At 64.0% G+C, this 917499-nt stretch carries 800 protein-coding genes, 20 tRNA genes, 3 rRNA genes, 1 pseudogene and 1 riboswitch (2 of these 825 only partly in view); of the genes and pseudogenes, 502 read left to right on the top strand and 322 right to left on the bottom strand.

Translation table 11 applies throughout. From position 1 onward, the window contains the following. The 4 genes from KHO27_RS18040 to KHO27_RS18025 all read left to right on the top strand — a co-directional run. A protein-coding gene (locus KHO27_RS18040) for a hypothetical protein (protein ID WP_083567648.1) crosses the window boundary here: on the top strand, positions 1-59 show its end. 286 nt of this gene lie to the left of the window's left edge; only the last 59 of its 345 coding nucleotides appear in the window; the start codon falls outside the window, past its left edge; the stop codon is at positions 57-59. 947 nt (positions 60-1006) lie between these two features. Continuing rightward, positions 1007-1696 carry an AbiV family abortive infection protein gene (locus tag KHO27_RS18035; protein WP_250888376.1) on the top strand — a complete coding sequence of 230 codons (690 nt, stop codon included), beginning with the start codon at positions 1007-1009 and terminating at the stop codon, positions 1694-1696. 759 nt (positions 1697-2455) lie between these two features. Further along, on the top strand, positions 2456-2596 hold the full coding sequence (locus KHO27_RS18030; protein WP_214500583.1) for a hypothetical protein: 141 nt from the start codon (positions 2456-2458) through the stop codon (positions 2594-2596). Continuing rightward, entirely contained in the window at positions 2589-2819 is a 231-nt protein-coding gene (locus tag KHO27_RS18025) for a hypothetical protein (RefSeq protein ID WP_102682137.1), read from the top strand. The genes KHO27_RS18030 and KHO27_RS18025 overlap by 8 nt, the downstream gene beginning before the upstream one ends. A gap of 144 nt (positions 2820-2963) precedes the next feature. Here KHO27_RS18025 and KHO27_RS18020 read toward each other — a convergent pair whose 3' ends face one another. The 4 genes from KHO27_RS18020 to KHO27_RS18005 form a co-directional block, all read right to left on the bottom strand. After that, positions 2964-3560 (bottom strand): transglycosylase SLT domain-containing protein, encoded by a 597-nt coding sequence (locus KHO27_RS18020; protein WP_214500582.1) that lies wholly within the window; start codon positions 3558-3560, stop codon positions 2964-2966. Positions 3561-3982: 422 nt separating this feature from the next. Then, complete coding sequence (locus tag KHO27_RS18015) at positions 3983-4273, bottom strand: type II toxin-antitoxin system RelE family toxin (protein WP_023629498.1); 291 nt, start codon at positions 4271-4273, stop codon at positions 3983-3985. Further along, positions 4263-4502, bottom strand: a complete 240-nt coding sequence (locus KHO27_RS18010) for a type II toxin-antitoxin system RelB/DinJ family antitoxin (protein WP_203648016.1) — start codon at positions 4500-4502, stop codon at positions 4263-4265. The genes KHO27_RS18015 and KHO27_RS18010 overlap by 11 nt, the downstream gene beginning before the upstream one ends. Positions 4503-4593: 91 nt before the next feature. Continuing rightward, positions 4594-6081, bottom strand: coding sequence for a methylenetetrahydrofolate reductase C-terminal domain-containing protein (locus tag KHO27_RS18005; RefSeq protein ID WP_214500581.1), 1488 nt, complete (start codon positions 6079-6081; stop codon positions 4594-4596). A gap of 301 nt (positions 6082-6382) precedes the next feature. Here KHO27_RS18005 and metE point away from each other — a divergent pair, with 301 nt between their 5' ends. Together metE and KHO27_RS17995 are read left to right on the top strand one after the other, a co-directional pair. Continuing rightward, a complete protein-coding gene (gene metE / locus KHO27_RS18000; RefSeq protein ID WP_214500580.1) occupies positions 6383-8686 on the top strand; it encodes a 5-methyltetrahydropteroyltriglutamate--homocysteine S-methyltransferase in 2304 nt (767 codons plus the stop codon). Positions 8687-8821: 135 nt separating this feature from the next. Further along, positions 8822-9340, top strand: coding sequence for a histidine phosphatase family protein (locus tag KHO27_RS17995; RefSeq protein WP_214500579.1), 519 nt, complete (start codon positions 8822-8824; stop codon positions 9338-9340). Here KHO27_RS17995 and KHO27_RS17990 read toward each other — a convergent pair. Beyond that, a complete protein-coding gene (locus KHO27_RS17990) occupies positions 9337-10293 on the bottom strand; it encodes an arsenic resistance protein (protein WP_214500578.1) in 957 nt (318 codons plus the stop codon). The two genes, KHO27_RS17995 and KHO27_RS17990, sit on opposite strands and share 4 nt — an antisense overlap. Before the next feature lie 76 nt (positions 10294-10369). Between KHO27_RS17990 and KHO27_RS17985 the strand changes: the two genes are divergently transcribed. Next, positions 10370-11077, top strand: a complete 708-nt coding sequence (locus KHO27_RS17985) for an SDR family oxidoreductase (protein WP_214500577.1) — start codon at positions 10370-10372, stop codon at positions 11075-11077. Positions 11078-11144: 67 nt separating this feature from the next. Here the strand turns inward: KHO27_RS17985 and KHO27_RS17980 are convergent, their stop codons facing one another. The 4 genes from KHO27_RS17980 to KHO27_RS17965 all read right to left on the bottom strand — a co-directional run bounded on the left by KHO27_RS17980 (position 11145) and on the right by KHO27_RS17965 (position 16271). After that, complete coding sequence (locus KHO27_RS17980) at positions 11145-12032, bottom strand: hypothetical protein (RefSeq protein ID WP_023631032.1); 888 nt, start codon at positions 12030-12032, stop codon at positions 11145-11147. Positions 12033-12477: 445 nt separating this feature from the next. Beyond that, entirely contained in the window at positions 12478-13656 is a 1179-nt protein-coding gene (locus KHO27_RS17975; RefSeq protein WP_214500576.1) for an acetyl-CoA C-acetyltransferase, read from the bottom strand. Between the two features lie 189 nt (positions 13657-13845). Further along, positions 13846-15936: a phosphate acetyltransferase gene (pta, locus tag KHO27_RS17970; protein ID WP_214500575.1), complete on the bottom strand. Its 2091-nt coding sequence runs from the start codon at positions 15934-15936 to the stop codon at positions 13846-13848. 32 nt (positions 15937-15968) lie between these two features. Then, positions 15969-16271, bottom strand: a complete 303-nt coding sequence (locus KHO27_RS17965) for a DUF3565 domain-containing protein (RefSeq protein WP_214500574.1) — start codon at positions 16269-16271, stop codon at positions 15969-15971. On the opposite strand from KHO27_RS17965, the gene KHO27_RS17960 reads away from it, so the two are divergent. Continuing rightward, positions 16270-16755, top strand: coding sequence for an FKBP-type peptidyl-prolyl cis-trans isomerase (locus KHO27_RS17960; protein WP_046854201.1), 486 nt, complete (start codon positions 16270-16272; stop codon positions 16753-16755). The genes KHO27_RS17965 and KHO27_RS17960 overlap by 2 nt on opposite strands. A 145-nt stretch (positions 16756-16900) precedes the next feature. Continuing rightward, positions 16901-17383, top strand: coding sequence for a glutathione peroxidase (locus KHO27_RS17955; protein WP_102682126.1), 483 nt, complete (start codon positions 16901-16903; stop codon positions 17381-17383). 55 nt (positions 17384-17438) lie between these two features. Here the strand turns inward: KHO27_RS17955 and fecA are convergent, their stop codons facing one another. The 3 genes from fecA to KHO27_RS17940 all read right to left on the bottom strand — a co-directional run bounded on the left by fecA (position 17439) and on the right by KHO27_RS17940 (position 21319). Continuing rightward, positions 17439-19748 (bottom strand): TonB-dependent Fe(3+) dicitrate receptor FecA, encoded by a 2310-nt coding sequence (gene fecA / locus KHO27_RS17950; RefSeq protein WP_214500573.1) that lies wholly within the window; start codon positions 19746-19748, stop codon positions 17439-17441. A 153-nt stretch (positions 19749-19901) separates the two neighbouring features. Then, the gene (locus KHO27_RS17945; RefSeq protein WP_214500572.1) at positions 19902-20828 is read right to left on the bottom strand and encodes a FecR domain-containing protein; all 927 of its coding nucleotides are present in this window, start codon (positions 20826-20828) and stop codon (positions 19902-19904) included. After that, positions 20825-21319, bottom strand: a complete 495-nt coding sequence (locus KHO27_RS17940) for a sigma-70 family RNA polymerase sigma factor (RefSeq protein ID WP_110700011.1) — start codon at positions 21317-21319, stop codon at positions 20825-20827. The genes KHO27_RS17945 and KHO27_RS17940 overlap by 4 nt, the downstream gene beginning before the upstream one ends. Before the next feature lie 178 nt (positions 21320-21497). Here KHO27_RS17940 and KHO27_RS17935 point away from each other — a divergent pair, with 178 nt between their 5' ends. From KHO27_RS17935 to KHO27_RS17910, 6 genes are all read left to right on the top strand, one after another. Then, positions 21498-21803 carry a DUF3649 domain-containing protein gene (locus tag KHO27_RS17935; protein WP_094011745.1) on the top strand — a complete coding sequence of 102 codons (306 nt, stop codon included), beginning with the start codon at positions 21498-21500 and terminating at the stop codon, positions 21801-21803. Next, positions 21800-23362 (top strand): PepSY-associated TM helix domain-containing protein, encoded by a 1563-nt coding sequence (locus tag KHO27_RS17930; RefSeq protein ID WP_214500571.1) that lies wholly within the window; start codon positions 21800-21802, stop codon positions 23360-23362. The genes KHO27_RS17935 and KHO27_RS17930 overlap by 4 nt, the downstream gene beginning before the upstream one ends. Beyond that, on the top strand, positions 23362-23688 hold the full coding sequence (locus KHO27_RS17925; RefSeq protein WP_110700007.1) for a DUF3325 domain-containing protein: 327 nt from the start codon (positions 23362-23364) through the stop codon (positions 23686-23688). Before KHO27_RS17930 ends, KHO27_RS17925 begins: the two co-directional genes overlap by 1 nt. A gap of 4 nt (positions 23689-23692) precedes the next feature. Continuing rightward, positions 23693-24244 (top strand): RNA polymerase sigma factor, encoded by a 552-nt coding sequence (locus tag KHO27_RS17920; protein WP_250888375.1) that lies wholly within the window; start codon positions 23693-23695, stop codon positions 24242-24244. Continuing rightward, positions 24241-25212, top strand: coding sequence for a FecR family protein (locus KHO27_RS17915; RefSeq protein ID WP_214500570.1), 972 nt, complete (start codon positions 24241-24243; stop codon positions 25210-25212). Before KHO27_RS17920 ends, KHO27_RS17915 begins: the two co-directional genes overlap by 4 nt. Positions 25213-25416: 204 nt before the next feature. Further along, positions 25417-27819 carry a TonB-dependent siderophore receptor gene (locus KHO27_RS17910; protein ID WP_111532072.1) on the top strand — a complete coding sequence of 801 codons (2403 nt, stop codon included), beginning with the start codon at positions 25417-25419 and terminating at the stop codon, positions 27817-27819. A 57-nt stretch (positions 27820-27876) separates the two neighbouring features. Here KHO27_RS17910 and KHO27_RS17905 read toward each other — a convergent pair whose 3' ends face one another. After that, the gene (locus KHO27_RS17905) at positions 27877-28752 is read right to left on the bottom strand and encodes a helix-turn-helix domain-containing protein (RefSeq protein ID WP_110700001.1); all 876 of its coding nucleotides are present in this window, start codon (positions 28750-28752) and stop codon (positions 27877-27879) included. A 229-nt stretch (positions 28753-28981) separates the two neighbouring features. Between KHO27_RS17905 and KHO27_RS17900 the strand changes: the two genes are divergently transcribed. Continuing rightward, the gene (locus KHO27_RS17900; RefSeq protein WP_111532073.1) at positions 28982-29884 is read left to right on the top strand and encodes a DMT family transporter; all 903 of its coding nucleotides are present in this window, start codon (positions 28982-28984) and stop codon (positions 29882-29884) included. A gap of 66 nt (positions 29885-29950) precedes the next feature. On the opposite strand, the gene KHO27_RS17895 is transcribed toward KHO27_RS17900, so the two are convergent. Beyond that, entirely contained in the window at positions 29951-30925 is a 975-nt protein-coding gene (locus KHO27_RS17895) for a 2-hydroxyacid dehydrogenase (protein ID WP_214500569.1), read from the bottom strand. A gap of 85 nt (positions 30926-31010) precedes the next feature. Further along, positions 31011-31958, bottom strand: coding sequence for a LysR family transcriptional regulator (locus tag KHO27_RS17890; RefSeq protein ID WP_110699994.1), 948 nt, complete (start codon positions 31956-31958; stop codon positions 31011-31013). A gap of 180 nt (positions 31959-32138) precedes the next feature. On the opposite strand from KHO27_RS17890, the gene KHO27_RS17885 reads away from it, so the two are divergent. The 4 genes from KHO27_RS17885 to KHO27_RS17870 are packed head-to-tail and all read left to right on the top strand — an operon-like array spanning position 32139 to position 36915. Then, on the top strand, positions 32139-33665 hold the full coding sequence (locus KHO27_RS17885; RefSeq protein WP_214500568.1) for an efflux transporter outer membrane subunit: 1527 nt from the start codon (positions 32139-32141) through the stop codon (positions 33663-33665). After that, complete coding sequence (locus KHO27_RS17880; protein ID WP_214500567.1) at positions 33662-35839, top strand: FUSC family protein; 2178 nt, start codon at positions 33662-33664, stop codon at positions 35837-35839. Before KHO27_RS17885 ends, KHO27_RS17880 begins: the two co-directional genes overlap by 4 nt. A gap of 4 nt (positions 35840-35843) precedes the next feature. Next, positions 35844-36044, top strand: a complete 201-nt coding sequence (locus KHO27_RS17875; protein WP_008097766.1) for a DUF1656 domain-containing protein — start codon at positions 35844-35846, stop codon at positions 36042-36044. A 10-nt stretch (positions 36045-36054) separates the two neighbouring features. After that, positions 36055-36915, top strand: coding sequence for an efflux RND transporter periplasmic adaptor subunit (locus KHO27_RS17870; RefSeq protein WP_102682110.1), 861 nt, complete (start codon positions 36055-36057; stop codon positions 36913-36915). Positions 36916-36959: 44 nt separating this feature from the next. Here KHO27_RS17870 and KHO27_RS17865 read toward each other — a convergent pair whose 3' ends face one another. The 3 genes from KHO27_RS17865 to KHO27_RS17855 all read right to left on the bottom strand — a co-directional run bounded on the left by KHO27_RS17865 (position 36960) and on the right by KHO27_RS17855 (position 38336). Next, positions 36960-37457 carry a type II toxin-antitoxin system YhaV family toxin gene (locus KHO27_RS17865; RefSeq protein ID WP_214500566.1) on the bottom strand — a complete coding sequence of 166 codons (498 nt, stop codon included), beginning with the start codon at positions 37455-37457 and terminating at the stop codon, positions 36960-36962. After that, positions 37454-37780 (bottom strand): type II toxin-antitoxin system PrlF family antitoxin, encoded by a 327-nt coding sequence (locus tag KHO27_RS17860; protein ID WP_102682108.1) that lies wholly within the window; start codon positions 37778-37780, stop codon positions 37454-37456. The genes KHO27_RS17865 and KHO27_RS17860 overlap by 4 nt, the downstream gene beginning before the upstream one ends. A gap of 109 nt (positions 37781-37889) precedes the next feature. Continuing rightward, entirely contained in the window at positions 37890-38336 is a 447-nt protein-coding gene (locus tag KHO27_RS17855; RefSeq protein ID WP_111532077.1) for a universal stress protein, read from the bottom strand. Between the two features lie 260 nt (positions 38337-38596). Here KHO27_RS17855 and KHO27_RS17850 point away from each other — a divergent pair, with 260 nt between their 5' ends. The 4 genes from KHO27_RS17850 (at position 38597) to KHO27_RS17835 (ending at position 43687) form a co-directional block, all read left to right on the top strand. Then, complete coding sequence (locus KHO27_RS17850) at positions 38597-39502, top strand: LysR family transcriptional regulator (protein WP_102682106.1); 906 nt, start codon at positions 38597-38599, stop codon at positions 39500-39502. A gap of 145 nt (positions 39503-39647) precedes the next feature. Next, positions 39648-41174, top strand: coding sequence for an MFS transporter (locus KHO27_RS17845; protein ID WP_214500565.1), 1527 nt, complete (start codon positions 39648-39650; stop codon positions 41172-41174). Positions 41175-41201: 27 nt separating this feature from the next. After that, positions 41202-42263 carry an HlyD family secretion protein gene (locus KHO27_RS17840; protein WP_102682104.1) on the top strand — a complete coding sequence of 354 codons (1062 nt, stop codon included), beginning with the start codon at positions 41202-41204 and terminating at the stop codon, positions 42261-42263. Next, complete coding sequence (locus tag KHO27_RS17835; protein WP_214500564.1) at positions 42260-43687, top strand: efflux transporter outer membrane subunit; 1428 nt, start codon at positions 42260-42262, stop codon at positions 43685-43687. The genes KHO27_RS17840 and KHO27_RS17835 overlap by 4 nt, the downstream gene beginning before the upstream one ends. 76 nt (positions 43688-43763) lie before the next feature. On the opposite strand, the gene KHO27_RS17830 is transcribed toward KHO27_RS17835, so the two are convergent. The 15 genes from KHO27_RS17830 to yaaA all read right to left on the bottom strand — a co-directional run bounded on the left by KHO27_RS17830 (position 43764) and on the right by yaaA (position 63026). Then, positions 43764-44588: an SDR family oxidoreductase gene (locus tag KHO27_RS17830; RefSeq protein ID WP_094011735.1), complete on the bottom strand. Its 825-nt coding sequence runs from the start codon at positions 44586-44588 to the stop codon at positions 43764-43766. A gap of 118 nt (positions 44589-44706) precedes the next feature. Further along, positions 44707-45171, bottom strand: coding sequence for a multidrug transporter (locus KHO27_RS17825; RefSeq protein WP_110699982.1), 465 nt, complete (start codon positions 45169-45171; stop codon positions 44707-44709). A gap of 142 nt (positions 45172-45313) precedes the next feature. Further along, positions 45314-46768, bottom strand: coding sequence for a mannose-1-phosphate guanylyltransferase/mannose-6-phosphate isomerase (locus tag KHO27_RS17820; protein ID WP_214501999.1), 1455 nt, complete (start codon positions 46766-46768; stop codon positions 45314-45316). A 35-nt stretch (positions 46769-46803) separates the two neighbouring features. Further along, on the bottom strand, positions 46804-47451 hold the full coding sequence (locus KHO27_RS17815) for an alginate O-acetyltransferase AlgF (RefSeq protein WP_102682101.1): 648 nt from the start codon (positions 47449-47451) through the stop codon (positions 46804-46806). 20 nt (positions 47452-47471) lie between these two features. Then, on the bottom strand, positions 47472-48632 hold the full coding sequence (locus KHO27_RS17810) for an alginate O-acetyltransferase (protein ID WP_214500563.1): 1161 nt from the start codon (positions 48630-48632) through the stop codon (positions 47472-47474). A gap of 10 nt (positions 48633-48642) precedes the next feature. Continuing rightward, on the bottom strand, positions 48643-50100 hold the full coding sequence (locus KHO27_RS17805) for an MBOAT family O-acyltransferase (RefSeq protein WP_102682099.1): 1458 nt from the start codon (positions 50098-50100) through the stop codon (positions 48643-48645). Between the two features lie 123 nt (positions 50101-50223). Next, entirely contained in the window at positions 50224-51327 is a 1104-nt protein-coding gene (locus KHO27_RS17800; RefSeq protein WP_102682098.1) for a mannuronate-specific alginate lyase, read from the bottom strand. 7 nt (positions 51328-51334) lie between these two features. Beyond that, positions 51335-52777: an alginate O-acetyltransferase gene (locus KHO27_RS17795; protein ID WP_102682097.1), complete on the bottom strand. Its 1443-nt coding sequence runs from the start codon at positions 52775-52777 to the stop codon at positions 51335-51337. Between the two features lie 13 nt (positions 52778-52790). Next, entirely contained in the window at positions 52791-54347 is a 1557-nt protein-coding gene (gene algG, locus KHO27_RS17790; protein WP_110699974.1) for a mannuronan 5-epimerase AlgG, read from the bottom strand. 18 nt (positions 54348-54365) lie between these two features. After that, on the bottom strand, positions 54366-55844 hold the full coding sequence (locus KHO27_RS17785; RefSeq protein ID WP_102682095.1) for an alginate export family protein: 1479 nt from the start codon (positions 55842-55844) through the stop codon (positions 54366-54368). Then, positions 55841-57373, bottom strand: coding sequence for an alginate biosynthesis TPR repeat lipoprotein AlgK (algK, locus tag KHO27_RS17780; RefSeq protein WP_250888374.1), 1533 nt, complete (start codon positions 57371-57373; stop codon positions 55841-55843). The genes KHO27_RS17785 and algK overlap by 4 nt, the downstream gene beginning before the upstream one ends. Positions 57374-57385: 12 nt before the next feature. Continuing rightward, positions 57386-58552 (bottom strand): alginate biosynthesis protein Alg44, encoded by a 1167-nt coding sequence (locus tag KHO27_RS17775; protein ID WP_110699968.1) that lies wholly within the window; start codon positions 58550-58552, stop codon positions 57386-57388. Positions 58553-58586: 34 nt separating this feature from the next. Then, the gene (locus KHO27_RS17770; protein ID WP_173862416.1) at positions 58587-60068 is read right to left on the bottom strand and encodes a glycosyltransferase family 2 protein; all 1482 of its coding nucleotides are present in this window, start codon (positions 60066-60068) and stop codon (positions 58587-58589) included. A gap of 71 nt (positions 60069-60139) precedes the next feature. After that, positions 60140-61456, bottom strand: coding sequence for a nucleotide sugar dehydrogenase (locus KHO27_RS17765; protein WP_102682091.1), 1317 nt, complete (start codon positions 61454-61456; stop codon positions 60140-60142). 790 nt (positions 61457-62246) lie between these two features. Next, positions 62247-63026 (bottom strand): peroxide stress protein YaaA, encoded by a 780-nt coding sequence (gene yaaA, locus KHO27_RS17760; protein WP_214500562.1) that lies wholly within the window; start codon positions 63024-63026, stop codon positions 62247-62249. 149 nt (positions 63027-63175) lie between these two features. Here yaaA and KHO27_RS17755 point away from each other — a divergent pair, with 149 nt between their 5' ends. Beyond that, positions 63176-64294, top strand: coding sequence for a polysaccharide deacetylase family protein (locus KHO27_RS17755; protein ID WP_111532167.1), 1119 nt, complete (start codon positions 63176-63178; stop codon positions 64292-64294). A gap of 15 nt (positions 64295-64309) precedes the next feature. Here KHO27_RS17755 and KHO27_RS17750 read toward each other — a convergent pair whose 3' ends face one another. Continuing rightward, entirely contained in the window at positions 64310-65200 is an 891-nt protein-coding gene (locus tag KHO27_RS17750) for a bestrophin family protein (protein ID WP_111532086.1), read from the bottom strand. Between the two features lie 190 nt (positions 65201-65390). On the opposite strand from KHO27_RS17750, the gene KHO27_RS17745 reads away from it, so the two are divergent. Then, a complete protein-coding gene (locus KHO27_RS17745; protein ID WP_102682088.1) occupies positions 65391-65552 on the top strand; it encodes a helix-turn-helix domain-containing transcriptional regulator in 162 nt (53 codons plus the stop codon). Positions 65553-65705: 153 nt separating this feature from the next. On the opposite strand, the gene KHO27_RS17740 is transcribed toward KHO27_RS17745, so the two are convergent. From KHO27_RS17740 to KHO27_RS17730, 3 genes are all read right to left on the bottom strand, one after another. Further along, positions 65706-66185, bottom strand: a complete 480-nt coding sequence (locus tag KHO27_RS17740) for a GNAT family N-acetyltransferase (protein ID WP_110699958.1) — start codon at positions 66183-66185, stop codon at positions 65706-65708. Between the two features lie 72 nt (positions 66186-66257). Then, a complete protein-coding gene (locus KHO27_RS17735) occupies positions 66258-66716 on the bottom strand; it encodes a hypothetical protein (protein ID WP_214500561.1) in 459 nt (152 codons plus the stop codon). A 114-nt stretch (positions 66717-66830) separates the two neighbouring features. Next, positions 66831-66915: transfer RNA gene (locus tag KHO27_RS17730), tRNA-Leu, on the bottom strand. A gap of 109 nt (positions 66916-67024) precedes the next feature. Between KHO27_RS17730 and queA the strand changes: the two genes are divergently transcribed. The 6 genes from queA to KHO27_RS17700 all read left to right on the top strand — a co-directional run bounded on the left by queA (position 67025) and on the right by KHO27_RS17700 (position 73097). Continuing rightward, positions 67025-68074 carry a tRNA preQ1(34) S-adenosylmethionine ribosyltransferase-isomerase QueA gene (gene queA / locus KHO27_RS17725; protein WP_102682086.1) on the top strand — a complete coding sequence of 350 codons (1050 nt, stop codon included), beginning with the start codon at positions 67025-67027 and terminating at the stop codon, positions 68072-68074. A 14-nt stretch (positions 68075-68088) separates the two neighbouring features. After that, positions 68089-69204: a tRNA guanosine(34) transglycosylase Tgt gene (gene tgt / locus KHO27_RS17720; protein WP_023629281.1), complete on the top strand. Its 1116-nt coding sequence runs from the start codon at positions 68089-68091 to the stop codon at positions 69202-69204. A gap of 42 nt (positions 69205-69246) precedes the next feature. Then, a complete protein-coding gene (gene yajC, locus KHO27_RS17715) occupies positions 69247-69582 on the top strand; it encodes a preprotein translocase subunit YajC (protein ID WP_023629280.1) in 336 nt (111 codons plus the stop codon). Between the two features lie 64 nt (positions 69583-69646). Beyond that, positions 69647-71509, top strand: a complete 1863-nt coding sequence (secD, locus tag KHO27_RS17710) for a protein translocase subunit SecD (protein WP_110699954.1) — start codon at positions 69647-69649, stop codon at positions 71507-71509. Between the two features lie 10 nt (positions 71510-71519). Further along, positions 71520-72428, top strand: coding sequence for a protein translocase subunit SecF (gene secF / locus KHO27_RS17705; RefSeq protein ID WP_102682082.1), 909 nt, complete (start codon positions 71520-71522; stop codon positions 72426-72428). A gap of 120 nt (positions 72429-72548) precedes the next feature. Then, positions 72549-73097 (top strand): glycine zipper 2TM domain-containing protein, encoded by a 549-nt coding sequence (locus KHO27_RS17700; RefSeq protein WP_102682081.1) that lies wholly within the window; start codon positions 72549-72551, stop codon positions 73095-73097. 210 nt (positions 73098-73307) lie between these two features. On the opposite strand, the gene suhB is transcribed toward KHO27_RS17700, so the two are convergent. Continuing rightward, complete coding sequence (suhB, locus tag KHO27_RS17695; RefSeq protein ID WP_046854248.1) at positions 73308-74126, bottom strand: type III secretion system regulator SuhB; 819 nt, start codon at positions 74124-74126, stop codon at positions 73308-73310. A gap of 151 nt (positions 74127-74277) precedes the next feature. Between suhB and trmJ the strand changes: the two genes are divergently transcribed. From trmJ to KHO27_RS17590, 21 genes are all read left to right on the top strand, one after another. Beyond that, on the top strand, positions 74278-75033 hold the full coding sequence (trmJ, locus tag KHO27_RS17690; protein WP_214500560.1) for a tRNA (cytosine(32)/uridine(32)-2'-O)-methyltransferase TrmJ: 756 nt from the start codon (positions 74278-74280) through the stop codon (positions 75031-75033). 3 nt (positions 75034-75036) lie between these two features. Continuing rightward, positions 75037-75825 carry a serine O-acetyltransferase gene (gene cysE / locus KHO27_RS17685; RefSeq protein WP_023630640.1) on the top strand — a complete coding sequence of 263 codons (789 nt, stop codon included), beginning with the start codon at positions 75037-75039 and terminating at the stop codon, positions 75823-75825. A gap of 168 nt (positions 75826-75993) precedes the next feature. Beyond that, complete coding sequence (gene iscR / locus KHO27_RS17680) at positions 75994-76485, top strand: Fe-S cluster assembly transcriptional regulator IscR (protein WP_023630639.1); 492 nt, start codon at positions 75994-75996, stop codon at positions 76483-76485. A gap of 44 nt (positions 76486-76529) precedes the next feature. Next, the gene (locus KHO27_RS17675; protein ID WP_214500559.1) at positions 76530-77744 is read left to right on the top strand and encodes an IscS subfamily cysteine desulfurase; all 1215 of its coding nucleotides are present in this window, start codon (positions 76530-76532) and stop codon (positions 77742-77744) included. 46 nt (positions 77745-77790) lie between these two features. Next, positions 77791-78177, top strand: a complete 387-nt coding sequence (gene iscU / locus KHO27_RS17670; RefSeq protein WP_023630637.1) for a Fe-S cluster assembly scaffold IscU — start codon at positions 77791-77793, stop codon at positions 78175-78177. 25 nt (positions 78178-78202) lie between these two features. After that, positions 78203-78526, top strand: a complete 324-nt coding sequence (iscA, locus tag KHO27_RS17665; protein ID WP_023630636.1) for an iron-sulfur cluster assembly protein IscA — start codon at positions 78203-78205, stop codon at positions 78524-78526. Between the two features lie 8 nt (positions 78527-78534). Then, entirely contained in the window at positions 78535-79056 is a 522-nt protein-coding gene (gene hscB, locus KHO27_RS17660) for a co-chaperone HscB (protein WP_102682078.1), read from the top strand. A gap of 43 nt (positions 79057-79099) precedes the next feature. After that, positions 79100-80962: a Fe-S protein assembly chaperone HscA gene (hscA, locus tag KHO27_RS17655; RefSeq protein WP_214500558.1), complete on the top strand. Its 1863-nt coding sequence runs from the start codon at positions 79100-79102 to the stop codon at positions 80960-80962. A gap of 3 nt (positions 80963-80965) precedes the next feature. Further along, the gene (gene fdx, locus KHO27_RS17650; RefSeq protein WP_046854253.1) at positions 80966-81307 is read left to right on the top strand and encodes an ISC system 2Fe-2S type ferredoxin; all 342 of its coding nucleotides are present in this window, start codon (positions 80966-80968) and stop codon (positions 81305-81307) included. A 10-nt stretch (positions 81308-81317) separates the two neighbouring features. Next, a complete protein-coding gene (gene iscX / locus KHO27_RS17645; protein WP_102682076.1) occupies positions 81318-81518 on the top strand; it encodes a Fe-S cluster assembly protein IscX in 201 nt (66 codons plus the stop codon). An 89-nt stretch (positions 81519-81607) separates the two neighbouring features. Further along, complete coding sequence (gene ndk / locus KHO27_RS17640; RefSeq protein WP_023630072.1) at positions 81608-82033, top strand: nucleoside-diphosphate kinase; 426 nt, start codon at positions 81608-81610, stop codon at positions 82031-82033. A gap of 28 nt (positions 82034-82061) precedes the next feature. Next, a complete protein-coding gene (gene rlmN, locus KHO27_RS17635) occupies positions 82062-83204 on the top strand; it encodes a dual-specificity RNA methyltransferase RlmN (protein WP_102682075.1) in 1143 nt (380 codons plus the stop codon). A 14-nt stretch (positions 83205-83218) separates the two neighbouring features. Then, entirely contained in the window at positions 83219-83980 is a 762-nt protein-coding gene (gene pilW / locus KHO27_RS17630; protein WP_214500557.1) for a type IV pilus biogenesis/stability protein PilW, read from the top strand. Next, entirely contained in the window at positions 83977-85026 is a 1050-nt protein-coding gene (locus KHO27_RS17625) for a RodZ domain-containing protein (RefSeq protein ID WP_111532091.1), read from the top strand. The genes pilW and KHO27_RS17625 overlap by 4 nt, the downstream gene beginning before the upstream one ends. Before the next feature lie 3 nt (positions 85027-85029). Then, positions 85030-86139, top strand: a complete 1110-nt coding sequence (gene ispG / locus KHO27_RS17620; RefSeq protein ID WP_011532347.1) for a flavodoxin-dependent (E)-4-hydroxy-3-methylbut-2-enyl-diphosphate synthase — start codon at positions 85030-85032, stop codon at positions 86137-86139. A 24-nt stretch (positions 86140-86163) separates the two neighbouring features. Continuing rightward, the gene (gene hisS, locus KHO27_RS17615) at positions 86164-87453 is read left to right on the top strand and encodes a histidine--tRNA ligase (protein ID WP_102682072.1); all 1290 of its coding nucleotides are present in this window, start codon (positions 86164-86166) and stop codon (positions 87451-87453) included. A gap of 38 nt (positions 87454-87491) precedes the next feature. Then, on the top strand, positions 87492-88133 hold the full coding sequence (locus tag KHO27_RS17610; protein ID WP_111532093.1) for a tetratricopeptide repeat protein: 642 nt from the start codon (positions 87492-87494) through the stop codon (positions 88131-88133). Further along, positions 88108-89277: an outer membrane protein assembly factor BamB gene (gene bamB, locus KHO27_RS17605; protein ID WP_094011722.1), complete on the top strand. Its 1170-nt coding sequence runs from the start codon at positions 88108-88110 to the stop codon at positions 89275-89277. Before KHO27_RS17610 ends, bamB begins: the two co-directional genes overlap by 26 nt. 117 nt (positions 89278-89394) lie before the next feature. Further along, positions 89395-90858: a ribosome biogenesis GTPase Der gene (gene der, locus KHO27_RS17600; RefSeq protein ID WP_102682071.1), complete on the top strand. Its 1464-nt coding sequence runs from the start codon at positions 89395-89397 to the stop codon at positions 90856-90858. Positions 90859-91058: 200 nt separating this feature from the next. Then, positions 91059-92207 carry a pyridoxal phosphate-dependent aminotransferase gene (locus KHO27_RS17595; RefSeq protein WP_214500556.1) on the top strand — a complete coding sequence of 383 codons (1149 nt, stop codon included), beginning with the start codon at positions 91059-91061 and terminating at the stop codon, positions 92205-92207. Further along, a complete protein-coding gene (locus KHO27_RS17590; RefSeq protein ID WP_102682069.1) occupies positions 92195-92986 on the top strand; it encodes an amidohydrolase in 792 nt (263 codons plus the stop codon). The genes KHO27_RS17595 and KHO27_RS17590 overlap by 13 nt, the downstream gene beginning before the upstream one ends. Positions 92987-93129: 143 nt before the next feature. Here KHO27_RS17590 and KHO27_RS17585 read toward each other — a convergent pair whose 3' ends face one another. Together KHO27_RS17585 and KHO27_RS17580 are read right to left on the bottom strand one after the other, a co-directional pair. Continuing rightward, complete coding sequence (locus KHO27_RS17585) at positions 93130-95685, bottom strand: sulfite reductase flavoprotein subunit alpha (RefSeq protein ID WP_214500555.1); 2556 nt, start codon at positions 95683-95685, stop codon at positions 93130-93132. Between the two features lie 102 nt (positions 95686-95787). Then, positions 95788-98067: a TonB-dependent receptor gene (locus tag KHO27_RS17580; protein WP_111532094.1), complete on the bottom strand. Its 2280-nt coding sequence runs from the start codon at positions 98065-98067 to the stop codon at positions 95788-95790. A 220-nt stretch (positions 98068-98287) separates the two neighbouring features. On the opposite strand from KHO27_RS17580, the gene KHO27_RS17575 reads away from it, so the two are divergent. Beyond that, the gene (locus tag KHO27_RS17575) at positions 98288-98968 is read left to right on the top strand and encodes a Fe2+-dependent dioxygenase (protein WP_214500554.1); all 681 of its coding nucleotides are present in this window, start codon (positions 98288-98290) and stop codon (positions 98966-98968) included. A gap of 3 nt (positions 98969-98971) precedes the next feature. Continuing rightward, positions 98972-99721 (top strand): tetratricopeptide repeat protein, encoded by a 750-nt coding sequence (locus KHO27_RS17570; RefSeq protein ID WP_214500553.1) that lies wholly within the window; start codon positions 98972-98974, stop codon positions 99719-99721. Positions 99722-99801: 80 nt separating this feature from the next. On the opposite strand, the gene KHO27_RS17565 is transcribed toward KHO27_RS17570, so the two are convergent. Next, the gene (locus KHO27_RS17565; RefSeq protein WP_102684931.1) at positions 99802-100965 is read right to left on the bottom strand and encodes a type III PLP-dependent enzyme; all 1164 of its coding nucleotides are present in this window, start codon (positions 100963-100965) and stop codon (positions 99802-99804) included. Positions 100966-101619: 654 nt separating this feature from the next. Between KHO27_RS17565 and KHO27_RS17560 the strand changes: the two genes are divergently transcribed. From KHO27_RS17560 to KHO27_RS17550, 3 genes are all read left to right on the top strand, one after another. Further along, positions 101620-102108, top strand: coding sequence for a sigma-70 family RNA polymerase sigma factor (locus tag KHO27_RS17560; protein WP_214500552.1), 489 nt, complete (start codon positions 101620-101622; stop codon positions 102106-102108). A gap of 17 nt (positions 102109-102125) precedes the next feature. Beyond that, positions 102126-103088 carry a FecR family protein gene (locus KHO27_RS17555; protein WP_111532095.1) on the top strand — a complete coding sequence of 321 codons (963 nt, stop codon included), beginning with the start codon at positions 102126-102128 and terminating at the stop codon, positions 103086-103088. A 108-nt stretch (positions 103089-103196) separates the two neighbouring features. Next, positions 103197-105614, top strand: a complete 2418-nt coding sequence (locus KHO27_RS17550; protein ID WP_214500551.1) for a TonB-dependent siderophore receptor — start codon at positions 103197-103199, stop codon at positions 105612-105614. A gap of 72 nt (positions 105615-105686) precedes the next feature. On the opposite strand, the gene KHO27_RS17545 is transcribed toward KHO27_RS17550, so the two are convergent. The 4 genes from KHO27_RS17545 to KHO27_RS17530 are packed head-to-tail and all read right to left on the bottom strand — an operon-like array spanning position 105687 to position 109129. Then, positions 105687-106844, bottom strand: coding sequence for an osmoprotectant ABC transporter ATP-binding protein OsmV (locus tag KHO27_RS17545; RefSeq protein ID WP_111532096.1), 1158 nt, complete (start codon positions 106842-106844; stop codon positions 105687-105689). Next, entirely contained in the window at positions 106841-107494 is a 654-nt protein-coding gene (locus tag KHO27_RS17540; RefSeq protein ID WP_111532097.1) for an ABC transporter permease, read from the bottom strand. Before KHO27_RS17540 ends, KHO27_RS17545 begins: the two co-directional genes overlap by 4 nt. Continuing rightward, positions 107491-108402 carry a glycine betaine ABC transporter substrate-binding protein gene (locus tag KHO27_RS17535; RefSeq protein ID WP_111532098.1) on the bottom strand — a complete coding sequence of 304 codons (912 nt, stop codon included), beginning with the start codon at positions 108400-108402 and terminating at the stop codon, positions 107491-107493. Before KHO27_RS17535 ends, KHO27_RS17540 begins: the two co-directional genes overlap by 4 nt. A gap of 13 nt (positions 108403-108415) precedes the next feature. Beyond that, entirely contained in the window at positions 108416-109129 is a 714-nt protein-coding gene (locus KHO27_RS17530; protein ID WP_111532099.1) for an ABC transporter permease, read from the bottom strand. Between the two features lie 291 nt (positions 109130-109420). Between KHO27_RS17530 and KHO27_RS17525 the strand changes: the two genes are divergently transcribed. The 3 genes from KHO27_RS17525 (at position 109421) to KHO27_RS17515 (ending at position 111894) form a co-directional block, all read left to right on the top strand. Next, positions 109421-109867 carry a type II toxin-antitoxin system RelE/ParE family toxin gene (locus KHO27_RS17525; RefSeq protein ID WP_250888373.1) on the top strand — a complete coding sequence of 149 codons (447 nt, stop codon included), beginning with the start codon at positions 109421-109423 and terminating at the stop codon, positions 109865-109867. Between the two features lie 3 nt (positions 109868-109870). Next, positions 109871-110200 carry an XRE family transcriptional regulator gene (locus KHO27_RS17520; protein ID WP_102684922.1) on the top strand — a complete coding sequence of 110 codons (330 nt, stop codon included), beginning with the start codon at positions 109871-109873 and terminating at the stop codon, positions 110198-110200. Between the two features lie 110 nt (positions 110201-110310). Continuing rightward, positions 110311-111894 (top strand): peptide chain release factor 3, encoded by a 1584-nt coding sequence (locus KHO27_RS17515; protein ID WP_023629783.1) that lies wholly within the window; start codon positions 110311-110313, stop codon positions 111892-111894. Between the two features lie 96 nt (positions 111895-111990). On the opposite strand, the gene KHO27_RS17510 is transcribed toward KHO27_RS17515, so the two are convergent. The 14 genes from KHO27_RS17510 to KHO27_RS17445 form a co-directional block, all read right to left on the bottom strand. After that, positions 111991-113070 (bottom strand): polyamine ABC transporter substrate-binding protein, encoded by a 1080-nt coding sequence (locus KHO27_RS17510; RefSeq protein WP_214500550.1) that lies wholly within the window; start codon positions 113068-113070, stop codon positions 111991-111993. Between the two features lie 52 nt (positions 113071-113122). Further along, a complete protein-coding gene (locus KHO27_RS17505; RefSeq protein ID WP_214500549.1) occupies positions 113123-113464 on the bottom strand; it encodes a cupin domain-containing protein in 342 nt (113 codons plus the stop codon). A gap of 33 nt (positions 113465-113497) precedes the next feature. Then, on the bottom strand, positions 113498-114904 hold the full coding sequence (locus tag KHO27_RS17500) for an NAD(P)/FAD-dependent oxidoreductase (RefSeq protein WP_214500548.1): 1407 nt from the start codon (positions 114902-114904) through the stop codon (positions 113498-113500). A gap of 64 nt (positions 114905-114968) precedes the next feature. After that, positions 114969-115778 carry a helix-turn-helix domain-containing protein gene (locus KHO27_RS17495; RefSeq protein ID WP_110700085.1) on the bottom strand — a complete coding sequence of 270 codons (810 nt, stop codon included), beginning with the start codon at positions 115776-115778 and terminating at the stop codon, positions 114969-114971. Positions 115779-116106: 328 nt separating this feature from the next. Further along, a complete protein-coding gene (locus KHO27_RS17490) occupies positions 116107-117717 on the bottom strand; it encodes a metallophosphoesterase (protein ID WP_214500547.1) in 1611 nt (536 codons plus the stop codon). Positions 117718-117866: 149 nt separating this feature from the next. After that, complete coding sequence (locus tag KHO27_RS17485; RefSeq protein ID WP_046854274.1) at positions 117867-118835, bottom strand: peptide ABC transporter ATP-binding protein; 969 nt, start codon at positions 118833-118835, stop codon at positions 117867-117869. Then, complete coding sequence (locus KHO27_RS17480) at positions 118835-119803, bottom strand: ABC transporter ATP-binding protein (RefSeq protein WP_046854275.1); 969 nt, start codon at positions 119801-119803, stop codon at positions 118835-118837. The genes KHO27_RS17485 and KHO27_RS17480 overlap by 1 nt, the downstream gene beginning before the upstream one ends. A 10-nt stretch (positions 119804-119813) precedes the next feature. Next, positions 119814-120740, bottom strand: coding sequence for an ABC transporter permease subunit (locus KHO27_RS17475; protein WP_046854276.1), 927 nt, complete (start codon positions 120738-120740; stop codon positions 119814-119816). Positions 120741-120750: 10 nt separating this feature from the next. After that, positions 120751-121761: an ABC transporter permease subunit gene (locus KHO27_RS17470; protein ID WP_028689623.1), complete on the bottom strand. Its 1011-nt coding sequence runs from the start codon at positions 121759-121761 to the stop codon at positions 120751-120753. Between the two features lie 76 nt (positions 121762-121837). Beyond that, positions 121838-123433: an ABC transporter substrate-binding protein gene (locus tag KHO27_RS17465; RefSeq protein ID WP_214500546.1), complete on the bottom strand. Its 1596-nt coding sequence runs from the start codon at positions 123431-123433 to the stop codon at positions 121838-121840. A gap of 72 nt (positions 123434-123505) precedes the next feature. Continuing rightward, the gene (locus KHO27_RS17460) at positions 123506-124888 is read right to left on the bottom strand and encodes an OprD family porin (protein WP_371918096.1); all 1383 of its coding nucleotides are present in this window, start codon (positions 124886-124888) and stop codon (positions 123506-123508) included. Between the two features lie 157 nt (positions 124889-125045). Beyond that, on the bottom strand, positions 125046-126638 hold the full coding sequence (locus KHO27_RS17455) for an ABC transporter substrate-binding protein (protein WP_214500545.1): 1593 nt from the start codon (positions 126636-126638) through the stop codon (positions 125046-125048). Positions 126639-126850: 212 nt separating this feature from the next. Beyond that, positions 126851-128476 (bottom strand): ABC transporter substrate-binding protein, encoded by a 1626-nt coding sequence (locus tag KHO27_RS17450; protein ID WP_110699904.1) that lies wholly within the window; start codon positions 128474-128476, stop codon positions 126851-126853. Between the two features lie 312 nt (positions 128477-128788). Then, entirely contained in the window at positions 128789-129511 is a 723-nt protein-coding gene (locus tag KHO27_RS17445; RefSeq protein ID WP_102684911.1) for an SIMPL domain-containing protein, read from the bottom strand. A 202-nt stretch (positions 129512-129713) separates the two neighbouring features. On the opposite strand from KHO27_RS17445, the gene KHO27_RS17440 reads away from it, so the two are divergent. Next, positions 129714-130970, top strand: a complete 1257-nt coding sequence (locus KHO27_RS17440; RefSeq protein ID WP_110699899.1) for an ATP-binding protein — start codon at positions 129714-129716, stop codon at positions 130968-130970. Then, complete coding sequence (locus KHO27_RS17435) at positions 130970-131530, top strand: response regulator transcription factor (RefSeq protein ID WP_023632665.1); 561 nt, start codon at positions 130970-130972, stop codon at positions 131528-131530. Before KHO27_RS17440 ends, KHO27_RS17435 begins: the two co-directional genes overlap by 1 nt. Before the next feature lie 79 nt (positions 131531-131609). Here the strand turns inward: KHO27_RS17435 and KHO27_RS17430 are convergent, their stop codons facing one another. Continuing rightward, positions 131610-131798 carry a hypothetical protein gene (locus KHO27_RS17430; protein ID WP_102684909.1) on the bottom strand — a complete coding sequence of 63 codons (189 nt, stop codon included), beginning with the start codon at positions 131796-131798 and terminating at the stop codon, positions 131610-131612. Positions 131799-131812: 14 nt separating this feature from the next. Next, entirely contained in the window at positions 131813-133447 is a 1635-nt protein-coding gene (locus KHO27_RS17425) for a phospholipase (protein WP_214500544.1), read from the bottom strand. A 189-nt stretch (positions 133448-133636) separates the two neighbouring features. Between KHO27_RS17425 and KHO27_RS17420 the strand changes: the two genes are divergently transcribed. From KHO27_RS17420 to KHO27_RS17395, 6 genes are all read left to right on the top strand, one after another. Further along, entirely contained in the window at positions 133637-134578 is a 942-nt protein-coding gene (locus KHO27_RS17420) for an AEC family transporter (protein WP_110699896.1), read from the top strand. A 120-nt stretch (positions 134579-134698) separates the two neighbouring features. After that, positions 134699-136054 carry an amino acid permease gene (locus KHO27_RS17415; protein ID WP_046854285.1) on the top strand — a complete coding sequence of 452 codons (1356 nt, stop codon included), beginning with the start codon at positions 134699-134701 and terminating at the stop codon, positions 136052-136054. Positions 136055-136537: 483 nt separating this feature from the next. Then, positions 136538-137185, top strand: a complete 648-nt coding sequence (locus KHO27_RS17410; RefSeq protein WP_250888372.1) for a FadR/GntR family transcriptional regulator — start codon at positions 136538-136540, stop codon at positions 137183-137185. 13 nt (positions 137186-137198) lie between these two features. After that, the gene (locus tag KHO27_RS17405; protein WP_214500543.1) at positions 137199-138479 is read left to right on the top strand and encodes a CynX/NimT family MFS transporter; all 1281 of its coding nucleotides are present in this window, start codon (positions 137199-137201) and stop codon (positions 138477-138479) included. A gap of 115 nt (positions 138480-138594) precedes the next feature. Continuing rightward, on the top strand, positions 138595-139065 hold the full coding sequence (locus tag KHO27_RS17400) for a nuclear transport factor 2 family protein (RefSeq protein WP_214500542.1): 471 nt from the start codon (positions 138595-138597) through the stop codon (positions 139063-139065). 43 nt (positions 139066-139108) lie between these two features. After that, on the top strand, positions 139109-139405 hold the full coding sequence (locus KHO27_RS17395; protein WP_102685471.1) for a GIY-YIG nuclease family protein: 297 nt from the start codon (positions 139109-139111) through the stop codon (positions 139403-139405). A 56-nt stretch (positions 139406-139461) separates the two neighbouring features. On the opposite strand, the gene KHO27_RS17390 is transcribed toward KHO27_RS17395, so the two are convergent. From KHO27_RS17390 to yejK, 3 genes are all read right to left on the bottom strand, one after another. After that, complete coding sequence (locus KHO27_RS17390; protein WP_214500541.1) at positions 139462-139725, bottom strand: DUF3077 domain-containing protein; 264 nt, start codon at positions 139723-139725, stop codon at positions 139462-139464. A 119-nt stretch (positions 139726-139844) separates the two neighbouring features. Further along, complete coding sequence (locus KHO27_RS17385; RefSeq protein WP_214500540.1) at positions 139845-140087, bottom strand: hypothetical protein; 243 nt, start codon at positions 140085-140087, stop codon at positions 139845-139847. Between the two features lie 344 nt (positions 140088-140431). Beyond that, positions 140432-141439: a nucleoid-associated protein YejK gene (gene yejK / locus KHO27_RS17380; RefSeq protein ID WP_214500539.1), complete on the bottom strand. Its 1008-nt coding sequence runs from the start codon at positions 141437-141439 to the stop codon at positions 140432-140434. Between the two features lie 392 nt (positions 141440-141831). On the opposite strand from yejK, the gene KHO27_RS17375 reads away from it, so the two are divergent. Continuing rightward, positions 141832-142113, top strand: a complete 282-nt coding sequence (locus KHO27_RS17375; RefSeq protein WP_004882926.1) for an HU family DNA-binding protein — start codon at positions 141832-141834, stop codon at positions 142111-142113. 47 nt (positions 142114-142160) lie between these two features. Here the strand turns inward: KHO27_RS17375 and rlmF are convergent, their stop codons facing one another. From rlmF to KHO27_RS17350, 5 genes are all read right to left on the bottom strand, one after another. Further along, positions 142161-143111: a 23S rRNA (adenine(1618)-N(6))-methyltransferase RlmF gene (rlmF, locus tag KHO27_RS17370; protein WP_111532107.1), complete on the bottom strand. Its 951-nt coding sequence runs from the start codon at positions 143109-143111 to the stop codon at positions 142161-142163. A 119-nt stretch (positions 143112-143230) separates the two neighbouring features. Continuing rightward, the gene (locus KHO27_RS17365) at positions 143231-146077 is read right to left on the bottom strand and encodes a valine--tRNA ligase (protein ID WP_110699884.1); all 2847 of its coding nucleotides are present in this window, start codon (positions 146075-146077) and stop codon (positions 143231-143233) included. Between the two features lie 128 nt (positions 146078-146205). Continuing rightward, a complete protein-coding gene (locus KHO27_RS17360; RefSeq protein ID WP_102682969.1) occupies positions 146206-146580 on the bottom strand; it encodes a DNA polymerase III subunit chi in 375 nt (124 codons plus the stop codon). A 5-nt stretch (positions 146581-146585) separates the two neighbouring features. Further along, positions 146586-147014 carry a DNA polymerase III subunit chi gene (locus KHO27_RS17355; RefSeq protein ID WP_102682976.1) on the bottom strand — a complete coding sequence of 143 codons (429 nt, stop codon included), beginning with the start codon at positions 147012-147014 and terminating at the stop codon, positions 146586-146588. Between the two features lie 50 nt (positions 147015-147064). Beyond that, positions 147065-148558, bottom strand: a complete 1494-nt coding sequence (locus KHO27_RS17350) for a leucyl aminopeptidase (RefSeq protein WP_110699880.1) — start codon at positions 148556-148558, stop codon at positions 147065-147067. Between the two features lie 294 nt (positions 148559-148852). Here KHO27_RS17350 and lptF (KHO27_RS17345) point away from each other — a divergent pair, with 294 nt between their 5' ends. Together lptF (KHO27_RS17345) and lptG are read left to right on the top strand one after the other, a co-directional pair. Next, positions 148853-149968, top strand: coding sequence for an LPS export ABC transporter permease LptF (gene lptF / locus KHO27_RS17345; protein ID WP_102682966.1), 1116 nt, complete (start codon positions 148853-148855; stop codon positions 149966-149968). Beyond that, complete coding sequence (gene lptG, locus KHO27_RS17340) at positions 149961-151022, top strand: LPS export ABC transporter permease LptG (protein ID WP_023632477.1); 1062 nt, start codon at positions 149961-149963, stop codon at positions 151020-151022. Before lptF (KHO27_RS17345) ends, lptG begins: the two co-directional genes overlap by 8 nt. A gap of 80 nt (positions 151023-151102) precedes the next feature. Here the strand turns inward: lptG and KHO27_RS17335 are convergent, their stop codons facing one another. From KHO27_RS17335 to arcD (KHO27_RS17280), 12 genes are all read right to left on the bottom strand, one after another. Beyond that, on the bottom strand, positions 151103-151591 hold the full coding sequence (locus tag KHO27_RS17335; protein ID WP_110699878.1) for an RDD family protein: 489 nt from the start codon (positions 151589-151591) through the stop codon (positions 151103-151105). Positions 151592-151683: 92 nt separating this feature from the next. Beyond that, on the bottom strand, positions 151684-151896 hold the full coding sequence (locus KHO27_RS17330) for a cold-shock protein (protein ID WP_110699876.1): 213 nt from the start codon (positions 151894-151896) through the stop codon (positions 151684-151686). Positions 151897-152244: 348 nt separating this feature from the next. Next, a complete protein-coding gene (gcvT, locus tag KHO27_RS17325) occupies positions 152245-153366 on the bottom strand; it encodes a glycine cleavage system aminomethyltransferase GcvT (RefSeq protein ID WP_214500538.1) in 1122 nt (373 codons plus the stop codon). Between the two features lie 26 nt (positions 153367-153392). Then, on the bottom strand, positions 153393-154769 hold the full coding sequence (locus KHO27_RS17320; protein WP_110699872.1) for an L-serine ammonia-lyase: 1377 nt from the start codon (positions 154767-154769) through the stop codon (positions 153393-153395). A 140-nt stretch (positions 154770-154909) separates the two neighbouring features. Then, positions 154910-157765: an aminomethyl-transferring glycine dehydrogenase gene (gene gcvP, locus KHO27_RS17315; RefSeq protein ID WP_214500537.1), complete on the bottom strand. Its 2856-nt coding sequence runs from the start codon at positions 157763-157765 to the stop codon at positions 154910-154912. A 9-nt stretch (positions 157766-157774) separates the two neighbouring features. Then, a complete protein-coding gene (gcvH, locus tag KHO27_RS17310; protein WP_214500536.1) occupies positions 157775-158158 on the bottom strand; it encodes a glycine cleavage system protein GcvH in 384 nt (127 codons plus the stop codon). A gap of 302 nt (positions 158159-158460) precedes the next feature. Next, entirely contained in the window at positions 158461-159969 is a 1509-nt protein-coding gene (gene gcsR, locus KHO27_RS17305; protein ID WP_094011695.1) for a transcriptional regulator GcsR, read from the bottom strand. A gap of 146 nt (positions 159970-160115) precedes the next feature. Then, on the bottom strand, positions 160116-160484 hold the full coding sequence (locus tag KHO27_RS17300; RefSeq protein ID WP_111532109.1) for a DUF5064 family protein: 369 nt from the start codon (positions 160482-160484) through the stop codon (positions 160116-160118). A gap of 56 nt (positions 160485-160540) precedes the next feature. After that, positions 160541-161470: a carbamate kinase gene (gene arcC / locus KHO27_RS17295; protein ID WP_214500535.1), complete on the bottom strand. Its 930-nt coding sequence runs from the start codon at positions 161468-161470 to the stop codon at positions 160541-160543. Positions 161471-161552: 82 nt separating this feature from the next. Beyond that, positions 161553-162563, bottom strand: coding sequence for an ornithine carbamoyltransferase (locus tag KHO27_RS17290; protein ID WP_046854307.1), 1011 nt, complete (start codon positions 162561-162563; stop codon positions 161553-161555). 68 nt (positions 162564-162631) lie between these two features. After that, on the bottom strand, positions 162632-163888 hold the full coding sequence (gene arcA / locus KHO27_RS17285; RefSeq protein ID WP_110699862.1) for an arginine deiminase: 1257 nt from the start codon (positions 163886-163888) through the stop codon (positions 162632-162634). Between the two features lie 32 nt (positions 163889-163920). Continuing rightward, complete coding sequence (arcD, locus tag KHO27_RS17280; protein WP_102682957.1) at positions 163921-165348, bottom strand: arginine-ornithine antiporter; 1428 nt, start codon at positions 165346-165348, stop codon at positions 163921-163923. A gap of 426 nt (positions 165349-165774) precedes the next feature. Here arcD (KHO27_RS17280) and arcD (KHO27_RS17275) point away from each other — a divergent pair, with 426 nt between their 5' ends. Further along, positions 165775-167202, top strand: coding sequence for an arginine-ornithine antiporter (arcD, locus tag KHO27_RS17275; RefSeq protein WP_111532111.1), 1428 nt, complete (start codon positions 165775-165777; stop codon positions 167200-167202). A 24-nt stretch (positions 167203-167226) separates the two neighbouring features. On the opposite strand, the gene KHO27_RS17270 is transcribed toward arcD (KHO27_RS17275), so the two are convergent. The 6 genes from KHO27_RS17270 to gap form a co-directional block, all read right to left on the bottom strand. Further along, a complete protein-coding gene (locus KHO27_RS17270; protein WP_110700083.1) occupies positions 167227-167640 on the bottom strand; it encodes a YbaN family protein in 414 nt (137 codons plus the stop codon). Positions 167641-167689: 49 nt separating this feature from the next. Continuing rightward, positions 167690-168295 carry a biliverdin-producing heme oxygenase gene (locus KHO27_RS17265; protein ID WP_038706745.1) on the bottom strand — a complete coding sequence of 202 codons (606 nt, stop codon included), beginning with the start codon at positions 168293-168295 and terminating at the stop codon, positions 167690-167692. 181 nt (positions 168296-168476) lie between these two features. Beyond that, positions 168477-171065 carry a TonB-dependent receptor gene (locus KHO27_RS17260; RefSeq protein ID WP_214500534.1) on the bottom strand — a complete coding sequence of 863 codons (2589 nt, stop codon included), beginning with the start codon at positions 171063-171065 and terminating at the stop codon, positions 168477-168479. Between the two features lie 125 nt (positions 171066-171190). Next, complete coding sequence (locus tag KHO27_RS17255; RefSeq protein WP_110699855.1) at positions 171191-172153, bottom strand: FecR family protein; 963 nt, start codon at positions 172151-172153, stop codon at positions 171191-171193. A 93-nt stretch (positions 172154-172246) separates the two neighbouring features. Beyond that, positions 172247-172759 (bottom strand): RNA polymerase sigma factor, encoded by a 513-nt coding sequence (locus KHO27_RS17250; protein WP_023632569.1) that lies wholly within the window; start codon positions 172757-172759, stop codon positions 172247-172249. 148 nt (positions 172760-172907) lie between these two features. Continuing rightward, positions 172908-173909, bottom strand: a complete 1002-nt coding sequence (gene gap / locus KHO27_RS17245) for a type I glyceraldehyde-3-phosphate dehydrogenase (protein ID WP_038706743.1) — start codon at positions 173907-173909, stop codon at positions 172908-172910. A gap of 266 nt (positions 173910-174175) precedes the next feature. Between gap and edd the strand changes: the two genes are divergently transcribed. The 11 genes from edd (at position 174176) to KHO27_RS17190 (ending at position 187285) form a co-directional block, all read left to right on the top strand. Beyond that, on the top strand, positions 174176-176002 hold the full coding sequence (gene edd / locus KHO27_RS17240; RefSeq protein ID WP_214500533.1) for a phosphogluconate dehydratase: 1827 nt from the start codon (positions 174176-174178) through the stop codon (positions 176000-176002). Then, positions 175999-176955, top strand: a complete 957-nt coding sequence (locus KHO27_RS17235) for a glucokinase (RefSeq protein WP_110699851.1) — start codon at positions 175999-176001, stop codon at positions 176953-176955. The genes edd and KHO27_RS17235 overlap by 4 nt, the downstream gene beginning before the upstream one ends. Positions 176956-177050: 95 nt before the next feature. Then, positions 177051-177746: a response regulator gene (locus KHO27_RS17230; RefSeq protein WP_219730381.1), complete on the top strand. Its 696-nt coding sequence runs from the start codon at positions 177051-177053 to the stop codon at positions 177744-177746. Further along, positions 177730-179184: an ATP-binding protein gene (locus KHO27_RS17225; protein ID WP_250888371.1), complete on the top strand. Its 1455-nt coding sequence runs from the start codon at positions 177730-177732 to the stop codon at positions 179182-179184. The genes KHO27_RS17230 and KHO27_RS17225 overlap by 17 nt, the downstream gene beginning before the upstream one ends. 121 nt (positions 179185-179305) lie before the next feature. Next, positions 179306-180523 (top strand): D-mannose isomerase, encoded by a 1218-nt coding sequence (locus tag KHO27_RS17220; protein ID WP_111532114.1) that lies wholly within the window; start codon positions 179306-179308, stop codon positions 180521-180523. Positions 180524-180638: 115 nt separating this feature from the next. Continuing rightward, the gene (locus KHO27_RS17215) at positions 180639-181925 is read left to right on the top strand and encodes an ABC transporter substrate-binding protein (RefSeq protein WP_214500532.1); all 1287 of its coding nucleotides are present in this window, start codon (positions 180639-180641) and stop codon (positions 181923-181925) included. A 94-nt stretch (positions 181926-182019) separates the two neighbouring features. Further along, the gene (locus KHO27_RS17210; protein WP_023630395.1) at positions 182020-182928 is read left to right on the top strand and encodes a carbohydrate ABC transporter permease; all 909 of its coding nucleotides are present in this window, start codon (positions 182020-182022) and stop codon (positions 182926-182928) included. Further along, on the top strand, positions 182921-183766 hold the full coding sequence (locus KHO27_RS17205; RefSeq protein ID WP_214500531.1) for a carbohydrate ABC transporter permease: 846 nt from the start codon (positions 182921-182923) through the stop codon (positions 183764-183766). The genes KHO27_RS17210 and KHO27_RS17205 overlap by 8 nt, the downstream gene beginning before the upstream one ends. A gap of 3 nt (positions 183767-183769) precedes the next feature. Beyond that, the gene (locus KHO27_RS17200; RefSeq protein WP_110699840.1) at positions 183770-184924 is read left to right on the top strand and encodes an ABC transporter ATP-binding protein; all 1155 of its coding nucleotides are present in this window, start codon (positions 183770-183772) and stop codon (positions 184922-184924) included. Positions 184925-184937: 13 nt separating this feature from the next. Next, entirely contained in the window at positions 184938-186311 is a 1374-nt protein-coding gene (locus KHO27_RS17195; protein ID WP_371918121.1) for a carbohydrate porin, read from the top strand. A 119-nt stretch (positions 186312-186430) separates the two neighbouring features. Next, the gene (locus KHO27_RS17190) at positions 186431-187285 is read left to right on the top strand and encodes a D-hexose-6-phosphate mutarotase (protein ID WP_046854323.1); all 855 of its coding nucleotides are present in this window, start codon (positions 186431-186433) and stop codon (positions 187283-187285) included. Here the strand turns inward: KHO27_RS17190 and hexR are convergent. After that, on the bottom strand, positions 187278-188141 hold the full coding sequence (hexR, locus tag KHO27_RS17185) for a DNA-binding transcriptional regulator HexR (protein WP_172670918.1): 864 nt from the start codon (positions 188139-188141) through the stop codon (positions 187278-187280). The two genes, KHO27_RS17190 and hexR, sit on opposite strands and share 8 nt — an antisense overlap. 191 nt (positions 188142-188332) lie before the next feature. On the opposite strand from hexR, the gene zwf reads away from it, so the two are divergent. The 3 genes from zwf to KHO27_RS17170 are packed head-to-tail and all read left to right on the top strand — an operon-like array spanning position 188333 to position 191194. After that, positions 188333-189802, top strand: a complete 1470-nt coding sequence (gene zwf, locus KHO27_RS17180) for a glucose-6-phosphate dehydrogenase (RefSeq protein ID WP_214500530.1) — start codon at positions 188333-188335, stop codon at positions 189800-189802. Then, complete coding sequence (gene pgl, locus KHO27_RS17175) at positions 189789-190502, top strand: 6-phosphogluconolactonase (protein WP_102682943.1); 714 nt, start codon at positions 189789-189791, stop codon at positions 190500-190502. Before zwf ends, pgl begins: the two co-directional genes overlap by 14 nt. A 17-nt stretch (positions 190503-190519) precedes the next feature. Beyond that, a complete protein-coding gene (locus KHO27_RS17170; protein ID WP_046854326.1) occupies positions 190520-191194 on the top strand; it encodes a bifunctional 4-hydroxy-2-oxoglutarate aldolase/2-dehydro-3-deoxy-phosphogluconate aldolase in 675 nt (224 codons plus the stop codon). Between the two features lie 188 nt (positions 191195-191382). On the opposite strand, the gene leuA is transcribed toward KHO27_RS17170, so the two are convergent. The 4 genes from leuA to KHO27_RS17150 form a co-directional block, all read right to left on the bottom strand. After that, positions 191383-193056 carry a 2-isopropylmalate synthase gene (gene leuA, locus KHO27_RS17165; RefSeq protein WP_102682942.1) on the bottom strand — a complete coding sequence of 558 codons (1674 nt, stop codon included), beginning with the start codon at positions 193054-193056 and terminating at the stop codon, positions 191383-191385. A gap of 350 nt (positions 193057-193406) precedes the next feature. After that, entirely contained in the window at positions 193407-194234 is an 828-nt protein-coding gene (locus KHO27_RS17160; RefSeq protein ID WP_214500529.1) for a M23 family metallopeptidase, read from the bottom strand. Between the two features lie 3 nt (positions 194235-194237). Continuing rightward, positions 194238-195617 (bottom strand): exodeoxyribonuclease VII large subunit, encoded by a 1380-nt coding sequence (xseA, locus tag KHO27_RS17155; RefSeq protein WP_102682974.1) that lies wholly within the window; start codon positions 195615-195617, stop codon positions 194238-194240. A gap of 176 nt (positions 195618-195793) precedes the next feature. Next, positions 195794-196672 carry a LysR family transcriptional regulator gene (locus tag KHO27_RS17150; RefSeq protein ID WP_110699830.1) on the bottom strand — a complete coding sequence of 293 codons (879 nt, stop codon included), beginning with the start codon at positions 196670-196672 and terminating at the stop codon, positions 195794-195796. Between the two features lie 97 nt (positions 196673-196769). Here KHO27_RS17150 and KHO27_RS17145 point away from each other — a divergent pair, with 97 nt between their 5' ends. The 4 genes from KHO27_RS17145 (at position 196770) to guaA (ending at position 201344) form a co-directional block, all read left to right on the top strand. Beyond that, a complete protein-coding gene (locus KHO27_RS17145; protein WP_139669097.1) occupies positions 196770-197525 on the top strand; it encodes a sulfite exporter TauE/SafE family protein in 756 nt (251 codons plus the stop codon). A gap of 50 nt (positions 197526-197575) precedes the next feature. Then, positions 197576-198133 (top strand): sugar ABC transporter ATPase, encoded by a 558-nt coding sequence (locus tag KHO27_RS17140; protein WP_102682938.1) that lies wholly within the window; start codon positions 197576-197578, stop codon positions 198131-198133. Between the two features lie 86 nt (positions 198134-198219). Further along, positions 198220-199689: an IMP dehydrogenase gene (gene guaB, locus KHO27_RS17135; RefSeq protein ID WP_023628475.1), complete on the top strand. Its 1470-nt coding sequence runs from the start codon at positions 198220-198222 to the stop codon at positions 199687-199689. Between the two features lie 77 nt (positions 199690-199766). Next, a complete protein-coding gene (gene guaA / locus KHO27_RS17130) occupies positions 199767-201344 on the top strand; it encodes a glutamine-hydrolyzing GMP synthase (RefSeq protein WP_011535447.1) in 1578 nt (525 codons plus the stop codon). 180 nt (positions 201345-201524) lie between these two features. Here guaA and KHO27_RS17125 read toward each other — a convergent pair whose 3' ends face one another. After that, positions 201525-203822 carry an autotransporter family protein gene (locus KHO27_RS17125; protein WP_214500528.1) on the bottom strand — a complete coding sequence of 766 codons (2298 nt, stop codon included), beginning with the start codon at positions 203820-203822 and terminating at the stop codon, positions 201525-201527. Positions 203823-204035: 213 nt separating this feature from the next. Beyond that, a complete protein-coding gene (locus KHO27_RS17120; RefSeq protein ID WP_502937567.1) occupies positions 204036-204887 on the bottom strand; it encodes an alpha/beta hydrolase in 852 nt (283 codons plus the stop codon). Positions 204888-205037: 150 nt separating this feature from the next. Between KHO27_RS17120 and KHO27_RS17115 the strand changes: the two genes are divergently transcribed. Together KHO27_RS17115 and tadA are read left to right on the top strand one after the other, a co-directional pair. After that, positions 205038-206420, top strand: a complete 1383-nt coding sequence (locus KHO27_RS17115; RefSeq protein WP_214500527.1) for a multicopper oxidase family protein — start codon at positions 205038-205040, stop codon at positions 206418-206420. After that, positions 206420-206899, top strand: coding sequence for a tRNA adenosine(34) deaminase TadA (gene tadA / locus KHO27_RS17110; RefSeq protein WP_046854335.1), 480 nt, complete (start codon positions 206420-206422; stop codon positions 206897-206899). Before KHO27_RS17115 ends, tadA begins: the two co-directional genes overlap by 1 nt. 57 nt (positions 206900-206956) lie before the next feature. Here the strand turns inward: tadA and mltF are convergent, their stop codons facing one another. After that, the gene (mltF, locus tag KHO27_RS17105; RefSeq protein WP_111532125.1) at positions 206957-208414 is read right to left on the bottom strand and encodes a membrane-bound lytic murein transglycosylase MltF; all 1458 of its coding nucleotides are present in this window, start codon (positions 208412-208414) and stop codon (positions 206957-206959) included. Positions 208415-208739: 325 nt separating this feature from the next. On the opposite strand from mltF, the gene purL reads away from it, so the two are divergent. Together purL and KHO27_RS17095 are read left to right on the top strand one after the other, a co-directional pair. Continuing rightward, a complete protein-coding gene (purL, locus tag KHO27_RS17100; protein WP_214500526.1) occupies positions 208740-212639 on the top strand; it encodes a phosphoribosylformylglycinamidine synthase in 3900 nt (1299 codons plus the stop codon). A 3-nt stretch (positions 212640-212642) separates the two neighbouring features. Continuing rightward, positions 212643-212954 carry a YqfO family protein gene (locus KHO27_RS17095; protein WP_023632229.1) on the top strand — a complete coding sequence of 104 codons (312 nt, stop codon included), beginning with the start codon at positions 212643-212645 and terminating at the stop codon, positions 212952-212954. A 110-nt stretch (positions 212955-213064) separates the two neighbouring features. Here KHO27_RS17095 and nagE read toward each other — a convergent pair whose 3' ends face one another. Genes nagE through KHO27_RS17070 form a run of 5 tightly spaced genes read right to left on the bottom strand, consistent with a single transcriptional unit; the run spans position 213065 to position 220151 of the window. Then, positions 213065-214726, bottom strand: a complete 1662-nt coding sequence (gene nagE, locus KHO27_RS17090; RefSeq protein ID WP_111532126.1) for an N-acetylglucosamine-specific PTS transporter subunit IIBC — start codon at positions 214724-214726, stop codon at positions 213065-213067. Between the two features lie 12 nt (positions 214727-214738). Further along, positions 214739-217282 carry a phosphoenolpyruvate--protein phosphotransferase gene (ptsP, locus tag KHO27_RS17085; protein ID WP_214500525.1) on the bottom strand — a complete coding sequence of 848 codons (2544 nt, stop codon included), beginning with the start codon at positions 217280-217282 and terminating at the stop codon, positions 214739-214741. Between the two features lie 18 nt (positions 217283-217300). Then, on the bottom strand, positions 217301-218323 hold the full coding sequence (locus KHO27_RS17080; protein ID WP_214500524.1) for an SIS domain-containing protein: 1023 nt from the start codon (positions 218321-218323) through the stop codon (positions 217301-217303). Continuing rightward, positions 218320-219408 carry an N-acetylglucosamine-6-phosphate deacetylase gene (gene nagA, locus KHO27_RS17075; RefSeq protein ID WP_214500523.1) on the bottom strand — a complete coding sequence of 363 codons (1089 nt, stop codon included), beginning with the start codon at positions 219406-219408 and terminating at the stop codon, positions 218320-218322. The genes KHO27_RS17080 and nagA overlap by 4 nt, the downstream gene beginning before the upstream one ends. Positions 219409-219419: 11 nt before the next feature. Then, positions 219420-220151 (bottom strand): GntR family transcriptional regulator, encoded by a 732-nt coding sequence (locus tag KHO27_RS17070; protein ID WP_038706720.1) that lies wholly within the window; start codon positions 220149-220151, stop codon positions 219420-219422. Positions 220152-220665: 514 nt separating this feature from the next. Here KHO27_RS17070 and KHO27_RS17065 point away from each other — a divergent pair. Both KHO27_RS17065 and KHO27_RS17060 read left to right on the top strand, forming a co-directional pair. Next, the gene (locus KHO27_RS17065) at positions 220666-220905 is read left to right on the top strand and encodes a hypothetical protein (RefSeq protein ID WP_094011672.1); all 240 of its coding nucleotides are present in this window, start codon (positions 220666-220668) and stop codon (positions 220903-220905) included. Continuing rightward, entirely contained in the window at positions 220902-221141 is a 240-nt protein-coding gene (locus KHO27_RS17060; RefSeq protein ID WP_214500522.1) for a DUF3077 domain-containing protein, read from the top strand. Before KHO27_RS17065 ends, KHO27_RS17060 begins: the two co-directional genes overlap by 4 nt. 101 nt (positions 221142-221242) lie before the next feature. Here the strand turns inward: KHO27_RS17060 and tatC are convergent, their stop codons facing one another. The 3 genes from tatC to tatA are packed head-to-tail and all read right to left on the bottom strand — an operon-like array spanning position 221243 to position 222482. Further along, positions 221243-221977: a twin-arginine translocase subunit TatC gene (tatC, locus tag KHO27_RS17055; protein ID WP_110699809.1), complete on the bottom strand. Its 735-nt coding sequence runs from the start codon at positions 221975-221977 to the stop codon at positions 221243-221245. Next, the gene (gene tatB / locus KHO27_RS17050; protein WP_046854344.1) at positions 221977-222264 is read right to left on the bottom strand and encodes a Sec-independent protein translocase protein TatB; all 288 of its coding nucleotides are present in this window, start codon (positions 222262-222264) and stop codon (positions 221977-221979) included. Before tatB ends, tatC begins: the two co-directional genes overlap by 1 nt. Next, entirely contained in the window at positions 222264-222482 is a 219-nt protein-coding gene (tatA, locus tag KHO27_RS17045; protein WP_214500521.1) for a twin-arginine translocase TatA/TatE family subunit, read from the bottom strand. The genes tatB and tatA overlap by 1 nt, the downstream gene beginning before the upstream one ends. Positions 222483-222618: 136 nt before the next feature. Between tatA and gspK the strand changes: the two genes are divergently transcribed. Next, entirely contained in the window at positions 222619-223584 is a 966-nt protein-coding gene (gene gspK, locus KHO27_RS17040; protein ID WP_110699807.1) for a type II secretion system minor pseudopilin GspK, read from the top strand. A gap of 72 nt (positions 223585-223656) precedes the next feature. On the opposite strand, the gene KHO27_RS17035 is transcribed toward gspK, so the two are convergent. Beyond that, complete coding sequence (locus tag KHO27_RS17035) at positions 223657-225702, bottom strand: PhoX family protein (RefSeq protein WP_214500520.1); 2046 nt, start codon at positions 225700-225702, stop codon at positions 223657-223659. 207 nt (positions 225703-225909) lie between these two features. Here KHO27_RS17035 and KHO27_RS17030 point away from each other — a divergent pair, with 207 nt between their 5' ends. The 12 genes from KHO27_RS17030 to KHO27_RS16975 all read left to right on the top strand — a co-directional run bounded on the left by KHO27_RS17030 (position 225910) and on the right by KHO27_RS16975 (position 236614). Next, positions 225910-227556: a bifunctional UDP-sugar hydrolase/5'-nucleotidase gene (locus KHO27_RS17030; protein WP_214500519.1), complete on the top strand. Its 1647-nt coding sequence runs from the start codon at positions 225910-225912 to the stop codon at positions 227554-227556. After that, complete coding sequence (locus tag KHO27_RS17025) at positions 227553-227972, top strand: pilus assembly protein PilZ (RefSeq protein WP_214500518.1); 420 nt, start codon at positions 227553-227555, stop codon at positions 227970-227972. The genes KHO27_RS17030 and KHO27_RS17025 overlap by 4 nt, the downstream gene beginning before the upstream one ends. A gap of 3 nt (positions 227973-227975) precedes the next feature. Beyond that, a complete protein-coding gene (gspD, locus tag KHO27_RS17020) occupies positions 227976-229925 on the top strand; it encodes a type II secretion system secretin GspD (RefSeq protein WP_214500517.1) in 1950 nt (649 codons plus the stop codon). Beyond that, positions 229925-231373 carry a GspE/PulE family protein gene (locus KHO27_RS17015; protein WP_214501995.1) on the top strand — a complete coding sequence of 483 codons (1449 nt, stop codon included), beginning with the start codon at positions 229925-229927 and terminating at the stop codon, positions 231371-231373. The genes gspD and KHO27_RS17015 overlap by 1 nt, the downstream gene beginning before the upstream one ends. Positions 231374-231375: 2 nt before the next feature. Continuing rightward, complete coding sequence (gene gspF, locus KHO27_RS17010) at positions 231376-232572, top strand: type II secretion system inner membrane protein GspF (protein ID WP_214500516.1); 1197 nt, start codon at positions 231376-231378, stop codon at positions 232570-232572. 14 nt (positions 232573-232586) lie between these two features. Further along, the gene (gene gspG / locus KHO27_RS17005) at positions 232587-233021 is read left to right on the top strand and encodes a type II secretion system major pseudopilin GspG (protein ID WP_110699795.1); all 435 of its coding nucleotides are present in this window, start codon (positions 232587-232589) and stop codon (positions 233019-233021) included. A 109-nt stretch (positions 233022-233130) separates the two neighbouring features. Beyond that, the gene (gspH, locus tag KHO27_RS17000) at positions 233131-233565 is read left to right on the top strand and encodes a type II secretion system minor pseudopilin GspH (RefSeq protein WP_250888469.1); all 435 of its coding nucleotides are present in this window, start codon (positions 233131-233133) and stop codon (positions 233563-233565) included. Then, on the top strand, positions 233562-233930 hold the full coding sequence (locus KHO27_RS16995; protein ID WP_102682922.1) for a type II secretion system protein: 369 nt from the start codon (positions 233562-233564) through the stop codon (positions 233928-233930). Before gspH ends, KHO27_RS16995 begins: the two co-directional genes overlap by 4 nt. After that, positions 233927-234517 carry a prepilin-type N-terminal cleavage/methylation domain-containing protein gene (locus KHO27_RS16990; protein WP_214500515.1) on the top strand — a complete coding sequence of 197 codons (591 nt, stop codon included), beginning with the start codon at positions 233927-233929 and terminating at the stop codon, positions 234515-234517. Before KHO27_RS16995 ends, KHO27_RS16990 begins: the two co-directional genes overlap by 4 nt. Then, on the top strand, positions 234514-235575 hold the full coding sequence (locus tag KHO27_RS16985) for a GspL/Epsl periplasmic domain-containing protein (RefSeq protein ID WP_214500514.1): 1062 nt from the start codon (positions 234514-234516) through the stop codon (positions 235573-235575). Before KHO27_RS16990 ends, KHO27_RS16985 begins: the two co-directional genes overlap by 4 nt. Beyond that, complete coding sequence (gspM, locus tag KHO27_RS16980) at positions 235572-235958, top strand: type II secretion system protein GspM (protein WP_198754457.1); 387 nt, start codon at positions 235572-235574, stop codon at positions 235956-235958. Before KHO27_RS16985 ends, gspM begins: the two co-directional genes overlap by 4 nt. Beyond that, positions 235955-236614 carry a general secretion pathway protein GspN gene (locus tag KHO27_RS16975; RefSeq protein WP_110699784.1) on the top strand — a complete coding sequence of 220 codons (660 nt, stop codon included), beginning with the start codon at positions 235955-235957 and terminating at the stop codon, positions 236612-236614. Before gspM ends, KHO27_RS16975 begins: the two co-directional genes overlap by 4 nt. Positions 236615-236626: 12 nt before the next feature. Here the strand turns inward: KHO27_RS16975 and KHO27_RS16970 are convergent, their stop codons facing one another. The 4 genes from KHO27_RS16970 to KHO27_RS16955 all read right to left on the bottom strand — a co-directional run bounded on the left by KHO27_RS16970 (position 236627) and on the right by KHO27_RS16955 (position 243790). Next, a complete protein-coding gene (locus KHO27_RS16970; RefSeq protein WP_214500513.1) occupies positions 236627-238246 on the bottom strand; it encodes a ShlB/FhaC/HecB family hemolysin secretion/activation protein in 1620 nt (539 codons plus the stop codon). Between the two features lie 187 nt (positions 238247-238433). Beyond that, positions 238434-242429 carry a hemagglutinin repeat-containing protein gene (locus tag KHO27_RS16965; RefSeq protein ID WP_214500512.1) on the bottom strand — a complete coding sequence of 1332 codons (3996 nt, stop codon included), beginning with the start codon at positions 242427-242429 and terminating at the stop codon, positions 238434-238436. 222 nt (positions 242430-242651) lie between these two features. Then, a complete protein-coding gene (locus tag KHO27_RS16960) occupies positions 242652-243215 on the bottom strand; it encodes a L,D-transpeptidase family protein (protein WP_102682915.1) in 564 nt (187 codons plus the stop codon). A 20-nt stretch (positions 243216-243235) separates the two neighbouring features. Next, positions 243236-243790, bottom strand: a complete 555-nt coding sequence (locus KHO27_RS16955) for an NUDIX hydrolase (RefSeq protein WP_102682914.1) — start codon at positions 243788-243790, stop codon at positions 243236-243238. Between the two features lie 137 nt (positions 243791-243927). Between KHO27_RS16955 and KHO27_RS16950 the strand changes: the two genes are divergently transcribed. The 5 genes from KHO27_RS16950 to purT all read left to right on the top strand — a co-directional run bounded on the left by KHO27_RS16950 (position 243928) and on the right by purT (position 247094). Beyond that, complete coding sequence (locus KHO27_RS16950) at positions 243928-244527, top strand: CoA pyrophosphatase (protein ID WP_046854363.1); 600 nt, start codon at positions 243928-243930, stop codon at positions 244525-244527. Positions 244528-244572: 45 nt separating this feature from the next. Next, on the top strand, positions 244573-245097 hold the full coding sequence (locus KHO27_RS16945) for a gamma carbonic anhydrase family protein (RefSeq protein WP_102682912.1): 525 nt from the start codon (positions 244573-244575) through the stop codon (positions 245095-245097). Then, on the top strand, positions 245090-245284 hold the full coding sequence (locus KHO27_RS16940; protein WP_102682911.1) for a DUF1289 domain-containing protein: 195 nt from the start codon (positions 245090-245092) through the stop codon (positions 245282-245284). Before KHO27_RS16945 ends, KHO27_RS16940 begins: the two co-directional genes overlap by 8 nt. An 86-nt stretch (positions 245285-245370) precedes the next feature. Beyond that, positions 245371-245838 (top strand): 7-cyano-7-deazaguanine/7-aminomethyl-7-deazaguanine transporter, encoded by a 468-nt coding sequence (locus KHO27_RS16935; protein ID WP_023629807.1) that lies wholly within the window; start codon positions 245371-245373, stop codon positions 245836-245838. Between the two features lie 74 nt (positions 245839-245912). Further along, complete coding sequence (purT, locus tag KHO27_RS16930; protein WP_214500511.1) at positions 245913-247094, top strand: formate-dependent phosphoribosylglycinamide formyltransferase; 1182 nt, start codon at positions 245913-245915, stop codon at positions 247092-247094. A gap of 78 nt (positions 247095-247172) precedes the next feature. Here purT and KHO27_RS16925 read toward each other — a convergent pair whose 3' ends face one another. The 3 genes from KHO27_RS16925 to KHO27_RS16915 all read right to left on the bottom strand — a co-directional run bounded on the left by KHO27_RS16925 (position 247173) and on the right by KHO27_RS16915 (position 250724). Further along, complete coding sequence (locus KHO27_RS16925) at positions 247173-248477, bottom strand: MFS transporter (RefSeq protein ID WP_102682909.1); 1305 nt, start codon at positions 248475-248477, stop codon at positions 247173-247175. A 240-nt stretch (positions 248478-248717) separates the two neighbouring features. Further along, entirely contained in the window at positions 248718-249905 is a 1188-nt protein-coding gene (locus KHO27_RS16920; RefSeq protein WP_110699776.1) for a transporter associated domain-containing protein, read from the bottom strand. Between the two features lie 9 nt (positions 249906-249914). Continuing rightward, entirely contained in the window at positions 249915-250724 is an 810-nt protein-coding gene (locus tag KHO27_RS16915; RefSeq protein ID WP_110699772.1) for a cytochrome C assembly family protein, read from the bottom strand. A 262-nt stretch (positions 250725-250986) separates the two neighbouring features. On the opposite strand from KHO27_RS16915, the gene ffh reads away from it, so the two are divergent. From ffh to KHO27_RS16885, 6 genes are all read left to right on the top strand, one after another. Further along, positions 250987-252363, top strand: coding sequence for a signal recognition particle protein (ffh, locus tag KHO27_RS16910; RefSeq protein ID WP_023629809.1), 1377 nt, complete (start codon positions 250987-250989; stop codon positions 252361-252363). A gap of 233 nt (positions 252364-252596) precedes the next feature. Continuing rightward, the gene (rpsP, locus tag KHO27_RS16905) at positions 252597-252848 is read left to right on the top strand and encodes a 30S ribosomal protein S16 (protein ID WP_011535318.1); all 252 of its coding nucleotides are present in this window, start codon (positions 252597-252599) and stop codon (positions 252846-252848) included. Between the two features lie 5 nt (positions 252849-252853). Beyond that, on the top strand, positions 252854-253390 hold the full coding sequence (rimM, locus tag KHO27_RS16900) for a ribosome maturation factor RimM (protein ID WP_110699770.1): 537 nt from the start codon (positions 252854-252856) through the stop codon (positions 253388-253390). A 3-nt stretch (positions 253391-253393) separates the two neighbouring features. Continuing rightward, entirely contained in the window at positions 253394-254146 is a 753-nt protein-coding gene (gene trmD / locus KHO27_RS16895; protein ID WP_023629811.1) for a tRNA (guanosine(37)-N1)-methyltransferase TrmD, read from the top strand. A gap of 43 nt (positions 254147-254189) precedes the next feature. Further along, a complete protein-coding gene (rplS, locus tag KHO27_RS16890; protein ID WP_023629812.1) occupies positions 254190-254540 on the top strand; it encodes a 50S ribosomal protein L19 in 351 nt (116 codons plus the stop codon). Positions 254541-254638: 98 nt separating this feature from the next. Then, complete coding sequence (locus tag KHO27_RS16885; RefSeq protein ID WP_023629813.1) at positions 254639-255046, top strand: acyl-CoA thioesterase; 408 nt, start codon at positions 254639-254641, stop codon at positions 255044-255046. A 17-nt stretch (positions 255047-255063) separates the two neighbouring features. Here the strand turns inward: KHO27_RS16885 and KHO27_RS16880 are convergent, their stop codons facing one another. Further along, positions 255064-256884, bottom strand: a complete 1821-nt coding sequence (locus KHO27_RS16880; RefSeq protein ID WP_110699768.1) for a cation:proton antiporter — start codon at positions 256882-256884, stop codon at positions 255064-255066. 68 nt (positions 256885-256952) lie between these two features. Here KHO27_RS16880 and xerD point away from each other — a divergent pair, with 68 nt between their 5' ends. The 10 genes from xerD (at position 256953) to KHO27_RS16830 (ending at position 268154) form a co-directional block, all read left to right on the top strand. Then, positions 256953-257849 carry a site-specific tyrosine recombinase XerD gene (gene xerD, locus KHO27_RS16875; protein WP_110699766.1) on the top strand — a complete coding sequence of 299 codons (897 nt, stop codon included), beginning with the start codon at positions 256953-256955 and terminating at the stop codon, positions 257847-257849. Positions 257850-257954: 105 nt separating this feature from the next. After that, positions 257955-262331 carry an RHS repeat-associated core domain-containing protein gene (locus KHO27_RS16870; RefSeq protein ID WP_250888370.1) on the top strand — a complete coding sequence of 1459 codons (4377 nt, stop codon included), beginning with the start codon at positions 257955-257957 and terminating at the stop codon, positions 262329-262331. Beyond that, a complete protein-coding gene (locus KHO27_RS16865) occupies positions 262324-262689 on the top strand; it encodes a hypothetical protein (protein ID WP_214500510.1) in 366 nt (121 codons plus the stop codon). Before KHO27_RS16870 ends, KHO27_RS16865 begins: the two co-directional genes overlap by 8 nt. A gap of 106 nt (positions 262690-262795) precedes the next feature. Further along, complete coding sequence (locus tag KHO27_RS26405; RefSeq protein ID WP_110700081.1) at positions 262796-262933, top strand: RHS domain-containing protein; 138 nt, start codon at positions 262796-262798, stop codon at positions 262931-262933. Positions 262934-262979: 46 nt separating this feature from the next. After that, positions 262980-263543 (top strand): hypothetical protein, encoded by a 564-nt coding sequence (locus KHO27_RS16855; RefSeq protein WP_214500509.1) that lies wholly within the window; start codon positions 262980-262982, stop codon positions 263541-263543. Positions 263544-263601: 58 nt separating this feature from the next. Further along, positions 263602-264351 carry a thioredoxin fold domain-containing protein gene (locus KHO27_RS16850; protein WP_214500508.1) on the top strand — a complete coding sequence of 250 codons (750 nt, stop codon included), beginning with the start codon at positions 263602-263604 and terminating at the stop codon, positions 264349-264351. Positions 264352-264433: 82 nt separating this feature from the next. Beyond that, entirely contained in the window at positions 264434-265738 is a 1305-nt protein-coding gene (locus KHO27_RS16845; RefSeq protein ID WP_214500507.1) for a homoserine dehydrogenase, read from the top strand. A gap of 54 nt (positions 265739-265792) precedes the next feature. Further along, positions 265793-267202: a threonine synthase gene (gene thrC, locus KHO27_RS16840; protein WP_214500506.1), complete on the top strand. Its 1410-nt coding sequence runs from the start codon at positions 265793-265795 to the stop codon at positions 267200-267202. Positions 267203-267358: 156 nt separating this feature from the next. Beyond that, the gene (locus tag KHO27_RS16835) at positions 267359-267736 is read left to right on the top strand and encodes an ANTAR domain-containing protein (RefSeq protein WP_102685321.1); all 378 of its coding nucleotides are present in this window, start codon (positions 267359-267361) and stop codon (positions 267734-267736) included. Positions 267737-267872: 136 nt separating this feature from the next. Continuing rightward, a complete protein-coding gene (locus KHO27_RS16830; RefSeq protein ID WP_110700079.1) occupies positions 267873-268154 on the top strand; it encodes a DUF3509 domain-containing protein in 282 nt (93 codons plus the stop codon). A 183-nt stretch (positions 268155-268337) separates the two neighbouring features. On the opposite strand, the gene KHO27_RS16825 is transcribed toward KHO27_RS16830, so the two are convergent. Both KHO27_RS16825 and KHO27_RS16820 read right to left on the bottom strand, forming a co-directional pair. Continuing rightward, on the bottom strand, positions 268338-269216 hold the full coding sequence (locus KHO27_RS16825) for a TIGR02285 family protein (protein ID WP_110699754.1): 879 nt from the start codon (positions 269214-269216) through the stop codon (positions 268338-268340). Positions 269217-269226: 10 nt separating this feature from the next. After that, positions 269227-270426: a CaiB/BaiF CoA transferase family protein gene (locus KHO27_RS16820; protein ID WP_110699752.1), complete on the bottom strand. Its 1200-nt coding sequence runs from the start codon at positions 270424-270426 to the stop codon at positions 269227-269229. A gap of 141 nt (positions 270427-270567) precedes the next feature. On the opposite strand from KHO27_RS16820, the gene KHO27_RS16815 reads away from it, so the two are divergent. From KHO27_RS16815 to KHO27_RS16805, 3 genes are all read left to right on the top strand, one after another. Next, positions 270568-271110: a YaeQ family protein gene (locus KHO27_RS16815; RefSeq protein WP_110699750.1), complete on the top strand. Its 543-nt coding sequence runs from the start codon at positions 270568-270570 to the stop codon at positions 271108-271110. Positions 271111-271140: 30 nt separating this feature from the next. After that, positions 271141-272850: a single-stranded-DNA-specific exonuclease RecJ gene (gene recJ / locus KHO27_RS16810; protein ID WP_110699748.1), complete on the top strand. Its 1710-nt coding sequence runs from the start codon at positions 271141-271143 to the stop codon at positions 272848-272850. Between the two features lie 220 nt (positions 272851-273070). After that, positions 273071-274372: an IS4-like element ISPpu8 family transposase gene (locus tag KHO27_RS16805; protein WP_214500505.1), complete on the top strand. Its 1302-nt coding sequence runs from the start codon at positions 273071-273073 to the stop codon at positions 274370-274372. 791 nt (positions 274373-275163) lie between these two features. On the opposite strand, the gene KHO27_RS16800 is transcribed toward KHO27_RS16805, so the two are convergent. Beyond that, a complete protein-coding gene (locus KHO27_RS16800) occupies positions 275164-275805 on the bottom strand; it encodes a TetR/AcrR family transcriptional regulator (protein WP_102690704.1) in 642 nt (213 codons plus the stop codon). Positions 275806-275977: 172 nt separating this feature from the next. Between KHO27_RS16800 and KHO27_RS16795 the strand changes: the two genes are divergently transcribed. Together KHO27_RS16795 and KHO27_RS16790 are read left to right on the top strand one after the other, a co-directional pair. After that, complete coding sequence (locus tag KHO27_RS16795; protein WP_111532140.1) at positions 275978-277078, top strand: efflux RND transporter periplasmic adaptor subunit; 1101 nt, start codon at positions 275978-275980, stop codon at positions 277076-277078. A gap of 6 nt (positions 277079-277084) precedes the next feature. After that, a complete protein-coding gene (locus KHO27_RS16790) occupies positions 277085-280150 on the top strand; it encodes an efflux RND transporter permease subunit (protein ID WP_214500504.1) in 3066 nt (1021 codons plus the stop codon). A gap of 130 nt (positions 280151-280280) precedes the next feature. Here KHO27_RS16790 and KHO27_RS16785 read toward each other — a convergent pair whose 3' ends face one another. Then, positions 280281-280967: a DUF4197 domain-containing protein gene (locus KHO27_RS16785; protein ID WP_023631317.1), complete on the bottom strand. Its 687-nt coding sequence runs from the start codon at positions 280965-280967 to the stop codon at positions 280281-280283. Between the two features lie 64 nt (positions 280968-281031). Next, complete coding sequence (plsB, locus tag KHO27_RS16780) at positions 281032-283521, bottom strand: glycerol-3-phosphate 1-O-acyltransferase PlsB (RefSeq protein WP_139669169.1); 2490 nt, start codon at positions 283519-283521, stop codon at positions 281032-281034. A 228-nt stretch (positions 283522-283749) separates the two neighbouring features. On the opposite strand from plsB, the gene KHO27_RS16775 reads away from it, so the two are divergent. Next, positions 283750-283959, top strand: coding sequence for a cold-shock protein (locus tag KHO27_RS16775; RefSeq protein WP_011535295.1), 210 nt, complete (start codon positions 283750-283752; stop codon positions 283957-283959). Between the two features lie 64 nt (positions 283960-284023). Here the strand turns inward: KHO27_RS16775 and KHO27_RS16770 are convergent, their stop codons facing one another. The 4 genes from KHO27_RS16770 to KHO27_RS16755 form a co-directional block, all read right to left on the bottom strand. Beyond that, the gene (locus tag KHO27_RS16770; protein WP_102684040.1) at positions 284024-284401 is read right to left on the bottom strand and encodes a hypothetical protein; all 378 of its coding nucleotides are present in this window, start codon (positions 284399-284401) and stop codon (positions 284024-284026) included. Between the two features lie 17 nt (positions 284402-284418). Continuing rightward, the gene (locus KHO27_RS16765; protein WP_214500503.1) at positions 284419-285231 is read right to left on the bottom strand and encodes a putative RNA methyltransferase; all 813 of its coding nucleotides are present in this window, start codon (positions 285229-285231) and stop codon (positions 284419-284421) included. Continuing rightward, the gene (dapE, locus tag KHO27_RS16760) at positions 285231-286382 is read right to left on the bottom strand and encodes a succinyl-diaminopimelate desuccinylase (RefSeq protein ID WP_110701861.1); all 1152 of its coding nucleotides are present in this window, start codon (positions 286380-286382) and stop codon (positions 285231-285233) included. Before dapE ends, KHO27_RS16765 begins: the two co-directional genes overlap by 1 nt. A gap of 115 nt (positions 286383-286497) precedes the next feature. Next, on the bottom strand, positions 286498-289089 hold the full coding sequence (locus tag KHO27_RS16755; protein ID WP_111532141.1) for a glycosyltransferase: 2592 nt from the start codon (positions 289087-289089) through the stop codon (positions 286498-286500). 288 nt (positions 289090-289377) lie between these two features. Between KHO27_RS16755 and tcdA the strand changes: the two genes are divergently transcribed. Next, positions 289378-290187, top strand: coding sequence for a tRNA cyclic N6-threonylcarbamoyladenosine(37) synthase TcdA (gene tcdA / locus KHO27_RS16750; RefSeq protein WP_038706694.1), 810 nt, complete (start codon positions 289378-289380; stop codon positions 290185-290187). Between the two features lie 19 nt (positions 290188-290206). Here tcdA and KHO27_RS16745 read toward each other — a convergent pair whose 3' ends face one another. The 4 genes from KHO27_RS16745 to KHO27_RS16730 all read right to left on the bottom strand — a co-directional run bounded on the left by KHO27_RS16745 (position 290207) and on the right by KHO27_RS16730 (position 293324). After that, positions 290207-290617, bottom strand: a complete 411-nt coding sequence (locus KHO27_RS16745; RefSeq protein ID WP_110701867.1) for a SufE family protein — start codon at positions 290615-290617, stop codon at positions 290207-290209. Then, a complete protein-coding gene (locus KHO27_RS16740; protein WP_214500502.1) occupies positions 290614-291819 on the bottom strand; it encodes a cysteine desulfurase in 1206 nt (401 codons plus the stop codon). Before KHO27_RS16740 ends, KHO27_RS16745 begins: the two co-directional genes overlap by 4 nt. A gap of 80 nt (positions 291820-291899) precedes the next feature. After that, positions 291900-292934: a 2,3,4,5-tetrahydropyridine-2,6-dicarboxylate N-succinyltransferase gene (gene dapD / locus KHO27_RS16735; RefSeq protein WP_110701871.1), complete on the bottom strand. Its 1035-nt coding sequence runs from the start codon at positions 292932-292934 to the stop codon at positions 291900-291902. Between the two features lie 42 nt (positions 292935-292976). Next, positions 292977-293324: an ArsC family reductase gene (locus KHO27_RS16730; protein WP_046854389.1), complete on the bottom strand. Its 348-nt coding sequence runs from the start codon at positions 293322-293324 to the stop codon at positions 292977-292979. A 278-nt stretch (positions 293325-293602) separates the two neighbouring features. Between KHO27_RS16730 and KHO27_RS16725 the strand changes: the two genes are divergently transcribed. Next, the gene (locus tag KHO27_RS16725; RefSeq protein ID WP_111532142.1) at positions 293603-295249 is read left to right on the top strand and encodes a Na+/H+ antiporter; all 1647 of its coding nucleotides are present in this window, start codon (positions 293603-293605) and stop codon (positions 295247-295249) included. 33 nt (positions 295250-295282) lie between these two features. On the opposite strand, the gene dapC is transcribed toward KHO27_RS16725, so the two are convergent. From dapC to map, 3 genes are read right to left on the bottom strand one after another with little or no spacing between them, the layout of a single operon-like run. Further along, on the bottom strand, positions 295283-296479 hold the full coding sequence (gene dapC / locus KHO27_RS16720; protein WP_110701875.1) for a succinyldiaminopimelate transaminase: 1197 nt from the start codon (positions 296477-296479) through the stop codon (positions 295283-295285). 21 nt (positions 296480-296500) lie between these two features. Next, a complete protein-coding gene (locus KHO27_RS16715; protein ID WP_110701877.1) occupies positions 296501-299203 on the bottom strand; it encodes a [protein-PII] uridylyltransferase in 2703 nt (900 codons plus the stop codon). A gap of 25 nt (positions 299204-299228) precedes the next feature. Next, complete coding sequence (gene map / locus KHO27_RS16710) at positions 299229-300011, bottom strand: type I methionyl aminopeptidase (protein ID WP_094011637.1); 783 nt, start codon at positions 300009-300011, stop codon at positions 299229-299231. Positions 300012-300359: 348 nt separating this feature from the next. Between map and rpsB the strand changes: the two genes are divergently transcribed. The 23 genes from rpsB to ispD all read left to right on the top strand — a co-directional run bounded on the left by rpsB (position 300360) and on the right by ispD (position 326458). Further along, positions 300360-301097 carry a 30S ribosomal protein S2 gene (gene rpsB / locus KHO27_RS16705; protein ID WP_023629884.1) on the top strand — a complete coding sequence of 246 codons (738 nt, stop codon included), beginning with the start codon at positions 300360-300362 and terminating at the stop codon, positions 301095-301097. A 187-nt stretch (positions 301098-301284) separates the two neighbouring features. Beyond that, the gene (gene tsf, locus KHO27_RS16700) at positions 301285-302148 is read left to right on the top strand and encodes a translation elongation factor Ts (protein ID WP_023629890.1); all 864 of its coding nucleotides are present in this window, start codon (positions 301285-301287) and stop codon (positions 302146-302148) included. A 233-nt stretch (positions 302149-302381) separates the two neighbouring features. After that, on the top strand, positions 302382-303125 hold the full coding sequence (gene pyrH, locus KHO27_RS16695) for a UMP kinase (protein WP_023629889.1): 744 nt from the start codon (positions 302382-302384) through the stop codon (positions 303123-303125). Beyond that, complete coding sequence (gene frr, locus KHO27_RS16690) at positions 303122-303679, top strand: ribosome recycling factor (RefSeq protein ID WP_046854394.1); 558 nt, start codon at positions 303122-303124, stop codon at positions 303677-303679. Before pyrH ends, frr begins: the two co-directional genes overlap by 4 nt. 16 nt (positions 303680-303695) lie before the next feature. Continuing rightward, the gene (gene uppS, locus KHO27_RS16685; protein ID WP_102684051.1) at positions 303696-304451 is read left to right on the top strand and encodes a polyprenyl diphosphate synthase; all 756 of its coding nucleotides are present in this window, start codon (positions 303696-303698) and stop codon (positions 304449-304451) included. Further along, positions 304451-305266, top strand: coding sequence for a phosphatidate cytidylyltransferase (locus KHO27_RS16680; RefSeq protein ID WP_038706689.1), 816 nt, complete (start codon positions 304451-304453; stop codon positions 305264-305266). The genes uppS and KHO27_RS16680 overlap by 1 nt, the downstream gene beginning before the upstream one ends. Beyond that, entirely contained in the window at positions 305263-306453 is a 1191-nt protein-coding gene (ispC, locus tag KHO27_RS16675) for a 1-deoxy-D-xylulose-5-phosphate reductoisomerase (protein ID WP_214500501.1), read from the top strand. Before KHO27_RS16680 ends, ispC begins: the two co-directional genes overlap by 4 nt. A 42-nt stretch (positions 306454-306495) precedes the next feature. Further along, positions 306496-307848, top strand: a complete 1353-nt coding sequence (gene rseP, locus KHO27_RS16670) for an RIP metalloprotease RseP (protein ID WP_214500500.1) — start codon at positions 306496-306498, stop codon at positions 307846-307848. A 75-nt stretch (positions 307849-307923) separates the two neighbouring features. After that, complete coding sequence (bamA, locus tag KHO27_RS16665) at positions 307924-310284, top strand: outer membrane protein assembly factor BamA (RefSeq protein ID WP_046854398.1); 2361 nt, start codon at positions 307924-307926, stop codon at positions 310282-310284. A 44-nt stretch (positions 310285-310328) separates the two neighbouring features. Beyond that, positions 310329-310832, top strand: coding sequence for an OmpH/Skp family outer membrane protein (locus KHO27_RS16660; protein ID WP_023629834.1), 504 nt, complete (start codon positions 310329-310331; stop codon positions 310830-310832). A 1-nt stretch (position 310833) separates the two neighbouring features. After that, positions 310834-311889 (top strand): UDP-3-O-(3-hydroxymyristoyl)glucosamine N-acyltransferase, encoded by a 1056-nt coding sequence (gene lpxD / locus KHO27_RS16655; RefSeq protein ID WP_111532144.1) that lies wholly within the window; start codon positions 310834-310836, stop codon positions 311887-311889. Positions 311890-312001: 112 nt separating this feature from the next. Then, positions 312002-312442, top strand: coding sequence for a 3-hydroxyacyl-ACP dehydratase FabZ (gene fabZ / locus KHO27_RS16650; protein ID WP_003252314.1), 441 nt, complete (start codon positions 312002-312004; stop codon positions 312440-312442). Next, a complete protein-coding gene (lpxA, locus tag KHO27_RS16645) occupies positions 312439-313215 on the top strand; it encodes an acyl-ACP--UDP-N-acetylglucosamine O-acyltransferase (RefSeq protein ID WP_111532145.1) in 777 nt (258 codons plus the stop codon). Before fabZ ends, lpxA begins: the two co-directional genes overlap by 4 nt. A gap of 1 nt (position 313216) precedes the next feature. Next, positions 313217-314344, top strand: coding sequence for a lipid-A-disaccharide synthase (gene lpxB / locus KHO27_RS16640; protein WP_214500499.1), 1128 nt, complete (start codon positions 313217-313219; stop codon positions 314342-314344). Between the two features lies 1 nt (position 314345). Further along, the gene (gene rnhB, locus KHO27_RS16635) at positions 314346-314969 is read left to right on the top strand and encodes a ribonuclease HII (protein ID WP_111532147.1); all 624 of its coding nucleotides are present in this window, start codon (positions 314346-314348) and stop codon (positions 314967-314969) included. Between the two features lie 183 nt (positions 314970-315152). Continuing rightward, positions 315153-318677: a DNA polymerase III subunit alpha gene (dnaE, locus tag KHO27_RS16630; protein ID WP_110701892.1), complete on the top strand. Its 3525-nt coding sequence runs from the start codon at positions 315153-315155 to the stop codon at positions 318675-318677. Positions 318678-318782: 105 nt separating this feature from the next. Further along, complete coding sequence (locus tag KHO27_RS16625; RefSeq protein WP_023628729.1) at positions 318783-319730, top strand: acetyl-CoA carboxylase carboxyltransferase subunit alpha; 948 nt, start codon at positions 318783-318785, stop codon at positions 319728-319730. A 98-nt stretch (positions 319731-319828) separates the two neighbouring features. After that, positions 319829-321124 (top strand): tRNA lysidine(34) synthetase TilS, encoded by a 1296-nt coding sequence (gene tilS, locus KHO27_RS16620; protein ID WP_110701894.1) that lies wholly within the window; start codon positions 319829-319831, stop codon positions 321122-321124. 270 nt (positions 321125-321394) lie between these two features. After that, positions 321395-323023, top strand: coding sequence for a CTP synthase (pyrG, locus tag KHO27_RS16615; protein ID WP_046854404.1), 1629 nt, complete (start codon positions 321395-321397; stop codon positions 323021-323023). Positions 323024-323026: 3 nt separating this feature from the next. Beyond that, on the top strand, positions 323027-323872 hold the full coding sequence (gene kdsA, locus KHO27_RS16610; RefSeq protein ID WP_110701896.1) for a 3-deoxy-8-phosphooctulonate synthase: 846 nt from the start codon (positions 323027-323029) through the stop codon (positions 323870-323872). 153 nt (positions 323873-324025) lie between these two features. Further along, positions 324026-325315: a phosphopyruvate hydratase gene (eno, locus tag KHO27_RS16605; protein WP_008099635.1), complete on the top strand. Its 1290-nt coding sequence runs from the start codon at positions 324026-324028 to the stop codon at positions 325313-325315. A 157-nt stretch (positions 325316-325472) separates the two neighbouring features. Beyond that, positions 325473-325754: a cell division protein FtsB gene (ftsB, locus tag KHO27_RS16600; protein WP_011535259.1), complete on the top strand. Its 282-nt coding sequence runs from the start codon at positions 325473-325475 to the stop codon at positions 325752-325754. Next, the gene (gene ispD, locus KHO27_RS16595; protein ID WP_110701898.1) at positions 325751-326458 is read left to right on the top strand and encodes a 2-C-methyl-D-erythritol 4-phosphate cytidylyltransferase; all 708 of its coding nucleotides are present in this window, start codon (positions 325751-325753) and stop codon (positions 326456-326458) included. Before ftsB ends, ispD begins: the two co-directional genes overlap by 4 nt. 87 nt (positions 326459-326545) lie before the next feature. Here ispD and KHO27_RS16590 read toward each other — a convergent pair whose 3' ends face one another. Further along, positions 326546-327460 (bottom strand): LysR substrate-binding domain-containing protein, encoded by a 915-nt coding sequence (locus KHO27_RS16590; RefSeq protein ID WP_102684061.1) that lies wholly within the window; start codon positions 327458-327460, stop codon positions 326546-326548. A 110-nt stretch (positions 327461-327570) separates the two neighbouring features. On the opposite strand from KHO27_RS16590, the gene KHO27_RS16585 reads away from it, so the two are divergent. The 8 genes from KHO27_RS16585 (at position 327571) to rpoS (ending at position 334714) form a co-directional block, all read left to right on the top strand. Further along, the gene (locus KHO27_RS16585) at positions 327571-328683 is read left to right on the top strand and encodes an S-(hydroxymethyl)glutathione dehydrogenase/class III alcohol dehydrogenase (protein ID WP_016712915.1); all 1113 of its coding nucleotides are present in this window, start codon (positions 327571-327573) and stop codon (positions 328681-328683) included. 10 nt (positions 328684-328693) lie between these two features. After that, entirely contained in the window at positions 328694-329542 is an 849-nt protein-coding gene (gene fghA / locus KHO27_RS16580) for an S-formylglutathione hydrolase (protein WP_110701900.1), read from the top strand. A gap of 77 nt (positions 329543-329619) precedes the next feature. Continuing rightward, the gene (gene ispF / locus KHO27_RS16575; protein ID WP_102684063.1) at positions 329620-330093 is read left to right on the top strand and encodes a 2-C-methyl-D-erythritol 2,4-cyclodiphosphate synthase; all 474 of its coding nucleotides are present in this window, start codon (positions 329620-329622) and stop codon (positions 330091-330093) included. Beyond that, a complete protein-coding gene (truD, locus tag KHO27_RS16570; protein WP_214500498.1) occupies positions 330090-331148 on the top strand; it encodes a tRNA pseudouridine(13) synthase TruD in 1059 nt (352 codons plus the stop codon). The genes ispF and truD overlap by 4 nt, the downstream gene beginning before the upstream one ends. After that, positions 331136-331885: a 5'/3'-nucleotidase SurE gene (surE, locus tag KHO27_RS16565; RefSeq protein ID WP_046854410.1), complete on the top strand. Its 750-nt coding sequence runs from the start codon at positions 331136-331138 to the stop codon at positions 331883-331885. Before truD ends, surE begins: the two co-directional genes overlap by 13 nt. A 38-nt stretch (positions 331886-331923) precedes the next feature. Further along, positions 331924-332562, top strand: coding sequence for a protein-L-isoaspartate(D-aspartate) O-methyltransferase (locus tag KHO27_RS16560; RefSeq protein WP_162175259.1), 639 nt, complete (start codon positions 331924-331926; stop codon positions 332560-332562). Positions 332563-332746: 184 nt separating this feature from the next. Beyond that, positions 332747-333601, top strand: a complete 855-nt coding sequence (locus tag KHO27_RS16555; RefSeq protein ID WP_102684066.1) for a peptidoglycan DD-metalloendopeptidase family protein — start codon at positions 332747-332749, stop codon at positions 333599-333601. Positions 333602-333706: 105 nt separating this feature from the next. Beyond that, entirely contained in the window at positions 333707-334714 is a 1008-nt protein-coding gene (gene rpoS, locus KHO27_RS16550; RefSeq protein WP_011535249.1) for an RNA polymerase sigma factor RpoS, read from the top strand. Positions 334715-334844: 130 nt separating this feature from the next. On the opposite strand, the gene lptF (KHO27_RS16545) is transcribed toward rpoS, so the two are convergent. The 3 genes from lptF (KHO27_RS16545) to KHO27_RS16535 form a co-directional block, all read right to left on the bottom strand. Next, the gene (gene lptF / locus KHO27_RS16545) at positions 334845-335633 is read right to left on the bottom strand and encodes a lipotoxin F family OmpA-related lipoprotein LptF (RefSeq protein WP_046854412.1); all 789 of its coding nucleotides are present in this window, start codon (positions 335631-335633) and stop codon (positions 334845-334847) included. A 49-nt stretch (positions 335634-335682) separates the two neighbouring features. Further along, the gene (locus KHO27_RS16540; protein WP_046854413.1) at positions 335683-336096 is read right to left on the bottom strand and encodes a DUF4398 domain-containing protein; all 414 of its coding nucleotides are present in this window, start codon (positions 336094-336096) and stop codon (positions 335683-335685) included. Positions 336097-336351: 255 nt separating this feature from the next. Next, a complete protein-coding gene (locus KHO27_RS16535; protein ID WP_046854414.1) occupies positions 336352-336696 on the bottom strand; it encodes a hypothetical protein in 345 nt (114 codons plus the stop codon). A 143-nt stretch (positions 336697-336839) separates the two neighbouring features. On the opposite strand from KHO27_RS16535, the gene ppc reads away from it, so the two are divergent. The 7 genes from ppc (at position 336840) to KHO27_RS16500 (ending at position 343985) form a co-directional block, all read left to right on the top strand. Continuing rightward, positions 336840-339467: a phosphoenolpyruvate carboxylase gene (gene ppc, locus KHO27_RS16530; RefSeq protein ID WP_214500497.1), complete on the top strand. Its 2628-nt coding sequence runs from the start codon at positions 336840-336842 to the stop codon at positions 339465-339467. A gap of 258 nt (positions 339468-339725) precedes the next feature. Further along, the gene (gene adk / locus KHO27_RS16525) at positions 339726-340376 is read left to right on the top strand and encodes an adenylate kinase (protein WP_023632584.1); all 651 of its coding nucleotides are present in this window, start codon (positions 339726-339728) and stop codon (positions 340374-340376) included. 88 nt (positions 340377-340464) lie between these two features. Then, positions 340465-341139, top strand: a complete 675-nt coding sequence (gene tsaB / locus KHO27_RS16520; RefSeq protein WP_102684073.1) for a tRNA (adenosine(37)-N6)-threonylcarbamoyltransferase complex dimerization subunit type 1 TsaB — start codon at positions 340465-340467, stop codon at positions 341137-341139. Positions 341140-341271: 132 nt separating this feature from the next. Beyond that, positions 341272-341562 carry a hypothetical protein gene (locus KHO27_RS16515; protein WP_038707592.1) on the top strand — a complete coding sequence of 97 codons (291 nt, stop codon included), beginning with the start codon at positions 341272-341274 and terminating at the stop codon, positions 341560-341562. Positions 341563-341565: 3 nt separating this feature from the next. Continuing rightward, positions 341566-342435: a DUF72 domain-containing protein gene (locus KHO27_RS16510; protein ID WP_110701908.1), complete on the top strand. Its 870-nt coding sequence runs from the start codon at positions 341566-341568 to the stop codon at positions 342433-342435. Between the two features lie 23 nt (positions 342436-342458). Further along, a complete protein-coding gene (locus KHO27_RS16505; protein WP_110701910.1) occupies positions 342459-343289 on the top strand; it encodes an isocitrate lyase/PEP mutase family protein in 831 nt (276 codons plus the stop codon). A 6-nt stretch (positions 343290-343295) separates the two neighbouring features. Continuing rightward, positions 343296-343985 carry an extensin-like domain-containing protein gene (locus KHO27_RS16500; protein ID WP_110701912.1) on the top strand — a complete coding sequence of 230 codons (690 nt, stop codon included), beginning with the start codon at positions 343296-343298 and terminating at the stop codon, positions 343983-343985. 3 nt (positions 343986-343988) lie between these two features. On the opposite strand, the gene KHO27_RS16495 is transcribed toward KHO27_RS16500, so the two are convergent. Then, on the bottom strand, positions 343989-344609 hold the full coding sequence (locus KHO27_RS16495; protein ID WP_046854420.1) for a hypothetical protein: 621 nt from the start codon (positions 344607-344609) through the stop codon (positions 343989-343991). Between the two features lie 96 nt (positions 344610-344705). Between KHO27_RS16495 and KHO27_RS16490 the strand changes: the two genes are divergently transcribed. The 8 genes from KHO27_RS16490 to KHO27_RS16455 all read left to right on the top strand — a co-directional run bounded on the left by KHO27_RS16490 (position 344706) and on the right by KHO27_RS16455 (position 352385). Beyond that, positions 344706-345488 carry a class I SAM-dependent methyltransferase gene (locus KHO27_RS16490; protein ID WP_214500496.1) on the top strand — a complete coding sequence of 261 codons (783 nt, stop codon included), beginning with the start codon at positions 344706-344708 and terminating at the stop codon, positions 345486-345488. Positions 345489-345625: 137 nt separating this feature from the next. Further along, positions 345626-346721 (top strand): peptide chain release factor 2 gene (prfB, locus tag KHO27_RS16485; protein WP_102684078.1). Its coding sequence is split into 2 segments (ribosomal slippage): positions 345626-345697 and positions 345699-346721, totalling 1095 coding nucleotides; the frame shifts between segments, so codons are not numbered across the junction. Positions 346722-346814: 93 nt separating this feature from the next. Beyond that, positions 346815-348317: a lysine--tRNA ligase gene (gene lysS / locus KHO27_RS16480; RefSeq protein ID WP_023630948.1), complete on the top strand. Its 1503-nt coding sequence runs from the start codon at positions 346815-346817 to the stop codon at positions 348315-348317. A 208-nt stretch (positions 348318-348525) separates the two neighbouring features. Further along, a complete protein-coding gene (locus KHO27_RS16475) occupies positions 348526-349230 on the top strand; it encodes a TetR/AcrR family transcriptional regulator (protein WP_110701916.1) in 705 nt (234 codons plus the stop codon). Between the two features lie 29 nt (positions 349231-349259). After that, entirely contained in the window at positions 349260-349808 is a 549-nt protein-coding gene (locus KHO27_RS16470; protein ID WP_111532152.1) for a LolA-like protein, read from the top strand. A 78-nt stretch (positions 349809-349886) separates the two neighbouring features. After that, on the top strand, positions 349887-351164 hold the full coding sequence (locus KHO27_RS16465; protein WP_046854425.1) for a flavohemoglobin expression-modulating QEGLA motif protein: 1278 nt from the start codon (positions 349887-349889) through the stop codon (positions 351162-351164). Beyond that, on the top strand, positions 351136-352059 hold the full coding sequence (locus KHO27_RS16460) for an alpha/beta hydrolase (protein WP_214500495.1): 924 nt from the start codon (positions 351136-351138) through the stop codon (positions 352057-352059). The genes KHO27_RS16465 and KHO27_RS16460 overlap by 29 nt, the downstream gene beginning before the upstream one ends. Continuing rightward, positions 352056-352385, top strand: a complete 330-nt coding sequence (locus KHO27_RS16455; protein WP_023632434.1) for a PA3694 family proteiin — start codon at positions 352056-352058, stop codon at positions 352383-352385. Before KHO27_RS16460 ends, KHO27_RS16455 begins: the two co-directional genes overlap by 4 nt. Positions 352386-352448: 63 nt before the next feature. Here the strand turns inward: KHO27_RS16455 and KHO27_RS16450 are convergent, their stop codons facing one another. The 3 genes from KHO27_RS16450 to KHO27_RS16440 form a co-directional block, all read right to left on the bottom strand. Continuing rightward, complete coding sequence (locus tag KHO27_RS16450; protein WP_110701922.1) at positions 352449-353210, bottom strand: siderophore-interacting protein; 762 nt, start codon at positions 353208-353210, stop codon at positions 352449-352451. Next, positions 353207-353740 carry a PadR family transcriptional regulator gene (locus KHO27_RS16445; RefSeq protein WP_046854428.1) on the bottom strand — a complete coding sequence of 178 codons (534 nt, stop codon included), beginning with the start codon at positions 353738-353740 and terminating at the stop codon, positions 353207-353209. The genes KHO27_RS16450 and KHO27_RS16445 overlap by 4 nt, the downstream gene beginning before the upstream one ends. Positions 353741-353843: 103 nt before the next feature. Further along, positions 353844-356963: a biosynthetic peptidoglycan transglycosylase gene (locus tag KHO27_RS16440; RefSeq protein ID WP_214500494.1), complete on the bottom strand. Its 3120-nt coding sequence runs from the start codon at positions 356961-356963 to the stop codon at positions 353844-353846. A 425-nt stretch (positions 356964-357388) separates the two neighbouring features. On the opposite strand from KHO27_RS16440, the gene KHO27_RS16435 reads away from it, so the two are divergent. Next, a complete protein-coding gene (locus KHO27_RS16435; RefSeq protein ID WP_214500493.1) occupies positions 357389-358807 on the top strand; it encodes an amino acid permease in 1419 nt (472 codons plus the stop codon). A 66-nt stretch (positions 358808-358873) separates the two neighbouring features. Here the strand turns inward: KHO27_RS16435 and KHO27_RS16430 are convergent, their stop codons facing one another. After that, positions 358874-360493 carry an FMN-binding glutamate synthase family protein gene (locus KHO27_RS16430; protein ID WP_110701928.1) on the bottom strand — a complete coding sequence of 540 codons (1620 nt, stop codon included), beginning with the start codon at positions 360491-360493 and terminating at the stop codon, positions 358874-358876. A gap of 181 nt (positions 360494-360674) precedes the next feature. Here KHO27_RS16430 and KHO27_RS16425 point away from each other — a divergent pair, with 181 nt between their 5' ends. Then, a complete protein-coding gene (locus KHO27_RS16425; protein WP_102685177.1) occupies positions 360675-360932 on the top strand; it encodes a type B 50S ribosomal protein L31 in 258 nt (85 codons plus the stop codon). 11 nt (positions 360933-360943) lie between these two features. Here KHO27_RS16425 and KHO27_RS16420 read toward each other — a convergent pair whose 3' ends face one another. Further along, complete coding sequence (locus KHO27_RS16420; RefSeq protein WP_214500492.1) at positions 360944-365227, bottom strand: DEAD/DEAH box helicase; 4284 nt, start codon at positions 365225-365227, stop codon at positions 360944-360946. Between the two features lie 163 nt (positions 365228-365390). Here KHO27_RS16420 and KHO27_RS16415 point away from each other — a divergent pair, with 163 nt between their 5' ends. Continuing rightward, entirely contained in the window at positions 365391-365804 is a 414-nt protein-coding gene (locus tag KHO27_RS16415; protein ID WP_214500491.1) for an NUDIX hydrolase, read from the top strand. On the opposite strand, the gene metR is transcribed toward KHO27_RS16415, so the two are convergent. After that, positions 365788-366705: a transcriptional regulator MetR gene (gene metR, locus KHO27_RS16410; protein WP_110701935.1), complete on the bottom strand. Its 918-nt coding sequence runs from the start codon at positions 366703-366705 to the stop codon at positions 365788-365790. The two genes, KHO27_RS16415 and metR, sit on opposite strands and share 17 nt — an antisense overlap. A 117-nt stretch (positions 366706-366822) precedes the next feature. Then, on the bottom strand, positions 366823-372213 hold the full coding sequence (locus tag KHO27_RS16405) for a dermonecrotic toxin domain-containing protein (RefSeq protein ID WP_146603134.1): 5391 nt from the start codon (positions 372211-372213) through the stop codon (positions 366823-366825). A gap of 197 nt (positions 372214-372410) precedes the next feature. Here KHO27_RS16405 and KHO27_RS16400 point away from each other — a divergent pair, with 197 nt between their 5' ends. Next, positions 372411-373403, top strand: coding sequence for an alpha/beta fold hydrolase (locus tag KHO27_RS16400; RefSeq protein WP_214500490.1), 993 nt, complete (start codon positions 372411-372413; stop codon positions 373401-373403). A 17-nt stretch (positions 373404-373420) separates the two neighbouring features. Here KHO27_RS16400 and KHO27_RS16395 read toward each other — a convergent pair whose 3' ends face one another. From KHO27_RS16395 to KHO27_RS16365, 7 genes are all read right to left on the bottom strand, one after another. Further along, positions 373421-373756 carry a GlpM family protein gene (locus KHO27_RS16395; RefSeq protein WP_110701943.1) on the bottom strand — a complete coding sequence of 112 codons (336 nt, stop codon included), beginning with the start codon at positions 373754-373756 and terminating at the stop codon, positions 373421-373423. A 27-nt stretch (positions 373757-373783) separates the two neighbouring features. Next, complete coding sequence (gene aauR / locus KHO27_RS16390) at positions 373784-375112, bottom strand: two-component response regulator AauR (protein ID WP_110701945.1); 1329 nt, start codon at positions 375110-375112, stop codon at positions 373784-373786. Continuing rightward, positions 375109-377013: a two-component sensor histidine kinase AauS gene (gene aauS / locus KHO27_RS16385; protein WP_110701947.1), complete on the bottom strand. Its 1905-nt coding sequence runs from the start codon at positions 377011-377013 to the stop codon at positions 375109-375111. Before aauS ends, aauR begins: the two co-directional genes overlap by 4 nt. A 68-nt stretch (positions 377014-377081) precedes the next feature. Beyond that, positions 377082-377816 carry an amino acid ABC transporter ATP-binding protein gene (locus KHO27_RS16380; RefSeq protein ID WP_038706667.1) on the bottom strand — a complete coding sequence of 245 codons (735 nt, stop codon included), beginning with the start codon at positions 377814-377816 and terminating at the stop codon, positions 377082-377084. Beyond that, positions 377813-378484: an amino acid ABC transporter permease gene (locus KHO27_RS16375; protein ID WP_023629013.1), complete on the bottom strand. Its 672-nt coding sequence runs from the start codon at positions 378482-378484 to the stop codon at positions 377813-377815. The genes KHO27_RS16380 and KHO27_RS16375 overlap by 4 nt, the downstream gene beginning before the upstream one ends. Beyond that, the gene (locus KHO27_RS16370) at positions 378485-379231 is read right to left on the bottom strand and encodes an amino acid ABC transporter permease (RefSeq protein WP_214500489.1); all 747 of its coding nucleotides are present in this window, start codon (positions 379229-379231) and stop codon (positions 378485-378487) included. A 147-nt stretch (positions 379232-379378) separates the two neighbouring features. Then, complete coding sequence (locus KHO27_RS16365; RefSeq protein WP_110701951.1) at positions 379379-380296, bottom strand: glutamate/aspartate ABC transporter substrate-binding protein; 918 nt, start codon at positions 380294-380296, stop codon at positions 379379-379381. Between the two features lie 328 nt (positions 380297-380624). Here KHO27_RS16365 and KHO27_RS16360 point away from each other — a divergent pair, with 328 nt between their 5' ends. Continuing rightward, positions 380625-384950, top strand: a complete 4326-nt coding sequence (locus KHO27_RS16360) for an NEL-type E3 ubiquitin ligase domain-containing protein (protein WP_214500488.1) — start codon at positions 380625-380627, stop codon at positions 384948-384950. 27 nt (positions 384951-384977) lie between these two features. Here the strand turns inward: KHO27_RS16360 and glpD are convergent, their stop codons facing one another. From glpD to KHO27_RS16340, 4 genes are all read right to left on the bottom strand, one after another. Further along, entirely contained in the window at positions 384978-386516 is a 1539-nt protein-coding gene (glpD, locus tag KHO27_RS16355) for a glycerol-3-phosphate dehydrogenase (protein ID WP_214500487.1), read from the bottom strand. A gap of 236 nt (positions 386517-386752) precedes the next feature. Then, positions 386753-387508 (bottom strand): DNA-binding transcriptional repressor GlpR, encoded by a 756-nt coding sequence (glpR, locus tag KHO27_RS16350; protein ID WP_023629017.1) that lies wholly within the window; start codon positions 387506-387508, stop codon positions 386753-386755. Between the two features lie 148 nt (positions 387509-387656). Beyond that, positions 387657-389156, bottom strand: a complete 1500-nt coding sequence (gene glpK, locus KHO27_RS16345; RefSeq protein WP_110701957.1) for a glycerol kinase GlpK — start codon at positions 389154-389156, stop codon at positions 387657-387659. 79 nt (positions 389157-389235) lie between these two features. Further along, positions 389236-390087 carry an MIP/aquaporin family protein gene (locus KHO27_RS16340; RefSeq protein ID WP_110701959.1) on the bottom strand — a complete coding sequence of 284 codons (852 nt, stop codon included), beginning with the start codon at positions 390085-390087 and terminating at the stop codon, positions 389236-389238. Positions 390088-390392: 305 nt separating this feature from the next. Between KHO27_RS16340 and ybaK the strand changes: the two genes are divergently transcribed. Beyond that, positions 390393-390863, top strand: coding sequence for a Cys-tRNA(Pro) deacylase (ybaK, locus tag KHO27_RS16335; protein WP_110701961.1), 471 nt, complete (start codon positions 390393-390395; stop codon positions 390861-390863). A 99-nt stretch (positions 390864-390962) separates the two neighbouring features. Next, positions 390963-391742 (top strand): PhzF family phenazine biosynthesis protein, encoded by a 780-nt coding sequence (locus KHO27_RS16330; RefSeq protein WP_214500486.1) that lies wholly within the window; start codon positions 390963-390965, stop codon positions 391740-391742. Positions 391743-391821: 79 nt separating this feature from the next. Here the strand turns inward: KHO27_RS16330 and KHO27_RS16325 are convergent, their stop codons facing one another. Both KHO27_RS16325 and argF read right to left on the bottom strand, forming a co-directional pair. Next, complete coding sequence (locus tag KHO27_RS16325) at positions 391822-392931, bottom strand: ABC transporter ATP-binding protein (protein WP_110701965.1); 1110 nt, start codon at positions 392929-392931, stop codon at positions 391822-391824. Continuing rightward, entirely contained in the window at positions 392928-393848 is a 921-nt protein-coding gene (gene argF / locus KHO27_RS16320) for an ornithine carbamoyltransferase (RefSeq protein WP_046854449.1), read from the bottom strand. Before argF ends, KHO27_RS16325 begins: the two co-directional genes overlap by 4 nt. Before the next feature lie 365 nt (positions 393849-394213). Here argF and KHO27_RS16315 point away from each other — a divergent pair, with 365 nt between their 5' ends. Beyond that, positions 394214-396322: a molybdopterin oxidoreductase family protein gene (locus tag KHO27_RS16315; RefSeq protein WP_214500485.1), complete on the top strand. Its 2109-nt coding sequence runs from the start codon at positions 394214-394216 to the stop codon at positions 396320-396322. A 91-nt stretch (positions 396323-396413) separates the two neighbouring features. Continuing rightward, positions 396414-396749, top strand: coding sequence for a Grx4 family monothiol glutaredoxin (grxD, locus tag KHO27_RS16310; protein ID WP_110701969.1), 336 nt, complete (start codon positions 396414-396416; stop codon positions 396747-396749). 267 nt (positions 396750-397016) lie between these two features. Here the strand turns inward: grxD and bfr are convergent, their stop codons facing one another. Together bfr and KHO27_RS16300 are read right to left on the bottom strand one after the other, a co-directional pair. Then, positions 397017-397490 (bottom strand): bacterioferritin, encoded by a 474-nt coding sequence (gene bfr, locus KHO27_RS16305; RefSeq protein ID WP_046854451.1) that lies wholly within the window; start codon positions 397488-397490, stop codon positions 397017-397019. Between the two features lie 200 nt (positions 397491-397690). Beyond that, positions 397691-397912, bottom strand: coding sequence for a bacterioferritin-associated ferredoxin (locus KHO27_RS16300; protein WP_046854452.1), 222 nt, complete (start codon positions 397910-397912; stop codon positions 397691-397693). A 213-nt stretch (positions 397913-398125) separates the two neighbouring features. Here KHO27_RS16300 and KHO27_RS16295 point away from each other — a divergent pair, with 213 nt between their 5' ends. Beyond that, a complete protein-coding gene (locus KHO27_RS16295; protein ID WP_003254945.1) occupies positions 398126-398728 on the top strand; it encodes a peroxiredoxin in 603 nt (200 codons plus the stop codon). A gap of 69 nt (positions 398729-398797) precedes the next feature. Here the strand turns inward: KHO27_RS16295 and rnt are convergent, their stop codons facing one another. Both rnt and pyrC read right to left on the bottom strand, forming a co-directional pair. Continuing rightward, complete coding sequence (gene rnt / locus KHO27_RS16290; RefSeq protein ID WP_225933324.1) at positions 398798-399409, bottom strand: ribonuclease T; 612 nt, start codon at positions 399407-399409, stop codon at positions 398798-398800. A gap of 59 nt (positions 399410-399468) precedes the next feature. Next, a complete protein-coding gene (gene pyrC / locus KHO27_RS16285; RefSeq protein WP_110701971.1) occupies positions 399469-400515 on the bottom strand; it encodes a dihydroorotase in 1047 nt (348 codons plus the stop codon). 130 nt (positions 400516-400645) lie between these two features. Here pyrC and KHO27_RS16280 point away from each other — a divergent pair, with 130 nt between their 5' ends. Then, positions 400646-401626 (top strand): flagellar protein MotY, encoded by a 981-nt coding sequence (locus KHO27_RS16280; protein WP_110701973.1) that lies wholly within the window; start codon positions 400646-400648, stop codon positions 401624-401626. A 128-nt stretch (positions 401627-401754) separates the two neighbouring features. Continuing rightward, positions 401755-402972: an argininosuccinate synthase gene (locus KHO27_RS16275; protein ID WP_046854456.1), complete on the top strand. Its 1218-nt coding sequence runs from the start codon at positions 401755-401757 to the stop codon at positions 402970-402972. A gap of 44 nt (positions 402973-403016) precedes the next feature. Here KHO27_RS16275 and KHO27_RS16270 read toward each other — a convergent pair whose 3' ends face one another. Then, positions 403017-403478, bottom strand: coding sequence for a hypothetical protein (locus KHO27_RS16270; RefSeq protein ID WP_110701975.1), 462 nt, complete (start codon positions 403476-403478; stop codon positions 403017-403019). Between the two features lie 372 nt (positions 403479-403850). Between KHO27_RS16270 and KHO27_RS16265 the strand changes: the two genes are divergently transcribed. Continuing rightward, the gene (locus tag KHO27_RS16265; protein ID WP_046854458.1) at positions 403851-404477 is read left to right on the top strand and encodes a response regulator transcription factor; all 627 of its coding nucleotides are present in this window, start codon (positions 403851-403853) and stop codon (positions 404475-404477) included. Positions 404478-404522: 45 nt separating this feature from the next. Here KHO27_RS16265 and KHO27_RS16260 read toward each other — a convergent pair whose 3' ends face one another. From KHO27_RS16260 to metG, 7 genes are all read right to left on the bottom strand, one after another. After that, complete coding sequence (locus tag KHO27_RS16260) at positions 404523-404699, bottom strand: PA3496 family putative envelope integrity protein (protein WP_023630757.1); 177 nt, start codon at positions 404697-404699, stop codon at positions 404523-404525. A 104-nt stretch (positions 404700-404803) separates the two neighbouring features. Next, positions 404804-405442, bottom strand: a complete 639-nt coding sequence (nth, locus tag KHO27_RS16255; protein ID WP_110701977.1) for an endonuclease III — start codon at positions 405440-405442, stop codon at positions 404804-404806. 4 nt (positions 405443-405446) lie between these two features. After that, a complete protein-coding gene (locus tag KHO27_RS16250; protein WP_110701979.1) occupies positions 405447-405971 on the bottom strand; it encodes an Rnf-Nqr domain containing protein in 525 nt (174 codons plus the stop codon). Then, on the bottom strand, positions 405968-406579 hold the full coding sequence (locus KHO27_RS16245) for an RnfABCDGE type electron transport complex subunit G (RefSeq protein ID WP_214500484.1): 612 nt from the start codon (positions 406577-406579) through the stop codon (positions 405968-405970). Before KHO27_RS16245 ends, KHO27_RS16250 begins: the two co-directional genes overlap by 4 nt. Next, the gene (locus KHO27_RS16240; RefSeq protein ID WP_110701983.1) at positions 406576-407547 is read right to left on the bottom strand and encodes an RnfABCDGE type electron transport complex subunit D; all 972 of its coding nucleotides are present in this window, start codon (positions 407545-407547) and stop codon (positions 406576-406578) included. The genes KHO27_RS16245 and KHO27_RS16240 overlap by 4 nt, the downstream gene beginning before the upstream one ends. A gap of 78 nt (positions 407548-407625) precedes the next feature. Further along, a complete protein-coding gene (locus KHO27_RS16235; RefSeq protein WP_110701985.1) occupies positions 407626-408174 on the bottom strand; it encodes an Rnf-Nqr domain containing protein in 549 nt (182 codons plus the stop codon). 101 nt (positions 408175-408275) lie between these two features. Continuing rightward, positions 408276-410318 carry a methionine--tRNA ligase gene (gene metG, locus KHO27_RS16230; RefSeq protein ID WP_110701986.1) on the bottom strand — a complete coding sequence of 681 codons (2043 nt, stop codon included), beginning with the start codon at positions 410316-410318 and terminating at the stop codon, positions 408276-408278. A 158-nt stretch (positions 410319-410476) separates the two neighbouring features. Here metG and apbC point away from each other — a divergent pair, with 158 nt between their 5' ends. Next, positions 410477-411571 carry an iron-sulfur cluster carrier protein ApbC gene (apbC, locus tag KHO27_RS16225; RefSeq protein WP_102684775.1) on the top strand — a complete coding sequence of 365 codons (1095 nt, stop codon included), beginning with the start codon at positions 410477-410479 and terminating at the stop codon, positions 411569-411571. A 192-nt stretch (positions 411572-411763) separates the two neighbouring features. Here apbC and KHO27_RS16220 read toward each other — a convergent pair whose 3' ends face one another. Next, positions 411764-411973: a cold-shock protein gene (locus KHO27_RS16220; RefSeq protein WP_012273869.1), complete on the bottom strand. Its 210-nt coding sequence runs from the start codon at positions 411971-411973 to the stop codon at positions 411764-411766. A gap of 327 nt (positions 411974-412300) precedes the next feature. On the opposite strand from KHO27_RS16220, the gene dcd reads away from it, so the two are divergent. Together dcd and KHO27_RS16210 are read left to right on the top strand one after the other, a co-directional pair. Beyond that, positions 412301-412867: a dCTP deaminase gene (gene dcd / locus KHO27_RS16215; protein ID WP_023630764.1), complete on the top strand. Its 567-nt coding sequence runs from the start codon at positions 412301-412303 to the stop codon at positions 412865-412867. Between the two features lie 97 nt (positions 412868-412964). Next, the gene (locus tag KHO27_RS16210) at positions 412965-413207 is read left to right on the top strand and encodes a hypothetical protein (RefSeq protein WP_102684776.1); all 243 of its coding nucleotides are present in this window, start codon (positions 412965-412967) and stop codon (positions 413205-413207) included. Between the two features lie 6 nt (positions 413208-413213). On the opposite strand, the gene KHO27_RS16205 is transcribed toward KHO27_RS16210, so the two are convergent. The 6 genes from KHO27_RS16205 to KHO27_RS16180 form a co-directional block, all read right to left on the bottom strand. Next, positions 413214-414329, bottom strand: coding sequence for a succinylglutamate desuccinylase/aspartoacylase family protein (locus KHO27_RS16205; protein ID WP_214500483.1), 1116 nt, complete (start codon positions 414327-414329; stop codon positions 413214-413216). A 169-nt stretch (positions 414330-414498) separates the two neighbouring features. Beyond that, on the bottom strand, positions 414499-416934 hold the full coding sequence (locus KHO27_RS16200) for a penicillin acylase family protein (protein WP_111532163.1): 2436 nt from the start codon (positions 416932-416934) through the stop codon (positions 414499-414501). 192 nt (positions 416935-417126) lie between these two features. Continuing rightward, positions 417127-417324: an SEC-C metal-binding domain-containing protein gene (locus tag KHO27_RS16195; RefSeq protein ID WP_029613223.1), complete on the bottom strand. Its 198-nt coding sequence runs from the start codon at positions 417322-417324 to the stop codon at positions 417127-417129. 7 nt (positions 417325-417331) lie between these two features. Beyond that, entirely contained in the window at positions 417332-417808 is a 477-nt protein-coding gene (locus KHO27_RS16190) for an LEA/WHy family protein (protein WP_110701994.1), read from the bottom strand. Positions 417809-417810: 2 nt separating this feature from the next. Next, positions 417811-418287, bottom strand: a complete 477-nt coding sequence (locus KHO27_RS16185) for a YchJ family protein (protein WP_110701996.1) — start codon at positions 418285-418287, stop codon at positions 417811-417813. 4 nt (positions 418288-418291) lie between these two features. Next, the gene (locus KHO27_RS16180; RefSeq protein WP_214500482.1) at positions 418292-418786 is read right to left on the bottom strand and encodes a DUF6231 family protein; all 495 of its coding nucleotides are present in this window, start codon (positions 418784-418786) and stop codon (positions 418292-418294) included. A gap of 160 nt (positions 418787-418946) precedes the next feature. Between KHO27_RS16180 and KHO27_RS16175 the strand changes: the two genes are divergently transcribed. The 5 genes from KHO27_RS16175 (at position 418947) to KHO27_RS16155 (ending at position 423556) form a co-directional block, all read left to right on the top strand. After that, positions 418947-419639, top strand: coding sequence for a PA1041 family peptidoglycan-binding anchor lipoprotein (locus KHO27_RS16175; protein WP_102684782.1), 693 nt, complete (start codon positions 418947-418949; stop codon positions 419637-419639). A gap of 89 nt (positions 419640-419728) precedes the next feature. Then, positions 419729-420448 carry a PA1041 family peptidoglycan-binding anchor lipoprotein gene (locus KHO27_RS16170; protein WP_102684783.1) on the top strand — a complete coding sequence of 240 codons (720 nt, stop codon included), beginning with the start codon at positions 419729-419731 and terminating at the stop codon, positions 420446-420448. A gap of 97 nt (positions 420449-420545) precedes the next feature. Next, positions 420546-420821, top strand: a complete 276-nt coding sequence (locus KHO27_RS16165; protein WP_046854474.1) for a DUF1145 domain-containing protein — start codon at positions 420546-420548, stop codon at positions 420819-420821. Then, entirely contained in the window at positions 420814-421572 is a 759-nt protein-coding gene (locus tag KHO27_RS16160) for a collagen-like protein (RefSeq protein WP_214500481.1), read from the top strand. Before KHO27_RS16165 ends, KHO27_RS16160 begins: the two co-directional genes overlap by 8 nt. Before the next feature lie 856 nt (positions 421573-422428). Next, complete coding sequence (locus KHO27_RS16155) at positions 422429-423556, top strand: IS481 family transposase (RefSeq protein ID WP_214501993.1); 1128 nt, start codon at positions 422429-422431, stop codon at positions 423554-423556. A 204-nt stretch (positions 423557-423760) separates the two neighbouring features. On the opposite strand, the gene KHO27_RS16150 is transcribed toward KHO27_RS16155, so the two are convergent. Continuing rightward, positions 423761-424225 (bottom strand): CopD family protein, encoded by a 465-nt coding sequence (locus KHO27_RS16150; RefSeq protein ID WP_214500480.1) that lies wholly within the window; start codon positions 424223-424225, stop codon positions 423761-423763. Between the two features lie 98 nt (positions 424226-424323). Between KHO27_RS16150 and dinG the strand changes: the two genes are divergently transcribed. The 5 genes from dinG (at position 424324) to pdxH (ending at position 431752) form a co-directional block, all read left to right on the top strand. Then, on the top strand, positions 424324-426468 hold the full coding sequence (gene dinG, locus KHO27_RS16145) for an ATP-dependent DNA helicase DinG (RefSeq protein ID WP_214500479.1): 2145 nt from the start codon (positions 424324-424326) through the stop codon (positions 426466-426468). Between the two features lie 81 nt (positions 426469-426549). Then, complete coding sequence (locus tag KHO27_RS16140; protein ID WP_214500478.1) at positions 426550-428766, top strand: beta-agarase; 2217 nt, start codon at positions 426550-426552, stop codon at positions 428764-428766. Positions 428767-428863: 97 nt separating this feature from the next. Further along, the gene (locus tag KHO27_RS16135; RefSeq protein ID WP_110704380.1) at positions 428864-430009 is read left to right on the top strand and encodes a serine hydrolase domain-containing protein; all 1146 of its coding nucleotides are present in this window, start codon (positions 428864-428866) and stop codon (positions 430007-430009) included. Between the two features lie 99 nt (positions 430010-430108). Beyond that, on the top strand, positions 430109-431086 hold the full coding sequence (locus KHO27_RS16130) for an OmpA family protein (RefSeq protein ID WP_110704382.1): 978 nt from the start codon (positions 430109-430111) through the stop codon (positions 431084-431086). An 18-nt stretch (positions 431087-431104) separates the two neighbouring features. Then, a complete protein-coding gene (gene pdxH, locus KHO27_RS16125; RefSeq protein ID WP_110704384.1) occupies positions 431105-431752 on the top strand; it encodes a pyridoxamine 5'-phosphate oxidase in 648 nt (215 codons plus the stop codon). A 30-nt stretch (positions 431753-431782) separates the two neighbouring features. On the opposite strand, the gene KHO27_RS16120 is transcribed toward pdxH, so the two are convergent. Continuing rightward, positions 431783-432013, bottom strand: coding sequence for a hypothetical protein (locus tag KHO27_RS16120; protein WP_102684680.1), 231 nt, complete (start codon positions 432011-432013; stop codon positions 431783-431785). A 147-nt stretch (positions 432014-432160) separates the two neighbouring features. On the opposite strand from KHO27_RS16120, the gene KHO27_RS16115 reads away from it, so the two are divergent. Next, positions 432161-432625 (top strand): outer membrane lipoprotein, encoded by a 465-nt coding sequence (locus tag KHO27_RS16115; RefSeq protein ID WP_023632818.1) that lies wholly within the window; start codon positions 432161-432163, stop codon positions 432623-432625. A gap of 75 nt (positions 432626-432700) precedes the next feature. Here KHO27_RS16115 and KHO27_RS16110 read toward each other — a convergent pair whose 3' ends face one another. From KHO27_RS16110 to KHO27_RS16080, 7 genes are all read right to left on the bottom strand, one after another. Beyond that, positions 432701-434314 carry an NAD(P)/FAD-dependent oxidoreductase gene (locus KHO27_RS16110; RefSeq protein ID WP_110704386.1) on the bottom strand — a complete coding sequence of 538 codons (1614 nt, stop codon included), beginning with the start codon at positions 434312-434314 and terminating at the stop codon, positions 432701-432703. Positions 434315-434417: 103 nt separating this feature from the next. Continuing rightward, positions 434418-435095 (bottom strand): COG3650 family protein, encoded by a 678-nt coding sequence (locus KHO27_RS16105; RefSeq protein ID WP_046854484.1) that lies wholly within the window; start codon positions 435093-435095, stop codon positions 434418-434420. Positions 435096-435332: 237 nt separating this feature from the next. Continuing rightward, positions 435333-436034, bottom strand: a complete 702-nt coding sequence (locus KHO27_RS16100) for an ABC transporter ATP-binding protein (RefSeq protein WP_102684682.1) — start codon at positions 436032-436034, stop codon at positions 435333-435335. Further along, on the bottom strand, positions 436035-436802 hold the full coding sequence (gene livG / locus KHO27_RS16095) for a high-affinity branched-chain amino acid ABC transporter ATP-binding protein LivG (protein WP_023631159.1): 768 nt from the start codon (positions 436800-436802) through the stop codon (positions 436035-436037). Beyond that, positions 436799-438055: a high-affinity branched-chain amino acid ABC transporter permease LivM gene (locus KHO27_RS16090; protein ID WP_102684683.1), complete on the bottom strand. Its 1257-nt coding sequence runs from the start codon at positions 438053-438055 to the stop codon at positions 436799-436801. The genes livG and KHO27_RS16090 overlap by 4 nt, the downstream gene beginning before the upstream one ends. Then, complete coding sequence (livH, locus tag KHO27_RS16085) at positions 438052-438975, bottom strand: high-affinity branched-chain amino acid ABC transporter permease LivH (protein ID WP_028692119.1); 924 nt, start codon at positions 438973-438975, stop codon at positions 438052-438054. The genes KHO27_RS16090 and livH overlap by 4 nt, the downstream gene beginning before the upstream one ends. A gap of 237 nt (positions 438976-439212) precedes the next feature. Further along, positions 439213-440328: a branched-chain amino acid ABC transporter substrate-binding protein gene (locus KHO27_RS16080; RefSeq protein ID WP_038706647.1), complete on the bottom strand. Its 1116-nt coding sequence runs from the start codon at positions 440326-440328 to the stop codon at positions 439213-439215. Between the two features lie 359 nt (positions 440329-440687). On the opposite strand from KHO27_RS16080, the gene KHO27_RS16075 reads away from it, so the two are divergent. After that, complete coding sequence (locus tag KHO27_RS16075) at positions 440688-440993, top strand: DUF2288 domain-containing protein (protein ID WP_046854488.1); 306 nt, start codon at positions 440688-440690, stop codon at positions 440991-440993. A gap of 160 nt (positions 440994-441153) precedes the next feature. On the opposite strand, the gene KHO27_RS16070 is transcribed toward KHO27_RS16075, so the two are convergent. Next, complete coding sequence (locus KHO27_RS16070; protein ID WP_371918144.1) at positions 441154-443235, bottom strand: hypothetical protein; 2082 nt, start codon at positions 443233-443235, stop codon at positions 441154-441156. A 295-nt stretch (positions 443236-443530) separates the two neighbouring features. Here KHO27_RS16070 and KHO27_RS16065 point away from each other — a divergent pair, with 295 nt between their 5' ends. Then, positions 443531-444418 carry an NAD(P)-dependent oxidoreductase gene (locus KHO27_RS16065; protein ID WP_110704392.1) on the top strand — a complete coding sequence of 296 codons (888 nt, stop codon included), beginning with the start codon at positions 443531-443533 and terminating at the stop codon, positions 444416-444418. On the opposite strand, the gene KHO27_RS16060 is transcribed toward KHO27_RS16065, so the two are convergent. Further along, positions 444318-446582, bottom strand: coding sequence for a putative bifunctional diguanylate cyclase/phosphodiesterase (locus KHO27_RS16060; protein ID WP_111533447.1), 2265 nt, complete (start codon positions 446580-446582; stop codon positions 444318-444320). The two genes, KHO27_RS16065 and KHO27_RS16060, sit on opposite strands and share 101 nt — an antisense overlap. 257 nt (positions 446583-446839) lie before the next feature. Then, positions 446840-449686: an RNA polymerase-associated protein RapA gene (gene rapA, locus KHO27_RS16055; RefSeq protein ID WP_110704396.1), complete on the bottom strand. Its 2847-nt coding sequence runs from the start codon at positions 449684-449686 to the stop codon at positions 446840-446842. Positions 449687-449810: 124 nt separating this feature from the next. On the opposite strand from rapA, the gene KHO27_RS16050 reads away from it, so the two are divergent. From KHO27_RS16050 to KHO27_RS16025, 7 genes are all read left to right on the top strand, one after another. Further along, positions 449811-450503: a M949_RS01915 family surface polysaccharide biosynthesis protein gene (locus tag KHO27_RS16050; protein ID WP_110704398.1), complete on the top strand. Its 693-nt coding sequence runs from the start codon at positions 449811-449813 to the stop codon at positions 450501-450503. 112 nt (positions 450504-450615) lie between these two features. Then, positions 450616-450942, top strand: coding sequence for an aspartate-semialdehyde dehydrogenase (locus KHO27_RS16045; protein ID WP_110704400.1), 327 nt, complete (start codon positions 450616-450618; stop codon positions 450940-450942). A 59-nt stretch (positions 450943-451001) separates the two neighbouring features. Beyond that, positions 451002-451163 (top strand): hypothetical protein, encoded by a 162-nt coding sequence (locus KHO27_RS16040; protein WP_172670873.1) that lies wholly within the window; start codon positions 451002-451004, stop codon positions 451161-451163. Between the two features lie 135 nt (positions 451164-451298). Beyond that, the gene (ccoM, locus tag KHO27_RS26360; RefSeq protein WP_023629476.1) at positions 451299-451415 is read left to right on the top strand and encodes a cytochrome c oxidase subunit CcoM; all 117 of its coding nucleotides are present in this window, start codon (positions 451299-451301) and stop codon (positions 451413-451415) included. Positions 451416-451591: 176 nt separating this feature from the next. After that, entirely contained in the window at positions 451592-453580 is a 1989-nt protein-coding gene (locus tag KHO27_RS16035) for an FUSC family protein (protein WP_214500477.1), read from the top strand. Next, the gene (locus KHO27_RS16030) at positions 453567-453773 is read left to right on the top strand and encodes a DUF1656 domain-containing protein (RefSeq protein WP_046854496.1); all 207 of its coding nucleotides are present in this window, start codon (positions 453567-453569) and stop codon (positions 453771-453773) included. Before KHO27_RS16035 ends, KHO27_RS16030 begins: the two co-directional genes overlap by 14 nt. An 11-nt stretch (positions 453774-453784) precedes the next feature. Then, positions 453785-454645 (top strand): efflux RND transporter periplasmic adaptor subunit, encoded by an 861-nt coding sequence (locus tag KHO27_RS16025; protein WP_110704404.1) that lies wholly within the window; start codon positions 453785-453787, stop codon positions 454643-454645. Positions 454646-454754: 109 nt separating this feature from the next. Here KHO27_RS16025 and KHO27_RS16020 read toward each other — a convergent pair whose 3' ends face one another. After that, complete coding sequence (locus KHO27_RS16020; protein WP_110704406.1) at positions 454755-455483, bottom strand: SDR family oxidoreductase; 729 nt, start codon at positions 455481-455483, stop codon at positions 454755-454757. Positions 455484-455584: 101 nt separating this feature from the next. On the opposite strand from KHO27_RS16020, the gene KHO27_RS16015 reads away from it, so the two are divergent. Continuing rightward, positions 455585-456364 carry a LysR family transcriptional regulator gene (locus tag KHO27_RS16015; protein WP_102684694.1) on the top strand — a complete coding sequence of 260 codons (780 nt, stop codon included), beginning with the start codon at positions 455585-455587 and terminating at the stop codon, positions 456362-456364. 21 nt (positions 456365-456385) lie between these two features. Here the strand turns inward: KHO27_RS16015 and KHO27_RS16010 are convergent, their stop codons facing one another. Further along, positions 456386-457144, bottom strand: coding sequence for an SDR family NAD(P)-dependent oxidoreductase (locus tag KHO27_RS16010; RefSeq protein ID WP_214500476.1), 759 nt, complete (start codon positions 457142-457144; stop codon positions 456386-456388). 113 nt (positions 457145-457257) lie between these two features. On the opposite strand from KHO27_RS16010, the gene KHO27_RS16005 reads away from it, so the two are divergent. Beyond that, positions 457258-458175, top strand: a complete 918-nt coding sequence (locus KHO27_RS16005) for a LysR family transcriptional regulator (protein ID WP_110704410.1) — start codon at positions 457258-457260, stop codon at positions 458173-458175. Here KHO27_RS16005 and KHO27_RS16000 read toward each other — a convergent pair. Then, positions 458114-459328, bottom strand: coding sequence for a GAF domain-containing sensor histidine kinase (locus KHO27_RS16000; protein WP_214500475.1), 1215 nt, complete (start codon positions 459326-459328; stop codon positions 458114-458116). The two genes, KHO27_RS16005 and KHO27_RS16000, sit on opposite strands and share 62 nt — an antisense overlap. Before the next feature lie 183 nt (positions 459329-459511). Here KHO27_RS16000 and KHO27_RS15995 point away from each other — a divergent pair, with 183 nt between their 5' ends. Continuing rightward, entirely contained in the window at positions 459512-459832 is a 321-nt protein-coding gene (locus KHO27_RS15995; protein WP_110704414.1) for a DUF2025 family protein, read from the top strand. A 16-nt stretch (positions 459833-459848) separates the two neighbouring features. Here KHO27_RS15995 and KHO27_RS15990 read toward each other — a convergent pair whose 3' ends face one another. Both KHO27_RS15990 and KHO27_RS15985 read right to left on the bottom strand, forming a co-directional pair. Then, the gene (locus tag KHO27_RS15990; protein ID WP_214500474.1) at positions 459849-462431 is read right to left on the bottom strand and encodes a bifunctional diguanylate cyclase/phosphodiesterase; all 2583 of its coding nucleotides are present in this window, start codon (positions 462429-462431) and stop codon (positions 459849-459851) included. A gap of 52 nt (positions 462432-462483) precedes the next feature. Next, complete coding sequence (locus KHO27_RS15985; RefSeq protein ID WP_178082062.1) at positions 462484-463560, bottom strand: diguanylate cyclase; 1077 nt, start codon at positions 463558-463560, stop codon at positions 462484-462486. Positions 463561-463685: 125 nt separating this feature from the next. On the opposite strand from KHO27_RS15985, the gene KHO27_RS15980 reads away from it, so the two are divergent. Next, a complete protein-coding gene (locus tag KHO27_RS15980; RefSeq protein ID WP_110704420.1) occupies positions 463686-464780 on the top strand; it encodes an MBL fold metallo-hydrolase in 1095 nt (364 codons plus the stop codon). Here KHO27_RS15980 and KHO27_RS15975 read toward each other — a convergent pair. Next, entirely contained in the window at positions 464777-465652 is an 876-nt protein-coding gene (locus KHO27_RS15975) for a formate/nitrite transporter family protein (RefSeq protein ID WP_102684702.1), read from the bottom strand. The two genes, KHO27_RS15980 and KHO27_RS15975, sit on opposite strands and share 4 nt — an antisense overlap. A 460-nt stretch (positions 465653-466112) precedes the next feature. On the opposite strand from KHO27_RS15975, the gene KHO27_RS15970 reads away from it, so the two are divergent. From KHO27_RS15970 to KHO27_RS15905, 14 genes are all read left to right on the top strand, one after another. Beyond that, positions 466113-467649, top strand: a 16S ribosomal RNA gene (locus tag KHO27_RS15970). Positions 467650-467727: 78 nt separating this feature from the next. After that, a tRNA-Ile gene (locus KHO27_RS15965) sits at positions 467728-467804 on the top strand. Between the two features lie 6 nt (positions 467805-467810). Then, a tRNA-Ala gene (locus tag KHO27_RS15960) sits at positions 467811-467886 on the top strand. Between the two features lie 236 nt (positions 467887-468122). Continuing rightward, positions 468123-471015: ribosomal RNA gene (locus KHO27_RS15955) — 23S ribosomal RNA — on the top strand. A gap of 137 nt (positions 471016-471152) precedes the next feature. Further along, positions 471153-471268: ribosomal RNA gene (gene rrf / locus KHO27_RS15950) — 5S ribosomal RNA — on the top strand. Together the 16S, 23S and 5S rRNA genes with 2 tRNA genes alongside form the textbook arrangement of a ribosomal RNA operon. A gap of 324 nt (positions 471269-471592) precedes the next feature. Further along, positions 471593-473236, top strand: a complete 1644-nt coding sequence (locus tag KHO27_RS15945) for an acetolactate synthase large subunit (RefSeq protein ID WP_102685196.1) — start codon at positions 471593-471595, stop codon at positions 473234-473236. A gap of 221 nt (positions 473237-473457) precedes the next feature. Beyond that, positions 473458-475404, top strand: a complete 1947-nt coding sequence (locus tag KHO27_RS15940) for a flavin monoamine oxidase family protein (RefSeq protein WP_214500473.1) — start codon at positions 473458-473460, stop codon at positions 475402-475404. Between the two features lie 135 nt (positions 475405-475539). Further along, the gene (locus tag KHO27_RS15935) at positions 475540-476436 is read left to right on the top strand and encodes a nitrilase family protein (protein WP_102685195.1); all 897 of its coding nucleotides are present in this window, start codon (positions 475540-475542) and stop codon (positions 476434-476436) included. Positions 476437-476529: 93 nt separating this feature from the next. Then, a complete protein-coding gene (locus KHO27_RS15930) occupies positions 476530-477597 on the top strand; it encodes a hypothetical protein (RefSeq protein WP_232968190.1) in 1068 nt (355 codons plus the stop codon). Beyond that, positions 477594-478571 (top strand): asparaginase, encoded by a 978-nt coding sequence (locus KHO27_RS15925; RefSeq protein WP_214500472.1) that lies wholly within the window; start codon positions 477594-477596, stop codon positions 478569-478571. Before KHO27_RS15930 ends, KHO27_RS15925 begins: the two co-directional genes overlap by 4 nt. Before the next feature lie 82 nt (positions 478572-478653). After that, positions 478654-479208: a UPF0149 family protein gene (locus KHO27_RS15920; RefSeq protein WP_214500471.1), complete on the top strand. Its 555-nt coding sequence runs from the start codon at positions 478654-478656 to the stop codon at positions 479206-479208. Positions 479209-479385: 177 nt separating this feature from the next. Continuing rightward, positions 479386-480015, top strand: a complete 630-nt coding sequence (locus tag KHO27_RS15915) for a glutathione S-transferase family protein (protein ID WP_214500470.1) — start codon at positions 479386-479388, stop codon at positions 480013-480015. An 18-nt stretch (positions 480016-480033) separates the two neighbouring features. Next, a complete protein-coding gene (locus KHO27_RS15910; RefSeq protein WP_214500469.1) occupies positions 480034-482049 on the top strand; it encodes a 2Fe-2S iron-sulfur cluster-binding protein in 2016 nt (671 codons plus the stop codon). Positions 482050-482095: 46 nt separating this feature from the next. Next, positions 482096-482995: a LysR family transcriptional regulator gene (locus tag KHO27_RS15905; RefSeq protein ID WP_214501992.1), complete on the top strand. Its 900-nt coding sequence runs from the start codon at positions 482096-482098 to the stop codon at positions 482993-482995. A 50-nt stretch (positions 482996-483045) separates the two neighbouring features. Here the strand turns inward: KHO27_RS15905 and KHO27_RS15900 are convergent, their stop codons facing one another. From KHO27_RS15900 to pdxR, 5 genes are all read right to left on the bottom strand, one after another. Next, entirely contained in the window at positions 483046-484464 is a 1419-nt protein-coding gene (locus KHO27_RS15900) for an aminotransferase-like domain-containing protein (protein WP_214500468.1), read from the bottom strand. A gap of 23 nt (positions 484465-484487) precedes the next feature. Continuing rightward, the gene (locus KHO27_RS15895) at positions 484488-485912 is read right to left on the bottom strand and encodes an L-lactate permease (protein WP_214500467.1); all 1425 of its coding nucleotides are present in this window, start codon (positions 485910-485912) and stop codon (positions 484488-484490) included. Positions 485913-486200: 288 nt separating this feature from the next. Further along, positions 486201-487505 (bottom strand): type II toxin-antitoxin system HipA family toxin, encoded by a 1305-nt coding sequence (locus KHO27_RS15890; protein ID WP_102685186.1) that lies wholly within the window; start codon positions 487503-487505, stop codon positions 486201-486203. Next, complete coding sequence (locus KHO27_RS15885) at positions 487502-487879, bottom strand: helix-turn-helix domain-containing protein (RefSeq protein ID WP_178082022.1); 378 nt, start codon at positions 487877-487879, stop codon at positions 487502-487504. The genes KHO27_RS15890 and KHO27_RS15885 overlap by 4 nt, the downstream gene beginning before the upstream one ends. A gap of 246 nt (positions 487880-488125) precedes the next feature. Further along, on the bottom strand, positions 488126-489625 hold the full coding sequence (gene pdxR, locus KHO27_RS15880) for a MocR-like pyridoxine biosynthesis transcription factor PdxR (RefSeq protein ID WP_214500466.1): 1500 nt from the start codon (positions 489623-489625) through the stop codon (positions 488126-488128). A 225-nt stretch (positions 489626-489850) separates the two neighbouring features. Here pdxR and KHO27_RS15875 point away from each other — a divergent pair, with 225 nt between their 5' ends. After that, on the top strand, positions 489851-490321 hold the full coding sequence (locus KHO27_RS15875) for a GNAT family N-acetyltransferase (RefSeq protein WP_214500465.1): 471 nt from the start codon (positions 489851-489853) through the stop codon (positions 490319-490321). 250 nt (positions 490322-490571) lie between these two features. On the opposite strand, the gene KHO27_RS15870 is transcribed toward KHO27_RS15875, so the two are convergent. The 7 genes from KHO27_RS15870 to KHO27_RS15845 form a co-directional block, all read right to left on the bottom strand. Then, complete coding sequence (locus tag KHO27_RS15870) at positions 490572-491306, bottom strand: ATPase (protein WP_110701205.1); 735 nt, start codon at positions 491304-491306, stop codon at positions 490572-490574. Then, the gene (locus KHO27_RS15865) at positions 491293-491556 is read right to left on the bottom strand and encodes a hypothetical protein (protein WP_110701203.1); all 264 of its coding nucleotides are present in this window, start codon (positions 491554-491556) and stop codon (positions 491293-491295) included. The genes KHO27_RS15870 and KHO27_RS15865 overlap by 14 nt, the downstream gene beginning before the upstream one ends. Before the next feature lie 334 nt (positions 491557-491890). Further along, the gene (locus KHO27_RS15860; protein ID WP_214500464.1) at positions 491891-492430 is read right to left on the bottom strand and encodes a BRO-N domain-containing protein; all 540 of its coding nucleotides are present in this window, start codon (positions 492428-492430) and stop codon (positions 491891-491893) included. A gap of 354 nt (positions 492431-492784) precedes the next feature. After that, the gene (locus KHO27_RS15855) at positions 492785-494587 is read right to left on the bottom strand and encodes a hypothetical protein (RefSeq protein ID WP_214500463.1); all 1803 of its coding nucleotides are present in this window, start codon (positions 494585-494587) and stop codon (positions 492785-492787) included. Positions 494588-494613: 26 nt separating this feature from the next. Beyond that, positions 494614-494799 carry a LiaF transmembrane domain-containing protein gene (locus KHO27_RS26400; protein ID WP_352164562.1) on the bottom strand — a complete coding sequence of 62 codons (186 nt, stop codon included), beginning with the start codon at positions 494797-494799 and terminating at the stop codon, positions 494614-494616. 580 nt (positions 494800-495379) lie between these two features. Continuing rightward, positions 495380-496630 (bottom strand): ribonucleotide-diphosphate reductase subunit beta, encoded by a 1251-nt coding sequence (locus KHO27_RS15850; protein ID WP_214500462.1) that lies wholly within the window; start codon positions 496628-496630, stop codon positions 495380-495382. A gap of 241 nt (positions 496631-496871) precedes the next feature. Then, on the bottom strand, positions 496872-499751 hold the full coding sequence (locus tag KHO27_RS15845; RefSeq protein ID WP_214500461.1) for a ribonucleoside-diphosphate reductase subunit alpha: 2880 nt from the start codon (positions 499749-499751) through the stop codon (positions 496872-496874). 832 nt (positions 499752-500583) lie between these two features. Between KHO27_RS15845 and KHO27_RS15840 the strand changes: the two genes are divergently transcribed. Beyond that, positions 500584-501279 carry a response regulator gene (locus KHO27_RS15840; RefSeq protein WP_111532579.1) on the top strand — a complete coding sequence of 232 codons (696 nt, stop codon included), beginning with the start codon at positions 500584-500586 and terminating at the stop codon, positions 501277-501279. Then, positions 501276-502880: an ATP-binding protein gene (locus tag KHO27_RS15835; protein WP_102683605.1), complete on the top strand. Its 1605-nt coding sequence runs from the start codon at positions 501276-501278 to the stop codon at positions 502878-502880. Before KHO27_RS15840 ends, KHO27_RS15835 begins: the two co-directional genes overlap by 4 nt. On the opposite strand, the gene KHO27_RS15830 is transcribed toward KHO27_RS15835, so the two are convergent. Both KHO27_RS15830 and KHO27_RS15825 read right to left on the bottom strand, forming a co-directional pair. Then, positions 502877-503578, bottom strand: a complete 702-nt coding sequence (locus KHO27_RS15830; RefSeq protein ID WP_214500460.1) for a 4'-phosphopantetheinyl transferase family protein — start codon at positions 503576-503578, stop codon at positions 502877-502879. The two genes, KHO27_RS15835 and KHO27_RS15830, sit on opposite strands and share 4 nt — an antisense overlap. 159 nt (positions 503579-503737) lie before the next feature. After that, a complete protein-coding gene (locus KHO27_RS15825) occupies positions 503738-504529 on the bottom strand; it encodes a dienelactone hydrolase family protein (RefSeq protein WP_214500459.1) in 792 nt (263 codons plus the stop codon). 123 nt (positions 504530-504652) lie between these two features. Between KHO27_RS15825 and KHO27_RS15820 the strand changes: the two genes are divergently transcribed. The 4 genes from KHO27_RS15820 (at position 504653) to KHO27_RS15805 (ending at position 509125) form a co-directional block, all read left to right on the top strand. Then, positions 504653-505258, top strand: a complete 606-nt coding sequence (locus KHO27_RS15820) for an outer membrane beta-barrel protein (protein WP_023632176.1) — start codon at positions 504653-504655, stop codon at positions 505256-505258. A gap of 110 nt (positions 505259-505368) precedes the next feature. Beyond that, on the top strand, positions 505369-506046 hold the full coding sequence (locus KHO27_RS15815) for a response regulator (protein ID WP_023632177.1): 678 nt from the start codon (positions 505369-505371) through the stop codon (positions 506044-506046). Next, positions 506043-507383 carry an ATP-binding protein gene (locus KHO27_RS15810; protein ID WP_214500458.1) on the top strand — a complete coding sequence of 447 codons (1341 nt, stop codon included), beginning with the start codon at positions 506043-506045 and terminating at the stop codon, positions 507381-507383. The genes KHO27_RS15815 and KHO27_RS15810 overlap by 4 nt, the downstream gene beginning before the upstream one ends. 419 nt (positions 507384-507802) lie before the next feature. After that, positions 507803-509125: a dicarboxylate/amino acid:cation symporter gene (locus KHO27_RS15805; protein ID WP_102683610.1), complete on the top strand. Its 1323-nt coding sequence runs from the start codon at positions 507803-507805 to the stop codon at positions 509123-509125. 56 nt (positions 509126-509181) lie between these two features. Here KHO27_RS15805 and KHO27_RS15800 read toward each other — a convergent pair whose 3' ends face one another. Together KHO27_RS15800 and KHO27_RS15795 are read right to left on the bottom strand one after the other, a co-directional pair. After that, positions 509182-509676 carry a SprT family zinc-dependent metalloprotease gene (locus KHO27_RS15800; RefSeq protein WP_214500457.1) on the bottom strand — a complete coding sequence of 165 codons (495 nt, stop codon included), beginning with the start codon at positions 509674-509676 and terminating at the stop codon, positions 509182-509184. 140 nt (positions 509677-509816) lie between these two features. Further along, the gene (locus tag KHO27_RS15795) at positions 509817-510416 is read right to left on the bottom strand and encodes a Yip1 family protein (protein ID WP_023630778.1); all 600 of its coding nucleotides are present in this window, start codon (positions 510414-510416) and stop codon (positions 509817-509819) included. A gap of 263 nt (positions 510417-510679) precedes the next feature. Here KHO27_RS15795 and ttcA point away from each other — a divergent pair, with 263 nt between their 5' ends. Together ttcA and KHO27_RS15785 are read left to right on the top strand one after the other, a co-directional pair. Next, complete coding sequence (ttcA, locus tag KHO27_RS15790; protein WP_023630777.1) at positions 510680-511504, top strand: tRNA 2-thiocytidine(32) synthetase TtcA; 825 nt, start codon at positions 510680-510682, stop codon at positions 511502-511504. Between the two features lie 4 nt (positions 511505-511508). After that, entirely contained in the window at positions 511509-512180 is a 672-nt protein-coding gene (locus KHO27_RS15785) for a DNA-3-methyladenine glycosylase I (RefSeq protein WP_110701187.1), read from the top strand. Positions 512181-512213: 33 nt separating this feature from the next. Here the strand turns inward: KHO27_RS15785 and KHO27_RS15780 are convergent, their stop codons facing one another. From KHO27_RS15780 to arsC, 3 genes are read right to left on the bottom strand one after another with little or no spacing between them, the layout of a single operon-like run. Beyond that, complete coding sequence (locus tag KHO27_RS15780; RefSeq protein WP_031315197.1) at positions 512214-512627, bottom strand: DUF2069 domain-containing protein; 414 nt, start codon at positions 512625-512627, stop codon at positions 512214-512216. Next, positions 512620-513225 (bottom strand): NAD(P)H:quinone oxidoreductase, encoded by a 606-nt coding sequence (wrbA, locus tag KHO27_RS15775; protein WP_046854520.1) that lies wholly within the window; start codon positions 513223-513225, stop codon positions 512620-512622. The genes KHO27_RS15780 and wrbA overlap by 8 nt, the downstream gene beginning before the upstream one ends. Then, on the bottom strand, positions 513222-513575 hold the full coding sequence (gene arsC / locus KHO27_RS15770; protein ID WP_110701183.1) for an arsenate reductase (glutaredoxin): 354 nt from the start codon (positions 513573-513575) through the stop codon (positions 513222-513224). The genes wrbA and arsC overlap by 4 nt, the downstream gene beginning before the upstream one ends. 86 nt (positions 513576-513661) lie before the next feature. Between arsC and KHO27_RS15765 the strand changes: the two genes are divergently transcribed. After that, on the top strand, positions 513662-514129 hold the full coding sequence (locus tag KHO27_RS15765) for a TlpA disulfide reductase family protein (protein WP_214500456.1): 468 nt from the start codon (positions 513662-513664) through the stop codon (positions 514127-514129). A 59-nt stretch (positions 514130-514188) separates the two neighbouring features. On the opposite strand, the gene KHO27_RS15760 is transcribed toward KHO27_RS15765, so the two are convergent. From KHO27_RS15760 to KHO27_RS15745, 4 genes are all read right to left on the bottom strand, one after another. Continuing rightward, a complete protein-coding gene (locus KHO27_RS15760) occupies positions 514189-514593 on the bottom strand; it encodes an META domain-containing protein (protein WP_110701179.1) in 405 nt (134 codons plus the stop codon). Further along, entirely contained in the window at positions 514594-515028 is a 435-nt protein-coding gene (locus tag KHO27_RS15755; RefSeq protein ID WP_046854523.1) for a hypothetical protein, read from the bottom strand. Between the two features lie 31 nt (positions 515029-515059). Beyond that, positions 515060-516049 (bottom strand): 2-hydroxyacid dehydrogenase, encoded by a 990-nt coding sequence (locus tag KHO27_RS15750; RefSeq protein ID WP_214500455.1) that lies wholly within the window; start codon positions 516047-516049, stop codon positions 515060-515062. Between the two features lie 129 nt (positions 516050-516178). Further along, positions 516179-518935 (bottom strand): response regulator, encoded by a 2757-nt coding sequence (locus KHO27_RS15745; protein ID WP_110701175.1) that lies wholly within the window; start codon positions 518933-518935, stop codon positions 516179-516181. A 197-nt stretch (positions 518936-519132) separates the two neighbouring features. On the opposite strand from KHO27_RS15745, the gene KHO27_RS15740 reads away from it, so the two are divergent. The 7 genes from KHO27_RS15740 (at position 519133) to KHO27_RS15710 (ending at position 527468) form a co-directional block, all read left to right on the top strand. Then, positions 519133-519849, top strand: coding sequence for a response regulator transcription factor (locus tag KHO27_RS15740; RefSeq protein WP_214500454.1), 717 nt, complete (start codon positions 519133-519135; stop codon positions 519847-519849). A 3-nt stretch (positions 519850-519852) separates the two neighbouring features. Further along, positions 519853-521253 (top strand): HAMP domain-containing sensor histidine kinase, encoded by a 1401-nt coding sequence (locus KHO27_RS15735; protein WP_214500453.1) that lies wholly within the window; start codon positions 519853-519855, stop codon positions 521251-521253. Between the two features lie 94 nt (positions 521254-521347). Next, positions 521348-522247, top strand: coding sequence for a cysteine synthase CysM (gene cysM / locus KHO27_RS15730; protein WP_110701169.1), 900 nt, complete (start codon positions 521348-521350; stop codon positions 522245-522247). Further along, entirely contained in the window at positions 522247-523605 is a 1359-nt protein-coding gene (gene rlmD, locus KHO27_RS15725) for a 23S rRNA (uracil(1939)-C(5))-methyltransferase RlmD (protein WP_111532586.1), read from the top strand. Before cysM ends, rlmD begins: the two co-directional genes overlap by 1 nt. Before the next feature lie 99 nt (positions 523606-523704). Next, a complete protein-coding gene (gene relA, locus KHO27_RS15720; protein WP_046854530.1) occupies positions 523705-525945 on the top strand; it encodes a GTP diphosphokinase in 2241 nt (746 codons plus the stop codon). A 123-nt stretch (positions 525946-526068) separates the two neighbouring features. Then, complete coding sequence (mazG, locus tag KHO27_RS15715) at positions 526069-526902, top strand: nucleoside triphosphate pyrophosphohydrolase (RefSeq protein WP_023630168.1); 834 nt, start codon at positions 526069-526071, stop codon at positions 526900-526902. Positions 526903-526928: 26 nt separating this feature from the next. After that, positions 526929-527468 carry a DUF2058 domain-containing protein gene (locus KHO27_RS15710; RefSeq protein WP_110701163.1) on the top strand — a complete coding sequence of 180 codons (540 nt, stop codon included), beginning with the start codon at positions 526929-526931 and terminating at the stop codon, positions 527466-527468. Positions 527469-527514: 46 nt separating this feature from the next. Here KHO27_RS15710 and KHO27_RS15705 read toward each other — a convergent pair whose 3' ends face one another. The 4 genes from KHO27_RS15705 to purM form a co-directional block, all read right to left on the bottom strand. Next, on the bottom strand, positions 527515-527697 hold the full coding sequence (locus KHO27_RS15705; protein ID WP_023630170.1) for a hypothetical protein: 183 nt from the start codon (positions 527695-527697) through the stop codon (positions 527515-527517). 252 nt (positions 527698-527949) lie between these two features. Next, complete coding sequence (locus KHO27_RS15700) at positions 527950-528660, bottom strand: DUF3108 domain-containing protein (RefSeq protein ID WP_023630171.1); 711 nt, start codon at positions 528658-528660, stop codon at positions 527950-527952. Positions 528661-528668: 8 nt separating this feature from the next. Next, on the bottom strand, positions 528669-529322 hold the full coding sequence (purN, locus tag KHO27_RS15695; RefSeq protein WP_110701161.1) for a phosphoribosylglycinamide formyltransferase: 654 nt from the start codon (positions 529320-529322) through the stop codon (positions 528669-528671). Next, the gene (gene purM, locus KHO27_RS15690) at positions 529322-530380 is read right to left on the bottom strand and encodes a phosphoribosylformylglycinamidine cyclo-ligase (protein ID WP_214500452.1); all 1059 of its coding nucleotides are present in this window, start codon (positions 530378-530380) and stop codon (positions 529322-529324) included. The genes purN and purM overlap by 1 nt, the downstream gene beginning before the upstream one ends. Before the next feature lie 342 nt (positions 530381-530722). Between purM and KHO27_RS15685 the strand changes: the two genes are divergently transcribed. The 6 genes from KHO27_RS15685 (at position 530723) to KHO27_RS15660 (ending at position 537878) form a co-directional block, all read left to right on the top strand. Further along, on the top strand, positions 530723-531778 hold the full coding sequence (locus KHO27_RS15685; RefSeq protein WP_110701159.1) for a DUF2066 domain-containing protein: 1056 nt from the start codon (positions 530723-530725) through the stop codon (positions 531776-531778). Between the two features lie 12 nt (positions 531779-531790). Further along, positions 531791-532864 carry an AI-2E family transporter gene (locus KHO27_RS15680; RefSeq protein ID WP_110701157.1) on the top strand — a complete coding sequence of 358 codons (1074 nt, stop codon included), beginning with the start codon at positions 531791-531793 and terminating at the stop codon, positions 532862-532864. 208 nt (positions 532865-533072) lie between these two features. Then, positions 533073-533777, top strand: a complete 705-nt coding sequence (gene hda, locus KHO27_RS15675) for a DnaA regulatory inactivator Hda (RefSeq protein WP_031314897.1) — start codon at positions 533073-533075, stop codon at positions 533775-533777. A 125-nt stretch (positions 533778-533902) separates the two neighbouring features. Continuing rightward, positions 533903-534538: a C40 family peptidase gene (locus KHO27_RS15670; protein WP_031314898.1), complete on the top strand. Its 636-nt coding sequence runs from the start codon at positions 533903-533905 to the stop codon at positions 534536-534538. A gap of 145 nt (positions 534539-534683) precedes the next feature. Further along, positions 534684-535217, top strand: a complete 534-nt coding sequence (locus KHO27_RS15665) for a C40 family peptidase (protein WP_110701155.1) — start codon at positions 534684-534686, stop codon at positions 535215-535217. Positions 535218-535328: 111 nt separating this feature from the next. After that, the gene (locus tag KHO27_RS15660) at positions 535329-537878 is read left to right on the top strand and encodes a dermonecrotic toxin domain-containing protein (RefSeq protein ID WP_214500451.1); all 2550 of its coding nucleotides are present in this window, start codon (positions 535329-535331) and stop codon (positions 537876-537878) included. Between the two features lie 6 nt (positions 537879-537884). Here the strand turns inward: KHO27_RS15660 and KHO27_RS15655 are convergent, their stop codons facing one another. Next, the gene (locus KHO27_RS15655) at positions 537885-538463 is read right to left on the bottom strand and encodes a hypothetical protein (protein ID WP_110701151.1); all 579 of its coding nucleotides are present in this window, start codon (positions 538461-538463) and stop codon (positions 537885-537887) included. Between the two features lie 149 nt (positions 538464-538612). Further along, positions 538613-538830: riboswitch (cobalamin riboswitch) on the top strand. A gap of 112 nt (positions 538831-538942) precedes the next feature. On the opposite strand from KHO27_RS15655, the gene cobO reads away from it, so the two are divergent. The 15 genes from cobO (at position 538943) to KHO27_RS15585 (ending at position 551423) form a co-directional block, all read left to right on the top strand. Beyond that, positions 538943-539554: a cob(I)yrinic acid a,c-diamide adenosyltransferase gene (gene cobO, locus KHO27_RS15650; RefSeq protein WP_046854540.1), complete on the top strand. Its 612-nt coding sequence runs from the start codon at positions 538943-538945 to the stop codon at positions 539552-539554. Further along, positions 539551-540846: a cobyrinic acid a,c-diamide synthase CobB gene (locus KHO27_RS15645; protein WP_214500450.1), complete on the top strand. Its 1296-nt coding sequence runs from the start codon at positions 539551-539553 to the stop codon at positions 540844-540846. The genes cobO and KHO27_RS15645 overlap by 4 nt, the downstream gene beginning before the upstream one ends. Then, the gene (gene bluB, locus KHO27_RS15640; protein ID WP_214500449.1) at positions 540843-541493 is read left to right on the top strand and encodes a 5,6-dimethylbenzimidazole synthase; all 651 of its coding nucleotides are present in this window, start codon (positions 540843-540845) and stop codon (positions 541491-541493) included. Before KHO27_RS15645 ends, bluB begins: the two co-directional genes overlap by 4 nt. After that, positions 541490-542398, top strand: coding sequence for an adenosylcobinamide-phosphate synthase CbiB (gene cbiB, locus KHO27_RS15635; protein WP_110701145.1), 909 nt, complete (start codon positions 541490-541492; stop codon positions 542396-542398). The genes bluB and cbiB overlap by 4 nt, the downstream gene beginning before the upstream one ends. Then, the gene (cobD, locus tag KHO27_RS15630; protein ID WP_214500448.1) at positions 542391-543383 is read left to right on the top strand and encodes a threonine-phosphate decarboxylase CobD; all 993 of its coding nucleotides are present in this window, start codon (positions 542391-542393) and stop codon (positions 543381-543383) included. The genes cbiB and cobD overlap by 8 nt, the downstream gene beginning before the upstream one ends. After that, the gene (locus tag KHO27_RS15625; protein WP_110701141.1) at positions 543380-544834 is read left to right on the top strand and encodes a cobyric acid synthase; all 1455 of its coding nucleotides are present in this window, start codon (positions 543380-543382) and stop codon (positions 544832-544834) included. The genes cobD and KHO27_RS15625 overlap by 4 nt, the downstream gene beginning before the upstream one ends. Before the next feature lies 1 nt (position 544835). After that, entirely contained in the window at positions 544836-545357 is a 522-nt protein-coding gene (gene cobU / locus KHO27_RS15620) for a bifunctional adenosylcobinamide kinase/adenosylcobinamide-phosphate guanylyltransferase (protein WP_110701139.1), read from the top strand. After that, on the top strand, positions 545354-546409 hold the full coding sequence (cobT, locus tag KHO27_RS15615) for a nicotinate-nucleotide--dimethylbenzimidazole phosphoribosyltransferase (protein ID WP_110701137.1): 1056 nt from the start codon (positions 545354-545356) through the stop codon (positions 546407-546409). The genes cobU and cobT overlap by 4 nt, the downstream gene beginning before the upstream one ends. Next, entirely contained in the window at positions 546406-546975 is a 570-nt protein-coding gene (cobC, locus tag KHO27_RS15610) for an alpha-ribazole phosphatase family protein (RefSeq protein ID WP_214500447.1), read from the top strand. The genes cobT and cobC overlap by 4 nt, the downstream gene beginning before the upstream one ends. Position 546976: 1 nt before the next feature. Beyond that, a complete protein-coding gene (locus KHO27_RS15605) occupies positions 546977-547708 on the top strand; it encodes an adenosylcobinamide-GDP ribazoletransferase (RefSeq protein WP_110701132.1) in 732 nt (243 codons plus the stop codon). A gap of 93 nt (positions 547709-547801) precedes the next feature. After that, positions 547802-548992: a glycoside hydrolase family 5 protein gene (locus tag KHO27_RS15600; RefSeq protein ID WP_214500446.1), complete on the top strand. Its 1191-nt coding sequence runs from the start codon at positions 547802-547804 to the stop codon at positions 548990-548992. A 42-nt stretch (positions 548993-549034) separates the two neighbouring features. Further along, positions 549035-549439, top strand: a complete 405-nt coding sequence (locus tag KHO27_RS15595) for a MarR family winged helix-turn-helix transcriptional regulator (RefSeq protein WP_102683641.1) — start codon at positions 549035-549037, stop codon at positions 549437-549439. A 64-nt stretch (positions 549440-549503) separates the two neighbouring features. Continuing rightward, on the top strand, positions 549504-550706 hold the full coding sequence (locus KHO27_RS15590) for an MFS transporter (protein ID WP_214500445.1): 1203 nt from the start codon (positions 549504-549506) through the stop codon (positions 550704-550706). Then, on the top strand, positions 550703-550825 hold the full coding sequence (locus tag KHO27_RS26355) for a hypothetical protein (protein ID WP_256205968.1): 123 nt from the start codon (positions 550703-550705) through the stop codon (positions 550823-550825). Before KHO27_RS15590 ends, KHO27_RS26355 begins: the two co-directional genes overlap by 4 nt. A gap of 46 nt (positions 550826-550871) precedes the next feature. After that, positions 550872-551423, top strand: coding sequence for a glutathione peroxidase (locus KHO27_RS15585; protein WP_214500444.1), 552 nt, complete (start codon positions 550872-550874; stop codon positions 551421-551423). Between the two features lie 38 nt (positions 551424-551461). Here KHO27_RS15585 and KHO27_RS15580 read toward each other — a convergent pair whose 3' ends face one another. Then, positions 551462-551722: a DUF2798 domain-containing protein gene (locus KHO27_RS15580; RefSeq protein WP_110701125.1), complete on the bottom strand. Its 261-nt coding sequence runs from the start codon at positions 551720-551722 to the stop codon at positions 551462-551464. A 116-nt stretch (positions 551723-551838) separates the two neighbouring features. Between KHO27_RS15580 and KHO27_RS15575 the strand changes: the two genes are divergently transcribed. Then, on the top strand, positions 551839-552768 hold the full coding sequence (locus KHO27_RS15575) for a LysR family transcriptional regulator (protein WP_214500443.1): 930 nt from the start codon (positions 551839-551841) through the stop codon (positions 552766-552768). A gap of 150 nt (positions 552769-552918) precedes the next feature. Then, positions 552919-553815, top strand: a complete 897-nt coding sequence (locus KHO27_RS15570) for an RHS repeat-associated core domain-containing protein (RefSeq protein ID WP_111532595.1) — start codon at positions 552919-552921, stop codon at positions 553813-553815. A gap of 191 nt (positions 553816-554006) precedes the next feature. On the opposite strand, the gene KHO27_RS15565 is transcribed toward KHO27_RS15570, so the two are convergent. The 3 genes from KHO27_RS15565 to KHO27_RS15555 form a co-directional block, all read right to left on the bottom strand. Further along, complete coding sequence (locus KHO27_RS15565) at positions 554007-555284, bottom strand: OmpP1/FadL family transporter (protein ID WP_102683646.1); 1278 nt, start codon at positions 555282-555284, stop codon at positions 554007-554009. 144 nt (positions 555285-555428) lie between these two features. Further along, on the bottom strand, positions 555429-555911 hold the full coding sequence (locus KHO27_RS15560; protein WP_110701119.1) for a hypothetical protein: 483 nt from the start codon (positions 555909-555911) through the stop codon (positions 555429-555431). Between the two features lie 244 nt (positions 555912-556155). Next, a complete protein-coding gene (locus KHO27_RS15555) occupies positions 556156-556380 on the bottom strand; it encodes a hypothetical protein (RefSeq protein ID WP_102683648.1) in 225 nt (74 codons plus the stop codon). A 938-nt stretch (positions 556381-557318) separates the two neighbouring features. Here KHO27_RS15555 and KHO27_RS15550 point away from each other — a divergent pair. Both KHO27_RS15550 and KHO27_RS15545 read left to right on the top strand, forming a co-directional pair. Beyond that, on the top strand, positions 557319-557738 hold the full coding sequence (locus KHO27_RS15550; protein WP_110701229.1) for a tetratricopeptide repeat protein: 420 nt from the start codon (positions 557319-557321) through the stop codon (positions 557736-557738). Positions 557739-557948: 210 nt separating this feature from the next. Next, entirely contained in the window at positions 557949-559307 is a 1359-nt protein-coding gene (locus KHO27_RS15545) for a DNA recombination protein RmuC (protein ID WP_181427714.1), read from the top strand. On the opposite strand, the gene KHO27_RS15540 is transcribed toward KHO27_RS15545, so the two are convergent. Both KHO27_RS15540 and KHO27_RS15535 read right to left on the bottom strand, forming a co-directional pair. Continuing rightward, positions 559279-562755 carry a hybrid sensor histidine kinase/response regulator gene (locus tag KHO27_RS15540; RefSeq protein WP_110701115.1) on the bottom strand — a complete coding sequence of 1159 codons (3477 nt, stop codon included), beginning with the start codon at positions 562753-562755 and terminating at the stop codon, positions 559279-559281. The two genes, KHO27_RS15545 and KHO27_RS15540, sit on opposite strands and share 29 nt — an antisense overlap. A gap of 131 nt (positions 562756-562886) precedes the next feature. Beyond that, positions 562887-564077: an MFS transporter gene (locus tag KHO27_RS15535; RefSeq protein ID WP_214500442.1), complete on the bottom strand. Its 1191-nt coding sequence runs from the start codon at positions 564075-564077 to the stop codon at positions 562887-562889. Between the two features lie 159 nt (positions 564078-564236). On the opposite strand from KHO27_RS15535, the gene KHO27_RS15530 reads away from it, so the two are divergent. Then, positions 564237-565376, top strand: coding sequence for a TDT family transporter (locus KHO27_RS15530; RefSeq protein ID WP_110701111.1), 1140 nt, complete (start codon positions 564237-564239; stop codon positions 565374-565376). Between the two features lie 6 nt (positions 565377-565382). Here the strand turns inward: KHO27_RS15530 and KHO27_RS15525 are convergent, their stop codons facing one another. Then, complete coding sequence (locus KHO27_RS15525) at positions 565383-565952, bottom strand: LemA family protein (protein WP_102683652.1); 570 nt, start codon at positions 565950-565952, stop codon at positions 565383-565385. Between the two features lies 1 nt (position 565953). Beyond that, the gene (locus tag KHO27_RS15520) at positions 565954-567069 is read right to left on the bottom strand and encodes a hypothetical protein (protein WP_214500441.1); all 1116 of its coding nucleotides are present in this window, start codon (positions 567067-567069) and stop codon (positions 565954-565956) included. 272 nt (positions 567070-567341) lie between these two features. On the opposite strand from KHO27_RS15520, the gene KHO27_RS15515 reads away from it, so the two are divergent. Beyond that, complete coding sequence (locus KHO27_RS15515; RefSeq protein WP_102683654.1) at positions 567342-569216, top strand: MFS transporter; 1875 nt, start codon at positions 567342-567344, stop codon at positions 569214-569216. 16 nt (positions 569217-569232) lie between these two features. On the opposite strand, the gene sugE is transcribed toward KHO27_RS15515, so the two are convergent. The 8 genes from sugE to KHO27_RS15475 all read right to left on the bottom strand — a co-directional run bounded on the left by sugE (position 569233) and on the right by KHO27_RS15475 (position 576075). After that, positions 569233-569550 carry a quaternary ammonium compound efflux SMR transporter SugE gene (gene sugE, locus KHO27_RS15510; protein WP_023631604.1) on the bottom strand — a complete coding sequence of 106 codons (318 nt, stop codon included), beginning with the start codon at positions 569548-569550 and terminating at the stop codon, positions 569233-569235. 237 nt (positions 569551-569787) lie between these two features. Beyond that, positions 569788-570753: a bile acid:sodium symporter family protein gene (locus KHO27_RS15505; protein ID WP_214500440.1), complete on the bottom strand. Its 966-nt coding sequence runs from the start codon at positions 570751-570753 to the stop codon at positions 569788-569790. A gap of 41 nt (positions 570754-570794) precedes the next feature. Further along, positions 570795-571448 carry an HAD family hydrolase gene (locus KHO27_RS15500; protein WP_110701103.1) on the bottom strand — a complete coding sequence of 218 codons (654 nt, stop codon included), beginning with the start codon at positions 571446-571448 and terminating at the stop codon, positions 570795-570797. Positions 571449-571461: 13 nt separating this feature from the next. Next, positions 571462-572451: an ABC transporter ATP-binding protein gene (locus KHO27_RS15495; RefSeq protein WP_214500439.1), complete on the bottom strand. Its 990-nt coding sequence runs from the start codon at positions 572449-572451 to the stop codon at positions 571462-571464. A 1-nt stretch (position 572452) separates the two neighbouring features. After that, positions 572453-573247 (bottom strand): ABC transporter permease, encoded by a 795-nt coding sequence (locus KHO27_RS15490; RefSeq protein WP_110701099.1) that lies wholly within the window; start codon positions 573245-573247, stop codon positions 572453-572455. After that, complete coding sequence (locus tag KHO27_RS15485; protein ID WP_094011831.1) at positions 573237-574076, bottom strand: ABC transporter permease; 840 nt, start codon at positions 574074-574076, stop codon at positions 573237-573239. The genes KHO27_RS15490 and KHO27_RS15485 overlap by 11 nt, the downstream gene beginning before the upstream one ends. Further along, positions 574073-574879, bottom strand: coding sequence for an alkaline phosphatase family protein (locus KHO27_RS15480; protein WP_046854568.1), 807 nt, complete (start codon positions 574877-574879; stop codon positions 574073-574075). Before KHO27_RS15480 ends, KHO27_RS15485 begins: the two co-directional genes overlap by 4 nt. Before the next feature lie 137 nt (positions 574880-575016). After that, positions 575017-576075, bottom strand: coding sequence for an ABC transporter substrate-binding protein (locus KHO27_RS15475; protein ID WP_110701097.1), 1059 nt, complete (start codon positions 576073-576075; stop codon positions 575017-575019). 336 nt (positions 576076-576411) lie between these two features. Here KHO27_RS15475 and KHO27_RS15470 point away from each other — a divergent pair, with 336 nt between their 5' ends. After that, the gene (locus KHO27_RS15470; RefSeq protein WP_110701095.1) at positions 576412-577125 is read left to right on the top strand and encodes a UTRA domain-containing protein; all 714 of its coding nucleotides are present in this window, start codon (positions 576412-576414) and stop codon (positions 577123-577125) included. A gap of 36 nt (positions 577126-577161) precedes the next feature. Here KHO27_RS15470 and KHO27_RS15465 read toward each other — a convergent pair whose 3' ends face one another. The 7 genes from KHO27_RS15465 to minC form a co-directional block, all read right to left on the bottom strand. Beyond that, entirely contained in the window at positions 577162-579315 is a 2154-nt protein-coding gene (locus KHO27_RS15465; RefSeq protein ID WP_214500438.1) for a mechanosensitive ion channel family protein, read from the bottom strand. Between the two features lie 44 nt (positions 579316-579359). Beyond that, positions 579360-579530, bottom strand: coding sequence for a hypothetical protein (locus KHO27_RS15460; protein WP_167388396.1), 171 nt, complete (start codon positions 579528-579530; stop codon positions 579360-579362). A gap of 152 nt (positions 579531-579682) precedes the next feature. Next, positions 579683-580972, bottom strand: coding sequence for a M18 family aminopeptidase (locus KHO27_RS15455; protein ID WP_110701091.1), 1290 nt, complete (start codon positions 580970-580972; stop codon positions 579683-579685). A 109-nt stretch (positions 580973-581081) separates the two neighbouring features. Further along, positions 581082-581717, bottom strand: coding sequence for an RluA family pseudouridine synthase (locus KHO27_RS15450; protein WP_046854572.1), 636 nt, complete (start codon positions 581715-581717; stop codon positions 581082-581084). Between the two features lie 154 nt (positions 581718-581871). Continuing rightward, positions 581872-582126, bottom strand: a complete 255-nt coding sequence (gene minE, locus KHO27_RS15445) for a cell division topological specificity factor MinE (RefSeq protein ID WP_023631120.1) — start codon at positions 582124-582126, stop codon at positions 581872-581874. A gap of 3 nt (positions 582127-582129) precedes the next feature. Then, entirely contained in the window at positions 582130-582942 is an 813-nt protein-coding gene (gene minD, locus KHO27_RS15440) for a septum site-determining protein MinD (protein WP_023631119.1), read from the bottom strand. A 97-nt stretch (positions 582943-583039) separates the two neighbouring features. Beyond that, on the bottom strand, positions 583040-583801 hold the full coding sequence (gene minC / locus KHO27_RS15435) for a septum site-determining protein MinC (RefSeq protein WP_102685445.1): 762 nt from the start codon (positions 583799-583801) through the stop codon (positions 583040-583042). 100 nt (positions 583802-583901) lie between these two features. On the opposite strand from minC, the gene KHO27_RS15430 reads away from it, so the two are divergent. Together KHO27_RS15430 and KHO27_RS15425 are read left to right on the top strand one after the other, a co-directional pair. Beyond that, positions 583902-584837, top strand: a complete 936-nt coding sequence (locus tag KHO27_RS15430; RefSeq protein ID WP_102685446.1) for a lipid A biosynthesis lauroyl acyltransferase — start codon at positions 583902-583904, stop codon at positions 584835-584837. A 60-nt stretch (positions 584838-584897) separates the two neighbouring features. Then, entirely contained in the window at positions 584898-586040 is a 1143-nt protein-coding gene (locus KHO27_RS15425; RefSeq protein WP_111532603.1) for a patatin-like phospholipase family protein, read from the top strand. 118 nt (positions 586041-586158) lie between these two features. Here KHO27_RS15425 and KHO27_RS15420 read toward each other — a convergent pair whose 3' ends face one another. Both KHO27_RS15420 and mlaY read right to left on the bottom strand, forming a co-directional pair. After that, positions 586159-586974, bottom strand: coding sequence for an MlaA family lipoprotein (locus tag KHO27_RS15420; RefSeq protein WP_102685448.1), 816 nt, complete (start codon positions 586972-586974; stop codon positions 586159-586161). Beyond that, positions 586967-588265: a lipid asymmetry maintenance lipase MlaY gene (gene mlaY / locus KHO27_RS15415; protein WP_214500437.1), complete on the bottom strand. Its 1299-nt coding sequence runs from the start codon at positions 588263-588265 to the stop codon at positions 586967-586969. The genes KHO27_RS15420 and mlaY overlap by 8 nt, the downstream gene beginning before the upstream one ends. A gap of 217 nt (positions 588266-588482) precedes the next feature. Between mlaY and KHO27_RS15410 the strand changes: the two genes are divergently transcribed. After that, positions 588483-588851 carry a hypothetical protein gene (locus KHO27_RS15410; RefSeq protein WP_214500436.1) on the top strand — a complete coding sequence of 123 codons (369 nt, stop codon included), beginning with the start codon at positions 588483-588485 and terminating at the stop codon, positions 588849-588851. Positions 588852-588926: 75 nt separating this feature from the next. Here the strand turns inward: KHO27_RS15410 and KHO27_RS15405 are convergent, their stop codons facing one another. Continuing rightward, positions 588927-590462, bottom strand: a complete 1536-nt coding sequence (locus tag KHO27_RS15405; protein ID WP_502937566.1) for a glycoside hydrolase family 17 protein — start codon at positions 590460-590462, stop codon at positions 588927-588929. Between the two features lie 234 nt (positions 590463-590696). Between KHO27_RS15405 and KHO27_RS15400 the strand changes: the two genes are divergently transcribed. From KHO27_RS15400 to KHO27_RS15360, 9 genes are all read left to right on the top strand, one after another. After that, positions 590697-591557, top strand: coding sequence for a glycine betaine ABC transporter substrate-binding protein (locus tag KHO27_RS15400; RefSeq protein WP_031314875.1), 861 nt, complete (start codon positions 590697-590699; stop codon positions 591555-591557). 207 nt (positions 591558-591764) lie between these two features. Then, the gene (locus KHO27_RS15395) at positions 591765-592076 is read left to right on the top strand and encodes a DUF485 domain-containing protein (RefSeq protein WP_102684287.1); all 312 of its coding nucleotides are present in this window, start codon (positions 591765-591767) and stop codon (positions 592074-592076) included. Then, complete coding sequence (locus KHO27_RS15390; RefSeq protein ID WP_038706600.1) at positions 592073-593737, top strand: cation acetate symporter; 1665 nt, start codon at positions 592073-592075, stop codon at positions 593735-593737. The genes KHO27_RS15395 and KHO27_RS15390 overlap by 4 nt, the downstream gene beginning before the upstream one ends. Before the next feature lie 199 nt (positions 593738-593936). Continuing rightward, positions 593937-594416, top strand: coding sequence for a CS1 type fimbrial major subunit (locus tag KHO27_RS15385; RefSeq protein WP_110701085.1), 480 nt, complete (start codon positions 593937-593939; stop codon positions 594414-594416). 86 nt (positions 594417-594502) lie between these two features. Further along, on the top strand, positions 594503-597010 hold the full coding sequence (locus tag KHO27_RS15380) for a TcfC E-set like domain-containing protein (RefSeq protein ID WP_214500434.1): 2508 nt from the start codon (positions 594503-594505) through the stop codon (positions 597008-597010). Positions 597011-597178: 168 nt separating this feature from the next. After that, positions 597179-597913, top strand: a complete 735-nt coding sequence (locus KHO27_RS15375) for a fimbrial biogenesis chaperone (RefSeq protein WP_111532606.1) — start codon at positions 597179-597181, stop codon at positions 597911-597913. Between the two features lie 68 nt (positions 597914-597981). Then, entirely contained in the window at positions 597982-599097 is a 1116-nt protein-coding gene (locus KHO27_RS15370) for a hypothetical protein (RefSeq protein ID WP_250888368.1), read from the top strand. 29 nt (positions 599098-599126) lie between these two features. Beyond that, the gene (locus KHO27_RS15365; protein ID WP_110701079.1) at positions 599127-599753 is read left to right on the top strand and encodes a response regulator transcription factor; all 627 of its coding nucleotides are present in this window, start codon (positions 599127-599129) and stop codon (positions 599751-599753) included. Positions 599754-599766: 13 nt separating this feature from the next. Next, on the top strand, positions 599767-602967 hold the full coding sequence (locus tag KHO27_RS15360; RefSeq protein WP_110701077.1) for a transporter substrate-binding domain-containing protein: 3201 nt from the start codon (positions 599767-599769) through the stop codon (positions 602965-602967). A 19-nt stretch (positions 602968-602986) separates the two neighbouring features. On the opposite strand, the gene KHO27_RS15355 is transcribed toward KHO27_RS15360, so the two are convergent. After that, a complete protein-coding gene (locus KHO27_RS15355) occupies positions 602987-603139 on the bottom strand; it encodes a DUF3309 family protein (protein WP_046854586.1) in 153 nt (50 codons plus the stop codon). Between the two features lie 211 nt (positions 603140-603350). Here KHO27_RS15355 and KHO27_RS15350 point away from each other — a divergent pair, with 211 nt between their 5' ends. Continuing rightward, entirely contained in the window at positions 603351-604163 is an 813-nt protein-coding gene (locus KHO27_RS15350) for an SDR family oxidoreductase (RefSeq protein ID WP_110701075.1), read from the top strand. Between the two features lie 127 nt (positions 604164-604290). Beyond that, on the top strand, positions 604291-604476 hold the full coding sequence (locus tag KHO27_RS15345; protein WP_102684290.1) for a carbon storage regulator: 186 nt from the start codon (positions 604291-604293) through the stop codon (positions 604474-604476). 7 nt (positions 604477-604483) lie between these two features. Here the strand turns inward: KHO27_RS15345 and KHO27_RS15340 are convergent, their stop codons facing one another. The 6 genes from KHO27_RS15340 to speB all read right to left on the bottom strand — a co-directional run bounded on the left by KHO27_RS15340 (position 604484) and on the right by speB (position 612363). Beyond that, entirely contained in the window at positions 604484-604711 is a 228-nt protein-coding gene (locus tag KHO27_RS15340; RefSeq protein ID WP_023630058.1) for a YheU family protein, read from the bottom strand. 119 nt (positions 604712-604830) lie between these two features. After that, complete coding sequence (locus KHO27_RS15335) at positions 604831-606015, bottom strand: osmoprotectant NAGGN system M42 family peptidase (protein ID WP_214500432.1); 1185 nt, start codon at positions 606013-606015, stop codon at positions 604831-604833. A gap of 90 nt (positions 606016-606105) precedes the next feature. Beyond that, positions 606106-607851 carry an N-acetylglutaminylglutamine synthetase gene (gene ngg / locus KHO27_RS15330; protein WP_110701071.1) on the bottom strand — a complete coding sequence of 582 codons (1746 nt, stop codon included), beginning with the start codon at positions 607849-607851 and terminating at the stop codon, positions 606106-606108. 3 nt (positions 607852-607854) lie between these two features. Continuing rightward, a complete protein-coding gene (locus KHO27_RS15325) occupies positions 607855-609642 on the bottom strand; it encodes an N-acetylglutaminylglutamine amidotransferase (protein ID WP_111532610.1) in 1788 nt (595 codons plus the stop codon). A gap of 188 nt (positions 609643-609830) precedes the next feature. Continuing rightward, positions 609831-611210, bottom strand: coding sequence for a sodium:solute symporter family protein (locus KHO27_RS15320; RefSeq protein ID WP_046854592.1), 1380 nt, complete (start codon positions 611208-611210; stop codon positions 609831-609833). Positions 611211-611412: 202 nt separating this feature from the next. Continuing rightward, entirely contained in the window at positions 611413-612363 is a 951-nt protein-coding gene (speB, locus tag KHO27_RS15315; protein ID WP_110701047.1) for an agmatinase, read from the bottom strand. 224 nt (positions 612364-612587) lie between these two features. On the opposite strand from speB, the gene KHO27_RS15310 reads away from it, so the two are divergent. The 4 genes and pseudogenes from KHO27_RS15310 (at position 612588) to KHO27_RS15300 (ending at position 615940) form a co-directional block, all read left to right on the top strand. Beyond that, positions 612588-613481: a LysR family transcriptional regulator gene (locus KHO27_RS15310; protein WP_102684298.1), complete on the top strand. Its 894-nt coding sequence runs from the start codon at positions 612588-612590 to the stop codon at positions 613479-613481. A 98-nt stretch (positions 613482-613579) separates the two neighbouring features. Next, positions 613580-613903, top strand: a pseudogene (locus tag KHO27_RS26585) (PAS domain-containing protein); the annotation flags it as partial. Between the two features lie 255 nt (positions 613904-614158). Further along, positions 614159-615187: a methyl-accepting chemotaxis protein gene (locus KHO27_RS15305; RefSeq protein WP_371041529.1), complete on the top strand. Its 1029-nt coding sequence runs from the start codon at positions 614159-614161 to the stop codon at positions 615185-615187. Positions 615188-615340: 153 nt separating this feature from the next. Then, the gene (locus KHO27_RS15300; RefSeq protein ID WP_110701041.1) at positions 615341-615940 is read left to right on the top strand and encodes a tRNA-uridine aminocarboxypropyltransferase; all 600 of its coding nucleotides are present in this window, start codon (positions 615341-615343) and stop codon (positions 615938-615940) included. A 66-nt stretch (positions 615941-616006) separates the two neighbouring features. Here KHO27_RS15300 and KHO27_RS15295 read toward each other — a convergent pair whose 3' ends face one another. From KHO27_RS15295 to KHO27_RS15285, 3 genes are all read right to left on the bottom strand, one after another. Beyond that, positions 616007-617362 carry an HlyD family type I secretion periplasmic adaptor subunit gene (locus KHO27_RS15295; RefSeq protein ID WP_046854598.1) on the bottom strand — a complete coding sequence of 452 codons (1356 nt, stop codon included), beginning with the start codon at positions 617360-617362 and terminating at the stop codon, positions 616007-616009. Between the two features lie 56 nt (positions 617363-617418). Next, entirely contained in the window at positions 617419-619554 is a 2136-nt protein-coding gene (locus tag KHO27_RS15290; RefSeq protein ID WP_110701039.1) for a type I secretion system permease/ATPase, read from the bottom strand. 77 nt (positions 619555-619631) lie between these two features. After that, the gene (locus tag KHO27_RS15285) at positions 619632-621005 is read right to left on the bottom strand and encodes a TolC family outer membrane protein (RefSeq protein WP_102684321.1); all 1374 of its coding nucleotides are present in this window, start codon (positions 621003-621005) and stop codon (positions 619632-619634) included. A gap of 489 nt (positions 621006-621494) precedes the next feature. Between KHO27_RS15285 and KHO27_RS15280 the strand changes: the two genes are divergently transcribed. After that, positions 621495-628598, top strand: coding sequence for a retention module-containing protein (locus KHO27_RS15280; RefSeq protein ID WP_214500431.1), 7104 nt, complete (start codon positions 621495-621497; stop codon positions 628596-628598). Between the two features lie 41 nt (positions 628599-628639). On the opposite strand, the gene KHO27_RS15275 is transcribed toward KHO27_RS15280, so the two are convergent. After that, on the bottom strand, positions 628640-629005 hold the full coding sequence (locus tag KHO27_RS15275) for a YbaN family protein (RefSeq protein WP_110701035.1): 366 nt from the start codon (positions 629003-629005) through the stop codon (positions 628640-628642). Positions 629006-629013: 8 nt separating this feature from the next. After that, positions 629014-629601 (bottom strand): YecA/YgfB family protein, encoded by a 588-nt coding sequence (locus KHO27_RS15270; protein ID WP_023630694.1) that lies wholly within the window; start codon positions 629599-629601, stop codon positions 629014-629016. A 244-nt stretch (positions 629602-629845) separates the two neighbouring features. Here KHO27_RS15270 and recQ point away from each other — a divergent pair, with 244 nt between their 5' ends. Both recQ and KHO27_RS15260 read left to right on the top strand, forming a co-directional pair. Next, the gene (recQ, locus tag KHO27_RS15265; RefSeq protein ID WP_111532640.1) at positions 629846-631993 is read left to right on the top strand and encodes a DNA helicase RecQ; all 2148 of its coding nucleotides are present in this window, start codon (positions 629846-629848) and stop codon (positions 631991-631993) included. Positions 631994-632131: 138 nt separating this feature from the next. Next, the gene (locus tag KHO27_RS15260; protein ID WP_102684306.1) at positions 632132-632569 is read left to right on the top strand and encodes a MarR family transcriptional regulator; all 438 of its coding nucleotides are present in this window, start codon (positions 632132-632134) and stop codon (positions 632567-632569) included. A gap of 80 nt (positions 632570-632649) precedes the next feature. Here KHO27_RS15260 and KHO27_RS15255 read toward each other — a convergent pair whose 3' ends face one another. Next, the gene (locus KHO27_RS15255) at positions 632650-634836 is read right to left on the bottom strand and encodes a patatin-like phospholipase family protein (protein ID WP_214500430.1); all 2187 of its coding nucleotides are present in this window, start codon (positions 634834-634836) and stop codon (positions 632650-632652) included. Between the two features lie 66 nt (positions 634837-634902). On the opposite strand from KHO27_RS15255, the gene KHO27_RS15250 reads away from it, so the two are divergent. Next, positions 634903-635184, top strand: coding sequence for an Rdx family protein (locus KHO27_RS15250; protein WP_023633166.1), 282 nt, complete (start codon positions 634903-634905; stop codon positions 635182-635184). Here the strand turns inward: KHO27_RS15250 and KHO27_RS15245 are convergent, their stop codons facing one another. Both KHO27_RS15245 and KHO27_RS15240 read right to left on the bottom strand, forming a co-directional pair. After that, positions 635185-636072 (bottom strand): DMT family transporter, encoded by an 888-nt coding sequence (locus KHO27_RS15245; protein ID WP_102684308.1) that lies wholly within the window; start codon positions 636070-636072, stop codon positions 635185-635187. 137 nt (positions 636073-636209) lie between these two features. Then, the gene (locus tag KHO27_RS15240) at positions 636210-637004 is read right to left on the bottom strand and encodes a helix-turn-helix transcriptional regulator (RefSeq protein ID WP_110701029.1); all 795 of its coding nucleotides are present in this window, start codon (positions 637002-637004) and stop codon (positions 636210-636212) included. A gap of 124 nt (positions 637005-637128) precedes the next feature. On the opposite strand from KHO27_RS15240, the gene KHO27_RS15235 reads away from it, so the two are divergent. Next, positions 637129-637944, top strand: coding sequence for a UDP-2,3-diacylglucosamine diphosphatase (locus KHO27_RS15235; RefSeq protein ID WP_110701223.1), 816 nt, complete (start codon positions 637129-637131; stop codon positions 637942-637944). A 56-nt stretch (positions 637945-638000) separates the two neighbouring features. Here KHO27_RS15235 and KHO27_RS15230 read toward each other — a convergent pair whose 3' ends face one another. Beyond that, a complete protein-coding gene (locus KHO27_RS15230; RefSeq protein ID WP_214500429.1) occupies positions 638001-638585 on the bottom strand; it encodes an HD domain-containing protein in 585 nt (194 codons plus the stop codon). Positions 638586-638686: 101 nt separating this feature from the next. After that, entirely contained in the window at positions 638687-638998 is a 312-nt protein-coding gene (locus KHO27_RS15225; RefSeq protein ID WP_023631733.1) for an Mpo1-like protein, read from the bottom strand. Between the two features lie 154 nt (positions 638999-639152). Here KHO27_RS15225 and KHO27_RS15220 point away from each other — a divergent pair, with 154 nt between their 5' ends. Next, complete coding sequence (locus KHO27_RS15220; RefSeq protein ID WP_214500428.1) at positions 639153-640199, top strand: AraC family transcriptional regulator; 1047 nt, start codon at positions 639153-639155, stop codon at positions 640197-640199. Here KHO27_RS15220 and KHO27_RS15215 read toward each other — a convergent pair. Beyond that, positions 640156-641610: a TrkH family potassium uptake protein gene (locus KHO27_RS15215; RefSeq protein ID WP_102684313.1), complete on the bottom strand. Its 1455-nt coding sequence runs from the start codon at positions 641608-641610 to the stop codon at positions 640156-640158. The two genes, KHO27_RS15220 and KHO27_RS15215, sit on opposite strands and share 44 nt — an antisense overlap. Positions 641611-641799: 189 nt before the next feature. Between KHO27_RS15215 and KHO27_RS15210 the strand changes: the two genes are divergently transcribed. Next, entirely contained in the window at positions 641800-642357 is a 558-nt protein-coding gene (locus KHO27_RS15210; RefSeq protein WP_038706586.1) for an NAD(P)H nitroreductase, read from the top strand. Positions 642358-642390: 33 nt separating this feature from the next. Here KHO27_RS15210 and KHO27_RS15205 read toward each other — a convergent pair whose 3' ends face one another. From KHO27_RS15205 to KHO27_RS15180, 6 genes are all read right to left on the bottom strand, one after another. Beyond that, positions 642391-643779 (bottom strand): sensor histidine kinase, encoded by a 1389-nt coding sequence (locus KHO27_RS15205; RefSeq protein WP_214500427.1) that lies wholly within the window; start codon positions 643777-643779, stop codon positions 642391-642393. Between the two features lie 12 nt (positions 643780-643791). Then, entirely contained in the window at positions 643792-644208 is a 417-nt protein-coding gene (locus KHO27_RS15200; RefSeq protein ID WP_023632412.1) for a Spy/CpxP family protein refolding chaperone, read from the bottom strand. A 128-nt stretch (positions 644209-644336) separates the two neighbouring features. Beyond that, positions 644337-645014 carry a response regulator transcription factor gene (locus KHO27_RS15195; RefSeq protein WP_038706585.1) on the bottom strand — a complete coding sequence of 226 codons (678 nt, stop codon included), beginning with the start codon at positions 645012-645014 and terminating at the stop codon, positions 644337-644339. A gap of 7 nt (positions 645015-645021) precedes the next feature. Next, entirely contained in the window at positions 645022-645414 is a 393-nt protein-coding gene (locus KHO27_RS15190) for an SH3 domain-containing protein (RefSeq protein WP_110701021.1), read from the bottom strand. A gap of 139 nt (positions 645415-645553) precedes the next feature. Further along, the gene (locus tag KHO27_RS15185; RefSeq protein ID WP_110701019.1) at positions 645554-645853 is read right to left on the bottom strand and encodes a YciI family protein; all 300 of its coding nucleotides are present in this window, start codon (positions 645851-645853) and stop codon (positions 645554-645556) included. Between the two features lies 1 nt (position 645854). Further along, the gene (locus tag KHO27_RS15180; RefSeq protein ID WP_023631974.1) at positions 645855-646451 is read right to left on the bottom strand and encodes a septation protein A; all 597 of its coding nucleotides are present in this window, start codon (positions 646449-646451) and stop codon (positions 645855-645857) included. Positions 646452-646518: 67 nt separating this feature from the next. Between KHO27_RS15180 and KHO27_RS15175 the strand changes: the two genes are divergently transcribed. From KHO27_RS15175 to KHO27_RS15150, 6 genes are all read left to right on the top strand, one after another. Then, positions 646519-647379 (top strand): PHP domain-containing protein, encoded by an 861-nt coding sequence (locus tag KHO27_RS15175; protein WP_214500426.1) that lies wholly within the window; start codon positions 646519-646521, stop codon positions 647377-647379. A gap of 13 nt (positions 647380-647392) precedes the next feature. Next, positions 647393-648022 (top strand): L-threonylcarbamoyladenylate synthase, encoded by a 630-nt coding sequence (locus KHO27_RS15170; RefSeq protein ID WP_214500425.1) that lies wholly within the window; start codon positions 647393-647395, stop codon positions 648020-648022. After that, entirely contained in the window at positions 648019-648846 is an 828-nt protein-coding gene (locus KHO27_RS15165) for a segregation and condensation protein A (RefSeq protein ID WP_110701015.1), read from the top strand. Before KHO27_RS15170 ends, KHO27_RS15165 begins: the two co-directional genes overlap by 4 nt. A 14-nt stretch (positions 648847-648860) precedes the next feature. Further along, positions 648861-649628, top strand: a complete 768-nt coding sequence (scpB, locus tag KHO27_RS15160; protein WP_110701013.1) for an SMC-Scp complex subunit ScpB — start codon at positions 648861-648863, stop codon at positions 649626-649628. 145 nt (positions 649629-649773) lie between these two features. After that, on the top strand, positions 649774-650838 hold the full coding sequence (gene rluB, locus KHO27_RS15155) for a 23S rRNA pseudouridine(2605) synthase RluB (protein ID WP_038706581.1): 1065 nt from the start codon (positions 649774-649776) through the stop codon (positions 650836-650838). Positions 650839-651500: 662 nt separating this feature from the next. Further along, the gene (locus KHO27_RS15150; protein ID WP_023632492.1) at positions 651501-652919 is read left to right on the top strand and encodes an amino acid permease; all 1419 of its coding nucleotides are present in this window, start codon (positions 651501-651503) and stop codon (positions 652917-652919) included. 72 nt (positions 652920-652991) lie between these two features. Here the strand turns inward: KHO27_RS15150 and KHO27_RS15145 are convergent, their stop codons facing one another. Further along, the gene (locus tag KHO27_RS15145) at positions 652992-653873 is read right to left on the bottom strand and encodes a LysR substrate-binding domain-containing protein (RefSeq protein ID WP_102683102.1); all 882 of its coding nucleotides are present in this window, start codon (positions 653871-653873) and stop codon (positions 652992-652994) included. Between the two features lie 151 nt (positions 653874-654024). Here KHO27_RS15145 and ydiJ point away from each other — a divergent pair, with 151 nt between their 5' ends. Continuing rightward, positions 654025-657042 carry a D-2-hydroxyglutarate dehydrogenase YdiJ gene (ydiJ, locus tag KHO27_RS15140; RefSeq protein ID WP_214500424.1) on the top strand — a complete coding sequence of 1006 codons (3018 nt, stop codon included), beginning with the start codon at positions 654025-654027 and terminating at the stop codon, positions 657040-657042. 55 nt (positions 657043-657097) lie between these two features. On the opposite strand, the gene KHO27_RS15135 is transcribed toward ydiJ, so the two are convergent. The 6 genes from KHO27_RS15135 to phhA form a co-directional block, all read right to left on the bottom strand. Next, positions 657098-658288, bottom strand: a complete 1191-nt coding sequence (locus KHO27_RS15135) for an MFS transporter (protein ID WP_110702346.1) — start codon at positions 658286-658288, stop codon at positions 657098-657100. Positions 658289-658432: 144 nt separating this feature from the next. Beyond that, positions 658433-663643, bottom strand: a complete 5211-nt coding sequence (locus KHO27_RS15130) for a deaminase domain-containing protein (RefSeq protein ID WP_214500423.1) — start codon at positions 663641-663643, stop codon at positions 658433-658435. A gap of 378 nt (positions 663644-664021) precedes the next feature. After that, the gene (locus KHO27_RS26350; RefSeq protein WP_256591399.1) at positions 664022-664150 is read right to left on the bottom strand and encodes a hypothetical protein; all 129 of its coding nucleotides are present in this window, start codon (positions 664148-664150) and stop codon (positions 664022-664024) included. 232 nt (positions 664151-664382) lie between these two features. After that, positions 664383-665576, bottom strand: coding sequence for an amino acid aminotransferase (locus KHO27_RS15125; protein ID WP_110702350.1), 1194 nt, complete (start codon positions 665574-665576; stop codon positions 664383-664385). Then, positions 665576-665932, bottom strand: a complete 357-nt coding sequence (locus KHO27_RS15120; RefSeq protein ID WP_023628481.1) for a 4a-hydroxytetrahydrobiopterin dehydratase — start codon at positions 665930-665932, stop codon at positions 665576-665578. The genes KHO27_RS15125 and KHO27_RS15120 overlap by 1 nt, the downstream gene beginning before the upstream one ends. Positions 665933-665970: 38 nt before the next feature. Beyond that, positions 665971-666759, bottom strand: a complete 789-nt coding sequence (gene phhA, locus KHO27_RS15115) for a phenylalanine 4-monooxygenase (RefSeq protein WP_110702352.1) — start codon at positions 666757-666759, stop codon at positions 665971-665973. 257 nt (positions 666760-667016) lie between these two features. Here phhA and KHO27_RS15110 point away from each other — a divergent pair, with 257 nt between their 5' ends. Continuing rightward, a complete protein-coding gene (locus KHO27_RS15110) occupies positions 667017-668576 on the top strand; it encodes a sigma-54-dependent transcriptional regulator (RefSeq protein WP_110702354.1) in 1560 nt (519 codons plus the stop codon). Between the two features lie 100 nt (positions 668577-668676). Here the strand turns inward: KHO27_RS15110 and KHO27_RS15105 are convergent, their stop codons facing one another. Then, positions 668677-668931 (bottom strand): DUF2790 domain-containing protein, encoded by a 255-nt coding sequence (locus KHO27_RS15105; RefSeq protein ID WP_023630669.1) that lies wholly within the window; start codon positions 668929-668931, stop codon positions 668677-668679. A 407-nt stretch (positions 668932-669338) separates the two neighbouring features. On the opposite strand from KHO27_RS15105, the gene acs reads away from it, so the two are divergent. The 22 genes from acs (at position 669339) to mgtE (ending at position 691100) form a co-directional block, all read left to right on the top strand. Beyond that, the gene (gene acs / locus KHO27_RS15100; RefSeq protein WP_038706576.1) at positions 669339-671300 is read left to right on the top strand and encodes an acetate--CoA ligase; all 1962 of its coding nucleotides are present in this window, start codon (positions 669339-669341) and stop codon (positions 671298-671300) included. A gap of 522 nt (positions 671301-671822) precedes the next feature. Then, positions 671823-672608: an L-arginine-binding protein AotJ gene (gene aotJ, locus KHO27_RS15095; RefSeq protein WP_050706738.1), complete on the top strand. Its 786-nt coding sequence runs from the start codon at positions 671823-671825 to the stop codon at positions 672606-672608. Between the two features lie 90 nt (positions 672609-672698). Next, on the top strand, positions 672699-673388 hold the full coding sequence (locus KHO27_RS15090; protein WP_023630944.1) for an ABC transporter permease: 690 nt from the start codon (positions 672699-672701) through the stop codon (positions 673386-673388). Continuing rightward, the gene (locus KHO27_RS15085) at positions 673385-674083 is read left to right on the top strand and encodes an ABC transporter permease (protein WP_110702356.1); all 699 of its coding nucleotides are present in this window, start codon (positions 673385-673387) and stop codon (positions 674081-674083) included. Before KHO27_RS15090 ends, KHO27_RS15085 begins: the two co-directional genes overlap by 4 nt. A gap of 22 nt (positions 674084-674105) precedes the next feature. Then, positions 674106-674870, top strand: coding sequence for an ABC transporter ATP-binding protein (locus KHO27_RS15080; protein WP_023630946.1), 765 nt, complete (start codon positions 674106-674108; stop codon positions 674868-674870). Positions 674871-674972: 102 nt separating this feature from the next. Then, positions 674973-675953, top strand: a complete 981-nt coding sequence (gene argR / locus KHO27_RS15075; RefSeq protein WP_110702358.1) for a transcriptional regulator ArgR — start codon at positions 674973-674975, stop codon at positions 675951-675953. 327 nt (positions 675954-676280) lie between these two features. Next, positions 676281-677501 carry an aspartate aminotransferase family protein gene (locus KHO27_RS15070; RefSeq protein ID WP_110702360.1) on the top strand — a complete coding sequence of 407 codons (1221 nt, stop codon included), beginning with the start codon at positions 676281-676283 and terminating at the stop codon, positions 677499-677501. Positions 677502-677644: 143 nt separating this feature from the next. Continuing rightward, on the top strand, positions 677645-678664 hold the full coding sequence (aruF, locus tag KHO27_RS15065; RefSeq protein WP_102683091.1) for an arginine/ornithine succinyltransferase subunit alpha: 1020 nt from the start codon (positions 677645-677647) through the stop codon (positions 678662-678664). Positions 678665-678719: 55 nt separating this feature from the next. Beyond that, positions 678720-679748, top strand: a complete 1029-nt coding sequence (gene astA, locus KHO27_RS15060; protein WP_046854623.1) for an arginine N-succinyltransferase — start codon at positions 678720-678722, stop codon at positions 679746-679748. After that, a complete protein-coding gene (gene astD / locus KHO27_RS15055) occupies positions 679749-681212 on the top strand; it encodes a succinylglutamate-semialdehyde dehydrogenase (protein WP_110702364.1) in 1464 nt (487 codons plus the stop codon). It abuts the gene before it with no gap. 23 nt (positions 681213-681235) lie between these two features. Further along, positions 681236-682585, top strand: a complete 1350-nt coding sequence (astB, locus tag KHO27_RS15050) for an N-succinylarginine dihydrolase (protein WP_110702366.1) — start codon at positions 681236-681238, stop codon at positions 682583-682585. 14 nt (positions 682586-682599) lie between these two features. After that, positions 682600-682890, top strand: a complete 291-nt coding sequence (locus KHO27_RS15045; protein ID WP_011534960.1) for a hypothetical protein — start codon at positions 682600-682602, stop codon at positions 682888-682890. A 10-nt stretch (positions 682891-682900) separates the two neighbouring features. Then, positions 682901-683908 carry a succinylglutamate desuccinylase gene (gene astE, locus KHO27_RS15040; RefSeq protein WP_214500422.1) on the top strand — a complete coding sequence of 336 codons (1008 nt, stop codon included), beginning with the start codon at positions 682901-682903 and terminating at the stop codon, positions 683906-683908. Between the two features lie 303 nt (positions 683909-684211). After that, a complete protein-coding gene (gene alaS / locus KHO27_RS15035) occupies positions 684212-686836 on the top strand; it encodes an alanine--tRNA ligase (RefSeq protein WP_214500421.1) in 2625 nt (874 codons plus the stop codon). An 83-nt stretch (positions 686837-686919) separates the two neighbouring features. After that, complete coding sequence (locus KHO27_RS15030; RefSeq protein ID WP_028691060.1) at positions 686920-688155, top strand: aspartate kinase; 1236 nt, start codon at positions 686920-686922, stop codon at positions 688153-688155. A 168-nt stretch (positions 688156-688323) separates the two neighbouring features. Next, the gene (gene csrA, locus KHO27_RS15025; RefSeq protein ID WP_003254503.1) at positions 688324-688512 is read left to right on the top strand and encodes a carbon storage regulator CsrA; all 189 of its coding nucleotides are present in this window, start codon (positions 688324-688326) and stop codon (positions 688510-688512) included. A 72-nt stretch (positions 688513-688584) separates the two neighbouring features. Beyond that, positions 688585-688675 (top strand) — tRNA-Ser (locus tag KHO27_RS15020). 61 nt (positions 688676-688736) lie between these two features. After that, positions 688737-688813, top strand: a tRNA-Arg gene (locus KHO27_RS15015). 70 nt (positions 688814-688883) lie between these two features. Then, positions 688884-688960: transfer RNA gene (locus tag KHO27_RS15010), tRNA-Arg, on the top strand. A 72-nt stretch (positions 688961-689032) separates the two neighbouring features. Beyond that, positions 689033-689109 (top strand) — tRNA-Arg (locus KHO27_RS15005). A gap of 70 nt (positions 689110-689179) precedes the next feature. After that, positions 689180-689256, top strand: a tRNA-Arg gene (locus KHO27_RS15000). Between the two features lie 401 nt (positions 689257-689657). After that, positions 689658-691100 (top strand): magnesium transporter, encoded by a 1443-nt coding sequence (gene mgtE, locus KHO27_RS14995; protein ID WP_110702369.1) that lies wholly within the window; start codon positions 689658-689660, stop codon positions 691098-691100. 65 nt (positions 691101-691165) lie between these two features. On the opposite strand, the gene KHO27_RS14990 is transcribed toward mgtE, so the two are convergent. Next, complete coding sequence (locus tag KHO27_RS14990; protein ID WP_003254499.1) at positions 691166-691492, bottom strand: Arc family DNA-binding protein; 327 nt, start codon at positions 691490-691492, stop codon at positions 691166-691168. Positions 691493-691837: 345 nt separating this feature from the next. On the opposite strand from KHO27_RS14990, the gene phnN reads away from it, so the two are divergent. Continuing rightward, complete coding sequence (gene phnN, locus KHO27_RS14985) at positions 691838-692449, top strand: phosphonate metabolism protein/1,5-bisphosphokinase (PRPP-forming) PhnN (protein ID WP_110702371.1); 612 nt, start codon at positions 691838-691840, stop codon at positions 692447-692449. 85 nt (positions 692450-692534) lie between these two features. Continuing rightward, positions 692535-692611 (top strand) — tRNA-Arg (locus KHO27_RS14980). Positions 692612-692633: 22 nt separating this feature from the next. Here KHO27_RS14980 and KHO27_RS14975 read toward each other — a convergent pair. Continuing rightward, positions 692634-693836, bottom strand: coding sequence for a benzoate/H(+) symporter BenE family transporter (locus KHO27_RS14975; protein ID WP_214500420.1), 1203 nt, complete (start codon positions 693834-693836; stop codon positions 692634-692636). Between the two features lie 186 nt (positions 693837-694022). Between KHO27_RS14975 and KHO27_RS14970 the strand changes: the two genes are divergently transcribed. Continuing rightward, positions 694023-695426 carry an aminotransferase-like domain-containing protein gene (locus KHO27_RS14970; protein ID WP_214500419.1) on the top strand — a complete coding sequence of 468 codons (1404 nt, stop codon included), beginning with the start codon at positions 694023-694025 and terminating at the stop codon, positions 695424-695426. Between the two features lie 19 nt (positions 695427-695445). Here KHO27_RS14970 and KHO27_RS14965 read toward each other — a convergent pair whose 3' ends face one another. Further along, the gene (locus KHO27_RS14965; protein ID WP_214500418.1) at positions 695446-696006 is read right to left on the bottom strand and encodes a hypothetical protein; all 561 of its coding nucleotides are present in this window, start codon (positions 696004-696006) and stop codon (positions 695446-695448) included. Positions 696007-696226: 220 nt separating this feature from the next. Between KHO27_RS14965 and KHO27_RS14960 the strand changes: the two genes are divergently transcribed. Then, positions 696227-697225 carry a sensor domain-containing diguanylate cyclase gene (locus KHO27_RS14960; protein WP_110702375.1) on the top strand — a complete coding sequence of 333 codons (999 nt, stop codon included), beginning with the start codon at positions 696227-696229 and terminating at the stop codon, positions 697223-697225. Between the two features lie 72 nt (positions 697226-697297). Here the strand turns inward: KHO27_RS14960 and lpdA are convergent, their stop codons facing one another. From lpdA to KHO27_RS14940, 4 genes are read right to left on the bottom strand one after another with little or no spacing between them, the layout of a single operon-like run. Further along, positions 697298-698677: a dihydrolipoyl dehydrogenase gene (gene lpdA / locus KHO27_RS14955; RefSeq protein ID WP_110702377.1), complete on the bottom strand. Its 1380-nt coding sequence runs from the start codon at positions 698675-698677 to the stop codon at positions 697298-697300. A gap of 2 nt (positions 698678-698679) precedes the next feature. Next, positions 698680-699948: a dihydrolipoamide acetyltransferase family protein gene (locus KHO27_RS14950; protein WP_110702379.1), complete on the bottom strand. Its 1269-nt coding sequence runs from the start codon at positions 699946-699948 to the stop codon at positions 698680-698682. Next, on the bottom strand, positions 699949-701007 hold the full coding sequence (locus KHO27_RS14945) for an alpha-ketoacid dehydrogenase subunit beta (RefSeq protein ID WP_038706568.1): 1059 nt from the start codon (positions 701005-701007) through the stop codon (positions 699949-699951). Between the two features lies 1 nt (position 701008). After that, positions 701009-702241 carry a 3-methyl-2-oxobutanoate dehydrogenase (2-methylpropanoyl-transferring) subunit alpha gene (locus KHO27_RS14940; RefSeq protein WP_094011875.1) on the bottom strand — a complete coding sequence of 411 codons (1233 nt, stop codon included), beginning with the start codon at positions 702239-702241 and terminating at the stop codon, positions 701009-701011. Between the two features lie 198 nt (positions 702242-702439). Here KHO27_RS14940 and bkdR point away from each other — a divergent pair, with 198 nt between their 5' ends. The 3 genes from bkdR to KHO27_RS14925 all read left to right on the top strand — a co-directional run bounded on the left by bkdR (position 702440) and on the right by KHO27_RS14925 (position 705833). Next, complete coding sequence (bkdR, locus tag KHO27_RS14935) at positions 702440-702928, top strand: Bkd operon transcriptional regulator BkdR (protein WP_028691050.1); 489 nt, start codon at positions 702440-702442, stop codon at positions 702926-702928. A 204-nt stretch (positions 702929-703132) separates the two neighbouring features. Continuing rightward, positions 703133-704374, top strand: coding sequence for a glutamine synthetase family protein (locus KHO27_RS14930; protein WP_178082033.1), 1242 nt, complete (start codon positions 703133-703135; stop codon positions 704372-704374). A 130-nt stretch (positions 704375-704504) separates the two neighbouring features. Next, entirely contained in the window at positions 704505-705833 is a 1329-nt protein-coding gene (locus KHO27_RS14925; protein ID WP_110702383.1) for an MFS transporter, read from the top strand. Between the two features lie 66 nt (positions 705834-705899). On the opposite strand, the gene KHO27_RS14920 is transcribed toward KHO27_RS14925, so the two are convergent. The 4 genes from KHO27_RS14920 to flgA all read right to left on the bottom strand — a co-directional run bounded on the left by KHO27_RS14920 (position 705900) and on the right by flgA (position 708490). Beyond that, positions 705900-706643, bottom strand: a complete 744-nt coding sequence (locus KHO27_RS14920) for a flagellar brake protein (protein ID WP_102683074.1) — start codon at positions 706641-706643, stop codon at positions 705900-705902. A 90-nt stretch (positions 706644-706733) separates the two neighbouring features. Then, the gene (locus KHO27_RS14915; protein WP_023629787.1) at positions 706734-707201 is read right to left on the bottom strand and encodes a flagella synthesis protein FlgN; all 468 of its coding nucleotides are present in this window, start codon (positions 707199-707201) and stop codon (positions 706734-706736) included. A 47-nt stretch (positions 707202-707248) separates the two neighbouring features. Beyond that, positions 707249-707563: a flagellar biosynthesis anti-sigma factor FlgM gene (flgM, locus tag KHO27_RS14910; protein ID WP_110702385.1), complete on the bottom strand. Its 315-nt coding sequence runs from the start codon at positions 707561-707563 to the stop codon at positions 707249-707251. Positions 707564-707740: 177 nt separating this feature from the next. Further along, positions 707741-708490 carry a flagellar basal body P-ring formation chaperone FlgA gene (gene flgA, locus KHO27_RS14905; RefSeq protein WP_110702470.1) on the bottom strand — a complete coding sequence of 250 codons (750 nt, stop codon included), beginning with the start codon at positions 708488-708490 and terminating at the stop codon, positions 707741-707743. 63 nt (positions 708491-708553) lie between these two features. On the opposite strand from flgA, the gene KHO27_RS14900 reads away from it, so the two are divergent. Then, a complete protein-coding gene (locus KHO27_RS14900) occupies positions 708554-709483 on the top strand; it encodes a chemotaxis protein CheV (protein WP_110702387.1) in 930 nt (309 codons plus the stop codon). 52 nt (positions 709484-709535) lie between these two features. Beyond that, the gene (gene cheR, locus KHO27_RS14895) at positions 709536-710363 is read left to right on the top strand and encodes a protein-glutamate O-methyltransferase CheR (RefSeq protein ID WP_110702388.1); all 828 of its coding nucleotides are present in this window, start codon (positions 709536-709538) and stop codon (positions 710361-710363) included. Here cheR and KHO27_RS26270 read toward each other — a convergent pair. Beyond that, complete coding sequence (locus KHO27_RS26270; protein ID WP_110702390.1) at positions 710344-710574, bottom strand: hypothetical protein; 231 nt, start codon at positions 710572-710574, stop codon at positions 710344-710346. The two genes, cheR and KHO27_RS26270, sit on opposite strands and share 20 nt — an antisense overlap. 263 nt (positions 710575-710837) lie before the next feature. Here KHO27_RS26270 and flgB point away from each other — a divergent pair, with 263 nt between their 5' ends. The 69 genes from flgB (at position 710838) to KHO27_RS14545 (ending at position 784407) form a co-directional block, all read left to right on the top strand. Further along, positions 710838-711245, top strand: a complete 408-nt coding sequence (flgB, locus tag KHO27_RS14885) for a flagellar basal body rod protein FlgB (RefSeq protein WP_110702392.1) — start codon at positions 710838-710840, stop codon at positions 711243-711245. Between the two features lie 2 nt (positions 711246-711247). Beyond that, complete coding sequence (gene flgC, locus KHO27_RS14880) at positions 711248-711691, top strand: flagellar basal body rod protein FlgC (protein ID WP_023629792.1); 444 nt, start codon at positions 711248-711250, stop codon at positions 711689-711691. 13 nt (positions 711692-711704) lie between these two features. Further along, the gene (flgD, locus tag KHO27_RS14875) at positions 711705-712403 is read left to right on the top strand and encodes a flagellar hook assembly protein FlgD (RefSeq protein ID WP_111532651.1); all 699 of its coding nucleotides are present in this window, start codon (positions 711705-711707) and stop codon (positions 712401-712403) included. Positions 712404-712433: 30 nt separating this feature from the next. After that, positions 712434-713756 carry a flagellar hook protein FlgE gene (flgE, locus tag KHO27_RS14870; RefSeq protein ID WP_214500417.1) on the top strand — a complete coding sequence of 441 codons (1323 nt, stop codon included), beginning with the start codon at positions 712434-712436 and terminating at the stop codon, positions 713754-713756. A 69-nt stretch (positions 713757-713825) separates the two neighbouring features. Continuing rightward, entirely contained in the window at positions 713826-714020 is a 195-nt protein-coding gene (locus tag KHO27_RS14865) for a hypothetical protein (RefSeq protein WP_111532653.1), read from the top strand. A 160-nt stretch (positions 714021-714180) separates the two neighbouring features. Next, positions 714181-714921, top strand: a complete 741-nt coding sequence (locus KHO27_RS14860) for a flagellar basal body rod protein FlgF (RefSeq protein ID WP_110702402.1) — start codon at positions 714181-714183, stop codon at positions 714919-714921. Positions 714922-714969: 48 nt separating this feature from the next. Next, positions 714970-715755, top strand: coding sequence for a flagellar basal-body rod protein FlgG (flgG, locus tag KHO27_RS14855; RefSeq protein WP_110702404.1), 786 nt, complete (start codon positions 714970-714972; stop codon positions 715753-715755). 79 nt (positions 715756-715834) lie between these two features. Next, positions 715835-716530: a flagellar basal body L-ring protein FlgH gene (gene flgH, locus KHO27_RS14850; RefSeq protein ID WP_110702406.1), complete on the top strand. Its 696-nt coding sequence runs from the start codon at positions 715835-715837 to the stop codon at positions 716528-716530. 12 nt (positions 716531-716542) lie between these two features. Next, positions 716543-717652 (top strand): flagellar basal body P-ring protein FlgI, encoded by a 1110-nt coding sequence (locus KHO27_RS14845; protein ID WP_110702472.1) that lies wholly within the window; start codon positions 716543-716545, stop codon positions 717650-717652. A gap of 11 nt (positions 717653-717663) precedes the next feature. Beyond that, on the top strand, positions 717664-718860 hold the full coding sequence (flgJ, locus tag KHO27_RS14840; RefSeq protein WP_110702408.1) for a flagellar assembly peptidoglycan hydrolase FlgJ: 1197 nt from the start codon (positions 717664-717666) through the stop codon (positions 718858-718860). A 10-nt stretch (positions 718861-718870) separates the two neighbouring features. Then, positions 718871-720910, top strand: a complete 2040-nt coding sequence (flgK, locus tag KHO27_RS14835) for a flagellar hook-associated protein FlgK (protein ID WP_110702410.1) — start codon at positions 718871-718873, stop codon at positions 720908-720910. A 12-nt stretch (positions 720911-720922) separates the two neighbouring features. Further along, on the top strand, positions 720923-722485 hold the full coding sequence (locus tag KHO27_RS14830; RefSeq protein ID WP_110702412.1) for a flagellar hook-associated protein 3: 1563 nt from the start codon (positions 720923-720925) through the stop codon (positions 722483-722485). Positions 722486-722769: 284 nt separating this feature from the next. Continuing rightward, on the top strand, positions 722770-723699 hold the full coding sequence (locus KHO27_RS14825) for a ketoacyl-ACP synthase III (RefSeq protein WP_110702414.1): 930 nt from the start codon (positions 722770-722772) through the stop codon (positions 723697-723699). A 300-nt stretch (positions 723700-723999) separates the two neighbouring features. After that, on the top strand, positions 724000-725412 hold the full coding sequence (locus tag KHO27_RS14820; RefSeq protein WP_110702416.1) for a flagellin N-terminal helical domain-containing protein: 1413 nt from the start codon (positions 724000-724002) through the stop codon (positions 725410-725412). 75 nt (positions 725413-725487) lie between these two features. Then, complete coding sequence (locus tag KHO27_RS14815) at positions 725488-725838, top strand: flagellar protein FlaG (RefSeq protein ID WP_214500416.1); 351 nt, start codon at positions 725488-725490, stop codon at positions 725836-725838. 83 nt (positions 725839-725921) lie between these two features. After that, complete coding sequence (gene fliD / locus KHO27_RS14810) at positions 725922-727310, top strand: flagellar filament capping protein FliD (RefSeq protein ID WP_110702420.1); 1389 nt, start codon at positions 725922-725924, stop codon at positions 727308-727310. Between the two features lie 128 nt (positions 727311-727438). Further along, positions 727439-727840 (top strand): flagellar export chaperone FliS, encoded by a 402-nt coding sequence (gene fliS / locus KHO27_RS14805; protein ID WP_028692784.1) that lies wholly within the window; start codon positions 727439-727441, stop codon positions 727838-727840. Positions 727841-727859: 19 nt separating this feature from the next. Then, complete coding sequence (gene fliT / locus KHO27_RS14800; protein ID WP_110702422.1) at positions 727860-728156, top strand: flagellar protein FliT; 297 nt, start codon at positions 727860-727862, stop codon at positions 728154-728156. 166 nt (positions 728157-728322) lie between these two features. Beyond that, positions 728323-729798 (top strand): transcriptional regulator FleQ, encoded by a 1476-nt coding sequence (gene fleQ, locus KHO27_RS14795; RefSeq protein WP_110702424.1) that lies wholly within the window; start codon positions 728323-728325, stop codon positions 729796-729798. Positions 729799-730233: 435 nt separating this feature from the next. Continuing rightward, positions 730234-731004, top strand: a complete 771-nt coding sequence (gene rfbF, locus KHO27_RS14790) for a glucose-1-phosphate cytidylyltransferase (protein ID WP_110702426.1) — start codon at positions 730234-730236, stop codon at positions 731002-731004. Further along, positions 730995-732062: a CDP-glucose 4,6-dehydratase gene (gene rfbG / locus KHO27_RS14785; protein ID WP_110702428.1), complete on the top strand. Its 1068-nt coding sequence runs from the start codon at positions 730995-730997 to the stop codon at positions 732060-732062. The genes rfbF and rfbG overlap by 10 nt, the downstream gene beginning before the upstream one ends. Continuing rightward, entirely contained in the window at positions 732055-733377 is a 1323-nt protein-coding gene (rfbH, locus tag KHO27_RS14780) for a lipopolysaccharide biosynthesis protein RfbH (RefSeq protein ID WP_110702430.1), read from the top strand. The genes rfbG and rfbH overlap by 8 nt, the downstream gene beginning before the upstream one ends. Next, the gene (locus KHO27_RS14775; RefSeq protein WP_110702432.1) at positions 733377-734069 is read left to right on the top strand and encodes a sugar phosphate nucleotidyltransferase; all 693 of its coding nucleotides are present in this window, start codon (positions 733377-733379) and stop codon (positions 734067-734069) included. Before rfbH ends, KHO27_RS14775 begins: the two co-directional genes overlap by 1 nt. Next, positions 734066-735430 carry a GHMP family kinase ATP-binding protein gene (locus KHO27_RS14770; protein ID WP_110702434.1) on the top strand — a complete coding sequence of 455 codons (1365 nt, stop codon included), beginning with the start codon at positions 734066-734068 and terminating at the stop codon, positions 735428-735430. Before KHO27_RS14775 ends, KHO27_RS14770 begins: the two co-directional genes overlap by 4 nt. Beyond that, positions 735427-737322 (top strand): N-acetylneuraminate synthase family protein, encoded by a 1896-nt coding sequence (locus KHO27_RS14765; RefSeq protein WP_110702436.1) that lies wholly within the window; start codon positions 735427-735429, stop codon positions 737320-737322. Before KHO27_RS14770 ends, KHO27_RS14765 begins: the two co-directional genes overlap by 4 nt. A gap of 11 nt (positions 737323-737333) precedes the next feature. Then, a complete protein-coding gene (locus tag KHO27_RS14760; protein ID WP_158539553.1) occupies positions 737334-738536 on the top strand; it encodes an FkbM family methyltransferase in 1203 nt (400 codons plus the stop codon). After that, positions 738490-740334, top strand: a complete 1845-nt coding sequence (locus tag KHO27_RS14755; protein WP_214500415.1) for a thiamine pyrophosphate-binding protein — start codon at positions 738490-738492, stop codon at positions 740332-740334. Before KHO27_RS14760 ends, KHO27_RS14755 begins: the two co-directional genes overlap by 47 nt. Before the next feature lies 1 nt (position 740335). Continuing rightward, entirely contained in the window at positions 740336-741217 is an 882-nt protein-coding gene (locus tag KHO27_RS14750) for a sugar phosphate isomerase/epimerase family protein (RefSeq protein WP_110702440.1), read from the top strand. Next, positions 741214-742269: a Gfo/Idh/MocA family protein gene (locus KHO27_RS14745; protein WP_214500414.1), complete on the top strand. Its 1056-nt coding sequence runs from the start codon at positions 741214-741216 to the stop codon at positions 742267-742269. The genes KHO27_RS14750 and KHO27_RS14745 overlap by 4 nt, the downstream gene beginning before the upstream one ends. Then, entirely contained in the window at positions 742262-743092 is an 831-nt protein-coding gene (locus KHO27_RS14740) for an SDR family oxidoreductase (protein ID WP_110702444.1), read from the top strand. Before KHO27_RS14745 ends, KHO27_RS14740 begins: the two co-directional genes overlap by 8 nt. After that, entirely contained in the window at positions 743086-743955 is an 870-nt protein-coding gene (locus KHO27_RS14735) for a class I SAM-dependent methyltransferase (RefSeq protein WP_110702446.1), read from the top strand. Before KHO27_RS14740 ends, KHO27_RS14735 begins: the two co-directional genes overlap by 7 nt. Positions 743956-743993: 38 nt before the next feature. Continuing rightward, positions 743994-745022: an NAD-dependent epimerase/dehydratase family protein gene (locus tag KHO27_RS14730; protein WP_158539554.1), complete on the top strand. Its 1029-nt coding sequence runs from the start codon at positions 743994-743996 to the stop codon at positions 745020-745022. Between the two features lie 12 nt (positions 745023-745034). Beyond that, positions 745035-745988 carry an FkbM family methyltransferase gene (locus KHO27_RS14725; protein ID WP_214500413.1) on the top strand — a complete coding sequence of 318 codons (954 nt, stop codon included), beginning with the start codon at positions 745035-745037 and terminating at the stop codon, positions 745986-745988. Between the two features lie 81 nt (positions 745989-746069). Then, positions 746070-749600 (top strand): glycosyltransferase, encoded by a 3531-nt coding sequence (locus KHO27_RS14720; RefSeq protein ID WP_110702450.1) that lies wholly within the window; start codon positions 746070-746072, stop codon positions 749598-749600. 165 nt (positions 749601-749765) lie between these two features. Further along, positions 749766-750983, top strand: coding sequence for a sensor histidine kinase (locus KHO27_RS14715; protein WP_214500412.1), 1218 nt, complete (start codon positions 749766-749768; stop codon positions 750981-750983). After that, positions 750980-752356 (top strand): sigma-54-dependent transcriptional regulator, encoded by a 1377-nt coding sequence (locus tag KHO27_RS14710; protein ID WP_110702454.1) that lies wholly within the window; start codon positions 750980-750982, stop codon positions 752354-752356. Before KHO27_RS14715 ends, KHO27_RS14710 begins: the two co-directional genes overlap by 4 nt. 107 nt (positions 752357-752463) lie before the next feature. Next, on the top strand, positions 752464-752796 hold the full coding sequence (gene fliE, locus KHO27_RS14705; protein ID WP_023630998.1) for a flagellar hook-basal body complex protein FliE: 333 nt from the start codon (positions 752464-752466) through the stop codon (positions 752794-752796). A 15-nt stretch (positions 752797-752811) separates the two neighbouring features. Beyond that, positions 752812-754590, top strand: coding sequence for a flagellar basal-body MS-ring/collar protein FliF (fliF, locus tag KHO27_RS14700; RefSeq protein WP_110702456.1), 1779 nt, complete (start codon positions 752812-752814; stop codon positions 754588-754590). Then, on the top strand, positions 754583-755602 hold the full coding sequence (gene fliG / locus KHO27_RS14695; protein ID WP_023631000.1) for a flagellar motor switch protein FliG: 1020 nt from the start codon (positions 754583-754585) through the stop codon (positions 755600-755602). Before fliF ends, fliG begins: the two co-directional genes overlap by 8 nt. A gap of 105 nt (positions 755603-755707) precedes the next feature. Further along, positions 755708-756481, top strand: a complete 774-nt coding sequence (fliH, locus tag KHO27_RS14690; RefSeq protein WP_110702458.1) for a flagellar assembly protein FliH — start codon at positions 755708-755710, stop codon at positions 756479-756481. Then, positions 756471-757826, top strand: coding sequence for a flagellar protein export ATPase FliI (fliI, locus tag KHO27_RS14685; RefSeq protein ID WP_038706560.1), 1356 nt, complete (start codon positions 756471-756473; stop codon positions 757824-757826). Before fliH ends, fliI begins: the two co-directional genes overlap by 11 nt. A gap of 6 nt (positions 757827-757832) precedes the next feature. Next, complete coding sequence (gene fliJ / locus KHO27_RS14680) at positions 757833-758285, top strand: flagellar export protein FliJ (protein WP_110605508.1); 453 nt, start codon at positions 757833-757835, stop codon at positions 758283-758285. Positions 758286-758364: 79 nt separating this feature from the next. After that, positions 758365-758670 carry an STAS domain-containing protein gene (locus KHO27_RS14675; RefSeq protein WP_104445088.1) on the top strand — a complete coding sequence of 102 codons (306 nt, stop codon included), beginning with the start codon at positions 758365-758367 and terminating at the stop codon, positions 758668-758670. 8 nt (positions 758671-758678) lie between these two features. Beyond that, positions 758679-760370, top strand: coding sequence for an ATP-binding SpoIIE family protein phosphatase (locus KHO27_RS14670; protein WP_214500411.1), 1692 nt, complete (start codon positions 758679-758681; stop codon positions 760368-760370). A gap of 60 nt (positions 760371-760430) precedes the next feature. Then, the gene (locus KHO27_RS14665; RefSeq protein ID WP_178082030.1) at positions 760431-760778 is read left to right on the top strand and encodes an Hpt domain-containing protein; all 348 of its coding nucleotides are present in this window, start codon (positions 760431-760433) and stop codon (positions 760776-760778) included. A gap of 68 nt (positions 760779-760846) precedes the next feature. Further along, positions 760847-762181 (top strand): flagellar hook-length control protein FliK, encoded by a 1335-nt coding sequence (locus tag KHO27_RS14660; protein ID WP_214500410.1) that lies wholly within the window; start codon positions 760847-760849, stop codon positions 762179-762181. 146 nt (positions 762182-762327) lie between these two features. Beyond that, positions 762328-762825, top strand: coding sequence for a flagellar basal body-associated protein FliL (gene fliL / locus KHO27_RS14655; RefSeq protein WP_110702464.1), 498 nt, complete (start codon positions 762328-762330; stop codon positions 762823-762825). 10 nt (positions 762826-762835) lie between these two features. Beyond that, a complete protein-coding gene (gene fliM / locus KHO27_RS14650; RefSeq protein ID WP_023630491.1) occupies positions 762836-763804 on the top strand; it encodes a flagellar motor switch protein FliM in 969 nt (322 codons plus the stop codon). Positions 763805-763850: 46 nt separating this feature from the next. Then, positions 763851-764315: a flagellar motor switch protein FliN gene (gene fliN, locus KHO27_RS14645; protein WP_110702480.1), complete on the top strand. Its 465-nt coding sequence runs from the start codon at positions 763851-763853 to the stop codon at positions 764313-764315. A 12-nt stretch (positions 764316-764327) separates the two neighbouring features. Further along, positions 764328-764771 carry a flagellar biosynthetic protein FliO gene (gene fliO, locus KHO27_RS14640; RefSeq protein ID WP_110702482.1) on the top strand — a complete coding sequence of 148 codons (444 nt, stop codon included), beginning with the start codon at positions 764328-764330 and terminating at the stop codon, positions 764769-764771. Continuing rightward, positions 764771-765526 carry a flagellar type III secretion system pore protein FliP gene (fliP, locus tag KHO27_RS14635; RefSeq protein WP_038706557.1) on the top strand — a complete coding sequence of 252 codons (756 nt, stop codon included), beginning with the start codon at positions 764771-764773 and terminating at the stop codon, positions 765524-765526. The genes fliO and fliP overlap by 1 nt, the downstream gene beginning before the upstream one ends. 21 nt (positions 765527-765547) lie before the next feature. Further along, entirely contained in the window at positions 765548-765817 is a 270-nt protein-coding gene (gene fliQ / locus KHO27_RS14630; protein WP_023630488.1) for a flagellar biosynthesis protein FliQ, read from the top strand. 7 nt (positions 765818-765824) lie between these two features. Then, complete coding sequence (gene fliR, locus KHO27_RS14625; RefSeq protein WP_110702466.1) at positions 765825-766601, top strand: flagellar biosynthetic protein FliR; 777 nt, start codon at positions 765825-765827, stop codon at positions 766599-766601. Between the two features lie 2 nt (positions 766602-766603). Beyond that, positions 766604-767746: a flagellar biosynthesis protein FlhB gene (flhB, locus tag KHO27_RS14620; protein WP_110702468.1), complete on the top strand. Its 1143-nt coding sequence runs from the start codon at positions 766604-766606 to the stop codon at positions 767744-767746. Positions 767747-768673: 927 nt separating this feature from the next. Next, entirely contained in the window at positions 768674-769975 is a 1302-nt protein-coding gene (locus KHO27_RS14615) for an IS4-like element ISPpu8 family transposase (protein ID WP_214500505.1), read from the top strand. A 286-nt stretch (positions 769976-770261) separates the two neighbouring features. Further along, complete coding sequence (gene flhA / locus KHO27_RS14610) at positions 770262-772391, top strand: flagellar biosynthesis protein FlhA (protein WP_214500409.1); 2130 nt, start codon at positions 770262-770264, stop codon at positions 772389-772391. Positions 772392-772402: 11 nt separating this feature from the next. Then, positions 772403-773716, top strand: a complete 1314-nt coding sequence (gene flhF / locus KHO27_RS14605; protein ID WP_111532659.1) for a flagellar biosynthesis GTPase FlhF — start codon at positions 772403-772405, stop codon at positions 773714-773716. Positions 773717-773830: 114 nt separating this feature from the next. Then, positions 773831-774664, top strand: coding sequence for a flagellar synthesis regulator FleN (fleN, locus tag KHO27_RS14600; RefSeq protein ID WP_023630864.1), 834 nt, complete (start codon positions 773831-773833; stop codon positions 774662-774664). Further along, a complete protein-coding gene (fliA, locus tag KHO27_RS14595; RefSeq protein WP_038706555.1) occupies positions 774661-775401 on the top strand; it encodes an RNA polymerase sigma factor FliA in 741 nt (246 codons plus the stop codon). Before fleN ends, fliA begins: the two co-directional genes overlap by 4 nt. A gap of 104 nt (positions 775402-775505) precedes the next feature. Then, positions 775506-775880, top strand: coding sequence for a chemotaxis response regulator CheY (locus KHO27_RS14590; RefSeq protein ID WP_023630863.1), 375 nt, complete (start codon positions 775506-775508; stop codon positions 775878-775880). A 19-nt stretch (positions 775881-775899) separates the two neighbouring features. After that, positions 775900-776688 (top strand): protein phosphatase CheZ, encoded by a 789-nt coding sequence (locus tag KHO27_RS14585; RefSeq protein ID WP_046854691.1) that lies wholly within the window; start codon positions 775900-775902, stop codon positions 776686-776688. 12 nt (positions 776689-776700) lie between these two features. Then, entirely contained in the window at positions 776701-778905 is a 2205-nt protein-coding gene (locus KHO27_RS14580; protein ID WP_110704105.1) for a chemotaxis protein CheA, read from the top strand. Between the two features lie 45 nt (positions 778906-778950). Further along, positions 778951-780075 carry a protein-glutamate methylesterase/protein-glutamine glutaminase gene (locus KHO27_RS14575; protein ID WP_110704107.1) on the top strand — a complete coding sequence of 375 codons (1125 nt, stop codon included), beginning with the start codon at positions 778951-778953 and terminating at the stop codon, positions 780073-780075. Continuing rightward, positions 780075-780815: a flagellar motor protein gene (locus KHO27_RS14570; protein ID WP_023631606.1), complete on the top strand. Its 741-nt coding sequence runs from the start codon at positions 780075-780077 to the stop codon at positions 780813-780815. Before KHO27_RS14575 ends, KHO27_RS14570 begins: the two co-directional genes overlap by 1 nt. A 3-nt stretch (positions 780816-780818) precedes the next feature. Then, a complete protein-coding gene (gene motD, locus KHO27_RS14565; RefSeq protein WP_214500408.1) occupies positions 780819-781676 on the top strand; it encodes a flagellar motor protein MotD in 858 nt (285 codons plus the stop codon). A 78-nt stretch (positions 781677-781754) separates the two neighbouring features. After that, the gene (locus KHO27_RS14560) at positions 781755-782543 is read left to right on the top strand and encodes a ParA family protein (protein ID WP_046854695.1); all 789 of its coding nucleotides are present in this window, start codon (positions 781755-781757) and stop codon (positions 782541-782543) included. After that, complete coding sequence (locus KHO27_RS14555; protein ID WP_110704112.1) at positions 782543-783463, top strand: CheW domain-containing protein; 921 nt, start codon at positions 782543-782545, stop codon at positions 783461-783463. Before KHO27_RS14560 ends, KHO27_RS14555 begins: the two co-directional genes overlap by 1 nt. 67 nt (positions 783464-783530) lie before the next feature. After that, entirely contained in the window at positions 783531-784010 is a 480-nt protein-coding gene (locus KHO27_RS14550) for a chemotaxis protein CheW (protein ID WP_023630607.1), read from the top strand. 1 nt (position 784011) lies between these two features. Continuing rightward, positions 784012-784407, top strand: coding sequence for a DUF2802 domain-containing protein (locus KHO27_RS14545; RefSeq protein WP_110704114.1), 396 nt, complete (start codon positions 784012-784014; stop codon positions 784405-784407). Positions 784408-784538: 131 nt separating this feature from the next. Here the strand turns inward: KHO27_RS14545 and KHO27_RS14540 are convergent, their stop codons facing one another. From KHO27_RS14540 to fliK, 3 genes are all read right to left on the bottom strand, one after another. Next, positions 784539-787250, bottom strand: coding sequence for a dermonecrotic toxin domain-containing protein (locus KHO27_RS14540; RefSeq protein WP_214500407.1), 2712 nt, complete (start codon positions 787248-787250; stop codon positions 784539-784541). Between the two features lie 70 nt (positions 787251-787320). Then, on the bottom strand, positions 787321-787662 hold the full coding sequence (locus tag KHO27_RS14535; RefSeq protein ID WP_110704118.1) for an EscU/YscU/HrcU family type III secretion system export apparatus switch protein: 342 nt from the start codon (positions 787660-787662) through the stop codon (positions 787321-787323). Beyond that, complete coding sequence (fliK, locus tag KHO27_RS14530) at positions 787659-789227, bottom strand: flagellar hook-length control protein FliK (RefSeq protein ID WP_214500406.1); 1569 nt, start codon at positions 789225-789227, stop codon at positions 787659-787661. Before fliK ends, KHO27_RS14535 begins: the two co-directional genes overlap by 4 nt. A 133-nt stretch (positions 789228-789360) precedes the next feature. Between fliK and ccmA the strand changes: the two genes are divergently transcribed. The 13 genes from ccmA (at position 789361) to KHO27_RS14465 (ending at position 799063) form a co-directional block, all read left to right on the top strand. Beyond that, on the top strand, positions 789361-789993 hold the full coding sequence (ccmA, locus tag KHO27_RS14525) for a cytochrome c biogenesis heme-transporting ATPase CcmA (RefSeq protein ID WP_110704122.1): 633 nt from the start codon (positions 789361-789363) through the stop codon (positions 789991-789993). Next, the gene (ccmB, locus tag KHO27_RS14520; RefSeq protein ID WP_031315999.1) at positions 789990-790658 is read left to right on the top strand and encodes a heme exporter protein CcmB; all 669 of its coding nucleotides are present in this window, start codon (positions 789990-789992) and stop codon (positions 790656-790658) included. The genes ccmA and ccmB overlap by 4 nt, the downstream gene beginning before the upstream one ends. A gap of 46 nt (positions 790659-790704) precedes the next feature. Beyond that, positions 790705-791472: a heme ABC transporter permease gene (locus tag KHO27_RS14515; protein WP_214500405.1), complete on the top strand. Its 768-nt coding sequence runs from the start codon at positions 790705-790707 to the stop codon at positions 791470-791472. Further along, positions 791469-791645: a heme exporter protein CcmD gene (ccmD, locus tag KHO27_RS14510; RefSeq protein WP_214500404.1), complete on the top strand. Its 177-nt coding sequence runs from the start codon at positions 791469-791471 to the stop codon at positions 791643-791645. Before KHO27_RS14515 ends, ccmD begins: the two co-directional genes overlap by 4 nt. Continuing rightward, positions 791642-792097 carry a cytochrome c maturation protein CcmE gene (gene ccmE, locus KHO27_RS14505; protein WP_023632021.1) on the top strand — a complete coding sequence of 152 codons (456 nt, stop codon included), beginning with the start codon at positions 791642-791644 and terminating at the stop codon, positions 792095-792097. The genes ccmD and ccmE overlap by 4 nt, the downstream gene beginning before the upstream one ends. An 11-nt stretch (positions 792098-792108) precedes the next feature. Continuing rightward, a complete protein-coding gene (locus tag KHO27_RS14500) occupies positions 792109-794082 on the top strand; it encodes a heme lyase CcmF/NrfE family subunit (protein WP_178082034.1) in 1974 nt (657 codons plus the stop codon). After that, a complete protein-coding gene (locus tag KHO27_RS14495; RefSeq protein ID WP_110704126.1) occupies positions 794079-794615 on the top strand; it encodes a DsbE family thiol:disulfide interchange protein in 537 nt (178 codons plus the stop codon). Before KHO27_RS14500 ends, KHO27_RS14495 begins: the two co-directional genes overlap by 4 nt. After that, entirely contained in the window at positions 794612-795088 is a 477-nt protein-coding gene (locus KHO27_RS14490; RefSeq protein ID WP_110704128.1) for a cytochrome c-type biogenesis protein, read from the top strand. Before KHO27_RS14495 ends, KHO27_RS14490 begins: the two co-directional genes overlap by 4 nt. Then, on the top strand, positions 795081-796268 hold the full coding sequence (ccmI, locus tag KHO27_RS14485) for a c-type cytochrome biogenesis protein CcmI (RefSeq protein ID WP_110704130.1): 1188 nt from the start codon (positions 795081-795083) through the stop codon (positions 796266-796268). Before KHO27_RS14490 ends, ccmI begins: the two co-directional genes overlap by 8 nt. A 13-nt stretch (positions 796269-796281) precedes the next feature. Continuing rightward, positions 796282-796707: a hypothetical protein gene (locus KHO27_RS14480; RefSeq protein WP_038706546.1), complete on the top strand. Its 426-nt coding sequence runs from the start codon at positions 796282-796284 to the stop codon at positions 796705-796707. A 53-nt stretch (positions 796708-796760) separates the two neighbouring features. Beyond that, entirely contained in the window at positions 796761-797699 is a 939-nt protein-coding gene (locus tag KHO27_RS14475) for a 2-hydroxyacid dehydrogenase (RefSeq protein ID WP_110704132.1), read from the top strand. A 49-nt stretch (positions 797700-797748) separates the two neighbouring features. Next, positions 797749-798537 carry a PhzF family phenazine biosynthesis protein gene (locus KHO27_RS14470; protein WP_102703539.1) on the top strand — a complete coding sequence of 263 codons (789 nt, stop codon included), beginning with the start codon at positions 797749-797751 and terminating at the stop codon, positions 798535-798537. A 109-nt stretch (positions 798538-798646) separates the two neighbouring features. Continuing rightward, the gene (locus tag KHO27_RS14465; protein ID WP_110704134.1) at positions 798647-799063 is read left to right on the top strand and encodes a cupin domain-containing protein; all 417 of its coding nucleotides are present in this window, start codon (positions 798647-798649) and stop codon (positions 799061-799063) included. A 54-nt stretch (positions 799064-799117) separates the two neighbouring features. Here the strand turns inward: KHO27_RS14465 and KHO27_RS14460 are convergent. Then, positions 799118-799193 (bottom strand) — tRNA-Asn (locus KHO27_RS14460). A gap of 61 nt (positions 799194-799254) precedes the next feature. Further along, positions 799255-800451, bottom strand: a complete 1197-nt coding sequence (locus KHO27_RS14455; protein ID WP_094012465.1) for an amino acid aminotransferase — start codon at positions 800449-800451, stop codon at positions 799255-799257. A 288-nt stretch (positions 800452-800739) separates the two neighbouring features. On the opposite strand from KHO27_RS14455, the gene uvrB reads away from it, so the two are divergent. Then, a complete protein-coding gene (gene uvrB, locus KHO27_RS14450; protein ID WP_110704136.1) occupies positions 800740-802755 on the top strand; it encodes an excinuclease ABC subunit UvrB in 2016 nt (671 codons plus the stop codon). Positions 802756-802916: 161 nt separating this feature from the next. Here uvrB and KHO27_RS14445 read toward each other — a convergent pair whose 3' ends face one another. Continuing rightward, positions 802917-804467 carry an MDR family MFS transporter gene (locus KHO27_RS14445; RefSeq protein WP_110704138.1) on the bottom strand — a complete coding sequence of 517 codons (1551 nt, stop codon included), beginning with the start codon at positions 804465-804467 and terminating at the stop codon, positions 802917-802919. Then, on the bottom strand, positions 804457-805512 hold the full coding sequence (locus KHO27_RS14440; protein ID WP_198755366.1) for an HlyD family secretion protein: 1056 nt from the start codon (positions 805510-805512) through the stop codon (positions 804457-804459). The genes KHO27_RS14445 and KHO27_RS14440 overlap by 11 nt, the downstream gene beginning before the upstream one ends. Before the next feature lie 141 nt (positions 805513-805653). On the opposite strand from KHO27_RS14440, the gene gltX reads away from it, so the two are divergent. The 12 genes from gltX to KHO27_RS14380 all read left to right on the top strand — a co-directional run bounded on the left by gltX (position 805654) and on the right by KHO27_RS14380 (position 811805). Further along, on the top strand, positions 805654-807135 hold the full coding sequence (gltX, locus tag KHO27_RS14435; protein ID WP_046854712.1) for a glutamate--tRNA ligase: 1482 nt from the start codon (positions 805654-805656) through the stop codon (positions 807133-807135). A 292-nt stretch (positions 807136-807427) separates the two neighbouring features. Beyond that, positions 807428-807503 (top strand) — tRNA-Ala (locus KHO27_RS14430). Between the two features lie 72 nt (positions 807504-807575). Beyond that, positions 807576-807651, top strand: a tRNA-Glu gene (locus KHO27_RS14425). Positions 807652-807704: 53 nt separating this feature from the next. Continuing rightward, positions 807705-807780: transfer RNA gene (locus KHO27_RS14420), tRNA-Ala, on the top strand. Between the two features lie 42 nt (positions 807781-807822). Next, positions 807823-807898, top strand: a tRNA-Glu gene (locus tag KHO27_RS14415). A 67-nt stretch (positions 807899-807965) separates the two neighbouring features. Continuing rightward, a tRNA-Ala gene (locus KHO27_RS14410) sits at positions 807966-808041 on the top strand. A gap of 42 nt (positions 808042-808083) precedes the next feature. After that, positions 808084-808159, top strand: a tRNA-Glu gene (locus tag KHO27_RS14405). Positions 808160-808329: 170 nt separating this feature from the next. After that, the gene (locus tag KHO27_RS14400; protein WP_102685389.1) at positions 808330-808869 is read left to right on the top strand and encodes a TetR/AcrR family transcriptional regulator; all 540 of its coding nucleotides are present in this window, start codon (positions 808330-808332) and stop codon (positions 808867-808869) included. Positions 808870-808893: 24 nt separating this feature from the next. Beyond that, complete coding sequence (locus tag KHO27_RS14395; protein WP_102685390.1) at positions 808894-809727, top strand: alpha/beta fold hydrolase; 834 nt, start codon at positions 808894-808896, stop codon at positions 809725-809727. A gap of 44 nt (positions 809728-809771) precedes the next feature. Next, positions 809772-810206 carry an acyl-CoA thioesterase gene (locus KHO27_RS14390; protein ID WP_102685391.1) on the top strand — a complete coding sequence of 145 codons (435 nt, stop codon included), beginning with the start codon at positions 809772-809774 and terminating at the stop codon, positions 810204-810206. Positions 810207-810258: 52 nt separating this feature from the next. Further along, entirely contained in the window at positions 810259-811230 is a 972-nt protein-coding gene (locus tag KHO27_RS14385; RefSeq protein ID WP_110704144.1) for a tRNA dihydrouridine synthase, read from the top strand. A gap of 131 nt (positions 811231-811361) precedes the next feature. Further along, a complete protein-coding gene (locus KHO27_RS14380; RefSeq protein ID WP_031315058.1) occupies positions 811362-811805 on the top strand; it encodes an Hsp20 family protein in 444 nt (147 codons plus the stop codon). 75 nt (positions 811806-811880) lie between these two features. Here the strand turns inward: KHO27_RS14380 and KHO27_RS14375 are convergent, their stop codons facing one another. Together KHO27_RS14375 and KHO27_RS14370 are read right to left on the bottom strand one after the other, a co-directional pair. Further along, positions 811881-815177, bottom strand: coding sequence for a PAS domain S-box protein (locus tag KHO27_RS14375; RefSeq protein ID WP_102685393.1), 3297 nt, complete (start codon positions 815175-815177; stop codon positions 811881-811883). A 62-nt stretch (positions 815178-815239) separates the two neighbouring features. Beyond that, the gene (locus tag KHO27_RS14370; protein WP_110704146.1) at positions 815240-816118 is read right to left on the bottom strand and encodes a LysR family transcriptional regulator; all 879 of its coding nucleotides are present in this window, start codon (positions 816116-816118) and stop codon (positions 815240-815242) included. 130 nt (positions 816119-816248) lie between these two features. Between KHO27_RS14370 and leuC the strand changes: the two genes are divergently transcribed. The 21 genes from leuC (at position 816249) to KHO27_RS14265 (ending at position 837811) form a co-directional block, all read left to right on the top strand. Continuing rightward, positions 816249-817682, top strand: a complete 1434-nt coding sequence (leuC, locus tag KHO27_RS14365; RefSeq protein ID WP_110704148.1) for a 3-isopropylmalate dehydratase large subunit — start codon at positions 816249-816251, stop codon at positions 817680-817682. Further along, positions 817679-818320, top strand: coding sequence for a 3-isopropylmalate dehydratase small subunit (leuD, locus tag KHO27_RS14360; RefSeq protein WP_110704150.1), 642 nt, complete (start codon positions 817679-817681; stop codon positions 818318-818320). The genes leuC and leuD overlap by 4 nt, the downstream gene beginning before the upstream one ends. Before the next feature lie 114 nt (positions 818321-818434). Further along, complete coding sequence (gene leuB / locus KHO27_RS14355) at positions 818435-819517, top strand: 3-isopropylmalate dehydrogenase (protein WP_214500403.1); 1083 nt, start codon at positions 818435-818437, stop codon at positions 819515-819517. Positions 819518-819580: 63 nt separating this feature from the next. Next, positions 819581-820693 carry an aspartate-semialdehyde dehydrogenase gene (asd, locus tag KHO27_RS14350; RefSeq protein ID WP_110704154.1) on the top strand — a complete coding sequence of 371 codons (1113 nt, stop codon included), beginning with the start codon at positions 819581-819583 and terminating at the stop codon, positions 820691-820693. Positions 820694-820955: 262 nt separating this feature from the next. Beyond that, positions 820956-822257 (top strand): IS4-like element ISPpu8 family transposase, encoded by a 1302-nt coding sequence (locus tag KHO27_RS14345; protein ID WP_214500505.1) that lies wholly within the window; start codon positions 820956-820958, stop codon positions 822255-822257. Between the two features lie 888 nt (positions 822258-823145). Continuing rightward, positions 823146-824153, top strand: a complete 1008-nt coding sequence (locus tag KHO27_RS14340) for an aspartate-semialdehyde dehydrogenase (protein WP_110704550.1) — start codon at positions 823146-823148, stop codon at positions 824151-824153. A 71-nt stretch (positions 824154-824224) separates the two neighbouring features. Then, entirely contained in the window at positions 824225-826861 is a 2637-nt protein-coding gene (locus KHO27_RS14335) for a FimV/HubP family polar landmark protein (RefSeq protein WP_214500402.1), read from the top strand. 135 nt (positions 826862-826996) lie between these two features. Beyond that, positions 826997-827851 (top strand): tRNA pseudouridine(38-40) synthase TruA, encoded by an 855-nt coding sequence (gene truA / locus KHO27_RS14330; RefSeq protein WP_110704554.1) that lies wholly within the window; start codon positions 826997-826999, stop codon positions 827849-827851. 59 nt (positions 827852-827910) lie between these two features. Beyond that, positions 827911-828531 (top strand): phosphoribosylanthranilate isomerase, encoded by a 621-nt coding sequence (locus tag KHO27_RS14325; RefSeq protein WP_110704556.1) that lies wholly within the window; start codon positions 827911-827913, stop codon positions 828529-828531. A gap of 207 nt (positions 828532-828738) precedes the next feature. Further along, on the top strand, positions 828739-829632 hold the full coding sequence (gene accD, locus KHO27_RS14320) for an acetyl-CoA carboxylase, carboxyltransferase subunit beta (protein ID WP_028690439.1): 894 nt from the start codon (positions 828739-828741) through the stop codon (positions 829630-829632). Next, positions 829632-830939: a bifunctional tetrahydrofolate synthase/dihydrofolate synthase gene (gene folC / locus KHO27_RS14315; RefSeq protein WP_214500401.1), complete on the top strand. Its 1308-nt coding sequence runs from the start codon at positions 829632-829634 to the stop codon at positions 830937-830939. The genes accD and folC overlap by 1 nt, the downstream gene beginning before the upstream one ends. After that, positions 830923-831603 carry an SPOR domain-containing protein gene (locus KHO27_RS14310; protein WP_214500400.1) on the top strand — a complete coding sequence of 227 codons (681 nt, stop codon included), beginning with the start codon at positions 830923-830925 and terminating at the stop codon, positions 831601-831603. The genes folC and KHO27_RS14310 overlap by 17 nt, the downstream gene beginning before the upstream one ends. A 178-nt stretch (positions 831604-831781) precedes the next feature. Beyond that, complete coding sequence (locus KHO27_RS14305; protein ID WP_038706536.1) at positions 831782-832336, top strand: CvpA family protein; 555 nt, start codon at positions 831782-831784, stop codon at positions 832334-832336. 42 nt (positions 832337-832378) lie between these two features. Further along, the gene (purF, locus tag KHO27_RS14300) at positions 832379-833884 is read left to right on the top strand and encodes an amidophosphoribosyltransferase (RefSeq protein ID WP_102685386.1); all 1506 of its coding nucleotides are present in this window, start codon (positions 832379-832381) and stop codon (positions 833882-833884) included. A 15-nt stretch (positions 833885-833899) separates the two neighbouring features. After that, positions 833900-835111: an O-succinylhomoserine sulfhydrylase gene (locus KHO27_RS14295; protein ID WP_214500399.1), complete on the top strand. Its 1212-nt coding sequence runs from the start codon at positions 833900-833902 to the stop codon at positions 835109-835111. Next, positions 835108-835881 (top strand): SDR family oxidoreductase, encoded by a 774-nt coding sequence (locus KHO27_RS14290; protein WP_110704566.1) that lies wholly within the window; start codon positions 835108-835110, stop codon positions 835879-835881. The genes KHO27_RS14295 and KHO27_RS14290 overlap by 4 nt, the downstream gene beginning before the upstream one ends. A 235-nt stretch (positions 835882-836116) precedes the next feature. Further along, positions 836117-836192: transfer RNA gene (locus KHO27_RS14285), tRNA-Val, on the top strand. 81 nt (positions 836193-836273) lie between these two features. Further along, positions 836274-836350: transfer RNA gene (locus tag KHO27_RS14280), tRNA-Asp, on the top strand. A gap of 83 nt (positions 836351-836433) precedes the next feature. Further along, positions 836434-836510, top strand: a tRNA-Asp gene (locus KHO27_RS14275). Positions 836511-836649: 139 nt separating this feature from the next. Beyond that, positions 836650-836726, top strand: a tRNA-Asp gene (locus tag KHO27_RS14270). A gap of 197 nt (positions 836727-836923) precedes the next feature. Further along, complete coding sequence (locus tag KHO27_RS14265; RefSeq protein ID WP_110704568.1) at positions 836924-837811, top strand: DUF2242 domain-containing protein; 888 nt, start codon at positions 836924-836926, stop codon at positions 837809-837811. 203 nt (positions 837812-838014) lie between these two features. On the opposite strand, the gene KHO27_RS14260 is transcribed toward KHO27_RS14265, so the two are convergent. Then, positions 838015-839055 carry an AraC family transcriptional regulator gene (locus KHO27_RS14260; protein WP_214500398.1) on the bottom strand — a complete coding sequence of 347 codons (1041 nt, stop codon included), beginning with the start codon at positions 839053-839055 and terminating at the stop codon, positions 838015-838017. Positions 839056-839059: 4 nt separating this feature from the next. Then, positions 839060-840178: a carbon-nitrogen hydrolase family protein gene (locus KHO27_RS14255; RefSeq protein ID WP_110704572.1), complete on the bottom strand. Its 1119-nt coding sequence runs from the start codon at positions 840176-840178 to the stop codon at positions 839060-839062. A gap of 204 nt (positions 840179-840382) precedes the next feature. Between KHO27_RS14255 and KHO27_RS14250 the strand changes: the two genes are divergently transcribed. Both KHO27_RS14250 and KHO27_RS14245 read left to right on the top strand, forming a co-directional pair. Then, positions 840383-842419, top strand: coding sequence for an NADPH-dependent 2,4-dienoyl-CoA reductase (locus KHO27_RS14250; RefSeq protein WP_110704574.1), 2037 nt, complete (start codon positions 840383-840385; stop codon positions 842417-842419). 405 nt (positions 842420-842824) lie between these two features. Further along, positions 842825-843718 (top strand): 1-aminocyclopropane-1-carboxylate deaminase/D-cysteine desulfhydrase, encoded by an 894-nt coding sequence (locus KHO27_RS14245; protein ID WP_214500397.1) that lies wholly within the window; start codon positions 842825-842827, stop codon positions 843716-843718. Here KHO27_RS14245 and KHO27_RS14240 read toward each other — a convergent pair. Continuing rightward, entirely contained in the window at positions 843709-844254 is a 546-nt protein-coding gene (locus KHO27_RS14240) for a cytochrome b (protein ID WP_214500396.1), read from the bottom strand. The two genes, KHO27_RS14245 and KHO27_RS14240, sit on opposite strands and share 10 nt — an antisense overlap. A gap of 175 nt (positions 844255-844429) precedes the next feature. Between KHO27_RS14240 and KHO27_RS14235 the strand changes: the two genes are divergently transcribed. Next, positions 844430-846049, top strand: coding sequence for a WG repeat-containing protein (locus KHO27_RS14235; protein ID WP_110704471.1), 1620 nt, complete (start codon positions 844430-844432; stop codon positions 846047-846049). Between the two features lie 43 nt (positions 846050-846092). On the opposite strand, the gene KHO27_RS14230 is transcribed toward KHO27_RS14235, so the two are convergent. After that, complete coding sequence (locus KHO27_RS14230) at positions 846093-847073, bottom strand: DUF1853 family protein (protein ID WP_214500395.1); 981 nt, start codon at positions 847071-847073, stop codon at positions 846093-846095. 44 nt (positions 847074-847117) lie between these two features. Between KHO27_RS14230 and KHO27_RS14225 the strand changes: the two genes are divergently transcribed. The 11 genes from KHO27_RS14225 to KHO27_RS14175 all read left to right on the top strand — a co-directional run bounded on the left by KHO27_RS14225 (position 847118) and on the right by KHO27_RS14175 (position 859202). After that, the gene (locus KHO27_RS14225) at positions 847118-848008 is read left to right on the top strand and encodes an NAD(+) kinase (protein ID WP_011532967.1); all 891 of its coding nucleotides are present in this window, start codon (positions 847118-847120) and stop codon (positions 848006-848008) included. Continuing rightward, positions 848008-848979 carry a metallophosphoesterase gene (locus tag KHO27_RS14220; protein ID WP_102685346.1) on the top strand — a complete coding sequence of 324 codons (972 nt, stop codon included), beginning with the start codon at positions 848008-848010 and terminating at the stop codon, positions 848977-848979. Before KHO27_RS14225 ends, KHO27_RS14220 begins: the two co-directional genes overlap by 1 nt. Further along, entirely contained in the window at positions 848976-849860 is an 885-nt protein-coding gene (locus tag KHO27_RS14215) for a rhomboid family intramembrane serine protease (RefSeq protein ID WP_110704475.1), read from the top strand. The genes KHO27_RS14220 and KHO27_RS14215 overlap by 4 nt, the downstream gene beginning before the upstream one ends. Before the next feature lie 13 nt (positions 849861-849873). Continuing rightward, positions 849874-850134, top strand: coding sequence for a YeaC family protein (locus KHO27_RS14210; protein WP_023630887.1), 261 nt, complete (start codon positions 849874-849876; stop codon positions 850132-850134). Continuing rightward, positions 850131-850961 carry a DUF2797 domain-containing protein gene (locus KHO27_RS14205; RefSeq protein ID WP_102685348.1) on the top strand — a complete coding sequence of 277 codons (831 nt, stop codon included), beginning with the start codon at positions 850131-850133 and terminating at the stop codon, positions 850959-850961. The genes KHO27_RS14210 and KHO27_RS14205 overlap by 4 nt, the downstream gene beginning before the upstream one ends. Positions 850962-850974: 13 nt before the next feature. After that, positions 850975-853632: an aminopeptidase N gene (gene pepN, locus KHO27_RS14200; protein ID WP_111533424.1), complete on the top strand. Its 2658-nt coding sequence runs from the start codon at positions 850975-850977 to the stop codon at positions 853630-853632. Positions 853633-853899: 267 nt separating this feature from the next. After that, on the top strand, positions 853900-854916 hold the full coding sequence (locus KHO27_RS14195) for a WD40/YVTN/BNR-like repeat-containing protein (protein WP_214500394.1): 1017 nt from the start codon (positions 853900-853902) through the stop codon (positions 854914-854916). Continuing rightward, positions 854913-857306 (top strand): efflux RND transporter permease subunit, encoded by a 2394-nt coding sequence (locus tag KHO27_RS14190; protein ID WP_102685351.1) that lies wholly within the window; start codon positions 854913-854915, stop codon positions 857304-857306. The genes KHO27_RS14195 and KHO27_RS14190 overlap by 4 nt, the downstream gene beginning before the upstream one ends. Before the next feature lie 100 nt (positions 857307-857406). Next, positions 857407-857697: a DUF5629 family protein gene (locus KHO27_RS14185; protein ID WP_110704480.1), complete on the top strand. Its 291-nt coding sequence runs from the start codon at positions 857407-857409 to the stop codon at positions 857695-857697. Beyond that, positions 857663-858793 carry a lactonase family protein gene (locus KHO27_RS14180; protein WP_214500393.1) on the top strand — a complete coding sequence of 377 codons (1131 nt, stop codon included), beginning with the start codon at positions 857663-857665 and terminating at the stop codon, positions 858791-858793. The genes KHO27_RS14185 and KHO27_RS14180 overlap by 35 nt, the downstream gene beginning before the upstream one ends. Positions 858794-859025: 232 nt before the next feature. Next, positions 859026-859202 carry a hypothetical protein gene (locus KHO27_RS14175; RefSeq protein WP_177486000.1) on the top strand — a complete coding sequence of 59 codons (177 nt, stop codon included), beginning with the start codon at positions 859026-859028 and terminating at the stop codon, positions 859200-859202. 157 nt (positions 859203-859359) lie between these two features. Here the strand turns inward: KHO27_RS14175 and KHO27_RS14170 are convergent, their stop codons facing one another. The 9 genes from KHO27_RS14170 to KHO27_RS14130 form a co-directional block, all read right to left on the bottom strand. Continuing rightward, positions 859360-859953, bottom strand: a complete 594-nt coding sequence (locus KHO27_RS14170; protein ID WP_214501989.1) for a glutathione S-transferase — start codon at positions 859951-859953, stop codon at positions 859360-859362. Then, positions 859950-863594, bottom strand: a complete 3645-nt coding sequence (locus KHO27_RS14165; RefSeq protein ID WP_214500392.1) for an AAA family ATPase — start codon at positions 863592-863594, stop codon at positions 859950-859952. Before KHO27_RS14165 ends, KHO27_RS14170 begins: the two co-directional genes overlap by 4 nt. Continuing rightward, entirely contained in the window at positions 863591-864829 is a 1239-nt protein-coding gene (locus KHO27_RS14160) for an exonuclease SbcCD subunit D C-terminal domain-containing protein (RefSeq protein WP_111533431.1), read from the bottom strand. The genes KHO27_RS14165 and KHO27_RS14160 overlap by 4 nt, the downstream gene beginning before the upstream one ends. A 96-nt stretch (positions 864830-864925) precedes the next feature. Continuing rightward, positions 864926-866551, bottom strand: coding sequence for a BatD family protein (locus tag KHO27_RS14155; protein ID WP_110704493.1), 1626 nt, complete (start codon positions 866549-866551; stop codon positions 864926-864928). After that, positions 866548-868266, bottom strand: a complete 1719-nt coding sequence (locus KHO27_RS14150; protein ID WP_214500391.1) for a vWA domain-containing protein — start codon at positions 868264-868266, stop codon at positions 866548-866550. Before KHO27_RS14150 ends, KHO27_RS14155 begins: the two co-directional genes overlap by 4 nt. After that, entirely contained in the window at positions 868263-869339 is a 1077-nt protein-coding gene (locus KHO27_RS14145; RefSeq protein WP_214500390.1) for a vWA domain-containing protein, read from the bottom strand. Before KHO27_RS14145 ends, KHO27_RS14150 begins: the two co-directional genes overlap by 4 nt. Further along, positions 869332-869826: a DUF4381 domain-containing protein gene (locus KHO27_RS14140; RefSeq protein WP_110704499.1), complete on the bottom strand. Its 495-nt coding sequence runs from the start codon at positions 869824-869826 to the stop codon at positions 869332-869334. The genes KHO27_RS14145 and KHO27_RS14140 overlap by 8 nt, the downstream gene beginning before the upstream one ends. Continuing rightward, complete coding sequence (locus KHO27_RS14135; RefSeq protein WP_110704501.1) at positions 869823-870767, bottom strand: DUF58 domain-containing protein; 945 nt, start codon at positions 870765-870767, stop codon at positions 869823-869825. Before KHO27_RS14135 ends, KHO27_RS14140 begins: the two co-directional genes overlap by 4 nt. 4 nt (positions 870768-870771) lie before the next feature. After that, complete coding sequence (locus KHO27_RS14130; RefSeq protein WP_011532987.1) at positions 870772-871731, bottom strand: AAA family ATPase; 960 nt, start codon at positions 871729-871731, stop codon at positions 870772-870774. Between the two features lie 780 nt (positions 871732-872511). Here KHO27_RS14130 and KHO27_RS14125 point away from each other — a divergent pair. Further along, the gene (locus KHO27_RS14125) at positions 872512-873690 is read left to right on the top strand and encodes an integrase core domain-containing protein (RefSeq protein ID WP_111533459.1); all 1179 of its coding nucleotides are present in this window, start codon (positions 872512-872514) and stop codon (positions 873688-873690) included. A 310-nt stretch (positions 873691-874000) separates the two neighbouring features. Here the strand turns inward: KHO27_RS14125 and KHO27_RS14120 are convergent, their stop codons facing one another. The 4 genes from KHO27_RS14120 to KHO27_RS14105 all read right to left on the bottom strand — a co-directional run bounded on the left by KHO27_RS14120 (position 874001) and on the right by KHO27_RS14105 (position 877857). Beyond that, positions 874001-875329: an MFS transporter gene (locus KHO27_RS14120; protein ID WP_023632061.1), complete on the bottom strand. Its 1329-nt coding sequence runs from the start codon at positions 875327-875329 to the stop codon at positions 874001-874003. A 46-nt stretch (positions 875330-875375) separates the two neighbouring features. Beyond that, entirely contained in the window at positions 875376-876569 is a 1194-nt protein-coding gene (lhgD, locus tag KHO27_RS14115) for an L-2-hydroxyglutarate dehydrogenase (RefSeq protein ID WP_214500389.1), read from the bottom strand. A gap of 101 nt (positions 876570-876670) precedes the next feature. Beyond that, on the bottom strand, positions 876671-877381 hold the full coding sequence (locus KHO27_RS14110) for a FadR/GntR family transcriptional regulator (RefSeq protein WP_110704525.1): 711 nt from the start codon (positions 877379-877381) through the stop codon (positions 876671-876673). A gap of 122 nt (positions 877382-877503) precedes the next feature. Continuing rightward, positions 877504-877857 carry a hypothetical protein gene (locus tag KHO27_RS14105; RefSeq protein ID WP_046854744.1) on the bottom strand — a complete coding sequence of 118 codons (354 nt, stop codon included), beginning with the start codon at positions 877855-877857 and terminating at the stop codon, positions 877504-877506. Positions 877858-878147: 290 nt separating this feature from the next. Here KHO27_RS14105 and KHO27_RS14100 point away from each other — a divergent pair, with 290 nt between their 5' ends. Beyond that, entirely contained in the window at positions 878148-883013 is a 4866-nt protein-coding gene (locus tag KHO27_RS14100; protein ID WP_110704521.1) for an NAD-glutamate dehydrogenase, read from the top strand. A gap of 151 nt (positions 883014-883164) precedes the next feature. On the opposite strand, the gene ppsR is transcribed toward KHO27_RS14100, so the two are convergent. Further along, positions 883165-883983 (bottom strand): posphoenolpyruvate synthetase regulatory kinase/phosphorylase PpsR, encoded by an 819-nt coding sequence (gene ppsR, locus KHO27_RS14095; RefSeq protein WP_046854746.1) that lies wholly within the window; start codon positions 883981-883983, stop codon positions 883165-883167. Between the two features lie 178 nt (positions 883984-884161). Between ppsR and ppsA the strand changes: the two genes are divergently transcribed. The 8 genes from ppsA (at position 884162) to KHO27_RS14055 (ending at position 892354) form a co-directional block, all read left to right on the top strand. Then, positions 884162-886537 (top strand): phosphoenolpyruvate synthase, encoded by a 2376-nt coding sequence (ppsA, locus tag KHO27_RS14090; protein ID WP_102682729.1) that lies wholly within the window; start codon positions 884162-884164, stop codon positions 886535-886537. Between the two features lie 184 nt (positions 886538-886721). Beyond that, complete coding sequence (locus tag KHO27_RS14085; RefSeq protein ID WP_110704519.1) at positions 886722-887714, top strand: alpha/beta fold hydrolase; 993 nt, start codon at positions 886722-886724, stop codon at positions 887712-887714. Between the two features lie 116 nt (positions 887715-887830). Beyond that, a complete protein-coding gene (gene rraA / locus KHO27_RS14080) occupies positions 887831-888322 on the top strand; it encodes a ribonuclease E activity regulator RraA (protein ID WP_023630330.1) in 492 nt (163 codons plus the stop codon). Between the two features lie 25 nt (positions 888323-888347). Then, positions 888348-889343 carry a divalent cation transporter CmaX gene (gene cmaX / locus KHO27_RS14075; protein ID WP_110704517.1) on the top strand — a complete coding sequence of 332 codons (996 nt, stop codon included), beginning with the start codon at positions 888348-888350 and terminating at the stop codon, positions 889341-889343. Between the two features lie 89 nt (positions 889344-889432). Beyond that, positions 889433-889696, top strand: coding sequence for a hypothetical protein (locus KHO27_RS14070; RefSeq protein WP_038706516.1), 264 nt, complete (start codon positions 889433-889435; stop codon positions 889694-889696). A gap of 2 nt (positions 889697-889698) precedes the next feature. After that, positions 889699-890523: a mechanosensitive ion channel family protein gene (locus KHO27_RS14065; RefSeq protein ID WP_023632140.1), complete on the top strand. Its 825-nt coding sequence runs from the start codon at positions 889699-889701 to the stop codon at positions 890521-890523. A gap of 113 nt (positions 890524-890636) precedes the next feature. Continuing rightward, positions 890637-891203 carry an RNA polymerase sigma factor SigX gene (gene sigX, locus KHO27_RS14060; protein WP_046854750.1) on the top strand — a complete coding sequence of 189 codons (567 nt, stop codon included), beginning with the start codon at positions 890637-890639 and terminating at the stop codon, positions 891201-891203. Positions 891204-891313: 110 nt separating this feature from the next. After that, positions 891314-892354, top strand: coding sequence for an OmpA family protein (locus KHO27_RS14055; RefSeq protein ID WP_046854751.1), 1041 nt, complete (start codon positions 891314-891316; stop codon positions 892352-892354). A 92-nt stretch (positions 892355-892446) separates the two neighbouring features. Here KHO27_RS14055 and KHO27_RS14050 read toward each other — a convergent pair whose 3' ends face one another. The 4 genes from KHO27_RS14050 to KHO27_RS14035 form a co-directional block, all read right to left on the bottom strand. Further along, the gene (locus KHO27_RS14050; RefSeq protein ID WP_214500388.1) at positions 892447-894117 is read right to left on the bottom strand and encodes a bifunctional protein-serine/threonine kinase/phosphatase; all 1671 of its coding nucleotides are present in this window, start codon (positions 894115-894117) and stop codon (positions 892447-892449) included. Between the two features lie 9 nt (positions 894118-894126). Then, a complete protein-coding gene (locus KHO27_RS14045) occupies positions 894127-895338 on the bottom strand; it encodes a nitrate/nitrite transporter (protein WP_110704511.1) in 1212 nt (403 codons plus the stop codon). A gap of 172 nt (positions 895339-895510) precedes the next feature. Then, entirely contained in the window at positions 895511-896086 is a 576-nt protein-coding gene (locus tag KHO27_RS14040) for an ANTAR domain-containing response regulator (RefSeq protein ID WP_046854754.1), read from the bottom strand. 10 nt (positions 896087-896096) lie between these two features. Next, a complete protein-coding gene (locus KHO27_RS14035; protein WP_110704509.1) occupies positions 896097-897344 on the bottom strand; it encodes a CmpA/NrtA family ABC transporter substrate-binding protein in 1248 nt (415 codons plus the stop codon). Positions 897345-897438: 94 nt separating this feature from the next. Here KHO27_RS14035 and KHO27_RS14030 point away from each other — a divergent pair, with 94 nt between their 5' ends. After that, positions 897439-898464 carry a quinone-dependent dihydroorotate dehydrogenase gene (locus KHO27_RS14030; protein WP_102682737.1) on the top strand — a complete coding sequence of 342 codons (1026 nt, stop codon included), beginning with the start codon at positions 897439-897441 and terminating at the stop codon, positions 898462-898464. A 139-nt stretch (positions 898465-898603) separates the two neighbouring features. On the opposite strand, the gene rmf is transcribed toward KHO27_RS14030, so the two are convergent. Further along, a complete protein-coding gene (gene rmf / locus KHO27_RS14025; RefSeq protein ID WP_003248687.1) occupies positions 898604-898819 on the bottom strand; it encodes a ribosome modulation factor in 216 nt (71 codons plus the stop codon). A 550-nt stretch (positions 898820-899369) separates the two neighbouring features. Between rmf and rlmKL the strand changes: the two genes are divergently transcribed. Beyond that, entirely contained in the window at positions 899370-901568 is a 2199-nt protein-coding gene (gene rlmKL, locus KHO27_RS14020; protein ID WP_110704507.1) for a bifunctional 23S rRNA (guanine(2069)-N(7))-methyltransferase RlmK/23S rRNA (guanine(2445)-N(2))-methyltransferase RlmL, read from the top strand. Between the two features lie 95 nt (positions 901569-901663). Continuing rightward, positions 901664-904063: a sensor domain-containing diguanylate cyclase gene (locus KHO27_RS14015; protein WP_214500387.1), complete on the top strand. Its 2400-nt coding sequence runs from the start codon at positions 901664-901666 to the stop codon at positions 904061-904063. Positions 904064-904458: 395 nt separating this feature from the next. Here KHO27_RS14015 and KHO27_RS14010 read toward each other — a convergent pair whose 3' ends face one another. Continuing rightward, positions 904459-905637, bottom strand: coding sequence for an integrase core domain-containing protein (locus tag KHO27_RS14010; protein WP_111533459.1), 1179 nt, complete (start codon positions 905635-905637; stop codon positions 904459-904461). A 204-nt stretch (positions 905638-905841) separates the two neighbouring features. Here KHO27_RS14010 and KHO27_RS14005 point away from each other — a divergent pair, with 204 nt between their 5' ends. From KHO27_RS14005 to KHO27_RS13980, 6 genes are all read left to right on the top strand, one after another. Then, a complete protein-coding gene (locus KHO27_RS14005; RefSeq protein ID WP_214500386.1) occupies positions 905842-906969 on the top strand; it encodes an IS481 family transposase in 1128 nt (375 codons plus the stop codon). 556 nt (positions 906970-907525) lie between these two features. Further along, positions 907526-907681 (top strand): hypothetical protein, encoded by a 156-nt coding sequence (locus tag KHO27_RS26265; RefSeq protein WP_250888366.1) that lies wholly within the window; start codon positions 907526-907528, stop codon positions 907679-907681. Between the two features lie 116 nt (positions 907682-907797). Next, the gene (locus KHO27_RS13995) at positions 907798-909240 is read left to right on the top strand and encodes an aminotransferase-like domain-containing protein (RefSeq protein WP_038706507.1); all 1443 of its coding nucleotides are present in this window, start codon (positions 907798-907800) and stop codon (positions 909238-909240) included. A 62-nt stretch (positions 909241-909302) separates the two neighbouring features. Then, positions 909303-909767 carry a hypothetical protein gene (locus tag KHO27_RS13990; protein ID WP_214500385.1) on the top strand — a complete coding sequence of 155 codons (465 nt, stop codon included), beginning with the start codon at positions 909303-909305 and terminating at the stop codon, positions 909765-909767. A gap of 107 nt (positions 909768-909874) precedes the next feature. Beyond that, positions 909875-910129 (top strand): YkgJ family cysteine cluster protein, encoded by a 255-nt coding sequence (locus KHO27_RS13985; RefSeq protein WP_110704461.1) that lies wholly within the window; start codon positions 909875-909877, stop codon positions 910127-910129. Between the two features lie 33 nt (positions 910130-910162). After that, positions 910163-910768 (top strand): START domain-containing protein, encoded by a 606-nt coding sequence (locus KHO27_RS13980; RefSeq protein WP_110704459.1) that lies wholly within the window; start codon positions 910163-910165, stop codon positions 910766-910768. 70 nt (positions 910769-910838) lie between these two features. Here KHO27_RS13980 and gltA read toward each other — a convergent pair whose 3' ends face one another. Further along, positions 910839-912128, bottom strand: coding sequence for a citrate synthase (gene gltA / locus KHO27_RS13975; RefSeq protein WP_046854764.1), 1290 nt, complete (start codon positions 912126-912128; stop codon positions 910839-910841). A 352-nt stretch (positions 912129-912480) separates the two neighbouring features. Between gltA and sdhC the strand changes: the two genes are divergently transcribed. From sdhC to KHO27_RS13950, 5 genes are all read left to right on the top strand, one after another. Continuing rightward, positions 912481-912867: a succinate dehydrogenase, cytochrome b556 subunit gene (gene sdhC / locus KHO27_RS13970; RefSeq protein ID WP_023628897.1), complete on the top strand. Its 387-nt coding sequence runs from the start codon at positions 912481-912483 to the stop codon at positions 912865-912867. Next, entirely contained in the window at positions 912861-913229 is a 369-nt protein-coding gene (sdhD, locus tag KHO27_RS13965) for a succinate dehydrogenase, hydrophobic membrane anchor protein (RefSeq protein ID WP_023628896.1), read from the top strand. Before sdhC ends, sdhD begins: the two co-directional genes overlap by 7 nt. Positions 913230-913232: 3 nt before the next feature. Next, on the top strand, positions 913233-915005 hold the full coding sequence (sdhA, locus tag KHO27_RS13960; RefSeq protein WP_023628895.1) for a succinate dehydrogenase flavoprotein subunit: 1773 nt from the start codon (positions 913233-913235) through the stop codon (positions 915003-915005). A gap of 11 nt (positions 915006-915016) precedes the next feature. Further along, positions 915017-915721 carry a succinate dehydrogenase iron-sulfur subunit gene (locus KHO27_RS13955; RefSeq protein ID WP_012315348.1) on the top strand — a complete coding sequence of 235 codons (705 nt, stop codon included), beginning with the start codon at positions 915017-915019 and terminating at the stop codon, positions 915719-915721. Between the two features lie 245 nt (positions 915722-915966). Further along, positions 915967-917499, top strand: partial view of a 2-oxoglutarate dehydrogenase E1 component gene (locus KHO27_RS13950; protein ID WP_102684706.1) — the 5' portion only. 1299 nt of this gene lie beyond the right edge of the window; only the first 1533 of its 2832 coding nucleotides appear in the window; the start codon lies at positions 915967-915969; its stop codon lies off the right edge, out of view.

Genomic DNA, 917499 nt, shown 5'->3' with positions numbered 1-917499 from the left:
CACGCCAGGCCAGTATCGCGGCACACACCAACGCCGCGGCCGCCAGACTCTGGTACTGACCCTTTCCTCGCTGCTGATCAACGGCAGCGGTAGGTGCTGGCGATATACCCCGACGCGACGATTGCCCAGTAGAAGTACTATCACGTCCTCATGGTCGAAGAGGCCTATCATCTGAAAGTTCCGACCACCAAGCGGACGCGCGATGGCTTCGATTTCGAGGTGGAGTGCTGAATCGCTATCTTCTGACAGGCAGGTCTGCGTTCAACCAGGAGACGGACCTGCACACCTTGTTACGTCTCTTGGGCCACCCTGTAGACCAACTGCTACTCAGCGACTTTTGCGAGCGTTTCGCCGGCAACCTGCAGCTCCGGCAATGGCGAAACGCCGGGTCAGCCTCTAGCTCTGCGGCCGGAGGTGCGTGAGGACGCGCTCGCCAAAGCTACGCTCGCCGAGATCATCACCAGTTGAATTGCGGCAGACCGCTTTCGACCCGAAGCCGCTTTGTAATTCGACACGCTGGTGAAATGTGCTGCTCTTGTAAACTGGCGAATTGTGGTTGCAGGCGGCAATCTGCTGTTGGTCGATGGCGAACAACGATGGTTACACTGGATCCGCTGTTACACTGCTGTAGTAACTCAAGTGCATTCGCGTGTACTACTATTTTCTCTTTTAAAAACAATAGCTTGTACGCTGTCGTTACACCAATTACACCTGTTACACCGCTTTAGATGCGTAGTTGTCTAGCGACCCCATGCCCCGTATTTGATCGTGCCTTCAGCGGCTGAAGCAATTTCCCTCTACCCGATCCTGGGAGCCGCCGGGGACCCTGGGACTTGCTGTTAGATACGGGGCAGGAAACCCGCGGTTCTTTGTTAGTGGGAGGATCGCCAGCTTAGTGAACTGGTAAACAAGGTGAACCAGGGTGAATTGTGCATTTTTCAGCACACTTGTAAGGATCCTTGCGATTGCTGCAATGATATGGGCTCTTGACTAAAGGGGGCACCAGATGACTTCAAGAAAATTGGACGGCTACAAAGGACGATTGGATTGCTCACAGCTCGCTGCAGGCATGACGGCAGCGCGAGCCAATGCCGCCAGACTCGCCAAAGACGCACGCCTTCTTCTGGGGGCAGAGAGCTTTGCTTCTGCAGCTTCACTAGCTGCGCTTTCGATTGAGGAAGCGGGAAAGATATCTATCCTCCGAAGGATGGCTCTGGAGCTGGAAGACGGCGCGATCAAGGCAGACTGGAAGCGTTACCGCTCTCATACGAGTAAAAACAGCCACTGGATCTTTCCGGCCTTGGTAGCTGATGGCGCAAGATCGTTGGAGGATTTTCGTCCCCTTCACGACGAAGCATCAGACCACCCGTATCTCCTAGACCAGGTGAAGCAGTTAGGCTTTTACACCGATTGTCTCGGGCAAAAAGCGAATTGGTCGATCCCTGACCAGGTGATTGACTCGGAGCTGGCTACAAGCCTAGTGGACACAGCAGAGCTTCTTAGCCGGGGTGAGCCAGTGACAGAGCGTGAGCTTGAGCTGTGGGTTTTATACCTTGGGCCTGTGTGGAAGAAGGGTATGGACGCTATGAAAGCGGCCCTTGGAGCCTGGTACCGCGCTATGCAGGAAGAAGGACTCACTGCGAAGGGCCCCAACAGCATGGATGCTTTCTTAGCGGGTGGCCTGCACCCCGTGTGAAGCTGAGGTGACTTGAGATTTAGGGATACGTTTAGGGATACGTTCACTTATGTGAAAGACCGAATGTCAATATTTACGGGGTGATGTAGTAGCCATTCGATTCCTGTCTCCGCACCAGCACCTAAGAAGTCACCGCAGTCCTTGCAGTGCGGGCGTTTTGTTTCTAGTCATCTCAGCAAGCCTCATCAATGACCAGATGTAGCTAACCTGTACGCGTCTGCTGTGACATGGCTGCTGTACGCGAGAGACCATCTGGTCTGCCGGGTTATCTTTTCCTCGGTTCGCCAATCTGCGTACAACTGCCACCCTCTCCACACGTAGGGCTGTCCCTATCAGTCACGTTTCCATCATGGCGACAGCACGTGGGACACCTCCGGTGTGCCGGTTCCTTTCGTCCCGGTCGGCCAACCCACGTACTGTTGCCACCCAGCCCCGCCGTGCAAGCCATTTCCTACGCTTTCCATTGCCATTTCCCATCCCCAAGAACCTTGCACTAGAAGCCCCCAAGGAATAAATTCCCTACCAGTCGCGGCAAACTCCGCGACCGGGTTTGGCGACCCGGATAAACTTGGCGCAGCAGCGCCCCACACGATTGCAGGCGCTTTTTTTGCGTCCGCAGCCTCGTGCCATGGCGGCTGTGCGCGGGAGACCTTCGGGTCTGCCGGGTTCCAAGTTCCCGGTTCGCCAACCTGCGTACAGCTGCCACCCATTGTTTGGCGACAGTGCGTGGTGGTTCCAACCTAACTTGGAGTCTCATGCATGACCATCACACGTCTGTACAGGATCCTCGCATCCGCTCTCCGCCGCCCAACCCGTGCGGCCACCCCATCCCCAACCTTCTACCCGATCGACAGCCAGTCCCTTGCCGACCGCGCCAATCGCGAGGTGCCCCATGACTGACCGTGACCGCATGTCTACCCTGCAAAGCTACGTCTGGACCCTCGAACTGCTAGGCGAGGCGCTGGTCCAGCATGACGAGGTGCTCGAGTGCGAGCACAACCCGCAACTGAGCTTCCGCAACACGGCGGGCATTCACCAGGCGATCCGGATCATCAGCCGTTTGGCCAGCGAGCAGTTCGGCAAGCTGGAGGTGATGAAGGAAGAGGGTGTTTCTACAGGCTGATGCTGCACATCATCGGGGCCGCTTTGCGGCCCTATTGCGGGGTGTGTCCTGAGCGGACTCCACTTGAACCATCGCGTCTTGCAAGAGCGTGCCCGGTCGGCAACGCATCGCTTGCCCGGTGCTTCATCACCCCCGAATCAGCGTCTACCAGAACCACCCACCCCGAGCCAGTTCCTGCTCACAACTCCGATACTGCGCCCCAAACACCGACGCCCGCGCCTGCACCTTCTGCGACACGTTCTTCAGCCACGGCTTGGCGTCGTAGCTGCGGTTGCGGTAGCCGCCCCAGCCTTCGTGGTAATTCAGGTACTGGCCATAGGCGTCCCACTTGGACACGCCATTCACCCGCTGGCTCTTCTGCATGTACCAGCCCATGAAGTCGAGGGCGTCGGCGAAGTCGTCGCGGGCGGCGCCCCAGCCGCCGGCTTCGCGCTTGTAGTCGGCCCAGGTCTCGTCCTTGGCCTGGGCGTAGCCGTAGGCGGTGCTGACCCGGCCCCAGGGGATGAAGCCGAGGAAGTAATAGCGCGGCGGCAGGGCGTCGTGCTTGAACGACGACTCCTGGTACATCATCGCCATCGGCACCTGCACCGGGGCGCCCCAGCGCGCCTGCATCTTCAACGCCGCCTCGTGCCACTTCGGCTTCTCGCGGAAGATCTCGCAGAGGTTCTCGGGGTTGGCGGGAGGCTTGGTGGCACAGCCGGCTACAGCCAGGAGCAGGGCCGGCAGGGTGAGCCGAAGCATGGAGGGGTTTTCCTTGTGCGGACGTCGGGGTCGCAGGGCGCTGACGCTTTATACATTCTTTTGAGACGCAGATGAATCAGCGGGCGATCACTCGATGCCTGGACCATGGCTGGCATCAGCCGTTAAACCCAAACGTCTACCCAAGTTACGTCATCATCCATTTCAACAGTTTCTAAAGCCGCTGAATTGAGTGCCGAGCCTTGCCGCTCTACCTCAAGATCCGCCCAGAACCCACCAGTCGCGAAGACCAATCGTTCCCCCGCTTTGACCTTGAGAGAAACAAAGTCTGGGCGTGGAGCTTCGGCGCGGCCAAGTTACAGAAGATTGTCTTACTGTTGGGATGCGGGATGTATCTCGCGCCCTCATAGCACCCTCATCGTGCCCTTGAGAGCGCCAGTGCTTTCGCCTTTGTAAGGCTTGATTTACTCGGTCAATCGTTCGGCCGCTTTGCGGTAAACCTGATCTCGCTCACGTTTATCCACGGCGACCACAAACACCACGATTTGATGATCGATGACCTGATAGACCAATCGATATCCGCTGCTGCGCAGCTTGATCTTGTAGCAGTCCGGGAAACCGTGCAGACGGTTCGCTTCGACCCTCGGGTTGAGCAACACGGTTGCCAGCTTCTTCTTTAGCTGTTGGCGAATGGTGTCGCCGAGCTTCTGCCATTCCTTGAGTGCGCGCGCATCGAAATCGAGGTTATAGGTCATCCAGCGTTACCCTCACCCTCTGCGGGGCGGCCAGGCGCTCGCGTACCGTGGCGAGCAGTGCTTCGTCCTCTTCGGTCAGTAACACGGGTTTAAAAGGCAGTTGCCCTCGCTCAGCAACATATTGCAGCGCTTGGCGCATCAGCTCGGAGGGGGTTACACCCAGCTTTTCCAGCTCACGGTAGGCGCGCACCTTGAGGTCGTCGTCGATACGTACATTGATGGACGCCATGTTTGCAGTCTCTTTGTAATGACATTGGTCTGTACAATGAGGCAAAGCAGTTTGTTGGGCAAGGGTAGTAACGAGATTACCGACAAGCGTATTACTCGTTGAACTCCGCAGCGACGTCAGGCTGCAGAGAGGGCGATCTCGAGGTGCCCCCTTCGAACCACACCGGCCACGAACTGCGCTGCCGGTTCTCCACCTGCACACAGGGAATCAGCCGCTCACGCAGCACCTCGGTCCTGCCCACGCTCACCGCCAGCCGATACTTGGCGCTGTGCACGCATTCCCGATCGCCAAACTCGCAACGGTCCAGGCGGGTGCCGCCGCACGGCCCGTTGGCCAGCCCCTTGGGGCAGGTCTCGGGGCAGATATACAGCGTGTCCTCCAGCCGGCAACTGCCACAGGTATCGCAGCCCACCATTGGGCGTTTGATACGCCGTTCCAGCTGGTGCAGCCACTGCGCTGCCGTGGGGTTGGCCCATAGCGGCCGGGTCACGGCCCAGCCGAAGGCCTTGCTCAAGGCGGTGGTGCGGCTGAACAACTGGTGGTGCATCGCCGACAGCAGGTGATAGCGCACCTTTTCCTTGTTGGAGGCGGTGATCTGTCGTTGCCCGAGGCGCCAGGCGTGCCCGGGTGGATGGAAGGTGACCGGCTCAAGGTCCGCTTCCTGCCAGGCCGCTTCCCAGGCCGGGGTCCAGTCTTCCAGTGAGGTGAACTGCGGTTGCAGCGCGCTGATGGCCTGCTCCAGCGCTTCGAATTGCGCCACTTCATGGATGCCGGACAAGTGCACGCCGGCATAGCCCATCAACTTCAGGCCGATCACCTGCAAGGCCAGGCGCTGGTTGGCGCGCTCTTTGGCGTAGGCCTTGGAAACCGCAGCCTCGGCGGCCAGCAGTGCGCGCATCGACGGCGTGACGGTCACCCCGGCGACATGCTCGAGCATCCCGGCACGGCCTTCGGTCAGCGCCATGATGCAGGCCATCAACGGCTTGGGGCGGGGCTGGCGCTGCATCCAGTCGAAGGCTTCCTGATGTTTGTCGATATCGAAACCGAGCTGCAGGATGAACAGGTCGGCCCCGGCGGCGAGTTTCTTTTCGGCCTTGCAGTACTGCGCGCCGCCTTCGGCCTCCTGATACTTGAACGGATTCAGTGCGGCGGCCAGCAGCCAGTGCGGCCGGGCCTGGCGAACGATCTGCAGGGCGGCGACGGATTCGAGGTAGCGCACCGGGCGCTGACCCGGGACGTGGCCGGGCAGGCGGTCGCCGGTGAGCAGCAGCAATTGGTCGAGGCCGGCGGCGTCCATGCGTTGCAATTGGGCGAGCAGGTCGCGGCGTTCGCGGTCCTTGCCTGAAAAGTGCAGCAGCGCGGGCACGGGCTCGGCCAGGCTATTGAAGGCGTCCAGCGGCGACATGTCCAGGGCGCTGCCGACGCGGTCGCCGATGGCCACGGTCAGCGGCCAGCCGCACAGCTGGGTGCGGGCCATGAGGGTGTCGAGGGTGGCGAAACGCTCGGCGCTGGGCTTGGGCACGAACTCCAGGATGCAGGCGAAGGCGTTGGCGTCCAGGGTTGTTTTCAGCAGGCTCATGGCGTGTGGGCTACCGGGTTGGGGCAGGGTGGCAGTGTGCGACAGGTGGGCGGCGTTGGCATGTCTGATTGCGCGGGTGAGTGTGTTGATTGAGACATTTGGGTCACCTGGGGCGACGTCATCGCGGGGCAAGCCCGCTCCCACGAAGCCTGCAACAACTTCGATGGCTGTAATGGCTCATCACAGGAATTGGCACTATGAACAAATCTTGAGTTCATCTCAAATTTAATGAGTTTGTCTCACATTAAACCGCAGCCCAGAATTGCCCTCATTCATTTTAAAAAGATCGAGGGACCACGACATGGCACTGGCACACAACCTGGGTTTCCCACGTATCGGCCGCGACCGTGAGTTGAAGAAAGCCCAGGAAGCATTCTGGAAGGGCGAGCTGAACGAAGCCGGTTTGCGCGCCGTGGGCCGTGAGCTGCGTGCCGCCCACTGGCAGGTGCAGAAGGACGCCGGCATCGACCTGCTGCCGGTCGGCGACTTCGCCTGGTACGACCAGGTGCTGACCCACTCGCTGACCTTTGGCGTGATCCCCGAACGCTTCCGTGCCAAGGACGGTGCCAAGCCGACCCTGCAGACCCTGTTCGCCATGGCCCGAGGCGCCGTGGCGACGGACCGAAGCGATAGCTGCTGCGGTGGTGCCCACGCCCAGGAGATGACCAAGTGGTTCGACACCAACTACCACTACCTGGTCCCCGAGTTCAGCGCCGACCAGCAATTCGCCCTGAGCTGGGAGCAGCTGTTCGAGGAGGTCGAGGAGGCCAGGGCCCTGGGCCATGCGGTCAAGCCGGTGGTGATCGGCCCGCTGACCTACCTGTGGCTGGGCAAGGCCAAGGGCGCCGACTTCGACAAGCTCGACCTGCTCGACCGCCTGCTGCCGCTGTATGACCAGATCTTCAACCGCCTGGCGGTGCAGGGCGTGGAGTGGGTGCAGATCGACGAGCCGATCCTCGCCCTCGACCTGCCGCAGGACTGGAAGAACGCCTACGAGCGGGTCTACAACATCCTCCAGCGCGCCCCGCTGAAAAAACTGATCGCCACCTACTTCGGCGGCCTCGAAGACAACCTCGGCCTGGCCGCCAACCTGCCGGTCGATGGCCTGCACATCGACCTGGTGCGTGCCCCGGACCAGTACCCGACCATCCTCGACCGCCTGCCGGCCTACAAGGTGCTGTCGCTGGGCGTGGTCAATGGCCGCAACGTCTGGCGCTGCGACCTGGACAAGGCGCTGGAGGTGCTGTGCCATGCCCATGAGCGCCTGGGCGACCGCCTGTGGGTGGCGCCGTCGTGCTCGCTGCTGCACAGCCCGGTGGACCTGGCCCGTGAAGACCAGCTCGATGACGAACTGAAAAGCTGGCTGGCCTTCGCCGTGCAGAAGTGCCAGGAAGTGGCGGTGCTGGCCAAGGCACTGAACCAGCCCGAAGCCGACGAGGTACTGGCGGCGCTGGCGCAGAGCCGCGCCGTGCAGCGCAGCCGCGCCACCTCGCCACGGATTCACAAGCCGGTGGTGCAGGCCCGTGTCGCGGCTATCAAGCCTGCCGACAGCCAGCGCGCCAGCGCTTTCGAGCAGCGCATCGCCAAGCAGCGCGCCGGGCTCAACCTGCCGGCGTTTCCGACCACCACCATCGGGTCGTTCCCGCAGACCGCGGCCATCCGCCTGGCGCGCCAGGCGTTCAAGCAGGGCACGCTGACCGAGGCCGACTACATCGAGGCCATGCACAGCGAGATCCGTCATGCGGTGCAGATCCAGGAGAACCTCGGCCTGGACGTACTGGTGCACGGCGAGGCCGAGCGCAACGACATGGTCGAGTACTTCGCCGAACAGCTGGACGGCTACGCGTTCACCCGTTTCGGCTGGGTGCAGAGCTACGGTTCGCGCTGCGTGAAGCCAGCGGTGATCTTCGGTGACCTGAGCCGCCCGAAGGCGATGACCGTGGACTGGATCACCTACGCCCAGGGCCTGACCCGCAAGGTGATGAAGGGCATGCTGACGGGCCCGGTGACCATGCTGATGTGGTCGTTCCCGCGCGAGGACGTGAGCCGCGAGGTGCAGGCACGCCAGCTGGCGCTGGCCATTCGTGACGAAGTGGTTGATCTGGAAGCCGCCGGCATCAAGATCGTGCAGATCGACGAGGCCGCTTTCCGCGAGGGCTTGCCGCTGCGCCGCAGCGCCTGGCCGCGCTACCTGGAATGGGCCACCGAGGCGTTCCGCCTGTGTGCCTCGGGTGTGCGGGACGAGACGCAGATCCACACCCACATGTGCTACAGCGAGTTCAACGATGTGATCGAGTCGATCGCGGCAATGGACGCGGATGTGATCACCATCGAAACCTCGCGCTCGGACATGGAGTTGCTGGAGGCGTTCGAGCGTTTCGCCTACCCGAACGAGATCGGCCCGGGGGTGTACGACATCCACTCGCCGCGAGTGCCGAGCAAGGAGGAGATGGTCAAGCTGCTGCGCAAGGCGGCACAGCGGATTCCGGCCGAGCGGTTGTGGGTGAACCCGGATTGCGGCTTGAAGACCCGTGGCTGGCCGGAGACCGAGGCAGCTTTGGTGAACATGGTCGCCGCTGCCCGCGAGTTGCGCGCTTCGGCCTGAGCCCATCGCGGGGCAAGCCCGCTCCCACGTAGGTTCATTCCGGCGTTGTGGGAGCGGGCTTGCCCCGCGATTGGGCCCGCGCATGTTCCCCGGACTTCGGCTAGAGTGCCCGGACATCCCTGCCGAAGCCCTGCCATGAAGCCCATCCACCTCACCCTGATCTGCCATGCTCGCACCGAGGCGCAAAGGGTGGGGCGTTTCGCTCTGGATAGTGAGCCGTTGCTGGAGTTGCCCTCGCTTGTGCCTGAACCGGCGGTGCGCTACCTCAGCGCACCGGAGCTGCGCGCCCGGCAGACGGCCGAGGGCCTGAGGGCGACGGTTGATGAGGGGCTGCGCGACTGCGACTTGGGCACCTGGAAAGGTCAGCCGCTCAAGCATCTGGATGAGGCCGCGTTGCAGGCGTGGCTGAGCGACCCCCATGCCACGCCTCACGGCGGCGAATCGCTGGCCGCGCTGTGCGAGCGTGTTGCCCACTGGATGGACAGCGCCCTGGGCGAGGGCGAATGGACCGCCGTCACCCACCCCTTCGTCATCCGCGCCGCAATGCTGCATGCGCTGGGCGCGCCTCTGCAATCCTTCCACCGCATAGATGTGCAGCCCCTGGCCAGTGCGCGTTTCAGCCACTACGGCCAGTGGCGGGTGCGACTGGCCTAGCGCCGCACCAACGCCGGCACAACACGAACGTAGACCAGCTCGCTGACCAGCTCCACCAGCGTCTGGGTAATCACCGCCGCTGCCGCCAACGCCCGGATCGACTCAGGCAGCGCCAACGCCAGCGGCAGCACCACCAGCGAATTACGCGTGGCGGCGCTGAAGGTCACCGCCCGGGCCTCGCCTGTGGACAACTTGAACAGCCGCGCCGCAAACAATCCGAGCAGCGGCGCCAGCAAAGCGAAACCGACATACACCGGCACTACCGGCAGCAGGTCGTCCAGCCGGCTGGCGACCACGCCGATCTGCGAGGCGATCACCGCGATCAGCACCAGGGCCATGGCCGGCACCGGCAGCCACGTCCAGGCATCGTTCCACTTCGAAACCAGCGCAGAGCGCCGGGCCCCGGCGCTGGTGGCGACGGCCAGCAGCAGGGGCAGCGCGATCAGCAGCACGAAGGCTTCGACGAATGGCGCCACGGAAATCTCCACATGGCCGGCGCCACCCAGCATCAACGCCAGGTACAGCGGCAGCAGCGCCAGTTGCACCAGCAACAGCACCGGCGTGGCGGCCAGGGTCAGGCGCGCGTCGCCCTTGCCGAGGTGGGTGAACACCACCACATAGTCGATGCACGGCGTCAGCAGCACCAGCAGGGCGCCGACCAGCACGGCGGGGTGTTCGACCAACCCGCGGGTTCCAGCCCACACCAGCAGCGGCACCAGCACGAAGTTGGCCAGCAATAGCGCGCCCATGAAGCGCCGGTTGCCAAGCCCTGCGCGCAAGTCGAGGAACGGGATTTGCAAGAACATCGCGTACATCAGCACGGCGATGGCCGGGGTCACCAGCGCTTCGAGCGCGCCGGCGGCGCCGGGTGCGAGCAGGCCGAGCACGGCGGCCAGCGCTACGGCGATGAAGTAGAGGGGGATCTGGTTTTGCTCGAGTTGCGCTCTGTCCACGGGCTGCCTGGCATTTCCGACTGGATTACTGGGGCGGGCAGGTTACTATCCGGCGCAGTCCATAGGGAGTGATTCGATGCGAATTCTGGTGGTCGGTGCAAGCAAGGGATTGGGCCAGGCGCTGGTGCAGGGCCTGGGTGGGCATGGCGATACGCTGATCGGTGTGTCGCGCAGCAGGCCGGTGGCGTTGCCGGGCGCGGTGCAGTGGATCGAGGCCGACCTCGGCCAGCCGCGCCAGGCCGCGGCGATCATCCATGAGGCGGTGGCAGACGGTGGGCTGGACGTGCTGGTGTACAACGTCGGCATCTGGGAGGCGCGGGCCTTCGAGGAAGGCTACAGCTTCCTCGATGATGGCGAGGCGCAGATCGAGCGCATGGTCGACACCAACATCACCGCGCCGCTGCTGCTGATCAAGCGCCTGCTGCCGCTGCTGCTGCAGAGTGCCCGACCACGGATCATCCTCACCGGTTCCACCTCCGGCCTGCCGGGCAGTGGTCGCCCGGAGGTGACCTTCGGCGCCAGCAAGTTCGGCTTGCGCGGCATCGCCGAAAGCCTGCGCGAAGGTTTCCGCGAACAGGGCCTGGGGGTGAGTTGCCTGAACCTGGGCTACCTGAACACCGAGGATGGCCTGGACGTGCCGCTGGCCGAGGCCGAACGGCGGGGCGAGGACGCGCTGATCCCGCTGCACGATGTGGTGCAGGTGTGCCGGATGATGCTGAGCCTGTCGTCGGCCAGCTATGTGCGCGACATCACCTTGCCGGCGCTGCGCGACGAGCGCTTCTGAGCTGCGAGGGCGCGCACTGATGTTGAAAAGGCCCGACAGGGGAACCTGTCGGGCCTGGGCGAAGGTCTCAGCTGACCAGGCAGATCGCCCGCAGTTTTGAGCCTTCGCGCACTTGCGTGGTGGTATCGCCGAGCCATTGCTGGGTATCGGTCTTCTGCTGTTTGGAGAACACGTCTTTGACGTTGTTCCAGCTTTCCACCGACAGCTGGTAGATCGCCTGGGACAAGGTGTAAGACGATTGGAAGGTGATGGTGCCCTTGTGACTGGACGCCTTGATGGTGAATTCGCTGGCGTACAGCATGAAGTTCACCGAGCCGCTGTCGCCGGTTTGCAGGATGTTCTGGTTGAAGTTCGACTGGCGCTCGGTCTGCTCGGAATAGGACAGTGCCGCATTCACCAGGCTGCTCAGGGACTGTTTGATCTGCTCGACATCCTGGTTCTTCAGGCCGATGAAGCCTTTGACGAATGAGTCGACCAGCGCGTTGGCGTCATGGCTTTTTTGCTGGATCTGCGTGACTTGCGCTGCCAGCAGGGAAAGGAACGGGATTTCCGCGATCTGCTGGGTGAAGGCGATGAAGTGCTCACGGTCACCGGCGGACTTCGGCTTCTGGTCGGTCGGCTGGTCCAGTGGGTTGTAGCCGGAGCGTCGGCGGGCAATGTCGATGGCCGTCTGCAGGCCTTCGTAGATGCTCACTGGTGCGCTGCCGGGGCTGACGTTGGCGTCCGCATCCTTGGCATAGCTGCCGGTCGCCGTGCCCTTGGCCGGGCTGAAGAAGGGGTTGATGGCATCCGCGCCGCTGCGCATGGATTGGCCAGTCGCCGTGAGCAGTTGGCGGTTGTAGTCCTGCGCGAAAATGTTGCCGCGCAGCGCGGTGGATTTTGCATTCGCCTTGGTTTCCGTCAGCCAGGCGTGGGCACTTTCTTTTTCCGATGGAATTGCTCCTGGAGCGTGCATGTCAAATCCCTTTAGCAGATTTATTTATAGGGTCGATTGCGTTTGAACTTAAGCAGTTCAGGGAGTGCCTGACACAGGTTAGAGGGCGCCTTGAAAGTGTCAAAGTGTTGTTTTGGTGGCAGTCGGAAAGTAGGGGGCGCTGGCGAGAGTATTCGAATTAATGGCGCAGCTGCTTATCGTGAGGGGTTAAGTTGATGAGACGTTAAGTGTTCATTTGAATATGTTTGTTTCTTTTATGAGCTCTTTAAAGCTGCACTATTAATTACAACTAGTGCTTCTGGATGGCGATTGTTCAGGGTGGGCAACAGGTCTTCGGGGCCGCTTCTGCGGTCCATCGCCAGCGGGCCGGCTCCCACCGCAACAGCGCATGGCTATTGGGCAGTGCGAACGGGGTGGGAGTCGGCTTGCCGACGATGGGCTGCAAAGCAGCCCCAAAGCCGTCAGGTCAGCGTTCGATTGCCAGGGCCACGCCTTGGCCGCCGCCGATGCATAGCGTCGCCAACCCTTTCTTCGCATCGCGCTTGATCATCTCGTGCAGCAGGGTCACCAGCACCCGGCAGCCCGACGCGCCGATCGGGTGGCCCAGGGCAATGGCGCCGCCATTGACGTTGACCTTCGCCGCATCCCATTCCAGCTGCTTGCCCACCGCCAGCGCCTGGGCGGCGAAGGCCTCGTTGGCTTCGATCAGGTCAAGGTCGGCGAGTTGCCAGCCGGCCTTGTCCAGGCAGCGCTGGGTTGCCGACACCGGGCCGATGCCCATGATCGCCGGGTCCACGCCCGCGCTGGCGTAGGCGACGACCTTGGCCAGCACCGGCAGGCCCAGGGCCTTGGCCTTGGCGGCGCTCATCAGCAGCACGGCGGCGGCACCGTCGTTGAGGCTGGAGGCGTTGCCGGCGGTGACACTGCCGTCCTTCTTGAACGCGGCGCGCAGTTTGCCCAGGGACTCGGCGGTGGTGCCGGGGCGTGGCTGCTCGTCGGTGTCGAACACCAGCGGCTCGCCTTTTTTCTGCGGGATGTGGATCGGGGTGATCTCGGCCTTGAAGCGGCCGGCCTCGATGGCGGCCACGGCCTTGCGCTGCGACTCGGCGGCGAAGGCGTCCTGCTGCTCGCGGGTCAGGCCGTACTTGTCCACCAGGTTCTCGGCGGTGATGCCCATGTGGTAATCGTTGAAGGCATCCCACAGGCCGTCGCTGATCATGCTGTCGACCAACTGGCCGTGGCCCATGCGCTGGCCAGTGCGTGCCGAGGGCATCACATAGGGCGCCAGGCTCATGCTCTCCTGGCCACCGGCGATCACCACCTCGGCGTCGCCGCAGCGGATGGCCTGGGCGGCCAGGTGCAGGGCCTTGAGGCCCGAGCCGCAGACCTTGTTCAGGGTCAGGGCAGGTACTTCGTAAGGCAGGCCGGCCTTGACGGCGGCCTGGCGGGCGGGGTTCTGCCCGGCGCCGGCGGTGAGCACCTGGCCGAGGATCACTTCGTCGACCTGGGCCGGGTCCAGCTGGGTCTGGGCCAGCAGCTGGCGGATCACCGCGGCGCCCAGTTCCACGGCGGACACGTTGGCCAGGGCCCCCTGGAAGCTGCCGATGGCAGTGCGGGTGGCGGCGACGATGACGACTTCGTTCATTGTTGTTCTCCAGGATACGAGCGTGATCGTCACAGCATCCGCGCCCGGGGCTTATTTGAGAAGTTTGTTTTTCTTTGCCATTGATCCGAAATTCAAATGAATGATCGGGGTCGCGGCATGCCTTCATTCGGTCAGGGCCAGGTTTGGCCGCTCTCGTGAGCCTGGGGCCGCATGGCGGCCCTTTGCCGTTCAGCGCACGGTGCTGGCCTGGATCGCGGTCAAGGCGATGGTGTGCACGATGTCGTCCACCTGCGCCCCGCGCGGCAGGTCGTTGACCGGCTTGCGCAGCCCTTGCAGCATCGGCCCGAGGCTGACGCAGTCGGCGCTGCGCTGCACCGCCTTGTGCGTGGTGTTGCCGGTGTTCAGGTCAGGGAACACGAACACCGTGGCGCGCCCGGCTACCGGGCTGGCGGGCGCCAGCTGTCGGGCGATCTCGGGGTTGGCGGCGGCGTCGTACTGCAACGGGCCGTCGATCAGCAGGTCGTGCTCGGCCTGCTGCGCCAGGCGCGTGGCTTCGCGGACCTTCTCCACCTCCTCGTCGCTGGCCGCCGAGTCGCTGGAGTAGCTGAGCATCGCCACCCGTGGCGCGATGCCGAACGATTCGGCCGACTCGGCGCTCTGCCGGGCGATCTCGGCCAGTTCGGCGGCGCTGGGGTGTGGGTTCATCACGCAGTCGCCATACACCAGCACCTGGTCGGGGAACAGCATGAAGAACACCGAGGACACCAGGCTGCTGCCCGGCGCGGTCTTGATCAGTTGCAAGGCCGGCCGGATGGTGTTGGCGGTGGAATGCACCAGGCCCGAGACCAGGCCGTCGACTTCACCGAGCGCCAGCATCATGGTGCCGATCACCACCGGGTCTTCCAGCTGCTGCTCGGCCATCGGCGCGTTGAGGTTCTTGCTCTTGCGCAGGTTCACCATGGGTTCGACATAGCGGCCACGGATCACCTCGGGGTCGAGCACCTCCAGGTCCGGCGGCAGGCTGATGCCCTGGGCGCGGGCCACGGCCTGCACTTCCTCGGGCTTGGCCAGCAGCACGCAACGGGCGATGCCCCGGGCCTGGCACAAGGCCGCGGCCTGCACCAGCAAGGGCTCGGCGCCCTCGGGCAGGACGATGCGCTTGTTGGCCTGCTGGGCACGCTGGATCAACTGGTAGCGGAACACCGCCGGTGACAGGCGCAGCTCGCGTGGCGTGCCGCAGCGCTGGTGCAGCCAGGCGGCGTCCAGGTGGCTGGCGACGAAGTCGGTGATGAACTCGGCGCGCTCGCGGTCGTCCACCGGGATCTCGCGGTTCAGCGAGTTGAGCTGGTTGGCGGTGTCGTAGGAGCCGCTGCTCACCGACAGGATCGGCAGGCCGGCCTGCAGGGCGCCGCGGCACAACTCGAGGATGCGCGGGTCGGGCTTGCTGTCGCTGGTCAGCAGCAGGCCGGCCAGGGGCACGCCGTTGATCGCCGCCATGCACACGGCGAGGATGATGTCGTCGCGGTCGCCCGGCGTCACCACCAGGGTGCCGGAGGTCAGCAGCGGCACGGTGTTGGCCACGGTGCGCGCGCAGATGATGATCTTGCTCATGCGCCGCTGGTCATAGTCGCCGGGATTGAGCACCTGGGCGCCGAGCAGCTCGGCCACGTCGCGGGTGCGCGGGGCGTTGAGCTCGGCCTGGTAGGGGATGCAGCCGAGCAGGCGGAAGTCGTTGCCGCGCAGCAGCGGCGAATGCTCGTGCAGGCGCGTGGCGAAATCGGCCATGCTTTCGTCGGTGCGCACCTTGTTGAGGATCACCCCCAGCACCTTCGGGTCGCGCGGGCCGCCGAACAGCTGGGCCTGCAGCTCGACGCGGCCGGACAGCTCGCTGAGCACCTCGTTTTCCGGCGCCGACACCAGGATCACCTCGGCGTCCAGGCTCTTGGCCAGGTGCAGGTTGACCCGGGCGGCATAGCTGGCGTGGCGGGTGGGCACCATGCCCTCGACCACCACCACGTCCTTGCCGACGCAGGCCTGCTGGTACAGGCGGATGATCTGTTCGAGCAATTCGTCGAGCTGGCCGTCACCGAGCATGCGCTCGACATGGCCCAGGCTCAGGGGCGTCGGCGGCTTGATGCCATGGGTGCGGGCGACCAGTTCGCTGGAGCGTTCCGGGCCGGTGTCGCCGGGGTGCGGCTGGGCGATCGGCTTGAAGAAGCCGACTTTCAGCCCGGCGCGCTCCAGGGTGCGCACCAGGCCCAGGCTGATGGAGGTCAGGCCGACACCGAAGTCGGTCGGCGCGATGAAAAATGTCTGCATGCGTGCTTCTCGGAATAAGCGGTGCAAGGAGTTCAGCGGCCAAGGGTAGCGCTAACGGCACCTTGAGCGCACCAGCCGCAGGGGAATACCTGGCCGATGCGCCGGGCGCGTTCGTTGGCATCGAGCACCCAGGGCCGGGCCTGCCACGGCGGCTGGTGGCGCAGATGCTGGGTGTGGCCGCAGGACAGCTCGACCACCCAGTGCCGCTCTTCGTCGAGGTGGAAGCCGGTGATCCGACTGATGGGCTGCTGTTGGTCCGCGCCGGGTTCGCAATCGGCCGATGCGTTGGTTACACTTGTTCGTTCTATATTCTTTTGCAAAAGGTCTTGCCCCATGCTGATCGCCGCCAACAAGGCTGTCTCCATCGACTATACCCTCACCAACGACGCTGGTGAGGTCATCGACAGCTCCGCCGGTGGTGCGCCGCTGGTCTACCTGCACGGTGCCGGCAACATCATCCCGGGCCTGGAAAAAGCCCTGGAAGGCAAGCAGGCTGGTGAGGAACTGACCGTTGCCATCGAACCCGAAGAAGCCTACGGCGAGTACTCCGCCGAGCTGGTCAGCACCCTGAGCAGCAAGATGTTCGAAGGCGTCGACCAACTGGAAGTCGGCATGCAGTTCCACGCCTCGGCGCCGGACGGCCAGATGCAGATCGTCACCATCCGCGACATCGACGGCGACGACGTGACCGTCGACGGCAACCACCCGCTGGCTGGCCAGCGCCTGAACTTCAAGGTCAAGGTTGTCGACGTGCGTGACGCCAGCGAAGAAGAAATCGCTCACCGTCACATCCACGGTGAAGGTGGCCATCACCACTGATTTTCTGCGCTAAGCTCAGAGAGTCGCCAGGCGCTCGGGCAAGCCGGACTTGCCCTCCTCGGGAGGGTAGACGGTTTGGCCGCGCGCCTTTTTCGTGGGCGGGATTCGCCCCTGCGGCAATCGGAACCTGAGAGGGGATTTCATCATGAGTGCATTTCACGACCTGACGTTGAAGGCGCTGAACGGCGAGGACCTGCCCCTTGCACCGTTCAAGGGCCAGGTGGTGCTGGTGGTCAATGTCGCCTCCAAGTGCGGCCTGACGCCGCAATACGCGTCGCTGGAAAAGCTGCACCAGCAGTACAAGGGCCAGGGTTTCAACGTGCTCGGCCTGCCGTGCAACCAGTTCGCAGGCCAGGAGCCTGGCAGCGACAAGGAAATCCAGGACTTCTGCAGCCTCAACTACGGCGTGAGCTTCCCGCTGGGGGCCAAGCTCGAGGTCAACGGCGCGCAACGTCATTCGCTGTATCGCCTGCTGGCGGGCGAAGGCGCCGAGTTCCCCGGTGACATCACCTGGAACTTCGAGAAGTTCCTGGTCGGCAAGGATGGCCGGGTGCTGGCACGTTTCGCCCCGCGTACCGCGCCAGACGACCCGACCGTGGTGCAGGCGATCGAGAAAGCGCTGGCCTGATCACGGGTTGCCCAGCGCCGGCCCGCCGGCGCTGGGCAACACAGCCCCGGGCAACCTAGAACTCCACGGACGTCTGCACGTACAGCGTGCGCGGTTCACCCACGTACTTGCCCTTGTTGTTGTCGTCGAACGAGCGGGTGTAGTACTCGCGGTTGAACAGGTTCTTCACCCCCACCGCCACCTTCAGGTTCGAAAGCGCAGGCCCGAAGTCATAGCCGGCGCGGGTGCTGACCAGCATGTAGCCGGGGATGCGCCCGGTGCTGCCGTCGGCACTCTCGCTGGCGGTGTTGGCGTTGTCGGCGTACTGGCTGCTCTGGAAGCTGCTGTCCAGGTTCAACTGCCACGGGCCTTCGGTATAGCCGATGCCCAGCGTGCCCTTGTGGCGCGACGAGAACGGCACCTGGTTGCCCTTGTTCGGGCCGTCTTCACGAATGGTGGCGTCGACGAAGGCGTAGCCGGCATGCACATCGAAACCGGCCAGGGCCGGGCTCAGGCCGTCGAGGGCATAGCGCACGCTGGTCTCGATGCCCTGGTGGCGGGTTTCGCCCCGGGCGATCACCGAGTCGTTGGTCTGGTTGCTTTCGTACTGGTTGTCAAAATTGATCAGGAACGCGCCGATCTCCGCCTGCAGGTCGCCATTGTCGTAGCGGGTGCCGACTTCCCAGGTGCGCGCCTTCTCCGGTTTCACCTCGCCACTGCTGACCCGGTTGGGCATCTGGCTGTACTGCACGCTGCCGAACGAACCTTCGGTGTTGGCGTACAGGTTCCAGTTGTCGGTGAGGTGGTACATCACGTTCAGTGCGGGCAAGGCGGTGTTGTAGCTGCCCTGGTACTGCTGGCCGTTGAGCTTGTTGCTCTGCCGCGAGTCGATCATCTCGTAGCGGATGCCCGGGGTGATGGTCCAGCGGCCGATGTCGATACGGTCGTCCAGATAGATCGCGTGGGCTTCGGTGCTGCCACGGGTGTCGCGGTCATTGCGGCTGGCGGTGGTCGGCAGGGCGCCGTTGACCGGCTCGCGGTAACGCAGTTCATGGCCGGCTTCGTTGACGTAGCGGTAGCCGACGCCCAGCTCGTGCCAGCTGTCGCCCAGAGCCAGGCCCTGCGAGAAACGCGTTTCGATGCCGCGCACCCAGTACTCGCGCGGCGACAGCGAGACGAAGCTGCCCTGGTCCAGGTAGCCGCTGCGCAGGGTCTTGGTGAAGAAGCTGTTGACGCTGAACTGGCGGTCGTCCTGCTTGTAGTCGTAACCGAAGTTGAACAGGGTGCGACGGCCCCAGAACTTGTCCTTCAGGCGCGTCGACTGGTACGGATCGGCGTCGAAGTCTGCCGTGCTGAGGCCGCCGGGCATTTCAGCCTCGCCCTCGTAGTACTGGGCCATGGCGTGCAGGCTGTTGGCGTCGTCCAGTTGCAGCTTGCCCTTGAGCATTAGGTCGTCGATCTGCGTGTCGCTGTGCTCGCGCCAGTCACTGCCACGGGTGCCGGAGTAGAGCAGGGCGCCGCCCAGGCCGTTGGTGTTGGTGCCGCCGATCAGCAGGTTGGCGCTGTTCTTCAGGCCATCCTGGCTGGACGACGGGCTGAGCTGGTTCTGCATCGCCGCCTTGAAGGTGGCCTCTTCGGGAATGGCGCGGGTGACGAAGTTGACGATGCCGCCGACGTTCTGCGGCCCGTAGCGTACCGCGCCGCCGCCGCGCACCACGTCCACGGCGTCCATGTTGCCCAGGCTGATCGGCGCCAGCGACAGCTGCGGCTGGCCGTAGGGGGCGAAGGGCACCGGGATGCCGTCCATCAGCACGGTGGAGCGCGAGGCCAGGCGCGGATTGAGGCCGCGGATGCCGAAGTTCAGCGCCAGGTCGTGGCTGCCGGTGCCGTTGTTTTCCGGGGCGTTGACGCCGGGGATGCGGTTGAGCACTTCGCGGGCACTGTTGGCGCCATTGCGTTCGAAGTCGTCGCGGCGTACCACGTCGCGGGCACCGGGGTGCTCGAAGACGTTGTCCTGGCGGGCCTCGGCCAGCCAATCGCCGACCACGGTCGAGGCGCCCAGCTCGACCGGTGCATTGCCGCCCGTGGCCGGCAGCGGTTGCAGGCTATAGGCATTGTCGACCTCCTTACGCGCCTGCAGGCCACTGCCGCGCAGCAGGGCGTCCAAGCCCTGGCCGACCTCGTACTGGCCTTCCAGGCCAGGGCTGTCCAGGCCTTGGGTGAGGCCGGGGTTGAACGAGATCAGCGCGCCGCTTTCGCGACCGAACTGGTTCAGGGCCTGTTCCAACGTGCCGGGCGCGATATGGTAGTCGCGGGGCTCGCCGGCCAGGGCGAACGGGGCGGCGAGGATCAGGGCGTAGGCGAGGGGACTGAGGCGCAGGGGCATGTGACGGAGGTCCTGTGACAAGGGGTTCTGCCTTCTCTGTCACGCGAGGTTCGCGAAATGGCTCAACGGATATGAAATAAATGTGCGCTGGCACCGCTCTTCGTGCGAGCGGGCTTGCCCCGCGATGGCCATGTGTTGCCGCTCGCTTGTCTCTCAGCCGGTTGACGCCGCCTCGAGCGACACCCAGTACCGGGTGAACCGTCGCACCTTCACCGGGAGTGTCACCTCCAGCATTTGCAGGATCCGTTCACTGTCGGCCAGTGGATACGACCCGGAAATCCGCAAGTCGGCGACGCTTTCGCTGCAGCCCAGTTGCCCGAGCCGATAACGCCCAAGCTCGGCGAGAAAATCGCCCAGGCGCATCTGCGACACCACCAGCATGCCGTCTACCCAGGCCGCGCGGTTGGGGTCGAGCGGCGCGATGGCCTGCCAGCCGCCCCCGGCAAACCGCGCCTGGTGGCCGGCCAGCAGCGGTGTTCCGGCCACGCTGGCGCTGCCGCTGAACACCGAAACCAGGCTGAAACCGTCGAACTGGCGCACATCGAAGCGCCCGCTTTCCAGGCGCAGTTCGCCCTGGGCCGTGGCCAGGCGCAGTGGACGGGGATCGTTTTGCACCTCGAGCAACAACTCGCCCTCCTGCAATCGCACCCGACGCTGCTGGCCGTCGAAACGCACATCGGCGGCGCTGCGGGTGTTCAGGTGCAGCTGGCTGCCGTCGTCGAGGGTCAGGCGACGGCGCTGGCCGACCGGGCTGCGGTAGTCGGCCATCAGCCCGGGCAGCGGATTGTGCTGCTGCAGGCCCAGCCCGGCGGCACTGGCCACGCCGGCCAGCAGCAAGACCTTGAGGGCGCGGCGCCGGGCGGGTGAGGGTGGTGCCTGCAGGGTGGCGTGGACCACTGGCGCGGTCACGCCGCGCAGGCGCTGGTTGACCTGCTGGATATGCGCCCAGGCGCGCTGATGCTCGCTGTCTGCCTGCAGCCAATGCTGCAGGGCCTGATGCTGGTCGAAATCGGCACTCTGCGACTCGATCAGCCACTGCACCGCCTGTTCGGCGATCTGCGCCGAGAACGTGCTGTTCACAGGGCGAAGTAGCAGCGCAGGGCTGCCTTGTGCAGGTAGCGTTTGACCGTGGCCAGGGAAATGCCCAGCTCGCGGGCGATCTCGCCCTGGCCCAGGCCATCGACCTGGGCCAGCAGGAAGGCGCGCTTGACCAGCGCCGGCAGGCCGTCCAGCAGGCGGTCGAGCGCCAGCAGGGTATCGAAGATAAGGGCTTTGTCTTCCTCGCTCGGTGCCACCTGTTTGGGCACCTGGGCCAGGGCCTCAAGGTAGGCGCGCTCCAGTTCCTGGCGGCGGAAATGGTTGCACAGCACACGCTTGGCCACGGTGGTGAGGAACGCACGGGGCTCGATCAGTTGCGGCGCTTCGCGGGCCTGGAGCAGGCGCACGTAGGTGTCCTGTGCCAGGTCGGCGGCACTCTGCGGGCAGCCCAGGCGCCGTCGCAGCCAACCGGTCAGCCAACTGTGGTGGGCGAGGTAGAGGCCTTCGACGGTGGAAGAGAGGGCGCTGGGCACCGATGCGACTCCGGCGCCGGATAGCGCAACTGGAAGTAAGAATTGTTCGCATTGTATTCATGCCGCTGGTGTTCGGCAATCGCTGCCGACGCAAGGCATGCGACCGCTCGCGCCGCCATGCTTTGCTTATGAGAATTGAAATCATTAGTATTGCAGCCCCAATTCCCGGACCCTCGCCATGAAGAGCAAAGCTGCCGGCCTTCCCCTGAGCTACCGCCTGGCCGTGACCTCACGCAGCCTGGCCGCGCTGCTGGGTGGCTACCTGCTGGCGTCGATGGCCAGTGTCTGCATCACCCTGCTTGCGCCGATGACCCAGGCCGACGCGACGATGACCGGGATGATGCTGTCATTCGTCTTCTACCTGATCGCCTTCATCTGGTGCTTCGCCTGCCGCAGCGCCTGGCGCGCCTGGCTGGGCATGCTGCTGCCGAGCCTGGTGCTGGGGCTGATCAACGCACTGGCCTACTGGATGAACCTGCCATGAAAGAAGGCTTCCGCCAGGCCATGGCCTGGCTGCACACCTGGACCGGCCTGATTTTCGGCTGGCTGCTGTTCGCCATCTTCCTCACCGGGACGCTGTCGTACTTCAAGGACGAGATCAGCCACTGGACCCAGCCCGAGGTGCAGAGTCACCCGCTGGACCCGGTAACCAGTCTTGGCCTGGCCCAGCGTTACCTCGAAAGCAATGCCGGCCATGCCAGCACCTGGTTCATCCGTTTGCCCAGCGAGCGCGAGGCGGCGCTGAGCGTCAGCTGGCGCGACCCGAACGGCGGTGGGCGCCGTGGCTTCACCGACAAGGAGCTCGACGCGCGCACCGGCGAGGCGGTCGAGGCCCGCGACAGCCGTGGTGGCGAGTTCTTCTACCGCTTCCACTTCCAACTGCAGATGCCGCACCCCTGGGGGCGCTGGCTGTCGACCTTCTGCGCCTTCATCATGTTGCTGGGGTTGGTCACCGGGATCATCACCCACAAGAAGATCTTCAAGGAGTTCTTCACCTTCCGCCCGGGCAAGGGCCAGCGGTCCTGGCTCGATGGTCACAACGCCATCGGTGTGCTGGTGCTGCCGTTCCACCTGATGATCAGCTACAGCAGCCTGGTGATCTTCATGTACATGGTCATGCCGGCCAGCATCCTGGCCAGCTACGGCGACAGCAGCGGCTACTTCAACGATGTGTTCGGCCGCGACGAGGTGCCCGAGGCGGTTGCCCAGGCCGCGCCGCTGGCGCCGTTGAGCGACCTATATGCCAAGGTCCAGGAACAGGCGCCCGGGGCGCGCATGGGCTACATCCAGGTGCACAACCCCGGTGACCGCAACGCCCGGGTCACCTTCACCCGCGCCTCGGCCGACAGTGTCGCCTACCAGCGCAGCGCCATCTGGACCTTCGATGGCGTCAGTGGCGAGCTGCTGCGCCGCGGCGCGCCGGAAAGCGCGGCGATGACCACCTCGTTCACCTTCGTCGGCCTGCACATGGGCAACTTCGCCGGGCCTTGGCTGCGCTGGCTGTACTTCGCCTTCGGCGTGGCCGGCACCGCGGTGATCGGCACCGGGCTGGTGATGTGGCTGGGCAAGCGCCAGCTCAAGCATGCCAAGAGCGCACGCATGCCCGGCGAGCTGCGCCTGGTCGAAGTGCTGAACATCGCCAGCATGAGCGGCCTGTTGCTGGGCGTGGCGGCGTTCTTCTGGGCCAATCGCCTGCTGCCGGCAACGCTGGAAGGGCGGGCCGACTGGGAAATCAACGGTTTCTTCCTGGCCTGGGGCGCGTCATTGCTCCACGCCATGCTGAGGAGCGGGCGCCGCGCCTGGGGCGAGCAACTGACGCTGGGCGCGCTGGCGTTCGCCTTGCTGCCGTTGCTCAACGCACTGACCTCCGACAAGGGGCTGGATCACTCCATCGCCGCCGGTGACTGGGCCATGGCCGGTTTCGACCTGACGGCCCTGGCCACCGGCCTGTTCCTGGCCTGGGCCGCCAGCAAGATGCTGCGCGCGCCCAAGCCGGCCGCCAAGCGTGCGCCCCGCGCCGCCAAGACGGTGGAGGCGAGCTGATGCTGGGAGTTGCGCTGATGGGCTTCGCCGGTTTCGCCGGCCTGTGCCTGGCCATGGAAAAGCACTTCAACGACCTGCTCGGGCGCAAGCCCACGGCCAGCCAGCAGCGTGCCATGCGCGTCGGGGGCTGGGCATTGCTGCTGTTGTCGTTGGCCCTCGCCGTGCAACTGCGCGGTTGGGCCTTGGGCCTGGTGGAGTGGATCGCCGTGCTGATGGCCGGCGTGACGCTGTGGGTATTCGGCTTGCCCTACGTGCCGCGCCTGCTGCTCGGCCTGGCCGCCGCCAGCCTGGTGCTCGGGCCGCTGCTGGCCGTGCTGGCGGTCTAGGCCCTTGAGCGACTCCGAGGCCGGCGGCGGGCGGGCACGCTTCCTCCAGGTGTTCCTCGCCCAGCGCGCGCGCATGGAGGCGCTGGTCAGCCGGCGCGTCGGCTGCCGCGCCACGGCGTCGGATCTGGTGCAGGACTTGTTCCTGCGCTTCTGGCGGCGCCCCGAGGTGAAGGTCGAGGCGCTCGACACCTACCTGCTGCGCAGCGCCAGCAACCTGGCCATTGACTACCTGCGCAGCGAGGGCAGCCGCGACCGCGCTGCCGAGGGGTTGCACGACCCCGACGAAGCGCACTGCGCCCAGGCGCCCGAGCAGGCCCTGGAGGTCGACCACGACCTGCAGCGCATCGAGGCGGCCCTGCGGGCCCTGCCCGAACGCACCCGGCAGATCTTCCTGCTCAGCCGCATCCATGGTTGCACCTACGGCGAGATCGCCAAGGCCATGCAACTGTCCCAGAGCGCGGTGGAAAAGCATATGATGCGCGCCCTCGAAGCGTGCAAGGCGAGTGTTGCCGAACCCGCGTCCCCATTGCGCCGGCCAGGGAGCGCCCGTCGATGAGTGTTGAACAGCCGATCACTGCCGCCCAGTCCCAGGCCGCCCTGCGTTGGCTGGGGCGCATCCAGCAGCAGCCGGCGCAGGCCGAGGGCGCGGCGTTCAAACGCTGGTTGCTGGAGAGCCCCGCCCATCGCCAGGCCTATGCCGAGGCCCAGGCGCTTTGGCGCCTGAGCGAGGCGCCGGCGGCGCGGCTGGCGGCCGAGGAGCACCAAGGTCTGCAAGCATACCTGGAGGCCATGCGCCGGCCCGAGCGCAAGCGACCGTGGCGCGGCCTGGCGGTGGCGGCGAGCCTGGTACTGGCGTTGGGATTCGCGGCAGGCTGGCAGCCGCAGTTCTGGCTGCAGGACCTGCGTGCCGACTACACCAGCGGCGCGCAGGTGCGCCAGGTGACCCTGGCCGATCGTTCGCAATTGACCCTGGATGCCGGTACCGCCGTGGCGGTGGACTTCGCCCATGGGCAGCGGCGTGTGCGGTTGCTGCGCGGCGCCGCATTCTTCGAGGTGACCCATACCGGCGAGCCGTTCCTGGTGGATGCCCAGGGCGGCGAAGTGCGGGTGCTGGGGACCCAGTTCGAGGTGCGCGGGCAGGGTGACGGCGCGCAGGTCACGGTGCGCAGCGGGCGGGTGGCGGTGACGGCGGCCGAAGGGCAACCGGCCCGGGAACTGACAGCCAACCAGCAGCTGGCCTATGCCGGTGGTGTGGCCGCTGGGGTCGAGGCGGTGGACAGCGACAGCCGCCTGGCTTGGCGCCAGGGTTGGCTGAACTACTACCAGGTGCCGTTGGCGCAGGTGCTCGAGGACCTGGGGCGTTACTACCCGGGGCGGATCCTGCTGCTCGACGGTGAGCTGGCGCAGCGCAAGGTCAGTGGCAGTTTCCCGGTGACGGAACCGCTGGCCGCGCTGGATTCGCTGGGCAAGGTGATGGGGTTCGAGCGGCAGACGCTGCTGGGCCGGTTGACCATTTTGCGTTGACCTGAGCCGATGTCATCGCGGGGCAAGCCCGCTCCCACCAGTCCGTTCCCATAAGCCATTGCGTGGGAGCGGGCTTGCCCCGCGATAGCGTCGGAACAGCAAAATATTTCCATCAGGTGATGAGGTACCCCACGCCGGCATCCGTGTAGTGAGTGGAAGTGCGATTCATTCGCATACGATCATCCCGCCCACAGGTCCGCGTCCATGAAGTTCACCCCGCGTTGCGTCTCGCTCTGGTTCGGCCTCTGCAGCTTGTCCGCCATGGCCGTCGTGCCCCCTGCCGTGGCCGCCCAGCAGAGCCAGGTCTATGCCTTCGCCCAGCCCAGCCAGCCGCTGGCCCAGGCACTCAACGCCTTCAGCCGTACCACCGGGCAGAGCGTGGTCTATACCCTGACGCTACCGGACCTGCGGGCCCCGGCGCTGAACGGCACCTTCGACGCCGAGCAGGCGCTGCAGCAGTTGCTCGGCAACTCGGGCCTGGCCTGGCGCCGCCTCGACGCCCGCACCCTGACCCTGGAGCCGGTCGACACCTCCGGCGCGCTGAACCTGCAGGCCACCACCATCAACTCGCAGCTGGACGACTACAGCTACCAGCCGCCGGCCAGCGCCTCGATCATGCGCGGCCAGGGCGCGACCCTGGATATCCCGCAGGCCGTGAACGTGGTCCCGGCCCAGGTGATCCGCGACCAGGCGCCGCGCAATTTGGACGATGCCCTGTACAACGTCAGCGGCATCACCCAGGGCAACAACTTCGGCGGTACCGCCGACACCGTGATGAAGCGTGGCTTCGGCGACAACCGTGACGGCTCGATCATGCGCGACGGCATGCCGATCGTGCAGGGCCGCGCGCTCAATGCCAGTACCGAACGGGTCGAGGTGCTCAAGGGCCCGGCCTCGCTGTTGTACGGCATCCAGGACCCGGGCGGGGTGATCAACGTGGTCAGCAAGCGCCCGCAACTTGCGCAGTACAACGCCCTGACCCTGCGCGGCTCGACCTACGGCAGCGGCAAGAACGGCAGCGGCGGCGGCCTGGACAGCACCGGTGCGCTGGGGGAGAGCAACCTGGCCTATCGCCTGATCGTCGATCACGAGGATGAAGACTACTGGCGCAACTTCGGCGTGCACCGCGAATCGCTGGTGGCGCCGTCGCTGGCCTGGTACGGCGAGGACACCCAGGTGGTGCTGGCCTATGAGCACCGCGAGTTTCGCTACCCGTTCGACCGCGGTACCGCCTTCGGCAGCGACGGCCATCCTCTGAATACTCCTGCCACCCGCCGCCTGGACGAGCCGTTCAACGACATGGAGGGCCGCTCTGACCTGTACCGCCTGGAGGTCGATCATCAGTTGGACGATGCGTGGAAGCTGCACGTCGGCTACAGCTTCAACCGCGAGACCTACGACGCCAGCCAGGTGCGCGTGACCGGCGTGGATGAAAGCCAGGGCACGTTGTCGCGCAGCATCGACGGCACCCGGGGCGCCCTGAGCCGCGACCAGTTCGCCACCTTCAGCCTCAACGGCAGCGTCGAGCTGGCGGGCATGCGCCACGACCTGGTGGTCGGTGTCGATCACGAGGACCGCAAGGTCTACCGCGCCGACCTGATCCGCCAGAACAGCCGCTCGACCTTCAGCTACCTGAACCCGGTCTATGGCCGCGAAGTGGAAGGCACCAGCGTGCGCGCCAGCGACAGCGACCAGACCGACAAGCTGCGCACCGATTCGCTGTTCCTGCAGGACGCCTGGCACCTGGACGAGCACTGGATCCTGGTGGCCGGCGGGCGTTTCCAGCAGTACGACCAGTACGCCGGCCGTGGCCGACCGTTCAACGTCAATACCGACACCCGCGACCAGACCTGGGTGCCCCATGCGGGCGTGGTGTACAAGGTCGATGAGCGGTTGTCGTTCTATGGCAGCTACAGCGAGTCGTTCAAGCCCAACTCGACCATCGCCCCGCTGAGCATCGGCGGTGGTCGCACCCTGACCCTGGACTCTGGCGTCGCGCCGGAGGAGGGCAAGTCCTGGGAGCTGGGGGCCAAGCTCGACGTGCCGGGCGCGGTGAGCGGTACCCTGGCGCTGTTCGACATCACCAAGCGCAACGTGCTGGTGGCCGATGGCGACACCCAGCCGGGGACCATTCTCTACAGCAACGCAGGGGAAGTCCGCTCACGGGGTGTCGAGCTGGACCTGACCGGCCAACTCAGCGAGCGCTGGAGCCTGATCGGCGCCTATGCCTTCACCGACGCCGAGGTCACCAAGGACCCACAGCTCAAGGGCAACCGCCTGCAGAACGTCGCGCGTCACAGTGGCTCGCTTTCGGCGGTATACGACTACGGCAGCCTGTTCGGCGGTGATCGCCTGCGCCTGGGGGCAGGTGCGCGCTACGTGGGTGAGCGAGCGGGCAACGCGACAAACGACTTCGACATGCCGGCCTACACCGTGGCCGATGCCTTCGCCAGCTACGAAACCAAGCTGGACGAGCACAAGGTGCGCTTGCAGTTGAACGTGAAGAACCTGTTCGACAAGGTGTACTACAGCTCGGCGGTGAACCGTTACTTCGTCGCCGTGGGGGATGCGCGGCAAGTCAGCCTGTCGAGCACCTTCGAGTTCTGACGCCAACCGATGATGGGCGGCGTGGGAGCGGACGGGCCCCGCGATAGCGCCCGGCAGTCAGGCGCAGAACGCCGCCCGATACTCCCCTGGCGTCGCTCCCAACGCCTGGCGAAACCGGTTGCTGAAGTGACTGGCACTGGCAAAACCGCACAGCAGCGCCACTTCGCCCAGGGGCAGCGTGCCCATGCGCAGCAGGTGACACGCCTTTTGCAGCCGTCGGGCCAGCAGGTACTGATGCGGCGGCAGACCGAAGCTTGCGCGGAACATCCGCGCGAAGTGGTATTCGGACAGGTTGCAGCGCAGCGCCAGCTCGCCCAGCGTCAGCGCCTGGTCGAGGTGGGCCTCGATAAAGTCCACCAGTTGTCGGCGCTGGTGCGGCGCCAAGCCGCCCTTGAGTTTGAGCCCTTGGCGCAGGCCGGCCTGATTGAGCACGGCGTGGTCGATGATGTCGTGGGCCAGGCTGCTGGCCAGCAGGCGCTCGCCGGGTTCGGCCCAGTCCAGGCCGATCAGCTGGCGAAAGCGTGCGGCCTGTTGCGGGTCGTCGAGGAAGGTCGCCTCGTGCAGCTGCATTTCACGCGGCTCGCGGTCCAGCAGGCGGGTGCAGCCAAGGGCGAACTGCTGTTCGCTGATGTACAGGTGGGCCAGGCGGATCGTGCCGTTGACCACCCAGTTGGACTCATGGCCGGCCGGCATGATGCATAGCTTGCCCGGCGCGCCCTTGTCGGCCGGGCGTTGGCGGCGGAAGGTACCGGTGCCGTCGGCGATGTAGCACGACAACGTGTGGTGGCTGGGCGCCTGGTAGTCGCGGGCGTCGTCGCGGTTGCTCCACAACGCCGCCGCCAGCCCGTCGCCCAGGTGCGCGCTCAGCTCCAGCCGGGCGTGGGGCGAGGCATGCATGGCGTTGAAGACTTGCAGGTGGTCGAGTGCGGGCATGGGAGACTCCTCTGAAGGCCATCGTACTGCGGCGCGGGCGGGAAGGCAGCTGGCCGAAGAGGAAAAGCGCAAGTTTATGCAAGCGCAGGCGTGAAGCTCGGGAAGACACTGTTTGCCTGTGACGGCCATCGCGGGGCAAGCCCGCTCCCACGCCAGCCCGCCAGGGTGGCCAAAACGTGGGAGCGGGCTTGCCCCGCGATGGGCCGAAAGCCTGTTCGAGGAAGTCGCCATGAACCTGTCGCTCTACCTGCTCACCGTCCTGATCTGGGGCACCACCTGGATCGCCCTGAAATTGCAACTGGGGGTAGTCGCCATCCCGGTGTCGATTGTCTACCGCTTCGCCCTGGCCGGGTTGATCCTGTTCGTCTTGCTGCTGCTCACCCGCCGCCTGCAGCCGATGAACCGCCGGGGCCATCTGGTGTGCCTGGCCCAGGGGCTGTGCCTGTTCTGCGTCAACTTCATGTGTTTCCTCACCGCCAGCCAGTGGGTCGCCAGCGGCCTGATCGCCGTGGTGTTCTCCACCGCCACCCTGTGGAACGCGATTAATGCACGGATCTTCTTCGGCCAGAAGATCGCCGCCAATGTGCTTGGCGGCGGGGCCATGGGGCTGCTGGGCTTGGGGCTGCTGTTCTGGCCGGAGCTTTCCCATCATGCCGCCAGCCGCGAAACCCTTTATGGCCTGGGCTTGGCGCTGCTTGGCACGTTGTGTTTCTCCGCAGGCAACATGCTCTCCAGCGTGCAGCAGAAGGCCGGGCTCAAACCCATGACCACCAATGCCTGGGGCATGGTTTATGGCGCGTCGATGCTGGCGGGGTATTGCCTGCTCAGGGGGATCCCCTTCGATATGGAGTGGAACACGCGTTACATAGGCTCGCTGCTGTATCTGGTGATCCCGGGCTCGGTGATCGGCTTTACCGCCTACCTCACCCTGGTCGGGCGCATGGGGCCGGAGCGGGCCGCCTACTGCACCGTGCTGTTCCCGTTGGTGGCGTTGAATGTGTCGGCGTTCGCCGAGGGTTATCAGTGGACAGCGCCGGCGTTGCTGGGGCTGGTGGCGGTGATGGCGGGGAATGTGCTGGTGTTTCGCAAGCCGAAGCCCAGGCCTGTGGAAGGGGAGCTGGCAGTCAAGTAATGGCGCCCTGTCGCAGTCTGCAGTGGGAGCGGGCTGCGACAGGGCCGGTAGCTCGGGCGGAACGGCTCAGCCTTTCCACACCTGCGGATTCACCAGGTCCTGTGGCCGCTCGCCCAGCAAGGCCGAGCGCAGGTTGTCGATGGCCCGGTTGGCCATGGCTTCGCGAGTCTCGGCAGTGGCCGAGCCGATGTGCGGCAGGGTCAGGGCGTTGGGCAGCTTGAACAGCGGCGAATCGCCGAGCGGTTCTTTCTCGTACACGTCCAGGCCAGCGCCGCGAATGGTCCCTTCCTGCAGTGCCTCGACCAGTGCCGCTTCGTCCACCACCGGGCCACGGGCGATGTTGACCAGGAACGCGCTGGGTTTCATCAGCTTCAGCTCGCGGGCGCCGATCAGCTTGCGGGTGGCGTCGGACAGCGGCACCACCAGGCAGACGAAATCGGCTTCTGCCAACAGCTCATCCAGGCTGCGGAACTGCGCGCCCAACTCCTGTTCCAGCGCGGCCTTGCGGCTGGTGCCGGTGTACAGCACCTGCATGTTGAAACCGAAACGGCCACGCCGGGCGATGGCCGCGCCGATGTTGCCCAGGCCAACGATGCCCAGTTTCTTGCCGTGCACATCGCTGCCGAACTGCGCCGGGCCGACGGTGGCCTGCCAGTGGCCGGCCTTGGTCCAGGCGTCCAGCTCGGCGGTGCGCCGGGCACAACCCATGATCAGGGCGAAGCCCAGGTCGGCGGTGCTTTCGGTAAGCACGTCGGGGGTGTTGGTCAGGGCGATGCCGCGCTCGTTGAAGTAGTCCAGGTCGTAGTTGTCGTAGCCGACCGAGACGCTGGACACCACCTCCAGCTTGCCCGCGCCTTCGAGCTGCGCCCGGCCCAGCTTGCGGCCAACGCCGATCAGGCCGTGGGCCTCGGGCAGGGCTTCGTTGAACTGGGCGGCGATGTCGCCCAGCTTGGGGTTGGGCACGATCACGTTGAAGTCGTGTTGCAGGCGCTCGGCCATGGCCGGGGTGATGCGGCTGAAGGCCAGGACGGTCTTTTTCATCGGGCTGCTTCTCTGCAAGGCGGGTAGGGGCGGTGTCGTTGCTTAGCAACCTACCATTGTCCCCCGCCCGAATGCACCGGCTTTTTCAGTTGGCGATCAGCAGCTCGTGGGTTTTCAGGTCGGCCTCGTGGGCGGCGAGGATTTCCGGCAGCGAGTTGCGCAGGTACTCGACCCAGGTCTTGATCTTCGCATCGAGGTACTGGCGCGACGGGTAGATCGCATACAGGTTCAGCTCCTGCAGGCGGTACTGCGGCAGGATCCGCACCAGGCTGCCGTCACGCAGGCCATCGATGGCGGTGTAGATCGGCAGCACGCCCACGCCCATGCCGCTGCGGATCGCGGTCTTCATCGCATCGGCGGAGTTCACCTGGAACGGTGAGGTGGTGATATTGACCACCTCCTGTCCCTCGGGGCCGTCGAACAGCCATTTCTCCAGCGGGATCACCGGGCTGACCATGCGCAGGCAGGCATGCTTGAGCAGGTCGGCGGGCTTGTGCGCGAACCCGTGGCGCGCCACGTAGTCGGGCGATGCGCAGACGATGCTGTAGGTGATGCCCAGGCGCTGGGAGACGAACCCCGAGTCGGGCAGCTCGCTGGCCAGCACGATCGACACGTCGTAGCCCTCATCAAGCAGGTCGGGCACGCGGTTGGCCATGGTCAGGTCGAAGGTCACGTCTGGGTGCGACTCGCGGTAGCGGGCGATGGCGTCGACCACGAAATGCTGGCCGACACCGGTCATCGAATGCACCTTCAGCTGCCCGGCGGGACGGGCATGGGCATCGCTGGCCTCGGCCTCGGCTTCTTCCACGTAGGTAAGAATCTGTTCACAGCGCATCAGGTAGCGCTTGCCGGCCTCGGTCAGCGCGATGCGCCGGGTGGTGCGGTTGAGCAGGCGGGTTTGCAGATGGGCTTCCAGGTTGGAGACCGCCCGCGACACGTTCGCGGTGGTCGTGTCCAGTTGCGCCGCGGCAGCGGTGAAGCTGCCGAGCTGGGCCACGCAACTGAAAGCACGCATGTTTTGCAGGGTGTCCATGGGTCACTCTCGGTTTAGAGGACAAAATTGTGACATGAAGTAACGCTGTTTCGCTTCCGACTAAAGCCGGATTATCGCTGTTTTGGTAACAAAGATTCGCAGGAATATACGCTTATCGCCAATGAAACCCGCCCCTAGAATTGCCCGGCCCCTCCACCTCTTCCTCGGGAAATCGCAGCTGTGCCGCGTCGCAACATCAGAGCGCTTAGCGCGCTCAGTGCCTGTGCCCTTTGTCTCACCTTGAGCGGCTGTATCGGAACCTGGGGCATCGCCCCGCAAAGCAAGACACTCCAAGCCAACCAACTGACCACTGACGACGCCATCCGTGAGGCTGCGCGCGACGCCCACTGGCCGGCCCAGCAATGGTGGCGCGCCTATGGCGACCCGCAACTCGACGCCTGGATCATCCAGGCCGTGGCCGGCAGCCCGAGCCTGGCGATGGCCGCTGCACGCGTGCGCCAAGCCAAGGCCATGGCGGGCGTGGTCGAGTCGGCGGAAAAGCTGCAGGTCAACGGCACTGCCACGCTCAAGCGCCATAACTGGCCGGAGGATCAGTTCTACGGCCCTGGTGCGTTGTCCGGCGCCAACACCTGGGACAACAACGCCGTTATCGGCTTGAGCTACGCGCTGGACTTGTGGGGCCGTGAACGCAATGCCAGCGAGCAGGCCGTGGACCAGGCGCACATGAGCGTCGCCGAGGCGCGCCAGGCCCAGCTGGAGCTGGAGAACAACGTGGTGCGCGCCTACATCCAGCTCAGCCTGCATTACGCCCGGCGCGATATCGTGCTGGCCGAGCTTGCGCAGCAGGAGCAGATCGTCGCCCTGGCCAAGCGCCGCCTGGACGGTGGCATCGGTACCCATTTCGAAGTCAGCCAGGCCGAGGCGCCGCTGCCGGAAACCCACCGCCAGATCGACAGCCTCAACGAAGAGATCGCCCTGACCCGCAACCAGCTGGCAGCCCTGGCCGGCAAGGGGCCGGGGGAGGGCGCGACACTGCAACGCCCGACCCTGACCCTCGGCGCGCCGCTGAAACTGCCCTCGAACCTGCCCGCCGAACTGGTCGGCCAGCGCCCCGACGTGGTTGCCAGCCGCTGGCAGGTGGCGGCCCAGGCCCGTGGCATCGACGTGGCCCACGCCGGGTTCTTCCCCAATGTCGACCTGGTCGGCGGCCTGGGCTTCATGGCCACCGGGGGCGGCCCGCTGGAATTTATCACCGGGCGTAAATTCAACTACAACGTCGGGCCGGCCATCAGCCTGCCGATCTTCGATGGTGGGCGCCTGCGCTCGCAGCTGGGCGTGGCCTCGGCGGACTATGACGTGGCCGTGGCGCACTACAACCAGACGGTGATCGGCGCGTTGAAGAACATCTCCGACCAACTGATCCGACGTGAATCGATGAAGGAGCAGGCGCATTTCGCCGCCGAATCCGTCGCCGCCGCGCAGAAGACCTACGACATCGCCACCGTCGCCTTCCAGCGCGGGCTCACCGACTACCTCAACGTGCTCAACGCCCAGACCTTGCTGTTCCGCCAGCAGCAGGTGCAGCAGCAGGTACAGGCCGCGCGCCTGGTGGCCCATGCCGAACTGGTCACGGCCCTGGGCGGCGGGCTGGAGGCGGGCAAGGACGTGCCGGACGAAGAGCGCCAGGCCGCACCGAAAACGCCGGCCACCCTGGCCATCTTCGACACGCCGGATTACGCCGAATGAGCACATCGAGCTTGCCCTTGCGCTGGCTGCGGAGCCTGGAATGGCGCCGGGGTTTCTTTGCCTGGGCGCGGACCGACGGCGTCACCTGGGTCTACATCTTCAAAGTCCTGGCCGCCGCCTTCATCACCTTGTGGCTGGCCATGCGCCTGGAGCTGCCGCAGCCGCGCACGGCGATGATCACTGTGTTCATCGTCATGCAGCCGCAGAGCGGCCATGTGTTCGCCAAGAGTTTCTACCGGGTGCTCGGCACCCTGGCCGGCTCGGCGATGATGGTCGCGCTGATCGCGATCTTCCCGCAGAACACCGAGCTGTTCCTGCCCAGCCTGGCCCTGTGGGTCGGCCTGTGCTCGGCGGGCGCCATGCGCTATCGCACCTTCCGCGCCTATGGTTTCGTGCTGGCCGGCTACACCGCGGCGATGATCGGCCTGCCGGTGCTGCAGCACCCCGACCAGGCGTTCATGGCGGCGGTGTGGCGGGTGCTGGAGATTGCCCTGGGGATTCTAGTTTCGACTTTCGTCAGCGCTGCGATCCTGCCGCAATCGGCCAGTGCCGCCATGCGCAACGCCCTGTACCAGCGCTTCGGTGTATTCGCCGGGGTGGTGGTCGAGGCCCTGCGCGGCGACAGCCAGCGCGACCGCTTCGAGACCAGCAACGTGCGCTTTGTCGCCGAGGCGGTGGGCCTGGAGAGCCTGCGCAACGTCACCGCCTTCGAAGACCCGCACATGCGCCGGCGCTCAGGTCGGCTGGTACGCATGAACAGCGAGTTCATGGCCATCACCACGCGTTTCAACGCCCTGCACCGGTTGCTCGAGCGCCTGCGCGCCCGTGGCCCGTTGCAGATCGTCGGCGCCATCGAACCCGGGCTGGCCACCCTGGCCGAGCTGCTGCAGCCCTACGTCGGCCGGGCACTGACCGACGCCGACGCCTTGCGCCTGGCCCTGGAGCTGGGCACCTACAAGGAAGGCCTGCAGGCCCAGGTGCGTGGTCTGCGCGCCGAGTATCTGCAGACCCGCCCCAGCGAGGCCGACCTGCTCGACTTCCACACCGCCTTCGAGCTGCTGTACCGCTTCGTCGACGAGATGTACAGCTACGCCGAGACCCACGCCTCGCTGGCCGTGCACAAGCACGAACGCGAACAGTGGGACGAACCCTATGTGGCCCAGACCAGCTGGCTGGTATCGCTGGCCGCTGGGGTGCGCGCCTCGGCGGTGCTGTTGCTGCTGGGCAGCTACTGGCTGCTCAGCGATTGGCCCAGTGGCGGCATGATGACGCTGATCGCCACGGTCACCGTGGGCCTGTCGGCGGCATCGCCGAACCCCAAGCGCATGGCGTTCCAGATGGCCTGCGGCACGGCGATCGGCGCCTTCGTCGGCTTCTTCGAAACCTTCTTCGTGTTCCCCTGGATCGACGGCTTCGCGCTGTTGTGCATGGTCCTGGCGCCGGTGTTCGTGTTCGGCGCGTTCCTTGCCTCGCGCCCGGCCTATGCCGGTTACGGCCTGGGCCTGCTGGTGTTCTTTGCCATCGGCTCGGTGCCCAACAACCTGACGGTCTACGACCCCTACACCTTCATCAACGACTACATCGGCATGGTCATCGGCATGTTCGTCTGCGCCGCGGCCGGGGCGATCATCCTGCCGCCCAACAGCCGCTGGTTGTGGAGCCGCCTGGAGCAGGAGCTGCGCGAGCAGGTGCTGTTCGCCATCAGCGGGCGCCTGCGCGGGCTGGGCTCGGCTTTCGAGAGCCGTACCCGCGACCTGCTGCACCAGGCCTACGGCCTGGCCGCCGGCAAGCCGCAGGTGCAGAGCCAGCTGATGGGCTGGATGTTCACGGTGCTGGAGATCGGCCACGCCATTATCGAGCTGCGCAAGGAGCAGGCTCGCGCCCCGGTGCACCCGGCCTACGCCGAGTCGCAGCCGTGGCGCCAGGCCATCCGTGTCATGGGCCGGGCCCTGGCGCGGTTGTTCCTGCAACCCAGCGCCAGCAACCACGAACGCGCCCTGGTGGCAGTGGACCATGCCATCAGCCGCGTGCAGGCCACCGACGAACCCTTCGCCCGGCACTTCGACACCTCGGTGCTGCGCCGGGCGCAGAGCTACCTGCATTTCATCCGTTCTTCCCTGCTCGACCCACAGTCGCCGCTGGCACCGGCGAAAGGACTACACGATGCTCCGTGAAACCATGCCCCGCGAGATCGCCTTCCATGGCGTGTACATGCCCACCATGACCTTGATGTTCCTGTTCGCCCTGGGCCTGGCCTGGGGCCTGGACCGGTTCATCGCCAGCCATGATGGCTATCGCTTCTTCTGGCACCCGGCGCTGCTGCGCCTGAGCCTGTTCGTCTGCCTGTTCGGCGCCCTGGCGCTGTCGCTCTACTGGTGAGAATCCTGCAATGAAAAAATTCTTCAGCCTGATCGCCACCCTGCTGGTGCTGACCGCTGCCGTGGTGATCGGCCGCCAGTTGTGGCTGCACTACATGACCACGCCGTGGACCCGCGACGGCCGGGTGCGCGCCGATATCATCAACGTTGCCGCCGACGTGCCGGGCTATGTGGTGGATGTGCCGGTCAAGGATAACCAGCGGGTGAAGAAGGGCGACGTGCTGATCCGCATCGATCCCGAGCACTACCAGTTGGCGCTGGACCAGGCCAAGGCGTTGGTGGCCTCGCGCAAGGCCACCTGGGAAATGCGCAAGGTCAACGCCAGGCGCCGCGCCGACATGGACAACCTGGTCATCTCGAAAGAGAACCGCGACGACGCCAGCAACATCGCCAGCTCCGCCCTGGCCGACTACCAGCACGCCCAGGCCCAGTTGGCCGCCGCCGAACTGAACCTCAAGCGCACGCAGATCGTTGCCACCGTCGATGGCTATGTGACCAACCTGAACATCCACAAGGGCGATTACGCCCGCACCGGCGAGGCAGTGATGGCGGTGGTGGATGAGCAGTCGTTCTGGGTGTACGGCTTCTTCGAGGAAACCAAGCTGCCCCACGTCAAGGTAGGGGATGTGGCCGAACTGCAGATGATGAGCGGCGAGCGCATCAAAGGGCATGTGGAGAGCATCGCCCGGGGGATCTACGACCGCGACAACCCGCAGAGCCGCGAGCTGATCGCCGATGTGAACCCGACCTTCAACTGGGTGCGCCTGGCGCAGCGGGTGCCGGTGCGGATCCATATCGATGAAGTGCCGGAAGGGTTCCTGCTGGCGGCGGGGACTACGTGTACCGTGGTGGTCAAGCCGAGCGAGGGTTGATCCAGTCCTCGCGCTGACGCCATCGATGCATTGGCAGGCAGGTGTCAGCGCTTGAGGGTGGCGTTGAATCGGGCTGTTGCCGCAGTCGCTTCCTGTAACAGCTGATTCCAGTCATCAGGCGGGTATCCGGTGCCCAGCATGCGACGGAACACTTTGTAGGCATCGTCACTGCTTTCGTAAGCGCGTTGGCAGTCGTCATCGTTTACCCAAACCAGGACGATTATCTTGCTCGACGCGTGATAACGGAAAAACAAACGATATTGCTGGAAGAACTTCGCCCGGAACCAGTGCCGGTGGGCATCTCCCAGGGTGTTGCCCTGGCGATACTCGGTTTTGGTTGGATCCTGCGCGATGCCATCAAAAGCCAGGCGAATAATTGCAGTCAGCCGTTTCCAGGCATTCTTCCTGGTGTAGCTATCGGGGGCCTTGCGCTTAAGGACCTCCAGTTCGTTTTTCAGCTGGTCCAGCTTATCGAGGAACATGGGGTGTGCGAACACCGTCCAGCCAGTTGAAGAAACGGGGGGGAGGTCAGCATCTGTCATTCATCATCCGCCGAAAGAGGTTGATCCAGATCGAGTTCTTCATCGCCAACCAGTGCCTTCAGGCGAGCGACAAACTCTGCATCGACAACCTTCAAACGTTGCGGGTTGGTGGCGATATCCCGTTCCAGGAATTCGAGGAACTGCCCCACGGCAGGGTCTTCCTCGGCTGTCTCTGCGCGGGTGAGTATCACTGCTCCGTCAGGGCGGATCGAGTAGTGAATCTTGTCACGCTTTTTCAGGCCCAACGCGCGGCGAACGGTTTCGGGGACCGTTGTCTGGTAGCGCTCGGTCAGGGTCGATTCCGCTTCGAAGGTAGTAGCCATGGTCGTCAGTCCGCGAGGGGTAATATCGGCCACGGTAATGCGAGTGCATTACCTGGTCAATGCAGTTGCATTACCTCGTGTGTACTGGCTGATCAACGGTTTTCCTGGCTCAGGCTGCCCCGACCAGCACGGGCACCTTCACCCGGTCGATCACCTTGGCGCTGATCGACGGATCCAGCAGCCTGCCTAGCCGTGACAGGTGGCGGTGGCCGATGATGACCAGTTCGCATTCCAGCTCCCGGGCTTTGGCGACGATCGCCTCCACCGGCTGGCCGGCGACCATGCAGCCCAGGCTGTCGAAGCCGGCTTCGCGCAGCATGCACACGGCGCTGTTCACGGCGTGCTCGGCCAGTTGCTGTTCGTCGCAGGCGGCGGGGTATTCCTCCAGCTCCTGCTCGGTGTAGGCGGTGCGGTTGTCGTGCACGGCGAAGGTCGAGTCGATGGCCAGCAGCACATGCAGGGTGTGCTCGCCGGGGCGGCAGTAGCGCTGGGCGAGGGTGAGCAGGCTGGTGGCTGCCGGGGAGGCGTCGATGGCGATCAGAACCGGGTGGGGCATGGGCAATCCTTTGGAGAATGGATGGCAGTGCTGCGCTCATCGCCGGCAAGTGGCAACGGCGAACCGCGGCGCCCACAGGGAGATGCGCTGCCTGTAGGCGCTGCGGTTCGCCGCCGCGGCTTACCGGCGGTGAGGCCACACCATTGTCGATTCAATAACCTCTACGAATAAATGGTCCCCCACGCACGGCGCCATTGCGTCAGACGCAATCGGCCAACCTGTTACCATCGCGTTTCCCACAGCAGTCACGGAAAACGGCCATGCAACTCCCGGACATGAACCTGCTCGTCGCCCTCGATGTGCTGCTCGACGAAGGCAGTGTGGTGGGCGCCGCCCAGCGCATGAACCTGAGCCCGGCGGCGATGAGCCGGACCCTCGGGCGAATCCGCGAGGCCATGGGCGACCCGATCCTGGTGCGTGCCGGCCGTGGCCTGGTGCCGACCCCGCGAGCGTTGGCCCTGCGCGAACAGGTGCATGGTTTGGTGGAGCAGGCTGGCCTGGTGTTTCGCAGCCGCGATGCCGTCGACCTGGTCAACCTCGACCGCGCCTTCAACATCCGCACCAACGACCTGTTCATTGCCCTGTATGGCGCACAGTTGCTGCGCATGATGCTGGCCCAGGCGCCGCGCACGGTGCTGCGTTTCGTGCCCGAGGGCAGTGGCGATGACGATGCGGTGCTGCGCAACGGGCAGATCGACCTGATCATCAGCTCGGCCATCGAGCTGGGGCCGGAGATCAAGGTGCAGAGCCTGTTCAACACCTACTTCGTCGGCCTGGCCCGTGAGGATCACCCGATCTTCGATGCCGTGATCACTCCCGAGCGTTTTGCCGCCTACCCGCAGATCAGCGTGTCCCGGCGTGGTCGCGCCAACGGGCCGATCGACGTGTCGCTGGCCAACTGCAAGGTGGAGCGGCGAGTGGCGTTGATCACCACCAGCTTCCATTCGGCGATGTTTTCGCTGCCGGATTCGGACCTGATCCTGCCGATACCGGCCAATATCCTCAACAGCGTGCAGCGCTTGAAGCTGCCCTTGCGTTCGTTCGAGATCCCGGTGCCGCTGGAGAAGGTCAACGTGATGCAGGCCTGGCATCCGCGCTTCGACAATGACCCGGCGCACCGCTGGTTGCGGCAGACGTTGAAGGCTTGCGGCAGCATCGATCCTTGATCGGCAACGTTTACGTTCCATAGCCGGCAAATCAATCTGGATTGCGTCTGGCGCAACATAAAGCTGCCGACAAGTCAGTTTTCGTCAGCATTCGACCTTCTTAGACTTCCCCCAGCCCTTAAAATGTTGCTGGAGATGTCTATCCATGAGTTCCCTGACCGCGCCTTCCGCCGCGCTGGCGGCCGCCCCTGCGCAGACGGCGTTCGGCCTGCGGGTGGTGGTCGGGCTGTTCGGCGTGTTGCTGGCGGTGCTGTGCGCCGGGCTCAACGAGGCGGTGACCAAGATTTCCCTGAGCGACATCCGTGGCGCCATGGGCATCGGTGCCGACGAAGGCGCCTGGCTGCTGGCGGTGTACAGTGCCGCTTCGGTCTCGGCCATGGCCTTCGCGCCGTGGCTGGCCACCACCTTCTCGCTGCGCCGCTTCACCATGACCGCCGTCGGCCTGTTTGCCGTGCTCGGCCTGATCCAACCCTTCGCTCCCAACCTGCACAGCCTGATGTTGCTACGTGTGCTGCAGGGCTTCGCCTCGGGCGCCTTGCCGCCGATGCTGATGAGCGTGGCGCTGCGCTTCCTGCCACCGGGCATCAAGATATATGGCCTGGCCTGCTATGCCCTGACCGCCACCTTCGGGCCCAACCTCGGCACGCCGCTGGCCGGGCTGTGGACCGAGTACGTCGGTTGGCAGTGGGCGTTCTGGCAGATCATCCTGCCGTCGCTGCTGGCAATCGCCTGTGTCGGCTGGGGCCTGCCCCAGGATCCGCTGCGCCTGGAACGCTTCAGGCAATTGGACTGGCGCGGGGTGCTGCTTGGCCTGCCGGCGATCAGTTGCATCGTCCTTGGCCTGTCGCTGGGCGACCGCTGGGGCTGGTTCGACTCGCCGCTGATCTGCTGGCTGCTCGGTGGCGGTGTGCTGTTGCTGGTGCTGTTCATGTACAACGAGTGGTCCGAGCCGCTGCCGTTTTTCCAGTTGCGCATGCTCTCGCGGCGCAACCTGAGCTTCGCCCTGGTGACCCTGGCCGGTGTACTGGTGGTGTTGTCCGGGGTGGGCAGCATTCCTTCGGCGTACCTGGCGCAGATCCAGGGCTACCGCCCGGCGCAAACCAGCCCGCTGATGATGCTGGTGGCCATGCCGCAACTGCTCGCCCTGCCGCTCACCGCGGCGCTGTGCAACATCCGCGCGGTGGACTGCCGTTGGGTGCTGGCCGTGGGCCTGGCGATGCTGGCGGCGTCGTGTGTGGGTAGCAGCCTGCTGACCTCGCAGTGGATTCGCGGCGACTTCTACCCCTTCTACCTGTTGCAGGTGTTCGGCCAGCCGATGGCGGTGCTGCCCTTGCTGATGCTCTCCACCAATGGCATGACCCCGCAGGAAGGCCCGTTCGCTTCCGCCTGGTTCAACACGGTCAAAGGATTGTCGGCGGTGATCGCCGGCGGCCTGCTCGACGCCCTTGGCACCCTGCGCCGGCATTTTCATTCCAACCACCTGGTCGACAGCCTGGGCAACGCGCCGCTGATCGACGACAACGCCGCTGGCCTGGCCAAGCGCATCCACGAACAGGCCCTGGTGCTGACCTCGGCCGACCTGTACCTGGTGATGGCGGGTATCGCCGTCGCCATGATCTGCCTGATCCCCTTCGTGCCTACCCGGATCTTCCCGCCGCGTGCGGTGGCCTGAAGCCGGGGCTGAATTCGAGATAGAAAGATGACCAACAACCGCAAGACGCTCTTCATCGGCTCGGCACTCGCCGTGGCCGTGCTCGCCGCCCTGGTCGGCCCCTGGATGTTCGGCAGCGATCATCGCCAGCGCACCAACGACGCCTACGTGACCGCCGACTACACGGTGGTGGCGCCGAAGGTGGCGGGCTTCATCAAGGAGGTGCTGGTGGAGGACAACCAGCAGGTGAGTGCCGGCCAGTTGCTGGCGACCATCGACCCGCGCGACTACCAGGCCGCGCTCGACGCCGCCCAGGCCCAGCTGTTGGTGGCCAGGGCGCAGAGCCTGGATGCCCGCGCCACCCTCGAACGCCAGGCCTCGTTGATCGCCCAGGCCGAGGCGGCGGTGAAGGCGGCCCAGGCCGAGGCGGCCTTCGCCGACCACGAGGTGACCCGCTACAGCCGCCTGGCCGAGCAAGGCGCCGGCACCGTGCAGAATGCCCAGCAGGCGCGCAGCGGCGTCGACCAGGCCCGTGCGCGGTTGGCCAACAGCCAGGCGGCGCTGCTGGCCACGCGCAAGCAGGTGGACATCCTCAGCGCCCAGGTGGCCAGCGCCGATGGCCAGCTCAAGCGTGCCGAAGCCGGGCTGGAAAAAGCCCGGCTGGACCTGTCCTACACCCGCATCACCGCACCGGTCGACGGTATGGTCGGCGAGCGCGCCCTGCGCATCGGGGCCTACGTCAATCCGGGGGCGCGGCTGCTGTCGGTGGTGCCGTTGGAGCGCGCCTATATCGTCGGCAACTTCCAGGAGACCCAACTGACCCATGTGCAACCGGGGCAACCGGTGAGTATCAGCGTCGATACCTTCTCCGGCGAGCAACTGCACGGCCGTGTCGAGAGTATCGCCCCGGCCACCGGGGTGACCTTCGCCGCCGTGAAGCCGGACAACGCCACCGGCAACTTCACCAAGGTGGTGCAGCGCATTCCGGTGAAGATCGTCTTCGATGACGGCCAGCCGCTGTTGGCGCGCCTGCGCGTGGGCATGTCGGTGGAAGCGACCATCGATACCCACGGCGACACGCTGGCCGGCAAAGAGGTGACTGCGCGATGAGACGCCTGAGCCCTCTGCTGCTGGCCATGCTGCTGGCCGGCTGCACCCTCGGCCCGGACTTCCGGCGCCCGGACAGCGAGGCGCCCAAGGACTGGGCCGAGCTGCAAGGCGCTGCCGCGGCCAGCCAGCCGGTGGCCGAACCGCTGGAACTGCGCTGGTGGGACAGCTTCCATGACCCGCGCCTGAGCGCGCTGATCCAGAAGGTCACCGAACGCAACCTCGACCTGCGCATGGCCAGTGCCCGCCTGTTGCAAAGCCGCGCCTTGCGCAGCAGCGTGGCGGCGGACGAGCTGCCGGCGGTGGACGTGAACGCCGGGTACAGCCGTGCGCGCAACAGCGCCGAGGGGCTGAACGACCCGTCCGGCAAGTCCGGCAAGTCGGCGTACAACCTCTGGCAAGGCGACCTGGTGGCCGGCTGGGAGCTTGACTTGTGGGGGCGTGTGCGCCGCCAGGTCGAGGCCGCCAACGCGAGCGTGGCGGTGGCGGAGAACGACCGCCGGGGCGTGCTGCTGGCCTTGCTTGCGGAAACCGCCGGCAACTACATCCAGTTGCGTGCCGTGCAGCACACCCTGGACATCACCCAGGACAACCTCAAGGTTGCCCGCCACAGCCTGAAGTTGTCCGAAGGTCGTCAGGCTGAAGGGGTCGCTACCCGTCTCGACGTAGCCCAGGCCAGCGCCCAGGTTGCTTCGATCGAGGCGCGCCTGCCGACCCTGCAAGCCCGTCGCGACGACCTGATCAATGCCCTCGGCTTGCTCGCTGCCGAACCACCACGCAGCCTGCAGCGTGAGCTGCTGCAAGGTGGCGAGCTGCCCGCGCCGCAGCAGCGCTTCGCCATCGGCGTGCCTTCGGAGCTGGCCGAGCGCCGGCCGGACATTCGCCAGGCCGAGGCCCGCCTGCATGCCGCCACCGCCAGCATCGGCGTGGCCAAGGCGGACTTCTACCCGAGCATCCGCTTGTCCGGGAGTGTCGGTTTCCAGGCCATGCAACTGTCCGATTTCGGCGGGTGGGATTCGCGCCGGTTCGCCTTCGGCCCGCAGCTGTCGCTGCCGATCTTCGAGGGCGGGCGGCTCAAGGGCGCCCTGGAGCTGCGCGAGGCCCAGCAGCAGGAGGCGGCGCTGAACTACCGCAAGGTGGTGCTCGGTGCCTGGCACGAGATCGACGACGTGCTGCGCCTGTACAACGCCAGCCAGCTGCGCCGTGATCACCTGGCCGAGGCGGTGCGGCAGAACCGCATCGCCCTGGAGACCGCGCAGCGCCAGTACGTGGAAGGGGCGGTGGACTTTCTCAACGTGCTGACGGTGCAGTCGGCGCTGCTGGCCAGCGAGGAACAGTGGATCGACAGTTCGGCGGCGGTGTCGCAGGCGCTGGTCGGGCTATACAAGGCGCTGGGCGGCGGCTGGCAGGCGTTCGATCAGGTTTGAAACGCATCGCGGGGCAAGCCCGCTCCCACGATGCCTTGTGTCGTCAGCGTGGGAGTGGGCTTGCCCCGCGATGACCTCAGAGCGGTCGCAACAGCCCGAAGCGTTTGCGCAACACCCAATCCAACAGCCTCTGCGGCAGCACCCGGGCCATCAACGGCAACGCCGTGCTGCCATTGCCGATACGCACCAGCGCCGGCACGGGCGACTTGCGCGTGGCGGCCAGCAGGCGCTGGGCAAACACTGCCGCCGAAGTCGGTCGGTCCTGCGAGGCCCGCGCCCGGGCCTGTACCTGTTCGCGCAACGGCCACCATGGCGAATCGCTCGCCAGTACCTGCTCGGCCTGTTGCTGGGCATTGCTGGCGAACTGCGAGGCGATCGCCCCCGGCTGCACTTCCATCACCCGAATGCCGAACGGCGCCAGCTCCAGGCGCAAGGCATCGGTGAGCCCGTGCACGGCGGCCTTCGACGCGCAGTACGCGCCGGCGAACGGGGTGACCAGCACGCCCGAGACACTGCCGATGTTCACCACCAGCCCACGCGAGCGGCGCAGCAGCGGGAACAGCGCGCGGGTCACGCCGACCAGGGCGAAGACATTGGTTTCGAACTGTTGGCGCATGGCCTCGACACCGCCGTCAAGCAGCGGGCCCATGGCGCCGTAACCGGCGTTGTTGATGAGGATATCAAGGCCGCCGTGGCGGTCTTCCAGCTCGTCGGCCAGGCGGGTCAGTGCCTCGCCGTCATTCACATCCAGTTGGCGTGCGGCAAAGCCGGCGGCGAGCAGGGCGTCGACGTCGTCGGGCTTGCGAGCGGTGGCCCAGACTTCGTGGCCGGCATCGCGAAAGGCGTCGGCCAGGGCGCGGCCGATGCCGCTGGAACAACCGGTGATGAGGACGGTGGGCATGGGGCGGGCCTGTGTTCAGTTGGACATGGGTGTCATGGCTACCGGCCTCATCGCGGGGCAAGCCCCCACGTTGTAAGTTCAGGCGTGGGAGCGGGCTTGCCCCGCGATGAGGCCGGACTCAATTGGCGAATGTACCTTGCAGATGCTCGGCACGAAACTCCAGGGTCTGCGGCCGATACCCCGAGCGCAGCGGCGGCACCGGCAGGCAGTCGCTCCACTCGACGCCCGGCTGCAATTCGCCGGGACCGCGATAGCGGGGTGCTGCATAGGTATTCTCGGCAAGGTTCACGGTATCGCCGGGTGCATAGGCGGCCACGCGCCAGCGCAGTTCGGTCATCGGCGCCTTGTTGCCGTTCTTCATGCGCACCTGCAGGGCGCGGTCGGCGGGGCACTGGTCGGGGGCGTAGGTCAGGCGAATGTCCAGGCGCGCCAGCTGCGAGGCCTCGCGGGTGTCCTGCCAGACCACCCCTAGCGCCACCAGGCCCAGGCCGCACACGGCGGCCAGGGAAATCGGCAGGGCCTTGGCCGGGTAACGCAGCAGCAGGACCAGCCAGGTGAGGATGAGCAGGGCGCCGATGATCATGGTGGGGCAGGCCTTGGTGGCGGGGGTTTGATCATCTTGGAGCGCCAAGCTGCAAGCTGCAAGCCACAAGAAAAAGCGGGAGCGCGACGAATCGAGCATTTCGATTCACCGCGCCCCCGCTTTTTCTTGCAGCTCGCAGCTGTTACTGCGCGATGGTCTTCACCGAAACCCCACGCTCCACCGGCGTCGAGGTGCGCCCATACACATCCTCGAAGCGCTCGATGTCATCCTCGCCCAGGTAGCTGCCGGATTGCACCTCGATGATCTCCAGCGGGATCTTGCCTGGGTTGCGCAGGCGGTGCACCGAGGCGATGGGGATATAGGTGGACTGGTTCTCGGTCAGCAGGAACACGTTCTCGTCGCAGGTCACCTCAGCGGTGCCGGACACCACGATCCAGTGCTCGGCGCGGTGGTGGTGCATCTGCAGCGACAGGCTGGCGCCCGGCTTGACGGTGATGTGCTTGACCTGGAACCGCCCGCCCATGTCCACCGAGTCGTACGAGCCCCAGGGGCGGTAGACTTCCAGGTGGTTCTGGGTTTCGCTGCGGCCCTGGGCGTCCAGCGTGTTGACCAGTTGCTTGACCCCCTGAACCTTGTCCTTGTGGGCGATCATCATGGCGTCCTTGGTTTCGACCACCACGATGTTCTCCAGGCCAATCACCGACACCAGCTTGCCATTGCCGTGAATCATGCAGTTGTGGCTGTCCTGCACCACCACGTCGCCCTTCGTCACGTTGCCGTTGTCGTCCTTCTCGTGCACATCCCACAGCGACGACCAGCAGCCCACGTCGCTCCAGCCGGCCGACAGCGGCACCACGCAGGCGCGCTGGGTCTTCTCCATCACCGCGTAGTCGATGGAGTTGTCCGGGCAGCAGGCAAAGGTGGCTTCGTCGATGCTCAGCACATCGGCGTCTTCGTCGCTGCGCTCCAGCGCCAGCAGGCAGGTGTCGTAGATATCCGGATCGTGCTTTTTCAGCTCCTCGAGGAAGCGGCTGGCGCGGAACAGGAACATTCCGCTGTTCCAGAAGTAGCCGCCGGCGCGGACGAACTCGTTGGCGCGCTTCTCGTCGGGTTTCTCGACGAACTGCGCGACCCGTGCCACGCCCTCGGGCAGCAGCGCGTCCTGGCTGGAGCGGATATAGCCGTAGCCGGTCTCGGGCTTGGTCGCCGGCACCCCGAACAGCACCATTTCGCCGCGCTCGGCGGCCACGGTGGCCAGGGCCAAGGCACGTTGCAGGGCCTTCTGGTCCTCGATCACGTGGTCGGCCGGGAGCACCAGCATCAGTTCGTCACGCCCTTCGTTGACCAGCTTCATCGCGGTGATGGCCACTGCCGGCGCGGTGTTGCGGCCGAACGGCTCCATGAGGATGGCCTGGGTTTCCAGCTTCAGCGCACCTAGCTGCTCCTGGACGATGAACTTGTGGTCCTTGTTGCAGACCACGATGGGGGTGTCCATGCCATCGAATACCAGGCGCTCGATGGTCTGCTGGAACAGCGTGTGTTCGCCGGTCAGCGCCAGGAACTGCTTGGGGAACTGCTTGCGCGACAGAGGCCACAGACGCGAACCGCTACCACCAGAAAGAATTACCGGGATCATCATGTTTCTCCAATAGTCGTTTAGAGGCAGGGGGATCAGTTGCTAGCCACGGGGCGAGTTACCCACACCGGCGACAGGCTGTTGCCGGAACCGGTGACATACAGCACGGCCGCTTCGCCGCGCTCCAGGGCGACGGGCTTGACGTCGCCGACTTTCTTGTCGCCTGCATACAGGGCAAGGTTGACCTTGACCGGATTGATTTCACGTTCGCCACGGCCCTTGGCCGCCACCGGCTTGACCACTTCGGTCTTGCCGTCGGCGGTCTTCAGGGTCAGTTGCTGGTCGCTGAGGTTCTGCACCCGCACCAGCGCCTTCTGCTTGTTCTTGAACGGTGGCTCCTCGATCAGCTGCGGGTTGCCGCCGCTGTTGTTGACCAGGGTGTAGTACTTGTCGGCGGCCAGCTTGACCGGCACGCTCTTGCCGCCGACCTGGGCGGTGTAGTCGCCGCCGGGCAGGAAGCTGAAGTCGCTGCTGGCCTGGGCGCCGACCTGCTTGATCTGGGTGTTGCCGACGCTGGCGGCGGTGGGGCTGCTGGCGGCGTTGTACAGGCGCACGAAGGTCGAGCCTTTCGGCGCGCTCGGGCCATAGAGGGCGGCGTCGGCGCCAGCGAAGGCCTGCATCGAGGCCAGGGTCAGGCCGGCGGCGAGGGTGAGGGCTTTGGCAATGGAAGTCTTGGTGGTCATGTGCGTGTTCCTCTCTATCTTCAGTGGTCCGTCCGGTTGGACGACAGGGCCAGGTTTTCTTCGGATTTGCGGGAGTTCTTCAGCTGCGCGATCCACTGCGGATCGAAGGCGCTGAGGTCGTTCTTCATTGGCAGATACCGTTCGGGGAATTCCCACACCACGACCTGTGGCGGGGCGTTTTTGAAAGCGTCGCTTTGCAGGTACTTGAGCATTGGCAGCAACGGCCCGTGGCCGTCTTCGGCGTAGTTGGCGACGTCGCTGCGCAGGGCCTGCTGCAGGGCGCCGAGGAAGTTCCAGTGCGGGTTGGCGCTGTAGCTGGTGCCTACCAGCGCCACCGGGATGCGACTGTCGTCGAACAGCGCGTCGCCACCTTCGACGCCCTCGGCCTGCACCGGGTGGGTCTTGCGTTGTTGCAGGGTGTCGGGAGTGGGCAGCAGGTTGCTGAACAGCGGATCGAGCGGCAGGAAGTTGGTCAGGTCACCCTTGTACGGCGCGCTGGCGCCGGCCTCGGTGATGTACGCCTGTGGCTCGCCGGTGAGCAACTGCTGGCGGTCGACGGCTTCGGCCAGCGATTGCGCAACCACTTCGGCGCCCATAGGCGTCCAGTGGGTGTCGGTGCGCAGGAATACCTGGCCGCGGGCCTTGGCCTGCTCCAGCGGCGCCAGCAGGTCGGGGGCGAACACATTGGCCTGGCGCGCCTGGGCGTGGAACTGGTTGAACAGGTCGTCGTGCAGGCTGGCCGGCGTCTCCTTGCCGATGTATTCGTAGTAGAGGCGGGCCTTGGCCGGGACGATCGCCAGTACCAGTTGCACGCCCTGGCGTTGCAGTGCGTCGCGCACCCCACGCACCAGTGCCAGGTTGTCCTGCATCTGTTGCTGCGCGCCGGCGGTGGGGTTGAATTCCTCGTCGGTGAACAGCCACTGGTCGCGGCCCAGCACCACGCCGGGGCGGCCTTCGTTGAACAGCTTGAAGTCCAGCGCGGCCCACAGGTTGGTGCCGACGCGTTTGATCGGGAACTGCTCGTCGTAGTGGGTTTCGGCGGCCTTGGCCAGCTTGCCGTCGAGCAGGGTCATCTGCCCGGTGCGGTTGAAGCTTTCCAGCCCGCCGACCGACCATGCGCCCAACCCGACCAGCAGGCCCATGAACGACAGCGAATAGGTGATGCGAAGTGTCCGGTTCATGATCGGGGCCTCAGAACTGGAAGTAGAGGAAAGGCGAGTAGCTCTGCGCCGAGAGCTTGAGCACCGAGGCGACGAACAGCAGCAGGACCAGGGCGCGGGTCATGATCCGCGTCCAGTCCAGCCCCACCGACCCGTCGGCGTTGATTTGCACGGGCGTGGCCTTTGGCGTTGGCTTGGCGTTGCGGTAGAAATCACGCAGGCCGAAGAACGCCAGGCTGAGGTAGGCGACGACCAGCGTCGCGACCTGCAGGCCGGTGAGCTGGGCGCTGTTGATTTCCGACAGCTGCCAGTCGCCGAAGCTGAACATGGCGCCGTACATGCGGGCGGCCACGTGCAGGTTCTCGGCGCGGAAGATCACCCAGCCGACCACCACCAGCAGGAAGGTGAAGGCCCATTTCACCGGGTTGAAACGCTGCGGATTGGTGTCCAGCCCCAGCGCGCGCTCGATGGCCAGCCACAGGCCGTGCCAGGCGCCCCAGATGATGTAGGTGAAGTTGGCGCCGTGCCACAGCCCGCCGAGCAGCATGGTCAGGAACAGGTTGCGGTAGGTGTTGAAGGTGCCTTTGCGGTTGCCGCCCAGGGTGATGTACAGGTAGTCGCGCAGCCAGGTCGACAGGCTGATGTGCCAGCGCCGCCAGAATTCGGTGATCGACTGGCTGATGTAGGGCTGCTTGAAGTTCTCCATGAAGCGGAAGCCCATCATCAGGCCCAGGCCGATGGCCATGTCGCTGTAGCCGGAGAAGTCGAAGTACAGCTGCGCGGTGTAGGCCAGGGCGCCGAGCCAGGCATCACCGGTGGTGGGGTTCTGCAGGGCGAAGCAGTGGTCGGCGACCACCGCCAGGGTGTCGGCGATGAACACTTTCTTGATGAAGCCCTGCATGAAGCGGGTGCAGCCTTCGGAGAACTTGTCCAGGGTGTGGGTGCGGTTGTTGAACTGGTCGACCAGGTCCTTGAAGCGCAGCACGGGGCCGGCGATCAGGTGCGGGAAGATCGCCACGAAGGCCGCGAAGTCGATCAGGTTGCGCGTGGCCGGGGTGTCGCCGCGGTACACGTCGATGATGTAGCTGATCGACTCGAAGATGTAGAACGAGATGCCGATCGGCAGCAGCACGTGGGTGAGGATGAACGGCTCCAGCCCCATCGAGGTCATGATCGCGTTGAGGCTGTCGACCCCGAAATTGGCGTACTTGAAGTAGCCGAGGATGCACAGGTCGACGCCCACGCCGAGCAGCAGCCAGCGCTGCGCAGGCTTGGTGCGCACGCCGGCGGCGCCGACTTTCAGGCCGATCCAGTAGTTCCACAGGGTGACCCCGGCGAACAGGGCGAGGAAGTCCACCCGCCACCAGGCGTAGAAGATGTAGCTGGCAACCAGCAGCAGCAGGTTGCGATAGCGATTCCCGCTCACGTAGTACAAGCCGAGGAAAACCGGCAGGAACAGGAACAGGAACACGTTGGACGAGAAGACCATCCCGGTTCTCCTAGTTATGCACAGCACCTGGGGCACAGCGCCCCCCAAACCCCCCAACAAAAAGCTGGAAGGCAACCTAGTTCCCTGTGGCAGCCGGTTTGCCGGCACCCAGAGGGAATCGCGTTACTTTTTCTGTTCCGCGCTCGGGTCGTAGACCCGGGTCACATCGCCACCCAGCCGGAAACTGTTGAACGGCTGCATGTCATGTTTGCGCTCGAGGGTGTCGCCGACGCACTGGTACAGCGCGCACCATGGCTCGAGCCAGGCGTACTTGCTGTCGATCTTCAGGTCCTTGAGGTCCTGCTTCACGCCGGCGCGGGTGTTGAAATGAACAGGGTCGCGGGCACCGGCCAGCACGCCTTCGCCGAGACGCTGCAGAGCGAAGTTGTTTTCCTTGCGCAGGTCCACGCCGTTGGCCTGGGCGAAGCTGGCGATCATCGCCAGCGGCGGCAGGGCGTAGTTGTGGTAGGCCAGGGCGCGTTGCTTGCGCTTGACCTCGTTGGGCAGGAAGCCCTGCTCGTCGACCTGGTTGACGCCGACCTTGTATTCCTTCACCGCCCAGTCGAACAGCTCTCGCTGGTCGGTGGCGACGGCGGTGGCCATCACCGACCAGGCCGCCCAGTAGCTGTGGTTGTTGATCTTCTCCAGCGGCAGGTCGCTCCAGTCGCGCACGGTCTGCCGCGCCAGGCGCACGAACCATTTCTCGATCTGCTCGGCCTCGGCGCGGTGCGCCGCCAGTGGCTGCGAGTTGGAGAACTTCAGGCGCAGCCACGAGCCGCTCATGCTGCCCAAAGCCCATTTGCGCATGGACTTGCCGGTATGGTTGTAATCGGTGGACATCAACGCATCGGCCCGTGCCCAGGTGTCGAGCCAGGTCAAGGCGCAGTCCAGCTGCGCCGGGCGGCCATCGCGCATGTACTGGCCGACCATCTTGCTGACGCCTTTCTCGAGGGTGGTGATGTCCTCGGTGGATTTGCGGAAGGCTTTTTCCGAGGCGACATTGAGCGTCGCCCGGGCCTTGTCCGAACCTTCGTACTTGCTGCGGAACTGCAGCGCGCCGGTATAGGGCTTGGGCGCGGCTTCGCAGCGGAAATTGCCGTCGCCGGTCTTGAGCTTCTCGATGCCCTCGTAGTAACCCTGGGGCGGCACCAGCGCGGCCTGCGCCGCGCCGCCGAACAGGGCGAGGGCGAGCAGGGCGGGTGCGGTCTTGCTGCTTATGGTGGTCATGGTCGCCTCACTGGCCAGCTTGCGCGGTGTGCTGCGCGGGGCTGGCGAAGTTGTTGCGTTTGCAGAGTTTGGCTTCGACTTTCTGCGTACCGCTTTCTGGCCCTTGTACCTCCAGGGCGAGCAGGTTCTGGCCTGCCCAGTCTTCGTCCTCGCGCATCTGGAAGACGAAGCGCCCATCGGTGTCGGAGGTCTCGGGCTTCTCGATCTTGATGTCCTCGTGGCGGCCGTTGAGGTACCACAGGGTGGCCTGCAACACCTTCACCGAGGTGTCCTCGAACTTGATGTCGAGCTGGTGGTTGCGGTTGACCAGGTCCTTGATCACGCCGTTCTTGCCATTGACCATCAGCTCGTTCTTGCCGGGCTTGAGGGTGGCACTGGCGCTCATCTGTGCCGGGCGGTCGTCGCAGCCATCGTCGAGCAGGCCGAGGATCTGCCGCCAGATGGTTTCCTGGTCGAGGCGGTACAGCGGGGAGAACTCCCACACCAGGATCTTCGGCGGGTTGTTCTGGAACTCCTCGCTGCCCAGGTACTGGATCATCGAGCCTTCCAGGCCGCCGCCGGGGAAGGCGACGTTGAGCACATCGGCGCCGATGTACTGCTCGAGGAAGCCCGAGAAGTTGTAGTTCTTGCCGCTGTGGCTGGTGCCCACCAGGGTGATCTGCGCGTTGCCCGAATCGCCGAACAGGTCGTCGCCGCCGGCGGCGCCCTTCGGTTCGGTGGCGAACTGGTCCATGTACTGCACCGCATAGCTGGTGCCGCACAGCTGGCCGGCGACGTTGTGCAGGGTGCCGGTCTTGCCCATGCGCCCGGACTTCCTGGTCTCGAACTCCTTGCGCGGGATGCCTTCGAAGGCCGGCATCTTGTGCACCGTGTCGGCCACGATCTTTGCCGCGCGCTCGGCGCCGTAGGGCGTCCAGTGCTGGTCGCCGCGGAAGTAGAAGTCCTTGCCCTGGTCGGCGGCGGCCAGTTGCTCGTTGGTCAGCGGCGACAGGTCGGGCACGTTGTAGCCCATCCTGGCGAAGCGCTGGAGCATGGCCTGGTAGTTGCGCAGCGCCTTCTGGTAATCGAAGGCGGCCTTTTCCTCGGGGTTGAGCATGTTGCGGTTCACCAGGCCGCGGGTCGGCTGGTACACCACCACCAGCTCGACACCACGCTTCTTGAACGCGTCGTGCACTTGCTGCAGGCGCTTGTAGCCGCCCGGGGTGGTGTCGAACTCGGTGCGCAGGTCCTCACGGGTACGGAACAGCCAGTCGCCCTGGGCTTGCACCAGGGTGGTGAAGTTCTGCTGGTAGCGCGTGGTGTAGCGGCTGGCGTCGTGAGCCTCGGGGCATAGCTGGCAGCACGGTTCGGCGCTGAAGGTCGGTGCCTTGACGTCTTCGGCGCGCACGCCCTGGCTGATGGCCAGGAGGGCGGCGGACAGGCCCAGCAGTTTCATCAGGTGTGGAGTCATGGTCTGGGCTTCCTTAGTCGATCATTTCGGTCTGGCGTTCGACCGGGTCGATCAGCACGGCCTTCTGCTGGCGCACCAGCAGGTCGAGGATTTCGTCCTGGCGCTCGCCGAGCACGCCGTTGAAGCTGATGCCGTTGGCCTTGCGCGGCATCAGCATCGACACCTTGTACAACTCCACCGACAGCGGCGAATCGATCGACAGCGGGCCCGAGCCGTTGGCCGCCAGCTCGCCGCCGACCACGATCAGCGACACCTTGGTGTCGAACGGGTCGAGGGCAATGTCGCGGTCGGTGTCGGAGAGGTCCTTGATATGGCCGTACACGCCCACCAGGCCGTTGGCCATGGCGACGTTCTCGTACAGGCGGATGTTCACGCTGTTGCGCACGCGGATGCCGTGGCGGCGGTTGTTGATCAGCTTGTTGCCCCAGATCAGGTTGTCGCCGCTCTCGTACAGGGTGATGCCGTCGGTGTGGTTGCGGTAGATCTCGTTGTAGGCGATCAGGTTGTTGACGCTGTTACGGTCGATCACCACCCCCGAGAGTTTGTTGTCGTAGCTCTTGTTGTTGATGATCCAGCTGTCGTTGACCTCACGGGAGACGATGATCCCGTGCTTCTTCTTGGTGCCGTACACGGTGTTGCCGGCGATGATCAGGCGGTGCGAGCGGTCGTGGGGGTCGATGCCGTAGACGATGTTGTCGCGGTAGGTCGAGTCCTTGATGACGAAGTCCTGGGTCTCATAGCAGTAGAAGCCGTACCACATGTCGCTGAACTCGGAACCGATGATCCAGCCGGTGGGTTCCGGGCGGCCCATCTGCTTGGCCATGTTCGGCGTGTACTGCGAGATGCTCACGCCATAGGACTTGGATTTGGCGTAGCCGAAGCTGGCCATCTTGCTGTTGACGATGTAGGTCTCGGTGCCGCCCCAGCTGAGCAGGAATGGGCGGAATTCGTCGGGCTTGCGGAAGGTCGCCGGGCCATTGGCCTGCTCGCGCCATCCAGTGACCTGGGTATCGCTGACGAACAGCTTGCCGTCGTTGACGATGAACGAACCGCCTTCCTCGGACAGGCGCAGTTCCTTGACCTTGCCGTCGATCTCCAGCACGCCCTTGCGCCCGACCACGATCGGCAGGCGCGCCAAGTACACGCCCGGTGCGGTTTCACGCAGGTACTGGCTGGGGACCTTCTTACTCAGCTCCACCAGGTCGACGTGGCCGTCATCGACGAAGATCGCCTGGGGAATGCCGTGCTGGCGGCGTACCCATTCGGCGCCCTTGTTGTCGCCGCCGATGAACTCCTTGAGGGTGTCCTCCTGAAGCATGCGGCGCACGCTGACCTTGCCCTTGTGCCGGCGGTCGATCTTCTGCTGCACGGCCTGTGCGGTGTAGCCGGACAGGTCGGGCAGCTTGGGCGGGTCCATCTTCAGCGGCTCGATCGGCGCGCTGGAGACGGTATAGGTCTTGGCCTGTTGCAGCCCTTTGGCCATTTCGGGCTCGGCGGCCTGGGCAAGGCCGCCGGCCAGCAGCAGGGCGCTGGCGAGCAGGCTGTGGCGAAGGTTCGGGTGCAGGTTCATGGCTATCCTCTCCCGGCCTCAGTAGCGCCAGATCACGTCGACGAAGGCGCGGTGCATGTACGAGTCGGCTTCTTTGCCGTAGGCGTCGCCCGGCTTGAACACACCGGCGCGCAGGCGCACCAGGGCCGACGGTTCGTCGATCGACTGGCTGATCGAGGCCGGCAGCAGGCCCTGCTTGAAGTACTTGGTCACGACCACGTCCATTTCCTGGCCGAGGTCTTTTTCGCCCTGCACCAGCGGGCGGCTGATGCCACCGTCGTCGACCACCGCGTTGATGCCGCTGGAGCCGATGTTCTGCTTGCCGTCGACGCGCCAGAACTTGTGGTAGATGAAGCTGGCGTCGTAGTCGTCGCGCAGCTGCCAAGAGGCGAACAGGGTGGCCGCCTGCAGGTTGCCCAACTCGCCGCGGAACGCCTCGCCGAAGCGGTGCACGCGCGAGCGGGTGCCGGTGAAGTTGGAGCGGTTGCTCTCAAGGCCGGTCTGCTCGAAATTGTTCGAGCCGTCGCTGCCACCGCCGCCGCTGCCTCGGGCGTAGGCCGCGCCGACCTGCCACTGCGGGTCGAGGCGCAGGCGGATGCCGAGGTCGGTGGCCCAGGCGTTGACGTCGCCGCTCTGCTTGCCGGTGGCGACCTGGTCGTTGCCGACCGCCTGGCTGCTGAGGGTGTCGCGGTCGCCGGTCAGCCAAGTGACGCTGCCCCAGTAGTTGACGGTGTGGTCGTTGCGCCAGTTGTAGGCGTCGCTGTTGGCTTCCAGGCCCAGCCAGGTGAGGTCGCCGGTGCGGGTCTTGTCGAGGGCGTCGACGGTTTCGCCGGGGCGCTTCAGGCTGCCGCCGTCATGGCTGTGGTGGGCACGCAGGCCAACCCAGTGGCCGGGTGTCCATTGCGTGGCGACGTTGCCGTAGACATGGGTGCGGTCCTTGTCTTCGGGGGCCAGCTCGGTGAGGTCGGTGCGGTATTCGCTGAAGCGCTGGGCAACGCCGAGGTCGGCCTTGAGCAGGGTGGTGTCGAAGGTCCAGTTCAGCGCCTCGATATTGGTGTCGCGCCACATGCCGTCGTCGCTGCGCAGGCGCTGGCGGCCGAAGCGCAGCTGCTCGCCGGGGTAGGGGGTCAGGCCGCTGTAGCCGATCCAGAATTCGCGCATGGCCAGGTAGCTCTTGTCCGGCTTGCGGCTGTCGTCGCCGTTGTCGCTGGTGGTGCCGTCGTCGTTCTGGCGCAGGGTGTCGGTCTCGATGATGTCGGTGGCGGCCACCGCCTGGCCCATGGCGAAGGCGCTCCAGTTGCCGCGCTCGCCGTACACCCAGGGGCGCAGGTCAAGGCCGAGGCCGTTGACATCGCCGCCGGAGCGGGTGCCCAGGTCGCGGTCGTCCTCGGACTGGCCGGTGATCTTCACGTCGAGGCCGAAGTTCTTCTGCGCGGTCTCGGCGGCCAGGGTCGGCATCGACCACAACAAGGCGAAGCCCAGGCCGATGCCGGCTTTCACGAAGGGGTTGAGCGTCATAGCGAGTCCTCGGCGTCTACTTCTTCTTTCTCGTCCTGCAGCGCTTCGATGGCCAGGGTGCTGTTGGCGCCCTGGGCCAGGCTGCCGCGCGCCTGCTTTTCCTGCGCCAGCAGGGTTTGCGCCTGGCTGCGCTGGTCGGGCGTGAGCTGCTGGTCGAGCTGTTGCAGCAGTTCGGCCGACTGTGGGGTCGGGTTGGCCTGGGAGAGCTGCGCGAACACCCAGGCATTGGTCGGGGCCGGGCGGATACCGTGGCCTTCGCTGAACAGCTGGGCCAGGGCGTAGTCGGCGCTGTTCTGGCCTCCGCGGGCGGCGGCGAGCAGGTGGTCCACGGCTTTCTGCGGTTCGACCTGGCCCAGGTAGCCACGGCGGTACAGCTGGCCGAGGTAGTAGTCGGCGCTGACCTCGCCGGCGTCGGCGGCAGCCTGCAGGTGCTCCTGTGCCTTGGCCGCATCGGCCGGCACGGTCTTGCCTTCGTAGTACAGGCGGCCCAGCAGCAGTTCGGCGCGTGGCTGCTCGGCTTCGCGGCCCTTGTCGATGTAGGCCAGCAACTGGTCGGTGTCGCCCAGTTCGGGGAAGTCGTAAAGCAGCTGCGCCAGGCTCACCCAGGATGCCGGGTTGGCCGGTGCGACCTGCTCGAGCAGGTCCTTGGCGGTCTTCTCGTCGGTCTGGCCCAGGCTGCGGTCGGCCAGCACGCGGGCGACGCTGTCGACCCGGGTGGCGGGCACGGCGCCGCGGGCATGGGCGGCCTTGAGCTGCTCAAGCAAGGCGGCCTGCTGCTCGGGCTGGGCGCGTTTCTGGTAGACGGTGGCCAGTTCCACGTAGCAGATGTCGGTAGTCGACAGCGCGGCCTTGCAGATCTTCTCCACCTCGCCCAGGTGCTGGTCGTAGGTGCCCTGGGTGCGGTACAGCAGCACCTGGGCCAGGCCGGCTTCGGGGTTGCCGGCGGCGCGCCACTGGTCGATCTGTTGCTGGGCGTTGACCTTGGGGAAGCTCTGCGGGTATTGCAGGTAGAGCATCGCCAGCGGGATCAGGGTGTTCGTCTCACCTTGTCGCGCCGCGAGCTTGAGCAGGGTCTCGGCCTCTTCGCGCTCGGCCTGGGTGCTGTCGGGCTTGGCCACCAGCAGGCGGCCGAGGCGCGCCTGGGCACGGGGCGAGGTGGCGGCGGCGGCGCGGTAGGTGGCTTCGGCTTGCTTGAGCTTGGCCGGGTCGCGGGTGCCGACCTGGATGTCCGCCAGGCCGACCTGGGCGTCGCTGTAGCCAAGGTCGGCGAGGGCCTTGTAGTTGCGTTCGGCGGTGGCGGTGTCGCCGCGCTTGAGCGCTTCGTTGGCCAGGCGCTGGTCGGGCAGGCCGGCGCAGCCGGCCAGGGTAATGGCGGCGGCCAGGGCGCATGCCCCCAGGCGCAAGCTGTCCCTGTGGGAGCCGGCTTGCCGGCGAGAGGCCAGTGCAGGCGCTGCATCCGCTGGGCGAGTGCTGCGCACTCGATCGCCGGCAAGCCGGCTCCCACAGATATCGGGGTGTCTGCTGGTCATTATCCGATCCTCTTACAGCCCGCGGGCCACGGCCTTGTCGATCAGCCAGTTCAGCGACGGGCCACGGTCGCTGTTGACCGAGGCCGGGCGGCCGGCGAGTTCGGCCGGCAGGCCGCCGTCGGGCTTGATCTGCACGCGGATATCGGAGGCCAGGTTGTCGGTGTCCAGGCTCGAGCTGCCGGTGATCCGGCCGCTGCGTACTTCATCCTCGCCGGCGATCTGGAAGTTGACCCGGGTGCCCGGCTTCACTTCATCGAACTGGCGATAGCTGAAGCGCGCCTCGATGGTCGGGGTGCTGGTACGCGGGATCAGCGCGAACACCGGCTGGCCCTTGCTGGCGTACTGGCCGTCATCCACCAGCTGGCGCGAGACTACGCAGTCGCACGGGCTGGTAAGGGTGCCGGAGAGCTGCTTGCCGAACAGCTCCTCGACCTTGGCCGGCTCCAGTTGCGAGTCGTCCAGGTGGCCCTTGAGCAAATCGAGCATGCTGGTGTTGAAGGTTGCCAGTGGCGCGCCCTTGGCCACGCTCGCGCCATTTTCCACCAGGCTCTGCACGCTGCCGTCGCGGGGCATGGTGACGTTGGTGGTGGGCACCGCGACCACGCCGGCTTCGGCATGGCTGACGAAGTACAGGCCATACAGCGACTTGGCGACGAAACCGAAGGCCACCAGGCCGACCACGAACACCCCGGCGGTGACGGTGACCGCGCGCAGGCGGCCGAAGGCGGACAAGCCCGAGCCTCCGTCCTTCTGCTTGCGCGCCTTGGTGAAGTTGTCGCGCTGCAGGGTGCTGAGCACGTCGCCGACGCTGATCAGCTCGCCGGACAGGTGGCTGGTGATGATATGGCGCAGGGTGGCGATGTCGCGTGGCTCCAGGTTCTGGAACTCGGTGCCGGTGCGGCCGGTGTCGCGGCTGCTGGTGCGTACCAGCAGCTCGACGTCCATCGACAGGCCGAGGTTGTCGACCACGAACTGCAGGCGGCCGCGCAGCACTTCGCCTTCGGCCAGGGGCTTTGGCGCATGGAAGGACAGGCCCCCGGCGGACAGGTCGTCAACCTTCACCTCGTGCGGTTCGCGGTTGCCATCCAGGTAGCGCAGCTTGGCGGGAATGCGCACCCGGGCATGCTGGCGCTGCGCTTCGGATTCATGCACGACGTTGACGTTCACGGCGGTATTCATGGCGATATTCGTTCCTGTTATCCGATCCGGGGGCTCACACGACCATGAACAGCACGGCGACGAAGATGCTCGCGGCCGAGAAGGTCATGGTCCGCGAGGACCAGGTGTTGAACCATTGTTGAAAACTTGCGAGGTCGCGCTTGAGGGCAGTGGGCTGGCGGGTCCAGGACTGCTTGTCGAGGCGGAAGAACACGTAGATCTTCATCACCGCGCCGACGATCTGGTTGTAATAGAGAATCAGCGGGTAGGCGGGGCCTACGTTGTGGCCCGAGCACAGCAGCATGATGGTGAGGATCAGGCGGGTGATGCCGATCCACAGCAGGTACACCAGCAGGAACTGCAGGCCGAACTTGAAGCTGGCGATCACCGCCACGGTCAGGCCCAGCAGGCTGGTCCACATCGACACGCGCTGGTCGAGCAGGACGATGCTGGTGAACAGCCCCAGGCGCTTGAGGCCCAGGCCCAGGGCGCGGGAGTTCTGCCGCAGGTTGTTGCCGTACCAGCGGTACATCAGCTTGCGGCTGGCCTTGACGAAGCTTTTCTCCGGCGGGTGCTCCACCGTGTTGATCGCCGCGTCAGGCACGTAGAAGGTGTCGTAGCCCAGGCGCATCAGGCTGAACCAGCTGGACTTGTCGTCGCCGGTAAGGAACTTGAAGCGGCCCAGGCGCCAGTGCATCAGCGAGTCGCTTTCGACGTCGGCGATGAACTCGGGGTTGGTCACCACGCTGGCGCGAAACATCGACATGCGTCCGGTCATGGTCAGCACGCGCTTGCTCAGGGCCATGGAGCACATGTTGATGTGGCGCTGGGCGAAGCGCAGCTTGTGCCATTCGCTCATGATGTAGCCGCCGCGCACTTCGCAGAACTCGTTGGTGGTCAGGCCGCCGACGTTGGGGTAGAGCTTGAACCACGGCACGGTCTTGCGCACCACGCCTTCGGCCAGCACGGTGTCGCCGTCGATCACCGCCACCACGGCGTTGTCGTCCGGGAGCATCCGCGAGATGGCGCGAAAGCCATAGGCCAGGCCATCGCGCTTGCCAGTGCCGGCGATGCGCACGATGTCCAGGGTGACGTGTCCGGGCGGGTTGTACTTGGCCCACAGGCTCTTGACCAGCAGCTCGTCGGACTTCTCCACCAGCGAGCAGACCACCGTGGTGGGGAAGCCGCAGTCGATCGCCTCGCGGATCACCGAGCTGTACACCTGGGCAGTGGTCAGCGCATCGATGCGGAAGCTGGTGACCATCAGGTACACATGCGACGGGTCGGCGGCCTTGCCGAGCTTCTGCACCTTGCGGCGCAGGTATGGGTAGACCAGGTAGAGGAAGATCATGCCGCGGATGAAATGGGTGGCGCCCATGGAGTAGCGCCAGATGCCGACAGCGCCGACCAGGAAGATGAAGTGCTTCGACTGCGAATCGAAGATATCGCTGGGCAGGGCCAGGGCGATCAGCATGAGCAGGCTCATGTAGAGCAGCCAGCCGGCGCACTGCAACAGCACTGTCTGGAACCTTTGCATGTTCGGCATCCGTCGAGAATTCGGGGTGGGGAGGGCGGCGCGCTGGGGAGGGACGCGCCGCCCGACCGGGTTTACCAGCAGATGCCTTCGGTGCGGCTGGTGGTGCAGGTCGGCTTGCTCATGAAGCCGACCAGGTCGATCACTTGCTTGCCGGCCGGTGCCTGTTGGGCCAGGGCGCGGAACTTCTCATCACGGTTGCCCAGCACGATGATGTCGGCGTCGTTCACCACCTGCTCGAAGTTGGCGTTGAGCAAGGAGGACACATGCGGAATCTTCGATTCGATGTATTCCTTGTTGGCGCCGTGCACCCGGGCGTACTCGACGTTCTGGTCGTAGATGTCCAGCTGGTAGCCCTTGCCGATCAGGCGCTCGGCCAGCTCCACCAGTGGGCTTTCGCGCAGGTCGTCGGTACCGGCCTTGAACGACAGGCCGAGCAGGGCGACCTTGCGCTTGTCGTGGCTTTCGATGATGTCGAAGGCGTTCTGCACCTGGGACTCGTTGCTGCGCATCAGCGAGTCGAGCAGCGGCGCCTTCACGTCCAGGCTCGAGGCGCGGTAGGTGAGGGCGCGCACGTCCTTGGGCAGGCACGAGCCACCGAAGGCGAAGCCGGGGCGCATGTAGTACTGCGACAGGTTGAGCACCTTGTCCTGGCAGACCACGTCCATCACATCGCGACCATCGACGCCGACTGCCTTGGCGATATTGCCGATCTCGTTGGCGAAGGTGACCTTGGTCGCGTGCCAGACGTTGCAGGTGTACTTGATCATCTCGGCCACTTCGATCGGCTTGCGGATCACCGGGGCATCGAGTTCTTCGTACAGGGCTTGCAGGACGTCGCCGCTGGCGCTGTCCAGTTCGCCGATGACGGTCATTGGTGGGTGGTCGTAGTCCTTGATCGCGGTGCTTTCGCGCAGGAACTCGGGGTTGACCGCCACGCCGAAATCGACACCGGCCTTCTTGCCCGAGCAGTCCTCGAGGATCGGGATCACCACGTTCTTGACGGTGCCCGGCAGCACGGTGCTGCGTACCACGATGGTGTGACGGCGGTCGGTGTCGCGCAGCACGTAGCCGATCTCGCGGCACACCGACTCGATATACTCCAGGCCCAGGTCGCCGTTCTTCTTGCTCGGCGTGCCGACGCAGATCATCGACACATCGCTGGCGCGGATGGCTTCGGCGAAGTCGGTGGTGCCACGCAGGCGGCCTTTGGCGATGCCTTGCTGCAGCAGAGCTTCCAGGCCCGGTTCGACAATGGGCGACTTGCCCTGGTTGATCAGGTCGATCTTGGTGCTGGACACGTCCACCCCAATCACGTCATGGCCTCGTGCCGACAGGCAACCGGCACAGACTGCACCCACATAACCCAAACCAAAGATGCTGATACGCATCGCATTCACCTCGTGTGTTTATCACGCCAGCCCTTCAGCGAAGAGCCGACCGGGTTGATTGACCAGCAGTTTTCGGGCGCACGGTTCCATGGCGAATTGACACTTCACCGAACGCAGGCATGAATAAATCCGGAGCGCAAAAACTTATGCACTCAAAGTTGGCAGTCAAAGGCCAATATTTAAAAGGCGTGCCCTGAAATGCAGCCGTCTTTATTGCAAATCGCCATTCGCGAATTGCTGTGCTTGTTCTTTCAAGTGGATAAATCCTTTGAAATCAACCACTAGGACGATTTTAGGGGCGCTTCTCTCCTGCATGGATAATGGCTTCAGGCACTTCCTGTACCGCCGTTGAAGTTGTGGGGCCGATTGTGAATAGCGGCCCTTTGTCATCTGTAAGTCATTTCTCACGCTCAGCGCTTGAAACTCGTTACGGGTGCTATGAGCCATTGGGCGTAGCAGAAGTTCCTGGGGCGGTTCCGCCACGGTGAAAGATTTCTAAATATTTTTTCAGAGGAAAATACTTTCAATCTGATAGCACGCCACAGTTTCGTCCCCGTATATAAAGGGCGAAATCCCAGGGGGATGGTTATATGCCAGCATGCGAAAATATTTTTCAAAAATCGTCAAAAAACTACGAACGGTCTTATGGCGTTTTGCGATAAGGATGTGACTGATGATTTATTGACGCTGGAATTTTGGCTGATGGCGTTTTGCAGCGTGCCCCGTTGCAGGGCTGATGGGCTCATCGCGGGCTTGCCCCGCGATGAGCTGTAAAGCGGCGCTGAAAAAATCAGCCCTCAGCGTGATCGCGCAGGAATACCAGGTGGTCGGGTTTGGACTGCTCCGCGCTGTAGTAGTAGCCCTGCGCATCGAAGTGCTTGAGCTGCTCCGGGTCGTTGACCCGCTCCTGGATCACGAAGCGGCTCATCATCCCGCGGGCTTTCTTGGCATAGAAACTGATGATCTTGTACTGGCCGTTCTTCAGGTCCTTGAAGTCGACGTCGATCACCCGTGCCTTCAGGGCGCTTTTCTTCACCGCGCTGAAGTACTCGTTGCTGGCCAGGTTCAGCAGCACGTCGTCGCCCTGGTCGGCCAGGGCCTGGTTCAGCCACTCGCTGATGCGCGTGCCCCAGAAGGCATACAGGTCCTTGCCGCGGGCGTTGGCCAGCTTGGTACCCATTTCCAGGCGGTAGGGTTGCATCAGGTCCAGCGGGCGCAGCAGGCCGTACAGGCCCGAGAGCATGCGCAGGTGATCCTGGGCATAGCTGAAATCGTCCTCGCCCAGGCTTTCGGCAGCGAGCCCGGTGTAGACGTCACCCTTGAACGCCAGCAGCGCCTGCTTGGCGTTGGCCGGGGTGAAGTCTGGGGTCCAGCTGCCGAAACGCGCGGCGTTGAGGCCGGCGAGCTTGTCAGAGAGGTGCATCAGCTCGGCGATCTGCGCCGGCGACAGCTCGCGCAGTTGCACGATCAGTTCCTGGGAATCGTCCAGGTACTGGGGCAGGGTGTGGCGCTGGGTCACCGGCGGGGTGTCGTAGTCGAGGGTCTTGGCGGGGGAAATCACCGTCAGCATCGGGTCGGCTCCTGGAATCGTCGGGCGAATTCTACGGGGCTGCCGGCGCAACGCCAAACTATGGCGACGATAGTCAGCGAACATCGCCACAGGCAAGCGGCGGGCGTCGCGTTATAGTGCGCGGCATGCCTTCAAGGAGAATGCACATCGTGCGTATCGCGTTTGCCCTGTTCGCCGGGCTGCTGAGCCTGGGTGCGCAGGCGGCCCCGGCGAATTTCGTCAGTTTCGACCGTGACCTGTGGCCCGAGCAACTGAACAGCCCGGCGCTGTTCGACGTGGCGTCGCGGGCGGAAATCCTGTCGTTCGCCCGCGTGCTGCATGAAAGCGAGATGCTCGACGAGCCGGCGTTGAAGAGCCGCCTTGGCCTGCGCCAGGTCAACCTGAGCGTCGTGCGGGCCGTGCGTGCTCGTATGTGGCAGCGCCTGTGGACCAGTTATCAACAGGCGCAGCAGAGCTGCGAGCAGGATGCCTCGTTCTGCTACCCGGTTGAGTCCATGGCGGATCTACGCACGCAGGCGGCCGTTTTCGCCGATGATGTCGGCTCGTTCTACACCGAGTGGGTTGAGCCCAGTCATCAGTTTCATACCCGTTACCTGGATGAGCAACTGCGCAAGGCCGCGCTGTTCCCGCAGACCACCAGCGAAGTGGCCAAGCTCTCCGATCGTGAGCGCAATGGCGAGGAACTCAATGACCGGATGTTCCTGCTGACCTTCGTCAGCGGCCCTGCCCCTCAGGGCGGTAGCACCGATGCGCTGGCTGACTACCTGCGTCGGCAGAAGCTCGACGGGATTTTCTTCGTGCTCGGCAATCGCCTGCAGCAACGCCGCGATGCCGGCCCGCTGGGCGATCTGTATGCCGGCCAGTGCGTGGGTATCCAGGGCTGGGAATACCGCTCTCATGCCCAGTGGCAGGATTGGCAGGACTCGCTGCGGCGCAGCCAGGCGCGGGTGCAGGCCGACTTGGCCGAACAGTATGTACCGTTGTTCCGTCCGCCCTATGGCCAGCGACGCGCCGATGGCGAAGCGTTCCTGGACAGCCAGCAACTGCGGGTTTCTCTGTGGGACATCGACGCCCAGGATGACGGGCCGCTGACCGCCGAGGCCTCGGCGCAGCGGGTGCTGACGCTGATGCTGCTGTGGCGCAAGGGGGTGATCCAGTTCCGTGATGGCTTGCCCAAGGCCCAGCCGGCGCTGGAGTGGTTGTTGCAGCACACGGCCCAGAGCGGGATCGGTTGGGAAGGGTGTCGGGAGTACGCACGGCGGGGGTAGGCAGGGGCCGGGGGCTCAAGGCACGCTGGCTGTACACTGCGCCTCACGCTGCATCGACTCCAGGTTGCGTTCGATGGTCTCGCAGATCGTGTCCATCGGGATCTGATGCTCGCTGATGCGGAACGGGCTCTGCAGGTCCGTGCCGATCCGTTCGATCGCCAGCAGCATGAAGCCGACCACGGTCGAGGCCAGCGGCGTGAACCAGCCCAGCGATTCCACCAGCCCCACCGGCACGATCAGGCAGAACAGCGTGATGAACAGCCGTGGGAAGTACACATAAGGGTAGGGCAGCGGCGTATTGGCGATCCGCTCCATCCCGCCCTGGGCGTTGGACAGGTCCACCAGCGTCGACTCCAGGCGCGCCAGACGAATGCTGTCCAGCCGCCCGGCCTGGTATTCCTGGGCCAGCAGTGCCGCCGAGCCGCTGAGGATGTCGTTGGCGAAGTTGTTGGAGCGATTACGCCGTTCGAACTCGCCGGGCGGTATGAAGGCCATCAGCTCGTCCGGGCATTTCTCGTTCTTGAGGTGGGCGGCCAGGCAGTTCACATAGGCGATGTGCCGGCGCAGCAAGGTCGCCTTCACCGGGTTCGGCCCGTCAGCCGGGTCGTCGACCAGCGTCAGCACCTGCCGGGCGAAACTGCGTGAACTGTTCACCAGCGCCCCCCACAAGGTGCGTGCTTCCCACCAGCGGTTGTAGGCACTGCTGTTGCGAAAGCTCACCAGCACCACCAGCGCCGAGCCCAGCAGGGTGAGCGGGATCAGCGGCAGGCTGAACTTGCTGTTGAAGAACAGCATGAAGTCGATGGTGACCAGCACGTCCCAGATCAGCAGCCAGAACAGCGACCAGCCGATGTAGCCGAAGGTCTTGACCACCAGGCGGTACTTGCGGGCGAGGAGGGCTTTCACGTTGGGGGAACCTCGAAACGGGGGATGCAGGTTCCGACGTCTCGGGAGGGGATAAGGTTCGCTGGGATTCGTGGGCAGGTGTAACGTGGCTTTTCTGTTCAGCACTTAAGAAGAGGCCTACATCAAGTGGTAAGGCTTCTCTCGCGGCGATGGTTTAGGCTCATGACCCATTCACTTTGAGGAAGTCAGCATGACCAGTGAACTGACGTCATTCAAGATTGCGGATCTACTGGATTCAGAGGCAGCGATTCAGGAATACCTGTCACAGGTACTGGCCGAAGGTGACGCAGATGAAATCATGCGAGCCCAGTCCCATGTCCAGGCTGCACGCTTGCGCAATACAGATGGCTAGTCCAGCCAGATTCCTTGCACCCGGTCTTTTGTACTGCACTGTCGCACGGTGAGCAGAATTGCGAGCATCGTCAGCGTTGGGGGGCTTGACCCGCGATGGCTACAACGCAGCCTCAATCCAGGCCACACTGCACACCGGTAAACCATATCAACCTCAGCCCAACACCTGCTTCATCTGCACCAGCGCCACCCGGCTTCCATCCGGCGCCCGCCGCTCCTCGATCCCGAACGGTACAAAACCCAGCTGTGGATAAAGCAGCAACCCTGCGGTGTTGTGATTGAAACACGACACCCAGACCTCCCGCGCCGCGAATTCTTCGCGGGCCAGGGCGATCATGCATTGCACCAGGTAACGTGCCACGCCCTGACCCCGCGCAGCCGGCGCCACCACCACATTACCCAGCGCGCAGACACCGCCGTGTTCGGCTTTGTAGAAATTGGCGAAGCCAACGATCACGCCATCGGCCTCGATCACTGTCGAACCGCTGCGCTGGGTGATGGCTTCGCTCAGTTGTATGGGGGTAAGCGGGTAGGTGGCTTTGGGGAACATGTAAAACAGTTCCTCGGCGTCATGGGCAAAGCGGCAAATTACCGGGACATCGGCCGGTGTCACCGGGCGGTGGCTCAAGGGCATGGTGGCGATCCGTACTTGAATGGAGCTCCAGCATACGCCACGGCCTCACCATTGCACGCGCCCAGGGCGCGATTACCCGAGGCAGTAGAGGAGGGTGGAGCAGATGATCGTCTGATTGATCACCAGGCCAGTCGCAACCCAGGCGCCTGCCAGGGCAAGGGCGGTGAGTGGTGCTGCCCGCTTCGTCAAGCGCAGCGCCAGGCAGGCGCCGATCAGCGCCCCAGGCAAGCTGAACAGGTAGACGAACCACGCCATGACGTCGCCTCTTCCGCCCGTGAAAAACCAGAGGTAGAAAAGCGCCAGGTAAAGTGCCATCGCCAATGCTGTACCGCCGATCACCGGTCTTGGCGCCCTGAGGATCAACAGAATGATCAGGATAGCGGCTTGCGGTCCCCAGATATCGACGACATTTCCCCAGAAGAACCTATCGAATGGCGAGATGGTGGTGGTCACCGCCATGCCGCCGAGCAAACCAGGCAGCACGGTCCAGAGGTTTGTTCGCGTTCTTGTGATCAATTGCGGTAATGACATGCCATGGACTTCCTGTCGTTATGGCGGTGAAGGTTGTTCGCCGATAGCGTGCATTTACTTCACCTGTTTTCAGACACAAAAAAACCGACCATAAGGTCGGTTTTTTCTGGATCTTGGTGCCCCGAGGGAGACTCGAACTCCCACTCCTTTCGAAAACGGATTTTGAATCCGCCGCGTCTACCAATTCCGCCATCAGGGCTTGTGGCGCCGCAGTATAGAGAGGTCGCCCAAGGCGGTCAATCGGCTTTCATGGTCAATTTTCACGCATTGGGCTAAACTTCCCGGCCCTGTCGAACCCGAACATCATCATGCGCGTCGCCGATTTTTCCTTCGAACTCCCCGATTCCCTGATTGCCCGCCATCCACTGGCCGAGCGTCATGGCAGCCGCCTGCTGGTGCTCGACGGCCCCAGCGGCGAACTGGCCCACAAGCAGTTCACCGACCTGCTCGACTACCTGCGCCCCGGTGACCTGATGGTGTTCAACAACACCCGGGTGATCCCGGCGCGGCTGTTCGGCCAGAAAGCCTCCGGCGGCAAGCTGGAAGTGCTGGTCGAGCGCGTGCTCGACAGCCACCGCGTGCTGGCCCATGTGCGTGCCAGCAAGGCGCCTAAAGAAGGCGCGCAGATCCTCATCGACGGCGGTGGCGAGGCCGAGATGGTCGCCCGCCACGACACGCTGTTCGAGCTGCGTTTCAGCGAAGAGGTGCTGCCGCTGCTCGAGCGCGTCGGCCATATGCCGCTGCCGCCGTACATTGACCGCCCCGACGAGGGCGCCGACCGCGAGCGCTACCAGACCGTCTACGCTCAGCGCGCCGGCGCCGTGGCCGCGCCCACCGCCGGCCTGCACTTCGACGAGGCGCTGCTGGAAAAGATCGCCGCCAAAGGCGTTGAACGCGCCTTCGTCACCCTGCACGTAGGGGCGGGTACCTTCCAGCCGGTGCGGGTCGACAAGATCGAAGACCACACCATGCATAAAGAGTGGCTCGAAGTGGGCCAGGATGTGGTCGATGCCGTGCAGGCCTGCCGCGCCCGTGGCGGGCGGGTGATCGCCGTGGGCACCACCAGCGTGCGTTCGCTGGAGAGCGCGGCGCGCGATGGCGAGCTCAAGGCGTTCAGCGGCGACACCGACATCTTCATCTTCCCGGGCCGGCCGTTCCATGTGGTCGATTGCCTGGTCACCAACTTCCACCTGCCGGAGTCCACGCTGCTGATGCTGGTCTCGGCCTTCGCCGGTTACCCGGAGACCATGGCCGCCTACGCGGCGGCGGTCGCAAACGGTTACCGCTTCTTCAGTTACGGTGATGCCATGTTCATCACCCGCAATCCGGCGCCACGCGGCCCAGAGGATCAAGCATGAGTCGCACCTGTCGAATGTCGTTCGAACTGCTGGCCACCGACGGCAAGGCCCGTCGCGGCCGGCTCACCTTCCCCCGTGGCACGGTCGAAACCCCGGCCTTCATGCCGGTGGGCACCTATGGCACGGTCAAGGGCATGCTGCCGCGTGACATCGAGGCCATCGGCGCCGAGATCATCCTTGGCAACACCTTCCACCTGTGGCTGCGCCCGGGCACCGAGGTCATCAAGAAACACAACGGCCTGCACGATTTCATGCAATGGAAAGGCCCTATCCTCACTGATTCCGGTGGTTTCCAGGTGTTCAGCCTGGGCGCCATGCGCAAGATCAAGGAGGAAGGCGTGACCTTCGCATCGCCAGTGGACGGCTCCAAGGTGTTCATGGGGCCGGAAGAGTCCATGCAGGTGCAGCGCGACCTGGGCTCGGACATCGTGATGATCTTCGACGAGTGCACGCCGTACCCGGCCGAGCACGACGTGGCGCGCACCTCGATGGAGCTGTCGCTGCGCTGGGCCCAGCGCTCGAAGAACGCCCACGGCGACAACACCGCGGCGCTGTTCGGCATCGTCCAGGGCGGCATGTACCAGGACTTGCGCATGCGCTCGCTGGAAGCGCTGGTCAACATCGACTTCGATGGCCTGGCCATCGGCGGCCTGTCGGTGGGCGAACCCAAGCACGAGATGATCAAGGTGCTGGACTACCTGCCCGCGCAGATGCCGGCTGACAAACCTCGTTACCTTATGGGGGTAGGCAAGCCGGAAGATCTTGTAGAGGGTGTGCGCCGCGGCGTCGACATGTTCGACTGCGTGATGCCCACGCGCAACGCGCGCAACGGCCATCTGTTCGTCGATACCGGGGTGATCAAGATCCGCAACGCGTTCCATCGCCACGATGAATCGCCGCTGGATCCGACCTGCGATTGCTACACCTGCACCAACTTCTCCCGCGCCTACCTGCACCACCTGGACAAGTGCGGCGAAATGTTGAGCAGCATGCTGAATACCATCCACAACTTGCGCCATTACCAGCGCTTGATGGCCGGTTTACGCGAGGCTATTCAACAGGGTAAATTGGCCGCCTTTGTCGACGCCTTCTACGCCAAGCGCGGGCTTCCCGTTCCGCCTTTGGACTGACTGTTCGCAATCATTATTAGAAAATTCCATTAGGAGAGCCCAATGAGCTTCTTTATCCCCGCCGCCTACGCGGACGCAGCAGCCCCCGCCGCCGGCCCAGCCGGTACCGGCTTCGAGTGGATCTTCCTGGTCGGCTTCCTGGTCATCTTCTACCTGATGATCTGGCGCCCGCAGGCCAAGCGTGCCAAAGAGCAGAAGAACCTGCTGAGCAACCTGCAAAAAGGTGACGAAGTTGTCACCAACGGCGGCATCGCCGGCAAGATCGTCAAGGTTGCCGACGACTTCGTGGTCCTGGAAGTGTCCGACAATGTCGAGCTGAAGTTCCAGAAGGGCGCCATTGCCGCGACCCTGCCAAAAGGTACGCTCAAGGCTATCTGAGTTACCGGTTTCATTTTTCCAGTCGGGGCGCGCAAAGCGCCCCGCGTCTTGAACGGGCGGCGTGATGCTGAACAAATACCCTTTGTGGAAATACCTGCTGATCGTGGTGGTACTGGCGGTCGGCTTCATTTATTCCGCACCCAACCTCTACCCGGATGATCCGGCGGTGCAGATCAGCGGCGCCAGTTCCGCCCTGCATGTCAGCCAGGCCGATCTCGATCGCGTCACCAAGGCGCTGACCGATGCCGGCATCACCGTCAAAGGCGGCAGCCTGGGCGAGAAGGGCAGTGCCCTGGTGCGCCTGACCAACCAGGAAGACCAGCTGCCGGCCAAGGATGTGGCGCGCAAGGCTCTCGGTGACGACTATGTCGTGGCCCTGAACCTGGCCCAGACCACGCCGCAGTGGCTGCGCAACCTGGGTGCCAGCCCGATGAAGCTCGGCCTGGACCTGTCCGGTGGTGTGCACTTCCTGCTGGAAGTGGACATGGACAAGGCCATGACCGCGCGCATGAAAGTCTACGAAGGCGAGGTCAAGACCTTGCTGCGCAAAGAGCGCGTCCGCTACCGCAGCCTGCCGCAGCAGGACGGCGGGATCATGCTGGGCTTCGCCGACGATGCTACCCGCGAACAGGCCCGCAGCCTGATCCGCAAGAATTTCAGTGATTTCGACCTGACCACCACCGAGCGCAACGAGCTCGCCGTGTTGCGCCTGGCGCTGACCCAGGCCAAGGTCGCCGAGATCCGCGAATACTCCATCAAGCAGAACCTGACCACCGTCCGCAACCGTGTGAACGAGCTGGGCGTGGCCGAGCCGCTGGTGCAGCGCCAGGGTGCCAACCGCATCGTGGTCGAACTGCCGGGCGTGCAGGACACCGCCGAAGCCAAGCGTATCCTCGGCAAGACCGCCAACCTGGAGTTCCGCTTCGGCGCCGAGCCAGGCGCGTCCAAGGCCACCACCGAGGTGTTCGAGTTCCGCGAAGGCGGCCGCTCCGCTCCGGTCGAGCGCGGCCTGATCATCACCGGTGACCAGGTCACCGACGCCCAGGCCAGCTTCGACGAGCACGGTCGCCCGCAGGTGAACATTCGCCTCGACGGCCATGGCGGCGAGCTGATGAGCCGCGCCACGCGCAGCAACGTCGGCCGCAGCATGGCGGTGATCTTCATCGAGCAGAAGCCGGTGACCCGCTACCAGAAACAGGTGGTCGACGGCGTCGAGAAAGAAGTCGCGGTGCAGACCTTCCAGGAAGAGAAGAAGATCATCAGCCTGGCGACCATCCAGTCGCCGCTGGGCAGCCAGTTCCGCATCACCGGGCTGAATGGCCAGGGCGAGTCCTCCGAACTGGCCCTGCTGCTGCGGGCCGGTGGTCTGGCCGCGCCGATGTACTTCGCCGAAGAGCGCACCATCGGCCCGAGCCTGGGTGCCGACAACATCACCAAGGGTATTGACGCATCCCTGTGGGGCATGCTGTTCGTCTCGCTGTTCATCATCGCCATCTATCGCGCCTTCGGCGTGCTGGCGACCATCGCCTTGGCGGGCAACATGGTCCTGCTGCTGGCGCTGATGTCGCTGCTGGGGGCCACGCTGACCCTGCCGGGTATCGCCGGTATCGTGTTGACCATGGGTATGGCGGTGGACGCCAACGTGCTGATCTTCTCGCGGATCCGCGAAGAGATCGCCGCCGGCATGTCGGTGCAGCGCGCCATCCACGAAGGTTTCAACCGCGCCTACTCGGCGATCGTCGACGCCAACCTGACCACCTTGCTGGTCGGCGGCATCCTGTTCGCCATGGGTACTGGTCCGGTCAAGGGCTTCGCGGTCACCATGTCCCTCGGGATTTTCACCTCGATGTTCACCGCCGTCATGGTGACCCGCGCACTGGTCAACCTGACCTGTGGCGGGCGTGACATCAAGAAGCTGTGGGTTTGAGGGAGCTGCGATGAAAACCATCAACTTCATGGGCGTGCGCAATGTCGCGTTCGCCATCACCGTGCTCCTCACCGTGCTGGCGCTGTTCAGCTGGTGGCACAAGGGCCTGAACTTCGGCCTGGACTTCACCGGCGGTACGCTGATCGAGCTCACCTATGAGCGTCCGGCAGACCTGGAGAAGGTGCGTACCGAGCTGGTTGGCTCCGGCTTCCACGATGCCGTGGTGCAGAGCTTCGGCGCCACCACCGACCTGCTGGTGCGCATGCCGGGCGATGATCCACAGTTGGGCAACCGCGTGGCCGAGGCGCTGCAGAAGATCGGTGGCGATAACCCGGCCACGGTCAAGCGCGTCGAGTTCGTCGGCCCTCAGGTGGGCGAGGAGCTGCGTGACCAGGGCGGCCTCGGCATGCTCCTGGCCCTGGGCGGCATCCTCATCTACCTGGCGTTCCGGTTCCAGTGGAAGTTCGCGGTCGGCGCGATCATCTCGCTGATCCACGACGTGGTGGTCACCCTGGGCATCCTGTCGTTCTTCCAGATCACCTTCGACCTGACGGTGCTGGCGGCGGTGCTGGCGATCATCGGCTATTCGCTCAACGACACCATCGTGGTGTTCGACCGGGTGCGCGAGAACTTCCGCGTGCTGCGCAAGGCATCGCTGATCGAGAACATCAACATCTCGACCACCCAGACCCTGCTGCGGACCGTCGCCACCTCGGTGTCGACCTTGCTGGCCATCGCCGCGCTGCTGTTCTTCGGCGGTGACAACCTGTTCGGCTTCTCCCTGGCGTTGTTCATCGGCGTCATGGCGGGTACCTACTCGTCGATCTACATCGCCAACGTGGTGCTGATCTGGCTGAACCTGAGCAGCGAAGACCTGATCCCGCCGGTCAAGGCCGAGGGTGTGGACGAGCGTCCGTAAGGCTTGTCCTGCGCCGTCTGGCGTAAAGAAAGGCGCGAGTGTTGAACTCGCGCCTTTTTTTTTGCTCCAAGGCTGGGAGAAGGCGGGCCCTATGCCCGCGGGTACGATCAGGAGGTTCACGTGAACAAATCAATGCTGGTGGGTGCGGTTCTGGGTGCTGTCGGTGTGACTGCCGGAGGTGCTGTGGCGACCTACAGCTTGGTGAACAAGGGGCCTGAGTACGCCCAGGTCACTGACGTGCAGCCGATCAAGCAGCAGGTGAAGACGCCGCGCGAGGTCTGCAAGGACGTCACCGTGACGCGCCAGGCGCCGGTCAAGGACCAGCACCAGATCGCCGGTACGGTGGTCGGCGCCATCGCTGGTGGCCTGTTGGGTAACCAGATCGGCGGCGGTACCGGCAAGAAGATTGCCACCGTGGCCGGTGCGGTCGGCGGCGGCTATGCCGGCAACAAGGTGCAGGAGGGCATGCAAGAGCGTGACACCTACACCACCACGCAAACCCGTTGCAACACGGTCAATGACATCAGCGACAAGGTCGTGGGCTACAACGTGACCTATTCCATCGGTGATCAGGTCGGCAAGGTGAAGATGGATCATGAGCCGGGCTCGACCATCCCGCTGGACAAGAACGGCAAGCTGATCCTGAGTCAGAACCAGCCGGGGCAGTGAGCCTTTTGCGGATTCATCTCATGGAACTGTTCGCACCGTGATGATTTAGCAGGAACAGCGTGGGAGCGGGCTTGCCCCGCGATGCGGTGTATGGCACCGGCTTTGCCGGTGATCGCGGGTCAAGCCCGCTCCCACGCTGGTGATTTCCTAAAAACGGCGGCACAAAAAAAGCACCTCGAGAGGTGCTTTTTTTGTGCTCGCAATCGGCGCTTAGCGCTTCATGTGTTCCGGCAGGTGCGGCTGGATGGCAGTCAGCACGGCCTTGAAGCACTTGATGTTGCCCGCGACGATGTGGCCTTTCTCGAGGAATTCGTGGCCACCGTTGAAGTCGCTGACCAGGCCGCCCGCTTCCTGGATCAGCAGCACGCCTGCGGCCATGTCCCACTCGGACAGGCCCGACTCCCAGAAGGCGTCGAAGCGGCCGGCGGCGACATAGGCCAGGTCCAGGCTGGCGGAACCGGCGCGGCGGATGCCGGCGGTCTGGCCGGTCAGGGCGCGGAACATGCCCAGGTAGTTGTCCAGGTCGGCCATCTGGCTGTCACGGAACGGGAAACCGGTACCCAGCAGGGCGCCTTCCAGGCTGGTGCGCGAGCTGACGCGCAGGCGACGGCCATTGATCTGGGCGCCACGGCCACGGCTGGCGGTGAATTCTTCCTGGCGAACCGGATCGACGATCACGGCGTGCTCGAGGCGGCCGCGGTATTTGCAGGCGATGCTGACAGCGAAGTGCGGCACGCCACGCAGGAAGTTGGTGGTGCCGTCCAGTGGGTCGATGATCCACAGATAGTCCTTGCCTTCCTCGCCAGTGCCGGCGTGCAGGCCAGTTTCTTCGCCCTGGATGGAGTGGTTCGGGTAGGCCTTGCGCAGGGCTTCGACGATGACCTTCTCGGCGGCGCGATCAACCTCGGACACGTAGTCCTTGGCCTGCTTTTCGTCGACTTTGATGCTGTCCAGGCGTTCGATGGAGCGGAAAATCAGTTCACTGGCGCTGCGAGCGGCGCGCAGGGCGATATTCAGCATAGGCTGCATGGGAAGGTCACCTGGAGATGTTAAAGAGGAAAGCCGGCCATTCTAGCAGAAATCTTTGACGACAGAAGTGTCACATTTGCTTTCATGGCGTTACGCTGGTCGGTTCTGTAAGATCGAACCCTCCTTTTTCTGCATCCGAGAGCACGACACCTTGCTGCAAAATATTCGTGTTGTCCTGGTCAATACCAGCCACCCCGGCAACATCGGCGGCGCTGCGCGTGCCATGAAGAACATGGGCTTGTCGCGCCTGGTGCTGGTGCAGCCGAAAGAATTCCCGGCCGCCGATGCCTCGGCGCGCGCCTCGGGTGCCGACGACGTGCTGGCCGGCGCCCAGGTGGTCGACAGTCTCGAGCAGGCGCTGGTCGGCTGCAGCCTGGTCATGGGCACCAGCGCCCGCGAGCGCAGCATTCCCTGGCCGCTGATCGGCCCGCGTGAGTGCGGCACCAAGGCGGTGGAGCACGCCCTGGGCGGTGAGGAAATCGCCCTGGTGTTCGGTCGCGAACACGCCGGCCTGACCAACGAAGAACTGCAGCGATGTCACTTCCACGTGCACATTCCCTCCAATCCCGACTTCAGCTCGCTGAATCTGGCCGCCGCGGTCCAGGTGCTCGCCTACGAGGTGCGCATGGCCTCGTTGGCGGTGCCGGACGCGGCGCCCAAGGTCGAGAAGGCGGACGCCAATGAACTGGCGACCATGGACGAAATGGAGCTGTTTTATGACCACCTGGAAAAAACCCTGGTGGACATCGGCTTCCTCGACCCTGCCAAGCCCAAGCACCTGATGCCGCGCATGCGTCGGCTGTATGGGCGCAGCTCGGTCGAGCGTACGGAAATGAGCATTTTGCGCGGCATCCTCACCGAGACCCAGAAAGTTGTCCGGGGCGAGCCGCATAAACGGAAGGACTGAACGATGTTCGAGCGTCTGCGTGAAGATATTCAAAGTGTTTTCCATCGTGACCCCGCCGCGCGCAATGCCTTCGAGGTGTTGACCTGCTACCCGGGCATGCACGCCATCTGGCTGCACCGCCTGGGCAATGCCCTGTGGAAGCGCGATTTCAAGTGGCTGGCGCGCCTGGTGTCGAACTTCGGCCGCTGGCTGACCGGTATCGAAATCCACCCGGGCGCGACCATCGGCCGGCGCTTCTTCATCGACCATGGCATGGGCATCGTCATTGGCGAAACCGCCGAGATCGGCGACGACGTGACCCTCTACCAGGGTGTCACCCTCGGTGGCACCAGCTGGAACAAGGGCAAGCGTCACCCGACCCTGGAAAACGGCGTCGTGGTCGGTGCCGGGGCCAAGGTGCTGGGCCCGTTTACCGTGGGCGCCGGGGCCAAGATCGGCTCCAACGCGGTGGTTACCAAGGCGGTGCCGGCCGGCGCCACGGCGGTAGGCATCCCGGGGCGGATCATCGTCAAGACCGAGGATGACGCCGTCGAGGCCAAGCGCAAGGCCATGGCCGAGAAGATCGGCTTCGACGCCTATGGCGTCAGTGGCGACATGCCGGACCCGGTGGCGCGCGCCATCGGCCAGATGCTCGACCACCTGCAGGCCGTCGACGAGCGCCTGGAGGGCATGTGTGGCGCGCTGACCCGGATGGGCAGTGACTACTGCGCCAAGGAGCTGCCAGCGCTGCCCGACGACGACTTCGCCGAGGCCTGCGTCGAGCTGAAGCAGGGCGACACTCGGTCGCATTGATTGCGCCGGCCCGATACAAGGGGCGTGTGCTCGCGCCCCTTGTCTGCTACACTCGCGGCCGCCTCCCGCATGCATACCCGACTAAAGCACTAGGTCTTATAGTTGACTTAAATGCTCGGGAATCGCATACTCGCACACATCCTGTAACTCCCGTGGTACCCATACGCCATGCGACTGACTACCAAAGGCCGATACGCCGTGACCGCCATGCTTGACCTGGCGTTGCACGCGCAGCAGGGGCCGGTGTCTTTGGCCGATATTTCCGAGCGCCAGGGCATTTCCCTCTCTTATCTGGAGCAGCTGTTCGCCAAGCTGCGCCGCAGCAGCCTGGTATCCAGCGTTCGCGGCCCAGGCGGCGGCTACCAGCTGTCGCGAGGCATGGAAACCATCCAGGTGGCCCAGGTCATCGACGCGGTCAACGAATCGGTCGATGCCACCCGTTGCCAGGGCCTGGGGGATTGCCACGCCGGTGATACCTGCCTGACTCACCACCTGTGGTGTGACCTGAGCCAGCAGATCCATGAATTCCTCAGTGGCATCAGCCTGGCCGACCTCGTCATGCGCCGCGAGGTGCAGGAAGTCGCCCAGCGCCAGGACCTGCGCCGTGTCGCAGGCCGAACCGCCCAGCTGGACAAGATTGAGACGTCCGCCGTCGACTGAAATTGCAGCGACGAGCGACGCCACCGCCTGATAGGAGATACTCAATGAAGTTGCCGATCTACCTCGATTACTCCGCGACCACGCCGGTCGATCCCCGTGTCGCCCAGAAGATGGCCGAGTGCCTGCTGGTTGACGGGAACTTCGGTAACCCGGCCTCGCGCTCCCACGTGTTCGGCTGGAAAGCCGAGGAAGCAGTCGAGAACGGCCGCCGCCAGGTCGCCGAGCTGATCAACGCCGATCCGCGCGAGATCGTCTGGACCAGCGGTGCCACCGAGTCCGACAACCTCGCCCTCAAAGGCGTGGCGCACTTCTATCAGACCAAGGGCAAACACATCATCACCTCCAAGATCGAGCACAAGGCGGTCCTGGATACTGCTCGCCAGCTCGAGCGTGAAGGTTTCGAGGTCACCTACCTCGAGCCGGGTGAAGACGGCATCGTCACCCCGGCGATGGTCGAAGCCGTCCTGCGCGACGACACCATCCTGGTCTCGCTGATGCACGTGAACAACGAAGTCGGCTCGATCAACGACATCGCCGCCATCGGCGAACTGACCCGTTCGCGCGGTGTACTGTTCCATGTCGACGCCGCGCAGTCGGCCGGCAAGGTCGAGATCGACGTGCAAAAGCTCAAGGTCGACCTGATGTCGTTCTCCGCGCACAAGGTCTACGGCCCCAAAGGCATCGGCGCGCTGTACGTCAGCCGCAAGCCGCGCGTGCGCCTGGAAGCCATCATTCACGGCGGTGGCCATGAGCGCGGCATGCGTTCGGGCACCCTGCCGACCCATCAGATCGTCGGCATGGGCGAAGCCTTCGCCATTGCCAAGCAGGAAATGGCCGCTGAAAACGTGCGCATCAAGGCCCTGAGTGACCGCTTCTTCAAGCAGGTCTCGGACCTCGAAGAGCTGTACGTCAACGGCAGCCAGACCCAGCGCGTGCCGCACAACCTGAACCTGAGCTTCAACTACGTCGAAGGCGAGTCGCTGCTGATGTCGCTCAAGGACATCGCTGTTTCGTCCGGTTCGGCCTGCACCTCCGCTTCGCTCGAGCCGTCCTACGTCCTGCGCGCCCTGGGCCGCAACGACGAGCTGGCGCACAGCTCGATCCGCTTCTCCTTCGGTCGCTTCAGCACCGAGGAAGAAGTCGACTACGCCGCGCAGAAAGTCTGCGAGGCCGTCAACAAGCTGCGCGAATTGTCGCCGCTGTGGGACATGTACAAAGACGGCGTCGACATCTCCAAGATCGAGTGGGCCGCCCACTAAGCAGTCGCCGGCAAGAGCGGCTCCCTGATGAGGAAGGAATTGCACCATGGCATACAGTGAAAAGGTCATCGACCACTACGAAAACCCGCGCAACGTCGGCAAGATGAACGCCGACGATCCGGATGTCGGTACCGGCATGGTCGGCGCCCCGGCCTGCGGTGACGTGATGCGCCTGCAGATCAAGGTCAACGAGCAGGGCGTCATCGAAGACGCCAAGTTCAAGACCTACGGTTGCGGTTCGGCCATCGCCTCCAGCTCCCTCGCCACCGAGTGGATGAAGGGCAAGACCCTGGACGAGGCCGAGACCATCAAGAACACCCAGCTGGCTGAAGAGCTGGCATTGCCGCCGGTCAAGATCCACTGCTCCGTGCTCGCCGAAGATGCCATCAAGGCCGCTGTTCGCGATTACAAGCAGAAGAAAGGCTTGGTCTAAGTCGACTGCGAGGTAAGGAGTTCCGATGGCTATCAGCATGACAGAAGCCGCCGCCAACCACATTCGCCGCTCCCTCGACGGGCGCGGCAAGGGTGAGGGCATTCGCCTGGGCGTGCGCACCACCGGCTGCTCGGGCCTGGCCTACGTGCTGGAGTTCGTCGACGAGCTCGCCGCCGAAGACCAGGTGTTCGAGAACCATGGCGTGAAGGTCATCATCGACCCGAAAAGCCTGGTGTACCTCGATGGCACCGAGCTGGACTTCGTCAAGGAAGGGTTGAACGAAGGTTTCAAGTTCAACAACCCCAACGTGCGCGGTGAGTGTGGCTGCGGCGAAAGCTTCAACGTTTGAGGCTGGCTGTGGGTACTCTTTGCCATTTCGCCCTGTTCGACCTGCAACCGGCTTTCCGCCTGGACCTCGACCAACTGGCCGTTCGCTATCGCGAGTTGGCCCGTGAGGTCCACCCTGACCGCTTCGCCGACGCTTCCGAGCGTGAGCAGCGTGTCGCCCTGGAAAAGTCTGCAGCACTGAACGACGCCTACCAGACCTTGCGCAGCGCGCCGCGTCGCGCCCGTTACCTGCTGGCCATCGGTGGCCACGAAGTGCCTCAGGAAGTCACGGTGCATGACCCGGACTTCCTGCTGCAGCAGATGCAGTGGCGCGAAGAGCTCGAAGAGTTGCAGGACGAAGCCGATCTTGACGGTGTTGGTGTGTTCAAGAAGCGCCTCAAGGGTGCCCAGGACGCACTGAACAATGACTTCGCCGACTGTTGGGACGATGCAGCCCAGCGCGACAAGGCCGAGCGCCTGATGCGCCGCATGCAGTTCCTCGACAAGCTCGCCCAAGAAGTGCGCCAACTCGAAGAGCGCCTCGACGATTAACCCCGGCGTCGCCCGTGATGACGCCTAAGGTACTCAGATAAGCATGGCCCTACTGCAGATCGCCGAACCCGGTCAGAGCCCTCAACCGCACCAGCGCCGCCTGGCGGTGGGCATTGACCTGGGCACCACCAATTCTCTCGTCGCCGCCGTGCGCAGCGGGCGCAGCGAGCCGCTGCCCGATGACCAGGGCCAGGTGATCCTGCCCTCGGCCGTGCGTTATCTCGAAGGCCGCAATGAAGTGGGCCAGGCTGCCCGCGATGCCGCCTCCAGCGACCCGTTGAACACCATTCTGTCGGTCAAGCGCCTGATGGGGCGCGGCCTGGCCGACGTCAAGCAGCTGGGCGAGCAACTGCCGTACCGTTTCGTCGGTGGCGAGTCGCACATGCCGTTCATCGACACCGTTCAGGGTGCGAAAAGCCCGGTGGAAGTGTCTGCCGATATCCTCAAGGTATTGCGTCAGCGTGCCGAGGAAACCCTCGGTGGCGAGCTGGTGGGCGCGGTGATCACCGTGCCGGCATACTTCGACGATGCCCAGCGCCAGGCAACCAAGGATGCCGCCAAACTGGCCGGCCTCAACGTCCTGCGCCTGCTCAACGAGCCCACTGCGGCGGCCGTTGCCTATGGCCTGGACCAGAATGCCGAAGGCCTGGTGGCGATCTACGACCTGGGCGGCGGTACCTTCGATATTTCCATCCTGCGCCTGACCGGCGGTGTCTTCGAAGTGCTGGCCACCGGTGGCGATACTGCCCTGGGCGGCGATGATTTCGACCACGCCATTGCCGGCTGGATCATCGAGCAGGCGGGGCTTTCCTCCGACCTCGACCCGGCCACCCAGCGCCAGCTGCTGCAGGCTGCCTGCGCGGCCAAGGAAGCCCTGACCGACGCCGACGTGGTCGGGGTCAGCCACGGCGCCTGGCAGGGCGAGCTGAGCCGGGTGGCTTTCGACGCCATGATCGAGCCATTGGTCGCCCGCAGCCTCAAGGCCTGCCGTCGTGCCGTGCGTGACAGCGGCGTCGAGCTCGAAGAAGTCGGCGCGGTGGTCATGGTCGGCGGTTCGACCCGCGTGCCACGTGTGCGCGAGGCGGTCGGCGCACTGTTTGGCCGTACCCCGCTGACCTCGATCGACCCGGACCAGGTGGTGGCCATTGGTGCCGCGATCCAAGCTGATACCCTGGCTGGCAACCGTCGCGAAGGCGGCGAGCTGTTGCTGCTGGACGTCATCCCGCTGTCGCTCGGCCTCGAGACCATGGGCGGGCTGATGGAGAAGGTGATCCCGCGCAACACCACCATCCCGGTGGCCCGCGCCCAGGAGTTCACCACCTACAAGGATGGCCAGTCGGCCATGATGATCCACGTCCTGCAGGGTGAGCGCGAGCTGATCAGCGATTGCCGCTCGCTGGCACGCTTCGAGCTGCGCGGCATTCCGGCGATGGTGGCCGGTGCGGCGAAGATCCGTGTGACCTTCCAGGTCGACGCCGACGGCCTGCTCAGCGTCGCGGCCCGCGAGCTGGGTTCGGGCGTGGAATCGAGCATCCAGGTCAAGCCATCGTATGGCCTGACCGACGGCGAGATCGCCCGCATGCTCAAGGACTCGTTCGAGCATGCCGGCTCCGACAAGCACGCGCGCCAACTGCGCGAGCATCAGGTCGACGCCGAGCGCCTGCTCGAGGCGGTGCAGGGCGCCCTGGACGCCGATGGCGAACGCTTGCTCAGCAGCGACGAGCGCGAAGCGATCGAATTCCAGATGCAGGAACTACGTGATTTGCTGAGCGGCACCGATGGCGCTGCCATCGAGCAACAGACCAAGCGTCTGTCGCAGGTGACCGATGCATTTGCCGCCCGTCGCCTTGATTCGACGGTCAAAGCCGCACTGGCCGGGCGCAACCTGAATGAGATCGAGGAGTAATCGATGCCGCTGGTGACATTCCTGCCGCATGAGAAGTTCTGCCCCGAAGGGCTGACCGTGGAAGTGCCGTCCGGGACCAATATCCTGGAACTGGCCCACGACCATCACATCGAGATGGAAAGCGCCTGCGGCGGCGTCAAGGCCTGCACCACCTGCCATTGCATCATCCGCAAGGGCTTCGACTCCCTTGAGGAGGCCGATGAGCTGGAGGAAGACATGCTGGACAAGGCTTGGGGCCTGGAGGCGCAGTCGCGCCTGGGTTGCCAGGTGGTCGTCGGCGATGAGGACCTCACCATCGAGATCCCCAAGTATTCGCTCAACCACGCCGCAGAAGCGCCGCACTGAGGTTTTGTACATGAGTCTGAAATGGGTTGATGTACTTGAGATCGCCATCCAGCTTGCGGAAAGCAAGCCTGAGGTCGATCCTCATTACGTGAATTTCGTCGATCTGCGCGCCTGGGTGATGGCGCTGCCTGAATTCGATGACGATCCGTCGCGTTGCGGTGAGAAGGTTCTCGAGGCCATCCAGGCGGCCTGGATCGAAGAAGCCGACTGAGCGCACGCTGCAGGTTAGGCAATCCCCTGGAACCCGCGTATAATTCGCGGGTTTAATTTTTCGCAACACTCAATATTCTGGAGTTTTCCATGGCTGTTCAACGTACTTTCTCCATCATCAAGCCTGACGCCGTTGCCAAGAACGTCATCGGCGAGATCACCACTCGCTTCGAGAAAGCCGGCCTGCGCGTCGTCGCTTCGAAAATGAAGCAGCTGTCCAAAGCCGAAGCCGAAGGCTTCTACGCTGAGCACAAAGAGCGCGGCTTCTTCGGTGACCTGGTTGCCTTCATGACTTCGGGCCCTGTTGTTGTGCAGGTTCTGGAAGGCGAAAACGCCATTCTGGCCAACCGTGAGCTGATGGGCGCCACCAACCCTAAAGAAGCTGCTGCCGGCACCATCCGTGCTGACTTCGCCGAGTCGATCGACGCCAACGCTGTTCACGGTTCGGACTCCGAAGCCGCTGCCGCTCGCGAAATCGCTTACTTCTTCGCTGCTACCGAGGTAACCACTCGCTAAGCGAAGGCTTACGAGTGAGGGTGAATCCATGACGACATCGACTGACAAGATCAACCTGCTGGGGCTTACCCTGGCGGAAATGGAACAGTTCTTCGACTCAATCGGGGAGAAGCGCTTCCGTGCCGGTCAGGTGATGAAATGGATTCACCACTTTGGCGTCGATGATTTCGCCGCCATGACGAACGTCGGCAAGGTCTTGCGCGAAAAGCTCGAGGCCGTTGCCGAAATTCGGGGCCCGGAAGTGGTCAGCGAAGACATTTCCGCCGACGGCACCCGCAAGTGGGTGATCCGCGTTGCCTCCGGCAGCTGCGTCGAGACCGTCTACATCCCCACCGACGATCGCGGCACGCTGTGCGTGTCGTCGCAAGCCGGCTGTGCCCTGGACTGCAGTTTCTGCTCCACCGGCAAGCAAGGCTTCAACAGCAACCTCACCGCCGCCGAAGTGATCGGCCAGGTGTGGCTTGCGAACAAATCCTTCGGGACCGTCCCGGCCAAGATCGACCGCGCGATTACCAACGTGGTCATGATGGGCATGGGCGAGCCCTTGCTGAATTTCGACAATGTCATCGCCGCCATGAAGATCATGATGGAAGATCTGGGCTATGGCATTTCCAAGCGGCGCGTCACCCTGTCCACCTCGGGCGTGGTGCCGATGATCGACGAGCTGGCCAAGCACATCGATGTGTCCCTGGCCCTGTCGCTGCACGCGCCGAACGACGAGCTGCGCAACAAGCTGGTGCCGATCAACAAGAAGTACCCGCTGAAGATGCTGCTGGAGTCGTGCATGGGCTATATGTCCACCCTCGGCGGCAAGCGCGTGCTCACCATCGAGTACACCCTGCTCAAGGACGTCAACGACCAGCCCGAGCACGCCGCGCAGATGATCGAACTGCTGCGCGATGTGCCGTGCAAGATCAACCTGATCCCGTTCAACCCGTTCCCGCATTCCGGCTATGAGCGGCCGAGCAACAATGCCATCCGCCGCTTCCAGGACCTGTTGCACCACGGCGGCTTCAACGTGACCACGCGCACTACCCGCGGTGACGACATCGACGCCGCGTGCGGTCAGCTGGTGGGCCAGGTCAACGACCGCACCCGCCGCAGCGAGCGCTACATCGCGGTGCGCCAGTTGGCCGCCGACGAGCCGCAAGACAGCGCCGCGCGCCCCTGACGAGCATCTGCCCCATGAGCCTGCGCATCGCGCTGTCGATCCTGACGCTTTCGCTGCTGGCCGGCTGCGTGTCCGGAGGCGCGGGCGACCCCCTGGCCAACCGCCAGGGGCGCGAGGCGGCGGGGCAGGCCTATGTACAGTTGGGCTTGGGTTATTTGCAACAAGGTTTGACCGAACGCGCCAAGGCCCCTCTGGCCAAGGCCCTGGCCCTCGACGCCCGCGACGCCGATGCCCATGCCGCGCTCGCCCTGGTGTTCCAGGCCGAGGATGAGCCCGCCCTGGCCGGCGAACATTTCGACAAAGCCCTGGCCATCCGCCCGGACGACTCGCGAATCCGTAACAACTACGGCAGTTTCCTATATGCTCAGGGCCGTTTCGACGAAGCCCACGTGATGTTCCTCCAGGCCGCCGCCGATACCCTGTATCCTGAGCGTTCGCGCGTCTACGAGAACCTCGGGCTCACCGCCTTGAAGCGGGGGCAGGGCGATCAGGCCCGCGAGTACCTGGAAAAGGCCCTTCGGCTGAATCAGCGGCAACCGAAGGCTTTGCTCGAAATGGCTGAGTTGTCCTACGAAAACAGGCATTATGTGCCGGCCCGGAATTACTACGATCGATTCAGCCAGCTGAGCGACCAGAATGCCCGCAGCCTGCTGCTGGGCCATCGCCTGGCACTTGCCCTTGACGAGCAGGGCACCGCGGCCCGCTTGGGCCAGCAATTACAACGACTTTATCCCGGTACGCCGGAATATCAGCAATACCTGTCGGAGCAACGATGAAAGCCGCGCACACTGAAGTAGCAGCAGCGACTCGCCAGAACCCCGGTGACGTCTTGCGCCAGGCCCGCGAAAAACGCGAATGGAGCCAGGCCGAGGTCGCTCGCAAGCTCAACCTCACGGTATCTTCGCTGAACAACCTGGAAAACGGCGCCTTCGACAAGCTGCCCGGGCATACCTTCGCCCGTGGCTACATCCGCGCCTACGCCAAGCTGATGGACATGGACCAGGCGCCCCTGGTCGAGGCCTTCGACCAGATCACCGGGACCCATGCCAAAGGCAGTGAGGTGCACGCGCTCGGCCGTATCGAAGAGCCGGTGCGCCTGTCGCACAACATCCTGCGCGTGGTCAGCCTGTTGCTGCTGGTCGCCGTGGTCGGCGGCGGTTTCTTCTGGTGGCAGGACCAGAGCAACCTGCGCGGCAAGGACCTGGCCAAGATCGCCCTGGAGCACGTCGAGGTCGAGAGCGCCGACGGCACCACGCAGATTCACCCGCTGGACGAGCCGGAAGACCAGGCCGTGAGCGAGGGCCAGCAGGCCGAAGGCCAGGCCCTGCCGCTGGAACCGAACAGCGCCGAGCAGACACCGGTCGCCGAGGCCCAGGCGCCAGTCGCCTCCGTGGCACCTGCAACGCCAGCCACCAGCACCGCGCCGACTGCCGCCGCGCCTGTGGCACCGGTTGTCGCGCCAGCCGCGCCTGCCGTGGTCACCCCCGCCGCGCCTGCCGCCGCCGCGCCAACCACAGCCGTCGCGGCCACCGCTGCGGTCGCACCGGCTGCGCCCGCTGAAGCCACGCCGGCCCCGGCCGGGAGCGCCAAGGTTCATATCCAATTCACCGCCGATTGCTGGACCCAGGTCACCGACGGCAACGGCAAGGTGCTGTTCAGCGCCATCAAGCGCAAGGGCGACAGCCTGGAACTGACCGGCAAGCCACCGTTCGCGGTGCGCCTGGGCTTCGCCCGCGGCGCCCAGGTGAGCTACAACGGCCAGGCGGTCGATGTCGCCCCGTTCACCAGTGGCGAAACCGCTCGCCTGAAGTTGGGACAGTAAGTCATGCACGGCGAATCTCCGATCAAACGTCGCGAATCCCGCAAGATCTGGGTCGGCAATGTGCCGGTGGGTGGTGATGCGCCCATCGCGGTGCAGAGCATGACCAACACCGACACCAACGATGTCGCCGCCACCGTGGCGCAGATCCAGCGCCTGGTCGATGCCGGCGTGGACATCGTCCGTGTCTCGGTACCGGACATGGACGCCGCCGAGGCGTTCGGCAAAATCAAGAAACTGGTCAGCGTACCGCTGGTCGCCGATATCCACTTCGACTACAAGATCGCCCTGCGCGTGGCCGAACTGGGCGTCGACTGCCTGCGCATCAACCCGGGCAACATCGGCCGTGAAGACCGTGTGCGCGCCGTGGTCGATGCCGCCCGCGACCGTGGTATCCCGATCCGCATCGGCGTCAACGCCGGCTCCCTGGAAAAGGACCTGCAGAAGAAGTACGGCGAGCCGACCCCGGCGGCGTTGGTCGAATCGGCCCTGCGTCACGTCGAGCACCTTGACCGCCTGGATTTCCAGGACTTCAAGGTCAGCGTCAAGGCCTCCGACGTGTTCATGGCCGTCGAAGCCTACCGCCTGCTGGCCAAACAGATCATCCAGCCGCTGCACTTAGGCATCACCGAAGCCGGCGGCCTGCGCTCGGGGACGGTGAAATCCGCCGTCGGCCTAGGTATGCTGCTGGCCGAAGGCATTGGTGACACCATCCGCATTTCCCTGGCCGCCGATCCGGTCGAGGAAGTGAAGGTCGGCTACGACATCCTCAAGTCGCTGCACCTGCGTTCCCGTGGCATCAACTTCATCGCCTGCCCGAGCTGCTCGCGGCAGAACTTCGATGTGGTCAAGACCATGAACGAACTGGAAGGGCGCCTGGAGGACCTGCTGGTGCCGCTGGACGTGGCGGTGATCGGTTGCGTGGTCAACGGCCCAGGTGAGGCCAAGGAGTCGCACGTGGGCCTGACCGGCGGCACGCCGAACCTGGTGTATATCGACGGCAAGCCATCGCAGAAGCTGAACAACGACAACCTGGTCGACGAGCTGGAAAAGCTCATCCGCCAGAAAGCGGCCGAGAAGGCCGAGGCCGACGCGGCGCTGATCGCCCGTGGCTGAGACACAGATTCGTAAGGACTATTCGTGAGCAAATCGCTGCAAGCCATCCGTGGCATGAACGACATCCTGCCCGACCAGTCGCCGCTGTGGCGCTACTTCGAGGGCACCGTGGCCGGCTTGCTGGACAGCTACGGCTACAGCCAGATCCGCACGCCGATCGTCGAGTTCACCGAGCTGTTCAAGCGCTCGATCGGTGAAGTCACCGATATCGTCGAGAAGGAGATGTACACCTTCGAGGACCGCAACGGCGACTCGCTTACCCTGCGCCCCGAAGGCACCGCCGCCTGCGTGCGTGCCGTGCTCGAGCACGGCATTACCGGCAACGGCCAGGTGCAGAAGCTTTGGTACATCGGCCAGATGTTCCGCCACGAGCGGCCGCAGAAGGGCCGCTACCGCCAGTTCCACCAGATCGGCGTGGAGGTGTTCAACCTCGACGGCCCGGACGTCGACGCCGAACTCATCATGCTGACCTGGCGTCTGTGGGGCTTGCTGGGTATCCAGGATGCGGTCGAGCTGCAGCTCAACAGCCTGGGCACCAGCGCAGCCCGCGCGCGTTACCGCGATGCGCTGGTCGAGTACCTGTCGGCCCGCCTCGAACAACTGGATGAAGACAGCCAGCGCCGCTTGAAGAGCAACCCGCTGCGCATCCTCGACAGCAAGGACCAGAACACCCAGGCGGTACTGGTTGGCGCACCGAAGCTCGAAGACTACCTGGACGAAGAGTCCCGCGTGCACTTCGAGGGCCTGAAGGCCCGCCTGGACGCCGCCGGCATTCCGTTCGTGATCAACACCAAGCTGGTCCGCGGCCTGGACTACTACAGCAAGACCGTGTTCGAGTGGGTCACCGACAAGCTCGGCGCCCAGGGCACCGTCTGCGCCGGTGGCCGTTATGACGGCCTGGTCGAGCAGATGGGCGGCAAGCCCACCCCGGGCGTCGGTTTTGCCATGGGCATCGAGCGTCTGATCCTGCTGCTGGAGACCCTGGGCAAGGTGCCCGAGTCGATCAGCCGTACCATCGACGTCTACCTGTGTGCCTTTGGCGAACAGGCGGAGTTGGCCGGCCTGCGCCTGAGCGAAAGCCTGCGCGACCTCCAGCCAAACCTGCGCCTGGCGGTCAACGCCGGTGGCGGCAGCTTCAAGAGCCAGTTCAAGAAGGCCGACAAGAGCGGCGCGCTGTTCGCCCTGATCCTCGGCGACGACGAGCTGGCCAAGCAAGAGATTGGCGTGAAGCCCCTGCGCGGCCAGGGCGAACAACAGAACATTGCCTGGGATGCGCTTGCTGCGCACCTGGAAACCGCGATCGCCCAGGCGTGACGCGGTCCGACAACGAATAGGCGAATAGGAGTATTGGGGTGTCGAGTACCGATGATGAAGGCCTGGCAGCGGCCAAGGACTGGTGGAACCGCAACGGCAAGCCACTGCTGACCGGCGCCCTGCTGGCCGGTGTGGTGGTGATGGGCTGGCAGACCTGGCACAAGTATCAGGCCAACCAGTCGCAAGGCGCTTCGGCGTTGTATCAGGCCCTGCTGGAAACCTCGCTGACGCCAGATGGCAAGCCAGACGCGAGCAAGGTGGCGGAGCTTTCCGGCAAGCTCAAGAGCGAGTACGGCGGCACCGCCTACGCCCAGTACGGAAGCCTGTTCGTCGCCAAGGTGGCGGTAGAGAGCGGCAAGCTGGACGACGCGGCGAGCGAACTCAAAAGCGTGATGGACAAGCCGGCCGACGCCACCCTGAGCGAGATTTCGCGCCAGCGCCTGGCCCGCGTGCTCGCGGCCCAGGACAAGGCCGAGGACGCCCTCAAGCTACTCGATGGCGACACCGACAAGGCCTTCCTGGCCAGCCGTGAAGAACTCAAGGGCGACCTGCTGGTGCAGCTGGGCCGCGCCGACGACGCGCACGGCGCCTACGAAAAAGCCAAGGCCGCGCTGTCCGACGACGCCGCGATCGGTGGCCTGCAACTGAAGCTGGATGACCTGGCCAAAGGGGACGCCTGAAGTGAAGGGTTGGAAACAAGCAGCAGTGCTCACCCTCGCCGTCCTGGCGGCGGGTTGCAGCAGCAACAGCAAGAAGGAACTGCCCCCGGCCGAGCTGACCAAGTTCACCGAGGAAGTGGTGCTGAAGAAGCAGTGGAGCCGTTCGATCGGTGACGGCCAGGGTGAGACCTACAACACCCTGGTACCGGCCATCGAGAACGACCGCATCTACGCTTCCGATGTCAACGGCGAGGTCTTCGCGCTGAACCGCATCACCGGTGACGTGGTGTGGAAGAAGGACCTCGAGCTGCCGGTTTCCGGCGCCGTGGGCGTGGGCTATGGCCTGGTCATGCTGGGTACCCTCAAGGGCGAGGTCATTGCCCTGGACTCCAGCACCGGCGAGGAGCGCTGGCGCTCCCGCGTCTCCAGTGAAGTGCTGGCACCGCCCGCCAACAACGGCGACGTGGTGGTGGTGCAGACCCAGGACGACCGCCTGGTCGGCTTCGACGCCGCCACGGGCGACCGTCGCTGGATCTACGAGAACAGCCCGGCCGTGCTGACCCTGCGCGGTACCGGCGCGCCGGTGGTGACCAACCGCCTGGCCGTTGCCGGCCTCTCAACCGGCAAGGTGGTGGCGGTCGACATCAGCAACGGCGTGCCAGTGTGGGAAAGCCGCGTGGCCGTTCCGCAGGGCCGTTCCGAGCTGGACCGCGTGGTGGACATCGACGGCGGCCTGCTGCTGTCCGGTGGCACCCTGTACGTCAGCACCTATCAGGGCCGCGTCGCCGGCCTGGACCTGGAAAGCGGCCGCGTGCTGTGGCAGCGCGATGCCTCCAGCTACGTGGGTGTCGCCCAGGGCTTCGGCAACGTCTACGTGAGCGAAGCGTCGGGCACCGTGCAGAGCGTCGACGAGCGTTCTTCCAGTTCGCTGTGGAGCAACGACTCCATGGCCCGCCGTCAGCTGTCGGCGCCGGAAGTGTTCTCCAGCTATGTGGCTGTCGGTGATTTCGAGGGTTACCTGCACCTGCTCAGCCAGGTCGATGGCCGTTTCGTCGGCCGTGAGCGTATCGACAGCGATGGCCTGCGTGCCCGCCCACTCGTGGTCGGCGACACCATCTACGTCTTTGGCAACAGCGGCAAGCTCGAGGCACTGACCATCCGCTGAAGCTATGCTTGAGCCCGTTCGCGGGCTCAGGTTGCGGCGTAGGAAACGCCGCCCGAACTCCGGCCGCTGCCTTGCAGCGGCCTTTGCATTTTCAAGAATTCAAGAGTGGAGAGCCGCATGGTTCCCGTAATCGCCCTGGTGGGCCGCCCCAACGTCGGCAAATCCACCATGTTCAACCGCCTGACCAAGACCCGCGATGCCATCGTCGGTGACCTGTCGGGCCTGACCCGTGACCGCCAGTATGGTGATGCCAGCTGGCAGGGTCGCTCGTTCATCCTGATCGACACCGGTGGTATCACCGGCGACGAAGTAGGCATGGACGAGAAGATGGCCGAGCAGTCGCTGATGGCCATCGAGGAAGCCGACTACGTCTTGTTCCTGGTCGACGCCCGTGCCGGCATGACCGCCGCCGACCAGATGATCGCCGACCACCTGCGCAAGCGGAACAAGTCGGCGGTGCTGGTGGCGAACAAGATCGACAACATCGACCCCGACATCGCCCGCGCCGAGTTCTCGCCGCTGGGCATGGGCAACGCCATCCCGGTGGCCGGCTCCCAGGGCCGTGGTATCAACGCCCTGATGGAGTCGGTGCTCGGCCACATTCCGCGTGACGCCGAAGAAGAAGCCCTCGACCAGGACGTCGCCGAAGGCGAAGAGGCCGTGCGCATTCCCGGCCCGAGCGAAAAGGACGGTATCAAGATCGCCATCATCGGCCGCCCGAACGTGGGCAAGTCGACGCTGGTCAACCGCATGCTCGGTGAAGAGCGTGTGGTGGTGTACGACGAACCTGGTACCACCCGCGACAGTATCTACATCCCGTTCGAGCGCGATGGCGAGAAGTACACCTTCATCGACACCGCCGGCGTGCGCAAGCGCGGCAAGATCCACGAGGAAGTCGAAAAGTTCTCGGTGGTGAAGACCCTGCAGGCGATCAAGGACGCCAACGTGGTGATCTTTGTCATGGACGCCCGCGAAGGCGTGGTCGACCACGACCTCAACCTGCTGGGCTTCGCCCTCGACGCTGGCCGGGCGATCGTCATTGCACTGAACAAGTGGGACGGCATGGAGCCGGGCGAGCGCGACTATGTGAAAACCGAGCTTGAGCGCCGGCTGTTCTTCGTAGACTTCTGCGACATCCACTTCATCTCCGCCTTGCACGGCACCGGCGTTGGCCACCTGTACAAGTCGGTGCAGGCCGCGTTCAAGTCGGCGGTTACCCGCTGGCCGACCAGCCGCCTGACGCAGATCCTCGAAGACGCCATCAGCGAGCACCAACCGCCGCTGGTCAACGGCCGCCGCATCAAGCTGCGCTATGCCCACCTCGGTGGCGCCAACCCGCCGCTGATCGTGATCCACGGCAACCAGACCGAGAAGGTGCCCAAGTCCTACTCCCGTTACCTGGAGAACACCTACCGCCGCGTGCTCAAGCTGGTCGGCACGCCGATCCGCATCGAGTACAAGGGCGGTGAGAACCCGTACGAGGGCAACAAGAACACCCTCACCGATCGCCAGGTCAACAAGAAGCGCCGCCTGATGTCGCACCACAAGAAGGCCGAGAAGAAGCGCCGCGACAAGCGCTGATTCCGTGCTGGCTTCATCGCCGGCAGGCCGGCTCCCACAGCGTATGCACAAGCCACAATACCTGTGGGAGCCGGCTTGCCGGCGATAGGGCCCTTTGATCCACCGCAATCCTCCTATTGTTTCAACCTTTTTCCTGACCGCTCGTTCCGCTATGCTCGGATCCACCCCCGTGCCGGACAAACCCCAGGAAAGAGGGCTCCATGATCCGCAGCAAACTGCCGAACGTCGGCACGACCATCTTTACCACCATGTCGCAACTGGCCATGCAGACCGGTGCGCTCAACCTGTCCCAGGGCTTCCCTGACTTCAACGGCCCCCCGGCCTTGCTCGATGCCGTTGGCCGTCATGTGGCAGCCGGGCATAACCAGTATTCGCCGATGACCGGCCTGCCAGCCCTGCGCCAGCAGGTTGCAGCCAAGATCGGCCGGCTGTATGGCGTGGCGGTGGATGCCGACCAGGAAGTGACCATCACCCCGGGCGCCACAGAGGCGATCTTCTGCGCGATCCAGGCGGTGATCCATCCCGGTGACGAGGTGATCGTCTTCGACCCCAGCTACGACAGCTACGAGCCGTCGGTGGAGCTGGCCGGTGGCCGCTGCGTGCATGTGCCGCTGCGCGACGGCAGCTTCAGCATCGACTGGCAGAAGTTCAGCGACGCCCTGAGCCCGCGCACGCGCATGGTCATCCTCAATTCGCCGCACAACCCAAGCGGCGCCTTGATCAGCCGCGACGACCTGGACCAGTTGGCTGCGTTGATCGGCGACCGCGATATCTACCTGGTCAGCGACGAAGTCTACGAGCACCTGATTTACGACGGCGTGCGCCACGCCAGCGTGCTGGCCCACGCGCAGCTGTACAGCAAAGCCTTCGTCATCAGCTCGTTTGGCAAGACCTATCACGTCACCGGCTGGAAAACCGGCTACGTGGTCGCGCCACCGGCGCTCAGCGCCGAATTGCGCAAGGTGCACCAGTACGTCAACTTCTGTGGCGTCACGCCCTTGCAGTGCGCCCTGGCCGACTTCATGGCCGAGCACCCTGAGCATATCGACGAACTGCCGGGCTTCTACCAGGCCAAGCGCGACCTGTTCTGCGACCTGCTGCAAGGCTCGCGCTTCAGCTTCACCCGCACCCCAGGCACCTATTTCCAACTGGTGGACTACTCGCAGATCCGCCCCGACCTGAACGACGTCGACATGGCTCTGTGGCTGACCCAGGAGCATGGCGTGGCCAGCATTCCGGTGTCGGTGTTCTACCAGCAACCCATCCCCGAGCAACGCCTGGTACGCCTGTGCTTTGCCAAACGCGAGGAGACGCTGCGCCAGGCAGCGGAAAGACTATGCGCGATCTGAGCCAACTGCCGAACCTTAAAATCGCCTTGGTGCAGACCACCCTGGCCTGGCACGACCGCGAGGCGAACTACGCGCACTTCGAGGAGCTGATCACCCAGGCCGGCGAGGTGGACCTGGTGGTCCTGCCGGAAATGTTCACCACCGGGTTTTCGATGGAGTCCGAAAGCCTGGCCGAGCCGGAAAACGGTCCTACCTACAAATGGCTCAAGGCCCAGGCGAAGAAAGCCAACGCCGTGATCACTGGCAGCGTGATCATCCAGGCCGCCGACGGCAGCCATCGCAACCGGTTGCTGTGGGCGCGGCCCGATGGCGAGATCCTGCATTACGACAAGCGCCACCTGTTCCGCATGGCCGGCGAGCACAAGCACTACACCCCGGGCGAGCGCCAGGTGCAGTTCGAGCTCAAGGGCTGGCGGATTCGCCCGCTGATCTGCTACGACCTGCGTTTCCCGGTGTGGAGCCGCGATGCCCAGGACACCGACCTGCTGCTGTACACCGCCAACTGGCCGGCGGCGCGGCGCCTGCACTGGAACCGGCTGCTGCCGGCACGGGGCATCGAGAACCTGTGCTTCGTGGCAGCGGTGAACCGGATCGGCACCGATGGCAAGGGCTTCGCCTACTCCGGCGACAGCCAGGTGCTGGACTTCCAGGGTGAGAGCCTGCTCAGCGCGGGCGAGGCCGACGGGGTATTTACCGTGGTGCTGCGGGCGGCTGAGCTGGCCGCGTATCGGGCGCGGTTCCCGGCCAACATGGATGCCGATACCTTCGAATTGCATTGATTGCTGCGCGGGCCTCATCGCTGGCAAGTCGCGGCGGCGAACCGCAGCTCCCACAGGGACGGCGCTTGGCTTGAGGGCGGCGCGGTCGGAGTGGGAGCCGGCTTGCCGGCGATGAGGCCGGCATTGCTGACCTGACTGTCTGATCAGTACACATCCCGGCGATAGCGCCCATCCTCGATCAGCCGCTGCACCCGCTCCTCGCCCAGGATTCCCTGCAGCGCCGCATCCACCCCGGCCGCCATCCCTTGCAAACTGCCGCAGACGTACACACAGGCGCCGTCATCGACCCAGCGCTTGAACTCGGCAGCCTGTTGCAACAGCACGTCCTGCACATAGATCTTCTCTGCCTGGTCCCGTGAGAAAGCCAGGTCCAGCCGTTGCAGGTCGCCGCTTGCCACCCAGCTTTGCAGTTCCTCACCGCACAGCAGGTCGTGCGCCCGGTTGCGCTCACCGAACAGCAGCCAGTTGCGTTGCTCGCCTGCCGCGATGCGCGCCTTGAGCAGGCTGCGCAGGCCGGCCAGGCCGGTGCCGTTGCCGATCAGTACCAGGGGGGGCGATCCGCCGGGCAGGTGGAAGCCGCTATTGCGACGCAGGCGTGCGCTGACGCTGCCATCGAGTGGCAGATACTCGGTCAGCCAGCCGGAACCCAGGCCCAGGCTGCCATCGGCGTGGCGCTCCTGGCGCATGATCAGCTCCAGCACGCCGTCGCTGGCGATGGATGCAATCGAGTATTCGCGAGCGGTCAGCGGGATCAGGGCATCGACCAGCGCCTGGGCATGCAGGCCGACCAGGTGTTCGCGGCCGACCGGCAGTTGGCGGCTGGCCAGGGCCTGCGCCAGGCTTTCCTGCAGGCCGTCGAGCTGCACCGGGCAGCGAGGGTCGAGGCCCAGGCCTGCCAGGAAGGCATCGACACGGGGCTGGCCATTGCGCGGCAGGATCTCGATCAGGTCGCCTGCTTCCCAGGTTGCGGGCATTTGCGCCTGCAGTCCCAGCAGGTAGACCGGCGCGCCCTGGCTACCTGGGTTGAGCCGTTCACGGCGCAGCAGACGCCAGTTGCCGAAGCTCGGTTGTTGCCAGGCGGCGACCGGTCGGGCGCCGGTCAGTTGCGTCAGTTCCTGTTGCCACAGTTGAAGCGCGGTGGGGTCGGCATTGTCCACTTCCACCGGGCTGAAGGCGCAGGTGGCGCCACGCTCGCCAAGCCAGGCCTGGAGGCGGCGGGCGAAGCCGCAAAAGTGCGGATACTGGCGGTCACCCAGGGCCAGCAGGGCGTAGTCCAGATGCTCGAGTGCCCAAGGTTGGCCGAGCACCTTGCGCTCGAAGCCGCGGGCGCTGTCCGGGGCTTCGCCGTCGCCGAAGGTGCTGACCACGAACAGGGCACGGCTGGCCTGGCGCAATTGGGCTTCGCCCAGCTCGGCCAGTGGGCGTACCTGCACCGGCAAGCCGGCGGCTTGCAGCTGGCCGGCGCTCTGCCAGGCCAGTTGTTCGGCGAAACCGCTCTGGCTGGCGAAGCCGATCAGCCAGCTGTCGCCAGCGTTGCCCCGGTCGGCCACTGCGCCACGGGCAGCGCGTACCTGACGTTTCTTGCGCCGACGGTCGAGGTACAGCAGCCAGCCGGTGACAAAGAACAGTGGCATGGTCAGGCTGGCGAGGGTGACGATGATGCGCCCCGGCAGACCGAAGTATTCGCCGACGTGCAGGGCATAGACGCTTTGCAGCAGTTGCGCCTTGAACGACTTGTCGGCATAGCGTTCGTGACGCTTGACCTGGCCGCTGGCCGGGTCGAGGGTCAGGGTGTTGAAGGCCCGCTCGTGCTCGGCGCCTTGCAGCAGGTAGAACAGCGTCGCGGGCTGGCCGCCGGCTGGCGGCAGGCGCAGGTTGTAGGTGGCCAGGTCCGGGCCTGCGGCTGCCTTGAGGTTGGCCCAGATGGCGTCATAGTCCACCACCCGTGGCGGGGCGTTCTTGTCCACTTTAGGCGGACCATGACGACCGCCACGGCCTTCGCCGCGTTTCTGCTCGCCCGCCGCGGGCTGGTCGGCCAGCAGGCGGTTGAGGCCTTCGCGGTACCACTCGTAGGACCAGAACAGCCCGGTCAGGGCGAACAGCAGGTAGAACAGCAGGCACCAGGTGCCGAACACCGCATGCAGGTCCCAGTTGAAGGCACGGCCTTTCCTGGCCCAGTCCAGCGTCAGCCAAGTGCGCCAGTTCAGGGCCTTGCGCGGCCAGCGCAGGTACAGCCCCGAGAGGCAGAAGAAGATCAGCATCAGGGTGCAGGCGCCGGTGATCTGCCGGCCGGTGTCGCCCATGGCCAGGAACCGGTGCAGGTTGAGCATGAGGTTGAAGAAGCCAAGGCCTGCGACTTCACCCTTGAGCTCGCCGGTGTACGGATCGGCGTAGCGCAGCGCGCCACGGCGCTCGCCGGGAGCCGGGGTGAAGAAGATCCGCGCCGCGTTGCCGTCGCGGGTATCGACCCAGAGCATGGAGACCTGGTCGCCTTGCGCGGCCTCGACCCGGCGCACCAGCTCGGCCGGCGGCAACACGCCTTCCTGGCGTACCTCGACCTTGAGCACCTCGGCGTTGAACGCGCGCAGCAGTTCTTCCTGGAACGACCAGATCGCGCCGGTGATGCCCATCAGCGCCAGCACCAGGCCGGCGCTGATGCCAAAGAACCAGTGCAATTGGAACAGCGTCTTCTTCACCACATCGATCACCTTGTCTTGCCGCCAGCAACTGCGCGGCGTGCATTATGCCTTGATACGCAAAAGCCCCGTTCAATCGATTGAACGGGGCCTGGGGTGCGGCTTTTAGAAGTGGACGCTGGTGGTCAGCAATGCCGTGCGTCCCGCCGCCTGGTTGGCGAAGTGGGTGGAGTAGGCCTTGTCGTAGTAGACCTCGTTGGTGAGGTTCTGCACGTTCAACTGCAGGTCGATGTTCTTGGTCAGCTTGTAGGCTGCCATGGCGTCGTAGCGCACGTAGCTGTCGACCATGGTGGTGTTGGCCACGCTGCCGTACACGTCGTCTACATAGAAGGCGCCGCCACCGACCGTCAACTTCGGCGTCAGCTGGTAGGTGGTCCACAGGCTGGCGCTGTTGTTCGGCGTGTTGGGCAGCTGGTTGCCGTCGTTCGCCTTGCCCAGCGGGCCACCGTCGATCTGGCGGGCCTGCATGTAGGTGTAGCCGGCGAACACCTGCCACTTGTCGGTCAGCTTGCCGCTGGCCGACAGCTCGATGCCTTGCACACGGGTTTCACCGACGTTCTCGTAGGTGTTGGTGTTGACCTGCACCCGGGCGTTTTCCTTCTCGGTGCGGAACAGCGCCGCTGCCAGGGACAGGCGCTGGTCGAGCAGGTCCCACTTGGTGCCGATTTCGTAGTTGGTGGTTTCTTCCGGCTCCATGTCACTGTTGAGCAGGTTGCCGGAGCGGTCGGTGGTGTTGCCCAGCGGGTTGCCTTCGGTGCCCTCGCCGAGCATGGCGCCAGGCGGTGTGGCCGAGGTGGCGTAGGACACATAGATGCTGCCGTTGTCGGCCGGCTTCCACACCAGGCCCAGCTGGCCGGTGATGAATTCGCTGGTGTCCTGGCCCTTGGCGGGTACGCCTTTGGTGCTCACTGCGGTACTGCCGTCGGCATTGTAGCCACGGTAGTCGGTGTCGAAGTGGTCATAGCGCAGGCCCATGTTGAGCAGCCACTGCGGGGTCAGCTCCAGGGTGTCGAAGACATAGAGTGCGCGGGTCTTGCTGCTGGTCTTGGTGCCGGCGTAGTTGCGCGCGACGGTGCCGACCCAGGCATCGTCCGGGTTCGGGTTGTCCAGCGAGGTGCAACTGCCGCCGCTGCCCGGCCCGGTGCAGGTGAGCTTGCTGTTGGGGGTGACGGTGTAGCTCTGGCGGTCGGACTCTTCCTTGGTGAACTCGATGCCGGTGGAGAAGCTGTTCTTCAGGCCGCCCAGGTAGAACTCGCCGAACAGGTCGGTCTGGTTGGTGGTGGTGGCGGTGTTGCCCACACGGGTGTTGGCGCGACGCCAGACGCCGTTGTTGTTGACGTTGCCGGCACTGTCGTCGGGCTGGGTCAGCACGTAGTCCTGCATGCTGTTGCCGTGGCGCAGGGTGTTCTTGATGGTCAGTGTGTCGGACAGGTCGTGCTCGATGGCGAAGGTCGCGATATCGACACGGGTCTTGCGGAAGTCGCGGCCGGTCAGGCCGTAGAAGTTGTCGCTGTCACCGCCGTCCACCGGTTTGTCCGGATGGGCAGAGGTACGGGCTCCGCTGCCTGCTAATGGCACGCTGTAGGGGATGCCGGAGTCCGGCAGGTCGTCGCTTTCCAGGTGGTAGTAGTCGAGGTTGACGCGGGTCGGCGTGCCCAGGCCGAACGCTAGCGACGGGGCGATGCCCCAGCGGTCGTAGTTGACCTTGTCGCGGCCGGCGACGTTGCTCTCGTGGGTCATCAGGTTCAGGCGCCCGGCGACGCTGTCGCTGAACTGGTAGTTGCCATCGAAGGTGTAACGCTGGGTCTGGTCGCTGCCCCAGGTCCAGGCGCCGTCCAGCGAGTTGCCCAGGTGCGCGCGCTTGCTCACCAGGTTGATGGTGCCGCCGGCCGCACCGCGACCACCAATGGCCGAGTTCGGTCCCTTGGCCACTTCGACAGACTCGATGGCGAAGATTTCGCGGGTCTGGGCGCCGGTGTCACGCACGCCGTCCAGGTAGGTGTCGCCCTGGGCGTCGAAGCCACGGATGAATGGGCGATCGCCTTGCGGGTTGCCGCCTTCGCCGGCACCGAAGGTGATCCCGGGTACCGTGCGCAGGGCGTCCTGCAGGGACATGGCGTTGGTGTCCTTGATCACCTGCTGGGGAATCACCGTGATCGAGCGCGGCGTGTCCACCAATGGTGCGGTGTACTTCTGCGACGAGGCCTTGTCGACCTTGTACTCGGTGCTTGCCTGTTCGGCCTTGCCATTGACGCTGGTGGCGTCGAGGGTGATGGCGTTGCTGGCGGCCGGGTCGGCGGCATAGGCCGAGGTGGCGGTGATCGCCATGCCGATGGCAGAGGCGAGCAGTCGTGGTGAACTCACAGCAGATGGCACGTGACGCATTGTTGTAGACCTTCCCCAAGGTATGAAGGCCGCGGATGTTAATGTAAGCGAATGTAAGGAACAATTGAGAAGCGTTACCATTCGCCAGGAATTTACATTCTTTACAATTTTGCCTTACGGTTTTTACGGTCTCATCCGTCGCGCTCTGGAGAAAGGGGCTTGTGGTAGGTAAAAGGTAATCAATATCATTGACGCCCCTCTCGCTCTCGGTGCCGTCGCCATGCTGCTTCACATCCCAGGCCTGTTCGAGGCTGACGAAATTCTGCGCATCCGCCAGGCCCTGGAGCAGGCCGATTGGGCCGACGGCAAAATCACCGCCGGATACCAGTCGGCCAAGGCCAAGCACAACCTGCAGTTGCCCGAGGGGCATGCGCTGGCCAAGGAAATCGGCAGTGCGTTGATCGAGCGGCTGTGGCGCAACCCGTTGTTCATGTCCGCGGCGCTGCCGCACAAGGTGTTCCCGCCACTGATCAACTGCTATCGCGAGGGCGGCAGTTTCGATTTCCATATCGACAATGCCCTGCGCCAGCCCAAGGGCAGCCCGGAGCGCGTGCGTACCGACCTGTCCTCGACGCTGTTTCTCAGCGACCCTGACAGCTATGACGGCGGCGAGCTGGTGATCCAGGACACCTATGGCGTGCGCCAGGTCAAGCTGGCCGCCGGCGACCTGGTGCTGTACCCCGGCACCAGCCTGCACAAGGTCAACCCGGTCACCCGCGGGGCGCGCTATGCGGCGTTCTTCTGGACCCAGAGCCTGGTGCGCGAGGACAGCCAGCGCACCTTGCTGTTCGAGATGGACAATGCAATTCGCCAGCTCGGCGCCGATGTGCCCGAGCACCCGTCGCTGCTGCAACTGACGGGCACCTACCACAACCTGCTGCGCCGCTGGGCCGAGGTCTGAGCCGTGTCTTATCAATTGCGTCGTGAGGAAGTGGTGGATGTGGCCGGGCTCAAGGCGATGCTCGAGCACAGCCCGGGACAGGCCGCGCAGGCGATCCTCACGGCGGCGGGGCAAGGGGCGGTCGAGGCGCAGCTGTTGCTTGGGCAGATCCTGCTCGATGGGCGCGGTATCGAAGAGGATGCCAACGTGGCCCGGCGTTGGTTCGCCATTGCCGCCCAGGGTGGCAGTGCCATGGCCCACAACATGCTTGGCCGTTGCCTCGAGCATGGCTGGGGTGGCGAGGTGGATCTCGCCCAGGCGGCCATTCACTATGCCCGGGCGGCCGACGCTGGGCTGGACTGGGGGATGTACAACCTAGCCAATCTGCTGGCCACCGGTCGTGGGGTGCCGGCCAGCCAGTCCCAGGCGTTGATGTGCTACGAGAAAGCCGCGCAGCTGGGGCATGCCAAGTCGATGAACCTGTATGGGCGGTATCTGGAGCAGGGCATTGCCACCGCCGCGAGCCCGGTGCGGGCCATGCGCTGGTATCGCCGTTCGGCCGAGGCGGGGGATTTCCGCGGGATGTTCAGCCTGGCGCTGGTGCTGGTCGAGCGGGGGCAGATCGCCGAGGCCGGGCCGTGGCTGGACCGGGCCAGGGTCGAAGGCAACCTGAATTTCCTGCGCAGTGCGCTGGTGACGTTGCAGGGGGCGGGGCCAGCATTGATGGCCTTTGCGGCGCGTTATGCCGAGGAGATCGAACGGCGGGAAGACTGAGCCTGATCGTGCGGGCCTCTGCGCGAGACCGCTGCCACGAGCAAGTAGGGCTGCGTAGCAGCCCCAAGTGACGCCTCGAGTTACAGGTAGTAAGCCTTCAGCGGCGGGAAACCGTTGAACTCCACCGCGCTGTAGCTGGTGGTGTAGGCACCGGTCGACAGCCAGTACAGGCGGTCACCGATGGCCAGGTTCAGCGGCAGGCCGTACTTGTAGTTTTCGTACATGATGTCGGCGCTGTCGCAGGTCGGGCCGGCGATGACGACTTCTTCGGTTTCGCCTTTCTTTTCGGTCCAGATCGGGAACTTGATGGCTTCGTCCATGGTTTCGATCAGGCCGGAGAACTTGCCCACGTCGGTGTAGATCCAGCGCTCGACGGCAGTACGAGACTTGCGCGCCACCAGCACCACTTCACTGACCAGGATGCCGGCGTTGGCGATCAGCGAACGGCCAGGCTCCAGGATGATTTCCGGCAGGTCGTCACCGAAGTCTTCCTTGAGGAAGCGGATGATCTCTTCGGCGTAGGTCTCGAGGCTGTTGGTGCGGGTGATGTAGTTGGCCGGGAAGCCGCCGCCCATGTTGATCAGCTTCAGCTCGATGCCGTCTTCTTCCTTGAGGCGCTCGAAGATCACCTTGACCTTGGCGATGGCTGCGTCCCACACGCTGATGTCGCGCTGTTGCGAGCCGACGTGGAAGGAGATGCCGTAGGGCACCAGGCCCAGGTCGCGGGCGAGGATCAGCAGGTCCATGGCCATGTCGGTCTGGCAGCCGAATTTGCGCGACAGTGGCCAGTCGGCAGTGGTGGAGCCTTCGGTGAGAATACGCACATAGACTTTCGAGCCCGGCGCGGCCTTGGCGATGTTGCGCAGGTCGGCCTCGGAGTCGGTGGCGTACAGGCGCACGCCTTTCTCGTAGAAGTAGCGGATGTCCTTGGACTTCTTGATGGTGTTGCCGTAGCTGATACGGTCGGCGCTGACGCCGCGGCCGAGCACCTTGTCCAGTTCATAGATCGAGGCGATGTCGAAGCTCGAGCCCTTTTCCTTCAGCAGGTCGATGATCTCGACCGCAGGGTTGGCCTTGACCGCGTAGTAGACCTTGGCGAATTCGAACCCGGCGCGCAGGTCGTCATAGGCCTGGCTGATCATCTGGGTATCGATGAGAACGAACGGGGTTTCCTGCTTGTCGGCGAACGCCTTCATTTTCTGGAAGGTGTCACGCGCAAAGTAGTCTTCGACCTGGATCGACATGCTCAGGGGCTCCATGGGCAAACTGAAAAGATAAGTGGCAGCAACTGAACGTCCTCCGTATCCCCACTTTGGTTCGCCTACTTCCCAAGGCATGTCGCCGAAAGCAAAAAGGTCAGCCGTGCTTGGAAAAGGCGGATGACCTTGCTGTCTCGTCGTCAGTACTTGAGCCGGATGGATCGTTTCCAGCATGGACGTTCGGCGCGCACTTTAGGACGTGAAAACGGCAATATCAACAGGCAATCCCGGGGTACTCGTCGCCTGTCGCGGAGCTGCCGCTGTGATAACCGACTGATGGGCGCCCGGTAGGTTCCTGAAAAGGCCATCAGCGTAAAAAATTGTGGAATAGGTGGCGATCTGGCCGCGATCGGCTGACAGCTTCATTCTTTGCATGATGGCTCTGGTTTCGCTGCGAAAGGGCGGAGGAAACCGTAGGTGACCGTTTGTCGGGGGCTGAGACAGGGCTGCGAATGGACACTGAGTGTTCAAATTTATGGCCACGTGCTCAGCCCGGTCTTTACCGCGAAATTGGCCATAAATTTTTTGTTACGCAGAGCCCGTCGTGGCCATTGGTCGTGCAGGGGACATGTCGATTGCCGTCCTTGATGAGAAACATTACTATTCGCGACCTCATCTGCCTCCCTGACGACCCCGACCGTGTCCGGACCCAAAGGCTTCCTCGACCATTACCAAGAGCTGATCGGCACCTGGACGCGCAAACTGCGCAGTCGACAGCAGGCCGAGGACCTCACCCACGACGCCTTTGTGCGGGTGCTGGAAAACCCGCGCGAGCAGGTCGAACAGCCACGCGCCTATCTGCACCAGACCGCCCGCAACATCGCCGTCGACGGCTTTCGCCGCGAGGACCGGCGTCAGGCCTTGGAGCTTGAGGCCTTCGCAGGGGACATGGCCGAAGGGGACGATCCGGAAGCGTATGTACATGCCCTGGAACTGGCCGACAGCGTCGAGCGGGCGCTGGCCGAGCTGCCGCTGAATTGCCGCAGGGTGTTCGTCTGGCAGAAGCTCGAAGGCCTGACCCAGGCCGAGATCGCCGAGCGCATGGGTTTGACCAAGAACATGGTCGAAAAGTATATGATCCGCACGCTCCGACATCTGCGTGAGCACCTGGATGTGTCGGCCAGATGAGTCAGGAGACCCCTTCGATGAAACAGCACGTGCCCGATCCCGTGGGCGAGCAGGCGGCCTGCTGGTTCGCCCGCGCTCAGGACGCGCCGCACGACAAAGCCGTGCACGCGGCATTGCAGGCGTGGTTGGCGCAGCACCCCTCAAATCGGCAAGAGTACGAGCGCCTGGCGCAACTGTGGCGCGCCGCCGACTTCATTCCGCGGCAACGCCTCGAGGCGCTGTGCCAGCCCGAGCCGGTGCGCCAGCTTCCGCGCCGCCGTCTACTGCGCCAGGCTTTGGCGGCCGGCGTGGCGGTGGTCGCGCTGGGGCTGGGCTGGACAGGTTGGCAGTATCAGCAGCTCAACCATCAGGACACGTTGACTACGGCCCTGGGCGAGCGGCGTCAGGTCGAACTGCCGGACGGCTCACGGCTGGAACTCAACAGTGCCACCCAGGTGCAGGTGATGTTCTCTGCGGGGCAGCGCCATGTGCGCCTGGGCGCGGGCGAGGCGATGTTCATCGTCGCGCACGACAGTGACCGCCCCTTCGTGGTGAGCACTGCCCAGGGCGATGTCACCGTCACCGGCACCCGCTTCGATGTACGCCAGGATCCGAACAGCACCCGCGTGGCGGTGGAGCAGGGTTCGGTCAAGGTACAGGGCGCGGCCGAGTCGCTGGCGCTGCTCACTGCCGGCCAGGGTTCGCATATCGATGCGCAGGGCAAGGTCGCCGCGCCCTATGCCATCGATGCCAACGCGGTGACAGCCTGGCGCCAGGGCAAGCTGGTATTCGACAACGCGCCGCTTAGCGATGTCGTGGCGGAAGTCTCGCGCTACCGTGCCCGGCCACTGCATGTGGCGCCAGGCAAGGCCGCCGCGCTACGCCTGTCGAGCACCTTCAGCACTGACGACCCGGACGCCCTGTTGCGGGCCTTGCCGAGCATCCTGCCGGTGCGGGTGAAGACCCTTGCGGACGGCTCCAGCGAAATTGTTCTGAAATAGATTCAGGTTTTTTTCCGTTCGTTCGTCTTCCCCGCCAGCTGCAACTGCCAAGCATTTCCATTTGCATGCGGTTGGCGTTTATCCCGACTCTCAGGACCCATCGAAGACGTGAACAACAATAATCCCCTTCTCCAGCTGCGCCGCCTGGCGCTGGCCCTGGCGGTCAGCGCCGCCGCCGGCAACAGCTACGCCGATACCATCCAGATCCAGGCCCAGCCATTGGCGGGCGCACTCAAGCAGTTGGGCCAGCAGACCAACCTGCAACTGTTCTTCAGCCCCGAGCTGGTGGACGGCAAGCAGGCCCCGGCGGTGTCCGGCAACCTGGCGCCGGAGCAGGCCCTGCAGCAACTGCTGCAAGGTAGCGGGCTGACCTTCGAGCAGTCCGCGGACACCGTGGTGGTCAAGCCGGCCCAGGCCGCTGGCACCCTGACCACCGGCAGCCTGGAGCTGGCGCCCACCGATATCAAGGTGGTCGGGGACTGGCTGGGCGACGCCGACCAGAGCGTGGTGCAGAACCACCCGGGCGCGCGCACCGTGGTACGCCGTGAAGCGATGGTGGAGAAGGGCACGATGAACGTGCGTGACGCCCTGCGCGGTATCCCGGGCGTGCAGGTGCAGGATTCCAACGGCACCGGTGGCAGCGACCTGTCGCTGAATGTCGGCGTGCGTGGCCTGACGTCGCGCCTGTCACCGCGTTCGACCGTGCTGATCGATGGCATTCCGGCGGCCTTCGCCCCCTACGGCCAGCCACAGCTGTCGATGGCGCCGATCTCCTCTGGCAACCTCGACAGCATCGACGTGGTCCGTGGTGCAGGCTCCGTGCGCTATGGCCCGCAGAACGTCGGTGGGGTGATCAACTTCGTCACTCGGGCGATCCCCGAGAAGGCCAGCGGCGAGCTGTCCACCACCCTCGAGACTTCGCGCGATGGCGGCTGGAAGCACACCGAGTCGGCCTTCGTCGGCGGCACTGCCGACAACGGCATGGGCGTGGCGTTGCTGTATACCGGCGTGAATGGCGATGGCTATCGCGAAAGCAACAACGACAACGATATCGACGACGTGATGCTCAAGACCCACTGGGCACCGACCGATGTCGACGAGTTCTGGCTCAATTTCCACTACTACGACGGCCGCGCCGACATGCCGGGTGGCCTGACCCAGGCGCAGTACGATCACAACCCCTACCAGTCGGTGCGCGACTACGACTACTTCAGCGGCCGCCGCAAGGACGTGTCGTTCAAGTGGCAGCGGCAGATCGACGACGCCACCCAGTTCGAGGTGCTGACCTACTACACCGACAGCTTCCGTGGCAGCGCCATCGCCGCCCGCGACCAGAAGACCCTGTCGTCGTACCCGCGCAACTACCACACCTTTGCCATCGAGCCACGTCTGTCGCGGATCTTCTTCGTCGGCCCGACCACCCAGGAAGTCAGCGTCGGCTATCGCTATCTGAAGGAAGCGATGCGCGAGCAGTCCACCCGCCTGGCGCTGGTCGACAACGTGCCGACCGTGACCCCGACCTCCGACGGCCATGTGTTCCAGGACCGCAGCGGTGGCACCGAGGCCAGCGCCTACTACATCGACGACAAGATCGACGTCGGCAACTGGACCATCACCCCGGGCATCCGCTTCGAGCACATCAACACCGACTGGCGCGACCGCCCGGTGATGGACGCCAACTATCGCCCAGTGCCGGAGAAGAACCGCAGCATCACCAGCAACGAACCGCTGCCAGCGCTGAGCGTGATGTACCACCTGTCCGATGCGTGGAAGCTGTTCGCCAACTACGAGACCTCGTTCGGCAGCCTGCAGTACTTCCAGCTGGGCCAGGGCGGCGTCGGCGACAGCACGGCAAACGGCCTGGAGCCGGAGAAGGCCAAGACCTACGAAATTGGTACGCGCTATGACAACGGCAACTGGGCCGGTGAGCTGACAGCCTTCTACATCGACTTCGACGATGAGCTGCAGTACATCAGCAACGATGTCGGCTGGACCAACCTGGGGGCGACCAAGCACCAGGGCATCGAGGCCTCGGCGCGCTACGACCTGTCCGGCCTGGACCCACGCCTGCAGGGGCTGTCGGTGAATGCTGGCTACACCTACACCCGTGCCACCTACGAGGGCGAGATCCCTGGTTTCAAGGGGCGTGACCTGCCGTTCTATTCGCGCCAGGTGGCCACCGCCGGCGTGCGCTACGAGGTCAACCGCTGGACCTGGAACCTGGATGCCTACGCCCAGTCGAAGCAGCGCGCGCCGGGTACCGGGATGAACGCCGATGGCAGCTTCAACGGCAACTACATCACCCAGCCGAGCGCCGACGGGCAGTATGGCGACATTCCGGGCTACGTCACCTGGCATGCCCGGGGTGGCTATGCGTTCGGGCCGCAGCTGTCGAGCCTGAAGCTGGCCGCCGGGGTGAAGAACCTGTTCGACAAGCAGTATTTCACCCGCTCCAGCGACAACAACGCGGGGATCTATGTGGGTGAGCCGCGCACGTTCTATGTGCAGGCCAGTGTAGGGTTCTGATAGCGCGTCGCCTTAATCGCGGATGAATCCGCTCCTACCTGTAGGAGCGGATTCATCCGCGATGAGGCCGGCTCAGGAAATCACTGCCTGCGCCGGCGACACGATCGAGGTCTTCGCCCCGCGCGAGCGCCCAGAACTCAGGTACGCCGCAATCGACTCCTGTGTCACCTCTCCCAGGAACACCTGTTCGGCATCCAGCACCGGCAACCACGCCCGGTTGAACTCGTACATGCGCGACAGCAGGATGCGCAGGTGCTCGTCGTGCGCCGCGGTGGCATTGAACGGACGCAGGAAGTCGCCGCAGGTTCCTTGCTGGCGGTGCATGTCGCGGCGGCGCACATAGCCCAGCGCCTTGTTCGCGGCGTCTGTCACCACTGCATAACGGCGGTCGTGCTCATCCAGCAGCTCCAGCGCCTCGCTCACCGGTGTTTCCGGGCTCAGCGACGGCGCGTTGTCCGCCGCATCTTCGGCGCGTACCAGCAGCAGGCGTTTCAGGGTGCTGTCCTGGCCGACGAAGTTGCTGACGAAATCGTCCACCGGGTGTGCCAGCAGGGTGTCCGGGTGATCCAGTTGCAACAGCTTGCCGGCGCGGAAGATGGCGATCTTGTCGCCCAGCTTGATGGCCTCGTCGATGTCATGGCTGACCATGATCACCGTCTTGTTCAGGGCCCGCTGCATCTCGAAGAACTCGTTCTGGATCATCTCGCGGTTGATCGGGTCGACCGCGCCGAACGGTTCGTCCATCAGCAGCACCGGGGCCTCGGCGGCCAGGGCGCGGATCACGCCGATGCGTTGCTGCTGGCCGCCGGACAGTTCGCGCGGGTAGCGTTGCAGGTACTGCTTGGGCTCGAGCTTGATCATGTGCATCAGTTCGCGGGCGCGGTCATGGCATTTCTGCTTGTCCCAGCCGAGCAGGCGCGGCACCACGGTGATGTTCTCCTCGATGGTCATGTTGGGGAACAGGCCGATCTGCTGGATCACGTAGCCGATGTGCCGGCGCAGGGTCACCTCGTCCAGGCCGGTGGTGTCCTCGCCATTGATGAACACTTGCCCTGAGGTCGGTGTGATCAGGCGGTTGATCATCTTCAGCGTGGTGCTCTTGCCGCAGCCGGAGGGGCCGAGGAACACGCAGATTTCGCCTTCGTTGACGGTGAGGCTTACCGCGTCGACGGCTTTGACGTCCTTGCCGTTGACGTTGAAGGTCTTGCTGAGGTTCTTCAGTTCGATCATGAGCGCAGTCCTTCTGGAGTCAGGGCACGTTGCAGGGCTTGCAGGATCAGGTCGGCGATGATCGCCAGCAGGCTGACCAGCACAGCGCCGACCATCAGCATCGACATGTCGCTGCGGCTGATGGAGGTGAGGATGAGCACGCCCAGACCGCCGGCACCGATGGTCGCGGCGATGGTCATCACGCCGATGTTCATCACCACGGCGGTGCGCACGCCGGCGAGGATCACCGGCACGGCGATGGGCAACTCGACCATGCGCAGGCGCTGGCCGAAGGTCATGCCGATGCCGCGTGCGGCTTCACGGATACCGGGCTCGACGTTGGTCAGCGCCAGGTAGGTGTTGCGCAGGATCGGCAGCAGTGAATAAAGGAACACTGCAGTGATCGCCGGCAGTGGCCCCAGGCCCTGGCCGAACTTCGAGTAGAACGGCAGCAGCAAGCCGAACAGGGCGATCGAGGGGATGGTCAGCAGCACGGTGGCGCTGGCCTGCAGCGGGCCGGCGAACACCGGGAAGCGGGTCATCAGGATGCCCAGCGGCACGCCGACAAGGATCGCCAGGCCCACCGCGATGCCGACCAGCATGATGTGCTGCCAGGTCAGTTGCAGGACCTGTGCCCAGTCGAGGTGGACGAAGGTGTCGAGCAGGTTCATGGCTGTACCTCGCTGAGTGGGTGCTCACGCAGGAACGCGGCGGCCACCACCGTCGGGCTCTGGTGCTCGACATCGACCTTGGCGTTGAGCTGGCGCATGGTCTCGTCGTCCAGCTGTTCGGCCAGCGGCTTGAGCAGGGTGGCCAGCTGAGGATGTGCGTCGAGCACGGCCTGGCGCAGCACCGGGGCGGCGGTGTAGTCGGGGAAGTAGTGCTTGTCGTCTTCCAGCAGCTTGAGGTCGAACGCGTTAAGGCGCCCGTCGGTGGTGTAGACCAGGCCGGCGAACACCTGGTTGTTGCGCATGGCGGTGTACACCAGGCCACCGTCCATCTGGCGGATGTTGCGCCGGTCCAGCGGCAGCTCGTACAGCTCGCGCAGGCCGACCAGGCCATCCGGGCGGTTGGCGAACTCGGTGTCCAGCGCCACCAGGTGATTGCGGTCGGCTTCGTCATGCAGCACCTGGTTGAGGTCGCTGATCGAGTTGATCTGCGGGTAGGCCGCGGCGACGGCCTTTGGCAGGCCCAGGGCGTAGGTGTTGCTGAACTTCGACGGCGCCAGCCAGACCAGGCCCTTCTTCGCGTCGAGTTCTTTCACTCGCGCATAGGTGGCTGCGGCGTCGGGCATGCGCTCGTCGATATGGTTGTACGAGACCAGCGATACGCCGGTGTATTCCCACATCAGGTCGAGTTGGCCGGTTTCCTGGGCCTGGCGGGCGATATTGCTGCCCAGCCCGGTGGTCACCCGCACCTCGAAGCCGTTGGCGCGCAGGTGCTGGGCGGTGATTTCGGCAAGCACGGTCTGTTCGGTGAACACCCGGGCGCCGATGCGGATCTGTGGTTTTTCCGCGGCCTGGGCAATGCCTGCGCAAAGCAGGGCCGCGCCCAGGAACAAGGCGATTGTTTTCTTCATGCTTTGCCTCTTCTTATTGGGCCAGGCCACGTTCCAGCCAGCGCTTGCTGGAGAAACTCACCAACGCATCGAGCGCCAGGGCCAGCAACGCCGTACAGGCGGCGCCGAGCAGCAGCTGCGGCTGGTTGTTCAGGGCGATGCCTGGGAAGATCAGGCTGCCCAGGCTGTTGGCGCCGATCAGGAACGCCAGGGGCGCGGTGCCCACGTTCAAGGCCAGGGCCACGCGCACGCCGCCGACGATGATCGGCACGGCGTTGGGTAGCTCTACCTGCCAGAGTTGCTGGCGCGGGGTCATGCCGATGCCGGTGGCGGCTTCCTTGAGCGAGGCGGGGACGTTTTTCAGGCCCTCGTAGGTGTTGCGCACGATGGGCAGGAGGGAGGCGAGGAACAGTGCGAAGATCGCAGGACCTGCGCCGATGCCCAGGATACTCAGGGCGATGGCCAGAACGGCCAGGGGAGGAATGGTGTTGCCAACGTTGAACAACTGCATGAAGCGCTCGGCCTTGTCGACCCGGTGCGGTCGACTCAAAGCAATGCCGGCGGGGATGCCCACGGCCAGCGCCGCCGCCATCGAAGCCAGCACCAGGACCAGGTGCGCTTGCAGGTAGAACCCAAGATCGTCGCGGTAGCGGGCGATCGTGTCGATGCCGATCCAGTGGATCAGCAGGGCCAGGATGACGAGCACGGCGGCCCATCCCAACAGCCCTTTTCCGTAGCGTGCAGCCACAGGCGGACTCCTTTTTTATAGTCGGCGATCACACCCCCGTGCGGCCGGCCATTCCTGGCGGCGGGCAGCGTGGTCGCGAGTAGCAGCCCGATGCGCGGCATCAGGCCATGAGCCGAACCCCGTCGGGCTCGTGAAGCAGGTGAAACCAGCCCTGAAGCGAAGCGGCTTGCAGGGGAGTGGACGTCTCCGTGGACGTAAAGGTTCCCATCTGGGGCGGCATTTGGCCAGTGTTAATCACTGGTGTGTAGGAAATTTCACGCGAAAATCAAGCGTGAATATTACGTTGAGACGTTGAAGTACCTGCTATCGAGGCATCTTGCAGATGTTCAGAATTTCTTCTCGAATATTCTTGGTATGCGCTTGAGGGGATATTCCCTTGGAGGTATTTTAATGGGGTGGTCTATTGGAATGTGCCGGGAGTTCAATTACGAGCTACAGGTGTTGACCGAGGTGGTACAGGATGAATTGCTGGCGCAGCTTCATCTGCTCAAGCATTTTGGCCCCGCATTGGGGCGTCCGCATGTGGACACGCTGAAAGGCTCGAGGCATTCGAACATGAAAGAGTTGAGGTTCAACGCAGATGGCGGTGTATGGCGAGTCGCATTCGCTTTCGATCGTTCGCGCTCTGCGTTGTTGCTCGTTGCGGGGGACAAGGCTGGTATCAATGAGCGTAGATTTTATGGAAGCCTGATTACCCGTGCCGATGAACGGTTTGATCGACATTTGTCCAGAGGTTGAGAAATGTACAAGACGCTTGAAGACGTGATGAACGAGCTGACGCCTGAGCGCAGGGCAAGAATCGAGGAGCGTGGTCGCGAACTGATTCGTGAGGAAATGACGCTTCAGGCCTTGCGTAAACAACTCGAGATCACCCAGGAAAGCATGGCCGAGCGCCTCGACGTTCGTCAGGGCAATGTTTCCAGGTTCGAGAACCGTAGCGATATGTTGATCTCTACGTTGCGTGACTATCTGGAAGCCATGGGGGGAAGACTGGAGCTGGTCGTTCATCTGCCTGGCCGAGCTCCTATAACCATCGAGGGGCTTGCCGGCGATTCGCTTGTTGATGGTTAACCAATGCGGCAGGGGCGAATTGGGTCGAACCGTTGGGGCTTGTTTTGGCCTGACGCCCGACTTCAGGTATGATATCGCCCCTTTTTGAATCCCCAGTCAGGCGATTTCCCATGACCAACCAGGCCGCCGAAGTCGCGAAGCGCCGCACTTTCGCAATCATTTCCCACCCCGACGCCGGTAAGACCACCATCACCGAGAAGCTCCTGCTGATGGGCAAGGCCATTGCCGTCGCCGGTACCGTGAAGTCGCGCAAGTCCGACCGCCACGCCACCTCCGACTGGATGGAAATGGAGAAGCAGCGCGGCATCTCCATCACCACCTCGGTGATGCAGTTCCCCTACCGCGAGCATATGATCAACCTGCTCGACACCCCCGGCCACGAAGACTTCTCGGAAGACACCTATCGCACCCTGACCGCGGTGGACTCGGCGCTGATGGTGCTCGACGGCGGTAAAGGCGTCGAGCCGCGCACCATTGCCCTGATGGACGTGTGCCGCCTGCGCGATACGCCGATCGTCAGCTTCATCAACAAACTCGACCGGGACATCCGCGACCCGATCGAACTGCTCGACGAAATCGAGGCGGTGCTGAAGATCAAGGCCGCGCCGATCACCTGGCCGATCGGTTGCTACCGCGACTTCAAGGGCGTGTATCACCTGGCCGGCGACTACATCATCGTCTACACCCCGGGGCATGGCCACGAGCGCACCGAAGCGAAAATCATCGAGAAGCTCGACTCCGATGAAGCCCGCGCCCACCTGGGTGATGAGTACGACCGCTTCCTCGAACAACTCGAGCTGGTGCAGGGCGCCTGCCACGAGTTCGACCAGGACGCGTTCATCAATGGCCAGCTGACCCCGGTGTTCTTCGGTACCGCATTGGGCAACTTCGGTGTCGACCATGTGCTCGACGCGGTTGTCGACTGGGCGCCGCGCCCGCTGGCCCGGGTCGCCCACGAGCGCACCGTGGAACCGGTGGAAGAGAAATTCACCGGCTTCGTGTTCAAGATCCAGGCGAACATGGACCCGAAACACCGTGACCGTATCGCCTTCATGCGTATCTGCTCGGGCAAGTACGAAAAGGGCATGAAGATGCGCCACGTGCGCACCGGCAAGGACGTGCGCATCGGCGATGCCCTGACCTTCTTCTCCTCCGAGCGCGAGCAGCTGGAGGAGGCCTATGCCGGCGACATCATCGGCCTGCACAACCATGGCACCATCCAGATCGGCGACACCTTCACCGAAGGCGAGGCGCTGGGCTTCACCGGCATCCCGCACTTCGCCCCGGAGCTGTTCCGCCGCGTGCGCCTGAAGGACCCGCTGAAATCCAAGCAGCTGCGCCAGGGCCTGCAGCAGCTGGCCGAAGAGGGCGCGACCCAGGTGTTCTTCCCCGAGCGCAGCAACGACATCATCCTCGGCGCGGTCGGTGTGCTGCAGTTCGACGTGGTCGCCAGCCGCCTGAAGGAAGAGTACAAGGTCGAGTGCGCCTATGAGCCGATCACCGTCTGGTCGGCGCGCTGGATCAGCTGCGACGACAAGAAGAAGCTCGAGGAATTCCAGAACAAGGCCGTGGAGAACCTGGCCATCGACGGCGGTGGTCACCTGACCTACCTGGCCCCGACCCGGGTCAACCTGGCGCTGATGGAAGAGCGCTGGCCGGATGTGAAATTCCGCGCGACTCGCGAGCACCACTAAGAGCAGCTGCAAGCTGCGAGCTTCAAGAAGAGGCGGGCCTGGAAAGGCCCGCCTTTTTCTTGTCGCTTGCAGCTTCAAGCGTGTAACTGATGCATGTCAGTTGCCGGCTTTTATGCTGGTCCAGATCCGCGTTCTGATGCGGTCGATCTTCGCCGGCATCGCTTCCAGCGCGTACAACTTGCCCATCACGTCGTCACTCGGGTAGATCATCGTGTTGCTCTTCAGCACCGGGTCCACCAGCGCATCCGCCTGCTGGTTGCCATTGGCGTACTGCACGAAGTTGCTGATGTTGGCCATCACCTCCGGCTGCAACAGGTAGTTCATGTAGGCATAGCCAGCCTTCTCGTCAGGGGCATCGGCCGGCATGGCCACCATGTCGAACCACATCGGCGCGCCTTCCTTCGGGATCGAGTAGCCCACCTTCACCCCGTTCTTCGCCTCCTCGGCACGGTTCTTCGCCTGCAGTACGTCGCCCGAGAAACCCACCACCAGGCACACGTCGCCATTGGCCAGGTCGCCGGTGTACTTCGAGGAATGGAAGTAGCTGATATACGGGCGCACCTGCATCAGCAACGCCTTGGCCTTGTCGTAGTCCGCCGGGTTTTGGCTGTGGTGGGGCAGGCCCAGGTAGTGCAGGGCGATCGGCAGCAGCTCGGGGCCGTTGTCCAGCACCGCCACGCCGCAACTTTTGAGCTTGGCGAGGTATTCGGGCTTGAAGAACAGGTCCCAAGAGTCGATGGGCGCATTGTCGCCGAGCACCGCCTTGACCTTGTCGATGTTGTAGCCGATGCCGGTGCTGCCCCACAGGTATGGGAAGCCGTACTGGTTGCCAGGGTCGTTGACCTCCAGGGCCTTGAGCAACACCGGGTTGAGGTTCTTCCAGTTGGGCAGTTGCGACTTGTCCAGCTGCTTCAGCGCCTTGCCCTGGATCTGCCGGGCCATGAAGTGGTTGGAGGGGAACACCACGTCGTAGCCGGAGTTGCCGGTCATCAGCTTGCCGTCGAGGGTCTCGTTGCTGTCGAACACGTCGTAGGTGGGATTGATACCGGTGGTTTGCTGGAAGTGCTTCAGCGTGTCCGGGGCGATGTAGCTCGACCAGTTGTAGATCTTCACCGAGTCGGCGGCACTGGCCATGCCGGCGGCCAGCATCAGGGGAGCGAGAAGGAGGGTGCGCATGTCGGGGTTACCTTGCTTTGTCTGTTGTTATCGAAGGCAGGCGATCAGCGGATCAGAAAATGAGGACGTAGGTCTTGCGCACGGTCTCCAGGATATCCCAGGTGCCGAGGCTGTTGGCCGGTAGCATCAGGGCGTCTCCGGCTTCTATGACCAGGGGCTCGCCACCGTCGGGAGTGAAGGTGCAGCGGCCCTTGATGAAATGGCAGAACTCCTGCTGCACGATCTGCCGCCGCCAGCGCCCCGGGGTGCATTCCCAGATGCCGGTCTCGACGCCGTCGCTGCGCTCGACGCAGGTGACCGAGGTGACCGCGACCGGCTCGCCAAGGGGCACGGCGACCGGAGTGCTGCTGTCCAGGATGACGCTGTCGGTGTGTTTGAACTGGGTGATGCTCATGACCGGTGGATCCTGTGTGGTGGTGAGGGGAAGTCAGTGCATGAAGCCTTCCATGAAATCGGCCAACCCACTGGCCAGGCGCCGCCGCCAGGGGGCGCTGGTCGGGTTGGCGAGGGTCCGGTCCTCGTGGACGAAACTCTGGATGATCGCGTTGTAGCCCAGCCAGCGGCACGGCTCGGGCGGCCAGCTGGCCAAGCTCGACAGCGGGCGGTTGTCGTGCACCCAGGGCTGCGCGGTCAGTTCGTTGTGCTGGCCGAGGATCAGCGCGGCCAGGGTGCGTCCACCGAGGTTGGTGGCGCCGACGCCCTCGCCGCCATAACCGCCGGCCAGGGCGATACCGCGCTGGCGGTCGCAGAGCATGTGCGGGCGGAAACGCCGGGCCATGCCGAGGTTGCCGCCCCAGGAGTGGGTGATGCGTACGTGCTTGAGCTGTGGGAACAGTTCGCCGAACAGGTAGCAGCGCAGCTCCACCTCGTCGGTGGTCAGGGTGAAGTCCTCGCGCAGGCGGCCACCGAAGCGGTAGCCGCCGCGGGCACCGAACACCAGGCGGTTGTCAGCGCTGCGCTGGCCATAGGTGACCTGGCGGCTGTTTTCGCTGAAGGCCTGGCCCTGGCCCAGGCCGATCTGCTCCCATGTCGACTCCGGCAGCGGCTCGGTGGCCACCAGCAGGCTCTGTACCGGCAGTTGGTGCCGCCCGAGCGGTGGCAGGCTGGCGGCGTAGCCTTCCACGGCCGGCACCACCCAGTGGCTGCGGATACGTGCCAACGGGGTGCGCACTTCGCCGGTCTGCCAGTCTATGGCTGGCGTGTTCTCGTAGATCGGCACGCCCATGGCCTCGACCGTCCGTGCCAGGCCACGCACCAGCCTGGCCGGTTGAATGGTGGCGACGTGCGGGCTGTAGAGGGCGCCGTAGGGGTTGCTTACCTTCAGCTGGGCATCCAGCTGTTCCGGGCGCAGCCAGCGGTAATCGTCTTCATTCATGCCCTGGCGGTAGAGGTCGTCGAGCCAGGCGCGCAGGCTGCGTTCCTGTTCCGGGTAGCGGGCGGCGCAGTAGAGCACTCCGCCTTTGCGGTAGTCGCAGGCGATGCCTTCGCGCAGGAGCACGTCGTGGACTTCGTCGGGGATGCCGTGCAGCAGGTCGATGCTTTCACGCCGTTGCTGCGGCGAGAGCGTGGCCAGCAGGCGGTCCTCGCCCAGCAGGTTGCCCATCAGCCAGCCGCCATTGCGTCCGGAGGCGCCGAAGCCAGCGATGTTGGCCTCGATCACCGCGATGTTCAGCTGCGGCGCCTGGCGCTTGAGGTAGTAGGCCGTCCACAGTCCGGTATAGCCGGCACCGATGATGCACACGTCGAGGTCCAGGTCCTGGCGCAGGGCCGGGCGCGCGCACAACGGCTCGTCGAGCTGGTCCATCCACAGGCTGATCGTGCGCAAAGGTTGCATCGGGTCGTGCTCCACATCCACTGAGGGTCTGTGGCGATCCTAGTGAAGCGTGGCGTGGGCTGTCTTACGTGCGTGCACGCAGGGAAATTTGCTTGAGGTAAGCCTTGGGCGACAGGCCGGTATGTTCGCGAAAGCACTTGTAGAACGCCGACAGCGAATTGAAGCCGGCGTTGAACGCCAGGTCATCGACGGGCGCCGCGACGCAGCTATTGTCCAGGCTGCTCATCAGGTGTTGCAGGCGTGCCTGGTTGACGTAGCGGTAGAAGCTCTGGCCAAGCACCTGGTTGAGCAGGTAGGAAATCTGGTTGCGGCTGTAGCCGCTTTCGTCGGCGACCCGCTGCAGGTCCAGCTCGGGGTCCAGGTACGGGCGCTGGGCCTGGAAATAATGCTCCAGGTCCTGGGCCATGGTCGACAGCTGGCGGGGAGACAGGCCGAGCCGACTGGTGGCTGGGCGTGGCCCGCTGGAGCGCAGACCCTTGCTGTTGCCATGGACCAGCGTTGCGTACTCGTTGACCCGCCAGATCAGCCCGTCCAGCACCGTGATCGCCTCGCTGGACTGGAACGCCACCAGCCCGTCGCCACCCTGCACGGTGACCTGGTACTGGATGAATGCGGTGCAGCCATCCACGCGGATGCGGTCGTTGTGGACGATGTCTTCACCGGCCTCATGGGGCAGGCTGGCGCGCACGTAGTCGCGCAGCTCGTCGAAACCGAGCACGCGGTTCTGGAAGAAGTCGTGGTACTGGATATCCGGGTGGTACAAGGCCATTACCCCGTCCAGGTCGCGATGCTTCCAGCACAGGTGGTAGCGCATGACGGTGGTGGCGGTGAGCGTGTTCTGCCCAGGGCCGTCGGGAAGGGGAGTGGCGATCATGGGCTTGATAGTGCATTGCAGAAAACCCAGGCGCAAGGGCGTGGATCCTGCATTTTGCATGGTTTGATCAAGTCGCCTGAGCGCCAACCTATTGATTCACATGAGTGTAATTTTTTGATACAGCTGGCATGTGCGCTGCAAGGATCTTGTTGCCCTCGAAAAAGGAGAAAGGTCATGCGCTCGATACTACTGTGGATGATTGGCGTGCCGATTCCGGTGATCATCCTGATCTGGTTCTTCATGCACTGAGAGAAAGCCATTTGTGAAATGGCCGGCTCCTGCAGACGGTCTCATATCTTGCAGGAGTCGGCTTGTTCAAGGTATGGATTCAGCCGGTTTTGCGCTCTCTGCGGGCTTTATCGACCATGCGACGCATTGTGATCAGGCCGATATCCAGTATCGCAGCAACCTCGATAAGTTGAAGGTCGCCTTGCAAAACTTTCTGTACGAGCTGGTGCTTCGATTCATCACGTGATAGTTTTGCCTCTCTGAGAGGCAAACTATCCACCTCCGCGCTTTTGAGCTTGACGCTAACGCGAGAGATTTTATGATCCAGCCCGTTTACGTAGTGTGCCTTGAGTGAGATGAACTCATCTTCATAGTCTTCTTCGAATGTGGTGATTTTGATTGGTTGTGTAAGTGCTTTTTTGATCGTGATAACGGCGTAGTCATCATCGTAATGACCAAAATCTCCACCATCCATGTCCTTGTCTCCAGGGTGATCGTATACCGTGATCTCCGTACCTTCATCGGCTCTATTGATAGTGCAGCTTTCAACAAGGTCGTTGAAATAGCTATCTTTGTTCAGGTAGTAAACGTCAGATTTGGCAAGTGATACGTAGGCTGCGATCCCATCGATATAACCATCGTCATCTCTTTCGAAAACCACGTAGCGTCCTACATCGTCTTGGGGGACATTGCTATTGGCAACTTTAAGTGGCACCGATCCAATCGATTTCTTACTGCCATGATCATTGTCAGACACTGCGAAGATGTTCAGGGAATCTCCCTCGGCTTCGGCAATTAGGTAGGTGCCTTTAAAACTGGCGCCGCTATTCACAATGGGTAGATTTGCAGTTCCTCCTATTCGGCTTGAAATGCCATGGGTATGGCCGACACAAACCAGCGTGACATTGGCTGATTCCAGCAGCGTTCTGATGGCGCCGCTCATGCGATTCTGGTGCATGGATACAATCACAATCTGATTTTTTTCACCTGCGCGCTTCAACTGTTGAGCAAGCCATGCGGTGGAAGGGGTGACGTTGTAGATGTGCTCGTCACCGACAAAGCTGCCGGTTTCAAAGTGTCTTGCATACTCTGGATAATTGTTCAGCTGAATGAAGCGATAGGTTGTACCGGTTACGCTGGGGTCCTTTTTCTCTACTGCATAAGAATAGGAACTGAATGGATACCAGATGTCGCCGGTCCAGCCATCGTAAAAATTGTGACGCCAATCAAAATTGTTGTCGCTGTCATCCGATTCTTTATCGCCTTCGTTCTGATCTTCAGGTAGCCAGGTTTTCGGTTTCGCCTTCGGAAACCATTCCAACATACCACCGGCTGCGCCATTGTCTGCAGTGTCATTGATATTGTTGTCGTAGCCGTGATTGCCCAGGCCGATCAGGACATTGTCTTTGTCGCCTAAAATGGGGAAAACGTCATCTCTCATCACGGTGAGAAAGCTATCACCAGGACCATTTTTTTTATCGCCATACTCCGTGATGTCTCCGTTTACAAGCACAGGGATGAGTTTGTCTTTGTTAGCGTCTCGATAAGCTTGCATGTCGCTGTAGTTTGCTTGCAAGGTCTCAAGGGCAGCTGCTTTGCTGGCGGCGTCTGTTTTGTACTCTTCCTTGCCATCTACCCAGCGCCTCGGGAACTGTGGGTCAGAGGAGATAATGAAAGCTGACAGACCGCCGTTGGTGTTGATACTGTTCATTTTATATCCCTGTTTTGGCTTACTGGATTGCACCTGTGCCAAAGATTTGCAGGGAAGGGGACAATTGACTACTGATAGAAATGACAGTTTTGCTGTAGGGCTGTCTGTGATAAAAAACCCGCCTAGGCGGGTTTTTATTCAGCTTGCTCCTATAGGAACTGTTCAGCGTAGTGACAGGCTACCTGCCGTGTACTGACTTGCCTCAGTGCCGGCACCTCTTTGGCGCAGCGCTCGGTGGCATACGGGCAGCGCTTGTGGAAGGCACATCCATCCGGCGGATTCAGCGGGTTGGGCAATTCACCGGCAATGCGGATCTTCGGCTTCAGCGGGTCCGGGTGGATCGCCGGGGTGGCCGATAGCAGCGCCTGGGTATACGGGTGCAGCGGCTTGTCGTAGATGTCCTGCTTGGGCCCCATCTCCGCCGGCCGGCCGAGGTACATCACCAGCACCTGGTCCGCCACGTGGCGCACCACGGCCAGGTTGTGGGAGATGAACACGTAGGCGGTGTTGAATTCCTTCTGCAGGTCCATGAATAGGTTCAGCACCTGGGCCTGGATCGACACGTCCAGCGCCGAGGTGGGTTCGTCGGCCACCAGTACCTTGGGTTGCAGCATCATCGCCCGGGCCAGGGCGATACGCTGGCGCTGGCCGCCGGAGAACATGTGCGGATAACGCTGGTAGTGCTCGGGGCGCAGGCCCACCTGCTCCATCATCTTCTGCACTTTCTCGCGGCGTTCGGCCTTGCTCAGCGAGGTGTTGATCAACAGCGGCTCGGCGAGCTGGTCGCCGATCTTCTGCCGCGGGTTGAGCGAGGCGTAGGGGCTCTGGAACACCATCTGCACGTCGCGCCGCAGCTGTTTGCGCTGGTCCTTGCTGGCGCCCTTGACCTCGTGGCCGGCGATCTGCAGCGAACCTGAGGACGGCTCCTCGATCAGGGTCAGGGCACGCGCCAGGGTCGACTTGCCGCAGCCGGATTCACCGACCACGGCCAGGGTCTTGCCGGCCTCCAGTTCGAACGACACGCCGTTGAGCGCCCGCACCAGCGCATGGCCCTTGAACAGGCCGCGGGAGACTTCGTAGTGGCGGGTCAGCTCACGAGCGGAAAGTACGACGGCCATCACGCCACCTCCTGGTTCAGCGGATAGAAGCAACGCACCAGGCTGTGGGCCTGGGGATCAAGGGCCGGGCGCTGCCGACGGCAGTTTTCCTGGACGTAGGGGCAGCGTGGCGACAGCAGGCAACCCTGCGGGCGGTCATAGCGCCCTGGGACGATGCCGGGCAGGGTGGCCAGGCGTTCGGCGCCGATGCTGTGCTCGGGAATGGCCGCCAGCAGCGCTTCGCTGTACGGATGGGCGGGGATGTCGAACAGCTCCGGCACCTGGCCGACTTCGACCGCTTGCCCTGCGTACATCACGCACACGCGCTTGGCGGTTTCGGCGACCACGGCCAGGTCGTGGGTGATGAGAATGAGCGCCATGTTGCGCTCTTTCTGCAGGTTGACCAGCAGCTCCATGATCTGCGCCTGGATGGTCACGTCCAGCGCGGTGGTCGGTTCGTCGGCGATCAGCAGTTTTGGCTCGCCGGCGATGGCCATGGCGATGGCCACGCGCTGGCTCATGCCGCCGGACAGCTGGTGCGGGTAGGCGTCCAGGCGGCTTTCGGCCGCCGGGATCTCGACCTTCTTCAGCAGCTCCAGCGCGCGCTGGCGCGCTGCCTTGCCCTTGAGGCCGAGGTGCTGGCGCAACACTTCCTCGATCTGGTAGCCCACGGTATAGCTGGGGTTGAGCGCGGTCATCGGGTCCTGGAAGACCATGGCGATGTCCTTGCCCACCACCTTGCGGCGCTGGCGGCCGCTGAGCTTGAGCATGTTGGTGCCGGCGAAGTCGAGCACGTCCGCGGTGATGCGCCCGGGGGCTTCGATCAGCCCCATCAGGGCCATCATGGTCACCGACTTGCCCGAGCCCGACTCGCCGACGATGGCGAGGATCTCGCCGGCATCCACGCTCAGGTCGAGGCCGTCCACCACGGGCACGGCATTGGCGTCGCCGAAGCGCACGTTCAGGTTGTTGATCTGCAACAGTGACATGGCGATCTCCTCAGGCGGCGTTCTTGAGTTTCGGGTCCAGCGCGTCGCGCAGGCCGTCGCCCATCAGGTTGATTGCCAGCACACTGAGCAAAATGGTCAGGCCCGGCAGGCTCACCACCCACCAGGCGCGTTCGATGTAGTCGCGGGCCGAGGCCAGCATGGTGCCCCACTCGGGGGTTGGCGGCTGCACGCCGAGGCCGAGGAAGCCCAGGGCCGCAGCGTCGAGGATCGCCGAGGAGAAGCTCAGGGTGGCCTGCACGATCAGCGGCGCCATGCAGTTGGGCAGCACGGTGACGAACATCAGCCGCGGCAGCCCGGCACCGGCCAGGCGCGCGGCGGTGACGTAGTCACGGTTCAGTTCGCCCATCACCGCGGCGCGGGTCAGGCGCACGTAGGACGGCAGCGAGACGATGGCGATGGCGATCACCGTGTTGATCAGGCCTGGGCCGAGGATGGCGACGATGGCCACGGCCAGCAGCAGCGAGGGCAGCGCCAGCATCACGTCCATCAGGCGCATGATCGAGGGGCCGAGGATCTGCGGGAAGAAACCGGCCAGCAGGCCCAGCAGGATACCCGGGATCAGCGACATCACCACCGATGACAGGCCGATCAGCAGCGACAGCCGGGCGCCCTGGATCAGCCGCGAGAGCAGGTCGCGGCCCAGTTCGTCGGTACCGAGGATGAACTGCCAGGTACCGCCTTCGAGCCATACCGGCGGTGTGAGCAGGAAGTCGCGGTATTGCTCGCTGGGGTTGTGCGGCGCCACCCAGGGGGCGAACAGGGCGCAGAACACCACCAGGCACATGAACGCCAGGCCGGCCACCGCGCCCTTGTTGCGCGAGAAGGCCTGCCAGAATTCTTTGTACGGCGAGGGGTAGAGCAAGCTTTGGTCGACCACGCTGGGCGGGGTGACGGATTTTGGAATCGGGCTGGTCATGGCGTAGTCCTCAGCGCTGATGACGGATGCGTGGGTTGGCCAGGCCGTAGAGGATATCCACGACGAAGTTGACCAGGATCACCAGGCAGGCGATCAACAGGATGCCGTTCTGGACCACGGGGTAGTCACGGGCACCGATGGCCTCGATCAGCCATTTGCCGATGCCCGGCCAGGAAAAGATGGTTTCGGTGAGCACGGCGCCGGCCAGCAGTGTGCCGACCTGCAGGCCGAACACGGTCAGCACCGGGATCAGCGCGTTGCGCAGGCCGTGGATGAACACCACCCGTGACGGCGACAGGCCCTTGGCGCGGGCGGTACGGATGTAGTCCTCGCGCAGCACTTCGAGCATCGACGAGCGGGTCATGCGGGCGATCACCGCCAGCGGGATGGTGCCCAGCACGATGGCCGGCAGGATCAGGTGCATAACCGCATCCTTGAACGCGCCTTCCTCGTCGCTGAGCAGGGTGTCGATGAGCATGAAGCCGGTTTTCGGTTCGATGTCATAGAGCAGGTCGATGCGCCCGGAGACCGGCGTCCAGCCCAGGCTCACCGAGAAGAACATGATCAGGATCAGGCCCCACCAGAAGATCGGCATCGAGTAGCCGGCGAGCGAGATGCCCATCACCCCGTGGTCGAACAGCGAGCCGCGCTTGAGCGCGGCGATCACCCCGGCCAGCAGGCCGATGACTCCGGCGAACAGCAGGGCGGCCATGGCCAGCTCCAGGGTGGCCGGGAACAGGGTGAGGAATTCGTTCCATACGCTTTCACGGGTGCGCAGGGATTCGCCCAGATCGCCCTGGGCGAGCTTGCCGACATAGTCCAGGTACTGGGCCGGCAGCGGCTTGTTCAGACCCAGGCGCTCCATGGCCTGGGCATGCATTTCGGGGTCGACCCGGCGTTCGCCCATCATCACTTCGACGGGGTCGCCGGGGATCAGGCGTATGAGCGCGAAGGTCAGCAAGGTGATACCGAAGAAGGTCGGAATCAGCAGACCCAGGCGTCGGGCAATAAAACTCAACATTGTCAGGGGTACCTCATCAGCCGGAAACGGCGCGCCGCCGGGGCCTCTTGCACAAGGTCCGGCGGCTGTTGTTGTTCTACTTCACCTTGGTGGTGGCGAAGTTGTTGTTGGTCAGTGGGTTGATCACATAGCCTTCGACGTTCTCGCGCATGGCGGTGAACATTTTCGGGTGGGCCATGCTGATCCACGGCTGGTCTTCATCGTACACCGCCAAGGCCTCGTTATAGAGCCTGGCGCGTTCGTCGTTGTCGATCACTTCGCGGGCGCGGGTGATCAGGTCCTGGAATTTCTGGTTGCACCAGCGCGCATAGTTCTCGCCGCTTTTCACCGCGTCACAGCTGAGCATCGGCGTGAGGAAGTTGTCCGGGTCGCCGTTGTCGCCGGCCCAGCCCGCCGACACCAGGTCGGCCTCGCCCTTCTTGGCGCGACGCAGCATCTCGGCCCATTCCATCACGCGGATGTCGAGCTTGATGCCGATCTTGGCCAGGTCCGACTGCAGCATTTCGGCGGACAGGCGCGGGTTGGGGTTGGTCGGGCCACCGCCGTTGCGGGTGAACAGGGTGATCACCGTGCCCTCCGGCACGCCGGCTTCCTTGAGTAGGGCGCGGGCCTTGTTCAGGTCGTGGGGTGGGTTCTTGTTGTCGGTGTTGTAGCCGATCATGGTCGGTGGATACGGGTTGACCCCAACCAGGGCGTTGCCCTTGCCGAACAACTGGTCAACGTGGGTCTGGCGGTCGAAGGCCATGTCGATCGCCTTGCGCACGCGCACATCGCTCAGGTATTTGTGCTGGGTGTTCATCGAGATGTAGCCGGTGACCAGCGCCTCGATCTCGGCGACCTTGAGTTTCGGGTCGGTCTTGATCCCCGGCACGTCGTCAGGCTTGGGATACAAGGCGATCTGGCATTCGTTGGCGCGCAGTTTCTGCAGGCGCACGTTACTGTCGGTGGCGATGGCGAAGATCAGCGCGTCGGCGGGCGGCTTGCCACGGAAGTAGTCCGGGTTGGCCTTGTAGCGAACGTTGGCGTCCTTGTTGTAGCGCTGGAACACGAACGGGCCGGTGCCGACCGGCTTGCTGTTGAGGTCGCCGGTCTTGCCGGCCTTGAGCAGCTGGTCGCCGTACTCGGCGGAGTAGATCGAGGTGAAGGCCATGGCCAGGTCGCGCAGGAAAGGCGCTTCCGGGCGGGTCAGGGTGATCACCACGGTGTGATCGTCGGTCTTCTCGACCGACTTGAGCAGGTCCTTGAAGGCCATGCTCTCGAAGTAGGGGTAGCCGACGCTGGTCTTGTCGTGCCACGGATGGTCTTTCTTCAGCTGGCGGTTCAGGCTCCACAGCACGTCATCGGCATTGAAGTAGCGGGTGGGCTTGAAGTAGTCGGTGGTGTGGAACTTGACGCCTTCGCGCAGGTGGAAGGTGTAGACCAGGCCGTCGGGGCTGACGTCCCAACTGGTAGCCAGGGCCGGCTGGATCTCGGTGGTGCCGGGCTTGAAGTCGACCAGGCGGTTGAAGATGGCCTCGGCCGTGGCGTCGGCGGTGACGGCGGTGGTGTACTGGACGATGTCGAAGCCTTCCGGGCTGGCTTCGGTACACACCACCAGCGGCTTGGCCGCCAGATTCGATGCGGCGCCCAGGATGACGGCTGCCAGGGCAGCGCGTAGCGGTAGCGATTTCATGGAACCTCCCTGCAGTGCTAGTTCCAGCGTAGCCGCCACGGCCCGTGGGGAGGCGGGCCGTGGCGCCAACGGTCAGAGGATGTTGAACGGAATGGTGGTGACGACACGGAACTCGTCGAGACTGCCGTCGCTCTGCGCCTTGCTGGCACGGTGGGCGGTATAGGTGGCGCGGATGGTGGTGTCCTTCAGCATGCCGCTCTGCACCGCGTAGCTGGTGCCGATGCCCCACTCGTAGTGGTTCTCGCCGTCCTGGCCCCGGACGTCATAGGCGGTGCCCTTGTAGTGGGTACCGTCGATATCCCAGCCGCGGGCGTTGTAGACGTTGAACTTCAGGCCTGGCACGCCATAGGGCGCCATGTTCAGCACATAGCTGATCTGCAGCGATTTCTCGTTCGGGCCGTTGAAGTCCGACAGCAGGGAGTTGGCCAGGTAGATGCCGTTGGTCTCATGCAGGTAGTCGAAGTACTCGTTGCCGTTGACCTGCTGCCAGGAGGCGGTGAGGGTGTGGGCCTGGTGGGTCAGTCCGAACGACAGGCTGTAGGTGTCGTTGTCGATCTCGCCCATCTTCTTGCTGCCTTCGTCCACGGTCTTGTAGTAGTTCAGACCGGTGGTCAGGCTCAGCACCGCGCTGTCGCCCAGCACGTGGTTGGCGCCGAAGTAGTACTGGTTCCAGAAGTCGTCGACCTTGGTCGCGTAGAGGCTGGTGGTCAGGCTCTTGAGCGGCTGGTAGTTGATGCCGACGGTGCTGGCTCGGTCGGTCTCGACCCCGGCGGCGCCGTATTCGCTGCGGAACTTGCTCAGGCTCTGCTCGGTACGTGGCGAGACGCGGTCGAAGGTACCCACGTCGAACGACAGGTTCTCGAACTCGGCGCTGTGCAGGAACGCGCCCTGGAAGCTCGATGGCAAGGCCCGGTTACCGATGTAGGCGATCATCGGCGTGTCGACCGACTGGCGACCGACGGTCAGCGTGGTGTTGGAGATGCGCGCCTTGACGTTGCCCAGGCCCATCTTGCTCCACTGGCCGATCGGGTCGCCGTCGCTGTGGGTCAGGGTACGGTTGTTCGGGCCGGCCACGGCGGCGCGGCCCTGCTCGAGGGCGATGGCATTGTAGGCGGCGGCCTCCACCGCAAAGCCGACGGTACCTTCGGTGAAGCCCGAGCTGTAGTTGAGGATGGTGCCTTGCACCCAGTTGTCACGGCTGTGGGTGTCGTGGCGGGTGCCGTCGCCCTTGGTGTATTTCCACAGCGGCGCGCGGGTGGCGCGTTCGCGGGCATACCAGTTGCGGGTGCTGCCGGACAGGCTCTGGCCATCGATGAAGCCTTTGGCTTCGGCCTGTTCGCTGCTGGACTTGAGCGCGAACGGCACGAAGTCCTGGCTTGCGGGTTCGGCCTGGGCGAGGGCGCAGAAGGCGCCGACGGACAAGGCCAGTGCGGTGGTTGTGGTACGAATCAACATGAAAGCTCCCTGATATTTTTCTAGTTATCACCCGGCCTTGTGAGCCGGGCTTGTCACGGTGACGCGGTACTGCAGTGTCTGCCTGGGGGTTGCCAGGCAAATCCGGGCTGCACGCCGTCGCGGGAGTGGGTCGCACTCCCGGCCGGGCGTTGCAGGGTCAATCGATGCTGACGCCGGAGAAAACGTTGCGTCCGAAGGGGCTGACCTTGAAGTCTTTCACGCTGATGCTCAGCGGCTGGTTGACCGTGGAGTGCGCGACCGGGGTGATCGGCACCTGTTGCTTGAGGCGTTGCTGGGCTTGTTCGTAGAGGCTGGTGCGCTGGTCGCGGTCGGTGACCTGCTTGGCTTTTTTCACCAGCGCGTCGTATTGCGAATCGCACCACAAGGAATAGTTGTTGCTGCCGATGGCGTCGCAGCTGAACAGGGTGCCGAGCCAGTTGTCCGGGTCACCGTTGTCGCCGGTCCAGCCGATCAGGGCGATGTCATGCTCGCCGCTCTTCATGCGCTTGAGGTATTCGCCCCATTCGTAGCTGACGATGCGCACCTTGAAACCGAGCTTGCTCCAGTCGGACTGGAGCATTTCGGCCATCAACTTGGCGTTGGGGTTGTAGGGGCGCTGTACCGGCATGGCCCACAGGGTGATCTCGGTGCCATCCTTGACCCCGGCCTGCTTGAGCAGTTGCTTGGCTTTTTCCGGGTCGAAGGGGGCGTCCTTGATCGATTTGTCGTAGGACCACTGGGTTGGCGGCATGGCGTTGACGGCGGTCTGACCGGCATCCTGGTAGACCGCCTGGATGATCGCCTGCTTGTTCACCGCCATGTCCATGGCCTGGCGCACTTCCAGTCGGTCGAAGGGTGGGTGCTGGGTGTTGTAGGCGATGTAGCCAAGGTTGAAACCGGGTTGCGTCATTACCTGCAGCTTGCCGTCTTCCTTGAGCGCGGGCAGGTCGGCCGGGCGTGGATGCAGGGTGATCTGGCATTCGTTGCGGCGCAGCTTCTGGATGCGCACCGACGGGTCGACGTTGATCGAGAACACCAGGTTGTCGATCTTCACCCGGTCAGGTGCCCAGTAGTCCTTGTTGCCCTTGAAGCGGATCTGCGAATCCTTCTGGTAGCGCTGGAACACGAAGGGGCCGGTGCCGATCGGCTTCTGGTTGATATCGCTGGCCTGGCCGCTGGCCAGCAGGTGGTCGGCGTACTCGGCGGAGAGAATCGAGGCGAAGGCCATGGCGATGTTTTGCAGGAACGCGGCGTCGACCTTGTTGAGGGTGAAGGCCACGGTCAGCGGGTCGGTCTTCTCGACCTTGGCGATGTTCTTGTCCAGCCCCATGCTGATGAAGTACGGGAATTCGGTGGGGTAGGCCTTGCGGAAGGGGTGGTCCTTGTCGAGCATGCGGTTGAAGGTGAACAGCACGTCGTCGGCGTTGAAGTCGCGGCTGGGCTTGAAGTCCTTGTTGCCATGGAACTTCACCCCGGGGCGCAGGTGGAAGGTGTACTTCAGGCCGTCCTCGGACACCTGCCAGTCGGTGGCCAGGCCCGGCTGCACGGCGGTGCCGCCACGCTCGAACTCGACCAGGCGGTTGTAGATCGGTTCGGCGGCGTCGTTGTCGGTGGCCGCGGTGTACTGGGCGGTGTCGAAGCCCGCCGGGCTGCCCTCGGAGCAGAACACCAGGTTGTTGGCGAGGCTCGCGGGAGCCTGGCTCAACAGGCCGAGGGCAAGCAGGGTGGAGCTCAGTGTGGTCAGGCGCATGGCAGATCCTTTGTCCGTCTTTTCAGGCCGCGACAGGCAAAACGCGGCTGCTGCATCCCGGTCCTGACGATAGGCGCGCCAGAATGCGGGAACCAGGGTTCGCTACTGATTTGGGTGCGGGAGCGTTCCGGCGAGCGCTAGGGAATTGCCCTACGTATCGCCCGATCATGTCACCGCCCCGCCGGCAAATGCCGGCGGGGCGGTCACGACCGTTACTTGTCCACGCTGACCCCGTAGAAGGAGTTCAGGCCGAACGGGCTGATCTTGAAGTCCTTCACTTTCGCGCTCATGGGCTGATACACGGTGGAGTGGGCGATGGGGGTGATCGGCACCTGCTCCTTGAGGATATGTTGCGCCTGCTTGTACAGCTCGGTGCGCTTAGCCTGGTCGGAGGTCGCCTTGGCTTGCTTGATCAGGTCGTCGTAGGGCTTGTAGCACCACTTGGAGAAGTTGTTGCCGTCCATGGCATCGCAGCCATAGAGCGTGCCCAGCCAGTTGTCCGGGTCACCATTGTCGCCGCTCCAGCCGATCAGCATGGCGCCCTGCTCGCCGCCCTTGGAGCGTTTGATGTACTCGCCCCATTCGTAGCTGACGATCTTGGCCTTGATGCCGATCTTGGCCCAGTCGGACTGGAGCATCTCGGCCATCAGCTTGGCGTTGGGGTTGTAGGGGCGTTGCACCGGCATGGCCCACAGGGTGATCTCGGTACCTTCCTTGATGCCGGCTTCCTTGAGCAGTTGCTTGGCCTTCTCCGGGTCGTACGCGGCGTCCTTGATGGTGTCGTCATAGGACCATTGGGTCGGCGGCATGGCGTTGACCGCCAGCTGGCCGGCACCCTGATACACCGATTCGATGATCTGCTGCTTGTTGACCGCCATGTCCAGGGCCTGGCGGACCTTGAGTTGGGACAGGGGGTTCGCTTCGTTGCTGCCCTTGACCTTGTCCATCACGTTGTAGGCGATGTAGCCGAGGTTGAAGCCGGCCTGGTCGGGCATCTGCAGCTTCTTGTCTTCCTGCAGCGGCTTGATATCGGCCGGACGCGGGAACAGCGTCACCTGGCACTCGTTCTTCTTGAGTTTCTGCATGCGCACCGAGGCGTCGGTGCTGATGGCGAAGATCAGGTTGTCGATCTTCACTTCTTCAGGATTCCAGTAGCTCTTGTTGCCAGTGAAGCGAATGTTCGAGTCTTTCTGGTAGCTCTTGAACACGAACGGCCCGGTGCCGATCGGCTTCTGGTTGATGTCGGCGGGCTTGCCCTGCTTGAGCAACTGGTCGGCGTATTCGGCTGACTGGATCGAGGCGAAGTGCATGGCCATGTTCTGGATGAACGCGGCGTCGACCTGGGCGAGGGTGAACTTCACCGTGTGGTCGTCGAGTTTTTCCACCTTGGCGATGTTCTTGTCCATGCCCATGTCGGTGAAGTACGGGAACTCGGTGGGGTAGGCCTTGCGGAAGGGCTGGTCCTTGTCGAGCATGCGGTTGAAGGTGAACAGCACGTCGTCGGCGTTGAAGTCGCGGGTCGGCTTGAAGTAATCGGTGGTATGGAACTTGACGCCTTCACGCAGGTGGAAGGTGTAGGTCTTGCCGTCATCGGAGACGTCCCAGCTGGTGGCCAGGCCCGGAATGACCTTGGTGCCGCCGCGTTCGAATTGCGTCAGGCGGTTGAAGATGGTCTCGGCGGAGGCGTCAAAGTCGGTTCCGGTAGTGTATTGCCCCGGGTCGAACCCGGCCGGGCTGCCTTCGGAGCAGAACACCAGGTTGGATGCGGCGAGGGCGGAGGGAGCGCCGGCTAGCAAGCCTGCACCTACCAGGAACGGAATGACTGCGTGTTTGAGCATGGTGGCCTCATTGTTGTCATTTTTCGAATTGAGGCGGCCTCGTGAGCCGACCTGCGGATACTTATGCAGGGGGTATTCCCAATGCAACACTCAGCAGGATGGTTGACGGCAAAAACGTGGTACGGACGTACATGGATGTCGCATCCATATAACTTTGGCGAATGTTGATCGTTTGCGAGGGGGAAAAGGGCGAAAATTTCAGGATATTTCGCACTTTATGTGACAAGCAGACGCACCCGTTTGGTGCGTAGGAAAGGTCTGAAACGGCTGTCAGAGACGGTTTTGACCGCCTCTGACATCCGGTTGAGTGAGTCAGGGCACCTGGACTTCGATCAGGCCATCGGCACTCATGCTCACTTCGCTGGTTCCGGCTTCGATATCCGGCGCCGGCGCGGATTCATCGGCGGCGCCCTTGGCCATCATCGCCATTGGCGCGTTACGCAGGTAAGGGCGTGGGTAACCGCTGCTGTTGAGGTTCAGGCTGACCACCTTGTAGCCTTTGCCGCCCAGGGCATCGGTGGCCAGTTGGGCACGCGCCTTGAAGGCGGCGACGGCATCCTTGAGCAACTCGTCTTCATTGGACTTGCGTGTGGCCGGGGCAATGGAGAAGTCCATGCCGCCCATCTTCAGGTCTTGCAGCAGGTCACCGGTGAGCTTGGACAGGGCCGGGAAGTCGGCGCTTTCCAGGCGCAGTTCGGCGCGCTCGCGCCAGCCGGTGATCTTCTGGCCCTTGGTGTCGTAGATCGGGTAGCTGTTGCGGCTGCCCTGGCTGATCTTCACGTCCTTGACCTGGCGGGCCTGCTGCACGGCCTTGTTCATGGTTTCGGTGATCTCCTTGGCCAGCTTGCCCGGGTCGGTGTTCTGCGCTTCGCTGTACAGCGTCACGACCATCAGGTCACGCGCCACTTCCTTGCTGACTTCGGCACGCAGCGACACCTGGTTATAGCGTGGCTCGTCGGCCGCCAGGGCCGGCAGGCTGGCGAGCATGCCGCAGGACAGGGCAACGGCGGCGGCGCCGCGACGGGTAATGTGCATGTGGAACTCCTTGGCAGGGTAAGGCGTGGGTGAGCAGATCCGTTCCACGCATGGCCGATCAGACCGGTGACAGTGTAGAGGGTTCAAAAGTGCCATCATGAATCTATGACAAAGTGTGGCGCTTTGCCGCATCGCTGCAGTGGAGCGCCCGGCTTCGGTATACTCCAGCCGATTTTCCTGGAGCACTCAATTGGGAGAGCTCATGCTCGCCGTCGCACATCCGTTGTCCGCCACACGCCAGAACCTCTGGCGCCTGACCTTCATCCGCATCCTCGTCCTGGCGGCCCAGGCCGGCTCGGTAGGCGTGGCCTACTGGACCGAGCTGCTGCCGCTGCCGTGGTTCTCGCTGGCAGTCACGCTGGCCCTGTCGTCGCTCCTGTGCGCGTTCACCGCACTGCGCCTGCGCCTGTCGCTGCCGGTGACCGAACTCGAGTACGCCCTGCAGCTGGCCTGCGACCTGCTGATCCACAGTGCCCTGCTTTATTACTCGGGCGGTTCGACCAACCCCTTCGTCTCCTATTACCTGGTGCCGTTGGCCATCGCTGCGGTCACCCTGCCGTGGATCTACTCGTTGGTGCTCTCGGGCATCGCCCTGGTCGCCTACAGCCTGTTGCTGGTGCAGTACTACCCGCTGGAGACGCTGCCGCTGGCGCGCGACACCATGCAGGTCTACGGCATGTGGCTGAGCATCGCCCTGGCCGCCGGGGTGATCACCTTCTTCGCCGCGCGCATGGCCGAGGAGTTGCGCCGTCAGGAGAACCTGCGTGCCGAGCGCCGGGAAGAAAGCCTGCGCGACGAGCAGTTGCTGGCCGTGGCCACCCAGGCCGCCGGTGCTGCCCACGAACTGGGCACACCGCTGGCGACCATGAGCGTGCTGCTCAACGAAATGCGCCAGGACCACGCCGACCCGCTGTTGCAGGAAGACCTGCAGATCCTTCAGGACCAGGTCAAGCTGTGCAAGGAAACCTTGCAGCAACTGGTGCGCGCTGCCGAGGCCAACCGGCGCCTGGCGATCGTCGAGCAGGATGTCACCGCCTGGCTCGACGAGGCGCTCAACCGCTGGCACCTGATGCGCCCGGAAGCCAGCTACCGCTTCCAGCGCCTGCGCGACGGCGTGGTGCCGCGGCTGACGCCGCCGCCGGACCTGACCCAGGCCCTGCTGAACCTGTTGAACAATGCCGCCGATGCCTGCCCGGACGACCTGGAGGTGCGCCTGGATTGGGACGCCCAGGACATCGTCATCAGCATCCGCGACCATGGCCCCGGCGTGCCGCCGGCCATCGCCGAAGCGATCGGCAAACCTTTCATTACCACCAAGGGCAAAGGCTTCGGCCTGGGCCTGTTCTTGAGCAAGGCCAGCGTGACGCGTGCGGGCGGTTCGGTGAAACTCTATAGTCATGAGCAGGGTGGCACCCTGACCGAATTGCGCCTGCCCCATGGCAAGCGAGGAGATGCATGATGAGCGAAGAAAACCAGGTCGAAGGCGAAGAGCTGCCGCACCTGCTGCTGGTGGATGACGACGCCACCTTCACCCGGGTGATGGCCCGGGCGATGTCGCGTCGTGGGTTCCGTGTGAGCACCGCGGGTTCCGCCGAGGAAGGCTTGAAACTGGCCGAGCAGGACCTGCCCGACTACGCCACGCTGGACCTGAAGATGGAGGGCGACTCGGGCCTGGTGCTGTTGCCCAAGCTGCTGGAGCTGGACCCGGAGATGCGCGTGGTGATCCTGACCGGTTACTCGAGCATCGCCACGGCGGTCGAGGCAGTCAAGCGCGGGGCCTGCAACTACCTGTGCAAACCGGCCGACGCCGACGATGTGCTGGCGGCGCTGCTCTCGGAGCATACCGACCTGGACACGCTGGTGCCGGAAAACCCGATGTCGGTGGACCGCCTGCAGTGGGAGCACATCCAGCGCGTGCTGGGCGAGCACGAGGGCAATATCTCCGCCACGGCGCGGGCGCTGGGCATGCACCGGCGCACCTTGCAGCGCAAGCTGCAGAAGCGTCCGGTCCGACGCTGAAGTCCACTGGGGGCGCTGCGCGCCCCATCGTCGCGGTTCGTCGCCACGAAAGGGCCACGTAGTGGCCCCCTGCGTTTTGTCAGGCTTTTTCTCCCGAGCGGTCAACCCGTACCGCCAGCTGTCCTGCTCCCGATGGTGCCTCGAACGCTACCTGTCCGCCTGCCGGCACTTTCGCCCGGCCAATCACCTTGCCATCACGCAGCAATTCCAGCGGCATGCCTTCCATCGACTGGCCCGAAGCCAGTTCCAGTTTGACCTTGATATTCATCGGTGACCTCCTTGTCACGCGTTGCGATCGATATAGAGAGTGGTCTTGCCGTCCAGGCTGGCAATCAGCTCCGGTGAACCTCCGCGGAACTGGCGGAACAGGTTGCGCCCGCGTTGCTTGCCGTCCGCCGGCACCTGCACGCTCGGGTGGAACTGGTCGGTGAGCTCGGCATAGCCGCTCCATGGGCCAATGTACGACTCGTTGAGCTGGTCGGTGATGCTGAAGGCATAGCGCACCGCGTTGCCCCGTTGCCAGTTCAGGCCATCGGGCTCACGGCGCTCCCAGCCGGTGATCACCGGCGAGGTGGCAGGGGCATCGATGAAACCGGTGGGCTTGTTCGGCTTGTAGTCCTTGAGCAGCAGGTAGGTGCTCCAGCCCCACCAGTCGCCGATGCGGTTGCGGTCGTTGAGGTCGTTGACGTCCTTGCGCCGCAGCACGGCCTTGCCGTCCTGGAAGTACAGCGCGGCGAAGTTGCCGGGCACCAGGTCCTGTTCGGCGGCGTGCAGGTCGGGCGCCAGGCGCAGGGCCGAAAAGTCCTTGGCCTGGGGCACGCGGCCCTCGGCGAAAGCCTGGAACACTTCATCGGCCGAGCGCTGTACGGCGCGCGCCACTTGACGACGGTTGGCCACATCGACGCTGTCGAAATAGCGCTTGTCGCCGTAGGCGCGCCATTGCTCGCCCTCGGCATTGCGCACGGCCAGGCCGTACTTGCTGTCCTCGTCGTGCATGAAGCGCGAGATCAGCGAGCCGACGTCGCTCGGCGCGACGGTATCGGCCAAGGCCTTGCGCGGTACCCGCAGGTGGCCGGCGGAGAACAGATCGGTGAGGAAGTGGTCGGCGAAGGCGTTCATCGCATAGGCCAGTTGCAGGTCGCGTTCGGCGCCGCTGGCGCGGGCTTTCAGCGCCTGTTGCAAGGCCGCGGCGTGGCCGGCCTGGTAGGCCAGCAGCGCCCAGGGGCCGAAGTGGTCCCAGTTGCTGGCGGCCAGCTTCAGGTAGCGGCCCAAGGGGAACAGGTCGGAGGCGAAGCTGCCGCCGCCGGTGATGCGGTTCCAGCGTGCCGACAGGCTGTCGCCCAGTGCGTCATAGGCTTCATGGGGCTGACGGCCGTCCTTGATGGCCTGGTTGGCGGCGCGGATTTCTTCCTGCATGACCGCGAGGATCTGTTCGGCTTCCGCCTTGGCCGCCGGCAGGCGCGCCAGGGAGTCGAACGCCTGGATGAAGCGCTCGACTCGTTCGGCGTCGGTGCCGCCATCGGCAATCGGGCGCTCGGGCACCCCATAGAAGTCGCCGCCCAGGGCGATCACCTGGCCATAGGTCAGGTTCAGGCCGTTGGGCAGCGGCAATGGTGACTGATGGGCGGGGGTGCCTGGTTGGCCTGTCTCGTAACGCAACAGGGTGTTGTCGCCGATGGCGGTGTGTTCTGCGCCTTCGAAGAATAGCTCCGGGCCGCGCTGCGCAGCGTTGCCGCCAGCCGACGGTGGCGCAGGGCGGTGATACTTGAGGGTGTGGTGGCCGTGCATGACCAGCACCAGATGGCTGTCGGGGCCGGGCAGGGCGATGCCGTGCTCATCGAACAACTGGTCGAGGTCAGCGACCACCAGCGTGGCCTGGGCTTTCATGGCCGCAGGCGCTGTTTGCATTCCTGACATGATTTGCTCCTTGCAATGTCTGGATAATCCATTTTTATACTGTATGCATATACAGTAATATGCATCATATGCAGGAAATTTCCTACGTCAAGCCCCCTTTGTGCTGGCATCTGGCAGCTGTGGCGGGCGCAAGCCCCCGGCTCTCACGTATGATTGCCCTCCTAACCGCATTTCCCGGGACCACGTTGCATGCTTGCCCTTCTCATCCAGACACTGAACATCACGGCACCTGTATTCGCCATGCTGTTCATGGGCGTGCTGCTCAAGCGCATCCGCTTGATCGACGACAACTTCAACCGGGTCGCCTCCAAGCTGGTGTTCAACGTGTGCATGCCGGCGCTGCTGTTCCTCGGCATCTACCACGCCGACCTGGCGTCGGCGGTAAAACCAGGGGTGATGCTCTACTTCGTCGGCGTGACGCTGGCATGCTTCGGCCTGGCCTGGGGCCTGGCGATCTGGCGCTGCCCGCGGGCCGACCGCGGCGTCTACACGCAAGGCGCGTTTCGCGGCAACAACGGCGTGATCGGCCTGGCACTGGCGGCCAGCCTGTATGGCGACTACGGTATATCCCTCGGCGCGGTGCTGGCCGGGCTGGTGATCCTCATGTACAACTCGCTGTCGGCGGTGGTACTGGCGGTGTACAGCCCGGATCTGAAGTCCGACCCGTGGAGCATCTGCAAGAGCATCTTCAGCAACCCGTTGATCCTCAGCGTGCTGGTGGCAACACCCATGGCCTACGGCCAGGTGCCGCTGCCCAACTGGCTGCTGACCTCCGGCGACTACCTGGCCCAGATGACCCTGCCGCTGGCGCTGATCTGCATCGGCGGCACCCTGTCGCTGGCGGCCCTGCGCGACAGTGGCAGGCTGGCCGTCGATGTCAGCCTGGCGAAGATGGTCTGGCTGCCGCTGCTGGGCACCCTGGGTGCCTGGCTGTGCGGGTTCCGTGGCGCCGAGCTGGGCATCCTGTTCCTCTACATCGCCAGCCCCACTGCGGCGGCCAGCTATGTGATGGCGCGGGAGGCCAACGGCAACCATGAACTGGCGGCGTCGATCATCGTGATCACTACACTGATGGCCGCCGTCACCACGAACATCGGGATTTTCTTCTTGCAATGGGGTGGATGGATCTAGTGTGGTGTTTCACAAATAACGACCATAACTCGAGGCTTTTTATTGGTCGTATTTGCAAAACACCACACCAGCTCAGTTGCAAGCAAAACCAATAACACTGCCTCACCTAAAGGACACTTCATGCAAGACCAGAGCACGCCCGAGCGCTTGCAGCGCGGGCTGAAGAATCGTCATATCCAGCTGATCGCGCTGGGCGGGGCCATCGGCACCGGGCTGTTCCTGGGCATCGCCCAGACCATCCAGCTGGCCGGCCCGTCGGTGCTGCTGGGCTACGCCATCGCCGGCCTGATGGCCTTCCTGATCATGCGCCAGCTGGGCGAGATGGTGGTCGAGGAGCCGGTCGCCGGCAGCTTCAGCCACTTCGCGCACCAGTACTGGAGCGAGTTCGCCGGTTTCGTCTCGGGCTGGAACTACTGGGTGGTGTATGTGCTGGTCGGCATGGCCGAACTCACGGCCGTGGGGATCTATGTGCAGTACTGGTGGCCGGACTTCCCCACCTGGGCCACTGCGGCGATCTTCTTCGTGGTGATCAACGCCATCAACCTGACCCAGGTGAAGGTATATGGCGAAATGGAGTTCTGGTTCGCCCTGGTCAAGGTGGTGGCCATCGTCAGCATGATCGGTTTCGGCGCCTGGCTGCTGAGCAGCGGCCACGGCGGGCCGGATGCCAGCGTCGCCAACCTGTGGCAGTACGGCGGCTTCTTCCCCAATGGCGTCACCGGGCTGATCATGGCCCTGGCGGTGATCATGTTCTCCTTCGGTGGGCTGGAGCTGGTGGGCATCACCGCCGCCGAGGCGGCCAACCCGCGTGAGAGCATCCCGAAGGCGACCAACCAGGTGGTCTATCGCATCCTGATCTTCTACATCGGCGCGCTGGCCGTGCTGTTGTCGCTGTACCCCTGGCAGAAGGTGGTGCAAGGCGGCAGCCCGTTCGTGATGATCTTCCACGAACTGGACAGCGATCTGGTGGCGACCATCCTCAACATCGTGGTGCTGACTGCCGCGCTGTCGGTCTATAACAGCTGCGTGTACGCCAACAGCCGCATGCTGTTCGGCCTGGCCACGCAGGGCGACGCGCCGCGCCAGCTGCTCAAGGTCAGCCGCCGTGGCGTGCCGCTCACCGCGCTGGGTGTATCGGCGTTCGCCACCGGCCTGTGCGTGCTGATCAACTACCTGATGCCGGGCGAGGCCTTTGGCCTGCTGATGGCCCTGGCGGTGTCGGCGCTGGTGATCAACTGGGCGAGCATCAGCATCACCCACCTGAAGTTCCGCAAGGCCAAGCTGGCGGCCGGCATCACGCCGTTCTACAAGAGCCTGTGGCACCCGCTGAGCAACTACCTGTGCCTGGCGTTCATCGTGCTGATCCTGGTGGTGATGTACCTCACCCCGCCAATCCGTATCTCGGTGATGCTGATCCCGGCCTGGATCGCCGTGCTGTGGGTGGCGTTCCGGATGAAGAAGGCACGTCAGGCCTGATGTGCTCCATGTCGGTTTCAGGATCGCAGTGGCGATAACATCGCCACTGCCAACCACGAAACTCGCATTTCTTGCTCTTGCTCTTGCTTCTAAGCGCACGGTAGCTCAGGCGCCGCCGATTGCGACTTCAGGAGGCCGAGTGCAGGGCTTGCGTAGGGAGGCGACGGGCATGGATGCCCGTCGAGCGCCGATCAGGCCATGGATGGCCCGTCGGCGCGTACTCCCGGAGCAAGCCCGGAGCGAGGGAACCCCGGAGCGCAGCGCAGGGGCCGTATGAACGGAGCCGAACGGTTTTGCCTCCTTTTCCCAAGAGCAAAGGAGGTCGCCGTAAAGGCGAAAAGGTGACTAAAAGTCGACATCTTCAAAGAATGTTGATGTAAAACTCAAAACAACCACTTAAACATCCCCACCCGAGACCTTGCCCCACCCCCACCAACCCGCTATCGTCAAGCAATTCATCCGATGACTGGACGTAAGCCACCCGTGACCCCGCTCATCAAACGCAGCCTGGTAGAACAAGCCGTAGACCAGCTCCGCGCGCGCATCGCTCAGGGCACCTGGTCAGTAGGCCAGCGCCTGCCCACCGAACCAGAGCTGGCCAGCGACCTGGGCATAAGCCGCAACACCGTGCGTGAGGCCATGCGCGTTCTGGCTTTCAGCGGCCTGGTGGAAATCCGCCAGGGCGACGGCAGCTACCTGCGCACCGCCGTGGACCCGCTGCAGGCTGTGCAGGTGATGTCGCGCTGCGCCGTCGAACACGCCCGCGAGACCCGCCATATTCTTGAAACACAAGCCATCGGCCTGGCCGCGTCGCGCCGCACCGACGCCGACCTGCAGGCGCTGCGCGAAGCCCTGCAACACAGCGCGCAGCACTACCACGGCGATGTGGATGCCTATGTCGAATGCGACCTGGTCTTCCACCAGCGCCTGGTGGATGCCGCCCACAACCCGGCCTTGAGCGAGCTGTACCGCTATTTCTCCGGCGTGGTCGGCGCGGCCCTGCAGCACAACATGACGACCGTCCCCCGTTGCCAGGCCGTGTTCGACCTGCACGGGCAGATCCTCGACGCCCTCGAACAACGCGATCCGGAGCGGGCCAAGCACCTGAGCCGGACCCTCATCGAATCCTGACCACGAGAAGGCCATGGCCGAACAACTGACCCGCAACACCGCACCCCGCGAGGCGGACCTCGAAGAACTGCTGATCGACGCCGAGGCCGACGATGAGCAAGTCCAGCAACAGCCCGTGGTGCTGCGCCGGCCCTGGCTGTTGCTGCTGGGCCTGGTACTGGTGGCGCTGAACCTGCGTCCGGCGTTGTCGAGCATGTCGCCCGTACTCGGGCAGGTGTCCGAAGGGCTGGGGCTCAGTGCATCGCAGGCGGGGCTGCTGACCACCTTGCCGGTGCTGTGCCTGGGGCTTTTCGCGCCGTTGGCGCCGATCCTGGCACGACGCTTCGGCAGCGAACGGGTCATCCTCGGCATCTTGCTGACCCTGGCGCTGGGCATCCTGGTGCGCAGTGCCCTGGGGGCCACCGGCGTGTTCCTCGGCAGCCTGATGGCGGGTGCGAGCATCGGCATCATCGGCGTGCTGTTGCCCGGCATCGTCAAACGCGATTTCCCACAACATGCAGGCACCCTGACCGGCGTCTACACCATGGCGCTGTGCCTGGGCGCGGCAATGGCCGCGGGTGCCACGGTGCCCTTGACCCGCCACTTCGATGACAGCTGGGCGCTGGGGCTGGGCTTCTGGGTGCTGCCGGCGTTGCTGGCGATGCTGGTGTGGCTGCCGCAGTCCCGCCAGGGCCATGGCGTGCACAAGGTGGCCTACCGGGTGCAGGGCCTGTGGCGTGATCCGCTGGCATGGCAGGTGACCCTGTACATGGGCCTGCAGTCGTCGCTGGCCTACATCGTGTTCGGCTGGTTGCCGTCGATCCTGATCGGCCGTGGGCTGAGCCCAACCGAGGCGGGGCTGGTGCTGTCCGGCTCGGTGATCGTGCAACTGGTCAGTTCGCTGAGCGCGCCATGGCTGGCGACGCGCGGCAAGGATCAGCGCCTGGCCATCGTGGTGGTGATGCTGGTGACCCTGGGCGGGCTGTTCGGCTGCCTGTACGCGCCGCTGGAAGGGCTGTGGGGCTGGGCGATCCTGTTGGGGCTGGGCCAGGGCGGCACCTTTGCCCTGGCGTTGACCTTGATCGTGCTGCGCTCCAAGGACGCCCATGTGGCGGCCAACCTGTCGAGCATGGCCCAGGGCGTGGGCTACACCCTGGCCTCGATGGGGCCGTTCGCGGTGGGGCTGGTGCATGACCTGACCGGGGGCTGGGGCGCGGTGGGCTGGATCTTCGCGGTACTGGGGATCGGTGCCATTGTGTTCGGCTTGGGTGCCGGGCGTGCGTTGCATGTGGGTGTGGTCAGCGAGCGGGTCTGAGGTCTGCTGGCATCTGGTTCGGGCTCCAGCACCATTCATGGCGCAAATGGCTGTGGCGCCAAAGCCGGGCCCGGACTATCTTGCGCTTCTCGAGCCCAAGCACGGATAACCGCCAATGAGCGATGCCAGCAGCGCCCTGATCACCCGTTTCTACCAGGCCTTCCAGCGCCTGGACGCCGAGGCCATGGTGGCCTGCTACAGCGACGACATCGTTTTCAGCGATCCGGTCTTCGGCACCTTGCGCGGGCAGGATGCCGGGGACATGTGGCGCATGCTCACCCGCCGCGCCAAGGACTTCACCCTGACCTTCGACAACGTGCGCAGCGACGAACGCGGCGGCGGCGCGCATTGGGTGGCGACCTATCTGTTCAGCCAGACCGGGCGGGTGGTAGTCAACGATATCCAGGCGCGCTTCGTGATTCGTGACGGGCTGATCTGCCAGCACGACGACAGTTTCGACCTGTGGCGCTGGACGCGTCAGGCCCTGGGTATGCCGGGCGTGCTGCTGGGCTGGTCGCCGATGGTGCAGAACAAGGTACGCCAGCAGGCGTTCAAAGGCTTGCGCGCATTCCAGCAGGCGCGCTGAGGCGTTAAGCTGGCGGCCTTCTTCCGTTGCACCGAACCGAGCCGTGAGCGAAACAGCGCCTTCCCCCGACTGCAAACCCTGGTACGTCTATCTGGTGCGTGCCGCCAATGGCTCGCTGTACTGCGGTATCAGCGACGATCCGCAGCGGCGCTTCATCAAGCACCAGAAAGGGCAGGGCGCGCGGTATTTCAAGACCAGCCCGGCGCAGGCGCTGGTGTATGTGGAGCAGTGGCCGGACAAAGGCGAGGCGCTGCGCCAGGAGCGTTTGGTGAAGAAGCTGCGCAAGGCGGCGAAGGAGGCGTTGGTGGCCTCCTATATTGGTGTCGCCACGGCCCCATGACACGTTGCGGCGCCTTGGCCATGCATCCCCTGGCGCCGCATAGCCCCGCGATCTTTCTAGTGCTTCATGCCGAGTTCGGCATCATCCATCAGCGCCTTGGCCAGGGCGCTCAGGTAATACGACGCCCAGAGCAGCTGGGGCTTTTCTTCCATGATCCCGGTGATGGTCAGGTCGCGTACGCAGCCCATCAGTTCCGAGGCCTGGTCGCGGGCGTGCTGGCAGGGGATGCCGGGCTCGATGCAGAACAGCGGGTCGGTCATGCCTTCGCCCTGGTAGAACTTGGTCTTGCCGGCGGTGGTGGGGATGTTGTCTGTGGTCATGGTTGTTCTCCCTGAAATGGTCGGTGCCTGTGCGGGCGCCATCGCGGGGCAAGCCCGCTCCCACGCCAGGACTTCGCAGTACTTCGCTACGTGGGAGCGGGCTTGCCCCGCGATCTGGCTTAATGCAACGTCGGTGCCTGTGCCGGCATCTGTACCTGGATCAACGCCGCTTCGAGCAACACACGCAGCGACTCCATCTCATGCATCGACGCCATCATCAGCACGGCGGCCGGCGACCTGGGTTTGAGCTGCACGGCATGATGGGCCACGGTCAAGGCGCACTGGGCGTACTCGGTGGCCTGGATGAGGGTGTCTTCGAGGGAATGAGGGTTGTGGGGTGGATCGGGGACAATCTTAAGCATTGGCTTGGCTCTCTCAGAAGGGCCACCACCAACTGCTGTCAAACAAGTGGGTGGCAGCTATGCGTGGGTTGACAGACCGGTGAGAGAACCTGACCCGGCGCACACGAGGTGCCCCACGCACAACCGCCATAGAGCGAGCCATGCGGAAGGTTCTCAGCGGCCTGTCAAAGCCGGTCGCTGAATGTGCAGCGACCGTCCGAGACTAGAGGCCAACCCAGAGCACCGCAATGGCTTGAAAGGGGTTGGAAGTATGTTTGGGAAATGGACTACAGGGAATGGGGAAAGTCTTATAAACAGACGATCTGTCCCAGGTCGCCGGAGGGCGCAATGCGCCCCCGACCTTCTCAGTCCTTGCGCCGTTTCAGCTGATCGATCAGCTGGGTCGGCAGGCCTTTGATGACCAGCGTCCCGGCTTCTTCGTCATACTCGACCTTCGAGCCGAGCAGGTGCGCCTCGAAGCTGATCGACAACCCCTCGGCACGCCCGGTGAAGCGGCGGAACTGGTTGAGGGTGCGTTTGTCGGCCGGGATCTCCGGCGACAGCCCATAGTCGCTGTTGCGGATATGGTCGAAGAACGCCTCGGGGCGGTCTTCGTCGATCAGGCTGGAGAGCTCTTCCAGCGTTACCGGCTCGCCCAGCTTGGTCTGGGTGGTGGCGTAGTCGACCAGGGTCTGGGTCTTCTCGCGGGCGGATTCTTCCGGCATGTCCTCTTTCTCGACAAAGTCGCTGAAGGCCTTGAGCAGGGTGCGGGTCTCGCCCGGGCCATCCACGCCTTCCTGGCAGCCGATGAAATCGCGGAAGTAATCCGAGACTTTCTTGCCGTTCTTGCCCTTGATGAACGAGATGTACTGCTTGGAGTTCTGGTTGTTCTTCCACTCGGACAGGTTGACCCGCGCCGCCAGGTGCAACTGCCCCAGGTCCAGGTGGCGCGAGGGCGTCACGTCGAGCTCGGCGTTGACCGCCACGCCTTCACTATGGTGCAGCAGGGCGATGGCCAGGTATTCGGTCATGCCTTGCTGGTAGTGGGCGAACAGCACGTGGCCGCCAGTGGACAGGTTGGACTCTTCCATCAGCTTCTGCAGGTGCTCGACGGCCACGCGGCTGAAGGTGGCGAAGTCTTTCTCCCCGTCCTGGTATTGCTTGAGCCAGCCGCTGAACGGATAGGCCCCGGACTCGCCGTGGAAGAAGCCCCAGGCTTTGCCTTGCTTGGCGTTGTAGCTGTCGTTGAGGTCGGCCAGCAGGTTCTCGATGGCGTCGGAGGCCGCCAGTTCGCTGTCGCGAGCATGGAGCACGGCGGGGCTGCCATCGGGCTTCTTGTCGATCAGGTGAACGATGCAATGACGGATTGGCATGGAATTCTCGGTGATAGGAGCGGTGAAAAGCCGCGCTGCAAAAGGCGTTCAGTTTAACCCAGGGCGAGGGTGGTGCAGTGGCCAGATGTTGGCGTATATGTCGGTTGTTCGTTTTTTGTTCAAATATTTGCGATTTTTCTGAAAACCCCCGAAAAACCTGAACAAAAACGCGGTCGGCAGCGGATATTTATCGATTCCTGTGGTAGCTTTGCGCGGTCTTGCGCCCCTTGGGTGGCGCATTGCTGGCAGATCGCTTGCGCGGTGTCGAACCAAACGCCGATTTGCGTATCTACATACGCGATCGACGCGGCCTCTGGATTGTCCCGGGCTGGCCCGACCACCGACCAAGCACGCTGCACAACCACTGAATTTGATAGGGAAGGAACACCACCATGGCACTGACCAAAGACCAACTGATTGCCGATATCGCTGAAGCCATCGACGCGCCGAAAACCACCGCGCGTAACGCCCTGGAGCAACTGGGCCAGATCGTCGCCGACCAACTGGAAAACGGCGCCGAAATCACCCTGCCAGGCATCGGCAAACTGAAAGTCACCGAGCGTCCTGCCCGTACCGGCCGCAACCCTTCGACTGGCGCTGCCATCGAAATCGCTGCCAAGAAAGTCGTCAAGTTCGTTCCAGCCAAAGTGCTGACCGACTCGATCAACAAGTAATTGTTGATTTGACGAAACCGCGCCCGGCTTGCCCGGGCGCGGTTTTTTCATGCCCGTGATTTACGCAGGGCGTGCCATTGCTGGCGTGTGCCATCGTCCTGGAAGCTCCAGGCGACCATGCGGCTCTGCTTCTGCCCCTGGCCCATCTCGATGATGCGCAGGGCCTTCACCCCGGCCTTTTTCAAGGCTGCCTCGATACCCGGCAGGTTGCTGGCCTTGGACACCAGGCTGGTGAACCACAGCACCTGGGCCGCGTACTGCGCGCTTTCGGCGACCAACTGGGAGACGAAGCGGATCTCGCCACCTTCGCACCACAGCTCATTGTTCTGCCCGCCGAAATTCAGCACCGGCAGCTTGCGCTTGGGGTCCTGCTTGCCGAGGTTCTTCCATTTGCGCTGGCTGCCGCGCGTGGCTTCCTCGCGCGAGGCGTGGAAGGGCGGGTTGCACAGGGTCAGGTCGAAGCGCTCGTCGGCCTGCAGCAGGCCGCTGAGGATGTGCTTGCGATCCGCTTGCAGGCGCAGGCCGATGGCCTTGTCGAGCTTGTTGGCCTGGACGATGGCCTTGGCCGAGGCCAGTGCCACGCTGTCGATGTCGGAGCCGGTGAAGCGCCAGCGGTAGTCGCTGTGCCCGAGCAGGGGGTAGATGCAGTTGGCGCCGACGCCGATATCCAGGGCGTGCACCTGGGCGCCGCGGGGGATTTCGCCGCCGTTGTCTTCGCCCAGCAGGTCGGCCAGCACATGGATGTAGTCGGCGCGGCCGGGAATCGGCGGGCACAGGTAGTCGGCGGGGATGTCCCAGTGCTGGATGCCGTACTGGGCCTTGAGCAGGGCGCGGTTGAATACCCGCACGGCTTCAGGGTTGGCGAAGTCGATGCTGGGTTTGCCGTAGGGGTTGGTGATGGTGAAGCGGGCCAGGTCCGGATGCGCCTTGATCAGGGCGGGGAAGTCGTAGCGGCCCTGGTGGCGGTTGCGCGGGTGCAGGGTGGGTTTCTGGGTCATGGTGGGGTCCTGAAAAAGCATCGCCGGCAAGCCGGCTCCCACAGGATAGTGCAGTACCTGTGGGAGCCGGCTTGCCGGCGATGGGCTGCGAAGCAGCCCCCTATGGCTTCACGTTTGAATTACAGCGCAGCAATCCGCGCATGCTGTTCGGTGAAGTTGGCCAGGGCCTGCTCCGATTCGGCCAGCTTGGCGCGTTCCTTCTCGATCACCGCAGGCGGGGCCTTGTCGACGAAGGCGGCGTTGGACAGCTTGCCGCCGACGCGCTGGACTTCACCCTGCAGGCGCTGGATCTCCTTGCTCAGGCGCGCAAGCTCGGCGTCCTTGTCGATCAGACCGGCCATCGGCACCAGCACTTGCAGGTCACCCACCAGGGCGGTGGCCGACAGCGGTGCTTCGTCCTGCTCGCCGAGCACGGTGAACGACTCGACCTTGGCCAGCTTCTTCAGCAGCGCTTCGTTTTCCTGCAGACGACGCTGGTCGTCGGCGTTGGCGTTTTTCAGGAACAGCGGCAGCGGCTTGCCCGGGCCGATGTTCATCTCGGCGCGGATGTTGCGCAGGCCGACCATCAGCTCCTTGAGCCACTCGATGTCGCCTTCGGCGGCGGCGTCGATGCGGCTCTCGTTCGCTTCAGGCCATGGCTGCAGCATGATGGTCTTGCCGTGGATGCCGGCCAGCGGCGCGATGCGCTGCCAGATCTCTTCGGTGATGAAGGGCATGAACGGGTGGGCCAGGCGCAGCGCCACTTCCAGCACGCGCACCAGGGTGCGGCGGGTGCCACGGGCGCGCTCGACCGGGGCGTTCTCGTCCCACAATACCGGCTTGGACAGCTCCAGGTACCAGTCGCAGTACTGGTTCCAGATGAACTCGTACAGCGCCTGGCTGGCCAGGTCGAAGCGGAACTGCTCGAGCTGGCGGGTCACCTCGGCTTCGGTACGCTGCAGCTGCGAGATGATCCAGCGGTCAGCCAGCGACAGCTCGTAGGCCTCGCCGTTCTGGCCGCAGTCCTCGCCCTTGTCCAGCACGTAGCGGGCGGCGTTCCAGATCTTGTTGCAGAAGTTGCGGTAGCCTTCGACGCGGCCCATGTCGAACTTGATGTCACGGCCGGTGGAGGCCAGCGAGCAGAAGGTGAAGCGCAGGGCGTCGGTGCCGTAGCTGGCGATGCCTTCGGGGAACTCGGCCTTGGTCTGCTTGGCGATCTTCTCGGCGAGCTTGGGCTGCATCATGCCGCTGGTGCGTTTTTCCAGCAGGGCGTCGAGGGTGATGCCGTCGACGATGTCCAGCGGGTCGAGGACGTTGCCCTTGGACTTGGACATCTTCTGCCCCTGGCCATCACGCACCAGGCCGTGCACGTAGACGGTCTTGAACGGTACCTGCGGGGTGCCGTCCTCGTTCTTGATCAGGTGCATGGTCAGCATGATCATCCGGGCGACCCAGAAGAAAATGATGTCAAAGCCTGTGACCAGCACGTCGGTGGAGTGGAACTTCTTCAGGAACTCGGTCTGTTCCGGCCAGCCCAGGGTGGAGAAGGTCCACAGGCCCGAGCTGAACCAGGTGTCGAGCACGTCGTCGTCCTGGCGCAGCTTCACATCGCTGCCCAGATTGTGCTTGGCGCGCACTTCGGCCTCGTCGCGGCCAACATAGACCTGGCCGGCCTCGTCGTACCAGGCCGGGATGCGGTGGCCCCACCACAGCTGGCGGCTGATGCACCAGTCCTGGATGTCGCGCATCCAGGAGAAGTACATGTTCTCGTACTGCTTGGGCACGAACTGGATGCGGCCGTCTTCGACGGCGGCGATGGCAGGCTCGGCCAGCGGCTTGGTGGAGACGTACCACTGGTCGGTCAGCCATGGCTCGATGACGGTGCCGGAGCGGTCGCCTTTCGGCACCTTCAGGGCGTGGTCGTCGATGCTGACCAGCAGGCCTTGGGCGTCCAGGTCGGCAACCATCTGCTTGCGCGCGACGAAGCGGTCGAGGCCGGCGTACTGGGCTGGCAGCGAGGTGTCGAGCTGCTCGTTGACGCTGCCGTCGAGGTTGAACGCCTGCACCGCGGCCAGCACGGTGGCGTTCTTGTCGAAGATGTTCAGCAGCGGCAGGTTGTGGCGCTTGCCCACTTCGTAGTCGTTGAAGTCGTGGGCCGGGGTGATCTTTACGCAGCCGGTGCCGAATTCGGGGTCGCAGTAGTCATCGGCGACGATCGGGATGAGGCGGCCGACCAGCGGCAGTTTGACGAACTTGCCGATCAGGGCCTGGTAGCGCTCGTCGGTCGGGTTGACGGCAACGGCGACGTCGCCGAGCAGGGTTTCCGGACGGGTGGTGGCAACCACCAGGTGGTCCTTGCCGTCGGCGGTCTTGGCGCCGTCGGCCAGCGGATAGCGCAGGTTCCACAGGTGGCCCTTCTCGTCGTGGTTTTCCACTTCGAGGTCGGAGATCGCCGTGTGCAGCTTGGTGTCCCAGTTGACCAGGCGCTTGCCGCGGTAGATCAGGCCGTCTTCGTGCAGGCGCACGAAGGCTTCCTTGACCGCCTCGGACAGGCCGTCGTCCATGGTGAAGCGCTCGCGGCTCCAGTCCACCGACGAGCCCAGGCGGCGGATCTGGCGGCTGATGTTGCCGCCCGACTGGTCCTTCCACTCCCAGACTTTCTCCAGGAATTGCTCACGACCCAGGTCATGGCGGTTCTGGCCCTTGGCCTCGAGCTGGCGCTCGACCAGCATCTGGGTGGCGATACCGGCGTGGTCGGTGCCCGGCTGCCACAGGGTGTCGCGCCCTTGCATGCGGCGGAAACGGATCAGGGCGTCCATGATCGCGTTGTTGAAGCCGTGGCCCATGTGCAGGCTGCCGGTCACGTTCGGCGGCGGGATCATGATGGTGTAGGACTCGCCTGCACCTTGTGGGGCGAAATAGTTCTCGGACTCCCAGGTGTTGTACCAGGAAGTTTCGATGGCGTGCGGCTGGTAGGTCTTATCCATGCGCGGCGGGACCCTTAGGCATTAATTCGGGAAAGCCGGGAAGTATAACCAAGCTGCGCGTTTCAAGACAGGTGTAGCGGGCAAGCCCGCTGGTGGGGGCGGGCTTGCCCCGCGATGCGGACGAAGGGTTACTCGGAACGCTTGAGCAACCGCTCCAGCCGCGCGTCGAGGCGGCGCTTGATCTCGGTCTCGATGTGCGGGGTGAAGTCGTTGATCACGTCTTGCATGATCGACTGCGCCGCGGCGCGCAGTTCGGCGTCCAGGTGCAGCAAGGTGTCCTGGCGGCGGGTCTGGGCATCCTCTTCAGGTGCCGGAGTCGGTGCCGGCGCTGCGGCGGCGACGGGCGCTGTGGCGCTCGGCTCGTCGAGCAGCAGGGGGATCTGCTCCACGGTTTCGGTGAGCAGGGGCGGTTGCAGGTCGGCGTCGCCCAGCAGCTCGCGGATCGACTCCAGGTCGTCGAGCAGGTGGGCGGAATGGGTGAGGGAGTTCAGCTGCTTGTCCATCGTCGTCAGAGTCGCTGTAAGCGGTGGTCTTGCAGAGCATAGCCCTGTTCGCGGTAGAAACGGAACCGTTCACGAGCGGCCAGGCGGATGGCCGGCTCCTCGACGACGATTTCGGCAACCCGTTCGAACTGGCCGACGAAGGCCGGGACGTCGCCGCCCAGGTTGATCAGCAGGTCACGGTGTTGGCCAGCATCGGCGCCGACACCCAGCGCGACAACGGCGTCCGGGTGCTGTTCGGCATGGTCGTGGGGCAAGAAGGCCTCGCCCTTGAACTGCCACAGGCGCAGGTCGAGTTCGCTGCGCTGCGCCTCGTCCTGGCAGTGCAGATAGACCCGGTGGCCGAGGCGCCAGGCCTTTTCGCACAGCTTGCAGGCGAAATCCAGGCGCACCGACAGCGAGTCGCTGGGCAGGATGTAGAAATCGACTTTGCTCATGATTGTTCAGTGCCAGCCGGTGGCGCGTGGGCGCCACCGGCTGCGCGCCATCAGGCGCCGGCGCGGTCCAGCAGGTACTGGGTGAGCAGCGGTACCGGGCGGCCCGAGGCGCCCTTGTCCTTGCCGCCGCTGATCCAGGCGGTGCCGGCGATGTCCAGGTGCGCCCAGTGGTAGGCCTTGGCGAAGCGCGACAGGAAGCAGCCGGCGGTGATGGTGCCGGCCTTCGGGCCACCGATGTTGGCGATGTCGGCGAACGGGCTGTCCAGCTGCTCCTGGTACTCATCGAACAGCGGCAGTTGCCAGGCGCGATCGTCGGCGCGCTTGCCGGCGTCGAGCAGTTGGCCGACCAGCGCGTCGTCATTGCCCATCAGGCCGGAGGTGTGGCTGCCCAGGGCGACGATGCAGGCGCCGGTCAGGGTGGCGATGTCGATCACCGCCTGCGGCTTGAAGCGTTCGGCGTAGGTGAGGGTGTCGCACAGCACCAGGCGGCCTTCGGCGTCGGTATTGAGGATCTCGACGGTCTGCCCGCTCATGGTGGTGACGATGTCGCCCGGGCGGGTGGCGCCGCCGCTCGGCATGTTCTCGGCGCAGGCCAGCAGGCACACCAGGTTGATCGGCAACTGCAGCTCGAGTACGGCGCGCAGGGTGCCGAACACGCTGGCGGCGCCGCACATGTCGTACTTCATCTCGTCCATGCCGGCACCGGGCTTGAGGCTGATGCCGCCGGTGTCGAAGGTGATGCCCTTGCCGACCAGCACGAACGGTTTTTCGCTCTTCTTGCCGCCCTGGTAGTTGAGCACGATCAGCCGCGGTGGCTGGTCGCTGCCCTGGCCCACGGCGTAGAACGCGCCCATGCCCAGGTCCTTGATCTTCTTCTCGTCCAGCACCTCGACCTTGAGGCCCTTGTGCGCCTTGCCCAGGTCCTTGGCCTGTTCGGCGAGGAAGCTTGGGTGGCAGACATTCGGCGGCAGGTTGCCCAGGTCGCGGGTGAAGGCCATGCCGGTGGCGATGGCGCTGGCATGCTTGACGGCGCGCTCGGCCTCGGGCTGGCCGGCCTTGGCCGTGAGCAGGGTGACTTTCTTCAGGGCGCGCGGTTCGGCCTTCTGGCTCTTGTAGCGGTCGAACACGTAGTTGCCGTCGAGCAGGGTCTCGGCCAGCAGGCGGTATTTGCCGTAGTGGCCATCGCGGCCGGTAACGGCGATGTCGTCCAGGGCCAGCACGGCGTCGCCGCCACCCAGGCCTTTGAGCACGCCGGCGACGCTGGCCACCAGCTTGCGCCAGGCGCGGTCGCCGAGGGCTTCGTCCTTGCCGCTGCCGACCAGCAGCACGCGCTCGGCCTTCAGGCCCGGCAGGCTGTGCAGGAGCAGGGTCTGGCCCGGCTTGCCGGCCAGGTCGCCGCGCTTGAGCAGCGCGCTGATGGCGCCTTCGGTGGCCTGGTCGACGGCCTTGGCGGTGGCGCCGAGCTTGCGGCCTTCACCGACGGGTACGACCAACGTCGCGGTCTTGACGGATACAGCGGCTACGCTTTTTACAACCAATTCCATGTCTGGGGTCCCCGAATGATCTGTCTGTCAGTGGGCGCTGTCTTTCGCAGGCGCTCGGAATTCGCGGCTGACGGGCGCTGCCTGCCAGCGGAAAAGCTGCCAGTTTGAGCCCGCCGCGACCACGATGACAACCCCGATATGCGCCATGCTGCGCGGCCAAGTGACAGGCGCCGTCAATCACAGGATAATGCGCGCACTTTTACATGGAGGTTCGCCTTGGCGAACCGGCATTGGTCTTGGCTGTCCGAATCGTTCGTCTGGCTTTGAGCCCCTGACAACCCAGGAGTGTCTGGTTTGATCGTCTTTCGTTATCTGTCCCGCGAGGTCCTTGTGACCTTGAGCGCCGTCAGCGCTGTGCTGCTGGTGATCATCATGAGCGGGCGCTTCATCAAGTACCTGGCCCAGGCGGCCCAAGGCATGCTCGACCCGGGCGTGCTGTTCATGATCATGGGGTTCCGCCTGCCGGGCTTCCTGCAACTGATCCTGCCGCTGGGGCTGTTCCTCGGTATTCTGCTTGCCTATGGCCGGTTGTATCTCGAAAGCGAGATGACCGTGCTCTCGGCCACTGGCATGAGCCAGCAGCGCCTGCTGGCCGTGACCATGGTGCCGGCGGCACTGGTCGCCTTGCTGGTGGCCTGGCTGAGCCTGAGCCTGGCCCCCCTGGGGGTTGCCCAGGTGCAGAAGATCATCGCCCAGCAAGACACCCTGACCGAGTTCGACACCCTGGTGCCGGGCCGTTTCCAGACCCTGCGCGATGGCTCGCGGGTGACCTACACCGAGCAGCTGTCCGATGACCGTATCAACCTGGCGGGCGTGTTCATCTCCGAGAAGCGCTTCAACCAGGACAAGACCAAGGACCGCGCGCCTTCGGTCCTGGTCGCCGAGAAGGGCCACCAGGAAGTGCAGGCCGACGGCAACCGCTACCTGGTGCTGCAGAACGGTTACCGCTACGACGGCAATCCCGGCCAGGCCGACTACCGTGCGATCAAGTACGACACCTATGGCGTGCTGCTGCCAAAGCCGGAGGTCGCCGAGGAGGTGACCGAGCGCGAGGCCATCCCGACCTCCGACCTGTTCGGGCATCAGGGGCTGCGTGAGCGTGCCGAGCTGCAATGGCGCCTGTCGTTGCCGCTGCTGGTGTTCGTGGTCACCTTGCTGGCGGTGCCGCTGTCCCGCGTCAACCCGCGCCAGGGCCGCTTCCTCAAGCTGCTGCCGGCGATTCTCCTGTACATGGCCTATCTGACAATGCTGATTTCCGTGCGTGGCGCCCTGGAGAAGGGCAAGTTGCCTCTCTCGCTGGGTATCTGGTGGGTCCATGGCCTGTTCCTGCTCATCGGCCTGGCGCTGATGTACTGGGAGCCGCTGCGTCTCAAGCGCGCCGCTCGCCGTGCGGAGGTGGCCCGTGGTTAAACTGGATCGCTACATCGGCCAGAGCGTGCTGCTGGCCATTCTCGCCGTGCTGGGCATCATCCTCGGCCTGGCCTCGTTGTTCGCCTTCATCGATGAGATGGGCGACCTGAGCGACACCTACACGGTCATGGACGCCAGCAGCTTCGTGCTGCTCACCGCGCCGCGCCGGCTCTACGACATGCTGCCGATGGCGGCGCTGATCGGCTGCCTGATCGGCCTGGGCAGCCTGGCCAGCAGCAGCGAGCTGACCATCATGCGCGCCGCCGGCGTGTCCATCGGTCGCATCGTCTGGGCGGTGATGAAGCCGATGCTGGTGCTGATGCTGGTCGGCTTGCTGATCGGCGAATACGTGGCCCCGGTGACCGAGAACAAGGCCCAGGCTGACCGTTCGCTGGCCCAGGGCGGAGGCGAGGCGCAAAGCTCCAAGCGCGGCATGTGGCACCGCCAGGGCGAGGAATTCGTGCACATCAACTCGGTGCAGCCCAATGGCCTGCTGCTGGGTGTGACCCGCTACCGGTTCGACAGCGAGCGCAAGATCCAGACCTCCAGCTTCGCCCGCCGGGCGCAGTACGTCGATGGCAAATGGATGCTCAACGACGTGGCCACCACCTACTTCCGCGGTGACCATACCGAAGTGGTCAAGAGCCCCGAAGAGGTGTGGGACGTGTCGGTGACCCCTGAGCTGCTCAACACCGTGGTGCTGGCACCGGAGTCGCTGTCGATCACCGGGCTGTGGGACTACATCCACTACCTGTCCGATCAGGGGCTGAACAACGCGCGCTACTGGCTGGCGTTCTGGACCAAGGTCCTGCAGCCGGTGGTCACTGCGGCACTGGTACTGATGGCGATTTCGTTCATCTTCGGTCCGCTGCGTTCGGTCACCCTGGGCCAGCGCGTGTTCACCGGTGTGCTGGTGGGCTTCGTGTTCCGCATTGCCGGGGAGCTGTTGGGCCCATCGAGCCAGGTGTTTGGCTTCCCGCCGTTGCTGGCGGTGGTGATCCCGGCCGGCATCTGTGCGCTGGCGGGTTTGTGGTTGATGCGCCGGGCGGGTTGATGGCCTGAGCTGCACAAAGAAGCCGACCCTTGGGTCGGCTTTTTTGCGGGTGCTTTTCGCAGGCCTGATGCCCGCGCAGCTCACTTCTTGCGCTTGGGCAGGCGTACCAGCTGGGTCTCGGAATAGATGTCGTGCCAGCTGCGTTTACGTTTGTCGAACAACGACCAGATGAAACCCAGCCCCAGGCACAGCCACGACGCGATCGACACCACGAAGCGCAACAACGCCTGCCAGAGGCTGATGGCGCTGCCATCGGCGTTCTGCACGCGCATGCCCCACACCTGCATGCCGAGGGTCTGGCCGCCGTGGGTCCAGAACTTGGCGAAGAAGCCGAACAGGGCGAACAGCAGGATCGTCGACAGCAGCGGGTCGCCGTCCAGGGCTCCGGCCTCGGTCAGCGCGCGCATGCGCGCCTCGCCAATGATCGCCATCTGGATCATCTTGTAGGCGCCGGCAGTCACGATCAGCAGGGCAGTGCACAGCAGGAAGTCGTAGAACATCGCGGCCAGGCGACGGCCCAGGCCGACCGGCGGGAAATCACCCTGGGGGGCGAGCAGAGGCTTGGACATGAAGAATGGCTCCAGAAAGCGAAGCCACTATTCTACGAGCAAAAAAAAAACCCCTGCACAGAGCAGGGGCTTTTATTCGAAATCGAGACGACTTATTCGGTGACCTGAACCTTGTCAGCCTGCATGCCTTTTTGGCCCTGAACTGCTTCGAAGGTGACCTTCTGGCCTTCTTTCAGGCTCTTGAAGCCATTACCTTCGATGGCGCGGAAGTGCACGAACAGATCAGCACCGCTTTCTGGGGTGATGAAGCCGTAACCTTTTTCGTCATTGAACCACTTGACGGTACCGTTCTGACGCTCAGCCATTGTCTTATTTCCTATGAAGCTTAGATATTGATGACAGTTTCTTTCACACTTTTTGTAAGTGAAAGACTACTGGGCTGGGTTGCAGGAAAGTAAGAGACGTCGAACGGGTTGTAGCAGATTGCGGCTACTGGCCCAGGTCACGAACTGTTGCGACCCATGCAAACACAGTGAAGTGACTCTACGCCAACTGCCGAGCGAAAAACAAGCCCTCGCGACGAGCGAAAATCAGGCTTTTCCCGATCACCGAACGATTTGTCGGAAACGCCGTGGCGCCTGGCCTGGCGCAATGTTCAGAAGTTATTGGGCAGGTTCGAAAACGAATATGTCGAGCCTGCCCAAACCACTCATTCAGCCACGGTAGTAACGTTGTGTCACGAAAGGCATTTTGCTGACTTTCATGGCAACTTGCTTGCCGCGCACCATTGCAAACAGCGCGGTGTCCAGCGTGGCGTGTTCGTTATCGACATAACCCATTGTGACCGGCGCGCCGAGCGTCGGGCCGAAGCCGCCGCTGCACACCTCACCGACCACTTTGCCTGCCGCGTCGACGATCTGCGCGCCTTCACGCACCGGGGTGCGCTCCTGGGGCAGCAGGCCGACACGCTTGCGTGCCACGCCTGCCTGTTGCTGGGCAAACACGGTCTCGGCGCCCGGGAAACCACCGGCACGCGCGCCGTCGGCCCGACGCACCTTGGAAATGGCCCACAGCAGGCTGGCCTCGATCGGCGTGGTGGTGGTGTCCATGTCGTGACCGTACAGGCACAGGCCGGCTTCCAGGCGCAGTGAGTCGCGTGCGCCAAGGCCGATTGGCTGTACCTCTGGCTCGGCCAGCAGACTGCGCGCCAGCGCTTCGGCCTTGTCGGCCGGCACAGAGATCTCGAATCCGTCCTCACCGGTGTAGCCCGAGCGGCTGATATAGCAGTCGGCGCCGAGCAGTTGAACAGGTTGGAACTGCATGAACGTCATCTTCGCCACCTCAGGTGCCAGGCGCTCCAGCACCTTGACCGCCGCCGGGCCTTGCAGGGCGAGCAGGGCGCGCTCCTCGAACAGCGGTTGAATCTCGCAACGGCCAGCGATGTGCTGGCGCAGGTGGGCCAGGTCTTGGTCCTTGCAGGCGGCGTTCACCACCAGGAACAGGGTGTCGTTGCCGAGGTTGGCGACCATCAGGTCGTCAAGGATGCCGCCCTCGGTATTGGTGAACATGGCATAGCGCTGCATGCCTACCGGCAGGTCGATGATGTCCACCGGCACCAGGGTTTCCAGGGCCTTGGCGGCGTCGTTGCCGCGCAGGATGATCTGGCCCATGTGCGAAACGTCGAACAGGCCGGCCTGCTCGCGGGTGTGCAGGTGCTCCTTGAGCACGCCCAAGGGGTATTGCACGGGCATGTCGTAGCCGGCGAACGGCACCATGCGCGCGCCCAGTTCCAGGTGCAGGGCGTGCAGCGGGGTCTTGTGCAGTGTTTCGGACATCGGTGACTCCTTGGTTTTTATTCGGGTCAACATTCGATGATGTTGACGGCCAGACCGCCGCGGGCGGTCTCTTTGTATTTGCTTTTCATGTCGGCGCCGGTCTGGCGCATGGTGCGGATGACCTTGTCGAGGGAAACGTAGTGCTGCCCGTCGCCGCGCAGGGCCATGCGCACCGCGTTGATCGCCTTCACCGAGCCCATGGCGTTGCGCTCGATGCAGGGCACCTGGACCAGCCCGCCAATGGGGTCGCAGGTCAGGCCCAGGTTGTGTTCCATGCCGATCTCGGCGGCGTTCTCCACTTGCTGCGGGGTACCGCCCATCACTTCGCACAAGGCGCCTGCGGCCATGGAGCAGGCCACGCCGACCTCGCCCTGGCAGCCCACCTCGGCCCCGGAGATCGACGCGTTTTCTTTGTAGAGAATGCCGATCGCCGCGGCAGTGAGCAGGAAGCGCACCACCCCGTCTTCGCTGGCGCCGGGCACGAAGCGCATGTAGTAGTGCAGCACCGCCGGCACGATGCCGGCCGCGCCATTGGTCGGCGCCGTGACCACACGTCCGCCATAGGCGTTTTCCTCATTCACCGCCAGGGCATAGAGGTTGACCCAGTCGAGCACCGACAGCGCATCACGCAGGCTGGCTTCCGGATGCCGGCTGAGCTGGCGGTACAGCGCCGGAGCCCGGCGCTTGACCTTCAGCCCGCCAGGCAGGATGCCTTCGTGCCGACAACCCGCCTCGACGCAGTCCTGCATCACCTGCCAGATGCGCAGCAGGCCGGCACGGGTCTCGGCTTCCGGACGCCAGGCGGCCTCGTTGGCCAGCATCACCTGGCTGAACGGCAGGTGCTGCGCGGTGCAGTGGCCGAGCAATTCCTTGCCGGTCTTGAAAGGGTAGGGCAGTACGGTGCTGTCCTCGACGATGCGGTCATGGCCCGCCGCATCCTCGTCGACCACGAAGCCACCGCCCACCGAGTAGTACTCGCGGCTGCGGATCTGCAGGCCGGCGGCATCGAAGGCGCGGAAGATCATGCCGTTGGGGTGGTAGGCCAGCGGTTTGCGGATCATCGCCAGGTGCTGCTTTTCGACGAAGGCGATGTCGTGTTCACCGAGCAGGCTGAGCCGACCGCTTTCACGAATGGCTTGCAGGCGTGCGGGGATGGCTTCGGTATCGACGGTGTCCGGATGCTCGCCTTCCAGGCCAAGCAGCACGGCCTTGTCGCTGCCGTGGCCCTTGCCGGTGGCACCGAGCGAGCCATACAGCTCGGCCTTGACCGTGGCCGTGCTGGCCAGCAGGCCATCACGGCGCAAGCCTTCGGCGAAGCGCGCGGCGGCACGCATCGGGCCGACCGTGTGCGAGCTGGAGGGGCCGATGCCGATCTTGAACAGGTCGAAGACGCTCAAAGACATGCTGCTTCCTCCTGATGATGGCCAGTAAGCCCATTGGGGCTGCTACGCAGCCCATCGCCGGCAAGCCGGCTCCCACAGATTAGCGCTGAACCTGTGGGAGCCGGCTTGCCGGCGATGGGGCGCGCAGCGGCCCCACCCGATCAGACGTCCTGATAGCTCTCGATCGACGGGCAGGCGCAGACCAGGTTGCGGTCGCCGAACACGTTGTCGACCCGGCCAACCGGCGGCCAGTACTTGCCTTCCACCAGGCTCGGCAGTGGGTACACCGCCTGCTCGCGGCTGTAGCCGTGGGCCCATTCGCCGGCCAGCTCCGCCGCAGTGTGCGGGGCGTTCTTCAGCGGGTTGTCGTCCTTGTCCAGGCTGCCGTTCTCGACCGCGCGAATCTCTTCACGGATCTGGATCATGGCGTTGCAGAAGCGATCCAGTTCCTCTTTCGACTCGCTTTCGGTCGGTTCGATCATCAGCGTGCCGGCCACCGGGAAGGACATGGTCGGGGCATGGAAGCCGAAGTCGATCAGGCGCTTGGCGACATCGTCGACACTGATGCCGCTGGTGTCCTTGAGCGGACGCAGGTCGAGGATGCACTCGTGCGCCACCAGGCCGTTGCCGCCGGTGTACAGCACAGGATAGTGCTCTTCCAGGCGACGGGCGATGTAGTTGGCGTTGAGGATCGCCATCTGCGAGGCGCGCTTGAGGCCCGCGCCACCCATCATGCGAATGTACATCCAGGTGATCGGCAGGATGCTGGCGCTGCCGAACGGTGCGGCGCATACCGCGCCCTGGGTGTTTTCCAGCTGGGCATGGCCCGGCAGGAACGGCGCCAGGTGCGCCTTGACGCCGATCGGGCCGACGCCCGGGCCGCCACCGCCGTGGGGGATGCAGAAGGTCTTGTGCAGGTTCAGGTGCGAGACGTCGCCGCCGAACTTGCCTGGGGCGCACAGGCCGACCATGGCGTTCATGTTGGCGCCGTCGATGTACACCTGGCCGCCGTTGTCGTGGATGATCGCGCAGATCTCGCCGATGGCTTCCTCGAACACGCCGTGGGTCGACGGGTAGGTGATCATGATCGCTGCCAGGCGTTCGCGGTGTTCGATGGCCTTGGCGCGCAGGTCGTCGATATCGACGTTGCCGCGCGCGTCGCAGGCGGTCACCACCACGCGCATGCCGGCCATGTGCGCGGTGGCCGGGTTGGTGCCGTGGGCCGAGGACGGGATCAGGCAGATGTCGCGGTGGCTGTCGCCACGGCTGCGGTGGTAGGCGCGGATCGCCAGGAGGCCTGCGTACTCGCCTTGGGAACCGGCGTTGGGCTGCAGCGACACGGCGTCATAGCCGGTGGCGGCGCAGAGCATGGCTTCCAGCTCGCTGGTCATCTGCAGGTAGCCCTGGCTTTGCGCGGCCGGGGCGAACGGGTGCAGGTTGCCGAACTCGGCCCAGGTCACCGGGATCATCTCGCTGGCGGCGTTGAGCTTCATGGTGCACGAGCCCAGCGGGATCATGCTGCGATCCAGGGCCAGGTCCTTGTCGGCCAGGCGGCGCAGGTAGCGCATCAGCTCGGTTTCGCTGTGGTAGCGGTTGAACACCGGGTGCTCGAGGATCGCCGACTGGCGCAGCAGGCCGGCCGGCAGGCGCACGGCGACCGTGTTGGCCAGGGCGGTGAAGTCAGGGCTGGCCTGGCCGCCGGCGAACAGCTGCCACAGGGCCTCGACATCGGCCTGGGTGCTGGTTTCGTCCAGCGACAGGCCCAGCTGGGCGGCGTCGACCTGGCGCAGGTTGATGCCCTGGGCGCGGGCCTTGTCGTGCAACGCGTCGGTGCTGTCACCGGTGGCCAGGGTCAGGGTGTCGAAGAAATCACCGGTGACGACCTTGATGCCCAGCTTGGTCAGGCCGGTAGCGAGGATCGCGGTCAGCGCATGGGTGCGCTCGGCAATGCGCTTGAGGCCGGCAGGGCCGTGGTACACGGCGTACATGCTGGCGATGTTGGCCAGCAGCACCTGGGCGGTGCAGATGTTGCTGGTGGCCTTCTCGCGGCGGATGTGCTGCTCACGGGTCTGCATGGCCAGGCGCAGGGCCGGCTTGCCGAAGCGGTCGATCGATACCCCGACCAGGCGGCCCGGCATGTCGCGCTTGAAGGCGTCGCGGGTGGCGAAGTAGGCCGCGTGCGGGCCACCGAAGCCCAGCGGCACGCCGAAGCGCTGGGCGCTGCCGATGGCCACGTCGGCGTCGAACTCGCCCGGCGGGGTGAGCAGGGTCAGGGCCAGCAGGTCGGCGGCCACGGCCACCAGGGCGCCTGCGCCGTGCAAGCGCTGCACCACCTCGCGATAGTCGAACACGTCACCGTTGCTGGCCGGGTACTGCAGCAGGGCGCCAAAGAAGGCGCTGACATCGCCCAGTTCGCGCTCGTCGCCCACCACCACCTCGATGCCCAGGGGTTCTGCGCGGGTGCGCAGCACGTCGAGGGTCTGCGGGTGGCAGTGCACGGAGGCGAAGAAGGCATGGCTGGCCTTGTTCTTCGACAGGCGCTTGCAGAAGGTCATGGCTTCTGCGGCGGCGGTGGCTTCGTCGAGCAAGGAGGCGTTGGCGATCGGCAGGCCGGTGAGGTCGCTGATCAGGGTCTGGAAGTTCAGCAGCGCTTCCAGGCGGCCTTGGGAAATCTCCGGCTGGTACGGGGTGTAGGCGGTGTACCAGGCCGGGTTCTCCAGCAGGTTGCGCAGGATCGGTGCCGGGGTGTGGGTGTTGTAGTATCCCTGGCCGATGTAGCTCTTGAACAGCTGGTTCTTGCCGGCGATGGCTTTCAATGCGGCGAGGGCATCGGCCTCGCTCTGCCCGTCGTGGCTGCCGAGCACGCTGGTGCCCTTGATGCTGTCGGGGATGACGGCGGCGGTCATGGCTTCCAGCGAGTCGAAGCCCAGGGTCGTGAGCATGGCCTGCTCGTCAGCGGCGCGTGGGCCGATGTGGCGGGCGATGAATTCGTTGGCGGTGCCGAGGTTGATGGTCATGGTGATTCCTCAGGCGTCGTCGTTGGCTTTGAGCAGGCGGTCGTAGGCGTCCTGGTCGAGCAGGGCTTGCACTTCGCTCATGTCGGCAGGCTTGAAGCGGAAGAACCAGCCTTCGCCCAGCGGGTCTTCGTTGACCAGCTCGGGGCTATCGTTGAGGCCTTCGTTGACCGCGACCACTTCACCGGTCAGTGGCATGTATACGCCGCTGGCGGCCTTGACCGACTCCACGGTGGAGGCTTCGGCGCCCTTGTCGTACTGCTGCAGCTCCGGCAGTTGCACATAGACCACATCACCCAAGGCGTTCTGGGCGTAGGCGGTGATGCCCACGGTGACGCTGCCATCGGCTTCGACGCGCAGCCATTCGTGATCTTCGGTGAAACGCAACTCGCTCATGGGAATTCCTCGGGAAGCAGGGGCGTTGGGCGCGGTAGGCTCCGCGCTCTTAAGGTTGGAATTCCCTTAGCAATAATGCGGCCAGTCTTAAAAAGACTTATAAATCAAATAGTTAGTTTATGAATGCAATCGATTTGTCATTTTTGTGGAATGAAATCGATACAGGAGGCGGGTGATTCAAAAGCATTGTGGGATCAAACCCTTGTGCACAGGCACCCAGATGGATGTGTAGCGAATTCGGTACGATGTAATGATTTCAATACGGCCTGCTTCCGGGGCAAGACTGGTCCGGCGAAGCGGCATCAGGCCTTGTTTGGAATACCGTACTTGCGCAAGCGCTGGGCTATCGCGGTATGCGAGGTTTGCAAGCGCCCCGCCAACTGCCGCGTCGAGGGATAGCTGGCATACAGGCGTTGCAGCAACTCCCGCTCGAAATCCCCCACTGCCTGTTCCAGGCTCGCTACCTCGCCATCCTGCCCCCGCGCGACCGAGGTGCCGGCGATGTCCAGATCGCCGATATCCACCACATTGCTTTCACAGATGGCCGCGGCGCGGAAGATCACGTTCTGCAACTGGCGCACGTTGCCAGGCCAGGGGTTGCCCAGCAGAGCCGGATGGGTGGCGGGCGCCAAGCGGCAGGGCGGGCGCTGGATCTGGGTGCAGGCCTGCTGCATGAAGTATTGCGCCAGGGACAGGATGTCCTGGCCGCGATCACGCAGTGGCGGCACCTGCAGGTTGAGCACGTTGAGGCGGTAGAACAGGTCTTCACGGAAGGTGCCCTCGGCGACCATGCGCTCGAGGTCGCGGTGGGTGGCGCTGATGATGCGCACATCCACCTTCACCTCGCGGTCGCCGCCGACGCGGCGGAAGCTGCCGTCGCTGAGGAAACGCAGCAGCTTGGCCTGCAGGTACGGCGACATCTCGCCGATCTCGTCGAGGAACACCGTGCCCTGGTTGGCCAGCTCCATCAGCCCGGGCTTGCCGCCGCGCTGCGCGCCGGTGAAGGCGCCCGGGGCGTAGCCGAACAGCTCGCTCTCGGCCAGGCTCTCGGGCAGTGCCGCGCAGTTGAGGGCGAGAAACGGCGCGGCATGGCGGCTGCTGATGGCGTGGCAGGCGCGGGCCACCAGCTCTTTGCCGGTACCGGTTTCGCCATGCACCAGCAGCGGCGCGTCGAGGGCCGCCACACGCAGGGCGCGGGCCTTGAGGGTGCGAATCGCCGGGGAATCGCCGAGCATGGCGTCGAAGCCTTCGGCGTGGTCGTGGTGCAGGGCCGACAGGCGCTCGCCCATGCGGTTCGGTGGGTACAGCGTCAGCAGGCCGCCGGCATGGGTGATCGGCGTGGCGTCGAGCAGCAGGCTCTGGCCGTTCAACTGCATTTCGCGCATGGGCAGGTGGAAATTGTTGTCCAGCAGGGCCTGCAGCAGGTCGGGGTCGCCGAACAGCTCGCCCACCGAACGCCCGGCGGACTCACGCCCGCACAGGGCGATCAGCGCCGGGTTGGCCAGCAGCACCTTGCCCGCGCTGTCCACCGCCAGCACCGGGTCGCTCATGGCGGCGAGCAGGGCGTCGAGCTGCAGGTGCCGGCGTTGGCCGGGGAGGATGTCGACCACTTCCACCGATTGCACGCCGCGTACCTCGAACAGCGCGTCGTGCAGCTCTTCGAGCACGGCGGGGCTCAGGGTCGGGGCGTCGATGTAGACGTTCGGCGGGACCATCTCCACGGCATCGAGGTTGAGGTTGCGGGCGCCGAGCAGGGCCAGGACTTCCTGGGTGATGCCGACGCGGTCGATGAAGCTGACGTGGATGCGCATGGGGAGATCGGGGCAGTGGCCAAGCGAGTGCGCCAGTATGCCTTGGGAAGGGCTCTAAACCCAATCGCGGGGCAAGCCCGCTCCCACGCCTGATGAGATGTCGTGGGAGCGGCGATGCGGCGGCCCGACTTGCCCCGCGATGGATTCTACTCCAGGTGCTTAGGCTTGATCGGATCGCCCGATTTAACATCCAGCTTGGCGCGAATGTCCTCGAACATCGCGTCGTAAAGCTTGTGCGGGGAGCCAAGGGTCTCGAATTTCTTCGGTGGGGCCAGGTAAGCCTGGGCCTTGCGCGTGGTGACGCTGAGGAAGCTGGGCAGCACCTGGTCTTTGGCCAGGAAGAACTTCTCGTCGACAGTCTTGCCTTCGATGCTGCCATGCAGACGGAACTCGATACCTCTCCCTTCCTTGGGATCCTGGGCCACTTCGTAGTTGATGTTCAGGTCGTAGCTGTGGTCATTGGTGTTCAGCGCGGTGCGTTCGATATGCACGTGACCGGGTTGGAACTGGGCCATGGCGGAATCCTCCGGAAGGTTGAAAACGGCGGGCGCCAGGCACCCGCCAACTGCATTCAACGGTAGCTGATACCGGGCTTGGCGGTGGAAACCCGCGTGCCGGCGGTGCCCTTGACGATGTCCTCGATGTTCTCCAGCGAGCTGATCACCGCCACCTTGCCGGTGTGGCGGGCGAAATCGCAGGCGGCCTGGACTTTCGGCCCCATGGAGCCTGCGGCGAAGCCCAGCCGTTCAAGCTCGTCGGGGTGCGCCTGGGCAATGGCTTTCTGCATCGGCTTGCCCCAGTCGATGTACGCCGCATCGACGTCGGTGGCGATGATCAGCAGGTCGGCTTCCAGCTGTTCGGCCAGCAGCGCCGAGCACAGGTCCTTGTCTATCACCGCCTCGATGCCCTTGAGCTTGCGGTTTTCGTCGTACATGGTGGGAATGCCGCCGCCGCCGGCGCAGATCACGATGCTGCTTTTTTCCAGCAGCCACTTGATCGGGCGGATCTCGAAGATGCGCTTGGGTTTCGGACTGGCCACCACCCGGCGGTACTTGTCGCCGTCGGGCTTGACCACCCAGCCTTTGTCCTTGGCCAGGCGCTCGGCCTCGTCCTTGGCGTACACGGGGCCGATGAACTTGGTCGGGTCCTTGAACGCCGGGTCGTTGGCGTCCACTTCAACCTGGGTGAGCAGCGTGGCGAACGGCACCTCGAAGTCCAGCAGGTTGCCCAGTTCCTGTTCGATCATGTAGCCGATCATGCCTTCGGTCTCGGCACCGAGGACGTCCAGCGGGTAGGCTTCGTCTGGCTTGTACGACAGCCCCTGCAACGACAGCAGGCCGACCTGCGGCCCGTTGCCGTGGGCAATGACCAGTTCGTTGCCGGGATGGATCTTGGCGATCTGTTCGGTGGCGGTGCGGATATTGGCGCGCTGGTTGTCGGCGGTCATCGGTTCGCCGCGGCGCAGCAGGGCGTTGCCGCCCAATGCAACAACGATACGCATGGGGAATGTCCTTCAGAAAGACTATGGGGCGGACCCGTGGGAGCGGCGCACCGCCGCTCCCACAAAAGCCCTTGGTCGGGGGTTACAGATCAGCCAGGGTCGACACCAGGATCGCCTTGATCGTATGCATGCGGTTTTCCGCCTGCTCGAAGGCGATGCACGCCGGCGACTCGAACACGTCATCGGTCACTTCGATGCCGTTGGCCAGGTGCGGGTACTGTTCGGCGATCTGCTTGCCGACCTTGGTGTCGGAGTTGTGGAACGCCGGCAGGCAGTGCATGAACTTGGTGCGCGGGTTGCCGGTGGACTTCATCAGCTCCTTGTTCACCTGGTAGGGCAGCAGTTGCTGGATACGCTCGCCCCAGGCCTCGACCGGCTCACCCATCGATACCCAGACGTCGGTGTGGACAAAGTCGACGCCCTTGACCGCGGCTTTCGGGTCTTCAGTCAGGGTGATGCGCGCGCCGCTTTCTTCTGCGTACTTTTTGCAACGCTCGACCAGGTCGTCATGCGGCCACAGCGCCTTGGGCGCGGCGATGCGCACGTCCATGCCGAGCTTGGCGCCGATCAGCAGCAGCGAGTTGCCCATGTTGTTGCGGGCATCGCCCAGGTAGGCGTAGCTGATGTCGTGCAGTGGCTTGTCGCTGTTTTCGCGCATGGTCAGCACGTCGGCGATCATCTGGGTCGGGTGATACTCGTCGGTCAGGCCGTTGAATACCGGCACGCCGGCGAACTTGGCCAGTTCCTCGACGATCTCCTGCTTGAAGCCGCGATACTCGATGGCGTCGTACATGCGCCCGAGCACGCGGGCGGTGTCCTTCATGCTCTCCTTGTGGCCGATCTGCGAGGAGTTGGGGTCGATGTAGGTGACGTTGGCGCCCTGGTCGTAGGCGGCGACTTCGAAGGCGCAACGGGTGCGGGTCGAGGTCTTCTCGAAGATCAGGGCGATGTTGTTGCCCTTCAGGTGCTGCTGCTCGGTGCCGGTGTACTTGGCGCGCTTGAGGTCGCGGGACAGGTCCAGCAGGTAACGCAGCTCGCGGGTGGTGTGGTGTTCGAGGCTGAGCAGGTTACGGTTGTGGATGTTGAACGCCATGATGATTCTCCTTGAGTTCGGTAATCCCCCGGCCGCTGCTGGGTGAGCACGGCCGGGGTGATGGACGTTTAGTAGTCGATAGGGTCGCGCACGATCGGGCAGGTCATGCAGTGACCGCCGCCGCGCCCCCGGCCCAGCTCGCCGGCACTGATGGTGATGACTTCGACCCCGGCCTTGCGCAGCAGGGTGTTGGTGTAGGTGTTGCGGTCGTAGCCGATGACCACGCCAGGCTCCACGGCCACCACGTTGTTGCCGTCATCCCACTGTTCGCGCTCGGCGGCGAAGCTGTTGCCGCCGGTCTCGACCACGCGCAGCTTCTTGAGGTTGAGCGATTCGGCCACTACCTCGATGAACGATTTGTTCTCGCGACGCACGTCCATGCCGTAAGGCTTGCTGCTATCCGGACGGATCACGAATGGCACGATTTCCTTGACCACTTCGGGGAAGACGGTGACCAGGTCGCGGTCGCAGAAGCTGAACACGGTGTCCAGGTGCATGGCGGCGCGGGATTTCGGCAGCCCGGCGACCACCACCTTCTCTACCGCGCCCTTGGCGAACAGCGATTGCGCCAGTTGGCCGATCGCCTGGCGCGAGCTGCGCTCACCCATGCCGATCAGTACGACACCATTGCCGATCGGCATCACATCGCCACCTTCAAGGGTGGCCTTGCCATGGTCCTTGTCCGGGTCGCCGTACCAGACTTCGAAGTCGGCATTGGTGAACTCTGGGTGGAACTTGTAGATGGCGCTGGTCAGCAGCGTTTCCTGGCGTCGCGCCGGCCAGTACATCGGGTTGAGGGTGACGCCACCATAGATCCAGCAAGTGGTGTCACGCGTGAACTGGGTATTGGGCAGCGGATCGAGCAGGAAACTGGAGTGGCCGAGGTAGTCGCGGTACATCTTGATCACGCTCGCGCCTTCGCTGTCGGGCAGGTCTTCGCCTGCCACGCCGCCGATCAGATACTCGGCCAGCTTGCGTGGCTCAAGCCCTTCGAGCCAGCTTCGCACTTCGTTCTTCAGGCCGATGCCAACCGTGTCGTCGGTGATCTTGCGGTCGAGGATCCATTTCAGCGCTTCGGGGTTCTGCACGGTCTCGGTCAGCAGGTTGTGCATTTCCAGCACTTCGATGCCGCGTTCGCGCATCTTGGTGACGAAGTCGAAATGGTCACGCTTGGCCTGGTTGACCCAGATGACGTCGTCGAACAGCAGCTCGTCGCAGTTGCTCGGGGTCAGCCGTTGGTGCGCCAGGCCCGGGCTGCAGACCATCACTTTGCGCAGCTTGCCGGCTTCGGAATGTACGCCGTATTTCTGTTTCTCAGTGGACATGGTGAATCCTCCTGTAATGCGAAGACATGGGTTCAGAGCGTCAGGAAGCCGTCATACAAGCCGTAGGCAGCCACCAGGGCGCCCGCGACCACGGCGGCGAAGATCAGTTTTTCCACGCTGGTGAAGATTGGCTGGCCGACCTCGCGCTTGGCCTTGGCGAACAGGATCGCGCCAGGGGCATAGAGCAGCGCCGAGAGCAGCAGGTACTTGACGCCACCGGCGTACAGCAGCCAGATCGCGTAGAGCAGGGCGATGCCGCCGATGATCAGGTCTTTCTTGCGTTCGGCCAGGGCCTGTTCGTAGGTTTCGTTGCGCCAGGCGAGCAGGAAGGCATAGGCCGCCGACCACAGGTAAGGCACCAGGATCATCGAGGTGGCGAGGTAGATCAGCGACAGGTAGGTGCTGTTGGAGAACAGGGTGATGACCAGGAAGATCTGCACCATGGCGTTGGTCAGCCACAGGGCGTTGGCCGGTACATGGTTGGCGTTCTCGCGGCGCAGGAACTCCGGCATGGTGTGGTCCTTGGCGGCGGCGAACATGATCTCGGCGCACAGCAGCACCCACGACAGCAGGGCGCCGAGCAGCGAGATGATCAGGCCGACGCTGATCAGCACCGCGCCCCAGTGGCCCACCACATGTTCAAGCACGGCGGCCATCGACGGGTTCTGCAGCTTGGCCAGCTCGGGTTGGGTCATCACGCCCAGCGACAGCACGTTGACCAGCACCAGGAACAGCAGCACGGTGACGAAGCCGATGACCGTGGCCTTGCCGACGTCGGAGCGTTTTTCCGCACGGGACGAGAAGATGCTCGCGCCCTCGATGCCGATGAACACCCACACCGTGACCAGCATCATATTGCGCACCTGGTTCATCACGCTGCCCAGCTCCGGTGTGCCCACGGCCCAGATATCCGCGGTGAACACATCGAGCTTGAAGGCGAACAGGCAGATCAGGGCGAACAGGGCCAGCGGCACGACCTTGGCCACGGTGGTGACCAGGTTGATGAACGCGGCTTCCTTGATGCCGCGCAGCACCAGGAAGTGCACGGCCCACAGCAGGACCGAGGCGCCGATCACTGCCGCCGGGGTGTTGCCCTCGCCGAAGATTGGGAAGAAGTACCCCAGGGTGCTGAACAGCAGCACGAAGTAGCCGACGTTGCCCAGCCAGGCGCTGATCCAGTAGCCCCAGGCCGAGGAAAAGCCCATGTAGTCGCCGAAACCGGCCTTGGCGTAGGCGTACACACCGCCGTCGAGGTCGGGTTTGCGGTTGGCCAGGGTCTGGAACACGAAGGCGAGGGTGAGCATGCCCACCGCGGTGATGGCCCAGCCGATCAGCACGGCGCCGACACCGGCGCTGGCGGCCATGTTTTGCGGTAACGAGAAGATCCCGCCACCGATCATCGAGCCCACTACTAGTGCAACAAGCGCACCCAGTTTTAGTTTTCCGGGAGAATCAGACATTTATCGACTCCGTACCAGGAGAAAGTTGACCTCAGAATAAATCTGACGCCTGGATCATTCGCTGACTTAGATCAGTTCATGCCAGCATGAAGGTAAGAAAATTCCCTCATGCGCCTCCTGGAGGATGCCGACAGCTTCGTTGCAGGCCTTGTACGCTGGCACCTCCATGTCCTTCTGGAGCAAACGCCCCGTTCTGCCTGCGAACCATGAAGTTAGTCTCTTTTGGGGGTTTCGCAAATTTTTCACAGTAAATAGCGACGCATTTAGGTGAGGGTTGAGATAGTTCGCAACTGCCACTTTTTATCGGTCGCGGGCTATAGACAGTCCGGTTATGAGTGCTATAGCTTTAATGGCTCGATTCAATAAGAAACTTGTAACATTCATGTTGCCAAATACGTTTACGCGCACGCGCGCACGAGGAGCCCCATGAGCGAACCGGGACAGAAGCTGCGCCTTGGCGCCCTGATCGCACTGGTGGTCGGTTCGATGATCGGCGGAGGGATCTTTTCGTTGCCGCAGAACATGGCGGCGCGCGCCGATGTCGGGGCGGTGCTGATCGGCTGGGGCATCACCGCAGTGGGCATGCTGGCGCTGGCCTTCGTGTTCCAGACCCTGGCCAACCGCAAGCCGGAGCTGGACTCGGGGGTGTATGCCTACGCCAAGGCTGGTTTCGGCGACTACATGGGCTTTTCCTCGGCCTGGGGCTACTGGATCAGCGCCTGGCTGGGCAATGTCGGCTACTTCGTGCTGCTGTTCAGTACCCTTGGCTTCTACTTCCCGGTGTTCGGCCAGGGCAACACGCCTGTGGCCATCGGCTGCGCCTCGTTGCTGCTGTGGGCGGTGCACTTCCTGGTGCTGCGCGGCATCAAGGAGGCGGCGTTCATCAACCAGGTGACCACCGTGGCCAAGGTGGTGCCGTTGCTGATGTTCATCGTCATCGCCGCGTTCGCCTTTCGCGCCGATATCTTCACCCGCGACATCTGGGGGCTGAGCAATCCGCAGTTCGGCAGCGTGCTGGAGCAGGTACGCAACATGATGCTGGTCACAGTGTTCGTGTTCATCGGCATCGAGGGGGCGAGCGTCTATTCGGGGCGAGCGCTGCGCCGTTCGGACGTGGGCAAGGCCACGGTGATTGGCTTTCTCGGTGTGCTGGCGCTGCTGGTACTGGTCAACGTGTTGTCGTTGGGGGTGATGACCCAGCCGGAGCTGGCCGGCTTGCAGAACCCCTCTTTGGCCTCGGTGCTGGAGCATATCGTCGGGCCCTGGGGCGCCTTGCTGATCAGCATCGGCCTGGCGGTGTCGCTGATCGGGGCGTTGCTGTCGTGGGCGCTGCTGTGTGCCGAGATCCTCTTCGCCACCGCCCGCGACAAGACCATGCCGCGGTTCCTGGCGCGGGAAAACGCCAACCATGTGCCGGCCAACGCACTGTGGCTGACCAATGTGATGATCCAGGGCTTCCTGCTGATCACCCTGTTCTCGGCCGGGACCTACACCAGCCTGATCTACCTGGCGTCGTCGATGATCCTGGTGCCTTACTTCTGGTCGGCAGCCTATGCGGTGTTGCTGACCGTGCGTGGCGAGAGCTACCAGGGGCAGGCGGGGCTGCGGCGCAAGGACATGCTGGTCGCAGTGATCGCGCTGTTGTATGCGGTGTGGTTGCTGTATGCCGGTGGGCTCAAGTACATCCTGCTGTCGGCGTTGCTCTACGCGCCGGGGGTGGTCCTGTTCGCCCGGGCCAAGCGTGAGCAGGGGCAGGTGCTGTTCACCGCATGGGAGAAGCTGATCTTCGCGGCGGTGCTGGTGGGCGCCGGGTTGGCGGCGTATGCGCTGTATTCGGGGTTGCTTAGCCTCTGACGGCTCATGGCGGGCGCGAGTGAATCAATTTTGCAGTTCGACGCTGCCTTGAGGGATAGGCCGTTCCGGGCGCGACCAGATCCACAGGTTGCCCAGTGCCATGCCGCCGATGGCAAGGAACACGGGCCAGTGGTGCTCGAGGACGATCAGCATGAGGCTCGCGCACAGCAACATGCTGAGGGTGGCGCTGACCTTGGCGCGGCGCTGGATCACCTTGCCGTTGCGCCAGTTGAAAAGGATCGGGCCGAACAGCCGGTGGTTCTCCAGCCAGGCGGACAGGCGCGGCGAGCTGCGGGTGGCGGCCCAGGCGGCGAGGAGGACGAACTCGGTGGTGGGCAGCCCGGGAATGACGATGGCCACCAGGCCAATCCCCAGGCTGACGTAGGCCAGGATCGCGTAGAGCAGGCGGGATGCTTTGGAGCGGGCGATTCGGGTCATGGTCTCACTGCAACGGTGCGGCCGCCCGCAGGCGGCCGGGTAAAGCGTGTCAGGCCAGCGCCGCGTCGGCGGCATAGGCATGCTTGAGCAGCTCGGTGAAGCGTTCGAAGGCGGCGACCGCGCCACGTTCGGCGGCGGCGTCTTCCTCGGGCGACAGGTCCAGGCTGTCGAGAATGCGGGTGAACTGTTTCCAGCCTTCGGCGCGACCACCCGCCGGTTCGCCCAGGTGACGGGCGCCGAAGGTTTCGGACAGTTCCAGGGCCACGGCGCGCTTGATCAGGAACGCGGCGCCCAGTTTGGAGCCTTCGGAGACGAAGATCCAGCCCAGGGCTTCGCCCAGGCTTGGCTTGCCCAGGGCGCCGGCGAAGGGCGCGGGCACTTCGGTGTCGAGGTCGGCCAGGTCCAGGCGGGCCTGCTCGGCGCGGCAGCGCTCGGCCAGATCCGGCACGATGGCGATCAGTTGCGGGTCGGTGTACAGCGCCTGCAGCTCGGACTGGAACAGGTACTGGGCGACCACGAAGCGGGCGAAGCTCTCGCGGCTGTCGAACGGCTTGTGCGACTTGACCAGGGCGTCCAGCTCGGTGTGCGGGGCGTGGGTGACCTGGTTCAGGCGCTGGGAGCGCAGGTTGGCGCGTTCGGTGGAAGGGGCGGTCATGGGGGCATCCTTGGAAAATGGGGCGTCTAGTGACAAGACGAAACAGAAGACGCGGAACAGTAAAAAAACCTCACCTGCGAAGTGAAATCATTCGCACAGGGCTCGACACAGTGCCGGGCAAGTCCGTTCCCACAGACGACCTGGGGGAATGGGCTTGCCCGGCGATGGCGATCTCGCTCCGTCAGATGTCCCACACCAGGTTGATGGCGAAGTTGCGGCCCGGCATGGTCAGGCGGTCGAGATTGGCCGGCTGGGTCACTCCCGCTTCGCCAAGCGCGTCGTAGCCACGTACGTCATCCCACTGCCAGTACTTCTTGTCGGTCAGGTTGTAGAGGCCTGCGTTGACGGTGATGTCGTCCGTCACCTTGTAGTAGCCGGTCAGGTCCAGCACGCCGTAACCAGGGGTGCGGAACTGCTTGCTGGCGCCATCGGGGGCGAAGAAGGTGGAGTCGTCGACGCGGTCCTTGCGCTTGACCAGGGTCCAGCTCAGCAGGCCACCATAGTTCTGTTGCTCGTAGCCCAGGCCGAGGACTGCGGTCAGTGGGTTGACGCTGTTCAGTGGCTGACCGTTGTCGTCGTTGCGACCGCGGGCATAGGCCAGCGAGCCTTGGGTGTACAGGCCCTGGGCAGCGCCGAAATGGTCGAGGTTCAGGCGACCCTTGAACTCCGCGCCCTTGATGGTGGCGTGCTTGATGTTGTTGGCCTGAAAGGTCGAACCCAGATTGGCCGACTGCACGGCGTCTTCGTTGATGAAGTCGCGGTACTTGTTGTAGAACACGGCGACATCGAAGTCGCCGGCCTCGAAGTTGCCGCGCAGGCCGGTTTCGTAGCTCTTGCTCTTCTCTGGCTCGAGGTCCGGGTTGGGTTGGACGCTGTAGCCCAGGGTCGGGTTGTCGAAGCGGCCGAACATGGCCTTGGCGGTCGGGGTTCGGAAGCCCTCGGCGTACTGACCGTACCAGGTGTAGTGGTCGTTGAAGGCATAGGTCACGCCGAACTTCGGCGATACGCGGTGCCACTTCTTGTCAGCGTCGTCGATGGCCCCCGGCGCCGCACCGTTGCCCTGGACCCCGCGCAGGAACTCGCTGGTCATCTTCGGTTCCATGCGGGTGTAGTCGTACCGCGCGCCCGGCAGGAAGGTCCAGTTGTTCCAGCGGATTTCGTCCTGGGCGAACAGGCTGTAGGTGTTGACCGTCGGATCGGGGAAGTCGCTGACCCTTACCTGGCCGTCGCCGGGGCTGTTCTGGCCGATCGCCGTACAACTGCCGCCGACGTTGAGGCAGGTGCCGGTACCGCTGCGTGAACCGGTGATCTTTTCATGCTTGAGCGTCGTGCCGTAGGTCAGCAGGTGGTCGGTGGCACCGAGGCTGAAAGCCTTGTCCATCTGGGCGTCGAATACCCACTGGCGGTCCTTGTAGGTGGTCTGGCGATCACGGAACACCTGGCGACCACTGGCGAAATACAGCTCGTCGGTGCGTTGGTCGGTCTTGGCGATCTGGTAGTTCAGGCTCCATTTCACGTGGTCGGCGGCCAGGCTTTCGAGGCCGAACTCATGGTTGATGCCAAAGCGCTCGCGGGTAACGATGTCGTCGCCCTGGCGCATCCGATACATGTTCGAGGCACCGCGGCCCGGAATGAAGGGGCCTCCGACGGCGCTGAGGATGTTCTGGTCGCGGTCGTCCTTGTAGTGCTCGTAGGTGAAGCCGAAGCGGGCATCGTCGGCGTAGTTCCAGCCAAGCTTGGCCAGGACGTTGGTGGTGCGCACGTCCTCCGGGTTGGCCTTGCTGCGGTTCAGGCCGGTGCCGCCGTGTTCGCCATACGATTCGGTTTCATGGCCGTTGCGTTGGCTCAGGTGCAGCAGGCCATCGAAGTCGCCCTGGCGACCGGCTACGGTGGCCGAGGTCAGCCAGCTTTCGTCAGCAGAGCTGTAGCCGGTCTTCAGACGCGCGCCGACATCCTTGCCCGGCTTGATGATGTCCTCGGGGTCGAGGGTGTAGTAACTCACCGCGCCGCCGATGGCGTTGCTGCCGTACAGCACCGAGGCCGGGCCGCGAAGGATCTCGACGCGCTTGACGATTTCCGGGTCGACATAGTTGCGTTGGGTCTGGGCGTAGGGGCCATAGAAGAAACTGTCGGGGATCGACACGCCGTCGACCTGAGTCAGGATACGTTCACCGTCGATGCCGCGGATGTTGTAGCCATTCAGGCCGCTGCGCTGGCCGACGCCACCAACGGAAACACCCGGCTCATAGCGCACAAGTTCCTTGATGTCGTTGACGTTCTGCCGGTCCAGTTGCTCGCGGGTCTGCACGCTGACGGTGCTCGGCACCTGGCTGACGTCCTGGGCGCTGCGGGTGGCGCTGACGGTCACCTGCTGCAGGGCGATGGCGTTGCCAGCGGCCTGGCGTTCGAGCACCACGTTGCCGTTGCTGACCTTGCGGTAGCCCAGGCCGGTGCCGCGCAGCAGGCGCTGCAGCGCTGCCTCCGGTGCCAGCGAGCCCTGTACGCCCGGCGAGGCCACGCCGTCGGCCAGCTCGGCGCTGAAGCCAACCTGCCAGCCGGTGACCTGGCTGAAGGCATTGATGGCCTCGACCAGCGGTTGCTGGGCGATGGCGAAGCGGTAGTCGCCCATGCGCGGGCTGCTCGCCTGGGCCGGCTCCACGGCCAGCGCAGGCAGGCTGCAGGCGCCGCTGGCGAGCAGGGCCAAGGTCAACAGGGACAATTGCCCGCGGCGGCGGGAAGAAGAGGACGGGCGGGTTTGACCTGTGGGCATCGAAAGCGCTCCCTGTCGCGCGTGAGTCATAGACAGTGTTTGTTCTCGTTTTCGAACGAGAATCAATCGTATTGGCTATAACGAGACGGGCGAGGCAGGGGGATCGCGTAAAAAAACTTGCAAGGTCAGTTGAGGATTACCACGGCTGGGTATTCATGCAGTTGCGCCGAGGTGATGTGGGCCAGGGCGCGCAGCGTTTCCAGCGGCTGGTCGAGGCGGTAGTTGCCGGTGACCGCGACCTGCTCCAGGTGTGCGTTGCGGTTGATGATCCATCCCGGGTAGTAACGGCGGACCTCCGCGAGCACCTGGCTCAGCGGGCAGTTCTCGAACACCAGGCGGCCTTCGATCCAGGCCAGGTCCTTGCTCATGTCGGGGCGCTGGCGCTGACCGAAGCCCGTGGGGCCGACGCTGATGCTGTCACCGGCACTCAGGCGGATGCGCTGGTCGCTCGCGGCCTGCAGGTCGACGTCGCCGCGCTGCACCCGCACCTGGGCTTCGCCATCGAGGTAGCGCACGGCGAAATCGGTGTCGCGCACGCTGGCGCGCAGTGGGCCGGCCTGGACTTCAAGCGGCGGCTGGCTGGCGTTGGACACCTGGAAATACGCCTCGCCCTGCAACAGGCGGGCAACCTTGCGGCCATCGCGTTCGTCGCTGGCAAAGGCCGAATTGGTGTTGAGCAGCACCTTGGCGCCGTGGTCCAGCTCCAGGCGCTGGCGCTCGCCGACCACGGTCAGGTGGTCGGCCTGCAGGCGCACCGGCAGGTTGCCGAAAGTGAACAGCCCGACCAGCAGCACCGCGGCGGTAGCCAGCGGTTTCCAGTGGCTGCGCAGGCGCCCGGCAAGCGAGCGCTTGCGCCTGTGCTGCAACTGGCCGGCGGCCTGGCGCAGCGAGGCGCCGTTCCACAGCGCTTCGGCCTCGACATAGGCCTCGGCGTTTTCCGGCTCGGCGCCCAGCCAGTGCTCGAACGCGCGGGTGTCGTCTTCGCTGGCGCATTGCAGGCGGATCAACCAGTCCAGCGCCTCTTCGCGGGCACGGGCGCGGGCATCAGGCTCGGCGGGTGACGGGCGAGGGGTGGGGTGGTCGGTCACGGGGTATCCTTGCATCGGGCATTTTTTGCGCATGATCAGTGCAGACCTTGCCCATGGCAAGGGCTTTGCGCTGACCCGCGGCGAGCGGTCGCGTCACTGGTGACGATCGGCCACGCCCATGCAGATGGCCATGATCAGTTTCAGCTCCTTCTGCACGGTACTGGCCGAGACGCTCAACTGCTCGGCGATTTCCAGGTAGCTGGCGCCGTGCAGGCGGCTGAGGATGAAGATGCGTTGCTGGCGTTCGCTCAACTGGCCGAGGCTGACGCTCAGGTGCTTGAGCAGTTGCTCGGCGTGGGCGGCGTCCTCGCTGCTCGCGGCAGGCGCCGCGACGTTATGCAGGACTTGCTCGGGCACGTCGTCCACCAGCGTGCGCGCCTGCACCCGGCGCGTGCGCAGGTGGTCCAGGGCAAGGTTGCGGGCGGTCTGGAACACGAAAGGTTCCAGGTGCTCGATCGGGCGCTCGCCCAGGGCGCGGGTGACCCGCAGGTAGGTTTCCTGCAGCAGGTCCTCGGCGGTGCTGGGGTTGCCCACCATGCGCTGCAGCGTGCGCAGCAGAGTGAGACGCTGAGTGAGGAACACTGAGTTGAACCGGGACTGACTCACGGGGGAACCTGGGCGCTTTGGGGTTAATGATAATGCGTATCATCAATAGCCAAGGTCAAGCATGGAAATGTCATGAAAGAGTAAAGCTTGTGGGAGCAGGGGGCCCGCTCCCACACAAGTCGAATGTCGCCTGGGCGTGTTCCCTGCCTCAGCGTGCGTTGAACAACGCCAGGCAGTTATCCAGCATGCGGTTGGAGAAACCCCACTCATTGTCGTACCAGGCCAGTACCTTGAGCATCCGCCCATTGGCACGGGTGTGGTTGGCGTCGAAGATCGACGACAGTGGGTTGTGGTTGAAGTCGCACGACACCAACGGCAGGGCGTTATAGCCCAGCACCCGGGAATGACGGCTGGCCTCGAGGAACAGCTGGTTGACTTCCTCGGCGCTGGTTTCGCGCTGCAGGTTGACGGTGAGGTCGACCAGCGACACGTTGATCACCGGCACTCGTACGGCCATGCCGGTGAGCTTGCCGGCCAGTTCCGGCAATACCAGGCCGACGGCCTCGGCGGCGCCTGTCTTGCTCGGGATCATCGACTGGGTGGCCGAGCGGGCGCGGTACGGGTCGCTATGGTAGACGTCGGTGAGCACCTGGTCGTTGGTGTAGGCGTGGATGGTGGTCATCAGGCCTTGCTCGATGCCGAACTCGCGGTGCAGCACCTGGGCGATCGGTGCCAGGCAGTTGGTGGTGCACGAGGCGTTGGAGATGATCTGGTGCGAGGCGCGCAGCACATCGTGGTTGACCCCGTAGACCACGGTGGCGTCGACACCCTTGGCCGGGGCGCTGACAATCACCTTGCCGGCCCCGGCGCTCAGGTGCGCGGCGGCCTTGGCGCGTTCGGTGAACAGCCCGGTGCATTCGAACACCACATCGATGGCCAAGGTCTTCCAGGGCAGCTCGGCAGGGTTGCGGATGGCGCTGACGGCGATGCGGTCGCCATTGACGGTGAGGCTTTCGTGGTCGGCCTCGACAGTGGCGTCAAAGGTGCCGTGGACGCTGTCGTACTTGAGCAGGTGGGCATTCATCGCGCTGTCGCCCAGGTCGTTGATGGCGACGACCTGCAGGTCCTGGCGGTAGCCCTGCGTGTACAGTGCGCGCAGGACGTTGCGTCCGATGCGGCCGAATCCGTTGATGGCGATGCGTAGGGTCATGGTATTACCTCTGGCAGTCGGGTGAAGCCTGTGGCACAAAGGACAGCTTCACTGAAACGGTTTTGTTGTTGGAATTACAAGATTATTCACCGAGAGATAGAAAACAAGCCTTTTTGCTGGCAGTATTTTGTTTAAACATACAACGAGTGGTTGGGTTATCCCCCTGTCGAGCGGTCCATGCGCCTTTTCCTAGAGACTAGGTCGCAATCGTTTGGAGGGAAAATGCCCCAGTAAAGCCGCCCCACAGTTAGCCTGGAGTCCAGTACATGCATCCGCGCATCCTTGAGGTCACCGAACGGCTGATCGCCCGCAGCCGCCGTACCCGTGAACGCTACCTTGAGCTGATCCGTGGGGCGGCCAGTGACGGACCCATGCGCGCCCAGTTGCAGTGCGCCAACTTCGCCCATGGCGTGGCTGGCTGCGGTGGGGACGACAAGCAGACCCTGCGGCTGATGAACGCGGCCAACGTGGCCATTGTCTCGGCCTACAACGACATGCTCTCGGCGCACCAGCCGTACCAGCACTTCCCCGAACAGATCAAACAGGCGCTGCGCGAAGTCGGTTCGGTCGGCCAGTTCGCCGGCGGCGTGCCGGCCATGTGCGACGGCGTCACCCAGGGTGAGCCGGGCATGGAGCTGGCCATCGCCAGCCGTGAAGTGATCGCCATGTCCACCGCCATCGCCCTGTCGCACAACATGTTCGATGCCGCGCTGATGCTGGGCATCTGCGACAAGATCGTCCCCGGGCTGATGATGGGCGCCTTGCGTTTTGGCCACCTGCCGACGATCTTCGTGCCGGGCGGGCCGATGGTCTCGGGCATCTCCAACAAGGAAAAGGCCGATGTGCGCCAGCGCTACGCCGAGGGCAAGGCCACCCGCGAGCAGCTGCTCGAATCGGAAATGAAGAGCTACCACGGCCCCGGTACCTGCACCTTCTACGGCACCGCCAACACCAACCAGCTGGTGATGGAGGTCATGGGCCTGCACCTGCCGGGCGCCTCGTTCGTCAACCCCTACACGCCGCTGCGCGACGCCCTTACCGCCGAGGCCGCGCGCCAGGTCACGCGCATGACCAAGGCCAGTGGCAGCTTCATGCCCATTGGCCAGATCGTCGACGAAAAGGCGCTGGTCAACTCGATCGTCGCCCTGCACGCCACCGGCGGCTCGACCAACCACACCCTGCATATCCCGGCCATCGCCCAGGCCGCCGGCATCCAGCTGACCTGGCAGGACATGGCCGACCTGTCCGATGTGGTGCCGACGCTGTCCCACGTCTATCCCAACGGCAAGGCCGACATCAACCACTTCCAGGCCTCCGGCGGCATGGCCTTCCTCATTCGCGAGCTGCTCGACGCGGGCCTGCTGCACGAGGACGTCAATACCGTGGCCGGGCATGGCCTGCGCCGCTACACCCAGGAGCCGTTCCTGGAGGATGGCCGCCTGGTCTGGCGCGAGGGGCCGCAGCACAGCCTCGACGAAAGCATCCTGCGCCCGGTGGCGCGGCCGTTCTCCGCCGAGGGCGGTTTGCGGGTGATGGAAGGCAACCTTGGCCGTGGCGTGATGAAGGTTTCCGCCGTGGCGCCCGAGCACCGGGTGGTCGAGGCGCCTGCCCGGGTGTTCCACGACCAGCAGTCTCTGGCCGATGCATTCAAGGCCGGCGAGCTGGAGCGGGACTTCGTCGCCGTGGTGCGCTTCCAGGGGCCGCGCTGCAACGGCATGCCCGAGTTGCACAAGCTGACGCCGTTCCTCGGCGTGCTGCAGGATCGCGGCTTCAAGGTGGCGCTGGTCACCGACGGGCGCATGTCCGGTGCCTCGGGCAAGATCCCGGCGGCTATCCACGTCTGCCCGGAGGCTTTTGATGGTGGCCCGCTGGCGCGGGTGCGCGATGGTGATATCGTGCGCGTCGATGGTGCCGAAGGCACGCTGCGGATCATGGTCTCGGCCGAGGAACTGGCCGACCGTGAACTGCCTGCGCCACCCAAGGGCAACGACCTGGGGTGCGGGCGTGAGCTGTTCGGCTTCATGCGTGTGGCGTTCAGTTCCGCCGAGCAAGGCGCGAGCGCCTTCACCTCGGCCCTGGAGAACCTCGAATGAAGGCCTTGCTGGTCGGCGACATCGGTGGCACCAACGCGCGTTTTGCCGTGTGGCGCGACAATGAACTGCAGGCGGTGCAGGTGCTGGCCACCGCCGACTACACCAGCCCTGAACAGGCCATCGAGGCCTATCTGGCCGACCAGCGTATCGCCCGTGGCGGCCTGGCGGCGGTGTGCCTGGCGGTGGCAGGCCCCGTGGACGGCGACGAGTTTCGCTTTACCAACAACCACTGGCGCCTGAGCCGCAGCGCGTTCTGCCAGACGCTGCAGGTCGATCGCCTGCTGCTGATCAACGACTTTTCCGCGATGGCGCTGGGCATGACTCGCCTGCGCGCAGGCGAATTTCGTGAAGTCTGCGCAGGCCTCGCCGATCCATCGCGCCCGGCGCTGGTGATCGGCCCCGGTACCGGCCTCGGCGTGGGCAGCCTGCTGCGCCACGGTGAGCACTGGCTGGCACTGCCAGGGGAGGGCGGGCATGTCGACCTGCCGGTGGGCAATGCCCGCGAAGCGGCGATTCATCAGGAAATCCATCGGCAGATTGGCCATGTCAGTGCCGAGACCGTGCTCAGTGGTGGTGGGCTGGTGCGCTTGTACCAGGCCATCTGTGCGCTCGATGGTGCTGCGCCGACGCACAAGACCCCGGCGCAGATCACCGATGCGGCGCTGGCCAACGAGCCACGGGCGCTGGCGGTGGTCGAGCAGTTCTGCCGGTTCCTCGGCCGGGTGGCGGGCAACAATGTGCTCACCCTCGGGGCGCGGGGTGGCGTCTACATTGTCGGTGGCGTGATCCCACGTTTCGCTGAATTGTTCCTGCGCAGCGGCTTTGCCGCGAGCTTCGCCGACAAAGGCTGCATGAGCGGCTACTTCGCCGGGGTGCCGGTATGGCTGGTGACGGCGGAGTTTTCCGGGTTGCTGGGGGCTGGAGTGGCTTTGCAGCAGGCGCTGGACCTCTAACCGACGGGGCCGCAAAGCGACCCCCACAGCAGGCATCAAGATCTGCGTTTACAAAAGGACTGACCATTGTGACCACTGCCGGCAAATCGATCCTGATGGTCGACGACGACCAGGACATCCGCGAACTGCTGCAGACCTACCTCGCCCGCTGCGGCCTGCAGGTGCACGCCGAACCTGACGGCCAGGGCTTTCGCCGCGCCCTGGACGCCAACCCCTACGACCTGGTGATCCTCGACGTGATGCTGCCCGACGAAGACGGTTTCAGCCTGTGTCGCTGGGTTCGCCAGCACCCGCGCCAGGCGCGGGTGCCGATCATCATGCTCACCGCCAGTTCCGATGAAGCCGATCGGGTCATCGGCCTGGAGCTGGGCGCCGACGACTACCTCGGAAAACCCTTCAGCCCGCGAGAGCTGCAGGCACGGATCAAGGCCTTGTTGCGCCGTGCCGATTTCGGCCAGGCGACGCTGGCCAGTGCGGTGCTGGCCTTCGATGACTGGCGCCTGGACACGATCAGCCACCGTCTGTTCCACCGCGACGGCGAAGAAGTGATCCTCTCCGGCGCCGACTTCGCCCTGCTCAAACTGTTTCTCGATCACCCGCAGCAGATCCTCGACCGCGACACCATCGGCAACGCCACCCGTGGTCGCGAACCGATGCCGCTGGACCGTATCGTCGACATGGCGGTCAGTCGCCTGCGCCAGCGCCTGCGCGACACGGAAAAACCACCCCGGCTGATCCGCACCGTGCGTGGCAGCGGCTACCTGCTGGCGGCCAATGTCTGCCCGGCCTGACGAGCGTCGCTGGCGCCTGCTGCCGCGCTCGCTGTTGGGGCGCATGCTGCTGCTTACCTTGCTGGTGGTGTTGCTGGCTCAGGGCCTGTCCAGCGTGATCTGGGTCGCGCAGCTGCGCGCCAGCCAGCTGCAGGGCTTGCGCGCCAGCGCCAGCAGCCTCGCGCACTCGATGAGTGCCAGTGTCAGCTACTTCCGCTCGCTGCCGGTGGCCTACCGGCCCATGGTATTGGATCAGTTGCGCAGCATGGGCGGCACGCGCTTCTTCGTCTCGCTCAACGTCAAGCCTCTGGAAATGCCGGTGTTGCCGATCACCCCGCGCAAGCAGGCGGTGATCGACGTGTTCCAGGAGGTGCTGCACGAGCGTCTTGGCCAGCAGATGGAGATCTCCGTGGAGTTCGTCAGCCCCGACGATCTGCGCATTTTCAACAGCGGCCTGAAACTCGATGAGCTGCCCCGCTCGTGGGCGCACTATTCGTTGACCCTCGAGCCGCTCAATCCGCCGGTGCTGGTGACCCAGATCCGCCTCGGCGAAGGCGAATGGCTGTACATCGCCTCGCTGCTGCCCGAGCCCTACACCAGCCTTGAGGCCGAACGCTTGCCGCGTCAGCAGATCGGCTTCATTGCCCTGACCACCGTGCTGTTGCTGCTGTTCATCGGCCTGCTGGTGCACTGGCAGAGCCGGCCGCTCAAGCGCCTGGCACGGGCGGCGCGGGAAATGTCGCTGGGGGCGGACGTCGCCCCGGTTGCCGAAGGCGGAGGCAGCGAAGTGGTCGAGGTGGGGCGGGCGTTCAACAACATGCGTGATCGGATAAGCCGTTACCTGACCGAGCGTTCCCAGCTGTTCAGCGCCATTTCCCATGACCTGCGCACACCGATCACGCGCCTGCGCCTGCGAGTGGAGCTGCTCGAAGACGAGAAGCTGCAGGCCAAGTTCAGCCGCGATCTCGATGAGCTGGAGCTGCTGGTCAAGGGTGCGCTGCAATGTGTCAAGGACACCGATATCCACGAGAATATCGAGCCGATCGACCTCAACCAGGTGCTGGAGCTGCTGGCCGAACCTTATCTCGGCGATGGGCGCATCACCGTGGAGGGGCAGGCGTTGGCACCGTACCCCGGCAAATCGCTGGCCTTGCGCCGCTGCATCGGCAACCTGATCGACAACGCCATCAAGTATGGCGAGCGGGCGCAGCTGCGCATCATCGATACCGCCGAGAGCTTCGTGCTGCAGGTGGACGACCAGGGGCCGGGGGTGCCGGAGCAACGTCTGGAGCAGGTGTTCGAGCCGCACTTCCGCCTGGCCGGGCAGCAGCAGGGGTATGGGCTGGGGCTGGGCATCGCGCGCAACATCGCCCATAGCCATGGCGGGGAGGTAAGCCTGTTGAACCTGCGCGAGGGTGGACTGCGGGTGACCTTGTACCTGCCGCGTACAGCCGAATGAGCCCTTGCCACGCGATAAGCGCTTGGATGTAACGATGCGGTGACAATCGAGCCGGGCTTCGTGACATGCCAGCCAGGATGGCTGACTAGAATCGGCTGACAACAACAAGGAAGGTGCACCCATGGCCATCAGCTGGCTCGACTCCCCGACACACCATGCCTGGCTCGACGCCGAGGCCCTGCGCCTGCTCTCCTTCGCCAGGGCTTCGCGCCTGCCTCAGGGGTTCGGCAACCTCGATGACGAAGGCCGCCTGCCCCGTTGCGCCCTGGCCGAGACCATGAACACCGCGCGCATGACCCACAGTTTTGCCTTGGCGCATATCCAGGGCGTTCCGGGTTGCCGCGAGCTGGTCGAGCATGGCGTCGATGCCCTGTGCGGCCCGCTGCGCGACCAGGAACATGACGGCTGGTACGCGCAGCCCGAAGGTCATGGCGACACCGGCAAGGCCGCCTACCTGCACGCCTTCGTCGCCCTCGCCGCCAGCTCGGCGGTGGTGGCGGGCATCAGCCAGGCGTCGGCGTTGCTGGAGGCGGTAACCCAGGTCATCGCGCAGCGCTTCTGGTGCGAAGAGGAGGGCGCCCTGCGCGAGTCGTTCTCCCGCGACTGGCGGCAGGCGGAGGCCTACCGGGGCGCCAACAGCAACATGCACGGCGTCGAAGCCTTCCTCGCCGTGGCTGATGTGACCGGCGACACACAGTGGTTGCTGCGCGCCCAACGGATCGTCGAGCGCTTGATCCTGACCCGCGCCGCTGCCGACGGTATGCGCGTCACGGAACATTTCGATGCGCAGTGGCAGGCGCTCCCCGACTACAACCGCGAAAACCCTGCCGATGGCTTCCGTCCTTACGGGACCACGCCCGGCCACGCCTTCGAATGGGCGCGCCTGGTACTGCACCTCGAGGCGGCCCTGCAAAGGGCGCAACTGCCTGCGCCCGAGTCCTTGCTGCCCGCCGCCCAGGGCCTGTTCGACAGCGCCTGTCGCCACGCCTGGCAGGCAGACGGTGCGCCGGGGCTGGTCTACACCCTGGACTGGCACGACCGCCCGGTGGTGCGCGAGCGCCTGCACTGGGTGCATGCCGAGGCCTGTGCCACTGCCGCGGCGCTGTTGCGACGTACCGGTGAAGCCCAGTACGAACACTGGTACCGCTGCTTCTGGGACTTCATCGCCAGCCACTTCATCGACCGCGCCCATGGCAGCTGGCACCACGAGCTCGACCCGGCACTGCTGCCCAGTGCGCGCATCTGGGGTGGCAAGCCTGACCTCTACCACGCCTACCAGGCCCTGCTGCTGCCACGCCTGCCGCTGGCGCCGAGCCTGGCCACGGCCCTGGCTTTGTAACCAGACGATGACATTCGCGCATCCGTTCGTTACCTGGCGCCGGGCGCGACCTCCCTACACTCCATGCCATGCAAGCGACAGTCTTGCCTCGCATAACAACAAGAAAGGTAATCCCATGCATCCGACGCTTCGTCTCGCCGCCGCGATCTCCTTCGCCTCCCTGTTCTCCCTCAGTGCCCAGGCCGCCGACTCCAAAGGCAGCGTGGAAGTCGTCCATTGGTGGACCTCCGGCGGCGAGAAGGCCGCGGTCGACGTGCTCAAGGCGCAGGTCGAGAAGGACGGCTTCACCTGGAAGGACGGCGCCGTGGCCGGCGGCGGTGGCGCCACCGCCATGACCGTGCTCAAGAGCCGCGCCGTGGCTGGCAACCCGCCCGGGGTCGCGCAGATCAAGGGCCCGGATATCCAGGACTGGGCCGCCACCGGGTTGCTCGATCCCGACGTGCTCAAGGGCGTGGCCAAGGACGAGAAGTGGGACGGCCTGCTCGACAAGAAGGTCGCCGACACCGTGAAGTACGACGGCGACTACGTGGCCGTGCCGGTGAACATCCACCGTATCAACTGGCTGTGGATCAACCCGCAAGTGTTCAAGAAGGCCGGTATCGACAAGGCCCCGACTACCCTCGATGAATTCTACGCCGCTGCCGACAAGCTCAAGGCTGCTGGTTTCATCCCGCTGGCCCACGGTGGCCAGCCCTGGCAGGACAGCACTGTGTTCGAGAATATGGTGCTCTCGGTGATGGGCGTCGAGGGCTACAAGAAGGCCCTGGTCGAGCTGGACGAAAAGGCCCTGACCGGCCCCGAGATGGTCAAGGCGCTCACCGAGCTTAAGAAGGTCGCCACCTACATGGACCCGGACGGCAAGGGCCAGGACTGGAACCTTGAAGCGGCCAAGGTCATCAACGGCAAGGCCGGCATGCAGATCATGGGCGACTGGGCCAAGAGCGAATGGACCCTGGCGAAGAAGACCGCCGGCAAGGACTACCAGTGCGTGGCCTTCCCCGGCACCGACCAGGCCTTCCTCTACAACATCGACTCGCTGGTGGTGTTCAAGCAAAAGGACAAGGGTACCGCGGCAGGCCAGCAGGACATCGCCCGCAAGGTGCTGGGCGAGGACTTCCAGAAGGTCTTCAGCATCAACAAGGGCTCGATCCCGGTGCGTAACGACATGCTTGCCGACATGGGCAAGTACGGCTTCGACAGTTGCGCCCAGACGGCGGCCCAGGACTTCCTGGCCGATGCCAAAAACGGCGGCCTGCAACCGAGCATGGCGCACAACATGGCCACCACCCTGGCGGTTCAGGGGGCGTTCTTCGATGTGGTGACCAACTACATCAACGATCCCAAGGCCGATCCGGCCGACGCGGCGAAGATGCTAGCCGCAGCCGTCAACGCCGCCAAGTAACCCCGATCACGGGCCAAGCCCGCTCCCACGATGAATCCACTGTTGGCGTGGGAGCGGGCCTGGCCCGCGATTCGGTGCATCGGGAACCCAGATCATGACTACAGCAACCGCCCGCCTGCGGGCCTCACCCCTGGACGCGCTGCAGCGCTGGCTGCCGAAACTGGTGCTGGCGCCGAGCATGTTCATCGTCCTGGTGGGCTTCTACGGCTACATCCTGTGGACCTTCGTCCTCTCGTTCACCACCTCTACTTTCCTGCCCACCTACAAGTGGGCAGGCCTGGCGCAGTACGCCAGGCTGTTCGACAACGACCGCTGGTGGGTGGCGAGCAAGAACCTGCTGCTGTTCGGCGGGCTGTTCATCGGCATCACCCTGGCCATCGGCGTGTTCCTTGCGGTGCTGCTCGACCAGCGCATCCGCCGCGAAGGCTTCATCCGCACCATCTACCTGTACCCCATGGCGCTGTCGATGATCGTCACCGGTACCGCCTGGAAGTGGCTGCTCAACCCCGGCATGGGCCTGGACAAGCTGCTGCGCGACTGGGGCTGGGAAGGCTTTCGCCTGGACTGGCTGATCGACCCCGACCGGGTGGTCTACTGCCTGGTGATCGCTGCCGTGTGGCAGGCCTCGGGCTTCATCATGGCGATGTTCCTCGCCGGCCTGCGCGGCGTCGACCAGTCGATCATCCGCGCCGCACAGCTCGATGGCGCCAGCCTGCCGCGCATCTACTGGACCGTGGTGCTGCCCAGCCTGCGCCCGGTGTTCTTCAGCTCGCTGATGATCCTCGCGCACATCGCGATCAAGAGCTTCGACCTGGTGGCGGCGATGACCGCGGGCGGGCCGGGCTACTCCTCGGACCTGCCAGCGATGTTCATGTACTCGTTCACCTTCAGCCGTGGGCAGATGGGCATGGGCTCGGCCAGCGCGATCCTCATGCTGGGCGCGATCCTGGCGATCATCGTCCCTTACCTGTACTCCGAACTGCGGGGCAAACGCCATGACTAGTCCTGTCGACAAACCCGCGCTGAACCTCAGCCGCATCGCCATCCACGCGGTGCTGCTGCTGGCGGTGTTGCTGTACCTGGTGCCACTGGTGGTCATGCTGCTGACCAGCTTCAAGACCCCCGAGGACATCAGCACCGGCAACCTGCTGAGCTGGCCTGCGGTGTTCACCGGCATTGGCTGGGCCAAGGCCTGGGCCACGGTCAATGGCTATTTTCTCAACTCGATCCTGATCACCGTGCCGGCGGTGCTGATCTCCACGGCCGTTGGCGCGCTCAACGGCTACGTGCTGTCGATGTGGCGCTTCCGTGGCTCGCAGCTGTTCTTCGGCCTGCTGCTGTTCGGCTGCTTCCTGCCGTTCCAGACCGTGCTGCTGCCGGCCTCGTTCACCCTCGGCAAGCTGGGCCTGGCCAGCACCACCAGCGGCCTGGTGCTGGTGCATGTGGTGTACGGCCTGGCCTTCACCACATTGTTCTTCCGCAACTACTACGTGAGCATCCCCGAGGCGCTGGTCAAGGCCGCGCGTCTGGACGGCGCCGGGTTCTTCACCATCTTCGGGCGGATCATCCTGCCGATGTCGACGCCGATCATCATGGTCTGCCTGATCTGGCAGTTCACCCAGATCTGGAACGACTTCCTGTTCGGCGTGGTGTTCTCCAGCGGCGACTCGCAACCGATCACCGTGGCCCTGAACAACCTGGTCAACACCAGCACCGGGGCCAAGGAATACAACGTCGACATGGCCGCGGCGATGATCGCCGGGCTGCCGACGCTGCTGGTCTACGTGATTGCGGGCAAGTATTTCGTGCGCGGGCTGACCGCCGGCGCGGTCAAGGGGTAAGTCATGGCAACACTCGAACTTCGCAATGTGCACAAGACCTATGGCGCGGGCCTGCCGGACACGCTCAAGGACATCCAGCTGGCGATCAAGGACGGCGAGTTCCTGATCCTGGTCGGGCCCTCGGGCTGCGGCAAGTCGACGCTGATGAACTGCATCGCCGGCCTGGAAAGCATCAGCGGCGGGGCGATCCTCATCGACGACGAGGATGTCAGCGGCATGAGCCCCAAGGATCGCGACATCGCCATGGTGTTCCAGTCCTACGCGCTGTACCCGACCATGAACGTGCGCGACAACATCGCCTTTGGCCTGAAGATCCGCAAGATGTCCCAGGCCGCCATCGACGAGGAGGTGGCGCGGGTGGCCAAGCTGCTGCAGATCGAGCACCTGCTGGGGCGCAAGCCCGGGCAGCTGTCCGGCGGCCAGCAGCAGCGCGTGGCCATGGGCCGGGCGCTGGCGCGGCGGCCGAAGATCTACCTGTTCGATGAACCGCTGTCGAACCTCGACGCCAAGCTGCGGGTGGAGATGCGCACCGAGATCAAGCTGATGCACCAGCGCCTGAAGACCACCACGGTGTATGTCACCCATGACCAGATCGAGGCCATGACCCTGGGCGACAAGGTGGCGGTGATGAAGGACGGCATCATTCAGCAGTTCGGCACCCCGCAACAGATCTACAACGACCCGGCCAATCTGTTCGTCGCCAGTTTCATCGGCTCGCCGCCGATGAATTTCATTCCCGTGCGCCTGATGAAGCAGGACGGGCGGGTGCTGGCGCTGCTCGACAGCGGCCAGGCGCGCTGCGAGCTGCCGTTGGGCGTGGCGGCGGACGAGCTGGAAGGGCGCGAGATCATCCTCGGCGTGCGCCCTGAACAAATCTCGCTGGGGGCCGCCGAGGGCAACGGCATGCCCGCCATCCGCGCCGAAGTGCAGGTCACCGAACCCACCGGCCCGGACCTGCTGGTATTCGTCACCCTCAACCAGACCAAGGTCTGCTGCCGCCTGGCGCCGGATGTGGCGTGCCGGGTGGGCGACAGCCTCAACCTGCAGTTCGACCCGGCGCGGGTGCTGCTGTTCGACGCCGGCAGCGGCGAACGTCTCGACCTCACCGCCAGCGGCACTGCCATCAAGGACAACGTGACTCGCTTCAAAGGCCGTTGAATCGTCTAGAACAATGCATAACAAGAAAAGAGGACGCAAAGGGATGGAACATCGCAATCGCATCAAGACCCTGGGATCGCTCGCCTTGCTGGCGCTGGTCGGCAGCAGCGGGGCCCAGGCCGCCGAGGCTTTCTCGTCGGAATCGAAATGGATGACCGGCGACTGGGGCGGCACCCGTACCGAGCTGCTGGAGAAGGGCTACGACTTCACCCTCGACTACGTTGGCGAAGTGGCCGGCAACCTGCACGGTGGCTACAACGACGACAAGACCGCGCGCTACAGCGACCAGTTCGCCCTGGGCGCGCACCTGGACCTGGAGAAGATCTTCGGCTGGAAGGACACCGAGTTCAAGCTGGCGATCACCGAGCGTAGCGGCCGCAACCTGTCCAACGACCGCATCAGCGACCCGCGTGCCGGGCAGTTCAGCTCGGTGCAGGAGGTCTGGGGGCGCGGCCAGACCTGGCGCCTGACGCAGATGTGGGTCAAGCAGAAGTACTTCGACGGCGCGCTGGACGTGAAATTCGGCCGCTTCGGCGAGGGCGAGGACTTCAACAGCTTCCCCTGCGACTTCCAGAACCTGGCCTTCTGCGGCTCGCAAGTGGGCAACTGGGTCGGCGGCATCTGGTACAACTGGCCGGTCAGCCAGTGGGCACTGCGGGTCAAGTACAACATCACCCCGGAATTCTTCGTCCAGGTCGGCGCGTACGAGCAGAACCCGTCGAACCTGGAGACCGGCAACGGCTTCAAACTCAGCGGCAGCGGCACCAAGGGCGCGATCCTGCCGGTGGAGGCGGTCTGGTCGCCGAAGGTCAACGGCCTGCCGGGCGAGTACCGCCTGGGCTACTACTACAGCACCGCTAAGGCCGACGACGTCTACGACGACATCAACGGCAACCCGCAGGCGCTGACCGGCGCGGCCTTCAAGTCGCACTCCAGCAAGCACGGCTGGTGGGTCGTGGCGCAGCAGCAGGTCACCGCCCATGCCGGCGACGTCAACCGCGGCCTGAGCCTGTTCGCCAACTTCACCGTGCACGACAAGGCCACCAACGTGGTCGACAACTACCAGCAGGTCGGCCTGGTCTACAAGGGCGCCTTCGACGCCCGGCCCAAGGACGACATCGGCTTCGGCATCGCCCGCATCCACGTCAATGACGATGTGAAGAAGCGTGCCGAGCTGTTCAATGCCCAGTCCGGCATCAACGACTATGACAACCCAGGCTTCGCGCCGCTGCAGCGCACCGAGTACAACGCCGAGCTCTACTACGGCTTCCACGTCACCAACTGGCTGACCGTGCGCCCGAACCTGCAGTACATCAAGAGCCCGGGCGGTGTGGATGAAGTGGACAACGCGCTGGTCGCGGGGTTGAAGATTCAGTCGTCATTCTGAGAAAAATTGTTGTAAATTTACGCCATCCATTTCGGCCTTCCCGCTAACCACTGGTCTGCAGTGGTTAGCGGGCACGGGCTGAGACAGCGCTATCTCGAACAACAAAAGAGCTTGGAACCATGCCCGAACATCCGCTACATCGCTTCTTCACCTCGCAACGGCCCAGGCCGACCTTCGAGTGGGAGCGTTACCAGCAGCGCGATGTGCTGATTATCGACCACCCTCGCTGCCAGGCGGTGTTCAGCCGCCAGGGCGGTCAGCTCCTGCACTTTCAACCTGCGGGTGAGAAGCCCTGGTTGTGGTGCGCCGAGCAGTGGCCCCAGGTAGGGGCCATTCGTGGCGGCGTGCCGGTGTGCTGGCCCTGGTATGGCCGTCATCCCAGCGAAGACCTGTGGCCGGCCCATGGCTGGGCGCGCCTGCTGGACTGGAAGCTGGTGGACAGCCGCGAGGACGAGGAGGGGGTGACCCTGAAATGGCGCCTGGACCTGTGCGACTGGCAGGTCGACCTGCATGCCCGGCTCGGGGCGAGCATGGAACTGAGCCTGAGCACCGAGCACCAGGACAGCGAACCGTGCCAGTTGAGCCATGCGCTGCTGGCCTACTGGCGGATCAGCGACGTGTCGAAGATAGCGCTGTCTGGGCTGGAGGACATCGACGGCTACGACCGTCTCAATCGCCAGGCCTGCCGCGAAGACGGCGCGCTGACCCTCAAGGGCGGTTGCCAGCGGGTCTATCCCGGTACGCCGCGGGTGCAATTGCAGGACCCGGCCTGGCAGCGCGAACTGTGCATCGACACCGGCGACAGCGACGACACTGTGGTCTGGCACCCTGGCAACCGGCCGTTGATGGGCGTGAGTGGGCGCGAGTGCCAAGGCTTCGTCTGCGTCGAGGCGGCCAGCGGCAGTGGTGAGGGTCTGAGCCTGGCGCCGGGCGAGCGGGCGCACCTGCGTTTGCAGGCGCACCGGCTCAGTTGAGGTCGTCGTCCTCGATCGGGTAGCGACTGGCGTTGAGGCTTTCCTTGATCTTGCGCAGGTGCGGCTGGAAGTCCACGCCACGGCGCAGGGTCATGCCAGTGGCGAGCACATCGAGCACGGTGAGCTGGATGATCCGCGAGGTCATCGGCATGTAGATGTCGGTGTCTTCCGGCAGCGGGATATGCAGGCTCAGGCTGCAGGCCTGGGCCAGGGGCGAGCCGGCGGCGGTCAGGCCGAGCACCGAGGCGCCGTTTTCCCGCGCCAGGCGCGCCACCTCGACCAGTTCGCGGGTGCGCCCGGTGTAGGAAATGATCACGAACAGGTCGCCGGTGTGGGCCACCGAAGCCAGCATGCGCTGCATCAGCACATCGGCGTGGGCCGACACGGCGAGATTGAAGCGGAAGAACTTGTGCTGCGCATCGAGGGCCACCGGGGCCGAGGCGCCGAGGCCGAAGAAGTGGATCTGTCGGGCTTGGATCATCATGTCCACGGCGCGGCTGACCTGCTGCGGGTCGAGCGCCTGGCAGGCGCTGTCGAGCGAGGCAATGGCGCTGCCGAAGATCTTCTGGGTGTAGGCGGCCGGATCGTCGTCGGCCTCCACCGCGCGGCTGACATAGGCGGCGCCGCTGGCCAGGCTCTGCGCCAGTTGCAGCTTGAGCTCGGGGTAGCCGCTGACGCCGAACGAGCGGCAGAAGCGGTTGACCGTCGGTTCGCTGACGCTGGCCGCCTGGGCCAGGGCGGCAATGCTGAAGCGGGTGGCTTGCTGCGGGTTGAGCAGGATGACTTCGGCGACCTTGCGTTCGGCCTTGTTCAGCTCGTCGAGGCGGCCCTGGATCTGTTCCAGGAGGTTTCGCACGCGGTCCATGGTGTGTCCTTGGGTCGGGAAGCAGGCTTTTTGCGCTGGTGTGTATCCTACTGTCGGTAAGATTGTCACACCACTTGTCTGTAATAGCTGTATTGGATGTTGTGGTTTTTACTACATTACCCCTTGAAAAGCAGGGTTGAAACCGGTATTCCTAGTCCAACATTTATAAAAGAACCAACATCATGGCCGCGATCAGTGTCGAACCCTGCACCTTCGCCCTCTTTGGCGCCCTAGGCGACCTGGCATTGCGCAAGCTGTTCCCCGCGCTCTACCAGCTCGACCGCGCCGACCTCCTGCACCCCGACACCCGCCTGCTGGCCCTGGCCCGCGAGCCGGGCAGCGTGCAGGAACACCTGAACAACATCGAAGCCCATCTGCGCCGCCACGTGCCGGAGGCCGAGATCGATGCCGCCTCCCTGGGGCGCTTCCTGGCGCGCCTGAGCTACCTGCACCTGGACTTTGTCGAGCCCGAGGGCTACCAGGCCTTGGCTGAGCAGGCACCGAGCGGGCAGCCGCTGATCGCCTACTTCGCCACGGCGGCGGCGGTCTACGGCGCGATCTGCGAGAACCTCGACAAGGCCGGCCTGGCGTCGCGCACCCGGGTGGTGTTGGAAAAGCCCATCGGCCACGACCTGGAGTCGTCGCGCCGGGTCAACGACGCCGTGGCGCGGTTCTTCCCCGAGAGCCGTGTCTACCGTATCGACCACTACCTGGGCAAGGAGACGGTGCAGAACCTGATCGCCCTGCGCTTCGCCAACAGCCTGTTCGAAACCCAGTGGAACCAGAATTCCATCTCCCACGTGGAGATCACCGTTGCCGAGAAGGTCGGCATCGAGGGCCGCTGGGGCTACTTCGACAAGGCCGGCCAGCTGCGCGACATGATCCAGAACCACCTGCTGCAGCTGCTCTGCCTGATCGCCATGGACCCGCCCAGCGACCTTTCGGCCGACAGCATCCGCGACGAGAAGGTCAAGGTGCTCAAGGCACTGGCGCCGATCACCGGCGAGGGCTTGAGCACCCATGTGGTGCGTGGTCAGTACATCGCCGGTTTCAGTGACGGCAAGCCGGTGCCGGGTTACCTCGAAGAGGACAACGCCAACGCCCAGAGCGACACCGAGACCTTCGTCGCCCTGCGTGCCGATATCCGCAACTGGCGCTGGTCGGGCGTGCCGTTCTACCTGCGCACCGGCAAGCGCATGCCGCAGAAGCTGTCGCAGATCGTCATCCATTTCAAGGAAACCCCGCACTACATCTTCGCCCCGGAACAGCGTTTGCAGATCGGCAACAAGCTGATCATTCGCCTGCAGCCGGACGAGGGCATTTCGCTGCGGGTGATGACCAAGGAGCAGGGCCTGGACAAGGGCATGCAACTGCGCAGCGGCCCGCTGCAGCTGAATTTCTCCGACACCTGGCGCAGCGCGCGGATCCCGGATGCCTATGAGCGGTTGTTGCTGGAAGTGATGCGCGGCAACCAGAACCTGTTCGTGCGCAAGGACGAGATCGAATACGCCTGGAAGTGGTGCGACCAGCTGATTGCAGGCTGGAAGACCAGCGGTGACGCGCCAAAGCCCTATGCGGCCGGATCCTGGGGGCCGATGAGCTCGATTGCATTGATTACACGTGATGGGAGGGCCTGGTATGGCGATATCTGAACTGCAACTGCCGGCGACCGTGAAGGTTCATCAGCTGGCCGACCCGAAAACCTTGGCGGCGACCCAGGCCCATGATGTGGCCGAGCGCCTGCGCCAGGCGATCGCCAGCAAGGGGCAGGCTTGCCTGGTGCTGTCTGGCGGGCGTAGCCCGGTGCCCTTCCTCGAGAAGCTGGCTGGCGAGGCGCTGGACTGGTCCCGGGTCACCGTGAGCCTGGCCGATGAGCGCTGGGTGCCGGTGGCGCACGACGACAGCAACGCCGGCCTGCTGGCTCGTCACCTATTCAAGGGGCCGGCGGCCAAGGCGCGCTTTATCGGGCTCTACCAACCCGCCGCTACCCTCGAAGCCGCTGCCGAGCAGGCCGACCAGGTGCTGGCCGACCTGCCACCGATCGATGTGCTGGTGCTGGGCATGGGCGACGATGGCCATACAGCCTCGCTGTTCCCGGCCAGCCCCAACCTGCGCCAGGGCCTGGCCAAGGTCGGCGAGCGCCGCTGCCTGCCGATGTTGGCGCCCAGCGTGCCGCACCAGCGCCTGAGCATGACCCGCGCGCTGCTGGCCACTGCCGGCCTGACCCTGTTGTCGGTGCAGGGCGCGGGCAAGCTTGCCACCCTGCGCACCGCGCTGGCGGCCGAAGACCCAACCGAAATGCCGATTCGCGCCTTTCTTCACGACCCCCTGGACATCTACTGGTGCCCATGAGCCAAGGATCCATTGTCATGACCACCCTCGAACGCCCACAGCCTTTGCTCTCGATGGCCGACAAAGCCGCACGGATCGACGCGATCTGCAACAAGGCGCGCATCCTGCCGGTGATCACCATCGCCCGTGAGGAAGACATCCTGCCCCTGGCCGACGCCCTGGCTGCCGGCGGCATCCGTACCCTAGAAGTGACCCTGCGCTCGCAGCACGGCCTGAAGGCCATCCAGGTGCTGCGTGAGCAGCGCCCGGAGCTGTGCGTCGGCGCCGGTACCGTGCTCGACCGCGGCATGTTCGCCGCCGTCGAGGCGGCGGGCGCGCAGTTCGTCGTTACCCCGGGCATCACCCAGGACATTCTCGAAGCGGGCGTGGACAGCGATATTCCGCTGTTGCCAGGCATCAGCACGCCGTCGGAAATCATGATGGGCTACGCCCTGGGCTACCGCCGCTTCAAGCTGTTCCCCGCCGAGATCAGTGGCGGCGTGGCGGCGATCAAGGCATTCGGCGGCCCGTTCGGCGACATTCGCTTCTGCCCCACCGGCGGGGTCAACCCGGCCAACGTGCGCAACTACATGGCCCTGCCCAATGTGATGTGCGTGGGCGGCACCTGGATGCTCGACAGCAGTTGGATCAAGAACGGCGACTGGGCGCGGATCGAGGCGTGCAGCGCCGAGGCGATGGCGTTGCTGGACTGACAGATTTCGTTGTGTGCTACACGGCTTGTGGGGCGCTTGGTCGGCGCCCCTTTTTTTGCCTGTGATTTGGGTACAACCGGTTGTGGCCCTATCGCGGGGCAAGCCCGCTCCCACGAGCCCGCGATAGCGTCGGAAAACCAACAAAAAAGCCCGCATCGAGGATGCGGGCTTCGGTCATCAGTGATGGCTTACGCCGCCTTGGCCTGCTGCTGGCTCAGCGAGCGGTTCAGCGCGCTGAACAGCGCCTTGAAGCTGGCGGTGGTGATGTTCTCGTCGATGCCCACGCCGTGCACCGGACGCCCGCCGGCCACGCGCAGCTCGATATAGGCCGCGGCCTTGGCATTGGTGCCGGCGCCGATGGCGTGTTCGTTGTAGTCCATGATCTCCACGGCGATCGGCAGGCCGGCCACCAGTGCCTCGAGGGCGCCGTTGCCCTTGCCGTGCCAGTGCAGGGTGGTTTCGCCTTCACCAGAGACTTCCACTTGCACGTGGCTGCTGCCGTTTTCTTCCTGCAGGCGGTGGCTGACCAGGGCATATGGCGCGTTGGCCTGGAGGTATTCCTTCTGCAGCAGCTTGTAGATCTGCTCGGCGGTCATTTCCAGGCCGAGACGGTCGGTCTCGCCCTGTACCACTTGGCTGAACTCGATCTGCATGCGGCGCGGCAGGCTGATGCCATATTCCTGCTCGAGCAGGTAGGTGATGCCGCCCTTGCCCGACTGGCTGTTGACACGGATCACCGCCTCGTAGCTGCGGCCGATGTCGGCCGGGTCGATCGGCAGGTACGGCACTTCCCAGAGCTCGCCGTCCTGCTGCTTGGCGAAGCCCTTGCGGATGGCGTCCTGGTGCGAGCCGGAGAAGGCGGTGTGGACCAAGTCGCCAACGTACGGGTGACGTGGGTGCACCGGCAACTGGTTGCACTCCTCGACGACCTTGCGCACGCCATCGATGTCGGAGAAGTCCAGCTGCGGGTCGATGCCCTGGGTGTAGAGGTTCAGTGCCAGGGTCACCAGGTCGACGTTGCCGGTGCGCTCGCCGTTGCCGAACAGGCAGCCTTCGGCACGGTCGGCGCCAGCCATCAGGCCCAGCTCGGTGGCGGCGATGCCGGTGCCACGGTCGTTGTGGGTGTGCAGGCTGATGATCACGCTGTCGCGGCGGTTGACGTTACGGCAGAACCACTCGATCTGGTCGGCGTAGACGTTCGGCGTGGCGACTTCGACGGTGGCCGGCAGGTTGAGGATGATCTTGTGCTCGGGGGTCGGGTTCCACACCTCGATTACCGCGTCGCACACTTCCTTGGCGAATTCCAGTTCGGTGGCGCTGAAGGTTTCGGGCGAGTACTGGAAGGTCCACTGGGTTTGCGGCTGCTGCGCCGCGTACTTGACGAACAGCTTGGCGGCGTTGACCGCGATGTCCTTGACGCCCTGCTTGTCCTGGTTGAAGACGATGCGGCGGAACGACGGGCAGGTGGCGTTGTACAGGTGAACGATGGCCTTCTTGGCGCCGCGCAGGGATTCGAAGGTACGGGCGATCAGGTCTTCACGGGCCTGGGTGAGCACCTGGATGGTGGTGTCGTCCGGGATATGGCCGTCTTCGATCAGGGTACGCACGAAGTCGAAGTCGGTCTGCGATGCGGACGGGAACGACGCTTCGATTTCCTTCACGCCTACTTGCACCAAGGTCTTCCAGAAACGCAGCTTCTTCTCGGCATCCATCGGCTCGATCAGCGACTGGTTGCCATCACGCAGGTCGGAACTGCACCAGATCGGCGCCTGGGTGATGGCCTTCGACGGCCAGGTACGGTCAGGCAGGTCGATGGTCGGGAAGGCGCGGTACTTCTTCGATGGGTCTTTGAGCATGGTCATGGAAGCAATCCTTTTATGTGCGGCCGTGATCGGGCCTGCCGAACGTGTACGAGATGAAAAGGCGAGGCGACGCGATTCACCCTGGTAGTCGGGCGCTGACCAGGCAGAGGCTGCGGTGTTGTTGGAGGAGGGTGCTGAAGATGTTCATAGGCTCAACCCTAACCAGTGGGTTGGGGGATGGCAAGTATTGCGGGAAAATTGAGATAAATGCTTAAAAAAAAGATTTTACAGAGTTTTCATGGCCATTAATTTCGGTTTGTTGAGATTTTATTGCTTTAAGCTTTTTCATTGCGCAAATCGCGGGGCCAGCGTTGGCTGCGTGGGAGCGGGCTGGCCCCGCGATTGCGCTTTCAGGGCTGGAACGCGCCGATGAAGATCGCCGGATCCACCCGCGCATCGTTGAGGCTGACGTTCCAGTGCATGTGCGGCCCGGTAGCCCGGCCGGTCGAACCTACGCGGCCAACCACCTCGCCACGGCGCAGCGCCTGGCCCGGCTTCACGTCGATCTTCGACATGTGGCAGAACATGCTGATGAAGCCTTGCCCATGGTCGACGAACACCGTACGGCCATTGAAGAAGTAGTCGCCCACCAGGATCACCTTGCCATTGGCCGGGGTCTTGATCGGCGTGCCGGCGGGCACGGCGAAGTCCAGGCCGGCATGGGGGTTGCGCTCCTCGCCATTGAAGAAGCGGCGCACGCCGAACTTGCTCGACAGCGGGCCGTTGACCGGCTTGTCGAGGATCAGGTTGCTCGGAAGCACGGGGCTGAAACTGCGATAGGCCTTGATCTGCTCGGCCAGTTCGCGGTCGATGCGCTTGAGGTCTTGCGGTTCAGGGTTGACCTGGCGCTTGTTCTTCAAGGTGATGTGCTGCTCGGGGTACTTCTTGCTGCCGACACTGAAAGGAATGTTGCGCCCACCCTGGGTCAGCACGGCACTGCCAGGCTTTTGCGTAAGCGGAATGCCGACGATGGCCAGCCAGTTGTCCTGCTCCCTGACCACCAATACCGGTTTGCCATCGAAGCGCGCGGTCGGGGCGCTGGCGCCTGGGCCCAGGTCGATCACCGCCACGCCGCCGGGCACGGGCTTGTTGAGGGCGCGGGTAATGTAGCTGGCGTGGGCGGCCGTGACCGGCAGCAGCAAGGCGAGGGCAAGCAGGGGCGCGAACAGGCGTGGCATGTGTCAGTCCAGTAGCGAGAGGGTGACCGGGGTCTGGTGGTTGTCCTCGACCCGCACCTTGAGCTCGCCTTCGTTGAGGCGGGCGGTCAGGCGTTGGCCGTTGTGGGTTTGCGCGGCGCTGCGGATGGCCTGGCCGCGCTCATCCAGGAGGATGCTGTAGCCGCGGGCGAGGGTGGCCAGCGGGCTGACCACCTGCAGGGTCTGTAGTTGTGCCTGGAAGCGCTGGCGGCGGTCCTTGAGCACCTCGCGCATGGCACGCGGCAGGCGCTCGGCGAGGCTGTCCAGGCGCTGCTTGAGCAGTTTCAGGCTGCGTCCCGGATGTTGCGCGGCCAGGCGCGTGTCGAGGCGGCCGAGGCGTTGCTGGCGCTGGTTCATGTCGAGCATGAAGGCGCGACGCAGGCGCATGTCCAGGTCGTCCAGGCGCTGGGCCTGCTGGCGCAGGCGTTCGCCGGGGTGGCGCAGGCGTCGGGCCAGCCCGTCGAGGCGCAGGCGGTCGTGGGCCAGGCGGTTCTGCATGCGCAGCAGCAGGCGCCGTTGCAGGCTGTCGAGGCGCTGCTGCAGGCCGCTGCTGTCGGGGGCGAGCAGCTCGGCGGCGGCCGACGGCGTGGGTGCGCGTACATCGGCGACGAAGTCGCTGATCGACACGTCGGTCTCATGGCCCACGGCGCTGACGATGGGCGTGACGCAGGCGGCCACGGCGCGGGCCACGGCCTCTTCGTTGAAGCACCAGAGGTCTTCCAGCGAGCCGCCGCCACGGGCCAGGATCAGCGCGTCGAAGCCTTGCCGATCGGCCATCTGCAGGGCGCGGACGATCTGGTTGATCGCCTCGCGGCCCTGCACCGCGGTGGGGATCAGGTTCAACTCGACCTGCGGCGCACGGCGGCCGAACACGCTGATGATGTCGCGGATCACCGCGCCGGTGGGCGAGGTGATGATGCCGATGCGTTGCGGGTGCGCCGGTAGCGGCTTCTTGCGTTCGGTGCTGAACAGCCCCTCGGCGCCGAGCTTTTCCTTCAGCGCCTCGAACGCCAGGCGCAGGGCACCGTCGCCGGCCGGCTCGACCGTATCGAGGATCAGCTGGTAGTCGCCACGCCCTTCGAACAGCGAGACCTTGCCGCGCACCCGTACCGCCAGGCCGTCGCGCAGGGCCTGGCGCACCCGGGCGGCGTTCTGCCGGAACAGCGCACAGCGGATCTGCGCGCCGCTGTCCTTGAGGGTGAAGTACATATGGCCGGAGGCCGGGCGGGCGAGGTTGGAAATCTCGCCTTCCACCCAGACGCTGCGGAACACGTCCTCAAGCAGCACGCGGGCGCGGCCGTTGAGCTGGCTGACGGTGAGGACCTCGCGGTCCAGGCCGAGTCGTTCGAAAGGGTCTCTGATCATGGCGGGCATCATAAATGAGCGAAGGCCCGGTTGTCTGTGCCGGCCTCTATCGCGGGGCAAGCCCGCTCCCACGTTCTGGACTGTCCCCAAGAAGCGGGACACCAATCCAATGCTTGGAGGCAGTCCATTCTAAGTCGGTAGGTGCGTGGGAGCGGGCTTGCCCCGCGATGAGGCCTTCAGCCTTGCATGATCGCCACGAACTGGCGCACCAGTTCCCCGGCATCCCGCCGGCAAGCCAGCGCCACGGTACTTTGGCACGCCTCGTCCAGCGGCACGAAATGCACCGCCGGCGGGGCAATCTCGCGCATGCTCGCCGGCAACAACGCCACGCCGAACCCGGCCTGGATCAGTTGCAGTTGTGTGGTCTTGCGCGATACCACCTGTGCTGCCTGTGGAAAGAACCCCGCATTCATGCACAGCGACGCCGACAGGTAGCTCAGGCCGCCGCGCTGGCGATGGGGGATGGAAATGAAGCGTTCCTCGCGCAGTTGGTCCAGTCGAACACTGCTTGCCGTGGCCATTGGGTGGCCCGCCGCCACTGCCAGCAGCAGGGGTTCGTCGAACAGCGCATGCAGCTCCACGCCTTCATGCTGGCGTAGCACCGGCAGGCGCAACAGGCCGATCTCCAGGCGGCCTTCGGCGATGTCCTCCAGTTGCGCCTCCGACGATTGCTGAGCGATCTCCAGGGAAACGCCGGGGTTGTCCTTGAGGTAGCCGCCTAGGCGCTGCAGCAAATGGCCGGTCAGCGGCACGGTGCTGGAGTGGTTCAGCCGCAGGCTGCCGCGCAGGCCCTGGCCGATTTCCCGGGCCAGGCGCTCGGCCTTGTCCAGGTCGGCCAGCAGATAGCGGGCGCGCTCGAGAAAGGCCTGACCGGCCACGGTCAGGCGTGGCAGGCGCGCAGTGCGTTCGAACAGGACGGTGCCCAGCTGAAGCTCAAGCTCCTTGATCTGCCGGCTGAGGGCCGACTGGGCAATGTACAACCGCTCGGCGGCGGCGCTGAAGCTGCCGGCCTCGGCGATTTCGACGAAGTAACGCAGTTGGCGGATAGAAGTCATGTCATGCCTTTTCGAGATGGCTTGCGGCGAAAAGACATATTAGTAGGCATGGCTTGTGGCTGGCTAATCTTCAGTGGACTTCCTAGGAACTGCCGCGATGCTCGCTCAATTGTCGTTTTCCACGTCCGACTGGCTGCCCATCCTGCTGGGCGTAGGGGTGGCCTATATCGTCTTCGGCATCGCCGGTTTCGGCACCGCGCTGGTCGCCGGCCCCGTGCTGATCCATTTCATGCCGTTGTCACGGATCATCCCGCTGCTGGTGCTGCTGGACTTCGTCGCCGCCTTCGGCAACCTGCTGCCTTCGCGGCGCGATGTGGTGCGCGGCGAGTTGCTGCGCCTGCTGCCGTTCATGGCCGTGGGTTGCACCCTGGGCGTGGTGTTCCTGCTACGGCTCAAGTCCGATCTGCTGCTGTTGCTGATGGGCATCTTCGTGACCGCCTATGCGGTCTATGGCCTGGCGGTCAAGGTGCGCCCGGCTAGCCTGTCGGGCGCCTGGGCGGTGCCCATGGGCACGGTGGGCGGATTGTTCGGCGCCTTGTTCGGCAGTGGTGGTTTCCTCTACGCGATCTACCTCAGCGCCCGCCTGGAGGCCAAGGAACAGGTGCGTGCGACCCAGGTCGCCCTGATCAGTTGCAGCACGGTGGTGCGCCTGTCGCTGTTCCTGATCGCCGGGGTGTATGCCGATAGCAGCTTGCTGCTGCTCGCCGCCTGCCTGTTGCCGGTGATGTTCGTCGGCACCTGGCTGGGGCGGCGACTGACCTTGAAACTGTCCCGCGAGGCCTTCATCCGCCTGGTCACCTGGTTGGTCCTGGCCAGCGGCCTGGCGTTGATCGGTCGCTACCTGAGCGCCTGAGCAGGCGCTAGAATTGCGCCATTACCGCAGTCCCCAGGCCCGCCTCACGCATGAATACCCAGAGCATCATCGTCCCCAAACTGTCCACCGTGCCCGTCCATGAGGCGCGCGCCCGCGCCATCCTGCGTTGGCTGGTGCGCGAAAAAATCGTCGAGGAACAGTTGAGCACCTGTGGGCGCACCGGCAACCGCATGGGCCATGCCCTGGCGGAGGGGGCGCGCAAGGTGGCCCTGCATCCCGAGAGGTTGCCGTTCGGCGAGCAGGTCAACGGCCTGGAAGTGATGCTCAAGCGCTGCATCTACACCCCCACCGACGGTTTTCTCGAAGAAGCCGGTTGCCCGGAGTGCCGGCGCGAGGTCGGCGAGCCGCTGTTCGAGAGCCTGGAGGAGTGGATGCCGGGGGTGAGTGACAACTTCACCTGCCCGTTGTGCGGCTTCGAAGACGACATCAATGGCTTTCTCTATTTGCAGCCGTGTGCCTTTTCCAACCTGGGGTTCATCTTCAATAACTGGGGCGAGGCCGGGTTTACCCAGGCCTTCCTCGACAGCTTCGCCGACTGGCTGGACCAGCCGGTGGCGGTGGTGCAGGTAAAACTGCCGCAAGGCTGACCGAAGGCCCTTATTTTGCATTGAGCGGCGCGCCATGGATGGGTATAATGGCGCGCTTCCATTTTTCCCTCCCGGGAGCCCCCGCGATGCTGCGTATCAGCCAAGAAGCCCTGACCTTCGACGATATCCTCCTTGTACCTGGCTACTCCGAGGTACTGCCCAATGAAGTCAGTCTCAAGACCCGTTTGACTCGTGGCATCGAGCTGAACATTCCCCTGGTCTCCGCCGCCATGGATACCGTGACCGAAGCGCGCCTGGCCATCGCCATGGCCCAGGAAGGCGGCATCGGCATCATCCACAAGAACATGACCATCGAGCAGCAGGCCGGCGAAGTACGCAAGGTCAAGAAGTTCGAGGCTGGCGTGGTCAAGGACCCGATCACCATCGACGCCGACGCCACCGTGCGCGACCTGTTCGACCTGACCCGCCTGAACAACATCTCCGGTGTTCCGGTGCTGGAAAACGGTGACCTGGTCGGCATCGTCACCTCCCGCGACGTGCGCTTCGAAACCCGCCTGGACGCCAAGGTCCGCGACGTGATGACCCCCAAAGAGCGTCTGGTCACCGTCCGCGAAGGCGCCGACAAGAACGAAGTCCGCGAGCTGCTGCACAAGCACCGCCTGGAAAAAGTCCTGATCGTCGACGACAAGTTCGCCCTCAAGGGCATGATGACCGTCAAGGACATCGAGAAAGCCAAGGCCTACCCGCTGGCCAGCAAGGACGACCAGGGCCGCCTGCGCGTCGGCGCCGCGGTCGGCACCGGCAAGGACACCGGCGAGCGCGTTGCCGCCCTGGTAGCCGCCGGCGTTGACGTGGTGGTCGTCGACACCGCCCACGGTCACTCCAAAGGCGTGATCGACCGCGTGCGTTGGGTGAAAGAAACCTACCCGCAAGTGCAGGTGATCGGCGGCAACATCGCCACCGGCGCCGCCGCCAAGGCCCTGGCAGAAGCCGGCGCCGACGCGGTCAAGGTCGGTATCGGCCCAGGCTCGATCTGCACCACCCGTATCGTCGCCGGTGTCGGCGTGCCGCAGATCAGCGCCATCGCCAACGTCGCCGCCGCACTGGAAGGCACTGGCGTGCCACTGATCGCCGACGGCGGCATCCGTTTCTCGGGTGACCTGTCCAAGGCCATCGTCGCCGGTGCTTCCTGCGTGATGATGGGTTCGATGTTCGCCGGTACCGAAGAAGCGCCGGGCGAAGTCGAACTGTTCCAGGGCCGTTCCTACAAGGCCTACCGTGGCATGGGCTCGCTGGGTGCCATGGCACAGGCGCAAGGCTCGTCCGACCGTTACTTCCAGGACTCCTCGGCCGGTGCCGAGAAGCTGGTGCCGGAAGGTATCGAAGGCCGTGTGCCGTACAAAGGCGCCCTGGCCGCGATCATCCACCAGCTGATGGGCGGCCTGCGTTCGTCCATGGGCTACACCGGCAGCGCGACCATCGAAGAGATGCGTACCAAGCCGGAGTTCGTGCGCATCACCGGTGCCGGCATGGCCGAGTCCCACGTGCATGACGTGCAGATCACCAAGGAAGCCCCTAACTACCGCGTAGGCTGAGGCTTCCAGCAATTACCGAACGGGGCTGTCATACACAGCCCCGCGTCGTTTCCGATTTCCACTGACGAGATTGAGTCATGGCCCTCGACATTCACGCTCACCGTATCCTGATCCTCGATTTCGGTTCCCAGTACACCCAGCTGATCGCCCGCCGCGTGCGCGAGATCGGTGTGTATTGCGAGCTGCACCCGTTCGACATGGACGATGAAGCGATCCGCGAATTCAACCCGCGCGGCATCATCCTGGCCGGTGGCCCCGAGTCGGTCCACGAAGCCAATAGCCCGCGCGCGCCGCAGGCCGTGTTCGACCTGAAAGTCCCGGTGCTGGGCATCTGCTACGGCATGCAGACCATGGCCGAGCAGATGGGCGGCAAGGTCGAAGGTTCCGACCTGCGCGAGTTCGGCTACGCCCGCGTCGACGTGGTCGGCAAGAGCCGCCTGCTCGACGGCATCGAAGACCATGTCGACGATGACGGCGTGCTGGGCCTGGACGTGTGGATGAGCCACGGCGACAAGGTCACCCAGATGCCAGGCAACTTCAGCGTGCTGGCCAGCACCCCGAGCTGCCCGATCGCCGGCATGTACGACGATGCCCTGGGCTACTACGGCGTGCAGTTCCACCCGGAAGTGACCCATACCAAGCAAGGCGGTCGCATCCTCTCGCGCTTCGTCCAGGACATCTGCGGCTGTGAAGCGCTGTGGACTGCCTCGAACATCGTCGAGGACGCCATCGCCCAGGTCCGTGCACAGGTCGGTTCGGCCAACGTCCTGCTGGGCCTGTCCGGCGGCGTCGACAGCTCGGTTGTTGCCGCGCTGCTGCACCGCGCCATCGGCGACCAGCTGACCTGCGTGTTCGTCGACAACGGCCTGCTGCGCCTGCACGAAGGCGACCAGGTGATGGCCATGTTCAAGGAGAACATGGGCGTCAAGGTGATCCGCGCCGATGCCGAGAAGCAGTTCCTCGACAATCTGGAAGGCGAAGCGGACCCTGAGAAGAAGCGCAAGATCATCGGCCGCACCTTCATCGACGTGTTCGATGCCGAGGCCAGCAAGCTGGAGAACATCCAGTTCCTCGCCCAGGGCACCATCTACCCCGACGTGATCGAGTCGGCCGGCGCCAAGAGCGGCAAGGCCCACGTGATCAAGTCGCACCACAACGTCGGCGGCCTGCCGGAGGAAATGAACCTCAAGCTGGTCGAGCCACTGCGTGAGCTGTTCAAGGACGAAGTGCGCAAGATCGGCCTGGAACTGGGCCTGCCGTACGACATGGTCTACCGCCACCCGTTCCCGGGCCCGGGCCTTGGTGTGCGCATCCTCGGTGAAGTGAAGAAGGAATACGCCGACATCCTGCGTCGCGCCGACCACATCTTCATCGAAGAGCTGCGCAAGGCCGACTGGTACCACAAGACCAGCCAGGCGTTCGTGGTGTTCCAGCCGGTCAAGTCGGTCGGCGTCGTCGGCGACGGCCGTCGCTACGCCTGGGTCGTGGCCCTGCGTGCCGTCGAGACCGTGGACTTCATGACCGCGCGCTGGGCGCACCTGCCGTACGAGCTGCTGGAAACCGTCAGCGGCCGTATCATCAACGAAATCGACGGCATCTCCCGCGTCACCTACGACGTGTCGAGCAAGCCGCCGGCCACTATCGAGTGGGAATGATCTTGCGTCCGGCGTAGACCGGAAGCGAGTGGCAGGAAACACCCCAAAAGCCCGCATAACTGCGGGCTTTTGGCATTCAGTCGGGCAGGTGAAATAGCCAGACGCTTATGGGCTTCACCCTCAGCCCCAAACAACAAAACCCGCCAATGCGGGTTTTGTTGTTTGACGCGCAGACGTTGGTCAGAAGTCGTAACGCACGTTGGCAGTGAAGGTGTCGGCGTTGAAACCACTGCTGGTCAGGTAGTTGTACATCCCTCCCACGCTCCAGGCGCCTACCCGGTAGTTGGCACCCAGTCCCAGCTCGTAGCTGTCGCGCGCGGGTGTGGCGCCTTGGGTGGTGAAGGGGGTACCGCCGAGCACGAAGGTCGAGGTGGTGCTAGCCTTGTCGCCGATGAAATCGTGCCAGGCCATCAGCTTGGCTTCCGGCTCCAGGCTGCCCACGCCGATGTCAAAAGCGGCCGCCAGACGGGCGCCCAGGCCCATTTCGCCGATTTCATAGCGCTGGCTGCCAACGTTGAGGGCGGCTGAGCTGCCTTTTTCACGGTACGAATCAATCGAAACCTTGGCGTAACGCGCACCGACCTGGGGCTCCAGCAGCCAATGCTTGTCCAGCCGGAACGTGTAGCCTGCAAGTGCTTTGACGCCGAAGATTGCACTGTCGTAATCGGCCTTGGCGCGGGTACCGGCGATGTAGCGTCTGGACTCGTTGTCGTTCCAGCCATAGGTCAGCGAGGTGTCGACAAAGAAGTTGTCACGGGCCCAGTTGCCGTACAGCGTCAGTGCATGGCCGTTGACGTCGGTCTTGTTGCCAAGGTCCGACTTGACGTCGCTGGTCAGGTAGCTGTACGCCAGGCCCACGGTGGTATTGGGGTTGAGCTTGCCGTCGGCACCCAAGGCGATGCCTTGGGTGTTGGCGTCAAAGCCGCCGATACCGTGGCGGCTATCCTGGTTGGCATCGCTGGACAGCGCTTGCAGCCATACCCCTTGTTCTGCCAGGACGTCGCCCGACGACAGGCCACTGCGTACTTTGCTGGCGCGGTGCTCGATGGCACCTGCGACCAGGTTTTGACTGTTGGTGGCGGCGTTGATGACTCCACGGCTGACGTCCGGGGCCAAGGTTTCGGCAAGTTTCGCCAGATCTTCGGAGGTGGCGGCGTTGGCAAAATGCTGGAATACCGGGTCGCTTTCGTCCATCTGGCCCAGGACTGTGTTCTTGAGCGGCTGGATGGCGTTCACCGCATTGCGCGAACCATGGGCGCCCAGCAGGTCTTGAGTTACAGCCTCATCGCTGCGGGTCGCAACCGTTGCTTTTACATCTTGGCCTTCAATGCCAAAGCTTTTCACTTCAAGCAGCGCCGAGGATGAAACCACGGAAAGGTTCTGTGGATCTTCCCACGTGCCGGAATTGATGAGGGTGTAGCGGTTGCCCTGGGCCGAGGTGCGGAAATCGTCGGAGCGAGCCTGCAGTTCGACCTGGCTGCCGGGAGAGAAGTAGGTATCGCCGGTGACTGTCAGGATCGGCGTGTTGGGCAGTGTGTTGTTATCCAGCAGCAGGCGCAAGCGAGCAGTTTCGCTATCCAGGTCGAGGTTGCCGACAATCGTGGTCTGTGGGCGAAGCAGCGTCAGGCGGCCACCGTCGATATCGACGTAACCGGCACGGATGGTCGAGCCGTCGAATTGTGCATCCCCTTGCACCAGTACCCCACTCAGGCCCAGCAGGTCACCCTTGACCTGGCCACCCTCCCAGTAGAAATAAGAAGGGGAGGCGTGGTCATCCGCCAGAATTGCCGCGGTGCCGCCTTCGATCAGGCCACCGGTCTGCCTGATGGAGAAGATGCTGAAGCCGGCTGAGGGGTCGAGGTTGACCAAGTGGATACCGACGCCCTCGGCGGAGATAGTCCCGCTGTTGTTGATATCACTCTTGGAAGGGTCGCCTGTGTTTTTACCGGTGAAACTGGCGTTTTCTATCTCGATACCTGCAGAGCCGGCGCCGCTGGCAGTGATGGTGCCCGAGTTATTGATGCGAGCCTGGGCCGAGGTGATCATCATGCCATTGGCATCTTCGCCGGTTACCCTGATGTTGCCGTTGTTGTTGACTTCACCGGCGATTTTCGCCAGGTACAGGTCCAGTCCCATGGCAGTGGTGCCGCTCACCGTAATGTCGCCCTCGTTGACCAAATTGCCAGCGACGGTGGAGTTGAGGGTCATGGAGATGCCGGATGGGACGTCACTGGGGGTTGCGGCCGTCAGGTTGATCTTGCCCTGATTGATCAAGCTGCCCGCCAGCGTCACATTGGTCAGCGTCACACCTGCGTTTTGTGACGTTCCGGTAAAGGTGGCGTTATTGAAACCACCGCCGGAGCTGATGTATGCCCCTGTGCCCAGGTCGTGGTTGAGGTCGGGTGCGGCATGGACTGTAGCAGTGGCAGCCGTGACGGACAGCGCCAACAACGAGCGGCGCAGGTGGGAGATGTTCAAGACCGTATCCTTACAGGGTAGAAACTGACAGGGGGCAACGCGCGCGTCAGCGTCTGTTTTCGGCATCCCTGTCAGCTTGTCAGTGATGTGCTGATTCAAGCGCGCCGAATCTACACGATGCGGGTGAGGATATTCATCATGAAAACAACTAATGGCGAAAAAAACATAAATGCGCCGTTTCAGTTGTTTTCTGAAGCCGTGGCCGTCCTTGTTCTAAGGATGTTCCTGTGCCAATGGAGTCTTGACCCATCGACTCCATGCCGCTTCCCAGCCACTGTCGTGGCTCGCTTCAGGTACATGAATACACTGGGATAATGGCGAACCAAGGGCCTGTTGATACTTGGCAGCAAGGTCAACCGGAATGATCGAGTCAGCGTCTCCAATGAAATGACGCTGAGGTAACAAGGCGAGTCGATCTCGGTAGTCCAGCGGTTCCAAGGATCCGTGGAGTGGCGACAGTCCTTTCATCGTCGCCCACATACGCGGGCTAAGGTTGCCGGCCAGGGTTTGCACCTGGGTAATATCATTGCGCTGCGCCGCTAACAATAATGCCAGTGCGGCGCCACCCGAATATCCCACGAGTTCGAATTCACTGTTGCCATATCGTTGTTTCAGTTGGTCTAGCGCCTGGCTGAGGCGGTCGATCACTTCCTGGGCGTAGCGTCGATGGGTCCAGAGTGCGGTCTGACACGCTGCAGCCATGACGAACTGGCAGGGGCGTGCGAGATACGCGTTCGGCGTAGGATCGTTGACCGCCAGCCGTGGCACCAGCAGATTGTGCGGGCTCGGATCCAGGCTGGGTTGAGTGGCCGTCGACCAGGAATGCCCATCGCCTTCCAGGTAGACACGCAGGCGAGTCATTTTTTCTGCGCTGCGCGGCGCGAGGATGAAGAGAGGGAAGTCTTGTCCCGGCAGGACCTCCCATTGTCGGCCGTGTTCTTGAGCCAGTTGTTGCAGTGCTTCGCGCGGCGATTGGCAGGCGATGAGAAGTGCGCTGATTATCAACACACACGCCATAGGGAAGCCGGCCACTGTCCGACGACTGGGAAAATCTCTACTCATCATGTGTGCAGTGTACGATCACGTCGCTTCGGCAACCTACCGCCCTGCGACAAGACTTCACTTAATATTTCGCAAATGCAGGTGTATCGTATTCGCCCTTCATCGCCAGCCCTGCTGGCAGCTTGATCGCGCAGAAACGAGGTACCCGCACCGATGTCCTTTACCCGTCGACAAATGCTCAAGGGCCTGACCGGCCTTGTAGTGGTAGGCCTGGGCGCCGGTGGCGCGGCGCGTTACTGGCTGGGCAAGGTCGAGGACGACAACGACGGGCATGACTACGAGCTGATCGCCGCACCGTTGGACGTCGAGCTGGTGCCGGGCTTCAAGACCGAGGCCTGGGCCTTCGGCCCGTCGGCGCCGGGCACCGAGCTGCGGGTGCGCCAGGGTACCTGGCTGCGGGTGCGTTTCATCAACCATCTACCCGTCGAGACCACCATCCATTGGCACGGTATTCGCCTACCGTTGGAGATGGACGGTGTTCCCTATGTCTCGCAGTTGCCGGTCAAGCCGGGCGAATACTTCGACTACAAGTTCAAGGTGCCGGACGCCGGCAGCTACTGGTACCACCCCCATGTGAGCAGCTCCGAGGAACTGGGGCGCGGGCTGGTTGGCCCGCTGATCGTCGAAGAGCGCGAACCGACCGGTTTCAAGCACGAACGTACCCTGAGCCTGAAGAACTGGCATGTGGACGAGCAGGGCGCCTGGCTGCCGTTCAGCATCCCCCGCGAGGCGGCGCGCAACGGCACGGCCGGGCGGCTGATCACCATCAATGGCCAGGCCGAGTCGGTCACCGAGCTGCCGGCGGGGCAGGTGGTGCGGGTGCGCTTGCTGAACCTGGACAACACCTGGACCTACCGCCTGAACCTCAAGGGCAACTGCGAGGCGATGATCTACGCCCTCGATGGCAATCCGATCACCCCGCGCCCGCTGGACGAGGAGTACTGGCTTGGCCCCGGCATGCGCATCTGCCTGGCGATCCGCATTCCCGAGGCAGGCGAGGAGGTATCGTTGCGTGACGGCTTCGTGCGCCTGGGCACCTTGCGCTCGGTGGCCAGCAGCGACGCACCCGGCGACTGGCCCAAGGCGCTGCCGCCGAACCCGGTTGCCGAGCCGGACCTGGAGAACGCCGAGAAGCTCAACTTCAATTTCGAATGGGTCGGCAAGGTTTCGGTGAATACCGAGAACGGCAAGCCGCCGAGTCTGTGGCAGATCAACGGCCAAGCCTGGGACATCACCGACAAGACTTGCGCCGACCGGCCCATCGCTACGCTGCAGAAGGGCAAGAGCTATATCCTCGAGCTGAAGAACATGACCCAGTACCAGCACCCGATCCACCTGCACGGCATGAGTTTCAAGGTGATCGCCTCCAATCGGCGCAAGATCGTCGAGCCGTGGTTCACCGATACCTACCTGCTGGGCAAGAACGAGCGGGCGCAGGTGGCGCTGGTGGCGGATAACCCGGGCACCTGGATGTTCCACTGCCATGTCATCGACCACATGGAAACCGGCCTGATGGCCGCGATAGCGGTGGTCTGATGCGCCCGCAGATCATCGATCGCAGCCGCGATCAGGAATTCATGCGTCTGGCCCTGGAGCTGGCGGCCCAGGGCGCGGCCCTGGGCGAGGTGCCGGTGGGTGCGGTGCTGGTGCAGCACGGCCAGGTGCTCGGCCAGGGCTTCAACCGGCCGATCCTCGACAGCGACCCCAGCGCCCACGCCGAGATGGTGGCGATCCGCGCTGCGGCCAAGTCCGCCAGCAACTACCGCCTGCCGGGCAGCACCCTGTACGTGACGCTGGAGCCGTGCAGCATGTGCGCGGGGCTGATCGTCCATTCACGAGTGGCGCGAGTGGTGTATGGGGCGCTGGAGCCCAAGGCGGGGATCGTGCAGAGCCAGGGGCAGTTCTTCACCCAGGGCTTTCTCAATCATCGGGTGATGTACGAGGGCGGGGTGTTGGCCGAGGAATGTGGCGCGATACTCAGCGAGTTTTTCAAGGCTCGGCGGGCCAAAGGTTAAGCTGCAGCCACGTTATCGCGGGGCAAGCCCGCTCCCACGCTTTGGCTGCGGACACCATCACATCGGCGCCGCTTGCTCCGCTGGCTTGTCCTTGTTCACCGCAGGCACATGCAGGTTGCCCTCGGCCACTTGGCCTTCGAGCTGCGGCTGCGTGACCCAAGTGAGGATGTCGTAGTAGCGGCGGATGTTGGCGACGAAATGCACCGGCTCGCCGCCCCGGGCATAACCGTACTTGGTCTTGCTGTACCACTGCTTCTGCGACAGGCGCGGCAGCATCTTCTTCACGTCCAGCCACTTGTTCGGGTTCAGGCCTTCGCGCCTGGCCAGGGTGCGGGCGTCTTCGAGGTGGCCGCTGCCAACGTTGTAGGCCGCCAGGGCGAACCAGGTGCGGTCCGGCTCCTTGATGCTGTCGTCGAGCTGGTCCTTGACCAGCATGAAGTACTTGGCGCCGCCCTGGATGCTCTGCCGGGGGTCCAGGCGGTTGGACACGCCCATGGCCTGGGCGGTGCGCTGGGTCAGCATCATCAGGCCGCGCACACCGGTCTTGGAGGTGACTTCCGGCTGCCACATCGATTCCTGGTAGCCGATCGCGGCCAGCAGCCGCCAGTCCACCTGTTCGACCTTGGAGCTGGTCTTGAAGTGTTTCTCGTACTTGGGCAGGCGTTGCTGCAGGTGCTGGGCGAAGGTGTAGGCACCGACGTAGCCCAGCACATCGACATGGCCGTAGTAGCGGTCCTTCAGGCGTTGAAGCGTGCCGTTCTTCTGCGACTTGTCGAGAAACTCGTTGATCTCGTTGAGCAGGCTGTTGTCTTCGCCGGCGGCCACCGCCCAGCGCTGGTCACGGGTGTCGCCCAGGTCGAAGGCCACGCGCACGTTGGGGAAGTAGACCTGGTTCATGGCCAGCTCGTTGGAGTCGACCAGGGTCAGGTCGATCTGGCCCTCGTCGACCATGCGCAGCAGGTCGACCACTTCGACGGCGTCGGATTCTTCGTATTCCAGCCCCTGATTCTGCTTTTTCAGCTCGGCCAGCTGGTCGGCGTGGCTGCTGCCCTTGAGCACCATGATCTTCTTGCCCACCAAGCCCTTGGCATTGGTCGGGCGCGAGCGGCCGTTGCGGTAGATGACCTGCGGGGTCACCTCGAGATACGGGTGGGAGAACTTCGCCTGGCTGGCGCGGCGTTCGCTGCTGACCAGGCCGGCGGCGGCCAGTACCGGGCCGGAGGGCTTGCCCAACTGGTCGAACAATTGGTCGAGGTTGTCGGCGGTCTCGATCTCGAGCTTCACCCCCAGGTCGTCGGCGAAGCGCTTGACCAGTTCGTACTCGAAACCGGTTTCGCCGTTGCGGTCCTGGAAGTAGGTGGCCGGGCTGTTGCGGGTAATCACGCGCAATACGCCATCCTCCTTGACGCGCTCGAGGGTGCTGGGTTTTTCAACGCAGGCACCGAGCATCAGGAAGAGTCCGGTTGCGAAGAGCCATTTGGCGCAACGCTGGCGCAAAGCAGTGTGGGCGAACATAGGGTGCAGTATACGCAAAGGACTGCCGGCGCCATATCTCGACAATGGTTGGCAGGTCTGCTAGCACGTCACTGTGCCTGCGACAGGGCGGAGCAGGTCGTAGGAGCGGGCTTGCCCCGCGATTCGCCCGCTCAGGCAGTCTCTTTGCCGGTAGGTGTCATCGCGGGGCAAGCCCGCTCCCACGATGAAATACCCGCGATTTTTTTGACCCGCAAGTCCGGTTCCACCGCCCGGCAGCATTGGCTTAGAGCGGGTGCCGAAAGCCTGCGAATTAGGCTAGAATGCACGGCCTCTAAGCACACCCCTTCCTGAGGCTGTCCCGACGATGTTGATCCTGCGCGGCGCTCCTGCCCTTTCTGCCTTTCGCCACGGTAAGTTACTCGAGCAACTGAGCCAGAAAGTCCCCGCTGTTACTGGTTTGTATGCCGAATTCGCCCACTTCGCCGACGTCGACGGCGAGCTGACCGCCGACCAGCAGCAGGTGCTGGGCCGTCTGCTCAAGTACGGCCCGAGCGTGCCGGTACAGGAGCCGAGCGGCCGCCTGTTCCTGGTCGTGCCGCGCCTGGGCACCATCTCGCCCTGGGCATCCAAGGCCAGCGACATCGCCCACAACTGCGGCCTGCAGTCGATCCAGCGCCTGGAGCGCGGCATCGCCTACTACGTCGCCGGCAGCATCAATGACGCCGACGCCCAGGCCATCGCCGCCGAGCTGCACGACCGCATGACCCAGCGCGTGCTGGGCAAGCTGGAAGACGCCGCCGACCTGTTCAGCCACGCCCAGCCCAAGCCGATGACCTCGGTCGACATCCTGGCCGGTGGCCGCGCCGCCCTGGCCCAGGCCAACATCGACCTGGGCCTGGCCCTGGCCGAAGACGAGATCGACTACCTGGTTGCCGCCTTCCAGAACCTTGCGCGCAACCCGAACGACATCGAACTGATGATGTTCGCCCAGGCAAACTCCGAGCACTGCCGCCACAAGATCTTCAACGCCAGCTGGGACATCGACGGCCAGGCGCAAGAGAAGAGCCTGTTCGGCATGATCAAGAACACCTACCAGATGCACAGCGAAGGCGTGCTGTCGGCCTACAAGGACAACGCCTCGGTGATCGTCGGCTCGGTGGCCGGCCGCTTCTTCCCGAACCCTGAGACCCGCCAGTACGGCGCGGTGCAGGAGCCGGTGCACATCCTGATGAAGGTCGAGACGCACAACCACCCGACCGCCATCGCACCGTTCTCCGGCGCCTCCACCGGCTCCGGCGGCGAAATCCGCGACGAAGGCGCCACCGGCCGTGGTGCCAAGCCCAAGGCCGGCCTGACCGGTTTCACCGTCTCCAACCTGCGCATCCCCGGTTTCGAGCAGCCTTGGGAAAAGCCGTACGGCAAGCCCGAGCGCATCGTCGACGCCCTCGACATCATGATCGAAGGCCCGCTGGGCGGCGCCGCGTTCAACAACGAATTCGGTCGCCCGGCCCTGACCGGCTACTTCCGTACCTTCGAGCAGGGCATCAACACCCCGCACGGCGAGGAAGTCCGTGGCTACCACAAGCCGATCATGCTGGCCGGCGGCATGGGCAACATCCGTGAAGACCACGTGCAGAAGGGCGAGATCACCGTCGGCGCCAAGCTGATCGTGCTTGGCGGCCCGGCCATGCTGATCGGCCTGGGCGGCGGCGCTGCTTCGTCGGTTGCCACCGGCGCCAGCTCCGCCGACCTGGACTTCGCCTCGGTGCAGCGCGAGAACCCGGAAATGGAGCGCCGTTGCCAGGAGGTCATCGACCGCTGCTGGCAGCTGGGTGACAAGAACCCCATCGCCTTCATCCACGACGTCGGCGCCGGCGGTATTTCCAACGCCTTCCCCGAGCTGGTCAACGACGGTGGCCGCGGTGGCCGCTTCGAACTGCGCAACGTGCCCAACGACGAGCCGGGCATGGCCCCGCACGAGATCTGGTCCAACGAGTCGCAGGAGCGCTACGTGCTGGCGGTCAGCGCCGAGGACTTCGAGCGCTTCCGGGCCATCTGCGAGCGCGAGCGTTGCCCGTTCGCGGTGGTCGGCGAGGCCACCGAAGAGCAACACCTGACCGTTACCGACAGCCACTTCGACAACACCCCGGTGGACATGCCGCTGGACGTGCTGCTGGGCAAGCCGCCGCGCATGCACCGTTCGGTCACTCGCGAAGCGGAGCTGGGCGATGAGTTCGACCCGAGCACGCTGGACCTGACCGACTCGGTCGAGCGCGTGCTGCGTCACCCGGCCGTGGCCAGCAAGAGCTTCCTGATCACCATCGGCGACCGCACCATCACCGGCCTCGTGGCCCGCGACCAGATGGTCGGCCCGTGGCAGGTACCGGTGGCCGACTGCGCCGTCACCGCCACCAGCTTCGACGTCTACACCGGCGAAGCCATGGCCATGGGCGAGCGTACCCCGCTGGCCCTGCTCGACGCCCCGGCGTCCGGGCGCATGGCAATCGGCGAAACCCTGACCAACCTGGCTGCCTCGCGCATCGAGAAGCTGTCCGACATCAAACTGTCGGCCAACTGGATGTCCGCCGCCGGCCACCCGGGCGAAGACGCCCGCCTGTACGACACCGTCAAGGCCGTCGGCATGGAGCTGTGCCCGGAGCTGGGCATCACCATTCCGGTCGGTAAAGACTCGATGTCGATGAAGACCCAGTGGAGCGAAGCCGGCGAGCAGAAGAGCGTCACCTCGCCGATGTCGCTGATCATCACCGGCTTCGCCCCGGTCACCGACATCCGCAAGACCCTGACCCCGCAGCTGCGCATGGACAAGGGCGAGACCGACCTGATCCTGATCGACCTGGGCCGCGGCAAGAACCGCATGGGCGCCTCGATCCTGGCGCAGACCCACGGCAAGCTCGCTGCCCAGGCGCCGGACGTCGACGACGCCGAGGACCTCAAGGCGTTCTTCGCGGTGATCCAGGGCCTCAACGAAGACGGCCACCTGCTGGCCTACCACGACCGTTCCGACGGTGGCCTGCTGACCACCGTGCTGGAGATGGCCTTCGCCGGCCACTGCGGCCTGGATGTGGAGCTGGGCACCCTGACCAGCAAGCGCGAGAAAGTCGCGGCCATCCTCTTCAACGAAGAGCTGGGCGCGGTGATCCAGGTCCGTCAGGACGCCACGCCGGATGTGCTGGCGCAGTTCAGCGCCGCAGGCCTGGGCGAGGATTGCGTCGCGGTGATCGGCCAGCCGATCAACAACGGTGAAGTGCTGATCAAGTTCGAAGGCGAAGAGCTGTTCAAGGGCGACCGTCGCCTGCTGCAGCGCCAGTGGGCCGAGACCAGCTACCAGGTCCAGCGCCTGCGCGACAACGCCGACTGCGCCGACCAGGAGTTCGACGCGCTGCTCGAGGAGGACAACCCAGGCCTGTCGGTCAAGCTCGGCTACGACGTCAACGAAGACATCGCCGCGCCGTACATCAAGAAAGGCGTGCGCCCGCAAGTGGCGATCCTGCGCGAGCAGGGCGTCAACGGCCAGGTCGAGATGGCCGCGGCCTTCGACCGCGCCGGCTTCGCCGCCGTCGACGTGCACATGAGCGACATCCTGTCTGGTCGTGTCGATTTCGAAGCGTTCAAGGGCCTGGTGGCCTGCGGCGGCTTCTCCTACGGCGACGTGCTCGGTGCCGGTGAGGGCTGGGCCAAGTCGGCGCTGTTCAACGCCCGTGCCCGCGATGCCTTCCAGGCCTTCTTCGAGCGTACCGACAGCTTCGCCCTGGGCGTGTGCAACGGTTGCCAGATGATGTCCAACCTGCACGAGCTGATCCCGGGCACCGAGTACTGGCCGCACTTCGTGCGCAACCGCTCGGAGCAGTTCGAAGCCCGTGTGGCCATGGTCGAGGTGCAGAAGTCCAACTCGATCTTCCTGCAGGGCATGGCTGGTTCGCGCATGCCGATCGCCATCGCCCACGGTGAAGGCCATGCCGAATTCGCCAGCGAAGAGGCACTGCTGGAAGCCGACCTGTCCGGTTGCGTGGCCCTGCGCTACGTCGACAACCACGGCAAGGTCACCGAAGCCTACCCGGCCAACCCGAACGGCTCGCCGCGCGGGATCACCGGCCTGACCAGCCGCGACGGCCGCGTGACCATCATGATGCCGCACCCGGAGCGTATGTTCCGCGCCGTGCAGAACTCCTGGCGCCCGGATGAGTGGCAGGAAGACGCAGCCCTGATGCGCATGTTCCGCAATGCACGTGTGTGGGTGAACTAAGGCGTGTACAAGCTCGCCTTCTTCGTCCCCGACAGCCATGTCGAAGTGGTCAAGGCCGCCGTGTTCGCCGCTGGAGGCGGGCGCATTGGCGACTATGACCACTGCGCCTGGCAGACCCTCGGCCAGGGCCAGTTCCGCCCGTTGCACGGCAGCCAGCCGTACCTCGGGCAGACCGGTCAGGTCGAGGTGGTCGAGGAGTGGAAGGTGGAGCTGGTGGTGGCTGATGCGCTGATCGCCCAGGTGGTCGCTGCGCTCAAGCAGAGCCACCCGTATGAAACACCTGCCTATGAGGTCTGGCCGCTGGCCGATTTCTAGGAAAACGTTGAATGACATCGCGGGGCAAGTCGCATCGGCGCACCGCCGCTCTCACGAAGCAAATTCGTGGGAGCGGCGGTGCGCCGATGCGACTTGCCCCGCGATGCTTTTCAGCCTTGCAAGGCGGCGCCCAGCGCAGGCGCCTTGCCACCTACCAGCAGATGCCACACGCCGCCCGCCTGCGGACTCACTCCCAGGCATCCCAAGGCAGCCAGGTGATCCTGTGCCACCTTGCTCTCATCCCTGACTTGCACCCGCACCCGGCTCGAGGCCACGCACTGCGCTTCCAGCAGATTGTCGCGCCCGCCCAGGGCCTGCAGCCATTCATCCACGACGACCGCCTCGGTGACCACGGCGGTCTTCTCGGCCACCGGTGCCGTCACCCGCGCATGGGGTAGCTCACCACGGATCTCATCGGCCAGCGCATCGGCCATCGGCCCCACCACCACCTGCAGGCTACCGCCGCTGCCAGGCCGTACCACCGCCATGGCGCCGAGGGCTTTCAAGGCCTGGTCCTGGGCCAGGCCGCGATCGGCCAGTACCAGACGCAGGCGCGTGGTGCAGGCATCAACGCCTTGCAGGTTGGCGGCGCCGCCCAGTGCGTCGATAAAGCGCCGCGCCCTGGGCGCATCCGCGCTGGCGGCCGCTTCGTTGCCGGGTTGCTCCTCGCGCCCTGGCGTCTTGAGGTCGAAGCGGCGGATACAGAAGTCGAACACGAAGTAGTAGACCACGGCATACAGCAGGCCTACAGGGAACACCAGCCAGCCGTTGCTTGAGCGCCCCCAGCCCAGGGCCATGTCGATGGCGCCGCCGGAGAAGGTGAAGCCCAGGCGGATGCCCAGCAGGTCGCAGACCGCCATGGACACCCCGGTGAGCAGCGCGTGGATCAGGTACAGCAGCGGCGCGAGAAACATGAAGGCGAACTCGATCGGCTCGGTCACCCCGGTCAACGCCGAGGTCAGTGCCATCGACAACAGCACGCCACCGATCAGCTTGCGCCGTGCCGGCACGGCGTGGCGGTACATGGCCAGGCACGCGGCGGGCAGGCCGAAGATCATCACCGGGAACATGCCGGCCATGAACTGCCCGGCGTGCGGATCGCCAGCGAAGAAGCGCGCCAGGTCGCCGGTTACCACCTGGCCGCTGGCCGCCTGGAAACTGCCGAACACGAACCACACCAGGTTGTTGAGGATGTGGTGCAGGCCGGTGATGATCAGCAGCCGGTTGAGCACGCCGAAGAAGAATGCGCCGATGCTGCCGCTCTCCAGCATCAGTTGGCCGAGGTCGTTGATGCCATGCTGGATCGGTGGCCAGATAAGTCCGAACAGCAGCCCGAGGAACACCGCCGACACCCCGGTGGCAATCGGCACGAAGCGCCGGCCGCCGAAGAACGCCAGGTAGTCGGGCAACTGGATGTCCTTGAAGCGGTTGTACAGGCCGCCGCCGAGCAGACCGCAGATGATCCCGGCGAGCATGCCCATGTCGATCTTCGGGTCGATCACCTTCAGCGTCGCCACCAGCACCAGGTAGCCGATGGCCCCGGCCAGCCCGGCGGTGCCATTGTTGTCGCGGGCGAAGCCCACGGCGATGCCGACGGCGAAGATCAGCGCCAGGTTGGCGAAGATCGCTTGCCCTGCGTCATGCACCAGGGCGATGTCGAGCAGGTCAGTGTCGCCCAGGCGCAGCAGCAGGCCGGCGATGGGCAGGATGGCGATGGGCAGCATCAAGGCGCGGCCGAGCCGTTGCAGGCCCTGGATGAAGTGCTGGTACATGGTGCGCTCCGATTATTGTTGTAGGGCCGCGGCGGCGGTCGGTTGGGCATGGGACTGGGCGGTGAAGTCGCGGCAGGCCTGGCGCACCGTGGCGGCGCTGGACAAGCCCAGCAGGCCCTGGCTGAAGCGGCGGCAGGCGGCGGCGTCGAGTTGACGGACCTGCGCCTTGATCTCGCCGATCTGCGGCGCGCTGACCGACAGCTCGGCCACGCCCAGCCCGACCAGCACCGGCGTGGCCAGCGGGTCGGAGGCCAGCGCGCCGCACACGCCGACCCAGCGCCCGTGCTTCGCCGCGCCCTGGCAGGTCAGCTCGATCAGGCGCAGCAAGGCGGGGTGCAAGGCATCCACTCGCGCGGCCAGGCCGGCGTGATCGCGGTCCATGGCCAAGGTGTACTGGGACAGATCGTTGGTGCCGATGGAGAAGAAGTCCGCGTGTTCGGCGAGGCGCTCGGCGAGCAGCGCCGCGGCGGGGACTTCGATCATCACCCCCAGCTCGGCGCTTTGCGCGATGCCCAGCTCGCCGGCCAGCCGGTCCAGGCGCTGGCGGATGGCGATCAGCTCGTCGACTTCGGTCACCATCGGCAGCATGATCCGGCAACGCTGTTGCGGGCTGACTTGCAGCAGCGCGCGCAACTGCTGGTCAAGCAACTCCGGGCGCACCTGGCCCAGGCGGATGCCGCGCAGGCCCAGCACCGGGTTGGCCTCGGCCGGCAGGGGCAGGTAGTCGAGCTGCTTGTCGCCGCCTACATCAATGGTACGGATGATCACCGGACGCTCGCCCATGGCATCAAGCACGGCCTGGTAGGCGCTGCGCTGCTCCGTCTCGTCCGGCGCGGTGGGGCGGTCGATGAACAGGAACTCGCTGCGCAGCAGGCCGATGCCGTCGGCGCCTTGGGCCAAGGCCTCGGCGGCCTCCTCGGCACTGGCGACATTGGCGGCGACCTCGATCACTTGGCCATCACGCGTGCGGGCGCTTTGCTGGGCGGCGGCCTGCTGGCGCTGGCGGGTTTCGCGGCGCTGTTGCACATGACGCTGCACCTCGGCCAGGCGCTGCGCATCAGCCTCGGTTTCCAGGCGGCCCAAGTCGGCGTCCAGCACCAGCGGCGTGCCGGTGGGCAGTTCCAGCAGCGCTTCGCCTACGGCCACCAGGCACGGCAGGCCGCGGGCGCGGGCAAGGATGGCGACGTGCGAGGTGGCGCCGCCGGCGGCCATGCACAGCCCGGCGACCTCATGGCGGGCCAGTAGCAGCAGGTCGGAGGGCGTCAGTTCATGGGCGACGACAATGGCCGAGGGCGGCAGGCGCAGTTGCCGGGTTTCACCAAGCAAGGCCCGCAGAACACGCTGCTGCAGGTCGTACAGGTCGTTGGCGCGTTCGGCCAGCAACGGGTTGCCCAGGCTACGCAGGATCTGGCATTGGGCATCGATGGCACGGCTCCAGGCATGGCTGGCGGCGACGCCGTTGGCGATATGCTGGCGGGCGTCGCCGAGCAGGGCCGGATCGTCGAGCAAGGCCAGGTGGGCCTCGAGGATCGCGGCTGCGTCCTCCTGGCCGCGCGGCAGGTGGCGCCAGTCGCGGTCGATGGCGTGGCGCACGTCGGCCAAGGCCGTGTTCAACGCGTGGTGCTGTGCGGCGGGGTCGTTGTCGCCGTTGTCGGGCGGCAGGCTGACCCCGTCCAGCCGGGCCAGCGGCCCTTGGGCCAGGCCGGGGGCGGCGCAGACACCGGTAAGCATGCCGGGCCCGGCAGCGGGCTTGGGCATGGCGGTGCTGGTTGGCGCATGCGCGGCATGGCGCTCACCGACCGAGGCCGTCTGTACGGCGGCGATCAACGCCTGCAGCGCGACCTGGCTGTCCGGCCCGGTGCAGATCAGTTCGACTTCGGCACCTTCGCCAACACCCAGGCCCATGACCGCCACCAGGCTGTCGAGGTCGGCCTCGCGCTCGGCGAAGCGCAGCATGGCTCGGCTCTGGAAGCCTTGCGCAGTCTGGCGCAGCAAGGCGGCGGGGCGGGCGTGCAGGCCGCCGTGATGAGCGACCCGGGCATGACCGCGCGCGCTTTCATGGCTGACCGGCCGGGCATTCGCTTCGCGAGCCATGGCCTCGACCTCCAGCAGCGCCGCGCCAAGTTGCGCATTGCCTGCCTCCAATCGCCTCAGGCCAAAGCCAGGGCCATTGCTGATCAGCATCACCGTAACCAGGCTGACACAGTGCTGCGCCACTTGGTCCATGTCGAAGCGCACCAGCGGCTGGCCTTGGCTGACCTGGTCGCCCAGCGCCACCAACGGCGAGAAACCACGGCCCTGCAGTTGCACGGTGTCGACACCGATATGCAGGAGGATTTCCGCGCCGTTGGTTGCGCGCAGGGTCAGCGCGTGGCCGGTGCGGGCCAGTTGCACCACCTCGCCGGCACACGGGGCGTGCAGCACGTCGTTGAGTGGGTCGATGGCGACGCCGTCACCGAGGGTGGCGCTGCTGAACACCGGGTCTGGCACTTGCTCCAGCGGCACCAGCGGCCCGGCGAGCGGGGCATGGAGGATGATCTTGTTATTGTCGGGCATGCGCTGTTCCTCGCGGCTTCACTGCGTGCAGGTCACTTTGCTCAGGTGGCGCGGCTGGTCGGGGTCGAGGCCACGGGCCTCGGCCAGGGCCGCGGCCATGACGTAGAAGCTCTGGATCGCCAGCAGCGGGTCCAGGGCCGGGTGTTCGGCGCAGCTCAGGGTGAGGTCGCGCCCGGCGATATCGGCCGGCGCCGCCAGCAGCACATTTGCGCCGCGCTGACGCATGTCGGCGGCCAGTTGCAGCAGGCCGGCCTGCTCGACGCCGCGCGGGGCGAACACCAGCAGCGGGTACTGGGCGTCGATCAGCGCCATGGGGCCGTGGCGCACCTCGGCGCTGCTGAAGGCCTCGGCCTGGATCACCGAGGTTTCCTTGAGCTTGAGCGCCGCTTCCTGGGCGATGGCAAAGCCGGCGCCACGGCCGATCACCATCAGCCGTTCGGCATCGCGCAAGGTGTCGAGGGCCGGGCTCCAGTCCTGGGCGGCGGCTTCACGCAATTGCGCGGGCAGGGCAAGGCCGGCTGCCAGCAGGGCGCGGTCCTGGCCCCAATGGGCGACCAGGCGGGCGCTGGCGCTCAGGGTGGCGACGAAGCTCTTGGTCGCCGCCACCGACAGCTCGGGGCCGGCGCCCAGCGGCAGGTGGTGCTGGCAGGCCTGCTCCAGCGGCGAGCCCTCGGCATTGACCAGCGACACGGTGGTCGCGCCGCACTGGTTCAGGCGACGCAGGCTGTCGACCAGGTCCGGGCTCTGCCCCGACTGCGAGAAGCCCAGCGCCACCTGGCCGCGCACCCGCAGCGGCGCCTGCTGCAAGGTCACCACCGACATCGGCAGCGAGGCCACTGGCAGGCCGAGTTGCTGCATGGCGACATAGGCGAAGTAACTGGCGGCGTGATCCGAACTGCCGCGGGCCACGGTCAGCGCCACCTGCGGGTCGAGCCGGCGCAGCTGTTCGCTCAGGGTTTCCAGGCGCGGGTCCAGCGCCTGGTTCTGTCGTTCGACGACATCGGCGCAGCTGCGGGCTTCTTCGAGCATCCTTGAGCTCATGCGGTTTCTCCTTCGACCATCACGGCGGTCAGGTTCAGTTGGCGATCGAGCAGCACCGCGTCGGCCCAGGCGCCCGGTTGCAGGCGGCCACGGTCGGCGATACCGAGGTAATCGGCGGGGTGGCGGGACAGGCGCGCGGAGGCCTCGGCCAGGGGCAGGCCGATCTTCACCAGGTTGCGCAGGGCCTGGTTCATGGTCAGGGTGCTGCCGGCCAGGGTGCCGTCGGGCAGGCGCACGCCGCCCAGGCACTTGGTCACGGTGTGGCTGCCCAGGCGGTATTCGCCGTCGGGCATGCCGGCGGCGGCAGTGGAGTCGGTGACGCAGTACAGGCACGGGATCGCGCGCAGGGCCACCTTGATCGCCCCGGGGTGCACGTGCAGCAGGTCGGGGATCAGCTCGGCGTAGCGGGCGTGGGCCAGGGCCGCGCCGACGATGCCCGGCTCGCGGTGGTGCAGCGGGCTCATGGCGTTGTACAGGTGGGTGAAGCTGCTGGCGCCGGCTTCCAGCGCCGCCACGCCTTCCTCGTAGCTGCCCAGGGTGTGGCCGATCTGCAGTCGGATGCCGCGCTGGCTCAAGGCCTGGATCAGCGGCAGGTGCCCGGCGATTTCCGGGGCGATGGTGATGACCTTGATCGGTGCCAGGGCCAGGTATTCCTCGACCTCGTCGAGTAGCGCCTGGTGGGCGAAGTTCGGCTGTGCGCCGAGCTTGCCGGGATTGATGTACGGGCCTTCCAGATGCACGCCGAGAATGCGCGCGCCCTGGCGCGGTTGCTTGAGGTGCGCGCCCAGTTCGCCCAGCACGCGGGCCAGTTCCTCGCGTGGCGCGGTCATGGTGGTGGCCAGCAGCGAGGTGGTGCCGAAGCGCCGATGGGTGCGGGCGATGGTGGCGAAGGCCTCACCGCCCTGCATGATGTCGCTGCCGCCGCCGCCGTGCACATGCAGGTCGATGAAACCGGGCAACAGGTAGGGCAGGTCGTTGGCCTGCGGGTCGCACGGCGTGCCCTCGATGGCCTGTATGCGGCCGTTTTCGAGGTGCAGTTGTCCGCGCACCCAGCCGTCGGGGGTGAGGATGTTGGCGATGTCCATGGAGGCTCCGGTCAGCGTCGCAGTTCGGCGACGAAGTCGTAGTAGTCGTTGCGGCAATAGGTGTCGGTCAGCTCGATGGCGGTGTTGTCGTCGAGGTAGCCGATGCGGGTCATCAGCAGCATGGCGGTGCCGGGGGCGATGCCCACCTGGGCGGCCAGTTCGTCGCTGGCGTTGATCGCGCGGATATGTTGCAGGGCGCGGACCACCGGGCGGCCGAGCTGGTCGAGGTGCTGGTACAGCGAATCGCCGATGGCCTGTGGGTCGCCGAGCAGGCGGGCGGGCAGGGTGCTGACCTCCACCGCCATGACGATGTCGTCGGCCTTGCGCAGGCGCTTGAGGTGGGCCACCTGGTCGGTGGGCGACAGGCCGAGGCGGATCAGTTCGTCGCTGCTCGGCGTGCCGATGCTGCGCTCCAGCCACTGCGAGCTGGGCACGAAGCCTTTCATGCGCAGCATTTCGCTGAAGCTCGACAGGCGTGACAGGGGTTGTTCGAGGCGTGGCGTGATGAAGGTACCGGAGCCCTGGATGCGCTGGATCAGGCCTTGTTCGAGCAGGACTTCCAGGGCCTTGCGCGCGGTGACCCGGGAGATGTCCAGGGTTTCGCTGAGGGTGCGCTCCGAGGGCAGGGCCTGGTCGGCGGTCCACTGGCCGGCGTGGATGGCCTGCTCCAGGTTGCGTGCCAGCTGTAGGTAGAGCGGGGTGGCGCTGGTGTCGTCGGGGCGCAGGGCGGTTAGAGGACGCATGGGCGGTGTCCGGTATTGTTGTGGGATGAAAATTAATACCACTTTAATACCAGGTCAATACCACTGGTCTGGATTGGTGTGTCGATAGGGATGTATGTCGATAGATATTTGGCGCCTATGAGATCGAGCGCCGCCCGCGCGGCGCTCGGTCTCACAGGCGCAGCCCTCCTATCGATGAACGCCCCGTCCCCCAAATCTCCTGTCAGATATTTCCGAACCTGAAACCAAATGCTTCAGCCAGAAAAGCTTGGGAACTATCCTACGTGCTTGCCGGAAGCTGCTGCGTTGTCGGGGAAAGACCCCAGGGATAACTTCACCGGGTCGCCACATTGTGGTGACAGGGTGTGAGAACCCGCATCACGAAGAACGCCGCTCTGCTATGGCAGCCGTGCGCGGGCAGGCTCTGCCTGACCGGTTTTCTTCGTGACCGGGTTCTCACTCCGTGTACGGCTGCCACCCAATCATGTGAGAACGATCAAGTGGCGGTTCCTGTTAATCACGAAGGAACTTCCCAATGAAAAAACGCGTACCTGACCCACCCCGTCTCGCACCCTTTATCAGTATCCGTCCCACGCTCGCCCGCGAGGAGGCGATGGCCGCCGCCGTCGAGGTAGCCACTGCCATCTCCGATGTGCTCGATATCTACTTCCAGACCGAACCCGGTGAAGTTCAGGACCGTCTGTTCACCGCCAGCGACTACCTCGGCCAACTGGCTTGCGCCCTGCTCGAACACAAGCCGGAGCTGCGACCATGACTCGCGGACATACCGCAGGTCGCACGATCTGCCTGGACCTGTTCAAGGTCGAGCCGGGTGTTTCCTTCGAGGACGCTTTCAGCGAGTTGTCGGTGCTGCTCGGCTGCATCCGCCACCTGACTTGCGAGGCGGAAATGGAGGGTGACCTGCTGGCCGGCAGCTCGGCGCGGATCCTCAGCGCCATGGCCAAGGCGCTGATCGATGACATGGAGGTGGGGTTGAACCGTTCTGGTTGAGCTGATGGCCCTATCGCGGGGCAAGCCCGCTCCCACGCAGAGAGTGCAAATGTGCGATTGGCGTGGGAGCGGGCTTGCCCCGCGATAAGGCCGGTACAGCTTTACTCCGCCCGGCGCACCAACCCACACGCCAGCAACCCCACCTCGAACAGCACCCACATCGGCACCGCCAGCATGGTCTGGGAAAACACATCCGGCGGCGTCAGGATCATCCCCACCACGAAGCAGCCGACGATCACATAAGGCCGGCTGCGCCGCAGCGTGGCCACGTCGGTCAGCCCCGCCCAGACCACGATGAAGGTCGCCACCGGGATCTCGAAGGCCAGGCCGAACGCCAAAAACAGCGCCAGGATGAAGTCCAGGTACAGGCCGATGTCGGTCATCATCGCCACCCCGTCCGGGGTCACGCTGGCGAAGAAACCGAACATCATCGGGAACACCAGGAAGAACGCGAACGCCATGCCGCCGTAGAACAGCACGATGCTCGACACCAGCAGGGGCAGGGCGATGCGCCGTTCGCGGCGGTACAGCCCCGGGGCGATGAAGCCCCAGGCCTGGTGCAGCAGCAGCGGCATGGCGACGAACAGCGCGCACATCGCCGTCAGCTTGAACGGCGCAAGAAACGGCGAGGTGACGCTGGTGGCGATCATGCTGGCGCCTTCGGGGAGGTAACGGCGCAGCGGTTCGGAAATGTGCGTGTACAGCGTCTGGGCAAAGGGGAACAGCCCGCAGAACACCAGCGCGATCACCAGCAGGCAGCGCACCAGGCGCTTGCGCAGGTCGCGCAGGTGATCGGTCAGTGGCATGCGCGTCGCCTGGTCGAGAGCGAGGGACATCAAGCGCTCTCCTTGGCATGGGCGACTGGTGTCGGGTCATTGGCCGGCGTCGCGTCGAGCTGGATGCCCTGGCGCAGCTCCTGCTCCAGGCGCTGCAACGGCGCGGCATCCAGGGCGGGCATGTCGATCTCCCGTTCCACCTGCGCCTTCAACGCATTCAGTGCCCGACGGGCCTGGCCCAGCCCACGACCCAGGGTCCGCGCCGCCACCGGCAGGCGCTCGGGGCCGAGCACCAGCAGCGCGACGATGCCCACCAATAGCAGTTCGGTGAAGCCGATCTCGAACATCAGGCCTGACGATCCGTTTGCGTCTGCTGCACCGGCTGATTGTTCAGCACCTGCGGCTGTTGCTCGACAGTGTTGTCGGCAGTGCCGCCCATGGCCTTGCGAAAGCCCTGGATCGCCTCGCCGACATCACCGCCCAGCCCCTTGAGACGCTTGGTGCCGAACAGCAGGAAGACGATCAACAGCACGATCACCAATTGCCAGATTCCAATGCCACCCATGTAAGACCACTCCTGTCAGGTCAAAGAAAAAGGAAGGCCAATCCTGCCCTGCGCAGATGACGGGCACATGACTGCCATCTGCCTGCAACAACTGGCGTGTTGACTGGCGCTTTTCAGCGGCCACGGGAAGACAGGGATGGGGCGCAGGCGACAACAGGGCGCGGCACTGCTGATGGTGCTGGTGGTACTGGCGATGCTCGCAGCGGGGCTGGCCTGGCTGGTGGAGGATGGCCGGCGCCAGGTGGACGCGGTGCGGCTGCTGCACCAGCGGGTGCAGGTGCGGGCCATGGAGCAGGCGGGGCTGGCCTACGCCTCCCAGGCCCTGCGTGATCCGGCCTGGCGCGCCAGCCCGCTGTTCTGGCAGGCCCTGCGTGGGCAGCCGCTGGCCTATGATTTTGGTGCCGGCAAGGCACAGTTGCGGGTGATCGACCAGCACAGCTGCTTCAACGTCAACGCCCTGCTGGGGGAGGATGGCCCACGGGCCGAGCGCCAGTTGCGCCAGCTGTTGGGCGATGACATGGCTGCAGAACGGCTGGTCGATGCCCTGGCCGACTGGCTGGATGCCGACAGCGATGCCCGCCTGCAGGGCGCCGAGAGCGCCCAGTACCTGCGCCAGCAACCACCGCGACTGGCGGCCAACCAGCCGATGCTCGACACCAGTGAGCTGAACCTGCTGCTGGAGCCGGACAGTGGTCGGCAAGGCCGCTATCGAATGCTCTGCGCGCTGCCGTCGACCAGCGGCTGGCGGCTCAATGCCAATGCCCTGGGGTTGGAGCATCTGCCGTTGCTGGAGGCGATGTACGAAGGACGGTTTTCCCGTTCGATGCTCAGCCGCGTGATCAGTGGCCGCCCGGCGGCCGGGTATGTCGATGCCGCGGCCTTGCGCCAGGCGCTGGGGGCGGTGGATGACGAGACCTTCGCCCGGCTAAGCGAAGGGTTGCTGCTCAACAGCGGCCATTTCGTCCTGCAGCTGTCGTTCGAAGAAGAGGGGCGCACGCTGCGCAGCCAGTTCCAGATCGAGGCGCTGGGCGTGGTGCAATGGCATGCGCGGGTGCCGGCGCAGCAGGTGCGGGTCAGGGGCAGGGAGGCGGTGGCCTGGTAGAAAAAATCGCGGGACAAGTCGCATCGGCGTACCGATGCGACTTGTCCCGCGATTGAGGTGAAAGCTGATCGATCAGACGGTGCCGATCTCCCCGCCATCATTACGCTGGATCACCACCGTCGAAGCCCGTGGCCGCACCGAGGTGCCGGCCGGCGTGACGTCGGTGGCCTTGTCGGTGCTTGGCCAGTTGTCTGGGTGCTGGATGTTGACGAACATGGTCTTGTTGTCCGGGGTGAAGGCAATCCCCGTCACCTCGCAGCCATTCGGCCCGACGAAGAAGCGGCGCAGGTCCACCTGGTTGGTGGCGTTGACCGGGACCTGCTTGCCGTTGGCGTCCACCAGGTCGGTGGGGATCACTGCCAGCACCTGGTCGTTGGTGTAGCTGGTCAGGGTGGCCTCGCCGTTGTCGGTCTCGAACCACAGTACGCCGCGGCTATCGAAGCTCATGCCGTCGGGGCTGGCGAACTGGTTCAGTTCGGTCAGGCCCGAGCGGTTGATGTCTGGCGCACCGGCGGCGTTGGCGCCGAACACGAAGATGTCCCAGGTGAAGGTCTTGTGGTCGTCGCTGTCGTGCCAGCGGATGATGTGGCCGTGGCGGTTCGGCCCGCGCGGGTTGGCCGCGTCGACCTTGGCCGCGGTGCGCGCGCTGTTGTTGGTCAGGGTCAGGTAGACATCACCGTTGAGCGGGTTGACGGCGGTCCACTCGGGGCGGTCCATGGGCGTGGCGCCCACGGCGTCGGCAGCGCCACGGGTGTTGAGGATGATGCCCGGCAGGTCGCCGAACTGCGCGCCCAGGGTGCTGCCGGCGGTGGTCGGGGTGGCCACGTCGAGCAGCAGCCAGGCGCCGGTGCCGTTGGCATCGAAGCGGGCGACATACAGCTTGCCCTTGTCCATGTACTTGGCGCCGGTGGCCAGGCGGTCGGCCGGATTGGCGTCGGCCGGGTCCCACAGCGCGTCGGAGACGAACTTGTATAGGTATTCGTTGTTGGAGTCGTCGCCGGTGTACCAGACCAGCGGCTTGCCGGCCACCGGCAGGCCCGGGCAGCAGCCTTCGTGGCGGAAGCGGCCCAGGGCGGTGCGCTTCACCGCCAGGGTGTTGTTAGTGTACGGGTCGATCTCGACAATGTAGCCATAGGTGCTGGCTTCGTTGCGGAAGTCGTCGGTGGCGCTGGCGCCGCTGGGGGTGATGTCGAAGCGGGCGAATTCGCCGGCCACTTCGCTGGCATCACCCGCCGCGGTTTCCCACTTGTACTGGCCGCTGCTCGAAGAGACGCCGATACGCACCTGGTCGGCCGGGCGCACACCCTTGTTGACGAAGATGCCGGGCCAGTTCTCCTCGCAGGTCAGGTAGGTGCCCCACGGGGTGTAGCCGTTGCCGCAGTTGTTGTTGGTGCCGCGGCACTGGGTGCCGGTGGGTGAGAACTTGGTCTTGACGTGGTCGGTGCCGCGCATCGGGCCTGCGATATCCATCAGCGAGACGGTGGTGAAGCGGCGGTTGAGCGGGTCGTTGTCGACCACCTGCCATCGCCCGGCGACCTTGCTGATGCGCACCACGCCGGCGCCATGGGCGTTGATTTCCTTGCGCACCTCTTCGACCGGGCGCTTGCCGGCGACGGTGGTGGGGCCGGCCGGGTGCAGGGCGGCGGTGTCGATGTATTCAAAGTTGATCGCCAGCAGGCCATCGCTGGAGCTGCCGTTGATGGGGAAGAAGTGCATGCCGTCGTGGTGCATGCCCATGGCGTTGGCCTGGTCGGTGGAGGTGTTGCTGCCGTCGGCCTTCCATGGGTTGGCGGTGGCGTTCAGCGGCGTGCCCCAAGGGGCCAGCACGTAGGCGCTGTAGCCGGCGGCGACCACGCAGGCGTCGGTGCGCGAGCCGGCGATGGAGTTGAAGCCCAGCTTGAGTTTGGGTTTCTCCGGCTGCGGCGCTGGATCGTCGTGATCCGAGCCGCCGCCGCTGTCGAAGCAACCGGTCAGGCCGGCACCGGCGATCATGGCGATGGCCGCGCCGAGGCTGCCGCGCACCACGGAGCGACGGCTCAGGTAAGTGTCCATGACACTGGCCATCGGCAGGTTGCCGCTCTGGTTGCGGTCCAGGTTATCGCCGGTATCTCGACTCATCAGGGTGTCCTTTTTTTGGCTGAGTTGAAGGAAACCGCGACTGTAGAGGGCAAGTATGATGATTGATTGTCAGATTTGTTAAAGAGCCTTTAAAACTCACCGCTATTACTAAAGCGTTAACCTGCGCTGTTTTGGAATTAACGTCGGTTTTCTGCCATCAAACTGTCACGCAAGCGCCGCAATATCCGGAGCCCTACGTGAACAGGGATGGCGGAGTCGATGGCGAGCAGGCGCGAAGTGATCAGCTGGATGGGTGTCGGTGCCCTGGCACCGTTGCTCGGCGCCTGCTCGGCTTTGCCCCTGCCGCGTGGCGGGGCCGATCGGGCGCTGGACCTGTTGTATGTCGCCGACACCCTCGACGCCCGCCAACCGGGCCAGGCCGTTGTGCCGGCCACACGCCTGGGCCCGGTCAGCCACCTGGGCCGTGCACCCTGGATGAGCGGGCCGAATGCCAGCGCCGGGCAGCCGGCGCTGGCGCCGTTGCTCGATGCTGGCCTTGCCGGCCAGGCCCAGACTGGAGGCTATGCAGTATTGGCCGCGCTGCTCGAACAGCTGCGGCGCGAGGCCGGTAGCGAACAGTGCCTGACCCTGGAGAACGGCCAATGCTGGAACGGCAGCGGCCTGGCCTACCTCACCCAGGGCGAAAGCGGTGTGCAGGGCAGCCAACTGCTGGGCAGCGAAGCGCGGGTCAGCAGTGATGAGCGTGTGCTGTGGCCGCAGCGCAGTGCCGGGCTCTATCGGCAGTCCTCCTCGATTACCCTCGGCGCCGGGCTGGCCGATGCCCAGGGCAAGGCGCTGGGCGTCAAGGGGCTGCAGGTGTTCCAGCGTGGCGGTGTGCGCATCGCAGTGGTCGGCGTCACCGACCCCTACGCCCAGGACCAGAAAGCCTCCCTCAAACAGTGGTACCAATCCTTGCAACCGAGCTTCCAGCAAGCCCGGCGCGAGGCGGACCTGGTGGTGGCGCTGGCGGATGTCGGCACCGGCCCGGGCTTGTGGTTGGCCGAGCGCATACCTGAGGTGGATGTGCTGCTGTGCGCCCGTGGCCAGGACCTGTGGCCGGCGCCGGTGCAGGCCACCCAGGCCAGCGGCCGCCGGGTACCGGTGCTGTTCGCCGGTTGCCGGGCCAGTGGCGCGTTTCGCCTGCGCTGCCGCCAGGCAGGCGGCCAATGGCAGTTCGAGGCGCGGTTCTTCCCGGCCTTCGAACACAGCCTCGCCCCCCAGGCCCTGGCCCGCGCCAACCAGTTGCGCGGCGAGTTGCAACGCCAGCGCAGCGGTCATGCCGCCTGGCTCGACCAGCCGCTGGCGCGTGCCCCAGAAGCATTGTGGCGCCGCGATACCCGTGGCGGTAGCTGGGACCGCCTGCTGCACCAGGCCCTGGCCGACGACTCGAGCATGCCGGTGCTGCTGCCCGGCCTGCGTTACGACTACCCTCTGCAAGCCGGTGAAGCGATCACCCGCGAGCATCTGATCAGCCTGACTGGCGGCTATCCCGCCCCGGTTGTCGAGGCCCCGGCGCGCCAGGTCGAGCAGGTGCTGGAAAACGCCGCCGAGCAGCTGTTCGGCGACCCGTTGCTGCTGGACAACAGCCAGGACCTGCCGCGCTGGCAAAGCCAGGACTGGCAGGTGAGCTACAGCCCCAACGGCAAGCGCATCATCGGCCTGCAACCCGTCGAGGGCCTGTGCCGCACCTTTGGCCTGCACTTCGATGCCCAGGCCGGCGCGCCCTTGTGGCAGACCCTCGAAGCCTGGCTGACCCGCCAGGCGCCGGGCTGGGCCCTGGCATCCTTGCAACTGCCGGCCGTGCGCTACGTGCAGGGCCACCCTGGCTGGCACCCGCACCAGGTGGCCGCGTGATTTCGCGTCTTTTCAGCTTCGCGTTGCTGACCCTCGCCGGCTGGCTGGCGGCGCAGTGCGTGCTGCTGCTCAGCCGCCAGCCGCAACCGGCCAATGCGCCGGTGCCGGCGCCGGCACCGTTGCCAGGCTTGTTGGCCGAGCACTGGCAGACGCCTGTCGATGACGGGCGCATCCCGCTCACCCGCCTGCCCCTGGTCTACCTGGGCGGGCTTAAGGCCCAGCCGCTGTCGGCCAGCGTGGTGGTACTGCGCCATGGCCAACAGGTGCGCACCCTCGGCCGTGGCCAGCGCCTGGCGCCGGGCATCGTGCTGCAGGACATCGACGCCGATGGCCTGATCTTCGACAACAACGGGCGGCGCGAGCGCCTGCCCTGGCCACCACGCCCCGCCGTGACCGGCTTCAAGCGCCAAGGATGAATGATGATCGCAAGGTACTGTCTGGCCGGGCTGCTGATGCTCGGCATGTCCCTGGCCTGGGCCGAAGAGCCGGAGGTCTTTGCCGACGACGGCACGCCGCTGTACGAGGTGAACTTCGTCGACACCGAGCTCGGTGAGTTCATCGACAGCGTGTCGCGCATTACCGGCACCACCTTCATCGTCGACCCCCGGGTGCAGGGCAAGGTCACCGTGCGCACGGTCGATCGCCACGACGCCGATGCCATCTACGACATCTTCCTCGCCCAGCTGCGCGCCCAGGGCTTCGCGGCCGTGGACCTGCCCAACGGCAGCGTGAAGATCGTGCCCGACCAGGCCGCGCGCCTGGAGCCGGTGCCGGTGGAAACCGCGGGCAAGAAGGCCGAAGGCAGCGACGGCGTGGCCACCCGCGTGTTCAATGTGCGCAACGCCGCCAGCGAGCAGATGCTCGGCATTCTCAAGCCGCTGATCGACCCACGGGTCGGAGTGATCACCCCGTATCCGGCGGCCAACCTGCTGGTGGTCACCGACTGGCGCAGTAACCTGGAGCGCATCGACAGCCTGCTGCGCCAGCTCGACCAGGTCAGCGACGAGCCGTTGCAGGTGATGCCGCTCAGGCACGCCAGCGCCGCCGACACCGCCGGGCTGGTGACGCGCCTGCTGGCCCGTGAGCAGGGCGCCGACAGCGCCCAGGTGGTTGCCGACCCGCGCAGCAATGCGCTGCTGGTGCGCGGCAGCGCCGACAGCCGGGAGCGGGTGCGGGCGCTGCTGGTGCAGCTCGACCGGCCCAGCGACAGTCTGCGCAGCAGCAACACCCAGGTCATCTATCTACGCCACGCCAATGCCGCCGAAGTGGTCAAGGTGCTGCGCGGCCTGAGCCAGGCTGGCACGGTACCGGCGGCGGAAGGCGAGGGCAAGGATGCGCCGGTGCCGGCGGCCAGCGACTCGGGCATCCGCCTGGAGTACGAGGAGGGCACCAACGCCGTGGTGATGGTTGGCCCGGACAGCGAGCTGGCCGCCTATCGCAGCATCGTAGAGCAGCTGGACATTCGCCGGGCGCAGGTGGTGGTCGAGGCGATCATCGCCGAGGTCTCCGACAGCAGCGCCCAGGAACTGGGCGTGCAGTGGCTGTTCGCCGACGAGAAGTTCGGCGCCGGCATCGTCAATTTCGGCGGCAACGGGGTGAACATCGCCAGCATCGCCGGGGCCGCCAGCAGCGGCGACAACGAGAAACTCGGCAAGCTGCTTTCGGCCACCACCGGCGCCACCGCCGGCATCGGCCATATCGGTGGTGGCTTCAACTTCGCCATGCTGGTCAACGCACTCAAGGGCAAGAGCGGTTTCAACCTGCTGTCCACGCCGACCCTGCTGACCCTGGACAATGCCGAGGCGTCGATCCTGGTGGGCCAGGAGGTGCCGTTCGTCACCGGCTCCGTCACCCAGAACAACGCCAACCCCTACCAGACCATCGAGCGCAAGGAAGTCGGGGTGAAGCTGCGCATCAAGCCGCAGATCAGCATCGACGACAGCGTGCGCCTGGACATCGTCCAGGAGGTGTCGTCGATCGCCGACTCCAGCGCCGCCAGTGACGTGATCACCAACAAGCGCGAGATCAAGACCAAGGTCATGGTCGAGGACAACGGCCTGGTGATCCTCGGCGGGCTGATCAGCGACGAAATGGCCACCAGCAATCAGCGCGTGCCGCTGCTCGGCGATATTCCCTACCTGGGCCGGCTGTTCCGCTCCGACGCCAGCAAGAACACCAAGCAGAACCTGATGGTGTTCATCCGCCCGCGCATCCTGCGTGACGGTGAGAGCCTGGCCGGGATCAGCCAGCAGAAGTATCAGAGCCTGCAGCAGAACACCCCGCTCAAGCTCCCGGCGCTGGCCGAGGGCCTGCCGTTGCTGCAAGTGTTCCCCGCCAGCCGGGCACGTCTGGAAGGCGGTGACTGGTGATGCTGCCCTATCGCCTGGCACGGCAGAGCGGGGTGGCAATGGCGCCGGCTGAAAACGGCTGGCAGTTGTGGCTGCGCGGCGACGCCGACAGTGACCAATTGCAGGAACTGCTGCGCGTGCATGGCCAGCCGGTGGCCGTCGAGCAGCTCGACAGTGCGAGCTTCGACGAGCGCCTCGGCCAGCTTTACCAGGCTGGCGAGGCGGCGAACCAGGCCTTGATCGAAGGCATCGGCGAGCAGGTCGACCTGGACAGCCTGATGAGCGAGATGCCGCGCATCGAGGACCTGCTGGAAAGCGATGACGAGGCACCGGTGATCCGCCTGATCAACGGCCTGTTCGGCCAGGCGCTGCGCCTGCGCGCTTCGGATATCCATATCGAGACCTTCGAGCAGAGCCTGGTGGTGCGCCTGCGCATCGACGGCCACCTGCGCGAGGTGCTGCGCCCGCCACGGGCGTTGTCGGCGATGCTGGTGTCGCGGATCAAGGTCATGGCGCGGCTCGATATCGCCGAGAAGCGCCAGCCCCAGGATGGCCGCATTACCCTGCGCGCCGCCGGGCGTGAGGTGGACGTGCGGGTCTCGACCCTGCCCGGCATCCATGGTGAGCGGGTGGTGATGCGCGTGCTCGACAAGCAGGCCAGCTTGCTGGCGCTGGACAACCTGGGCATGCCTGCCGCCGTGCTGCGCGGCTTGCGTGGTTGCCTGGCACGGCCCAATGGCATTGTGCTGTCCACCGGCCCCACCGGCTCGGGCAAGACCACCACGCTGTACGCCAGCCTCAACAGCCTGAATGACGGCAGCCGCAATATCCTCACCGTCGAGGACCCGGTGGAATACGCCATCGCCGGCATCGGCCAGACCGCCATCAACCCGCGTGCCGGGCTGACCTTCGCCAGTGGCTTGCGCGCCATCCTGCGCCAGGACCCGGACGTGATCATGCTGGGCGAGATCCGCGACCAGGAGACTGCGCAGATCGCCGTGCAGGCCAGCCTCACCGGGCATCTGGTACTGTCGACCCTGCACACCAACAGTGCCGTCGGTGCGGTGACCCGCCTGCGTGACATGGGCATCGAGCCGTTCCTGATTGCCTCGTGCCTGCGTGGCGTGCTGGCCCAGCGCCTGGTGCGGCGCCTGTGCACCTGCGCGGTGGCGCAGCCGCTGCAAAGCGCCGAGCGTGAACTGTGGCCGGAGCTGGGCAGCCTGCGCGAAAGCTATCACCCGGTCGGCTGCGAGCACTGCCAGGGCAGCGGCTATGTCGGCCGGCTGGGGCTGTACGAATTCATCGAGCTGGACGCCGGGCTGGTTGCCTTGCTCTACGACGGCGAGAGCGAACTGGCCATGCAGGCCTACCTGGATGGCCGTCGGCAGAGCCTGGTGGCTGAGGCCCGCGACTGTCTGGCCCGTGGCGAGACCAGCCTGGCCGAAGTGCTGCGCGTGGTGCAGGGCTAGCCATGCCGACCTATCGCTACCAGGCCGTGGATCTTACCGGCAAGGCGCACAAGGCCAGCGTGCAGGCCGACAGCGAGCGCCATGCGCGGCAATTGCTGCGCGAGCAGGGGCTGTTCACCCGGCACTTGCAACGCCACGACAGCCACCAGCCACGTCGTCAGCGCCTGACCCGTGGCCAACTGTGCGAGCTGACCCGCCAATTGGCGACCTTGGTTGGCGCTGGCATCCCCCTGGTCGATGCCCTTGCCACACTGGAGCGGCAACTACGCCAGCCGGCCTTGCACGCGGTGCTGGTGGCCTTGCGCGGCTCCCTCGCCGAGGGCCTGGGGCTGGCGCGTAGCCTGGCGCGACAGGGCGCGCCGTTCACTGGTTTGTATTGCGCGCTGGTCGAGGCCGGCGAGCGCTCCGGGCGCCTTGGCCAGGTGCTGAGCCGTCTGGCCGACCACCTCGAACAGGTCCAGCGCCAGCGCCACAAGGCACGCACCGCGCTGATCTACCCGGCGGTGCTGATGGGCGTGTCACTGGCCGTGGTGGTCGGCCTGATGACCTTCGTGGTGCCCAAGCTCACCGAGCAGTTCGCCCACTCCGGGCAGAGCCTGCCGTTCATCACGTCGCTACTGATCGGCTTGAGCCAGGGGCTGGTGCAGGCCGGCCCCTATCTGCTGGCACTGGCGATCCTGGCCGCGCTGTTGGGCGGCTGGCTGCTGCGCAAGCCGCACTGGTGCCTGCGCCGCGACGACCTGCTGCTGCGCCTGCCGCGTATGGGTGTGCTGCTGCAAGTGCTGGAGAGCGCGCGCCTGGCACGCAGCCTGGCGATCCTCTGCGGCAGCGGCGTGGCCCTGCTCGAAGCCCTGCAGGTGGCCACCGAGACAGTCGGCAACCGGCGCATCCGCGCAGCCATGGAGCAGGTACGCCAGCAGGTGCAGGGCGGCACCAGCCTGCATCGGGCGCTGGATAACGCCGGGGAATTTCCGCCGCTGCTGGTGAACATGGTCGGCAGCGGCGAGGCCAGCGGCATCCTGGCCGACATGCTCGAACGGGTGGCCGATGACCAGGAGCGCGGCTTCGCCCGCCAGGTGGACACCGCCATGGCGCTGTTCGAACCGCTGATGATCCTGGTAATGGGCGCCGTGGTGCTGTTCATCGTGCTGGCGGTGCTGCTGCCGATCATGCAGCTCAACCAGGGATTGCAACTGTGACAAGGAGAACTTCGATGCCGCAACGACGTAACCGCCAGCGGGGCTTCACGCTGATGGAAATCATGGTGGTGATCTTCATCATCGGCCTGCTGATCGCCGTGGTCGCGCCCAGCGTGCTGGGCAACCAGGACAAGGCCATGAAGCAGAAAGTCATGGCCGACCTCGCGACCTTGGAGCAGGCGCTGGACATGTATCGCCTGGATAACCTGCGCTTCCCCAGCACCGAACAGGGCCTGGCGGCGCTGGCGAAGAAGCCGACCCAGGAGCCGCTGCCGCGCAGTTGGCGCAGTGACGGCTATATCCGCCGCCTGCCGGAAGACCCGTGGGGCACCCCGTACCAGTACCGCATGCCCGGCGAGCATGGCCGGGTCGATGTGTATTCGCTGGGCGCCGATGGCGTGCCGGGCGGCGAAGGGCTGGATGCCGACCTGGGCAACTGGGCGCTTTGAGGTGATGGCTCGAGGGGAGCGCAACTGCGTGGGAGCGGGCTTGCCCCGCGATGGCAATGTTGGCCACGCCACCGCCATCGCGGGGCAAGCCCGCTCCCACGCTGTCCCGATCCAACAGCGCGGTTTCAGCCTGCTCGAACTGCTGGTGGTGCTGGCCATCGCCGCCTTGATGACCAGCCTGGCCGTTGCCTGGCTCGACAGCGGCAGAAGCAGCATCGACCAGGCGCTCGATCGCCTGGCCGCCGCCACCGTGGCCCAGGCCGACCTGGCGCGCCATGCTGGGCAGTTGCGCGGGCTGCGCTGGAACGGTCAACGCCCCGAGTTCGTCCGTCGGCAAGGCGAGCACTGGCAGGTGGAAACCGTGGCGCTCGGCGATTGGCCCAAAGGCCTGCGCCCGGACTGGCCCGTCAGCCAGGCGCCAGCGCTGCTGTTTACCCCCGATGGCTGGTCACGTCCGGGCACTGTGCGCTGGCGCTGGGCCGAGGGCGGTCAGCGCTGGGACTGGGACCGCGGCGGGCAATTGCGCGTGAGCGCGATGCCATGAAGCGCCGGCAACGCGGCTTCACCCTGTTGGAGGTGAGCGTGGCCCTGGGCATCGCCGCCGTCCTGGCGGTGATCACCAGCCAGGTCCTGCGCCAGCGCCTGGCGGTGCAGGACACCGTGCAGCAGCATCGCCTGGGCCTGCTATGCGCCCGTGAGCTGCAGGCACGCTTCGTGGTCGAGCAGTATTGGCCGGTGACCAACCAGGACAACGGTGTGCTGGTGGAGGGCGGGCAGGCCTGTCATTGGCAGTTGCAACTGCGCCGCACCGGTGTGCGCGACCTGCGCCGTGGCGAACTGCTGTTGCATGCCGATCGTGACCAGCGCCTGCCGCTGGGGCAGTTCACTGTGTTCCTGGAGCGGCCATGAAACGGTGCCAGGCGGGCATGACCCTGATCGAACTGCTGGTGGCTCTGGCCCTCACGGCCTTGCTCGGGGTGATGCTGTCGGCGCTGGTCAACGGCTGGCTGAAGGTGCGCGAGCGGCTCGATGAACAGGTGAGCGAAACCGGCGTAGTGGATTTTTGCCTGGCCCTGGAGCGGCGTTTCGACAGCCCGGTGCTGCGCCGCCTGTACGAGCAGCGTTTGCCGTTGGCGGCGCGCTGGCTCGACTGGCAGCCCGACCGTCAGCAACTGCTGTGGGTGGCCGCCGCCGCCTGGCCGCAGGCCGAAGGGGGATCGCGCCTGCAGCGCCAGCGCCTGCGCTTCGAGCCGCGTGAACAACGGCTGCTGCTGGAAACCTCGGCCGACCTGTACGCCGCCGCGGCCCCGGCTTGGGTGCTACGCGAACGGCTGGAGCGGGTCAGCGCGATGAATGTTCTCTACCACCAGACCGGCCGTTGGCTGGCCTGGCCTTCCGATCAACCGGCGCACCCCGGTAGGGGCGTGCGCGTGGAGCTAGTGCGTGATGGAGCACCTTATACCTGTACCTTCGTTTTGCCCTGGGGGCGCGCATGAAGCTTGAATGGCGCGGGCGGGCGCCGGCACAACCCTGGTTGCTGCTGCGCCCCGGCGATGTCTGGGAGTGGCTGCTGGTCACCCAAGGCCGCCCGTTGCGCCAAGGCCGGGGCGAGCCACCGGCCGGGCTCGGGGCGCGGGTTGCCCTGATCGTCCCTGGTGAGCATTGCAGTCATTTCCTGCTGCCCGCGCCGCCTGGGCTGAAACGCGAGGAATGGCCTTTGCTGCTCGAGGACCGCTTGCTGCAAGGCGACGATGACGTGCTGTGTGCCTGTATCGGGCGCCACGCAGGGCAGTTGCGTCTGCTGGTGGTGGCGCGGGGCAGGCTCAACGCGTGGCGAGGACAGTGCGCCAGCTGGGGGCTGACCGTGGAACGTTGCTGGGCTGAGTTCCAGCTGCTGCCCGACTGTGCGGCAGAAGCGGCTTGGCAATGGCGACGAGGAGCGATGAGCCTGTACAAGGGCCAGGCCCACTGGCTGGCCTGGCCGCAGGGGCTTGGCACGCCGCCCGCGCTTGCCTGGCTGACTGGGGAGGTCGAGTGCATCGACGGCGACTGGCCCGATGTGCTGGCCCCGCTCGATGGCTTGCCCGGCTTGTTCGAGGCCCGCCGGCCAAGCCAAGTTTTGCGCCTGGCAAAGGGGCAGGCGCGCCTGGCAATTGCCTGCCTGGCGTTGACGTTGGCGTGGGGCGGGCTGTGGAGCGCGCAACAATGGCGCCAGGCCCAGCTCTATCGCGCCCAGGTGCAGGCCGTTACCGGCGTCCAGCCGACGCCTCGCCAGGCTGCGCGGGTGTTGACGCAACTGCAGGACGAGGCGCGTGAAAGCCAGGTGCGCCTGCGCCAGCTCGAGGCATTGCAGGCGCAGGTCGATGGGTGGTTGAACGATCATCCCGGCTGGCACCTGCGGGCGGTGCGCTTCGATGGCCAGCGTTGGCACCTTGAGCTGGTCGGTGAGGGCATAGCTGCGCCCTGGCAGGAGATGGCCACGGCGGTCGGCGTGCAGGTCCAGGTGGAAGACGAGGCGCGCCGCGTGGTGTTCGACCTGGGGAGCGCCGCATGAGCCGTGAGTGGATGCGACATCATCGACTACCGCTGGCCTGGTGTGTCGTCGTGCTGTTGCTGGTGTTGCTGGCGCTGCGCGAGGGCGTGGCCTTCTGGCAGGAACAGCGGCAATGGCAGGCACTGGCCGAATCGCTCGCGGCACAGCCGCGCCAGCCTGCGCTGACCCTTGAAGCGTTGCACCCATCGGCCCAGGCCCGGCACATCGAGTTGGTCGAGGTGCAGTCCGAGGACGAAGGCTGGCTGCTGCGCGGCAAGGTGGCCGATGCCCAAGCCCTGCAGGGCTGGTTGCAGGCCCTGCGCGATGACGGCGCGCAGCCGTTGCAATGGGGGCTGGAGCGAGATACCGAGGGGCTGCGTTTCACCGTGCGGCTTCGACCATGAGGCGGCGGGCGTACCTTTGGCTGGGCCTGGTGTTCTGTCTGACCCTGGTGTTCGAACTGCCGGCGCGCTGGCTGGTGGCGGGGTTCGGGTTGCCGGCGGAGGGAGTGAACGGCAGCCTGTGGCAAGGGCAGTTTGCCCGGCTGGGACCGGTGGGACCCGTGCAATGGACATGGCGTCCATGGCAGCGCGACCTGCAGGTGCGCCTGGGCTTCCAGGAGCAGGGCTGGCAAGGCCGCCTGAGTGGTTGGCCGTGGCGTTGGCAGGCGGACCTCCAGGCATTGGGCGCACAGCCAAGCGTCGGCGCTGACTATCGCCTGGCCGGGCAATGGCAGGGCAGTATCAAGCTGCAAGGCTCGGGGCAACATTGTCGGGCCGCCGCAGGCAGCATCACCGTCGCCGACCTGGCTTTGAACGCGCCCTGGTCGCTGGTGCTGGGACAGGGCTCGCTGGCAATGGACTGCCGTCAGGGCTGGCGGTTGAGCGCTGGCCTGGTTCGCCAGGGCCAGCACCAGATGAGCCTGGAGGCCGACCTGGCGGCCCGGCAAGTGCAGGTCGATTTCGTGTTGCAGGCCGATGCCGGTTTGACGCCCGTGCTGCGCGGCGTGCAATGGCTGGGGCCCGAGGACACGGTCGGGCAGCGCCGGCTCAGGTGGTAGCCCACATGCCGGTCAGAGGGCGAGGGACCATTGCGCGACCCAGAAGCCTTGCTCCAGTGATTTGCGCGGGCGATCGCTGGCGTGCAGTGCGCGTTGGTAGTCCAGGCGCACCGTGCTGTGCGGCAGGTTCAGTTCGACCCCTGCCGAGGCACCGACCAGGCGCTGCGACGGGCTGGTGCGCGCATAGCGGGCCCAGCCCAGGTCCACGCCGAAGGACGGGCGTACCTGCACCGGCAGGGGTAGCGGCTGGCTGAAGGTGTTGCGCCATGCCCCGGCGCTGGCGCCCGCGACATTGTGCTTGCGGAATCCGCGCACGGCCGAGTGATCGCTCAATTGCAGTTGCTCGACGGCGGGCAGCACATGGGCGCTGTATTGCAGGGCCAGTTCGCTTTGCCAGCGCCAGGGCCATTGAGCTTGGCCCTGGCGCAGGTGCAGCAGGTTGGCGCGGTACTTGGTGAAGTCCGGACGTGGCGCCTGCTTGTGGGCGAACGGTCGGTCGGCGCCGAACCAGCGTGCCCCTTGGCTTACGCCCAGGTAAGCGTTCCACAGTCCACCTTCGAGCCACAGCAGGTTCAGGCCAGCTTCGAGGGTGGCCAGGGTCGGGCTCTGCAGCGCCAGTACGGCGGGGCCGAAGCGGTTGAGCAATTGCTTGCGGTCCAGCCGGGCGCTGGCGCTGAGCATGCCTTGCTGGTTGCGCCACAGCACGCGCTCGGCGCCGACGCCGTAGAACTCGCTGCGGCCACTGCTGGCGTAGCGGGTGTTTGGGATCGGCGCTCGGTAGCGCATCTGGCTGGCATTCAGGGTGAAGGTCCAGCGGCCATGGGGAATGCTGTAGTACAGGCTGACGCCTTCGCTTTGGCCAGGCGCGTCGAACACCACCGAACTCAGCGAAAGGCGCAGGTCGTCGTTCAGGCCCAGCGGGCTGTCCAGGCCAAGCCCCAGGTTGAGGCGGTGGCGGCCGGTCAGTTCCCCGCCGCGGTTGTCGAGCAGGGCGTCCAGGTGGGCGCGTGAAGCGACGCGCCGGGGTTCGAGCACGACGCGGGTGCCGCCTTGCATCTCGCCCGGCAGCAAGGCCATTTGCAGGTCATAGGCACGCAGCCGGTTGAGTTGGTCCAGGCCTTGCTCGAGATCCGGCAGGTGCAGGGGACGGCCGAGCATGCCCGGAAATGCGCCTTGCAGCGACAGGGGCAGGTCGGCGCCAGCCAGTTCGATCGATTCGATGAAGCCTTCGACGATGACGATGTCCAGCGGGGCGCCGTGCTCAGGGGCGCGGGCCACATAGGGGCGGCTGGTGGGATATCCGGCTTGCACGTAGTGCCGGGTCAGTTGTTTGAGTAGCTGGTCAATTTCGGCGACCCCCATGCAAGTGGACGACAGCGCACGCACGATCGGCTGCAGTTGCCGGGTATCGAGCATGCGGTTGCCGGCCAGGCGTACCCCGCTGATCGCCCAGCAGTGCTGGTCGGGGTCGAGCATTGCAGTACCGCTGTCTTCAGTGGAGTTGGCGGGTTGCCTGCGCTGCCAGCGTTCGAGCCGCTGCTGCTGCTCCAGTTGCCGCACGGCTTGTTGCTGATCCCGCAACTGCTGGCTGGCCGGGTCGACCGTGGCGATGGCGTTGGCCGATAGCGTCATGATGAGGCAAGCCAGCAGGACAGTGGCGATGTGGCGTATGCCTGCGCTTGATGGGCGGAAAGTATGGGAGGAAAAGATCGGTGCGTTCATGGGGTTCGGTCCGATGCCCCTGTGGGAACGGGTATGCCCGCTCCCGCAGAATCCGTGTGGGAGGCGCAGCGACCCACAGGCCGCTGCCTGGCAAGCGTCAGCGCTGGCGGCTCTCCTTTATCTGCGAGACATACTCGGTAGTGCGGTCGTGACCGGTGTTGCTGTATGCCTTGTGGTCGTCAGCCTTGTCGGTGCTGCCGGTGAACAGGTTCGAGAGGTACGAATAGGCGGTACTGGCAAGGCCAGTCGTGGACAAATCGACGTTGACCTTCACATCCTTGGCGTAGTCCCGACCGCTCAGGTTGTCGCGGGAGACCGCGCCGCCACCGAGTTCGACCTGGCCATCGGCCGCCTGCAGCGTGGCGCCGACCAGGCGGGTGTCGCCAGCTACCTGCAGATCGATGCCTTGCGTGCCGGACAGGAGCGTCTGCTGGCTGACGGTGTCGTTGTTGCGCTTGGCGTAGTCCATCTTGACCGACGGGGTAAATTTCGCGGTGACTTTGTTCCACAGCGCCCCGGCGATTTCCGTGATGTTGCCGCCCTCGAAAACGCTCGCCAGCGAGGCCGGGGTTTCAGTCTCGGATGCTGCCGCTTGCTTCTGGGCGAGACTGGCGTCGACCTCTAGCTTTACGCTGTCGACCTGGTCCTGACGGCTGGCCACCCGCAGGTTGCCGTCGATCTTGCCTTCGATTGCCTGCGCCTCAAGCTGTGCGCCTTCGATGCGGGTATCGCCCTGGCTGCGCAAGTCGATCAGGTCGGCGCGCAGCTTGCTGTCATGCCAGGTGGTGTTGTCGCGTTTATCCAGACCGACCTTGACCTGGGCGTTGATGCCCCCAATGTCCATGGCATCGACCTTCAGGCCGCCACCAATGGTAACGTCGAGGTTGTCGTGGCGCTCGGTGTTGCTGGCTGCCTCGACCAGCAGGCCACCATTGCGGGCGTCCAGTGCTATCCGTTTGGCGTTGGCTTGCAGCCCCTGTACCTGCAGCGCGGTATCGTCATGGGCGAAGCTGGTAATCTCCACCAAGCCCTTGCTGTCGAACTGCGCGCCAATGGCTGTGCTGGCCTGCTCATTGACCCAGCCGAAGGTGCCTTTGCCACCCAAGCCACCACCGGTAGTGCTGCCGTCGACATTCAGCTTGCCGCCCCAGGTCTTGCCCAGGCTCTGGCGGGTATCGCTGGCGGCTGTCACGCTCAGCCTGCCTTCGCTGTGCAGGGTAATGTCGCCGGTGCCCGCACGGCTGCCGATGCGCGTGCCTTCAAGGCGCATATCACCGCCACTGGTCAGTTCCACGGCACCTTTGCCATCGATTTGTGCGACCCGTGCCTGGCTGTGCTGCGTTTCCAGGCTGTGGCGCTTGAGATTACCGTCCAGGCCGCCGTTGGGGCCGAGCAGGCCGGTGCCGGCCTTGACCGCCAATCCGGCGTCCAGCGTGGTGGTGTGTTCAGTGTTGTGATCATGGGCTGCTGCGAGTGTCAGGTCGCCGCCACTGCGCAGGCTGACCGCGCCGTTGCCGCCCTCGAAGCGGACACCCTCATAGTGACCACTACGTTCGAGTTCTACCTGGACCCCCTGGCTGCCCTGCAAACTGCCGACTCGAGCTGTGGTTGCCTGCTTTAGCTGGTTCAGCGTGTTGCCATGACCTTCAAGTCTTGCGTTGACTTCCGTTCCTGTGACGGTGCTTACACGCAGGCTGCCGCCACCGGTGGTGTCGCGTATTTCGCTGCTGCTCTGATCCCGGGCGGCCAGCAGCTGGTGTTCTCCAGCCTCGATGTGCAAGCGCCCAGCCCCGGCATTGTAGGCGCTCCCTTCATCCTTGAGCTGATCGGCCCGAACGATGATGTCGCCGCCATCGAAGGCCGTGACCTGCGCGGTGCTGTCGGTGTCCTTGTGCAGGCGTGACGTGTGTTGGAGCGATAGTTCGGCGCCAGCGTTCGGTGAGGACGCTTTGTCTTCGGCTTGCTTGCCAGTGAACAGCTGCTTGACGCGATCGCTGAGGTACTTATAGTCGATGCCTACGCTCAGGCCGCCGTCCCAGTTAGTGAGTGTGGTTTCCCGGACCTTGGTGTCGGCTGCCGCACGGTTGTCGATGCGCTCGGCGTCCACTTTCAAGGTGCGTCCCGCATTCAGCTGAGCAGCGGTGGTGGTGAGTTGCGGGGTGTCGATGTGCAGATCGCCGCTTGCTGACAGATGGCTTCGTCGAGTCGTGGTTTCGCGTTCGAGCACGGCGGCCGGGCCATGATAGCCGTCGATGCCAAGGCCTACGCGGTCGGTGCCGCCGGTGACGCTCAGCGCGGCACCTGTACGGGTATCGAGGGTATGCCTGTCCTGGGTGTCGTAGGCTGCCGCCAGTTCGACTTCGCTGGCGGTCAGCATGAGGTCTTTCCTTGCCTGCACGTTCGAAGCACTGAGCGTCAGTTTACGATCACTGTGCAGCGAGACGGAATCCGCGCTGATGCTGCTGGCGATCTGGCGTGTCGCGGTGGTCTGCTCGTCGCTGTGAAGTTTTTCGTAGCCGATCTTGGCCGTGTACTGCTCCGAGTCAGGGGCGTTCTTGCCGGCGCTGGCCACGAGTTCACGCTTGCCTGTGGTGCGCTGGGCATGATCGTTTTCCACGGCGCTTTCGATCCGCAGATCGCCCTTGGCGTCGAGTTTGACCTGCTTGCGCGCCTCGAGGTGGGCGCCGGAGATCTGCATGTCGCCCTCGGCGCTGGCGACGAGGGTACCGCCCTTGAGGGTGCTGGCCTTGAGCTGCTGGCTGTGTGACTGGCTGTCGATGTCGGTGCGGTTCAGGTAGCGCTTGTGGGTGGACTGCTCGGCGATATCGAGGGTGTCCACGCCACCGTCGATCGTCATATTGCCATCGCTGCGCAGTTTCAGGCCGTTGTCCGCCTGCAAGTGCGCAGCGGTCAGGTGCAGGTCGCTGCCCGCTTGCAACGTCACGCTGTCCTCGGCCACGAGGCTGCTGCCCAGTTGCTGGCGGCTGGTTTGCGTGGTCTTGCCGTTGTGGCTTTCGGTGGGGATGAACAGCCATTGCTTCGACCAGTTGACAGGGTCGTCCGTCACCTTTTCGCGGGTGGCGGTGTCGAGGGTCAGCTTGTTCCCTGCGCGGACCTCGATCTGCCTCGCCTTGCCATGAGCGTGGGTAAGTCGCAGGTCGCCGGCGGCGTTGAGGTCCAGCTTGCCAGTATGGCTGACGAGACTCGCCTGGCGCTTGTCACTGCCCTGCACCTGAAGGTTGCCTGCGGAGTGGATGATCAAGTCGCGATCCGCGCGCAGTTCCTTGTCGCCGACCTGCACGCCGGCGCCTTCGGCGGTGCTGACGATGCGGATGCGTCCGGCCTGCATGGCGCCAAGCAGGTTGGCATCGATGGCGGTGGCGGCGGGGAGCTGTTCGAGCACCTCGCGACTGCGGGCGTCGACAAGGTTGTGGCCGATGGTCATGTTCAGCTGCCCTTTGGCGAACAGGTGCCCAGTGGTGTCGATACGCGGCGCGATGAGGTCCAGGGCGCCTGCGGCATTGCTCAGGCCGCGGCCCAGCACATTCAGCGTGCCGCTGGCGTCACGGCTGTCGAGGTGTTTGATCTGCCCGTCGTGAACGTCCGCCCTGCCGACCAGGAAGCCGGCGCGGGTGGTATTGATGAAGCTGCCGCCATTGAGTGTGATGCCGTTGGGGTTGGCGAGCAGGTAATCGGCTTTCTGGCCGAAGATCTCCTGAGCCCCTTCGATCCGCGAGGCGTTCTGGCCGACCACCTCGTTGAGGATGGTCGAGGCGGCGTGGCCCTGGAATTGCGAGTTGGCGCCCAACTGGCCGGCCAGCTGCGACTGCCCGGCCTGCAGGGCATTGTTCAGCACCAAGCCGGGCTTGCCGACGTTGTAGTCGAGGAACTGGTTGTGCGACAGGCCGCTAGTGTTAGGCGCGACGATGTCGATGACCGGTACGCCATGGCTGTTGTCGATGATCGGGGTGCCGCCAGGGCCCGGTGTCGGTGTCAGGGCGCCTTGCGCCTGAACCTGGGTGCTGCCCAGCAGGGCAAGGAAGACAGCCCAGCGCAGGGGGTCGGGTCTGGTCTTGGAGACAGGATTTTGCATGAAAACCTCGCAAGTGATGTACGAAATCGTGAAATCAGCTGCGGGAATTCTAAGAATGTCAGTGATGGCATTTATGTGGCTCAACGCCACTATTGTGCGGGGAATGAGGCGATTCTAACTGTAGGAAAAGTGAGCGGTGGTGTGGCGAAAAGGGGCGTGCACTAAAAGAGAAAGGCCTGTCACGCGTGAGCAGGACAGGCCTTTGGTGCCACCGGTGAGCGCTCAGGGGCGGATTTCGATCAGCGTGCCGTCCTTGACCATGCTCCATACTTCGCGCATGTCGTCATTGCGCATGGCGATGCAGCCCTCGGTCCAGTCGAGGGTATGGAAATACCACTCGGGGTACTCCTCGTTGATCGGCGTGCCGTGGATCATGATCATGCTGCCAGCGGCAACACCTTCGCTGCGCGCCTTGGCGGCATCGGTAATATTCGGGTAGGAGATGTGCATGGCCAGGTTGTAGCGGTCGCTGACCTTGCGCCAGTCGAGCCAGTACAGGCCTTCCGGGGTTTTTTTGTCGCCTTCGCGGGCCTTGGCCCCCTTGGGTTGCTTGCCCAGGGAGATGCGGTAGGTCTTGAGCGGCTCGCCACGGCTGATCAGTTGCAGGCGGCGCTCGGACTTGATCACCAGCACCTTGTCGATCAGCCGCTCTTGCTGGGTGCCAGTGGTGGCGGGTTGGACCGGCGACGGCGCGGCCGACGGCGTCTTGCGGATGATAGTCTCGGTGAAGGCGGCTTGCGACACCGAGGCGACACTGAGGCAGAAGAGGGCAAGCAGCCAGCGCATGAAACCGTATCCCTGAAAACTTAGGTGGTGGACGACGTGACGTTCATCGGCGGCAGGTATTCATGGCCAATCGGATAGTGCTGCCTGACGCGGTCGCGATAATAGCATTCTAGTGTGCGTGTGACGGTGCGGAAAGCCAGCTCGCGCCAGGGGATCTCGTGCTCTTCGAACAAGCGTACTTCAAGGCTCTCGATGCCCACTGCAAAGTCCAGGTCGGCCAGTTCGGCGCGGAAAAACACGTGCACCTGGTTGATGTGCGGCAGGTCGAACAACTGGTACAGGCAGGTTTCGCCGACCCGCGCGCACGCTTCCTCGACCGTTTCGCGACGCGCGGCGGCATCGAGGGTTTCGCCGTTTTCCATGAAGCCGGCGGGCAGCGTCCAGAACCCTCGGCGCGGTTCTATAGCCCGGCGGCACAGCAGTACCTGGGAGCCCCAGGTAGGCAAGACCCCCGCGACGATATTGGGGTTCTGGTAGTGGATCGTCTGGCAATGATCGCAGACATACCGCAGGCGGCTGTCGCCTTCGGGGATCCGCTGGGTGACCGGTTGGCCGCACGCGCTGCAGAATTTCATGCTTTCATTCATTCCAGTGGGGTCGGGCTATCTTGGCGCGCCCGGCCCGCTTATCGCAAGCGGCCTGCGGGCGGGGCTTGGGTGCCTCGCGGCTTTGGTGCATCATGCAGGGCAGGCCTTGGACACGAGAGTGCGTAATGCTGGACGAGCTTCTTCGCCGAATGAGCAACCATACCCCCGCATCACCGGAGACGGACCGCCGTTTCCCCGAAGCGGCGGTGTTGCTGCCCATTACCCGCAGCGAGGAGCCGGAGCTGGTGCTGACCCTGCGCGCCAAGGGCCTGTCCACCCATGGTGGTGAAGTCGCCTTCCCGGGCGGGCGGCGCGACCCTGAGGACCCAGACCTGGTGTTCACGGCCCTGCGCGAAGCCGAGGAGGAAATCGGCCTGCCGCCGGGGCTGGTCGAGGTCATCGGCCCGCTCAGCCCGCTGATCTCGCTGCACGGCCTGAAGGTGACGCCGTTCGTCGGTTTGATCCCGGACTATGTCGAGTACCGCGCCAACGACGCGGAAATCGCCGCCGTGTTCAGTGTGCCGCTGGCGTTTTTCCGCCAGGACCCCCGCGAGCACACCCACCGCATCGACTACCAGGGCCGCAGCTGGTACGTGCCCAGCTACCGCTACGGCGACTACAAGATCTGGGGGCTCTCGGCGATCATGATCGTCGAACTGGTCAACCTGCTGTTCGACGCGGGCATCAGCTTGCACCAGCCCCCCGAGCGTTTCATCGAGAACTGAGCGGGGCACACCCCGCCACTGGCGTTCAACCGTGAGGAGCGACACATGAAATACCGCCTGGGCGACCTGCGCGTCGAAGCCCATCCCGAAAGCTGGGCCGCGCCCACTGCCACGCTGATCGGCAAGGTGCGCCTGCAGGCCCGGGCCAGCGTGTGGTTCGGCGCGGTGCTGCGCGGCGACAACGAGTTGATCGACATCGGCGAGGACAGCAACGTCCAGGACGGCACGGTGATGCACACCGACATGGGCTCGCCGCTGACCCTCGGTCGCGGCGTGACTATCGGCCACAACGCCATGTTGCATGGCTGCTCGGTCGGCGACTACAGCCTGGTCGGCATCAATGCGGTGATCCTCAATGGGGCGCGTATCGGCAAGCACTGCATCATCGGCGCCAACGCCCTGATCCCCGAGGGCAAGGAGATTCCCGACGGCTCGCTGGTGATGGGGTCGCCGGGCAAGGTGGTGCGCGAGTTGACCGAGCAGCAGAAACGCATGCTCGAGGCCAGCGCCGCCCATTATGTGCACAATGCCCAGCGCTATGCCCGTGACCTGGTGAGCGACGATGAGTGACGAGCGGCCCGTGGCCTCGCCCTGTGTCAATGTCTGCGCGCTGGACGAGCAGGATATCTGCACCGGGTGCCAGCGTACGGTGAGCGAGATCACTCGTTGGGGGCGCATGGACAATGCCGAGCGGCGCGTGGTGTTGCAGCGCTGCCATGAGCGGGCGCTGGCGGCCGGGTTGATCATCGGTCTGTAGCACCTGTCGAACAGCCGTGGGAGCGGGCTTGCCCGGCGAAGGGGGCGACGCTAATCTGTCCGGCTTGCCCATTCCGAACACCCATCATGTTCTATCTCATCGCCTACATCAGCAGCGTGGTGCTGATCAACTTCGCCTTCTCCAGTGCGCCGCACCTGGACGTGATCTGGTCCGCCTGGGGCGGGTTGGTGTTCATCCTGCGCGACATGGTGCAGACCCGCTACGGCCATGGCGCGTTGCTGGCCATGCTGGTGGCGCTGGTGCTGTCCTATATCACCTCCGAGCCTGCCATCGCCCTGGCCAGCGCGACCGCGTTCTTCGTCTCCGAACTGATCGACTGGCTGGTGTTCAGCGTTACCCGGCGCCCCCTGCGCGACCGCCTGTGGCTGAGCTCGGCGCTGAGCATCCCGGTGGACACCTTCATCTTCTTCGGCATGATCGGTGCCTTGACGCCTGCAGTGATCGGCACGGCGATGGCCTCGAAGTTCGCCGGGGTCACCGCGGTGTGGTTGATCATGGCCTGGCGGGCACGGCGCGCGGTGGCCACATCCTGATGTAGAATACCGGTCCATTTTTCAGCGGGCGGCAGCCAGCGTGGCGCGGCCCCGGACGCCTTCGAGGACCTGAAATGACCCGTATCGGAACCCCACTGTCGCCCACCGCGACCCGTGTATTGCTGTGCGGCTGCGGCGAGCTGGGCAAGGAAGTGGTGATCGAGCTGCAGCGCCTGGGCGTCGAAGTGATCGCCGTGGACCGCTACGCCAATGCGCCGGCGATGCAGGTCGCGCACCGCAGCCATGTGATCAACATGCTCGATGGCGTGGCCCTGCGCGCAGTGATCGAGGCGGAAAAGCCGCATTACATCGTCCCCGAGATCGAAGCCATTGCCACCGCCACGCTGGTCGAGCTGGAAAACGAAGGTTTCAATGTCGTCCCCACCGCCCGCGCCACCCAGCTGACCATGAACCGCGAAGGCATTCGTCGCCTGGCTGCCGAAGAGCTGGACCTGCCGACCTCGCCGTACCATTTCGCCGACACCTTCGAGGATTACAGCAAGGCGGTGGCCGACCTGGGCTACCCGTGCGTGGTCAAGCCGGTGATGAGCTCGTCCGGCAAGGGCCAGAGCCTGCTGCGCGGCGCCGATGACCTGCAGAAAGCCTGGGACTATGCCCAGGAAGGCGGCCGTGCCGGCAAGGGGCGGGTGATCATCGAAGGCTTCATCGACTTCGAATACGAGATCACCCTACTCACTGTGCGCCATGTCAGTGGCACGACCTTCCTCGCGCCGGTCGGCCACCGACAGGAAAAGGGCGACTATCAGGAGTCCTGGCAGCCCCAGGCCATGAGCCCGAAGGCGTTGGCCGAGTCGCAGCGTGTAGCCCAGGCGGTCACCGACGCGTTGGGCGGCCGTGGCCTGTTCGGTGTGGAGCTGTTCGTCAAGGGCGACCAGGTGTGGTTCAGCGAAGTGTCGCCACGCCCGCACGACACGGGCCTTGTGACCCTGATTTCCCAGGACTTGTCGCAGTTCGCCCTGCACGCGCGGGCCATCCTCGGCCTGCCCATCCCGGTGGTGCGCCAGTTCGGCCCGTCGGCGTCGGCGGTGATCCTGCCTGAAGGCCAGTCGCAGCAGACCAGCTTCGCCAACCTGGGCGCGGCGCTGAGCGAGCCGGATACCGCCATCCGCCTGTTCGGCAAGCCAGAGATCAATGGTACTCGACGCATGGGCGTGTGCCTGGCGCGTGACGAATCGGTCGAGGCGGCGCGGGCCAAGGCGACCCGGGCTTCGCAGGCGGTCAAGGTCGAGTTCTGATCTGAAACGATCGCGGGGCGAGCCCGCTACCACGCCAGTATCAGTCTGGCGTGGTAGCGGGCTCGCCCCGCGATTGATTCAAAGCTCGGTATTGCGCGTCTCTTTCAGGCACAGCACGGCAATCAGACTGATCAGCGCCGCCGCCGACACATAGCCTCCCACCCAGCTCAATCCCCCCATGCTCACCAGCTTCTGGGCAAAGAACGGTGCCGCCGAGGCGCCGACGATGCCGCCCAGGTTGTAGGCCGCCGAAGCGCCGGTGTAGCGCACATGGGTCGGGAACAGCTCCGGCAGCAGCGCGCCCATCGGGGCAAAGGTCACACCCATCAGGAACAGTTCGATGGCCAGGAACAGCGCCACGCCTGCGGTCGAGCCCGAGGTCAGCAGCGGTTCCATGGCAAAGCCCGAGGCGATGGCCAGCAGCGCGCCGGCGATCAGCACCGGCTTGCGCCCATGACGGTCGCTCAACCAGGCCGACAGGGGCGTGGCCAGGGCCATGAACACCACGGCGAAGCACAGCAGGCCGAGGAAGGTTTCACGGCTGTAGCCCAGTGTGGACACGCCATAGCTCAACGAGAACACCGTGGAGATGTAGAACAGCGCGTAGCACACCACCATCGCCGCAGCCCCCAGCAGGGTCGGCAGCCAGTACTGGGAAAACAGCTCGAGCACAGGCATCTTGACCCGCTCCTGGCGGGCCACGGCCTTGGCGAACACCGGGCTTTCCTCGAGTTTCAGGCGCACGTAGAGACCGACCAGCACCAGTGCGGCGCTGAGCAGGAACGGAATGCGCCAGCCCCATTCGCGGAACTGCTCGTCGCTGAGCACCAGGGCCAGGGTGAGGAACAGGCCGTTGGCGGCGAGGAAGCCGATCGACGGGCCCAACTGCGGGAACATGCCGAACCACGCGCGTTTGCCCTCAGGGGCGTTTTCAGTGGCCAGCAATGCCGCGCCGCCCCATTCGCCGCCCAGCCCCAGGCCTTGGCCGAAGCGCAGCACACAGAGCATGATCGGTGCCCATACGCCGATGCTGTCATACCCGGGCAGCACGCCGATCAGGGTGGTCGAGACGCCCATCAGCAGCAGCGAGGCGACCAGCGTCGACTTGCGCCCGATGCGGTCGCCGAAGTGGCCGAACAGCGCCGATCCCAGTGGCCGGGCGAGGAAGGCGATACCGAAGGTAAGGAAGGCCGCCAGCATTTGCGCGGTACCGGAACCGGACGGGAAGAACACCGGCCCGATCACCAGCGCGGCGGCGGTGGCGTAGACGTAGAAATCGTAGAACTCGATGGCGGTGCCGATGAAGCTGGCGGTGGCCACCCGGGCAGGCGAGTTGACCGGGGCCGCCGAGGCAGGTTCGGCGTAGGTGGTGCTGGTAGTCATGCGAAGGTCCCTGACAGTCATGCTCCATGGGGCACGGCCCATGTGGCGGGCACACGGGAGCCGGAGCGTATTGTTGTTGGTCGCCGACTGACGATAGCCCAGGGGATAGGCGTTGAGCGGTGGCTGATCGGGGTGCTGAGCAGGACCGCGGGGCGTGTCAGTGGGGCGGACTGGCCGTCGGACGCCGGGTGCGGGTAGCGGGCGGGACGGCAGGGCTGGGTAAGCGTGACCCGAGTATAGCTATCGAGCCAGCGTCCAGACCAGTACCTTGCTCGCGCAATTGTCCTCGGTTTCGAGGATTTCCAGCCGATATCTGCCAATTTTCAGGCATACAGCGCTTTCTGGAATGCTTTCAAGTGCTTCGGTGACCAGGCCGTTCAAGGTTTTCGGCCCGCCGTCGCAGGGCAGGTGCCAGCCCAGGGTACGGTTGATCTCGCGCAGCGAAGCCGTCCCTTCGATGACGAAGCGGCCATCAGGCTGAGGGTGGACATGCGGGTTGTCCAGGTTCTGCTCGTCCTCGAACTCGCCAACGATCTCTTCGAGAATGTCTTCCAAAGTGACGATACCCAGTACTTCGCCATACTCGTCCACCACCACGCCCATGCGCCGCTGCTGCTTGTGGAAGTTCAGCAACTGCATCTGCAGCGGTGTGCTCTCGGGCACGAAGTAGGGCTCGTAGCAGGCGGCCTGGAGCTTCTCCTGGGTGAGCTCTGCCCGCGGCAGCAGGTGGCTGATCAGCTTGGTGTTGAGGACGGCTTCTACCTGGTTGATGTCGTTGTGATAGACCGGCAGGCGCGTGTGGCGGCTGATGATCAGTTGCTCGATGATCTGCTCGATGGGATCGTCGAGGTTGATGCCGTCTACTTCGTTGCGCGGTACCAGGATGTCGTTGACGGTGATCTTGTCCAGCGCCTGCAGGCCCTCCAGCAGGCCGTGCTGGCTGGTCTCGGCAGGTTCGTCTTCGTCGAATGCGTCGCCCTGCTGCGGGTGCAGTGCCACCGCAGTGGGTTGCACGCGGAACGGGCGCAGGATCACTTTGGCGCAGCCGTCGAGCAGGCAGCCCAGCGGCTGCAGCAACGTCAGCGGCAATTTCAGCAGGTTGCCGCCCAGGTCCAGGAAGGCTTGCGGGTTGCGGCGTGCCAGGCGGCGCGGCAGGTAGTCGGCGAGCACCAGGAGGGTGAAACTGGCGCCAAGGCCGGCCAGCCAGAAGCCGTGTTCACCGCTGTAGCGCTGGCCAATCAGGCAGGCCAGGCCCAGTACCAGCAACTTGCCGAGGCTGGCGCCGAGCACCAGGCCCTGGGCGGGCAGGGTGGGGGCGCCGTGGCCATTGAGCTGCTGGCGGGCGCAGTCTACCGCGGTGAACAGCGCCGACCACAGCAGGGCCAGTGCGATGATGCCGAGCAGCGGGGCGTACGGCAGAGTGTCCATGGGCGGCCGTCAGATGTGCAGGATGAATTCGCGGACCAGCTTGCTGCCGAAGTAGGCCAGCATCAGCAGGCAGAAACCGGCCAGGGTCCAGCGGATCGCCTTGTGACCGCGCCAGCCGAGGCGGGTGCGGCCCCACAGCAGCACGCTGAAGACGATCCAGGCGACACAGGCCAGCAGCGTCTTGTGCACCAGATGCTGGGCGAACAGGTTGTCGAGGAACAGCCAGCCGGATATCAGCGACAGTGACAGCAGCCCCCAGCCGGCCCATAGGAAGCCGAACAGCAGGCTTTCCATGGTCTGCAGCGGCGGGAAGTTACGGATCAGTCCGGACGGGTGCTTGTGCTTGAGCTGGTAGTCCTGCAGCAACAGCAGCAAGGCCTGGAACACGGCGATAGTGAACAGGCCGTAGGCCAGGATCGACAGCAGGATATGGGCGAGGATGCCTGGCTCTTCGTTGATCAGCGGCACCGTGCCGGGGGGCGCGAACTGGGCCAGCAGCGCGGTCACCGCACCGAGCGGGAACAGCAGCACCAGCAGGTTCTCCACGGGAATGCTCAGGCAGGCGAGCAGGGTCAAGCCGATCACCGCCACGGCGATCAGGCTGGCGGCGCTGAAGAAGTCGAGGCTCAGGCCCAGGGGCGTGATCAGCTGGAAGAACAGGGCGCCGCCCTGGGCGATGACCGCCAGGGTGCCGAGCAGGCCAAGCAGCCGTTTGTCGGCACGGGCGCCACGGGCCAGGCCGGTGGCCTGGTAGACGGTCGCGGCCAGATAAAGGAAGGCGGCGAGCAGGTTGGGGATGAGGCTGGGTGAAGAGAACATAAGTCCTGGCGTGCAAGCCCTAAAGGGACGGAGTTTGGCATAGAACGCGGTAGGCAAGGAAGACTGCGTATCAATCGCGGGGCAAGCCCGATACCACGGGGCCATGGCCAGGGATAGGCAGCGCATCTGGCCGGTGGTCCCGAGCAAGGTGTGCGCGCAAGGCAGTCTCCGCTATAATCGCCGCCTTGTTGTGCCCAGCGCGTGTGCATTTCCACCTGGGCGCCTGAAAAACCTCGGCTTCACTGGGCCTGAAAGGATCACCATGTTCGAAAACCTGACCGACCGCCTGTCACAGACGCTGCGCCATGTCACCGGCAAGGCCAAGCTGACCGAAGACAACATCAAGGACACGCTGCGCGAAGTGCGCATGGCCCTGCTCGAGGCCGACGTCGCCCTGCCGGTGGTCAAGGATTTCGTCAACAGCATCAAGGAGCGTGCGGTCGGCACCGAAGTGTCGCGCAGCCTGACCCCGGGCCAGGCGTTCGTGAAGATCGTCCAGGCCGAGCTGGAAAGCCTCATGGGGGCGGCCAACGAAGAGCTGACCCTCAACGCCGCCCCGCCGGCCGTGGTGCTGATGGCCGGCCTGCAGGGCGCGGGCAAGACCACCACCGCCGGCAAGCTGGCGCGTCACCTGAAAGAGCGCAAGAAGAAGAGCGTGATGGTGGTGTCGGCCGACGTCTACCGTCCGGCGGCAATCAAGCAGCTCGAGACGCTGGCCAATGATATCGGCGTGACCTTCTTCCCGTCCGACATCAGCCAGAAGCCGGTGGCCATCGCCGAAGCGGCGATCCGCGAAGCCAAGCTCAAGTTCATCGACGTGGTGATCGTCGACACCGCGGGTCGCCTGCACGTCGACGCCGACATGATGGACGAGATCAAGGCACTGCACGCCGCAGTCAAGCCGATCGAAACCCTGTTCGTGGTCGACGCCATGACCGGCCAGGATGCCGCCAACACGGCCAAGGCCTTTGGCGATGCGCTGCCGCTGACCGGCGTGGTGCTGACCAAGGTCGACGGCGATGCCCGTGGCGGTGCCGCCCTGTCGGTGCGCGCCATTACCGGCAAGCCGATCAAGTTCATCGGTATGGGCGAGAAGACCGAAGCCCTCGAGCCATTCCACCCCGACCGGATCGCTTCGCGCATCCTCGGTATGGGTGACGTGCTCAGCCTGATCGAGCAGGCCGAGCAGAACATCGACAAGGAAAAGGCCGACAAACTGGCCAAGAAGTTGAAGAAGGGCAAGGGCTTCGACCTCGAAGACTTCCGCGATCAACTGCAACAGATGAAGAACATGGGCGGCCTTGGCGGCCTCATGGACAAACTGCCGAGCATCGGTGGCGTCAACCTGTCGCAGATGGGCAATGCCCAGGGCGCGGCCGAGAAACAGTTCAAGCAGATGGAAGCGATCATCAATTCCATGACCCCTGCCGAACGCCGCGACCCTGACCTGATCAGCGGTTCGCGCAAGCGCCGCATCGCCCTCGGTTCCGGCACCCAGGTGCAGGACATTGGCCGGCTGATCAAGCAGCACAAGCAGATGCAGAAGATGATGAAGAAATTCTCCGCCAAGGGCGGCATGGCCAAGATGATGCGTGGCCTTGGTGGGATGCTGCCGGGTGGCGGCATGCCCAAGATGTAAGCGAATCCGGGCGGCGGTCTTTAATATGAAGACCGCCGCCCAGCCCCCGCTTCGGCGGGTACAGTGCCGCCAAATGGCGGCTTAACCGGCAGATCTGAACGGTGGGTCAAGCGCTCGCCGAAAAAGGCATTTGCAAATGTCCGTGTATTCCCCGAGAATATGCGGCCTTTTGGGCACCCGTGTGCCCATTGGGCATTCAGTTTTGCAGCACCGACTATAGGAACGATGTTCACATGGTAACCATTCGTCTGGCCCGTGGCGGCTCGAAAAAGCGCCCATTCTACCACCTGACCGTGACCAACTCGCGTAACGCCCGTGACGGCCGTTTCGTTGAGCGCGTTGGCTTCTTCAACCCGATCGCATCGGGCGCCGAAGTCAAGCTGTCGGTCAACCAAGAGCGCGTCACCTACTGGCTGAGCCAGGGCGCACAGCCGTCTGAGCGTGTTGCTCAGCTGCTGAAGGAAGCTGCCAAGGCTGCAGCCTGAGCAGTATGAACGCGACGCCAGAAAAGGCTGATGACCTCATCGTCATTGGCAAGATTTTTTCGGTTCACGGCGTTCGCGGCGAGGTGAAGGTGTATTCCTTTACCGATCCGATTGAAAACCTGTTGGATTATCCGCGCTGGACGCTTAGGCACGAAGGCAAGGTAAAGCAGGTCGAGCTGGTCAGCGGTCGTGGCTCCCAAAAGGGCTTGGTCGTGAAATTGAAAGGCCTCGAGGATCGTGACGAAGCCCGTCTTCTGAGCGGTTACGAAATCTGCATTGCGCGGAGCCTTTTGCCCAACCTGGCAGCCGACGAGTACTACTGGTACCAGTTGGAAGGCCTGAAGGTCATCAATCAGGACGAACAGCTGTTCGGCACGATCGATCACCTGTTGGAGACCGGTGCGAACGATGTAATGGTGGTCAAGCCTTGCACAGGCAGCCTGGATGATCGCGAGCGTCTGTTGCCCTATACGGAGCAATGCGTGCTGGCAATCGACCTGCAGGCCGGTGTGATGCGAGTCGAATGGGATGCGGATTTCTAAACGATGGGTAGCCTTCGCGTAGAAGTCATCACGTTGTTCCCCGAGATGTTCTCGGCCATCACGGAGTACGGCATTACCAGCCGTGCGGTGAAACAGGGGTTGCTGCAAGTGACCTGCTGGAACCCGCGGGACTACACCACAGATCGCCACCACACCGTGGATGATCGGCCGTTTGGCGGTGGTCCGGGCATGGTGATGAAGATCAAGCCTCTGGAAGACGCCCTGGTTAGCGCCAGGCAGGCGACCGGAGCTGCGGCAAAGGTGATCTACCTTTCGCCACAAGGCCGCAAGCTGACCCAGCAGGCGGTCAAAGGCTTGGCCGAACAGGAATCGTTGATCCTGATCGCCGGCCGTTATGAAGGCATCGACGAGCGCTTTATCGAGGCTCATGTCGATGAGGAGTGGTCGATTGGCGACTATGTGCTTTCCGGTGGCGAGCTGCCGGCCATGGTACTGATCGATGCGGTTACGCGGCTGCTGCCCGGAGCTTTAGGGCATGTGGACTCGGCGGAGGAAGACTCTTTCACCGACGGTCTGCTGGATTGCCCGCACTACACCCGACCCGAGGTGTATGCGGATCAGCGTGTACCCGACGTGTTGCTTAGTGGCAACCATGCACATATCCGGCGATGGCGGATGAAGCAGTCCCTTGGTAGGACCTTCGAACGACGCGCCGATCTTCTGGAAAGTCGCTCGCTTTCTGGAGAAGAGAAGAAGCTGCTCGAGGAATACCTCCGCGAGCGGGACGATAGTTAAACGTATCGATGGTGGATCGCGTTATCCATCTTAGGAGCACAGCATGACCAACAAGATCATCCAGCAGCTCGAAGCCGAGCAGATGAGCAAAGAGATCCCGACCTTCGCACCAGGCGACACCATTGTCGTCCAGGTCAAAGTGAAGGAAGGCGACCGCTCGCGTCTGCAGGCGTTCGAAGGCGTCGTTATCGCCAAGCGTAACCGCGGTCTGAACAGCGCCTTCACCGTGCGCAAGATCTCCAGCGGCGTTGGCGTAGAGCGTACCTTCCAGACCTACAGCCCGCAGATCGACAGCCTGGCCGTGAAACGTCGTGGTGACGTGCGTAAAGCCAAGCTGTACTACCTGCGTGACCTGTCCGGTAAAGCAGCTCGCATCAAGGAAAAACTGTCCTGAGTGCAGTTTGTCCGGTGGCCTAGGCCCCGTGCGAGAAAAAGCAGCCTTCGGGCTGCTTTTTTGCGTCTTGAATCTTGCCTTTGCGATGTGACTCCGAGATGACAACCCGAGACCAGGAAATCCAGCGCCGCACCGAACTGTCGGTGACCCGCGTGACCAAGGCGGTGTTCCCCAACACCACCAACCACCACAACACCCTGTTCGGTGGCACGGCGCTGGCGTGGATGGACGAAGTTTCGTTCATCGCCGCCACCCGTTTCTGCCGGCTGCCGCTGGTGACCGTGTCCACCGACCGCATCGACTTCAAGCACCCGATCCCGGCAGGTTCGATCGTCGAGCTGGTGGGGACGGTGATCAAGGTCGGCAACACCAGCCTGCAGGTGCAGGTGGATGTGTTCGTCGAGAACATGTACCTCGATGGCCGCGAACGGGCGATCCATGGCGTGTTCAGCTTCGTTGCCATCGACGAGGACAAGCGCCCGGTGCCGGTGCTGCCTTTGGCCTGATTGCCGATCCCGTATATTCAATGCGTCACAGGCTGTTCGGTCAGCTCCGGCTCCACCAGCGCCACCAGTGTCCACCCCGGCTGTGGCTTGAGCGGGTTGTCCGGGCTGGCCACATGTACCCAGCCTTGCCCGTCCCGGGCGAACAGCAGCGTCGCCCGTGGGCCATGCAACTGCTGGTAGTCGCCCCAGCTGAATGCCTCGGTCAACGTGGTGCTGTACAGCTCGGCACCCTGATGCAGCAGTTTGGCCAGCTGCCCATAGGTCATCGCGCTCGACCCGAGCAATTGCCCGCGATGCTCCTCGCTGGCCCGGTGTTTGTCGCTGCGCTGTTTCTCCAGGCCGCTGGCCAGCACGAAAAGCCGGGCGTGGCCGAAGTCATGACGAAAGCGCGCGCAGGCCAGGGCATTGAGTTCGCCCGCCGGTGACAGCCCCAGCAGATGGCCCAGCCCGACCAGATCGAGGTGAGCGTCGGCATGCTGCGACGCAGGGTTGCCGAAGTAGGTCGGCAGGTTGTCCATGCGAGCGGCGCGGATGTTCTCCCAGCTCGAGTCGGTCAGCAGCACCCGGCAGCCCAGTTGTTGCAGGGCCTTGGCGATGGCGCGCGCAGGTGGGTTGGCGCCGACCAGGAGAAACCCGCTCGGCGCTGGTTCCGCCACCTTTAGCAGGCGTGCCAAGGGCCTTGCGGTAGCGCTTTGCAGGACCACGGTGCCGATGATCACGGCAAAGGTCAGTGGCACCAGCAGCAGCGCGCCTTCGTGCCCGGCCTGGTCCAGGCGAATGGCGAAGATGGCCGAAACCGCCGCGGCGACGATGCCCCGCGGCGCGATCCAGGCCAGCAGCGCGCGTTCCCGCCAGTTCAGCGGCGATCCCAGGGTCGACAGCAACACGTTCAGCGGCCTGGCCAGCAACTGGATCACCAGCAACAGTGCCAGTACCGCTGGGCCCAAGGCGAGCAGGGCCTGCAGGTCGAGCCGCGCCGCCAGAAGGATGAACAGGCCGGAGATCAGCAGCACGCTGAGGTTCTCCTTGAAGTGCAGGATCTGCCGCACATCCACGCCGGGCATGTTGGCCAACCACATGCCCATGACCGTCACCGCCAGCAGGCCCGACTCGTGGACGATCTGGTTGGCGGCGATGAAGATGCCCAGCACCGCGGCCAGCGACGCCAGGTTGTGCAGATACTCCGGCAGCCATTGCTCACGCATGATCTGCCCGAGCAGCCAGCCTCCGGCGACGCCGAGCGCGCTGCCGCAGAAAATCACCCCGGCGAAGGTCGCCAGGCTGTGGCTCAGGCCTTCACCGGCGGCGCTGGCGATGATGAAGCTGTAGACCACCACCGCCAGCAGCGCGCCGATCGGGTCGATGACAATGCCTTCCCAGCGCAGGATATTGGCGATCGTCGCCTTCGGCCGCACCACCCGCAGCATGGGTACGATCACCGTGGGGCCGGTGACCAGGGTCAAGGTGCCGAACAGGATCGCCAGGGGCCAGTCGAAGCCCAGCAGCCAGTGGGTGGCCAGGGCGATCACCAGCCAGGTGCTCAGCGCCCCGACGGTGACCAGGCGATGCACCACGCTGCCGATCTCGCGCCATTGCGACAGGTGCAGGGTGAGGCTGCCTTCGAACAGGATCAGCGCCACCGCCAGCGATACCAGTGGCATCAGCAACGGGCCGAACAATGCCTGCGGTTGCAGCCAGCCCAGCACCGGCCCGGTGAGGATGCCGCACAGCAGCAGGAACAGGATCGCAGGCAGTTTCAGGCGCCAGGCCAGCCATTGGCAGAGCAGGGCCGCCGCGCCGATGCCGCCGACACTCAAAAGAATCTGCTGTTCGTTCATGCGGGCTCCCTCTGCATGCCATGTTGTGAAAGACTAAGCGTCATTTCGTCGTTTGCCACCGAGTTTTCATGCCTGCACTGGACCACCCGCTGATCGACCAGTTCCTCGATGCCTTGTGGCTGGAAAAGGGGCTTTCCGACAACACCCGTGCTTCCTACCGCAGTGACCTGGCCTTGTTCAACGGCTGGTTGCAGGAAAAGCACGTGCTGTTGCCCGATGCCGGCCGCGAACTGATCCTCGATCACCTGGCCTGGCGCTTCGACCAAGGCTACAAGCCTCGTTCCACCGCGCGCTTCCTGTCCGGGGTGCGCGGCTTTTTCCGTTACTTGCTGCGCGAGCGGTTGATCGTCGTCGATCCGACCTTGCAGGTGGACATGCCGCAGCTGGGCCGGCCACTGCCCAAGTCGCTGTCGGAGGCCGATGTCGAAGCCTTGCTGCAGGCGCCGGATCGCGGTGAGGCGATTGGCCAGCGCGACCGCGCCATGCTCGAAGTGCTCTATGCCTGCGGTTTGCGAGTGACCGAACTGGTCAGCCTGACCTTGGACCAGGTCAACCTGCGCCAGGGCGTGCTGCGGGTCATGGGCAAGGGCAGCAAGGAGCGCCTGGTGCCGATGGGCGAGGAAGCGGTGGTGTGGATCGAGCGCTACCTGCGCGATGGCCGCGCCGAGTTGCTGGGCGGCCGCCCCAGTGACGTGCTGTTCCCCAGCCAGCGCGGCGAGCAGATGACCCGCCAGACCTTCTGGCACCGCATCAAGCACCACGCGCGGGTGGCCGGGATCGACAAGCCGCTGTCCCCGCACACGCTGCGCCACGCCTTTGCCACGCACCTGCTCAACCATGGCGCCGACCTGCGTGTGGTGCAGATGCTGCTGGGCCACAGCGACCTGTCCACCACGCAGATCTACACCCATGTGGCCAAGGCCAGGCTGCAGGAACTACACGCTTTGCATCACCCTCGGGGTTGACGCTCGGGCGATCATCCAGCAGATTCCGATACCTCACGCGCTCGATATGGAAATCAAGCATGACCAGGTTCAAGTGCCCTGCAGCCATGCCGTTGCCGGTCAGTAATGTCTGACGCCCTGTGGGCCGCCCGCGAGGGTGATGCGCTGATGCACACCTCGATGATGGCCGACATTGTCAGCGGCGTGCTGGAAGTGGCCGCCAACGTCGCCATCGGCATGCTGGCCACCGCGGCGGTAACCGCGGCGTTGGGCCTGACCGTGGTCACCGGCGGCCTCGGCTGCTTCGTGCTCGGCGCGGTGGTGGGCATCGTGGTCGGCGTGGTCATGAGCAAGACCGGGGCCGACAAGGGCTTGAGCAGTTTATGCGAGGGCATCGGCAACTTCCTGTTCCCGCCCTCGGTGCAAGCCAACATCCTCACCGGCTCGAAGAATACCTACACCAATGGCAAACCGGCCGCACGCGCTGCCGGCGTCATCGTTGCCGCCGCTGCGCCCGCCGGCAGCGACGCGGCTCAGCCGCCGGCCGAGGAGGAGGAAGAAAGCTTCCTCGACATGGCCAAGGGATTTTTCTCACAGATGTGGCGGCCTACGGTCGCCAGCCCGGCGCCGAACACCGAGCCTGCCGACGACGACAAGATCCTCTGCAGCAAGCATCCGCCGATGCCGCCGCAGTACCTGGCCGAAGGCTCGAGCAAGGTCACCATCAACGGTCACCCGGCCTGTCGTAGCGGCGATCGCAGCACTTGCGAGGCGGTGATCGTCGATGCCGGGCTGGTCTCCGATAATGTGCGCATCGGCGGCGACTCGATCGTGGTCCGCGAGATTCGCAGCGGCAAGACCCCGGGCATCGGCCTGGCGATTACTGCCTTGATGATGCTGCGCGGGCGCGGCGGCAAGTTCTACAGCAAGTTCGGCTGCATGCTGATTGGCGGCATCGGCAGCGCCGTCACCAGCCAGGTTACCGGCGCGATCACCAGCGCCATCGCCGGCTCACCCAACCCGGTCCACAGCTCCACTGGCGCCAAACTGTTGAGCGGCGAAGCCGAGCTTGATTTCAGTCTTCCGGGCTTGATCCCGTTGGACTGGCAGCGCTACTACAACAGCCGGGATGAACGCCGTGACGGCCTGTTCGGTGCTGGCTGGAGCGTCGATTACGAAGTCTTCGTCGCTATCGAAGCGCATCCTGAAGGCGGCGAGCACCTGCTGTTCACCGACGAACAGGCACGGGTCGTCGACATGGGCCATATCCCTCGTGGTGATGCCGTGTTCAGCGCCGGCGAAGGCCTCAGCGTGCGTCGCGCGCACAATGGCGAGCTGCTGATCGAAAGCGTCGACGGTCTCTATCGCCTGTTCCAGCCCACCCCGAACGATCCGCAACGCCTGCGCCTGGCGCAACTGGGTGACCGCAACGACAACCGCATCTACCTGGACTACGACACCAACGGCCGCTTGCTCAGGCTGCGCGATACCTTTGATGTGGTCCAGGTGCAGTTGGTTTACAGCAGCCAATGGCCAGCCCGGGTCAGCCATATCGAGCGATGGTACAGCGACGAGTCGAACGAGCTGCTGGTCAGCTATGCCTATGACAGCAACGGTGACTTGGCCGAAGTCCGCGACGCCAGCGGCCAGGTGCAAAGGCACTTCGCCTATGACCAGGGCCGGCGCATGGTCGAGCACCAACTGCCCAGCGGCCTGCGCTGCTTCTATGAATGGACTCGTGCTGCAGACGACTGGCGCGTGGCCCGGCACTGGACCGACGACGGTGACGAGTACCGTTTCGACTACGACATCGAAGCCGGCATCACCCGGGTCACCGACGGTTTGCAGCGGGTCAGCACACGCTATTGGAACACGCAGTACCAGATCACCCAGTACACCGACGCCCTCGGCCACACCTGGCGTTTCGAGTGGAACGACGAACGCCAGTTGCTGGCCGCCACCGACCCGCAGGGCGGGCAATGGCAGTATCTGTACGATGAGTCCGGCAACCTCTGCGAAAGCATCGATCCACTGGGCCGCAGCGAAGCGACCCAGTGGCTGGAACACTGGTCACTGCCCCGGGTACAGACCGACAAGGCCGGCAAGCGCTGGCGCTATCGCTACGACCAGCGCGGCAACTGCAGCAGCGAAACCGACCCGCTGGGCCGCACCACCCGCTACCGCCATGACGAACGCGGCCAGGTGGTGGAGATCATCGATGCGGCGGGCAAGCACAAGCACCTGCGCTGGAACGAATTGGGCCTGCTGATTGAGCAGGTCGATTGTGCGGGGTACCCGACCCGCTTCAGCTATGACCGGCGCGGGCATCTGCAGGCTGTCACCGATGCCCTCGGCGAACGTACCGAGTACCAGCACGATGCCCAGGGCCGATTGCTCGGCTCGCAATTGCCCGATGGGCGCAGTGAGCACTATCAGCTTGATCGCAACGGCCAGCTCAACAGCTATACCGACCCTGGCGGGCACTCCACCCAATACCGCTACAACCGGCGTGGCCAGGTGCTGCAGCGTATCGATCCGCATGGTCGGCGGGTGCAGTTCAGTTACGACGCCTACGGGCGGCTACTGGCGTTGACCAATGAAAATAACGAAAGCTACAGGTTCAGCTGGGACCAGGCTGACCGCCTGACTGAACAGCAGGATCTGGACGGCAGCGCCAGTCGTTATCACTACGACCGGCTGGATAACCTCAGTTGCCTTGAGTACCTTCCCGCCCCCCAAGGCGATGCTGAAGCGATCATTCATCAATTGCACCGGGATGCCGTCGGACGCTTGATCAAAAAGCACACCGACGATGGCGAAACCCTGTACAGCTACGATCCTCTCGATCAACTGACGGACATCAGCTTCACTGACAATGCGGGCAACACCGAACAGCTGGCGTTCGCTTACGACGCCCTTGGCCAACTGCTGGAGGAACACAGCGCCAACGGAGTGCTGCAACATCACTACGACGAACTCGGCAACCTGATCCAGACCCAGCTGCCCGACGGCCGCTGGCTCAACCGCCTGTATTACGGCAGCGGCCACCTGCATCAGGTTAATCTCGACGGCAAGGTGATCAGCGACTTCGAACGCGACCGCTTGCACCGTGAAGTGCTGCGCACCCAGGGCCGTGTCAGCACCCGCAGCGAGTATGACCGCTGCGGCCGTTTGCGCTCACGCCTGCGCCGCCCCAGCCACCAGCCGCCGCAACTGCCGGCTGCGGTACAGCAACGTTTCGATTTCGATCCGGCAGACAACCTGACCGGCCGCTTCAACCAGCAGCCCGGCAGCCAGTACCAGCAATTGCTGCACTACGATGCCAGCGGCCGAATCATGGCCAGCCAGGACGCTGGCCAGGGCCAGAGCGAAACCTTCGCCTACGACGCTGCTGCCAACCTGCTCGATGGGCCGCAAGCCGGCATCGGCCTGGTACGCCATAACCGTTTGCTCACCTACCAGGACAAACGCTATCGCTACGACGGTTTCGGCCGCCTGATCGAGAAACGCAGCAGCCGGCGTGGTATCCAGTATTTCAGCTACGACGCCGAGCACCGCCTGATCCAGGTGCGCAGCCAGCACGGTGGGCGCGAACGGGTACTGAACATGCGCTACGACCCGCTGGGGCGGCGTGTCGAGAAAAGCGAATATGACGACCAGGGCAATCTGCTAGACCAGACCCGCTTCGCCTGGGATGGCCTGCGCTTGCTGCAGGAGCATCGCTACAGCCAGACCAGCCTGTACCTGTATGTCGAAGACAGCCACGAACCCTTGGCCCGGGTTGACGGTACGGGGCAGCACCAGCAGGTGCGCTACTACCATAACGATTTCAATGGCCTGCCCGAACAGTTGACGGATGACAGTGGCGAGGCGGTCTGGCAGGCGCGCTATCGGGTCTGGGGCAATACCCTGCAGGAAGTGCGTGAGGCGCATTTCATCGAGGAACAGAACCTCAGATTCCAAGGCCAGTACCTGGATCGTGAGACGGGTCTGCACTACAACACGTTTCGGTTTTATGATCCGGATATCGGACGGTTCACGCAGCCGGACCCGATAGGGTTGCTGGGTGGCACGAATCTTTATCAGTATGCGCCGAATCCGAACGGGTGGGTTGATCCGCTTGGATTATCTCCTGTTAGTCCTAAAACGATTTTATTCTCACAAGACAGTATTAATGGTGTGTTTGAGGATGGAAGAAATGTTAATGGATTAACACATAGACTTATTAATGATCCCTCGTATATAAATAAAGTTGAGCCAATCAGAAAAGTCAGGATGCGGGATTTACCTGCAAATGTTCAAGAGCGTTTATTGTCTCAGGGAGCACATAAAGATTCAGTGTTTAGCTTGGATAATAGAAGACTGTACGCAGCTAAAGAAGCTGGTGTATCCAAAATCCCATCCAGATGGGCAACTCCAGAGGAATTGTCTAAAATAAATCTTGACCGAAGGTTTTCAACTGGTGATGGTGGTAAATCGATAAGGACAAGAGGTTGTGGCTAATATGAATGTTAAGGCAATAGAAACAAAATATGGTCTGATTTATGGGCGAGATGCTTTGATTCTTTCAGGGACTGAATTAATACTCTATCCTTTTAAATTTGTCATTAAAGCATCGTTATCTTTGCGTTCCTGCAAGCCAATGATTACAGACGCACCTGATGTTAACGTTGAGTTTTTGTTTAGTGATATTAAAAGTATGTCTGTGTATAAAGCGGATGATTACCCATATGAAAAGCACTCTCTGTCGAGCTTTGATTTGATAGATGGCATCGATGGAGATGGACTCCAACATATAGTCCTTAGCACTTATGACCATGTTTTCGATGTAATTGGAAAATATGATATTAAATGGTCTTAGATAAATTTTTTTAATAAGCCGGAAAAGAGATTCTGATTCTCCAGGTTTGTTATTATTTAATCTCCGTTCAATTAAACACGGCCTATGGTGAGTGGGATTCCTGTAGCTGCACTGCGACCTGAACAGCGCCCCGCTGGAGTGCACCAACGAGCAGGGCCAGCTGCGCTGGTCCGGCGACTACGCTCCGTTCGGCGAGGTCACCAACCGGGTTATCAACAGCATGCCGATGCTGAAAAAACAGTGAATATCCCGCTGCGCCGATAACGGCAGAGTAGGCAATTGTATCCAAAATGAAGAATAAAATTATTATTGAAACCTATGTGAGGACGGGTAAACGGTTTGCCGATTTCTTCGAGTATGAAGGAAGATTTAATGGCCAGGCGTCTATCGAAGGGCCGCTGGTTCTTACGATTGATGGCACAGCGCTTATTGACAAAAGCATTTTTGATTACGTCGACGACCTGTGGAGCTATTTGTCAGAAGGATTACTACAGATCAGTGAAGGCAAATCGTTCAGATGTTATTTTCCTGACCAGCCCATCGAAGTCAATCTGACCCCCAGCAACGGTCGTCTGCAGGTGAGCGTCACCTGCCATAGTGAGGTTTCTGTTGCAGTCGATAAAGATGAATTTGTCAGCGTCATGAGCGAACACGCACGCAAATTTTTCACCCGGTTACAGGCGATAGAGCCTAGCGCCAAAGGTACTTGCGACTACGCATTGGGACACCTGAACAAAATTCGTCGGGAACCGCCGCCCCCTTGCGCACGCAGCCTTGCGCTCCCGATCAAGCACGCCTCGACCGCCGCCGCTTCTGTGGTAGGCTTGGGCGGTTTGCACCGTGGACCGCAATGACACCCCGTTTTCAGTACGGGCGTGCTGCATCCGGCCCCGTCCGCCTTCAGGAGTTCCCATGCGCGTGACCCAGATTTTCGCCGCCGCCGCTCTGGCGCTGAACAGTACCTTTGCCTTCGCCGCGGCCACCGATACCAATGCCGGTGCCGAGCAGGCGATTCGCAAGTCGTTGCAGAACCTCCAGCTGGAAGTACCGATCGAAAGCGTTGCCAGCAGCCCGCTCAACGGCCTGTACGAGGTCAAGCTGCAAGGCGGCCGCGTGCTGTACGCCAGCGCCGACGGCCAGTTCGTCATGCAGGGCTACCTGTTCCAGATCCAGGACGGCAAGCCGGTCAACCTCACCGAGAAGACCGAGCGCCAGGGCATCGCCAAGTTGATCAACGGCATTCCGGCCGGCGAGATGGTGGTCTACCCGGCCAAGGGCGAGACCAAGTCGCACATCACCGTGTTCACCGACACCACCTGCCCGTACTGCCACAAGCTGCACGCCGAGGTGCCGGAGCTCAACCGCCGCGGTATCGAAGTGCGTTACGTCGCCTTCCCGCGCCAGGGCCTGGGTTCGCCGGGCGACGAGCAGTTGCAGGCCGTCTGGTGCTCCAGCGACCGTCGCGCGGCGCTGGACAAGATGGTCGATGGCAAGGAAATCAAGGCTGCCAAGTGCGCCAACCCGGTCAGCAAGCAGTTCCAGCTGGGCCAGTCGATTGGTGTAAATGGCACGCCGGCGATCGTTCTACAGAATGGCCAGGTGATTCCGGGCTACCAGCCGGCACCGCAAGTGGCCAAGCTGGCCCTGGCCGAGAGCAAGTAACCAATTCAATACGCCGTCGTCATGGGGTGACGGCATGTTTCACGGTCGGCGCAGATGCCGGCCGTTCTATGGGGAGTTCACAGTGAAACCGGTCAAAGTAGGCATCTGTGGGTTGGGGACCGTCGGTGGCGGAACCTTCAATGTACTTCAGCGCAACGCCGAGGAGATCGCCCGCCGTGCCGGGCGCGGTATTGAAGTGGCACAGATTGCCATGCGCTCGCAGAACCCGAACTGCCAGATTACCGGTACCCCCATTACCGCTGATGTGTTCGAAGTCGCGAGCAACCCCGAGATCGATATCGTCATCGAGCTGATCGGCGGCTACACCATCGCCCGCGACCTGGTGCTCAAGGCCATTGAAAACGGCAAGCACGTGGTAACCGCCAACAAGGCGCTGATCGCCGTGCACGGCAACGAGATCTTCGCCAAGGCCCGCGAGAAGGGCGTCATCGTCGCCTTCGAAGCTGCCGTGGCCGGTGGCATCCCGGTGATCAAGGCGATCCGCGAGGGCCTGTCGGCCAACCGCATCAACTGGCTGGCCGGGATCATCAACGGTACCGCCAACTTCATCCTCACCGAAATGCGCGACAAGGGCCGTGCCTTCCCCGATGTGCTGGCCGAAGCCCAGGCGCTGGGCTACGCCGAGGCCGACCCGACCTTCGACGTCGAAGGCATCGATGCCGCGCACAAGCTGACCATCCTGGCGTCCATCGCCTTCGGTATCCCGCTGCAGTTCGACAAGGCCTACACCGAAGGCATCACCCAGCTGACCACCGCCGACGTGAACTATGCCGAGGCCCTGGGCTACCGCATCAAGCACCTGGGCGTGGCCCGTCGCACCGCTGACGGCATCGAGCTGCGCGTGCACCCGACGCTGATCCCGAACGATCGCCTGATCGCCAACGTCAATGGCGTGATGAACGCGGTGATGGTCAATGGCGACGCCGCCGGTTCCACCTTGTACTACGGCGCCGGCGCCGGCATGGAGCCGACTGCCTCGTCTGTGGTCGCCGACCTGGTCGACGTGGTTCGCGCCATGACTTCCGACCCGGAGAACCGTGTACCGCACCTGGCCTTCCAGCCGGATGCGCTGTCGGCCCATCCGATCCTGCCGATCGAAGCCTGCGAAAGCGCCTACTACCTGCGTATCCAGGCCAAGGACCACCCGGGCGTGCTGGCCCAGGTCGCAAGCATCCTTTCGGAGCGCGGCATCAACATCGAGTCGATCATGCAGAAGGAAGCCGAGGAACAGGATGGCCTGGTGCCGATGATCCTGCTGACCCACCGTGTGGTCGAGCAGCGCATCGACGACGCCATTGTCGCCCTGGAAGCGCTCCAGGACGTGGTCGGCAAGGTCGTGCGCATCCGCGTCGAACAGCTCAATTAATTCCGGTGGCGGGCCGTGACGGCGGCCCGCGCCCAGCATCGAAGGTTTGCATCCATGCGCTATATCAGTACCCGCGGCCAGGCTCCGGCCCTGAACTTCGAAGACGTCCTGCTGGCTGGCCTGGCCAGCGACGGCGGGCTGTACGTTCCCGAGAACCTGCCACGCTTCACCCAGGAAGAGATTGCCTCCTGGGCTGGCCTGCCGTATCACGAGCTGGCCTTCCGGGTGATGCGCCCGTTCGTCGAAGGCAGCATCGCCGACGCCGATTTCAAGAAGATTCTCGAAGAGACCTACGGCAACTTCGCCCATGCTGCGGTCGCCCCGCTGCGCCAGCTCAACGGCAACGAGTGGGTGATGGAGCTGTTCCACGGCCCGACCCTGGCCTTCAAGGACTTCGCCCTGCAACTGCTCGGCCGCCTGCTCGACCACGTGCTGGTCAAGCGCGGCGAGCGCGTGGTGATCGTCGGTGCCACCAGCGGTGACACCGGCTCGGCCGCCATCGAAGGCTGCCGCCGTTGCGACAACGTCGACATCTTCATCCTGCACCCGCACCAGCGCGTGTCGGAAGTGCAGCGCCGGCAGATGACCACCATCCTTGGCGACAACATCCACAACATTGCCATCGAAGGCAACTTCGACGACTGCCAGGAGATGGTCAAGGCCAGCTTCGCCGATCAGTCCTTCCTCAAGGGCACACGTCTGGTGGCGGTCAACTCGATCAACTGGGCACGGATCATGGCCCAGATCGTCTACTACTTCCACGCCGCGCTGCAGCTCGGCGGCCCGGTGCGTTCGGTGGCGTTCTCGGTGCCGACCGGCAACTTCGGCGACATCTTCGCCGGTTACCTGGCGCGCAACATGGGCCTGCCGATCAGCCAGCTGGTGGTGGCGACCAACCGCAACGACATCCTGCACCGCTTCATGAGCGGCAACCAGTACGTCAAGGACGCCCTGCACCCGACCCTGTCGCCGTCGATGGACATCATGGTCTCGTCCAACTTCGAGCGCCTGCTGTTCGACCTGCACGGTCGCAATGGTGCCGCGGTTGCCCAGCTGATGGACACCTTCAAGCAAGGCGGCGGCTTCAGCGTCGAGCAGGATCGCTGGACCGAAGCGCGCAAGCTGTTCGATTCGCTGGCCGTCACCGATGAACAGACCTGCGAGACCATCGCCGAGGTGTTCAAGGCCACCGGTGAAGTCCTCGACCCGCACACCGCGATCGGCGTCAAGGCTGCCCGTGAATGCCGCCGCAGCCTGGACACCCCGATGGTGGTGCTGGGTACCGCGCATCCGGTCAAGTTCCCCGAGGCGGTGGAGAAGGCCGGTGTCGACAAGGCCCTGGAGCTGCCGGCGCACCTGAGCGATCTGTTCAGCCGCGAGGAACGCTGCACGGTGCTGGCCAACGACCTGAAGGCCGTACAGGCCTTCGTCAGCCAGCATGGCAACCGCGGCAAGCCGCTGTAAGCGGCACCACTCACAAAAAAGCCCGTCTTGCACGGGCTTTTTTGTGGGCGCAAGACGCACGGCAGCGGATTTCAGATTTTTCCCATGTAGTTCGATGGATACCCTTACTAAAGTGGCGTTCTGACCAACAGAACACACGACTCCAGTGGGAGGCTCATGCATCAGCTCAATGTCCTTATCCACCAGGCTCGGCCCTACTATCAGATGCTCTTGCATCAGGCCTTCAATGCCCAGGGGGTGTACAACGTACGGCTCACCGATGACGTGCCGGCAGCCACGGCCAACATCACACAAGGGCAGCGACCCGTTGATGTGCTGGTGCTCGACCAGGGGATGCCAAGCCGTCATGCCCGGCGCCTGTTCAAGTACCTGGTGCAGGCTTCCTGCGCGGGTGGGTTGCTGTTTGTCGGCTATGGCGACGCGGGGGGCATCGACCTGGCGCTCGAGGCCCGCAAACAGGGCTTGAATGTCCTGGCTGAGCTGCCCTGGCCGATGTCAATGGTGGGCCTGGAGCAGGCGCTCGGGCGCCTGTAGCCTGACCTTCGGCAAGCAAGGGGGGCGGAGCATCGAAACTGTCATGTTGATCGCGGATGCTCGTGATGACGGGCCTGGCGAACTTTCCACCGGCCCCGATGGTCAGTTTTCTTACCTTAGCCAGCGAGTGATCCGGATGGAAAGAATCTGCAGACTGCTCAACGATGCCCTGACCCCTTACCACGCCGAGCTTGGACCGACCGATAACCGTGGCCGCCGTCACCTGAGTGTTCACGATGAGCACGGTTTGCCGATTTTGCGGCGTACCGTTTGTGAGCGAGAGCTGATAGAACAGCAATTGCTGGTCGATCTGGTCGATGGCCTGCACCGTGACCTGCAGATTGCCGAAGGCCGTCTGCAACCCTGTGTGATCGCCGCCTTGCAGCATCAGAGGCAAATGCAGGGAACCTTTGCCTGACCGGCCCGTCAGACTCAGCAAGGGCAACCTGACGGTGCTTTGCTCCGGTGCCATCCAGGCTGTCACTGGAAGTCCCAGGGACTTTCGCTTGACCCCGGTCGTCTTCCCCAGCGGCCGGGGTTTCTTTTGCCTTGAATTCACCTGCACCCTGTTAGGTGCCACTGCTGATCTGCACGGGTCAGTTCAGCGCACCGGCGCTTCGCCCTGCTCGAAAAAATGCCGGGCCTGGCCCAGATAATCTTCCTGCAGCTCCGGATCCAGCCAGCGGGCATACAGGCCTGGCAACGTATCGCGGCGCAGCATCGGCAGCAGCTGGTCGATATTGGCGATCGCCTCGCGTCCCAAGGCGGTGTCCGAGCAGCCTACATGGAGGAACTGGTAGCGGTTGACGCCACGGATGGGATAGAAGCGGTAATCGTCCAGCGAGCCATTCTGTTGCTGGATCAGGTAGCGAACCTCTGGCCAGTAGCCGAGCACCAGTTGCAGGCGCCCCAATTGTTGCATCTCCAGCAGGCTGGCGGTGGCATCGTTGCCGTAGTGGCGGCTGAAGGCGCTGTCAGGCAACTGCTTCAGGACATCATCGACCTGCATGCTGTAGCTGCGCTCTGCGACGATGCCGAGCTTGAGCCGGGTCTGGGTCAGCAGCCGCTGAAGATCCACCTGTTGTCCGTCCAGATAAGGCTCCAGCAGCGCCTGGTCGTGCTTGCGCACCACCAGGCCACTGCTCAGTACGCCCAGCGATGGCTGGGAGAAATGCACGTACCTGGCACGTTCGGGCGTCCACAGCAGGGTCGGGTCGCAAGTGAAACTGTGCTCCTGGAGCATCTGGATGCCGCGGGCGCGATTGACTCGGACGATCTGGTGGTCGTACTTGGGCATCTGCGCGATCAGCTTGGGCAACAATTGGTCGATCACGCCCTGGCCTTTGGCCGGCCCTTCGAAAATGGTGAACGGCGGCAGGTCACGGACCAGCCACAGCAGGCGCTCCCTGGCCTCGGCCGATTGTGCCGCGAGCGCGCTGAATACCAGGCAGAGCAGCAGGGGCAGGTGGCGGATGCGCATGGGCCGTGGATCAGACCGTACCGGCCGCGCGCAGGCGGGCAATGGCGGCTGCGTCGTAGCCCAGGCTGGCCAGTAGCGGCGTCGTATGTTCACCCAGGGCCGGTCCGACCCATTCGGCGCTGCCGGGGGTGTCGGACAGCTTGGGCACGATACCCGGCATCTTGAACGGCTTGCCGTCCGGCAGTCGGGCCTGGAGGAACATCTCGCGGGCGAGGAATTGCGGGTCGCCCAGCATGTCCTCGGCGGAGTAGATCCGGCTGGCCGGTACCTCGGCGTCGTTGAGCACCTGCATCACTTTGTCCAGCGGCAGGCCGTTGGCCCAGCGGTCGATGACGCCGTACAGCTCGTCGCGGCGGGCATCGCGGCCATCGTTGGTGGCCAGGGCGGCATCGTTGGCCAAGTCGTCGCGGCCGATGGCCTGCATGAAGCGCTTGAAGATCGCATCGCCATTGGCGCCGATCTGTACGTGCCGGCCATCGGCGGTGGTATGGATGCAGGAAGGGGTGATACCCGGCATGATGTTGCCGGTGCGCTCGCGGATAAAGCCGAACACATCGAATTCCGGCACCATGCTTTCCATCATGGCGAAGATGGCTTCGTACAGCGCCACATCCACGACTTGGCCGTCGCCACCGTTGACTTCGCGATGACGCAAGGCCATCAGCGCGCCGATTACGCCCCACAGGGCGGCAATGGAGTCGCCGATGGAAATCCCCGTGCGCACCGGTGGGCGATCCTCGAAGCCGGTGATGTAGCGCAACCCGCCCATGGATTCGCCAACCGCGCCGAAGCCCGGTTGGTCCTTCATCGGGCCGGTCTGGCCGAAGCCCGACAGGCGCACCATGACCAGGCGCGGGTTGAGGGCGTGCAGCACATCCCAGCCCAAGCCGAGTTTCTCCAGCACGCCGGGGCGGAAGTTCTCGATCAGGATGTCGGCCTCGGCCAGCAGGCGCTTGAGCACTTCGCGGCCTTCAGGATGCTTGAGGTTGAGGGTCAGTGATTGCTTGTTGCGCGCCTGCACGAACCACCACAGTGACGTGCCCTCGTACAGCTTGCGCCATTTGCGCAACGGATCACCGCCATCGGGCGACTCGACCTTGATCACCTCGGCACCGAATTCGGCGCAGATCCGCGAGGCGAACGGGCCGGCGATCAAGGTGCCGAGCTCGATGACTTTCAGGCCGGCGAGAGGTTTGCTGGGCATTGTCATGGGGCATCCGTGGCGGCTGGGCGTGAGCGCAGGTTGTATCACAGCTCGGCGGCGGCAGGTATATCGGCGTTGTCTGATCCGGCGCTGGCGCCCGGGATCAGTTAGACTGTGCGACTTTCCCCCGCAAGAAGCCTATCGCCCATGGCCCAGCCGTCCACCACCTACAAGTTCGAACTGAATCTGACCGACCTCGACCGCGGCGTGTACGAGAATGTTCGCCAGACCATCGCCCGCCACCCTTCGGAAACCGAAGAGCGCATGGCCGTGCGCCTGCTGGGCTATGCCCTTTGGTACAACGAGCAGCTGTCCTTCGGGCGCGGCCTGTCGGACGTCGATGAGGCGGCACTGTGGGAAAAGAGCCTGGACGATCGCATCCTGCATTGGATTGAAGTCGGCCAGCCCGACGCCGACCGCCTGACCTGGTGCTCGCGGCGTACCGAGCGCACCAGCCTGCTGGCCTACGGCAGCTTGCGGGTGTGGGAGACCAAGGTGCTTGGCGCGGTCAAGGGCCTGAAGAACCTGAGCATTGCCGCCGTGCCGCAGGAGGTGCTGGAAGTCCTCGCCACCGATATGCCGCGTACCATCAAGTGGGATGTGATGATCAGCGAAGGCACGGTGTTCGTCACCGATGACCGCGGCCAGCACGAAGTGCAGTTGCAGTGGCTGCTCGGCGAGCGCGGCTGACCTGACTCTCACCGGATTATCGAAGACCCCATGCGTATCGAACCCCGTTCTCTGCCGTCGCCCCTGCCATTGCTGGGCAACCTGCCACCCCTGCTGACCCGTCTCTATGCCGCCCGTGGTGTGCAGTCCGAGGTTGAGCTGGACAAGAGCCTGGCGCGCCTGCTGCCTTTCCAGCAGCTCAAGGGTATCGAGGCGGCGGTGGACCTGCTGGTCGAGGCGCTTGACCAGCGCCAGCGCATTCTCATCGTTGGTGATTTCGACGCCGACGGCGCCACCGCCAGCACGGTGGGGGTGCTGGGTTTGCGTCTGCTGGGCGCTGCCCATGTCGACTACCTGGTGCCCAACCGCTTCGAATATGGCTATGGCCTGACCCCGGAGATCGTCGCGGTCGCGCTCGAGCGCCAGCCGCAATTGCTGATCACTGTGGACAACGGTATTTCCAGCGTCGATGGCGTGGCCGCAGCCAAGGCCGCCGGGCTCAAGGTGCTGGTCACCGACCACCACCTGCCGGGTGAGCAGTTGCCGGCCGCCGATGCCATCGTCAATCCCAACCAGCCGGGTTGTGCGTTCCCCAGCAAGTCACTGGCCGGTGTCGGCGTGATCTTCTACGTGCTGATGGCCCTGCGTGCGCGGTTGCGCAGCCTGGGGCGCTACGAAACGCAGCCGCAGCCGAACATCGGCGAGTTGCTTGACCTGGTGGCGCTGGGCAGCGTCGCCGACGTGGTGCCGCTGGATGCCAACAACCGCATCCTGGTGCATCAGGGGCTGGAGCGAATTCGCGCCGGTCGCGCCCGCCCGGGGCTCAAGGCCATCCTCGAAGTGGCGCGGCGTGACCACAAGCGCATCACTTCCACCGACCTTGGCTTCATCCTTGGCCCTCGGCTCAATGCGGCGGGGCGCCTGGACGACATGAGCCTGGGCATCGAATGCCTGTTGTGCGAAGACGCGGCCCTGGCGCTGGACATGGCCCAGCAACTGGATGGCCTGAACCAGGATCGCAAGTCCATCGAGCAGGGCATGCAGCGCGAGGCCCTGGCCCAGCTCAAGGACCTGCCGGTCGAGTCCATGCCTTATGGCTTGTGCCTGTTCGACGCCGACTGGCACCAGGGGGTGATCGGCATCCTCGCCTCGCGCCTGAAAGAGCGTTACCACCGCCCGACCATCGCCTTTGCCGATGCGGGGGAAGGGGTGTTGAAGGGCTCGGCGCGTTCGGTGCCGGGGTTCCATATCCGTGACGCACTGGACGCCGTGGCGGCGCGGCATCCGAGCTTGATCAGCAAGTTCGGCGGGCATGCCATGGCGGCGGGGCTGTCCTTGCCGGCCGAGAACTTCCCCGCGTTTGCCGAGGCGTTCGACGACGAGGTACGGCGGCAGTTACGCGAGGAAGACCTGACTGGGCGGTTGTTGTCGGATGGCACGTTGGCGGTCGAGGAGTTTCACCTGGATTTGGCGCGGGCATTGCGCAATGCCGGGCCCTGGGGGCAGCACTTTCCCGAGCCGTTGTTCCACGGGGTGTTCCAGTTGGTCGAGCAGCGGGTCGTTGGGGAGCGGCATCTGAAGGTGGTGCTCAAGAGCGAGTGTGGGGCGGTGCGGTTGGATGGGATTGCCTTTGGGATTGACCGGGAGGTCTGGCCGAATCCTACAGTGCGGTGGGTGGAGTTGGCTTACAAGTTGGATGTGAATGAGTTTCGGGGGAATGAGAGTGTGCAGTTGATGATTGCGCATATGGAGGCGCGGTGATCTTTTTTTGAATTGCTGGGGTTTTGGGGTTTTGGTTTTTTGGCTGTATTGAAGTTGTATGCGCATTCATTTGCGATGGCGACGCATAGTCACCTTTCCGCCCTTACGGCCATCCCTTTCAAGGTCTTCGGTAGAATTCGCTGAAATCCAGTCAGGAAGACCCGAGCGATGTGGGCTGATGTTACTAGCGCGATTCGAGAAAAAAGCACCCGCCAGCGTAATGGCCAAACTTGCCTTGGAGCAGGCCATTGCGCCGGAGTGGGTCGATCAGGTTTTCGAGGAGCACCGCCAACGGCAGTATTCTCGCGAGCTGCTGTTCTCGACCATCATCAAGTTGATGTCGCTTGTTTCATTGGGCTTGAAGCCATCGCTGCATGCTGCGGCAAGACAACTGGACGACCTTCCCGTCAGCCTGGCAGCTCTGTACGACAAGATCAGTCGAACCGAACCTGCCCTGTTGCGTGCTCTGGTGACAGGCTGCGCGCAGCGCTTGGCGCCGACAATCCATGAGTTGGGCTGCTCAGCCATGCTTCCTGATTGGCAAGTTCGGGTGGTCGATGGCAGCCACTTGGCCTCTACCGAAAAGCGTCTTGGCGCGCTGCGCCAAGAGCGCGGAGCGGCTCGCCCCGGGTTTTCGGTGGTGGTTTACGACCCCGACCTGGATCAGGTAATTGACCTCCAGCCGTGCGAGGACGCCTACGCAAGCGAACGAGTTTGTGTTTTGCCGTTGCTGGCTGAAGCAAAGACCAATCAGGTTTGGATCGCTGACCGTCTCTACTGCACGCTGCCTGTAATGGAGGCGTGCGAACAGGTGAATACATCATTTGTCATTCGCCAGCAGGCCAAGCATCCACGCTTGATCCAGGAAGGTGAGTGGCAAGCACCGATGCCCGTCGCCACAGGCACTGTGCGCGAGCAATCCATCGAAGTAAAAGGCGGGCACCGCTGGCGACGTGTCGAGTTAACGCTTCATTCACCAAACGACTCAGGTGATAACAGCTTGATGTTCTGGAGCAACCTGCCCGAGAGCATCAGTGCGCAACAGATCGCAGACTTCTATCGGCGCCGCTGGAGCATTGAAGGGATGTTCCAGCGGTTGGAAGCAATTCTGGAAAGTGAAATTGAAACCCTCGGCAGTCCGCGAGCCGCCTTGCTTGGATTCACCACTGCCGTGCTGGCATACAACGTTCTGGCCTTGCTCAAGCGAAGTGTTGAACAGGCTCACCGCGATGCCTTGCCCGAGAATTGGGAAGCCTCGATCTATCACTTGGCGGTGCAGATCAGAGGGGGTTACGAAGGCATGCAGATTGCCCTGCCATCCGAGTACATGCCCGTTGTTCCGATGGAAAACCTGGCTCAGCGCCTGCTGGAGCTGGCCAGAAACATCCAGCCCAGACAGGTTGCGAAAAGCCCACGAGGCCCCAAGGTGCCCAAAGCGAAGGCCTGGGTGCAAGGGACCGCTGTACATGCTCATGTTTCGACGGATCGGGTCATCAAGGCCGCCAAAACCAAAAGACCTTGAAAGGGATGGCCCTTACGGCGGCTTACTTTGGTCTTGGTGTATGGACTTGAGACATCGCTGACACATGTGCGGGGACATGGTGGACACATTATCGCTTACCGTCGGGGTTGTTGAAGTCGATGGTTCGCAGCTTGTGTTGGCAGAAGTAAACATCAAAATGGTCGGGCCCTTGATCGCTGCGGCGGAGCGCCAATACATAGCCTGCTAGCGCCTTCCGCAAGACCTGCGTTCGGCCTCCTGAAGTCGCGAAGTTACGGGCGGCGCCTGCACTAACGCAGCTAGTCGCTAGTTGCCATCGTGGGAACTCTAGATCAACATCGCGGGGCAAGCCCGCTCCCACCATAGTTTGACTACGTGATTCAACGTGGGAGCGGGCTTGCCCCGCGATAGCGTAATGAAGAACAACATAACAGCCACTAACAAAACAAACATATCTGCTCTTGATCTGCTCTTGATCTTGCTTCTAAGTGCGCGATAGTTCAGGCGACACAAATTGCGACTTCAGGAGGCCGAGTGGAGTTCTTGCGTAGTGGGGCGACGGCCATGGATGGCCGTCGAGCGCTGCGCCCCAGGATGGGGCGTACAGCGCGGTACCCACGGGAGCAAGAACGGAGCGAGGGAACCCCGTAGCGAAGCGTAGGGGCCGTATGAACGGAGCCGAACGGTTTTGCCTACTTTTGTCAAGACAAAAGTAGGTCGCCGTAAAGGCGAAATGGTGACTAAATGTCGACATCTTCTACGAATGCGCTCACAAAAAACAAAACAATCGCCCAGAACCCGAACCCGAACCCTTACCCCCGAAACGCCCGAATAAAAACCCCCACCGCCTCCCGCACATGCGCCTCAGCCTCATCCCCCTCCAGCGCCGGCGAGCACCCCAGCAGCAACCGATAATCCGGCGCCCCCTTCACCAGGCAGAAGAAATGCTCCGCCGCCTGCCACGGGTTGTCGATCCGCAACAGCCCCCGCTGGTCGACACAACGCAGCAGCGCTTCCATCCCGCTCATCACCCGCTTGGGCCCCGCCGCGTAGAAGTACTGGCCAAACCCCGGGTCCTGGCTGCCCAAGGCAAAGATCAGGCGGCTCAGCTTGACGGCCTCGTCACTGCTGATCAACGCCTGGAAGCCTCGGGCAATGTTCAGCAGTACGTCTTCCACCGCCGCGCCTTCGGGGTATTCGAACATCAGGTCAGGTAACTGGTTCTGGCAGGTGGCCATGACCGCCGCGCCGAACAGGGTCTGCTTGTCGGTGAAATGGCTGTACACGGTGAGTTTTGAAACACCTGCCGCCGCAGCGACCGCATCCATGCTGGTGTTGGCATAGCCAAGGCTGAGAAACAGGCGCTTGGCGGCTTCGAGGATGGCCTCGCGCTTGGCAAGGTCCTTGGGCCGGCCGGGGCCGATGGGTGCGTCGTTGGACATGAGGGACCGCATTCTCTGTGAAAGGGGCACATCTTACCGGGTCCGGGGGCGGTCGGCTGCAGCGTACGTCGCACCACTAAATATCGATTTTCTCTGAAGCGCCTGCTTCCCCGGCTCGATTCGCTGACTTAATATACTCGCCAGTATAAATATTCGATGCGCCCTCTGCCAAAGGTCATTCATCATGTTGCGTCGTGCGTTGTCCCTCGCCCTGCCGGCCGTTGCCGTGCTGCTGCTCACCGCCTGCGGCCAGGAGGCCGCGCCACCTGCCGCACCGCGCCCGGCGCTGGTGGTCCAACCCCAGCCGGCCGGTGCATCCGCCGACAGTTACCCGGGCGAGGTGCGGGCGCGCTTCGAGCCTGAACTGGCGTTCCGCATCGGAGGCAAGGTCAGCAAACGCCTGGTGGAGGAGGGGCAGCGGGTCAAGGCCGAGCAGCCGCTGGCCGAACTAGACCCGCAGGACGTGCGCCTGCAACTGGAGGCTAACCGCGCCCAGCTGGCCGCGGCCGAAGCCAACCTGGCGCTGGTGCGCGCCGAGCGCGACCGCTACCAGAAACTGCTGGATCGGCAGATGGTCAGCCATTCCCAGTTCGACAATGCCGAGAACCTTTACCGCGCCGGCATGGCCCGCCTGAAGCAGGCCAAGGCCGAGTACGAAGTGGCGGGCAACCAGGCCGAGTACGCCGTGTTGCGCGCGCCCCAGGCCGGCGTGATCGCCAAGCGTCAGGTCGAGGTGGGCCAGGTGGTGGCGGCGGGGCAGACGGTGTTCACGCTGGCCGCCGATGGTGAGCGCGAAGTGGTCATAGGCCTGCCGGAGCAACAGTTCGCCCGCTTTGCTGTCGGGCAGACAGTCAGCGTGGAACTGTGGTCGCACCCGAACCGGCGTTTCGAAGGCCGGATCCGCGAGCTTTCCCCGGCGGCGGACCCGCGTTCGCGCACCTTCGCCGCGCGCATCGCCTTTATCTCCAACGCCACCCCTGCCGAGCTGGGCCAGAGCGCGCGGGTGTTCATCGATCATGCCGAACGTTCGCCGCTGGCGGTCCCGCTGTCGGCAGTGACCGCCGAGGCGGGGCAGGCCTATGTCTGGCGGGTTGGCAAGGACAACCGCCTGCAGCGCGCCGCCGTGCGTCTGGGTGCCTATGGCGCGGACAGCGTGCCGGTGCTCGAAGGCCTGGACGCTGGCGACTGGGTGGTTGCCGCCGGTGGCCATGTGCTGCGCGAGGGGCAACAGGTGCGGCCTGTTGACCGCAGCAACCGTGAAGTGAACCTGGCGGCCAAGGAGTAAGTCCCGATGGGTTTCAACCTTTCCGCCTGGGCGCTGCGCAATCGCCAGATCGTGTTGTTCCTGATGATCCTGTTGGCGGCGATAGGCGCCATGTCCTACACCAAGCTGGGGCAGAGCGAGGATCCACCCTTCACCTTCAAGGCCATGGTCATCCGTACCCTGTGGCCAGGCGCGACCGCCGAGGAGGTGTCGCGCCAGGTCACCGAGCGTATCGAGAAGAAACTGATGGAGACCGGCGAGTACGAGAAGATCGTCTCGTTCTCCCGGCCCGGTGAGTCCCAGGTCACGTTCATGGCCCGTGACGCGATGCATTCCAAGGATATCCCCGAGCTGTGGTACCAGATCCGCAAGAAGGTCGCGGACATCAAGCACACCCTGCCCCCCGAGGCGCAGGGGCCATTCTTCAACGACGAGTTCGGCACCACCTTCGGCAATATCTACGCCCTGACCGGCGCCGGCTTCGACTATGCGGTGCTCAAGGACTACGCCGACCGTATCCAGATCCAGCTGCAGCGGGTCAAGGACGTGGGCAAGGTGGAGCTCATCGGCCTGCAGGACGAGAAGATCTGGATCGAACTGTCCAACGTCAAGCTGGCTACCCTCGGGGTGCCGCTCGCCGCCGTGCAGCAGGCACTGCGCGAACAGAACGCGGTGAGTACCGCGGGCTTCTTCGAAACCCCCAGCGAGCGCCTGCAACTGCGGGTCAGCGGGCGCTTCGACAGCGTCGAACAGATTCGCCAGTTCCCTATCCGCATTGGTGATCGCACCTTCCGCATCGGTGACGTCGCCGAGGTGCAGCGCGGTTTCAACGATCCACCCGCGCCGCGCATGCGCTTCATGGGCGAGGATGCCATCGGGCTGGCGGTATCGATGAAGGACGGCGGCGACATCCTGGTGCTCGGCAAGGCCCTGGAAGGTGAGTTCGCCCGCCTCGCGCAGAGCCTGCCGGCAGGCATGGAACTGCGCAAGGTGTCCGACCAGCCGGCGGCGGTGAAGGCCGGGGTCGGTGAGTTCGTCCAGGTGCTGGTCGAGGCCCTGGCCATCGTCCTGCTGGTGAGCTTCTTCTCGCTGGGCCTGCGCACCGGCCTGGTGGTGGCGCTGGCGATCCCGCTGGTACTGGCCATGACCTTCGCCGCCATGCATTACTTCGGCATCGGCCTGCACAAGATCTCGCTGGGGGCGTTGGTGCTGGCCCTGGGCCTGCTGGTCGACGACGCGATCATCGCGGTGGAGATGATGGCGATCAAGATGGAACAGGGCTACGACCGGCTCAAGGCCGCGAGCTACGCCTGGACCAGCACGGCGTTCCCGATGCTCACCGGTACCCTGATCACCGCAGCGGGCTTCCTGCCGATCGCCACGGCGGCGTCGAGCACAGGGGAATACACCCGTTCGATCTTCCAGGTGGTGACCATTGCCTTGCTCACGTCCTGGGTGGCGGCGGTGGTGTTCGTGCCCTACCTGGGCGAGCGCCTGCTGCCGGACCTGGCCAAGCTCCACGCTGCTCGCCACGGCGCCGACGGGCATGCGCCCGATCCCTATGCGACGCCGTTCTACCAGCGTGTCCGGCGCGTGGTGGAGTGGTGCGTGCGGCGGCGCAAGACCGTGATCGTGCTGACCATCGCCGCGTTCGTCGGCAGCATCCTGTTGTTCCGCTTCGTGCCGCAGCAGTTCTTCCCGGCTTCCGGGCGGCCGGAGCTGATGGTCGATCTGAAGCTGACCGAAGGCGCTTCGCTGAACAACACCGCCGAGCGGGTCAAGCAACTGGAGGCGCTGCTCAAGCAGCAGGACGGTATCGCCAACTACGTCGCCTATGTCGGCACCGGTTCCCCGCGTTTCTACCTGCCGCTGGACCAGCAACTGCCTGCGGCGAGCTTTGCCCAGTTCGTGGTGCTGGCCAAGTCGCTGGAGGACCGTGAACGCCTGCGCAGCTGGCTGATCGGCACCCTGGACCAGCAGTTCCCCGACCTGCGCTCACGGGTCACGCGCCTGGAAAACGGCCCGCCCGTAGGTTATCCGGTGCAGTTCCGGGTCACCGGCGAGCACATCGAGAAGGTCCGCGCCCTGGCCCGCGAGGTGGCGGCCAAGGTGCGCGAGAACCCGCATGTGGTCAACGTGCACCTGGACTGGGAAGAACCGAGCAAGGCGGTGTACCTGGATATCGACCAGGACCGTGCCCGGGCGCTGGGCGTGAGCACCGCGCACCTGTCGAGCTTCCTGCAGAGTTCACTGACCGGCAGCAACGTCAGCCAGTACCGCGAAGACAACGAGCTGATCGAGATTCTCCTGCGCGGTACGCCAGAGGAGCGCCGTGAGCTGGGCAACCTGGGCAGCCTGGCGGTGCCCACCGACAACGGCCAGAGCGTGGCCCTGTCGCAGGTGGCGACCCTGGAGTACGGCTTCGAGGAAGGCATCATCTGGCACCGCAACCGCCTGCCCACGGTCACCGTGCGCGCCGATATCTACGACAAGGAGCAGCCGGCGACTTTGATCAAGCAGATCCAGCCGACGTTGGCGCAGATCAAGGACGAGCTGCCTGATGGCTACTTGCTCGAAGTGGGCGGCACGGTGGAAGACTCCGAGCGTGGCCAGCGTTCGGTGAACGCCGGCATGCCGCTGTTCATCGTGGTGGTGCTGAGCCTGCTGATGATCCAGCTGCGCAGTTTCTCGCGGATGTTCATGGTGTTCCTCACCGCGCCCCTCGGGCTGATCGGCGTGACCCTGTTCCTGCTGGTGTTCCGCCAGCCGTTCGGGTTCGTCGCCATGCTCGGGACCATCGCCCTGGCCGGCATGATCATGCGCAACTCGGTGATCCTGGTGGACCAGATCGAACAGGACATCGCTGCGGGGATGGAGCGTTGGCAGGCGATCATCGAGGCCACGGTGCGGCGCTTCCGGCCGATCGTGCTGACTGCGCTGGCGGCGGTGCTGGCGATGATTCCGTTGTCGAGGAGTGTGTTCTACGGGCCGATGGCGGTGGCGATCATGGGTGGGTTGATCGTCGCCACGGTGCTGACCCTGCTGTTCCTGCCGGCGCTGTATGCGGCGTGGTTCAGGGTCAAGAAAAACTGAGGAACGAGCGGGAGGGCTTTGCCCTCCTATCGCCGGCAAGCCGGCTCCCACACGCGTTGCGCAGTACTTGTGGGAGCTGGCTTGTCAGCGATAGGGCTGCACAGCAGCCCCACTGGTTTTCAGCTCGACATCACAGCGCGCCGAACACCTTCTTGGCCAGGCTGGTGGCCGCACCGGCCGGGTTCTGGCGAATGCTTTCTTCCTGCTTGCCGATCATCTCGAACAAGCCGTCCAGCGCCTTCTCGGTCACATAGTTCTCGATATTGGCGTCATCCTTGATCAGGCCAAGGCCCTTGGCCTGCCCGGCAAAGCTGTTGTACTGCTGGGCCAGGCCGACCTTGTCGGTGGCCTGCTTGACGATCGGCAGGAACTTGGCGCGGATCTGCTCGCGGCTACTCTTGTTCAGGTACTGGGTGGCCGAATCCTGGCCGCCGCTGAGGATGCCCTTGGCATCGGTCACGGTCATCTTCTTCACCGCGTCCACCAGGATCGCCTGGGCTTGCGGCACGGCAGCCTCGGCGGCCTTGTTCATGCTGGTTTCCAGGGCATCGACCTGGTCGCCTTTGCCGAACATCTTCATGGCCTTGGCCGCTTTGCCGAGGTTGCCTGGCAGCTCGATGCGCACGTCCGGGTTGTTGCTGAAACCACCGGGGGTGCTCAGTTGCTTGACGGCGATCTGCGCGCCTTGGGTGAGGGCGTCCTTCAGGCCGCCGGAGGCGTCGCTCTGGGACAGGTCGCCAAGCGACAGGGCCAGGGCGCTGGCCGACAACAGCAGGCCGGCGCACAGGGTGGTGAAGCGCAGGGAGGAGCGGATCATGGGGCTTTCCTTATGGGCAGAATGGAACAGGTTCAGCGTATCGTTCAGGCCGTGATCGGGCCAGTCAGGCAAGCGCGGCAGGTTCCGGTGTTTCATCGCGGTGCAAGGCCACCTGGCGGATCGACAGGCGCAGCTCCGCTGACAGCACGCGCTTGGCCACGCCTTCGGCCAGTTCGGCGAGCTTGTCGTGGTAGCCCAGCTTACCGGTGCTGTCGGGTCGCAAGACCCCTTCGCGTACCAGCGTCTGGATGAAGTGGCGGAACAGGGTCTTGTCGAAGAACTCGGGCGCATTCAAGCCATGCAGGATCGACAGGCGCTGGGCCATCATCACGCACAGCTCCTCCAGTTCCTCGGCGCTCAGCGTGTGCTGGCCGCTGTTGAGCAGCAGCGAAGTGGCCATGTAGAAGCGCTGCAGGGTCTGGGTGATGGTGCGTGCCAGCAGCGTCAGCAGCACGAACTGCCGCGAGCTGGGCGCGGGGCGCATGTAGATGTCTTGCTCCTTGCGCAGCAGCCCCTGTTCGACCAGCGCCGCCAGCCACTGGTCGATCACCTCGTCCAGTTGCTCGGGCGTCCAGCGCAGGAACAGTTCGGCCTGCAGGTACGGATACAGCGCTCGCACGTACTGGCCCAGCAGTTCGCGGCTCATGCGCGAGCTGCTGAGGAAGAAGCTCGCCAGCAGCCCCGGCAGGGCGAAGATGTGCAGTACGTTGTTGCGGTAGTAGGTCATCAGTACCGCGTTGGCTTCGTCCAGGTAGAGGATGCGACCCAGCGCATCCTTCTGCTCGGCCAGCAGGTCCATGCCCAGTACGTGCTCGATAAGTGCCTTGCCGTCACCCTCGGGCAGGGTGGTGTGCGGCGAGTAGGGCACCTGACGCAGCAGGGCCAGGTACAGGTCGAGCACGCGGGTCAGGGCTCGTTCGTCCAGGGCCAGGCGGCTGGTCGACAACAGGGCCAGCGCCACCAGGTTGACCGGGTTGATTGCCGCAGCCTCGTTGAGGTGGCGGGCAACCGTTTCGCCCAGGCGGGTGGTGGTTTCGTTGAGCCAGTCCGGGCGGAACTGCGGGCCCAGCGCCTGTTCGCGCCAGCCGGGTTGCTGCTGGTCGAGGAAGCTGTTCAGGCGGATCGGCTCGCCGAAGTTGACGTACACCTGGCCGAAGCGCTGCTTGAGCGCGCCGATGACCTTGAAGATGTCGAAGATCGATTCCTTCTTCTTGCTGGCGCCGCGCAGCTCGCCCAGGTAGGTGCGGCCTTCGAGCACCCGCTCGTAGCCGATGTACACCGGCACGAAGACGATCGGCGTGCGCGAGGAGCGCAGGAAGCTGCGCAGGGTGATCGCCAGCATGCCGGTGCGCGGCTGCAGCATGCGCCCGGTGCGCGAGCGCCCGCCTTCGACGAAGTACTCCACCGGGAAGCCCTTGGTGAACAGGGTGTGCAGGTACTCGTTGAACACGGCGGTGTACAGCGGGTTGCCCTTGAACGTGCGGCGCATGAAGAACGCCCCGCCGCGGCGCAGCAGGCCGCCGATCACCGGCATGTTGAGGTTGATGCCGGCAGCGATGTGCGGCGGCGTCAGGCCGTTGCGGAACAGCAGGTAGGACAGCAGCAGGTAGTCGATGTGGCTGCGGTGGCAGGGCACGTAGATCACTTCGTGGCCGGGGGCGATGCCCTGCACCTGCTCGATGTGGTTTACCTTGATGCCGTCGTAGATCTTGTTCCAGAACCAGCTCAGCACCACTTCAAGGAAGCGGATCGCGGTGTAGGTATAGTCCGAGGCGATCTCATTGCCATAGTGCAGCGCCTTGGCCTCGGCCTTGGCGTAGGGGATTTTCTCGCGGTCGGCCTCGTCGCTGATCGCCTGGCGCACCAACGGGTCGTGCACCAGCCCTTTGACCAGGTTGCGACGGTGCGAGATGTCTGGCCCGATGACCGCGGTCTTCAGGTTGCGAAAATGCACGCGCATCATGCGTTGGGCCATGCGCACGGTGCGCTCGTGGCCCTTGTTGTGCTGCACCAGCTCGCGCAGGTGGATTGGCGCGGAGAACTGCACCCGGGTCTTGCGCCCGAGGATCAGCACGCTGAGCAGCCGGCGCAGGCGGCCGGTGACCGCCCAGCTGTCGGCGAACAGCAGTTTCCACGGGCTCGACTCGCTGGCCGGGGTCTGGCCCCAGAACACGCTGACCGGAATGATCTGCGCGTCTTCCTCGGCGTGCTGGCTGATCGCCGCGACCAGGCGTTCGAGGGTGGGCGGCGCGCCACGCTTGTCCTGGCGGCCGAGCCAGTCGGGGTCGGGGGTCAGGTAGAAGAATGCCGCGGGCTCCTGCAAGGGGCCGACGGCCACCGGCAGCACCGGGCGTGGCAGCCCTGCCTTGGTGCATTCGTGGTCAACCACGGCCAGGTCGGTCAGCGAAGGCGAGGAGAGGGCGTAGAACACCGGTCGGCTGCGGTCGAGCTTGAGTGTAAGCGAGGACTGGTTGATGGTTTCGGAGCGCACCCACAGGTAGAGAACGCGACGCAGGGCGCCGAAGATGAGGCGGCGCAGGGGAGAACGGGTCATGGGGTGGGCCCTGGGGGGAAGTTGCAGTGTCTTTTCAGCACGTTAGTCTGCCGTATCTGCGTAAGTTCAGCAAAATTCCGCCAAAAATGACCCTGTCATGAATTTTTTTTGTTCCCTGTCATATACTCGGCCTGCCGCTTGCAGGATATTCGCGCAAGCTGCGTCGGCACGGGCGGTGAGCCCATGCCAGCAAGGCGATCTTCAAAATAAAAATCCGGAGTAGTTCAGATGTCGTCTCGTGAGACTGGGAATGTGAAGTGGTTCAACGATGCCAAGGGTTATGGCTTCATTCAGCGCGAAGGTGGTGCGGACGTGTTCGTCCACTATCGGGCTATCCGCGGTGAGGGGCATCGCACCCTGGTCGAGGGACAGCAGGTGGAGTACGCACTCGTGCAGGGCCAGAAAGGCCTGCAGGCAGAGGATGTAGTCGGGCTCTGAGTCTTCCGGCTGCACGCTCAAGCTGCAAGTTGTCCGTGGAACTTGCAGCCTGATGCGAACGGCCTCAGCTGGTACGCCAGGTGATTTCCTCTTCACCGTCGGCGCTGATGCGGATCCAGCGATCGGCATCTTCTTCCCCGTCTTCTTCCGCCCAGCTACCTGGCGCGCAACGTACTTCGACGTTCAGCGCGGCGAATGCCGCACGCGCGCAGGCGATGTCGTCGACCCAGGGGGTCTGGTCACTTTCCAGGTACAGGCTGTTCCATTTCCCCACAGCCTTTGGCAACCAGGTAACCGGGATGTTACCGGCTGTGCACTTGAAGGTCTGGCCTTTCTGCTTCCATTCGCTGCACGGGCCCAGGGCTTGGGTAAGCCAGTCGGCGATCTGCTTGTGATCGACCTCGGCGTCCTTGAGGTAGATCTCGATATCGGGTTGACGCATGGGAGGCTCCAGTGTGCTCAGTCTTGGCGCACGAAATAGTCATAACGCATGGAAACGGTGACCACGAAAGGTTCGGGTTGGTCGATCACTTGTGCGCGCTTCTCGGCGCTGGCCCGCCAGCCGTGCGGAGTCATCGCCAGCAGATCGGCGCGGGCCTTGGCCTCGACCAGGCTCAGGCGGAACTCGAGGACCTCGCTGTGGGCGTGGGTCATGCCTTCAGGGACCAGGGCAAGGTGCTTGTCGTCGGCGTAGGGACGCACTTCATCGTAGAGCACCTCGCGCAGCTCCATCAGGTGACCGCTGGTCGGGCCGACCCGCATCAGCCCGCCGCCCGGGGCGAGCAGGCGCCTGGCCTCCTGCCAGTCGAGCGGGCTGAACACGCTGGCGATGAAGCCACAGCTGGCATCGGCCATGGGAACGCGGGCCATGCTGGCCACCATCCAGGTCACTTCAGGGGCTCGGCGGCACGCGCGCTTCACCGCTTCGCGGGAGATGTCCAGGGCGTAGCCGTCGGCCGCAGGCAGCGCCTGGGCAATCTGCGCGGTGTAGTAGCCTTCGCCGCAGCCGATGTCCAGCCAGGCCTGCGGCTGGCGCTCGGCAGCCAGTTGCGCCAGGCGACTCGCCACCGGGGCGTAGTGCCCGGCGTCGAGGAAGTCACGACGGGCTTCGACCATGGCTTGGTTGTCACCCGGGTCGCGGCTGTTCTTGTGTTGCACCGGCAGCAGGTTCAGGTAGCCCTGGCGGGCGCGGTCGAAGCGGTGGCCGGCGGGGCAGGCCACGCCGTTGTCGAGCTGCGCCAGGGGCGCCTGGCAGAGAGGGCAGGCGAGCATCAGGCGAGCAACCGTACCAGGGTCTGATAGTAGATCTCGGTCAGCAGGTCGAGGTCGCTGGCCAGGATACGCTCGTCCACCTGGTGGATGGTGGCGTTGACCGGGCCGAGCTCGACCACCTGGGTACCCATGGTGGCGATGAAACGGCCATCGGAGGTACCGCCACTGGTCGATGGTCGGGTCTCGCGGCCAGTGACGGCCTTGATGCTCGACGACACCGCATCGAGCAGTTCGCCCGGCTCGGTGAGGAACGGCAGGCCCGAGAGCGCCCAATCGATGCTCCATTCCAGCTGGTGCTTGTCGAGGATCGTCGCGACGCGTTGCTGCAGGCCCTCGACCGTCGATTCGGTGGAGAAACGGAAGTTGAACAGCGCGGTCAGCTCGCCCGGTACCACGTTGGTGGCACCAGTGCCGGAGTTGAGGTTGGAAATCTGGAAGCTGGTCGGCGGGAAGAACGCATTGCCTTCGTCCCAGTGCTCGGCCGCAAGTTCCGCCAGGGCCGGCGCGGCCAGGTGGATAGGGTTGCGCGCCAAGTGCGGGTAGGCCACGTGGCCCTGCTTGCCGCGCACGGTCAGCTTGGCGCCGAGCGAGCCGCGACGGCCATTCTTGACCACGTCACCGAGCAGGGTGGTGCTGGACGGCTCGCCGACGATGCACCAGTCCAGGCGCTCGTTGCGCGCCTTCAGGCGCTCGACCACGGCCTTGGTGCCGTGGTGGGCCGGGCCTTCCTCATCGCTGGTGATCAGGAAGGCGACTTTGCCGCGGTGGTTCGGGTAGTCCTGCACGAAGCGCTCGCTGGCCACCACCATCGACGCCAGGCTGCCCTTCATGTCGGCGGCGCCGCGGCCGCAGAGCATGCCGTCGGCATCGATCAGCGCCTCGAATGGTTCATGCTGCCACTGCTGCACCGGGCCGGTGGGCACCACGTCGGTGTGGCCGGCGAAGCACAGCACCGGGCCTTCCTGGGTGCCATGGCTGGCCCAGAAGTTGTCTACGTCTTCGATGCGCATCGGCTCGAGCTGGAAGCCGACGGCGCCCAGGCGGTTCATCATCTGGGTCTGGCAGTCGGCATCGACCGGGGTGACCGACGGGCGGCGGATCAGGTCACAGGCCAGTTGCAGGGTAGGCGAAAGCTCGGCTGGGGCCGTCATTGCAAGACTCCGGGGGCAAGGCAGGGCGGGAAACTGGGGCGTTATCTTATATCAAATGATGTCTGCGGACACGATGTGCTTGGCGGGAGCGGCGTACCGCCGCTCCCACGCCGCATCAAACGACTTGTGCTTCGCTGACCTTGTCCGCCGGCTTGGGCAGCGACGACAGCAGCGCCATCACCAACGCCGCCAGGTATGGCAACGACTGCACCAGCAGCATCGCCACCCAGAAGCGCATGTCCGAACTCGGCAGCCCCTGAACCAAATAGATCCCTAGCGCCGCGCCCCACAGCATCAGCATGATGAACAGCTCTTCGCGGGCCTCGGCAATCGCCACCAGCAGCCCATGGCTATCAGCATTCTTTGGCGTGCGGAAGAACGGCATGCTGCTGGTGAAGAAACCGTACAGCACCGCCTTGGCGATGGTATGCGACAGCGCCAGCCCTGCCAGGGCGGCGGCGAAGGCGTCCTTCAGGTCGACACCCACCGCGCGGCGATAGAGGAACAGGATCTTGCCGACCTTGAAGAAGAACAGCGCCAGCGGCGGGATGGCGAACATCATCAGCGGCGGATCGACCCGATGCGGCACGATGATCATCGCCGCCGACCACAGCAGCGCGCCGACGGTGAAGAAGATGTTCATGCCATCGGCGATCCATGGCAGCCAGCCGGCCAGGAAGTGGTAGCGCTGGCCGCGGGTCAGCTCGCTGCCCTTGCCGCGCAGCAGGGCGCCGGCATGGTGCTTGATGATCTGGATGGCGCCGTAGGCCCAGCGGAAGCGCTGCTTCTTGAAGTCGATGAAGGTGTCGGGCATCAGGCCTTTGCCGTAGCTGTTGTGGGCGTAGGCCGCCGACAGGCCTTTCTCGAATACCCGCAGGCCCAGTTCGGCGTCTTCGCAGATGCACCACTCGGCCCAGCCGAGCTCCTCGAGCACGCTGCGCCTGGTCATGGTCATGGTGCCGTGCTGGATGATCGCGTCACGGTCGTTGCGGGTGACCATGCCGATATGGAAGAAGCCCTTGTACTCGCTGTAGCACAGCTTCTTGAACGCGCTCTCGTGCTGGTCGCGGTAGTCCTGCGGCGACTGCACCACGGCGATCTTCGGGTCGGCGAAGTGCGGCACCATGTGTTTTAGCCAATTACGGTCGACGCAGTAGTCCGAGTCGATCACCGCGATCACCTCGGCGTCCTTGGCGGTGTGCGGGATCAGGTAGTTCAGGGCGCCGCCCTTGAAGCCGGCCAGGGGCGCGACGTGGAAGAACTTGAAGCGCTCGCCGAGTTTCTCGCAGTGGGCCTTGAGCGGCTCCCAAACGGCCGGATCCTTGGTGTTGTTGTCGATCACCAGCACTTCGTAATCCGGGTAGTCCAGCGCGGCGAGGGCGTCTAGGGTCTGCTTGACCATCTCCGGCGGCTCGTTGTAGCACGGCACATGCACCGAGACTTTGGGCCGATAGGCGCTGTCGCCCTGCACGGGCAGGAATTCGCGTCGGCGTTTGTGGATCCACACCGCCTCGGCCAGTTCGTGGGCCTCGGTCAGCAGCACGATGAAAACGCCGAGGGCACCGAGCGCCAGCAGCACACCCACGGTGAGGCTGAACCAGGTGCTGTACTGCTGGCTGTAGTCGTAGGCGATCCATACCAGCACCGACCCGCACAGGAAGGTGATGAAGGTGAGGAAGGTACGCCCACGCTGGCGCAGGGCCGAGCCGTCGATCAGCAGGACGGCCAGGGCGATCATCGCCAGCACCACCGAGGCCACGGCCAAGGCGCGCCATTGCGGGATCGCCACGATCGGCCCCTCGAAGTTGAACTTCTGCTGGCGCTCGGCGTTGTACACGCCCCAGTAGGCGCCCACCGAGCCTTCGTCGCTGGCCTTCCATGGCTGGTCATAGGCTTCGATGACGAAGTAGTTGTAGCCACGGCGGTTGAGGGTGTTGACCAGGGTACGCAGGTAGATGGCCTGGTCGGCCTGGGTGGCGTCGGCGCCGCCGCGCATGCGGCCATTGCTTGGCCAGCCGACCTCCGAGAGCAGCAGAGGCTTGCGTGGGAACTGCTTGCGCAGCTCGCGGGCACGGTCGAGGACGAACTGCACCGAGTCCTTCATGGGCACGAATTCCCAATAGGGCAGGATGTGCGCGGCGATCAGGTCGACGTGTTTCGCCAGCTCCGGGTGTTCCTTCCAGATGTGCCACTGCTCGCTGGTGGTCACCGGCACCTTCACCGCGGCGCGCACCCGGTCGAGGTAACCGATCAACTGTTCGGCGGTGACTTCCTCGCGAAACAACGCTTCGTTGCCGACCACCACCCGCACCACGCTGCGCGAGGTATTGGCCAGGCCGATGGCCTTTTCGATCTCGCGCTCGTTGCGCTCCTGGTCGTTGCTGATCCAGATGCCCAAGGTCACGCGCAGGCCGAGCTCTTCGGCCAGGCGCGGTACCTCGGCCTGGGTGCCTTCAACGGTGTAGATGCGCACGTTGTCGGTCAGCTTGTTCAGTTGCTCGAGGTCCTGGCGGATCTCGTCCTCACTGGGGTACTGGCCTTTCTGCGGGCTTTGCCCCAGGCGGAAGGGCGAATAGGAAAACCCAGAGATCTGTTCCGGCCAGGCGGGGGCGGAAACCGGGCGGTTGATCAAGGCCCAGAACCCGGTGAACAGCGCGGCGATCGCCAGGACCACCACCAGGTTGAGACCGAATTTACGTGATGACATAGGTGTTCGAGGTTCCGAAGAGGGGAGCGAGGGTCGCTGTCGCAGGCCGTGGGTCCTACAAGTGCCGGAGAAGGTAATCTGTTGGATTATCGACAAGGAATGTAGTTCTGAGGCCGTTCGCTTGTCGTCCAGATATATTTGCTTGATAGGACATTAAAGCAGGCTCGGTAGGTTTTGTTCCAACCCCGGGCCGCTCTGCCACGCCCTTGCGGCGTGTTCACGCGCTGTGCTCCCCCTGGAGCGCATGCCTTGGCATATAATGCGCGCCGGTTTTTTCGAGGTCCCCACATGAGCACAGAAGATCCACGCTTCGCCGGCGTCGCCCGGCTCTATGGCGACGACGGCCTGCAGCGCCTGCGCCAGGCCCATGTGGCCATCGTCGGTATCGGCGGGGTCGGCTCGTGGGCAGCCGAGGCCCTGGCGCGCAGTGGCGTGGGCGAGATCAGTCTGTTCGACCTCGACGATGTCTGCGTGAGCAACACCAACCGTCAGGCCCACGCCCTCGAAGGGCAGGTGGGCCGCCTCAAGGTCGAGGTGATGGCCGAGCGTCTGCGGGCGATCAACCCGGCCTGCACGGTGCACGCGGTGGCCGATTTCGTCACTCGCGAGACCATGGCCGAGTACATCACCGAGCAGATGGACTGCGTGATCGACTGCATCGACAGCGTGATGGCCAAGGCCGCGCTGATCGCCTGGTGCCGCCGGCGCAAGATCGCCATCGTCACCACCGGTGGCGCCGGTGGGCAGATCGACCCGACCCAGATCCAGGTCGGCGATCTCAACAAGACCTTCAACGACCCGCTGGCTTCACGGGTGCGCTCGACCTTGCGCCGCGACTACAACTTCTCGCGCAACACCAGCCGCAACTATGGCGTGCCATGCGTGTTCTCCAGCGAACAGCTGCGCTACCCCAAGGGCGACGGCAGTGTGTGCCTGCAGAAGAGCTTTGTCGGTGAAGGCGTACGCCTGGACTGCGCCGGTGGTTTCGGCGCGGTGATGATGGTGACCGCGACCTTCGGCATGGTGGCGGCGAGCAAGGCCGTTGAAAAGCTTGTGGCCGGGGCGCGGCGCCCTTCGGAGCGGGTCAAGGCTGATTAGGCTATCGCGGGGTAGTGATTCAGGCCTGGGTGGCGAGTTCGGCCATCCTGAGTAGCACCGCATGCAGCCCATTGCTGCGCGACGGTGACAACTGCCGCTCCAGCCCCAATTGGGTAAACCAGGCGCTCAGGTCGACCGCTTCCAGCTGATCGCTGGCCAAGCCTTGTACCCGCACAAGAAGAAGTGCCAGCAACCCCCGCAGCATCCGCGCATCGCTGCCTGCCTTGAACCGCCACTGGCCGTCGTCCTGCACAGCCACCAGCCATACCAGGCTCTCGCAGCCATGCACCCGATTGGCTTCGGTCTTGTCGTTGTCACCCAGCGGTTCCAGGCGGTCGCCCCACTGCATCAGCAACCGCGCCCGCTGCTCCCAGCCACGCGCCTGTTCGAACGCTTCCAGCGCTTGGCTGGCCTCTGGCGAAAGGTTCATCGCAACAGCTCCAGGCCTTTGTCGAGCGCCGCGAAGAAGCGCTGCAGGTCGTCACTGTCGGAGTACAGCCCCAGCGATACGCGAATCGCGCCATCGAGCCCCAGGTGCCTGAGCAGTGGCATGGCGCAATGGTGCCCGGCGCGCACGGCGATGCCCTGTTCGGTCAGCAGGTGGGCGATATCGGCGTTGTGCACGCCATCGATGACGAAACTGGCCAGTGCTGCCTCGGGCGAGCCGAGCAGGCGAACTCCCTCGCGATCGGTCAGGCCCCGTACCAGGTACTGGTGCAGGCTGGTTTCATGGGCGGCCACGGCATGTATGTCGAGGCTGGCCAGGTAGTCCAGGGTGGCGCCCAGGCCGATCACCCCGGCAATCGGCGGGGTGCCGGCTTCGAAACCCAGTGGCGCGGGGCGGAAACTGGCGCTCTGGTAGTCCGCCATCTGCACCATTTCTCCGCCGTACTGCCAGTGACGCAGCAACGCCAGCGCATCCTGGCGGCCGTAAAGTACGCCCACCCCGTCGGGACCATAGAGTTTGTGGCTGGAGAACACATAGAAGTCGCACGCCAGTTGCTGCACGTCATGCCGGCCATGAACCACGCCTTGGGCGCCATCGACAACGCTCAGCGCGCCCTGGGTGCGGGCATGTGCCAGCAAAGGCGCCAGCGGTTGCCAGGTACCCAGCACGTTGGACAGTTGGCTGATCGCCAGCAGGCGAGTGCGCGGACCGATCAGTTGCAGGGCCTGCTCCAGGTCGACGTGCCCCTGGTCAGTGACCGGCAGGACCACCAGTCGCAGGTTGTGGCGGTGCGCCAGTTGTTGCCAGGGCAGCAGGTTGGCGTGGTGCTCCAGGCCGCTGACGGCGATTTCGTCGCCTGCCTCGAAGCGATGTTCCAGGCCATAGGCCAGCAGGTTCAAAGCCGAGGTAGCGCCGTGGGTGAATACGATCTGGCGCGCATCGGCTGCATTGAGCCAGGCGGCGACCTTGTCCCGTGTGCCCTCGAAGGCCTGTGTCGCCAAGGCGCCCGGCAGATGCTGGGCGCGGTGCACGTTGGCTGCGCCATGGCCGTAGTAATGGCTCAGGGCATCGAGCAGGGCCTGGGGTTTCTGCGTGGTGGCGGCGCTGTCCAGGTAGGTCTGGTGCTGCCGTTGCAGGGCGGCGATGGCCGGGAAATCGGTACGCCAGGGGGAGGGCTGGAACATGTTCGCGGGGCCTGGAATGAAAAATCGGGTCTGCCCGTAGGAGCAGACCCGATCTTATCACCTCAAACCCAGGCAGAGCCTCAGTTGTGAGCGTGCAATGCCTCGTTCAGCTCGATGGCCGACTTGTGGGTCTTGCACTCCACGGCGCCATTGAGCGAGTTGCGGCGGAACAGCAAGTCGGTCTGGCCGGCCAGATCGCGTGCCTTGACCACCTTGACCAGCTGGTTGTTCTCGTCCAGCAGGTTCACCTTGGTACCGGCGGTGATGTACAAGCCGGCTTCGACGGTGTTGCGGTCGCCCAGCGGGATGCCGATACCGGCGTTGGCGCCGATCAGGCAGCCTTCGCCGACCTTGATGACGATGTTGCCACCGCCGGACAGGGTGCCCATGGTCGAGCAGCCGCCGCCCAGGTCCGAGCCCTTGCCGACGAACACGCCGGCGGAGACGCGGCCTTCGATCATGCCCGGGCCTTCGGTGCCGGCGTTAAAGTTGACGAAGCCTTCGTGCATGATGGTGGTGCCTTCGCCGATGTAGGCGCCCAGGCGCACACGGGCGGTGTCGGCGATGCGCACGCCGGCGGGCACCACGTAGTCGGTCATCTTCGGGAACTTGTCCACCGAGAATACTTCCAGCAGTTCGCCTTTCAGGCGCGCTTCCAGTTGCCGCTCGGCAAGCTCCGCCAGGTCGACCGCGCCCTGGTTGGTCCATGCGACGTTGGGCAGCAGCGGGAAGATGCCGGCCAGCGACACACCGTGCGGCTTGACCAGGCGGTGCGACAGCAGGTGCAGCTTGAGGTAGGCCTCGGGGGTGGAGGCCAGGGCGCCGTCTTCGGCCAGCAGGGTGGCGACCAGCGGCTTGTGGCTTTCGGCCAGGCGGGTCAGCAGGGCGGCCTGGGCGGCGTCGACGCCCTTGAGCGCGTCGGCCAGCTGGGCGGCCTGGGCAGTGCTGAAGGCGATGGCCTGGTTGCCCCCTTCATAACCGAGGACCGGTGCGATGGCCGCGACCAGTTCGGCGGACGGCTTGAGCACAGGCTGTGCGTAGAAGACTTCCAGCCAGGCGCCCTGGCGGTTCTGGGTGCCGACGCCGAAGGCCAGGCTGAACAGCGATTGAGACATGCGATTACCTCATGCGAAAAGGGGATGGAGCGTAATGCGTGATCAGGCCAGCGCCGCCGCGTACAGGTCGGGCTTGAAGCCGACCAGCGTGCGCTCGCCGAGGTCGAGCACCGGGCGCTTGATCATCGACGGTTGGGCGACCATCAGTTCGACGGCCTTGGCCTGGTCGAGGTCGGCCTTGCTGGCGTCGTCGAGCTTGCGGAAGGTGGTCCCGGCGCGGTTCAGCACGACTTCCCAGCCATGCTCGTCGCACCAGCGGTTCAGGCTGTCGCGGTCGATGCCCTGGGTCTTGTAGTCGTGGAAGTCGTAGCCAATGGCCTTTTCTTCAAGCCAGGTACGGGCCTTTTTCATGGTGTCGCAGGCTTTGATGCCGTAGAGAGTGTAAGCCATTGAAATGCCTGGGGCTGCCGGCCGTGGCCTGGCGTCCCCGATACTCCTTGAAGATTGGGTGGCAGCGATTATGCGGTATCAATGGGGTTGGCGCCACGGCTGCGGGCCCGAAGGTATGGGGGGATGTATGTCACATCGTCTCAAGTAGCATTGTGTTACATATTCGCCGGTGGGTTGCGACTAACGTGCAGCGGTCCACAATAGAAGGTCCTCGCTAACATATTGTTTCAATGGCGATGTTTCGCTGTCGTTTCTCCGATCACACAGGAAGCTTGCCGATGCAGTCAGCCTATACCGTTCTTATCCTGCTGATGCTGGTGAGCGTGTCGAAACTGGTAGGGCGCGTGTTGCCGCTGCCGCTGCCGCTGGTACAGATTGGCGCGGGTGCCTTGCTGGCCTGGCCAACCCTGGGCCTGCACGTGGCGCTGGACCCGGAGTTGTTCCTGTTCCTGTTCCTGCCGCCGTTGCTGTTCGCCGATGGTTGGCGCATGCCCAAGCGCGAGCTGTGGCGTATCCGCGGGCCGGTGGTGGCTCTGGCCGTGGGGCTGGTGCTGTTCACCGTGGTCGGCGCCGGGTACTTCATCCACTGGCTGCTGCCGAGCATTCCCCTGCCGGTGGCCTTTGCCCTGGCGGCGGTGCTGTCGCCCACCGATGCGGTGGCGGTCTCGGCCATCACCCAGGACCGCCTGCCCACGCCCCTGATGCACATGCTCCAAGGCGAGGCATTGATGAACGACGCCTCGGGCCTGGTAACCTTCAAGTTCGCCCTGGCCGCCGCCATCACCGGCGTGTTCTCGCTGACCGAGGCCAGCCTGACCTTCGTGCTCGTCGCCCTTGGCGGCCTGGCGGTGGGCGTGGCGCTGAGCTGGCTGGTGGGGCGCCTGCGCATGTGGATGATCACCCACGGCTGGGACGATCCGGCCACGCACGTGGTGTTCATGCTGCTGCTGCCGTTCGCCGCCTACGTGCTGGCCGAGCGCCTGGGCGTGTCGGGCATCCTCTCGGCGGTGGCCGCGGGCATGATGCAGAGCTGGCTCGACCTGCTGCCGCGCCAGACCAGCACCCGCCTGCTCAATCGCAGTGTCTGGTCGTTGCTGGAGTTCGCCTTCAATGGCCTGATCTTCCTGCTGCTCGGCCTGCAGTTGCCGGACATCATCAAGGCGGTGGTCACCGACGAGGCGACGGTGTGGCCGACCCTGGCCTGGCGCTGCCTGGACGTGGTGGCGATCTTCGCCGCGCTGGTGCTGCTGCGTTTTGTCTGGGTGCAGAGCATCTGGCGGGCGATCGGCGTGGTGCGGCGCTGGCGCGGCAAGCCGGCGCTGGTGCTGATGCCGACCGCGCGCTCCTGCTGGCTGCTGACCTTTGGCGGCGTGCGCGGGGCGGTGACCCTGGCGGGCGTGATGTCGGTGCCGTTGCTGATGGGGGCGGGCAAAGCCTTCCCCGAGCGCGACCTGCTGATCTTCATTGCCGCCGGGGTGATCCTGCTGTCGCTGGTCAGCGCGGTGATTGCCCTGCCGATCCTGCTGCGTGGCGTGACCAAGAGCCCTGACGAACGCTTGCACCAGGAGGTGCAGGAGGCCTGGCGGCGCACCGCCGAAGCGGCTATCCATGCCCTGGAAGCCGAGGAAGTGATCGATGCCAATGCGCCCCAGGACGCCGCCCAGGCCACCCTGGCCACCGAGCTGAAAGCGCGGCTGATGGCCGAATACCGGGATGAACTGGACAGCTACAACGACACCGCCGAGGCCCGTGCGCTGGCGGAGCAGATGGATCTGCTGGAGCGTCGCCTGCGTCTGCGGGCATTACGTGCTCAGCGCCTGGAACTGTACGAGCTGCATCGCCAGCATCTAGTGGGTGATGAGGTGGTGCGACAGGTGCTGGGGGAATTGGACATGAGCGAGGCGAACCTGGGGCAGGTTCGCTAGTGAAGCAGGGGGCGCAGGGCGCCCCCTTGCAACTCAACGGTTGTGCAGGAAGTCGCGAATCCTCTCGGCCGCCTCGATGCACTCGGCCAGCGGAGCAACCAGCGCCATGCGCACGCGGCCGGCGCCTGGGTTTACGCCGTTCACCTCGCGGGACAGGTATGACCCGGGCACCACAGTGACGTGCTCTGCCTCGAACAAGTCGCGGGTGAATTCTGCGTCGCTGCCCGGTACCTTGGCCCACAGGTAGAAGCTGCCATCCGGGCGCTGTACATCCATTACCGGCTGCAGGATGTCGAGCACCGCGTCGTACTTGGCGCGGTATTGGTCGCGGTTCTCGCGCACGTGGGCCTCGTCTTGCCAGGCGGCGATGCTGGCCAGCTGGGTTTGCACCGGCATTGCGCAACCGTGATAGGTACGGTACAGCAGGAATGGTTTGATGATCTCGGCGTCGCCAGCCACGAAGCCCGAACGCAGGCCGGGCAGGTTGGAGCGCTTGGACAGGCTATGGAACACCACGCAGCGCTTGAAGTCACTGCGACCAAGTGCAGCGCATGCGCTCAGCAGGCCCGGTGGCGGCGCGTCCTCGTCGAAGTACAGCTCGCTGTAGCACTCGTCGGCGGCGATCACGAAGTCGTGCTTGTCTGCGAGGGCGATCAGCTTCTTCAGGGTGTCCATCGGCACCAGGGCGCCGGTGGGGTTGCCCGGGGAACACAGGAACAGGATCTGGCAGCGTTCCCAGATCTCGGCCGGCACGGCGTCGAAGTCGGGGTTGAAACCGTTGTCTTCCAGGCACGGCAGGTAATGTGGGGTGGCGCCGGCCAGCAGGGCTGCACCTTCGTAGATTTGGTAGAACGGGTTGGGGCTGACCACCAGACCGTTATCGGCGCGGTTGACCACGGCCTGGGTGAAGGCGAACAGCGCTTCGCGGGTGCCATTGACCGGCAGGATATGACGGTCGGCGTCAAGCCAGCCCGTCGGTACGCCGAAGCGCCGTTCGCACCACTGGCCGATGGCCTGGCGCAGGGCCGGGAGGCCGATGGTGCTGGGGTAGACCGCCAGCTTGTCGAGGTTGTCGGCCATGGCCCTGGCGACGAACGCCGGCGATTCATGTTTCGGCTCACCGATCGACAAGGCGATGGCGCGCTTGTCGGCTGCCGGTTTCACGGTGCCCAGCAGGGCGCGCAGTTTCTCGAACGGGTAGGGCTGGAGCTGGGTCAGGGCGTGGTTCATCGGCGCAAGGTCTCGTTAGCGTCAAAAGGTCATGCGGGTAGGGCTGGCGTCGCTGGCCTGGCCGGCCTGCAACTGCTGGACGATGGCTTCCTGCAGGCGGCTGCACAGCTGCGGGTCGGACAGCGGCTGGTTGTCGGCGTCGGTGATGAAGAACACGTCTTCCACGCGCTCGCCGAGAGTGGCGATCTTGGCGTTTTGCAGTGAGATGTCGAACTCGAGGAAGATCCGCCCGATCCTGGCCAGCAGGCCGGGGCGGTCGGGCGCGGTGATCTCGAGGATGGTCACCGGGCGCTGGGCGTCGTTGAGGATGGTCACCTGCGGCGGGAAATCGAAGTGCTTGAGCTGGCGTGGCACCCGGCGCTGGATGATCGCCGGGTAGTCCTCGGGATTGCGCAGCGCCTCGGTCAGGCCGTCGCGGATCTGCCTGACCCGCTGTGGATTGTCACCGATCGAGCCGCCGTCGTTGTCGAGCACGATATAGGTGTCGAGGGTGAACTGGCTGCTCGAGGTGATGATCCGGGCATCGTGGATGTTCAGGTTGAGCTGGGCCATGGCGGCCACGGTCACGGCGAAGAAATCGTGCTGGTCGGGGGCGTAGATGAAGATCTGCGTGCCGCCCTCGAATTCGCGCTGGGTGGTCTCCTTGATCAGCACCAGCGGGCCGCCATCGGCCGGTTGCTGGAGGATCGCATCGCTGTGCCAGGCCACATCGGCGGCAGTGTGCTTGAGAAAGTAGTCGTCGCCCAGTTGCGACCAGAGCTGCTCGACGTCATCCGGGTCGGTGCCCTCGCGCACCAGGATGTCCAGCGCCGCGCTTTGCGTCTGGCGGATCTGCTCTTCGCGGTCCAGCGGGTTTTCCAGGCCGCGGCGCAGGGCGCGCTTGGTTTCGGTATAGAGCTGGCGCAGCAGGCTCGCCCGCCAGGAGTTCCACAGGCTGGGGTTGGTGGCATTGATGTCGGCCACGGTCAGCACGTAGAGGTAATCCAGGCGTGTCTCGTCACCGACATGCAGCGCGAAATCGTTGATCACCTGTGGGTCGGAGAGGTCCTTGCGCTGGGCGGTGGTGGACATTACCAGGTGGTTCAGCACCAGCCAGACGATCAGGCGGCTGTCCCAGGCCGGCAACTGGTGGCGCTGGCAGAACGCTTGCGCGTCGACGGCGCCCAGTTCGGAGTGGTCACCCTGGCGACCCTTGCCGATGTCATGGTAAAGCCCTGCCAGGTAAATCAGCTCGGGCTTTGGCAGGCGGCCCATGAGCTTGCTGGCCAGCGGGAATTTCTCCGAGACGGGCGTGTATTGCAGTTTGCGCAGGTGCTTGATCAGGTTGAGGGTGTGGGCGTCGACCGTGTAGATGTGGAACAGGTCGTGCTGCATCTGCCCGACGATCAGGCCGAACTCTGGCAGGTAGCGGCCGAGGATGCCGTAGCGGTTCATTCGCCGCAGGTTGCGGTGGATGCCGATCTCGCACTTGAACAGCTCGATGAACAGGCTGGTGTTGCGGATATCGTGGCGGAACTTGTCGTCGATCAGGTGGCGATGTTCGCGCAGCAAGCGCACGGTGTCGGCGCGCACGCCCTTGATTTCGGGGTGCTGGGCCATCAGTACGAAGATTTCCAGCATGGCGAACGGGGTGCGCCTGAAGACGTTCGGGTTGACCGCTTCTATATAGCCATCGTGCAGGCGGAACCGGGCATTGACCGGCTGCGTGGCGCCGCTGTCGTCATCGGCCAGGATCACCTCTTCAAAATGCTGGATGATCAGGTCGCACAGCTGGCTGATGCTCATCACCACCCGGTAGTACTGCTGCATGAACTGTTCGATGGCGCGCTTGGGGTTTTCGTCGGTGTAGCCCAGCAGCGCGGCGATGCTGCGCTGGTGGTCGAACAGCAGGCGGTCTTCGGCGCGCCCGGCCAGCATGTGCAGGGCGTAACGCACACGCCAGAGGAAGGCCTGGGACGAGGCCAGCAGTTCGTTTTCGCTCTCCAGCAGGAAGTCTTCACCCGCCAGTGCGTGCAGGTTCAGCGTGCCGTACTGGCGCCTGGCTACCCAGAGCACGGTCTGGATGTCGCGCAGGCCGCCCGGGCCGCCCTTGACGTTGGGCTCAAGGTTGTACTCGGTGTCGTTGTACTTGTGATGGCGAGCCTTGAGTTCGGCACGTTTGGCCAGGAAGAACTCTTTGCTGGGCCACATGTGCGCGGTGCTGGTGGCGTCGAGCATGCGCTGGCGCAGCGCCTCGGGGCCAGCGATGGTACGGCTTTCCATCAGGTTGGTGATGACCGTGAGGTCGGCCCGGGCCTGCTCGGCGCACTCGTCGACGGTACGCACGCTCTGGCCGACCTCCAGGCCGATGTCCCAGAGCAGGGTGAGGAAGCGCTCGATGGCATCGCGGTACTGCTCGTGCTCGGCGGCGTCGAGCAGGATCAGCAGGTCGATGTCCGAATACGGATGCAGCTCGCCACGGCCGTAGCCGCCAACCGCCACCAGGGCGATGCCGTCTGGCGTGCCCCAGCTGAACTGGTGCCAGGCTTGTTGCAGGATGTTGTCGACGAACCAGGCGCGGTCCTCGATCAGCCGACGGATCTCGCGGCCTTCGCGAAAACGCTTGTCGAGCACCTCGCTGGCCATGCGGATGGCCTTCTTGAAAGCGGCGATGGGGCTTGCCTTGAGGGCCAGTTCCGCCTGGAACTGGCCGCGGTCGAACAGTTCGGGATCCACCTGGGGCATCGAGTCGCGTTCCTGTCGTTCAGTATCAGGCCGAGGTGCGCGGGATGGTGTCGTCCTTGCGCAGGGTGAAGATTTCGTAGCCGGTGGCGGTCACCACAAGGGTGTGTTCCCACTGGGCCGAGAGCTTGCGGTCCTTGGTGATGGCGGTCCAGCCGTCGCCCAGCACCTTGGTGTCGGCCTTGCCCTGGTTGATCATCGGCTCGATGGTGAAGGTCATGCCTTCCTTGAGCTCCATGCCGGTGCCGGCGCGGCCGTAGTGGACGATCTGCGGCTCTTCGTGGAACACCTTGCCGATACCGTGGCCGCAGAACTCGCGTACCACCGAGAAGCCGTTCTTTTCGGCGTGTTTCTGGATCACCTCGCCGATGTCGCCCAGGCGGCAGCCGGGCTTGACCAGTTCGATGGCCTTGTACAGGCACTCCTGGGTGACCTTGGACAGGCGTTCGGCCCACGGCGCGACGGTGCCGACATGGAACATCCGGCTGGTGTCGCCGTGGTAGCCGTCCTTGATCACGGTCACATCGATGTTGATAGTGTCGCCATCCTTGAGTGCCTTGTCATTGGGGATGCCATGGCAGACCACGTGGTTGATCGAGGTGCAGATCGACTTGGGGAAGCCTTTGTAGTTCAGTGGCGCCGGGATGGCCTTCTGTTCGTTGACGATGTAGTCGTGGCAGAGGCGGTCGAGCTCCTCGGTGGTGATACCGGGCTTGACGTGTGGCTCGATCATTTCCAGCACTTCGGCGGCCAGGCGGCCGGCGATGCGCATCTTCTCGATGTCTTCTGCGGTCTTGATGGTGACGGTCATTACAGGCTCTCTACGGCGCCGCGGGCGGCGCGAACAAACGGGAAAGGCCGGATTCTACCAGAGCGCGGCGTCGATCTGTCGGGATAGTCCAGCAGATCCGGTGGTCTATTGACGGCATTCTGGCCCCAAAAGGCGGGGGCTGCAAAAGCCGCTGACGGACGAAGCATCATCCGGGTTCCGTTCGCCCGCTGGCTGTGGTATAAAATGCGCCGCTTTCGGGGGGATGTCCTCCGTCAGCTCAAACCCACACACGTGTCGACACGATGGCCTGGGTGCCCGGTTTCCCTGGAAACACGGGTTGGTCATTGGGATACGTGGAGGCCCAACCCGACTTATCAAGGAACTATCATGTCCCAAGTCAACATGCGCGATATGCTGAAGGCCGGTGTGCACTTCGGCCACCAGACCCGTTACTGGAACCCGAAAATGGGCAAGTACATTTTCGGCGCGCGCAACAAGATCCACATTATCAACCTGGAAAAAACCCTGCCGATGTTCAACGAGGCTCTGTCCTTCGTAGAGCGCCTGGCCCAGGGCAAGAACAAGATCATGTTCGTCGGCACCAAGCGTTCCGCCGGCAAGATCGTCGCCGAGCAAGCTGCTCGTTGCGGTTCGCCATACGTTGATCACCGTTGGTTGGGCGGCATGCTGACCAACTACAAGACCATCCGCGCTTCGATCAAGCGTCTGCGTGACCTGGAAACCCAGGCCGAAGATGGTACTTTCACCAAGCTGACCAAGAAAGAAGCTCTGATGCGTTCGCGCGATCTGGAGAAGCTGGACCGCAGCCTGGGTGGTATCAAGGACATGGGCGGCCTGCCTGATGCCCTGTTCGTGATCGACGTCGACCACGAGCGCATTGCCATCACCGAAGCCAACAAGCTGGGCATCCCGGTTATCGGCGTTGTCGATACCAACAGCAGCCCTGAAGGTGTTGACTACATCATCCCAGGTAACGATGACGCCATCCGCGCTATCGAGCTGTACATGACTTCGATGGCCGACGCCGTCATCCGCGGCCGCAACAACGTTGCCGGCGGCACTGAAGTCTATGTTGAAGAAGCGGCTGCACCTGCTGCTGAGTAATTGACGCTTAGCGTCTACTTGGCACGCGAAAAGGGGGCTTTGCCCCCTTTTTGCCACCTTGAAATCCTGCTGTCAGCGAAGGCCCCGCATCATGGGCAGGCTGAGGTATAAAACAGCGGATTTGCAGAATTTAACGCCCGTGACGAACGGGTGGAATGGTTGAAAAACTTTCCAAGAGGATTTTGAAATGGCAGCAATTACTGCAGCGCTGGTCAAAGAACTGCGCGAGCGTACCGGCGAAGGCATGATGGATTGCAAGAAGGCCCTGGAAAAGGCCGGCGGCGACATCGAGAAGGCCATTGACGACATGCGTGCCTCGGGCGCCATCAAGGCCGCCAAGAAGGCTGGCAACGTGGCCGCCGAAGGCGCCATCGCCGTCAAGACCGACGGTAAATCCGCCGTCCTGCTGGAAGTGAACTCGCAGACCGACTTCCTGGCCCTGCAAGACGACTTCAAGAACTTCGTTGCCGAAAGCATCGAGCAGGCCTTCGCCGAGAAGCTGACCGACGCCGCTCCGCTGATCGCTTCGCGTGAAGCTGCTCGTGAAGCCCTGGTCGCCAAGTGCGGCGAGAACGTCAACATCCGTCGCCTGGTGCGCGTTGAGGGTGACGTTGTCGGTGCTTACCTGCACGGTAACAAGATCGGTGCAGTTGTTGTCCTGAAAGGCGGTGACGTTGATCTGGCCAAGAACATTGCCATGCACGTTGCTGCTTCTAACCCAGAGTTCCTGGACGCGTCGGAAATCTCCGCCGAGGCTATCGAGCGCGAGAAGAACGTCTTCCTGCAGTTGAACGCCGACAAGATCGCCGGCAAGCCGGAAAACATCGTTGAAAACATGATCAACGGTCGTATTTCCAAGTTCAAAGCCGAAGCTTCGCTGAAAGAGCAAGCCTTCGTGATGGATCCGGAAGTCAAAGTTGGCGCGCTGGCTAAGAAAGCCGGTGCCGAAATCGTTTCCTTCACCTACTTCAAGGTTGGCGAAGGCATCGAGAAGCCGGTTGACGACTTCGCTGCCGAAGTTGCCGCCCAGGTAGCTGCCGCCAAGCAGTAAGACGGACTCGTCTGTCGCCCCAAAGAGGCTGCCCGCTCACGCGCGCAGCCTCTTTGTCAAAGCGGGAGTGGTTTACCAGATCGCTGCCCGCTCACGCGCGCAGCCTCTTTGTCAAAGCGGGAGTGGTTTACCAGATCGCTGCTCGCTGACGCAGTAGCTGCGTCACGCTAGAGTTACGCGCAGGCTGAAAACAGCCCGCCAGATTTTTACAAACGCCGCAGGAGAGATTCGCAATGGCTCAGCAGGGCAGTGGTCATCAGGCTCGCTATAAACGCATTCTACTCAAACTTAGCGGCGAGGCCCTGATGGGCTCGGAAGAGTTCGGGATCGATCCCAAGGTCCTGGATCGCATGGCGCTGGAAGTCGGCCAACTGGTCGGCATCGGCGTTCAGGTCGGCCTGGTGATCGGTGGTGGCAACCTGTTCCGTGGTGCGGCGCTCAGCGCAGCCGGCATGGATCGGGTCACTGGCGACCACATGGGCATGCTGGCCACCGTGATGAACGCACTGGCCATGCGCGACGCGCTGGAGCGTGCGAACATCACCGCGATCGTCATGTCGGCCATCTCCATGGTCGGCGTCACCGATCACTATGATCGCCGCAAGGCCATGCGCCACCTGAACTCGAAAGAAGTCGTGATCTTCGCTGCCGGTACCGGCAACCCGTTCTTCACCACCGACTCCGCCGCTTGCCTGCGCGCCATCGAAATCGATGCCGACGTGGTATTGAAGGCAACCAAGGTCGATGGTGTATACACTGCAGATCCATTCAAGGACCCGCATGCCGAGAAGTTCGATCATCTGTCCTACGATGAAGTGCTGGATCGCAAGCTGGGTGTAATGGACCTGACGGCAATCTGCCTGTGCCGCGATCACAAGATGCCGTTGCGCGTCTTCAACATGAACAAACCCGGCGCCCTGCTGAACATCGTGCATGGCGGCGCGGAAGGAACTCTGATCGAGGAAGTTCAAAAATGATCAACGAAATCAAGAAAGACGCCCAGGCGCGCATGCAAAAGTCGCTGGAGTCGCTGATCCACGCATTTGGCCAGATCCGCACTGGCAAGGCGCACCCGAGCGTCCTGGGTAGCGTGATGGTGCCTTACTATGGCACCGACACCCCGCTGACCAGCGTGGCCAACGTGACCGTGAAAGACAACCAGACCCTGCAAGTGGTGCCTTTCGAGCGCAACATGCTGGGCGCCATCGACAAGGCCATCGGCAGTGCCGGCTTGAACCTCAACCCGACCAACCTGGGCGAGTTGCTGCTGGTCAACATGCCCCCGCTGACCGAAGAAACCCGCAAGGGCTTCACCAAGCAGGCACGTGCCGCAGCCGAAGATGCCCGCGTTGCCGTGCGCAACATTCGTCGTGACGCCATGGGTGACCTGAAGAAGCTGTCCAAGGACAAGGAAATCAGTGAAGACGAAGAGCGTCGTGCCAGTGCCGACATCGACAAGCTGATCAAGGATTTCGAGGCGCAGATCGCCAAGGCCACCGAAGCAAAAGAAAAGGACCTGATGGCCATCTAAGGGTCAGGACGCCTTCATGGAAAAGACCAAGCAGACTGTGCCCTCCGTGGTGCCGCGTCACGTGGCGATCATCATGGATGGGAATAATCGCTGGGCGAAGAAGCGCTTCATGCCCGGCGTTGCCGGGCATAAAGCGGGTGTCGATGCGGTGCGCGCCGTGATCGAAGTGTGCGCCGAGGCCAAGGTCGAGGTGCTCACGCTTTTTGCGTTCTCCAGTGAGAACTGGCAGCGACCGGCGGACGAAGTCAGTGCCCTCATGGACCTGTTTTTCAAGGCGCTGCGCCGCGAGGCCAAGCGCCTGAACGACAATAACATCAGCCTGCGCATCATCGGCGACCGCTCACGCTTCCACCCTGAACTCCAGGCTGCGATGCGCGAGGCCGAGGCCGCGACTGCCGGCAGCAACCGCTTCATCCTGCAGATCGCCGCCAACTACGGTGGCCAGTGGGATATCGCCCAGGCTGCCCAGCGCCTGGCGCGTGAAGTGCAGGCCGGCCATCTGCGGCCGGAGGACATCACCCCGGATTTGCTGCAGACCTGCCTGGTGACGGGCGACCTGCCATTGCCTGACCTGTGCATCCGCACCGGTGGCGAGCACCGCATCAGCAATTTCCTCTTGTGGCAGCTGGCCTACGCCGAGCTGTACTTCTCCGACCTCTATTGGCCGGACTTCAAACACGAGGCCATGCGCAATGCGCTGGCCGATTTCGCTTCGCGCCAGCGCCGCTTCGGTAAGACCAGCGAGCAGGTCGAAGCCGGAGCCCGTGCTTAATGCTTAAACAACGCATCATTACCGCGCTGATCCTGCTGCCGATCGCGGTGGGTGGTTTCTTCCTGCTCAATGGTGGGGATTTCGCCCTCTTCATCGGTTTCGTGGTGACGCTCGGTGCCTGGGAGTGGGCGCGTCTGGCCGGCCTGGTGGCGCAACCGTTGCGCATCGCCTATGCCGCCGTGGTGGCGGGCGGGCTGATGCTGCTCTACCTGATGCCGGATCTCGCGCCCTGGGTGCTGGGCGCTTCGGTGATCTGGTGGGCGCTGGCCACGTGGCTGGTGCTGACCTATCCGCGCAGCGGCGAGCTGTGGAGCAGTGCCGCCTGCCGCCTGCTGATCGGCCTGCTGGTGTTGCTGCCCGCCTGGCAGGGGCTGGTGCTGCTCAAGCACTGGCCGCTGGGCAACTGGCTGATCCTGGCGGTCATGGTGCTGGTCTGGGCGGCCGACATCGGTGCCTATTTCTCCGGCCGTGCCTTCGGCAAGCGCAAGCTGGCGCCACAGGTCAGCCCGGGCAAGAGCTGGGAGGGCGTGTATGGCGGCCTCGCGGTCAGCCTGCTGATCACTCTGGGCGTGGGCATTGCCCGTGACTGGAGTGTCGGCCAGGTGCTGCTGGGCTTGCTGGGCGCCGTGGTGGTGGTGATGTCTTCGGTGGTCGGCGACCTGACCGAAAGCATGTTCAAGCGCCGTGAAGGTATCAAGGACAGCAGCAACCTGCTGCCGGGCCATGGCGGCGTGCTTGATCGCATCGACAGCCTGACCGCGGCGATTCCGATGTTTGCCGTATTGTTGTGGGCGGCTGAGTGGGGTGTGATGTGAGTCGCGTGCAACGCATTACCGTGCTGGGGGCCACCGGCTCCATTGGCTTGAGCACGTTGGACGTCATCGCTCGCCATCCTGACCGTTACCAGGTGTTCGCCTTGAGCGGCTATTCGCGCATCGACGAACTGCTGGCCCTGTGCGAGCGCCATCGCCCGGCGTACGCCGTGGTGCCGAGCGCCGAGGCGGCCGGGCGGCTGCGCGCGGGGCTGGCCAGGAGCGGATGTGCCACCGAGGTGCTGGAAGGTGAGGCCGGGCTGTGCCAGGTCGCCTCCGCATCGGAGGTCGATACCGTGATGGCCGCCATCGTCGGTGCTGCCGGTCTGCGTCCAACCCTGGCCGCGGTCGAGGCGGGCAAGAAGGTACTGTTGGCCAACAAGGAAGCCCTGGTGATGTCCGGGGCCCTGTTCATGCAGGCGGTGCAGCGCAGCGGTGCGGTGCTGCTGCCGATCGACAGCGAGCACAACGCGATATTCCAGTGCATGCCCGGCGACTATGCCCGCGGCCTTGGCGCTGTCGGTGTGCGCCGCATCCTGCTGACCGCCTCCGGCGGCCCGTTCCGCGAAACCCCGGCCGAAGCCTTGCTGGATGTCACGCCGGAACAAGCCTGCGCCCATCCGAACTGGTCCATGGGGCGCAAGATCTCGGTCGACTCGGCGAGCATGCTGAACAAAGGCCTGGAGCTGATCGAGGCCTGCTGGCTGTTCGATGCCAAGCCTTCGCAGGTCGAAGTGGTCGTGCACCCGCAGAGTGTCATCCACTCGTTGGTGGACTATGTCGATGGCTCGGTGCTCGCCCAGTTGGGCAACCCGGACATGCGCACGCCGATCTCCAATGCCCTGGCCTGGCCGGAGCGCATCGATTCAGGCGTGGCGCCGCTGGACCTGTTCGCCATCGCCCGTCTGGATTTCCAGGCCCCCGACGAACAGCGCTTCCCATGCCTGCGCCTGGCGCGTCAGGCTGCCGAGGCGGGCAACAGTGCGCCGGCGGTGCTCAATGCCGCCAACGAAGTGGCTGTCGAAGCGTTTCTCCAGCGGCGTATCCGCTTCCCGGAGATCGCGGGTATGATCGAACAGGTGCTCGCCCAGGAGCCTGTGGTGGCATTGCCCACGCTTGACGCGGTATTCGCCGCCGACCAGCGTGCCCGGGAGCTGTCCCGGGAATGGTTGCGACGCCACGGCCGCTGAAGCCTGCGGCCGGCTCCGCCGAATGTCATCCGGAGATAGGACATGACTGCGCTCTACATGATTGTCGGCACGCTGATTGCGCTCGGCGTGCTGGTCACCTTCCACGAGTTCGGCCACTTCTGGGTGGCGCGGCGCTGCGGGGTCAAGGTCCTGCGCTTCTCGGTGGGCTTCGGCACGCCGTTGCTGCGCTGGCACGATCGCCAGGGCACCGAGTTCGTCGTCGCCGCGATTCCCCTGGGCGGCTACGTCAAGATGCTCGACGAGCGCGAGGGCGAGGTGCCGCCAGCGCTGGTCGAGCAATCGTTCAACCGTAAATCGGTACGCCAGCGCATCGCTATCGTGGCGGCCGGTCCGGTCGCCAACTTCCTCCTCGCCATCCTGTTTTTCTGGGTGCTCGCCATGCTGGGCTCGCAGCAGGTGCGCCCGGTCATCGGCGCAGTCGAGGCCGGCAGCCTGGCGGCCAGCGCCGGCCTCGGCGTCGGTCAGGAAATTGTTTCCATTGATGGCAAGCCGACCAACGGCTGGTCGGCGGTCAATCTGCAACTGGTGCGTCGCCTCGGGGAGAGCGGCACGCTGCGAGTAGGTGTGCTCGATGAAGGGGCAACGGCCGAGCGCCAGCTCGACATTACCCTGAACAATTGGCTCAAGGGCGCCGATGAGCCTGATCCGATCCAGTCCCTGGGTCTGCGTCCGTGGCGACCTGCGATGGTTCCGGTGCTGGCGGAGATCGATCCGAAAGGGCCGGCCGCCGCCGCCGGGCTCAAGACCGGTGACAAGCTGCTGGCAATCGACGGTATGGCGCTGGGCGACTGGCAGCAGGTGGTCGACGCGGTCCGCGCCCGCCCCGAGCGCATGGTGAACCTGCGCATCGAGCGCGACGGCGCAGCCCTTGAGGTGCCGGTCACCCTGGCACGCAAGGGCGAAGGCCAGGCGTCTGCTGGATATCTGGGCGCCGGGGTCAAGGCCAGCGAATGGCCGGCGAAGATGCTTCGCGAGGTCAGTTACGGGCCGCTGGAGGCGGTGGGCGAGGGCTTGTCCCGCACTTGGAACATGAGTGTCCTGACCCTCGAATCGCTGAAGAAAATGCTGTTCGGAGAGCTCTCGGTAAAAAACTTGAGCGGACCGATAACCATTGCTAAAGTGGCGGGCGCTTCAGCCCAGTCGGGCGTTGGGGATTTCCTGAATTTCCTGGCCTACCTGAGCATAAGCCTGGGGGTTCTGAACCTGCTGCCCATCCCGGTACTGGATGGGGGGCATTTGCTGTTCTACCTGATCGAGTGGGCGCGCGGTCGTCCGCTCTCGGATCGGGTGCAAGGTTGGGGGGTCCAGATCGGTATCAGTTTGGTCGTCGGGGTGATGTTGCTCGCCCTGATCAACGATCTGGGTCGACTATAAAAGCTTCGCTCAATCGCGAAACCTGCCGCTTTCTCGCGGCGGGTTGTTTATTGCCAGTTGGAATAAAAGGACTTCATGAAACGTCTGCTGCTAACTGCGGTGCTCTCCGCACTGATGATCGCTGAAGTTCACGCCGAGTCCTTCACCATCTCCGATATTCGTGTCAACGGCCTGCAGCGGGTTTCCGCCGGCAGCGTGTTCGGCGCGTTGCCGCTGAACGTCGGTGACCAGGTCGACGACCGCCGTCTGGTCGAGTCTACCCGCTCGCTGTTCAAGACCGGCTTCTTCCAGGACATCCAGCTGAACCGCGACGGCAATGTCCTGATCATCAACGTGGTCGAGCGCCCTTCGGTGTCGAGCATCGAGATCGAAGGCAACAAGGCGATCAGCACCGAAGACCTGATGAAGGGCCTGAAGCAGTCGGGCCTGGCCGAAGGCGAGATCTTCCAGCGCGCGACGCTCGAAGGCGTGCGTAACGAGCTGCAGCGCCAGTACGTGGCCCAGGGCCGCTATTCGGCCGAAGTCGACGCCGAAGTCGTGCCGCAGCCGCGCAACCGCGTGGGCCTGAAGATCAAGATCAACGAAGGCACCGTGGCCGCGATCCAGCACATCAACGTGGTGGGCAACACGGTCTTCGACGACGAGACCCTAGGCCAGCTGTTCGAGCTCAAGACCACCAACTGGCTGTCGTTCTTCAAGAACGACGACAAGTACGCCCGCGAAAAACTGTCCGGTGACCTGGAGCGCCTGCGTTCCTACTACCTGGACCGCGGCTACATCAACATGGACATTGCCTCCACCCAGGTGTCGATCACCCCGGACAAGAAGCACGTCTACATCACCGTCAACATCAACGAGGGCGAGAAGTACACCGTCCGCGACGTGAAGTTGTCCGGTGACCTGAAAGTACCGGAAGACCAGGTCAAGTCGCTGCTGCTGGTGCAGCCGGGCCAGGTGTTCTCGCGCAAGGTGATGACTACCACCTCCGACCTGATCACCCGTCGCCTGGGTAACGAAGGCTATACCTTCGCCAACGTCAACGGCGTGCCGCAACCGAACGACCAGGATCACACCGTCGACATCATGTTTGTCGTCGATCCGGGCAAGCGTGCCTACGTCAACCGCATCAACTACCGCGGCAACACCAAGACCGAAGACGAAGTGCTTCGCCGCGAAATGCGCCAGATGGAAGGTGGCTGGGCTTCGACCTACCTCATCGACCAATCCAAGACCCGCCTCGAGCGCCTGGGCTTCTTCAAGGAAGTCAACGTCGAGACGCCGCCGGTGCCGGGCACCGACGACCAGGTCGACGTCAACTACAGCGTCGAAGAGCAAGCCTCCGGCTCGATCACCGCCAGCGTCGGTTTCGCCCAGAGCGCGGGCCTGATCCTGGGTGGCTCGATCAGCCAGAACAACTTCCTGGGTACCGGTAACAAGGTCTCCATCGGCCTGACCCGTTCCGAATACCAGACCCGCTACAACTTCGGCTACGTTGATCCCTACTTCACCCCCGACGGTGTGAGCCTGGGTTACAACGCCTTCTACCGCAGCACCGACTACGACGACCTCGACGTCGACGTGGCCAGCTATGCGGTGGACAGCCTGGGTGCGGGCGTCAGCCTCGGCTACCCGATCAGCGAGACCTCGCGCCTGACCTACGGCCTGACCGTGCAGCAGGACAAGCTGAAGACCGGCCGCTACACCGTCGATGAGATCTTCAAGTTCATCCAGGATGAAGGCGACAACTTCCTCAACTTCAAGGCGTCGATCGGCTGGTCCGAGTCGACCTTGAACAAGGGCGTGCTGGCCACCCGGGGTCACTCCCAGAGCCTGACCCTCGAGACCACCGTGCCGGGCAGCGACCTGTCGTTCTACAAGCTCGACTACCGTGGCCAGCTGTTCAAGCCGATCAACAACGACTACACCCTGCGCCTGCACACCGAGCTGGGCTATGGTGATGGCTATGGCTCGACCAACGGTCTGCCGTTCTACGAGAACTACTACGCGGGCGGTTTCAACTCCGTGCGCGGCTTCAAGGACAGTACCCTGGGCCCACGCAGCACACCGAGCCGTGGCGCCGCCGTGACCGGCAACCAGGGCACCATCGCCGACCCGGACCAGGATCCGCTGCCGTTCGGTGGCAACGTCCTCGTCCAGGGTGGTGTGGAGCTGCTGTTCCCGCTGCCATTCGTCAAGGACCAGCGTTCGCTGCGCACCTCCGTGTTCTGGGACGTGGGTAACGTGTTCGACACCAACTGCGGTTCCAAGCCGGACTGCACCAAGGTCGGTTTCTCGGACATGGCCAGCTCCGTCGGTCTGGGCGTAACCTGGATCACCGCGCTGGGCCCGCTGAGCTTCAGCCTGGCGATGCCGATCAAGAAGCCGGACGACGCCGACACGCAAGTGTTCCAATTCTCTCTGGGCCAGACCTTCTGAGGTCGGCCCTTGCATAACGACAACGGATTATCCAGGAGTGCATCGTGCGTAAGTTGACTCAACTGGCCCTTGTGGCCGCGGCGCTGGTCGCCACCCCGGCTTTCGCCGAAATGAAGGTTGCCGTGCTGAACTATCAGATGGCCCTGCTGGAATCCGACGCGGCCAAGAAATACGCCGTTGACGCCGAGAAGAAGTTCGGCCCGCAACTGACCAAGCTCAAGGGCCTGGAAAGCAGCGCCAAGGGCATCCAGGATCGCCTGATCAAGGGCGGCGACAAGATGCCTCAGCCAGAGCGCGAGCGCCTCGAGCTCGAGTTCAAGCAAAAGGCCCGCGACTTCCAGTTCCAGTCCAAGGAGCTCAACGAAGCCAAGGCCGTGGCGGATCGCGACATGCTCAAGCAGCTCAAGCCCAAGCTTGATGGCGCCGTCGAGGAAGTGATCAAGAAGGGCGGCTTCGACCTGGTGCTCGAGCGTGGCGCGGTCATCGATGTCAAGCCGCAGTACGACATCACTCGCCAGGTCATCGAGCGCATGAACCAAGCCCGTTGATATGACCGTAACCATGACACTCGGCCAGCTGGCCGAAGCCCTCGGGGCCGAGCTCAAAGGTCCCGAAGCGCTGGAAATCACCGGGTTGGCCACCTTGCAGGAGGCCGTTTCCGGGCAGCTGAGTTTCCTGGCCAACAAGCAGTACCGCAAGTTTCTGGAGGATTCCACAGCCAGCGCGGTATTGCTCAAGGCCGAGGACGCCGAAGGTTTCGCCGGCAATGCCTTGATCGTGGCCGACCCGTATTTGGCGTACGCGCGCATCTCGCACCTGTTCGATCCGAAGCCCAAGGCTGTGGCGGGAATTCATCCCAGCGCCGTGGTTGCCGAGGATGCCCAGGTGGATGCCAGCGCCAGCATCGGTCCGTTCGCGGTGGTCGAAAGCGGCGCGCGAATCGACGCCAACGTGACGGTCGGCGCGCACTGTTTCATCGGTGCCCGTTGCATCATCGGCGAGGGTGGCTGGTTGGCACCCCGTGTCACGCTGTATCACGACGTGACCATCGGCAAGCGCGTGGTCATCCAGTCCGGCGCGGTGATCGGTGGCGAGGGCTTCGGCTTTGCCAACGAGAAAGGCATCTGGCGCAAGATTGCGCAGATCGGCGGCGTCACCCTGGGCGACGATGTCGAGATCGGCGTGAACACTGCGGTGGACCGCGGCGCCCTGTCGGATACGCGCATCGGTGATGGCGTCAAGCTCGACAACCAGATCCAGATCGCCCATAACGTGCAGGTCGGTGACCACACGGCGATGGCGGCCTGCGTCGGCATCTCGGGCAGTACCCGTATCGGCAAGCACTGCATGATTGCCGGTGGGGTCGGGATGGTCGGTCACATCGACGTCTGCGACAATGTTTTCGTCTCCGGCATGACCATGGTGACCCGTTCGATTACCGAACCGGGTGGCTACTCTTCCGGTACGGCCATGCAACCTTTGGCCGAATGGCGCAAGAGCGCCGCTCGCATTCGCCAGCTGGACGAGATGTCCAAGCGTCTCCAGCAGCTGGAAAAGCGTGTCGACACCGTGACCTCAGGTGGCCAGCCGACATCAGAAGGCTGATACCATTTACTGAGCGAGCGTTACAGTCGCTAGCTGGCTCCTCTTTGGATCTGCAAAAGGAGCGTGTGGTCAGCACCTGCGCTCCCTATTCTTATACAGGCTTCCCCCCGAAATGATGGACATCAACGAGATTCGCGAATACCTGCCTCACCGTTACCCGTTCCTGCTGGTGGACCGGGTGACGGACCTGGACTTCGAGGCCCAAAGCATTCGTGCCTACAAGAATGTCAGCATCAACGAGCCGTTCTTCAATGGCCACTTCCCGGCGCATCCGATCATGCCGGGCGTGCTGATCATCGAGGCGATGGCCCAGGCGGCCGGAATTCTCGGATTCAAGATGCTCGACGCCAAACCGGCTGACGGCACGCTTTACTACTTTGTCGGCTCCGACAAGCTGCGTTTCCGCCAACCGGTACTGCCGGGTGACCAGCTGGTCCTGGAAGCCAAGTTCCTCAGCCGCAAGAGCATGATCTGGAAGTTCGAATGCCGTGCCTTGGTGGACGGCAAGCCGGTCTGCTCGGCCGAGATCACCTGCGCGGAACGCTCCCTATGAGTTCGATTGATCCACGGGCGATCATCGACCCCTCGGCCAGGCTGGCCGAGGGCGTCGAGGTTGGCCCCTGGTCGATCGTAGGCCCCGATGTCGAAATCGGGGAGGGCACCGTCATTGGCCCACACGTCGTGCTTAAAGGGCCGACCCGTATCGGCAAGCACAACCGCATCTACCAGTTCTCCTCGATCGGTGAAGACACCCCAGACTTGAAGTACAAGGGTGAGCCGACGCGCCTGGTGATCGGTGACCACAACGTGATCCGCGAGGGTGTCACCATCCATCGCGGCACCGTGCAGGACCGTTCGGAAACGACGCTGGGCGATCACAACCTGATCATGGCCTATGCCCACATCGGCCATGACAGCGTCATCGGCAACCACTGCATCCTGGTCAACAACACCGCGTTGGCCGGGCACGTGCACGTGGGCGACTGGGCGATCCTGTCGGGCTACACGCTGGTGCACCAGTACTGCCATATTGGCGCGCATGCCTTTTCCGGCATGGGCACCGCGATCGGCAAGGACGTGCCGGCCTACGTGACGGTGTTCGGCAGCCCGGCCGAGGCGCGCAGCATGAACTTCGAAGGCTTGCGCCGTCGCGGTTTCAGCGACGAAGTACTGCATGCACTGCGCCGCGCCTACAAGGTTGTCTATCGCCAGGGCCTGACCGTCGAAGAGGCGCTCAAGGAGCTGGACGAGCTGGTGAGCCAGTTCCCGGAAGTCGACCTGTTCCGTCAATCGATCGCCAACTCCGCCCGCGGCATCACGCGCTGACATGGCCCAACTTTGCGTGGCGCTGGTCGCGGGCGAGGCCAGCGGCGACATCCTCGGTTCCGGCTTGATGCGTGCCATCAAGGCGCGCCATCCCGATGTGCGGTTCATCGGCGTCGGCGGTCCCTTGATGGAATCCGAAGGCATGACCTCCTACTTCCCGATGGAGCGCCTGGCCGTCATGGGTCTGGTCGAGGTGCTCGGGCGTCTGCGCGAGCTGCTCAAGCGGCGCAAGCTGCTGATCGAGACACTGATCGGTGAAAAGCCCGACGTGTTCATCGGTATCGACGCACCTGACTTCACCCTGAATATCGAGCTCAAGCTGCGCCAGGCCGGGATCAAGACGGTGCACTACGTCAGCCCGTCGGTCTGGGCCTGGCGACAGAAGCGCGTACTGAAGATCCGCGAGGGGTGCGACCTGATGCTCACCCTGCTGCCGTTCGAGGCGCGCTTCTATGAAGAGCAGGGTGTGCCGGTGCGTTTCGTCGGCCACCCGTTGGCGGATACCATTCCCCTCGAGGCTGACCGTGGCGCTGCGCGTGCCGAGCTGGGCCTGGGCGATGGCCCGGTGATCGCCCTGATGCCTGGCAGCCGCGGCGGCGAAGTGGGGCGCCTGGGCGCCTTGTTCCTTGACGCAGCCCAGCGCTTGCGCGAGCTGGTGCCTGGCGCACGTTTCGTGCTGCCGTGCGCCAATGCCGCGCGCCGCGCCCAGGTCGAGCAGATGCTCGAAGGGCGCGAGCTGCCGCTGACCTTGCTCGACGGCCAGTCGCACAAGGCCCTGGCGGCGTGCGACGCGGTGCTGATCGCCTCGGGTACCGCCACCCTGGAAGCGATGCTGTACAAGCGGCCGATGGTGGTGGCCTATCGCCTGGCACCGCTGACGTACTGGATCCTCAAACGCATGGTCAAGAGCCCGTACGTGTCGCTGCCCAACCTGCTCGCCCAGCGCCTGCTGGTGCCCGAGTTGCTGCAGCACGCCGCCACCAGCGAGGCCTTGGCGCAAACCCTGGCGCCGCTGGTCAAGGACGGCACGCTGCAGACCGACAGCTTCGACCAGATCCACCGCACCCTGCGCCGCGATGCCTCCAACCAGGCGGCCGACGCGGTGCTTGCCCTGTTGAAGGACCGCTGACATGCAGATGGGACTGGATTTCAACCTGGTCGAGGAACTGGTGGCCGGCGTCGACGAAGTGGGCCGTGGTCCGCTGTGCGGCGCGGTGGTCACCGCAGCGGTAATTCTCGACCCGCGCCGGCCTATCCTCGGCCTGAACGACTCGAAAAAACTCACCGAAGCCAAGCGCGATGCGCTGTTCGACGAGATCTGCGAAAAGGCGCTGAGTTTCTGCATCGCTCGCGCCGAGGTCGAGGAAATCGACCGACTGAACATCCTCCATGCGACCATGCTGGCCATGCAGCGTGCGGTCGAAGGGCTGCACGTCACGCCGAAACTGGCGCTGATCGATGGCAACCGCTGCCCGAAGCTTTCGGTACCGGCGGCTCCGGTGGTCAAGGGTGATTCGCAGGTGCCGGCCATCGCCGCCGCCTCGATTCTGGCCAAGGTCACCCGTGACCGCGAGATGAGCGCGTTCGAGCTGATCTACCCGGGTTATGGGATCGGCGGGCACAAGGGGTATCCGACTCCAGTGCACCTTGAGGCCCTGGCCCGTCTAGGGCCGACGCCCATTCATCGGCGTTCGTTCGCACCTGTTCGAGCTGCCTGGGAAGCTCGTGAGGGCGTTTCCACCTTTCTGATCTGATTATCGCCATGCATCGCGGGGCAAGCCCGCTCCCACGCAGCCGATTCCATTGCAGGCTTGGCGTGGGAGCGGGCTTGCCCCGTGATGCATTCTGCAATCAACCGCTGACCTGCAGGCGAGGCAAGCGCAGAGCAATACGCTACAATCCCGCCCTTGTCGTTCAGCACTGCTACAGGATCCTCCATGTCGGTCTCCTTCGTTCACCTTCGCGTGCACTCCGAATTCTCCCTGGTCGACGGCCTGGTGCGGATCAAGCCGCTGGCCAAGGCCCTGGCCGGGATGAACATGCCGGCGGTGGCGATCACCGACCAGAGCAACATGTGCTCGCTGGTGAAGTTCTACAAGACCGCCATGGGCGCCGGCATCAAGCCGATCTGCGGCGCCGACCTGTGGCTGGCTGGCGTTGACCCGGAGGCGCCACTGTCGCGCATCTGTTTCCTGGCCATGAACCCCAAGGGTTACCGCAATCTCACCGAGCTGATCTCGCGTGGTTGGACCGATGGCCAGCGCAATGGGCTGGTGATCATCCAGCGCGACTGGATCGCCCCGGCCAGCGAGGGGCTGATTGCCCTGTCCGCGGGCAAGGAAGGCGACATCGGCATGGCGCTGATGGCCAATCGTCAGGACGAAGCCCAGGTACTGCTCGCCGACTGGATGAGCATGTTCCCCGAGCGCTTCTACGTCGAGGTGCAGCGTACCAACCGCGCTGGTGACGAGGAATACGTGCACGCTGCCGTGGCCTTGGCCGACAAGCTCGGCGCGCCGCTGGTGGCGACCAACGACGTGCGCTTCGTCAAGCAGTCGGACTTCGACGCCCACGAGACCCGCGTGTGCATCGGCGAGGGTTGGACCCTGGACGACCCGCGCCGCCCGCGTGGCTACAGCGACCAGCAGTACCTAAAGTCCGCCGAAGAGATGACCGAGCTGTTCAGCGACCTGCCGGATGCCATTGCCAACACCGTGGAGATCGCCAAGCGCTGCAACATCACCGTGCAGCTGGGCAAGTACTTCCTCCCCGACTTCCCGACGCCCAACGGCATGGGCATCGACGACTACCTGCGGCATGTCTCCCACGAAGGCCTGGAAGAGCGCCTGGCGGTGCTCTGGCCGAAGGAGACCACGCCCAACTACGAAGAGAAGCGCCAGGTCTACCTGGACCGCCTGAAGTTCGAGCTGGACATCATCATCCAGATGGGCTTCCCCGGTTACTTCCTGATCGTTATGGACTTCATCAAGTGGGCGAAGAACAACGATGTGCCGGTCGGCCCGGGCCGGGGTTCGGGTGCCGGTTCCTTGGTGGCCTACGTGCTGAAGATCACCGACCTTGATCCGTTGGCCTATGACCTGCTGTTCGAGCGCTTCCTCAACCCTGAACGTATTTCCATGCCCGACTTCGACGTCGACTTCTGCATGGATGGCCGCGACCGGGTGATCGACTACGTGGCCGAGGCATACGGGCGCAACGCGGTGAGCCAGATCATCACCTTCGGCACCATGGCCGCCAAGGCGGTGGTGCGTGACGTGGCGCGGGTGCAGGGCAAGTCCTACGGCCTGGCCGACCGCCTGTCGAAGATGATCCCGTTCGAAGTGGGCATGACCCTGGAGAAGGCCTACGAGCAGGAAGAGATCCTGCGCGACTTCCTCAAGGGCGACGAGGATGCCCGCGAAATCTGGGACATGGCCCTCAAGCTCGAAGGTGTCACCCGCGGTACCGGCAAGCACGCCGGCGGCGTGGTGATCGCCCCGACCAAGCTTACCGACTTTTCGCCGATCGCCTGTGATGAAGAAGGCGGCGGCCTGGTGACCCAGTTCGACAAGGACGACGTCGAGGCCGCGGGCCTGGTGAAGTTCGACTTCCTCGGCCTGCGCACCCTGACGATCATCAAGTGGGCGATGGAGATCATCAACCGTGAGCAGGCCAAGAAGAACCTGCCCGACGTCAACATCGACTTCATCCCGCTGGACGACCGCAAGACCTACGAGCTGTTGCAGAAGGCTGAAACCACTGCAGTGTTCCAGCTCGAATCGCGCGGCATGAAAGAGCTGATCAAGAAGCTCAAGCCCGACTGCCTGGAAGACCTGATCGCACTGGTGGCGCTGTTCCGTCCCGGCCCGCTGCAGTCGGGCATGGTGGACGACTTCATCAACCGCAAGCACGGTCGCGCCGAGTTGGCCTACCCGCATGCGGATTACCAGTACGAAGGCCTCAAGCCCGTTCTTGCGCCGACCTACGGCATCATCCTGTACCAGGAACAGGTGATGCAGATCGCCCAGGTGATGGCGGGCTATACCCTGGGTGGCGCCGACATGCTGCGCCGGGCCATGGGTAAGAAAAAGCCCGAGGAAATGGCCAAGCAGCGTGGCGGTTTCATCGAAGGCTGCGTGGCCAACAACATTGATGCGGATCTAGCCGGTAACATCTTCGATCTGGTAGAGAAATTCGCCGGTTACGGGTTCAACAAATCTCACTCTGCGGCCTATGGCCTGGTCTCTTACCAGACAGCGTGGTTGAAGACCCACTACCCGGCGCCGTTCATGGCCGCGGTCCTGTCGGCGGATATGCACAACACCGACAAGGTCGTGGTGCTGGTCGAGGAAGTACGCAGCATGAAGCTGCGCCTCGACGCGCCGGACGTGAACTTCTCCGACTTCAAGTTCACCGTCAACAACGATGGCCGCATCGTCTATGGCCTGGGGGCGATCAAGGGCGTGGGCGAAGGCCCGGTGGAGGCGATCGTCGAGGCGCGCGCACAGGGTGGTCCGTTCAAGGACCTGTTCGACTTCTGTGAGCGCATCGACCTCAAGCGCGTCAACAAGCGTACCCTCGATGCGTTGATTCGCAGTGGCGCACTGGATCGTCTCGGCCCGCACTTCCATGACGAGATCAAGGCCTACCAGGCCAACATCGACATCAACCGCGCGACCCTGCTCTCGGCGCTGGGTGAGGCCGTCAAGGCTGCCGAACAGGCGGCCCATACCGCCGACAGTGGCCATGTCGACCTGTTCGGCGGCATGTTCGACGAGGCGGATGTCGACGTTTACGCCAACCACCGCAAGGTGCGGGAGTTGACGCTCAAAGAGCGCCTGAAGGGCGAAAAGGACACCCTCGGCCTGTACCTCACCGGGCATCCGATCGATGAGTACGAGACCGAGATCCGCCGTTTCGCCCGCCAGCGCATTGTCGACCTGAAGCCCGCGCGGGATACCCAGACCATCGCCGGGATGATCATTGCCCTGCGCGTGATGAAGAACAAGAAGGGCGACAAGATGGGCTTCGTCACCCTCGACGACCGTTCCGGGCGCATCGAGGCCTCGTTGTTCGCCGATGCCTTCATGGGCGCCCAGGCTCTTCTGCAGACCGACGCCATGGTGGTGGTGGAAGGGGAGGTCAGCAACGACGACTTCTCCGGTGGCCTGCGCCTGCGGGTCAAGACGGTGATGACCATGGAGGATGCCCGTACCAAGCTGGCCGAAAGCCTGCGCCTGAAGGTCGCCCACGACGCGCTCAAGGGGGACCGCCTGAACTGGCTGGGCGAGCTGATCACCCGCCACCGTGGTGGCTGCCCGATCACCCTGGAGTACACCGGCAGCGACGCCAAGGCCATGCTGCAATTCGGCGACCAGTGGTCCATCGACCCGGCCGACGGCCTGATTCAGGCACTGCGTGACCAGTTCGGACGTGAGAACGTCTTCCTGCAATACCGTTGAAACGACGAATTTTAATCTCGACCTATATGCGCCTGATCCCTTAAGGTAGGGCGCCAAACGGATCAACCGGCCGGCCGCCTGGCCGTAGACCCAAGACGGAAGCCTATGAACCCGAATTTCCTCGATTTCGAACAGCCGATTGCCGACCTGCAAGCCAAGATCGAAGAGCTGCGCCTGGTGGGTAACGACAACTCGCTGAACATCAGCGATGAAATTGCCCGTCTGCAGGACAAGAGCAGCACCCTGACCGAGAGCATCTTCGGCAACCTGACCAGCTGGCAGATCGCCCGTCTGGCCCGTCACCCGCGCCGCCCCTACACCCTCGACTACATCGACCACCTCTTCACCGAGTTCGAAGAGCTGCACGGCGACCGTCACTTCTCCGACGACGCCGCCATCGTCGGTGGCACCGCGCGCCTGGACGACAAGCCGGTCATGGTCATCGGCCACCAGAAGGGCCGTGAAGTGCGCGAGAAGGTGCGCCGCAACTTCGGCATGCCGCGTCCCGAAGGCTATCGCAAGGCCTGCCGCCTGATGGAAATGGCCGAGCGTTTCAAGATGCCGATCCTGACCTTCATCGACACCCCGGGTGCCTATCCGGGCATCGACGCCGAAGAGCGCAACCAGAGCGAGGCCATCGCCTGGAACCTGCGCGTGATGGCGCGCCTGAAGACGCCGATCATCGCCACCGTGATCGGTGAGGGTGGTTCCGGCGGCGCGTTGGCCATCGGTGTGTGCGACCAGCTGAACATGCTGCAGTATTCCACCTACTCGGTGATCTCGCCGGAAGGCTGCGCCTCGATCCTATGGAAGACCGCTGACAAGGCCGCCGACGCCGCCGAGGCCATGGGCATCACCGCCGAGCGCCTGAAGAGCCTGAACATCGTCGACAAGGTCATCCAGGAGCCGCTGGGCGGCGCCCACCGTGATCCGGCCAAGATGTCCGCGAGCATCCGCGCCGACCTGATCGAACAGCTGGACATGCTCGGCAAGCTCGACAACGACGCGCTGCTCAAGCGCCGTTACGATCGCCTGATGAGCTACGGTCTCTGATCGTAGTCTGACGCCCTCGATCGCGGGGCAAGCCCGCTCCCACGTTCTGTAGCGTGGGAGCGGGCTTGCCCCGCGATGCGATTTGAAGAGGGACTAGTATGCTCGACCTCACTGCGCAACTCTCTCCCTGGCTCAACGCCCCCGCCTGGTACGTCGCCTTCTCCGGCGGCCTGGACTCCACCGTCCTCCTGCACCAGCTCGCCGATTACACCCGCAACCATTCAACGCCGCCCCTGCGCGCCATCCATGTACATCACGGCCTGCAAGCCGCCGCCGATGCCTGGCCCGATCACTGCCGAGCGGTGTGTGCCGCCCTGGGTGTCGAACTCGATGTGGTCCCTGTCCAGGTCACCCCTGGCGCCAGCCTCGAACAGTCGGCCCGCAACGCCCGCTACGACGCCTTCGAAAAACGGCTGGGCGTAGGCGAAGTGCTGTTCACCGGCCAACACCGTGACGATCAGGCCGAAACCTTGCTGTTCCGTCTGCTGCGCGGCGCCGGCTTGCGTGGTCTGTCGGCCATGCCCGAGGCGCGCTCGTTGGGGCAGGGCAGGCTCGTGCGCCCGCTGCTGAAGGTTTCGCGTGAGCGCTTGCACGCTTATGCCCAGAGCAGGGGGCTGGTGTGGGTTGACGATCCCTCCAATACCGACACCACCTTCGCCCGCAACTTCCTGCGCGCGGAGGTCTTCCCGCTGCTGCGCGGTCGCTGGCCCCAGGCTGAGGGCAACCTGGCGCGCAGCGCCGAGCACCTGGGCGAGGCCCTCGGCCTGCTTGACGAGCTGGCCGCCACTGACCTGGCTCCGGCGTGCGACAATGCGCCGCTGCCCTGGCTCGGTCTTGCCTCCCTCGACCTCGCCGTACTCCAGGCGCTGTCACCGGCGCGCCAGCGCAATGCCCTGCAATGCTGGCTCGGTCGCCGCACCCGCCTGCCGGACAGCCGCCACTGGGCCGGTTGGGATGACCTGCGTGGCGCGGCAGGCGATGCCTGCCCGATCTGGCGCCTGACCGACGGTCAGTTGCAGCGCAGCCACGGGCGCATCTGGTGGCTGGACGGGCAATGGCTCCAGGCTCCGACGGGTGAATGGGCGTGGCCGAACCCGTCCACGCCCCTGGCGCTGCCGGGCAACGGCCAGGTGTGGCTGGAAGGCTGCATGGACAACACAGGCCTGCGCATCGCCTACCGTCAAGGCGGCGAAATGCTGGAGGTCAGTGGCCGTGGCCGGCGTGACCTCAAGCGTCTTTTCAACGAGCTGCAGGTCCCGCACTTCGTGCGCTCGCGCCTGCCACTGCTGTACCGGGGCGAGCAACTGCTGGCGGTGGCCAATCTGCCCGGACTCGCTCAGGCCGAATGTCAACTGCACTGGCAACCGCCGACGAACGTGCAAGGTTTGAGCTGAAGGGTACATTCCGGTAGACTACCCTCCCTTCTTGATACAACTTCTGTGGGTTCCGCGAAAACACAGCAGTTGCCGATTACCAAGCAGTTTTTTGCTGGGCTGATTTCTTAAAATGACGAGCGAGCTCCATGCCGGGGACACCCCTGGTCTGTACAGACGCGGCAGTTTTTCGAGATGCACTGTGATTGACGCAGGTGATCGGGGGCTTCGGCCTTCCTTCGCTTTCTCCGGCGGCGCTGGCCGCCTTAACGCAGACTTCTAGGGTTTTTCATGACGCGCTACATATTCGTCACGGGCGGTGTTGTTTCTTCATTGGGGAAAGGCATTGCCTCGGCTTCCCTGGCGGCCATCCTGGAAGCGCGGGGGCTTAAAGTCACCATGCTCAAGCTGGACCCGTACATCAACGTCGACCCGGGCACCATGAGCCCGTTCCAGCACGGTGAAGTGTTCGTCACCCACGACGGCGCCGAGACCGACCTCGACCTGGGCCACTACGAGCGGTTCATCCGCACCACGATGACCCAGAACAACAACTTCACCACCGGCCGCATCTACGAGCACGTGCTGCGCAAGGAGCGCCGTGGTGATTATCTGGGCGCGACCATCCAGGTCATCCCGCACATCACCGACGAAATCAAGCGCCGCATCATCAAGGGCGCCGGCGATGCCGACGTCGCGCTGGTCGAGATCGGCGGCACCGTGGGCGACATCGAGTCGCAGCCGTTCCTTGAGGCCATCCGCCAGTTGCGCGTCGAAGTGGGCTCCAAGCGCGCCATGTTGATGCACCTGACCCTGGTCCCGTACATCGCCACCGCCGGCGAGACCAAGACCAAGCCGACCCAGCACTCGGTCAAGGAACTGCGCTCCATCGGTCTGCAGCCTGACGTGCTGATCTGCCGCTCCGACCACCCGGTCGACGCCTCGTCGCGCCGTAAGATCGCGCTGTTCACCAACGTCGAAGAGCGTGCGGTGATTTCGCTGGAAGACGTCGACACCATCTACAAGATCCCAGGCGTGCTGCATGCCCAGGGCCTGGACGACTTCGTCGTCGAGCGCTTCGGCCTGCAGTGCAACAGCGCCGACCTGTCCGAGTGGGACAAGGTCGTCGACGCCAAGCTCAACCCTGAGCAGGAAGTGACCATCGCCATGGTCGGCAAGTACATGGAGCTGCTGGACGCGTACAAGTCGCTGATCGAAGCGATGAGCCACGCCGGCATCACCAACCGCACCAAGGTCAACCTGCGCTACATCGACTCCGAAGATATCGAGAACCAGGGCACCAGCCTGCTCGAAGGCGCCGATGCCATCCTGGTCCCGGGCGGTTTCGGCCTGCGCGGCGTTGAAGGCAAGATCACCGCGGTGCAGTACGCCCGTGAGAACAAGGTCCCGTACCTGGGCATCTGCCTCGGCATGCAGGTTGCCGTGATCGAATTCGCCCGTAACGTGATGGGCTGGAAAGACGCCAACTCCACCGAGTTCGACCGCAACAGCGGCCACCCGGTCGTTGGTCTGATCACCGAGTGGGCCGATGCCACCGGCGCGGTCGAGACCCGTACCGAAGCGTCCGACCTGGGCGGCACCATGCGCCTGGGCGCTCAGGACTGCCAACTGGCTGCCGGCTCCAAGGTGCACGACTGCTACGGCAAGGACATCATCACCGAGCGTCACCGCCACCGCTACGAAGTCAACAACAACCTGCTGCCGCAGCTGGTCGAAGCTGGCCTGCAGGTGTCCGGTCGCTCCGAAGACGGCGCGCTGGTTGAAGTGGTCGAGTCCAAGGACCACCCATGGTTCGTCGCCTGCCAGTTCCACCCGGAGTTCACCTCGACGCCACGTGACGGTCATCCGCTGTTCAGCGGTTTCGTCAAGGCTGCCCTGGCACAGAAGAACAAGGCCTGATCCATGACTCAGAAGATCATTCGCGTCGGTAACATCGAGATCGCCAACGACAAGCCGTTCGTCCTTTTCGGCGGCATGAACGTCCTGGAGTCCCGTGACCTGGCCCTGAAGGTCTGCGAGGAGTACGTGCGGGTAACCGAGAAGCTCGGTATCCCGTACGTGTTCAAGGCCAGCTTCGACAAGGCCAACCGTTCGTCGGTCAACTCGTACCGCGGCCCGGGCATGGAAGAGGGCCTGAAGATCTTCGAGGAGATCAAGCAGACCTTCAACGTGCCGGTGATCACCGACGTGCACGAACCCTACCAGTGCGAACCGGTGGCCAAGGTGTGCGACATCATCCAGCTGCCGGCCTTCCTGTCGCGCCAGACCGACCTGGTCGTGGCGATGGCCAAGACCGGCGCGGTGATCAACATCAAGAAGGCGCAGTTCCTGGCGCCCCACGAGATGAAGCACATCCTCGCCAAGTGCGTCGAGGCTGGCAACGACCAACTGATCCTCTGCGAGCGCGGCTCGAGCTTCGGCTACAACAACCTCGTCGTGGACATGCTCGGCTTCGGCATCATGAAGGAGTTCGAGTACCCGGTGTTCTTCGACGTGACCCACTCGTTGCAGACCCCGGGCGGTCGCGCCGACTCCGCCGGTGGCCGCCGCGCCCAGGTTACCGACCTGGCCAAGGCTGGCATGAGCCAGGGCCTGGCCGGCCTGTTCCTCGAGGCACATCCGGACCCGGACAACGCCAAGTGCGATGGCCCGTGCGCCCTGCGCCTGGACAAGCTTGAGCCGTTCCTGGCACAGCTCAAGCAGCTGGACGACCTGGTGAAAAGTTTTCCGACGGTAGAAACCGCGTAAAGCTCATTTCTCGGGTAAAGTACCGCCCGTTCCACCCCTGACCTTTCGGTCAGGGGCTCCCTTCGCCAGGCCTGCCCGTGCCATGTCGCCTGGTGAACGGCAAGAATTCCCAAAAGCTGCGTTGTTTTCGTCAATTCTGGAGTGCTTACAACAATGGCAAAGATCGTCGACATCAAAGGTCGTGAAGTTCTCGATTCGCGTGGCAACCCCACCGTGGAAGCCGATGTACTGCTCGACAACGGCATCATCGGCAGCGCCTGCGCGCCGTCGGGTGCTTCCACTGGCTCGCGCGAAGCGCTGGAGCTGCGTGATGGCGACAAGAGCCGTTACCTGGGCAAGGGCGTGCTGAAGGCCGTCGCCAACATCAACGGCCCGATCCGCGACCTGCTGCTGGGCAAGGACCCATCGGACCAGAAAGCCCTGGACCGCGCGATGATCGAGCTGGACGGCACCGAGAACAAGGCCAAGCTGGGCGCCAACGCCATCCTCGCCGTGTCCCTGGCTGCCGCCAAGGCCGCCGCCCAGGACCAGGACCTGCCGCTGTACGCGCACATCGCCAACCTCAACGGCACCCCGGGCCAGTACTCCATGCCGGTGCCGATGATGAACATCATCAACGGCGGCGAGCACGCCGACAACAACGTCGATATCCAGGAGTTCATGGTCCAGCCGGTTGGCGCCAAGACCTTCTCCGACGGCCTGCGCATGGGCACCGAGATCTTCCACCACCTCAAGGCTGTACTGAAGGCCCGTGGCCTGAACACCGCCGTCGGTGACGAAGGTGGCTTCGCGCCGAACCTGGCTTCCAACGAAGACGCCCTGGCCGCCATCGCCGAAGCGGTCGAGAAAGCCGGCTACAAGCTGGGCACCGACGTGACCCTGGCCCTGGACTGCGCCGCTTCCGAGTTCTATGAAGACGGCAAGTACAACCTGTCCGGCGAAGGCAAGTCGTTCGACGCCGAAGGTTTCGCCGAGTACCTGAAGGGCCTGACCGAGCGTTTCCCGATCATCTCGATCGAAGACGGCCTGGACGAGTCCGACTGGGCTGGCTGGAAGATCCTCACCGACAAGATCGGCGAGAAAGTCCAGCTGGTTGGCGACGACCTGTTCGTGACCAACACCAAGATCCTGAAGGAAGGTATCGAGAAGGGCATCGGCAACTCGATCCTGATCAAGTTCAACCAGATCGGCTCGCTGACCGAAACCCTCGAAGCCATCCAGATGGCCAAGGCCGCTGGCTACACCGCGGTGATTTCGCACCGTTCCGGTGAAACCGAGGACTCGACCATCGCCGACCTGGCCGTGGGTACTGCCGCTGGCCAGATCAAGACCGGCTCGCTGTGCCGCTCCGACCGCGTCAGCAAGTACAACCAACTGCTGCGCATCGAAGAGCAACTGGGCGCCAAAGCCGTGTATCGCGGTCGTGCCGAGTTTCGCGGCTGAGCAAGAGATGGTAAAAAGGCAGCAGCCGGGGCCCGCTGAACGTTCGTAATGAACGTTTGGCTGTCTCCACGGGTTTCTGTCGACGAAGCCTGGCCTCGGCCAGGCTTCGTGCTATCGGAAGCTCGCTGCGGCGGCCTTTTTTACCCTGGATATCTTCATGCGCAGTCCCTATTGGTTGTTCCTCGTCCTGCTCCTGCTGCTCGGCGGCCTGCAATATCGCCTTTGGGTAGGTAATGGCAGCCTCGCGCAAGTGACCGAACTCAAGCAGCAGATCGCCGACCAGCATGCGGAAAACGAGCGCCTGCTGGAGCGCAATCGTGTGCTCGATGCCGAGGTCCTGGAGTTGAAGAAAGGTATGGAGACCGTGGAAGAACGGGCTCGTCATGAACTGGGGATGGTCAAGGAGGGCGAAACCCTCTACCAGCTGCCACAGAAATGACAAACGAACTGCCGGCCTTCTGGGCCGTGATTCCCGCCGCGGGCATTGGCGCCCGCATGGCTGCCGACCGGCCCAAGCAGTATCTGCAACTGGGCGGGCAGACCATTCTCGAGCATAGCCTCGACTGTTTCCTCGACCATCCCATGCTCAAGGGCGTGGTGGTCAGCATTGCCGAACACGACCCTTACTGGCCCGGCCTGCGCTGTGCCAGCGATCCGCGTATCCAGCGTGCCCCGGGTGGTGACGAGCGCGCTGACTCGGTGCTCAATGCGCTTTTGCTGCTGCACGCCCAGGGCGCGTCGGATGACGACTGGGTGCTGGTGCACGACGCCGCGCGGCCGAATCTGGCGCGTGGCGATCTGGACAAGTTGCTGTCAGCCCTGGCTGAAGATACTGTCGGTGGATTGCTCGCCGTACCCGCTCGGGACACGCTCAAGCGTGCCGACGGCGAGGGCAGGGTGGCGGCGACGGTCGATCGCAGCACCGTCTGGCAAGCCTACACCCCGCAGATGTTCCGTCTCGGCATGTTGCACCGGGCGCTGGCCGAGTGCCTGGTGTCCGATGTAGCAGTCACCGATGAGTCGTCCGCCATCGAGTGGGCCGGGTATGCGCCGCGCCTGGTCGAAGGGCGCAGCGACAATATCAAGGTGACCCGGCCAGAGGACTTGGAGTGGTTGCGCCAGCGCTGGGCTGGGCGTCGCTGAGCGATGGTCTGACGCCGTATCTGTAGGAGCGGCTTCAGCCGCGATCACTCGCGCAGCGGGTGCCTGACCGCGTTGCCCGCATCGCGGCTAAGGCCGCTCCTGCAAAGGCGTGGTGCGATACTCCGGCAACTGCGCCAACCCTTCCTTGAGATAGTCCACCAACCGCCGCACCTTCGGCGACAGATGCCGTTGTTGCGGATACAACGCCCATACCGCTGTATTCGGCGGTTGGTGCCCCTCCAGCAACGACACCAGCGCCCCGCTATGCAGATGCTCCAGCACGTAGTAGTCCGGCAACTGGCACAGGCCCATCCCTTGCAGCGCCGCATCCAGCACCGCCTGGCCGCTGTTGCAGCGCCAGTTGCCCTGCACCCGCTGGCTGATCTCGCGCCCCTCCTGCTGCAGCGCCCACAGGTCGGAGCTGCCGACCAGGCAATTGTGCCGCGCCAACTCCGACACGCTGTGCGGCCGCCCATAGCGTGCCAGGTAGGCCGGTGATGCGCACAGGTACATGCGTCGCGGCGCCAGGCGCGTGGCCACCAGCCGGGAATCCTGCAGGCGGCCCAGGCGGATCGCCAGGTCCATGCCCTCATGCAGCAGGTCGAGGGTGCGGTTGCTCAACTCCACCTCCACCCGCAACTGCGGGTACAGCGCCATGAAGCGCGTCACCAGCGGCACGATGAAGCGCTCGCCATAGGCTACCGCGCAGGTCAGGCGCAGCAGGCCCTTGGGTTCGCTGGCCAGGTCGCCCATGGCGCGCAACGCTTCCTCGCGGCCATCCTGCAGGCGCTGGCAGTGCTGGAGAAAGGTCTGCCCGGCTTCGCTGAGGGTCACCCGCCGCGTGCTGCGGTACAGCAGGCGGGTCTGCAAGCGTTCCTCCAGGCGGGCGATCTGCCGACTGATGTGCGACGAAGACACTCCGAGGCGTTCGGCGGCGGCGGTGAACTGGCCCATTTCTGCCACGGCGACGAATTCGTCGATGCCTTCCCAGCGGCTGCTCAATGGATTATCCCTGTATGGCAATAATGTTTTGTGAGTGGCCGGATTATTCATCAAAAGGCTGTGAATTACACTGCTTGCCTGCAATCGACACTCTTGTCTGGAGACCTTTGATGATCAAGTCCCGCGCTGCTGTAGCCTTCGAGGCCAAGAAACCCCTGGAAATCGTCGAAGTGGACGTGGCCATGCCCAAGGCCGGCGAAGTGCTGCTGCGCGTCGTCGCCTCGGGTGTCTGCCATACCGACGCCTATACCCTGTCTGGCGCCGACCCGGAAGGCATCTTCCCGTCGATTCTCGGCCATGAGGGCGGGGCGATCGTCGAGGCGGTTGGCGAGGGCGTGACCTCGGTGGCGGTCGGCGACCACGTGATCCCGCTGTACACCCCGGAATGCGGCAAGTGCAAATTCTGCCTGTCGGGCAAGACCAACCTGTGCCAAGCCATCCGCGCCACCCAGGGCAAGGGCCTGATGCCCGACGGCACCACCCGCTTCAGCTACAAGGGCCAGCAGCTGTTCCACTACATGGGCACCTCGACCTTCTCCGAGTACACCGTGCTGCCGGAAATCTCCGTGGCCAAGATCCAGAAAGAGGCCCCGCTGGAGAAGGTCTGCCTGCTCGGCTGCGGCGTGACCACCGGTATCGGCGCGGTGCTCAACACCGCCAAGGTCAAGCCGGGTGACACTGTGGCCATCTTCGGCCTCGGCGGCATCGGTCTGTCGGCAGTGATCGGCGCGGTCAAGGCCAAGGCTTCGCGCATCATCGCCATCGACATCAACCCGGCCAAGTTCGAGATCGCCCGGCAGCTGGGCGCCACCGACTGCATCAACCCGAAAGACTACGACCGCCCGATCCAGGAAGTGATCGTCGATCTCACCGACGGCGGCGTGGACTTTTCCTTCGAGTGCATCGGCAATGTGCAACTGATGCGCGCGGCACTGGAATGCTGCCACAAGGGCTGGGGCGAGTCGGTGATCATCGGCGTGGCCGGTGCCGGCCAGGAAATCGCCACCCGTCCGTTCCAGCTGGTCACCGGTCGCGTCTGGCGCGGTTCGGCCTTCGGCGGCGTGCGTGGCCGCAGTGAGCTGCCGAGCTACGTGGAAATGTCCGAGAAAGGCGAGATCCCGCTGGACACCTTCATTACCCATACCATGGGCCTGGAGGACATCAACAAAGCTTTCGACCTGATGCACGAAGGCAAGAGCATCCGCAGCGTAATCCACTTCTGAGGCCCTCGCCATGACGCTGGAAAACATCTCTTGCCAGAAAAGCTTTGGCGGCTGGCACAAGCGTTACCGGCACAGCTCCAAGGTGCTTGCCTGCGACATGGTGTTCGCGGTGTACCTGCCGCCCCAAGCCGAGCAGGGCGAAAAGCTGCCGGTGCTGTACTGGCTCAGCGGCCTGACCTGCACCGACGAGAACTTCATGCAGAAGGCCGGCGCCCAGCGCCTGGCTGCGGAGCTTGGGCTGATCATCGTCGCCCCGGACACCAGCCCGCGTGGCGAGCAGGTGCCGGGTGATCCGGACGGTGCCTGGGACTTCGGCCTCGGCGCGGGGTTCTACCTCAATGCCACCCAGCAGCCCTGGGCGCGCAACTACCAGATGCACGACTACGTGGTGCACGAGTTGCCGGAGTTGATCGAGGAGCATTTCCCGGCGTCAAGCCAGCGCAGTATCAGTGGCCACTCAATGGGCGGGCATGGCGCGCTGGTCTGCGCCTTGCGCAACCCGGGGCGCTACCGCTCGGTGTCGGCGTTCTCACCGATTAGCAATCCAATGGATTGCCCTTGGGGTGAGAAGGCCTTCAGCCGCTACCTGGGCGAAGACCGGGCGCAGTGGCGCGAGTGGGATGCCAGTGTGCTGCTGGCCGAGGCGGATGAATGCCCGCCGCTGCTGGTGGACCAGGGGGATCGCGATGACTTCCTTGAAAAGCAGCTCAAGCCAGAGGCGCTGGAGCAGGCGGCCCGTAAGGGCGGCCATGGGCTGACCCTGCGCCTGCAGCCAGGCTACGACCATAGCTACTACTTCATCGCCAGCTTCATCGATGAACACCTGCGCCATCATGCGGTGGCACTGGGCAGGGTCTGAGCCGCAGGGCCGTGAAGCAGCCCCAATACCGCAAAAGCAGGTAGAATCACGCCCTGACTCAATCAGGGCGTTCTTCTATGCGTATTGGCCACGGCTACGATGTCCATCGTTTCTGCGACGGTGATTTCATTACCTTGGGCGGGGTGCGTATCCCCCACAAGTTCGGCCTGCTGGCCCACTCCGACGGCGACGTGCTGCTGCACGCCCTGAGCGATGCCTTGCTGGGTGCCGCGGCGCTGGGCGACATCGGCAAGCATTTCCCCGACACCGACCCGCAGTTCAAGGGCGCCGACAGCCGGGTGCTGCTGCGCCACGTGGTCGCTGTCGTGCGTGACAAGGGTTGGAAGGTCGGCAATGTCGACGCCACCATCGTCGCCCAGGCACCCAAGATGGCCCCGCACATCGAGACCATGCGCCAGCACATCGCCGCAGACCTGCAGGTCGAGCTCGACCAGGTCAACGTCAAGGCCACCACTGAAGAAAAGCTGGGCTTCACCGGCCGCGAGGAGGGCATCGCCGTGCATGCGGTCGCCCTGCTGCTGCCAGCATGACCGAACTGGAACTGCTAGGCCCTCGGGCCTCGGGCGATGTCTTGGGCACCGCGGTGCTCAAGGCGGTGGCTGAAGACTTCCAGGTCGATGAAGTCCTCGATATCCCGCTGTCCGGCCAGGGCGAGCACCTGTGGCTGTGGGTCGAGAAGCGTGCCCTCAACACCGAGGAGGCGGCTCGCCGCCTGGCCCGCGCCGCCGGCGTGCCGGTGCGGGCCATCAGCTATGCCGGCCTCAAGGACCGCCAGGCCCTGACCCGCCAGTGGTTCAGCCTGCACCTGCCGGGCAAGGCCGACCCAGACCTGTCCCGTGCCGAGGACGACACCCTGCGCGTGCTCAAGCAGGTGCGCCACCAGCGCAAGCTGCAGCGTGGCGCGCATTCGGCCAATGGCTTCACCTTGCGCCTGACCGCGCTGGAGGCCGACCACCAGGCTCTTGATGCCCGCCTGGAGCAACTCAAGCAGCAGGGCGTGCCCAACTACTTCGGCAGCCAGCGCTTCGGCCATGCCGGTGGCAATGTGCACGACGCACAGGGCTGGGCCGCTCGCCAGGCGCTGCCCGAGCAGCGCAACCTGCGTTCGCGGCTGCTGTCGGCTGGGCGCAGCTACCTGTTCAACCAGGTGCTGGCCGCCCGTGTCGCCGACGGCAGCTGGCAGCGCGCCCAGGTCGGCGACCTGCTGGCCTTCACCGACAAGCGCAGCTTCTTCGTGGCCGGCGAGACCGAGTGCAACGACCCGCGCCTGGCCATTCTCGACCTGCACCCGACGGGCCCGCTGTGGGGCGCCGGTGCGGCACCGAGCCAGGGCGCGACCCTCGACCTCGAGTCCACGGTCGCCGGACGTCATCCGGCGCTGTGCGATTGGCTGGCGCGAGCGGGCATGGATCACGAACGGCGCATCCTGCGGCTCCCTATTGGGCGGCTGACGTGGCATTATCCCGAGCCTGATATCCTGCAACTGGAATTCGTCCTTCCGGCCGGATGCTTCGCCACCGTGGTGGTGCGCGAACTCGTCGATCTGGTGCCGGCAGGGCAGACGGACAGCCCATGCGTATTCTGATTTCGAATGACGACGGTGTTACCGCACCCGGCCTCGCCGCGCTGCATGAAGCGTTGGTGGACTATGCCGAGTGCGTGGTGATTGCCCCGGATCAAGACAAAAGCGGTGCTGGCAGCTCGCTGACACTGGACCGGCCGCTGCATCCGCAGACGCTGGCCAACGGCTTCATCAGCCTCAACGGCACGCCGACCGACTGCGTGCACCTGGGGCTCAACGGCCTGTTGCCGGAAACCCCGGACATGGTGGTGTCCGGCATCAACCTGGGCGCCAACCTGGGGGATGACGTGCTCTATTCGGGCACGGTGGCTGCGGCGTTGGAGGGGCGCTTCCTCGGCGGCACCTCGCTGGCCTTCTCGCTGCTGTCGCGCCTGCCCGACAACTTGCCGACCGCCGCCTACATCGCCCGGCGCCTGGTCGAGGCGCAGTCGCGCCTGGAGTTGCCGCCGCGCACCGTGCTCAACGTCAATATCCCCAACCTGCCGCTGGAGCATATACGTGGCATCCAGCTCACCCGCCTGGGGCACCGCGCGCGTGCCGCGGCACCGACCAAGGTGGTCAACCCGCGGGGCAAGGAAGGCTACTGGATCGCCGTGGCCGGCGATGCCGAAGATGGCGGCCCGGGCACCGACTTCCATGCCGTGATGCAGGGTTACGTGTCGATCACCCCGCTGCAACTGGACCGCACCTTCAACGATGCCTTCGAGCGCCTCGACGGTTGGCTGGAGGGCCTGCTCTGATGCGCGAACAGGACGATCTGCAGCGCCGCGGCATCGGCATGACCTCCCAGCGTACCCGGGAGCGGCTGATCCAGCGGCTCTATGAAGAAGGCGTGTCGAACGCCAAGGTACTCGAGGCCATTCGTCGCACCCCGCGCCACCTGTTCGTCGATGAAGCCCTGGCCCATCGCGCCTATGAAGACACGGCGCTGCCGATCGGCCACAACCAGACGATCTCCCAGCCGTTCATGGTCGCGCACATGAGCGAGCTGTTGCTGGAGGCAGGCCCCCTGGACAAGGTGCTGGAGATCGGCACCGGCTCGGGCTACCAGACCGCGATCCTGGCCCAACTGGTCGAGCGGGTGTTCTCGGTGGAGCGCATCAAGGTGCTGCAGGACCGGGCCAAGGAGCGCCTAGTCGAGCTCAACCTGCGCAACGTGGTGTTCCGTTGGGGCGACGGCTGCGAAGGTTGGCCGGCGTTGGCGCCTTACAACGGCATCATCGTCACCGCAGTCGCGCCTGAAGTGCCGCAGGCACTGCTCGATCAGCTGGCGCCGGGCGGACGCATGGTGATCCCGGTCGGGCCGGCGGGGGAGACCCAGCAACTGATGCTGATCGTGCGCGAAGAGCATGGCTTCTCGCGGCGGGTACTCGGCGCCGTGCGCTTCGTGCCGCTGCTCAATGGCCCACTGGCCTGAGCGGCGTAACGGAATATTTGCGGCGACGACGAATTCTTGCGCCTGGGCCCTGTCTATCTGGCGTGGCGCTTTTCGTACTGGATCAGGCCAACAGCGAGTCACCCCAAGCAGGGTGGCTCGGTTATAATTGAAACAATATTGCATTTTTGTATCGTCATTTTTTGACAGCATGAGGGGAGCGCGGGTGGGTCACACAGGCATGCGGCAGCGCAAGGATCGGTCGGTTTTGAAGCTTCTGGTGATCGCGCTGGCCATGGGGACCCTGCTGGCTGGCTGTTCCAGCACCAGCTCGAACGGCGCCCGCGTGGTCGACCGCAACAACGCCGCGCCCAAGCGCCCGACCGTCACCTCGGGGCAGTACATCGTCAAACCCGGCGACACGCTGTTCTCCATTGCCTTCCGCTACGGTTGGGACTACAAGGAGCTGGCGGCACGCAACAATATTCCCGCCCCCTACACCATCCGCCCGGGCCAGCCGATCCGTTTCAGCAGCGGCGCGGGGGGCAGCACGACGGTCGTCGGCAGCGCTTCTTCATCGAGCCGGACCACCGTGATCCGCCGGCCGGTTGCCACTACGGCGCCGGCAACCAGCAATGGCAAAAGTGCCACAACTGCCCCTTCCACCACCTCGCAAACGGTTGCCCAGGTGCCCGCCGCAGAGCGCGCGGTCGGCGGTTGGACGTGGCCGGCGAATGGCGTGCTGATTGGAAAATTCGCTTCAAACGGTAGTTTGAATAAAGGCATTGATATCGCCGGTGATTTGGGACAGCCTGTTTTTGCTGCGTCTGATGGAGCGGTGGTCTACGCCGGCAGTGGCTTGAGGGGCTATGGCGAGCTCATCATCATCAAACACAGCGATACCTACGTCAGTGCCTACGGTCACAACCGCAGGCTTTTGGTTCGGGAGGGGCAGCAGGTCAAGGCAGGGCAGACGATCGCAGAAATGGGGTCCACGGGCACTGATCGGGTGAAGCTGCATTTCGAGATTCGCCGCCAGGGCAAACCCGTCGATCCTCTCCAGTTCCTGCCACGCCGTTGATCATTGTCCCGGCCTGTTCCTTGGATGTAGAGGGGACAGGCTCCAGCGCTGCCATGGAAGGGTGACGCTCGAGTCTGAGTTCGAACTCAGCAAAGGACTATAACAATGGCTCTCAGTAAAGAAGTGCCGGAGTTTGACATCGACGATGACCTGCTTCTGATGGAGACGGGCATCGTTTTGGAAACGGATGTGGTGTCAGACGAACCTGCTGTACCTTCGGTTCGGACCAAGTCGAAACAGGGCGCATCGCTCAAGCAGCACAAGTACATCGACTACAGTCGGGCACTTGATGCGACCCAACTGTATCTCAACGAAATCGGCTTCTCGCCTCTGCTTTCGCCAGAGGAAGAAGTGCATTTCGCGCGCCTGTCGCAAAAAGGCGACCCTGCCGGGCGCAAGCGCATGATCGAAAGCAACCTGCGCCTGGTGGTCAAGATTGCCCGCCGTTACGTCAATCGTGGCCTGTCGCTGCTCGACCTGATCGAGGAAGGCAACCTGGGCCTGATCCGTGCGGTGGAGAAGTTCGATCCTGAACGCGGTTTCCGCTTCTCGACCTACGCGACCTGGTGGATCCGCCAGACCATCGAGCGGGCGATCATGAACCAGACCCGCACCATCCGCCTGCCCATTCACGTGGTCAAGGAACTCAACGTATACCTGCGCGCCGCCCGCGAGCTTACGCAAAAGCTCGACCACGAGCCGTCGCCTGAGGAGATCGCCAGCCTGCTGGAGAAGCCAGTGGCCGAGGTCAAGCGCATGCTCGGCCTGAACGAGCGGGTGTCCTCGGTGGATGTTTCGCTGGGGCCCGACTCTGACAAGACGCTGCTCGACACCCTCACCGATGACCGTCCCACCGACCCATGCGAACTGCTGCAGGATGATGACCTGTCGCAGAGCATCGACCAGTGGCTGGGCGAGTTGACCGACAAGCAGCGTGAGGTGGTGGTTCGGCGTTTTGGCCTGCGTGGGCATGAAAGCAGTACCCTGGAGGATGTCGGGCTGGAGATCGGCCTGACCCGTGAGCGGGTGCGGCAGATCCAGGTCGAAGGCCTGAAGCGCCTGCGCGAGATCCTCGAGAAGAATGGCCTGTCCAGCGAGTCGCTGTTCCAGTAGTCAGTGACGTGCGCCAGGCAGACGCCCCGACGTGTTCGGGGCGTTTGCGTAAGTGGCTTGGCGAACGCTTTGATCGATCCGAACGAAAACCCCGCCATCAAGGCGGGGTTCTCGTTTAGCCAGCAACGGTTTACTGGATCTGGCTGACCGAGCGTGGTGCAACCGGCTGGTTGTCGTTGGAGATGGTCACTTCCACACGACGGTTCTGCGCACGGCCGGAGTTGCTGCCGTTGTCCGCTACCGGATACTCCTTGCCATAGCCCTGGGCGACGATGCGCGCAGGGTCCACGCCGGCACGCACCAGGGCCATGCGCACTGCGGCGGCGCGACGTTCGGAGAGGGTCTGGTTGTAGTTGGCCGAACCGACGCTGTCGGTGTAGCCCTCGACGATCACCTTGCGCTCAGGGTTTTCCTGGAGGAACTGCGCCAGCTTGGTGACGTTCGGGTAGGCGCTGCTCTTGAGCTCGGCCTTGTTGAAGTCGAACAGCACATCGCCGAAGGTCACCAGGGTGCCGCGGTCGGTCTGCTTGGCGTTGAGGCTGTCCTGCAGTTTCCTGATCTGCGCATCGCGAGCGTCGAGCTTGGCCTGGGCGCGTTGTGCCGCGGCATTTTTCAGCTCGCCTTCGGCGGTGCGCAGGGCGATGGTCTGCTTGGCTACTTCGACGCGTTGATTGGTGAGGTAGGCGAGCTGGTCGACCTTCTTCTCATCCTCGCGATCCATGTAGGCCTTGTCGGCCTTGTTCAGCCAATCCTGGGCGTCCTTGGTCTCGAGCGCGGCCACCTTGCTCGACTGCGGATCGCTCTGCAGGGCGGAGAAATTGGTGCGGGCCGACTCGAGGTTGGCGTTCGGGTCGTGGGAGCAGGCGGCAAGGCCGACGCTCAGGGCCAGCAGGGCGGGAATCATGACGTAGTTGCGCATAGTGTTCATCCTTTGATCTTTAAACGAAGGCTATAGAGGCAGGGCAGGCTTACTCAGCGCTGCGCAGGCCTTCCTCACGTACGTCCTGGACGCCCTGGCGGGCATCCTGCACGGCCTTCTGGGCCTTGGCCGCCTGGGCTTTGCGCTCGGCAAGGCGGGCGTCCCATTCGGCCTGCTCGGCCAGCAGCTTGGCATCGTCATACTTCTTGTCGTGCATGGCGATTTCGGCCTTCTTGAACTTGTCCTGGGCAGCTTTCATTTCCACTGCTGCGAACTCGGTGCCACCGGCGCTGACTGCCGAGTTGACCGCCGATTGGGTCACGGCGTACTGCTCGGTAGGCGGCTTGCCCGCGCAGCCGGCCAGCACCAGGCTGCTGCCCAGGGCCAGCGCGGCCAGCTTGAGCCCGCGCAGATGAGTGGAGGAAGGTTGTGCGATGCGGGTCTTCATGGTGGTCAACTCCATTGGGTCACTCCTGTTAAACGACGATGCCACGCAGTGACAATCGCTGTTCCCCTGTTGCCAGCGTCGGGCGCAAAGGCCCGTGTTTACAGGGTTTTGCCGTGATGGCTATTGGCTGTGACCGAAGCGGTTTTTGAATAGTTCAGAAAAATTTGCACGCTAAAGGTATTTTTTTCTGACTAATCAGTCAGCGGATTTCGCCTGGAACTTCCGCTATAGATGACGGTATGCCGGGCAGCGCCCGGCACCCGGGAGGGCTCAGTGCGAGGGGTCTTTCTGTACCCGGCCAAGGGCCTGCAGGTGGCGCCGGGACAGGGCCAGAAAGCGCGGCGTAGGGCCGATGTCCTCGTACAACGGGTCGCCTTCCTCGTCGGTGGCGATCACCTGCTGGCCCTTGACGTAGGGGAAGCTGGCCTCGAGCTCTTCCAGTGCCGCCGCCACCAGCTCACCCAGGAGTTCCTCGGGGCTGCGCTTGGGGTACATGTCGATCAGCGCGGCCAGGCGCGCTTCTGCTTCCATGTCCAGGTGCAGGACATGACCGGTGGGGCTCAGGCGGCCGGCGGCGTTCTGTTCCCAGTGCTGGGCGAGTTGGCGAATTTTCATGATGACCTCTGTCAAAGCCTGGAGTGGCATTGCTTCGGATGACCTGTGTTTACTTTAGTTGCTTTGGCGGCTCGCGGCTTGCCAGGGGCGGGCGCGAGTGGGCACTCTTGGGCGCATGCGGTTTCCTGGAGTGGAGAAGGCTGATGAGTGATATCGATCTGCGCTTGCGCGAGGATGTGCACCTTTTGGGAGAACTGCTTGGCGAGACCATCCGCCAGCAGCATGGCGAGGCGTTCCTGCAGAAGATCGAGGACATCCGCCACAGCGCCAAGGCCGACCGGCGCGAGGCTGGCGAGCAACTGAGCTCGACCCTGGGCGACCTGGCCGAGGAGGACCTGCTGCCGGTGGCGCGGGCGTTCAACCAGTTCCTCAACCTGGCCAACATCGCCGAGCAGTACCAGCTGATCCGCCGCCGTGACGCCGGCCAGCCCGAACCGTTCGAGGCCCGCGTGCTCCCCGAATTGCTGGCGCGCCTGAAGGCGGCTGGCCACGGCAACGATGAGCTGGCCCGGCAACTGGGTAAGTTGCACATCGAGCTGGTGCTTACCGCGCACCCCACCGAGGTGGCCCGGCGTACCTTGATCCAGAAGTACGACGCCATTGCCGCGCAGCTGGCCGCGCAGGACCACCGCGACCTCATCCCCGCCGAGCGCCAGCAGGTGCGTGAGCGCCTGCGCCGGTTGATCGCCGAGTCCTGGCACACCGAGGAAATCCGCAGGACCCGGCCGACGCCGGTGGACGAGGCCAAGTGGGGCTTCGCGGTGATCGAGCATTCATTGTGGCAGGCGGTGCCCAACCACCTGCGCAAGGTCGACACGGCACTGTTCGAGGCGACCGGACTGCACCTGCCACTGGAGGCGGCGCCGGTTCGCTTTGCTTCCTGGATGGGCGGTGATCGTGACGGCAACCCCAATGTCACGGCGGCGGTAACCCGCGAAGTGCTGCTGCTGGCGCGCTGGATGGCCGCCGACCTGTTCCTGCGTGATATCGACTACCTGGCCGCCGAGTTGTCCATGCAGCAGGCCAGCGCCGCACTCAAGGAAAAGGTCGGGGACAGCGCCGAACCTTACCGGGCGCTGCTCAAGCAGTTGCGCGACCGCCTGCGTGCCACCCGCGCCTGGGCCCACGCCTCGTTGGCCGCGACGCAGCCGGCCAGCGCGGCGGTGCTGGTGGACAATCGCGACCTTATCGCGCCGTTGGAGCTGTGCTACCAGTCGCTGCATGAGTGCGGCATGGGCGTGATTGCCGACGGCCCGTTGCTCGACTGCCTGCGCCGGGCGGTGACGTTTGGTCTGTTCCTGGTGCGCCTGGATGTGCGTCAGGACGCTGCCCGCCATCGCGATGCGCTGTCGGAAATCACCGACTACCTCGGGCTCGGCCGCTATGCCGAGTGGGACGAAGAGCGACGCATCACCTTCCTCCAGACCGAGCTGAAGAATCGCCGCCCGTTGCTGCCGGCGCACTTCCAGCCCCAGGCCGATACCGCCGAAGTACTCGCCACCTGCCGCGAAATCGCCGCGGCCCCGGCGGCGTCGCTGGGTTCGTACGTGATATCCATGGCCGGCGCGGCGTCCGACGTGCTGGCGGTGCAGCTGTTGCTCAAAGAGGCCGGGTTGACCCGGTCGATGCGCGTGGTACCCCTGTTCGAGACCCTGGCCGACCTGGACAACGCAGGCCCGGTCATGGAGCGCCTGCTCGGGCTGCCGGGCTATCGCGCCGGGCTGCAGGGCCCGCAAGAGGTGATGATCGGCTATTCCGACTCGGCCAAGGATGCCGGCACCACGGCGGCGGCCTGGGCCCAGTACCGTGCTCAGGAAAACCTGGTGCGCATCTGCCGTGAACACCAGGTCGAGCTGCTGCTGTTCCATGGCCGCGGTGGCACGGTGGGACGTGGCGGTGGCCCTGCTCACGCGGCGATCCTGTCGCAGCCGCCGGGCTCGGTGGGCGGGCGTTTTCGCACCACCGAACAGGGCGAGATGATCCGTTTCAAGTTCGGTCTGCCGGGCATCGCCGAGCAGAACCTCAATCTTTATCTGGCCGCGGTGCTGGAGGCGACCCTGTTGCCACCGCCGCCGCCTGAGCCGGCCTGGCGCGCACTGATGGACCAACTGGCCGCCGACGGCGTCAAGGCCTACCGCGCCGTGGTGCGCGAGAATCCGGACTTCGTCGAGTACTTCCGCCAGTCCACCCCCGAGCAGGAGCTTGGCCGGCTGCCGCTGGGCAGCCGCCCGGCCAAGCGCCGCGCCGGCGGCATCGAAAGCCTGAGGGCGATCCCTTGGATCTTCGGCTGGACCCAGACACGGCTGATGCTGCCGGCCTGGCTCGGCTGGGAGACCGCGCTGAACAATGCCCTGGCACGCGGGCAGGGGACGCTGCTGGCGCAGATGCGCGAACAATGGCCGTTCTTCCGTACCCGCATCGACATGCTGGAGATGGTCCTGGCCAAGGCCGATGCGCAGATCGCCGAGGCCTACGACGAACGTCTGGTGCAACCCGAACTGCTGCCGTTGGGCGCGCACCTGCGCGACCTATTGTCGCAGTCGTGCCAAGTGGTACTGGGTCTGACCGGGCAGTCGGTGCTACTGGCGCACAGCCCGGAAACCCTGGAATACATCCGCCTGCGCAACACCTACCTGGACCCGTTGCACCGCCTGCAAGCCGAGTTGCTGGCACGCTCGCGCAGCCGTGAAGCCGCTCTGGACAGCCCGTTGGAACAGGCCTTGCTGGTGACGGTGGCCGGGATCGCGGCCGGGTTGCGCAACACCGGCTGAGTTAGGCCGAGGGTAGGCGCGATGAGTGGCAGGGCTGGCCGTGGCCGCTCCTTCCATGGCCGGTTGCGCCCGGCGCAACCTGTCCCCCGGCAAGCTGCAAGTGGCGCATTCCTGCCACTTTGGGACGCTTGTCGGGGGGGCGGGCGCTGTGTATCTTGAGCAGCCTTTTGACCGATTTTGCGGTCTCGACCGATTTTTCCGGAGTTGGCCTTGTGCGCCGAATCCGTTGATTTGCATAAAAAATATGAGGAGCACAAGATGCGCGTAATTCTGCTGGGAGCTCCCGGGGCCGGTAAAGGTACTCAGGCAAAGTTCATCACCGAGAAGTTCGGTATTCCCCAGATCTCCACCGGTGACATGCTGCGTGCCGCCGTCAAGGCCGGTACCCCACTGGGCCTGGAGCTGAAAAAGGTCATGGATGCCGGCCAGCTGGTCTCCGACGAGCTGATCATCAGTCTGGTCAAGGAGCGCATCGCGCAGGCTGACTGCGCCAACGGCTGCCTGTTCGACGGCTTCCCGCGCACCATCCCGCAGGCTGAAGCCATGGTCGCTGCCGGCGTCGACATCGACGCCGTGGTCGAAATCGCCGTGGACGACGAAGAAATCGTCGGCCGCATGGCTGGCCGCCGCGTGCACCTGGCATCCGGCCGCACCTACCACATCCAGTACAACCCACCGAAGGTGGAAGGCAAGGACGACGTCACCGGCGAAGACCTGATCCAGCGCGATGACGACAAGGAAGAAACCGTGCGTCACCGCCTGTCGGTCTACCACAGCCAGACCAAGCCGCTGGTGGACTTCTACCAGAAGCTGTCGGCCGCCAACGCCGGCAAGCCGAAGTACAGCCACATCGAAGGCGTCGGTTCGGTCGAATCGATCACCGCCAAGGTACTGGCAGCCCTGAGCTGATCCCTCACCGTGCGTCACGACGGCCCGCTTGCGGGCCGTTGTCGTTTATACTGCCGCTCTTTTCCCTGTTGCCTGGATACCTTGCTCGATGACCACCCTGCTGGCCCTGGATACCGCTACCGAAGCCTGTTCCGTCGCCTTGCTGCATGACGGCAAGGTGACCAGCCATTACGAGGTGATCCCGCGCATGCACGCGCAGAAGCTGCTGCCGATGATCAAGCAGTTGCTGGCCGAATCGGGTGTGGCGCTGAGCGCGCTGGATGCCATCGCCTTCGGCCGTGGCCCGGGCGCCTTCACTGGCGTGCGTATCGCCATCGGCGTGGTCCAGGGCCTGGCCTTCGCCCTGGAGCGCCCGGTGCTGCCGACGTCCAACCTGGCGGCCCTGGCCCAGGGCGCCTTGCGTGAGCGTGGCGTGCAGCAGGTGGCCGCGGCCATCGACGCGCGCATGGACGAGGTGTACTGGGGTTGTTACCGCGCCGAACAGGGCGAGATGCGCCTGATCGGCCAGGAGGCGGTACTGCCGCCAGAGCGCGTGGCCCTGCCGCAAGGCCCGGGCGAGGCATGGTTCGGTGCCGGTACCGGCTGGGGCTACGCCGAGCGCCTGGCCGTGCAGGTTTCTGCCAGCGATGCGGCCGCGTTGCCTAGCGCCCTGGATATCCTCACTCTGGCCGGCTTTGCCTGGGCACGGGGCGAGGCGGTGGTCGCCGAACAGGCGCAACCGGTCTACCTGCGCGATAATGTGGCTACGCCCAAGGCGCGTTGAAGGCATTTCGTCGGCTATCGCCGTTCACGATAAAACCTTTTGCGCGAACTGTGGTCCAGTTATCAGTTCGGGCATTAGCGAAGGATTCCTGATGCTGCTAAATTGCCATCATTGATCCTGAGTGCCTTTTTCATGCGTATCGACGGCTTCTCCTCACAGAGCTACCCCATCAAGCGTGCGCCACGCAAGGCGCCAGCGCGTGACGAAGCCATCGACGAAGCCGATGCCGAGATCATCGAGGACATCGACGCGCAGATCAGCCGCGCCAGCCGTCGCGGCGAGAACCTGCCCGCCCGCCAGCAGGACCTGATCTTCCCCCGCGCCCGCAACCGCCGCACCTCCACCGCCCTGGCCAGCTACCTGACCACTGCAGGCTTCACCGACTGGGAGATGGAAGTGCTGGGGCTGGACCTGTACATTTGATGGATGACGCCATCACCCCTCCCTTATTTCCTCGGTTGCCCGTCCTGGGCTGAAAACGCCTGGCGCGAGTACCTCTATCCGGCCGACGCCCGCAGTGGCGAGTTCCTCGGGCTCTACAGCCAGGTATTCAATGCCGTTGAAGGCAATACCACCTTCTATGCCCGTCCCGCGCCGGCGACCGTCGAGCGTTGGGCGCAGATCATGCCGTCGGGGTTTCGCTTCACGGCCAAGTTTCCGGGCGATGTAAGCCATGCCGGCGACCTGCGCGAACAACTCGATGCGGCCGTCGATTTCACCCGGCTGATGGCGCCCCTGGGCGAGCGCGTTGCGCCGTACTGGCTGCAGTTGCCGGCAATGTTCGGCCCGTCGCGCCTGGGCGAGCTGGCGTATTTTCTTGATGAGATCGGCGTGCCCCTGGCGGTGGAGGTGCGCAACGATGCCTTCTTCGCCCGGGGCGAGGAGGAGCGTCAGCTCAATCGCCTGCTGCATGAACGTGGAGTCGAGCGTATCTGCCTGGATCCGCGTGCGTTGTTCAGTTGCACCTCGCGCGAGCCCGCGGTGCTCCATGCCCAGGCCAAGAAGCCCAAGGTGCCGCCGCGCCCAGCGGCCTTCAGCCAGTCTCCGCAGGTGCGTTTCATCGGTCACCCGCAGCTCGAGGCCAACGAGGCGTTCCTCACGCCGTGGATCGACAAGGTCGCTGCCTGGATCGAAGAGGGCCGCAGCCCCTACGTGTTCCTGCATACTTCCGACAATCGCCTGGCGGCGGCGCTGGCCCAGCGTTTTCACCAGCGGCTGATGGCGCGCCTGCCGGGCCTTGCAGCGCTGCCTGAATTGCCCCGCGCCCCTGAGGTCGAACAACTGGGGTTACTTTGATCTGATTGCCGGGAGGTTGAACCATGGATGTGCAAACCCTGCGAGCCGAAGCCTTCAAGGCGCTGCATGAGCAAGATGGCGCGTTCGTCATCCCCAACCCGTGGGATGCCGGCTCCGCCCGGCTGTTGGCTAGCCTGGGATATGAAGCGCTGGCCACGACCAGCGCGGGGCTGGCGTTCAGCCTGGGGCGGCCGGATGCCGAGGGCGCGCTGACGCTCGAGGAAACCCTGGGCAACGCCCAGGCGATCGTCGATGCCACGCCATTGCCGGTGGCGGCGGACCTGGAAAACGGCTTCGGCGATTTGCCCGAGGACTGCGCACAGACCCTTCTGCGCGCCGCCGAGGCGGGGCTGGTGGGTGGTTCGATCGAAGATGCCAGCGGCCGCGCCGAAGCGCCGATCTACGACTTCGACTTGTCCGTGGCGCGTGTACGCGCCGCCGTGCAGGCTGCCCGCAGCCTGCCGTTCCCCTTCACCCTTTGCGCGCGCGCCGAGAACCTGCTGCACGGGCGTCTCGACCTGGATGACACCATTCGCAGGCTGCAAGCCTATGCCGAGGCCGGCGCCGATGTGCTGTATGCCCCGGGGCTGCGCAGCGTCGATGAGATCCGTGCGGTGGTGCAGGCCGTGGCGCCAAGGCCGGTGAACGTGCTGATGGGCATGGCGGGCGTGCCCTTGAGCGTGAATCAGTTGCAAGACCTGGGCGTCAAGCGCATCAGTGTCGGCTCATCGCTGGCGCGTGCCGCCCTGGGCGCTCTGCAGCGGGCCGCGCTGGAGATCCGTGAGCAGGGCACTTTCAGTTATGGCGAGCAGGCGTTGCCATTCGCTCAGCTCAATGACTTGTTCCGTCGCTGAGGCCGCATGAGCAAAACGTTGACCGTACTGGCCAGCCTGCTGCTGGCCGTGCTTGTTGCCTGGTGGCTCGGTTGGCGCCCGGCGGATGCTTGGAACCCTTGGGCGGTGCTGGACGTGCGGCAGCCGCCGAACCTGCTGACACCCTACAAGCTGTCGCGCCTGCGCGCCAACCCCGAGCTGTGCCGTCAGGCGTTGCAGACCTCGTCATTGCGCTATCGGCAGCAAAGCGACAGCCCGGTGACGGCCAACTGCCCGTTGCGCAACGTCTGGCGCGTCGAAGGCGGTCAGGCGCGGCTCAGCAGCAGCTTCCTCGCCAGTTGCCCGCTGGCCGTGGCCTATGCGCTGTTCGAGGTGCATGGGTTGCAACCGGCGGCGCAGCGGGTGTTCGGCCAGCCAGTGACCCAGGTTGATCACCTGGGCAGCTTTGCCTGCCGCAACGTCTACCATCGCAAGCAAGGGCGGCTCAGCCAGCATGCCAGCGCCAATGCCCTGGATATCAGTGGTTTTCGCCTGCAGGACGGCCAGCGTATCGTGTTGGCGCGGGACTGGCAGGGAGATGGGCGCAAGGCGGACTTCCTGCGCCAGGTGCAGGAGGCGGCGTGCGCAAGCTTCAGCACGGTGCTGGGGCCGGACTACAACGCCGCCCACCACAATCACTTCCATGCGGACATGGGCTTCTGGCAGATCTGCCGCTGAGGTTCAGGCGTGCAGGCGCACGTTGTTCAGCACTACCGGGCGCGCCCAGTGGATATCGAACTCCAGGTCGTTCTGCTGCTTGGCCAGCGTGCTGTCGTCGAAGGGCTCGGGCGCAGGGTCGAGCAGGCCGGTCTCGAACTCGGCGATGGGCAGGAACAGCGGGCGTGGCGTTGGGCCAGGGCCGGGCTCGGCGATGGGGTGGCCCTGGCTCATGACCACTGGACGCACCCAGCTGTTGTCGATGTCGAGCTGGCGTTGCTGCTCGATCAACTCGACGGTGTCGAAGGGCTCGGGGGCAGGGGGCAGCAGTTTGGCCTCGAGTTCCGCCTTGGGCAGGAACAGCGGCTCGGGTGGTGCCACCTCGGTGTCGTGAACCGGCAGGGCGCGCTGGGCATCGATCAGGGCCAGGGCACGGGCGCCGCCGATCGGTTCGCCGCTCTCCTGGTCGCACTGCATAAGCGCCTGGCTGAAACCGTCGACTTCGCCTTCCTGTTGCTCTGCCATGGCGCGGGCAAAGAAATCCTGCCACAGGTGGCTGACGCCACCCAGTGCCTGGGTATTCTGTCGACCGTAGTTGCCGACGGGCGACAAGTAGGTCAAGCCAATGGGAAGAGTGTCTGACATGGCAGTCGCGGGCGTTGTGCTCTGGCAGAATAGCGGGATATTGCCTGTATCGGCTCTGGCCGGGGTTACATTAATTTTTTTCGAGTGCGCGAATCGATGTTAGAGCAACAACAGGCGGCGGGTATCAGGGTCGAGGCGTTGGTCGCGCAATTCCAGGCGCAGGCCGAGGCATGGGCGCAGCGACTGGGCTTGCCGCTGGTTGACGAGGCGGCGGAGTTTGCCGTGCAACTGGGCGCCGAGGGCTTGCAGATCCAGCAACTGGGGCCGCAGGCGCCCGGGCCTGTGCGGGTGGATTTCGTCGAGGGGCAGGCGGCGCATCGAAGGCTGTACGGCGGTGGCAACGGGCAGATGATCGCCAAGGCGGTCGGCATCGCCCAAGGCGTGCGGCCGCGGGTGCTCGATGCCACGGCGGGGCTGGGCAAGGACGCGTTCGTGCTGGCCAGCCTGGGCTGCGAGATGACCCTGATCGAGCGCCAGCCGTTGATTGCCGCGCTGCTGGAGGACGGTTTGGCGCGGGCGCGGGGGGATGCCGAAATCGGCCCGATCGTAGCGCACATGCAACTGCTGACGGGCAATGCCATCGAGCGCATGCGTGCGTGGGAGGGGGAGGCGCCGCAGGTGATCTACCTTGATCCGATGTTCCCGCATCGCGACAAGAGCGCGCTGGTGAAGAAGGAGATGCGGGTGTTCAGGCCGCTGGTCGGCGATGACCTCGATGCGCCTGCCCTGCTCGAGGCCGCCCTGGCGCTGGCCACCCACCGGGTGGTGGTCAAGCGGCCGCGCAAGGCGCCGATCATAGAGGGGGGCAAGCCTTCTCACAGCCTCGAGGGCAAATCCAGCCGGTACGATATCTATCCCAAGAAGGCGCTGAAGGGGTGAAGGTCGGTCTTTGATTCAATCTGTGGGCAGTGGCGGCTCCTGCGCCCGGCGATACCGCCCGGCGGGTCTGCCGCCGTGGCGCAGACTCGGTTATACTCGCGGGCTTTTCACCGAATTCGCACGAGAGCTGCCCGCCCATGGAAATCCAACCGATCCTGAACACCATCAAGGACCTCACCGAGCGTTCCCAGTCTATTCGGGGGTATCTTTGACTACGATCACAAACATGATCGTCTGGTCGAAGTAAACCGCGAGCTGGAAGACGCCGCCGTCTGGAACAAGCCCGAGTACGCCCAGGCCCTGGGCCGTGAGCGCGCGATGCTGGCGCAGGTGGTCGAGACGCTTGATAAGCTGGCCAACGGTCTGGCCGACTGCAAGGACCTGCTCGACATGGCTGTCGAAGAGGGCGATGAAGGCGCTGTCGGCGATGTCGAGACCGAGCTGCAAGGGCTGGAGGAATCCCTCGCCCTGCTCGAGTTCCGTCGCATGTTCAGCGGCGAGATGGACCCGAACAACGCCTACCTGGATATCCAGGCCGGCTCCGGCGGCACCGAGGCCCAGGACTGGGCCAACATCCTGCTGCGCATGTACCTGCGCTGGGCCGACAAGCGCGGCTTCGACGCCACCATCATCGAACTCTCCGAAGGTGAAGTCGCCGGCATCAAGGGCGCCACCGTGCACATCAAGGGTGAGTACGCCTTCGGCTGGCTGCGCACCGAGATCGGCGTGCACCGCCTGGTGCGCAAGAGCCCGTTCGACTCCGGCGCCCGTCGCCACACCTCGTTCTCGGCGGTATTCGTCTCGCCCGAGATCGACGACAAGGTCGAGATCGAGATCAACCCGTCCGACCTGCGCATCGACACCTACCGCTCCTCCGGCGCCGGTGGCCAGCACGTCAACACCACCGACTCGGCGGTGCGTATCACCCACGTGCCGACCAACACCGTGGTGGCCTGCCAGAACGAACGTTCCCAGCACGCCAACAAGGACACCGCCATGAAAATGCTGCGGGCCAAGTTGTACGAACTGGAAATGCAGAAGCGCAACGCCGCCTCGCAAGCCCTGGAAGACAGCAAGTCGGACATCGGCTGGGGTCACCAGATCCGCTCCTATGTACTCGATGACTCGCGCATCAAGGACCTGCGTACCGGTGTCGAGCGCAGCGACTGCCAGAAGGTGCTCGACGGCGACCTCGACGAGTACCTGGAAGCGAGCCTCAAGCAGGGGCTGTAAACCGCACACCACCGCCGCAATACCGGGCCTTTGCCCGGTATTGCGTGCCCTGCCCGACAGGGGCAACGAATACCTGATGGAAAGAATGACGACATGAGCGACCTCAAGACCGAAGCGCAAGACCTGCAACAGGAAGAAAACACCCTGATCGCGCTGCGCAAGGAAAAACTTGCCGCCGAGCGCGCCAAGGGCAACGCCTTCCCCAACGACTTCCGTCGCGACAGCTACTGCAACGACCTGCAGAAACAGTACGCGGACAAGACCAAGGAAGAGCTGGAAGCAGCCGCCATCCCGGTCAAGGTTGCTGGTCGCATCATGCTCAACCGTGGCTCGTTCATGGTCATCCAGGACATGACCGGCCGCATCCAGGTCTACGTCAACCGCAAGACCCTGCCGGAAGAGACCCTGGCGGCGGTCAAGACCTGGGACCTGGGCGACATCATCAGCGCCGAAGGCACCCTGGCCCGTTCCGGCAAGGGCGACCTGTACGTCGAGATGACCAACGTGCGCCTGCTGACCAAGTCGCTGCGCCCGCTGCCGGACAAGCACCACGGCCTGACCGACACCGAGCAGCGCTACCGCCAGCGCTACGTCGACCTGATGGTCAACGAGGAAACCCGCCACACCTTCCGTGTGCGTTCGCAGGTGATCTCGCACATCCGCAAGTTCCTCATCGAGCGCGACTTCCTCGAAGTGGAAACCCCGATGCTGCAGACCATCCCCGGCGGCGCCGCGGCCAAGCCGTTCGAAACCCACCACAACGCGCTGGACATGGCCATGTTCCTGCGCATCGCCCCGGAGCTGTACCTCAAGCGCCTGGTGGTCGGTGGTTTCGAGAAAGTGTTCGAGATCAACCGCAACTTCCGTAACGAAGGCGTTTCGACTCGTCACAACCCAGAATTCACCATGCTCGAGTTCTACCAGGCCTACGCCGACTACCGCGACAACATGGACCTCACCGAGGAACTGTTCCGCGAGCTGGCGCAGCTGGTGCTGGGCAGCACCGACGTGCCGTACGGCGACAAGGTGTTCCACTTCGGCGAGCCGTTCGTGCGCCTGTCGGTGTTCGACTCGATCCTCAAGTACAACCCGGAGCTCACCGCTGCCGACCTGCAGGACGTCGACCGCGCCCGCGAGATCGCCAAGAAGGCCGGCGCCAAGGTGCTCGGCCACGAGGGCCTGGGCAAGCTGCAGGTGATGATTTTCGAAGAGCTGGTCGAGCACAAGCTGGAGCAGCCGCACTTCATCACCGAGTACCCGTTCGAAGTCTCGCCGCTGGCGCGTCGCAACGACGACAACCCGGCCGTTACCGACCGCTTCGAGCTGTTCATCGGTGGCCGCGAGATCGCCAACGCCTACTCCGAGCTCAACGATGCCGAAGACCAGGCCGAGCGCTTCCTGGCCCAGGTGGCCGAAAAGGACGCCGGTGACGACGAAGCCATGCACTACGACGCCGATTTCGTCCGTGCCCTGGAGTACGGCATGCCGCCGACCGCCGGTGAAGGCATCGGCATCGACCGCCTGGTGATGCTGCTGACCAACTCGCCGTCGATCCGCGACGTGATCCTGTTCCCGCACATGCGTCCACAGGCCTGAGTGATCTGAACAAGCCGCCTTTCGAGGCGGCTTTTTCTTGCCTGAAGCTTTATGTTGTTTGTACCGGCCTCATCGCGGGGCAAGCCCGCTCCCACGCTACATCGCAAGTTTCAAGCTTTGTGGTGCAACCGTGGGAGCGGGCTTGCCCCGCGATGAGGCCGGTACAGGCAACCCACTGTTCGTGAGGTAAACCCGAGTGACCCCCGCCATGCCCCACCAGGGCGCCGCCGGCATCGCCACCGCCGTCGCCGAAAGCGTGCAGTACCAAGGCCGCAAGACCGCCCGACAGGGCAGCGAACAACGCCGCCAGCAGATCCTCGACGCTGCCATGCGCATCGTCGTGCGCGATGGCGTGCGCGGCGTGCGCCACCGCGCCGTGGCCGCCGAGGCCGGCGTGCCGCTGTCGGCCACCACCTACTACTTCAAGGATATCCAGGACCTGCTGGCCGACACCTTCGCCCAGTATGTCGAGCGCAGCGCGGCCTACATGGCCAAGCTCTGGACCAACACCGAAGGCGTGCTGCGTCAGTTGCTGGCCCAGGGCGACGGCAGCCACGAGGCGCGGGCGCACCTGGCCGATGAAGTGGCGCGCATGCTGGCCGACTACGTGCTGCGCCAACTGAACAACCGTCGCGACTTCCTCATGGCCGAACAGGCCTTCCGCCAGGAGGCGCTGCTGTGCCCGCGCCTGGCCGAATTGGTGCAGGCCCACGAGCAGATCCTGCTGCATGGCGCGCGCCAGATACTGCAGGTGGTCGGCTCGCGCCAGCCGGAACAGGATGCCCAGATGTTGACGGCGATTATCGAGCAGATGGAATATCAGGGCCTGCTCAAGGATGCGAATGCGCAGTCCGATGGGCAGATGCTCGCTATCCTTGTCCGATACCTGCAGATGGTGCTGGCCTCGGCCTGAGTGGCGAACGATTTTTCAAGGAGAACCTGATGAAAGCCTGGCGTGTGGTGTTGTTGACCTTGTCATTCCTCCTGCTGGGCGGTTGTCTGGTGACCTTCGACGAACCGCTGCCGGCCAACCAGCCAGCGCCTAAGGCCCTACTCGGGCAGTGGAGCAGCAAGGACGCCTGGGGCCAGCCGCTCAAGCTGAGTATCAGCCGCGCCGGTGGCAATACCTACAAGGCAGTGGCCCGTGCCCAGGGCAAGGCGCCCGAGGAGTACGTCTTCACCGTGGCCCGGCACGGCAACCGCTGGTACCTGTCGGCGGGCGTGCCCAAGCGGCTGGGCGGCAACTTCCTGATTGGCGGCTTCGAGGTGATCGACGGCAAGCAGCTGGTGGTCTACAACCTCGATGTCGAGCAGGTCCAGCAGGCAGTGGACGAGAAGGAGCTGAGCGGGCGCAGCACCAAGGTGCCCGAGGACAATGGCCCCGGCGTGCTGATCGACAGCCCGACGGAGCGTGTGCTGGCCTATCTGGACGACCCGGCCAACTCCGACTTGTTCGTCGAAGTAGCGCGCTTCCAGCGCTCCGCCAAATAGCACTGAGCATACCGGCCTCCTCGCGGGGCAAACCCGCTCCCACGCAACCTCGCGACAGGCTTCAACAAGGAGTCCCCGGTGGACGAATACCAGCAAACTATCCGCAGCCTGTCCGATCGCATTGTCGCCACGCAGACGCCGATTCGCGTGCTCGACGCGGTGAAGTGGGACGACGGCATCCGCCAGGGCTTCCTCAAGGCCAAGGGCAAGGAGCCGCCTGCGGTAGATCGCGCCTATTACCAGAACCGGCCGTTGTCGTTCGACTCCAATGCGGTGAAAGCCGAGTTCCAGAGCATCGAGCGCGACATCACCCGACAACTGGGCCAGTTCAACCCGGTCGGGCAGATCATGCGGCGCATGTGCAAGGAGTACCGCATGGTGGTGCGCATGCTTGAGGCGCGAGGCACCGAGGATTTCGGCCTGATTTCCCAAGAGCTCTACGGCGCCGCCTCCGATGCCTTCCACGCCGGTGACCCGACCCTGGCCGACCTGGGCCTGATGCTCTCGGACTACCTGAACAACATCGACGGCCGCGGCGACTTGAAGGACGAGCCGAAGAACCTCACCGCCAAGGAAGCGGTGGAGATTCTCCAGCGTCGCCTGAACAAGGTGTTCGGCGAAGCCGAGGAAACCATCCGCGTGTTCGAGTCCGACGGTATCGTCGCCGACGCCGCGGCCGGCGCCGACTACATCAAGGTGCGCGCCGACGCCATGTTCAACAGCCGCGACGTGCGGGCTCTGGAGGTCCACGAAGGGCTGGTGCATGTCGGCACCACCCTCAATGGCCTGAACCAGCCGATCTGCACCTTCCTGGCCAAAGGACCGCCCTCGTCGACGGTGACCCAGGAGGGCCTGGCGATTCTCATGGAAGTGATCGCCTTCGCCTCCTACCCCAGCCGCCTGCGCAAGCTCACCAACCGCACCCGGGCCATCCACATGGTCGAGGAGGGCGCGGACTTCCTGCAGGTCTTCGAGTTCTTCCGCGGCCAGGGCTTCGAGATGGGCCAGAGCTACAGCAACGCCAGCCGGGTGTTCCGTGGTTCGGTGCCCAACGGCCTGCCGTTCACCAAGGACTTGTCCTACCTCAAGGGCTTCATCATGGTTTACAACTACATTCAGTTGGCCGTGAAGAAGGGCAAGCTCGAGCAGATCCCGCTGCTGTTCTGCGGCAAGACCACCCTGGAAGACATGCGCACGCTGCGTCAGCTGGTCGAGGAAGGGCTGGTGGAGCCGCCCAAGTACCTACCTGAACAGTTCCGCGACCTCAACGCGCTGTCGGCCTGGATGTGCTTCTCCAACTTCCTCAACCACCTGAGCCTGGACCGTATTGAAGCCGACTACGCGAACATTCTCTGACGCCTGCCGTCACCTCGCCTTCGGCCTCGGCTTGCTGCTGCTGGGGGGGTGCAGCAGCCTGCTGTTCTATCCCGAGCCCGGCCAGCCGATCACCCCGGCACAGGCACATTTGCAGTATCAGGACCTGAGCCTCACCGCCGCCGACGGCACGCGCCTGCACGGCTGGTGGATCCCGGTGCCGCAGGGTGTCGAGGTCAAGGGCACCGTGCTGCACCTGCATGGCAACGGCGGCAACCTGGCCTGGCATCTGGGCGGCAGCTACTGGCTGCCGAAAGCGGGCTACCAGGTGCTGATGCTCGACTATCGCGGGTATGGGCTGTCCCAGGGCAAACCGACGCTGCCCGAGGTGTATGGCGACATCGGCGCGGCCCTGGACTGGCTGCGCGCCGCTCCCCAGGTGCAAGACAAGCCGCTGGTGCTGCTGGGCCAGAGCCTCGGCGGGGCGATGGCCATTCACTATCTGGCACAGCATCCCGAGCAGCGTCGGCGTTTCAGCGCCCTGGTATTCGACGGTGTGCCGGCCAGCTACCGGGCCGTGGGGCGTTATGCCCTGAGTACCTCGTGGATGACCTGGCCGCTGCAGGTGCCGCTGTCGTGGCTGGTGCCCGATGGCGACAGCGCGATCCACTCGATCGAGCGCCTGGACAGCCCGCCGAAGCTGTTCTTCCACAGCATCGACGACAACCTGGTGCCGCTGGACAACGGCCTGCGCCTGTACCGGCATGCACCGCCGCCGCGGGTGCTGCAACTGACCCGTGGCGATCATGTGCAGACCTTCGCCGACCCGACCTGGCGCCAGGTGATGCTGCGCTTCCTGGACGATCCCACGCACTTCAACGGCCTGCGTCGTCTGGCCGAAGTACCCAACTATCCTGACGAGAAGAACAAGCAATGAGTGAAGAACGCAACGCCATCCCGCTGATCCTGACCGGTGTCGGCAGCATCATCGTGACGGTGGGAGCCCTCTGGTACTACGGCTACCTGCATTTCGCCAAGCCTGAGGACGCCCTGTTGCTGCAGGACTTCACCATGCTCAAGACCATTCCCGGCGAGGACTACAAGCTCTCGCTGACCCCGGCGCCGCAGGTGGCGCAATGCATCGACGGCGTGCTGGTGCTGTTCGATACCCAGCAGAAAGGGCTGACCGGCGTTCTGGTGGACAACCGCAAGCGCGCGGTGCGCTGCGCCGGGCAGGAGACGCCGCAGCAGGAGCTGCAGTAACAGAAGGTACAGTAGCGGCACCCCTGGCAACGGGCTTGCCCGCTGCCACAGGCCCGGCCGGCGTCATTCGTCGTCGGCAGTGCCGTCGGCCCGCCAGTAGGCGGCAGCCTTGAGGGCGTCTTCCTGCACGCCCTTTTCCAGCAGCAGCGCCTTGGCCTGCCGGGTCAGTGCCTTCTCCAGCGCCACCCAGCCATACAGCCGGCCCTGGGGCAGCGCCAGGTGCCTGACCCGCTCCAGCAGGTCTTCTGCATGCCGGCGCACCCAGATCACCTCCACTTTCGCCTTGCTGGCCAGTGCCTGGCGCTCTTGCTCGTCCTCGATCTGGATCACCGCCAGTACCTGGCGCCCCGCTGGTAACTCTTCCAGGCGCCGGGCGATGGCCGGGATTGCGGTTTCGTCACCGATCAGCAGGTAGCTGTCGAAGATGTCCGGCACCACCATCGAGGCACGTGGGCCGGCAATGTCCAGGGTCTGTCCTGGCGTCGCCTGTGCGGCCCAGGTGGAGGCGGGGCCGTCGCCATGCAGGACGAAGTCGATATCCAGTTCAAGGTTCGCCAGGTCGATACGCCGTGGCGTGTACTCGCGCATGGTCGGTCGGGCGCCGCCGTCGCGGCCGAGGTTGCGGGCGTCGATGGCCTGTTGTTCTTCGGGCGTGCAGGCGAACAGCAGCTTGATGTGATCGTCGCTGCCGACGCTGGCGAAGCCCGCCAGCTCCGCGCCACCCAGGGTGATGCGGCGCATGCGCGGGGTCAGGTCGACGACCCGCAGCACGTCGAGGCGGCGTTGGCGGATCTCATGGTTGACGCGATGGATCGTGGCACTCATGGGGTGTTCTCCGTAACAGGGATGGCCGGCCCGGAGGCGATGGCCTTGGCGGTGTCGTTGAGCAGGTTGCGCACCCGCTCGATCTCTTCGGCGCTCCAGCGGCCGCTGTGCATGTGCAGGGCATGGCGCAGGTTGCCGACGGCTTCGTGGATTTCCGCGGGGCGGTCATGGCCGCGCAAGGCACGCTTGCTGACCTCAATGCGCATGCGCACGCCGTCGAGGGCGACGGCCTGTTCTGCCAGGGCGCTGCGACCTGCGTCGGTGATGGCGTAAAGGCGCTTGCTGCCCTGGATGGCGCCGGTGACCAGCTCGGCTTCCTCGAGGTAGCTGAGGGTCGGGTAGATCACCCCGGGGCTGGGGCTGTAGCTGCCGTCGAAGAGGCTCTCGATCTGACGGATCAGGTCGTAGCCGTGCCCCGGTTGCTCGGCCAGCATCGACAGCATCAGCAGTTTCAGGTCGCCCGGGGCGAATACCCGTGGGCCACGTTCGCCGCGGCCGGGGCGGCGTTCGAAGGGATCATGGTCACGCATGGAGAGGGCTCCGTCTGTTTAGATATATCGCAAGATATTACTCAAGATATATCTAAAGACAAGCCCTCAAATGCAGATGATTATCATCTAGTTTTTTGATGGTTCATGACTGTCCCGCCACTTGCGGTGCCTTGCAGGCGGTGGGGTTGCCTGGTTCCAGGTACGGCATGAGGATCGGCGCCATGCCCTTGAGCACCTGCACCGGCAGTGCCGAGGTGAAGGTGAAGGCCTCGGCCGTGCGCCCCGGAACGAACGCGGTGAGGGTGCCGAAGTGGTTGTCGCCGAGGAAGAACACGAAGGTGGCGGTGCGGTTCAGCGAGCGCGAGCCGATCAGCCGGCCGCCGGCGCCGAAGCTTTCGATACGGTTGTCGCCAGTGCCGGTCTTGCCGCCCATCACCAGTGGCGTGCCGTCGTGCAGTTTGAAGCTGCCGGAGATGCGCCGCGCGGTACCGGCATCGACCACCTGCGACATGGCGCCCTTGAGCGCCCGGGCGACCTCGACGGGCAAGATCCGCTGACCGCGGTCCGGGTCGCTGATCAGTTGCGTCTCGTACGGGGTGTTCTGGGCGAAGTGCAAGGTGTCGATGCGCAGGGTCGGCAGGCGCACGCCATCGTTCTGGATGATCCCGACCAGTTCGGAGAGGGCGGCCGGTCGGTCGCCGGAGCTGCCGATGGCGGTCGCCAGCGACGGTACCAGGTGGTCGAACGGATAACCCACGCGCTTCCAGCGCTGGTGGATGTCGGTGAACGCCTCGATCTCGACCATGGTGCGGATGCGGCTGTCGCGGGCGCCCTGGTGGCGGCTCTTGAACAGCCAGCTGTAGACCTCCTGGCGTTCGAAGCGGCTGGCGTTGAGGACGTCCTTGAGCGAGGCACCCGGGTTTTTCAGCAGGTAGCCGAGCAACCACAGGTCCAACGGGTGGACCTTGGCGATGTAGCCCTGGTCGGGCAGGTCGTACTTGCCTGGGCCATAGGCCTCGTACATCTCCACCAGGCGGCCGTCGGTGAGCTTGGCCATGGCCTTCTTGTCGTCCTTGCTGTGGGCGCGGACGAAGGCGTTGAAGGTTTCCTGGCCGGCCTCGGGGAACAGGTAGCGGTGCACCGCGGCCAGGCGCTGCGGGGTCACGCGCATGCTGTCGAGGAAGGTGTCCAGGCGCTGCTGCGAGGTCTTGCGCTGGTATTTCTTCCAGAAGCGCATGGTGTAGTTGGAGCCTTCGCGGTCGGCGAAACGCGCCAGGTATTCCTGGCGGCGCGGGTCGCTGTCGTCCCTTAGCAGCGGCTCGCGGTTGAACGGTTGTTGGTAGGTGACGTAGCGCACGATGTCGCGCATCAGGCGGATGAACGGCAGGTTGATCGATTCGCGCAGGGCGTCCTTGAGGGTCGGGTTGCGGTTGTTGTCTTCCTTGCGGAAGTTGTTGAACACATGCATGCCGCCACCGGTGAAGAAGGCCTCGCCGGTGTTGGCCGAGTACTTGCGCTCAAGGGCTGCGTCGAGCATGGCGTCCAGGCTCTGGTTCTTGCCGTTCTGCATCAGCCATTCCAGTGACCACTGGCTGATGCGGTCGAGTTCGGCCACCGGGACTTTCTTCAGTTCGGCGGCGGGTTTGCCGGCGTACTTGTCGTGCAGCTCGGCAACGATTTCCAGGTAGGTGGTAAGCACCCGCAGCTTGGCGGTGGAGCCCAGCTCGAGCTTGCTGCCTTCGTTGATGTCGAAGGGCTGGTTGGTGCTGTCGGTCTGCACCCGCACCCGCGAGCCGTCGGCGGTGCGTTCGAACAGAGTGAAGCTGTAGCTGACCTGGTCGGTGGTCTTGCTGGTCAGCAGGCGTTCGCCGATCAGGCCGAGCTGTGCGGCGAACGCCGGGTCGGCGAGGTTCTTCAGGTACTGACTGACCTGCACCTGCAGGTCGGCCTGCAGGGTGCTGGTGGCCGATAGGTCGAGGCGGTCGAGGTCGTACAGCGGCCGGTTGAGCATCGCCGCCAGGCGGTTGCGGGCCAGGCTGATGCCCTTGTTGGTGATGATCGGCACGATGGTCGGTTGGGCCACCCAGTCGCGGTACACCGCCTTGCTGGCCAGGGCGGCGTCGGCCAGTGGACGGTCGATGACCGCGTTGGCGGCGAGTACCCGGATGTGCGAATCGGTCAGTTCCGCCAGTTCGATGCGGCCCTTGGACAGGTAATGCGAAGGACGGCGTTGGGCGATCATCAGCGACAGCACCTGGCGCAGGGCCAGGCCGCGCTCGGCCATGCTCTTGTCGTCGGTGGCCGTGGAGGTGAGCGCCTGGTTGACCTGATCGAAGTCGGCGCCGTACCACACCCGCAAGCCTTCGGCCATGCCGTGCACCTCACCGTGGCCTGGGACCGCCGACAGCGGCACGCTGTTGAGGTAGTCGCGCACGATGCGTTCGCGGGCCTCGGTGGTGTCGGGGCCACCCTGGTAGGCGCGCACGCTGGCGGAGATCATCTGGCGGATCTTCTCGGCGCCGGAGACGGTCAGCCCGTCCGGCGAGTGGCGATACTTCTCAAGCTGGGTGGCCAGGGTGCTGCCACCGGCCGACTGGCCGGGCAGGGCCAGGTACTTGGCAATCTGGCTGTAGGCCGCCTTGGCGAAGCGTGGCCAGTCCACCGCCGGGTTGTTTTGCGGGTCCTTCGGGTCGAGCAGGTCGCGGTTCTCGATGAACAGCAGGCTGTTGACCATCACCGGCGGGATCGCTGCGAAGTTCGGGTACAGGTGCTGCGGGTAGTTGTACTGGTAGAGCATGTCGCCGCGGCAGTCGGTGATCGACAGGCCGGCCTGGATTTTTTCCACGTATGGCACGAACAGGCCGTGATCGACGTAGTTCATCAACGCCGGGGAAAAGCGCACCTGCTGGTTGATCAGGTAGTCGCGCTTGAGCAGCCGTGGCAGGAACTCGCCCAGGGCGCTGTAGCCCAGGCGTTTGTCGAACGGGCCGTCGCCCGGGTAGACGATGGCATCGCTCGGGCCGGGCTCCAGGGCATAGGTCAGGGTACCGGCCAGGCGGCTGAATTCACGGGACTGCAGGCGTGAGGTCTGGAATTCGTCGTAGGCGGCCATACCTATCGCCACCAGTGCCACCAGCAGGATAAGCAGGATCAGGCGCCACCACAGGCGGCGCTGACGTGGGGTCTTGGACAAGGGGGCTTCAGCCTGAGCTTCTTTGGGTGCTTCCGTTCTGGTTGGTTCCGATTGCCACAGTGCGCCCATAGTCTTGAGTCCGGCCAGGTGTTTTCGCGTTGCTTGTCTGAAGCTTAGACGGTGGCCGAGTTTGGTGAAAAATTTGTAAGAAGCTTCGGGGAATCACGCATGAACATGCGCCTTTGGTGCGGCTTCCATTCTTCGGCAATGTTGCTAAGGTAGCTGCCCCATTCCTGTGCATGGGCGGAGCGAGGCTAGGATGCCCCTCCGGTGAAGGCTATCTGGCCGAGAATTCTCGCCAAATTTCCTGCTGTATATAGTGAAAAGCCCTGCAAGCGGCTTCCTATACTGCTCGCCCCCTTCGACCCGTCGGCGCCCTTGGCCCCGGTGGACAGGCCGGTCCACAAGGCCGCCTGGCAAGACGACGCCCCGCCTATCGGCAGGGCCGGTGCTGCACGAAGGTCAATCCAATAACAAAATGAGGTTGTATTGCTATGCCAGTCGGCAACCACCCTGCCCAAGGCGAGTCCGCCCAGGGCGGCCCGCTCAAGCGCGAGCTGGGCGAACGGCACATCCGTCTGATGGCCCTCGGCGCCTGTATCGGCGTCGGCCTGTTCCTCGGTTCGGCCAAGGCCATCGAAATGGCCGGCCCCGCCATCATGCTCTCCTACATCATCGGTGGCCTGGCCATCCTGGTGATCATGCGCGCCCTTGGCGAGATGGCCGTGCACAACCCGGTCGCCGGGTCGTTCAGCCGCTACGCCCAAGACTACCTCGGCCCGCTGGCGGGCTTTCTGACCGGCTGGAACTACTGGTTCCTGTGGCTGGTGACCTGCGTCGCCGAGATCACCGCGGTGGCCATCTACATGGGCATCTGGTTCCCCGATGTGCCACGTTGGATCTGGGCGTTGATGGCCCTGGGCAGCATGGGCGCGATCAACCTGATCGCGGTCAAGGCGTTTGGCGAGTTCGAGTTCTGGTTCGCCCTGATCAAGATCGTCACCATCATCGCCATGGTGCTCGGCGGCATCGGCATCATCGCCTTCGGCTTCGGCAACGACGGTGTGGCCATGGGCGTCTCCAACCTGTGGAGCAACGGCGGTTTCATGCCCAACGGCGTGACCGGCGTGCTGATGTCGCTGCAGATGGTGATGTTCGCCTACCTGGGCGTGGAGATGATCGGCCTGACCGCCGGCGAAGCGCGCAACCCGCAGAAGACCATCCCCCAGGCCATCGGCTCGGTGTTCTGGCGCATCCTGCTGTTCTACGTGGGCGCGCTGTTCGTGATCCTGTCGATCTACCCGTGGAACGAGATCGGCAGCCAGGGCAGCCCGTTCGTGATGACCTTCGAGCGCCTCGGCATCAAGACTGCCGCGGGCATCATCAACTTCGTGGTGATCACCGCCGCGCTGTCGTCGTGCAACGGCGGCATCTTCAGCACCGGGCGCATGCTCTACAGCCTGGCGCAGAATGGCCAGGCCCCGGCCACCTTCGCCCGCACGTCGAAGAACGGCGTGCCGCGCAATGCGCTCCTGCTGTCCATCGCCGCGCTACTGCTGGGTGTCCTGGCCAACTACCTGGTGCCGGAGAAAGTGTTCGTCTGGGTGACCTCCATCGCCACCTTCGGCGCGATCTGGACCTGGGTGATGATCCTCTTGGCGCAGTTGAAGTTCCGCGCCGGGCTCACCACCGCCGAGCGTAATGCGCTGAAGTACCGCATGTGGCTGTGGCCGCTGAGCTCGTACCTGGCGCTGGCGTTCCTGGTGCTGGTGGTGGGCCTGATGGCGTACTTCCCGGACACCCGTGTGGCCCTGTACATCGGCCCGGCGTTCCTGGTGCTGCTGACGGCGCTTTACTATACCTTCCGCCTGGCGCCTAAAGAGGCGCAGGGTGCGGTGAGTGCCGCCTCCTGATGAACGAAGCCCCGGCCAGTGCCGGGGCTTTGTTTTTGTGTTTTCTGCACCCGCTCCCGCGGTCTATCAGGCTGCCGCTTCGCTGTGCGGCTCGAAGCTGTCGGCCCGCGCCAACTGCCACATCCGCGAATAGAACTGCCCGTTCACCTCGCCGGTGAGCAACTCACCCGGCTTGAGGAACACATGCATCTGCGAGAACAGCTTGATCTCGGTAGCCGAGATACGCCGCACCAGGTGCTTGGCCTCCAGTTGCGCTGGGTGCTCCAGCCCTGCGGCGGCGAGCATTTCGGCCAGGGCGCGCAGGGTGTTGTGATGGAAGTTGAGCACTCGCTGGGCCTTGTCCGGCACCACCAGTGCGCGCTGGCGCAGGGCGTCCTGGGTGGCCACACCGGTCGGGCACTTGTTGGTGTGGCAACTCTGCGACTGGATGCAGCCGATGGCGAACATGAAGCCGCGCGCCGAGTTGGCCCAGTCGGCGCCGATGGCCAGCACGCTGGCGATGTCGAAGGCGCTGACGATCTTGCCGCTGGCGCCGAGCTTGATCTTGTCGCGCAGGTTCAGGCCCACCAGGGTGTTGTGCACGAACAGCAGGCCTTCGCGCAGCGGCACGCCGATATGGTCGGTGAACTCCACCGGGGCGGCGCCGGTGCCGCCTTCCTTGCCGTCGACGACGATGAAGTCGGGCAGGATGCCGGTTTCCAGCATGGCCTTGGCAATGCCCATGAACTCCCAGGGGTGGCCGAGGCAAAACTTGAAGCCCACCGGCTTGCCGCCGGACAGCTCACGCAGCTGGGCGATGAACTGCATCATTTCGATCGGCGTGGAGAAGGCGCTGTGACGCGACGGTGAGATGCAGTCCTCGCCCATCAGGATGCCGCGAGTCTCGGCGATCTCCTTGGTCACCTTGTGCTTGGGCAGGATGCCGCCGTGGCCGGGTTTGGCGCCCTGGCTCATCTTGATCTCGATCATCCGCACCTGCGGGCTCTGCGCCTGGGCGGCGAAGCGCTCGGGGTCGAAGCGGCCATCCGCGGTGCGGCAGCCGAAGTAGCCACTGCCCAGCTCCCACACCAGGTCGCCGCCGTGTTCGCGGTGGTAGGGGCTGATGCTGCCTTCGCCGGTGTCGTGGTGGAAGTTGCCCAGCTTGGCGCCCTGGTTGAGGGCGCGGATGGCGTTGGCGCTGAGCGAGCCGAAGCTCATGGCCGAGATGTTGAAGATCGACGCGGAGTACGGCTGTGTACATTGTGGGCCGCCGACCACGACACGAAAGGCGGCCGGGTCAGCCAGCGGCGCGGGGCGCATGGAATGGCCGATGAATTCGAAGCCCGACTCGTACACATCGATCAAGGTACCGAAGGGTTTGTCCGAGGCCTCGTTCTTGGCCCGGGCATACACCAGCGAGCGCTGGGCGCGGGAGAAGGGCAGCGCATCGCTGTCGGACTCCAGCAGGTACTGGCGGATCTCCGGGCGGATGCCCTCGACCAGGTAGCGGATATTGCCGAGGATCGGATAGTTGCGGCGTACCGCGTGGCGCTGCTGCAGCAGGTCGAACACGCCGATCAGGCTCAGTACGCCGGTGGTCAGGGCGAACGGCCACAGCCAGTCGTGGGCGAGGAAGGGCAGGCTGGCGAAGGTGAACAGCACGCAGGCGGCGAAGAAGGCGTAACGGCTGAGAAGTGACAGGCTCATACGGGGTCCTTGCGGATGGCTCGGTCAGGCTCAGGGGCCTGGGCAAAGGCCGACCATAGCCCGGTTGGGCGGCGTTTTGCCAGCGTACCGGGTGGCACAAAAATGAAAATTCGGGTATCGAAAATCATTCGCATTATGATATGTTATAAAATATCTAATGTGCTTCCCAGGAGATTGCGTCATGAAAGCTGGCATTCATCCCGATTATCGCCCGGTGCTGTTCCACGACACGGCTGCCGATGTGTACTTCCTGATCGGCTCTACGGTGAATACCGACCGCACCCAGGTGCACAGCGATGGCCAGACCTACCCCTACGTCGCGCTGGATGTGTCCAGCGCTTCGCATCCGGTGTACACCGGGCAGCAGCGCAAGACCACGGTGGAAGGGCGGGTGGCCGGGTTCAACAAGCGCTTCGCCGGTTTTCAGGCCAAGGGCTGAACCGCCGCTCCCTAGGTTGCTGCATCGCGCAACAGAAGCTGGCGCCAGTGATCCTGTTCACTGGCCGATGCCTCGACCGCAAACAGGTACCTCCCTGCCACGCGACTGGCGACTGGCACCCCATCGCGGTACAGCAGCCGATTACCCGCCACTGCCGGCACTTTCGTTCCCGGCAGCAGTGTGCCGGCCAGGTTAAGGGGATCGCAGCCGCTGACCACCACCAGTTCCCCGCCCAGCGCGCGGTTGCGCACCTGGCGCAGCAACCCAACCGCTTCGGGCAAGGCGAACTGCTCGCCCGCCAGCCCGGCAATGAAGCGCCCCCCGCGGATCTCGCCACGCGCCTCGAGACGCTGATAGCAGCGCAGCAGTGCGCGCCACGCGGGCAGCACATCGCTCTCGCGCCCCAGCAAGCGCCAGCACACCACGCCATAGCGGCGCAGCAGGCTGCGGGCCACGTGTTCCAGGCGCTGGTCGCTGTCGACCGTGGCGGCCGAGCGGCGCAGCAAGGCCCAGCGTCCGGCATGGGCCATGCTGCTCGACAGTGCTGGGTGCCCGCGCCGGCTGGTGCGAGGCCTGCGCCTGGCCGCCGGGCTGATGAGGCTGCGCAGGCCGCTGAAACCGTCGGCGCTGGCCAGGCCCGAGCCCACCAGTTCCTGCAGCGCCGACTCTAGCTCGCTGGGCAACAGGCGGGCTTCATGGGCCAGTTCGTCGAAGAACAGCGCGCCTTGCTCCTGCAAGGCTTGCAGGACTCGCTGCGCGCGGGCGCCCAGCTGTTCGAGGTCGGGCGCGGGGGTGAGGCTGCGCCACAACCCCAGGTGCTCACGCGGCAGCAGTACCAGGGGCGTGCTGGCCAGGGTGCTGGCCGATAGCGTTGCCGCCAGTCGACTCCAGGCCCACTGGCCGCTGCGGCAGGCCTCATCGAGCCAGTGGGGGCTGTAGTCCTTGATTCGCGCCGGCAGCAGGTCGCTTTCCCAGGCCCCGGCGGCGGCGGGAAAGCCCTGCAACTGGGCAAGCACCTCGGGTACTGCCTGCGGCCCACGCAGGCGGGTTTCGCCGCTCACGTGCTGCCAGTCGAACAGGAAGCGCAGGTAGTCCTGCAGGCTGACCGGTTCGATCTCCTGGCGCAGGCGTTTGACCGTGTAGCGATGAATGCGCGCCAGCAGGTGCCGTTCGCACCATTGCAGGCGGGTCTGGCCGGGGCTGAAATGGCCACGCATCACGAGGCCCTGGCCCTCCAGGCGGGCCAGGGCCTGTTCGCAGTCGCCGGCCTTCAGCGCCAGAGGTATCGCGATTTGCTCCAGCGTCATCGGGCCAAAGCCATCGAGGCGGCAGCGCAGCAGTTCCGTGAGGGCGGTATCGCTGTCGACGGGGGCGTCATAGCCCGGCAATAGCGGCATGTCCGGTTCCAGGCGAGCATCCTGGTACAACGTCAACAGGGCCTGCTGGCGCTCGCGGGCCAGCCACAGACGGTGTTCGCCCGTATCCAGCTGACAAGCCCGGCCCGCCTTGGCCAATTGCTGCAACAGGGCGCGCCAGGCGCCATTGGTATCTACTTCGTGCTCGGCCATGGCCCCCAGGCTCATCAGCGCCTCATGCATTTCGTCGGGGTTGCGAGCCTGGGGCCAGGCTTCGGCCTGCACCGCGGCAATGGCGTCGGCGTCCAGCGCGCCCAGGTCGTCGGCGCTGTGCACGTCGCTCCAGCGTCGGTTGAGCACGGCCTGGGTGCGTCGCTCTTCCAGCGGCGCGTCGTCGAGAAAGGTGTAGGGGCGGGCATTGAGAATCGCCGAAGCCAGCGGCGAGGGGGCCGGCAGATCGCGACTGAGCAGGTCTACTTCACCGCGCTCCATGCGCCGCAGCAGCGCCAGCCAGCCTTCGCTGTCCATGGCCTCGTGCAGGCAGTCGTCGAGGGTCTGCTCGACCAATGGATGATCGGGGATCTGCCGCTCGCCGACGATGTTCTCCAGGCAGGCGAGCTGGTCGGGGAACACCGAGGCCACCAGGTCCTCGCTTTTCATGCGCTGGATCTGCGGCGCCACCTTGCGACCGCCCACGTAGCGCGGCAGGGCCATGGCCACCGCGGCATTCCAGCGCCAGCGCACGCCGAACAGCGGGGCGTCGAGCAAGGCCTGGACCAGGATCGCTTCGGCACTACGGCTGTTCAGGTAGCGCCACACCTCGTCCAGGTCGAAACTGTGGCTGGTGGACAGTGACAGCACGATGGCGTCCTCGCTGGCCGCCGCCTGCAGTTCGAAGTTGAAGGTGCGGCAGAAGCGCTTGCGCAGGGCCAGCCCCCAGGCGCGGTTGATACGGCTGCCAAAGGGTGAGTGGATGATCAGTTGGGTACCGCCGGACTCGTCGAAAAAGCGCTCCATCACCAGTGTCTGCTGCGAGGGCAGGGCGCCGAGCACCTGCCAGGTGCGGCCGAGGTAGTCCAGCAGTTGGCTGGCGCAGGCTTCGTCCAGTTCATAAGTTGCCTGGAGCCAGGCCAGCACCTGTTTAGCGTCGCCGGCCTGCAATTGTTGGTCGATGCGCTGCTGCAGCCGGGCCACCGCGGCGGACAGCTCGTCGCTGCGCCCGGGCGCCTCGCCGAGCCAGAACGGGATGGTCGGGGGCAAGCCGTGGGCATCCTCGACCCGCACCCGCCCAGGCTCGACGCGCAGGATGCGGTACGACGCGTTGCCCAGCTGGAAGATATCGCCGGCAATGCTCTCGACGGCGAAATCCTCGTTAACGCTGCCGATGTTCAACGCCTGGGGTTCGAGCAGCACGGTGTAGTCGGCGGTTTCGGGGATGGTGCCGCCGCTGGTCAGCGCGGTCAGCTGGCTGCCGCGACGCCCACGCAGGGTGCCGTTCACCGCATCGCGGTGCAGGTAGGCGCCGCGCACGCCCTGGCGGCCGTTGTAGCCCTCGGCGAGCATGCGCAGCAAGGCCTGGTAATGCTTCTCGTCCAGCTCGGCATAAGGCGTGGCCTGGCGCAGCAGGTCGAACAGCGCGTGTTCGGACCACGGCTGGTTGCTGACCTCGGCGACGATCTGCTGGGCCAGCACGTCAAGCGGCGCGTGAGGGATGTGCAAGGCATCCAGCTCGCCCTGGCGAACGCAGTCGAGCAACGCCACGCACTCGATCAGGTCGTCGCGCGAGGTGGGGAACAGTCGACCCTTGGGGATGCCCTCGACCTGGTGGCCGGAGCGTCCGACCCGCTGCAGGAACGCGGCGATCGAGCCGGGCGAGGCGATCTGGCAGACCAGGTCGACATCGCCAATATCAATGCCCAGCTCCAGCGACGCGGTGGCCACCAGCACCTGCAGTTCGCCAGCCTTGAGCCGCTGCTCGGCAGCCAGGCGATGCTCCTTGGCCAGACTGCCGTGATGGGCGGCGACCGCGTCGTTGCCCAGGCGCTCGCCCAGGTGGCGCGTCAGGCGCTCGGCCAGGCGTCGGGTGTTGACGAACACCAGCGTGGTGCGGTGCTCGCGGGCGAGGACCGCGAGGCGGTCGTGGACCAGGCTCCAGACATCGGTGGCCATCACCGCGCCCAGTGGCACGGGCGGCACTTCCAGAGCCAGGTCGCGTTTGCGGACATGGCCGATATCGACAATGGCGCAGGGCCGTTCGTGGCCAACTAGAAACTGCGCCACGCGCTCCACAGGCCGCTGGGTCGCCGACAGGCCGATACGTCTCAAAGGTCGGCCAGCGAGGGCTTGCAGGCGTTCCAGGGTCAGCGCCAGGTGGCAGCCACGCTTGTTGCCGGCCAGGGCGTGGATCTCGTCGACGATCACCGTGTGCACACTGGCCAGCCCCTGGCGGCCGGAGGCCGAGCCCATCAGCACATACAGTGATTCCGGCGTGGTCACCAGGATGTGCGGTGCCAGCTTGCGCATGGCGGCGCGGTCTTTCTGGGGAGTGTCGCCGGTGCGCACGGCGGTGGTGATGCGCGGGGCCTCTAGACCGAGCTGTGCGAACTGGTGGCTAATGCCCGTGAGCGGGGCGTCGAGGTTGAGGCGAATGTCATTGGACAGCGCCTTGAGCGGCGACACATAGACCACCTGGGTTTGCGCGGGTAGCGCGCCAGCGTGTTCCAACCCTTGGCGGAACAACTCGTCGAGCACCGCGAGGAAGGCGCTGAGGGTCTTGCCCGAGCCGGTCGGCGCGGCCAGCAGCATCGACTGGCCGGCATGGATCAGCGGCCAGGCGCCGGCCTGGGCCTCGGTGACCGTGGCAAAGCGCTGGCGGAACCAGGTGGCGACGGCGGGGTGGAACAGGTCGAGCACCGGGTGGAGCTGGGCGGGCAGGTTCATGGGTTGGTTATGGCGGGTAAGCAGGGGAATGACAAGGGGCCGTTCGTCTGCCTGTTCTGGCCCTGTCGAGTACTCGTGGGGGCAGCGGTTCGCCGCTGCGACTTGCCCCGCGACAGGGCCCTGTCAGGTATCCTGCGCAACCTCAGTAAACCGAGTGTCCAGCATGCCCAAGACCATCCGAATCGCCGCCGCCCTGCTCATCGACCCCCAAGGGCGGACGCTGCTGGTACGCAAGCGCGACACCCTGGCCTTCATGCAGCCGGGTGGCAAGATCGACCCGGGCGAGTCGCCGGCGCAGGCGCTGGTGCGTGAGCTGCACGAGGAACTGGGGTTGCATGTCGATCCCGCCCAGGCCATCCACCTGGGCCGCTTCAGCGCCCCGGCCGCCAACGAGCCGGGCTTCGAGGTCCAGGCCGAACTGTTCCGTGTCGAGTGCCGCGAGGCGGTGGCTCCGGCGGCGGAAATCGAAGAGGTCATCTGGCTGGCCCTAGACCAGGCGAACACGCTGAACCTGGCGCCGCTGACCCGCGACCTGATCCTGCCGCTGTGGCGCGCAGGCTTCAACGCACCGCGCTGACCCCGTCGAGGGTGGCGAACGAGGTGTCCTTGGCGGTCAGCAGGAAGTCGCGCATGTACGGCGCATCGAGCATGTCGGTGCGCACCGCCGCATAAAGGGTGGCGAACAACCCTTTGTCGCCCAGTCGCTTGCCCTTCACATAACCCCGCGAGCTGTATTCGTGCAGGGCCCAGTGCGGCATGCCGCATACGCCACGACCGCTGGCCACCAGTTGCATCATCATCACCGTCAGCTCCGAGGTGCGCACCGCGGCCGGCTCGATGTCGGCCGGCTCCAGGAAGCGGGTGAAGATGTCCAGGCGGTCGCGTTCCACCGGGTAGGTGATCAGGGTCTGGTCGAGCAGGTCCTCGGGCACGATGTATGGCTTGCCGGCCAACGGGTGCTGGTTGGCCACGGCGAGCATGGCTTCGTAGGTGAACAATGGCACGTAGGTGATGCCGGCCAGGTCCACCGGATCGGACGTCACCACCAGGTCGAGGTCGCCACGAGCCAGGGCCGGCAACGGGGCGAAAGCAAAGCCCGAGGCCAGGTCCAGCTCCACTTCCGGCCAGGCGTCGCGGAACTGGTCGATGGTCGGCATCAGCCACTGGAAGCAGCTGTGGCACTCGATGGCCATGTGCAGGCGCCCGGCGGTGCCGCCGGCCAGGCGGGCGATATCACGCTCGGCGCCACGTAGCAGGGGCAGGGTGGCGTCGGCCAGTTGCAGCAGGCGCAGGCCGGCGCTGGTGAAGCGGATCGGCTTGGTCTTGCGCGCGAACAGGGGCAGGCCGAGGCGTTCCTCCAGTTCCTTGAACTGGTGGGAGAGCGCCGATTGCGTCAGGTGCAACCGTTCAGCGGCCTCCACCAGACTGTCAGCTTCGCGCAGGGCGTGAAGGGTTTTCAAGTGACGTATTTCCAGCACGGTGAAACTCCAACGATATTCGGGCGCAGACTGCTCAGAAATGTTGAGTTTCCCTCATGTTGATGGTGTCTGTCGATGTATGGCGCGAGGGGCCTGGGCCGGGCCCCTCGCGGTCGATCAGAACAATGCCGTGAAGTGCTTGCGAGCGATGACCCGCGTCAGTTCACCGCGCCAGATCTGCTCGACGTGGCTGTCCTGCCATTCCCGCCCAAGGCGCCGTTGAGGGACGGTCTTCAAGTGCGCCTTGACGAAATCGTCGAAGGAGGGATTGGCCTTGTTGAAATGGAAGTGGGCATACCACAGTGGACGCGGCGAGGTTTCACGGGTATCGAGTACCACGAATTCCTGCAGGAAGTCCCTGCGGCCATCGCTGGTCTGTCGCAGCTCCACCAATCCGCCCTCCTTCTCGATCCGGACCAGGCCTGCGTCGTGCAGATAATCAAGGTGTGCGCTATTGGGGTGGCGTGTACCGATGATGTAGTCGACGCGCAGTGCCTTGCCATGCCGCGTCGACGCCTGTGCCATGTCGCGCAACTGCTGTACCAGGCTGTCGTCGTTTGCCTGCTCGGCGATTCGTGAGGCGAGGTTTTCCAGATCGTTAGCCTTGAACTGCATGAGATCGTCAAGACTGGTACCGTCCATGCCTTGATTGGCGTACTGCTGCACCTTGCCTCGATACGCTTGCAGTTCGTCCAGTTGACGCCTGGCCTCGGCACGCAGCTCCTTCAGGGATACCGTAGGGCCAACGCTGGGGCCGGTGTCCGGGTTGGTCAGGGTGAATTTTCCCGAGCGATCCTGGTGATAGATCTCGGTTCGCCCGTTGACCCCGGTGATGCGGTACACGTTGGGGCTATGCTGGTCTGGCTCACCGACCAGCAGGCGGTTGTCGATGGTTTCGAATACGCGGGGCTGGCGGGTGCCCTTCTTGCTGGCCAGCGCTGCGGGCTTGGTTTTATTGAGCAGCAGCCCTTTGAAATGCGCTTCATAAGCTGTCAGTGACGACTCCAGGCGCTGCGCGGCAGCGGGGTCGAGGTACGTTGCGTAGCTGCCGAGCCAGTATTTCAACTGATGACGAAAACGTTCGGAATGCTGTAGCGACGCTGTGATGATGGTGGCACGTTGTGTGGCCGAGGCTTTTGTTTCGCCCAGCTGGTGTAAGGCATACAGTGCGCGGTCCAGTGTTGTTCGCGGTTCTTTCATTTGGAATTGCAGGCGGATGCTGGCGCCGCTCATCGCCTGGCCCGGTTTGAGCAGCAGCGCAGTCAGTTGGCCGATAGCCATGAAGTTCAAAACGGGGTCGCTGAAAACGCTCAAGGTGCTGTCGATGGTTTTGAACAAGTCCTTATGTTCGCCAATCTGCTGTACTTGCTTGCGCCAGGAACGTAGGTGGGCGACTTGTTCGCGGATATCATCCACAGCCGCCAGTGCATTTTGTCGGGCCTTATTCATCCTGGCCCTCAGGTTGGACAATTGCTCGAAGATGACCTGGAACTGCCTGTCGTCCAGGCCCGGCGAGAGTTCGGTGGATTTTTGATGAAGACGTAGTTTGAGACTCTCTATTTCATCCATCACGAGAGTGAGTTGGGTGCGGGCTTCGCCGCTGAGGCGTTGATGACCATTGCAAATAAGTATGGCCAGGTCGTTCGCCTGATCCTTCGCCCTTTTGCGAATACGCCCGGCGGAAACCTGCTGGAATGCCTCACAATCACGGTGAATGCGCTCTGCGTCGGCGATGGTGCTTTTCAGCGAAGCCTTCAGTGATGGGTCAAGCTTTCCCTGTTGTTCCAGAGCGCGCTTCATCTGTTGATTGAGCTCGTTGGCACGAGGTTGCAGTAACTGCATGTCGCGGGTAATGCTGTCGCGCAAGCGGTTGTGCTGGCGATAGGCGTGGTCGCGCCACCAGCGTGGCAAGCGTTCGCGTATCACCGCGGGCCAGAGTGGTTCGAGCGTATCGGCAACGCGGCCAAGAGCTTGACCACCACCGACGCCCGCACCCTGGCGGTGCACGCCATAGAGCGCGAAGTGCGTATCCCACTCGCCGTGCTCGTCTTGCGCGATGGCGCGTTTCCACTTGTGGCGGGTGTTGCCATCCAGCTGCCAAGTGCGTGCTGTCGAGTCCCAGCTCACTTTGTAGGGTTGGTTGCCGACCAGAATGAAGTGCCCTTCGGCGTGCCGGTAGATGCCTCGGTACTTGCCGTGCTTGGCCGGTTGCAGTCCCTCCAGCGATAGGGGGAGCTGATACTCCAGCCCGGTGAAGCGGTCGAGGCTGCGCTGGGGCGATGAGTCCTGACGCAGGCGGATGGTCCCTTGGCCCAGACCATGGGCGCGACGCATCCTGTCGGCTCGGCGCAGGAGCGCGACATTGATGCCGATACCTCCTCCAAGTAAGTCCATCGCGACATCGATCAGCGAGACAATCAAGTCGTTGATGGCTTGCAGGACGTCACCGGGCGAGCCCTTGGAAAAAGCCCCCACTACTTCGCTGGCGCTGACGAATGCGTCGTAGGCGCTGATCGGCAGCCCCAGGAACGGGATCGCCCCCAGGGCGATCTTGAACCCTATCAGCACGCCAGCGCTCTGCCCGGCCAAATGCTCGAAAAACAGGTCCAGGTTGGCGCGCGACGTCGCGCGATGTTCCATCACCAGGCGCCCTCGGTGGGCTTCGAGCAGGTGGGCGGCCAGTGAGGTGGTAATGGGCCAGGCGGTACCTACACCTATCATGCGGTCGAAATGGCGAGCGCGCGCTTCGCGCAGCCGTGTGCGATGGGCGCCAGGGTTTCCGCTCAGTGCCCGGCTGACGAGGTAGTCGTCGCGCTCATCGAACAGCGCCAGCCGCGCCTGCTCGAGACTGTCGTACTGGCGCAGCCCGTGGGTCGGGTGATCGGGACAATAGAGCAAGGTGACCTTGCTGGCTCGGTCCTCGATGAATGTCACCCCCGACAGTGTCGTGGGTTGCTCGTCGGTATCCTTGCCGCCAGCCGTCAACTGGGCGGGCAACAGTTGGATGTCATGGCCGTCGGCCTGGAAGGCCGATCGGCTGTCGGCATCAATTGCCACGCAAAGGATCGCGTGGCCGACGCTATCCAAGTCCCCTCGTTGGTGATACAGCAGGTTTTGCAACTTCAGCATCAAACGATGAGGAGCTATCAGGCATTCTCGGCGATAGGCATGGGCATATTCTGACTCGGTGGGGTCGCTGAAGACGGTATGGAGCGCCGATTCGTAGCGCCCGGCAAGGTCCAGGCGGCGTGCCAGGTCGTGCAAGTAGGCGCGATCGAGGCCTTTCTCGATGGCCTGCCCTGGCGGCTGCCCGTCGGCTCGCTTGGGTTTGGCGAAACTCAGGCGTTCGAGCAGGGTGCTGTCGATGTTTTGCAACAGTAGGCTCTCAAGCGTGACCTCCTCGGTCTCCCGGCTTGCGGTCAGCACTGGCCGGGTTGGCGTTCCTGGAGCGCCACTGCCTACGACCGGATGATTGCGCCAGCTTGTCGAAAGCGGGAGTTGCAGAAGAATCCGGCCACCGTCGAAACCATCGAAATCCTGTATCAGGGTTTTCGACACCCATTTCTGGCAGAACGCCGTGCGTTCCGGCAGATCGCGATCCATCAGCGCCTGGCTGTCGCGCAAGGCTGCCAAGTAGTCATTGGCCATGGTCTTGAAAGAGGTGCGCACCTCTTCGGTCATCTTGGCGAAGGCGCTGGGTGAGCTGCCTAACCTGCTTGTAAGCTGTTGCTCATCTTTCAGGTGGGAGAGCGCCGCCTCCCGCGTGCCCAGCCAGGGCACCTGCAGGTGTAGGCCCAGGGTCTGTCTTGCCTGCGGTAGTTCAGCAGCCGCGGCGTCGAGCCCTTTCTCGTTCTGCAGTGTCTGCCAGGCTTGGCGCGCATGCGTCAGTTGCGTGTCGAGTGCGTAGGCAAGGCTGTCGCCGACGATAGGCTCGAAGCGAAGCGACAGCTCTGTGCCATGTTGGAACAGATAACGAGCGAGTACGGCCTGGTCGTCACACTGCAACAGCCCTCCGTGCCCCCCAAGCCAGTAAATGGCGAAGGGTTGGCGGGTATCGGGAGTGTTCAGGAGCGTGCGCCTGGCGATGACAACTCCATCGTGCAGCACCTGTTCGCGAGGGCTGCCTGCCGGCTTACTTGGGGCCGAGCGCAATACAGGTGAAGCGGTCAGCGCGCCGTCGTCATTCGAGTTGAACAGCGATTCAACCAATGCGAGCACGCCAGGCGCCAGTTCGCCCAGCAACCGTTTCATTCGGGCATGGGCCAGCAGGGCTTGGCCGTGAGCCGTCAACAAAGCGGGTGGGGCTGTGACCGGGCGGGCGTCGGAGTGCCATTTCGCCGAGGCCAGGATGGTTTCTATCTGGGTCTGGGCGGCCTCACGCGCCTTGTGCAGAATACCTTGTTGTCGTTGATATTCCTCAAGGTCTTGCTGGGAAAGCTGTGCCAGCTTTTTCAGTTGTAGAGCGACCAATTGCACGCGCCTCGACCAGGGTGCCTCCATGCCAAAGGGAGACAGCTCGAACAGTGAGTGGCCGGAGGGGGCGTCGTCCTCAGCGGACTCAAGGGCAAACGGCATGGCGAAAACCGTTGGATGGCGCCAGTCGCTATACAGTTGATCAGCCAGCGCCAATGCTGTCACTGCGTTGCCAAGGCTTTCACCGGGATCGTGGTCGAGCGTTGCCAGCAAGCTGCTCTCCAGGCTTTCGAAGAGGGTGTCGAAACCTTTTTCGATTGAGTCCACTGGGGTGTAGGTGGTTTGCCCGAGCTTGGACTCCAGAGCCTGGCGTGACAGGTGATAACTGAGGGTTTCGCTGCTGCCGGGGGAGTAGAGGGTCAGCGTCGATTCGCCTTCGATACTGAAGATCAGCGTGCCTGGCTCGCAGGTGGGTGTTTCGATAAACAGTTGGCGATGATCGCTCCGCTGCGACTCTGGATTGTCCATGACACCTAGCACTGGACGTAGCGCCAACGCTGCGGGATCACTGGCGAACGCTATATCGACGGTGGCCTCGAAATGGCGCCGGTACTGGGTGCGAGCCTGTTCCTTCCGACTCATCGGCGTTCCCGGCGCGCGTTCCTCCCAATAGCGGCTCCAGCACTGCCGAACGAGGCTGGGGAGATTCAGGGCGGCCAGAAGTTCCAGCAATTTGCTCGGCGACTGGAGTGGCGCTCCAGGGTTGCCCGTGATGCGTGCGCATAGGTCAATCATGGGATGTGTGGCGTGATGTTGGGCCCAGGCAGTCAACGCGACGAGATCTATACGTTGTGGCTGCTGCGCCGTTTCAAGCACCAGGTCGACTTGCCCGGGGGCGATGGACAGCGTTTCTTTCAACCAAGTGCCAATGACCTGGCGAACGCCGGGCGCCTGGAGCAGCAGCGTATCGAATATCCGTCGCTGCTCTTCGCACGCTTTACGTGCCTGATGAACAACCGGGACATCCGGCGGTATGGCATCCAGTGGTAGGGGCGTAAGGGCAAACGGAGGGAGGGGGCGTGTCAGCTTGTGCATCAGTCGATCCTTCTTGAGAATTGCCGGATACGGCAACGCCATTGAAGGAAAGGGGGGCGATTGCTGGGTCGTAGTTAATTATCGAATCCGGCCATTCGGCAAGATTCATCAAACTGTCACTGTTTTGTGGCAGCGCGCTGGCAGGAGATTCATCAGACTCGTGCTCAATTGGGGATCTGCATTCTGGTGTTTCTTTCATGCGGGCGTTTTTATTTTTCTTCTTTTTAATGGTCAGCGTGCCGGCGAGCTTTGCCGAGAGCCGCTGTGACGTCCATGTGCCTGTGCAACGGGCCGAGCTGGGTGAGTTGGGCCTGGTCTACCAGAGTGTCGGTGCGCCCCGTGATCCTGTGCTCTTGTTGGTGATGGGCCTGGGCGGGCAATTGATCCACTGGCCGGATGATGTGGTCGAGGCCTTGTGTCGCCAGGGCTTTCGGGTGATCCGCTACGACAACCGCGATGTCGGCCTGTCGCGCTGGAACCAAATGCCGGCTTCGGCGAACCTGACCCTCGAACTGCTGCGCTACAAGCTGGGGTTGCCGGTTTCGGCACCCTACAGCCTGACGGACATGGCCAATGATGGCGTACGCCTCATGGATGCGCTCGAGGTTCGCCAGTTTCACGTGCTGGGGGTGAGCATGGGCGGCATGATCGCCCAGCATATAGCCGCGATGGCGCCGCAGCGGGTACGCAGCCTGACACTGGTGATGTCCAGTTCAGGCGCCGTCGGTCTGCCTGCCCCGGCCCCGGCACTGGTGCAACTGCTGGCGCGGCGCAGTGCACCGAGTCGTGAGGTGGCCATCGAGCAGCAAGCCGACTTGCTGGCGGCGTTAGGCAGCCCCGAGGTCCATGATGACCGCGCTGCCCTGATCGAGCAGGCCGCCTTGTCCTATGACCGGGCGTTCAATCCGGAGGGTGTGAAACGCCAGATCATGGCGATCCTCGCCGAACCCAGCAGGGTCGAGTTGCTCAACCAACTGCGGGTGCCGACGTTGGTGGTGCATGGAACGGCCGACCCGTTGTTGCCGGTGATGCATGGGGTGCATCTGGCGGCGCACATCCAGGGTAGCCAGTTGCGGCTGATTCCGGGGCTGGCGCACCGGTTCCAGGAGCCGTTCAAGGCGCCGCTGCTGGGGGCGGTACTGCCTTACCTGCAGTCGAACCGGCAGGATACGCATATCGCCGGGCTTTAGAGCGAATCACGATGGCTTCAGTGCATCCGCACCCACAGGGTCACCAGCACGGTGGCCGCCACCAGCCAGGCCACCGTGGCCAGGGCCAGCGAGGTCTCCAGGCGCATGCGCTCGACCAGCAGGTACAAGGTGGCCAGGTACACGAAATAGGGAATGATCGACCACATCCCGAACAGGATGGTGGTCTTCAGGTCCTCCAGTGAGCGGCCCTTGCCGACGATGTAGTGGGCAATCAGGGCGAAGGTGGGGAACAGCGGCACCAGCCCGGCGATGTAGTAGTTGCGGGTTTTCGACAGAATCGCCAGGAGCACCACCACGCCGGCGCCAAGGCCCGCTTTGAATACCAAGTCCAAGTTGTCTTTCCAGGTTCGGGTTGCAGGTCAGCCGAGGCCGTATTTCTTCACTTTGTCGAACAGCGTGGTCTTGGCCATGCCCAGCTCCTGGCTGGCCTGGCTGAGGTTGCCGCCTGTGCGTTGCAGAGCATCGCTGAGCAGGTTGCGCTCGAATGCCTCTACCGCTTCGGCGAAGCCAAGCCCCTGGCTGGCGCCAGCACTGGTGCCCTTCTTGAACGCGGGCAGGCCCAGGGCATGGCGCTCGGCGACGTTGCGCAACTCGCGCACGTTGCCTGGCCAGTCATGGGCCATGAGCTGCGACAGGGTCTGGCTGTCGAGCGTCGGCGCCTCGCGGTCGAAGCGCAATGCCGACTGCTGCAGGAAGTGTTCGAACAGCTGCAGGATGTCTTCGCGACGCTCGCGCAGCGGTGGCAGCTCGAGGGTGACCACGTTAAGGCGGTAGTACAGGTCGCTGCGGAACTGGCCGCTCTGGCCCAGGGTGGCGAGGTCGGCCTTGGTTGCGGCGATCACCCGGCAGTCCACCGGGATGCTCTGGTTCGAGCCCAGGCGCTCCAGGGTGCGCTCCTGCAGCACGCGCAGCAGCTTGATCTGCAGGTTGATCGGCATGCTCTCGACCTCGTCGAGGAACAGCGTGCCGCCGTTGGCGTGCTCGATCTTGCCGATGCGGCGCTTGCCCGCGCCGGTGAAGGCGTTGGCTTCGTGGCCGAAGATCTCGCTTTCGAACAGGTTCTCCGGCAGGCCACCGCAGTTCAACGCCACGAAGGGTTGGCCCTGGCGTCGGCTGAAATCGTGCAGGCAGCGGGCGACCAGCTCCTTGCCGGTGCCGGTTTCACCTTCGATCAGCACGTTGGCCGAGGTATCGCCGACGTTGGCGATCAGCTCGCGCAGATGTTCCATGGCCGGCGAGCGGCCGATGATGCGGCCTTCCAGGCTGCTCTGTTCGGCCAGCTGGCGGCGCAGCGCGAACACCTCGCGGGACAACCCGCGTTGCTCCAGGGCGCGGCGCACCACATCGACCAGGCGCTCCGGCGAGAAGGGCTTTTCCATGAAATCGTAGGCGCCGTTGCGCATGGCGCCGACTGCCATGTCGATATCGCCGTGGCCTGTGATCAGCACCACCGGCAGGCTGCGGTCGCGGGCCTTGAGGCGGTTTAGCAGCTCCAGGCCATCGATGCCCGGCAGGCGGATATCGCTGACGACGATGCCGGCGAAGTCGTCGCCGATGCGCTCGAGGGCCTGCTCGGCGCTGCCGACGCCTTCACAGGCGATATCTTCCAAGGCCAGCGCCTGCTGGCAGCCGAGCAGCACGTGCGGGTCGTCTTCGACGATCAGGACGGTGAGAGGTGCTTGATTCATAGAGGCTCAGCCAATTCGCTAGGGGGCGTGACCAGGGGCAGGGCAAGGACGAAAGCAGTGCCGCCACCGCTGGGGTGTTCGACGCTCAGTGTACCCTTGGCCGCGGTGGCAAGGCTTGCCGACAAGGTCAGGCCCAGGCCCAGGCCATGCTCGCCGGGTTTGGTGGTGAAGAAGGGTTCGAACAGGTGCTTGCGCGCCTCGGCGTCGATACCGTGGCCATTGTCGAGCACCCGCAGGCGGTACTTGTCGCCCTGGACTTCGCCTTCCAGCCACAGTTGCGGCACGGGCTGGGTGGCCATGGCGTCGAGCGCGTTGCCGATCAGGTTGACCAGGATCTGTTCCAGTCGGGTCTGGTCGATGGCCAGCAGCGGGTCGTCGAACTGCCGGTGCAGTTGCAGGTGGCAGGCACTGATACGGTTGGCCAGCACTTGCAACGTGGCTTCCACAGCCTTCTCCAGCGAGGCCTGGCCGCTGTCGTCGCCGCGTCGGGCGAACGAGCGCAGGCTCGCGGTGATGCGGCCCATGCGATCGATCAGGTCGTTCATGGTGCGCAGGTTGGCGCTGGCGGTTTCCAGCGCGCCGCGTTCGAGGAAGCGTACCGTGTTGCCGGACAGGGTGCGCAACGCCGCCAGCGGCTGGTTGAGTTCGTGGGCGATGCTGGTGGACATCTGGCCGATGGCCGCCAGCTTGCCGGCCTGGACCAGTTCGTCCTGGGCGTGGCGCAAGGTCTGTTCGGCATGGCGGCGCTCACGGATCTGGCCCTTGAGGCGTTCGTTGCTGGCGCGCAGGTCGGCAGTGCGCTCGGTGATCTTGCGCTCCAGCTGGCTGTTGGCCTCTTCCAGTGCCTCGCGGGCCGCCAGGCGGGTGGCGATCACCTTGCGTCGCTCATTCCAGGCGATGGCCAGGATCGCCAGCAGGGCGAAGGCCACCCCGACCAGGATGCCCTGCACCATCGACTCGCGGCGCAGGTCCTGCAGGGGGGTGAGCAGGGTGAAGTGCCAGGGCGTGTCGGCCAGGCGGCGGGTCTGGGCCAGGTAGGAGACGTCGCGCTGCTTGCCGTGCTCGGTCTCGCTGTTGGCCGGAAAGGTCAGCTTCTCCACGCCATCGGCGAGGGTTTCCCGGGCCAGCGGCTGCAGCTCGTTGAGCGGCCACCAGTAGTACTGCAGGCTGCGCGCCAGGCGCTCCTTGATCTGTGGGTTAAGCGGGCGCACCGATTTCAAGCGCCGGGACGGGTCGCTGGAAAGGATGATGATGCCGTTCTCGTCGCTGACAAAAGCCTCCAGGCGGGCACGCTGCCAGCGCTCCTCGAGGGTGTCGAGGCGCACCTTGATCACGGCCACGCCGATGATCTTGCCGTGTTCTTCCAGGCCGTGGGCCAGGTAGTAGCCGGCCTCGCCGGTGGTGCTGCCGATACCGTAGAACCGCCCGGGTTCGCCGCGCACGGCGACCTGGAAGTAGGCGCGGAACGCCAGGTCCTCGCCGAGGAAGGAGTCGGCGTCGCGCCAGTTGCTGGTGGCCTGGACCCGGCCATTGGTATCGAGGACGAAGATCGCCCGGCTGCGACTGCGCCGGTTCAGACCTTCGAGGTATTCGTTGACGGCCTGGCGGTCACCGGCGTCGGGGTCGGTGAGCAGGCGCGAGACACTGTCTTCCAGCTCGAGCAGGCTGGGCAGGTAGGTGTACTTGCTTATTTCGCTTTCGACGGTGCGCGCATGCAGCTCCAGCTGGCGCTCGCCGTTCTCACTGAGCGTGCGGATACCGTTGCTTTCGCTGATCAGGAAGCCAGCCATCCCTAAACCGACCATTAACAGGATGACCAGGGGGGGGACGAGCAATTGGCGAATCAGGCGGGTTTTCACGGTGGGCTGGGCGGGGCGAAGGAGCGAAGGGTCGCATTTCATCACAGTGGCCTTGTCACGACCAGCTTCCGCTGCCCGGCAGGTGGCCGGGCAGCGTCACTGTGGCCGACTTAGTGTTGCAGGATCTTGCTGAGGAAGTGCTGGGTACGCTCGTGGCGGCCTTCGGGGTTGCCGAAGAAGTCTTCCTTCTGGCAGTCCTCGATGATGTTGCCCTTGTCCATGAAGATCACCCGGTTGGCGACCTTGCGGGCGAAGCCCATCTCGTGGGTCACGCACATCATGGTCATGCCTTCGTGGGCCAGTTCGACCATCACGTCCAGCACTTCGTTGACCATTTCCGGGTCCAGTGCCGAGGTCGGTTCGTCGAACAGCATGACGATCGGGTCCATCGACAGGGCGCGGGCGATCGCCACGCGCTGCTGCTGGCCGCCGGACAGCTGGCCGGGGTGTTTCTTGGCGTGGGCGCCGAGGCCGACGCGGTCGAGCAGGGCAAGGCCCTTCTTGGTGGCTTCCGCCTCACTACGACCGAGCACCTTGCGCTGGGCGATGGTCAGGTTCTCGGTGATTGACAGGTGCGGGAACAGCTCGAAGTGCTGGAACACCATGCCCACCCGCGAACGCAGCTTGGGCAGGTTGGTCTTCGGGTCTGCGATGGAGGTGCCGTCGACCACGATGTCGCCCTTCTGGAACGGTTCCAGTGCGTTGACGCACTTGATCAGGGTCGACTTGCCCGAGCCGGACGGGCCGCACACAACCACCACTTCACCCTTCTTGACCTCGGTGCTGCAGTCGGTCAGTACCTGGAAGTCCCCGTACCACTTGTTGACGTTCTTGATGGAAATCATACGGCGATCCTTTTTTGCAGGCGCTTGACCAGCCAGGAAGCGGAGAAGCTGATGAGGAAGTAGACGACACCGGCGAAGATCAGGAACTCGTGGGAGCGCCCGATGATGTCGCCGTTGGCGCGGGCCGAGTTGAGGAAGTCGATCAGGCCGACGGTGTAGACCAGCGAGGTGTCCTGGAACAGGATGATGCTCTGTTGCAGCAGCAGCGGGGTCATCTTGCGAAACGCCTGGGGCAGGATGATCAGGCGCATGCACTGGCCGTAGCTCATGCCCAGCGCTTGCGCGGCGCCCATCTGGCCCTTGGAGATCGACTGCACGCCGGCACGCACGATTTCGCAGAAGTACGCCGCCTCGAACATCATGAACGCCACCACGCAAGAGGTGAACGCGCCCACGGGGGTGTCTTCACCGGTAATCCAGCGCAGCACGAAAGGCACCGCCAGGTAGAACCAGGTGATCACCAGCAGCAGCGGGATGGAGCGGAAGTAGTTGACGTAGGCGCCGGCGACGTTGGCCAGCAGCTTGCTCGACGACAGCCGCATCAGGGCCAGGACGGTACCCAGGGCGATACCGCCAACCACGCCCATGACCATCAGCTGCAGGGTCAGCAGCATGCCGTCCCACAGAGCGGGCAGCGCGGGGATGATTTCGCTGAAATCCATTTCCATTTACTTGCCCCCCACGGAAATCAGGCCAGGCACGGCGACTTTCTTCTCGACCATGCGCATGAGCAGCATCAGGCCCATGTTCAGGGTGAAGTAGATCAGCGTAGCCAGGGTGAACGCCTCGAACAGGTTGGCGGAAAACTCGGCGGTCTGCTTGGTCTGCGCCAGCAGCTCCATCAGGCCGATCAGCGAGGCCACCGAGGAGTTCTTGAACACGTTCAGGAATTCCGAAGTGAGCGGCGGAATGATGATCCGGTAGGCCTGGGGCAGCAGCACGTTCATGTAGATTTGCGACAGGCTGAAGCCCATCGCGCGCCCGGCCGACTCCTGGCCGCGGGGCAGCGCCTGGATGCCGGTACGCACCTGCTCGCAGACACGGGCGGCGGTGAACAGGCCCAGGCAGATGACCACGCTGATCAGCGCCGAGGTGGTCGGGTTGAGGTCCTGCTTGAACCACTCCTGCAAGCCTTCGGGCAGCAGGTCCGGCACCAGGAAGTACCAGATGAACAGCTGCACCAGCAGCGGCACATTGCGGAACAGCTCGACGTAGGCGGTGGCGATCCCTGACACCAGACGATTGGGTACGGTACGCATCACGCCGAGCAGCGAGCCCAGCAGCAAGGCGATGATCCAGGCGGTGATGGCGATGGTGATGGTCCAGCCCAGGCCGGTGATGTACCAGTCCAGATAGGTTTCGCTGCCCACGCCGGTGGACTTGAAGAACACGCCCCAGTCCCAGTTGTAATTCATCGGGATTTCCCCTCAGACGGTTGTTTCACGGGCACCTCGATACATCCGGGGGCGTTCGACGCCCTCGGATGTAAAGGTTAGACACTAACTAAGTGGCCTGTTGGATGGATTCGCGCGGATGCGCTTCAGGCCACTATTTGCCGGAGATCAGGACTTCTTCTCGTCCGCTGCCTTGTCGGTCGGCTCGGCGATCAGCTTCTTCAGCTCGTCGCTCATCGGGAACTGCAGGTTCAGGCCCTTTGGCGGAATTGGCTGCTGGAACCACTTGTCGTAGCTCTTGTTGACTTCACCCGACTTGAAGTAGGCAACGATGGCTTCGTCGACCGCTTTCTTGAACGCAGCATCCTCCTTGCGCACCATGCAGCCGTAGATTTCGTACGACTGTGGCGTGCCGGTGATGACCCAGTCGCCAGGCTTTTTGGCCTTGGCCATTTCACCGGCCAGCAGGGCGTCGTCCATCATGAAGGCCACGGCGCGGCCGCCTTCGAGCATGTTGAAGGCTTCGCCGTGGTCCTTGGCGGAGATCACGTTCATCTTCATCTGCTTGTCGGCGTTCATCGCCTTGAGGATGCGCTCGGAGGTGGTCCCGGCGGTGGTCACCACGTTCTTGCCGGCCAGGTCCGGGAAGTCTTTATAGGACGGTTGACCATCCTTGACCTTGGTCAGCAGGCGGGTGCCGACTTCGAAGATCCCCACCGAGAAGCCGACCTGCTGCTGGCGCTCGACGTTGTTGGTGGTGGAGCCGCACTCAAGGTCCACGGTGCCGTTCTGCACCAGCGGGATGCGGGTTTGCGAGGTGACCAGGTTGTACTTGACCTTGATGTCGGTGCCCAGTTGCTTTTTCAGGGCTTCGACGACGGCCAGCTGGATGTCGTGGGAGTAGCCCACAGGCTCCGGCTTGCCTGCCAGGTAGGAAAACGGAATGGAGGAGTCGCGGTGGCCCAGGGTGATGGTGCCCGAATCCTTGATCTTCTTCAGAGTACCGGTCAGCTCTTCAGCCATGACCGGCGATGCGATGACAGCGGCCGCGATGGCGGCGCCCAGCAATTGACGAACGATGCGCATCAAATTTTCCTCGACGTGTTTGTTTTTTTTATGGAGCCGTTGGCGGACTCTTTCGTTCAACGAATACAGCATGAAGCGGTGTGCATTCGGCTTCCAAGTGTAGAGCATGACTCGTGCCAAGCCATGCTGTCGACCTTAACGACTTGTCATTGCGTGAGTTTGACTGTTGGAAGAATCCGCAGGTGTTCGACCTGCCGAACGATCCGCGGCTTTGCGTTCGGCTATCCGAACGCAAGGCGCTGACATGCAGGCCGAAGCGATAACTATGCAATGCACGGCAGGGGCGCTGACTGGGTGTGCTATGCGCTTTGCCAGCCGAGGCCCGCCCATGCCAACTGATCAGCCCCCGAGCGATTCCATTGATACCCTTATCGCCCAACGCCTGCCTGGATGGCTGGTGGACCACACGCAACCGGAAAGGCTCGATGCCCTTCGCCATGCCCTGCGCCGCCAGGTCCTGTGCCAGGCCCGGCTTGATCCGATCCTGAAAGCAATTCCCTCCTTGCATACCTTTGCAAAAGACCTGCTCAAACCGAAACTGCGCGCGAGCGGTATCAGCAACCCGGACGTGACTGGCAGCAAGGTGCGCGTCTCGCAGCGGCTGGTGGTGCCTACCGTATCCCCGGCGCTGCCGCATCCCACCTACGTTCGTCGTTCCAAGCGGTCATTGCTGGAGGCGGCGTTGCATAACTACCACCGGGCGGAAACACGTCCTGGGCTGCGGCTCAAGGGAGACCTGGTCGACTGCAAGGGCACTCGCCTGCCGATAAGCTTTCATGCGTTTGCCTCCGCGTGTCGCGAGATTGACGTAGGTGGCAAGTACCAGGCGTTATTGGCGCGCCATCTACAGCCTGAAGATGGTCCGGAGGATGAGCCGGGCCAGGCGACCTCCCGTTTGCACGAGCTGTTCGAAGCCAATTTCAGGGCCAATTTCGAAGTGGCTATGCGGATCGCTGCGTTCAAAGGCGATATTGACGAGCGCACTTATTTCTTGCTGTTGCCACAGGTGACCGAAAAGCCGGTGGTTCCGGCGCTGGTAGGCACGCTGTTGCCTCGTCAGTTGTACCTGTTGGGTCGCTCGGTGCAAGGGGTGCTGGCGCTGGAAGTGCGCCCTTCGGCCGATGAGGCAGTGGAGTCCGTGGTTCTCTGGATACCTGACGACCCTCATGTACCTGTTTCCCGTCATGCCAGTTGGGCTGCGCTGAACCGGCATCTTGGCGAGCGTTTCCGTGACCCGGCGTATCGACGTTTTTTTGCACGCTTTGTCAGCGAGCGTGAGCGCATCAATTTCTATCGGGTATTGAACGAGCGGGTTTCAGAGGCGCGCGCAGGCGCAGTGGAGCTCGATGCCCGTTCTGTCCCAGTCTCCGGCATGCCGTTTGAACACCTGCGCAGGCAATACCTCGCCAAGATCATGGATGACGCCAAGGTACTCGCCGTGCCCACCGATGTCGAAGACGACGAGGACCGGGAGGCGCGCATGCAGGGCTACAGGGAGCTGGGTTTGAATCTGCTGAATGTGGCCGGTTTCTTCGTGCCGGCGCTCGGTGCCGTGCTGGTGGTGGCAAACGCGGTACAGATTGCAGGCGAAGTCTACGAAGGGTATGAAGACTGGCGCATGGGTGATCGCGAAGGGGCCTTGAACCACCTATTCAACGTTGCCGAGAACGTGGTAGCCGGCGTGCTGATCGCTGGCGGCAGCAAACTTGCCATACATGCCGTTGAACGCTTGGCTTTCGTGGATGACCTGGCTCCGGTGTACACCTCCGCAGGCAAGGTCAAACTCATGGCCACAGACCTGCCGGGTTACGATGCCCAGCCTGTACGTCGTGTAGGCGCACAGGAGTGGCTCTGGCATGTCGACGAGGGGCGTTATCGGGTTGTGGACGATCCTCAGGACGGCCGCTCGAGAATCATGCACCCGGGTCGCAGGAGTGCCTACCGGCCGGTTGTCGAAGAGAACGGTGGCGGCGGCTGGCGCCACGAACTGGAAGCTCCCCAGCATTGGGCAGGACGGGCCAGTCTGGTCCGTCGCCTGAGTGCACCACTGGCAGAGCTGCCGGAGGCAACCTGCGACTATCTGCTTCAGGTGACCGGGTTCACTGAAGCACAGATTCGCCGTTTGCATGTGGAACACATGAGCGCACCCGCACGCTTGCTTGATGCCCTGGAGCTTCATCAGGCGCATGAGCAACATCCGGACTTCAGCGCGCCGCGACTGGCCCAGCACGTTGCCGCGCGGCAGGTGCGGCCCAAGGGCAGTGAGCGAATACTGCAGCGAACATTCCCGGGCCTGTCGATTCGCTGCACGCGTGAGGTCCTGCAGCAATGCAGCGGGGCCCAACTCGATACGCTCAGCGACGCACAGCGCATTCCGCTGGCAGTGGCCGAGCGCGCCCGATGGTCACTGCGCGAAAGCCGCCTGGACCGGGCGTGCGCCGGTTTGCGCCTGCCGCGGTGCGTCAATCCCGATACTGAACGCTTGGCCCTGGGCTTGTTGAAGCGTCAGGTAACCTGGCCGGACGCTCTGCGAATCGAAGTGCGCGAAGGCAGCCAGAGCGGCCGGCATCTGGCCGGTATTGGCCCAGAGGATGCCCCGGACGTACGGTGTATCGTGCGCCGCAGCGACGGCTACCGCTATGCGGGGCATTCCACTTCTGGCTCCTATCTGGCGGCAGTGCTGGCTGCGCTTGACGAGACGCAAACAGCTGATCTTGGCGATGCCGGTGTCAGCCCTGACGGCTTGGGCACGCTGCTGATCGAAGCAGCCGCCAATGATCGCCGTCAGGCGGCCGAGCTGTGCGGCATGGCGCGCCTGGGCGCCGGCCTGCGGCCGCCGACCCGGTTGGGTGACGGGCGTATCGGTTACCCCTTGAGTGGCCGAGGCCAGAGCAGCCGACGCGCGATGGCGCGTGGTATTCACCAGGTTTTTCCGACATTGACGGACGAAGAACTACAAACCTATCTGTTCGACCTCACGGAGCGGCGGGAAGGGCTCTGGGAACATTACGGCCAGCTGATGGACCAGTTGTCGAGCCTGCGTCGAGGGTTGCGCCAGTGGCGCAGGGACACCAGTAATCCGCTGGATGCGCTGCGCCGGCGCCGGGTCGCCGCGGCGATACGGCGCAGTTGGCGTCGAAAGATTACCGATGAGCGCGGCGACTACGCGCTGATTATCGACGGCGAGCGAGTCGGTAGCCTGCCCGATTTACCGCAGGGGGTAAGCTTTCACCATGTCCGGCGTCTGATCCTGACTGACATGGGCCTGACTGAAATCGAAGGGGATTTTCTCAGGCGTTTTCCAAACCTGGTGGAGCTCGACCTTTCCGGTAATCGCCTGGCAGCAATCCCCGAGGGCATTGAGCAGATGCCCCAGCTGCGGTATTTGAATCTGCGGCGCAACAGGGTGGTGATGGACGAAGGCGGGGAACTGCGGCTTGCCGGGACAAGCGCACTGCGACGTCTCGACCTCAGCCAAAACCCGCTGGGGAGGGCACCGGTATTGACCCGTCTGGGCAATTTGCGGGAGGTCAACCTGCGCTCTGCCGGCCTGGAGGCGTTACCTGAGCGGGTTTCGTTTCGTGCCTTTGTGGACTTGCGCAACAACAACATTCGCGCACTACGTCGAGAGGTGCAACAGCTGCGCCTTCAGGTGCAACGGATGTCCATGCACGACAACCCGCTGAACGAAGCTGACGAAGCACTGCTCGATGAAGCCCGCGGGCTGAGCCCGGGGCAATGGGGGGCAGCGTCCGCACGGCATCGTGCGGTTGACAGCAATTTGTTCAACAGTTGGGCCAGCAGTGCCGCAGATTCCGCCGAGCGTGACCGCCAGCAGGCGACCTGGACAGCACTGCTTGAAGAACCACAATCGCAAGGACTGTTTCGCTTCCTGGCAGACTTCGCTCACACCGAGGACTTCGAGCAGCACTCCGGGCATTACCGCAGCCGTATCTGGCGCATACTGGAATCCTGCGAACAGCATGAGCAGTTGCGCCAGCAGATCTTTCTCGAGGCATCTGGCCCTCGCAGCTGTGAAGACCGGCTTCTCCTGCTACTGGAGCAGATGGAGCTCGGCGTGCTGGTGCAGCGCGCTGTTGAAGATGCCCATGGTCACCGGATCGAAGCCCGCTTGCTGGGGTTGGGCCGTGGTCTGTCCAGGCTCGACGAGGTCGACCGCCTGGCTGCGCTGCACGTGCAACGCATGCATGCCGAGCACGCTCCACATGTCGATGAAATCGAGGTCAGGCTGTTCTACCGGCAGCGGCTTGTGCATCCTCTGGGCCTGCCGATCGAGATCGACGAAATGCATTACCCCGGTTTTGCGAACATCACCACTAGTGATCTGCTGCGCGCGCAGGACATGGTGCTGAGCAATGAATCGGTCGATGCCCTGATTCAATCGTTGGCCCTGCGACCGTTTTGGGAGCAGTACGCGCGGGAGTTTCATGCGCAGCGATTTGAAGAGCTGGTGCAGCCGCTGCACCGGCGTATGGAGACGTTGCAGGCTCAGGTCGATGAGCAAGTGATCAACGAAAGCGAGTTTCTACAACGCTGTGAAGCCCTGAGGACTGATTACGAACGCAGCGAGCGGGCGTTGCTGGTGCGTTTGGCGCGCGAAGCCCACGAGCGTTGGCCGGGGACGCCCTCTTGAACCATCAAGAGGGCATCACGGTCACTGTCAGGCTGCGCGGCTATTGGCACGCAGCTTGCGGACTTGCTGCAGATACGCCTCCAAAGCCATCTGTTCCTGCGCGGTCAGCGACAGGCCCAGCTTGGTACGACGCCAGAGGATGTCAGCGGCTTGCTCAGCCCACTCTTCCTTCAGCAGGTAGTCTACCTCGCGGGTGAACAGCCCGGCCCCGATAGCCTGTCCTAACCCTTCGGGCCCATCAATGCCATCGAGCAGCCGCCATACACGGCTGCCGTAGGTGAGCACCCAGCGTTTGGCGATGTCGGCAGGCAACCAACCGCAACGTGCCAGTACGGCATCGATCAGCGCCTGCACCGTTGTCATCCCTTCAGCGCCTGGCAGTGGCGCGTCGGCAGTCCAGCTGCCGCGCATCTGGGTAAAGAAGGGCTTGAGTTCAGCCATGGCCGATTCGGCCAGCTTGCGGTAGGTGGTGAGCTTGCCGCCGAACACTGACAGGAGCGGTGCCTGACCTGTTTGGGCGGAGAGGGCGAGCGTGTAGTCGCGAGTCACTGCCGACGGGTTGTCCGACTCATCGTTGCACAACGGCCGCACCCCGGAGTAGGTATGCAGGATGTCGGCTTGGCTCAGTTGATGGTTGAAGTGCTCGTTGACGACCTTCAGCAGGTAGTGGGTTTCCTGCTCGGTGATCGCTACCTTGGCCGGGTCGCCGCTGTACTCGCGATCGGTGGTGCCGATCAGGGTAAAACGGTCCAGGTAAGGGATGCAGAAGACGATGCGTTGGTCTTCGTTCTGCAGGATGTAGGCGTGGTCGCCTTCGTACAGGCGCGGCACGATGAGGTGGCTGCCCTGGATCAGGCGAATGCCGTACGGCGCGTCGAGCTTGAGGTCGTCCTTGATGAAGCTGGCGACCCATGGGCCGGCGGCGTTGACCAGGGCGCGCGCACGAATGGTCTGCAGGCTGCCATCGGCGTGTTGCAAGTCTACCTGCCAGAGGCCATCGACACGTTCGGCCCGCAAGCAGCGGGTGCGGGTGAGAATGTCGGCACCGTGTTCGCGCGCGGCCATGGCGTTGAGCACGACCAGGCGGGCGTCATCGACGGCGCAGTCGGCATATTCGAAGCCGCGGGTAATGGTGGGTTTTAGCGGGTAGCCAGGGCCGAAGCGCAGGCTGCGCGAAGCGCCCAGGCGCTTGCGCTTGCCGAGGTGATCGTAAAGGAACAAACCGGCGCGGATCATCCAGGCCGGGCGCAGGTGCGGGCGATGAGGCAGCACAAAACGCATGGGTTTGACGATGTGCGGTGCCTTGGCCAGCAGCACTTCGCGTTCGGCCAGCGCTTCGCGCACCAGGCGGAACTCGTAGTGCTCCAGATAGCGCAGGCCGCCGTGGATCAGTTTGCTGCTGGCCGAGGAGGTGTGCTGGGCCAAGTCGTCCTTTTCGCAAAGGAACACCTTGAGGCCGCGCCCGGCGGCATCGGCAGCAATGCCCACGCCATTGATGCCACCGCCGATAACGGCGAGGTCGTAGCAGTCTTGGAGGGGTGGCTGGGACGAAACGGGCTGGGACACGGGCAAGGCCTCCTGGGGCTGTTCACATCGAATGCGAACATCAATGTTCGTTTCCGAAAATAGTAGCGTAATGAACAGGCGGCTGCCAGTCAGTCTTCATAGAAAAAACTGATCGGATGACAGGGAAATGAACATTTGCGAAAAGGCAGGGTGTCGATTTGCAAGGCAGAGATCAAGTGCCGCCGGGACGGTACTCGACCCAGCGGTACGCAAGGGGCGGGGCGAGGCCCTTGGTCTCAAACCACGTCGAGGCGGATCTTGTACTGGTTGAGCAGTTGGGTCAGGGCCGGGGAAGGCGCCTGGTCGGTCACCAGGCAGTCGACCAGGCTGATCGAGCCCAGGCGAACCATGGCATTACGGCCGAACTTGCTAGAGTCCGCGGCCAGTAGCACCTGGCGAGCATTGGCGATGATTGCCTGGGATACCCGTACTTCCTGGTAGTCGAAGTCCAGCAGGCTACCGTCCTCGTCAATGCCGCTGATGCCGACCACGGCGAAATCTACCTTGAACTGGTTGATGAAGTCGACGCTCGCCTGGCCGACCACGCCACCGTCGCGGCGTACCGTGCCGCCGGCCACCAACACCTCGAAGTCGTCCTTGGCCGCCAGGATCGCCGCCACGTGCAGGTTGTTGGTGATGACTTTCAGGTGATTGTGGTTGAGCAAGGCGCGGGCGATGGATTCGGTGGTGGTGCCGATGTTGATGAACAGCGAGGCATGATCGGGAATCTGCCGGGCCACGGCGTCGGCGATGCGTTGCTTCTCGTCGCGCATCTGGTCGGCGCGCATGGCGTAGGCGGTGTTTTCGATGCTCGAGTCGTAGGCGGCACCACCATGGTAGCGGCGCAACAGGTTGGCTTCGGCGAGCTGGTTGATATCGCGGCGGATGGTCTGTGGGGTGACGACGAACAGCTGCGCCATTTCCTCGATGCTGACATAGCCGCGTTCGCGGACCAGCTCGAGGATTTGTTGTTGGCGTGGAGGCAGATTCATGGGCGGTCCTTTGGGGCAGCCGGACAAATTCTGCAATGATGCCGTAGGTCGTGGTGTAGGACCAGTCTGGTTAATGCGTAAAGGCTTACCGCGGGGCAAGTCGCATCGGCGGTACGCCGCTGCGACTTGCCCCGCGATGCTTGTGGGATCAGTCGTCGTGATCTTCCCAGTCGCGGGTGCGATCGACAGCCTTGCGCCAGCCCTTGTACAGCTTCTCTTTGGCCGTTTCGTCCAGTTGCGGGCTGAACTCGCGCTCGATGATCGCCTTGTCGCGCAGCTCGTCCAGGCCGCTCCAGAAACCGCAGGCCAGGCCCGCCAGGTAGGCCGCGCCCAGCGCTGTGGTTTCGCGCATTTTCGGACGCTCGACGCAGGTGCCGAGAATGTCGGCCTGGAACTGCATGAGGAAGTTGTTGGCCACCGCGCCACCGTCCACGCGCAGTTCGGACAGGCGCTGGCCGCAGTCCTGCTGCATGGCGTCGAGCACGTCGCGGGTCTGGTAGGCGATCGACTCAAGGGCGGCACGGATGATGTGGTCGACCTTGACGCCACGGGTCAGGCCGAACAGCGCGCCGCGGGCGTATGGGTCCCAGTAGGGCGCACCCAGACCAGTGAAGGCTGGCACCAGGTAAACGCCGTTGCTGTCCTTGACCTTGCTGGCAAAGTACTCGGTATCGTAGGCATCGTTGACGATCTTCAGTTCGTCGCGCAGCCACTGCACGGTGGAACCACCGTTGAAGACCGCGCCCTCAAGGGCGTAGGCCACTTCGCCACGCGGGCCGCAGGCGATGGTGGTGAGCAGGCCGTGGGACGATTGCACCGCCTTGTCGCCAGTGTTCATCAGCAGGAAGCACCCGGTACCGTAGGTGTTCTTGGCCTGGCCGGGTTCCACGCACATCTGGCCGAACAGCGCCGATTGCTGGTCGCCGGCGATACCGGCAATGGCGATGCCGCTCTTGGTATGGCCGTAGACTTCGGACGACGGACGAACCTGGGGCAGCATCTGGCTTGGGATGCCGAGGATATCGAGGAGCTTTTCGTCCCATTGCAGGCTGTGGATGTTGAACATCAGCGTGCGCGAGGCGTTGGTGTAGTCGGTGACATGCACCTTGCCGCCGGAGAATTTCCAGATCAGCCAGGTATCGATGGTGCCGAAAAGCAGCTCGCCACGCTCGGCGCGCTCGCGCACGCCCTCGACGTTATCGAGGATCCACTTGAGCTTGGTGCCGGAGAAGTACGGGTCGGTGACCAGGCCGGTTGCCTCGCGGATGTACTGCTCATGGCCGTCGCGCTTGAGCTGGGCGCAGATCTCGGTGCTGCGCCGGCATTGCCAGACGATGGCGTTGTACACCGGGCGCCCGGTTTCCTTGTCCCAGACAACGGTGGTTTCGCGCTGGTTGGTGATGCCGATGGCTGCGACCTGGGCGTGGCTGATGCCGGCCTGGGCCAGGGCCTCGACCATGGTCGCGCTCTGGGTGGCGAAGATTTCCATCGGGTCGTGCTCGACCCAGCCCGCCTGTGGGTAGTGCTGGGCGAACTCACGCTGCGAGGTGCCCACCACGTTGGCGTCGCGATCGAAGATGATGGCGCGCGAACTGGTGGTGCCCTGGTCCAGGGCGATGATGTAGTTCTTGTCCAGGGTATCGGTCATGTCGGTGGCCTTGCACGAATATGGGAGTAGGTCAGGGCGTGGCGGGCGCCGGCCTTGCGGTCCGGGCCCGGCGCTGGCATCAGGAAACCTGGGTGTCGCCCTGAGGATTATCGTCTGTCTGCTGGGTCACGGCTTGTGTCGTCGGCAAGTTGCGGGCGATCAGCCCGCGGTACAGGGCCGCGCCCAGGCTGGCACCGAGGATCGGCGCAAACACCGGCACCAGGAAATACGGAATATCGCGCCCGCCGGTGAGGGAAATTTCACCCCAGCCGGCCAGGAAGGTCATCAGTTTAGGCCCGAAATCGCGCGCCGGGTTCATCGCAAAGCCGGTCAGCGGGCCCATCGCGCTACCGATCACGGCGATCAGCAGGCCGATCAGCAGGGGCGCGGTGGCGCCGCGGGGCAGGCCATTGTTGTCGTCGGTCAGGGCCATGATCACCGCCATCAGGATGGCGGTAATGATCACTTCGACCAGGAAGGCCTGCCCGGTGGACAGCGCTGGATGCGGGTAGGTGGAGAACACCGAGGCCAGCTCGAGGCTGGCCTGGCTGCCACGCAGCATGGCGTGGCTTTGTTCGAAATCGAAGAACAGGTTGCTGTACAGGAAGTACACCAACGCGGCGCCGCAGAATGCACCGCACACCTGGGCGAGCATGTAGAACGGCAGCTTGCGCTTGTCGAAGCCGGCGAATACGGCCAGCGCGATGCTGACTGCCGGGTTCAGGTGCGCGCCGGACACACCGGCGGTGAGGTAGATCGCCATGCTCACCCCGACCCCCCAGATGATGCTTATTTCCCACAGGCCGAAGCTGGCACCGGCGACCTTGAGCGCGGCGACACAGCCGGTACCGAAGAAGATGAGCAGGGCAGTTCCGAGAAATTCGGCCAGGCACTGAGCGGATAGCGTGGGTTGTCGTAGAGCAGTCGTCATGTATGACCTCGGTTCTTGTTGTTGTGAGGCGCTGGGCGCTCGACAGCAAAAAGCCCGGAGTCGATCCCCATTGACGCCGGGCGGGTACAGGAAGCGCACCGTATAGGTGCACCATTTATTCATAAACGAAAAAATATAGACAAGAAACGCTGATGTCAAAGGTCGAAAATGAACGCGCGGCCACATTCTGACTGCCATGACGCGTGGTGAATCCACGGCCGCTGCTCTAGGCTGGGTCCTGCGCTGGCTGCCCCGGCGGATTTACCCTAAAGTACCGGGCGACTTGTGATCGCCTGGAGCCGTTGATGACCCCCGCCCTGGACCTACTGAAAAAGGCGCGTGCCGAGCACCGCGTGCACAGCTACGAACATGATCCGAAATCCGCATCGTACGGTCTGGAGGCTGCGGAAAAGCTCGGCCTTGACCCATTGCGCGTGTTCAAGACGCTGCTCGCCAGCAGCGAAAAAGGTGAGCTGCTGGTGGCGGTGGTGCCGGTGGGCGGGACGCTCGATCTGAAGGCGCTGGCGCACGCGGCCGGCGTGAAGAAATGCGAAATGGCCGACCCGCAGGCTGCCCAGCGCGCCACGGGCTACCTGGTTGGTGGGATCAGCCCGCTGGGACAGAAGAAGCGCCTGCGCACTTTCATCGACCAATCCGCGCAACAACATGAAACGATTCATGTGAGCGCTGGCCGCCGCGGATTGGAAGTGGAACTCGCCGCAGTAGTTCTCGCTGCCCATACCCAGGCACAGTTCGCTGAGATCGGTCGCGGCTGATCATCTGTACTGATTCAAATTCCACGACTCTGTCACTGTTCGGTCCAGGCGCCTTGCTCCATGCTCGAGGCCTTTTCCGCCCTACACAGGAGTCGTGGCATGCAGCTGCATTTTCATCAGGTCGATGCGTTCAGTGACCGGCCCTTTGCCGGCAATCCGGCCATGGTCTACCACCTGGAGCAGTGGCTCGACGATGCGCTGATGCAGCAGATCGCCGCCGAGCACAACCTCGCCGAAACTGCGTTCGTGGTCGCTGAAGGAGAGGGCTACCGGATTCGCTGGTTCACCCCCGCTACCGAAGTGCCGCTGTGCGGTCATGCCACCCTCGCCAGTGCCCATGTGCTGTTCGAGGTTTATGGCGAGCAGAAGCCCCGTCTGGACTTTCAAAGCCTGTCCGGGCCATTGAGCGTGACGCGTGAAGGGCGCCACCTGTGGCTCGATTTTCCGCGAATCAATGCGCAGCGCTTGACTGAGCCGGTGGCTGTGGCCGAGGCGTTGGGGTGCGAGGTGCAGGAGATTTACCAAGCCAAGGAGTTGCTGGTGGTACTGGCTTCGGAGCAAACCGTGCGTACCTGCACGCCAGACATGGTGGCGTTGGCGAGACTGCCGGGTTTGGGCGTGATCGTAACGGCGCCGGGTGAAGAGCACGATTTCGTGTCGCGCTATTTTGCACCGAGTATCGGAATCCCCGAGGATCCGGTCACAGGTTCTGTTCACTGCTCGCTTATCCCTTACTGGGCGGCACGCCTTGGCAAGTCACAGTTGCACGCGTACCAGCGGTCCGCACGTGGTGGCGAGCTGTTCTGTCGCTTGGAGGGGGAGCGGGTGAAGATCGGTGGACAGGCCCGCTTGGTGGCCTCTGGTACTTTGATGGTCTGATTCAAAGTGATCGGGCGAGCCCGCCCCACGCCTGTTTACAGGATGTGGAAGCGGACTTGCCCCGCGCTGCTGTCGAACCTCAGAGCGCCGAGCCGATGCGACGCACGCCGTTCTCCTGGCGCGGTAGCTGCGCGGCAACGCTACCGGGCACCGGGAACAGCACGAGATGATCGGCGGCGACAGCGATGCCGACGTCCTGGCCGAGCAAGTGGTCGTTGTGGCTGGGGAAGATCGCCTCGAGCTGGCTGCCGGTGGGAAGCTGCAGGCGATACAAGGTCGAAGCGCCGAGGAAGCTTTTGCCGATGACCTGTGCCCGTAGCGTGCTGTCGGGGGCATGGATGATGTCGTCGGGGCGCAAGAGCACGTCCACCGAGCTTCCGGGTGCCATGGTATAGGCCCGGTTGCCCCGTAGCTCACCGAGTTCGGTGGCTACTGCTTCGTGGCTGCTCATCTGGCCGCGAATGAAGTAACCCTGGCCGATGAAGCTGGCGACGAACGGCGTTTGCGGCTCGTGGTAGAGGTTGTAGGGCGTGTCCCACTGCTCCAGGCGCCCCTCCTTGAACACCCCCACGTGATCGCTGACGGCAAAGGCTTCTTCCTGGTCGTGGGTGACCAGGATGGCGCTGGTGCCGCGGCTCTTGAGGATGTCGCGGACCTCGTGGCTCAAGCGTCGGCGCAGCTCCACGTCGAGGTTGGAGAACGGCTCGTCGAGCAACAGCAGCTGTGGCTCCGGTGCAAGCGCCCGGGCCAGGGCCACGCGTTGCTGCTGGCCGCCCGACAACTCGTGCGGGTAACGCCCGCCGAGGCCAGCCAGCTTGACCAGTTCGAGCATCTCCTCGATCACCATGGCCTGGCGCGGGTGCTTGCCGATGCCGAAGGCGATGTTCTGCGCGACGGTCAGGTGGGGGAACAGCGCGTAGTCCTGGAACACCATGCCGATCCGGCGTTTCTCCGGCGCCAGGGTGAACCCGGCGCGGGAGATGACCTCGCCGCCCAGCTGGATCTCGCCTTCGTGCACCGGCTCGAACCCGGCGATGGCGCGCAGCGTGGTGGTCTTGCCGCAACCGGAGGACCCTAGCAGACAACCGATGTCGCCCGCGTTGAGGTGCAGGTTGAGGTTCTGGACGATGCGCTGGTCGCCATAGCCGCAGGCCAGGTTGCGCAGGTTGAGCAGTAGCTGTTGACTCATGCGTGGTGGTAAGCCGGTTCTACAAGGAATTCCAGAAGGGCCTTCTGCGCATGCAGGCGGTTCTCAGCTTCGTCCCAGGCGACCGAACGGGGGTCGTCGAGCAGGTCCTGGCTGATCTCCTCGCCACGGTGGGCGGGCAGGCAATGCATGAACAGGGCGTCGGGTGCCGCCAGGTCGAGCAGTTCGCGGGTGACCTGGTAAGGCGCGAAATGCGCCAGGCGCCGTGCAGTTTCCTCTTCCTGGCCCATGGAAGTCCAGACATCCGTGGTCACCAGGTGGGCGCCGCGCACGGCTTCCTTCGGATCACGGATGATCTGCACGCGGTCGCCACCCAGCTGCAGGAAGCGCGGATCGGGCTCGTAGCCTTCAGGGCAAGTGATGCGCAATTGGAAATCGAACTGCACGGCAGCTTCGATATAGGAGTTGCACATGTTGAAGCCGTCGCCGACCCAGGCCACGGTCTTACCCTGGATCGCGCCACGGTGTTCGAAGAAGGTCTGCATGTCGGCTAGTAACTGGCAGGGGTGCGATTCGTCGGACAGGCCATTGATGACCGGCACCTTCGAATTGGCGGCGAATTCGGTGAGGGTGCTGTGGGCGTGGGTACGGATCATCACCGCGTCGACCATGCTCGACAGCACGATGGCGCTGTCGGCGATCGGCTCGCCGCGGCCAAGCTGGGTGTCGCGCGGCGACAGGAAGATCGCCTGGCCGCCAAGCTGGATCATGCCTGCTTCGAACGATACCCGTGTACGGGTCGAGGACTTCTCGAAGATCATCCCCAGGACGCGGTTCTTCAGCGGCTCGAACAGCACGCCTCGTTTACGCAGGTCCTTCAGCTCGATGCCGCGACGGATCACGCCGAGCAATTCGTCAGCGGTGAAATCCAGCAGGGAGAGAAAGTGCCTAGCGCTCATGATTGACTACCTTATCTGCAACGTTTTGCAGGTCGACCGTATGGGTTTTGTTGACAACGGGAGTGACCTGCGGCGTAAGCCGCCTGGGGCGGACGGAATAGGGGAAGGCGCAATACTATAATTAAATGTCGCCTGAAACCAAGAGGGGAAACAGCGCCTCTGTGTCAAAGGGTGTCGTAAGCCTTTGGCGAGCAGCTGTTTTTTATTTGCTACAGAGGTTTGTACACGGCTTACCTCGATTTTGGCAAATTCGTCGTCGCGAATCGTCGGCCTGATGTCTCCCGATTCATGCCGCGAAGCGCGCTGGCATGCCCGGTAGGTGCGGCGCATAGTCGAACCTCCAGAACAACAAGGCAGAGGCGGCCATGACCAAGACCCTGCATCACCGAGCCTGTCACCTGTGCGAGGCCATTTGTGGCCTGAACATCGAAGTTACCCATGGGGCGGAAGGGCCGCCGCGGATCAGCTCGATCAAGGGCGATCCGCAGGATCCGTTCAGCCGCGGCCATATCTGCCCGAAGGCGGTCGCCCTGCAGGACATCCAGGAAGACCCTGACCGCCTGCGCCAGCCTCATCGGCGCATCGGTGACCAGTGGCAGGCGATTGGCTGGGATGAGGCCTTCGCCTTCGCCGCAGAGCGGCTGTGGGCGGTGCAGCAGGCCCATGGGCGCAATGCTGTTGCGGTCTACCAGGGCAACCCCAGCGTGCACAACTATGGCTTGATGACCCACAGCAATTACTTCCTCGGCCTGCTCAAGACCCGCAACCGCTTCTCGGCCACCTCGGTGGACCAGCTGCCGCAGCACCTGACCAGCCACCTGATGTACGGCCATGGTCTGTTGCTGCCCATCCCAGACATCGACCACACGCAGTTCATGCTGATCCTTGGCGGCAACCCCCTGGCTTCCAATGGCAGCATCATGACCGTCCCCGACGTGGAAAAGCGCCTGAAGGCGCTCAAGGCCAGGGGCGGGCAGCTGGTGGTGGTGGATCCGCGGCGAAGCGAGACGGCGTTACTGGCCGACCGGCACCTGTTCATCCGCCCCGGTGGCGACGCAGCGTTGCTGTGTGGGCTGTTGCATACCCTGTTCGTCGAGGGCCTGGCCCGTGGCTCGCACTTGCCGATCAATGGCTTGGAGCAGGTGCGCGAGGCGATCCTGCCATTCGATGCCGCCAGCATGAGCGCGTTGTGCGGCATCCCGGCCGAGGACATCCGCCGATTGGCGCGGGACTTCGGCGCTGCCAACAAGGCCGTGTGCTACGGCCGGATGGGGGTATCGACCCAGGCCTTCGGTTCGTTGTGCCACTGGTTGGTGCAATTGATCAACCTGGTCACCGGCAACCTTGATCGAGTGGGGGGGGCGTTGTGCACCGAGCCGGCTGTCGATCTGGTCGCCAGCACCTCGGGTGGCCATTTCGACCAATGGCGCAGTCGTGTCTCGGGATTGCCCGAATATGCTGGCGAGCTGCCGGTCTCGGCCTTGGCCGAGGAGATCCTCGAGCCCGGTGACGGGCAGGTACGGGCGTTGGTGACCGTGGCCGGTAATCCGGTGTTGTCCACGCCCAACGGGCGGCGCCTGGACCAGGCGCTGGCCGGCCTGGAGTTCATGCTCAGCATCGACCTCTACATCAACGAGACCACGCGACATGCCGACCTGATCCTGCCCTCCACCTCGGCAATGGAGAATGATCACTACGATTCCACCTTCAACCTGCTGGCGGTGCGCAACGTCACCCGCTTCAACCGGGCGATCCTGCCCAAACCCGAGGGGGCGCTGCATGACTGGGAGATTTTCGTAGGTCTGGCCGAGGCCTTTGCCCAACGTGCGCAGGTCGAGCTCAAGGCGACCCTGCCACCGGCACGGATGATCGACTTTGCGTTGCGCAAGGGCCCTTATGGTGATGAGTCTTCCTGGAAGCTTTCCCTGCAGATGCTCGATGAACACCCCCACGGCCTGGATCTAGGGCCGCTGGGTGCCAACCTGGCGGTACGCTTGCGCACGGCTGGCGGCAAAGTCGAAGCCGCACCGGCGGTACTGCTCGGTGACCTGCAGCGCCTGGCCCGGCAGGCAGCGCCGACGGCAGGCCAGTTGTTGCTCATCGGCCGCCGCCACGTGCGCAGCAACAATTCGTGGATGCACAACTATCATCGGCTGGTCAAAGGCAAGCCGCGGCATCATCTGCTGATGCATCCGGATGATCTGCGTCATCGCCAGTTGCAAGACGGGCAGATGGTGCGGATCCGCTCACGCACCGGCGTGATCGAAGTGCCTGTCCAAGCCAGCGAGGAGATGATGCCAGGAGTGGTCAGCCTGCCCCACGGCTACGGTCACGGCCGCCAGGGCGCACGCTTGCAGGTGGCCGGTGCGCAGCCGGGAGTGAGTGCCAATGACCTGACCGACGAGCACTTGCGTGATGGCGTATCCGGCAACGCCGCCCTCAATGGCGTACCTGTGCAAGTGGAGGCCGCCTGAGCATCGGCAAGGCCGAGCACGCCGCTCGGCTTTCCGATACAATGCGTCACCGTGCCGACGACCCAGTCGGAAAGTTCAGCCGAGGTGCTTCATGGATATCATCGATACAATCAAAGAGCAGATCGCCAACAACACCATTCTGCTTTACATGAAAGGTTCGCCGAATGCCCCGCAGTGCGGTTTCTCGGCCAAGGCTTCGCAGGCCGTGATGGGGTGTGGCGAGAAGTTCGCTTATGTCGACATCCTGCAGAACCCGGAAATCCGCGCCAACCTGCCCAAGTACGCCAACTGGCCTACCTTCCCGCAACTGTGGGTGGCGGGTGAGCTGGTCGGCGGCAGCGACATCATGATCGAGATGTTCGAAAAGGGTGAGCTGCAGACGCTGATCAAGGATGCGGCCGCCAAGGCCAAGGCTTCCGAAGCCTGATTCCGGCGTTCTTCGCCAGCATGCAAAAGCCCCGCAATAGCGGGGCTTTTTGTTGTCGTTGATCGAGCAGCAGGCGCTGTACGAAATGTGTCTGCGCGAAGGCCCGACAAGGCGAAACGGGGGGAGGAAGCGCAGTGTACTGGAGTACATGAGCATTCCGAGCCCCGTTTCAACGCAGTATGGGCGAGTGCAGATACATTTCGTACAGAGCCTAAACACCCGAAAAAAAGCCCTGCATTGGCAGGGCTCCATGTCCGGGCGTTGCAGTTACTCTTCGCCCATCTGCGACTGCAGGTAGTTCTCGATAGTGATCTTGTCGATCAGGCCCAGCTGAGTTTCCAGCCAGTCGATGTGCTCTTCCTGGTCTTCGAGGATGTCCTCGAGCACGTCACGCGAACCGAAATCGCCAGCGGTTTCGCAGTGGGCGATGGCGGCTTTCAGGTCGGCGTGGGCCTTTTTCTCAAGCTTCAGGTCGCAGTCGAGCATTTCCTTGGTGTGCTCGCCAATCATGAGCTTGCCCAGGTCCTGGACGTTGGGGATGCCTTCGAGGAAGAGGATGCGCTTGATCAGCTTGTCAGCATCCTTCATCGCCTGGATGGACTCTTTGTACTCGAGTTTACCGATCTTGTTCAGGCCCCAATCTTCGTACATGCGCGCATGCAGGAAGTACTGGTTGATTGCGACCAGCTCGTTTCCGAGGACCTTGTTGAGATGCTGGATGACGCTTACGTCGCCTTTCATGATGGGGTCTGCCCTGTAGAAGTTGAGCCAATGCAAACAAGTTTGAGCCTCGCAACTATCTATGTCAAACCTAAGTTATTGAATAATAAGTGAAAATTAATCGGAATAAGAATGTTTGTGAACTGCGTTCGAACGCTAACTTATTGAATTGCAGGCATAAAAAACCGGACACTAGGTCCGGTTCTTCAAATTTGGGGACATTACGCCGCGTTGAATTCAACGGGGTAGGGCAGGGCGGCCTGCTGGCTCAGTTGCAGCTCGGTGAGGGTCTCGCGCACCACCTGCTTGGCGAGGCAGGCGCACTTGCCGCACTGGCTGGCGACATTGGTGGCGGCTCGAACTTCCTTGTAGCTGCAGCATCCTTCGTAGATCGCATCGCGGATCTGTCCGTCGGTGACACCGACACAAAGACACACATACATAAAGGCTGACCATCGCGGGTTGATTCGATGCATTGGAGAGTAATGGTAATGAGAATGCTTGTCAAAACACATTGTGTAAGGTGCGTTCCAGAGCGACCGGCGGTTGAGATTCGGCCTGTCACGCAAAGCTGTGTATGATGGTCGGCCTTTGCTGGATCCGGGGGACGCGTTCCGCCCGGGCAAGGTTTTTCACCCCTCATCAGGAGAGATCGAATGAGCGTACTCGTTGGCAAAAAAGCCCCGGACTTCACCGTTCCAGCCGTGCTGGGCAACGGCGAGATCGTCGACAGCTTCAACCTGGCCTCGGCCATCAAGGGCAAGTACGGCCTGGTATTCTTCTACCCGCTGGACTTCACCTTCGTCTGCCCGTCCGAGCTGATCGCCCTGGACAACCGCATCCCTGACTTCCAGGCGCGCAACGTGGAAGTGATCGGCGTGTCGATCGACTCGCACTTCACCCACAACGCCTGGCGCAACACCCCGGTCAACAATGGCGGCATCGGCCAGGTCAAGTACACCCTGGCAGCCGACATGACCCACGAAATCTGCAAGGCCTACGACGTCGAGTCCGAAGGCGGCGTGGCCTTCCGTGGTGCCTTCCTGATCGACACCAACGGTGTTGTCCGCTCGCAGATCGTCAACGACCTGCCGCTGGGCCGCAACATGGACGAGCTGCTGCGCCTGGTCGACGCCCTGCAATTCCACGAAGAGCACGGCGAAGTCTGCCCGGCCAACTGGAAGAAAGGCGACAAAGGCATGAACGCTTCGCCGGAAGGTGTCGCGGCTTACCTGAGCGAGAACGCTGGCAAGCTGTAATTTGCCAAGCGCATGAAAAAACCGGCCCTGGTGGCCGGTTTTTTTATGCTTCGAGCTACAAGCGTGTGATCAGTCGTTGAAGTCGCGCCAGCCGCCCATCTCTTTCCAGCGATTGACGATGCCGCAGAACAGCTCGGCGGTCTTCTCGGTGTCGTAACGCGCCGAATGCGCCTCACGGCCGTCGAAGTCGATGTCTGCGCTCTGGCAGGCTCGGGCCAGCACGGTCTGGCCGTAGGCAAGGCCAGCGAGGGTGGCGGTATCGAAGCTGGAGAACGGGTGGAACGGGTTGCGCTTGATATCGTTGCGCGCCACTGCAGCATTGAGGAAACCCAGGTCGAAGCTGCTGTTATGCCCCACCAGGATCGCCCGCTTGCAGCCATTGGCCTTCAGCGCCTTGCGCACGCCGCGGAAAATATCGGTCAGCGCGCTTTCCTCGCTCACCGCCATGCGCAGCGGGTGATCGAGCTTGATGCCGGTGAACTCCAGCGCGGCGGCCTCGATATTGGCGCCCTCGAACGGTTCGACCCGATGGAAGTAGGTGTGCTCGGGGAATAGGAAGCCCTTTTCATCCATGCCGATGGTGACGGCGGCAATCTCCAGCAGCGCGTCGGTGGCGCTGTTGAAGCCACCAGTTTCGACATCCACCACCACGGGCAGGTAGCCGCGGAAACGCTCGGCCATCGGATGGCGCGAGCCGCTGCTGACCTGGCTGTCCTGGTCGTCTTCGTACAGATCTTCGCTCACGCGTTGTCCTCCTGCAGGCGCCAGCGCAGCGTTTCACCAGCGCGCAGGGGAATGACGGTGGTGTCACCGAAGGGCAGGCTGTCCGGCGCTGTCCATTGCTCTCGCACCAGGGTGATGGTGTCGGTATTGCGCGGCAGGCCGTAGAAGTCAGCGCCATGCTTGCTGGCGAAGCCTTCGAGCTTGTCCAGCGCGTTGCGCTGCTCGAACGCCTCGGCATACAACTCGATGGCGGCGTAGGCGGTGTAGCAGCCGGCGCAGCCGCAGGCGGCTTCCTTGGCATGCTTGGCGTGAGGCGCCGAGTCGGTACCGAGGAAGAACTTCGAGTTGCCGCTGGTCGCGGCATCCAGCAATGCAACCTGGTGGGTGTTGCGCTTGAGGATCGGCAGGCAATAGAAGTGCGGGCGGATACCGCCGACCAGCATATGGTTGCGGTTGTACAGCAGGTGCTGGGCGGTGATGGTGGCACCGACGTTGGCCGGCGCCTCGGTGACGAACTGCGCGGCGTCGGCGGTGGTGATGTGTTCGAACACCACTTTCAGGGTCGGGAAGCGCTCGACCAGGCGGCGCATGTGCTCGTCGATGAAGCGCTTCTCGCGATCGAACACGTCGATTTCACTGCGCGTGACCTCACCGTGCACCAGCAGGGGCATGCCGGTTTCGGCCAGTGCCTCGATTGCCGGGAAGATGTTGTCGATGCTGGTCACGCCGGAATCGGAGTTGGTGGTGGCGCCGGCCGGGTACAGCTTGGCGGCGTACACGATCCCGCTGGCCTTGGCGGCGCGGATGTCTTGCGGGCTGGTGCGGTCGGTAAGATACAGCACCATCAGTGGCTCGAAACGGCTGCCGGCGGGGCGTGCGGCAAGGATGCGGGCGCGGTAGGCATCGGCCTCGACGGCGTTGCGCACCGGCGGAACCAGGTTGGGCATGATGATGGCGCGGGCGAAGGTACGCGCCACGTCACCGACGGTGTGAGGCAGGACGGCACCATCGCGCAGATGGATGTGCCAGTCGTCGGGGCGCAGGAGGGTCAGGCGATCGGACATTGGAGATTCCAGGCGGGTCGAACTCAGAAGCCAATGCTACCGGAAAACCCCTGTTCGAGCACGGCTATCAAGTTTTCCGACGGGCGTCCGATAGCATTCAGGTAAGCCGTCAGAATCAGTGGAGCCGACCGTGCGCCAGCGTTACCTAGCCCTGTTCACACTTGTCGCCAGCCTGCCGGCCGGGGCCATGACCTTCCAGACCCGCGTGGAGAACGTCGCCTGGAAAGTCGAGGGTGATCAGTTCGAATGTCGCTTGATCCAGCCGATCGACGGTTTCGGCAGCGGCGAGTTCGTGCGCCGTGCCGGCGAACAACCGACGTTCCAACTGCGTTCGGACAGCAACGTCCTCGGCGCGGGGTCCGCCACCTTGCTGGCCGCCGCAGCCCCCTGGCAGCCAGGGCGGGGCGATATCAACCTCGGTGCGGTGCACATGGCCCGCACTGGCGTGCTGTTCACCTCCAGCCAGGGGCAGGCCAGCCGCCTGATCAATGGCCTGCTCGATGGCCGTAGCACGGTGGTGCGCAACTACCGGGGCGAGGGTGGCCGGCCGATGCAAGTGCAGGTGATGCCAGTCAGCTTCGCCAAGGCCTACAGCGACTACCAACTGTGCGCCGCCAAGCTGCTGCCGATGAACTATGACCAGATCCGCCAGACCCAGGTCGGCTTCCCCGGTGGCGGGATCGAACTGGACAGCTCGGCCCGTGCGCGCCTGGATGTGCTGCTTGATTATCTGAAGGCCGATCCGACGGTCAACCGTATCGAACTCAACGGCCATTCCGACAATAGCGGCAACCGCCTGACCAACCGTGACACCTCGCGTCGACGGGCACTGGCGGTTGCCGACTACCTCAAGGCCCATGGCGTGCCGGAAGAGCAGATCACCGTGCGCTTCCACGGCGAGCGCTATCCACTGGCGAAGAACAACTCTGCCGCCAACCGGGCGCGCAACCGCCGGGTGAACATCCAGCTCGACCGCGTGACACCGGTCGAGAAGCCGCTGGAGAAGCCGGCGCCACCGGTTGCGCCGGCGGCTCCGGCACCCGCGGCTACCGCACCTGCGCCTGCGACGCCTGCGGCCGCTGCCACCCAGCCCGCTCCCGCGAAATCCTGAGTGCGACAGCGGGTCGCGCTCTCGACAATTCCTGTCGCTTTGTCGTCACAAGCTGTCGCCCCATTGTAAATTTTTCGGCAAGGCCGGTAGAATCATCGGCTTTCCGTACAACCCCGTGGAGTGATGGCATGGCGGACGTAAAAAAGGTCGTATTGGCGTATTCCGGCGGCCTTGATACTTCGGTGATTCTCAAGTGGCTGCAGGACACCTACAACTGTGAAGTGGTGACCTTCACCGCTGACCTCGGCCAGGGCGAAGAGGTCGAGCCGGCCCGCGCCAAGGCCCAGGCGATGGGCGTGAAAGAAATCTACATCGACGACCTGCGCGAAGAGTTCGTGCGTGATTTCGTCTTCCCGATGTTCCGCGCCAACACCGTCTACGAAGGCGAGTACCTGCTGGGTACTTCTATCGCCCGCCCGCTGATCGCCAAGCGCCTGATCGAAATCGCCAACGAAACCGGCGCCGACGCCATTTCCCACGGTGCCACCGGCAAGGGTAACGACCAGGTGCGTTTCGAGCTGGGTGCCTATGCGCTCAAGCCGGGCGTCAAGGTCATCGCGCCATGGCGCGAGTGGGACCTGCTGTCCCGCGAGAAGCTGATGGACTATGCCGAGAAGCACGGTATCCCGATCGAGCGCCACGGCAAGAAGAAGTCGCCGTACTCGATGGACGCCAACCTGCTGCACATTTCCTACGAAGGCGGTGTCCTGGAAGATACCTGGACCGAGCACGAGGAAGACATGTGGAAATGGAGCGTCTCTCCGGAGAGCGCCCCGGACCAGGCCACCTACATCGAGCTGACCTACCGCAACGGTGACATCGTCGCCATCGACGGTGTCGAGAAGACCCCGGCCACCGTGCTGGCCGACCTCAACCGCATTGGCGGCGCCAACGGCATCGGTCGCCTGGATATTGTCGAGAACCGCTATGTCGGCATGAAGTCGCGCGGTTGCTACGAGACCCCGGGCGGCACCATCATGCTCAAGGCTCACCGCGCCATCGAGTCGATCACCCTGGACCGCGAAGTCGCTCACCTGAAGGATGAGCTGATGCCCAAGTACGCCAGCCTGATCTACACCGGCTACTGGTGGAGCCCGGAGCGTCTGATGCTGCAGCAGATGATCGACGCCTCGCAGCTCAACGTGAATGGCGTTGTCCGCCTGAAGCTGTACAAGGGCAATGTCACCGTCGTGGGGCGCAAGTCGGACGATTCGTTGTTCGATGCCAACATTGCGACCTTCGAGGAAGACGGTGGGGCTTACAACCAGGCCGATGCCGCAGGCTTCATCAAGCTCAATGCGTTGCGTATGCGTATCGCGGCCAACAAAGGCCGTTCGCTGCTGTAAGCAGCCTCGAGCGTACGAAGAAACCCGGCCTTGGCCGGGTTTTTTCATGCCTGGGTTTCTGCTTTGGTGGCGGTCGTGGTCTCGTCATCCTGCATGGGCGCGGTTGAGAGATGGATGCAGGTGCGCGTATCCAGGTTGTACAGCACCCAGCGTCGTTGTCGACCGTGGGGGCGATCGATCATTCGCAGTACATGGTTTTCGATGATCTTCTGACTGTCGGCTCCGGAAATGGCGATGATCATCGCGCCTTTGCTCCCTGAGACAGGTGTGCGTGCAGACTTGCGGGCTCTGCTGGCATTGCTGTCCGGTGCGAATAGCGAGCGAGTGTTGAAGTTGAGGGTGAGGAAGAATAGTACGGTAAGGAAGAATGGGAAGCCCACCAGGAACCAGGTGTACAGGGTCTGGCTGTCTTCGCTGAGGAACGGGAGTGATGCCAGGGCAGACGCTTCGATCACGCCGGCAAAGACAGCGATAAGGGTCAACGGACTGATGGGGTCGCGGTTCATGATGAGGGCCTGGTGATGCTTTGCCCATCTGTAGCGTGTTTTCCCCACTGTATTAAGCGTGCCTTGTTTCCCTCCCAGGCCAAGTCCCAGCCCTCAACGCCTACCTTTATCCAGCGTATACAGTCGAATTTTCCCGCGTGAAGTGTGCCCCAATGACACTTGGATCCAATTCTGGCGACTGTTACTTTCTGAATCGTTGCGACGAACCAATATCTATTACATTTTGTGAGAAGGGGAGTTTGTAGGAATAGTCTCCATTAATTGTAGGTCACTTCTTTCGGTGAATTTACCAGGGAATCCGCCGCATAAATAATCGTTATGCTCGGGTGTGGTGGTCTATCGAACTAAAAATAACGTATCAATGGGAATTGCATGAATAAAGTGCTGATCGTGGATGATCACCCGGTCATTCGCCTGGCCGTACGCATGCTGATGGAACGGCATGGCTACGAAGTGGTGGCGGAGAGTGACAATGGTGTGGATGCCCTGCAACTGACGCGGGAGTATCTGCCGGATATTGTCATTCTGGATATCGGGATCCCCAAACTGGATGGGCTTGAAGTGATTGCGCGGATGACCTTGGTGAGCCCGGCGAGCAAGGTACTTGTTCTGACCTCACAGGCCCCGGGGCACTTCTCGATGCGCTGCATGCAAGCGGGGGCGGCAGGTTATGTCTGCAAGCAACAGGAGTTGACCGAACTGCTCAGTGCCATCAAGGCCGTGCTGTCCGGCTACAGCTATTTCCCCAACCAAGCATTGCACAAGGGGCGCTCGGGCACGGGAGGCGCTACGGAAATGGAGATGGTCGAGCGGCTTTCCGGCCGGGAGATGATGGTGCTGCAGCAACTGGCACGGGGCAAGAGCAACAAGGAGATCGCCGACAGCATGTTCCTCAGCAACAAGACGGTCAGTACCTACAAGACTCGCCTGCTGCTCAAGTTGAATGCTCGCTCGTTGGTGGACCTGATCGAACTCGCCCAGCGCCATGGGCTGGCCTGAGCCCTATTGAAAAGCCTCCGTTCAGGAGGCTTTCGCATGTCTGCGTTACAGATCGTAGTCGAAGTCGGCCAGCTGTTTCTGCAGGCGTCGCTCCTCGAGCATGTTGTCGATGGTGCGGCGCTTGCTGAGGTTGGTCTTGGCCGGTTCGGCCTGCGGCTCCACGTCGTCGTCCGTACTTTGGAAGTCGTCATCGTTTGCCAAGTCTTCTTTATCGGTGCTCATGCGTCACTCCAAGCCAAAGGGCCATTGGCCGTCCTTATAACGGGAATCGCAGAGCGGGTAAAAAAGATTTTTTCAATCGCCTTGTGCTGTTGTCAGCTATTGCTTCAATCGTCCGAGGTCTTGAACTTGTATTCGCACAGGTCCTCGATTCGGCAGCTGCCACAGCGCGGTTTCCGAGCCTGGCAGACATAGCGGCCATGCAGGATCAGCCAATGGTGGGCATCGAGCAGAAAGTCCTTTGGCACGAACTTGAGCAATTTCTTTTCGACTTCCAGAACGGTCTTGCCCGGCGCGATACCGGTGCGGTTGCTGACCCGGAAGATATGCGTATCGACGGCCATGGCCAGTTGGCGAAAGGCGGTGTTGAGCACCACGTTGGCGGTCTTGCGCCCAACGCCGGGCAGGGCTTCCAGCGCTTCGCGGTTCTGCGGGACTTCACCTGCGTGCAGTTCGACCAGCAGGCGACAGGTCTCGATGACATTCTTGGCCTTGCTGTTGTACAGCCCGATGGTCTTGATGTACTCACTCAGGCCTTCAACACCCAGGGCGTGGATGGCCTGCGGCGTATTGGCGACCGGGAACAGGCGAGCGGTAGCCTTGTTGACGCCGACGTCCGTCGCCTGGGCCGAAAGGATCACGGCGATCAGCAGTTCGAAGGGGGTGGAATAGGCCAGTTCGGTCTTGGGTTCGGGATTGTCTTCATGCAGCCTGCGAAAGATCTCCAGGCGTTTGGCAGCATTCATGGGGTCAACGGCTTCCTTGACGACTTGGGGAGGTGGTTGATGGACGCAGGTGATTGTACAAGCCCAGCAGCAGGCCGAGCAGTATCAAGGCGCCGGGGGCTAGCGTGGCAATGTGGAGGTCGAGATTGTCGGCGAGCACTTGTCGACAGATGCCCAGGGCAAGGCTGGCCAGCAGGAGCCCACCCAGGCCGCGGCACAGTTGGTGGTATCGGTGAGCGTGCGGCAGCAACTGTTCGCAGGCCAGGCAGGGCAGCGCCAGCAACAGGGGGTAGAGGGCAAGTTCATCGGCCAGGGGCAGGGCCCACGCCCGCAGCCCCAGGTACAGGCAGGTTACCAAGGTGGCGGTCAATACAGCGCTCGCCCACAGGCTGGCGCCCTGGGCAAGGTGGCGACGCAGTGGTGCCATCAGTGCCTGGTGCAGGCCTGTGAGCAGGCAAGCGCAAAGGCTGATGGAGATCGCCTGGACAATGGTCCGGGTTGCGCCGAGCAGCGGTACCAGGCTGATCATCAGTAGCCAGAACCTGCTCATGGGCGCGCCTCGCCGAGCAGTGCGGGGCGGTGGTCGTCGAAATAGCGCAGCGCATCCTGGATCGCCGCGATGACAGCCCGAGAGGTTACCGTCGCCCCGGCCAGTTGATCGAACGCGCCCTGGTCACGTTTGATCGCCCAGGCCTGCTCGGGTGTATTTTTCTGTGCCCGGCCGATGAACTGGTCGAGCCATTGACGCGCCGGGTCTGCCAGTTGGTCGCCCAGGCCTGGGCTTTCCTGTTGCTCGAGTACACGCATGCCTACCAGGCGGCCCTGGGTGTTGATGGCGATGACCATTTCGATGGCGCCGCCATAGCCCTGGAACCTGTTGTGCAGCAGGATGGCGGTAGGGCTGCCCGCCAGCGTGGCGCGGTAGCCGGCCAACAGGCGGCTATGACGCAGGCTGGTATCTGCCAGGGCCAAGGCTGTTTGCAAGGGCTGGTTGTCATAGCTGCCTGGCGGCAGCACTGTCAGCCACTGCTGTTCATGCCACTGGCGCTGGGCCTGCGCAATAGGTTTGGCAGTGAAGCGTTGCCAGGCCAGAGTCGTGACAACGGCCAGCAATGCCAGCAGTGACAGGCACGCGGCGCTGCGCCAGCGGGCACTCACGGGCAGGCCTGCTGGCGACGCTCCGCCCAGCGATCCAGGGACGGTGCGGCAAGGTTCATCAGCAGAATGGCGAATGCGGTGCCATCGGCAAAGCTGCCCCACGTACGGATCAGGTAGATCAGCAGGCCGGCGCTGGCACCGAACAGCAGACGGGCCAGTGGCTGCCTGCAACCAGATACCGGTTCGGTGGCGATGAAGAACGCGGCCAGCATGGTCGAGCCTGACAGCAGGTGCAGCAATGGTGAGCCATTGGAGTCGGAGCCTGAGCCGTTCCAGCCCAGCAGGCTGAACAGAAACAAGGCGCCGAGCAAGCCGATGGGCGCGTGCCAGGTGAAGACCTTGCGCTGCATCAGAAATAGCCCGCCGAGCAGGAAGGCGAGGTTGACCCATTCGCTGGCGCTCCCGCCGATATGGCCAAAGGCCGAATGGCTGGCAAACAGTTCGTCGATGGTCAGGCTGCGGTTATGGCGCAGCACGTCGAGTACCGTGGGGCTGGCCCAGGCATCGATGCGATCGCCGGTACCCAGGCTCAGGTTCAGGCTGTCCAGCAACCCGGCGGTCTGGCCAGGCCAGTGGTTCATCTGCAAGGGGAAGCTCAGCAGGACGAACGCATAGCCCACCATGGCCGGGTTGAACAGGTTGCGTCCCACTCCCCCGAAGGCTTGTTTGCCCAGGCCAATGGCAACACAGGCTGCCATCAGCGGCAGCCACCAAGGGGCGTGGATGGGCAGGGCGGCGGCCAGCAGGACGGCGGTGACCAGCGCGCTGCCATCGCCCAGGGCCGAGACCACCGGCAGCTTGCGCCAGCTCAGCAGCAAGGCCTCGGTGGCCAGCGCCGCGCAACTGCTCAGCAGCAGGTTGATCAGCACGCCCCAGCCATGCAGCCAGAACAGCGCCAGCAGGCCAGGGGTGCAGGCCAGCAGCACCAGTTGCATGGCGCTGCGCAGGCGCGGATCAGGTGGCGGCATGGGCCTGCAGCTCCTCGAGGTATTGCCGGGCAATGTTTTGCAGGGCCGGCAGCAAGACGTCGATGTGTAGAGACAGATTCATTGGGTGAACAGTCCGTTGAGTCCCGAAAACGCCATGGCCATCACCCCGGCACCGATCAGTTGAATAGGCAGGCCGCGTAACGCTGCGGGTACCTCGGCTTGGCGGCTGCGCAAATCTAGGTCCGCATACAGCACCAGCGCGAGCCAGAAGCCCAAAGCGGCAACGAGAGGCCACGCCAGCAGGCGCCAGCCGCGCATGTCGTCATGGGACAGTTGCACCAGCAAGCCTAGCACCACGGCATTTGCGCTCAGCAGGCCCGACAGGCCTTGTGTGGGCCAGTCCGGGCGCAGCCGCTGGAGCAGGTTCGGCAGCGCCCAGGCCAGTGCCGCCAGCAACGGCAGGAAGACCAAGAGCTGCAGGTCTTGCAACTGCAATGGCACGAGCAGTTGTTGGTACAGCCAGGCGCCGACTGGCAGTGCCATGAGGATCAGCAGTGCGGTGCACAGGCCCAGCGCATGCAGGCGCACACGCTCGACTGGCTCTGCCTGCAGGAGCAGGTGATTGACCAGCGCGGCGCTGACCAGGACCAGAACATAGTCACTCATGGAGATGCCGACGGCGGGAGGATGGCGCCATTATCCGGCAGCGGGTGGCAGATGCAAATGCCCCGGCCAGGGGGCCGGGGCATATTGGTTGCCTGATTCGGTTACTTGATGCGCTGGCCTGGCTTGGCACCGCTGTCGGGGCTGAGCAGGTAGATCTCCTCGCCGCCCGGGCCGGCTGCCATGACCATGCCCTCGGAAACACCGAAGCGCATCTTCCGTGGCTTGAGGTTGGCCACCATCATGGTCAGGCGGCCTTCCAGCTGGGACGGATCCGGGTAGGCCGACTTGATGCCCGAGAACACATTGCGACGCTCGTCACCGATGTCCAGGGTCAATTGCAGCAGCTTGTCGGCACCCGGCACGGCTTCGGCCTTGACGATCAGCGCCACGCGCAGGTCGACTGCGGCGAAGGTGTCGAATTCGATCTCGGCCGACAGCGGGTCCTTGGCCAGCTCGCCATTGCCCGCCGGGGCGGTGTTGGCCTCGGCGGCCAGCAGGTCTTCCTTGCTGGCGGCGATCATGGCTTCGACCTTGGCCGGTTCGATGCGGCTCATCAGCGCCTTGAACGGCTTGAGCTGGTGATTTTCCAGGCGCGACTGGTGGTCGTTCCAGGTCAATGGCGCGACATTGAGGAAGGCCTCGGCGTCGGCGGCCAGCACCGGCAGGACCGGCTTGAGGTAGATCACCAGTTGGCGGAACAGGTTGACGCCCTGGGCGCAGATGGCCTGCACCTCGTCCTGCTTGCCTTCCTGCTTGGCCAGCGACCATGGGGCCTTGTCGGCGATCCAGGCGTTGGCGCGATCGGCCAGGGCCATGATCTCGCGCATGGCGCGCCCGAAATCGCGGGCTTCATAGGCCTCGGCAATCGACGGGGCGGCCGCGAGGAAGGCTTCGGTCAGCTCTGGCGCGGCATCACCGGCGACCATCACGCCGTCATTGCCCTTGTGGATGAAGCCGGCGCAGCGGCTGGCGATGTTGACCACCTTGCCGACCAGATCGGAGTTGACCTTCTGCACGAAGTCCTCGAGGTTCAGGTCGAGGTCGTCGACGCCGCGGCCCAGCTTGGCGGCGTAGTAGTAACGCAGGTATTCCGGCTGCAGATGATCGAGGTAGGTGCGCGCCTTGATGAAGGTGCCGCGCGACTTGGACATCTTCGCGCCATTGACGGTGAGGTAGCCGTGCACGTTGACCGCGGTCGGTTTGCGCAGGCCCGCGCCTTCGAGCATGGCCGGCCAGAACAGGGCGTGGAAGTTGACGATGTCCTTGCCGATGAAGTGGTACAGCTCGGCCGTGGAGTCTTCTTTCCAGAACGCGTCGAAGTCCAGTTCCGGCCGGCGCGCGCAGAGGTTCTTGAAGCTGGCCATGTAGCCGATTGGCGCGTCCAGCCAGACGTAGAAGTACTTGCCAGGCTCGCCCGGGATCTCGAAACCGAAATACGGGGCGTCGCGGGAGATGTCCCATTCCTGAAGGCCAGCGTCCAGCCACTCGGCGAGCTTGTTGGCCACGGCGTCCTGCAGGGTGCCGCTGCGGGTCCACTGCTGCAGCATGGCCTGGAAGTCGGGCAGCTTGAAGAAGAAGTGCTGGGAGTCACGCAGCACCGGGGTGGCGCCGGAGATTGCCGACTTGGGGTTCTTCAGCTCGGTCGGGGCGTAGGTGGCGCCGCATTTTTCGCAGTTGTCGCCGTACTGGTCCTCGGCCGCGCACTTGGGGCAGGTGCCCTTGATGAAGCGGTCGGCGAGGAACATGCCCTTTTCAGGGTCGAAATACTGGGTGACCGAACGGGTGGCAATATGCCCGGCATCGCGCAGGCGCGTGTAGATCAGGCTCGACAGCTCGCGGTTCTCTTCGCTGTGCGTGGAGTGGTAGTTGTCGAAGTCGACCAGGAAGTCGGCGAAGTCGGCGCTGTGCTCGGCCTGGACGTTGGCGATCAGTTGCTCGGGCGTGATGCCTTCCTTTTCAGCACGCAGCATGATGGCCGAGCCGTGGGCGTCGTCGGCGCAGACATAGATGCACTGGTTGCCGCGCAGTTTCTGGAAGCGCACCCACATGTCCGTCTGGATGTACTCGAGCATGTGGCCAAGGTGGATCGATCCATTGGCATAGGGCAGGGCGCTGGTGACGAGAATCTGACGTGGCTCGGACATGGTGGCTCGGCTACTTATCTGGCTACGGGGTAAAAATGAGGGTGATCGGCCACTATAAAGGGCTGGCGAATATATTTCATCCCAACAACGCATGCGCTGACGATTGACGGGTTAGCATAGGCACCTGTTTCGTATTCAGTTTGCCAATGGGAGCCTCCATGAGTGCCGTTACCCGTGCCGCCGTCGAAGGCGTGCTTCGCCAGTACACCGACCCCTACCTGAACCAGGACCCGGTCAGCGCCGGTTGCGTGCGCGCCATCGATATCCAGGGCGGGCAGGTCAATGTGCAGTTGCAGTTGGGTTATGCCGCCGGGCTGTTCAAGGGGGGCTGGGCGCAGGTGCTGCAAACTGCCATCGAGAACCTCGACGGCGTGAGCTCGGCCTCGGTCGGCATTGACTGTGTGATCGCCACCCACAAGGCCCAGGCTCAGGTGCCGGCCATGGCCAACGTCAAGAACATCGTCGCCGTGGCCTCGGGCAAGGGTGGGGTCGGCAAGTCGACTACTGCCGCCAACCTGGCCCTGGCCCTGGCCCGCGAGGGTGCCCGGGTGGGGATACTCGACGCCGACATCTATGGCCCCAGCCAGGGTGTGATGTTCGGCATCCCCGAGGGCACCCGCCCGCAGGTGCGCGAGCAGAAGTGGTTCGTGCCGATCAAGGCCCATGGCGTCGAGGTCATGTCCATGGCCTTCCTCACTGATGACAACACGCCCATGGTCTGGCGCGGCCCGATGGTCTCGGGCGCGTTGCTGCAACTGGTGACCCAGACCGCCTGGGACGACCTCGACTACCTGGTGATCGACATGCCGCCAGGCACTGGCGACATCCAGCTCACCCTGGCGCAGAAGGTGCCGGTGGCGGGCTCTGTCATCGTCACCACCCCGCAGGATCTGGCGCTGCTGGATGCCAAGAAGGGCGTGGAGATGTTCCGCAAGGTCAACATCCCGGTGCTGGGTGTGGTGGAGAACATGGCGGTGCACATCTGCTCCAACTGCGGCCATGCCGAGCACCTGTTCGGCGAAGGCGGCGGCGAGAAGCTGGCGGCCCAGTACGGTGTCGAACTGCTGGCGTCGTTGCCGCTGTCGATGCTTATCCGCGAGCAGGCCGACAGTGGCAAGCCGACCGCGATTGCCGAGCCGGAGAGCCAGATCGCCATGGTCTACCAGGAGCTGGCGCGGCAGGTGGGGGCACGAATCGTGTTGCAGGAAGCGGCGGCGCCGGCGATGCCGAGCATCACCATCAGCGAGGATTGATTCGGCTCAGTAGACGCATGCTTTGCGGTGCGTGGGAGCGGGCTTGCCCCGCGATGATGGTTCCCTGTGCTGGCGCCATCGCGGGGCCAGCCCGCTCCCACGAATAGCCATGCTTACGAAGCCATCAATCTTCGGGCACAAAAAAACCCGCCAATGGCGGGTTTTTTTTGAAAGCTAGGAAGCGAGATCGACTTAGGCGATCTGAACTTCTTCAGCCTGCATGCCTTTCTGGCCGCGGGTAGCGACGAAAGTAACAGCCTGGCCTTCTTTCAGGGTTTTGAAGCCGTCAGCTTGGATGGCTTTGAAGTGCACGAACAGGTCGTCACCCGACTGAGGGGTGATGAAGCCGTAGCCTTTCTCATCGTTGAACCACTTAACGGTACCGTTTTGACGGTTGGACATGTTTCTGTCTCCTTGGACAAAGTTGATTACGGTCAGGAAGTACCCTGCCCGGGACTGAGTGCAAAGAGAGCAGAAAATTCAGCGATGGGCCGATGATAATCGTGCATCAAACTAGAGATTCTCGGTGTCACGTGCAGCACAGTGGCGCCACCTTAACCCACTTTCCACGACCTGCCAATGGTCAAGGAGCGCTTTGATGAATTTCGGATCGGCGGCCGGCGCAGGCCCCGTCTGGCGCGGGATGGGCAAGGAAACTTTAACCTGCGCGCCGGGACCGGTAAGATGCGCATCTCGTTTTTCACCTTGCACTCTTCAGGACACCCCGCCATGAGCATCAAATCGGACAAGTGGATTCGCCGCATGGCGCAGGAACACGGCATGATCGAACCGTTCGTCGAGCGCCAGGTGCGCGGCGAGCACGACAGCCGGGTCATCTCCTTCGGCGTCTCCAGCTACGGCTACGACGTGCGTTGCGCCGACGAATTCAAGGTGTTCACCAACATCAACTCGGCCACCGTCGACCCGAAGAACTTCGATGCCGGCAGCTTCGTCGACATCAAGAGCGACGTGTGCATCATCCCGCCGAACTCCTTTGCCCTGGCCCGTACCGTCGAGTACTTCCGCATTCCGCGTGACGTGCTGACCATCTGCCTGGGCAAGAGCACCTACGCGCGCTGCGGCATCATCGTCAACGTCACTCCGCTCGAGCCCGAGTGGGAAGGTCATGTGACGCTGGAGTTCTCCAACACCACCACGCTGCCGGCGAAGATCTACGCCAACGAAGGCGTGGCGCAGATGCTGTTCCTGCAGTCCGACGAGGAGTGCGAAGTGTCGTACAAGGACCGCGGCGGCAAGTATCAGGGCCAGCGTGGCGTCACCTTGCCGCGCACCTGAGCCGACAAAGCGCGGGAATTGTTTCCGCGCCCGGCACTCCAACGAGTGAACAGTTCCGGCGCGCATGACGTGCGCCGGCTCTCGTCAGGAGCCCCCCATGAAAATCGATCCCGCAATCAGTGCCAAGCTGGCCGTCCTGCAGCCGAACCAGATCGGATTGCTAGCCTGGTCGCTGCTGGCCCATCCGCCGACACACACGCCACTGCCCATGCGCGCAGGCGGAGTGCCTCACCAGCCTGATCCCGACACGCCCCAGCCGCCGCAGCCTGGCGAGCAGCCACCGATGGAGCCGGGCGAGCCGACCCTGCCCGATGAGCCGCCTCCCGCTCCTGTGGCCTGACGCCGCTCAGTTGCCCAGCAGGTAACCGCTGCGGCAAACCTGCTCGCCTGCCACATGGGCGACCACCATGCCCGCGGTGGCCATGCGCCTGATGCTGCGGGCATAGAGCAGCCCGGCCTGGCTATTGCGCAAGGGCGTTACCCGGTCGCTGAGCGGGTCGATGACCTCGGCGATCAGCGCTCCGGCTTGCAGGTACTGCCCGGGGCTGGCATGGAACACCAGCAACCCGCCAAGCGGAGCCATGACCGGTTCCACCGCCGCCAGCGGCGTGGCCGGATGGCGCAAAGCGGGCAAGGGCGCCGGTTGGCCTTCGATGACGCCGGCGTGGGTCAGGAAGTCGAGGATCGCCTGGCAGTCCTGGGTGGCCAGGGCGTGGCTGACATCGGCCTGGCCGCGCAACTCGATGGTCACCGAAAAACTGCCCTGGGGGATCGGGAAGCGTTTTCCGAAGCGCTGCTGCAACTGCCACCACACCAGGCTGAAACACTCATCGAACGATTGCCCGCCCGAGTCGGTGGCCAGCAGGCTGGCCTGGACGCCCAGGTAGCGGGCCAGCGGTTCGACCTCGGGCCAGGCCTCGGGCGTGGTGTACAGGTGTTCGACGGCTTCGAAGTCGCAATGCAGGTCGAACACCATGTCGGCATCGCAGGCCAGGCGCTGCAGGGTCAGGCGCTGGGACTGCAGCGGCGTGTGCGCGGGGTGGGCATCCAGGCCCCGGCGCAGGTATTCACGGATCAACGCCAGGTTGTGGGCCGGGTCCTGGGAAAGATGACCTTCGATCTGGTCGCCGATGCTGTCCGACAGGTCGACGAACCTGCGGTTGAAGTTCTCGCCGCTTTGCAGCTCGAAACGCCCCAGGGGCGCGTCCAGCAATACCTGCTCGAGGCCGACCGGGTTGGCCACCGGCACCAGGATGACCTCCTTGCGCAACCGCCCCTGCTGCTCCATGTCCGCGAGCCGCTGCTTGAGGTGCCAGGCCACCAGCATGCCCGGCAGTTCGTCGGCATGCAGCGAAGCCTGGATGTACACCTTGCCGGCGCCACGTGGGCCGAAATGGAAGCTGTGCAACTGGCGGGCGATACCCGGGACAGGGGAGAGCAGGTCGTGGGTCGAGTGGTGCATGGTGGTCCTGATGTGAGCGCTGTGCGGCAAGGGCTGGGATCAAGGATAGAAGCATAACTTCGGGGGCGGCGCACTATTCACATAGGACAGCGCAAGAGGATGGGGGCAGTGACCATGGGATCGAGCACCGCGCGCGGCGCTCGATTTTGCTGGCTCTGGTCTCTGAGACCTATTTGCCAGGCACCAGCGTCAACCGCTGGCTGCCGTAGGCCCGGGCAAAATTCTGCGGTTGCAGCGGCAGGCTGGTGAAGCGGCCCTTGAACCAGGCATCGAGCCCATCGCTGTAATGGCGGCTGGCCGGATTGCCGGATTGGCCGTTGCTGGTCAGCAGCTGCAGCGGTTCGGTCTGCCCGAAATCAACGATCATCCGCGCCGAGGCCGGCAGTTGGGTGTCGAAGCTGCTCCCCCAGGCATAAGGCGTCAGGGCCAGGGTGCTGAAGTCGCCACCCGCCGCCAGGGGCGCGCGCTCGAGTTTGTCGCCCAGGCCGTGATAGGCCGGTGCCGGCCAGCGGTACTGATGCAGCTTGCCCCACTGCCAGGCGCGGCGGTCGGCGCCGAGTTGTGTGGTGCCGGCATCCACCGCCGCAGCCAGGCTGCGGGCGAGGATGGTGGGCTTGTCTTCTTTTTGCGGCGTGCCGCGATCGTCCCAGAACGGGCTGTCCTCGCGTCCCAGCAGGTGGTCGGCCTGGGCGGAGTAGGAAAGCTTGGCATTGCCGATGAACGCTTGCCATGCCGGGCTGGATTCCGGGCCCAGTTCATCGAGGAAGGTCTGGCGAGTGACTGCCTGGAGGAACAGTTCGTACAGGGCGGCATCGGCCGACACCGGGCTTAGCCGGCCATCGAAGGCCTTTAGCCGCGCCAGCGCATCGCGAGCCTTGTCGCGCTGGGCGCCAGGCAGGGCGTCGATGGCCTGCTTGAGCGGCTGGGCCATGCCGGGGGCGTCGAACATCTGCTTGAGCTTGTCGGCCAGCAGTGTCACCTGATCGTTCTGCAGGGCCATCAGGCTGCGGCTGTCGTGACGACCGTTGCCGGCCAACTGGGCCAGGCGTTCGGCACGCTCGGGGTAGTACCAACTGCTCGACAGCTGCATGCCGTAGCCTTTGGGCAGGCTGCGCTGGTTGGCGTGGCCGATGAAGCCGGCGGGCGGGTCCTGATCGTAGGGGTGCAGCATCGCATCGGCGTAGCCATCCCAGTCATAGCGCCCGTCCCAGCCTGGTGAGGGCAACAGGCCCTGGCCTTCGCGGCGGTTGGGATAACGACCGCTGACCTGCCAGCCGATATGCTGGGGCTCGGCGAAGACGAAGTTCAGCGCCGCCGCACCGACTTCACGGGTGCTGTCGAAAGCACGCTCGATGTTTTGCGCGCGGGTCAGGTCGAACAGCGCATCGAGGCTGCGATCATCCTTGAGCAGCGGTAGATGCAGGGCCAGGGCCAGGCTGCCATGCCCCGGCAACAGGGTGCCGTGGCGGGTGTCGTACATCACCTCGCGCTGGGGGCGCTGGCCGCGAACGAAGAAGGTCTCGTTGCGGGCACGCGCCGGTTGCCACTTGCCCTCGGCGAGGTAGGTCAGCTGGGTGCCCTGGCGGCGCACCTGCTCGAGGAACAGGTCCTGGTTGTCGGCCATCACCGCGCTGCTGCTCCAGGCTAGCTTGCCGTTGTAGCCGGCCAGCACGATCGGCAGCCCCGGCAGCGACAGGCCGGCGACCTGATACTTGCCGGTGTGGATCTGCACCGGGCTCAGTGCCCAGGCAGCGCGGCTGTCGCTGGCCAGCAGGCTCTTGCCGGCACGGCTGCGCTGGGGCGACAGCGCCAGGTTGCTCGAGCCGGGGGCGCCCAGCAGGCCGAGGTCGGCCAATTGCTGGCCAGTGGCGGCGAGCGCGCCCAGGCCCGGCAGCTGGCTGGCCAGGTTCACGCCCTTGAGCTTGTCGACTTCGCTTTCGGCCAGGGGCTCGTCCGGAGCGCCGGGCAGCAGCCAGGCCAGCTTGTCGGCACCGACCTTCTGCACCAGGATCAATGCCGACAGTTCCTCCTGCAGGTTCACCGACTGGCTGAAGGCGTAGAGGCTGAAGATCAGCGCCGAATCCTCGGGTTTCCAGTATTCCGGGCGATAACCGCTGCGAGCGAGTTCGCCCGGCAACTTGTCGCGATAGCGGAACAGGTAGGCGTTGACCCCGCGGGCATAGACTTCGAAGAAGCGCTTCAGGCGCGGCGAGGCATCGGCATACAGCTGACCGGCACTCTGTTTGAGGTTGGCCGCGCGCATCAGCCGGTCGATCGCCAGGGCGTCGGCTCCCGCCAGCTCGGCCAGGCGCCCTTGGGCCAGCAGGCGCATGGCGACCATCTGCTCGATGCGATCCCCGGCATGCAGGTAGCCCAGGCTGAACAGCGCATCATGGAAGTTGCCGCTTTCGATCAGCGGCGCGCCCATTGCGTTACGCCGTACCGAGACGTTCTGCGCCAGACCCTTGAGCGGTTGCACGCCGCTGTTGGGCAGGACGCTGTCCTGGTAGCCACCCATCTGGCAGCCGCCCAGCGCGAGCAGGCCAAGCAACGCGGCAGCACTGCCGAGGCGGAGAGGGAAGGGTGGAAGGACGGGGGCGGCCATGGCTGGATTCCTGCAGGGTGTGGCGGGGTTCTGAAAGGCGCTAAGGTAGTGAGCGCGCAGTCGCCGTGCAAGGTGCCGGGGAGCTTTATTTACCAGTGGTCATGCTGGAGCGGGTTGATCATGGGCCAAGCCCGTTCCCGCGACGATTTGTCTGGGAGTGGGCTTGGCCCTGAACACGTGCGCTGATGTTGATCAGGCGCCGTGGCACTTCTTGAATTTCTTCTCGCTGCCGCATGGGCAAGGGTCGTTGCGGCCGACGTCCTTCAGGGCGTTGCGCACCGGCTCCTGGTGGCCGTGGTTGCAGTGCGGGCCATGCACATGGCCGTGGTCGTGGTGATGGTCGTGACCGTGATCGCAGTCGGGGCCATGGACATGGGGTTGTTGGGTCATTGCAGCGTTACTCCGGTTTAAGATCGCCGGGGATTATCTCACCCATTTGCCTCAAGTACAGGTCCCGATGCACGATCAGCCCGGTGGCCAGCTCGCCCCGCAGTTGGTATTGCACGGGTTGTCCGCTCTTGAGCAGCTTCGCCAGGGGCTTGAGGTGCTGCCAGAGATTGGTCCGCACGGTGACCTTGAAGGTGCGCCGGGCATGGCCGCCAACGCTGCGCCAGAGGCTGGCTTCGTCTTCAGCCAGCAGCAGGTCGCCGAGGCGGACCGAGTAGGCCAGGTGGCGGATGAACAGGCGGCTGTCGTTAGGGTTGTCGACGCGCAGGTGCAGAACGAACTCCTGCTGGTGCAGGCGCACCTTCACCGGTTCCACCTCGAGCAGGTGCAGCTGTGGTTCGCGCCAGGTATCACCGCCCCAGCTGGCGCAGCCCGCCAACCAGCCCAGCAGCAGGCTGAGCGTGAGCAGTCGGGCCAAGGTGCGCATGCTCAACTACCGAGGTAACTGGCGCAGCATTTTTTGAACTTCTGCCCGCTGGCGCAGGGGCAGGGGTCGTTGCGTCCGGCCTTGAGGGGCGCGGTCGGGTCGATGAAATACCAGCGTCCGGCATGCTGGACGAATGCCGAGCGCTCGCGGTGCTGGTGATCGCCCTCAAGGTCGTGCCAGCGCGCGGTGAACGTGACGAAGGCATGCTCGGGCTGCCCGCCCAGCACCTCGGCGCCCTCCACCTCCAGGCCCAGCCAGGTGCTCTGCGCGCTCCAGGCCGCCATGGCGGCGCGGTCCAGGCCTGGGCGCTGGGCCGGCAGGGTGGTAGCCACCAGGTAATCCACCAGGCCCAGCACATAGGCGCTGTAGCGTGAACGCATCAGCGTCTGGGCATCCGGTGCTGGTGTTCCACTGTGATAGTGCCCGCAGCAGGTATCGAGCAGGTTGCCACTGCCGCAGGGGCAGATCGAGACACTCATTCGGTCACCACCAGTACTTGCCGAAGTTTTCGGGGTTGGCCCAGAACTTTGCGTTGAGCCAATCCGGGACTTGTTTGTAGTCATGCAGATCATAGGTGAACAGGCTCAATACCTGTTCATCGCGCTGGAACTGCTCGCTGGCCGAGAGCGCCAGCGAATAGAAATCGGTGGCCTGCCAGCCGCAGGCGGCCAAGTCGGCCAGCACCGCGACGCGGCTGGCGTTGAGGTTGCGGATGCCGCCGAGCAGCTCCAGGCCGGTGCGCTTGGGCAGGTGTTCCAGGCAATCGACCAGTACCGCCAGGTCGAAGCGCCGGGCTGCCTGTTCGGCAGGCAGCGGGCCGGGTGCGGCAACTTCGATGTGGGTATCGGGATGGGCGGCGGCGAAGGCTTCCAGGGCAGGGAAGCGGCTGCCCACCAGCAGCAAGTGGCGCGGGGTGAAACGTTCCAACAGGGCGGCCAGGGCCTGCTGGGGCGTGCGTTGGGAGAAAGCTTCGGTCATTGCCATTCCTCGTTCAGGTCGCTCAAGACTAACGGTCCCAGGCCAGCGGGCAAAGGGGTGCGCCGCTGCGGCGTGGCTTATTGCTGGCAGAGCGGGAAGCGCCGGTCTTTACTCCCAGAGCATCGGTTTTCTACCGATTCCCCCTAGGAGAAGCAACAAGATGAGCATAGTACGCACAGCGATACCCCTGGTTCTGCTCACCAGTGTGTTGACTGGTTGTGCAGGTTTGCAGAAAACCGACTGGCCGAAGTGTGCTGCCGTCGGGGGCGTGGGCGGCGCGGCCCTGGGCGCGATCGAGAGTTCCAGCTGGGCCGGCTGGGGCGCCTTGCTCGGTGGCGGCCTGGCGGCGGGTTACTGCTGGGCCCATGGCGACGGTGACGAAGACGGCGACGGCGTACCGGACAGCCGCGACAAGTGCCCGGGCACCCCGCGCGGCGTGCAGGTCGACGCCAATGGCTGCCCGCCGGAGCCGGTGCCGGTGGTCGAGGAAGTCGTGGTACAGAAGGAAGAAGTCATCGTCATCCGTGACGTGCATTTCGAATTTGACTCGGCACGCCTGACGGCCACCGACAAGGAGCGCCTGAACACCATCGCCACGCGGCTCAAGCAGGAAGCCCCGAGCGCGCGCCTGAGCGTTTCCGGCCACACCGACAGCGTCGGTTCCGACAGCTACAACCAGAAGCTCTCCGAGCGCCGCGCCCAGTCGGTGACCAACTACCTGGTCGAAAGCGGTGTGCCGCGTGCCAGCTTCGTCTCGGTGGTGGGGGCGGGTGAAACGCAGCCGGTCGCCGACAACGCCACCGCCGACGGGCGTGCCATGAACCGTCGAACCGAGATCAAGATCCAGCGTTGATGGCGACGTGCCCGCGCCTTGAGAAGTGGCGTGGGCACGTCTTTACTCCTGTGTGACCGGTAGCGGCCGGTGACACAGGAGCATTCACCATGCGTGTTTTGTCGAAAGCGGCACTGCCGTTGGTGGTGGCCACGAGCCTGCTGGCAGGTTGCGCCACCCACAGCGATGGCAGCGCGCCCCTCAATCAAAGGACCTGGCCCATCTGCAGCCTGCTTGGCGGCCTGGTCGGTGGCGGCCTGGGCGCCATCGAAAGTTCCAGCTGGGCGGCTGGTGCCGGCGTTGCCGGTGCGATTGCCGGTGGCCTGATCTGTTATGCCCAGGATGGCGACGAGGATGGCGATGGCGTTTTCGACCGCCGCGACCGCTGCCCGGATACTCCGGCCGGTACCCAGGTCAACCATATGGGCTGCCCATTGCCGCAGTATCCAGCCGCCGCACCGCAGCCGGAGCCTGCGGCGACCTCGGAAGTGATCACGCTCGATGATCAGGGCCAGGTGCTATTCGCCTTCGACTCCGCCGAACTCACCCAAGGTGCCCAGCAGCGTCTGCAGGGCTTGCTGCCCAAGCTCAACGACCCCAGTGTGGCCAGTGTCAAGGTGATCGGTTTCACTGACAGCGTGGGCTCCGACAGTTACAACCAGCGCCTGTCCGAGCGCCGTGCCAGCGGTGTTGCCGAGTACCTGATCAGCCAGGGCCTGGCGCCGAACAAGGTGACCAGCCAAGGCCGTGGCGAGAGTGAGCCGGTGGCCGACAACGACACCGACGAAGGTCGCTCGCGCAACCGACGGGTGGAACTGCACCTGAACTGACCCCTCTGGCGCATGCCCCGGCAGTAGGGTTACTGTTGCCGACGCGGTTCGCTCGAACGGACCGCGTCGGCATAACAATAAATCATGGGGGCGGGGTATGAAGTTCATCCTGGGCCTGGGCAAGGCTCTGACGGTGGCGTTCTGGGGTGTGGTGCTGTTCAACCAGTTCATGCCGCAGCCATTGCCGCTCAATCTGCTGATCAATGCCGCAGGTATCGTCCTGCTGTCGCTGCATGTGCTCGAGGTGCTGTTCTTCAACGGCAGCCTGCGCGGGCGCAGCCACCGCTGGTTCGACCGCCTGCAGATTCTGTTGACCGGCATCTTCCATGTCATGTCCATTCCCCGGTCGCAGGAGGCGCCGAGCCATGCGTAAACTGATTTTGCTGGCTGTAATGGCTACACCCTTGGCCCAGGCCGAAAGCCTGGAGGTTGCTGCCCATTCGATGTTGCGCCTGCCGAACAAGGCGGCCAGCGTGCACCTGGAGCACCTGCGGGTGGCCGACTCGGCGACCTTGTTGCTACCGGCCAGCCTTACCGAGCTGAAGATCGATCGGCTCGAACTGGGGCGCGATGCGCGCATCGCCATCGCGCCGGCCGAGCGCGACCTGAGCATCGAGGCGTTGACGGCTCGGCTGGGCGAGGGTAGCGAATTCAGTGCGCCAGGGGCGCCCGGAAGCTACGAGCGGCCCGCGCGGCCGGGGCGTAACCTGGATCTGCGGTTGCAGGCGCTGGAGGCGGACCGGCTATCGATCGATGCCCGGGGCGGGGCTGGGGCGCCGGGGTATGTCGGGCTCGACGGCGCCAATGGCAAGCCGGGGGGCTGCACCTGGGGGCAGGCCAGTCGTGGGGCCAATGGTGATGATGGTGGCAACGGGCATGATGGGGCCCCCGGTGGGCGAGTTCGTCTGGCGGTGCCTGAAGGGTTTGCGCAGGAGCGGATTGTGGTGCGGCTTGATGGTGGTGCGCCTGGTAAGGCGGGGGCTGCCGGGAAGGCGGGGGCGGGTGGGGTCAGTAAGGGGTGTCTGGTTTATCGGACCGATGCTGGGGGGAATGGGCGGCCTGGGCAGGCCGGGCAGCCTGGGTTGGCTGGGGCCTCGGGGGAGTTGATTCTTCAGCGGCTTTGAGTTTTTTGGGGTAGCGTTGTTTGGTTGTTTGGTTGTTTGGTTGTTTGGTTAGTTGGTGTTGAAAGTTGTGTGCGCATTCATTTGCGATGTCGACGCTTATTCACCTTTCCGCCCTTACGGCGGGTCCCTTTTTGAAGGATCAAAAAGGAACCAAAAAATCCTCGCTCCATTCATCCGGCCCTCCGCTTCGCTCCGGGTTCCCTCACTCCGGCCTTGCTCCCGGGAGGACCGCGCTGAACGCCCCATCCTGGGGCGCAGCGCTTGACGGGCATCCATGCCCGTCACCTCCCTCCGCAAGTCCTGCGTTCGGCCTCCTGAAGTCGCGAAGTTACGGGCGGCGCCTGCACTAACGCAGCTAGTCGCTAGTTGCCATCGTGGGAACTCTAGATCAACATCGCGGGGCAAGCCCGCTCCCGCCATAGTTTGACTACGTAATTCAACGTGAGAGCGGGCTTGCCCCGCGATATCGTAATGAAGAACAACATTACAGCCCCTAACAAAACCAACATATCTGCTCTTGATCTGCTCTTGATCTGCTCTTGATCTTGCTTCTAGGTGCGCGATAGTTCAGGCGCCATCAATTGCGACTTCAGGAGGCCGAGTGGAGTTCTTGCGTAGTGGGGCGACGGCCATGGATGGCCGTCGAGCGCTGCGCCCCAGGATGGGGCGTACAGCGCGGTACCCACGGGAGCAAGAACGGAGCGAGGGAACCCCGGAGCGAAGCGTAGGGGCCGTATGAACGGAGCCGAACGGTTTTGCCGACTTTTGCCACGATGTATGGACCGGACACATGGTGGACACGTGTACGGAGACATGGTTGACACTTTTCGGCAAGCAATCTGCCGGGAATACGACCATGCCTTGGAACGCGAGAGATGCCATGAGCTTGAGAGAAGAGTTCGTTAACCTGGCCAATCACCCGGACGCTAATATGAGGGAGCTATGCCGCCGGTTCGGCATTAGCCCTCAGACGGGTTACAAATGGCTCAATCGATTTCGACAGAACGGCCTGCCCGGCTTGCAGGAGCGCTCTCGAAAGCCGGCCGCCAGCCCTCGCAAGACTCAGCCTGGGCTAGAAGAGGAAGTGATTGCCATCCGTAAGGAGCACTCTACGTGGGGTGGCCGAAAGATCAGTCACCTGCTTGATCAGCGAATCTGTGCCAGCACCGTAACCAATGTCCTGCATCGGCATGGATTGATCACCGCAGAGGCATCCGAGGCCGCTAAATCATGGACACGCTTTGAGCGCGAAGCCCCGAATGATCTGTGGCAGATCGATTTTAAAGGTTTCTTCCAAACGGCTCAGGGACCTTGTTATCCGCTGACGCTGATTGATGACCACTCTCGCTTCAACCTTGTGATACAGGCCTGCGCACATCAGCGCACAGAGTTGGTCATGGAGCACCTGACCGATCTGTTCAGCCGGTATGGACTGCCTGTGCAGATCAACGCGGATAATGGCTCGCCCTGGGGAGCACCAAGAAATCCTGGAGAACTCACACCGCTAGGTATCTGGTTGGTTCGACTAGGAATTCGACTGACTTTCAGCAGACCAGGGCACCCACAAACCAATGGCAAGGATGAGCGATTCCATCGGACGCTCAAGGCCGAGGTACTGACAGGGCGCAGCTTCCGGGATCTGCGAGAAGCGCAGGAAGCTTTCGACCTCTGGCGGGGCATTTACAACTACAAGCGTCCTCATCAACAGCTGGGCTACAAAGTGCCGGCAGATCGCTACCAGATGAGCAGGCGGGCCTTCCCAAGCCGTCTACCGACCGTTGAATACGGTCCCGACGATATTCTGGTGAAACCCTACAGCAGTCAGTTTCGCTTCAAGAAGCGCTCATTTCGGATAGCGAAGGCGCTAGCAGGCTATGTATTGGCGCTCCGCCGCAGCGATCAAGGGCCCGACCATTTTGATGTTTACTTCTGCCAACACAAGCTGCGAACCATCGACTTCAACAACCCCGACGGTAAGCGATAATGTGTCCACCATGTCCCCGCACATGTGTCAGCGATGTCTCAAGTCCATACACCACGACAAAAGTCGGCCGCCGTAAAGGCGGAAAGGTGACGAAATGTCGACATCGTCTACGAATGTGCTTGCAAATACCAAAACAATCTATCGAGCCGAAGCCGAAGCCGAAGCCGAAGCCGAAGCCGAAGCCGAAGCCGAACCCGACCCCCCTCAAACCAAAACCCGCGAACTAGCCACCCCCACCACCACAACCCCAATCAACAAATTAACCCCCACCAACCGCCGAATCCGCCCCAACACCCCAGCCCCCGAAGCCCAATCCCCAGCCTCCACCGCCGCACGCAGCTCAGGCAACAACAACCCCTGAACCCGCATGAACAACGCAAACATGACAATCCCCCCGCCAATCATCACCTGCACATAACGGGGCGCGGTCTCGAACCCGGCAAACCGCAGGTGAATCATCCCGAGCCCGCTGACAGCCAGCACCGCCACCGCCAGCCAGACCCATCTGAAGAACCGCTGGAAAACTTCCACCCACAAACGCAGCCGCGCGGGCCCTTCCAGCGCTGCAACCGTGGCTGGCCGCAGTACCAGCCAGGCGAAGAACATCCCGCCGACCCAGACGAGGGCGGCCAGGACATGCAAGGTGTAGGGCAGGGCAAAGGCAAGCATCGGGATCTCCATGCGGCACAAAGGGCAATAGCGGGGTATGATAGCCGGCCCATGCGAAACACTGAAAATATATCCAGCCCTCCGGGCGCCTGCAGACCATGATCAGCAACGAACTCAAAGCCACCATCCAGGGCGCCTACTCGCGTTTCCTCGAAGCCAAAAGCCTCAAGCCGCGTTACGGCCAGCGCCTGATGATCGCCGAAGTGGCCAAGGTGCTCGGCGACATCGCCTGCGACGATGAAGGCCGCCGTACCGGCGAGCCTGCGGTGGTTGCCGTCGAGGCCGGTACCGGTACCGGCAAGACCGTCGCCTACAGCCTGGCCGCGATACCCGCCGCCAAGGCCGCCGGCAAGCGCCTGGTGATCGCCACCGCGACCGTGGCGCTGCAGGAGCAGATCGTCTTCAAGGACCTGCCCGACCTGATGCGCAACAGTGGGCTGAACTTCAGCTTCGCCTTGGCCAAAGGCCGTGGCCGTTACCTGTGCCTGTCCAAGCTCGACGTCCTGTTGCAGGAAGGCCACGCCCAGTCGGCCACCGCCCAGCTGTTCGAGGAAGAGGGCTTTCGCATCGAGGTCGACGAGCGCAGCCAGAAACTGTTCAACAGCATGATCGAAAAGCTCGCCGGCAACCGCTGGGACGGCGACCGCGACAGCTGGTCGGAGGCCGTCGAGGACCAGGACTGGGCGCGCCTGACCACCGATCACAGCCAATGCACGGGTCGGCACTGCCCCAACTTCCAGCAGTGCGTGTTCTACAAGGCCCGTGAAGGCATGGGCAAGGTCGACGTGATCGTCACCAACCACGACATGGTCCTGGCCGACCTGGCGCTCGGCGGTGGCGCCGTGCTGCCCGACCCGCGCGACACAATGTACGTGTTCGACGAAGGCCACCACTTGCCGGACAAGGCAATTGGCCATTTTGCTCATTATTCGCGGCTGCGCTCCACGGCCGACTGGCTGGAGCAGACTGCCAAGAACCTGACCAAGCTGCTGGCCCAGCATCCATTGCCGGGCGACCTCGGCAAGTACATCGAGCAGGTGCCGGAGCTGGCCCGCGAGGTGCGTACCCAGCAGCAATTCATGTTCACCCTCTGTGAGCAGGTGGCGGACTTCCGCGCTGGCGAGGACATGGAAGGCCGCGACCGCCCGCGCTATCGCTTCGAGGGCGGCGTGGTACCGGAACAGATCCGTGAAGTAGGCATCGAGCTCAAGAAAGGCTTCGCCCGCCTCAACGACCTGTTCACCCGCCTGGCCGACCTGCTCAAGGAAGGTATGGACGGCGAGAACAACATCGGTATCGCCAGCCACCAGGCCGAAGAGTGGTACCCGCTGTTCGGCAGCCTGGTGACCCGGGCCCAGGGCAACTGGGAGCTGTGGACCGCCTTTACCGCGGAAGACCCCGAAGACAACCCGCCCATGGCCCGTTGGCTGACCCTGGCCGAAAGCGGCGCGCTGTTCGATATCGAGGTCAACGCCAGCCCCATCCTGGCTGCCGAGATGCTGCGCAAGAGCCTGTGGAACGTCGCCTATGGCGCCCTGGTGACCTCGGCGACGCTCACTGCGCTGGGCAAGTTCGACCGCTTCCGCATGCGTTCGGGCCTGCCACGCGACGCGGTGCAGTGCGTGGTGCCCAGCCCGTTCGTGCATGGTGACGCCGGGCTGCTGCGGGTGCCCGACCTGGGTGCCGATCCGCGCGATGCCACGGCGCACACCGCGGCGATCATTCGCGAGCTGCCAGCCATCGTCGAGGATGCCCGCGGCGCGCTGGTACTGTTCTCCTCGCGCAAACAGATGCAGGACGTGTTCGACGGTCTGGACCGCGACTGGCGCAAGCTGGTGCTGATCCAGGGCAACCTGTCCAAGCAGGAAACCCTGAACAAGCACAAGGCGCGGGTCGACGACGGCCAACACAGCGTGCTGTTCGGCCTGGCCAGCTTCGCCGAGGGTGTCGACCTCCCGGGCGCCTATTGCGAGCATGTGGTGATCGCCAAGATCCCCTTCGCGGTGCCGGACGATCCGGTCGAGGCCGCGCTGGCCGAATGGATCGAAGCCCGTGGCGGCAATCCGTTCATGGAAATCGCCGTGCCCGACGCCTCGCTGCGCCTCATCCAGGCCTGCGGCCGGCTGCTGCGTACCGAGCAGGACCGTGGCGTGATCACCTTGCTCGACCGCCGTCTGGTCACGCAACGCTATGGCAAGGCTATTCTCAATGCGCTGCCACCTTTCCGACGGGAAATCGGCTGACTGCCGGAGCAACACGCACAACCCGTTGTCCATTACTCGATTGCGAGCCCATGACGGGCTTCGAAGGAGAGCCACCGCCCCATGATCCGCCGCGCCTTGCCTGTCGTGTTCTCCGTGTTGTTCAGTGCGCCTTTGCTGGCCGGGCAGCAGACCCTGTTCAGCTTCGTGCGCCCGGCCTCGGTGGTGAATGTCATCACCCAGGACACCAACCTGCCGCAGTACAACGCGGAACAGACAGCCGAAGGCGAAGTGTTGCGGCGCGTGGTGTTCAACCCGGTGGCGCAGCCGACACTGCGCCTCGCGCCGCAGAGCGGGGTGTGGGACTGGTCTGCCGGCCAGGCGCTGACCCTGCGCCTGCAGAGTGGCATGGACTGGGCGCTGACCGTCGATGTGGTGGTGCAAAGCAGCGACGGGCGCACGCTCACCAGCCGCATCGACCTGCCGGCCGGGCCTGCGCAGACCGTGATGATTCCGCTCAAGGCCCGTTCACCACTGAGCCAGGGCATGCGTGCCGGGCCGCCGATGCCTTGGACCTACGAAGGCCAGCGCCTGTTGCTGACTAGCAGCGAAGGAGGAGCTGACCTGGCGCAGGTCACTTCGGTCAGCTTGAGCATCCCCGGCCCCAAGGTGGCGCAGAGCCTGTTGATCGAGAAGGTCGGCCTGCAGGATGACGATCAGGCGTTCAACGCCGCCTACGCCGAGCTGATCGATGGTTATGGGCAATCGACCCGTGGCCGCTGGCCGGAAAAAATCGTCAACGACGAGCAGCTCAAGGCTGCCGACAGCCGTGAACAGGCACAGCTCAAGGGCTGGCTGGCCGAGCGCGACAAACTCAAACTGGACACCTATGGCGGCCTGCTGGAGGGGCCTGCGTTCGACGCCAAGGGTTTCTTCCGTACCGAGAAACGCGACGGACGCTGGTACCTGGTGACGCCGGAAGGGCATCCGTTCTATTCGCTCGGCGTCAATGCCGTCGCCGCCGATGGCGGGCGCACCTATGTCGCCGGCCGTGAGGGCATGTTCAAAGCCTTGCCGGGAGAAGGCGACACCCTGAGTGCCTTCTATGGCGAAGGCAACAACGATGACGGCAATGCGTCGTCCCAAGGCCGTGGTTTCAAGCAGGGGCGCTGGTTCGACTTCTACGCGGCCAATCTTCAGCGCACCTATGGCAAGCCTTGCCCGCAGGGAGAGGTGGCGTGCCCGGTGGCGGTGCTGGACGCCCAGCGTTGGCAGGCCCATACCCTGGATCGCCTGCAGGCCTGGGGCTTCAACACCCTCGGCAACTGGAGCGATGCGTCGCTCGGGCAAGCCAAGCGCCTGCCGTACACCTTGCCGCTATCGATCGTCGGTGACTACGCCAGCATCAGCACTGGCATGGACTGGTGGGGGCGCATGCCCGACCCGTTCGACCCGCGTTTCGCCATGGCTACCGAGCGTGCCGTGGCCATTGCTGCCCGGGATCACCGCGACGACCCTTGGCTGATCGGTTACTTCGCCGACAACGAACTGGCCTGGGCCGCGCCGGGGGACGACCCCAAGGCTCGCTATGGCCTTGCCTATGGCACCTTGCGTCTGACCACCGATGTGCCGGCCAAGCGCGCTTTCCTCAAGCAACTGCGCGACAAGTACCGCAACCAGCAGGGGCTGTCGAAGGCCTGGGGTATTGAGCTGACCGCCTGGGAGCTGATGGAAGACCCGGGGTTCGAGGCGCCTTTGCCTAATCCTGAGTATCCGGAAATCGAGCGTGACTACCAGTATTTCCAGCAGGTGTTTGCCGAAACCTATTTCAAGACCATTTCCGAAGCGCTGAAATGGCATGCGCCCAACCATCTGCTGCTCGGTGGCCGCTACGCGGTCAGCACCCCCGAGGCGGTGAAGGCCTGCGCCGAGTTCTGTGATGTGCTGAGCTTCAACTTCTATACCTTGAAGCCTGACGACGGCTACGACTTCGCCCGCCTGGCCGAGCTCGACAAGCCGGTGCTGGTCTCGGAGTTCCAGTTCGGCTCACGTGACCGCGGCCCATTCTGGCCCGGGCCGCTGGAGGTGGCCCGCGAGGAAGACCGTGGCCCGGCGTATGCCAACTTCCTCAAGGCGGCCATGGCCCAGCCGATGATCGTCGGTGCGCACTGGTTCCAGTACCTCGATCAACCCGCCAGCGGGCGCCTGCTCGATGGCGAGAACGGTCATCTTGGCCTGGTCGCTGTCACCGATGTGCCCTATGCGGGGTTCATCGAGGCGGTACGCCGCAGCAACCTGCAAGTCCTTGGGCATTTGCGCGCAGCGTTGGACAAGCCGTAGTTCCGGATAACCACCCAGCCATCTTCAGTAGGCAAATCGCCCAACTACTGAAACAATGCACCCCTTTGCAAGCCAGGCAGTAAAGAGAGGTAGTCGGGTGCAGATCCAGGGTCACTATGAGCTGAAGTTCGAGGCGGTGCGCGATGCTTTCGCCGCGTTGTTCGAGGATCCCCAGGAACGTGGTGCCGCGTTGTGCATCCAAGTCGGCGGAGAAACCGTGGTCGACCTGTGGGCCGGCAGTGCCGACAAGGATGGCCGCGAGGCCTGGCATAGCGACACCATCGCCAATCTGTTCTCCTGCACCAAGACCTTTACCGCCGTCACCGCCTTGCAACTGGTGGGCGAGGGCAAGCTCGCCCTCGATGCGCCGGTGGCGCGCTACTGGCCGGAGTTCGCCCAGGCCGGCAAGGAGCAGGTCACCCTGCGCCAATTGCTCAGCCACCGCGCCGGCCTGCCGGCCATCCGCGAGCTGCTGCCGGCCGAAGCCCTGTATGACTGGCAGGCCATGGTCGATGCCCTCGCCGCTGAAACGCCCTGGTGGACGCCCGGCAGCGAGCACGGTTACGCGGCAATCACCTACGGCTGGCTGATTGGCGAATTGATCCGCCGCGCCGATGGCCGTGGTCCGGGCGACTCCATCGTCGCTCGCACCGCCAAGCCGCTGGGCCTGGACTTCCACGTCGGCCTGGCGGATGAAGAATTCCACCGCGTGGCGCATATCGCCCGCGGCAAGGGCAACCCTGGCGATGCCGCCGCCCAGCGCCTGCTGCAGGTGACGATGCGCGAGCCCGAGGCCTTGTCCACTCGGGCCTTCACCAACCCGCCGGCGATCCTCACCAGCACCAACAAGCCTGAATGGCGGCGCATGCAGCAGCCGGCGGCCAATGGCCATGGCAATGCCCGCAGCCTGGCGGGCTTCTATGCCGGCCTGCTCGATGGCAGCCTGCTTGAGTCCGAACTGCTCGACGAGCTGACCCGCGAGCACAGCCTCGGCCAGGACCGCACCCTGCTCACCCAGACCCGTTTCGGCCTGGGCTGCATGCTTGACCAGCCAGACGTGGCCAACGCCACCTTCGGCCTTGGCGCGCGTGCCTTCGGTCACCCCGGCGCCGGCGGCTCGGTCGGTTTCGCCGACCCCGAGCATGACGTGGCCTTCGGCTTCGTCACCAATACCCTCGGCCCTTACGTGCTGATGGACCCCCGCGCACAGAATCTGGTGCGGGTGCTTGGCAGTTGCCTTTGATCGGGTAACGCGGGTATTGCCACGTCCCTTTGACTATCCTCAATGCCAACGCCTGAAGCGTATGGGCAAAATTTCTTTCTATTTCATGGTGTATCGCTGATGTCTTCACATAAAACCTTAGCACTCGCCCTGTGCCTGGCCATGACCGGTTGTGCCAGCCACTCCCCGGACGCCGCAAAGGACGGTGGCCTGAACTGGTGGCCATTTGGTTCGGACAAGGTCGCTGACAAGGAAGTGAAGGAGGCTGTCGTCGAGAACGTGGCCAAGGCCGACGCCAAGTCCGAAAGCGGCAGCCGCTGGTGGTGGCCGTTTGGCAGCGATGAGAAGAAGGACAAGGTCGCGGCGGTGCCGAAGATCGACCACAAGGCCACGCAGGCCTGGCTTGACCAGTACGAGCCGAAGGTCCGCGAAGCGATCAAGGGCAGCAAGTTCGAGCTGGAGCGCCGCGAGGATTTGCTGGCGGTAACCATCCCGGTCGACAGCTCCTACAACCCTGATCGCCCGAACATGCTGCTGCCCGCGACCCTTGGCCCGATCACCCAGGTTGCCAAGGTCATCGAGACCGATACCAAGACCGCTGTGCTGATCCTCGGCCACGCCGACACCAGCGGCGCCATGGCCGCCAACCAGAAACTCAGCCTCGAGCGCGCCGCTTCGGTGTCGGCGATCTTCCGTCTCAGCGGCCTGCAGCGCGACCGCCTGATGCTCAAGGGTATGGGCGCGGTGATGCCGCGTGCCGCCAACGACAGCGCTGAAGGCCGTGCCTTGAACCGCCGAGTCGAGCTGCTGCTGACCCCGCAGAACACCATGGTTGCGCTGCTGGCCAAGTACCAGCAGGCTGCCCCGTCGCCGGCTCCGGCGGCGATGGTTGCCACCCAGGACGCCAAGGCCCCGGCCGCCAAGCCTGTCGTCAAGGCCGCCGCCAAGCCGGCTGCGAAAAAGCCTGCCGCCAAAGCCAAGGCGCCAGCCAAGGCCAGCACCACCGCCAAGAAGAAAGCCGCTCCGGCCAAGCCAGCCGCGAAGAAGGCCGCCACCGACAAGAAAGTCGCCGCCAACAGCCCTGCGAAGACCAACTGATCGTCAAGGAAACGCAGCATGACCCAATCCCTGGCCGATATGCGCCGCGACTATACCCGAGATGGCCTGGCCGAAGCCCAGGCCCCCGGGGAGCCGTTCGCGCTGTTCCACCACTGGTTCGCCGATGCGGTGAAGACCGAGCAGCTACCGGTGGAAGCCAATGCCATGACCCTGGCCACCGTTGATGCCGAGGGGCGTCCGCATTGCCGGGTGTTGCTGCTCAAGGCGCTGGACGCACGCGGTTTCACCTTTTTCACCAACTATGAAAGTGCCAAGGGCCAGCACATTGCGGCCAACCCTTATGCGGCGATGACCTTCTTCTGGCCGGCGCTGGAGCGCCAGGTGCGGATCGAGGGGCGGGTGGAGAAGGTCACGGCCAAGGAGTCGGACGATTATTACCAGGTGCGCCCGCTGGGCAGCCGGCTGGGGGCCTGGGCGTCACCGCAGAGCCGGGTGATTGCCGATCGCGAGGAGCTGGAAGGCCTGGTCAAGGCCACCGAGGCGCGCTTTTCCGACAGTCAGCCGCATTGCCCGGAGCATTGGGGCGGTTACCGCTTGCTGCCCGAGCGCATCGAGTTCTGGCAGGGGCGTGCGAGCCGCTTGCATGACCGCCTGAACTACCGCCTGGTCGATGGCCAGTGGGCGCGCGAGCGCCTGGCGCCCTGACAAGGATGGGGCCGCGACGCGGCCCCATTATCAACGATACCCCGCCGCTTCGCGCTCCAGCCACGCCGCCAACGCCTTGCGCCGCACCTTCTCCACCCGCGCCCGCTCCAGCAACTTGAGCATGAAGTCCTGCTTCGCCGGATCCTCCCCGGCCAGCGACAGCGCCAGGTCCCGGTCCATCCAACGGCGCATGCGCACATACAGCCACCCGTGAAAATACAGCCCGGCGACCGTCACGACGACGACGATGAAGTAATCCATGGCTATCCTTGGTCTCACCTGTAGGCCCGCAATTCAGCCAGCAACGGCTGTACCTGAGCTGAATGAAAACAATTTTATAACGTTTGCGCCGTGACACTTGTCAAGGCGCGGAGTCTAATGGACACCTGTCTTACGGAGATTGTCCCCATGCGTAAATCCGCTTTGCTGCTGGCCAGCTTCACCACCGTGTCGCTGCTGCTGGGCGGCTGTCAATCGTCGCTGACCGGCGACAGCTACTCCCGTGATGAGGCCCGCCGCGTGCAGACCGTGCGCATGGGTACCATCGAATCCCTGCGCCCGGTGAAGATCGAAGGCACCAAGACGCCAATCGGTGGCGGTGCTGGCGCAATTGTCGGTGGTGTCGCCGGCAGTGCCGTCGGTGGTGGCCGTGGCAGTATCGTTGCCGCAGTCATCGGTGCCGTGGCCGGTGGCCTGGCGGGCTCCGCCGCTGAAGAAGGCCTGACCCGTACCCAGGGTGTCGAAATCACCGTGCGTGAAGACGACGGCAGCATGCGTGCCTACGTGCAGCAAGTGCAGCAGAACGAGATCTTCCGTGTGGGTGAGCGTGTACGCATCATGACTGTCGACGGCACCAGCCGCGTCACTCACTGACAGCACGCTTGAAAAGAAAACCCCGACCGGCTTGGCCGTGTCGGGGTTTCTTTTTGTCTGCGAAAGACGATCGGGTTAGTCGTTCAACCCGAGGATATCCCGTGCCACCGCTTCGGCGATGCGAATCCCGTCGACGCCGGCGGACAGGATGCCGCCCGCGTAGCCTGCGCCTTCACCTGCCGGGAACAGGCCCTTGAGGTTGAGGCTCTGGAAGCTGGCGTCACGGGTGATGCGCAGCGGCGATGAGGTGCGGGTTTCGATGCCGGTCAGCACCGCATCGTGCAGGTTGTAGCCCTTGATCTGGCGGTCGAAGGCCGGCAGCGCTTCACGGATCGCCTCGATGGCGAAGTCTGGCAGGCTCGGTGCCAGGTCGCCCAGGGTCACGCCCGGTTTGTACGACGGCTCGACGCTGCCCAGCGCGGTGGACGGGCGCCCGGCGACGAAGTCACCGACCAGCTGCGCCGGTGCCTGGTAGTTGCTGCCGCCCATCACGTAGGCATGGGCTTCCAGGCGCTCCTGCAGCTCGATACCGGCCAGCGGGCCACCTGGGTAGTCGCGCTCGGGGTCGATACCGACGACGATGCCGGAGTTGGCGTTACGTTCATTGCGCGAGTATTGGCTCATGCCATTGGTGACCACGCGGCCAGGTTCGCTGGTGGCGGCGACCACGGTACCGCCCGGGCACATGCAGAAGCTGTAGACCGAGCGGCCGTTCTTGGCGTGGTGCACCAGCTTGTAGTCGGCGGCGCCGAGTTTCGGGTGGCCGGCGTACTTGCCCAGGCGCGCCTTGTCGATCAGCGACTGCGGGTGCTCGATGCGGAAACCGACCGAGAACGGCTTGGCCTCCATGAACACACCCTTGGCGTGGAGCATGCGGAAGGTGTCGCGGGCGCTGTGCCCCAGGGCCAGTACCACATGGCGCGAGTGCAGCTGTTCACCGCTCTGCAGTACCACGCCCGTGAGCTGTTCGCCGTCCACCAGCAGGTCGGTGACCTTCTGCTCGAAGCGCACCTCGCCACCCAGGCTGATGATTTCCTCGCGCATCTTCTCGACCATGCTGGTCAGGCGGAAGGTACCGATGTGCGGCTTGTTGATGTAGAGGATCTCGTCGGGCGCACCGGCCTTGACGAACTCTTCCAGCACCTTGCGACCGTGGTGATTCGGGTCCTTGATCTGGCTGTACAGCTTGCCGTCGGAGAAGGTCCCGGCGCCGCCTTCGCCGAACTGTACGTTGGATTCGGGGTTGAGCACGCTCTTGCGCCACAGGCCCCAGGTGTCCTTGGTACGCTGGCGCACCTCTTTACCGCGCTCGAGCACGATCGGCTTGAAGCCCATCTGCGCCAGGACCAGCCCGGCGAAGATGCCGCAGGGGCCGAAGCCGACCACGATCGGGCGCGCAGGCAGCTCGGCCGGGGCCTGGCCGACGAACTTGTAGCTGACGTCCGGGGCCACGCCGATCTTGGCGTCGCCTTCGAAGCGGCGCAGCAGTTCGTCTTCGTTGCTGGTTTCAAGGTCGATGGTGTAGATGAACAGCAGCTCGCTGTTCTTCTTGCGCGCATCGTAGCTGCGCTTGAACAGGGTGAAGCCGAGCAGTTGCTCATCGCTGATGCCCAGGCGCTGGACGATGGCGGCGCGCAACTCGTCGTCGGAGTGGTCCAGGGGCAGCTTCAGTTCGGTGATTCGTAGCATGGCAGGGTCCAGTATCCCGGCCATGGGCGGCCGGCGGCTTTACACAAACCGCCAAGTATAAGCTGTTAGCCGCCCTGACTGGCAGGATAAAAGCACCCGGTGATCAGAGGTCACGGGCGCCGCCGTAGTAGGCGCAGCCTTGCAGGGTCTTGCCGTCGATGCGCAGCTCGGCCTTGAGGTGGCGGATGGCGCCGGTGGCGCCGTCGACGCAGCGCTGGGGCGCGACCCACAGTTCGACACGCTGGCCGTTAGCCTCGCTGGACAGGCTCAAGCCGCCGCCGGGCAGTGCTTCCTCCAGGTAAGGCAGTGGCAACGGCTCCTGGCCAATGCGGTTGAGCACCATGCCCTTGCCGCTGGCCTTGATGTCCCAGTCCGGCTCGTGGCCGCCGGCGCGGAGGGTCAACTGCTTGAAGTTGGGGTCTTCGCAGCCACGGTATTCGGAGGTGTCGAGGCGGTACAGGCGGGTCACGTCGAGCTGGCCGTCGCTGCCTGCCTGCTTGCTGCCGGCCATGCGCGCACGGACATCGGCGAACAGCTTGTCACCGGCGTCGTCGGCCAGGGTGGCGGCTTCTTGCAGGATGCCGGTGCCAGCAGCGTCGTTGACGATGAAGCGGCGGCTTTCGTTACAGGGTTTGAACAGCAGATGGCCGCCGGCCGCGCTCAGTTCGCCTTGCAGGCGGGTAGTGCCCAGGTTCGGGTCGACCGGTTTTTCGGCCAGCATCTGGCAGCCTGCGAACAGCGGCAGCAGGGCGGTGAGCAGCAGGGAAGGGGTGAGGCGCATCAGGCGGGCTCCGGTGTTCGGGCAAAAAGTGCCGGTCACGTTACCGAGCCTGCCGCATGACGACAAGGGGCGTGACCTTATCGCCGGGCGACGTGGGAGCGGGCTTGTCCCGCGATGAGTTCCAAGCGCAAGAAAAAAGGGCCCGAAGGCCTAATGCCAGTCAGTTAAGCGTTAGGGGCTGCATAGCAGCCCCAGTTACGCTAGCTGACAAGTATTACCCGAAGGCCCTTTGATCATTCAACCCCCGAGGTACGCATCGCGTACCTTCGGGTCGGTCAGCAATGCTTCACCGGTACCCTGCATCACCACCTTGCCGTTCTCCAGCACATACGCCCGATCGGCGACCTTCAGTGCCTGGTTGGCGTTCTGCTCCACCAGGAACACGGTCACGCCATCGCGGCGCAGCTGTTCGATGATGTCGAAGATCTGCTGGATGATGATCGGCGCAAGGCCCAGCGATGGTTCGTCAAGCAACAGCAGCTTGGGCTTGCTCATCAGTGCCCGGCCGATGGCCAGCATCTGCTGCTCGCCACCGGACATGGTGCCGCCACGCTGGATGTAACGCTCCTTCAGGCGCGGGAACAACTGCAGGACCTTGTCCAACTGCTCCTGGTAGTCGCCCTTGTTGGTGAAGAAGCCGCCCATGGCCAGGTTTTCCTCGACGGTCAGGCGGGCGAACACACGGCGGCCTTCCGGCACCACCGCGATGCTCTTGCGCATGATGTGCGAGGACGGCTGGCCGACCAGTTCCTCACCCAGGTACTTGATGCTACCGCTGCTCGCCTGGGGCGAGCCGCACAGGGTCATCAGCAAGGTGGACTTGCCGGCGCCGTTGGCGCCGATCAGGGTGACGATCTCGCCCTGGTTGATCTCCACGTTGACGCTGTGCAGCGCCTGGATCTTGCCGTAGAAGGTGGAAACGTTCTCGAACTTCAGCATTTACGCCTCCCCCAGGTAGGCCTTGATCACATCAGGGTTGCCGCGGATCTCTTCCGGCGTACCGTCGGCCAGGGGCGTGCCCTGGTTGATCACCACGATGTGGTCGGAAATGCTCATCACCAGCTTCATGTCGTGCTCGATCAGCAGCACGGTCACGTTGTGCGATTCGCGCAGGTAGGCGATGAGGGCCTTGAGGTCCTCGGTCTCCTTGGGGTTCAGGCCGGCGGCCGGTTCGTCGAGCATGATGATTCGCGGTTGGGTCATCATGCAGCGGGCGATTTCCAGGCGCCGTTGCTGGCCGTAGGCCAGGGTGCCGGCGGTACGGTTGGCAAACTCGGTCAGGTTGACCTTCTCCAGCCAGTACTGCGCGCGCTCCATGGCCTCTTTTTCGCTGCGGCGGAAGCTCGGGGTCTTGAACAGACCGGCGAAGAAGTTGGTGTTGAGGTGGCGGTGCTGGGCAATCAGCAGGTTTTCCAGCGCGGTCATTTCCTTGAACAGGCGCACGTTCTGGAAGGTTCGCACCACGCCCTTGCGGGCGATCTGATGGCCGGCCAGGCCCTGGATCGGCTGGCCGTCGAGCAGGATGGTGCCGCCGCTGGGCTTGTAGAAGCCGGTCAGGCAGTTGAACACGGTGGTCTTGCCAGCGCCGTTCGGGCCGATCAGTGCCACCACTTGTTTTTCCTTGACGGTCAGGGCCACGCCGTTGACCGCCAACAAGCCGCCAAAGCGCATGCTCAGGCCGCTGACTTGCAGAATTTCGCGGCTCATCGAGGCAGCTCCATGTGCGGACGTTGCATGGGCAGCAGGCCCTGCGGACGCCAGATCATCATCAACACCATCAGCGCACCGAACATCAGCATCCGGTATTCGCTGAACTCACGCATCATCTCCGGCAGCAGGATCATCACGATGGCCGCGAGAATCACGCCCAACTGCGAACCCATGCCCCCCAGCACGACGATGGCGAGGATGATCGCCGACTCGATGAAGGTGAACGACTCCGGTGTCACCAGGCCCTGGCGGGCGGCGAAGAAGCTGCCGGCGAAACCGGCGAAGCAGGCACCCAGGGTGAACGCCGAGAGCTTGATCACGGTGGGGTTCAGGCCCAGCGCGCGGCAGGCGATCTCGTCTTCGCGCAGCGCTTCCCAGGCACGGCCGATCGGCATGCGCAGCAGGCGGTTGATCACGAACAGCGCCAGCAGGGCCAGCAGCAGGGCGACCAGGTAGAGGAAGATGACCTTGTTGATCGAGTTGTATTCCAGCCCGAAGAACTCGTGGAAGGTCTGCATCCCCTCGGCGGCGCGGCGCTCGAAGGTCAGGCCGAAGAACTCCGGCTTGGGGATGTTGCTGATGCCGTTGGGGCCGCCGGTCCAGTCGGTGAGGTTACGCAGGAACAGGCGGATGATCTCGCCAAAGCCCAGGGTCACGATCGCCAGGTAGTCACCGCGCAGGCGCAGCACCGGGAAGCCGAGCAGGAAGCCGAAGGTGGCGGCCATCAGGCCGGCGATCGGCAGGCAGACCCAGAAGCTCCAGCCCAGGTAGTGGGAGAGCATGGCGTAGCTGTAGGCGCCGACGGCGTAGAAGCCGACGTAACCCAGGTCGAGCAGGCCCGCCAGGCCGACCACGATGTTCAGGCCCAGGCCCAGCAACACGTAGATCAGGATCAGCGTGGCGATGTCGACCGCGCCGCGGGAGCCGAAGAACGGCCAGATCAGGGCGACGACGATCAGGCCCATGATCACCCAGCGCTGGGTCTTCGGCAGGGTGAGGAAGTTGCTCACCGACGACGGTACCAGTTTGCGGTCGGAGCGGCGGCCCATCACCGAGCTCCACTGCTTGTCGAACAGCACGCGCAGGAACATCAGCACCGAGCACGCGGCGATGATGCCGATGGTGAACGAACCCTGGCTATGCACCACCAGGCTGATGCCATCGATGCTGAGTTTCAGGCCCAGCACCGGGAAGGCCACGGCCCAGACCAGCAAGGCGCTGAAGAACGCCTGTTTGAGATTTCTGTTCATACTTTTTCAACCTCCGGGCGGCCCAGGATGCCGGTCGGCCGGAACAGCAGGACAAGAACCAAAAGACCGAATGCCACCACGTCCTTGTACTGGTCGCCGAAGATGTCGGCGCCGAACGCTTCGGCCACGCCCAGCACCAGCCCGCCGAGCATGGCGCCCGGGATGCTGCCGATGCCGCCCAGTACCGCCGCGGTGAAGGCCTTCAGGCCCACCAGGAAACCGGCGTTGGGGTTGATCACCCCGTACTGCATGCTCAGCAGCACGGCCGCCACCGCCGCCAGCGCGGCACCGATGACGAAGGTCAGGGCGATGATGTTGTTGGTGTTGATGCCCAGCAGGTTGGCCATCTTGATGTCCTCGGCGCAGGCGCGGCAGGCGCGCCCCAGGCGGGAACGGGAGATGAACAGGGTCAGGCAGGTCATGGCGACGAGGGTTACCACGAACACCAGGATCTGCATGTACGAGACCAGCACTTCCTCAGCGCCCCCCGGGCCGAACGAGAAGCTGCCGGGGATCAGGTTGGGGATGGACTTGTCTTTCGAGTCCTGTGACAGCAGGACGGTGTTCTGCAGGAAGATCGACATGCCGATGGCGGAGATCAGCGGGATCAGCCGGTTGCTGTTGCGCAGCGGCCGGTAGGCGACCCGTTCGATGCTGTAGCCGTAGGCACTGGTGACGAAGATCGTGGCGACGAAGGCCACGGTCATCAGGATCGGCAACGAGTGGATGCCCATCATGGCCAGCCCGGCGAGGGCGATGAAGGCCACGTAGGAACCGATCATGTACACCTCGCCGTGGGCGAAGTTGATCATGCCGATGATGCCGTACACCATCGTGTAACCGATGGCGATCAGCGCGTAGGTACTGCCGATGGTCAATCCGTTAACCAGTTGTTGTAGGAAATGGTAGATCTCAGGCATTACAGCGCTCCTAAAAACCTGATTTGCATTTCTCTGGCGGGGGATGACCCCGGCCCCTTGTTCTCGTGGTCTTCGCCACGTGATCTTTTTGCGGGCACGGCCAGGAAACCGCGGGTGACGGTTTTAAGATTTTCAGGTGAACCGGCTCCCGGATCACGGGAATCAGGCTCATGAACCTCGTAAAACAAAGCCCACTGCTCGCACAGTGGGCTTCTCGGTCAGCTATTAGTCACGCAGTTACTGAGGGGAGACTTCGGTCTTCGGCTTGCCGAAGTGCCATTCGTAGACCACGAACTTGAAGTCTTTCAGGTCGCCCTTGTCGTCATACGACAGGTCGCCGGTCGGGGTCTTGAAGGTGCCTTTGTGAATGGCGGCGGCCACCTTGTCGGTGTCTTCGGAGCCGGCAGCCTTGATGCCTTGGGCGATCAGTTCGACAGCCGAGTAGGCCGGGAACACGAACGGACCGCTTGGGTCCTTGCCGTCGGCCTTGATGGCGTCGACGATGGCCTTGTTCTCAGGTGCTGCGTCGAACGACTTGGGCAGGGTCACCAGCAGGCCTTCGGAGGCGCCTTGGGCGATCTGCGAGATGGAGTCGTTACCCACGCCTTCCGGGCCCATGAACTTGGCTTTCAGGCCTTTCTCTTGTGCCTGGCGCAGGATCAGGCCCAGCTCCGGGTGGTAGCCGCCGTAGTAGACGAAGTCGACGTTGTTCTGCTTGAGTTTCTGGATGATCGAGGAGAAGTCCTTGTCACCGGCGTTCAGGCCTTCGAAGACGGCGACCTTGGTGCCTTTGCCTTCCAGGGTGGTCTTGACCGCGGTGGCGATGCCTTCGCCGTACTGCTGCTTGTCGTGCAGCACCGCAACGACCTTCGGCTTGACGTGGTCGGCGATGTAGTTGCCGGCGGCCGGGCCCTGGGCGCTGTCCAGGCCGATGGTGCGGAAGATCAGCTTGTAGCCACGGGCGGTGATTTCCGGGGAGGTGGCGGCTGGGGTGATCATGATCACGCCTTCGTCTTCGTAGATGTCGGACGCAGGCTGGGTGGAGCTGGAGCACAGGTGGCCGATCACGTACTTGACGCCATCGTTGACCACTTTGTTGGCGACGGCCACGGCCTGTTTAGGGTCGCACGCGTCGTCGTATTCCTTGGCTTCGAGCATCTTGCCATCGACGCCGCCCTTGGCGTTGATGTCCTTGATGGCCTGTTTGGCGCCAACGAACTGCATGTCGCCGTACTGGGTCACCGGCCCGGTCTTGGGACCGGCGATGCCGATCTTGATGGTGTCGGCGGCAAACGAATGGCTGGCGACTCCGGCCAGAACCATCGCGGCAAACAGCTTGGAAATCTTGATCATAGTGCTCCACTCATTCTGTTGTAATTCTTATAGTCCTGAGGCCAGGGCTACAGACCGGGCGGGATTCGCGGCCTGGCTACGCCAATGCCGTAAGCCCACCTTCCCCCGGAACATGTCCCGGAACTGTACCGGTACAGTGTAGAGCGCTGTCCGAGCGCTTGAAAAGCGGGCGAAAAGCGTCTGTCTCAAGGGGTGTCGCGTGATCGACATAAAGATACAGAAAAGCGCCATCACTTTGCCTGTATTCCCGGCCCGCCTCCACAAGTTCGGGCCTGATCGACCAAATTACGTATTTGAAACCGGGTTTTTCTGCAAAAATGCCGGCCTTTTTGTTGGCCGATCTTTGCGCAGGTAAACCCATGACTGATCAAGTAAGCACCCTCTATGCCAAACTGCTCGGCGAGACCGCCGTCATCGAGTGGAAAGCCCTGGAGCGTTTCTGGGCCAAGGGTGACCTGATTTGGGTCGACCCCAGCCTCGACCTGATCGCCGTTGCCGAGGCGATGGCCGAGAATCGCGGCGAGATCTTCGCCAAGTGGCGCAATGATGGCACTGTCGGGCCGGTCTCCGCCGAGCAGGCGCTCGACCTGCAAACCCGCGATCCAGAGATCTGGGCGGTGGTGGTTTCGCCGTTCATCGTGATCCAGGCGAAGAAAGCGGAATAAGCGCGGGCTTTTTTAGTGCGTGAAAACGCGCAAACGCTCCGCAATGGTGCGCATTGACGCTCACGTAAGGTGGAAGTTGGTAACAGTGGCGGGGTGATTCGGCGGGGCGGTAACAGTTTACGGGATGCGTAAATGGGGCCGCTTTGCGGCCCCAACTGGATCAGTAGTCCACACGCCCGGTATGGCTGTTCAGCGAAATCACCCGGGTCTTGCCGATGCGGTGCCTGAAGATCTCGCGCAGGTACTTCACCGCCTTCTTCACGCACTCGCGCGACAGGCGGATATCGTTGATCGAGACGAAACGGCTCTTGTCGTTGATCAGCTCGCGGTACTTCTTCTCGTACATCGGCTTGATCGCGTACCAGTTGGTGTCGAGGATCTTTGCCGGGTTCTCGAACTCGTTGAGCAGGTCATCGATGCTGTCTTCATCGAAGTGCTCGCTGGTGATGAACTCGAGGATCGCATTGTCCATGGTGTCGTCGAAACGGTACGGGTTGCGCGCGAAGCAACGCTTGATGAACGCCACGATCAGCGTGAGGAAATCGTCCGACAGGCACGGGCTCTTGGCGATCAGGGTGGTCAGCGACAGGTTGGCCGAGGCGCCGATCACCAGCGCATAGCGCTTGAGCGTGGTGTTGGGGAACAGGCTGTTGAGGTGGGTCTTGAGCCGGTTCAGGTCCATGTACGACAGCTTGTAGTCCTTGGGCAGCGACACGATCGACACCACCGACGAGCAGTTCTTGAAGAAATGCAGGTCGTGCAGCGCCGCGGCGTCGTAGCCCGAGGCCTGGTACTGCTCCAGCGCGGCGCGGTAGCGGCGCGACTCGATTGGCAGCAGGCTGATGCCTTCGATGGCCTGGGTCTGCTTGTTGAAGTGCGGCAGGTCGATGGAGCGGAAGAACAGGTCGTCGATGTCCAGGCGCGGCTGCTCGCGCTCGAACACCTTGAACTTGTCCGACCCTGCCGGCGGCACTTCCGGCACCACCGACTCGGCATAGGCGATGGCCACGGGGCCGGCCAGGCTCATGAACAGGTCGTTGGCGTCCAGGCGGATGGTCTCGCCGATATCGATGCCGGCGCGGCGGAAGTAGTTCTGGTCGTAGTCGGTGGTCACCGCCTGCGCCGTGAGGATGTTGAAGATCTGCTGGGAGATGTACTGGTTGGCGTGCTTCTCCATGGCGTTGACGTCGATGTTCTGGATCGTGCCGTCGTCGCTCTCCTCGGCGTAGCGCATGATGTCGTTGGAGATCAGCATCATCGCGTTCCACGGGCGGATGCGGCCCATGACGCTGGCTTCGCTGCTGTCTTCATTGTCGAAGTTGTACGAGAAGTCCCATTCCTCCGACAGGTATTTGCACAGCAGGCGTCCGGCGTTGATGTGCAGCGCCTCGGACATTTCGCTGCGGTGATCGGACGCATTGGGCAGCACGCAGATACCGCTGGTGAAGATCGGCTCGAACACGAACGAATGCCCGCTCTTGCCGTCGTTCTCGTCGGCCGGTTTGGTATCGAAGGTCTTGTTCATGTACGAGTACTGCTGGGCCAGGCCGAATTCCGAGGCCATGCCCGAGCCGGTGCCGCCGCCGGCGCTGAAGATGTAGAAGTACAGGCGCGACTGGTTGGCCTTGATGCCGCAGGAGTCGATCAGGTACGAGTGGATCAGCTTCCAGTCGGCGCTGGAGAAGCGCTGGGTGTCCTTGTTGAGGATGATCTTGGCCAGGTACTGGCCGAGGATCGGCGCGTTGCCGGCGCCGCCGGCATGCACCTCGGACAGGTCCATGATTTTCATCTTGCTGTAGTCGCGCAAGAAGCCGCCGCGCTCGCCCTTGCGCGAGAAGCGGATGCGCCCGGCGATGTCCTTGTCCAGGTCGCCGAGCATCACCAGCGGCTCGACCAGGAACACCGGCTTGGCCGCCTTGTTCTGTACCAGGCGCAGGTTCTGGCGGATCCAGCGCGCCGGGCTGTAGCCGGCCTCGCCCTTGAAGCGGTCCTCGTTGTTGTACTCGTTGAGGAAGAAGGTGCGGGCGTTGTAAACCAGTTCCGCCACGTCCAGGGCGATGTTCGAGCCGCAGCGACCCAGGCCGATCAGGCACACCGACGGGAACTGCTGCTCCAGGCGCAGCTGGTCCTCGTCCTCCACGTGCAGGTTTGGCGGGAAGACCAGGTCGCGCAGGCCATCGAGGTTGTCGAGGATGCGCTGGATGTCCTGTTCGGTGAAGTACAGGTACTGTTGCGCCGGCATGCTGCGCGCCGTGGGCAGGTCTCGAGCACTGCCGGCGGTCAGCGAGGTGGTGCTGAGGGAGGGCTCGGGAGCCGCATTGGCAGAAGTGTTCGTAGAAGTCATAGTGCGCCATTTGCCTGGAGTGGTTGGCTTCCCGGTGAGACATGTCATCTAGCCATCACGGAGAAATTTCGCGACTTTATCAGTGCGTCTTTTTCTTGTGCGATAGGGGGTTTCCTTAGTCGTTCTAAGGTTTTTCCTTTCTCACCCGCATTGCATCGTCCGTTTGTCACGCTTCTTTAATCTGGAGTTGCTCATGAGTACTGCATTGCCTTCGTTGGGGTTTGCCGGGATCGGCCTGATGGGCTTGCCGATGTGCCGTCGTCTGCTGGCTGCGGGGTACCCGCTGACCGTGTGGAACCGCAGCCCGGACAAATGCGCCGAACTGGTCGCCGCCGGCGCCCATCTGGCCGGTAGCCCTGCCGAGCTGTGCCAGGCGGCGGACATGGTGCTGCTGTGCCTCGCCGACACGGCGGTGGTGCGCGAGGTGGTGTTCGGTGAGCAGGGCATCGCCCGTGGCGGGCGCAGCGGTCAGCTGCTGGTGGACTTCTCCAGCCTCGAGCCGACCGCCACCCGCGAGATGGCGGCAGAGCTGGCGGCCCTGTGCGGCATGGCCTGGCTCGATGCCCCGGTGTCCGGCGGCACGCCGGGGGCCGAGGCCGGCACCCTGGCGATCATGGTCGGGGGCGAGGCGAGCGATCTGCAGCGGGCGCGGCCGGTGCTGTTGACCCTGGGCCAAAGGGTGACGCACATGGGCGCGGTGGGGGCCGGCCAGGTGACCAAGGCGTGCAACCAGATGATCGTGGCCTGCAACGCGCTGGTGATTGCCGAGGTGGTGGCGCTGGCCGAGCAGTCAGGGGTCGATGCGCGGCTGATCGCCGAGGCGCTGGCCGGCGGGTTTGCCGACTCGAAACCCTTGCAGATCCTCGCCCCGCAAATGGCCGAAAGCCGCTTCGAGCCGGTCAAGTGGCACGTGCGCACCTTGCTCAAGGACCTCGACAGCGCGGTGAAATTCTCCCGCGAGCAGGGCTCGGCGACGCCGCTCAGTGGCCTCGCCGCGCAACTGATGCGCCTGCACGGTAGCCAGGGTTATCTGCAAAAAGATCCGGCGACCCTGGTAGCGCTGTATCGCAGCAAGGACTGAGCTCGCCCGGCTGGCGGTCGAGCCGTTCGAGGATCGGCCGCAACTCGGCCAGCGGCACTGGCCGGCTGAGCAGGTAGCCCTGGAGGTAGTCGCAGCCGTGGCTGGCGAGGAACTCGTGCTGCTCGACAGTCTCGACGCCTTCGGTGACCACTTTCAGGTGCAGGGTATGGGCCATGATGATGATCGCCTGGACGATCTCGCGGTCTTTCTGGCTGCCGGGCACGTCCTGGATGAACGAGCGGTCGATCTTCAGCACGTCCAGCGGCAGGCGCTTGAGGTAGGCCAGCGATGAATAGCCGGTGCCGAAATCATCGATCGACAGCGCCACACCCTGGGCACGGATGCGCTTTAGCAGGCTGATGGTGTGGTGGATGTCACCCATCAGGGCGTTTTCGGTGACCTCCAGCTCCAGCTGGCGCGGCGCCAGGCCGGCCTGGAACAAGGCCATTTCCACCTCGGTGGCCAGCTCCTCGCGGCCAAGGGTGAGGGCCGAGCAGTTCACCGTGACCTTGAGATCGCCATAGCCATGACGATTGAGCTGGGCCAGGTCCTCACAGGCCCGGCGCAGCACCCACAGGTCCAGCTCGGCGATCAGGCCGTTGGCTTCGGCAATACAGATGAAACGGTCGGGGCTGAGCAGGCCATGCTGTGGGTGTTGCCAGCGCACCAGCGCCTCGAGCTTGGCCACCTGGCCGCTGCGCAGGTCGAAGATCGGTTGGTAGTGCACGCACAGGCCACGCTCTTCGAACAGCGCCACGCGCAGTTCTTCTTCCAGTTGCAGCTCCAGGGTGGCGCGGGTCTTCAGGCCGTTGTTGAAGAAGTTCAGGCTGTTGCGCCCGCAGCCTTTGGACTGGTAAAGCGCCAGGTCGGCGTTCTTCAGCAACTCTTCGGTGCTCTGGCCGTCGTCGGGGAAGATGCTGATGCCGATGCTGGTGGTCATCACCATGCGCCGGCCGGCCAGATCGATCGGCTCCTTCATGCGCTGCATGATGCGCTGGGCCAGGTGGCGTGCCTCGTCACGACTGTTGAGGCTGGTAACGATGCAGAACTCGTCGCCGCCGAAGCGGGCCACCAGGTCCTGGCCACGGGTGGCGGCCTTGATGTGATCGGCGATCACCTTGAGCAACTCGTCGCCGGCGGCATGCCCGAGGCTGTCGTTGATCCGCTTGAAGTGGTCGATGTCGAGGAACATCACCGCCAGCATACCGTCATGGGCAGCCTGCTCGGCCAGGCGCTCGGCGAAGACCTGGTTGAAGCCGCGGCGGTTGACCAGGTTGGTCAGGGCGTCGTAGTGGGCGGCCTGCTGCAGCGAGGCGCGGGCTTGGTCGAGCTGGCTGAGCAGTACATTGACCCGGCGCAGGTCGTGCTCCTTGCTCTGCAGCTTCTTGTCGGCCAGCGCCGCGCTGATGCTGCCAGCGCTGATAAGCAGGGTTATGACGGCAATGGTCAGCGCCAATTGCAGGCTGTTGTCGGCCGAAGGCAGTCGCAGCGCGGTCTCGCTGGGGATCACCAGGGTCATCGCCGCCATGCCGGTGAAATGGGTCAGGACGATACCTGCGGCCATCAGCAGGCTGGCGCCGTACTTGAGCAGCAGGTGCAGGGTGCCGCTGCCCTTGTTGAAATAGCGCGCCATCAGCAGTGCCACCAGGCTGGTGAGCACGGCGATGCCGACGGAGGCAAACAGCAGGCCGGTCTGGTAGTACTGCAGGGCGCTGGTCTGCAGGGCGGCCATGCCGGTGTAGTGCATCACACTGATGCCCAGGCCGATGAACAGCGCGGTCTGCAGGTAGTGGCGCAGGCGCATCTGGCTGCGGTTGAGGCTGTTCATCGCCAGCCAGGCGGCCAACAGGGCCACCAGCAGCGACAGGCCGGTCAGTGGGGCATCGAAGTGGATTTCCAGGGGCGCCTGGAAGGCCAGCATGCTGATGAAATGCATGGCCCAGATGCCCCCGGCCAGACAGCAGGCGCCGAGCACGCGCCATTGCCGGCGGGCGAAGCGGTCTTCGCATTGGCTCTGGCGTTCGCTCATGTCCAGGGTGGCGAAACAGGCGGCGCTCGCCACGATGAAGGCAAGCAGCACCAGGAAGGGGTTGTGTCGGCAGTCGAGGATGATCTGTCCGTTCGCCGGCAGCTCAGCGAACAATTGCAGTCCCAGCCACTCCATTGCAGGCCTCTTCGTCGAGTCTTCACTCGTCCCCAAAAAGCACGGATGGAGACTGTTCCTGCTGGAGTATAGGAACCAGTACCTAAGCCTTCCTGATTAATGGCAATTTGATTTCTACCATTTGGATATGAAAGCAATAGCCAGATGGTCTAAATGGATGGCTTTCAGGACGAAACGAGCGCGGGGCAAGCCCGCTCCCACCAATCCCGAGCCGGAATTGTGGGAGCGAGCTTGCCCCGCGATGGCCTCTATGGCGATCAACCGGCGACGAGCACCCGGATCGCCTCGAGGCGCAGTGCCGCTTTTTCCAGCGCCGCCAAGCCCTCTTCGCGCTGCTTGCGCAGGGCGTCGATCTCGCTGTCGCGCACGCTCGGGTTGACGGCCTTCAACGCGGTCAGGCGCGCCAGCTCCTCGTCGGCTTCGGCGGTCAGGCGTTGCCGGGCCTGGGCCACACGCTCGTCGTGGGTTGGCAGGACCTTGGCCTCGCCAGCGGCGATGCGCTTGGCCAGCACGTCGCGCTGGGCCTGGATGAACTTGTTGGCGCTGGCCTTGGGCACGCTTTCGAGCTGGTCGTTGAGGGTTTCGAAGGCCACCCGCGGGCCCAGGTCGTTGCCGTTGGTATCGAGCAGGCAGCGCAGCGCGGCCGGTGGCAGGTAGCGCCCCAGCTGCAGGCTGCGCGGTGCCACCACTTCGCTGACGTAGAGCAGTTCGAGCAGCACGGTGCCGGGCTTGAGCGCCTTGTTCTTGATCAGCGCCACGGCGGTGTTGCCCATCGAGCCGGACAGCACCAGGTCCATGCCACCCTGGACCATCGGGTGCTCCCAGGTGAGGAACTGCATGTCCTCGCGCGACAGCGCCTGGCCACGGTCGTAGGTGATGGTCACGCCTTCGTCGTCACCCAGCGGGAAGCTGGCGTCGAGCATCTTCTCGCTCGGCTTGAGGATCAGGGCGTTTTCCGAGTGGTCCTCGCTGTCGATACCGAAGGCGTCGAACAGGGTTTCCATGTAGATCGGCAGGGCGAACTGGTCGTCCTGCTCGAGGATTGCCTCGACCAGCGCCTGGCCTTCGCCGGCGCCACCGGAGTTGAGTTCCAACAGGCGATCGCGACCGGTGTGCAGCTCGGCTTCCAGGCGCTCGCGTTCGGCACGGGCCTCGCCGACCAGCTGGGTCCAGCCTTTGTCGTCGCCACCGGCCAGCTGTTGCAGCAGGCGCGGGCCGAACTGGTGTTGCAGGGCGTTGCCGGTCGGGCAGGTGTTGAGGAAGGCGTTGAGGCCTTCGTGGTACCACTGGAACAGGCGCTCTTGCGGGCTGTCCTGCAGGTACGGGATGTGCAGTTGGATCGTGTGCTTCTGGCCGATCCGGTCGAGGCGGCCGATGCGTTGCTCGAGCAGGTCCGGGTGGGCCGGCAGGTCGAACATCACCAGGTGATGGGCGAACTGGAAGTTGCGGCCCTCGCTGCCTATCTCGGAACACACCAGCACCTGGGCGCCAAACTCTTCGTCGGCGAAGTAGGCGGCGGCGCGGTCACGCTCGAGGATGCTCATGCCTTCGTGGAACACCGAGGCCGGGATGCCGGAGCGCACGCGCAGGGCGTCTTCCAGGTCCATGGCGGTCTCGGCGTGGGCGCAGATCACCAGGACCTTGGTGCGCTTGAGCATCTTGAGGGTGTCGATCAGCCAGTCGACCCGAGGGTCGAAACGCCACCAGCGCTCGTCGTCGCCGGTTTCGCCCTGGGCCTGGAAGGCCACTTCCGGGTAAAGCTCGGCACGCTCGCCCGAAGGCAGGTCGGCGTAGGCCTCGGGGTTGGCCAGCGGGTAGGGGTGCAGTTGGCGCTCGGGGAAGCCCTGGATCGCCGCACGGGTGTTGCGGAACAGCACGCGGCCGGTACCGTGGCGGTCGAGCAGTTCGCGGATCAGGCGCGCGCTGGCCTGGCTGTCGCCATCGCTGACCGCGGCCAGCAGTGCTTCGCCTTCGGCGCCGAGGAAGCCCTGGATGGTGGCGTGGGCTTTCGGTGACAGGCGGCCTTCGTCGAGCAGCTCCTGTACCGCTTCGGCCACCGGGCGATAGTGCTCGCTTTCGGCGCGGAAGGCGGCCAGGTCGTGGAAGCGGTTGGGGTCGAGCAGTCGCAGGCGGGCGAAGTGGCTGTCCTGGCCGAGCTGTTCAGGCGTGGCGGTGAGCAGCAGCACGCCGGGAATCACCTGGGCCAGCTGCTCGACCAGCGAGTATTCGGGGCTGGCCTGCTCTTCGTGCCAGACCAGGTGGTGGGCCTCGTCGACCACCATCAGGTCCCAGCCGGCGGCGAACAGCGCGTCCTGGGCCTTTTCGTCCTCGACCAGCCACTCCAGCGCGACCAGCGCCAGCTGGGCATCCTCGAACGGGTTGCTGGCATCGCTCTCGATGAAGCGCTCGGCGTCGAACAGCGCAACCTGCAGGTTGAAGCGCCGGCGCATTTCCACCAGCCACTGGTGCTGGAGGTTTTCCGGCACCAGGATCAGCACGCGGCTGGCGCGACCGGACAGCAGCTGGCGGTGGATGACCAGGCCGGCCTCGATGGTCTTGCCCAGGCCTACTTCGTCGGCCAGCAATACGCGGGGTGCGATGCGGTCGGCCACTTCACGGGCGATGTGCAACTGGTGGGCGATAGGCTGGGCACGCACGCCACCGAGGCCCCACAGCGTGGAGAGCATCTGCTTGCTGGTGTGCTGCAGGGTGTTGTAGCGCAGTGAGAACCACGACAGTGGGTCGATCTGCCCGGCGAACAGGCGGTCGCTGGCCAGGCGGAACTGGATGAAGTTGGACAGCTGCGTCTCGGGCAGCGTGCGTGGCTGGTTCTGCGGGTCGATGCCGTGATAGACCATCAGGCCGTCGATGTCCTCGACCTCCTGCACGGTCAGCTTCCAGCCTTCGAAATGGGTGATCAGATCGCCTGGCGAGAAGCGCACGCGGGTCAGCGGCGCATTGCGTAGCGAGTACTGGCGCGTGTCGCCCGTGGCCGGGTAGAGCACGGTCAGCAGGCGGCCATCCTGCGCCAGGATGGTCCCAAGACCGAGCTCGGCCTCGCTGTCGCTGATCCAGCGTTGCCCCGGTTGATACTGCTGCGCCATACTGCCAAAACTCCCGCGGTGAAAAAGCTGGCCATGTTACCGGATCGGCTGCGCCAGACCAAAGAATCTCAGTGAGTCTAGCGTGTTCATCGACGAACACCCGTCACGAGGGCCATGCGCCAACATGTTTGCCAAGCACCGCTGGTTGAACGTCACCTTGGGCCTGGGCAGCCTGGCGCTGCTGGCCGCCTGTGAACAGAAAAGTTTCGAGATCCTGCCGCCGATCCCGGTCGAGCAACTGGAAGTGCTCGGCGTGCAGACGCCGATCAAGAGCGTGCATTTCCATGACCGCGAGGGCGAGGGCCTGCTGGTGCTGAGTCGGGTCGACGGCCAGGCCACCGACCCTGATACCGAGGAGGAAGTCGACAAGGTGGTGCTCAAGGCCACCCTGTATGGCCGCGCTGCCGACGGCGATGCCTTCAAGGCGCGCTGGCAGATCGAGCAGGAGACCACCTGTGCCGGCCTCGATCTCGACGTCGACTTCTATACCGATGTCAGTGATGTCGGCGACCTGAACAAGGACGGTGTCGCTGAAGTGACAGTGGCCAACCATGCCTTCTGCGGTGGCGGTATCGACCCCCACGACATCGCCATCGAAATGCGTGAAGGCCAGGCGATCTACACCATCACCGGCCAGTCGCTGATCAGCCCGCCCGGTGAAGACCCGTTCGGCGGCGAGCGCGAAGACAGCGCCTCGTTGAAGAACGCACCGCCAGGTGTGCGCGCACATATGGATGCGGTCTGGCAGCAGGTCTACAAGCGGCCATGGAGCGAGTCGAGCCCTTCACCCGACGACCCGGACGAAGACGCCGAGTAGGCCCGCGCTATACTCCAGCCCGATGCGGCGTTGTGACACGCCGCACACCTTCGACCGCAGGCATTCAAGGCGGCGCGCCACCAGCCGACAACAAGGCTACAGGAGACCTCCCATGCTGCCGCCGATCATCCCGCTCAGTGCCGCCCCCGTGACCTCGCAACACGACCCGGTCAAACCACCGCCGACCATTCCACCGGTGGTGCCCACCCAGCCGACATCCAGCGATGGCACCATCGACCTGAAGAATCATCGTGATCCCGAAGAGCAGGCCTTGCTGCTGCGTGACGAGCAACGCCGCCAGCAAAAAAGGCGCAAGCAGGCTGAAGGCGATCGGTACGAGGCGGTGCCGGGTGAGGAGCTCAATGCCGACAACACCGTGCCGGTGGCGCCGATGGGCGAGCGCACGCGCCAGGGGTTGCTGGTGGATATCGAAGTCTGACTAGTCAGCGCCCTGGCAAGCCTTCATTATTGGGGCCTCTGCTGTCCGTCGAGCCCACCATGAGCCAAGACAACCTGATCGATTTCGGCGCCGAACGCGCCAAACGCATTCACGACCTCAATGACAAGCGTCTGGACGACATGCGCCAGGCCTTCGAGCAGGCCATGCCGCTGACCCAGGCCAAGAAGAAAAAGCCCAAGGGCAAACCGAAGAAGCGCTGAAACTTGATGCAGGTCAACCCTGCACCCGCCTTCCGCGCCCGGCTCCGGGCGCCATTGACTCCGGTCAATTTTCCTCCTCCTCGCATTGGTTACCTTGCACCCATCGGATGACGGCACATCAAGGGAGGAGCCGACATGTTCTTCGACAACGTGGTTATCGCCGGGGTGGTAACAGTCGGGTTGATGTTGGCCTTCTTCGCCGGTCTGGGCATTTTCATCTGGAAGGACTCGAAAAAGCGCAACCAGCGCTGATCCTTCCCGATACACGAGCACGCAAGGCATTTAGGGCGACTTCGGTCGCCCATTTTTTTGCCTGCGAAAAACTGACTGCTTAGATGATTAGCTAGCTAATTACTCGTTTGCGCTTTATCCTCCCTCCCGTTGTCTATCTTTCTTCCTATTACCCCAGCGCGCCCAAGGTCCGTTTCGTGCCCATCACCTTCCAGGCCCTGTTTGCCCCCAGCAGCCTTGCCCTCAAGTTCGCCATCAAGACCTTGCTTGGTGGCGGCCTGGCGTTGTGGCTGGCGATGCGCTGGGGCCTGGAGCAACCGGCGTGGGCGCTGATGACCGCCTTCATCGTCGCCCAGCCGCTTTCGGGGATGGTGGTGCAGAAGGGCCTGGCGCGGTTGGCCGGCACCCTGGTCGGCACCTGCATGTCGGTGGTGTTCATCGGCCTGTTCGCCCAGACCCCGTGGCTGTTCCTGCTGACCCTGGCCTTGTGGCTGGCCCTGTGTACCGCTGCCTCGACCCAACTGCGCAGCGCCTGGGCCTACGCGTTCGTGCTGGCCGGCTACACCGTGGCGATCATCGCCCTGCCGGCGATCGACCACCCGCTGCAGGTATTCGACCAGGCGGTGGCGCGCTGCACCGAGATCTGCCTGGGCATCGTTTGCGCCACCGTCACCAGCGCGCTGCTCTGGCCCATGCGCGTGGAGCAGCAACTGGCCGACCAAGCACGCCAGGCCTGGCAGAACGGCCTGCAGGCGGCCAACGCCATGCTTGGCGGCGAAGACGAGGCCCGCGGCGGCCTGCTCGACAGCCTCGGGCGCATCGTCGCCATCGATGCCCAGCGCGAACACGCCTGGTTCGAAGGCAGCCGCGGCCGCCAACGCGCCCGGGCAATCAGCGGCCTGAGCCAGACACTGATGGTGCTTTTGCGCATCTCACGCTCGGTGCGCAGGCAGTGGCGCCAGCTTGATGAGGGTGAAGCCAGGCATCTGGCGCCATGGCTGGACGAGGTGCGCGCTCACCTGGCCAGCCCCGAGCAGCCCAGCTTGCTGGTGTTGCGCCAGCGTGTCTGGGACGCCGCCCACGACGAGCGGATCAGCCCCGCCGAGCATTACTGCCTGGCGCGCCTGAGCTTGCTGCTGGACTACACGATGGCTTGCGCCCAGGCCCTCGACGACGTCGAGCAGGGGCGGGCGCCAAGGCAGTCGACGCAGAGCCTGGCAACCCATCGCGACCTGTCCCTTGCCCTGTTGTTCGGTTCGCGCAGCGCCCTGGCCTTCCTGGCCATGAGCAGTTTCTGGCTGGCCACGGCCTGGCCATCGGCGCCAGGCGGCCTGGTACTCACCTGTGTGGTCTGCAGCCTGTTCGCCAGCCGCGAGAATGGCGCGCAGATCGGCCTGAGTTTCCTGCGCGGTATTCTCCTGGCCATCCCGGTGGCGTTTCTGGTGGGGCAGATCCTGCTGCCGCAATGGAGCAGCTTCGCCATGCTCTGCCTGGGTATGGGCGTGCCGCTGTTCTTCGGCGCCCTGGGCATGGCCCACCCGCGTACCGGGGCGACCGCCACGTCCTATTGCCTGCACTTCATCGTCCTGGTCGCGCCGCTCAATGCCATGCATTTCGATGTGGCGACCATGCTCAACAGCGCCCAGGCTATGCTGCTGGGCGTGGGCGCAGCGGTAATGGCGTTCCGCTTGCTGGTGCTGCGCCACCCGGCCTGGCTTGGCCGGCGCCTGCGCGCGGCCACGCAAGGCGACCTGGTGCGCCTGACCCGGCGCGACCTGCGCGGCGCCGACAGCTGGTTCGGTGGGCGCATGGCCGACCGCCTGATGCAACTGGCGCGGCATGCCAGCGAGCTGCCCGAAGCCGAGCGCAAGCGCTGGGACGACGGCCTGCACGGCCTGGATATCGGTGACGAACTGGTGCACCTGCGCATGTGCCTGGCCGTGGCCAAGGCACCGCTGGGCAATGCCGAGCGCCAGTACCTGCAGCAGTTGCAGGCGGTACTCGCCAGCGGCCCGGCGCCGGGGCGGGGCCAGCGCCTTGACGCCGCCAGTGAACAGTTCATCGAGGCCCTGCGCCGCCAGCCGCCCAGTGACCCGCTGCGCCTGGCCATCGGCGCGGTGCTGCAATTGCGCAAGAGCTGGGGCAAGTGGTGCCGCTGGCAGGAGGAAGCCCATGGGGTTGCGTGAGTGGGCACTGGGCGGCGTGCTGCTCAGCCCGTTTCTGATCTATGTGTTGCTGGCGCTGGTGCTCACCGGGCTGTTGCGCTTCGTTGTGCAGGCCACCCCCCTGGGGCGCTGGATCTGGCACGAGGCGTTGTTCGACGCGGCGCTGTTCGTCTGTGTGCTGTATGGGGTGGTGCGCCTGTCAGGCCCTTTGTAAGGAGTAAGTCCATGCGTACAGTCGTACGTACCTTGGTCACCCTGTGTGTGGTGATCCTCGCTGTTTTTGCCGGCTATCAACTGTGGCAGTACTACATGCTCACGCCCTGGACCCGGGATGCCCGGGTACGTGCCGATGTGGTGGTGATCGCCCCCGACGTGTCGGGCTGGGTCAGCGCGTTGAAGGTGCATGACAACCAGCAGGTGAAGGCCGGCGACCTGCTGATGAGCATCGACCGCGAACGCTTCCAGGCCGCCTACGACCAGGCCACCGCCGTGGTCGAGACGCGTACCCAGCAGTTGCGCCTGCGTGAGCGCGAGGCCGCCCGGCGCACCGCGCTGGGGCCGGAGGCAATCAGCGCCGAGCTGCGCGAAAACGCCCAGATCAACGCCGCTGTCGCCCGTGGCGAACTGCACGAGGCCGAGGCTCAGTTGCAAGTGGCGAAGATCAACCTGGCCCGCAGCGAAGTACGCGCCCCGCGGGGCGGGCATATCACCAATCTGCGCCTGGCCGAGGGCAATTTCGTCAACACCGGGCAGTCGGTGATGGCGCTGGTGGACGATGCCACTTTCTATATCCAGGCGTATTTCGAAGAAACCAAGCTGCCGCGGATTCGCGTCGGCGACCCGGTCAAGGTCTGGCTCATGGGCGCCGGCGACGCGATGCAAGGGCAGGTAGAAAGCATCAGCCGGGGGATCACCGACCGCAACTCGACGCCGGATGGGCAGTTGCTGCCAGAGGTGGAGCCGACGTTCAACTGGGTGCGGCTGGCGCAGCGCATACCCGTGCGCATCCGCCTGGACCAGGTGCCCGAGGGCGTGACCCTGAGCGCCGGCATGACGGCCAGCGTGCAGGTGCATGAAGCGCCTTGAGGGGGCAGGCCAGCTCCCACTGGGATTGCACATGACTTGAGGCCGGCGCGGTCGGTGTGGGAGCCGCCTGGCCGGCGAAAGGGGCGCATGGCGCCCCCGATACTCAGCCTCAAGGCTGCTGGGCGGTCGCTGCCAGCACGATCTCGCGAATGCATACCTGCTGCGGCTGCTGGTAGGCCCAGACGATTGCCCCGGCAACATCTTCCGCCGACAGCACCACGCCGCCCATGTCATTGGCCTTCCAGGCCTCGTAGTCGCGCTTGATGCCCGCGTCGGTGGTATGCCCGAGCAGCTCGGTCTCCACTGCGCCCGGCGCGATGGTCACCACTCGCACATTGTGTGGCGCCAGCTCCTCGCGCAGGTTCTCCGACAATCCGTGCACGGCGAACTTGCTGCCTACGTAGGCCACATGGTTGGGGAAGGTCTTGCGTCCGGCCACCGAGCTGACGTTGATCAGGGTGCCATGGCGCCGCTCGACCATCCCGCCGACCAACGCGTGCACGCCGTTGAGCAGGCCTTTGACGTTGATGTCGAACATGCGCTCCCATTGTTCCGGGTCCTGTTCGTGCATTTGCCCCAGCAGCATCACCCCGGCATTGTTCACCAAGGCATCGGCGGGCCCGTACACGGCTTCGGCCTCGGCCACGGCGGCGACCAGTGCTGCGCGGTCGCGGATGTCCACGGCGCGGCACAGGCAATCGGGCAACGCCAGCGCCTCCAGGCGATCCAGGCGGCGGGCGATCAGCAACAGCGGATGGCCCGCGGCGGAAAAGCGTTGGGCGGTGGCGGCGCCTATGCCGGAGCTGGCGCCGGTGATGATGATCAGGGGTTTGTTCATGGTTGCCTCCCAGGCATAATCGCTTTCGATGGCCAGGATTCTAGATAGCCCTTTCGGCCATGAAAAACGGCTTATTTCTCTGGCTGGCATCGGTTCTATCTATGGATATCCGTCACCTCAAGGCATTTATCGCGGTCTTTGAAGCGCGCAACATCACGGTAGCCGCCCAGCGCCTGTGCGTGGCGCAACCGACCTTGTCGGTGACCATCCGCCAGCTGGAGGACGACCTTGGCGCCGAGCTGTTCCTGCGTCAGGCCCGTGGGGTCGAAGTCAGCGAGCAGGCGCGTGAGCTGTATCCCCAGGCCTGCCGCATGGTGGCCGAGGCCGACGCGCTGCGCCTGCGCTTTCGCCAGGGGCAGGAGCGGGTGCCTTTGGCCCTGGGCATCGAGGCGGACATCGCGCCGGCCCAGGTCGAGGCTTGCGTGCGCCTGGCCAGCCAGGCGGTTGCGGGCCTGCAATTGACCTTGCTGGCGGGGTGCGACGGGGATGCGCGGCTGGCCGACGAGGCCCAGCGCTGCGAGGACGAACTGTTCCTGCCGTTGTGGGAGGAGGCCTTCGTGCTGGTAATGGCGACCGGCAGCCAGCCGGACGGGCGCTGGATCACCTGCCCGCAGCATCCTTCGCACCAGCGCCTGATGGGGTTGTACGGCGAAGGCGAGCAGGTTGGCCAGGCCGGTTCGCTACAACTGGCGCTGGCCATGGTCGCCGCCGGGCTGGGCGCGGCATGGTTGCCGCAGTCCCTGGCCGAGCGCTGTCCCGGGGTCTACTGGCGGCCCGGCAGCGGCCTGGCACTGCGGCGCCGGGTCGGCCTGTGCATCACCCATGAGGCTTTGTCACTTCCTGCCGTCGCTGCGCTGCACCAGGCCTTGAACCGAGCTTGAGCGCATTGCGTAGCGTGCTCCTCAGAGGAACATGCCCCCCGACACCTCCAGCCGCTGCCCGTTGATCCAGCCATTGCCATCTTCCAGCAACAAGGCGATGGCCGCGCCGATATCGTCGGGCAGGCCGACCCGGCCCAGCGCGGTGTTGCCGGCCATGTAGTCATTGACCTGCTGGTTGTCACGCACCACGCCCCCGCCGAAATCGGTCTCGATGGCGCCCGGCGCGAGAATGTTCACACGGATGCCGCGCGCGCCCAGCTCCTTGGCCTGGTAGCGGGTCAGTACTTCCATGGCGCCCTTCATGGCCGCATAGGCGGCATAGCCGGGCAGGGCGAAGCGGGTCAGGCCGGTGGAGATGTTGACGATGCGCCCGCCATCGGCCAGCAGCGGCAGAAGGCGCTGGGTAAGGAAGAACGGGCCTTTGAGCTGGATGTTCAGCAACTGGTCGAACTGCGCCTCGCTGGTCTCGCTGAATGGCACGTTCAGGCCGATGCCGGCGTTGTTCACCAGGAAGTCCAGCTGACGGCGCCCGAACTGCTGTTCGAGGGTGTCGCCCAGGCGTTCGGCGAAGCCTGCGAAGCTGGCGCTGTCGCTGACATCCAATTGCAACATGGCGGCGCGCCCGCCGGCCTGCTCCAGCGTGGCCGCCACGGCGCGGGCTTCGTCGGCCTTGCTATGGTAGGTGCCGATGATGTCGATGCCACGGGCGGCCAGGTGTTCGGCGGTGTTCCTGCCCAGGCCGCGGCTGGCGCCGGTGATCAGTGCGATCTTGCGAGTCATGTCGGTTACCTTTGATGGGTGGCTGTGGCTGACAGGTTATTGGTCGGACAGGTGCTGTTAAATCCAGGAGATCCGGAAATACTGTTCGCGCCAATTGGACAATCAGGGGCCGTATGAACAAGTTGGAGCTGCTGCGTACCTTTGTCAGGGTCAGCGAGCTGAGCAGTTTCACCCTGGCCGGCGAAAGCCTGGGCCTGCCGCGCTCGACCGTTTCCGAACAGGTGCGGGCGCTGGAAAACCTGCTCGGCACCCGCCTGCTCAACCGCACCACGCGCCGGGTGCGCACGACCCAGGACGGCGCCTTGCTGTACGAGCGCAGCAAGGACCTGTTGTCGGGCATGGACGAGATCGAGAGCCTGTTCAGCGCCGACGACGCCGAGCTGGCCGGGCGCCTGCGCATCGACCTGCCGACCATGATGGCGCGGCGGGTCATCGTGCCGGCGCTGCCGCGTTTTCTCGAGCGTTTCCCGCGCCTGGATGTAGAGATCAGTTGCACCGACCGCCAGGTCGACCTGTTGCGCGAAGGCTTCGATTGCGTGATGCGCATCGGCGCGCTCAGCGACCTTGACGTGGTGGCGCGCCCGGTCGGGCGCCTGAGCATGCGCAATTGCGCCAGCCCCGCCTATCTCGAACGCCACGGTGTGCCGCGCCGCCTGGAGGACCTGGATAGCCACCGGCTGGTCCACTACGTGCGCAACCTCGGCGCGCGCAGTGCCGGGTTTGAATACGAGCAGGGCGGCGAACTGCGCTTCCAGGCCATGGCCGGCGTGGTCACGGTGAACAACGCCGAGGCCTATTCCGCCGCCTGCCTGGCTGGGCTAGGCCTGATCCAGGTGCCGGCGGTAGGTGTCGATGAACACCTGCGCGCGGGTGAACTGGTGTCGCTGCTCGAGCCCTGGCAGGCGCGGGCCATGCCGGTGTCGCTGTTGTATGCGCGGCAGCGCCATGTGCCGCGCCGGGTCCAGGCGTTCATGAACTGGCTGGCGGTGCTCCTGGAGTCCCAGGTCGATCCTTCGGCAGGCGAAAACTGAACAGGGTGCCGCCCTCGGCACTGGAGGTCACCTCCATGCGGCCGCCGTGGGCGAGGGCGATCTGCTTGGCAATGTACAGCCCCAGGCCCAGGCCGGGCTGGGGCGCGCCAGAGATCGGCCGGCTGAAAGGTTCGAACAGCAAGGGCAGGGTTTGCGGAGCGATCGGCGTGCCCTGGTTGTGCACGCTCAGGTCGAACGTACTGTCGCTGAGGCTGGCGCGCACGGTCACCGGGCCTTGTGGGTCGCCATGAAGGAGGGCATTGGCGATCAGGTTGGACAACAGTTGCATGATTCGCTCGCGGTCACACAGCAGGCCGCCGACCTGGCCAATGTCTAGGATGATGCGCCGCTGCGGGTGGACACGCTGCAGCTCGGAGGCCACATGGCCGAGGGCGTCCGGCAGATCGTGGCAGGGTTGCAGGTTCAAGGGGATCCCGGCACCAAGGCGGCCACGGGCGAAATCCAGCATGTCGCGCACCAGCTCGGTGGCTCGCTGGCCGCAGGTGAGGATATGCTGGGCAATGGCCCGTTGCTTGTCGTGCGTCAGGCGCTGGCTGAGCAGTTCGGCACCGGCGGTGATGGCGAACAGCGGGTTGCGCAGGTCGTGGCCGAGCACGGCAATGAACTGCTCGCGCACCTCGGCCATGGCCCGCTCTTTGTGCAGGGCGAGCTCGGTGCGCTGGGCGTTTTCCTCGCTTTCGATCTGGATGGCCAGCAGGCGGGCGAACGATTCCATCATTGGCTGGATCGCCGTGCCCTTGAGCGGCGTTGGCTTGGCGTCCAGGGCGCAGATGGTACCGAAGAAGCTGCCGTCGGTACGTAGCACCGGAACCGAAATATAGCTTTCGAAGCGGTACTGGCGCGGGGCGTGGTGACGGCAGTACTGCTCGTCCTCGCTGGCCTTGTCGATCACGATGGTCTGGCGTGTGCTGCGGATTTCGTGGCACAGCGTGGTGGCGACCTCGAGTTCGCCGCCTACCTCGAGGCCGAATCCCAGGGTGTCGAGCACCGCGCAGGCCGTCCAGCTGCTCTCGGTCACCCGGGCCACGGCGGCAAAGCGCAGGCCAGTGGTCTCGCAGATGACCTGGAGGATGGCCGGCACTGCGTTGATGCGACCAATGATGGCGATGTCGGCGGTGACGGCCTGGGTCATGAGGGGCAGATCCGATAACGACGAAGGGGCTCGAAAATCCAGTCTAGCGGGCCTTGGCGCGAGGGGTGAAAAACCTTGGCGAACGGTCTGGCACTTGGGTTAGGCTGGCACTTGCGCGTTGCCCGCCAGAGGCGACCGCCCCCTCTGCGTGCGTCACTTCCGAATTCTTTGCGAGGTTACGCCATGGCCATCACATCCCAGGACATCTGCATCGCCGCCGACCAGCTCAAGGGCTTCGTCGGCTTTCACGGCAAACGTGGCACCCATATCGTGCGGTTTTCAGAGGACGCGTTCGGCATGGACGTGGCCGACGACAGCATCACCCCCTGCAGCGAGTTCGTCTGGCGGCCCGAGGCCGATGCGCGCATGGCATTGAGCCGGGAGCGCCTGGCGTTGCTGCTGGAGCAGCATGTGGACGATCGGTTGAACATCGGCGAGCCATTGCGCATCTACCTCAACCGTACCGACCTGCCCGAAATCGTCGCCGAGCGTAACCTGCGTTGACGCCAGGGCAGTGCATTCAGGACGCATCCTGGCGAACTTCGCGGTTCGCCAGCAGCGCCTCGAACCCTGCCCGGTCCACGGGCTTGCTCAGGTAGTAGCCCTGCACCTCATGGCACTGCTCCTTGTCCAGCGCCTTCAATTGCTGCTCGGTCTCCACGCCCTCGGCGGTCACCGTCAGCCCCATGGCCTTGCCCAGGTTGATGATCGCCTGGACCACGGCCCGGTCGTTGCCGCTCTGGCTGCTCAACCCGGCGATGAAGCGCTTGTCGATCTTGATGCTGTCGAAGGGGTAGGTGCGCAGGTAGCCCAGTGACGAGTAGCCGGTGCCGAAGTCGTCCATGTTCAGGCGCACGCCCAGTTCCTTGAGTGCGAGCATGGTGCCCAGGGCGCCTTCGATATCGTTGAGCATCACGTTCTCGGTGATTTCCAGCTCCAGGCGCTGGGCCGGGAAGCCGGTGTCCAGCAACACCTGGCGCACATCGGCGACCACATCGCTGCGGGAGAACTGCGCGGGCGACAGGTTGACCGAGACCAGCAGTTCTTCGGGCCAGTCACGGGCATTGCGGCAGGCTTCTTCGAGCACCCAGCGACCCAGCGGGACGATCAGGTCGCTCTGTTCGGCCAAGGGAATGAAAGTGTCGGGCCCGATCAGCCCTTCCTGGGGATGCTCCCAGCGCAAAAGGGCTTCCACCGAAACGATGCGCAGATCGTCCAGGCGGTAGCGTGGCTGGTAGTGCAGCACGAACTCGTGCTGCTTGATCGCCCGGCGCAGGTCGTTTTCCAGTTGGCGACGGTACTGGATCTGCTGGTTCATCTCCAGCGAGAAGTAGCGCCAGGTGTTCTTGCCGTCGGCCTTGGCCTGGTACAGGGCGATGTCGGCGCAGCGGATCAGTTCGCCGGCATCGTAACCCTGGGCCCGGGTCTGGGCGATGCCGATGCTGGCGCCGATGTGCAACTGGTGTTCCTCGAAACCGATGGGTTGTTGCAGTAGGTCGAGCAGGCGCGCGCAGAAACGGTCGATTTCACTGCGGTTGTCCAGGCCGTGCAAGACCAGGACGAACTCGTCGCCGCCCAGGCGAGCGACCAGGTCATTGTCGCGGGTGGTGTCGCGTAGACGGCCGGCCACCTCCTGCAGTACTGCGTCGCCGGCCGGATGGCCGAGGGAATCGTTGATGGGCTTGAAACTGTCCAGGTCCAGCAGCAGCAGGGTCAACGGTGGTGAATCGCTGCCGCGCAACAACGCCTGCTCGAGGTGGCGCGACAGTTTGTTGCGGTTGGCGAGGCCCGTCAGGGCATCGTGCATCGACAAGTGCTGGATGCGGGCATGGGCGGCGACCTCGTCGGTGATGTCGCTGGCGGTGCCGCGAAAGCCGGCGAGCTTGCCCTCGTAGACGATCGAGCGCGCCGAGACGCGGCAGTAGCGGTTCTGGCCGTTGGCGTCATCGTAGTTGCAGCGCAGGTTGGCCAGTTGCTGCGGGTTGTCGTCGGCCTGGCTGTCGAGCCACGGCAGCAGGGGCGTGGTGTCGCAGGCCAGCAACTGGTTGAGCGGCTGGCCGAGCCAGTCCTCGATGCGGTAGCCGGTGACGCTGACGAAACGCTGCGACAGGTAGGTCAGGCGGTGATGGCGGTCGGTTTCCCAAATCCAGTCGGAGGCGGCTTCGGCCACTGCGCGAAAGCGCTGCTCGCTGGCTTCCAGGGCGCGGTTGCTCTGCTGCAATCGCAGCAGGCTTTCATCTATTGCCCGGGAACTGCGCAGGGCGTGGCGGAACAGGTAGAGCAACACCAGGCCAAGTACCAGCAGTACTGCCAGCAGCGGCGGCAGGAAGGCATGAAGCAGTTGGCGGCCCGGCAACGGTGTGTTCCAGACCAGGTGATAACCGGTTTCGCCGAGGGCGATATGCGGTTGCCCGGCCTGGGCAACAGCGTTTTTCTCCAGGCGCATGCCGGTCAAACCCGCGCCTTTGCCCAGCACTGCGAGCTTGGCTTCGGTCAGTTGGTCGACGAACACCATCACCGGTGCCTGTTTTACATCTGCTTCGGTCACTTCCTTGTCCGGGCGTACTGCCGCGGCGCTGAGCACTGCGGGCCAGCCGTTGAAGCGTACGAAGTGGGTTACCTGCTCGCGGGCCGGGGCCGCCTTGCGCGCCGCGTCGATGATTGCCGCCAGGGGGCTGTCGATATGGGCGCTAGCCGGCGAATCGGTGGGTTTGCCCTTGAACAGGGCGTAGGTGGTGCGGCCATCCTCGACCACGAACACGCCTTCGTAGCCGCTGGCGCTGTACAGCGACTCACCGACGTTCTTCTGGTCATACGCCCACTGCCAGTCGACCTTGCCCACCAGATGTTCGTAGGCGGCGTCCCAGACGGCGTAGCTGGAGAGAAACTGGCGCGAGGCCACCAGCCGCTGTTCCAGCGCCTGGGAGGCCTGGAAGGTGCTTTGCTCCAGCGCCTGGCGGTCCAGCGTGGCGGCGATGTTGAACAGCGCCACCAGGGTGAACACGCAAGCGAGCCCGAACAGCGCGCAGAAACCGCCGACTAGGCGGCGCACCTGCAGGCGTGAGGTGGGGCTGGAGGGTGAAAGGTCGACGTTCCTGTCCATGTACGGGCGACTCCTTCAACTGCTGTCTTGCGCCCGAGGCCTGGGCGAAGGTTCAGTCAGGATAGGCCAGCCTGAGCGTGGCGGCCTCGCCGCGAGCGAAATTGACCTGGTCGCGACCCTGGCGCTTGGCGGCATACAGGGCCTTGTCGGCCTGTTCCAGCCAATGCTCGGGCGAGGCGAGGTCGGGTCGAAAGTCCGCCAGGCCGATGCTCAGGCTGATGCGCAAGCCCGGCAAGTGCGGGTTGCGGTAGGCGGACACGCGTTCGCGCAGGCGCTCCATGGCCTGGCAGGCCTGGGCTTCGTGGGTGCCGGGGAGGATCACGCAGAATTCGTCGCCGCCATAGCGCCCGGCCAGATCGTCCTCGCGCAGGGTGCGCTTGAGCTCCTGGCTGAGCTGGCGCAACACGCAGTCGCCGACCACATGGCCGTAGGTATCATTGATGCTCTTGAAGTGGTCGATGTCGATCAGCGCGATGACCGCTGGCAGCCGCTGCTGCTGGCAGATCTGGAACTTGAGCAGCAGCAGGTCTTTCCACGAGCCATGGTTGAGCAGTCCGGTGAGGCTGTCGGTACGGCTCAGGGCGCTGAGGCGGCGCTTGTGTTCGGCCAGCTTGATCGCCAACTGGTAGCACACCCAGCCCAGGGCCAGGGGGTAGAGGGTCAGCATCGGCAGGCAGGCGAGGACCTGCAACTGCGTGGCCTGTGCCTGCAGGCCGGTGCCGAGCAGCGTGGTGGCCAAGAGCATGCCGCACAGCTGCGCCAACAGGCCGCGCAGCAGCACGCGTTTGCCACCGGCGGCGACGTTGTTCATGGTCATCATCGACAGGATGGTGACGCTGGGTAGCGGGTTGAAGTGGATAGCTGCGGTCCAGAAACCGCCCATCAGCGAATCCAGCAGGATGTTGCGCTGCTCGGCCTGGTACGGGGAGGCCGAGCGCAGGGCCCACTGGTAGGCCACGTGTGGCCAGGCCAGGCCATTGAACAGCAGCAGGGCCCAGGCCCAGGGCGGTGGGGTCAGCGGGGCGATGGCAGCCATCACGCTGAACAGGCCGATTCCCAGGCCGATGATGCGCGGCAGGTAGATGCGCCTGACGAAAGAGAGCCCCTTGCCGCTGCGATTGTCGATCATGGTTGTCGTTCTTCTGTGGAGCGCCGTTTATCGCATAAGTAATGTGAATATTGTTGAACAATCGTTCAGCGGCGAAAAATGACCTTACAAGCCATTTCACGGTTGATCCGACCCTGTGGAGTAATATGAAGGCTTTCCTCTTTTGCGGAGTGCTGTTGCTCATGGTCTCCATGGCTACCCCCGCCGGCGAGCCGGCTCCGTATCGGGACGGGCGCTTTCACAACCAGGTCGAACTGCCCAAGGACGGCGTGCTCAAGAAGTTGCGCATCGGCGTCAAGTACCTGCTGCTGCGCAAGCCACCACAGACCCGGCCAGACGCAGCGCTCAGCCTGCAGCCGATGACGCGCCAGCAGGTGGCTGACGCACCGGATCACAGCTTGTGGCGCCTCGGCCATTCCACTGTGCTGCTCAAGTTGCGCGGGCGCTTCTTCATTACCGACCCGGTGTTCGCCGAGCGCGCCTCGCCGGTGCAGTGGGCCGGGCCGTTGCGCTTCCATGCGCCGCCGCTGGCGCTGAGCGACCTGCCGCCTCTGACCGCGGTGATTCTCTCCCACGACCATTTCGACCATCTGGATGAGCAGGCCATCCGCCAGCTGGCACCGCGCACCGAGCATTTCCTCGCGCCGTTGGGCGTGGGGGACCTGCTCGTCGAGTGGGGCGTGCCGCCGGCCAAGGTGCGGCAACTGGACTGGTGGCAGGAAACCGAAGTCGAAGGCGTGCGCTTCATCGCCACGCCTGCCCAGCACTTTTCCGGGCGCGGGCTGTTCGACAGCAACCGCAGGCTCTGGGCGTCCTGGGTGATGATCGACGAAGGGCTGCGGCTATTCTTCAGCGGCGATACTGGCTATTTCGACGGTTTCCGTGAAATCGGCGAGCAGTATGGGCCGTTCGACCTGACCCTGATGGAGACTGGCGCCTATAACGTTGCCTGGCCCAATGTGCACATGCAGCCGGAGCAGACCCTGCAGGCGCATCTGGACTTGCAAGGCCGCTGGTTGTTGCCGATTCATAACGGCACCTTCGACCTGTCCATCCACGGTTGGCAGGAGCCCTTCGAGCGTATCCTGGCCCTGACCAACGCCGCCCAGGTGCAGTTGAGCACGCCGCAGATGGGCGAGCGGGTCAGCCTCGACTCGCCACACCCCGGGCAGAACTGGTGGCGGCCACGGCCATTGCCGCAGCGGGGCAGGGGAGCCGAGCGGGCGGTTGCGGCGCGCTAGTCCTTTTTCGGCTTTTCATCCTTGAGCAATTGCGAGGGGGGCTTGCCGCTGTCGCTGCGAACCTGGGCGTGGCTGATCAGGGCAAAGATGAAGCTGCCGCCGATGATGTTGCCCGCCAGGGTGGGTAGTGCGAAGTCCAGCCAGAACGCCTGCCAGGTTTCATCGCCGGCCCAGACCAGGTATGACACTTCCACCGAGCCCACGACAATGTGGGTGAAGTCACCCAGGGCCATCAGGTAGGTGATCACCAGGATGATCCAGATCTTGGCGTGCTCCATGGAGGGGATCATCCAGACCATGGTGGCTATCATCCAACCGGAGACGATGCCTTTGGCGAACATCTGGCTGATGTCGTTGGTCATCACCTTGCGGCCCACCTCAAGGAAGGCGATGTCGGTCTTGCTGTCGAAGATTGGCAGTTCGAGCATCACCCAGGCCACCAGCAGCGTGCCGGCCAGGTTGCCGAGCAGCACGACGCTCCACAGGCGCAACAGCCGGCCGAGGTTGCTCAGGGTGGGCGCGGTCATCACCGGTAGCACAGCGGTCAGGGTGTTCTCGGTGAACAGTTGCTGGCGGGCCAGGATCACTGCCAGGAACCCCGCGCTGTAGCCCAGGCTGGCGATCACCTGGGCGCTGTCGCCTTCCGGCAGGCGGGCATAGAACAGCCCCATGGCCATCAATGACAGGCCCATGGTCAGGCCTGCCGCCAGTGCCGACCACCACAAGGCGGCGAGGGTGCGTTCCAGTTCCTGGTCACCCTGGTAGCGGATGATCTCGTGCAACACTGCCGCCCGCGGCGGCTGGTTGTGGCTGACTTCCTGCTCTTCGTCCGCCGACAGCCCCGGGGTCTTCTCATTCTGTGCATCGCTCATGGCAAAGCCGCTCCGCTTGCGTGTTTCTCTACAGAGCGGCAAGCGTGGCGAATAGTTGCCGACGTGCCGCTGGATGGTGATCGAAAGTTTTTTCAGATCAAGGTGTTGACTCTGAAATCAAACCGCGTATTATTCGCCTCCTCGCAGCGTTGAACGCCACGAGGCAAGCGGTAAGTTGTTGAGGTAGAAGGTGTTTTGCAAAAAGCGACTTCTGAAAAACTTCAAAATAAACGCTTGACACGAAATGAGGAAAGCGTAGAATGCGCGCCTCGGTTGAGACGAAAAGATCTTAGCCAAACGCTCTTTGACAAATTGAATCAAGCAATTCGTGTGGGTGCTTGTGAGTACGGACTGATAGTCGCCAAGATTATCAGCATCACAAGTGGCCATGCGAGAAATCACATAGTCATTTGAGATTGCTGAGCCAAGTTTAGGGTTTCTTAAAAACCCAAGCAGTATTGAACTGAAGAGTTTGATCATGGCTCAGATTGAACGCTGGCGGCAGGCCTAACACATGCAAGTCGAGCGGATGACGGGAGCTTGCTCCTTGATTCAGCGGCGGACGGGTGAGTAATGCCTAGGAATCTGCCTGGTAGTGGGGGACAACGTTTCGAAAGGAACGCTAATACCGCATACGTCCTACGGGAGAAAGCAGGGGACCTTCGGGCCTTGCGCTATCAGATGAGCCTAGGTCGGATTAGCTAGTAGGTGAGGTAATGGCTCACCTAGGCGACGATCCGTAACTGGTCTGAGAGGATGATCAGTCACACTGGAACTGAGACACGGTCCAGACTCCTACGGGAGGCAGCAGTGGGGAATATTGGACAATGGGCGAAAGCCTGATCCAGCCATGCCGCGTGTGTGAAGAAGGTCTTCGGATTGTAAAGCACTTTAAGTTGGGAGGAAGGGCAGTAAGCTAATATCTTGCTGTTTTGACGTTACCGACAGAATAAGCACCGGCTAACTCTGTGCCAGCAGCCGCGGTAATACAGAGGGTGCAAGCGTTAATCGGAATTACTGGGCGTAAAGCGCGCGTAGGTGGTTCGTTAAGTTGGATGTGAAAGCCCCGGGCTCAACCTGGGAACTGCATCCAAAACTGGCGAGCTAGAGTATGGTAGAGGGTGGTGGAATTTCCTGTGTAGCGGTGAAATGCGTAGATATAGGAAGGAACACCAGTGGCGAAGGCGACCACCTGGACTGATACTGACACTGAGGTGCGAAAGCGTGGGGAGCAAACAGGATTAGATACCCTGGTAGTCCACGCCGTAAACGATGTCAACTAGCCGTTGGAATCCTTGAGATTTTAGTGGCGCAGCTAACGCATTAAGTTGACCGCCTGGGGAGTACGGCCGCAAGGTTAAAACTCAAATGAATTGACGGGGGCCCGCACAAGCGGTGGAGCATGTGGTTTAATTCGAAGCAACGCGAAGAACCTTACCAGGCCTTGACATGCAGAGAACTTTCCAGAGATGGATTGGTGCCTTCGGGAACTCTGACACAGGTGCTGCATGGCTGTCGTCAGCTCGTGTCGTGAGATGTTGGGTTAAGTCCCGTAACGAGCGCAACCCTTGTCCTTAGTTACCAGCACGTTATGGTGGGCACTCTAAGGAGACTGCCGGTGACAAACCGGAGGAAGGTGGGGATGACGTCAAGTCATCATGGCCCTTACGGCCTGGGCTACACACGTGCTACAATGGTCGGTACAGAGGGTTGCCAAGCCGCGAGGTGGAGCTAATCTCACAAAACCGATCGTAGTCCGGATCGCAGTCTGCAACTCGACTGCGTGAAGTCGGAATCGCTAGTAATCGCAAATCAGAATGTTGCGGTGAATACGTTCCCGGGCCTTGTACACACCGCCCGTCACACCATGGGAGTGGGTTGCACCAGAAGTAGCTAGTCTAACCTTCGGGAGGACGGTTACCACGGTGTGATTCATGACTGGGGTGAAGTCGTAACAAGGTAGCCGTAGGGGAACCTGCGGCTGGATCACCTCCTTAATCGAAGACATCAGCCTGCTGATGAGCTCCCACACGAATTGCTTGATTCATGATGTAAAGACGATCAAGACCCTATATAGGTCTGTAGCTCAGTTGGTTAGAGCGCACCCCTGATAAGGGTGAGGTCGGCAGTTCAAATCTGCCCAGACCTACCAATATGCGGGGCCATAGCTCAGCTGGGAGAGCGCCTGCCTTGCACGCAGGAGGTCAGCGGTTCGATCCCGCTTGGCTCCACCACTCTTGCAGTACCTTGATCAAACTCAGAAATGAGCATTCGCTTCGAATGTTGATTTCTGGCTTTTGTCAGATCGTTCTTTAAAAATTCGGATATGTGATAGAAATAGACTGAATGCCAGTTTCACTGCTGGTTATTCAGGCTAAGGTAAAATTTGTGAGTTCTGCTCGAAAGAGCGACGTGCGAATTTTCGGCGAATGTCGTCTTCACAGTATAACCAGATTGCTTGGGGTTATATGGTCAAGTGAAGAAGCGCATACGGTGGATGCCTTGGCAGTCAGAGGCGATGAAAGACGTGGTAGCCTGCGATAAGCTTTGGGGAGTCGGCAAACAGACTGTGATCCAGAGATCTCTGAATGGGGGAACCCAGCCAGCACAAGCTGGTTATCTTGTACTGAATACATAGGTGCAAGAGGCGAACCAGGGGAACTGAAACATCTAAGTACCCTGAGGAAAAGAAATCAACCGAGATTCCCTTAGTAGTGGCGAGCGAACGGGGACCAGCCCTTAAGCTGGTTTGAGATTAGTGGAACGCTCTGGAAAGTGCGGCCATAGTGGGTGATAGCCCCGTACACGAAAATCTCTTGCCAGTGAAATCGAGTAGGACGGAGCACGAGAAACTTTGTCTGAACATGGGGGGACCATCCTCCAAGGCTAAATACTACTGACTGACCGATAGTGAACCAGTACCGTGAGGGAAAGGCGAAAAGAACCCCGGAGAGGGGAGTGAAATAGAACCTGAAACCGTATGCGTACAAGCAGTGGGAGCCTACTTGTTAGGTGACTGCGTACCTTTTGTATAATGGGTCAGCGACTTATATTCAGTGGCGAGCTTAACCGAATAGGGGAGGCGTAGCGAAAGCGAGTCTTAATAGGGCGCTTTAGTCGCTGGGTATAGACCCGAAACCGGGCGATCTATCCATGGGCAGGTTGAAGGTTAGGTAACACTGACTGGAGGACCGAACCGACTACCGTTGAAAAGTTAGCGGATGACCTGTGGATCGGAGTGAAAGGCTAATCAAGCTCGGAGATAGCTGGTTCTCCTCGAAAGCTATTTAGGTAGCGCCTCATGTATCACTGTAGGGGGTAGAGCACTGTTTCGGCTAGGGGGTCATCCCGACTTACCAAACCGATGCAAACTCCGAATACCTACAAGTGCCGAGCATGGGAGACACACGGCGGGTGCTAACGTCCGTCGTGAAAAGGGAAACAACCCAGACCGTCAGCTAAGGTCCCAAAGTCATGGTTAAGTGGGAAACGATGTGGGAAGGCTTAGACAGCTAGGAGGTTGGCTTAGAAGCAGCCACCCTTTAAAGAAAGCGTAATAGCTCACTAGTCGAGTCGGCCTGCGCGGAAGATGTAACGGGGCTCAAACCATGCACCGAAGCTACGGGTATCACCTTTTGGTGATGCGGTAGAGGAGCGTTCTGTAAGCCTGTGAAGGTGAGTTGAAAAGCTTGCTGGAGGTATCAGAAGTGCGAATGCTGACATGAGTAACGACAATGCGAGTGAAAAACTCGCACGCCGAAAGACCAAGGTTTCCTGCGCAACGTTAATCGACGCAGGGTTAGTCGGTCCCTAAGGCGAGGCTGAAAAGCGTAGTCGATGGAAAACAGGTTAATATTCCTGTACTTCCAGTTATTGCGATGGAGGGACGGAGAAGGCTAGGCCAGCTTGGCGTTGGTTGTCCAAGTTTAAGGTGGTAGGCTGAGATCTTAGGCAAATCCGGGATCTCAAGGCCGAGAGCTGATGACGAGTTGCCATTAGGCGACGAAGTGGTTGATGCCATGCTTCCAAGAAAAGCTCCTAAGCTTCAGATAACTGGGAACCGTACCCCAAACCGACACAGGTGGTTAGGTAGAGAATACCAAGGCGCTTGAGAGAACTCGGGTGAAGGAACTAGGCAAAATGGCACCGTAACTTCGGGAGAAGGTGCGCCGGTGAGGGTGAAGCACTTGCTGCGTAAGCCCACGCCGGTCGAAGATACCAGGCCGCTGCGACTGTTTATTAAAAACACAGCACTCTGCAAACACGAAAGTGGACGTATAGGGTGTGACGCCTGCCCGGTGCCGGAAGGTTAATTGATGGGGTTAGCGCAAGCGAAGCTCTTGATCGAAGCCCCGGTAAACGGCGGCCGTAACTATAACGGTCCTAAGGTAGCGAAATTCCTTGTCGGGTAAGTTCCGACCTGCACGAATGGCGTAACGATGGCGGCGCTGTCTCCACCCGAGACTCAGTGAAATTGAAATCGCTGTGAAGATGCAGTGTATCCGCGGCTAGACGGAAAGACCCCGTGAACCTTTACTATAGCTTTGCACTGGACTTTGAGCTTGCTTGTGTAGGATAGGTGGGAGGCTTTGAAGTGGGGACGCCAGTTCTCATGGAGCCATCCTTGAAATACCACCCTGGCAACCTTGAGGTTCTAACTCAGGTCCGTTATCCGGATCGAGGACAGTGTATGGTGGGTAGTTTGACTGGGGCGGTCTCCTCCCAAAGAGTAACGGAGGAGTACGAAGGTGCGCTCAGACCGGTCGGAAATCGGTCGTAGAGTATAAAGGCAAAAGCGCGCTTGACTGCGAGACACACACGTCGAGCAGGTACGAAAGTAGGTCTTAGTGATCCGGTGGTTCTGTATGGAAGGGCCATCGCTCAACGGATAAAAGGTACTCCGGGGATAACAGGCTGATACCGCCCAAGAGTTCATATCGACGGCGGTGTTTGGCACCTCGATGTCGGCTCATCACATCCTGGGGCTGAAGCCGGTCCCAAGGGTATGGCTGTTCGCCATTTAAAGTGGTACGCGAGCTGGGTTTAGAACGTCGTGAGACAGTTCGGTCCCTATCTGCCGTGGACGTTTGAGATTTGAGAGGGGCTGCTCCTAGTACGAGAGGACCGGAGTGGACGAACCTCTGGTGTTCCGGTTGTCACGCCAGTGGCATTGCCGGGTAGCTATGTTCGGAAGAGATAACCGCTGAAAGCATCTAAGCGGGAAACTTGCCTCAAGATGAGATCTCACTGGAGCCTTGAGCTCCCTGAAGGGCCGTCGAAGACTACGACGTTGATAGGTTGGGTGTGTAAGCGCTGTGAGGCGTTGAGCTAACCAATACTAATTGCCCGTGAGGCTTGACCATATAACACCCAAGCAATTTGCGCTGAGGCCAAATTGTGGTGGTGAAGACGAAACGAACCGAAAGTTCGCGACGAACCACACATATCGCATATCCGAATTGGCTGGCATGTCTGCAAGGACGTACTGGCAACCGAATTTCTTGACGACCATAGAGCATTGGAACCACCTGATCCCATCCCGAACTCAGCAGTGAAACGATGCATCGCCGATGGTAGTGTGGGGTTTCCCCATGTGAGAGTAGGTCATCGTCAAGATTCATTTCGCAAAACCCCTATCTGCGCGAGCAGGTAGGGGTTTTGTCTTTTGCGCGTTCCGACAAGCCCGCTCCCACGGTATTCTGTTCCTACACGGGATCCGTTTGCTGACAATCACGCAAAAATCCTTTGCTCGTCGGCTACCTCACATCGCCGCGTCACAGGTGCGACAATATTGCCGTCACATTAAGTGACTTCCCCGTACCTACCCTGCGTCAAGGCTTAGGTTCGGGGCAATCCTGGCACCCGGACCGAGCGATGCCAGCGTACCGTGCTGCGCATTTCTGGACTTTCACCGTCCTATTACTTGAGGTTAGAAGCAAGATGGCCAAGGCCGCCGATGTCGTTGTGCAATGCCTGGAAAACGAAGGTGTCGAGTATGTGTTCGGCATTCCCGGTGAGGAAAACCTCGACCTGCTCGAGTCCCTGCGCAAGTCGAAGATCAAGCTGGTACTGACCCGCCACGAGCAATCCGCGGGCTTCATGGCCGCGACCTACGGCCGCCTGACCGGCAAGACCGGCGTCAGCCTGTCGACCCTCGGCCCTGGCGCGACCAACCTGGTGACCGCCAGCGCCTACGCCTACCTGGGCGGCATGCCGATGATGATGATCACCGGCCAGAAACCGATCAAGAAGTCCAAGCAAGGCCGTTTCCAGATCATCGACGTGTGCGGCATGATGGACCCCATCACCAAGTACACTCACCAGTTCGCCTCGGCCGACAACATTCCTGCGCGCATGCGTGAAGCCTTCCGCCTGGCGGAAGAAGAGAAGCCGGGCGCCGTGCACCTGGAATTGCCGGAAGACATCGCCGCCGAGCAGACCGACGCCCTGCCGATCCCGCGCAGCCTGCACCGTCGCCCGCTGGCCGAGCACGTGGCCATCGAAGCCGCCGTGCAGAAACTGCAGAACGCCCGCAACCCGATCCTGGTGATCGGTGCCGGCGCCAACCGCAAGATGACCGCCAAGGTCCTCAAGCAACTGATCGACAAGACCGGCATCCCGTTCATCACCACCCAGATGGGTAAAGGTGTGGTCGACGAGCGTCACCCGCGCTTCCTGGGTAACGCCGCGCTGTCCTCCGGTGACTTCGTTCATCGCGCCGTCGAAGCCGCCGACCTGATTGTCAACATCGGCCACGACGTGATCGAGAAGCCACCGTTCTTCATGGTTCGTGGCGGCACCGAAGTGATCCACGTGAGCTTCCGCTCGGCTGAAGTCGATGCCGTGTACTTCCCGCAAGTAGAAGTGATCGGCGACATTGCCAACGCCGTATGGCAGATCAGCGAAGCGCTGACCGATACCAGCCACTGGGACTTCACCCGCCTGATGGCCATCCGCGAAGCGAACGAAGCGCAGATCGCCGAAGGCGCCGACGACGACCGCTTCCCGGTCTATCCGCAGCGCATGGTTGCCGACATCCGTCGCGCCCTGCCGTCTGAAGGCATCGTCGCCCTGGACAACGGTATCTACAAGATCTGGTTCGCCCGCAACTACAAGGCGCACAAGCCCAACACCGTGCTGCTGGACAACGCCCTGGCGACCATGGGCGCCGGCTTGCCATCGGCCATGGCTTCGCACCTGGTGTACCCGGATCGCCCGGTCATCTCGGTCTGCGGCGACGGCGGCTTTATGATGAACAGCCAGGAGCTGGAAACGGCCGTCCGCCTGGGTATGCACATCACCGTGGTGATCCTGCGTGACGACGGCTACGGCATGATCCGCTGGAAGCAGGCCAACATGGGCTTCACCGATTTCGGCCTGGACTACGGCAACCCGGACTTCGTCAAATACGCCGAAGCCTACGGTGCCAATGGCCACCGCGTGGAAAGCGCCGAAGCCTTCCTGCCGCTGCTCGAGCACTGCATCAAGACCCCTGGCGTGCACGTGATCGACTGCCCGGTCGACTACAGCGAGAACGACCGCATCCTCAACAGCGAGCTGCGTGAGCGCGCGCTGGCGGTCTAAACCGTAGCATCCTCATCGCGGGGCAAGCCCGCTCCCACGCCATCCGCAACCACAGAGCTAATACAGGGCTTGAGGGAACGGGTAGCGTGGGAGCGGGCTTGCCCCGCGATTGCGTCTGTTCTGGCAACGACGCACTCAGCACCGCGATACCCCTCTACCGCTCCCCATCTCCCGGCTCTCGGCATGCTCAGGCTCCTCATCTACCTTGAGAACCCGAGACCATGACCATTGGTTCAACGTACAACCATCCCGCCGACCTGGCCGTCGAGCCGCACTCTCCAGTGCTGCCATGGGCCGCACGCTTCCCGAACCCGCCTGACCTGTGTTTCGACTACCGACGCCTCGTCGAACAACAGGACGGTATTGCCCAGGCTTCCCGTCCTGCACATCGCATCTGCATTGTCGGTGCTGGCGTCACCGGCCTTACCGTCGCACGTGAACTGCTGCGCTGTGGTTTTACCCATATCACCCTGATCGAGCAGGCCCGGCGTATCGGGGGACGTCATCTCACCGTGTCGACCCCAGCTGGCAAGCCGCCGGGATGCACCGCTCCCTTCGAGATGGGCGCCATGCGCATGCCGTTCTTCAACCGAACCGGCGAGCCGCCCAAGGCAGGCCGTTCATTGATGGCTTACTACGCCAACCTGTTTGACCTGCGTCTTTCCGCTTTCCCTAACCCTGGCACGCAGTGGGTCAATGCAACGGGTATCTACCTGCGTGAAGGCCAGCTTGAAGGGGAGGGCGATCCGAAGCTGCTGATCTGGAAGAATCCCGAAGGTCACACTCCACCACCTACCGCGGTACTACAGAGGATTCATGGCAAGTGGCGGCGCTTTGCCGAGCGTTTCGCCGAACAGGTGGCCGCCATTTACGGCACAGAAGGCTGGCTGGCGATGTGGTCGGCAATCGTCGAGCGATATCACAGGCTGTCGTTCCGTGAACTGGTATTGCTGTCGAGCCAGGAGGTTTGGGACCCTGGCAACCCAGGCGATTTCGGCGGCGTTGGCATGGACCGTGACGAATCGGCGATCTTCTATGCAATCGGTATCGGTGATGGCAGTTGGGGCGCCTTCTACGACGTGTGTTGCCTCTATCCGTTGCGTACTGCCATTTTCGGTTTCAGCAGCCATCTGCAGCTTGTGCATGGGCGTGTAGATGAAAGGGGGCGAGTGCTTGCCGCGCCGTATCAGGGTATCGAGACCGTGCCCGACAGCAAAGGCCTGCATTTCCAGGCACCTGCCTATCTGGGGATCGCCGCGTTGGATGAGGCCCTGCTGTTCATGGATATTGCTGGCTTGGGCGAATCCTTGTACAGCCAATGCGTGACGCGTAAGGATGGCCTGCTGACGGACAGCTCTGTTCATGGCCTGGACAAATTGGCCGATGGCCGCATCCGCGTCGATTACCGTTGGCGGCACAGTGATGAAGCCAAGGCTCAGCCGATGAGTGAGGTGTTCGACAGCGTGGTGCTTACCACGCCGTCCTGGTTGATCGAAACAGGGATGCGCCTGGAGGGGTTCTCCCGGAACATGCTGCCACCGGACATTATCGAGGCCTGGAAGCACGCCCATTGGGAGACCAGCTGCAAGGTTTATGCGCCGCTGCGTAAAAGCTTTCTCGACCAGCATCCCCATCTGCCGCAGATCCTGGTCACCGACAGCTTCGTGCACGATGTCTATGCCTACCGTTACAACGATCAGCACAGCCGCGATTGCATCCTGCTCAGCTACACCTGGGAGGACGATGCCACCAAGCTGGCGGCGTATTCAGACGCCGAGTTGGTGGAAAAATGGGTAGCGGAACTCGATCGGATTCTGTTGCGTTGCGCCAACATCGGCGAGCCCATCTCGCCGCACATCGATCTTGGAAATACTCGCATACAAAGATGGATGACAGACAGGAATGCACTTGGCTGTGCGAAATTGTACCGGCCGGGTGCCTATTACGACGCGGTAAGCCTGATGAAGTACAACCGCGAACTGAGTGCCCATTCAGGGCTCTACCTCGCCGGAGAGTCTTTCTCTGTCGATGCCGGCTGGACCGAGCCGTGTCTGCGCACCGCCATCGACACCGTGATCAACCTCTGCAACAACACCGACGCACGTTTCAAGGATGGCTTCAACCTCGAGCACTATCCGCATTATCAGGTGCCTCTACAGGTGCTTTGAAACAACTTTGTAGGAGTGCTCCTCCCCGTATTTTCGCACTCTCCCGCAGTTCCAGAGGATCCTGCTGACTGTCGCTCCACCTGCCATGCCCGTTCTACTGGCGGCCTTCCATAACAACCAGAAAAGGAAGCCGCCATGCAGGAACACACCACCCCCGTCAGCCCCGTACGCATTGCCGTCATCCAGTACGACCCGCAGGTCGGCCTGGACCATTGTGATGGCAACCTGAGCCGTGGTTTGGCCCTGGCCCGCCGAGCCGTGCGTGAAGGGGCGAACCTGATCGTGCTGCCGGAGCTGGCCAACACCGGCTACACCTTCAACTCCCGCGCCGAGGCCTATGCCCACGCCGAGTCGCTGGAGGATGGACGATGCCTGCAGGCCTGGGCGGAGTTCGCCCGTGAGCAGCAGGTGTATCTGGCTGCAGGCTTCGCCGAGCGTGACGGCCTCAAGCTTTTCGACAGCGCCGTGCTGTTCGGCCCGCTGGGGCTGCTCGGGCATTACCGCAAGGCGCACTTGTGGAACCAGGAAAAGCTCTGGTTTACCCCCGGCGACCTGGGCTTCCCGGTGTTTGAAACGCCCATCGGCCGCATCGGCCTGCTGATCTGCTGGGACATCTGGTTCCCGGAGGTGCCACGGCTCATGGCAGCGCAGGGCGCCGACATCATCTGCAGCCTGAACAACTGGGTCTGGACACCGCCGCCGCTGTTCGACGAGGCCGGACGCTGCATGGCCTCGTATCTGACGATAACCGCAGCCCACGTCAACAATGTCTATATCGCCGCCGCCAATCGCATCGGTCGGGAACGCGGCGGGCGCTTCCTCGGTTGTTCGCTGATTGCCGGCACCAACGGCTGGCCCATCGGCGAGGTGGCCGGTGCCGAGGAGGAGTGCATCCTCTATGCCGACGTCGACCTCAGCGCCGCCCGCTCGGCGCCTATCTGGAACAGCCTCAATGACCTGCCGCGTGACCGCCGCACCGACCTCTACGACGCCACCTTGGGTTATCGGCTGCATGCGCCGATGCCACGTTGAGGAGGCGCCATGGAACAGCACCTTTCTTTACCGCGACAACGGTCGTCGTCGCTGATACTCCTGGGCCTCGCGCTGCTTTGCGTTGCCAGCCTGATGTTGGGTGGATGGCCCGATTATGCGCAACTCGTCGCAACCCTCGACCAGCCGCTGAGCAGGCTGCGCTGGATGGTCGGCGATATCAGTGAGGTCGCCTTCTACAAGCACGAGTTGCCGGCACTGGGGCTGCTGCTGGGGGCGAGCCTTGCGCATTGGGCCCAGCAGCGTGGGCATCGCTGGCAGGGCTTCGCCATCTGCTACGGCACTGGGCTGTGGCCCTGGCTGATTATCAGCTCGCTGCTCGGCCTACTGCTCAGCCATGCGTTGTGGGGCTGGACGCTGGACGGTGGTACCTGGCAGCCGACCTTCGTCGCCTTCGTCTCGCTGCCGGCGGCCATGGTCCTGCTGTTTGGCGGCGGTTGGCGCGTCGCGATCAATGGCGCGCTGCTCGGTGCCGTGCTGGTGACGCCGGCCAGCCTGCTGCTGGTCAACTACCTGTGCTACCCGCTGCAGTTGCCGGTGGTGATCGGCAATGTCAGTGGCATGGCCCTGGCCAGTGTGCTGGCGTTCCTGCTGTGCAAACGCTTCCCGGTGCTGGTTCGCGATGGACAGCGCCCTGCGCTCGTAGCGACAGCCAGCCAGCCGGACTATGGCGTGGCCTGGACCCTGCGTCGGGTACTGGCCGATTTCAGCGAAGCGCCGTTCTTTGGCAATGAACTGGCCAGCCTCGGCTTGCTGCTGGGCGTATTGCTGGCTTATGTATTGGCCCCGGCGGCACCGGCCTACGGATCGCAACTGGTGCTGCAGATGGTGGCCGGGCAGGGGTTGGCATCGCTGGTCGGTGTGCTGTTCTGGCGACGGCAATGGAAGGAGCGGGGCTGGTATCCGACCTATATTCCCATCGTCTCGATCGTGCCCGCCGCCGTGCTGACACTGGGTGGCAGCTGGCAGGTGATCATCGCCAGCGCAGTGCTCGGCGCGCTGATCGCGCCACCGCTTGCCGTGGCAATCAGCCAGCGCCTGCCAAGCTACATGCACGGTTATATCGGCAATGTCCTGTCCATGGCCATCAGCACCCTGGGTATCGTGCCCCTGGTTGGTCTGCTTGCGGGAGGTAACCCATGACAGCACCACGTGTTTCCATCGGCAGCCTGGGCGGTACGGTCAGCATGCAATCCGGGGCGCCGGGGCAGGGTGTGACACCCCGGCTCGACTGTGCCGCGCTGTTGAGTGCCCTGCCTCAGTTGCAGCAACTGGCGCAGATCAGCACCGCCACGTTGTGCCTGGTGCCGAGCGCCTCCCTGGCATTCACCGACATGCTGGATGCGCTGGCCTGGGCAAACGCACAAGTGCAAGCCGGGGCCCAGGCCGTGGTGCTTACCCAGGGCACCGATACACTGGAGGAGACCGCGTATTTCCTCGATCAGCTTTGGCCCCATGACACTCCGCTGATCATGACCGGCGCCATGCGCTCGGCCTGCCAGCCGGGCGCAGATGGTCCGGCGAACCTGCTGGCGGCAGTGCAGGTTGCGATAGCCGATGGCAGCCGGGGGCGTGGCGTGCTGGTGGTGATCAACGACCAGATTCACTCGGCCGCCCGGGTACGCAAGACTGCCAGCCTGGCAATGGCGGCTTTCGAATCGCCTGGCGCAGGGGCGATAGGGGAAGTGGTGGAGGGCTGTCCCATCTATCGTCAGGCTGCCGCGCCACGCTGGGTGTTGCCCCTGCCGGCGCAGGTCGGTCACCAGGTCGTGCTGCTGGAGGCCTGTCTCGATGCCGATACGCGGCTGCTGCAAGCCCTTGGTGGCATGGGCTATTCAGGGCTGGTGGTTGCCGGCTTTGGCGCAGGCCATGTCTGCGAAGCCTGGGCCGAGGCTTTGGAGGAGGTCGCAGACACCATGCCAGTGATTATCGCCACCCGCACCGGCAATGGCCCGACAGCCCGGGGAACCTACGGGTTCGTCGGCGGCGAGATCGACCTGCAGGCCCGCGGCCTGCACATGGCCGGCTGGCTTTGCCCGCGCAAATGTCGGCTCTTGTTGTGGCTGCTGGCCGGTAGCGGGCGGCAGGCCGAGCTGGCGCAGTGGCTGCAGCAATAGCCCGATGCCCGTTCCCATGAAGGGAGCGGGCAGGCGTTGCCTATGCTAGGGTGCACGCACATTTACCCAGGACACCCACCCCATGCTCCCCGCGCTCAGCGAAAAAGAACTCGACCGCCTCGAAGACCTGCTGATCACCTACGGCAACGATTATTCGGTACTCAACCTCGCCGAGCTCAACGGTTTCTTCACTGCGCTGGCCAGCTCCCCCAGCAAGGTCATCCCTGAGCAATGGCTGCCTTCTGTCGCCGGTGGCAAGGTGCCCAAGTTCAAGAAGCCTGCCCATGAAGAAGCGTATACCGCGCTGATGCTGCGTTATGCCAGCCAGGTGGCCGAAGAGTTGGCCACGGACCTCGAGGGCTTCGAGCCGATGTTCGAAGAGGGCGAGAGCGAAGAGGGCCCGACGATCATTCTCGAGGAGTGGTGCTTCGGCTACATGCGCGGCACGCAAGTGGCCGAGTGGAGCGAGCTGCCGCCGGAGCAGGATCGTCTGCTCAAGGCCATTTCGCTGCATGGTCTGGAGGACAACTTCGAGCTGCTCGACTCGATGAGCTTCGATGAGCGCCAGGCCTGTGTACCGCTGGTGGTCGAGGCGGCGCGGGGGGTGTACCAGTACCAGAAACAGCACCGGCATTGAGATCGCAACCGCGGGCGCGTGGGAGCGGCGATGCGGCGACCCGACTTGCCCCGCGATTGTGATTATTCCACCTGCCGAAATACTGGATTGCTCCCAGCACTGATTCTGTTGCCTGCCGATCCAGTGCAGCATGTTCTCCAGCAGCGCCACTCCCGGCGCTGATCCGGAGCCCAGAACATGCCAAGCCCGATCAAGCTCTACAACTTCCCCAAGTCCGGCCATGCCCACCGTATCGAGCTGATGCTGTCACTGCTCGAACTGCCTACCGAGCTGGTCTTCGTCGACCTGGCCAAGGGTGAGCACAAGCAGCCTGAATTCCTCGCCATCAACCCCTTCGGCCAGGTGCCGGTGATCGACGACAACGGCATCGTCATCGCCGACTCCAACGCCATCCTCGTCTATCTGGCCAAGGCCTATGGCGGCGAGCGTTGGTTGCCCGAAGATCCGGTCGGCGCCGCCCGTGTGCAGCGCTGGTTGTCGGTGGCGGCAGGCCCGCTGGCCTTCGGCCCGGCTGCCGCCCGCCTGGTGACTGTATTCGGCGCCTCGTTCAACACCGATGAAGTCATCGGCCGTGCCCACACCCTGCTCAAGGTGATCGACGCCGAGCTGGCCAAAGGCCCGTTCCTGGTCGGTAACCAGGCGACCATCGCCGATATCGCCAATTACTCGTACATCGCCCATGCGCCGGAAGGCAATGTGTCGCTGGAACCGTACCCCAACGTGCGCGCTTGGCTGACCCGGATCGAGGCGCTGCCGGGCTTCGTGCCGATGCCACGCACCGTCATCGGTTTACAGACCACGCTCTGAACCCAGAGGAATGCCGCCATGCGATCGCCCTGGCATGCAGGTGAAAAACGGCTGCAGGAGCAAGTCGGTGTTGCAGAGCGCATGGAGGTGTTCGGCCAGAAGGTCATCCGCGACTTCATGCCCGACCAGCATCGCGCGTTCTACCAGCAATTGCCGTTCCTGGTGGCCGCTGCCGTGGATGCTGCTGGCACCCCTTGGGCGACGCTGCTCGAAGGCGCGGAAGGCTTCGTCAGCTCGCCCGATCCCCGGCAACTGCTGATCGGCACCGCGCCTGCCGCTGATGACCCGGCCACGCCGGGCCTGGTGGATGGCGGTGCCATTGGCTTGCTGGGGATCGAGCTGCACACGCGGCGGCGCAATCGCCTCAATGGCGTGATCCGTCGGGCAGGCGCCGGCCAGCTGGAGGTGGTGGTCGAGCAATCGTTCGGCAACTGCCCCCAGTACATCCAGCTGCGCGAATACACCCGCGTCGATGAACCGCCGCAGGCGCGTCGGGATTCATCGACACTCGATGCCGCGTCCCGCGCCATGATCGAAAACGCCGATACCTTCTTTGTCGCCAGTTACGTCGAGCAGGAAAACGGCCAACGTGCCGTGGACGTCTCCCACCGCGGTGGCCGGCCCGGTTTCGTCAGGGTCGAAGGCAATCGCCTGACCATTCCCGACTATGCCGGCAACCTGCATTTCAACACCCTCGGCAACCTGCTGGTCAACCCGGTTGCCGGCCTGTTGTTCATCGACTTCACCACGGGCGATGTGCTGCAGGTTTCCGGGCGTACCGAGGTCATTCTCGACAGCCCGCTGATCAGCGCTTTCGAGGGGGCCGAGCGGATCTGGACCCTGGACATCGAGCAAGTGGTGGTCCGCCCGGCTGCGGTGTCGTTGCGCTGGGCCTTCCAGGAATACGCCCCTACCAGCCTGATGACCGGCACCTGGGGCGAAGCCGAGCAGCGCCTGCAACAACGTGAGCGCCAGCGCCAATGGCTGACCTGGCGCGTGCTGCGTATCGAGCAGGAAAGCCGCGATATCCGTTCGTTCTACCTGCAACCCGAGGAGGGTACGGCGGTGGCCTTCGCACCCGGCCAGCATATTCCCGTGCGCTTGCAGGTTGATGGAGAGGCACCGCTGATCCGCACCTACAGCCTGTCCAGTGCGCCGTCCGATGGCCACCTGCGCATCAGCGTCAAGGCGCAGGGGCCGGCGTCACGCTATCTGCACCAGCAACTGAAGGTCGGCGACCCTTTACAGGTGCGCCTGCCCATGGGCAGTTTCACCCTGGATCACACCAGCGACCGGCCCCTCGTGCTGGTCGGTGCTGGTGTCGGTATCACCCCGTTGATCGCCATGCTCCGCGAGCAACTGGCCTTGGGGCTGGGGCGGCGCATCTACCTGTTCCACGGTGGCCGTACGCTGGCCGACCTGCCGTTCCAGCACGAGCTTGCCGAGCTCCAGCAGCACGCCGGTGGCCTGCTGAGCATTCACCGCGCCCTGAGCCTGCCCGAACCCCAAGCCGTGCAGGGCCGCGACTATGTGTTCGCCAGCCGCCTGGGCATCGAGCAGATCAAGGCCACGCTGCCGCTGGACGACTACGACTTCTACCTCTGTGGCCCGGCCAGTTTCACCCAGGACCTTTACGAAGGCCTGCGCACGGTGCATGTACCGGATGCCCGCATCCATGCCGAAGCCTTCGGCCCTTCGACCCTGCGTCGCCACAACGACGACAACCAGTCCACCCTGCAACAACCGCCGCCCGCCAGCGAACCGGTGCCGGTGTACTTCGCCAGCTCCGCCAAGGAAGCGCGCTGGGCGCCCGGGGGCGGCACCTTGCTGGAACTGGCGGAGCGCCGCGGCCTGTCGCCGGACTTCAGTTGCCGCGGTGGCTCCTGCGGCACCTGCAAGACCAAATTGGTCAGCGGCCAGGTCCACTATCCGAACCCGCCCGCCGAACTGCCCGAAGCCGGTAGCGTGCTGATCTGCTGCGCGATTCCGGCCCAGGCCGAGGAAGGCGTGCAGCCCCTGGTACTGGAGCTCTAGCGTGACCACGGCGATAATCGCTCGACGACAACGCGTGGGGCGCGGCATGGACCAGATCCACCTGATGAAAGTGTTCGTGGCCGTGGGCGAGCTGGAAAGCTTCGCCGCCGCCGCTCGCCGCCTGGCCATCTCGCCGGCGGCGGTGACCCGCGCCGTCAGCGCCCTGGAGGAACAGCTCGGGGTCAAGCTGCTGCTGCGCACCACCCGCAGCGTGCGCCTGACCGAGGCCGGCGGGCGCTATCTGGAAGACACCCGGCATATCCTCGCCAGCATTGTCGAAGCCAACGAAGCCGCCGCCGGCATCAACGCCGCGCCCAAGGGCGACTTGGCGGTGACCGCGCCGATCCTGTTCGGCAAGAAGTTCGTCATGCCCTGCATCGTGCGCTACCTGCAGCAGTACCCCGAGGTGGACGTCTCGGCGTTCTTCCTCGACCGCGTGGTGAACCTGGTGGAGGAGGGCATGGACGTGGCCGTGCGCATCGGCCAGTTGCCCGACTCGGGCCTGAAGGCGCTGCGGGTGGGCAAGATGCGCCGGCTGCTGTGCGCCTCGCCCGTATACCTCGAACGCCACGGCACGCCGCGCCATCCCTCGGAGTTGCAGAAGCACGAAGTCATCGCCGCCGGGACGCTGTCACCTCGCACGGACTGGCGTTTCGGCGCCATCGACGACCCGACGCTGATCCGCATGAAGCCGCGCCTGACCGTGACCAGCAACGACGCCGCCATCGCCGCGGCCAGTGCCGGGCTGGGGATCGCCCGGCTGCTGTCGTACCAGGTGGCGGACGAAGTGGCGGCCGGGCGCTTGCAGGTGATTCTGGCCGAATACGAGGAGGCGCCGTGGCCGATCCATATCCTGCATCGCGAGAGCAAATATGGTTCGACCAAGGTGCGGACCTTTATCGATATGTTGGCCGAGCACTTGCGTAGCCAGGCGCATCTGGCTTGATTCCGGAACCTGGGGCTGCTGCGCAGCGGCCCCAAGTACCTCAAGCTCAATCAAGGCCTTGAAAGGCCAGCGCACTCCGCCAGCACCCTCAACCCGCCCATCACCTGCGGCGTAATCACCCGCCCCAGGCACACCCGCAACCCAGTGCCACATTCCCCATCGGCAAAGAACATCCCGCTTGCGCCCACATTGCAGCCACGCTCCGCGGCAAGCCGTTGCAGCGCCAGCATGTCTGTCCCTCGCGGTAATTCGACCCAGTGGATGAAGCCGCCCCGAGGCGCCACATAGCGCGTCCCCGCCGGAAATACCGAGCGCACCAGCGCCTCCATCACCCCGGCCTGCGCCGCCAGCCGCCCACGCAGTTTCGCGCAGTGCTCGTCCATGTACCCCCGCCCGATGAATTCATCCAGCACCCGCTGCGCCAGGCTCGATACCGCCAGGTTGCGTGAAAACATCTGGGCCAGGATCGCATCCCGGTACCGTCCGGCCACGCACCAGCCCACCCGGTACCCCGGCGCCACGGTCTTGGAGAACGACGAGCAATAGATCGTCTGCCCGGTCACGTCGTAGTGCTTGATCGCCCTGGGCCGCTGCGCCTCGTCCACCAGGTCGAAGAAGATGTCGTCCTCGATGATCGGCACATCCGCCGCCTGCGCCAGCTGTGAGAGCCGTGCCCGCGCCGCGTCGGGCATGATGAAGCCCCGGGGGTTCTGCAGCGTCGGGTTGAGGAACACCACATCGACCTTCCCGCGCTTCAGGGCCCACTCCAGGTGCTCGAGGTCCATGCCGCTGTCGGCGTGGGTGCGAATGGGCAGGGCGCGCATCCCCAGGCGTTCGATGGTCTGCAGGATGCCGTAGTAGGTGGGTGTCTCGATGGCCACCGTGGCGCCCGGCCGGGCGACGGCTTCGAGGGCCAGTTCCAGCGCCACGGTGTCGCCTGAGGTCACCAGGATATCGTCCGGCCCGCAGGCCACGCCGCGTTGCAGCATCAGCCCGGCGATACGCCGGCGCAGCGAGGCCAGGCCGGGTGGCGCGATCAGCCCGGCCAGCGCCAGATCGGCCTTGCTCGCCAGCGACGCCAGGCATCTGCTCAGTAGCACCTGGGGGGCCAGTTCGTCATGCAGCACTGCCGAGCTCAGCGAAAGCGTGGTGTTGCTGGCCGCCTGGGCGAGCATGGCGACCACCGCGTGGTCGACGTTGACGGTGACGCTGGCCAGGTCGAACCCCTGCACCTGGGCCGCGCCCTTGGCGACGAAATAGCCTACCCGTGGCCTGGCCTGCACATAGGCATTGGCCTCCAGCTCCGCCAGGGCCCGTTGCACGGTGGCGATGCTGCTGTCGAACAGCCGCGCCAGCTCGCGCACCGAGGGCAATTGCATGCCGCTGGGCCATTCACCGCTGTCGATCTGGCGCAGCAGCCAGGCGTTGACGGTGTGCCAGCGCTTGTCGGGCTTGGGAATGCGGTCCATGGGGGCTCTTTGTGGCGTCAGGTTCAGGCCCCCGAAAGGTAGAGCAAAACCACGCCGGTTGCAGCCACGATGACAATGTTCAGCACGACCAGGGCAAAACCGAAGCGGATCAGCCCGTGCTCCTCGTCGCGGTTGGCACCGGCCAGCCCGATGATCAGCGCCAGGATCGACAACGAGCCCAGCGCGCCGTGCCCGGCGGCACTGTTGGCCATGGCGGCCAGCCACGCACCATGGCTGTCGGACAATGCCGCGATGGCGGGCATCACCAAGGTGGTACCGCCGACATTGGAACTGGTGACATAGCCGGCCAGCCCTGCCAGCAACGACACCGTCGCGGCCAGCGATACGCCGGACAGCGACTGCAAGGCCCGTTGCGCCTCGACCAGGAAGCCCGCCTTGACCATCACCTGGGAGAGCAGCAGGAACAGGAAGATCGTCGCCACCGGAAACCGTGCGCGGGTGAACAGTGCCCGCCACGGGAAGCCGCCGCCCTGGCGCGTGGCCATCGCCAGCACCACCAGCAGCAGCGCCAGCCCCGGAGAGGCCAGTGGCTTCCACGCCACATTGGCGCCGTGCACCACCCACCCGCCGTCCCAGCCCGAGACCAGGAACAGCCCACGCGAGGCGACGATCACCCCCAGCAACGCCAGGTACGGCCACGCTGCCCGTGGCCAGTGCACCAAGGTTCCTCGCCGCGCCCAGGACAGCGCCAGGCCCGTGCAGGCCACCGCCAGCCCGGCCAGCACCCCCGAAGCCTCGGGCCCGATCCAGCGATTGGCCGTATACAGCACTGTGCTGAACAGCAGCGAGATCGCCGCCAGCCCTAGCCATGCCTTGAGGCTGCGGATCCCCGCCAAGGCCAGTGCCACGGCGGCCAGGCAGAGAAACACCGGTGCGCTGACCAGCGCTGAATGGCTGCCCAGTTCCTGCGCCGGTACATGGGCCAGCAGCGCGCCGATCACCGTGGCCAGCCCTAGGGTGCCCCACGGCATCACCGCCATCCCCGCCAACGCCATCTTCATACCCGTCTGGCGCGAAAACAGCCCCATCAGTAATGGCACGGTAGCGATCAGCGACACCCCGAACCCGGTCATCGCTTCCAGCAGCGGCGCCAGGCCCAGGACGATGAATATCACCTGCATCGGTGGCGTCCAGCCCAGCTCCCGTACCCAGGCCCCGATAGCCTGCGGGGCGCCGGCGCGCTCGACCAGAATGGCAAAGGCCAGGCCCGGGGCGATCACGCCGGCGGTGCTGAGAAACAGGATCAGCGTGTCTTGCAGGATCGCGCCGGACACCGCCGTCGAGAGCGGCTGCGCGACGCCCAGGCCCCACAGCAGCAGGACACCGGCCACGCCGGCCAGCGCGGCCTGCACGGGGGGGCGGCGCAGCAGCAGGATCAGGGTGATCACCAGGCCTATGGGGGACATTTGCAGCAGCAGGGCAGCCATGATGCGGGTTCCTTTAGCCATCCGGGGGAGTGTGGGAGGGATGGTGGAGGGAAGGGAGAGACGGCAATAGATACAGGGGGGGTGGGTTTTTCAATACAGCTCTGGCGGCTAGCGAGGAGCGGCGCTCGGTCCTGCGTTTGCAGCGTTGGAAATCCGCGCTACGCTTAATTATTAACTCGCCCATGACCACGTTCGACAGGATTTCCTGTCTGGCACTTTAGATGCCGATTTGTGGCGTGGGCGAGCCTACCTGCTTAATGCCTTAAGGGGGTCGCAGACGATCTTCGCTCACAGCCCCTCTCCAAGGTACAGGCGATGAACTTCGCCGATCCGCTTACTGGCGGTGGCGGGTACACCGGCCTCTCTGGCAAAACGCGGCCACTGTGCGACGGCTTCACAGACTTCCTTGATGATCCCTCGTGCATCCATCCCCCGGACCTGGCTGGCCACGCTCAGCAAATCGTCGAGGGTGAAGTCGTCGCGTTTGCCGTTCACGGTCATCTGGTGGCTATCGACCCAGAAGCTGCCAGGCAGGTAGGAATAGGACACGTCATACGCCGGCGTGAGGTACCAGGTGCCGTCGGTGTCCATCATGAAGGCCGTGTTCTTGGTATGGTCGTCCTGGTTACGTGCCACCAGGTTGAACACCATGCGGCGGTAGAACTGTTCGGCGCCGTCGCGGGAAATCCGCAGCGCGCGCATCACCCCGAAGGCCTCGGCATAGGAGTATTGGCCAGGCTTGCGGAAGTCGGCGTGGTCGAGTGCGCACAAGGTCGCAACGTGGATCTTTTCACCTTCGGCCGTGCGGTCGAAGCGTCGGGTCATGAAGTGAGCGCGTCCACCTTCCTCTAGCAATCGGCACTCGGTCATGGTGATGCCGGCCGCCTTGGCCATGAGGTGGTAGGCGTACTCGATGCGCCCGTAGCCTTGTGAGTCAGCCAGCACGGTCGAGTCCTTGGCCACATCGAACTTGAGCAACCAGTACTCGAAGCCCGGCGGCGCGGTGACCTGCCCCGAACGGATCTCGCCTTCGGCATTCATGGCGATCACCGCCTTGGCCCGGGCGCCGCCCGCGCTGGTACCGATCTGGATGAGGTGCTGCAGGGCGCCGTCGTCCAGCGATGGGTCCTTGGCATCCAGGCGCTCGGCGATCGACTCGCGTTCGGACAACACCTCGCTGGCCAGGCGCACCAGTGCATCGATATGGATGCTCTCCCCCTTGTCCCGCTCGGTGGCCATCGCCGGGCGATACTCCAGGGCGCCCATGCCGCGCTTGCCCTGGTACAGCAGGCGCTCGACCGGGGTAAACGTTGCCTTGTCACGCCCCTGCTGGGCCAGCCAGGCATCGATCAGCGCGTTGCCGAAATCATCGGGCAGGGAGTCGGCGAGGATCGAGGGCAGGCCCTTGAAGGTTTCGCGGTCCAGCCCCTGGAACACGTAGGTGTAGTCCTGGCGCAACGGCATATGGACCGGTGAGATCTCAAGGCCCGTCCTGACGAACTCGGGGGTGTATTCGAACTCCCCGGTCTGGGTCTGCGTGTTCCAGTTGAGCGCGCCTACATACACATCCCAGAGATAGATCCGTGCAATCACCAGCTGTCATCCTTGTCGGGTTTCGAGCCACCAATGAGCGTGGGCTTGCCGATAGGCGTCCTGATTCCGTGTTCAGGCGCCGAAGGTGTAGCCCGTGTGACGGTCGCCCGCATCCGCTGCTTGCCCTGCATTTTTGCCAGTTGCACGGGGCTGGTCCTGACGTCCTCGATGAGGGAGGCGAGACGATCAAGCTCTCCCAGCACTCGCAAGACGGCAATCACGTTCACCAGGGTGCCTTTGCCTGCCGTGAGCTTGCGGTAGGTCTCCCGGGAAATCCCGGCTTCATGGGCGACGATGTCCTGGCCAATATTACGCTTCAGGCGGATAGCCTCAATGCGTTGGCCGATCTCGTTGGCGATAGCGTCGTCAGTCATTGATATGGCTTTCATAACGCCTGGGATCCTATGCTTAAAACGCCGTTATTGACCTGAATGCCTCTGATTCTAGGCTTTGTATAGTGCCCTTGAAAGGACAATTCGCTACTTGAATAAAGCCTAATTCTCTAGGCGTTAAGTGTGTATTTTGGGTTTTACGCCAAGAATTATAGGCGTTGTCCGATCCTGGTGTTCGCGGCGGTTTTCAGCGTTTGGTTTACCACATTTCGTTTCGCGCAGAACTGGCTACCGAATCGAGCGTCCCGAAGTGACCAAACCTGCCAGCACCTTCCCCAGTTTCACCACCGCCTCCCTCATCTCAGCAGGCGTCAGTGCCGCAAACCCCATCAGCAAGCCGGCATCGTTCCTCGGCTGCGCATACAAGCTGCCCAGCCCCAGCAGATCGATCCCCGCCCCGCGTGCCGCCCTGACCACAGCGTCTTCCGCCAAGTCCTGAACGAAATGGCAGGGCATCTGCAGCCCACCCACCGGCACGTGTGGGCGCAGGAACGCCCCCAGGTGCCGCTGCACCAGGTCCGCCAGCACGTCGCGTCGCTCGGCATAGAGGCTGCGCATGGCCCGCACATGGGCGTTGAAGTGGCCGTCTTCCATGAACCGAGCCAGGGTCAGCTGGGCGACGGACGCGTTGTGGCCATCCTGCAACGTTCGCGCGGCGGTCATTGGCGCGACGAGCTGGGGCGGCAGCAGCAGGTAGCCGATGCGCAGCCCGGCGCCCAGCGACTTGGTGAAGGTGCCGATGTACAGCGTGCGCGCGTGCGAATCCAGGCCCTGCACGCAGGCGGTGGGGCGGCCGGCGTAGTGGAATTCGCTGTCGTAGTCGTCCTCGATGATCCACGCCTGCTGCTGGTGCGCCCAGTCGATGGCCAGCAGGCGCCGGTCCAGCGACAGGGTGGCGCCGGTCGGGTATTGGTGCGAAGGCGTGAGGAACAGCGCCCGTGCATCCGGCGCCCGCTGGGCCATGCCATCCACTTGCAAGCCGTGCGCGTCCACCGGCACCGGCACGCCTTGCAGCCCGGCAGCACTGATGGCCTTGCGGGTGCCCTGGTACAGCGGGTCCTCGACCAGTACCCGGTCGCCTGCGTCCATGAGCACCTGGGCGCACAGGCCCAGGGCCTGCTGCGAGCTGGTGAGGATCAGGATACGGTCAGCGGATGCCTGCGCGCCGCGTTCGAGGTTGAGGTAGTCGGCGATTGCGCTGCGCAAGGCGAGCATGCCCTGTGGCTCGCTGTGTTCCAGGGCACGGGTGCCGTATTCCTTGTACACCTGCCGCTCCAGCTTCTCCCAGACGGCCAGGGGGAAATGCCGGGTTTCCGCCACGCCCGGGGCGAAGGGGCGGGGTGATTGGAAGTTGTGAACGCCACCGCTGTGCAATAGCGCTTCACCTCGGCGGCTCAACTGCACCGGGGCCTCGCTGTGTGCCGGTCGCTGGCGCTTGCGCGACGGCAGGCAGCGGGCCCGTTGCGACACGAAGCTGCCGCTGCCCACGCGCCGCTCGATAAAGCCCTCGGCGTGCAACTGGCTATAGGCCGACTCCACGGTATCCCTTGAAACCCCTAGCGAACTGGCCAGCGACCGCGACGCCGGTAGCGGCTTGCCGACCGGCAGGGCACCCTCAAGGATCAATTGGCGGATGGCCCGCTGGATGCGCACGTGCCGCGCCAGTGCGCCATGGGCGGGATCCGTTAGCCAGGCTTTTACCGATTCCAGCTGGGCGTGTTTGAACATTGGCCTGGGTCCTTGGCGGGTAGATTTGACAGATGCCAGCCAATCCTAGGGCCGGATCACGCCCCTGAAAATGGTCTGGTAACTACCGAATAATTGGCAGGTAAAAACCAGCCATTTATCCGCTATAAAACCCAGGTCCGCAAGCAATCACCAAGGAAGGCAAGCGCTGCGGACAGGCCGGCCCCCTCACTCATTCAGCTGTGTTGTCCAAAAGGGGTTTGAACAATGACCACCACCCAACTGCCCGTTTTCGTACGCCAAGTGAAACAAGCCGACCTGCAGCCATGGTCCGAATACTGGGCGCAATACCAGGCTTTCTATCAAGTCGACCTGGGCCCAGCCATCACCGAGCGCACCTGGGCGCGCTTCTTCGACCCGGCCGAGCCCATGCACTGCGCCGTGGCCACGGACGGCGAGCAAATCTTCGGCTTCGTTCACTACGTGTTCCACCGCTCGACCTGGGGACGCAATGATTTCTGCTATCTGGAAGACCTGTTCGTGTCGCCGAATGCGCGGGGGAGAATGATCGGCAAGCGCCTGATCGAGTTCGTCCAGGACCAGGCCCGGCAGCAGCGGTGTGACCGGTTGTACTGGCATACCCAGCAGACCAACAAGACTGCGCAGCGGTTGTATGACTGGATTGCCGAGAAGCCGGGGGTGATCGAGTACCGGATGCCGTTGGAGGTTGCTCACTAAGTCCAATCTGAGCTGATTAGGGCGTGAGAGCAGGCTTGCCCCGCGAAGGATGGCACCGGCTGCGGGGTGTAAGCCCCTGCAGCGCCGCTCCCACGCCCCAGTCATCAGAAATCTTCCTTCGAAATCTGCCCTGCGTCTTAAGGTACTGTCAGACTATTCAGGAAGAAGAACCCCTCCCTTGCAGAGGAATTCTTAAACCAATCTCGAACGACAGTCGGGATGGGTTGAAGGGGCAATTACTACGCTGGCTTCATGCTTCCAGTACTTTGCTCACATATGCATCCAGGAACCAATCCGGCATTTCATCCTGATGGAATTCGAGTGCCGTGCCATCGGTTATCTCAGCCAAAAAAATCGATTCGTCACCGGTGTTATCGAAAATGTAGGCTCGGTTGGTGGCCGCAATGGCTTCGGGCAGCAGTGCCAAGGTACGAGCGTAGCGCTGGACGATTTTGTCCTTAGGTACGTCGTGTCCGCCGTCTTCGACCCTGTTAGCCACCCTCAGGATATTGATCTGGGGTGAGTTGGTTGCGACGAAGTACAGGTAGGTTCGATAACCCAGTTGTCGGGCCTCATTCATGAACCTCACCTTTTCGGCCGACGACATGACGGTCTCGAAGGTGAAACTGGCTCTACGCTCGAGGAGCTCATGCCGGATGAAGTCCGCAATGACCGAGGCGTAGTAGGAGTTCATGGTGATAGCGCGAAGGTCTATGCACTGCCCAATAAGCTCCACTGTCGCTACGGTGTGCTGTAGCTGCGCCTTGATCAGCAAGGGGTGATTAGCCAGGAAGGTAGTCAGCTTCTGGAGGGGCGGGCTGATATCGAATTCGGCCAGATTGATGCAGCCGGTTGCACGCGCAGCTTTTTCCAAGTCATCTGCATTGATGTAGGTATTTATCAGGCCTGCCGGGATCTGATCCTTGATGGTGCTTTTGCCGGAGCCGTTGGGCCCGGCAAAAACCCGCAGTTTAGGCGCGCCCATCGATCTTGCGAACAGTAAGGACCTGGCCTTTCTGGACCTTGCGACGTGGCCTGGATTCGACCAACACCTCAACCTGCCCGTCAGCGTGGGTTGCTACGATTCGATCCTGTTCGACGGTGACCACGGTGTGCCCTGCTGCGACAGCGCGGAAGTAGGCAAGGCGCGTCGCAGCAGCTGCCATTTCTGGAATCTGGCTTTCCAGATTTTCGAGGGCTGCGTCGCTGAGCTGCTTTTTCTGAACGGTTGCCATGGGTTCTCCTGGGCCAGTCAGGTGCGAATACGCGATGCGTGCCATTGTAGCGCTGCCAAGCGTTACCAAACAGGGGCGCGAGGTGTCTTCTTGGCAAAAACTATGAGCGCTTCGCTCTGCATCGGATCGTTGCGGTTGCGCATGCCTTCGATGTCGCAAGACTCATGATCCGCTCTAAACTCATCAATGGTCTTGCCCTCGACCACGTGACTGGCCTGTTCCAGTCCGGCACATCGATGCCCTTTGTGGCGAGGGCAAGCCCTTCTTCTGCCATTACCGCTGTGTGTGGGAGCGGGTTTACCCGCGAAGGGCCGCAGAGCGGCCCCAGGGATCTTCAATCCCCAACCCCATGCAACCGCAACGCCCGCTGCGCACATGCCTTCCAGCTCAGCTTGCGCCGCTCGGGCACCACCACGGGTACCTCCGCCGCCATCACCACCGGCATATCCCGCATCCGTACCCAAGGCTCACTCTGCCAATACAACAGACTCGCCGTATGCCCACCCGGCCAGCACATCCTGCCCAGGCGCGGCAGGTCTTCCAGCGCCGAGTCCTGCCCATCGCGCAGCACCGCCACCACCTCGTGGGTCAGCCAGTGCCGCAGGTGACGGTTTTCCGGAATGTGATGATGGGCCAGCAGGGTATAGGCCCCGGACTCGCTGACCATGGTGGTTTCGCCGTACTGGCCGTAGCGCAGCAGCTGCACGGTGCGATGCTGGTCGGGGTCGAGCTTGCGGATGCAGTGTTCGTCGAAGAAACGCCCGGTCATTCGGCCGAGTTCGTGGGCGCAGAACCAGGCCTGGGATTCGAGCCAGAGGGTGTGGAGCGGGCGGTTGTAGCGAGTGAAGAGGGTGGAGTCGTGGAGGTCAGTCATGGCTGGCCTCCCGGGTCCTGAGGGAGTGGAATAGGCGGGACGCATGTGCGAAAGGCCTGCGAACGGTTTCGATAGGCATTTCCTTTACCTCTACGTGATTGCCAGCTTTCTTAGGGCTGGGTGTCGGGAGTTAAGAAACCCACGTAGAGGCCGGACGTATTCCCCTTTCGGGTCTTGTATTGGTCCACTCCCGACATAACACGTTTTCGCGCGCAGGATTAGACCACAGGCACAAAAAAACCGCATCTGTCGGGGCGGAACGACCGCTACGTGAGGCGTTTCTTAGGCGCCGATTAAAGGGTAAACGTAATGGGTTCATAGTCAATCGCTGATCTTGTAGGGGAATTCCTAAAATCAGGGTTTGCCAGGTCTACAAAGAATCAACGGACGGGCTCCGGATTCAACGCAAGCGCTGACGAAAGATGATAAGAGCCAGATAAGTTGTGTCTCATGTGAGGCGAGTTTGTTGATTTTTGCTTTCTCAAAGATCTTAGTTATTTCTGCCTTCTCTATAAAATTAACTGCGATTGCCACTGTTTTTGTGGTTTTAGGTGATGACGTTATTCGCGATATTGTTCTGCTTAGTTGTTCAAAGTCTTTGGTTTGCGAAGTTATTCGTTTGATGGATGTTTGGACGTTTTGAGTTTTATAATGGGTTGTCCAGAGTCTCTTTTTTTCGCTGAGCTCTTTTATTCCTAAATTTATCTTTCCGATATTTTTTATGGCTTGGCTTACCACCTCTTGCATGGAGCTAGCTCCATGGCTAACCTTGTCGCTGGCTTTGCTATGAACTAAAGTTATTTTGGGGTTTTCACTATTTTCAATGATGAAGTGATCTGCCCATTCCTTACTGCCTAAATCGTCACAAATTATTGTCTTGCTGACACCCTTACTGAAATGCTCTTGAACTCTGTAAAATAGTGAGTGGGTCGGGAAATCGGTGCTTACACCGCTGAGTGTTTTTTCACCCTTTTCTGTTATTGCCTTGGAAAAATTGGTTACAGGCTCAAATATTTCAGTTATGCGCTCAAAATTATTTATTATTTCGTTGTCGCGATAGATGCGTTTTTGAGAATAAAAAAATCGTGGGTCGTTGAAGGTTAGAGTAAATAGTCCTTTGTCATTCAATATGTTTGTTAAGGTTTTTTCTGCTCCGGTTAATTTGTTGCGCAAGGATATTCTGGATAGGTACTTTGATTTCAGTGTGAACGTATTCTTGTTTCTGATGACTTCTAGATCAATTCTGCCCTTTAGTTGAGTGGTATTGTGGATTTGAGCGCAGGCTTCCGCGGGTTCGGCGTGGGATTGGATAAGCCAGGAAAGAAGCGAGCTTTTAATAGGTCGCTTATTAAGGCTTATCTCATAGTCGTTGTGTAAGCTTTCTATGAGCTCATGGGCAGTCAGCAGCAAGCCATTCGGGTGGGTGTTGGCTGGTATGTCTTTTAAGTTGATTGAGTTTGAGAATTGCTGTAAAAAACTCGAGGGGTCGTTGTTTTCTATTTTGTCTTTGAAAGCGAAGCACCACGCAACTAGCTGGTCAAAGTTAATTTTTTCCGAGTGTTCGGTTATGCGGCTCGTGCTTATGGCTATTGAATAGCTTGAAACTTTATTCCGAAATTTTGCAGTATTCGGTATCTGTCGGTGACTGTTCGTCGTCGGTAAGCTATCGTTTAAATCAAAAGCCTCATACGATTTTTGAAGGATGGAATATTTCGATATCGCTATCCCTCGGACTGAGAGCTTTTCGCAGTGTTCGTCAATGCTGTTGCTACTGTAACGTGATATTTCAGAGCTGCTGAAAAGCTCTATGTAGCCTTTTAGTTCGCTGGCAAGATCGCCGGAGTTTTTCTTAAGTATGGCCATGTAGTTGCCGAACTCGACCAAGATAAGGTAGGCGTACTTGGTTTCCAGTAACTTTCTGGTGGTTAAGAAAGATGGCTTATCTATTGTTTTGTAGCAAATGACGCTCAGCAAAGCTGAGCGTCCATCAGTTGAGGATGTTTCTTCTCGAATTGTTTTAAGAAGATAGTTTCCTTCTTTGTTTTCTGATGCATTTCGAAAGAATTTTTCTATGTCTGTTTTCGTAGGTTTTTTTGCCTTTGAGAGCTTGAAAAACTTTGCAGATTTTGTTATTTCGAAATCGTCAAGCATGAGCATGCTTTAATACCCCGGTTAACTAACATCTACTGGTAATTTTTTTTGTTCTGATATATTAGATTTGCACCGTAGGCCACGATGACTAGGGGGATAAACCATCTCACGTCTTTGCTGATTAAGCCGAACTGTTCTGCTAGTAATGCAAATCCTACGATAACAATTAGAACACCCCAGATGAGGTTAGGGTAAGCGCTTTGAGATTTTTCAGACATATGAGCTCCGGATTATTCAGGGCTACTCACCTGCTATCGCCAAGAGCTAGCAGGTGAGTACCGAGTGGTGGGGTCTACGAAACAGTTAGCGATTGCTATCAGGAGTGCGCTCGACCTGTACCCACGTATTCCCCGACTTGGACGTAGGAGGCAACGATGTTTTATCGGGTACTGTTGCGTAGTTATCTTTCAGTCCTCCCCGAGGACCTTGCTCTTGAAAGATGCCGCCATTTTTTCCGGTGTTTTCACCGGGCTTCTTACCGTTAGCCATGGAATTTTCTCCAGCTTAGATATGAGCCCGATCAGAGGGGGCGTATGAAATTACATCAGAGGCTTGCTAGCTGCTAAACCTACGTGTAGAATCTTACGCCTCCTTGTTCCGATCAGTGACTCGGGGGGCTTCTGAAGGGTAGGCCTGAGAAACTTAGCCCTTACAGAAGATTGCAAAGGCTCAACCCGTAAGGGTTGAGCTTTTTTATTTCAGAGTAATATGTTAAGTGGCCATCATATAAAGGTCAATACTTGGATCCAACTTATTACGGCAGAGTGAGTCTATTTTCAACTCACTCTACCGTTAGTCTTAATCCCAGCTCAACGCCCCACCCGTCTGGTACTCGATAACGCGAGTCTCAAAGAAGTTCTTCTCTTTCTTCAAGTCCATGATTTCGCTCATCCACGGGAACGGGTTGGTAGTCCCCGGATACTCTTCCTTCAACCCAATCTGAGTCAGTCGACGGTTGGCAATAAACTTGAGGTAATCCTCCATCATCGCCGCGTTCATGCCCAGCACGCCGCGTGGCATGGTGTCACGGGCGTATTCGATCTCCAGCTGGGTACCCTGCAGGATCATCTGGGTAGCCTCTTCCTTCATCGCGGCATCCCACAGGTGCGGGTTCTCGATCTTGATCTGGTTGATCACGTCGATGCCGAAGTTCAGGTGCATGGACTCGTCGCGCAGGATGTACTGGAACTGCTCGGCGACGCCGGTCATCTTGTTGCGGCGGCCCATCGACAGGATCTGGGTGAAGCCGCAGTAGAAGAAGATGCCTTCCAGTACGCAGTAGTAGGCGATCAGGTTGCGCAGCAGCTCTTTGTCGGTTTCGACGGTGCCGGTGTTGAACTCCGGGTCCGAGATGGCGCGGGTGTACTTCAGGCCCCAGGCGGCTTTCTTCGCGACCGACGGGATCTCGTGGTACATGTTGAAGATCTCGCCTTCATCCATGCCCAGCGACTCGATGCAGTACTGGTAGGCGTGGGTGTGGATCGCCTCTTCGAAGGCCTGGCGCAGGATGTACTGGCGGCACTCGGGGTTGGTGATCAGGCGGTACACGGCCAGGGCCAGGTTGTTGGCAACCAGGGAGTCGGCGGTGGAGAAGAAGCCGAGGTTGCGCATCACGATGCGGCGCTCGTCTTCGGTCAGGCCGTCCATGCTTTTCCACAGGGCGATGTCGGCGGTCATGTTGACCTCTTGCGGCATCCAGTGGTTGGCGCAGCCGTCGAGGTACTTCTGCCAGGCCCAGTCGTACTTGAACGGTACCAGCTGGTTGAGGTCGGCGCGGCAGTTGATCATGCGCTTTTCGTCAACGGCGACGCGGGCCGAGGAGCCTTCCAGCTCGGCCAGGCCTTCGGCGATATCCAGGGCGTCCAGGGCAGCCTTGGCGCGCTTGACGGCGTCGGAGTCGGCGGCGGTGGCGGCGCGGGCTTCCAGGGCGGCGGCACCGCCGGCGCTGTCGAGCTTGTCGAGGGTGGTGGCAGCGGCGGCTTGCGCGGGGGTGTTGGCCTTGGCGGCGACTTCGCCGTCTTCTTTGTCGAATTCGTCCCAGCTCAGCATGGTGAGATCTCCTGCTTGAGGGCCATCAATGAGTATGGCCGGTGGATCTTGGTTGCGGTGCGGTGCACGCAAATCTGGAGTGCCCGGGGAGGGCTGACCGGGGCGTTGGGCCCCGGCTTGTTATGTCTGGCTGTGGGAAGGTGCTGGCAGTGCCGGCCTCATCGCTGGCAAGCCAGCTCCCACAGGGTTCTGCGCCGTGGCGCAGAAAAGAGGCTACCCGGGGGTAGCCTCTGCGCAGCCCTTATTGGCAGGCTTCGCAATCCGGCTCGTCGATGGCGCAAGCCTTCGGTACCGGGGCTGGGCCCGCGGCCTGGACCGGGGCGCTGTCGCCGCCGCTCGACACGGCGTTGAGCTTGCCGGTGTTGATGGTCGACTTCTCGGTGCTGGTCGCGGCCAGGGCACGGAGGTAGTAGGTGGTCTTCAGACCACGGTACCAGGCCATGCGGTAGGTCACGTCGAGCTTCTTGCCCGAAGCGCCGGCGATGTACAGGTTCAGCGACTGGGCCTGGTCGATCCACTTCTGGCGACGGGAGGCGGCGTCGACGATCCACTTGGTCTCGACTTCGAACGCGGTGGCGTACAGGTCTTTCAGCTCTTGCGGGATACGCTCGATCTGCTGCACGGAACCATCGTAGTACTTCAGGTCGTTGATCATCACCGAGTCCCACAGGCCGCGGGCCTTGAGGTCGCGGACCAGGTACGGGTTGATCACGGTGAATTCGCCCGACAGGTTCGATTTCACGTACAGGTTCTGGTAGGTCGGCTCGATGGACTGCGACACGCCGGTGATGTTGGCGATGGTCGCGGTCGGCGCGATGGCCATGATGTTCGAGTTACGAATACCTTTTTGTACGCGCTCGCGCACCGGTGCCCAGTCCAGGCTCTCGGTCAGGTCGACGTCGATGTACTTCTGGCCACGGGCCTCGATCAGGATCTGCTGGCTGTCCAGCGGCAGGATGCCCTTGGACCACAGCGAACCCTGGAAGGTCTCGTAGGCGCCGCGCTCGTCGGCCAGGTCGCAGGAAGCCTGGATCGCGTAGTAGCTGACCGCTTCCATCGACTTGTCGGCGAACTCGACGGCAGCGTCCGAACCGTACGGGATGTGCTGCAGGTACAGCGCGTCCTGGAAGCCCATGATCCCCAGGCCGACAGGGCGGTGCTTGAAGTTCGAGTTACGCGCTTGCGGCACCGAGTAGTAGTTGATGTCGATCACGTTGTCGAGCATGCGCACGGCGGTGTTGACGGTGCGTTGCAGCTTGGCGGTGTCCAGCTTGCCATCATTGATGTGGTTCGGCAGGTTGATCGAGCCCAGGTTGCAGACCGCGATCTCGTCCTTGTTGGTGTTCAGGGTGATCTCGGTGCACAGGTTCGAGCTGTGGACCACGCCCACGTGCTGCTGCGGGCTGCGCAGGTTACACGGGTCCTTGAAGGTCAGCCACGGGTGGCCGGTCTCGAACAGCATCGACAGCATCTTGCGCCACAGGTCTTTGGCCTGGATGGTCTTGAACACCTTGATCTTGTTGTACTCGGTCAGGGCTTCGTAGTACTCGTAGCGCTCTTCGAAGGCCTTGCCGGTCAGGTCGTGCAGATCAGGCACTTCCGATGGCGAGAACAGGGTCCACTTGCCGTCATCGAAGACGCGCTTCATGAACAGGTCGGGGATCCAGTTGGCGGTGTTCATGTCGTGGGTACGACGACGGTCATCACCGGTGTTCTTGCGCAGCTCGATGAACTCTTCGATATCGAGGTGCCAGGTTTCCAGGTAGGCACATACCGCGCCCTTGCGCTTGCCACCCTGGTTCACGGCGACGGCGGTGTCGTTGACCACTTTCAGGAACGGCACGACGCCTTGCGACTTGCCGTTGGTGCCCTTGATGTACGAGCCCAGTGCACGCACCGGGGTCCAGTCGTTGCCCAGGCCACCGGCGAATTTCGACAGCATGGCGTTGTCGTGGATCGCGTGGTAGATGCCCGACAGGTCGTCCGGCACGGTGGTCAGGTAGCAGCTCGACAGCTGCGGGCGCAGGGTGCCGGCGTTGAACAGGGTCGGGGTCGAGGCCATGTAGTCGAAGGACGACAGCAGGTTGTAGAACTCGATCGCACGGGCTTCTTTGTCTTTCTCTTCCAGCGCCAGGCCCATGGCCACACGCATGAAGAACACCTGCGGCAGCTCGAAGCGCACGCCATCCTTGTGGATGAAGTAGCGGTCGTACAGGGTCTGCAGGCCCAGGTAGGTGAACTGCTGGTCGCGCTCGTGGTTGATCGCCTTGCCCATGCGCTCCAGGTCGTAGCCTTTCAGCGCTGGGTCGAGCAGTTCGAACTCGACGCCTTTCTCGACGTAGGCCGGCAGGGCCTTGGCGTACAGGTCGGCCATTTCGTGGTGGGTGGCGCTGTCGGCCACGCCCAGGAAGCCCAGGCCTTCGGCACGCAGGGTGTCCATCAGCAGGCGGGCGGTGACGAACGAGTAGTTCGGCTCACGCTCGACCAGGGTACGGGCGGTCATCACCAGGGCGGTGTTGACGTCTTTCAGGGCCACGCCGTCGTACAGGTTCTTCAGGGTTTCGCGCTGGATCAGCTCGCCATCGACTTCGGCCAGGCCTTCGCAGGCTTCGCTGATGATGGTGTTCAGGCGCGCCATGTCCAGCGGCGCCAGGCTGCCGTCGGCGAGGGTGATGCGGATGCTTGGGTGCGGCTCGACCACGGCGTCGGCGTTGCTGCGGGTGGCGCGCTCTTTTGCACGCTGGTCGCGGTAGATCACGTAGTCACGGGCGACTTTCTGCTCGCCGGCGCGCATCAGGGCCAGTTCGACCTGGTCCTGGATTTCTTCGATGTGGATAGTGCCACCCGATGGCATGCGACGCTTGAACGTGGCGGTGACCTGCTCGGTCAGGCGCGCGACGGTGTCGTGGATGCGCGACGAGGCGGCGGCGGTGCCGCCTTCAACTGCGAGGAACGCCTTGGTGATGGCAACGGTGATCTTGTCGTCGGTGTAGGGGACGACAGTGCCGTTACGCTTGATCACGCGCAGTTGGCCAGGGGCGGTGGCGGCCAGATCCTGGTTCGAATCGGCGGCCTGAGGCGCCTTGGCCTGCGGGTTCTCGCGAGTTGTGTCGGTTTGCATGGGTGGGTGTCTCCACAGTTTCTAGTTTGTTCAGGCGCCGTTGTCGGGCGCCACCGTTCCGTCCACTTGCTCGATGGCCCGGGCGGGGATGCGCGTGAAGCACACGCATCCGCCCGCTCGGGCTTACCGACTTCGGGACAGACTCAGGAATTAGGGGCAGTAACCTGCCGCTCCCTGGCCGAAGTCAAAGGTTCTGGGCGTACCCAAAATCTGTTGCTGATGAGTGCGGGCCTTGCCTGCAACACTCATACCCGAACAAGGCCGTCTGCGGCTTGCCTCGGTCGCCCTCCGCAGGAGCGGTTTGGCTGTTGAAATCACCTTAAGTTCAGCCAGAAAATTCGCTTGAATTTGCCTGTTGACTTGTGTTTGTGATTTTGCGCAAAACCCAATATCTAGTGGTTCGCTGCGATAGGGATACAAGATAATGCGGTCCAGGGGGCTTTGCAAGGTCGGCGCCTGTGGATAACTTGTGGGTACTTTGTGAGTCATCCGTGGGTATTCGCTGTAGGCCTTGTCCCAAGAGGTTTGCACTATTTTTTCTGGCTGCTACGCCCCGACGCATAATTTTGCGGGCGCGCACCCTATCACAAAAAACGGTTCAGTCGAGGGCTGTTTGCGGTAGTTGGCAGGGGTGGGAGCGGGACGTAGTATCCGGGGCTGATGTTGCGCTTTGGTGAAGGCGGATTTGCGCTGGAATCAAAGGGTTGTGCCGGCCTAATCGCGGGGCAAGCCCGCTCCCACGCATGGTCTTGCATGGCAGCGTGGGCTTGCCCCGCGATTAGGCCGGCACGGACAACACAAGGCCAGACAATAACCAGAAAAAGGGGAGGCCATGGACCAGCCAATCAACCGCATCCTGATCGTCGAGGACGACCAGCGCCTGGCCGAACTGACTGCCGAATACCTCCAGGCCAACGGCTTCGAAGTGGCGGTGGAGGGCGACGGTGGCCGCGCCGCGCGGCGTATCATCGACAGCCAGCCGGACCTGGTGATCCTCGACCTGATGCTGCCCGGCGAAGACGGCCTGAGCATTTGCCGCCGCGTGCGCGGCCAGTACGCCGGCCCCATCCTCATGCTCACCGCCCGCAGCGACGAGCTCGACCAGGTCCAGGGCCTGGACCTGGGCGCCGACGACTACGTATGCAAACCGGTGCGCCCGCGCGTGCTGCTGGCGCGTATCAACGCCCTGCTGCGCCGCAGCGACGCCCCGGAGCGCCGCCAGGACCTGACCTTCGGCCCCCTGCATATAGACAGCCGCCAGCGCGAGGCGCGCCTGCACGGCCAATTGGTCGACCTGACCGGCGCCGAATTCGACTTGCTCTGGCTGCTGGCCAGCAACGCCGGGCGCGTGCTGTCCCGAGAGGAGATCTTCACCTCGCTGCGCGGCGTCGGCTACGACGGCCAGGACCGCTCCATCGATGTGCGCATCTCCAAGATCCGCCCCAAGATCGGCGACGACCCGATCACCCCGCGGCTGATCAAGACCCTGCGCAGCAAGGGCTACCTGTTCGTCGGCGAGGCGCCATGAACTCGATCTTCCTGCGTATCTATGGCGGCATGCTCGCGGTGCTGGTGCTGGTGGCCGTGCTCGGCGTGCTGAGCCTGCACCTGCTCAACGAGATCCGTGCTGGCCAGCACCGCGAGCGCCTGGCCCAGGGCACCTTCAGCCTGATGGCCGACAACCTGGCGCAGCAGAACGCGGTGGAGCGCACCCGTTCGCTGGTGATCTGGGAGCGCCTGCTCGGCGTGCCGCTGGACCTGCAGCCGCTGTCGGCGTTCACCCTCGACGGCGGGCAGCGGGCACGGCTGTACCGCGATCTGGTGGTGGTGGAAAAGACCGGCCCGCATGCCGCCCGGGTATTGCGTCGGGTCGGCCACGAAGACCTGCTGCTGGTGGCCGAGGTCAAGCAGATCAGCGAGCAGCTGGCCCGTGCCACGCTTTATCTATTGGCCGATGAGCTGGTGCGCTACCCGGTGACCGAGCAGCAGGCGCGCCTGGCACAGCTTCGGCAGAGCAAGGGTTTCGGCTTCGACATCGCCCTGCAGCGTATCGAGCGCGCCGCCCTGGACGACGACCAGCGCCGCCGGGTGGAGGAGGGCGACACGGTGATGGCCCTGGGCCGGGACGGTGATTCGATCCGCGTGTTCTCGGGGCTGTCCGGCTCGCCCTGGGTGCTGGAGATCGGCCCTCTGTATCAGCTCAACCCCTATCCGCCGCAGTTGCTGATCCTGATCGCCTTTCTCGGCTTGTGCCTGATCGGCCTGGTGGTCTACCTGCTGGTGCGCCAACTGGAGCGGCGGGTGTCCGGCCTGGAGGTGGCGGCCACGCGCATCGCCCAGGGCAGCCTGGACACCCGGGTGCCGGCCGGCGATGCCGACTCGGTGGGGCGCCTGGCCGAGGCCTTCAATGGCATGGCCGAGCACCTGCAACGTTCATTGACCATGCAGCGCGAGCTGGTGCGGGCGGTGTCCCACGAGTTGCGCACGCCGGTGGCGCGGCTGCGCTTTGGCCTGGAGATGATCGAGAGCGCCAGCACCGACGCTGCCCGGGCCAAGCACCTGGCGGGCATGGACGGCGATATCCAGGACCTGGACAAGCTGGTCGACGAGATGCTGACCTACGCCCGCCTGGAGCAGGGCGCGCCGGCCCTGCATTTCCAGGTGGTGGACCTGGACGAGCTGCTGGCGCGAGTGATCGAGGAGCTGGCGCCGCTGCGCGCCGAGGTGCGGGTAGTGCGCGGCGAATGCCACGGGCTCGACGGCGGTGATGCTCGGGTCGAGGCCGAGCCGCGCTACCTGCACCGGGCCCTGCAGAACCTGGTGCGCAATGCCATGCGCCATGCCGAGTCCGAAGTGCGCGTGAGCTATCACCTGGGACAGCAGCGTTGCCGCATCGATGTGGAGGACGACGGCCCCGGGATTCCCGAGGGCGTGTGGCACCGCATCTTCACCCCCTTCACCCGCCTCGACGACAGCCGCACCCGGGCCTCGGGCGGGCATGGCCTGGGGCTGTCGATCGTCCGGCGGATCATCTACTGGCACGGCGGCCGCGCCCTGGTCGGGCACAGCGAGCAGCTGGGCGGGGCGTGTTTCAGCCTGAGCTGGCCGCGGGAGCAGCCACGCGATTAAACGCTGATCAGGCTGAGCAGGTGGCCGTCCTGCAGGCAGAACTGGCCATCTAGCTCGACGCCGTGGTGCCACTCGGCCGACAGGTCTGTGAGCAGGCGCAGGCGGGCGTGGCCGTCGCTGGACCATTCCAGCAGTTCGGCGTGCTCGAAATAGAAGCGCTTTTTCGTCAGCGGGTAGAGCGTCTTGAACAGGCTTTCCTTGAGCGAGAAGGTCAGGGTCACGGCCAGGGCCTGTTGGCTGCGGTCCAGGCGTTCCAGCTCCGCGGGGGTGAGGATCTCCCCGGCCAGGCGTTCGGCGCGGTCTTCGCCGAGCAGGGTTTCCTGGTCCAGCCCCAGGCCGCGGCATTGGCCCTCGGTAGCCACCACGGCGGCGGCCCAGCCCTGGCCGTGGGTAATCGAGCCGTGGATGCCGGCGGGCCAGATGGGCGAGCGGTCTTCATGAGGGGCGGGAGCGTAGCTGCGACCGTCGAGTATCCGTAGCGCCTCGCGGGCGCAGACCCGACCGGCCAGGTACTCGGCCTGGCGCTTGGCCACCGAGCGTTGCAGGCTGGCGGTCTGTTCGATGCCGGCGCGCTGGTAGTCATCGGGCGCGAGCTTGGCCGGGTCGAAGGCACAACTGACCAGCACCGCGCCGGGGACCGGGCGCGGCAGGGGCCAATGGTGCTGGAGCGGGGCGCAGCAGGTGGGGAGTCTGTTCATGGCGGGTATTGTGCCAGCCTGGTGGCTGGTGGTGGAGCACAGATTTTGAGGCTGCTGCGCAGCCCTTTCGCCGGCGAGCCGGCTCCCACAGGGGGCGTCGCCATCTTTTGTGGGAGCCGGCTTGCCGGCGAAAGGGCCGCAAAGCGGCCCCGGCGATCATCAGTCGAGCGCATCCTTCAGGAACGCCTGCATATCCTTCCACGAGCTCTCGTCAGCCGCCTTGTCATAGCCGATATCCGGCCCGCCATGCTCGCCATGGCTCAAGCGGTCGGCATCCGGGTTGCTGAAGCCATGCTTGGCCCCCGGAATCCCGACGAACTTGTAGTCGGCCTTCGCCGCATCCATCTCCGCCTTGAACGCCGTCACCTGCTGCGGGGTGACCATGCTGTCGGCCTCGCCATGCTCCACCAGGATCTTGGCCCGGATCACCCCCGGCTTGGCCGGCGTCTGGGTCACCAGCGCGCCATGGAAGCTCACCACGCCGTCGAGCTTCTCACCGCGGCGCGCCGCGTCCAGCACCACCTTGCCGCCAAAGCAGTAGCCGATGGCCGCCAGCTGGTGCTTGTTGGTGTTGGGCTGGATCTTCAGCAGCTCCAGCCCGGCATCGAAGCGCCGGGCGGCGGCCGCTGGGTCCTTCATCGCCGCGGCCATGAACGCCTGCGCATCGGCGGGGTGCTCGGTGTTCTTGCCGTCGCCGTACATGTCGATGGCCAGGGCGTTGTAGCCCAGCGCCGCGAGGTCGCGGGCGCGGCGCTTGGCGTAGTCGTTCAGCCCCCACCATTCATGCACCACCACCACGCCCGGGCGCTTGCCCTCGACGGCGTCGTCGTAGGCGTAGTAGCCGATCAGGCGGTTGCCGTCGGCATCCTGGTAGGGGATCTCGCGGGTCTGCACCGCCGCCTGGGCGAGGGTGGCGCCGCACAACAGGGCCAGTGCAAGCAGGGTACGCATGGTCGAGCTCCTTGTTCGGTTCGTTCAGCCCAGGTTCAGGCCGGGTTCAGCAGGGGTTCAGGGCACCCTCCCTACTCTAGTCCCCAGACAGAAACAACGCATCCAACCCGGAGTACCTGAACCATGAAAACGCTCAATACCCTGATCGCCGCCATGGCGGTTTGCGCCGCCGGCCTCACCACCGCCGCCCAGGCCGATGACAACTTCGCCAGCCTGACCTACGGCCAGACCAGCGACAAAGTGCGCAAGTCCGGCCTGTTGCAACGCAACACCGACGGCCTGAACGCCGACGGCATCATCGGCAAGGACAGCACCTGGGGCGTGCGCCTGGGCAAGATCAACGACCAGGGCCGCTACTACATGACCTACGACAACGTCTCGGGCGACCACAGCGGCGTCAAGCTGCGCCAGGAAAACCTGCTCGGCAGCTACGACCTGTTCCTGCCGGTGGGTGATACCACCAAGCTGTTCGGTGGCGGCACCCTGGGCATGACCAAGCTGACCCAGGACTCGCCGGGCGCCAGCCGCGACACCGACTACGGCTATGCCGTGGGCCTGCAGGCCGGCGTGATCCAGGAAATCACCGACAAGGCCTCGGTGGAGATGGGCTACCGTTACCTGCGCAGCAACGCCGCCACCGAGATCGGCGCCCACGGCGGGCCGAAGGACGGCACCCTGCGCCTGACCAGCAGCGCGCAGACCTACCTGGCGGCAAGCTACAAGTTCTGAGGTCGCTGTTATCCTGTACCGGCCTCATCGCGAGGAGTGCATGACCCGTGGGAGCGGGCTTGCCCCGTGATGAGGCCGGTACAGGCATTCGCTATTCAAAGGAGAACTGCATGAAATTGCTGGTGGTCGAGGACGAGGCGCTGCTGCGTCATCACCTGTTCACCCGCCTCGGCGAGGGCGGCCATGTGGTGCAGGCGGTGGCCAACGCCGAGGAAGCCTTGTACCAGGCCGAGCAGTACAACCATGACCTGGCGGTGATCGACCTGGGCCTGCCGGGCATGAGCGGGCTGGACCTGATCCGCCAGCTGCGCAACCTTGGCCAGACCTTCCCGATCCTGATCCTCACCGCCCGCGGCAACTGGCAGGACAAGGTCGAAGGCCTGGCCGCCGGCGCCGACGACTATGTGGTCAAGCCGTTCCAGTTCGAAGAGCTGGAGGCGCGCCTCAACGCCTTGCTGCGCCGCTCCAGCGGCTTCACCCAGTCGACCATCGCCGCCGGCCCGCTGGTGCTCGACCTCAACCGCAAGCAGGCGACCCTGGACGAGCAACCGCTGGCGCTGACCGCCTACGAATACCGCATCCTCGAGTACCTCATGCGCCATCACCAGCAGGTGGTGGCCAAGGACCGGTTGATGGAACAGCTGTACCCGGACGACGAGGAGCGCGACCCGAACGTCATCGAGGTGCTGGTCGGCCGCCTGCGTCGCAAGCTCGAGGGCGACAACGGCTTCAAGCCGATCGATACCGTGCGTGGCCTGGGCTACCTGTTCACTGAGCGCTGCCGATGATCCGTTCGCTGCGGGTGCGCCTGATGCTGGCGGCGGCGTTGCTGGCGCTGCTGTTCATGCTGGCGTTGCTGCCGGCGCTGCAGAAGGCCTTCAGCCTGGCGTTGCAGGAGTCCATCGAGCAGCGCCTGGCCTCGGACGTGACCACGCTGATTTCCGCCGCGCGCATCGAGCATGGCCAGTTGCAGATGCCGGCGCTGCTGCCGGACGAACGCTTCAACCTGCCGTATACAGGCTTGCTCGGCTACATCTTCGACCGCCAGGGCAAGCTGGTGTGGCAGTCGCGGGCCACGCGCAACCGCAACATCAACTACCACCCGCGCTATGACGGGCGTGGCAACGAATTCGCCCGTATTCACCAGGACGACGGCGAGGAGTTCTTCGTCTATGACGTCGAGGTCAGGCTGCTTGGCGGCAAGAGCGCGGCGTTCAGCATCGTCGCCCTGCAACCGGTCCGCGAATACCAGGACACCCTCAATGGCCTGCGCGAGAAACTCTACTTCGGCTTCGGCGCGGCGCTGCTGGCGCTGATGGTGCTGCTGTGGGCCGGCCTGACCTGGGGCCTGCGCTCGCTGCGCCGGCTCAGCTCCGAGCTGGATGACGTGGAGAGCGGCGCCAGGGATGGGCTCAGCCGTGAACACCCACGCGAGCTGCTGCGCCTGACCGGCTCGCTCAACCGCCTGCTGCGCAGCGAGCGCGAGCAGCGCCAGCGCTACCGCGACTCGCTCGACGACCTGGCCCACTGCCTGAAGACCCCGCTGGCGGTGCTGCAGGGCGTGGGCGAGAGCATGGAGCAGGGCGACCGCGAGCAGGCGCGGGTGCTGCAAAGCCAGATCGAGCGCATGAGCCAGCAGATCGACTACCAATTGCAACGCGCCAGCCTGCGCAAGAGTGGCCTGGTAAAGCACCAGGTCGAGCTCAAGCCGTTGCTCGACAGCCTGTGCAGCACCTTGGCCAAGGTCTATCGCGACAAACGCGTCGAGGTCGGTTTCGATCTCCCGGCCGATGCGCGGGTGCCGATGGAGCAGGGGGCCTTGCTCGAGCTGCTCGGCAACCTGCTGGAGAACGCCTACCGGTTGTGCCTGGGGCAGGTGCGGGTCAGCCTGCGCGAAGCGCCGGGGCAACTGGAGCTGTGGATCGAGGACGACGGCCCGGGCGTGCCGCCCGACCAGCGTGAGCGCATTCTCGAACGCGGCGAGCGGCTGGACCGCCAGCACCCCGGGCAGGGGATCGGCCTGGCGGTGGTCAAGGACATCATCGACAGCTACGACGCCGAGTTGAGCCTGGGCGATTCGCCGTTGGGCGGGGCTGCGTTCCGTATCGCTTTCCGACTCGATTGATTCTGCCTTTCCAGTGCAGGGGGCGGTGCGTGGGAGCGGGCTAGCCCCGCGATACCGGCGAAGCCGGTGCCATCCGGAGCGGTCCTCATCGCGGGGCAAGCCCGCTCCCACCGGGAAGTCCCACTGAATACCTCTGAGGCGGAAATCCGCCAACCCGCCCTGTACGATTTCCGCCATCGGGCGGAAATCCGCCATTTCCTACCGGCTACTGCGCCCCGTCCCGGGGCATTCACACCCTGTAATCATTGGCTGTGCACCTCAAGCGGGCACTTTGGCATTGCCCTTGCTATTCACCTGGCAGAGGCCTGCCCAGGTGCTCGAACACAACGACAAATCCCTCCGGGTACAGGAGGGTTCGCGATTCAGGTGCCCCGACATCCTGGGAAGGATGCGCCGGCCCACTTGAGGAAAAATTAGCCATGACGACTCGTCAGCCGCTGTACAAATCGCTGTATGTCCAGGTGATCGTCGCGATCACCATCGGTATCCTGCTCGGCCACTACTACCCGGAGACCGGCGTAGCCCTCAAACCCCTGGGTGACGGCTTCGTCAAGCTGATCAAGATGGTCATCGCGCCGATCATCTTCTGTACCGTGGTCAGCGGCATCGCGGGCATGCAAAGCATGAAGTCGGTCGGCAAGACCGGCGGTTACGCGCTGCTGTACTTCGAGATCGTCTCCACCATCGCCCTGATCATCGGCCTGGTGGTAGTCAACGTGGTGCAGCCGGGTGCCGGCATGCACGTCGACGTGAGCACCCTCAACGCCAGCAGCGTGGCTGCCTATGCCGCCGCCGGCGCGCAGCAGACCACCGTCGGCTTCCTGCTCAATGTCATCCCCAACACCGTGGTCGGCGCCTTCGCCAACGGCGACATCCTGCAAGTGCTGATGTTCTCGGTGCTGTTCGGCTTCGCCTTGCACCGCCTGGGCAGCTACGGCAAGCCGGTGCTGGACCTGATCGATCGCTTCGCCCATGTCATGTTCAACATCATCAACATGATCATGAAGCTGGCCCCGATCGGCGCCTTCGGCGCCATGGCCTTCACTATCGGCCAGTACGGCGTGGGTTCGCTGGTGCAGCTGGGCTACCTGATGGCCTGCTTCTACATCACTTGCCTGCTGTTCATCCTGGTCGTGCTGGGCGGTATCTGCCGCGCCCATGGCTTCAGCGTCATCAAGCTGATCCGCTACATCCGTGAAGAGCTGCTGATCGTCCTGGGCACCTCGTCCTCCGAGTCGGCCCTGCCGCGCATGCTGGCCAAGATGGAGCGCCTGGGCGCGAAGAAATCCGTGGTTGGCCTGGTGATCCCGACCGGTTACTCGTTCAACCTGGACGGTACCTCGATCTACCTGACCATGGCCGCGGTGTTCATCGCCCAGGCCACCGACACCACCATGGACATCACCCACCAGATCACCCTGCTGCTGGTGCTGCTGGTGGCCTCCAAGGGTGCCGCGGGCGTCACAGGTTCGGGCTTCATCGTCCTGGCCGCCACCCTGTCGGCCGTCGGCCACCTGCCGGTTGCCGGCCTGGCGCTGATCCTGGGTATCGACCGCTTCATGTCCGAAGCGCGCGCCCTGACCAACCTGATCGGCAACGCCGTGGCCACCGTGGTCGTGGCCAAGTGGGTCAAGGAGCTGGACACCGACACCCTGCAGGCCGAACTGGCGTCTGGCGGCTCGCCGCTGATCGACACCCGTCCGACCGACGACCTGGGCGTGGCCGAAGGCCCGGCGCGTTGAGCGTGAGATGAAAGACAAAAGGCGACCCTCGGGTCGCCTTTTTCATGCGTTGACGATTATTCGACCCGGGTCTCGCCGCTATACACCAGGATCTCCCGGCAGCGCCGGCACAGGTACCGCCGTCCCTGGCGCACCAGCTTGTGCCGCTGGGCGGTGAACGGGAAATCGCTCTCCGGGCACGGACAACGGTAGATGTAGCGTGTCGCCACGCGCCGCTGCACCTCGTAGTTGTGGCAGCGGTTCGGCGGCAGCTCGTACACCCCGCGCATGATCAACTGCCATTCCTCGCCATGGGCCTGGATGCGCTCGCCGAATAGTTGGTGGGCGATCAGGTGGGCGACTTCGTGGGCCACGGTCTGGCGCAGGAAGTCTTCGGCGTTCTCGCGGTACAGCTGCAGGTTGAAGCGCAGCAGGTTTTCGTGCAGGTGGGCGACGCCGGCCTTCTGTCCGCGCAGCTTGAAGCTGACCTGCGGGCGCAGGAAGGGGCGTTTGAAGAAGGTTTCGGCTTGCTGGTAACAGGTTTCGACGCGTTGTCTGAGCAGCTCGGGCATGGCGGGGTAGTTCTCCTGACCGGGCATTATGCCGCAGGCAATGGGCGGCTGCCGAGCCGTCGGTCAGGCACACGAAGCGAGGCCGCCTTGCGGCGGCCTCGGTGATGCCCCAGTGTTGGTTGGATCTGGTTGGTATGCGTTCAGTTGGTGTAGACGGGCCCCACGCCCAGTCCCCAGATGATCACGGTCGCGGCCATGATCGCCACCAGAACCACGAGGCCCACCGCCAGCACCGAGCTGGAGAACAGGAAGCCTTCATCCGACGGTATGTTCATGAAGGTCGGCAAGCCGACATACAGCAGGTACACGGTGTAGCAGATCGCCGCCGTGCCGATCAGCATGCCCAGCCACAGGTGCGGGTACAGCGCCGCAAGGCCGCCGATGAACAGCGGGGTGGCGGTGTAGGTGGCAAAGGCGATGCACTGCGCCATGCTCGGGTTGGCGTCGTAGGTGCGCGCCATCCAGTGGATGAAGGCGCCCATCACCGCCACGCCGGCGAGCATCGCCAGGTAGGACATGATGCTCATCCACAACGCGCTTTCCATGGTCAGCATCACGGCTGGCCGCTCGCCGATCACCCAGCCGACCTGGGTGGTGCCGATGAACGCCGACACGGCGGGAATCGCCGCCAGGATCAACGTGTGTGTCAGGTACATGTGGCTGATGCTTTCATCCTCGCCACGAATCTCCCGCCACTCCTGGTCGGGGTGGGTGAACAGCCCAACAACATGATGAATCATACGGGTCACTCCTATCGTCGTTGCCAAACGCCCCCCGGATGGAGCGCCTATGGCCCGAGGCCAGGACACCAGGTGCTGCGCCAATGTGGCCTTATGTCGCAGTATAGGAAGCCGTTCCCCACAGAAAACCGGGTTTTTAGAGCAAATCGCGCTGTCAGGACCGGTGCTGATTCCCTTGAAGTCTTTATCGGATTCACCTACTGCGCCGCCCGGTTTGTGCGTAAAATAGCCGGCTTTTGTCACACCTCGCGGATTCAAGCGCTATGGGCACCCTCTCGGTCAACCAGAACAAACTGCAAAAACGCCTGCGTCGCCTCGCCGGCGAAGCCATCACCGACTTCAACATGATCGAGGATGGCGACAAGGTCATGGTCTGCCTGTCCGGCGGCAAGGACAGCTACACCATGCTCGACGTTCTGTTGCACCTGCAGAAGGTGGCGCCGATCAAGTTCGAGATCGTCGCGGTGAACATGGACCAGAAGCAGCCGGGCTTCCCCGAGCACGTGCTGCCGGCCTACCTCAAGGAACTGGGCGTCGAGTACCACATCGTCGAGAAGGATACCTACTCGGTGGTCAAGGAGCTGGTGCCCGAGGGCAAGACCACCTGCTCGCTGTGCTCGCGCCTGCGTCGCGGCACCTTGTACACCTTCGCCGACGAGATCGGCGCGACCAAGATGGCCCTGGGGCACCACCGCGACGACATCGTCGAGACCTTCTTCCTCAACATGTTCTTCAACGGCGCGCTCAAGGGCATGCCGCCGAAGCTGCGCGCCGACGACGGCCGCAACGTGGTGATCCGCCCGCTGGCCTACTGCAGCGAGAAGGACATCCAGGCGTATTCGGACATGAAGGAATTCCCGATCATCCCGTGCAACTTGTGCGGCTCGCAGGAAAACCTGCAGCGCCAGGTGGTCAAGGACATGCTGGTGGAGTGGGAGCGCAAGCACCCTGGCCGCACCGAGAGCATTTTCCGCGCCCTGCAGAACGTCGCGCCGTCGCAGCTGGCCGACCGCAACCTGTTCGACTTCACCAGCCTGAAGATCGACGAGAGCGCCACCCCGCGCTTCCTCGACGTGCTGAACATCTGACCTTATGCGCGACTACCAGTGGTTGCATGAGTACTGCCTGAACCGCTTCGGTTCGGCCAAGGCGCTGGAAGCCTTCCTGCCGCAGCCGCGCACACCCGCGCAGCTGCGCGACATCACCGACGACCGCTACCTGTCGACCCTGGCCCTGCGCGTGTTCCGCGCCGGGCTCAAGCACAGCCTGGTGGATGCCAAGTGGCCGGCGTTCGAGCAGGTGTTCTTTGGCTTCGACCCGGAGAAAGTGGTGCTGATGGGCGCCGAGCACCTGGAGCGGCTGATGCAGGACGAGCGCATCATCCGCCACCTGGGCAAGCTCAAGAGCGTGCCGCGCAATGCGCAGATGATCCTCGACGTGGCGAAGGAGAAGGGCAGTTTCGGCGCGTTCATCGCCGACTGGCCCGAGACCGATATCGTCGGGCTGTGGAAGTACCTGGCCAAGCATGGCAACCAGCTGGGCGGACTATCGGCTCCGCGTTTCCTGCGCATGGTCGGCAAGGACACCTTCATCCCCACCGACGACATGGCCGCCGCGTTGATCGCCCAGAAGATCATCGACAAGCCGCCGACCAGCCTGCGTGACCTGGCGCTGGTGCAGCAGGCGTTCAATCAGTGGCACGCCGAAAGCGGTCGGCCGCTGTGCCAGCTGTCGGTGATGCTGGCGCATACCGTCAACCATTGAGATCGCCGGGGCCGCAACGCGGCCCCGATACGTTCAGGCACCTTCGCCAGCCAGGCGTCGATCCTGCTGGAACTTCCAGCGCACGAACAGCAAGCCGCTGACGAACAGCCCCAGGCTCACCAGCACCTCGACCCAGCCGAACAGCGCTCGGGCGGGGTCGAACGCGGCCAGCACGCCCTTGATGAAGTAGATATTGACCACGAAGCAGGTCCAGGCATGCGCCCGGGCGCTGCCCATCAGCATGCCCGGCAGCAGCAGCAGTAGGGGGATCAGCTCGATGGCCAGGATCACTTCGACCCGCGCCCCGTGCAGGTTGGCGAACCACAGGTTGTTCACCACCAGCAGGGCGATCAGGCCGAAGAAGCAAGCCAGGCTCAGGGCGCGGGTCAGCCGTACGCGTGGGGCGAGCCACTCCAGTGGCGGCAGCACCTTGGGTTTTCTAGCCACGCTGGCCACCCAGGGCCTTGGCGGTGTTGGCCAGGCGTTGGCCGAGGGCGCGGCACAGGGTGATCTCGTGCTGGTCCAGCTCGCGCTTGCCGTCGGCGCCGGCATGGTGGCTGGCCCCATATGGGGTGCCGCCGCCGCGGGTATCGAGCAGCGCCGACTCGCTGTAGGGCAGGCCGGTGACCAGCATGCCGTGGTGCATCAGCGGCAGCAGCATCGACAGCAGGGTGGTTTCCTGGCCGCCGTGCAGGCTGGCGGTGGAAGTGAACACCGCCGCTGGCTTGCCCACCAGCTCGCCGCCCAGCCACAGGCTGCTGGTGCCGTCGAGGAAGTACTTGAGCGGTGCGGCCATGTTGCCGAAGCGGGTCGGGCTGCCCATGGCCAGGCCCGCGCAGTGGCGCAGGTCGTCGAGGGTGGCGTACAGCGCGCCGCTGGCCGGGATGTCCGGGGCCACGGCTTCGCACTCGGTGGAGATCGCCGGCACCGTGCGCAGGCGCGCCTCCAGACCGGCCATCTCGACGCCGCGGGCAATGTGCCGGGCCATCTCGCTGGTGGAGCCGTGGCGGCTGTAGTACAGCACCAGGATGTAGGGTTCGCTCACGGCAGGATCTCCAGGACCTTCTCGGGTGGGCGTCCGATCACGGCCTTGTCGCCTGCGACCAGGATCGGGCGTTCGATCAGCTTGGGATGCTCGACCATCGCCTTGATCAGCTGAGCGTCGCTCAGGGCTGGGTTGGCCAGCTCCAGTGCCTTGTATTCGTCTTCGCCGGTGCGCAGCAGTTGGCGCGCGCCGATGCCCAGCTTGGCGAGCAGCTGTTCGAGGGTGGCGGCGTCCGGCGGGGTCTCGAGGTAGCGCACGATGGTCGGTGCGAGGCCGCGCGCTTCGAGCAGTTCCAGGGCGCCGCGGGATTTCGAGCAGCGCGGGTTATGATAGAGGGTCAGATCGGTCATGACGGGTCGCATCCAGCTGGGTGTGGCGGCTATTCTAACCGCAGCGACCGACTTCAATGCTTGAAAACTTCGAGAAGGATTGACCCATGGCAAGGCGTTTGGCAGCTGCACTGGCCATCACCGCGAGCCTGCTGCTCGGCGGCTGCGGTGCGGACTACGGCGTGGACCAGCACGGCAATACGGTGAAGGCCGAACAGGTCGACGGGCACTGGTTGGTGCTCAATTACTGGGCCGAATGGTGCGGCCCGTGCCGTACCGAAATCCCCGAGCTCAATGCTGCGGCGAAGCAGTGGGATGCCCAGGGCATCAAGGTGCTGGGGGTGAACTTCGATGGCTTGCAGGGCGCCGACCTCAAGGCCGCCGCCGAGACCCTCGGCATCGGCTTCACCGTGCTCGCGCAAGACCCGGCCGAGCGCTATGAGCTGCCGCGCAGCGAGGCGCTGCCGGTGACCTATATCATCGATGACAAGGGCAAGGTGCGTGAGCAATTGCTGGGCGAGCAGACCCTCGAGGGTTTGCAGGCCAAGATCAAGGCGTTGAAAGGCGGCGCCTGAACCCTGCATCGCGGGGCAAGCTCGCTCCCACGTAGGAGCCGGCTTGCCCCGCGATGGTTTCAGCCTTCCTCAGGCCAGAACCGCAGCGGCTTGCCCTCGGCCGGCCAGAAGCGGATCTGCTCGATTGGCGACACGTCCCAGCGCTGCACCGTCTCCAGCGCCTGCAGGAAGCGTTTCTCCTGCTCCATCAGCGCTGGCGCGCACAGCTTGCGGGTCTTGCCGACCTTGCCGAAGCTCAAGTGCTCGCCGTCCAGCGTGTAGGGCGCGAACCAGTGGTTACAGCCGGCATTGCCATAGGCACGGCCATCGCTGGCCAGGGTCAGGGTCAGGTGGCTGTAGTCGATCAGCGGGCGTTCACCAATCCACTCCAGCAGGTAGCTTTGCTCCTGCTGCAGCTTCGAAGGTTGTGACGCGCAGCCCATCAGGCCGGTGGCGATCAGCACGCCGGTCAGCAGCTGTTTCACTCAGGCGCGCTCCTGGCACTGCGGGCACAGGTGCTTGTCGCCCTGGCTGGCCCAGCCCAGCTCCTGGACACGGGCGGTGGCTGCCGGGGCGTGGCCCTTCTTGCCGAGCTTGGCTTCGACGGCGAACTCGAAGTCCAGCACCGCGTCGCAGCCGTCGCACTTGACCTGCCACTCGTGGATTTCCAGTTCGTTGAATACTGGCCCCTGGGCCACGGCCACCCACTGCCCGGTGGGGTTGATCAGGTGGCGCACGCTGTCCACGGTCAGGCGCATGGACAGGGTTTTGCTGCCTTTGAGCGAAACCAGCAGTGCGTCGCCTTTCTGGATCGAGCCGCCGTTGCCGGTGACCTGGTAGCGGCCCGGTACCAGCGCGCGGCACTCGATCAAGGTGTGTTGCGGGTTGAAAAGGGTGTAGCGGAAATCGTGTTCGACCATGGGTCCTCCAAAAGTGCCGCGTATCCTAGCATCAACCGTTTACAAGATTCTGCGGATTGCCTGCCGCCCAGCGGGAGATGTTGTCCAGGGTGGTGGCGGCGATGGCATCCAGGGCCTCGCGGGTAAGGAACGCCTGGTGCGCGGTGACGATCACGTTGGGGAAGGTCAGCAGCCGTGCCAGCACGTCGTCCTGCAGCGGCAAGTCGGAGCGGTCCTCGAAGAACAACTGCGCCTCCTCTTCATAGACATCCAGCCCCAGGTAGCCGAGCTGGCCACTCTTGAGCGCGTCGATCAGTGCCGGGGTGTCGACCAGCGCGCCGCGACCGGTGTTGATCAGCATGGCACCGGGCTGCAGCTGGGCCAGACTCTGGGCGTTGATCAGGTGGCGGGTGTGCTCGGTGAGCGGGCAGTGCAGGCTGATGATGCGTGCCTGGCGCAGCAGCTCGGGCAGTTCCAGGTAGCGGGCGCCGAGGGCGACCAGCTCAGGGTTGGGGTAGGGGTCGTAGGCCAGCAGCTGGCAGCCGAAGCCGGCCATGATGCGGGCGAAGGCCGCGCCGATCTGGCCGGTGCCGACCACGCCGACGGTCTTGCCGTGCAGGTCGAAGCCGGTCAGCCCGTGCAGGGTGAAATCGCCTTCGCGGGTGCGGTTGTAGGCCCGGTGCAGGCGGCGGTTGAGGGCCAGGATCAGCGCCACGGCATGTTCGGCGACGGCGTGCGGCGAATAGGCCGGTACACGCACCACGCTGAGCCCGAGGCGCTGCGCGGCAGCCAGGTCGACGTGGTTGTAGCCGGCCGAGCGCAGGGCGATCAGGCGTGTGCCGCCAGCGGCCAGGCGCTGCAAGACCTGGGCGTTGAGCTCGTCGTTGATGAAGGCGCAGACCACCTCGAAGCCCTGGGCGAGGGCTGCGGTGTCCAGGGTCAGGCGGGCGGGCTGGTAGTGCAGCTCCAGGGCGCCCGCGCTGGCGGCGCGGGTGAAGCTTTCCTGGTCGTAGTGCTGGCTGCTGAACAACAGGGCGCGCATGGGGGGCTTCCTTCTGTGAGTCGGCAACAGTCTAGGCCGTCAGGTAGATCGGGTATTGATCTGTGACGGCCCTGTCGCGGGGCAAGACGCACGGCCGCTCCCACGACTCTTGCGAAGCCTATGGGGGATTCAGGCGCTTTCGCGCGCCTGCTCGGCCAGTCGGCTGATGGCCTGGTCCAGTTCGTCCAGGGCCTGCAATGCCTGGGGGCTGTCCTGCTTGAGCAAGGTCTCGCTGCGCTGGCAGGCCGCGCGCAACTGCGGTACGCCGCAATAACGCGAGGCGCCGTTGAGTCGGTGTACCCGTTCGATCATGGCATTGCGATCGGCCGCGTCGCGAGCGGCCTGGATGGCCTCGCGGTCGGACTCCAGCGAGGCCAGGAGCATGGCCAGCATATCCGCCGCCAGGTCCGGCTTGCCGGCGGCCAGGCGCAGCCCTTCCTCCGGGTCGAGCACCTTCAGCTCGCTGCTGTCGGGCAGGCGCTCACTGGGGCGCTCCTGCGGCGGTGATCCCAGGCTCAGGCCGGTCCATTTCATCACCACCTGGGCCAACTGGCGCTCGCTGATCGGCTTGGTCAGGTAATCGTCCATGCCGCTGTGCAGCAGGGCGCGCTTTTCGTTGGCCATGGCGTGGGCGGTGAGGGCCACGATGGGTAGGGGCGGACCGCTCTGGCTGGCCTCCCACTGGCGGATCTGTTCGGTGCAGGCACGGCCATCCATGCCGGGCATCTGCACATCCATCAGCACCAGGTCGAAGGGCTCGTCCTGCACGGCCTGCACCGCGGCATAGCCACTGTTCACCGCCAGTACCTCGGCGCCCATCCCTTCGAGCAGGGTCTGCACCAGCAGCAGGTTGGCCGGGTTGTCGTCGACGCAGAGGAGCTTGGGCATGCGCTGGCCGCCGTTGCTGCGCTGCTCGCATACTGGGCGGCGGGGTTGTACCAGTTCCAGCAGCAGGCGGCGCAACTTGCGCGTGCAGGTGGGCTTGGCCAGCAATTGGCCGTGGGCGTTGGGCAGGTAAGGATGGTAGAGCGGTTGCTCGGTGGTGGGGCACAGCACCACGCACTGGCAACCCAGGCGCTCGAGCTGTTGGTGGTACTGCCCCAATTGTTCCGGCGCCAGGCTGCCGAGGTTGACCCCGAGCACGGCGAACTCGAACGGCTGCCCGGCCTGGCTAGCCGCCTGCACGCCGTGCAGCAGCTGGTCGCAGGAGGCGAACACGCTGACCGCCAGGCCGCAGTCCTCCAGTTGGTGCTCCAACGCCTGGCGGGCCAAGTCGTGCCCGTCGACGATGGCCACGCTACGGCCGACCAGGGCCTGGGCGGGTTGCTCCTCGGTGTCGTCGTGGGCCTTGGGCAGGTTGAGGCTGATCCAGAACTGCGAGCCTTCGCCCGGCGTGCTGTCGACGCCGATTTCGCCCCCCATCTGTTCGATCAGGCGCTTGGAGATCACCAGGCCCAGGCCGGTACCGCCGGGCTGGCGCGACAGCGAGTTGTCGGCCTGGCTGAAGGCCTGGAACAGGGTGCGCACATCCTGCGGCGACAGGCCGATGCCGGTGTCTTGGACGCTGATGCGCAGTTGCACGCTGTCTTCCTGCTCGTCCTCGAGCATGGCGCGCACGACGATGGTGCCTTCGCGGGTGAACTTGATGGCATTGCTCACCAGGTTGGTGAGGATCTGCTTGAGCCGCAACGGGTCGCCTACCAGCGACAACGGGGTGTCGCGGTAGACCAGGCTGAGCAGCTCCAGCTGCTTGGCGTGGGCGGCCGGGGCAAGGATGGTCAGGGTGTCCTGGATCAGGTCGCGCAGGTTGAGCGGGATGCTGTCGAGCACCAGCTTGCCGGCCTCGATCTTGGAGAAGTCGAGGATCTCGTTGATGATCCCCAGCAGGTTGTCGGCGGATTTCTCGATGGTGCCGAGGTAGTCGAGCTGGCGCGGGCTCAGCTCGCTCTTCTGCAACAGGTGGGTGAAGCCGAGGATGCCGTTGAGCGGGGTGCGGATCTCGTGGCTCATGTTGGCGAGGAATTCGGACTTGATGCGGCTGGCCTCCAGGGCCTCCTTGCGCGCCATGTCCAGCTCGATGTTCTGGATCTCGATGGTTTCCAGGTTCTGGCGCACGTCCTCGGTGGCCTGGTCGATGCTGTGCTGCAGCTCTTCGTGGGCGCTGTGCAGGGTCTCGGCCATGCGGTTGATGCCGGCAGCCAGTTCGTCGAGCTCGTGGCTGCCCATGGCCGGCAGGCGTTCGTCGAGGTGGCCGTCCTTGAGTTGGTTGACCGCGTGCTTGATGCGGTTGATCGGGTCGTTGATGGTGCGGCTCATGCGCAGGGCGAGCAGCGCGGTCAGGCTCAGGCAAGCGAGGATCAGCAGCAGGCTGGTGAACAGGTTGCGGTAGCCGCGCAGCAGGGTGCCGTCGTGGGAAAGCTCGATCTCCACCCAGCCAAGCAGGCGCTCGGCCTCGGCGGGCACGGCATCGGTGGCCAGGTCGCGGTGATGGCCGAACACCGGCATCAGGTAGCGGGTGGCATCATTGCCGGTGCGCTGCAGCAGTTGCGTGCCGGTGCCGCCGCTGGGCGGTTGGTTGAGCATGCTGGGGCCGGCGTGGGCCAGGCGCGTGCGGTCGGCGGCGAGGAACGCCACGGCGCGCACGTCGACCTGCTCCAGGGCCTGGGCCGCGATGCGCTCCAGTTGCGCCGGGGACTGGCGGGCCAGGGCCGGCGCCGCCAGGGGCGCCAACTGCTCGGCGATCATCTTGCCGCGTTGCAGCAGCTGCGTGCGCAGGTCGCTCTGTTGCAACCAGGTGAAGTAACTGCCCAGCACCAGGGCCATCAGGCTGGCGGGGAGCAAGGCCAGCAGCAGGACGCGGCTGCGGATTCCCAAACGGTCGAGCACACCTGTCTCCTGTCATGTGCCTTTAAAAGCGCTGTTCGCGCATCAGCGGGAACGTTACTCCGCACCGGGGGCATTTGTAAGGCTTTTTGTTTGCCAAGTGAGGCTGGTCCCTCGATGGTGCGTCAGTCGGGCAATGGTTGCCTTGCCAGGAGCGCTTGCCCAATAATCACGCAACTGAGAATCGATGGCAGTTGCCAATGCATCCTGAAGCTATTCGCGCCACCAATATCCTGGCCATCGAGGACGACCCCGTGCTGGGTGCCTACCTGCACGAAGAGCTGCGCCGCGGTGGTTTCCGAGTGACTTGGTGCCGCAGTGGCCTGGAAGGCCTCGAGGCGGCGGGGCGACAGGTCTTCGACTTGGTTCTGCTGGATATCCTGCTGCCTGGCCTCAATGGCCTGGATGCCCTGGCCAGCCTGCGCCGGTGCAGCGCCACGCCTGTCATCCTGATGTCCGCGCTGGGGGCCGAGGCCGACCGTATCAGCGGTTTCGAGCGGGGAGCGGACGACTACCTGCCGAAGCCTTTCAGTTTCGCCGAGCTGCGGGTGCGCATCGAGGCGATCCTGCGCCGGGTGGCCTTCGAGCGGCGGGCGCTGGCGCCACGCGAGGCGGCGGCGGGGCAGTTGCGCTTCGATGAGCAGGCGGCCGATGTCTGCCTCGCTGGCGCCTGGGCCGGCCTGACCCCCAGTGAGTACCGCCTGCTCGACACCCTGCATCGCAGCCAGGATGAGGTGCTGAGCAAGCCGTTCCTTTACCAGCAGGTGCTGCAGCGTGGCTACTCGCGGCATGACCGCAGCCTGGACATGCACGTCAGCCAGATCCGCCGCAAGCTCAAGGCCATCGGCTATCACGAGCGGCAGGTCCGCACCGTCTGGGGCAAGGGCTATGTGTTCGGCGTGGGCGAGGCCGACTGAACCGTGCTCGATCGCCATTCGCTGTTCTGGAAACTGACCGTCCTGCTGGTGGGCTTCTGTCTGCTGATGATCGGCCTCAGCTACAGCTGGGGTCGCCATATGGAGACCCAGGACGCCTTCCTTTCCGAAACTGCGCGTCAAGTGCTGCGGGGTTACGCGGCCGAGGCGGAGCAGGCCTGGCGCAGCGGCGGCGCTGACGGTGTCGACGCCTGGCTGGCCGGGATGCGTGGGCGCGAGCAAGGCTGGGTGGGAGTGCTCGATGGCGACCTGCAGCCGTTGGGCAGTGCCGACCTGACCGCCGGGCAGGCCCAGCGCCTGACCCGCCTGCGCGGCGTCGACTGGCCGATGAGCCGGCGCAGTATCGGCCAGCCCTGGTTGCGTCTGCCGTTCCCCGGCGCGCCGGAGCAGGGCATGCTGGTGATCGAGCTGCCGGAACGCTTCAACCCGGGCCAGTACCGGTTGTTCTGGCGCATCGTCACCAACGGCATCATCCCTGGACTGTTTACCTTGCTGTTGTGTGTGGGCCTGTACCGCATGCTGATCGTGCCGCTCAATCAATTGCGGGAACAGGCCAGCGCCTGGCGCGCCGACCAGCTGGCGGCGCGCCTGGATTCGCGAACCACCCGGCGCAAGGACGAGCTGGGCGAACTGGCCCGTGCCTTCGATCAGATGGCCGAGCGCCTTCAGGGCACCGTGGCCTTGCAGCAGCAGTTGCTGCGCGACCTGTCCCACGAGCTGCGCACGCCACTCAGCCGCCTGCGCGTGGCCTGCGACGGCGAGACCGACCTGCAGCGCCTGCGTGAACGCCTGCACCGCGAGGTGGACGGCATGCAGCAACTGGTCGAAGACACCTTGCAGCTGGCCTGGCAGGATGCCGAGCGCGCCCCGCTGAACCTGGAGCCGATCCAGGTGCCGGCGCTGTGGGACCTGCTCAGCGAAAATGCCTGTTACGAAAGCGGCTGGGCACCTGGGCGGTTGCGCTGTGCGTTGCCAGCGGACTGCTGGGTGCGGGGCAGCCTCAACGACCTTGCCCAGGCGCTGGAGAACATGCTGCGCAACGCCATCCGGCACTCGCCCGAGGCGGGGGTGGTGCGTCTGGGCGGCTGGCGTGAAGGCGGGTATTGGCGTATCGACCTGGAGGACGACGGCGGTGGCGTGGCCGAGGAAGACCTCGAGCGGATCTTCGCGCCGTTTTCCAGGTTGGACGGGGCACGGCCCGGGGACGGTGGCTTCGGCTTGGGCTTGAGCATTGCCCGCAATGCGATCCGCCGCCAGGGTGGGCTGGTGTGGGCGGTCAATGGCGAGCGTGGCCTACGCCTGTGCATGCGCCTGCCTGCCCATGAAGCGGGGCCATCGGTTGGTCCGGCGCGGGCAAGCCCGCGGCCAGGAAGTAACTCCTTATAGCTACCCGCTATAACCACCGACAATTGCGTGATATGGCCGCGCCGGGTTTGCCGGTATGATAGGCGCCCCTGCCGTCCGGATTGCGAAAACGCCCATGACCCTGCAGTACCCAACCATCGCCGACTGCGTCGGCCATACGCCGCTGGTTCGCCTGCAGCGCATCACCGGGAACACCAGCAATACCTTGCTGCTCAAGCTCGAAGGCAACAATCCGGCAGGTTCGGTCAAGGACCGCCCGGCGTTGTCGATGATCACCCGTGCCGAACTGCGTGGCCAGATCAAGCCTGGCGACACCCTCATCGAAGCCACCTCCGGCAATACCGGCATCGCCCTGGCCATGGCAGCGGCGATCAAGGGCTACAAGATGATCCTGATCATGCCGGACAACTCCACCGCCGAACGCAAGGCGGCCATGACCGCCTATGGCGCCGAGCTGATCCTGGTGACCAAGGAAGAGGGCATGGAAGGGGCTCGCGATCTCGCGGAAAAACTGCAGGCCGAAGGCCGTGGGCTGGTGCTTGACCAGTTCGCCAACGGCGACAACCCGATCGCGCACTACAACAGCACGGGCCCGGAGATCTGGCAGCAGACCCAGGGCACGATCACCCACTTCGTCAGCTCCATGGGCACGACCGGCACCATCATGGGCTGTTCGCAGTACCTCAAGGAGCAGAACCCGGCGGTGCAGATCATTGGCCTGCAGCCGATGGAAGGCTCGGCCATTCCGGGCATTCGCCGTTGGCCCCACGAGTACCTGCCGAAGATCTTCGACGCCACCCGGGTCGACCGCGTGGTCGACATGTCCCAGCAGGAGGCCGAGGAAACCACCCGTCGCCTGGCCCGCGAAGAGGGCATTTTCTGTGGCGTATCCTCCGGTGGGGCGGTGGCGGCGATGCTGCGCCTGTCCCGTGAAGTCGAGAACGCGGTGATGGTCGCCATCATCTGCGACCGCGGCGACCGTTACCTTTCCACCGGCCTGTTCGATCCGACCTGATGTCCAGAAAGAAAAGCAACACCGGCCTGCGCTTCCAGCCGGCCGGCGGCAACCGTGTCGCACAAGTGCCGGTGGGCAAGAAGCAGCGCCTGCTGATCGAGCGCGTGGCTGGTGACGGCCGCGGCATCGCCTTCAGCGAGGGGCGCACCTGGTTCGTCAGCGGCGCGCTGGGCGGCGAGGACGTCGAGGCGCGGGTACTTGCTGCGCGCGGCAAGGTGGTCGAGGCGCGCCTGGAGCGGGTGTTCCAGGCCAGCCCCGAGCGCCGTGAAGCGCCTTGCCGGCATTACGCCCGCTGTGGTGGCTGCAACCTCCAGCACCTGCCCCATGACGGCCAGCTGGCGCTCAAGCAGCGCCTGCTCGCCGAGCAGTTGCAGCGGGTGGCCGGCGTGCAGCCCGAAGAGTGGGCTGTTCCCTTGTGCGGACCGGAATTCGGCTACCGCCGCCGGGCGCGAGTAGCGGTACGCTGGGATACCAAGGCGCGTCAGCTGGAGGTCGGTTTCCGCGCCGAGGCTAGCCAGGACATCGTTGCCATCGACGACTGCGCGGTGCTGGTACAGCCCTTGCAGGCGATCATGCGCCACCTGCCGACCGTGTTGCGCAGCTTGAGCAAGCCGCAGGCGCTGGGGCATGTGGAGCTGTTCAGCGGTACCGCCGAGGCGGTGTTGGTACGGCATGTGGCGCCCTTGCCAAGTGAAGACCTGGCGCGGCTCGAGGCATTCTGCCGCGAAGCCGGCGCCCAATTGTGGCTACAAGGCGAGGGCGAGCCGGCACCGGTGGAGGCTACGGCGCAACTGGGCTTTGCCCTGGAGCCCTGGGGCTTGGAGCTGGCCTGGCGACCGGGCGACTTCGTCCAGGTCAATGCCCAGGTCAATACCTTGATGATCCAGCAGGCTTTGGCCTGGCTGGCGCCCCAGGCGCATGAGCGGGTGCTGGACCTGTTCTGCGGCCTGGGCAACTTTGCCTTGCCCCTGGCGCGTCAGGCGCGCGAGGTGGTTGCGGTGGAAGGCGTGCAGGCGATGGTCAGCCGTGCCGAGGCCAACGCCCACGCCAACAATGTGCATAACGCACGGTTTTTTCAGACCGATTTATCGCAGCCTTTGGCGGGCGCCGGATGGGCTGCCGAGGGCTTTTCTGCGGTACTCTTGGATCCACCGCGCGACGGGGCTTTCGAGGTGGTGCAGGGCATCGCCCGGCTGGGTGCGAAACGGCTGGTCTACGTATCGTGCAATCCGGCCACGCTGGCGCGTGACGCGCAAGTGCTGGTCGGGCAGGGGTACCGGTTAAAAAGGGCCGGGATTCTCGACATGTTTCCTCAGACGGCGCATGTCGAGGCCATGGCGTTATTCGAAGTGGGCTAGCCGGGCTGGCCCTCTTGGTGCGGCCTTCAGGGAGTGAGGGGCGCACAGGTGATAGCCAGTGCACCCGCGTGGTGCGCTGTATGGAAAGGTAAAGCAAAGATGGTACAGGTGAGAGTGCACCAGCCGGTCAACAACGACGGCAGTATCAATCTCGAAGCATGGCTCGATCATGTGGTGAGCGTCGATTCGCAACTCGATCGCCCGGGGTTGAAAGAGGCCTGCGAGTTTGCCCATGAGGTCGAGAAGAAAGGCAACCCGGCCAAGCATTCCTGGGCCGATGGCACGTCCAGTTTCCAGGCGGGGCTCGAGATCGCCGAAATCCTCGCCGACCTCAAGCTCGACCAGGATTCCCTGGTGGCGGCGGTCATCTACCGTTCGGTGCGCGAAGGCAAGGTGACCTTGGCCGAGGTCGGCCAGCGCTTCGGGCCGGTGGTGTCCAAGCTGATCGACGGCGTGCTGCGCATGGCGGCCATCAGTGCCAGCCTCAGCCCGCGCCAGTCGCTGGTGCTCGGCTCCCAGGCGCAGGTCGAGAACCTGCGCAAGATGCTCGTGGCGATGGTCGACGACGTGCGCGTGGCGCTGATCAAGCTGGCCGAACGTACCTGCGCCATCCGGGCGGTGAAGTCCGCCGATGACGAAAAACGCCTGCGCGTGGCCCGCGAGGTGTTCGACATCTATGCGCCGCTGGCGCACCGCCTGGGTATCGGCCATATCAAGTGGGAACTCGAGGACCTGTCGTTCCGCTACCTCGAGCCCGACCAGTACAAGCAGATCGCCAAGTTGCTGCACGAGCGCCGGCTGGACCGCGAGCGGTTCATCAGCGATGTGATGAACCAGTTGCAGAATGAGCTGCTGGCCACCGGTGTCAACGCCGATATCAGTGGCCGGGCGAAACACATCTATTCGATCTGGCGCAAGATGCAGCGCAAGGGCCTGGAGTTCAGCCAGATCTACGACGTGCGTGCGGTACGCGTGCTGGTGCCGGAAGTGCGTGACTGCTACACCGCGCTGGGCATCGTCCACACCCTGTGGCGGCACATTCCGAAAGAGTTCGACGATTACATCGCCAACCCCAAGGAAAACGGCTATCGCTCCCTGCACACCGCGGTGATCGGCCCCGAGGGCAAGGTGCTCGAGGTGCAGATCCGCACCCATGGCATGCACGAGGAAGCCGAGCTGGGCGTCTGCGCCCACTGGCGCTACAAGGGTACCGACGTCAAGCCCAGCTCGAACCACTACGAAGAGAAGATCTCCTGGTTGCGCCAGGTGCTGGAATGGCACGAGGAACTGGGCGATATCGGCGGCCTGGCCGAACAGCTGCGCGTCGATATCGAGCCGGACCGCGTCTACGTGTTCACCCCCGACGGTCACGCCATCGACCTGCCCAAGGGTTCCACGCCGCTGGACTTCGCCTACCGGGTGCACACCGAGATCGGCCACAACTGCCGTGGCGCCAAGATCAACGGGCGCATCGTGCCGCTGAACTACAGCCTGCAGACTGGCGAGCAGGTGGAGATCATCACCAGCAAGCACGGTAGCCCGAGTCGCGACTGGCTGAACTCCAACCTGGGCTACGTGACCACCTCGCGGGCCCGGGCCAAGATCGTCCATTGGTTCAAGCTGCAGGCCCGAGACCAGAACGTCGCCGCCGGCAAGACCCTGCTCGAGCGCGAGCTGTCGCGTCTGGGCCTGCCGCAGGTGGACTTCGAGCGCCTGGCCGAGAAGGCCAACGTCAAGACCGCCGAGGACATGTTCGCCGCCCTCGGTGCCGGTGACCTGCGCCTGGCGCATATGGTCAACGCCGCCCAGCAGTTGCTCGAACCCGAGCGCCTGGAGCCGGTCGAGCTGATCCCGCGCCAGGCGCGGGGCATCCGTTCGGGCAAGCGCAACGACATCCAGATCCAGGGCGTCGGCAACCTGCTCACGCAGATGGCCGGCTGCTGCCAGCCGCTGCCGGGCGATGCCATCGTTGGCTACATCACCCAGGGTCGTGGCGTGAGCATTCACCGCCAGGACTGCGCTTCGGTGCTGCAGTTGGCGGGCAAGGAGCCGGAGCGCATGATCCAGGTCAGCTGGGGGCCGATCCCGGTGCAGACCTACCCGGTCGACATCATCATCCGTGCCTACGACCGCCCGGGTTTGCTGCGCGACGTGTCGCAAGTGCTGCTCAACGAGAAGATCAACGTGCTGGCGGTCAACACCCGCTCGAACAAGGAAGACAACACCGCCTTGATGTCGCTGACCATCGAGATCCCTGGGCTGGACGCTCTCGGGCGCCTGCTTGGCAGGATCTCGCAGTTGCCCAACATCATCGAGACGCGGCGTAACCGTACCCCTTGAGACAGAACGGGGCCGCTGTGCGGCCCATCGCTGGCAAGCCAGCTCCCACAGGTACGGCATAACCCTGTGGGAGCCGGCTTGCCGGCGATCGAGGGCAAGGCCCTCGCTGAGGAAAAGATATCCATGACCTACACCCTCGACGACCTGCTGCACCTGATGGCCCGCCTGCGCGACCCGCAATACGGTTGCCCCTGGGACCTCAAGCAGGACTACGCCAGCATCGTCCCGCACACGATCGAAGAGGCCTATGAAGTGGCCGACACCATCGAGCGCGGCGACTTCGAGCACCTGCAGGGCGAGCTGGGCGACCTGCTGTTCCAGGTGGTCTACTACAGCCAGCTGGCACGGGAAGAAGGGCGTTTCGAGTTCGACGGCGTGGTCGATGCGATCACCCGCAAGCTGATCCGCCGCCACCCCCATGTATTCCCCACCGGCGAGCTCTATGCGCCGCTGGACACCCCCATGCTGGACGAGGCCCAGGTCAAGTCGCGCTGGGAAGAGATCAAGGCCGAGGAGCGCGCCGAGAAGAGCGAGCCTGAACAGCTCTCGCTGCTCGACGATGTGCCGGCGGCCTTGCCTGCGCTGTCACGGGCGGCCAAGCTGCAGAAGCGCGCCGCCACGGTCGGCTTCGACTGGCCGGACGCGCTGCCGGTGCTGGACAAGGTACGCGAGGAGCTCGACGAAGTGCTGCAGGCCATGGCCGATGGCGACAGCGATGCGCTTGAAGATGAGCTGGGCGACCTGCTGTTCGCCACCGTCAACCTGGCCCGCCACCTGCGCCACGACCCGGAAAACGCCCTGCGCCGCGCCAACCGCAAATTCGAGCGGCGCTTCCGATTCATCGAACAGGCATTGCGCGAGCAGGGCCTGAACATCCAAGATCGTACCCTCGACGAGCTGGACGCCCTGTGGGGCGAGGCCAAGCGTCAGGAAAAGAACCTGCCCAGCTGCGGCTGAGCTGATGCATAAGTGAGTGAACTTCCATGAGCCTTTCCCTTCGCGACCAATTGCTCAAAGCCGGTCTGGTCAACCAGAAACAGGTTTCTCAGACCAACAAGGCCGAGAAAAAACAGAAACGCCTGGAGCACAAGGGCCAGGCCGAGGTGGACGACAGCCAGCAGCGCCTGGCCAAGGAAGCCCTGGCCGAGAAAGCCCGAAAAGACCAGGAGCTGAACCGCCAGGTCCAGGAAAAAGCCGAGCAGAAGGCCCGTGCCGCGCAGATCAAGCAATTGATCGAGGCGACCCGCCTGCCCAAGCTGAATACCGAGGACTACTACAACTTCGTCGATGACAAGAAGGTCAAGCGCATCGCCGTCAACGCCCTGATGCGCAGCAAGCTGAGCAACGGCGCGCTGGCCGTCGTCGCCCATGGCGGTGGCTATGAAGTGATTCCACGCGAGGCGGCGGTGAAGATCCAGGAGCGCGACCCCAATCGCATCCTGCTGCTCAACACCCATGTCGAGGAGGCGGACGAGGACGACCCGTACGCAGCCTACAAGATCCCTGACGATCTGATGTGGTAAGCATGAAAAACCCCGCCTAGGCGGGGTTTTTCGTTTGAAGGGGGTGTTATTGCGACGGTCGCTGGTTCTCTAGGTATTCCAGCTCCATGCGGTACTGCTGGGCTTGGTGCTCATCATGGAACATGCCGACCAGTTGGCCCTGTTGATGCACATCCCAGATCCGCACACCAGCGGCCAGGCCTTCGTGGGACATTTTCGATTCGTCGCGTTCGGTTACTTGGACTGTCATCGTTAAACTCCACTGCTTCAGTTGGCTGCGACAGCGTGTCGCACACCCTCTTTATAGAGTTTGTTAGCAGGCTAAGTAAATAAAACAGCGATGAAACAAGTTTCATGAATGGGCCAATCGCGGGGCAAGCCCGCTCCCACGAATCGAGCACAAATACGTGGGAACGGGCTTGCCCCGCGATTGGGCGATACAGGCACTCACCAAAAAGAAGCCCCGCACAAGACGGGGCTTCGGGTATTGCAGGCAGCGCTATCAGTTGCCTTTGACCGCCTTGCCGTCCACCGTGCCATCCTGCAGCACGATCACGTATTCCTTGCCATCGGTCTCGACCTGGCGCAGCTGCACCAGCAGGTAGTCCCAGTCCTTGGCGAACCACAGCTCGGTGATGCGCTTGCTCTGGCTAGGGTCGCGCACGCGCTCGACCTTGACCGCGTCGACCTGGCCAGTCTTGGTGGCCACTTTCTCGGTGCCCAGCACGCGGAAGTCGTAGGTGTCGATCTCATCACCGTCGACCACCTGGTAGGTCATGCTTTTCTTGCCGGCGGCCACGTCATGCTGCAGCGCCAGTTGATAGGACGACTTGTCCAGCACGCCACGGTTGAGCGGCAGGCTGATCGCGTCGCCACGGTCGCTGCCAGTCACCTTCTTGCCGGTCCAGTCGAAGGTGAGGTCGACTTTCTTCGCCTTGCCCAGGCCGCCGCGTTCGAAGTGGTACTTCTGCGGCAGCAAGGTGTCGTTGTCGAGCTTGAGGGTGCTTTGCTCGGTCAGGCTGGCGATCATCATGGAGGCCTTGAAATTAAGGTCCCAAGTACCGTTGGCGTTCTTCACCAGGCTGCGCTCGGCAGTGCCGCTCATGGGCAGCTGCTTCCAGTCAGCCGTGTAGCTGGCTGCGAAAGGCTTCAGATCAGCTGCCTGGAGGGGCAGGGCGAGCACGGCGAGAGCCAAGAGCAGGGCGCGACGCATAAATTCTCCTAGGATCGAAACAAGTGACCGCTGGCCGCCAGCGGCTGGCCATCCAGTAATGCACCGTGCTCGCCCAGACGCAAGCGTCCTTCGGCGAACCAGCGCACCGCCAGCGGGTAGATCTGGTGTTCCTGCAGGTGCACGCGCTGGGCAAGCGTCTGCGCGCTGTCATCCGCTGCAACCGGCACCACAGCCTGTACGACCAGAGGCCCGCCATCGAGTTCCTCGGTGACGAAGTGCACGCTGCAGCCGTGCTCGGCATCGCCAGCCTCCAGCGCACGCTGGTGGGTGTGCAGCCCTTTATACTTGGGCAACAGTGACGGATGTATGTTGAGCAGGCGGCCTTGATAGTGGCGCACGAAGCCGCCACTCAAGATGCGCATGAAGCCAGCCAGCACCACCAGGTCGGGTGCGAAGCCGTCGATCAGCGCCATCAGCGCCGCATCGAAGGCTTCGCGGCCGTCGAAGCCCTGGTGCTCCAGCAGCGCGGTGTCGATGCCGGCTGCCTTGGCGCGTTGCAGGCCGTAGGCATCGGCACGGTTGGAAATCACCGCGCGGATGCGTACTGGGCCGTTGCTGGCGCTGTTGCTGTCGATCAGCGCTTGCAGGTTGCTGCCGGAGCCCGACAGCAGTACCACGACGTTGCAGGTCTTGCCCGGCATCAGTGTGCCTTGAGGTTCTTGAGCTCGACCTGGGCGGCGCCTTCGGCGGCCTCGGCGATCTGGCCGATGACCCACGGCTGCTCGCCGGTGGCGCGCAGCACGTTCAGGGCGTTGTCGACCTGGTCCTGGGCGACGCAGATGACCATGCCCACGCCGCAGTTCAGCACGCGGTGCATTTCATGTTCGTCGACGTTGCCTTTTTCCTGCAGGAAGTCGAACACCACCGGGCGCTGCCAGCTGGCCACGTCGACCACGGCCTGGGCGCCTTTTGGCAGTACGCGCGGGATGTTGTCCAGCAGGCCGCCGCCGGTGATGTGAGCCATGGCCTTGACCGCGCCGGTCTGTTTGATCAGCTGCAGCAGGGGCTTGACGTAGATGCGGGTCGGCGCCATCAGCAGGTCGGCCAGCGGCTTGCCGTCGAGCTGGGTGTTGTCGATGTCGGTGCCGGACACTTCGAGGATCTTGCGGATCAGCGAGTAGCCGTTGGAGTGCGGGCCGGAGGACGGCAGGGCGATCAGTGCGTCACCGGTGACCACTTTCGAGCCGTCGATGATCTCGGCCTTTTCCACCACGCCGACGCAGAAACCGGCCAGGTCGTAGTCTTCACCTTCGTACATGCCTGGCATCTCGGCGGTTTCACCACCGACCAGCGAGCAGCCGGCCAGTTCGCAACCGGCGCCGATGCCGGTGACCACGGTGGCGGCCACGTCGACGTTGAGCTTGCCGGTGGCGTAGTAGTCGAGGAAGAACAGCGGCTCGGCGCCGCACACCACCAGGTCGTTGACGCACATGGCGACCAGGTCCTGGCCGATGCTGTCGTGCTTGTTCAGGTTCAGCGCCAGGCGCAGCTTGGTGCCGACGCCGTCGGTGCCGGAGACCAGCACCGGCTGCTTGTAGCCGGCCGGGATCTCGCAGAGGGCGCCGAAGCCGCCCAGGCCACCCATGACTTCAGGGCGTGCGGTGCGCTTGGCGACGCCCTTGATGCGTTCGACCAGTGCTTCGCCGGCGTCGATGTCTACACCGGCGTCTTTGTAGCTCAGGGAGGGTTGCTTGCTCATTGATCCAGGCCTTTAGGAGGGAGGGATTCAGAAAAACGACCGGGACGGCCAAGGCCACTTTCAGAAACGGTGGCTGCCTGTACGTCACTGGTCTGCGAAGGCGCGCGATTTTATCAGGGTTGCCCCAAGGCGGCCATCCTCAGGCCGACGGGCAGGCGGGAAATCTGGGCAAAAAACGCTGTTTCACCCTGTGCGACTGGTTGCCGCGTCGGCGCCTGTATAAGGTATAGGCATGGCGACGTGCGCAAAGGCGCGGCACGGCGGAGCATTTTCCGGCGTGGCGCGGTCACAGCCCACAGGCAAGGGCGCGTCGCCCCAAGGTCATCTGGACAGGAATCCTCAATGCGTCTTCTCAATTTCCTCGCTGGCGCCTGCCTCGCTGTGGCCGGCACCCTCGCGCAGGCCGAAACCGTCTCGGGCCTGTATCAGGTTCGCGAGCCCGTCGAAGGGCAGGGCAGCGAGGCCCGCGCCCAGGCGACCGGCAAGGCGCTCGATACCCTGGTGCTGCGCCTGACCGGCGACCCCAAGGCCGCGCAGAATCCGGCGCTGGCCGCGCTGCGCAAGGACCCGCAACAGATCATTAACCAGGTCGGCACCGAGGCAGGCCCACCGGAGTCGGTGCTGGTCGAGTTCGACCCCGGCAGCACCGAGCGCGCCCTGCGCCAGGCCGGTCTGGCATTGTGGGGCAGCAACCGGCCGTCGGTCCTGGGCTGGTGGCTGAACGACAGTGTCGAGGGCAGCAGCCTGGTCGGCGATGGCCAGGGCGCCGCCGAGCCATTGCGCCGGGCAGCCCAGCATCGCGGCCTGCCCCTGCGCCTGCCATTGGCCGATCTGCAGGAGCAACTGGTGGCCAATGCCAAGCTGCTCGAGGGTAACGACCCCGCGCCGCTGCGCGAGGCGTCCGAGCGCTATGGCGCCGATGCCTTGCTGGCGGTGCACGCCCATGAGGCCGACGGCAAGTGGCAGGGCAAGTGGCAGTTGTGGCTGGGCGACCAGCGTGAACAGGGCAATGCCGAGGGCAGCGACCAGGCGGCCCTGGCCGATGCGGTGCTGCTGGCGGTGAGCAACCGCCTGGCGCCGCGTTATGTCACGCGGCCAGGCGCCAGCAGCGACCTGCAGGTACAGGTGCAGGGGATGAACCTGCAGCGGTACGCCGAACTGAGCCGGGTACTGGAGCCTTATGGCGCCCGTTTGCAGATGGCCGAAGGCGGCACCTTGACCTACCGGGTCAGCGGCAATCGCGAGCAATTGCGTGCCCAGCTGGGCCTGGCCAAGCTGCAGGAGCTGCCTGCCGAACCTGCAGCCGCCACGCCTGCGCCGAGCGCGCAGGGCGATACCGGCACAACGCCGCCCACCACTGCCGCAACGCCGTTCGACGGCTTGCGCTTTCGCTGGTAAGGAGTGGCGCAAATGACTGACATGCGTCGTTGGGTCTGGGTGGGCGCGGCTTTGGTGATCGCCGCGCTGCTGTACTTCCTGCACAACATCCTCTCACCGTTCCTGGTGGGCATCCTGCTGGCCTACCTGGCCGACCCGCTGGTCGATCGCCTGGAGCGGCTCGGGCTGTCGCGCACCTGGGGCGTGGTGGTGGTGTTCAGCCTGTTCACCCTGATCTTCCTGGCCTTGTTGCTGGTGCTGGTGCCGATGCTGGCCAAGCAGTTGCTGCGCCTGTACGAGCTGGCGCCGCAGATGCTCGACTGGCTGCAGCACGTGGCGCTGCCTTGGGTGCAGAGCCGCCTGGGCTTGGCCGACGGCTTCTGGAAGTTCGACAAGATCAAGGCCGCGATCGGCGAGCACATGGGCCAGACCACCGACATCGTCGGCGTGCTGCTGTCCCAGGCCACCGCCTCGAGCCTGGCGCTGATCGGCTGGCTGGCCAACCTGGTGTTGATCCCGGTGGTGGGCTTCTACCTGCTGCGTGACTGGGACTTGATGATGGCCAAGCTGCGCAGCCTGCTGCCGCGTCAGCGCGAGCCGCAGGTGGTGGAGCTGGCCGGCGAGTGCCACGAGGTGCTGGGGGCGTTCGTGCGCGGGCAACTGCTGGTGATGCTGGCATTGGGCGTCATCTATTCCTCGGGGCTGATGCTGGTGGGCCTGGAGCTGGGCCTGCTGATCGGCATGCTGGCGGGGCTGGCGGCGATCGTGCCATACATGGGCTTCATCATCGGCATCGGCGCGGCGCTGGTCGCCGGGTTGTTCCAGTTCGGCGGCGACCTCTACCCCATGCTCGGTATCGTCGCGGTGTTCATGGTCGGGCAGGCGCTGGAGGGCATGGTGCTGACGCCGCTACTGGTGGGCGACCGCATCGGCCTGCATCCGGTGGCGGTGATCTTCGCGATCCTGGCTGGCGGTGAGCTGTTCGGCTTTACCGGGGTGCTGCTGGCACTGCCGGTGGCGGCGGTGATCATGGTGTTGCTGCGCCATGTCCATGACCTGTACAAGGAATCGGACATGTACGCTGGGGAAGTAGACCCGGATCTGTGAGCGATCGCGGGGCAAGCCCGCTCCCATGCCCGGAGTCTTGAACACCCGGCGGGGGGCGGGCTTGCCCCGCGATGTGCTTGCATTAAACGCAACTGCTTGATTTTACTTGTGCTATTCCCCTGCCGGATTGTGCCGTCCGCGTTGCGGGTATAGACTTTGCACACTGTTCATCAAAGGCCCCCTGTGGTCCCCGCGACCGCCCGCGAGCATGAAACCGATCCAGTTGCCCCTGGGTGTGCGTCTGCGCGACGACGCCACCTTCATCAACTACTACCCCGGCGCCAATGCCGCGGCACTGGGCTATGTCGAGCGGCTCTGCGAAGCCGACGCCGGCTGGACCGAAAGCCTCATCTACCTGTGGGGCAAGCAGGGCGTGGGTCGTACCCACCTGTTGCAGGCCGCCACCCACCGCTTCCAGCAACTGGGCGAGCCCGCCGTGTACCTGCCCCTGGCGCAATTGCTCGAGCGTGGCGTCGAACTGCTCGACCATCTCGAGCAATACGAGCTGGTATGCATCGATGACCTGCACGTGATTGCGGGCAAGGCCGACTGGGAAGAGGCCATGTTCCACCTGTTCAACCGCCTGCGCGACAGTGGCCGGCGCCTGCTGCTGGCAGCCTCCAGCTCGCCGCGGGAGCTGCCGATCAAGCTGGCCGACCTCAAGTCACGGCTGACCCTGGCGCTGATCTTCCAGATGCGCGGGATGTCCGACGAGGACAAGCTGCGCGCCCTGCAACTGCGCGCTTCGCGCCGCGGCCTGCACCTGACCGACGAAGTCGGCCACTTCATCCTCACCCGTGGCACGCGCAGCATGAGCGCGCTGTTCGACCTGCTCGAACGTCTCGACCAGGCTTCCTTGCAGGCCCAGCGCAAGCTGACCATTCCCTTCCTCAAGGAAACCCTCGGCTGGTAGCGCTGAAAACACGGTGCCAGAGCGTCGAAACGGAAAAGTCACATGTTTTTCGATAAAATTTGCAAATGGGTCCGATAGAAGGCATAGTTTCCCCCTTCTAAAGGACTACAGACACGGTCGTGCCCATGCTGAAGCGCTTCGCACCCCTCGTGCCACTTGCACTTGTCACCCTTCTTTACGGCTGTGCCTCCACCGGCCCGGTCGCGCCTTCGCAGGATCAACGCATGGCCACCGAGCAATCGGTCAAGGCCAAGGCTTCCGCTTCTTCCGTATTCACCGAGGAAGAGCTGGCCAGCGAAGATGACCTCGAGGCATTTTCCAGCAACAGCAAGCCGTACCAGTTGCCCGTGCTGGCCGACAGCATTCTCGAACGCGGCATGGCGCTGATCGGTACTCGCTACCGCTTCGGTGGCACCTCCGAGAAGTCCGGCTTCGACTGCAGCGGTTTCATCGGCTACCTGTTCCGCGAAGAGGCCGGCATGAACCTGCCGCGTTCGACCCGCGAGATGATCAACGTCGACGCACCGAAGGTCGCGCGCAACAAGCTCAAGCCCGGCGACCTGCTGTTCTTCAGCACCAACGGTCGTGGTCGCGTCAGCCACGCCGGCATCTACCTGGGTGACAACCAGTTCATCCATTCCAGCAGCCGCCGCAGCGGTGGCGTGCGCATCGACAGCCTGGGCGATCGCTACTGGAGCAAGACCTTCATCGAGGCCAAACGCGCGCTCGCCATGGCGCCGACCACGATCTCGCGCAATTGAATTGATATCAAAATGCTGTAACCTGCCACGGCGGCGTAGCTGAAAGCTCGCCGCCGTGCGCATTTACAGAAAGCGTCTAATCTAAATTCTCAACTCTTTTTACCTTCGGCCATGGCCGGGGGCTTCCCGACAGGACGTTTACATCATGGCGATGTTGGCGCGCTTCGCATTCTTCTCCCTCGTAGCCCTGCTCGCGGCCTGCTCCAGCCGTGCACCCGCTCCGGCACCGATGGCCAAGGCCCCAATGGTGTTCAACCCATCGCCCTCGTCGCCCGCGGCGGACGATGTGCTGTTCCGAGCCATCGGCCTGGTAGGCACGCCCTATCGCTGGGGCGGCAACACGCCGGACGCCGGTTTCGATTGCAGCGGCCTGATTGGCTACGTGTATCGTGACGCCGCCGGCATCAACCTGCCGCGCACCACCCGCGACATGATCGTCATGCGTGCGCCAAACGTGGACATCAACGCCCTGCAGTCGGGCGACCTGGTGTTCTTTGCCACTGGCGGTGGCTCGCAGGTGAGCCATGCCGGGATCTACGTGGGCGAGGGGCGTTTCGTGCATGCGCCGTCCGCTGGCGGTACCGTGCGCCTGGACTACCTGTCCAACAGCTATTGGGCCAAGGCCTACCTGCAGGCCAAACGGGTGATCCCTGCGGGGCATCTGGCGCAGAACCCTTGATACTGCGCCCACTCTGGCGCGTTGAAAGCTTGCAGGCATATGTATCTACCCCAGCACACTGCGTGCCTTGCCCGATGATGTTCGATTCCACATCCATTTCAGGAATCGAACATGACACCCCTCGAACAGACGCTTTGCCATAACCTTCAGGTGCTTGGCACGGGGCATGCGCTTGCCCGGCTTGTCGACGACGTGCTGCGGGATTACCCGGATCCCTACGAGCTGGCCTTGCGCAATGCACAAGCGATCCTGCAAAGGCATACGGGGAAAAAACTGGACCCAGAGCGGGTATGGTGGCATCAGTTCAATCACGCCAGTTCCAGCAGCCGCAGTTTCACTGGGTGGGTGCACAGCGGGCCGCCGGGCCGCTCCATGGGCTTGCTGCAGTTGATGATCCAGCGCTTCGATCTGCCGTTCCAGGATGCCAGTGACGAGCTGGATGTATACGGCGGTTTCTACCGGCAGGGGCCGGGTGCGGCGTGGTATGACGAGCGCAATGAAGTGCGGCTGCTGGCCCGTGACGTCCAGGCTGACTTCTGGGCATTGGACCTTGGGGCCAAGCATTGTGAGCAGGTGGCCACGTTCTGGTCTCGCCATGCCGAGAATTTTCGCGTACTGGCCAAGATCAACCTGTTGGCTCAAATCGCTGTCGCCCGGGACGCTGGCAGGCTTGCTCCGGATGACGCACAGTGCCTGCGGCAGATGGCGGATCAACACCTGACCGCGATCGGGGTTGCGCCAACCCTCGAAGGGCTGCGCCGACACGCCATGACCCCAATTACCGCGAGCTGGTTTGCCGTAGGCGGTAGCGACCGGGCGGCCATCACCTGTTTACGATTGTCGGGGACGCGGGTGGTGGTGTACCTGCCCTGGGCGCAGGAGGTGTTGCGTGCCTTCGAAACACCTCTGGCAATGGCCGCGTGGCTTCGCCAGCAACTGCAGGACGGCCAGCTGAGGGCAGGCTACCTGGGAGCCCTGACGGCCGATCCCCATGCCGCTGGTGCGGCAGCGATACGCGAGGCGCTGCAGGCCTTGGCCGACACGGACTGTGCGGCGGACGCATTGGCGTTGCTCCTGGCCTCCGCCCGGCCGGTGGTCGGTGATTATTTTGCCTTGCTGGCCGCCCAGGCGCGTGAAGAGATGCGCCGCGGCGCCGAGCGCATCACCAGCAACAGCGAGTTGCGTTCGGGTATGTGGCGCGGCTACCTGGGGGCCTTCCTGAAGATTTTCGGTAGCTTTGCGCCCTTGGGGTGGCCAGCGGCCTTGGTGCTGCTCGGGGCGACAGTGGGCAAGGTCGGCCTGGACGTGGATGCGGCGATTCACGCCAAGGACGCGCAAGGGCGCAAGGCGGCCCTGCGGACCGCGATGCTCGACAGCGTGTTCGCAGCCTTGGGAATGATCGAGGTCGGGTTCGGCAGCAGCTTCGCCTCGTTGTCCCATGTAGTGCCATTCCATGAAAACGACATATCGTTGCGTGGCTGGACCCTCTCGGCAAACCCGGCCGCCGAATTGGAGGTCCGGGTTGCCAACCGGGTACTCGGCGCGCCGATACAGACGCCAGGCCTGCTCCAGGGAATCACAATGGGCCCGTCGGGGGATACCTGGATCGCCCTGGAAGGTGTGCCCTATCGCGTGCGCTACAGTCCCGAGCTCGAACACTGGCTGGTCGTGCCATCTGACAATCCCTTTGCCTATGTCCCACTACGGCCAGTGCGATTGTCTTCGGCGGGTGAGTGGGAGTTGTTGGAGCGGCCACGTCTGCTGGGCGGCAGCCCTCCTTCGAGCGGGGCCGGGCTGACCCGCCAGGGGTCGGCATTCTGGGATGAATACATGCGCACCGATCTGGTACGCAGCAATGCGCTCTCGAACATCGCGAAGGCTCGGCATCGTGCGCTGCTGGCCCAGCAGGACATCCTGTTCGTGGAAGAGGAGGGGAGCCCTCAGGATGCAGACGGCTTCTTCCACGTAATGTTGAACGGCGAGCCGGAATACACCTACCGTGATGGCGCTCACTATCGTAACGACCTGATCTATACCTACACCGAGGAAGACTCGAAGATAAACAGCTTCCTGCGCGAAGGGCGGCGGGAATTTGCCTATGGTGACGAAGTGGAGTATGTCAACAAGCTTGCCGACTCTTTGGTGGAGCTGCCAAAGGACAGCGATGTACCTTTGTATCGAGGTGGTTTTGGCGGTCGAGGTACCAGCGGTCAGCATTTTCGCAACGGCCAGCTCAAGGTTGGTGATCTGCTTGTCAGCACCGACCTGACCTCGTTCACGGAAAATCCGTACATCGTGCGTCGTTTTGCCGCTGACACAGATCAGAGCACGGCCACTGGTGTCGAGGGGGTGTTCGACGACACATCAGTGGTCTTCGAGCTGCCTGCAGGACACTATGAGCGTGGGGTGCCGATCACCTTGTTTTCCAGTCTGCCGGCCGAGGCTGAAACGCTGTTTCTGCCGGGCACCTGTTTTCGCATAGAAAACCTGAGCGAAATAGAAGGTGCCGACTATCACTTCGTCAACGTAGTCCTAAGAGAAGTGTCGCGCCCCGCGAGCGGCACATTCTACGAACTGCGTACCGGGCAGCCGTTCGACCTGCAGGCTTACGCCGCCAGGCTCGACAATCAGGCGTTGGCAAGCCGTTTCTTCGAGGACTGATCGTCCTCAGGCCTGCTTGAGCAGCAGTGCTACCCCGGGATAATACTGGCCCGATTCGTTGTGCAGCTTGCGATAGGCATAGGGGAAGTACCAGGCGATCGCACAGGCGGTGTGCTTTTGCAGGTCATCGGCCAAGTCCTGCAGTTCCTCGGGGCTGGCGTGCTGGCCGGCCTTCCACGGGGTGACGAACAGCGCCCCGGCCTTGAGCTGGCTGGCGTAAGCGATCGCCTTGGCCTGGTTGGCGGTTTCCAGTAGCGCCGGCGCCAGGTCGAGGCGGGCAATGCGTGGCCAGCGCTGGCTGGTGTGCAGGTGGATCGATTCCTCGGCGCTGCTGATGGCCAGGTCGCCACGGGCTTCGCGTTCGCCTTCGTCGCGCTGCTTCTTGCTCGTGTACTGCTGCAGCGCCACCAGCTCGGCCTGCCAGGCGGCGGCCGCGAGCAGCCCGGCATTGGCGGCGGCGCCGTGCCAGTACGGGGCTTCGTTGTCGCCCTGGAACTGATTGAAGCGGTCGATGCAGTCGACCCAGCGTTCCAGGGCCGGGCGCAGGAATTCCAGGCGCGGGTTGTTGATGATCAGGCCTTGCATGCTGCGCTCCTTGTATTTGTGATCGAGGTCAGCCGAAATGGTGGCTATGTGATATCACTGCTTTCAGTGTGGCACAAGCTGGCGAATCGGCCATTGATCCAGGCCAGATCGGTCCTCGTTCGATTGACGCTCCCGGTGCAACCCTCTAACCTTCGCGGCGTGTTTCAGGTGCCCGGCGAACCGAGGTTCGGCAGGGTGAAACTGGGAAGCCGGTGGGCGCCAGCAGGCGCGAATCCGGCGCTGCCCCCGCAACGGTAGGTGAGTAGAAGACGGCGTATAGCCACTGGGTACAGGTATCCGGGAAGGCGCGTCGTCCGGGCATGGCCCGCTCACGAGCCCGGAGACCGGCCTGTCACTGCCAACGGCATCACGGAGGGTGATGTGCGGTGTGATGTGGCCTGGGGCCACGGCTCCTGCGCGTTCTCCGTCTGCCCGCCTTTTCCCTGTCGCCCACCGGCGGCAGCCTGCGGAGACCCCTGATGAGCGAATCCACCGAACGCGACGAACGTCACCTGGCGCGCATGCTGCGCAAGAAGGCGATCATCGACGAGCGCATCGCCAATTCCCCCAACGAATGCGGCCTGCTGCTGGTACTGACCGGCAATGGCAAGGGTAAGAGCAGCTCGGCTTTCGGCATGCTCGCCCGCGCCCTGGGCCATGGCATGCAGTGCGGCGTGGTGCAGTTCATCAAGGGCCGCAACAGCACCGGCGAAGAGCTGTTCTTCCGTCGCTTCCCCGAGCAGGTGCGCTATCACGTGATGGGCGAGGGCTTTACCTGGGAGACCCAGGACCGCCAGCGCGACATCGCCGCTGCCGAAGCGGCCTGGGCGGTATCGCGCCAGTTGCTGCAGGATCCGTCGATCCAGTTCGTGGTGCTCGATGAGCTGAACATCGCCCTCAAGCATGGCTACCTCGACCTCGACCAGGTGCTCTCGGACATCCAGGCCCGCCCACCGATGCAGCACGTAATCGTCACCGGCCGCGCGGCCAAGCCCGAAATGATCGAACTGGCCGACACCGTCACCGAGATGGGCATGCTCAAGCACGCCTTCCAGGCCGGTATCCGCGCACAGAAGGGCGTCGAGCTGTGAGTGACTCACGCCAATGCCCCGCCGTGCTGATCGCTGCCCCGGCCTCGGGCCAGGGCAAGACCACGGTGACCGCCGCCCTGGCCCGCCTGCACCGCAACCTCGGGCGCAAGGTGCGGGTGTTCAAGTGCGGGCCTGACTTTCTCGACCCGATGATCCTCGAGCGCGCCAGCGGTGCGCCGGTCTACCAGTTGGACTTGTGGATGATCGGTGCCGAGGAGAGTCGTCGCCTGCTGTGGGAAGCGGCGGGCGAGGCCGACCTGATCCTGATCGAAGGCGTGATGGGGCTGTTCGACGGCACGCCATCGAGCGCCGACCTGGCCCGCCATTTCGGCGTGCCGGTGCTGGCGGTGATCGATGGCACGGCCATGGCCCAGACCTTCGGCGCCCTGGCCCTGGGCCTGGCGCGCTACCAGCCCGACCTGCCATTCGCCGGAGTGCTGGCCAACCGGGTTGGCAGCCTGCGCCATGCGCAGTTGCTCGAAGGCAGTCTCACCGAAGGCCTGCGCTGGTACGGCGGGTTGTCCCGCGAGCGTGGCATCGAGCTGCCCAGCCGCCACCTGGGCCTGGTCCAGGCCAGTGAACTCAACGACCTGGACGCGCGCCTGGATGCCGCCGCCGAAGCGCTCGGTGCCAGCTGCGATGCCGCATTGCCGCCACCGGTCGGTTTTGCCCGGCCTGAGCCGCTGGGCGTAACCACGCCGCTTGCCGGGGTGCGCATCGGGGTGGCCCACGACGAAGCCTTCGCCTTCACCTATGGCGCCAACCTGGACCTGCTGCGCAGCCTCGGCTCGCAGCTCGAATTCTTCTCGCCGTTGCATGATCGGGAGTTGCCTGATGTAGACAGCCTGTACCTGCCAGGCGGCTACCCGGAGTTGCACCATCAGGCCCTGGCCGCCAACGCTCCCATGCTGGGAGCGATCCGTGGCCACCACGCCGAGGGCAAGCCGCTGCTGGCCGAATGTGGCGGCATGCTCTACCTGCTCGACGCACTGACCGATGTGGCCGGTGTGCGTGCGCTGCTGGCAGGCCTGCTGCCGGGCGAGGCAACCATGCAGAAACGCCTGGCGGCCCTGGCCCTGCAGGCCGTCGAGTTGCCCGAAGGCACCCTGCGCGGCCACACCTATCACCATTCGCTGACCAGCACCGAGCTGGAACCGATTGCCCGTGGCCTGAGCCCCAACGGCGGACGCGGCAACGAGGCGGTCTACCGCCTGGGGCGGCTGACCGCTTCCTACGTGCATTTCTATTTTCCGTCCAACCCCGACGCGGCGGCGGCGCTGTTGCGACCATGAGCGAACACGCGTACAGCGCCGTTGAGCGCGCGGCGATCTACCGGGCCATCGGTGAGCGTCGCGACATGCGCCATTTTGCCGGCGGCGAGGTGGCGCCCGAGTTGCTGGGGCGTCTGCTGGCCGCTGCTCACCAGGCCCCCAGCGTGGGCCTGATGCAGCCCTGGCGCTTCATTCGTATCAGCCAGCGCGGTTTGCGCGAACGTATCCAGGCTTTGGTGGAGGAGGAGCGGGTGCGCACCGCCGAAGCCCTGGGCGAACGTTCCGATGAGTTCATGAAGCTCAAGGTCGAAGGCATCAACGACTGCGCCGAGGTGCTGGTCGCAGCGCTGATGGACAAGCGCGAGGCGCATGTTTTCGGCCGCCGCACCCTGCCGGAGATGGACCTGGCTTCGCTGGCCTGCGCCATCCAGAACCTGTGGCTGGCGGCGCGGGCCGAAGGGCTGGGCATGGGCTGGGTGTCGTTGTTCGAGCCGCAGGCCCTGGCCGAGCTGCTGGGCATGCCCGCAGGCGCCAAGCCCATGGCGGTGCTGTGCCTGGGGCCGGTGACCGAATTCTACCCGGCGCCGATGCTGGTGCTGGAAGACTGGGCCGAGCAACGGCCGTTGAGTGACATGCTGTACGAGAACCAATGGGGGGAATGCCCATGAGCGTGGCCTTGCTGACCGTGGCCGGCGTGGCCCTGGATGCACTGCTGGGCGAACCGCGGCGGCGCCATCCGCTGGTGGGCTTCGGCAACCTTGCCGCGCGTCTGGAGCAGCGCTTCAACGCTGGTGGCCGGGGCTGGCGCAGCCACGGTGTCACGGCCTGGTTCCTGGCGGTGGTGCCGCTGACCTTGCTGGCGCTTATCCTTTCCTGGCTGCCCGCTATCGGCTGGCTGGTGGACGTGCTGGCGCTGTACTGCGCCCTGGGCCTGCGCAGCCTCGGCGAGCATGTGCTGCCGGTGGCCCAGGCGTTGCGCCAGGGCGACCTGGCGGAGGCGCGGCGGCGCGTCGGTTACCTGGTCAGCCGCGAGACCCGTGAACTGGACGAACCTGCCGTGGCCCGGGCGGCCACCGAGTCGGTGCTGGAGAACGGCAGCGATGCGGTATTCGCCGCGCTGTTCTGGTTCGTCGTGGCCGGGGCGCCTGGGGTGGTGCTGTATCGCCTGAGCAATACCCTGGATGCCATGTGGGGCTATCGCAACGAACGTTTCGAGCGCTTCGGCTGGTGCGCGGCACGCATCGACGATGGGCTGAACTATATTCCCGCCAGGCTGGTGGCGCTGACCTATGCGCTGCTGGGCAAGACCCGCCTGGCCCTGGCCTGCTGGCGCAAGCAGGCGCCGCTGTGGGACAGCCCCAACGCCGGCCCGGTGATGGCGGCGGGGGCCGGTGCCCTGGGGGTGGAGCTGGGTGGCCCGGCGGTGTATCACGGCGAGCTGCACGAACGCCCGCGCCTGGGCGAGGGGCCGATGGCCGACGCCGACGCCATCGAAAGAGGCTGGAACCTGGTACAGCGCGGCGTCTGGCTGTGGGTGCTATTGATCTGCGTGGGAGCCTACCTGAATGCTTGAGCACGGTGGCCGCCTGCTACGGGCGGTGAAACAGTACGCGATCCCTCGGCAACAGTGGCTCGACCTGTCCAGTGGTATCGCACCCTGGCCTTACCCGATACCGCCGATTCCCATGGACGCCTGGGCTCGACTGCCCGAGACCGAGGACGGCCTGGAAGCGGCGGCGCGGCGTTACTATGGCGCGCAGCCGCTGCTGGCGGTAGCTGGCTCCCAGGCGGCGATCCAGGCCTTGCCGTACCTGCGTCCGATCGGTCGGGTCGGGGTGCTGACGCCATGCTATGCCGAACATCCGCATGCCTGGGCGCGGGCGGGGCATGCGCTGGTCGAGCTGGATGAGGCCCTGGTCGAGGACGCACTCGACAGCCTGGATGTCCTGGTACTGGTCAACCCCAACAACCCCACCGGCCGCCGTGTGCCCCGCGAACGCCTGCTGGCCTGGCATGCGCGTCTGGCTGCGCGGGGTGGCTGGTTGCTGGTGGACGAAGCCTTCATGGACAACACGCCGGCACACAGCGTGGTCGATCAGGCCGGACAACCCGGGCTGATCGTGCTGCGCTCGTTCGGCAAGTTCTTCGGTCTGGCCGGCGTGCGGCTGGGCTTCGTCGTCGCCGAGGCGGATGTGTTGCGGCAACTGGCCGAGGCGCTCGGGCCCTGGACCGTCAGTGGCCCGACCCGCGTACTGGGGCAGGCGTGCTTCGCCGACGAGGCGACGCACCTGGCGCAGATTGCCCGGTGCGCCCTGGCCAGCCAGCGCCTGGCCAGGTTGCTCGAAGGCGCAGGCTTGCCACCCAGCGGCGGTTGCGACCTGTTCCAGTACGTGCGTGACGAACGCGCCACGCACCTGCACGACTACCTCGCCCGCCGGGGCATCCTGGTGCGGCTGTTCGAGCGACCGTGCGCGCTGCGCTTCGGCCTGCCCGCCACGGCGGCTGACGAACAACGCCTGGCCCAGGCCCTGGCGGACTACCACAAGGAATCGGCATGACCACCCTCATGGTGCAAGGCACCACCTCCGATGCCGGCAAGAGCACGCTGGTCACCGCCCTGTGCCGCTGGCTGCTGCGCCAGGGTGTCGCCGTGGTGCCGTTCAAGCCACAGAACATGGCGCTCAACAGCGCCGTGACCGCCGACGGCGGCGAGATCGGTCGCGCCCAGGCGGTGCAGGCCCAGGCCTGCCGGCTGGCGCCGCACACCGACATGAACCCGGTGCTGCTCAAGCCCAACAGCGACACCGGCGCCCAGGTGATCGTCCATGGCCGGGCGGTGACCAGCATGAACGCCGTGGCCTATCACGACTACAAGACCATCGCCATGCAGGCGGTGTTGGCCTCCCACGAGCGCCTGAGCGAAGCCTACCCGGTGGTGATGGTCGAAGGTGCTGGTTCCCCGGCGGAGATCAACCTGCGGGCTGGTGATATCGCCAACATGGGCTTCGCCGAGGCCGTCGACTGCCCGGTGATCCTGGTGGCCGATATCAACCGGGGCGGGGTGTTCGCCCATCTGGTCGGCACCCTGGAGTTGCTGTCGGCGAGCGAGCAGGCGCGGGTCAAGGGCTTCGTCATCAACCGTTTCCGTGGCGACATCGCCCTGCTGCAACCTGGCCTGGACTGGCTGGAGCAGCGCACCGGCAAGCCGGTGCTGGGCGTGCTGCCCTACGTCACCGACCTGCACCTGGAGGCCGAGGATGGTATCGATACGCGCCAGGGCGAAAAGGGTGAGCGCCTGCTGAAGGTGATCGTCCCGGTGTTGCCGCGCATCAGCAACCACACCGACTTCGACCCGCTGCGCCTGCATCCGCAGGTGGACCTGCAGTTCATCGGCCCGGGCCAGCCGATTCCGCCTGCCGACCTGATCATCCTGCCCGGCTCCAAGAGCGTGCGCGGCGACCTGGCGCAACTGCGCGAGCGCGGCTGGGACACGGCCATCGCTCGGCACCTGCGTTATGGCGGCAAGCTCATCGGCATCTGCGGTGGCCTGCAGATGCTCGGCGAGCAGGTGCATGATCCCCTGGGCCTTGAGGGGCCGGCCGGCTCCAGTGATGGCCTGGGCCTGCTGGCGTACAGCACCGTGCTGGAATCCGAGAAGCAGTTGCGTAATGTGGCGGGCACGCTCGATCTCGAGCAGGCCCCGGTTGCGGGGTATGAGATCCATGCCGGCGTCACCAGCGGGTTGGCGCTGGAGCGCCCCGCAGTGCAACTGGCCGATGGCCGTGCCGATGGCGCCATCAGCGCCGACGGGCAGATCCTCGCCACCTACCTGCATGGCCTGTTCGAGGGTAGCCAGTCGTGCGCCGCGCTGCTGCGCTGGGCCGGGCTGGCCGATGCGCAGACCATCGACTACGAGGCCCTGCGCGAGCGCGATATCGAGCGCCTGGCCGATCTGGTCGAGCAGCACCTGGACACCGCGCGCCTGCGCGAACTGTGTGGAGTCGCCTGAAATGCACAGCCTGATCCTCGGCGGCGCCCGTTCGGGCAAGAGCCGCCTGGCCGAGCAACTGGCCGAAGCCAGCGGCCTGCCGGTGACCTATATCGCCACCAGCCAGCCGCTGGACGGCGAGATGAATGAACGCGTGCGCTTGCACCGCGAACGGCGTCCGCCCCATTGGGGGCTGGTGGAGGAGCCCGTGGCGCTGGCCGCCGTGCTGCACGCCGAAGCCGCCCAAGGGCGCTGCCTGCTGGTGGACTGCCTGACGCTGTGGCTGACCAACCTGCTGATGCTCGATGATGACCAGCGCCTGGCGCAGGAGCGCGACGCGCTGCTCGCCAGCCTGGCGCAACTGCCGGGCACGATCATCCTGGTCAGCAACGAAACCGGCCTGGGCGTGGTGCCCATGGGCGAACTGACCCGCCGTTATGTCGACCTGGCAGGCACGTTGCACCAGGCCGTGGCTGAACGCTGCCAGCGCGTGGTGCTGACTGTCGCCGGCCTCCCTCTCATGCTCAAAGGACCAGCCTTATGACCCCGATGTGGTGGCGTGACGCCTGCCAACCCCTCGACAGCGCCGCCATGGACCAGGCCCGCGCCCGTCAGCAACAGCTGACCAAGCCGGCCGGCTCCCTCGGCCAGCTCGAAGGCCTGGCGGTACGCCTGGCCGGCCTGCAAGGGCGCGAGCGTCCCAGCCTGGAGCGGGTCGCCATCACGATCTTCGCCGGCGACCATGGCGTGGTGGAGGAGGGCATCTCCGCCTATCCGCAGGCGGTGACCGGGCAAATGCTGCGCAACTTCGTCGGCGGTGGCGCGGCGATCAGCGTACTGGCGCGCGAGCTGGACGCCGAGCTGCAGGTGGTCGACCTCGGCACTATCGACGCGGACCTGCACCTGCCAGGCGTGCACCACCTGCGCCTGGGCGCCGGCACCGCCAACTTCGCCCGCCAGCCGGCGATGACCGACGCGCAGCTGGCGGCGGCGTTGCAGGCCGGCCGCGACAGTGCCTTGCGCGCGCTCGACAATGGCGCCCAGCTGTTCATCGGCGGTGAAATGGGCATTGGCAACACCACTGCCGCGGCCGCGCTGGCCAGTACCTTGCTGGGCTGCCCGGCGCGTGAGCTGAGCGGCCCGGGCACCGGCCTGGACAGCGCCGGCGTGCGCCACAAGGCCGAGGTGATCGAGCGCGCCCTGGTGCTGCACGGCCTGCGTGCTGACCAACCGCTGCGGGCATTGGCCTGTGTCGGTGGCTTTGAAATCGCCGCGCTGGCAGGTGCCTACCTGGCCTGCGCCCAGCATGGCGTGGCGGTGCTGGTCGACGGCTTCATCTGCAGTGTCGCCGCCTTGGTGGCGGTGCGCCTCAACCCGCAATGCCGCCCGTGGCTGCTGTTTGCCCACCAGGGCGCCGAGCCAGGCCACAAGGCCCTGCTGGCTGCGCTGGAGGCCGAGCCGCTGCTGGCCCTGGGCCTGCGCCTGGGCGAGGGCAGCGGCGCGGCGCTGGCGGTGCCGCTGATTCGCCTGGCTTGCGCCCTGCACGGGCAGATGGCGACCTTTGCCGAGGCCGCGGTGGCGGATCGCCCGGTATGATTCTCGAGCTGCTGCGTCATGGCGAGACCGAGCTCGGCGGCGGCCTGCGCGGCAGCCTCGACGATGCCCTGACCGAAAGTGGTTGGGCACAGATGCGTCATGCTGTCGCCGATGCCGGCCCCTGGGACGTGCTGGTCAGCTCGCCGTTGCAGCGTTGCGCGTCGTTTGCCGAAGAGCTGGGGGCACGGGTCAACTTGCCGGTGCAACGTGAGACCGGTATGCGTGAGCTGCATTTCGGCGACTGGGAAGGGCAGAGCGCCGCCCAGATCATGCAGGCCGACGCCGATGCCCTGGGGCTGTTCTGGCGTGATCCGTATGCGTTCACCCCGCCTGCGGGCGAGCCGGTGCTGGCCTTTGCCGAACGGGTGCTGGCCGCGGTCGAGCGCCTGCGCCTCAAGCATGCCGGCAAACGGGTGTTGGTAGTGACCCATGGCGGGGTGATGCGCTTGCTGCTGGCGCGTGCACGCGGGCTGCCACGTGAGCAACTGTTGCAGGTCGAGGTCGGCCATGGCGCGCTGGTGCGCCTGGCCGTGGCTGAAGACGGTCAGTTGCGCGAGGTGCGCTGAGATGCTGCCGTTCTGGATTGCCCTGCAGTTTCTCAGCAGCCTGCCGGTGCGCCTGCCGGGCATGCCGGCGCCACAGGAAATGGGGCGTTCGCTGCTGTTCTATCCCGTGGTGGGGCTGCTGTTCGGTGTGCTGCTGTGGCTGGCCAGCCATCTGCTGCATGGCGTGGCGGCCCCTCTGCACGCGGCCTTGCTGCTGGCGTTGTGGGTGTTGCTCAGTGGCGCGCTGCACCTGGACGGCCTGGCCGACAGCGCCGATGCCTGGCTGGGTGGGTTCGGCGACCGCGAGCGCACCTTGCAGATCATGAAGGACCCGCGCAGCGGGCCGATCGCCGTGGTCACCCTGGTACTGGTGTTGTTGCTCAAGTTCTGTGCCCTGTGGGTACTGGTCGAGCGGGGGGCTGCTGGCCTGCTGGTGCTGGCGCCGGTGGTGGGGCGGGCGGCGCTGCTTGGGTTGTTCCTCGGTACGCCTTATGTGCGGCCCGGTGGGCTCGGGTCGGCACTGGCCGAGCATCTGCCGCGGCGCGGCGCCGCGTGGGTGTTGCTGGGCAGCGCGGCACTCTGCGTCACCTTGGGCGGCTGGTCGGTGCTATGGGTGTTGCTGCTGACGGCAGTGGCGTTCGCCTGGTTGCGACGGGTGATGTGCAAGCGCTTGGGAGGGACCACCGGGGATACCGCCGGGGCACTGCTCGAGTTGCTGGAACTGGTGGTGGTGCTTGGCCTGGCGTTGCAGTAGGTCGCGTCTGAAAAATCCTGCGGGGAAAACGGAAAACCATACCAAGCACTTGTTCTATCCTCGTTCGCTCGCCAACCACCAGGAATGCCTCGCATGCACCACTGGATCCTCGCCGGCCTGCTTGTGCTTGCCGGCATGCCCGCCAACGCCGCCGACCTGATCGACTTCTGGGATACACCTCGCCATGGCGGCAACAGCTTCAATCGCCTGCCCCCGGACCAGGCCTACTTCGATGCCTTGAAAAGCTACGATGCCAGCTGGGTACGCCTGTCGTACGACAAATGGCAGCCGGCCAAGCGCGATTTCCTGTTGAGCAATGCCGACGATTACCAAGGCTTGGCTGCCAGCGATCTGCGGCAGCTGGTCGAAGTGCTAGACCGCGCCCACGCCGCTGGGCTCAAGGTGGTCATCACGCCACTGTCGCTGCCTGGCATGCGCTGGGCGCAGAACAACCAGGGCCGTTTCGACGACCGGCTGTGGCACGACAAGCGTTTCTGGACCCAGTCCGCGCGTTTCTGGCGTGATGTTGCCCTGGCGCTCAAGGATCACCCGGCCATCGCCGCCTACAACCTCGTCAACGAGCCTGCGCCTGAGAAACAGGGGGACCTGGCCGAGCATGCCGATCTTGCCCGGATGAAGCAGTGGTACGCCCGCGAGCAGGGAGGGCCGCGTGACCTGCCTGCGCTCTATCGGCAACTGGTAGCGGCGATCCGCGAGGTCGACGGCAAGACGCCGGTGATGGTCGATGCCGGCTGGTACGCTGCTGCCGACGCCTTCGGCTACTGGCCCGCGGCGCTGGAGGACGAGCGCGTGCTGTACAGCGTGCATATGTACGAGCCCTATGCCGCCACCAGTGCGCCGAACCTGGCGCGGCGCGAGCCATACGCCTACCCGGGGCCGGCACCGTTCGCCGGGAAGACGCAGCAGTGGGACGCCGGGCAAGTCGCGCGCTACCTGCAACAACCGGTCGATTGGGCTGATGCCATCAAGCTGCCTCGTTCGCGCCTGGTGGTTGGCGAGTTCGGTTGCATGCGCCGCCTGCCCGGTTGTCGGCAGTACCTGGAGGACGTCCTCACGGTGCTTGACCGCCAGCAGTTGCATTGGGCGTTCTATAGCTTTCGCGAAGACAGCTGGGACGGCATGGACTACGAACTGGGTTCGGCCAAGGTGCCGTGGCGGTACTGGCAGGCGATCGACACGGGAGCGCCTGATCCACTGGTGCGCAAGGCCGCGGCGGAGTTCGAGCCGATCCGTCGGCGGCTGCAGCCCGGAATCACCCCTTGAAATGTCTTGCAACGTCGTTGATGCGGGTATATACACGTATCCATGCTGACCAGTGAATGCATCTGTACCCATCTACGTCGTGCCGCCCGTGGGGTGAGCCGGCATTACGACGAGGCCCTTGTCGGCTTCGGCATCAATGTCGCCCAGTTTTCCCTGCTGCGTCATGTCCAGCGCCTCGACCGCCCCAGTATCACCTGCCTGGCCGAGGCCATGGGCCTGGAGCGCAGCACCTTGGGTCGCAACCTCAAGGTGCTCGAGGCCGAGGGCTTGGTGCGGCTGGCCGATGGAGAAGACCAGCGCAACCGTGTGGTGCTGTTGAGTGAGGCGGGCAGGGCATGCCTGGATGCCGCCTACCCGGCCTGGCAGCAGGCCCAGGCGCAACTGGTGAAGCGGCTGGGTGAGGGGCAGCGCGACGAGTTGGTGCGCTTGCTGGAGCAACTTGCCTGATAAACGACGATTAAAAGCGGGTATATACCCGCATAAACCTTGCGATGGGCTGGAGACAACGACAATGACTTCCCTTTGGCGGAGCAGCGGTTGGGTACTTCTGGGGGCGGCGCTGATCCTCGCGCTGTCGCTGGGGGTGCGGCATGGTTTCGGCCTGTTTCTGGCGCCGATGAGCGCCGATTTCGGCTGGGGCCGTGAGGTATTCGCCTTCGCCATTGCCCTGCAGAACCTGATCTGGGGCCTGGCCCAGCCGTTCACGGGTGCCCTGGCCGACCGCCTGGGCGCGGCCAAGGTGGTGGTCATCGGCGGTATTCTCTACGCAGTCGGGCTGGCGATGATGGCCTTTGCCGATTCGGCCTGGTCGCTGTCGCTCAGTGCCGGCCTGCTGATCGGCATCGGCCTGTCCGGTACTTCGTTCTCGGTGATCCTCGGCGTGGTCGGTCGCGCCGTGCCGACGGAGAAGCGCAGCATGGCCATGGGCATCGCCAGCGCCGCCGGCTCTTTCGGTCAGTTCGCCATGCTCCCAGGCACCCTGGGGCTGATCCAGTGGCTGGGCTGGTCGACAGCCTTGCTGGTGCTGGGCCTGTTGGTGGCCTTGATCGTGCCGTTCGTGGGCATGCTGCGCGACCGCCCGCTGCCCAGCCATGGCGCCGAGCAGACCCTCGGCCAGGCATTGCGTGAAGCGTGCGCGCATTCCGGTTTCTGGTTACTGGCGCTGGGCTTCTTCGTCTGTGGTTTCCAGGTGGTGTTCATCGGCGTGCACCTGCCGGCCTACCTGGTCGACCAGCACCTGCCGGCGACTACCGGCACCACCGTGCTGGCGCTGGTAGGCCTGTTCAACATCGTCGGCACCTATACCGCGGGCTGGTTGGGTGGGCGCATGTCCAAGCCGCGCCTGCTGACCGGCCTGTACCTGCTGCGCGCCGTGGTCATCGTGCTCTTCCTCTGGGCGCCGGTGACCCAATACAGCGCCTACCTGTTCGGCATCGCCATGGGCCTGCTGTGGCTGTCCACGGTACCGCTGACCAATGGCACCGTGGCCACGCTGTTCGGCGTGCGCAACCTGTCGATGCTCGGCGGCATCGTGTTCCTGTTCCACCAGCTGGGTGCGTTCCTTGGCGGCTGGTTGGGCGGTGTGGTGTATGACCAGACCGGCAGCTATGACCTGGTGTGGCAGATCTCGATCCTGCTCAGCCTGCTGGCCGCGGCGCTCAACTGGCCGGTGCGCGAACGCCCGGTCGCCCGCTTGCAGGCCCAGACGGCATGAACCGCCTGCTCGGCCGCGGCCTGCTGCTGGTTGCCGCAGTGCTGGTGTTGGCGCTGGTGTGGTGGGGCTGGCACAAGGGCGGCCTGGCACTGATGCAGTTGGGCATGAGCCTGTGTTAAGCGCTACCCTGCACAGTCAAGGAATCATGTGCAGGAGACCAATATCATGCATGCCCGCTGGCTGACCCTACCCCTGCTGGCCCTGGCCGCCGCCACTTCGAGCTGGGCGGCGGACTGCCCGGCGCTGCTCCAGGGCAGCCTGCCCGAGCTGCGCGGCAAGGAGCAGATCGACCTGTGCCAGCGCTTCGCCGGCAAGCCGCTGGTGGTGATCAACACCGCCAGCTATTGCGGCTTCGCCCCGCAGTTTGAAGGCCTGGAGGCGACCTACAAGGATTACCGCGAGCAGGGCCTGGAAATGCTCGGCGTGCCGTCCCATGACTTCAAGCAGGAGGACGCCGACAGCGAGAAGACCGCCACGGTCTGTTACGCCAACTACGGCGTGACCTTCACCATGACCAAGACCCAGGCTGTTCGTGGCAAGGATGCGATCCCGATGTTTGTCGAGCTGGCTCGGCAGAGCAGTGCACCGAAGTGGAACTTCTACAAGTATGTGGTGGATCGCAAGGGCAAGGTGATCGGTAACTTCTCCAGCCTGACCAAACCGGATGATCCGGCGTTCAGGGCGGCGATCGACAAGGCGATTGCTTCGCAGCCTTGAAGGCGTTCAGGAATAGGCGCGGGGTGTCTGGCCTAGCGTTATTCAGGGTGTACAGTCAGTGACACCAGCCGGAGGACTACAGGCCGAACCATCAGCACACAGAAAAACGCCACTGGCATCGCCAGTTGATAAGCCTTCAGCACATTGTGCAGGTAGTCGACATCGATCCCGCCGTTGGCTGCGGTAATCACAAAGCACATTAGCAGTGCCATGATGGCTGACATGTAAAAAGCAAAAACATAGGGCGTTGTGCCTCGGTGCAGCTTGCGTCGGCGGCGCGGGGTAGCGAATCCAGTCATGGTACTTCCTCGATGATGGGGTGGATGCGCAGGTTAGCAACGGCTGTGCGAGGTGCTGTAGACCTTGATTGGTGAGTTCTTTATAAAGAGAAACTTACGAATCAGCCAGGCATCCCATGGACCTACTCAACGCCATCCGCAGTTTCATCAAGGTCGTCGAGGCTGGCAGCATCGCCGGTGGAGCCCGCAGCCTGGGACTTACTCCAGCCGCCGTGAGCCAGAACCTGGCACGGCTCGAGACACACCTGCAGGTACGGCTTTTGTCCCGTACTACCCGCAACATGGCCCTGACTCCGCCTGGCAGCTTGTACTACGAGCGTGTACGGCATATCGAGCGCGACCTTGCCCAGGCCGAGCAGGCGGTTATCACCCCGGACAGCGAGCCCCAAGGGCGGCTGTGCATCGCCTCGACCTCGGCCTTCGGCCGGCATGTGCTGGCGCCGTTGATCCCGGCATTCAGCGCCCGTTACCCGCTGCTTTCGATAGAGTTGGTGATGGCTGATCGCAAGGTCAATCACGCTCTCGAAGATGTGGATGTCAGCCTGCGCATCACCCCGCAGTTGGAAGACCACCTGCTGGCCCGGCATATCGCCCGTATTCCATTTGTCTGCTGCGCGTCGCCTGGCTACCTGGCCAGGGCTGGTCGGCCCACCGCCCCGGAAAACCTGCAAGACCACAGTTGCCTGGTGTTCCGCTACCCGGTGGATGGGCGCTTGCTGCCCTGGGGCTTCATGCGCGACGGGCTGCGTTTCGAGGCCCGGTTCGGCAGGGTATTGATCAGTGACGACATCGATGCGCTGACCCAGATGACCCTGAATGACGGCGGCATTACTCGCCTGGCGGAGTTCGTCGTGCGTCCGCACCTGGATGCCGGCCGGCTGGTGCCGTTGTTTGAAAACAATGGCGGTGGCCACGCTTATGCCCGGACTGAACCGATGGATGTCTATCTATGCTTGGCCGACCGCTTTGCCCTGACGACCAAGGTGCGTGTATTCATGGAGTACCTGCAACAGTGCCTGGGTGAAAAATGGCCCGTGCAGGCATGAAAAAACCGCCACAAGGGCGTTTTTTTCATGCAGCGGTATAATAGGCCCAGCATGGAGTGAAAGGCGGGCTGACCTGATATTTTTGCCAGTTACCTCCGGCGCCTGAGTGATGCACGCTTGCTGAAAGATCACACATGCGCGGAGAGCATCATGGCACTGCAAAATCTAACACCATGTGACCAGCAACATTCAGTTCTGGCGTCGGCAGGTACTGCTCGAAGCTATCCGCCTTATGGTGCATTGCCAGCAGCCATTGGCCCACGGCTGGCGTATTGTGGTCAGGCGCGTGAAGCATCGACGGGCTTTTATCACTTGGGTAATGGGTATCGAAGTTATGATCCTTGCTTGATGCGTTTCTTGTCTCCCGATGCGTTGAGCCCGTTCGCAAAGGGAGGCATCAATGCATATACCTATTGTGCTGGAGATCCGATCAACTATCAGGATCGAAATGGTCGGGCGCCTCTACGTAATACTTTGCCGGCGATTGGCGCACCTGGTTGGAACCTTAGAGGTAATATGTTCCAGTCCGTCCCTAGCCCTGGAATTACTTCCCCAAGACCGACCTCGACACAAACTCATGACATAAGTACGTCGCCTTCGCCGGCAGGTGTCCTAGGGGTGGATGAATATGCATTGGTGCCTGCTTCAGCAGCTGCTGCTATGGTGCATGCACTGGTGGGCTTTAAACAGCTTGGCAGTAATCGCAAAGCAGCGCTTGCTAATTTTTTTGCAGCAGGCGTCCATGCCGTGGGGGCGGGCGTTGCGGCAGTGGAGTCTCGAGCGGGTTATTGGAGCGATAATCCCGGCCAGGAAAACCTACAAATTGGTCAATTCAGCTTTGGGGTGTTATCAAATGTTGTAAAAGGTGCACAAGTTGCAAGTAGCGCTTATGCAGCTTATCTGTCTGTGCCTGGTTCTAATACAAGGGCTAATGGTGGGCAGTCAGAAATTGATATTGAGCTGCAGGTGCTTAATTCAGGTGCTAGTTCTTCGTCAGCTGCAGCTGGAAATAGTCTAGAGGGCACGCAATTGCGCAGCAGCAGTTGAGCACCTTTTGGAGACAGTCATAATCGAAGGATTCGTCCGAAGTCCAGGGGCCGGGTGTCGACTTTACTGCGTCAGCGCACGCCCGTTGAGGTGTGAGGTGAAGTTCATGCACATGAATTTGGTCGAACAATGGCCCGCGCAGGCATGAAAGAACCGCCACAAGGGCGGTTTTTTCATGCAGCGGGTGACACTCAGAAGCGGTAGGTCAGCGAAGCACCAATACCGTGGGCGCTGTTTTCGTACTTGGCCTGGTAGCTGCCTTTGAGGCCGGCCTCGGTCAGGCTGTGCGGCTGGTTGTTGACCTTGGTGTCCTCTTCCCACAGGTAGGAGTAGGCCACGTCGATGGTCATGTCGTCGGACGGGCTCCAACCGGCACCGATGCTGAAGATCTTGCGATCGCCAGTGGGGATGCGCGGCGAACGGTTGGTGTTGTTGGTCGGCGACTGGTCAACCGAGAAACCGGTACGCAGGACCCATTCCTTGTTGACCTTGTACGAGGCACCAATGGCGTGAGCCCAGGTGTCGTGCCAGTTCTGCTCTTCGGTAATGGTCGCGAACTGCCCGGCAGGGCCTGCCGGTACTTCGTTGTTGACCGTGATGTTCTCCAGGCGGCTCCAACGGGTCCAGGTGCTGCCTGCGTACAGGGTCCACTGGTCGTCCAGCTCGTGGGTGACCGAGAAGTCCACCGACTCGGGGGTCTTGATCTTCAGGGTTGCATCGAACTTGTTGCCGTCCAGGCCCAGCAGCGGGTAGCTGACCTTGGTCTTGCCTTCGAGCTTGTAGTCGACCATCGAGTGGTAGGTCAGGCCGACGCGGGTGCGGTCGGTGGCCTGCACCAGGATACCGATGTTGTAGCCAACCGCGGTGTCGTCGCCCTTGATCTTAACTTCGCCATCGGCCGGACGCAGCGGCGAGATACTGGCCAGGTTGGAGCCCAGTTCACCCTCGATGCGGTTGATGGTCGGGCCGAAACCGATCGAGACCTTGTCGTTGAACGCATAGCTCACGGTCGGCTGGAAGGTCACGACCTGAACATGGCTTTTCTTGCCCCAGTAGCGCGCGGCATCGTCGCTGCCGTAGTCGGTGACCAGGCCGAATGGCACGTAGACGCCGAAACCGACGCTCCAATGGTCATCGATGGACTTGACGTAGTAACCCATCGGCACGCCGACCAAAGGCACCATGTCGCCGTCCATTTCCCCCCCTTTGTTGCTGCCGCGTCCGGAAATATCGGACTTGGCGATGACCGCGGCACCGCCAACGGTCATTTGATCGCGCTTCAGGCGGGACATGCCCGCCGGGTTGCCATACACGGTGCTGGCATCTTCGGCAGAAGAAGAACGACCCGCAAAACCTGTCCCCATGCCGCTGATGCTCTGTTCGTTCAGGGCAAAGCCGCTGGCGAGCAATTGGCTGGAAGCGAGGGCAACGGCAACGCCGAGAGAGGTTTTGAGCATAACTTTTTTCATTATTAGAAACTCCTTGGGATCTCCGGGGCGAAACGCTACCAACAAATGCCGCGCTGCGCTATAGGCTAGAACGCAGGAGATAGAGCGGTTTTGTAGGACAATCCGACCAAAATTCCGTTTATTCCGGTTGTAGGACGTGGCTGTTCAGGAGGCTTGGGTCAGCATCGGCTCAATGCACTGATGCCAGGCGTGGGTGAAATCCCGCAGGCGCCCCTGGGGGTGGAAGGTCTGCCGCCAGATCCGCGCCAGGCCAAGTAGATCGTCGGCGGCCGGCAGCGGCGTGGCCTGCTCTTCTATCAGCATCCAGGCGATGGCGGTGGCATAGCGCAGGTTGACGGTGAGTTCGAGGTGCGGGCCACCGAGAAAGGCATGCTGGCTGGCCAGGCCACGGACCAGGCTGGCGAGTTCGGGGTCGCGTGCGAGGTATTCGTCCCATAAACAACGGTGACGATTCTCACCGATCCGGTAAAGCCCATGGCCGCGTCGGTCATGCAGGGCAGCCCCCAGCCCCGACTGGCTTGCAGCAACGCCCAGTAACAAAGCTTCGGCGCTGTCGCAGTGGCGGCCCAGGTAGATCAGGGTCGGTCGGATCACGTATCGACTCAACTCGTTCGCAGCGATGCCCATGATGGCCTCTTACGAAAAGGGCCGACGGGCGCTGGAGCTTGGCAGCTGGTGAGTGGTCAGGCCCGCCGGAAGCGGCAGGTGCCGCTCGAGTTGAAGTGTAGTGTGATAACTGTGGTGTAAAGGGCTGTTTTTAAATCGATTGCAGCCAGAAGGCGCGGAGCATATGCCCGCTGGCGATTAAGCCAATTACCTTCAGGCTGGCGCGTGCAGCGTGTATTCATGACGTGAATTACCCGTCATTCATTCATGCCGTCAACGACTGGCGCGCACGCTCGATCACGGCCTGCAGCGGCTCGGCCCGGTTGTATTGTTCCGGATAGAGGCGCTCGCTGTGGCAGGCGACACCGTATTGGTCGACCAGGGTGAAGCTGAAGCTGCCCTTGCGTGGGGCAACGATAAGGCACTTGAGTGGAGCGAAGGCCTGGGAAAGGGTGCCAAAGGCAGCCTGGATTTGTTGATGGTTACTCATATTGTTGGATGTTCCTGCGTAAGACACGGTGTTTGATCCGTGCACAATAGAAACGTTCCAGTGACGTCTTTATTAAGGAGACGCAGAACCTGACTGGAACAGGGCAGCCAGAGGGGCGCATGCAATAAGTGGCGCTGGGCTGACTGGTAGGTACGACAGAAGGCAGGCAGCACACCGACACCAGGGTTCTGGGCGTCGGGGAAGATCCTGATCAATCTGAAAACGTGATTCGTGCTGGGCAGGATTTGCCGAGTGAATCATCGAATGGGCCGGTCCCGATGGGGCAGCGCCTGCTCGTCTTGAGCGTCGGGCTGTAGGGACTAAGTGGCCAGAATGACTTCAGCTGGGTACTAACAGGGCGCAACCCTACGCGAACATTCAAGGGTTGGCAAGTTTTTTATTTCTTGCGGGGAGCCGACCATTATGTCGCCTATTGCACCTGCTGTGAAGAGGGGGAGATGCCCCGGTAATCGCCTGGATGTGCCGTTTTCGGGCGCAGTCGTGCCGTTTGTTGGTGCACTTGTACACACTCGCCCAGAGACTTGTAACGCTCTAGCAACATCCTGTGGAAGGCTCGCCAATGACTTGACTAAGGGCTTAAGTCAATGAAAAAAAACACTAATTTTTGCTGGTGAAAAAATCGACAGTTTGACTGAAAGCCCCATTTCACAGGGGTTTGCGGGCTGCCTTCAGGGGTTGTCCACCGACTTATCCACAGGTTCTGTGGATTGTCCCGGGCGCTTGCTCTAGGACGGGCGTACCAGCTGTTTTGTCGATTGTCCGACAATTGGTGGCGCGGTCTGGCACGGGCATTTTCACCGTGAAAACGTCAAGAAAAAATCATCGAAAAAAATGTCGATCAGCCGAAAGTCGCCCGGGCCGGTTTGCGAAAAATCGAGTAGAGTGGCGCGCCTCTCGAGTCACCCTTGCTGTTGGTCATGAAGCTTCGCGGTAAACACTTCGCCAGTCCTGATGCCTCTCCATCGCTGCCGTCCCCCAAGCGCTTTTCCCTGAAAGTGGCCCTGTGGCTACTCGACAGCCCGCACCTGGGCGACAAGCCCAGTGTCAAGCACCTGGCCGGGCGCATGCTCAAGCAACCGGCGCGCCAGGGCGTGGTGGTGGCGCAAAGCCGCCTGGGGCAGATGCTCTGCCGGGACTGCGGCAATTCCCGGGACCGGCGTATCGGTCATGAGCTGTTGCGTCAGGCGGCCCGGGCCGGCGACCGTCGGGCACAGCTGGAACTTGGCCGGTTGTGCCAGGCCCAGGAACCTGGGCAGGCCCGTTACTGGTTGGAGTTGGCAGCGGGGCAGGGTTCGCAGGAGGCGCGGCGGCTGTTGCGTCAGTGGTTCCCCGCCTGAAGAGGCGTGGGCTTGCCCACGACAGGGCTGCACAGGCAACCGCGTCAGCAGCCTGATAAGCTGCGCAGCATCAATCAGTGTTCGATCGGGGTAGGCATGACAGTGGATCTGACCAGCATTCTGCTGGGCTTGGTGGCAGGTGCCGTGCCTTGCCTGGGCTGGGTCATGCAGGTACAGCGCGGCCAGGGTGCGCGCAAGGCCGAGCAGGCGCTGCTTGCAGAGCGTCTTACCGCCGCGCAGCTGGCTCAGGCCGGTCTGCAGGCGCAGCTGGAGGCCAGCCGTGACGAGATCAGCGACCTCAGCGAGGCCAACACTGTCAAGCAGACCCAGCTGGCGGCCCAGAGCCGTGAGCTGGAGCTGCTGCAGATCGACCGCGACAACGGCCGCGATGCCGCCCACGCCTGGCACCTCGAGCGCGCCAACCGTGAGGCCGAGCTGCGCCGCCTGGAGGCGCAGGCCGCTCGCCTGGAGGCCGAGTTGCGCGAGCAGCAGGAAAGCCACCAGCAACGCCTGGAGGACTTGCAGGAAGCCCGTGACACCCTGCGCGCCCAGTTCGCCGACCTGGCCACCAAGATCTTCGACGAGCGCGAACAACGCTTCGCCCAGACCAGCCAGCAGCACCTGGGCCAATTGCTCGACCCGCTCAAGGAGCGCATCCAGGCCTTCGAGAAGCGTGTCGAGGAAAGCTACCAGCAGGAAGCCCGTGAGCGGTTCTCGCTGGGCAAGGAGCTCGAGCGCCTGCAACAGCTCAACCTGCGCCTGTCCGACGAAGCCACCAACCTCACCCAGGCACTCAAGGGCCAGAAGACCCAGGGCAACTGGGGCGAACTGATCCTGGAGCGGGTGCTGGAGCACGCCGGCCTGGAGAAGGGGCGCGAGTACCAGACCCAGGTCAGCCTCAAGAGCGCCGATGGCGAGCGGTTCCAGCCTGACGTGCTGATCATGCTGCCGGGCGACAAGCAGGTGGTGGTCGATGCCAAGGTCAGCCTCACCGCCTATCAGCAGTTCGTCGGCAACAACGACGAGGCCGCGCTCAAGCAGCATGTGCAATCGCTGCGCAATCACGTCAAGGGTTTGTCGAGCAAGGACTACAACCGCCTGGAGGGCCTGCACAGCCTCGACTTCGTGCTGTTGTTCGTGCCCATCGAGGCGGCCTTCTCGGCGGCGCTGCAGGCCGAGCCCAACCTGTTCCAGGAGGCCTTCGACCGGCAGATCGTGATTGTCAGCCCGACCACCTTGCTGGCCACCCTGCGGGTGATCGACAGCCTGTGGAAACAGGAACGCCAGGGGCAGAACGCCCGCGAGATCGCCGAGCGCGCCGGCTGGCTGTACGACAAGTTCGTGCTGTTCATCCAGGACCTGGACGAGCTCGGCGCCCGCCTGGCCCAGGTCGACAAGGCCTATGCCGCGGCACGCAACAAGCTGTGCGAGGGGCGCGGCAACCTGGTCAGCCGCAGCGAGCAGCTCAAGCTGCTCGGCGCACGGGCCAGCAAGAGCCTGCCGGCCGAGCTGGTCGAGCGCGCCCTGACCGACGAGGCGCTTACTGAACCAGGCTCAGATGTCGATTGAGCAGGGCGCGCAGGGCTGCCGGCTTGACCGGCTTGGCCAGGTAGTCCAGGCCCGCGGCATGGACCAGGGCGATGGTCTCGTTGCGCCCGTCGGCGCTGATCACCACGCCGGGCACCGGCTCGCCCAGACGCGCCCGTAGCCAACCCATCAGCCCGGTGCCGGTCTCGCCGTCATCCAGGTGGTAGTCCACCAGCGCCAGGTGTGGACGCAGGCCTTTGGCCAGCAACGCCTCGCATTCGGCCTGGTTGCGCGCGGTCCACACCTGGCAGCCCCAGCGGCTGAGCAGGCTGTTCATGCCGATGAGGATGCTGTCCTCGTTGTCCACGCACAGCACCTGCAGACCGGCCAGCGGCTGGCCGGCCTGTTCCACGGGGGCGGGCGTCGCAGGCGCGGGGCTTCGGGCGATGGGCACGTTGACGCGGAACACGCTGCCCTTGCCCGGCCAGGAACGCACCTCCAGCGGGTGCGCGAGTACCCGGCACAGGCCGTCGGCGATCGCCAGGCCCAGGCCCAGGCCTTTTTCGGCGCGGGTCTGGTGGCTGTCCAGGCGTTTGAACTCCTGGAAGATCACCGCCAGCTTGTCGTCGGCGATGCCAGGGCCGCGGTCCCATACTTCCAGCCACAGGCTTTCACCTTTGCGTCGGGCGCCGAGCAGGATCGGGCCTTTGCCGTAGCGCAGGGCGTTGGTGAGGAAGTTCTGCAGCACCCGGCGCAGCAGCTTCATGTCGCTGTCGACCCGCAGGCGGCTGCCGCGCAGGCGGAACGCCAGGCCTTTTTCGGCGGCCAGTACCTTGAACTCGGTGCCGAGGGTATCGAACAGCTCGTTGAGGGCGAAGGGCTTGATGTCGGGGGTGACCTTGCCGTTCTCCAGGCGCGAGATGTCGAGCAGGTCGCTGATCAGCTCTTCGGCCGAGCGCAGCGAACTGTCCATGTGCCGCACCAGTTGCCGGGCTTCGTCGTTCATGCCCTCGGCTTGTTGCGACAGGGCGGCGGAGAACAGCCGGGCGGCGTTGAGCGGTTGCATCAGGTCGTGGCTGACGGCGGCAAGGAAGCGAGTCTTGGACTGGCTGACCGCCTCGGCGCGGCTCTTGGCCTCGGTCAACGCCTGGTTCAGCTGCGACAGTTCGTGGGTACGCTCGGCGACCCGCTGCTCCAGCCCCTCGTTGGAATCGCGCAGGGCCTGCTCGGCTTCGCGGAACGGGGTGATGTCGGTGAAACTCATGACGAAGCCGCCGCCAGGCATCGGGTTGCCGATCAGTTCGATCACCCGGCCATTGGGGAACAGCCGTTCGGAAGAGTGGGCGCGGCCCTGGCGCATCCAGTGCAGGCGCCGCGCCACATGCACCTGGGCCTCGCCCGGGCCGCACAGGCCGCGTTCGGCGTTGTAGCGGATGATGTCGGCGATCGGCCGGCCGACGCTGATCAGCCCGTCGGGGTAGTTGAACAGTTCGAGGTAGCGGCGGTTCCAGGCCACCAGGTGCAGGTTCTGGTCGACCACGCTGATGCCCTGGTTGATGTTCTCGATGGCCCCCTGCAGCAGCGCACGGTTGAACTGCAGCACTTCGCTGGCTTCGTCGGCGATGCGCACCACGTCCTCGAGCTGCATGTCGCGGCCTTCGATGGCGGCCTTGACCACCGCCCGGGTCGAAGAGGTGCCGAGCACGCCCGCCAGCAGCCGTTCGGTGTGTTCAATCCAGTCGCCGTCGGCGTTCTGGTTGGGGTTGAAGCCCTTGCCCTGGCGGTAGGCGAAGCGGATGAAGCTCTGCCGGGCACGTTCCTCGCCGACAAAACGTGCGGCGAGCTTGAGCAGGTCGTCGATCTGTACCGCCAGCAAAGGTTTGCTGGAGGGGCGGGCGCTGGTCTGCTGGCCGATGAAGCGCCCGGCCTGCCAGTGCTCGGAAACCCGCGTGCGCGACAAGATCGAGACCCAGGCGAACAGGGTGAAGTTGCCCGCCAGCGACAGCACCACGCCCTGGGTCAGCGGGGTGATTGGCAAGTTGAGCGGGTTGCCGTGCAGCCAGGCCAGGCCCGGGAACAGTTGCAGCGACCAGCCCAGGCTGTGGGCGGCGATCGGCAACACCAAGGTGTAGAACCACAGGAAGATGCCGGCGGCCAGGCCCGCGAACACGCCGCGGCGGTTGGCCTGCTTCCAGTACAGCGCGCCGAGCATCGCCGGGGTCAGCTGGGTGACTGCGGCGAAGGCGATCTGGCCGATGGTCGCCAGGCTCGCGGTGGAGCCAAGCAGGCGGTAGCTGACGTAGGCCAGCAGCAGGATCACCACGATGGTCACCCGGCGCACCGAGAGCATCCAGTGGCGGAACACCTCGAACGGCCGCTCGGCGTTGTTGCGGCGCAGCAGCCAGGGCAACAGCATGTCGTTGGAGACCATGGTCGACAGCGCCACGGCCTCGACGATGACCATGCCGGTGGCCGCCGAGGCGCCGCCGATGAACGCCAGCAGGGCCAGGCTTGGGTGGGCCTCGGCCAGCGGCAGGCTGATCACGAAGGAGTCGGAGATCACCGTGCCCGGCAGCAGCATCTGCCCAGCCAGGGCGATGGGCACCACGAACAGCGCGGCCAGGGCCAGGTACAGCGGGAACACCCAGCGCGCCAGGCGCATGTCCTGGGGCTCGATGTTCTCCACCACGGTGACGTGGAACTGCCGGGGCAGGCAGATGATCGCCATCATCGCCACGGCGGTCTGCACCACCATCGACGGCCAGTTGATGGTTTCTTCCCAGTAGTCGTTCAGGTGCACGGACTGCCGCGCCTGGGTGAACAGGTCGTCGAAGCCGTCGTACAGGTTGAACACCACGAAGGCGCCCACGGCAAGGAAGGCCAGCAGCTTGACCAGTGATTCGAAGGCGATCGCCAGGACCATGCCGCGGTGGTGCTCGGTGACGTCCAGGCTGCGGGTGCCAAAGACGATGGCGAACAGCGCCAGCACCAGCGACACCACCAGCGCGGTGTCCTGCACCCGGCTGCCAGTGGCGTCGGCATTGGCGCCGATCAGCAAATTCACCCCCAGCACGATGCCCTTGAGCTGCAGGGCGATGTACGGCAGCACGCCGACCAGGCAGATCAGCGCCACCACCACCGCGAGGCTCTGCGACTTGCCGTAGCGGGCAGCGATGAAGTCGGCGATCGAGGTGATGTTCTGCTGTTTGCTGATCAGCACCATCTTCTGCAGCACCCAGGGCGCGAAGATGAGCAGCAGCACCGGGCCCAGGTAGATGGGCAGGAACGCCCAGAGCTGTTCGGCGGCCTGGCCGACCGCGCCGAAGAAGGTCCAGCTGGTGCAGTACACCGCCAGCGACAGGCTGTATACCCAGGCGCGCAGGCGCGGCGGCAACGGCGTGCTGCGGCGGTCGCCGTAGAAGGCGATGGCGAACATGATGGCCATATAGGCCAGGGCGACCACGGCGATCAGCCCGCTGGACAACGACATGCAAACTCCGGAGCAAAAAAGAAAACGCGGTCCCGATCAATCAGTCTGGCACGCAGGGCGCGGTTCGTCAGCGCCGACGATGGTCGCAGTGGCAGGACGTCGCAGGCCCCGTGACGGGCGGGTATTGCCAACTAAGCCTGTCGGGCCATGTGTGTCCCCAGCCAGTAGAACACCGCCGCCAGCATCACCGACCCGATCAACAGATAGAACACCGTCACCGGCACCACATGCCCCAGCGCCAGGCCCACCAGTATGGGGCCGAGCCCCGCGCCCAGGTTGGAGAGGTTCTGCGCGCCATAGTAAACCCCGCGCAGGTGCTCCGGCGCGATCAGGTCGATGAACATGAATTCGGCCGGAATCACGATGATCTCGCCCAGGGTGAACACCAGCATGGCCAGACACCAGACCAGCGCCGAAGCGGCCACGGAGAATCCCAGCAACCCGGCAACGAACATGGCCATGCCAGCCATCAGCCAAGGCATCAGGCGCTGACGGGTGATGCGTCGGCCAATCAGGTACTGCAGGCCGATCACTGCGAGGGCGTTGGTGGTGACCAGGTAGCTGGCCAGGCGCGCCACCTCGGCGGGATCGTGCTGAGTCACCACCAAGTACTGCGACAGGTAGGCGGTGAACTGGCCGAACACCACAGCACTGAGCACGCCGCCTAGGGTGAAGCAGACCAGCCGCCGGTCGCGCAGCATGCCCAGGCCGACCTGGGCGAAGCTCGCCGCCTGCCCGGCCTCGCGCAGGCCCAGCAAGCTGCGTTCGCCCAGGCGGTAGTAAGCCAGGCTCAGGCCGAGGCCGATCAAGGCCGACACCACGAACGGCAGGTGGTCGTCCGCCTCTATCAGCATCACCCCGAGCATCGGCCCTGCGGCCCAGGCGATGTTGTTGAACGTGTACTTGATGGCGAATACTTCGCCGCGTCGGTTCTCTGGCAGCAGGGCGCAGAACCCGGCCTTGGCGGCAATGTCGACCACCGTCTGGGCCAGGTAGGCCACCACCAGGAAACAGAAGAACGGCGCAGCCGAGGTACTGGCCACGATGCCGACGAAGGCCAGGGCGAACACCAGGGTGCAGGCGACGATCAGCGTATGGCTGCGCAGGGTGTCGACCAGGTGTCCGCCGTAGAGGCTGAGCAGGGATGCCAGGAGCATCGCGCCGCCGACCAGCAGGCCGGTCTGGCCGACCGACAGGCCCAGGTGCGTTGACAGGTACACCACCAGATAGGGCAGGGTGATCGCCCGGGCCATGGTCAAGGTGAAGGTGGTGAACAACAGCAGGCGAACTGCGGCGGGATAGCCTTTCAGGGCGCGGAGCATTGACTGATCCTTGTCATTGTCAGCGGTCAAGCATATGCCAGGTGCCGGACTGGCTGCTATATCTTTAAAATCGATAACAGATAGAGAAATTACCCGTTATATAGATATTCTATGCAGGCATAAGATATCTCTACCTTACACAAGGGCAGGAGACACCTTATGCCATGCACCCAGACCCGCGCGCCTTCCTGGCGCCCGTTCAGCCAGTTGGCCCATCCCCGTGAAGTGATTCGCCAGTTCACCCCCAACTGGTTCGCCGCGACCATGGGCACCGGCGTGCTGGCCCTGGCCTTTCATCAGGTCCAGGTGCCGGGATTGGACAGCGTGGCCGAGGGACTGTGGTGGCTGACCATCGGCCTGTTTACCCTGTTCTCTGTCCTGTACGGCGCCCGCTGGGTGATGTTCTTCGATGAGGCACGGCGGATTTTCGCGCATTCCACCGTGTCGATGTTCTTCGGCACCATCCCCATGGGCCTGGCCACCCTCCTCAACGGCGCCCTGGTGTTCGGCTTGGCGCGCTGGGGTGAGGCCGTGGTGCCGTGGGTTGAAATGCTTTGGTGGCTGGACGTGGGCCTGGCGCTGCTATGCGGTGTGGCCATTCCCTACCTGATGTTCACCCGCCAGGAACACAGCATCGACCAGATGACCGCGGTGTGGCTGCTGCCGGTGGTGGCAGCGGAGGTCGCCGCCGCCAGTGGCGGGTTGCTGGCGCCGCACCTGGTGGATGCGCACCGGCAGTTCCTGGTGGTGATCACCAGCTATGTGATGTGGGCGGTATCGCTGCCGGTGGCATTCAGCATCCTCACCATCCTCATGCTGCGCATGGCCCTGCATAAGCTGCCGCCAGCCAATATGGCCGCGTCCAGCTGGCTGGCGCTGGGCCCGATCGGCACCGGCGCGCTGGGCATGCTGGTGCTCGGTGGCGATGCCCCCGCAGTGTTCGCCGCCAATGGCTTGGGCAACCTGGGCGAGGTGGCCCGGGGACTGGGGCTGGTGGCCGGGATCGTGCTGTGGGGTGCCGGGTTGTGGTGGTTGCTGACGGCGGTGCTGATCACCCTGCGCTACATGCGCCAGGGTATGCCGTTCAATTTGGGCTGGTGGGGGTTCACCTTCCCGCTGGGCGTGTACTGCCTGGCCACGTTGAAGCTGGCGGCCTGGCTGGGCTTGGGCTTCTTCACGGTGTTCGGTCAGGTGCTGGTGGTGGCGCTGGCGCTGCTCTGGCTGCTGGTGGCCAGCCGGACCCTGCGCGGGGCGTGGCGCGGCGAGCTGTTCGTGTCACCGTGCATTGCCCAGCGCTGATCGGCCTTACAGGTTGGGTGTGTAGTCGAAGGCGCTGGCGGCTTGGATATCGGTGAACGGGGTGACGGCCGCATGCTTGTTCATCACGCTGTTGACCAGAGAGCCTGGGAACATCTGGATGCCGTTGTTGAAACGTTCCACTTCGCCGTTGAAAATCACGATGGCCGCGCCGACGTTCTGTTGCTGCTCGGCGATTTCGCGCATGAGGTTGTTCATCAGCTCCGAGGCCTTGAGATCGGGGTAGGCCTCGAAGGCCACGCGCAGCCCGCCGAGCAGCGAACGGGTTGCGTCCTCGGCCTTGGCCAGGGTCTTGCCGTCCGCCTCGACAGGCAGCTCGGCAATGGCGCTGCGCAGGCGGGTGATTCCGGCCAGCACGCCTTGTTCATGGTCGCGGTACAGGCCGGCCTGCTCTTGCAGCGCATCGAGCACCTTGGTCTTCTGCCGCTCATAGGTCAGCACATCGGCCCAGGCGCGTTTGACCCGGTTATGGTTGCCGACGATGCCGTTGTGCAGGCTGATGACGATCAGCGGTACGCCGATCAGCACGGCGAGCAGGATAAGGGCGAAAAGGTCCATGTCAGTGCTCCGTCTGTAGCTGTGCCGGGGTAGGCACGGTGAAATTGTCGTCGTGCTGCTCGGCCAGGGTGTGCACGGCGTCGAGCAGAGCGCTGAGCTGTGGCAGGTGCACGCCGTGGTCGATCAGCAAGCGGAAATCGCTCGCGCGGGACAGCTCGCAAGTCAGCTTGAAAGCGAGCGGGTTGTCGTTGCAGCTCAGGCACAGTTGCCCGTGCTGCGAGAACTCCAGGTTGGGCGTATCAAGCTGGCGATGCAGGTCGATCAGGTGCAGCACCGTCACCGGCTTGGCGAAGCGGGCGCAGGCCATGGCCGAGTTGCCAGTGAGGCTGAAGGCGCGGTCGAAGTCGCTTGAGGCGGTCTTGAAGTGGTGCTCCATGTCGACCATGGATGAGCGGCCGCCGCTGCCGCCACCCAGGGCGATTCCCTGCACCCAAGGGAAGTCGATCACCAGGCTGTAGCGATCGTATTCCTGGTAGGAGGTCACGGTTTTCGAGGTCGTGCCGCCCTTGCCATCGGACTCGGTTTCCTGGTGGGTCTGTTTGTCCACGTAATGCAGGTGGTACCAGCGGTAGTTGAAGCTGTGCAGCCGACCCTGATAGTGGCCCTGCACGGCGCGGCGCAGGAAACGCTTGTGGTTGCCGCGCACATAGTCGCGAAACTCGATTTGCAGGCCCTTGAGCAACTGGCTGTCGGTCACCGGGATTTCCTGCAGGCCGGCGGTGATCAGGCTGGAGCGCTCGGCCAGGTCGTAGGCAAGCTTGGGGATGAGCTTCCTGCGCTGATAAAGGACGATCAGGCTGAACGCAGCGCCACCGAGCAGGCCGAGCGTGAGGTTGGACGCAAGCTGCGGCACGCTCTGGCCCAGCAGCTTGGCCAGCGGCGCCAGCAGCGGCTCGTACGCCTGCAAGTAGCCTGCGATGCTGGCAATGGCCAGTGGTCCACAGAGCAGGGCCATCAACCAGGGCACCCGGTTGTCGAACTGCATGTTGCCGTAAAAGGCGGCCATGGCGTCCACGGCGGCCAGCAGTTCCTGCTTGGTCGTCGCCGTGCGTGCGGTGTGGCTGGCCGCCCGCACTGTGCGTTTGAGCCGGGCGTTGTGGGTATTCAATTGAATCAATGGCTGGCCTTCATCCCTGTCCAGTTCGACCCCAAGTGGCGCACCTTTGCGCGTTGGTGAGGGGCGGCAGTCTGCCAGCTTCGCGGTTGCCGTTCCATCGTGTCGAGCGACAGGCGCTGAACTGACAGCCGCTGCTTCTGCCACAGGCGTGGCGCAGCCGAAACTTATGGAAGGAGCAACGGGCTTGCCTTCATCGTCCATTCCCGGGCAGATTTGTGGCTTTATGCGCTGAACGTGCCTCCAATGACAAAGCCCAACCAGGTACACGGACGATGAGTCACCCCTCGCAATTCACCCTGCTCGGCAAGCGGCGCTTCCTGCCGTTCTTCATCACCCAGTCGCTGGGTGCCTTCAACGACAACCTGTTCAAGCAGTCACTGATCCTGGCGATCCTCTACAAGCTGAGCCTGGAGGGCGACCGCTCGATCTGGGTCAACCTCTGCGCCTTGCTGTTCATCCTGCCGTTCTTCCTGTTCTCGGCACTGGCCGGGCAGTTCGGCGAGAAGTTTGCCAAGGACCGCCTGATCCGCGCGATCAAGCTGGCCGAGATCGTCATCATGGCCATTGGCGCGACTGGTTTCGTCACGCACCACCTCGAGCTGATGCTGGTGGCGCTGTTCGCCATGGGCACCCACTCGGCGCTGTTCGGCCCGGTGAAGTACTCGATCCTGCCTCAGGCCCTGCGCGAAGAGGAACTGGTGGGTGGCAACGGCCTGGTGGAGATGGGCACCTTCCTGGCGATCCTGGCTGGTACCATCGGTGCCGGCGTGCTGATGTCTTCCAGCCAGTACGCAACGTTGGCCGCTGCGGGCGTGGTGGGCACCGCGGTGCTGGGCTACCTGGCCAGCCGCTGGATCCCGCGGGCGGCGGCCGCCGCGCCGCAGATGAAGCTGGACTGGAACATCTTCAAGCAGTCATGGCTGACTCTGCGCCTGGGCCTGGGCCAGACCCCGGCGGTATCGCGCTCGATCGTTGGCAACTCGTGGTTCTGGTTCGTCGGCGCGATCTATCTCACGCAGATCCCGGCCTACGCCAAGGACTGGCTGCACGGCGACGAGACCGTGGTCACCCTGGTGCTGACCCTGTTCTCGGTAGGCATCGCCGTCGGTTCGCTGCTGTGCGAGCGCCTCAGCGGGCGCAAGGTGGAAATCGGCCTGGTGCCGTTCGGCTCGTTCGGCCTGACCCTGTTCGGTCTGCTCTGGTGGTGGCATTCGGGGGACGTCCCGGTCGGAGCCGCGCCCCATGACTGGCTGACCTTGCTGGGCATGAGCCAGGCCTGGTGGATCATGCTGTCGATTGTCGGCCTGGGCATCTTCGGCGGCTTCTACATCGTGCCGCTGTATGCGCTGATCCAGGCGCGCACCCCGGAAGGCGAGCGGGCCCGGGTGATTGCCGCCAACAACATCCTCAACGCACTGTTCATGGTGGTGTCGGCGATCATCACCATCGTCCTGCTGAGCCTGGCCAAGCTGAGCATCCCGCAGCTGTTCCTGGTGGTGTCGCTGCTCAACATCGCGGTCAATGCCTACATCTTCCGCATCGTGCCCGAATTCACCATGCGCTTCCTGATCTGGCTGCTCAGCCACTCGATGTACCGGGTCGAGCACCGCGAGCTGCAGCGCATTCCCGACGAAGGCGCGGCGCTGCTGGTGTGCAACCACGTGTCGTTCGTCGATGCACTGCTGATCGGCGGCGCCATCCGCCGGCCGATCCGGTTTGTCATGTACTACAAGATCTACAACCTGCCGGTGCTCAACTTCGTGTTCCGCACCGCCGGTGCCATCCCCATCGCCGGGCGTGGCGAGGACGAGGCCACCTACGAGCGTGCCTTTGCCCGTATCGCCCAGTACCTGGCCGACGGCGAGCTGGTGTGCATCTTCCCCGAAGGCAAGCTGAGTTCGGATGGTGAGATCGATGTGTTCAAGGGTGGAGTGAACCGCATCCTGCAGGAAACGCCAGTGCCGGTGATCCCGTTGGCGTTGCAGGGGTTGTGGGGTAGCTTCTTCAGCCGTGACCCGAACAAGGGCTTCTTCAAGCGCCTGTGGTCGCGGGTGACCCTGGTGGCCGGCGCCGCCATCCCAGTGGAGGCGGCGCAGCCTGAAGTGCTGCGCGAGCAGGTGAGCCTGCTGCGCGGCGACATGCGCTAAGGGAAAAGGAGGGAGGTCAGCTGGCGCTGACCTTCAGGCCGACCAGGCCGGTGATGATCAGGGCGACACTGGCCAGGCGGATCAGCGCCATGGATTCACCGAACAGGATGATCCCGGCGATCACCGTGCCGACCGCGCCGACGCCGGTCCAGATGGCATAGGCGGTGCCCAGCGGCAGCTCCTTCATGGCAAGGCCCAGCAGGCCGAGGCTGATGACCATGGCGCCGACCGTCAGAACGGTGGGCAGGGGGCGGGTGAAGCCGTCGGTGTACTTGAGGCCGACAGCCCAGCCAACTTCGAACAGGCCGGCGAAGAACAGGATGATCCAGGACATGGTGAGTCTCCATCGTTATCAAAGATGGGGCCGTCCCCGGTATGTTCACGCACAGCGTCGTGAGGCCGTCCTCACAGTGCGCACTATAGTGCCCATTTGCCGAGGCTGGGGCAAGTTTCAAGGATCGGTGGTTGCCTCATCGCCGGCAAGCAGGCTCCCACAGGGTTAGCGCATGGCTGGCTTCATGCGGTCGGTGTGGGAGCCGGCTTGCCGGCGATGAGTCCGGGGCAGGCAACATCAATTTCTGGCAGATACGATGTTCTCTACCTCGGGCGCAGGCTCCTCCATTCGCCTGAACCACGTCGACAGCAAAGCCCCGGAGATGTTGTGCCATACGCTGAACAGCGCACTGGGCACCGCGGCCAGGGGTGAGAAGTGCGCCGACGCCAGGGCTGCGCCCAACCCGGAATTCTGCATGCCCACCTCCAGCGCCAGTGCCTTGCGCTGGGCCAGCGGCAGCTTGCACAGCTTGCCGGTCAGGTAGCCCAGCAGGAAGCCGAAGCTGTTGTGCAGCACTACCACCGCCATGATCAGCAGCCCCGATTCGGCGATCTTCGCCTGGCTGACCGCCACTACCGCGCAGACGATCATCACGATGCTTAGCACCGACACCAGCGGCAGCACCTGCACCGCCAGCTGCACGCGGGCGCCGAGCAGGCGCTGGGCGAGCACGCCGAGCACGATCGGCAGCATCACCAACTGCAGGATCGACCAGAACATGTCCATGAACGAGACCGGCAGCCACGCCGAGGCGAGGAACCAGATCAGCGCCGGGGTAAGCAGCGGGGCGAGCAGGGTGGTCACCGCGGCGATCGCCACTGCCAGTGCCAGGTCGCCCCTGGACAGCCACACCATGACGTTCGACGCCGTGCCGCTCGGGCAGCAGCCGACCAGGATCACGCCCACGGCAATTTCCGGCGGCAGCTGGAACAGCTGGCACAACAGCCAGGCCACCCCGGGCATGATCACGAAATGCGCCACTACCCCCAACGCCACCCGCCATGGCTGGCGGGCGACGGCGGCGAAGTCGTCGAGCTTGAGGGTCAGGCCCATGCCGAACATCACCAGGCCCAGCAGCGGCACGATGGCGACCTTGAGGGCGATGAACCACTGCGGCTGAAGGAAGGCCAGGCAGGCGAACACCAGCACCCACAGGGCGAAGGTGTTGCCGACGAAGCGGCTGAGGGCGGCGAGGGCACGCATGGGCAATCCTTGTTGTTCTGTTCAGGTGCCCCCGATCATACTCAAGACCAGCTCAGAATGGGCCAGCCGTTGGTTTGCGCGTGCTCGCGCAGCACCGGGTCCGGGTTCACCACGTAGGGGTGATCTACCTTCAGCAGCAGCGGCAGGTCGTTGCGCGAGTCGGAATAGAAGCTCGCGCCCTCGAGGTTTTCCTGTTCCTGGTCGAGCCACTCCAGCAGTCGGGTGATCTTGCCCTCGCGGTAGGTGAGCACGCCATGGGTCTTGCCGGTGAACACGCCATTGACCGCTTCCAGTTCGATGGCGAGGTATTCGTCCACGCCCAGGCGCGCGGCGATTGGGCCGACGAGGTGGGTGCCGCTGGCCGAAATGATCAGAATCCGGTCGCCACGCTGGCGGTGCTCGGCGATGCAGCGGCAGGCGTCGCCGTAGATGATCGGCTCGATCACATCCTCTACCCAGGGCTCGACCAGGTGCTCCACTTCTTCCAGTGTGCGCCCGGCAATCGGCTCCAGGCTGAAGGCCATGTAGTCCTCCATCTGCAGGTGGCCTTTGCCGTAGGCTTCCATCAGTTCATGGTCGCGCTTGAGGAAACTCTTGCCATCGACCCAGCCCAGCCGGGCCATCTGCTCGCTCCACAACGACGCGCAGTCGCCGTGGATGAGGGTTTCGTCCAGATCGAAAATTGCCAGTGCCATGCGTTGAATCTCCTTAGGCCACTTCCCGTAGCGCCTTGGGGTCGATCGACAAGGATACCCGTTGCCCGTCCGCATGCAGATCGCTGGCGCAACGATTGAGTACGTCCACCACCAGTTCAACGCCGCGCACCTGGACGCGGTAGCGGATCACGTTGCCCAGCAGGCTGTGGCTGCGGATCTCGCCATCCAGCTCGCCGTTCAGGCTCAGGGTGATCGACTCTGGGCGGATCGCCAGGCGCGCGGCCACCGGGCGTTGCAGCAGGCGGCTGGCGCTGTCGGCGTCGAGCAGGTTGTAGTTGCCGATAAAGCCGGCGGCGAACAGGTCCACGGGCGCGGTGTAGAGGGTTTCGGCATCGCCGCTCTGGACGATGCGTCCCTGGTTCATCAGGACGATGCGGTCCGACATGGTCAGGGCTTCTTCCTGGTCGTGGGTGACGAAGATGGTGGTAAGCCCCAGCTCGCGCTGGATGGCGCGGATCTGTTCGCGCAAGTGCTTGCGGATACGCGCGTCCAGCGCCGACAGTGGCTCGTCGAGCAGCAGCAGGCGCGGGCGGGTGACCAGCGAGCGGGCCAGGGCCACGCGCTGGCACTGGCCGCCGGACAGCTGGTGCGGGTAGCGCGTGGCGAAGCTGCCGAGCTCGACCAGGTCGAGTACCTCGCGTACCCGTGCCTGGCTTTCGTCGGCCTTGACCTTCTGCATGCGCAAGCCAAAGGCGATGTTCTGTTCCACGGTCATGTTGGGAAACAGCGCGTAGCTCTGGAACACCATGCCGATGCCGCGCTTCTGCGGGCTCAACGGCACGATGTCCTGGCCGTCGAGCAGGATCCGCCCGCTATCCACCGGGGTCAGCCCGGCGATGCAGCGCAGCAGGGTGGACTTGCCGCAGCCGGAGGGGCCGAGCAGGGTGACGAACTCGCCGCGTTCGATCTGGCAGTCGATGTTTTCGAACACCGGGCTGCCGGCGTAGCTCTTTTGCAGTTTCTGTACGCTGACGAAGCTCATGTCAGGTCTTGTCCTTGTTCAGGCGGTTGGCGACCCAGGTCAGCACCAGCACGAAGGCGAAGTAGGAGATTACCAGGGCGCTGTTGAAGTGGCCGCTGCTGTTGCGCATGTTGTTCAGGTACACCTGCAGGGTCTCGTAGCGGGTGCCTACCAGCAGGTTGGCGAACACGAACTCGCCGAACAGGAACGAGAACGACAGCAGCAGCGCCACCATCAGGCCTTTGCGCAGGTTCGGCAGTACCACCAGGAGCGCCGCCTGCCAGGTGCTGGCGCCGAGCAGTTGGGCGGCGTCCATCAGGTCGCGCAGGTTGATGGCCTGCAGGTTGTTGGTGATGGCTCGATACATGAACGGCAGGGCGATGGTGAAGTAGCAGCCGATCAGGATCCACGGCGTGCCGACCATGGCCATCGGTCCGCTGCCGTAGAGTTGCAGCAAGCCCACCGCAGACACCACGGGCGGCACCGCGAACGGCAGCAGGATCAGCACGTTCATCAAGGCGTCGAGCTTGGGGAAGTGGTAGTGCACCACGAACAATAGCGGCAGGATCAGCACTACCGACAGCACCAGCGCGCCCACGCACACCAGCAGCGACTGGCCGAAGGCTGCGAGAAAGCGCGGTTCGCTCCACAGGGCCACATACCACTTGAAGGTCAGCCCGCTGGGCAGCAGGGTGGCCGACCAGCTGGTGGCCAGCGAATAAAGCAGGGTGCCGGCAAGTGGCAGCAGCAGGATGAGGAACAGCAGGTAGACCACCACGCGGTGGTAGAGCCCGCCGGCCTTGTTTTCAGCGCGCATGGTAGCTCCTCTTGAGCAGCCATTGATGGGCCACCGTGACCACTGTCATCAGCCCCACCAGCACCATCGCCAGGGCGCTGGCCAGGTTCGGGTCGAGGCTGATGTCGCCGGCCACAAGGCCGGCGATGCGGATCGGCAGCACGTTGAAGTTGCCGGTGGTCAGGGCGTAGACGGTGGCATAAGCGCCCAGGGCGTTGGCCAGCAGGATGACGAAGGTGCCGAGCAGCGCCGGGGTAAGCACGGGCAGGCCGATGTGCCGCCAGAACTGCCAGTGGCTGGCGCCCAGCAGCGCGGCGGACTCACGCCAGTCTTCGCGCAGGGCGTCGAAGGCGGGGTAGAGCAGCAACACGCCCAAGGGGATCTGGAAGTAGGTGTAGACCAGGATCAGGCCGGTCTTGGAGTAGATGCTGAAGTCGCCGAGCAGCCCCATCTGCTTGAGCAGCAGGGTGAGCGCGCCATTGAAACCGAGCAGGATGATGAAGGCGAACGCCAGGGGCACGCCGGCGAAGTTGCTGGTCATGTTGGCAAAGGCGCTGACGAAGTCGCGCAGTTTCGAGTCGACCTGGCGCAGCGAATAGGCGCCCAACGTGGCGATGACGATGCCGAACAGGCTCGACCAGAAGCTGATCTCCAGGCTGCGTTGCAATGCCTGCAGGTAGAACTTCGAGGCGAAGATCTTGCTGAAGTTGGCCAGGCCCCAGCCACTCTCGCTTTGCAGGCTGTTGATGGCGACCCAGGCCAGCGGCGCGATCTGGAAAATGATGAAGAACACGGCGAACGGCAGCAGGCAGAGCAGGGCCAGGTAGCGGCCGCGATGGCTTGCATTCACTTGAGCAGCTCCCGGCAGACCGGTTTGTCGTGGGCGGCGCCGAGCAGTTCGCAGATCGTGCCGCACAGCTCGGTCTGCAGCGGCTTGGCCGCAGGGTCGAGGCTGAAGGCTTCGCCGAACACGAACAGCGGCACTTCACGCTCCTCGGCGAGCAGGCCGTTGTGCGAGCGGTCGTTGTTCATGCCGTGGTCGGCGGTGACCAGCACCTGGTAGCCCTCCTCGAGCCAGCGCGGCAGGTAGTCGGCCAGCAGGATGTCGGCGCTGCGCGCGGCGTTGCGGTACTGGCTGCTGTCCAGGCCGTGGCGGTGGCCGGCGTCGTCGATGTTCATCGGGTGTACCAGAAGGAAATTCGGCGCATGGCGGCGGCGCAGGTATTCGGCGTCGGCCAGCAGGTGCGAATCGGGGTAGTGGTCGGCGTAGTAGAACAGGCCGTGCTGGATCGGCAGCTTGGGGGCATGGGTGTGGCGGTCGCGCAGCGGGTCGAACGGCGAGCGGTTGTACAGCTCGCTCATCCAGTGGTAGGCCGCCGCCGCGGTGCCCAGGCCGGCCTCGCGGGCGTAGTGGAACACGCTGCGCTGGTTGGACAGGCGGTTGATGTTGTTATGCACGATGCCGCTGTCGATCGGTGGCACACCGGTGAGAATGCATTCGTACAGCGGTCGCGACAGCGACGGCAGCTCGCACTCCACCCGGTACAGCGCGGCGCGGTCGGCCTCGACATAGGCGTGCAGGTGGCCCATGGCGTGGTGGGCGACCTGGTGGTTGAGGCCGTCGAGCAGGACCAGGATGACGTTGTGTTGCATGGTGGCTCCGCAGGGGTATCAGTCGGTAGCGCGTCGCCCTCATCGCTGGCAAGCCAGCTCCCACAGGTCTTGCGCTGACCCTGTGGGAGCTGGCTTGCCGGCGACAGGGCCGGTTCAGGCAGAAGGGAATCTGCCCCTTATTCCATCTCGATGATCACCTGCTCCTGCCACTTCTGTGGCAGGGCCTTGGAGGTCGCTTCCCAGGCCGCAGCATCTTTGATTGGCTGGACGGCCTTGTACTGCTCGTTGGGCAGCAGCTTGGCCTGTACGTCCGCCGGCAGCTTCAGGTGTTCGGCACGGATCGGCCGGGCGTGGCCGATGGCCAGGTTGGTCTGGCCGGCATCGCTGAAGATGTATTCACGGGTCAGCTTGGCTGCGTTAGGGTGCTTGGCGTACTTGTTGATGATGGTGGTGTAGCCGGAGATGACCGAGCCATCGGAGGGGATCAGCACCTCGAAGCGATTCGGGTCGATCTGTTCGCGGTAGCTCAGGCCGTTGAAGTCCCACACCACGCCCACTTCCACCTCGCCTTTCTCCAGGGTCTGGATGGTCGGGTTGGCCAGCGACAGACGCTTCTGCTGGGCCAGTTTGGTGAACAGTTGCAGACCTGGCTCGATGTTGCTTTCGCTGCCCTTGTAGGCGATGGCGGCGGCAAGCACGCCGTTGGCGGCCTGGGCGGCGGTGCCGACGTCACCGATGGCGACCTTGTACTTGCCCTTTTCCAGGTCGTGCCAGGTGCTTGGGCGGTCCTCTTCCTTCACCAGATCCTTGTTGATAATGAAGGCGATGGTGCCGGTGTAGGCCAGCGCCCAGTGGCCGTCCTGGTCCTTGGCCCACGCCGGGACCTGGTCCCAGGTGCTTGGCTTGTAGGGCTGGGTCACGCCCTTGGTGACCGCGATCGGGCCGAAGGCCGCGCCGACGTCGCCGATATCGGCGCTGGCGTTGTCCTTCTCGGCATCGAACTTGGCGACTTCCTGGGCCGAGCTCATGTCGGTGTCGCTGTGCTTGAGGCCGTACTTTTTCGCCAGGTCTTCCCAGGTGCCTTTCCAGTTGGCCCAGGCATCGGGCATGCCCACGCTGTTGACCGTGCCTTCCTTGCGGGCGGCGTCTTCAAGGGCCTTGAGGTCCTGGGCCATGGCCGAGGTGCAAAAAGCGATGGCCGAACCGAGCAGTGACGCCATGAACAACTTTTTCATCCGAAGCTCCTTTGGTGGGTGCCTTGCATTCGTTGTTATGAACGGAAGCGGTGCTTGCGACCCCTTGGTCTAGGTCAGCAAACCTTGCGCCAAGGTAGGCCTGTTGCGTGACAGTTTGATGTAAGGGGCGGGGGCGGGTGGCAGGCCCAAGGCCCTGGAACTACAGCGTAGACCAGATCGAAAGCCTTGATTCGCGTGGGCTGGCGCGGATCTGGCATATCTGGCAAGTGCCCTGCGGCGCCTGTGTCACAGGATGTTCATCAGCCGTGCCTAGGCTTGCACTACGCTCCAACTGCCCCGTTTCGGGGCTGGACTAGTCCAGATAGGTAACCTTTGATGCAAGCGACGCCACCGCGCGCGGTAACAGCCATCTGCCACGCGCTGCAGGAGCAGATCGAACACGGCTTGCTGGCGCCCGGCGGCAAGCTGCCGGCCGAGCGCAGGCTCAGCGAGGTGTTCGACACCACGCGTATCACGCTGCGCGAGGCCCTGGTGCAGCTCGAGGCCATGGGCCTGATCTACCGCGAAGAGCGGCGCGGCTGGTTCGTCGCGCCCGAGCGTCTGACCTACGACCTGATCGAGCGCAGCCACTTCCATGCGATGGTGCGAGACCAGGGGCGCGAGCCGCGTACGCAGCTGCTGTCGGCGCGGCTGCAGCCGGCTTCGGCGGCGATCTGCGCGCGCCTGCGGCTGCCGGCGCTGTCCAGCGTGGTGCGGATCTGCCGGTTGCGGCGTATCGACGGGCGGGCGGTGCTGTATGCCGAGCACTATCTCAACCCGCGCTACTTCCCAGGAATCCTTGAGCTGGACCTGGCCCGGTCACTGACCGAGATCTATGCGCGGGAGTACGCGATTCACTATGGGCAGGTGTGCTTCGAGATCCTGCCGACGGCGTTGCCGGTGGAGGCGGCGGCTGCCTTGAAGGTGTCGGCTGGCAGCCCCGGGCTGCATATCACCCGGGTCAACAGCGACCAGCATGGGCACCTGATCGACTGTGACCTGGAGTACTGGCGGCACGATGCGATCCGCATTCGCGCCGAGGCTGGGTAACAAAGCATCGCGGGGCAAGCCGGGTCGCGATGCGATCTAGCTGGAAACGTTGCTCTGAGCCGTCGCCCCTCCGCCAGCCGTCACCACCTGCACCGACAGCCGTGGCGTCGCCAGATCCAACCCCGCTTCATCGAGCTGGCGCTTCAACGCCAGGTTGAACGCCCGCGAAACCTCCCACTGCTTGATCGGAGCGGTCTTGAACCGCGCACGCAGGATCGCCGAGCCCGACTCGAAACTCTCCACCCCCTGCAACTCCAGCGGCGACCAGATGTTGCGGCGCATCAGCGGATCATTGCGCAGCTTCTGGCCCACTTCGCGGATCAGGGTGATGGCCTGGTCGATGTTCATGCTGTGCGGGATGGCCACACGGAAGATCGCGTAGCCGAACTCGCGGGAGTAGTTCTTGATGCTCTTGATCTCGCTGAACGGAATGGTGTGCACGATGCCGTCGATGTCGCGCAGGCGCACGGTGCGGATGGTCAGGCCCTCGACCGTGCCCAGGTGGCCGCCGACATCGACGTAGTCGTCGATGGCCAGCGAGTCCTCGATGATGATGAACAGGCCGGTGATCAGGTCGGCCACCAGCGACTGGGCGCCGAAACCGATGGCCAGGCCGATGACACCGGCACCGGCCAGCAGCGGGGTGACGTTCATGCCCATGTTGGCCAGGGCGACGATCACCGCGATGATGACGATCACCACGAACATCACGTTGCGGATCAGCGGCATCATGGTCTGCGCACGGGCGTTGGCCAGCCCGCGCCGCGAATGCACCAGGGCATGGTGCACGGCGGTGTCGGCGAGGATCCACACCAGCCAGGCGACGATCAGCGTGCCGGCCAGGCCCAGCAGGCGCAGGCTGACTTCATGGCCGTCACCCTCGGCGAAGCTGATCATCGAGTGGCCCCATACACGCAGGCCCAGTTCGATGAACAGCAGCCAGATGAACAGGTGCACCAGGACATAGCCGAAGTTGCGCAGGCGTTCGGTGTAGACCGCCTGGCGCTTGTTGGCGCGCCTGGGCTTGGCGGCATGGCGGCGGACCAGGCCATTGAGCACCATGCACACCACCACCAGCACCGTGCACATCAGCGACTGGCGCAGGGCGGTGCTGGTGTCGCCGGCGGAGACGAAGGTGGCGAACAGCGAAATTGCCACCAGGATCAGCGCCGGGATATACCAGAAGCTGCCGAGCAGTTCGATGGTGTCGCTCAGGGTGCGCCGGGTCAGGCGCCGTGACAGGGGCTGGTTGCGAATCAGGTGGGCGATCGGGCGGCGGAAGCGCAGGATGAACAGCCCGGTGCACAGCGCGGCGATCACATTGGCCAGGGTTGCCAGGGCGTGGGCCAGGTGGCTGCCCAGCGCGGTGGTCAGGCGTGGGTCGCTCATCGCCTCGCCGAACGCGGCGAAGCTGCCGATCAGCCACAGCGGGCGGAACGCCTGGTGCCGCAGAATGTGAAGGGCACGGTGGCGATGTGGGCCATCGAGCAGCGAGAAGGCAATCACGCAGATCGCCGAGAACAGGGTGCCGACCACCAGCGCGTAGGCCAGCACCATGGCCATCGACTTGCCCAGCGAGGAGGGCAGGGCGAAGCTCAGGTACACGGTGAACACCAGCGCCACCAGCCATGGGCCCAGCTTGCGCAGGGCAAAGCGCACCAGGTCCCAGGTCCGCGGGTGCTGCGGCAGGTCTTCGGTCAGGCCGAAACGCAGGCGCACACGGTGGCCGATCCAGTTGAAGGCATAGGCCAGCAGGCCCCAGACCAGGATGACTCCGGCGAAGCCGAACAGGATCGCCGGCCATTGATGCACCGGCACCACCAGTGCGGCCAATTCGTCCTGGGCCTGGTCGATTTCCAGCGACCAGCGCTTGAACGGGCTGGCATCGCCGCTGAACTGTTTCTCGAAATCATGCAGGGCACCGCCGATCAGGCCGAGCACGCCCTGTTCGACGGTGGGTTGCGATTGCCGGGTGGCGTCGCGCAGCTTTTTCAGGTCGGCCAGCAGCTTGGCGCGTTGCTGGTCGTTTTCCAGGTTCTTGATCACCTCGTCCAGGGACTTGCCCAAGGGCTCGCTGGCCTCGGGCTGGGCGGGCGTGCTGGAACCGAGCAGGCCGGGCAGGCCGGCGGCATGCGCTGGGGTGGCGAGCAAAAGGAACAGCAGCGTGATGCAACGCAGGAGGGCTGGCACCGGGAAATCTACCTCAGGTCAAACGTTTGCCCGAGTGTAGAGGTTTACGACGGCAGTTTCTCGAGGATCTTCCAGCAGGTGAGGCCGAAAATGCCGAGGGTGCCGATCCACATCATCAGCACGCCGACATTGCGCTCGCGCAGGCTGAAACCGATGGTCAGCAGCATCAGGAACAGGAACACCGGCACGAACAGGGACAGGAACGGCGATGACATGGACAGCATCCTTCTGTTTTGGGGGCCATGTATCAAGCATAGCGCTTTGCAAGCGAGGCGGATTGACCGGGGGCAGGCGGTGACCCGATCGCGCGGCAAGTCGCATCGGCGCACCGCCGCTCCCACAGGTCCGCGTGGGAGCGGGTTGGCCGTCAGGGTAGTTCGCGGCTGCGGTAGAAGGCGCCGAGCACCTTCACCAGGTGGGCCAGGTCATGGCTGCCGCACAGCTCGCGGATCGAGTGCATGGCGAAGGTCGGCAGGCCGATATCCACCGTGCGCACGCCCAGGTGGCTGGCGGTGATCGGGCCGATGGTCGAGCCGCAGCCCATGTCGCTGCGCACCACGAAGCTCTGCACCGGTACTTCCTCGGCCATGCACAGGTGGCGGAAGAACCCGGCGGTTTCGCTGTTGGTGGCGTAGCGCTGGTTGTTGTTGACCTTGATCACCGGGCCTGCGTTGAGCTTGGGGCCGTGGTTGCCGTCGTGCTTGTCGGCGTAGTTGGGGTGCACGCCGTGGGCATTGTCGGCCGAGACCATCAGCGAGCGCTGGATGGTGCGCACATAGTCGTCGCCATCGGGCAGCAGGCGTTGCAGGGTCTGCTCGAGCATCGGGCCATCGGCGCCGCAGGCCGAGCAGGAGCCGACTTCCTCGTGGTCGTTGCACACCAGTACGCAGGTCTCGTCGCCTTCGGCGTTCAGCAGCGCCTGCAGGCCGGCGTAGCACGACAGCAGGTTGTCCAGGCGGGCGGCGGCGATGAAGTCGCCGTTCAGGCCGATCAACGCGGCGTCCTGGGTGTCGTAGAAGCTCAGCTCGTAATCCAGCACCACGTCGGCGTTGAGGTCATGCTCGCGGGCCAACTGCTCAGTGAGCAGGGCGCGGAAGTCGATGCGCTCGTCGCCGGCGACCTGTGCCAGGATCGGTGGCAGCTCGGTCTGCGGGTTGATCTGCCAGCCTTCGTTGGCGGTGCGGTTGAGATGGATCGCCAGGTTGGGGATCACCGCGATCGGCAGCTTGAAATCGATCAGCTGGCTTTCCACCTTGCCGTCACGGCGGAAGGTGACCCGGCCGGCCAGCGACAGGTCGCGGTCGAACCAAGGGGCTAGCAGGGCGCCGCCATAGACTTCAACGCCCAGTTGCAGGAAGCCCTGGCGCTGCAGCTCGGGCTGCGGCTTGACCCGCAGGCATGGGCTGTCGGTGTGGGCGCCGACCATGCGGATACCGCCGATCAGCGGCGAATGCTTGCCAAGCTTGATGGCGATGATCGAGGAATCGTTACGGGTCACGTAGTAGCGACCACCAGGCGTAGTGGCCCAGCTGTCGCGCTCGTCCAGGCGCTGGTAGCCGGCGGCCTCGAGGCGTTGCGCGAGGCTGGCGGTGGCGTGGAAGGGCGTCGGGGAGGCCTTGAGGAATTCGATCAGGCCGGCGTTCAGGGCATCGCGCATAAGTCACTCCAGACAGCAGTGGCGCGAGTTTAGCGTAAATGCTCGAAAAATTGTGTCAGCCCTATCGCGAAGCGTGGGAGCAAGCTTGCCCCGCGATCGGGCCCGAGTCTCAGAACGGCGCCGGACACTCGAATTTCAGGCGTTCGCCAGACACCGGATGGGTGAAGCTCAGCATCGAGGCATGCAGGCACAGCCGCTCATGGGCCGCCAGCGCCTCGGGGTTGGCGTACAGCCGGTCGCCGAGCAGCGGATGGCCGATCGACAGCATGTGCACGCGCAGCTGGTGCGAGCGCCCGGTGATCGGCGTCAGTTCGACCCGGCAGTGATCGCCGCAGCGCTCGACGATGCGCCAGAAGGTCAGGGCATGCTTGCCCTGCTCATGGTCGACCACGTGGCGCGGCTTGGTCGGTGGGTCGTAACGCAGGGGCAGGTCGATGCTGCCGCTGTCGAGCGCGGGCTGGCCCCAGCACAGCGCGGTATAGGCCTTTTCGGTCTCGCGGTCGTGGAACTGGCGTGACAGTTCGCGGTGGCTGTCGGCGTCGCGGGCGAGCAGGATGATCCCCGAGGTTTCCCAGTCCAGGCGGTGGACGATCAGCGCTTCCGGGTAGCCGTTTTCCTGCAGGCGGGTGATCAGGCAGTCCTTGTTGTCCTCGGCGCGGCCCGGCACCGACAACAGCAGGGTCGGCTTGTTGATCACCAGGACGGCGGCGTCTTCGTGAAGGATCTGGATGTTCGACAGCGGCATTGCTAGGTCTCGGTGAAATGGCGGAAAGCACTGGGGCCGCCTTGCGGCCCATCGCCGGTAAGCCGGCTCCCACAGGATCCCGCGTTGTCTGTGGGAGCCGGCTTGCCGGCGATGGGCTGCAAAGCAGCCCCAATGATTACACCCAGCTGCGCGATCAGCGATCAGGCAGGGTGATGTTCAGTTCCAGAATCGAGCAGCTGCCCTGGTTTTCCAGTTCGATCTGTACGTCGTCGTTGCCGATGTTGACGTACTTGCGGATCACCTCGACCAGCTCCTTCTGCAAGGCAGGCAGGTAGTCCGGGGTGCTGCGTTGGCCACGCTCGTGCGCCACGATGATCTGTAGACGCTCTTTCGCTACCGACGCGCTGCTCTGTTTCTGTCTGCCACGAAAGAAGTCAAAAAGGTTCATGGTTTATTTGCCTCCAAACAGGCGCGCGAAGAATCCTTGCTTCGGCACTTCGATGAACCGCAGTGGCTTGGGCTTGCCCAGCAGGCGGTCGACGGTGTCGCTGTACGCCTGGCCGGCATCGCTCTGGTCATCGAGGATGACCGGGATACCCTGGTTGGAGGCCTTCAGCACGGCTTGGGATTCGGGGATGACACCCAGCAGTTCGACCGAAAGGATTTCCTTGACGTCCTCGACGCCAAGCATTTCGCCCTTTTCGACGCGCTCGGGGTGGTAGCGGGTGATCAGCAGGTGTTCCTTGATCGGGTCTTCGCCCTGTTCCGCACGGCGCGACTTGCTCGACAGCAGGCCGATCATGCGGTCGGAGTCACGTACCGACGAGACTTCCGGGTTGGTCACGACGATGGCTTCGTCGGCGAAGTACATCGCCAGGTGCGCACCTTTCTCGATACCGGCCGGCGAGTCGCAGACCACGAAGTCGAACTGGTCCTTGAGCTCCATCAATACCTTTTCGACGCCTTCCTTGGTCAGCGCGTCCTTGTCGCGGGTCTGGCTGGCGGCCAGCACGAACAGGTTTTCCAGGCGCTTGTCCTTGATCAGGGCCTGCTGCAGGTTGGCCTCGCCGTTGACCACGTTGACGAAGTCGTACACCACGCGGCGTTCGCAGCCCATGATCAGGTCGAGGTTACGCAGGCCGACGTCGAAGTCGACGATGACCGTCTTGTGCCCGCGCAGTGCGAGGCCGGTACCGATGGCGGCGCTGGTGGTGGTCTTGCCCACACCCCCCTTGCCGGAAGTAACCACGAGAATCTTGGCCAAGGTGTTTCACCCCTAAATAATTCGGGACAGACGTCCCTGCAAATACAAAAAACGGCAACGGGAAAAAAGTTGCGCTAAAAATGCCGGCAAGTATCCGTTAAAGACGGGTTATGTTCAACACGTCGCCGGACAGGCTGACTTGTACGCCCGAACCCCACAGCGGGTCGCGGCGCAGGTCTTCGCACACTTTGTACTGGCCGGCGATGGAGACCATTTCCGCGGTCATCTGCAGGCAGAAGATGCGCGCCTTGGTATTGCCCTTGATGCCGGCCAGGGCACGGCCGCGCATGGCGCCGTACACATGGATGTTGCCATCGGCGAGAAGTTCCGCGCCGGGGCTGACCGAGCCGGTCACCACCAGGTCGCCGCCCTGGGCGTAGATCTGCTGGCCGCCGCGCACCGTCGAGGTGATGATCCGCGTCGGGCGAACTTCGGGTTCGGCCGGCGCAGCTGGCGGCGCTGGCGCGGGCTCGGGCTTCTTCACCTCGGGCTCCGGCTCGAGCGGCCGTTCGCGGGCGCCGGACGGCGGCAGCACCGGCAGGTCGATGGCGATCGCGGCGGCGATGTCCTCGATGCGGCTGGCGCGGATCGCCAGGGTGCGCAGGCCATGGTGACGGCACACGCGCATCAATCCGGGCAGGTCAATGGCGCCTTCGTCATGGGGCAGCTTGTCCAGGGCCAGCACCAACGGTGTGTTGCTGAAGAAATTCGGCGCCTGCGCGACCTTCGCCGCCAGCTGGCGGTCGAGGGATTCGAGGTCGTTGCGCGCCAGTTCCAGCACGGTGATGGCAAGCATGCTGCCCTTGAGCTGGAACACGGGGGCGTTATCGGGTGTCGGGTTGGGGCTCATGGTCTGCATAGACGGCTTGTTGCGAAAAAAGTGCCCTGACTTATAGCGATAAGACCGTTTGCCCGCAACCGATGTAGAATGCCGGGCTCATGTCTTGCCGGAAGCTTCAATGGAACGCCCGCGTTTTCGATCCTCTTTCCTTCACCCGCGATTCTGGGGGCTGTGGCTGGGCCTGGGCCTGCTGTGGCTAGTCGCCCAGCTGCCGTACCGGGCTTTGCTGGGGCTGGGGCGCGCCCTGGGCGCGGTGATGTACCGGCTGGCGGGTGAGCGCCGGCGTATCGCCGCGCGCAACCTGGAGCTGTGCTTCCCGGCGCTGTCCGGCGACGAACGGCAGCGCCTGCTCAAGGAAAACTTTGCCTCCACCGGCATCGCCTTCTTCGAGATGGCCATGAGCTGGTGGTGGCCAAAGGCCCGACTGGCGCGGCTGGCGCACATCGAAGGCATCGAGCACCTGCAGGCCGCCCAGCGTGAAGGAGAGGGGGCCATTCTCATGGCCGTGCACTTCACCACCCTGGAGATCGGCGCTGCCTTGCTGGGCCAGGTGCACACCATCGACGGCATGTACCGCGAACATGGCAACCCGGTGTTCGACTTCATCCAGCGCCGCGGCCGCGAGCGCCACAACGCCGACTCGCTGGCGGTGGAGCGCGACGACGTGCGCGGCATGCTCAAGCTGCTGCGCAAGGGGCGGGCGATCTGGTACGCGCCGGATCAGGACTACGGCATCAAGCAAAGTATCTTCGTGCCGCTGTTCGGTATTCCCGCGGCCACCGTCACCGCCACCACCAAGTTCGCCCGGCTGGGCAAGGCGCGGGTGATTCCGTTCACCCAGAAGCGCCTGGAGGACGGCAGCGGCTATCGCCTGGTGGTGCATCCGCCGCTCGCGGACTTCCCCGGCGAAACCGAGGAGGCCGACTGCCTGCGCATCAACCAGTGGGTCGAGGGTGTGCTGCGCGAGTGCCCGGAGCAGTACCTGTGGGCGCATCGGCGCTTCAAATCGCGGCCTGAAGGCGAACCACGGCTGTACGACAAGAAAAAGCGTTAGGGAGCGGGCTTGCCCCGCGACAGGGCCGGTACTGGCAACCACTGACTCCAGGAAGGATGCATGACCTCAACCACCGGCCTGATCCTCTCCGGCGGCGGTGCCCGCGCCGCCTACCAGGTCGGCGTGCTGGCCGGCATTGCCGAACTGCTGCCACCGGGCGCCGCCAATCCTTTTCCGGTGATCGTCGGCACCTCGGCCGGCGCGATCAACGCGGTCAAGCTGGCCAGCGGCGCCACCCGCTTCGCCGAGTCGGTGCAGCAGCTGACGGCCTTCTGGCAGAACTTTCGCAGCCACCTGGTGCTGCGCAGCGACTGGCCAGGCGTGATCCGCCAGGCCAGCCGCTTCGTTGGCCACAGCCTGCTGGGGCTCGGCGGCCAGGTGCCGGTGGCACTGCTCGACAGCCGCCCATTGCGCCGCCTGTTGCACGAGCATCTGGACCTGGACGGCATCGCTCACTCACTGGCGGCCAATCAGTTGCGCGCCATCGCCGTGACCGCGTTCGGCTACGAGTCCGGCCAGGCGGTGACCTTCTACCAGGGCCGCGACACCATCGAACCCTGGTTGCGCCACCGCCGCATCGGCATGCCCACGCCGCTGACCATCGACCACCTGCTGGCCAGCTCGGCGATTCCTTTGCTGTTCGCGCCGGTGCGCCTGGGCGAGGAGTACTTCGGTGACGGCGCGGTGCGCCAGCCGGCGCCGATCAGCCCGGCGCTGCACCTGGGGGCCAGTCGCGTGCTGGTGGTCGGGGTCAGCGGCAACCCTCAGCGACCCTCGCCGCCCTTGCCGACCCAGCGCGTGTTCAGCGGACAGCAACCGAGCCTGGCGCAGATCGGCGGACATATGCTCAACAGCACCTTCATCGACAGCCTCGAGGACGATATCGAGTTGCTGCAGCGGCTCAATCACCTCAGCCACCTGCTGCCGGCGCACCTGGACGCCCGGCGCCTGGGGCTGGCGCCGATCGAGGTACTGGTGGTGGCGCCCAGCCAGCCGCTGGACGAGATTGCTGCCCGTCATCGCCGCGAGCTGCCGGCGGCGCTGAGGCTGTTCCTGCGCGGGCCGGGGGCGACCAAGACCAGCGGGGCAGGGGTGCTGAGCTACCTGCTGTTCGAGGCGAGCTATTGCAGCGAACTGATCGAGTTGGGGCGCAATGACGCCTTGGCCAAGAAGCGGGAGCTGTGCCAGTTCCTGGGGATTTGAGGTTTCCTATACCGGCGCTCACAGCTACTGCATTGGCCTCAAGGGATGCATTGTCTCTGTGGGAGCCGGCTTGTCGTGGCGACGAACCGCGGCGAAAGGGCCGCGCAGCGGCCCCTGTTCACTCGGCGATCTGCAACTTGCGCGCCTGGGTATACACGTATCGCAGCTTCTCGTACTCGAACGGCGAGTTGGTCTGCCCGTAACGGAAGTTTGTGGTGTAGCGCTTGTCCACTGCCCGCAATACGGTGAGTTCCGGGTGGTCGCTGGCGGTGTCGGGCACGTTCAGGTAGTTGATTTCCTTCTCCCCCACATAGTCCACCACCAGCCCGGTGGTGTCGCGCAGATTCGACGGCCCGAGGATCGGCAGCATCAGGTACGGCCCGTCCGGCACCCCGTAGAAGCCCAGGGTCTGGCCGAAGTCCTCGCTCTGCCGAGGCAGGCCCATCTTGGTCGCCGGGTCCCATAGGCCACCGACACCGATGATGGTGTTGAACATCAGCCGCGCGGTGATTTCCGCTGAACGCTTGGGCTTGAGCTGCAGCACGCTGTTGAACAGATTGGGCACATCGCCCAGGTTGTTGAAGAAGTTGCTCACCCCGGTGCGCACGAGGCCGGGCGTGACGTAGCGGTAGCCGTCGACCACCGGCAGGAACACCCACTGGTCGAAGCGGTAGTTGAAGTGGTAGATGCGCCGGTTCAGCGACTCCAGCGGGTCGTAGATGTTCAGCGCGGCCAGGGTCGAGCGTTCGAACTCGCGCTGGTCCAGGCCGGGGTTGAACTTGAGCTCGCGCAGTGGATCGACGAAGCCGTCGGCCTCCACGGTGAGGGTTTCGGTCTTGTCGGCCTCCACCACGCTGGCACGCGGCGCGACTTCCTCGGCCAGGGCGCAGCCGCTGGCGAGCAGGGCGGTGACGAGCAGCAGTCTGTTAACCACGGAAGAACTCCAGCATGGCGTCGCTGTTGACGCGGTAGTTGAGGTTGCCGCAATGGCCGCCATGGGGGTAGAGCGTCAGGCGTTCGCCGAACACCCGGCGCAGGAAGCCGATGTCGCCGGGGCCGAGGATCACGTCGTCGGCGTTGTGCATCACGGCGATCTTCGGGTTGTCGCGCAGATAGTCCTCCAGCGCGTACAGGCTCACCTGGTCGACCAGTTGCAGCAGGCTGTTGCCGTCGGTGCGCGCGCGCCACATGGGGATCACCTGTTCGGTCAGGTAACAGTCGAAGTCGCATTGCAGGGCGCGTTTGAAGAAGGGCTCCAGGCTGCTGCCCTCGGTGATCGGAAACTTCGGCGGAATGATCAGCCCACGACGGTTGATCAGGTCGGAGGTGAAGGCGATGTCGGCGGCCGAGAAGCGGAACGAGGTGCCGATGAGCATGGCCATCTGCTCGTTGGACAGGTGCTGGCGCGACTTCTGGAAGTCGTAGAGCAACGCATCGTTGAGGTCGATGTAGCCCTTGTCCTGGAAGTAGCGGGTGAGCTTTTCCAGCATCAGTTCATAGAAGGTGGTGCTGCGGTCGATGCCCTTGACCCGGGTCTGTACCAGCTTGTCCAGGTTGGTGATCGAGGTGTACAGGTTGACTGGCGGGTTGAGCAGCAGCACACGCTTGAACTTGAAGCTCTGGCGGGTTTCGTCGAGCTTGCTGACGAACGCCGCGTCCAGCGCACCCAGGCTGTAGCCTGTCAGGTAATACTCGCTCACCGGCAGGCGTGCCTGTTGGGCGCGCACCGCCTGCATGACCCGGTACAGGTCCTTGGCGTCTTCGCTCGACACCCCGGGGGTGGCGAAGCGCGAGGCGGCGCTCATGAAGTCCCAGCTGGTGGGCGAGGACAGTTGCACCACATGGTAGCCGGCTTGGTAGAACAGCTTCTTCAGGTACTCGTTGATGCTGCTGGAGTAGGGCGCGCCGGTGCCGGCGATCAGGAAGATCAGCGGCGCTTCGTGGTCCTGTCTAGCCAGGCGGTAGCGCAGTTTCTTCACCGACCAGAAGTTGTCGGGCAGGGTGAACTCGCGTTCCGGGCGCAGGGTGAGGCTGTAGTCGGCCTGGTCGATGTCATCGTCGCTGGGCAGCGTCGGGCGCTGTTCCGGCGGAGTGGTGGCGATGGTCGCCTCGAACGGGTTGGTCAACGGGTAACCGTAGCTCGCGGCATCAATATCCCGCGCCGAGGCGGCCGCCGCCATGAGCAGGCCACCTAGCAGGGCGGCGAGACGCAAAGATCGAAGCATGAAGTCCCCCAGGGAAAACGCAAGGTCGTGCATTACGCAGGCTAGGACCACGACAGGCTGGACAAAGTTGCCCGTCGCCCTGTCGTTCGTCGCACCAGATGTTGCCGCGCCAGCCAACGTTTGTCTTGTGCAACATAGCTGCGGGGCCATGATTTTGCCTTTCAGCGCCCCTGTGAGGGATCATGCAGCGTTTCCATTACCGCTGTTGGAGAACCGGATGTCTCGTACCTGGCCACTCTTTGTCCTGCTGGTGGGCCTGCTCCTGTGGCTGGCGGCCAGCTATGGCGTGCGTTATGGGTTGATGGAGGATGCCCGATGGGTCGGGTTGTGCAGTGCGCCAGGGGACATCTGGCAATGCCAGGCGCGATCGTTGCTCGGGCTGGGAATTCATTTCCAGGTCATGGCCTGGGGGGCATTGGGCCTGGCGCTGGTCTGTCAGTTGTTGCCGGGGCGGGGCGGCTGGTGGCTGGCGGTGCTGGCGTTGGCGCTCGGGGTTCCGGCGCTGGTGCTGTATACCGCGAGCATCGCGGTGTTTGCGTTGGTCCTGGCGGGGCTGCGGCTGGTGCGGTCATTGCGAGGCCGCTGAGGCGGCCCATCGCCGGCAAGGTCTGACGCGTCTGTGGGAGCCGGCGAATCGAGGACGCAGCCCTCGCGCTGGGTTTCACGCCGGGCGCAACCTGAGGCTGCGCCACAACGCCCCGACCATCAATACGCTGACCGCTGCCCAGCCCCACGCCTGCGGGTTCTGCAGCCCTTCGCGGAACAACTGCGGCGCCACCCCGGCACCTACGATGAAGGCCAGCAACGCCACCTCCGCTCGCCGCGCCGGTACCGGCCGCAACAGATAGACCACTGCCGGCAGCAGCAGCGCAGCGCTGGGGAAGCTGCGATAGCGCGGGTCGAATACCATCGCCAGCATGCTCACCGCTGCCGCGAACCCTGCCGCCAGCAACCCTGTGCCCGCGTGCTTCTCGAACCAGGCGAACAGCCGCTGACGCCAGCCGTCACGGCGGGCCAGCGCCAGCGCGCCGTGGGTCAGCACCAGCAGGTTCAGGCCGACTAGGGCAAACGTCCACAGCCATTCGCCGGCAAAGCGGGCATTGGTGCGCATCAGCTCACCCCACAGCCCCAGGCAGCCAGCGCCCAGGGCCGCGAGCAACGGCAACAGCAGAGCGGCGCGCTGGTCGGCCGGGCGCCCGGCCAGGGCCAGGGCCGCCAGCATCAGGATCACGCTGGCCAGCAACCATTGTGGCCACAATGCCAGGTTGCTCACCGGCCCTTCGAGCACGCCCTTGTCCTGGCGGTCGGCGTCGTACAGCCCCCAGTAGCCGCCCACGGCGCCTTCGCTGGCGCGCTTCCACGGCTGGTCGAAGGCTTCGATCAGGTTGTAGCGCCAGCCGTTGGTTTCGGCCAGGGCAACGAAGCCGCGGATGAAGCGGGCCTCGTTGACCCGGCTCGGCTCGGCGGTTTCGCGCTGGCGGCCTTCGCTGGGCCAGCCGGTTTCGCCGATCAGGATGTCCTTGGGCGCAAAGCGGTTGCCGAACACCTGGCGCACCTCGGCGACATGGGCCAGCGCCGCATCGATGCCGCGAGGGTCGTCTTCCCAGTAGGGCAGCAGGTGGATGGTCAGGAAATCCACCGCCGGTGCGATCTGCGGATGCTGCAGCCAGAACTCCCAGACATCGGCGTAGGTCACAGGCACACTGACCTGGCGCTTGACCTTGTCGATCAGGCCGGCCAGGCGCTCGCCGGTGATTTCCTTGCGCAACAGCGCCTCGTTGCCGACGATCACTGCGCTGACCACGTCGGGGTTGGCGTTGGCCGCGGCGATCAGCAGCTCGACTTCCTTGTCGGTGTCCACCGGGTTGGCGTTGACCCAGGCGCCGAGCATCACCTTCAGCCCGTGCTTGCGCGCCAGCGCCGGGATCGCCTCGAGGCCGGTCATCGAATAGGTGCGGATGCACTGGAAACGCTTGCTGAGCAACGCCAGGTCGGCGTCCATGCGCGCCGGGCGCAGGCGGAACGGCTGGTCGAAGGGAGACTGGTCCTTGTCGAACGGGGTGTACGAGGCGCACTGCAGCTTGTGCGCAGGGCTGGCGGCGTCGGGCAGGTGCACCGGCTTGCCCAGCCCATACCAGAGGGCTGTGAGACATAGGAAGGCGAGCAGGCTGGCGAGCAGGTAGATCGTGCGCAACATCGGGCGGTCCATCGTCGTATTCGGGAACTGGGGCCGCACAGCAGCCCCGAAGGCCAGTGATAGTAGCCCGGCGCCAAGCGTTTGGCATGCAAGGATCGCGCAGACCGCCATGCTCGCATGGCGCTAATGGCACAGTGCTGTCGCTGATCGCTCGCTGAAGGTCGCTGACAGAGCAGGTCGCAGGTGCCGGCAAGTCGATGATGCAATCTCCAAGACCTGACGAGGGATGCTTTGATGGCGACTATTACAAGAATGCGACGTTTCCTGGGCGTGGGCACCGCCCTGGTTTTGGCCATGAGTACTGCGCAGGCGATGGCCAAGGAAGTCAGCATCGGTTACGTGGATGGCTGGTCCGACAGCGTCGCCACCACCAACGTGGCCGCCGAAGTGATCAGGCAGAAACTCGGCTATGACGTGAAGCTGCAGGCCGTGGCCACCGGCATCATGTGGCAGGGCGTGGCCACCGGCAAGCTCGACGCCATGCTCTCGGCCTGGCTGCCGGTGACCCATGGCGAGTACTGGACCAAGAACAAGGACAACGTGGTCGACTACGGCCCCAACTTCAAGGACGCCAAGATCGGCCTGATCGTCCCTGAATACGTCAAGGCCAACAGTATCGAAGATCTCAAGACCGATCAGAGCTTCAAGCAGAAGATCGTCGGTATTGATGCCGGCTCGGGGGTCATGCTCAAGACCGATCAGGCGATCAAGGACTACGGCTTGACCGGCTACAAGCTGACCGCCAGTTCCGGCGCGGCGATGACCGCGGAACTGGGCCGCTCCTACGCCAAGCAACAGTCGATCGCCGTGACCGGCTGGGTGCCGCACTGGATGTTCGCCAAATGGAAGCTGAAGTTCCTCGAGGATCCGAAAGGCGTGTATGGCGCTGCCGAGACCGTCAACAGCATCGGCAGCAAGGAACTGGCGAGCAAGGCCCCGGAAGTGGCCGAGTTCCTCAAGAAGTTCCAGTGGCAGTCCAAGGATGAGATCGGCGAGGTGATGCTGGCGATCCAGGAAGGCGCCAAGCCGGAGGCTGCAGCCAAGGACTGGGTGGCCAAGCATCCGGAGCGGGTCAAGGAGTGGACCGGCAAGTAAGCGCTGGTCGAATCGCGGGGCAAGTCGCATCGGCGAACCGCCGCTCCCACGAACAATGGGAGCGGGCTTGCCCCGCGATGCGTTTGCGGTTGTTGCAAATTTTGCAAAACACCGTTGCATCTAAGACTAAGGTCGTCTGGTTGGCGTCCAGCGGCAGCATAAAGTGGAGTCGGGTTCTCCCTAATCTGTGCTGCTAGGACAAAAACAATGAACGACAGCATTTACCAATCGATACAGAACAGTCCGCGCTTCAAGGAACTGGTCACCAAGCGCGAGCGTTTCGCCTGGATCCTCTCGGCGATCATGCTCGGCCTCTATTGCGCCTTCATCCTCCTCATCGCCTATGGCCCGCACCTGCTCGGCGCCAAGCTCAGCGCCGGCTCGTCGATCACCTGGGGCATCCCCCTGGGGGTCGGCCTGATTCTCTCGGCATTCGTGCTCACCGCGCTCTATGTGCGCCGCGCCAACGGCGAATTCGACGAGTTGAACAAGGCGATCCTCGAGGAGGCCAAGCAATGATCCGACACGCCAAAACCCTGGCCGTCCTGGCCTGCGGTGCCTTCGCACCCGCCGTGTGGGCCGCCGATGCCCTGACCGGCGAGGTGCAGAAACAACCGCTGAACGTTGCTGCCATCGCCATGTTCGTGGCCTTTGTCGCCTTCACCCTGGGTATCACCTACTGGGCCTCCAAGCGCAACAAGTCGGCGGCCGACTACTATGCCGCCGGCGGCAAGATCACCGGTTTCCAGAACGGCCTGGCGATCGCCGGTGACTACATGTCGGCAGCCTCGTTCCTGGGAATTTCCGCGCTGGTGTTCACCTCCGGCTACGATGGCCTGATCTACTCCATCGGTTTCCTGGTTGGCTGGCCGATCATCCTGTTCCTGATTGCCGAACGCCTGCGCAACCTGGGCAAGTACACTTTCGCCGACGTGGCCTCGTATCGCCTCGGGCAGAAGGAAATCCGCACCCTGTCGGCTTCCGGTTCGCTGGTGGTGGTGGCGTTCTACCTGATCGCCCAGATGGTCGGGGCCGGCAAGCTCATCGAGTTGCTGTTCGGCCTGGACTACCATGTGGCGGTGATCCTTGTCGGCATCCTGATGTGCCTTTACGTACTGTTCGGCGGCATGCTCGCCACCACCTGGGTGCAGATCATCAAGGCGGTGCTGCTGCTGTCCGGCGCCAGCTTCATGGCACTGATGGTGATGAAGCATGTCGGCTTCGACTTCAACACCCTGTTCTCCGAGGCGATCAAGGTGCACGCCAAGGGCGAGGCGATCATGAGCCCGGGGGGCCTGGTCAAGGACCCGATCTCGGCCTTCTCGCTGGGCCTGGCGCTGATGTTCGGCACCGCCGGCCTGCCGCACATCCTGATGCGCTTCTTCACCGTCAGCGACGCCAAGGAAGCCCGCAAGTCGGTGCTCTACGCCACCGGTTTCATCGGTTACTTCTACATTCTTACCTTCATCATCGGCTTCGGCGCGATCCTGCTGGTCAGCACCAACCCGGACTTCAAGGACGCCGCTGGCGCCCTGATCGGCGGCAACAACATGGCGGCAGTACACCTGGCCGACGCGGTGGGTGGCAGCGTATTCCTCGGTTTCATCTCGGCAGTGGCCTTCGCCACCATCCTCGCAGTGGTCGCGGGCCTGACCCTGGCCGGTGCCTCGGCGGTGTCCCATGACCTGTACGCCAGTGTCTGGCGCAAGGGCAAGGCCAACGACAAGGACGAGATCCGCGTGTCGAAGATCACCACCGTCGCCCTGGGCGTGCTGGCGATAGGCCTGGGCATCCTGTTCGAGAAGCAGAACATCGCCTTCATGGTTGGCTTGGCCTTCTCCATCGCCGCCAGTTGCAACTTCCCGGTGCTGCTGCTTTCGATGTACTGGAAGAAACTGACCACCCGCGGCGCCATGATCGGTGGCTGGATGGGCCTGGTCAGTGCGGTGGGCCTGATGATCCTCGGCCCGACCATCTGGGTGCAGATCCTCGGTCATGAGAAAGCCATCTACCCGTACGAGTACCCGGCACTGTTCTCGATGATTATCGCTTTCGCCGGCATCTGGTTCTTCTCGGTCACCGACAAGTCCAAGGCCGCCGAGAACGAACGTGCGCTGTTCTTCCCGCAGTTCGTCCGCTCGCAGACGGGCCTTGGGGCCAGTGGCGCGGTATCGCACTGATACCTTGAGCTGAACACACAATGCCCCGGCCCATGCCGGGGCATTGTGCTTCCAGAGTTGTCGAATTACCTGCCGCTAGGAAATTTCTTAGGCCCGCTCGGAACGGTCTTAGTCATCGCCGCGATGTGTTCACCAATACTTCTCCTCACCCGCTGGCTATGCGCCGGCAGGCATTGACCACTTCAAGGAGATCAGATTCGTGAAACGTACGTTACTCGCCTTTCCCCTGGCCATGTTCTTCGCGGGTTCCGCTTTTGCGGTGGACCCGATCGAGAAGCAGGTCCTGGTAACCGCCCAGGTGCCGACCGACGCTTTCTTCGTCGAGCCGGTGGGCGGCAACTGGATGAACGACCCGCAGGAAATGGCCTGGAACTCGTATCAGGCCAAGCTCGATCCGATCCGCAAGGAATTGCAGGTCAAGAGCACTGTGGGCCCGATTACCGCCTATCTGGTATCGCCGGCGGTCATCGCCAGTGGCACCGAAAACATCGGCCTCGACGTCAAGGTCGGCGACACCGTGCTGCAGACCACCCCGATCGAAGTCGTCAGCGCCACCCAGGCAGCACCGGGCGCGATCATCGGCTTCGAAGTGGCGGCCCAGCCCGCGCCGGCCACCGGTTATGTGCCTGGCAACTACCAGGGCCTGGTGAGCATGATCTTCGAAACCGCTGCACCCTGAGCCCTCCCTCTTCGTTCATCCGTTGTTCCCCCTGACCCTCGGCTCCCGCCGAGGGGCGGGTGGGTATTGCCTGCAAGCGACGCCTCATGACCAATCATTCCACCTTGGCGGCCATAGGCCGCTGGTTGCCACTGCTGGCCTGGCTGGCCGTTCATTCGCCCGCCGGCCAGGCAGCCGGTACTGCCCTGAGCGCTGTCGAGGGCCTGCCGCGTGAGTTCGAAGCGCATTTTTTCGATGTGCCGCTGGCGGTCCGGGTCGACCTCGATGGGCGCTATCTCGGTGATGCCATGGTGGTGCTCAGTCGCGACCAGCGCGTGCAACTGCTGGAATTCACCGATACCCTCGACAGCCGTGAGCCGGAAAGCCTGCGCCGCCGCTGGCGTGAGCGCCTGATTGACGGCCGCCCTTTGGGTGACTGCCGCGCCGATTGCCCCGACGGCCTGCGCGCGATGCACTACAGCCTGGTGAATTCGCAGCTGTCGCTGTTGACCGACCAGGCCGAGATCGCCGATATCAGTGAACGTTTTCATCGTCAGCCGGAGCAGGGCAGCTATGGGCTGCTGCTGCGCAATCAGCTCAACCTGGTCAATGACGGCCATGCCACCAGTGGTCGTTATGCCTTGCAGGGCCAGGGCAGCGTGGGCAACTGGACGACCTTGGCCGACGGCCAGCTCGACCGGGGCAGCGACAGCCGCCAGGGCACGCGCCACCGGGTCGACCAGTTGTATGCCGAGCGCCTGGTGGAAAACCAGTTCTATCGGCTGGGCTACTTCACCCCCAGCGCCCAGGGCTTGACCCGTCAGCCCCGGTTGATGGGCGGCACGGCCGATACCACCCTCGGCTTGATGCTGGGCAGCAGCGACAGCCTGGCCATCGACACTGGCGCACCAAGTGCCACGCCGATCTACGTTACCCCCAATCGTCCCGCCGTCGCCGAGGTCTACCGCAACGGCGTGCTGATCAACAGCCAACCGGTGCAGCCTGGATTGCAGACCCTCGACACCAAGGTCCTGCCCGGAGGCATCTACGAAGTCGAGGTACGCCTGGTCGAAGACGGCCAGGAAACCTCGCGTACTCAGGAATTCATCTACAAACCCAGCAACTGGCGCAGTACCGATGCGCCCTGGCGCTACAACCTTTACCTGGGGCGCCAGAGTACGTTGCTGAGCAACTGGGAGCGTGACACCGACGACAGCCTCGCCGCTGGCGTGCTGGCCAACTACATGCTGCATCCACGGGCGATCCTTGGCTTGTCGGCACAGCGTGTCGATGACGCCATGCAGTACGGTACCTCGCTGGACTGGGACCTGCGTGAGCGTTTCAAGCTGTACGCCAACCTGTTCCAGACCCAAGGCCAGGGCAACGGCTACGACTTGCAGCTGATCCATGCCTACGACAGTGGCTCGCTGGTTGCCAGCCACAGCCGAACCTGGCTGGCGCGTCCCGACTGGAGCCGCTTTGACGATGAACCGTCGCGATCATTCCAGGCGCGCCAGACACAATCGTCGCTGTCGTTGAGCCACCGTCTCGACCCACGCAACACCGTCAGCGTGCGGCTTGCGCATGCTGAAGGCGCCAATGCAGGTACTGGCCTGGACCTGGGTTGGTCGTACTACGGTCGTCTGTTGGGCTCGGACGCCAACTGGCGACTGTCGCTGTTCGATCGTCCAGGTACGGCGGCCACGGGCGACTCCCGCAGCCGAGGGGTCAACCTGAGCCTGAGCATGAGCCTGGGGGGCGGCAGCGGCCGGCGTGTATCCGCCAGTGTCGGCAGCCGGACCTCGCGAGAGGGTGGGCGCGACCTCAACGCCTCGCTGGCCTACCAGCAGGATGTCGACATCGGCCCGCTGCGCAGTGTGGGCGCCACGGTCAGCGCGGATCGCTATGGCGCAGGGCTGGGCGGTGACACGCAGTTCGAGAACCAGTTGCTGCACGGTGATGCCTATGTCCAGCGCTCGTCGTACAACGGCGACTTCAGTGGTGGCATCAACCTGGAAAGCCTGATCGCCGTGGGCGCGGGCAGGGCAGCGGTGAGTGGCCAGTACCTGCCTCACCAGGCGGGGCTCATCGTTGATGTGGACACCGACATCGACGGCCTCAAGCTACGCGCCGACGACCGTCACGGCAGTACCGCCAGCTTGCACCCAGGGCGCAATGTGATCCCGGTGGCAGCCTACAAGGCAGGGCATGTGCAGTTCGACTTCGAGGATAGCGCGGCCAACGCCGCGGTGATCCAGCCTTCGAGCCTGGACTATCACCTCAACCGCGGCGGCATCGAATACCGTCAACTGCGGGTGTTGCGCACGGTGACGGTGCTGGGGCGGCTGCTTGATGGACAGGGGCGGCCGCTGCGCGGTGCCCAGGTGATCAACCATGCCAGCCGCGGTGTCAGCGAGGCCGATGGTTTCTTCGCGGTCGAAATGAGCGAGTCGACCCCCACGCTGGAGATCCGTCAAAAGGGGCAGCCGGTGTGCCTGCTCCGCCTGGATATCAACACCCTGGAGCGCGAGGACGACGTGCTGCTGGCCGGCGACCAGCGCTGTGCACCTGGCGTGGTGCAGGCCGAAGCGTTTGCACGCAACGGGCAGGGTTAACCCGGCCGGCAAGGCAATGCTCGGGGCGATAGCGCTACTCAGGGCAAAGGCCTACTGCGGTTTAGGACGTTTCTGGGTGCTGTGTGGGAAGGATCCCGCTGGTTTGGCAATGACCGCAGAGCCACTCCCATCAATACTTTCCCGTCAATGACGCACGGAGTTCGCATCATGATTATTTTCCGCCTGCTGGCCTCGACACTGCTGGCGCTGCCCCTGGTCGCCAGTGCCGCCCCCGAACTCAATGTCGGCGCACTTTACGACTACCTTGACGGGGACAAGAGCACCTTGCTCAAGCGGGTACGCAACAGCGGCGACACCACTGCTTTCGTCAAGGTCAGCGTCGCCGAGCTGGTGTATGACGCAGCTGGCGTTGCCCGTGAAATCGACACCGATGGGCTGCCACTGGAGCAGCGTGGCTTGGTCGCCAGCCCGGCGCGGCTGATCGTACCGGCCCAGGGCATGCAGGCGGTACGCCTGCTTTACCGTGGCTCACGGGAGCAGGAGCGGTATTTCCGTCTGCGCTTCGTGCCGGTGCTGCCGGAGCTGGACGATGGTTTCGCGGTGGATGAGCAGGAGGCTGAGAAGTACCGGGACAGCCTCAAGGCTGGGGTCAACCTGCTGGCGGGTTATGGCTCGCTGTTGTTCGTACGGCCTAAGGAAACCCGTTACAAGACCCATGTGCTGCGCCAAGGGGGAACGCTAAGCGTTGCCAATGAAGGCAACAGTACTGTGGTGCTTGATCATTTTCGACAATGCCGGGCTCAAGGTCAGGACTGTGAGTCCGCCACGAAGCATCATCTGCTGCCTGGACGCCATCGCCAATTCGAAGGGCACCCGACCAAGGTTCACCAATTCGAGTTGCATGAAGGTGCCAAGCGTCAAGCACAGGTACTGGAGGGATGAGCGTTTGCGTAGCCTTTACGGCGAAGGTATTGCGCCGTCTCGCTTGGGCACTCGCTTTGGCGACCCCCATGACGCATGCACTGGAAATCACCATTTCGGCCCAGTATCGCGGTGGGGTTTCAGGACGCTTCGAGAACACCACGCCTCCCTCGGGCCTGTGCCGACGGTATCCGTTTACATGCGGTTGGGCTGAGACGAGCGTGCTGCCTATCACCTTTGCCAAGACCCTGAGGGAGGATACTTCGGATGTACGCGATGGTTTCTACCTGCGTGCGCCGGGGAAACGACAGGTTGACGTTTATCATCAAGAAACGGGGGAGGCGCGGCAGGTGAGCTTCTTTTGGGAACTCATTCATATTGTTGGCATGAACAATGGCGCATTCGTCAACAACCCACTCGACAGTCGGCCCAGTGGAGGATGCAGGCCCCAGTACCTGAGGAATATCTCCTATGGGGTAGAGGCCTACTGGCGGCTGACGGACCCTACTGCTCCATCGCCATGCTGGGCGGTCAGCGCGGAGCCACTGCCCGGGACGCGTCTGGAAGTGCCGGAAATGGGTGCAGGTTTTCGCCTGGAAATCCCACCGGCCTATCGGCTCACATCCGGGATCTACCATGGCAGCACGGTATTCACGATTGGCCCCGGCGGTGATTTCGACTTTGGCAGCAACGTTGAGAATCTCAGTGGCAACACCCTTACGGTCAACTTCGAATTGGACGTCCAGCACGATTTTCACCTTGAGTTCCCACCAGGTTCCGAACGTGCCGTCCTCGAACCGAGAAATGGCTGGCAAGCTTGGCAGGCAGGCGGCAGATCACCGCAGCGGCTGTATCGAGATCTCCCATTCCGGATCTGGTCGACTGGCCCATTCAAGGTTTACAAACTCTGTGAGCACTACATGGGTGACCGATGTGGAATACGCAATGCGGCCAGCCATAGTGTGCCGGTGGATGTAGCTCTCAGTTTGCCCGGTGGCATCCAGCACCAGACCAATGGCGTACAGCGTGTTTCACTACCGAGTGGTCGAGCGCAGGCGCTGAACTTCGAATCGGTGCAGCCAACGGTCAACCGGCCTGGCCAGTTGCATTTTGAAGTGGCTCGCGACGATGTCCAGGGAATGCTCAGCCACACCGGCAGCACCTATCACGGCCAAGTCACCGTGGTGTTTGACGCCGAGTTGTAGCCGTTCGGTGCGATTCGTGAGGTAACACTATGCACACAGCCCTGGTGGTCGACGACCATCCCTTCATCCGCAGCACCGTCTGCATGCTGCTGCGCCAGCAACGCCTGGAGATCATCGGCCAGGCCGACAATGGCATCGACGCGGTGCGCCTGGCCCGTGAGCAGGCGCCGGACCTGGTGATTCTCGATATCGCCATGCCGGGCCTGGACGGGCTGGAAGTGATCGCCCGGATCAAGGCGCTGGGGACGCGCACGCGTATCGTGGTACTGACCTCGCAATTGGCCGAGTCCTACTCATTGCGTTGCATGCAGGCCGGGGCCGTTGGGTATGTGTCCAAAACCGATGACCTCGATGAACTCGGCAAAGCGGTGCGCGCCGTGCTGTCTGGCTACAGCTACTTTCCCGAAGTTGCGCTCAGCTCGGTCAACCGCCAGGACCTGCAGACAACCGAGGCACAGTGCATCGCCAGTTTGACCGATCGCGAGCTGATGGTCCTGCAGCACCTGGCGCGAGGCTATAGCAACAAGGCCATCGGCGAGGCCATGTTGCTGAGCAACAAGACCATCAGCACCTACAAGATTCGCCTGCTGGAAAAGCTGCGACTCAGCTCGTTGATCGACCTGGCGGATTTCGCCCGTCGCAACGCGCTCATCTGAGCGCTGTAGTCCCGTGTTCCTGCGTGCCTTGCTGATAGGGATACTGGGGTGTCTGAGCTACCTGCCAACCTGCGCCGCCGTGCAACTGCATGCGCGTCCCGCCCCGCAGACGCTGCCGCCGGTCCTGGACAACGCGCAGCTGCGCTGGCTGTGGGAGCACCGCGAGTTGCGCCTGGGCGTGATCGCCCGTGACAACCCACCGTTCGACATGCTCACCACGGGGCAGGCGTATGAGGGCATCACCGCCGACTACGTCGGGCTGCTGGCGAGCCAACTGCGTCTTGAAGTGCAGCTGCAGGTGTTTGCATCGTTCGCCGAGGCGGCCGCTGCCCTGCGCCAAGGCAGTATCGACCTGCTCGGGTCCGTCAGCCCGCAGCAGGCGCTCGAGGCAGGTTTGCATCTGTCAGCGCCCTATGCCCAGGACCGCCCCTTGCTGATCGTCCCGCAGCAGCATGCGCGGGAGCGGATCCGCAGCGGCGCCCGCTTCAGGTTGGCGCTGGTCGACGGGTACCGTCCGCGTCAACAGGTTCAGGCGTTGTATCCCTTGGCCGAAATCCAGCTCCATCCCTCGCCCTTCAGTGCCTTGGCGGCGCTCGCGCTGGGTGATGCCGACCTTTATCTGGGCAGCACGCTGGGAAGCCGTTATCTCCTGGGCCGCAATCAATGGAACGGTGCCGAAGAAATTGGCCATGCAGCCCTGGCGCGCCAAGCTGTCGGTTTTGCCATGGCCCGTGACAACAAGGCGTTGATCGGCCTGGTTGATCGAGTACTGGAAGGCCTCGGCGATCAGCATGCGGATGTTCACGAGCGTTGGCATGCACGACCTGCTGTCGTGCACAGGTCGCCAGGCATTCCGCTGAGCGATGCCGAGCAGCACTGGCTGGCCGAAAACCCACGCATCAAAGTGCTGGTGAATGAGCAGGCAATGCCCTTGAGCTACCGCGATGGTAAAGGGCAACTGCAAGGGCTGAGCCTCGATCTGTTGCAATTGCTTGGCCGGCGAACGGGCCTGGAGTTTCAGGCCGAGGCAGGCGGCACCGCGGCACAGATGGTCGAGCAGGTACTCATGGGAAAGGCACAATTGATTGCCGGCCTGCCCTACAGCCCGGCGCGTGGAGAGCGCCTGCGATTCAGTCGTGGCTATCTGAGCTCTGCGTATGTGCTGGTGATGCAGGGGCACGCCGAGCGGCCAGATGATCTGGCCCAACTGGACGGGCGCCGGCTGGCACTGGAGGAAGGCAGCGTGGCCCAGGAGCTGCTGGCCCAGGCGTACCCGAGGGTCCTGCAGTCACCGGTCAGTGGTGCGCTGGAGGCGGTGCACGCGGTGGCCGCCGGCAGGGTCGCGGCAGCCGTGCTTCCTCTCGACCAGGCCCGGTTGCTGGTTGCGCGCTGGTACCCGGGGCGGCTGCGAATCAGCAGCCTGGCCTTGCCAGCGGCGCATTTCGCGTTCGCCAGCAGCCCGGGGGCGGTCCATCTCCAGAGCATCCTCGACAAGGCGTTGCTCGACCTGGCCCCGCGCGAAATCGATGCGCTGGTCCGGCGTTGGCGCAGCCCGCTGATCGTTGCCGCCAGTGCCTGGCAGCGGTACCGGACCCACCTGCTGCTGGGATTTCTCGGCGCTTTTGCTGCACTGGTCGTGGCGTTGCTGTGGATCCGCTACCTGCGCCGTCTGCAGGTGCAGCTGCGGCGGGCCAAGAGAGGGGCCGAGGCGGCAAACCACGCCAAGACCCATTTCCTGGCAGCCATGAGCCATGAAATCCGCACGCCGCTGCATGCCCTGCTGGGCATGCTGGAGCTTGCCCAGCGCAAGGCGGGCCAGGGCGTGCTCGATCATTTGGCCATCGAGGTGGCCGCCGACGCTGCCCGGGGACTGCAGGAACTGATCGGCGATATCCTCGACGTAACCCGCATCGAGGCGGGCGAGTTGCAGTTGACGCCGACCGTGGCATGCCTGCGCGAACAAGTGACGCAGGTTATCCAGTTGTTCGACCAACAGGCCCGTGGCAAGGGATTGCGGCTCGACCTCACTGTTGAGGGCGAGGTTGACCGCCCGGTGCTGCTTGACCCGGTGCGCTTCCGGCAGGTGTTGGCCAATCTGTTGAGCAATGCGATCAAGTTCACCCCGCAGGGGCGGGTACAGGTGAGCATTTTTGCTCAGCCCCGCGGCGATTGCCTGGTGGCGCGCCTGATCGTCGATGACACCGGTATCGGCATTGCCAAGGCCGAATTGGCCCAGCTGGGCCAGCCCTTTCGCCAGGCCAGCAACCAGTGCCAGTCGCCGCGCAGCAGCACGGGGCTTGGCTTGGGCATCTGCCACAGCTTGTGCCAGTTGATGGGCGGCCACTTGCAGTTGAACAGCGAGCTGGGCAGGGGCACCCAGGCGCAAATCCACCTCGAGCTGCCGATCCACCCGCTGGATCTGTCAGTGCCTGTGGTAGCACCACCCAGCGATGTCCCGGTGGATGAACTACCGCTGCGCGTGCTGGTGGTGGACGACTACCCGGCCAATCGAGTGCTGTTGGCTCAGCAGCTCGACTACCTGGGGCATCAGGCCCGGGTTGCCGAAGATGGGGCGCAGGCCCTACGGCTGTGGTTGAACGAGCACTTCGATGTTGTCATCAGCGATTGCAGCATGCCGCGACTCGACGGCTATGGCCTGGCCAGGGCGATTCGCCTGCATGAGCGGCGCAGGGGCCGGACAGCGTGTCGGCTAGTCGGGCTTACCGCCAGCGCGTTGGCGGACGAACGGCGGCGCTGCCGTGCTGCAGGCATGGATGACTGCCTGTTCAAACCCCTCGGATTGCAGGCACTGATTGGCGCACTGGGCGGCAGTGTTGCCCGGCAGGGCAAGCGGCTGCCGGATGGGGAGGCGCGCAAGGCGGTATTCGATTTCGAGCATCTGCGACAGTTGGCGGACAATGACCAGGGCGCGTTGGAGGCAGTGCTGGCCGATCTGCGTCGCAGCAATCGTGATGATCTGACCCGCTTGGCGGAGTCAGGCGAGGACCCAAAGGCCCTGGCTGCCTTGGCACATCGGGTCAAGGGCGGCGCACGCATCTTGCGCGCGGGCGACCTGATCAGCGCCTGCGAGCGGCTAGAGGCCAGTTGTGCGAGCGAACCCTTGCATCTTGAGCGACTGCACCGTGATGTCCAGGTCTTGCATGCGGTTATGCAAGACCTGGAGCACTATCTGGGCAGCCGCGCTCAGGCCTGAGCGTCATGCCAAGGCAGGTTCATATCCTGCCCAGCAACAAGAGAATCAGCAGGACCACCAGCACCACGCCGATGATGCCGGACGGGCCGTAACCCCATGAACGGGAGTGAGGGAAGACCGGTAAGCCACCGATCAGCAGCAGGATCAGGATGATGATGAGGATCGTGGTCATGGCGGAGTCCTTGCGTGATGGAAGGGCTGGAGCGCAGCGGTAGCCGCTTAATGGTTCCGACCGGTGCCCTTGGCTAAAAATTCAATCAGCCTGCCTGGCGATTGAATTGCTTGCCACCCGATACTGGCGTATTCAGCAATTTGATGCCGTACCGGCAGCCAGGGTGTTGTGGCTAGACTCCAGTCATTCCCACTGTTCAAGGCGCTCCACCATGCACAACCGAATGATGATCACTGGCGCAGGCTCCGGCCTTGGCCGCGAGATTGCCCTGCGCTGGGCCCGTGATGGCTGGCAGCTGGCCCTGGCAGACGTCAATGAGGCGGGTTTGCGCGAAACCCTGGCTTTGGTGCGCCAGGCCGGTGGCGACGGTTTCATCCAGCGCTGCGATGTGCGCGACTACAGCCAGCTCACAGCCCTGGCCCAGGCCTGCGAGGAAAAGTTCGGCGGCATCGATGTGATCGTCAACAACGCCGGGGTGGCCTCGGGCGGCTTCTTCGCCGATTTGTCCCTGGAAGACTGGGACTGGCAGATCGCGGTCAACCTGATGGGCGTGGTCAAGGGCTGCAAGGCGTTCCTGCCACAGCTCGAACGCAGCCGCGGGCGGATCATCAACATCGCTTCGATGGCGGCGCTGATGCAGGGGCCGGGCATGAGCAACTACAACGTGGCCAAGGCCGGTGTGCTGGCGCTGTCCGAAAGCCTGCTGGTGGAGCTGCGCCAGGTGGAGGTGGCGGTGCATGTGGTGTGCCCGTCGTTTTTCCACACCAACCTGCTCGACTCGTTCCGTGGGCCGGACCCGGCGATGAAGGCGCAAGTGGGCAAGTTGCTGGAAGGCTCGCCGATCAATGCGGCCGACATCGCCGAGTATATTCATGAGCGGGTGGCTGCCGACGAGTTCCTGATCCTTCCCCATGAAGCCGGGCGTCAGGCCTGGAAACTCAAGTGTCAGGCACCTGAGCGGCTATACGACGAAATGGCGGACATGGCGGTCAAAATGCGGGCAAAGTCACGTAAAGCTAACTAATCAGAGAATTTCTGTAGGCTTTCTTTACCTTCACAAGTAGGAAATGTCTATTTCTGCGGCGAAGGATTGAGTAGGCGAAAGCTGGCGAGGCAGTCTCCGATTTTCCCTTGAGCGAGAGGCAACGGAGATGCTGGTTATCGGACGCGAAGTGGGCGAGGTCATCGTCATTGACGGGGGCATCCGGATTCAGGTGATGTCGGTGGAGAACGGCCAGGTGCGCTTCGGCATCTGCGCACCTCGAGAGGTGGAGGTGCACCGGGTAGAAGTCTACAAACGTATCAAGGCCCTGGAACTGGAGAAGCAGCGAGCCTGATGAGCCGTTACTCCAGCAGTTCCCGTGGTACTTCATGCCGGGCCAGCAACTGGCATTGCTGGCTTTCCAGGTCGAACAGGATGAACGCCTGCCCCTTGGCCAGCGCCTGGCGTACCCGCAGCACTCGGGTTTCCAGCGGCGTGTCGTCGCCATTGTCGGTGCCGTCGCGGGTGACGAAGTCCTCGATCAGGCGGGTGAGGGTTTCGCTTTCGAGTTGGTCGTGGGGGATCAGCATGGGTTTGCGCAGTGGTGATGGGGATGTGCGCATGCTACGTGAAATCCTCTGTCATGCGCAGTCGATTGGCGTAGGAAGCCTGTGCAGGAGCGGCGCAGCGCCGCTCCTGCAGATTGCTCTCAGCCCTTGTTGCCCACCAGGCTGTCCACCGCCGGCACCCGGGTGTCGCTTTCCATCTGCGCATCGTGCTCCAGCTGGTGGCTGAAGCGCTCCAGAGACGCACTGGCCGGCTGCGAGTCGCTGGCGAACACCGGGGGGCTGAGCAGGTAGGCGCCCAGCAGCCGGCTGAGCGCCGCCAGGCTGTCGATATGGGTGCGCTCATAGCCGTGAGTGGCATCGCAGCCGAAGGCCACCAGGGCGGTGCGGATATCATGCCCTGCGGTCACCGCCGAGTGGGCGTCGCTGAAGTAATAGCGGAACAGGTCGCGGCGCACCGGCAGGTCGCGGTCGCCGGCCAGTTTCAGCAGGTGGCGCGACAGGTGATAGTCGTAGGGCCCGGACGAGTCCTGCATCGCCACACTCACCGCGTGCTCGCTGGATGCCTGTCCCGGTGCCACGGGTGCGATGTCGATGCCGACGAATTCGCTGACATCCCAGGGCAGGGCGGCCGCGGCACCCGAGCCGGTCTCCTCGGTGATGGTGAACAGCGGGTGGCAGTCGATCAGCGGCTGCCGGCCACTTTCGACCACGGCCTTGAGCGCCGCCAGCAACGCAGCGACACCGGCCTTGTCGTCCAGGTGGCGTGCGCTGATATGGCCGCTTTCGGTGAACTCCGGCAAGGGGTCGAAGGCGACGAAGTCGCCGATGGCGATGCCCAGTGCTTCGGCGTCGGCGCGGGTGGTGCAGTAGGCGTCCAGGCGCACCTCCACATGCTCCCAGCTGATCGGCATCTGGTCGATGGCGGTGTTGAAGGCGTGCCCGCTGGCCATCAGCGGCAGTACGCTGCCGCGGTACACGCCGGTGTCGGTGAACACGCTGACCCGGCTGCCCTCGGCGAAGCGGCTCGACCAGCAGCCCACCGGCGCCAGGGCCAGGCGGCCATTGTCCTGCAACTGGCGGACGCTGGCGCCGATGGTGTCCAGGTGCGCCGAAACGGCACGGTCAGGCGAGCTCTGGCGGCCCTTGAGGGTAGCGCGGATGGTGCCGCGACGGGTCAGCTCGAAGGGGATGCCCAGTTCATCCAGGCGCTCGGCAATGTAGCGCACGATGGTGTCGGTGAAGCCGGTGGGGCTGGGGATGGCGAGCATTTCCAGCAGGACGCGTTTGAGGTAGTCGAGATCGGGTTCGGGGTGTTTCTCAGGCATCAGGATCACTCCTTCGTTTCGAGGGCCTCATCGCGGGGCAAGCCCGCTCCCACGCAATCACGTGGGAGCGGGCTTGCCCCGCGATGGATTTCAGGCCAAAGCCCGGCTATGCGGGAACAACAAGTCGACGAAGCGCTCGGCCGTCGGTTGCGGCTCATGATTGGCCAGCCCGGCGCGCTCATTCGCTTCGATGATCACGTAGTCCGGGTGCTCGGCATCGCGGACCATGAAGTCCAGGCCGACCACCGGGATCTCCAGGGCGCGGGCGGCGCGCACGGCGGCGTCGGCCAGCACCGGGTGCAGGCGTTCGGTGACATCCTCCAGGGTGCCGCCGGTATGCAGGTTGGCGGTGCGGCGCACGGCCAGGCGTTGCCCGGCGGGGAGGATGTCGTCGTAACCCAGGCCCGCGCCTTTGAGCGTACGTTCGGTTTCGTCATCCAGCGGAATGCGGCTCTCGCCGCCCGTGGCGGCCTGGCGCCGACGGCTCTGCGCTTCGATCAGTGCACGGATGCTGTGCTTGCCGTCGCCGACCACCTGCGCCGGGTGACGGATCGCTGCCGCCACCACTTCGAAGCCGATCACCAGGATGCGCAGGTCGCAGCCGGCATGGAAGCTCTCCAGCAGCACACGGCTGTCGAAGCGCCTGGCCTGCTCCACGGCATGGCTGACTTCATCGATCGTCGTGAGGTTGACCGCCACCCCTTGGCCCTGCTCGCCATCAACCGGCTTGACCACCACTGCGCCATGTTCGTCGAGAAACGCCAGGTTGTCGTCGGCGTTGCCCGCCAGCTGTTGCGCCGGCACCTGCAGCCCGGCATTGTGCAGGGCGTGGCGGGTCAGGCGCTTGTCCTGGCACAGGGTCATGGTCACGGCGCTGGTCAGGTCGCTCAACGATTCGCGACAGCGGATCCGCCGCCCGCCCAGGCTGAGGGTGAACAGGCCGCTGGCGGCATCGTCGACCTGCACCTCGATGCCGCGCCGCAGCGCTTCGTCGACTATGATCCGCGCATAGGGGTTGAGCGTCGCCTCGGGGCCAGGGCCGAGGAACAGTTGCTGGTTGATGCCGTTCTTGCGCTTGATGGCGAAGGTCGGCAGGTTGCGAAAGCCGAGCTTCTTGTACAGCCGTTTGGCCTGGCGGTTGTCGTGCAACACCGACAGGTCGAGGCAGGCCAGGCCGCGGCTCATGAAGTGCTCTATGAGGTGGCGTACCAGCACTTCGCCGACGCCGGGCCGCGTGCACTGCGGGTCCACCGCCAGGCACCACAGGCTGCAGCCGTGTTCGGGATCGTCGAAGGCCTTGCTGTGGTCCAGGCCCATGACGCTGCCGATCACCGCCTGGCTGTCCTCGTCCTCGGCCAGCCAGTACACCGGCCCGCCGAGCTCGCGCGGGGTAAGCAGCTCAGGGTCGACCGGCAGCATGCCACGGGCCTGGTACAACGTGTTGATTGCCTGCCAGTCCGCCGGGCCCTGCGCCCGGCGGATGCGGAAGCCGCGGAACACCCGTTGCGCGGGGCGGTAGTCGGTGAACCACAGGCGCAAGGTGTCGGAGGGGTCGAGGAACAGTTGCTGCGGGGCCTGGGCCAGCACCTGCTGGGGGGCCGCGACGTACAGGGCGATGTCACGCTCGCCCGCCTGCTCCTGCAGCAGGTCTTCGGCCAGGCTGAGCGGATCGGGGTAGGTATGCCCGATCAGCAGCCGCCCCCAGCCACAGTGCAGCGCCCGTGGCCGGTCGTGAGGCTCGCTGCCATCACCGGCCAGGCGCGCCTGCAGGCGCTCGTAGGATGGCGCCTGGCCGCGCAGCAAGCGCTGGCCGTAGGCGATCTCTTGGGCTTTCATCGGTCAGATTCCTTGTTCGCTGAGCCACAGGTTCAGGGCCGCCAGTTGCCAAAGCTTGGAGCCGCGCAGTGGCGTGAGCTGGCCGTGCGGGTTGCTCAGCAGGCGGTCGAGCATGGCCGGGTCGAACAGGCCGCGATCCTGGCTCGGGTCGGTCAGCAGCTCGCGCACCCAGCCCAGGGTTGCGCCTTCCAGGTGCTTGAGGCCGGGTACTGGGAAGTAGCCCTTCTTGCGGTCGATCACCTCGTGGGGGATGACCCGCCGCGCCGCCTGCTTGAGCACTTGCTTGCCGCCATCAGGCAGCTTGAAGCGCGCCGGGATGCGCGCCGACAGCTCCACCAGGCGGTAGTCGAGGAACGGCGTGCGCGCCTCCAGGCCCCAGGCCATGGTCATGTTGTCGACTCGCTTGACCGGGTCGTCCACCAGCATCACCGTGCTGTCCAGGCGCAGCGCCTTGTCCACCGCGTCCGGCGCGCCGGGGCGGGCGAAGTGTTCGCGCACGAAATCACCTGCCGCGTCGGTATCCAGCCGCCAGGGCGCCTGCACGGTGGCGCGGTACTCGGCGTGGCTGCGGTCGAAGAAAGCCTCGCGATAGGCCGCGAAGGCATCCTCGGCGCCATCGACCTGCGGGTACCAGTGGTAGCCGGCGAACAGTTCGTCGGCACCCTGGCCGCTCTGCACACCCTTGCAATGCTTGGCCACTTCCCGGGACAGCAGGTAGAAGGCGATGCAGTCGTGGCTGACCATCGGTTCGCTCATGGCGCGAAATGCCGCCGGCAGTTGTTCGATGATCTCGTGCTCGGCGATGCGCAACTGGTGGTGACGGGTGCCGTAGTGCCGGGCGATCAGGTCGGAGTACTGGAACTCGTCGCCGCGTTCGCCGCCGGCGTCCTCGAAGCCGATGGAAAAGGTCGACAGGTCGTCTACCCCGGCCTCGCGCAACAGGCCGACCAGCAGGCTGGAATCGACACCGCCGGAGAGCAGCACGCCGACATCCACCGCCGCGCGCTGACGGATGGCCACGGCATCGCGGGTGGCGTCGAGCACGCGGGTGGTCCAACCCTCCAGGTCGAGTTCGCGTTCGTCAGGGTTCGGGCCGTAGTGCAACTGCCACCAGGTCTGGCGCTCGACTTCGCCATGGCGGTCGATGCGCATCCAGGTGCCGGGCTCGAGCTTCTGCACATTGGCCAGCAGGGTGCGCGGCGCGGGCACCACGGCGTGGAAGTTCAGGTAGTGGTTGAGCGCGACCGGGTCGATCACCGGGTCGATATCGCCGCCCTTGAGCAGCGCCGGCAAAGTCGAGGCGAAGCGCAGGCGCTCGCCGTTGCGCGACAGGTACAAGGGTTTGACGCCCAGGCGGTCGCGGGCCAGGAACAGGCGCTGGTTGTCGCGCTCCCAGATGGCCAGGGCGAACATGCCGTTGAGCTTGGGCAGCAGTGCCGCGCCCCAGGCGTGATAGCCCTTGAGCAGCACTTCGGTGTCGCCGTCCGACCAGAAGCGGTAGCCCAGGTCTTGCAGTTCCTGGCGCAGCTCGGGGAAGTTGTAGATGGCGCCATTGAAGGCCAAGGCCAGGCCCAGGTCATTGTCGACCATGGGCTGCGCCGAGCCGTCGGACAGGTCCATGATCTTCAGGCGGCGATGGCCGAGGGCGATCGGGCCCTGGCTATGGAAGCCCCAGGCGTCGGGGCCGCGGGGCGCCAGGTGGTGGGTGATGCGCTCCACCGCGGCGAGGTCCGCCGGGCGAGGGGCTTGGTCGAGGGGGCTGAAACGTAACTCTCCTGCTAATCCGCACATAAGTCCTTACCGGTTTTGCCGTTGGGGAGGGTGTGCCGCGAAAGTGGGCACTTAGGTAGTGACCGGGGCAGGAAGTGAGAGTTTTAGATCAATCCGTTATATAGGGCGAGTGGTCGCCTACAGGCTTTTCGCTGGCAAGGCGGCCCCTGGCGAAAGGGGCCGCCCTGCCGGCGATGAGGCTCCAGGTGTCAGGCCAGGTTCACCGTTGCCACCGGCTTGCGTGACGCCAGGCTGACCAGCACGAAGCTCGCCAGGCCGATGGCCAGGCTGTAGTAGATCGGCGAGTTGGCGTCCAGGCCGTCCTTGAACATGAAGAACAAGGCGGTGGCGAAGCCCAGCGTCATGCTGGCGATGGCGCCGGCGGTGGTCGCGCGCTTCCAGAAGATCGCACCCATCAGCGGGATCAGCATGCCGCCCACCAGCAGGTTGTAGGCCAGGGTCAGGGCGCTGATCACATCGTTCACCGCCAGGGCGATCCCCAGCACCACCAGGCCGGTCAACAGGGTGAACAGGCGGTTGATACCCAGGCTCGACTGCTTGCCGCCGCGCAGTTTCGGCAGCAGGTCTTCGGTCAGGGTGGTGGAGGCGGCCAGCAGGCCCGCGCTGGCGGTGGACATCATCGCGGCCAGGGCGGCGGCCATCAGCAGGCCACGGATGCCTTCGGGCAGCTGACCCTTGATCATCTCGGCGAAGGCGTTGTTCGGGTTGGCCAGGTCTGGCATCAGCACGTGGGCGGCCATGCCGATCAGCGCGCAGGCCAGGCCGTACAGCACGCAGTAGACACCGGCGGTGGTGCCGGCGCGCTGGCAGACCTTCTCGTCACGGGCGGTGAATACCCGCTGCCAGATGTCCTGGCCGATCAGGATGCCGAAGAAGTAGATCAGGAAGTAGGTGATGATGGTGTCCCAGCCGATAGTGGTCCAGCTGAAGCTGGCCGCCGGCAGCTTGGCCACCAGGGCGTCCCAGCCGCCGGCCTTGTACAGGCACACCGGCAGCAGGATGAACATCAGGCCCACGGTCTTGATCACGAACTGGACGATGTCGGTCAGGGTCAGCGACCACATGCCGCCGATGGTCGAGTACACCACCACCACACCGCCGCCGAACAGCAGGGCCATCCAGAAGGGAACGTCGAGCAGTACCTGCAGCACGGTGCCCATGGCCAGGGTCGAGGTCACCGCGATCATCAGCGCGTAGGCGAGCATGATCGCCGCGCTGGCCTGGCGGGCCATCGGGTTGTAGCGGCGCTCCAGCACCTGGGTCACGGTGAAGATCTTCAGGCGCAGCAGCGGCTTGGCCAGGAACAGGTTGAGCGCGATGATCCCCAGGCCCAGGGCGGCGCACAGCCAGAAGCCGGAGATGCCGTGCACATAGCCCAGGCGCACGGTGCCGACGGTGGAGGCGCCGCCCAGCACGGTGGTGGCCATGGTGCCCATGTACAGGGTCGGGCCGAGGTTGCGCCCGGCCACCAGGTAGTCTTCGTGGGTCTTCGCGCGCCGCATGCCGTACCAGCCAAGCGCGAGCATGCCGGCGGCATAGATCAGTACAACGATGATGTCCAAGGCCATTGGGGGTCTCCCGATTATCTTTATTATGGCGAGATCGGCCGTCCGAACGGTGCAAGGCGCCCGGCGGTTCTGTCTTGTGTTGGCGGGCCTCTATGGCCCTCCCGAATGGCTCCTGCCGGGGTGTTTCACTGCTGGTGTCGTGACGTCTTCATCGCTGCAAGCCAGTTCCCACAGGAAGCCGGCTTGCCAGCGATGGGGTATCTCAGCGGCGCACCACGCCCGGCAGCACGCAGAGCATTTCGAACAGCAGGTTGGCGCCCAGCAACGAGGTGTTGCCGGTGGTGTCATAGGGTGGGGAAACCTCGACCAGGTCGCAGCCGATCAGGTCCAGGCCGTGGCAGCCGCGGATGATCTCCATCGCCTGGATGGTGGTCAAGCCGCCGATCTCCGGGGTGCCGGTGCCGGGCGCCCAGGCCGGGTCGATGCCGTCGATGTCGAACGACAGGTACACTGGGCCGCCACCGACCTTCTCGCGCACTTCGGCCATCAGCGGCGCCAGCGACTTGTGCCAGCACTCCTCGGCCTGCACCACGCGAAAGCCCTGGCGGCGGCTCCAGTTGAAATCGTCGGCGGTGTAGCCTTGGGCGCGCAGGCCGATCTGCACCACACGCTCGCAATCGAGCAGCCCCTCTTCCACGGCGCGGCGGAAGGTGGTGCCGTGGGCGATCTTCTCGCCGAACATGTGGTCGTTGACGTCGGCGTGGGCATCGATGTGGACCAGGCCGATCTTGCCGTGCTTCTTGTGCAGGGCACGCAGGATCGGCAGGGTGATGGTGTGGTCGCCGCCCAGGGTCAGCGGGATGACATTGTGCTCGACGATCTCGTCGTAGGCCTCTTCGATGATGCGCACGGCGTCGAGCAGGTTGAAGGTGTTGATCGCCACGTCACCGATGTCGGCCACCGACAGCGAGTCGAACGGGGCGGCGCCGGTGGCCATGTTGTAGGGGCGGATCATCACCGACTCGGCGCGGATCTGCCGCGGGCCGAAGCGGGTGCCGGAGCGCAGCGAGGTGCCGATGTCCAGCGGCACGCCGATGAACGCGGCGTCCAGGCCTTCGGCGCTTTGCAGGTGGGGCAGGCGAAGCATGGTGGCGATGCCGCCGAAACGCGGCATTTCGTTGCCGCCCAGTGGTTGGTGGAGAATCTTGTCCACGGTGGGCCTCATCAGTCGGTCGATTGTTCTGTTTGTTCGAACCTGTGCCGCCGCGCGCCCGGATCATCTGGTCATGCTGGCGGGCAGGGACATTTCGCCGCAGTCTGCGCAAGGTAGTGGCCGGGAAGAATCGCTACCGACAAATACTTACTTCAGGATTCTCTGAACTATCGGCCGGCAACCGGGTTAGACTCTGGCGATTTCCACCCTGCGGAGCCTGCGCCATGGCCTCATCGCTGCCCGACCTGAAACTGCTGCGCATCTTCGCCAGCGTGGTGCGCCACCAGGGGTTCGCCAACGCCCAGCGAGACCTCAACCTGTCGACCTCGGCGATCAGTACCTACATGAGCCAGCTTGAAGGCGCCCTCGGGATCGTGCTCTGTCACCGTGGCCGGGGCGGCTTCAGCCTGACCAGCAAGGGCGAGTTGTTCCATCAGGAGACCCTGCGCCTGCTGGGCGAGCTGGACGGCTTCGAGCAGTACGCCGCCGCGCTCAAGGGCGAACTGCGCGGCACCCTGAACCTGGGGGTGATCGATTCCACCGTTGGCGACAGCGCCCTGCCGCTGGCCGAGGCCATCGGCGCCTACAGCCAGGAACACCCGGCGGTGCACCTGCACCTGTCGGTGTCCAGTCCCTATGAATTGCAGCTCGGCGTGCAGGACAATCGTCTGGACCTGGCCATCGGCGCGTTTTCCTCGCGTATGAGCGGGCTCCTCTACCAGCCGTTGTACCGCGAGCAGCATTGGCTGTATTGCAGCAGCCGCCACCCGCTGTTCGCCGAACGACGCATCCCCGAACCGGTGGTCACCCAGCAGCGCATGGTCGGGCGTGGCTACTGGAGCCAGGCCGAGCTGGCCCGGCATGGCTTCAAGCACAGCGCCGCCACCGTGGAGAGCATGGAGGCACAACTGATTCTGATTCTCTCCGGCGCCTACATCGGCTACCTGCCCGAGCACTATGCCCAGGCCTGGGTCGACAAGGGCGACCTGCGGGTCCTGTCGCCGGCCACCTTCGGTTACCAGGCGCCGTTTTCCCTGATCATTCGTCGTGGCCGCAGCCGGGAACCGTTGATCCAGACGTTCCGCGACCTGCTCAAAAGCCAGCTCAACGTGGGCTGAAGCAGGCGTTGTTCAATCCGCTCGGTCAGGTCGAGCGAATTTCCTACAAAACTTGACCGCTAGCATGCTGGCCTTCTGCTAAACATCTACTTGCTTTGATGATTTTCCCACTCATCTGGATAAGCAAGGGATCGCCAACGATGCGCATGAATTTGCCCGTCACCGAGCACGAAAGAACCTTTCCCCAAGACCAGCGGCTGATCTCCACCACCGACCTGAACAGTCGCATTACCTATTGCAACGACGCATTCGTGGCCATCAGCGGCTTCACCTACGACGAACTGGTCGGCCAGCCGCACAACCTGGTGCGTCATCCCGACATGCCGCCGGCGGTCTTCGGGCATATGTGGGACACCATCAAGCAGGGCAAGCCCTGGATGGGCGTTGTCAAGAATCGCGCCAAGAACGGCGATTTCTACTGGGTCAGCGCCTACGTCACGGCGGTGTACGAGAACGGCCGCATCAGTGGCTACGAATCGGTGCGCTCGGTGCCGAGCCGGGAGCAGATCTGCCGGGCAGAAAAGTTGTACGCCCGTCTGCGCGCGGGGCGCTCACCGGTCCCGCTGGCAGCACGCCTGGGACACGGGATCGGCCACGGCTGGCCATTGATCGGCGCGGGCCTGCTCTCGGCCGCCGCCTACCTGTGGTTGCCGCCCTACGCGGCGCTGGGGGTGCTGATGGCCAGCCTGCTGGCGGCCTGGTACGTGGTCGAGCACCGGCAGAACCAGTCGATTCGTCGCACCCTCGAAGAGCACCCAAAGGCCTTCACCAGCCCGCTGGTGGCCCTGACCTACAGTGACAACCCCGGCCTGCAGGGCCAGCTCGACCTGGCCATCATCAGCGAAGAGGCGCGCCTGCAGACCGCGTTGACCCGCCTGGTGGATGCCGGTGTCGGGGTCAAGTCACGGGCCGCGCAGTCCGCCGGGCTGTCCGATGCCCAGGCGCAGATGCTCGACCGCCAGCGCAGCGAGACCGATCAGTCGGCCACCGCCATCGCGCAGATGGCGGCGACCATCCAGCAGGTGACCCATAACGTGCAGACCACCGCCCACGCCGCCAGCGACGCCGACCAGCTGGCCCAGCAGGGCAGCGACCTGGCGCAGCAGAGCCTGCGCGCCATGGGCAGCATGAACGAGGCGGTCAGCGACATCGGCCAGGCGGTCAACGCCCTGGCCGAGCAGACCCAGTCCATTGGCAGCGTGGTGGACGTGATTACCTCGATTGCCGAGCAGACCAACCTGCTGGCGCTCAATGCCGCCATCGAGGCGGCGCGGGCCGGCGAACAGGGCCGGGGCTTCGCCGTGGTGGCCGACGAGGTGCGGTCGCTGGCGCAGCGCACCCGCGCCTCGACCGAGGAGATCCACCACATCATCTCCACCCTGCGTTCCGGTGCCGACCGCGCGGTTGCCAGCGCCAGCCGCGGGCAGCAGATCTCCAGCGACAGTGTGCACAGCGTCGAGGCCGTGCAGGAGGCGTTGTCGGGAATCGCCCAGGCCATCAGCCGCATCACCGGCATGAGCCAGCAGATGGCCACGGCGTCCGAGCAGCAGAGCCATGTGGCCGAGGACATCAACCAGCAGATCGTACGCATCGCTCATTTGTGCGACGAGAGCGCGGGACAGGCCAAGCAGGGCGCCGAAATCAGCCAGGACCTGGAGCGCATGGCGGAGTACCTGCACAGCCTGGCGGAGCGGTTCAACCGCTGAAGCTGTAGCGGGTAACAGTAGAGGCGTGGGAGCGGGCTTGCCCCGCGATTGCGGTGCCGGCTTTGTCGCGGGGCAAGCCCGCTCCCACGTATGCCTCGCAGCAACCCGGGGATGGCTGCCCTGTGGCAAACTACCCGCCCCAAGGAGTTCCCCATGCCCAGACCCCGCTGCGAGCGCTGCCAGCGCCCGCTCGCCCATTGCCTTTGCGCACTGATCCCGCACCTGGACAGCCGTACCCGCGTGGTCGTGCTGCAACACCCCAGTGAAACCGCCCACGCCCTGAACACGGCACGCCTGGCTGCCCTTGGGTTGGTCAATGCCGAGCTGCGGATCGGCGAGATTTTCGATGACCTGGAGACCTTGCTGGCGACAGCGGATTATCGCCCGGTCCTGTTGTTCCCAGGTGATGAGGCAGAGGTCTTGCATGCATACGGGCAGGGTGATGATCTGCCGTTGCTGCTGATCGTACCTGACGGTACTTGGCGCAAGGCACGCAAGATGCTCTACCTGAATCCGCAGCTGGAGGGGTTGCCACGGGTGACGCTGGGCGCGGTCCTGCCTTCGCGCTACCGGTTGCGCAAGGCACCTGAGCCAGGCGCCGTATCCACTCTCGAGGCGATCGTGCAGGCGCTTAACGTGCTGGAAGCGCCTGCTGGCTTCGATGCGTTGTTGCGCCCGTTCGAGGCCTTGATCGACGGGCAGATCGCAGCCATGGGCGCCGAAACCTTCGAGCGTAATCACGGCCAGGCGTGATCAAGTGGTTGGCTGTGCCGGCCTTATCGCGGGGCAAGCCTGCTCCCACTCATATTCAGATAGCGGTCAGCGCTCGCGCAAGGCCTCGGTCCGGGCCTTCATCACCGGCTTCAACAGATAGTCCAGCACGCTCTTCTGCCCGGTGATGATGTCCACCGTGGCGACCATCCCCGGGATGATCAGCAGCGGCTTGTTGTCGCCACCCAGGTGGTTCTTGTCGGTGCGCACCTGGATCAGGTAGAACGCATTGCCCTTGTCGTCGGTGACGGTGTCCGCGCCGATCAGTTCCAGCTTGGCCTTGAGCCCGCCGTAGATTGTGTAGTCGTAGGCGCTGAACTTGACCATCGCGGTCTGCCCCGGGTGCAGGAACGCCACATCTTGTGGCCGCACCTTGGCCTCGATCAGCAGGTTGTCCTCAATCGGCACGATCTCCACCAGGTCGCTGCCCGGCTGCACTACGCCGCCGATGGTGTTGACCTTGAGCAGCTTGACGATGCCGCGCACCGGCGACACCACGGTGGTGCGGTTGACCCGGTCGTCGATGGCGATGCTGGTGGCGGTGATCTTCGACAGTTCGGTGCGCTTGTCGTTGAGCTCCTTGGCGGCGTCGGAGCGAAAGCTTGCGTCCGATTCCTGGATCTTGCTGCGGATCTCTGCGATTGCCGCTTCGGCGCGGGGGATGGCCAGGTTGGTCGCGTTCAGCTGGCCGCGCGCCTCGACGCTGCGCTGCTTGAGGCGCAGGATCTCCACCGGGGAGATGGCGCCTTTGCTCACCAGCGGCGAGGACATGTCCAGCTCCTGCTGCAACAAGCCCACCGCCGAGCGGTACTGGTCGACCTTGGAACGGAACTCGGCCAGCTCCTGGGTCTTCTGCCGCAGCTGTTCATTGAGGGTCTGCTTCTCGCTGGTCAGGCGGCGCTGGCGTGATTCGTACAGCGCGGCCTCGTCCTCGGCCACCTGCGGGGCCTTGGCGCGGACTTCGCTCGACAGCACGAAGGGGCGGCCTTCGGATTCGGCCGACAGGCGTTCCACCTGCGCGCTGAGGGCGTAACGGTCGGCCTCGCTTTCACCCTTGTTCGACTTGAAGCGCGTGTCATCCAGGCGCAGGAGGGTGGCGCCCTTGTCGACCATCTGCCCCTCGCGCACGAAGATCTCGGTGACGATGCCGCCTTCGAGGTTCTGCACCACCTGCACCTTGCTCGACGGGATCGCCTTGCCTTCGCCGACGGTGACTTCGTCGAGCACCGCGAAGTTGGCCCAGACCAGCGCCACCAGCAGCAGGATCGCCGCCAGCCACACGGTCAGGCGCGACAGGCTGGGGGACTCCTGCAGGGTGGCGCCGGCCAACTCTGGCATATAGTCGCGTTCGGCGCGGCTGTCGCCGCCCTGGAGGTAGCTGCGCACGCTGTGGCTGATGGGCATGTTCTACCTCCGATGCGGGCCGGGGCCCGCTCCCACAGGGATTCAACAGTGTTGGTTCACAGCGCCGCGCCGATACGGCCCTTGCGCAGCGCGTCGATGACCGCATCCTTCGGCCCGTCGGCAACGATCTTGCCGTTGTCCAGCACCAGCAACCGGTCCACCAGGCTGAGCATCGAGGTGCGGTGGGTGACCAGCAGCAGGGTCTTGCCGGGCACCCAGTTCAGCAGGCGCTGGCGCAGTTGCTCCTCGCTGCTGTTGTCCATGTGGCTGGTGGGCTCGTCGAGAATCAGGATCGGCGGCTCCAGCAGCAGCGCCCGGGCCAGCAGCACGGCCTGGCGCTGGCCGCCGGAGAGCAGCTGGCCGCGCTCGCCCACCGGGCGGTCGAAGCCTTGCGGGTGCTGGCGGGCCAGCTCGCTGACGCCGGTCAGTTCGGCCACCTCGAGCATGCGCGCATCGCTGACGTGCCGTGCGCCGAGGGTAAGATTGTCGCGCAGGCTGCCGGCCAGCAGCGGCAGGTCGTGGGCCACGTAGCCGAGCTGGCTGCGCAGGTCGCTGATATCCAGTTGGCGCAGGTCGAGGTTGTCCAGCAGCACCTGGCCTTCGTCGGGGTGATGGAAGCCCATCAACAGCCGGGCAAGGGTGCTCTTGCCCGAGCCGCTGCGGCCGATGATACCGATGCGTTCGCCCGGCTTGAGGGTGGCGCTCACGTCGTTGAGGGCTGGCGCCGTTTGCCCGGCATAGCGGAAGGTGGCGTGGTTGATGGTGATGCCACCTTGCAGCGCGGTGTGTTCCAGCGCCTGGTGCTCGGCCTCGCGCTCCTGGGGCAGGCTCATCAGGGCGTCGGTGCTGCGCATGGTCAGCTGGGCCTGCTGGTAGCGGGTGATCAGCCCGGCAATCTGGCCAAGCGGGGCGAGCACCCGGCTGCCGAGCATGTAGCTGGCCACCAGCGCGCCGACACTGAGGTTGCCGGCGATGATGCTGTACACCCCGGCGACGATCGTCGCCATGCCGCAGAACTGCTGGATGAACAGCGTGCCGTTGCTGGCCAGCGACGACAGGTTGCGGGCATGGGCGTCGAGGCGGGCGATGGCGCCGTTGGTATGTTCCCACTGGTACTGGCGTTCGCTTTCGGCGCCGCAGGCTTTCAGGGTTTCCAGGCCGCCGAGGGTCTCGATCAGCAGCGCCTGGCGCACCGCGCCGAGGCTCAGGCTTTTTTGCACGGTGTCGCGCAGGCGTACCTGGATGAACAGCGCCAGGCCTACCGCCAGTGGGAAGGCGATCAGCGGGATCACCACCAGCCAGCCCCCGAGCAGGCCGATCACCAGCAGCATCAGGGCCACGAACGGCAGGTCGATGATGCTGGTCAGGGTCACTGCGGTAAGGAATTCGCGCAGCCCCTGGAAGTCATGGATGCTCTGGGCGAAGCCGCCGATGGTGGCCGGGCGCGCCTTCATGCTCATGCCGGTGATGCGTTCGAACAAGGTGGCGGAGAGAATCAGGTCGGTCTTCTTGCCGGCCTGGTCCAGCAGGTGGGCGCGAACCATGCGCAGCACCAGTTCGAAGGCGGTACCGATGAACAGGCCGGCGACCAGCACCCAAAGGGTGGACAGCGCCTGGTTGGGGACCACGCGGTCGTAGGTCTGCATGACGAACAGCGGCACCATCAGGCCCAGCAGGTTGATCAGCAGGCTGGCCAGCAGGGCATCACTGTACAGCCAGCGGGAGTGGCGCAGGGTGTCGCGGAACCAGGCGTTGACCCGCGGGATCAGCGGCGCGCGCACGTCCTCCAGGGTATGCCGTGGGCGGGCGAACAGGGCCTGGCCGCTGTAGGCCTCGGCCAGGGCTTCGCGCTCGACCCACTGCTCACCGCCTTCGGCCTCGCATGGCAGCAGCAATGCCCGGCCGTTTTCACCCCAGCGTTGCAGCACGGCGCTGCGGCCGTCATTGAGGATCAGCAGCACCGGCAGGTTGAGCGGGGAGATGGCGTCCAGGGCACGCTGCAGTACACGAGCCTGAAGCCCGGCGCGCGCGGCGGCGCGGGGCAGCAGGCCCAGCCCCAGGCGCTGCTCTGCCAGTGGCAGGCCGCTGCACAGGCTGGCACGGCTGGCCATGCAGCCATGCAGCTTGCACAGGATCAGCAGGCCATCGAGCAACGGATCATCAACATCCAGGCGCGGTTGCGCGCTTTGCATACTGGTCACGATGGCCTACTCCTGCCGCGGTGGACGGGAAATGGGCGCTGGCGAAAAATCCCTTGTCTCGTCAGAACCTAACGCATGTCAGGCAATTTCGCCTCGTTGCGCACTTCGGTCTTGGCGATGGCTTCCGGCGGCAGCGAGATACGCTGCTTGCTCAGCAGCTCGCCCATGGTCGCCAGCACCCGGTACATGGAGAACTCTTCGGTATAGCGCACCTCGGTGTAGCGACGGTTGGCGTTGTACAGCTCGTTCTCGCTGTCGAGCACGTCGAGCAGGGTGCGCTGGCCCAGGCCGAACTGGTCCTGGTAGGCGGCACGCACGCGCTGGGTGGTCTCGGCGTACTCGCGGGCGCTCGGGGTCTGCTTGCGGGCATTGTTCATCGCGTTCCAGGCCAGGCTGAGGTTTTCGTTCAACTCGCGCAGGGCATTGTTGCGGATGTCCATCGCCTGGTTGATCTTGTGCGCGTCCGACTGCAGGCGGGCCTTGTCGCTGCCACCGCGGAACAGGTTGTAGCTGAGCTCGACGCCGGCCTGCCAGTCATTGTTGTCATGCCCTTTCTGGCCGCCGAGGTTGTTGTTGGCACCGGTGGCCAGCACCGCGTCCAGGCGTGGGTAGAAGGGCGACTTGGCCACTTCGTACTGCTGCTCGGCGGAGCGTACGTCAGCCTGCGCCGACTTGAGGTAGGGGTTGTTCTCCAGCATGCCCTGGCGGGCATTGAGCAGGTCGCCCGGCACTTCGCCCTTGATCGTGACGGGTGTTTCCAGTTCATCGGGCAGGCGCCCGACTACGCTGTAGAAGTTGGCCTCGGCGTCGGCCAGGTCGACCTCGGCGGTGTCCAGGTTGTTTTCGGCCAGGGCGCGACGGGCGCGGGACTGGTCGAGGTCGGCGGTGCTGCCCACGCCGCGTTCGCTGCGCAGGCCGATCTGGTCGTTGACCCGCAGGTGGGCCTGCAGGTTGTTCTTGGCCAGGGTTACCAGTTCACGGCGCTTGAGTACCTCGAGGTAGACCTCGATGGCACGCAGGGCGATGCTCTCGGCGGTGGCCTGGGTGTAGTAGGCGCGCGAGGTGGCCACCGCTTCGGTGCGGGCGACCTCGTTGGAGGTATTGAAGCCGTCGAACAGCATCTGCCGCAGACGCAACTCGGATTGGGTGTAGTTGAGCGTTTCCTTGTTGTGGTTACGTGTGCCGTCCGGGTTGAAGCCGCGGGTGTTGGTGTTGTCCGAACGTTGCCGGCCGTAGCCCGCGACCAGGTCGACGGTTGGGTAGTACCCCCCGCGGGCGAACTTCACATCCTCGTCGGCCGACAGCCTGCTGTTGCGGCTGGCGCTGATCTCGGGATGCTGGTCCACGGCGTTCTGGACAGCCTCGGTAATCGACATCGCCTGACTGTTGGCACACGCCATGGCCAACAAAATCGCACTGGTGATGGGGGTTAAAGCGCGCATGGGGTACATCTCCCTGGTCTCGAATAATGTCCTGCTATTCGCCAAAAAAATGACGAAAAATTAGAATCAAACCGTTTCAGGTTTGTAACAACAGAGCTAAGAACATTTGTCGGGCGAGCTAAGAAGATTTTTTCATAAGATATATGCGAAAAAAAACTTATGCGGTCTAAGGAATCCGGGACATTGTTTCATTCAGGTGGTTACGGGAATTGGCTGGGACAGGCGATTTTCGGGCCTTGGTGAAAGTTCCAGATTTTTTGCAGCTAAGGAGACAGGGGAGGAAGGCGAAAGCGGAATTTGGCGACAAAAAAATGGCACTTAATAATGGCCATTCGCCCTATCCACTATCGCGGCAGTCGTCACAGGGAGCGTGGTTTCTCACGAACGTGACAGCAGCGGTTCCAACAACCATGGCACTTGGACCGTTGCGTACTTTACCCGGCACGCCTTGATCTGCGAAAAGCCCATCGGCAGGGGAGGCGTACGCTCATGGCTAAATTAGTCGGTGTGGTCGGCAAGGTAGTCGGCCAGGTATTCGCGGTGGGCGATGACGGTCATCGCCGTCTTTTGGTGGAAGGGGATCGCCTGTTCGCCGGCGAGCAACTGGAGACCGGGAGCGAGGGCGCGGTGGCGGTGCGCTTGCAAAACGGTGCCGAACTGACCCTGGGCCGTGGCAGCAGCCTGGAGATGACCCCCGACCTGCTGGCCGATCGCGCTCCTCATGTACTGGCGCCGGACGCGCAGCCTAGCAACGCCCAGCTCAGTGACGTCGAGCAACTGCAAAAAGCCATTGCCGCAGGCGCTGACCCCACGCAGGAAGCTGAAGCGACCGCGGCGGGCGGCAACCCTGGCGGCGTGTCGGGTGCGCTCGGTGGCGGCCACAGTTTCGTGATACTGACCGAGGTGGCCGGTCGGGTGGATCCCACCATTGGTTTCCCTACGGCGGGCTTCAACGGCTTCCCTTTGCTGGCCAATCTCGAGCTTGGTGGGCTCGATGGCAATGACGCGGTGCCCCTGCCGGCCAGCGCGCCCCCCGCTGACAATCCGGTCAGCCTCACCGGCCTGGATGTCAGCCCCGCCGAGTTGATCCTGGACGAGGCGAACCTGCCCCAGGGCTCGGCCAGCAACCCTGCGGCCTTGGCCCAGTCGGGCAGCTTCACGGTGGTTGCCGCCGATGGCGTGTTCAACCTCAGTGTCGGTGGCATCAATGTGGTCACCGCAGGCGTGGTGACCGGCGTCGGCCAGTCCATCGTCACCGGGCTCGGCAATGTGCTGACCATCACCGGTTACAACCCGGCCACGGGCGTGGTGAGCTACAGCTACACCCTGACCGGCGCGGAACATCATCCGGACGGTGCCGGGACTAATACGTTGGGCGAGCAGTTCCCGGTGCTGGTCAGCGATACCGATGGCGATGTGGCCAGCGGCACGCTGGACGTTATCGTCCGTGACGACGTGCCACGCGCCGTGAACGACAGCAATGCCAGCACCGCTACCGAGCAGCATCTGGAACTCAGCGGCAATGTGCTGACCAACGATATCCAGGGCGCGGACCGCATTCCCAGCGGCCCGGTGGTGGCCGGTACCTTCGTCGGAACCTACGGCACATTGGTGCTGGCAGCGGATGGTTCCTACACCTACACCCTCAATACCAACGATCCGGACTTCGAGAACCTGCACGGTGGCGGCAGTGGGGTGGAGAACTTTACCTACACCCTGAAAGACGCCGACGGCGACACCAGCACCGCGACCCTGACCCTCAACGTCAGCAACCTCAATGACCCGGTGACCCTCGGCGGGCTGGACGTCAATGGCGGCGAGCTGACCGTCTACGAGAAGCACCTGGCCGACGGCAGTGCGCCCAATCCCGGTGCCCTGACGCAGAGCGGCACCTTCACGGTGGCGGCGCCCGATGGCCTGCAGACCTTGAGCGTCGGCGGCATCACCGTGGTCAGTGGCGGCGTGGCGGCAGGTTTCCCGCAGTCGATCACCACGGCGCTGGGCAACACCCTGACCATCACCGGTTTCAACCCGGCCACGGGTGTGATCAGCTACAGCTACACCTTGCTGGACAACGAGAACCACGCCAGCGGCGACGGCGCCAACAGCCTGTCCGAGCACTTCTCCGTCACCGCCACGGACACCGATGGCAGCACCGCCACTGGCTCGCTGGACGTGAACATCATCGACGACCTGCCCAAGGCCAATCCCGATGCGGCCAGTGTTGTCGAAGGCGGCACGGTCAGCGGCAATGTGCTCGACAACGATACGTCCGGCGCGGACGTACGGGGCGATGGTCGTTACGTGGTGGGTGTGCGAGCCGGCTCCGATACCTCGACATCGGCCAATGGCCAATTGGGCGATCCGGTCCAGGGCCAGTACGGTTACCTGACCCTCGATGCCCAAGGCAACGCCACCTACCACGCCAACCCCAACGCCGTCGCTCCGGCGGGCGCCACGGATGTCTTCGTCTATACCGTGCGTGACAGTGACGGTGACGAAAGCACTACCACCATTACCATCGACGTGCGCGATTGCTCGCTGGTCGCCGGCCCTGACAGCGAGGTCACGGTCTACGAGAAAGCACTTGATCTGAACAAGGATGGCAACGACCTGGCCGGTGGCAATGTTACCGGCAGTGAACCGGGCTCCACCGGCGAGACGGCCAGCGGTTCGTTGGCCAGTTCCGTCAGCGGTGGCGTGGGCGGGCTGACCTTCACCCTGGTCGGCAACGCCAGCGGCCAGTATGGCCAGATCCAACTGAATTCGGACGGCACCTACACCTACACCTTGACCTCCGCGCCGAACTCGCCGAATCACGTCAACGACGGCCCGAATGTGTTGACGGAATCCTTCACCTACCAGGTCAAGGATTCGCTCGGCAACACCACCACCAGCACCATCGTGATCAACATCGTCGACGACGTGCCCAAGGCTCACAGCGACTTTGCCAATGTCTACGAAGGCGGCACTGTCAGCGGCAATGTGCTGGTCAACGATGTGACCGGCGCCGATGTGCGGGCCGACGGGCAGTATGTGGTTGGCGTGCGCGCAGGCAGCGACACCTCGACCTCGGCCACCGGCCAGCTGGGCAGCAACGTGGCGGGGCAATATGGCTACCTGACGCTCGACGCCCAGGGCAATGCCACCTATCACGCCAATCCCAATTCGGTGGCGCCGGCCGGTGCCACGGACGTGTTCGTCTACACCATCCGCGATGCCGATGGCGACGAAAGCACCACCACGATCACCATCAACGTGCACGACAACTCCCTGGTCGCCTGCCCGGATGACACGGCCAAGGTCTACGAGAAAGCCCTGGACCTGACCAAGGACGGCAACGACCTGGCAGCGGGCAATGTCACCGGCAGCGATCCGCAGTCCAGTGCGGAAACCACCAGTGGTTCGCTGGCAGGCTCGGTCAGCGGCGGTATCGGTGGGTTGACCTTCACCCTGGTCGGCAATGCCACCGGCCAGTATGGCCAGATCCAGTTGAACAGTGATGGTTCCTACACCTACACCCTGACCTCGGCGGCGAACTCGCCCAATCACGTCAACGATGGCCCGAACGTGGTCACCGAGAGCTTCACCTACCAGGTCAAGGATTCGCTCGGCAACACCACCACCAGCACCATTGTGGTCAGCATCGTCGACGACGTGCCCAAGGCCCATAGCGATTTCGTCAATGTCTACGAAGGCGGCACGGTCAGCGGCAATGTGCTGGTCAACGACGTGGTTGGTGCCGATGTGCGTGCCGATGGGCAGTATGTGGTCGGCGTGCGTGCCGGAAGCGACACCTCGACCTCGGCCATTGGCCAGCTGGGCAGCAACGTGGCAGGGCAATATGGCTACCTGACGCTCGACGCCCAGGGCAATGCCACCTACCACGCCAATCCCAATGCGGTGGCGCCAGCCGGTGCCACGGACGTGTTCGTCTACACCATCCGCGATGCCGATGGCGATGAAAGCACCACCACCCTCACCATCGATGTGCACGACGTTTCGCTGGTGGCCTGCCCGGACGAGACGGCCAAGGTCTACGAGAAAGCCCTGGACCTGACCAAGGATGGCAACGACCTGGCTGCGGGCAACGTCACCGGTAGCGACCCGCACGCCACCACGGAAACCACCAGCGGTTCGCTGGCAGGCTCGGTCAGCGGCGGTATCGGTGCCTTGACCTTCACCCTGGTCGGCAATGCCACCGGCCAGTATGGCCAGATCCAGCTTAACGCGGATGGTTCCTACACCTACACCCTGACCTCGGCGGCGAATTCGCCCAACCACATCAACGATGGCCCGAACGTGGTTACGGAGAGCTTCACCTACCAGGTGAGCGACTCGCTCGGCAATACCACTACCAGCACCATCGTGGTCAGTATCGTCGACGACGTGCCCAAGGCCCATTGCGACGTGGCCTCGGTCAAGGAGGGGGCCAGCGTCAGCGGCAACGTGCTGGACAATGATGTGGTCGGTGCCGATGTGCGTGCCGATGGGCAGTACGTGGTCGGTGTGCGCGCCGGCTCCGACACCTCGACCTCGGCGGTTGGCCATGTCGGCGACGCCATCGTTGGCCAGTACGGCTACCTGACCCTGGACAGCCAGGGCAACGCGACCTACCACGCCAATCCCGACAGCGTGCCGGCCGCCGGCGCGACCGACAGCTTCGTCTACACCATCCGTGACGCCGACGGCGACGAGAGCACCACGACCATTCGCATCAATGTGCAGGACAGCAAGCTGGTGGCGTGCGAGGACAACGACGTCACCGTGTATGAAAAAGCCCTGGACCTGCACAAGGACGGCAATGACTTGGCCGCCGGCACCGTCACCGGCAGCGAGCCGGGCTCCACTGGCGAGACGGCCTCTGGCAGCCTGGTCGGTTCGGTCCAGGGCGGCGTCGGCGCACTGACCTACAGCCTGGTCGGCAATGCTGTGGGCCAGTACGGGCAGATCCAGCTCAATGCCGACGGTTCCTACACCTATACCCTGACCTTGGCGCCGAAGACCCCGGGTGGTGCCAACGACGGCGCCAACACCGTCAACGAGTACTTCACCTACAAGGCTACCGACGCCTTGGGCAACAGCGTCACCAGCACCATCGCCATCAACATCGTCGACGATATGCCGACGGTCCAGTGCGCGGTACGCAGCATCACGCCCGGCCAGGTGGACTCCAACATCCTGCTGGTGGTGGATGTGTCCAGCAGCATGGCGGCAAGCTCCGGCGTGCCGGGGCTGACCCGTCTGGAACTGGCCAAGCAGGCGATCAATGCCTTGCTCGACAAGTATGACGAGATGGGCGACATCAAGGTGCAGATCGTTACCTTCGGCACCGGCGCGCAGGTGCAGACTCCGGTATGGGTCACGATCGGCGAGGCCAAGAACCTGATCGCCGGGCTCAGCCCAGGTGGCTCGACCTACTACGATTCGGCGGCGACCAAGGCCCAGGAAGCCTTCGCCACCACCGGCAAACTGGTAGGCGCGCAGAACATCAGCTACTTCTTCTCCGACGGTGAGCCCACCAATGGCCATGCCATGACCGCGCCACGGGAAGCCGCCTGGGAGTCCTTCCTCGACAGCACCGGCATCAAGTCCTACGCCATCGGCATGGGCAGTGGGGTCAACGAGGGCAATCTCAATCCGCTGGCCTACGACGGCAGCAGCCATACCGATACCAATTCGGTAGTGGTCACCGACCTCAGCCAGCTGAGTGCGGTGCTCTCCGGCACGGTGCAGGGCGCGCCGATTACCGGCAGCCTCATGAGCGGCGGCGATTTCGGGGCTGATGGCGGCTTCATCAAGGCGCTGCTGGTCGATGGCACCACCTACACCTACGATCCGAAGGCCAATGCTGGGCAGGGCGGATACGCAGCCAGTGGCGGCGCGGACAAAGCCACCTTCGACACCGTGAGCAACAGCCTGAACATCAAGACTAGCCTGGGCGGCACCCTGGTGGTGAACATGGACAGCGGCGAGTTCACCTACACGCCAGCGAAGGACAACGGCAGCGGCCAGGTGGAGAAGTTCGGCTTTACCGCCAGCGACAACGACGGCGATACCCGCAGTGCCAGCCTGACAATCAACATCAACAGCAATGGCGCGCCGGTCGCTGGTGCCGACCACATCATCACCAATATCAAGGGCGCCACCCTGACGGTGCCGGCAGAGGCGCTGCTGGCCAATGACCGCGACCCGGACCACGACACCCTGAGTGCCGCGCCGACCACCTTCAATACCAACTTCGCCGACAAGGGCGCGGGCTTCACGGCGGGCACCCAGGCACAGACCATCAAGTTCGATGCCACCGCCAACAAGGCCGAGAACCAGCTGCGCGACCTGGCCCGCAGCGAGTTCACCAGCCTCAACGGCAGCATGACCGCTGCCCTGGTGGTGGCTGGTTACCTGGGCTCGATCAGCACCGCCAATGCCAACGACGAGGACACCCTGACGGTGACCCTGCGCAAGGGAGAAACCCTCACCCTCGACCATGACCGGCCCGCGGGCAACCTGCTGATGGAGTGGAAGGATGCCGGCGGCAGCTACCAGTCCATCGTCGACGGCGGCAGCTTCACGGCCACCCATGACGGGGTGTACAGCATCCATGTGATCAATACCGAGAACGCCGCTGGCAACAGCAAGGCTGCCGAGAACTACAAGCTGAGCCTGGTGGTGGACTACAGCAATGCCAGCAACGAGGACTATCACGGCAGCTACACCGTCAGCGACAACCATGGCGGCTACGGCAGCGGAGCGGTGGATATCACTTACCAGGCCGGCAACACCCTTACCGGCACCGGCGGTGACGATGTACTGCTGGCCGGGGCCGGCGATACCACCCTCAACGGTGGCGCCGGCAACGATGTGCTGGTGGCGGGGGCGGGCAACAACAGCCTGTACGGTGGTGATGGCGACGACCTGCTGATCGGTGGTCCTGGCAACGACCTGCTCGACGGCGGAGCCGGCAATGACACTGCCAGCTACGCCAAGGCCACCGCCGGCGTGACCGTGGATCTTGGCCATGTCGGGCAGCAGAACACCGTCGGTGCCGGGCTGGACACCCTCAGCGGTATCGAGAATCTGATCGGCTCGGACTACGACGACACCCTGACCGGCAATGACGGTGACAACCTGCTCAACGGCGGCGTGGGCAACGATGTGCTCAAGGGCGGTGCGGGCAACGACATCCTGATTGGCGGGCCGGGCAACGACACGCTCACCGGCGGCAGTGGCAATGACAGCTTTGTCTGGCAGAAGGGCGAGACCGGGCACGACACCGTGACCGACTTCACCCCTGGCAGTGATCGTCTGGATCTGTCGCAACTGCTACAGGGCGAGAACGCCACCAGTGCGTCGCTGGACGACTACCTGCACTTCAAGATCAGTGGCACCGGCACCAATGTGGTGTCGACCATCGAGGTCAGCAGCGTCGCCGGCGCGGCGCCGACCCAGACCATCGACCTGGCTGGGGTGGACCTGGCCCAGCATTATGGCGTTTCGGCCGGGGCAGGGGGGCTGATCGCGGCCGGGCATGACACCGCGACCATCATCAACGGCATGCTCAATGACCACTCGTTGAAGGTGGATACGGTGTAAGCCAGCAGCGCATCGCGGGGCAAGTCCGCCCCGCGATGGCGTCACTGTGGCCGGTGCAAGGTCTTCTGCTTGAGGATCCAGGCACTGACCAGTACCGCGCTGGTCAGCATGAACGCCCGCGCCCAGAACAACGGCACCAGGTAGCAGGACAGCCCGATGCTCGCCCACATCAGGCCGATCGCATACACCTTGCCCTTGAGCGGGATCCCCTCACCGCTGAGGTAGTCGCGTATCCACGGTCCGAGTTTCGGGTGGTTCACCAGCCAGTGGTGAAAACGCGGCGAGCTGCGGGCGAAGCAGGCCGCCGCCAGCAGCAGGAACGGGGTGGTGGGCAATACCGGCAGGAAGATCCCCGCCACCCCCAGCGCGACGCTGAGCCAGCCGACGGCCAGCAGCAGGTAGCGCACCACCTTGGTCAGTGGTGGCGTGGCTTGAGCAGGGCGGGCTTCTCTTCGGGGGCGTGCAGCAGCAGGAACAACGCGCTCAGTGCCTCGGGGATCTGCACGATCATGTCGTCCTGCAGGTTGGCGTTGCCGGCAATGTCGGCAAACTCGGGTTGTTCGTCGAACAGGCCCGAGCCGACCATGATCGGCAGCAGCATTTCGCTGACTTCTTCCTCGGCGTTCTCGAACCAGGCCTCTTCACGCAGGAACACGCCCTCCATGAAGCCGATGCACCAGCCGCGCAGGTCGGAGTCGTCCGGCTCTTCGGTCAGGTCAAGCTCACAAGGCAGGTCGAATTCCTCGTCGCTGGCCAACTGGCGGGCGATGTGCCCCTTGAGCGCGACCAGGGTGGCCTCGATCTCGGTGCGTTGGGCATCGCTGGCGTAATGGGGTTCTTCGGCGAACAGCGCATCGATCCATTCGCGTTCTGGAACTTCTTCAGAGCAGATCGACAGCGCGGTCAGGTAGCCGTGGGCGGCGACGTAGTCCAGCGCTTCTTCGTGCAGCTCATCGGCGTCGAGGAAGGCTTGCAGGCGGGTCAGTTGCTCGGCGAAGGACATTACAGGGCTACCTTGGGGAATAAACGATGCTGAATTCTAGCACCTTGCGGCGCTCGCGGGGCAAAGGGAACGTCCGTCACCGGGGCATGCCGGGGGGCGCGGCAGTCGGGTATACTCCGCGGTTTTTCGTGCCAGGTGGCGTTTTGCGGCCATGCGGCAAAAACCGCTTACGCATTCGGTGTGTGCGCGGCGGATTTATCGTCCAGCCTGAGTCCAGGATGGTACGGCGATTTTGGAGTGGCAAATGCTCGAACAGGCTCAGCGCGTCCTCAAGGATGTCTTCGGTTACGACAGTTTCCGCGGGCGCCAGGCAGCGATCATCGAATGTGTGGCGGGCGGCGGCGACGCACTGGTACTGATGCCCACCGGTGGCGGCAAGTCCCTGTGTTTCCAGGTGCCCGGCTTGCTGCGCCCCGGCTTGACGGTGGTGGTGTCGCCGCTGATCGCGCTGATGGACGACCAGGTCGCCACCCTCGACGAGCTGGGCGTGGCCGCCGCTGCGCTGAACTCCACGCTCAGCGCCGAGCAGCAGCGCGACCTGGCCGGGCGCCTGCGTCGCGGTGAGGTGAAAATGCTGTACCTGGCCCCCGAGCGCCTGGTGCAGCCGCGCATGCTGGACTTCCTGCGTGGCCTGGACATTTCCCTGTTCGCCATCGACGAGGCCCACTGCGTCTCGCAATGGGGCCACGACTTCCGCCCGGAATACCTGCAACTGGGCCAGCTTGCCGAGCTGTTCCCCCATGTGCCGCGCATCGCCCTGACCGCCACCGCCGACATGCGTACCCGCGAGGAGATCGTCCAGCGCCTGCACCTGCAGGGCGCCGAGCGTTTCCTGTCGAGCTTCGACCGACCGAACATCTTCTACCGCATCGTGCCCAAGGAGGCGCCGCGCAAGCAGTTGATGGCGTTCCTCGGCGAGCGGCGCGGCAACGCCGGTATCGTCTATTGCCTGTCGCGCAAGAAGGTCGACGAGACCGCGGCCTTCCTCTGCGAGCAGGGCTTCCCGGCGTTGCCGTACCACGCCGGCCTGGCTGCGGAGACCCGCGCCGCCAACCAGCACCGCTTCCTCAACGAGGAAGGGCTGATCATGGTCGCGACCATCGCCTTCGGCATGGGTATCGACAAGCCCAACGTGCGTTTCGTTGCCCACCTCGACCTGCCCAAGTCGCTCGAGGCCTATTACCAGGAGACCGGCCGTGCCGGCCGTGACGGCCTGCCGTCGGACGCCTGGATGGCCTACGGCCTGCAGGACATGGTGATGCTCAAGCAGATGCTGCAGAACTCCGAGGGCGACGAGCGCCACAAGCGCATCGAGCAGCACAAGCTCGACGCCATGCTGGCCCTGTGCGAGGAAACCCGTTGCCGCCGCCAGTCGTTGCTGGCCTATTTCGACGAGGTGCTGGAACAGCCCTGCGGGCACTGCGACAACTGCGTCGACAATGTGCAGACCTGGGACGCCACCGAGCCTGCGCGCCAGGCCTTGTCGGCGGTGTTCCGCACCGGCCAGCGCTATGGTGTCGGCCATCTGGTCGATGTGCTGTTGGGCAAGGACACCGAGAAAGTGCGCAGTTTCGGCCACGAGAAGCTGTCGGTGTTCGGCGTCGGCAAGGCGCTGGCCGAGGCCGAATGGCGCTCGCTGTTCCGCCAGTTGGTGGCGCGTGGCCTGGTGGACATCGACCTGGAAGGCTACGGCGGCCTGCGCCTGTCCGACAGCTGCCGACCGCTGTTGCGCGGTGAGGTGAACCTGCAACTGCGCCGCGACCTCAAGCCGCAGACCGCGGCCAAGGCGTCCGGCGGCAGTGGCGGCAGCCCGGCCAGCCAGCTGGTGCGCGCCGAGGAACGCGAATTGTGGGAGGCGTTGCGCACCTTGCGGCGCAAGCTGGCCGAAGAGCACAGCGTGCCGCCTTATGTCATCTTCCCCGACTCCACCTTGCTGGAGATGCTGCGCAGCATGCCTACCAGCCTCGGCGACATGGCCCAGGTCAGTGGTGTCGGTGCGCGCAAGCTGGAGCGCTACGGCCAGGCCTTCCTTGAGGTGCTCAATGGCGCCGGTGGCACCGATGAAGCGCCGAAGGTGGTGCTCGACCTACGCCACGAACTGGTCAGCCTGGCCCGCGCCGGCATGACACCGGCACAGATCGCCGGGCAACTCAACTGCACTGAGAAGAACGTCTACAGCTTGCTGGCCGAGGCCATCGGCCGCCAGGAGCTGAGCCTGGAGCAGGCACTGGACCTGCCCGAAGAGCTGATGATGGAAGTGCAGGACGCCTTCCTCGACGGCGAGGGCGAGCTGCCTGCGGTGTCCGCTGTGGCACCGCTGTTCGGCCAGCGGGTGCCGGAAGGTGTGCTGCACTGCGTGCGGGCGGCGCTTGCCGTGGAGTTCGGTGTGTGATTGCCGGCATTTGTGCTATTTGCTGACCTTTGTCATACCCTTACATGATTATCAGTCATTTCCGTGGCGTCGAACCTTGCCTGATCGGTCGGGCCATGGTTAGCTGGCTAATAATTAGTTCTATTCATTGAGTTACTTATGCCCCTGACCGACAACCAACACCGCTTCGGCATGCAGCTGGCCCAGATGTCCCGAGGCTGGCGCGCCGAGCTGGATCGCCGCCTGGCCGGGCTCAACCTGTCGCAAGCCCGTTGGCTGGTGCTGCTGCACTTGGCCAGGTTCGAGGAGGCGCCGACCCAGCGCGAGCTGGCCCAGAGCGTCGGCGTCGAGGGCCCGACCTTGGCGCGCCTGCTCGACAGCCTGGAAAGCCAGGGCTTGGTGCGCCGCCAGGCGGTGATGGAAGACCGTCGGGCCAAGAAGATCCTGCTGTGCCCGCCGGCCAAGCCGCTGATCGACCAGATCGAGACCATCGCCAATGCGTTGCGGCTCGAGTTGTTCACCGGGGTCGATGAGGCCGACCTGGAAGTGTGCATGCGCGTGCATGCGAAGATTCTCGATAATCTCGAAAAGTCCTGAGCTTGACGTAGATCGCGGGGCAAGCCCGCTCCCACAAGATTCTGCTTGGCTTGTGGGTGCGGCTTGCCCCGCGATCATTTCTAGAAGGTATGCCCCAGGTTCAGGTACACCGCCTTCTCATGCGCATCGTTGGCGCCATAGCTCAGGTTCAACGGCCCCAGCGGCGTTTCCAGCCCCAGGAAGATACTCGCTGCATTGATGTAGCCGCTGTCGAACTCGTTGTCGTTGTTCCACGCCCGCCCGCGCTCCAGCGACCCGCCCAGGTACAGCGGGAAGTCCAGGGGCAGGTAGGCCCGTGGCGTCAGGCGGCGGTAGTAGACCATGCGCAGCAGGCTCATGTTCTGCCCGGAGATCGAGTCCTGGCGAAAGCCCGATAGCTGGCGTGCCCCGCCGAACACGAAGCTTGAGGTGACCACCTCGGCATCGTCCAGGGTGCGCCCGTAGCGCCCGCCCAGCACCAGGGTGTTCGGCCCGCTGCTGATGGCCTTGTCCAGGTTGAACAGCCACTGCCGGTAGTTCTGGTCCGAATCCAGCGACTTGTCATACTTGCGCACGGTTAGGCCGATGTCTTCGCCGCTGTGCGGGAAGTAGACGTTGTCGAAGGTGTCGAAGGAGTACTTGAGCTCGTAGAAACCCTCGTTGAAGCTGACCTTGGGCAAGTCCTGGTCGCCAATGCGCACCTCGGCGTTGCCCCAGGCCTTGCCCACGCCCAGGCGCACCTCGCCGTAGGTGCCGATCTGCCGCCCGACATTGAGCCCGAAGCCGTAACGTTCTAGGCGGTACTCGGCCACCGGGTCGTTGTCCAGGATGGCCTCCACATTCTGCGAGCCCAGGGCCAGATAGGGGGCGATGAAGTAACGCGAGCCCACGTCCAGCGGCTGGTAGAACTCGCTGTACAGCTCCTGGTCGTCGCCGATCTGGGCCCGGGTCAGCCATTCGCCGCCGAGCCGGTTGATGCCGTTGACCCGGTAGCTGGCACCAAGGTTGAAGGCGCTGTCGCCGCGCAGGTCGTCCGACAGGTTCAGGCCCAGGCGCAGGTAATCGGTACCGCCACGCCGGCCGCGGGCGCTGATCACCAGGGTATGTTCATCGCCCTTGTGCGCGACGCGGTATTGCACCTGGTCGAAGTAGTCCAGCCCGTAGAGGGTGCCCATGTCGGTCTGCAGGCGGCCGAGGTCCAGCGGCTCGCCGATGGGTTGGCGGATGTAGTAGCGGATCACGTCGTCGCTGACCTTGGAGTCGTTCTCCACCTTGATGGCAGTGATGATCGGCGTGCGCTGTTTCGGCGAACGCGCCACCGCCAGGTTGTTGTCACCCTCGGGCCGGCGCAACGCCGCCAGGCGCGGATCGAGGGCGCGGGTAGCGCGGTAGCCGGCATCGATCATGTCCTGGGCGCGGCCGAAGTCGGTGACGCCGAACGCGGACAGCGGCGGCTGGACGAGGATGTCCTCGCGGCGCAGGCTGGCCAGCTGTTCCTCGGAGTTGCGCCGGGTCATCAGGGTGATCGACTGGTTGAGCACGTCGACCACCGTGGCCAGTTGCTTGCGGTTGCGCAGTGGGGTGCCGATGTCGACGACGATGGCCAGGTCCACGCCCATCTCGCGCACCACGTCCACCGGGATGTTGTCGGTCATGCCGCCGTCCACCAGCAGCCGGCCGTCCAGTTCCACCGGGGCGAACACTGCCGGGATCGACATGCTGGCGCGGATCACCTGCGGCAGGTGGCCGCGGCGGAAGATCACCTTCTCGCCACTGGTGATGTCGGTGGCCACGGCGCGAAACGGGATCGGCAGCTTGTCGAAGTCGCGCACGTCGGCGGCATGGGCCAGCTTGCTTTCCAGCAGCAGGGCGAGGTTCTGACCCTGGATTACGCCCAGCGGCAGGCCCAGGCTGCCGTCGTCGCGAAAGCTCAGCTTCTGCTTGACCAGGAAGTCACGGTCGTCCTGCTTGCGTCGGAACGGCACGTCCTTGCGCGGCGGGGCGTCGGACAATGCCTGTTGCCAGTCCAGGGTGGTGGCCAGTTTTTCCAGTTCGGCGATGCTGTAGCCCGAGGCGTACAGCCCGCCGACCACCGCGCCCATGCTGGTGCCGGCGATGGCGTCGATGCGCACGCCCTGTTCTTCCAGGGCCTTGAGTACGCCGATATGGGCCAGGCCGCGGGCGGCGCCGCCCGACAGCACCAGGCCGATTTTCGGCCGCGCCGTTTCGGCGGCATGCAAGGTGATGGAAGTGAGCATCAGCAGGAGGCAGAACAGCAGGCGGCGCATCGTGAGTCTCAAACCAGAGGGTAAAGACCGCTAGTATAAGCGGCCCTTCCTACGGAGTTCCCCGACATGGCAGACAGCAAGCCACAAATTGTCATTACCTATTGCACCCAGTGCCAGTGGCTGCTGCGCGCCGCCTGGCTGGCGCAGGAGTTGCTCAGCACCTTCGCTGACGACCTCGGCCAGGTCGCCCTGGAGCCTGGTACCGGCGGGGTATTCCGCATCACCTGCGACGGCGTGCAGATCTGGGAGCGCAAGGCCGACGGTGGTTTCCCCGAGGCCAAGGCGCTCAAGCAGCGGGTGCGTGACCAGATCGATCCGCAGCGCGACCTGGGTCACAACGATCGCTGATCAGGCGCTTTCGGCCACGGTCTGCCGGGTGGGTTGCTCGGCGGCCAGGCGGCTGGACAGGACGATGGCGAAGATGATCAAGGCACCACCGGCGAGCATGCGCAGGGTCGGCTGTTCGGCGAACACCACCCAGGCCACGGCGATGCCATAGACCGGCTCCATGCCGAACACCACCGCGGCGGTGCGCGCCTTGATCACCGCGAGGCTAGCGACGAACAGGCTGTGGGCGACGCCGGTGCAGAAGATGCCGAGCAGGGCGATCCACAGCCAGTCCATGGGCGCCACGGCAGTCAGGCCCGGCGCGGCGAACGGCAGCAGGCACAGGCTCACCACCAGGTTCTGCCACAGCGCCGCCTGCACGGCGGGCAGGCGCCCGGAACCGGCACGGTTGGTCAGCGACAGCAGCGAGAACAGCAGGCCTGAGAGCAACGCCCAGAGCAGCCCGCCGGTGGCCTCGCTGGCCAGGTCGAAGGCGGGGGTGACCAGCACCAGGCCGATGCTCACCAGCAGCACCAGCACAGCCTCGTTGCGGCGGATGCGTTCGCGGAACAACAAGCCTTCAAGGATCACCGTGAAGGCTGGGAAGCTGGCGAAGCCGAGGGTGGCGATGGCCACGCCGCCGACCTTGACCGCGATGAAGAAGCTCACCCAATGCCCGGCCAGCAGCACACCCCCCAGCAGCAGGCGGCGCAGGTCCTGGCCGCGCAGTGGTTGCCAGGCCTGGCGCGCCAGGCCGGCGAACAGGCCCAGGGCCAGGACGGCGAACATGGCTCGGCCGAAGACGATGATCGTAGGACTGGCACTGGCGGCCAGTTTGCCGAAGACGCCGGTCAGGCCGAAGAACAGCGCGCCGATATGCAGGGCGCCGAGGGCGGTGCGGTGGTTCATGGTGGTCCTTTGAGTACGGTGAGCGTTGCGTGCTGGCTCCATCGCGGGGCAAGCCCATTCCCACAGATGATGCTGAAGGCTTGGAGCGGGCTTGACCCGCGATGAGGTCGATACAGGCAGCAGTGTATGTTCGATCCTCAGGCAGATCTGTCGCCCACCTCGCGCCCGTTGTCGCCAGACTCGCGCCGCAACGCCAGCGGCGTGCAGCCGAACGCCCGCAGCACCGCCGCGCTGAATGCGCTCTGCGAGCCATACCCCACGCGCGCGGCGATCTCGCCCACCGGCAACACCGTCTCACGCAACAGCCGGCGCGCCATCGTCAGCCGCCGTTGGCGGATGTAGTCCATCGGCGTCATGCCGCACTCGCTGGCAAACCGCGCATGCAGCCGCGCACTGGACAGCCCGGCCAGCCGCGCCAGGTCGGCGACCTGCAGTGGGTAGGCGGCGTGCTGCTCGATATGGCGGTCGAAGGCGGCATAGGGCAGGCGCCTGCTGGCCAGTACCGGGGCGCAGGCCTGTGGATTGAGGCTCGCCAATAGCAACACCGCGCCCTGGCGGGCAATCAGCGGGTCGTCCACGGGGCTGGTTGCCAGCCAGTCCACCAGTTGCTGCTGTCGGCTGTCCAGGCTCAGTGGGCCGGGGCGGTCGAGCAGGCGGCGGCTGTCGTCGGCGTGCTCGCCGAGATGATCGCCGAGCCAGTGTCCGCCCGGTACGTCCAGCACCAGGCAATCGCTGCCCTCGCGGCTCCCGCAAGTGTGGTGGGCACCGGCGGGAACCACCATCAGGTCCTGGCGAGCGACCCGGCCGCCGCGTCCATCCACCTCGAAATCCAGGCGCCCGCCGAGGCCGAACACCAACTGTGGATGGTCGTGGCTGTGGGCGATCAAGTCGTGGCGGTAATGGCGCAACGAGAGCAAGGGGCCGGCGGTCATGGTGAGTCCTCACGAGGCAGGCGAAGATTGTACACCGGCAGGCGAGGGCAGGATGGTCATGTACCTGCCACCAATCTGTCACCTGCGCCTGCCAGTCTCCAGCAAACAGCGCCGGAGCCTGCCCATGAGCCACGCCGAACCCCTTCGCCCGTCACGCAAGCAGCGTGTGCGCACCCTATGGATTTCCGATGTACACCTGGGCACCCGCGACTGCCAGGCCGAACACCTCGCGCACTTCCTCAAGGGCTACCAGGCCGAGCGCATCTACTTGGTCGGCGATATCATCGATGGCTGGAAACTGCGCAGCGGCATCTACTGGCCCCAAGCCCACACCAATGTCATCCGCCGCCTGCTGACCCTGAGCAAGCGCGGCACCGAGGTGATCTACGTTACCGGCAACCATGACGAATTCCTGCGGCGTTACTCGAAACTGATCCTGGGCAACATCCAGCTGGTGGACGAGGCCGAACACCTTACCGTCGACGGTCGGCGCCTGCTGGTGATCCACGGCGACCAGTTCGACGTGATCACCCGCTACCACCGCTGGCTGGCTTTTCTGGGCGACCGGGCCTACGAGTTCACCCTGGTGCTCAACCGTTGGCTCAACCACTGGCGCGCCCGTTACGGCTATGGCTACTGGTCGCTGTCGGCGTACCTCAAGCACAAGGTCAAGGGCGCGGTGAACTTCATCAGCGACTTCGAGGACGCCATCGCCCACGAGTGCACCCGGCGTGGCTTCCACGGTGTGGTATGCGGGCATATCCACCATGCCGAGATCCGCCAGGTGGGCGAGGTGGATTACCTCAACTGCGGCGACTGGGTGGAGTCGTGCACGGCGCTGATCGAACACTGGGACGGGCGGATCGAGCTGTATCGGTTTGCCGAGGCGCAGGCGCGGGAGGCGGCGTTGCGCTTGGCGGAGCTGGGCGAACCGGCCTAGACTCGTCGGCGCTGCATGGCACCGGCTTCGCCTGTGATCGCGACCCGGTAGTGAGGTCAGGCGGTGGCTGGCAGGGCGGCCTTGTAGATCGACTGCCTGGGCTGGGCGAACAAGCGCTCCAGCATCGGCTCGAAGAACGCCAGCGGCAGGCTTTCATAGTCCGGATCGAACGCTGCCGCGTCATAGCGGGCGCAGAACTCGAGGGTCCGCTGGTAATGCGGGTGATCGCGGTATTGCTCGCGCAGGTGACGGTCCATGCCCAGGTGGTGGAAGAAGTAGTAGCCCTGAAAGATCCCGTGTTTCTCGATCATCCACAGGTTCTCGTCGCTGACGAACGGCTTGAGGATCGCCGCGGCGATATCCGGGTGGTTGTAGCTGCCCAGGGTGTCGCCGATGTCGTGCAGCAGGGCGCAGACGACGTATTCTTCATCGCGGCCGTCGCGGTGGGCGCGGCTGGCGGTCTGAAGGGAATGGCTCAGGCGGTCGATGGGGAAGCCGCCGAAGTCGCCGTCGAGCAGGCGCAGGTGGGCGAGAATGCGTTGGGGCAACTGATGGGCGTAGGCGCGAAAGTCGTCGGCGATGATCGCCCAGTCCTGGGCGGTGCCATCGCGCATGTGGCTGAAATTGGCTTGCTTGCTCATCACCGCGTGCCGCTCGTGTCGGGGAACATACCGCAGTGTTGGCCAGGATCCGGGCTTTGGCAGTGGCCCGCCGGGACGCGAACCTGGCCTTGCGGGCCGATTCAGAGGCTCAGGCGGCCCAGCAGGATGTCGCGGAACATGGCGAAGTCGCCGACCAGGCTGTACCAGGGGTGGCTGAAGGTGGCGGGGCGGTTCTTCTCGAAGAAGAAATGCCCGGCCCAGGCGAAGCCGTAGCCGGCCAGTGGCACGGCCAGCAGCAACAGCCATTTGCCGCTGCCGATGCTGTAGGCGAGCAGGGCGATCACCAGGCTGGTGCCGACGAAATGCAGGCGGCGGCAGGTGGGGTTGCTGTGCTCGCCCAGGTAATAGGGGTAGAACTCGGCAAAACTGCGGAACTGCGCTGTGCGGGTCATGGCGGGCTTCCGGATCTGCGGGTCTTGCTGACAGGATACACGGCGTGGAGCCTGAATCGAGTCTAGAGTCACTGGGTGCCGTGGCCAGTGACAATAGGCGCCAATTGAGTATCCTTTCGATTCACCGCAGGAGCGGTCCGCACAAGAGCCTGTCATGAGTGAGAGAACCACGTCAGCCAGCTGGGCATCAGGGATCGTCAAGGCACTCGAGCTGGAAGGGCTCGATTGTCCGGCCATGTTCAAGCAGCTCGGGCTCGACTTCGCCGCCCTCGACGACCCCGACGCGCGCTTCACCCAGGATTCGATGACCCGCCTGTGGCAGCTGGCGGTCGAGCTGTCGGGCAACGAGGCCATTGGCCTTAACATGGCCAGGGTGGTGCGGCCGGCCTCGTTCCATGTGGTGGGTTACGCGCTGATGTCCAGCCGCACCCTGGCCGAGGGCTTCGAGCGCCTGGTGCGCTACCAGCGCATCATCGCGGAGAGTTCGGACCTGAGCTTTCGCCTCGAGCCCGACGGCTATGCCCTGGTGCTGACCGTGCACGGCGACCACCTGCCGCCGACCCGGCACAGCGCCGAAGCCTCGCTGGCCTGCGCCCTGGCGTTGTGCACCTGGCTCAGCGGGCGGCCGATCCAGCCGCGGCGGGTACTGATTCAGGGCGCACTGCCGAAAAATGTCGAGCCGTACAAGATGGCTTTCCACGCACCGCTGCAATTTGGCGCGCCCCATGATGCGCTGGTGTTCGCCCGCGCCGACATGGAGGCGCCGTTGCCGACCGCCAACGAGGCGATGGCGGTGCTGCACGACCGTTTCGCCGGTGAGTACCTGGCGCGTTTCTCGGAAAGCCGGGTGACCCACCGCGTGCGCCAGGTACTGTGCCGCATCCTGCCCCAGGGCGAGCCCAAGCGCGAAACCGTGGCCCAGGCCCTGCACCTTTCGCAACGCACCTTGCAGCGGCGCCTGCAGGACGAGGGCACCAGCTTCCAGACCCTGCTCGACGACACCCGCCGCGAACTGGCCGAGCAGTACCTGGCGCAGCCAGGCACCACGTTGCTGGAAACCGCCTACCTGCTGGGTTTCGCTGACCCGAGCAACTTCTACCGGGCGTTCCGCCGCTGGTTCGACAGCACGCCGAGCGAGTACCGCACGCGCCTGTCGGTCAGTGACGCCAGAACGCCGGCATGCACAACACCAGCACCGTGATGATCTCCAGGCGACCGAGCAGCATGCCGCCGGCAAGGATCCATTTCGCGGCATCTGGCAGCGTCGCGTAGTTGCCGGCCGGGCCGATCACTTCGCCCAGCCCCGGGCCGACACCCGACACGGTGCCGGCGGCGCCGGTCAGCGCGGTCATCCAGTCCACGCCCAGCAGCGACAGCAGCAGGGCGATGATGCAGATGGTGATGGCGAAGAAGAACGAGAAGGTCAGGATCGAGCGCACGATCTCTTCGTCGAGGCGGTGGCCGTTGTATTTCTGCTTGATCACCGCGCGCGGATGGATCAGCTGGTTGAGGTTGGCCTTGAGCAGGATGTAGGCGACCTGGAAGCGGAAGATCTTGATACCGCCGGCCGTCGAGCCGGAGCAGCCGCCGACGAAGCCCAGGTAGAAGAACAGCATCAGCGAGAAGTTGCCCCACAGGCTGTAGTCGCCCAGGGCAAAGCCGGTGGTGGTGACCACCGAAGTAACGTTCAGCGCCACGTGGCGCAGGGCATCGAGCCAGTGCAGCTCGGTGGTGGCCCAGTACCAGGTGCCAAGCACCAGCCAGGTGGTCACCAGCATGGCCAGCAGGCCCTGCACCTGCTGGTCCTTGATCAGCGCCCGGCGGTGGCCGCGCAGGGTGGCCACGTACAGGGTGAAGGGCACGCTGCCCATGATCATGACCACCACCGCGACCCAGTGCACCGCAGGGATATCCCATTTGGCCAGGGACTGGTCGGAGGTGGAGAACCCGCCGGTGGAGATCGCCGACATGGCGTGGTTGATCGCATCGAACAGGCCCATCCCCGCCCACCAGAAGGCCAGGCTGCCGAGCACGGTGATGCCGACGTACACCGCCACGATCGACTTGGCGACCATGTGCGAGCGCGGCATGACCTTCTCCGAACGGTCGGAGGACTCGGTCTGGAACAGGCGCATGCCGCCGATGCGCAGCAACGGCAGGATCGCCACGGCCATGCCGATGAAGCCGATGCCGCCCAGCCAGTGCAGCATCGAGCGCCACATCAGGATGCCCGGCGACATGCTGTCCAGGCCGCTGAGCACGGTGGCGCCGGTGGCGGTGATGCCGGACATGCTCTCGAAGAAGGCGTCGGTGTAGCTGATGTGCTGGGTCAGCAGGAAGGGCAGGGCGGCGAACACGCAGACCACCAGCCAGCTGCTGACGGTCAGCAGGTACATGTCGCGGGGGCGCAGGTGCACGTGCTCGGGGCGGCCGGGGATGACCAGGCCCAGGCCCGCGAGGAAGGTGATCAGGCTCGACCAGAGAAACGACGGCATGTCGCCGGTGCGCTCGAAGACCACCAGGGTCGCCATGGGCACCACCATGCTCACCGCCAGGGTGATCAGGAAGATGCCGATGATGAAACCAATGATCCTTAAGGTCGGCAACGCCATGTGATCTGCTCTGACTCGCTACGGAAAGGGCGCCATTCTACCTGTGGGCCGGGTCTTGTAAACGCCGATTGGTGGCCTCCACGGAGCAGGCTTGCCCCGCGATGGCCGGATCGCGGGGCAAGCCCGCTCCCACGATCCCCCTCGATGGTGCAGAATGGCCGCACTTTCAATCTGCCAGGAGGGTAGCCCATGGAGGCTCTCGACGCATTGCTCAACCGTGTTTCCGTGCCACGCCTGACTGACCCGGCGCCCAATGCCGCCCAGCGCGAGGCGCTGTTCCAGGCCGCATTGCGTGCGCCAGATCATGGCCAACTGCGACCCTGGCGTTTCCTGACCATCGAAGGCCAGGGCCGGGAAAAGCTCGGCGAGCTGTTCGCCGAAGCCGTGCAAGCCAAGGGTGAAGCCACCCAGGCGGCGCTGGACAAGGCCCGGGCGATGCCGCTGCGCGCGCCGTTGCTGATCGTGGTGATCGCCCGGCTGCAGGACCACTTCAAGGTGCCGAAGATCGAGCAGCGCCTGGCCGCCGGCTGCGCCGCCCATGGCATCCTGATCGCCGCCCATGCCCAGGGTATCGGCGCGGTATGGCGCACCGGCGACATGGCCTTCGACGCCCATGTGCACAAGGGGCTGGGGCTTGCCGAGAACGAAGAGCTGATCGGTTACCTGTATGTCGGCACGCCAATGGCCGAGCCACGCACCGCGCCGATCCTGGAAACTGCCGAGTACGTCAGCGCCTGGGGCGAGTGATTGAGTGGGGCCGCTTTGCGGCCCCAGGATCTGTCAGCCAGCGCTGACCTCACGCGGCAGCTCCAGCGTAACCACGAACCCACCCTGCGGATGGTTCGCAAACTTCAGGCTGCCACCATGGCGCTCCGCCGCCTTGCGTGCAATCGCCAGCCCCAGCCCATGTCCCGGCGCCTCTTGCCCCGGTGCCCGGAAGAATGGCTCCCCCAACTGCTCCAGATGTTCCGCCGCCACCCCCGGGCCGTGGTCGCGCACGCTCAACACGATGCGTTCCTGTTCGCGGCTGGCGTGTAGCTCGATCGGCTGCCCGCCCGGATTGAAGCGCAGCGCATTGCGCAGCAGGTTGTCCACCGCCCGTTCGATCAGCGTCGGCCAGCCTTGCAGGGTCAGGCCCGGCTGCATCTCCAGACGCACCTCCTGATCCGGCGCTGACAGCTGGGCATCCTTGCGCACGCCGCCCAACAGGGCATTGAGGTCCACCGGCTCGGCATGCGCCTGCTCGGCATCGACCCGGGCCAGCACGAGGATTTCGCTGATCAGGTCTTCCAGACGATCGCATTCGCGGGTCAGGCGCGGCCACAAGGCCTGCCGCTGTTCGGGTTCGGCGCGCTCGGCCAGCGCCAGGGCGATGCGCAGCCGCGCCAGTGGTGAACGCAGTTCGTGGGACACATCGCGCAGCAGCTGGCGCTGGCTGCCGATCAGGCTCTGCAGGCGGGCGCCCATCTTGTTGAAGTCGTTGGCCAGCACGCCGAACTCGTCGCGGCGCACGGCCAGTCGCGCCAGGCTGTTCTGCTGGTAGCTGGTCTGTCCCAGGTCGTGCACGGCGCCGCGCAGGCGGCTGAGCGGGCGGGTAATCGACAGGGTTACCAGCAGGCTGAACAGGGTCAGCACCACCAAGGCTATGCCCAAGGCGCTGAGCGGCCAGATCAGGCTTTCGCGGTGCCAGGCGGCCAGCTCCGGGTGGGGGATACGGTAGATCAGCAGGTAGGTCTCACCGCTGCCGGGGCTGGTGTATTCCTCGGTCAGGCGGCGCCACGGCAGACGACGTTCGTCGTTGTGCTGGCGTGCCTCGAAGGCGGCGGCGCGGCGCGGGAAGGTGCCGGGGACCACGGCATCGCCGCTGTCGTCGAGCACCTGCACGTCGATCTTGTAGCGCTGCTTGCGCCGTTCCAGGAAGCGTTGCGACGACTCCAGGCCTTCCTGTTCGTAGTGCTGGGCCCAGTGGCTGGCCAGGTTGTTCAGGCCCGGGTGGCGACTGAGGATCCAGGTGTCCTGGTTGAGCATGTGCCCGAGCAGGATCGACAGCCCGGCGACCAGGGCGATGGCCAGCCAGAAGCTGGCCAGGATGCGCCAGAACAGTGAACGCAAGACAAGCACCTCCAGGAAATGGCGAAAGCCCGGCCCGCTGGGAAGCGGGCCGGGCATCGGGCTGACAGCTTACTGGGCCTTGCCGGTTTTTTCAGCCTTCCAGGCCTGGAACTCCTGCCACTCGGCCTTGCGCGCGGCGCGCTCCTTCTGCAGGTCGTCGAATTTCTTCTGCTGGTCGGGCTTGAGCAAGGCGCGGATCTGGCCTTCGGTCTTGTCGTGGCTGGCCTTGAGCTCGTCCTTCAGGGCTTTCTGCTCGGCCGCCGGCAGCTTGGCGATGTAGCGTTCGTTGATGTCGCGGCGCTGCTTCATCTGCTCGCCCATCAGCTTGCCGATCTGCTGGCGCTGGTCGCGGCTCAGGTCCAGCTGGGCGAAAGGCGCGTCACCGCGATGATGCGGGCCATCGTGGCGCGGGCCGCCTTCGGGCATGGCCATGGCCACGGTCGGCAGGGCGGCGGCGAACATCAGGGCGATAAGGGTCTTGCGCATGGTGTCTCTCCTTTCAGGGGCCGGTGGTTACCGGATGAGCCCAGTCTAGGGAGATCAAGGTCAAGGGCGGTCAGGCGAGGGTAAAGGCTGGGTAAAGATGGCAGGGCCGCGCAGCGGCCCCGGTTTTCCTACAGACTGTAGTAATAGCCGCGGCTGCGCAGGGCGACGATGCGCGGGCGGCCATCCGGGTGCGGCCCGATCTTCTTGCGCAGGTTGCTGACATGCATGTCCAGGCTGCGGTCATAAAGCGTGAGCTTGCGGCCCAGGCCGATCTGCGCCAGTTCCTGCTTGTCCAGCGGCTCGCCGGGTTGGCGCAGCAAGGCTTCGAGGATGCGGCTTTCCGACAGCGTGAGGGTCATCTCGCGCTGGTCGATGCTGACCACGCCGCGTACCGGGCTGAAGATCAGGTCGCCGATCTCCACCTGGCTGCTGGGCGCGCTGGGGTGGCTGCGGCGCAACACTGCGCGCAGGCGGGCGGTGAGCTCGCGGGGGTCGCAGGGCTTGGCCAGGTAGTCGTCGGCGCCCAGCTCCAGGCCAAGGATGCGGTCCAGCGGCTCGCCGCGGGCCGAAAGCATCAGCACCGGCAGGTCGGTGTGTTCGCTGCGCAGCTGTTTGAGCAGTTCCAGGCCGCTGCCATCGGGCAGCATGACATCCAGCACCACCGCCGCCGGGGCATGGGTGGCCAAGGCCTGGCGCGCACTCTGGCCATCGTGGCAGGCGCGCACCGCAAACCCTTCCTGGGTCAGCCAGCTGCCGAGCAGCTCGCACAGTTCCTGGTCATCATCAATCAGTAACAGCTCGCTCATTTCTCACTCAATTCAACCATTGCCGGCGTCTTCTGTGTCCGCCGCTGGCTAAGATACCGCAGACTGCGGACAACAGTGCAACGGCCGAGCCGATCAGGAACCATTGCTGCTGGTCGGTCAGCGGGCTTTGCGGGGCGCTGGCGCCTGCCTGCAGTTCCTTGATCGTCAGCTTCAGTCGCTGGTTGTCCTGGCGCAGGCGGGCGAGCTGGGCGCTTTCACGCTCGCTGTCCTGGTTCTGCAGTTGCTGGGTCAGCGCTGCGCGCTGTTTCTCGCTCTCTTCCAGGCGCTGCTGCAAGTCGGTGATCCGCGCCCCGGCTTCCAGCGACAGCGGCTGTTCGGCCGCGGCGAAAGGGGACAGCAGCAACAGGCAAAGCAGCAGGGACATCGGACCTTGACGCATTGGAACTCCTGATTCGTATCGATTCAGGAGGTTGTCGGCCAGTCGTCGGATTTTATGAATAGTGCCGCGCGGGGTGTAGCTGGGAGCGGCTTCGTGGGCGCGGGCTTGCCCCTGCGAAGCCCGTCCCGGTTAAAGCCTGTTACGGCAGGACTTGCTTGAACGGCTTGACCACGACCTTGGCGTACACGCCCGCGGCGATGTACGGATCGGCGTCGGCCCAGGCCTGGGCGGCGGCCAGCGATTCGAACTCGGCGACGATCAGGCTGCCGCTGAAGCCGGCGGCGCCCGGGTCGTTGCTGTCGATGGCCGGGTGCGGGCCGGCGAGCACCACACGGCCTTCGGCCTTGAGCTGCTGCAGGCGTTCGATATGCGCGGGGCGTGCGGCCAGGCGGTTTTCCAGGGAGTTTTCGACGTCGCTGGCGATGATGGCGTAGAGCATGTCAGTCCTTGGGTTTGGAGGTGGAGGGGTCGGCATCGTGCAGGTGGCGCGACAGGTAGACACCCTGGGCCACCAGGAACAGCACGGTCATGCCCAGGCTGCCGAATACCTTGAAGTCGACCCAGATGTCCTGGAAGGTGAAGGCGACGAACAGGTTGGCGGCGCCGCATACGAGGAAGAAGGCGATCCACGCCACGTTCAGGCGGTTCCACACTGTTTCTGGAAGTGTCAGGGCATGGCCCATGATGCGTTTGATCAGCACCCGGTCACCGATGAAGTGGCTGCCGGCGAACGCCAGGGCGAACAGCCAGTTGACCACGGGCGCCTTCCACTTTAGGAAGGTCTCGCTGTGGAAGGCCAGGGTCAGACCACCGAACACCAGGCAGGCGACCAGGGTCAGCAACTGCCCCTTCTCCAGCTTGCCGTGGCGCAGGAACAGCGCGCCGTAGACCACCACGGAGCTGACGATCAGCATGGCGGTGGCGCTGTAGATCCCGCCGAACTCGAAGCCGTGGCCGGCGAATTCGACCGGGCGCGGGTCAAGCTTGTAGACGATGAAGAACAGCAGCAGCGGGATGAAATCGATGAATTGTTTCACAGTGGCAGCCAGAAGCGGGATGTGACGGCATAATAACAAACATCGATTCCTGCGAAAGCGCTCCTCCATGAATGTTGATCTGCACTGTCACAGCACGGCCTCCGACGGCGCCATGTCGCCCACGGCACTGGTCGCCCGGGCCCATGAGCACGGGGTGCGCACGCTCTCGCTTACCGACCATGACACCCTTGAGGGCCTGCCGGAGGCGCGCCAGGCCTGCCTGGACAACGGCATGCAGTGGGTCAGCGGCGTGGAACTGTCGTGCACCTGGGGCGGCGCCACCATTCATGTGCTGGGTTACGACTTCCCCCTCGACGCACCGCCGTTGCTCGATGCCATCGCCAACCTGCACCGTGGTCGTTGGCTGCGCGCCGAGGAAATCGACCGCAAGCTGGCGGCCAAGGGCATGCCCGGCGCGCTGGACGGCGCGCGGGCGGTGCAGCAGGAACTGGGCGACAGCGGCAACGCCCCGGCGCGCCCGCATTTCGCTGAGTTCATGGTCCGCGCCGGCTTCGTCAAGGACCGCGGCGAGGCGTTCCGCAAGTGGCTGGGCGCCGGCAAGCTGGGTGACGTCAAGCTGCACTGGCCGACGCTTGCGGAAACTGTTGCGACGCTGCGTGAGTCGAATGCGTGGGTGAGCCTGGCCCATCCCATGCACTATGAACTGACCCGCAGCAAGCGCAGACGGCTGATTGCCGACTATATTCAGGCTGGAGGGCAGGCACTGGAAGTGGTCAACGGGATGATGCCGCCCGAGCAGGTGGGGACCATGTCGATCCTCACCCGTGAGTTCGGCCTGCTGGCAAGCGCCGGCAGCGACTTCCACGGCCCTGGCACCTGGGGCGAGATCGGTGCCTACCGGCCATTGCCTGAGGACCTGCCACCCCTGTGGCGCCGATTCCGACATGAACAGCCTATGGCGGTATGAACAGGACGACTTCGTGAGCCAATTTTTCCAGATTCATGCGGAGAACCCGCAGCCGCGCCTGATCAAGCAGGCCGTCGAGATCATCCGCAAGGGTGGGGTGGTGGTCTACCCGACCGACTCGGCCTATGCGCTGGGATGCCAGATTGGCAACAAGGCCGCGATCGAGCGGGTGCGCAAGTTGCGTGGTCTGGACAAGACCCACAACTTCACCCTGATGTGCTGCGACATGTCGCAGTTGGGGCTTTACGCCAAGGTCGATACGGGTACGTTTCGCCTGCTCAAGGCCCACGTGCCCGGGCCCTATACCTTCATCCTCAATGGCACCCGCGAGGTACCGCGCCTGCTGCTGCACGAGAAACGCCGGACCATCGGCCTGCGCGTGCCCAGGCATGAAATAACCTTGGCCTTGCTCGCAGAGCTTGGCGAGCCTTTGATGAGCGTCAGCCTGATCCTGCCCGGCGACGACGAGCCGATGGTCGATCCCTACGAGATCCGCGAGCGACTGGAGCATCACGTCGACTTGGTGATAGACGGCGGTTTCGGCGACCTCAAGGCCTCTACCATCATCGACTTGTCCGGCGACGAGCCGGAGCTGATTCGCGAAGGCTGCGGGGATCCGACGCCGTTCCTGGTCAACGCGTGAGCCAGGTACAAGCACCCGAGGCGCCGGCCACGGAGGCGCAGACGCCGTTCCAGCTGCAACTGGCCCTGGTCTACGGCGAAGCCCTGACCGAGATGCCGGTCGACCTGTATATCCCGCCGGACGCCCTGGAAGTCTTCCTCGAAGCCTTCGAAGGCCCGCTGGACCTGTTGCTGTACCTGATTCGCAAGCAGAACGTGGACATTCTCGACATCCCCGTGGCGGAGATCACCCGCCAGTACATGAGCTATGTCGAGCTGATGAAGAGCGTGCGCCTGGAGCTGGCGGCCGAGTACCTGGTGATGGCCGCCATGCTCGCCGAGATCAAGTCGCGCATGCTGCTGCCGCGCTCCGGCGAAGTCGAGGAGGAGGAGGGCGATCCGCGCGCCGAACTGATTCGCCGGCTGCAGGAGTACGAGCGATTCAAGGCCGCCGCCGAAGGTATCGACGAGTTGCCCAGGGTCGGGCGCGAAATCGTCGTGCCGCGCCTGGAGGCTCCGCAGGCCAAGGTGCGCAAGTTGTTGCCGGAGGTGGCGCTGGAAGAGATCCTGTTGTCCATGGCCGAGGTCATGCGCCGCAACGACCTGTTCGAGAGCCACCAGATCACCCGCGAGGTGCTGTCGACCCGCGAACGCATGAGCGAAGTGCTCGAGCGCCTCAAGGGCGGCGCCTTCGTGCCCTTCGTCGAGCTGTTCACCCGCGAGGAGGGGAAGCTTGGCGTGGTGGTGACCTTCATGGCGATTCTCGAGCTGGTGAAGGAATCCTTGATCGAACTGGTGCAGAATGAGCCCTTCGCCCCGATCCATGTCCGTGCCCGGGCAGAATGACCTGACAACTACCGATGAACCTGAACGAACCCCGTGAACTGGCGTCGCTGATCGAGGCCTTCCTGCTTGCCTCGGGCAAGCCGCAATCCCTCGAGCGCCTGTACGAGCTGTTCGAGGAGGCCGAGCGCCCGGCCCCCGCCGTTTTCAAGAAGGCCCTGGAGGTGCTGGGCAAGTCCTGCACTGGCCGCGCCTTCGAACTCAAGGAAGTGGCCACCGGCTACCGCCTGCAGATCCGCGAGGACTACGCACCCTGGGTCGGCCGCCTCTGGGAGGAGCGTCCGCAGCGCTATTCCCGCGCGCTGCTGGAAACCATGGCGCTGATCGCTTATCGCCAGCCCATCACCCGTGGCGAGATCGAGGACGTGCGGGGCGTGGCGGTCAACAGCAACATCATCAAGACGCTCATGGAGCGCGAGTGGATCCGCATCGTCGGCTACCGCGAGGTGCCCGGGCGACCGGCGATGTTCGCCACCACCAAGGCATTCCTCGATCATTTCAATCTCAAGAGCCTCGATGAGCTGCCGGCGTTGGCCGAGCTGCGCGAGCTGGAGCTGGAGGTGGAGCCCGAGGTCGATCCGGACGAGGCGCCGGTGCCCGCTCACCTGCAAGCCCTGGCCGATGCCAGCCTGGGCGAGGAGGGCGAGGAAATCGAGCCGAAGGAGGAGACCAGCTTCCGCTCGCTGCTGGTGGAGCTGGATGCGATGGAAGAAGGGCTCAAGATCGATTTCGATGATTTGCGCGATGAGGCTTCCATCGAGCCCGAGGACGAACCAAAGGTCTGACAGCCCGACTCTGTGGACGCCAGCTTGCGCCTTTGGGCGGAATCTGCTGGGCGATCGGCAAAAACCTTCTACCCTGCAGTGCGTTCCCTTGCTGAACCGCGTATGATGCGCGCCCGCTTTCACTACTACACCGGGAGGTGCCCAGATGAGTGACAAAGACCTGCAAGACCAACAACCTACCCCGCCGTCCGGCGAAAAGCTGCAGAAAGTACTGGCGCGTATCGGCGTCGGTTCTCGCCGTGACGTCGAGGCCTGGATCGGCCAGGGCCGCATCAAGGTCAACGGCGTCGAGGCCACCCTCGGCCTGCGCGTCGACCTGCACGACGCCATCACCGTCGACGGCAAGCTGATCAAGCGCGTCGAGGCCGCCGAGGCGACCCGCCGCGTGATCATGTACAACAAGCCCGACGGCGAGATCTGCACCCGTGACGACCCGGAAGGCCGCCCGACCGTGTTCGACCGCCTGCCGCGGCCGAAAGAGGGCCGCTGGATCAACATCGGTCGCCTGGACATCAACACCACCGGCCTGCTGCTGTTCACCACCGACGGTGAGTTGGCCAACCGCCTGATGCACCCGTCCTATGAGATGGACCGCGAGTACGCAGTGCGTGTGCGCGGCGAAGTCGACGACGACATGGTCGACCGGCTCAAGGCCGGCGTGGTGCTCGAAGATGGCCCGGCCAAGTTCACCGATATCCAGAAGGCGCCAGGTGGCGAAGGCTTCAACCACTGGTACCACTGCGTGGTGATGGAAGGTCGCAACCGTGAGGTGCGTCGCCTGTGGGAATCCCAGGGCGTGGTGGTCAGCCGCCTGAAGCGCGTGCGTTTCGGCCCGGTGTTCCTCAACTCCGACCTGCCGATGGGCCGCTGGCGCGAAATGAGCCAGGGCGAGATCGACATTCTCGCCGCGGAAGTCGGCCTGCAGCCGGTGGCACTGCCGGAAATGAAACTCAAGGCCAAGGACAAGCTCGAGCGCCTGCAGCGCAAGTCGACCCGTCCGCTGGGGCGTGGCGAGCGCGTGCGTACCCTGCGCCCGGCCGCCGAAGGCCAAGCCGAGCGTCCGGCACGTGCGCCGCGTGAAGACGCAGCGCCGCGCAAGGGCAACCGCGGCAGCACGGTGGCCGAGCGTCCGAGCGAGATGCGCAAGCGTCCGTCCCGCCCTGAAGGTGACAAGCCGGCAGGCCGTGGTCGCGGCAAGCCGCGTGGCTGATTCGGTCCGGTAGCGAGAGAGCCAGCCTTCGGGCTGGCTTTTTTGTGCCTGCGGTAAATGGCCCATCGCGGCGCAAAGCGGCCCCAAGTACCTGAACGGACAGAAGATTTCCCGACCGGTGGCAAATTTTCAAACCGCCTTGTAAAGAAAACTATACGATTCTGGGCGTGTTCCCCGGCTTACCTGGGCTTTTCTGTTCTTCGTCACAAAATCTTTCCAAAGCCTGCACGCCAGAGCCTCCCCAGCCCCCTCCACCCCCTTCCCAAACCCCCGCCCAAGCGCTGAGATAGCGCCATTGCCGTGTGCAGAGCCAGGCAGGATCGCCAGGCACTTAAAACAACAAAATGGAGGCGCCATGCACGCCGATCACTCCGCCTTTTCAGGCCTTCACCCCAGGACCGCTGCGTTTTTTCCACAGGAAACGATGCAACGCGTTGACGCCTGCGCGTTTGCAGGGGTATACAATGCGCCGCGTTTTACCTGTGACTCCCTTGCGTACCGCGCACGCTTGCTGACACCCGGTTGATCCGCCCCTGGCCAGCAAGGCCACGAGCGACTTCCCGTCACAAGTATCCAAGGTAACCACCTTGCCCATTCCGCTGCGCCACGAGTGCGGTGGGTCCGATTCCGTCACAGATAAAAACAAGCAGGTGACTTCGTTCATGAGTGGACATAACTCACAGTCCGGCGAACTCAAGCGTGGCTTGAAGAACCGCCATATCCAATTGATCGCCCTGGGCGGCGCCATCGGCACCGGGTTGTTCCTGGGCTCGGCCGGCGTGATGAAGTCCGCCGGTCCGTCGATGATCCTCGGCTATGCGATCTGCGGCTTCATCGCCTTCATGATCATGCGCCAGCTCGGCGAGATGATCGTCGAAGAGCCGGTGGCCGGCTCCTTCAGCCATTTCGCGCACAAGTACTGGGGCGGTTTCGCCGGCTTCCTGTCGGGCTGGAACTGCTGGGTGCTGTATATCCTGGTGGGCATGTCGGAACTGTCGGCGGTGGGCAAGTACGTCCACTACTGGTGGCCGGAGATTCCGACCTGGGTAACCGCGGCGGCGTTCTTCCTGCTGATCAACGCGATCAACCTGATGAACGTGAAGTTCTTCGGCGAAGCCGAGTTCTGGTTCGCCATCATCAAGGTGGTGGCCATCGTCAGCATGATCGGCCTGGGTGCCTACCTGCTGACCAGCGGCAGCGGCGGTCCTGAAGCCTCGGTGACCAACCTGTGGGCCCATGGTGGTTTCTTCCCGCACGGTGTCAGCGGGCTGGTGATGGCGCTGGCGTTCATCATGTTCTCCTTTGGTGGCCTGGAGATGCTCGGCTTCACCGCCGCCGAGGCCGACAAGCCGAAGACCGTGATCCCCAAGGCGATCAACCAGGTCATCTATCGCATCCTGATCTTCTATGTCGGCGCCCTGGTGGTGCTGCTGTCGCTGACCCCATGGGACAACCTGGTGGCGAGCATTGACGCCTCCGGCGGCAGCTATGGCAGCAGCCCGTTCGTCCAGGTGTTCTCGTTGCTGGGCAGCGACGTGGCGGCCCACCTGCTGAACTTCGTGGTCCTGACCGCGGCGCTGTCGGTCTACAACAGCGGCACCTACTGCAACGCCCGCATGCTGCTAGGCATGGCCGAGCAAGGTGATGCGCCAGCGGCGCTGGCCAAGGTTGACCGCCGTGGCGTGCCGGTACGTTCGATCCTGGTCTCGGCAGCAGTGACCCTGATTGCGGTGCTGCTCAACTACCTGATGCCGCAGAATGCCCTGGAGCTGCTGATGTCGCTGGTGGTGGCGACCTTGGTGATCAACTGGGCGATGATCAGCTACTCGCACCTGAAGTTCCGCCAGCATCTCGACCGCACCGGTCAGAAGCCGCTGTTCAAAGCGCTGTGGTACCCGTACGGCAACTACCTGGTGCTGGCGTTCGTGGTGCTGATCCTGGGCATCATGCTGCAGATTCCGGGTATCCAGGTGTCGGTGTACGCGATGCCGGTGTGGCTGGTGGTGATGTATGTGGCCTACCAGCTGAAGAGCAAGCGTGGCTCCCAGGCCAATGGCGCTGCTGGCAGCATCGCCAAGTAAGCGCTGAGGCGCACCAACAAAAAACCCGATGCCGAGTAACCGGCATCGGGTTTTTTGTTGCCTGTGCCGGCCTCAGATCTGTTCGAGCAACCAGCCACGAAACGCTCGCAGCGATGGCAGTGCCTCGTTCCTGGGCGGATAGATCAGGTAGTAGCTGCGCTGGCTGGCGAAGGGCTCACCCGGGCTGAACAGCTCGCCACTGGCCAGTTCGTCCGCCACCAGTATGCGCGGCACCAGGCCGATGCCGATCCCGGCGCGCACGGCCTGGATCAGGTGCGAGGTCAGCTCGAAGCTTGGCCCGAGGCGCATGGCGCGGTGGGGCAGGGCATGGTGGGAAAACCACTCGCCCCAGGCATGGGGGTTGTTGGCGACGTTGAGCAGTACTTCCTCGCTGATCCTTTGCGGGTTCCATTGGTCGTCCGCCATGGCTTGCGGCGGCAGGATCACCACCAGTTCCTCGGCATGCAGGCGATGGCAGATCAGCCCGGGCAAGTCATGGCTGGCAACGCCGATGGCCGCGTCGATCTCGCTGGTGTCGAAGTTGATGGCTTCGATACGTGAATGAATGTGCACCAGCATGCCGGGGTGGGCGCTGTAGAAGGCATGCAGGCGCGGCAGCAGCCATTTCGAGCCGAAGGTCGGCAGCGTCGCCAGGCGCAGGGTGCCGACGCCGGACTGATAGGCCAGTGCCTGCAGGGTGGCGCTGCGGATGCGGCCGAGGGCCTCGCTGAGTTCGCGCTGGTAGAGGCGCCCGACGTCGGTCAATTGCACCTGGCGGCCCTCGCGACGGAACAGTGTCAGCCCCAGTTGTTGCTCCAGTGCCTGCACCTGGCGGCTCACCGCGCTCTGGGTCAGCGACAGTTCGGCGGCGGCGCGGGTATAGCTTTCATGCCGCGCGGCGGCCTCGAAGGCCAGCAGGAGCGACATCGAAGGGGTGAGGTGGCGGTAATTCATTCATAAAGCTCATCGATAGCGGCAGGAATATCCGTTTGCCCCTGGCGCGAAACTACAGGAACATTGACGCATTCGAAATCCTCCCATGATCCATTCATGCCGGAGCGACAAGATTTCCGTGAATTAGCCGATATCAAAGAGGCATCCTTCGATGATCGCCCAGCTGCCGCCCCGCGCGCCCGCCGCCCAATACCCCGAATTCCTAGAAGCCCTGAGAAGCAGCGGCTTCCGTGGCCAGATCAGCGCCGACTACGGCACCCGCACCGTGCTGGCCACCGACAACTCGATCTACCAGCGCCTGCCCCAGGCGGCGGTGTTCCCGCTGGACGCCGACGACGTGGCGCGGGTCGCCACGCTGATGGCCGAGCCGCGTTTTCGTGACATCAAGCTGACCCCGCGTGGCGGTGGTACCGGCACCAACGGCCAGTCGCTGACCGACGGCATCGTCGTCGACCTGTCGCGGCATATGAACACCATTCTCGAAATCAACGTCGAGCAGCGCTGGGTGCGGGTGCAGGCGGGCGTGGTCAAGGACCAGCTCAATGCCGCGCTCAAGCCCCACGGGCTGTTCTTCGCGCCAGAGCTGTCCACCTCCAACCGCGCCACCGTCGGCGGCATGATCAACACCGACGCCAGTGGCCAGGGCAGCTGCACCTACGGCAAGACCCGCGACCACGTGCTCGAATTGCACAGCGTGCTGCTCGGCGGTGAGCGCCTGCACAGCCTGCCGATCGACGACGCTACGCTGGAACAGGCCTGCGCCGCGCCCGGCCGGGTCGGCGAGGTGTACCGCATGGCCCGCGAGATCCAGCAAACCCAGGGCGAACTGATCGAGAGCACCTTCCCCAAGCTCAATCGCTGCCTGACCGGCTACGACCTGGCGCACCTGCGCGACGATCAGGGCCGCTTCAACCTCAACAGCGTGCTGTGCGGGGCCGAGGGCTCGCTGGGCTATGTGGTCGAGGCCAAGCTCAATGTGTTGCCGATCCCCAAGTACGCGGTGCTGGTCAACGTGCGCTACACCAGTTTCATGGACGCCCTGCGCGACGCCAATGCGCTGATGGCGCACAAGCCACTGTCGATCGAGACCGTCGACTCCAAGGTGCTGATGCTGGCGATGAAGGACATCGTCTGGCACAGCGTCGCCGAATACTTCCCGGCCGACCCCGAGCGCCCCACCCTGGGCATCAACCTGGTGGAGTTCTGCGGTGACGAGCCGGACGAGGTCAATGCCCAGGTCCAGGCCTTCGTCGCGCACCTGCAGGCCGACAAGGGTGTCGAGCGCCTGGGCCACACCCTGGCCGAAGGCGCCGAAGCGGTGAGCCGCGTCTATGTGATGCGCAAGCGCTCGGTGGGGCTGCTGGGCAACGTCGAGGGTGAAGTGCGTCCGCAGCCGTTCGTCGAGGACACCGCGGTTCCGCCGGAGCAACTGGCCGATTACATTGCCGACTTCCGTGCATTGCTCGATGGCTACGGCCTGGCCTACGGCATGTTCGGCCATGTCGATGCCGGTGTGCTGCACGTGCGCCCGGCGCTGGACATGAAAGACCCGGCCCAGGCCGCGTTGGTCAAGCCGATCTCCGATGCCGTGGCGGCGCTGACCAAGCGCTATGGCGGCCTGCTGTGGGGCGAGCACGGCAAGGGCCTGCGCTCAGAGTATGTGCCGGAGTACTTCGGCGAGCTGTACCCGGCCCTGCAGCGACTCAAGGGCGCGTTCGACCCGCATAACCAGCTCAACCCCGGCAAGATCTGCACCCCCCCGGACAGCGCCGAAGGCCTGACCCCGGTGGATGGCGTGACCCTTCGCGGCGACCTCGACCGCAGCATCGATGAGCGCGTGTGGCAGAGCTTCGGCAGCGCAGTGCACTGCAACGGCAACGGCGCCTGCTACAACTATGACCCCAACGACGCCATGTGCCCGTCGTGGAAAGCCACCCGCGAACGCCAGCACTCGCCCAAGGGCCGTGCCTCGCTGATCCGCGAGTGGCTGCGCCTGCAGGGCGAGGCGAACATCGATGTGCTCGCCGCCGCCCAGCGCAAGGCCTCCTGGCTCAAAGGGCTGCCGGCGCGGCTGCGCAACAGCCGTGCGCGCCGCCAGGGCCAGGAAGACTTCTCCCACGAGGTGTACGACGCCATGGCCGGCTGCCTGGCGTGCAAGTCCTGCGCGGGGCAGTGCCCGATCAAGGTCAACGTGCCGGACTTCCGCTCACGCTTCCTCGAGCTGTACCACGGCCGCTACCAGCGTCCGCTGCGCGACTACCTGATCGGCTCGCTGGAGTTCACCATCCCGTACCTGGCTCATGCGCCGGGCCTGTACAACGCGGTGATGGGCTCGAATTGGGTGAGCAGGCTGCTGGCGGACAAGGTCGGCATGGTCGATAGCCCGCTGATCAGTCGTTTCAACTTCCAGGCTACTCTGACCCGTTGCCGGGTTCAGGTCGCCAGCGTGCCCGCGCTGCGTGAGCTGACCCCGGCCCAGCGCGAGCGCAGTATCGTGCTGGTGCAGGACGCCTTTACCCGCTATTTCGAGACGCCATTGCTGGCCTCGTTCATCGAGCTGGCCCATCGCCTGGGGCACAAGGTGTTCCTCGCACCCTATAGCGCCAACGGCAAGCCGCTGCACGTGCAGGGTTTCCTCGGTGCCTTCGCCAAGGCGGCGGTCCGCAACGCCACCCAGCTCAAGGCCTTGGCCGACTGCGGCGTGCCGCTGGTGGGGTTGGACCCAGCGATGACTCTGGTCTATCGCCAGGAGTACCAGAAGGTCGATGGCGTGGAGTGCCCGTCGGTACTGCTGCCCCAGGAGTGGCTGATGAACGTGCTGCCCGAGCAGGCGCCGTTCAAGGCTGACAGCTTCCGCCTGATGGCCCACTGCACCGAGAAGACCAATGTGCCGGCCAGTACCAAGCAGTGGGAGCAGGTTTTCGCCCGCCTGGGATTGAAGCTGGTCACCGAGGCCACCGGCTGCTGCGGCATGTCCGGTACCTATGGGCACGAGGCGCGTAACCAGGAAGCCTCGAAGACCATCTTCGAGCAATCCTGGGCAACCAAGCTGGACAAGGCGGGGGAGGCACTGGCGACCGGCTATTCGTGCCGTAGCCAGGTCAAGCGCATGACCGAGAAGCAGCTGCGCCACCCGCTGGAAGTGGTGCTGCAGTACGCCCAGCGCTGACCCGTCGGACCCTCGCGGGGCAAGCGCGTGGGAGCGGGCTTGCCCCGCGAGGCTTTCAGGCCTCGCGCAATCGACGTGCCTGGCGATACAGGTACAAGCTCAACACCAGCCCGCATCCCGCTGCCGCGGCCGCGAACAGGAAAATCGAGGCAAAGCCGAAGCCTGCCGCCACGGCGCCCACCAAGGGTCCGGTGATGCCCAGCGACAGGTCGATGAACAGTGAGTAGGCCCCCACCGCCGCGCCACGGTTGGCCGCCGATACCTGGTTGACCGCCTCCACCCCCAGCGCCGGAAATACCAGCGAGAACCCGAAGCCGCTCAACGCTGCACCCGCGAGGGCCAGTCCGGGCGTCGGCGCCAGCCAGAGCATCAGCAATCCCAGGGTTTCTACCGACAGGCAGGCGATAGCCACGCGAAAGCCGCCGATGCGGTTGATCAGGTTGCCGAACAACAGCCGCGCACAGATGAAGCTGGCACCGAACAGGCTCAGGGTCAGCGCGGCGTCGGGCCAGCCGCGGCTGGCGTAGTACAAGGTGATGAAGGTGGCGATGGTGCCGAAACCGATCGAGCCCAAGGCCAGCCCCGAGCCATGCGGGAAAACCTTGCCCAGCACGCGCAGGAATGGCAGCCGCACCCCTGCCACCACCGGCGCGGCGCGCTTGGGCCAGGCCAGCAGTAGGCCAAGGATGCCGAGCAGGATGATGCTCGCGCCCATGCTCCACAGCCCCAGGTGCTTGACCATCAGTACCCCAAGCGGTGCGCCGATGGCCAATGCGCCATAGCTGGCGATGCCGTTCCAGGAGATCACCTTGGCGGTATTTTCCGAACCGACCCGGCCGATCCCCCAGCCGATCGAGCCTGAGCCCACCAGGCTCTCGGCGCTGCCCAGCACCAGGCGGCCGATGAACAGGCAGGTCAGGCTGAGCCAGGGCAGGTGGGTGAGGAAGCTGCAGGCCAGCATGAACACGCCGCTCAGGCCACAGCCGAACAGGCCGTACATGACCGCCTTCTTGCTGCCGAGGTTGTCGATGATGCGGCTGGCGGTGGGGCGGCTAAGCAGGGTGGCCAGGTACTGCACGCTGATCACCAGGCCCGCGACCACGGCGCTGAAACCCAGTTCGTTGTGCACGTAGCCAGGCAGCACGGCCAGGGGGATGCCGATGTTCAGGTAGCCGATGAAGGTGAACAGGACGATGGCGATCACCTGGGCGGTGATCCTTGGTGAGGAGAGGTGAGTCTCGGGCATGTGGGTTCCAATCATGGTGAAGCTGAGGCTTCACCATGATAGCCATCTCGACCCAGGCTGGATATGAAGCTTGGATCGGGAAGGTGATGAGGCGGCCGCGGTCGTCAAGACCGAGCCACAGTTACCACCAGAGTCTGAACTGGGTCAGGTTGGATAGGTGTCCAAGTAGGTCACCCAGAAGTCGGCGCTTGCGTAGTTGAGCCTCAGTTGAGGGAGCACCACCGCCCCGCAGGATCTACAGGTATCCATTCGAGTAAACATATGGATTGAGTAGATACTGTTCGATGAGTGATTTTCTTTGAGGATGGTTGCAATCAGGCGTTCCGAATCCAGGTAGCGGTCATACGGCCTAACCGATACGCTACCTGAATGTCGCACAACTGGAAGGCTGACGATGTCTGGATCAGGTGTGCGGTTATGCATCAACGCGCCGGCATCGATGTAGGTGGTATCGCCTACGCTGTGGCTGTTTGCGCCGGGCGCATAGGGTTTGAGATGTAATCCTTCCGCTCGCTTGCCGCCAGCTAATGCGTAATAGACGAATTTTTCTCCATCGTTGGTGACAATCGAAGCAAACGCCAGGTTGCTGTTGTTCATCTGTCTGGCAATCATTTCAGCAACATCACGTTGAGCAATGTTGTTGACCGTCAATGGTACCCAAAGGTGCTCCCTCCCTTGAATCGGCAGCAGCTCATTCAGCGTTTCGACGGTGCTTTTTTTTTCGGCGCTATTGCGTTGGGCGATGGACTTCCAGTCTGAAATCAGACTTCTTGTTTCGTCTATCAGACCTAGTTGAGCGCGCTCCCCCGAGAGGATGTTTTCTGCGTAGTGAAGCATTTCATTGCGTTGATTGTTGTCAATGCACCATTGCGCATACGCCCGGTAGTTTCGGTTGGAGCGGGAGGCTGCAAGCCACGCCTGCAGCCCTGGCTCACGTTTCTCCACGAGGGTGCTGAACAGCAGCTTGGCAATATTGTCTCGATCGGTTGAACTACCGGGCCGCTCGGCGACGAATCGGTACTGATTGGACAGGCGCAAGTACTCATCGATTTCACTGGCGTCGGTCACCGGGGTAAATATGAGTGTTCCCGGGCCTTGACGAGTTTTATAGAATTTACCGTTGTCTACTTCCACGTAGATGTTTTTTTGCGCGTTCCACTCCATATTGAGCCCGCGTAAGCGTCGTCTATCCATGATCTGCGCTGATACTTGTTCCAGCTCTACGACTGGAACGTGGGGGTTGATTGCCTTGGCCTGCGTGCCACTGATCGCGTGTGATAGGCCGAAGTTACGCTCGCTGGACATGCGGCCGTTGATCTGGGGTAGGTAAGTCGGTGTGTTGGGCAGCCCCAGGCTGCTGCATTGCTCCGCGCTCAGTGCAAGCAGTTTCTTTTCCCTTGTGAACTGGACAGGCCGTGTTCCCTTGATGGGCGCATGGTCCCATTTGCAAAACTTTCCTTCGTGAACCAGCAGATCCAGCGAGGTGGCCGAACTCAGGTCCGTGGCCGCCATGTTTCGGCGCTCAAGATGAAACTCCCTCGCTTCGAATGCCTGGCTGATTTCCTGCCCGCGTGTCAGTGGGGGCTGATTGGGAAGCGTGCGTTCGACGGGAAGGCTGATCAACTTGGTGAATGGCGTGCAAGAGGCCTCCTCCAGATCGCGCCTGAGACGACAGGTCACCTCCGAGACGGATATGGCCTCCAGGTCGCTGACGGGTGTATTGGATAGTTGCGTCAGGCAAGGTTCGGGCAGGTTGGCATCGAGGTGGTAGTCGTGACCATCAATCTGGATGTCGTAGTGCCCTGCACCCTTGTAACGAACCCGCAGACGACATGCTTCAGCAATAGCCAGGCTTATCTTGCTGTCTTCGGACATGACGCCTGCGATACGTGTCGGATAATGCCCTGGACTAATCGAGCCCAGGCTTTTCAAGGGCGTCAATGAAGGTGCTTGTGCCGTTCCTTCGACGATAAGCCTAGGTCCGTAGGGCAGGTTGTCGTGTGGATCAAGCAGTTTGTAACTTGGTTTTTCTAGGGTGCCTAGATCCTGCACGAGGCAGTTTTCGGTATTTCCCACCTGCATCAGGTCGTTCGCTGAGTAAGGATGCGCCCTCTCACTCAAGGCGTTCAGGGCAATGCTGTATGCACCCTCTTGCGTCATGTGCACCAGTCGAGGGGTTCCTCGCAGGTCGTGCAGCCAACGTAGCGCAGGCTTTTCCCAGGACTTTACGGATAGCCAGCGTGCAAGTCGGCCCATATCTCTAAATACGAGAGCCGGGCTTTGCTGGGCCAAGTGGCTGACCAGCTCCACGATAGCGCTGCTCATTGCTTCGCAACTGGCTCGCAAGCTGAGGCGACCGGCTGTACGTATGACTGTCGCGCTCGAGGCAATGAACTTGCCTGCCGGTATCAGGACGCCTATCGAATCCGTTACGCACCCTGCGATGACACCTGCCGAGTGATCACCTTCCGCCAGATCGGAAATGCAGCCATAAAAAGGCAGGATCGCACGCGCGAGGAATTCAGCGATCTTCTTCTCCAGCGCGATCATCTCTTCCCATGGGGTGGTGTGAGTGTGATCTGCCTTGAACTGCGCCAGCGTCGATGCGTAGAGGTGCGCTGTCGCAGTAGTGGCCAGTGCCTGGAAAAAGTCGGCCTCACTGGCCTGCTGCGCATAGACCCGTCTCGATGCTGCAATCAGTTTGCCCTTGCGTGGCGTCTGGAGCTGATTCGCCAGGCGCGAGGGAGTTCCGTTGAGATAGGCGTCACTGTCCAGGGGGTGCAACGGGGTCGCGCGGGCCTGGAGTTCGCGGTCGTGGTTCCCCCAGTGCTTGTCCATCGTCTCGACAATATTGCCGCTAAAACCGGTGTTCGGCTCAACCCTGTAACTGAATTGTTGGTTGCAAGGGCGAAGTGCACCGGCACTGGGGGTGAGCTCGAAGAAATACTCTTTACTGGCGTCGTGACTATCGAAATCTTCTCGGTGGTCGCCAGGCTGGCAACGGATGAACAGGCCTTGGATTCCTGTTTGCTCCTCGCTGTCCGACGGTGTGTTGAACGCTACCCGGCTCACTTCACAGGTGGAGGTATAAAGCTGTGTGCGCAAGGCTTGCGGCAGTTCCATGAACAGGCGCTTGATCAGGCGTGCATGAGCTTGCTGCCAGTCGGCCTTGAACGATGCGAAGGCCTGCTCATACAGCGTTGGAACTGTGCTTTTCCCCGCCCGATAGAGATCGCCGGACATGACTAACTGGGTCAGGTTTTCGATGATTGGCCGCGGGCTTGGTGCGCCGACATCGTCCACGAAACCGGGAGTGGTGATGGTGTGGTGCCAGGTGTAAACGGTCGCTTTGACCAAGCCCCGGGCACTCAGGTAGTGCCATGTTCCATCGGTTTCGATCGGTTTGTCCCAATATTGCCTGTCAACACCGGCCTGGCTTAATTGTTCTTCGGCCAGCGTTTTGCGGTCCGGTGGCGTCATGGCGAGCTGGCTTGCATCGTCAGCAAAGGACTTTTGTGCGTCAGCGGTGAACTCCAGCGCACGCTGAATCTGATGTGCCGTTGCTTGCCCGATGTCCTCAACCGTCAAGTCTGCAAGCGCGCCATGGGCCTTCGCATAGCGTAATGCCGGTAGGGCCAGGGCGTTGCTCCAGTGGCGCTGTACCTGTTCATCATCAGAGGCACTCAAGTCGCTGGCCAATGTGACAACTTTGTCAAATGAGGCTCTGCAACTGGCGCCGGGCATCATCGCTTCAAGCAGCCTGGCACCGTGAATCAGCGCAACGCTTTGCAGAGAACGGCCATAGTAGAGCCAGTCGGGTGTGCCGGTAACCAGCAGTTCGGGAGCGATTTCGCGAAGCAGCAGGTATTCGAGCAGCTCCAGTGCGGCCGGGGAAATGCCAGGATTGCGCTCAGTGATAGCGTTGCTGATTTTTTTACGCAATTGCAGGTGGTTGTACTCGGATACCCAGTGGCCCTGGAATTCTTCGGCCATCGAGCGATTCGACTGCGTCCGTGGCCCCAAAAAGTGATCGATGATTGCTCGGCTTGCCAGTGCTTGTGTCGCACGCGGGGATGCGGACTCTCCAACAGAGGCACCATACCAACCTGCAAGGCCGAGTAGGGGGCGGAAAACGTCTGCAAACTGCAGTGACCGCATCATCAGTTGCCAGGCTTGCGGGGCAGGCATCAGCAAATGTCGCTTGCCTTGCTTGCGCTCGCAGAGCAGTTCAAAGCCTGCGTTCGTGAACAATTCGTCGATGGAGCAGTCGTCAGACCAGTCGTTGAAGGCGAGTGGCGTACTCATCAGGGCTCGACTGTCAGGCAAAGGTTCGAGCGGGGAGGGGGCAAGCGTTGTTGGTGTAAGGGGCAACAGCAAGGAGGCTAATCGAAGGCAGCCTGTGCGACTGAGTGATGGGTGCACCTGCTTCAGTTTGTTTGCAAAGGAAAACGCCTGCATACCCCGGGCGCGTTGAGCATTTTCAAGGGTGAGCTTCACCCAGGCTTCAGTATTTTCGTGTACTGCATGAAGTGCCACTTTCCTGAGAAGTCGGACCCCCAGATCCTGAGTATGGGCCTTGCTCCATTCAACCGGTGGGCTGTTATCGTGAGAACGATCTTCATCCACCCAGGTCGGTATCTGTGAGGCAGCAGCAAGCGCCTTGATACGAAGCTTCATCATGGGCTGGGTGAGGTGCATGTTTCGGGAAAGTATCAGTGCTTTATCTTCGTACTCTGCTGTGGTGGGCAGTAATTCCTCAAGCGTCGTGACCAGGGATGCCAAGGCTGACAGGGCCGGGCTCAATTGGTATGCCGTAAGGCCCTGCAACAGGTTTTCAGCAGGGCATTGCGCAAGCCAATCGCTGGCAAGGTCTCGGCGCTGACCCCGCTTGAACTGCAGCATCCACATCTGCAATGAACTGGGCACGCCGGCCAGCAGTTCGCCCAGTTCGAAAAATGCCTCCTTGCCTAGCCGGGCAGCCTCTGTACTCGGCATGTTTTCACCAAACAACAAGTTATCCAGCTGCTTTCTCGCGGTATCCGTTTTAATCGAGGCTTCATTAAGCCATGCGAGGCGGGCAAAAAAATGGTGGATGTGGCGGGGTGTCAGGGTTTCTGGTGCAACGCTCAATACTGCGGCAACCAATGCGTAGGTCTTCGTGTTGCCGTACAGATCCATAAGATTGGTAAAGAAGAAGCGTGGGTCTTCAGGGAACTGCGTGTTGTTGTCCAGCAGGAATCTGAGAGTGAGGTGAACTGCCCTGATAGGATCGTGCGCCTCACGTGGCGCGCTCAGGGGAATGTCCAAGTTGTCGGCGACCAGGACAGGAGTAGATGCCTGGATGTCGTTATCCATGTCTTCATCAGTCGAGTGCCAGCTTGTTACATGTGTTCGGATTCTTTCCAGCAGTTGCGATGGGGTGATCTGCGTGGCGTCGGGGCCTGGCGCTGGTTCATTGCCGGTGGTCGGTATCCGGTTCTGGGATATTGAGTGGCTGGGTGTGGCGCCAATACGCTGAGCGGTGGGAGATGCGTCACAGAGGGGGTGGAGAGTGGGTTGGGAGTCAATTGACATGTGGCCTCCTGTAGGGAGGGCAACAGTCTGTGGATTCAACCAAGGACAGGGTGGTACAGGGTTATCGCATTCTGAGGGGAATCTGGACGGTGTGAAAACGTGATGACGGGGATAGCCCGCAGGTCAGCCGTTTTCACACAGTCGGAGGGGGATGCGCGGCTATTCCTGGTCGGCGCTGGATTGATCGTCACTGTCCTGCTCGACGACGGGCGTCGGTTCGGCGTGGGCGGCAACGGATTGCTCTTCGGGGTTCAGGCTTGGGAAGGGAAGATTCGGGATTTCATGCATCTCGTCGTTCCTCGCAAGTGTGAGTGAAAAGGCAGCGCTTGGCGCATGTGAGGCTTCGAAAAGCTGGGGCAGGATACAGCAGTCTGGATGACAGTTTGGGATTTTTCCCGGACGCTGGTCGGTTTTAGCGGGCGGCTATCGGACAGGGGGAAGCAGGAGGGGCGCGGGAGCGGTTTGTCCCGCGATAGTGCTATCGCGGAGCAAGCCGCTCCCGCGCCCCTGCGGCCAGGTTTCAGCGACAGACGTCGGCGATGGCCGCTGCCAGCTGCTCCAGGCGCTTGGCATCTGCACCGGCGATGTTCGCCCGGCCGGTACCGACCATGTACACGCTGTGCCGCTCACGCAGCAGGCGCACTTGCTCGGGGTTCAGGCCGGTGTAGGAGAACATCCCGCGTTGCGCGGCGATGTGCGCGAAGCGCTCGGCCAGGCCATGGGGCTCCAGCGCTTTCACCAGGCCGACGCGAAGCTCGGCGATGCGCTGGCGCATGGCGTTCACTTCTTCGATCCACAACGCCTTGAGTGCCGGGTCCCCGAGGATCTCGGCGACCACCGCCGCGCCATGGTCTGGCGGCGTCGACCACAGGTTGCGCGCAATGAACGCCAGTTGGCTGCGCACATCCTGCAGTTTCTCGGCGTCGTGGCTGCACACCAGCAGGGCGCCGGTGCGCTCACGGTACAGACCAAAGTTTTTCGAGCAGGAGCTGGTGATCAGCAGTTCCGGCAGTTCGGCGGCGAACAGGCGCACTGCCCAGGCGTCCTCCTCCAGACCGTCACCGAAGCCCTGGTAGGCAAAGTCGATCAATGGCAGCAGGTTGCGCCGCTTGACGATGTCGAGCACCGCGCGCCAGTCGTCCTGGCCCAGGTCGAAGCCGGTGGGGTTGTGGCAGCAGGCGTGCAGCAACACCACGTCGCCTTGCGGTGCCCGCTCAAGTGCGGCGAGCATGGCGTCGACGTTCAGGCGGTTGTCCGCGCCCACGTAGGGGTAGTGCGACACCTTGAGCCCGGCCCCGGCGAAGATCGTCTCGTGGATCGGCCAGGTCGGGTCGCTCAGCCAGATACCGCGGCCCGGCAGGCAGTGGGCGATAAACTCCGCCGCCAGGCGCAGGGCACCTGTGCCGCCAGGGGTCTGGGTGGCGCCGGCGCGCTGGCTTTTGAGCAGCGTGGAATCGCTGCCCAGCACCAGCTCGCTGACCAGGCGCGTGAACGCTGCATCACCATGGCCGCCGACATAGCTCTTGGTGGCCTGCCGCTCGACCAGGCGCTGCTCGGCCTGCTTGACCGCAGCCGGAATCGGCGTGAGCCCTTGGGCGTCCTTGAATACGCCGACCCCCAGGTCGAACTTGGCCGGGTTGCCGTCGCGGGCGTAGGCCTCCATCAGCCCCAGGATCGGGTCGCCAGGGATCCGACCGATGGCCGAGAAGTGCATCACTTGCGCCCTTCAGCAGTTTTGGCGACCTCGTCGGTGCGCGCGCACATGATGAAGTCGTTGCGGTGCAGGCCTTTGATCGAGTGGCTCCACCAGGTCACGGTGACCTTGCCCCACTCGGTCAGCAGGCCAGGGTGGTGGCCTTCGGCTTCGGCGATTTCGCCGATGGCGTTGGTGAAGGCCAGGGCGTGCTTGAAGTTCTTGAACAGGAATACGCGCTCGAGCTCCATGTGGCCGTCGCGGGTTTCGATGTTCCAGTCCGGAATCAGTCGGATCAGCTCCGCCAGTTCCTCGTCGGTGACTTTCGGCGCATCGGCGCGGCAGGCTTCGCAGTGGGCTTGGTTCAAGGCATTCATGGGTGATTTCCGGTTTGAGTTGTTATCGACAAGGGCGCTCAGGCAGCGGCCTTGGGTGGAAACTTCGGTGCGTGCAGGCCCAGCTGCATGGCCTGGTGGACCATGGCCATGATGTCTTCGTGGGCCAGGTCGAACAGACGCTTCATGTTCGGCAGGACGAAGTACAGGGGCTGCAGGATATCGATGCGATAGGGCGTGCGCATGGCTTCGATCGGGTCGAAGGCCTGGTGCTCCGGTTCGCTGGACAGACTATAGACCGTCTCTTTCGGCGAGGAGAGGATGCCGCCGCCGTAGATCTTGCGGCCTTGCGCGGTCTCCATCAGGCCGAATTCGATGGTCATCCAGTACAGGCGTGCCAGGTAGACGCGCTGTTCCTTGGTCGCCGCCAGGCCGAGCTTGCCATAGGTGTGGGTGAATTCGGCGAAGAACGGGTTGGTCAGCAGTGGGCAGTGGCCGAAGATCTCGTGGAAGATGTCGGGCTCCTGCAGGTAGTCCAGCTCTTCCGGGGTGCGGATGAAGGTGGCGACCGGGAAGCGTTTGCTGGCCAGCAGTTCGAAGAAGGTCTGGAAGGGGATCAGCGCGGGGACGCGGGCGACCTGCCAGCCGGTGGTGGCGCCAAGCACCTTGTTGACTTCGCCCAGCTGCGGGATGCGGTCATGGGGCAGCTTGAGCTGGTCGATGCCGTCCAGGTATTCCTGGCATGCCCGGCCTTCGATCACTTTCAGCTGACGGGTGATCAGGGTGTTCCACACCGCATGCTCTTGCTGCGGGTAGTCGATAAAGCCATGCGCATCGGGCTCGCGTGCCACGTATTGCGTCTGTTTCATGTGGCTCTCCTGGTGAGGGCGTTCTTGTTATATGTACAGGACATACCTTAGGAATATCCCTACAAACGACGTTTTGCACCGGGGTGAGGGCCGACCCTGCGTATCCGTTTATCTTCTGTTCGTAACGATAATTTTACAAAATCAGCGTCATCCCGGAAAATCACGGACATCGAGCTGGGCGGACTGCTATTTTTGTCAGCTTATCTTTACGACTTTTCCGTGGTGCGAGCAAAAACTCGGCCGCTTAGAGAACCTTTATGCGCATCAAAGTGCATTGCCAGAACCGCATCGGCATATTGCGGGACATCCTCAACCTGCTGGTGGAGTACGGGATCAACGTGTTGCGCGGCGAAGTGGGAGGTGACCATGGCAACGCCATCTACCTGCACTGCCCGAACCTGATCAACCTGCAGTTCCAGGCCCTGCGGCCCAAGTTCGAGTCGATCGCCGGGGTGTTCGGGGTCAAGCGCGTCGGCCTGATGCCCAGCGAGCGCCGGCACATGGAGCTCAATGCGCTGCTGGGGGCGCTGGACTTCCCGGTGCTGTCGATCGACATGGGTGGCAGCATCGTTGCCGCCAACCGCGGCGCGGCGCAGCTGCTCGGCGTACGGGTGGACGAAGTACCGGGCATTCCGCTGTCGCGCTATGTCGAGGACTTCGACCTGCCGGAGCTGATACGGGCCAACAAATCGCGAATCAACGGCCTGCGGATCAAGGTCAAGGGCGATGTGTTCCTGGCCGATATCGCACCGCTGCAGTCCGAGCATGACGACAGTGAAGCCCTGGCCGGCGCGGTAATCACCCTGCACCGCGCGGACCGTATCGGTGAGCGCATCTACAACGTGCGCAAGCAGGAGTTGCGTGGGTTCGACAGCATCTTCCAGAGCTCACGGGTAATGGCCGCCGTGGTACGCGAGGCTCGGCGCATGGCGCCGTTGGATGCACCGCTGCTGATCGAGGGCGAGACCGGTACCGGCAAGGAACTGCTGGCGCGGGCCTGTCACCTGGCCAGCCCACGTGGCCAGGCGCCGCTGATGGCGCTCAACTGCGCCGGCCTGCCCGAGTCGATGGCCGAGACCGAGCTGTTCGGCTATGGGCCGGGAGCGTTCGAGGGGGCGCGGGCCGAGGGCAAGCTGGGGCTGCTGGAGCTGACGGCCGGCGGCACCTTGTTCCTCGATGGGGTGGGGGAGATGAGCCCGCGCTTGCAGGTCAAGTTGCTGCGCTTCCTGCAGGATGGCTGTTTCCGCCGGGTCGGCAGCGACGAAGAGGTCTACCTGGATGTGCGGGTGATCTGCGCGACCCAGGTCGACCTGTCCGAACTGTGCGCACGCGGCGAGTTTCGCCAGGACCTCTACCACCGCCTCAACGTGCTGTCGCTGCACATCCCGCCGCTGCGCGAATGCATGGATGGCCTGGAAGGGCTGGTGCAGCACTTCCTCGACCAGGCCAGCCGACAGATCGGCTGCCCGCTGCCGCGCCTGGCGCCGCCTGCAATGGAAAAACTCGGCCAGTATCATTGGCCGGGCAATGTGCGCCAGTTGGAGAACGTGTTGTTCCAGGCGGTGTCGCTGTGCGAAGGCGGGGTCGTGAAGAGCGAACATATCCGCTTGCCGGATTATGGCGCGCGCCAACCGTTGGGCGAGTTTTCCCTGGATGGCGATCTTTCGCAGATTGTCGGGCGGTTTGAAAGGGCGGTATTGGAAAGTTTGATGAGTGAATTCCCAAGTAGTCGGGCGCTGGGAAAAAGATTGGGCGTTTCCCATACGACCATTGCCAACAAGTTGCGGGATTATTCGTTGAACAAGTCGGTGGAATAATCTGGAAGTTTATCGAGGCTGAAATTGATCGCAGGGCAAGCCCGCTCCCACGAATGCAAAGGTGGTGGGAGCGAGCTTGCCTCGCGCTAAGCCTATGGCCTCAGCCGTTGGAGCAACCGTTGCCCATCACGCGGTATTCGAGAATGTGCTTCTGGCCCTGGGAGTCCTCATAGGTCATGCGCGCAGGCACCACTTCGCAGACGTTCGGCACTTCGCTCATGGAGATGACGCGGGCGATGTCCAGGTGCTGCGAATAACTGTACTGTTCAACCGGAATCTGCTCGACATCTTTTGCTTCGCCGGCCAGTGCCGCGCCGCAAAAACCGCCAAGTACCAATACCAGTAAAGCTTTCATTTTCAATTTACCTGTCTAAGGTCGTGAGGGGGCGCGCGGCGCTTGTGGCGCCGCGAGTGCAACTAAGTTTCAACTATCAGGATGAGGTGCGGATTAACGTTGCCTTCGTGGGGGCTGTTTCCAAGTTAATCGCGTTGCCGTTGCTGGCGAGGTGAATTCTAGGAGGGTGGCCAGGGCTGAAACAGAGCGGGTTTTGATAAAGTCTTTTGACAGAATCTGTAACAATCCCTGGCAAAGCGCTGCCTTTTCCCGCCTGCGATGGCTGCATGCCATGCACTAGAGCGGTCGCTGCACATTCATGGATTGACGGTCCGTCGCGTTACTACCAACGTCGAATGGTCTTTGTCGCTCTGGTACAGTTACAAACGCTTCCATACAAAAACAACTATTACACCGAGGTAACACAGATGAGTGCGGCTCCACTGTATCCCGTTCGTCCCGAGGTTGCGGCCAGTACCTTGACCGACGAGGCCACCTACAAGGCCATGTACCAGCAATCGGTGATCAACCCGGACGGCTTCTGGCGTGAGCAGGCCCAGCGTCTGGACTGGATCAAGCCCTTCACCAAGGTCAAGCAGACCTCCTTCGACGACCACCATGTCGATATCAAATGGTTTGCCGACGGCACTCTCAACGTTTCCTACAACTGCCTGGACCGCCACCTCGAAGAGCGCGGCGACCAGTTGGCGATCATCTGGGAAGGCGACGACCCTTCCGAGCATCGCAACATCACCTACCGTGAGCTCCACGAGCAGGTCTGCAAGTTCGCCAACGCCCTGCGTGGCCAGGACGTGCACCGCGGTGACGTGGTCACCATTTATATGCCGATGATCCCCGAGGCCGTGGTCGCCATGCTGGCCTGCGCGCGCATCGGTGCGATCCACTCGGTGGTGTTCGGCGGTTTCTCGCCCGAGGCGCTGGCCGGCCGCATCATCGACTGCAAGTCCAAGGTGGTGATCACCGCCGACGAAGGCCTGCGTGGTGGCCGCCGTACCCCGCTCAAGGCCAACGTCGACCTGGCCTTGACCAACCCTGAAACCAGCAGCGTGCAAAAGATCATCGTGTGCAAGCGCACCGGTGGCGACATCGCCTGGCACCAGCACCGCGACATCTGGTACGAAGACCTGATGAAGGTCGCCTCCAGCCACTGTGCGCCGAAAGAAATGGGTGCCGAAGAGGCGTTGTTCATCCTCTATACCTCCGGCTCCACCGGCAAGCCCAAGGGTGTGCTGCACACCACCGGCGGCTACCTGGTGTATGCCGCGCTGACCCACGAGCGCGTGTTCGACTACCGTCCGGGCGAAGTGTACTGGTGCACCGCCGACGTGGGTTGGGTCACCGGCCACAGCTACATCGTCTATGGCCCGCTGGCCAATGGTGCGACCACGTTGCTGTTCGAAGGCGTGCCGAACTACCCGGACATCACCCGCGTGTCGAAGATCGTCGACAAGCACAAGGTCAACATCCTCTACACCGCGCCGACCGCCATCCGCGCCATGATGGCCGAGGGCGAGGCGGCGGTCGCCGGCGCCGATGGCTCCAGCCTGCGCCTGCTGGGTTCGGTGGGCGAGCCGATCAACCCTGAAGCCTGGAATTGGTACTACAAGACTGTCGGCAAGGAGCGTTGCCCGATCGTCGACACCTGGTGGCAGACCGAGACCGGCGGCATTCTCATCAGTCCGTTGCCGGGCGCCACGGGGCTCAAACCGGGTTCGGCAACCCGTCCGTTCTTCGGCGTGGTACCGGCGCTGGTGGACAATCTGGGCAACCTGATCGACGGCGCCGCCGAGGGCAACCTGGTGATCCTCGATTCCTGGCCGGGCCAGTCGCGTTCGCTGTACGGCGACCACGACCGTTTCGTCGACACCTACTTCAAGACCTTCCGCGGCATGTACTTCACCGGTGACGGCGCCCGTCGCGACGAGGATGGCTACTACTGGATCACCGGTCGCGTGGATGACGTGCTCAACGTTTCCGGGCACCGCATGGGCACCGCCGAGATCGAGAGCGCGATGGTGGCGCATCCGAAGGTCGCCGAGGCGGCGGTGGTGGGCGTGCCGCACGATATCAAGGGGCAGGGCATCTATGTCTACGTCACCCTGAACGCCGGCGAGGAGTCGAACGAGCAGTTGCGCCTCGAGCTGAAGAACTGGGTGCGCAAGGAGATCGGCCCGATCGCTTCGCCGGACGTGATCCAGTGGGCGCCTGGGCTGCCGAAGACCCGCTCGGGCAAGATCATGCGCCGCATCCTGCGCAAGATCGCCACTGGCGAGTACGACGCGCTGGGCGATATCTCCACCCTGGCCGATCCAGGGGTGGTGCAGCACCTGATCGACACCCATAAGGCGATGAGCCTGGCTTCGGCCTGAGCGTCGCGGGGCTGCCTTGCAGCCCCGGTGATCCTGAAACCATGACAAAGCCCCGCCGGCACCCGGCGGGGTTTTTGCTTTACTGATGCAAACTGTTACTCCGACATTCATCGGTAACCGTCGCTGTCACCGATTTCGCCCAAATGCGGGGCTTGTGGAAACATCTGCGTGCCAAATGAGTGCATTCTGCGGGCATTTCGTGCAGGGTCGCACGCTGCGCTTGCCGGAATACAAGGCTTTGCCAATAATGGGCCCGCTTATTGCTTTGGGTATAGGTTATTTCTCTTTTGCTCTTGCATATCTCGCAGGAGCTGTCAATATCGCCCGCCGCGGTTCCTGGCGCTTCTGTAATTAGTTGTCGCTTTGAAGAAATATCGACCACCGGGCTGTCGCTAGAATGCCACTCACTCGCTCGTGGTCTGCGACCTTGGTCGAAACCTGCGCGGCTCGCGTTGTACCCATTCGCATATCGGGCAGCCGTTACAACTGCCTTGTATTGCCCCGTACCGATGGAGTTACCTGATGAAGAAGCTCGCACTGCTTGGCGCCCTGGCGCTTTCCGTGTTTTCCCTGGTATCGCAGGCCGATGAGAAGCCGTTGAAGATCGGTATCGAGGCCGCCTACCCTCCCTTCGCCTTCAAGCAGCCCGATGGCAGCCTCGCCGGCTTCGACTACGACATCGGCAACGCCCTGTGCGAACAAATGAAAGCCAAGTGCACCTGGGTCGAGCAGGAGTTCGACGGCCTGATCCCGGCACTGAAAGTGCGCAAGATCGACGCCATCCTGTCGTCCATGTCGATCACCGACGACCGCAAGAAGTCGGTCGACTTCACCAAGCGCTACTACCTGACCCCGGCGCGCCTGGTGATGAAGGAAGGCACCGCCGTCAGCGACAGCCTGGCTGAGCTCAAGGGCAAGAAGATCGGCGTGCAGCGCGGTTCGATCCACGACCGTTTCGCCAAGGAAGTCCTGGCTCCGCAAGGCGCCACCGTGGTGCCCTACGGCACCCAGAACGAAATCTACCTGGACGTCGCCGCCGGCCGCCTGGACGGCACCGTGGCCGACGCCACCCTGCTCGAGGACGGCTTCCTGAAGACCGATGCCGGCAAGGGCTTTGCCTTCGTCGGTCCGGCCTTCACTGACACCAAGTACTTCGGTGATGGCGTCGGTATCGCCGTGCGCAAGGGCGACACCGCCAACGCCGAGCGCATCAACGCCGCCATCGACGCGATCCGCGCCAACGGCAAGTACAAAGAGATCGAGAAGAAGTACTTCAACTTCGACATCTACGGTCCAGACTCGAAGTAACCATCGAGTTTCACCTGTGCAATGGTGCAAACAGCAGAATCTCTGAGGTTTGCACCATTTTTCATTCCCAAGCCCTGAGGAATCCGAATCATGTTGAAAGGCTATGGGGCAGTCATCCTCGACGGGGCGTGGCTGACGCTGCAGCTCGCCTTGTCGTCGATGGCCCTGGCCATCGTCCTCGGCCTGATCGGCGTGGCGCTGCGTTTGTCGCCGGTGCGCTGGTTGGCCTGGCTGGGGGACCTGTACTCCACGGTGATCCGTGGCATCCCTGACCTGGTCCTGATCCTGCTGATCTTCTATGGCGGCCAGGACATCCTCAACCGGGTGGCGCCGCTGCTCGGCTATGACGACTATATTGACCTCAATCCCCTGGTCGCCGGCATCGGCACGCTGGGCTTCATCTTTGGCGCGTACCTGTCGGAAACCTTCCGCGGTGCCTTCCTCGGTATCCCCAAGGGCCAGGCAGAGGCGGGCGCCGCCTACGGCATGAGCGGTGTCCAGGTGTTCTTCCGCATCATGGTGCCGCAGATGATCCGCCTGGCGATTCCGGGCTTCACCAACAACTGGCTGGTGCTGACCAAGGCGACCGCGCTGATTTCGGTGGTCGGCCTGCAAGACATGATGTTCAAGGCCAAGCAGGCGGCGGACGCCACCCGCGAACCCTTCACCTTCTTCCTCGCGGTGGCGGCGTTGTACCTGGTACTGACCAGTGTCTCGCTGCTGGCGCTGAAGTATCTCGAGAAGCGCTACTCGGTGGGCGTCAAGGCGGCTGAACTATGATCTTCGACTACAACGTCATCTGGGAAGCCATGCCGCTGTACCTGGGCGGTCTGCTGACCACCCTCAAGTTGCTGTCGCTGTCGCTGCTGTTCGGCTTGCTGGCGGCCATCCCGCTGGGCCTGATGCGCGTCTCGAAACAGCCGCTGGTGAACATGAGCGCCTGGCTGTACACCTACGTGATCCGCGGCACGCCGATGCTGGTGCAGCTGTTCCTGATCTACTACGGCCTGGCCCAGTTCGAGGCGGTGCGCGAGAGCATCTTCTGGCCTTGGCTGTCCAGCGCGACGTTCTGCGCCTGCCTGGCCTTCGCCGTGAACACCAGCGCCTACACCGCCGAGATCATTGCCGGCAGCCTCAAGGCCACGCCCCATGGCGAGATCGAGGCGGCCAAGGCCATCGGCATGTCGCGCATGAAGATGTACCGCCGCATCCTGCTGCCGTCGGCGCTACGCCGGGCGCTGCCGCAGTACAGTAACGAAGTGATCATGATGCTGCAGACCACCAGCCTGGCGTCGATCGTCACCCTGATCGACATCACCGGTGCCGCGCGCACGGTCAACGCCCAGTACTACCTGCCTTTCGAGGCCTACATCACGGCGGGCGTGTTCTACCTGTGCCTGACCTTCATCCTCGTGCGCCTGTTCAAGATGGCCGAACGCCGCTGGCTCGGTTACCTGGCGCCGCGCAAGCACTGACCGCTCTGTGAGATCCGACAGTATGTACAAACTCCAAATCCAAGACCTGCACAAGCGCTACGGCAGCCATGAGGTGCTCAAGGGCGTCTCCCTCGAAGCCAAGGCAGGCGACGTGATCAGCATCATCGGCTCCAGCGGTTCGGGTAAATCGACCTTCCTGCGCTGCATCAACCTGCTGGAGCAGCCGCACGCGGGCAAGATCCTGCTCAACAACGAAGAGCTCAAGCTGGTTGCCGGCAAGGACGGCGCGCTCAAGGCCGCCGATCCGAAACAGCTGCAGCGCATGCGTTCGCGCCTGTCGATGGTGTTCCAGCACTTCAACCTGTGGTCGCACATGACTGCGCTGGAAAACGTCATCGAGGCGCCGGTGCACGTGCTGGGCGTCAACAAGAAGGAAGCGCTGGAGAAGGCCGAGCACTACCTGGCCAAGGTCGGTGTGTCCCACCGCAAGGACGCTTTCCCCGGGCACATGTCCGGTGGCGAGCAGCAGCGTGTGGCCATTGCCCGCGCCCTGGCCATGGAGCCGGAGGTGATGCTGTTCGACGAGCCGACTTCGGCGCTGGATCCGGAGCTGGTGGGCGATGTGCTCAAGGTCATGCAATCGCTGGCCCAGGAAGGCCGCACCATGGTCGTGGTCACCCATGAGATGGGCTTTGCCCGTGAGGTTTCCAACCAGCTGGTGTTCCTGCACAAGGGCCTGGTGGAAGAGCGGGGCTGCCCGCGTGAAGTGCTGGTCAATCCGCAGTCGGAGCGCCTCAAGCAGTTCCTTTCCGGCAGCCTGAAGTAAAGGCTGCACTTTTGCACCATGATGGGGCATGCTGCGCAACGCACGCAGCATGCCCCGGCGCCACAAGCGCGACCCTCCTTTTCAGGTTTCGGACCACGCCCTATGACCACCCAGCGAATCGGATTTCTCATCTGGCCCAGCACCAAGCCGCTGACCCTGGCGCTGGCCGAAGAGGTGTTGCAGGTTGCCCAGCGGGTGCATCCGGACGTGGTCTACACAATGTCCTACCTGCAGGCCGAGGCCGGGCAGGAGGGCGCCTGGCGCCTGCCGGGCGAAGCGTGGGCCGGCCGCCTGGAGGGCTATCACAAGCTGTTCCTGCTGGCTGATGAACCGCCGGTGGCGATCGGTTCGGCATTGTCCGCCGCGCTCAAACAGTTGGCGCGCAGCGGTTGCATGATCGGCGGCTTGTCGGCCGGGGTTTATCCGCTGGCGGCGCTGGGCCTGCTCGACGGCTACCGCGCTGCGGTGCATTGGCGCTGGCAGGATGATTTTGCCGAGCGCTTCCCCAAGGTGATCGCCACCAGCCATCTGTTCGACTGGGATCGTGATCGCCTGACTGCCTGCGGCGGCATGGCGGTGACCGACCTGCTGCTGGCGGTGCTCGCCCGGGACCATGGGGCGGAACTGGCCGGCGCGGTGTCGGAAGAGCTGGTGGTCGAGCGCATTCGCGAAGGTGGCGAGCGCCAGCGTATTCCACTGCAGAACCGCCTGGGCTCCAGCCATCCCAAGCTCACCCAGGCGGTGCTGCTGATGGAGGCCAACATCGAAGAGCCGCTGACCACCGACGAAATCGCCCAGCACGTGTGCGTTTCCCGCCGCCAGCTGGAGCGTATCTTCAAGCAGTACCTTAATCGCGTGCCTAGCCAGTACTACCTGGAGCTGCGCCTGAACAAGGCGCGGCAGATGCTGATGCAGACCAGCAAGTCGATCATCCAGATCGGCTTGTCCTGCGGCTTCTCTTCCGGGCCACATTTCTCCAGCGCGTACCGCAATTTCTTCGGCGCCACACCGCGCGAAGACCGTAATCAGCGACGTAACAGCAGCCCGTTCGAGCTGAGTTCGGCACCGGCCGAGCGCGGCTGAAAATCTCCCTTCCAGCGAAGGCACTAGCGTGGGCAAGCCCGCTCCTGCGCAGTGTATTGCTGGTGGGAACGGGCTTGCCCCGCGATGCGGTTTGTACATGTGAACACCCGTTCACCCAATTCTCACCGAGCATCTCCCCGCCACCCTCTGCTGCCGTTACACTGCGCGATTGCGACACTGTTTGTCGCATTGCCGAAAACCGCGTGAAAACTCGGTTTGGCGCTGTAACAAGTTGTCGCCTGGCAGCAAGGACAGGCGCCGATCAGTCCTTACAATCCCTTCATCGCTCGCCACTTCCAGGCCAGCGTTCCTCTTCAGGAGACTCAGATGTCCGTTGAGCAAGCCCCGGTGCAACGTGCCGATTTCGACCAGGTCATGGTCCCCAACTACTCCCCGGCGGCCTTCATTCCTGTGCGAGGCGAGGGCTCCCGAGTATGGGACCAGTCCGGGCGCGAGCTGATCGACTTTGCTGGCGGCATCGCAGTCAACGCCCTGGGTCACTGCCATCCGGCGCTGGTCAAGGCGCTGACCGAGCAGGCCAATACCCTCTGGCATGTCTCCAACGTGTTCACCAACGAGCCGGCTCTGCGCCTGGCGCACAAGCTGGTGGACGCGACCTTTGCCGAGCGCGCGTTCTTCTGCAACTCCGGCGCCGAAGCCAACGAGGCCGCCTTCAAGCTTGCCCGCCGTGTCGCTCATGACCGCTTCGGTCCCGAGAAGCACGAAATCATCGCCACTGTGAACAGCTTCCACGGTCGCACCCTGTTCACCGTCAGCGTCGGTGGCCAGCCCAAGTACTCCGACGGCTTCGGGCCGAAGATCACCGGCATCAGCCATGTGCCGTACAACGACCTGGAAGCGTTGAAGGCGCAGATTTCCGACAAGACCTGCGCCGTGGTCATCGAGCCGATCCAGGGCGAGAGTGGTGTGGTGCCGGCCGACAAGGCCTACCTGGAAGGCGCGCGCAGGCTGTGCGACGAACACAACGCGCTGTTGATCTTTGATGAAGTGCAGACCGGCGTCGGCCGCACCGGCTCGCTGTATGCCTATCAGCACTACGGCGTCACCCCGGATATTCTGACCAGTGCCAAGAGCCTGGGCGGTGGCTTCCCGATCGGTGCCATGCTGACCACCAGCGACCTGGCCAAGCACCTGGCCGTAGGCACCCACGGCACCACCTACGGCGGCAACCCGCTGGCCTGTGCCGTCGCCTGCGCCGTGCTCGATGTGGTCAACACCCCGGAAACCCTGGCGGGTATCAAGGCCAAGCACGAACGCTTCAAGACCCGCCTGGAGAAAATCGGCCAGGAAACCGGCCTGTTCACCCTGGTGCGCGGCGTCGGCCTGCTGATCGGCTGCGTGCTCAGTGACGCCTGGAAGGGCAAGGCCAAGGACATCCTCAACGCCGCCGAGAAGGAAGGCGTGATGGTCCTGCAGGCAGGTCCCGATGTCGTGCGCTTCGCCCCGAGCCTGGTGGTCGAGGACAGCGATATCGATGAAGGCCTGGAGCGCTTCGAGCGCGCTGTGCGCAAACTGACCCAGGGCTGATCCTGCGGTGCTGCTGTCGCCGGCCTCGAGCGAGGCCGGCGATACCTGATTCCAGTGCGGGCACCTGCTTGCAGGTAGTGGCGCGTGCCCGCCGTTTTTTCGTGCCGAGGTGATCGGCCCGCTTTCCCGAAAGGAGTGACACCATGCTGGTGATGCGCCCCGCGCAAATGGCTGATCTGAACGAAGTGCAGCGCATGGCTGCCGACAGCCCCATTGGTGTCACCTCGCTGCCGGACGACGCTGGGCGTCTGGGCGACAAGATCGCCGCGTCGGAAACCTCTTTCGCCGCCGAGGTCAGCTTCAACGGTGAGGAGAGCTACTTCTTCGTGCTCGAGGACAGCGCCACCGGCAAGCTGGTCGGCTGCTCGGCCATCGTCGCCTCGGCCGGCTACTCCGAGCCGTTCTACAGCTTCCGCAACGAGACCTTCGTACACGCCTCCCGCGAGCTGAAGATCCACAACAAGATCCACGTCCTGTCGCTGTGCCACGACCTCACCGGCAACAGCCTGCTGACCAGCTTCTACGTGGTGCCGGAGCTGGTGACCAGCGCCTTCGCCGAGCTCAACTCGCGTGGCCGCCTGCTGTTCATGGCCTCGCACCCGGAGCGCTTCGCCGAGTCAGTGGTGACCGAGATCGTCGGTTACAGTGACGAACAGGGCGAGTCACCGTTCTGGGACGCCATCGGCCGCAACTTCTTCGACCTCAACTACGCCGACGCCGAGCGCCTGTGTGGCCTGAAGAGCCGCACCTTCCTCGCCGAACTGATGCCGCACTATCCGATCTACGTGCCGCTGCTGGCCGACGAGGCACAGGAGGCCATGGGCCAGGTGCACCCGCGGGCGCAGATCACCTTCGACATCCTCATGCGCGAAGGCTTCGAGACCGAGCACTACATCGACATCTTCGACGGCGGCCCGACCCTGCACGCCCGCGCCTCGGGCATCCGCTCCATCGCCCAGAGCCGGGTGGTGCCGGTCAAGCTCGACGAGTCGCCGGTCAAGGGCGGCCGTCCGTACCTGGTGTGCAACGGCCAGTTGCAGGATTACCGCGCCGTGCTGCTGGAACTGGACTGGGTTCCGGGCAAGCCGGTCAACCTCAGCGGCGAAGCCGCCGAGGCCCTGGGTGTCGGCGAGGGCGCCAGCGTGCGCCTGGTCGCGGTCTGAAACGCCGCAACAGAGAGTTTCGCGGCAGGCACAGACCGCCGCACAAGGAGATTGCATGATCGTTCGTCCTGTACGCAGCAGCGATTTACCCGCGCTGATCGAGTTGGCCCGCAGCACCGGCACCACCGGGCTGACCACGCTGCCCGCCAACGAGGAGCGCCTCGGCCAGCGCGTCGGCTGGGCCGAGAAGAGCTTTCGCGGCGAAGCCGAGCGCGGCGACACCGACTACTTGTTCGTGCTGGAGAACGACGAGGGCCTGGTGGTCGGCATCAGCGCCATCGCCGGCGCCGTCGGCCTGCGCGAGCCCTGGTACAACTACCGGGTCGGCCTGACCGTCAGTGCCTCCCAGGAATTGAACATCTACCGCGAGATCCCTACGCTGTTCCTGGCCAACGATCTGACCGGCAACTCCGAGTTGTGTTCGCTGTTCCTGCGCAGCGATTACCGCAGCGGGCTCAATGGGCGTCTGCTGTCCAAGGCGCGCATGCTGTTCATCGCCGAGTTCCCGCAGCTGTTCGGCAACAAGATCATCGCCGAGATGCGCGGCATGTCCGACGAGGCGGGTCGTTCGCCATTCTGGGAAAGCCTGGGCCGGCACTTCTTCAAGATGGAGTTCAGCCAGGCCGACTACCTCACCGGCGTGGGCAACAAGTCGTTCATCGCCGAGCTGATGCCCAAATTCCCGCTGTACACCTGCTTCCTCTCGGAAGCGGCGCGCAACGTCATCGGCCGCGTGCACGCCGATACCGAGCCGGCGTTGGCCATGCTCAAGCGTGAAGGTTTCAACTACCAGGGCTACGTCGACATCTTCGATGCGGGCCCTGCCATCGAATGCGAGACCTCGAAGATTCGCGCCGTGCGTGACAGCGAGACCCTGGTGCTGGCCGTTGGTACGCCAGGCGACGACGCCACCCCTTTCATCATCCACAACCGCAAGCGCGAAGACTGCCGCATCACGGCCGCGCCGGCGCGCCTGGCCGCAGGCACCCTGGTGGTCGATCCGCAGACCGCCAAGCGCCTGCGCCTGGGCGCCGGCGACAACGTGCGCGCCGTGCCACTGTCCGCCGGTCGGGAGGCCCAGTAAATGAATACGCATTACATTGCCGGCCAATGGCTGGCTGGCCAGGGCGAAGCCCTGCAGTCGCTCAACCCCGTCACCCAGGCGGTGATCTGGCAAGGGCAGGGCGCCGATGCTGCACAGGTAGAGAATGCCGTGCAGGCTGCCCGCCAGGCATTCCCCGGCTGGGCATCGCTGAGCCTGGATGCGCGTATTGGCGTGCTGGAGGCCTTCGCCGAGAAGCTCAAGGCCAATGCCGAGGCGCTGTCGCGCTGCATTGGCGAGGAAACCGGCAAGCCACTGTGGGAATCGGCCACCGAAGTCACCAGCATGGTCAACAAGGTCGCCATCTCGGTACAGAGCTACCGCGAGCGTACTGGCGAGAAGAGCGGTCCGCTGGCCGACGCCACTGCCGTGCTGCGCCACAAGCCCCATGGCGTGGTGGCGGTATTCGGCCCGTACAACTTCCCCGGCCACCTGCCCAACGGCCATATCGTTCCGGCGCTGCTGGCCGGCAACTGCGTGGTGTTCAAACCCAGTGAGCTGACCCCCAAGGTAGCCGAGCTGACGGTCCAGTGCTGGATCGAGGCCGGGTTGCCGGCTGGTGTGCTCAACCTGGTCCAGGGCGCCCGTGACACCGGCGTGGCGCTGGCCGCCAACCCGGGTATCGACGGCTTGTTCTTCACCGGTTCCAGCCGTACCGGCAACCTGCTGCACCAGCAGTTCGCCGGCCGCCCGGACAAGATCCTGGCCCTGGAGATGGGCGGCAACAACCCGCTGGTGGTTGACGAGGTCAAGGACCTGGATGCCGCGGTGTACACCATCATCCAGTCGGCCTTCATCTCCGCCGGACAGCGTTGCACCTGTGCCCGCCGCCTGCTGGTGCCGCAGGGCGCTTGGGGTGACGCGCTGATCCGGCGTCTGGTCGAGGTGAGTCGCAGCATCAGTGTCGGTGCATTCGACCAGCAGCCCGCGCCCTTTATGGGGTCGGTGATTTCGCTGCAGGCGGCCCGCGCTCTGCTGGCGGCCCAGGCCGAACTGCTCGGCAAGGGCGCCGTGGCGTTGCTGGAGATGACCCAGCCGCAGGCTGACGCCGCCTTGCTCACCCCCGGCATCATCGACGTCACTGCGGTGGCCGGGCGCCCGGACGAGGAGTTCTTCGGCCCATTGCTGCAGGTGATCCGCTACACCGATTTCGATGCGGCAATCGAGGAAGCCAACGATACCCAGTACGGCCTGGCCGCTGGCCTGTTATCGGATTCCAACGCCCGCTACCAGCACTTCTGGCTGCGCAGTCGCGCCGGCATCGTCAACTGGAACAAGCAACTGACCGGCGCCGCCAGCAGCGCGCCGTTCGGTGGCGTCGGTGCCAGCGGCAACCACCGCGCCAGCGCCTACTACGCGGCGGACTACTGCGCCTACCCCGTGGCTTCGCTGGAGACCGCGAATCTCGTACTGCCGGCGACCCTGACGCCGGGCGTCACCCTATAACAACAGGTCTCGGAGCCTTGCCGATGAAATCCTTTGAAGTGAATTTTGATGGCCTGGTGGGGCCGACCCACAACTACGGTGGCCTGTCTTACGGCAACGTGGCCTCGCAGAGCAACAGCCAGCAGGGTTCCAGCCCGCGTGAGGCGGCGCGCCAGGGCCTGGCGAAAATGAAGGCGCTGATGGAAATGGGCTTCAAGCAGGGCGTGCTGGCCCCGCAGGAGCGCCCGGACGTGGCCGCATTGCGTCGCCTCGGTTTCACCGGCAACGACGCCGAAGTGATCCAGCGTGCCGCCAAGGAGGCCATGCCGCTGCTGGTTGCCAGCTGTTCGGCGTCTAGCATGTGGGTGGCCAACGCCGCCACTGTCAGCCCTAGTGCCGACACTGCGGACGGTCGTGTGCACTTCACCGCCGCCAACCTGAACTGCAAGTACCATCGCAGCATCGAGCACCCGACTACCAGCCGGGTGCTCGGCGCCATGTTCAACGATGACAAGCACTTCGCTCACCACCAGGCCTTGCCGGCCGTGGCGCAGTTCGGTGACGAAGGCGCGGCGAACCATACGCGTTTCTGCCGTGCCTATGGCGAAGCAGGTGTCGAGTTCTTCGTCTACGGCCGTAGCGCCTTCGACAACCGCTACCCAGCACCGCAGAAGTACCCGGCGCGCCAGACTCTGGAGGCTTCCCAGGCTGTCGCCCGCCTGCATGGGTTGAGCGCTGACGGCGTGGTCTACGCTCAACAGAACCCGGCAGTGATCGACCAGGGCGTGTTCCACAACGACGTGATCTCGGTAGGCAACGGCGAGGTGCTGTTCTACCACGAGGACGCCTTCCTCGAGACCGATGCGGTGCTTGGCCAACTGCAGGCTAAACTGGCCAGCAAGGGTGGCCGCTTCCAGGGTATCTGCGTGCCGCGCGCGGCGGTGACGGTCGAGGACGCGGTGCGTTCCTATCTGTTCAACAGCCAGTTGCTAAGCCGCGAAGACGGCTCGATGCTGCTGGTGGTGCCGGAAGAGTGCCGCAACAACGATCGCGTCTGGGCGTATCTGGGGCAACTGACCAGCCAGGGCGGCCCGGTGACGGAGGTCAAGGTGTTCGACCTCAAGCAGAGCATGCAGAACGGCGGTGGTCCGGCTTGCCTGCGGCTGCGCGTGGCGTTGAAGGAAAACGAACTGGCGGCGGTCAACCAAGGCGTTATCATGACCGCCCCGCTGTACGACACCCTGGTGCAATGGGTCGACAAGCACTACCGCGATCGCCTCGGCGAGGCGGACCTGGCCGACCCGCAGTTGCTGGTGGAATGCCGCACGGCACTGGATGAACTGACCCAGATCCTCAAGCTGGGTTCGGTCTATCCGTTCCAACGCCAACCTTGAAGAGAGAAATTGCAATGTCCGACGCCCTGCGCCTGATCCTGGAAGATGAAGACGGCACCCAGCTGGAAACCTCGTGCACCCGTTTTGCCGTGGTCTGGCAAGGCAAGGAAGTGTGGATCCAGCAGGACGGCCGCGGCCAGCTGCTGATCGGCGTCGATGTCGAGGAAGACGACACCGAGTACGCCAACCTGCTGCTGCGCCCGATGGCCACCAACCTGGTCAGCCTGCAACTGGAAATGGAACCGGCCGATGTCGCCGGTGACGACGACCACGTCCATGGCCCGGACTGCGGCCACCACCACTAAGGAAGCGCCTATGCTCGCCCTTGGCAAACTGCTTGAGCTGACCCTGACCGATCACGAACCGGCCGAGAAGACCCAAGTGACCACCCGGGGCGTGCGTTTGCGCTGGCTGGGGGAGGGTGCGCTGGAAGTGCGCCCGCCCGAAGGTGAGGATTGCGGGCTCGACCTGCTGCTGTCGGCCGGTATCCATGGCAACGAGACAGCGCCGATCGAGTTGCTCGAAAGGCTGCTGCACGGTGTAGCCAACGGCAAGATCAAGCCGCGTGCGCGGGTGCTGTTCCTGTTCGGCAACCCAGCGGCGATCCGCAAGGGTGAGCGCTTCATCGAGCAGGACATCAACCGCCTGTTCAATGGCCGCCACGAACTTTCCAGTGGCTTCGAGGCGCTGCGCGCCGCCGAACTCGAACAGTTCGCCCGGGTGTTCTTCAGCAAGCCCGAGCGCACCCGCCTGCACTACGACCTGCATACCGCCATTCGTGGGTCCAAGATCGAGCAGTTCGCGCTGTACCCCTACAAGGAGGGGCGCCTGCACTCTCGTCGAGAGCTGGCGCGTCTGGCAGCGGCCGGCATGCAGGCGGTACTGCTGCAGAGCAAGTCGTCGATCACCTTCAGCGCCTTCACCTATGAGCAGCTCGATGCCGAAGCCTTTACCCTGGAGCTCGGCAAGGCACGGCCGTTCGGGCAGAACGAGGAGGTCAATCTCGACAGGCTCGAAGCGCGTCTGATCCAGCTCATCGAAGATACCGAACCGGTAACCGAGCAGTCCCTGGATGGCCTCAAGCTGTTCAGTGTCGCCCGCGAGATCATCAAGCACAGCGACAGTTTCCGCCTGCACCTGCCGGCGGACATCGAGAACTTCTCCGAGCTGAAAAAGGGCGATCTGCTGGCTGAGGACCTGGCCGAGATGCGTTGGGTGGTGGAGGAGGAGGGCGCACGGATCATCTTCCCCAACCCCAAGGTAAAGAACGGGCTGCGCGCCGGCATTCTGATCGTCCCGGATTCGGGGCAACGCCTGGCCTGATTCCCTTAGGCGCGGGGCAAGCCCGCGCCTGCGATTTTGGATCCCTTCGGTGATGAAATTCTTTTAATTCACCAACCTGTTAATTTTCCCTGTCCCGGGACCGTAATTGGCTTGCCAGTAGCGAAACGCTGGCGATAGCATCGCGGTCATGCCGTTTTCAATTGCTTTAGCCCTGCAAGCCGTCCAATCGACGGTTTCTATCGCATAAACACACTGCACCGAGACTGCAGGACCGATATAATGCGGCCCTTTGCCGTCGTTTCGTCGATTCGACGTGTGGCCGCCGTTTCCGTGGAAGAACCTATGAAAAGCGCAGAAATCCGTGAAGCCTTCCTCCGCTTCTTCGAAGAGCAGGGACATACTCGCGTTGCCTCCAGCTCCCTGATCCCGGGCAATGACCCGACCCTGCTGTTCACCAACGCCGGCATGAACCAGTTCAAGGACTGCTTCCTCGGCCAGGAAAAGCGCGCCTACACCCGCGCCGTGAGCAGCCAGAAGTGCGTGCGCGCCGGTGGCAAGCACAACGACCTGGAAAACGTCGGCTACACCGCCCGCCACCATACGTTCTTCGAGATGCTGGGCAACTTCAGCTTCGGCGACTATTTCAAGCGCGACGCGATCACCTTCGCCTGGACCTTCCTGACCTCGGACAAGTGGCTGAACCTGCCCAAGGAAAAGCTGTGGGTCACCGTCTACGCCAGCGACGACGAAGCCTACGACATCTGGACCAAGGAAGTCGGCGTCCCCGCCGAGCGCATGGTGCGCATCGGCGACAACAAGGGCGCTCCATACGCCTCCGACAATTTCTGGACCATGGGTGATACCGGCCCGTGCGGCCCGTGTACCGAGATCTTCTACGACCACGGCGCTGATATCTGGGGCGGCCCACCCGGCTCGCCGGAAGAAGACGGCGACCGCTACATCGAGATCTGGAACAACGTCTTCATGCAGTTCAACCGCACCGCCGACGGCGTCCTGCACCCGCTGCCCGCCCCGTCGGTGGACACCGGCATGGGCCTGGAGCGCATCAGTGCGGTGATGCAGCACGTGCACTCGAACTACGAGATCGACCTGTTCCAGAGCCTGCTGGCCGCCGCCGCCGAAGCCATCGGCTGCAGCAACGATGACCAGCCATCGCTGAAAGTGGTCGCCGACCATATCCGTTCCTGCGGCTTCCTGATTGCCGACGGTGTGTTGCCTTCCAACGAAGGCCGTGGCTACGTGCTGCGCCGCATCATTCGCCGCGCCTGCCGCCACGGCAACAAGCTGGGCGCCAAGGGCAGCTTCTTCCACAAGATCGTCGCCGCCCTGGTCGCCGAGATGGGCGAGGCCTTCGCTGAGCTGAAGAGCCAGCAGGCACACATCGAGCGCGTGCTCAAGACCGAGGAAGAGCAGTTCGCCAAGACCCTCGAGCAGGGCCTGCGCATCCTCGAGCAGGACCTGGCCCAGCTGCAGGGTAAGGTCGTCCCGGGCGACGTGGTGTTCAAGCTGTACGACACCTACGGCTTCCCCATGGACCTGACCGCCGACATCGCCCGCGAGCGCGAGCTGACCATCGACGAAGCCGGCTTCGAGCGTGAAATGGAAGCCCAGCGCGAGCGTGCCCGTTCCGCCAGCGCCTTCGGCATGGACTACAACAGCCTGGTCAAGGTCGACACCGCCACCGACTTCCTCGGCTACGACACCACCGAAGGGCAGGGCAAGATCATCGCCCTGTACAAGGATGGCCAGTCGGTCGACCAGTTGGGCGAAGGCGAGGAGGGCGTGGTCGTGCTCGACCGCACGCCTTTCTATGCCGAGTCCGGCGGCCAGGTCGGCGACAGCGGCTACCTGCAGGCCGGCGCCGCGCGCTTCGACGTGCGCGATACCACCAAGACCGGTGGTGCCTTCCTGCACCACGGCGTGGTCGCCAGCGGTGCACTGGTCATCGGCTCGCCGGTCGAGGCCAAGGTCGATGCCGAGGTGCAGCACGCCACCTCGCTGAACCACTCGGCCACTCACCTGTTGCACGAAGCGTTGCGCCAGGTGCTGGGCGATCACGTGCAGCAGAAGGGCTCGCTGGTCGACAGCCAGCGCCTGCGTTTCGACTTCAGCCACTTCGAGGCGGTCAAGCCAGAGCAGATCAAGGCCCTGGAAGACATCGTCAACCGCGAAGTGCGCAGGAACACTCCAGTCGAGACCGAGCTGACCGATATCGAAACCGCCAAGGCCAAAGGGGCTATGGCGCTGTTCGGTGAGAAATATGGCGACACCGTGCGCGTGCTGAGCATGGGTGGTGATTTCTCCGTCGAGCTGTGCGGCGGCATCCATGCCAAGCGCACTGGCGACATCAGCCTGTTCAAGATCATCAGCGAAGGCGGCGTGGCCTCTGGCGTGCGCCGTATCGAAGCGGTCACCGGCGCCGCCGCGCTGGCCTACCTGAACGCTGCTGAAGAGCAGGTCAAGGAAGCCGCGCAGCTGGTCAAGGGCAACCGCGACAACCTGATCGACAAGCTGTCGGCTGTGCTCGAGCGCAACCGCCAGCTGGAAAAGCAGCTCGAGCAGCTGCAGGCCAAGGCCGCCAGCGCCGCCGGGGACGATCTCTCCAATGCGGCCGTTGAGGTCAAGGGTGCCAAGGTCCTCGCCGCCCGCCTGGATGGGCAGGATGGCAAGGCCCTGCTGGCGCTCGTCGATCAGCTGAAGAACAAGCTCGGCCAAGCAGTGATCCTGCTGGGCAGCGAGCATGAGGGCAAGGTCGTGCTGGTGGCTGGCGTGACCAAGGACCTCTCCAGCCAACTCAAGGCTGGCGATCTGATGAAACAAGCCGCTGCGGCGGTCGGTGGCAAGGGCGGTGGTCGCCCTGACATGGCCCAGGGTGGTGGCGTCGACGTCGCCGCGCTGGACAAGGCCCTGGCCCTGGCAGTGCCGTTCGCCGAGCAGGGACTTTGAGATGAGGCGGCCGGCGGTCTAGTCGCCGGCCGTTTCATGTTGGATTGTTTTTTGGGGCCCTTTAGGGCTGAGGCACCTTTGAAATGGCGTTGATCGTACAGAAATTTGGCGGTACCTCTGTCGGTTCCATCGAGCGGATCGAGCAGGTTGCCGACAAGGTCAAGAAATTCCGCGAGCAAGGCACCGACCTGGTGGTCGTGCTGTCGGCGATGAGCGGGGAAACCAATCGCCTGATCGACCTGGCGAAGCAGATCACCGACAAGCCCGAACCCCGCGAGCTGGACGTGATCGTCTCGACCGGCGAGCAGGTCACCATCGCCCTGTTGTCCATGGCCCTGATGAAGCGCGGCGTGCCGGCGGTGTCCTACACCGGCAACCAGGTGCGCATCCTCACCGACAGCGCCCACAACAAGGCGCGCATCCTGCAGATCGACGACCAGAAGATCCGCGCCGACCTCAAGGCCGGCCGTGTCGTGGTGGTCGCCGGCTTCCAGGGTGTCGATGAGCACGGCAACATCACCACCCTCGGTCGTGGCGGTTCCGACACCACCGGCGTGGCCCTGGCGGCGGCCCTGAAGGCCGACGAGTGCCAGATCTACACCGATGTCGACGGCGTCTACACCACCGACCCGCGTGTCGTGCCCCAGGCCCAACGCCTGGAGAAGATCACCTTCGAGGAGATGCTGGAAATGGCCAGCCTCGGCTCCAAGGTGCTGCAGATCCGCTCGGTGGAGTTCGCCGGCAAGTACAACGTCCCGCTGCGCGTGCTGCACAGCTTCAAGGAGGGTCCGGGTACCCTCATTACCATCGATGAAGAGGAATCCATGGAACAGCCGATCATTTCCGGTATCGCCTTCAACCGTGATGAGGCCAAGCTGACCATTCGTGGCGTCCCGGACACCCCAGGCGTTGCCTTCAAGATCCTCGGCCCGATCAGCGCCGCGAACATCGAAGTCGATATGATCGTGCAGAACGTTTCGCACGATAACACCACCGACTTCACCTTCACCGTGCACCGCAACGAGTACGAGAAGGCGCTGAGCGTGCTGGAGAACACTGCCCGCGAAATTGGCGCGCGTGAAGTGATCGGCGACACCAAGATCGCCAAGGTGTCCATCGTCGGCGTCGGCATGCGCTCCCATGCGGGTGTCGCCAGCCGCATGTTCGAAGCCCTGGCCAAGGAGAGCATCAACATCCAGATGATCTCCACCTCCGAGATCAAGGTCTCGGTGGTGATCGAAGAGAAGTACCTGGAGCTGGCTGTACGCGCGCTGCATACCGCGTTCGAGCTTGATGCTCCCGCCCGACAGGGTGAGTAAGACGCTGCCTGGAGGGGCGCGGCTTGCCGCGCCCTTCGCGTTTCTGGCCGCTGCTGGTGTCCCTGTCCAGGCGCCTGTGGTGGTCGATTCGGGTCTGCGCCGTCGTCCCCGGCCAGGCCCTGCTTATCAAAGACTGTTGTCCCTGAAGATTCATGTGAGGAGAAAACTATGCTGATTCTGACTCGTCGGTGCGCCGAGAGCCTGATCATTGGTGACGGTGAGATCACCGTGACGGTCCTGGGTGTCAAAGGCAACCAGGTGCGTATCGGCGTGAGCGCGCCGAAAGAAGTGGCCGTTCACCGCGAGGAAATCTACCTGCGGATCAAGAAAGAGAAGGACGAGGAGCCAAGCCTTTAATTCTTTTGAAGTTTTTTTCAAAAAAAGGGTTGCAAACGAGGAAGGGTGTGTTTAATATTCGCCTCGTGTTGCGGTGAGGTGGCCGAGTGGCCGAAGGCGCTCCCCTGCTAAGGGAGTATACCTCATAAGGGTATCGGGGGTTCGAATCCCCCCTTCACCGCCATTATTCGCTCGGGTCGCTATAAACGAGTAAAAACGTTTGAGCGACCCAGGCAGCAAGACACGGACTCATAGCTCAGCTGGATAGAGTACTCGGCTACGAACCGAGCGGTCGCAGGTTCGAATCCTGCTGAGTCCGCCACTTTTGAAGTGGCTTTGTTTGCAAGGCTGCTTTGAAATACCAGTGGTAACCTGGTCTAAAACTACCCCACGGACTCATAGCTCAGCTGGATAGAGTACTCGGCTACGAACCGAGCGGTCGCAGGTTCGAATCCTGCTGAGTCCGCCACTTTTGAAGTGGTTTTGCTTGCAAAGGCACTTCAACAAGCCAGTGGTAACCTGGCCTAAAACTACCAACCACGGACTCATAGCTCAGCTGGATAGAGTACTCGGCTACGAACCGAGCGGTCGCAGGTTCGAATCCTGCTGAGTCCGCCACTTCTGAAGTGGCCTTGCTTGCAAGGCCACCTCGAACAACCAGTGGTAATCTGGTCTAAAACTACCCCACGGACTCATAGCTCAGCTGGATAGAGTACTCGGCTACGAACCGAGCGGTCGCAGGTTCGAATCCTGCTGAGTCCGCCATACATCAAGAAGCCCGCTCATTTGAGCGGGCTTTTTGTTTTTCCGTATGCGCTGAATTGTCGCAGATGTCCATCTAAGCTACTGCTATAGGCGATCCGTGCAGGTATCTGCAGCTGTAGATCGGGTCGACACAAAACGAATGTGCTTTTAACGCCAGACCAACCGTCGCACTGATGGCTTCGAGCGTTGTCACAGCTTTGGCGCGCAAACGATTGTTCTAGCCAAAAATTTAAGCGATCCGACAGCTTGCACAGTGTATGATTGCGCCCGTCAGCCCCGCCGGGGCTTGTGGAATACCACCATGGACTTACCCAGTAGTTACTCGCTAACACGCTTCATACAGACAGATCTGACCGATTGATTCTCCCGGCGTGCTCCGCTGCTGGGAGTGGAGTTCGCCTATGACCGAAATCGAAGTAAAGAAAACCCAAGACAGCCTGCAGGATCGCCTGGCCCAGGTGATCGAACTGTTGCAGCGCCAGCGGGTGGTCGAGGACCTGACGCACCGTCAGGAAGGTCATCACCATGACCTGGTGGAAAACCTGGTCCACCGCCAGAACCTGGTTGAGCTGCAGCGCAGGCTCGACGACCTGCACCCCGCCGACATCGCCTACATCCTCGAAGCCCTGCCACTGGACGATCGCCTGACGGTCTGGCAGCTGGTGCGCTCTGACCGTGACGGCGACATCCTGCTTGAAGTCTCCGATGCCGTGCGCCAGACCCTGATCGCCGACATGGACGATCACGAGTTGCTGGCGGCCGCCAAGGAGATGGACGCCGACGAACTCGCCGACCTGGCTCCGGAATTGCCCCGCGACGTCGTTCATGAGCTCATGGAGAGCCTCGATGCCCAGCAGCGCGAGCGTGTGCGCTCGGCCCTGAGCTACGACGAGGAGCAGGTCGGTGCATTGATGGACTTCGAGATGGTCACTATCCGCGAAGATGTCAGCCTCGAAGTGGTATTGCGCTACCTGCGCCGGCTCAAAGAGCTGCCAGGGCACACCGACAAGCTGTTCGTGGTCGATTACGACGGTATTCTCAAGGGCGTGCTGCCCATCAAGCGGTTGTTGGTCAACGACCCGGATAAGAAAGTCGCGGAGGTCATGGCCAATGACCCGGTGACCTTTCACCCCGAGGAAGATGCCTACGACGCGGCTCAGGCCTTTGAGCGATACGACCTGGTATCCGCTCCGGTGGTGGACAAGAAAGAGCGCTTGATCGGCCGCCTGACCATCGATGAAATGGTCGACCTGATCCGTGAGGAAAGTGAGAGCGAAGTGCTCAACATGGCCGGTCTGCGCGAAGAGGAAGACATCTTCGCCTCGGTCTGGCGCTCGCTGCGCAACCGTTGGGCGTGGCTGGCCATCAACCTGATCACCGCGTTTGTAGCGTCTCGGGTGATCGGCCTGTTCGAAGGCTCCATCGAGAAGCTGGTGGCCCTGGCGGCATTGATGCCGATCGTGGCCGGTATCGGCGGTAACTCCGGCAACCAGACCATCACCATGATCGTTCGCGCCATGGCGCTGGACCAGGTGTCACCAGGCAACACCAGCCGCCTGATGCGCAAGGAGCTGGCGGTATCGTTGATCAATGGCCTGGTCTGGGGCGGTGTGATCGGGGTGGTGGCGTTCTGGCTGTACGGCAGCTGGTCGCTGGGGTTGGTCATGACCGCCGCGATGACCTTGAACCTGTTGCTGGCAGCGCTGATGGGGGTATTGATCCCGATGACGCTGACGCGCCTGGGTCGAGATCCGGCAATGGGGTCGAGCGTGATGATCACTGCAGTGACCGACAGTGGTGGATTCTTCATCTTCCTCGGCCTGGCAACGCTGTTCCTGATGTAGGTCGACGGAACGCCAGAAACAAGAAAGCCAGCTTACGCTGGCTTTTTTGTGTGCGCTTGGCAGGATCAGGACGCGTCGGCGGCCATTTCCACATCGTGGGCGATGAGGGCGACCAGCGCATTCTGCTGGCGGTGGGACAGCTGGCGGAAGCGTTGCAACAGTTCGCGTTCGTGAAGGCTGAGCTCTGGGCTGTCCAGGCGCATGCTCAGCTCGTCACCCAGAGCGCCTTCCTGGATAAGGCTCTGCTCCAGGCGGGCGATGATCTCGGAGTTCATGCTGCGGTGATGGTTGCGCGCTACCTCGGCAATGCGCTCACGCATCCCGTCTGGCAGGCGGACGACAAACTTGTCAGCGGTGCGGCTGGAGTAGATAGCCTGTTTCATTGGGCGCATATAAATTGACCGGTTGTTCTGGTTCAGGGGAGCGGTTCTCAAATTGGCCGCACGGTGGAAGTACGACCGCGGCGACGACAAAATGTTCAACCGTGATGTGATTTTGGTTCTTCATCTTGCCTCATGATCGCCGTTTCCTTGGCGTCAATTCTGTGACAAATAGTGATCTCGATAAAGGCTTTTTGCCAGTACCAATTATCAGAAATGAGCACTGGTTTGAAAAGTTTCACATTCATCGAATTGCATGGGTGTCAGACAAATGCCGTCAAAATCTGGTAAAAGACAGCAAAGGTTCAGGGAAAATCATTAAATGCGCTGGTTTCCCATACATTGAGCATAGTGGCTATGCAATATGACGCAAGCGGTGGGGCGGCCTCAAGGGGACGCCTGATATTCCTCATGGGACCGTCTGGTTCAGGAAAAGATTCCCTACTTGAGGCGGCCCGTGAGCGATTGTTCGTCCAGGGGGTCGAAATCGCCCGGCGGGTCATCACGCGTTCGGCCGAAGCCAAGGGCGAAGCGGCGCATGGCGTGAGCGCCGAACGTTTCGAGGCCATGCGCGAAGCGGGGGCCTTTGCGTTGGACTGGCAGGCCAATGGCTTGCGCTACGGCATCCCTGTGCAGCTGGATGCATGGCTGGCTGCGGGGCGCTCGGTACTGGTCAACGGTTCGCGGGCGTACCTGCCAATCGCCCGGCAGTGTTATCCCGATCTGGTGGCTGTGGGGCTGGTCGTTTCTCCGCAGGTGCTGCGCCAGCGCTTGCTGGCCCGGGGAAGAGAAAGCACCGAGCAGATCGAGCAGCGCCTGGCCCGCAATTCCAGGCTGCAGGCCTACGATCCCGGCGTGCATGTCGTGGACAATTCCGGGCCTTTGGACGGTGCGGTCGAGGCCTTGGTCGATCTGTTGCGCGCCGAGGGCATTATCGCCGACACGCAGGGGAAAAGACCAAGTGCATAATGCCCGATTGATACATGACAAATGCGCACATGCTGGTTAACATGCTCGCCGTCCCTGCCGCGCAGCGTCTGTTGTCGGCCTCTGTGTCTCAGTAGCTCAATTGGATAGAGCATCCCCCTCCTAAGGGGAAGGTTGCAGGTTCAAATCCTGCCTGGGACGCCATCTCTTTCCAATTCTCCTTTGTTTACCTTGCCTGGATGCCTTCCCGGGGCTGTCGAGTCGTTTGTCTGTGGCTCAGGGCGAGGTGTGCAGCCAGCCCGAAGATTAGCCCCCAGAATGCGGCGCCAAGGCCGAGCAAGCTCATCCCAGAGGCGGTGACCAGGAAGGTGATCAGCGCCGGTTCCCGTTGTTTTTCGTCACTCATGGCGCCCACCAGGCCGTTGGCGATGGCGCCGAACAGTGCCAGGCCGGCGAGGGCGGCTATCAGTTCCCTCGGCAGGGCGGAGAACACCGAGGCCAAGGTGGCGCCGAAGCTGCCCATCAGCAGATAGAAGGCACCGCAGGCCATGCCGGCCATATAGCGCTTGTCCGGGTTCTCGTGGGCTTCGCGACCGGTGCAGATGGCCGCTGTGATCGCCGCCAGGTTGACGCCGTGACAGCCGAATGGTGCCAGCAGCAGCGAACCCAGGGCGGTGACCGAGACGATCGGGCGTGCCGGTACCTGGTAGCCGGAGGTGCGCAGCACGGCGATACCGGGCACCGATTGGCCGGTGAGCGACACCAGCGCCAAGGGCAGGCCGATATTGACAATGGCCTGCCAGCTCCACTGCGGGCTGGTCCAGGTGGGGACGGTCATTTCCAGCACCAGCGCCTGGGTGTCCAACTGCCCCAGGCCGGCGGCGAGGCCGCAGCCGACGATCAGCACCGAAAGAATCGCGTAGCGCGGCGACAGGCGCTTGAACAGCAGGTAGCTCGCCAGCATCGACAGCACCAGCACGGGCTGCAGGCGGATCGAGCTGAACAGCTCGGCGCCGAAGCGGAACAGGATTCCGGCCAGCATCGCCGCGGCGATGGCCTTTGGCAGGCGATTCATCAGCTTGTCGAAGGCGCCGCTCAGGGCGATCACCGCGATCAGCAGCGAGGCGACGATATAGGCGCCCACCGCTTGAGCCAGTGACACGCTCGGCAGCATCGATACCAGCAGCGCCGCGCCGGGCGTGGACCAGGCGGTGATCACCGGTACTCGCAGTTTCCAGCTCAGCAGCAGGCCGGTCAGGCCGCTGCCGAGGGAAATGGCCCAGATCCAAGATGCGGTCGCTTCATTGCCCAGGCCGGCTTGGTCGGCGGCCTGGAACACGATGATCAAGGGGCCGGCGTAGGAGATGATCACGGCGATCAGGCCGGCGACCAGGGCGGAGAGGGAAAAATCCTTTCTGAGATTATCCATGGCGAGTCCAGGTGAGTTGATTGATTCGATTGATTCGATTCAAATTGAATCTATACGGTAACGTGGCCTAAATTCAAGTGGGGCAGCTCTCACGCGGGTGCTGTTCACAACTTGAATCGCTCGGAGGATCGACTCAAGTCGGTCTGTGTGTTCAAATTTCAATCATTTAAGCCCGGTAGCCGTCTCATGTGGGTTCCACGGATCAGCGAAAGTAATCAGCCTGTCTACCTGACCATCGCCGATGCGCTGGCGCACGATATCGCCAGTGGCGTGCTGCGACGTGGCGAGCGCTTGCCGACGCTACGCGAACTGGCGCAGGCACTGGACGTTACGCCAGGCACCATCAGCCGCGCCTACACCGAGGCGTCGCGGCGCGGCCTGACCCAGGGCGAAGTGGGCCGCGGCACCTACGTTCTTGACCGGATCGCCGACACGGGCGAGGCCCCTGTCGTTGCCCGCGCGACCTCCGCCGCAGCGCCCGTTGCCCGCAGCGAAGTGCTCGACCTGTCGATCATCAAGCCCTACGGCGAAACCCTGCAGTACTGGTTGCGCAATGCGCTGACCGAACTGGCCAATACCACGCGGCTGGAGCAGGTGCTGGACTACGCCCCCGACGGCGGCCATCCGGCGCATCGCGAGGCGGGCGCGCAATGGTTGCGGCAGTGGTTGCCGGGTGCGCAGTGGCAGCAGGTGGTCATCACCAGCGGCGCCCAGCACGGGCTGATGGTGGCGATCAGCGCCTTGACCGCGGCGGGCGATCTGGTGCTGTGCGAGTCGCTGTGCTACCCGGGTATCATCTCCGTGGCTCACGGCCTGGGCCGCCGCCTGCATGGTGTGCCGATGGACGAGCAGGGCATCCTCCCCGAGGCGTTGCGCGAGATCTGCCAGCGCGAGCGGCCAGCCATGCTGGTGTGCGTGGCAACCTGCCAGAATCCGACCACGGCAATCATGTCCAACGAGCGCCGTGCCCAGATCGCGGCGCTGGCGGAGGAGTTCGACTTCCTGTTGCTGGACGACGACATCTACGGCTTCCTCGCCACCGACCCACAGGCCCGGCCGCTGGCGACTTTTGCGCCGGAGCGTTCGATCTACCTCACCAGCCTGTCCAAGTCCGTCATGCCGGCGTTGCGCATCGGCTACCTGTACAGCCCGCCGAAACTGCTGTCGCGGCTGACTGCCATGGTACGCAGCACGGTATGGATGCCTTCGCCGTTGACCGCGCAACTGGCCAGCCATGTGATCGGCGAAGGGCTGGACAACCAACTGATCCGCATGCACCGCGCCGAGGCTGCGGCACGCCAAGCCATCGCCCGTGAAGTCTTCACCGATGCGTCGTTGCAAAGCCAGCCGCACAGCTACCACCTTTGGCTCAACTTGCCTGAGCCATGGCGCAGCGACGAGTTCGCGATGCTGGCGAGAGCCAATGGCGTGGCGGTCATGAGCGCCAGCCAGTTCCAGGTGGAGCGCACGGGCGATCCGCGTGGCGTGCGGGTCGTGCTGATGTCGCCGACCAGCCGGGAGGAGTTGCGCTTCGCCCTGACCCAGTTGGCCAGCCTGCTCGAGTCAGGGGATCCGAAACGCTTCTACTGAACCGGGGACAAAGCCCGGCTCAAAGCTGGGTGGTGTAGCGTCGCTCGGTATCATCGTCATTTGTCGAGGTCAGGACGCTTTGCGGCTGGGTGGTGGCCTGTTCTCGCTGCGCCTGCTGTTCGAGCCTGGCCTGGGTTTTGCGCTCGACCTCGTCCTGCAAGCGTTGGGCGATCAGCTGGTCGACCCTCACTTTCTGCTCGGGCGGCAGCGCGCCATACTTCTCAGGAGTCAGGCCCAGCTCCTGCAGCATCTTTTCCTTGATCTTCTCCGCCGGTGACTTGGCCATGTAATCGCGAAACTCCTGCAGGGCGCTGGAGCCTTCCTGTTTGCCCACGCTGGCCTGTTCACGCTTGGCCGCGTCAGGATTTTGCAGCATGACCATCAGCTTGGCGAAGGCCTCCTTGCGATTGTCTTCGGCGTGCTGCTGCGAGGTGCTGGCCTGATTGTTCTGTTGCGCCGAGGTTTTCGCGCTGGCTATCAGCGGCTGGAGGGTGGGCAGCTGTGCCGCAGGCTGCTCGAGAACACTGCGTTGCTGTTGCTGCACGGTCTGCCACCCCAGGCCGTTCGTTGTGATAAGCATGTTTCCTCCATGAGCGAATGTTAGAGAGGCGACAACAGGGGCAAAAGCTGTGCCAGCAATGGTGGCGCGACATAATAAGGCGAAAGGGCTATTCCGGCAGCCTCTCGCTCAGAATATGCTTGCCCGGCAGAGGAACGGAATTGCCGCTAGCGGCAAAAAATAGCAAGTGTCGGCAGCACCGGTTACGGGGCGCAGTTGCTGGGCAACAGGGAGAGCGTCCATGAATCAGGCAGCAAAGCCGATACCGGCCGGCTTCACCGAGCAGCAATTGCACACCTTGTTCGAGCTGATCAGCGACGGCATCTGGGACTGGGATGCCAACAGCGGCTACGTCTACCGCAGCCCAGGCTGGTACGCGATGCTGGGTTACCCCAGCCACTCGCTGGACAACTCTGTGCTGACCTGGGAAAGCGTGATACACCCGCAGGACTATCCGCGGGTGATGGCGCATTTCGAGGCCTACATCACCCAGCGCAACGAGCGCTACCGTATCGAGTACCGGTGCCGTTGCCTCGATGGTAGTTACCTGTGGGTCGAGGACAGCGGCCATATCATCGCCCGCAACGCGGATGGCTCGGTGGCGCGCATGCTCGGGGCTCATCGCAATATCGACGCAGGCAAGCGCCTGGTGGAGGAGCTCGAGCAGCGCAACCAATCGCTGGAGAGCCAGGTGGCCGAGCGTACCCGTGAGCTGTCATGGGTCAACCAGCAGTTGCAGCGGCAACTGGATGAGAACCGCGAACTGGCCGAGCGCGATGCGTTGACCCGTACCGCCAACCGCTATCGCCTGGAGAAGACGCTTCAGCAGGAGTGCGAGCGCGCCCGGCGCTTCCGTGAGCCACTGGCACTGATCGCCATGGACCTGGACGATTTCAAGCCGATCAACGACCTGCACGGTCATGCCCGCGGCGATGCCGCGCTGATCGAGGTCACCGAGCGCATCCGTCAGTGCCTGGGTGGCCGGGGGTTGCTGGCCCGCTGGGGAGGTGATGAGTTTGCCGTGGTGTTGCCGCGCACAACGCTGGAACACGCCTGTGAGGTGGCGTCGGCGATCCGCGCGGCGATGGCGGCGATCGAGCCCATCGGCACGTGTCAGCTGACCATGAGCTATGGCGTGGTGCAGTGGCGTGAGGGTGATGATGCCGGCGGATTGCTGGCACGGGCGGACCAGGCGCTGTATCGGGCCAAGGCGGATGGCAAGAACACCGTAGCCGAGTGATGGCTGAAAAAAGACCCGCGTCGCCTGGGGCGCAGCGGGCCAAATCGGCTAGTGCCGCTTCAGTGTCTTCAATCAGATGTGCAGTGCGTGCCCCAAGGCGCGCAGCGCCGCTTCCTGCACCGCCTCGCCCAGTGTCGGGTGGGCATGTATGGTCCCGGCGATGTCTTCCAGGCGCGCGCCCATCTCCAGGGACTGGGCGAAGGCGCTGGACAGTTCGGAAACCGCCACGCCCACCGCTTGCCAGCCGAGGATCAGATGGTTGTCACGGCGAGCCACCACGCGCACGAAGCCGCTCTTCGACTCCAGGCTCATGGCCCGGCCGTTGGCGGCGAAGGGGAACTGCGCGACGATGCAATCCACACCTTGCTGCCCGGCCTGCTCCGGGGTCTTGCCGACCACCACCACTTCCGGGTCGGTGAAGCACACCGCGGCGATTGCGGCTGGCTCGAAGCGTCGTGCCTTGCCGGCGATGATCTCGGCGACCATCTCGCCCTGGGCCATGGCCCGGTGCGCCAGCATCGGCTCGCCGGCCACGTCGCCGATGGCCCAGACGTTGCGCATGCTGGTCTGGCAGCGCTCATCAATGGCGATTGCGGCGCCGTTCATCTTCAAGTCCAGGCTTTCCAGGCCGAAGCCTTTGCTGCGTGGACGGCGGCCCACGGCCACCAGCACCTGGTCAGCTTCCAGGCGCAGTTGCCCACCCTGGCCGTCGCTGGCCAGCAGGCAGCCGTCGGCATAGCCTTCGACACTGTGGCCCAGGTACAGGGCGATGCCGAGTTTCTTGATCGAGTCGGCCACCGGCGCGGTGAGTTCCGCGTCGTAGGTCGGCAGGATGCGTTCGCGGGCTTCCACCACGCTGACCTTGGCGCCGAGCTTGCGGTAGGCGATGCCCAGCTCCAGGCCGATGTAGCCGCCGCCGACCACTACCAGGTGCTCGGGCATGGCCTTGGGCGCCAGGGCTTCGGTAGAGGAAACGATCGGCCCGCCGAGCGGCAGCATCGGCAGTTCGACACTGCTGGAGCCGGTGGCCAGCAGCAGGTGTTCGCACTGGATGCGCTGGCCGTCGACTTCGACGCTCTTGCCATCGAGGATCTTCGCCCAACCATGGATCACCTTCACACCGTGCTTTTTCAGCAGCGCGGCGACGCCGCTGGTGAGGCGGTCGACGATGCTGTCCTTCCACTCGACGCTGCGGCTGATGTCCAGGCGCGGCGAGGACACGCTGATGCCCAGCGGCGAAGGTTCGGTGTAGCGGCTGGCCTGGTGGAACTGCTCGGCCACATGAATCAGCGCCTTGGACGGAATGCAGCCGATGTTCAGGCAGGTGCCGCCCAGGGCCTGGCCTTCGACCAGCACGGTGGGGATGCCCAATTGCCCGGCGCGGATGGCGGCCACGTAGCCGCCGGGGCCGCCACCGATGATCAGCAGGGTGGTGTTGATGAGCTCTTGCATGATCACTCCACGAACAGGCAGGCGGGTTGTTCCAGCAGGCCGCGCACGGCCTGGATGAACAGGGCGGCATCCATGCCGTCGACCACGCGATGGTCGAACGAGCTGGACAGGTTCATCATCTTGCGCACGACGATCTGGCCGTCGATCACCACCGGCCGTTCGACCATGCGGTTGACGCCGACGATCGCGACTTCCGGGGTGTTGACCACCGGTGTGCTGACGATGCCGCCAAGGGCGCCGAGGCTGGTCAGGGTGATGGTCGAGCCGGACAGCTCTTCACGGCTGGCCTTGTTGTTGCGCGCCGCGTGAGCGACACGGGCGATCTCGCTGGCGTTGCTCCACAGGCTGCCGGCTTCGGCGTGGCGCAGCACGGGCACCATCAGGCCGTTGTCACCCTGGGTGGCGATGCCGACGTGCACCGCGCCGTGGCGGGTGATGACCTGGGCTTCGTCGTCGTAGGTGGCGTTGATCTGCGGGAAGTCGCGCAAGGCGACGACCATGGCGCGCACCAGGAACGGCAGCAGGGTCAGCTTGCCGCGGCTGTCGCCATGCTTGGCGTTGAGCTGCTGGCGCAGGGCCTCGAGGGCGGTGACGTCGATTTCCTCGACGTAGCTGAAGTGGGCGACACGACGCTTGGCGTCCTGCATGCGCTGGGCGATCTTACGGCGCAGGCCGATCACCGGCACCTGCTCGCTGTCGGTGCGTTTGCCGTAGCCTCCGGGTGCCTGCCCGGCACTGCTCTGCGGCTTGCTGATGAAGGCGTCGAGGTCTTCGTGCAGGATGCGCCCGGCCGGGCCGCTACCGTGCACGTAGCGCAGCTCGATACCGGCATCCAGGGCGCGCTTGCGTACCGCCGGGGAGGCCAGCGGCTTGTCGTGGGCCTCGCGCGGCACGATGGGCGCGGTTGCGTGGGTTGCGGCAACCTGCGGCTGGGGCTCGACGCGTGGCTCGGGGCGGGCCGCGACCTGCACCGCTGCCGGTGCCGGTTCGGCCGGCTTGGCCTGGGGCGTGTCGACATGGTTGCCGCTGCCTTCGACCTCGATGCGGATCAGCTCGCTGCCGACCGCCATCACCTCACCGGGCTGGCCGCCCAGGGCCAGCACCTTGCCGCTGACCGGCGAAGGGATTTCCACGGTGGCCTTGTCGGTCATGACATCGGCCACCACTTGATCTTCGGCGATCATGTCGCCGACCTTGACGAACCATTCCACCAACTCGACTTGCGCGATGCCTTCGCCAATGTCCGGCATCTTGATGACGTGCGTGCCCATTCAGACCTCCATGACCCGTTTCAGTGCCGCGCCTACCCGCGAAGGGCCGGGGAAGTAGGCCCATTCCTGTGCGTGGGGGTAGGGGGTATCCCAGCCGGTGACGCGCTCGATCGGCGCTTCGAGGTGATGGAAGCAGTGCTCCTGGACCAGCGATACCAGTTCTGCGCCGAAGCCGCAGGTGCGGGTGGCTTCGTGCACGACCACGCAGCGGCCGGTTTTCTTCACCGACTCGACGATGGTCTCCAGGTCCAGCGGCCACAGGCTGCGCAGGTCGATGACCTCGGCGTCGACGCCGCTCTCTTCGGCGGCCACTTGCGACACATACACGGTGGTGCCGTAGGTCAGCACGGTGACGTCGTTGCCTGGACGGGTGATTACCGCCTTGTCCAGCGGCACGCTGTAGTAACCATCCGGCACAGCGCTATGCGGGTGCTTGGACCACGGCGTCACCGGACGGTCGTGGTGGCCGTCGAACGGGCCGTTGTACAGGCGCTTGGGCTCCAGGAAAATCACCGGATCGTCGCACTCGATCGAGGCGATCAGCAGGCCCTTGGCGTCGTAGGGGTTCGATGGCATGACGGTGCGCAGGCCGCAGACCTGGGTGAACATCGCCTCGGGGCTCTGGCTGTGGGTCTGGCCGCCGTAGATGCCGCCACCGCAAGGCATGCGCAGGGTCAGCGGGGAGATGAATTCACCGGCCGAGCGATAGCGCAGGCGGGCCATCTCCGAGACGATCTGGTCGGAGGCTGGGTAGAAGTAGTCGGCGAACTGGATCTCGACCACCGGGCGCAGGCCATAGGCGCCCATGCCCACGGCGGTGCCGACGATACCGCTCTCGGAGATCGGCGCGTCGAACACGCGGGACTTGCCGTACTTGGTCTGCAGGCCCTCTGTGCAGCGGAATACGCCGCCGAAGTAGCCAACGTCCTGGCCATAGACCACCACGTTGTCATCGCGCTCAAGCATGACATCCATGGCCGAGCGCAGGGCCTGGATCATGGTCATGGTGGTGGTGGACATGGCGTTTTCCAGATGGATGCTGTTGTTGTGATCGTTCATCTCAGACCCCCAGTTCCTGGCGCTGACGGCGCAAGTGGTCGGGCATTTCCTTGTACACGTCCTCGAACATCGACGCGGCGCTGGGGATATGGCCGTTGCTCAGGGTGCCGAACTGCTCGGCGTCCTTCTGCGCCTTGATCACCTCGGCCTCGAGCTCGGCGGTGACCGCCTGGTGCTCTTCCTCGGACCAGTGGCCAAGCTTGATCAGGTGCTGCTTGAGGCGGGCGATCGGGTCGCCCAGCGGGAAGTGGCTCCAGTCGTCGGCCGGGCGGTACTTGGACGGGTCGTCCGAAGTCGAGTGCGGGCCGGCGCGGTAGGTGACCCACTCGATCAGCGTCGGGCCCAGGCCGCGGCGGGCGCGTTCGGCGGCCCAGCGCGAAGCGGCGTAGACCGCGATGAAGTCGTTGCCGTCCACTCGCAGCGAAGCGATGCCGCAACCCACGCCACGGCCGGCGAAGGTGGTCGACTCGCCCCCGGCGATGGCCTGGAAGGTCGAGATCGCCCACTGGTTGTTGACCACGTTGAGGATCACCGGGGCGCGGTAGACGTGGGCGAAGGTGAGCGCAGTGTGGAAGTCGGACTCGGCGGTGGCGCCGTCACCGATCCACGCCGAGGCGATCTTGGTATCGCCCTTGATCGCCGAGGCCATGGCCCAGCCGACCGCCTGGACGAACTGAGTGGCCAGGTTGCCGCTGATAGTGAAGAAGCCGGCCTCGCGCACCGAATACATGATCGGCAGCTGGCGGCCCTTGAGCGGGTCACGGGTGTTGGACAGCAGCTGGCAGATCATGTCGACCAGCGACACGTCGCGGGCCATCAGGATGCTCTGCTGGCGATAGGTGGGGAAGCACATGTCGGTGCGGTTCAGGGCCAGGGCCTGGCCGCTGCCGATGGCTTCCTCGCCCAGGCTCTGCATGTAGAAGGACATCTTCTTCTGACGCTGGGCAACCACCATGCGGCTGTCGAAGATGCGCGTCTTGAGCATGGCGTGCATGCCCTGGCGCAGCACCTGCGGCTCGATGCCCTCGGCCCACGGGCCAACGGCGTCGCCATGCTCGTTGAGCACGCGCACGAGGCTGTAGGAAAGGTCCGCGGTGTCGGCGGCTTCCACATCAATAGGGGGTTTACGGACTTGACCTGCGTCGTTCAGGCGCAGGTAGGAGAAATCGGTCTGGCAGCCTGGCCGGCCTGTAGGCTCGGGCACATGCAGACGCAGGGGGGCGTACTCGTTCATGCTTTTTACGCTCGCTCGAATGTTGTTTTTGTGAGCTTTGAAGCGGCCGCCGCTGACTGCCGGCTCGTGACTGGCAGGTCAGCGTCTTTTTACATCATAGGGGGACGGCAGGAGAATTTTTCTCTCAAGTTCATTGCCTTTGTCCGGCGGCGCAGATAAACATTCCGTACAAACACAAAAACCAGGTCAATTTCTCTCATGCGTAAACTGGATCGAACGGATATCGGCATCCTCAACAGCCTGCAGGAAAACGCCCGCATCACCAACGCGGAGCTGGCGCGCTCGGTCAACCTGTCGCCCACACCGTGCTTCAACCGGGTCAAGGCCATGGAGGAGCTGGGGGTGATCCGCCAGCAGGTCACGCTGCTGTCGCCCGAGGCGCTGGGGCTGGATGTGAACGTGTTCATCCACGTCAGCCTGGAAAAGCAGGTGGAGCAGTCGCTGCATCGCTTCGAGGAAGAAATTGCCGAGCGCCCAGAGGTGATGGAGTGCTACCTGATGACCGGCGACCCGGATTATCTGCTGCGGGTCCTGCTGCCAAGTATCCAGGCACTGGAGCGCTTTCTCGATTACCTGACCCGCTTGCCCGGGGTGGCGAACATTCGCTCCAGCTTTGCCTTGAAGCAGGTGCGCTACAAGACCGCGTTGCCGCTGCCGGCCAATGGCATGACGTTGCGCGAGCAATGATCCGGGCGCGGTGCCTGGGGTGCTTGATATTTTAAACACCCCCGGCCTATGTTGTGTGCGTCGCCATTCCCGGCATGCGAACACAACAAGAAGGACAGCGTCATGACGACCGAAGGCCCGCGCAACCAGGCAGTGCTCCTGGAGGGCATCGATGAAATCGAGTGCGTCACCCCCGACCTCAATGGCGTGCCCCGCGGCAAGGTGATGACCGCCGAGGGCTTCCTAGAGGGACGTCGTCTGCAGATGGCCCGTGGTGTGCTGCTGCAGTGCATCATGGGCGGTTACCCGGCGGCAAAATACTATGGCAGCGACGATGGTGACCTCGCGTTGGTGGCCGAACCCTCGCAGATCCACCGCCTGCCCTGGAGCGACGAACCTCGGGCATTGGCGATCTGCGATGCGGTGGAGCTCGATGGCACTCCTTCGGGGTTGTCCAGCCGTGGCCAGCTCAAGGCGGTGATCGCCCGGTATGCCCAGCGCGGGCTGGCACCGGTGGTGGCGACCGAGCTGGAGTTCTTCGTGTTCGCCGCCAACAGTGACCCGAACCAGCCGTTCCAGCCGCCGCTGGGTAAGGACGGACGCCGGGAAATGGGCCACTCGGCCTTCAGTGTCAGCTCCAACAACGGTCTGCGGCCGTTCTTCAACGAGGTGTACCGCTGCATGGCGGCGCTGGGCCTGCCACGCGACACCTTCATGCACGAGATGGGCGTCAGCCAGTTCGAGATCAACCTGCTGCACGGCGATCCGTTGCTGCTGGCCGACCAGACCTTCCTGTTCAAGCACCTGCTCAAGGAGGTCGCGCTCAAACATGGCCTGACCGTGGTGTGCATGGCCAAGCCACTGGCGCACACGCCCGGCAGTTCGATGCATATTCACCAGAGCCTGGTGGAGGTCGGCAGTGGGCGCAATGTGTTCAGCGACGAGCAGGGCAGGGCGACCGACACCTTCCACCATTTCATCGGTGGCCTGCAGGCCTGTCTGGCCGACTTCACCGCGCTGTTCGCGCCGAACGTCAATTCCTACCAGCGCCTGTGCCACCCCTATGCGTCACCGAACAACGCCTGCTGGTCCGAGGACAACCGTGCCGCAGGCCTGCGTATCCCGGCCAGCTCGCCTGTGGCGCGGCGGGTGGAGAACCGCCTGCCGGGCGCCGATGCCAACCCCTACCTGGCCATTGCCGCGAGCCTTGCCGCTGGCCTGCACGGTATTGAGCGGCAGATCGCGCCGACGCCGGCCATCCAGGGCGAGTTCGAGGTGCCGGAACACCTCAGCCTCCCTTGCACCCTGCATGCCGCGCTTGAGCGGCTCAAGCGCAGCGACCTGGCGCGGGAACTGTTCGGCAGGGAGTTTATCGAAGGCTACATCGCCACCAAGACCCTGGAGCTGAGCGATTTCTTCGATGAAATCACCCCCTGGGAGCGCCGCGTGCTGGCCGCGCAGGCCTGAGCGCGACACGACCGCTACCGAATGCGCCCCCACGGCTCTTTTTGCTGCCTGGGGGCCTGTGCCAAGATGGATTTGCTTTTATGCTTGCCTGCAACCCAACGCCACCTGGTCAAGGAGCTTGACGGGACGTATGCGAAATATCTGGAAGCCGTTTCAGTCGCTGTACTTCGCCGCCTTGATGATGCTGATCGGCTCGGGCCTGCTGAGTACCTACCTGGCCTTGCGCCTGGCCGCCGATCATGTCGACAGCCTGTGGATCGGTGCGCTGATGGCGGCCAACTACTTTGGCCTGGCGGTGGGGGGCAAGGTAGGGCACCGATTGATCGGCCGGGTCGGGCATATCCGCGCCTATGCCACCTGTGCCGGCATCGTCGGCGCCGCTGTGCTCGGGCATGGACTGACCAACTGGCTGCCGGCCTGGGTCGGGCTGCGCATGATCGTCGGCCTGGGCATGATGTGCCAGTACATGGTTATCGAGAGCTGGCTCAACGAACAGGCCGACGCCAAGCACCGTGGCGCGGTGTTCAGCGGCTACATGATTGCCTCCTACCTGGGGCTGGTACTCGGCCAGTTGATCCTGGTGGTGCACCCGCAACTGGGGCCGGAACTGCTGATGCTGGTGGCTATGTGCTTTGCCTTGTGCCTGGTGCCGGTGGCCATGACCCGGCGCATTCACCCCGCGCCGTTGCGCCCGGCACCGATGGAGCCGAAGTTCTTCATCAAGCGCGTGCCGCAATCGCTGTCCACGGTACTCGGTTCGGGCCTGATCGTCGGCTCTTTCTATGGCCTGGCGCCGCTGTATGCGTCCAGCCAGGGGCTGAGCACCGAGCAGATCGGCCTGTTCATGGGCTGCTGCATCTTTGCCGGGCTGCTGGTGCAGTGGCCGCTGGGCTGGCTTTCCGACCGCTATGACCGCGCCGTACTGATCCGCAGCGTGGCCATCGGCCTGGCCCTGGCTGCCGCGCCGCTGGCGATCCTGCCGGGGGTTCCGCTCGAGCTGCTGTTCGCCATGGGCTTTGTCATTTCGCTGTTGCAGTTCTGCCTGTATCCCTTGGCGGTGGCGTTCTCCAATGACCACGTGGAGAGTGAGCGGCGGGTCTCGCTGACCGCGATGCTGCTGGTCACTTATGGTGTGGGCGCCTGTATCGGACCGTTGGCGGCCGGGGTGTTGATGAAGCTGCTGGGCGCGCAGATGCTCTACGCCTTCTTCGTGTTCTTCGCGTTGGTGCTGGTGTGGCGCATTCGGCCCAAGGCAGTCACTGGGCTGCACCAGGTCCAGGATGCGCCGCTGGGGCACGTGGCGATGCCAGCGGCGGGCTCGCCCTTGTCGGCGGCCCTCGACCCGCGGGTGGATGAGCAGACGGTGCAGGATGTGATGCAGGCGCCGGTGGCGGCGGAAGATACCGAGGAGGATGCCGGTGCGCAGGCGCAAGGCGAGGTGGGCAAATCGATGTCCTAGGCGGCCTGCCCGGGCACCAACGAAAACGCCACCCGAGGGGTGGCGTTTTTCATGGGCTGGCGACGATCAATAGTCGTCCTTGTCGAACCGCCGCGCTTCACGCTGCAACTGATAGACGAAGCTCTCGATCTTGCGCTGGGCCTGGCCGTTGAGGTTGTGGAAGCGCACCCCGGCGAAGGTGGTGTTGATGCGCTCTTCGAAGTGCAGGTGGCGCAGTTCGACCAGGGTGTCGGTCAACCCCAGTGGGGTGCCGGCCTTGAAGCGCTCATAGACCTGGCCTAGTTGCAGGCGGTCCTCGACGTTGCCGTCGAAGCGCAGTTTGCAGCCGGTGGCCGAGATATCCAGCAGTTTGCCGCGCAACGCGCCATTGCCCTTGAGGTGGGTGCCGTCGAGGGTCACGTCGACCAGTTGCGACAGCTTCAGCGCGGCGCGGAAGGCATTGCGGCGTTGGTGATAGGTCACTTCCTCGGGCAGCGGGCCACGGTAGCAGCGGTGGCCGTCGATCTCGGTGATGGTCAGCGGTATGTTGCTTTCCCAGGCGATGCGCACGCCGTCGTGGAAGCCTTCGACGCGGAAGGGTTCGCCGCTCTCGATGTACTTCTCGCCGTCGCGAGGGATCATTTCATCCAGTGCCAGGACACCGCTTTCCCGGTCGACATGCACCACATAGCTCTGGAACCGCTGGCTGCGCTCATGGAAGCTGATGATCAGTGGGTCGTGGCTATCCAGCAGCTGGCGCAAGTTGGCCGCGATCTCCAAAGGGGTGGTCAGCACCTTTGGGGGCTGGGGAGCATCGGATTCATTGAACACGGGTTATCAATCTCCAGGCAAAACGGCACACGCAAGTTACGGCATTTTGCCAGTATGTTCCGTGCCTTGATATAACTAAGATAGAACTAATCACACTTGGCTGAGTGCGCGGGGCTTGGCCATTGGCGAGGTACCGCCACGGCTGTCGTAGAGCGACGGAGAATCGCCACCCTGAAGGATTCTGATCTGGTTGGCCGTGGTCTGCTGCTGTACCTGGATGATCCGGCCGTTGGTCTCGTTGACCTGCTGGCAGGCATCCATCAGCTCGCCCAGGGCATCGAGCCGGCTCATGATGGCCTCGCCATTGCTCGACTGCGCGGCCAGCGCCTGCGCACCTGCGCGATCGGCGCTCAGGCCTAGCTCCAGCAGCAGCTGGCTGCGGCGCTTGCCCTGCTGCTCGAGCAAGATGATCAACGACTGTTTACGGGCCAGGATGTGCTCCAGGGCCAGCATATCCCGGCCGTGCAGGGCTATCGCTTCGTTTTGCAGGAGTTCGAGCAGTTCCTGCGTTGGCGCGATGTCGTTTTCGATCAGTTGCAGCAGGGTGATGTCGTGCATGGCTAACTCTTGGCGGGTTGCGTCCTTGAAGTCAGCGCGCCTGAAGGTCAGCGCTGGGCTTCGAAATCAAGCAGTTTGCTGGCGACACGGTCGGCATCGACCTTGTAGCTGCCATCTGCGATCGCTTGCTTCAACTCGGCCACGCGGGCGCTGTTGACGGTTGGCTGGTCGCGCAGCTTGTCGCTGATCTTCTGCAATTGCTGGGCCTCTGGGCTCAGGTGTACGGCTTCTCCGCTGGCATTGGCCTGCTTTGGCGCTTCACTGGCCGCGCCGGCTTTATCGGCGGTGCCCGGTGCGGCATTGCCGCGAACGCCGCCCGTGACGGACGGAGAATTGTTTAGACGACTAAAGTCGATGACCATGTTCAAAACCCCTGGGAATTAGGACGCATGCCTTGCTTTCGGCCTACCCGAGCAAAACTTTAGGCGTGAATGCATCACCGCCTTTCGACACGCGTGCGCAACCCGATGTGTGACACAGTTTAGGGGGCGCGGTTCCACATCGCCAGCGTTCTGTCAGTATGCCGACGCGGGGTGTTGCTACATGGCCACCTCGACCTGGCCGGGCCCGGTAACCCGAGCCTTGACCACGCGCTTGGAGTTCAGGTTGCGCACGCGGATCTGCGTCTGTAGGCCGCCCTTGTCCAATGCCTCGCCCGGCATGCGCACGCTGAGGCTGCCGCTGCGGGCGATGATCACCACGTGGTCGCCCTTGCGCACCACTTCGGCCTGCTCCAGATGCTGTTGCGTCAACACCTGGTCGAGCACCGTGGGGCGCAGCAGCTTCATGCCCAGTGCCTGGTCCAGTTGGGTCAGGTAGCCGGGCCCCAGCGTGCCCACATCGCGCTCGCGCATGGCCACATCGCCTTCGCCGACCACGCTTTCGCGCTTGAGCGGACGGGTCATGACCACCACGTCGCGCAGCAGGCGCACCTGGGCCGGGACGAACACGGTCCAGGGCGCCGCGCCATCGCAACGCACCCGTACCGTGACCCGTCCCAGGGGCGTCGAACTTTCCAGTGAGGCATCCAGTTGCTGGCTGCACAGCGGCATGCGCAGGCGCGGGTCCAGGGTGTTGACCTGGATCTCGTAGCGCCCCGGCGTCTGGGTGGTCGCCAGATAATCCTCTACGGTGAATTCAAGAAACCCTTGAGTGACACCGATAAGCTGTTCAGGCAAGGTAAAAGAGTCCGCCAGCGTACGTATGCCGGGTGCCAGCAGGCACAGGGCGGCCAGTGAGCCGGTCAACAGGCGCGTCAGTCGTCGGAAATTTGTCGTTTTCGTGTACATGGCGTTCAAAAAAGCAAAGCCCGTGCCGATTTGGTACACAGGCAATCGTTGAAGGAGTCCGGCATGGCTGGAGTGATGGATTCGGTCAACCAGCGCACGCAACTGGTGGGGCAGAACCGCCTGGAGTTGTTGTTGTTTCGCCTCAATGGCGATCAGCTCTACGGCATCAATGTGTTCAAGGTGCGCGAGGTACTGCAGTGCCCGGACCTGACCTTGCTGCCCAGGTCTCATCCGGTGGTGCGCGGCGTGGCCAACATTCGGGGGGCGACCATCCCGATCCTGGACCTGTCGATGGCCACGGGCCTTCCGCAGTTGAAGGAAGAGACGCGCAACAGTTTCGTGATCATCACCGAGTACAACACCAAGACCCAGGGTTTTCTGGTGCACTCGGTCGAACGCATCGTCAACATGAACTGGGAAGAGATCCATCCGCCACCCAAGGGCACCGGGCGAGATCATTACCTGACCGCCGTGACTCGGGTCGACAATCGTATGGTCGAGATCATCGATGTGGAGAAGGTCCTGGCCGAGGTGGCGCCATCGTCCGAGTCTGTGTCGGATGGTGTGATCGATGCCGAGGTGCAGGACAAGGCGGTGATGCTGCGAGTGCTGACCGTCGATGACTCGTCGGTGGCGCGCAAGCAGGTAAGCCGTTGCCTGCAGACCGTGGGGGTCGAGGTGGTGGCGCTCAATGATGGTCGTCAGGCCCTGGATTACCTGCGCAAGCTGGTCGACGAGGGCAAGCGGCCAGAGGACGAGTTCCTCATGATGATCTCGGATATTGAAATGCCGGAAATGGACGGCTATACCCTCACGGCGGAGATTCGCAGCGATCCGCGCATGCAAAAGTTGCACATCTGCCTGCATACTTCGTTGTCCGGGGTATTCAACCAGGCGATGGTCAAGAAGGTCGGCGCCGATGACTTCCTGGCCAAGTTCAAGCCGGATGACCTCGCCCAGCGCGTGGTCGATCGGATCAAGGCGAGCCATTGAAAACGGCCGGGGTTTGTCCCTGGCGCTAGCGATTTATAAAGAGGCGGCAGCATTGTCTACGGGTAATTTGGATTTCGAACAGTTCCGGGTCTTCCTGGAGAAAGCCTGTGGCATCCTGCTGGGCGAGAATAAGCAGTACCTGGTCTCCAGCCGTCTCAACAAGCTGATGGAGCAACAGGGCATCAAGTCGCTGGGCGAGCTGGTGCAACGCATCCAGACCCAGCCGCGCAGTGGTCTGCGCGAGCAGGTGGTCGATGCCATGACCACCAACGAGACGCTGTGGTTTCGCGATACCTACCCGTTCGAGGTGCTCAAGAGCAAGGTCATCCCGGAGTTCATCAAGAACAACCCGGGCCAGCGCCTGCGCATCTGGTCGGCGGCCTGTTCCTCCGGGCAGGAGCCGTACTCGCTGTCGATGGCCATCGACGAGTTCGAGCGGACCAACCTTGGCCAGTTGAAGATGGGCGCGCAGATCGTCGCCACCGACCTGTCCGGCGCCATGCTCACCAACTGCAAGACCGGTGAGTACGACAGCCTGGCCATCGCCCGTGGCCTGTCGCAGGAGCGCCTTCAGCGCTACTTCGACACCAAGGGGCCGGGGCGCTGGGCAATTAAGGCGCCGATCCGCAGCCGCGTCGAGTTCCGCTCCTACAACCTGCTCGACAGCTATGCGCCGCTGGGCAAGTTCGACATCGTGTTCTGCCGCAACGTGCTGATCTACTTCTCGGCCCAGGTCAAGAAGGACATCCTCATGCGTATTCACGGCACGCTCAAGCCTGGGGGGTACCTGTTCCTTGGGGCGTCCGAGGCGCTCAACGGGCTGCCCGACCATTACCAGATGGTTCAGTGCAGCCCGGGCATCATCTACCAGGCCAAGTGAGGCTCATCAAAAAGGCCGGTATCGCGAGATACCGGCCTTTTTGATGGTGCGAAAAGCGCTGCCTGCTGCGCGCGGCAAGGCGGGGTTCGACCCGTAGGCGCGGATTGACCTGCCAGCCGTAGCCGCCAATCAGGTTCAGCCTCAGCAGGTTGCTATCGTAGTCCGACTTGGCGCGGGTGCCGGCGATCTCGCGCTTCGTCGTTGAAGCCATAGGTTTGCGCGGGGTGCGAATGCTACCGGAGTGATGGCTAATAGATACATGGCTTTGACGTCAATTTTTTGTTTTGCCGCTTTTGCCGCCTGGCAATTGCCGCTCGCTGCGCGTCAAGCGGAAGCACTTTGCCGCTTTTCTGGCATAGCCATCTGCCGGATGCCCGGCATCTCCACTGTTTCCAGGGGTTGCAGTGGTTGGCACAGCCCTTGCTAAAGCCTAAGCCAACGAAACTCTGGTCAACCTCTGAAGGTTTCCCCGATATGAGCATCAGCTTCGACAAGGCGCTCGGCATCCACGAAAAGGCACTGGGCTTCCGCGCCCAGCGCGCCGAGGTGCTGGCCAACAACATCGCCAACGCCGATACGCCCAACTACAAGGCGCGCGACATGGACTTCTCGTCCGTGCTCGCCGCCGAGTCCGACAAGCAGCAGAACGGCCGCATTGCCCTGGACCGCACCAATAATCGCCATATCGAGGCCGAAGGCCTGGCGATGATGGATGACACCCTGAAGTACCGCACCCCGATGCAGCCATCGATCGACCAGAACACCGTCGATGCGCAGATCGAGCAATCGAACTACACGGAAAACGCCGTTGGCTTCCAGGCCAGCTTCACCCTGCTCAACAGTAAATTCAAAGGGCTGGTATCGGCCCTGCGTGGAGAGTGACCATGTCCCTTGCCAGTGTCTTCAACATCGCCGGTAGCGGCATGAGTGCGCAGAACACGCGCCTGAACACCGTTGCCTCGAACATCGCCAACGCCGAGACGGTGTCTTCGAGCATCGACCAGACCTACCGTGCCCGTCATCCGGTGTTCGCCACCACCTTCCAGCAGGCCCAAGGCGGCGCCGGCCAGTCGCTGTTCGAAGACCAGGGCGAGGCGGGGCAGGGCGTGCAGGTCAAGGGCATCATCGAGGATCAGAGCAACCTCGAGGCCCGCTACGAGCCGAACCACCCGGCGGCGAACAAGGACGGCTATGTCTACTACCCGAACGTCAACGTGGTCGAGGAGATGGCTGACATGATCTCCGCCAGCCGTGCGTTCCAGACCAACGCCGAGCTGATGAACACCGCCAAGAACATGATGCAGAAAGTGCTGACCCTGGGTCAGTAAGCAGGGAGCCGAAATGACTACCACCAATACTGATACCAAGGTCGGCAGTAGCTTTCTAGAGTCGCTGCAAAGACCTGCCAACAAGAACAACGCCAATACCGGGCAGGCCGGTAGCGCGTTGGGTAAAGATGCGTTCCTGCAGTTGCTGGTGACGCAGATGAAGAACCAGAACCCGCTCGATCCTCAGGACAACGGCGAGTTCGTCGCGCAGCTGGCGCAGTTCAGCAGCCTCGAAGGCATCCAGTCGTTGAAGGAGTCGGTCGACGGCATCCTCACTGGCATCGGTTCGTCCCAGGCATTGCAGGCCACCTCGCTGGTCGGCCGTTCGGTGATCGTGGCGAGCGACAAGGCGGTGGTCGATACCACCAAGAGCTTCAATGGTCAGGTCGTGGTGCCGTCGAACATTACCGAAGGCGAGGTCACCATCAAGGACAAGGACGGCAAGGTGGTCAAAACCATCGAGCTTGGGGCGCAGAAGGCCGGCACCGCCGACTTCATCTGGGATGGCACCAATGACAAGGGTGAGAAGGTCGATCCGGGTACCTACACCTTCAGTGCCGAGACCAAGGTCGACGGCAAGGCCAAGACGCTGGCCACGCTGCTGCCAGCCAAGGTCAACAGTGTCAGCTTCCAGAACGGCAGCGAGATGATGCTCGACCTGGCTGGCATCGGCAAAGTCGGCATCTCCAAAGTCACCACCATCGGAATTTAACGCCGCAGAATCGGCACAAGGAGCGAGTACATGTCTTTCAATATCGGCCTTAGCGGTCTCTATGCGGCGAACAAGGCACTGAACGTTACCGGCAACAACATTGCCAACGTTGCCACCAAGGGTTTCAAGGCGTCGCGCGCCGAGTTCGGCGACCAGTATTCGCAGTCCATCCGCGGCACCGCCGGCGGCAAGACCCAGGTGGGCAGCGGCGTGAAGACCATGGCGGTCTCGCAGATGTTCAACCCGGGCAACATCAACGGCACCGGTCAGGCGCTGGACATGGCCATCGATGGCAACGGCTTCTTCGCCCTGAACGACAACGGTTCGCGTATCTACACCCGCTCCGGTGCCTTCTACAGCGACAAGGAAGGCTATGTGGTCAATGCCAATGGCGCCAACCTGCAAGGCTACCCGGTGGATGAGAACGGCAAGGTCATCCAGGGCTCGCTGACCAACCTGAAGATTGACACCTCGAACCTGTCGCCGAAACCGACCGGCCGCATTTCCGAAACCGTCAACCTGAACTCCAGCGACGCCGCGCCTTCGGTTACGCCATTCGACCCGACCAATGTCAAAAGCTACAACTACACCTTCAATACCCCGGTCTACGACAGCCAGGGTAACGAGCACCAGATGAACCAGTACTTCGTCAAGGATACCGGCACCAACTCCTGGACCATGCACACCACTATCGATGGTCGCAACCCCGCCGACCCGACCCTGCCCACGCCGCTGGTCAACAAGCTGCCGTTCACCTCGGGTGGCAAGCTCGATACTGCGGCCATGACGGCCGGTGCGGTCACCGGTGGCCTAACCATCGCCGCCGACAAGACCTTCCAGCTGACCGGCTGGGTGCCGGCCGAGAAGAACGCCGCAGGTGCCTGGGTCGGCAATGGCGCCACCGCGCGTACCGGTGGTGTGACCCTGGACATGCTGGCCACCACTCAGTTCAACGCGGCCTCGGCCACCACCGCCAAGGACCAGGACGGTTATGCCACCGGTGAGCTGGCCGGCCTGACCGTGGACCAGAGCGGCAACATGTTCGCCAACTTCACCAATGGCCAGAACAAGGTCATCGGCCAGGTGGTGATCGCCAACTTCGCCAACCTGCAGGGCCTGACTCCGGTCGGCGCCACTGCCTGGAAAGAGTCCTACGCTTCGGGCGTGCCGATCATCGGCGGGCCGGACACCGGCACCCTGGGCCGTATCGCCGGCAGCTCCCTGGAAGACTCCAACGTCGACCTGACCGGTGAGCTGGTCAACCTGATCAAGGCGCAGAGCAACTACCAGGCCAACGCCAAGACCATTTCCACCGAAAGCACCATCATGCAGACCATCATCCAGATGACCTGATGATCGTGGCGTGAAAAAGCCCCTGCCCGCAGGGGCTTTTTCACATCTGGCAGTGCGGAGAGTGAAGTCATGAAGAAGTTGTCGGTGTTCGTGGTCGTGGCCGGTACGTTGCTGGTGGCGCTGTCGCTGGGGGCCGCGCCGGCGCCCTGGTATCAGTGGCAAAGCCTGGCGACCGGGCGCTACATGTGCTCGGCTAACGATCCGGGCGAGGGCTGGAGGCGTCATTCCGGTCCCTACCGTAACGGCGCCTGTCGTGACGACTGACGTGGGTTTGCCGCCTGCGGCAAGTATTCGCCGATAAACTGACGCCAACCGCCATAGGATGCCCTGAAAGCCCCGTGTTACGGGGCTTTGTAATGTTGGTTCGATAATTGCTTTGCCCTTGCCAACGACAGCGCGGCAAGGTTCGCGTAGAGGAGATGCTGTGGACAAGATGCTTTATGTGGCCATGACCGGTGCCAGCCAGAACGCGCTGGCGCAAAAGGCCCATGCCAACAACCTGGCGAACGTTTCCACCAATGGCTTCCAGCGCGACCTGGAGCAGGCCCGTTCGATGCCGGTGTTTGGCGACAGCTTTCCGGCACGTGCCTTTGCCATGACCGAGCGTCCGGCTACCGACTTCAGTGAAGGTGCGCTGGTCGAGACCGGTCGCGAACTGGACGTGGCGGTTGCCGGCAAGGGCTTCATCGCCGTGCAGGCCCCCGATGGCAGCGAAGTCTATGTGCGTACTGGTAGCCTGAACATTGACGCCCTGGGCGTGCTGCGTGCCGGCAACGGCATGCCGGTCATCGGCAACGGTGGCCCGATCGCGATTCCTCCCGAGCAGAAGGTCGAGGTCGGCGACGACGGCACCATCAGCATCCGCGCCATGGGCGAGGACCCGCGGGTGATGGCCGAGGTCGACCGGATCAAGCTGGTCAACCCGGATATCAAGGGCATGACCAAGGGGCTGGACGGCATGATTCACACCGCCAGCGGCCAGCCAGCCGACGCCGACGTCAACGTCCGCCTGGTTTCGGGCTTCCTGGAATCGAGCAACGTCAACGCCGTCGAGGAAATGACCTCGGTGCTGGCGCTGTCCCGTCAGTTCGAACTGCACATCAAGATGATGAACGCGGCCAAGGAAGGCGATGAAGCCATGGCTCGGGTTTTGCAAATCGGCTAACTACATTTGAACGGGTGCCGTAAAACAGGCGCACGAGGAGAACACTAAATGCTTCCGGCTCTTTGGGTCGCTAAAACCGGCCTGTCCGCCCAGGACACCAACCTCGCGGTCATCTCCAACAACCTGGCCAACGTCTCGACCACCGGCTTCAAGCGTGATCGCGCCGAGTTCCAGGACCTGCTGTACCAGATCAAACGCCAGCCTGGTGCACAGTCGACCCAGGACAGCGAGCTGCCTTCGGGCCTGCAGGTCGGTACCGGTGTGCGCATCGTCGGCACCCAGAAGAGCTTCACCGCAGGCAGCCTGCAGACCACCGAGAACCCGTTGGACGTGGCGGTCAACGGTCGCGGTTTCTTCCAGATCTTGCAGCCTGACGGCACCGTTTCATACACCCGTGACGGTACCTTCCACCTGAATTCCGACGGCCAGATCGTTACCGCCAACGGCTTCGCCCTGGAGCCGGCCATCGTCGTGCCGCCAGATGCGCAGACTTTCACCGTCGGCCGGGACGGCACCGTCTCTATCACCACCACCGGCAACCCGGCCGCGCAGATCATTGGCAACATCCAGACCGCCGACTTCATCAACCCGGCCGGCCTGCAGGCCATCGGCGGCAACCTGTTCCTTGAGACCGCCGCCAGCGGTGCGCCACAAATCGGCACGCCGGGCCTGAACGGTTTCGGCACCACCCAGCAGCAGACCCTGGAAGCCTCCAACGTCAGTACCGTCGAAGAGCTGGTGAACATGATCACCACCCAGCGCGCCTACGAGATGAACTCCAAGGTCATCTCCGCCGCCGACAAGATGCTGTCGTTCGTCACCCAGCAGCTGTAAGCCGTGGCGGCCCGCCGGGTGCGGGCCGCTGACCATCCGCTCGCTGTTGCAGCGCCTGTTTTGCCTAGAGGTAAGCGTCATGAAACGTCTGTTGTCCGTGTTCGCCCTGGGGGGGGCGGTATCGTTGGCCGGTTGCGTCGCGCCGCCGCCCAAGCCCAACGATCCGTACTATGCGCCGGTCCTGCCGCGTACCCCGTTGCCGGCGGCGGCCAACAACGGTTCGATCTACCAGGCCGGTTTCGAGCAGGGCCTGTACACCGACCGCAAGGCGTTCCGGGTTGGCGACATCATCACCATCACCCTCAACGAGCGTACCTCGGCGAGCAAGAATGCCGGCTCGCAGATCCAGAAGAACAGCAAGGCCAACCTCGGCTTGACCTCGCTGTTCGGTACCGTGCCCAACACCAACAATCCGTTGGGCAGCGGCGACCTCACCCTCGAGGCCGGTTACAGCGGTGACCGCTCCACCAAGGGTGACAGCAAGGCGACCCAGGGCAACACCCTGACCGGTTCGATCACTGTCACCGTGGCTGAAGTGCTGCCCAACGGCATCATCGCGGTGCGTGGCGAGAAGTGGATGACCCTGAATACCGGCGAGGAGCTGGTACGCATCGCCGGCCTGGTGCGGGCTGACGACATCGCTACCGACAACACCGTGCCGTCCACCCGTGTGGCCGACGCGCGCATCACCTATTCGGGCACTGGCTCGTTCGCCGATGCCAGCCAGCCTGGTTGGCTGGACCGTTTCTTCATCAGCCCGCTCTGGCCTTTCTGAGTACGGATGACCATGTTCAACGCTAGGCGGTTGATTGCCGCGACTCTGCTTCTGTCCTGTGCCTTCGGTGCCCACGCCGAGCGCCTGAAGGATATCGCCAGCATTTCCGGCGTGCGTGCCAACCAGCTGATCGGCTACGGTCTGGTGGTGGGCCTGAACGGTACCGGTGACCAGACCACCCAGACTCCGTTCACCCTGCAGACCTTCAACAACATGTTGTCGCAGTTCGGCATCAAGGTGCCACCAGGCTCGGGCAACGTGCAGTTGAAGAACGTTGCCGCGGTATCGGTGCATGCCGATCTGCCGGCCTTCGCCAAGCCCGGCCAGGTAGTCGACATCACCGTGTCGTCGATCGGCAACTCCAAGAGCCTGCGCGGCGGTAGCCTTTTGATGACGCCGCTCAAGGGTATCGACGGCAACGTCTACGCCATCGCTCAGGGCAACCTCGTGGTCGGTGGTTTCGACGCTGAAGGCCGCGATGGCTCGAAGATCACCGTCAACGTCCCGTCCGCCGGTCGCATTCCAGGCGGTGCTTCGGTCGAGCGTGCGGTGCCAAGTGGTTTCAACCAGGGCAACAGCCTCACGCTGAACCTCAACCGTCCGGACTTCACCACCGCCAAGCGCATCGTCGACAAGGTCAACGAACTGCTTGGGCCAGGCGTGGCGCAGGCGCTCGATGGTGGCTCGGTGCGGGTCACCGCGCCGATGGACCCCAGCCAGCGCGTGGATTACCTGTCCATTCTCGAGAACCTCGAGATCGACCCGGGCCAGGCCGTGGCCAAGGTGATCATCAACTCGCGTACCGGCACCATCGTCATCGGCCAGAACGTCAAGGTCTCGCCAGCGGCGGTGACCCACGGCAGCCTGACCGTGACCATCACCGAAGACCCGATCGTCAGCCAGCCGGGGCCGTTCTCCAATGGCCAGACCGCCGTGGTGCCGCGGTCGCGGGTCAATGCTGAGCAGGAGGCCAAGCCGATGTTCAAGTTCGGCCCGGGTACCACGCTGGATGAGATCGTGCGGGCGGTGAACCAGGTTGGCGCGGCGCCGGGTGACCTGATGGCGATCCTCGAAGCCCTGAAGCAGGCCGGCGCGTTGCAGGCCGACCTGATCGTGATCTGAGGACGCCACGGATGACCCCGAAAAGCCTGGTTTCCGGCGCGGCCGACAGCGGCGCCTTTACTGACCTCAATCGCCTGAGTTCGCTCAAGCATGGCGATCGCGACAGTGAGGGCAACATCCGCAAGGTCGCCCAAGAGTTCGAATCGTTGTTCGTCAGTGAGATGCTCAAGGCGTCGCGCAAGGCCACTGATGTGATGGCCGACGAAGACAGCCCGATGAACAGTGACACGGTCAAGCAGTACCGTGACATGTACGACCAGCAACTGGCGGTGAGCATGTCCCGTCAGGGTGGCGGTATCGGCCTGCAGGATGTGCTGGTGCGCCAGTTGAGCAAGAACAAGGTTGGCGTCAACACCAGCCCGTTCCCACGAACCGACGTTGCTGCCCCGGCATTGTGGGGTAGCCGCATGGTCAACCCGACGCGCGTCGAGCAGCCTGTGGCAGGGCGCAATGATGTGGCGGCGCTTAACTCGCGACGCCTGGCGTTGCCGGGCAAGCTGACCGACCGTTTGCTGGCAGGCATCGTCCCGCCCGCCGCTGTTGCCGGCGCAAACGGCAGCGATGCGGCTGTGTCCGGCCGCAATGGCCCTTCGCTCGCCGGTGTTGCCCGTGGCGACTGGCAGCCGGCGCAGAGCTTCGCCGCGCCGCGCGAGGGCATGCGCATTCTCGGCCGGGCCGTGGCCCAGCCGCCGCTGGCACCGAACAAGGCGTTCAGCAACAGCGATGCCTTCGTCGCCACCATGCTGCCGATGGCCGAGCAGGCGGCCAAGCGCATCGGCATCGATCCGCGCTACCTGGTGGCCCAGGCGGCGCTGGAGACCGGTTGGGGCAAGTCGGTCATGCGCAATCCCGACGGCAGCAGCAGCCACAACCTGTTCGGCATCAAGGCCACCGGCAACTGGCAGGGTGCCGAGGCACGGGCGATCACCAGCGAGTTCCGTGGCGGGCAATTCGTCAAGGAAACGGCGGCGTTCCGTTCCTACGATTCGTACCAGGACAGCTTCCATGACCTGGTCAGCCTGTTGCAGAACAACAACCGCTATAAAGATGCCGTCGGTGCCGCCGATAACCCGGAACAGTTTGCAAGAGAGCTGCAGAAAGCTGGCTACGCCACCGATCCGGACTATGCCCGCAAGATCATCAGCATCGCCCGGCAACTGCAGCCGACCCAGGAATACGCCATGGCTGGCACTCACACGAATCTATAAGGATTGAAGCATGTCTCTGATCTCGATCGGGCTCTCCGGCCTGAATGCCAGCCAGACGGCGTTGGCCATTACCGGCAACAACATCGCCAACGCGGCGGTCTCCGGCTATTCGCGGCAGCAGGTCATCCAGGGTACGGGCGCCTCGCACAATATCGGCGTCGGCTTCGTCGGTACCGGCACGACGTTGCAGGATGTGCGTCGCATCTACAACGCCTACCTGGACAATCAACTGCAGACCGCCACCTCGCTCAACACCGACGCGGCGGCGTTCCAGGATCAGATCACAGGTATCGATAAACTGCTGGCCGAGAGCAGCACCGGCATCAGCTCGGTGCTGACCGCCTTCTTCTCGGCGCTGCAGACCGCTTCGGCCAAGCCCAGTGACGTCGCCTCGCGCCAGCTGCTGCTGACCCAGGCGCAGACCCTGAGCAATCGCTTCAACGCCATCTCCAGCGAGATGAACAAACAGAACGACAGCATCAACAGCCAGCTCGACACGCTGTCGGGCCAGGTCAACAAGCTGACGTCGAGCATCGCCGACCTCAACAAGCAGATCACCCAGCTGTCGGCGTCCGGCGCCTCGCCGAACAACCTGCTGGATGCGCGCAGCGAAGCGGTACGCCAGCTCAATGAACTGGTCGGCGTCACCGTGCAGGAGCGCGACGGCAACTACGACGTGTACCTGGGCAATGGCCAGTCGCTGGTTACCGGCAACCGCGCCAACACCCTGAGCGCGGTGCCGAGCGCTGCGGACAACAGCCAGTACAGCCTGCAGATCAACTACCCGACCTTCTCCTCCGACGTCACGTCGGTGGTCGCCGGCGGGCAGATGGGCGGCCTGCTGCGCTATCGTCAGGACGTGCTCAATCCGTCGATGAACGAGTTGGGCCGTGTAGCCCTGGTGGTGGCCGACAGCATCAACAGCCAGTTGGGGCAGGGCCTGGATGCCAACGGGCAGTTCGGCAGCGCGCTGTTCTCCAGCATCAACAGCGCCATGGCGGTCAGCCAGCGCAGCCTGGCGGCTGCGGGCAACAGCGCAGGCTCCGGCAATCTGGATGTGACCATCGCCAACAGTGGCGCGCTCACAACCTACGATTACGAAGTCAAGTTCACCGGCCCCAACCAGTACAGCGTGCGCCGTTCCGACGGCACCGACATGGGCAATTTCGACCTGACCACCACGCCACCACCGGTGATCGATGGCTTCACCCTCAAGCTCAATGGCGGCGGCCTCGCCGCCGGTGACAGCTTCAAGGTAAGCCCGACCCGCACGGCGGCGGGCTCGATCAATACCGTGCTCACCGATGCCAACAAGCTGGCGTTCGCCGGCCCGATCAATGGCGTCGTCGGCAGCGGCAATAAAGGTTCCGGCACCATCACCCCGCCGAATCTCGGTGCCAATCTGGATATCTACGGTGGCGCCGACACTGCGCTGATCCAGGATTCGATCAAGCATTCGATGCCGGTGCGCATGGTGTTCCAGGCGGCCAGCGGTGGCACGCAGGCTTACGAGCTGTTCGATGCCAAGGGCAACTCCATCGGTACCGGCACCATCGTGCCGGGCCAGGACAACAAGCTGACGATCAATGTGCCGATGCTAGATGCCGCCGGCGCGCCGATCCTCGATGGCAGCGGCAACCCGCGTACCTTCAGTGTCGAGACCTCGGTGGGCGGAAGCCCGGCCGCCAATGACAGTTTCAGCTTCGGCTTCAATGCCGACGGCAAGTCCGATAACCGCAACGCCCAGGCGCTGCTGGGCCTGCAAACCAAATCCACGGTCGGCATGAACTCTGGTAGCGGTACCAGCTTCACATCGTCCTACGCCTCGCTGGTCGAGCGCGTCGGTGCCAAGGCCAACCAGGCCAAAATCGATACCGTTGCGACCACGGCCGTGCTCAATGCGGCCAAGGAGAGCCGCAACGGGGTTTCCGGTGTCAACCTGGACGATGAGGCGGCCAACCTGATCAAGTTCCAGCACTACTACACCGCGTCGTCGCAGATCATCAAGGCGGCGCAGGAAACCTTCAGCATTCTGATCAACGCCCTTTAAGGAGTAGCCATCGTGCGTATTTCCACCGCTCAGTTCTATGAGTCGAGCGCCAGTAGCTACACCAAGAACTTCGCCGACCTGATGAAAAGCAAGACGCAGATCGACAGCGGCGTGCGCATCCAGACCGCCGCCGATGATCCGGTCGGTGCCGCACGCCTGTTGCTGCTGCAACAACAGCAGGCACTGCTCAAGCAGTACGACGGCAACATGACCACGGTGAACAACGCGCTGCTGCAGGAAGAGAGCGTGCTCTCTACCATCAACGATGCCATGCAGCGCGCTAGCGACCTGGCCATCCGCGCCGGTGGCGCCGGGGTGAGCGATGCCGATCGCGTGTCCATCAGCAGCGAGCTGAAAGAGATCGAGGCCAATATCTTCGGCCTGCTCAACTCGCGCGATGCCAACGGCGACTACATGTTCGGTGGCACCAAGACTTCGTCGCCACCCTATGTGCGTAATGCTGATGGCAGCTACAGCTACCAGGGCGACCAGACCCAGTTGAGCCTGCAGGTGTCCGACACCTTGAGCCTGGCGACCAACGACACTGGTTTCAGCATCTTCGATTCGGCCAAGAACAAGAGCCGTACCGAATCCACTCTGGTGGCGCCGGCGGTCGATGATGGCAAGGTTGCGCTGTCGCCGGGGCTGATGACCTCGAACAACACGTTCAACAGCAGTTTTACCGCCGGCCAGCCGTACAAGATCACCTTCACCAGCGCCACCCAGTACACGGTGACCGATGCCCTGGGCAACGACATCACCGCCGAAACAGCGACCAATGGCACTTTCGACAGTAAGACCGAGGGCAGTAACCGTATCGCCTTGCGTGGCGTCGAGTTCGAAGTCACGGCATCGCTTAAAGAAGGCGATGATGCCAATGCCGTCTTCGCCGGTCGTGAGTTCAGCGTACAGGCGCGTCCCGATTCGCTGACCAGTGTGCGTGGCGCCGGCAACCCGTCGAGCGCACAGGTGACCGGCAGCGCCGTGACCGACCAGGCAGCCTACAGCAGCACCTTCCCGAGCAATGGCGCGGTGATCAAGTTCACCGGGGCCAACACCTACGAGTTCTATGCCCAGCCATTGACCGCAGACAGCAAGCCGGTTGCCAGTGGTACCTTCACCGCGCCGGCGTTGACGGTGGCAGGGGTGACCTATCAGGTGTCCGGTGCGCCGCAGGCGGGTGACCAGTTCGCCATCAATGCCAACAACCACCAGAACCAGAGCGTGCTGGAAACCCTCAGCCAGCTGCGTTCCGCGCTGGATGCGCCGCCTGGCAATGACGGCAACAACAATGCGATCAAGAACGCCGTTGCCTCGGCGGTCGCCAACCTAGCCAGTGCTCGCGAGCAGGTAGATATCACTCGCGGTTCCATTGGTGCGCGAGGCAATTCGATCGATATCCAGCGCCAGGAAAACACTAGCCTGACCACGGCCAACAAGATCACCCAGGACGCCATCGGTAACACCGACATGGCCGAGGCGTCGATCATGCTGACCCTGCAGCAAGCCATGCTCGAAGCTTCGCAGCTGGCCTTCTCGCGCATCTCGCAGCTGAGCCTGTTCAACAAGCTCTGAGTACGCGTCCACCCAAAAGCCCCGGCCAGCGTCTCGCTGCCGGGGCTTTTTCGTGCCTGGCCGCTTGCTGCGAGAGGTGTCTGGCGAGAATTGACTGTGACTAATGAGTCAAATCGTGCATCTTCCCTGTATTCTATGCGGCAGCTGCTGCAGCATTTTGTTACCGGTGCGCAGAAGGGCAGGCCAGATGTCGGCCTGGCCAAGGCCTTTTGCCCTCGTCCCGGTAGTTGGCGCCCTCAATTCATCGAGTGGCGGTCTTTGGCTGTTTTCATTGGGAAGCCAGAATGATTGGCATCAAAAGCATCGCGAGTTACGTGCCCACCGCTGGCCTGGACAACTATGTCCAGGGTGCGAAGTTCGGCAAGGACGAAGAATTCATGTTCGGCAAGATCGGCGCCTCCTTCCTGCCGCGCAAGGCCGAGGAGCAGGAAACCTCCGACCTGTGCGTGGAGGCGGCCCGGGCGCTGTTCGCCAACAACCCCGAGCTCGATCCGCAGTCGATCGATGTGTTGATCGTGGTCACCCAGAACGGTGACGAAGAAGGGCTGCCGCACACCGCGGCTATCGTCCAGAACAAGTTGGGCCTGTCGACTCGCGTGGCGGCCTTCGATGTTTCGCTGGGCTGCTCCGGCTATGTGTACGGCCTGTACGCCATCAAGGGCTTCATGCAGGCGGCAGGGCTCAAGAACGGCCTGCTGATCACCGCCGACCCGTATTCGAAGATCGTCGACCCGGAAGATCGCAACACCACCATGCTGTTCGGCGATGCCGCCACCGCCACGTGGATGGGCGAAGACGCCGTGTGGCAGTTGGGCGAGGCGCGTTTCGGCACTGACGGCTCGGGTGCCGAGCACCTGAAGGTCAGTGATGGTACCTTCTTCATGAACGGTCGCCAGGTATTCAACTTCGCCTTGGTCAAGGTGCCGGCGCACCTGCATGAGTTGCTCGCGGCCAGTGGCCTGCAGTCCGCGGATATCGATGCCTTCTGCATTCACCAGGGCAGCGCGGCGATCGTCGATGCCGTGGCGCGAAGGTTTGAGGAGCAACACCCGGAGAAGTTCGTCAAGGACATGCTCGAGACCGGCAATACCGTGTCTTCCAGCGTGCCGCTGCTGCTGCAGAAGCACATGTTCGACAGCAGCTGGCAGCGTGTGGCCATCAGTGGTTTCGGTGTTGGGCTGTCGTGGGGTTCGGCGATTCTCTATCGCGCTTGATTAGAGATGGCCGCGAAAAGAACGCCTGGCGTACTCCGCCAGGCGTTTTTTTATGCGTGGAAGGTGGGGTGGTTCCTGTGGGGCTGAGTCGCGATGGACTGCACGGCAGACCATGATCGTCCACCGCCGAATCGATAAACCCCTGATTTCATAGGGGTGGCGGGGTGATGGCATTTTTTTTTCGAAAATGCCCTCAAGCAACCCACGCAGACGACGATAACCATTACGAAGGTTCTCTAGGCCATACCCGGCGGATGCCAGGGCCGGAAGCCGCAGTACCCATCCAACGAGGATTTCGTCATGGCTTTAACTGTAAACACCAACATTGCTTCGGTTACTACTCAGGTTAACCTGAACAAGGCCAGCAGCGCCCAGACCACTTCGATGCAGCGCCTGTCTTCCGGCCTGCGCATCAACAGCGCCAAAGACGACGCTGCCGGCCTGCAGATCGCCAACCGTCTGACCAGCCAGATCAACGGCCTGGGTCAGGCAGTTAAGAACGCCAACGACGGTATCTCGATCGCCCAGACCGCCGAAGGCGCGATGCAGGCTTCGACCGACATCCTGCAGAAAATGCGTACCCTGGCTCTGTCCTCGGCCACTGGCTCCCTGAGCGCCGACGACCGTAAGTCGAACAACGACGAATACCAGGCTCTGACCGCCGAACTGAACCGTATCTCGGAAACCACCACCTTCGGCGGCCAGAAGCTGCTGGACGGTTCGTACGGCACCAAGGCCATCCAGGTCGGCGCCAACGCCAACGAAACCATCAACCTGACTCTGGAAAACGTTGCTGCCAGCAACATCGGTTCCCAGCAGGTCAAGAGCACTGCGATCGCCCCAACCTCGGGTGGCCTGGCTTCTGGCAGCCTGTCTGTTACCGGTAACGGCCAGACCGCCACTGTCAACTACGCTGCCGGTGCTTCCGCCAAGCAAATCGCCAGCAACCTGAATGGCTCGATCGGTGGTCTGAGTGCAACTGCCAGCACTGAAGTCAAGCTGGACGTTACCGGTGCCGCTCCATCCAACTTCAAGCTGGCTGTTGGTTCCAGCGGTACTGTTGACTTCGTTGGTGTGACCGATCAGAAAGGCCTGGCTGAGCAGCTGAAATCCAACGCCGCCAAACTGGGCATCAGCGTCAACTTCGACGAAGCCAAAGGCACCCTGAGCATCAAGTCGGACACCGGCGAGAACATCAACTTCTCGGCTGCTGACACCAACGCCCAGGCGAACATCTCGATCGCCGCCAAAGACGGCTCCGGCAACTTTGCTACTGGTGCTGCTCTGGGTGGTGCTGCCATGGTGGTCACCGGCCAGATCTCCCTGGACTCGGCCAAGGGCTTCTCGCTGGGCGGCGCTACTGCTCTGTTCGGTGGTGCGACCGTTACCTCTGCCAAGACCACCATCTCGGAAACCGACGTTACCGATGCCACCAAGGCCCAGAACGCCCTGGCCGTTATCGACAAGGCCATCGGTTCGATCGACAGCGTCCGTTCGGGCCTGGGTGCTACCCAGAACCGTCTGACCACCACCGTTGACAACCTGCAGAACATCCAGAAGAACTCCACCGCTGCCCGTTCGACCGTGCAGGACGTGGACTTCGCTTCGGAAACTGCAGAGCTGACCAAGCAGCAGACCCTGCAGCAGGCTTCGACCGCGATCCTGTCGCAGGCCAACCAGCTGCCGTCCTCGGTCCTGAAACTGCTCCAGTAATTCAGGCGCCTGAGTAAGAGGTGGAAGGGCGCGTTTACGTGCCCTTTCGCTTTTTTGACATGAGGAGTTCGAAGCATGGACATGAGTGTCAAGCTGAGCCAGGTGTATCCTCCGGTGCAGCCCCAGGCAGTGGCGAACGCCAAGGATCCGCTGGTGCCTGCCAAGGTGCCGGAAGCCGCAGCTGTCGATGACAAGCCGCACACCCGCGAGGACTTGGAGAAGGCGGTTGGCGAAATCCGCGATTTCGTCCAGTCGAGCCAGCGCAAGCTGGATTTTTCAATCGATGATTCCACTGGCCGGGTCGTAGTCAAGGTGATCGCCACCGAATCCGGTGATGTCATCCGCCAGCTCCCGTCGGAAACGGCGCTGAAGCTGGCACAAAGCCTCAGCGAAGCTGGCAGCCTACTGTTTGACGGCAAGGCTTAAGCTGGCATGATTTTTGTTGCTGTCGGTCATTTGATGCGTGTAGTCGTCAAGGACCCGGCAGCTACCGAACAAGGAGAGCAATGATGGCAGGTTCAACAGTCAGCGGTATCGGTTCGGGCATCGATACCCAGGCGATTGTGAAGTCCCTGGTGGACGCGCAGAAGGCGCCGAAACAGGCACAGATCAACACCCAGACACTGAAGGCAACCACCACGTTGTCCTCGATCGGCAAGATCCAGGCGGCCCTGGATGCCTTCCGTGGCGCGTTGGCCACCATGGGCAAGGACAACAGCTTCGGTGGTCTGGCGTTGAAGTCGTCGGATGAAAAGGTTGCGACCATCACCGCGGGCGCGGGCGCGGCCAATGGCTCGTTCAACCTGCAGGTGGAGCAGTTGGCTTCTGCGTCCAAAGTGTCCACCCGGGTATATGCCGGTGGTGCGAATGCCGTGGTCAATCCCGGGACCACCAGTACCAAGCTGACCATTACCCAGGACGGCAAGGCTCACGATGTCAGCATCCCGCCGGGCGCCACGCTGCAGCAGGTGCGCGAGGCGATCAACAGTCAGTTCGGCACCGCGGGCCTGAGTGCCAACGTCATGACTGATGCCTCGGGTTCGCGTCTGGTGATCACTTCCACCAAGATGGGTGTGGGTTCCGATATCACCTTGTCGGGGAATTCGGGCATCGATGCCGGGTACACGGTTGTGGATCCGCCCAAGAATGCCAAGTACGTGCTCGATGGCATCTCCATGGAGTCCAAGAGCAACGATATCAGCGATGCGATCAGCGGGTTGAATATCAAGCTGGTGGGGGTTTCCGCCAAGGACAAGGATAGCGGCGATTTAATCAAGACCAACCTGTCGTTGACCACCAGCGCCACCGCGTTGAAGTCGGGCCTGAAAGGCTTCATCGACACCTACAACGCGCTGATCACGGCCGTCAATGCCGAGACCAAGGTGACCAAGAACGCCAATGGCACCATGACTGCCGCTGCGCTCACTGGTGATGCGTCCATGCGCGCATTGATGTCTTCGATTCGTGAAGAAATGAACGCGCTTTCTGGCAACGGCACGATGAAGTCGCTCGCCGCGTTTGGCGTCACCTCGTCCCAGGATGGCGGCACGCTCAGCCTGGACGACAAGAAGTGGGACAAGGCAGCGGCCACCAACGCCGCCGACCTGACCAGCATCTTCAATGGCAAGGATGGCCTGCTGGCACGCCTGCAGACCGCGACCGAGCCTTATGCCAAGGCAGCCACCGGCACCCTGGCCGAGCGCTCCAAGGTGTTGAGCGAGAGCCTGACCAAGCTCAAGGCCGAGCAGGACACCCTGGATACGCGTATGGAAGCCCTGCGCGTCAGTCTGCAGGACAAGTACAACAGCATGGATACCCTGGTCTCTCAGCTGCGCCAGCAGCAGAACAACGTGCTGGGCACGCTCAACGCGCTGAACAATGCCAAGAACGACAAATAATCCGTGAAGGTCCCGTGAAGTCCGGGCATGATGTCCGGCTTCACGTCGGCGACAGGTAAAGTTTTCCGCCGCCGGCCCGATACAAGGACTATGAAACCAGTCGTTTTTGCCCGCTACGAGGTCGCAAGATGAATCCCATGAGAGCCCTTCGGCAGTACCAGAAGGTCAATTCCCATGCCCAGATTTCCGAAGCAACGCCCCATCGTCTGGTGCAGATGCTGATGGAGGGTGGGCTCGATCGCATGGCCCAGGCCAAAGGTGCGCTGGCCCGCGGCGATATCGCCGAAAAAGGCCTGATGCTGGGCAAGGCCATCGACATCATCATCGGCCTGAACGATGGCCTGGATGCGCAGAAGAGCGCGGACCCTGCCTATATCGAGCAGCTGTCGAGCCTCTACGCCTACATGACCAATCGCCTGATGCAGGCCAATATCGACAACGACCCGGCGATCATTGACGAGGTCGCGCAATTGCTGATCACCGTCAAGAGCGGCTGGGACGCGATCGCCGAAGCGCAACAAGCCGGCTGAGCCGGGCAGGGAGAGCAAGGTGAGCAGCGAACTGCAACGATTCGACGAGACCCGCGACGCACTGCTGAGCGCCCTGAGTGCCAAGGACTGGGATGCCATCGGCAGGCTCGACGAGAACTGCCGCACCTGCATCGACGACATGCTTGGCGCGCCGACGCTGGACGAGGATGTGGTCAAGGAGCGCCTGGAAGGGTTGCTGCAGGTCTACCGCGAGCTGCTCGACGCGACCATCGGCGAGCGCCAGGCCATCGCCGATGAAATGACCCAGATCAATCAAGCAAAGAATGCTTCGAAGGTTTACCATTTGTTCAGTTAAGATGCACCGGACTGAGCAAAAGGCGCCATAAATTTGACTGTGCAGGCCTTTTTGACTTTACTAGTGGCTGTTTTCGAAATTCAGACGTCCGAACACTGACCATTCAGTCGGAATGATGTCGTGCACGCCCTCTGGGCGCCGATATGACTAGGGAAGTTGCTATTGCATGTGGCGTGAAACCAAGATTCTCCTGATCGATGACGACAGCGAACGCCGCCGCGATCTGGCGGTGGTCCTGAATTTTCTCGGCGAAGAAAACCTTTCTTGCTCCAGCCAGGACTGGCAGCAGGTGGTCGAGGGTTTGTCTTCCAGCCGTGAAGTGCTGTGTGTCCTCATCGGCACAGTAAATGCCCCGGCAAGTGTGCTGGGGCTCCTTAAGACAGTGGCTGGGTGGGATGAGTTCCTTCCGGTTCTGCTCTTGGGCGAAATTTCTTCCGCGGAGTTCCCCGAGGACTTGCGTCGCCGCGTGCTCTCCAACCTGGAGATGCCGCCGAGCTACAGCCAGCTGCTCGACTCCCTGCACCGTGCCCAGGTCTATCGCGAGATGTACGACCAGGCCCGCGAGCGCGGTCGCCAGCGCGAGCCCAACCTGTTCCGCAGCCTGGTGGGCACCAGCCGTGCCATCCAGCATGTGCGGCAGATGATGCAGCAGGTGGCTGACACCGACGCCAGCGTGCTGATCCTCGGTGAGTCCGGCACCGGCAAGGAGGTGGTGGCGCGTAACCTGCACTACCACTCCAAGCGTCGCGAAGCGCCGTTCGTGCCAGTCAACTGCGGGGCGATCCCGGCTGAGCTACTGGAGAGCGAGCTGTTCGGACACGAGAAGGGCGCCTTCACCGGGGCTATCACCAGCCGTGCCGGGCGTTTCGAGCTGGCCAACGGCGGCACGCTGTTCCTCGACGAGATCGGCGACATGCCGTTGCCGATGCAGGTCAAGCTGCTGCGCGTGTTGCAGGAGCGCACCTTCGAGCGCGTCGGAAGCAACAAGACCCAGAGCATCGATGTGCGCATCATCGCCGCGACGCACAAGAACCTGGAGACCATGATCGAGGACGGGACCTTCCGTGAGGACCTGTACTACCGCCTCAACGTCTTCCCTATCGAGATGGCGCCACTGCGCGAGCGGGTGGAAGACATCCCGCTGCTGATGAACGAGCTGATCTCGCGCATGGAGCACGAGAAGCGCGGTTCGATCCGCTTCAACTCCGCCTCGATCATGTCGCTTTGCCGTCACGGCTGGCCGGGCAACGTCCGCGAGCTGGCCAACCTGGTGGAGCGCATGGCGATCATGCATCCCTACGGTGTGATTGGCGTCGCGGAGTTGCCGAAGAAGTTCCGTTATGTGGACGACGAAGACGAGCAGCTGGTCGACAGCCTGCGTAGCGACCTCGAGGAGCGCGTGGCGATCAACGGGCATGCGCCGAGTTTCGCCAGTCATGCCATGCTGCCGCCTGAAGGCCTGGACCTGAAAGACTACCTCGGCAGCCTCGAGCAAGGGCTGATCCAGCAGGCGCTGGATGACGCCAACGGCATCGTTGCGCGCGCGGCCGAGCGTTTGCGCATTCGCCGTACCACTCTGGTCGAGAAAATGCGCAAGTACGGCATGAGCCGCCAGGGCGGCGAGGATCAGGCGGAGGATTGACGCCTGGTGCTAGGCCTGTGCCGGCCTGTTCGCGGGTAAACCCGCTCCCGCAAAGGGCGGCGGGTTTCGAGCCTTGCATTAACCCTGTAGGGGCAGGTATTGCGGCGAACATGTCAGCGCAGGCGGCCCAATCCACGGCTATTGCGCAAAGTTTGAGCCTTGCGCCAATCCCTGTGGGAGCGGGTTTACCCGCGAAGAGGTCGGTACCGTCAATCCAAGTCCTCGGTTGCTGAACAGGCTCGAGCTCCGCGCTGGTCCTGCGTTGGGGCTTTGCTCGCCAATCGGCCAAGGCAAGTGTCGAGAGCAATCCCCAGCGACAAGGCCGTTTGCGCAGGAGCGCCTTCATAAAGCAGGCATGCGTTTTGCTTTGTCCAGCATAAAGGGCCAGGGGCCAGTTTTTTGTCGCTCCTCCGACCAATGCGGACAAACAGCACAATGAAAGCAGTCATTCTGGCCGGTGGGCTGGGCACGCGCATCAGTGAAGAATCCCACCTGCGCCCCAAGCCGATGATCGAGATAGGCGGCAAGCCGATCATCTGGCACATCATGAAGATCTACTCGCACTACGGCATCAACGACTTCGTCATCTGCCTGGGTTACAAGGGCTACGTGATCAAGGAGTACTTCGCGAACTACTTTCTGCATATGTCGGACGTGACCTTCGACATGGCGGAAAACCGCATGGATATCCACAACCGCCACGCCGAGCCTTGGCGAGTGACGCTGGTGGATACCGGGGAAAACACCGCCACGGGTGGTCGCTTGAAGCGTGTCCGCGATTATGTCGGCAATGAAACCTTCTGCCTGACTTATGGCGACGGTGTGTCCGATGTCGATATTCCGCGCCTGATCGATTTCCACCGCCAGCACGGCAAGATGGCCACGGTTACCGCCGTGCAACCGCCGGGCCGTTATGGCGCGCTGGACGTGCAGGGCAACCAGGTTTGCGGCTTTCAGGAAAAGCCGGCGGGCGACGGTGGCTGGATCAATGGCGGCTTCTTCGTGCTGGAGCCGGCTGTGCTTGAGTACATCGAGGGCGATGCCACTACCTGGGAGGACGAGCCCCTGCGCCGCCTGGCCGAGGACGGCCAGCTCATGAGCCATCTGCACCGTGGTTTCTGGCAGCCGATGGATACACTGCGTGATCGCAACCTGCTCGAGGCACACTGGAAAAACGGCGAAGCAGCATGGCAGCTATGGCGCTGACTCCGGCATTCTGGGCGGGGCGCCGCGTCCTGCTGACCGGGCATACCGGCTTCAAGGGTGGTTGGCTGGCCGTATGGCTGCGTCAGCTTGGCGCCGACCTGCGTGGTTTCGCCTTGCCTGCCGCAACCACGCCATCGCTGTGGCAGGTCGCGCAGTTGCAACAGCAGGTCCCCGGCGATTTCGCCGATATCCGCGATGCCTCGGCCCTGACCCGTGCCCTGCATGATTTCCAGCCCGAACTGGTGCTGCATCTGGCGGCTCAGCCGCTGGTGCGCGAATCTTACCGTGCGCCAGGCGACACTTACGCAACCAACGTCATGGGTACGCTCAACCTGCTGGAGGCGGTGCGTGCCACGCCTTCGGTACGCGCGGTGCTGGTGGTGACCACTGACAAGTGCTACGACAACCGCGAGTGGCCCTGGCCCTACCGCGAGCAAGATGCCTTGGGCGGCTTCGACCCCTATAGCAGCAGCAAGGCCTGTGTCGAACTGCTGTGCGCGAGCTACCGCGATTCGTTCCTGCGCGCCGCCGGTGTGGCCTTGGCCACGGCGCGCGCTGGTAACGTGCTGGGGGGCGGGGACTGGTCCGCCGAGCGCTTGCTGCCGGATATCTTTCGCGCCTGGCAGGACGGCCAGGAGGTGATCCTGCGCTATCCCGATGCGACGCGTCCCTGGCAGCACGTGCTCGATCCGCTGATGGGCTACCTGCAACTGGCGCAGGGCTTGCTCACCGACCCCGAGCAACACGCCACCGCCTGGAACTTCGGCCCTGACAGCGCAGGGTTGGCCACCGTCGGCGAGATCGTACGACGCCTTGCCGAACGCTGGCCAGGCGAGGCGCGCTGGTCGGTTGCCGGCGATGCCCAGCCGCACGAAGCCGGTCTGCTGGCGCTGGACTCCAGCAAGGCGCGGCACAAGCTTGGCTGGACGCCACGCTGGTCTTTGGATGACACCCTGAAACATACCCTGGACTGGCATCTGGCTTGGCGTGCAGGGCGTGACATGAAACTCGTTACCCGCGAACAGATCGCGGTTCATCAAGGCGAAACCCATGAGTGACAGTACGGCGCAGCAGTTGCGCCAACAGATTGCCGAGCTGGTCGGACGCTATGCCGAGCTGCAGATGGCGCCCAAACCCTTCGTGGTGGGGCAGAGCAGCGTTCCGCCTTCCGGCAAGGTGATCGGTGCCGGTGAGTTGCAGGCGATGACCGAGGCCGTGCTGGATGGCTGGCTGACCACCGGACGCTTCAACGAAGCATTCGAGAAGCGCCTGGCCAAGTACCTGGGCCGTCGCTGCGTACTCACCACCAACTCCGGCTCTTCGGCCAACCTGCTGGCGTTTTCCGCCTTGACTTCGCCCCGCCTCGGCGACCGGGCAATCAAGCCAGGCGACGAGGTGATCGGCGTCGCCGCCGGTTTCCCGACCACCGTCAACCCGATCCTGCAGTTCGGCGCGGTACCGGTGTTCGTTGATGTCGAGATGGGTACCTACAACATCGATCCGGCGCTGATCGAAGCGGCCATCGGGCCGAAGACCAAGGCCATCATGCTGGCCCACACCTTGGGCAACCCCTTCGACCTGGGCGCGATCCGTGCCCTGTGCGACAAGTACGGCCTGTGGTTGATCGAGGACTGCTGCGATGCCCTGGGCTCCACCTACCAAGGACGCATGGTCGGCACCTTCGGCGATATCGGCACCCTCAGCTTCTACCCGGCACATCACATCACCATGGGTGAGGGCGGTGCCGTGTTTACCGACTCGCCGTTACTCAAGCGCATCATCGAGTCGTTTCGCGACTGGGGCCGCGACTGCTACTGCGCGCCCGGCGAGGACAACACCTGCAGCAAGCGCTTCTGCTGGCAAATGGGTGATCTGCCGCAAGGCTACGATCACAAGTACACCTACTCGCACCTGGGCTACAACCTGAAGATCACCGATATGCAGGCGGCCTGCGCGCTGGCGCAGATGGACCGGGTCGATGATTTCGTTGCCGCGCGCAAGCGCAACTTTGCCTGGCTCAGTGAGCGGCTGGCCGGTTGCGCGGACAAACTGATCCTGCCGCAGGCCACCCCCAACAGTGACCCTTCCTGGTTCGGCTACCCGATCACCCTGCACGATGGCTGCGGAGTAAGTCGCGTGGAGCTGGTGCGCTACCTGGACGAACAGGGCGTGGGTACGCGTCTGCTGTTCGCCGGCAACCTGACCCGCCAGCCCTACATGCAGGGGCTGAACTATCGGGTTTCCGGCGAGCTGCCAGTCACCGACAAGATCATGAACGACACGTTCTGGATCGGCCTGTGGCCAGGCTTGAGCGACGACCATCTGGAGCATGCGGCACGCAGCCTGGAAACCTACCTGCAGAGGCTGTGCTGATGCGCGCTTATGTCCTGTGTGGCGGTTTCGGCACGCGGCTGCGCAGTGTCACGGACTCGCAGAAGGCTCTGGTTCCCGTTCACGGTGAACCCTTTCTGGCACGTGTCCTGAGCCAGTTGGCCGCTGCAGGTATCAGCGAAGGTGTGCTTTGCGCGCATTACCGCGCCGAGCAGGTGGCCGAGCAGCTTGCCGAGCTGTCGCGTCAATCCGGCCTGCCACTGTCGATGGTGGTGGAGGAGAGCCCATTGGGTACGGGCGGTGCACTGCTCAATGCACTGCGCGAGCAACCTGCACATGGGCGCTATCTGGTCCTTAATGCCGACACCTTTGTGGACGCGCAAGGTTATCGGCAGATGGTGCTGGGCGCGGGCAATGCCGTGCTGGCAGCGCGGGTCGATGACCGCAGCCGTTATGGCAGCCTAGCGCTGAATACCAGTGGGCACCTGGCTGCGCTGCAGGAAAAGGGCGTGCAGGGACCAGGCCTGATCAACGCGGGGGTTTATGCTTTCACCGCGTCGGCCTTTACCGCCACCCCCGTTCGCGCATGCTCGATGGAGCACGACCTGTTGCCCGCGTTGCTCCAGCAAGAGGTAGTTACCGTGGTCGATTACAGCGGGCGCTTTATCGATATCGGCACGCCAGAGTCGCTTGCGCGCTACACCCACGAATTTCTTCCGGATACTTCACTATGAACCTGCTTGTGCAGACCCTCAGCATTGGCGAGCGCCAGAGCATTCTCGATGCGGTCAAGTGTATCGAGGCGGGCGCATTGCAGATCGCCTTCGTGATTGCCGACGACCGCCGTCTGCTGGGGGTGGTGACCAACGGCGATGTACGTCGCCACCTGTTGCAGGGGGGGCAGACAGACCTGCCGGTAACGACCTGCATGAACAGCCAGTACCGCTGCGTTGAGGCCGGGGCGTCGCGAGAGGAGTTGCTCAAGGCTTTCGATCTTGGATTCAACGCCATCCCGGCCGTGGACGAGCAGGGGCGCCTGGTAGAGGTCTATACCCGGCTGATGGCGGCCAGTCCGGAGGTGCCAGTGCTGGCACGGGCCCGCGCACCGGTGCGCATGAGCTTCTGTGGCGGCGGTGCCGACCTGACCTACTTCTTCATCGACCATCCGGCAGCGGTGCTCAGCTGTACCGTCGGGCTTTATGCCCATGCCACGCTGGTGCCACGGGATGACCGAGGCATCCGCATTTTCTCCGAGGATCTGGGGCGCGAGGAGGAATACGACTCCCTGGCGGACCTGCTGGCCGCCAGTGACAAAAGCTTGCTGGCGACCATCGTTTCGGTGATCAAGCCAGGGTACGGCTTTGATCTTTACCTACGTTCGGACTTCCCCGTGGGGTCCGGGCTGGGCGGCTCTTCCGCTGCAACCACGGCTACCATCGCGGCATTCAACGAGCTGCGCCAGGACCGCTGGAGCACCTATGAAATTGCCGAACTGGCGTTCCAGGCCGAGCGCCTGTGCTTCGGCATCGCCGGTGGCTGGCAGGATCAGTACGCCTCGGCCTTCGGCGGCTTCAACCTGATCGAATTCGAGAACCAGCGCAACCTGGTGCACCCGATTCGTCTGGAAGAGGCGATCCGCAATGAGCTGGAGTCCTGCCTGGTGTTATGCGATACCGGCATTTCTCACGACTCTGGCCGCCTGCACGAACTGCAGCGCGAGGAGATGCAGGCCGAGTCTTCGCAAACCGACCTGCTTCACGCCAGCGTGGCGCTTTGCCGACGCATGCACCGCTATCTGATTCGCGGCGAGCTGCGTGATTTCGGCCTGTGCATGGACGAAGCCTGGCGCCTGAAAAAGCGTTTTTCCTCGGCCATCAGCCATGGCCACCTCGACCAGATCTATGCCGCGGCGCTGGCAGCCGGCGCGCTTGGCGGCAAGCTGCTGGGCGCTGGTGGCGGTGGTTTCTTCCTGTTCTACGTACAGCCTCAGCATCGCCAGCGCGTGGTGCAGGCGGTGCGCGCACTGGGCTGCCAGACTCAAGGCTTCCGCTTTGAGTCCTGCGGTGTAACTTCCTGGCGGACAAAAATCCAATGACTCCGATTCTTCTCGACGGCATCGCCCTGGGTGGCGAGCGTGTCTATGTCATTGCCGAAGTCGGCAACAACCACAACGGCTCGCTGGCATTGGCCAGGCAACTGGTGGATGCCGCCATTGCGGCGGGCGCCGACTGCGTCAAGTTCCAGCTGCGCAATCGCGAAGCGCTGTACCGGCGCAAAGCCGATGGCTCGCGCGCCGAAGACCTTGGCGTGGAGTACATCCAGGACCTGCTGGACAAGGTCGAGCTGAGCCTCGACGAGCACCGTCAGGTGCGCGCCTACTGCGCGCAGAAAGGCATCACCTACCTGTGCACCCCCTGGGATGAGCCCAGTGTCGACGCCTTGGCGGAGTTCGACGTGGCGGCCTTGAAAATCGCCTCGGCGGACCTGTGCAACCCCTACCTGATCGCCAAGGCCGCCAGCCTGGGCAAGCCGCTGATCCTGTCCACCGGCATGTCCTTCGAGCACGAAATCATCCGGGCAATCGAACAGCTCGATGCGCTGGGTACGCCCTTCGCATTGCTGCACTGCAACAGCGCCTACCCGGCGCCGGAAGGGGATATCCAGCTTGGCTACTTGCGCCGCCTGCAGCAGTTGCACGGCCTGATCGGCTACTCCGGCCATGAGCGCGGTACTGCCATCACCCTCGGCGCCGTGGCCCTGGGTGCCAAGCTTGTTGAGCGCCACATCACCCTGGATCGCAACATGGAAGGCCCGGATCACCTGGCCAGCCTGGAACCTGCCGAATTCCGCCAACTGGTGGATGGCATCCGCCAACTGGAACTGGCGCTGCCCTGGCAAGGTCCCGGCCGCCATGCCAGCCAGGGTGAATTGCTGAACCGCGAGAACCTTGGCAAAAGCGTGATCGCTGCCCGCGATATCCCCCGTGGCGCGGTATTGGAGCAGGGCATGCTGCGCATCGCCAGCCCTGGCCAGGGACTGGCGCCGTACCGCCTGCCGGAGCTGCTGGGCAAGCCGGCCCAACGCGACATCGCCCAGGGTGACTTCCTGTTCGAGAGTGACCTGCAGGAGCAGCAAGCCGAGCAGAAGCTGGCGTTCGACATGCCGATCCGCTGGGGTGTGCCGGTGCGCTACCACGACTTCCGTGACTACCATCGGCGCATCGGGCCGGACCTTTTCGAGTTCCATCTGTCGTACCGCGACCTCAGTCTGAAGCCACAGCCATTCCTGGCCGAGGTGGCGTGTTCGCGCCTGGTGGTGCACGCCCCGGAGCTGTTCGAGAGCAGCGAGTTGCTGGACCTGGTTGCGGACGATCCGGCCTACCGCCGGCGCTCCATCGACAACCTGCAGCGCGTGGTCGATGCCACCCTGCAGATCGGCGAGTTCTTCCCCGCAGCCGATGCCCGGCTGATCGTCGCCAACATCGGTGGTTTTTCTGCCGACGCGCCACGCCCGCTGGCCATGCGCCCCGAACTCTACGAGCGTTTCCATGACGCCTGCCGCCAGGTGGATTTCGCCGGCACCGAGCTGATCCCGCAGAACATGGCGCCGTTCCCCTGGCACTTCGGCGGCCAGCGCCACCAGAACATTTTCATGATGCCCGACGAACTGGCGGCCCAGGCCCGCGAGCACGGCCTGCGCTTGTGCCTGGACCTGTCGCACCTGCAGATGACTTGCTTCCACTTCGGCCTCGACTTCCAGGCCGCGCTGGCGCTGCTGCTGCCGCATTCGGCGCACCTGCACGTGGCCGACGCCAAGGGCACCAACGGCGAAGGCGTGCTGATGGGCACCGGCGACATCGACTGGCCGGCCGCCTGGGCACAGATTCGCCAACATCCCGAGGTCAGCTTCATTCCTGAAGTCTGGCAAGGGCACAAGGATCATGGTGCCGGCTTCTGGTCGGCGCTGACCTATCTGCAGTCACTATGAGGAATCCGGCCATGACCAATTCGAGCCTGAGTAATCGGCTGGAAACCCTGCTGGGCGAGCCGTTGGCATCCATTCGAGAGCGTCAGAACCATACACTGGAGCGGCTGATCGGTGGGCTGGAGCAACCCTTCGCTTTGTTTGGTGCCAGCCATCTAGGGCGCAAGACGCAAACCGTGCTGAAGCAAATGGGTTTTTCGCCTTGCGCGTTTATCGACAACAATCCGGCATCCTGGGGAACCCATATCGATGCGGTGCCGGTCATGAGTCCTGCTCAACTGGCGGAGCAGTACGACGGCAAGCTGCCTTCGATCATTTGTACCATCTGGAGTGGACACATCAGTGATCGGATGACCGATCGCCTGGCGCCTCTGCGCAAACTGGGGTTTGAGCGTATCGCACTGTTCGGCCATCTGGCCTGGCGCTATCCCGAGCATTTCCTCCCGCACTATTCCCTGGATCTGCCGGAGAAAGCCGCCGCTGAGGCCAAGGATATTCGCCGGGCGTTTGCCCTGATCGACGATGAGGCCTCGCGTCAGCTGTTCGTTGATCATGTCGAATGGCGTCTTACCCTGGACCACGACCTGTTGCCTCCCGCATCGCCCTTGTCCATCTATTTCGACGCTCATTTCAGCAGCGACTGCGCGGACGAAGTGCTCTATGACATTGGCGCATTCAATGGCGACTCGGTAGTGGAGTATCTCGAAAGTGGGCGAAGCTATCGCGAGATCCATTCCTTCGAGCCCTCTCCAGCCAACTTTGCCGAATTGAGCAGCAACCTCAGCCAACTTGAGGCAGATCAGGGCCGAAAGCTGTTCGCTCATGCCCTGGCGGTCGGCGACAGCAACGGCGAGATTCTCATCGAAGATGGCAGCGGCGCAGCAAGTCGTGTGGGGCGCGGCAGCCAGCAGGTGATGATCACGACGATTGACGATCTGGCCTGCCGGATCGCTCCGGCGAGTTTCATCAAGATCGACATCGAAGGCTTCGAGCCACAGTGCCTGGCGGGTGGGCGCAAGCTGATCAGCGAGCGTCATCCGGTGGTCGCCGTTTGCGTCTACCACGAGCAGAACCATCTGTGGAGTGTTTTGCTGCAGTTGCACGAGTATTACCCGCATTACCACTTCACGCTCTGTCCGCATCTGGCCGAGGGCTGGGATCTGGTGCTCTATGCCGTCCCTGCCGATCGCCTTCCCCAGCATTCCATCGCCGAGTAACGACTTCATGCGTGTCGCCGACTATATCTTTGAGTTCATCGCCAACCAGGGCGTCGGGCATGTGTTCTTCCTGCCCGGCGGCGGAGCCATGCACCTGAACAACGCGCTGTTCCGCCAGCCGCGGCTGAGCGCCGTAAGCATGCTCCATGAGCAGGGCGCAGCCATTGCGGCGGAGGGCTATGCGCGCACCTCCGGCAAGTTCGGCGCCTGCCTGGTGACCTCCGGCCCTGGCGCTACCAACGCCATCACCGGCCTGGCCGGCGCCTGGTTCGAGTCCACCCCGGCGCTGTTCGTCTCCGGCCAGGTCAAGCGCGCCGACCTCAAGGGCGAGAGTGGCCTGCGCCAGCTGGGTACCCAGGAGCTGGACATTGTCAGTGTGGTCACGCCGCTGACCAAGTACGCCGTTTGCCTGCTGGACCCGCAGCGAGTGCGCTATGAGCTCGAGAAGGCTCTCTATCTGATGCTCACCGGCCGCAAAGGCCCGGTGTGGATCGACGTACCGCTGGATGTGCAGGCGACCGAGGTCGACCCCAGCGAACTGGAAGGCTATGTGCCGCAAGCCACTGACCTGCCGGTCGTACCAGATGCCGAGGCTCTCGATGTGCTGGTAACGCGGTTGCGCCAGGCCGAGCGCCCGGTGCTGCTGGTGGGCAACGGCGTACACGCCGCAGGGGGCGAGGCGGCGATGCGCGAGCTGATCGAGGCTTTGGGTATTCCTACACTGACCACCTGGATCGGCGCAGACTTGCTGGAACATGAGCATCCGCTCTATGTCGGACGCTGCGGCACGGTCGCCCAGCGCGGCGCCAATTTCAGTGTGCAGAACGCCGACCTGGTGCTAGCCATCGGTTGTCGGATGGACTTTTCCATCACTGGGTTCAATCGCACGCACTTTGCCCGCAAGGCCGACATCGTGGTGGTGGATATCGACCCGGCAGAGGTCGCCAAGCTTGGCGACATGCCGGATCAGCATTTCATTTGCGATGCTCGGGTGTTCATGGAGCAACTGCTTGCCGCCTGCGGCGATCAGGTTCTGGGTTGCCAGGCGTGGCGAGAGCGTTGCCGCGCCTGGAAAGCGGCCTACCCGGTGGTGCTACCGGAATATCGACAGCCTGGCGACTACGTCAACACCTATGTGTTCAGCGAATCCCTGTCCGAGGCGTTGGCTGAAGGCGACCAGATCATCCCGGGCAGCTCCGGCGCGGCGCTCGATACCTTCTGGCTATCGGTGCGCCTCAAGCGGGGCCAGCGCGCAGTAGCCACCGGTGGCCTGGGCTCCATGGGCTACGGTCTGCCAGCTTCGATTGGCGGCTGCCTTGGCAGCGGCGGCCGACGTACCGTGTCGGTGGATGGCGACGGTGGCTTCGTGATGAATATCCAGGAGCTGGAAGTGGTTCGCCGGTTGCACCTACCGATCAAATACTTCGTCCTGAACAACAACGGATATGCCTCGATTCGTGCGTCTCAGGGGGGGTACTTCAAGCAAACCATTGGTTGCGACCCGGATTCCGGCCTGACGCTTCCAGACATTAGCGCCTTGGGCGCAGCTTTTGGTCTGCCAGTACGGCGTATCGACGGCAAGAGCGACCTGCGTCAGGCCATCGACGAGGCGCTGGCACTGGATGGCCCGGTACTGTGCGAGGTGATGGTGGAGTTTGACCAGGCCATCGGCCCGCGCATCACTTCGAAAATCGGCCAGAACGGTGCAATGGTCTCCAGCCCCCTGGAAGATCTCTTCCCCTTCCTCGAGCGCGACGAATTGCGCGCAAATATGCTGATTCCGCTGTTGGATGATTGATATGAGTGACTACCTGAGCCAATACGCCGATGCCGGCTTGTACACCATGCAGGGCCGTTTGGGTGCGCCGCAGGATGGCCGCTTCCAATCCTTCCCGCGCCAAGGCTGGCGCCTCGAGATAGAGCGCGCAGCAGAAATCGGCCTGCGCGGCATCGAGTGGATCTACGACCTCTTCGGCGAAGGAGCCAACCCTCTGGAGACCCCTGCCGGTCGTGAGGAGCTGCGCGGGCTGCTGGCGCAGCACGGCGTATCAGTGGTGTCCATCTGCGCGGACTACTTCATGGATCGTCCGCTGTTGCGGTGTAGTGCAGCCGAGAACGCAGAGCTGCTCCAGCGACTGAAGTGGCTGCTGGAGCTATGCCCGCAGATGGGCGTGGGCCGAGTCGTGCTGCCGTTCGTTGATGCTTCGCGCATGCGTGACGCTGCCGAGATGGACCAGGTGGTGGACAACCTTCGTCAGGTGCTGCCTACGGCCGAGCTTCACGGCGTCGAACTGCATCTGGAGACCGACCTGGCGCCGCAGGCCTTCCGTGAGTTGCTTGAGCGCCTTGAGCATCCCTTGGTGAAGGTCAACTACGACGCCGGCAACAGCGCTTCCCTGGGCTACTGCCCGCAAGAGGAATTTGCCGCCTACGGAGAACGCATCGGCAGTTTCCACATCAAGGATCGCCGCCTGGGTGCAGGTACCGTGCCCCTGGGGCAGGGCGATACCGATTTTTGCAGCTTGCGCGAACAGTTGCTGCGCGTTGGCTACCGGGGCGACTTCGTGCTGCAAGTCGCCCGTGGCGAGGCTGGCGATGAGCCGCATTGGCTCGCCGGCATGGCTGCGTTGGCAGCCGACTGGCTGCGTGGTGGTGCACTCAACGGGAGAAAAGCATCGTGAAAATCCTGTTCTGCGGTCTGGGCGGCATCGGCCAGCGGCATCTGCGTAACCTGCGCCAACTGCTCGGCGATGAGCTGGAGGTGCATGCCTACCGGGTACGCGGCCAGCGTATCAAGCTACGTGACAATCTCACCGTCGACAAAGGCGCCGACCTTGAGCAGGCGTATGGGATACGGGTTCACCACGACCTGGACGAGGCGCTCGCCGAGAGTCCGGCAGCGGCCTTCATCTGCAACCCCAACGCGCTGCATGTGCCGGTGGCACTGAAATGTGTGCGTGCCGGGGTGCCGGTGTTCATGGAGAAGCCGCTGGCCAGCGATCTGGCAGGCATTGACCAACTGCTCAGCGAAGTGCAAGCACGCAACCTGCTGTTTCACGTGGGCTACAACTTCCGTTTCCACCCCGGCCTGCAACGCCTGAAGGTGCTACTGGAGGAGGGCTTCTTCGGCCGTCTGCTGAGCGTTCGTTCGGAGATCGGTGAATACCTGCCCAACTGGCACCGTTATGAGGATTACCGGCAGATGTATGCCGCCCGTGCCGACCAGGGCGGCGGCGTGATTCTGTCGCAGATCCACGAGATGGACCTGATCTACTGGTTCTTTGGTTTGCCACGCAGCATCGTCACCCACGGAGGTCAGCTCAGCAAGCTGGAGATCGACGTCGAAGACACTGCTTCCTCATTGATGCGTTGCGATGGTGCTGACGGCAGTTTCCCCATTCTGCTGCATCAGGACTATCTGCAACGTCCGCCGGTGCGTCGCTTCAAGATCGTCGGTGACAGTGGCTACGCTGAGATCGATCTGCTGGCCAATCACTTGAGCATCTATGGCGCCGAGGGCGAATTGCACGAGCAGAACGACTATCCCGACTTCGCCCGTAATGACATGTTCCTGGCTCAGGCCCGCCACTTCCTCGACTGCCTGGATGGCAGCGCCAGACCGGCGGTGAGCCTGCACGACGGGCTGCAGAGCCTGCGCCTGGCCTTGGCTGCATTGCGTTCCCTGAAAGAGGGGCGAGAGGTCGCACTCGACGAGGTGAATGTGCATGGCTAGTGTGCAATCCCTGTTTCGTCTGGACGGCCGGGTGGCGGTCATTACCGGCGGTGCCGGTCTGTTGGGCTACCAGCACGCGGCCACCATCGCCGGGCTCGGTGGCGTGCCGGTGCTGTTGGATATCGATGCGCAAGCCCTGGCGAGCAACGCCGCGACGCTGGCTGCAGAAACCGGCTGCCAAGCGTTGACCCTGGTGGCTGACATCACTGATCTGGCTGCCCTGACGGCGGCCTTCGAGCAACTGATGGCCCGCTACGGTCGGGTGGATATTCTGATCAACAATGCCGCGCGCAACCCCAAGGTGGAAAGTGCCGGCGACAAGGATTTCTCCCGCCTCGAACATTTCCCCTGGGAGCAATGGCGGCTGGACCTGGACGTGGGCCTGGGCGGCGCGTTCAACTGCGCCAAGGTGTTCGGAGCGCAGATGGCCCGGCAGGGAGGCGGGGTGATCGTCAATATTGCCTCGGACCTGGGCGTGATCGCTCCGGACCAGCGTCTGTACCGGGTGGAGGGCCGTGAGGCCGAGCAGCAGCCGGTCAAACCGGTGACCTATTCGGTGGTCAAGCATGGCCTGATCGGACTGACCAAGTACCTGGCTACCTACTGGTGCGAACAAGGTGTGCGCTGCAATGCCTTGTCTCCTGGCGGCGTCTATGCGGGGCAGAATGACGTGTTCGTCAGCAAGCTGGCCCAATTGATCCCGCTCGGGCGGATGGCCGACGCCGATGAGTACCGTGGCGCCATCGCCTTCCTCTGTTCGGATGCTTCGTCCTATATGAACGGTTCCAACCTGATAGTGGACGGGGGGCGTAGTACATGGTGAGTCACGAACTGATCGCCAGGCGTTGCATCTGCTGTGATGGTGATCAACTGCAGCGCTCGCCCGCTGTGCTGATGCCTTTTGTTGCCCTGCGCGTATTCGGCCATGAACCGGTGGAAATCACGGCAGATTGGGGGCTGCGTGACTTGCGTCAGGGTATGGCATATACCCTGTGCAACTCGCTGCAGTGCCAGGAATGTGGTGGCCTGTTCCTCGACTACCGCTTTACCGACGAGCAGATGGCGGCCCTCTACCACAACTATCGTGATGAGCTGTACAACACCCAGCGCACCCGTTTTGAACCGGGCTATGCCAACGTCGTGGGGCATTATCACCAGCGTGCCGCCTACCTGGACGAGGTTGAGCAATGGCTGGCGCCACATCTGCCCGAGGCTCCGGCGGTACTGGATTGGGGGGGGGACAGCGGTATCAATAGCCTCTTCCGAGCGCGCAATCGCCTGCTGCATATCCACGATATTTCGGGTGTGGAGTTGGTGCCTGGTGCCGAGCGTGTCGATCTCCAGCGGGTAGGCCAGACCCATTACGACCTGGTGTGCTGTAGCCAGGTATTGGAGCATGTGTCTTACCCCCGGCAATTGGTGGAGCGGATGCTGCCTGCCGTCGGCACCGACACACTGCTGTATCTGGAGGTTCCACACGAGGCTCTGGTTCGTGAGCATCCAGGCAGCCTGGAACTGGCGCCGCTCAAGCGACACTGGCACGAGCATGTCAACTTCTTCACCGACACCGCCATGCGCCGCCTGCTGCAGCGCGTGGGTCTGGAGGTTGTTGATATCCTGCGACTACCCGTGGAACTGGGATGGACGCGCAGTGAGGTACTGGGCGTGCTGGCGAGGCGAGTTTGAGAATGGCTCATCCTATTGGCGACTCGCGTCGCAATCCCGTGATCAGCGAAGACCTGGAGCTGATTTTTTCCCGCCCTGAAGACTGGCAGCGCTTTGCCGGCAGGCATGTGCTTATTGCCGGTGCGACCAGTTTTCTGGCGGCCTACCTGGTTGAGTTCTTTGCTTCGTTGAGCGAGCGCTGGCCAGAGCAGCCGGTGGTTATCCACGCCCTGGCGCGTGACCCGCAGAAGCTGCAATTGCGCTTTCCCCATCTGTTCGGGCGCGACTGGTTCCGGCCAATAATCCAGGATGTCTGTGATCCGCTGCCTGCGCTGGAACAGGTTGACTTCATTGTCCATGCGGCGGGCGCCGGCAGCCCCAGGCAGTACCTTGCCGACCCTATAGGCACTGTGCGCTCCAACGTGCTGGGCATGTTCAACCTTCTGGAGTTGGCCAGGCAGCAACGGGCGCGGCTGCTGTTCATGAGTAGCGGCGCGGTTTATGGCCATGGCGAGAGTGACAAGGCTATCGCCGAAAGCGATTACGGCACCCTTGACCCGCTGGATGTTTCTGCCTGCTATGGCGAAGCAAAGCGGATGGCCGAAACCTTGTGTGCCGACTATTACCGGCAGCATGGTGTGGCAGCGATCATGGCGCGGATTTCCCATACCTACGGGCCGGGTATCGCGCTGGACGATGGCCGTTCGTTTGCTGATTTCGTTGCCGATGCCTTGGCTGGACGGGACATTGTGCTCAATAGCGATGGTTCGGGCAGTCGTCCCTTCTGCTACGTGGCTGACACCACCGCGGCTTTCCTGATCCTGTTGCTCAGAGGAGAGGGCGGGAACGCCTACAATGTGGGGCTCGATCAGGAAATTACCATTCTTGAACTGGCGAAGTTGATCGCGCGGCTTTCTCCGAAACCGGGTCTGCAAGTCAAACACCTGCCACCCAACCCTGAGCGGCAAGCCCTGTTCCGCGCAGGTGGCCATTTTGACCTTGCCAAGATGGAATGCCTGGGCTGGCGGCCGACCATCCTGCCCGAAGCGGGGTTCGAGCGGACCTTGCGCTATTTCCTCCAGCCCTGAACGGTAATGACCATGGAAAAAAATCAACAGAATCGTCTCATTCTGGCCCGAGAAAAGTTCAAGGCCGGTGAGATCGACAAGTTCCAGTACGCCGAATACCTGAATGAGCAGCACCGTGGGTTGTTCGACTACCCGGCGTTGCTGGCAGGCACGGATGTAGCAGAAGTTCGCCTCACCGGCGAGGGCGTTTCGGTGCGCTCTGCGGCCCATGACATTTCCATGCTGATAGACGCAGTAGATCTGCATGCAACGCCCTACGCGTTGCTGGACTTTGGTAGCTACGAAACTGCTGAAACAGACTTCCTCAAGTCGGTGTTCCGAGAGGGTGATGTGTTCATCGATGTAGGTGCCAATCTTGGTTGGTATTCCCTGGTGCTGGGGCGTAGCTGTCCGAGCGCGCAGATCTACGCCTTTGAGCCGATCCCGTCTACCGTCGAGACGCTGAAGAAAAATATCGGCCTTAACCGCTTGGTCAATGTCGAGGCTATTTGCATGGGCATGTTCGACAAGGAGGGAGAGTTCGACTTCCTCTTTGCGCCTGATGTTTCAGGGGCAACATCCCTGAAGATGGTGGGGCAGTCCAGAGGCGAGGGGACAGTTCGCAATGTGGCGTGCAAGGTTACAACGCTGGATGCGTTTTGCAGCAGTCGCAGTATTACGCCTGCATTGATCAAGATTGACGTTGAAGGTGCAGAGTTGATGGTGGCTCAAGGGGCCGAGCGCGTCTTGAATAGCACGCCGATCATCCTGATGGAGTTGCTGCGCAAATGGTCTAGAGCATTCGGTTATCACCCGAATGATGTGCTGGATTTGCTCAGTGGCTACGGTTACAGCGCCTGGGCTTTCAATGAACAAGGCAAACTTGAGGCGTGCGCCCGAATTACCGAAGAAACCACGCAGACCAATTTTGTTTTCATGCATCCGCTTAAGCATGCGGATGCCATTCAGCAGTGGCGGCAGTCGTGAGCATGGGTCTTTCTATTCAAGGATATATGCTGCAATTGCTTGTGCAAAAGACATGGCCTAATGAAGCCGGAGACAGAGTCAATGCGTGAACTGCTCGCCAAACGCCCGCAGCCTTATTACATCTATGCACCGGACTATCGGCGTAGCTCCTCTGGCATTCGTGTTCTGCACATGCTGTGTGATGCGCTTATTCGCTCTGGGCATGAAGCCTATGTTACCGCCCGGCAGCTGTGCCCGGAGTTCATGACGCCGCGCCTGACGGATGATGTCATCGATGCGCATCGATCTCAGGGTGTTGAACCTATCGTCGTGTATCCGGAAATTGTGGATGGAAACCCCTTGCAAGGGGGCGTGGTGGTTCGTTATATCCTGAATCGGCCTGGTTTTATCGAGGGGGAAGGGCGCTTTGCTGAGGATGATATCCTCTACGCTTATTCACGCGATCTCGTGCAGGAGAACATGCCTGGTGATCGCGTCATGCTCTTGCCGCCCTTTGATCGTCGGGTTTTCTGTTTGCCGGATAATCCTGAAAAACGCATTCCCGGCAAAGTCTGTTATTACCAGGGACGACGAGGCGAGCTTTCGGTAGATCTTTCCTTGTTGCCGCCGGATGCAGTGGAAATCACTCCGCAATGGCCTGCGTCCTGGGCCGATCTGGCCGATCTGTTCCAGCAGTGTGAAACCTTCTATTGCTGTGGCTCGTCCGCCCTGGCGACCGAGGCGGGCCTGTGTGGCTGTCTGACCGTGGTTGTCGTCGAGAAGGATGCGCCAAGGATTGGAATCACCGAGACACAGAGCCCTGGCGCCGCGTGGGGAACTTCACCGGAAGAACTCGACAGGGCACGTCAGACGTTGCCTTTCGTTCACGATACATGGCAACAGCTCGAAGACAATTTCTGGCCTGCACTGGATCACTTCATTGAGGTCACCCAAGCTGCCGCCACTGTACGTGCCGCCCAGAGCGGCCGGCGCCAATTGCTCCCATGGCTGGCCGAGCGTGTTCCCAGTGGCGTTCAGCAGCGTCTGATCGCCGAACATCTGGCCGTCAGTGGCGAACCTGCATTCACGGTGCTGGTGCTGGACCGTGAAGGTGACAGCAAGCTTCTGGCCCGGACGATCAAGAGCCTGGGCAAGGAGCACAACCGCTATGCCCCTGTGCATGTCCTGGTGCTTACTACTAATGCGGTGGCGCCGACCGCCAGCGATGCCGCGATACGTAGCCTGAGCCTGGATCCCGCTCAGCCTTTGCGCAGCATCGAGCAGGCGTTGCGGGGGGTTGAGACTGATTGGTTCATGCTGGTCGAGGCAGGGGGCGAGTTCACTCAGAGCGGGCTGCTGACGACTGCGCTGGATCTGCTGGCAGCGCCTGGCTGCCGGGCAGTGTATAGCGATGAGGTGGTGCGTGAGCAGAGTGGTGAGATGGGCGCAGTGCTGCGTCCGGACCTCAATCTCGACCTGCTGCTGAGCCTTCCTGCCGTTTTATCGCGCCATTGGCTGTTCAACCGGCAGATGTGGCTGGATATGGGCGGCTTCCGACAGGAGGCGGGTCGAGCTTTCGAGCTGGATTACATCCTGCGCCTGATTGAGTCCAACGGTTTCGAGGGGCTGGGGCATATCAGCGAGCCGTTGTTGATCAGCGATGCCCGGCCGATGCGTGACTGCTCGGACGAGCGCGGGGTCATTCAGCGCCATCTGCATGCGCGCGGCTTTGCGCAGGCTCGCGTCGAGTCTCGTCTTCCTGGGCGTTATGAGTTGATTTATGGCGCTCCTGACAACGTTCCCATCAGCATCCTGATCCTGCTCCAGGGCGAAAGCACGGAACGGGCGCAGCGTTGCATGGAAACCATTCTGGAGAAGACCAGCTATCGAAACTACGAGGTGGTGTTGCTAGCGTCGGCGAATGCCGGCCCGGCAGTGAGCTCCTGGTTCGACGGCGTTGCCCAGCTCGGCACCGATGCCATTCGTTGCATGCGCTTCCCTGCCGGCATGTCGCCAGCGCACATGCGCAACCAGGCCGCCGAGCAGGCCCGTGGTGATTTCCTGCTGTGGCTGGACGAAGGCGCTGCCGTACTCGATAACGACTGGTTGCAGCAGATGCTCAACCACGGCATGCGCCAAGAAGTCGGCGTAGTAGGAGCCAAACTGGTGACGGGGCACGCTACCATCGGCCATGCCGGTTTCGTGCTCGGCCTGAACGGCCCTGTTGGCGAGGCCTTTGCCGGTCAATCTATGGATGCGTCCGGTTATATGCAGCGCCTGCAGATCGACCAGAACTATGTCGCAGTGAGCGGCAAGTGTCTGCTGGTGAGCAAAGTCCTGTTCCTGGAGGTGGGCGGTTTCGACGAGACGCCTGAGCTGCAGCGTTGGACGGATGTTGATCTGTGCCTGCGTTTACACCGTGCCGGCTACCTGAACGTATGGACACCGCGCGTGCAATTGCTGCTCAGCGAGGATGCCGCGACGCCAGCCAGCGCCGAGGAAGAAGACGCCTTGTATGCCCGCTGGCTGCCTGCACTGGCACGAGATCCGTATTACAACCCGAACTTCTCGCTGTCTTGCGCCAATGGCTTCGGCCTGGAGTGCGTAGGGCTGAGCTGGCGACCGTTGTCGTCCTGGAAGCCGCTGCCGACGATCCTGGCCCATGCGGCGGATGGGCAGGGTTGTGGCAACTACCGGGTCATCCAGCCGTTCGATGCGCTCAGGCGAGAGGGGCTGGCCGAAGGGCACTTGTCGTGGACTCACCTGACGCCTGCAGAACTTGAACGTTACCAGCCGGACAGCATCGTGTTGCAGCGCCAGATCGGCGAACAGCAGCTCGAGAACATGCGCCGGATGCACGCGTTTTCGCGGGCCTTCAAGGTCTTCGAGTTGGACGACTATCTGCCCAACCTGCCACTCAAGAGTGTGCACCGGGCCGAAATGCCCAAGGACATTGTGCGTTCCCTGCGTCGCGCTCTGGGCTACGTGGACCGGTTTGTCGTCTCGACGCAGCCGTTGGCCGAAGCATTCGCCGGCCTTCATGACGATATCCGGGTTGTGCACAACACGCTGGATTCGCGCTACTGGAAAGATCTCAAGGCCCTGCGCCGACAGTCGCGCAAGCCTCGTGTCGGCTGGGCGGGAGGGGCGAGTCACACCGGTGACCTGGAAGTGATCGCGGACGTAGTCAGGGAGTTGGCCAACGAGGTGGAGTGGGTGTTCGTTGGCATGTGTCCGGACAAGTTACGGCCTTATGTACACGAGTTCCATGAGGGCGTTTCGATTGAGCATTACCCCGCGTTCCTGGCCGGAATGAACCTGGACCTGGCCCTGGCTCCCGTCGAGCAGAACCTGTTCAACGAGTGCAAGAGCAACTTGCGCCTGCTGGAGTACGGCGCCTGCGGCTTCCCGGTGATCGCCAGCGACGTCCGTTGCTACCAGGGCTACAACGACCTGCCGGTCACGCTGGTGAAAAACCGCTTCCGTGGCTGGGTAGACGCCATCCGCATGCACATCAGTGATCTGGATGCCACTGCGAAGGCGGGCGATGCACTGCGCAACGCGGTGCTGGAGGGCTGGATGCTCGAAGGCGACAACCTGAGCAACTGGCGCAAGGCCTGGCTGGCGGATTGAGCCTGGCTCGACTCCCTCGCGCTTCTATCAGGCGAGGGAGTCTGTCGGTATTTCTGCTCCGGCCTCTTCGCGGGCAGCCCCTCAAACCCCCATCTTCGGCACGGCTATTGCTACACCGCTGGCAACATACCGTTTTTATGACGGTCAGCCATGCGAGAGAGCACGATGCCCCAGGCCGCCCACCGTTCCCCAGCCCACGATCCGCACGGGCACACCCCGCTCGAGCAGGAAAGCCGGCAGGGTCTTGAGCAGGCATTCGCCCTGTTCGATCAGGTCTCCAGCCAGCTGAGCCAGTCCTACAACATGCTCGAGGCCCGCGTCAGCGAGCTCAAGGGCGAGCTGGCGGTGGTCAGTGCGCAGCGTATGGCTGAGCTTGATGAAAAGGAGCGCCTGGCCAATCGGCTGCAGAACCTGTTGGACCTGCTGCCGGGCGGAGTGATCGTGATCGACGCCGAGGGCTTCGTGCGCGAGGCCAATCCGGCAGCCTGCGAACTGCTCGGCGAGCCGTTGGTTGGCGTGCTCTGGCGCCAGGTGATCGCCCGCAGTTTCGCTCCGCGCGAGGACGACGGCCATGAAGTCTCGCTGCGCGACGGGCGGCGCCTGTCCATCGCCACGCGCTCGCTGGACGCCGAGCCAGGGCAGTTGGTGTTACTCAATGACCTGACCGAAACCCGTCGCATGCAGGACCAGCTGGCGCGGCACGAGCGCCTATCGTCGCTGGGGCGCATGGTCGCATCCCTGGCCCATCAGATCCGTACGCCGCTCTCGGCGGCGATGCTGTACGCCAGCCATCTGGCCGACCCGGAGCAGGTGTTGGCAGACGAGACTCGCCAGCGCTTCGCCGGCAATCTCAAGGAGCGCCTGCACGAGCTCGAGCATCAGGTGCGCGACATGCTGGTGTTTGCCCGTGGCGAGCTGCCACTCAATGACCGGATCAGCCCGAAGGCGCTGTTCCAGGCCTTGCAGCAGGCGGCCCATGCCCATGTCCAGGGGCATGCGGTGCGCTGGCAGTGTGACAGTCACCTCGGTGAATTGCTGTGCAATCGCGACACCTTGGTCGGCGCACTGCTCAACCTGATAGAGAATGCCCTGCAGGCCAGCAGCGGGCCGGCGAAGCTCAAGGTTCACCTGTCGCGTCGCGAGGACAGCCTGCGTGTATGTGTCAGCGACGCCGGCAGCGGCATCGACGCCGCGTTGCTGGCGCGGCTGGGAGAGCCCTTCCTGACCACCAAGGCCACCGGCACCGGCCTCGGCGTGGCGGTAGTGCAGGCTGTGGTGCGAGCGCACCGCGGCACCCTGAGCCTGCGTTCGAAGCTTGGCCGTGGCACCTGTGTCAGTGTCGTGTTGCCCTTGATCGATGGGCGTTTGGAGGCGAGTCAATGAGCGTCAAGGTTCTGCTGGTGGAGGATGACCGGGTCCTGCGCCAGGCACTGGTCGATACCCTGGAGCTTGGCGGGTTCTGCCAGCGCTCCGTCGGCAGTGCGGAGGATGCGTTGCTGGCGGTGGCCGAGGAGCCGTTCAGCCTGGTGATCAGTGACGTGAACATGCCGGGCATGGATGGTCATCAGTTGCTGGCGCAGTTGCGCCGCCATCATCCGCAGCTTCCGGTGTTGCTGATGACTGCCCACGCGGCGGTGGAGCGGGCCGTGGAGGCCATGCGCCAAGGGGCGGTCGATTACCTGGTCAAGCCCTTCGAGCCCAAGGCCCTGCTCAGCCTGGTGGCGCGGCATGCCGCCGGGAGTAGCGCATCTGCCGATGATGAGGGGCCGGTGGCTTGCGAGCCGGCCAGCCGGCAATTGCTCGAGCTGGCGGCCAGGGTTGCGCGAAGTGATTCCACGGTGCTGATCTCCGGCGAGTCGGGGACGGGCAAGGAGGTGCTGGCGCGTTACATCCACCAGCAGTCGCAGCGGGCCGATGGGCCGTTCGTGGCGATCAATTGCGCGGCGATTCCGGACAACATGCTCGAGGCGACCCTGTTCGGTCACGAGAAAGGCGCCTTCACCGGGGCGATTGCCGCCCAGGCCGGCAAGTTCGAACAGGCCGACGGTGGCACCCTGCTGCTTGACGAGATCTCTGAAATGCCCCTGGGGCTGCAGGCCAAGCTGCTGCGTGTGCTGCAGGAGCGCGAGGTCGAGCGCGTCGGTGGGCGCAAGCCCATCGCCCTGGATATCCGCATTCTCGCCACGACCAACCGTGACCTGGTAGGCGAGGTGGCGGCCGGGCGCTTCCGCGAGGATCTGTATTACCGCCTTTCGGTGTTTCCTATGGCCTGGCAGGCCCTGCGCGAGCGCCCCGCCGATATCCTGCCGCTGGCCGAGCGCCTGCTGGCGCGCCATGTGGCGAAGATGCGGCATGCCCAGGTGCGGTTGTCCGCCGAGGCGCAAGCCTGTCTGCGGGCCTACGCCTGGCCGGGCAATGTGCGTGAGCTGGACAACGCCATGCAGCGGGCGCTGATTCTCCAGCAGGGCGGAGTGATCGAGGCGGCGGATTTTTGTCTGGCTGGCGCCATTCCGTTGTCGGCGTCAAGAGTAGCCACTATTGAGCCATTATCTTCCGATTCCAGTGTCGAAGTTGGCGGCCTGGGTGATGACATGCGCCGCCACGAGTATCAGATGATCATCGATACCTTGCGGGCTGAGCGCGGCCGCCGCAAGGAGGCCGCCGAGCGACTGGGCATCAGCCCGCGCACCTTGCGCTACAAGCTGGCGCAGATGCGTGACGCGGGCTTGGATGTCGAGGCCAGCCTGTTCGGTTGATACGTCGTTTTGAATGATTTTCGGGTTGGCTGGCACTCCTCTTGCTAGCTCCAACCCATTCGCTGCACGAGTGTCAAAAAAAGTGCGGCAGCCGGAGAGAGAAGTCCATGACCCAAGGTGTTGAATTCAATCGTCTGATGTTGGACATGCGCGCCATGCAGGCCGAAGCCATGTCCCAGCCCAAGGTTGCCGCCGCGCCTGAGCTGGCGCCTGGCCAGAGCAGCTTCGCCGACATGCTCGGCCAGGCCATTGGCAAGGTGCATGAGACGCAGCAGGCGTCCTCCCAGCTGGCCAACGCCTTCGAGATCGGCAAGAGCGGTGTCGACCTGACTGACGTGATGATTGCCTCGCAAAAGGCCTCGGTATCGTTCCAGGCCATGACCCAGGTACGCAACAAGCTGGTACAGGCGTACCAGGACATCATGCAGATGCCGGTATAAGGGCGAGAGTGAGTCATGGCCGAAGCAGTCGTCGATAACGCCCCCGCCAAGAGTGGCCCGCCAGTCGCCAAGCCGCCGCTGTTCGGCATGGCGTTCCTGGAAAACATCTCGCAGATGCCCATGCTGCGTCAGGTCGGCCTGCTGGTCGGCCTGGCCGCCAGCGTGGCCATCGGCTTTGCCGTGGTGCTCTGGTCGCAGCAGCCGGACTATCGGCCGCTGTACGGCAGCCTGGCGGGCATGGACACCAAGCAGGTAGTGGACGCGCTGGCCGCGGCCGACATTCCCTACAAGGTGGAGCCGAACTCCGGCGCGTTGCTGGTCAAGGCCGACGACCTCTCCCGTGCGCGCCTCAAGCTGGCCGCCGCCGGCGTGGCGCCAAGCGATGGCAATGTCGGCTTCGAGCTGCTCGACAAGGATCAGGGCCTAGGTACCAGCCAGTTCATGGAAGCCACCCGCTACCGTCGCGGCCTGGAGGGCGAGCTGGCGCGCACCGTGTCGAGCCTGAACAACGTCAAGGCTGCCCGTGTGCACCTGGCGATTCCGAAAAGTTCGGTGTTCGTGCGTGATGAACGCAAGCCCAGTGCTTCGGTACTGGTCGAGCTGTACCCGGGGCGCAACCTCGAGGCTGGCCAGGTCATGGCCATCGTCAACCTTGTGGCCACCAGTGTTCCGGAGCTGGACAAGTCCCAGGTGACCGTGGTCGACCAGAAGGGCAACCTGCTCTCCGACCAGTTGCAGGACACCGCCCTGACCATGGCTGGCAAGCAGTTTGACTACAGTCGCCGGATGGAAGGCATGCTCACCCAGCGTGTGCACAACATCCTGCAACCGGTGCTGGGCAACGACCGCTACAAGGCCGAAGTGTCGACCGATGTCGACTTCAGCGCCGTCGAGTCCACCTCCGAGCAGTTCAACCCCGACCAGCCTGCGCTGCGCAGCGAGCAGTCGGTCAACGAGCAACGTGCCAGCAGCCAGGGCCCGCAGGGTGTCCCGGGGGCGCTGAGCAACCAGCCGCCGTCCGGCGCGTCCGCGCCTGAGAACGCCACCGCCGCCGCGACGCCGGCCGGCGCGATCCAGCCGGGCCAGCCGCTGCTGGATGCCAACGGCCAACAGGTGATGGACCCGGCCACCGGCCAGCCGATGCTGGCGCCGTACCCGAGCGACAAGCGCCAGCAAAGCACCAAGAACTTCGAGCTGGACCGCTCCATCAGCCACACCCGCCAGCAGCAAGGTCGCCTGACCCGCTTGTCGGTGGCCGTGGTGGTGGATGACCAGGTCAAGCTGGACGCCGCCACCGGCGAAGCCACTCGTACCCCGTGGGGCGCCGAGGACCTGGCGCGCTTCACTCGCCTGGTGCAGGACGCGGTGGGCTTCGATGCCAGCCGTGGCGACAGCGTCACCGTGATCAACGTGCCGTTCGCCGCCGACCGTGGCGATGAACTGGTCGACATTCCGTTCTACTCGCAGCCGTGGTTCTGGGACATCGTCAAGCAAGTGCTGGGTGTGCTGTTCATCCTGGTGCTGGTGTTCGGCGTGCTGCGTCCGGTGCTCAACAACATTACAGGTGGCGGCAAGCAGGCGGCCACGGACAGCGACATGGAGCTGGGCGGCATGATCGGTCTGGATGGCGAACTGGCCAACGACCGCGTCAGCCTGGGTGGCCCGACAAGCATTCTGTTGCCGAGCCCGAGCGAGGGTTACGAGGCACAGCTCAACGCAATCAAGGGCCTGGTGGCCGAAGACCCGGGCCGTGTGGCCCAGGTCGTGAAAGAGTGGATCAACGCCGATGAGTGACAATCGAGCCATTACCGCCAAGCTGAGCCGCGTCGACAAGGCGGCCATCCTCCTGCTCTCGCTCGGCGAGACCGATGCCGCGCAAGTCCTGCGCCACATGGGGCCCAAGGAAGTGCAGCGGGTCGGTGTGGCCATGGCGCAGATGGGCAACGTCCATCGCGAGCAGGTCGAGCAGGTGATGAGCGAGTTCGTCGAGATCGTCGGCGACCAGACCAGCCTGGGTGTCGGCTCCGACGGCTACATCCGCAAGATGCTCAACCAGGCCCTCGGCGAGGACAAGGCCAACGGCCTGATCGACCGCATCCTGCTCGGTGGCAACACCAGCGGCCTGGACAGCCTCAAGTGGATGGAGCCGCGCGCCGTGGCCGATGTCATCCGCTACGAGCACCCGCAGATCCAGGCCATCGTGGTCGCCTACCTCGACCCCGACCAGGCCGGCGAGGTGCTGAGCAACTTCGATCACAAGGTGCGCCTGGACATCGTCCTGCGCGTGTCGTCGCTCAACACCGTGCAGCCGGCGGCGCTCAAGGAACTCAACCAGATCCTCGAGAAGCAGTTCTCCGGCAACTCCAATGCCGCGCGTACCACCCTGGGTGGCATCAAGCGCGCCGCCGATATCATGAACTTCCTCGACAGCTCTGTGGAAGGTGCGCTGATGGACTCGATCCGCGAGATCGACAGCGACCTGTCGGAGCAGATCGAAGACTTGATGTTCGTCTTCAACAACCTGGCCGACGTCGACGACCGTGGTATCCAGGCGCTGTTGCGCGAAGTGTCGTCCGACGTGCTGGTGGTGTCGCTCAAGGGCGCCGACGAGCGGGTCAAGGACAAGATCTTCAAGAACATGTCCAAGCGTGCGTCCGAGCTGCTGCGCGACGACCTGGAGGCCAAGGGGCCGGTACGGGTCAGCGACGTGGAAACGGCGCAGAAGGAAATCCTCACCATCGCCCGCCGCATGGCCGAGGCCGGCGAGATCGTGCTTGGCGGCAAGGGCGCCGAGGAAATGATTTAAGCGGCAAGTCTCAAGCGGCAAGCGACAAGAAACGGCGGACCGAGCGAGGGCTGCCTTTTCTTGCTGCTCGAAGCTTGATGCTTGCCGCTAAAGAGGTTTTTGAGCATGTCCACCACCGAACACCCCAGCGACCTGATCCGTGCCCGCGACCTCGAGGGCGTCGACGTCTGGGCGCTGCCCAGCTTCGACCCGGAGCCGGAACCCGAGCCGGAACCTGAGCCGGAAGTCATCGAGGAAGAAGTCGAGGAAGTGCCGCTGGAGGAAGTCCAGCCGCTGACCCTCGAGGAGCTCGAGGCCATTCGCCAGGAGGCCTACAACGAGGGCTTCGCCACCGGCGAACGCGAAGGTTTCCACAGCACCCAGCTGAAAGTGCGCCAGGAGGCCGAAGTGGCCCTGGCAGCCAAGCTGGCCAGCCTCGAGCAGATCATGGGGCATCTGCTCGAGCCGATCGCCGAGCAGGATACCCAGATCGAAAAGGCCTTGGTGCAACTGGTCGCCAACATGACCCGTCAGGTCATTGGTCGCGAATTGCGCAGCGATTCGAGCCAGATCACCCACGTGCTGCGCGAAGCGCTGAAGCTGCTGCCGATGGGCGCCGACAACATTCGCATCCACCTCAACCCCCAGGATTTCGAGCTGGCCAAGGCTTTGCGCGAGCGCCACGAGGAAAGCTGGAAGCTGCTCGAGGACGAGTCGCTGTTGCCGGGTGGTTGCCGTATCGAAACCGCCCATAGCCGTATCGATGCCACCATGGAAACACGTATCGAAAAGGCCGTGGCGCAACTGTTCGACCAGTCCCACGACCAGGCCCTGCACCCGGCGGCGGCGGATATTTCCGTTGAGCTGGACGTCCCGGCAGGTGAACCCGATGCGCCTTGACCGCACCAGTTTCGGCAAGCGCCTGGAGGGCTACGCCGATGCGGTGAAGCTGCCCGACCAGCCGATAGTCGAGGGGCGCCTGCTGCGCATGGTCGGCCTCACCCTTGAAGCCGAGGGGCTGCGCGCGGCGGTGGGCAGCCGCTGCCTGGTGATCAACGACGACAGCTACCACCCGGTGCAGGTGGAGGCCGAAGTCATGGGCTTTGCCGGCAGCAAGGTGTTCCTGATGCCGGTGGGCAGTATCGTCGGCCTGGCGCCCGGTGCTCGCGTGGTACCGCTGGACGACAGCGGTCGCCTGCCCATGGGCATGAGCATGCTCGGCCGGGTGCTTGACGGCGCCGGTCGTGCGCTGGACGGCAAGGGCGGGATGAAGGCCGAGGACTGGGTGCCGATGGACGGCCCGATCATCAACCCGCTCAACCGTGACCCGATCAGCCAGCCGCTGGATGTCGGTATCCGCAGCATCAACGGCTTGCTCACGGTAGGTCGTGGCCAGCGCCTGGGCCTGTTCGCCGGTACCGGTGTCGGTAAATCGGTGCTGCTGGGCATGATGACCCGTTTCACCGAGGCCGAGATCATCGTGGTCGGCCTGATCGGCGAACGGGGCCGGGAAGTGAAGGAGTTCATTGAGCACATCCTCGGCGAGGAGGGGCTCAAGCGCTCGGTGGTGGTGGCCTCTCCGGCGGACGACGCGCCCTTGATGCGTCTGCGTGCGGCGATGTACTGCACGCGTATTGCCGAGTATTTCCGCGACAAGGGCAAGAATGTCCTTCTGCTGATGGATTCGCTGACCCGTTTCGCCCAGGCCCAGCGCGAGATCGCCCTGGCCATCGGCGAGCCGCCCGCCACCCGTGGCTATCCACCCTCGGTGTTCGCCAAGCTGCCCAAGCTGGTGGAGCGTGCCGGCAACGGTGAGCCGGGTGGCGGCTCGATTACTGCGTTCTACACGGTGCTGTCCGAAGGTGACGACCAGCAGGACCCGATCGCCGACTCGGCGCGCGGCGTGCTCGATGGCCACTTCGTGCTGTCCCGGCGCCTGGCCGAGGAAGGGCACTACCCGGCCATCGATATCGAGGCCTCGATCAGCCGGGTCATGCCGCAGGTGGTCGACCCCGACCATTTGCGCCAGGCGCAGAAGTTCAAGCAGCTGTGGTCGCGCCTGTCGCAGAGCCGTGACCTGATCAGCGTCGGCGCCTACGTGGCTGGTGGCGATCCGGAAACCGACCTGGCCATTGCCCTGCAGCCCAAGCTGGTGGACTTCCTGCGCCAGCGCCTGGACGAGAACGTCGGCATGGCGCAGAGCCGCGAAGAACTGGCGGCGGTATTCGCGCCGCCAGCGGGCTGATAGACCATGGCCCAGCCCAGCCGAGCCGCACGCCTGGTGCCGGTGGTCGAGATGGCCGAGGAGGCCGAACGCAAGGCCGCCCAGCGCCTGGGGCATTTCCAGAAGTTGCTCAGCGATGCCCAGGCCAAGCAGGCCGAGCTCGAGAGCTTTCGCGAGGCCTATCAGCAGCAGTGGATCAATCGCGGCAGCCAGGGCGTCGACGGCAACTGGCTGGTCAACTACCAGCGCTTCCTCGGCCAGCTGGAAACGGCGATGACCCAACAGCGCCAGAGCATGGCCTGGCATCAGAACAACCTGAACAACGCCCGCAACACCTGGCAGCAGGCCTATGCCCGGGTGGAAGGCTTGCGCAAGCTGGTGCAGCGCTATCTGGACGAAGCGCGCCGGGCCGAGGACAAGCGCGAGCAGAAGCTGCTCGACGAGCTGTCCCAGCGTCTGCCGCGCCAGAGCCACCCCTGATCGACCTGACTGGCGCCTGTCGCCAGCGCCTGCTAAACCTTCAGAAGTCGCATTCGCCATCATCGAAGGAATCGCTCGCATGGCAGTCGAAACTGATTTTTCACAGGACGGGAAAAAGCTGACGATCAAGGTCAAGGGTCGTTTCGATTTCGGCAAGCATCAGGAATTCCGGGATGCCTACGAGCGGCAGCGTCCGCGCCCGGACTCCGTGGTGGTCGACCTGAAGGAGGCCACTTATCTCGACAGCTCGGCGCTGGGCATGTTGCTGTTGCTGCGCGACCATGTCGGCGGTGAGGAGTCGGATATCCGCGTGGTTCATGCGAGCCCGGATGTGCGCAAGATCCTCGCCATCTCCAATTTCGAAAAACTGTTCGACATCAGTTGAGTGCCGTCATGTCCGCCGAGCAGGCGTTGACCGTGCTGGTGGCCGAAGACGGCGCTGCGGATCGCCTGTTGCTGGCGCAGATCGTCCGGCGCCAGGGGCATGAGGTGCTCACCGCCGAAAACGGTGAGCAGGCCGTGGCAATGTTCGCCGAACGGCGGCCGCAACTGGTGCTGCTCGATGCCCTGATGCCGGTGATGGATGGTTTCGAGGCGGCGCGACGGATCAAGGCGTTGGCCGGCGAGGCGCTGGTGCCGATCATCTTCCTGACCTCACTCAACGAGGAAGAGGGCTTGGTGCGCTGCCTCGAGGCCGGCGGCGACGACTTCATGGCCAAGCCTTACAGCGCCGTCATCCTGGCGGCGAAGATCCGCGCCATGGACCGTTTGCGCCGGTTGCAGGCGACGGTGCTCGAGCAGCGTGACCAGATCACCCGGCATCATCATCACCTGCTCAACGAGCAGCGGGTGGCCAAGGCGGTGTTCGACAAGGTTGCCCATGCCGGCTGCCTGAATGCGCCGAACATACGTTACCTGCAATCGCCGTACGCGCTGTTCAATGGCGACCTGTTGCTGGCGGCGTTCACGCCTTCGGGCGACATGCATGTGTTGCTGGGTGACTTCACCGGCCACGGCCTGCCGGCGGCGGTCGGCGCGATGCCGTTGGCGGAGGTGTTCTATGGCATGACCGCCAAGGGTTATGGCCTGGTCGAAACACTGCGGGAGATGAACGCCAAGCTAAAGCGTATCTTGCCCGTGGACATGTTCTGCTGTGCGCTGCTGCTCAAGCTGAGCTTCCAGCAGGCGACGGTGGAGGTGTGGAGCGGCGGCATGCCGGATGGCTACCGATTGTCCGCGGCAGGCGAGGTGCTCGAAGTGCTGCCTTCCCGCCACCTGCCACTGGGGATCTTGCCTCCCGAGCAGTTCGACGATACCACCGAGGTGATCCCGCTCGCGGCGGGGGAGCGCTTGTTCTTGCTGTCCGATGGCGTGGTCGATACCGGAGATGCGCAGGATTGCCTGTTCGGTGTGCAACGCTTGCGCCAGGTATTGGCCGCCAATCGAGACCCCGCTGTGCTGTTCGATGAGGTCATGCAGGCGCTGGCGCGCTTCGGTGGCCAGTCCCGTGACGACATCAGCCTGTGTGATATCCGCATGCTGGAGCCCGATCACGGGATGGCCCAAGCCGTGGTGTATTCCGACAGCGGTCGTTCCAGCCCGTTGGACTGGTCGATGCAGTTCGAGCTGCGTGGCGAGAGCCTGAGACGTTTCAACCCGGTCCCTTACCTGGTACAGCTGTTGCAGGAAATACATGGGCTGCGCCCCAGCAGCGGCAGACTGCACAGCGTGCTCAGCGAGCTGTATTCCAACGCGCTGGAGCACGGCGTGCTTGGCCTCGACTCGGGGCTCAAATGCGACGCCGAGGGCTTCTCCGAGTACTATCGCCAGCGCGCCGAGCGCCTGGCACGGCAGGTGCAAGGGGTTGTCGGCATTGCCCTGCGGGTGGAACCGCAGGGGGCGGGTGGGCGTCTGACGATAGAGGTTCGCGACAGTGGGGCGGGCTTCGATGTGGCGGGCATGCTTGCTGGCGAGCCTGCGGCGCAGGGGTTCAGTGGGCGTGGAGTAAGCCTGGTACGGCGGCTGGCAGGCAACGCCCAGTGGTTGGAAGGTGGTCGTCTGGCGCGTGTGGAGTTCCAATGGTGAGCCGGCGGCGTCGGGAGGCCACGGCTCGGGCTTAATCAGGCTTGATCAGGGAGTGAGCAAGTGGTGGACATGCATATCGATCAGAAGGTGTTGAGTGACTTGCGGGAGGTCATGGAAGATGGCTACCTGCAGTTGCTGGAAACCTTCCTGGAAGACTCCGAGCGACGCCTGAGCCAGCTCCATGAGGCCAAGGATGCCGATGAGCTTGGCCTGGCCGCACACAGCTTCAAAGGGAGCAGCAGCAACATGGGGGCCGTTGGCCTGGCCGAGCTGTGCCGGGAGCTGGAAGAGCGGGTGCGCCAGCAGCCTTTGTACGGTATCGAGGATCTGATCAACCGCATCGATCTGGAGTACATCGAAGTCCGGCGCTTTTACCGTGACGAGTGGCAAAGAGTAGACACGGAGTAAAAGCTGGCGCGAGTTTTGCTTTTCTTCGCACAGACGCACTTTACCAGTTCTGCCGCGGAGACCTTTCAATGCCTGTCGCATCCAATCCCTTGCTGCAAGCCAGCCTCGTCAACAAGACGTCGCGCCCGGCTGCCAGTGTGCCGGACAAATCGCTGCAGGGCCCGGCCAGCCAGGGCGCAGGCTTCGACCAGGTCATGGCCCGGCAGGGGCGCGACAGCGTTCCAGCGCGCGACGACAAGGTTGCCAAGGGCGCCGACCAGGTCAAGCCCAAGGAGGAGGCCGGCCCGGCCACCGATGGCAAGCCGGAGGAAAGCAGCAAGCCGACGGTTGCCGATGACGGCAAGAACTTGCCAGTGGCCACGGCCCCCAAGCCGGCCGAGGAAGCGGACGAATCTGCCGACAGCGGCAATACCACGCCTATCGATGCCAGCCTGGTAGCAGGGCAGGTCACCGATGCCCAGCCGGGAGCGCAGTTGATCCAGGCCCAGGCCGAAGCGGTTGCCCCGGTGTTGCAGGCGGCAGCGCAGGTTCCGCAGCCTGTGTTGCCGCCGGCGGCGGTCGATGAGGCCGCCAAGGATGCCGCGTTCGATCCCGAGGCCGATCCTCTGGCCAACATGCCGACCTTGCGCCTGGCGTTGGAGCAGGATGCCCAGGCCAAGGGCACCACGTCCGCCCATGCGGCCGCCCGTTCCGACAGCAGCCAGGCACCTGCCGACCCGGCTGCCACGGCCGTCAATACCTTGGCGAATGTGGTGCAGAAGGCCGAATCGGAGGCCGGGCATGCCGAGCGCGGCGACAAGGCCTTCGCCGGGCTGATCGACGATGGCCTCAAGGATATCAAGGGGGCCAGCAGCGATACGCGCGTGGATGACTTCGCCGATCGCCTGGCCAGCCTCACCCAGGCGGCGACGCCCAAGACTGCCAATGCCGTGCCGGTGACTCCAAGCCCGCTGCAGCAACCCCTGGCCATGAACCAGGGTGCCTGGACCGAGGGGCTGGTGAACCGGGTCATGTACCTGTCGAGCCAGAACCTCAAGTCGGCGGATATCCAGCTTGAGCCCGCAGAGCTTGGCCGTCTGGATATTCGCGTCAATGTTGCGGCGGACCAGCCTGCACAGATTCATTTCGTCAGCGGTCATGCCGGCGTGCGTGATGCGCTCGACAGCCAGCTGCATCGCTTGCGCGAGTTGTTCGCCCAGCAGGGCCTGGCGCAGCCGGACGTCAGCGTCGCTGACCAGTCCCGTGGTCAGCAGCAACAGCAGGCGCAGCAGGGTGGGTCGAGCCTGTCCGGGGTTGCCGCGCGCCGTGCCGAGGCTGCCGGCGAGGGTGGTGAAGTTGACGCCGGGCGTCCCGTCGAGCATCAGGCGGTGGTCGGCGACAGCATGGTCGACTACTACGCCTGACAATTGCCGGCCTAGCCGACGTGCCTGCCACAGCAGGCGCGTCCCGCCCCGAGGCCGCTACATTGTCACTCTGGCAAATCTGGCATAACACTTGCTCAAGCCACGTCATCCTTCTTTGAAACCCCGATGGACGACGGATTATTGGCATGGCGAAGAGTGACGCAGTGAAAGACCCCGCCGCTAAAGGCAAACTCAAGTTGATCCTGCTGCTGGTGCTGGCCCTGCTCCTGGCGGTTGGCCTGTCGGTAGGTGCTACCTGGTTCTTCATGCACAAGAGCGGGTCGCAACCGGCACCCGAGGCGGCACAGAGCAACGTCAAGCCGGCGGCGATCTACGAACCCCTGGCTCCGGCCTTCGTGGTCAACTTCAACCAGAATGGCCGGCAGCGCTACATGCAGGTGAGCATCACCATGCAGGGCCGCAGCCAGGCGGACCTGGAAGCGCTGAAAGTACACATGCCGGTGATTCGCAACAACCTGGTGATGATGTTCTCCGGGCAGGGTTTCGACACCCTCGCCGCGAGCCCGGTCGGCCAGGAAATGCTGCGCCAGAAGGCCACTGCGGTGGTCCAGGAAGTGGCGCAGAAGGAAGTCGGCAGGCCGGTCGTCGACCAGCTGCTGTTCACCAATTTCGTATTGCAGTAGGAGCCCATAGATGGCCGTGCAGGACCTGCTGTCCCAGGATGAGATCGACGCCCTGCTGCATGGGGTGGACGATGGGCTGGTACAAACCGAGAGCACCGGCGAACCCGGCAGCATCAAGAGCTACGACCTGACCAGTCAGGACCGTATCGTCCGGGGGCGCATGCCGACCCTGGAAATGATCAACGAGCGTTTCGCCCGCTACACCCGCATCAGCATGTTCAACCTGCTACGGCGCTCCGCCGATGTGGCGGTGGGCGGCGTGCAGGTGATGAAATTCGGCGAGTACGTGCACTCGCTGTACGTGCCGACCAGCCTGAACCTGGTCAAGATCAAGCCGTTGCGCGGTACCGCGCTGTTCATCCTCGACGCCAAGCTGGTGTTCAAGCTGGTGGACAACTTCTTCGGTGGCGACGGCCGCCACGCAAAGATCGAGGGGCGAGAGTTCACCCCGACCGAGCTGCGCGTGGTACGCATGGTCCTGGATCAGTGCTTCGTCGACCTCAAGGAGGCCTGGCAGGCGATCATGCCGGTCAACTTCGAGTACATCAACTCCGAGGTCAACCCGGCCATGGCCAACATCGTCGGCCCCAGCGAGGCAGTGGTGGTCTCGACCTTCCACATCGAGCTCGATGGCGGCGGCGGCGACCTGCACGTGACCATGCCGTACTCGATGATCGAGCCGGTGCGCGAAATGCTCGACGCGGGCTTCCAATCCGACCTGGACGACCAGGACGAGCGTTGGGTCAAGGCCCTGCGCGAGGATGTGCTGGACGTCAATGTCCCGGTTTCGGCCACGGTTGCCCGTCGCCAGCTGAAGCTGCGCGACATCCTGCACATGCAGCCCGGTGACGTGATCCCGGTGGAACTACCGGAACATCTGGTGCTGCGCGCCAACGGCGTGCCGTCGTTCAAGGCGCGGCTGGGGTCGCACAAAGGCACCCTGTCGCTGCAGATCATCGACCCGATCGAGCGCCGCTAAAGGCGTGCCGGTCGCTCCAACGTATTGAATGCCTGTCGAGGAAATCATGGCTAACGAAAACGAGATCAATTCTCCAGAGGACCAGGCCCTGGCCGATGAGTGGGCTGCCGCCCTGGAGGAAACCGGCGATGCCGGCCAGTCCGACATCGATGCGCTGCTGGCCGCCGATGCCGCGGGTTCTGGTGCCGGCCGCCTGCCGATGGAAGAGTTCGCCAGTTCGCCCAAGCCCAACGAGCACGTAAGCCTCGAAGGTCCGAACCTGGACGTGATCCTGGACATTCCGGTGAGCATCTCCATGGAAGTGGGCAGTACCGAGATCAGCATCCGCAACCTGTTGCAGCTCAATCAGGGCTCGGTAATCGAACTGGATCGCCTGGCCGGCGAGCCGCTGGACGTGCTGGTCAACGGTACCCTGATCGCCCATGGCGAGGTGGTCGTGGTCAACGAGAAGTTCGGCATCCGCCTGACCGACGTGATCAGCCCCAGCGAACGTATCAAGAAGCTGCGCTGAGTGAAGCGCATGATGCGGGGCGTCACGGCCCTCGGTGCCTTGCTGGCCAGCGAGGTGGTGATCGCCGCCGCCGAGCCCGCCGCCGCGCCGGCAGCAGGCTCGCCGCTGCCGGGCGGGTTGGGGGCGCAGCTGGCACAGATGGTGTTCGGCCTGCTGCTGGTGGTGGGCTTGATCTTCTTCCTGGCATGGTTGCTGCGGCGCATGCAGGGTAACGCCCAGCGCGGTGCCCAGGTCATCGAAATCGTCGGCAGCCGGGCCATCGGCCCGCGTGACCGGCTGTTGCTGGTGCAGGTCGGCAAGGAGCAGATCCTCATCGGCCATACTCCCGGCAGCATCGAAGCGCTGCATGTGCTGGCCGAACCCGTGGCCGTACCCGCCACGGCGCGCCAGGCCGCACCGGAATTCGCCCAGCGGCTGCTCGAGCTGATGGGCAAGGATCATAAGGACAAGACGTGATGAGCGGCGCAGTGCGCTTTCTGTTGACCTTGGCGCTGCTGCTGGCCGCGCCGCTGGCCCTGGCCGCCGACCCGCTGTCGATCCCGGCCATCACCCTGTCCAGTGGGGCGGACGGGCAGCAGGAGTATTCGGTCAGCCTGCAGATCCTGCTGATCATGACGGCGCTGAGCTTCATTCCGGCGTTCGTCATCCTGATGACCAGCTTCACCCGTATCATCATCGTCTTCTCCATCCTGCGCCAGGCCCTGGGGCTGCAGCAGACACCCTCGAACCAGGTGCTCACCGGCATGGCGCTGTTCTTGACCATGTTCATCATGGCGCCGGTGTTCGAGCGCGTGAACAAAGATGCGCTGCAGCCGTACCTGGCTGAGCAGATGACCGCCCAGCAGGCCATCGACAAGGCCCAGGGGCCCTTGAAGGACTTCATGCTGGCGCAGACCCGGCAGAGCGACCTCGACCTGTTCATGCGTTTGTCCAAGCGCACCGACATCGCCGGGCCTGACCAGGTGCCGCTGACGATCCTGGTGCCGGCGTTCGTCACGTCCGAGCTCAAGACCGCGTTCCAGATCGGTTTCATGATCTTCATTCCGTTCCTGATCATCGACATGGTGGTCGCCAGCGTGCTGATGGCCATGGGTATGATGATGCTGTCGCCGTTGATCATCTCGCTGCCGTTCAAGATCATGTTGTTCGTGCTGGTCGATGGCTGGGCGCTGATCATGGGTACCCTGGCCGGCAGTTTCGGCGGTGTCTGACGCCGCCAAGGAGAGCCTTGCATGACACCTGAAGTCGCAGTCGACCTGTTCCGTGACGCCTTGTGGCTGACCACCCTGATGGTTGCCGTGCTGGTGGTGCCGAGCCTGCTGATCGGCCTGGTGGTGGCGATGTTCCAGGCGGCCACGCAGATCAACGAACAGACGCTGAGCTTCCTGCCGCGCCTGCTGGTCATGCTGATCACCTTGATCGTCGCCGGGCCCTGGCTGGTGCAGAAGTTCATGGAGTACTTCATCGGCCTGTACACCAGCATTCCGCAGTTGATCGGTTGAGACTGCCATGCTCGAGCTGACCGACACGCAGATTGGCACCTGGGTCGCCACCTTCATCCTGCCGCTGTTCCGGGTGGCGGCGGTGCTGATGACCATGCCGATCTTCGGCACCAAGATGCTGCCGGCGCGGGTGCGCCTGTACGCCGCCGTGGCCATTACCGTGGTCATCGTGCCGGGTCTGCCGCCGCTTCCCGAGATCGACCCTTTGAGTTTGCGGGGCATGTTGCTGTGTGCCGAGCAGATCATCGTCGGGGCGCTGTTCGGGTTTTCCCTGCAGCTGTTGTTCCAGGCCTTCGTCATCGCCGGGCAGATCGTCGCCGTGCAGATGGGTATGGCCTTCGCCTCCATGGTCGACCCGGCCAACGGGGTCAACGTGGCAGTGATCAGCCAGTTCCTGACCATGCTGGTGAGCGTGCTGTTCCTGTTGATGAACGGCCACCTCGTGGTGTTCGAGGTGCTGACCGAGAGTTTCACCACGTTGCCGGTGGGCAACGCCCTGGTGGTCAATCATTTCTGGGAGATGGCCGGGCGCCTGAGCTGGGTGCTGGGCGCGGCGCTGTTGTTGATCCTGCCGGCGATCGCCGCCTTGCTGGTGGTCAACATCGCCTTCGGCGTGATGACCCGCGCCGCGCCGCAGTTGAACATCTTCTCCATCGGTTTCCCGCTGACCCTGGTGTTGGGCATGGGGATTTTCTGGGTCGGCCTGGCCGACATCCTTCCGCACTACCAGGCACTGGCCAGCGAAGCGCTGCAGTGGCTGCGTGAGCTGGCACGGGCGCGCTGAGCATGGCAGAGAGCGAAAGCGGTCAGGACAAGACAGAGGAACCCACCGATAAGCGCAAGCGCGACTCACGGGAGAAGGGTGAGGTTGCCCGCTCCAAGGAACTGAACACCGTCGCGGTGACCCTGGCGGGCGCGGGTGGCTTGCTGGCGTTCGGCGGTTATCTGGCGGAAACGCTGATGACCCTGATGCGCATGAACTTTAGCCTGACGCGCGAGGTGATCGTCGACGAGCGCAGCATGGGTACGTTCCTGCTGGCCTCGGGCAAGATGGCGATCTGGTCGGTGCAGCCGATCCTGATCCTGCTGTTCGTGATTTCCTTCGTTGCGCCGATCGCCCTGGGCGGCTTCCTGTTCTCCGGGAGCCTGCTGCAGCCGAAGTTCAGTCGGATGAATCCGTTGTCGGGGATCAAGCGCATGTTCTCGATGAACGCGCTGACCGAACTGCTCAAGGCGGTGGCCAAGTTCGTCATGATCCTGATGGTGGCGTTGCTGGTACTGGCCAGTGACCGCGAGGCACTGCTGGCCATCGCCAACGAGCCGCTGGAACAGGCGATCATCCATGCGGTTCAGGTGGTGGGCTGGAGCGCCTTGTGGATGGCAGCGGGGTTGCTGCTGATTGCCGGGCTCGATGTGCCGTACCAGCTGTTCCAGACGAACAAGAAGATGAAAATGACCAAGCAGGAGGTCAAGGACGAGTACAAGGACAGTGAAGGCAAGCCTGAGGTCAAGCAGCGGATTCGCCAGTTGCAGCGGGAGATGTCGCAGCGGCGGATGATGGCGGCGGTGCCGGATGCCGATGTGATCATCACCAACCCGACCCATTACGCGGTGGCGTTGCAGTACGATCCCGAGAAGGGGGGCTCGGCGCCGTTGCTGCTGGCCAAGGGGACAGACTTCCTGGCCTTGAAGATTCGAGAGATCGGGGTTGAGCACAAGGTGCAGATCCTTGAATCGCCGGCCCTGGCGCGGGCTATCTACTACTCTACCGAGATCGAGCAGGAGATTCCGGCGGGGCTTTACCTGGCGGTGGCGCAGGTGTTGGCCTATGTGTTCCAGATTCGGCAGTATCGGGCGGGCAGGGGGAAGGCGCCGGAGCCGTTGAAGAAGGATTTGCCTATTCCTGAGGATCTGCGGCGGGATAGCTGAGTTTGTTGTTTGTTGTTTGTTGTTTGTTGTTTGTTGTTTGTTGTTTGTTGTTTGTGTTGGTTATTGTCTTGTCGGGTTTATGCGCATTCATTGGCGATGTCGACGCATAATCACCTTTCCGCCCTTACGGCGGGTCCCTTTTTGAAGCATCAAAAAGGAACCAAAAAATGCTCGCTCCATTCATCCGGCCCTCCGCTTCGCTCCGGGTTCCCTCACTCCGGCCTTGCTCCCGGGAGGACCGCGCTGAACGCCCCATCCTGGGGCGCAGCGCTTGACGGGCATCCATGCCCGTCACCTCCCTCCGCAAGACCTTCGCTCGGCCTCCTGAAGTCGCGAAGTTACGGGCGGCGCCTGCACTAACGCAGCTAGTCGCTAGTTGCCATCGTGGGAACTCTAGATCAACATCGCGGGGCAAGCCCGCTCCCACCATAGTTTGACTACGTGATTCAACGTGGGGGCGGGCTTGCCCCGCGATAGCGTAATGAAGAACAACATAACAGCCACTAACAAAACCAACATATCTGCTCTTGATCTGCTCTTGATCTGCTCTTGATCTGCTCTTGATCTTGCTTCTAAGCGCGCGATAGTTCAGGCGACACAAATTGCGACTTCAGGAGGCCGAACGGAGGGCTTGCGCAGGGAGGTGACGGGCATGGATGCCCGTCAAGCGCCGATCAGGCCATGGATGGCCCGTCGGCGCGTCCTCCCGGAGCAAGCCCGGAGTGAGGGGACCCCGGAGCGAAGCGTAGGGGCCGTATGAGCGGAGCCGAACGGTTTTGCCTCCTTTTCCCAAGAGAAAAGGAGGTCGCCGTAAAGGCCATCCCTTTCAAGGTCTTCGGTAGAATTCGCTGAAATCCAGTCAGGAAGACCCGAGCGATGTGGGCTGATGTACTAGCGCGATTCGAGAAAAAAGCACCCGCCAGCGTAATGGCCAAACTTGCCTTGGAGCAGGCCATTGCGCCGGAGTGGGTCGATCAGGTTTTCGAGGAGCACCGCCAACGGCAGTATTCTCGCGAGCTGCTGTTCTCGACCATCATCAAGTTGATGTCGCTTGTTTCATTGGGCTTGAAGCCATCGCTGCATGCTGCGGCAAGACAACTGGACGACCTTCCCGTCAGCCTGGCAGCTCTGTACGACAAGATCAGTCGAACCGAACCTGCCCTGTTGCGTGCTCTGGTGACAGGCTGCGCGCAGCGCTTGGCGCCGACAATCCATGAGTTGGGCTGCTCAGCCATGCTTCCTGATTGGCAAGTTCGGGTGGTCGATGGCAGCCACTTGGCCTCTACCGAAAAGCGTCTTGGCGCGCTGCGCCAAGAGCGCGGAGCGGCTCGCCCCGGGTTTTCGGTGGTGGTTTACGACCCCGACCTGGATCAGGTAATTGACCTCCAGCCGTGCGAGGACGCCTACGCAAGCGAACGAGTTTGTGTTTTGCCGTTGCTGGCTGAAGCAAAGACCAATCAGGTTTGGATCGCTGACCGTCTCTACTGCACGCTGCCTGTAATGGAGGCGTGCGAACAGGTGAATACATCATTTGTCATTCGCCAGCAGGCCAAGCATCCACGCTTGATCCAGGAAGGTGAGTGGCAAGCACCGATGCCCGTCGCCACAGGCACTGTGCGCGAGCAATCCATCGAAGTAAAAGGCGGGCACCGCTGGCGACGTGTCGAGTTAACGCTTCATTCACCAAACGACTCAGGTGATAACAGCTTGATGTTCTGGAGCAACCTGCCCGAGAGCATCAGTGCGCAACAGATCGCAGACTTCTATCGGCGCCGCTGGAGCATTGAAGGGATGTTCCAGCGGTTGGAAGCAATTCTGGAAAGTGAAATTGAAACCCTCGGCAGTCCGCGAGCCGCCTTGCTTGGATTCACCACTGCCGTGCTGGCATACAACGTTCTGGCCTTGCTCAAGCGAAGTGTTGAACAGGCTCACCGCGATGCCTTGCCCGAGAATTGGGAAGCCTCGATCTATCACTTGGCGGTGCAGATCAGAGGGGGTTACGAAGGCATGCAGATTGCCCTGCCATCCGAGTACATGCCCGTTGTTCCGATGGAAAACCTGGCTCAGCGCCTGCTGGAGCTGGCCAGAAACATCCAGCCCAGACAGGTTGCGAAAAGCCCACGAGGCCCCAAGGTGCCCAAAGCGAAGGCCTGGGTGCAAGGGACCGCTGTACATGCTCATGTTTCGACGGATCGGGTCATCAAGGCCGCCAAAACCAAAAGACCTTGAAAGGGATGGCCGTAAAGGCGAAAAGGTGACTATGCGTCGACATGGCGAATGAATGCGCATACAAGAATCAAAACACACACTGTTAAGCCCGAACCCGAACCCGAACCCGAACCCGAACCCGAACCCGAACCCGAACCCGAACCCGAACCCGAACCCGAACCCGAACCCGAACCCGAACCCGAGAACCCCTCAAAATCCCCACCCCTCAGAAAAGTTGGAAGGCTTCTTGCAGAGGCAGCGCCAGCCGCCACACAGGCGTCAAAGTTTTGCTTGAAGAGGAATCGCGGTGGATCGCACTCAGTTAATCAGCAGCGCCCGTAACAACCTGGCCGGCCTCGGTCGGGGCAACCTGGGCGTGCCTCTGCTGCTGCTGGTGATGTTGGCAATGATGATGTTGCCGATACCGCCGTTCCTGCTCGATGTGTTCTTCACCTTCAACATCGCCCTGTCGATCGTGGTCCTGCTAGTCTGCGTCTACGCCCTGCGGCCGCTGGATTTCGCCGCGTTCCCGACGATCCTGCTGGTGGCGACCCTGCTGCGTCTGGCGCTCAACGTCGCCTCCACCCGCGTGGTCATGCTCCACGGCCAGGAAGGCCATGGTGCCGCGGGCAAGGTGATCCAGGCCTTCGGTGAAGTGGTGATCGGCGGCAACTACGTCGTCGGTGCGGTGGTGTTCGCCATCCTCATGATCATCAACTTCGTGGTGGTCACCAAGGGTGCCGGGCGCATCTCCGAAGTGAGCGCGCGTTTCACCCTCGACGCCATGCCAGGCAAGCAGATGGCCATCGACGCCGACCTCAACGCCGGCCTGATCGACCAGGTCCAGGCCAAGTCGCGCCGTGCCGAGGTCGCGCAGGAGGCTGAGTTCTACGGCTCCATGGACGGTGCCAGCAAGTTCGTCCGCGGTGACGCCATCGCCGGCCTGCTGATCCTGTTCATCAACCTCATCGGCGGCATGCTCATCGGCATGCTCCAGCACGGCATGAGCTTCGGCGACGCCGGCAAGGTCTATGCCTTGCTGACCATCGGTGACGGTTTGGTGGCGCAACTGCCCTCGTTGCTGCTGTCCACCGCCGCCGCGATCATGGTCACCCGCGCCTCGGGCTCCGAGGACATGGGCAAGCTGATCAACCGTCAGATGTTCGATTCACCCAAGGCGCTGGCGGTGTCTGGCGGGTTGATGATTGTCATGGGGTTGGTGCCGGGCATGCCGCACATGGCCTTCCTGGGCCTGGGTGGGGTGGCCTGTGGTGGCGCCTACCTGCTCTGGAAAAAACAGCAAAAGGCCAAGGTTGTGGCCCAGCAGCAAGCCCAGCGCCAGCAGGACCTGCTGCCTTCGCCGCAGCGTGCCACGGAAACCAAGGAGTTGGGCTGGGACGACGTCACTCCCATTGACATGATCGGCCTGGAAGTCGGTTACCGCCTGATTCCGCTGGTCGACCGCAACCAGGGCGGCCAGTTGCTGGCGCGAATCAAGGGCGTGCGCAAGAAGCTCTCGCAGGATCTGGGTTTCCTCATGCCCACTGTGCACATCCGCGACAACCTTGACCTGCAGCCCAGCGCCTATCGCCTGACGCTGATGGGGGTGATCCTGGCCGAGGCCGAGATCTACCCCGACCGGGAGCTCGCGATCAACCCGGGCCAGGTGTTCGGTGCACTCAACGGTATCGCCTCGCGAGACCCGGCGTTTGGCCTGGAAGCAGTGTGGATCGATGTCGGTCAGCGCGCCCAGGCGCAATCGCTGGGCTACACGGTGGTGGACGCCAGCACCGTGGTCGCCACCCACCTCAATCAGATACTGCAGAAGCACTGTCACGAGCTGATCGGGCACGAGGAGGTGGTGCAACTGCTGCAGGTGCTGGCCAAGGTCTCGCCGAAACTGGCCGAAGAGGTGGTGCCGGGTGTCATTTCCTTGTCGGGCCTGCTCAAGGTCCTGCAGGCATTGCTCGCCGAACAGGTGCCGGTGCGTGACATCCGCAGCATTGCCGAAGCCATCGCCAACAACGCGGCGAAGAGTCAAGATACCGCCGCGCTGGTGGCGTTGGTGCGCGTCGGATTGTCCCGCGCCATCGTGCAAAGCATTGTCGGCGTTGAGTCCGAGCTGCCTGTGATCACCTTGGAGCCAAGGTTGGAACAGATCTTGCTCAATAGTCTGCAAAGGGCCGGGCAGGGTCAGGAAGATGGTGTTCTTCTTGAGCCGAGCATGGCCGAAAAGCTTCAGCGTTCGTTGATCGAGGCAGCCCAGCGCCAGGAAATGCAGGGCCAGCCGGCCATCCTTCTGGTAGCCGGCCCGATCCGTGCCATGCTGTCGCGCTTCGGCCGCCTGGCTGTACCGAATTTGCATGTTTTGGCGTATCAGGAAATACCTGACAACAAGCAAGTCACCATCGTTGCCACCGTGGGCCCCAACGGCTGAGGTAGTGGGTTATGCAAGTTAAGCGTTTTTTTGCCGCCGATATGCGTCAGGCCATGAAGCTGGTCCGGGATGAGCTCGGCTCCGATGCCGCCATCATCGGCAACCGGCGCATCGCCGGCGGTGTCGAGCTGACGGCTGCGCTGGACTACAAGCTGTCCGCCCTGGCCCCGCGCGTGCCCAACGCAGAGCTCGAAGACGAGCTGCGCAAGACCCAGTCGCGCATCGTTACCGCCCAGGCCGAACTGACCGGGCGTGGCGATGCCGTCGAAGGCGGCAACCGGCAATTGTTCGCCGGGCAGCCGCTGACCGCCTCGGAGCCGCTGATCGAGCCCCATGTCGACCAGCCTGCGCCGGTTGCCGCGCCAGCATCGGCACCCGTTGATCCGCGCCTGTTCGATGCCATGCGTTTCGAGCTGACCGGCTTGCGCGAGCTGCTTGAAGTCCAGCTCGGTTCGCTCGCCTGGAGCCAGCTGCAAGGCAGCAAGCCGCAGCAGGCCAACCTCTGGCGCCGGCTTCAGCGCCTCGGCCTTTCCGGTGGCCTGGCCCGCGAACTGCTCGACCTCACGGCCGGGATCGAAGAACCACGCCATGCCTGGCGCATGGTCCTGGCGCACCTGGCGCGGATGATCGACGTGCCCGAGATCGAACCGATCGAGGAGGGCGGAGTGATCGCCATGGTCGGCCCGGCCGGCATGGGCAAGACCACCACGCTGGCCAAGCTGGCCGCGCGCTACGTGCTCAAGTACGGCGCGAACAACCTGGCGCTGGTGAGCATGGACAGCTTCCGCATTGGCGCCCAGGAACAGCTCAAGACGCTGGGCCGCATCCTCAATGTGCCGGTCACCTACGTCGACCCGGGCGAGTCACTGGCCCAGGCCCTGGAGCCGCTGCTGCGCAAACGTGTGGTGCTGATCGACACCGCCGGCCTGCAGGCCAGCGACCCGGCGCTGCGCATGCAGCTCGAGACCCTGGCCGGGCGCGGCATCGCCGCGAAGAATTACTTGGTGCTGGCGACCACCAGCCAGAAGCAGGTGCTCACCGCTGCCTACCACAGCTACAAGCGCTGCGGTCTGGCCGGGTGCATCCTGACCAAGCTCGACGAAACGGCCTGCCTCGGCGAAGTGCTGAGCCTGGCCATCAGTCATGAATTGCCGGTGGCCTATCTGACCGATGGGCCGCGCATTCCCGACGACCTGCAGCTACCGCGCAAGCACCAGTTGGTAAGCCGCGCCGTCAGTGTGCAATTGCAAGAAGAGCCCAGCGACGAGGCCATGGCCGACATGTTCGCTGATCTGTACCACAGCCCTGGCAAGCGCGTGGGTTGAGGGTGAATACTGTGCAAAGTACCTACATCATGGGGTTGCCCGGCCGGACCGTGGCCTTGAATGTTCAGCCCCTCATGTGGCCTGGGTCCAAGCGAGACAAGGTAAAGAACAGACATGGGTAGCATGCATCCCGTACAGGTGATCGCCGTGACCGGTGGCAAAGGTGGCGTCGGCAAGACTAACGTTTCAGTGAACCTGTCCCTGGCGCTGGCCGAGCTCGGCCGCCGGGTGATGTTGCTGGACGCCGACCTGGGCCTGGCCAATGTCGACGTTCTGCTGGGGCTCACGCCCAAGCGCACCCTCGCCGACGTGATCGAAGGCCGTTGCGAGCTGCGGGATGTGCTGTTGCAAGGCCCGGGCGGTGTGCGCATCGTCCCGGCGGCCTCCGGCACGCAGAGCATGGTGCACCTGGCGCCCGCGCAACACGCCGGCCTGATCCAGGCCTTCAGCGACATCGGCGACAACCTTGATGTGCTGGTGATCGACACGGCTGCGGGTATCGGTGACTCGGTGGTCAGCTTCGTCCGTGCCGCCCAGGAAGTGTTGCTGGTGGTGTGCGACGAGCCGACCTCGATCACCGACGCCTACGCGCTGATCAAGCTGCTCAACCGCGATTACGGGATGAATCGGTTCCGTGTGCTGGCCAACATGGCCCAGAGCCCGCAGGAAGGCCGCAACCTTTTCGCCAAGTTGACCAAGGTCACGGACCGCTTCCTCGACGTCGCCCTACAATACGTCGGTGCCGTGCCTTACGACGAATGCGTGCGCAAGGCCGTGCAGAAGCAGCGGGCTGTCTATGAGGCCTTCCCTCGGTCCAAGTGTGCGCTGGCGTTCAAGGCCATCGCGCAGAAGGTCGACAGCTGGCCGCTGCCTGCCAACCCGCGCGGGCACCTGGAATTCTTTGTCGAGCGCCTGGTGCAGCCCACCAGTGCAGGGCCGGTGCTATGAACGCGAGCGGTTTCAAGATGTACAGCAAGGCCGCCAAGGATGCGCAGTACGAGCTGATCGAACGCTATGCGCCGTTGGTCAAGCGTATCGCCTACCACCTGCTGGCGCGCCTGCCAGCCAACGTCCAGGTCGAGGATCTGATCCAGGCCGGGATGATCGGCTTGCTGGAAGTGGCCAACAAATACGATGCCAGCAAGGGTGCCAGTTTCGAAACCTACGCCGGTATCCGTATTCGCGGTGCCATGCTCGACGAGGTGCGCAAGGGCGATTGGGCGCCACGTTCGGTACACCGCAATACGCGCATGGTCAGTGACGCGATCCGCTGTGTCGAAGCAAAGACTGGCCGCGACGCTAAAGATCACGAGGTTGCTGCCGAACTCCAATTGAGTCTCGATGATTACTACGGGATTTTGAATGACACCTTGGGCAGCCGCCTGTTCAGTTTCGACGACCTGCTGCAGGACGGCGAACATGAAGGGCTGCACGAGGACGGAGCCAGCGGCCAGCTGGAGCCGGCGCGTGATCTGGAAGACGAGCGCTTCCAGGCTGCGCTGGCCGATGCGATCGCCAACCTGCCGGAGCGCGAACGCCTGGTCCTGGCGCTGTACTACGACGAAGAGCTGAACCTCAAGGAAATCGGTGAGGTGCTGGGGGTCAGCGAATCGCGTGTCAGCCAGTTGCACAGCCAGTGCGCCGCGCGTTTGCGCAGCCGCCTTGGGGAGTGGCGGGCACGTTGAACCCGGGTTCAGTGCAGTCGTTTTTTTGTAGTGCCGAATTGATTGAGCGCGCGCTCGGCGCCGAGCGCGTTAAAGACTGCTTGGAGGTCTAATTGAACAAAGACATGAAAATCCTCATCGTTGACGACTTTTCGACGATGCGGCGGATCATCAAGAACCTGTTGCGTGACCTGGGCTTCACCAACGTCAAGGAAGCTGATGACGGCAACACGGCACTGCCGATGCTCACCAGCGAGCATTTTGACTTTCTGGTGACCGACTGGAACATGCCGGGCATGACCGGTATCGATCTGTTGCGCGCCGTTCGCGCCGACGAGCGCCTCAAGCACCTGCCAGTGTTGATGGTCACTGCGGAAGCCAAGCGCGAGCAGATCATCGAAGCTGCCCAGGCCGGCGTGAACGGCTATGTGGTCAAGCCTTTCACTGCCCTGGCGCTGAAAGAAAAGATCGAAAAGATCTTCGAACGCGTCAACGGCTGAGTCACGTCTGGGGGGCGCAATGGAGTCAACCAACAACTCTTTGGGTGAGTTCGAATCAACCCTGAAGAAGCATGCCCAGGAGCTGGTCGAGAGCCTCGAGCGCGGCCGGTTCGGTGAGGCGGTGCAGCTGATCCACCAACTGAACCAGACCCGCGACCGCGGGCTGTACCAGGAAGTCGGCAAGCTCACCCGCGAACTGCACAGTGCAATCGTCAACTTCCAGATCGACCCGGCCATGCCGCAGGCCGAGGAAGTGTCGCAGATTACCGATGCCGCCGAGCGCCTCTCCTACGTGGTCCGCCTCACCGAAGGTGCGGCCAACCGCACCATGGACCTGGCGGAGGCGTGCACCCCGGTGCTCAATGACCTCGCCACCGAGGCCCAGAGTCTGTCCGCCGACTGGCAGCGCTTCATGCGCCGCGAGGTGGCGGCGCCGGAATTCCGTGAGCTGGTCAAGCGTGTGGATAGTTTCCTGACGCACAGCGCCGAAGGTAATCAGAAGGTCGCGGGCCATATCAACGATATCGTCCTGGCCCAGGATTATCAGGATCTCACCGGCCAGGTGATCAAACGGGTGACCACGCTGGTCACCGAAGTCGAAAGCAATCTGCTCAAGCTCGTGCTGATGGCAAGCCAGGTCGACCGCTTTGCCGGTATCGAACATGACCACCAGCAGCTGCGTGCTGAAAAAGATCAAGAAAAACATCCGACTCGGGGTGAAGGTCCGCAGATTCATGCCGATAAGCGTGAAGACGTCGTGTCCAGCCAGGACGATGTCGACGATCTGTTGTCCAGCCTGGGTTTTTAAGGAGCACGTTTAATGAGCTTCGGCGCCGATGAAGAAATCCTTCAGGATTTCCTGGTAGAAGCCGGCGAAATCCTCGAGCAACTGTCCGAGCAATTGGTCGAGCTGGAAAGCCGGCCCGATGATGCGGACCTGCTCAACGCGATTTTCCGCGGTTTCCACACTGTAAAAGGGGGCGCCGGCTTCCTTCAGCTCAATGAGTTGGTGGAGTGCTGCCACATTGCCGAGAACGTGTTCGACATCCTGCGCAAAGGTGAGCGCCGGGTCGACGCGGAGCTGATGGACGTGGTGCTCGAAGCACTCGACACGGTCAACAGCATGTTCGGCCAGGTACGTGAGCGCACCGACGTCACGCCGGCCACCCGCGAGCTGCTGGCGGCGCTGTCGCGCCTGGCCGAGCCCGCTGGCGCCGAAGAGCCGGCTCCGGTCGAGGTGGCCGTTGTCGCCGAAGCGCCGGCTGCCGAGCCCGACATCACCGACACCGAGTTCGAGCAACTGCTCGACTCGCTCGATGCAGTCAAGGCCGAAGCCGAGGTTCACGAGCAACTGCAGGGTGAACAGGTCAGCGCGGGTGGTGACGAGATTACCGACGCCGAATTCGAGTCGTTGCTCGACCAGCTGCACGGCAAAGGCCAGTTTTCACCCGATACCGCTGCCAGTGAGCCAGCGGCCGTTGCCCCTGCCAGTGATGAGATCACCGACGACGAGTTCGAGTCGCTGCTCGATCAGTTGCACGGCAAGGGCACCTTCGCCGTCGACGCATTGCCTGGCGTTGCTGCGCCTGTAGCCAGTGCGGCACCAGCGGCGACTGACGAGAGCATCACCGAACACGAATTCGAGGCGCTGCTCGACCAGTTGCACGGCAAGGGCAAGTTCTCTGGCGAGGCGGTTGTTGCCGAGGCGCCTGCCGCCGTCGCCGCGCCTGTCGCAGCCAAGGCCGAAGCCAAGCCGGTTGCCAAGCCTGCGCCTGCTCCCGCGCCAGCCGCTGCCAAGCCTGCCGCTCCGGCCCGCGCGCCAGCGCCTGCCGCCGACAAGCATGGCGCCAGCGAGGCGGAGACCACCGTACGGGTCGACACCGCGCGCCTGGACGAGATCATGAACATGGTCGGCGAGCTGGTGCTGGTGCGTAATCGCCTGGTGCGCCTGGGGCTCAACAGCGGCGACGAGGCCATGTCCAAGGCCGTGTCCAACCTCGATGTGGTCACCGCCGACCTGCAGACCGCAGTCATGAAGACGCGCATGCAGCCGATCAAGAAGGTCTTCGGGCGTTTCCCGCGCCTGGTTCGCGACCTGGCCCGCCAGCTCAAGAAAGAGATCAACCTGGAGCTGGTCGGCGAAGAAACCGACCTGGACAAGAACCTTGTCGAGGCTTTGGCCGACCCGTTGGTGCACTTGGTGCGCAACGCCGTCGACCATGGCGTCGAGATGCCCGACGAGCGCGAGGCCTCCGGCAAGTCGCGCATGGGCCGGGTGGTACTGTCCGCCGAGCAGGAAGGTGATCACATCCTGCTGTCGATTTCCGACGACGGTAAGGGCATGGACCCGAGCATCCTTCGCGCCAAGGCCGTGGAAAAGGGCCTGATGGACAAGGACGCGGCCGACCGCCTGAGCGAGTCGGACTGCTACAACCTGATCTTCGCCCCGGGTTTCTCGACCAAGACCGAGATCTCCGACGTGTCCGGCCGCGGTGTCGGCATGGACGTGGTGAAGACCAAGATTTCCCAGCTCAACGGCTCGATCAACATCTTCTCGGCCAAGGGCCAGGGTTCGAAGATCGTCATCAAGGTGCCGCTGACCCTGGCGATCATGCCGACGCTGATGGTGATGCTGGCCAACCAGGCGTTCGCCTTCCCGCTGGTCAACGTCAACGAGATCTTCCACCTCGACCTGTCGCGCACCAACGTGGTCGATGGCCAGGAAGTGGTGATCGTGCGCGACAAGGCGCTGCCGCTGTTCTACCTCAAGCGCTGGCTGGTCCAGGACCACGAGCACGAGGAGCAGCACGAAGGTCACGTGGTGATCCTCTCGGTCGGCACCCAGCGCATCGGTTTCGTGGTCGACCAGTTGGTCGGCCAGGAAGAGGTGGTGATCAAGCCGCTGGGCAAGATGCTGCAGGGAACCCCGGGCATGTCCGGCGCGACCATCACCGGTGACGGCCGTATCGCGCTGATCCTCGACGTCCCGAGCATGCTCAAGCGTTACGCCGCCCGGCGTATTTGATTTCGGTGGCGCGCCCAGGCGGGTGCGCCGCCTAACGGAGTGTTTATGGCAGTCAAGGTCCTGGTGGTGGATGATTCCGGTTTCTTCCGCCGCCGTGTCTCGGAAATTCTCGCGTCCGACCCGACGATCCAGGTCGTGGGTACCGCGACCAACGGCAAGGAAGCGATCGACCAGGCGCTGGCGCTCAAGCCCGATGTCATCACCATGGACTATGAAATGCCCATGATGGACGGCATCACCGCAGTGCGTCACATCATGCAGCGCTGCCCGACGCCGGTATTGATGTTCTCCTCGCTGACCCACGAAGGCGCCCGCGTCACCCTCGACGCCCTGGATGCCGGTGCGGTCGACTACCTGCCGAAGAATTTCGAAGACATCTCGCGTAACCCGGAGAAGGTCAAGCAGATGCTCTGCGAGAAGGTCCACACCATCTCGCGCAGCAACCGCCGTTTCAGTGCCTATTCCAGCCCGGCACCGGCCGCAGTGCCGGCACCGGCCAGCAGCCATGCCCCAGCCAGCAGCTTCGCCGGTACCGCGCCTGCGCGCACTGCCGCCCCGGCCCGCGCCGCGGCACCGGCTGCCACGCATTCGCCGGCACCCAAGCGCAAGCCGTACAAACTGGTCGCCATCGGCACCTCCACGGGCGGCCCGGTGGCGCTGCAGCGGGTGCTGACCCAGCTGCCCGCCGGTTTCCCAGCGCCGATCGTGCTGATCCAGCACATGCCGGCTGCCTTCACCAAGGCCTTCGCCGAGCGCCTGGACAAACTGTGCAAGATCAGCGTCAAGGAGGCCGAGGACGGCGACGTGCTGCGCCCGGGCCTGGCCCTGTTGGCCCCGGGTGGCAAGCAGATGATGGTCGACGGCCGTGGCACGGTGAAGATCCTGCCGGGCGACGAACGCCTGAACTACAAGCCCTGCGTGGATATCACCTTCGGCTCCGCCGCCAAGTCCTACGGCGACAAGGTGCTCTCGGTGGTCCTCACCGGCATGGGCGCCGATGGCCGCGAAGGCGCACGCCTGCTCAAGCAGGGTGGCAGCACCGTGTGGGCGCAGGATGAAGCCAGCTGCGTGATCTATGGCATGCCCATGGCCATCGTCAAGGCCAACCTCGCCGACGCCGTCTACAGCCTGGACGAGATTGGCAAGCACCTGGTCGAGGCGTGCGTCTGATGGATGTGTTGAGCCTGATCGGCCTGATCCTCGCCTTTGTCGCCATCGTCGGCGGCAACTTCATGGAGGGTGGCCACGTCGGTGCGCTGATCAACGGCCCGGCGGCGCTGATCGTGCTGGGCGGTACCCTGGCGGCGGCATTGCTGCAGTCGCCGCTGTCGTCGTTCAAGCGTGCCCTGCAGATCATTCGCTGGATCTTCTTCCCGCCACGGGTCGACTTGGCTGGAGGCATCGACCGGGTGGTGAACTGGAGCCTGACGGCGCGCAAGGAGGGCTTGCTGGGCCTGGAGGGCGTGGCCGACGCCGAGCCCGATCCCTACGCGCGCAAAGGCTTGCAGTTGCTGGTCGACGGCGCCGAGCCGGAAGCCATCCGCAGCATTCTCGAAGTCGACTTTTTGACCCAGGAGTCCCGTGACATCCAGGCCGCCAAGGTGTTCGAGAGCATGGGCGGCTACGCACCGACCATCGGTATCATCGGCGCGGTAATGGGCCTGATTCATGTGATGGGCAACCTCGCCGATCCGTCGCAGCTGGGCAACGGTATCGCCGTGGCCTTTGTCGCCACCATTTATGGCGTGGCCAGTGCCAACCTGATCCTGTTGCCGGTCGCCAACAAGCTCAAGGCCATCACCCTGCGCCAGTCGCGTTACCGCGAGATGCTGCTCGAAGGCCTGCTGTCGATCGCCGAAGGCGAGAACCCACGCTCGATCGAGCTGAAGCTGCAAGGCTTCATGGAGTAAGCCATGGCCCGTCGTCGCAAGATCGAAGAGCATGAGAATCACGAGCGTTGGCTGGTCTCGTATGCCGACTTCATTACCCTGTTGTTCGCCTTCTTCGTGGTCATGTACTCGATTTCGTCGATCAACGAGGGCAAGTACAAGCAGATCTCCCAGGCGCTGATCGGGGTGTTCAACGACCCCGAGCGCAGCATGAAACCGATCCCCATCGGCGATGAGCGCCCGCTGAGCGTCAAGCCGGCCGAGCCTTTGATCAAGGACAGCGAGCAAACCGACGCGGGCCTGGCGCAGACCAGCGTCGACCCGCTCAAGACCATCACCGACGATGTGCGTGACGCCTTCGGCGACCTGATCAAGTCCAACCAGATGACCGTTCGCGGTAATGAACTGTGGGTGGAGATCGAGCTCAACTCCTCGCTGTTGTTCGCCAGCGCCGATGCCATGCCCAGTGATGTCGCCTTCGAAATCATCGAGAAGGTGGCGAAGATCCTCAGGCCGTTCGCCAACCCGGTGCACGTCGAGGGTTTCACCGACAACCTGCCGATCCGTACTGCCCAGTACCCGACCAACTGGGAGTTGTCGTCGGCGCGGGCGGCGAGCATCGTTCGCTTGCTGGCCATGGAAGGGGTCAGCCCTGCGCGCATGGCCTCGGTGGGGTACGGCGAGTACCAGCCGGTGGCCAGCAACGACACTGCCGACGGCCGTGCGCGCAACCGTCGCGTGGTACTGGTGATCTCGCGCAACCTGGAGGTGCGTCGCAGCCTGACCGGCAGCGGCAGCGCCAACGCCACCCCGGATGCGGCGATGCGCCGGGCTGGCACACAAAGTGCACCAGCCTCGCCAGCACCGAGGACCGGGGGCTGATTTCGTCAAATCCCCGTCACTGAACTTCATACCGTTCCCGGCAGGGCAGGCGGCCATACCGGGAGGAAGCAACGCACGATGAGAGTCTGGGCAGTAGCCAATCAAAAAGGTGGCGTCGGCAAGACCACCACCACCATCGCCCTGGCCGGCCTGCTGGCCGAGGCGGGCAAGCGCGTGGTCGTGGTCGACCTCGACCCGCACGGCTCGATGACCAGCTATTTCGGGCACAACCCCGATGCGCTGGAGCACAGCTGCTACGACCTGTTCCTGCACAAGGGCACGGTGCCTGAGGGGCTGCCGGGCCAGTTGCTGCTACCCACCAGTGACGAGCGTATCTCGCTGCTACCGTCGAGCACCGCGTTGGCGGTGCTCGAGCGTCAGTCGCCGGGCCAGAGTGGCCTGGGCCTGGTGATCGCCAAGAGTCTGGCGCAGCTGTGGCAGGATTTCGACTTCGCCCTGATCGACAGCCCCCCCTTGCTGGGCGTGCTGATGGTCAACGCCCTGGCCGCCAGCCAGCAGTTGGTGATCCCGGTGCAGACCGAGTTTCTCGCGGTCAAGGGCCTGGAGCGCATGGTCGGCACGCTGGGCATGATCAACCGTTCGCGCAAGCAGGCGTTGCCGTACCAGATCGTGCCGACCCTGTTCGACCGCCGCACCCAAGCTTCGCTGGGTACCTTGAAAGTGTTGCGCGACACCTATGGCGATCAAGTCTGGCAGGGCTACATCCCGGTGGATACGCGCCTGCGCGATGCCAGCCGCAACGGTGTCACGCCCTCGCAGTTCGATGGCAAGAGCCGAGGCGTGGTGGCCTACCGGGCGCTGCTCAAGCATCTGCTTACCTATCGCTCCGCGCTGCAGGTGGCCTGATGAACCAGGCACCTCACATCACCAGCAAACCGCAGATGGCCTTGCAGTCCTACCTTGATGGTTTGCTGCAGGAAGCCACCGAGCCGTTCGAGTTGCCGCCCGAGCGGGATCTGCCCGTCGCGCAGCCCGTGGAGCAGGCTCCCGGCGATGAGTTCGAGGCGGCGGTCCGCGAGGAGCAGGCCCGCGATGCTCAGCGCCAGGTCATGCCAGCCGCGCCTGCGTCCCGGCCTTTCGCCGAACCGCAGGCCAAGGTCCTGCCAACCGTGCTGCCGCCCGCCACGCCTGTCATGGAGCCGGTGGTGGCGGTGGTCGAGCGCGAGGTGGTGGCTGAGGCCAGCATTCCGCTGTTGACCGAGCCCCCGGCCATCGAGCCGGCGACGCCACTGGTGGAGCTGCACGTGCCGGCGGCACCTGCCGCGCCAACACCTCCGGCGACGGTCGACGGGCGTCCTGAATGGGCCGCCGAGCCATTCGAATGCCTGCTGTTCGATGTCGCCGGGCTGACCCTGGCGGTACCGCTGGTGTGCCTGGGCTCGATCTATACCCTGGCCGGCCAGGAGCTGACGCCGCTGTTCGGCCAGCCGGACTGGTTCCTTGGCATCCTCACCTGCCAGGCGGGCAACCTCAAGGTGCTGGATACTGCCCGCTGGGTCATGCCTGACCGCTACCGGGACGATTTCCGCCAGGGCCTGCAATACGTCATTTCGGTCCAGGGCTACGAATGGGGGCTGGCCGTGCACCAGGTCAGCCGCTCGCTGCGTCTGGACCCGAACGAGATCAAATGGCGCAGCCAGCGTGGCCAGCGCCCGTGGCTGGCCGGCACGGTGATCGAACACATGTGCGCGCTGCTCGACGTCGCCGAACTGGCCGAGCTGATTGCCAGTGGCGCGGTCAAGCAGATGAACACCAAACACAACTGAATCAACGCCGCTACTGCCGCGGCAATACAGAGCACACCGCCAATGGCGGATTTTGAGGGCTAGGGGAATGAAAAAGTCGTCTGCACAAGGTTCCGAAGATCCGATCCTGCAGTGGGTAACCTTCCGTCTGGACAACGAGTCCTACGGCATCAATGTCATGCAGGTGCAGGAAGTACTGCGCTACACCGAGATCGCCCCGGTACCGGGCGCCCCCAGCTATGTGCTGGGCATCATCAACCTGCGCGGCAACGTGGTGACGGTGATCGACACCCGCCAGCGCTTCGGCCTGATGTCGAGCGAAGTCACCGACAACACCCGTATCGTCATCATCGAGGCGGACAAGCAGGTGGTCGGCATCCTCGTCGACAGCGTCGCTGAAGTGGTGTACCTGCGCCAGTCGGAGATCGAGACCGCGCCGAACGTCGGCAACGAAGAGTCGGCCAAGTTCATCCAGGGCGTGTGCAACAAGAACGGCGAGCTGCTGATCCTGGTCGAGCTGGACAAGATGATGACCGAGGAAGAGTGGTCCGAGCTGGAGAACATCTGAGTTGATCTTCGAGGTTGCTGTCATCTTCCTGGCGCTGCTGTGGGCGCTGAGCCTGTGGTTCTTCCTCAACTACAGCAAGCGCCAGCGCGAGCTGGCCGCCCAGCAGGCCCAGGGCGATGCGCTGCGTGACCAGCGCATCAAGGACCTCGCCAAACGCCTGGACGACTACCAGAACGGCACCGTGCGCATGGGCGAAGCGATCCATGAATTGCGCGCGGTGGTGGCGCCGCTGCCCGAGAAGCTGCAGCAACTCGAGCAGCGCGACCCCCACAGCGTCACCTTCGCCCAGGCCGCCAAGCTGGTGGGGATGGGCGCCAGCGTCGAGGAACTGACCCAGACCTGCGGGTTGACCCAGGCCGAGGCGCAGTTGATGAGCAAGCTGCACCGCGGCGAGTGATGAACAGGGCGACGCAAGTCGCCTTGTTTTTTCATGGGTTTTGTCCCAATCACGATGATTGGCGATCTCCCGTTCGCGGTAAAAGACCACTCAGCGACCTTGCGAGGTACTTTCCTGCACTTTGCTACTGGTTATTTGCTCCATGAATGATTACCACCGACCTTGGCGAAGCGGTTCAGCGGCAGCAGCGTGTGCACGGCGTCCTTGCCACGCTGCATGTCGATGAACTGGTAGGCGTTGATCCGTGGCATGGCGTACAGATTTACGATCTGGCGCAAGGTGCGCAGCGCCGGCAGGTGGCGGTCGACCACATCGCTTAGCAAGGCCGGGCCGGTCATTTGGCTGAGGCGGTTGGCATAGCGGTAGAAGTTGGCTGGATCCTCGGCCAGGCTGGGCTTGCTGTCGTAGAAGTCCGGGTTTGTCTGGAAGCGAGCATGCATTTCTTCAGAAATAGCCTCCAGGGTGGGGTTGCCGGGATGGCTGCCGATCAGGCTGGTGTTGTACAGGCAGTTCATCCCCATCTTCTCGTTGGACATGGGGGGCGCGAGCAGCAGGCTATTGGGGGGCGTGCACAGCTCAACATGGTCGATGGTTTCGTTTTCCCCCTGGGCCAGCAGGGTGTCGTCCACATCCATGTACAAGCCCCCCTCGTGATGCAACATAGGGTAGCGCAACACGTCGGATGCCGAGGCGTAGTTGGTGGCGGTACCGCCATTGCCATCCAGCGCTGCATCATATTGGGCGAAGTACTTGCTCTGGCGAAATACTCTGAAGAAGGCTTGCTCTTCCAGCGGCAGAACCTGCAGCCCTGGTGCTTGCGCAGCGAGCAGCCACTGGTTTTCGGCATAGACGTCGGGGTTGGCATGCGAAAGGAACAGGCGCAGAGAATAGTCACTGTCCTTGAGCCGTGCGGCATTCTTGCCCAGGTTGGTGAGCAGTTCAGGGTTGATCACCTTGTCGCCTACCCAGAGGCAATTGACCGTCTTGGGGATGGGGTAGCTGTCAGCGGCTGGCGTGGGCACTTCCACCGGCAATGGAAGATCGACCCCTAGCGCACGCAGGCTTCGGGTGCGCATGGCGTTGGTGACTAGGCGGGTGGTGGGCGCCGGCACCAGGTCCTTTCTTCCGGCCTGGGCTATGTAACCGACTGGATCTATCTCGTTGAGGTCCTCCTCACGAATAAACACATCGCGCTCCACGTCATAAACGACATGATAGTTGTAGCCTGCGATGCTCACCCCGAGATGGTCGGGATCGCCGTTGTAGAGCGGCACTCGAACAACGGAGTCGGCGATGGCCTGGTCGCCATCCGGTAGGGGGGAGATCGACTCGGGTGTGTGGAAATAGCGCGCACCTTCAGGTTCCGGAAAGCGGGGTGGGGTACTCGGGCTCAATGGGTAGCCGATCTGCTCGTTCAGCCGCGTTGGCGAGACGAAACCCTCACTTTTGAACTCGAACAGCGCCTTGGCTCCTCGGGCGCCAACGATTGCCAATGGCACGGCATTGAACAGGCCCCAGGTGATGTTCCCGAGACCATCTTCCTTCTCTTGCAGTGTCCGACCGTTGATCGCCTGGTCGAGCCCCAGGCTCAACTGTACGACACCGCCCAGGGCCAGCAGGGGAGCAAGGCCCGGCACCACGAGACAAAACGGTGCCAGCAGGTTGAGTGTGGCGGTCAGATAGCCGATCCAGCGGGCTTTGCTGACCTGGCTGTCGCGGGTGATGAGAAAGTCGGCATCGTCATAACTGCGTTGGCGCTGGCGCTCGGCCAATGCGAGGAAAAGATCGCCTTCAAGCCTGGGGTTGTATTTGCCGGGCCGATAGTTGACGTAGGTGCGTGGCGGCCAGGTACCGTCATCGTTGAAATAGCCGTGTTCAGGGGGCAGCGAGTGGCGGGCCGGGTAGTCGGCCAGGCCGTCTAGGGCCGTTTGCAGGCCGCTGAAGTCAAGGCCTTGCGGGCAGTCGGCCAGGCGGAAGTACTGTTTCAAGGCTTGCCGCTTTGCCGGGTCCTTGCACTGCTGGCCGATCCAGTCTTTCATAAGCGCCTTGCTGTTGAACTCCAGCAATGGCGAGCTGTTACCGGGCATGTAGAGTACGGTCAGGTCGCTGGCAGGGTCGTTCAGATACAACAGGTCGGTAGCAGCGTAGCCGTAGATGTTCAGCGTACTCCTGTGCAGCTGCGTGCCGCAGGGCATCAACCCGGCGGCTTGCCAGATGAGCTTCCTGGCCGGCTCGCTGAGGCTACCTTCGCCAACCTGCTTATTGCAGGCTGCTATGAAATTGAGCTTGCAAGCAAGTCTGTGGTCTTGCAGATGTTCGTTCCAGTAGCGGTCCAACTGGGCCTTGAAGGGCGTATGGAAGTCCAGGTCTTCTATGAACCGCTGGAAGGCTTCTGCGGCTATCGGCAGGTGAGTCGAGGTGTCATAGCGTTGTGGCGTGGTACGGCGGAACAAACCGTTGAACACCTCGAAGGCGGCACCGTTGTGATTGAGGCCGGGGGCTGGCAGTGTTTCCACCAGGCGTAGCGGACGATCAGGCAGGGTGCCGGCCCAGGGGTTGCGAAACAGGCTGCCGAACAGGTTGTTGTTGGCTTCACCTTGCCAGTTGCTCAGTACCGCCTGGGGCAAACTCATGCGCTTGGTAACTGCGGCGAGATAGCGATCCGGTCCATCGGGGCGGTAGTGCAGGGTGACGACGTCGATCTGCTCAGCGGCCAGGTCATGGCCCTGTTGTGCCAGCCATTGCTGGATTGCCCGGCTGGCTTCGAGATCCGGGCGCGGTACGTGGTTCAGGTGGTCGACGACGTACTGAACGCCGGCGGCGTTGATGCGGCTTGTAGACATGTTGCTCACCTTGCTCATTTGTGGGAATGGCAAGGCTGAATGGCTTTTGCAGGCTGGGGGCGGTAGCTAATTACCCGTTGCCGCCCGGTGGCAATAGCGCGGCTACCGGTGTCACGTCCCGTGGTGCGCTGGGCTCATCGCTGAACCCCGCCGGTACCTTGCCACGTAGCTGCCAGGCAAAGGCGATGATTTCGGCGATGGTCAGGTACAGCGCCTCCGGTATCTGTTCGCCCAATTCCAGGCGCGCCAGCAGGCGCACCAGCTCGGCGTTCTCGTAGATCGGTACTTCGTGCTCGCGGGCCAGGGCGAGGATGGCTTCGGCCAGTTCGTCGTCACCCTTTGCGCTCAGGGTTGGAGCCTGCTGGCCATCGTAGCTCAGGGCAATGGCCTGGCGCGGTTGCTTGCTGCTCATGCGTTCTCGTCCACCCAGCGTTGTTCCAGGCGCGTACGCGGGCCTTGAGGAGGAGTGCCGGGGTGGCATTCCAGGTCGCCGACGTCCAGGCCGCGGGCCACCAGGCGTTCGCGCAAGGCGCCCAACTGGCTGTCGATCAGGCGCGCGGTTTGTTCCTGCTGTGCCCACAGCTGGCCGGAAAGCCGACCCTGGGCCAGTTGCGCCTGGACCTGCAGCGGGCCGAGCGGCGACAGGTCGAAAGCCAGCTCAATGCGCCATAAAGCTTTCATTGGATCATCCTGTTCGCGTTCACGGTCGGCCTGTTGTTCCGGGGTTTCTTCGCGTTGCAGCTTCACTTGCAGGGGAATGAACTCCTGGCCATGGCGAACCGGGATCTCGGTCTGCCAGGTGGTTTGCTGGTTGCCATTGTCGAGCGTGCCGCTCTGCTGCAGGCTGGACAGCGAATGGCTCTGCAGCCGGGAGATCGCCGCGGCGGCCAGGCGCAGCAGTTGCTGCAGGTCGCCTTCACTCTCCAGCTTCTGCAGCAGCCGCGAGGGCAGGGGAAAAGCGCTCGGCAGCGGTCGTGGGCTGATTTGGACGAGCATGCCCAGGGCGCTGCGCGCCAGGCCAGGCAGGGCCTGGGCGAGGGTACCGGTGGCCAGCGCGGTGGCCATCGGTGGATGGCCGGGCACGCTGGGCAGCGCCTGGGCCACCAGCTTGACCAGTTGTGCCTTGAGGTCGGGCGCGATCCCGCTGGCCAGCCCGCCCAGTAGCTTGGATTCGAAGAACGTGCCGCTGTTGTTCAGTGCCTGGGCCAGGCTCTTCGCATCGCCAAGTTGCCGCGCTTCGGGCAGGCTGGCGAGCAGGCGCTCGGCACTGGCGCGCAGTTCGGGGGCCATGTCGGGGCTGCTGGCGATCTGCTGGAGGCTGTTGAGCACACCTGGCAATGAGGCCTGGAGGCTTTGCTGGGTCGACAGGTGCTGGGTAACGGCCAATTGGTCCTGGCGGCCGCTCAGGGGCACGAAGCGCAGTTTTTGTTCGCCCTGCACCAGCGCGCTGAGCAGGCTGCCCACGGGAAGCCTGCGCGGGCTGTCGATGGCCAGCGTGGCACCGGCCTGGCTGCTGGTGAGCAGGCTCACCAGCGAGCGGAAGGTAACGGCTGAGCCGGGATTTTGCGGCAGTGCCTGGCTGGTCAGCACCTTGGCCTGCAGCAAGGTGCCGACCGGGAGCTGCCGGGTATCCAGTTGAGTCAGGGTGGCGATGTTGCCGGCACTGGCCTGCTGCACCATCACCGCCAGGCGGCTGCTTTCGGTCTGGCTGACGGTGATCAGGCTGCCGGGAGGCATCGGCTGGCTGGCGGTGGTCAGTACCTGGATCTGGTTGCCATTGGCCTGGGTGAGCCGCAGCAGCATCTGGAATTCCTGGCCGATCTGGCGCAGGGTGACGACCTCGGCTTCGGCGGTTTCTCCAGGCGGCAGCAGACCAGGCTGGGCCTGCAGCAGGCGCAGCAGTTCGCCGGTCATCGCGGCCCGGGTCGCTTGGGCGCTTACCGCGCTTTGTGTGCTGAGACTATTGATTTCAGTCATGATTGTATACAACCTGTCGAACCAGCCCTCTTGGCAGCGCGGTGGCGCGTGCAATAATGCCGCTCGCTCGCCATTGCCAGTATAACGGCAAGGGTTGGAGCGACTTGAGACACAGACTGTATAAGGCGATACCGTGACCCTTCACCTCCAAGCTGCGGGCCTGGCCTGCGAGCGCGACTGGCGGCTGCTGTTCGAGCACCTGCACTTCGAGCTGCACCCTGGCGACATGCTGCAGGTCGCCGGCCCCAACGGCAGCGGCAAGACCAGCTTGCTGCGCCTGCTGGCAGGGCTCATGCAACCTACTGCCGGGCAGATCCTGCTAGGGGGCGAGCCGCTGGCCGCACAACGCCATGCCCTGGCCAGCATCCTGTTGTGGATCGGCCATGCCGCAGGGATCAAGGACCTGCTCACCGCTGAAGAGAACCTTGCCTGGCTCTGCGCATTGCACCGCCCGGCCAACCGCGAGGCGATCTGGAAGGCGCTGGAGGCCGTCGGCCTGCGCGGTTTCGAGGACGTGCCCTGCCATACGCTGTCCGCCGGCCAGCAGCGCCGCGTGGCGCTGGCCCGGCTGTACCTGGACTGTCCGCCGCTGTGGATCCTCGATGAACCGTTCACCGCTCTCGACAAGCAGGGCGTGGCGCAACTGGAAGCGCACCTTGCAGCGCACTGCGAGCACGGTGGTACCGTGGTGCTGACCACCCACCACACGCTCGAGCGCAAGCCGTCCGGCTACCGCGAGCTGAACCTGGGGCAGTGGGCAGCATGAGTGTATTCCTTCTTCTGTTGCGCCGTGAGGCGCGGCTGTTGTTCCGCCGCCCGGCGGAACTGGCCAACCCGCTGGTGTTCTTCGCCATCGTTGTCGCCCTGTTCCCGCTGGCGGTAGGGCCCGAGACACAATTGTTGCAAACCTTGTCGCCGGGGCTGGTCTGGGTCGCGGCCTTGCTGGCGGTATTGTTGTCGCTGGACGGGTTGTTTCGCAGTGATTTCGAGGACGGCTCGCTCGAGCAGTGGGTGCTTTCGCCGCATCCGCTGGCCATGCTGGTGCTGGCCAAGGTGCTGGCGCACTGGATCTTTTCCGGGTTGGCGCTGGTATTGTTGGCACCATTGCTGGCGCTGATGCTGGGCCTGCCGCCCAGTTGCCTGCCGGTGCTGCTCGCCTCCTTGCTGCTGGGCACCCCGGTGCTGAGCCTGCTGGGCGCGGTGGGGGCGGCGCTGACGGTCGGTCTCAAGCGCGGCGGCCTGCTGCTGGCGTTGCTGATTCTGCCGTTGTATATCCCTGTATTGATCCTGGGCAGTGGTGCGTTGCAGGCGGCGTTGCAGAATATGCCCGCCACCGGTCATCTGCTCTGGCTCGCCAGCCTGACGGCACTGGCGGTGACACTGGCACCCTTTGCGATCGCGGCCGGCCTGAAGATCAGCGTCGGCGAATAACGAGTGCCGGGCATTGCAGCCCGGCCAATACCCTGGATGTACCCTGATGAAAATAAGCTGGACGTGGTTCCACAAGCTGGGTTCCCCCAAATGGTTCTATGCCATCAGCGGCCGCATGCTGCCATGGCTGACCGTTTGCGCCATCGTGCTAATGCTGGTCGGCATCACCTGGGGCCTGGCCTTTGCCCCCCAGGACTACCAGCAGGGCAACAGCTTCCGCATCATCTATATCCATGTGCCGACCGCCATGCTGGCGCAGTCGTGCTATGTGATGCTCGCCGTGGCAGGCGTGGTGGGGCTGGTGTGGAAGATGAAACTGGCCGATGTCGCGCTGCAGTGCGCGGCGCCCATCGGTGCCTGGATGACCGCGGTGGCGCTGGTCACCGGGGCGATCTGGGGCAAGCCCACCTGGGGCAGTTGGTGGGTCTGGGATGCGCGCCTGACCTCCATGCTTATCCTGCTGTTCCTGTACTTCGGCATCATTGCCCTGGGCCAGGCCATCAGCAACCGCGACAGCGCGGCCAAGGCCTGTGCGGTACTGGCGATCGTCGGTGTGATCAACATCCCGATCATCAAGTACTCGGTGGAGTGGTGGAATACCCTGCACCAGGGCGCCACCTTCACCCTCACCGAAAAGCCGGCAATGCCGGTGGAAATGTGGGCGCCGCTGCTGATCACCGCGTTGGGTTTCTATTGCTTTTTCGGCGCGGTGCTGCTGCTGCGCATGCGCCTCGAAGTACTCAAGCGCGAGGCTCGGGCCAGTTGGGTGCGCGACGAAGTGTTGAGCAGCCTGGGCCGGGAGGGGGCACGATGAGTTTCGCATCTTTCAGTGATTTCCTCGCCATGGGCCACCATGGCCTGTATGTCTGGTCGGCCTACGGGATCTGCCTGGCGGTGCTGGCGCTGAATGTCGCCACGCCCCTGTTGGGCCGCCGCCGCTACCTGCAAGAAGAGGCGCGTCGTCTGCGCCGGGAGAACAAACCGTGAATCCGCAGCGCAAGAAACGCCTGTTCATCATCCTCGGCCTGCTGGCCGGTGTCGGCGTCGCCGTGGGCTTCGCCCTGAGTGCGCTGCAGCAGAACATCAACCTGTTCTACACCCCGACGCAGATCGCCAACGGCGAGGCGCCCCTGGACACCCGCATCCGCGCTGGTGGCATGGTCGAGAAGGGCTCGGTGCAGCGCTCGGCCGATTCGCTCGACGTACGTTTCGTGGTCACCGACTACAGCAAGTCGGTACCGATCACCTACCGCGGCATCCTCCCTGACCTGTTCCGCGAAGGGCAGGGCATCGTCGCCCTTGGCAAGCTCAATGCCGATGGCGTGGTGGTGGCCGATGAGGTTTTGGCCAAGCACGATGAGAAGTACATGCCGCCGGAAGTCACCAAGGCCCTGAAAGAAAGCGGCCAGGCCGCCAGTGATGCGGGGGCCAAGCCATGAACGCGGCCTTGGTGATCCCCGAACTGGGCCAGCTGGCGATGATCCTGGCCATCTGCTTCGCCGCCGTGCAGGCCAGCGTACCGCTGCTCGGCGCCTGGCGCGGCGACAGCCTGTGGATGGGCCTGGCGCGGCCGGCTGCCTGGGGGCAGTTCGCCTTCCTGGCCTTCGCCTTTGCCTGCCTTACCCACGCCTTCATGACCGATAACTTCTCGGTTGCCTATGTGGCCAGCAACTCCAACAGCGCCTTGCCTTGGTACTACAAGTTCAGTGCCGTTTGGGGCGCCCACGAAGGCTCGCTGCTGCTGTGGGCATTGATCCTCGGCGGCTGGACCTTCGCCGTGTCGATCTTCTCGCGCCAGCTGCCCCAGGTGATGCTGGCCCGGGTGCTGGCGGTCATGGGCATGATCAGCGTGGGCTTCCTGAGTTTCCTGATCATCACTTCCAATCCGTTCCAGCGCCTGCTGCCGCAGGTACCGGGCGACGGTCGCGACCTCAACCCGCTGCTGCAGGACTTCGGCCTGATCGTCCACCCACCGATGCTGTACATGGGTTATGTGGGCTTCTCGGTGGCCTTCGCCTTTGCCATCGCCGCCTTGCTCGGCGGGCGCCTGGACGCGGCCTGGGCGCGCTGGTCGCGGCCCTGGACTATCGTCGCCTGGGCTTTCCTGGGCGTCGGCATCACCCTCGGCTCGTGGTGGGCCTACTACGAACTGGGCTGGGGCGGCTGGTGGTTCTGGGACCCGGTCGAAAACGCCTCGTTCATGCCTTGGCTGGTGGGCACGGCGCTGATCCACTCGCTGGCGGTCACCGAGAAGCGCGGGGTGTTCAAGAGCTGGACCGTGCTGCTGGCCATCGCCGCGTTCTCCCTGAGTCTGCTGGGTACATTCCTGGTGCGCTCGGGTGTACTGACCTCGGTGCACGCGTTCGCCGCCGACCCTTCGCGCGGCATCTTCATCCTGTTCTTCCTGTTGTTCGTGGTCGGCGGCTCGCTGACCCTGTTCGCCCTGCGCGCCCCGGTGGTCAAGAGCCAGGTGGGCTTTGCGCTGTGGTCCCGTGAAACCTTGCTGCTGGCCAACAACCTGGTGCTGGTGGTGGCGGCGTCGATGATCCTGCTCGGCACGCTGTACCCGCTGGTGCTCGATGCCCTGACCGGGGCCAAGCTGTCGGTCGGCCCGCCGTACTTCGACGCCTTGTTCCTGCCGCTGATGGCGCTGCTGATGGTGGTGCTGGGTATCGGTGTGCTGGTGCGTTGGAAGGATACTCCCGGCAAGTGGCTGGCCGGCATGTTGACCCCGGTGCTGGTTGGCAGCGCGGTGCTCGCGCCGGTCGCCGGGCTGATCGTCGATGATTTCGACTGGCCGGCCCTCAGCGTGTTCGCCCTGGCCGCCTGGGTAGTCCTGAGCGGCGTGCGCGACATTCTCGACAAGACCCGTCACAAGGGCCTGGTCAAAGGCCTGGGTGGGCTCAACCGCAGCTACTGGGGCATGCACCTGGCGCACCTGGGGCTGGTGGTCTGTGCCCTGGGCGTGGTGTTGTCGAGCAATAACAGCGCCGAGCGCGACCTGCGCATGGCGCCGGGCGAGACCGTCGAGCTGGGCGGTTACCACTTCCTGTTCGAGGGCGCCAAACACTTTGAAGGGCCGAACTTCATTTCTGACAAGGGCACTATCCGCGTCTCGCGCAATGGCCGCGAAGTGTCCGTGCTGCACCCGGAAAAACGCCTGTACACCGTGCAGCAGTCGATGATGACCGAGGCCGGCATCGATGCCGGTTTCACCCGCGACCTGTATGTCGCCTTGGGCGAGCCGCTGGAAAACGGCGCCTGGGCGGTGCGGGTGCATATCAAACCTTATGTCCGCTGGATCTGGCTGGGCGGTCTGCTGACCGGCCTGGGCGGCTTGCTGGCGGCCCTCGACCGGCGCTACCGCGTCAAGGTCAAGACCCGGGTGCGTGAGGCCCTGGGCGTGTCTGGAGCAACGGCATGAAGCGTTGGATCATGGTCGTGCCACTGGCGGTGTTCCTGCTGGTGGCGGTCTTTCTCTACAAGGGGTTGTTCCTCAAGCCCGACGAACTGCCTTCGGCAATGATCGGCAAGCCATTCCCGGCGTTCTCGCTGGCGACGGTGCAGGATGACCGCACCCTGACCCAGGCCGACCTGCTCGGGCGTCCGGCGCTGGTCAACGTGTGGGGTACCTGGTGCCCGTCATGCAAGGTCGAGCACCCGTACCTGAACCAGCTGGCCGAGCAGGGTGTGGTGATCCACGGGGTCAACTACAAGGACGACAATGCCGCCGCGCTGAAGTGGCTGGCCGAGTTCCACAACCCTTACCAGCTGAACATTGCCGACCAGCAAGGCACGCTGGGCCTGGACCTGGGGGTGTACGGCGCGCCGGAAACCTTCCTGATCGACGCCAAGGGCATCATCCGCTACAAGCATGTCGGTGTGGTCGATGCCACGGTGTGGCGCGAGCAGCTGGCGCCGCTGTACCAGGGCCTGGTCGACGAGGCCAAGCCATGAGGCGCTGGTTTACGGCTGCCGTGCTTGGCCTGAGCCTGGCCGGCGTGGCCAAGGCCGCCATCGACACCTATCAGTTCCGCGACGAAGCCGAGCGCGAGCGCTACCAGCAACTGACCAAGGAACTGCGCTGCCCCAAGTGCCAGAACCAGGACATCGCCGACTCCAACGCACCGATCGCCGCCGACCTGCGCCGCGAGATCTTCCGCATGCTGGGCGAAGGCAAGAACAACCAGCAGATCGTCGATTTCATGGTCGATCGCTACGGCGACTTCGTGCGCTACAAGCCGGCGCTCAGCGGGCGCACCTGGTTGCTGTGGTTCGGCCCGGGTATCCTCCTGGCCAGTGGTTTCGTGGTGTTGGCGGTGATCGTCCGCCGTCGCCGCGGGCAGGCTGTGGCCGGCAACACCGAACTGTCCGCCGACGAACGCGAGCGTCTGGCCAAACTGCTGGATAAAGAACGTACCCATGACTGAATTCTGGCTTAGCGCGGGCCTGCTGCTGCTCGCCGCCCTGGCTTTCCTGCTGTTGCCGATCCTGCGTGGCCACCGCCGCCAGCAGGCCGAACAAGACCGTACCGCACTCAATGTGGCGCTGTACGAGGAGCGGGTCGCCGAGCTGGCTGCCCAGCAGGCGGCCGGGGTGCTCGATGATCGACAGCTGGCCACGGGACGTGACGAAGCCGCCCGCGAGCTGCTGGCCGACACCGAACGCGACGAGGCCGTGCGCCAGGGCCGCCTGGGCAAGGCCATCCCGCTGCTGGCGGCGGTGCTGGTGCCGGTGATGGCCCTGGGGCTCTACCTGCACTTCGGCGCAGCCGACAAGGTCGAGCTGACCCAGGAGTTCGCCAGTGCGCCGCAGTCGATGACTGAAATGACCACGCGCCTGGAGCGCGCAGTGCAGGCCCAGCCGGACTCGGCGGAGGGTCTGTACTTCCTTGGCCGAGCGTACATGGCCGAGCAGCGGCCGGCCGATGCGGCCAAGGCCTTCGAGCGTGCCGTGGCCCTTGCCGGGCGCCAACCCGAGCTGCTCGGGCAATGGGCCCAAGCGCTGTACTTCGCCGCCGACAAACAGTGGTCGGCGCAACTGCAGACGCTCACCGATGAAGCGCTGAAAGCGGACCCACGGGAAGTCACCAGCCTTGGCCTGCGTGGCATCGCTGCATTCGAGGGCGAACGCTTCCAGGAAGCCATCGACTACTGGCAGCGCCTGTTGGCGCAATTGCCGGAGGGCGATGCCTCTCGTGCCGCGCTGCAGGGTGGTATCGATCGTGCCGCCGACAGGCTCAAGGCCGGCGGCGGCAAGGTCGCCGAGGCTGCGCGCCTGAAAGTCCGGGTCGAGCTGGGCGCGGCGCTCAAGGACAAGGTGCGCCTGGATGACACCGTGTTCATCTTCGCCCGCGCCAGCAATGGCCCGCCCATGCCGCTGGCGGCCAAGCGGGTGACGGTGGCGCAGTTGCCGATCGAAGTGGAGCTGTCGGATGCCGACGCGATGATGCCGCAGATGAAACTGTCGGACTTCACCGAAGTCCAACTGGTTGCCCGAGTCTCGCGCGCAGGCGTGCCGACCCGCGGCGAGTGGAAGGGCCAGAGTGCGCCACTGGCCACCACCACCCAGGCCACCCAGCACCTGACCATCGACAGCCCCGATCCGTAAGAGAGTAACCGTCATGAACAGCACCGTCCGCCTGACCCTGATCACCCTGGCCCTGGGTCTTTCCGCGTGTACGGTGCACCAGCCGGGGGAGCGTGAACCGCTGCCGCCGATCGAGACCACGCCGCCACCGCACCAGGGGCCGGTGGTCAAGCCACTGCCAGGTGGCCAGCCGGGTACCCAGCCGAGCAAGCCGGCGGCGATTCCCAAGCCCATGCCACGCACTTCTGCCAGCTTCGCGCCGCCGCCCGGTGGCGCCAGCCATTGGGACCCGAAGCTGGGGGTCTATGTGCTGGAGAAGCAACCCAACACCTTCTACCGTCAGCGCACCTATTATCGCTGGAACAATGGCTGGAGCTGGTCGCTCAGTCCTAGCGGGCCTTGGCAGGAAACCGACAGCAGTGGCGTGCCGGGCGGCCTGGGCAGGGCGTTCGCGCAGTAGCGATTGTCTGGTGGGCTGGCATAATCCCTCTTCGCATACAACCGGAGGGTGGCATGAGCAAGACAGTCCTGGTGCTGGTGGAAACCGTCGATGACTACCTGCCGCTATTGGAACAGGCCGGCTACCGGCTGATTCGCGCACCGTCGCCGCAGATGCGCGCCGACGCCATCGCTCGCCATGCAGGCGAGATCGACGCCGTGCTCACCCGCGGTCCGCTGGGCCTCACGGCCGAAGAAATTGCCACGTTGACCCAACTCCAGATCATCTGCGTGATCGGCGCCGGCTACGAGCAGGTCGACCTCGAGGCCGCCGCAGCGCGCGGTATTACCGTTACCAATGGCGCTGGTGCAAACGCCGGTCCCGTTGCCGACCACGCCATGGCGCTGCTGCTGGCTTTGTTGCGCGATATCCCGCGTGCCGATGCCAGTACCCGGCGCGGCGAGTGGAACCGGGTGATCAGCCCCTCGGTCAGCGGCAAGCGCCTGGGTATCATCGGCCTGGGCGCGGTCGGCCAGGCCATCGCCCGCCGTGCGAGCCAGGGCTTCGACATGAATGTCAGCTACCACAGCCGCACGCCCCGCCAGGACCAACCGTACACCTGGTACGACAGCCCGTTGCACCTGGCCGATGCCGTGGACATCCTGGTGGTCGCCACGCCCGGCGGCGCTGCTACCCGGCAGCTGGTCGATGCCCCGGTGCTGGCGGCCCTGGGCGCCGAGGGCTATCTGGTGAATATCGCCCGCGCCAGCGTCGTGGACACCCCGGCGCTGATCGCGGCGTTGGAACAGGGCGTGATCGCGGGCGCCGCGCTGGATGTATTCGATGATGAACCGGCAGTGCCCGCTGCGCTGAAGGCGCTGGGCAACACGGTGCTGACCCCGCATGTGGCCGGGCAGTCGCCGGAAGCGGCGCGCGACACCGTGACCCTGGTGCTGCGCAACCTGCAGGCGTTCTTTGCCGGCGAGCCGGTGTTGACCCCGGTTCGCGGTTGAACCCTTTTCGAGTCCGCCCGGCATTGCGCCGGGCTTGAGGAGCCTTTGCATGCAACTAGAGATCTTCCAGGTCGATGCCTTTTCGTCCACGCCTTTCGGCGGCAACCCTGCGGCGGTGATTCCCCTGCAGCAGTGGCTGGCCGACGACGTTCTGCAGCGCATCGCCGAAGAGAACAACCTATCCGAAACGGCTTACTTCGTGCGAAATGGCGAAGCGTTCGACCTGCGCTGGTTCACCCCGGCGGTGGAAGTCGATCTGTGCGGGCATGCGACATTGGCCGCGGCCTGGGTGCTGTTCGAGCAACTGGGGGAGCAGGCCGAGGTGCTGCGCTTCAATACCCGCAGCGGGGAGTTGCGGGTGAGCCGCAATGCCGATGGTCTGCTGGCGATGGATTTCCCGGCCAAGCAGCCGGTTGCCGTCGAGATTGCGCCGGGGTTGCTCGAGGCGTTGGGGTTGAGCGAGGCCCGGGCGTTGTATCGGACGGACGATTATGTGGTGGTGATCGACGATGCTTCGCTGATCGAAGGGCTCAAGCCGGATTTCGTGGCGTTGTCGTCATTCGATGTGCGGGGGATTGCAGTGACGGCGGCGGGGCGTGGGTTCGATTTCGTCACGCGGTGGTTCGGGCCGAGGGTGGGCGTCAATGAAGATCCGGTAACCGGGTCGGCCCACACTTCCCTGGCGCCTTATTGGGCTGAGCGGCTGGGCAAAAACAGCTTGCGCTGTGAGCAGGGTGGGGCGCGCAAGGGGCAGTTGCAGTGTGATGTGCCGGGCAATGGGCGAGTGATCATCAGTGGGCGGGGGGCGCTGTATCTGCGGGGTGTGATTTTTATTTGAGTGCCGCTGGCGGGCGGCCAATCGGCCTCCCGCTTTTTCCGTGAATTGGCCGTTTGCCCATGGTGACGCCGGGCTTAACCTGCAGGCAGATCCCTACAGGAGAAGCCCCATGCGATCTGTCCATTTCCCCGCGGCCCTGCTGACGCTCGGCCTGCTCGCCCCACTATCGCTGGCCTGGGCCCATGGCGAAAAGCCTGATCAGGTCAGAATCCTCCAGGAGCAGCTCCCCACCAATGCTCCCGGCAACAAAGCCGTGATGCTCACGGTGAGCTATGCCCCTGGCGAGGCATCGCCCGGCCACTGGCATCCGGGTGCGGTCATGGCCTATGTGCTGGAAGGGGCGGTGACATCCAAGCTCAATGACGAACCGGAGAAGACCTACAAGGCCGGCGAATTCTGGTACGAGGCCCCGGGGACGGTGCACAGCGTCTCACGCAATGCCAGCAAAAGTGCGCCAGCCAAGCTTCTGGTATGGAGCCTGGTGGAGGAGGGCAAGCCGGTGACCGAGCCGTTGCCAAAGCGCTGAACCGCAGGCAATAAAAAACCTCCAGTGCTTGCGCATCTGGAGGTTTTCAGTGTTTGGCTCCGCGACCTGGACTCGAACCAGGGACCCAATGATTAACAGTCATTTGCTCTACCGACTGAGCTATCGCGGAATCTGCGCGTATCTTACTGCGTGTCTTGGGGAAGTCAAGCTTCCCCTAGACAATCAAGCAGTTACAGCACTTCTACGATGGCCTTGGTGACCACGTGGATGTTGCTCTGGTTCAGCGCGGCGACCGCGATGCGGCCAGTGTCCAGCGCGTAGATGCCGAACTCGTTCTTCAGGCGTGCCACTTGTTCAACGGTCAGGCCCGAGTAGGAGAACATGCCGCACTGGCGGCCGACAAAGCTGAAGTCACGCTTGGCGCCGTACTCGGCCAGCAGCTCGACCATCTGCTTGCGCATGCCGTGGATACGCTCGCGCATCTCGGCCAGCTCGGTTTCCCACATCTGGCGCAACTCGGGGCTGTTGAGCACCGCGGCGACGATGCTGGCGCCGTGGGTCGGCGGGTTGGAGTAGGTGGTGCGGATAACCCGCTTGACCTGCGACAGCACGCGGGTGCTCTCGTCCTTCGAGGCGGTGACGATCGACAGTGCCCCGACACGCTCGCCGTACAACGAGAACGACTTGGAGAACGAGCTGGAGACGAAGAACTCCAGGCCCGATTCGGCGAACAGGCGCACGGCGAAGGCGTCTTCGTCGATGCCGGCACCGAAGCCTTGGTAGGCCATGTCGAGGAACGGGATGTGGCCTTTGGCCTTGACCACTTCCAGCACGTTCTTCCAGTCGTCCAGCGACAGGTCGACGCCGGTCGGGTTGTGGCAGCAGGCGTGCAGCACGATGACCGAGCCCGATGGCAGGCTGTTCAGGTCTTCGAGCATGCCGGCGCGGTTGACGTCCTGGCTGGCGGCATCGTAGTAGCGGTAGGTCTGTACCGGGAAGCCGGCGCTCTCGAACAGGGCGCGGTGGTTTTCCCAGCTCGGGTCGCTGATGGCGACCACGGCGCCCGGCTGCAGGCGCTTGAGGAAGTCGGCGCCGATCTTCAGCGCGCCGGTACCGCCGACAGCCTGCACGGTGACCACGCGGCCTGCGGCCAGCAACGGCGATTCGGCGCCGAAGATCAGCTTCTGCACGGCCTGGTCGTACTGGGCGATGCCGTCGATCGGCAGGTAGCCGCGGGAGGCGTGCTGGGCGGCACGGGCGGTCTCGGCTGCGATCACCGCGCGCAGCAGCGGGATGCGGCCCTCCTCATTGCAGTAGACGCCCACGCCCAGGTTCACCTTGTCGGTGCGTGGGTCGGCGTTGAATGCTTCGTTGAGGCCCAGGATAGGGTCGCGGGGTGCCAGCTCGACAGCGGAAAACAGGCTCATTGTTACCTTGGCTCTGATAGGAGAGTGATAGGGTCGCCACGCTCCAGCCGAAGGCACTGAAGCGGTGCACAAACGGGGAGTCAGTATAGTGATACCCACCGGTCACTGCGACAGTCTGGCGCAGCTTTTCCGGCTGTTTGCGCAAATATTTTTCGACCATTGGTCGAATTGCCCGGTCCATTGCCTTGAAGGGGCGAGGGTCGCACTTGAATCTGGCGCCCCGGGGGCGCATTTGGGTATAGACTACTGGCTAAATTTACAGTTGCCGCGACATCCACGAGGTCCGTCATGTCCGAGTTCCAGCTCGTCACCCGCTTCCAGCCGGCCGGCGATCAGCCCGAGGCCATCCGCCAGATGGTCGAGGGCATCGACGCCGGCCTTTCGCACCAGACCCTGCTCGGGGTGACCGGCTCGGGCAAGACCTTCAGTATCGCCAACGTCATCCAGCAGGTGCAGCGCCCGACCATGGTGCTGGCGCCGAACAAGACCCTGGCCGCCCAGCTCTACGGCGAGTTCAAGGCATTCTTCCCGAACAACGCCGTCGAATACTTCGTCTCCTATTACGACTACTACCAGCCGGAAGCCTATGTGCCGTCGTCGGACACCTTCATCGAGAAGGACGCCTCGATCAACGACCATATCGAACAGATGCGCCTGTCGGCGACCAAGGCGCTGCTGGAGCGGCGCGACGCGATCATCGTCACCACCGTATCGTGCATCTACGGCCTGGGCAGCCCCGAGACGTACCTGAAGATGGTCCTGCACGTCGACCGTGGCGACAAGCTCGACCAGCGCGCCCTGCTGCGGCGCCTGGCCGATCTGCAATACACCCGCAACGAGATGGATTTCGCCCGCGCCACCTTCCGCGTGCGCGGCGACGTGATCGACATCTTCCCGGCCGAATCGGACCTGGAGGCCATCCGCATCGAGTTGTTCGATGACGAAGTGGAGAACATCGCCGCCTTCGACCCGCTCACCGGCGAGGTCATCCGCAAGCTGCCGCGGTTCACCTTCTACCCCAAGAGCCACTACGTGACCCCACGGGAAACCCTGGTCGAGGCGGTGGACGGCATCAAGGAAGAACTCAAGCAGCGCCTTGAGTACTTGAACTCGAGCAACAAGCTGGTCGAGGCGCAGCGCCTGGAGCAGCGCACCCGCTTCGACCTGGAGATGATCCTCGAGCTGGGCTACTGCAACGGCATCGAGAACTACTCGCGCTACCTCTCCGGCCGCCCGGCCGGCGCGCCGCCGCCCACGCTCTACGACTACCTGCCGGATGACGCGCTGCTGGTGATCGACGAATCCCACGTCAGCGTTCCGCAGGTCGGCGCCATGTACAAGGGCGACCGTTCGCGCAAGGAAACCCTGGTGGAGTACGGCTTCCGCCTGCCGTCGGCCCTCGACAACCGGCCCATGCGTTTCGATGAGTGGGAGGCGGTCAGCCCGCAGACCATCTTCGTCTCCGCTACTCCCGGCCCCTACGAGGCCGAGCACGCCGGGCGGGTGGTGGAGCAGGTGGTGCGGCCGACCGGCCTGGTCGACCCGCAGGTCGAGGTGCGCCCGGCGCTGACCCAGGTCGACGACCTGCTGTCGGAGATCGGCAAGCGCGTCGCCCTGGGCGAGCGGGTGCTGGCCACCACGCTGACCAAGCGCATGGCCGAGGACCTCACCGACTACCTGGCCGACCACGATGTGCGGGTACGCTACCTGCACTCGGACATCGACACCGTCGAACGGGTCGAGATCATCCGCGACCTGCGCCTGGGGACTTTCGACGTGCTGGTGGGGATCAACCTGCTGCGCGAGGGCCTGGACATGCCCGAGGTGTCGCTGGTGGCGATCCTCGACGCCGACAAGGAAGGTTTCCTGCGCTCGGAGCGCTCGCTGATCCAGACCATCGGCCGCGCTGCGCGTAACCTCAACGGCAGGGCGATTCTCTACGCCGACAACATCACCGGCTCCATGCAGCGTGCCATCGACGAGACCGAGCGACGCCGCGAGAAGCAGGTCGCCTTCAACCAGGCCAACGGCATCGTGCCCAAGGGCGTGGTCAAGGACATCACCGACATCCTTGAAGGCGCCACCGTGCCCGGAGCCCGCAGCAAGAAGCGCAAGGGCATGGCCAAGGCGGCGGAAGAGGCCGGGCGCTATGAGGTCGAGCTGCAGACCCCGGCGCAGATCACCAAGCGCATCAAGCAGCTGGAAGAGAAAATGTTCCAGTTCGCCCGCGACCTGGAGTTCGAGGCGGCGGCGCAATTGCGCGACGAGATCGGACAGTTGCGCGAACGCTTGCTGGCCAGTTGATGGATCAGGGTGTTATCTCTGTGGGAGGCAGGGGCCGCTTCGCAGACCATTCGCCGGCAAGCCGGCTCCCACAGTGTTTGCGCAAGTTTGGGTAAATACCTTGAAATCGACGCGGTCGGTGTGGGAGCCGGCTTGCCGGCGATGGGGCGGGTAGCGCCCCCTCAATGTGCTTCCCCGGCCTTCAACCCCTGTGGCAGCTTGCGCGTCAACAGCACCGCCAGCATGCTCACCACCAGGCCGATGCCGACAAAGTGGAAGGCATCGTTGTAGGCCATGATCAAGGCCTGCTGGTGGGTGATCTCGGACAGTTTGCCCAGTGCCGCATTGTCGCTGCCCAGGCGTTCGGCCAGTTGCGCCAGGCGTTCGGCGACCTGCGGATTGTTCGGCACCACCGCCTCGCGCAAATAGTCGAAGTACACCTTGGTCCGCGCATCCAGTAGCGTCGCCAGCAGGGCGATGCCGATGGCGCCTCCCAGGTTGCGCAGGATATTGAACAGGCTCGAAGCCGACCCTGCGTCCTGCGGCTGGATGTAGGCGGTGGCGATCAGCGAGATGGTCACCATGATCATCGGCTGGCCGAGGGCGCGGATCACCTGGATCTGGTTGAACTGCGGGCCGGCAAAATCCGGGTTGAGCACGCCGGAGCCGAAACTGGCCGCGCCGAACAGGCAGAAGCCCAGGGCGCACAGCACCTTCGGCGGGATCACCTTCATCAGTTGCGGTACCAGCGGGATCAGGAACAGCTGCGGTACGCCCATCCACATGATCACCTTGCCGATCTGCAGGGCGTTATAGCCCTGCACCTGCGCCAGGTAGAGCGGCAGCAGGTAGATCGAGCCATACAGGCCGACACCCATGCCCAGGCTGGCGATGCTCGACAGGCCGAAGTTGCGGTTGCCGAGGATGCGCAGGTTGATCAACGGGTGCGGCCGGGAGAACTGCAGGATCACGAACAGGATCAGGGCGAGGAGGGCGACGGTGCCCAGGCTGACGATCAGGCCCGACTCCAGCCAGTCCTTGCGATGGCCTTCCTCGAGAAACACCTGCAGGCAACCCAGGCCCAGGCCGAGGGTGACGATGCCGGCGTAGTCGGTGCTCTTGAGCAGTTCCCAGTGGGCTTCCTGCTTTTCCAGCCCGTAGAGCAGCCCGGCGATCATCAGCAGCCCCGGCGGGATGTTGATGTAGAAGATGTATTCCCAGCCCCAGTTCTCGGTCAGCCAGCCGCCCAGGGCCGGGCCGATGGACGGGGCGAAGGTGGCGGTCATGGCGAACATGGCCATGCCCTTGGCGCGGTGGTGCTCGGGTAGTTTGATGAGCGTCAGGGTGAAGGCCAGCGGGATCAGCGCGCCGCCGGTGAAGCCCTGCAGGGCGCGGAACACGATCATGCTCTCGAGGTTCCAGGCCATCGAACACAGCAGCGACGACAGCAGAAATCCCAGCGATACCCACACCGCCAGGCGTCGGGCCGAGAGCAACTGCACCAGCCAGGCGGTCAGCGGGATCATGATGATCTCGGCCACCAGGTAGGAGGTGGAGATCCATGAGCCTTCCTCCAGGGTCGCCGACAGCGCGCCCTGGATGTCCTTGAGCGAGGAGTTGGTGATCTGGATGTCCAGCACCGCCATGAAGGCGCCGAGCATCACGCTCATCACCGCGATCCAGTCGCGCCGGGTCGGCTCGGCGGTGGGGCGCAGCAGCGCGTCACCGGCCATGCTGGTCGTCGTCTTCGCCACGCAGGTCGACGGTGACGGTAACCGACATACCTGGACGGATGCGACCGTGCAGGGGGTTGTCCGCGGCGAAGGTCAGCTTGACCGGAAGGCGCTGTACGACCTTGGTGAAGTTGCCGGTGGCGTTGTCCGGCGGCAGCAGGCTGAACTGCGCGCCGGAGGCGGCGAACAGGCTGTCGACACGGCCTTCGACCGGTGTGTCGGGGTAGCTGTCGAACACCAGCTCGGCGCGTTGCCCGGGGTGCATCCTGCCAATTTGGGTTTCCTTGAAGTTGGCCTGTACCCAGATGTCTTCGTCGGGGACGATAGACAGCAGGTAGGCGCCGGCCTGCACCACCTGGCCGTTGCGTGCGTTGCGCTGGCCGATGGTGCCGCTGATCGGCGCGTGGATCGCGCAGCGGGTCAGGTTCAGCTCGGCCTGGGCCAGGTCGGCGTGGGCATTGGCGATCTGTGCGTCGAGGCGCTTGAGTTCGGCGGCCAGGGCGTCGACCTGTTGGCGCTGGCCCTTGAGGTCGGCCTGGGCCTTGTCCACCTGGGAGCGGGCGACATGGCTTTCGGCCGACAGGGTTGTCACTCGCTCTTCGGAGACGAACCCAGGTTTGCGCAGGGCCTGGGCGCGGTTGAGGTCCAGTTGCGAGCGGTCGAGGGTGGCCTGGTTGGCGGCAACCTGGGCCTGGCCCGCCGCGATCAGGCTGCCTTGCTGGGTCAGGCGGCTGCGCGCCTGGGCGAGTTCGGCCTCACGGCTGGCCAGGGCGGCGCGGGCACGCTCGACGGCCAGCTCGAAGTCGGCGGCCTCCAGGCGCACCAGCACGTCGCCTTTGCTCACGTGCTGGTTGTCCTCGACGGGCACCTCGTCGATACGCGCCCCCAGCTGGCTGGAGATACGCGTGATCTCGCCCTGCACATAGGCGTTGTCGGTGCTCTCGTAGAAGCGTCCCTTGAAGTACCAGTGGGCCAGGAAGGCGAGGCCGACCAGCAGCACCAGGGTGATGAAGACCAGCAAGCGACGTTTGAGTGGGCTAGGCATGGGGGCATTCATTGCAAAAGTGTAAGTAAATTTAACAGCGGCCGATGGCAAGGTCACAAGTGACGATAGCGCCATTGCTGGAGCCCGATGCCCGCTCCCTGCTAACATCGCGCCTTTGTTTCTCTTCGTTCGAGACTCTCAATGACCACCGTTCGCACGCGTATTGCGCCATCGCCCACCGGCGACCCCCATGTCGGCACCGCCTACATCGCCCTGTTCAACTACTGCTTCGCCAAGCAGCATGGCGGTGAGTTCATCCTGCGTATCGAAGACACCGACCAGTTGCGCTCCACCCGTGAGTCGGAGCAGCAGATCTTCGACGCACTGCGCTGGCTCGGCATCGAATGGAACGAAGGCCCGGACGTCGGCGGCCCGCATGGCCCGTACCGGCAGAGCGAGCGCGGCGAGATCTACGCCAGATATGCCAAGGAGCTGGTCGATGCAGGCCATGCCTTCTACTGCTTCTGCACCGCCGAAGAGCTGGAGCAGATGCGTGCCGAGCAGATGGCTCGCGGCGAAACCCCGCGCTATGACGGCCGCGCGCTGCTGCTGAGCGACGAGGAAGTGCAGCGGCGTCTGGCCGCTGGCGAGCCCCACGTGATTCGCATGAAGGTGCCGAGCGAAGGCATCTGCGTGGTCCCGGACATGCTGCGTGGCGATGTCGAGATTCCATGGGATCGCATGGACATGCAGGTGCTGATGAAGAACGACGGCCTGCCGACGTACTTCCTGGCCAACGTGGTCGACGACCACCTGATGGGCATCACCCATGTGCTGCGTGGTGAAGAGTGGCTGCCATCGGCGCCCAAGCTGATCAAGCTGTACGAGTACTTCGGCTGGGAGCAGCCCAAGCTGTGCTACATGCCGCTGCTGCGCAACCCGGACAAGAGCAAGCTGTCCAAGCGCAAGAACCCGACCTCGGTGACCTTCTACGAGCGCATGGGCTTCATGCCCGAAGCCATGCTCAACTACCTGGGGCGCATGGGCTGGTCGATGCCGGACGAGCGCGAGAAGTTCTCGCTGGCCGAGATGGTCGAGCACTTCGACCTGTCGCGCATCTCCCTGGGCGGGCCGATTTTCGATATCGAGAAACTGTCGTGGCTCAACGGCCAATGGCTGCGTGAACTGCCGGTGGAAGAGTTCGCCGCGCGCGTGCAGAAGTGGGCGTTCAACAGCGACTACATGATGAAGATCGCCCCGCATGTTCAGGGCCGGGTCGAAACCTTCAGCCAGGTCGCCCCGCTGGGTGGCTTCTTCTTCGAAGGCGCGCTGAAGCTCGATGCCAAGCTGTTCGAGAGCAAGAAACTGTCGGCCGACCAGGTACGCCAGGTGATGCAGCTGATCCTGTGGAAGCTGGAAAGCCTGCGCCAGTGGGAAAAGGACCGCATCACCGCCTGCATCCAGGCCGTGGTCGAGTCGCTGGAGCTCAAGTTGCGCGACGCCATGCCGCTGATGTTCGCCGCCATCACCGGCCAGGCCAGCTCGGTGTCGGTGCTCGACGCCATGGAAATCCTCGGCCCCGACCTGACCCGCTACCGTCTGCGCCAGGCCATCGACCTGCTCGGCGGCGTGTCGAAGAAGGAAAACAAGGAGTGGGAAAAGCTGCTGGCGAACATCGCCTGATTGCTTTCCAGCCATGTGGGAGCGGCGATGCGGCGACCCGATTTGCCCCGCGATTGCGATGTCGGATACATGACCGCCATCGCGGGTCAAGCCCGCTCCCACGGGCCGCACTCCTCGCAGAGGGGCAGGGCAGGGCGGTAAGTGATTGTTATCTGTGAAAAAATTTTTGAATATTTTCGAAAATTCGTTTGACAGCCTTGCAATCCGATCTTAATATGCGCCCCGTCCACAGCGATGAACGAAAACGAAACGCCAGGCACCCAGCCAGCGATTCGGTTCAAAGCGACATTGTGGGGCTATAGCTCAGCTGGGAGAGCGCCTGCATGGCATGCAGGAGGTCAGCGGTTCGATCCCGCTTAGCTCCACCAAATTCCGCTTGATGGCCAAGGCCGTCAGGCAAGACCGGTTCCAGCGAACGGGTCTTGAAGGTAAGAAGGTTCGTCCCCTTCGTCTAGTGGCCTAGGACACCGCCCTTTCACGGCGGTAACAGGGGTTCGAGTCCCCTAGGGGACGCCAGTTTTGCACAAGCGATGTTGCATGATGTCGCTGGGCCGAGAGGCTAGAAATCCGGGGCTATAGCTCAGCTGGGAGAGCGCCTGCATGGCATGCAGGAGGTCAGCGGTTCGATCCCGCTTAGCTCCACCAATTTTGCCGCGATTCGCGAGAGCGGATCGGCACGAAGGTTACGTCCCCTTCGTCTAGTGGCCTAGGACACCGCCCTTTCACGGCGGTAACAGGGGTTCGAGTCCCCTAGGGGACGCCACTTTTACCCGCGTTTTGCGGGAGTTGAAAGGCTCATCATCCAGATCCATGAGTCTTTTGTTTTACTCGGGGCTATAGCTCAGCTGGGAGAGCGCCTGCATGGCATGCAGGAGGTCAGCGGTTCGATCCCGCTTAGCTCCACCAATTCGCCACGATTCGCAGCAGTGAGTCGGCACGAAGGTTAAAGTCCCCTTCGTCTAGTGGCCTAGGACACCGCCCTTTCACGGCGGTAACAGGGGTTCGAGTCCCCTAGGGGACGCCAATTTTTTACCTGCGTTTTGCAGGACTTATAAGGCTCATTCGCTTATTGAATGGGCCTTTTGTTTTTCTGCCTTTCAAAAAATCCAGCTGTGCCGATCAATGGCCGCAGATTCAGCTTGCCAGAAAATATTATGAGCATAATATGTTGATCATAATATTTAGAGGTGAGCCATGAGCGACAAGAAGAGCAAGACCCGCCAACGCATCCTCGATGCGGCGCGCAGCGCACTGGTCCAGCAGGGGCCGGCCGATCCGAGCGTCAGCCAGGTCATGGGCGCCGCGGGGCTGACGGTCGGCGGCTTCTATGCCCACTTCGACAGCAAGGACGAGCTCATGCTCGAAGCCTTCAGCCAGCTGCTAGCCGAACGCCGTGCCTTGCTCGCCCAGCTTGATCCAGCCCTTGACGGTACTGAGCGGCGTGCCTTGGTCGCGGCCTTCTACCTGTCGCGCAAGCACCGCGATGCCGAGGTGCAGGCCTGCCCGATTCCCAATGCGCTGAGCGAAATGCAGCGCCTGCCGGACGCCTTCCGTGACGTGCTGGCCGAACACATCGAGCTGATGACCGCGCAAATGGTCGACCGCCCCGAGGACATCGACAAGGCGCTCGCCGATTTCGCCCTGATGGTTGGCGGCCTCGCCGTGGCCCGCGCCCTGGGCGATGGCGAGCTGTCCGACCGGATACTGCGTGCCGCCAAGTCGGCGGTGATCTGAGCAACCTGACCCTGGAGCAAGGCGATGACTACCCTGAGCTGGATTCGTGGCGTCAATGGCACCCTCGGCCACCTGGCCCCTGAACATGTTGCCGGCAAGATGCGCCGCGCCTTCATGACCCCGCGCAACCTGCCGCCCAAGCCATGGGAACTGCCGCTGCTGGCCAGGGCCGAGCGCATCACCTTGCGCTTCGGGTTGTCGGCATTGCGCTGGGGGCAGGGGCCGACGGTATTGCTGATGCATGGCTGGGAAGGTCGCCCCACCCAGTTCGCGGCACTGATCGAGCGGCTGGTGGACAGCGGCCATACCGTGGTGTCGCTGGAAGGGCCGGCACACGGGCGCTCGCCGGGCGAGCAAGCGCATGTGGTGGCGTTTGCCCGCGCGTTGCTCGAGGCCGCCGCCGAACTGCCGCCACTGCGCGCGGTGATCGGACACTCGATGGGGGGCGCAAGCCTGTTGCTGGCGCTGCAGTGGGGGCTGCGTACCGATGCGGCGGTGAGTATTGCCGCCCCGGCCCGCTTGCTCGGCGTGCTGCGGGGCTTTGCCCGGCGGCTTGGGTTGCCGGCCCGTGCCCGAGCGGCGTTTATCCGCCAGGTGGAGCGCGATGTCGGCGTCCAGGTGGCGCGCCTGGATGTCAGTGCCTATCAACTGGATGTGCCGGGCCTGGTGGTGCATGCCGAGGACGATCCCGTAGTGCTCGCCAGCGAGGCACCGCTGATTCACCAGGCTTGGTTCGACAGCCGCCTGCTGCTGCTCGAGGAGGGCGGCCATCAGCGGGTGCTAGCCGATCCGCGCCTGGGCCAGGCGGTGATCGAGCTGCTCGCACGCTCCACCGAGCGGGCGCGGCAAAGCGCCTGAGCATCCGGTACACTCTGCCCGTTCACTGAAAATCAGGAGCAGGCATGAGCTGGGATCTGGCGGCACCATTCATCATCGACCTTCGCGTTGGCAACGAGGATATCGACGGCCTCGGCCACGCCAACAACGCCGTCTACGTCACCTGGCTGGAGCGCTGCGCCTGGCGCCACTCCCAGCGCCTGGGGCTGGACCTGGCCGAGTATCGCCGGCTGGACCGGGCGATGGCGGTGGTCCGCCATGAGATCGACTACCTCGCCGCCGCCTATGAGGACGACGAGCTGCAACTGGCCACCTGGATCATCGACTGGGACCAGCGCCTGCGCATGACCCGGCGCTTCCAGCTCAAGCGCCCGAGCGACGGCGTGACCTTGCTGCGGGCGCAGACCACCTTTGCCTGCATCGAGCTGTCCAGCGGCAAGCCCAGGCGCATGCCGGCGGAATTCATCGACGGCTACGGCCCGGCGCTGACCGGCAGCTGACGGCTGGCGGAAGTTTGTTAGACTGCCGCCTTTTTCATGGCGAGACCCTGAAATGCAAATTGCCCTGGCCCCCATGGAGGGGCTGGTCGACAACATCCTGCGCGACGTCCTGACCCGTGTGGGTGGTATCGATTGGTGCGTCACCGAGTTCATTCGTGTCTGCGACCGCCTGCTGCCGGCCTCTTCGTTCGAAAAGCTGGCGCCGGAGCTGCGCCAGGGCGCCCGCACCGCCGCCGGGGTGCCGATGCGTGTGCAATTGCTCGGCTCCGACCCGGTATGCCTGGCCGAGAACGCGGCGCTGGCCTGCGAGCTTGGCGCGCCGGTGATCGACCTGAACTTCGGCTGCCCGGCCAAGACCGTCAACAAGTCGCGGGGCGGGGCGGTGTTGCTCAAGGAGCCGGAGCTGTTGCATGCCATCGTCCGCGAAGTGCGCCGAGCGGTGCCGGCGCATATCCCGGTGACCTCGAAGATGCGCCTGGGCTACGACAGCCCCGACGGCGCCCTGGACTGCGCCACGGCACTGGCCGAGGGCGGCTCGGCACACCTGGTGGTGCATGCGCGGACCAAGGTAGAGGGCTACAAGCCGCCGGCCCACTGGGAATGGGTGGCGCGGGTGCAGGATGTGGTCAAGGTGCCGGTGTTCGCCAATGGCGAGATCTGGACCGTCGATGACTGGCGGCGTTGCCGCGAGGTCAGCGGTGCGAAAGACATCATGCTGGGGCGTGGGCTGGTGTCGCGGCCGGACCTGGCCCTGCAGATCGCTGCGGCCCGCGATGGCGTCGAGTACCAGCCGATGAGCTGGGAAGAACTGCTGCCGCTGCTGCGCGAGTTCTGGCGCCAGGCCCAGGACAAGCTGTCGCCACGCTACGCCCCGGGGCGGATGAAACAGTGGCTGGCGATGCTGACCCGCGGCTACCCCGAAGCGGTGACGCTGTTTGCCGAGCTGCGTCGTGAGGATGACTGTCAGCGGATCAGCGGGTTGCTGGGGATGGAAATCCACGCTGTCGAGGCTTGTGTTGCCTGAGCCGGCTTGATCGCAAAATTTTTTCATGCCAGCCCTTGAAAGCTCTTCGCCAGGACATATCTCTTGAGTACGCGATGCCGAAGTCGGGTCGCGTAGTGACTTAACTTGCTGAATCTCAGGAGTTCATGACCATGACTACCGCTTTCTCTCTCGCACCACTTTTCCGCAACTCCGTCGGTTTCGACCGCTTCAACGACCTGTTCGAAGCCGCCGCCCGTAACGAGGCGGGTAGCAGCTACCCACCCTACAACGTGGAAAAGCATGGCGATGATCACTACCGCATCGTGGTCGCCGCCGCCGGCTTCCAGGAGCAGGACCTCGACCTGCAGGTCGAAAAAGGTGTTCTTACCGTGACCGGCGGCAAGCGCGACGGCAGCAGCGAAGGCGTCACCTTCCTGCACCAGGGCATCGCCCAGCGCGCCTTCAAGCTGTCGTTCCGCCTGGCCGACCACATCGAGGTCAAGGGCGCGGGCCTGGCCAATGGCCTGCTCAGCATCGAACTGCTGCGCATCGTGCCGGAAGAAGCCAAGGCCAAGCGTATCCCGATCAACGGCGACAAACCGGCGTTGAACTGATTTCAGCGCAGTGAAGAAAGGGCACCTTCGGGTGCCCTTTTTGCATTCTGCGGCGCCTCCAGCCGGGTTAGCGCCTCAGTAATCCGCCGGTGCCTCCAGCAGTATCTGGCGAAACTCCGGTAACGGCAGTGGTCGGCTGTGCAGATAGCCCTGGTACAGATGGCAACCCAGCCGCTCGAGGAACTCCAGCTGCTCGGTCAGTTCCACGCCCTCGGCAATCACCGCCAGCTCCAGGCTGCGGGCCATGGCGACAATGGCGCGGACGATCTCGGCGTCGTTGGGGTCGACCGGTGCGTCGCGTACGAAGGTCTGGTCGATCTTCAACGCATCCACCGGCAGACGCTTTAGGTAGGTGAGCGACGAATAGCCCGTGCCGAAGTCGTCCATGGCGAAGCTGACGCCGTGGTGCTTGAGTTCGCGCATCTTGCTGATGGTGTCCTCGAGGTTCTGGATGACGATGCCTTCGGTGATCTCCAGTGTGAGCATGCGCCGGGGCAGGCGGTAGTCGTCGAGGCTGCGCAGCACCCGCTCGACGAAGTCGTTCTGGCGGAACTGCCGTGGGCTGATGTTGACGCACAGGCTGAAGTCGTCGGCGTCGATCAGCCCGTCTGCGAGCATGCGCGCGCAGGCGTCGCAGGCTTCGTCGAGGATCCAGCTGCCGACCTCGAGGATCAGGCCACTTTCCTCCAGAACCTGGATGAACTGCGCCGGAGGCTGCTGGCCCAGTTGCGGGTGGTGCCAGCGCAGCAGGACTTCGGCGCCGACGATACGGTTGTCGCGGGCGTCGACCTGGGGTTGGAAGTGCAAGGCCAGTTCACCGCGGGCCAGGGCCAGGCGCAGGTCGCTCTCCATGCGCAGGCGCTCGCTGGCGGCCTTCTGCATGGTGGTGTGGAACAACTGCGTGGTGTTGCGCCCGGAGTCCTTGGCGCGGTACAGGGCGATGTCGGCACGCTTGAGCAGGTCGGCGGGGGTGGCGCCATGGTCGGGGATCAACGCCACGCCGATGCTCGGCGTGACCTGCAGGCGCTGGCCGTCCAGCGACATCGGTTCGGCCAGCAGCTCGCGCAGGGTGTCGGCCAGTTCGCGAACCTTGTTTTCCACCTGCTCGCGGCTGCCTTCCAGGCCGCTGAGCAGCACCACGAACTCGTCGCCGCCCAAGCGCGCCACAGTGTCCTCCAGCCGCACGCTGGCCTCGAGACGGGCAGTGATGATCTTCAGTACCGTGTCGCCCACCGGGTGGCCGAGCGAGTCGTTGATGTGCTTGAAGTGGTCCAGGTCGAGGAACAGCAGGGCGCCGCGCAGGTTGTGGCGCTTGAGCAGGGCGATCTGCTGGCTCAGGCGGTCCATCAGCAGGGCGCGGTTGGGCAGGTTGGTCAGCGGGTCGTGGTACGCCAGGTGGCGGATCTGCGCCTGGGCGTTCTTCAGCAGGCTGACATCGCGAGCGGTAAGCAGCAGGCAGTCGGTTTCGTTGAGGCTGATCGGCTCCACCGACACTTCCACGGTAAGGATGTCGCCGCGCTTGTTGCGCCCGAGCATCTCCCGGTGATGCACCCGGCCGCGCTCGCGCAGCTCGTTGAGCAGGGCGGCGCGCTGCTTCTCGTCGGCCCAGATGCCGATTTCGTAGACCGTGCGGCCCACCACCTCTTCGGGGCTGTAGCCGGTCAACCGGCTGAAACCGTCGTTGACCTCCACATAGCGCCCGCTGTGGCGCTCGGTGATGGTGATGGCGTCGGGGCTGGAATGGAACGCCTTGGCGAATTTCTCCTCGCTGGCCTTGAGCGCCGCCTCGGCGCGCTGCTGCTGGGTGATGTCGCGCAGGGTGGTGACGCTGCATGGCTGGCTGTCGACGCTGATCAGGCGGCTGGAGATCACGCAGGTCAGCGGCGTGCCGTTGCGGTGGTTGACCACCACCGCCACATTGCTCAAGGCCTGGTCGCGGATCACCCGTTCGATGCGTTGGGCGCGTTCGGCCGACTCGGCCCACAGGCCGATTTCCTCGGCGGTGTGGCCGAGGATCTGCTCCGGGGCCCAGCCAAAGGTCTGGCTGAACGCCGGGTTGATCTCGATGAACTGGCCACTGTCCTGCCGGGTCACGCAGATCGGGTCGGGGCTGACCTGGAACAGGCTGGCGAACTTTTCCTCCGAGGCCGTCAGGCGCTGCTCGCGCTCCACCTGGTCGGTGATGTCGAGCAGGGTGCCGGCCATACGCAGCGGGTTGCCCTGGTCGTCGCGGTACAGGCGGGCGCGGCTTTCGATGTAGCGCGAGGCGCCGTTGTCGAGTTGTACCCGGTAGGTGATCTGGTAGTTGCCGGCCGGCCCTTCGCGCAGGCTGCGGTAGGCCTGGCGCATGACGCTGCGCTCGTGCTCGGGCACACCTTCGAAAAAGGCCTCGAACGATTCGTGGAAGGGCACCGGGTCCAGCCCGTGCAGTTGCGCGGCGCGGGCCGAGCCGTAGAGCATGCCGCTGGGGATGTGCCAGTCCCATGTACCCAGCTGGGCCGAGTCCAGGGCCAGGTCGAGGCGCTCCTGACTGTCCTTGAGCGCCTGTTCGGCGCGTTTGCGCTCGGTGGTGTCGACGAAGGTGCTGATCAGGTAGGTGACGCCTTCGAGCTCGATGCCCTGGGTGCAGAGGATGCCGTCGTGAATCTTGCCGTTGGTGGCGCGGAACTGCACCTCGAGGGTCAACGGACCGCTACCTGCGCGGGTGGCGTCCAACACCTGGTGACGTTGCTCGGGGTTGACCCACAGGCCCAGTTCCACGCTGGTCTTGCCAACTACTTGAGCGCCTGGCCAGCCAAACATGTGCTCGAAGTGCTGGTTGACCTCGATGATCAGGCCGTCGTGGCGGCGGGTCAGGAGAATGGCGTTGGGGCTGAGATGGAACAGGGTGGCGAAGCGCTTCTCCGAATTGATCAGTGCAGTTTCCCGCTCGCGCTGGCGGGTGATCTCGCGGATCACCCCGATCATCTGCGGGCGGCCATGGGGGTCGTGGGTCAGGCTGCCGTTGATCTCCAGCCAGTGCACGCTGCCATCGGGCCAGCGGATGCGATGGCGCATGGCCTGCTCGACCGGTTCGCCGTTGACCACGGCCTGGAACGCCTGGCGTGTGCGAGCGCGGTCCTCCTCGGGCAGCAGGTCGAGGTAGTCGACGTCGTTGGGCAGCGGGCGTTGCGGGTCGAAGCCGAACAGCGCCTGGGTACCCCGAGACCAGCTCACCCGGCCACTCTCGATGTCCCACAGCCAGGCGCCCAGGCGTGCGGCGTTGAGCGCGGCCAGCAACTGGGGAGCGTTCTGCCAGGCCTGTTCCGACTCCTGGGGGTCGGCCGCGGGAATACGGGGCAGGCGCGGAAAGCGGTTTGCTGATTTGGGCATCGATACCAGACCTTTGGCAGAGAACGCGTCCTTGTGGAGAGAAATGCCGTGCCTGCGACCGGTCAGGCAGCCCCGGCGTGGCTGTCGAGCAGCGCCATGAAGGCCCTGGCCGCATTCGATAGCGTGCGCTCCGTGTGCAATATGTAGCCTAGCTGGCGTGACAGCTGTATGCCGGGCAGGGCGATGGGCGCAACCTGCTCATCGAGCATAGTACGTGGCAGCACACTCCAGGCCAGGCCGATCGACACCATCATCTTGATGGTTTCCAGATAGTTGGTGCTCATGGCGATGTTCGGCACCAGGCCCTGGCTTTCGAACAGGCGCTGGACGATGTGGTGGGTGAAGGTATTGCCGCCGGGAAACACCGCTGGGTGGCGCGCAACGTCGGCCAGGCTGACCCGCTGGTTGCTGGCCAGCGGGTGTTCGGGGGCGGCGACGAAATCCAGGGCGTCGTCCCACACCGCCACGGCCTTGACCAGGTGATGGGGCTCGGGCGCGAGGGTGATGACGGCAATTTCGGCGCGGCCATGGAGGATTTCATCGTAGGCCGCTTCCGAATCGAGGAACTGAATATCCAACGCCACCGAGGGGTACTGTCGAGTAAAAGCCCGTAATAGTGGGGGCAAGCGGTGCAAGCCGATGTGATGGCTGGTGGCCAGCGTCAGGCGACCCGCCACCTCTCCGGTCAAATTGGTCAATGCGCGACGTGTATCATCGAGGACGTTGAGGATCTGATAGGCGCGCGGCAACAGGGCCCGGCCAGCTTCGGTCAGGGTCACTTCGCGGCCCAGGCGATCGAACAGGCGTACATCCAGTTGCTGCTCCAGCCCGGCGATGCGTTTGCTGATGGCGGGCTGGGTCAGGAACAGGCGTTCGCCGGCTCCGGAAAAGCTGCCGGTTTCGGCAATGGCGATAAAGGCGCTGAGGTTGGCCAGGTCCACGGTTCGAATTCCTGTTGGTTATCCAAAGCATGAAAATTATGAATTTGAGTTATTCAATCTATCGCCATAGCATCGTCCGTACAAGCCAAGGGGTCTTTGGCATAGAAAGACGCTGATGAGGAACAGTCTGATGGCTGGCAAAACGCTCTACGACAAACTCTGGGAAGCTCATGAGGTCAAGCGCCGCGATGACGGCTCGTCCTTGATCTACATCGATCGCCACATCATCCACGAAGTGACTTCGCCCCAGGCTTTCGAAGGCCTGCGCCTGGCCAGCCGCAAGCCCTGGCGTATCGATGCCAACATCGCCACTCCTGACCACAACGTACCGACCACGCCGGAGCGCAAGGGCGGTATCGAGGCCATCGCCGACCAGGTGTCGCGCCTGCAGGTGCAGACCCTCGATGAGAACTGTGACGAATATGGCATCGTCGAATTCAAGATGAATGACGAGCGTCAGGGTATCGTGCACGTCATCAGCCCGGAGCAGGGCGCGACCCTGCCCGGCATGACCGTGGTCTGCGGCGACTCGCACACTTCCACCCATGGCGCGTTTGGCGCCCTGGCCCATGGCATCGGCACTTCCGAGGTCGAGCATGTGCTCGCCACCCAGTGCCTGGTGGCCAAGAAAATGAAAAACATGCTGGTGCGCGTCGAGGGTCAATTGCCCGCTGGCGTCACCGCCAAGGACATCGTCCTGGCCGTGATCGGCAAGATCGGCACCGCCGGCGGCAATGGCCATGCCATGGAGTTCGCCGGCAGCGCGATCCGCGATTTGTCGATGGAAGGCCGCATGACCATCTGCAACATGTCCATCGAGGCCGGTGCGCGTGTGGGATTGGTCGCGGTCGACGAGACGACCGTCAACTACGTCGAGGGTCGTCCCTATGCGCCGAAGGGCGAGCAGTGGACGCAGGCCATCAAGGCCTGGAAAGGATTGGTCTCCGATGGCGACGCCGTGTTCGACACCGTGGTCGAGCTCGACGCCGCACAGATCAAGCCACAAGTCAGCTGGGGCACTTCGCCGGAGATGGTCCTGGCCGTCGACCAGCGCGTGCCGGACCCGGCCGCCGAGCCCGACCTGATCAAGCGCGGCTCGATCGAGCGCGCTCTCAAGTATATGGGCCTGGCCGCCAACCAGGCGATCACCGACATCCAGCTCGACCGCGTGTTCATCGGCTCGTGCACCAATTCGCGCATCGAAGACCTGCGTGCCGCCGCTGAGATCGCCAGGGGCCGCAAGGTCGCCGCCAACGTCAAGCAGGCGCTGGTGGTGCCAGGTTCGGGTCTGGTCAAGGCCCAGGCCGAGCGCGAAGGGCTGGACAAGATTTTCCTCGAGGCCGGCTTCGAGTGGCGTGAACCGGGCTGCTCGATGTGCCTGGCGATGAACCCGGACCGCCTGGAAAGCGGCGAGCACTGCGCGTCCACCTCCAACCGCAACTTCGAAGGCCGCCAGGGCGCCGGTGGCCGTACCCACCTGGTCAGCCCGGCCATGGCCGCCGCAGCGGCGGTGACCGGCCACTTCATCGATGTCCGCGAGTTGATCCAAGGGAGCGCAGCATGAAAGCCTTTACCCAGCACACTGGCCTCGTCGCGCCGTTGGACCGTGCCAACGTCGACACCGACCAGATCATCCCCAAGCAGTTCCTCAAGTCGATCAAGCGCACCGGCTTTGGTCCCAACCTGTTCGACGAGTGGCGCTACCTGGACGTCGGCCAGCCCTACCAGGACAACAGCAAGCGCCCGCTGAACCAGGAATTCGTGCTCAACCACGCGCGCTACCAGGGGGCCAGCGTGCTGCTGGCGCGGGAGAACTTCGGTTGCGGCTCGAGCCGCGAGCACGCCCCATGGGCGCTCGACGAGTACGGCTTCCGCAGCGTGATCGCGCCGAGCTTCGCCGATATTTTCTTCAACAACAGCTTCAAGAATGGCCTATTGCCGATCATTCTCGACGCCGCCGAAGTCGACGAGCTGTTCAGGCAAGTCGAGGCCAACCCGGGCTACCAGTTGACCATCGACCTCGACGCCCAGGCCGTGACTCGTCCGGACGGCAAAGTGCTGAAGTTCGAAATCGACGCCTTCCGCAAGCACTGCCTGCTCAATGGCCTGGACGACATCGGCCTGACCCTGCAGGACCGCGACGCGATCAAGGCGTTCGAGGGCAAGCACCGCGCCAGTCAGCCGTGGTTGTTCCGCGATTGATCGAAGGCCTCATCACCACGCGTGGAAGCGGGCCTGCCCCGCGATGAGGCCCGTTGGACACTGAGTTTATCGGCGCGCCGACAGGGCGCGCCGCTTGATTGGATAGAGGAAAGCATGAGCAAGCAGATTCTGATTCTCCCAGGTGATGGCATCGGTCCGGAAATCATGGCCGAGGCGGTCAAGGTGCTGGAGCTGGCCAACGACAAGTTCCAGCTCGGCTTCAGCCTCACCCACGACGTGATAGGTGGCGCGGCCATCGACAAGCACGGCGTGCCGCTGGCCGACGAGACCCTGGAGCGTGCCCGCCAGGCTGACGCCGTGCTGCTGGGCGCCGTGGGTGGCCCGAAGTGGGACAAGATCGAGCGTGACATCCGCCCGGAGCGCGGCTTGCTGAAGATCCGCTCGCAACTGGGCCTGTTCGCCAACCTGCGCCCGGCCATCCTCTATCCGCAACTGGCCGACGCCTCGTCGCTCAAACCAGAGATCGTCGCCGGCCTGGATATCCTCATCGTCCGCGAGCTGACCGGCGGCATCTATTTCGGCGCGCCACGCGGCCAGCGGGAGCTGGAAGGCGGCGAGCGCCAGGCGTACGACACCCTGCCGTACAGCGAAAGCGAAGTGCGCCGCATCGTCCGCGTCGGCTTCGACATGGCCCGTGTACGCGGCAAGAAACTGTGCTCGGTGGACAAGGCCAACGTCCTGGCTTCCAGCCAGCTGTGGCGTGAAGTGGTCGAGGAAGTGGCCAAGGACTACCCGGACGTCGAGCTGAGCCACATGTACGTCGACAACGCTGCCATGCAGTTGGTGCGCGCGCCCAAGCAGTTCGACGTGGTGGTGACCGACAACATGTTCGGCGACATCCTGTCGGATGAGGCTTCCATGCTCACCGGTTCCATCGGCATGCTGCCCTCGGCGTCGCTGGATGCCGACAACAAGGGCATGTACGAGCCGTGCCACGGCTCGGCGCCGGACATCGCCGGGCAGGGCATCGCCAACCCATTGGCAACCATTCTTTCGGTATCGATGATGCTGCGCTACAGCTTCAACCAGTCGGCCGCCGCCGAGGCGATCGAGCAGGCGGTGAGCCTGGTGCTGGACCAGGGCCTGCGCACAGGTGACATCTTCTCCGAAGGTTGCCGCAAGGTCGGTACGCAGGAAATGGGCGACGCAGTAGTCGCAGCGCTGCGGAATCTGTAATCTCTCTGGCCCGCCACCCAAAACTCCCGGTGGCGGCCCACTTTTAGCAAAGGTGTAGTTGCGATGAAACGTGTAGGTCTGATCGGTTGGCGTGGAATGGTCGGTTCCGTGCTCATGCAGCGGATGCTCGAAGAGCAGGACTTCGACCTGATCGAGCCGGTGTTCTTCACCACCTCCAATGTCGGTGGCCAGGGCCCGGCGGTGGGCAAGGATATTGCGCCGCTCAAGGATGCCTACAACATCGATGAGCTCAAGACCCTCGACGTCATCCTGACCTGCCAGGGCGGCGACTACACCAACGAAGTGTTCCCCAAGCTGCGTGAAGCTGGCTGGCAGGGCTACTGGATCGACGCGGCCTCGTCCCTGCGCATGCAGGATGACGCGGTGATCATCCTTGACCCGGTCAACCGTAAGGTCATCGACCAGCAGCTGGATGCGGGCACCAAGAACTACATCGGCGGCAACTGCACCGTCAGCCTGATGCTGATGGGCCTGGGCGGCCTGTTCGAAGCCGGCCTGGTCGAGTGGATGAGCGCCATGACCTATCAGGCGGCCTCCGGCGCCGGCGCGCAGAACATGCGTGAGTTGATCAAGCAGATGGGCGGTATTCACGCGGCGGTCGCCGATGACCTGGCCAACCCGGCCAGCGCCATCCTCGACATCGACCGCAAGGTGGCCGAGGCCATGCGCGGCGAGGGCTTCCCGACTGACAACTTCGGCGTGCCGCTGGCCGGCAGCCTGATCCCGTGGATCGACAAGGAGCTGCCGAACGGCCAGAGCCGCGAAGAGTGGAAGGCCCAGGCCGAAACCAACAAGATCCTCGGCCGCTTCAAGAGCCCGATTCCGGTCGACGGTATCTGCGTGCGGATTGGCGCCATGCGTTGCCACAGCCAGGCGCTGACCATCAAGCTGAACAAGGACGTGCCGCTGGCGGATATCGAAGGCATGATCAGCCAGCACAACCCTTGGGTGAAGCTGGTGCCGAACCAGCGTGAGATCAGCATGCAGGAGTTGAGCCCTACCCAGGTGACCGGGACCCTGAACGTGCCTGTCGGGCGTTTGCGCAAGCTGAACATGGGGTCGCAGTACCTCGGGGCCTTCACTGTTGGCGACCAGTTGCTGTGGGGGGCTGCGGAGCCGCTGCGGCGGATGTTGCGGATTCTGCTGGAGCGGTGATCCGGGTGGTTTGAGTTTGGATTTTGAAGGACCCGTGTTGCGAGAGTGATGCGGGTTTTTTTATTGGTGCTAGATTGGTTGTTGGTTGTTTTGATTTTTTTATGCGCATTCATTTGCGATGTCGACGCTTATTCACCTTTCCGCCCTTACGGCCATCCCTTTCAAGGTCTTCGGTAGAATTCGCTGAAATCCAGTCAGGAAGACCCGAGCGATGTGGGCTGATGTACTAGCGCGATTCGAGAAAAAAGCACCCGCCAGCGTAATGGCCAAACTTGCCTTGGAGCAGGCCATTGCGCCGGAGTGGGTCGATCAGGTTTTCGAGGAGCACCGCCAACGGCAGTATTCTCGCGAGCTGCTGTTCTCGACCATCATCAAGTTGATGTCGCTTGTTTCATTGGGCTTGAAGCCATCGCTGCATGCTGCGGCAAGACAACTGGACGACCTTCCCGTCAGCCTGGCAGCTCTGTACGACAAGATCAGTCGAACCGAACCTGCCCTGTTGCGTGCTCTGGTGACAGGCTGCGCGCAGCGCTTGGCGCCGACAATCCATGAGTTGGGCTGCTCAGCCATGCTTCCTGATTGGCAAGTTCGGGTGGTCGATGGCAGCCACTTGGCCTCTACCGAAAAGCGTCTTGGCGCGCTGCGCCAAGAGCGCGGAGCGGCTCGCCCCGGGTTTTCGGTGGTGGTTTACGACCCCGACCTGGATCAGGTAATTGACCTCCAGCCGTGCGAGGACGCCTACGCAAGCGAACGAGTTTGTGTTTTGCCGTTGCTGGCTGAAGCAAAGACCAATCAGGTTTGGATCGCTGACCGTCTCTACTGCACGCTGCCTGTAATGGAGGCGTGCGAACAGGTGAATACATCATTTGTCATTCGCCAGCAGGCCAAGCATCCACGCTTGATCCAGGAAGGTGAGTGGCAAGCACCGATGCCCGTCGCCACAGGCACTGTGCGCGAGCAATCCATCGAAGTAAAAGGCGGGCACCGCTGGCGACGTGTCGAGTTAACGCTTCATTCACCAAACGACTCAGGTGATAACAGCTTGATGTTCTGGAGCAACCTGCCCGAGAGCATCAGTGCGCAACAGATCGCAGACTTCTATCGGCGCCGCTGGAGCATTGAAGGGATGTTCCAGCGGTTGGAAGCAATTCTGGAAAGTGAAATTGAAACCCTCGGCAGTCCGCGAGCCGCCTTGCTTGGATTCACCACTGCCGTGCTGGCATACAACGTTCTGGCCTTGCTCAAGCGAAGTGTTGAACAGGCTCACCGCGATGCCTTGCCCGAGAATTGGGAAGCCTCGATCTATCACTTGGCGGTGCAGATCAGAGGGGGTTACGAAGGCATGCAGATTGCCCTGCCATCCGAGTACATGCCCGTTGTTCCGATGGAAAACCTGGCTCAGCGCCTGCTGGAGCTGGCCAGAAACATCCAGCCCAGACAGGTTGCGAAAAGCCCACGAGGCCCCAAGGTGCCCAAAGCGAAGGCCTGGGTGCAAGGGACCGCTGTACATGCTCATGTTTCGACGGATCGGGTCATCAAGGCCGCCAAAACCAAAAGACCTTGAAAGGGATGGCCCTTACGGCGGGTCCCTTTTTGAAGGATCAAAAAGGAACCAAAAAATCCTCGCTCCATTCATCCGGCCCTCCGCTTCGCTCCGGGTTCCCTCACTCCGGCCTTGCTCCCGGGAGGACCGCGCTGAACGCCACATCCTGGGGCGCAGCGCTTGAGGGGCATCCATGCCCGTCACCTCCCTCCGCAAGGCCTGCGTTCGGCCTCCTGAAGTCGCGAAGTTACGGGCGGCGCTTGCACTAACGCAGCTAGCCGCTAGTTGCCATCGTGGGAACTCTAGATCAACATCGCGGGACAAGCCCGCTCCCACCATAGTTGACTATGTGATTCAACGTGAGCGGGCTTGCCCCGCGATGGCGTAGTGAAGAACAACATAACAGCCACTAACAAAACCAACATATCTGCTCTTGATCTGCTCTTGATCTTGCTTCTAAGTGCGCGATAGTTCAGGCGCCACCGATTGCGACTTCAGGAGGCCGAGTGGAGTTCTTGCGTAGTGGGGCGACGGCCATGGATGGCCGTCGAGCGCTGCGCCCCAGGATGGGGCGTACAGCGCGGTACCCACGGGAGCAAGAACGGAGCGAGGGAACCCCGGAGCGAAGCGTAGGGGCCGTATGAACGGAGCCGAACGGTTTTGCCTACTTTTTCCCACGAGAAAAGTAGGCCGCCGTAATGGCGGAAGGGTGATAATGCGTCGACATCGCCAATGAATGCGCATAAATAAATCAAAACCCACACTCTTGAACCCGAACCCGAACCCGAACCCGAACCCGAACCCGAACCCGAACCCGAACCCGAACCCGAACCCGAACCTACCTCCCACCCCACAATCCAAGTAAAGTGCCGCTCCCCCGCAGTACCCCCTGGAAAAGGAACCGATCTCATGACCCCCAACGCCCTGGACATAGCCGTAATCGGCGCCACCGGCACAGTAGGTGAATCCCTCGTCCAGATCCTCGAGGAAGTGGCCTTCCCGCTCTCCACCCTGTACCTGCTGGCCAGCATGGAATCCGCCGGCAGCAGCGTCATGTTCGCGGGCAAGAAACTGAAGGTCCGCGAAGTGGACAGCTTCGATTTCTCCCAGGTCAGGCTGGTCTTCTTCGCCGCCAGCCCTGCCGTAAGCCGCAGCTTCGTACCCAAGGCCATCGCCGCCGGTTGCGCGGTGATCGACCTGTCCGGCGCCCTGGACGACGCCATCGCGGTGGTCCCGGAAGCCAACGCCGAGCGCATAGCCGAACTGTCGCAGCCCGCACTGATCACCAGCCCGAGCGCCGGCGCGGTAGCCTTGGCGGTGGCGCTGGCGCCGCTCAAGGGTTTGCTCGATATCGAGCGCGTTCAGGTCAATGCCTGCCTGGCAGTTTCGGAGCAGGGCAGGGAGGCCGTCAGCGAGCTCGCCCGGCAGACCGCCGAACTGCTCAACGCACGCCCTCTGGAGCCGCGCTTCTTCGATCGCCAGGTCGCCTTCAACCTGCTCCCCCAGGTCGGTACACCCGATGAACAGGGCCACACCAATGTAGAACGCCGTCTAGTCAATGAACTGCGTCAGGTATTGGACCTGCCGCAGCTGAAGATTTCCGTGACCTGCATTCAAGTCCCGGTGTTTTTCGGCGATAGCTTCAGTGTCGCCGTGCAAAGCCGTAATCCGGTCGACCTGGTGGCCGTTAACGCCGCGCTGGAGGCTGCCGACGGCATCGAGCTGGTCGAGCCGGGTGATTATCCGACGCCTGTGGGTGACGCGGTGGGCCAGGACGTGGTCTATGTTGGACGTGTACGCCACGGTGTCGATGAAGACCAGCAGCTCAATCTCTGGCTGACCACCGACAATGTGCGCAAGGGCGCGGCGCTGAACGCCGTGCAGGCGGCACAATTGTTGATAAAACACATGGCGTAAAAGATACTGCGAGCTATTTTGTCCTGCACCGCCCAAGGGTTTTCGGGACGTTTCATACAAGGGAAGAGTTCATGCTTCGAATTCGCAAACTGGTTCTGGCCATCGCGGCAGCCTCGGCGCTGTCGTCCGGGGTGGCGAACGCTCTGGGGTTGGGCGAGCTGACCCTCAAGTCGGCGCAGAACCAGCCGCTGGATGCCGAGATCGAACTGCTCGACGTGCGCGACCTCTCCGCGGCGGAAATGGCGCCAAGCCTGGCGTCGCCGGAAGAGTTCGCCAAGGCCGGGGTGGCCTTCCCGCCTTACCTCGAAGACCTCACCTTCACGCCAGTGATCAACCCCAACGGCAAGAGCGTGCTGCGGGTTACCTCCAGCAAGGCGCTGCCGGAGCCGGTGGTCAAGTTCCTGGTCCAGGTCATGTGGCCCCAGGGTCGCCTGCTGCGCGACTACAGTGTGCTGCTCGACCAGGCCCAGGCCCAGGGCAGCCAGCCGGCCCCGGCGGGCATCAACCCGGCTGTCAGTGCGGGCAGTTATACCACCAAGCGCCGTGACACCCTCTGGCAGATCGCTGCGCGCAACACCAACGGCGGCTCGATCCAGCAGACCATGCTGGCCATCCAGGCGCTTAACCCGGATGCCTTCATCGGCAACAACATCAACCAGCTCAAGACCGGCCAGGTACTGCGCCTGCCCGATCAGCAGCAGGTGCAGAGCATTCCACAGGCCCAGGCCAACCGCGAAGTCGCAGAGCAGTACGCCGCCTGGCGCGAAGGCCGTCGCCTCGGCCCGCGTGCGCGGCAACTGGACGCCACCCGCCGTGGCGAAGCTGGCGCGGCGCCCGCGCGCATTGCCCAGGGCGACAACCTGCGCCTGGTGGCGCCGGGCGGCAAGGGCGCGGCCGGCGAGGCCAAGGCGCTGGGCGACAAGCTGGCCATGGCCCAGGAAAGCCTCGACACCAGCCGCCGTGACAACGATGAACTCAAGAGCCGCATGGTCGACCTGCAGAGCCAGCTGGACAAGCTGCAGCGTCTGATCGAGCTGAAGAACGACCAGCTGGCGCGTCTGGAGGCCCAGGGCGCCGCGGCGCCACAGCCACCGGCAGCGTCGCTGCCGGGCGAGCCGGCTCCGGCGCAACCTGCGGTGAACGCGCAACTGACCCCTGCCGAACCGGTGGTCGCCCCGGCGCCTGCCGCAGCCGACACCGCACCACAGGATGCGGCAGCCGAGGCACCGGCCAGTGAAGAGCCCGGCATGCTCGACCAATTGTTGGGCAATCCGCTGTTGCTGGGCTTGATTGCCGGGTCCGCATTCCTGGTGCTGCTGTTGTTGCTGCTGCTTCTGGCTCGCAAGCGCAAGGCCCAGCAGGAAGCTGAGAAACACCTGCGCATGGCCCGTGCCCTGGCCGAGGATGGCGAGCGTGGCCCGGACCTGGACCTGCCGCCGAGCAGTTTTGAAGGCCTGGATGTGTCGGCGCCAAGCGTGACTCTGTCGCCTGCGGTAGTGGCTGCTTCGGCCGCTGCAGCCGTTGCGGCGGAAAAGCCTGCGGCGCCTGCCGACGTCGTCGCCCCGGCGGCTGATCCGCGCGCGGCGTTGCTGGCCGAGGTGGATGAAAGCCTGGCCCGTGGTCGCCTCAACCACGCCGCCGACCTGCTGGAAGCGGCGGTGGCCTCCGAGCCGCAGCGCAGCGATTTGCGCTTGAAGCTGATGGAAGTCTATGCCCGTCAGGGCGACCAGGACGCCTTTGTCGGCCAGGAGCGCAAGCTGGCGGTCAACGACGCGAACCAGGCCGAGGTCGCCGCGCTCAAGGAGCGCTTCCCGGCCATGCTGGGTGTCGCGGCGGTGGCGGCAGGCGCTGCCGGGGCCGCGGCCCTGGCCGCCGAGCTGGATGAGCAGTATGTCCAGGACCTGCTGCAGGACAAGGAGCTGGAACTGGGCGAAAGTGCGCCGGAACTCGTCGTGGAGCCGGTTGTGGCGGCTGAGCCGGAATCTGAGCCTGTGGTCGAAGAGGCCGACTTGGACAGCGACTTCGACCTGAGTCTGGGCGATGACCTGCCGGTGGATGACCACCTCGACCTGGCCGGTCTCGAGGACTTGGTTGTCGAGACGCCCGAAGCCGAGGCTGCGCCCGCCGTTGCCGAAACCGATGCTGACGACGACTTCGAGGCATTGCTCGCCCAGGCGCAGGCGACGCCGCAGAACGTTGACGACTTGGCCGAATTCGACCTGGATGTCGCCGAAGAGCCGGTGGCCTCGGCCGACAGCGAGGAAGCCCCGGTGGATGTGGCGGCCGAGCTGGCGGCCTTCGAGGCGATTCCGGAGTTCGATCCGATTTCCGAGCTGGAACTGCCCGAGGACTTCGACCTGTCGCTGTCGCTGGACGACGACTCGCCGGCGGCGAAGAACTTCGCTTCGGAACTGGACGACGTCAACGCCGAGCTCGACAAACTGTCGCAGAACCTCGATGTGCCGGCAGCGGAGCCTGAGCCGCAGTTCACCGCCGAGGATGCGGCGCTGGAGCCCGAGCCGCTGGACGACCTGGACTTCGACTTCTTCTCCGGCGCCGACGAGGTGGCCACCAAGCTCGACCTGGCCCGTGCCTACATCGACATGGGCGACCATCAGGGCGCCCGTGACATCCTCGACGAAGTGGTCAAGGACGGTGACGACAGCCAACGCCAGGAAGCCAACGAGATGCTTTCGCGCCTGGTCTGACGCGACGTTGCACAGCGCGGGGCAAGCCCATTCCCACGGTAGACGTGGGAGGGGGCTTGCCCCGCGATCATTTCGGCCCCTGCACGGTTTGCCGGTATACTTCCGCCTTTCGTTTCATCATCAGGTTTGCCGCTCTTGGACATCATCGACACCGCCGCCGCCGAATCGGCTGCCGAAGGCTACACCCGTATCGCTTTGGGCGTGGAATACAAAGGTTCGCGCTATCGCGGCTGGCAACGCCAGGCCAGCGGCGTGCCGAGTGTCCAGCAGGCCCTGGAACAGGCGCTGTCGACGGTGGCCAACGAACCTATCTCGGTGATCTGCGCCGGGCGCACCGATGCCGGCGTCCATGGCTGCGGGCAGATCGTGCATTTCGACACCCGCGCCGTGCGCGACGAGCGCGCCTGGACCCTGGGCACCAACTTCAACCTGCCCCACGACATCAGCGTGGTCTGGTCGGCGCCCATGCCTGCACACTTCCATGCCCGCTTCAAGGCCACCGCGCGGCGCTACCGCTACGTGATCTACAACGACCCGATCCGCCCGGCGCACCTGGCCGAGGAAGTCACCTGGAACCACCGCCCGCTGGACGTCGAGCGCATGGCCGAGGCCGCGCAGTACCTGCTAGGTACCCATGACTTCAGTGCCTTTCGCGCCAGCCAGTGCCAGGCCAAGTCGCCGATCAAGCACATCCACCACCTGCGTGTGACCCGGCATGGGCGGATGATCGTGCTGGATGTGCGTGCCACTGCGTTCCTGCACCACATGGTGCGCAACATCGCCGGCGTGCTGATGACCATCGGTGCCAGCGAGCGTCCGGTGGAGTGGGCCCGTCAGGTGCTGGAAGGGCGCAATCGCCGTGACGGCGGGGTGACCGCGCACCCTTACGGGCTCTATCTGGTGCAGGTGGAGTACCCGGAAGAATACGCGCTGCCGCAGCGTTACATCGGCCCACACTTTCTTACTGGCTACGAGGCGCTGGCGGACTGACGGGGCACGGGGCATTTGCTACCATCGGCGCTTTCCCGATCACTCAAGGTTCGCTGTCCATGAGCAATGTTCGCAGCAAGATCTGCGGGATTACCCGCATCGAGGATGCCCTGGCTGCGGTCGAGGCCGGCGCCGACGCCCTCGGTTTCGTCTTCTATGCGAAAAGCCCGCGGGCGGTGGACGTGCGTCAGGCGCGGGCGATCATCGACGCGCTGCCGCCGTTCGTGACCACCGTGGGGCTGTTCGTCAACGCCTCGCGCTGCGAGCTCAACGAGATCCTCGAAGTGGTTTCCCTGGACCTGCTACAGTTCCACGGCGATGAAACCCCCGCCGATTGCGAGGGCTACCACCGCCCCTGGATCAAGGCCCTGCGGGTGCGCCCGGGGGATGACCTGGAGGCCGCCTGCCGGCACTACGCTGGCGCTCGCGGCATCCTGCTGGATGCCTATGTACCAGGCGTGCCGGGAGGAACCGGCGAGGCGTTCGACTGGTCACTGATTCCGCAACACCTGAGCAAGCCGATCATCCTTGCCGGTGGCCTGTCGGCCGACAACGTCGCCGAGGCTATTCGCCAGGTGCGCCCGTACGCGGTGGATGTCAGCGGCGGCGTGGAGCAGGCCAAAGGCATCAAGGATGCGGCAAGGATCGAAGCCTTCATGCAGGCGGTCAAGCACGCGTGAACGCGGATGTGACGGCTGGCCGCGCGCCATCGTCCATAGCTTTCGCAGCCCGGTGCTGCCAGGCCGCGCCAGAGCGCGGGGCATGCCGGGGAAGAATTGGAGGTGGGGCGGCCCGGGTCGGCCCATCGTCGCTTTACAGAAGAATTTGAGCTCAAGGGCTGGGCGGGGCTGCAAAGGTCTCCCTGGCCAATACTGGAGAAAGCAAGCATGAGCAACTGGTTGGTAGACAAACTGATCCCTTCGATCATGCGTTCCGAGGTGAAGAAGAGCTCGGTACCGGAAGGGCTGTGGCACAAGTGCCCGTCCTGCGAAGCCGTGCTGTATCGCCCGGAGCTGGAAAAGACCCTCGACGTCTGCCCTAAGTGCAACCACCACATGCGTATCGGCGCGCGCGCGCGCATCGATATCTTCCTCGACCCAGAAGGTCGCGCAGAACTGGGCGCCGACCTGGAGCCGGTCGATCGCCTGAAGTTCCGTGACGGCAAGAAGTACAAGGACCGCCTGACCGCCGCGCAGAAGCAGACCGGTGAGAAGGACGCGCTGATCTCCATGAGCGGCACCCTGATGGGCATGCCGATCGTGGTCAGCGCCTTCGAGTTCTCCTTCATGGGCGGCTCGATGGGCGCCATCGTCGGCGAGCGTTTCGTGCGTGCTGCCAACTACGCCCTGGAAAATCGCTGCCCGATGGTCTGCTTCTCCGCTTCCGGCGGTGCGCGCATGCAGGAAGCACTGATCTCGCTGATGCAGATGGCCAAGACTTCCGCCGTGCTGGCGCGCCTGCGCGAAGAAGGCATTCCGTTCATCTCGGTGCTGACCGACCCGGTCTACGGCGGCGTTTCCGCCAGCCTGGCGATGCTTGGCGACGTGATCGTCGGCGAGCCGAAGGCGCTGATCGGCTTTGCCGGCCCGCGGGTAATCGAGCAGACCGTGCGCGAGAAGCTGCCGGAAGGCTTCCAGCGCAGCGAGTTCCTGCTGGAGCACGGTGCCATCGACCTGATCATTTCCCGTGACGAGCTGCGTCCGCGCCTGGCCCGCCTGCTGGCGCAGATGACCGGCCAGCCGACCCCGGAAGCGGCCAAAGAGGTCGCCGCGGTCGCGTGATGAACCAGCGCAGCCTGGGCGACTGGCTCGCCTACCTCGAACAGTTGCACCCCTCGGCCATCGACATGGGCCTGGAGCGCTCGCAACAGGTGCTTGCGCGCCTGGGCCTGGGCGCGCTGGCGCCCCGTGTGGTCACGGTGACCGGCACCAACGGCAAGGGCTCGACCTGCGCCTTCATGGCCGCGTTGCTGCGCTCGCAGGGGCTAAGGGTCGGGGTGTACAGTTCGCCGCATCTGCTGCGTTACAACGAACGGGTGCTGATCGACGGCCAGGAGGCCAGCGATGAGCGCCTGTGCGAAGCGTTCGCCGCCGTGGAAGCGGCGCGGGGCGAGATCTCGCTGACCTATTTCGAAATGGGCACCCTGGCGGCGTTCTGGTTGTTCAGGCAAGCCGCACTGGATGCCGTGGTGCTCGAGGTCGGTTTGGGTGGCCGGCTGGATGCGGTCAATCTGGTGGATGCCGACATCGCGCTGGTCACCAGCATTGGCGTCGACCACGTCGATTACCTGGGCGATAGCCGCGAGTCGGTAGCCTACGAGAAGGCGGGAATCTTCCGCCAGGGCAAGCCTGCGCTGTGCGGTGACCTTGATCCGCCGCAGCCTTTGTTGGACAAGGTGCGCGAGCTGGATTGCCCGTTCTTCCTGCGTGGACGTGATTTCGACCTGGATAGCAGCGTTGACCACTGGCATTGGCGTGGTCGCCAGCTCGACGGTTCGCCCGTTGAACTGCATAACCTGCCGTTGCTCGACCTGCCCATGGAGAATGCCGCCCTGGCCTTGCAGGCCTTCCTGCTGATGGGGCTGCCGTGGGATGCCGGCAAGGTTCGTCAGGCTTTGCTGGATACCCGTATCACCGGTCGCCTTGACCGGCGTGGGCTGTCATTCCAGGGTAAGCGTGTCGAGCTGTTGCTGGATGTCGGTCACAATCCGCACGCCGCCGAGTACCTGGCCTGCCGCCTGGCGGCACGCCCGGTGAGGGGGCGACGCCTGGCGGTCTTCGGCCTGTTGGCCGACAAGGACCTGCCCGGCGTGCTTGCGCCACTGCGCGGTCAGGTCGCCGACTGGGCGGTAGCGCCGCTGGACACGCCGCGCAGCCGCCCGGCCGCGGAACTGGCGGATGCCTTGACGAACCTCGGTGCGACGGTGAAGTCTTACGCCAGTGTTGCGGCTGCCCTCGAAGGGCAGTGCGCCCGGGCGACGGCGGATGACCAGATCCTGCTGTTCGGTTCGTTTTTCTGCGTCGGCGAGGCCCTGGCCTGGCTTGAGCGGCAGGTTTCCGAGGATGGAGTAGATGGCAGTGCTGGATAAAGGGATGAAGCAGCGCATGGTCGGTGCGCTGGTGCTGGTGGCGCTGGCGGTGATCTTCCTGCCGATGTTGTTCACCCGCGAGGACGAGATGCGCCAGGTGCGTGTCGAGGCGCCGGAAGCGCCGGCCATGCCCAATCTGCCCCAGGTGCAGGTGGAGCCTGTGCAGGTGCCGGAGCCACAACCGCTGCCGGAGCAGAACGAGCAACCTGTAGTGGTGGTCGACGAGTCCACGGCGCCGGTGGCTACGCCGAGCCAGCCGATCACTCCGGCGCCGACTGCGGCGCAACCTCAGCCCAAACCGCAGACCCCGGTGCCCGCTCCGCCGGTGGCCAAGGTCGAGCCCCGTCCGGCGCCTGCACCGAGCGCGGCGCCTACCGCGCCCGCGGCCAAGCCCGCTACGCCGTCGAAGATCGACGTCAACGGCCTGCCGGTGAGCTGGTCGATCCAGTTGGCCAGCCTGTCCAATCGGGCCGGTGCCGACAATCTGCAGAAGACCCTGCGCAGCCAGGGCTACAACGCCTATATTCGTTCGGCGGACGGCATGAACCGGGTATTCGTCGGACCGTTGATCGAGCGAGCGGAAGCCGAGCGCCTGCGTGATGTGATTAATCGCCAGCAGAACCTAAAGGGCATCGTGGTACGTTTCCAGCCGGAGCGTGGTTAGCATCTATCGTGGGGCAAGTCGCATCGGCGCACCGATGCGACTTGCCCCACGATGGTTTTCAAGCCTGTAAAGCTGTCCCCGGAGTCAGCCTGCAGCCCTTCAAACTCCTGACATTCCGCTTACCCCCAGCCCCTCGCTCTGGTAAAATGCGCCGCCTCAAACGTCGGCAGGCAACACCGTGGCATTTACCTGGGTTGATTGGGCGATCATCGCGATCATCGCCATTTCCTCACTGATCAGTCTCAAGCGCGGCTTCGTCAAGGAAGCCTTGTCCCTGCTCATCTGGATTGTCGCCGGCGCGGTGGCCTGGATGTTCGGCGGCTCGCTTGCGCAGTATCTTGAAAGCTATATCCAGATGCCGTCCGCACGAGTCATTGCCGGCTGCGCCATTCTTTTCGTCGCCACGCTGCTGGTCGGGGCGATGCTCAATTTCCTCATCGGCGAGCTGATCCGCGTGACCGGGCTGTCCGGCACCGATCGCTTCCTCGGCATGGCCTTCGGCGCCGCGCGCGGGGGCCTGCTGGTGGTGGTGGCGGTCGGGCTGCTGAGCCTGGGGCCGGTGCAACAGGATCCGTGGTGGCAGGAATCGCGCCTGATACCACAATTTCTATTGGTAGCCGACTGGTCGAAGAACCTCATACTCGGGTTCAGCGGCCAGTGGATGTCCAGTGGGGTCAGCGCACCCGTTGACCTTCCGTTCAAGGAGCAGTTGCTCGGGCCGACCAAGCCCTGAGCGCGCTTCACTCAAGTTTCATCAAAGTAGGGGTTGCGTCGCATGTGTGGCATCGTCGGTATCGTCGGTAAGTCGAACGTCAATCAGGCGCTGTATGACGCGCTAACCGTGCTTCAGCACCGCGGCCAGGACGCTGCCGGTATCGTAACCAGCCACGACGGCCGGTTGTTCCTGCGCAAGGATAACGGCCTGGTGCGCGACGTCTTCCAGCAGCGCCACATGCAGCGCCTGGTGGGCAGCATCGGCATCGGTCATGTGCGCTACCCGACCGCCGGCAGCTCCACCTCGGCCGAGGCCCAGCCGTTCTACGTCAACTCGCCGTATGGCATCACCCTGGCGCACAACGGCAACCTGACCAACGTCGAGCAGTTGGCCAAGGAGATCTACGAGTCCGACCTGCGCCACGTCAACACCAACTCCGACTCCGAAGTGCTGCTGAACGTGTTCGCTCACGAGCTGGCCGTGCGCGGCAAGCTGCAGCCGACCGAAGAAGACGTGTTCGCCGCCGTGTCCCACGTGCATAGCCGCTGCGTCGGTGGCTACGCGGTGGTGGCGATGATCACCGGCTACGGCATCGTCGGCTTCCGTGACCCCAACGGCATCCGTCCGGTGGTGTTTGGCCAGCGTCACACCGACGAAGGCGTCGAGTACATGATCGCCTCGGAAAGTGTCGCCCTGGACGTGCTCGGCTTCACCCTGATTCGCGACCTGGCGCCGGGCGAGGCGGTGTACATCACCGAAGGCGGCCAGCTGTTCACCAAACAGTGCGCCAAGAGCCCGAAACTGCAGCCGTGCATCTTCGAGCACGTGTACCTTGCCCGTCCGGATTCGATCATGGACGGCGTCTCGGTATACAAGGCGCGCCTGCGCATGGGCGAAAAGCTGGCCGAGAAGATCCAGCGCGAACGCCCCGAGCACGACATCGACGTGGTCATCCCGATCCCGGACACCAGCCGCACCGCGGCGTTGGAACTGGCCAACCACCTGGGCGTCAAGTTCCGCGAAGGCTTCGTCAAGAACCGTTACATCGGTCGTACCTTCATCATGCCCGGCCAGGCCGCGCGCAAGAAGTCGGTGCGCCAGAAGCTCAACGCCATCGAGCTGGAGTTCCGCGGCAAGAACGTGATGCTGGTGGACGACTCGATCGTGCGCGGCACCACCTGCAAGCAGATCATCCAGATGGCCCGCGAAGCCGGCGCCAAGAACGTCTATTTCTGCTCTGCGGCCCCAGCGGTACGCTACCCCAACGTCTACGGCATCGACATGCCGAGCGCTCACGAACTGATCGCCCACAACCGTACCACCGAACAGGTGGCCGAGTTGATCGGCGCCGACTGGCTGATCTATCAGGACCTGCCGGACCTGATCGAATCGGTCGGTGGCGGCAAGATCAAGATCGAGCATTTCGATTGCGCGGTGTTCAACGGTGAGTATGTCACCGGCGATATCGACGAAGCCTACCTCGACCGCATCGAGCAGGCTCGTAATGACCTGGCCAAGGTGAAGAACCAGGCGGTCAGCGCGATCATCGACCTGTACAACAACTGATTTGGGAGCGACGGCATGACCGAACAATGGGATGCCGGTCGACTGGACAGTGACCTCGAGGGTGTCGGTTTCGACACCCTGGCGGTGCGCGCCGGTCAGAACCGTACACCGGAGGCCGAGCACAGCGAAGCGCTGTTCCTGACCTCCAGCTATGTCTTCCGCACGGCTGCCGACGCTGCCGCGCGCTTTGCCGGCGAAACGCCGGGCAATGTCTATTCGCGCTACACCAACCCCACCGTGCGCGCCTTCGAGGAGCGCCTGGCGGCCATGGAAGGCGCCGAGCAGGCCGTGGCCACCTCCACCGGCATGGCGGCGATCCTCGCCGTGGTCATGTCGCTGTGCAGTGCCGGCGACCATGTGCTGGTGTCGCAGAGTGTGTTCGGCTCGACCATCAGCCTGTTCGAGAAGTATTTCAAGCGGTTCGGCGTGCAGGTGGACTACGTGCCGCTGGTCGACCTGGGCGGTTGGGAAAAAGCCATCAAGGCCAATACCAAGCTGCTGGTCGTCGAGTCGCCGTCCAACCCGCTGGCTGAGCTGGTGGACATCACTGCACTGGCCGAAATCGCCCACGCCCGCGGCGCGCTGCTGGTGGTGGATAACTGCTTCAGCACCCCGGCCTTGCAGCAACCGCTCAAGCTCGGTGCCGATATCGTGTTCCACTCGGCGACCAAGTTCATCGACGGCCAGGGACGTTGCATGGGCGGCGTGGTGGCCGGGCGCAGCGAACAGATGAAGGAGGTCGTGGGCTTCCTGCGGACCGCCGGCCCAACCCTCAGCCCGTTCAACGCCTGGGTCTTCACCAAGGGGCTGGAAACCCTCAAGCTGCGCATGCGCGCCCACTGCGAGAGCGCCCAGGCGCTGGCCGAGTGGCTCGAGCGCCAGGACGGTATCGAGAAGGTCCACTACGCCGGCCTGTCGAGCCATCCGCAGCATGAACTGGCCAAGCGCCAGATGAGCGGCTTCGGCGCGGTGGTCAGCTTCGAGGTGAAGGGTGGCAAGGAAGGTGCCTGGCGCTTCATCGACGCCACCCGGGTGATCTCCATCACCACCAACCTCGGTGACAGCAAGACCACTATCGCCCACCCGGCCACCACCTCCCACGGCCGTCTGACGCCGCAGGAGCGTGAAGCGGCGGGTATCCGTGACAGCCTGGTGCGCGTGGCGGTTGGTCTGGAAGACGTGGCCGACCTGCAAGCCGATCTGGCTCGTGGCCTGGCGGCGCTGTGATCGACTGGAAGGGTGGCGAGCCCGGCCATAATGGTCGGGTGGCTTTGGTGACCGGTGCCGCCCGCGGCATCGGCCTGGGCATCGCCGCCTGGTTGATCTGCGAGGGCTGGCAGGTGGTGCTCAGCGACCTGGACCGCCCGCGTGGCGCCAAGGTCGCCAAGGCGCTGGGCGACAACGCCTGGTTCATCACCATGGATGTGGCCGACGAGGCCCAGGTCAGTGCCGGGGTGTCCGAGGTACTCGGGCAGTTTGGCCGACTGGACGCGCTGGTGTGCAACGCGGCGATCGCCAACCCGCACAACCAGACCTTGGAGAGCCTGTCCCTGACCCAATGGAACCGGGTGCTGGCGGTCAACCTCAATGGCCCGATGCTGCTGGCCAAGCATTGCGCACCTTACCTGCGCGCCCATGGTGGTGCGATCGTCAACCTGGCTTCCACCCGTGCCCGGCAATCCGAGCCGGACACCGAGGCCTATGCCGCCAGCAAGGGCGGGCTGGTTGCCTTGACCCACGCCCTGGCCATGAGCCTGGCGCCGGAGATTCGCGTAAATGCCGTGAGCCCGGGCTGGATCGATGCCCGTGACCCCTCGCAGCGGCGCGCCGAGCCTCTGAGCGACGCCGACCATGCTCAGCATCCGGCTGGACGGGTGGGGACGGTGGAGGACGTCGCGGCGCTGGTGGCGTGGCTGCTGTCGCGCCAGGCGGGGTTCGTCACCGGCCAGGAGTTCGTGGTCGATGGCGGGATGACCCGCAAGATGATCTATACCTGAGCGGCAAGCTATAAGCTCCAAGCTGCAAGAGGGGACCGTAAGGTCCCCTTTGTCTTTCTCCGGGTCGAATACGGTAGTGAGGGAGACGAGAGCTTTTGCTTGTCGCTTGCAGCTTCAAGCTTGCAGCTGTTTTTGCCCTTTTTGAAAAAAACTTCAATGGGGGTATTGACTTAGCATCGGTACCTGCGTAAATTTCGCGGCCTCAGCGAAGCAAACGCAACAAGCAACATCGCGGGGGTGATTAGCTCAGCCGGGAGAGCATCTGCCTTACAAGCAGAGGGTCGGCGGTTCGATCCCGTCATCACCCACCACTTCCTGAGGAGGTTTCTGGTCCAAGGTGCTTTGCAAGAAGCGCTCTGGCAGAGAGAAACAGGACGCAAGTCCAACACTGCGCGGCGGTAGTTCAGTCGGTTAGAATACCGGCCTGTCACGCCGGGGGTCGCGGGTTCGAGTCCCGTCCGCCGCGCCATTTTATCCCAGATGGGTGCTTGCACCGGTCTGAGGCCGCAAGGCCAGGTCCCAGTTTCAATCAGGCGCAAGCCTGAACGATACGCAGCGGTAGTTCAGTCGGTTAGAATACCGGCCTGTCACGCCGGGGGTCGCGGGTTCGAGTCCCGTCCGCTGCGCCATCTTTCGCCGAGAGCCCCATGAACGCTCAAAGCAAGCAGAAAAGGCGATGATAGGTCGCCTTTTTTGTTCCTGGCTTTCGCGCTGTAGCGCTTGAAAGCTCAGATCCCAGTTTCAATCGGGTGCAAACCTGAACGATACGCAGCGGTAGTTCAGTCGGTTAGAATACCGGCCTGTCACGCCGGGGGTCGCGGGTTCGAGTCCCGTCCGCTGCGCCATCTTCGCCTCGAGGCCCTCTGAACACCTCGAAGCAACGGAAAAGCGACCTTAGGGTCGCTTTTTTCGTTTCAGCAGCTTGCCCGGCCATGGGCAAGGATTTCCAATAATGCTGACAGACTCTTCACCGATCAAAGGTTTCAGCCGCTGATCGATGTGATGCACAATACGCCCCATTCGTTTCTTCCCGGAATTGGCAATGTCTAGATCAACCGTCTATGGCGCGCTCGGGCTGGCCCTCGTGCTGGCGGGCGTGTCCGGCTGTTCCTCGAAAAAGGCCGCCGTCTACGAGCACGAGAACTTCGATGACTCGGGCACCTTTTCCCGCACCTTCGCCAGCAGCGAGGCCGGCTCCTGCGAGGCAGCGCGGCGTGCGCTGCTCAGCCAGGGCTACATCATCACCAGCAGCGATGCCAACCAGGTCGCCGGCAACAAGAGCTTCCAGCAGAACGCCGAGAATCACCTGCAGATCAGCTTCAACATCACCTGCGTGCCGGACATGAGCGACAAGCAGCGCTCGACCATGTTCGCCAATGCCCTGCAGGATCGCTACGCCCTGAAGAAGTCCAACACTTCCGCCAGCCTTGGCGTTGGCGTGCTGGGTTCGGTGTCGATGCCGATCGGCTCCACCGACGACTCCATGGTCAAGGTGGCCAGCGAGACGGTTACCGCCGCGCAGTTCTACGATCGTTACTTCGCCCTGGTGGAAAGCTACCTGCCGAAACCGAAGAAGCCGGAGAAGTCCGAACCCGCCGCCGAGCCGAAGGTGGAGAAACCTGCCGCCGACCTGGGCCTGCCGGAGCCTGCGCCTGCTGCCCTGGCGCCCGTACCACAGCCCGTCACCCCGGTAGCCGAAAGCGTGGCAGAGACACCGGCCCCGGTATCGACACCGGTTGCTGCCGCCCCTGCCGCAGCGCCTGCGCCCGTTGCCACTCCAGCGCCTCCCGTGCCGTCCAGCGAGGCCCCGGCCGCGCCGGTGGTGGATGACAGTAAGGGTTCGCAACCCATCGCGCCGCCTGTCGAGCCAGCGCCGATCCAGGTTCAGCAGGAAGCTCCGGCGGCAGAGCAGGCGCCGGCGCCACTCTGACTTGTCGATAACTTCCTGGGTGCCTGCTACGTTTATCGTTCATAGGGCTGTAATCATTCTGTCATTACGCTGGCTTAGGTTGGCGCAATGACAGAAGAACGACGAATGAGGGGCGTGAAGATGGACGATTACCAGGAAGAACTGCTCGAGTTCCAGGCCTATGAGCTGGACCTGCCGGAGCCGGCCGACGACGCCACCGAGCTCTAACCGACTTGCCGCTGATGGCGGCGAAACTCCCCCGGGGTCAGCCCCGTCCAGCGCTTGAATGCGCGCTGGAACGCCTCTGCCGAGGCGAATCCCAGCAGATAGGCGATCTCGCCGAAGGCCAGTTCCGTATCGCGAATATAGGTCTCGGCCAGGTCACGCCGTGTGTCGTTGAGCAGGTTGCGAAAGCGCGTGCCTTCCTCGGCCAGCTTGCGGCGCAACGTCCAGGTTGGCAGCTGCAGGTGCCGCGCCACTTCCTCCAGGTCCGGTTCGTGCCCGCCATTGAGCAGTGGGCCCAGCAGATGGGTGATGCGCTCGCCCAGGCTGCGCACACGGGTGCGCTGGGCCAGTTCCGCTTCGCACAGCTGCAGCAGGTGCTGCCAGGTACTGGGGCAGTGCTGCAGGTTCGGCAGGTCCAGGGTGGCCCGGCTCAGGCGCAGTTGGTTGGCGGTGCCACCGAAATGCACGGTGCCCGTACACAGGCCTTGGTATTGCGCGGCGTAGGCGGGAGTGTTGAATTCGATCTCAAGACGTTCGGCTTGCACCGGCCTGGCGGTGAGGGCGCCGAGCTGCGCCAGCCAGCCCGCGAGCATCGAGTCGACCACGAAGTGGTTGTAGCTGTTATAGGGGCTGATGGAATAGAACCTCAACCAAGCGCCCTGGGTGTCTTCGTGGAAACTCGAACGGCCCCGGTAGTTGGCGGCATACAACGGTTCGAAGCGCAGCAGGGTGCGGGCGGCTTCGCCGAGGGTGGGTGCCTGCGCGGCAGTCACCCCGGCCAGCCCTGCCTGGGCCAGGCGGCTCAGGCGCCCCATGTGCAGGCCCAGGGCCGGTTCGGCGGACAAGGCGATCGCCGCATGGCCCAGGTGCATGTAGCGCGGAATCGATAGGCGCGCGCCTGGCTCGGCCAGGCGCCTGGCGTCGAGGCCGTAGCGCAGCAGCAGCGGCTGCGGGTCGTGGCCGAGCATGGCCAGTGCTTCGGCCAGGGGCTGGACGAAACCTACTGACAGATCACCCAGGCGCACGCGGGGGCGGGGCATGGCGTCACAGCCACAGGTTGAGCAGGCGCGCACCGTGGCTGTCGTTGCCGACCCACAGTGTGCCGCTTTGGCTGGCAAAGCCCTGGCCGTCGCTACCCAGCTCCCAGAACTGGCCACGCATGAACACGCTCATGCTCGGGGTGCTGTCATTGGCGGCCAGCGGTAGTTGCTGCCAGGCGCGTTGCTCACTGACCTCGCCGCGTCGCAGCGGCAGGTCGGCGGCCTGCGCCTGGTGGCGATTGCCACGCCAGGGCGCCTGCCAGCTGTGCTTGCCGCTCAGGAAAACCGGGTTGGCGATCACTTGCACCGATTGCGCGGCCAGTTGCTGATGGTTGGCCGGGTACCAGCTGTCGCTGCCGATCAGCACGCCCAGACGCCCGGCGGGGGTCTCCAGCACTTGCAGGGGGTGTTGCTGGCCACCTTGGATGTAGCGCCGGCTTTCGCTGTCGGGGTACTGCTGGTGCTGAGGCTGGCCGAGCACCGAACCGTCGCTGGCGAACACCAGGCTGCTGTTGTAAAGCGGGCCGTTGCCGGTGCGTAGCACGCCGTTCTCGACGTAGGGCGCGGGCAGGACGATAGAGCCCGCCACCAGGGTGACGCCGAACTCGCGGGCCAGGTTGCCGAACAGCTGCTGGTAGTCGGCAGCCATCTGCGCGGCCTTCATGCGCAGGTGGGCGTCCGAGCGGCGGTCGTCGCCGCTGGCGGCGAGCATCGCCAGGCCGTAGCGCAGCGGGTTGCTCAACTCCAGCCACTGCCAGGCCTCGCTGCGCTGGGTAACCTGGTACAGCTCGCGCTTTTCGCCACGAGCCCACAGCCAGGTGCCGATATGCTCGGGCAGGACCACCACGGTGCGCGGGTTGACCAGCCCCTGGGCACGGGCCTGCTCCAGATAGGCCGAGAGTTTGCGGTGCAGGCGCGTCAGGTTCTGGTAGTCGCCCGGATATAGCAACGGCTCGACCCCCAGCAGGTTGCCGTGCTCGCCTGGCACGCCCTGGTTGAGGGCCAGCTCGATGCGCAGGTCGGACAGGTAATGGCCTTCCGGACGCTGCAGGGTCCAGAAGCCATAGCCACAGAGGGCAGCGAGGGTGACCAGCGCCAGGGCGCCGGCTAGCAGTTTGCGCATGGAACGGTCCAGCGTTGTGCGGTAGAGGTGCCTTAGGGTAGACCTGCTGTGCAGCAGGATCAATAAGTTGTCAGTTTCGATCATTGAGCGTGTTCAAACGCCTGTTTAATGTCGGCCTCAGACAACCGACGGGCCCCGCGAGCTGGTGTAGACAGCGGCAGAGGCGCCCGCATTCCGTGATCCTGCCAACTGTGGAGTCCATCCATGGCGACCGACCGTTACCCGCACCTGCTGGCCCCCCTCGACCTGGGTTTCACCACCTTGCGCAACCGCACCCTGATGGGTTCGATGCACACAGGCCTCGAAGAACGCCCCGGCGGCTTCGAACGCATGGCCGCGTACTTCGCCGAGCGTGCCCGTGGTGGTGTCGGCCTGATGGTCACCGGCGGCATCGCGCCCAACGATGAAGGCGGCGTGTACTCCGGCGCGGCCAAGCTCAGCACCGAGGAAGAGGCTGCCAAGCACCGGGTCGTCACCGAGGCCGTGCATGCCGCCGGTGGCAAGATCTGCCTGCAGATCCTCCACGCCGGGCGCTATGCCTACAGTCCGAAACAGGTGGCGCCCAGCGCCATCCAGGCACCGATCAACCCGTTCAAGCCCAAGGAGCTGGACGAGGAGGGCATCGAGAAGCAGATCCGCGATTTCGTCACCTGCGCAAGCCTGGCCCAGCGCGCCGGCTACGACGGCGTCGAGATCATGGGTTCGGAAGGCTACTTCATCAACCAGTTCCTCGCCGCCCACACCAACCACCGCACCGACCGCTGGGGCGGCAGCTATGAGAACCGCATGCGCCTGGCCGTGGAAATCGTGCAGCGGGTGCGCGAGGCGGTGGGGCCGAACTTCATCATCATCTTCCGCCTGTCGATGCTCGACCTGGTCGAGGGGGGCAGCAACTGGGAGGAGATCGAGCTGCTGGCCAAGGCCATCGAGCAGGCCGGCGCCACGCTGATCAACACAGGTATCGGCTGGCACGAGGCGCGCATCCCGACCATCGCCACCAAGGTGCCACGCGCGGCGTTCAGCAAGGTCACCGCCAAGCTGCGCGGCGTGGTGAAGATCCCGTTGATCACCACTAACCGCATCAATACCCCGGAAGTGGCCGAGGCGGTGCTGGCCGAGGGCGATGCCGACATGGTCTCCATGGCCCGGCCGTTCCTGGCCGACCCCGATTTCGTCAACAAGGCCGCCGAAGGCCGTGGCGACGAGATCAACACCTGCATCGGCTGCAACCAGGCGTGCCTGGACCACACTTTCGGCGGCAAGCTGACCAGCTGCCTGGTCAACCCGCGTGCCTGCCATGAGACGGAGCTCAACTACCTGCCGGTACGGGCGGTGAAGCGCATTGCTGTGGTCGGCGCGGGTCCTGCGGGCCTGGCAGCGGCCACCGTGGCCGCCGAGCGCGGTCATGCCGTAACGCTGTTCGATGCTGCCGACGAGATCGGTGGGCAATTCAACGTGGCCAAACGCGTGCCGGGCAAGGAGGAGTTCTACGAGACCCTGCGTTACTTCCGCAACAAGGTGAAGTCCACTGGTGTCGAGCTGCGCCTGAACACTCGTGTTGATGTAGCTGCGCTGGTGGCCGGCGAGTTCGACGAGGTCATTCTGGCCACCGGCATCGCCCCGCGCACGCCGGCCATTCCCGGCATCGACAATGCCAAGGTGCTGAACTACCTGGACGTGCTGCTCGAGCGCAAGCCGGTGGGCGAGCGGGTCGCGGTGATCGGTGCTGGTGGTATCGGTTTCGATGTGTCCGAGTACCTGGTGCACAAGGGCGTGGCCACCAGCCAGGACCGTGAGGCGTTCTGGAAGGAATGGGGCATTGATACGCAGCTGGAGGCCCGTGGTGGTGTGGCCGGGGTGAAGGCAGAGCCTCATGCGCCGGCGCGCCAGGTCTATCTGCTGCAACGCAAGAAGACCAAGGTTGGCGACGGCCTGGGCAAGACCACCGGCTGGATCCACCGCACGGGGCTGAAGAACAAGCAGGTGCAGATGCTCAACAGCGTCGAGTACCTGGGCGTCGACGATGCCGGCCTGCATGTGCGCATCGGCGAGGGCGAGCCGCAGGTGCTGGCGGTGGACAACATCGTCGTCTGCGCGGGGCAGGAGCCGCTGCGCGAGTTGCATGACGGCCTTGTGGCGGCCGGGCAATCGGTGCACTTGATCGGTGGCGCTGATGTGGCGGCTGAGCTTGATGCCAAGCGGGCGATTAACCAAGGGTCGAGATTGGCGGCCGAGTTGTAATTGTTTGAACAGGTGATGAGCCAACTTTCACAGGTGAGGTGGTGATACACCTTTCCTTTGGGCGTTGGCTTGTCAGCGAGTAGTTGTAACTGAAGAAGCACTGCGAGTAGTCTTCATATACTCCATGTATCTTGCTCTTGCTCTTGCTCTTGCTCTTGCTCTTGCTCTTGCTCTTGCTCTTGCTCTTGCTCTTGCTCTTGCTCTGCTTTTGCTTCTAAGTGCGCGATAATTCAGGCGACACAAATTGCGACTTCAGGAGGCCGAACGCAGGCCTCCTGAAGTCGCGAAGTTACGGGCGGCGCCTGGGATGACGCAGCTGTCGCTAGTGGAATTTGGGATAAACTCTCGATCGGCAACGGCAACGAGCAGCACGTCTGCATCTGCGTGATCAGATAAACTGCCTCCATGTCTGATTTTTCTCTCCCCCAAGCCCCCCTGCAACGCCTCGACCTATCTTGGTTACGCCACGCGGGAATCGAAGCTGCGGTCCTGCGCCTGGACCTGATCGACCCGCTGATCAGCGGCAACAAATGGTTCAAGCTGCGTCATCACCTGCTCCAGGCGCGCAAGGCCGATGCGCCGGGCCTGATCAGCCTGGGTGGTAACCATTCCAACCATCTTCATGCCCTGGCGGCGGCTGGCAAGCGCTTCGGCTTCGCCACTGCCGGGCTATTGCGTGGCCACCCCCAGGACACACCGACGGTGCGAGACCTGCAGGCCCTGGGCATGGAGTTGCATTGGCTCGGTTTCGGCGGCTACCGCAATCGCCATGAACCCGGTTTCTGGGAGCCCTGGCAGGCCCGCTACCCGCGTTGGCACTGCATCCCTGAAGGCGGTGGCGGCCAAGCTGGCGCGCAGGGCTGCGGCTTGATCGTCGCGCAATGCCGGGCGCAGTTGGTAACGCTCGGCTGGCCGGGCTACGACGCGTGGTGGCTGGCGGCAGGCACCGGCACGACCTTGGCCGGAATGGTGCTGGAGGAGGCGGGCAGACATGTGGTCCATGGCGCCCTGGCCGTGCCCCTTGACCACGGTGTACCGGAAACCGTCGCAGCGCTGGCGGGCGTGCACGGCTACCAATTGCACGACGCTAGCCGTGGCGGCTTTGCCCGTATCGACGACGCACTGCTGGCGTTCATCGCCGACACCGAACGGCAAACCGGCATGCCGCTGGAGGCGCTCTACACCGGCAAGGCCCTGCTGGCCCTGCGCGACCGGGTCGAGGCCGGGCGTTTTGCCCCCGGCACCCGCCTGGTATTCCTGCACACCGGAGGCCTGCAGGGACGACGCGGTTACTTGTAGGGCAGCATGCGCAACAGCGTGTTGTCGCGCCGCACATAGTGGTGATAGAGCCCGGCCAGCGCGTGCAGGCCGATCAGCCAGTACCCCCAGCTGCCGATGCGTTCATGCCAGCCCTTGATGAACTTGCTCAGGTCCGGATCCGGGGTGACGATGGCCGGCAGATCCAGGCCATAGAACGGGATCGGCTTGTCGGCGGCGCTGAGGATTGCCCAGCCGGCCAGCGGCAGGCCGATCATCATCAGGTACAACAGCAGGTGCACCAGGTGCGACAGGCCGGTCTGCCAGGCTGGTGGCTTGGGCACGATCGGCGGCGTGGGGCGCGACAGGCGCAGGGCCAGGCGCAGCCAGACCAGCACGAACACCGTCAGCCCGAGCATGAAGTGCAGGTCTTTCATCAGGTCGCGTTCGGCGCTGCCCTTGGGGAACAGGCCGCGCAGCTCGATGCAGGCGTAGACGGCGGCCAGCAGCACCAGCATCAGCCAGTGCAGGGCGATCGACAGGCGCGCGTAGTGGGCCGCAGGAGTGGATGAAACCATGGTGGGTCCTCGTCATCAGGTCGGAAGGGGCGCTCTTGATGGCGCCTGCCCCTAACTCTAATCGCTGGCGTGGAAATGTGTTTGCTTCAGATCTATCAAACACGGCCGACACAACGGGCCTGGGTAATGGCTTTGGGCCTGCACCCGATCTCCATCGCACAAGGATCCTGTGTCAATGAAACGCCTCATCTCCACCCCTCGGGTAGCGCTGTTTGGCGCCCTGTCCCTGCTGCTCGCCGGCTGCGAGCAAGCCCCGGCGGTCAAGACTCCTCCGATTGCCGCCCTGACCATTCCGCTGTGCGTGAACGACGAGTGCGCGGTGCTGGACCAGAACGGCGCATTTCGAGTCGCCCCAGGCAGCGAGTTCACCCAGATCTACACCCAAGCCTTCACCAACGCCTTCATCTTCGGGCGTGGCGACTACTGGCACCTGGCAAGTGGTGACGGCAAGCAGGTGATTCGCGCCGACCTCACCGATGAGCTCTACACCTTGACCCCTGGCCTGTTCGGCTACGTCCGCAATGGCAAGGTCGGAGTGATGGATGAGCAGGGCAAGGAAGTCCAGCCGGCCATCTTCGACACTGTCTATGTCGGAGGTGACAACGACTTCATCGTCTATGAGATCGACGAACTGCGCGGCATCCTCACGCCTCAGGGCGAGAAGGTCAGCGAAGCGGTGTTCGACTCGCTGTACGTGCGCGAGGATTTCGCAAAGCGTGGCAACTGGGTGCTGGCCGAGCGGCAAGGCGAGAGCTGGGGATACAACCTCCAGACCAAGGTGTTGCGCAAGCTGGACTTCGACACCATTGTCAGCGCGGCTGACGGATATCTGGTGGTCACCCGCGAAGGCGGCGCGGGCAAGGGCCTGGCTGATGCCTCCGGCAACCTGGTGATTGCGCTCGACAAGGGTTGGCTGGGCACGCCAGGCGGTGGTCTGGTGGCCTTCAGGGATGGCTACGACAAACCTTGTGGCTACCTGGATTATCAAGGCAAGGTCGTCATCGAGGCGCAATACCAGAACTGCGAGACGTTCGGCAAGGTTGGCGGCATGGTGCAGTTGCAGCGCACCGGCGAAGACCGCGGCAAGGCCGGGATGATCGGGCATGACGGCAAATGGCTGATCGAGCCCGAGTACGACTCGATCGGCGATGCGGGTATCGGCCTGCTCGGCATGAGTGGCCATCGCCCGGGTTTCAACCATATCGGCAAGCTGCAGAGCATGTTCCTGGCAACCTACGGAACCATCGACCTGGACCAAGGGAAGGTCGTGTTCCAGCCCATATACAAGCAGATCGGCGTGGTTGCGCCCAAGCGCTATGCCTTCACCGAGCTGAAATCGCCGAAGAAGACGGTGATGCTCCTCGGTATGCCGAGTGAAACCGATACCGTGGGCCTGATGGACGAGCAGGGCAAAGTGCTGGTCCAGCCGGAACAGTTCGTGTCGTTCAAGCTGTTGGCCGATGGCCGCCACCTGCTGGCTGCCGAGGGCAGCAATTCGGATACCCTGCGCGCGCTGTACGACATCGATGGCAAGCTGCTGGTGCCCGCCAAATGGCAGGATCTGGAAGTCGACGAGGCGCGTGGCGCGATCTTCGCCTATCGAGTCGAGGGCAATGGCGATGACGCCGTGCGCACGCTGCGCGCCCTGTATCGTCTGGATGGCAGCGTGGTGTTCGACACCAACCGTTTGCCCTGTGGCGCGGAACAGGTGGTCGATGGCAAGGGCCAGGTGCTGTGGCCGAAGGATGCCCAGGCCCACTGCCCGGCGCCTGAGCCGGTGGCCGAGGCGTCCTGACGCTTGAGCACCCGTCGCCGGTGAATCGGCAGCGGGTGCTGCTTCAGCGTGGGGGGAGGTGCGGCCAGTTGTCGGCCACCAGGAACATCCGTTCGACCTCTTCCCACGTTCCGTCCGCCTGTTCCTCCACTCTGCACAGCAAGTGTGCGTGGGCATCGGGTTCCAGCCCTTGCCGCCAGGCGGTGAAGCGCGTTGCGTTCCAGCAGGCCTGTGCTTCAAAGCGCGCTGGCGCCAGCCATGCCTGGCGTGGCAGGGGCTGCAAGCATCCGTTATCGGCTTCGCTCCATTCAGATTGGCGCAGCCAGCCACCGCGCAAGTGCAGGGGGTTGGCCCCGTCAGGTGGACGGGGCTGCCCCGACCGTGGGTAGAACAGGTAGCCGCCAAGCCACAGGTGGGCTTGCACCCGGTCCAGACCCAATCCGGCCAGCACAGTGTGACTCTGCGGTCCGCTCGACATGGGCAGCTGGTGCTGCACCAGGTGTGCCAGCTTGCGTCCCAGCCGATCATGGCAACCGGGGCCGAGCCAGAGGCCTGGGTCGCCACCGTCGCCGCTAGGCGGCCCCAGGTAGAGCTTGATGGCCAGCTCCAGATGATGATCGCCTTCGCGGTCACGCAGCAGAATGTCCAGCTCGCCTAGGGTGTGCCCGCCGTCGCGGATCGCCAGGTTGGCCGCCAGCAGCTCGATACCCGGTGCCTGCTGCAGGGCGAACTGCCACAGGCTTTCGTAGTACAGGCCCAGCCGCCGGCTGTTCAGGCGTGCCAGCCAGTCCAGCAGCGGCGCAGGCTCCTGGTCGAGCGTCACGAGCCATTGGCCCAGGCGCTGCGGATCATCGGCCCAGGCGCTGCCCTGCAGCGGGTGGCGCTGGGGGCAGCCGGCCTGCGCCAGCAGCGGGGGCGACAGCAGCGCCCAGGCCAGGTCGCGCACGGCAGGGTGGCGCAGCTGGCGGGGCAGGGGCTCGAGATCGGCGAAGGGCGTCATCCTGCGAGCATAGCCGGTTTGCCGCTGGCCGGTCCTTTCGCCCATAATCCCGGCATTGTCACCCCGCCGCAGAGCCTTGCAGGAGCACCATGGAGCAATTTCGCAATATCGGTATCATCGGACGCCTTGGCAGCTCCCAGGTGCTCGACACCATTCGCCGACTGAAAAAATTCCTCCTCGAGCGCCACCTGCACGTGATTCTCGAGGACACCATCGCCGAAGTCCTGCCCGGCCACGGCCTGCAGACCTCCACGCGCAAACTGCTGGGCGAGGTCTGCGACCTGGTCATCGTGGTTGGCGGCGACGGCAGCCTGCTCGGCGCCGCCCGTGCCCTGGCCCGTCACAACATCCCGGTGCTGGGGATCAACCGCGGTAACCTGGGTTTCCTCACCGATATCCGCCCCGACGAGTTGGAGGAGAAGGTCGCCGAGGTGCTCGACGGCCATTACCTGGTGGAGAACCGTTTCCTGCTGCAGGCCGAGGTGCGTCGTCACAACGAGGCCATCGGCCAGGGCGACGCGCTCAACGACGTGGTGCTGCACCCGGGCAAGTCGACGCGGATGATCGAGTTCGAGATCTACATCGACGGCCAGTTCGTCTGCAGCCAGAAGGCCGACGGCCTGATCGTTGCCACCCCGACCGGCTCCACCGCCTACGCGCTGTCCGCCGGCGGCCCGATCATGCACCCCAAGCTGGATGCCATCGTCATCGTGCCAATGTACCCGCATACGTTGTCCGGCCGGCCGATCGTGGTTGACGGCAACAGCGAGCTGAAGATCGTCGTGTCCAAGGACTTGCAGATTTACCCGCAAGTCTCTTGCGACGGCCAGAACCACTTCACCTGTGCCCCGGGCGACACCATCACCGTGAGCAAGAAACCGCAGAAACTGCGCCTGATCCACCCGCTGGACCACAACTACTACGAGGTCTGCCGCACCAAGCTCGGCTGGGGCAGCCGCCTGGGCGGCAGGGACGACTGATGCTCGATCCGGCGCGCAGTTTCGACATCATCGGTGACGTGCACGGTTGCGCGCTCACCCTCGAACGCTTGCTCGACGCCCTCGGCTACAAGCGCATCGGCGGGGTCTGGCGGCATCCGCGGCGCCAGGCGTTGTTCCTGGGCGACATCGTCGACCGTGGCCCACGCATCCGCGAGGCGCTGCACATCGTTCATGACATGGTCGAGGCCGGCCAGGCGTTCTGCATCATGGGCAACCATGAGTACAACGCCCTGGGCTGGGTCACTCCGGCGTTGCCGGGCAGTGGCAAGGCCTTCGTGCGCGACCATACCCCGCGCCATGCCCGGTTGATCGACGAGACCCTTACCCAGTTCGCCCAGCACCCCGGCGACTGGCACGATTTCATCCAGTGGTTCTATGAGCTGCCGTTGTTCGTCGACGCAGGTCGCTTCCGCCTTGTGCATGCCTGCTGGGACCCACGGCTGATCGAGCCGTTGCGTCAGCAGTACCCCACGGGCTGCATCGACGAGCACTTCGTGCAGGCCTCGGCAGTGTCCGGCAGCTTCGCCTCGACAGTGTGCAACCGCCTGCTGCGCGGCACCGACATGCGCCTGCCGGACGGCCTGACCCTGACCGGCGGCGACGGCCTGACCCGCGCCTTCTTCCGCACCAAGTTCTGGGAAGAGGACCCGCAGACCTACGGCGACATCGTCTTCCAGCCCGATGCGCTACCCGACGAGGTGGCCCGCACGCCGCTCAGCCACAGCCAGAAGAACGCCCTGCTGCGCTATGCCGAGGACGAACCGTTGCTGTTCGTCGGCCATTACTGGCGCAGTGGCCGGCCCGCGCCGATCCGCGACAACCTGGCCTGCCTGGACTACAGCGCCGTGCTCTACGGCAAGCTCGCGGCCTACCGTCTGGACGACGAGACCCGCATCGACCCGCACAAGTTTGTCTGGGTCGATGTCGACCGCCCGCAGGCCAGCCAATGAACGTGGTCGAAGTGCTGCGCCTGCCGCTGGCGGTCGATCTCAGCGGTTTCGTCACCCTGCTGCGTCGTCTGCAGGTGCCGCACCGGGTGGTGGAGGAGGGCGAGGAACAGGTGCTCTGGGCGCCGCCGGCCATGGCCCACGAAGTACTGGAACTCTATCGACGCTTCCCTGAGGGCAATGCCGACCTTGAAGCCATGCCTGAACCTGTGGACGCCGGCATGCCCACCGCCCCGGCGGCGCCTTCGCTGAAGGAGCAGGCCCTGGCCTGCAAGGTCACCGCCGCGGTACTGATCCTGAGCCTGGTGGTCGCCGGGGTGACCGGCCTGGGTGACAACCTCTCGACCATCGGCTGGTTCACCTTCCTGTCGTTCAAGGTGCAGGGCGACTACCTGTACTTCACCCCCTTGCTCCAGGGCCTCGCCGAAGGCCAGTGGTGGCGCCTGGTGTCGCCGATGCTGCTGCACTTCGGCGTGCTGCACCTGGCCATGAACGGCCTGTGGTACTGGGAGCTGGGCAAGCGTATCGAACTGCGCCAGGGGCCGTGGATGTTGCTGGGGCTGACACTGTTGTTCAGTCTGGTGTCCAACCTGGCTCAGCATTTCACCAGCGGGCCAAGCCTGTTCGGCGGGCTGTCTGGCGTGCTCTACGGCTTGCTCGGGCATGTCTGGCTTTACCAGTGGCTGGCGCCGAACCCGCAGTTCAACCTGCCCAAGGGCGTGTTGGTGATGATGCTGATCTGGCTGGTGATCTGCCTGAGCGGCGTGGTCGGCCAGCTCGGCTTCGGCCAGATCGCCAACGCCGCCCATGTCGGCGGGTTGCTCATCGGATGCCTGACGGGGCTCTTGGGTGGCGCGCTGGCGAGGCGTAAACTGACCGCCTGACTGAGGAGACAGCATGTCCACGTTCGCGCAAATGATCGAAAACATCACCCCCGAGATCTACGAGAGCCTGAAGACGGCCGTGGAGATCGGCAAATGGTCCGACGGCCGCAAGCTGACCGCTGAGCAGAAGGAGCTGTCGCTGCAGGCAGTGATCGCCTGGGAGATCAAGAACCTCCCCGAAGAGCAGCGCACCGGCTACATGGGCCCGCAGGAGTGCGCCTCGAAGTCGGCGCCGATCGCCAACATCCTTTTCAAGTCGGACTCGGTACATTGATCGAACTCGCTCGTGGCTCTCTGAGCAAGATGGCGGTGCGCCTGGACGCACCGGTCGTTCAATACAGTTTCCGCCTGGATGACACCGAGGTGCCGGTCAACCCGCTGATCGGCCAGTCGATCCGCCTGGAGTACCTCGGCGCGATCCACTGCAGCCATTGCGGCAAACGCACCAAGACCAGCTTCAGCCAGGGCTACTGCTATCCGTGCATGACCAAGCTGGCCCAGTGCGATGTGTGCATCATGGCCCCGGAACGCTGCCACTACGACGCCGGCACCTGCCGCGAGCCGTCGTGGGGCGAGCAGTTCTGCATGACCGACCACGTGGTGTACCTGGCCAACTCGTCGGGCATCAAGGTCGGCATCACCCGAGCCACCCAGCTGCCCACCCGCTGGCTCGACCAGGGCGCCAGTCAGGCGCTGCCGATCATGCGCGTGGCCACCCGCCAGCAATCCGGGCTGGTCGAGGATGTGCTGCGCAGCCAGGTGCCGGACCGCACCAACTGGCGCGCGCTGCTCAAAGGCGACGCCGAGGTGCTCGACCTGCCGGCCATCCGCGAGCAGATCTTCGACGCCTGCGCAGACGGTATCCGTGGGCTGCAGGAGCGCTTCGGCCTGCAGGCCATCCAGCCGCTGCCCGACGCCGAGGTGGTGCAGATGCGCTACCCGGTCGAGGCCTACCCGAAAAAGATCGTCAGCTTCAACCTCGATAAGGATCCCGTCGTGGAAGGCACGCTGCTGGGCATCAAGGGCCAGTACCTGATCTTCGACACCGGCGTGATCAACATTCGCAAGTACACGGCCTACCAGCTGGCCGTGCTCCAGTAAAAGGATCGTCACCATGCGTACCGAACAACCGCAAGTGATCTACCTCAAGGACTATCAGGCCCCCGAGTACCTGATCGACGAGACCCACCTGACCTTCGAACTGTTCGAGGACCACAGCCTGGTCCATGCGCAGCTGGTCATGCGCCGAAACCCCGAGCGCGGCGCCGGCCTGCCGCCGCTGGTGCTCGATGGCCAGCACCTGGAGCTGCTGAGCGTGCAACTGGACGACCAGACGCTGAACGCCAATGACTACCAGCTCGATGACCACAGCCTCACCGTGCAGCCCAAGGCCGAGCGCTTCACCCTCGACACCAGCGTGAAGATTCACCCGGAAAGCAACACCGCGCTGGAAGGCCTGTACAAGTCCGGCAAGATGTTCTGCACCCAGTGCGAGGCCGAGGGCTTCCGCAAGATCACCTACTACCTCGACCGCCCGGACGTGATGAGCACGTTCACCACCACGGTGATCGCCGAGCAGCATCGCTATCCGGTGCTGCTGTCGAACGGCAACCCGGTGGGCAGTGGCCCGGGTGAGGATGGCCGCCACTGGGCGACCTGGGAAGACCCGTTCAAGAAGCCGGCGTACCTGTTTGCCCTGGTAGCCGGTGACCTGTGGTGCGTCGAGAGCGAGTTCACCCGCCAGTCCGGCCGCGCCGTGACCCTGCGTATCTATGTCGAGGAAGAAAACCTCGACAAGTGCGACCACGCCATGGTCAGCCTGAAGAAGTCCATGCGCTGGGACGAGGAAGTCTACGGCCGTGAATATGACCTGGACATCTTCATGATCGTCGCGGTCAACGACTTCAACATGGGCGCCATGGAAAACAAGGGCCTGAACATCTTCAACTCGAGCTGCGTGCTGGCCCGCGCCGAGACCGCAACCGACGCCGCCCACCAGCGGGTCGAGGGCGTGGTGGCCCACGAGTACTTCCATAACTGGTCGGGCAACCGCGTGACCTGCCGCGACTGGTTCCAGCTGTCGCTCAAGGAAGGCTTCACGGTGTTCCGCGATGCCGAGTTCAGCGCCGACATGAATTCGCGCACGGTCAAGCGCATCGAGGATGTCGCCTACCTGCGTACCCATCAGTTCGCCGAAGACGCCGGCCCCATGGCCCACCCGATCCGCCCGGACAGCTTCATCGAGATCTCCAACTTCTACACCCTGACGGTGTACGAGAAGGGCGCCGAGGTGGTCGGCATGGTCCACACCCTGCTGGGGGCCGAGGGCTTCCGCAAGGGTAGCGACCTGTACTTCGAGCGCCATGATGGCCAGGCGGTTACCACCGACGACTTCATCAAGGCCATGGAAGACGCCAACGGCGTCGACCTGACCCAGTTCAAGCGCTGGTATACCCAGGCCGGCACCCCGCGCCTGGAGGTCAGCGAGGCCTATGACGCTGCCGCGCAGCGCTACAGCCTGACCTTCCGCCAGAGCTGCCCGCCGACACCGGGGCAGGTTGAGAAACTGCCGTTCGTGATCCCGGTGGCGCTGGGCCTGCTGGATGCCCAAGGTAACGACCTGCCGTTGCGCCTGGCCGGCGAAAGCGCCGCCACTGGCACCAGCCGCGTGCTGTCGGTGACCGAAGCCGAGCAGACCTTCACCTTCGAAGGTATTGCCAGCCAGCCGCTGCCGTCGCTGCTGCGCGGCTTCAGCGCACCGGTCAAGCTGAGCTTCCCGTACGATCGCGACCAGCTGATGTTCCTCATGCAACACGACAGCGACGGCTTCAACCGCTGGGAAGCGGGGCAGCAGTTGGCCGTGCAGGTGCTCCAGGAGCTGATCGGCCAGCACCAGCGTGGCGAAGCACTGGCCCTCGACCAGCGCCTGATCACCGCACTGGGCACTGTGATTGGCAACGAGTCGCTGGACCCTGCCATGGTCGCCGAGATGCTCTCGCTGCCGGGCGAGGCCTACCTCACCGAGATCAGCCAGGTGGCCGATGTGGATGCCATCCACGCCGCCCGCGAGTTCGCCCGCCGGCAGATCGCCGAACAGCTGTTCGGTGCCCTGTGGGCGCGCTACCAGGCCAACCGCGAGGTCTCGCGCAAGACCGCCTACGTGGCCTCGGCCGAGCACTTCGCCCGCCGCAGCCTGCAGAACATCGCCCTGTCGTACCTGATGCTCAGCGGCAAGCCGCAGGTGCTCGAGGCGACCCTGGAGCAGTACGAGCACTGCGACAACATGACCGAGCGTCTCACCGCCCTGGCGGTGCTGGTCAACTCGCCGTTCGAGGCCGAGCGCGCCAAGGCCCTGGATGCCTTCTCCGAGCACTTCAAGGACAACCCGCTGGTCATGGACCAGTGGTTCAGCGTGCAGGCGGCCAGCACCCTGCCGGGCGGCCTGGCGCGGGTCAAGGCATTGATGCAGCACCCGGCCTTCACCCTGAAGAACCCGAACAAGGTGCGCGCGCTGATCGGTGGTTTCGCCGGGCAGAACTTGGTCAACTTCCATGCCGCTGACGGTTCGGGGTATCGCTTCCTGGCGGATCTGGTGATCGAGCTCAATGCGCTGAACCCGCAGATCGCCTCACGTCAATTGGCGCCGCTGACCCGCTGGCGCAAGTATGACGACCAGCGTCAGGCGCTGATGAAGGGTGAGCTGGAGCGGATCCTCGCGTCCGGTGCGCTGTCCAGCGATGTGTACGAGGTGGTGAGCAAGAGTTTGGCGTAAGCCTGGTCCAACGCTATCGCGGGGCAAGTCGGTTCGCCGCATCGCCGCTCCCACGCCATACCTCGTGCGGCGTGGGAGCGGCGATGCGGCGAACCGACTTGCCCCGCGATGCGTTTGACGGTTAACAAAACATAACGTCCCGCTCGTTGTTTTCTGTCGGACAAGCCCGATACGATGGCCAGAAGCTATTCCAGGCCTCTGGACCAGGGGTTTCGGCAGTGCCTGGCAATAGATTGACCCACCACAAGAACACAACAGGGGGCAGTCATGAGAGAGCGGTTTACGCCACGCCGCAGGCTGGCGGCAGGCGCGATGCTGGCACTGGCGCTGGGCATCGGCGCCGGCAATGCCGAGGCGGCGGTGGCCGCCGAGGAATACTCGGTGGAGTCGGCCAAGGCCAGCCAGAGCCTGTTGATCGGCGCCACCCACGCCGGCCAGCGCCTGGTGGTGGTTGGCGATCGCGGCCATATTCTGTTCTCCGACGACCAGGGCAAGACCTGGACCCAGGCCCGGGTGCCCACCCGGCAACTGCTTACCGCCGTGTTCTTCCTCGACGACAAGCGCGGCTGGGCGGTCGGCCATGATGCCCAGATCCTCGCCAGCAACGACGGCGGCGCGACCTGGAGCAAGCAGTTCGAAGACCTGTCCCGCGAAGCGCCCTTGCTCGACGTGCGCTTCATCGACGCGCAGCATGGTTTTGCCGTGGGCGCCTATGGCGCGCTGCTGGAGACCACCGATGGCGGCCAGCACTGGCAGGACGTCGCCGAGCGCCTGGACAACCCCGACCAGCTTCACCTCAACGCCATTACCCAGGTGAAGGACGCTGGCCTGTTCATCGTCGGCGAGCAGGGCAGCATGTTCCGTTCCAGCGATGCCGGCCAGAGCTGGACAACGGTGCAGGGCCCCTACGAGGGCTCGCTGTTCGGTGTGATCGGTACCACCCAGTCCAACACGCTGCTGGCCTACGGCCTGCGCGGCAACCTGTTCCGCTCCACCGATTTCGGCGACAGCTGGCAGCCAGTCGAGCTCAAGGCCGAACGCGGTCCGCTCGAATTCGGCCTGGCAAGCGCTACGCTTCTCGAGGACGGCAGCCTGGTGCTGGTTGGCAATGGCGGCAGCGTGCTGCGCAGCCATGACGACGGGCAGACCTTCAGTGTGCGCAACCGCGCCGACCGCATCGCCCTGTCGGGTGTGAGTGGCCTGGGCGGTGGCGGCCTGTTGCTGGTCGGGCAAGGGGGCGTGCACCTGGCCTCGGCCGACGGTACCCAGGAGGTGCGTCCATGACCAGCCGGGAGAGCTTCGACATGCAGCACAAGGACAAGGCCACCCTGCTGGAACGCCTGATTTTCAACAACCGCCCCGTGGTCATCGCCATCTGCCTGCTGGTGAGCGTGTTCCTGTTCTGGCAGGCCACACAGATCCGCCCGTCCACCAGTTTCGAGAAGATGATCCCGCTGCAGCATCCGTTCATCGAGCAGATGATGGAGCACCGCAACGACCTGGCCAACCTCGGCAACACCGTGCGCGTCTCGGTGGAGGCGGTCAATGGCGACATCTTCGACAAGGACTACATGGAGACACTGCGCCAGATCCATGACGAGGTGTTCTACATCCCCGGCGTCGACCGCGCCGGGCTCAAGTCGCTGTGGAGCCCGAGCGTGCGCTGGAGCGAGGTCACCGAAGAGGGCTTCTCCGGCGGCGAGGTGATCCCCAATACCTACAATGGCTCCCAGGACAGCCTCGACACCCTGCGCGACAACGTGCTCAAGTCAGGCCAGGTGGGGCGCCTGGTGGCCAACAATTTCAAATCCAGCATCATCGACATCCCGCTGTTGGAGAACCATCCCGACCCGCAGGATCCGGGGCGCCAGGTCAAGCTCGACTACCAGCAGTTCTCCCACCAGCTGGAAGAGAAGATCCGCGACAAGTTCCAGGCACAGAACCCCAACGTGAAGATTCACATCGTCGGTTTCGCGAAGAAGGTCGGTGACCTGATCGACGGGCTGGTGATGGTGGCGATGTTCTTCGGCGTGGCGCTGGTGATCACCTGGGCGCTGCTGTACTGGTTCACCTGGTGCATCCGCAGCACCATCGCCGTGCTCATCACCACCCTGGTGGCGGTGGTCTGGCAGCTGGGGCTGATGCATGCGGTGGGCTTCGGCCTGGACCCGTACTCGATGCTGGTGCCGTTCCTGATCTTCGCCATCGGTATCTCTCATGGCGTGCAGAAGATCAACGGCATCGCCCTGCAGTCCAGCGACGCCGACAACGCCCTGACCGCAGCGCGGCGCACGTTCCGCCAGTTGTTCCTGCCGGGGATGATCGCCATCCTCGCCGACGCCGTGGGCTTCATCACCCTGCTGATCATCGACATCGGGGTGATCCGCGAGCTGGCCATCGGCGCCTCGATCGGCGTGGCGGTGATCGTGTTCACCAACCTGATCCTGCTGCCGGTGGCGATCAGCTACGTCGGCATCAGCCAGAAGGCCATCGCCCGCAGCAAGAAGGATGCGACCCGCGAGCATCCGTTCTGGCGCCTGCTGTCCAACTTCGCCAGCCCCAAGGTGGCGCCGGTATCGGTGGTGCTGGCGCTGCTGGCATTCGGCGGCGGCCTCTGGTACAGCCAGAACCTGAAGATCGGCGACCTCGACCAGGGCGCGCCGGAGCTGCGCCCGGACTCGCGCTACAACCAGGACAACAGCTTCATCATCAGCAATTACTCGACCAGTTCCGATGTGCTGGTGATCATGGTCAAGACCCCGGCCGAGAGCTGTTCGATCCACTCGACCATGGCGCCGATCGACGAGTTGATGTGGACCATGGACAACACCCCGGGGGTGCAGTCGACCATCTCCCTGGTGACCGTTTCCAAGCAGGTCATCAAGGGCATGAACGAGGGCAGCCTGAAATGGGAAACCCTGTCGCGCAACCCGGATATCCTCAACAACTCCATTGCCCGGGCCGACGGTCTGTACAACGCCGACTGCTCGCTGGCACCGGTGCTGGTATTCCTCAACGACCACAAGGCCGAGACGCTGGAGCGGGTCACCGCCGCGGCCAAGGCCTTCGCCGACAGCCACAGCAAGGACGGCCTGCAGTTCCTCCTGGCGGCGGGTAATGCTGGCATCGAGGCCGCCACCAACGAGGTGATCAAGTCGGCCGAGCTGACCATCCTGATCCTCGTGTACATCTGCGTGGCGGTAATGTGCATGATCACCTTCCGCTCGTTCGCCGCGACCTTGTGCATCGTCCTGCCGCTGGTGCTGACTTCGGTACTGGGCAACGCGCTGATGGCCTTCATGGGCATTGGCGTGAAGGTCGCCACGCTGCCGGTGGTGGCGCTGGGCGTGGGCATCGGCGTGGACTACGGCATCTACATCTACAGCCGCCTGGAGAGCTTCCTGCGCGCCGGCCTGCCGTTGCAGGAGGCCTACTACGAGACCCTGCGCTCCACCGGCAAGGCGGTGCTGTTCACCGGCCTGTGCCTGGCCATCGGCGTGTGCACCTGGATCTTCTCGGCGATCAAGTTCCAGGCCGACATGGGCCTGATGCTGACCTTCATGCTGCTGTGGAACATGTTCGGCGCCCTGTGGCTGCTGCCGGCGCTGGCGCGGTTCCTGATCAAGCCAGAGAAATTGGCGGGCAAGGAGGGCGGGTCGATCTTCGCCCATTGAGTGACGCCATTATCGCGGGTCAAGTCGCATCGGCGCACCGCCGACGCGACTTGACCCGCGATTGCGTATAATGGCGGCCTTTGTCTGAAATGGTATTACCATGACCACCCTCGCCACCGCCCTCGCAGCCTGCGACATGCTCCTGATCGACGGCCTGCACGCCTTCGACTTCAACCTCGACGAAACCGGCCTCACCATCGAATGCATGGACGGCCGCCAACTGCGCCGCTGGACCTTCACCTCCGAGCAGATCGCTGCCGCCAATGGCGAGGGCGACGACTGGAGCCTGGCCACTGATGAAGGCGAGCATCGTCTAGTCTGTATGAGTGCCTTTCGTGCCCCGGATGAAGAAGACGATGAACAGGAAATGGACACGCCTGCTGACCGCTAGCCTCATGGCTTTGTCAGTCAACGCCCAGGCCGCCACGTTGCTGGTGGGCAGCTACACCGACAACGGCAGCGAAGGGATCTACCGCTACGACTTCAACGCTCGCACTGGCCAGATCGACGCCAAGCCCCGGCAGGTGGTCAAGAGTGTCAGCCCCTCGTGGCTAGTGCTGTCTGCCGACCAGCGCCAGCTGTTCGCCGTCAATGAAACGCCCAAGGGCAACGTCAGCAGCTTCTCGCTAAGCAGCAAGGGCGAGATCAAGCTGCTGAACCAGGTGCCCAGCCAGGGCGACGAGCCGACCCACGCCAGCCTGAGCCATGACCAGCGCTACCTGTTTGTCGCCAACTACGCCGTCGCTCCCGACCCCGGTGGCAGCCTGGTGGTGATCCCGGTGGCCAGGGACGGCAAGCTCAAGCCGGTGGTGCAGCAGGCCCGGCACACGCCAAGCAAGGTCAACCCCGAGCGCCAGGCCGGTGCCCATGTGCATTCGCTGGTGCTGTCGCCCGATGGCCGCCACCTGTATGCCAGCGACCTGGGCGCGGACAAGGTGTTCATCTACCGCTACGACGGCGCCAGCCCCGAGCATCCGCTGAGCCCGGCGATTCCGCCGTCGGTGGCGTTGCCACCGGGCAGTGGCCCGCGTCATCTGCTGTTCGACGCCAAGGGCCGGCATGCCTACCTGACGCTGGAGATGAGCGCCGAGGTGGTGGTATTCGATGTGCAGGACGGTGCTCTGACCGAGCGCCAGCGCTTGCCGCTGACCGACAGCAAGGATGCAGCGGCCAGGGCCGCGGGCGGGCTGCACCTGTCGGCCGATGGCCGCTTCCTCTATGTCAGCAATCGCGGCACTGCCAACGAGATCGTGGTGTATGCGGTAGGCAAGGATGACGGCCAACTGAGATTGGTGCAGCGCCGCTCGGTCGAGGGCGACCATCCCCGCGAGTTTGCCCTCGACCCCAGTGGCAACTACCAGCTGGTGGCGAACCAGAAGAGCAACCAGATCGTGGTCATGCGCCGCGATCCGCGCAGCGGCAAGCTGGGGGACACCGTGCAGAAGTTGGCGCAGCAGGCGCCTTCGGACCTCAAGTTCCTCGAATAATGGCAGGGGCTGAAAACCTCCGGCGTGGGAGCGGGCTTGCCCCGCGATGAGGCCGGCCCTGCGATCGCGGGGCAAGCCCGCTCCCACGTTGTTGCCCTCCCGCCTTGATTATCAATGGCCATGATAATGGCTACTGCCGCAATGAATTTTTACAGGCGGACCTATCGGCGTAAGTTTTGACCCAAGGCCCACGACGGGCCAACGTCAACCACCGAAGTCGAGGTCTGCCAGCATGAACTTCAATCTCTTCCCACTCATCGCCGCCTCCGCCATCTCCGCCTCCGTCGTTCTGCCAGCCCATGCCCAGGCGGAGCAGCACGCGAAGGCGTCGAGCACCAACAGCTACACCCAGAAGTACCTGCAACAAAGCGCGCATTTCCATGCCGCCTTGAGCAAGCACTCCAATTGAGTGTGTAAAGGCATTGGTAATAGCACAAAGCCATGTGATTTAATTTGACGCTAAATTTTTGACTCGCCAAAGGGGCAGAGCATGATGTGGCGTATCACGGCGGTTGTGCTGTTGTTGATGTCCGCGCCGATTCTGGCGCTCTGAGCGACACGCTGTCTCACTTGGCCATCACGGCCTTGAACAGCGCCGATTCCAGCCAGCCCTGCAACCAGCTCCGCAGCCGCGGATAAGCCGCCTCGGCGAACCATTGCGGTTCGACCCCGGCAAACTGGCGCATCAAGGGCAGCAAGGCGGCGTCGGCCAGGCTCGGGTGCTCGGCGAGTAGCCAGGGCCTGCCTTCAAGCAGGCTTTCCAGTTCGGCCAGCCAGGGCTCGGCGTGGGTGCGGTAATGGGCCCGGGAATACTCTGGATAGCGCTCGGCATATTTGTACAGGTTCACCTGCGCCTTGAACGCGCTGTCGTTACGGGCAATCAGCGCGTCGGCCTGGCGCGCCGCCGCCGGGTCGGCCAGCAGGCGCCAGTCATCGGGGTCGTGTCGGTCGAGCGCCCAGCGCATGATGTCGAGGCTTTCCTCCAGCACGCCATTCCCGGTATCGAGCACCGGCACCGTACCCTTGGGCGACAGTGCCAGCAGCTCGGCGGGCTTTTCCTTCATCTTTACCTCGACCACCTGCACGTCGCACCCGGCGTAGCGCAGCGCCAGGCGTGCGCGCATGGCCCAGGGGCAGCGGCGGAACGAGTAGAGAATCACCCGCACACCTCGACATCGCTCAGGCCATTGCCCTGACGGCGCACCTGGATCTGCACCGGGATGCGTTCGTGCATCTCCTGCACGTGGGAAATCACCGCCACCTTGCGGCCCTGGGCCTGCAGACCGTCGAGGGCGTCCATGGCCAGTTGCAGCGACTCGGGGTCGAGGCTGCCGAAGCCTTCGTCGATGAACAGCGATTCGATGCGCAGGGTGCTCGAGGCCATCGACGCCAGGCCCAGGGCCAGGGCCAGTGAGACCAGGAAGGTTTCGCCACCCGACAGCGAGTGCACCGAGCGCAGCTCGTCGCCCATCTCGGTGTCCAGCACCAGCAGGCCCAGGGCGCTGCCGCCACGCTTGAGGCGGTAGCGTTTGGCCAATTGGCGCAGCTGGCTGTTGGCGTGGTGCAGCAGCAGGTCGAGGTTGTAGCCCTGGGCGATCTTGCGGAACACATCGCCGGAGGCTGAGCCGATCAGCGCATTCAGCCGTGCCCAGCGCTGCCATTGCTGGTAAGCCTGCTCGATCTGCTCGGCCAGGGCCTGGCTGGCGTGCTGGCGGCGCTGGTCGTCGGCCTGGCGCGCGCGTAGCTCGGCGCAGCATTGTTCTTGAACAGCCAGCTGCTGCTGGAGCTCGCTTAGCGCTTGCTCCAGCTCTTCCACCGGCAACTCGCCGTGGGCCTGGCTGGCATGCTGCTGCAGGCGTTGTTCACGCTCCTGAAGCAGCACGCGGCCCTGCTCGACGGACTTCTCCGCGGTTTGCAGGCGCTGACGCAGTTCACCGAGCTGGGCATCGTCGATGGCCAGCAGGCGGTCAAGGCCGGCATCGTCCAGCTCAGGGTGCGCGCTGCGCCAGTGGGCGATCTCGCCCTGCAACTGCTGATGCTCCTGTTCCAGGGCCTGTTGGCGCTGCTGGTTGGCCTTGAGGTCGGCGGCCAGCTGCACGCTTTGGGTGTGCAGCGCTTGCAGTTTCTGGGCGCAGTCGGCCTCGGCGCTGCGCGCCTGTTCCAGCTGGGTGTCCATGTACTGTTGCCAGGCTTCGGCGCTGGGCTGTTCACCGAGCAGCTCGCCCAGGGTGGCGCGGACCTGCTGGTGTTGCGCGTCCAACGCGGCGAGTTTCTGTTGCAGTTGCTGCTGCCCTTGCAGGCGTGCCTGTTGCTGGTCGCGCAGCTTGTCGAGCTGGACTTGTCGGGCCTGTTGCTCTCCCTGCTCGTCCTTGCGCAGGTCGAGCTGTTGGCGGCGCTGGGCGATCTGCTGGTCGAGGCCGAGGAAGGCGTTGGCCGGATCGTCGCGCAGGGCCTCGAGAATGTCCTGGGGCAGCACGCTGCCCAGGTCGTCGAGGCTTTGTTCCAGTTGCTGGGCGTCGGCGGCCAGGGCCTGGTGCTGCTGCTCGAGGTGACGCTGCGCCTGTTGCTGGGCTTCGCCTGCGGCCTGCAATTGCTGGGTAAGGCGAGCGGCATCCTTCTGCAGGGCGAGCAGGGCGCCTTGGCGTTTCTCGTCGCGGTCGATCTCCTCGCCGAGGCGGCGTAACTGGCCGTCGAGCCACTTGCCGCGGGCCGCGTCGTCCTGCGGGGCAAGCGCCGGCCACAGGGCATGGGCCTGGAGCTGTTCGGTCACAGGCTGCAACTGCTCGCCGAGCTGCTGCTGTTGTTGCTGGTAATCCTTGAGTTGGGCATTGACCACGCCCAGTTCGGTGCGCAGTTCCACGAGCTTGCCATTGAGCTGCTCGACTTGCTTGTGCGCCGCCTCTTCCTCGGCCTGGTCGTGCCGACCAAGGCTGTGCAGCAGCGCTTCGGGCTGGAGGAACGGGTGTTCGGCGCTACCGCAGACCGGGCAAGGCTCGCCGTCGCGCAGTTGCGCGCGCAGCTCCTCGACGCTGGTGTTGCGCGCCAGGCGCTGGCGCTCGAGCAATTGACGGGTGAGGGTCAGCGCTTGCTCGGCGCTTTCCAGCTCGGCCTTGGCCGCGGTGCCTTCGCCGATCAGTTGCTGGCGCCGCTGCATGGCTTGTTGCTGGCGTTCACGCAGGGTGGCGATGGCCTGGCGCAGTTCCTGCTCGCGACCATGCAGGCGGGTCAGCTCTTCGACGGCGCGCTGTTGCTTGCGGTTGTCCTGGAGCATGGCGCCGAGCAGATCGACCTGCTCGGCCAACGCATGGGGTTCGGCACCAGCTTCGCGGAACAGCAGCTCGAAATGCTCGCGTTGCGCTTGCAGTTGGGCGTTGGCCTGGCTGGCCTGGGCCTGCAGTCCGGGCAGCTCTTCGCGGCCCTTGGCCAGGCGGCCGCCGATCAGCATGACCTGCTTGAGTTGTGGCAGGTAGGCCTGCCAGGCGTCGGCGAGGCCGCCCAGGTGCTGGCTTTCGGCCAGGGCGGCATCGATCTGCGACAGCTGCTGCTGGCTGCGCTGCTGATGGTCTTCCAGCTGGTGCAGTTGCTGCTGGCCCGCGCTGGCCTCCTGCTCGGCTTGGTTGCAGGCTTCGCGTTGTTCGGCCAGGTCCTTGTCCAGGCGTGCAATGTCACCTTGAGCGGCGAAGGCCTGGCGCAGGCGTGGAGCGTTTTCGCCTTGCAGGGCCTGCTGCTGGCCCAGGTGCTGGCGGGCCGCTTCAAGGGACTGCTGCAGTGCGTCGACATGTTGCTGCAGATCGCTTTGCTGGCGTTGTTGCTGGTCGATATCCGCCTGCACTGGGGCCAGTTGCGCGGCCAGGTGCTGTTGGCGATGGAACTGGTGGCGCTGGGGCGCCAGGCGCTCCAGGCGTTGCAGGTCGACGCGCTGCTCGGCCAGTTGCTGCCACGCCTGCTCGGCAGCTTGCAGGGCAGTGCCGGCCTCATGGTGCTGGGCGTGCAGGCGCTGCTGTTCTTCGAACCAGGTGCGCTGTTGCTCGAGCAGGCGCTGGCGCGACTGGTCGGCCTTGAACTGTTGCAGGGCCAGTTCCAGTTCCTGGTCTAGGGCAGCGCGGGCTTCGGCGTCCATTGGCAGCAGGTGCTCGGCCTGCTTCTTCAGGTCGTTGTGAACCTCGCCGGTTTCCCGAGCCTTGCTGAAGGCGCGCTGGCCGAGGCGGGTGTAGATCGCCGTGTTGGTGAGCTTTTCCAGCAACTCGCTGCGCTCACGGTCGTCGGCCTTGAGGAACGCGCCGAACTCGCTCTGGGCGAGCATCACTGCACGTGTGAACTGCTCGAAGTTCAGGCCCAGGCGAGCCTCGACCAGTTGCTTGTATTCGTTCTTGCCACTACCCAGCAACTGCTCGCTGTCCAGGTCGTAGAGGCTCTGGCGGCTGTTCTGCAGCTTGCCGGTGGCTTTCTCGCGGGCGCGATTGGCTTCCCAGCGGGCGCGGTAGCGGCAGCCGTCGATACCGATGAAATCCACCTCGGCAAAGCCGCTGCCGGTGCCACGGCGCAGCAGGTTGCGTGGGTCTGAGGTGGGGATCTCGCCGTCGGCATCCGGCACCTTGGCTTCCCGGGCGATATCGTTCAGGCGTGGCACGCTGCCGAACAGGGCCAGGCAAAGCGCGTCGAGCAGTGTGCTCTTGCCGGCCCCGGTCGGCCCGGTGATGGCGAACAGGCCGGCGCCGGCCAGGGGCTCGGCGGTGAAATCGATGTCGATGGGGCCGGCAAGGGAGGCCAGGTTCTTCAGGCGGATGGCGAGAATCTTCATGGTCGTTCCTCTTCTTGCAGCACGTCCTGCAGCAGTTCGGCAAAGTCGGCCAGGGCCTGCTCGTCGGCGGGGTTGCCGTACTGTTGCTGCCAGGCACGGCCGAACAGGTCCTGCGGGGTCAATTGCGCCAGTTCGACAAAGGCTTGGTCGTCCTCCTCCTGGCGCCCGGCGCCGGCATACTCGGCGCTGATGCGCACCAGGCGCACAGCCTTGCCCTGCAGGGCCGTCTCGATCTGCTGGCGCAGGTCGGGCTGCGGCTCGTCCAGGCGCACCCGCACCTCCAGCCAGGGTTGGCGGTTGGGGTCCTCGAGCAGGTCGATCACCGGCAACTGCCCCAGTTGCTCGAGCAACTCGCCCAGCGGTGCCGGGCCGACCCGCTGCAGGGCCACGGCACGCGGCACCGGGCGCGGCTCGACGCTGACCAGGTCGGCACCCTCAAGCTCCACTTCCAGCACCTGGTGCGGGTAGTTGATTTCAGCGAAGGACAGCGGGATCGGCGCGCCGCTGTAGCGGATGCGATCCTCGCGGTTGACCTTCTGTGGCTTGTGCAGATGACCCAGGGCGACATAGCTGATGGCCTTGTCGAACAGCCGCGCTGGCAGCGCCTCGGCATTGCCGATGATCAGGCTGCGTTCGGAGTCTTCCGAGATGCTGCCGCCGGCCATGTGCGCATGGCTGATGGCGACCAGCGCTTGGCCCTTCTTGCGTTTCTTCTGCGCCGCCGCGATCAACTGCTCGTGGACCTGGGTGATGCCCTGCAGGTAGTCGTCACCCAGCGCCGGCCCGGTGACTTCGGCGGGACGCAGGAAGGGCAGGGCCAGGCACCAGGCGCCGACCTTGCCGCGGGCGTTGGTCAGCGGGATCAGCAGGCGCTCGGCGTCCAGCTGGCCTTCGTCGAGCCAGTGCACGCGGCCCAGGGCGTGGGTGCGCAGGCGGCGCATCAGTGGCGCCGGCAGCTCGATGCGCGAGCCGGAGTCGTGGTTGCCGGCGATCATCACGATGTCCAGCTTGGGCTGTTGCTCATGGGCCTGGACGATGAAGTCGTAGAGGCGCTCCTGGGCTTTGACCGGCGGATTGACGGTGTCGAAGATGTCGCCGGCGATCAGCAGCGCATCGGGCTGGCGCAGGCGCAGCTGGCCGAGCAGCCAGTCGAGGAAGCAGGCGTGTTCGAAGTCGCGTTCCTGGCCATGCAGGCTCTGGCCCAAGTGCCAGTCGGAGGTGTGAAACAGACGCATGGAAGATCCGTAGGGTGAGCGGCAGGGGGCGTTTGGATTTGGGCGGTATGGTAACTCATCGCGGACTTGTGGGAGCGGGCTTGGCCCGCGATGAGGCTACTTGGGATACAGCGGTGGCAGGCTACTGGCCTCGCCCGTGGGCGCTAGCACCTGCTCGGCCGGTGGTATGGCGCCGATGGCGCGCCACAGCTCGTCGCCCTGCCAGTACTGGCCGCCCTCGCTGTACAGCGCACCGTTCAACCCATCCAGCGCATCGGACAATGGCACGAAGCGCGCCGCCATCTCGGCCAGGGTTTCCGGCTGCTGCCGCGCCCAGGCGTCCAGAGCCTGGCGGGTGGCCTGCGGATCGTTGGCCTGGCAGGCGCGCTTGAGGTCGTCGAGCAGCGTGCGTGGGCTCGGGCCAGTCTGTGCCGCCCGCAGTACCGCCGGTTGCGAACGGGCGCGCCACCACAGGGTGAAACCGAGCAGGGTAGTCAGCGCCAGCACCAACGTCGCCAGTTGCCAGGGCCAGAGCAGGCCTGGGGCCATGTTGCTGTCGCCGGCCGGGGTGTCGGCGCTGAGCGCCGGATTGTCCTGCACGTTCAGGGTGCGTGCCGGCAGGCTGCTGTGCTCCAGGTGGTCCTCGCGGGTGTTCCACCAGGTCACCTCCAGCGCCGGGAGCGCCAGCTCGCCGGCGTGGGTCGGCACCAGCGCCTCGCGCTCCTCACGGTTGGCGACCATGCCGCGTTCGCCGATCTCATTGCGCAGCAACGGCTGGTCGGGGTAGCGGCGCAGGCCGGCGGCCTCGGTGGCCGGCAGCGGCGGCAGCTGGGTGCTCGAAAGGCCCTCGGCGCGCACACTGATGTTGCGGGTCAGCGAGTCGCCGATCTGCGTGGGCTGGCTGTTCGGGTCGGGATTCCAGTGTTCTTCCAGGGTCAGGCTGCGTGCCGGCAGCCAGGGGCGGTCGGCCGGGTAGCCGGCCGGGATCGGCTTGACCGTCAGGCGCAACGGCAGCGAACTCACCTGCACCTGGCGGCCGACCCTTGGCGTGCCGGCAGGTTGCTCGCCATTGTCGGCGGCGGTGGCGGTGAAGCGCAGCGGCGGCACGTCAAGGTTGCCGCTTTGCTGGGGGTAGATGGCGTAGCGGGTCTCGATCACCCCATGGCGCACGCCGTTGATCTCTTTCTCGTAGGTGCGCGACTCGCCCAGCGGGTCGACCTTGGCGTTCTCCAGTTGCAGCGGGCTGAGGTTGCTGTCGTCGTACAGCGCCACCGAATGGTAGATGCGCAGGGTCAGCACGGCCTGGGCCTGGACATAGACTGCGCTGCTGTCCAGGGTGGCCTCGACGAACACTTGCGAGGCTGCGTCCGGGCGCTGGCTGTCGGCCTGCTGCACCTGCAGCTCGATGGCCTGGCTGCGTGACTGGCCCAGTTGCAGCTCGGGGATGCGCAGGCTGCCGCTGCGCCGGGGCAGCAGGGTGATGATCCAGCGGGTGCTGGCGCGGGTCTCGCCGTCGAGGGTGTGCAGGCTGTTGAGCTGGCGCGTGCCACGGACCTCGAAGTCGGGCTCAAGGGTGCGCAGGTCGGGCTTGCCGAACTGGGTCACGTCCTGGCTCTCGAGGGTGAGCTCCAGGGTTTCGCCGGCCTCGAGGCGCGTGCGGTCGACACTGGCCTGCAGGGTCGGTTCGGCCTGGGCCGCGAGGCTCCACAACAGGCCTAGGAGAAAGACGCCGAAGCGACTCATCGTGGGGTTTCCTGATGCAATTGCTGTTCATACCAGAATTTGCGCCGCAGCAGTTCCGCCGGATTATCGGGGATCTCCCGCAACCATTGTTCCAGGGCCTGGCGCTGTTCGGCGTCGAGGCTGGTGGAGAGCGGCCGCTGGGGCGGCTGGGTGATGCTGTCTTCATCGCCGCCGGCAGTGCCGGACGGAGCCTGGGAGTTGCCCTGGCTGTCACCGTTCTGCTGGCCTTGTGCCGGGTTGTCGCTGTCCGGCGAGCCCTGGGCCTGGCTGCTGGTCGAGCTGCTGTTGCCTTCGGTCTCGTTGCCGGGCGTGTCCCGGGCATCGGCATTGTTCGGCTGTTCCTCGGCCTTGGCCTGGCGCTGCTGCAACAATTGCTGGACCAGCGCCTGGTTGTCCAGCGCCGCTTTCAGGTCGGGTTGGCGCTCCAGTGCTTGTTCGTAAGCGTCCAGCGCCGCTTCCAGTTCGCCGGCGCGGGCCAGGGCGTTACCTCGATTGTAGTGGGCGGCTGCCGTGCCGGCCTGGGCGAACGCGGCGGCGGCGCCTTCGAAGTCGCCGGCCTGGTACAGGGCCATGCCGCGCCACTGGCTGTCGGCGAAGTGCCGGGCGGCCTCGGCGGGGCGTTGCCGTTCCAGCAGGCGCTGGCCTTGCTGGTCGGGGCGCAGCCACAGGTCGTTGAACTCGAAGGCCTGGCTCGGCTGAGGCAGGGCCAGCAGCAGGGGGAGGCAGAACAGCCAGCCACGCCGGCCGGCGCAGGCGGCGAGCAGCAGCAGGGGCAGTAGCAGCCAATAGCCCTGGTCGGCCCAGCTGTCCAGTTGCAGGGTCTGGCCATCGTTGTGCAGCAGGCGCGGGTTGTCGAACAGGCCCAGGCCGCGCAGGTCGAGGTCGTCGATGCGGGCATGGCGATAGCGCCCGCCGGTCGAGCCGATGAAGGTCTTCAGCGAAGCGCTGTCCAGGCGTGGCAAAAGGATGCCGCCTTGTTCGTCCTTGAGGTATTCGCCATTGGCCTGGCGCACCGGCGCGCCCTCGGCACTGCCGACACCCAGCATCAGCAGGCTAGGGCCCTGGCGGCCCAGAGCCTGGCGTATGCCTTCGCGTTCAAGCTCGCTCAGCGACGAGCCGATCAACAGTAGGCGGCCCTGGCCCAGGCCGCTCTGCGCCAGCAGCGCGAGGCCCTTGCGCACGGCCAGGTCGGCGCGCTGGCCGGGCTGCGGCATGATCGATGGATCGACGGCCTCGAGCAGGTTGCGCGTGGTGCTCAGGTCATCTGACAGCGGCACCAGGGTGTGGGCGCTGCCGGCATAGACGATCAGTGCGGTCTGGCTGTCGCGACGATGCTCGAGCAGGTCGAGCACCTTGCGTCGGGCCTGCTCCAGGCGGTTCGGCGCGCTGTCCTCGGCGAGCATCTGCGGCGTCAGTTCGAGCAGGATCACCAGCGGGTCGGCCGGACGCTGGCGGGTTTCCTCGAGGCGTTGCCAGCTGGGGCCGAGCAGGGCCAGGACGATCAGCAGCCAGGCCAGGCCCAGGGCGATCCACGGCAGCTTGCTGGTGCTGCCGCTGCCGCCACCGAGCAGTACCGCGTGAAACGGCTGCGGCAGGATCAACTGCCAGCGTCCGGCGCGTTTGCGCCGGTGCCAGAGCTTGAACAGCAGCCAGCCAAGCAGTGGCAGTACTAGCAGCCAGAGCGGGCGCAGCCATTGCGGCCAGAGTTCGATCATCGCCGCCTCCTCAGGCGCAAGCGCTCGAGGCGCTGTCGCCATTCCGGGTGGGGCTGCAGGAAGCGCGGTTTGCGCAGCAGGCGTTGCAGCAGGTTGTCCGGCCACTGCACGGCCACCACCAGCAGCACGCTGAGCAGCAGCGCCAGGGCCAGTGGCCAGGCGTACAGCTCATGGGCGGTGCGCGCCTGGGTCGGCTGCTGGGCCACCGGTTCCAGTTGGTCGAGGGTGTCGCCGATGGCATCTAGTTCGGCGCCGTCGTGGGCGCGGAAGTAGCTGCCGTGCGTGATTTCGGCGATCTCCCTGAGCGCGGCTTCGTCCAGGTCCAGGCTTGGGTTCAGCCCCAGCAGGCCCGGCGTGCCGCTGGCCTCGGGGTTGGCGCCGATGCCAATGGTGTAGATGCGCACCCCTTCCTGGGCCGCCAGGCGGGCGGCAGTCAGCGGGTGGATCTGCCCGCCGTTGTTGGCGCCGTCGGTGATCAGGATCAACACCCGGCTCTGCGCCGGGCGCTGGCGCAGGCGTTTGACGGCCAGGCCAATGGCGTCGCCAATGGCGGTATTCTTGCCGGCGATGCCGATCTGCGCTTCGTCGAGGAAGGTGCGCACGGTGCGTCGGTCGAAGGTCAGCGGGGCCTGCAGGTAGGCCTGGCTGCCGAACAGGATCAGGCCGACGCGGTCGCCCTGGCGGTCCTGCAGGAAGTCGCCCATCAGTGCCTTGACCAGGTCCAGGCGGCTGATCTCGTCGTCCTTCCACTGCATGTCGGGGAAATCCATGGAGCCCGACACGTCCACCGCCACCAGCAGATCGCGTCCACTGGCCGAGACCGGCAGCGGATCGCCCAGCCACTGCGGGCGGGCGGCGGCCAGCAACAGCAACAGCCAGATCAGGATGAACGGCGCCTGCTGGCGCCAGGTCGGCAGGTTAAGGCGGGCACGGCGCCCGGCCAGGCCCTCGAGTTCGTCAAGGAAGCCGACCTTGAGCACCGGTTCGCCGCTGTCGGCTGCCGGCAGCAGCAGGCGCGCCAGCCAGGGCAGCGGCAACAGCAGGAAGATCCACGGCCAGGCCAGTTCAAACATGCTTGCGGATCCAGGTTTCGACCGCCTGGGCGAGCCCGGCGATGGCCTTGTCGTCGAGCTTGCACTCGGGCTTGTAGGCGCCTTCGACCAGCACCATCCAGCGGGTCAGGCCGGCGGCCGGGCAGCGGTTGTCGAGAAATGCCAGCCACTGGCGGCCGTTGAGGGTATGGCTGTTGGCACCTGGGTAGTGATTACGGCACAGGCGTTTGAGCAGGGCGTTGATCTGTTGCAGCCAGGCTCCGGCTGGCGCGCCGTCATAGGGGCGCGGCAGGCGCGCCAGTTCGGCCAGGGCCTCGACGCGGATCGGGTCCAACGGCAGTTCGGCGCGCACCACCTTGCGCTTGCCCGGGCGCCAGTGGCGCAGGCGCCAGGCGCCCCACCCGAGCAGGGGCAGCAGGGCCAGCAACAGCCACCAGCCGGGCGCGGGCGGCCACAGGCCGATGGCGGGTGGCGCGATCAGCGGCTGCAGCTGGTCCAGCGGGTTCATTTCGCGCCTCCCAGGCGCTGTGCATTCAGGTACTCACGCAACTGCTCGACCATTTCGCTCTGGGTGCTCAGCGGCATCAGCACCACGCGCAGTTTTTGCGCCAGCAGCTCCCAGCGCTCGATGCGCGCCTCGGCCTGCTGGCGGTAGGCCTGGCGCAGGTTGGCGTCGAGGGTGTCGAGCTCCAGCTGAGCGCCGCGCTGGGCGAAGCGCAGCAGGCCGGCGGCGGGCAGGGCGTGGTCGAGCGGGTCACTGACCGGCATCAATAATACGTCGCAGTGGCGCGAGAGCATGGCCAGGTGCTGCTCGACGCTGGCGCTGAGGGCGCGTTCGTCGCAGATGACGATGGCCAGGCTGCCCGGGCGCAACACCTCCCGTGCCCGGCGCAGGGCAAGGCCCAGGCTGTCGGCCTGGGGCTGAGCCTCGGTGTGCAGGGCCTGGTTGATCTTGGCCAAGCGGTTGAGCAGTTGCAGCAGGCTCTGCTTGCTGCGCCTGGGCTTGACTTCATGGTGCTCGTTGTCGCCGAACACCAGCCCGCCGATACGGTCGTTGTGGCCCAGCGCGGCCCAGCCGAACAGGGCGGCGGCCTGGGCCGCCAGCACCGACTTGAACATCAGCCCGGAGCCGAAGAACAGCCGCTGGCTCTGCTCGACCATGATGAAGATCGGCCGCTCGCGCTCTTCGTGGAAGAGTTTGGTGTGCGGCTCCTGGGTGCGCGCGGTGACGCGCCAGTCGATGTTGCGCACATCGTCGCCAGCCTGGTAGACCCGCACCTGGTCGAAGTCCACCCCGCGGCCACGCAGTTTCGAGTGGTGCAGGCCCACCAGCGGGCTGCGCTGGCCGGGCCGGGAGAACAGTTGGATCTCGCGCACGCGGTGGCGCATGTCGATCAGGTCGGCCAGGCCGATGCGGATGCCGGGTTCGGCCAGCTGCGTGGTGGGCATGGGGTCAGGCGACGGCGACGACGTCGAGGATGCGCTGGACCACGCGGTCCTGGTCGACCCCCGCCGCCTCGGCCTCGAACGACAGGATGATGCGGTGGCGCAGCACGTCGAACAGCACCGCCTGGATATCCTCGGGGCTGACGAAGTCGCGCCCGGCCAGCCAGGCGTGGGCGCGGGCGCAGCGGTCGAGGGCGATCGAGCCACGGGGGCTGGCGCCGTAGGCGATCCAGTCGGCCAGTTCGCTGTCGAACTTGGCCGGTGTGCGGGTGGCCATGACCAGTTGCACCAGGTATTCCTCTACCGCGTCGGCCATGTACAGGCCGAGGATTTCCTTGCGTGCGGCGAAGATCGCCTGCTGGCTGACCCGCCGCTCGGGCTTGACCTCGCCGCCCAGGGCCTCGCCCCGCGCTTGCAGGAGGATGCGTCGCTCGACGGCGGCATCGGGGAAGCCGATCTTCACGTGCATCAGGAAACGGTCGAGCTGGGCTTCGGGCAGCGGGTAGGTGCCTTCCTGCTCGATCGGGTTCTGCGTGGCCATCACCAGGAACAGCGGCGACAGCTCGTAGGTACTGCGCCCGACGCTGACCTGGCGCTCGGCCATGGCCTCGAGCAGGGCCGACTGCACCTTGGCGGGGGCGCGGTTGATTTCGTCGGCCAGCACCAGGTTGTGGAAGATCGGGCCTTGCTGGAACACGAAGCTGCCGGTTTCCGGGCGGTAGATCTCGGTGCCGGTGATATCGGCGGGCAGCAGGTCGGGGGTGAACTGGATGCGATGGAACTGGGCCTCGATGCCTTCGGCGAGCTCCTTGATGGCCTTGGTCTTGGCCAGGCCCGGGGCCCCCTCGACCAGCATGTGGCCGTCGGCCAGGAGCACGATCAGCAGGCGCTCGACCAGTTTTTCCTGGCCGAGGATCTGGGAGGAGAGAAAGGTGCGCAGCGCGATCAGCGCCTCACGGTGTTCCATCGTTGACGGTTCCTGGGGATGGGCCCTGGCGCGCTGGGAGCGGATGCCGGGCGAGGGGTGATATTTTAATCCATCCGGGGGGGCGGGGACCAATGGGGGTTTGCAAAAAACGTGTAAAGGATGGATTGGGGGAGCAAGACTGTCCCGATCCCGATCCCGATCCCGATCCCGATCCCGATCCCGATCTTGCCGTTGCCGTTGCCGTTGCCGTTGCTCTTGCTTCTAAGCGCGCAATAGTTCAGGCGACACAAATTGCGACTTCAGGAGGCCGAACGGAGGGCTTGCGCAGGGAGGTGACGGGCATGGATGCCCGTCAAGCGCCGATCAGGCCATGGATGGCCCGTCGGCGCGTCCTCCCGGAGCGAGCCCGGAGTGAGGGGACCCCGGAGCGAAGCGTAGGGGCCGGATGATGGAGCGAGCGGCTTTTGCCTTCTTTTGCCCGCGTGCAAAAGAAGGTCGCCGTAAAGGCGAAAAGGTGACTGTGCGTCGACATGGCGAATGAATGCGCCTATAACTTTCAAAACACACGCTGTCAAATTCAAATTCAAATTCAAATTCAAATTCGAAGTCAATCGGCACCGGTTTTTATAGTTTTAAGTGCATTCATTTGCGATGTCGACGCACAGTCACCTTTCCGCCCTTACGGCGGGTCCCTTTTTGAAGGATCAAAAAGGAACCAAAAAATCCTCGCGGTATGACTCACCCACATGGGTTACAAATCAGTTCACGCACATAGGTAACAGTCTTTAACTGGCAGGGTCGGTTTTCGAGGATCTGACCATGCCTTGGCGAGAGCTGAAACCTATGGACCTTAAAATGCTTTTCATCGCGGATTACCTGCAGGGGCCGCCCAGCTTCAGTGCCCTGTGCCAGGCCTACGAGATCAGCCGAAAGACCGGCTACAAATGGGTCGAGCGATATGAGAAAGAGGGGCCTTCGGGGCTGGAAGAACGCAGCCGCCGCCGGTTGAACCAGGATTGGGTCGTACCCGCCGCAGTTCGCGAAGCCATCATCGAATTGCGCAGTCGAGGCGAAACGGAACCGGGGCCGAAAAAGATCCAGGCTGCGCTGCAGGAGCGTTTCCCTGATCAGGCGCCGCCCTCGAAGACAGCGATCTACAACATCCTCAAGAAAGCCGAATTGGTCAAACCACGCCGCTTACGTCAGCGTGTAGCGGTCTATCCCAAGCCACTGGAGAAGGCCGAGTCGCCTAACCAGCTGTTCAGTGCGGACTACAAAGGTCAATTTCTGACAGGTGCAGGCGTCTGGTGCTATCCGCTGACGATCATGGATCACGCCAGTCGTTTCCTCCTCGCCTGCCACAGCATGCCCAATACCAACCTGCTGGAAACCCAGGCCGTTTTCACCCAAGTGTTCCGAGAGAATGGCTTGCCTGAGCGGATTCGTACCGATAACGGTGTGCCGTTTGCCAGTAAGGGGCGTGCGGGACTTTCTCAGCTGTCGATCTGGTGGCTGCGTCTAGGCATCATTCCCGAGCGCATTGCGCCTGGTCGGCCTGAACAGAATGGCCGCCACGAGCGCATGCATCGAACGCTCAAAAGCACGCTCCCATCGCCGCCGGCAGTGGCCTGGGAGGCTCAACAACGGCACTTTGATCGCTTTCGGCAGCACTACAATCACGAGCGCTTGCATGAAGCGCTGAAGCAGAAAACACCGGCGTCTTGCTACCAGCCATCTCCACGCCCATTCCCTGAAAAGCTCCCCGAAATGACCTATCCCAGTCATATCGAGAGCTTGCCGGCTGATAGCTCCGGCATCATCAATCGCCGGGGCTTGAGGATCTACGTAGGTTATGTGCTCAAGCACCAGACCATTGGACTGGAGCAGGTTGGGGATGGCGTCTGGGATGTTATTTTCGGTCCCATCATCCTTGGCAGGGTCGATGTGCGGGATGCCACTGATGGTTATGTAACGCTCAAGGTGTTGTCACCTATGTGAGTGAACTTTTGTGTAACCCATGTGGGTGATCCGTACATCGCTCCATTCATCCGGCCCTCCGCTTCGCTCCGGGTCCCCTCACTCCGGCCTTGCTCCCGGGAGGACCGCGCTGAACGCCCCATCCTGGGGCGCAGCGCTTGACGGGCATCCATGCCCGTCACCTCCCTGCGCAAGCCCTCCGTTCGGCCTCCTGAAGTCGCGAAGTTACGGGCGGCGCCTGAACTAACGCAGCTGTCGCTAGTGACTACGCAGTTAATCTTGCGATCAAGATCAAGATCAAGATCAAGATCGGATCGGATCGTGGCTTTGTTTAGTTCTTCGCCTTCGAATGCCGCCACCCTTGGTCAAAGAACGCAAACACCACCACCAGCACCCCGGCCACCGCCAATATCATCGCCACGCCATCGGTGGAATGAGTCGCCGAACCTGCCACCAGCGCCAGCCCACCCAACGGCGCCAGGCCACCGGCCACCGCGGTACCGACCTCTCGCCCGGTGCCGAACCCGGACGAGCGCGTCTGCGTGGGGAACTGCCGGCTGAGGAACGACCCCTGCGGGGCGAACATCATCGGCGCCAGGATCCCGGTGCCCACGGCGATAGCCAAGTAGATCATCATCGGCTCGCCAGTCGACAGCAGTTGCAGGAACGGGAAGGCGAACAGCGCCGACAGCAGCCCGCCGAGCATCAGTACAGTCTTGCTGCTCCACTTGTCGCACAGCCAGCCGAAGAACGGCACGGCGAAGATCGCCACCAGGCTGGCCAGGGTGACCGACAGCGAGGTGACATGCGCCTCGACGCCCTTGAACTGGGTGAGGTAGGCCAGCGAGAAGGTCTTGAAGATGTAGCTCAGGGCGTTGTAGCCCACCGCCACGAAGAACACCACGGCCAGGCCCTTGAGGTCGTTCCTGAACAGCAGCTTCAGCGGCGACACCTGCGGTTTGTCGTCGGCCTTGTCCAGCTCCTTGAAGTCCGGGGTCTCGGGGATGCTCTTGCGCACCCACAGGCCCACCGCCACCAGCGCGATACTGGCGATGAACGGGATGCGCCAGCCGCCGGCCAGCAGGAATTCGTTGCCGTTCATGGTCAGCAGGTACACGGTCAGCGACGATAGCAGCAAGCCCAGGTTCAGCCCCAGCGCCGGCCAGGCCCCCTGGCTGCCGCGCTTGCCTTCACTGGCGTGTTCGTAGGAGGTCACTGCCGCGCCGGACAACTCGGCACCGGCGCCCAGGCCCTGGATGATGCGGATGATCACCAGCAGGATCGGCGCCCAAATGCCAATGGTTGCGTAGCCGGGGATCAGGCCGATCAGCATGGTGCACAGCCCCATCATGCAGAAGGTGATCACCAGCACATGCTTGCGCCCGAAACGGTCGCCCAGGTAGCCGAACAGCACGCCGCCGAACGGGCGGGCGATGAAGCCGATGGCGAAGGTGGAAAACGCCAGCAGAGAGGCCACCGCCGGGTTGCTCGGGTCGAAGAAGATCTTCGAGAAGACGATCGCCGCCATGGTCGCGTAGAGGTAGAAGTCATACCACTCCAGCATCGAACCGAAGATGGTCGCCGCCGCCACCTTGCGCAGGCGCTTGCGTTGTTGCTCTGGGGTTTCGGGCGCGGCCGGGGCCGTCTCGTATACCGACATCTGAGGTTTCCTTGTTGTCTTTGTAGTTGTGGATGCAGCAGGTGCTTCAGCGGGCCTCGAGGATCTTTTCGGCGATCATCTGGCCGATGGGGATGGCCGAGGTGGCGGCCGGCGACGGTGCGTTGCATACGTGCACCATGCGCGGCGTCTCGGCGAACAGGAAGTCGTGGACCAAGGTGCCGTCGCGCATTACCGCCTGGGCGCGGATACCGGCCTCATAGGGCAGCAGATCCTCGACTTCGAGGGATGGGCAGTACTTGCGGCACTGTTCCAGGTAACCACGCTTGAACAGCGAGTTCTTCATCTCGGTGGTGCCGGAACCCAGGTTGTTCCAGATGGTTTTCCAGAAGCCGGGGAAGCGTGCGTACTCGGCGACATCGCGCCAGTTCACCGAGAACTTGCGGTAGTTTTCCCGGCCAAAGCCGAGCACCGCGTTGGGGCCGACGGTGACGCTGCCGTCGATCATCCGCGTCAGGTGCACGCCAAGGAACGGCAGCTCCGGATCGGGGATCGGGTAGATGAGGTGGTTGACGATCTGGTTCTTGCTCGCCGGCAGGCGGTAGTACTCGCCGCGGAAGGGGATGATCTGGTGCTCGATCTTCACCCCGGCCAGGCGCGCCAGGCGGTCGGACTGCAGGCCGGCGCAGGCCACCAGTTGGCGGGCGCGCCAGGTGTTGCCGTCAGTGCTGACCGCGACATGATCGGCGTGTTCCTGGATGGCGCGCACGGCGGTGGACAGGTGCACCTCGCCCCCGGCCTGGCGAATCACCTTGGCCATGGCGTCACATACCTGCTGGTAGTCGACGATACCGGTGGCATCGAGGAACAGCGCGCCCTTGCCGACGATGTTCGGCTCGCGCTCGCTCAGGGTGCCGGCGTCCAGGCGCTCGACCTTCAGGCCGTTCTGTTGCGAACGCTCGTACAGCGCCTGCATGCGCTGCACCTCCAGGTCGTTGGAGGCCACCAGCAGCTTGCCGCAGACCTCGAAGGCGATGCCGTGCTCGGCGCAGAAGTCCTTGGTGGCCTGGGCGCCGCGCTTGCACAGGTCGGCCTTGAGGCTGCCGGGGGCATAGTAGATACCGGCATGGATCACACCGCTGTTGTGGCCGGTCTGGTGGCGACCGAGGCTGGCCTCCTTTTCCAGGATCAGCAGCGAGGCGCCGGGGCGACGGGTGAGCAGGGCCATCGCGGTGGCGAGGCCGACGATGCCGCCGCCGATGATGCAATAGTCGTAAGTCATGCAGGGTACCTTGGAATTCTTGTCGGTGAATCTGCTTATCAGGTTGTCAGACTAAGTAGTGCGCGTAAAACCTCGCCAGGCTGCGATAGGGGTCTCCAGAATCAGTCGAGGTCGGGAAGATCGAGTTTCAGGCGCTTGGCCGAAGCGCGCAGATGGGCCTCGGCGCAGGCGGCGGCCGCCTGCCGATCACCGTCGGCAATGGCCTGGTACAGCGCCCGGTGCTCACGGAGCGCGTCGGCCGAACCGCCCACGGCCGGGGTGGCGGAGTTTTCCCAGGCGGTGCGGCGCGCGGCGGCCAGCTGGCCACCGAGGAAATCGTGGAAGGCGACGAAGTAGTCGTTCTTGCCGGCGTCGGCGATGGCACGGTGAAAGGCCACATCAGCGGCCGCGGCGGTGGCAAAGTCGCTGCGCGGGTCTTCCATGGTGCCCAGGGCCGCGGCCATGCGCTGCAGGTCGTCGGCGTCGCGGCGGCGAGCGGCGATGGCGGCGGCCTGGGTCTCGATCCACAGGCGCATCTCGAACATCTGCACCAGGTCCGGCTTGCGCCCGTTGCTGCCGGGGAAGCGGAACACCGTGCCGTTGGGGGTCTGCGAGATGTACGAACCGAGCCCGCGGCGAGCGATCAGCACGCCATCGGCCTTGAGCTGCGCCACGGCCTCGCGCACGACCGAGCGGCTGACATTGAGCTGTTCGGCCAACTGCTGTTCGGTGGGCAGACGCGACTCGGCGGCCAGGCGGCCGGCATCGATCTCGGCGCGGATGGCGCTGACGACGCGTTCAACGAGGGTGTCGGGGCGCTGGAGCTCTAGCATGGACGTGCGGGTGCCTATTGGTCAGGTTGTCAGACAATGCCTGCTCGCACCTTCGGCTGTCAATGGTGTTGTGCCTTCATCGCGGAAGACTCAAGCCCCGCGAGGAGGCCCGAATGACCGGTCTAGACCTCGGACACGAAGGTCCCGGTGCCGTCGAGAATGTTGCGCAAGGTCAGCGCGACTTCCTCCAGGTCGCTGCCCGAGGTAGTCAGGATAATCTCCAGTTCCTCGTCGCCCTTCAGCGCGTCGCGATCCCCGGCCGCCACCTCGATCAGCAGGCGGGTGGCGCTCAAGGTCACCTTCAGCCCGTCCAGTGTCGATGGCTCGTCGTCCAGGGTCAGGTCGACGGTGTCTTCGTCCGGGTAGCGGGTCAGCAGGAACATCTGGCCCTTGTCGCTGTGGCAGCACAGGGTCGCCATGTTGTCTTCCTCGTCGTCGCAGGGGGTGGCGAAGAGCAGGGCGGTTTTCAATTGCATGGCGCACTCGGATCAATGGATATGAAAAGGAATTCTGACAGCCTTACGCACACTGATAAACGTAAAGTTACCGCGCATTGACCGAAATTGTCGCAGCGCTGCAAGCCCAAGTGACCGTTCAGTCGTTAAGCTGCCCTGTCGATGGGTTCCCGTAAAGGCACAGCCACCTGGCAGTCGCTTTTGCAGGTACCCAACGCTTCTGTCTTGCCACGGGTTGGCTATGGTTGATCCGTACAAGGCGCATGTACGCGACGCTTCACCTATAACAAAGCCCAAGCGGAGTACCACAGATGGCGTTCTTCACCGCAGCCAGCAAAGCCGACTTCCAGCATCAACTGCAAGCGGCCCTGGCGCAGCACATCAACGAACAGTCCCTGCCACAAGTGGCACTGTTCGCTGAACAGTTCTTCGGCATCATCTCTCTGGACGAACTCACTCAGCGCAGGCTGTCGGACCTGGCCGGCTGCACGCTGTCCGCCTGGCGCATCATCGAGCGCTTCGACGCCACGCACCCGCAGGTGCGGGTCTACAACCCCGATTACGAACGCCACGGCTGGCAGTCCACGCACACCGTGGTCGAGGTGCTGCACCACGACCTGCCATTCCTGGTCGACTCGGTACGCACCGAGCTCAACCGCCGCGGCTACAGCATCCACACCCTGCAAACCACCGTGCTCAGCGTGCGCCGCGGCGCCAAGGGTGAGCTGGTCGAGCTGCTGCCCAAGGGCACCCTGGGCGAGGGCGTCAACCATGAATCGCTGATGTACCTGGAGATCGACCGCTGCTCCAATACCGCCGAGCTCAACACCCTGGCCATGGAGCTGGAGCAGGTGCTGGCCGAGGTGCGCGGCGTGGTCGCCGACTTCGAGCCGATGAAAGCCAAGATCCGCGAGTTGCTGGAACTGGTGGAGCAGAACGCCTTCGGCCCCGCGCAGAACGACAAGGCTGAGGTGAAAAGCTTCCTGTCGTGGCTGCTGGACAACCATTTCACCTTCCTCGGCTACGAGGAGTTCACCGTCGAGTCCGACGCCGACGGCGGCCACCTGGTCTACGACGACGCTTCGTTCCTGGGCCTGGCCCGCCTGCTGCGCGCCGGTCTTGGCGCCGACGACCTGCGCATCGAGGACTACGCCGTCGCCTACCTGCGCGAACCGCGCCTGCTGTCGTTCGCCAAAGCCTCGCAGCCGAGCCGCGTGCATCGTCCGGCCTACCCGGATTACGTGTCGATCCGCCAGATCGACCAGGACGGCAAGGTCGTCAAGGAATGCCGCTTCATGGGCCTGTACACCTCGTCGGTGTACGGCGAGAGCGTGCACACCATCCCCTACATCCGCGGCAAGGTCGCTGAAGTCGAGCGCCGTTCGCACTTCGATCCGAAAGCGCACCTGGGCAAGGAACTGGCCCAGGTCCTCGAAGTGCTGCCCCGCGACGACCTGTTCCAGACCCCGGTGGACGAGCTGTTCAGCACCGCCATGTCGATCGTGCAGATCCAGGAACGCAACAAGATCCGCGTGTTCCTGCGCAAGGATCCGTACGGCCGCTTCTGCTACTGCCTGGCCTACGTACCGCGCGAGATCTACTCCACCGAGGTGCGGCAGAAGATCCAGCAGGTGCTGATGGAGCGCCTGAAAGCAACCGACTGCGAGTTCTGGACCTTCTTCTCCGAGTCTGTGCTGGCCCGCGTGCAGTTGATCCTGCGGGTCGACCCGAAGAACCGCATCGAGATCGACCCGCAGCAACTGGAGAACGAAGTGATCCAGGCCTGCCGTTCGTGGCAGGACGATTTCTCGGCGCTGGTGGTGGAAAACTTTGGCGAAGCCCACGGCACCAACATCCTCGCCGATTTCCCGAAAGGCTTTCCGGCCGGCTATCGCGAGCGCTTCGCCGCGCACTCGGCAGTGGTCGACATGCAACATGTGCTCAACCTGTCCGAGGCCAAGCCGCTGGCCATGAGCTTCTACCAGCCGCTGACCCAGCTCGGTGAGCGCACGCTGCACTGCAAGCTCTACCACGCCGATACGCCGCTGGCACTGTCGGACGTGCTGCCGATCCTGGAAAACCTCGGCCTGCGCGTGCTCGGCGAGTTCCCCTACCGCCTGCGCCACGCCAGCGGCCGCGAGTTCTGGATCCACGACTTTGCCTTCACCTACAGCGAAGGCCTCAACCTCGATATCCAGCAGCTCAACGACACTTTCCAGGACGCCTTCGTCCATATCGTCAAGGGCGACGCCGAGAACGACGCGTTCAACCGCCTGGTGCTGACCGCTGGCCTGCCGTGGCGCGACGTCGCGCTGCTGCGGGCCTACGCCCGTTACCTCAAGCAGATCCGCCTGGGCTTCGACCTGGGCTACATCGCCAGCACCCTGAACAACCACACCGATATCGCCCGCGAGCTGACCCGGTTGTTCAAGACCCGCTTCTACCTGGCGCGCAAGCTCACCAACGAAGACCTCGACGACAAGCAGCAGCGCCTGGAACAGGCGATACTCACCGCCCTGGACGACGTGCAGGTGCTCAACGAGGACCGCATCCTGCGTCGCTACCTGGACCTGATCAAGGCGACCCTGCGCACCAACTTCTACCAGCCGGACGCCAACGGGCAGAACAAGTCGTACTTCAGCTTCAAGTTCAACCCCAAGCTGATCCCCGAGCTGCCCAAGCCGGTGCCGAAGTTCGAGATCTTCGTCTATTCGCCACGGGTCGAGGGCGTGCACCTGCGCTTCGGCAACGTCGCCCGCGGCGGCCTGCGCTGGTCGGACCGCGAGGAAGACTTCCGCACCGAGGTGCTAGGCCTGGTCAAGGCCCAGCAGGTGAAGAACTCGGTGATCGTGCCGGTCGGCGCCAAGGGCGGCTTCCTGCCGCGTCGCTTGCCGCTGGGCGGCAGCCGTGACGAGATCGCCGCCGAAGGCGTGGCGTGCTACCGCATCTTCATCTCGGGCCTGCTCGACATCACCGACAACCTCAAGGACGGTGGCGTGGTGCCGCCGGCCAACGTGGTGCGCCACGATGACGACGATCCGTACCTGGTGGTGGCGGCGGACAAGGGCACAGCGACCTTCTCCGACATCGCCAACGGCATCGCCATCGACTACGGCTTCTGGCTGGGTGATGCGTTCGCCTCGGGCGGCTCGGCCGGCTATGACCACAAGAAGATGGGTATCACCGCCCGTGGCGCGTGGGTGGGCGTGCAGCGCCACTTCCGTGAGCGCGGCATCAACGTGCAGGAAGACCCGATCACCGTGGTCGGTGTCGGCGACATGGCCGGCGACGTGTTCGGCAACGGCCTGCTGATGTCCGACAAGCTGCAACTGGTGGCGGCGTTCAACCATCTGCACATCTTCATCGACCCGAACCCGGACCCGGCCACCAGCTTCGCCGAGCGCAAGCGCCTGTTCGACCTGCCGCGCTCGGCCTGGAGCGACTACGACACCGGCATCATGTCCGAAGGCGGCGGGATTTTCCCGCGTAGCGCCAAGAGCATCGCCATCAGCCCGCAGATGAAGGAACGCTTCGCCATCGAGGCCGACCGCCTGACCCCGACCGAACTGCTGCATGCACTGCTGCAGGCGCCGGTGGACTTGCTGTGGAACGGCGGTATCGGCACCTACGTCAAGGCCAGCAGCGAAAGCCACGCCGATGTTGGCGACAAGGCCAACGACGCCCTGCGCGTCAACGGCAACGAGCTGCGCTGCAAGGTGGTGGGCGAGGGCGGCAACCTGGGCATGACCCAGCTCGGCCGTGTCGAGTTCGGTCTCAATGGCGGCGCCACCAACACCGACTTCATCGACAACGCCGGTGGCGTCGACTGCTCCGACCACGAGGTCAACATCAAGATCCTGCTCAACGAAGTGGTGCAGGGTGGCGACATGACCGAGAAGCAGCGCAACCAGTTGCTGGGCAGCATGACCGACGAAGTCGCCGGGCTGGTGCTGGGCAACAACTACAAGCAGACGCAAGCGCTGTCGCTGGCGGCCCGCCGTGCCCGCGAGCGCATCGCCGAGTACAAGCGCCTGATGGCCGACCTGGAGGCCCGTGGCAAGCTGGACCGCGCCATCGAGTTCCTGCCCAGCGAGGAGCAGCTGGCCGAACGCCTGGCGGCGGGGCAGGGCCTGACCCGCGCCGAGCTGTCGGTACTGATCTCGTACAGCAAGATCGACCTCAAGGAGCAGCTGCTCAAGTCGCTGGTGCCGGACGACGACTACCTGACCCGCGACATGGAGACCGCGTTCCCGCCGTCGCTGGTCAGCAAGTTCGCCGACTCCATGCGTCGCCACCGCCTCAAGCGCGAGATCGTCAGCACCCAGATCGCCAACGACCTGGTCAACAACATGGGCATCACCTTCGTGCAGCGCCTGAAGGAGTCCACCGGCATGAGCCCGGCCAACGTGGCGGGCGCCTACGTGATCGTGCGCGACATCTTCCACCTGCCGCACTGGTTCCGCCAGATCGAGGCCCTGGACTACCAAGTCCCGGCCGAGATTCAGCTGACCCTGATGGACGAACTGATGCGTCTGGGCCGTCGGGCCACCCGCTGGTTCCTGCGCAGCCGCCGCAACGAGCAGGATGCCGGGCGTGATGTGGCTCACTTCGGGCCGAAGATCGCCCAGTTGGGGCTGAAACTCGACGAACTGCTGGAGGGGCCGACCCGCGAGCGCTGGATGAACCGCTACCAGGGCTTCGTCGACGCCGGGGTACCGGAGTTGTTGGCGCGCATGGTCGCTGGCACCACGCACCTGTACACCCTGCTGCCGATCATCGAGGCCTCGGATGTCACCGGGCACGATCCGGCGCAGGTGGCCAAGGCGTTCTTCGCGGTGGGCAGCTCGCTGGACCTGACCTGGTACCTGCAGGAGATCAGCAACCTGCCGGTGGAGAACAACTGGCAGGCCCTGGCCCGCGAGGCGTTCCGCGACGACATCGACCTGCAGCAGCGGGCGATCACCATCTCCGTGCTGCAGATGGCCGACGCGCCGGAAGACATGGACGCCCGCGTGGCCCTGTGGTGCGAGCAGCACCGGGTGATGGTCGAGCGCTGGCGCGCCATGCTCGACGACCTGCGCAACGCCACCGGCACCGACTATGCGATGTACGCGGTGGCCAACCGTGAGCTGGTCGACCTGGCGCTGAGTGGTCAGGCGGCGGTGATTCCGTCCTGAGCCTTGCGCTGAAGTGAAAAAAAGCCCCGGCAGTGATGCCGGGGCTTTTTCATGGGGCGTGCGCGGAGTTTGTGGTGGTGCGCGAATCGAGCGCCGCCCGCGCGGCGCTCGGTCTCACTGGCGATAAAAATCCTGTGACGAGCCCCTCGCGTTACTTGAACCGCCGCTCCACCCCTTTCTCCACCAGGATCTTCGCCGAAATCTCCTCCACCGAAAAATGCGTGGAATTGATGTTGGGAATGTTCTCCCGACGGAACAGGTTCTCCACTTCGCGCACCTCGAACTCGCACTGGGCGAAGCTTGCGTAGCGGCTGTTGGGCTTGCGTTCGTGGCGGATCGCGGTCAGGCGGTCGGGGTCGATGGTCAGGCCGAACAGCTTGTTGTGGTGCTTCTTGAGCACCGCCGGCAGCTGCAGGCGCTCCATGTCGTCCTCGGTCAGCGGGTAGTTGGCGGCGCGGATGCCGAACTGCATGGCCATGTACAGGCAGGTCGGGGTCTTGCCGCAACGCGACACGCCCACCAGGATCAGGTCGGCCTTGTCGTAGTAGTGGGTGCGCGCGCCATCGTCGTTGTCCAGGGCGAAGTTGACCGCCTCGATACGCTCCATATAGTTGGAATTGCCACCGATCGAGTGGGATTTGCCCACGGAATACGACGAATGGGCGGTCAATTCCTGCTCGAGCGGGGATAAAAACGTCGAGAAGATGTCGATCATGAAGCCATTGGACGTGGCCATGACCTCACGGATGTCCTGGTTGACGATGGTGTCGAAAATGATCGGACGCACCCCGTCGCGCTCGGCCGCGGCGTTGATTTGCTGGACCATGGCCCGGGCCTTTTCCAGCGTATCGATGTAGGGGCGCGTGAATTTATTGAACGGAATGCTCTCGAATTGTGCGAGCAGGCTCTGGCCCAGCGTTTCTGCAGTGATGCCGGTACCGTCGGAGATGAAGAACGCGGTTCGTTTCATTTGCACCTGGGGGCCTTAAGCTGCCGAAGATTTCTGGATATGATAGGTTCGGTTTGCCGAACGCGGTTGCACGGCATTCTCACTTATTTTCCAGGTCCAGGCCACAAGCGTCCGGCCCAGTCATTCAGGCAGGCGGGCGCCCTTGAGCTTTTCCAATACAGTTAGTGGAGAGATCACCTTGGTAGAGTACGTAGTTTCCCTCGATAAGCTCGGCGTCCATGATGTGGAGCATGTGGGGGGCAAGAACGCATCCCTGGGCGAGATGATCAGTAACCTCGCAGGTGCCGGTGTCTCGGTGCCGGGCGGCTTTGCCACTACGGCTCAGGCGTACCGCGATTTTCTCGAGCAAAGTGGCCTCAACGACCGCATCCATGCGGCGCTCGACGCGCTGGATGTCGACGATGTCAACGCCCTGGCCAAGACCGGCGCGCAGATCCGCCAGTGGGTGATGGAAGCCGATTTCCCGGCGCGCCTCGATTCGGAAATCCGAACCGCCTTCGCCGAAATGTCCCAGGGCAATGACAACATGGCCGTGGCCGTGCGCTCCTCGGCCACCGCTGAAGACCTGCCGGACGCCTCCTTCGCCGGCCAGCAGGAGACCTTCCTCAACATCCGTGGCGTCGACAACGTGATCCGCGCGGCCAAGGAAGTGTTCGCCTCGCTGTTCAATGACCGCGCCATTTCCTACCGCGTGCACCAGGGCTTCGACCACAAGCTGGTCGCCCTGTCCGCTGGCGTGCAACGCATGGTCCGCTCCGAGACCGGTACTGCGGGCGTGATGTTCACCCTGGACACCGAGTCGGGCTTCCGCGACGTGGTGTTCATCACCGGTGCCTATGGCCTGGGTGAAACCGTGGTCCAGGGTGCGGTCAACCCGGACGAGTTCTACGTGCACAAGAACACCTTGCAGGCCGGTCGCCCGGCGATCCTGCGCCGCAACCTGGGCAGCAAGGCGATCAAGATGGTCTATGGCGACGAAGCCAAGGCCGGTCGTTCGGTCAAGACCGTCGAGGTCGACCGCGCCGAGCGTGCGCGCTTCTGCCTGAGCGACGACGAAGTCAATGAACTGGCCAAGCAGGCCATGATCATCGAACAGCACTACCAGCGCCCGATGGACATCGAGTGGGCCAAGGACGGTGACGACGGCAAGCTGTACATCGTCCAGGCCCGTCCCGAGACCGTGAAGAGCCGCGCCAGCGCCAATGTCATGGAGCGCTACCTGCTGAAAGAGAAGGGCACCGTGCTGGTCGAAGGACGTGCCATCGGCCAGCGCATCGGCGCCGGCAAAGTCCGCGTGATCAACGACGTGTCCGAGATGGACAAGGTCCAGCCAGGCGATGTGCTGGTCTCGGACATGACCGACCCTGACTGGGAGCCGGTGATGAAGCGCGCCAGCGCCATCGTCACCAACCGAGGCGGGCGTACCTGCCACGCGGCGATCATCGCCCGTGAACTGGGCATCCCGGCGGTGGTCGGCTGCGGTAACGCCACCCAGGTCCTGAAAGATGGCCAGGGCGTCACCGTTTCCTGCGCCGAAGGCGACACCGGCTTCATCTTCGAAGGTGAGCTGGGCTTCGACATCAAGCAGAACTCGGTCGACGCCATGCCGGAGCTGCCGTTCAAGATCATGATGAACGTCGGCAACCCGGACCGCGCCTTCGACTTCGCCCAGTTGCCCAATGCCGGTGTCGGCCTGGCGCGCCTGGAGTTCATCATCAACCGTATGATCGGCGTGCATCCCAAGGCGCTGCTCAACTACGCCGGCCTGCCGCCGGAGCTGAAAGAGAGCGTCGACAAGCGCATTGCCGGCTACAACGACCCGGTCGGCTTCTATGTCGAGAAGCTGGTCGAGGGCATCAGCACCCTGGCTGCGGCCTTCTACCCGAAAAAGGTCATCGTGCGCCTTTCGGACTTCAAGTCCAACGAATACGCCAACCTGATCGGCGGCAAGCTCTACGAGCCGGAAGAAGAAAATCCCATGCTGGGCTTCCGCGGTGCGTCGCGCTACATCAGCGAGTCGTTCCGTGACTGCTTCGAGCTCGAGTGCCGTGCGCTCAAGCGCGTGCGCAACGAGATGGGCCTGACCAACGTCGAGATCATGGTGCCGTTCGTGCGCACCCTGGGCGAGGCCAGCCAGGTCGTTGACCTGCTCGCCGAAAACGGCCTGGCCCGCGGCGACAACGGCCTGCGCGTGATCATGATGTGCGAGCTGCCGTCCAACGCCATCCTGGCCGAAGAGTTCCTCGAGTACTTCGACGGCTTCTCCATCGGCTCCAATGACCTGACCCAGCTCACCCTGGGCCTGGACCGCGATTCCGGCATCATCGCCCACCTGTTCGATGAGCGAAATCCTGCCGTGAAGAAGCTGCTGGCCAACGCCATCGCCGCGTGCAACAAGGCCGGCAAGTACATCGGCATCTGCGGCCAGGGCCCGTCGGACCACCCCGACCTGGCCAAGTGGTTGATGGAGCAGGGCATCGAAAGCGTGTCGCTGAACCCGGACTCGGTGCTTGAGACCTGGTTCTTCCTGGCCGAAGGCCAGGGCGCTGCCTGATGCGGTAACAGGGCGCCTGTAGCGCCCTGGTGTTAGTGCGTGGGAGCGGCGGTGCGCCGATGCGACTTGCCCCGCGATAGCGTCAGTGAAGACACCTCTGTAGTCTGCTCTGACACCATCGTGGGGCAAGTCGCATCGGCGCACCGCCGCTCCCACGTTTCATGTCCACTGAATTTGTGAAGCCATGCAAAGCAGCAGCACCCAATTTCCCGTCGCGTTGCTCAGTGCCGAGCGCCGCGGCGACCTCAGCGAAGACGTCTACCGGATCAAGGCCGGCAACAGCCCGGATGCGAGTGTAGAACTGGCCGTCACCCGCCTGGGCCTGGCCGATCAGGAGCGCGTCCAGGGCATGCCGGTCATTCTCCTGCACGGCAGCTTCTCCAACCGGCGTTTCTGGTATTCGCCCAAGGGCATCGGCCTGGGCGCCTACCTGGCACGTGCCGGTTTCGATGTTTGGATCCCGGAGATGCGCGGCCACGGCCTGTCGCCGCGCAACCGCGACTGGCGGCAGAATCGCGTGGCCGACTATGCGCGCTACGATCTGCCGGTGATCGGCGCCTTCGTACATGAAAAAGCCGGGCAGGTTCCGCGCTGGATCGGCCACTCGCTGGGCGGCACCACGTTGGCGGCGGCACTGGGCAGCGGCTATCTCGACACCGGCCTGGTGGCCAGTGCGGCGTTGTTTGGCACCCAGGTCAGCCGGGTTTATTGGCCGTTAAAAGTGCCACCGGTGGAGTGGGGCGCGCGCATGCTGCTCAAGCGTTTTGCGCAGATTTCCGGTTCGCGCCTCAAGCGGGGCCCGGAAGACGAACCCATCGGCCTGGCCCTGGAGAGCCTGCGCTGGAATGGCCTGTTCGGCCGCTTCGGCGACAAGGAGAAGGACTGGTGGTCGGGGCTGGCCGAAGTCGAGGTGCCGCTGCTGGCGGTGGCCGGAGCCGGTGACTTCCAGGATCCGGTGTGGGCCTGCCGCAAGCTGTTCGAGCAGTTTGGCGGTGATGCCAGGCAGTTCCTGCGCCTGGGCCGCGAGGAAGGCTTCGAGGCCTTCGGGCATGTCGACATGCTGGTCAGCAAGGCGGCGCAGGCCCAGGTGTGGCCGTTGGTGGAGCGCTGGCTGCGCGACCCCCTGGTACCGGTGCATGCCTCGACGGTGGTGATGGAGCCTGTGGCTGCCAGTTGAACATCGGCCGGCGGGGCGACGGTTCAACTGACTACTCGGTCCCGGATGACTGCCGGCCCTTCCAAGGTGTAGCCTTGGCCGACACCCGCTTTCGTTGTGACTGACAGGAGTTTCCCATGCAGCATTACGTAACGCCCGACCTGTGCGACGCCTACCCGGACCTGGTCCAGGTGCTTGAACCCATGTTCAGCAACTTCGGCGGCCACGACTCATTCGGCGGCCAAATCGTCACCATCAAGTGCTTCGAAGACAATTCCCTGGTCAAGGAACAGGTCGAGCTCGACGGCAAGGGCAAGGTCCTGGTGGTCGACGGCGGCGGTTCGCTGCGCCGTGCGCTACTGGGCGACATGCTCGCCGAGAAGGCCGCGAAGAATGGCTGGGAAGGCCTGCTGATCTACGGCTGCGTGCGTGACGTGGACGTGCTGGCGCAGACCGATGTCGGTATCCAGGCCCTGGCCAGCCACCCGATGAAGACCGACAAACGCGGCATTGGCGACCTCAACGTCGCGGTGACCTTTGCCGGCGTGACCTTCCGCCCGGGCGAATACGTGTACGCCGACAACAACGGCGTGCTGGTCTCGCCAAGCCCGCTGAAGATGCCCGAGTGATTCGCCGCACACCCATGGAGCTTTGATGTTCGAGGAAGACAACGCGCAATGGGGCCTGGTGCATGCCCTGGTGCTCGATGGCAAGGGTGGCGCGCGTTCGATCGCCCGCACCGAGCTGGACGACCTGCAGTTGCAGCCCCAGGAGAGCCTGTGGCTGCACTGGGACCGCAGCCATCCGCAGACTCGCACCTGGCTGCTGCACGACAGCGGTCTGAGCGAGTTCGCCTGCGAACTGTTGCTTGAGGAGAACACCCGCCCGCGCCTGTTGCAGATGGCCGGCGAGCAGATGCTGCTGTTCCTGCGCGGGGTCAACCTCAACCCGGGTGCCGAACCCGAGGACATGGTTTCGGTACGTATCTTCGCCGAGGCGCGGCGGGTCATCTCGCTGCGTTTGCGGCCGCTGCGCGCCAGCGACGAGGTGCTCCAGCAGCTGGACGAGGGCAGGGGGCCGAAAACGGCTTCCGAACTGTTGTTGCTGATGGGCGAACTGCTGACCGAGAAGGTCCAGGCGCTCGTCAGCGACCTGTCCGAAGCGGTCGATCTGGAAGAGGAAAAGGCAGAATCCGACGAACGGTATTCTCCAGCCCAGGGCAGCCTGCAGCAGATCCGCCGTCGTGCCGCCGGCCTGCGCCGTTTCCTTGCCCCTCAGCGCGATATCTATGCCCAGCTTTCGCGCAATAAATGCAGTTGGTTCGCCGATGCTGACGCGGACTACTGGAACGAGCTGAACAACAGCCTGATCCGCTACCTCGAAGAACTCGAACTGGCTCGCGAGCGAGCCGCCCTGGTGCTGGAAAGCGAGGATCGGCGCCGCAGCGAGCGAATGAACCGGACCATGTACCGGTTTGGCATCATTACCTGCATTTTCCTGCCCATGAGCTTTGTCACGGGCCTGCTGGGCATCAATGTCGGCGGTATTCCCGGGGCGGAAAACCCCTACGGCTTCGCGCTCGCCTGCACCGTGGTGCTGGGGCTGGCGGCGGGGCAGTGGTGGTTGTTCCGTCGACTGCGCTGGGTCTGAAATGAGGCATTTTGAAACATTCGTCCCAGTGGCAGGTGTGACCCATCGCCTGGCACCCACGTCTTTGACTGACATTGCGCGAGGTGCCCATGCACGATCCGTTTGAAGAATCCCTGCGCGACCTGCTCAAGGCGTCGCCGTCCGGCCAGGACCGTGACGACGCCGCGTGCCTGGGTCGCGTGCTCAAGACCGCCAACCGCCAGGTTGGCGCGGGCGATCTGTTCAGCCTGCTTGGCCGCTGGAGCCAGGCGCTGCTGATCGCCGTGAACAATGGCTCGGCGCATGTGGCGCCGGTGCGCCGCAACTCTACCCGCAACCCTGCCGCAGGCAGCCCTGCAGATAAGGCCGATTGAATATGGAACTCGATCTCTGGACCCAGAGCCTGGTCACCGCCATGACTGCCCTTTGGACCAAGGTGGCGAACTTCATCCCCAACCTGTTCGGCGCGCTGGTCGTGGTGCTGCTTGGTTTTGTCGTGGCCAAGCTGCTCGACACCTTGCTGTCCAAGGTGCTGGCCAAGTTCGGCCTGGACCGCCTGATGAGTGGTACCGGCCTGACCAAGATGCTCGCCCGGATTGGTATCCAGGTACCGATTTCGACGCTGATCGGCAAGATCGTCTATTGGTTCGTGCTGTTGATCTTCCTGGTTTCGGCGGCTGAATCGCTGGGCCTGGAGCGGGTCTCGGCGACCCTGGACATGCTGGCGCTGTACCTGCCCAAGGTATTCGGCGCGGCGCTGGTGATGCTGGCCGGCGTGCTGTTGGCGCAACTGGCCAACGGCCTTGTGCGCGGCGCCGCCGAGGGCATCGGCCTGGAGTACGCCGCTGGCGTCGGGCGTATCGTCCAGGGCCTCGTGATCATCATCAGTATTTCGGTGGCCATCAGCCAGCTGGAGGTCAAGACCGACCTGCTCAACCACGTGATCGTCATCGGGCTGATTACCGTTGGTCTGGCAATTGCCCTGGCGATGGGCCTGGGCAGCCGTGAAATTGCTGGACAGATCCTGGCCGGCATCTATGTGCGTGAGCTCTATCAGGTCGGCCAGCACGTGCGCATTGGCGAGGTCGAAGGGCACATCGAGGAGATCGGCACGGTCAAGACGACCCTGCTGACCGATGATGGCGAACTGGTGTCGTTGTCTAATCGCGAGCTGCTCGAGCAGCGCGTGAATAGCCGCTAACCGAACAAAAGCTGTTAATGTATGCCGCCGCAAAAAACGGCCCACGGGGCCGAGCGGCGACATTGACCTGACTGTCGGCCAGATCCGTTTTGAATAAAGTTCATTCGCCGCCCATGCGCTATGACCCCCGCGAGCTCACCGACGAGGAGTTGGTGGCGCGTTCGCATGAGGAGCTGTTTCATGTCACCCGCGCCTATGAGGAACTCATGCGGCGCTACCAGCGCACGCTGTTCAACGTCTGTGCGCGCTACCTGGGGAACGATCGGGATGCCGACGATGTCTGTCAGGAGGTGATGCTCAAGGTGCTCTACGGGTTGAAGAACTTCGAGGGCAAGTCCAAGTTCAAGACCTGGCTCTACAGCATCACCTACAACGAATGCATCACCCAGTACCGCAAGGAGCGTCGCAAGCGCCGGCTGATGGATGCGCTGAGCCTGGACCCTGTCGAAGAGGCGTCCGAGGACAAGGCACCGAAGCCGGAAGAAAAAGGCGGGCTGGATAAATGGCTGGTACATGTGAACCCGATCGACCGGGAAATCCTGGTGCTGCGCTTTGTCGCGGAGCTGGAATTCCAGGAGATCGCGGACATCATGCACATGGGCCTGAGCGCCACGAAAATGCGCTACAAGCGTGCGCTCGACAAGCTTAGAGAGAAATTTGCAGGCGTGGCTGAAACTTAGTGGCCTGCAAATACCTCTAACCAACCGGCAAGTTCTGCTAGACTTGCCGTCGAGTTGTCCCCCGGATGTTGGTGGGACTGCTTAACTATCACCAGATGGGGATTTAACGGATGAAATTGAAAAACACCTTGGGCTTGGCCATTGGCTCGCTCGTGGCCGTGACTTCGCTCGGCGCTCTGGCTCAAGGCCAAGGCGCAGTCGAAATCGAAGGTAACGTTACCAAGCAGTTCTACGACAGCGAACGTAACTTCAAGAACACCGGCACCAATCCAGGTGTTCGCCTCGGTTACTTCCTGACCGACGACGTCTCCCTGGACCTGGGCTACAACGAGACCCACAACGCTCGTGGTGAAGTCTTCAACAAAGACATCAAAGGCTCCAAGACCAAGCTCGACGCTACCTACCACTTCGGTACCGTAGGCGATGCACTGCGTCCGTACGTTTCCGCCGGTTTCGCTCACGAGAGCCTGGGCCAGGCCACTCGTAGCGGCCGTGACCACTCCACCTTCGCCAACGTTGGCGCTGGCGCCAAGTGGTACATCACCGACATGTTCTTCGCCCGTGCCGGCGTCGAAGCCATGTACAACATCGACAACGGCAACACCGAGTGGGGCCCGACCGTTGGTCTGGGTCTGAACTTCGGTGGCAGCGGTGGCCAGAAAGCCGCTCCTGCGCCTGCTCCAGTTGCCGAAGTCTGCTCCGACAGCGACAACGATGGCGTCTGCGACAACGTCGACAAGTGCCCTGACACCCCAGCCAACGTTACCGTTGACGCTGATGGCTGCCCGGCTGTTGCCGAAGTCGTTCGCGTTGAGCTGGACGTCAAGTTCGACTTCGACAAGTCGGTCGTCAAGCCAAACAGCTACGGCGACATCAAGAACCTGGCTGACTTCATGAAGCAGTACCCACAGACCACCACCACCGTGGAAGGTCACACTGACTCCGTCGGCCCAGACGCTTACAACCAGAAGCTGTCCGAGCGTCGTGCCAGCGCTGTCAAGCAGGTCCTGACCCAGCAGTACGGTGTTGAATCGAGCCGTGTTGACTCGGTTGGCTACGGTGAGACCCGTCCGGTCGCCGACAACGCCACCGAAGCTGGCCGCGCCGTCAACCGTCGCGTAGAAGCTCAGGTAGAAGCCCAGGCCAAGTAATTGGTTTGACGCTTCACGAAAAACCCGGCCTTGGCCGGGTTTTTCTTTGTCCGCGATTTTTTGGGGGCGATGGGGCGTGGATGGCCGCGTGCTCAGTGCTTGAGCAGAACCACCAACAGCACCATGTTCAACAGCAGCGACAGCAGCCCAATCGTGCGCCATACCTTAAGTGGCTCACGCTCCAGCAGTGGTCGTGGTCGCTCGTCCAGTTCCTGGCGATCCCCCCGCTCCAGCAACAGCAACCACTGTTCGGCGGTCTCGAAGCGCTGCGCTGGATCTGCCGCCACCGCCTGCAACAGGTTGTGCTGCAACCACTCCGGCACATCCGGGCGGTAGCGCGCCGGGTTTACTGGCGTACCGAAGCGTGGCCGTTGGAACGCCTCGACTTCGCCGTAGGGGTAGTGGCCGGTAAGCAGCTGGTAAAGCGTCACGCCCGCGGCATAGAGGTCCTGACGCGGCGCAGGGGGCAGGCCGTCGTAGGCTTCCGGGGCAAGGAACGAAGGCGTGCCTGGCAAGGCGCGGGGCGGGTCCTCGGAAAGCCCCGGACAGTACGCCAGTCCGAAGTCCAGCAGGCGCAACTGGCCATCTTCGCCCAAGTGAAGGTTTTCCGGCTTGATGTCACGGTGCAGCAGGTTGCGCCGGTGCAGCGCGCCGACAGCCTGCAGCAGCTGGCGCGTCATTTCCAGCCATTGCGCCAGGGGCAGCGGGCCGCCCGCCACGAGCAGGTTGGCGAGGGTCGTGCCCGGGTATTCGCGCATCAGGTAGTACAGGTGCTGGCGCTGGCTGGCCGGGTGCACTTCGGGGAAGTGGCGGCCGGCGACCCGGCGCAGGAACCACTCTTCCATGAGCAAGGTCTGGGCGGCCCCGGGCTCGTTATCGCGGGCCGGGGGCAGGGTCTTGAGCAACCAGGGCCGGCCTTGCGGATCACGGGTGCGGTAGAGCAGCGCTTGCCTGCTCTGGGCCAGCAAACCGTCGACCTGCCAGCCATCGATCATCTGGCCTTCACGCAAAGCGGCTGGCAGCGGCCACTGCTTGAGCTGCGCCAGGGTGTCGCCCAGGTTGCTCGCGCCCAGCTGGTCGACTCGTACCAGCAAGGCGCTGGCATTGTCCTGGCTGCCGCAGTGGTGGGCGCTGGCCACGAGGGTATCGGCGGCTTCCTGCAGGTCGCGGTGTTCGCGCAGGATCGATTGGATATGCGCATCGTCCAGGCTGGCCCACACGCCGTCGCTGAGTAGCACGAAGCACTCGCCTTCGTGCAGATCGCCCTCCAGATAGTCCACCAACAACTGCTGGTCCAGCCCCAGCGCGCGCTTGAGCACGTGCTGCATGCCGGGCTGGTCCCACACATGGTCTTCACTCAGGCATTGCAGTTGGTCGTCCTGCCAGCGGTACACCCGGCAGTCGCCGACGTGGGCGAGGGTGAAGCGTCGCCCGCGCAGCACCAGGGCGCTGAGGGTGGTGAGCAGCGGCTGGCCGTTGCCTTGGGCGCGCAGCCAGCGGTTTTGCGCCATCAGCAGACGGTCCAGGGCCTGGGCCACGCTCCAGGTGGCGGGCGTGGCGTAGTAGTCCAGGGCCAGGGCCTGCAAGCTGGCGCGCGCTGCCAGGCCGCCGTCGGCGCATTGGCTGACGCCGTCGGCCAGCGCGCACAGGTAGCCCTTGCTGGCCGCCAGCTCGGCTGCAGGGGTGACCAGGCGCAGGGCATCCTGGTTATCCGTGCGCGGGCCTGTGGCGCTGGCCTGGGCGAAGCTCAGTAGCAGGCTCATGGCGGCGCCTCAGACCCGCGCCGCGGTGACTGCGGCCGAGCCCCAGGTGGTGCGCCAGCGCTGCTTGACGCCATGCAGGCCGAACCAGGCCAGCAGGCCGAGGCTGGCGAACAGCCACAGGCCGAGCTGGTAGTCGCCGGTGTGCTGCTTGATGGTGCCAAGGCCCGCAGCGAGGAGGAAACCGCCGATACCGCCGGCCATGCCGATCAGCCCGGTCATCACGCCGATCTCCTGGCGGAAGCGCTGCGGCACCAGTTGGAACACCGCGCCATTGCCCGCACCGAGCCCGAGCATGGCGCTGACGAACAGCGCCAGGGCCGCCGCCGCGCTGGGCAGGTTGAAGCCTACTGCCGCGATGCACACGGCGGCCACGCTGTACATCGCCAGCAGGGTGCGGATGCCGCCGAAGCGATCGGCCAGGGCGCCGCCGAGCGGGCGCATGAGGCTGCCGGCGAACACACAGGCGGCGGTGTAGTAGCCGGCGGTCACCGGGCTCAGGCCGTACTGGTCGCTGAAATAGCCGGGCAGGGCGCTGGCCAGGCCGATGAAGCCGCCGAAGGTGACACTGTAGAAGAACATGAACCACCAGCTGTCGCGGTCGCCGAGGGCCTTGAGGTAGTCGGCCATGGCCTTGGGCTTGGGCCGTTGCGGGGCATTGCGGGCCAGCCAGGCGAACAGCACCAGGGTCAGCAGCAGCGGCAGCAGGGCAAAGCCGAACACATTGTTCCAGCCGAAGGCGGCGGCCAGCGCTGGCGCCAGCAGCGCGGCGAACACCGTGCCGGAGTTGCCGGCACCGGCGATGCCCATGGCCTTGCCCTGGTGCTGCGGCGGGTACCACTGCGAGGCCAGCGGCAGAGACACGGCGAACGAGGCCCCGGCAAAGCCAAGGAACACACCCAGCAGCAAGGCTTGTTCGTAGCTGCGCACGCCCAGCTGCCAGGCACAGGCCAGGGCGACGATCACCACCACCTGGCCGATCAGCCCGGCGGTCTTGGGCGACAGGCGATCGACCAGCACGCCCATGGCAAAGCGCAGCAGCGCGCCGGCCAGGATCGGCGTGGCCACCATCAGGCCGCGTTGCTGTGCGGTCAGTTGCAGGTCGGCGGCAATCTGCACCGCCATCGGGCCGAGCAGGTACCAGACCATGAAACTCAGGTCGAAATACAGGAAGGCGGCGAACAGGGTGGGCACATGCCCGGATTTCCAGAAGCTCGTATTCATCTGACACCTCGTGGGGCGCACAACACAGGGCGGAAACGAAAAGACGCCGCTGCCCGGTCCACGGATGAGTGGCTGGGGAGCGACGTCTTTGTCGGGGTCTGGGGGGCAACCGCCGTTGGCTACCTGGGGTTCCATGAGCAAGAGACGGGCCAAGGTCTGCGGGTCATTGCAACTAGCCCAGCATCTCCGACATGGCGATGATCTGCTCCGCCACCTGGATCAGCTTCTGCTGGCGGCTCATGGCCTGGCGGCGCATCAGGGTGTAGGCCGCTTCCTCGTTGCAGTCCTTCATTTTCATCAGCAGCCCCTTGGCTTGTTCGATGCGCTTGCGCTCGGCCAGTTGCTGGTCGCGGGCCAGCAATTGCGCCTTCAATGCCTGGTCGCTTTCGAAACGGGCCATGGCCACGTCGAGGATCGGCTGCAGGCGCGTGGCCTGGATACCCTCGACGATATAGGCGCTGACTCCAGCCTGGATCGCCTGGCGCATCACGTCGGGGTCATGCTCGTCGGTGAATAGCACGATCGGGCGGGGGCGATCGCGGCTGACCAGCACCACCTGTTCCATCACATCCCGGCCAGGTGACTCGGTATCGATCAGCACCACGTCCGGGTGCACCGTTTCGACACAGGCGGGCAGGTCGATGCTCAGGTTGCCGGCCTCGATCACTTCGAAGCCGGCCTCGATCAGGGCCGCCTTGAGACGACCGACTTTCTTTTCGGTGTCGTCGATCAGCAGGATACGCAGCATGCTCGTCCCCTCAATGACTGGCGCGGGCATCAGGCGCCGCGTCCAGGGCGTGTAGGGGGAAGCTGCGCGCATAGCCATGGGGGTCGCTGCCGTCCCAGCGGCGGCCGTCGAGCAGCAGGCTGCTGCGCATGGGTAGGTCGGCGCAGGGCACGCCCAGTGCTGAGGCGGCCTCGCGGTAAAGGGCCAGCTGTTGCACCTGGCGGGCGACCCCGAGGTAGTCCGGGTCGTCACGCAGCAGGCCCCAGCGGCGGAACTGGGTCATGAACCACATGCCGTCGGACAGGTAGGGCAGGTTGGCCCGGCCCTGGTCGAACAGGCGCAGGGCATGGGGGTCGTGCCAGCGGTGACCGAGGCCATCCTGATAGTCGCCGAGCAGGCGCGGCTCGATGCTGTCGACGGGGGTGTCAAGGTAGGCGCTGCCGCTGAGCAGTTGCGCGGTGCTGCGGCGGTTCTCCTGGCTCTGCTCGATGAAGTGCGCGGCGGCGAGTACCGACTGGATCAGTGCGCGGGCGCTGTTGGGGTACTGTTCGACGAAACCCCGGGCGCAGGCCAGGACCTTTTCCGGGTGATCGGGCCAGATCGACTGGCTGGTGGCCAGGGTGAAGCCCTGGCCCTTGGCGAGCGCGTCCGCCGACCAGGGTTCGCCGACGCAGAAGCCGTCGATACGTCCGGCCTGCAGGTGGGCGGTCATCTGCGCCGGGGGCACCACCACGCTGCTGACGTCACGCAATGGGTGAATCCCCTGGCTGGCCAGCCAGTAGTACAGCCACAGGGCATGGGTGCCGGTGGGAAAGGTCTGGGCGAAGGTGAGTCGTGCGCCTTGCTGGTGCACCAGCCGCGCCAGTGCCTCGGGGTTGGTCACGCCCTTGCGCTGCAGTGCGGCGGAGAGGTTGATGGCCTGGGCGTTCTGGTTCAGGCCCATAAGCACGGCCAGGGGGCTGGCGGGCACGCCGCCGATACCGAGGTGCACGGCGTATACCAGCCCATACAGGCAGTGGGCGGCGTCGAGCTCGCCGCTGACCAGCTTGTCGCGCAGCCCGGCCCAAGAGGCCTGGCGGCGCAGGTTTAACGTCAGGCCGAATGGCTGGGCGAAGCCCTGGGTGGCGGCGACCACCACCGAGGCGCAGTCGGTGAGGGCCATGAAACCGATGTCCAGGCTGGGTTTTTCCGGCGCGTCGCTACCGTTGACCCAGGCCAGGGGCGTTGTCGGGAGGGCTGTGTTCACGGAGTTCCTCGAGCGTTCGCAATAGAGCGGCATGCAACAGACATAGCAACCCATGTGCCATGGCCCTGTCGCCCCGGCGGCGCGCTGGCTATAATCGCCCCCTCACACACCGCGAGTCCGCCCGCCCATGTATACCCTGGCCCGCCAGCTGCTGTTCAAGCTCTCCCCGGAAACCTCCCACGACCTCTCGCTGGACCTGATCGGCGCCGGTGGCCGCCTGGGGCTCAATGGTCTGCTGTGCAAGCAACCAGCGGCGTTGCCGGTGACGGTGATGGGCTTGAACTTCGCCAACCCGGTCGGCCTGGCCGCTGGCCTGGACAAGAACGGCGCGGCCATCGACGGTTTCGCCCAGCTGGGCTTCGGCTTTGTCGAGATCGGCACCGTGACGCCACGCCCGCAGCCGGGCAACCCCAAGCCACGGCTGTTCCGCCTGCCTGAAGCCACGGCCATCATCAACCGCATGGGCTTCAACAACCTGGGTGTCGACCACTTGCTGGCACGTGTGCGCGCCTCGAAGTACACCGGGGTACTGGGTATCAACATCGGCAAGAACTTCGACACCCCGGTCGAACGGGCCCAGGACGACTACCTGATCTGCCTGGAAAAGGTCTACAACGACGCCAGCTACATCACCGTCAACGTCAGCTCGCCGAATACCCCGGGCCTGCGTTCGCTGCAGTTCGGCGACTCGCTCAAGCAACTGCTCGATGCCCTGGCCGAGCGCCGTGAACAGCTGGCCACGGCCAACGGCAAGCGCGTGCCATTGGCGATCAAGATTGCACCGGACATGAGCGACGAAGAGACCGCGCTGGTGGCTGCGGCGCTGCGCGAGTCGGGCATGGACGCGGTGATCGCCACCAATACCACCCTGGGCCGCGAAGGTGTCGAAGGCCTGCCGTTCGGTGGCGAGGCGGGCGGCCTGTCGGGTGCGCCGGTACTGCAAAAGAGCACGCACACGGTGAAGGTGCTGGCGGGCGAGCTGGGCGGTAAGCTGCCGATCATCGCCGCTGGCGGCATTACCGAGGGGCGCCACGCGGCTGAGAAGATCGCCGCTGGGGCTAGCCTGGTGCAGATCTATTCGGGCTTTATCTACAAAGGCCCGGCGTTGATTCGTGAAGCGGTGGATGCGATTGCGGCGATGCCGAAACCATGAAATGAGCCGCTCCCACGCTGTATAGAAGATATGGCGAGAAAATAAGGTGCATAAAAAAGGGCCCCTTCAAAGGGGCCCCTGGGCCGCAGCCCGCCGCCCGGATAGGGCGCGCATGGTGACTCGAATTCAGTGTCCTCGTTCAGCCAACGGCGTGATTTTCGTTGAGTCTATGAATGCCAGCGGTGCCGGTCATGCCATCCCAGTTATCGCCGCGACCTTCGCGCCAGCCGTTGATCCAGGCTTGGCGTACAGAGGGTAGATTGAAGGGGCAAAGTTCGCGGGATTTGCCGGTGACTCCATACTGGTAGCCACGTGAATATGCTCTTTCCAACGGATCACGCTTAAGTCTTCTCATAGGGTGTTGCCCTCACTTGTTGACTGTAATGTCCCGTCGGCCTCTCCGAGGCCGGGCAGAATCGTTCTGCCGGTTTGCGCCCGCTGCCGGCGTCGCGGGCTGAAAGTGCCGCCCCGTTGCGGTGCGGCCTGAGATCAGTTCTAACGAATGCGAGTCACAGTGTGAATGATCGATTTGTCATAAGGACGTAACCTTTCCGAGGGTGAGGGGATAAGTAAATAAATGCGACTCAACCTTGTTTGCCGTTGAGCCCGCTATGATCAGGGTTTAGTCAACGTTGACGTCAATTGGCCAGCGTTGCTCGATGATGACAGTAATAATTGGTAATGCGACGAAGGGTCACATCTGAACCCTGGGTCCACGAAATTTTCACACTGCCCGACGATCAAAGCCTCTTTCGCTTCTGCGCGAGGCGTTGGTCTGCCGGGCGGCCAGGTCTTGCGAACGCTTCGCAAGGCCACCCGGGCGCCTGCTGGAAAGGTGCGCGGGCAAACAGCGGCAGCCGATGCGTCGGCTTGCCATCTACCTAGCCAAAGGCTCTGGATTGCACATGTCGGACCGTTTCGAACTTTATCTCACCTGCCCCAAGGGTCTTGAAGGCCTGCTCGCCGAGGAGGCCCGCCAACTGGGCCTGAGCGAGGTGCGTGAACACACCTCGGCCATTCGCGGCGACGCCGATATGGAAACCGCCTATCGCCTATGCCTGTGGTCGCGCCTGGCCAACCGGGTGCTGCTGGTGCTCAAGCGTTTTTCCATGAAGAACGCCGATGACCTCTATGACGGTGTGCACGCCCTCGATTGGGCCGATCACCTGGCGGCCGACGGTACGTTGGCGGTGGAGTTCAGCGGCCATGGTTCGGGTATCGACAACACCCACTTCGGCGCCCTGAAGGTGAAGGACGCCATCGTCGACAAGCTGCGCAACCGCGAAGGCCTGCGCCCGTCGGTGGAGAAGGTCGACCCGGACGTGCGCGTACACCTGCGCCTGGACCGTGGCGAGGCCATCCTGTCCCTCGACCTGTCCGGCCACAGCCTGCACCAGCGCGGCTATCGCCTGCAGCAGGGCGCGGCGCCATTGAAGGAAAACCTGGCAGCGGCGGTGCTGATCCGCTCGGGCTGGCCACGCATTGCGGCCGAGGGCGGCGCCCTGGCTGACCCGATGTGCGGTGTGGGCACCTTCCTGGTCGAGGCGGCGATGATCGCCGCCGACATCGCCCCCAACCTCAAGCGCGAGCGCTGGGGCTTCACGGCCTGGCTCGGGCACGTACCGGCGCTGTGGCGCAAGCTGCACGAGGAGGCCCAGGCCCGTGCCCAAGTGGGCCTGGCCAAGCCACCGTTGTGGATTCGTGGCTACGAGGCCGACCCGCGGCTGATCCAGCCGGGGCGCAACAACGTCGAGCGCGCAGGCCTGGGCGACTGGGTGAAGATCTATCAGGGAGAGGTGGCCAGCTTCGAGCCGCGCCCAGACCAGAACCAGAAGGGCCTGGTGATCAGCAACCCACCCTATGGCGAGCGCCTGGGCGATGAGGCCAGCCTGCTGTACCTCTACCAGAACCTCGGCGAGCGCCTGCGCCAGGCATGCATGGGCTGGGACGCGGCGGTGTTCACCGGCGCGCCGGAGCTGGGCAAGCGCATGGGTATCCGCAGCCACAAGCAATACGCTTTCTGGAACGGCGCATTGCCGTGCAAGCTGTTGCTGTTCAAGGTCCAGCCCGACCAGTTCGTCACTGGCGATCGTCGTCAGGCCCAGGCCGACGCGGGTGAGGGCGAGCCGCGCCGCCAGGCGCCGGTGGCCAGCGAGCCGGCGCGCCTGTCGGAAGGCGCGCAGATGTTCGCCAACCGCCTGCAGAAGAACTTCAAGCAGCTGGGCAAGTGGGCCCGCCGCGAGCAGGTCGATTGCTACCGCGTGTACGATGCCGACATGCCCGAGTACGCCTTGGCTGTCGACCTGTACCACGACTGGGTGCACGTGCAGGAGTATGCCGCGCCGCGCTCGATCGACCCGGACAAGGCCCAGGCACGCCTGCTCGACGCGTTGACCGCGATTCCGCAGGCCCTTGGCGTCGATCCGCAGCGCGTGGTGCTCAAGCGCCGGGAGCGCCAGACCGGCACCCGCCAGTACGAACGCCAGGCCACCGAAGGACGCTTCCAGGAAGTCAGCGAGGGCGGCGTCAAGCTGCTGGTCAACCTCACCGACTACCTCGACACCGGCCTGTTCCTCGACCACCGCCCGATGCGCCTGCGTATCCAGCGCGAGGCGGCGGGCAAGCGCTTCCTCAACCTGTTCTGCTACACCGCCACGGCCAGCGTGCATGCAGCCAAGGGCGGCGCGCGCAGCACCACCAGCGTCGACCTGTCGAAGACCTACCTGGACTGGGCACGGCGCAACCTGTCGCTCAACGGTTTCTCCGAGCGCAACCGCCTGGAGCAGGGCGACGTCATGGCCTGGCTGGAGAACGCCCAGGACAGCTACGACCTGATCTTCATCGACCCGCCGACCTTCTCCAACTCCAAGCGCATGGAAGGGGTGTTCGACGTGCAGCGCGACCATGTGCAACTGCTCGACCTGGCCATGGCGCGCCTGGCGCCGGGTGGTGTGCTGTACTTCTCCAACAACTTCCGCAAGTTCCAGCTCGACGAGCACCTGGCGACGCGGTATGCGGTGGAGGAAATCAGCGCCCAGACCCTGGACCCTGACTTCGCTCGCAACAACCGCATCCATCGCGCCTGGCAGCTGCGTTTGCGCTGAGCCGACGAGGTACATGGCGTGGCCACTGGCCAGCGGCTATAAAGCAGGACAGGGCGGGACAATACGCAGGACGCTGACGTTGCTGAGAGTCCTCTATGTCGAACCCAGGCGTACCTGCGAAGCCGCTTGGCCTGTTCGGTGACGAGCTGTCGGCCTGGGGCGTGGCCCTGGCGGCGCTGGTCGCCGGGGCGCTGCTCACGGCCGCGCTGGCCATTGCCACGCAGACCTTCTTCAAGCAGCAACTGCGCCAGCGCTTCGAACTGCTGGCCAGTGAGCGCTACAGCCGCATCGCTGAACGTTTCGAGGAGCAGGAGCAGCGCCTGGACGGCCTGCGCCGCTTCTTCGCCTACTCCAGTGAAGTCAAGCCCTACGAGTTCGATGGCTACGCCCGCCCGTTGCTGCATCGCACCCAGGCCTACTCCTGGGCGCCGCGGGTAGCGTCCGGGCAGCGCGCGGCGTTCGAGCAGCAGGCCGGCGCCTTGCTGGGGCAGCCTTACCAGATCCGCGACCTGGACGCCCAGGGGCGTTGGCAGGCGGCAGCGATGCGCGATCACTACTACCCGGTCCTGTACACCCAGGCGGCGAGCCGGCAGGCCCAGCCCTATGGTTTCGACCTTGGCGGGCAGGCGCTGCGCGCCGCGACCCTGGCCCGGGCCTCGGGCCCTGGCAGCATGGCGGTGTCTGCGCCGCTGGACATGATCAATGTCGAGCCGGCCTACACCCGCGGCCTGCTGATGGTCGCCCCGGTGTTCGCCGATGATGCGCCGGCGAGCGAGTTGCCCCGAGGTTATGTGATGGCGTTGCTCAGCCTGCACCAGTTGATAGCCGAGAGCCTGCCGACCGTGGCCGATGACAACCTGGTGGTGCGCATCCTCGATCTGTCCACCGAGGGTGGTCACGAGGTGCTGTTCGACTCGGGCATGCCGCCGGCGCGCATGGGCCTTGCCAGCAGTCACCTGCTGCACCTGGCCGACCATCACTACCAGCTCGATATTCGCCCCAGCCAGGGCTTTCTGTTGGCCAACCGGTCGTCTGCGGTGCCAGTCGTGGCATTGCTGGGTGGCCTGCTGAGCATATTGCTGGCGCTGCTGCTTTACAGCCTGTTCAGCCAGCGCCAGCGTGCCCTGGGCCTGGTGGCCCGGCGCACCGCCGAGTTGCGTGTCAGCGAGCAGTCGTTGCGCGAGACTCACAACCAGTTGCGCAGCGTGCTCGATGCCGCGACCCAGGTCGCGATCATCGCCACCAGCCTGCGCGGAGTGATCGGCACGTTCAATGCCGGCGCCGAACGCATGCTGGGCTACTCGGCCGGCGAAGCGCTGGGCCAGCTGCGGCTGGAGGACCTGGTGTTGCCCGAAGAGCTGCACCAGCGTGCCCATGCCTTGAGCGTGCGCTTTGGCCGCGAGGTCGGCGCCGGCCAGGCGATGTTCGCCGAAACGGTGCAGGAGGGTGGCGCTCAGCCGGCGGACTGGACGCTGGTACGCAAGGACGGCAGCCATCTGCTGGCCAACATGCTGGTGACGGCGGTGCTGGACGAGCAGGGCTTGTGGGTGGGTTACCTGGCGATCTGCATCGATGTCACCGAGAGGCGCCGGGTGCACGAAGCCCTGGCGGCTCGCGATCGGTTGCTGGAGAAACTCAGTGCCGAGGTGCCTGGCGGGATCTACCAGTACCGCCTGGATGCCGATGGCCATTCCTGTTTTCCCTATGCCAGCCAAGGTTTGCACGACATCTACGAGGTTGACCTGGCGGTGCTGCGCGAGGATGCCTCGGCGGTTTTCGAGCGTATTCACCCTGACGACGTGGAGCGGGTGCGACGCTCGGTGCGGTATTCCGCCGAGCACCTTGCGCCGTGGCGCGAGGAGTATCGGGTGTGCCTGCCGCAAGCGGGGCTGCGCTGGGTGCGTGGGGAGGCTACGCCAGAAATTGGCGAGCATGGCAGCACGCTGTGGCATGGCTACCTGACCGATATCTCGGATCTCAAGCGGGTCGAGGAAGAGTTGCGCGCATTGTCGGTGACCGACGCCCTGACCGGTATCTACAACCGGCGCTATTTCCAGGAGCGGCTGCGCAACGAACTGGATCGGGCCCAGCGCGAAGGTCTGGACCTGGCGGTGATCATGCTGGATATCGACCATTTCAAGCGTATCAACGATCAGTTCGGGCATGCGGTCGGGGATCATGTGCTGCGCAATCTGTGCCAGCGGATCGCGCATCGGCTGCGGCGCACCGATGTGTTCTGCCGTTTGGGCGGGGAGGAGTTCATGGTGCTGTGCCCCGGGAGCAATGCCGAGCAGGCGCGGATGCTGGCGCAGGAGTTGTGGCAGGGGGTGCGCAGTGTGCCGGTGGAGGGCGTTGGGCGGGTCACGGCGAGTTTCGGGGTGGCGGGGTGGCGGGCGGGGGAGGGGGCGGATGCGTTGTTGTTGCGGGCGGATGCTGGGGTTTATGTGGCCAAGCAGGGGGGGAGGGATCGGGTTGAGGGGGAGTTGTTGTCTTGACTTGGGTTTGATGTTCTTTTTGGTTGGTGAATAGTATTTGGTGTTGGTTTGAAGTTGTATGCGAATTCAGGTTATATTTCGGTGCGTCGGTGTATTGTGTTATTTTCAATCGATAAATTTCCAGGTTTTGCTCTTGCTCTTGCTCTTGCTCTGCTTTTGCTTCTAAGTGCGCGATAGTTCAGGCGACACAAATTGCGACTTCAGGAGGCCGAACGTAGGACTTGCGGAGGGAGGTGACGGGCATGGATGCCCGTCAAGCGCTGCGCCCCAGGATGGGGCGTTCAGCGCGGTCCTCCCGGGAGCAAGGCCGGAGTGAGGGGACCCCGGAGCGAAGCGTAGGGGCCGGATGAATGGAGCGTGTACGGATCACCCACATGGGTTACACAAAAGTTCACTCACATAGGTGACAACACCTTGAGCGTTACATAACCATCAGTGGCATCCCGCACATCGACCCTGCCAAGGATGATGGGACCGAAAATAACATCCCAGACGCCATCCCCAACCTGCTCCAGTCCAATGGTCTGGTGCTTGAGCACATAACCTACGTAGATCCTCAAGCCCCGGCGATTGATGATGCCGGAGCTATCAGCCGGCAAGCTCTCGATATGACTGGGATAGGTCATTTCGGGGAGCTTTTCAGGGAATGGCCGTGGAGATGGCTGGTAGCAAGACGCCGGTGTTTTCTGCTTCAGCGCTTCATGCAAGCGCTCGTGATTGTAGTGCTGCCGAAAGCGATCAAAGTGCCGTTGTTGAGCCTCCCAGGCCACTGCCGGCGGCGATGGGAGCGTGCTTTTGAGCGTTCGATGCATGCGCTCGTGGCGGCCATTCTGTTCAGGCCGACCAGGCGCAATGCGCTCGGGAATGATGCCTAGACGCAGCCACCAGATCGACAGCTGAGAAAGTCCCGCACGCCCCTTACTGGCAAACGGCACACCGTTATCGGTACGAATCCGCTCAGGCAAGCCATTCTCTCGGAACACTTGGGTGAAAACGGCCTGGGTTTCCAGCAGGTTGGTATTGGGCATGCTGTGGCAGGCGAGGAGGAAACGACTGGCGTGATCCATGATCGTCAGCGGATAGCACCAGACGCCTGCACCTGTCAGAAATTGACCTTTGTAGTCCGCACTGAACAGCTGGTTAGGCGACTCGGCCTTCTCCAGTGGCTTGGGATAGACCGCTACACGCTGACGTAAGCGGCGTGGTTTGACCAATTCGGCTTTCTTGAGGATGTTGTAGATCGCTGTCTTCGAGGGCGGCGCCTGATCAGGAAAACGCTCCTGCAGCGCAGCCTGGATCTTTTTCGGCCCCGGTTCCGTTTCGCCTCGACTGCGCAATTCGATGATGGCTTCGCGAACTGCGGCGGGTACGACCCAATCCTGGTTCAACCGGCGGCGGCTGCGTTCTTCCAGCCCCGAAGGCCCCTCTTTCTCATATCGCTCGACCCATTTGTAGCCGGTCTTTCGGCTGATCTCGTAGGCCTGGCACAGGGCACTGAAGCTGGGCGGCCCCTGCAGGTAATCCGCGATGAAAAGCATTTTAAGGTCCATAGGTTTCAGCTCTCGCCAAGGCATGGTCAGATCCTCGAAAACCGACCCTGCCAGTTAAAGACTGTTACCTATGTGCGTGAACTGATTTGTAACCCATGTGGGTGAGTCATACCAGCGAGCATTTTTTGGTTCCTTTTTGATGCTTCTGTATGGACCGGACACATGGTGGACACGTGTACGGAGACATGGTTGACACTTTTCGGCAAGCAATCTGCCGGGAATACGACCATGCCTTGGAACGCGAGAGATGCCATGAGCTTGAGAGAAGAGTTCGTTAACCTGGCCAATCACCCGGACGCTAATATGAGGGAGCTATGCCGCCGGTTCGGCATTAGCCCTCAGACGGGTTACAAATGGCTCAATCGATTTCGACAGGACGGCCTGCCCGGCTTGCAGGAGCGCTCTCGAAAGCCGGCCGCCAGCCCTCGCAAGACTCAGCCTGGGCTAGAAGAGGAAGTGATTGCCATCCGTAAGGAGCACTCTACGTGGGGTGGCCGAAAGATCAGTCACCTGCTTGATCAGCGAATCTGTGCCAGCACCGTAACCAATGTCCTGCATCGGCATGGATTGATCACCGCAGAGGCATCCGAGGCCGCTAAACCATGGACACGCTTTGAGCGCGAAGCCCCGAATGATCTGTGGCAGATCGATTTTAAAGGCTTCTTCCAAACGGCTCAGGGACCTTGTTATCCGCTGACGCTGATTGATGACCACTCTCGCTTCAACCTTGTGATACAGGCCTGCGCACATCAGCGCACAGAGTTGGTCATGGAGCACCTGACCGATCTGTTCAGCCGGTATGGACTGCCTGTGCAGATCAACGCGGATAATGGCTCGCCCTGGGGAGCACCAAGAAATCCTGGAGAACTCACACCGCTAGGTATCTGGTTGGTTCGACTAGGAATTCGACTGACTTTCAGCAGACCAGGGCACCCACAAACCAATGGCAAGGATGAGCGATTCCATCGGACGCTCAAGGCCGAGGTACTGACAGGGCGCAGCTTCCGGGATCTGCGAGAAGCGCAGGAAGCTTTCGACCTCTGGCGGGGCATTTACAACTACAAGCGTCCTCATCAACAGCTGGGCTACAAAGTGCCGGCAGATCGCTACCAGATGAGCAGGCGGGCCTTCCCAAGCCGTCTACCGACCGTTGAATACGGTCCCGACGATATTCTGGTGAAACCCTACAGCAGTCAGTTTCGCTTCAAGAAGCGCTCATTTCGGATAGCGAAGGCGCTAGCAGGCTATGTATTGGCGCTCCGCCGCAGCGATCAAGGGCCCGACCATTTTGATGTTTACTTCTGCCAACACAAGCTGCGAACCATCGACTTCAACAACCCCGACGGTAAGCGATAATGTGTCCACCATGTCCCCGCACATGTGTCAGCGATGTCTCAAGTCCATACATGCTTCAAAAAGGGACCCGCCGTAAGGGCGGAAAGGTGATTAAGCGTCACCATCGTAAATGAATGCGTATATAGCTTTTAAAACATACGCTGTGTAAGTCAAAGTCAAAGTCAAAGTCAAAGTCAAAGTCAAAGTCAAAGTCAAAGTCAAAGTCAAATGCGATTGGCGTGGGTTTTTACAGTTGTAAGCGCATTCATTTGCTATAATGACGCATATTCACCCTTTCGCCACCCGGCGAGTCACTTTTTGTCAAACGCGACAAAAAGTAACCAAAAAACGCTGCGCTCCATTCATCCGGCCCTACGCTTCGCTCCGGGTCCCCTCACTCCGGCCTTGCTCCCGGGAGGACCGCGCTGAACGCCCCATCCTGGGGCGCAGCGCTTGACGGGCATCCATGCCCGTCACCTCCCTCCGCAAGTCCTGCGTTCGGCCTCCTGAAGTCGCGAAGTTACGGGCGGCGCCTGGGATGACGCAGCTGTCGCTAGCTGGGTAGGGCGCTAGACTCTTGATCGGCAACGGCAACGGCAACGGCAACGGCAACGGCAACGGCAACGGCAACGGCAACGGCAACGGCAACGGCAACGGCAACGGCAGTATCAAAGGTAATTTGAGCGTTCGTCGGCGCGCCGACGTGGTCGGCTATCACTTCTCTGTCACGTAACTGTATTGTTGGCTATTCTCCGATCTGTCCCAGTACACTTCGTAACTGTTACGGTATTCTGGCCCCGCAGTGAGCCACACAAGAACAATGACCCGTCAGCGCTTCGAGAACACGCCATGACCAACCTGCTGCTGTACCAGCGCATTGCCCAGCAACTGGCCGATGACATCCGCCGGGGTGTCTACCAGCCGGGGGAGCGGGTGCCGTCGGTGCGCAAGATGAGCGCGCAGCTCAATGTCAGCCATGCCACCGTGCTGCAGGCGTACGCCAATCTCGAGGACCAGGGCCTGATCCGTGCCCGGCCGCAGTCCGGCTACTACGTCCACCAGACCCCGGCGTTGACGGCGCAGACCCCGGATATCGCGCGGGTCGAGCGTCCGGGCCTGGTCACCCGGGCAAGCATCATCCAGCAGGTGCTGGTCGAGGCGCGGCGCGATGGGGTTTTCCCGTTCGGCGCCGCGGTGCCGCATGTGGACTACCTGCCCGTGCGTGCCCTGCACCAGCAATTGGCCAAGGTGACGCGCTTCCACAGTCCGCGTGCCTTCAGCTACATGTTCAGCCCGGGTTTCGAACCGCTGCGCCGGCAGATCGCCATTCGCATGCGTGATGCCGGCGTGCTGGTCGATCCGCGTGAGGTGGTGGTGACCCACGGCTGCGTCGATGCCCTGCAGATGGCGCTGCGGGTGCTGACCCGACCGGGCGACCTGATCGCGGCCGAGTCGCCCACTTACTATGGCCTGCTGCAGCTGGCCGACCTGCTGGGGCTCAAGGTCATCGAGATTCCCAGCGACCCGTCTACCGGTATCAGCCTGGAAGCCCTGCAACTGGCAGCCAACCAGTGGTCGATCAAGGCGCTGGTACTGACGGCGCGCTTGAGCAATCCCTTGGGCGGCACCATCCCCGAGGAGCGGCAGAAGCAGTTGCTGCGCCTGGCCTCGGACTTCGACATACAGATCGTCGAGGATGATATCTACGGTGAGCTGATGTTCGAGCAGGGGCGCACCAAGGCGCTCAAGGCGTTCGATCGCCTCGACCGGGTGATCTACTGCTCGAGCTTCTCCAAGACCCTGTCGCCAGGGGTGCGGGTCGGCTGGATGATCGCCGGGCGCTACCAGGACGAGATCCAGCGCCTGCAGACCTTCACTACGCACTCGGCCTGCAGTGTCACGCAGATGGCGGTGGCCGCCTACCTGGAGAACGGCGGCTACGATCGCCATCTGCGCTACATTCGCCAGGAGTATCGCAAGAACCTCAGTGCCTACCAGCTGGCGGTGCAGCAGCACTTCCCGGAAGGCACGCAGATGACCCGGCCCACCGGCGGCTTCATTCTTTGGGTCAGCCTGCCGGGGCGGGTCAATACCCAGGAGCTGCATGTGCGGGCGCTGGAGCAGGGGATCAGCATCGCGCCGGGGCTGATCTTCAGTAATACGGAGCAGTTCAACCACTGTATCCGGCTTAATTGCGGCATTCCCTGGAACCGCGAGGCGGAGCGCGCGGTGATGACCCTGGGGCTGCTGGCCCAGCAATTGTGCCGCGAGCCGACTGGTTCACTTTTGTAGGCTTGTCAGATGAGCGGGGAACAGGGAGCATACGCGTTTTGCAGCTTACGCTCCCGGTACCCATGAACCTGTTTCGTCCTCTTGTCATTGCCCTGTGTTTCGCGTTGCCCTGGCTGCCGGCCGGAGCGGTGCAGGCTGCCGAGCCTGCAACCAAGGCGCAGGGGGTGCACAAGTCGCCGGCCAAGGCTGCAGCCAAACCGACAGCCAAGCCCAAGGCCAAACCAAAGGCCAAGTCCAAGGTGAAGGCCAAACCTGTCAGCAAGTCTGTCGCCAAATCGCTACCCAAGCCGAAGATCGACCTGAGCCTGCCGAGTGAAATGGTCAGGCACCTCGAGCCGGACCTGGGTGACGGGCCGGTGGTGCGCAAACCTCTGCTGCCGTCGATGTTCCCCACCAAGCCGGAATCCGACAGCAGCCCGTTCCAGCTCAACGGCCGGCTGATCAGCAACGAAATGCAGCTGCAGTTGCGCAACGACAGCCGGCGCGACGTCGACGGCGCGGCGATCGATTTCGAATTCCGCAACTGACTGCCGGGTCACCGTCTTTTTCATTCGCTCGGCAATTTCAAACATACGTTTGAGCGGTTAGTATCCAGGGACGTTCGTCCCGTTTTGCTCCTGGGAGTCCTGTTGTCATGAAATGCCGCGAGGGCTGCGGTGCCTGCTGCATCGCCCCGTCCATCAGTTCACCTATCCCCGGCATGCCGCAGGGCAAGCCGGCCGGCGAACGCTGCCTGCACCTGAATGTCGAAAACCTCTGTGCGCTGTTCGGCAAGCCCGAGCGGCCCAAAGTGTGTGGCGGCTTCAAGGCGGAAGCGGACATCTGTGGCAACGATCGTGACGAGGCTATCCGCATCATCGGGTGGCTGGAGCAGATGACGGCGGCGTGACAGGTTGGATCCTCGACAACAAGGAACAAGATGATGAGATCGATCAAGCGTATTGCACTGCTGTGTGGCATGGGTGTCGTGCTGGCACCGACGGCTTGGGCTGAGAACTGGCAGGTGGCCAAGGACGAGGAGGGGATCAAGGTATCCCTCAGCGAGGTGGCCGGTTCCAAGTACAAGGCCTACCGTGGCGTGACCGTGATCAAGGCGCCGCTGGCCAAGGTCAAGGCGTTGCAGGAGGACGTGGCGGGGGCCTGCGCCTGGATCCACGAGTGCAAGTCGCAGAAACTGCTCAAGAGCGAGGGCGACCAGAGCTGGACCTACACCCAGTTCAATACACCATGGCCGGTGACGCCACGCGATTCCGTCCTGCATGTGACCACTGTCCAGGAGGCTGATGGCAGCCTGACCCGCAAGCTTGAGGAGCAGCCAAAGTATCTGCCGGAGGAAAAGGGCTTCGTGCGTGTCGCCCAGGTGGAGGGCTACTGGAAGCTGGTGCCCAAGGGTGACAGCACCGAGGTGACCTACCAGGTGCACACCGAGCCAGGTGGCAGCGTGCCGTCCTGGCTGGCCAACAAGTTCGTGGTGGATGCACCGTTCAATACCCTGAAGGGGTTGAAGGAGCGTGCCGAGAAGCAGTGATCGGCGCCGGTAGCGCAGAAACAAGAAAGGCTGCCCGAGGGCAGCCTTTTTTGCGTTCGGCCGACAGGGCTTACTTGCGGTCTTTCAGCTCGACGATGTCACGCTGCTCGTAGCCGGTGTACAGCTGGCGTGGGCGGCCGATCTTGTATGGGCTGGAGAGCATTTCCTTCCAGTGCGAGATCCAGCCGACGGTACGTGCCAGGGCGAAGATCACGGTGAACATGCTGGTCGGAATACCGATGGCCTTGAGGATGATGCCCGAGTAGAAGTCGACGTTCGGGTACAGCGAGCGCTCGACGAAGTACGGATCGGTCAGGGCGATCTCTTCCAGGCGCATGGCCAGTTCCAGCTGCGGGTCGTTCTTGATGCCCAGCTCGCTGAGCACTTCGTCGCAGGTCTTCTTCATCACGGTGGCGCGCGGGTCGCGGTTCTTGTACACGCGGTGACCGAAGCCCATGAGCTTGAACGGATCGTTCTTGTCCTTGGCCTTGGCGATAAACTTGTCGATGTTCGAGACATCGCCGATTTCATCGAGCATGGTCAGTACGGCTTCGTTCGCACCGCCGTGGGCCGGGCCCCACAGTGCGGCGATGCCGGCGGCGATACAGGCGAACGGGTTGGCGCCCGAGGAGCCCGCCAGGCGTACGGTGGAGGTGGAGGCGTTCTGCTCGTGGTCGGCGTGGAGGATGAAGATCCGGTCCATCGCCTTGGCCAGCACCGGGCTGATCGGTTTGATCTCGCACGGGGTGTTGAACATCATGTGCAGGAAGTTTTCCGCGTACGACAGGTCATTGCGCGGGTACATCATGGGTTGGCCCATGGAGTACTTGTAGACCATCGCGGCCAGGGTCGGCATTTTCGCGACCAGGCGTACCGCGGAGATTTCGCGGTGCTGCGGGTTATTGATGTCCAGCGAGTCGTGATAGAACGCCGACAGGGCGCCGACCACGCCGCACATCACTGCCATGGGGTGGGCGTCGCGGCGGAAGCCGTTGAAGAACGACTTCAGCTGCTCGTGAACCATGGTGTGGTTCTTCACGGTGCTGACGAACTGGGCCTTCTGCTCGGCATTCGGCAGTTCGCCGTTGAGCAGCAGGTAGCAGGTCTCGAGGTAGTCCGACTGTTCGGCGAGCTGTTCGATCGGGTAGCCGCGGTGCAGCAGCACGCCCTTGTCGCCATCGATGTAGGTGATCTTCGACTCGCACGAGGCGGTCGCCATGAAACCAGGGTCGAAGGTGAAGTGGCCTGATGCCCCCAACCCGCGGACGTCGATAACATCGGGACCAACGGTGCCGGTTAAAATGGGCAGCTCGACGGGGGCAGCGCCCTCGATGATCAACTGCGCTTTTTTGTCAGCCATGTGGCCTCCTATTAATGCTTGAAATCATCAGACAGACCCCCCACGCAGGGCCCGCACCACTATAGAGGGATAAATTCGAATGTCAATTTGCCTAAAGGCTGGTTGAAACGCCCTCTGAGGCCTGATTTTTCACGAAATTCTCGCCCGTTTACGCCTTTTGTCCCTTAAAGGCAATGCGCTATTTGGGCTAGCCCCTCACGTTGTCATAAGCAGCCTAACTGTCTATACTCGGCAGCCGACTCCCAGGGGCTTTCAAGCCCGCCCTGCTGGGTGTCGTCGCTCTCCTGGGTGGTGGGTACCTGACCAGTACACTTACCAACAACTTTGCCCTGTTAGCTAGGGGCTCTTCAGTGTGAAAAAAGCCGTGAAAAGCCAACGACCTGTAAACCTAGACCTAAGGACCATCAAACTCCCGATCACCGCGTACACGTCCATTCTTCACCGTATTTCCGGCGTCATCCTCTTCCTCGGCCTTGCCATCATGCTGTACGCACTGGGCAAGTCGCTGGGTTCGGAGGAAGGCTTTGCCGAGGTGAAGGCGTGTCTGACCAGTCCGCTGGCCAAACTGGTGACCTGGGGCCTGCTGTCCGGCCTGCTGTACCACCTCGTGGCAGGTGTGCGCCACCTGATCATGGACATGGGTGTCGGTGAGACGCTGGAAGGCGGCAAGCTGGGCTCGAAAATCGTGATCGTCATCTCCGTGGTGCTGATCGTTCTGGCAGGAGTTTGGGTATGGTAACTAACGTCACGAACCTGTCGCGTTCGGGCCTCTACGACTGGATGGCGCAGCGCGTCTCGGCGGTCGTTCTCGCGGCTTATTTCATTTTCCTGATCGGCTACCTCGCCGCCCACCCGGGCATCGACTACGCCCAGTGGCACGCTCTGTTCACCAACAATGCGATGCGCATCTTCAGTCTGCTGGCCCTCGTTGCCCTGGGCGCCCACGCCTGGGTCGGCATGTGGACCATTGCCACCGACTACCTGACGCCGATGGCGTTCGGCAAGTCGGCGACTGCGATTCGTTTCCTGTTCCAGGCGGTATGCGGCGTTGCGATGTTCGCTTACTTCGTCTGGGGTGTGCAGATTCTCTGGGGTATCTGATTCATGGCTAACATTCCAACCATTTCCTTCGACGCCATCATCATCGGTGGCGGCGGCGCGGGCATGCGCGCAGCACTGCAACTGGCTCAAGGCGGCCACAAGACCGCTGTAGTCACCAAGGTGTTCCCGACCCGTTCGCATACCGTTTCCGCCCAGGGCGGCATTACCTGCGCCATCGCTTCGGCCGACCCGAACGACGACTGGCGCTGGCACATGTACGATACCGTCAAGGGTTCCGACTACATCGGTGACCAGGACGCTATCGAATACATGTGCCAGGAAGGCCCTGCCGCGGTCTTCGAGCTGGACCACATGGGCCTGCCGTTCTCGCGTACCGAAACCGGTCGTATCTACCAGCGTCCGTTCGGTGGCCAGTCCAAGGACTTCGGCAAGGGCGGCCAGGCTGCCCGTACCTGCGCAGCCTCCGACCGTACCGGTCACGCGCTGCTGCACACCCTGTACCAGGGCAACCTGAAGGCAGGCACCACCTTCCTCAACGAGTACTACGCCGTTGACCTGGTGAAGAACCAGGACGGCGCGTTCGTCGGTGTGATCGCGATCTGCATCGAAACCGGCGAAACCATGTACATCAAGTCCAAGGCCACCGTGCTGGCGACTGGCGGTGCTGGCCGTATCTACGCCTCCACCACCAACGCCCTGATCAATACCGGTGACGGTATCGGCATGGCCCTGCGTGCCGGCGTGCCGGTGCAGGATATCGAGATGTGGCAGTTCCACCCGACCGGCATCGCCGGCGCCGGTGTACTGGTCACCGAAGGTTGCCGCGGTGAAGGTGGCTACCTGATCAACGCCCACGGCGAGCGCTTCATGGAGCGTTACGCGCCGAACGCGAAAGACCTGGCCGGCCGCGACGTGGTCGCCCGCTCCATGGTCAAGGAAATCATCGCCGGTAACGGCGTGGGCCCGAACAAGGACCACGTGCTGCTGAAGCTGGATCACCTGGGCGAGGAAGTGCTGCACAGCCGCCTGCCAGGTATCTGCGAGCTGTCCAAGACCTTCGCCCACGTCGACCCGGTGGTCGCCCCGGTTCCGGTCGTGCCGACCTGCCATTACATGATGGGCGGCGTTGCCACCAACATTCATGGCCAGGCCATCACCATGGACGCCGAAGGCAAGGACCACATCATCCCGGGTCTGTTCGCCGTGGGTGAAGTGGCCTGTGTGTCGGTCCATGGCGCCAACCGCCTGGGCGGCAACTCGCTGCTCGACCTGGTTGTATTCGGCCGTGCCGCCGGCCTGCACCTGGAAAAGGCGCTGACCGAAGGCGTCGAGTACCGCGATGCCAGCGACACCGACGTCGATGTTGCCCTGAACCGCCTGAACAAGCTCAACGAGCGTACCAGCGGCGAAGACGTGGCAAGCCTGAAGCGCGAGCTGCAGAGCTGCATGCAGAACTACTTCGGTGTATTCCGTACCGGCGAATACATGCAGAAGGGTATCGAGCAGCTGGCTGGCCTGCGAGACCGCATCGCCAACGTCAAGATCAACGACAAGTCCCAGGCCTTCAACACCGCGCGTATCGAAGCGCTGGAGCTGCAGAACCTGCTGGAAGTCGCCGAAGCTACCGCCATCGCGGCCGAAGCCCGTAAAGAGTCCCGCGGCGCACACGCCCGTGAAGACTTCGAAGACCGTGACGACGAGAACTGGCTGTGCCACACCCTGTACTACCCGGGTGAGAAGCGCGTTGCCAAGCGCGGCGTCAACTTTGCGCCGAAGACAGTTCCTGCCTTCGAACCAAAAGTCCGGACTTACTAAGGGTGGCTGCTATGTTGAAAGTCGAAGTTTATCGCTACAACCCCGACACCGACTCGGCGCCCAAGATGGAGTCGTTCGACGTCGATACCGGCGGCAAGGACCTGATGGTTCTGGACGTGCTGGCACTGATCAAGGAAAAGGACGAGGGCTTCTCGTACCGTCGCTCCTGCCGTGAAGGCGTGTGCGGTTCCGATGGCATGAACATGAACGGCAAGAACGGCCTGGCCTGCATCACCCCTCTGTCGGGCGTGGTCAAGGGCAACAAGCTGGTGCTGCGCCCGCTGCCTGGCCTGCCGGTCATTCGTGACCTCGTGGTCGATATGAGCATCTTCTACAAGCAGTACGAGAAGGTGAAGCCGTTCCTGCAGAACGACACGCCGGCCCCGGCCATCGAGCGTCTGCAGTCGCCGGAAGACCGCGACAAGCTGGACGGTCTGTACGAGTGCATCCTGTGCGCTTGCTGCTCGACCTCCTGCCCATCGTTCTGGTGGAACCCGGACAAGTTCCTGGGCCCCGCCGCACTGCTGCAGGCCTATCGCTTCCTGGCCGACAGCCGTGACACCAAGACTCAGGAGCGCCTGGCGTCCCTGGATGACCCGTTCAGCGTATTCCGCTGCCGCGGGATCATGAACTGCGTGAACGTTTGCCCGAAGGGTCTGAACCCGACCAAGGCTATCGGCCACGTACGTAACATGCTGCTGCAGAGCGGCACCTGATTCAAAACGTTGTACCTGCAGTAAGCCGAGGTGCGGGTGGTGAGCCCGCACTGAGGTAAAACCCGGGCAAGGGCCCACAAAGCCCGCGCTCATTACCTATGAAGATATGAGACCAGCAGGGGCTTCCGGGCTGGTACCCGGAAAATCAGCAGGATCCAGGTGGCGTGGTTCAGTCGCTGTGTTCGGACTTTTCCAGGTTTGCTGTGGCTCTCGCCGATCAGTCCCCTAACCGAGGGTGACCAAGCATGCAAGAAAGCGTGATGCAGCGCATGTGGGAAAGCGCCCACCTTTCAGGTGGTAACGCTGCATATGTGGAAGAGCTTTATGAGCTCTACCTGCACGACCCTAACGCTGTGCCAGAAGAGTGGCGCACCTACTTCCAGAAGTTGCCCGCCGACGGCAGCACCGCTACCGATGTATCGCACTCGACGATCCGCGACCATTTCGTATTGCTGGCAAAGAACCAGCGCCGCGCCCAACCGGTTTCCGCCGGGAGCGTGAGCACAGAGCACGAGAAGAAGCAGGTTGAAGTGCTGCGACTGATCCAGGCCTATCGTATGCGCGGCCATCAGGCTGCCAAGCTCGACCCGTTGGGGTTGTGGCAGCGTCCTGCGCCCGTAGACCTGTCGATCAATCATTACGGCTTGACCAATGCCGATCTTGATACGACCTTCCGTGCCGGCGACCTGTTCATCGGCAAAGAGGAAGCGAGCCTACGCGAAATCTTCGAGGCGCTCGAGAAGACATATTGTCGCACCATTGGTGCCGAATTCACCCACATCGTCGATTCCGAGCAGCGCAGCTGGTTCCAGCAGCGCCTGGAAAGCGTGCGTGGCCGTCCGGAGTTCTCCGCCGATGTGCAGGCGCACCTGCTCGAGCGCGTCACGGCCGGTGAGGGCCTGGAGAAGTACCTGGGCACCAAGTACCCGGGCACCAAGCGCTTCGGCCTGGAAGGCGGCGAGAGCCTGATCCCGATGCTGGACGAAATGATCCAGCGCTCCGGTTCCTACGGTACCAAGGAAGTCGTGATCGGCATGGCCCACCGTGGCCGCCTGAACGTGCTCGTCAACACCTTCGGCAAGAACCCGCGCGAGCTGTTCGACGAGTTCGAAGGCAAGAAGATGAACGAGCTGGGCTCCGGTGACGTGAAGTATCACCAGGGCTTCTCCTCCAACGTGATGACCCCCGGTGGCGAAGTTCACCTGGCCATGGCGTTCAACCCCTCCCACCTGGAAATCGTCTCGCCAGTGGTTGAAGGTTCGGTTCGCGCCCGCCAGGATCGCCGCAACGACAGCGTTGGCGACAAGGTCCTGCCGATCTCGATCCACGGCGACGCGGCGTTCGCCGGCCAGGGCGTGGTCATGGAAACCTTCCAGATGTCGCAGACCCGCGGTTTCAAGACCGGCGGCACCGTGCACATCGTGATCAACAACCAGGTCGGCTTCACCATCAGCAACCCGCTGGACGCGCGCTCCACCGAGTACGCCACCGACGTTGCCAAGATGATCCAGGCACCGATCCTGCACGTGAACGGCGACGATCCGGAAGCGGTGATGTTCGTCACCCAGCTGGCCATCGATTACCGCATGCAGTTCAAGCGTGACGTGGTCATCGACCTGGTCTGCTACCGCCGCCGTGGCCACAACGAGGCCGACGAGCCGAACGGCACCCAGCCGCTGATGTACCAGCAGATCAGCAAGCAGCGCACCACTCGTGAGCTGTACGCCGAGCAACTGATCAGTGCCGGCCGCATTGATGCCGAACGCGCCCAGGCCAAG

Origin of the sequence: Pseudomonas sp. RC3H12, assembly GCF_018596375.1 — a bacterium.
Classification (GTDB): domain Bacteria; phylum Pseudomonadota; class Gammaproteobacteria; order Pseudomonadales; family Pseudomonadaceae; genus Aquipseudomonas.
Note: the sequence above shows the minus strand (reverse complement) of the source record. Positions and strands in the feature narration are given on the sequence as shown.

Excerpts from the sequence above, each read along its gene's own strand:
- KHO27_RS18035 (WP_250888376.1), top strand. The coding sequence starts at position 1,007 with ATGACTTCAAGAAAATTGGACGGCTACAAAGGACGATTGGATTGCTCA.
- KHO27_RS18030 (WP_214500583.1), top strand. The coding sequence starts at position 2,456 with ATGACCATCACACGTCTGTACAGGATCCTCGCATCCGCTCTCCGCCGC.
- KHO27_RS18025 (WP_102682137.1), top strand. The coding sequence starts at position 2,589 with ATGACTGACCGTGACCGCATGTCTACCCTGCAAAGCTACGTCTGGACC.
- KHO27_RS18020 (WP_214500582.1), bottom strand. The coding sequence starts at position 3,560 with ATGCTTCGGCTCACCCTGCCGGCCCTGCTCCTGGCTGTAGCCGGCTGT.
- KHO27_RS18015 (WP_023629498.1), bottom strand. The coding sequence starts at position 4,273 with ATGACCTATAACCTCGATTTCGATGCGCGCGCACTCAAGGAATGGCAG.
- KHO27_RS18010 (WP_203648016.1), bottom strand. The coding sequence starts at position 4,502 with ATGGCGTCCATCAATGTACGTATCGACGACGACCTCAAGGTGCGCGCC.
- KHO27_RS18005 (WP_214500581.1), bottom strand. The coding sequence starts at position 6,081 with ATGAGCCTGCTGAAAACAACCCTGGACGCCAACGCCTTCGCCTGCATC.
- metE (WP_214500580.1), top strand. The coding sequence starts at position 6,383 with ATGGCACTGGCACACAACCTGGGTTTCCCACGTATCGGCCGCGACCGT.
- KHO27_RS17995 (WP_214500579.1), top strand. The coding sequence starts at position 8,822 with ATGAAGCCCATCCACCTCACCCTGATCTGCCATGCTCGCACCGAGGCG.
- KHO27_RS17985 (WP_214500577.1), top strand. The coding sequence starts at position 10,370 with ATGCGAATTCTGGTGGTCGGTGCAAGCAAGGGATTGGGCCAGGCGCTG.
- KHO27_RS17980 (WP_023631032.1), bottom strand. The coding sequence starts at position 12,032 with ATGCACGCTCCAGGAGCAATTCCATCGGAAAAAGAAAGTGCCCACGCC.
- KHO27_RS17975 (WP_214500576.1), bottom strand. The coding sequence starts at position 13,656 with ATGAACGAAGTCGTCATCGTCGCCGCCACCCGCACTGCCATCGGCAGC.
- pta (WP_214500575.1), bottom strand. The coding sequence starts at position 15,936 with ATGCAGACATTTTTCATCGCGCCGACCGACTTCGGTGTCGGCCTGACC.
- KHO27_RS17960 (WP_046854201.1), top strand. The coding sequence starts at position 16,270 with ATGCTGATCGCCGCCAACAAGGCTGTCTCCATCGACTATACCCTCACC.
- KHO27_RS17965 (WP_214500574.1), bottom strand. The coding sequence starts at position 16,271 with ATGGGGCAAGACCTTTTGCAAAAGAATATAGAACGAACAAGTGTAACC.
- KHO27_RS17955 (WP_102682126.1), top strand. The coding sequence starts at position 16,901 with ATGAGTGCATTTCACGACCTGACGTTGAAGGCGCTGAACGGCGAGGAC.
- fecA (WP_214500573.1), bottom strand. The coding sequence starts at position 19,748 with ATGCCCCTGCGCCTCAGTCCCCTCGCCTACGCCCTGATCCTCGCCGCC.
- KHO27_RS17935 (WP_094011745.1), top strand. The coding sequence starts at position 21,498 with ATGAAGAGCAAAGCTGCCGGCCTTCCCCTGAGCTACCGCCTGGCCGTG.
- KHO27_RS17930 (WP_214500571.1), top strand. The coding sequence starts at position 21,800 with ATGAAAGAAGGCTTCCGCCAGGCCATGGCCTGGCTGCACACCTGGACC.
- KHO27_RS17925 (WP_110700007.1), top strand. The coding sequence starts at position 23,362 with ATGCTGGGAGTTGCGCTGATGGGCTTCGCCGGTTTCGCCGGCCTGTGC.
- KHO27_RS17915 (WP_214500570.1), top strand. The coding sequence starts at position 24,241 with ATGAGTGTTGAACAGCCGATCACTGCCGCCCAGTCCCAGGCCGCCCTG.
- KHO27_RS17910 (WP_111532072.1), top strand. The coding sequence starts at position 25,417 with ATGAAGTTCACCCCGCGTTGCGTCTCGCTCTGGTTCGGCCTCTGCAGC.
- KHO27_RS17905 (WP_110700001.1), bottom strand. The coding sequence starts at position 28,752 with ATGCCCGCACTCGACCACCTGCAAGTCTTCAACGCCATGCATGCCTCG.
- KHO27_RS17900 (WP_111532073.1), top strand. The coding sequence starts at position 28,982 with ATGAACCTGTCGCTCTACCTGCTCACCGTCCTGATCTGGGGCACCACC.
- KHO27_RS17895 (WP_214500569.1), bottom strand. The coding sequence starts at position 30,925 with ATGAAAAAGACCGTCCTGGCCTTCAGCCGCATCACCCCGGCCATGGCC.
- KHO27_RS17890 (WP_110699994.1), bottom strand. The coding sequence starts at position 31,958 with ATGGACACCCTGCAAAACATGCGTGCTTTCAGTTGCGTGGCCCAGCTC.
- KHO27_RS17880 (WP_214500567.1), top strand. The coding sequence starts at position 33,662 with ATGAGCACATCGAGCTTGCCCTTGCGCTGGCTGCGGAGCCTGGAATGG.
- KHO27_RS17875 (WP_008097766.1), top strand. The coding sequence starts at position 35,844 with ATGCCCCGCGAGATCGCCTTCCATGGCGTGTACATGCCCACCATGACC.
- KHO27_RS17870 (WP_102682110.1), top strand. The coding sequence starts at position 36,055 with ATGAAAAAATTCTTCAGCCTGATCGCCACCCTGCTGGTGCTGACCGCT.
- KHO27_RS17865 (WP_214500566.1), bottom strand. The coding sequence starts at position 37,457 with ATGACAGATGCTGACCTCCCCCCCGTTTCTTCAACTGGCTGGACGGTG.
- KHO27_RS17860 (WP_102682108.1), bottom strand. The coding sequence starts at position 37,780 with ATGGCTACTACCTTCGAAGCGGAATCGACCCTGACCGAGCGCTACCAG.
- KHO27_RS17855 (WP_111532077.1), bottom strand. The coding sequence starts at position 38,336 with ATGCCCCACCCGGTTCTGATCGCCATCGACGCCTCCCCGGCAGCCACC.
- KHO27_RS17850 (WP_102682106.1), top strand. The coding sequence starts at position 38,597 with ATGCAACTCCCGGACATGAACCTGCTCGTCGCCCTCGATGTGCTGCTC.
- KHO27_RS17845 (WP_214500565.1), top strand. The coding sequence starts at position 39,648 with ATGAGTTCCCTGACCGCGCCTTCCGCCGCGCTGGCGGCCGCCCCTGCG.
- KHO27_RS17840 (WP_102682104.1), top strand. The coding sequence starts at position 41,202 with ATGACCAACAACCGCAAGACGCTCTTCATCGGCTCGGCACTCGCCGTG.
- KHO27_RS17835 (WP_214500564.1), top strand. The coding sequence starts at position 42,260 with ATGAGACGCCTGAGCCCTCTGCTGCTGGCCATGCTGCTGGCCGGCTGC.
- KHO27_RS17830 (WP_094011735.1), bottom strand. The coding sequence starts at position 44,588 with ATGCCCACCGTCCTCATCACCGGTTGTTCCAGCGGCATCGGCCGCGCC.
- KHO27_RS17825 (WP_110699982.1), bottom strand. The coding sequence starts at position 45,171 with ATGATCATCGGCGCCCTGCTCATCCTCACCTGGCTGGTCCTGCTGCTG.
- KHO27_RS17820 (WP_214501999.1), bottom strand. The coding sequence starts at position 46,768 with ATGATCCCGGTAATTCTTTCTGGTGGTAGCGGTTCGCGTCTGTGGCCT.
- KHO27_RS17815 (WP_102682101.1), bottom strand. The coding sequence starts at position 47,451 with ATGACCACCAAGACTTCCATTGCCAAAGCCCTCACCCTCGCCGCCGGC.
- KHO27_RS17810 (WP_214500563.1), bottom strand. The coding sequence starts at position 48,632 with ATGAACCGGACACTTCGCATCACCTATTCGCTGTCGTTCATGGGCCTG.
- KHO27_RS17805 (WP_102682099.1), bottom strand. The coding sequence starts at position 50,100 with ATGGTCTTCTCGTCCAACGTGTTCCTGTTCCTGTTCCTGCCGGTTTTC.
- KHO27_RS17800 (WP_102682098.1), bottom strand. The coding sequence starts at position 51,327 with ATGACCACCATAAGCAGCAAGACCGCACCCGCCCTGCTCGCCCTCGCC.
- KHO27_RS17795 (WP_102682097.1), bottom strand. The coding sequence starts at position 52,777 with ATGACTCCACACCTGATGAAACTGCTGGGCCTGTCCGCCGCCCTCCTG.
- algG (WP_110699974.1), bottom strand. The coding sequence starts at position 54,347 with ATGAACCTGCACCCGAACCTTCGCCACAGCCTGCTCGCCAGCGCCCTG.
- KHO27_RS17785 (WP_102682095.1), bottom strand. The coding sequence starts at position 55,844 with ATGACGCTCAACCCCTTCGTGAAAGCCGGCATCGGCCTGGGCTTCGCC.
- algK (WP_250888374.1), bottom strand. The coding sequence starts at position 57,373 with ATGACCAGCAGACACCCCGATATCTGTGGGAGCCGGCTTGCCGGCGAT.
- KHO27_RS17775 (WP_110699968.1), bottom strand. The coding sequence starts at position 58,552 with ATGAATACCGCCGTGAACGTCAACGTCGTGCATGAATCCGAAGCGCAG.
- KHO27_RS17770 (WP_173862416.1), bottom strand. The coding sequence starts at position 60,068 with ATGCAAAGGTTCCAGACAGTGCTGTTGCAGTGCGCCGGCTGGCTGCTC.
- KHO27_RS17765 (WP_102682091.1), bottom strand. The coding sequence starts at position 61,456 with ATGCGTATCAGCATCTTTGGTTTGGGTTATGTGGGTGCAGTCTGTGCC.
- yaaA (WP_214500562.1), bottom strand. The coding sequence starts at position 63,026 with ATGCTGACGGTGATTTCCCCCGCCAAGACCCTCGACTACGACACCCCG.
- KHO27_RS17745 (WP_102682088.1), top strand. The coding sequence starts at position 65,391 with ATGACCAGTGAACTGACGTCATTCAAGATTGCGGATCTACTGGATTCA.
- KHO27_RS17740 (WP_110699958.1), bottom strand. The coding sequence starts at position 66,185 with ATGCCCTTGAGCCACCGCCCGGTGACACCGGCCGATGTCCCGGTAATT.
- KHO27_RS17735 (WP_214500561.1), bottom strand. The coding sequence starts at position 66,716 with ATGTCATTACCGCAATTGATCACAAGAACGCGAACAAACCTCTGGACC.
- queA (WP_102682086.1), top strand. The coding sequence starts at position 67,025 with ATGCGCGTCGCCGATTTTTCCTTCGAACTCCCCGATTCCCTGATTGCC.
- tgt (WP_023629281.1), top strand. The coding sequence starts at position 68,089 with ATGTCGTTCGAACTGCTGGCCACCGACGGCAAGGCCCGTCGCGGCCGG.
- yajC (WP_023629280.1), top strand. The coding sequence starts at position 69,247 with ATGAGCTTCTTTATCCCCGCCGCCTACGCGGACGCAGCAGCCCCCGCC.
- secD (WP_110699954.1), top strand. The coding sequence starts at position 69,647 with ATGCTGAACAAATACCCTTTGTGGAAATACCTGCTGATCGTGGTGGTA.
- secF (WP_102682082.1), top strand. The coding sequence starts at position 71,520 with ATGAAAACCATCAACTTCATGGGCGTGCGCAATGTCGCGTTCGCCATC.
- suhB (WP_046854248.1), bottom strand. The coding sequence starts at position 74,126 with ATGCAGCCTATGCTGAATATCGCCCTGCGCGCCGCTCGCAGCGCCAGT.
- cysE (WP_023630640.1), top strand. The coding sequence starts at position 75,037 with ATGTTCGAGCGTCTGCGTGAAGATATTCAAAGTGTTTTCCATCGTGAC.
- iscR (WP_023630639.1), top strand. The coding sequence starts at position 75,994 with ATGCGACTGACTACCAAAGGCCGATACGCCGTGACCGCCATGCTTGAC.
- KHO27_RS17675 (WP_214500559.1), top strand. The coding sequence starts at position 76,530 with ATGAAGTTGCCGATCTACCTCGATTACTCCGCGACCACGCCGGTCGAT.
- iscU (WP_023630637.1), top strand. The coding sequence starts at position 77,791 with ATGGCATACAGTGAAAAGGTCATCGACCACTACGAAAACCCGCGCAAC.
- iscA (WP_023630636.1), top strand. The coding sequence starts at position 78,203 with ATGGCTATCAGCATGACAGAAGCCGCCGCCAACCACATTCGCCGCTCC.
- hscA (WP_214500558.1), top strand. The coding sequence starts at position 79,100 with ATGGCCCTACTGCAGATCGCCGAACCCGGTCAGAGCCCTCAACCGCAC.
- fdx (WP_046854253.1), top strand. The coding sequence starts at position 80,966 with ATGCCGCTGGTGACATTCCTGCCGCATGAGAAGTTCTGCCCCGAAGGG.
- iscX (WP_102682076.1), top strand. The coding sequence starts at position 81,318 with ATGAGTCTGAAATGGGTTGATGTACTTGAGATCGCCATCCAGCTTGCG.
- ndk (WP_023630072.1), top strand. The coding sequence starts at position 81,608 with ATGGCTGTTCAACGTACTTTCTCCATCATCAAGCCTGACGCCGTTGCC.
- rlmN (WP_102682075.1), top strand. The coding sequence starts at position 82,062 with ATGACGACATCGACTGACAAGATCAACCTGCTGGGGCTTACCCTGGCG.
- pilW (WP_214500557.1), top strand. The coding sequence starts at position 83,219 with ATGAGCCTGCGCATCGCGCTGTCGATCCTGACGCTTTCGCTGCTGGCC.
- KHO27_RS17625 (WP_111532091.1), top strand. The coding sequence starts at position 83,977 with ATGAAAGCCGCGCACACTGAAGTAGCAGCAGCGACTCGCCAGAACCCC.
- ispG (WP_011532347.1), top strand. The coding sequence starts at position 85,030 with ATGCACGGCGAATCTCCGATCAAACGTCGCGAATCCCGCAAGATCTGG.
- bamB (WP_094011722.1), top strand. The coding sequence starts at position 88,108 with ATGACCTGGCCAAAGGGGACGCCTGAAGTGAAGGGTTGGAAACAAGCA.
- der (WP_102682071.1), top strand. The coding sequence starts at position 89,395 with ATGGTTCCCGTAATCGCCCTGGTGGGCCGCCCCAACGTCGGCAAATCC.
- KHO27_RS17595 (WP_214500556.1), top strand. The coding sequence starts at position 91,059 with ATGATCCGCAGCAAACTGCCGAACGTCGGCACGACCATCTTTACCACC.
- KHO27_RS17590 (WP_102682069.1), top strand. The coding sequence starts at position 92,195 with ATGCGCGATCTGAGCCAACTGCCGAACCTTAAAATCGCCTTGGTGCAG.
- KHO27_RS17580 (WP_111532094.1), bottom strand. The coding sequence starts at position 98,067 with ATGCGTCACGTGCCATCTGCTGTGAGTTCACCACGACTGCTCGCCTCT.
- KHO27_RS17575 (WP_214500554.1), top strand. The coding sequence starts at position 98,288 with ATGCTGCTTCACATCCCAGGCCTGTTCGAGGCTGACGAAATTCTGCGC.
- KHO27_RS17565 (WP_102684931.1), bottom strand. The coding sequence starts at position 100,965 with ATGTCGATCCAGGTCGAAGACTACTTTGCGCGTGACACCTTCCAGAAA.
- KHO27_RS17555 (WP_111532095.1), top strand. The coding sequence starts at position 102,126 with ATGAAACAGCACGTGCCCGATCCCGTGGGCGAGCAGGCGGCCTGCTGG.
- KHO27_RS17545 (WP_111532096.1), bottom strand. The coding sequence starts at position 106,844 with ATGATCGAACTGAAGAACCTCAGCAAGACCTTCAACGTCAACGGCAAG.
- KHO27_RS17540 (WP_111532097.1), bottom strand. The coding sequence starts at position 107,494 with ATGAACCTGCTCGACACCTTCGTCCACCTCGACTGGGCACAGGTCCTG.
- KHO27_RS17535 (WP_111532098.1), bottom strand. The coding sequence starts at position 108,402 with ATGAAGAAAACAATCGCCTTGTTCCTGGGCGCGGCCCTGCTTTGCGCA.
- KHO27_RS17520 (WP_102684922.1), top strand. The coding sequence starts at position 109,871 with ATGTACAAGACGCTTGAAGACGTGATGAACGAGCTGACGCCTGAGCGC.
- KHO27_RS17515 (WP_023629783.1), top strand. The coding sequence starts at position 110,311 with ATGACCAACCAGGCCGCCGAAGTCGCGAAGCGCCGCACTTTCGCAATC.
- KHO27_RS17510 (WP_214500550.1), bottom strand. The coding sequence starts at position 113,070 with ATGCGCACCCTCCTTCTCGCTCCCCTGATGCTGGCCGCCGGCATGGCC.
- KHO27_RS17505 (WP_214500549.1), bottom strand. The coding sequence starts at position 113,464 with ATGAGCATCACCCAGTTCAAACACACCGACAGCGTCATCCTGGACAGC.
- KHO27_RS17500 (WP_214500548.1), bottom strand. The coding sequence starts at position 114,904 with ATGCAACCTTTGCGCACGATCAGCCTGTGGATGGACCAGCTCGACGAG.
- KHO27_RS17495 (WP_110700085.1), bottom strand. The coding sequence starts at position 115,778 with ATGATCGCCACTCCCCTTCCCGACGGCCCTGGGCAGAACACGCTCACC.
- KHO27_RS17490 (WP_214500547.1), bottom strand. The coding sequence starts at position 117,717 with ATGAACAGTATCAACACCAACGGCGGTCTGTCAGCTTTCATTATCTCC.
- KHO27_RS17485 (WP_046854274.1), bottom strand. The coding sequence starts at position 118,835 with ATGGCCGTCGTACTTTCCGCTCGTGAGCTGACCCGCCACTACGAAGTC.
- KHO27_RS17480 (WP_046854275.1), bottom strand. The coding sequence starts at position 119,803 with ATGTCACTGTTGCAGATCAACAACCTGAACGTGCGCTTCGGCGACGCC.
- KHO27_RS17475 (WP_046854276.1), bottom strand. The coding sequence starts at position 120,740 with ATGACCAGCCCGATTCCAAAATCCGTCACCCCGCCCAGCGTGGTCGAC.
- KHO27_RS17470 (WP_028689623.1), bottom strand. The coding sequence starts at position 121,761 with ATGTTGAGTTTTATTGCCCGACGCCTGGGTCTGCTGATTCCGACCTTC.
- KHO27_RS17465 (WP_214500546.1), bottom strand. The coding sequence starts at position 123,433 with ATGAAATCGCTACCGCTACGCGCTGCCCTGGCAGCCGTCATCCTGGGC.
- KHO27_RS17460 (WP_371918096.1), bottom strand. The coding sequence starts at position 124,888 with ATGTTGATTCGTACCACAACCACCGCACTGGCCTTGTCCGTCGGCGCC.
- KHO27_RS17455 (WP_214500545.1), bottom strand. The coding sequence starts at position 126,638 with ATGCGCCTGACCACACTGAGCTCCACCCTGCTTGCCCTCGGCCTGTTG.
- KHO27_RS17450 (WP_110699904.1), bottom strand. The coding sequence starts at position 128,476 with ATGCTCAAACACGCAGTCATTCCGTTCCTGGTAGGTGCAGGCTTGCTA.
- KHO27_RS17445 (WP_102684911.1), bottom strand. The coding sequence starts at position 129,511 with ATGCACATTACCCGTCGCGGCGCCGCCGCCGTTGCCCTGTCCTGCGGC.
- KHO27_RS17440 (WP_110699899.1), top strand. The coding sequence starts at position 129,714 with ATGCTCGCCGTCGCACATCCGTTGTCCGCCACACGCCAGAACCTCTGG.
- KHO27_RS17435 (WP_023632665.1), top strand. The coding sequence starts at position 130,970 with ATGAGCGAAGAAAACCAGGTCGAAGGCGAAGAGCTGCCGCACCTGCTG.
- KHO27_RS17430 (WP_102684909.1), bottom strand. The coding sequence starts at position 131,798 with ATGAATATCAAGGTCAAACTGGAACTGGCTTCGGGCCAGTCGATGGAA.
- KHO27_RS17425 (WP_214500544.1), bottom strand. The coding sequence starts at position 133,447 with ATGTCAGGAATGCAAACAGCGCCTGCGGCCATGAAAGCCCAGGCCACG.
- KHO27_RS17420 (WP_110699896.1), top strand. The coding sequence starts at position 133,637 with ATGCTTGCCCTTCTCATCCAGACACTGAACATCACGGCACCTGTATTC.
- KHO27_RS17415 (WP_046854285.1), top strand. The coding sequence starts at position 134,699 with ATGCAAGACCAGAGCACGCCCGAGCGCTTGCAGCGCGGGCTGAAGAAT.
- KHO27_RS17405 (WP_214500543.1), top strand. The coding sequence starts at position 137,199 with ATGGCCGAACAACTGACCCGCAACACCGCACCCCGCGAGGCGGACCTC.
- KHO27_RS17400 (WP_214500542.1), top strand. The coding sequence starts at position 138,595 with ATGAGCGATGCCAGCAGCGCCCTGATCACCCGTTTCTACCAGGCCTTC.
- KHO27_RS17390 (WP_214500541.1), bottom strand. The coding sequence starts at position 139,725 with ATGACCACAGACAACATCCCCACCACCGCCGGCAAGACCAAGTTCTAC.
- KHO27_RS17385 (WP_214500540.1), bottom strand. The coding sequence starts at position 140,087 with ATGCTTAAGATTGTCCCCGATCCACCCCACAACCCTCATTCCCTCGAA.
- yejK (WP_214500539.1), bottom strand. The coding sequence starts at position 141,439 with ATGCCAATCCGTCATTGCATCGTTCACCTGATCGACAAGAAGCCCGAT.
- KHO27_RS17375 (WP_004882926.1), top strand. The coding sequence starts at position 141,832 with ATGGCACTGACCAAAGACCAACTGATTGCCGATATCGCTGAAGCCATC.
- rlmF (WP_111532107.1), bottom strand. The coding sequence starts at position 143,111 with ATGACCCAGAAACCCACCCTGCACCCGCGCAACCGCCACCAGGGCCGC.
- KHO27_RS17365 (WP_110699884.1), bottom strand. The coding sequence starts at position 146,077 with ATGGATAAGACCTACCAGCCGCACGCCATCGAAACTTCCTGGTACAAC.
- KHO27_RS17360 (WP_102682969.1), bottom strand. The coding sequence starts at position 146,580 with ATGGACAAGCAGCTGAACTCCCTCACCCATTCCGCCCACCTGCTCGAC.
- KHO27_RS17355 (WP_102682976.1), bottom strand. The coding sequence starts at position 147,014 with ATGAGCAAAGTCGATTTCTACATCCTGCCCAGCGACTCGCTGTCGGTG.
- KHO27_RS17350 (WP_110699880.1), bottom strand. The coding sequence starts at position 148,558 with ATGGAATTGGTTGTAAAAAGCGTAGCCGCTGTATCCGTCAAGACCGCG.
- KHO27_RS17335 (WP_110699878.1), bottom strand. The coding sequence starts at position 151,591 with ATGTCCAAGCCTCTGCTCGCCCCCCAGGGTGATTTCCCGCCGGTCGGC.
- KHO27_RS17330 (WP_110699876.1), bottom strand. The coding sequence starts at position 151,896 with ATGGCTGAGCGTCAGAACGGTACCGTCAAGTGGTTCAATGACGAAAAA.
- gcvT (WP_214500538.1), bottom strand. The coding sequence starts at position 153,366 with ATGTCCGAAACACTGCACAAGACCCCGCTGCACGCCCTGCACCTGGAA.
- KHO27_RS17320 (WP_110699872.1), bottom strand. The coding sequence starts at position 154,769 with ATGTCTTTGAGCGTCTTCGACCTGTTCAAGATCGGCATCGGCCCCTCC.
- gcvP (WP_214500537.1), bottom strand. The coding sequence starts at position 157,765 with ATGACCATCAACCTCGGCACCGCCAACGAATTCATCGCCCGCCACATC.
- gcvH (WP_214500536.1), bottom strand. The coding sequence starts at position 158,158 with ATGAGCGAGTTGCGTTTCACCGAAGATCACGAATGGCTGCGCGTCGAA.
- gcsR (WP_094011695.1), bottom strand. The coding sequence starts at position 159,969 with ATGCGCATCCACGTCAGCTTCATCGACCGCGTCGGCATCACCCAGGAA.
- KHO27_RS17300 (WP_111532109.1), bottom strand. The coding sequence starts at position 160,484 with ATGGCCCAGTTCCAACCCGGTCACGTGCATATCGAACGCACCGCGCTG.
- arcC (WP_214500535.1), bottom strand. The coding sequence starts at position 161,470 with ATGCGTATCGTTGTTGCATTGGGCGGCAACGCCCTGCTGCGCCGCGGC.
- KHO27_RS17290 (WP_046854307.1), bottom strand. The coding sequence starts at position 162,563 with ATGGCGTTCAACATCCACAACCGTAACCTGCTCAGCCTCGAACACCAC.
- arcA (WP_110699862.1), bottom strand. The coding sequence starts at position 163,888 with ATGTCCACTGAGAAACAGAAATACGGCGTACATTCCGAAGCCGGCAAG.
- arcD (WP_102682957.1), bottom strand. The coding sequence starts at position 165,348 with ATGTCTGATTCTCCCGGAAAACTAAAACTGGGTGCGCTTGTTGCACTA.
- arcD (WP_111532111.1), top strand. The coding sequence starts at position 165,775 with ATGAGCGAACCGGGACAGAAGCTGCGCCTTGGCGCCCTGATCGCACTG.
- KHO27_RS17270 (WP_110700083.1), bottom strand. The coding sequence starts at position 167,640 with ATGACCCGAATCGCCCGCTCCAAAGCATCCCGCCTGCTCTACGCGATC.
- KHO27_RS17265 (WP_038706745.1), bottom strand. The coding sequence starts at position 168,295 with ATGACCGCCCCTTCCACCGAACGCGCCAACCTGCGCTCCCAGCGCCTG.
- KHO27_RS17260 (WP_214500534.1), bottom strand. The coding sequence starts at position 171,065 with ATGCCCACAGGTCAAACCCGCCCGTCCTCTTCTTCCCGCCGCCGCGGG.
- gap (WP_038706743.1), bottom strand. The coding sequence starts at position 173,909 with ATGACCCTACGCATCGCCATCAACGGATTCGGCCGCATCGGACGCAAC.
- edd (WP_214500533.1), top strand. The coding sequence starts at position 174,176 with ATGCATCCGCGCATCCTTGAGGTCACCGAACGGCTGATCGCCCGCAGC.
- KHO27_RS17235 (WP_110699851.1), top strand. The coding sequence starts at position 175,999 with ATGAAGGCCTTGCTGGTCGGCGACATCGGTGGCACCAACGCGCGTTTT.
- KHO27_RS17230 (WP_219730381.1), top strand. The coding sequence starts at position 177,051 with ATGGTCGACGACGACCAGGACATCCGCGAACTGCTGCAGACCTACCTC.
- KHO27_RS17225 (WP_250888371.1), top strand. The coding sequence starts at position 177,730 with ATGTCTGCCCGGCCTGACGAGCGTCGCTGGCGCCTGCTGCCGCGCTCG.
- KHO27_RS17220 (WP_111532114.1), top strand. The coding sequence starts at position 179,306 with ATGGCCATCAGCTGGCTCGACTCCCCGACACACCATGCCTGGCTCGAC.
- KHO27_RS17215 (WP_214500532.1), top strand. The coding sequence starts at position 180,639 with ATGCATCCGACGCTTCGTCTCGCCGCCGCGATCTCCTTCGCCTCCCTG.
- KHO27_RS17210 (WP_023630395.1), top strand. The coding sequence starts at position 182,020 with ATGACTACAGCAACCGCCCGCCTGCGGGCCTCACCCCTGGACGCGCTG.
- KHO27_RS17205 (WP_214500531.1), top strand. The coding sequence starts at position 182,921 with ATGACTAGTCCTGTCGACAAACCCGCGCTGAACCTCAGCCGCATCGCC.
- KHO27_RS17200 (WP_110699840.1), top strand. The coding sequence starts at position 183,770 with ATGGCAACACTCGAACTTCGCAATGTGCACAAGACCTATGGCGCGGGC.
- KHO27_RS17195 (WP_371918121.1), top strand. The coding sequence starts at position 184,938 with ATGCATAACAAGAAAAGAGGACGCAAAGGGATGGAACATCGCAATCGC.
- KHO27_RS17190 (WP_046854323.1), top strand. The coding sequence starts at position 186,431 with ATGCCCGAACATCCGCTACATCGCTTCTTCACCTCGCAACGGCCCAGG.
- zwf (WP_214500530.1), top strand. The coding sequence starts at position 188,333 with ATGGCCGCGATCAGTGTCGAACCCTGCACCTTCGCCCTCTTTGGCGCC.
- pgl (WP_102682943.1), top strand. The coding sequence starts at position 189,789 with ATGGCGATATCTGAACTGCAACTGCCGGCGACCGTGAAGGTTCATCAG.
- KHO27_RS17170 (WP_046854326.1), top strand. The coding sequence starts at position 190,520 with ATGACCACCCTCGAACGCCCACAGCCTTTGCTCTCGATGGCCGACAAA.
- leuA (WP_102682942.1), bottom strand. The coding sequence starts at position 193,056 with ATGACCATGCTCAAAGACCCATCGAAGAAGTACCGCGCCTTCCCGACC.
- KHO27_RS17160 (WP_214500529.1), bottom strand. The coding sequence starts at position 194,234 with ATGCCACGCCTGTTCGCGCCCCTGCTTGCCCTCGCCTTGCTGCTGCCG.
- xseA (WP_102682974.1), bottom strand. The coding sequence starts at position 195,617 with ATGATCAGAGACCCTTTCGAACGACTCGGCCTGGACCGCGAGGTCCTC.
- KHO27_RS17150 (WP_110699830.1), bottom strand. The coding sequence starts at position 196,672 with ATGACTTCTATCCGCCAACTGCGTTACTTCGTCGAAATCGCCGAGGCC.
- KHO27_RS17145 (WP_139669097.1), top strand. The coding sequence starts at position 196,770 with ATGCTCGCTCAATTGTCGTTTTCCACGTCCGACTGGCTGCCCATCCTG.
- KHO27_RS17140 (WP_102682938.1), top strand. The coding sequence starts at position 197,576 with ATGAATACCCAGAGCATCATCGTCCCCAAACTGTCCACCGTGCCCGTC.
- guaB (WP_023628475.1), top strand. The coding sequence starts at position 198,220 with ATGCTGCGTATCAGCCAAGAAGCCCTGACCTTCGACGATATCCTCCTT.
- guaA (WP_011535447.1), top strand. The coding sequence starts at position 199,767 with ATGGCCCTCGACATTCACGCTCACCGTATCCTGATCCTCGATTTCGGT.
- KHO27_RS17120 (WP_502937567.1), bottom strand. The coding sequence starts at position 204,887 with ATGATGAGTAGAGATTTTCCCAGTCGTCGGACAGTGGCCGGCTTCCCT.
- KHO27_RS17115 (WP_214500527.1), top strand. The coding sequence starts at position 205,038 with ATGTCCTTTACCCGTCGACAAATGCTCAAGGGCCTGACCGGCCTTGTA.
- tadA (WP_046854335.1), top strand. The coding sequence starts at position 206,420 with ATGCGCCCGCAGATCATCGATCGCAGCCGCGATCAGGAATTCATGCGT.
- mltF (WP_111532125.1), bottom strand. The coding sequence starts at position 208,414 with ATGTTCGCCCACACTGCTTTGCGCCAGCGTTGCGCCAAATGGCTCTTC.
- purL (WP_214500526.1), top strand. The coding sequence starts at position 208,740 with ATGTTGATCCTGCGCGGCGCTCCTGCCCTTTCTGCCTTTCGCCACGGT.
- nagE (WP_111532126.1), bottom strand. The coding sequence starts at position 214,726 with ATGTACCAGCACTTCATCCAGGGCCTGCAACGGCTCGGCCGCGCCTTG.
- ptsP (WP_214500525.1), bottom strand. The coding sequence starts at position 217,282 with ATGCCCGACAATAACAAGATCATCCTCCATGCCCCGCTCGCCGGGCCG.
- KHO27_RS17080 (WP_214500524.1), bottom strand. The coding sequence starts at position 218,323 with ATGAGCTCAAGGATGCTCGAAGAAGCCCGCAGCTGCGCCGATGTCGTC.
- nagA (WP_214500523.1), bottom strand. The coding sequence starts at position 219,408 with ATGGACATCGCCAACATCCTCACCCCCGACGGCTGGGTGCGCGGACAA.
- KHO27_RS17070 (WP_038706720.1), bottom strand. The coding sequence starts at position 220,151 with ATGCGTCCTCTAACCGCCCTGCGCCCCGACGACACCAGCGCCACCCCG.
- KHO27_RS17065 (WP_094011672.1), top strand. The coding sequence starts at position 220,666 with ATGAAAAAACGCGTACCTGACCCACCCCGTCTCGCACCCTTTATCAGT.
- KHO27_RS17060 (WP_214500522.1), top strand. The coding sequence starts at position 220,902 with ATGACTCGCGGACATACCGCAGGTCGCACGATCTGCCTGGACCTGTTC.
- tatC (WP_110699809.1), bottom strand. The coding sequence starts at position 221,977 with ATGTCCCTCGCTCTCGACCAGGCGACGCGCATGCCACTGACCGATCAC.
- tatB (WP_046854344.1), bottom strand. The coding sequence starts at position 222,264 with ATGTTCGAGATCGGCTTCACCGAACTGCTATTGGTGGGCATCGTCGCG.
- tatA (WP_214500521.1), bottom strand. The coding sequence starts at position 222,482 with ATGGGTGGCATTGGAATCTGGCAATTGGTGATCGTGCTGTTGATCGTC.
- gspK (WP_110699807.1), top strand. The coding sequence starts at position 222,619 with ATGGGGCGCAGGCGACAACAGGGCGCGGCACTGCTGATGGTGCTGGTG.
- KHO27_RS17035 (WP_214500520.1), bottom strand. The coding sequence starts at position 225,702 with ATGAGTCGAGATACCGGCGATAACCTGGACCGCAACCAGAGCGGCAAC.
- KHO27_RS17030 (WP_214500519.1), top strand. The coding sequence starts at position 225,910 with ATGGCGGAGTCGATGGCGAGCAGGCGCGAAGTGATCAGCTGGATGGGT.
- gspD (WP_214500517.1), top strand. The coding sequence starts at position 227,976 with ATGATCGCAAGGTACTGTCTGGCCGGGCTGCTGATGCTCGGCATGTCC.
- KHO27_RS17015 (WP_214501995.1), top strand. The coding sequence starts at position 229,925 with ATGCTGCCCTATCGCCTGGCACGGCAGAGCGGGGTGGCAATGGCGCCG.
- gspF (WP_214500516.1), top strand. The coding sequence starts at position 231,376 with ATGCCGACCTATCGCTACCAGGCCGTGGATCTTACCGGCAAGGCGCAC.
- gspG (WP_110699795.1), top strand. The coding sequence starts at position 232,587 with ATGCCGCAACGACGTAACCGCCAGCGGGGCTTCACGCTGATGGAAATC.
- KHO27_RS16995 (WP_102682922.1), top strand. The coding sequence starts at position 233,562 with ATGAAGCGCCGGCAACGCGGCTTCACCCTGTTGGAGGTGAGCGTGGCC.
- KHO27_RS16990 (WP_214500515.1), top strand. The coding sequence starts at position 233,927 with ATGAAACGGTGCCAGGCGGGCATGACCCTGATCGAACTGCTGGTGGCT.
- KHO27_RS16985 (WP_214500514.1), top strand. The coding sequence starts at position 234,514 with ATGAAGCTTGAATGGCGCGGGCGGGCGCCGGCACAACCCTGGTTGCTG.
- gspM (WP_198754457.1), top strand. The coding sequence starts at position 235,572 with ATGAGCCGTGAGTGGATGCGACATCATCGACTACCGCTGGCCTGGTGT.
- KHO27_RS16975 (WP_110699784.1), top strand. The coding sequence starts at position 235,955 with ATGAGGCGGCGGGCGTACCTTTGGCTGGGCCTGGTGTTCTGTCTGACC.
- KHO27_RS16970 (WP_214500513.1), bottom strand. The coding sequence starts at position 238,246 with ATGACGCTATCGGCCAACGCCATCGCCACGGTCGACCCGGCCAGCCAG.
- KHO27_RS16965 (WP_214500512.1), bottom strand. The coding sequence starts at position 242,429 with ATGCAAAATCCTGTCTCCAAGACCAGACCCGACCCCCTGCGCTGGGCT.
- KHO27_RS16960 (WP_102682915.1), bottom strand. The coding sequence starts at position 243,215 with ATGCGCTGGCTGCTTGCCCTCTTCTGCCTCAGTGTCGCCTCGGTGTCG.
- KHO27_RS16955 (WP_102682914.1), bottom strand. The coding sequence starts at position 243,790 with ATGAAATTCTGCAGCGCGTGCGGCCAACCGGTCACCCAGCGGATCCCC.
- KHO27_RS16950 (WP_046854363.1), top strand. The coding sequence starts at position 243,928 with ATGCTGGACGAGCTTCTTCGCCGAATGAGCAACCATACCCCCGCATCA.
- KHO27_RS16945 (WP_102682912.1), top strand. The coding sequence starts at position 244,573 with ATGAAATACCGCCTGGGCGACCTGCGCGTCGAAGCCCATCCCGAAAGC.
- KHO27_RS16940 (WP_102682911.1), top strand. The coding sequence starts at position 245,090 with ATGAGTGACGAGCGGCCCGTGGCCTCGCCCTGTGTCAATGTCTGCGCG.
- KHO27_RS16935 (WP_023629807.1), top strand. The coding sequence starts at position 245,371 with ATGTTCTATCTCATCGCCTACATCAGCAGCGTGGTGCTGATCAACTTC.
- purT (WP_214500511.1), top strand. The coding sequence starts at position 245,913 with ATGACCCGTATCGGAACCCCACTGTCGCCCACCGCGACCCGTGTATTG.
- KHO27_RS16925 (WP_102682909.1), bottom strand. The coding sequence starts at position 248,477 with ATGACTACCAGCACCACCTACGCCGAACCTGCCTCGGCGGCCCCGGTC.
- KHO27_RS16920 (WP_110699776.1), bottom strand. The coding sequence starts at position 249,905 with ATGGACACTCTGCCGTACGCCCCGCTGCTCGGCATCATCGCACTGGCC.
- KHO27_RS16915 (WP_110699772.1), bottom strand. The coding sequence starts at position 250,724 with ATGTTCTCTTCACCCAGCCTCATCCCCAACCTGCTCGCCGCCTTCCTT.
- ffh (WP_023629809.1), top strand. The coding sequence starts at position 250,987 with ATGTTCGAAAACCTGACCGACCGCCTGTCACAGACGCTGCGCCATGTC.
- rpsP (WP_011535318.1), top strand. The coding sequence starts at position 252,597 with ATGGTAACCATTCGTCTGGCCCGTGGCGGCTCGAAAAAGCGCCCATTC.
- rimM (WP_110699770.1), top strand. The coding sequence starts at position 252,854 with ATGAACGCGACGCCAGAAAAGGCTGATGACCTCATCGTCATTGGCAAG.
- trmD (WP_023629811.1), top strand. The coding sequence starts at position 253,394 with ATGGGTAGCCTTCGCGTAGAAGTCATCACGTTGTTCCCCGAGATGTTC.
- rplS (WP_023629812.1), top strand. The coding sequence starts at position 254,190 with ATGACCAACAAGATCATCCAGCAGCTCGAAGCCGAGCAGATGAGCAAA.
- KHO27_RS16885 (WP_023629813.1), top strand. The coding sequence starts at position 254,639 with ATGACAACCCGAGACCAGGAAATCCAGCGCCGCACCGAACTGTCGGTG.
- KHO27_RS16880 (WP_110699768.1), bottom strand. The coding sequence starts at position 256,884 with ATGAACGAACAGCAGATTCTTTTGAGTGTCGGCGGCATCGGCGCGGCG.
- xerD (WP_110699766.1), top strand. The coding sequence starts at position 256,953 with ATGCCTGCACTGGACCACCCGCTGATCGACCAGTTCCTCGATGCCTTG.
- KHO27_RS16870 (WP_250888370.1), top strand. The coding sequence starts at position 257,955 with ATGTCTGACGCCCTGTGGGCCGCCCGCGAGGGTGATGCGCTGATGCAC.
- KHO27_RS16855 (WP_214500509.1), top strand. The coding sequence starts at position 262,980 with ATGAAGAATAAAATTATTATTGAAACCTATGTGAGGACGGGTAAACGG.
- KHO27_RS16850 (WP_214500508.1), top strand. The coding sequence starts at position 263,602 with ATGCGCGTGACCCAGATTTTCGCCGCCGCCGCTCTGGCGCTGAACAGT.
- thrC (WP_214500506.1), top strand. The coding sequence starts at position 265,793 with ATGCGCTATATCAGTACCCGCGGCCAGGCTCCGGCCCTGAACTTCGAA.
- KHO27_RS16835 (WP_102685321.1), top strand. The coding sequence starts at position 267,359 with ATGCATCAGCTCAATGTCCTTATCCACCAGGCTCGGCCCTACTATCAG.
- KHO27_RS16830 (WP_110700079.1), top strand. The coding sequence starts at position 267,873 with ATGGAAAGAATCTGCAGACTGCTCAACGATGCCCTGACCCCTTACCAC.
- KHO27_RS16825 (WP_110699754.1), bottom strand. The coding sequence starts at position 269,216 with ATGCGCATCCGCCACCTGCCCCTGCTGCTCTGCCTGGTATTCAGCGCG.
- KHO27_RS16820 (WP_110699752.1), bottom strand. The coding sequence starts at position 270,426 with ATGACAATGCCCAGCAAACCTCTCGCCGGCCTGAAAGTCATCGAGCTC.
- KHO27_RS16815 (WP_110699750.1), top strand. The coding sequence starts at position 270,568 with ATGGCCCAGCCGTCCACCACCTACAAGTTCGAACTGAATCTGACCGAC.
- recJ (WP_110699748.1), top strand. The coding sequence starts at position 271,141 with ATGCGTATCGAACCCCGTTCTCTGCCGTCGCCCCTGCCATTGCTGGGC.
- KHO27_RS16805 (WP_214500505.1), top strand. The coding sequence starts at position 273,071 with ATGGCCAAACTTGCCTTGGAGCAGGCCATTGCGCCGGAGTGGGTCGAT.
- KHO27_RS16800 (WP_102690704.1), bottom strand. The coding sequence starts at position 275,805 with ATGCGGTCCCTCATGTCCAACGACGCACCCATCGGCCCCGGCCGGCCC.
- KHO27_RS16795 (WP_111532140.1), top strand. The coding sequence starts at position 275,978 with ATGTTGCGTCGTGCGTTGTCCCTCGCCCTGCCGGCCGTTGCCGTGCTG.
- KHO27_RS16790 (WP_214500504.1), top strand. The coding sequence starts at position 277,085 with ATGGGTTTCAACCTTTCCGCCTGGGCGCTGCGCAATCGCCAGATCGTG.
- KHO27_RS16785 (WP_023631317.1), bottom strand. The coding sequence starts at position 280,967 with ATGATCCGCTCCTCCCTGCGCTTCACCACCCTGTGCGCCGGCCTGCTG.
- plsB (WP_139669169.1), bottom strand. The coding sequence starts at position 283,521 with ATGACCCGTTCTCCCCTGCGCCGCCTCATCTTCGGCGCCCTGCGTCGC.
- KHO27_RS16775 (WP_011535295.1), top strand. The coding sequence starts at position 283,750 with ATGTCGTCTCGTGAGACTGGGAATGTGAAGTGGTTCAACGATGCCAAG.
- KHO27_RS16770 (WP_102684040.1), bottom strand. The coding sequence starts at position 284,401 with ATGCGTCAACCCGATATCGAGATCTACCTCAAGGACGCCGAGGTCGAT.
- KHO27_RS16765 (WP_214500503.1), bottom strand. The coding sequence starts at position 285,231 with ATGCTCGCCTGCCCTCTCTGCCAGGCGCCCCTGGCGCAGCTCGACAAC.
- dapE (WP_110701861.1), bottom strand. The coding sequence starts at position 286,382 with ATGACGGCCCCAGCCGAGCTTTCGCCTACCCTGCAACTGGCCTGTGAC.
- KHO27_RS16755 (WP_111532141.1), bottom strand. The coding sequence starts at position 289,089 with ATGTCATCACGTAAATTCGGTCTCAACCTGGTGGTGGTCCTGGCGATC.
- tcdA (WP_038706694.1), top strand. The coding sequence starts at position 289,378 with ATGAGCACAGAAGATCCACGCTTCGCCGGCGTCGCCCGGCTCTATGGC.
- KHO27_RS16745 (WP_110701867.1), bottom strand. The coding sequence starts at position 290,617 with ATGAACCTTTCGCCAGAGGCCAGCCAAGCGCTGGAAGCGTTCGAACAG.
- KHO27_RS16740 (WP_214500502.1), bottom strand. The coding sequence starts at position 291,819 with ATGTTCCAGCCCTCCCCCTGGCGTACCGATTTCCCGGCCATCGCCGCC.
- dapD (WP_110701871.1), bottom strand. The coding sequence starts at position 292,934 with ATGTCTCAATCGCTGTTCAGCCTGGCCTTCGGCGTCGGCACCCAGAAC.
- KHO27_RS16730 (WP_046854389.1), bottom strand. The coding sequence starts at position 293,324 with ATGGCTTACACTCTCTACGGCATCAAAGCCTGCGACACCATGAAAAAG.
- KHO27_RS16725 (WP_111532142.1), top strand. The coding sequence starts at position 293,603 with ATGCAGTCAGCCTATACCGTTCTTATCCTGCTGATGCTGGTGAGCGTG.
- dapC (WP_110701875.1), bottom strand. The coding sequence starts at position 296,479 with ATGAACCACGCCCTGACCCAGCTCCAGCCCTACCCGTTCGAGAAACTG.
- KHO27_RS16715 (WP_110701877.1), bottom strand. The coding sequence starts at position 299,203 with ATGCCCCAGGTGGATCCCGAACTGTTCGACCGCGGCCAGTTCCAGGCG.
- map (WP_094011637.1), bottom strand. The coding sequence starts at position 300,011 with ATGACCGTCACCATCAAGACCGCAGAAGACATCGAGAAGATGCGCATC.
- rpsB (WP_023629884.1), top strand. The coding sequence starts at position 300,360 with ATGTCCCAAGTCAACATGCGCGATATGCTGAAGGCCGGTGTGCACTTC.
- tsf (WP_023629890.1), top strand. The coding sequence starts at position 301,285 with ATGGCAGCAATTACTGCAGCGCTGGTCAAAGAACTGCGCGAGCGTACC.
- pyrH (WP_023629889.1), top strand. The coding sequence starts at position 302,382 with ATGGCTCAGCAGGGCAGTGGTCATCAGGCTCGCTATAAACGCATTCTA.
- frr (WP_046854394.1), top strand. The coding sequence starts at position 303,122 with ATGATCAACGAAATCAAGAAAGACGCCCAGGCGCGCATGCAAAAGTCG.
- uppS (WP_102684051.1), top strand. The coding sequence starts at position 303,696 with ATGGAAAAGACCAAGCAGACTGTGCCCTCCGTGGTGCCGCGTCACGTG.
- KHO27_RS16680 (WP_038706689.1), top strand. The coding sequence starts at position 304,451 with ATGCTTAAACAACGCATCATTACCGCGCTGATCCTGCTGCCGATCGCG.
- rseP (WP_214500500.1), top strand. The coding sequence starts at position 306,496 with ATGACTGCGCTCTACATGATTGTCGGCACGCTGATTGCGCTCGGCGTG.
- bamA (WP_046854398.1), top strand. The coding sequence starts at position 307,924 with ATGAAACGTCTGCTGCTAACTGCGGTGCTCTCCGCACTGATGATCGCT.
- lpxD (WP_111532144.1), top strand. The coding sequence starts at position 310,834 with ATGACCGTAACCATGACACTCGGCCAGCTGGCCGAAGCCCTCGGGGCC.
- fabZ (WP_003252314.1), top strand. The coding sequence starts at position 312,002 with ATGATGGACATCAACGAGATTCGCGAATACCTGCCTCACCGTTACCCG.
- lpxA (WP_111532145.1), top strand. The coding sequence starts at position 312,439 with ATGAGTTCGATTGATCCACGGGCGATCATCGACCCCTCGGCCAGGCTG.
- lpxB (WP_214500499.1), top strand. The coding sequence starts at position 313,217 with ATGGCCCAACTTTGCGTGGCGCTGGTCGCGGGCGAGGCCAGCGGCGAC.
- rnhB (WP_111532147.1), top strand. The coding sequence starts at position 314,346 with ATGCAGATGGGACTGGATTTCAACCTGGTCGAGGAACTGGTGGCCGGC.
- dnaE (WP_110701892.1), top strand. The coding sequence starts at position 315,153 with ATGTCGGTCTCCTTCGTTCACCTTCGCGTGCACTCCGAATTCTCCCTG.
- KHO27_RS16625 (WP_023628729.1), top strand. The coding sequence starts at position 318,783 with ATGAACCCGAATTTCCTCGATTTCGAACAGCCGATTGCCGACCTGCAA.
- tilS (WP_110701894.1), top strand. The coding sequence starts at position 319,829 with ATGCTCGACCTCACTGCGCAACTCTCTCCCTGGCTCAACGCCCCCGCC.
- pyrG (WP_046854404.1), top strand. The coding sequence starts at position 321,395 with ATGACGCGCTACATATTCGTCACGGGCGGTGTTGTTTCTTCATTGGGG.
- kdsA (WP_110701896.1), top strand. The coding sequence starts at position 323,027 with ATGACTCAGAAGATCATTCGCGTCGGTAACATCGAGATCGCCAACGAC.
- eno (WP_008099635.1), top strand. The coding sequence starts at position 324,026 with ATGGCAAAGATCGTCGACATCAAAGGTCGTGAAGTTCTCGATTCGCGT.
- ftsB (WP_011535259.1), top strand. The coding sequence starts at position 325,473 with ATGCGCAGTCCCTATTGGTTGTTCCTCGTCCTGCTCCTGCTGCTCGGC.
- ispD (WP_110701898.1), top strand. The coding sequence starts at position 325,751 with ATGACAAACGAACTGCCGGCCTTCTGGGCCGTGATTCCCGCCGCGGGC.
- KHO27_RS16585 (WP_016712915.1), top strand. The coding sequence starts at position 327,571 with ATGATCAAGTCCCGCGCTGCTGTAGCCTTCGAGGCCAAGAAACCCCTG.
- fghA (WP_110701900.1), top strand. The coding sequence starts at position 328,694 with ATGACGCTGGAAAACATCTCTTGCCAGAAAAGCTTTGGCGGCTGGCAC.
- ispF (WP_102684063.1), top strand. The coding sequence starts at position 329,620 with ATGCGTATTGGCCACGGCTACGATGTCCATCGTTTCTGCGACGGTGAT.
- truD (WP_214500498.1), top strand. The coding sequence starts at position 330,090 with ATGACCGAACTGGAACTGCTAGGCCCTCGGGCCTCGGGCGATGTCTTG.
- surE (WP_046854410.1), top strand. The coding sequence starts at position 331,136 with ATGCGTATTCTGATTTCGAATGACGACGGTGTTACCGCACCCGGCCTC.
- KHO27_RS16560 (WP_162175259.1), top strand. The coding sequence starts at position 331,924 with ATGACCTCCCAGCGTACCCGGGAGCGGCTGATCCAGCGGCTCTATGAA.
- rpoS (WP_011535249.1), top strand. The coding sequence starts at position 333,707 with ATGGCTCTCAGTAAAGAAGTGCCGGAGTTTGACATCGACGATGACCTG.
- lptF (WP_046854412.1), bottom strand. The coding sequence starts at position 335,633 with ATGCGCAACTACGTCATGATTCCCGCCCTGCTGGCCCTGAGCGTCGGC.
- KHO27_RS16540 (WP_046854413.1), bottom strand. The coding sequence starts at position 336,096 with ATGGAGTTGACCACCATGAAGACCCGCATCGCACAACCTTCCTCCACT.
- KHO27_RS16535 (WP_046854414.1), bottom strand. The coding sequence starts at position 336,696 with ATGAAAATTCGCCAACTCGCCCAGCACTGGGAACAGAACGCCGCCGGC.
- ppc (WP_214500497.1), top strand. The coding sequence starts at position 336,840 with ATGAGTGATATCGATCTGCGCTTGCGCGAGGATGTGCACCTTTTGGGA.
- adk (WP_023632584.1), top strand. The coding sequence starts at position 339,726 with ATGCGCGTAATTCTGCTGGGAGCTCCCGGGGCCGGTAAAGGTACTCAG.
- tsaB (WP_102684073.1), top strand. The coding sequence starts at position 340,465 with ATGACCACCCTGCTGGCCCTGGATACCGCTACCGAAGCCTGTTCCGTC.
- KHO27_RS16515 (WP_038707592.1), top strand. The coding sequence starts at position 341,272 with ATGCGTATCGACGGCTTCTCCTCACAGAGCTACCCCATCAAGCGTGCG.
- KHO27_RS16510 (WP_110701908.1), top strand. The coding sequence starts at position 341,566 with ATGACGCCATCACCCCTCCCTTATTTCCTCGGTTGCCCGTCCTGGGCT.
- KHO27_RS16505 (WP_110701910.1), top strand. The coding sequence starts at position 342,459 with ATGGATGTGCAAACCCTGCGAGCCGAAGCCTTCAAGGCGCTGCATGAG.
- KHO27_RS16500 (WP_110701912.1), top strand. The coding sequence starts at position 343,296 with ATGAGCAAAACGTTGACCGTACTGGCCAGCCTGCTGCTGGCCGTGCTT.
- KHO27_RS16495 (WP_046854420.1), bottom strand. The coding sequence starts at position 344,609 with ATGTCAGACACTCTTCCCATTGGCTTGACCTACTTGTCGCCCGTCGGC.
- KHO27_RS16490 (WP_214500496.1), top strand. The coding sequence starts at position 344,706 with ATGTTAGAGCAACAACAGGCGGCGGGTATCAGGGTCGAGGCGTTGGTC.
- lysS (WP_023630948.1), top strand. The coding sequence starts at position 346,815 with ATGAGCGACCTCAAGACCGAAGCGCAAGACCTGCAACAGGAAGAAAAC.
- KHO27_RS16475 (WP_110701916.1), top strand. The coding sequence starts at position 348,526 with ATGCCCCACCAGGGCGCCGCCGGCATCGCCACCGCCGTCGCCGAAAGC.
- KHO27_RS16470 (WP_111532152.1), top strand. The coding sequence starts at position 349,260 with ATGAAAGCCTGGCGTGTGGTGTTGTTGACCTTGTCATTCCTCCTGCTG.
- KHO27_RS16455 (WP_023632434.1), top strand. The coding sequence starts at position 352,056 with ATGAGTGAAGAACGCAACGCCATCCCGCTGATCCTGACCGGTGTCGGC.
- KHO27_RS16450 (WP_110701922.1), bottom strand. The coding sequence starts at position 353,210 with ATGAGTGCCACGATCCATCGCGTCAACCATGAGATCCGCCAACGCCGC.
- KHO27_RS16445 (WP_046854428.1), bottom strand. The coding sequence starts at position 353,740 with ATGCGTGACCATGATCCCTTCGAACGCCGCCCCGGCCGCGGCGAACGT.
- KHO27_RS16440 (WP_214500494.1), bottom strand. The coding sequence starts at position 356,963 with ATGGGCGCACTGTGGCAATCGGAACCAACCAGAACGGAAGCACCCAAA.
- KHO27_RS16435 (WP_214500493.1), top strand. The coding sequence starts at position 357,389 with ATGCCAGTCGGCAACCACCCTGCCCAAGGCGAGTCCGCCCAGGGCGGC.
- KHO27_RS16430 (WP_110701928.1), bottom strand. The coding sequence starts at position 360,493 with ATGAGCCTGTCACTTCTCAGCCGTTACGCCTTCTTCGCCGCCTGCGTG.
- KHO27_RS16425 (WP_102685177.1), top strand. The coding sequence starts at position 360,675 with ATGAAAGCTGGCATTCATCCCGATTATCGCCCGGTGCTGTTCCACGAC.
- KHO27_RS16420 (WP_214500492.1), bottom strand. The coding sequence starts at position 365,227 with ATGAACCTGCCCGCCCAGCTCCACCCGGTGCTCGACCTGTTCCACCCC.
- KHO27_RS16415 (WP_214500491.1), top strand. The coding sequence starts at position 365,391 with ATGCCCAAGACCATCCGAATCGCCGCCGCCCTGCTCATCGACCCCCAA.
- KHO27_RS16405 (WP_146603134.1), bottom strand. The coding sequence starts at position 372,213 with ATGCACAAGCTGACACGCCCCCTCCCTCCGTTTGCCCTTACGCCCCTA.
- KHO27_RS16400 (WP_214500490.1), top strand. The coding sequence starts at position 372,411 with ATGCGGGCGTTTTTATTTTTCTTCTTTTTAATGGTCAGCGTGCCGGCG.
- aauR (WP_110701945.1), bottom strand. The coding sequence starts at position 375,112 with ATGAATCAAGCACCTCTCACCGTCCTGATCGTCGAAGACGACCCGCAC.
- aauS (WP_110701947.1), bottom strand. The coding sequence starts at position 377,013 with ATGAAATGCGACCCTTCGCTCCTTCGCCCCGCCCAGCCCACCGTGAAA.
- KHO27_RS16380 (WP_038706667.1), bottom strand. The coding sequence starts at position 377,816 with ATGATTTCCATCAAGAACGTCAACAAGTGGTACGGGGACTTCCAGGTA.
- KHO27_RS16375 (WP_023629013.1), bottom strand. The coding sequence starts at position 378,484 with ATGGAAATGGATTTCAGCGAAATCATCCCCGCGCTGCCCGCTCTGTGG.
- KHO27_RS16370 (WP_214500489.1), bottom strand. The coding sequence starts at position 379,231 with ATGAATTACAACTGGGACTGGGGCGTGTTCTTCAAGTCCACCGGCGTG.
- KHO27_RS16365 (WP_110701951.1), bottom strand. The coding sequence starts at position 380,296 with ATGCGCATCGTTCGTCAATTGCTGGGCGCCGCCATCGCGGCCGCTGTC.
- KHO27_RS16360 (WP_214500488.1), top strand. The coding sequence starts at position 380,625 with ATGCCAACTGATCAGCCCCCGAGCGATTCCATTGATACCCTTATCGCC.
- glpR (WP_023629017.1), bottom strand. The coding sequence starts at position 387,508 with ATGAATCTGCCTCCACGCCAACAACAAATCCTCGAGCTGGTCCGCGAA.
- glpK (WP_110701957.1), bottom strand. The coding sequence starts at position 389,156 with ATGACCGATACCCTGGACAAGAACTACATCATCGCCCTGGACCAGGGC.
- KHO27_RS16340 (WP_110701959.1), bottom strand. The coding sequence starts at position 390,087 with ATGACGACTGCTCTACGACAACCCACGCTATCCGCTCAGTGCCTGGCC.
- ybaK (WP_110701961.1), top strand. The coding sequence starts at position 390,393 with ATGACCCCCGCCCTGGACCTACTGAAAAAGGCGCGTGCCGAGCACCGC.
- KHO27_RS16330 (WP_214500486.1), top strand. The coding sequence starts at position 390,963 with ATGCAGCTGCATTTTCATCAGGTCGATGCGTTCAGTGACCGGCCCTTT.
- KHO27_RS16325 (WP_110701965.1), bottom strand. The coding sequence starts at position 392,931 with ATGAGTCAACAGCTACTGCTCAACCTGCGCAACCTGGCCTGCGGCTAT.
- argF (WP_046854449.1), bottom strand. The coding sequence starts at position 393,848 with ATGAGCGCTAGGCACTTTCTCTCCCTGCTGGATTTCACCGCTGACGAA.
- KHO27_RS16315 (WP_214500485.1), top strand. The coding sequence starts at position 394,214 with ATGACCAAGACCCTGCATCACCGAGCCTGTCACCTGTGCGAGGCCATT.
- grxD (WP_110701969.1), top strand. The coding sequence starts at position 396,414 with ATGGATATCATCGATACAATCAAAGAGCAGATCGCCAACAACACCATT.
- bfr (WP_046854451.1), bottom strand. The coding sequence starts at position 397,490 with ATGAAAGGCGACGTAAGCGTCATCCAGCATCTCAACAAGGTCCTCGGA.
- KHO27_RS16300 (WP_046854452.1), bottom strand. The coding sequence starts at position 397,912 with ATGTATGTGTGTCTTTGTGTCGGTGTCACCGACGGACAGATCCGCGAT.
- KHO27_RS16295 (WP_003254945.1), top strand. The coding sequence starts at position 398,126 with ATGAGCGTACTCGTTGGCAAAAAAGCCCCGGACTTCACCGTTCCAGCC.
- rnt (WP_225933324.1), bottom strand. The coding sequence starts at position 399,409 with ATGGCCGAGCGTTTCCGCGGCTACCTGCCCGTGGTGGTGGATGTCGAA.
- pyrC (WP_110701971.1), bottom strand. The coding sequence starts at position 400,515 with ATGTCCGATCGCCTGACCCTCCTGCGCCCCGACGACTGGCACATCCAT.
- KHO27_RS16275 (WP_046854456.1), top strand. The coding sequence starts at position 401,755 with ATGGCGGACGTAAAAAAGGTCGTATTGGCGTATTCCGGCGGCCTTGAT.
- KHO27_RS16270 (WP_110701975.1), bottom strand. The coding sequence starts at position 403,478 with ATGAACCGCGACCCCATCAGTCCGTTGACCCTTATCGCTGTCTTTGCC.
- KHO27_RS16265 (WP_046854458.1), top strand. The coding sequence starts at position 403,851 with ATGAATAAAGTGCTGATCGTGGATGATCACCCGGTCATTCGCCTGGCC.
- KHO27_RS16260 (WP_023630757.1), bottom strand. The coding sequence starts at position 404,699 with ATGAGCACCGATAAAGAAGACTTGGCAAACGATGACGACTTCCAAAGT.
- nth (WP_110701977.1), bottom strand. The coding sequence starts at position 405,442 with ATGAATGCTGCCAAACGCCTGGAGATCTTTCGCAGGCTGCATGAAGAC.
- KHO27_RS16250 (WP_110701979.1), bottom strand. The coding sequence starts at position 405,971 with ATGAGCAGGTTCTGGCTACTGATGATCAGCCTGGTACCGCTGCTCGGC.
- KHO27_RS16240 (WP_110701983.1), bottom strand. The coding sequence starts at position 407,547 with ATGCCGCCACCTGATCCGCGCCTGCGCAGCGCCATGCAACTGGTGCTG.
- KHO27_RS16235 (WP_110701985.1), bottom strand. The coding sequence starts at position 408,174 with ATGAGTGACTATGTTCTGGTCCTGGTCAGCGCCGCGCTGGTCAATCAC.
- metG (WP_110701986.1), bottom strand. The coding sequence starts at position 410,318 with ATGTCCGAGCCACGTCAGATTCTCGTCACCAGCGCCCTGCCCTATGCC.
- apbC (WP_102684775.1), top strand. The coding sequence starts at position 410,477 with ATGAGTGCCGTTACCCGTGCCGCCGTCGAAGGCGTGCTTCGCCAGTAC.
- KHO27_RS16220 (WP_012273869.1), bottom strand. The coding sequence starts at position 411,973 with ATGTCCAACCGTCAAAACGGTACCGTTAAGTGGTTCAACGATGAGAAA.
- dcd (WP_023630764.1), top strand. The coding sequence starts at position 412,301 with ATGAGCATCAAATCGGACAAGTGGATTCGCCGCATGGCGCAGGAACAC.
- KHO27_RS16210 (WP_102684776.1), top strand. The coding sequence starts at position 412,965 with ATGAAAATCGATCCCGCAATCAGTGCCAAGCTGGCCGTCCTGCAGCCG.
- KHO27_RS16205 (WP_214500483.1), bottom strand. The coding sequence starts at position 414,329 with ATGCACCACTCGACCCACGACCTGCTCTCCCCTGTCCCGGGTATCGCC.
- KHO27_RS16200 (WP_111532163.1), bottom strand. The coding sequence starts at position 416,934 with ATGGCCGCCCCCGTCCTTCCACCCTTCCCTCTCCGCCTCGGCAGTGCT.
- KHO27_RS16195 (WP_029613223.1), bottom strand. The coding sequence starts at position 417,324 with ATGACCCAACAACCCCATGTCCATGGCCCCGACTGCGATCACGGTCAC.
- KHO27_RS16190 (WP_110701994.1), bottom strand. The coding sequence starts at position 417,808 with ATGCGCACCTTGGCCCGACTGCTCACGCTCAGCCTGCTGCTGGGCTGG.
- KHO27_RS16185 (WP_110701996.1), bottom strand. The coding sequence starts at position 418,287 with ATGAGTGTCTCGATCTGCCCCTGCGGCAGTGGCAACCTGCTCGATACC.
- KHO27_RS16180 (WP_214500482.1), bottom strand. The coding sequence starts at position 418,786 with ATGACCGAAGCTTTCTCCCAACGCACGCCCCAGCAGGCCCTGGCCGCC.
- KHO27_RS16175 (WP_102684782.1), top strand. The coding sequence starts at position 418,947 with ATGAGCATAGTACGCACAGCGATACCCCTGGTTCTGCTCACCAGTGTG.
- KHO27_RS16170 (WP_102684783.1), top strand. The coding sequence starts at position 419,729 with ATGCGTGTTTTGTCGAAAGCGGCACTGCCGTTGGTGGTGGCCACGAGC.
- KHO27_RS16165 (WP_046854474.1), top strand. The coding sequence starts at position 420,546 with ATGAAGTTCATCCTGGGCCTGGGCAAGGCTCTGACGGTGGCGTTCTGG.
- KHO27_RS16160 (WP_214500481.1), top strand. The coding sequence starts at position 420,814 with ATGCGTAAACTGATTTTGCTGGCTGTAATGGCTACACCCTTGGCCCAG.
- KHO27_RS16155 (WP_214501993.1), top strand. The coding sequence starts at position 422,429 with ATGCCTTGGAACGCGAGAGATGCCATGAGCTTGAGAGAAGAGTTCGTT.
- KHO27_RS16150 (WP_214500480.1), bottom strand. The coding sequence starts at position 424,225 with ATGCTTGCCTTTGCCCTGCCCTACACCTTGCATGTCCTGGCCGCCCTC.
- dinG (WP_214500479.1), top strand. The coding sequence starts at position 424,324 with ATGATCAGCAACGAACTCAAAGCCACCATCCAGGGCGCCTACTCGCGT.
- KHO27_RS16140 (WP_214500478.1), top strand. The coding sequence starts at position 426,550 with ATGATCCGCCGCGCCTTGCCTGTCGTGTTCTCCGTGTTGTTCAGTGCG.
- KHO27_RS16130 (WP_110704382.1), top strand. The coding sequence starts at position 430,109 with ATGTCTTCACATAAAACCTTAGCACTCGCCCTGTGCCTGGCCATGACC.
- pdxH (WP_110704384.1), top strand. The coding sequence starts at position 431,105 with ATGACCCAATCCCTGGCCGATATGCGCCGCGACTATACCCGAGATGGC.
- KHO27_RS16120 (WP_102684680.1), bottom strand. The coding sequence starts at position 432,013 with ATGGATTACTTCATCGTCGTCGTCGTGACGGTCGCCGGGCTGTATTTT.
- KHO27_RS16115 (WP_023632818.1), top strand. The coding sequence starts at position 432,161 with ATGCGTAAATCCGCTTTGCTGCTGGCCAGCTTCACCACCGTGTCGCTG.
- KHO27_RS16110 (WP_110704386.1), bottom strand. The coding sequence starts at position 434,314 with ATGCTACGAATCACCGAACTGAAGCTGCCCCTGGACCACTCCGACGAC.
- KHO27_RS16105 (WP_046854484.1), bottom strand. The coding sequence starts at position 435,095 with ATGCGCCTCACCCCTTCCCTGCTGCTCACCGCCCTGCTGCCGCTGTTC.
- KHO27_RS16100 (WP_102684682.1), bottom strand. The coding sequence starts at position 436,034 with ATGCTGAAGTTCGAGAACGTTTCCACCTTCTACGGCAAGATCCAGGCG.
- livG (WP_023631159.1), bottom strand. The coding sequence starts at position 436,802 with ATGAGCCGCGAAATTCTGCAAGTCAGCGGCCTGAGCATGCGCTTTGGC.
- KHO27_RS16090 (WP_102684683.1), bottom strand. The coding sequence starts at position 438,055 with ATGAACAGAAATCTCAAACAGGCGTTCTTCAGCGCCTTGCTGGTCTGG.
- livH (WP_028692119.1), bottom strand. The coding sequence starts at position 438,975 with ATGCCTGAGATCTACCATTTCCTACAACAACTGGTTAACGGATTGACC.
- KHO27_RS16080 (WP_038706647.1), bottom strand. The coding sequence starts at position 440,328 with ATGATCAAGATTTCCAAGCTGTTTGCCGCGATGGTTCTGGCCGGAGTC.
- KHO27_RS16075 (WP_046854488.1), top strand. The coding sequence starts at position 440,688 with ATGACTGATCAAGTAAGCACCCTCTATGCCAAACTGCTCGGCGAGACC.
- KHO27_RS16070 (WP_371918144.1), bottom strand. The coding sequence starts at position 443,235 with ATGCCGGCGCAACAGTACCTGTACTTCACCGAACAGGACATCCAGCGC.
- KHO27_RS16065 (WP_110704392.1), top strand. The coding sequence starts at position 443,531 with ATGAGTACTGCATTGCCTTCGTTGGGGTTTGCCGGGATCGGCCTGATG.
- KHO27_RS16060 (WP_111533447.1), bottom strand. The coding sequence starts at position 446,582 with ATGGAGTGGCTGGGACTGCAATTGTTCGCTGAGCTGCCGGCGAACGGA.
- rapA (WP_110704396.1), bottom strand. The coding sequence starts at position 449,686 with ATGGCGCAGCAGTATCAACCGGGGCAACGCTGGATCAGCGACAGCGAG.
- KHO27_RS16050 (WP_110704398.1), top strand. The coding sequence starts at position 449,811 with ATGTTTGCCAAGCACCGCTGGTTGAACGTCACCTTGGGCCTGGGCAGC.
- KHO27_RS16045 (WP_110704400.1), top strand. The coding sequence starts at position 450,616 with ATGCTGCCGCCGATCATCCCGCTCAGTGCCGCCCCCGTGACCTCGCAA.
- KHO27_RS16040 (WP_172670873.1), top strand. The coding sequence starts at position 451,002 with ATGAGCCAAGACAACCTGATCGATTTCGGCGCCGAACGCGCCAAACGC.
- ccoM (WP_023629476.1), top strand. The coding sequence starts at position 451,299 with ATGTTCTTCGACAACGTGGTTATCGCCGGGGTGGTAACAGTCGGGTTG.
- KHO27_RS16030 (WP_046854496.1), top strand. The coding sequence starts at position 453,567 with ATGGGGTTGCGTGAGTGGGCACTGGGCGGCGTGCTGCTCAGCCCGTTT.
- KHO27_RS16025 (WP_110704404.1), top strand. The coding sequence starts at position 453,785 with ATGCGTACAGTCGTACGTACCTTGGTCACCCTGTGTGTGGTGATCCTC.
- KHO27_RS16020 (WP_110704406.1), bottom strand. The coding sequence starts at position 455,483 with ATGAACAAACCCCTGATCATCATCACCGGCGCCAGCTCCGGCATAGGC.
- KHO27_RS16015 (WP_102684694.1), top strand. The coding sequence starts at position 455,585 with ATGGATATCCGTCACCTCAAGGCATTTATCGCGGTCTTTGAAGCGCGC.
- KHO27_RS16010 (WP_214500476.1), bottom strand. The coding sequence starts at position 457,144 with ATGACTCGCAAGATCGCACTGATCACCGGCGCCAGCCGCGGCCTGGGC.
- KHO27_RS16005 (WP_110704410.1), top strand. The coding sequence starts at position 457,258 with ATGAACAAGTTGGAGCTGCTGCGTACCTTTGTCAGGGTCAGCGAGCTG.
- KHO27_RS16000 (WP_214500475.1), bottom strand. The coding sequence starts at position 459,328 with ATGACCCAGGCCGTCACCGCCGACATCGCCATCATTGGTCGCATCAAC.
- KHO27_RS15995 (WP_110704414.1), top strand. The coding sequence starts at position 459,512 with ATGGCCATCACATCCCAGGACATCTGCATCGCCGCCGACCAGCTCAAG.
- KHO27_RS15990 (WP_214500474.1), bottom strand. The coding sequence starts at position 462,431 with ATGGACAGGAACGTCGACCTTTCACCCTCCAGCCCCACCTCACGCCTG.
- KHO27_RS15985 (WP_178082062.1), bottom strand. The coding sequence starts at position 463,560 with ATGATCGACAATCGCAGCGGCAAGGGGCTCTCTTTCGTCAGGCGCATC.
- KHO27_RS15980 (WP_110704420.1), top strand. The coding sequence starts at position 463,686 with ATGAAGGCTTTCCTCTTTTGCGGAGTGCTGTTGCTCATGGTCTCCATG.
- KHO27_RS15975 (WP_102684702.1), bottom strand. The coding sequence starts at position 465,652 with ATGAGCGATGCACAGAATGAGAAGACCCCGGGGCTGTCGGCGGACGAA.
- KHO27_RS15945 (WP_102685196.1), top strand. The coding sequence starts at position 471,593 with ATGGCCAAGGCCGCCGATGTCGTTGTGCAATGCCTGGAAAACGAAGGT.
- KHO27_RS15940 (WP_214500473.1), top strand. The coding sequence starts at position 473,458 with ATGACCATTGGTTCAACGTACAACCATCCCGCCGACCTGGCCGTCGAG.
- KHO27_RS15935 (WP_102685195.1), top strand. The coding sequence starts at position 475,540 with ATGCAGGAACACACCACCCCCGTCAGCCCCGTACGCATTGCCGTCATC.
- KHO27_RS15930 (WP_232968190.1), top strand. The coding sequence starts at position 476,530 with ATGTTGGGTGGATGGCCCGATTATGCGCAACTCGTCGCAACCCTCGAC.
- KHO27_RS15925 (WP_214500472.1), top strand. The coding sequence starts at position 477,594 with ATGACAGCACCACGTGTTTCCATCGGCAGCCTGGGCGGTACGGTCAGC.
- KHO27_RS15920 (WP_214500471.1), top strand. The coding sequence starts at position 478,654 with ATGCTCCCCGCGCTCAGCGAAAAAGAACTCGACCGCCTCGAAGACCTG.
- KHO27_RS15915 (WP_214500470.1), top strand. The coding sequence starts at position 479,386 with ATGCCAAGCCCGATCAAGCTCTACAACTTCCCCAAGTCCGGCCATGCC.
- KHO27_RS15910 (WP_214500469.1), top strand. The coding sequence starts at position 480,034 with ATGCGATCGCCCTGGCATGCAGGTGAAAAACGGCTGCAGGAGCAAGTC.
- KHO27_RS15905 (WP_214501992.1), top strand. The coding sequence starts at position 482,096 with ATGGACCAGATCCACCTGATGAAAGTGTTCGTGGCCGTGGGCGAGCTG.
- KHO27_RS15900 (WP_214500468.1), bottom strand. The coding sequence starts at position 484,464 with ATGGACCGCATTCCCAAGCCCGACAAGCGCTGGCACACCGTCAACGCC.
- KHO27_RS15895 (WP_214500467.1), bottom strand. The coding sequence starts at position 485,912 with ATGGCTGCCCTGCTGCTGCAAATGTCCCCCATAGGCCTGGTGATCACC.
- KHO27_RS15885 (WP_178082022.1), bottom strand. The coding sequence starts at position 487,879 with ATGACTGACGACGCTATCGCCAACGAGATCGGCCAACGCATTGAGGCT.
- pdxR (WP_214500466.1), bottom strand. The coding sequence starts at position 489,625 with ATGTTCAAACACGCCCAGCTGGAATCGGTAAAAGCCTGGCTAACGGAT.
- KHO27_RS15875 (WP_214500465.1), top strand. The coding sequence starts at position 489,851 with ATGACCACCACCCAACTGCCCGTTTTCGTACGCCAAGTGAAACAAGCC.
- KHO27_RS15870 (WP_110701205.1), bottom strand. The coding sequence starts at position 491,306 with ATGGGCGCGCCTAAACTGCGGGTTTTTGCCGGGCCCAACGGCTCCGGC.
- KHO27_RS15865 (WP_110701203.1), bottom strand. The coding sequence starts at position 491,556 with ATGGCAACCGTTCAGAAAAAGCAGCTCAGCGACGCAGCCCTCGAAAAT.
- KHO27_RS15860 (WP_214500464.1), bottom strand. The coding sequence starts at position 492,430 with ATGACTGACCTCCACGACTCCACCCTCTTCACTCGCTACAACCGCCCG.
- KHO27_RS15855 (WP_214500463.1), bottom strand. The coding sequence starts at position 494,587 with ATGCTCATGCTTGACGATTTCGAAATAACAAAATCTGCAAAGTTTTTC.
- KHO27_RS26400 (WP_352164562.1), bottom strand. The coding sequence starts at position 494,799 with ATGTCTGAAAAATCTCAAAGCGCTTACCCTAACCTCATCTGGGGTGTT.
- KHO27_RS15850 (WP_214500462.1), bottom strand. The coding sequence starts at position 496,630 with ATGCTGAGCTGGGACGAATTCGACAAAGAAGACGGCGAAGTCGCCGCC.
- KHO27_RS15845 (WP_214500461.1), bottom strand. The coding sequence starts at position 499,751 with ATGCAAACCGACACAACTCGCGAGAACCCGCAGGCCAAGGCGCCTCAG.
- KHO27_RS15840 (WP_111532579.1), top strand. The coding sequence starts at position 500,584 with ATGGACCAGCCAATCAACCGCATCCTGATCGTCGAGGACGACCAGCGC.
- KHO27_RS15835 (WP_102683605.1), top strand. The coding sequence starts at position 501,276 with ATGAACTCGATCTTCCTGCGTATCTATGGCGGCATGCTCGCGGTGCTG.
- KHO27_RS15830 (WP_214500460.1), bottom strand. The coding sequence starts at position 503,578 with ATGAACAGACTCCCCACCTGCTGCGCCCCGCTCCAGCACCATTGGCCC.
- KHO27_RS15825 (WP_214500459.1), bottom strand. The coding sequence starts at position 504,529 with ATGCGTACCCTGCTTGCACTGGCCCTGTTGTGCGGCGCCACCCTCGCC.
- KHO27_RS15820 (WP_023632176.1), top strand. The coding sequence starts at position 504,653 with ATGAAAACGCTCAATACCCTGATCGCCGCCATGGCGGTTTGCGCCGCC.
- KHO27_RS15815 (WP_023632177.1), top strand. The coding sequence starts at position 505,369 with ATGAAATTGCTGGTGGTCGAGGACGAGGCGCTGCTGCGTCATCACCTG.
- KHO27_RS15810 (WP_214500458.1), top strand. The coding sequence starts at position 506,043 with ATGATCCGTTCGCTGCGGGTGCGCCTGATGCTGGCGGCGGCGTTGCTG.
- KHO27_RS15805 (WP_102683610.1), top strand. The coding sequence starts at position 507,803 with ATGACGACTCGTCAGCCGCTGTACAAATCGCTGTATGTCCAGGTGATC.
- KHO27_RS15800 (WP_214500457.1), bottom strand. The coding sequence starts at position 509,676 with ATGCCCGAGCTGCTCAGACAACGCGTCGAAACCTGTTACCAGCAAGCC.
- KHO27_RS15795 (WP_023630778.1), bottom strand. The coding sequence starts at position 510,416 with ATGATTCATCATGTTGTTGGGCTGTTCACCCACCCCGACCAGGAGTGG.
- ttcA (WP_023630777.1), top strand. The coding sequence starts at position 510,680 with ATGGGCACCCTCTCGGTCAACCAGAACAAACTGCAAAAACGCCTGCGT.
- KHO27_RS15785 (WP_110701187.1), top strand. The coding sequence starts at position 511,509 with ATGCGCGACTACCAGTGGTTGCATGAGTACTGCCTGAACCGCTTCGGT.
- arsC (WP_110701183.1), bottom strand. The coding sequence starts at position 513,575 with ATGACCGATCTGACCCTCTATCATAACCCGCGCTGCTCGAAATCCCGC.
- KHO27_RS15765 (WP_214500456.1), top strand. The coding sequence starts at position 513,662 with ATGGCAAGGCGTTTGGCAGCTGCACTGGCCATCACCGCGAGCCTGCTG.
- KHO27_RS15755 (WP_046854523.1), bottom strand. The coding sequence starts at position 515,028 with ATGGTCGAACACGATTTCCGCTACACCCTTTTCAACCCGCAACACACC.
- KHO27_RS15750 (WP_214500455.1), bottom strand. The coding sequence starts at position 516,049 with ATGCGCGCCCTGTTGTTCAGCAGCCAGCACTACGACCAGGAAAGCTTC.
- KHO27_RS15740 (WP_214500454.1), top strand. The coding sequence starts at position 519,133 with ATGCATCCTGAAGCTATTCGCGCCACCAATATCCTGGCCATCGAGGAC.
- cysM (WP_110701169.1), top strand. The coding sequence starts at position 521,348 with ATGACCCTGCAGTACCCAACCATCGCCGACTGCGTCGGCCATACGCCG.
- rlmD (WP_111532586.1), top strand. The coding sequence starts at position 522,247 with ATGTCCAGAAAGAAAAGCAACACCGGCCTGCGCTTCCAGCCGGCCGGC.
- relA (WP_046854530.1), top strand. The coding sequence starts at position 523,705 with ATGGTACAGGTGAGAGTGCACCAGCCGGTCAACAACGACGGCAGTATC.
- mazG (WP_023630168.1), top strand. The coding sequence starts at position 526,069 with ATGACCTACACCCTCGACGACCTGCTGCACCTGATGGCCCGCCTGCGC.
- KHO27_RS15710 (WP_110701163.1), top strand. The coding sequence starts at position 526,929 with ATGAGCCTTTCCCTTCGCGACCAATTGCTCAAAGCCGGTCTGGTCAAC.
- KHO27_RS15705 (WP_023630170.1), bottom strand. The coding sequence starts at position 527,697 with ATGACAGTCCAAGTAACCGAACGCGACGAATCGAAAATGTCCCACGAA.
- KHO27_RS15700 (WP_023630171.1), bottom strand. The coding sequence starts at position 528,660 with ATGCGTCGCGCCCTGCTCTTGGCTCTCGCCGTGCTCGCCCTGCCCCTC.
- purN (WP_110701161.1), bottom strand. The coding sequence starts at position 529,322 with ATGCCGGGCAAGACCTGCAACGTCGTGGTACTGCTGTCGGGCTCCGGC.
- purM (WP_214500452.1), bottom strand. The coding sequence starts at position 530,380 with ATGAGCAAGCAACCCTCCCTGAGCTACAAAGACGCCGGTGTAGACATC.
- KHO27_RS15685 (WP_110701159.1), top strand. The coding sequence starts at position 530,723 with ATGCGTCTTCTCAATTTCCTCGCTGGCGCCTGCCTCGCTGTGGCCGGC.
- KHO27_RS15680 (WP_110701157.1), top strand. The coding sequence starts at position 531,791 with ATGACTGACATGCGTCGTTGGGTCTGGGTGGGCGCGGCTTTGGTGATC.
- hda (WP_031314897.1), top strand. The coding sequence starts at position 533,073 with ATGAAACCGATCCAGTTGCCCCTGGGTGTGCGTCTGCGCGACGACGCC.
- KHO27_RS15670 (WP_031314898.1), top strand. The coding sequence starts at position 533,903 with ATGCTGAAGCGCTTCGCACCCCTCGTGCCACTTGCACTTGTCACCCTT.
- KHO27_RS15665 (WP_110701155.1), top strand. The coding sequence starts at position 534,684 with ATGGCGATGTTGGCGCGCTTCGCATTCTTCTCCCTCGTAGCCCTGCTC.
- KHO27_RS15660 (WP_214500451.1), top strand. The coding sequence starts at position 535,329 with ATGACACCCCTCGAACAGACGCTTTGCCATAACCTTCAGGTGCTTGGC.
- KHO27_RS15655 (WP_110701151.1), bottom strand. The coding sequence starts at position 538,463 with ATGCAAGGCCTGATCATCAACAACCCGCGCCTGGAATTCCTGCGCCCG.
- cobO (WP_046854540.1), top strand. The coding sequence starts at position 538,943 with ATGAGCGAATCCACCGAACGCGACGAACGTCACCTGGCGCGCATGCTG.
- bluB (WP_214500449.1), top strand. The coding sequence starts at position 540,843 with ATGAGCGAACACGCGTACAGCGCCGTTGAGCGCGCGGCGATCTACCGG.
- cbiB (WP_110701145.1), top strand. The coding sequence starts at position 541,490 with ATGAGCGTGGCCTTGCTGACCGTGGCCGGCGTGGCCCTGGATGCACTG.
- cobD (WP_214500448.1), top strand. The coding sequence starts at position 542,391 with ATGCTTGAGCACGGTGGCCGCCTGCTACGGGCGGTGAAACAGTACGCG.
- KHO27_RS15625 (WP_110701141.1), top strand. The coding sequence starts at position 543,380 with ATGACCACCCTCATGGTGCAAGGCACCACCTCCGATGCCGGCAAGAGC.
- cobU (WP_110701139.1), top strand. The coding sequence starts at position 544,836 with ATGCACAGCCTGATCCTCGGCGGCGCCCGTTCGGGCAAGAGCCGCCTG.
- cobT (WP_110701137.1), top strand. The coding sequence starts at position 545,354 with ATGACCCCGATGTGGTGGCGTGACGCCTGCCAACCCCTCGACAGCGCC.
- cobC (WP_214500447.1), top strand. The coding sequence starts at position 546,406 with ATGATTCTCGAGCTGCTGCGTCATGGCGAGACCGAGCTCGGCGGCGGC.
- KHO27_RS15605 (WP_110701132.1), top strand. The coding sequence starts at position 546,977 with ATGCTGCCGTTCTGGATTGCCCTGCAGTTTCTCAGCAGCCTGCCGGTG.
- KHO27_RS15600 (WP_214500446.1), top strand. The coding sequence starts at position 547,802 with ATGCACCACTGGATCCTCGCCGGCCTGCTTGTGCTTGCCGGCATGCCC.
- KHO27_RS15595 (WP_102683641.1), top strand. The coding sequence starts at position 549,035 with ATGCTGACCAGTGAATGCATCTGTACCCATCTACGTCGTGCCGCCCGT.
- KHO27_RS15590 (WP_214500445.1), top strand. The coding sequence starts at position 549,504 with ATGACTTCCCTTTGGCGGAGCAGCGGTTGGGTACTTCTGGGGGCGGCG.
- KHO27_RS26355 (WP_256205968.1), top strand. The coding sequence starts at position 550,703 with ATGAACCGCCTGCTCGGCCGCGGCCTGCTGCTGGTTGCCGCAGTGCTG.
- KHO27_RS15585 (WP_214500444.1), top strand. The coding sequence starts at position 550,872 with ATGCATGCCCGCTGGCTGACCCTACCCCTGCTGGCCCTGGCCGCCGCC.
- KHO27_RS15580 (WP_110701125.1), bottom strand. The coding sequence starts at position 551,722 with ATGACTGGATTCGCTACCCCGCGCCGCCGACGCAAGCTGCACCGAGGC.
- KHO27_RS15575 (WP_214500443.1), top strand. The coding sequence starts at position 551,839 with ATGGACCTACTCAACGCCATCCGCAGTTTCATCAAGGTCGTCGAGGCT.
- KHO27_RS15570 (WP_111532595.1), top strand. The coding sequence starts at position 552,919 with ATGGCACTGCAAAATCTAACACCATGTGACCAGCAACATTCAGTTCTG.
- KHO27_RS15565 (WP_102683646.1), bottom strand. The coding sequence starts at position 555,284 with ATGAAAAAAGTTATGCTCAAAACCTCTCTCGGCGTTGCCGTTGCCCTC.
- KHO27_RS15560 (WP_110701119.1), bottom strand. The coding sequence starts at position 555,911 with ATGGGCATCGCTGCGAACGAGTTGAGTCGATACGTGATCCGACCGACC.
- KHO27_RS15555 (WP_102683648.1), bottom strand. The coding sequence starts at position 556,380 with ATGAGTAACCATCAACAAATCCAGGCTGCCTTTGGCACCCTTTCCCAG.
- KHO27_RS15550 (WP_110701229.1), top strand. The coding sequence starts at position 557,319 with ATGAAGCTTCGCGGTAAACACTTCGCCAGTCCTGATGCCTCTCCATCG.
- KHO27_RS15540 (WP_110701115.1), bottom strand. The coding sequence starts at position 562,755 with ATGTCGTTGTCCAGCGGGCTGATCGCCGTGGTCGCCCTGGCCTATATG.
- KHO27_RS15535 (WP_214500442.1), bottom strand. The coding sequence starts at position 564,077 with ATGCTCCGCGCCCTGAAAGGCTATCCCGCCGCAGTTCGCCTGCTGTTG.
- KHO27_RS15530 (WP_110701111.1), top strand. The coding sequence starts at position 564,237 with ATGCCATGCACCCAGACCCGCGCGCCTTCCTGGCGCCCGTTCAGCCAG.
- KHO27_RS15525 (WP_102683652.1), bottom strand. The coding sequence starts at position 565,952 with ATGGACCTTTTCGCCCTTATCCTGCTCGCCGTGCTGATCGGCGTACCG.
- KHO27_RS15515 (WP_102683654.1), top strand. The coding sequence starts at position 567,342 with ATGAGTCACCCCTCGCAATTCACCCTGCTCGGCAAGCGGCGCTTCCTG.
- sugE (WP_023631604.1), bottom strand. The coding sequence starts at position 569,550 with ATGTCCTGGATCATCCTGTTCTTCGCCGGCCTGTTCGAAGTTGGCTGG.
- KHO27_RS15505 (WP_214500440.1), bottom strand. The coding sequence starts at position 570,753 with ATGCGTGCCCTCGCCGCCCTCAGCCGCTTCGTCGGCAACACCTTCGCC.
- KHO27_RS15500 (WP_110701103.1), bottom strand. The coding sequence starts at position 571,448 with ATGGCACTGGCAATTTTCGATCTGGACGAAACCCTCATCCACGGCGAC.
- KHO27_RS15495 (WP_214500439.1), bottom strand. The coding sequence starts at position 572,451 with ATGAGCTTCGTCAGCGTACAGAAACTGCAAAAGAGCTACGCCGGCAGC.
- KHO27_RS15490 (WP_110701099.1), bottom strand. The coding sequence starts at position 573,247 with ATGCGCGCTGAAAACAAGGCCGGCGGGCTCTACCACCGCGTGGTGGTC.
- KHO27_RS15480 (WP_046854568.1), bottom strand. The coding sequence starts at position 574,879 with ATGCAACACAACGTCATCCTGGTCCTGCTCGACGGCCTCAACCACCAG.
- KHO27_RS15475 (WP_110701097.1), bottom strand. The coding sequence starts at position 576,075 with ATGAAAAAGTTGTTCATGGCGTCACTGCTCGGTTCGGCCATCGCTTTT.
- KHO27_RS15470 (WP_110701095.1), top strand. The coding sequence starts at position 576,412 with ATGCAAGCGACGCCACCGCGCGCGGTAACAGCCATCTGCCACGCGCTG.
- KHO27_RS15460 (WP_167388396.1), bottom strand. The coding sequence starts at position 579,530 with ATGTCATCGCCGTTCCTGTCCCTGTTCGTGCCGGTGTTCCTGTTCCTG.
- KHO27_RS15455 (WP_110701091.1), bottom strand. The coding sequence starts at position 580,972 with ATGCGCGATGCCCTGAACGCCGGCCTGATCGAATTCCTCAAGGCCTCC.
- KHO27_RS15450 (WP_046854572.1), bottom strand. The coding sequence starts at position 581,717 with ATGCCGCTGTCGAACATCCAGATCCTTCACGAAGACGCCGCCGTCCTG.
- minE (WP_023631120.1), bottom strand. The coding sequence starts at position 582,126 with ATGAACCTTTTTGACTTCTTTCGTGGCAGACAGAAACAGAGCAGCGCG.
- minC (WP_102685445.1), bottom strand. The coding sequence starts at position 583,801 with ATGCAGACCATGAGCCCCAACCCGACACCCGATAACGCCCCCGTGTTC.
- KHO27_RS15430 (WP_102685446.1), top strand. The coding sequence starts at position 583,902 with ATGGAACGCCCGCGTTTTCGATCCTCTTTCCTTCACCCGCGATTCTGG.
- KHO27_RS15425 (WP_111532603.1), top strand. The coding sequence starts at position 584,898 with ATGACCTCAACCACCGGCCTGATCCTCTCCGGCGGCGGTGCCCGCGCC.
- mlaY (WP_214500437.1), bottom strand. The coding sequence starts at position 588,265 with ATGCTTCGATCTTTGCGTCTCGCCGCCCTGCTAGGTGGCCTGCTCATG.
- KHO27_RS15410 (WP_214500436.1), top strand. The coding sequence starts at position 588,483 with ATGTCTCGTACCTGGCCACTCTTTGTCCTGCTGGTGGGCCTGCTCCTG.
- KHO27_RS15405 (WP_502937566.1), bottom strand. The coding sequence starts at position 590,462 with ATGTTGCGCACGATCTACCTGCTCGCCAGCCTGCTCGCCTTCCTATGT.
- KHO27_RS15400 (WP_031314875.1), top strand. The coding sequence starts at position 590,697 with ATGGCGACTATTACAAGAATGCGACGTTTCCTGGGCGTGGGCACCGCC.
- KHO27_RS15395 (WP_102684287.1), top strand. The coding sequence starts at position 591,765 with ATGAACGACAGCATTTACCAATCGATACAGAACAGTCCGCGCTTCAAG.
- KHO27_RS15390 (WP_038706600.1), top strand. The coding sequence starts at position 592,073 with ATGATCCGACACGCCAAAACCCTGGCCGTCCTGGCCTGCGGTGCCTTC.
- KHO27_RS15380 (WP_214500434.1), top strand. The coding sequence starts at position 594,503 with ATGACCAATCATTCCACCTTGGCGGCCATAGGCCGCTGGTTGCCACTG.
- KHO27_RS15375 (WP_111532606.1), top strand. The coding sequence starts at position 597,179 with ATGATTATTTTCCGCCTGCTGGCCTCGACACTGCTGGCGCTGCCCCTG.
- KHO27_RS15370 (WP_250888368.1), top strand. The coding sequence starts at position 597,982 with ATGACGCATGCACTGGAAATCACCATTTCGGCCCAGTATCGCGGTGGG.
- KHO27_RS15365 (WP_110701079.1), top strand. The coding sequence starts at position 599,127 with ATGCACACAGCCCTGGTGGTCGACGACCATCCCTTCATCCGCAGCACC.
- KHO27_RS15355 (WP_046854586.1), bottom strand. The coding sequence starts at position 603,139 with ATGACCACGATCCTCATCATCATCCTGATCCTGCTGCTGATCGGTGGC.
- KHO27_RS15350 (WP_110701075.1), top strand. The coding sequence starts at position 603,351 with ATGCACAACCGAATGATGATCACTGGCGCAGGCTCCGGCCTTGGCCGC.
- KHO27_RS15345 (WP_102684290.1), top strand. The coding sequence starts at position 604,291 with ATGCTGGTTATCGGACGCGAAGTGGGCGAGGTCATCGTCATTGACGGG.
- KHO27_RS15340 (WP_023630058.1), bottom strand. The coding sequence starts at position 604,711 with ATGCTGATCCCCCACGACCAACTCGAAAGCGAAACCCTCACCCGCCTG.
- KHO27_RS15335 (WP_214500432.1), bottom strand. The coding sequence starts at position 606,015 with ATGCCTGAGAAACACCCCGAACCCGATCTCGACTACCTCAAACGCGTC.
- ngg (WP_110701071.1), bottom strand. The coding sequence starts at position 607,851 with ATGAAAGCCCAAGAGATCGCCTACGGCCAGCGCTTGCTGCGCGGCCAG.
- KHO27_RS15325 (WP_111532610.1), bottom strand. The coding sequence starts at position 609,642 with ATGTGCGGATTAGCAGGAGAGTTACGTTTCAGCCCCCTCGACCAAGCC.
- KHO27_RS15320 (WP_046854592.1), bottom strand. The coding sequence starts at position 611,210 with ATGGCCTTGGACATCATCGTTGTACTGATCTATGCCGCCGGCATGCTC.
- KHO27_RS15310 (WP_102684298.1), top strand. The coding sequence starts at position 612,588 with ATGGCCTCATCGCTGCCCGACCTGAAACTGCTGCGCATCTTCGCCAGC.
- KHO27_RS15305 (WP_371041529.1), top strand. The coding sequence starts at position 614,159 with ATGGCCAGCCTGCTGGCGGCCTGGTACGTGGTCGAGCACCGGCAGAAC.
- KHO27_RS15300 (WP_110701041.1), top strand. The coding sequence starts at position 615,341 with ATGCCCAGACCCCGCTGCGAGCGCTGCCAGCGCCCGCTCGCCCATTGC.
- KHO27_RS15295 (WP_046854598.1), bottom strand. The coding sequence starts at position 617,362 with ATGCCCATCAGCCACAGCGTGCGCAGCTACCTCCAGGGCGGCGACAGC.
- KHO27_RS15290 (WP_110701039.1), bottom strand. The coding sequence starts at position 619,554 with ATGCAAAGCGCGCAACCGCGCCTGGATGTTGATGATCCGTTGCTCGAT.
- KHO27_RS15285 (WP_102684321.1), bottom strand. The coding sequence starts at position 621,005 with ATGCGCGCTTTAACCCCCATCACCAGTGCGATTTTGTTGGCCATGGCG.
- KHO27_RS15280 (WP_214500431.1), top strand. The coding sequence starts at position 621,495 with ATGGCTAAATTAGTCGGTGTGGTCGGCAAGGTAGTCGGCCAGGTATTC.
- KHO27_RS15270 (WP_023630694.1), bottom strand. The coding sequence starts at position 629,601 with ATGTCCTTCGCCGAGCAACTGACCCGCCTGCAAGCCTTCCTCGACGCC.
- recQ (WP_111532640.1), top strand. The coding sequence starts at position 629,846 with ATGCTCGAACAGGCTCAGCGCGTCCTCAAGGATGTCTTCGGTTACGAC.
- KHO27_RS15260 (WP_102684306.1), top strand. The coding sequence starts at position 632,132 with ATGCCCCTGACCGACAACCAACACCGCTTCGGCATGCAGCTGGCCCAG.
- KHO27_RS15255 (WP_214500430.1), bottom strand. The coding sequence starts at position 634,836 with ATGCGCCGCCTGCTGTTCTGCCTCCTGCTGATGCTCACTTCCATCACC.
- KHO27_RS15250 (WP_023633166.1), top strand. The coding sequence starts at position 634,903 with ATGGCAGACAGCAAGCCACAAATTGTCATTACCTATTGCACCCAGTGC.
- KHO27_RS15245 (WP_102684308.1), bottom strand. The coding sequence starts at position 636,072 with ATGAACCACCGCACCGCCCTCGGCGCCCTGCATATCGGCGCGCTGTTC.
- KHO27_RS15240 (WP_110701029.1), bottom strand. The coding sequence starts at position 637,004 with ATGACCGCCGGCCCCTTGCTCTCGTTGCGCCATTACCGCCACGACTTG.
- KHO27_RS15235 (WP_110701223.1), top strand. The coding sequence starts at position 637,129 with ATGAGCCACGCCGAACCCCTTCGCCCGTCACGCAAGCAGCGTGTGCGC.
- KHO27_RS15230 (WP_214500429.1), bottom strand. The coding sequence starts at position 638,585 with ATGAGCAAGCAAGCCAATTTCAGCCACATGCGCGATGGCACCGCCCAG.
- KHO27_RS15225 (WP_023631733.1), bottom strand. The coding sequence starts at position 638,998 with ATGACCCGCACAGCGCAGTTCCGCAGTTTTGCCGAGTTCTACCCCTAT.
- KHO27_RS15220 (WP_214500428.1), top strand. The coding sequence starts at position 639,153 with ATGAGTGAGAGAACCACGTCAGCCAGCTGGGCATCAGGGATCGTCAAG.
- KHO27_RS15215 (WP_102684313.1), bottom strand. The coding sequence starts at position 641,610 with ATGGCGTTGCCGACCTTAAGGATCATTGGTTTCATCATCGGCATCTTC.
- KHO27_RS15210 (WP_038706586.1), top strand. The coding sequence starts at position 641,800 with ATGGAGGCTCTCGACGCATTGCTCAACCGTGTTTCCGTGCCACGCCTG.
- KHO27_RS15205 (WP_214500427.1), bottom strand. The coding sequence starts at position 643,779 with ATGCCCGGCCCGCTTCCCAGCGGGCCGGGCTTTCGCCATTTCCTGGAG.
- KHO27_RS15200 (WP_023632412.1), bottom strand. The coding sequence starts at position 644,208 with ATGCGCAAGACCCTTATCGCCCTGATGTTCGCCGCCGCCCTGCCGACC.
- KHO27_RS15195 (WP_038706585.1), bottom strand. The coding sequence starts at position 645,014 with ATGAGCGAGCTGTTACTGATTGATGATGACCAGGAACTGTGCGAGCTG.
- KHO27_RS15190 (WP_110701021.1), bottom strand. The coding sequence starts at position 645,414 with ATGCGTCAAGGTCCGATGTCCCTGCTGCTTTGCCTGTTGCTGCTGTCC.
- KHO27_RS15185 (WP_110701019.1), bottom strand. The coding sequence starts at position 645,853 with ATGCTCTACGCCATCATCGCCAGCGACGTCGAAAACTCCCTGGAAAAC.
- KHO27_RS15175 (WP_214500426.1), top strand. The coding sequence starts at position 646,519 with ATGAATGTTGATCTGCACTGTCACAGCACGGCCTCCGACGGCGCCATG.
- scpB (WP_110701013.1), top strand. The coding sequence starts at position 648,861 with ATGAACCTGAACGAACCCCGTGAACTGGCGTCGCTGATCGAGGCCTTC.
- rluB (WP_038706581.1), top strand. The coding sequence starts at position 649,774 with ATGAGTGACAAAGACCTGCAAGACCAACAACCTACCCCGCCGTCCGGC.
- KHO27_RS15150 (WP_023632492.1), top strand. The coding sequence starts at position 651,501 with ATGAGTGGACATAACTCACAGTCCGGCGAACTCAAGCGTGGCTTGAAG.
- KHO27_RS15145 (WP_102683102.1), bottom strand. The coding sequence starts at position 653,873 with ATGAATTACCGCCACCTCACCCCTTCGATGTCGCTCCTGCTGGCCTTC.
- ydiJ (WP_214500424.1), top strand. The coding sequence starts at position 654,025 with ATGATCGCCCAGCTGCCGCCCCGCGCGCCCGCCGCCCAATACCCCGAA.
- KHO27_RS15135 (WP_110702346.1), bottom strand. The coding sequence starts at position 658,288 with ATGCCCGAGACTCACCTCTCCTCACCAAGGATCACCGCCCAGGTGATC.
- KHO27_RS15130 (WP_214500423.1), bottom strand. The coding sequence starts at position 663,643 with ATGGATAACGACATCCAGGCATCTACTCCTGTCCTGGTCGCCGACAAC.
- KHO27_RS26350 (WP_256591399.1), bottom strand. The coding sequence starts at position 664,150 with ATGCATGAAATCCCGAATCTTCCCTTCCCAAGCCTGAACCCCGAAGAG.
- KHO27_RS15125 (WP_110702350.1), bottom strand. The coding sequence starts at position 665,576 with ATGCACTTCTCGGCCATCGGTCGGATCCCTGGCGACCCGATCCTGGGG.
- KHO27_RS15120 (WP_023628481.1), bottom strand. The coding sequence starts at position 665,932 with ATGAATGCCTTGAACCAAGCCCACTGCGAAGCCTGCCGCGCCGATGCG.
- phhA (WP_110702352.1), bottom strand. The coding sequence starts at position 666,759 with ATGAAACAGACGCAATACGTGGCACGCGAGCCCGATGCGCATGGCTTT.
- KHO27_RS15110 (WP_110702354.1), top strand. The coding sequence starts at position 667,017 with ATGCGCATCAAAGTGCATTGCCAGAACCGCATCGGCATATTGCGGGAC.
- KHO27_RS15105 (WP_023630669.1), bottom strand. The coding sequence starts at position 668,931 with ATGAAAGCTTTACTGGTATTGGTACTTGGCGGTTTTTGCGGCGCGGCA.
- acs (WP_038706576.1), top strand. The coding sequence starts at position 669,339 with ATGAGTGCGGCTCCACTGTATCCCGTTCGTCCCGAGGTTGCGGCCAGT.
- aotJ (WP_050706738.1), top strand. The coding sequence starts at position 671,823 with ATGAAGAAGCTCGCACTGCTTGGCGCCCTGGCGCTTTCCGTGTTTTCC.
- KHO27_RS15090 (WP_023630944.1), top strand. The coding sequence starts at position 672,699 with ATGTTGAAAGGCTATGGGGCAGTCATCCTCGACGGGGCGTGGCTGACG.
- KHO27_RS15085 (WP_110702356.1), top strand. The coding sequence starts at position 673,385 with ATGATCTTCGACTACAACGTCATCTGGGAAGCCATGCCGCTGTACCTG.
- KHO27_RS15080 (WP_023630946.1), top strand. The coding sequence starts at position 674,106 with ATGTACAAACTCCAAATCCAAGACCTGCACAAGCGCTACGGCAGCCAT.
- argR (WP_110702358.1), top strand. The coding sequence starts at position 674,973 with ATGACCACCCAGCGAATCGGATTTCTCATCTGGCCCAGCACCAAGCCG.
- KHO27_RS15070 (WP_110702360.1), top strand. The coding sequence starts at position 676,281 with ATGTCCGTTGAGCAAGCCCCGGTGCAACGTGCCGATTTCGACCAGGTC.
- aruF (WP_102683091.1), top strand. The coding sequence starts at position 677,645 with ATGCTGGTGATGCGCCCCGCGCAAATGGCTGATCTGAACGAAGTGCAG.
- astA (WP_046854623.1), top strand. The coding sequence starts at position 678,720 with ATGATCGTTCGTCCTGTACGCAGCAGCGATTTACCCGCGCTGATCGAG.
- astD (WP_110702364.1), top strand. The coding sequence starts at position 679,749 with ATGAATACGCATTACATTGCCGGCCAATGGCTGGCTGGCCAGGGCGAA.
- astB (WP_110702366.1), top strand. The coding sequence starts at position 681,236 with ATGAAATCCTTTGAAGTGAATTTTGATGGCCTGGTGGGGCCGACCCAC.
- KHO27_RS15045 (WP_011534960.1), top strand. The coding sequence starts at position 682,600 with ATGTCCGACGCCCTGCGCCTGATCCTGGAAGATGAAGACGGCACCCAG.
- astE (WP_214500422.1), top strand. The coding sequence starts at position 682,901 with ATGCTCGCCCTTGGCAAACTGCTTGAGCTGACCCTGACCGATCACGAA.
- alaS (WP_214500421.1), top strand. The coding sequence starts at position 684,212 with ATGAAAAGCGCAGAAATCCGTGAAGCCTTCCTCCGCTTCTTCGAAGAG.
- KHO27_RS15030 (WP_028691060.1), top strand. The coding sequence starts at position 686,920 with ATGGCGTTGATCGTACAGAAATTTGGCGGTACCTCTGTCGGTTCCATC.
- csrA (WP_003254503.1), top strand. The coding sequence starts at position 688,324 with ATGCTGATTCTGACTCGTCGGTGCGCCGAGAGCCTGATCATTGGTGAC.
- mgtE (WP_110702369.1), top strand. The coding sequence starts at position 689,658 with ATGACCGAAATCGAAGTAAAGAAAACCCAAGACAGCCTGCAGGATCGC.
- KHO27_RS14990 (WP_003254499.1), bottom strand. The coding sequence starts at position 691,492 with ATGCGCCCAATGAAACAGGCTATCTACTCCAGCCGCACCGCTGACAAG.
- phnN (WP_110702371.1), top strand. The coding sequence starts at position 691,838 with ATGCAATATGACGCAAGCGGTGGGGCGGCCTCAAGGGGACGCCTGATA.
- KHO27_RS14975 (WP_214500420.1), bottom strand. The coding sequence starts at position 693,836 with ATGGATAATCTCAGAAAGGATTTTTCCCTCTCCGCCCTGGTCGCCGGC.
- KHO27_RS14970 (WP_214500419.1), top strand. The coding sequence starts at position 694,023 with ATGTGGGTTCCACGGATCAGCGAAAGTAATCAGCCTGTCTACCTGACC.
- KHO27_RS14965 (WP_214500418.1), bottom strand. The coding sequence starts at position 696,006 with ATGCTTATCACAACGAACGGCCTGGGGTGGCAGACCGTGCAGCAACAG.
- KHO27_RS14960 (WP_110702375.1), top strand. The coding sequence starts at position 696,227 with ATGAATCAGGCAGCAAAGCCGATACCGGCCGGCTTCACCGAGCAGCAA.
- lpdA (WP_110702377.1), bottom strand. The coding sequence starts at position 698,677 with ATGCAAGAGCTCATCAACACCACCCTGCTGATCATCGGTGGCGGCCCC.
- KHO27_RS14950 (WP_110702379.1), bottom strand. The coding sequence starts at position 699,948 with ATGGGCACGCACGTCATCAAGATGCCGGACATTGGCGAAGGCATCGCG.
- KHO27_RS14945 (WP_038706568.1), bottom strand. The coding sequence starts at position 701,007 with ATGAACGATCACAACAACAGCATCCATCTGGAAAACGCCATGTCCACC.
- KHO27_RS14940 (WP_094011875.1), bottom strand. The coding sequence starts at position 702,241 with ATGAACGAGTACGCCCCCCTGCGTCTGCATGTGCCCGAGCCTACAGGC.
- bkdR (WP_028691050.1), top strand. The coding sequence starts at position 702,440 with ATGCGTAAACTGGATCGAACGGATATCGGCATCCTCAACAGCCTGCAG.
- KHO27_RS14930 (WP_178082033.1), top strand. The coding sequence starts at position 703,133 with ATGACCGCCGAGGGCTTCCTAGAGGGACGTCGTCTGCAGATGGCCCGT.
- KHO27_RS14925 (WP_110702383.1), top strand. The coding sequence starts at position 704,505 with ATGCGAAATATCTGGAAGCCGTTTCAGTCGCTGTACTTCGCCGCCTTG.
- KHO27_RS14915 (WP_023629787.1), bottom strand. The coding sequence starts at position 707,201 with ATGCACGACATCACCCTGCTGCAACTGATCGAAAACGACATCGCGCCA.
- flgM (WP_110702385.1), bottom strand. The coding sequence starts at position 707,563 with ATGGTCATCGACTTTAGTCGTCTAAACAATTCTCCGTCCGTCACGGGC.
- flgA (WP_110702470.1), bottom strand. The coding sequence starts at position 708,490 with ATGTACACGAAAACGACAAATTTCCGACGACTGACGCGCCTGTTGACC.
- KHO27_RS14900 (WP_110702387.1), top strand. The coding sequence starts at position 708,554 with ATGGCTGGAGTGATGGATTCGGTCAACCAGCGCACGCAACTGGTGGGG.
- KHO27_RS26270 (WP_110702390.1), bottom strand. The coding sequence starts at position 710,574 with ATGGCTTCAACGACGAAGCGCGAGATCGCCGGCACCCGCGCCAAGTCG.
- flgB (WP_110702392.1), top strand. The coding sequence starts at position 710,838 with ATGAGCATCAGCTTCGACAAGGCGCTCGGCATCCACGAAAAGGCACTG.
- flgC (WP_023629792.1), top strand. The coding sequence starts at position 711,248 with ATGTCCCTTGCCAGTGTCTTCAACATCGCCGGTAGCGGCATGAGTGCG.
- flgD (WP_111532651.1), top strand. The coding sequence starts at position 711,705 with ATGACTACCACCAATACTGATACCAAGGTCGGCAGTAGCTTTCTAGAG.
- flgE (WP_214500417.1), top strand. The coding sequence starts at position 712,434 with ATGTCTTTCAATATCGGCCTTAGCGGTCTCTATGCGGCGAACAAGGCA.
- KHO27_RS14865 (WP_111532653.1), top strand. The coding sequence starts at position 713,826 with ATGAAGAAGTTGTCGGTGTTCGTGGTCGTGGCCGGTACGTTGCTGGTG.
- flgG (WP_110702404.1), top strand. The coding sequence starts at position 714,970 with ATGCTTCCGGCTCTTTGGGTCGCTAAAACCGGCCTGTCCGCCCAGGAC.
- flgH (WP_110702406.1), top strand. The coding sequence starts at position 715,835 with ATGAAACGTCTGTTGTCCGTGTTCGCCCTGGGGGGGGCGGTATCGTTG.
- KHO27_RS14845 (WP_110702472.1), top strand. The coding sequence starts at position 716,543 with ATGTTCAACGCTAGGCGGTTGATTGCCGCGACTCTGCTTCTGTCCTGT.
- flgJ (WP_110702408.1), top strand. The coding sequence starts at position 717,664 with ATGACCCCGAAAAGCCTGGTTTCCGGCGCGGCCGACAGCGGCGCCTTT.
- flgK (WP_110702410.1), top strand. The coding sequence starts at position 718,871 with ATGTCTCTGATCTCGATCGGGCTCTCCGGCCTGAATGCCAGCCAGACG.
- KHO27_RS14825 (WP_110702414.1), top strand. The coding sequence starts at position 722,770 with ATGATTGGCATCAAAAGCATCGCGAGTTACGTGCCCACCGCTGGCCTG.
- KHO27_RS14820 (WP_110702416.1), top strand. The coding sequence starts at position 724,000 with ATGGCTTTAACTGTAAACACCAACATTGCTTCGGTTACTACTCAGGTT.
- KHO27_RS14815 (WP_214500416.1), top strand. The coding sequence starts at position 725,488 with ATGGACATGAGTGTCAAGCTGAGCCAGGTGTATCCTCCGGTGCAGCCC.
- fliD (WP_110702420.1), top strand. The coding sequence starts at position 725,922 with ATGGCAGGTTCAACAGTCAGCGGTATCGGTTCGGGCATCGATACCCAG.
- fliS (WP_028692784.1), top strand. The coding sequence starts at position 727,439 with ATGAATCCCATGAGAGCCCTTCGGCAGTACCAGAAGGTCAATTCCCAT.
- fleQ (WP_110702424.1), top strand. The coding sequence starts at position 728,323 with ATGTGGCGTGAAACCAAGATTCTCCTGATCGATGACGACAGCGAACGC.
- rfbF (WP_110702426.1), top strand. The coding sequence starts at position 730,234 with ATGAAAGCAGTCATTCTGGCCGGTGGGCTGGGCACGCGCATCAGTGAA.
- rfbG (WP_110702428.1), top strand. The coding sequence starts at position 730,995 with ATGGCGCTGACTCCGGCATTCTGGGCGGGGCGCCGCGTCCTGCTGACC.
- rfbH (WP_110702430.1), top strand. The coding sequence starts at position 732,055 with ATGAGTGACAGTACGGCGCAGCAGTTGCGCCAACAGATTGCCGAGCTG.
- KHO27_RS14775 (WP_110702432.1), top strand. The coding sequence starts at position 733,377 with ATGCGCGCTTATGTCCTGTGTGGCGGTTTCGGCACGCGGCTGCGCAGT.
- KHO27_RS14770 (WP_110702434.1), top strand. The coding sequence starts at position 734,066 with ATGAACCTGCTTGTGCAGACCCTCAGCATTGGCGAGCGCCAGAGCATT.
- KHO27_RS14765 (WP_110702436.1), top strand. The coding sequence starts at position 735,427 with ATGACTCCGATTCTTCTCGACGGCATCGCCCTGGGTGGCGAGCGTGTC.
- KHO27_RS14760 (WP_158539553.1), top strand. The coding sequence starts at position 737,334 with ATGACCAATTCGAGCCTGAGTAATCGGCTGGAAACCCTGCTGGGCGAG.
- KHO27_RS14755 (WP_214500415.1), top strand. The coding sequence starts at position 738,490 with ATGCCGTCCCTGCCGATCGCCTTCCCCAGCATTCCATCGCCGAGTAAC.
- KHO27_RS14750 (WP_110702440.1), top strand. The coding sequence starts at position 740,336 with ATGAGTGACTACCTGAGCCAATACGCCGATGCCGGCTTGTACACCATG.
- KHO27_RS14740 (WP_110702444.1), top strand. The coding sequence starts at position 742,262 with ATGGCTAGTGTGCAATCCCTGTTTCGTCTGGACGGCCGGGTGGCGGTC.
- KHO27_RS14735 (WP_110702446.1), top strand. The coding sequence starts at position 743,086 with ATGGTGAGTCACGAACTGATCGCCAGGCGTTGCATCTGCTGTGATGGT.
- KHO27_RS14725 (WP_214500413.1), top strand. The coding sequence starts at position 745,035 with ATGGAAAAAAATCAACAGAATCGTCTCATTCTGGCCCGAGAAAAGTTC.
- KHO27_RS14720 (WP_110702450.1), top strand. The coding sequence starts at position 746,070 with ATGCGTGAACTGCTCGCCAAACGCCCGCAGCCTTATTACATCTATGCA.
- KHO27_RS14715 (WP_214500412.1), top strand. The coding sequence starts at position 749,766 with ATGCCCCAGGCCGCCCACCGTTCCCCAGCCCACGATCCGCACGGGCAC.
- KHO27_RS14710 (WP_110702454.1), top strand. The coding sequence starts at position 750,980 with ATGAGCGTCAAGGTTCTGCTGGTGGAGGATGACCGGGTCCTGCGCCAG.
- fliE (WP_023630998.1), top strand. The coding sequence starts at position 752,464 with ATGACCCAAGGTGTTGAATTCAATCGTCTGATGTTGGACATGCGCGCC.
- fliF (WP_110702456.1), top strand. The coding sequence starts at position 752,812 with ATGGCCGAAGCAGTCGTCGATAACGCCCCCGCCAAGAGTGGCCCGCCA.
- fliG (WP_023631000.1), top strand. The coding sequence starts at position 754,583 with ATGAGTGACAATCGAGCCATTACCGCCAAGCTGAGCCGCGTCGACAAG.
- fliH (WP_110702458.1), top strand. The coding sequence starts at position 755,708 with ATGTCCACCACCGAACACCCCAGCGACCTGATCCGTGCCCGCGACCTC.
- fliI (WP_038706560.1), top strand. The coding sequence starts at position 756,471 with ATGCGCCTTGACCGCACCAGTTTCGGCAAGCGCCTGGAGGGCTACGCC.
- fliJ (WP_110605508.1), top strand. The coding sequence starts at position 757,833 with ATGGCCCAGCCCAGCCGAGCCGCACGCCTGGTGCCGGTGGTCGAGATG.
- KHO27_RS14675 (WP_104445088.1), top strand. The coding sequence starts at position 758,365 with ATGGCAGTCGAAACTGATTTTTCACAGGACGGGAAAAAGCTGACGATC.
- KHO27_RS14670 (WP_214500411.1), top strand. The coding sequence starts at position 758,679 with ATGTCCGCCGAGCAGGCGTTGACCGTGCTGGTGGCCGAAGACGGCGCT.
- KHO27_RS14660 (WP_214500410.1), top strand. The coding sequence starts at position 760,847 with ATGCCTGTCGCATCCAATCCCTTGCTGCAAGCCAGCCTCGTCAACAAG.
- fliL (WP_110702464.1), top strand. The coding sequence starts at position 762,328 with ATGGCGAAGAGTGACGCAGTGAAAGACCCCGCCGCTAAAGGCAAACTC.
- fliM (WP_023630491.1), top strand. The coding sequence starts at position 762,836 with ATGGCCGTGCAGGACCTGCTGTCCCAGGATGAGATCGACGCCCTGCTG.
- fliN (WP_110702480.1), top strand. The coding sequence starts at position 763,851 with ATGGCTAACGAAAACGAGATCAATTCTCCAGAGGACCAGGCCCTGGCC.
- fliO (WP_110702482.1), top strand. The coding sequence starts at position 764,328 with ATGCGGGGCGTCACGGCCCTCGGTGCCTTGCTGGCCAGCGAGGTGGTG.
- fliP (WP_038706557.1), top strand. The coding sequence starts at position 764,771 with ATGAGCGGCGCAGTGCGCTTTCTGTTGACCTTGGCGCTGCTGCTGGCC.
- fliQ (WP_023630488.1), top strand. The coding sequence starts at position 765,548 with ATGACACCTGAAGTCGCAGTCGACCTGTTCCGTGACGCCTTGTGGCTG.
- fliR (WP_110702466.1), top strand. The coding sequence starts at position 765,825 with ATGCTCGAGCTGACCGACACGCAGATTGGCACCTGGGTCGCCACCTTC.
- flhB (WP_110702468.1), top strand. The coding sequence starts at position 766,604 with ATGGCAGAGAGCGAAAGCGGTCAGGACAAGACAGAGGAACCCACCGAT.
- KHO27_RS14615 (WP_214500505.1), top strand. The coding sequence starts at position 768,674 with ATGGCCAAACTTGCCTTGGAGCAGGCCATTGCGCCGGAGTGGGTCGAT.
- flhF (WP_111532659.1), top strand. The coding sequence starts at position 772,403 with ATGCAAGTTAAGCGTTTTTTTGCCGCCGATATGCGTCAGGCCATGAAG.
- fleN (WP_023630864.1), top strand. The coding sequence starts at position 773,831 with ATGGGTAGCATGCATCCCGTACAGGTGATCGCCGTGACCGGTGGCAAA.
- fliA (WP_038706555.1), top strand. The coding sequence starts at position 774,661 with ATGAACGCGAGCGGTTTCAAGATGTACAGCAAGGCCGCCAAGGATGCG.
- KHO27_RS14590 (WP_023630863.1), top strand. The coding sequence starts at position 775,506 with ATGAAAATCCTCATCGTTGACGACTTTTCGACGATGCGGCGGATCATC.
- KHO27_RS14585 (WP_046854691.1), top strand. The coding sequence starts at position 775,900 with ATGGAGTCAACCAACAACTCTTTGGGTGAGTTCGAATCAACCCTGAAG.
- KHO27_RS14580 (WP_110704105.1), top strand. The coding sequence starts at position 776,701 with ATGAGCTTCGGCGCCGATGAAGAAATCCTTCAGGATTTCCTGGTAGAA.
- KHO27_RS14575 (WP_110704107.1), top strand. The coding sequence starts at position 778,951 with ATGGCAGTCAAGGTCCTGGTGGTGGATGATTCCGGTTTCTTCCGCCGC.
- KHO27_RS14570 (WP_023631606.1), top strand. The coding sequence starts at position 780,075 with ATGGATGTGTTGAGCCTGATCGGCCTGATCCTCGCCTTTGTCGCCATC.
- motD (WP_214500408.1), top strand. The coding sequence starts at position 780,819 with ATGGCCCGTCGTCGCAAGATCGAAGAGCATGAGAATCACGAGCGTTGG.
- KHO27_RS14560 (WP_046854695.1), top strand. The coding sequence starts at position 781,755 with ATGAGAGTCTGGGCAGTAGCCAATCAAAAAGGTGGCGTCGGCAAGACC.
- KHO27_RS14555 (WP_110704112.1), top strand. The coding sequence starts at position 782,543 with ATGAACCAGGCACCTCACATCACCAGCAAACCGCAGATGGCCTTGCAG.
- KHO27_RS14550 (WP_023630607.1), top strand. The coding sequence starts at position 783,531 with ATGAAAAAGTCGTCTGCACAAGGTTCCGAAGATCCGATCCTGCAGTGG.
- KHO27_RS14540 (WP_214500407.1), bottom strand. The coding sequence starts at position 787,250 with ATGTCTACAAGCCGCATCAACGCCGCCGGCGTTCAGTACGTCGTCGAC.
- KHO27_RS14535 (WP_110704118.1), bottom strand. The coding sequence starts at position 787,662 with ATGAGCAGCAAGCAACCGCGCCAGGCCATTGCCCTGAGCTACGATGGC.
- fliK (WP_214500406.1), bottom strand. The coding sequence starts at position 789,227 with ATGACTGAAATCAATAGTCTCAGCACACAAAGCGCGGTAAGCGCCCAA.
- ccmB (WP_031315999.1), top strand. The coding sequence starts at position 789,990 with ATGAGTGTATTCCTTCTTCTGTTGCGCCGTGAGGCGCGGCTGTTGTTC.
- KHO27_RS14515 (WP_214500405.1), top strand. The coding sequence starts at position 790,705 with ATGAAAATAAGCTGGACGTGGTTCCACAAGCTGGGTTCCCCCAAATGG.
- ccmD (WP_214500404.1), top strand. The coding sequence starts at position 791,469 with ATGAGTTTCGCATCTTTCAGTGATTTCCTCGCCATGGGCCACCATGGC.
- KHO27_RS14495 (WP_110704126.1), top strand. The coding sequence starts at position 794,079 with ATGAAGCGTTGGATCATGGTCGTGCCACTGGCGGTGTTCCTGCTGGTG.
- KHO27_RS14490 (WP_110704128.1), top strand. The coding sequence starts at position 794,612 with ATGAGGCGCTGGTTTACGGCTGCCGTGCTTGGCCTGAGCCTGGCCGGC.
- ccmI (WP_110704130.1), top strand. The coding sequence starts at position 795,081 with ATGACTGAATTCTGGCTTAGCGCGGGCCTGCTGCTGCTCGCCGCCCTG.
- KHO27_RS14480 (WP_038706546.1), top strand. The coding sequence starts at position 796,282 with ATGAACAGCACCGTCCGCCTGACCCTGATCACCCTGGCCCTGGGTCTT.
- KHO27_RS14475 (WP_110704132.1), top strand. The coding sequence starts at position 796,761 with ATGAGCAAGACAGTCCTGGTGCTGGTGGAAACCGTCGATGACTACCTG.
- KHO27_RS14470 (WP_102703539.1), top strand. The coding sequence starts at position 797,749 with ATGCAACTAGAGATCTTCCAGGTCGATGCCTTTTCGTCCACGCCTTTC.
- KHO27_RS14465 (WP_110704134.1), top strand. The coding sequence starts at position 798,647 with ATGCGATCTGTCCATTTCCCCGCGGCCCTGCTGACGCTCGGCCTGCTC.
- KHO27_RS14455 (WP_094012465.1), bottom strand. The coding sequence starts at position 800,451 with ATGAGCCTGTTTTCCGCTGTCGAGCTGGCACCCCGCGACCCTATCCTG.
- uvrB (WP_110704136.1), top strand. The coding sequence starts at position 800,740 with ATGTCCGAGTTCCAGCTCGTCACCCGCTTCCAGCCGGCCGGCGATCAG.
- KHO27_RS14445 (WP_110704138.1), bottom strand. The coding sequence starts at position 804,467 with ATGGCCGGTGACGCGCTGCTGCGCCCCACCGCCGAGCCGACCCGGCGC.
- KHO27_RS14440 (WP_198755366.1), bottom strand. The coding sequence starts at position 805,512 with ATGCCTAGCCCACTCAAACGTCGCTTGCTGGTCTTCATCACCCTGGTG.
- gltX (WP_046854712.1), top strand. The coding sequence starts at position 805,654 with ATGACCACCGTTCGCACGCGTATTGCGCCATCGCCCACCGGCGACCCC.
- KHO27_RS14400 (WP_102685389.1), top strand. The coding sequence starts at position 808,330 with ATGAGCGACAAGAAGAGCAAGACCCGCCAACGCATCCTCGATGCGGCG.
- KHO27_RS14395 (WP_102685390.1), top strand. The coding sequence starts at position 808,894 with ATGACTACCCTGAGCTGGATTCGTGGCGTCAATGGCACCCTCGGCCAC.
- KHO27_RS14390 (WP_102685391.1), top strand. The coding sequence starts at position 809,772 with ATGAGCTGGGATCTGGCGGCACCATTCATCATCGACCTTCGCGTTGGC.
- KHO27_RS14385 (WP_110704144.1), top strand. The coding sequence starts at position 810,259 with ATGCAAATTGCCCTGGCCCCCATGGAGGGGCTGGTCGACAACATCCTG.
- KHO27_RS14380 (WP_031315058.1), top strand. The coding sequence starts at position 811,362 with ATGACTACCGCTTTCTCTCTCGCACCACTTTTCCGCAACTCCGTCGGT.
- KHO27_RS14375 (WP_102685393.1), bottom strand. The coding sequence starts at position 815,177 with ATGCCCAAATCAGCAAACCGCTTTCCGCGCCTGCCCCGTATTCCCGCG.
- leuC (WP_110704148.1), top strand. The coding sequence starts at position 816,249 with ATGGCTGGCAAAACGCTCTACGACAAACTCTGGGAAGCTCATGAGGTC.
- leuD (WP_110704150.1), top strand. The coding sequence starts at position 817,679 with ATGAAAGCCTTTACCCAGCACACTGGCCTCGTCGCGCCGTTGGACCGT.
- leuB (WP_214500403.1), top strand. The coding sequence starts at position 818,435 with ATGAGCAAGCAGATTCTGATTCTCCCAGGTGATGGCATCGGTCCGGAA.
- asd (WP_110704154.1), top strand. The coding sequence starts at position 819,581 with ATGAAACGTGTAGGTCTGATCGGTTGGCGTGGAATGGTCGGTTCCGTG.
- KHO27_RS14345 (WP_214500505.1), top strand. The coding sequence starts at position 820,956 with ATGGCCAAACTTGCCTTGGAGCAGGCCATTGCGCCGGAGTGGGTCGAT.
- KHO27_RS14340 (WP_110704550.1), top strand. The coding sequence starts at position 823,146 with ATGACCCCCAACGCCCTGGACATAGCCGTAATCGGCGCCACCGGCACA.
- KHO27_RS14335 (WP_214500402.1), top strand. The coding sequence starts at position 824,225 with ATGCTTCGAATTCGCAAACTGGTTCTGGCCATCGCGGCAGCCTCGGCG.
- KHO27_RS14325 (WP_110704556.1), top strand. The coding sequence starts at position 827,911 with ATGAGCAATGTTCGCAGCAAGATCTGCGGGATTACCCGCATCGAGGAT.
- accD (WP_028690439.1), top strand. The coding sequence starts at position 828,739 with ATGAGCAACTGGTTGGTAGACAAACTGATCCCTTCGATCATGCGTTCC.
- folC (WP_214500401.1), top strand. The coding sequence starts at position 829,632 with ATGAACCAGCGCAGCCTGGGCGACTGGCTCGCCTACCTCGAACAGTTG.
- KHO27_RS14310 (WP_214500400.1), top strand. The coding sequence starts at position 830,923 with ATGGCAGTGCTGGATAAAGGGATGAAGCAGCGCATGGTCGGTGCGCTG.
- purF (WP_102685386.1), top strand. The coding sequence starts at position 832,379 with ATGTGTGGCATCGTCGGTATCGTCGGTAAGTCGAACGTCAATCAGGCG.
- KHO27_RS14295 (WP_214500399.1), top strand. The coding sequence starts at position 833,900 with ATGACCGAACAATGGGATGCCGGTCGACTGGACAGTGACCTCGAGGGT.
- KHO27_RS14265 (WP_110704568.1), top strand. The coding sequence starts at position 836,924 with ATGTCTAGATCAACCGTCTATGGCGCGCTCGGGCTGGCCCTCGTGCTG.
- KHO27_RS14260 (WP_214500398.1), bottom strand. The coding sequence starts at position 839,055 with ATGCCCCGCCCCCGCGTGCGCCTGGGTGATCTGTCAGTAGGTTTCGTC.
- KHO27_RS14255 (WP_110704572.1), bottom strand. The coding sequence starts at position 840,178 with ATGCGCAAACTGCTAGCCGGCGCCCTGGCGCTGGTCACCCTCGCTGCC.
- KHO27_RS14250 (WP_110704574.1), top strand. The coding sequence starts at position 840,383 with ATGGCGACCGACCGTTACCCGCACCTGCTGGCCCCCCTCGACCTGGGT.
- KHO27_RS14245 (WP_214500397.1), top strand. The coding sequence starts at position 842,825 with ATGTCTGATTTTTCTCTCCCCCAAGCCCCCCTGCAACGCCTCGACCTA.
- KHO27_RS14240 (WP_214500396.1), bottom strand. The coding sequence starts at position 844,254 with ATGGTTTCATCCACTCCTGCGGCCCACTACGCGCGCCTGTCGATCGCC.
- KHO27_RS14235 (WP_110704471.1), top strand. The coding sequence starts at position 844,430 with ATGAAACGCCTCATCTCCACCCCTCGGGTAGCGCTGTTTGGCGCCCTG.
- KHO27_RS14230 (WP_214500395.1), bottom strand. The coding sequence starts at position 847,073 with ATGGGCGAAAGGACCGGCCAGCGGCAAACCGGCTATGCTCGCAGGATG.
- KHO27_RS14225 (WP_011532967.1), top strand. The coding sequence starts at position 847,118 with ATGGAGCAATTTCGCAATATCGGTATCATCGGACGCCTTGGCAGCTCC.
- KHO27_RS14220 (WP_102685346.1), top strand. The coding sequence starts at position 848,008 with ATGCTCGATCCGGCGCGCAGTTTCGACATCATCGGTGACGTGCACGGT.
- KHO27_RS14215 (WP_110704475.1), top strand. The coding sequence starts at position 848,976 with ATGAACGTGGTCGAAGTGCTGCGCCTGCCGCTGGCGGTCGATCTCAGC.
- KHO27_RS14210 (WP_023630887.1), top strand. The coding sequence starts at position 849,874 with ATGTCCACGTTCGCGCAAATGATCGAAAACATCACCCCCGAGATCTAC.
- pepN (WP_111533424.1), top strand. The coding sequence starts at position 850,975 with ATGCGTACCGAACAACCGCAAGTGATCTACCTCAAGGACTATCAGGCC.
- KHO27_RS14195 (WP_214500394.1), top strand. The coding sequence starts at position 853,900 with ATGAGAGAGCGGTTTACGCCACGCCGCAGGCTGGCGGCAGGCGCGATG.
- KHO27_RS14190 (WP_102685351.1), top strand. The coding sequence starts at position 854,913 with ATGACCAGCCGGGAGAGCTTCGACATGCAGCACAAGGACAAGGCCACC.
- KHO27_RS14185 (WP_110704480.1), top strand. The coding sequence starts at position 857,407 with ATGACCACCCTCGCCACCGCCCTCGCAGCCTGCGACATGCTCCTGATC.
- KHO27_RS14180 (WP_214500393.1), top strand. The coding sequence starts at position 857,663 with ATGAACAGGAAATGGACACGCCTGCTGACCGCTAGCCTCATGGCTTTG.
- KHO27_RS14175 (WP_177486000.1), top strand. The coding sequence starts at position 859,026 with ATGAACTTCAATCTCTTCCCACTCATCGCCGCCTCCGCCATCTCCGCC.
- KHO27_RS14165 (WP_214500392.1), bottom strand. The coding sequence starts at position 863,594 with ATGAAGATTCTCGCCATCCGCCTGAAGAACCTGGCCTCCCTTGCCGGC.
- KHO27_RS14160 (WP_111533431.1), bottom strand. The coding sequence starts at position 864,829 with ATGCGTCTGTTTCACACCTCCGACTGGCACTTGGGCCAGAGCCTGCAT.
- KHO27_RS14155 (WP_110704493.1), bottom strand. The coding sequence starts at position 866,551 with ATGAGTCGCTTCGGCGTCTTTCTCCTAGGCCTGTTGTGGAGCCTCGCG.
- KHO27_RS14150 (WP_214500391.1), bottom strand. The coding sequence starts at position 868,266 with ATGATCGAACTCTGGCCGCAATGGCTGCGCCCGCTCTGGCTGCTAGTA.
- KHO27_RS14145 (WP_214500390.1), bottom strand. The coding sequence starts at position 869,339 with ATGTTTGAACTGGCCTGGCCGTGGATCTTCCTGCTGTTGCCGCTGCCC.
- KHO27_RS14140 (WP_110704499.1), bottom strand. The coding sequence starts at position 869,826 with ATGAACCCGCTGGACCAGCTGCAGCCGCTGATCGCGCCACCCGCCATC.
- KHO27_RS14135 (WP_110704501.1), bottom strand. The coding sequence starts at position 870,767 with ATGCCCACCACGCAGCTGGCCGAACCCGGCATCCGCATCGGCCTGGCC.
- KHO27_RS14130 (WP_011532987.1), bottom strand. The coding sequence starts at position 871,731 with ATGGAACACCGTGAGGCGCTGATCGCGCTGCGCACCTTTCTCTCCTCC.
- KHO27_RS14125 (WP_111533459.1), top strand. The coding sequence starts at position 872,512 with ATGCCTTGGCGAGAGCTGAAACCTATGGACCTTAAAATGCTTTTCATC.
- KHO27_RS14120 (WP_023632061.1), bottom strand. The coding sequence starts at position 875,329 with ATGTCGGTATACGAGACGGCCCCGGCCGCGCCCGAAACCCCAGAGCAA.
- lhgD (WP_214500389.1), bottom strand. The coding sequence starts at position 876,569 with ATGACTTACGACTATTGCATCATCGGCGGCGGCATCGTCGGCCTCGCC.
- KHO27_RS14110 (WP_110704525.1), bottom strand. The coding sequence starts at position 877,381 with ATGCTAGAGCTCCAGCGCCCCGACACCCTCGTTGAACGCGTCGTCAGC.
- KHO27_RS14105 (WP_046854744.1), bottom strand. The coding sequence starts at position 877,857 with ATGCAATTGAAAACCGCCCTGCTCTTCGCCACCCCCTGCGACGACGAG.
- KHO27_RS14100 (WP_110704521.1), top strand. The coding sequence starts at position 878,148 with ATGGCGTTCTTCACCGCAGCCAGCAAAGCCGACTTCCAGCATCAACTG.
- ppsR (WP_046854746.1), bottom strand. The coding sequence starts at position 883,983 with ATGAAACGAACCGCGTTCTTCATCTCCGACGGTACCGGCATCACTGCA.
- KHO27_RS14085 (WP_110704519.1), top strand. The coding sequence starts at position 886,722 with ATGCAAAGCAGCAGCACCCAATTTCCCGTCGCGTTGCTCAGTGCCGAG.
- rraA (WP_023630330.1), top strand. The coding sequence starts at position 887,831 with ATGCAGCATTACGTAACGCCCGACCTGTGCGACGCCTACCCGGACCTG.
- cmaX (WP_110704517.1), top strand. The coding sequence starts at position 888,348 with ATGTTCGAGGAAGACAACGCGCAATGGGGCCTGGTGCATGCCCTGGTG.
- KHO27_RS14070 (WP_038706516.1), top strand. The coding sequence starts at position 889,433 with ATGCACGATCCGTTTGAAGAATCCCTGCGCGACCTGCTCAAGGCGTCG.
- KHO27_RS14065 (WP_023632140.1), top strand. The coding sequence starts at position 889,699 with ATGGAACTCGATCTCTGGACCCAGAGCCTGGTCACCGCCATGACTGCC.
- sigX (WP_046854750.1), top strand. The coding sequence starts at position 890,637 with ATGCGCTATGACCCCCGCGAGCTCACCGACGAGGAGTTGGTGGCGCGT.
- KHO27_RS14055 (WP_046854751.1), top strand. The coding sequence starts at position 891,314 with ATGAAATTGAAAAACACCTTGGGCTTGGCCATTGGCTCGCTCGTGGCC.
- KHO27_RS14050 (WP_214500388.1), bottom strand. The coding sequence starts at position 894,117 with ATGAGCCTGCTACTGAGCTTCGCCCAGGCCAGCGCCACAGGCCCGCGC.
- KHO27_RS14045 (WP_110704511.1), bottom strand. The coding sequence starts at position 895,338 with ATGAATACGAGCTTCTGGAAATCCGGGCATGTGCCCACCCTGTTCGCC.
- KHO27_RS14040 (WP_046854754.1), bottom strand. The coding sequence starts at position 896,086 with ATGCTGCGTATCCTGCTGATCGACGACACCGAAAAGAAAGTCGGTCGT.
- KHO27_RS14035 (WP_110704509.1), bottom strand. The coding sequence starts at position 897,344 with ATGCCGCTCTATTGCGAACGCTCGAGGAACTCCGTGAACACAGCCCTC.
- KHO27_RS14030 (WP_102682737.1), top strand. The coding sequence starts at position 897,439 with ATGTATACCCTGGCCCGCCAGCTGCTGTTCAAGCTCTCCCCGGAAACC.
- rmf (WP_003248687.1), bottom strand. The coding sequence starts at position 898,819 with ATGAGAAGACTTAAGCGTGATCCGTTGGAAAGAGCATATTCACGTGGC.
- rlmKL (WP_110704507.1), top strand. The coding sequence starts at position 899,370 with ATGTCGGACCGTTTCGAACTTTATCTCACCTGCCCCAAGGGTCTTGAA.
- KHO27_RS14015 (WP_214500387.1), top strand. The coding sequence starts at position 901,664 with ATGTCGAACCCAGGCGTACCTGCGAAGCCGCTTGGCCTGTTCGGTGAC.
- KHO27_RS14010 (WP_111533459.1), bottom strand. The coding sequence starts at position 905,637 with ATGCCTTGGCGAGAGCTGAAACCTATGGACCTTAAAATGCTTTTCATC.
- KHO27_RS14005 (WP_214500386.1), top strand. The coding sequence starts at position 905,842 with ATGCCTTGGAACGCGAGAGATGCCATGAGCTTGAGAGAAGAGTTCGTT.
- KHO27_RS13995 (WP_038706507.1), top strand. The coding sequence starts at position 907,798 with ATGACCAACCTGCTGCTGTACCAGCGCATTGCCCAGCAACTGGCCGAT.
- KHO27_RS13990 (WP_214500385.1), top strand. The coding sequence starts at position 909,303 with ATGAACCTGTTTCGTCCTCTTGTCATTGCCCTGTGTTTCGCGTTGCCC.
- KHO27_RS13985 (WP_110704461.1), top strand. The coding sequence starts at position 909,875 with ATGAAATGCCGCGAGGGCTGCGGTGCCTGCTGCATCGCCCCGTCCATC.
- KHO27_RS13980 (WP_110704459.1), top strand. The coding sequence starts at position 910,163 with ATGAGATCGATCAAGCGTATTGCACTGCTGTGTGGCATGGGTGTCGTG.
- gltA (WP_046854764.1), bottom strand. The coding sequence starts at position 912,128 with ATGGCTGACAAAAAAGCGCAGTTGATCATCGAGGGCGCTGCCCCCGTC.
- sdhD (WP_023628896.1), top strand. The coding sequence starts at position 912,861 with ATGGTAACTAACGTCACGAACCTGTCGCGTTCGGGCCTCTACGACTGG.
- sdhA (WP_023628895.1), top strand. The coding sequence starts at position 913,233 with ATGGCTAACATTCCAACCATTTCCTTCGACGCCATCATCATCGGTGGC.
- KHO27_RS13955 (WP_012315348.1), top strand. The coding sequence starts at position 915,017 with ATGTTGAAAGTCGAAGTTTATCGCTACAACCCCGACACCGACTCGGCG.